Raw genomic sequence first — 902868 nt, 5'->3', positions numbered from 1 at the left:
TGTTTTATCAGAGTAACTTTCATCAAAGATAGACTCAATTGCCTCTATGAATTTAGCATTGATTGTGTTTTCTTGGCAGAATGGGCATAAATTATCTTTGAGATAAAGTTCTTTCCCTTTTTTTACCCAGTCAAGATTTTGAAGTCGTTTTATTGTTTCTGATAAATAACTGTTACTTGAGTCTATAATAGGTGTGGCTAATAGTTTCTTATCTTCTTCTGAAAGTGCAAATGCTAACAAAGCAGTGATGAGAGGTATTTCTTTATTTTTGTACTTTATCAGTTCGCTGTACTCTTTAGATAGTTGCTCCAAGTTTGCGATTGGTAATGCAATCGTTTTTTGTAATTGAGCGAAAAAAGCCTTTTTGCTCCCTAGTGGACCTCGCATGACGTTTTTTAGATCAGACGATCTTATCGATTCTGTTTTTACCCAAATGGCCTCGATGCAGTCATTTTCTTTGGTGTTTTGTTCTTCTTTTAATTTTGTTGCTGCATCTCTTTTATTCCGGTATTGTTCTTTTAAATCTTGTCTTAAGCCTTCTTTTATTGCTAGATCTTTTTCTATATCTGCATTTTTCTTACTGAGAGTGAATACACCTTTTTGTTCTTTTGCATGATAGAAGTTATCTTCGATAAATTTTGAATTATAAACGATTGGGCGATAGTCGTTTAGTAATGGACATTCGCATTCTGCAAAATCTTTGTGGGTCGTATTGTAAAAGAAATTTGAGATTGTAGATTTCCCACAACCGTTTTGACCATATAGAATATTTATTTTCTTTGAGAGGTCTACATTCGTGAAAATGTTTTTATTGTAACTTGTGACATTTTTTAGCCTAAGTTCCATATTTACGCCTCATTTGTCATATATGATTTGTGTGTAGTGTTAGGTTGCTAACTAGCCCCCTAAAGCATAAAGATCTATCTTAAGTCTGTGGGGGTTTCAAGCGCAAAAATAGTAGGGCTCATAACTACTTATAATTTTAGTGATATAGCGCAACCTTGAGTTGAAAATCATTCAAATTCAGCAGCTTTAGCAGTGCATGACATCGGTGCGTGAATTTGCATACATTTTTTATTAAGGAGTTTACCTGCCAGCACTAGCACTGACGCGGTTCGGCACTTCAGATGCACGTGCATTAAATCCGCCACATTAAGCGGGCAGGCGAGGCGGGGATAGCACTGCGCGCCGGACGTGGTGACAGGATTTATTTTGCGCGTCTGTGCGCGTCGTGGCGGCGCGCTGAGCGGAGAGGTTGAATCGTTGGCGGCGGCGGGGTTGCGTGGCATGTGCGGCGTCTGGTGAGGTCTGAGGATATGCCGCCCGGAGGCGGCATTTTGTGCGGGGTTAATCGGTCTCGATGTTGTAATCCTTAAAGCGGATCACCTCCATCCCGAGCCAGTCGTTTATCTCTTTGAAGCGCTCCTGCAGCGGCGTCAGCTCGTTACGTACAAATACCCGCGCCACCTTCTCGATATCCCCCATCGAGCCGATATTTTCAGGCTTGCCGCCCATGAGCTGGAACGGCACGCGGTGCGCGTCGAGCAGGTCGGCGGCGCTGACCTTCTTGATGTTAAAAAAGTCATCCTTCGTGGCGACTTCACTCAACGGCACGATTTTAATGCCATCCGGTTTCCCGTTCGGGGCATAGAAAAACAGGTTTTTAAAATTCCCGAGTCCTTTCGAGTCGCGCATCGCGGAGCGCAGCGCCTCAACGTCGGTGCTGCTTTGCGCCGCGTCGGTCACGTACATGATGTAACCCGCGTGCGCGCCGTTCTGGTAATACTTGCGACGAAACAGCGTGGCGGATTCATTCAGCCAGGCGGAATTAAGCGCGCTCAGGTATTCCGGCATCCCGTAGAGCTCCTGATTGATATCGGGCTCAAGCAGATGAAACACCGAATCGGGGGCAAACTGGTGCGGGTGCGTGTAGTCCGACACGTACCAGTAAACGCCATCCTCAACGCCACGGCGGGTGTATTTGGCCGGGGAGGTTTCCAGTTTAAAGAGCTGGCCGGTCACGCTCATGCGCTTTTCGAGATAGCCGTTTGCAAACACCAGATAATCAAGCACAAGGCGGCTGAAGTCCTGACGCGACAGCAACGGGTGCGGGATAAAGGTGCTGGTCAGAATGTTGCGCTTCACGTAAATCGGGGAGCTGTGGTGTACGGCGGCGCGCAGGCTTTTTGCCAGTCCCGAGAAGTTGACCGGCGGCTCGTACCATTTGCCGTTATTGATGCACTCGACATAGTCGAGGATGTCGCGGCGATCCAGAACGGGCGACGGCTCGCCAAAGGTGAATGCCTCCATTTTCTGCGGCGCGCTGGCGGTCATGCTGGTCTGTTTTGGCTGTTTCTTTTGGCGTTTTTTCATCTTAGTTAATATCCAGAATTGAGATTGATTGCATACCGCTACCGGCGGAAAGCGGCTCGTTTAACAGGGCGTGCATGGTCGCCCACGCGATATCCGCGTGGCTGGCTTCCTCGCTGCGGCTGGCTTCATAGGTGGCGCTGCGGCCGCTGCTGGTCATGGTTTTGCGGATTGCCATAAATGACTGAGTGATGTCGGTCGCACCGGCGTCGTATTCCAGACACCCGCGGCGAATGGTGTCTTTTGCTTTCAGCACCATTGCGGTTTTCATTTCCGGCGTGTAGCGGATGGCGCGCGCCGCCGGGAAGAATGAGCGCACGAGCTGGTAAACACCTTGGCCGATGCCGGTCGCATCGATGCCGATATAGTCGACGGTGTATTTCTCGGTCAGCGCCCGGATGGCCTCGGCCTGCGCGGCAAAGTCCATGCCTTTCCACTGATGACGCTCAAGGATGCGGAACTTGCCACCGGCAACCAGCGGCGGAGCCAGTACCGCGCACCCGGCGCTGTCACCGGTGTGTGACGGGTCATAGCCAATCCAGACCGGTCGCCAGTTAAACGGACGGTCGGCGAACGGCTCGAAGTCCTCCCATTCTTCCATCGCATCAACCATGCAGCGCTGCAGCTCCTCGAACGGGAATACCGATGCCTTATCGTCGACGAACTCGCACATAAAAAGGTTACGGAAGTCATCCGCGCTGTTTTCCTGCTTAAGCTGGTCGAGGTTGAACAGGGTGCAGCCACCGGCGAGTGCGTCCTCAATGGTGACAATCTGCCGCCACTGTCCATCGCCGCACAGCACGCCACCGGCAAGCGCTTGATGACTGATATCGATGTCGACACGTTCGTCGCGGTTGCTGCGGCCACGGTTAAACAGCTCGCCAGACCAGAACGGGTACGCGCCGTGCGCCAGCGTCGACGGGGTCGAAAAATAGGTTGTGCGCAGGTGCGACTGCGAGGCCATGCCCGAGGCGACTTTGCGCAGCTTCTGAAAATTGGGGATCCAGAAAATTTCATCGACGTACAGGTCGCCGTTGTGGCTCTGCGCGGTGTTGGAATTGGTACCGAGAAAAATCAGCTCAGCGCCATTGTTGCCGATGACGATCGGGTCGCCTGAAAGGTCGACGTCAACCAGACGGGCAAAGGCGATGATGTACTTACGGAACACGTAAGCCTGCGTTTTACTGGCTGACAAAAATATCTGGTTTTGCCCGGTCCTGAGCGCGCGCAGGAGGGACTCGCGCGCAAAGTAGAATGTCGCGCCAATCTGTCGAGATTTCAGGATGTGGCGGATGCGGTGCTCTAATCCCGCTTTATGCCAGTGGAGCTGATAGTCAAACGACTGGTCGAAGAAAATCTCTTCCAGCTTCCCGATAGCCTCTTCGCTGAAATAATTGCGTTTCGGCTTTTTGCGATCCCCTTTGTTGCGGCTGGCGATATTGGGGTTTAAATCCACCTCGTTTCCGGTCTGGCCGTAGCGGTTAACGCGCGCGAGACGCTCCATCTGGCGCGACAGAAAATCAGCGACTTTGAAGTCATGCGGCGTCAGGTCGGGCTTTGCGTAGAGCTGGATAAGTCTCGCCTCTAAAGTCGATTCCACGCGGTTAATCGGCGCGGTTTCTTCCCATCCATCACGCTGTTTCCAGCTATGCACCGTCGGGCGCTTGAGCTGCAGCATCTCGCAGATTTGCGGGACGGCGAACCCCTGCCAGTACAACAGCCGCGCCTGTCGTCGCGGGTCATTTAGCAGAGAAAGGTCAGTTGAAATGGTCATGCTTGCCTCGTTTTGGGAGTGACGTGGCAAGGCTAAGGAAATGGGGAGGGATTCGCGCTAAGTGCCTGTTGTATCAGATCTAACAGGAGCGCAAGCGGTGGCTGATACGGGTCAGAGTCGGGAAACTAAACCCGACCCGAAAACCCAACATCAGGACACCTGAACAATGGCAAAGAAAGTTTCTAAATGGTTTCGCATCGGCGTCGAGGGTGACACCTGCGATGGCCGTGTCATCAGCGGCGATGATATTCAGGATATGGCCGACACGTTCGACCCGCGCGTCTACGGCTGCCGCATTAACCTTGAACATATCAAAAGCCTGTTACCTGACAGCCCGTTTAAACGCTATGGCGATGTGACCGAGCTCAAGGCGGAGATTATCAGCGATGACTCTGCGCTTAACGGCAAAAAGGCACTGTTTGCCAAAATTGCCCCGCTTGACGAGCTGGTCAGCATGGTGCGCGCCGGGCAGAAGGTTTACACCTCCATGGAGATCCGCCCGAACTTCTCGAACAGCGACAAGTGCTACCTCATCGGGCTGGCCGTCACCGATGACCCAGCAAGCCTAGGTACCGAATACCTTGAATTCTGCAGCCGCGCCGCGCAGAACCCGCTCGCCGGTAAAAAAGACCAGCCGGACGACGTTTTTTCTGTCGCCTCACTGGCTGAGCTGGAGTTTGAGGACGTTCCCGACACCATGTTCAACAGCCTTACCGATATGGTTAAGGCCATTTTCAGCCGGAAGCAGGTCAGCGATGACGCGCGTCTCGCGGATGTGCATGAGGCCGTGACCACCATCACCGAGCAGGTGCAAACCAATTTCAGCGCCACCGACCAGCGCATCACCGAGCTGGAGACCGCTTTTGCGCAGCTTAAGCAGAATGTGACCAGCAAGGCGGAAGAAAGCGCGCAGGCGTTTAACGCCCTCAAAAGCTCCCTCGATAACACCGAAAGCCAGAGCCAGCCGCGCCGCGAACTTTCAAAAGGCGGTACGGGCGACGAGCTGCTGACCAACTGCTGATAACGCGCCGGGCGTGCTGCCCGGCCTGAACCCTTTTACCCGAACAGGAAAAACCATGCGTAAAGATACCCGTTTCAAATTTAATGCCTACCTGTCCCGCGTCGCGGAGCTGAACGGTATTTCCACCGATGACGTGGCGAAGAAATTCACCGTCGAGCCGTCGGTCACGCAAACCCTGATGACCACCCTGCAGATGTCATCCGCGTTTCTGACCAAAATCAACATCGTGCCGGTTGACGAACTGAAGGGCGAAAAAGTCGGCGTCGGCGTTAACGGTACGATTGCGAGCACCGCCGACACCGCCGGTGATGATGAGCGTAAGACAGCTGACTTTACCGCGCTGGAGTCCAATAAATACGAGTGCGACCAGATTAACTTTGACTTCCATATCCGCTACAAACAGCTCGACCTGTGGGCGCGATTCCAGGACTTCCAGACCCGTATCCGTGACGCCATCATCAAACGTCAGTCCCTCGATTTCATCATGGCCGGTTTCAACGGCATCGAGCGCGCGGCGACCTCCGACCGTAAAAAAAATCCACTGCTGCAGGACGTGGCGATCGGCTGGCTGCAGAAGTACCGCAATGAAGCGCCCGCGCGCGTGATGTCAAAAATCACCGACGAAGAAGGTACGGTGATTTCTGAAGTGATCCGCGTGGGTAAAAGCGGCGACTATGCGAACCTCGACGCGCTGGTCATGGATGCCACCGGCAACCTGATTGACGAGATTTATCAGGATGACCCGGAGCTCGTCGTCATCACCGGCCGTAAGCTGATGGCGGATAAATATTTCCCGATCGTCAACAAAGAGCAGGCAAACACCGAGTCGCTTGCCGCTGACATCATCATCAGCCAGAAGCGAATCGGCAACCTGCCAGCCGTGCGCGTGCCTTACTTCCCGGCAGATGCGCTGATGGTGACGCGTCTCGACAACCTGTCTGTCTACTTCATGGATGACGCGCACCGTCGCAGCATCATCGAAAACCCGAAAAAAGACCGCATCGAAAACTACGAGTCAATGAATGTTGACTACGTGGTCGAGGCTTACGCCGCCGGTTGCCTGATTGAAAACATCAAGCTCGGTGACTTCACCGCCCCTGCAGCGCCGGAAAGCGGAGAGTAAGCCATGACGAGTCCCGCAGCGCGTCACATGATGCGGGTCTCGGCCTCTGAAACTGCGCAGCGGGCTGCTGTCCCGCTGCGCAATGCAACTGCCTATGAGCAGATGCTCGTTAAGCTGGCCGCAGACAACCGCACGCTAAAACAAATCAGCTCTAAAGAGCGTAAAGCCGCGAAAAAGCGCGAGCTGTTGCCGTTCTACCTGCCGTGGGTGGCTGGCGTCCTCGAAAACGGCAAAGGCGCACAGGATGACATTGTCATGATGGTGATGCTCTGGCGTCTCGATGCTGATGACATCGCCGGGGCGCTGGAAATCGCCCGTTACGCCATGACCTACGGCCTCACCATGCCGGTCGGTCGCCGTCCGACGCCGTGCCTGCTGGCCGAAGAAGTAGCACTGGCCGCGCAGCGCCTGCTGACGGCAAAACAGCCGGTCAATCTGGCGAACCTGCTCAACACTATCGCGCTGACTGAACACGCGGATATGCCCGATATCGTGCGTGCGAAGCTGCACAAAATCACCGGCTACGTGCTGCGTGATGCGGAGCAACTGCCGGAGGCGCTGGCGCACCTGCAGCGTGCGATCCAGTTAGAAAGCACTATCGGGGTGAAAAAGGATATTGAGCAGCTGGAGCGCCAGCTCAGGCCAAAACCCGAACCGGCACCGAAAACAAAAACGACTCAACCGCGCACGCGCAAAGTCGCCGCTAAACCCGCGGCACGGCGCGGGCGTCCACCAAAGGCGGCAAAAGCCGCAGGTTAACCGAGCGCTCCCCGAGCCGGGCGGCACGCCGGTCAACGCGGGTATTTATTGCCCTGACTGCGACCGGCGTCCACCGCCCACCCATTACCCGAGGTTGTCATGACGACGCTGATTATTGAGCCAAAAAAAGAGCCGCAGGATGTGCCGGGCGTGGTGATACCGCCACCGGGCGTGAGCGAGCCGGTAATCAAAAACACCCCGTTTTTTCCTGACGTGGATCCGAAGCGCGTGCGGGAAGAAATGCGTTTAGAACAGACCGTTTCCCCCGTGCGCCTGCGCCGGGCGATTAAGACCGCCATTGCGGAAACTAACGCGGAGCTGAGCGACTGGCGCGAAAGTCAGCTCGATGCCGGTTACGCCACGCTGGCGGATGTCCCGACGGACAAGCTCGACGGCGAGAGTGTGCGCGTTTTCCACTACTTCAACGCCGTGTGCTCGATGACGACGGCCACGCTTTATGAACGTTTACGCGGCGTGGATGCGACCGCCAAAGGGGACAAAAAAGCCGACAGCATCGACAGCACTATCGATGAAATGTGGCGGGATATGCGCTGGTCTGTGGCGCGCATCCAGGACAAAGCGCGCTGCATTGTGGGGCAAATCTGATGAAAGCGTATGCGCTGCAGGGCGACACCCTCGACGCGATTTGCGCCCGGTACTACGGGCGCACTGAGGGCGTGGTCGAAACCGTCTTAGAGGCTAATCCCGGCCTGTCTGAGCTCGGTGTGATCCTGCCACACGGCACGGCAGTAGAATTGCCCGAGACCGAGAGCGCGGCCACTACCGAAACGGTGAATCTATGGGACTGAGTATGGAAAAAATTACCACGTTTATCGCCTACTGGCTGGCCGTGGGGCTGGCGTATGTCGGGGCAATGTCTCCCGAAAAGATGGCGCTTTACGTGGGCGGCGGATGCGCCATTTTTACCGCGCTGACGAACTACTGGTTTAAGCGCAAGACGTACCTCTACCTGACATCGCTCGGACTCGATAAAGGGGCTATTCGTGAAATCAATCGTTAAAAAATGCAGTGTGGCCGCCGTGCTGGCGCTGGCAGCGCTGATGCCTGACTTTCGTCTGCTTAACACCTCGCCCGGGGGGCTGGCGCTGATTGCCGACCTCGAAGGTTGTCGCCTGACGCCTTACCAGTGCAGCGCGGGAGTGTGGACGTCGGGCATCGGCCACACTGCAGGCGTCGTGCTGAAGGGAGAAATCACCGAGCGGCAGGCGGCGGAGAATCTCGTCGCGGATGTGCTGAACGTCGAGAAACGTCTGGCCGTATGCGCGCCGGTGAAAATGCCGCAGCACGTTTACGACGCGCTGGTCAGTTTCTCATTCAACGTGGGAACCGGCGCGGCCTGCCGCTCGACGCTGGTCTCGTTTATTAAGCGCCAGCAATGGCCGCAGGCGTGCGACCAGCTCACCCGCTGGGTTTACGTGAATGGCGAAATTAACAAGGGGCTGGAAAACCGTCGCGTGCGCGAGCGTGCTTACTGCCTGAGGGGGATTCAATGAAAGTGATGTTGTTTTTACTGGCCGCGCTTATTGCGGTTGTGCTCTGGCAGCGTCATGAAAACGGCAACCTGACGCGCTCGTTTGAACGGGCGAACAGGGTCGCTACGGAACAAAAAACCGCAATCGGAATGCTGAAAAATCAGCTTTCCGTTTCGCAGGGAATTGCCAGGCGAAATGAAACCGCGCAGGTCAGTCTACGCGGCGAACTGCTGGCCGCCGGTGCAATGGCCGTGCGGCGTGAAGAAACCATTACGAGGCTGATTAATGAGAATGAAACCTTACGCCGCTGGTACAGCGCTGAGCTGCCTGATGTTGTGCGTCGGCTGCACACCCGCACCGCCTGTGCCTCCGCCGGTCATTGTTTACAGCGCCTGCCCGAAGGTGAGCTATTGCCCGATGCCGGGAAGCGACCCGGCCACTAATGGCGACCTGAGCGCCGATATTCGCAGGCTTGAGCACGCGCTCGCCGCCTGCGCGCTGCAGGTTGAAACCGTCAAAGACTGTCAGGATAAACTCGATGAAGAAAGCACTCAGCCTGCGCGAAGCGCTGATTAAAGCCGTCCCGCAGCTTGAAACAAACCCCGAAATGATGCGCATCTTTGCCGATGAGGGGAATATCGATGCGCGTCTCGCGGCCTCGCTGTCGCACGAGAAAATTTACACCCTGAATGTGATCGTGTGTGACTTTGTCGGCGACCCTGACCTGATTTTCGTGCCGGTGGCCGCATGGCTCAGGGAGAACCAGCCGGATATCTGCACGCTCGATGACGGCCGCAAAAAGGGCTACCGTTTCCAGATGGATTTGAACGACGGGGACAGCGTCGATATCAGCATCAGCCTGCAGCTCACCGAGCGTACCCTCATCAAAGAGGAAAACGGCGCGCTGCACGTAAGCTATGCCCCTGAGCCGCCGCTGCCGCAGCCCGTTACCCGGCCAAAAGAGCTTTATATCAACGGCGTACTGGTGAGCAAATGGGATGAGTGACTTTAAGCCCTTTGACGACAGGCTCAATGGTCTGATTGCTGCCCTGTCACCAGCTGCACGCCGTAAGCTGGCCGGAGAGATAGCAAAGGAGCTGCGCAAGTCGCAACAGCAACGTATCAAGCTGCAGAAAGCCCCGGACGGCTCACCGTATCAGGCGCGAAAGCGTCAGCCTCTCAGGGCTAAAACCGGGCGGATTAAACGGGCGATGTTCCAGAAGCTCCGCACAAGCCGCTACATGAAAGCCACTGGCCACGAAAATACCGCGGTGGTGGAATTCTCGGGTAAAGTGCAGCGCATTGCGCAAGTTCACCAGTACGGACTCTTGGACAAACCAGACCGTAATAGCCATGAAATACCATATCCAGTAAGAAGGTTATTGGGGTTTTCAAAAGAAAATATTCGATTCATTGAAAAAATCATTTTAGAACACTTTGCTAAGTGAATGTTGAGATGTATAGCGCAAAAGCATGAAAGTGATACGTGTAAGCTGTTAATGCTTGAATTTTTTCTACAAAATCATTATAGATAAAGCCTAAAAATCGTAGCTTTAAAGGGATTCTATGAGCGAGCCAGTTTATCTTGAAGATGTTTTTAAGCTTTCAGGTATACCAACAATCACTTTTGTTGAGCCTAATGAATATAAAAATTTATATGTTTCCATCCGAACGGCAGGTCGTGGGGTCATAATAGAAGGGCCGTCTGGTATTGGTAAAACAACCTGTGTTAGACAGGTTGTTGATAAGCTCAAGGCTGAGCCTAGCCAGAGAATAATCAAAGAGTTTACGGTGCTGTCAGGCCGGAAGAAACAAGATGTTGTGAAGATAAAGTCTATTCTTAGTGAAGAGGATTTCGGTGGGGTTATAATTGATGACTTCCATAAGCTTGAAGATGGCTTAAAACATCAGATTTCTGATTTATTAAAGAATTTAGCTGATGAACAATCGGAGAAATCAAAATTAATAATTATCGGGATTAATAAGACAGGTAAATCTCTGATTGATCTCTCGCCAGATTTACTAAATAGAATTTCCATTGTGAAGTTTGAGTCAAATCCAGAGCATAAAGTAAGAGAGCTTTTGGAAAAGGGTGAAAGTGCACTTAACTTTTCTTTGAATGTTAAAGAAGATATTGTGAGTGATTCTGATGGAGCATTTCACATTGCTCAAATGTTAGCACATAATGCTTGCTTGCAAGCGAACATCACTGAAAGGCTTGACGAGCCTCTCACAACTGATATTAGTTATGAATCGCTTAAGGAGACTGTAATTCAGGAACTCAGCTACCGATTTAACGATATAGTTGTGCGCTTTGTTAAAGGTCAGCGAGTCAAAAAAGGTAGCAGAGCACCTTATCTTCATGTTTTATATTGGTTATCTAAGGAAGAGGAGCGGTCCTTAAATCTTGAAAGTTATTTAATTAACAATCCCAACCATCGCAATAGTGTAGGCCAAATCTTAACAAGGGGGCATCTTAAAACTCATTATGATAGCTATGCTCCTTTTTCAGATGTTATACATTATAATGATGAAACTACAGAAATATCAATTGAAGATCCAAAGTTTTATTATTATATAAAAAACATTTTGTGGTCTAAGTTGGCGGAAAAAATTGGCTTTAATTCCTTTGATTTTAAATCTAAATATGATTTTGCATTGTCATTTGCAGGGGTTAATAGAAGTCACGCGGAATATTTACATCAAAAATTGATTGATTGTGAGCTGTCTGTATTTTATGACTTTAATGAGCAGGCAAGAATACTATCTGAAGATGTTGAGCAATACTTAGCTCCGATTTATCGTAGTGAGTCTGCATTTGTTATTCCTTTTTTAAGTGTGGATTATCCAAGCAGGATATGGTGTAAGTTTGAGAGCGATGTTTTCAAGGATAGGTTTGGTGAAGGGTGTATAATTCCTTTGCGCTATAGCGACTGCCCGGCAGGTATGTTCGATACCACTAATGGTATTGGTGGTTTTACGCTTGATATAAAAGAAGATATTAATAAACAGTTAGATAAATTTACTGAGCTTCTTATCGATAAGATTTGCGAAAAAAGAGTGCAGTTAAATAGCGAGGAAGATCAGGAGACTACTTAACAGTTTCATTTCAATGTTGTGTTCTGGTTAGTACACTCAGCTTTAATTGCCGCTGGCGTCGCCCGGCGGCATCCTTTCCCCATGAATAATCTAAATTCTCTGCAGGAAATCGCACGCGCGATCCGCAACCTTATCCGCACCGGCATCGTGACTGACGTCGACCACGACGAGGGGCTTTGTCGTGTCCAGACCGGCGGGATGCAAACCACCTGGCTGAACTGGCTTACCTGTCGCGCCGGTCGCGCGCGCGTATGGTGGGCTCCGTCCGTTGGTGAGCAGGTGCTTTTACTGGCTGTCGGCGGCGAGCTCGATACGGCGTTTGTGCTGCCCGGCATTTTCTCTGACGACCATCCCGCGCCGTCTGCCTCCCCTGATGCGCTTCACATGTCCTTTCCTGACGGGGCAATTATCGAGTACGAGCCCGAAAACAGCGCGCTCACCGTATCCGGCATCAAAACCGCAGACGTCACCGCGTCTGAGTCCCTTACGGCCACCGTGCCGGTGGTGCTGGTGAAAGCGTCGAGTCGCATCACGCTCGATACGCCGGAGGTGGTTTGCACCAACAAGCTGACGACCGGCACGCTCGAAGTGCAGAAAGGCGGCACCATGCGCGGGAATATCGAGCACACCGGCGGGACGCTGAAATCAAACGGCGTGCAGGTGGATAACCACGCGCACGGAAACGTACAGAGCGGCGGAAGCTGGACTAAGGGGACGCAATGACGGTGCGTTATCTGGGAATGAACGGCCAGACCGGCCTCAGTATCTCTGAGGTCGAGCATATCCGGCAAAGTGTGCGCGACATTCTGGTCACGCCGGTTGGCTCGCGCGTCATGCGCCGTGAATACGGCTCGCTTCTGTCGCAAATGATTGACCAGCCGCAGACTCCGGCGCTGCGCCTGCAGATTATGGCCGCGTGCTATTCCGCGATCCAGAAGTGGGAGCCCCGCGTCAGCCTCACGACCATCACCTTTGAACGGTCGGAGACCGACGGCGGGCTGTATGTCGATATCACCGGCACGCGCTCCACCGGCGGCCAGCCTTTTTCACTCACCATTCCACTGAGTTAAACGCTATGGCAATTGTTGACCTTAACCAGCTCGCCGCGCCTGACGTCGTGGAAGAACTGGACTATGAAACCATCCTGAGCGAGCGAAAGGCGACGCTCGTCTCGCTCTACCCGGAAGACCAGCAGGACGCGATTGCGCGCACGCTGTCGCTTGAGTCCGAGCCGCTGGTGAAGCTGCTTGAGGAAAACGCCTACCGGGAAGTTATCTGGCGACAGCGCGTCAACGAGGCCGCGCGCGCGGTCATGCTGGCCTACGCCACCGGCGCAGACCTCGACCAGATAGGCGGAAATTACAACGTCCAGCGCCTTGTCATCACCCCTGCAGACGACACGACGTTACCGCCGACGCCTGCCGTGATGGAGTCGGACACCGACTACCGTCTGCGCATTCAGCAGGCATTCGAGGGGCTGAGTACCGCAGGCTCTACCGGCTCCTATCAGTTTCACGGCCGCAGCGCTGACGGGCGGGTCGCCGATATTTCGGTCATCAGTCCCGAGCCTGCTTGCGTGACGGTCACGGTGCTGTCACGCGAAAATAACGGCGTGGCGTCTGACGAGCTGCTCGCCATTGTGCGCACCGCGCTGAACGATGAGGACGTCAGGCCGGTAGCAGACCGCGTGACCGTGCAGTCGGCGAACATTGTCGACTACAAAATCACCGCGTCCCTTTACCTTTATCCCGGACCCGAAAGCGAGCCGGTGCTCAGTGCGGCGAAAACTAAGCTGCAGGCGTATATCACCGCGCAGCACCGCCTCGGGCGCGATATCCGCAAATCAGCGATTTATGCCGCGCTCCACGTCGAGGGCGTGCAGCGCGTCGAGCTGGCCGAACCGGTGGCCGACATCGTGCTCGATGACACGCAGGCGTCATGGTGCAGCGATTACAGCGTGACTATCGGGGGCAACGATGAATGATACCCGCCTGCTGCCGGTGGGTTCGTCACCGCTTGAGGTGGCGGCGGCGCGCGCCTGCGCTGAGATTGAAAATACCCCCGTTCCGCTGCGTCGCCTCTGGAGTCCTGACGACTGCCCGGCAAACCTGCTGCCGTGGCTGGCGTGGGCGTTTTCCGTTGACCGCTGGGATGAGAACTGGCCGGAGGCCACAAAGCGCGATGTGATCCGCGCGGCGTGGTTTATTCACGCGCACAAAGGAACGATTGGGGCAGTGCGCCGCGTGGTGGAGCCCCTCGGCTACCTGATTAACGTGTCCGAGTGGTGGGAAACGAACGACCCGCCCGGCACGTTTCGCCTCGATATCGGTGTGTTAGAGACCGGCATCACCGAGGAAATGTATTACGAGATGGAGCGGCTCATTGCGGATGCAAAGCCAGCCAGCCGCCATCTTATCGGCCTCAACATTATTCAGGATGTGCCGGGCTATCTCTACACCGGCGCGCTGACGTATGACGGCGACATCATCACGGTTTACCCGGATAAGTGAGAACACCATGATAGTAAAATATAAAACGGTCATCACCAAAGCCGGTGCGATTAAGCTTGCTGCAGCGACCGTCCCGAACGGGAAAAAAGTGAATTTTTCGGCGATGGCCATCGGTGACGGTGGCGGCACATTGCTGGTGCCTGATGCCAGCCAGACAAAGCTCGTCAATGAAGTCTGGCGCCATACGCTGAACAAAATCAGCCAGGACAACAAACATCAAAACTATGTGATCGCGGAGCTGCTCATCCCGCCTGAAACCGGCGGTTTCTGGATGCGCGAAATGGGGCTCTATGACGACACCGGCACGCTGATTGCTGTCGGCAACATGGCGGAAAGCTACAAGCCGGAGCTGGCGGAAGGGTCAGGCCGCGCGCAGACCGTGCGTATGGTCATCATGGTAAGCGATATCGAGTCAGTCGAGCTGACGATTGACACCTCAACGGTGATGGCAACGCAGGACTATGTCGACGATAAACTCGCAGAGCATGAGCAGTCCCGCCGTCACCCTGACGCCACGCTTAAGGAAAAAGGGTTTACTCAGCTAAGCAGTGCGACCGACAGCACATCTGAGACGCTCGCCGCGACGCCGAAAGCTGTTAAGTCGGCGTATGACCTTGCTAACGGGAAATACACTGCTCAGGACGCGACTACGACGCAAAAGGGTATCGTCCAGCTCAGCAGCGCCACCGACAGCGCGTCTGAGAGCGTCGCAGCGACGCCGAAAGCAGTAAAGACGACGTATGACCTTGCCAATGGCAAATATACGGCTCAGGACGCGACCACGGCGCAAAAGGGTATCGTTCAGCTCAGTAGCGCGACCGACAGCGTGTCTGAGACGCTCGCCGCCACGCCTAAAGCGGTCAAGGCGGCGAATGACAATGCGAATGACCGTGTGCCATTAGCTCGCAGGGTTAACGGGCGGGAACTCTCTCAGGATATCGATATCACCGCGCAGGATATTTTCAACGGTCAGGCTGTGGTAATTGGTAATGCTGTGGATTTGAATAGCGTCACCACGCCGGGACTGTATTATCAGGCGTCAAATGCGCAGGCGCAAACCGGGCGTAACTACCCTGAGTCTGTTGCCGGATCGCTGGAGGTGTATAAACACGCAGGAGTCACGCAGGTTTACCGGATATATGCGGATTCACGCTCTTATATTCGCACGTTCTACAGCGGTACATGGTCAGCCTGGGCAAAACAATTTGACACAGCAAATAAGCCCGCCCCGGCAGATATTGGCGCGGTATCTGAGGCAGGCGGGAATTATAACGCTACATTCAGATTTGGTAGCGTAGGAACGGTGCCTACCGAAAAAAATACGGCGTCGCTTGTCAGTGCTCAGGGTGGAGCTGGCAGCATTGTCTCTGGCGCAGTTTTCCAATGGTACGATAATTCGATGGCCATCGGCCTTACCAGAGGTGCAAGTTACGATGCTACTGGGTTTGCGATTTGGTTGAACAACAAGAACCTTTTCAATATTGATTACGCCGGGAATGTGGGTATTGCGGGTAATATAGTTACTAAAAGCATCTATGCTGATTACGTACAAACATCCGGAGATCTGCGCTCCGAGCGCAATATCAGCAGTAAGGGGATAATTGAGGCAGGAGGTGGATTATTTGACACTCCTGGAGTGCGAGTATATTCACCAAATAATCTGCCACCTCAGCAGGATTTAAGTCCTTATGCAACAACAGCATGGGTGAACGGGAACTTTGCTACCTCAGCATGGACGGTCGCTAACTTCTTGCAAGGGGGGATCCGACTGGCTTCACCGGGTACAGCAGATAACGGAAATAATGATGGTAATTATGCCTATGCGCCAAATGGTGCTGTCGTTACTGCTGTAATGCAAAAGACAAACTATACAGCGGTTCAATATCGTTATGTCCAATATAACATCGGCGGAAACTGGTACACAGCCTGGGTGGCCTAATGACAATGCAATCTGGAGTGTTTAAACAATATGACCCATTAGAGCAATGGGGGAAATATACTGCGGCGGAGGTAGCTAAACTTTCGGCGGAGGAACTCGAATTATATTACATTGCCAAATCACCACAAATGAATATCGTTTTTCTGAAAGATGAAAATGGTAATGACTGGTATCAGTGGCTTAAGACACTTTCAAAAGAAACGTTGAAAGTCTCTTTCTGTCCTGACTCGAAAGAAATTATTCATTTTTCATATGATGCGAGCACGATTTTTCCGGTTAATCAGATTGTCGTGGAAATCCCGCCGGAGAATGTGCCGTATGAATTTACCGCAGCGGGAGAAAAAGCATTAGGCGGCGCGTTTCATTTTGTTGATGGTGAAATTACTGCCGCGCCGGTGGATTATGAGGCAGAGACACAACGCAAAAAACTGGAGCTGCTGACTCAGGCAAATAACGTCATCGCCACGCTGCAGGATGCGGTTGAACTGGATATGGCGACAGAGGAAGAAACCGCGAACTTGCTGGAGTGGAAGAAGTACCGTGTCCTTCTGAGTCGGGTCGATGTTAATGAACCGGTCTGGCCGCCACTGCCTGAGGCTGCGACTTGAGTCAGTTAACCGTGTTTTGAATGATTAACCGAAGCCCTCCACCCGGAGGGCATTTGTTTGTTGTTTTATCCCTCCACCAACGCCATCTCATCGCACCCGCAGAACACACAACAGAAAATAGTCGCACCCCCTAACCACGGAGTTAAACAGATGGGCGACTATCATCACGGCGTCGAGGTCATCGAGATTAACGATGGCACGCGCACCATTTCCACCGTCTCGACGGCCATCATCGGCATGGTCTGCACGGCCAGCGATGCTGAAGACAAGACGTTTCCCCTTAACGAGCCGGTACTGATTACCAGCGTGCAAACGGCTATCGGTAAAGCAGGTAAAAAAGGCACGCTGTCAAAATCCCTGCAGGCCATCGCCGACCAGTGCAAGCCGGTCATTGTGGTGGTGCGCGTTCCCGAAGGCACCGAAGACCCGGAAGACCCGGAAGCGGCGCAGAAAGAAACCATTTCCAACATCATCGGCACGACCGACGAAAACGGCAAATACACCGGGCTGAAAGCGCTGTTAACGGCGAAAACCGTCACCGGCGTTAAGCCGCGCATTCTCGGCGTGCCGGGGCTGGATTCTCAGGAAGTGGCGACCGCGCTTGCGTCGACCTGCCAGAGCCTGCGCGCGTTCGGTTACGTGAGCGCGTGGGGTTGTAAGACCATTTCCGACGCCATCAAATACCGTGAGAATTTCAGCCAGCGCGAGCTGATGGTCATTCACCCTGACTTTCTGGCATGGGACACCACGACAAACGAAACCCAGACCGCATGGGCGACCGCCCGCGCGCTCGGCCTGCGCGCCAGAATCGACCAGGAAACCGGCTGGCACAAAACGCTGTCCAACGTCGGCGTCAACGGCGTCACCGGCGTCAGTGCCTCGGTATCATGGGATTTGCAGGAGCAGGCCACCGACGCCAACCTGCTGAATCAGGCCGGGGTGACAACGCTCATCCGCAACGACGGATTTAAGTTCTGGGGCAACCGTACCTGCTCGGACGATCCGTTATTCGTGTTTGAAAACTACACCCGCACGGCGCAGGTGCTGGCCGACACGATGGCGGAAGCGCACGCGTGGGCGATGGATAAGCCCGTTTCCGCAACGCTCATCCGCGACATCGTCGCCGGTATCAATGCCAAATTCCGCGAGCTGAAAAACAACGGCTATATCGTTGACGGCTCATGCTGGTACGACCCGGAGTCAAACACCGTGGAAACCCTGAAAGCCGGGAAGCTGTATATCGATTACGACTACACCCCCGTCCCGCCGCTGGAAAATCTGACCCTGCGCCAGCGCATCACCGATACCTATCTGGCAGACCTGTCAGACTCGGTCAACAGCTAAGGAGCTCAGAGCATGGCGTTACCGCGCAAACTGAAATACCTGAACATGTTTAACGACGGTCTCAGCTACATGGGCGTCGTTGAATCCGTCACCCTGCCAAAGCTGACCCGCAAGCTTGAGAAATATCGCGGCGGCGGGATGCCGGGCTCGGTGTCGATTGACCTCGGCCTCGACGACGACGCGCTGTCGCTTGAGTGGACGCTGGGCGGCCTGCCTGACGTCGCTCTGTGGGCGCAGTACGCATCACCGGGTGCCGACAGTGTGCCGCTGCGCTTCACCGGCTCATTCCAGCGCGATGACACCGGCGATATTTCTGCCGTTGAGGTGGTCATGCGTGGCCGTCACAAGGAGTACGACGGCGGCGAGAACAAACAGGGCGAAAGCGGCACGACCAAAATCGCGACCGAGTGCTCGTACTACCAGCTCACGATCGACGGCAAAGAGGTCATCGAGATTGACGTCGTCAACATGGTGATGAAAGTCGACGGCGTCGACCGTCTCGCTGAGCACCGCCGGGCGATTGGCCTGTAACCTGTTAACCGGTCAGCCAGGCTGGCCGGTCACTTACTCATACTCAAAGAGAGCAACATCATGGAAAACATCAACGAAACCGCCACCACCGAAAACGAAAATCCGAACATTGTGATCCTCGATAATCCCGTCATGCGCGGTGAGCAGAAAATCGAACAGGTGACCGTGACTAAACCCAACGCAGGAACCCTGCGCGGTGTGAGTCTGGCCTCGCTGGCAAACTCGGACGTCGATGCGCTGATTAAGGTGCTGCCGCGTATGACGTACCCGGCGCTGACCGAGCATGAGGTCATGCGTCTGGAAGCGTCAGACCTGATTTTGTTCGCCGGTAAGGTGGTCGGTTTTTTGTCGCCATCTTCGGCTCGCTAACCTTTCCGGATAACCTTTCGGTCGATGACCTGATGGCGGATATCGCGGTGATATTTCACTGGCCGCCATCAGAGCTGAATTCCCTGAGCGTGACCGAGCTCATCACATGGCGCGAAAAAGCGCTGCAGCGAAGCGGACACCACCATGAGCAATAACGTCAGGATTGAGGTACTGCTGAACGCAGTCGACCGGGCAAGCCGACCGCTTAAAGCTATCCAGAATGCCAGCAAGACCCTTGCCGGCGACATCCGCACTTCTCAAAACAGCCTGCGCGATCTGAATGCGCAGGCGTCCCGGATTGACGGATTCAGGAAAGCGAGCGCACAGCTTGCCGTGACCGGCCAGTCGCTTAACAAGGCGAAACAGGAAGCCGCCGCGCTGGCCGTCCAGTTTAAGAACACGGAAAACCCCACTAAAGCGCAGGCGCGGGCGATGGAGGCGGCAAAGAAATCCGCAGCTGACCTGCAGCTCAAATACAACAGCCTCAGGCAGTCGGTGCAGCGCCAGCGCACGGCGCTCGCGCAGGCTGGCATAAACACCAGAACTCTGTCGGCGGATGAGCGCCGCCTGAAAACCAGCATCAGTGAGACGACCGCACAGCTAAACCGGCAGCGCGGGGCACTGGCGCGGGTCAGTCAACAGCAGGCGCGACTGAGTCGCGTTAAAGAGCGTTATCAGGCTGGTAAATCTCTTGCCGGAGGCGCTGCAGCGGCAGGCGCGGCGGGCGTCGGTATCGCCACGGCGGGAACGATGGCCGGAGTGAAATTACTCACACCCGGTTATGACTTTGCACAGAAAAACTCTGAGCTGCAGGCCGTGCTCGGGGTAGAGAAACAATCACCCGAAATGGAGGCGCTGCGCAAACAGGCGCGCCAGCTCGGGGACAATACCGCCGCGTCTGCAGACGATGCGGCGAGCGCGCAGATTATCATTGCGAAAAGCGGTGGGGATGCCGCAGCGATTCAGGCGGCGACGCCGGTCACGCTGAATATGGCGCTGTCTAACCGTCGCTCGATGGAAGAAAACGCCGCGCTGCTGACGGGTATGAAATCCGCGTTTCAGATGTCAAACGACCAGATCGCACACATCGGCGACGTGCTGTCGATGACGATGAACAAAACGGCCGCTGACTTTGACGGGCTGAGCGACGCGCTGACGTATGCTGCGCCGGTGGCAAAAAATGCCGGGGTCAGTATCGAGCAGACCGCCGCAATGGTCGGCGCGCTACATGACGCCAAAATCACCGGCTCGATGGCGGGAACGGGCAGCCGTGCCGTCCTGAGTCGCCTGCAGGCTCCGACCGGTAAGGCATACGAGGCTATCAAAGAGCTCGGCGTTAAAACGTCTGACAGCAAGGGCAACACGCGCCCGATATTCGCCATTATGAAAGAAATGCAGCGCAGTTTTGAGAAAAATAATCTCGGAACAAGCCAGAAAGGCGAGTACATGAAAACCATTTTCGGTGAGGAAGCCAGCTCGGCAGCGGCGGTGCTGATGACCGCTGCCTCAAGCGGCAAACTCGACCAGCTCACGGCGGCGTTTAAAGCCTCGGACGGGAAAACCGCTGAGCTGGTCAAAATCATGCAGGACAACCTCGGCGGCGACTTCAAAGAATTCCAGTCAGCCTATGAGGCCGTCGGTACTGACCTGTTTGACCAGCAGGAGGGCTCACTGCGTGAGCTCACTAAAACCGCCACGAAATATGTTTTAAAGCTCGACGGCTGGATCACCAATAACAAAACACTTGCGTCAACCATCGGGTTGATTGCAGGTGGTGGGCTGGCGCTGATTGGCGTGCTGGGCGGGATTGGCCTGATAGCGTGGCCGGTGGTAACGGGCATCAACGTGATTATAGCCGCTGCCGGTTTTCTCGGTACAAATCTGGCCGCAATGGGAACGGCCATTGTTTCGGTGCTCGGGGCGCTTACCTGGCCGATTGTCGCTATTGGGGTTGCCATCGTCGCCGGTGCGCTGCTTATTCGCAAATACTGGGAGCCAATAAGCGCATTTTTCTCAGGCGTGGTTGAGGGACTTAAAGCGGCCTTTGCGCCGGTGGCGGAAATTTTCGCACCGCTTGCGCCGGTGTTTGATTCTTTCATGGAGAAGTTACGCGGGGTCTGGCAGTGGTTCAAAGACCTGATCGCACCGGTTAAGGCGACGCAGGATACGCTCGACAGCTTCAAAAATGCGGGTGTGATGTTCGGTAAGTTGCTGGCCGAAGCGCTGATGTTGCCGCTCAAAAGCTTTAATACATTGCGTACCGGCGTTAACTGGCTGCTGGAAAAGCTCGGGGTTATCAATAAAGAATCGAGCGACCTAGACCAGAAGGCCGCAAAAGCCAACGCCGCCACCGGCTCGCAAAAGGGATCTTATATTTCGGCCACCTCGGCATATGGAGGGTATCAGGCATATCAGCCAGTAACGGCTCCCACCGGAAAGACTTACGTCGACCAGAGCAAGCCAGAATATAACATCAACCTGAATGGTGCCATCGCGCCGGGCAGCGACCTTGACCGGCAGCTCCGCGAGGCTGTCGATAAACTCGACCGTGAAAACCGTGCGCGTCAGCGCTCAAGTATGCGTCATGACTGAGGGGGATAAAGCATGTTAATGGTTTTGGGCTTATTTGTGTTTGAGCGTCGCACGCTGCCCTATCAGTCCATGCAGTATTCGAAGGATTACCGCTGGGCGTCAAACGACCGTATTGGCAAGCCACCGGCTTACCAGTATCTCGGGGAGGGGGAAACCACGAGGACGCTTTCGGGCGTGCTCTATCCCGAAATTACCGGCGGACGTCTGTCACTGACCGCCATTGAGCTGATGGCAGACGAGGGGCGAGCATGGCCGCTGATAGACGGAACGGGCATGATCCACGGCATGTATGTCATCGACAAAGTGACGCACACGCACACCGAGCTATTCAGCGACGGGGCGGCGAGAAAAATCGAGTTTAGCCTTTCGCTTAAACGGGTCGATAAATCGCTGGCGGCCATTTATGGCGACCTGAAAACGCAGGCCGACAATCTGGTCACGTCTGCCGGTGACTGGCTGGGAGGGCTGGCAGGATGATTACAGGTATGGATATTCAGGCCGGGGCGAAGATAGCCCCGGCGTTTATGCTCAAGCTGGATAACGACGATATCACGCAGGATTTTAGTGACCGACTTATCAGTCTGACCATGACCGACAATCGCGGATTCGAGGCCGATCAGCTCGATATCGTGCTCGATGATACTGACGGCCAGATAGCTTTGCCGCCGCGCGGAGCAACCTTGACCCTGTGGTTAGGCTGGCAGGGTGCAGCTCTGATAAAAAAAGGGATGTTCACGGTCGACGAAATCGAGCACAGGGGCGCGCCTGATACGCTGACTATCCGGGGACGCAGCGCCGATTTTCGCGGGTCACTGAACTCGCGCCGGGAGCAGTCATGGCATGACACCACGCTCGGGCAAATTGTGGAGACGATTGCGGCACGCAATAAGCTGACGCCCAGCGTGGCCGACACGCTGAAAGCTGTCGCAGTGCCTCACATTGACCAATCGCAGGAATCCGACGCGGTGTTTCTGTCCCGCCTGGCCGACCGGAACGGGGCGGCGGTTTCGGTAAAAGCGGGGAAACTGCTATTCCTGAAAGCGGGTAGCGGTAAGACGGCCAGCGGGAAGCCCATTCCGCAGATGACGCTTGAGCGCGGCGACGGCGATCGTCATCAGTTTGCCATTGCTGACCGGGAAGCCTATACCGGCGTTACGGCGAAATGGCTGCACACTAAAGACCCGAAGCCGCAAAAGCAGAAGGTGAAACTCAGGCGTAAGCCAAAAGAGCAACACCTCCGCGCATTACAGCACCCAAAAGCAACCAAAGCCCCGGCAAAAGCCAAAGCCCAAAAAGAGCAGGAGGCGCGCGAGGGGGAGTATATGGCCGGTGAGGCTGATAACGTGCTGGAGCTGACGACCATCTACGCGACAAAGGCGCAGGCCATGCGCGCCGCTCAGGCAAAGTGGGACAAGCTGCAGCGAGGTGTCGCGGAGTTTTCAATCTCGCTGGCGATTGGCCGGGCAGATTTATTTCCTGAAACGCCAATCGCGGTGAAAGGGTTTAAGCGCGTCATAGACGAGCAGGCTTGGATAATCAGCCGGGTGGTGCATAACCTTAACGGGAGCGGCTACACGACGGGCTTAGAGCTTGAGGTTAAGGTTGCTGAAGTGGAGTACGAAAGCGAAGAATTAATGCAGTGATTTGTTTTTAAGTATTTGTTATATATGGTAAAAATGAGTAAAATTAACGCATAAAAAATTAAATGAGGTGCTCGCCATGTTTCACTGTCCAAAATGCCATTTCGCCGCTCACGCCCGCACAAGTCGCTATTTTACTGACACGACCAAGGAGCGTTACCACCAGTGCACAAACATCAACTGCAGCGCTACATTTGTCACCACGGAAACGGTAGAGCGCTTTATTGTATCGCCGGGGGTAGTAGTGCCAGCTGCACCCCACCCGACAACGTCAGGGCAACAACAGATTCATTGGATGTAATTTACCGAGAATTCCCTGCACATACGGTGGAGCGGACTGTCTAGGTATCTTCAGAAGAACAATGGAACTATAGATATCAATTAAAATAAATATTTTTAGTTCCATATTTTATCGTGACATGTTAATAGCTTAAGCTTTACAATTTGAAAAGCTCTTTTCAATTTTTGGATTTCTTAACATGTTCCCTATCCGCAAACCGTTGGTTGTTATAATCGTGAGCGTACTGGTTTTAATCTTTGCGCTTATTGGTAATGAGTTAGGTTTTTACTCTTATCTTAATTCTAACTGGAATTGGGATAAAGCAGTTGCTTTGGCAAGTGCAACAGGAACAGTTGTAGCAGCGATAGCAACATGGCTTGCTGCTAACCGAGCAGCTGATGGTGCAGAGATTGCCAGACGGTCAATGGAATCTTCAGAATTAGCCGCTAAGGCTACTCTTCAGGAAACACAGTTATTTAACTTGCGGACTGGTTTTGAAAACCGTTATGCATTACTGCTGGCGCAACATGATCAGTATCACCGGCAACTTTGTGAGTATATTGATTGTGAAAAGGAACGTCATAATAGATTTCCTGAAAAACCATCAAAGGTTCACGTAGTGAGTTTTTTCGATAACGTTTTTGATTCACATGATCTTAAGTCGATTCTGGCATTTCTAACTGGTCATGAAATAATCAGTCGTTATATGCGAACGCTATATCATTTGTTGAAGTTTGTAGATGATGATTTTTATTTGAGTCAGAACGATTGCGATTTTGAAGAAAAGAAAAAATACACTTCGCCAGTTCGCTCTGTTATAAGAAATGATGTCTTATTAATGATCGCATTGAACGCTCTCAATGTAGTGTCTGAACGATCGATAAAATCAGGGTATCCTAAATATCAAAGACTATTGCATTCTTTTGATTTTTTCGAACATGCAATATTTACACACCCTTCAGAACCAAATAGTATATTTAATAGTGATGATTGGACTCAATTGATTTATAATCAAATCAAAAGTAAACAGTCGGAATACGATGATGCTTGGAGAAATAATTCTCAGTCAAAAATTTTTGACATCCCCTCTATTAGCTTGTTCTCACCACTAATGTTGTGCCTTTTGATCTATCAAAACCCTATTAAAAAGACTGCTGAAGATGTTTTGGTTGGTTTTTATGACTACTTAATCAATTTTAGTCTTAAATATGATTTAGAAAAAATAATTAAGAGCTATGAGAAAAGTAAAAGTTATATTGATAAATACAGTGAGTTGTTTTATAGACAAAACAATTTAGCTGAATGGATGCCCGTTGAAAATGCTATTTTGGAAGAGATTCGCAATGAAGTAAATAATAGAGGGACATACTCCTATAGTTCTTTCTTCTTCCATCTTCGGTCGAAAGGGGAAGATAGATGGGAGTCTATCGAAGGTAGATCTATTTATGGAAATTTTGAAACGGTTATGAGGTATGAAAAGTTGTACGGCGAAGTAATTGAGAGGGGAGGTGAGATTCAGTATCTAGATTTTTTACGTCATAAATACATGGAAGAATGCGATGAATTTATTAATGTGGTTTCCGCTTATGATGTAAATAAATTTTTAAAAAAATTATGAGTTTTGCTTAGGGGAATTTAAAAAAATTAGTGGAAAAACCCCGCGTTCGCGGGGTTTATAGTTTCGATGTGGTCAATATGTGGACATGAAATGAAATAAATCCCTTTATTTCAGATAATTAAGTTGTTTAAAAAAGCTCCTGCGGGAGCCTTTTTACATCAGAACACTTTCTTATACGGTCGCACCGTCACTTTTGCATACACACCCGCCGCAACGTATGGGTCTGCGTCAGCCCAGGCCTGCGCCGCTTCAAGAGACTCAAACTCAGCAATAACCGTGGAGCCAGAAAAACCGGCGGCTCCCGGGTCATTGCTGTCAACAGCAGGCATTGGACCCGCGGTCAGCAAACGGCCTTCGTCATGGAGCAGCTGCAGGCGAGCCAGATGGGCAGGGCGAACAGAGAGACGTTTTTCGAGGGAATCAGCGACATCTTCAGAGTAAATCACGTAAAGCACGGTGAAGCTCCTTAAGCGTTATAAAGTGTCAGTTACGTTATGTGAAAGGGCAATTGACTGCAATGTAAAGATAAAAACAACGTTAATACCCCGATCTGGATGTCCTTTTTTTGACCACTCCTGCGCTTAAATTGCGCCAGAACAAAGTGTCTTATTGAATATGATTGCTATTTGCATTTAAAATCAGGGTCCGGTTTTTTAACGTTGATGATTATGACTTCGATGACCCTTGATTTACCTCGCCGCTTTCCCTGGCCGACGTTGTTGTCCGTCGTGATTCACGGTGCCGTCGTGGCGGGTTTGCTCTACACCTCGGTTCATCAGGTTATTGAAATGCCCGCACCCGCCCAGCCGATCTCGGTAACCATGGTCTCGCCAGCGGATCTCGAACCGCCGCAGGTTGCGCCACCACCGCCACAGCCAGTTGCTGAGCCTGAACCGGAACCCGAGCCTGTACCGGAGCCACCGAAGGAAGCACCGGTGGTGATCCACAAACCTGAACCGAAGCCAAAACCTAAGCCAAAACCGAAGCCGGTGAAGAAAGTTGAGGAGCGTCCGAAACGTGAAGAACGCCCGGTTGAACCGCGTGCGTCCCAGCCGGTCGAGAATGCAGCGCCTTCGCGTCCGGTCATGAATAACAGCGCACCGGCGGCGAAGCCGACGGTTGCCGCACCAGCGGGCCCACGTGCGTTGAGCCGTAATCAGCCTCAATATCCGGCGCGGGCTCAGGCCTTACGTATTGAAGGTCGCGTACGGGTGAAATTTGACGTCACTGCGGATGGCCGCGTGGATAACGTGGAAATCCTGTCTGCTCAACCTTCTAATATGTTTGAGCGCGAAGTGAAGTCGGCGATGCGCAGATGGCGCTACGAACCCGGTAAACCGGGAAGCGGACTGATCGTGAACATTGTTTTCCGCCTGAATGGCGGGGCGCAGATGGAATAAGAAAAGCCTCCGAAAGGAGGCTTTTTTTTGCCTGCCACTCAGGCTGGCGGAAGCTGACGAGGTTTACCGTCGCTATCGACAGCGACATAAATAAACAGCGCTTCAGTTGCTTTATAGCGCTGTCCAATCGGTTCAGAAGAGACTTTCTTCACCCAGACTTCAATATTGATGGAGATGGATGTATTGCCGCGCTTTACGCAGCGGGCGTAACAGCAAACCACATCACCTACCGCAACCGGACGCAGGAAGGTCATTCCATCCACCCGCACGGTCACCACGCGTCCGTGAGCAATCTCTTTTGCCAGAATTGCGCCGCCCATATCCATCTGCGACATCAGCCAGCCGCCAAAAATATCGCCATTGGCATTGGTGTCAGCGGGCATTGCCAGTGTGCGTAAAACCAGTTCGCCCTGAGGGGCGTTATTTGTTGTCATTGTTTTAACTCATAACGGAAGACTTCAGGCGGGATGCTACTATGATTTCACAGCGGAGAGAATAGACCAGAACGCCTGTCGAACACGTTCTGGTCAGTCAGCAATCAGTGCTTGTCGTCCTGCGGCATGTGGCGATAGATATAAATGCCGCTTAGCAGGGTGAATATCAGCGTCAGGGCCGTCAGGCCGAAGACCTTAAAGTTGACCCAGATATTCTGTGGCAGCCAGAAAGCGATATAGATATTGGCAAGACCGCAAAGGATAAAGAACACCGCCCAGGCGATATTCAGGCGCGACCAGACCTCCTGAGGCAGCGTCAGCTCTTTGCCGAGCATGCGCTGGATCAGCGGCTTTTTCATCACCCACTGGCTGATGAGCAGCGCACCCGCAAACAGCGCGTAGATCACCGTCACTTTCCACTTGATAAATTCATCATTGTGGAAGAAGAGGGTTAGCCCACCGAATACGGCGACAAGGACGAACGTTACCAGCGCCATTTTTTCAACTTTACGGTAGCGCACCCAGCTGTAGATCAGCACAACCGCTGTCGCAATAATCAGCGCCGTGGTGGCAGCATAAATGTCATACAGTTTGTAAAACGCGAAAAAGACCACCAGCGGTAAAAAATCAAGAAACTGCTTCATTCTGTGATTCCATCTTCTTTGTTGAGCCGGACCCTGTAATGCACCCGGCATCAGGGTTACTGACGAATTAACATATACAGGCGGAACAGATAGACAAGCAGCACCGCTGAAATCAGGTTGCTCAGTGTATTCGCGACCACCGCGCCAACGTTCGGGGTTAATACCGCAAAATTCGGAGCAAACAGGAGCAGGAGCGTTTTTGCCAGCAGCCAGGCAATGACTGCGGGAGCCACCAGACGCATATTAGCCCATGCGAGTCGGATGCTGCTGCGCATCGCGGTAAAAATTCCCATTTTATCCTGAACGACCATTACTGGGGCAAAAGCGAGCACAATAGCCAGTAACACGCCCGGCACCACAACCAGCATAATTCCCATCTGCACCAGCATGGTGGTTAAAAAGATCAGAATAAACAGCTTAGGTAAGACCGGCGCGCTGGCACCAATCGCCCGCAAGGCGCTGACCCGGTGGCCCGCCGACACCAGTTGGATCATCAGCAAAACGCCGCCCGCCAGAATGGCGTTACCAATCAGGCCAGAAAACGTGGATGCGGCAGACGCCCGGAGCAGAATTTGTTGCTGCTCTGGCGTCATGTTTTGCACCAGTTCAAATAGCCCAACGCTTCCTGCAAGATGGTCGCCCTGGCTCAGGCTGGCAATCTGTTCTTCACTCGGTGAGAACGCATGACCCAGCACCACAGTGATAAAGGCGCAAAGCAACGCGATCAGTAAAAAGGTAATGAACTGATTGCGGAAAAAATTTCCCGTGTCACGGTAGACAGACTTCGCCGTGATAGACATGCACTCTCCTTGCGTATTGCAGGTGTTAATTAGCCGGCAATTGTACACCGGATGAACCTGCTGTGGCAGCATCAAGGCTTGTATGGAAAAGCATATCTTTGTAAAGCGGCGGTAATCCAAAGCGCGCGCGGGCGCGATTACAGGCTTCGTTGACCTGCCCATCTTCCCCCGACATGGCAAATTCCCGGCACGGGCTGGGGCGATCCTCATAGATTGCGCACCGGGTCGAAACCCCGGGCTCACCCTGCAGCGCGACACAGCGGGCCTGCTTTTGATTGGTGCCGCTCATGCAGCGTAGAAAGGGGGTTAACGGCTCAGTAAGATGAACCGGAACGGTACCGCCGCCATCGCTGGCTTCAGCCCAGTAGAAAGAGACTCGAAAATACGCACAACAGGCTCCGCACGTCATGCACGGGTTAACTTCACTCATGGCACACCTGCAAAAAAAGAACGCATCAAATCAACTTGTGAGAGCGATAAATTATCCAGCCGACAGAGGAAGAGCAAGAGGGAGAAAACAGAAAATTTTGTAACTGTGAAATGCCAAAAATTGACATAGAAACAACTTATTGCTTTTCAAAGCGCCACAAAAAATTAACCCAGATCAATGAATGTTAACTTACTGGTTTTAATGTGATCTGTGGCAGATCACTTATTACTCTTTTGTGAGTATATTCTCATCCGCGATTAAAACCACAACGATGGAGAGGATATGAAAAAATTAGCGGTGGCAGCCCTTGTATTAAGCAGTCTCTCTGGCGGCGCGTATGCGCATGAAGCAGGCGAATTCTTTATTCGTGCCGGTTCGGCTACGGTTCGCCCAACTGAAGGATCGGATAACGTGCTGGGTATGGGCGGTTTTAACGTCAGTAACAACACCCAGTTAGGTTTAACATTCACCTGGATGGCGACGGATAACGTTGGGGTTGAGCTTCTGGCGGCAACGCCGTTCCGTCACCGTGTCGGTCTTGGTGCGACCGGTGATATCGCCACGGTTCACCATTTACCGCCAACGCTGATGGCGCAATGGTACTTTGGCGATGCCAGCAGCAAGGTGCGTCCATATATTGGCGCGGGTGTGAACTACACCACCTTCTTCGATGAGAAATTCAACGATACCGGTAAAGAGGCAGGACTCTCCGATCTCAGCCTGAAAGACTCGTGGGGTATGGCTGGGCAGGTTGGTCTGGATTATCTGATTAACCGCGACTGGCTGATCAACGCCTCGGTCTGGTATATGGATATTGATACGGACGTACGCTTCAAGGCGGGCGGCGAGCAGCAAAGCATCAATACGCGTCTGGATCCGTGGGTGTTTATGTTCTCTGCGGGTTATCGTTTCTGATCCCCCGTCAAACTGGCCACAGGGTGGCCAGTTTGCTTTGCTCACGTCAAAACGACGGATAAACCGGCCGCTCATCGAGCTTTACGCAGTGCCTCAGGATCGTTTCCCCATCATATAAATAGCTGAAAGCGTCGCTGGATACGGAATGGAAGAGAATATCGCCGTTGGCAAACGGGATCATTTCGGTATCACCCGCACGTTTATGCCCCGCACCGGTTTCAAAATGGCCGCGCCACCGTTCCTGAGTGTGGTCATAAACGTGCAGAATAACCTCGACAAGTCCTCTTTGCGGACAATTAAGACGCAGGAAAGTAGAAGAGAAATTCAGGGACAGCGCGTGGAAGGGAATCAATAAGGCGAAGACCAGTAAAGCTCGTAAATACATCAAACCGCGAAAACCTCCTTCAAAAGGGAAATGAGATTTTACTTAAGTCATAAATAACGTTTTTGTCGTGGATCAAGATGTCTTATAATTCAATACGATAAAGGCCCCTGACGAGGCCCTTAGCGATCATTTTTGAATCAGATAGCGAATGGTTGGACCATCCTGCTGGATATCCAGCACCGTATAACCGTGGTTTTTCGCATCCAGCGGTATGTTGTTGATGGACTGCGGGCAGTCGCTGACCACCTCCAGAATTTCACCTTTCTTAAGCTGCGGCAGCGCTTCAAGCGTAGCCACCGCCGGATAGGGACAGGGCTCGCCAACCATATCCAGACGATAATCAGGCACGATCTCTTTCATGCTGCATTCTCCTGCGTTTCTGTTTTAACGCTCGCACGGCGGAAGAAACGTCTCTCCTGTGCGACGACCAGTAAAAAAGCGACCAACAGCAGGGCGTAGGTGACGAGCAGGCCGCCGAGAGGTCCGAAGGTATTCAGCAGATTAACCTTATCCCAGCGGGTGGCCAGGACGGGTGACACGTCATCCCAGTAGTACGCCAGGATCGTCGAGCCAATCACATTACCCAGCCCCACCCACCAGTAGTGCACCTGGCCTTCGACGGCGCGATACATCCAGCCGGTTTCACATCCGCCAGCCAGCACGATCCCGAAGCCGAACAGCAGGCCGCCAATGACCGCGTTAGGACCGGCCCACATGATTTTCGGTTCGACGCCCAGTTGAACATAGCTGAAGATGCCGATGGCGCTGACCGCCATCCCGGCGATAATCGCCTTCGCCATCATCGTGCGTCCGGTGATCCACATATCGCGAAACGCGGAGGTGAAGCAGATCTGCGCGCGTTCAATGAGCAGACCAAAACCCACGCCAAACAGCATCGCCAGACTGAGCTTAGGCTGGTTCAGGGCGGTGCAGAGCGCCCATGCCACCATGGCGAAAAAGACCAGCATTCCGAGGCGGAAACGGCGCTTTGCCTGCTCCGGTTTTTGGGTTAGCGGGGACGCCGCGCTGACTTTTGTCATTTTCACCGGAATGCGGAACAGCGGCAGAAGGGTGAATTTTGCTCCGAAGTAAGAGCCAATCGCCGTGGCCACGGCAAAAAACCAGGCATGAAGGGAGAACTGCGGAATCCCCGTAAAGAACGCGGCCAGATTACAGCCCATCGCCAGGCGGGCGCCAAACCCGGCAATCATACCCCCGACTACCGCCTGCATGATGCGAACGCGGCTTTTGGGCATGCGCAGCTTAACGTTGTTTGCCCACAGCGCCGCAGCGAAGCAGCCGCCGAACATGCCGACGATCATCATCCCGTCGATACGGGTAAGCGGGGTACCGTCCAGGTGAATGAGTTTGAAGTATCCCCACTCTTCGGTGTGTACGCCTGCGAGCTGCAGCAGTTGCCCACCCCAGCGGGTGAATTCACCGGTGACGGCCCAGAAGGTGCCGGTAATGCCGAAATAATAAGTAGAGAGAATGCCTGCCGCGATGACGGCCGGAACAGGTGACCAGAACTTAACCAGGTAAGTCTGTTTGAAGGATTGCCATGACATGAATAAGCCTCTGAACTCAGAAGGTGTAAGTGAATTAAGCGGACTGGAATATATATCTTTTTCTAAATATCTAAAAGTTCTCAACAGAGATTTTCCAATTACTTACACCTTTTATGACCTCCGTCATCGAAACTTGCAACTCACTGTAAACCGTATATTCTCAACATTTACTTTCAAGCTTGCTCCAGAAGATAACCGTTGGATGGCGTGGTGTAACAAAGTGAGTCTAACGCCTGAGAGGGGGGCTTAAATCTCAGGGGTTAGAAACACCTGCTATGGTATATCATAAAAATAAAACCAATGAATCATATAATAATGACTTTAATCTCCGGCGCCTGCGCGCCGGAGATGATTATTTCTCGTATACTTTCTTTATGCTACTAATGCTCATTTTCTTTATGAAAGGTCTTTCAATAAAGTGGTAAGTAATGGAAGATAGAAAGCATATTGCCGCGTAGCATAAGACTAAGATCACAAAAGTATGAACATTTAACTCTGGTTCATTGTTTGTTTTGAAGTGAAGGATTAAAGGGAATAAAATCAACCCTTGCGTCAAATATAAACTGTAGCTTATTGCACCGAGACGAATGGCTGCTTTGGTAATTAAAAAACCAAAAAGATTCGCGCCTGAAACTACTGAAAAGAATATCGCGCAGAGGAATAGTTTCTCAGAAGGACCGTAAAGTGTTGGTTGCGCTAACAGGGTTATAAGAATCGTGCAAATCAAAGCAGCATTGGCCAGTTTTTTTGTTATGACTATTCTGTCTTTGATTTCCCGGCATAACATTCCGATGAAAAAATAAGACCACAAAGATGAATCGTTCGTAAAGCCTGGAAGAAAATATACGGAGAAGGCAAAAAGAAAAATGGTTAATTCAAAGGACCATTTTTTGAACATATATAACAACGGAAGAGAGAAATAGAAAATCCATTCCCAGCGCAGTGTCCACGTCACCCCAGCCAGAGCCATAAAAGGATACTGGAAAGTAGTGACCGGCGGTTTGTCATTCCAGAGTCCCAAATCAAACCAGGAAAGCGCGTTGTTTATTACACTAAGAGAAAATTCATTTCGTTCGGTTAATAAGAAAAGTAAAGATAGAGCTGCTATGGAGCAAAATACGGATAGCGGTGCAATTCTGTAAAGGCGTTTTTTATATAATTCAATCCAATCCACTTCATTTGCTTTTCTGATTTTCCCCCAAAACAAAAAAGCTGTAATCATAAAAAATAAAGCAACCCCGTATCGCCCAAAATAGAGCAACAAGTCTGATGTCGGAGCCCAATTGCCTTTTTTAATAAATGTATAAGCACAATCCATATGATGAAATATGACAAATGAGGCAAGGACGTATCTCATACCATCTATACTGTTTGACCTTGTCGGTTCAGTATCTTCATCTATAAATTTGAATAGCGGTAGGCTAAAAATCACAATTGCCAAGGCTAAGCATGTGAAAACTAAGTAAATCGAAAAGTATAAATCCATCTTCAAACCTTACGGATATTTGTATAGATATAATTGGAAGGCTTTACCTGACCTCGATGCCATTCTAGCATTGCTTCTTATTATCGTCGAGATGATGTATCACATTTAATCCCTTGAAAATTGGTTGATTTCTATACCCCGCGGCACCGCATGACGCTATGTCGTCAGCTTTTTTCTCGCTAATCTGTTGATAAGTGCAATTCAGTATTTATGTTCCGTTTATTTCATTGGAGTGGAACGCTGTAAAACAAAAGGAAGTGTAAAAAAGAGGGCAACCGTCTGGCAGGGATGCCAGACGGTGGAGGGGTCAGGCTTTACGCGTCGCCGCCTTCATGGCAGTCACAAACGCCTTCAGCTCGGCCAGCATCTGCTCGGGCTTGTCCACGTTCTTCTCGATGATCTTCACAATCGCGGAGCCGGAGATGGCGCCCGCCGCCTTCGCGTCAATCGCCGCCGTGACCTGGTCGGGAGATGAAATCCCAAAGCCCTGCAGCGGAGGCGCGGCATGGTACTCGGCCAGCTTTTCCACCAGATGATGCAGCGGCAGTGCAGCTTTATTCTCGGCGCCAGTCACGCCCGCGCGCGAAAGCAAATAGGTATACCCGCGCCCGTAAGAGGCTATCTGGCGCAGCAGTTCATCATCGGCGTTAGGCGGGCAGATGAAAATAGGGGCGACATTGTGACGCATCGCAGCCTGGCGGAACGGCGCGGACTCTTCCACGGGCACGTCTGCTACCAGGACCGAGTCGACACCCACGCGCGCGCATTCGGCATAGAACTCATCAACACCACGGTTGAACACCAGGTTGGCGTACATCAGCAGGCCAATTGGAATGGTTGGGTGCTTCTGGCGGATCGCCGCCAGCATTTCAAAGCACTGGGTTGGGGTCACGCCTGCCGCAAAGGCGCGCAGGGTGGCGTTCTGGATGGTCGGGCCATCCGCCAGCGGATCGGAGAACGGAATACCCAGCTCCAGCGCGTCGGCGCCGGCTTCAATCAGGGCGTCGATAATCTTCAGAGACTGCTCAGGGCCCGGGTCGCCAAGGGTAACGAAGGGGACGAACGCGCCTTCCTGGCGGGATTTCAGTTCTGCAAATACGTTATCGTAGCGTTCCATCAGATTTCCCCTCGTGCTTTCAAAATATCGTGAACGGTGAAGATATCTTTGTCACCGCGACCGGAAAGGTTCACCACCAGCAGTTGCTCTTTTTCCGGGTTCTCTTTCATCATTTTCAGCGCGTGCGCCAGCGCGTGAGAAGACTCCAGCGCCGGGATGATCCCTTCGCTGCGGCACAGCGTTTTGAAGGCTTCCAGCGCTTCGTCATCGGTAATGGAGACATAGTCCGCGCGCCCCGTGCTGTTCAGGAACGCGTGCTGTGGCCCAACGGACGGGAAGTCCAGTCCGGCAGAAATTGAGTAAGACTCTTCAATCTGCCCTTCATCGGTCTGCATCATCGGGGCTTTCATGCCGAAGTAGATCCCCACGCGGCCATGCTTCAGCGGCGCGCCGTGCTCGCCAGTTTCAATCCCATGACCGGCAGGCTCGACGCCAATCAGCCCTACGCGGGTTTCGTCGATAAAATCGGCAAACATGCCGATGGCGTTAGACCCGCCGCCGACGCAGGCAATGACTGCATCCGGCAGGCGACCCTCTTTTTCAAGGATCTGCGCTTTGGTCTCTTCACCGATCATGCGCTGGAATTCGCGCACGATGGTCGGGAACGGGTGAGGACCTGCCGCGGTGCCGAGCATATAGTGCGCGGTTTCGTAGCTGCCGGACCAGTCGCGCAGCGCTTCGTTACAGGCATCTTTCAGCGTCGCAGAACCGCTGTGCACCGGGATCACTTCCGCACCCATCAGGCGCATACGGAACACGTTCGGCGACTGACGCTCAACGTCTTTAGCACCCATATAGATGCGGCACTTCAGGCCGAGCAGGGCGCTGGCGAGCGCAGAAGCCACGCCGTGCTGGCCCGCGCCGGTTTCGGCGATGATTTCGGTTTTACCCATACGCTTCGCGAGCAGCGCCTGGCCCAGCACCTGGTTAGTTTTATGCGCGCCGCCGTGCAGTAGATCTTCACGCTTAAGATACAGCGTGGTTTTGGTGCCTTCGGTCAGGTTGCGGCATTTGGTCAGCGCGGTTGGACGCCCGGCGTAGTTTTTCAGCAGGTCGGTAAACTCCGCCTGAAACGCCGGATCTTTCTGCGCGCTCACGAACGCTTCTTCCAGCTGGCGCAGCGCGGGCATCAGGATTTGCGGAACGTACATCCCGCCGAATTCACCAAAATACGGGTTAAGTAATGTCGTCATCTTCTCTTCCTTAATATGCACGCAGAGTTTTAAACACCGAGGCCAGCTTGCTGGCATCTTTGATACCCGGTTGCGACTCTACGCCTGAATTGAAATCGAGGCCTGCGCAGCCGGTTTTCGCGGCTTCCACACAGTTATCCGGGCTTAGTCCGCCCGCCAGCAGGACGTTGTCCAGCTTTTCGCCGTTCAGCAGCGACCAGTCAAAACGTTGTCCGGTGCCGCCCTGGCCGTTGTCGAGCACGTATTTGTCAACGTGGTGAAGATTACGTGCGGGCAGGGTGGTGCCCACGCTTTGTGCTTTCCAGATTTGAACCTGCGGTGCAAGCGCGTCTCGCAGGGCATTGATATACGCCTGATCTTCATCGCCATGGAGCTGAACGGCACTCAGGGATAACGCGTCGGCTTTTGCCACAACGTCTGCGACATCCGCATTGCGGAACACGCCAACATAGCTCAGCGGGGCCGCCGCGATTACCTTACGGGCCTGTTCCTCATTGACTGCTCGAGGAGAGGTGTCGACGAAGATTAAACCGCCATATATTGCTCCTGCCTCATACGCGGCCAGCGCATCCTGTTCGCGGGTCAGGCCGCAGACTTTGTTTTCACCCAGCAGCACGCGACGCACCGCCGCATTGAGGTCGTCATGTTCCATCATGGCGGAGCCAATCAGGAAACCGTTGGCGAAGTGGCTCAGCTCGCGCACCTGGGCGTAGCTGTTAATGCCGGACTCGCTGATCACCGTGACGCCCGCACCCAGACGCGGCGCCAGCTGGCGGGTGCGGTTCAGGTCAATCGACAAGTCGCGAAGATCGCGGTTGTTGATGCCGACCACTTTGGCTTCCAGCGCGATGGCGCGCTCAAGCTCTTCTTCGTTACTCACTTCGGTCAGCACGCCCATTTTCAGGCTGTGCGCCACGGCAGCAAGCTGGCGATACTGTTCGTCATCAAGTACCGAGAGCATGAGCAGGCAGGCATCGGCCTGGTAGAAACGCGCCAGCCAGATCTGATACGGGTCGATAATAAAGTCTTTGCACAGGATCGGCTGCGGTGCGATGCCGCTGACGATCGGCAGAAAATCGAAGCTGCCCTGGAAATATTTCTCATCCGTCAGCACGGAGATTGCCGACGCATGATGCTTATAAATACCGGCGATACGCGCCGGGTCGAAATCGTCACGAATAACGCCTTTTGAGGGAGAGGCCTTTTTGCACTCCAGAATAAAGGCGGTACGTGCACCCTGCAGGGCGTCATAGAAACGACGGCTGCTCGGGACGACGTCATTCTGGAAACTGGCAAGCGGCTGCTCTGCTTTGCGTGCTTCCACCCAGATGGCCTTATCGGCAACGATTTTCGCTAAAACGGTCTGCATTCTTTACCCTCTTGCCGCAAGTGCGGTAACGCGATCGTAAGCTGCACCGGAGCGCAGTACATCCAGAACTTTTTGAGCATTGGCCTTCAGGTCTTCCTCACCGTGCAAACGCATCAGCATGGCGACGTTGGCAGCCACGGCGGCCTCATGAGCGGCCTCACCTTTACCTTGTAGTAAGCGCGTCAGAATGTCACGGTTTTCTTCCGGCGTACCGCCTGCCAGCGCTTCCTGATGGTACGGCGTTAAGCCGAAATCAGACGCCTCAAGCTGATAGCTGAGTACTTCACCATCGTTAAGCTCGGCCACCAGCGTCGGCGCATGCAGCGAAACTTCATCCATTCCGCCGCTGTGCACCACGGCGGCGCGTTTGTAACCCAGCACGCGCAGCGTCTCGGCAATCGGCAGGACCAGCTCAGGGCTGTAAACGCCAATTAATGCCAGCGGCGGATGGGCCGGGTTGATCAGCGGGCCGAGCACGTTAAATAGCGTGCGGGTTTTAAGCTGCTGGCGAACCGGCATCGCGTGGCGGAAACCGGTGTGATATTTCGGCGCAAACAGGAAGCAAACGCCCAAATCGTCCAGCGCTTCACGCGAACGCTCGGCATTCATCTCCAGATTGATGCCAAACGCGGCCAGCAGATCGGACGAGCCTGAACGGCTGGAGACGCTGCGGTTACCGTGTTTTGCCACTTTCAGTCCACACGCTGCGGCGACAAAGGCACTGGCGGTCGAAATATTGATGCTGTTGCTGCCGTCGCCACCGGTCCCGACGATATCCGCAAACTGATAGTCCGGGCGCGGGAACGGAGCGGCATTTTCCAGCAGCGCGGTGGCCGCACCGGCGATCTCCTGCGGGCTTTCGCCGCGCACTTTCATGCTCACCAGCGCCGCCGCCAACTGCTCAGGCTTCAGCTCGCCGCGCACCACGGCGGAAAAAAGCTGGTGGCTCTCCTGTTGGCTCAGGGTCTGGGCCTGATACAGTTTTTCCAGAATCGGCTGCAGGGTGTTGGTCTGCTCCAGCTTCTGCAACGCCCAGTCAAGGGTCTGCTCCAGCAGGCGGGCGCCATTGGAGGTCAAAATAGATTCCGGGTGGAACTGCATCCCGCAGACGCGATCCGCATCGTGGCGTACCGCCATCACCATCCCTTCAAACGAGGCGTTAATGGTCAGCCCGGCCGGAATGTTGCTGCCGACCAGCGAATGATAGCGCGCGACCGGGAGCGGATTCGGCAGCCCGGCAAACATTGCCTGGCCGTCATGTTCAGTGCTGGAGGCTTTTCCGTGCAGGATCTCGCCCGCCTGGCCGACGTAACCGCCGTAGGCTTCCACGATTGCCTGGTGACCAAGGCAGATACCGATAATCGGCAGCTTGCCGCGCATACGGGTCAGCAGTTCGGGCATACAGCCCGCTTCGCTCGGCGCGCCCGGCCCCGGAGAGAGCATCAGTACCGGGTTTTGCATGGTCGCCAGACGGTCAATCAGGGTCTGAGCCGGAACGTGGTTGCGGTAGATAACGACGTTGTGACCATTCGCACGCAGCTGATCTGCCAGGTTATAGGTAAAGGAGTCGATATTATCGAGCAGCAGAATGTCAGCCATCAGAAAATCTCCTGTGCGTGGTGTGCGGTAGCGATGGCGCGCAATACCGCGCGTGCTTTACTGCGGGTTTCGTCAGCTTCAGACTGCGGAACAGAGTCAAGAACAATCCCGGCGCCGGCCTGAACGGTGGCAATACCGTCTTCGACGTAGGCGGAGCGGATCACGATGCAGGTATCAAGGTCGCCGTGTGCGGTGAAGTAACCTACCGCGCCGCCGTAGCTCCCGCGACGACGTCCTTCCGCTTCGGCGATAAGCTGCATGGCACGCACCTTCGGCGCGCCGCTCAGGGTGCCCATATTCATGCAGGCACGGTAGGCGTGCAGCACGTCGAGGTCGCTGCGCAGTTCACCCACCACGCGGGAGACCAGGTGCATCACGAAGGAGTAACGGTCAACTTTGGTCAGGTCTGCCACGTAGCGGCTGCCCGGGGTGCAAATGCGCGCCAGGTCGTTACGCGCCAGGTCAACCAGCATCAGGTGTTCGGAGAGCTCCTTGTGGTCGGTTCGCATTTCAAGTTCGATGCGGCTGTCCAGATCGCGGTCCAGCGAGCCATCGGCACGACGGCCACGCGGACGGGTGCCCGCAATCGGGTAGATCTCAATCTGGCGGCTGGTGGCGTCGTACTTCAGCGAGCTTTCCGGCGAGGCGCCGAACAGCGTGAAATCATTGTCCTGCATAAAAAACATATATGGGCTCGGGTTGCTCTTCTTCAGCACGTCGTAAGCCGCCAGCGGTGACGGGCAGGGCAGCGAGAAACGGCGGGACGGCACAACCTGGAAAATCTCCCCGGCGCGAATAGCCTTTTGCATCTGGCGAACCACGGCCCCGTATTGATCGTCGGTCTGGTTAACGTCGCATGTCATTTTTTCCACGTGCTGTACCGGCAGCGCAGGCGGCGCTTCCGTCATCTGCTGCCGGAGCTGAGCGATGCGATGCTCAAGGCGGTTTTTCTCAGACGCAGACGGCGTGAACAGGCTTGCCTGGATGCGGGTATATTTTTTCTGATGGTCGATCACCAGCAGGGTTTCGGCCAGGTAGAAACAGTAGTCCGGGCAGCGGTTGCCCTGCTCGGTTTCCGGCAAATCTTCAAAACCGGCGACCAGGTCGTAAGCAAACAGCCCGCCGAAGAACATTGCTTCGCGCTCATCTTCCGGCACGGTGACAAGATTTTGCAGCAGGCGGAAGGCATCGAACACGGACAGCGAGCAGAGGCGCGCGTCTTCGTCCAGCAGCTGGCTTACCGGTGGGAAATGCAGAATTCGCAGGTCCGGGTGACGTTCATTATCGATGCCCGCGGGCAGAGCCGCATCCAGCAGCGGCAGCAGCGATGCGCCATTATCAGAGAGCGCCTTAATGGTGACGGTGTCACCTAACGCGGTAATGCGCAGCGCGCTGTCGACCAGCAGCAGGCTTTTCAGATCGTCCTTACTATCGATATCCGCAGACTCCAGCAGCAGCGTCGCCGGACGCGCGCCGCACACCTGATGAAACAGCGCGGTCGGGTTGTGGCGATAGACCGCCTCGCAGGTCAACAGTTCGAGATGAGGTTTGGCTGTTTGCATGTTGTGGTTCTCATTTATTCTGTTCAAAAAAAAGCCCGCTGGGTAGCGGGCGGGTATCTGTTTGCATTTCGCAGATGCGTGACACTGCCCGAAGATCAGGAAGTGCGCCACCAACCGTGCAGAGTGAAATGTGCTGTCATTTTCAGATACCTTTCTCGTGTGAACTTGCGTACTAGTTAACTAGTTCGATGGCGTATTGTCAACCCTTGATTTCAGAATTTCACGTTAAGTCGGTATCATGGTGTTTTCGGATGTCTCCAACCTGTTATGGGAAGTGCTTTGAGCGATACCACCTACGCGATTATTTATGATTTACACAGCCATACTCAGGCCTCTGATGGCCTGCTGACACCCGAAGCCCTGGTTCATCGCGCGGTTGAAATGCGTGTCGGCACGCTGGCGATAACCGATCACGATACCACCGACGCCATTCCGGCGGCGCGCGCCGAGATCGCCCGCAGCGGGCTGGCGCTGAATCTGGTGCCCGGCGTCGAGATCTCGACCGTCTGGGAAAACCATGAGATTCATATCGTTGGCCTGAACATTGATATAGAACATCCGGCACTTCTTGCCTTTTTGCAAGAACAAAAAACGCGCCGCAACCAGCGCGCGGAGATGATCGGCGAGCGTCTGGAGAAGGCGCATATTCCGGGCGCGCTGGAAGGTGCGCAAAAGCTGGCGAACGGCGGGGCGGTCACCCGCGGTCATTTCGCCCGCTTTCTGGTTGAAGCGGGCAAAGCGACGACCATGGCGGATGTCTTTAAAAAGTATCTGGCGCGCGGGAAAACCGGATACGTTCCGCCACAGTGGTGTACAATAAAACAAGCTATTGATGTCATTCATCATTCTGGCGGTAAGGCCGTGCTGGCCCATCCGGGACGGTATAATCTTTCTGCTAAATGGCTGAAACGGCTGCTGGCGCACTTTGCCGAATGCGGTGGCGAGGCGATGGAAGTCGCCCAATGTCAGCAGGCGCCCAACGAGCGCGCGCAGCTCGCGACTTACGCCCGCCAGTTTGGCCTGCTAGGGTCACAGGGCTCTGATTTCCACCAGCCCTGCGCGTGGATCGAGCTGGGACGCAAGCTCTGGCTACCCGCTGGCGTTGAGCCGGTCTGGCAGCTCTGGGAGCAGCCGCAGCAAATTGAAGAGAGGGAAGTATGAGTCAGTTTTTCTATATCCATCCGGACAATCCGCAGCCACGTCTGATTAACCAGGCCGTGGAGATCGTCCGCAAAGGCGGCGTGATAGTCTACCCGACCGATTCCGGCTACGCGCTGGGCTGTAAAATTGAAGATAAAGGAGCGATGGAACGCATTTGCCGTATTCGTCAGCTGCCGGACGGCCATAACTTTACCCTGATGTGCCGCGATCTCTCTGAGCTGTCGACCTATGCGTATGTTGATAACGTGGCGTTTCGCCTGATTAAGAACAATACGCCGGGCAACTACACCTTTATTCTGAAAGGGACGAAGGAGGTGCCGCGTCGCCTGCTGCAGGAAAAGCGTAAGACTATCGGCATGCGCGTGCCGTCGAACCCGATTGCCCAGGCGCTGCTGGAAACCCTCGGCGAGCCGATGCTCTCCACCTCGCTGATGCTGCCGGGAAGCGAGTTTACCGAGTCCGATCCGGAGGAGATAAAAGATCGTCTGGAGAAGGTGGTGGAGCTGATTATTCACGGAGGTTATCTCGGCCAGCAGCCGACTACCGTTGTGGATCTGACCGAAGACGCGCCTGAAGTGATTCGTGAAGGCGTGGGTGATGTTAAGCCTTTCTTGTAAAGGTGTAAGCAGATATACTACGCGGCCATCAAAGCAGGGCTCGGCTCTGCTTTTGACCTGATTCGACGCCTGTGAAGGCGACACCTGAGGAAGCTCAATGAGCGAGAAGTTACAGAAAGTGCTGGCGCGTGCCGGCCACGGCTCACGCCGTGAAATCGAAGCCATTATAGAAGCGGGCCGCGTGAGTGTGGACGGTAAAATCGCCACGCTGGGTGACCGCGTAGAAATCGTACCGGGGCTCAAGATCCGCATTGACGGTCATCTTATCTCCGTGAAAGAGTCCGCGGAACAGATCTGCCGCGTGCTGGCGTATTACAAGCCGGAAGGCGAGCTGTGTACGCGCAACGACCCGGAAGGTCGTCCAACGGTGTTTGACCGTCTGCCAAAACTGCGCGGCGCCCGCTGGATTGCGGTGGGTCGTCTGGACGTGAACACCTGCGGTCTGCTGCTGTTCACCACCGATGGTGAACTGGCAAACCGTCTCATGCACCCAAGCCGTGAAGTTGAGCGTGAATACGCCGTTCGCGTCTTCGGCCAGGTCGATGAAACTAAACTGCGCGATCTGTCGCGTGGCGTGCAGCTGGAAGACGGCCCTGCGGCGTTCAAAACCATCAAATTTACCGGTGGTGAAGGGATTAACCAGTGGTACAACGTTACCCTGACCGAAGGCCGTAACCGTGAGGTGCGTCGTCTGTGGGAAGCGGTAGGCGTGCAGGTTAGCCGCCTGATCCGCGTTCGCTACGGCGACATTCTGCTGCCGAAAGGTCTGCCGCGCGGTGGTTATACCGAGCTGGATCTTACCCAGACTAACTACCTGCGCGAGCTGGTTGGCCTGACGCCGGAAACCACTTCTAAAGTGGCGGTGGAGAAAGATCGTCGTCGTATGAAGGCGAATCAGATCCGTCGTGCGGTGAAACGCCACAGCCAGGTGAACAGCAATCGTCGCTCTGGCAGCCGGAATAACAACGGTTAATCGAAAAAGCCCGGTGAATTCACCGGGCTTTTTCTTTAGTAATCAATGCCAATTTGTGCTTTGATGCCTGCATCAAACGCATGCTTGACCGGACGCAGCTCGCTGACGGTATCTGCCAGCTCCAGAATCTCACGATGACACCCACGACCTGTAACGATAACCGTCTGGTGCGCAGGGCGGCTCTTCAGTGCATCCAGCACCTCCTCCAGCGGCAGGTAGTCGTAGGCGACCATATAGGTGATCTCATCCAGTAGCACCATATTCAGCGAGGGATCGGCCAGCATTCTTTTAGCGTGCTCCCAGACGGCCAGACAGGCTGCGGTATCGGTTTCCCGGTTCTGCGTATCCCACGTAAACCCGGTCGCCATCACCTGAAACTCAACGCCGTGAGGTTCAAGCAAATTACGCTCACCGTTGGGCCATTCCCCTTTGATAAACTGGATGACCCCCACTTTTTGCCCGTGGCCGACGGCGCGCGTAGCGGTGCCAAACGCGGCAGTAGTTTTGCCTTTACCATTGCCGGTAAAAACGATGACGATCCCACGCTCCTCCTGAGCTGCCGCGACGCGCGCGTCAACCTGTTCCTTCAGACGCTGCTGTCGCTGCTGATGACGTTCTTCACTCATTGCGAAATTCCCGGTTTGCGGCCCGGCTGGGCATCAAAGGTCATTCCGGTTTTGCGGCGGCTGTCGTCGCCCATCAGCCAGAGATAGAGCGGCATAATGTCTGCCGGGGTTTTCAGCTTCAGCGGATCTTCCGTCGGGAACGCGCTGGCGCGCATGCTGGTGCGCGTACCCCCCGGATTAATGCAGTTTACGCGCAGATGGCGGCTCTGATACTCATCCGCCAGCACCTGCATCATGCCCTCGGTCGCGAATTTTGAGACAGCATAAGCCCCCCAGTTTGCGCGTCCCTCGCGGCCTACGCTGGAAGAGGTGAAGACCAGAGATCCAGACTCGGATTTGAGTAATAAAGGAAGCAAGGCCTGCGTGAGGAAAAAAGTACCGTTAACGTTAACCTGCATTACCTGCTGCCAGATTTCAGGATCCTGTTCATCCATTGGACGCACTTCACCTAACAAACCGGCGTTGTGCAGTACGCCGTCAAGACGTGGGTAGTGGGTACTGATACGGTGAGCAAGCTCCTGGCAGAGCGCTGGGGTGCAGGTCAGCAAATCGAGCGTGTACCAGGGGGCAGGTGTCCCGCCTGCGGCCTCAATTTCCTGAGCGACCCCTTTGAGCTTTTCTTCGTCACGCCCAATCAGAATTACGCTTGCGCCATATTCAGCGTACGTCAGGGCCGCTTCGCGACCAATACCATCGCTGGCGCCGGTGACAAGAATGATTCGGTTCTGCAGCAGGTTTTTTTGCGGTTGATAATGCACGGTGACTCCTCAGGCGCACGGTGTCTCAATCACGCCTTCATAATGACTTTTCGGCTTTATGCCCGAATTAGCGTGAGAATTCAATCAGTCTACAGGACGCATTGCTGCAAAATTAACAATTTGCAAATATTTAAACCGCAGCGCGGGGATTCCTGAAGACGGCTCGCAGAGGTAATGTCACGGGCGAGACGCAGGGGCAGGGCTGTTGTACACTGCCGTGAAAGATTCGTGGTTAAATCAAGGTGGAACGCGTGGAATTACTTTCTCAATATGGGTTGTTTTTGGCCAAAATCGCGACGGTGGTGATTGCCATTGCCGTGGTTGCCGTTCTGATTGTCAACCTGACGCAGCGCAAGCGTCAGCGTGGGGAGTTACGCATCACCCGCCTGAGCGAGCAGTATAAAGAGATGCAGGAAGAGATGTCCCTCTCGCTGCTCGATAGCCATCAGCAGAAGCTGTGGCTGAAAGCCCAGAAGAAAAAACACAAGCAGGAAGCCAAAGCCGCGAAGGCGAAGGCAAAGCTCGCGACGCCGCAGGGCGACGCAAAACCCCGCGTCTATGTGCTCGATTTTAAAGGCAGCATGGATGCGCATGAAGTCGCTTCGCTGCGCGAAGAGGTGACTGCGGTTCTGGCTGTAGCAACGCCGCAGGATCAGGTGGTGGTGCGTCTTGAGAGCCCGGGCGGGGTGGTACACGGTTACGGGCTGGCCGCTTCACAGCTGCAGCGTCTGCGCGAGAAGCAGATCCCACTTACCGTGGCGGTAGATAAAGTCGCGGCGAGCGGCGGCTATATGATGGCCTGCGTGGCGGACAAAATCGTTGCGGCGCCGTTTTCCATCATAGGTTCCATTGGCGTGGTCGCACAGATCCCTAACTTTAACCGCTTCCTGAAAAATAAAGAGATTGATATCGAACTTCACACGGCGGGTCAGTACAAACGCACCCTGACGCTGCTGGGGGAAAACACGGAAGAGGGGCGCCAAAAATTCCGTGAAGATCTGAATGAAACTCACCATCTCTTTAAAGACTTCGTACATCGCATGCGCCCAACGCTGGATATTGAACAGGTGGCGACCGGTGAGCACTGGTACGGCATCCAGGCGCAGGAAAAAGGGCTGGTGGATGAAGTGGGTACCAGTGATGACCTGCTGCTCAACCTGATGGAAGGCCGGGAACTGGTAGGCGTGCGCTTTATACAGCGCAAACGGCTGATGGACCGCTTTACCAACAGTGCGGCGGAAAGCGCGGACCGCCTGCTGCTTCGCTGGTTACAGCGCGGACAAAAACCGCTGCTGTAAACAAAAACGCGAGGCATATGCCTCGCGTTTTGCATTAGTCGACCAGGTGATATTTCTCTGAAAGCGTATGCGCCAGGTATTTAAACATATTAAACACGGCAGTGCTTTTCGGGGTCGGTAACCCCTGCTCGTCAAGGAAGTATTCGCCGCTGAAAACCAGCACGCCATTACGTTGCTCAACGCCGGTGGCTTCAATGCCTGCCAGCGTATCTTCATGGTCACGAATAAGCTTGTTTGCTTCGATAAGCAGAGAGGCTCGGTCAATGGGTTGGGTCGTATTCTGCATAATCCACTCCTTAAACAGTGACAATAGTCTACGCCGGGGGCGCTTTGGGGGCAAATTTTCCCTGTAATGTGAGGGGATAAGATGCAGAGGGCAGGTTGGCGGGATTTGCTTTTGCATGCTAATAAAGTTGCGTAACGAATTTTATCAGGTAGAGTGTGCGCTTTCGTCATTCTGGCAACAGAATTGCTTGACATTCGACCGGGAATTCGTCACGAATTATACGAGATGTGAGAAAAATACCCGAAAACTCAATGACCTGGATGTCGCCATTCTGACGTTCGGTAAGACATAGGGGTTGATATCCCCTGACGCAGTCGCAATATCATTGGCTCGTCGTCAGCGGAAGGGAAATCAACGTGCGGCGTATTCCTGGAAGAATTAAATTAGGTAAAGGTGAATATGGGTAAAGCTCTCGTCATCGTTGAGTCCCCGGCAAAAGCCAAAACGATCAATAAGTATCTGGGTAATGACTACGTGGTTAAGTCCAGCGTTGGTCACATCCGCGATTTGCCGACCAGTGGCTCAGCCAGCAAAAAGAGCGCAGACTCTACCTCCACCAAAGGGGCTAAAAAGCCTAAAAAGGATGAACGTAGCGCGCTTGTCAACCGCATGGGTGTTAACCCATGGCACAACTGGGATGCACAATATGAAGTGCTGCCCGGGAAAGAAAAAGTCGTTAACGAGCTGAAGCAGCTTGCTGAAAAAGCAGACCACATCTATCTCGCAACCGATCTTGACCGCGAAGGGGAAGCCATTGCGTGGCACCTGCGGGAAGTGATCGGCGGGGATGACAAACGCTACAGCCGCGTAGTGTTTAACGAAATTACAAAGAATGCGATTCGTCAGGCGTTTGAGAAGCCGGGCGAGCTGAATATCGACCGTGTGAACGCCCAGCAGGCGCGTCGCTTTATGGACCGCGTTGTGGGCTACATGGTTTCTCCCCTGCTGTGGAAAAAGATTGCCCGCGGCCTGTCTGCAGGACGCGTGCAGTCTGTAGCCGTGCGTCTTGTCGTTGAGCGTGAACGCGAAATTAAAGCCTTCGTGCCGGAAGAGTTCTGGGAAGTTGACGCCAATGTCACCACCCCGGGCGGTGATGCGCTGCCGCTGCAGGTAAGCCATCACAACGATAAGCCTTTCCGTCCTGAAAACCGCGATCAGACCATGGCCGCCGTGGCGCTGCTGGAAAAAGCGCGCTATCAGGTACTGGAACGCGAAGATAAGCCGACCAGCAGCAAGCCTGGCGCGCCGTTTATCACGTCCACACTGCAACAGGCGGCGAGCACCCGTCTGGGTTACGGCGTGAAGAAAACCATGATGATGGCCCAGCGCTTGTATGAAGCGGGTTACATCACCTACATGCGTACTGACTCCACCAACCTGAGCCAGGACGCGGTGAACATGGTGCGCGGCTACATCAGCGACAACTTCGGTAAAAAATACCTGCCGGAAAGCGCCAACCAGTTCGCCAGCAAAGAGAATTCTCAGGAAGCGCACGAAGCGATTCGTCCCTCTGATGTCTCTGTTTTAGCCGAGTCGCTGAAGGATATGGAAGCCGACGCCCAGAAGCTGTATCAGCTGATCTGGCGTCAGTTTGTCGCGTGTCAGATGACGCCAGCGAAATATGATTCCACTACGCTGACCGTTGGCGCGGGCGACTTCCGCCTCAAGGCACGCGGTCGTATTCTGCGTTTCGACGGCTGGACGAAAGTGATGCCTGCGCTGCGTAAAGGTGATGAAGACCGTACGCTGCCTGCGGTAAACAAAGGCGACGAGTTGTCGCTTGTCGACCTGGTTCCGGCCCAGCACTTCACCAAGCCGCCTGCTCGCTTTAGTGAAGCGTCGTTGGTTAAAGAGCTGGAAAAACGCGGGATTGGTCGTCCGTCAACCTACGCGTCAATCATCTCGACCATTCAGGACCGCGGTTACGTTCGCGTAGAGAACCGCCGTTTCTATGCCGAAAAAATGGGTGAGATTGTCACTGACCGTCTGGAAGCTAACTTCCGCGAATTGATGAACTACGACTTCACCGCGCAGATGGAAGACAGCCTCGACGAAGTGGCCAGTCACAAGGCGGAGTGGAAGAAGGTTCTCGATAGCTTCTTCAGGGACTTTACCAACCAGCTTGAGAAAGCGGAGAAAGATCCTGAAGAGGGTGGCATGCTGCCTAACCAGATGGTTCTGACCAGCATCGACTGCCCGACCTGCGGCCGCAAGATGGGGATCCGTACTGCGACAACGGGCGTGTTCCTTGGCTGTTCAGGCTATGCGCTGCCACCAAAAGAGCGCTGCAAAACAACCATCAACCTGGTGCCGGAGAACGAAGTTCTCAACGTGCTGGAAGGTGATGATGCGGAAACCAACGCCCTGCGCGCGAAACGCCGCTGCAAAAAATGCGGCACGGCGATGGACAGCTATCTGATCGATCCTAAACGTAAGCTGCACGTGTGTGGTAACAACCCAACGTGCGACGGGTATGAGATCGAAGAGGGTGAGTTCCGCATTAAAGGCTATGACGGCCCGATTGTGGAGTGCGAGAAGTGTGGCTCTGAAATGCACCTGAAAATGGGGCGTTTCGGTAAGTACATGGCCTGCACCAACGACGAGTGTAAGAACACGCGCAAAATTCTGCGCAATGGTGAGGTTGCTCCGCCGAAGGAAGATCCGGTTCCGCTGCCAGAATTGCCGTGTGAAAAATCCGACGCGTACTTCGTGCTGCGTGATGGTGCCGCAGGTGTCTTCCTGGCCGCCAACACCTTCCCGAAATCGCGTGAAACGCGCGCCCCGCTGGTGGAAGAGCTGCATCGCTTCCGCGATCGTCTGCCTGAGAAGCTGCGTTATCTGGCCGATGCGCCACAGCAGGATCCTGAAGGCAATAAGACGGTGGTCCGTTTTAGCCGTAAAACGAAGCAGCAGTACGTTGCGGCAGAGAAAGAGGGTAAAGCGACCGGATGGTCCGCCTTCTTTGTCGATGGCAAATGGGTTGAAGGCAAGAAATAATATTTCTTAACCGTAGCTTACCCGTGAAAGGGCCGGACTTCCGGCCCTTTTTTATTACCTTATTATTATTTTTTGTTCCGTACTATACAGTCAGGCTATAAGTGATATAGTGGTTATAGTTAACACTTTTTTTATTATCAAATCGTCTTAAGCGATTGACCGTGTGCGCTAAATCGGATGGTCTGGCATGAAATTACAGCAGCTTCGTTATATCGTTGAGGTGGTGAATCACAACCTTAATGTCTCTTCCACCGCCGAGGGGCTATATACCTCGCAACCGGGCATCAGCAAGCAGGTTCGCATGCTCGAGGATGAATTAGGTATTCAGATTTTCGCCCGCAGTGGTAAGCACCTTACCCAGGTAACGCCAGCGGGGCAGGAAATCATCCGTATTGCGCGGGAAGTCCTTTCCAAAGTCGATGCGATTAAGTCTGTGGCGGGGGAACATACCTGGCCGGATAAAGGCTCGCTGTATATTGCCACGACGCACACCCAGGCGCGCTATGCGCTACCGGGCGTTATCAAGGGCTTTATCGAGCGTTATCCGCGCGTCTCCCTGCATATGCACCAGGGGTCGCCGACGCAAATTGCGGAGGCGGTGTCGAAGGGCAATGCAGATTTTGCCATCGCGACGGAAGCGCTCCATCTCTATGACGATCTGGTCATGCTGCCGTGCTATCACTGGAACCGCTCCATTGTGGTGACCCCGGATCATCCGCTGGCGGGCAAAGGGTCGGTGTCAATCGAAGAGCTGGCGCAATATCCTCTGGTCACCTACACGTTTGGCTTCACCGGACGATCTGAGCTTGATACCGCCTTCAACCGGGCCGGGTTAACGCCGCGGATTGTCTTTACCGCCACCGATGCCGACGTCATAAAGACCTATGTACGGCTTGGCCTGGGGGTAGGGGTGATCGCCAGCATGGCGGTCGACCCGGTGTCGGACCCTGACCTGGTGCGTCTTGATGCGCATGATATTTTCAGCCACAGCACGACAAAAATTGGCTTCCGCCGCAGTACCTTCCTGCGAAGCTATATGTATGATTTTATTCAGCGCTTTGCACCGCATTTAACGCGTGACGTGGTGGATACCGCCGTGGCATTACGATCAAATGAAGATATCGAAGAGATGTTTAAAGATATCAAACTCCCCGAAAAATAATCACACCCGGTATCTTTCCCTGAGGGAAAGATACCGAAATATCGGCTTAAAGCTAAATTAGAATTATCATCATCTGCACTTCCCCTGCCATATATTGTCATTATCCTTTTAATTTGTGTGGCTTTAATGTCGTGAATTGGCGACAAAAATAGAAACTAATTAACGGCTACGCAAATTTTTCTTTTCAAATATTTATTTCTGGTCAAAAGATTGAATATTTCATGCCTCTTGATGCGTAAATTCACTGGCTTTTCGGCTAAAGTTTCTTTAGGATTTATCTCAACAGATGATTAATTGCACCAATTGTTTGGTCCTAAATGATAAGCGATATCGATTGTATGAGGTTAGCAATGCCTTCAGGAAGTGAAGAACCGCAAAGGGATCCTGCGCTCAAGCGTAAAGCCTGGCTGGCGGTCTTTCTCGTTTCCGCCCTGTTCTGGGTGATGGTTGCTCTCCTGGCCTGGAAATATTGGGGTTGAATATGGCAGTGACGGTACGTACAGAAACGGCAAAGCGGATGTGTCAGCATCATGACACTGTTCACAAGGGACGCAAAGCGCCTGCAACAGCAGTGCCAGCATCCTGGAAACTGACGCCGCAGCAGCAGGCTTTTATTGATGTGTTCGCGGAAGACGAACCCAAAAAACAATAATTTAGTTTATTGCGTAATGATGCAGTTAGTCTGAATAATGACTATGCGCCTTTGTACTCTTTAATAAATACACATCAGCAATATAGCACGAGGACCTGCCTCGGAATGTTTAATAAATAATGCCTGGTGTCCCTATGATGAATAACATGATGTCTCAAAAATACTGGTCATGGATCGGCGTTTTTACCCTGTCGATTCTGTTCTGGAGTCAGCTCATCTGGCTGGCCGTCCACTAAATCACAAAACCTCGCTGCGGCGGGGTTTTTTGTTTTATCCTCCTCTGGACCATTCCTAAATTTATCAATTTGGGTTGTTATCAAAACGTTACGACATCTTTGTGTTATCTTTAATTACGGCCCTGATGATTGTCAGGACATCTCTGTAATTAAGGAGGAGCTTATGTCGTTAACCCTACGCGAAGCCAGTAAGGACACGTTACAGGCAGAAAATAAAACCTGGCACTACTATAGCCTGCCGCTGGCTGCCAGAACGCTTGGGGACATTTCGCGTTTACCCAAGTCCTTGAAAGTTTTGCTGGAAAATCTATTGCGCTGGCAGGACGGTGACTCCGTTACCCTCGACGATATTCAGGCGCTGGCAGGGTGGCTTAAGAATGCCCATGCCGACAGAGAAATTGCCTACCGCCCGGCAAGGGTCCTGATGCAGGACTTCACCGGCGTTCCTGCCGTGGTGGATCTCGCCGCCATGCGTGAGGCGGTTAAACGCCTCGGCGGCGATACGGCTAAAGTGAACCCGCTTTCACCCGTCGACCTCGTGATTGACCACTCCGTAACCGTTGACCACTTCGGTGATGACGATGCCTTTGGCGAGAACGTGCGTCTCGAGATGGAGCGAAATCACGAGCGTTACGTCTTCCTGAAGTGGGGTCAGCAGGCGTTCAGCCGCTTTAGCGTGGTTCCACCCGGCACCGGTATTTGTCACCAGGTTAACCTTGAATATCTCGGTAAAGCCGTCTGGAGTGAATTGCAGGACAAAGAGTGGGTGGCTTATCCGGACACGCTGGTGGGTACAGATTCCCACACCACCATGATTAACGGCCTCGGCGTGCTGGGCTGGGGTGTCGGCGGTATCGAAGCGGAAGCCGCCATGCTCGGTCAGCCGGTCTCCATGCTTATCCCTGATGTTGTGGGCTTTAAGCTCACCGGGAAGCTGTCTGAAGGCATTACCGCCACCGATCTGGTGCTCACCGTAACCCAGATGCTGCGTAAGCATGGTGTGGTGGGAAAATTTGTTGAATTTTACGGTGACGGGCTGGATTCGCTGCCGCTGGCTGACCGCGCGACCATCGCCAACATGGCGCCAGAATATGGTGCAACCTGCGGATTTTTCCCCATTGATGACGTCACCCTGGAGTACATGCGCCTGAGCGGACGCAGCGAAGAGCAGGTGGCGCTGGTGGAGGCGTATACCAAAGCGCAGGGCATGTGGCGCAATCCGGGGGATGAGCCGGTATTTACCAGCACGCTTGCGCTTGACATGGGAAGCGTTGAGGCGAGCCTCGCCGGTCCGAAGCGTCCGCAGGATCGCGTAGCGTTAAGCGACGTGCCAAAAGCGTTTGCCGCAAGCAACGAGCTGGAAGTTAACGTGGCGAAGAAGGACCATCGCCCAATCGACTATGTTCTGAACGGACATCAGTATCAGCTCCCGGACGGCGCGGTTGTCATAGCAGCCATTACCTCCTGCACCAACACCTCAAACCCCAGCGTATTAATGGCTGCCGGCCTGCTTGCTAAAAAAGCGGTTGAGCTGGGGCTGAAACCACAGCCCTGGGTCAAAGCCTCTCTGGCACCGGGCTCCAAAGTGGTCTCGGATTACCTGGCGCAGGCCAGGCTAACGCCGTATCTTGATGAGCTGGGCTTTAACCTCGTGGGCTATGGCTGTACCACCTGCATCGGTAACTCCGGCCCGCTGCCTGAACCTATTGAAACGGCGATCAAGCAGGGCGATCTGACGGTTGGCGCAGTCCTTTCAGGTAACCGTAACTTTGAAGGACGTATTCATCCGCTGGTGAAAACCAACTGGCTCGCTTCGCCGCCGCTGGTGGTGGCCTACGCGCTCGCCGGGAACATGAATATCAACCTGGCTACCGATCCTATTGGTCACGACCGCAAGAATGAGCCGGTCTATCTGAAAGATATCTGGCCGTCCTCACGTGAAATTGCGATGGCCGTTGAAAAGGTCTCCACCGAGATGTTCCGCAAAGAGTATGCGGAAGTGTTTGAAGGCACGCCGGAATGGAAAGCCATCAACGTTGTGGGCTCGGACACCTATGACTGGCAGGACGATTCCACCTATATCCGCCTGTCGCCGTTCTTTGATGAAATGCTGGCCGAGCCTGCACCGCTTCAGGATATTCACGGGGCGCGCATACTGGCGATGCTGGGGGATTCCGTCACCACTGACCATATCTCTCCGGCGGGGAGCATCAAAGCCGACAGCCCGGCGGGCCGTTATCTGCAAAGCCGGGGCGTGGAGCGCCGCGATTTTAACTCCTACGGATCGCGCCGCGGTAACCATGAAGTGATGATGCGTGGGACGTTTGCCAACATCCGCATTCGTAACGAAATGGTTCCGGGCGTGGAAGGGGGGATGACGCGCCATCTTCCGGGGACGGAAATCGTGTCGATTTATGACGCAGCCGTCAAATATCAGCAGGAAGGTACGCCGCTGGCGGTGATCGCCGGGAAAGAGTACGGTTCCGGCTCCAGTCGTGACTGGGCGGCGAAAGGTCCGCGACTGCTTGGCGTTCGCGTGGTCATCGCCGAGTCGTTTGAACGTATTCACCGCTCGAACCTGATTGGCATGGGGATCCTGCCGCTTGAGTTCCCTCAGGGCGTCACGCGCAAAACGCTGGGCCTGACGGGGGAAGAGCAGATTGATATTAGCGGCCTGCAAAACCTGCAGCCGGGCAAAACGGTGCCGGTGAAGCTTACGCGAGCAGACGGGAAAAGTGAGGTACTGGAATGCCGGTGTCGTATTGATACGGCAACCGAACTGACCTACTACCAGAACGACGGCATTTTACATTATGTGATTCGTAAAATGCTGGATTGATAAAAAAAGCCCGGCATCTGTGCCGGGCTTTTTACTTTCACTCTTTCAGAAGATGGCCCATTTTAGCCGCCTTGGTATCGAGATAGTGGGCATTTTTCGGGTTGCGGCCGACAATCAGCGGTACGCGCTCGACGATGTTGATCCCGGCTTCGGTGAGGATTTCCACCTTTTTGGGATTATTGGTCAGCAGGCGAACCTCGTCCACGCCCAGCAGCTTGAACATATCGGCGCAGAGGGTGAAATCACGTTCATCGGCGGCAAAACCGAGCTGGTGGTTGGCTTCCACCGTATCGTAGCCCTGGTCCTGCAGCGCGTAAGCGCGGATTTTATTCAGCAGACCAATGTTACGACCTTCCTGACGGTGATAGAGCAGCACGCCGCGGCCTTCTTCGGCAATATGGGTAAGGGCAGCTTCGAGCTGGAAACCGCAATCACAGCGCAGGCTGAACAACGCGTCGCCGGTCAGACACTCCGAATGGACGCGGGACAGCACCGGCGTCTGCCCTGAAATGTCGCCGTAGACCAGCGCGACATGATCCTGTCCGGTTGCCAGTTCTTCAAACCCCACCATCAGGAAATCGCCCCATGGGGTTGGCAGTTTGGCTTCTGCCACACGTTTAAGCTGCATGTGATTCTCCAGAGTAGGCTGACACGTTTCGTGCCTTGCGCCTGTTTTGCTTTCTGTATTTGTCCATTTTGCCACAAGCTCAGCACGTTCGCCTAATGGGCGCCATGCTATATGAACGTTAAACGCACGATCCGACATATCCACCCATCGAATGAATTTCAGTTATGATTGTGAGGCTTAGCGAAAAAGGAGAAGACATGCTTTCAATCGCCAGACGTACGGCAGCAGGCGCGGCCATTTTACTGATTATGCCTTTGGCCGTGTGGGTCTCCGGCTGGATGTGGCAGCCGGGGCAGAATGCCACGTGGCTGAAAACGTTATACTGGGTAACGGAGACGGTCACGCAGCCGTGGGGAATTATTACCCACGTTATCCTCTGCGGCTGGTTCTTGTGGTGCCTGCGCTTTCGACTGCGCGCGGCGTTGATGCTCTTTGCTATCCTCGGTGGCGCGATCGTTATTGGACAGGGCGTGAAGTCCTGGGTGAAGGATCACGTTCAGGAGCCAAGACCTTTTGTCGTCTGGCTGGAAAAAGCGCACCATGTTCCGGTGGAAGAGTTCTACAATTTAAAGCGTAAAGATCGCGGCGCGCTGGTGAAAGAACAGCTTTCAGAACAGGAAGATATTCCAAAGTTCCTGCGTAAGCACTGGCAAAAAGAGACGGGATTCGCGTTTCCTTCCGGCCATACGATGTTTGCAGCCAGCTGGGCGTTGCTGGGCGTTGGGCTGCTTTGGCCTCGACGTCGCACTATGACCATCGCGATTTTACTGGTTTGGGCGACAGGGGTGATGGGCAGCCGCTTGCTGCTGGGAATGCACTGGCCGCGGGATCTGGTGGTCGCTACGCTGATCTCCTGGATGCTGGTGACGCTGGCAACCTGGCTTGCAGAACGGTTCTGCGGCCCGCTCACGCCGCCACCTGAAGAGAAAGAAGAGATCGCCGAAAGGGAGCAAAGCGACGCCTGACGGTTGATATTGTGCATTTTGCCCATAAATCCATGACGTGCGCGTTATTTTTTCCGTTTCGCGCCCGTCGCTAAAATGGTAGTTTATAAGGCTGATTGCGGTGAGTTGAACACACTTTATTCGCTTGAACCACATAACGGGAAGTAATGTGAAATATTTACTCATTTTCTTACTGGTATTGGCGATTTTTGTCATTTCAGTCACATTGGGTGCACAAAACGATCAACAGGTGACGTTTAACTATCTGCTGGCGCAGGGTGAGTATCGGGTCTCCAGCCTGCTGGCGGTCTTATTTGCTGCAGGCTTTGCCATCGGCTGGCTGGTTTGCGGTCTTTTCTGGTTGAAAGTTCGTGTTTCTCTTGCGCGCGCTGAACGTAAAATTAAACGACTTGAACAGCACATTGCGCCTGCGTCCGACATGCCGGAAAGTTCAGGTGTGCCGGTCGTGAAGGAATAATCGACTATGCTGGAGTTGTTGTTTCTGCTTTTGCCTGTAGCCGCAGCCTATGGCTGGTATATGGGCCGCAGAAGTGCGCAACAAACGAAACAGGATGAGGCTAACCGACTCTCCCGCGACTACGTTGCGGGGGTGAACTTCCTCCTGAGCAATCAGCAGGACAAAGCGGTAGACCTGTTCCTCGATATGCTGAAAGAGGATACGGGGACCGTCGAAGCCCACCTCACTCTCGGTAACCTGTTCCGCTCGCGCGGCGAGGTTGACCGCGCTATCCGTATCCACCAGACCTTGATGGAAAGCGCCTCCCTGACCTACGAACAACGTCTCCTGGCGGTACAACAACTGGGCCGAGACTATATGGCCGCGGGGTTGTACGATCGCGCTGAAGATATGTTCACACAGCTGGTGGATGAAACGGATTTCCGTATCGGCGCGTTGCAGCAGTTACTGCAGATTTACCAGGCCACCAGCGACTGGCAGAAAGCCATTGATACGGCCGAGCGTCTGGTGAAGCTGGGCAAAGACAAGCAGCGCGTTGAAATTGCGCATTTCTACTGCGAGCTTGCCCTTCAGCAGATGGGCAACGACGACATGGATAAAGCCATGGCGTTGCTCAAGAAAGGCGCCGCCGCAGACCGCAATAGCGCGCGTATCTCTATCATGATGGGGCGCGTTTTTATGGCCAGCGGCGACTACGCTAAAGCCGTTGAAAGCCTGATGCGGGTGATTGACCAGGACAAAGAGCTGGTCAGCGAAACGCTTGAAATGCTGCAAACCTGCTATCAGCAGCTGGACAAGCAGGAAGAGTGGGTGGCATTTCTGCGCCGTTGCGTGGAAGAGAATACCGGCGCGACCGCTGAGCTGATGCTCTCTGACGTGGTTGAGCAGTATGAGGGGAGCGACACCGCACAAGTTTATATTACCCGTCAGCTGCAGCGTCATCCCACGATGCGCGTATTCCACAAGCTGATGGACTACCATCTGAACGATGCGGAAGAAGGGCGCGCGAAAGAGAGTCTGATGGTGCTGCGCGACATGGTTGGCGAGCAGGTGCGCAGCAAACCGCGCTACCGTTGTCAGAAGTGTGGTTTTACCGCGTATACGCTCTACTGGCACTGCCCATCCTGCCGGGCCTGGTCCACTATCAAGCCAATTCGCGGCCTGGATGGGCAGTAATTTTTTAAAAGCCTTCATTTTAGTTACAACATACTGATGGCTTTTACCGCTTTCTCAACACCGTGCGGCTTGCTGGCCTGGCAGGGGCATAAATGGATTCTGTCAATTTGCGGCGACGGCAGGTAGAATGCAGGCCGTTTATCTGTTCCGCGCCGCTGCGCGCCCATAGACGAAAAGGGCTGGTCATGACGTCTGTTACTTCCTCCACTTCCCGCGTTATTACGGATTCTCCTGTTGTTGTTGCGCTTGATTACAATAAGCGTGACGCAGCGCTGGCCTTTGTCGACGGCATTGACCCTCGCGATTGCCGCCTGAAGGTCGGCAAAGAGATGTTCACGCTGTTTGGACCGCAAATCGTTCGCGATCTGCAACAGCGCGGCTTTGACGTTTTCCTCGATCTCAAATTCCATGATATCCCGAACACCACGGCGCACGCGGTTGCCGCCGCTGCGGAACTGGGTGTATGGATGGTCAACGTCCACGCGTCGGGCGGGGCGAGAATGATGACAGCCGCTCGCGAAGCACTCCTGCCGTTCGGCAACGATGCGCCATTACTGATTGCGGTTACCGTGCTGACCAGCATGGATGACAGCGACTTGCGCGAACTTGGCGTGACGTTGTCACCTGCCGGGCACGCCGAACGTCTCGCGCGTCTGACGCAGAGCTGTGGTCTCGATGGCGTCGTTTGCTCCGCGCAGGAAGCGGTACGCTTTAAGTCAGAGTTGGGCAAAGATTTTAAACTGGTCACGCCAGGCATTCGTCCTGCTGGCAGCGACGTGGGCGATCAGCGACGCATTATGACGCCTGAGCAAGCGTTGGCAGCAGGCGTTGACTACATGGTTATCGGCCGGCCGGTGACGCAGTCTGCGAACCCGGCAGAGACGCTTAAGGCTATCAACGCATCACTGAAAAAGGGGGCGCAATGACTGATTCCAACAGTCGGCTGGTCTACTCGACGGAAAGCGGGCGCATAGACGAACCGAAAACGAAAGCAGAACGTCCGAAAGGTGACGGTATTGTTCGTATCCAGCGTCAGACCAGCGGGCGAAAAGGAAAGGGGGTCTGCCTGATCTCCGGGATTGATCTGGATGATGCGGAGCTGAACAAGCTGGCAGCAGAGTTGAAGAAAAAATGTGGCTGCGGCGGCGCCGTGAAGGACGGCATTATCGAAATTCAGGGTGATAAACGCGATTTAATTAAATCGCTCCTTGAAGCCAAAGGCATGAAAGTTAAACTGGCAGGCGGCTAAAATAAATAAGCCACGGCAAATGCCGTGGCTCGTGTTATATACGTGCGTTAGTCAGACCTGAAATGCGATGCTAAATCGCCTTAACGGGAAGGCTGATAGAATAATTATTTGCCAACCTGGTGACCGATAATACCACCGACAGCAGCGCCGCCTAATGTACCCAGCGTACTACCATCCGTTAATACTGCACCACCGAGCGCACCAGCACCGGCGCCAATTGCGGTGTTACGGTCACGTTTAGACCAGTTAGAGCACGCGCTCAGGGACATTGCTACAGTGATTGCCAGAACAGCGGCGGCTAATTTTTTGCTGGTTAAGGTCATAATACTTTCTCCTGAATTATCGATTCACGGAAAGATGTACACATTAAGTATAGTCAAAATGAATACTCAATTCTTTTTTCCGTGAAAGCTGGTCGCGCAGGCGTTACGTAATCACGCAGGTGATAGTCACTTCCTGTTATATCGCTAACATTAATTTTACGACTTTACGGCAGGTTAAACAGGTAAAAACTCTTAAAGGATGGATAGGAATCCTCTTAGACGAATGGGGCATATGCGCCCGGAATACGGGCGCAAATGGACTCAGGCGGGCGTTTTAATAATATCGACAATCAGACCGTCATCTTCCAGTTTATTACGATGTTCATCGCTTAACCTTTCGTCGGTAATTACGCGGCTAAAGCGTGAGGCTGGCCCCATGGTATAAGGATGGACGGCACCAAATTTAGAGCTGTCGGTCAGCACAATGGCTTCACACTCTTTTTCCAGAACGGCATTCACAACGTCAGATCGCATCATATCCCGGCCGGTGAAGCCTGTCTCCGGCTGCCAGCCGTCAATACCGATAAACGCCTTACTGAAATGAACCTGCTGGACATACTGCCGGGTTAGCGGGCCTACCATGCTCTCACTTTTTTTCTGGTAAATGCCGCCCATCAAAATCACCTCACAGCGCGTCTCTTTGAGCAAATGGGCGATATAGCTGCTGACGGTGATGATGGTAACATCTTTTTGTTCGGCGAGTGTACGTGCCAGAAGAGCGTTGCTGCTGCCGTTTTCAATAAAGACCGTCTCGCCAGGGTTTACCAGCGATGCAGCAAATTCTGCCAGTTCTCGTTTAAGCGCGTAGTTATTCATCATGCGCGTCTCAACGTCGTCGCTGTCCAGCGGCACGGCATAGCCATGCGCACGGCGCAGGTAGCTCTGTTTTTCCAGCAGATTAAGATCCTGACGGATGGTGACTTCTGAAACGCCGGTGGTTTTAGCCAGCTCAACGACGCTTACGCGCCCCTGATCGATGACCATCTGCAAAATGAGTTGTTGTCGGGAATTCATAGCATCCAATTAATAAAGCGAAACGAGGTCTGAGACAGTGGGTTTAGACTTCCCACGGCGCTTTAGGCTGTCGGTTTTCGGGGGCATTGTCAGCGCCATCCTGAGCGAGAAGTTCAGACTTCAGGATCTCGAGATTACGGATCGCAGAGTGATAATCACCCGCCACCAGGATATCCAGCACGGTATCAATACGTTGTGCTACAGCTTGTGGATCAATAGTAGACATCATCTCTCCCCAGGAGCGAAAAGTTAATAATTTCAATGATGCAGAAAATAGGTTCAAAAGAGAAGGGAAAAAACGCCATAACGAAATTACCTATACGAAAGTGAACCTCTGTATGACGTTAACGTTGTTGTCGTGCTTGATATCGTTTTAGCCAGCGCTCGAATGCGGCAGCGGGCATCGGCTTAGCGAAAAGAAAACCCTGCCGTTCGTTGACGCCGTTTTTGGTCAGAAAGGCATCTTCTTTTGCGTTCTCCACCCCTTCGGCAATCACCTGCAGGTTTAACGCCTGCGCCACTGCGACAATGGCGCGTACCAGAGACTGGGAGACAGAGTGCTTATGAATATCTCTGACAAAAGCCTGATCGAGTTTAATGGCATCAATAGGAAAACGCGCCAGCTGGGAAAGGGAGGAGTAGCCGGTACCGAAATCGTCCAGATGAATTTGTGCCCCGAGCCGACTGAATTGCTGGATCACCGAGAGCGCCAGCTCTTCGTTTTCGATAAGACAGCTTTCGGTTAACTCAACGTCGATAGGGCAGTACTCAAAATGCAGATCCTTAAGCGCCTGCTTTAGCTCGCTGAAAATCGTCTGGTCGGCCAACTGACGTGCAGAGACGTTCACGGCCACGCGCAGGTTAATTCCCTTGTCACGCCATTTTGCCACCTGGCGAACCACATCAAGCATCACCCAGCGACCCAGCGGCACAATCAAACCGGACTCCTCGGCATAAGAGATAAATTCCAGAGGGGGGATCAGCCCGCGCTCGGGCGACTGCCAGCGGACCAGCGCTTCAAGGCTTCTGACTTCGCCGCGCCAGGTCATTTTCGGCTGGTAGTGGATCAGGAGCTGATCGTTATCCAGCGCTTTACGCAGGTTGGTGTCCAGCCACAGGTACTCAAACACGCGCTGGTTCATCTCGGGGGAGAAGACGCAGAATTTGCCACGGCCATTCTCCTTGGCGGTGTACATGGCGATGTCGGCATTGCGAATCACGCTTTCCCGATCGTTCCCATGCTGCGGCGCGAGGGCGATCCCCAGGGAGCAACCGGTGTAAACCTCAATGAGACCGATTCTGAACGGCTGGCGCAGGCGGGTCAGAATACGCGACGCCATCGCTTCCAGCGAGCCCTGAGAGGTATTGGTGGCCATAACGATAAACTCATCGCCGCCGAGCCGCGCTAAAACCTGCCCCTCATCCAGACAACTCAGAAGGGCAAGTGCAACCGCCTGCAGGAGCTGATCGCCGAACATATGCCCGTAGGCATCGTTAACCTTTTTGAAGTTATCGAGGTCGAGGTACACCACGCCAACCTGCGTGTCGCCGCGGCTATTGATGGCGTCTGAAATCAGCTCATGGATCGCATTGCGGTTGGGCAGGCCGGTGATGGTATCGGTATTGGCCAGCACGCGCAGGCGCTCCTGTGCCCGCCGTTCTTCGGTAATGTCGGTCCCGGAGCAGATAAGGAAAATTTCATTTTTACCGCTGCCGCTGTGAACGAATTTATTTCTGAACAGAAACAAGCGTTGCCCTTTTCGCGTTTTAATCCAGCGTTCGACTTCGTAGGAGCTGCCGTTGCGAAAGAAACCCGCAATGTTGCGCTTCGAGGCTGCCGCTTCGCTGCGGCTCATGAACAGTTCAAACACGTTTTGACCAATGACTTCATGTTCTTTCAGACCGGTATACTCTTCGCTCAGGCGGTTAAAGCGCTGGATATTGCCGTTTTGATCGAGAATGACAATGACGGAATTCGCTTCAGAAACAACCTGTTCCGCAAAGGAGAGTCCCTGAGCCAGATCGCGTGCCACGGAGGGCGTATCGTTCCAGGCGGAAGCCGTTCCGGCCCACTCGTTTCGGGTGATTTTGCGTCCGACAAGATGGACGGGAACTTGCTCGCCGTAAAGAGAGAGGTTAAGGGAAATGCTGGTGGTCATTACCGTTAGCTGGCGGATCTGTGCGGCCTGTTCATCATCCAGTACGATCTCCTGAGTCACGTCAGCATTTTCGCTGGCGGCAAGGTGCAGAGCGTTGCTGTCAGCCGACAATCGCCACCACGGGCTGTGAGTACCCATGTAACGAAACAGCAAATTTTGCTCAAGTTCGTCGATCATGATTTCTCCCGCCGCGACGCATTAGCGAACAAAATATTCATTAGTCGTCGACTTTTCCGTTGAAAATAGCGGCAAAGCCGCAGTGAAGGTATTGTTTTTCTGAGCTTTTTTATAATAAAACGCATCAGGCAGATAAAAATGCTGAGCGTATAAAATCCACGTGCCCGAACAGGGCAGCACTCTTTAACTGTAGATAATTATGGCTATTTTGGGCGGGCTGGGGCGGAAAAAGTAAGAAAAATGATGCTTTTGCGAGGGGAAAGACAGGGAGAAAATTGTCGGCCTTTCTGAACGGAAATGACCGACAATTGAGCAGGTTATCAGGCGACAGGGCGCGCAATAATACTGCGGGTTTCCATGCGAACTTCAGCGATAGTTACATCAATCACGTCAGTGACTTTGTAAACCGTCTCGCCTTTAATTTGCACGGTGCCGCTTTCCTGACTGCAGACCAGTTCGTCACGAACGGCGTGCAGGAACGGGGCAGGGATAAAGGCGACCGCACCGTTATCCACCAGACGTACGCGCATTCCCCCGCGGCTGATATCAATAATTTCTGCCGCGAAGCGGGTATCGGTACCGGCTTTATCCTGCAGGAAGCGCGCGTATAGCCAGTCTCCAACGTCACGTTCCGCCATGCGGTTCAGACGGCGACGCTCGGCCATCTGTAGGGTCGTGTCGTCCTGAGGACGGGCAATGGTTTCGCCCTTAATAATCGCTTTGAGCAGGCGGTGGTTAACCATATCGCCATACTTACGGATCGGGGAGGTCCAGGTGGCGTAGGCTTCCAGACCGAGGCCAAAGTGCGGGCCTGGCTCGGTGCTGATTTCCGCGAAGGACTGGAAGCGGCGAATACGGCTATCCAGGAAACCGGACGGCTGAGCGTCCAGCTCGCGGCGAAGCTTGCAGAAGCCCGGCAGTGTCAGCACTTCTTCCGGATCAACATGCACATCGTGATTCTTCAGGAGGGCCGCGAGCGCTTCGGTATTGGCCGGATCGAATCCGGTATGAACGTTGTAAATACCGAAGCCCAGCCTGTCGCGCAGCACGCGCGCGGCACAGATATTGGCGGAAATCATCGCTTCTTCGACGATGCGGTTAGCAATGCGTCGCGGCTCGGCCACGATATCCAGCACTTCGCCTTTTTCACCGAGAACAAAACGATAATCCGGACGATCCTTGAAGACCAGGGCGTGTGTCTTACGCCACTCGCCGCGGTTCAGGCAGATGCGGTGCAGCAGACGAATCTGTGCCGCGATAGCATCGGATTCAGGTTTCCAGCTGCCGGTGTTTTCCAGCCAGTCGGAGACATTGTCATAGGCCAGCTTGGCTTTGGATTCGATGGTGGCGGCAAAGAATTCGATATCGTCTTCAATCGTGCCATCTGCGGCAATGGTCATGCGGCAGGCGAGAACCGGGCGCACCTCATTTGGGCGCAGCGAGCAGAGGTCGTCAGACAGTTCGCGCGGCAGCATCGGGATGTTAAAGCCCGGCAGGTAGTTGGTGAACGCGCGGATTTTCGCCGTTTCGTCCAGCTTGCTGCCTTCCACAATCCAGGCGGTTGGATCGGCAATGGCGACGGTCAAATGCAGTTTGCCATCGGCGCTCTCTTCAGCGTAGAGCGCATCGTCCATATCTTCTGTGCTGGCGCTGTCGATGGTGACAAACTCCAGCGCGGTAAGATCGCGGCGCGCCAGGCCTTCATCCTGCATCTCAGTTGCCACGCCGTTCGGCGCTTCTTTTTCAAGATTATGGCGCGCCAGCGTGACCCACCACGGGACGAAATGGTCGTCGCCAAAGGTGATGAACTGGGTCAGTTCAGCATAGAAACCGCGGTCGCCTTTCAGAGGATGACGGCGCATTTCTGCCACGGCCCAGTCACCTTCTTTAAAATCATGCTCAACGCCGCGGGCGGCGCGGCAGGGAATGGCATCTTTCAGCAGGGGGTGATCCGGCACGACAGAAAGACGATCGTCCTTTCTCTGCACTTTGCCCACAAAGCGAGTCAGGAACGGCTCGATCAGTTCTTCCGGCTCGGCGGATTCACGTTCCTTCTCGGTATGGATGACGGCCATGACGCGATCGCCATGCATCACTTTCTTCATCTGCGGTGGCGGAATGAAGTAGCTTTTCTGCGTGTCAACTTCAAGGAAGCCAAAGCCCTTTTCCGTGGCTTTCACGACCCCTTCTGCACGCGGCGTCTGGGAATGCAGTTGCTGTTTAAGCTGCGCTAGCAGCGGGTTGTCCTGAAACATAATGTTCTATTTTCGTAGCCATTGAGCGGCTGACAGTTTTACGCGATTCTCACTGCTACAGCAAGCGCTCTTTGGGGAAAGAGTGTGGTTATTCCGCTTTGCCGGACGCGACTTTTAGTCGATTGAGCCAGCCCTCCAGGGCGCATTGGCTGAGCAGGTTGATCGCCTGAACGGCAGTAAGTCCCTCTTCCGTGAGCGGGGTAAATTGTGCGGCGCTGAAGCGGTCCGGCGAGCGTGTCAGCAATTCGGCTGCTGCCGAAAGCGCCGGAGGAGGCAGCGAAACCGTTTCCCGGCTATTTATCAGGATCTCCCCCATCAGATCGAGCAAGGTCGGTTCATGGCACAGGACCGGCGTCAGCGCCTCAAGCGTGGGCTCTGCCTGCCAGCGGGAGAGGGACTCAAGCTGATGCGCACTGGCATAGCGAAGCTCGACCACGGGCAGAAGCGAGATCCACGCGTCGGAGGACGTTGGCAGGGTGTGCGGCTGGATATGATGGCCCGGCAGCCAGCGGACGGGATGGCCGAGCAGCGCCTGAAAGACGGCGACCACGCGCGCCTGAAAACCGATAAAGCCGATTATCTGGTTAATCACCACAACGTCATAGATAGACAGACCTACCTCATCAAGCTGGTTTCGCGCCTTATCATCAATGACGTCAGGTGAGCTGGCGAGCTGGCGGGCGTACTGCGTGATTTCCGCCAGCCGTCGGTTACTTTCGCGGGAGGAGTCAGGGCCCGGCAGCGGGGCGAGGAGGGCGGCGTAGTGGTTGCACAGCCGCTGAACGCCGCAGGCCTGCGCCACCGTCAGCGCGGTACTTAACCGATCGTAGGCGCTAAGCGTTCGCAGGCGGTTTACGGGAAGTGAGAGCGGGAACAGCTGGTGACATAAGGATCTGGCAGGAGCAAGCCAGCCGGTACAGGCGGCGACAATCTCATCTGGCAGGGCTAAATCGAGCAAAAAACGATCGTCGACGTTAGCGGCTTCGGGCACCAGGGGCAGCACATCCGGCTGCGCGTGGTTAGACTGGGTTTCGTGATACCAGTGGCCTTTGCCGGAAAAACGGCGTTGTTCCATGGGCGTTCCTTGATCTCAAAATGGCGATCAATATCCTGGCGTAAGGCAGATAAAGGGAAAAATATTGTTAGGTGATAACAAATAGCAGAACGGAATAACGAAGGGGAGTGCGGAGGGGGAAAGCTCTCTTCCCGTGCGGGAAGAGAGCCACAGCTTATTTAATTTCCAGCTCGTTCATTGCAGCGATGTTGAAGCCGCCGTCAACGTGAACCACTTCGCCGGAGATACCTGCGGAAAGGTCAGAGCACAGGAATGCAGCAGAGTTACCCACATCTTCAATGGTAACGGTACGACGAATCGGGGTAACCGCTTCGCAGTGTGCCAGCATTTTACGGAAATCTTTGATGCCGGACGCCGCCAGGGTGCGGATAGGGCCAGCAGAGATGGCGTTAACGCGCACGCCTTCTGGACCCATTGCGTTCGCCATGTAGCGAACGTTGGCTTCCAGAGATGCTTTCGCCAGGCCCATAACGTTATAGTTAGGGATAGCACGCTCTGCGCCCAGGTAGGACAGGGTCAGCAGCGCTGCGCCCGGGTTCAGCATTGCGCGGCAAGATTTCGCCATTGCAACGAAGCTGTAGGAGCTGATGTCGTGCGCGATTTTAAAGCCATCACGGGTTACCGCGTTCACGTAGTCGCCGTCCAGCTGGTCGCCAGGAGCGAAGCCGATGGAGTGAACGAAACCGTCGAATTTCGGCCATGCTTTTGCCAGTTCAGCAAACATGCCGTCGATGCTTTCGTCTTGTGCAACGTCACATTCCAGAACAATGCTGGAACCCAGCTGCGCGGCAAACTCTTCAACACGGCCTTTCAGCTTGTCGTTCTGGTAGGTGAACGCCAGCTCAGCGCCTTCGCGATGCATTGCCTGTGCGATGCCGTATGCGATGGACAGTTTGCTGGCAACGCCAGTCACCAGAATGCGCTTACCGGAAAGAAAACCCATAGCTTTAATCCTTATATTCATTGCTTATTTTGCCTTGTAATTCATAGCGTTACAGGCAGTATTTCAAAATCATTCGAAATTAGCTCGAAATTATAGCCCACTCACGGCCCCTTGTGTCACGATATTTCTCGTCGATCTCCGAAGAGGAATGCCCCAAAAGGTGAGGCGCGGGCTGGCGGGGGCTCAAAATTTCAGCATTCGTCCAGTATATCACCCGGCAGCAGCTTCGCCTCATCCAACCAGCAAGGTTCCGCGATCCATCAGCGGTATTCACACTTTCCTGGCGTTTTCAACGAAACGCGCAACGACAATAAAGAATACCGGGACGAAAAAGATCGCGAGAAGCGTGCCGCTGATCATGCCGCCAAACACCCCGGTGCCGATAGCGTGCTGCGTGCTGTCACTCGCGCCACGCGCCAGCATTAATGGCACCACGCCTAACGTAAAGGCTAACGATGTCATCAAAATAGGGCGCAGACGCTGGCTTGCGGCCTGTATTGTTGCCGCCAGCAGGGGTTGTCCTTCCCGGTGGAGCTGCCTTGCAAACTCGACAATCAGAATGGCGTTCTTGGCGGACAGGCCTATCAGGGTGATAAGACCGACCTTAAAGAAAACATCATTCGTCATGCCCGCAACGGAGACGGCAACCACCGCACCGATAAGCCCCAGGGGAACGACCAGCATGACCGCAAAGGGAATTGACCAGCTCTCATACAGGGCGGCGAGCACCATGAACACGACCAGTATCGACAGAACGATCAGACCCGGGAGCTGAGATTCGGATTTTCTCTCCTGCAATGAGCTCCCGGCCCACTCGCCGGCCATCCCCTGCGGTAAATCCCGTGACAACGTCTCCATGGCCTTCATTGCCGTGCCGCTGGATTTGCCTGGGGCCGCACTGCCGGTAATGCGGATAGCAGAATATCCCTGATAACGCGTCAACTGCTGCGGCGCAACGTTCCAGGAAAGCGTCGCAAACGTAGATACTGGCACCATCTGCCCCATACGGTTTTTTACCGATAATTTCAGGATCTGCTCAGGCTGCATGCGGTAAGGGGCGTCGGCCTGAATAATGACCTGCTGAACACGGCCCTTGTTCGTGTAGTCATTAACGTAGTTCGACCCCATGGTGACCGAGAGCGTCTGGTTGATTTCATCAAATGAAACGCCCAGCGCTTCCGCTTTTTCCCGGTCAATCTGAAGGGCCAGGCTTGTTCCTTCCGGCAGACCGTCTATATACACGTCACTCAGTTCAGGACGTTGATTAGCTTTCACAACCAGCGCATCGGCCGCTCTCTTTAACGCCTCGTAGCCCAGTCCCGCCCTGTCCTGCACGTACCAGGTGAAGCCCGAGGAGGTGCCCATATCCGAAATGGCCGGCGGGAGAAGGCTCATCGTGACGGCATCAGAGACGTTAGCCATGCTGGCCTGTATATGGTCGGCTTCATTCTGTGCGGTCGTACCCTGCCGATCTTTCCAGTCCTTCAGCGTGGTGAAGGCCATGGCCGAATTCGGTCCCGAGCCTGAAAACCCAAATCCCAGAATCATAATGTTGCTTTCAATATCCGGCCGGGCCGCAATTTCCTCTTCAAATTTTTTAACCACTCTCAGGGTGCGCTGCATTGTGGCATCGGAAGGCAGCTGGATTGAGGACATAAAATAGCCCTGATCTTCATCCGGAAGAAAGGACGAGGGCAGCGAAGAAAGCCCCAAACATAGGGCAGCACATAGCGCAACGTACAACAGCAGCATACGCCCGGTACGTCTCAGCACCGCGCCCAGCCCGGATTCGTACCACGTCGTGAGGGTACGAAAGCGGGCGTTAAACCCTGCTGCGAACCTGCCACCAACGTGCTTTGCTGCGCTGTGAGGCTTAAGTAGCGTCGCGCATAGCGCGGGGGTAAGCGTGAGGGCAAGAAATGCCGACAACAGTATGGATACCGCCATGGAAATACAAAATTGTCGATAAATAATCCCGACGGATCCTTCGGCGAAACCCATGGGAATAAAGACGGCGGTAAGCACCAGCGTGATCCCGATAATTGCCGGCGTGATTTCATTCATGGCCTCCCGGGTCGCGTCGCGCGGAGAGAGTTGTTTTTCTTCCATCAGGCGCTCGACGTTCTCCACGACCACAATAGCGTCATCTACGATAATCCCTATCGCCAGAACCATGCCGAACATGGTCAGAATATTGATGGAGTATCCACTCAATAGCATCACCGTGAAGGTGCCAAGCAGTGCGACGGGGGCAACAATCGCCGGGATAAGCGTACAGCGTATCTTATGCAGAAACAGCAGCATTACGAGGAAGACCAGAACCATCGCTTCCACAAATGTCTGCACCACCTTCATGATGGAGAGCTTCACAAAAGGCGCGGTATCGAAGGGAACCGTAAACGTCATTCCTTCCGGCAACACCTGAGAAAGTTCGTCGATGCGTGCGCGTACGCCTGCAGCCGTGCTCATCGCATTGGCGCCAGGGGATAGCTGGACTGCCGCAGCCGTTGCGGGAACGCCATTTTCGCGGATACCGAAAGCGTAGCTTTGCAGGCCGGACTCAATGCGCGCGACGTCGGACAGCTTCAGCCTTGCGCCGGATGCCTCTGATTTCAGAGTAATATTCCTGAAAGCCTCTACGGAAGTGAGTTGCCCCTTCACGGTGATCGGATAGGTTACGCCTTGCCCTTCAGATGCGGGTTCATCTCCCGTTTTGCCGGGCGAAACCAGGGCATTTTGCTGGCCAACGGCGGTAAGCACATCGCTCACCGAAAGTCCGTAGCTATGAAGCTTCATCGGGTCCAGCCAGATGCGCAGCGCTTTTTCGCCACCAAACAGCTGAATTTTCCCTACTCCAGGTACGCGGCGAAGCTCGTCGCTGACATGCCGGGCAAAGTAATCGCTTAAATCGGCTTCCTCAAATTTACCGGTTGTGGACTTCAGCCCCACCATCATTAAAAAACCGGAATTGGCCGCCTCGACGTTGATGCCATTTTGCCTGACCGCCTGTGGCAAACGCGGCTCCACAATTTTAATCTGGTTCTGAAGGTCCATCTGCGCCAGCTTGATGTCCGTGCCGGGCTTAAACGTCACGGTAATAGACGCAGAACCGGTTGTGTCACTGGATGATTCGAAGTAAAGCAAATTATCGACGCCAGATATTTCGCGCTCAAGTAACGACACCACCGACGTATTCATAATATCGGGGCTGGCACCCGGGTAGGTGACAGAAATAATAATCCCAGGCGGTGCCACCGCCGGATACTGCGCAACCGGCAGCCGGGGGATAGACAATGCGCCCGCCAGGACGATAAAAAGCGCCACGACCCAGGCGAAAATGGGACGTTCAATAAAGAAATGAGGCATTAATTTAACTTCCAGATACGTGACTCTTTCAGTGAGTTATTTTGTTCAAGATGGTGTGATGGAGAGTCTACAACTCGCCTGTTTAGCGGACATGGGCGGTTTATGGAGAGAGTGTGGAGCGAAACAACACGGTTGTTTAAATCATTCTCACGATGAGGTACAACGGTGAACCGCCAAAAAAGAGAATTAAATAACACTCATAGTAAAACACCAAATCGTTAAAATCTGGCGTAGCGTTCAGCAGCACAGTGAACGTAATAATGAGATAAACAAAAATCACCATTAGCCAGAAGGCGATGAGAAGTAATTCAGTGAACGCGCCTGCTTTGTTTTGTATTATCAGAGAGACAACCGACAAGGCAATGCAGCCATAGATCATGGGGGAAGAGAGTAGCGTTGCGGCGACTTTCTCATCCATTTTATGCATCAATACCAGCCAGGTATAAAGTAATCCCCACGATAGCAGCAGGAAGAGAGAAAATATGCCGATTTTTTTAGGAGAGAAGTATTTCGAAAGTTCCATGTTCATTATCTCAGCCAAATTCAGAAAGCCATTAAGCGACAGGGGTATTTACCACGTTAAACGAAAGACGGTTTAACTCCGAATAACTATTGTGGGCTGACATTGTCGAGTCTTTATTGACTGAATGTGTAGGCTGTATGGAGAAATTGCCGGGCACTTAAATTAATCCAGGAAATTTTCGCGGCCACGGCACTTTTTCCCGGAGTCTGTGTCTTATTGTGCTAAAGATATCTGATAGCGTGCTCAAAGGGATTTCACCCGCGGAGATAAAATGAACAAAAATACTCTAATCCTTGTTGTTGAAGATGAAAACGAAATTGCCGATATACTGATGAGATACTTAGAGCGTTCTGGGATGAAAACGCTGAGAGCCCGGCAGGGCGAGCAGGCGATAGCGCTTAATCGGCTCCATAAACCCGATCTTATCTTGCTGGATATCCATCTGCCCGTATGCGATGGCTGGAGCGTACTCACGACGCTCCGTCAGGAAAGTTCTGTGCCCGTCATTATGGTGTCCGCACTCGATCAGGACGTGGATAAGCTGATGGGGCTCAGGCTTGGCGCGGACGATTACGTGATCAAACCTTTCAATCCTTCCGAAGTGGTCGCGCGAGTTGAAGCCGTGCTGCGCAGAACCAGACCCGCTCTCCAGCAGGCGGGTGCCGTGCCTCTCAGGACGCCTTTTATTACGGTCTACCCGGACGATTTCTACGTTGAGGTCACCGTGGGCGAAGAGGTAGTCTCCCCAGTATTAACAACGACGGAATTTAAACTTCTTACTTACCTGGTGAGATACCCGCGAAAGGTCTGTTCCCGGGAAGAGTTACTTAACGCGTGTCTGCCGGAAGGCGATACGCTCGACAGAACGGTAGACAGCCATATGAGCAAGCTGCGTAAAAAGCTGGAGCTTGCAGGCCTTTATGGCGTCCCTGAGAGCATCAGGGGGATGGGCTATCGACTCGGGGAGAAAAAATGAACAGAGATTCTGTCCTGAGTCGGCAGATCTTAACGTATATGCTGCTGCTGACGTTTATGATCATTGCCATTGCGGTACTGGGCTCCTGGTTTTTTTACTCTTTTATTCTCGATCACCTCCCCGGCGGTGCCGTTGAGGGGGATGACGAGCAAATGACGATGTGGGACTGGGTGTGGATCGGGACCGCAACAACAATCAGTCTGATAATCGCGATATTTTTAACGATAAAACTTTCTTCACGAATACTCACCCCGTTAAACGCGGTAGCGTCCAGCCTGAGAAAAATTTCTCAGGGCCAGCTGGATGCCCGTGCTTATTGCGCCAGCTCCCGTCTGGGAGAGGTCAATCATCTGGTCACGGATTTCAATGAAATGGCGGAAAAACTCCAGACGCTGGATATTCAGAGGAAATCCTGGAACGCCGCCATTGCCCATGAGCTGAGAACCCCGGTCACGATTTTACGCGGGCGGCTTCAGGGGCTGGTTGACGGCGTTTTTGAGCCGGATCCGCTGCTTTTTAATAATCTTCTCAAGCAGACTGAGGGGTTAACCCGTTTGATTGAAGATCTTCGGGTGATCAGCTCTGACGGCGGGGCGGGTTATACGCTGTATAAATCCAGAACGGACCTCAAAGGCACAATCCAGGATGCGCTTGATACTTTCATGCCCGAGTTCAAGCACAATCAGTTTGTGATTAAAACAGAGTTGAGGGAACAGCGATGCGTGTTCGATCCGTTGCGCATCAATCAGTGTCTGGCCGTTCTGTTTGACAACGCATTACATTATTCAACTTCGCGAAAACTCATCGTAAAAAATGGCGTCTCTGATAAAGGCAATTATATCCTTATTGAGGATGGCGGGCCGGGCATCCCTAGGGAATTTCATGATTTCTTATTTCAACCCTTCCAGCGGGATAAAGGTGCCAAAGATGTTAATCCCGAAGGATGTGGTTTAGGGTTATCGGTGGTAAAAGCCATCATGCTGGCTCATGGTGGCGATGTAACGTATACCTTATCGAAGCAAAACCACTCCCTGTTCAAACTGACCTGGCCCGATGCCTGAGTCCTGGCGGCAGGTCAGCCTGGCCTGCCCGCCGATAGCGGCAACTGCCATATATCGCCTAACTTTGTATCCCATTCCAGAGGGGTAATTCGCAGTTTGCCCCGTTTTGGGCTTAAGGTTATTTCACTGAAGTAAATTTCATCGCTTTTCAACATGAGGTCAACGCGGCAGTAGTCAAGACCCTTCGCCAGCTCCTGAGCGGCCAGCAGAGCCTCACGGAACAATTTCGGCTCGCCGGGCGCAAACGGCGTATTAGGATATTCCATCTGGAAGGGCTGTAAATTCCAGTGTCGGTCGTAAACGTTGATAAACTCTCTGCCGAGGTCATCCGTAAAATCGGCCTCAACATAGTGTGCGACCCCGTGAAAACAGTGAATTCTCAGCATTTCCGGCGTGCTGTTCCTGTCCGCATTATTGAAAAGATCGACATAGGGCTCACACAGTATAACGGGTGTAATATTTTTGTACTGCCACTCGCGCGTGGTGTAATACAAATTCTTCTTTAATGCGAGAGTGAGCTTTTTACGGGCCTGTCGGTAATTGAACTGGTTTTTGTTTGTACAGATTATTGTGCTTCCACTGTCATGATTGCACTTAAGGACGAATTGATCGGGCAGTGTTGAAAAATCGATATGCGAAAACCTGCGGTATACCCCAATCAAAGGCACCGCTTTTACTCGCGTTGTTCTGGACGCAACGTATTCGCGGACGGCGAGTTTATCGGCAAGCATTGTGTAGAGATTATTATGGTCATAGACCAGGCGATGACATATTTTTTCACTCAACGTAGTGGGTGATTTAATGTCAGGGGTTATGCCTGATGTCTTTTTGAGTTTTGCAGTATGAAAATTGAGGTCCGTCATGAAATATGAACGGCATTTTCTGATGAGATACTCCGAATATTTTAGAACATATGTGGTGGTGTTCATTTCTTCTCCTCCGTAATGTTCCGGTATTCTGGAGAAGAACTATTGATGGATATTGCTTAAAATATGGAGCAGGGATGGAGACAAAAAAAGGATTAAATAGCGCATGCAGGCTATTTAATCCTTATTTGAGCGGAGCAATCCGTGTTTACCGCCGCGCTTAACGGTCTTTTCTCCACGCATCGGCGGTCAATGCTTCACCGAAATGCCCGGCAATCAGCCTTTTCGTCAGCTCATGAAGCGGGGAGGCCATCACATCCGCCGTGCTGCCGCGCTCGACGACTTCCCCCTGGTGCATGACCATTACCTGATCGCTGATGTGCTTCATCATCCCCAGGTGCTGGGTAACGTAGATGTAGGAGATACCCTGCTTTTCCTGTAATTCGAGCATCAGGTTAATCAGCTGCGAGCGCATAGACATATCCAGCGAGGCAAGCGCTTCGTCTGCAACGATCACTTTCGGGCGCAGAATTAACGCGCGGGCCAGACCCAGACGCTGTTTCTGACCGGGGGCCAGCATATGCGGGTAGTAGCTTTCGTGATCCGGTAACAGCCCAACCATACGCAGCGTTTCGAAGATACGCTTGCGGCGCGCCTCTGGCTCAAGTTCGGTATTCAGACGCAGAGGGAAATCAAGGATCTGCGAAATGCGCTGGCGTGGATTAAGCGAGGTAGACGGATCCTGGAAGATCATGCGGATGCGCTGGCTGCGGAAAGAGTAATCGCCAAACTGCAGAGGATGATCGTCAATCAACACTTCTCCAGCAGTGGGCTCGACCATGCCGGCAAGCATTTTCGCCAGCGTGGATTTACCGGAGCCGTTTTCGCCGATGATCGCCAGCGTCTGTTTTTCACGCAGGGTAAAACTCAGCGGTTTAACCGCTTCGACAGTCTGACGATGAAACAGCCCCGTGCGATAGCGAAAGGTCTTAGTCAGATTGCGGACTTCCAGCAAGGTTTCGACCATTTCACTCTCTCTCCATGTTCAGCGGGAAATGACAGGCGTAAAGATGATTTTTGGCGCCGGTCAGGCGCGGCGTTTCGATACATTTACGCTGAGCATACGGACAACGCGGCCCCAGACGACAGCCTATCGGCAACGATTCCAGCAGCGGAATAGCTCCGGGCAGGGTATTCAGACGGCTCTTGTGCGGCATGGCGCTGCCAAAATCAGGAATAGCGCGGATAAGCGCCTGCGTATATGGATGGTGCGGCGCGGCGATCAGCTCCTCACTCGGGGCAGTTTCGACCGTTTGCCCGCAGTACATCACGTCAATTTTATCCGCCCATTTGCTGAGCATTTGCAGGTCATGGCTGATCAGCAAAATGGTGGTGTTATTGTTCTGGTTCAGGCGCGACAGCAGGCGGAAAATTTGTGCCTGGGTGGTCGGCTCCATCGCGTTGGTGGGTTCATCCGCAATCAGCAAACGCGGCTGATTAGCCAGGGCGATGGCAATCATCACCTTCTGGCATTCACCGTCGGTCAGCTCATACGGGAAGCTGCGCATCGCGTCTTTATGGTCTTTGATCCCGACGCGGTGTAATAGCTCAATGGCGCGGCGCTTGCGCCAGCCGAAACGCTGCCACCAGCGGCCTTTATAGGTCCAGCCGGGAATGTTCTGCATCAGCTGTTTGCCTACGCGCTCGGACGGATCGAGGCAGGACTGTGGCTCCTGGAAAATCATCGAGACGTTATGGCCGACCAGCTTGCGACGCTCGCGCGGGGAGAGGCGCAGCAGGTCTATATCGTCGAACCGCATGCGGTCGGCGGTCACGCGCCAGTTGTCTTTCGCCACGCCGCAGATCGCTTTGGCGATCAGGCTTTTTCCCGAACCAGATTCACCCACCAGCCCGCGAATCTCGCCCTCGGCGAGAGTAATGCTGATGCGATCGACGGCTTTAACCCAGCCTTCACCGGTTTTGAATTCAATGGTGAGGTTGCGAATATCAAGAAGCGGCATTATTGCACCCCCGCGTTAATTGCACGGCGAATACCGTCGCCCAGCAGGTTGATCAGCAACACGCTTACCATAATCGCCGCCCCCGGCAGCATAACCGTCCACGGCGCCACGTAGATCAATTCCAGCGCGTCACCGAGCATCGCACCCCATTCAGGGGACGGCAGCTGCGCACCGAGGTCGAGGAACCCGAGCGCAGCGATGTCCAGAATCGCCATCGACAGCGCACGGGTGATCTCGGTGACCAGCCCGGCGGCGATGTTTGGCAGAACGGCAAACCACAGAATATTGAAGGTCGTCGCGCCGTCCAGACGGGCCGCAACGACATACTCTTTTTCCAGCTCGTCATGCACCATGCTGTAAACCGAGCGCACGATGCGGGGGAGGATAGCCAGCCAGACGGCGAACATGGCATGCGACAGATGCGGACCGGCAAAGGCAACCACAATGATTGCCAGCAGCAGGGACGGAATCGACAGCAGCGTGTCCAGAATGTGGTTCAGCACCGCCGAGCGCAGGCCATGCGTGGAGCCCGCGAAAATACCGAGCGCCAGTCCACAGAGCGTCGCCGCGAGCGTCACGACAAACGCGCCGCCCACCGTCGGGGCAGCCCCGCTTAACAGACGGCTCAATACGTCGCGTCCGAGATCGTCAGTGCCGAGGAAGAATGAGACTTCGCCGTAGCGTGACCAGGAAGGCGGCAGCAGCTGATAGCCAAGGAACTGCTGATCAATGCCATAAGGCGCAAACCACGAACCAAAGAGGCAAAGCAATACCAGACCGGCGCAACCATAAAGGCCGATCATTGCCGTGGTGTCACCATAGAACTTTCGCCACACGGTACGCAGCGCACCGGGCGTGCGCTTTTCACTGTAAACGTTATCGTAAGGCATACCATTCCTTATGCTTCAATGGGTTAGCCATCGCACCCAAAATATCGGACAACACGTTAACAATAATGACCAGCGAACCAATCACCATCACACCCGCTGAGATAGCAGCATAATCCTGCTGACGGATGGCGTTAATCAGCCAGCGTCCCAGCCCGGGCCAGCTAAAGACCATCTCGGTGATCATGGCCAGCGTAAGCATGGTGGAAAACTGCAGCCCCAGGCGCGGAATTACCGGCGGCAGAGCGTTGTGCAGGACGTTGCGGCGCAGTATGGTCAGGCGCGACAATCCGCGCGTGGCGGCAGCTTTGACATAGTTCTGCTCAAACACCTCGATGGTGCTCAGGCGCATCAGGCGGATCACCTCGGTTGTCGGCGCAACCGCCAGCGTCAGCACCGGCAGTACCATATGACGCAGGGCGCTGACGATCATCTCATGGCGCCAGACGGAATCGGACAGCCATGCGTCAATGATGGCAAAACCCGTTACCGTTTTAACCGTATAGAGCAGGTCAAAACGGCCAGAGACCGGTAGCCAGCCCATCGTCAGCGAGAAGAACAGCGTCAGCAGCAGCGCCAGCCAGAATACCGGGATAGAGAAGCCGAGCAGGGCAAGGGCGCTGATAAACTTATCCTGCCATTTGTTGCGGTAGATCCCGGCCAGCATGCCCACGGGAATACCTACCATCAGGGCAAAGCCGAAGGCCAGAATGCACAGCTCCATCGTGGCCGGGAACACCTCCTTCAGCTGCTCGGAGATAAGCTGCCCGTTGATGCTCGACACGCCGAAATCCCAGTGCAGCAGACCGTTAAACCAGAACAGCCAGGCATCCCACAACGATGAGCCCTGTAGCGGGGCATGCGGCGTGAAATAGCTCAGGCTGAAGCCGACAAAGTTCAGGAAAAAGAGCGTCACCAGCAGTAAAAGGAGCCGACGCAAGGTAAAAATAATCATGGTTTTTTCACCTCTTGTTCTTTTTCACGCGATACGCCGGCGAACGAGGCGTTGCCGAACGGACTCAGCACAAGGCCTTTAATATCATAGCGGTAGGCCTGAAGGCGCAGGGAAGAGGCCAGCGGAAGCACCGGCAGTTCCTGAGCGAGTATCTTTTGCGCTTCATCGTAAGCGTCAATGCGCGAGGCCAGCTGTTGGGAAGAGAGCGCTTTTTGCAGCACGGCGTCGAATTCCCGGTTACACCAGTGGGCGTAGTTGGTCTGCGAATTTATCGCAGCACAGCTCAGCAGCGGCCGGAAGAAGCTGTCCGGATCGTTACTGTCGGTAGCCCAGCCTGTCAGGGTGAGGTCGTGATTCATATCCATCAGGCGCGCCTCCTGGAAACGGCCCTCAACCGGTACGATGATCACCTTGACGCCCACCTGCGCCATATCCGCCTGCAGCAGTTCAGCAGTTTTCAGCGGGCTCGGGTTCCACGCCTGGGAGCTTGTGGGCACCCAAAGCTGGAGCGTCAGGTTTTCCGCGCCCAGCGCTTTCAGTTGTTCACGCGCTTTTGCCGGATTGTATTCCGTAATTTTAGCCTCACCGTCGTAGGCCCACGAGGCGCGCGGTAAAATTGAGGCGGCGGTTTCCGCCGTGCCGTAGTAGATCGACTGCATCAGACGCTGGTTGTTGATCGCCAGCGCCAGAGCGTGACGTACGGCAGGGTTGTTCAGCGGCGGCTTATCGGTGTTAAAGGCCAGATAAGCGATGTTCATCCCCGGGCGTAACGTCAGACGCAGACGCGGATCGTCGCGCAAAATGGTGAGCTGGCTGGCAGCGGGCCAGGCGAGCACGTCGCATTCCCCGGTGAGCAGTTTCGAGAGCCGTCCCGTTCCGCCAGACCCGAGATCGACCACCACCTGCGGCATCAGCGGCGTACCGCGCCAGAAATGTTCGTGGCGCTGCAGGCGAATATATTGCCCCGCGCGGTATTCGGCCAACTGGAATGGACCGGTACCGACCGGCTGGCGGTCGAGCAGCTCCTGACGATCTTTTTTCGTCAGCTTCGCCGCGTATTCGGCGGACATAACGGACGCATAGTGGGTCGCCAGGTGCCAGAGGAAGGAGGCATCCGGGCGCGTCAGCGTAAATTCAACCGTCCGGCTGTCCAGCTTGCGCACGCTTTTAACGGTGTCGGCAAACTGCAGGCTGTCGAAATAGGGGAAATTATCCCCATTAACGTTATGCCACGGGTGGTTACGGTTAAAGATACGCTGGAAGGTGAAGACCACGTCATCCGCGTTCAGCTTGCGCGTAGGGGTAAACCACGGCGTACGCTGAAACGCGACATCATCGCGCAGGTGAAAACGGTAGGTTGCACCGTTATCCAGGACTTCCCAGCTTTCCGCAAGTTCAGGCACCAGGCGATAGGTGTACGGGTCGACATCAAGCAGACGGTCGTAAAGCTGCGCGGCGAGCGTATCCACAATCAGCCCGCTGCCCGCTTTTTGCGGGTTGAAGGTGTCCACCTGGCCACTTACGCAATAGACGAAGCCGCTGTCACGAATGTCAGGCTGCGTAGACTGCCCGGGCGCAGCAAACGCCAGGCCGCTGAACAGACCGAGTGCAAAAAAGGACGATAAAACCAGACGCATAATTTTTAAGGTTTTTAGGTTCGATCTGCAAAGTGTATCGCACTTACGCCTGCTTCGTAAAAATGTCTGCGGGTAAGTGCCGATATTGTCAGCGCATTTGATGCTTTTTAAGCAATGCCCGTAACTGATGGTAGGTCAGGCCCAGGAGTTCGGCCGCTCGTTTCTGGTTATATTTCGCCGCCTTCAGGCTTTGCTCCAGCAGCTGTTGCTCCTGCTCGTGCTGGAACTGGCGCAAATCAAGGGGCAGCGCGAGAGTATCGCCTGACGATGACGGGGAGGAAACCGGCGGCGCATTGCGCTGAAAAGGATCGATAATGATATTGTCCAGCTCCGTCTCGCTGCTGCCGTGGCGGTAAACAGAACGTTCCACAACGTTCTTCAGTTCGCGGATATTTCCCGGCCAGCGGTAGGCCAGAAGTGTCTCCCGCGCATGATCGCTGAAGCCGGGGAAAAGAGGGAGACCGAGCTCGCGGCACATCTGAATCGCAAATTGTTGAGCAAGCAGCATGATGTCGCTTCTCCTGTCGCGCAGGGGCGGAAGCTGAACGACGTCAAAGGCCAGGCGGTCAAGCAGATCGGCACGGAATTGCTCCTCCGCGACCATCTCCGGCAGATTGGCGTTGGTGGCGCAGACCAGGCGCACGTTAACCTGCAGCGGCTGGCTGCCGCCGACGCGCTCCAGTTCACCATACTCAATCACGCGCAGCAGCTTTTCCTGCACCAGCATCGGCGCGGTGGCGAGTTCATCAAGGAACAGGGTGCCGCCGTCGGCGCGCTCAAAACGTCCCGGATGGCGCTTTTGAGCGCCGGTAAACGCGCCCGCCTCGTGGCCGAACAGCTCGGTGTCGAGCAGGTTTTCATTCAGCGCCGCACAGTTTAGAGAAATGAAGGGGCCGTCCCAGCGTCCGGATAAATAGTGCAGACGGTTAGCAATCAGTTCCTTACCCGTGCCGCGCTCGCCGATAATGAGCACCGGTTTGTTGAGCGGCGCAAGGCGAGAGACCTGTTCCAGCACCTCAAGAAAGCTGTTGGCTTCGCCGAGTAAGTTATCTTTGTATTGAGCCATGATGAAATTAACCACTCCTTAGCGATATTCACCAGGTCAGCATAGTTCTGTGGTGAATAAAAATCAATCACACCGTGTAAAATCAATAAGATAAAAAACTGGCACGGGAATTGTATTATCAGTACAGCAGGGCATAGCCCGATAACAGAACTATGAGGATTTGATTATGGGTATTTTTTCTCGTTTTGCCGACATCGTGAACGCCAACATCAACTCACTGCTGGAGAAAGCAGAAGATCCGCAGAAGCTGGTGCGCCTGATGATTCAGGAGATGGAAGACACGCTGGTTGAAGTGCGTTCTACCTCCGCCCGTGCGCTGGCTGAGAAAAAGCAGTTAACGCGCCGTATTGAGCAGGCCACCGCTCAGCTCAATGAATGGCAGGAAAAGGCGGAACTCGCCCTGCGCAAAGATAAAGAAGATCTTGCTCGCGCAGCGTTAATTGAAAAGCAGAAGCTGGCGGACATGATCGCTACGCTGGAGCATGAAGTCACGCTGGTGGAAGACACGCTCACCCGCATGAAAAAAGAGATTGGTGAGCTCGAAAATAAACTGAGCGAAACCCGCGCGCGTCAGCAGGCGCTGACCCTGCGTCATCAGGCGGCAAGCTCTTCCCGTGACGTGCGTCGTCAGCTGGACAGCGGCAAGCTGGATGAGGCCATGGCGCGTTTTGAGTCATTCGAGCGTCGTATCGACCAGATGGAAGCGGAAGCAGAGAGCCACGGCATCGGTAAGCAAAAGTCGCTGGATCAACAGTTTGCCGATCTGAAAGCGGACGATGAAATCAGCGAGCAGCTGGCGGCATTGAAAGCCAAAATGAAGCAAGATAACCAATAATAATGTTGCGGCACCTGAGCGTGCCGCTAAGCATCCGACGACAAGGAGTACACATGAGCGCGCTTTTCCTGGCCATTCCCCTGACGATTTTCGTGCTGTTTGTTTTGCCGATTTGGCTATGGCTGCACTACAGCAACCGTTCTTCAGGGAACGATTTATCCCAGAGTGAACAACAACGTCTTGCGCAGCTTACCGACCAGGCTAACAAGATGCGCGATCGCATTCAGGCGCTGGAAGCAATCCTGGATGCAGAACATCCTAACTGGAGGGACCGTTAATGTCAGGACTGAATCTGAACAAAAAATTGTGGCGAATTCCACAGCAGGGCATGGTGCGCGGCGTTTGCGCCGGGCTGGCCCATTATCTCGACGTTCCGGTAAAGCTGGTTCGTGTGGTCACGGTGCTGTCGATATTTTTCGGTCTGGCGTTTATCACTTTCGTGGCCTACATCGTGCTGTCGTTTGTACTTGACCCGATGCCGGAAGGCGAACTGGCTGCGGAAGGCGCGCCTACCAGTAACGATCTTCTCAATGCGGTTGACGATCGGCTGGCTGAAGGGGAGAAGCGGTTACGTGAAATGGAACGCTATGTCACATCCGATACCTTTACGCTGAGAAGTCGTTTTCGTCAGCTTTAAGAGAGAATATACATGAAGAAAAACTGGCAACAGGCCGGTCAGAAGGTAAAACCCGGCCTGAAAATCGCAGGTAAACTGGTTCTGATGACGGCGTTACGTTACGGCCCGGCAGGTGTGGCGGGCTGGGCGATCAAATCTGTTGCCCGCAAGCCGGTCAGAATGTTGCTGGCCGTGGCGCTTGAACCTCTGTTGCAAAAAGCGGCAAAGCGGCTGTCACGCCGTTACTTATCCCGATAATTGACGCTCGCGTTAGCCCTTTCTCTCCCCGGAAGGGCTAACGACATTTCATCCCTTTCCCTCACTTTCTTTGCGGCAGCTCACATTACTGCACAGAGCTGCTTTGTAATTGCGTTTTTCAGCCTCCCGGTTCGTTGACAGATATTTTTCAGGGGAGTAGATTGCCCTTCGTGGGACCGCTACCATGGAAAATAATGTGAACGCAAAAATTAAAAAACTTATCAATCATATTTACGGTGAATCATTTTCTGAAGCACATTTTAAAGTGTTATTAACAAAGCTTGAACAAGCTGCTGTTGATATTACAGAAAAGCGTAAATCAGGCTGGGATGAAAAAGATGTCGTTCTGATCACCTACGCCGATCAGTTCTCCGCGAAAGGGGAGAAAGCGTTGCCGGTATTTACCCGCTTTTATAATGAGTGGCTTGCTCGCACGTTTTCCCATGTCCACCTTTTACCTTTTTATCCGTGGTCCTCTGATGACGGATTTTCCGTTATTGATTACCACAACGTTGCGCCTGAAACCGGGACCTGGCAAGACGTTGCTGATTTAAAACAGTCTGCCAGCTTAATGTTTGATTTCGTCTGCAACCATATGTCAGCAAAAAGTGAATGGTTTGCTAATTATCTTGCGCAGAAACCTGGCTACGAAGATTTCTTTATTGCTGTCGATCCTGAAACTGATTTATCTGCGGTGACGCGTCCTCGCGCATTACCGTTGCTGACGCCATTTACGCTGCATGATGGCAGCGTGCGTCATCTTTGGACCACCTTCAGCGATGACCAGATCGATCTCAACTTCGCCTCGCCTCAGGTGCTGATTGCGATGGTTGACGTGCTGCTCCATTACCTGGCGGAAGGGGCGCGTTATATCCGTCTGGACGCCGTCGGATTTATGTGGAAGATCCCTGGAACAAGCTGTATCCATCTGGAACAGACTCACTGCCTTATCCAGCTTTTCCGTGCTATTACCGAGGCCGTGGCGCCGGGTACCGTGATCATTACTGAGACGAACGTTCCGCATAAGGACAATATCTCTTATTTCGGTGACGGTGAAAATGAAGCGCAGATGGTCTACCAGTTCTCCTTGCCGCCGCTGGTGCTGCATGCTGTGCACCGTCAGGATGTTAACGCTCTCTGTCAGTGGGCGGGATCGCTGGCGCTGCCTTCAACAAAAACGACCTGGTTCAATTTCCTGGCGTCTCATGACGGTATCGGTCTGAACCCACTGCGCGGCATTCTGCCGGAATCAGAAATCCTCGCACTGGTTGAGAAACTGCAGCAGGAAGGGGCACTGGTCAACTGGAAAAATAATCCTGACGGTACGCGCAGTCCTTACGAAATTAATGTGACCTATCTTGACGCGTTAAGCGCGCAAAACAGTTCAGATGATGAGCGCATTGCGCGCTTTATTCTGGCGCATGCGGTGCTGTTAAGTTTCCCAGGTGTACCTGCCGTGTATATTCAAAGTATTCTTGGCTCCCGTAACGATTATGAAGGGGTCGAGCGCCTTGGCTATAACCGCGCGATAAACCGCAAGAAATATACCGCCGGTCAGGTTGATCTCGAACTTAATAATAAAAATAGCATTCGTCATAAAATTTATTCCCGTTTAAGCGAGTTTATTACAATTCGTCGTGGCGAAAGTGCGTTTCACCCTGATGCCACGGCATTTTTTGAATCACTGGATGAACAAATTCTTAAAATTGTTCGCGTGGCTGAAAACGGTGAGAGAATTACAGCCCTGTTTAATTTTAGTAATAACGTTCATACCGTTTATGGGGACACGCTTACTGGTATGGAATTACTATCAGGACAAGCTGTTAGCGGTAAAGAGCTGACCCTCAATCCATGGCAGGTTATGTGGATTAAAGAAAACTAAAAAGGACCCTAAAATGAAAATGCCCAAAATTGTGCTGTTATCAGCACTGGTTTCGTGCGCCCTGTTATCAGGCTGTAAAGATGATAAAGCGTCTGCTGTGACCATTGAGTTCATGCACTCGTCAGTAGAGCAGGAGCGCCAGGCGGTTATTACGAAACTGATCGAAAAATTCGAGAAAGAAAACCCCGGCATTACGGTGAAGCAGGTGCCGGTGGAAGAAGATGCCTACAACACCAAAGTGATTACGCTCGCCAGAACGGGCGCGCTGCCTGAAGTGATTGAAGTCAGCCATGATTACGCGAAAGTCATGGATAAGGAACAACTGCTGGATCGCAAGGCTATCGGTGAAGCCATTGAAGCGGTAGGCGAAAAGACCTTCTATGACGGGATCCTGCGTGTTGTGCGTACTGAAGACGGCACAGCCTGGACGGGGGTGCCGATGAGCGCCTGGCTGTCCGGCATCTGGTATCACAAAGATGTGCTTGCCGCTGCGGGTATTCAGGAACCGCATAACTGGGAACAGCTGCTGAAAGCCAGCCAGAAGCTTAACGACCCGGCCAACAAACATTACGGTATTGCGCTGCCCACCGCGGAAAGCGTCATGACCGAGCAGGCGTTCTCCCAGTTTGCGCTTTCCGGCGGCGCGAACGTTTTTGATGCCAACGGAAACGTTGAAATTGACACCCCTGAAATGGCGAAAGCGCTGGCGTTCTATAAAGCGCTGGCCGCGACCACCATGCCGGGCTCGAACGACGTCATGGAGATCAAAGATGCCTTCATGAACGGTTCTGCACCGATGGCCGTCTATTCCACCTACATCCTGCCGGCGGTATTCCAGGATGGTAACCCTGCCAATCTTGGCTTCGTTGTCCCGACAGAAAAGTCCTCAGCCGTTTATGGCATGGTCACCTCGTTGACGATCACCAGCGGACAAACCGAAGAAGAAACGCAAGCGGCTGAAAAGTTTGTGACGTGGATGGAGCAGGCTCAAAACGCAACCGACTGGGTCATGATGTCGCCGGGCGCGGCGCTGCCGGTGAACACGCTGGTCGTAGGAACGGATACCTGGAAAAACAACGAGGTGATTAAAGCGTTTGGGCAACTGCCTTATGAACTGATCGCCCAATTCCCGAACGTACAGGTGTTTGGTGCTGTCGGCGACAAAAACTTCACGCGCATGGGCGATGTGACAGGGTCCGGCATTATCAGCTCCATGGTGCATAACGTCACCGTGGGTAAACAAGATCTCAGCGCAACGCTTAGCAAGAGCCAGACGCGACTGACTGACCTGATTTCACAACGATAGGAGCGCTCTGCGGAAGGAAATTATGAAGACGTTGTTTTCTGGTCGTTCAGATATGCCTTTCGCCATGCTGCTGTTGGCCCCCAGCCTGATTTTGCTGGGGGGCCTGGTGGCCTGGCCAATGATTTCCAATATTGAAATCAGTTTCTTACGCCTGCCGCTTAACCCGCGTATTGATGCGGTGTTTGTTGGCCTGGATAACTACATCCGCATTCTTGGGGATGCTGCGTTCTGGCACTCGCTGTGGATGACGTTCTGGTATACGGCGCTGGTCGTGCTCGGCAGCACCGGGCTGGGGCTTGCCGTCGCCATCTTCTTTAACCGTGAGTTTCGTCTCCGGAAGACGGCGCGTTCGCTGGTGATTTTATCCTACGTGACGCCATCTATTTCCCTGGTATTTGCCTGGAAATACATGTTCAACAACGGCTACGGCATTGTGAACTATCTGGGCGTCGATCTGCTGCATCTGTATGACCAGGCGCCGCTCTGGTTCGATAACCCTGGCAGCAGCTTCGTGCTGGTGGTGCTGTTCGCCATCTGGCGCTACTTCCCGTATGCCTTTATCTCATTCCTGGCGATTTTGCAGACCATTGATAAATCGCTGTATGAAGCGGCAGAGATGGACGGAGCCAACGCCTGGCAGCGTTTCCGTATCGTCACGTTGCCCGCCATCATGCCTGTACTGGCAACGGTGGTGACGCTACGAACCATCTGGATGTTCTACATGTTTGCGGATGTTTATCTGCTGACCACGAAGGTCGATATTCTGGGCGTGTATCTCTATAAAACTGCCTTTGCATTCAACGATCTGGGCAAAGCAGCCGCCATTTCTGTTGTGCTGTTTGTGATCATCTTCGCCGTCATTCTGCTGACCAGAAAAAGGGTAAACCTCAATGGCAACAAATAAACGCATACTGGGCCGTATTGGTTTCTATCTGGGGCTGACGGTATTTCTGATTATCACGCTGTTCCCGTTCTTCGTGATGCTGATGACGTCATTCAAGAGCGCGAAAGAGGCCATATCGCTGAATCCGACTATTCTGCCGCAGGCGTGGACGCTTCAGCATTACGTTGACATCTTTAACCCGCTAATTTTCCCGTTCGTGGATTATTTCCGCAACAGCATGGTGGTGTCGCTGACGTCATCGGTAATTGCGGTGTTTCTCGGCACGCTGGGCGCTTACGCCTTGTCCAAGCTGCGTTTTAAAGGACGCACGACGATCAACGCGAGCTTCTACACCGTCTATATGTTCTCCGGGATTTTGCTGGTGGTGCCGCTGTTCAAAATCATCACCGCGCTCGGCATTTACGACACTGAACTGGCGCTGATCATCACCATGGTGACCCAGACGTTGCCTACGGCGGTATTCATGCTGCGCAGCTATTTCGACACCATTCCGGACGAAATAGAAGAGGCCGCGATGATGGATGGTCTGAACCGCCTGCAAATCATCTTCCGCATTACCGTGCCGCTGGCCATTTCCGGTCTCGTGTCGGTGTTTGTTTACTGCTTCATGGTGGCATGGAACGACTACCTGTTTGCCTCCATTTTCCTGTCCAGCGCCAGCAACTTCACCCTGCCGGTCGGGCTGAACACGCTCTTTAGTACGCCAGATTATATCTGGGGTCGCATGATGGCGGCATCGCTGGTGACGGCGCTTCCGGTGGTCATCATGTACGCACTCTCTGAACGTTTTATTAAAAGTGGTTTGACCGCCGGTGGCGTCAAGGGCTAAGGCGGCCAATTTTTTATCAGGAGCAAGTTATGAAGAAGTTAGTTGCGACAGCGCCACGCGTAGCGGCGCTGGTGGAGTATGAAGACCGTGCTGTGGAAGCACATGAAGTGAAAATTCGCGCCCGCTTTGGCGCCCCGAAGCACGGAACGGAAGTCGTGGATTTCCGCGCGGCAAGCCCGTTTATTGATGAAGAGTTCAACGCAGAGTGGCAGATGTTCACGCCGCGTGAAGAGGGCGCTGCGCGCGGTATCGAATTCGGTAAGTTCCAGCTGGGCAACATGATCGTTGGCGACATTATTGAATGCGGTGCAGACGTAACGGAATACCAGATCGGCGACAGCGTCTGCTGCTACGGCCCGCTGCAGGAAACGGTCATCGTTAACGCGGTGAACAACTATAAGCTGCGTAAAATGCCGCAGGGCGCGTCCTGGAAGAATGCCGTTTGCTACGATCCGGCGCAGTTCGCCATGAGCGGCGTGCGTGATGCCAACGTCCGTGTGGGTGACTTTGTTGTCGTGGTCGGTCTGGGAGCCATCGGACAGATTGCGATTCAGCTGGCGAAAAAAGCCGGTGCGTCAGTGGTTATCGGAGTTGATCCGATTGAACACCGCTGTGAGATCGCTCGCCGTCACGGCGCGGACCACTGCCTGAATCCAATCGGTACCGATGTCGGTCTGGAAATCAAAAAGCTGACCGGGAAGCAGGGCGCGGACGTGATCATCGAAACCAGCGGCTTTGCGGATGCGCTGCAGTCCGCGCTGCGCGGGCTCGCCTACGGCGGCACCATCTCCTACGTGGCCTTCGCCAAACCGTTTGCGGCAGGCTTCAACCTGGGCCGCGAAGCGCACTTCAACAACGCTAAGATTGTCTTCTCCCGCGCCTGCAGTGAACCGAACCCGGACTATCCGCGCTGGAGCCGCAAGCGTATCGAAGAGACCTGCTGGGAATTGCTGATGAACGGTTATCTGAACTGTGAAGATCTGATCGACCCGGTCGTCACCTTCACCACCAGCCCGGAAAGCTATATGAAGTATGTCGATCAGCATCCGGAACTCAGTATCAAAATGGGCGTCACTTTTTAAGCTAAGGACAGCAAATCATGAAGATCGCAACACAAAACCAGGCCTTTTTCCCGACCAACATCATGGAAAAATTCGAGTACATCAAAGCGATGGGTTTTGATGGCTACGAAATTGACGGCCGTCTGCTGGTGGAAAATCTCGACGAAGTGAAAGCCGCTATCAAAGCCACGGGCCTGCCGGTGACGACAGCATGTGGCGGGTACGATGGCTGGATCGGTGATTTCATCGAAGAACGCCGTCTGAACGGATTACAGCAGATCGAACGCATTCTGGAAGCGCTGGCGGAAGTCGGCGGAAAGGGCATTATCGTGCCTGCTGCCTGGGGCATGTTTACCTTCCGTCTGCCGCCAATGACCTCTCCACGCAGCCTGGACGGTGACCGCAAAGCCGTAAGCGCCTCGCTGCGCTGGCTGGATGAGGTGGCCGCGCGCACCGGCACCACCGTCTACCTGGAGCCGCTGAACCGCTACCAGGATCATATGATCAACACCCTGGCAGACGCGCGTCGTTATATCGAAGAGAACGGCCTGAAGCACGTGCAGATCATCGGTGATTTCTATCACATGAACATTGAAGAAGACTCGCTGACGGACGCGCTGCATCAGAACCGCGATCTGCTGGGTCATGTTCACATTGCAGATAACCACCGCTATCAGCCGGGCAGCGGCAGCCTCGATTTCGCCAGCCTGTTCGATCAGCTGCGTGCCGATAACTATCAGGGATACGTAGTGTATGAATGCCGTGTTCGCGCCGAGGATCCGGCTAAGGCTTATCAGGACTCTCTCACTTATTTGCGTGAATGCTAAGGATGACGAGCGTGATGAGTGCTTCTACACCTTCGCCTCTGCGCGTCGCCATTATTGGCGCCGGGCAGGTCGCGGACAAAGTGCATGCCTCGTATTACGCCACGCGCAGTGATGTTCAAATGGTGGCTGTCATGGACAGCCGCCTTGAGCAGGCACAGGCGTTCGCGGAACGTTATGCTATTCCATCGGCATGGCAGGACGCTCACGAGATGTTGCAGGCAGTAAAACCGGATGTGGTGAGCGTCTGTTCGCCCAACCGATTCCATTTTGAACACGTGATGGCGTCGCTCGAGGCGGGTTGCCATGTGATGTGTGAAAAGCCCCCGGCGATGACCCCGCAGCAGGCTGATGAGATGCGCATCGCGGCGCGCAAGGCAGGAAAAGTTCTGGCCTATGATTTTCACCATCGCTTTGCCCTGGATACCCAACTGCTGCGCGATGCGGTAATGAACGGAACGCTCGGTGAAGTTTACTTTACCTCAGCGCAGGCGCTGCGTCGCTGCGGTGTACCGGGGTGGGGCGTTTTTACCAACAAATCGCTACAGGGCGGTGGACCGCTGATTGATATCGGCATTCATATGCTCGACGCCGCAATGTATGTCCTGGGTTTCCCGGCGGTAAAACGGGTGACTGCGCACAGCTTCCAGAGGCTGGGAAACCGTAAAAGCACCGGTCAGTTTGGCGAGTGGGATCCTGCGCAATTTACCGTGGAAGATGCGCTGTTTGGCACGATTGAATTCTGCAACGGCGGCATTTTGCGTCTGGACACCTCCTTTGCGCTTAACATTCGCGAGCAGTCGATCATGAACGTCTCTTTCTGCGGTGAAAAGGCGGGTGCAACGCTGTTCCCGGCGCACATCTACAACGACGAAGCCGGTGTTTTAGAAAGCCTTACCCAGCGCGAAGAGGCGGACGATCAGCGCCATCTGCGCAGCATGGATGCCTTTGTACGTCACGTGCTGGGAGAGCCCGTGATGATTGCCGATGCAGAACAGGGACTGGTAATTCAGCAGCTTGTTGGCGCGCTTTATGAATCCGCAGAAACAGGGGAAAGCGTAACACTATGCTGAACGTCTCTGTATTAACCGATCCGGGCTTTTGTCCACACAGCCTGAATAAATACGCCTCCATCATGGCATGCGGCAATGGCTACATGGGCATTCGCGCCGCGCATGAAGAAGACTACACCCAGCAGACCAGAGGCATGTATCTCGCTGGGCTGTATCATCGCGCGGGGCGCAACGAGACCACTGAGCTGGTCAATCTGCCGGATATCACCGGTATTGATGTAGAGCTGGACGGCGTCAATTTCACGCTCCTTTCAGGGGAAATCCTTGAGTGGCAGCGCGAGCTGGCCTTCGCAAACGGCGAACTGCATCGCAACGTTGTCTGGCGTTCACCCAACGGCAAACGCTATCGGCTTGAGAGTCGTCGATTTGTGTCGCTGGACCAGTTGCCATTAGTGGCTATGCAGCTCTCGATCACGCCCCTTGATGGCGCCACGCAGGCGGTGCTGAAAACCGGCATCGACGCAACGCAAACGAACAGCGGCAGACAGCATCTGGATGAAATCTCGGTCAGGGTCTTTGATCAGCACTATATGCAGGGGGTGTATGAAACGCAGGATCGGGCGTCGGAGGTTGTTATTTCGGCGTTTTGTCAGCTCTCCGCTAAGAGCGACAGCTGTTTCACCGCCAAAAATCGGCGTCTCAGCGTACATCATTCACTGACCATTGCTCAGGGTGACACTGTCACGCTGGAAAAGATCGTCTGGGTGACGCATCGCAGCGATAAAGCGCTGTCACAGGAGTCTTTTGCGCGCAACGCGCTGGCCGATCTCAAAGTTTCTGCCGCAAGAGGTTACGACGCATTGCTTGAAAGCTCAGCGTATGCCTGGAAAGAGGTCTGGCGTGATGCCCGGGTGGAAGTGACTTCCGCAGAGCAACAGGATCAGATGGCGCTGGATTATGCGGTCTGGCACCTGACCACGATGACGCCTGCCCATGATGAGCGAAGCAGTATCGCTGCGAAGGGGCTGACGGGAGAGGGGTATAAAGGCCACGTCTTCTGGGATACCGAAATTTTCCTGCTGCCTTTCCATCTGTTTACCCGCCCGCAGGTTGCCCGCAGCCTGCTGCGCTATCGCTGGCTTAATCTGGCTGGCGCACGGGAAAAAGCCCGTCGTAACGGCTGGCCTGGCGCGTTGTTCCCATGGGAAAGCGCCGCAAGCGGTGAGGAAGAGACGCCGGAGTTCGCGGCAATCAACATCCGCACCGGGGTACGCCAGAAGGTGGCTTCCGCACTTGCTGAGCATCACATCGTGGCTGATATTGCCTGGGCCGTCGTTGCGTACTGGCAGGCGACGCATGATGACGCCTTTATGCGTAACGAAGGCCTGACGCTGCTGATGGAAACGGCTTTGTTCTGGATGGGACGCGCAACGGATGTCAATGGTCGTCTGGAAATCCATGATGTGATCGGACCGGACGAATACACCGAGCACGTGAACAACAACGCTTACACCAACTATCTGGCCTGGCACAACGTTGCCTGCGCGCGCCAGTTTATGGCGATGTTTGGGCGTGAGGATGAGCGTTTTACGGAGAATGCCGCGCAGTTCCTGGCGCGCTTATGGCTACCGGAGGCCGATGCAGACGGTGTGATCCCGCAGGATGATACCTTCATGGTAAAACCGGCCATCGATCTGAGCCGCTACAAAGCCAAAGCGGGTAAGCAGACGATTCTGCTCGATTATTCCCGCGCGGAAGTGAACGAGATGCAGATCCTGAAGCAGGCCGATGTGGTGATGCTTAACTACCTGCTGCCAGAACGGTTTACGCCACGGCAATGCGCCGCCAATCTGGCGTTCTATGAGCCACGCACGATCCATGATTCGTCCCTGAGCAAGGCCATTCACGGGATTGTGCTCGCGCGCTGCGGTGACACGCAGGGGGCCTATGCCTTCTGGCGCGATGGCATCGCCATTGATTTGGGCGACGATCCGCACAGCAGCGATGAGGGCATTCATGCCGCGGCAACCGGTGCGATCTGGTCTGGCGCAATTCAGGGATTTGCTGGCCTGCAAATCATTGAAGGGGAACTGCATCTCGCGCCAAAACTGCCTGCTCATTGGCAGAAACTCGCTTTCCCGCTGCGGTGGCGGAACGCAGCAATGCACTTCACGTATGAGAACGAGGTGTTAACCATTGAAACCACGGCGCCTGCCACGCTGACGCTGTGGGGCAAAACGCTGCATGTATCGGAGCGAAAAGTTTGCACCTATAAGGACTTTTCTGTATCCGCATCTGGGACCGCTACCACGGAGGGGCGCCATGACGCTTAAGGCTGTTGTATTCGATCTGGACGGTGTGATCACCGATACCGCGCATCTTCACTTTCTGGCCTGGCGTGCCGTGGCGGAGGAAATTGGCATTACCTTCGACGAAGTGTTTAACGAACAGCTCAAGGGAATAAGCCGCATGGATTCCCTCCAGCGCATTCTGAAGCACGGCGGAAAAAAGGGGATGTTTAGCGAGGAGCAATGCCTGGCGCTTGCGACGAAAAAAAATGCGCTTTACGTCCAGTCGCTGGCATCACTGACGCAGGATTCTCTGCTACCGGGGATCCGCGACGTGCTGGCGGAGATCCGTGCCGCGAAGGTCAAGATTGGGCTGGCATCCGTATCGCTCAATGCCCCAGGGATTTTGCACGCGCTGGGCATTCATCAGGCCTTCGATTTTTGCGCTGATGCTTCCCGCATTTGCCGTTCAAAGCCTGACCCGGAGATCTTCCTTGCGGCCTGTGCGGGGCTGAACGTGCGTCCTGAAGAGGCGATTGGCATTGAAGATGCCGCTGCGGGTATTGAAGCAATCAACGCCGCAGGAATGCTGTCGGTCGGGATTGGGCCTGGCCTTAACCATGCGGGATTACAACTTCATTCAACGCGGGAACTGACCTGGAAATGCCTGACAGAATTCTGGGCGTCCCGGGCGTATTGATAAGGAATAAATTATGGCTCAACTTTCTCTGAAACATATTCAGAAAATCTATGATAACCAGGTCCACGTGGTTAAGGATTTCAACCTCGAAATTGAAGACAAAGAGTTTATTGTTTTCGTCGGTCCGTCGGGCTGCGGTAAATCCACGACGCTGCGAATGATTGCCGGTCTTGAGGAGATCAGCGCGGGTGAACTGATTATCGACGGCGTGTGCATGAATGACGTGCCTGCCAAATCGCGTGATATCGCAATGGTATTCCAGAACTATGCGCTTTATCCGCATATGACGGTCTACGACAACATGGCGTTTGGCCTGAAAATGCAAAAAATAGCGCCCGCGGTGATTGAAGAACGCGTGAACTGGGCGGCGCAGATTTTAGGGTTACGCGAATACCTGAAGCGTAAACCTGGCGCTTTATCGGGTGGTCAGCGCCAGCGTGTGGCGCTGGGCAGGGCGATCGTGCGCGAAGCGGGCGTCTTCCTGATGGATGAGCCGTTATCCAACCTCGATGCCAAGCTTCGCGTGCAGATGCGTGCCGAAATCAGCAAGCTTCACCAGAAGCTTAACACCACCATGATCTATGTTACGCACGACCAGACGGAAGCCATGACGATGGCGACCCGCATCGTGATCCTGAAAGACGGTATCATTCAGCAGGTAGGTGCGCCGAAGCAGGTATACAACGAGCCGGCCAATATGTTTGTCGCAGGGTTCATTGGCTCTCCGGCAATGAACTTCATTCGTGGCGCTATCGACGATCGCTATTTCGTAACGGAAACGCTGCGTCTGGAGATCCCTGAGGACAAGCTGGCTGAGTTGAATGCGCAAGGTTACCAGCGTAAAGCGGTCGTCTTCGGGATCCGTCCGGAAGACATTCTTACCCTGCAGAGCAGCGGAGAAGATATCGCGGCGAAAGTCAGCGTCGCTGAGCTTACCGGTGCCGAATTTATGCTTTATGCCACCGTGGGCGGACATGAACTGGTTGTCCGCGCAGGCGCGGCCAATGACTACGTAGCCGGAGATACTATCGGCATTCAGTTCGATATGAATAAGTGCCATTTCTTCGACGCCGATACCGAAGCGGCTATTAGATAAGAAAGGTGTTTGCCGGAAATGCAAATTTCCGGTTTTTTTTGTTTGTTAATTATAAAGGGAATATTTTATGAGTACTCTACTAAGAAGTGCTGCGCTCGTTCTGTGCGCAGGGGTTAGCTGCGCGCAAGCAACAGAATCCGCAAAGCAATGGGCGTTTAATATCGGTGCCATGTATGAAATTGAAAACGTCGAAGGTCAGAGCGACGATAAAGATGGATTATATGAACCCTCTGTATGGTTTAATGCAACATGGGATGCCTGGACAATCTCTCTGGCAATGTATCAGGAAGGGCCGGTTGATTATAGCAGCATGACGCGTGGCACCTATTTCGATCGCCCGGAATTTGAATTGCGCTATCGCTTTATCGGCACCGATGATTTTACGTTCGGTCTGACCGGTGGCTTCCGCAATTATGGCTATCACTTTAAAGATGAACACGGTGCCAAAGACGGTAGCGCTAATATGCAGCGCTATAAAGTTCAGCCTGACTGGGATATTAAATTAACCGACGACTGGCGCTTTGGCGGCTGGTTTGCCATGTATCAGTTTGCCAACGATCTGGAAAAAACCGGTTATTCTGACAGCCGCGTCGAGACCGAAACGGGCTTTACCTGGACCATCAACGAAACGTTCTCTGCGAAAGTAAATTATTATTTAGAGCGCGGCTTCAATATGGACAGCTCACGTAATAACGGCGAGTTTTCTACCCAGGAAATTCGTGCCTACCTGCCGATTTCGTTAGGCCAGACGACGTTAACGCCTTATACCCGTCTGGGACTCGATCGCTGGTCAAACTGGGACTGGCAGGACGATCCTGAGCGTGAAGGACATGATTTCAACCGTCTGGGTATGCTGTACGCCTATGATTTTAACAACGGTTTATCCATGACGCTGGAATATGCCTACGAATGGGAAAACCATGACGAAGGTGAGAGCGATCGCTTCCACTACGCGGGTGTCGGCGTGAACTACGCGTTCTGATCATGATTTACCAGGGGCGATTGCCCCTGGTTTTTAGCGCAAGGACGCCGCATCCGAAAAATGCGTATCAACCAAAATCTTATGCGGCGCAGGTTTACCCGCAATACGTTTGAACAACACGTTGCAGCTCTCTTCGCCGAGCTTTCTTGTCGGAATATCAAACCCGCCTGGCGCAGGGGTTAAAACGAGAGACAGCATCGGATCGCTGTAGCCTGCCATAACAACCTGCTCGGGAACCATCAGATTTAACTCATCCGCTGCACGATATAGACCCAACAATTTCATACTGTCAGTAGCAAAAACGGCATTGGGCGGGTTGTCAGACGAGAGTAATTTGCAGGCTGCCTGGAGCGCGCTTTCATGGGTATATCCGCCATCAATAACCCAGTCCGGGTTAATGGCGATACCCTGCTTCTCAAGGCTGGATTTATAACCCGCAAGGCGATCGATAGAAACGTGATAATCGAGCGGGGCATGCAGACAGGCAATTTTTGTTCGCCCATGTTTAATAAACGAATCGACCAGAATAGCGCTGTCGTGAAAATTGTCCGTATCAACAGAATAAATATTCTGGAACTTTCCTTCTACTTTTCCAATAACCACCACGGGCACACCGTATTCGTCCAGCGTGGTGAAAAAAGATTCGTTTGCGGGTGAACTCAGCATGATGATCCCTTTGATCATCTTCTGCTTTATTTTTCCCACGCACTTCTGCAGATCGTCCTCACTGCTTTTCGAGGTTTGTAAAATAACGTCAAACCCTTCGTCTTCCGCTTTTGCCGTAATGGCGTGAAGAACATCGGAGAAAAAAGGGTTACCGGCAGTAGTTTTGGTCGAGCGGGTCGAAATAACCATAATGGCATCAAAGCCAGAAGAGGTCAGGGCGCGGGCCAGTTTGTTGGGCTGATAATTTAATTCGTCTATCGCCTTAAGCACTTTGTCTCGCGCTTCAGGGGAAATATTCGTTTGTTTATTCAGAACGCGGGAAACGGTTGATTTCGATACGCCCGCAACCCGTGCGATATCATAGATGGTGGGTGACATACACCTTACTCACTCCGGACTGACAGCAATGTCGTTCATCTTACTGGAGAGAAAACGGCAATAGCAATAAATAAGAATTGATAATCAACGATCTGCCCCCATTTATTGTATTCTGAAGCCATACATTCCTGGCTTCCGGGCAATGAAGGATGGCGATGAAGCGATTTAAGAACGAACTCAATTCACTGGTGAACCGCGGCGTTGATCGACATCTGCGTCTGGCCGTCACCGGCCTGAGCCGCAGCGGTAAGACGGCGTTCATCACCGCGATGGTAAACCAGTTGCTGAACCTGCACGCCGGCGCGCGGCTGCCGTTGCTCAGCGCCGTGCGTGAGGAGCGTCTGCTGGGCGTTAAGCGCGTCCCTCAGCGTGATTTTGGCATATCGCGTTTTACCTACGACGAAGGGCTGGCGCAGCTTTACGGCGATCCGCCCGCGTGGCCGACGCCAACGCGAGGCGTCAGTGAAATTCGCCTTGCGCTGCGCTTTCGTTCTAATGAATCGCTGATACGTCACTTTAAGGATACCTCAACCCTGTATCTGGAAATCGTCGATTATCCCGGTGAATGGCTGCTCGACCTGCCGATGCTGGCGCAGGACTACCTCAGCTGGTCCCGCCAGATGACGGGCTTGTTGCAAGGGCAACGCGCAGAGTGGTCAACGAAATGGCGACAGCTGTGCGAGGGCCTTGATCCGCTGGCGCCTGCGGATGAAAACCGTCTGGCGACCATTGCTGAAGCCTGGACGGACTATCTGCATCAGTGCAAACAGGAAGGGCTGCACTTCATCCAGCCGGGCCGTTTTGTCTTGCCGGGTGATTTAGCAGGCGCGCCCGCGCTACAGTTCTTCCCGTGGCCGGATGTGGACGGCGCAGGCGAGTCGAAGCTGGCACAGGCCGACAAACACACGAATGCCGGCATGCTGCGCGAGCGTTACAATTACTACTGCGAAAAGGTGGTCAAAGGTTTTTATAAAAACCACTTTTTACGTTTCGACCGCCAGATTGTGCTGGTGGATTGCCTGCAGCCGCTCAACAGCGGGCCGCAGGCATTTAACGATATGCGCCTCGCGCTGACGCAGCTGATGCAGAGTTTCCACTACGGGCAGCGGACGCTGTTTCGTCGTCTGTTCTCACCGGTGATCGACAAGCTACTGTTTGCGGCCACAAAAGCCGATCACGTTACGGTCGATCAGCACGCCAACATGGTTTCTCTGCTGCAGCAGCTGGTGCAGGACGCCTGGCAAAACGCCGCGTTTGAAGGCATCAGTATGGATTGTCTTGGGCTCGCATCGGTGCAGGCGACCCAAAGCGGCCTGATTGACCTTAACGGCGAGAAAATACCAGCATTACGCGGGAATCGACTCAGTGACGGCGAGCCGCTTACCGTCTATCCCGGCGAAGTGCCCGCGCGGCTGCCGGGCCAGGCCTTCTGGCAGAGCCAGGGCTTTCAGTTTGAAGCCTTCCGCCCTCAGACCATGAGCGTCGATCGGCCGTTACCGCACATCCGTCTGGATGCGGCGCTGGAGTTTTTGATTGGAGATAAACTGCGATGACGGAACCCTTAAAACCGCGCATAGACTTTACCGGAACGCTTGAACCCGAGCGTCAGGACGCCTTTAAAACGGCGCAGACGTTCAGCGGCGCGCAGGCGGAGAACTTTGCCCCGGCGCTGCCGGACGATCCCGCCGTCGAGGAAGGTCCGGCGGAGGCGGTCGTGGAAGCCGCTCTGCGTCCTAAACGCAGCCTGTGGCGCAAGATGGTCACCGCCGGTCTGGCGCTGTTTGGCGTCAGCGTGGTCGGGCAGGGCGTGCAGTGGGCGATGAACGCCTGGCAAACCCAGGACTGGGTTGCGCTGGGAGGATGTGCCGCGGGCGCGCTCATCGTGGGGGCGGGCGTCGGGTCGGTTGCCACCGAGTGGCGCCGCCTCTGGCGTTTGCGACAGCGTGCGCACGAGCGCGATGAAGCGCGGGATCTCCTCCACAGCCACGGCACTGGCAAAGGCCGCGCCTTCTGTGAAAAACTGGCCAGCCAGGCCGGTATCGATCAGTCGCATCCGGCGCTCCAGCGGTGGTACGCCGCCATCCATGAAACCCAGAACGACCGGGAGGTGGTCACGCTCTATTCCCATATGGTTCAGCCGGTGCTGGATGCCCTGGCGCGGCGTGAGATTAGCCGCTCGGCGGCGGAATCCACGCTGATGATTGCCGTCAGCCCGCTGGCGCTGGTGGATATGGCCTTTATCGCCTGGCGTAACCTGCGCCTCATCAACCGTATCGCGAACCTTTACGGCATAGAGCTGGGTTACTACAGCCGGCTCAGGCTGTTCAAACTGGTCCTGCTCAATATCGCCTTTGCGGGCGCGAGCGAGCTGGTGCGCGAAGTGGGAATGGACTGGATGTCGCAGGATCTGGCGGCGCGTCTTTCAGCCCGTGCAGCCCAGGGCATTGGCGCGGGCTTGCTGACGGCGCGTTTGGGTATCAAAGCGATGGAGGTGTGCCGTCCGCTGCCGTGGATTGATGGCGATAAGCCGCGGCTGGGGGATTTCAGGCGTGAACTGATCGGTCAGCTGAAAGAAACGCTCAATAAAAAACCGTCTCCTTAAGGCGTTGTTCACTAATCGTGCTGGCTGTCAATATTTGTTGACAGCCATCTTCCGGTTCACCGAGTTCTGACATATCATTTTAACGTTATTGGCTTAAAACGGTGAATTTCCCATGCGTCTTGAAGTCTTCTGTGAAGACCGTCTCGGTCTTACCCGCGAATTACTCGATCTTCTTGTTTTACGTAGCATTGATTTACGTGGCATTGAGATCGATCCTGTCGGGCGAATTTACCTCAATTTTGCCGAAATTGAATTTAACACCTTCAGCAGCCTGATGGCGGAAATCCGCCGTATCGCTGGCGTTACGGATGTACGCACCATCCCCTGGATGCCCTCCGAACGTGAGCACCTCGCCCTGAGCGCGCTGCTTGAAGCGATGCCCGAGCCGTTCCTCTCTTTGGATCTGAAAAGTAAAGTCGAGCGCGTTAACCACGCGAGCTGCCAGCTTTTCGCGCAGAGCCAGGAGAAGCTCAGCAGCCACCACGCCGCGCAGCTGATCCCCGGTTTTAACTTCCAGCGCTGGCTGGACAGCAACCCGCAGAATACACACAGCGAGCATGTGGTGATTAACGGGCAGAATTTCCTGATGGAGATCACACCGGTCTATCTGAAAGGAGAAGGAAATAGTCGCGTATTGACCGGGGCGGTGATCATGCTGCGCTCGACGCTACGCATGGGGCGCCAGCTGCAAAACCTCTCCAGCCAGGACGTTGGCGCATTCAGCCAGATTATTGCCGTCAGCCCGAAAATGCGCCACGTGGTTGACCAGGCGCGCAAGCTTGCCAGCCTTACCGCGCCGCTGCTGATTACCGGCGATACCGGTACCGGGAAAGATCTGCTGGCGCACGCCGTGCACCTGGCAAGCCCGCGTGCGGCAAAACCGTATCTGGCGCTTAACTGTGCCTCTATTCCAGAAGATGCCGTCGAAAGCGAGCTGTTTGGACACGCGCCGGAAGGCAAGAAAGGGTTCTTCGAGCAGGCCAACGGCGGCTCCGTGCTGCTGGACGAGATCGGCGAAATGTCGCCGCGTATGCAGGCTAAACTGCTGCGTTTCCTGAACGACGGTACCTTCCGCCGCGTCGGTGAGGATCACGAAGTGCATGTGGACGTGCGCGTCATTTGCGCCACCCAGAAGAACCTGGTGGAGCTGGTGCAAAAGGGGATTTTCCGCGAAGATCTCTATTACCGCCTCAACGTCCTGACGCTGAACATTCCACCGCTGCGCGATTGTCCGCAGGACATCATGCCGCTAACGGAGCTGTTTGTGGCCCGCTTTGCCGACGAGCAGGGCGTTCCGCGTCCGAAACTGTCTGCAGATCTCGGCACGGTGCTCATGCGCTACGGCTGGCCGGGCAACATTCGTCAGCTTAAAAACGCCGTTTATCGCGCGCTGACCCAGCTGGAAGGGTATGAACTGCGCCCTCAGGACATTATGTTGCCGGATTACGACGCCGGGACGGTATCGGTAGGCGAAGAGGCGATGGAAGGCTCGCTGGATGATATCACCAGCCGCTTCGAGCGCTCCGTGCTGACGCAGCTGTACCGCAGCTACCCCAGCACCCGCAAACTGGCAAAACGGCTTGGCGTCTCGCATACCGCGATTGCGAATAAGTTACGTGAGTATGGATTGAATCATAAGAAAGGTGACGAATAACAAAAAGCCTCTGTAAAGAGGCTTTTTTAATGCTTATTCCTTCGCCAGCGGCGTGGTCACGATCTCTGTTTTTGTCTCGCCCTGAATCGACGCAATCCTGCTTTCGACGTCCTTCACCTGCTGCGCGCTGTGTAGCAGGGTATAGGTCAGGTCAAATTGAGCGCTGGCGCCTGGTTGCAGCTGCTTAACCCGCTTCTGCTCGCGTTCAATGGTGACGGGGTAGGCGTAGCTGGTGCCTGGCTCAATCCCCGTGACATAGCCCTGTTTTGGCGTATCGGTATTTTTCCACAGGGTCAGCACGGGCAGCTGGCGGGTATCAAACTGAATTGACGCGCCTTTGTCACCGGCTTTATTCACCACCGCCGCGAGGGTTTCATGGTTGCTGTCCGCAAGCGGTTTGATGTTAAAGACCATCTCATCAAAGCCTTTTGTCGGCCCGGCGTAGGTTTGCCAGTCGTTAACGCCCGCTTTCGCATAATCATTGAACGGGCTCACGCTTGCCGCCGGGGCAAGGAAGCGCGCGCCTTCTTCGAGGACAGGCGCCCCGAAGTTGCTGTGGTAGATGATCTGATAGTCATGAGGGTAATCGGCATGGTTCGTCAGAACGTCATGCAGGCTGAACTGGTTGGTTCCTGGAACGTAACGCAGTTCGGTCATGGTTTGCAGATCCGCTTTTTTAAAGGTGCTTTCTTTGATGAGACCGCGAATACGAATTTCATGCGGGGCAGCATCCGCAATTTCTACCTCCACCTGGGATGCCGGTGTATTCCCCGCCTTGCCATGCAGGGTGTAAATCTGGCCGTCAGCGGTGACCGGGTGCCCCGTCCATTCGTAGCCACAGCGGACCATCATCTCGTTGAAACCTTCCAGCCAGCCAAGTCCGTTTCGGCTTTCCAGATTGATATACGCCGGATTAATGACCTCTTTAACGGGGGAGTTCCAGCCCAGCCTGGTGCCAAAGCCCTCCACATGCAGAAGGTTCATCCCGCGCGTCGGGCTTAAGGTGATGGTCAGGCCGTTTTTACTGCTAATAACGATCATTTTACTACCTTCCTGCTTGCCGCCGTGCAACACTTTTTGCTCAATGCTGAACGTTCGATCGTTAATTTTCAGCTCATCGCTGGAAATCTTCCAGTTTCCTTTTTCCACGCTGCTTTCAGTGCTTGTCAGCACCCAGGTTTTTGCTGCGGCATGGCCCGAAACCAGTACCGAAAGGAGCGTTAAAGCCAGTTTTATTTTCATATTTATCCCTTTTTGCTGAAACGATTATTTAACTTCGTAAGCAAATCTAATGTTTTGGCGATAAGGGAAATGTGATGCGCTTCACTGAGGGTAAATTCAGAGTTGTTTAACGATCAATATGCGGGTCTGATCGCTATTTTGCTGAATTCTAGAAACTGAATTGCGTTAATTTTGTGACGCAAGCTCATTATTGCTTTAACGATTCAGCGAGTAATTAATAAAAAACCCCGCCATAGCGAGGTTTTGAAAAAGCGGTATAGAATGCTAAGTAATGATTATGCTTTCAGCTTTTCCAGCGCGGCGGTGTAATCCGGCTCGGTAGTGATTTCGTTAACCAGTTCGCTGAAGATGACAGTGTCGTTTTCATCAAGAACCAGTACCGCGCGTGCTGCCAGGCCTTTCAGAGGGCCTTCGGCGATGCAGACGCCGTAGTTTTCGAGGAAATCCGGGCTGCGCAGGGTGGAGAGGGTGATAACGTTGCTCAGGCCTTCAGCACCGCAGAAGCGCGACTGGGCGAACGGCAGGTCAGCAGAAATGCACAGCACAACGGTGTTGTCCATTTCAGTTGCCAGCTGGTTGAACTTACGCACGGATGCGGCGCAAACACCGGTATCAATGCTCGGGAAAATGTTCAGCACTTTGCGTTTGCCCGCAAACTGAGCCAGTGTGACGTCAGACAGATCTTTAGCCACCAGAGTAAAAGCCTGCGCTTTGCTGCCAGCCTGCGGAATGGAACCTGCAACAGCAACCGGGTTGCCCTGGAAATGAACGAGTTGTGACATAGATATCTTCCTGTTTACATATAGTTAACGTCGGGGCTAGTGTATGCCATCCGCGGATAACACGGCAAACCAAATTTTTTCGCCTTTCCGGGCTGCAAGGAGTCAGTGATGAGAAGCGTTAAGGTCTATGAAGAAGCCTGGCCATTGCATACCCCGTTTGTGATCTCCCGCGGCAGCCGAAGCGAAGCCAGCGTGGTGGTCGTTGAAATCGAAGAGGATGGTTTTAAAGGCGTAGGGGAGTGTACGCCTTACCCGCGCTATGGTGAAAGCCTCGCGTCAGTGATGGCGCATATCATGACGCTGGTGCCAGACCTGCAAACCGGGCTCACGCGCGAGGCATTACAGCATCGTTTGCCCGCCGGGGCCGCACGTAACGCCATTGATAGTGCGCTCTGGAGTCTGGAGGCGGCGAAACAGCAGCAACCCCTGACAGCATTGCTGGGCGTGGCGCTGCCGGAATCGGTCGCTACCGCGCAAACGGTAGTGATTGGCGAGCCGGAACAGATGGCCGCCAGCGCCAAAGCGCTTTTTGACGCCGGGGCCCGGCTGCTGAAGGTGAAGCTCGACGATCGTCTGATTAGCGAGCGGATGGTCGCCATTCGCGCGGCGGTACCCTCAGCCACGCTGATTGTTGATGCCAATGAATCATGGCATCCAGAAGGGCTGGCCGCCCGCTGTCAGCTGCTGGCCGACCTGGGGGTGGCTATGCTGGAGCAGCCTCTGCCAGCAAAAGATGACGCGGCGCTGAAGAACTTTATCCATCCGTTGCCCGTTTGTGCGGATGAAAGCTGTCATACCCGCGCGAGCTTGAGCGAGCTGCAGGGTCGCTACGAGATGATTAATATTAAGCTCGACAAGACCGGCGGGCTGACAGAGGCGCTGTCCCTGGCGGCAGAAGCCCGGGCGCAAGGTTTTTCACTGATGCTGGGCTGTATGCTCTGTACATCCCGGGCAATCGGTGCGGCGCTACCGCTGGTCAATCAGGTCCGTTTCGCCGATCTGGACGGCCCGACGTGGCTGGCGGTTGACGTCTCTCCCGCGCTCCATTTTACCAGCGGCGTGCTTCATCTCTGAGGCTGCCAGCGTAAAAGATCCACCATGGCTTTTAAGTATTTTTCGCTGGCCTCGTCGGAGGAGATCGGCGGGAATTCAGCGGTTATGCAGGGCAGGCTCAAATCGGCGCACCAGCTACCGAAGGAGCCTGGCGTTTCATAGCCCACGCTGGTCACGAGCGGCAGGGCGAAAGCGTCTGCCAGCCACGCGCCAAGCTCGGAGTGACGCGGATCTTCAATACAGGCCAGCGGATCGTGGAAGGAGACCACCCACGCGGGGTGGATCTTATGGATAAGCTGGCACAGCGCCTGGGTTTCCGGCTCTGACCCCGGCTTATCTCCCGTTAGCAGAACCACATCACGCTCCTCGGCGGAGTTGTTCCAGCGATACACCGTTTCCCCGGCGCGCCAGTTTGCTGATGGAAAATTACGGTTTAAGTCAACGCCTCGCGCATTGGCGCGAAGACCCAGCTGGCAGCCGTCCGGGTTAACCGCCAGAATCACGTGATGACGTCGCAATGAAGGCGTCAGCGTCCGCAACGCGCAGGAAAGCGTCACGATGGAGGAGTTTTCATCCCCGTGCGTGCCGGCAAGAATCAAGCCGCTTTCGCGGTCTGCGTCGGGGGCGGGGAACCAGATCAGCGATGCGCCTAAAAAGGAGCGGCCATATTGCTCAGCGCCCGGCGGAAAGGCGCCGCGTTCCGCTCTCGGTCGGGTGGTTGCCATACGAAATCCTGATAAAGAAGTCACTACTGGCAGTGTTGTGCAAAACCCGCTGTTAATCAAATAGTTTCCGTAATGGCTAAGAATTGCCTTGAATCACTATTCAGGCGTAAGTTATTTGCATTTCTCTTTGTCGAAACAAATAATTACGCATCTGCTTAATACCTGAATTCATTAAAGGGGATCTTATGAAGCATCCTGTTTCGCGTCTTTTTGCCGCACTATGCCTGTGCGGGCTCTCTTCACTTTCTTTCGCAGCTGACGTGCCGCAGGGCACTGCGCTGGCGCAAAAACAAGAGCTGGTCAGGCATATTAAAGACGAGCCGGCTTCGCTGGACCCGGCGAAAGCCGTGGGGTTGCCAGAGATTCAGGTGATTCGCGATCTCTTTGAAGGCCTGGTTAATCAGAATGAGAAAGGGGAGCTGACGCCGGGCGTGGCGACACGCTGGCAGAGCAACGATAACCGTGTCTGGATGTTTACCTTACGCGATGACGCGAAATGGTCCGACGGCTCCCCTGTCACCGCCCAGGATTTTGTCTACAGCTGGCAGCGTCTGGTTGACCCGAAAACCACCTCTCCGTTTGCCTGGTTTGCCGCGCTGGCGGGAATTAATAACGCGCAGGCCATTATTGACGGCAAAGCCGCGCCCGATACGCTGGGTGTGACGGCGGTGGACGCCAGAACGTTACGCGTTCAGCTGGACAAACCGCTGCCGTGGTTCAGCAACCTGACGGCGAACTTTGCTTTTTATCCAGTACAAAAAGCTAACGTCGAAAGCGGTAAAGAGTGGACGCGACCGGGCGCGCTGGTGGGGAATGGGGCTTACGTTCTGAAGGACCGCGTGGTGAATGAAAAACTGGTTGTGGTGCCCAATACGCACTACTGGGACAATGCCAAAACGGTACTGCAGAAGGTGACCTTCGTGCCGATTAATCAGGAATCGTCGGCGACCAAACGCTACCTGGCAGGGGATATTGATATTACCGAATCGTTCCCAAAAAACATGTATCAGAAGCTCATGAAGGACATTCCGGGGCAGGTTTATACGCCGCCTCAGTTGGGAACGTATTACTATGCGTTTAACACGCAAAAGGGCCCAACTGCCGATGCCCGCGTCCGTCTTGCGCTGAGCATGACTATCGACCGTCGCATTATGGCGGAAAAGGTGTTAGGCACGGGAGAGAAACCCGCCTGGCACTTCACCCCAGACGTGACGGCAGGGTTCACTCCGGACGCCTCGCCGTTTGAGCAGATGTCGCAGCAGGAGCTGAACGCCCAGGCCAAAACCTTGCTGCAGGCTGCAGGATACGGTCCTCAGCGCCCGCTAAAGCTGAACCTGCTGTATAACACTTCGGAAAACCACCAGAAAATCGCTATTGCGGTGGCCTCCATGTGGAAGAAAAATCTCGGTGTGGATGTCAAACTGCAAAACCAGGAGTGGAAAACCTATATCGATAGCCGTAATACCGGTAACTTTGATGTGATCCGCGCTTCATGGGTGGGCGATTACAACGAGCCATCAACGTTCCTGTCATTGTTGACCTCCACTCACAGCGGCAATATCTCCCGCTTTAATGACCCTGCCTACGATAAGATCGTCCAGCAGGCGACGCTGGAAACCACCGCGAAGGCGCGCAATGCGGACTACAACATGGCGGAGAAAATCCTTATGGAGAAGGCGCCCATCGCGCCAATTTATCAGTACACTAACGGTCGTCTGATTAAGCCCTGGGTGAAGGGCTACCCCATCAATAACCCGGAAGACGTGGCATATAGCCGGACGATATATATTGAAAAGCACTAATCAGTACCGGTTGCCTGTTAACGCAAGGTAACCACGGCTAAACCAAAAGCTGGCGCGGCTGACAGCGCCAGTTTTCATTAGCGTTCTGAAAGGTGATGTCCTCAAATGACGGTTTTTAGCCATGACGATATATCCTGGGTCGGCAGATTATTCTGTACATTCCAGGTATCTTTCATCGGCCACCATACACCGTCTCCCCTGGCGAAGGCCGTGCGATAGCCTGTCATCGTATCATCCGGTTTCAAACGCAGCTCATCCAGTAACGCAGAGAGGGGTAATACGTCTTTAGTGAACGTTTGGCCGGTCACACGTTCAACGGTTTCTGCCAGTTTTCCGTATGAGGTTGTTTCACCTGCGACAAATATCACTTCATTTACGATCCGCGGCTTATGCAAATAAATTTCGGTGGTGAGTCGGCCAATATCCGCAGGTGATGTCACGGTGACCTGTGTGTCCCATCCTCCGAGCGCATTAATGGTTTTTTCGGATAAATTCACCACATCAAATGCCGGTTCGAAGAGAAAACTGGTAAACATGCCGGTTGAAACAATCACCCATTCCGTCGCGTTCTGTTCCCGCAGTAGCGTCCTGACATCATACTGCTCGTCCCAGACGGGCTGACCGCTCCCTTTGCCTACCACATCGTAATTCACGCCAAACTGCCAGGGAAAATAGCGTTTAACGCGAGCCTCCAGTACCGCGCGAGTAATCTTTATCTGTGTTCCCGCGCCAGCGACAAACCCCATGCAGTTGATAACAGTATCAAAATCCGCGAAGTGGTTTTTTAACGCGTCAATCGTGCTGGCAGCGACATCGACAGAGATAAATTTGGTCCCTGCATCAGCCAGTTTTTGATGCGTTTCGGACTGAAGCTTACCCCGGCTGTCCCTGGCGCCGGGCGATACGATAACGGAGACAGCGCCGTCGCGCTGCGTGACTGCCGGAACCAGATACTCCAGCACGGCAGCGCCCAATTGTCCTGCACCAAGCACTAATACTTTTTCGCCTGTCGTGATATCACGTTCTTTCATACTGAGCCTCTCTTTGTTAAATCGCTTGATTACTTCAACTTGAGCAAGGTTATGTCAGATGGCTGCATTCGATAAGACGACAAGCATAAGTTAGACTGTTCGTAAAAATGGGATAATCGATCTTTTCAGGCGCGGTGGGAATATGGATAAACTGGAATCAATGCGGGTATACGTTTGTGTGGTCGAGACCCACAGCTTCGCCAGGGCGGCAGAAGTGCTGGGGCTACCGCGCTCAACCGTATCGCGGGTCGTTAAGGAGCTGGAGACATACCTGGGCATTCAGCTTTTACAGCGCACCACCCGGAAACTCAGCGTGACCGCAGAAGGCCGACGCTACTATGACGAGAGCAAACGGCTGCTGACGGATATTGCGACAATGGAGTCTTCCTTTCCCGGCAGATCCGCGCAGCCAAGAGGCCGTTTTAAAGTCGGGATGCCGCAGTCTCTCGCCCGACATTGCATTCTTCCCAGTCTCCCTGAATTTCTCCGCCAGTATCCCGAGCTGGAGCTGATACTCTGTTCCAGCGATAACGTGGAGGACATTATTCAGGAAGGGTATGACTGCGTGATCCGCACCGGGAGGATAGAAGATTCAACGACGCTGGTCGCGCGCCCTCTGGCGAACTTCAGATGGGTTGTTCTGGCTTCTCCGGGCTATATAGCCGCCTGTGGTAAGCCGGAAAATCTCGACCAACTGGGAAAGCATTACGCAGTCGGCTACCTGAACCACCGCACCGGGCGTACCATTGACTGGTTTTTTACGCGTGATGACGGCGATTGTGCAATCCGCATGAAAGAGACGCTGATCGTTGATGACACCGACGCCTATATCCAGGCCGGAATTCAAGGGCTCGGATTAATTCGCGTGGCCAGCTATCTGGCTGAACCGTATCTGAAGAGCGGGGCGTTGGTCCGCTGTATGGAGGACGTCTCTTTCGATTTACCGCTTTCGCTTGTCTATCCACAAAACCGCTATCTCCCGCCTTCGGTACGCGCCTTTTATGACTGGAGCAGAGCGGTGCTACACCAACATGGAGACTGACAGGCGAAAACCCTGGTTTTGCTTAATAGTCGGAAATAAAAAAAGCCCGTCAGAGAACGGGCGAAATAAGCAAATGATTTAGTGATTCGTTATCAACATTGTTGGAGGATAACGCCGCGTATCTTACGTGGCTGAGGGCAATGCAGATACCTGACAGATTCGGTAGGTGAAACAATAAATTAAACGTGCACTACAGTGCGTCAAAAGTGGGGTAGAGACTATTTTCCAGATATTCAACGAAAAACCAAATCTCACCGCTGAAAATAAACCATAAGCCAAATATAATAAGCAATAAAATAATTAAGGTGAGTATTATTTCTGTCTTTCCCATTGTTGCCACAACCCACCCGTCGTTAATTTACTTAAGCTGGGCATTGTAGCGGGGCTTTTCACGATACTCCAGTTTCATGCCGCAAGGACTTTATTACGCCCATCGTTTTTGGCGCGATAGAGCGCATCGTCGACACGTTTAAACAGCGCGTCAATACTCTCTTCCGGGTCATGCCGAGCCACGCCAATACTGACGGTAAAGCGTGGTAAGCCTGGGAGGGTAATATGGGTGACCGCCGCACGGACGGATTCGGCAATCTTCAGCGCCGTTTCGAGAGACGTACGCGGCAACAGGATGACAAACTCTTCACCGCCCCAGCGGAACACCAGGTCATCTTGTCTGCTGCAGGCTTCCAGCGTTCGGGAGAGGGCGATGAGCACCTCATCACCCTTCAGGTGACCAAAGAGGTCATTGATGTTTTTAAAATGATCGGTATCCACCAGCAGCAGGCTAAATTGCTGCTGGGCGGAGAGGTGGCTCAGGTTGGTTTGGTCGATAACGTTATAAAACTGACGTCGGTTAAGTAACCCCGTCATCGAGTCACGTAATGCAGCATTTTCCAGCTCCTGCTCAAGCCTCTTTTGCTCAGTGATATCATGGATTATGCACAGCATCAGTTTGTCACCGTAGATTTCAATGGGTCCCGCGTAGGTCTGGACGTGGCGGGTGGTGCCATCGGCAAGGCGGTGAATAAAATTAAGCGGCTTATGTCCGCCGGGCAGCGCGGCGATCTCCGTCATGATGGGCATGACGCCTCTGCCAAGCGTGTTAATTTCCCAGGTGTGCTTCCGGCACATCTCATCATGTGAATAACCGTAAAAGCTGAGCGCGGCCAGGTTTGCATCGACAATTTGCCCGTCACGGGCAGGATCGATTAGCAACATTGGTGCGCTGTTGGTCAGGAAAAAGCGGGCGTAAAACCCCTGTTTTTTGCGTTGATAGGTTGCGGAACGGCTGGCTTTCAGGCCTGAGGGGGCGTGCGAAGAGATCCCTTCGAAAACGATAACATCACCATCCGGCGTGACGTGGGTGATGGAGAGGCGACAGCTTATCGGTACGTCCTGCCCGCCCCGGCTAACTGTCCAGATCTCGACAATATCGTGATCGTTCTTCAGTTCAGGAACATACATCGAAAGTACGGTTTGCGCACTTGCAGAACAGGACCCTTTACGCAGGTCATTCAGCGTTTTATTACCCGTTAGCTGTATTGCGGCCACATTTGCAAAAATAATCTGTTCCGAAACAGGAGAAATGAGCCACACGGGCGTTTTAATTGCATTAAGCGCATCAAAACTATTTTGCGACATAGTATTTTCCTGTTCATCGGCACGATACGCCTGGCAATCATGGCAGAACTGACCCGCATGTACTCCCTTGAAACATACTCTACTCAATCCCGTCAGGCATGATTTTTTTGTGAAATAAATTCGGGGTCCGTTTGAATTTTACTTATGGGTATAATTTGTTTATCTGAGTTTTTTTGTAGCAGCAGCCACGGAACCTGTTCAGCGGGCAAGGGGCGGGAGAAAAGGTAGCCCTGGAGATAGTCACAGCCGAGGCTGGTCAGTATTGCCTGCTGTTCGTCCGTTTCAATCCCCTCGGCAACGACAGTCATCTCCATGGTGCGGGCAATACTAATAATGGTTTCCACCAGCTTGCGGCTTTTTTCATTTCCCAGCATAGAGGACACAAAGCTCTTGTCGATTTTAAGCTCTTTTGCCGGAAGAACGCTCAGCATCAGCAGGTTGGAATAACCCGTGCCAAAATCATCAATAGAGACGGTGATCCCCGCATGGTTAAAGGTGTTGAGCAGCTCGATGCTGCGGTCGAGATTTTTTAGCGCGGTACTCTCCGTGACCTCCAGGATCAGCCTTGAGGGCGACAGTTTATATTTATCCAGCATGGACGATACGATGTGAAAGATATCCGGCTGTTCGAACTGAATAGGTGATAAATTGAGTGATAACGTCCACTGGCTGAAACCTTGTTCAGTCCAGAAATGAAGCTGCCGACACGCGGCTTCAATAGCCCAGTTGCCAACCGGAATAATCAAACCCGTTTGTTCCAGAGTGGGTAAAAACATACCTGGCAGCAAAACGCCTTGCTCCGGATGCCGCCAGCGCAGAAGAGCCTCAAAACCGTGGATCGTCTTATCTTTAGCATGCCAGGTTGGCTGATACCACAGTTCAAACCGATCGCTTTCCAGCGCCTGATAAAGTTCCTGCAGAAAACCCGGCTGCGCCGGAACCGCCGTTGACATCTCAGGGCGGTAAAACGCCCAGCCGTTACGACCTTCTTGCTTAACGTGGTGTAAAGCGGCATCCGCCTTAAACTTCAGTTCATGCAGCGTTTCGCCATCCTGAGGATAAAGGCTTACACCCGCGCTGAGGGTGGTACTCAGCGTATGTCCGCAAAGGGATAGCGGACGGCGCATATCCGCGAGCAGCGTCGTGAGCAGGGTAGTGAGCTTTTCTTCGTCGCATTCGGGAACCAGCAGGATAAAGGCATCCCCACCCAGCCTGGCCAGCGTCATCTCACGGGTAAGTAGGGAGGTGATGCGCTGGGCAATGGTAATTAATAACTCATCACCGACGCTGTGGCCCCAGGTATCATTCACGCGTCTGAAGCGATCGACATTCAGAAAAATCACGGCAAATTGTTTGTTACTTAGCAAGGCGCTGTGCAGACAATTCTGCATTCGGATATCCATCTGCTGGCGGTTTGCAAGGCCGGTGAGAGCGTCAAAGCGAACCTGTAGCTCAAGCTGACGGTTGAGTTGGCGCAGATTGTCCGTCAGACGGCTGGTCCGCCAGTGCGAATCGATAAGCGAAATAATTAACATCATGCCGAGCAGGGAGAGCGTGGTGACGGAAACCCAGATGGATAACCCCAGCTCGCTGACCCCGCCGGGGAGCGTATGCGCCATCTCATGGAAATGCGCGGCGCTCATGCCCGTAAAGTGCATCGCGCAAATGGCAGCGCCCATGACTAACGCGGCGAGAATGCGAGTCACAAAGACCCCTTTGTGCTTATCTCTAAGGCGAAAAGCCAGCCACAGCGCCACGCCGGAGGCGACCACGGCAATCATCACGGACACACCCACAATGCGCCGATCCCAGAGGATGCTTCCTTCCAGCATCAACGCGGCCATGCCGATATAGTGCATAGCGACCACGCCAGCGCTGAGGATAACCGTGGCGAAGAACAGCCGAAAGGGAGAGAGGTGTTTGCCCGTAACGGCAATATTTATTGCTATCGTGGAGGCAACGATCGCCACGCCGAGAGACGCAAGGGTTAGCCATAGGTCATAGCTCATCATCATCGGCATTTGCATCGACAGCATACCGATGAAGTGCATTGACCAGATCCCGATGCCCAGCGTGATCCCGCCGGCAATGCGCCAGAACAGAGCCGCTTTACGGCTGGAAAGGGGAATTTTCCCGGCGCTGTCCAGGGCCACAAAGGAGGCGATAAACGCCACCAGATAAGAGACAGCGATCAACACAGGGTCCCACGATATATTGAGCATTATGCAATCCCACGCCTGAGAGGGTTACCGATTTTGCCGGCCGGCACGTCTTTATCTGGCAACGAACATGCGCATTCAAACCATATTAGTTATTTATCGTGGAAAATAGCCACTTATATAAAAGGTCAAACTTACCCGAAATATAAAATATATTCTTTATGTTAATACATTAAGTACTGCTAAACATAGCCGATAGATTGTAGCAAAGCGTCTTTAATATGTGTGCATATGGACCGTTGTACCGCAGATAATGGTATCGCTTCAGGGGGCTTTGGACCAGCAATACAGCATATGGGGCATGACATTTCTACTAAAACCCCTTTTTTATCTGACTTAAGTTAAATACAGGGTGGGTAACGGCGAAACGAGAAACCAGCGTATTATGTGAGGACAAACGCAAAAGTGAATGCTATAAATCTAAATGCCGACCAAAATATAAGTTGTGGGTAAAATCATGCTAAGAAATATTAGTGTCAGGACCTTCATTGCCTGGTTCCTGCTGTGCCTGTTTTTAGTGAATGCAGGTATCGTTGTTCTATTTTCCAGCAATCTTCCTCTTTTCGTTTCGATTAATCTGGTCAATTTCGTTGGATTATTTTTGCTCTGGAGTTATATGACGAAGTTTCTTGTGACGCCGATCAATACTGTGAAAAAAAGTATTGAAGAAGTGACCGCAGGCAACTTAGGCGTCTCTATCCCCGAGTTTGGCAATAACTGCGCGGGGCGATTAATTCCCGGGATTAATACTCTTTCCAGCAACATCGCTACGCTGGTGCGTGAGATCAGGGCATCATCACAAAACGCCATGGCCTTGTCGGATCAACTCTCTTCCCGCAGTGCTCAGCTCTCGGTGAAAACAGAGCAACAGTCTGCGTCTCTGGTGCAAACTGCGGCAAGCATGGAGCAGATGGCGGCAAGTACCCGAAACAATGCCGATAATACCCGGCTGGCGAGCGAGCAGGCGAATGCCGCGACGCTGCAGGCGCGTAAGGGCGGAGATCTGATGGAACAGGTTGCCAGCAATATGCAATCCATTACCGAGTGCGCGCAGCAGATGACGGAAATTATCTCCCTGATCGACGGGATTGCATTCCAGACGAATATTCTGGCGCTTAATGCGGCCGTCGAGGCCGCGCGGGCGGGCGATCACGGGAAAGGGTTCTCCGTGGTCGCAGAGGAAGTCCGAAACCTGGCTCACCGCAGCGCCGAGGCGGCGAAAAACATCAAAACGCTGATTGACGTTACCAGTAGTAATGTCACCCAGGGTGCCAGCGTTGTGTCGGAAGCGGAGAAGAATATGCGTGACATCGTGACCGGCTCCGGCAACGTCAGCCGGTTAATGGACGAAATTTCTACCTCAACCGCAGAGCAGGAGAAGGGCATTTCCCAGATCACGCTGGCGCTGTCCGAACTGGAGCGGGTCACGCAAAGCAACGTGGCGATGGCGGAGGAGCTCAACGGTTCCTCTGATGTGCTGCGTAATCAGGTGATCGAACTGCAGACGCGGACCCGAAATTTCAGGCTGGACCAGGGGCACCCCTCGTCACCAGTAGCCAGCCCTGTTTCGTACCATCAGCTCCCCGAGCACTCTCATTGACAGCTTCCCGAAGCCTGGCATGACAGGCTTTTTTATTCCCAAAATATAGCGTGTACAATTCCTGAGCGATTTCAGCGCGATGCGAAACATAGTTGTTGCTTAACCCCTGATGGAAGCTAGACTGACATCGAAAGAGCCAAACAGGGGAGGCGCTGTGGAGAGCATTAAAGGATCCGAACTTAACGTTCCTGACGCAGTTTTTGCGTGGGTGCTGGACGGTCGCGGCGGTGCCCGACCGCTGGAAGATGATGATGTCATTGATAAAGAGCATCCCTGCTGGCTACATCTGAACTATACCCACCCGGACAGCGCTGACTGGCTGGCCTCGACTCCGCTGCTGCCTAACAACGTACGTGATGCGCTGGCGGGGGAAAGCCTGCGGCCTCGCGTAAGCAGGATGGGTGACGGGACGCTTATCACCCTGCGCTGTATAAACGGCAGCACGGATGAACGTCCCGATCAGCTGGTTGCAATGCGCGTCTATATGGACGATGGGCTAATTGTTTCCACACGTCAGCGTAAGGTTCTGGCGCTGGATGACATTGTGAACGACCTCAAAGAGGGGACCGGACCGGTTGACTGCGGCAGCTGGCTGGTGGACGTCTGTGACGCCCTGACCGATCATGCGAGCGAATTTATTGAAGAGCTGCACGATAAAATCATCGACCTGGAAGATAATCTGCTCGATCAGCAGATCCCGCCGCGCGGCTTTCTGGCGCTATTGCGCAAGCAGCTGATCGTGATGCGTCGGTATATGACGCCACAACGGGATGTGTATGCCCGTCTGGCCAGTGAAAGACTCAACTGGATGAATGACGATCAGCGCCGCCGGATGCAGGACATTGCTGACAGGCTGGGCCGCGGGCTGGATGAGATCGATTCCTGTATCGCCCGAACGGCGGTGATGGCGGATGAAATCGCACAGGTGATGCAGGAGTCGCTGGCGAGAAGAACCTACACGATGTCCCTGATGGCGATGGTCTTTTTACCCAGCACATTTCTGACAGGGCTTTTTGGCGTCAATCTGGGTGGTATACCCGGCGGCGAATATCGGTACGGCTTTACCGCGTTTTGCGTCATGTTAGTTGTTTTGATTGGTGGTGTTGCATGGTGGTTGCATCGTAGTAAATGGCTGTAAATTTACGATTTTTTCACCTTTTTCGAGGATTAAAACGCTCTTTTAATTGAGCAAAGTCAATAAACATCACCCCCGTAAGGTGCAATATTACTCCCGCAGGTGAATGCAACGTCAAGCGATGGGCGTTGCGCTCCATATTGTCTTACTTCCTTTTTTGAATTACTGCATAGCACAATTGATTCGTACGACGCCGACTTTATAGTCGGCTTTTTTTTGCCTCCTGTTTCTCAGCGTCTACCCTAAAAGGGACGACAGCAAATCCTGGAGGGAAAGATGAGCATTTTACTCGCTCTGCTACTGCAACACGCGCGTCAGTCCGATCCTGTCCCCACCGATCCCGTGCCGATGCCCGATCCCATTCCGCGTCCGCAGCCGATGCCAGACCCGCCGCCGGACGAAGAACCGATTAAATTGTCGCATCGAACCCCGAGATCTGCGAGGATACGCGCCATCTGACCGTAAAGATGACCACGAGAGATTATTGTGACCGCTTTTTCTACCCTGAATGTTCTGCCTGCCGCCCAACTCGACAACCTCAACGAGTTGGGATACCTCACGATGACGCCTGTTCAGGCGGCCGCGCTGCCCGCTATCCTTGAAGGCCGGGATGTGCGTGTGCAGGCGAAAACGGGCAGTGGGAAAACGGCCGCTTTCGGTCTTGGTCTGCTGCAGCATATTGACGCGTCGCTGTTTCAGACCCAGTCACTGGTCCTGTGCCCGACCCGCGAGCTGGCAGACCAGGTCGCGGGTGAACTGCGTCGCCTGGCGCGTTTCCTGCCCAATACCAAGATCTTAACCCTCTGCGGTGGGCAGCCGTTTGGCGCACAGCGCGATTCGCTCCAGCACGCGCCGCACATTATTGTCGCGACGCCCGGCCGCCTGCTTGATCACCTGCAAAAAGGCACCGTTTCGCTCGATGCCTTAAGCACGCTGGTGATGGACGAGGCGGACAGGATGCTGGATATGGGCTTCAGCGATGCCATTGATGAAGTGATCCGCTTCGCGCCGGCCGGGAGGCAGACGCTGCTGTTCTCTGCGACCTGGCCTGAAGCCATCGCCGCGATCAGTGGTCGCGTGCAGAATAATCCGCTCACCATTGAGATCGACAGCGTCGATGCTCTGCCGGCCATCGAACAGCAGTTCTTTGAAACCTCGCAGCAGGGAAAAATCCCGCTCCTGCAGAAACTGCTGAGCCAGCACCAGCCTGCGTCATGCGTGGTGTTCTGTAATACCAAAAAAGACTGCCAGGCGGTTTGTGATGCCCTGAATGCGGTGGGGCAGAGCGCGCTGTCGCTGCACGGCGACCTGGAACAGCGCGATCGCGATCGGACGCTGGTGCGCTTTGCTAACGGCAGCGCGCGCGTGCTGGTGGCGACCGACGTGGCCGCCCGCGGTCTGGACATCAAATCCCTTGAACTGGTGGTGAACTATGAACTGGCCTGGGACCCGGAAGTGCACGTCCATCGTATTGGTCGTACCGCGCGCGCCGGAAACAGCGGCCTGGCCATCAGCTTCTGCGCACCGGAAGAGGCGCAGCGTGCCAATATTCTTGCTGAAATGTTGCAGATCAAGCTGAACTGGGTGAACGCGCCGGGCAGCATCAAACTCGTGCCGCTGGAGGCCGAAATGGCGACGCTGTGCATTGATGGCGGCAAAAAGGCCAAGATGCGACCGGGGGATGTGCTGGGCGCACTGACCGGAGATGTGGGGCTGGAAGGGGCGGATATCGGGAAAATTGCGGTTCATCCGGCACACGTGTACGTGGCGGTTCGCCAGGCGGTTGCGCATAAGGCGTGGAAGCAGCTGCAAAACGGCAAGATTAAAGGCAAAACCTGCCGCGTACATCTGCTGAAATAAGGCATAAAGCGTCTCAGAAGGTCTTTCTGAGACGCCCATCGCTTATTTCACTTCAAGCACGTTCAGACGCAACTCTTCGAACTGATTGTCCTCGTCTTCCGGCTGCCAGCCCGCAGGCTGCATTGGGATCTCTTCCCGGTCAAACGCCAAATCGCCACCATTCACCACCTCCGAGCCGTGGTTGATACCTTTGAAGTCGAACAGCTCTACGTCAGCGAGGTGGGAAGGAACCACGTTCTGCATCGCGCTGAACATGGTCTCAATACGGCCCGGATAACGTTTGTCCCAGTCGCGCAGCATGTCGCCGATCACCTGACGCTGCAGGTTCGGCTGTGAGCCGCACAAATTGCATGGAATGATCGGGAACCCTTTCGCCTGAGAAAAACGCTCAATGTCTTTTTCCCGGCAGTAGGCAAGCGGGCGGATCACAATATGCTTGCCGTCATCGCTCATCAGCTTAGGCGGCATGCCTTTCATCTTGCCGCCGTAGAACATGTTCAGGAACAGCGTTTGCAGGATATCGTCGCGGTGATGGCCCAGCGCAATTTTGGTCGCGCCCAGTTCCGTTGCGGTACGATAGAGAATGCCGCGGCGCAGACGGGAGCAAAGCGAGCAAGTGGTTTTCCCTTCCGGAATCTTCTCTTTCACGATGCCGTAGGTGTTTTCTTCGACGATTTTATACTCAACGCCCAACTGCTCCAGATATTCCGGCAGAATGTGCTCCGGGAAACCCGGCTGTTTCTGGTCAAGGTTGACCGCCACCAGGGAAAAATTCACCGGCGCGCTTTGCTGAAGATTACGCAGGATCTCCAGCATGGTGTAGCTGTCTTTACCCCCTGACAGGCAAACCATGATGCGGTCGCCTTCTTCAATCATGTTGAAGTCTGCAATGGCTTCGCCCACGTTACGGCGCAGGCGCTTTTGCAGTTTATTCAGGTTGTATTGCTCTTTCTTTGTATTTGATTGATTTTCTTGCATTTGTTACTACCTTCGGAGCCAGTAGGGGCATAATAGGGGCAAAAATTATTCAGCGTGCCAGCTTATCGTTAAGCATCAGCACCTGTTCGCCATTCATCTCTTCAATCCACGCACCGTAGACTTCATAAACCATTTGCGCGTTTTCATGCCCCATCTGGCTGGCTATGAAAGACGGGTTAGCGCCGGCAGATAAAAGCCAGCAGGCAAAAGTATGCCGCGTATGGTACGGATTCCGGCGGCGAATACCAGCACGTTTTACAGCTGCGTTGAATCTCGCACCGATGCTCGATAAAGAGTAGTAGGCTTTCTGTTCTCCTTTGCGCATCCGGGGTATGAAAACGAATCGCAGGCTTTGATATTCCACTGCGCCATACTCGCGATGATTAAAGACAATTTCGGTTTTAGGCTGCAGTGCCGTCAGCTTGCGTTGTGCTTTCAAGGCTTCAAGTGCCGGCTCTAAAAGGGTGATAACCCGGTTACCTGCTTCGGTTTTTGGTGGGCCGAACATGCCCAAGGCATTAAGATTGCGCTGTATATGAGCCGTACCTTTTTCCCAGTCGATATCTTCCCAGGCAAGAGCTGCGAGCTCCCCATGAAGACGGTCCGGCTGAAAATTATGTTAACTGGCTTTCTGGTAACTACTATTCTGGCACATGGAGGCTTGGCGCTGTACGTGGGTCAGGACCCGATTTAGCCCGTGTACAAATGAACATCTATGATGGTGTAAGTACCAATGCTGATTTCCGCTGGTACCCATACGGAGCGTTTCAGTCAAAAACCCATATTGGCCCTGGGGAAGGATACGGTGGCGGTTACCAAGATATTGTTAACGGCTACAGCACGAACACATCGTTTGCACGCCCAAACCTATCAACTCCAAACGATAGTGGATTTGTACCATTTGGCAGGTGGCATACCTATTGCTCAGGGGGGGTATCACGCCGTTACCGCTCTTGGATCTATTTCCCAGGGGAAAAGCAACTGGCCATCTATTGAACTTGTAACCATTGGTGATAGCGGATCTGCAGGAACGCGTATTTTCTCGTTTAATACCGTTACCGCGGATATTTCAGTTTCAGGCAGTGGTGGTTTTGGGGGCAATTATATTTTCTCTAAACAACCAAACTGTGATATCGAACTGAAACATAGTGTGAAATACGATGATGGTTAACAGTCATACGAGAATATCAAGAAATTCCTGCCAGCAACTTACGTATACAACGATGACCCTTTGGAGAGAGTTCGCCGAGGTGTTATCGCTCAGGATGTCATGAAGATCGACAGTGAGTACGTAACGTTGGTCCCTGCAGCACCGAAATTTGATGGTGAAGGCAACAGGGTTGATGCTGACGATACGTTAGCGCTGGATAGCAACGTCATCATGCTTGATACCGTGTTGGCACTGAACTACGTCATTAAACAGCTGGAGGCAACACAGAAAGAGCTCCAGGAGCTTAAGCAAAAATAGCGGAATCATGAAGACTTAGCTTTCAGCCGCAGCCCGTTCTGGCATTTAACGGGCTTTGTCTCCCTCAGATCTGCTTACATCTGCGCCATTATTGAAAAATTTACAAAAGAGATAATTCGAAACGAGAGATAAACTTAGAAACGAAACGGCGAAGCTTTAAGCAGTGACGATAGGGCCTGTATCTTGCGGACACTTACAAATAAAACTACTGTATATAAAAACAGTATTTGAGGTGTATGCAATGGAATTCATCAGGCCAACAGAACTGCGAGAAATTATCGCTCTTCCGCTTTTCAGTGACTTAGTACAGTGTGGTTTCCCAAGCCCCGCAGCTGATTACGTTGAACAGCGCATCGATCTCAATGAGTTACTTGTCGCTCATCCGAGTTCAACTTATTTCGTCAAAGCCGCAGGTGATTCTATGATCGAAGCAGGGATCAGCGACGGTGATCTGCTGGTGGTGGACAGCTCCAGGACTGCTGAGCATGGTGACATTGTCATCGCCGCGGTGGAAGGGGAGTTCACTGTTAAGCGTTTGCAGTTACGCCCGACCGTTCAGCTCAACCCTATGAATAGCGCCTACAGTCCTATAGTTGTTGGCAGCGAGGACACCCTGAACGTCTTCGGCGTCGTGACTTTTATCGTTAAATCGGCGAGCTGAACATGTTTGCGCTCTGTGATGTGAATTCGTTCTACGCATCATGCGAGACTGTATTCAGGCCGGATCTGAGAGGGCGGCCGGTTGTCGTTCTCTCAAATAATGATGGCTGTGTAATCGCGCGCAGCGCCGAGGCCAAAGCCGCTGGAATTACTATGGGAGAGCCGTTCTTTAAGCAAAAGGAGCTATTCCGGCGCGCTGGCGTTGTCTGCTTCAGCAGCAACTATGAGCTGTATGCTGATATGTCGAACCGGGTAATGACGACGCTGGAGGAAATGAGTCCCCGAGTCGAAATTTACAGTATCGATGAAGCTTTTTGTGACCTGACTGGTGTTCGAAATTGTCGTGACCTGACAGACTTCGGGAAAGAGATCCGCGCTACAGTTCTGAAGCGTACGCACCTGACGGTGGGTATTGGCATTGCCCAGACAAAGACACTGGCGAAGCTGGCAAACCATGCCGCCAAAAAATGGCAGCGGCAAACGGGCGGGGTAGTGGACCTATCCAATATCGATCGCCAGCGCCGACTGCTTGCTCTGGTTCCGGTGGAGGACGTCTGGGGAGTCGGCAGGCGCATCAGCAAGAAGCTGAACGCTATGGGCATTAAAACGGCTCTGGACCTCTCTGAGCAGAGTACGTGGATTATTCGAAAGCACTTTAATGTCGTCCTTGAGCGAACTGTCCGGGAGCTGCGCGGCGAGCCCTGTCTCGATCTGGAGGAATTTGCGCCTACAAAGCAGGAAATCGTCTGCAGCCGGTCTTTCGGTGAACGCGTCACTGAATACGAACAAATGAGGCAGGCCATTTGCTCCTATGCCGCCAGAGGCGCTGAAAAGCTACGCGGTGAGCATCAGTATTGCCGGTTTATCTCGGCCTTCGTGAAAACCTCACCTTTTGCGCTTAACGAGCCATATTACGGTAATAGTGCGTCAATGAAGCTTCTTACACCTACACAGGATTCCCGCGACATCATCAACGCCGCGGTAAAGTGCCTGGACAAAATCTGGAAGGAAGGTCACCGGTATCAGAAGGCAGGAATCATGCTTGGGGATTTTTTCAGCCAAGGGGTAGCACAGCTCAACTTGTTTGACGAGAACGCCCCGAGGGCAGGTAGCGAAAGGTTGATGGAGGTGCTGGATCATCTGAACGCGAAAGACGGTAAAGGAACGCTTTACTTTGCCGGGCAGGGTATACAGCAGCACTGGCAGATGAAACGGGAAATGTTATCTCCACGTTATACTACAAGATATTCAGATCTCTTAAAAATAAGGTGATTCTCTAATCGGCCCGTTCAGAGATTTATGATGTAAATAAGCCCCTGCAAGTACACAGGGGTTTACGGATATGATGCCGGGTGCCTCCCGGTGAGTCATTGAACTAACCACTCTTGACTCGCTGCTTCAGAAATACATGATGAGCCGCTTGATACATAATTCATCAGGTTAATTAGCCCTGCCGCTGAGGAGGATTCATCATCAAATCCAATGTAACAGCTACATTCAATAAATGATACGGTATTTATTGAAGTTTTACATACTTTTTGCCGCGTCCATGTTCAAATTATGTTAAGTGATGATAATTTTAAAAGTGGTAATCATCTTTTACTTTTGAGTCTTGAAGCAATAGTTGATGTTTTGTCTTCCGGGCTGATCATTAGTAAAGTCGTCATTGGGGATGAGTCTAAACATATAATCCTATGAAGCATTTGATAGAGTCATTTTTTTAATTTCTCTGCTCCATCTTTTTTGGACTCCCATTAAGAAACTGCTTGACCTTGTAAATCGAGGAATGAGTGTACTGGAAGTTTAACTCCTCTGTTTGATTTGCAAGAAAATAAATGGTTGTGTGTATTATGAAAAAAAAGCCTGCGATTAGCAGGCGTTAATAATAAATAATTACTATTATAATTGTGATTTTTTACACTGGTCTTGCCTGTGTGTCTGGGTATCTTAAAGATACTTCTGGGCTGCATCTAGTATTTCCTGAGAAGTAAGTTCTCGATCTGATGCAACATAGACAACTTCATGGTCACCTGTTAAAGAGGGAAAACCAGCTGACATGATCTGAAGGTTTACCTCTTCTCCATTAGGATATTCTTCGCGTATTGACGTCACGCCTTTAAGTACAGTGATAACTTTACTTGGTTTACCATTAAAGAAAATGATTACTTTTTTCATATATCCCACTGTATTTGATGGCTTTTTGAGATTCGTGGTTGTTCGAAAGGGTTTGGCTTATTCACGTTATGTCACCTCTCTCGAAATTAAAACAAGCATTATGCTGCCTTTACGTGTACTGTAGCGGTCCATTTGAACTGGAGAAGTCTATGTCTGCACGTAAAAACTCTCAATTCCGCCGAAATTATTTAGTAAAATGCCCTTGTCCAATCTGCTCAAAAGATTCTGAACATAGTTACAATCGTGTACAAAAGGGGGCTCAGCTGGTGTGCCCATACTGTAGCGCTTTGTTCAAATCTTCCCAGCGCTTCTAAAAAAAATTATTAAAAAATAAGAAGTGATGCTTTTGGAGGTTGCCTAACCTCTTACGCACTTTAGTATTTTATAAGCAGTTAGCTTCTGCTTTGAGACTGTTCATGCAGCAGTCCTGCATTTCATCACATCGGTCAGCAAACTTGATGGTAAGTAAATATGCTGGCCTGTTGTAATGATGTGAGTAACCGAACATCACCTTTCACTGATAAAGTCATGCTGGCTTAAGTAAACCATCTAAAATTATCTATCGCAAAGTGTTACATTGGCAGCGATTGGACCTTTAGTTCCAGCTATGATAGCGAATTTGACTTTTTGTCCTTCAAAAAGAGTATTAAATGTTTCTCCCCGCAGGGAAGAAGTGTGAACAAGAACATCTTTACTTCCATCAAGTGGGGAGATAAAGCCAAACCCCTTATCTTCGTTAAACCACTTAACAAGACCTATGATTTTAGATGACATACAAACTCCGTTTGAACATTTCAAACTGACAAGCAAGCTCATGATAAGAAACGTATGCTGGTATATGTATGGACTCAAAAGGAGGGATATCAGAGATAACACCTAGTTATGAGAACGGCTTTTGGAAAAGTTAGATTCATCATCGCAATGAATCAGCCAAACCATTAAGGCACGTGCTGAAAGATTAAGCAAATTTTATTTTAGCCTTCCGGAAGTCCAATAAAATAGGTTTGGCTATTATTAACCAATCCTGTATAGTCAAATCTGGATTGCCATTAGGAAAATATTTGTCTCGTAAAATAACAGGAATTGTCAAAAGTTTTGACTTCAAGAGCGGAAAGGGATTGATTATCCCATCAGATGGCAGGAAAGATGTTTTTTTACATATTTCCGCATTTAGTAATAATGAAAGCCAAACGTTAAAACCTGGCGTTCGTGTTGAATTTTATCGTATAAATGGGCTTAGTGGTCCGATGGCTGCAAATATATTTCTTTCTTAAAGGGAGATAATATTAAACCAAATATAAAGTGCACATCAAAAGTACATCAGATTATATATCTATTTGTTCTATCAATTTTCTCCCCTGATTTTTTACATTTCCTACTTCACGGGTCACAGCATGCCAGACAAACATCTCAGCTGGTACAGAGCCGTCAGATACAATCTCTTCCGCTTCTTTTCCTCCAACATCCTGGCGCATCCATTCCCGGGCCGCTTCTGGCGATAGGACCAGGGGCCGGCGGTCGTGAATATCCACTAGGCCTTTGTCAGCGGCAGACGTTACTATCAGAAAACCTTCTGCTTCATCGCCTCGCTCAAACGGTATGCTGCCGATCGCGGCCATAAATATCGGCTGGCCGTCGGCTCGGTGAATGAAGTAGGGTTGTTTCTTATCGCCTTCTTTTTTCCATTCGAACCATCCATCGGCGAAGCAGATCGCCCGGCCATGCTGCCATAGAGGTTTAAACATTCTGCTCATGGCCGCCGTCTCGACGCGCGCGTTAATCAGTGGCGGCTTATCCCACCACCCGGGTGCGTAACCCCAGAAAACAGGATCAAGGTGCAGTTGTTCGTCACGTTCGCTAAGCAACAGAACTTTGGTACCGGGCGCCACGTTATAACGTCCAATAGGTTCCGGGTCGTATGGAATATTGCGATCGGCTTCATCGGCCAGGTAAGCCAGATATTCTTCACGCGTTTGAGCTTGTGCAAAACGTCCACACATAGAAACCTCGAGCCAGATGTCACACTGAAAGTATAGGGCAGGGAGAGGAAGGGGGAGCACTGGCTAAAGTTAGGGGCAAATTTAGGGGCAAAAAAGCGAAAAAGGGGCAAAAAAAGGGCACAAAAAATGTAGTTCTGGGTAGCTTTAGGGAGAAGTTATTATGCTATAACTAATTGAATTAAATGATAAATCAAATGACATCAATGGGTTGGCAAAATCAGCGTAGCTTATTCAGGTTGTATTGCTCTTTCTTTGTATTTGGTTGATTTTCTTGCATTTATTACTACCTTCGGAGCCAGTAGCGGCGAAAGACGGGTTAGCGCCGGCAGATAATAGCCAGCAGGCAAAAGTATGCCGCGTATGGTACGGATTCCGGCGGCGAATGCCAGCACGTTTTACACTCTGCGCAACAGCTAATAAAGCGTAGTCTGCTTTCTGTTCGCTATCCGGGAGAGGGGGGGACCAAAACAAACTGGCGTTATCGTTGAACGCGGAAGCCATAAGGTACTGCTTGCTCATGACGGCGCGTATGCGAAGCTTCACAAAATGCAATTCGGTGCGTCGAAGAGGTCATTCATTTTGAGGCCCGCATGCAAAAGCGGGCTGATAGCACCTGACCGGATACATGCGTAAGATAGCGTATAATGCTTTCCCGACATATGCTTACATATTCCGTGACTGACCCTATGACATTGAATCGCTTTTGTTTTGTTCTGCTGATCTTCGCTGCGATTGGCAGCTTTTTTTCCTCGTATCCTTTTGCCATGTGGTTTCTGCTGATTAATATGCTGACGATAGCGATTTATGGTGTCGACAAAACGGCGGCACGAAAAGCGATGCGCAGGATACCGGAAGTCACTTTACTGACGTTTGGTACTGTGGGAGGGTGGCCAGGCGCCATATTGGGCCAACAGCTCTTTCGCCATAAAACGCAGAAGCAACCCTTCAAAACCTGGTTTTTGCTGAGCATCGTCGTGAATATTTCAGCCACGGCGGCGCTTTATCATTTCTGTCCCTTTATTCTTTTTTGAACATCATCAGGATCGCACAAATTCACCGTTGACCTCAAGTTAACTTGAGCTTTTAAGATGACTACGACATGTTGATACAGGAGTAACATCTTAAAATGAAAGACATTGATGTAGGATTCACTCATGTTGCGTTTATGGTCAGGGATCTGGAGAAGAGCCTTGCTTTCTATCGCCGATATGCCGGGATGGACGTCATCCATTTGCGTGAGCCCGATCTTCCAACTGCCCGTAAAGTGGCGTGGCTAACTGACCATACGCGTCCTTTTGCGCTGGTTCTGGTGCAGGCGGACACCGTGACCGATACGCCGCTGGGGCATTTTGGCCACCTTGGGATTGCCTGCGCCACGCGCGAAGAAATTGACAGAAAAACCGCGATGGCCGCTAAAGAAGGGGTGTTGAGGAAAGCGCCGGAAGATCTGGGTGACCCCGTCGGCTATTATGTATTTTTTGCCGACCCTGACGGTAATACCTTAGAGCTCTCATACGGCCAGCGTGTCGGAATAACAGCGATCCAGGCGAAATAGTAAAACGCCTGAAAACGGTCTGAAAAATCCTGCTACGCTTGTTTGTTGTATCAGGAGCATGAGTATGAAGAACAAAGACGAACAAACAGGATTAGTGGGGCTGGCGATTGGGGCTGCCGTTATAGGGCTGGTTTCATCGCAAAAAACGATCGATCGTGACAGCATTGTCAACGAACTTGTCAGGCTGGGCAGGCAGAAAGGCGATGGTGTAGAAGATGAGGTTTTTCTCAAAGCTGCCGAACTGGTAAGAAAAGGGGTATAGCCAATGGCTGACATTCGTCATGCACAGTGCCACTGTGGTGCGGTGGCTTTTACCGTCGAACTGACTGACGGCTTGAATACCGCGCGGCGCTGCAGCTGCTCTTTTTGCCGTATGCGGGGCGCGGTTGTGGTCTCTGCACCGCTGTCGGGTATCACCGTGACCAGAGGTGAGGATAAGCTGACGGAGTACCGGTTCAACACGGGGACGGCGCGGCATTTCTTCTGCTCGGTCTGCGGGATTTACACGTTCCATCAGCGTCGCTCTAAACCAAATGAATACGGCGTCAATGTGGCTTGTTTTAAAAATGTGTCGCCGTTTGATTTCCCAGAAGTGACGGTGATGGATGGCGTAAACCATCCGAGCGACGGCGAAAGCGGCGTTTTTGGCTATCTCTCGTTTCGCAAAAAAGAGACCAATCAAGATTAATTACCGCCTGGCCTTTTTTTTATCAGCCTGGCTATAGTGGGAAGTGGGTTTCTAAAACAGGAGAAATTATGCTCTGTGTAGAAAAAGACGATCCGCGTGAGGCCCCGGAATCAGGGGATAAAAAACCTCAACCCGTGAAAAAATAACGCTCGAAATGCGTATGACCGCCACCGGCACTGCTGGTGGCTTTTTTCTGGGATTCACTGTTAATGGTGATCCAGATGGTTTAGCAGCGTGCCGAGATGCCCGACAATATCTCGAAAATCAAAGATTAACGCCATCCACAAGCATGCTAAAAGTGTCAGAATGGTAACAGATATACGACCAAACAACGCAGGTATCCTTAATGAAGAGGGGGATATCGGCGCAGTCTAACCCGCTTTCTTTCAACTTATCCTCAACAATATCGCGATAAAGCGCTGTTGTGAGACAAACATCAAAAAAAGGAGAGCCCGCATGACGCTGCGGGCTCTGACCATCAGAACTGGTAAACCAGGCCTAATGCAACGACATCGTCGGTGCTGATACCGTTGTTTTTGTAGAAGCTGTCATCTTCATCCAGCAGGTTGATTTTATAATCAACGTAGGTGGACATGTTCTTGTTGAAATAGTAGGTCGCGCCTACGTCCGCATATTTAACCAGGTCCTGATCGCCCTGACCGTTGCCCAGGTCTTTCCCTTTAGACTGCAGGTAAGAAATGGCCGGACGCAGACCGAAATCGAACTGGTACTGTGCGGTCACTTCGAAGTTCTGAGTTTTGTTGGCAATACCGCCGCCTGATTTGCTATCACCTGAACCGTACGGCGTCATATTACGGGTTTCAGAATACATCGCCGCCAGGTAGATATTATTTGCGTCATATTTGAGGCCAGCAGTCCAGGCATCCGCTTTATCACCACCCGCATATTGAGACGCAGCGCCAGTACCTGCGCTTACCTGGTCATTTGTACGGTCAGATGAGGCGTAGGCGGCACCGGCACTGAACCCCATGCCGAAATCATAGGTGGTTGAAATACCGAAGCCGTCGCCATTCTCATAACGCATGTCGCGGCCGTTGTTGGTGCCTTCCTGATTGTTGCTGGCATCTTCATTGTTGCCCTGATACTGCAGCGCGAAGTTCAGACCCTGCACCAGACCATAGAAGTCAGTGTTGCGGTAGGTTGCCACGCCGTTGGCGCGGCCGGTCATAAAGTTATCCGCATAGGTGTAAGAGTCGCCACCGAACTCAGGCAGCATATCGGTCCAGCCTTCCACGTCGTACAGCACGCCATAGTTACGACCATAATCGAAGGAACCGTAGTCACCCACTTTAACACCCGCGAAGGCCAGACGCGTCCAGGACTGATTATCAGACCCTTCGGTGTTATTCGCCTGAATGTTATATTCCCACTGCGCGTAGCCGGTCATCATGTCGTTAATCTGCGTTTCACCTTTGAAACCCAGACGCATGTAGGTTTGATCGCCGTCTTTTGAGGCATCATCGGAGAAATAGTGCAGACCATCTACTTTTCCGTACAGATCTAATTTGTTGCCGTCTTTATTATAAATTTCTGCCGCATGCGCGGCGCCAGCCATTAACAGAGCTGGAATCATCAGAGCCAGTACTTTTCTTTGCATCGTGATATTCCTTTGCAGTTGTTTTTATTTGATTACCTGTTGAACTTTCTGAAACCGAAAGTTGTCCCATGCTAAATCACTCCTGTGAAAGAGTAATAAAATATAATTGTTACTAATTGAGTAAAATCTCAAAGGAATAAATCCGCGGAAATGAGCATTGTTGTGGTGAATGATTGAAAATGATTCATATTAAATAAGAATTATTAATTGGTGATTAAATCAGGTAATCTCTGCGGCGTTATATGCCTTTAAGATTATTTATCCATAATTATCGTGAATGTTATTCGGGAAACTAAATAGATATTCATAAATTATCTGGATCTGCCCGGTGTGAAGACATCGGGCTTTTTTTATGCCAAAAAAATGCCCGGACAAGCCGGGCAGTGGAGTTAGTCGCTGGTTGATTTTTCGGCTTTACCCGCCATTTGTGCCAGGAAGTCATACCGTTTTTGCAGATCTTCGGCGGCGTCTTTCCAGAGCTGTTCTGCCACCTCAGGCTGTTGCGCATTCAGACGGCGGAAGCGCTGTTCCTGCATCAGCGTCTCTGCCAGGGCATCTGACGGCGGACGTGAATCCAGCGCCAGCGGTAATTTGCCCTCGTCCGCACGGCGCGGATCGAACCGGTAGAGCGGCCAGAAGCCGGTGGCCGTCAGTTGACGCATCTGATCGTGGCTGAGGGCCAGGTCGTAACCATGCTCTTCGCACGGGCTGTATGCAATGATCAGCGACGGCCCCGGATACGCTTCAGCCTCCTGAATGGCTTTCACCGTCTGGTTAAGCTGCGCCCCCAGCGAGATTTGCGCGACGTAAACGTGGCCGTACATCATCATGCTCACGCCGAGATCCTTACGTGCCTTGCGTTTACCGTGTTCACCAAATTTCGTGACGGCGCCCAGCGGCGTGGCTTTCGATGCCTGCCCACCGGTATTGGAATAACATTGTGTATCCAGAACCAGAATGTTGACGTTTTCGGTCAGGCTTAACACATGATCCAGCCCGCCAAAGCCGATGTCGTAAGCCCAGCCGTCACCGCCAATCAGCCAGATCGATTTTTCGACCAGGGCGTCAGCGTCGGTCAGAAGCTGTTCAGCGCCGTCAATTCCCTTGAGTGCGCTGCGAAGTGCAGCTACCTGCTCGCGACGAACCTCTGGCGTGGCTTCTGCGTGTAGCGCCGCGTTAAGTTCAGCCGGGATCTTATCGGCAAATTGTTCAAGCAGGCGCATCACACGCGCGCGGTGCTGGTCAACGGTGAGTCGGAAGCCCAGGCCAAATTCGGCGTTATCCTCGAATAACGAGTTTGCCCATGCCGGACCGCGCCCATTCGCATCGGTGGTGTACGGCGTGGAGGGCAGGTTACCGCCATAGATAGACGAGCAGCCGGTGGCGTTGGCAATCAGCATCCTGTCACCATACAGCTGGGTAAGCAGTTTGATGTACGGCGTTTCACCGCAGCCGGAGCACGCGCCGGAGTACTCGAACAGCGGCGTGATCAGCTGCGAGGTACGAATATCAATGCGTTCCAGCTTGCTGCGATCGATTTCCGGCAGGTTCAGGAAGAAGTCATAATTCACTTTTTCTTCTTCAACGTGTTCAAGGCGCGACATCATATTGATGGCTTTGATGTCCGGGTTCTGGCGATCTTTTGCCGGGCAGACCTCAACGCACAGGTTACACCCGGTGCAGTCTTCCGGTGCGACCTGCAGAACGTATTTCTGGCCGCGCATGTCGCGGGATTTTACATCCAGAGAGTGCAGGCTGGCCGGGGCATCTTCCATTGCTTCCGGTGACACCACTTTGGCGCGAATGGCCGAGTGCGGGCAGGCCGCGACGCAGTGGTTACACTGGGTACAGAGTTCTTCTTTCCAGATGGGGATCGCTTCGGCGATGTTGCGTTTTTCCCAGCGGGTGGTGCCCATCGGCCAGGTTCCGTCCGGCGGCAGCGCAGAGACGGGTAGGGCGTCACCCAGCCCGGCCAGCATGGCGGCCGTGACGGACTTCACGAAATCAGGTGCGGCATCCGAGACCACCGGAGGGCGATTCGGGCTGGCGTCATTGACCGGCTGCAGCGGCACCTCGAACAGCGACTCGCGCGCCAGCGCCAGCGCCTGCCAGTTTCGCTCTACCAGCTCCTGCCCCTTGCTGCTGTAGCTTTTGGCGATGGCGCCCTGAAGTTCCACCAGCGCGCTGTCGCCCGGCAGGATATTGGTCAGATGGAAGAAGGCCATTTGCATGACGGTATTAATACGCGCGGCCAGGCCACATTCGCGGGCGATTTTCGCCGCGTTAACCACATAGAATCGGGCTTTTTTCTGATTCAGCACCGTCTGTACTTCCTGCGGCAGGCGCGCCCAGACCTCATACGCATTGTATGGCGTATTGAGGAGGAAAATACCGCCGGGCTTCAGGCGCTCAGCCATCTGGTACTTGTCGATAAACTGCAGCTGATGGCAGCCAACAAAGTCGGCCTGAGAAATCAGGTAGGCCGAACGGATGGGCTGCTCGCTGACGCGCAGGTGAGAAACGGTCAGACCGCCGGCTTTCTTGGAGTCGTAGACGAAGTAACCCTGCGCGTACCACGGGGTTGAATTGCCGATGATCTTGATGTTGTTTTTGGTGGCCGAGACGCTGCCGTCGCTGCCCAGGCCGTAGAACAGCGCTTCAAGTTTGGCTGTTGCAGGCAGGGTATTTTCCGGTAAAGGAAGGGAAAGATTCGTTACGTCATCATAAATGCCGACCGTGAAACGCGGCTTGGGTTTCGCTTCCCTTAGCTCGTTAAACACGGCCAGCACGCAGTCCGGGCCAAACTCTTTGGAAGACAGGCCATAGCGACCGCCGATAACGCGCGGTAGCGTTTCACGTTCGCCGTTATTAAAGGCTTCAGCTAGGGCGGTCATCACGTCAAGATACAGCGGTTCCGCGTGTGCGCCCGGCTCTTTGGTTCGATCGAGCACCGCCACGGTACGCGCGCTTTCTGGCAGGGCAGAGAGCAGATGTTTAGCCGAGAACGGGCGGTAAAGACGCACTTTAAGCACGCCGACCTTTTCGCCGCGGGTCAGCAGCTCGTCGACCACCTCTTCACAGGTGCCGATAGCAGATCCCATCAGCACAATCACGCGCTCGGCCAGCGGATGGCCGTAGTATTCGAACGGTTTGTACTCCCGTCCGGTTGCGGCGGCAAAGTCATTCATTGCCTGCTCGACGTGGTCATAAACCGCGTTGTACCACGGGTTTGTGGCTTCGCGTGACTGGAAATAAGTATCCGGGTTTGCCGATGTCCCGCGAATTACCGGATGTTCCGGGTTCAGGGCGCGGGCGCGATGCGCGTCAATTTCCGCCTGCGGCAGCAGATCCAGGATAGTCTCGTCCGCCAGCGGGACGATTTTGTTGATTTCGTGAGAGGTGCGGAAACCATCAAAGAAGTGAATAAACGGTACGCGACTTTTGAGCGTGGCGATATGCGAAATTAAGGCAAAGTCCTGTGCTTCCTGAACGCTGCTGGCACACAGCATCGCGCACCCGGTCTGGCGCACGGCCATCACGTCCGAGTGATCGCCAAAAATTGAGAGTGCGTGGGTGGCCACCGTACGCGCCGCGACGTGCAGGACGAAGGGGGTCAGTTGTCCCGCGAGTTTGTACAGCGTTGGGATCATTAACAACAATCCCTGAGAGGAGGTGAACGAGGTGGAAAGCGCGCCAGTCTGCAGCGCTCCGTGGACCGTAGCAATCGCACCCGCTTCAGACTGCATTTCAGCCACTCTCGGGACATCGCCCCAGACGTTTTTTAACCCGTTCCCGGCCCAGGCATCCGCTTGTTCGGCCATGGTGGAACTCGGCGTGATCGGATAGATGGCGATAACTTCACTGGTGCGAAACGCGACTGAGGCAACTGCACCATTACCGTCAATAGTTTGCATAGGACGACACCCTTACATTGCGCAAAAAATAGGGGGCTGTCATAAGGCGACAAACCCTGAATATTATCTGTGTAGTCTAGCAAACAGGGGGTTTTACGATTTTCGCTTTTGTGTCCTCGGTATTCCCACCATCAATGGTTAGATCAAACTTAGGGCGAAAAAATTGCGAGAAATTGTTTCAGCGGCGCATAAATACGCACTTCCGCTCTCGACGACACGGGATGTGATGCCTATTATGCTTAGGTTTCGCACTAATTACGGGGAAGAGAGCATGCGTTCAGCATTTTGGGTAGGGTGTGCCGCGTTGTTGTTGTCGGCATGTAGCAGTGAACCTGTGCAGCAGGCCACGGCGGCCCACGTGGCGCCGGGAATGAAAGCGGCAATGTCCAGTTCAGGCCAGGCCAACTGCGCCATGATTGGCGGCTCGCTGTCTGTTGCCCGCCAGCTTGATGGTTCGGCTATTGGGATGTGCGCCTTGCCAAACGGCAAACGCTGTAGTGAACAGTCGCTTGCCGTTGGAAGCTGCGGTAGCTACTGATTATTCTGCTCGCTTAAACATCAGCGTCTTATCGGCCGTCGCCAGCGTCAGCTGGTCTTCAGTCAGGTCGACCTGCGCCCCTTTGCGCAGCATGTCGCCAATGGCCTGATCCAGCTCGTTAAGCTGTGGTTCGGTACAAAGTTTGCGGGTCATCGCCAGCGTTTTCACTTTTAGCTCACCTTCGGACAGCTTTCCCTGCCCGTTGAAGCGGTTACACATCTGGCCCGAAACGCTAATGTTATCAATGAGACTAATGTCGGGAAGCGCGTTAAAAACGATCTCAGGCTGCGTTGTCATGCCCTTCACGGATTTGCCGTCCACGTTTTCCAGAACAAAACGGTGGCTCTTCAGCTGATCCGGCTGAACGGATGCTTTGCCCGGATTAACGCAGCCGCTGAGGACAAGGCTGATAACACTTAACGCGATGAGCTTTTTCATTTTTCTTCTCAAATAATAAATTCTGTGAATCTTTTACCAGTGTAACGATACTCTGCGGTGCGTTAATGGGGTTTATCTGAAAGTGCGGGGTGGTGCCGGGCAGCACAGGGCTGCCCGGAATGAAGTTTAATGCGATTTAAACCCGGCAGCCGTCATCAGCATGCGAAAGAGCATGCTGACTGCTGCCAGCGCAAGTACGCTGCCGCCCCAAATAATGGCCAGCCACAGCAATCTTTTCCAGACAGGTTGTTGCATCAGTGATAACCCTCCCCAGGCTGAACTTTGCCGCGAAATACGTAGTAGCTCCAGAAGGTGTAGACCAGAATAACGGGAATGATCAACAGCGCGCCCACCAACATAAAGCCCTGGCTTTGCGTCGGCGCGGCGGCCTGCCACAGGGTGATCGACGGCGGTATGATATGCGGCCAGATGCTGATCCCAAGCCCGCTAAAGCCGAGAAATATTAGCCCCAGCGTCAGAATAAACGGCCGAGCATGGCTGTCAGGATTACTCAGGCAGCGCCACTGATAGAAGCTAAACATGACGACCAGGGCAGGGACTGGCAGCAGATAAAACAGATTCGGCAGCGTAAACCAGCGCGCCGCGATGGCCGTGTGCGCCAGCGGCGTCCAGAGGCTGATCGCTGCGATAAACGCCAGCAGCACGATTAACAGCGTTTTCGACACCTCACGCATCCGCTGCTGCAGCGCATTTTCGCTTTTCATCACCAGCCAGGTTGAGCCTAACAGCGCGTAGGCCACCACCAGACCCGCGCCGCAGAACAGGTTAAACGCGGTAAACCAGTCAAACGGTCCGCCGGTATACGTTCTGCCAGTGACGCTAAAGCCGTTAATGACGGCACCTACCGTCACGCCCTGGGTAAAGGTCGCCAGAACGGAACCGCCAATAAACGCCTTATCCCAGAAAGGACGGTGGGCTGGCGTGGCTTTAAAGCGAAATTCAAACGCCACGCCGCGGAATATAAGTCCGATCAGCATTAACGTCAGCGGAATGGTCAGAGCATCAACAATCACCGCATAGGCCAGTGGGAATGCACCGAACAGGGCGGCACCGCCGAGCACCAACCAGGTCTCATTGCCGTCCCAGACCGGTGCGACGCTGTTGACCATCACGTCGCGATCGTCGGCGTTTTGTGTTGCCGGGAACAGAATACCGATTCCCAGATCAAACCCGTCCATGACGATATACATCAGCGTGGCAAAGACGATGATGACAAACCAGATAATGGAAAGATCGATACCCATTATGGCTGCTCCTTATGTTCAGCTGTGACGGCAGAAAGCGGGCGCGCCGGGCGTCCATCGGACTCGGTGGCGAACGATTCATGCGGCTGCGGGCCTTTTCGGATGAGGCGCACCATATAGCTGTAGCCCACGCCGAATACCGAGGTATAGACGACGAAGAAGGCCAGCAGGCTCACGCTCATATGCAGGTCACCATGGGCTGAAACCGCATCCTTCGTTCGCTGGAGTCCGTAGACCACCCACGGCTGGCGGCCGACTTCGGTGGTGACCCATCCGGCCAGAATGGCAATCAGCCCGGATGGCCCCATCAGCAGGGCAAACCACAGGAACGGACGCGAAGAATAAACTCGCTTTTTATAACGCAGCCAAAGCGCCACTACCCCAAGTAGCAGCATCAGCATCCCTAAGCCCGCCATAATGCGGAACGACCAGAAGACGATGGTGGAATTAGGACGGTCTTCTTTTGGAAACTCTTTTAGCGCAGGGACCTGTTTATCCAGGCTGTGCGTCAGGATGAGGCTACCCAGCGCCGGGATCGCCAGTCCAAAGCGGGTGCGTTCCTGCTCCATGTCAGGCCAGCCAAACAGCAGCAGTGGAGTAGGCTCGCCCGGCGGATTTTCCCAATGGCCTTCAATAGCGGCAATCTTGGCGGGCTGATGCTTTAAGGTGTTCAACCCGTGCATATCGCCAACCAGGGCCTGGATGGGGGCAACAATCAGCGTCATCCACAGTGCCATCGAAAACATCGCCCGAATGGCAGGGGTATTATTCCCGCGCAGCAGATGCCATGCCGCGGATGCACCGACAAACAGGGCGCTACTCAGGAATGCCGCAATCGACATATGCAGCAGGCGGTAGGGGAAGGAGGGGTTAAATACCACGGCGAACCAGTCCACCGGTACCACCTGTCCGTTGACGATCTCGTAGCCTTGCGGGGTCTGCATCCAGCTGTTCGAGGAGAGGATCCAGAAGGTTGAGATAATGGTGCCCAGCGCCACCATGCAGGTGGAGAAGAAGTGCAGCCCTGGCCCCACTTTATTCCAGCCGAACAGCATCACGCCGAGGAACCCGGCTTCGAGGAAGAAAGCGGTAAGCACTTCATAGGTCAGCAGCGGGCCGGTAATACTGCCCGCAAACTGCGAAAAGCCGCTCCAGTTGGTGCCAAATTGGTAGGCCATCACCAGCCCGGAGACCACGCCCATGCCAAAGTTGACGGCAAAAATCTTCGACCAGAAATGGTACAGCGAGCGCCAGACCGGATTTTTTGTTTTCAGCCACAGCCCTTCGAGCACGGCCAGATAGCTGGCCAGGCCGATAGTGATGGCCGGGAAAATAATGTGAAAGGATACGGTAAAAGCAAACTGTATCCGCGCAAGGTGAAAAGCATCTAAACCAAACATGCAAAACTCCGCGATGTAATTATGTCGATGCCATTCTAAGCCGCGCCAGCGCTGAGTTGCAGAGACAGACCTGGGTTATTTATCTATAACAGTTTTCTTGCCTGCCTTTGCTTTATATTGCTGGGCGGCAATATTTCTGCCCAAGGGAGGTTCATTTTCGTAATGCCCAGAGGTAAATCAACATGGCATTGAGCAAAAATGAGAAGATGAAAAGCAACAGTGTATAGCTTTCACTCCATTCAAGTTCAGTCATAAAGCCAAAATGTCTGGTGAAGAGATGATAAAGTAATACATCAGGCATGAAGTAACATACAAGTGAGTAAATAACAAACAGCATCAATGTTTCAACAACCCAGGTCAGGGTATGCTTTTTTGCATTCATTAATATACCTGTATTGTTCCAGGTGCATCTAACCCAGCAGTAACTTTAAACGTGCCGGACGCCAGTAGACCATGCATCAGAATTCTGTAATGGGAGTGATTTGGCAACGTAATACATCCATTGCTAATCCCAGACTGTCCCGCCGGGTGTAACCGGAAAGAACCACGCTCAACATTATTGATAAAAGTTCTATCGTCAATGTGAGTATCGTGGCGGTAAAGAGCAAACCAAAAATCACGGTTTGATCCGCTTTCTAACCCTTTAATTGCGTCATGCCAGTGAGTACCAAAACCGCCTCGTGGACGTGTCACGATATTGTTGGTAGATGCAGACCATGACTAAATCCCAACACCTCGATACTGCCCTCACGATCTTGCACATCGACAGCGCCTTTGATATCTACTCCACCGTCGTCTTTTAGCCACAGGTATACTGGAATGGCCATTTTAAACTCCTTTTTTCTTTCACAGTTCGTATACCGAATGAATGTTAAAACTCCCAATGTGTTATGGTGATTAGACAAAAAATGCCATGCAAAATATTTATATTTCGTTGATTTATAAATGTTTTTTCGAGATTGGTCCCGCTAATATTTTGTGCCGTATTAAGCGTTTCTGAATAAAAACATTCTTTTTATGAATTTTCCGCATTAAACCGCTTGCTTTGTCATCATTGCCGTGCGTTAATGGTCTTCTGGTTTTGAGTCCAAAAAAATATCTGACGTAGTTTCATAAAGCAGTTCTCATCACGTTGTGCCTCTCCGCAGCCTCTCTTGGGTCTTTGTCTACATTCCGATTAGTTTTGTTTGAAACCATTATTGCCTGATCGGCTCATGAGTAATTTACGTTTTTACGTTCACAGGAGAATCCTATGACTTCTTATATCCATTTCCGCTGCCCATGCTGTCATGGCTCGCAGTACCGTACCTCAGTCTTTGATGTATCTGAGAAAAACCCGCTCGGTGCGAAATGCATCTTTTGCAAATCGTCAATGATCACGCTCGATCACCTGGCCGCTGCGCGTCAGGCGCATAGCCACGTCACCGAGTACCATAAGTAATTTTTAGTTAAACTATAACAGTTAGCAAAATCTTCTCTTTTTCTCCTGCTGATATACACTGTCGGCAATAAGGAGAATCTGATGAAAAAATACCAGCGTCTGGCGCAACAAATTATCTCGCAGATTGAGCTTGGCGTTTGGCTGCCGGGCGATAAGCTGCCTTCCCTGCGAGAGCAGGTGGCAAGCAGCGGCATGAGCTTTATGACCGTTGGCCACGCGTATCAGATGCTGGAAAGTCAGGGGCGCATTGTCGCCAGGCCGCAGTCGGGCTATTACGTTGCCTCGCGCCCGACCGCACAACAGCCTGCGCCGCCTGCCCAGGTAATGCGTGATGAAGCGGTAGATATCAACACCTATATCTTCGAGGTCTTACAGGCCAGCCGCGATCCGTCCGTTGTTCCTTTCGCCTCCGCGTTTCCCGACCCCCGGCTTTTCCCGCTTCAGCAGCTTAACCGCTCGCTGGCAAACGTCAGTAAAACCGCTACCGCAATGAGTGTGATTGAGAACCTGCCGCCCGGTAACGCTGAACTTCGTCACGCCATTGCGCGCCGTTATGCGCAGCAGGGGATGAACATCTCGCCGGACGAGATCGTCATTACCGCAGGCGCCCTTGAGGCCCTCAACCTGAGTTTGCAGGCGGTGTCGGAGCCAGGAGACTGGGTGATTGTTGAAAACCCGTGTTTTTACGGCGCGCTGCAGGCGCTGGAGCGTCTGAAGCTAAAAGCGCTGTCGGTCGCCACAGACGTCCGGGAGGGGATCGATCTGAATGCGCTGGAGCAGGCGCTGAACGACTACCCCGTAAAAGCCTGCTGGCTCATGACCAACGGCCAAAACCCGCTTGGCTTCACGCTGAGTGCGGAAAAAAAAGCGCGTCTGGTCGCGCTCCTGACGGAGCACAACGTCACCTTGATCGAGGACGATGTCTACAGCGAGCTCTATTTTGGTCGCGAAAAACCGCTTCCGGCCAAAGCCTGGGACCGGGTAGATATGACGCTTCACTGCTCTTCCTTTTCAAAATGCCTGGTGGCGGGGTTTCGCATCGGCTGGGTGGCGGCAGGAAAACACGCGCGCCGCATTCAGCAGCTGCAGCTGATGAGCACCTTATCAACCAGTTCTCCCATGCAGCTGGCGCTGGTGGACTACCTGGCGACCAAGCGCTACGACGCCCATCTGCGCCGCCTGCGACGCACGCTCGCCGAGCGAAAACAACAGGCCTGGCAGTCACTTCTGCGCCATATGCCCGCCGGCGTCAAAATCCACCACAACGACAGCGGCTACTTTTTATGGCTGGAGCTACCTGCGCGGCTGGACGCGGGGCTGCTGAGCGAAAAGGCCTTAACGCACCACATCAGCATTGCGCCGGGAAAGATGTTTTCCACCTCTGACGCGTGGACGCCGTTCTTCCGGTTTAATACGTCCTGGGCGTGGGGCGAGCGGGAAGAGCAGGCGGTCATTCAGTTAGGTAAATTAATTAGCACAATGATGGAATAACTTTTCCCCTTTATTTAAATAATCATTTCTTATCCTGACGACGGCACGGCAAATATTTTGCGGTGCCGTATCATATGAAATCTGCATACCGGCTTTCGCGGCTAACTCCTTGTCTATAATCCAGTTAACGGGGAATGCGTCCTCGGTCACACCTTGATGAAATTTCCTTAAGCCGAACGGTGCGGCGCATTTGCGCGGTCTACGTTTAATAAGGGAGATATTTTTACGGCACGGCTGCCGCTAAATTTCATTGCGACAGGAGTAACTCTTATGAGCAAAAAATTTGCCCGCAGCAGCCTGTGCGCGCTCGGCATGACTATCATGACCGCGCAAGCCGCAGAACCACCAAAGGCCATTGGCGGCGGGGAAGGCCGACTGGATATTATCGCCTGGCCGGGGTACATCGAACGCGGACAGACGGATAAAAATTATGACTGGGTTACCCAGTTTGAAAAAGAGACCGGCTGTGCGGTCAACGTTAAAACGGCGGCCACGTCCGATGAAATGGTCAGCCTGATGGCGAAGGGAGGTTACGACCTTGTCACCGCGTCAGGTGATGCCTCGCTCCGCCTGATTATGGGAAAACGCGTTCAGCCGATTAACCCGGAACTGATCCCCAACTGGAAAACCCTTGACCCGCGCATCGTGAAGGGCGAGTGGTTTAACGTGGGCGGCAAGGTCTACGGCACGCCGTATCAGTGGGGGCCCAATCTTTTGATGTACAACACCAAAACCTTCCCGACGCCGCCGGACAGCTGGAGCGTGGTCTTTACGAAGCAGGATCTGCCGGACGGCAAAACCAATCAGGGACGCGTGCAGGCATACGACGGTCCGATTTATATCGCCGATGCGGCGCTGTTCGTCAAAGCCACTCAGCCGCAGCTGGGTATTAGCGACCCGTATCAGCTCACTGAAGAACAGTATGCCGCCGTGCTCAAGGTACTTCGCGACCAGCATGCCCTGATCCACCGCTACTGGCATGACACCACCGTCCAGATGAGTGACTTCAAAAATGAAGGCGTCGTGGCCTCCAGCGCCTGGCCGTATCAGGCGAATGCCCTGAAGGGCGAGAACCAGCCCGTTGCCACCGTCTTCCCGAAAGAGGGGGTGACCGGCTGGGCGGATACCACCATGCTGCATGCGCAGGCAAAACACCCGATGTGCGCCTACAAGTGGATGAACTGGTCGCTCACGCCGAAAGTGCAGGGCGATCTGGCGGCATGGTTTGGCTCGCTGCCCGTCGTGCCTGAAGGCTGTAAGGCCAGCACGCTGCTGGGTGACAAGGGCTGTGAAACCAACGGTTATAACTATTTTGACAAAATCATGTTCTGGAAAACCCCCATCGCAGAAGGCGGAAAATATGTGCCTTACAGCCGCTGGACGCAGGATTACATCGCCATCATGGGTGGCCGTTAATCATCCGGGAGCAGAACATGACGTACGCGGTAGAGTTTAATGACGTTTCCCGTCTGTACGGTGACGTGCGGGCGGTGGATGGGGTCACCATTGCCGTTCGTGACGGAGAATTCTTCTCCATGCTGGGGCCTTCGGGCTCCGGCAAAACCACCTGCCTGCGTCTGATTGCCGGCTTTGAGCAGCTGTCAGGCGGCACGATATCTATCTTTGGCAAAGAGGCGAGCGCGCTGCCGCCGTGGGAGCGGGACGTGAACACCGTATTCCAGGATTACGCGCTGTTCCCGCATATGTCGATCCTCGATAACGTCGCCTACGGGCTGATGGTGAAAGGCGTCGACAAGAAAAAACGCCACGCGCAGGCTCGCGACGCGCTGGAAAAAGTGGGCTTAAGCTTTGCCGTCGCCCGCAAGCCTTCGCAGCTTTCCGGAGGCCAGCGCCAGCGTGTGGCCATCGCGCGGGCGCTGGTGAATGAACCGCGCGTCCTGCTTCTCGACGAGCCGTTAGGCGCGCTCGATCTCAAGCTGCGGGAACAGATGCAGTTCGAGCTGAAGAAACTTCAGCAGGAACTCGGCATCACCTTTATTTTCGTCACCCACGATCAGGGGGAAGCCCTTTCCATGTCGGACCGGGTGGCGGTGTTCAATAACGGGCGCATCGAGCAGGTCGATACCCCGCGCGATCTCTACATGCGCCCGCGCACGCCGTTTGTCGCCGGTTTTGTCGGCACCTCGAACGTCTTCGATGCAGGCCTTGCGCATAAAGTCTGCGGCATGGAGGGCAGCTATTCCCTGCGTCCGGAACATATCCGCCTGAATGAGGGGGGTGAGGTTCAGGTGCAGGGCGTCGTCCAGGCCGTTCAGTATCAGGGGGCTGCCACGCGCCTTGAGCTCAGGCTCGCCGACGGTGCCAAACTGCTGGTGAGCCAGGCCAATCTCAGCGATTTCTCGCCGCTAAGCGGCATTGCGCCGGGGCAGGCCGTCACGGCGTCGTGGTCGCGCGAGGCGATGATTCGCCTGCAGGAGGATAGGTGAAATGGCTATGAGTGTCGCGCACCCTCCCGCCCCGCGCGGCCGCATAAGCCGCATTACGTCACTGTTCTGGCGTAAACCGTCGCTCGGACTGTTCCTGCTTCTGCTTGCACCGCTGATGTGGTTTGGCATTGTCTATTTAGGATCGCTGCTGACCCTTTTGTGGCAGGGTTTTCACACCTTTGACGATTTCACCATGACGGTCACGCCGGATCTGACCCTGGCGAACATTCTGGCGCTCTTCAACCCGGCAAACTACGACATCATCCTGCGCACGTTAACGATGGCGATTGCGGTGACGATTGCCAGCGCAATTCTGGCGTTCCCGATGGCCTGGTACATGGCGCGATACACCCGCGGCAAGTGGAAAGCGTTTTTCTATATCGCCGTGATGCTGCCAATGTGGGCGAGCTACATCGTCAAAGCCTACGCCTGGACGCTGCTGCTGGCGAAGGACGGCGTGGCACAGTGGTTCCTCAATCACCTGGGGCTGGAGCCGCTCCTGACCTCGATCCTTACGCTACCCGCGGTAGGCGGCAACACCTTATCCACCTCCGGGCTGGGGCGGTTTCTGGTCTTCGTCTATATCTGGCTGCCGTTTATGATCCTGCCCGTTCAGGCGGCGCTGGAACGTCTGCCGGCTTCGCTGCTGCAGGCCTCAGCCGATCTCGGCGCGCGCCCGCGCCAGACCTTCCGCTATGTCGTTCTGCCGCTGGCTATACCGGGTATTGCCGCGGGTTCAATCTTCACCTTTTCCCTGACGCTGGGGGATTTCATCGTTCCTCAGCTGGTCGGCCCGCCGGGCTACTTCATTGGTAACATGGTCTACTCCCAGCAGGGGGCGATCGGCAATATGCCCATGGCCGCCGCGTTCACGCTGGTTCCCATCGTGCTGATTTCACTCTATCTGGCGTTCGTGAAGCGTCTGGGAGCATTCGATGCACTCTGAACGCGCACCGCTGTTCCTGAAAGTGGCAGCGTGGGGAGGCGTCATCTTCCTGCACTTCCCGCTGCTGATTATCGCAGTCTATGCCTTTAATACCGAAGATGCTGCCTACAGCTTTCCGCCTCAGGGGCTGACGCTGAAGTGGTTTACTGCGGCGGCGGGGCGCGGCGATATCATCGAATCGGTGACGTTGTCACTTCAGGTTGCCGCGCTATCCACCGCGATAGCCCTTGTGCTTGGCACGCTTGCTGCAGCGGCGCTCTGGCGAAGCGAGTTTTTTGGCAAGAACGCGATCTCGCTATTACTGCTGCTGCCGATTGCGTTGCCGGGGATCATCACCGGCCTGGCGCTGCTGACAGCGTTCAAAACAATCAACCTTGAGCCGGGGTTTTTCACCATCGTGGTTGGGCACGCGACGTTCTGCGTGGTGGTGGTCTTCAATAACGTGATTGCGCGGTTCAGACGCACCTCCTGGAGTCTGGTGGAAGCGTCGATGGATCTCGGGGCCGACGGATGGCAAACCTTCCTCTATGTGGTGCTGCCCAACCTGGGCTCCGCGCTGCTGGCCGGGGGAATGCTGGCGTTTGCCCTGTCGTTTGACGAAATTATCGTCACAACATTTACGGCGGGACACGAACGCACGTTACCGCTGTGGTTGCTCAATCAGCTAGGCCGTCCGCGCGACGTGCCGGTCACCAACGTCGTTGCACTGCTGGTGATGCTGGTAACAACCATCCCCATTCTGGGAGCCTGGTGGCTAACCCGCGACGGCGAGAACATCGCCGGCGGCGGGAAATAACATTGATTTGAACAGGACAATGCTATGCAAACACATCTGCTGATAAAGGGTGAACTGGTTGCCGGAGAGGGAGAGAAACAGCCTGTCTATAACCCGGCCACCGGAGAGGTGCTGCTGGAGATTGCTGAAGCGTCAGCGGCACAGGTCGACGCGGCGGTTCAGGCCGCCGACCGTGCTTTTGAGGCGTGGGGACAAACGACGCCGAAAACCCGCGCCGAGTGCCTGCTGAAGCTCGCGGATGCGATTGAAGCGCATGGCGAAGAGTTTGCCCGGCTCGAATCCCTCAACTGCGGCAAGCCGCTGCACTGTGCGCTGGGCGATGAAATTCCCGCAGTGGTCGACGTTTTCCGTTTCTTCGCCGGGGCGGCCCGCTGCCTGAACGGGCTGGCCGCGGGTGAGTATCTTGACGGCCACACGTCGATGATCCGCCGCGACCCGGTGGGCGTGGTTGCCTCTATCGCGCCGTGGAATTACCCGCTGATGATGGCGGCATGGAAGCTGGCGCCTGCGCTGGCGGCCGGTAACTGTGTGGTCATCAAGCCGTCTGAAATCACGCCGCTAACGGCGTTGAAGCTGGCGGAGCTGGCGAAAGATGTCTTCCCGGCTGGCGTTCTCAACGTGCTGTTTGGCCGTGGAAAAACGGTGGGCGACCCGCTCACCGGACATGAAAAAGTGCGCATGGTGTCGCTGACCGGTTCGATTGCCACCGGGGAGCATATCATCGGCCACACGGCGTCCTCCATTAAGCGCACCCACATGGAGCTGGGCGGTAAAGCGCCGGTTATCGTGTTCGATGACGCCGACCTGGATGCGGTTGTAGAAGGCGTGCGGACGTTTGGTTTCTACAATGCCGGGCAGGACTGTACGGCGGCCTGCCGTATCTATGCCCAGAAGGGGATCTATGCCCGGCTGGTGGAAAAGCTCGGTGCCGCGGTCGCCAGCCTCAAAATGGGTGCCCCGGAGGATGAATCTACTGAACTCGGTCCGCTCAGCTCGGCTGCCCATCTTTCACGCGTCTGTCAGGCCGTCGATGAGGCGAAAGCCCTTGGCCATATCCGCGTGGTGACGGGCGGGAGCAAAAGAGAGGGGGCGGGCTACTACTTCCAGCCAACGTTGCTGGCCGGGGCGAAACAGGACGATGCCATCGTTCAGCGAGAAGTGTTTGGACCGGTGGTGAGCGTCACCGAATTCGACGATGAAGCGCAGGTCCTGGCCTGGGCGAACGATTCGCAGTACGGCCTGGCGTCGTCGGTCTGGACGAAAGACGTGGGACGCGCCCATCGCCTGAGCGCGCGCCTGCAGTACGGCTGCACCTGGGTCAATACCCACTTTATGCTGGTGAGCGAAATGCCGCACGGCGGCATGAAATTGTCTGGCTATGGAAAGGATATGTCGGTGTACGGGCTTGAGGATTATACGGTTGTCCGGCACGTTATGATTAAACACTAGAAAATCATGCCCGGCGGTCTGCATCGCCGGGCGTTTGCTTTACCAGCCACACACCTCGTGCTCATTTTCCGTGTCGTAAGCGCGGACGGTATTCACCAGATCTTTTACCACGTCTGCGGCGACGTCGGGGATGAGCAACTCCATGGGGGCCTCTGTTTCATAATCCACCGAGACGCCGTTGCTGTTGTTGGTCACGGTCACTGTGTACGTTGCTTTACCCACGCGATTACTCCTTATGTGTATTGACCACTTTGCCGATGCCTGCACCCTGAAGCGTAACGTCAGGATCGGCAAAAAAGTCGATATTGAAATAGGTATCGTCGGTCAATAGCTCGATGCGGTGCCATTTCTCTGGCGGCGAGATGCCAAACGATCCGGCTTCAATCACCAGCTCCAGATCCGGTTCGGTCGCGTCAGCGTTCGGGAAACCAAAATAGCGCACCGCACCCTGCATCACCGACAAACGGCCATATACGCTGGCTTTCGTATTATGGTGGGTGAAAAGGGCTTTTGGCGCGGTGTCTTTGTTCCAGAATGGCGTGGAGCGGGTATGAACAAAATTCTCAGGGATACCTAGCATAAGGGTTACCTCGTAAATAAAAGCCGCTTAAAGCGACTTCAACACCTCTGGTTCGACGAAAAATTCAATATTGAACAGCGTGTCGTCGCTCATCACCTCGATGTGATGCCATTTCTCAGGGGGAAAAACACCGAAGTGGCCGGCCCTGATAATCAGTGTGCTGTCAGGCTCAGGGGCATGTTCATCAGCATAACCCAGGTAGCGGACGGCACCCTGCATAACGGACAGGCGGGGATAAACGCCCGGACGGGTATCCGTGTCGAGATGACGCTGAAAGATCCCGGCGGGGGCGGTTTCTTTATTCCAGAAAGGGGTAGAGCGGGTATGAATACAGCTTTGCGGAATGCGTAGCATATTGCCTCCCATGTATGTCTGCCTTTATTAGACGCCTTTGCGGAAGAGAGAATTTATCAAAAAGTGCATTTAATATGCATGTTATCAATAAAGATAATGGGTGGCTCCCCCTGTTTGTAATACAAAATACTCAGTTGTTATTAGCCGTAATATTTAAGTGGTTATTATGTAATGAAAAAACTTGATCTGTATCAACATATGACGCATATTGCGTGCGGTTATTTTTTCGGCTCTGGTATACAGAATGACGTTGTATCAAAAGATGTTGGTTTTTTACGCAGTGATGGCTTCCATCTGTGCATTGATTACCTGGTTCCTTTCTAAAGACCGCAAGCGCATCCGCCTGCTTAGCGCGTTTCTGGTCGGGTCGACCTGGCCGATGAGTTTCCCCGTTGCGCTGCTGATTTCTCTTTTCTGAAGCATCCTTCCAATTTCGAAAGATGAACATAGCATTCCAGTTACGATGGCTGTATAAATACACAGTGCATCGTAAAAGGAGTGCTTATGAACAGTTTTTACTCGCATCATGCGGGTTGCACCGTGCGCTGGCATGATTTGCCCGGTTCTGGCGATCCCGTAGTCTTTATCCACGGATTGGGCTGCGCCTCTTCCTATGAATATCCTCGCGTCGTCCGAGACCCTCAGTTTGACGGGCGCAGAGCTATTCTCATCGATTTACCCGGCAGCGGTTACAGCGATAAGCCTGAACATTACAGCTATAAAACGACTGAACAGGCGCGCGTCGTGGCGGAGTTGATTGACCATCTTCAGCTGGATGCCTTCTGGTTATACGGTCACAGCATGGGCGGCAGCATTGCTATAGAAACGGCGGGGCTGCTGGCACCGCGCGTGAAGGGACTGATGGTGTCGGAGCCCAATTTTCACGCCGGTGGGGGGATGTTTAGCCGCGCTATTGCGGCGCAAACCGAACACCAGTTTGTGGCACAGGGCTATAATGCCATGCTCCGCAAAGAGACCACCGCCTGGGCCGGGTGCCTGCAAAGCAATGCACCCTATGCCGTCTGGCGCGGCGCATCAAGCCTGGTCGCCGGTGTTGAGCCGGACTGGGAAGCGCAATTTCTGTCGCTGCCTTGCCCGGTGACGTTGATTTTTGGTGAGCTCTCACTGCCGGATGACGATGTGGATAATCTGAAGCTGAAGGGCGTTGAGGTCAAAATCATCCCTGCGGCGGGGCACTCCATGTCGTGGGAAAACCCGTCGGCACTGGCGCAGGCGTTAGCGGAGTGTATGGCGGCGTGATTATCGTCGCGGAATACAGGCCGGGTAAGCGCAGCGCTACCCGGCAAGATAGGCCTCTACAGGATTAAAGCCCGCAGTGCCCGACGTGCGTCAGGCTGAACATCATGCGGGTGCTGATAATCAATGTTTTCGATTGCCCGGTTATAGAGGGCAACCAGCCAGTCATAAACGTACGCGGTGGCCGCATGAACAGGCTGCTCCCCCAGACGCGTCAGGCGCGGTGCGGCACTGCTGACGACGGGCGTAACAAAGATTGCCTGACCTTTGCGAATGCGGCTTGCGGGGCGTTCTGCTGACGGGGTCTGGTCGTAACCCAGCCAGCCAACGAAATTCCCTATCACCGCATGCAGCTGCGCCGCGCTGCTTTTATCCGCGTCGACAATTTGCTGAAGCTGTTGCGGCAGATTAAGCCGGTAGCTGGTTACCACCAGCACATCCGCGATTTGCTGCAGCACCGCGGGCTCCAGACCAAGACGGGCGGCGGTAGCTTCATTGCGGCTCCACTGGCGCAGATGATTTATCCATACTCTGTGCGCCAGGCGCGCTTTGTCTTTTGTCTGGGATCGTCCTGCGCTTTCCTGGGCGTTATCGGCGAACAGATCGATGGTGTCCGTGAACAGCCCGTTCACTTGCTCCTCGCGCGGCTGCTGAACGGCGAGCAGCGTTTCAAAGGCTTTCAGCGGCGGCAGCAGGCCCTCAAGCAGCTCCCCGTGACGGGCGGCACTGCTTTGCAGCGTGCGCACCATATTTTCGGCCTGAGCACGTCGAGTACCCGGTTCCTCAACCAGCGGCGCCAGATAGCTTTGCATCAGCGACGCGATCTCCTGCCGCAGCAGGTTTTTCAGCGTGCCAAGGCGCTTCTGCCGCTGTACCGGGAGCGTCGCCTGAGACAACCACTCAATGACGCGCTGCATGCTGTGGCTGTCCAGCGCCTGCAGAGTTCCCCAGCGCAGGCCTGGCTTGCCCAGCAGATGCTGTACGGCTTCATCGAGATTCTGTCGGGTAGTGAAACGAGCGTCATGCGGCGTGATCGCCCACACCAGCCCCGGCAGGGCAGACTCCTCAGCAGGCTGGGTCTCTTTAATCCAGTTAATTAACACTTTTGCTTTTTGGGCCGTCTGCTCGTGCCGCGCTGTCGCGTTGCAGATAACCAGCACATCCGGCAGGAGCTGCTGGCGGTAATGTTCAAGCAGCCACTGGCATTTAGCCTGTACTAAAGGATCGGCACTGCCGTCTTCAAAGACCGGAATATCAATGATATCAACGTTATCCAGCGCGCTATTCTCAACCGGCAAGACCAGCTCGCGGGTAAGGAAAGCAAGCACGTCGACCGGGATGCTGATGGCGTTGAGCATTTCACCGTTGTTCAGCGGATGAAGCAGCGTCTCCTGAGTTTCCTGCTGGGTTAAGGTACCGTGCGTCAGGAACCCTTCACCAGGCAGACCAAAGCTGTCCACCAGCAGGCTCAGCGGCGCAGCCAGCTCGCTCGCATGGCTGGTCTGATGCAGCACGTGGGCAAGCTTCAGCCACTGCTGGGTTAACTCCTGCTGCTCGCCCCACAGTAGCGACCAGACGCTGGCGCGGGTGCTGAGATCGAGCGATGGCACCAGCTGGGCAAACTCATGCCACAGGGCGTCATCAATTTGCTGTCTCGCGGCGGGTACCGTGCTTTGCCAGAAACGCGAAATCGCACCCACATCCTGCGCCGTGATGCCGGGCACGCTCTGCGGCTGGCGAAGGCCGCGCCATTTCTCCAGACGCGTCTCAATGACCGCCTTATCCACCGCACGCATCTGCGGGTGCAGCGTCGTGCGGGCAATAAACAGTTGTACCAGTTCGGCCTCGGTGACCAGGCTCAGACGCAGCGGAAACGCCTCATCCGCTACCTCCGGGGTGTCTCGGGTGAAGCGCACGGCCATGTTGGTCAGGGCATGCCCTGGGTTAATATGCGAAAAATAGTCAAAGGTGCGCTGGCCCGGCATCACGTTCAGGCGCCCGTTACCGCTGCCGCACAGCGACAGCAGCAGGTGCGCCTTGGCGCTCTGAGAATGGCCGTAAAGCCCAATGCTGCTCCGGCGGGTCAGGGCGCGTTCAATGGCCTGCTCCCGCGCCTGCGCCGCGTTGATGCGAGCAAGCAGGGCATCAGCATCGTTATCCAGCACAGGGGCGTTCAGGCGCGTCTCATTAATCCACCCGATCAAGGCCTGAGTGGTGGTCGTGGTCGCTGTCATTTCAGGTATACGCTCCCGCTGTCGATCCAGTAGTGGCTACCGCTGTGTCGGCGATCGGCCAGGGTATTCAGTTTGAAGGTTAACGCGTCAGGCGCAACCGGCGTGCCGTCCTGCAGCCAGGCATCGCTGAGCTCGAAGGCCTCCGGGCCCTCCTGCTTGCTGCCGCCGCAGAGCTTAAGCCGCACGTTAAGCACGCCGTCGCCGGCAATCGCTTTTGCCAGTTCAGCCGAGTTGATACTGAGCGTGTAAAGCGGCGTGGCGGGCCAGCGCGCGTTCGCCAGCTGGCGGAAACCGAGGGTGACGTTACCGCGCAGCGGGAAGTGCAGCCGCGCGTCGAGCTTCGCGCCGGGTTTATCGAGATCGATATCCTGATACCAGACGTTCTCCTCGCGCAGGGTGTTGACGGTGTTATCCAGCACGCCGAGATAACGCACCGTTGAATACGCGCCAATGTCCGCGGCCTTAAAGTTAAAGCGCGGCAGACGCAGATCGAGCGCCAGGCTGCAGAGCATGGCCCCCACCGCGGCGGTCGATTTCGGATTGCCTATGCGCCCCTGCTGGCTGAAGGGATACCACTCGTGAACCTGATATTTATCCAGCCAGACGATGCGGTTGACCGGCACCGGCTGCAGATGCCGAATCAGCGCCTGAACGCCCGGCAGGCAGCCCGGGCGCCCGGTGATGAGCAGAATATCGCAGCTGTAATGGGAAATCGCTTCACACACCGCGTGAAGCGGCGAGGTCAGCGTAAACTGACCGGCCAGCATTGCATCCTGCATTTCGCGGAAGTTCACGTGCAGCGGCACGGCGAACAGGTCGAACGCCTCTGAGCCCGCCGGCAGGGCATGATCGATTGCCTGCTGAAGATAGTTCATCACGTTGCGGGTTGGTTTCTGCGCAAGGAGCTCGCCAAAGGTGGCATGCAGGCCCACCAGCGGATCGTCAATGTCGCTGGCTTCCCACGCGGAAAGAATGGCGTGGCCAATCGGCATAAAGAGCTGAAGCGCCGTTTGCTGGCGCAGTACCGCCTGGGTATCAATACGCCCGGAGTCGCCGAACAGCGACGCCATCAGCAGTGAGGCGTCCGCAATGCCGGATTTCTGCAGCTGCGTTTGCAGGGCGGGCAGGACATAGCGCTGAATCACGTCCAGCAGGGTATCGTCGCCCGCCACCTTGAACCCTTCGCGGAACAGCAGTTGCGGGGTGATTTTGACGTTATTACCGGAGCCGTCATCAAGCTGGTAGTGGGTTATTGCCATATCCGTGGTGCCACCGCCGATGTCGATAGACGCGACGCGTAATGCGCGGCCCGGCTGCACGCCTGGCTCAGGTTCACGATCCGTGCGGGCGAGGGAGGCGAAAAAGGCTTCCGTCTGGCCGCCAAAACGGGAAATCGCTTCGTTATACAGCCAGACCAGCTGACCGCAGCTGGCTTCATCCCACTCCATCTGGATCTCAGGGACCGGCACCACGCTTTTTTCCTGCTGCTTGCGGGTGGCAAAATCTTCATCCTGCGGGTGCCAGCCCATCGCTTTCCAGACGATGGCAATGGCTTCAAACATGCGGCGACGGAAAATCTCGCGCTCCTGCTTCGGCATGGCCGAGGGCAGGGTCAGGATCAGGGTGCGCAGCTGGCGCGGCGAGGCCGGGAAGCCCAGGCGCAGGCGGGTGGCGACGCTGTTGATCTGGCCCAGCGCCTGCGCCAGCAGCTCGCACAGCATGTGCGTCATCAGCGTGCTGCGGCTGTACTGCGGCGAAAAGACCGGCAGCCGCTCGTCCTGCGGCAGCGTAAACAGCGGCTCACCGTCATCGTTCATCAGGTTCATCAGCGGAAACGCCGTGGCGAGCGGTTCACGCTGGGTTTTGCCGTTCATCTGGCTAAAGCGCCAGTCCTGCACGACAGGCGTTTCATCCCACAGGTAGCGGCGCGGGCTGGAGATGCCGCTGTTACCTTCGGTTCCCAGGCGCTGCATCGCCAGCTTGCGGGCTTCATCGCCCACGCGAACAATCGACGGCCAGACAAACGCATCTTCGCGACCGCTTTCCACCGAGAAGTGCTGTTTGCCAAAACGCGCTTCGGAGAATTCAAGACGGCTGGTAAAGAGAGGCTCGTTCAGGAACTGCGGCTCGCTTAACGAACGAACCTGCAGCTCGGCGGTCTGCCGGAGCCCGTCGTTTGCATCACCGTGGTCTTCGATAATGACGCCGCAGGTGTGGGTGTTGCCCACGTCGAGGATCAGGTCGACAGGAATGGCAGGCGTGCTGAGCGTATGGGTGACAAATTTCACTTCCGGCACGGTGAGCTGTTCACCGAGCATGGTCAGTACATTGAGCCAGTGGGCCTGATATTCAAAACTGCGCATCGCCTGATGCAGGTCGCGTTCAGAGCGGTTTTCCACGCCGTCGGCATACTGGGTAAATGCCTCGCGCAGCCAGCCGTCAATCCAGGTCTGGTCGAGGAAGCTTTCTACCTCACTATCGCGCCACGCCAGCGCAAAGCGGGTTCCGTTCAGAATATCGTTTTCAACCGGCGACAGGGCGGAGGTGGCATGCTCCGCGATCTGGCTGTCGAGCGCGAGGGTGACGCGGTGCGAGTTGCCTGCCGTGTCGGGCTTCTCGAGCTTGCGCACCTGAACGCGCGCCCAGTTATCCGGTCCTTCCACAAAGGTCCGCGGCGGGTTGAAGCGCAGGAAGGGCACGGGAAGCCAGACGCCGTCCAGCACGGCAAGGGACTGATGCAGCGGAATGGTGGTTTCCGGTTTAACCACTTCAGGCTGACCGCCGTTCGTCCCCGGCAGGGTATAGCGCCCGTTCACCAGGTCGAAATCGAGTCGCAAAAGGGGGCCGTTCGCGGTTTTACGTACGAAGCGCCCGTTGCTGGCGGTGTCCTGCGGCGTCAGGCCGAAATCCAGGAACTGCACGCCGCTGTTGGCAATAAGCGTGACGCTTTGTTTATAGTCGCAAAGATTTACCAGCATAGGATCAGGCACCTGCTTTCTTGAACGTCAGTGGGACGACGGTGTTGGCATCGTAGCGAGCGCGACATTCTGCGATATCGCTGGCCCCGGCTTTACAGGCGACTTCCGGCATCGGATAGCGGGAACCGTCGGTGCAGCGGGCATTGCCGCGACTTTTAATCATCAGCTCGCCATTGCTGTGCAGCCCGGAGAAAATCTCCGCGCGGCAGACAATGTTGTCGCCGTGCACGACGCGGGCGAAACCTTTATTGTTCTGGATTTGATAGCGCATTGACGGCGGCTTGCCGGTGACCGGATCTTTCACGTCGAGAACCGCGCGCCAGGTACCGTTCAGGAAGCGCGTCGACCCGGCTTTCACCTGACCGGCTTCCATCACCATGGCATCTTTCGGGATCGGAACAATTACCACCGGTGCGGCTTCAGGCGCAGGCGCGGGTTCTTTTTCTTTACTGGCGACGACCTCAGCCTGATGCAGGGGGAGATTCATAGCCAGCGGCTCTACCGCTTTGATCGGCTGCGGTGCAATAGCCACGGGCTCAGGAGCCGGTGCCGGAGCGGGCTCTGCCGAAGGGGCCTGTTTTGGCCACAGCAGCGGCGCGGCAACGGCTGCCACAATCACGGCGGCAACCGGCAGGGTCCACAGGGGAATGCGACGTTTTTTCGTGACGGCAACAGGCGCAGGTTCCTGAGCGGGTTGCGCAACAACCGGCGCGGGCTCCGGCTCATACAGTTCTTCCGGCGTAATACGCACGGCGGCGACGGGCGCAATCAGCGGCTCGTCTGCTTTTTCATAGGTGATGGCCGGTTCGGGCTCGGTTTCTGGCTCGGGCTCTTCAATCACAACGGGGGCAGGCTCGGGGATCAACGCTTCACGCAGGCAGTCGAGCACATCGTCGCGCGCATTTTCGTTCAGGTTTACAAAACCCCAGAAGCAAATAATCGGCTTTCCTGCGACCAGGAAAACAAAATTCTCGCCGGGAAACTGAAACGCTTTCGACAGCAGCGAGCCGAAAAGCTGCTGCGCGGTTTTGGGCGACTGGAGGCATTTCTTGCTTAACGACTCAACGCTGGCAAGCGTGTTTTCCAGATAGCGCAGGGCGCGATAGCGGTCGTCTTCACTGGCCGCTTTCCAGCTGGTGACGCTTCCCTCAACGGGGGAATACCAGTCCACGCGGTCGCCGCTGTCGTTGACCTGAGGAATAGCCAGACAGTCCACTATGGCCTGCTGTTTGCGCAATCGAAGCGCTTCCCGGATTTGTAACGCTGATTCAAAAACGGCCTGTCCGCCGCCGCCAACGGCCTGAAAATCATCCAGATTACCGCTGCGTAAAAGAGTTTTTGCCACGATTTGATCCCATATACTTCTTCACACCGTTACTTTAACGAAACGAGGAAGCAAACAAACGGAGGAAGAGACGCTAAAAGCGCCGATTTCTTGCGGCATAGATCGTGACGGTTGTGCTTGACGAATAACGTCACTTAAGGCAAATCACCTATTTTTGCACTGGCGGCAAAACCGGCAAAAAACGCGGCTTTAGAATAACCTGATAGTGTTTCGTTATTTGCCAGGTGATAAGGGCTGTGCTGTTATTACTGACCTATATAATAAAACTGTCAGGGTTATAACTATGTCTACAGGGAAAACGCTGCTCGCCCTTGCGCTGAGCGCTCTTTTACCAGCCGGTGCCGCATGGGCGGCAAACAACGACACCCTTATTTACTGCTCCGAGGCATCGCCAGAGTCGTTCAACCCGCAAATCGCCAGCTCCGGCCCGTCGTTCGTGGCCAGCTCTCAGGTTCTGTACAACCGCCTGATCAATTTCGACCCGGTGAAAAATACCCCGGTACCGTCACTGGCGGAATCCTGGACGATTTCACCGGACGGCAAGACCTATACCTTTACCCTGCGCAAAGGGGTGAAGTTCAACAGCAACAAATACTTCAAGCCGACGCGCGACTTTAACGCCGATGACGTTATTTTCTCGGTGATGCGTCAGAAAGACCCTAAACACCCGTACCATAATGTGTCCCAGGGCAACTACGAATACTTCAACGATGTCGGGCTCGATAAGCTGATTCAGGACGTTAAAAAGGTCGACGATTATCACGTCCAGTTCACCCTGAGTGAACCCAACGCCGCGTTCCTGGCCGACTGGGGAATGGATTTCGCGTCGATCCTTTCCGCCGAATACGCCGATGTGATGCTGAAAAAAGGCACGCCTGAGAACGTAGATACCTGGCCGATCGGCACCGGGCCCTATGTGCTCCAGCAGTACAAGGTGGACTCGCTGATCCGCTACGTCGCTAATCCGAACTACTGGGATGGCGAGGTGCCGACCAAACATCTTATCTTCTCGATCACGCCAAACGTGGAAACCCGCCTGGCGAAATTACAGACCAACGAGTGTCAGATTATTCCTGCGCCGTCTCCGGTTCAGTTTGACGTGATTAAAAAGAACAAAGACCTGACGCTGCACTCTGTCGATGCGCTGAACGTCGGCTATCTGGCGTTTAACACCGAGAAAAAGCCGTTCGATAACCTGCTGGTGCGTCAAGCGCTGAACTACGCGACCGACAAGAAGGCTATCGTTAATGCGGTCTTTATGGGCTCCGGTACGGTGGCAAAATCGCCGATCCCGCCAAATATGCTGGGCTTTAATAAAGATCTGCAGGACTACAGCTACGATCCTGATAAAGCAAAAGCGCTGCTGAAGCAGGCCGGACTGGAGAAGGGCGCAGAAGTCACGCTGTGGTCAATGCCGGTTCAGCGTCCGTATAACCCTAACTCGCGTCGTATCGCGGAGATGATCCAGAGCGACTGGGCGAAAGTCGGCGTGAAGGTCAAAATCGTCTCTTACGAGTGGGGCGAATACCTCTCCGGGATGCGCAAAGGCGAGCACGACTCCGCGCTGTTCGGCTGGATGTCCGATAACGGTGACCCGGACAACTTCGCCGATGTGCTGCTGGGCTGCAACAGCATTAAAACCGGGTCAAACGCCGCGCGCTGGTGCGATAAGGGTTATGATGCTCTGGTGCAAAAAGCGAAGCTGACCAGCAGCCCGGCCGAGCGCGCGAAGCTCTATGGCCAGGCGCAGGAGATTTTCTATCAGCAGGCGCCGTGGATTGCGCTCGCAAACGGGAAAACGTTCTACGCGACCCGCAGCAACGTGACCGGGTACAGCGTAAGCCTGATGGGCAGCGATTTCTCAAAAGCGAAGCTGAACTAAGCCTTTTTAGCCGGGTGGCGGCTCCGCCTTACCGGGCCTACATTTGGCACCTGTAGGCCCGGTAAGCGTAGCGCCACCGGGCACATAACGAGGAGTGACAATGTCACATTTAAACGAAGTTATCGCCCGCGTCGATGCCGCCATCGAAGAGAGCGTGATTACCCACATGAACGAACTGCTGATCGAATTAAGCGATGATGCGGAGCTGAGCCGTGAAGATCGTTACACTCAGCAGCAGCGTCTGCGCACCGCGATTTCTCACCACGGTAAGCAGCATAAAGAGGAGATGGACGCGCGTGAGGAACAGCTGACGAAAGGCGGCACCATACTGTAACCATCAAAACTGGCGTCGCGCCACCAGCCAGGCCCCGACCACCAGCATCACCGCGCCGCACACCGGGCCGATCAGGGCGCGCAGCGGAATGCCATTGCTCCTCAGCACGTCAAGCACCAGCCCGCCAATCAGCTGGCTTGCCACCAGTACGGCGATGGTCGTCGCCGCGCCAACGTTCTGATAGCCGCTGATGCTGGCAAACACAAAAAACGACCCCAGCAGCCCCGGAATAAGCGTCCACCAGCGCACCGTTGCGGCGAGCTCGCTGAACCCGGCGACGCCCTGTTTCAGCAGCAGAATGCTGACAAACAGCACGATGCCGACCAGGGAGTTCAGCAGCATCGCGATAAGAATGGTGGAGGAGGACTGGGTGATACGCACCATCAGGGTGTTTTGCACCACCAGACCAATGCCCGCCGCCACCAGAAACGCCAGCGTCAGTGACTGATTCATGGGATCGCGTCCGGGTCGCTGCGCTCGTCCAGCTGCAGCTGCATAAAGGTTAAGTCCAGCCAGCGGCCAAACTTGGTTCCCACCTGCGGCATTTGTCCGGTCGTCACAAAGCCGAGCGTTTCGTGGAGGTGAATCGAGGCATGGTTTTGCGCTTCAATCCCGGCCACCATCACGTGTTTACCGATGGCGCGGGCCTCGTTAATCAGCGCCTTCATCAGCGTGCGGCCAATCCCCTTGCCCTGATGATCCGGGTGGACGTAGACCGAGTGCTCAACCGTATGACGGAAGCCGTCAAAGGCGCGCCAGTCGCCGAAAGAGGCGTAGCCGGTGATTACGCCGTCCTCCTCACTGACCAGAACCGGGTAGCCCGCAAGCGTGCGCGCCTCAAACCAGGCGATTCGGTTATCGGTATCGACGGTTTTATCGTTCCAGATCGCGGCAGTGTGCAGCACCGCGTGGTTGTAAATCTCGCCTATCGCAGCGCAGTCTTCTTTGCAGGCATGACGAACGATCATGATGAAGCCTCTGTGTGTTGTTCACTATAGTGTTACGTTGTCGCTACGATATTACACAACTGTATCGCCCGATCGCTACGGCATAAGCCATATTTTTTTGTTATCAAAAGCCCATTGAAATGCCGTTCATACACTATAGTATGACGTCATGAACACCATAACAGACACAATGAATCAACGGATTAGCGCAAGAATTCGCCTTGAACGCGAGTCTCGCGGGTGGTCCCTGAGCGAGCTGGCGGACCGGGCAGGCGTCTCCCGCGCCATGATCCATAAAATCGAGCGCGGGGACAGTAGCCCGACCGCCACCTTGCTTGCCCGCCTGTCGGGCGCGTTTGGCATCAGCATGTCAACGCTGATTGCCCGGGCCGAAATGCAGGAGGGCAAGCTGCTGCGCCTGGCAAACCAGCCCGTCTGGCGCGACCCGCAGACGCATTACCTCCGCCGCCATGTTTCCCCCCGTACCGATCTGCCCATCGACCTTGTTCAGGTTGAACTGCCTGCGGGCAGCGATGTTCCGATGCCGGCCTCTTCTTACGCGCTGGCGCGTCAGCTTATCTGGCTGCAGTCCGGTGAGCTGGTGTTTCAGGAGGGCGATACGCGCCACGAGATGCGCGCCGGAGACTGTCTTGAGCTGGGGCCGCCTAATGACTGCCGGTTCATCAACGAGACGAATGAAACCTGCATCTATCTGGTTGTACGCCTCAACCAGTCTGGCTCGTAATGCTAATGCGATAACGCTGAACGTGAGCCAGGCTGTAATGACATTTGTACCAGAAGGAGATCCTGATGAATCACTCTGTTTCGCATAACCGCCGCTGGGTGCTGGCCTCTCGTCCACAGGGCGCACCGGTCGCGGAAAATTTTCGTCTGGAAACGCAGCCTGTTCCGGAACCGGGTGCGGGGCAGCTTTTGCTTCGTACCGTCTGGCTGTCGCTGGATCCTTATATGCGGGGTCGCATGAGCGACGCGCCATCCTATTCACCGCCGGTTGAGCTCGGTGCGGTGATGGTGGGGGGAACGGTCAGCCGCGTTGAGCAGTCAAACCATCCCGACTTCAAAGCCGGTGAATGGGTGCTGGGCTACAGCGGCTGGCAGGAGTATGAACTTTCGGACGGCAGCGGCCTGGTGAAGCTGGGCGACAATCCGTCTCATCCTTCCTGGTCGCTGGGCGTACTGGGTATGCCGGGCTTTACCGCCTATATGGGGCTGCTGGATATCGGGCAACCGAAAGCGGGTGAAACGCTGGTGGTGGCTGCGGCGACCGGCCCGGTTGGCGCGACGGTTGGGCAGATCGGCAAAATCAAAGGTTGCCGGGTGGTCGGCGTCGCCGGTGGCGCAGAGAAATGCCGCCATGCCGTTGAGGTTCTCGGGTTTGACCTGTGCCTGGATCACCACGCCGCGGATTTTGCCGACCAGCTCAGGCAGGCCTGCCCGAACGGCATTGATGTCTACTATGAAAACGTCGGCGGGAAAGTGTTTGACGCCGTGCTGCCCCTGCTGAACACCTCCGCGCGCGTGCCGGTGTGTGGTCTGGTGAGCGGCTACAACGCGACGGGCTTGCCTGACGGGCCAGACCGTTTGCCGCTTCTGATGGGCACTATTCTGAAGAAACGCATCCGGATGCAGGGCTTTATCATTGCCCAGGACTACGGCCACCGCATTCATGAGTTTCAGGAAGAGATGGGGCGCTGGGTGCAGGAGGGTAAAATTCACTATCGTGAACAGGTGACGGACGGGCTGGAAAACGCGCCTGAAGCGCTGATTGGCCTGCTGGAAGGAAAAAACTTCGGTAAAGTCGTGATTCGCGTCGCGGGTGACAATAAATAAAAGGCACTATGGCGGGGTTTCCCGCCATATTTATTTGTGAAGATACGATATATTGTCTTTAATTACTGGACATGACTTTTCGCGCCATCATCCCCGATGAGCCCGAAAACGATAAAAAAATGACGTTTGCTTTTTTTGCTGTTTTTGTACTTCCCACCACCAGGCATGACGATACAGGATATATCGTACCGGCGCCGTTTTATTAAAACTGGCGTTTAAAAATAGCATTAAGTTTTAGCTACAGGAATTACACATGCTTGATTTGGATCACTTAGAAAAAGCCCAAAGGGTTAGCCTTACCATGCAGGTTGAACACAGTTTGAAAGGGGCGTTAATTACAGGCTCTCTCAAACCAGGAGCACGACTGATTACGAAAGAGATTGCTGATAAATTAGGCACCAGTATTACGCCGGTCCGCGAAGCGCTGCTGCGCCTGGTCTCCTCAGGCGCGCTACACGCCACCCCAGCGCAGGCATTTCTGGTCCCTGAGGTGACGCTGGAGCGTTATAACGAGATTAACGCCATCAGAAAACAGCTTGAGCCCATGGCAGTCGCCGCAGCATGCCAGAACATGTCTGATAGCAAGCTGGAGACGTTGCGCAATTTGTCGGAGGCCTTTCATGAGGCCATGCGCAACGGGAACGTTCAGCAGGCATTGCACGCAAATCGCATCTTCCGCTTTACGCTTTATCAGTACGCGGAAATGCCCACGCTGAATGCATTAATTGAACAGCTTTGGGTGCGCATCGGGCCTTGCATTAACTATCTGCACCAGGAGCTTAATGACATTAAGGAAGCGACGTATCACTATGACGAACTGCTTTCAGCCCTGGAACGCCGGGATGTTGACGCCAGCCAGAAGGCGATAGAAAAATCGATTGATGAAGCGAATACGCTTTTACAGCGACAATATTTTAACTGAGAGATAATTTAACAGAGCGACTATATACCGCGTTTAATTATTTATCTGGTGAATAACTCCTGATGGCATTTTGCCATCAGGATCGTTATTTTCGGTATAAAATAAACTTTACTTATTTCTTACTCGAATCGATAAGAGACAGACAGCCCTACGCCGTAGTTACGGCCAGGCGCTGGCTCGTAATAACGCCCGTTGGATTCGTTGACAATAACCGAGCCAACGTACTCTTTGTCGAACAGGTTATCTACGCGGCCAAAGACGTCCATCCCCCAGTTGCCGTAGTTGAATTTATACCCGGTATTCAGCCCGACCACCGTGTACGATGGCGCTTTCGCCGTGTTCTCGTCGTCGGCCATGATATCGCTCATGTAGCGCACGTCCGAGCCCGCGTACCAGCCTTCTTCAGGCTGCCAGCCAAACGACGCATAGCCCATGTTGCGGGCAATGCCCGGCATACGGTTGCCGTTACAGTCCGCGTCGCCGCAGACGTTGGTCCGGTAGGTGGCATCAAGGTAGGTCCACGCCATTTTCAGCTTCCAGTTCTCAGCAAACTGCTGATCGAGAGACACTTCGACACCCTGACGGCGGGTCTTTCCGGCATTTTTATAGCTTGTGCGGCCACCAGAGCTGGCATCCACCACGATCTCGTCATCCGTATCGGTGCGGAACAGCGCTGCCGTCAGCAGGCCATTGCCAATGCGGGTTTTGCTGCCCACCTCATACGTGTTGTTCGTGGAAGGCTGCAGGCCGATATTCAGGCCGCCCTGGTTATCGGCGCGATACGAAAGCTCGTTGATGGTTGGCGTTTCGAACCCACGCCCTGCGGCAGCGTAGAGGTTCCACGCGTCCGTCACCGCATACTTCACGGAGCCCGCCGGGAGCCACTTGTGATAGCTTGCGTCACCGCTGTCGTCGCCGTTGCCCGGAGTAACGTAATGGTCGTTAGAATCAAACCAGACCGAGCTATAACGCACGCCCGCATCCACGAACAGTTTCTGCGTCAGCTGCCAGCTGGTCTGCAGGTAAGGGTCAACGTTCCACATCAGGTTACGTTCGTTCCGGCGTTTATCACCCTTCACGCCGTAGTCCGGCACGCCGTTGTTCATCACAAAGTTCTCGTACCCGCGACGATCTTCACTCATGTTTTCATAGTTCAGACCGGTGGTGAAGGTGACCGGCACCAGCAGCTCGCCGCGGTGCGTCCAGCGGGTATCAACCCCCTGATAATGACGCTGCATATCGATCACGCCGCCGGAGTGAGAAGGCCTCAACTGCGGCTGGTAGGGAATCGACTGGTACTGGGTCATTTCACGCTCGCCGGCGTACATCATCACGCTGAGATCGTCCTGAGCGCTAAGCTGGCGGTCGTAGCGCAGCCCCGCCTGAGTCTGCTTGATGGTCTTGCGCGTGTTGTACTGATCGCCGCGCGGGGACTGACGCGGGTTATCCTGCCACTCCTGATAGCTCAGCCCGCCCGGATCGTTTGCTTTCATGTCCACGCTGTTAAAAATCAGCGTCAGCTTGCTGGCATCGTCAATGCGTACGCCCAGTTTGGCATTAGCGAGATTCTTCCGCGCGCCGCTGTGGTCGCGGTAGCCTTTAGTGGTGAAGCGGGTGGTGGATACGGTGTAATCCACGTCCCCGGCATGGGTGCCATCGCCCATTGCGCCGGTGGCTTTCATGCCGTAGCGCCATGTCCCGTAACTGCCGTAATAGCTGCTTGCCTCGATGGTCGGCGGCTGCTGCCCGGTTTGCGTATTGATGTTAATTACGCCGCCAGAGGCGTTGCCATACAGGGCGGAGAAGGGACCGCGCAGCACCTCAACGCTGTCAATGCTGGAGAGATCGATGTTGGAGGTCTGGCCCTGTCCGTCCGGCATGGTGGCTGGAATACCGTCGACGTACATGCGAATGCCGCGCACGCCAAACGTTGAGCGGGCACCAAACCCGCGCATCGAAAGCTGGAGATCCTGAGCATAGTTCTGACGGTTCTGAATCTGTAGTCCCGGAACGCTGCCAAGCGATTCGGAGAGATTAATGCGCGGCGCAGCGTGGCGCATATCCTCGCCATTCACGACGCTGACCGCCGCCGGAGTATCAAGCTCTGATACGGTTTGCGGCGTGGCGCTGACGATCATGGTCTGTTCCTCTGCGCTCATCGCGCTTAGAGGCGCAAAAACAACGGGAACCAGCAGCAGCGGGAGAGATGCCTTACGGGCAGATATGATTTTCATGAGTAAAACCGGTTGTGATGTATAAACGAACCAAATGGAACATGTCCATACATGTTAAAGGTTTTGTAAATGTTTTGAAAACTATAACCGCACATTGCGTTAATGAAAGGCACCAGGGAAAAGAAAAACTCCACTTTTAACTTATTAATGATTACTATTCTCATTATCAAAACGGCAATGCCATGACGTTGCCAGCCGGAAGCGATGTCAGCAGTACCCCCAATTTTCAAAAAAGGAATTGTTATGTCTTTACGCCATCTGTGCTCGCCACGCCTGAGTACGTCTCTGCTGTCTGCCGCTTTACTGTTTGCCGGAACCTTCCAGGCGCATGCCGCCGAAGAGATGCTGCGTAAAGCGGTGGGTAAAGGTGCCTATGAAATGGCGGTCAGCCAGCAGGAGAACGCGCTGTGGGTTGCGACGTCGCAAAGCCGTAAACTCGACAAGGGTGGCGTTATCTATCGCCTCGATCCTGCTACGCTGGAGGTGACGCAGGCCATTCATAGCGATCTCAAACCGTTTGGCGCCACCCTCGACGGCGCGACGCAAACCCTGTGGCTGGGTAATACGATCAACGGCGCAGTGACGGCCATTGATGCAAAAACGGGCGACGTGAAAGGGCGACTGGTGCTTGATAGCCGCCAGCGCAGTGAAACCGTCAAACCGCTGCAGCCGCGCCAGCTGGTGGCGGATGACGCGAGCAACACGATTTACATCACCGGTGTCGGCAAAGAGAGCGTGATTTGGGTCGTGGATGGCGCAACGCTGAAGCTGAAAGAGACCATTGCCAACACTGGCACATACAGTACCGGTCTGGCGCTGGATGCAAAGGCGAAACGCCTGTACACCACCAATGCAGACGGTGAGCTGGTCACCATTGATACCGCCACCAACAAAATCCTGAGCCGCAAAAAAGTGCAGGACGACGGAAAAGAGCACTTCTATCTGAACCTGAGCCTGGACACCGCCGGTCAGCGCGCGTTCCTGACCGATTCAAAACAGCCGGAAGTGCTGGCGGTGAGCCTGAAAGACGGCAGCGTGATCGAGAAAATCGCCGCGCCTGAATCCCTGGCCGTTCTGTTTAACCCGGCTCGCAATGAAGCCTACGTGACGCACCGAGAGGCCGGCAAGGTGAGCGTGATTGACGCGAAGACCTACAAAGTGACGAAAACGTTCGATACGCCGGTTTACCCGAACAGCCTGGCGCTGTCTGCGGATGGCAAAACGCTTTACGTGACGGTGAAGCAAAAATCTACCCGCCAGCAGGAAGCGACCCAGCCTGACGATGTGATTCGTATCGCGCTGTAATATAAAAAAAGGGAAGGCATATGCCTTCCCTTTTTAATGCCTGTGTGATGCTTAACGCGAGGTCTCTTCCACCAGCGGCGCGTCGTGTTTTTCATCGTCTGGATGAACCGGCGCGGTGCTGTGAATTTCGTGAACGCGCTTACGCACGCCGAACCAGCCAGCGATCAGCAGCACGGCCAGCAGCGGGATGGTGGCGATGGTATAGGTGCCGTTCGGGTAGTCGAACGCCATCAGCACCAGCACGCTGAACAGGAAGAGCAGGGTAAGCCAGGAGGTCACCGGCGCGCCCGGCAGCTTAAAGCTGATATCTGCGGCTTTGCCTTCTTTAATGGCTTTACGCAGACGCATCTGGCAGACCACGATAAAGGCCCAGGAAGCGATAATGCCGAGTGCGGCCACGTTCAGAACGATCTCAAAGACCTGAGACGGCACCAGATAGTTCAGGAATACGCCGAAGACATACACCACCAGCGTGGCAAGAATGCCCGCGTAAGGCACGTGCTGCTTGCTCATCTTCGACATGAACTTCGGCGCTGAACCGCCCATCGACATGGAGCGCAGGATACGCCCGGTAGAGTAAAGACCGGAGTTCAGGCTGGAGAGCGCCGCCGTCAGCACCACGATGTTCATGATACTGCCCACGTAAGGCACGCCGAGCTTCGAGAAGAAGGTGACGAACGGGCTCTGGCCGGCCTGATAGGCGTTCCACGGCAGCAGCAGAACCAGCAGCACCACGGAGCCGACGTAGAACAGACCGATACGCCAGATCACGCTGTTAATGGCTTTTGGCACCATCGTTTGCGGGTCTTTACATTCGCCCGCAGCGGTACCGACCAGCTCAATAGAGGCAAAGGCAAACACCACGCCCTGCACCAGCACCAGCGCAGGTAGCAGACCGTGCGGGAAGAAACCGCCGTTATCGGTTATCAGGTGGAAGCCGGTAGCATTGCCATCCAGCGGCTTGCCGCTGCCGAGGAAGACGGTACCGACCACCAGGAAAATCACAATGGCGAGCACTTTGACCAGCGCAAACCAGAACTCCATCTCGGCGAACCACTTCACGCCGATCATGTTCATGGTGCCGACGATTGCCAGCGCGCCAAGGGCAAAGACCCACTGCGGCACATCACCGAACGCGCCCCAGTAGTGCATATACAGCGCAACGGCGGTGATATCGACGATACCGGTCATCGCCCAGTTGACGAAGTACATCCAGCCTGCCACGTAGGCGGCTTTTTCACCGAGGAATTCTCGGGCGTAAGAGACGAAGCTTCCGCTGGAAGGGCGATGCAGTACCAGTTCACCCAGCGCGCGAAGAATGAAGAAAGAGAAGATCCCGCACACCAGATAGACCAGGGCGAGAGCCGGGCCCGCCATCTGCAGACGCGCGCCAGCACCTAAAAACAGACCCGTTCCGATAGCGCCGCCGATGGCGATCATTTGAACCTGACGGTTGCCCATCGCTTTGTGGTAGCCCTCTTCGTGGGAGTTCAACCAGCGACGTTTCGCAGCGTGATGATCGGCTGCGCTTTTATTGCTTGTTTTCATTGAGTTACCTGTTTGCCTGTCTGAACCATTATCGTGATAGTCCTGCCTGGCAGAGCGCAATACAAACGATTGCTTCTGCGCAAACACATGCCGCCTTCCCAGTCATTCTGCGTATGGATAAGGCGAAACATGGCGAGGCATCCTACCTGCAATTGATAAGCTACGCAAAATATAACCGTGCCGAAAGTGATGCAGGTCGAAGGAAATCGTGTGGTCAGAGCAGACAAGGTTTACAACGCGCTGAATCGTGGTGATTTTTTAGTCAAAACAATTATTGAAGTGCTGCTTTAATCATCAGAATATCTTAATAATTGCATAGGGGGAGGGCGTCAGGCTGCTGCGCTTCACTGGCGTTTCATTAACAAAACTAAAACGCTATGATGCAATCCGTTTTCTTCAGCATGTCCAGGCGGAACGGTGAAAATCAATATTGTTGGTACCAGCGGGAGCGGAAAAAGTACGCTTGCCCGACGCATCGCGGCGGAACTGGCGCTTCCCTACATTGAGATGGACAGGCTTTACTGGCGGCCCGACTGGCAGGGAACGCCCGATGAGGAATTACTTACAACGCTGGCGAATACCCTTGACGCCACGCCTGGCTGGGTGCTCGACGGTAACTACAACCGCACGCGCCCGGTGAAGTGGCGTGATGTGGATATGGTCGTGTGGGTCGATTGCGGGTTCACCCGCACGCTCCGGCAGGCGGTCACGCGTGCATTCAAACGCGCATGGCACCGGCAGGAGCTGTGGCCCGGCACAGGAAACCGTGAAAGCTTCCGCCGCTCATTTTTCAGCCGGGAGTCAATCATTATCTGGACGATCAAAACCTGGCGCAGTAACCGCGAGCGCTATGAAGCAGATATGCAAAATCCGCAGTATGCCCATATTCAGTTTGTCCGCATTACCTCCCGGCCGCAGGCCGACGCGCTCATTTCAACGCTAAAATCACACCGTTAGCAGGGCTATGCTTTTCTGATTTCCGGCAAACCAAATGTAAATTAATTGTTTCTCAGTGGTGAAATACGCCTTTAATAATGTCGACATGTTAAGTCAAACGAGAACGCAACATGTCATGGCGAATCAGCATTCTGGATAAAAGCCCCATCGCTGAAAATGAAACGGCTGCCGATGCGCTGGCGCGGACGTTAGCGCTGGCGCAACTGGCGGAAAATCTGGGCTATCACCGCTTCTGGATTGCCGAACACCACAACACACCACAGCTCGCCAGCCCCTCGCCGGAACTGCTGATTGCCTGGATCCTCGGGCAAACGAAACGCATCCGTGTGGGCTCTGGCGGCGTCATGCTTCAACACTACAGCCCCTATAAAGTCGCTGAAAACTTTAACGTTCTGGCCGCGCTGGCGCCGGGTCGCGTGGATCTGGGCGTCGGGAAAGCCCCCGGCGGTTTACCGCTCTCAACCCGCGCGCTTCAGCAGGGCCTGAATCAGCAGGAAAAGGGCAGCTTTGCCGAACAGCTGACGCAGCTCGATCGCTGGGTCCGTCCTGAAAACCAGTCGGCGGAAGAGGCCGTTCGTGCCACGCCGTTGCCGCCGGTCCCTGCACAAGGTTTCCTGCTGGGGGCCAGCCCCGAAAGCGCGCTGCTCGCCGCATCGCTCGACTGGCACTTCGTCTTTGCCGCACACCTGAACGGCGATCCGGAGCTGCTGCGCGAGGTGGTATCGATCTGGCGGAAGAACAGCGCGCGGGAGGTGATTGTGGCGGTGCAGGCGGTTGTCGCGCCGACCCAGGCCGAAGCGGACGCGCTGGCGCAGAAGGTCGAAGTGTGGGGCGTTGAGCTGGCAAACGGCCAGCGCGTAACCGTCGCCAGCGAGGAGCAGGCCTACGCCTTTGCCCGTCAGGCGGGGAGCGAGCCGGTGCGCATTGCCCGTCGGGCCCAGTCGCTGCTGGCGGGCACAGCTGAGTCGGTGCTGGAACAGCTTAACGCGCTGCACGAACAGTGGGGCATTGACGAATTTATCATCGACACGCCGGTTGCGGAGGGGGCAACGCGCGTCGCGTCTCTGCGTCTGCTGGCCGAGGCGCGTCTTAACAGGGAGGTCACCGTATGAGCTTCGGCGAACAACTGATTGCCTGGCGTCGTGAGCTGCACCGGAACCCGGAGCTGTCCGGCCAGGAAGTGGAGACCACCGCGCGCCTGCGCCAGTGGCTGACGAATGCCGGTATTCCCCCACAGCCTTACGATCTGCCGACCGGGCTGGTGGCGGAAATCGGAACCGGTAGCAAGCTGATTGCGCTGCGGGCAGACATTGATGCCCTGCCAATTGAGGAGCGCAGCGGCGTGCCGTTTAGCTCGCAGCATGCAGGGGTGATGCACGCCTGCGGACACGATATCCACACCAGCGTGATCCTCGGCGCCGCGTTAAAGCTCAAAGAGCGGGAAGCCTCGCTTAACGGCCGGGTGCGTATCCTGTTTCAACCTGCCGAAGAGAACTTTGGCGGTGCGAAGAGTATGGTGCGTGCCGGTGCCCTGCGTGACGTCAGCGCCATTTTCGGCATGCACAACGAGCCCGGCCTGCCGGTCGGTGAGTTCGCCACCCGCGGCGGGCCGTTTTACGCCAACGTCGACCGCTTCGTGATCCGCATTACCGGTAAGGGCGCGCACGCCGCACGTCCTCACGAAGGCAACGACGCCATTGTGCTGGCGAGCCAGCTGGTGACGGCGCTGCAAAGCGTCGCCAGCCGCAACGTCAACACGCTGGATTCGGTGGTGCTGAGCGTCACCCGCATCGCAGGCGGCAACACCTGGAACGTGCTGCCGGAAAGCGTCGAGCTGGAAGGCACGCTGCGTACCCATCGCACGGAAGTGCAGCAGAACGTGAAGGCCCGCGTGGGTGAAATTGCCGCCGGGTTTGCCAGCGCCTTCAGCGCGCAGATCGACATCACCTGGTATGCCGGGCCCACTGCGCTGGTGAACGACGAGCGCTGGGCCGACTTCGCCACCTCCGTTGCCAGAGAGGCCGGTTATGAAACCCGGCACGCGGAACTGCATATGGGCGGGGAAGATTTTGCGGTCTACCTGCAGTCTGTTCCCGGCGCGTTTGTCAGCATCGGCAGCAACAGCCCGTATGGTTTACACCACCCGGCGTTTAATCCTGACGAAGCCCTGATCGAGCCCGCAGCCCGCTATTTTGCACAGCTGGCGGAAAAAGCCCTGCAACACGTTTAATTTTGGAGAGGTAAATATGTCTGCACATCGTCAACTGCGGCTTGGGACTATTTTGCATGGTGCATCGGGCAATATGTCCGCCTGGCGTCATCCGGCGGCGATCGCGGATGCCAGCATTAATTTTGAATTTGTAAAAGAGACGGCGTTAAAAGCGGAGGAGGGCAAACTCGATTTTTTATTCGTTGCCGACGGTCTTTATATAAATGAGAAATCCATTCCGCATTTTTTAAACCGCTTTGAGCCGTTAACGGTATTATCCGCGCTGGCAAGCATCACCACGCGTCTGGGGCTGGTGGGAACGTTATCCACCTCCTACAGCGAACCCTTTACCACGGCGCGCCAGTTCGCCAGCCTCGATCATCTGAGCAACGGACGTGCGGGCTGGAACGTGGTGACTTCGCCGCTGGAAGGGTCGGCAAAGAACTTCTCTCGCGAAAAACACCCCGAGCATGCGCTGCGCTATCGTATTGCGGATGAGTATCTCGACGTGGTGAAAGGGCTGTGGGACTCCTGGGAAGGCGACGCGTTTATCCGCAACAAAGAGAGCGGTCAGTTTTTTGACCCGGCCAGGCTGCATACGCTCGATCACCACGGTGACTTCTTCCAGGTCGCCGGTCCGCTGAATATTGGTCGCACCCCGCAAGGGCGTCCGATTGTTTTTCAGGCGGGCGCGTCGGACGACGGGAAAAAGCTGGCGGCAAAACATGCCGACGCCATTTTCACTCATCACGAAACGCTCGACGAGGCAAAAGCGTTTTACCGCGACGTGAAGCAGCAGCTGGAAACAAACGGCCGCCGCGCGTCAGATTTACATATCTTCCAGGGCATCAGCGTGATTGTCGGTAAAGACGCCGATGACGTGGAAAACCAGTATCAAACCACGGCGGCGCTGGTGTCGGTTACCGATGCCCTCAATTACCTCGGGCGTTATTTTGAACATCACGATTTCAGCCAGTATCCGCTCGACGAGCCGTTCCCGGATATCGGTGACTTAGGCAAAAACAGCTTCCGCAGCACCACCGATGAAATTAAGCGAAATGCCCGCGAGCGCAACTTAACCCTGCGCCAGGTGGCGCTTGAGGCCGCATCGCCGCGCCCGCGCTTTTCCGGCACGCCGGAGGAGGTCGCCGACGGTCTGCAGGCCTGGTTTGAAGGCTATGCCGCAGACGGCTTCATCATCCAGGGCGGTACGCCGGATACCTTTCCGCGCTTTGTTGACCAGGTGGTGCCCGTTTTACAGGCCCGCGGCCTGTTCCGCACCGACTACCCGGGAACCACGCTGCGCGAAAGCCTTGGCTTAGACCAACCGAAAAACCAGTTCACACAACAATAAAAGAGAACTCCGCTATGCAAAAAACATCGCTTATTCTGGCGCTCGCGCTGGCATTTACCCCTGCCGTCTGGGCAGAGAATGTGAACATTAACGGCACCGGCGTGAGCATCGAGGCCAATAAAACGCCGATCAATACCGCCAAAAACAGCGATGCAGTAGCACAGCTGCCGAAAGATTATCGCTTTGCCGTGCCGGGGAAATTTACCGTGGCGGTGGCGGGCCTCAATCAACCGCCGCTGACGGTATTTTCCGACGACAACAAAACGCTGCTCGGGAGTGAAGTTGACGTCGCCCGTCTGGTGGCCGACAGCCTCGGGCTTGAGTTGAACGTGGTGCCAACGTCGTGGGAAGACTGGCCGCTGGGCGTGGCGTCCGGGAAATATGATGCCGCCATCAGCAACATTACCGTTACCAAAGCGCGCAAAGAGAAGTTTGATTTCGCCACCTACCGTAAGGACTCCCTCGGTTTCTACGTGAAATCGACCAGCCCGATCGAATCGCTTCAGAAGGCTGAGGACATCGCCGGGCTGCGGATTATCGTTGGTTCCGGGACCAATCAGGAGGCCATCCTGCTGGCATGGAATGCTGAAAACCTGAAGAAGGGGCTGAAACCGTTTACCCCGATCTATACCAAAGACGATGCGGCGCAAACGCTGGCGCTCCAGTCCGGGCGCGCGGATGCCTACTTTGGCCCGAACGTGATTGGCGCATGGAAGGCGGCGCTGAACGGGAAAACCAAACTGGTGGGTAGCGTCGACGGCGGCTGGCCGAAGGCGGCGCACATTGCGGTGACGCTGAAGAAAGGCAGCGGGCTGGTTGAGCCGGTGCAAACCGCGCTGAACGGCGTCATCAAAAACGGCGATTACGACAAAGTGCTGAACCGCTGGGGGGAAGGCGTTGAGCGTATTCCGCAGTCAGAAGTGAATCCTGATGGCCTGGGTGATTAAGGAGGCGCTATGCGTGAACAATTTCGTGACGTTTCACCGGAAGATGCCGAACTTCAGCCCATTATCGAGGGGCTGTTCGGTGAATATGCCGCCCGCTACGGTGACTACTTCTCTAAAGACGCGGAAGTGGAACTCACCGAGTGGTATTTAGCGCCGCAGGGGCTGTTTATCGTTCTGGAGCGTGACGGAAAAATCATCGCCACCGGTGCGTACAAACCCTTCGACGAACGCACCGCGGAAATCAAGCGCATCTGGACGGACAAAACCCTGCGTCAGCAGGGGCTTGCCGGACGCGTAGTGCAGGAGCTGGAGCGCAGGGCGGTGCTGGCAGGTTACAGCCAGATCTACCTGACAACCGGTTTTCGCCAGCCGGAAGCGGTCAGGCTCTATCTCAGCCAGGGCTACCAGCCACAGTTTGATCTGAACCGGGATCCGGAAGAGTACAGCCAGCCGCCGTTTGATGGTCGGCTGCGCTTCACTAAAACGCTGGTACGCGAAGCGTTCAGTAAAACCGCATGAGGAACGACGATGAGCAACGTTGAAACCATTAAGGTGGTCCCGGCGCGTTATCCGCTGCGGACCGTCGGCGCCGCGGTGGCGCTGTTTGTGCTGGCGGTCGTGATCCAGTCCGTCGCTTTCAACCCGCGCTGGGAGTGGGCGGTGTTTGCCCGCTGGTTCTTCGACCCGGTGATTCTCGAAGGCGTCGGGCAGACCCTGCTGCTGACGCTGATCGGTACCGCGCTGAGCGTGGTATTTGGCGGCATGCTGGCCCTGGCGAGACTCTCTTCATCCTGGTTATTGAGCAGCCTGGCGTGGGCATACATCTGGCTGTTTCGGTCGCTGCCGCTGATCGTCGTTTTGATCATCCTGTACAACTTTTCCTATCTCTACGACACGCTCTCGCTCGGCGTGCCGTTCACCGGCATCACCTGGGGCAGCTTTGAAACCATCAACGTGCTGGGGCAGTTCTCTACCGCCGTGGTGGGGCTAACGCTGGTGCAGAGCGCCTATACCGCCGAGATCATTCGCGGTGGATTCCTCGGCGTCGATCACGGACAATATGAGGCCGCCGCCGCGCTCGGCCTGCCGGCCTGGCGCCGCACGGTGCACATCATTTTGCCTCAGGCGTTGCGCACCATTCTGCCGTCGGGGTTCAATGAAATTATCAGCCTCGCCAAGGGCACGGCGATGGTGTACGTCCTGGCAATGCCGGAGCTGTTCTATACCATCCAGATGATCTACAACCGCACGCAGGAGGTGATCCCGCTGCTGATGGTCGGTGCCGCCTGGTACCTGGTGATTACCACCGTCTTGTCCGCTATTCAGTACGGTGTTGAACGCGCACTCGCCCGCAGCGAACGCCGCTCTGCGGTTAATCAGAACCGTGTCGCCCGTCGCACCCGTTCCGTCACCACCACGCCAGCACAGGAGCCTATCCATGCAAGCCTCTCCTGAAGGACATATCTCGATTACCGGCGTCAGCAAGTATTTTGGTCGCCATAAGGCGCTCGACAACGTTTCGCTTGAGATCCCGCCGGGTTCCGTGACGGTGATCCTCGGGCCCTCAGGCTCGGGCAAATCGACGCTGCTGCGCACCATTAACCACCTGGAGCGCGTCGACGAAGGCTTTATTCAGATCGACGGGGACTACATTGGCTACCGTCGTCAGGGCGACAAGCTCTATGAGCTGAAGGAGAAAGAGATCCTCAAGCAGCGCGTCAACGTGGGCTATGTGTTTCAGAACTTCAATCTCTTTCCTCACCTCACGGTGCTGGAAAACCTGATTGAGGCGCCCATCGCGCATAAGAAGCTCAGCAAAAAAGAGGCGGTGGAAAGGGCATACAGCCTGCTGGATGTGGTCGGGCTGCGGGATAAGGCCGATGCCTGGTCTCGCCATCTCTCCGGCGGGCAGCAGCAGCGCATTGCGATTGCCCGCGCGCTGGCGCTACGCCCCCGCGTGATGCTATTTGATGAGCCGACTTCCGCGCTGGATCCGGAGCTGGTGGGAGAGGTGCTGGACGTGATCAAAAAACTGGCCCGGTCCGGCACTACGCTGGTGGTGGTCACCCACGAGATCGGCTTTGCCCGCGAGGTGGCGGATCAGGTGGTGTTTATGGTCGACGGGAAAATCGTGGAGCAGGGCAGCAGCGACGCGGTATTGAACCGTCCGTCGCATGCGCGAACGCGCCAGTTCCTGTCAAAAGTGCTGTAAGGAGCGCAGATGAAATACGGACTTCTGGCGGGGCTGGTCTTCACAACGGCAAGCCACGCCAGCATCGATCTGAAAGCCAACGAGCAGCCGCTGCCGGTGACGGTGGATCGGCAGGCCGTGGCGAAGATCCCCGCCGGTTATAAATTCGTTGAGCCGGGTACGCTGACGGTCGCCGTCTCGATGCTGAACTCCCCGCCGCTGGCGCTGCTGGCCAGCGATAACCGCACGCGGATTGGCAGCGACCCGGATATCGCCCGCCTGCTGGCGGGCAGCCTGGGGCTGAAGCTAAAGCTGGTGCCAACGGCGTGGGAAGACTGGCCGCTGGGCATCGCTTCCGGGCGCTACGACGTGGCGCTGGTGAACATTGCGGTGACCGAACAGCGTAAAGAGAAGTTTGATTTTGCGACCTACCGCGTCGATTCGCTGGCGTTTTCGGTGAAGTCCACCAGCGAGATTCAATCAATCAAAAGCGCGGAAGATCTGGCCGGAAAAAAGGTGATTGTCGGCTCGGGCACCAATCAGGAGCGCATCCTGCTGGGCTGGAACGAAGAGAATAAAAAGGCGGGGCGAGCGCCTGCGCTGCCGGTCTATCTCCACGACGATGCCTCGGGCAATCTCTATATCCAGTCCGGCAGGGCGGACGTGTTCTTTGGCCCTCAGTCGGTTTCAGCTTACAAAGCGGCGCTCACCGGCAAAACCCGCGTGGTCGGTTTAGGTCCGAAAAAAGCTTATGTCGCCACCACGACCAAAAAAGGCAATGGGCTGGTGTACGCGCTGCAGGCCGCGCTGAACGGGGCGATTGAGCGCAGAGAGTACCAGAAAGTGCTGGCGCGCTGGGGCGAACAGGGCGAAGCGGTGGCGCAATCGGAGGTCAACCCGCCTGGGATAACCTACTAATGGTGCTCTACACTTAGGATTTTCACTCCTGAGGGGGCAACATGATGAAACTCTATGGCGTACCCGGCTGGGGCTCGGCAATCAGTGAAGTGATGCTGACCCTGGCTGATATTCCTTATCAATTTGTGAACGTTGACGGGTTTGACCAGCCCGGCCCGCAGCGTGAACTGCTGCAAAAACTCAACCCGCTGTGCCAGGTGCCGACGCTGGAGCTGGAAAATGGCGCCATCATGACCGAAACGGCGGCGATTGCTCTGATGGTGCTCGACCGTTGTCCCGATCTCGCCCCGCCCGTGGGGCAGGCTGAGCGTCAACAGTTTCAGCGTCTGCTTATCTGGTTCGTGGCGAACGTCTATCCCACCTTTACCTATGCCGATTATCCCGAACGCTGGGTGCCTGATGCGCCGGAACAGCTGCAGAAAAACTGCATTGAGTACCGGAAATCCCTCTATCTGTGGTTTGAAAATCAGCTTAAGGCCGCGCCGTTTGCGCTGGGTGAACGGCTGACGCTGCTGGATGTGTATATTGCGGTGGCGCGCACCTGGGGGCCTCGCCATGAGTGGTTTGCGACAAATACGCCGAAGCTTACGGCGATTGCGGATACCGTGTGTCAACTGCCGGAACTGCACGAGGTGTTAAAGGCAAACAAAATTATCTGATAACGTGGAATGCTCACACATAACAGGAAGCCTGCATATGCCACACGTAGATATCAAATGTTTTCCCCGCGATCTTAACGACGAGCAAAAAACCGCGCTGGCGGCAGATATCGCCGAGGTGATAATTCGCCATTTCAACAGCAAAGACGGTTCAGTATCGGTGGCATTGAACCAGGTAAACCCGGAAGACTGGAAGGCACAGGTCTGGGATACCGAAATCGGACCGAAGCTGGACGAGTTGATTAAAAAGCCCGGGTATTCAATGTAATCATTCGCCGGGTGAGGTCATCGTCTTACCCGGTTTCTCCTGCCGCTTACGCCTTCTTTTCGCAAAAAACGATAAAAATAAGTTTTATCTGATCCGTTATACTTAACGTTCACGACCGACATTTCATCAATCCTTAGGAAAGATCGACAACAGAATCAATTAAGGACAGTCACATTAAAGGATAATTTTCGCATGACAAAATTACCCCGGTTTTCACCTGCTTTTTTCCACCCGCGATACTGGCTAAGCTGGACAGGCATCGCCGCCCTGTGGCTTATCATGCTGCTGCCTTACCCGCTGTTGTTCAAACTCGGACACGCTCTGGGCCGGTTAGCCATGCGCCTTTTACCGCGCCGTGTCGAGATTGCCCGCCGCAACCTGGAGCTTTGCTTTCCGCAGATGGAAGCAGAAGCGCGTGAATCTTTGCTGCAGCGAAATTTTGAATCCGTGGGAATGGGGGTAATCGAAACCGGCATGGCGTGGTTCTGGCCTGAATGGCGGGTGCGTAAATGCTTTACCGTGCGCGGTTACGAACATATGGAGCAGGCCAGGGCGCAGGGGAAGGGCGTGGTGCTGGTTGGCATGCATTTTCTGACGCTTGAGCTGGGCGCGCGGATATTTGGCATGCTTAACCCCGGTATTGGGGTTTATCGTCCCAACAATAATGCGCTCCTGGACTGGCTACAAACGCGCGGTCGTCTGCGTTCTAATAAAACCATGCTGGATCGTCATGATTTAAAAGGCATGATCCGTGCCCTGAAGCAGAATGAAATTCTCTGGTACGCGCCGGATCATGACTATGGCAAAGCCAACAGCGTGTTTGCGCCATTCTTCGCCGTCCCGGATGCCGCCACAACGGCGGGCAGCTATATGCTGGTCAAAAGCGCTAAGCCTGCCGTTATTCCGTTTGTGCCGCGCCGCAGAGAGGACGGTAAAGGGTACGAGCTGATTATTCTTGAAGATATCAGCGCGTCATTGCAGGGTGCGGATAAAGAGTCTGTCGCAACCCAGATGAACCGGGCGATCGAGCGCGCGGTGCTGATGGCGCCGGAGCAGTATATGTGGCTGCACCGTCGCTTCAAGACGCGTCCTGAGGGCGTGCCGGACAGATATGCCCCTAAAAAAATCTCCGCGCCCCCTCGGGCTGGCTTAACCGACGATGAATTCTCGCAGCAGTCGGGCATGCAGCACTAAAACGCCACGCAAAAGGCTGCTGGAGCTAGTTTCCGGCAGCGCTTTTGGCCTTTAGCAGTATTTCCATCAGCCCGGGAAAACGGGCATCCAGATCCTCCCGACGCAGTGAAATCATATTTTCTCGTCCCTGCGGACGCTGCCAGATGACCCCACTGTCGCGCAACACGCGCCAGTGGTGGGTCATCGTGGACTTCACCACATCTTCCGGGCGCAGTGCGTTACAGCTGAGTTCGCTGCCATCGGCGAGCCGGCGAATAATCGATAGCCGGAGCGGGTTGCCGAGGGCAAACAGCACATTTTCCAGCAGTATTTGTTCAGTTTCAGGGTGGTTAGGGATCATCGTTTTCCTGCGTATGGCGTCAGATTGAGCTATATCAACAATAGGTCAATCCTTAAAAAATAGTTCGATAATACTCGTACAATAGGACTATTATAGCAAACGAACCAATGCACGACCATCCCGGTCGTCACAAACACGTCATAGTGACTAAGGAAATATCATGCCCCGACCCATTCCTCTCGAACGTTATCGCAACATCGGTATCTCCGCGCATATCGATGCCGGTAAAACCACCACCACTGAGCGCATCCTGTTTTATACCGGGATGAGCCACAAGCTGGGTGAAGTACACGATGGCGCGGCAACCACCGACTGGATGGCGCAGGAGCAAGAGCGCGGGATCACCATTACGTCCGCGGCGGTCAGCTGCTTCTGGCCAGGCATGGACAGAGGCTTTGAGCCGCACCGGATTAACATCATCGACACCCCGGGGCACGTGGACTTCACCATTGAGGTGGAGCGTTCCATGCGCGTGCTCGACGGCGCGGTGATGGTGTATGACTCCGTGGGTGGCGTGCAGCCGCAGTCGGAAACCGTCTGGCGTCAGGCCAATAAATATCACGTACCGCGTCTGGCCTTCGTCAACAAAATGGACCGTCCGGGTGCCGATTTCTTCCGCGTCGTGCGGATGATGCAGGAGCGCCTGAAGGCCAATCCGGTGCCGATTGTCATCCCGGTGGGTGCCGAAGATCATTTCACCGGCGTGGTGGATCTCATCAAGATGCGAACCATTCTGTGGGACGATGCGACGCAGGGTATGGTGTTTACCTATGCCCCCGTGCCGGACGATTTAGTCAGTACCGCCCAGGAGTGGCGGGAAAAAATGGTCTCCGCGGCAGCGGAAGCCAGCGAAGAACTGATGGACAAATACCTGGAAACGGGCGATCTGACGGAAGCGGAAATCATCAAAGGGCTGCGCATTCGCACCATCTCGGGCGAAATCCAGCCGATGCTCTGCGGCAGCGCCTTTAAAAATAAAGGCGTGCAGCGCATGCTGGATGCGGTGATTGAGCTGATGCCGTCCCCGCTGGACGTGCCGGCCATTGACGGCGTGGATGAAAAAGGGCAGCACGCGGAGCGTCATCCGAGTGATGATGAGCCGTTCTCGGCGCTGGCGTTCAAGCTGATGAGCGACCCGTACGTCGGGCAGTTGACCTTTATCCGGGTCTACTCTGGCGTGCTGCGCAAAGGCGACGCGGTCTATAACCCGGTGAAAGAGAAGAAAGAGCGCATCGGGCGCATCGTGCTGATGCATGCCAACGATCGCCATGAGGTGGATGAACTGCGCGCGGGCGATATCGCGGCCTGCGTGGGGCTGAAGGACGTGACCACCGGTGACACGCTCACCGATCCGAACGCCGTCATTACGCTTGAGCGCATGGAGTTCCCGGATCCGGTGATCTCGCTGGCGATTGAGCCGAAAACCAAGGGAGATCAGGAGAAAATGGGCATTGCGCTGCAGCGTCTGGCGGCGGAAGACCCGTCTTTCCGCCTGCATACTGACGAGGAGTCCGGTCAGACGATTATCTCCGGGATGGGTGAGCTACACCTCGAGATTATCGTCGACCGCATGAAGCGTGAGTTTGGCGTCGAGGCGAACATTGGTCGTCCGCAGGTAACCTACCGGGAAACCCTGCGCAAGGCGGTGAAGGATATTGAAGGGAAATTTGTCCGACAGTCCGGCGGGAAAGGGCAGTACGGTCATGTGGTCCTGAGCCTGGAGCCGCTGGAGCCCGGAAGTGGCTTTGTATTTGAAGATGCCACCAAGGGCGGAGTGGTGCCGCGTGAGTATATCCCGTCCGTGGAGAAAGGGCTGCGGGAAGCGATGAACAGCGGCGTGCTGGCGGGCTATCCGGTCGTAGATGTTAAGGCGACGCTGACGTTTGGCTCGTATCACGACGTCGACTCCTCGGAGATGGCGTTCCGCATGGCGGCGATCCTCGGCTTCAAGGAGGGTGCTCGCAGGGCGGATCCGGTGATCCTTGAGCCGATCATGCACGTGGAAGTGGAAACCCCGGAAGAGTACGCCGGGAACATCATGGGCGATCTCTCTTCCCGCCGCGGCATGGTGCAGGGAATGGCGGAGCAGTACGGAAGCCAGATTATCCGCGCCGATGTGCCGCTGGCCGAGATGTTTGGTTACGCCACCACGCTGCGCTCGATGTCCCAGGGACGCGCGACGTACACGATGGAGTTCCATCATTTTGCGGAAGCCCCGCGGAATGTTGCGGATGAGATTATTGCGCGGCGTGCGAAGTAGTTAATTAATTGCACATGGTAGTCGGTGGGCTACCATGTGCTTTTTTTACGACACGGAGATTATCCATGTTACTTAATTAGCGTTGCCGAGCGGACTTTCCATTTCCCTTGTTCTTCAATAAGACAATCTGCAACAACGTGATCTTGCTTCTTACCAAACGCGATATAAACGTTTGTGCAAACGGCGTCAAAATCAGAGTGCAGGATGGTTATCTGATTCCAGTCCTCATCCCAATCCTGTGATTTGATGAACATATCCGCATCGGGCATGTCTTTTTCGTTACTGTCACCTGAATACAACTCTTTTATTGCTGCAATTGTCCCCGAGGCAACGTAATCATCCATAATATCTGGGTTAAGTACGGGCGGTTTGTGCTGATCTAACTGCGCGATATACCATTGATTGAATTTAAGCGCCGCGTGGCCCGGTGCATAAACATTTTCTGCGGCCGCGAGCGGAGAAAGGGCAAAAAGAAAAAAGCAGAGTGTTTTCATTAGTCATGCCTGAACAGTTCGTAATGTGGTTGTATGTTGCGGTAAGCCTGCCCTGGGTACATGGTGCGTTGAACAAAATCGCTGATCCACTGCTGACCATCGTATATGCAAACGTGCCCGCTATCATGACCAACAATATTTTGAATAACTGCGACGTCGCCTGCATGGGGTTGATCGTATACAAGGCGGAATCCAGCGTTAACCAATGTCCGCCCCATGTCTTTTGCCAGACGCGTATTGGGGATTTTTAATCTTCCACCCGTTCTGATCGCTTCGGTGACGTAGTGAGCACAATACCCCGTGCTCTTCGGTTGGGCGTGTGATTTGGCATACGCGATTGCGCCATCTTTATTCCATGTCATTGATATTTCCTTAACGCGAGAGTGCTAATGCAGCAACTCTGGAAATATCCTCCGTTTTACAACGCAATAGTAAACATAAAATGCCATAGAAATTTACTATAATTCAGTAGGATATAATTTAGGAAATCAATCCAGCGCCTTCACCATTTTCCCGCTCGCCACAAATGTCCCAGCCCCTAGATGATGCAGCGTATTCAACTTATCCCCGTCAAACTGCCAGCGCCCGGCGACAAACGCGCGCTCATCGGCTGCCGCTGAAACCACTTCTCCAAACAGCGTGTCGTATTTCTCTGCCGCAGAGGTGACGGGAAGTAATCGGCACTCCATCCACGCCAGACATTTTTCTTCAATCACCGGCAGCCCGAGCTCAGGGCCGTTCACGACCGGGATCCCGTAGCAGGTGAATTTGTCCTCGTCGCGCCCGCTGACGCTGCCGACAGCGTATGTCCAGTTAGCTGCCGCCACGCCGGGGATGACGATGCCAAACTTCCCGCTGTGCTCAATCAGCTCACGTGACCAGGTACTTTTGTCCACCACAATCGCGATGCGCGGCGGTTCAAACTCAACGGGCATTGACCATGCGGCGGCCATCACGTTGCGTCTGTCCAGGGTTTCATCGCGGCTGGTGATCAGCACGGTAGGGCCGTGGTTCAGCAGACGGCTGGCATGACGTAATTCAACAGGGCGAAAGTGGCTCATAGGATCTCCTCATCTGTAACGATGAGTATGACGAAAAAGCACGTAAATCAAAGTGAGTGCGTAAAATTAGTTTATAAACAGAACATCACAATCAAAGGAAAATGATGTATGTCCCCCTTTCTGACTGACTATTTTGCCCGCATTGGGTGGGCGCAACCGACACGGGTTGATATCGAAACCCTGCACGCGCTGCATTTACACCACAACTGTGCGATCCCGTTCGAAAATATTGATGTCGTCCTGCCGCGCGAAATCCATCTTGACGATCAATGTCTGGTCGACAAGCTGGTGACGGCGCGACGCGGAGGATATTGCTTTGAGCAAAACGGCCTTTTCGAGCGCGTGTTGCGTGAAGTCGGGTTTAACGTGCGCAGCGTGCTGGGGCGGGTCGTACTGGCAAATCCGTCGCAGATGCCGCCGCGCACGCACCGCCTGCTGCTGGTTGAGCTGAACGGCGAGCGCTGGATTGCCGACGTGGGGTTTGGTGGACAGACGCTGACGGCGCCGATTCGCCTGCTCGCCAACGAGGAACAGGAAACCCCTCACGGCATGTACCGTCTTCTGAGCGAGGGTAACGACTGGGTATTACAGTTCCGTCACCACGAGCACTGGCAGTCGATGTACCACTTTGACCTGACGACGCAGTATTTCAGCGATTACGTGATGGGGAACTTCTGGTCGGCGCACTGGCCGCAGTCCCATTTTCGTCATCATCTGCTGATGTGTCGCCACCTGCCGGACGGCGGCAAGCTGACGCTGACTAACTTCAACTTTACCCACTGGCAGAACGGTCACGTGGAGGAGCAGATCCATTTGCCGGATGCGGAGGCGCTGTATAAGCTGATGCAGGAGCGGTTTGGCCTTGGCGTTGCTGATCCGAAGCACGGCTTTACACTGGCCGAGCTGACGGCAGTGATGGCGGGGTTTGATACGCATCCGCAGGCAGGGAAATAGCCCGGTGGCGGCTACGCCTTACCGGGCCTACGGGAGTGTGAACGTAGGTCGGGTAAGGCGAAGCCGCCACCCGACAAAATCAACGGCGCGATCTCACCACCTGATACCGACGGGTAAAATACTCAAACGGCGCACTCCACACGTGCACCAGACGGGTGAACGGGAAGATGAGGAAGATCGTCATCCCCAGCACCAGATGCACGCGGAAGATCGGCGCGACGCCGCTCAACATCTCCGACGAGCCCCCCTTAAACGTCACTATCCCCTGCGCCCAGCCGACCAGCTTCATCATCTCGCTTCCGTCAGGATATTGCGCGGAGAAAGGAATGGTCGACAGCCCCAGTATGCACTGAAGCAGCAGGATACTCATGATGATAATATCCGGCGTGGTGGACGTGGCGCGTACCCGCTGGTTGAAGAGGCGGCGGATCAGCAGCATTGACCCACCAATCAGCGTCAGTACGCCGCAAATGCCTCCCGCAATCATGGCCAGCTGCTGTTTAACCGCGACGGGTAAAAACCAGGCGTACATCCAGTGCGGGGTTAACATGCCGAACAGGTGCCCGAAGAAGATCCCCAGAATCCCGATATGAAACAGGTTAGAGGCCCAGTTCATCCCGCGCTTGCTGAGCATCTGGCTCGATGAGGCCCGCCAGGTGTATTGCCCGTAGTCGTAGCGCAGCCAGCTGCCGAGGAAAAAAACGGTAGCACAGATATACGGGTAAATATCATAGAAAAACACGTTCAGGTAGTGCGTCATTTTGGGCCTCCGGCGCTGACGTCCACGTACTGCGGCGCGACGTCCTGGCTAAAGCGTCGTTGATATTGCTGCATCGGCGAACTGTCGCACGATGAGGCGTTGTCTTCGATAAACTTCACCTGTTCCTCTTCCCACACGGCGTCCAGCGCCTGACGGGTATCATCCCGTTTTTCACCGGACACCTGCTTCGCCACGCTGTCGCTGGAAAGCCGCGTACCGGCCATCGTCAGCAGGGCGTCAAACAGCTGGTAATGCGCCACGCCGCGCTGCTTGAGGCGACCACCAATCAGCGCCAGGATCGGCGCGACATTTTGCAATCCTTCACGCGCCTCGTCGTCGGTGACGAGGCTGAGGTATTCCAGGTAGAGCGGCAGATAGTCGGGCAGCTCGCGGCAGTCCAGCTCCAGCCCGGCTTTCTCATACTGGCTCATCAGATCGACCATCGCCTGACCACGATCGCGGGACTCGGCGTGAACGTGTTCGAACAGCAGCAGGGACGTTGCGCGCCCGCGTTCAAACACCTCGCACCATTCGGCCTGCTTATCCAGCAGCGGGGCGCTCAGGTGCTGCCGGGCAAACGGCAGCAGCATGGGCGCGTCCTGCTCAACCAGGGAAAGCGCCTCATCGCGGTTTTCCCACAGCAGCTCATCGGGATACTCAATCAGCAGCGCGATGATTTTAAGGATCTGCATTATTCTCCCTCCCCGTGTTCGCGCACCTCGGTGATGTTAATCGCGTCGATGCGGCTGCTGTTGAAGAGGTTGAATTTGGTGTCGGAGCCGTGGCAGCCGTCGCCGAAGGTGAAGCCGCAGCCGTTTTTCTCCGGGAAGGCGTCGCGCGCCATTTCGCGGTGGCTGGTCGGGATCACGAAGCGATCTTCGTAGTTAGCGATGGCGAGATAGCGGTACATCTCCTCAACCTGCGCTTCGGTCAGGCCCACTTCCTCAATGGCGCGGGTATCGGTCACGCCTTCCACGGTCTGGGAGCGTTTATAGTGACGCATCGCCATCATGCGCTTCAGGGCGCGCAGCACCGGGCCGGTATCGCCCGCGCTGAGCATGTTTGCCAGGTACTGCACTGGAATGCGCAGGCTTTCCACGGCTGGCAGGACGCCGTCACTCTGCGGCAGGCCGCCCGCATCCGCGTAGGACTGAATCGGCGACAGTGGCGGCACGTACCAGACCATCGGCAGGGTGCGGTATTCAGGATGCAGCGGCAGGGCCAGCTTCCAGTCCATCGCCATCTTGTAGACCGGCGAACGCTGGGCGGCATCAATCACGTTCTGTGGAATGCCCTGTTTCAGCGCTTCCTCAATCACCGCCGGATCGTTAGGGTTGAGGAACACGTCGCACTGGCGCTCGTACAGATCGGTTTCATGCTCGGTGCTGGCGGCCTCTTCAATACGGTCCGCGTCGTACAGCAGCACGCCGAGATAACGGATTCGCCCGACGCAGGTCTCCGAACAAACGGTCGGCTGGCCGGACTCAATGCGCGGGTAGCAGAAGATGCATTTTTCTGACTTGCCGCTTTTCCAGTTGAAGTAAATTTTCTTGTACGGGCAGCCGCTGATGCACAGGCGCCAGCCGCGGCATTTATCCTGATCGATCAGCACAATGCCGTCCTCTTCGCGCTTGTAAATCGCGCCGCTCGGGCAGGTGGCCACGCAGCTCGGGTTCAGGCAGTGCTCGCACAGGCGCGGCAGATACATCATGAAGGTGTTTTCAAACTGGCCGTACATCTCCTTCTGGATCTTCTGGAAGTTGCGGTCGCGGGCGCGCTTTTCGAACTCGCCGCCCAGCAGTTCCTCCCAGTTTGGCCCCCAGACGATTTTGTCCATCCGCTTGCCGTCGATCAGCGAGCGGGGGCGGGCGGTAGGGAGGTGATCCCCCTCCGGCGCGCGGTGCAGATCCTGATAGTCAAAGGTGAAGGGTTCGTAATAATCGTCAATCTGCGGCAGGACGGGGTTGGCGAAAATCTTCGACAGCACGCCCATTTTGCCGCCGAGGCGCGGCGTCAGCTTGCCGTGTATGCCGCGGATCCAGCCGCCTTGCCACTCCTCCTGATCTTCCCAGTTTTTCGGATAGCCAATTCCCGGTTTGGTCTCCACATTGTTAAACCACGCATACTCCATCCCTTCGCGCCCGGTCCAGACGTTCTTGCAGGTGACCGAGCAGGTGTGGCAGCCGATGCATTTATCGAGATTCAGAACCATGCCAACCTGTGAGCGTATTTTCATTTTTTCGCCTCCTGTACCTGATCCCGACCTTCGCCGTCCAGCCAGTTAATGTTTTTCATTTTGCGGATCATGATGAACTCGTCGCGGTTCGAGCCGACGGTGCCGTAATAGTTGAAGCTGTAGGACAGTTGCGCATAGCCGCCGATCATGTGCGTCGGTTTTGGGCAGACGCGGGTGACCGAGTTGTGGATCCCGCCGCGCCGTCCAGTCACTTCTGACCCCGGAATGTTCAGGATGCGCTCCTGGGCGTGGTACATCATGGTCATGCCCGGCGGCACGCGCTGGCTGACCACCGCGCGGGCGGTGAGGGCGCCGTTGGCGTTGAAGGCTTCGATCCAGTCGTTGTCCTCTATGCCTAGCTCGCGCGCGTCGGTTTCGCTGATCCAGACGATGGGGCCCCCGCGCGACAGGGTCTGCATCAGCAGGTTTTCGCTGTAGGTGGAGTGGATGCCCCATTTCTGGTGCGGCGTCAGGAAGTTCAGCGCTTTTTCCGGGAAGCCGTTCGGCGGGATCTCGCGCATGTGGGTCACGCTGCGGGTATCAATCGGTGGGCGATAGGCCACCAGGCTCTCCCCGAAGGCGCGCATCCACGGATGATCCTGATACAGCTGCTGGCGGCCCGAAAGGGTGCGCCACGGGATCAGCTCGTGGACGTTGGTATAGCCCGCGTTATAGGAGACGTGCTCGCTCTCAAGGCCGGACCACGTCGGGCTGGAGATGATTTTGCGCGGCTGCGCCTGAATGTCGCGGAAGCGGATTTTCTCGTCTTCCTTGTTCAGCGCCAGATGGGTGTGGTCGCGCCCGGTCAGTTCCCCGAGCGCTTCCCAGGCCTTCACCGCCACCTGTCCGTTGGTTTCCGGGGCGAGGGCGAGGATCACCTCCGAGGCGTCAATGGCGGTTTCAATGCGCGGGCGGCCTTTCGCCGGGCCGTCGAGCTTGACGTAGTTCAGCTTGCCGAGGAAATCGACCTCGTTCTGCGTGTTCCACGAAATGCCTTTCCCGCCGTTGCCGAGCTTGTCCATCAGCGGGCCGAGGGCGGTGAAGCGTTCGTAAGTTTCCGGGTAGTTACGCTCCACCACCGCGATGTTCGGCGCCGTTTTGCCGGGGATCAGGTCACATTCCCCTTTGCGCCAGTCCTGAATATCAAACGGCTGCGACAGCTCCGCCGGGGAGTCATGCTGCAGCGGCTGGAGCACCACGTCGGTTTCTGTGCCCAGATGGCCAACGCACACCTCGGAGAAGACTTTGGCGATGCCTTTGTAGATCTCCCAGTCGCTGCGCGATTCCCACGCCGGGTCAACGGCGGCGGAAAGCGGATGAATAAACGGGTGCATGTCTGAGGTATTCATGTCGTCCTTTTCATACCAGGTGGCGGTCGGCAGGACGATATCGGAGAACAGGCAGGTGCTGGACATGCGGAAATCGAGCGTCACCAGCAGGTCGAGCTTGCCCTCGATGGCGGCGGTTTGCCACTCCACCTCTTCAGGCTTCACATCGTCCGTTGAGCCTAAATCTTCACCCTGAATGCCGCTCTCGGTGCCGAGCAGGTATTTCAGCATGTACTCGTGGCCTTTCCCGGACGAGCCGAGCAGGTTAGAGCGCCAGACGAACAGGTTGCGCGGGTGGTTCTTGCCGTTGTCCGGCTGTTCGCAGGCGAAGCGGATATCGCCCGATTTCAACGCCTGAACGGTGTACTCCTGCGGCGTCATGCCCGCCGCGTCCGCACGCGCCTTGACGTGCAGCGGGTTGAGGTTGAGCTGCGGGGCTGACGGCAGCCAGCCCATGCGCTCGGCGCGAACGTTAAAGTCGATCAGATGTCCGGTGAACTTCGACGCGTCCGCCAGCGGGGAGAGCAGCTCCTGCGCAGTGAGCTTCTCGTAGCGCCACTGGCTGGCGTGGTTGTAGAAGAACGAGGTGCTGTTCATCTGGCGCGGCGGGCGGTTCCAGTCCAGCGCGAAGGCCAGCGGCAGCCAGCCGGTTTGCGGGCGCAGCTTCTCCTGGCCGACATAGTGGGACCAGCCGCCGCCGCTCTGCCCGACGCAGCCGCAGAAGACCAGCATATTGATCATCCCACGGTAGTTCATGTCCATGTGGTACCAGTGGTTTACCCCGGCCCCCAGAATGATCATCGAGCGACCGTGCGTTTTGTGCGCCGTGTCGGCGAACTCGCGGGCAATTTTTTCGATCAGGTACGCGGGCACGCCGGTGATCTGCTCGCCCCAGGCGGGCGTGTAGGCTTTGATCTGGTCATAGCTGTCTGCGGCGTTACTGTCTTCCAGGCCGCGATCGAGACCGTAGTTAGCCAGCACCAGATCGTAAACGCTGACCACGCGTTTCTGGCTGCCGTCGGCGAGCGTCAGGGTTTTGCTCGGCACGCGGCGCGTCAGCACCGGCTCCTGCTTCACACTACGAAAATGCGGGTTTTCGTTGCCGCCAAAGTAGGGGAACGCGACGTCCGCCACGCTGTCGTGGGTAATCAGTAGGGAGAGGGTGAGTTCTGTTTCATGGCCCGCAGCCTGAGGCTCCAGGTTCCATTTGCCTTTTTCCCCCCAGCGGAAGCCGATCGAGCCGTTTGGCACCACCAGGTTACCGGCAATATCGAAGGCGACGGTCTTCCACTCTGGGTTATTGGCCTCCCCCAGTCCGTCGACGAGATCGGAGGCGCGCAGCATCCGGCCCGGCACCACGCGACCGTCAGCCTGCTCGTCCAGCAGCACGAGCATCGGCATGTCGGTGTAGCGGCGGCAGTAGTTGAGGAAGTAATCGCTCGGGTTATCGAGGTGGAACTCTTTGAGGATGACGTGGCCCATCGCCATGGCGAGGGCGCTGTCGGTGCCCTGTTTGGGGGCCAGCCACTGGTCGCTGAGCTTGGCGACCTCCGAGAAGTCCGGCGTAATCGCAACGGTCTTGGTGCCTTTGTAGCGCACCTCGGTAAAGAAGTGGGCGTCCGGAGTACGCGTCTGCGGCACGTTCGAGCCCCAGGCAATGATATAGCTGGAGTTGTACCAGTCGGCGGACTCCGGCACGTCGGTCTGCTCGCCCCAGGTCATCGGCGACGCAGGCGGCAGGTCGCAGTACCAGTCGTAGAAGCTCAGGCAGGTGCCACCCAGCAGGGAGAGATAGCGCGTTCCGGCGGCGTAGGAGACCATCGACATCGCCGGAATAGGCGAAAAACCGGCCACGCGGTCCGGGCCGTAGTTTTTGATAGTCCAGACGTTAGCGGCGGCGATCAGCTGGTTCAGCTCTTTCCAGTTTGAGCGGATAAACCCGCCTTTACCCCGCGCCTTCCTGTAGCTTTGCGCCTTTTGCGGATCGTTCTGGATGGCATCCCAGGCCAGCACCGGATCGGTATGCTGCGCCAGCGCCTCGCGCCAGAGTTCAATCAGCCTGCGGCGCACCAGCGGGTACTTAAGGCGGTTGGCGCTGTAGAGGTACCAGGAGTAGCTTGCGCCTCGCGGGCAGCCGCGCGGCTCGTGATTGGGTAGGTCAGGGCGGGTGCGGGGGTAGTCGGTCTGCTGGGTTTCCCAGGTCACCAGGCCGTTTTTGACATAAATCTTCCAGCTACAGGAGCCGGTACAGTTTACCCCGTGGGTGGATCGCACAATCTTGTCGAACTGCCAGCGCTGGCGGTAGCTGTCCTCCCAGTCGCGGTTGGTGTGATACACCTGCCCGTGCCCATCGGCGAAACTGTCGCCTTTTGTTTTGAAGTAACGGAAGCGGTCCAGCAGTTTGCTCATGACATTTCTCCTGCTTCGATAGCATGGCCGGAGTGCGATGCATCACGCTCTGGCGAAGATGTAGTTTTTATTTTTTTGAGGATTTACGGCCATACACCAGCCAGGTGACGAACACGCAGACGATGTAAAACACGAGGAACACCTTCATGGCCCCAACCGGCGAACCGGTCATTGCCAGCGATGTGCCGAACGCCTTAGGGATAAAGAACCCGCCAACGGCACCGATGGCGGAGATAAAGCCCAGCGCGGCGGCGGTCTCCGTCACCGCTTCATGCTGCGCCTGCTCGTCCGTGCCGCCCTGCTTTTTGACGCGGTCGAGGGTGATTTGGCGAAAGATAATCGCGATCATCTGGAAGGTCGAACCGCTGCCCAGCCCGGCGGTGAGGAACAGGCCCATAAAGACCAGGTAGAAGGCGATAAAGCTGCCGGAGCCAGAGCCGGGGAGCGTCAGGAAGATCAGGGCGCTGAAGATAGCCATAAAGACGAAGTTAATCAGCGTGACGCGCACGCCGCCCAGCCTGTCAGAGATCATCCCGCCCGCTGAACGCGCCAGCGCACCGATAAGTGGGCCGAAGAAGGCGAGGTGCAGAATGTTCACGTCCGGGAACTGGGTTTTCGACAGCATGGCAAAGCCCGCTGAGAAGCCGATAAACGAGCCGAAGGTAGCAAGATAAAGCAGGCTCAGCAGCCAGAGGTGAAAGCGCTTCAGTACCGGCAGCTGGCTGGCGATAGAGGCCTTAGAGCTGGCGATATCGTTCATGCCAAAAAACGCCGCAAGGGTTGCCAGCAGCAGCAGCGGCGCCCAGACCCAGGCCGCATTGGCCAGCCACATCGTTGAGCCGTCCTCCTGCGGTACGCCGTGCACGCCGAGGAAGGTAAACATTGGCAGGAAAATCACCAGCGGAGCAACCAGCTGCATCACGCTGACGCCCAGATTTCCCAGCCCGCCGTTGATGCCCAGCGCGCTGCCCTGTTTTGCCTTGGGGAAGAAGAAGCTGATGTTACCCATGCTGGAGGCAAAGTTGGCCCCGGCAAAACCGCAGAGCAGGGCAATCACGATAAAGACCCAGTAAGGTGTCGCGGTGTCCTGAATGGCTATCCCCAGCCAGACGCAGGGGATAATCAGGATAACGGTGCTCAATACCGTCCAGTAGCGTCCGCCAAATATTGGCACCATAAACGAGTAGGGGACGCGCAATATCGCGCCAGAGAGTGAAGGTAATGCCGTTAGCATAAAAAGCTGATCGGTGGTGAAATTAAATCCGACTTTATTCAGATTGACCGCAACGGCGCTAAATAACATCCACACGCAAAACGCTAATAGCAGGCAAGCTACAGAAATCCATAGGTTTCTTCGTGCGATATGTTTTCCTTTATTCTCCCAAAATTGCGCGTTTTCAGGTTTCCAGTTACTCAACAGATGGGGATTACTTTTATCACTTTGTTGCGACATATCGCCCTCTTGCTTACCATGTTTGAGAGAAAAATGAAGTAAAAACAAAAAGATGATTAAAGAAGTGTTATTGGTTTTTGGGATGCTTTGGGATACATCTGAAAGGATAGATAAAAAAGCGAACCCCCGAGATTAGAATGAAAATAAGGGCTCGCTTAATGTGTTACTAATTGTAACATTTTGCGGAATTTATACTCCGGAAGGAGTATTAAAACAATTCCAGCGTGATAAGTTTGTCGAGATGTTTATTAAATGCCGCATCGTCCATTTCAGGCATATTTAATACGGTGATCCCATCCAGGCCACAAACCAGCCCTATTAAACGCCATGCGATATTTTCCGCCCGATCGGTAAGCATGAACGCGCTGGCATCAGCCCCGGCGCGGATAATCGCCACGGTTTCCTGATGCCACATCTCCATGGTGAGGACATAAGCCGCTTTGATCTCGGGATCACGGCTGGCGAGAATTTGGGCTTCCCGCCACAGTCGGATATAAGGCTCAAACTTACCATCGTCGCTGCCGAGCATGCTGTGCAACCGCTCTCGCCAGGTGGCACGTTCATCCGCCACGTCGGCATCTAATAGCTCGCGGATCAGGCGAACGAATGCCAGCGATTTTAACTCACCGCCGGAGGCAAAGTGGTGATGAACCTGCCCGGTCGCGACGCCCGCTTCAGTTGCAATGCGCCGCACCGTCATCGCCGCCAGCCCCTCGGCGAGCGCCACGCGCATGGCGGCCTGTAAGATTGCTTCCCGCCGTTCATCCTTGCTCAGATATCGCATGTTTACTCACTCTCAATGGGAATGAAACGAGTGTAACAAAAAGCTGGACACTCGTTCAACTTTACGTAGGATCGCATCCTGGACATGTGTCCATGTTTAAAATGAAAAGGAAATTTATGTTTCGTCAGTGGTTAGCGTTAGTGATTATCGTGCTGGTCTATATCCCGGTCGCGATCGACGCGACGGTGCTGCACGTGGCGGCGCCGACATTGAGCATGACGCTGGGTGCCAGCGGTAACGAATTGTTGTGGATCATTGATATTTACTCGCTGGTGATGGCGGGGATGGTGCTGCCGATGGGTGCCCTGGGTGACCGCATTGGCTTTAAACGCTTGCTGATGATCGGCAGCACGCTGTTTGGGGTGTCGTCCCTGGCGGCCGCGGTTGCACCGTCGGCAGGGTGGCTGATAGCGGCGCGCGCCTCGCTGGCGATCGGTGCGGCGATGATCATTCCGGCCACGCTGGCCGGGATCCGCACGCTGTTTACCGACGCGAAAGATCGTAATATCGCACTTGGCGTCTGGGCGGCCGTTGGCTCAGGTGGCGCGGCATTTGGTCCGCTGATTGGCGGTATGTTACTCGAGCATTTTTACTGGGGATCGGTGTTTTTAATCAACGTGCCGATTGTGCTGGTAGTGGTGTCGCTGGCCGCGCGTTTTGTGCCCCGTCAGCAGGGCCGACCGGAGCAGCCGCTGAATATCAGTCATGCCATCATGCTGATTGTGGCGATTTTGCTGCTGGTCTACAGTGCCAAAACCGCGCTCAAAGGCGTCCTGTCGCCGTGGCTGGTTGCCTCCGCGCTGGTGACCGGCTCGGTGCTGCTGTTTATCTTCGTGCGTATTCAGCTGCGCGCCCGCGTGCCGATGATCGATATGCGCCTGTTCTGCCATCGCATCATTCTGAGCGGCGTGGTAATGGCGATGACCGCCATGATTGCCCTGGTCGGGTTTGAGCTGCTGATGGCGCAGGAATTGCAATTCGTTCACGGCTTTACGCCATTTGAAGCGGGCATGTTTATGCTTCCGGTCATGGTAGCGAGCGGATTCAGCGGGCCGATTGCCGGTGTGCTGGTGGGCCGCCTGGGGCTGCGCATTGTCGCTGCCGGGGGGATGGGGCTCAGCGCCGTCAGCTTTATTGGCCTGTCGATGCTCGACTTCAGCACGCAGCAGTGGCAGGCGTGGGGGCTGATGGTGCTGCTCGGCTTCAGTGCCGCCAGCGCGCTGCTGGCCTCGACCTCCGCCATTATGGCTGCCGCGCCGAAGGAGAAAGCCGCTGCGGCAGGGGCGATTGAAACCATGTCCTATGAACTGGGCGCCGGGCTGGGAATCGCTATTTTTGGTCTGCTGTTGACCCGCAGCTTCTCGGCGTCCATTGACCTGCCGCAGGGGCTGAATGCCTCGCTCGTCGATAAAGCCTCGTCATCCATTGGTGAAGCGATGAAGGTGGCGCAGGATCTGACGCCGTCCCTCGCGGAGCCGGTGATTGAGGCGGCGAAAAGTGCGTTTATTACCTCCCACAGCGTGGCGCTGGGGAGTGCGGGCGGAATGCTGCTGTTACTGGCAGTGGGGATCTGGTTTAGCCTGGCGAAGGTGCCGAAGCCGTAAAACACGCCCGGTGGCGCTGCGCTTACCGGGCCTACGGGCGCGGTTGTCCGAGCCGCGCCACCCGGTTTATTTTTCCTGGGCCGCGGACAGGACGCTGTGCAACAGCACGTTCGCCCCTTTCTCCGACCACTCCGGCAGGATCCTTTCCGCTTCGTTATGGCTGATGCCCTTCACGCAGGGGATAAAAATCATGCTGGCAGGGGCAATCTTGCTGACATAGCAGGTGTCGTGTCCCGCGCCGGAGACCATCGGCTTCGACGAATAGCCCAGTTCCGCCACGGCCTTCTCCGTGCGGGCCAGACATTCGGCATCAAACGCGATGGGCGCGTAGTCAAAAATGCGCTCAACGACAGCCGCCACGCCGCGCAGGCTCAGGCTTTCAGCCACCTTATGCAGCGCCGCCTCCATGGCTTCCAGTGCCGTCAGCGCCGGATGGCGAAACTCCACGCTGCAGACCACCCGAGACGGCACGACGTTGCGCGAGTTTGGCGTAACCTGCGCCATACCGATGGTCGCACGTCCGTCCGGCGCGTGCCGATAGCCAATCTCCTCCACCTTCAGCGCCAGCTCCGAGAACGCGGTCAGCGCGTCGCGTCGGCTGTGCATCGGCGTGGTGCCCGCGTGGGCGGCAAACCCGTCCAGCGTCAGGGTAAACCAGCGCTGGCCCATTGCCGCGCGGACTAACCCGATATCCAGGGCTTCATCTTCCAGAATCGGGCCCTGTTCGATGTGCAGCTCGTAGCAGGCGTGAACCGGAAACGCGCGGGCAGGGGCTTCACCCCGGTAGCCGATGCTTTCCAGCGCTTCACCCACGCTGATACCGTCGCTATCCGCGCGGGAATGGGCGTACGCTTCGCTAAATTGCCCCGTCCAGACCCCTGAAGCGAGCATGGCTGGCGCAAAGCGCGCGCCTTCTTCGTTGGTCCAGTTGACCAGCACAACGTCACGTTCCGTCTCAAGGTGATGGTCATTGAGGGTGCGCAGCAGCTCCAGCCCGGCCAGCACGCCGTAAACCCCGTCGTAGTTCCCTCCCAGCGGCTGGGTATCCACGTGCGAACCGGTCAGGACCGGCGCAAGCTGCGGGTTTTTCCCCGCGCGGCGGATGAACATATTGCCCATGCTGTCGACGTCGCAGGTAAAACCGGCGTCCAGCGCCCAGTCGCGCAGCAGGTTACGCGCAATACGATCTTCCTCGCTCAGTGCCAGACGGGTGACGCCACCGGCGGGCGTGCCGCCGATCTGCGCCATCATCTCAAGCGTTGACCACAGCCGTTCGGCGTTGACGCGGATCATGGCTTGTCCTTACCGCTGCGGTAGCGGAAATCACAGCACGCACCGCCCTGCATAATGGTCGTGGTGCGGGTTAGCTCTACGTCCGGCGCATAGCCAACGATGAATTTTTCATCGCGCGCGCAGGAGAGCAGATGACCGATCTCGCCCAGCCCCATCTCGTGGTACATCTCCGCGTAGCGACAGCGGGTCACGTTGTAGTTGTACTGCTGGTCGTCAGCGTCGATCACCTTCACGTCCAGGGCGTTATCTTTCTCCCACAGATACTGCAGGGCGATAAAGCTCTTGATGTTCGCGCCGTTGGGTTCTTTGCTGGCAAACCCTTTGCCAGCGTCAATCGCGGCCTGCTCAATGGCCTCGCCAATCACCGCCTGGGCGCGGGCTTTCCCTATCTCGCGCACCAGGATTTCATAAATTGGCTTAATAATTTCAGCTTCAATTTTGCGGCGGGCGAGAATGCCCAGCTCATTATTATCACTCATCACATTGCCTCGCTGCGTTACTTCGCTTTTGCGCCGCCCAGCACGGTCTGCGGCTGCCATTTGCCGTCGACAACCTTATAGACCGTGAACGACGGCGATTTCAGGTTGCCCTCTTTATCAAACGCGATCTGTCCGGTAACGCCGGAATAGCTGATGGCGCGCAGGGCGGGCAGATAGTCTGATGGCTCAACGGAGTCTGCTTTTTCCATCGCCGCAACCAGCACGCGGGTGGCGTCATAGGCGAACGGGGCGTGCAGTTCGATATGGGTGTGGTAGCGGGCCTGGTAGGCCTGTTCGAATGCCTTTCCACCCGGCATCTGGTCAACGGGCAGGCCCGGCTCCAGCGCCACAACGCCTTCGCCTTCTTTCTGCGCCAGCTTCAGGAACGTCTGGCTGACGAATCCGCCTGCACCCATCAGCGTGGCATTCATGCCCAGCTGTTTAATGCGGCGAGCCAGCGGTGCGGCCTGGCTGTCGACGCCGCCGAAGAAGATCAGATCGGCGTTTTTACTGCGGATGGCGGTCAGCACGGCGCTGAAATCGACCGTTTTGTCATCCACATACTGACGGTCGACAATTTTCACGCCCTGGGCTTCCAGCGATTTAATAAACTGGTCTGCAAGCCCCTGACCGAAGGCGGTACGGTCGTCGATTACCGCAATGCGTTTGGCTTTCAGGGTGTTAACCGCATACTGACCGGCGAGCTGGCCGCCGTCATCGTCGTGTCCCATCACGCGGAAGCTGGTATCAAAACCTTGTTGCGTATAGGCGTGACCGGTCGCGACCGGTGCCACCTGGGCGATGCCCGCATCGTGATAGACGCGGGCCGCTGGAATGCTGGTGCCGGTGTTCCAGTGGCCGACCACGCCCGCCACATCGCTGTCCACCAGACGCTGCGCGACGGCTACGGCAGTGCGCGGGTCAGACTGATCGTCTTCGGACTGCAGTTTGAAGGTGACCGCTTTGCCGCCGATGGTCGGCTGCTGCTTGTTAATGTCGTCGATGGCCAGCTGCGCGCCGTTCTCCAGATCTTTCCCGATACGTGCTGACGGGCCGGTGAGCGGGCCTGCCAGACCGATAACCACGGTTTCGCCGTCGGCGGCCCACGAGGACGTTGAGGCAAGACCGCCGAGCAGAATAGCGGCGCTGAGCGCACTGATTTTTACTGTTTTCATTGTATTTCCCTGATGTTGGCTGGTGTGGTTAAACGGGCATTTCGCCCAAATAAATGTGTGCAATCTGGTCGTCGTTAAGCAGCGCTGTCGATTCGCCATGATGAACAATGCTGCCGCTGTCCATCACCCACGCGCTGTCGGTCACTTCCAGCGCGAGCCGGGCGTTTTGTTCGATCAGCAGCAGGGCGACGCCGCGCTCGCGCAGCCCGGCAATAACGGCAAATATGTTCTCGACCATCTTCGGGGCAAGGCCCATCGACGGCTCGTCGAGGATCAGCAGGCGCGGGCGGCTGAGAAGGGCGCGGTTAAGGGCCAGCAGCTGTTGCTCGCCGCCGGACAGCAGCCCGGCAAGCTGATGCTGGCGCTCGCCCAGACGCGGGAAACGTTCGAAAATCTCGTTCATCTCGCGCTTAATGGTGACAGCGTCACGTCTTAGCCAGGCGCCCATCTGCAGGTTTTCCAGTACCGTCATGCGGGAGAAGATCCCGCGGCCCTCCGGGACCATGACCAGCCCGTCGCGAAGCAGGGTCTCCGGGCTCTGTTTACGGACCGGCTTACCGCTGAATTCAATACTGCCGCTAAAGCTTTCCAGCCCGGTAATGGCGCGCACGGTGGAGCTTTTCCCCGCGCCGTTAGCGCCGATCAGCGTAGCCTGTTCGCCCTCGTGCAGGGTAAAGGAGACATCGCGTACGGCCTGAATGCCGCCGTAATGCACGTCCAGACGTTCTACCTTCAGTAATTCAGACATGGGCGTTACCTCCAAGCCAGGCGGCGATCACTGCCGGGTCGCGCCGCACGCTTTCCGGCGTACCGCTGGCGAGCGTTTTACCGTAATCAAGCACCGTCAGGCGATCGCAGATGCCCATCACCAGCTTGACGTCATGTTCAATCATCAGCAGGGTTTTGCCGTCATCGCGGATGCGGATGAGCAGCTCGCCGAGCGCCACTTTTTCCGCCGCGTTCATTCCTGCGGCGGGCTCGTCCAGCGCCAGCAGCAGCGGATCCGTCGCCAGCGCGCGGGCGATTTCAAGGCGACGCTGATGACCATAGGCCAGATCGCAGGCGCGATAGTGGGCGAACTGCGCAATGCCGGTATAGTCCAGCCAGTGCCAGGCCAGCTCGCGGGTCTGCTTCTCTTCCTCGCGGGCGCGTTTATGGCGGCTCAGCGCGGCCCACAGGCCGTTACGGGTGCGCACGTGGCGGCCCACCATAACGTTTTCCAGCACCGACATCTCGTTGAAGAGGCGCACGTTCTGGAAGGTGCGGGCAATCCCGGCGGCGGTGACTTTCTCTATGTGTTTTGGGAAGTAGGGCTTATCGGCAATCGAAAACTCACCGCTGTCCGCCGGATAAAGCCCGGTGATCAGGTTAAAGCAGGTGGTTTTTCCCGCGCCGTTGGGGCCAATCAGCCCGTAGATTTCCCCTCTGTTCACGGTGATCGAAACGTCATCCACGGCAGTCAGCCCGCCGAAGCGTTTTGACATGTTGCGTACGGTTAACAGGCTCATGCCTTCACCTCCTTGTGGCGTACCGGCCAGAGGCCTGACGGGCGCACCAGCATGACCAGTACCAGTGCCAGACCGTAAAACAGCTGGCGCAGCACTTCCGGGTCAATCAGAACCGTACCGAACAGCGCCTGCTGAACCGGCGCTGCCTGGCTGCGCAGCAGTTCCGGCAGGGCGGTAAGCAGTACCGCGCCCAGGATCACGCCCGGTATGTGCCCCATACCGCCCAGCACCACCATCGCCAGTACGGCAATGGACTCCTGCAGCGTGAAGGATTCCGGGGAGACAAAGCCCTGAAACGCGCCGAAAAGCGCACCTGCTATGCCGCCAAAGGAAGCGCCCATCGCAAAGGCGAGCAGCTTATAGTTACGCACGTTGATGCCCATCGCGCGGGCCACATCTTCATCCTCACGGATGGCGTGCCAGGCGCGGCCAATACGGGAATGCTGCAGGCGCAGGCAGACAAAAATAATCGCTACAATCACCAGCATCAGCAGGTAGTACCACAGCCACAGGGCGGGCACTTTGAAACCAAACCAGTGGTAGACGCCGCTAAACTTCAGGCCGAACAGGTTCAGCGTATCCACCCCGGTAATGCCCTTTGCGCCGTTGGTGATGTTTACCGGACGGTCGAGGTTGCGCATCAGGATGCGGATAATTTCGCCAAAGCCGAGGGTCACTATCGCCAGGTAGTCCCCGCGCAGCTTCAGCGTGGGCGCACCGAGTAAAATCCCGCAGACTGCCGCCACGAGGGCCGCCAGCGGAATAATGAGCAGATACGAGGTGTGCAGCCCGTCCGGGAACCAGACGCCGAGGATCGGAAACACTTCCAGCAGGTGTGGGGAGGCCATCAGTGCCGCGAGGTAGGCGCCGACGGCGTAAAAGGCGATAAAGCCCATGTCCAGCAGGCCGGTATAGCCGACCACAATATTGAGCCCGAGCGCCAGCATGATGTAGAGCAGGGCAAAGTCGATAACGCGCACCCAGTAGTTGCCGCCGAGCTGCGTGGCCACCACGGGCGCTATCAGCAGCGCGAGGCAGAACAGGCTCATGCCTGACCAGAATTTGCGCGTCGCCGCCGGGGCCTGAATTTGAAGTGTTGTCATGGTATTCCTTACGCCCTGTGCGCTACGCGCTCGCCCAGCAGGCCAGCCGGACGGAAGACCAGCACCAGGATCAGCACCATAAAGGCAAAGACATCCTGATAGTTGCTGCCAAATACACCGTGGGTCAGTTCACCCAGGTAGCCTGCGCCCAGCGCTTCGATAATGCCGAGCAGGATGCCGCCAATCATGGCACCCCGAATGTTACCAATGCCCCCAAGCACTGCGGCGGTAAAGGCCTTGATCCCGGGTAAAAAGCCCATCGAGAAGCTGGCGTTACCGTAGTTGCTGGCCATCATTACGCCTGCCAGTGCGGCAAACGCCCCGCCAATCGCAAACGTCAGGGTGATAATGGCGTTTGGGTTAACCCCCATCAGCGTGGCCACGCGCGGGTTTTCCGCCACGGCGCGCATGCCGCGCCCCAGACGGGTGTATTCCACCAGCAGCCACAGCCCGGTCATCACCGCCAGCGCCAGCGCCACGGTGACAATACCGGTAACGGTCACGATGGCGGGCGGGTGCATTTCACTGCCTGACGTCACGGTAATCGGATCCATGGGCAGGATCTGCGGGAACATCAGCGGGTTGCGCGTCCAGATAATCATCGCCACGGTTTGCAGCAGGACGGATACGCCGATACCCGAGATCAGCGGCGCCAGGCGCGGAGCGTTGCGCAGTCGACGGTAGGCAAATCGCTCCACGGCCATGGCCAGCAGGGCGCACACGACCATGGCAATCATCAGGGCAACGCCGAGCTGCAACAGCAGCGGCATATGCGGGAAGGTGCTATTCAGGGCGTTAATGGCGGAGAGCGTGGTGAGCGCGCCGACCATCAGAATATCCCCGTGGGCAAAGTTAATAATGCGCAAAATGCCATACACCATGGTATAGCCCAGCGCGATCAGCGCGTAGATGCTTCCCAGCATCACACCGTTGATCAGTTGTTGTATGAGTGTATCCAACGTTTGTACCCGCAAAGTGCTCGTTCTGCGGCTACCATCCAATAAATGAATTAAATTGTAAAATACACATCTATTATTTCTTATGATAAATAAATATTGTTTTATGTTTATGATTTAAATGAAAATAGTTAAAGCCTGCTTTTGGGTGAAAAGCCTAAAGAAATCAACATATGAATAAAACAGAACAATTGGCGAGCCTGACGGCGTTTGCAGAGAGCCGCCTGGCAAACGATCCGCCGCTTCGGGCCGTTCGTGCATTCGAGGCCATCGCCAGGCTGGGGAGCGTCACGCTGGCCGCGCAGGAGCTGGATATCTCTCCGTCGGCCGTCAGTCATCAGCTCAAGGTGCTCGAAGGATACCTGCAAATGCCGCTCACGGAACGTCAGGGACGCAGGCTGGTGCTGAGCCAGCACGGGCGGGAATATTACCGCTCGATCCGTGCGGCCTTTAACGTGTTGCGCCAGGCGACGGAGCACCTGGCGGAGCAGGCGCAAACGCGTCAGGTCACCATCAGCCTGATTCCGCTTTTTGGTATGGGTTGGTTTATCCCGCGCTTGCCTGCGTTCATGCGCGCCAATCCGCAAACCGAGATCAACGTGGTGTATGCCAATCACCGTAACTATCTGAGCGACGCGTCGGATATGTCGATTCGTTTTGGTAACGGGCAGTGGGCGGGGTATCAGAGTGAAAAGCTGATTTCCGGCCAGATGGTGCCGGTGTGCAGCCGCGCGTTTTTGCGCGTTCATGGCCATATCGACACGCCTGAACAGCTGCTGCAAATGCCGCTGCTGCACGATGAAGAGCGTACGAGCTGGACGCAGTGGTTTTTGTTGCAGGGGGTAAAACGTCCACTCCGGCGCAGCGGCCCGCTGTTTGAAGACGGGCTATTGACGCTGGCGGGCGTTCAGGCAGGGCTGGGATGTGCGCTCATGCGTGAGCCGCTGATTGCGCCATATCTTGAGAGCGGCGAGCTGGTCAAGATATTTGACTTACCGATTGATGACGGGCGCGATTATTACCTCTGCGTGCGTTCAGATTCAGAGATGACCGAAGACGGCAAGCTGCTGCAAACCTGGCTGCGTCGGGCGGCAGGCGGGGAGTTGTCTGTCGGGTAAAAGCGGAAGATAAAAAAAGCCAGCGTGTTACGCTGGCTTTTGTACTGACAAATCTTAGAACTGGTAGGTCAGACCCAGCGCCACGATGTTGTCGGTACCGATACCTGCCTGGCGAGTGAACTGGTTGTCGTCGAGCAGGTTGATTTTGTAATCCACGTAGGTGGACATGTTTTTGTTAAAATAATAGGTCGTGCCAACATCGATGTATTTAACCAGATCCTGGTCGCCGAAGTTCTCGATGTCTTTGCCTTTAGACTGCAGGTAAGCGATGGATGGACGCAGGCCAAAGTCGAACTGATACTGAGCCACAACTTCGAAGTTTTGCGCCTTGTTTGCAAAGCCGTAGATGTCGCTGCGGTTACCGTTAGAGGTGCCGAAACGGGTTGCGTTATAGGTCTGAGAGTACTGCGCCGCGAGGTAAACGTTGTTCGCGTCGTACTTCACGCCGCCGCTGTACACTTCAGCGCGGTCGCCTTCACCGTATACGCCTGCTGCATTCTGGTCAGCGGTACGACGGGAAGAGGACATTGCACCACCGACGCTGAAGCCTTCACCCAGATCGTAAGTCAGAGACGCGCCGTAGCCGTCGCCGTTCTGGTTCAGCAGGCTGCGGCCGTTAGTGTTTTCACCGCTTACGCTGCCATTTTTACCCTGGTACTGCAGGGCAAAGTTCAGGCCGTCAACCAGACCGAAGAAGTCCTGGTTACGGTAAGTTGCCACGCCGTTTGCACGAGACTGCAGGAAGTTGTCGGCACCGTAGGTGTCACCGCCGAATTCTGGCAGAACGTCGGTCCAGGAAGTCACGTCGTAAATCACGCCGTAGTTACGACCGTAATCGAATGAACCGGCTTCAGCGAACTTCAGACCTGCGAAGGCCACACGGGTCCAGGACTGGTTGTCGCCTTCGTCCTTGTTACCCTGAATCTGGTATTCCCACTGGCCGTAACCGGACAGCTGGTCGTTAACCTGGGTTTCACCCTTGAAGCCGATACGCATGTAGGTTTTATCACCGTCTGCGCCTGCGTCATCAGAGAAATAGTGCAGACCTGTCACTTTACCGTACAGATCCAGCTTGTTACCGTCTTTGTTATAAATCTCAGCTGCGTTTACAACGCCTGCTGCCAACATGGAAGTGACTGCCACTGCAACTAATTTAAGTTTCATCTTAAATATTCCTTATAATTTTTTTCAGTATTTCCTGAACCATCGCGAACGATTTCTAAACGAGGCTGTTCGTCAACGGCGTGCTATTTTTAAAAATCTTGTAGTTGTCTTTCAATAATAAGTTTCAAAATATGAGTAATAATTTCATTTAGTGTGATCGAGATCGGGTTAATGACGCCTGAATAAAATGTTGTGGCGATTATTTAATCAGTATGAGTTTATTTTTTGGCAACCATGATGGCGAATATTATTGCATTTCGTGTTATTAAGAGCGGTAATATTCGCAGGGAAGTAGTTACGCAGCGGTGTCAGGTTATGTCAATTTGATGCCGGGGGAATTGACGAAGGAAGCTAATATAAACAGAACATCAACAAATGCACTAATGTTCTGATTAATATATTACGATGTGATCACATATTAAATTTATGTTAATTTTTATGCCGGATTTAATCGAACCCGGCATAAATCTGAACCCTATTTTCGTGTAGCGTACCAGCAGAGCAATGACCCGGCGCAGACCATCAACGCGCCCTGCCAGAACGAAAAAGAGAGGGGTGAGCTTAGCAGCACGGCTGCAAGCGCGGCGGAGAGCACGGGAGTAAAATAGGATACGGAAGCCAGCACCGTGACGTTACCGTGCAGAATGCCAATATTCCATGCCGCATAGCCAAACCCAAGCGCAATGCCGCACATAACGAGCTTCACGATAACCGGAAAGCTGAACACCATTTCTGGCTGATCGCTAATAGTATATTTCACCCACAGGCTCAGCGCAGTGAGCAAAACAAAGAGGGTAATACCGTTTTGCCCTTTGGCAAATTTGGCGGTTACGGTGCAGTAGGCGGCCCAGATAAATGCTCCGGCAAAAGCAAGCGTATAGCTAAGGGGATTAGAGACGACATTGCGGATTATTTCATCAATGTGTAATCCTTGCTCACCCCCTAATACCCAACATACACCGAGCAGTGCGAGGATTAAGCCGGGGATAACCCACAGCGTTGATTTCTGTCCGTTGAATAAAATAGCAAAGACGATCGTCAGGCTCGGCCAGAGATAATTAACCATACCGACTTCTATGGCCTGCGCTCGCGTGGCGGCATAGCCTAACGACAGCGCCAGACAAATTTCGTAACTGACAAACAGTACGCTGCCTGCAATAAGATACCCGGGTGAAAAACGTTTAATATCAGGAAATCCTACCGTTACCAGGCACAATAACCCACTAAGGGTGTAAATCATCGCCGCGCCGCCGACGGGCCCAAGCCCCTCGCTTACGCTGCGAATCAGGCCCACCATTGTGCTCCATAGCAGTATCGCCGCCAGCCCCGTGAGCGTTGCTCTCTTTCTGTCCATTACGTTTTCATCGCTAATAAAATCAAAGGGAAAATGTATAGCATTAATTCTGACCCTGTCGCGAATTATTCTCTTACGTGTTTAACCCTTAAGGGGTATTCAAACGCGGCAGCGGTGACTATTAAGGGGGCGACGTCAGGCGACCTTGATTTGACGCAAAAAAAACAGGGGCTTTAATGTTAGTTTGCGGCGCGAAGTCTTATCAGATAACGAGGACAACAATGGACGTCAGCCGCAGACAATTTTTCAAAATCTGCGCGGGCGGTATGGCCGGAACCACAGCCGCAATGCTGGGATTTGCTCCCAAAATGGCGCTGGCTCAGGCACGCAACTATAAGCTGCTGCGTGCGAAAGAGATCCGTAACACCTGCACATACTGCTCCGTGGGTTGTGGGCTATTGATGTATAGCCTGGGCGATGGCGCGAAGAACGCCAGAGAAGCGATTTACCATATTGAAGGGGATCCGGATCATCCGGTGAGCCGTGGGGCGCTGTGCCCGAAAGGGGCGGGACTGCTGGACTATGTCCACAGCGAAAACCGCCTCCGCTACCCGGAATACCGCGCGCCGGGCTCCGACAAATGGCAGCGTATCTCCTGGGATGAGGCGTTCTCCCGTATTGCAAAACTGATGAAAGCTGACCGTGACGCCAACTTTATTGAAAAGAACGAGCAGGGCGTGACGGTCAACCGCTGGCTCTCTACCGGGATGCTGTGTGCATCTGCGGCAAGCAATGAAACCGGCATGCTGACGCAAAAATTTGTGCGCTCTCTCGGCATGCTGGCGGTAGACAACCAGGCGCGCGTCTGACACGGACCAACGGTAGCAAGTCTTGCTCCAACATTTGGTCGCGGTGCGATGACCAACCACTGGGTTGATATTAAAAACGCAAACGTCGTGGTGGTGATGGGCGGTAACGCCGCTGAAGCCCATCCGGTGGGATTCCGCTGGGCGATGGAAGCGAAAAACAACAACGATGCGACGCTCATCGTCGTCGATCCGCGCTTTACGCGTACGGCATCGGTGGCGGATATCTATGCGCCGATCCGCTCCGGTACGGACATTACGTTCCTCTCCGGGGTTCTGCTGTACTTGATCGAAAACAACAAAATTAACGCGGACTACGTTAAGCATTACACCAACGCGAACCTGCTGGTGCGGGATGATTTTGCCTTCGATGACGGGCTGTTCAGCGGCTATGACGCTGAAAAACGTCAGTACGACAAGACGTCCTGGAACTATCAGTTCGATGAAAACGGCTATGCGATGCGGGATGAAACGCTCACGCATCCGCGCTGCGTGTGGAACCTGCTGAAGCAGCACGTTTCCCGCTATACGCCGGACGTGGTGGAGAACATCTGCGGCACGCCGAAAACGGACTTCCTGAAGGTGTGCGAGGTGCTGGCCTCCACCAGCGCCGCTGACAGAACCACCACGTTCCTGTATGCGCTGGGCTGGACGCAGCACACCGTGGGCGCGCAGAACATCCGTACCATGGCGATGATCCAGTTGCTGCTCGGCAACATGGGGATGGCCGGTGGCGGCGTGAACGCTCTTCGAGGCCACTCTAACATTCAGGGCTTAACCGATCTCGGTCTGCTCTCCACCAGCCTGCCGGGCTACCTGACGCTGCCGTCAGAAAAGCAGGCCAGTCTGCAAGCGTATCTTGAAGCTAATACGCCAAAAGCAACGCTGCCGGACCAGGTGAACTACTGGAGCAACTATCCGAAGTTCTACGTCAGCCTGATGAAATCCTTCTACGGCGACGCGGCGCAGAAGGAGAATGACTGGGGCTTTGAGTGGCTGCCCAAGTGGGATCAGGCTTACGACGTCATCAAGTATTTCAACATGATGGATAAGGGCGACGTCACCGGTTATATCTGCCAGGGCTTTAACCCGGTGGCGTCATTCCCGGATAAAAACAAAGTCGTGCGCAGCCTGAGCAAGCTGAAGTACATGGTGGTTATCGATCCGCTGGTGACCGAGACCTCCACCTTCTGGCAGAACCACGGGGAATCGAACGATGTCGATCCGGCGTCGATTCAGACCGAAGTGTTCCGCCTGCCGTCCACCTGCTTTGCGGAAGAGGACGGCTCTATTGCCAACTCCGGCCGCTGGCTGCAATGGCACTGGAAAGGGCAGGATGCACCGGGCGAAGCGCGTAACGACGGCGAAATTCTGGCCGGCATTTATCATCGTCTGCGCGAAATGTACCGCAGCGAAGGCGGCAAAGGCGCTGAGCCGCTGCTGAAGATGAGCTGGCACTACAAGCAGCCGGATCGTCCTGAGTCTGAGGAAGTCGCGAAAGAGAACAACGGCGTGGCGCTGGCGGATCTGTATGACGCGAGCGGCAACCTGGTCGCGAAAAAAGGCCAGCTGCTGAACAGCTTTGCGCTGCTGCGCGATGACGGGACAACGGCATCGTCCTGCTGGATCTACACCGGCAGCTGGACGGAGCAGGGTAACCAGATGGCGAACCGCGATAACGCTGACCCGTCAGGCCTGGGCAACACGCTGGGCTGGGCATGGGCGTGGCCGCTGAACCGTCGCGTGCTGTACAACCGCGCGTCCGCCGACGTGAACGGCAAGCCGTGGGATCCGAAACGGATGCTGATCCAGTGGAACGGGGCGAAGTGGACGGGGAACGACATTCCGGATTACAACACCGCCGCGCCGGGCAGCAACACCGGGCCATTCATCATGCAGCCGGAAGGGCTGGGGCGCCTGTTCGCCCTCAACAAGCTGGCAGAAGGGCCATTCCCGGAACACTACGAGCCGATGGAAACGCCGCTGGGGACCAACCCGCTGCACCCGAACGTGGTCTCAAGCCCGGTGGTGCGCATCTACGAAGAGGACGTGCTGCGCTTAGGCAAAAAGGACAAATTCCCGTACGTGGGGACGACCTACCGCCTGACCGAGCATTTCCACACCTGGACCAAGCACGCGCGGCTTAATGCCATCGCGCAGCCGGAACAGTTTGTGGAGATAAGCGAAACGCTAGCTAAGGCGAAAGGCATTGCCAATGGCGATCGCGTGAAGGTTAGCAGCAAGCGCGGCTTTATTCGCGCCGTGGCGGTGGTGACCCGTCGTTTGCAAAGTCTGAACGTGCACGGCCAGCAGGTGGAAACCGTCGGTATTCCGCTGCACTGGGGCTTTGAAGGGGTGGCGCAGAAAGGCTATATCGCCAACACCCTGACGCCAAACGTCGGCGATTCCAACTCGCAAACGCCGGAGTACAAAGCGTTTCTGGTCAACATCGAGAAAGCGTAAGGAGCGATTAAATGGCGATGGAAACACAAGACATTATTAAACGCTCCGCGACTAACCCGATTACCCCCGCGCCTCGCGCGCGGGACTACAAGGCAGAAGTCGCCAAGCTTATCGACGTCTCCTCCTGCGTGGGCTGTAAGGCCTGCCAGGTGGCCTGTTCGGAGTGGAACGATATCCGCGACGAGGTGGGGCACTGCGTCGGGGTTTACGATAACCCGGCGGATCTGAGCGCCAAATCCTGGACGGTGATGCGTTTTAGCGAAACCGAGCAGAACGGCAGGCTGGAGTGGCTGATCCGCAAGGACGGCTGTATGCACTGTGAAGATCCGGGTTGCCTGAAGGCGTGTCCGTCTGCCGGTGCGATAATTCAGTACGCCAACGGGATCGTCGACTTCCAGCAGGATAACTGCATCGGCTGTGGCTACTGCATCGCGGGCTGTCCGTTTAATATCCCGCGCCTCAATAAAGAGGATAACCGGGTATACAAATGCACCCTGTGCGTAGACCGCGTCAGCGTCGGGCAGGAGCCTGCCTGCGTGAAGACCTGTCCGACCGGGGCGATCCACTTCGGCACCAAAAAAGAGATGCTCGACGTGGCGCAAGAGCGCGTGGACAAGCTGAAAGCGCGCGGCTACGACAAGGCGGGCATTTACAACCCGCAGGGCGTGGGCGGCACGCACGTGATGTACGTGCTGCATCACAACGACCAGCCGGAGCTGTATCACAACCTGCCGAAAGATCCGGCGATCGATACCTCCATTAACCTGTGGAAAGGGGCGCTTAAACCGCTCTCTGCGGCGGGCTTTATCGCCACCTTTGCGGGGCTGATCTATCACTACATCGGTATCGGCCCGAATAAAGAGGTGGATGACGACGAGGAGGAGCATCATGAGTAAGTCGAAAATGATAGTGCGCACCAAATTTGTCGATCGCGCCTGTCACTGGACGGTGGTCATTTGCTTCTTCCTGGTGGCGGTATCCGGCATTTCGTTCTTTTTCCCGACGCTACAGTGGCTTACGGAAACCTTCGGGACGCCGCAGATGGGGCGCATTCTGCACCCGTTCTTCGGCGTGCTGATTTTCGTGGTGCTGATGTTTATGTTCGTGCGCTTTGTCCATCACAATATTCCGGACAAGCAGGACATCCCGTGGGTGAAAGGAATTGTCGAAGTCCTGAAGGGTAACGAGCATAAAGTCGCGAAGGTGGGGAAATACAATGCCGGACAGAAGATGATGTTCTGGACCATCATGAGCATGATTTTTGTGCTGCTGGTGACCGGGGTGATGATCTGGCGTCCTTATTTTGCACAGTACTTCCCGATCCAGGTAGTGCGTTACGCGCTGCTAATTCACGCGACGTCGGCCATCATCCTGATTCATGCCATCCTGATCCATATGTATATGGCATTCTGGGTAAAAGGGTCGATCAAAGGGATGATTGAAGGGAAGGTGAGCCGCCGCTGGGCGCAGAAACATCACCCTCGCTGGTATCGTGATGTGGAACGGCTGGAGGCGAAACAGGAAAGTACGGAAGGGATGAAGTAAGACCTGCGCCGTCGGCTCTGCCCGGCGGCGCTGCGCTTGCGCGGGCCTACGTTATGTATTCGTCACTAGCGCATCTATCGCTGCGATAACAGTACTTCTCGCGCAGCGAAGGTTGCATACAAAATTTTTATTATGTAGTTTCTTTTTCTCCACGTGTGTTATGCCAGCGGTATTAAGAAAATATCGCTGAAAATCAATATTTATTAACGGTGCCGCGGCGTTGACATGGCCACGTAAATAGTTGTGGTAACTTAATGGAATAATCAGTCTTGTTGATAAATCATCATAATAGTCATGTTGAATTATCATAAAATAAGGCTGGTAGTCCCGTGTTCTCTCTGAAGGGTTACGGTAAACGTCAAACTGAAAGCACATTAAATCCCTCCAAAGAAAGGATCGTCTGATAATAGTCCCGCTTTAGCCGTAAAATCATTCATGGCTCTTATGAACTCTTTATCTTGCTGATGCTGTCGTCTTTGCGCCGCTGGTGTCTGGGCTTTTCGGGAGGCGTCACTCGGCACGCTCTCCCTTCTGCCATAGTCTTTGCTTCGATTTTGTTTCATCACTATCTCCTTTGTTGGTGCGGCCATTATCAACCGCCGCCAACAAAAAACAATACTGTATCCCCTGGTAATCTATATTCTGCGAGCTGCCTCCCGGTTATATCAGAACCGCTCCTCAACATACCGGAACGGGTATTTCGTGGGTTTAACTTTGCCGATTTTGCGCTTCGGTAAATCCACCTTGTCGACGTGAATTTCTTTATACGGGATCTGCGAAAGTAGATGCGAAATAATATTCAGACGCACGCGTTTTTTATCTTCAGAACGGGCGACAAACCACGGTGCCCAGGCTGTATCGGTGGCTTCAAACATGGCGTCGCGCGCGCGGGTGTATTCGTCCCAGAGGTTAAAGGATTTAATATCCATCGGCGACAGCTTCCAGATCTTACGCCCATCGTTGATGCGGTCGCGCAGGCGCCGCTCCTGCTCTTTCGGCGTCACCTCCAGCCAGTACTTCAGCAGGATAATTCCGGCATCGACCATCGCTTTTTCCATAACCGGCGCGCCGTCTAAAAATTTCTCCGCCTGTTCCTCCGTGCAGAACCCCATCACCCGTTCCACGCCCGCGCGGTTATACCAGCTGCGATCGAAGATCACGATTTCACCCGCCGAAGGCAGATGCGGCACATAGCGCTGGAAGTAAAGCTGGCTTTTTTCTTTTTCCGTCGGGGCAGGGAGCGCAACCACGCGAAACACGCGCGGGCTGACGCGCTCGGTGATCGCTTTAATGGTACCGCCTTTGCCGGCGCCATCGCGTCCTTCAAAAACAATACACACTTTTAACCCTTTGGCGACGACCCACTGCTGGAGCTTAACCAGTTCAACGTGCAGGCGGCGGAGCTCTTTTTCATACTCTTTGGTCTTAAGCGGTGCATTCGATACAACATCAACAGCGACAGGGGTTTTCTTTTTGCTTCCCATGATTGTCATCCTCAGGTTGTCCGGCGCGGGAAAAAGCGAGGCCGCACTATGAAGTGTAATCCACCTGAATTAATGGATTAACCTGTCAGCCAGCTGATTTGAACTGGCTCACCATACAAGATTATTCAATAATGCCCGTTGCGAATGATTAACCGGTGGTTGAGGCATGAAAAAGACAATATTTTCGTTGGCGCTTGGCACATTTGGCCTGGGCATGGCTGAATTTGGCATCATGGGCGTGTTAACCGAGCTGGCGCATGACACCGGTATTTCGATTCCCTCCGCCGGGAATATGATCTCGTTTTATGCCTTCGGCGTGGTGATTGGCGCGCCGATTGTGGCGCTGTTCTCCGGCAAGTTCTCGTTAAAAACGACGCTGCTGTTTCTGGTTGCCATGTGCGCAGTCGGAAATGCCCTGTTTACGTTTTCTACGTCGTATTTCTGGCTGGCGCTGGGGCGTTTGATCTCCGGTTTTCCGCACGGGGCCATTTTTGGCGTCGGGGCGATTATCCTCTCTAAAATTGCGCCACCCGGGAAGGTGACGGTCGCGGTGGCCGGGATGATCGCCGGGATGACCGTGGCCAACCTGGTGGGCGTCCCGCTCGGCACCTGGCTGGGGCACCAGTTCAGCTGGCGTTATACCTTTTTCCTGATAGCCCTGTTCGATGCGCTGGTGATCCTCTCGGTGCTGCTCTGGGTGCCGGACATCCATGACAAATCAGAAATCAAATTGTCCGAGCAGTTTCAGTTCCTGAAGAAGCCGGAGCCCTGGCTGATTTTTGCCGCCACCATGTTTGGCAATGCTGGCGTGTTCGCGTGGTTCAGCTTCGTTAAGCCGTTTATGGTCAACGTTTCTGGCTTTTCCGAAGGGATGATGACGGCCATTATGATGCTGATGGGCCTTGGCATGGTGTTGGGCAATCTGCTGAGCGGCAAAATCTCGGGGCGCTTTAGCCCGCTGCGCATTGCGGCCATCACCGATATGGTGATTGTCGCCTCGCTGCTGCTGCTTTTCGCCCTGGGCGAACTGAAAACGGCCTCGCTGGTGATGGGCTTTATCTGCTGTGCCGGGCTGTTTGCGCTCTCTGCACCGCTGCAAATTTTGCTTCTGCAAAATGCGAAGGGCGGTGAGATGCTGGGGGCAGCCGGAGGGCAGATGGCGTTTAATCTCGGCAGCGCGATCGGGGCGTACTTTGGTGGGATGATGATTACCCTCGGCTTTAGCTGGCGCTACGTCACGCTGCCTGCGGCGTTCCTCTCGTTCTCGGCCATGAGCGCGCTGTTGATCTACGGTTACCTGCGGGCCAGACAGGCTCAGGCTAACGCTCGCGCGCTAGCCTGATTGCATTCAGGCAAGCCAGGGCTCACCCAGCGTCAGCATCAGGCGGTTGGCCCAGGCGAAGAACGCAGCGGACTGCACCAGGTCAAGCTGCGCCAGGGTATCAAGCCCCTCTTTTTCCAGTGCGGCAAGGTGCAGCGGCGTGGCGGCAGGCGGGGTAACCGACAGCGCTGCCGCAAAATTAATTTCCGCCTGCCAGCGCGCAGATTGCCCCTCGCTCAGGGAGCGTCCCGGACGTACGGCCAGCAGGGCCTCTACCGCCGCGTCATCCTTTGACAGCTGGCTGGCTTTGCGCGCATGGACAGAGGCGCAGTAGATGCAGCCGTTAATTTTACTGGCTACCGTTGCGGCCAGCTCGCGCTCGGCGCGCGGCAATCCCCCCGGCGTATAAAAAATTCCTTTATCCGTTAGCGTGCGCTGTTCAAGCACCGGCAGGTTGCGCCCCAGCAGGCGGAAGTAGTCGGAATCGGTATGGCCAAATTTCGCCAGAACGGCAACCTCGTCATCACGGAAGTCCGCCAGCGGTTTGGCGTCGATCCACGGCTCCCAGCCCAGCTCCTGCTGGGTGAACGCGACGGGAGCCGTCTTCCCGGAGACCGTGGTTGCGGTTGTATGCCAGATGCCTGCCGCCACCGGCGCATCGCTTGCCACCACCGGCTTGTCATTTAGCAGCCGCAGCCCGGCGACGAGTCGGCTCTGAAAGCTGACAAACGCGATAAGCTGCGCCAGGGTAACAATGCCTTCCTTGCTCCAGCCCGCCCGGGTCAGCGCCGTCAACGCGGACGGCGTGGCTTCGACGGGAGAGAACGTCAGCAGGCGCGCGAAGTGCAGCGCCGGGGTCAGGCGTTCGGATGTAGGGTCGGCCAGGCCAAACCCCGCATAGTGCGCGGCCAGCGCCTCCGCGTTGTGCCACCTGGCGACTTTTGCCGCGACGGCGAACCGCTCGTCCAGCGCAAAATCGCTATCCTGCTGGGTAAATAAGATTTCGTAGCTGCCCTGTGCGTGGCGCGTGGCGGCGTCCCGCGTGGCGCGCGCCTCTGCCAGAGGGGAACCGGGTTTAATTTCCGCCAGCTCGGCGAGAATGTCGTGACTTAATGACATAGGTGTCTCCTCAAAGGATGTGGGGGGCAATCCGTTCGGCGATCAGTTCGATGGAGCGCAGCGTGTCGCGATGGGTGGGCTCAACCGAATGGACCTGGAATGAGATGTCCGTGGCGCGCCGGAGAACGGAATCAGCCTGCAGCGAATGCAGCACCGTCTCTGGCGAGCCGATATGGGCGTCGAACTGGCGACGAAAATCTGTGACAGTGTCACCTTTAACCGCGTGTCCGGCAGCGCGATGCTGCTGGGCCTGCCTGGTGAGACCCGGCGTGGCGACCTTCAGCGCGTAGTCATCGCTGTCGGCGACGAACGCCGTACGGGAGGCCAGAATGCGCGGTGCAATGCCCGCAGGCAGAGCCTCAAGGTAGGCATCCACAATCGGGTTCTGGATCGCGTCGAGCGTCAAATCAAACTGGTCTGCCGGGCGCGGCTGCGTGCGGGAGAGCATCAAACCGTGTCCGGCCCGCGCGGCGCGAACGGCACCGTCGACGGAAAAGGTGGCAATCCAGATCCGTTCAGCCAGCTGTGGCGCTGGCGGATAAAGGTGGTTATCCGGATGGGTGAGCGAATCCCCGCGCCAGGCGCTCTGGATCATATGCAAATGGTCAGCAAAGGCCGCGCCGCGCTGTTCAAACGTCAGTCCGAACGGCAGGAAAGAGGTCGGCGTGCCGCCCGAACCAAAACCGACTTCGAGACGACCATCGGCGAGTAAATCCAGCACCGCCGCATCTTCCGCCACGCGCAGCGGGTTTTCCATCGGCAGGGTAATGATGGCCGTGCCCAGGCGGATGGTTTCGGTATGCGCCGCAACGTGGGCCAGAAACAGCAGCGGCGACGGCAGGCCGCCTTCACTTTCGTGGAAGTGGTGCTGGGCAATCCAGGCGCTGTCAAAACCGTGGCGTTCGGCGTGGCGGATCTGTTCGGTTGCCAGACGATAGCGCTCCTTCGGCGTGGCGTCGTCAAGCAGGCGGGTGAAAAATCCCAGGCGTTTTCGCGTCATGCGAACTCCTCCGTAGCGGGTGAAAAATGGGGAATGGCGGCAATCAGCTCGCGGGTATAGTCGTTCTGCGGCGACGTGAATAAGGTCTCGACGTCACCGTGTTCGACCACCTGACCGCTGCGCAGCACCGTGACGCTGTGGGCGATCCGGCGAACGGTAGAGAGATCGTGCGTGATGAACAGGTAGGTCAATCCCAGCTGCTGCTGTAACTGCTGAAGCAGTGCCAGAATCTGCGCTTGTACGGTGACGTCCAGCGCGGAGGTGGCTTCGTCCAGCACCAGAATAGTCGGCTCCAGAATCAGCGCCCGGGCGATGGCTACGCGCTGGCGCTGCCCGCCTGAGAGCTCCCTTGCGGTGCGGGTCAGGAGTTCGACGGGCAGGGCAACCCGCTGCGCCACGGTCTCCACCCGGAGCTTGCGCTCCGCCTTGCTGAAGCGAGCAAAGTTCTTCAGCGGCTCTTCGATGATGTCAAACAGAGTTTGACGCGGATCGAGAGAGGCGAACGGGTTCTGGTAGACAAACTGGATCTTCTGGCGCAGCTGACGACGGGCCTCGCGGCTGAGGTCGGTGGCATCAATATCATCAATAATGACCTGTCCGCTGTCCGCCTGTTCAAAACCCAGCAAAATACGGGCGAGGGTGGTTTTCCCGGAGCCGGATTCACCGACCAGCGCATGCGTGCTGCCGCGCCTGACGTCAAACGTCACCCGATCCAGCGCCTGAAGGTGATGACCTTTGCCCAGCGAGAACCGTTTGCTGATGGCGCGGGCGCGAATGGCCGGGGACGCCAGCGGAAGGCCAGCTACCGGGGCAATGGTCAGGCGCTGGCCCTGGAGATCGCTCAACAGCTGGCGGGTATAGGCGTGCTGCGGCGTGCGGACAATGTCGGCGGTGTCGCCGTGCTCCTGAACCTCACCGTTGCGAAACACCAGCAGCCTGTCCGCGCGCTGGGCAGCCAGCGCCAGATCGTGAGTGACAAACAGAACCGCAGTACCCGATTCCCGGCGCAGGATATCCAGCAGATCGAGAATGCGTTTTTGCACCGTCACGTCCAGCGCGCTGGTGGGCTCATCGGCAACGATCACGTCCGGGCGCAGGGCGATGGCGATGGCAATCAGCACGCGCTGTTTCATCCCGCCGGAGAGCTGATGCGGATACTGCTTCATGCGCTGTTCGGGATGGCTCAGGCCGACCTTTTTCAGCAGGGCGAGCACCTGCTCGTCGCGCTGGAGTGCCGTTACCTTTTGGTGCTGCTGAATAATTTCCCCGACCTGTACGCCGATCGTCTTCACCGGGTTGAGTGAATTACCCGGATCCTGCGGAACCAGGCTGATTCGCGCGCCGCGAAGGGTATCGAGACGCTTCGCTGACCACCGGCTAATCTCCTCGCCGTTGAGCACGATTTTCCCGGCATCGCGTCGGGCGTTATCCGCCAGCAGACCGATAATCGCCTGTGCCGTGGTGGTTTTGCCTGAGCCGGATTCGCCGACAAAGGCCAGCATTTCCCCCCGCCGGAGGGTGAAGCTGACGTTATGCACCACCTCGCGCCACTGGCGCGCGGTACGGTAGCTGATGGTCAGGTTTTCTACCGAGAGTACGGTCATTTCAGGCCTCCGCTGAACTGCTGGCTGATACGGTTGGTGGCAAGCACGACGGCGATGACGACCACGCCGGGGAAGGTAGTTAACCACCAGGCGGTAGAGAGATAGTTACGGCCTTCGGCAATCAATAAGCCCCATTCCGGAACAGGCGGCGGGGTGCCGTAGCCGAGAAAGCTCAGCGTGGAGAGGGCCAGAATGGCCTGACCAAACTGCAGCGTGGCAAAGGCGAGGACGGCGGTTAAGGCGTTGGGCAGGATGTGTCGCCACAGGACCGCCAGGAACGTCCCGCCGCTGCCAAACGCCGCCTCGACATAATCCGTATGGCGGATGCGCACCACTTCACCGCGCGCGAGGCGGGCGAAGCTGGCGATGGAGGCCACGCCGACGGCAATGGCGGCGTTAACGGTGCCAAACCCGAGCAGAATAATGACCGTCAGCGAGAGCAGCAGAGACGGAATGGACAACAGCACGTCGACAAAACGCATCAGGAAAGATTCGACGCGTCCAGCGAACGCGCCGGCGATCACCCCCAGACCGGTGCCCACCACCAGCCCCATCGTGACGGCAGCGAGCGCTGCGCTCAGGGAGTGGGACGCACCATACACAATGCGGGTGTAAACATCGCGGCCAAGCTGATCGGTGCCGAGCCAGTGGCCCGCCTGCGGTGCCAGACGTTGTGCTCCGGCGATGCCCTCAATCGGGCTGTAGTGGGTTAACAGGCCGGGGGCTACGGCAGCAAAAACCGCGAGAATAATCACCGCCCACGCCAGCCACAGTCCCGGCTGCCACGCGACGCCCTGCCAGCCCGGAACGCGTTTTCGCGCGGCGGCAGCGTAATCGACCAGGCTCATGATGCACCTCCGGTAACGGTTTGCAGACGGGGATCCAGCAGCGGCATCAGCAGGTCCACCAGCAGATTGATCAGGACAAAGCCGAGAGCGGAAATCATCACCACCGCCTGAAGCACGGCGATGTCCTGGTTGTTCACCGCCTGCTGGGTCAGCTGCCCGAGCCCGCTGCGGCCAAATACGGTTTCGGTGATCAGCGCTCCGGCAATCAGTTCGCCCAGCAGCAGCCCGGCAATATTGAGTACCGGCAGCAGCGCATTGCCGGTGACGTGACGCCACAGGACGGCGGTTTCACTCAGCCCTTTGGCGCGGGCGACGGCGACAAACGGCTGCGTCGCCACCTGGTCCAGGCTGCGCATCAGAATTTGTGCCAGCGGGGCGGAGATCGGGATCGCGACGGTCACGATCGGCAGGATCAGCCCCTGCAGCGGCGTCGGATTAATCACCGGGATCAGCCGCAACTGAAAAGAAAAAAGCTGAATGAGGGCAATCCCCAGCCAGAACGTGGGTAAGGAGATAAACAGAACCGGCAGAGACTGGAGGGTATTACTCAGCCAGCGCAGACCCGGCAGACGCGACGCAAAGGCCAGCGCAAACGCCAACAGGACCGCGAGTAAAAAGGCGGGCAGGGCGAGGCTCAGGGTATCCGGCAGATTGCTGGCAATCAGCTCGCTGACCGGCACCCCTGCCTGTAATGAATAGCCGAAATCTCCGCGCAGCATCGCCAGCAGCGTGTGGCCGTATTGCTGCCACAGCGGGCTGTCCGCGCCGTAGGCCACGCGCATCTCCTCGATTTGCGCCGGGCTTAGGCCCAGGTCCGGGTTCTGAAATTTAATCAGCACCGCGTCGCCAGGCAGTACCTGGAGCAACACGAACGAGAGGGTAAAGGCGGCCCACAGCACCAGCAGCCCGTGCCCAAGACGTTGAAGAAGTGCGTGGCGCATCGTCAGCTCCTCAGTGTTTCTCAATCCACGCGCCGTAGAACGACGGGCGGCCGACCGCTTCAAAATTGACGCCTTTTAGCCACGGCGCACCGGCAAAGACCTGCGGCTCCTCGAAAATCGGAATGACGTAAGCGTTATCCAGCAGGTAGCGCTGGGCATCGCCGGTCAGCTGCAGGCGTTTTTGCGGATCGACCTCTGAGGAGATATTTACCAGCAGCGCATTCAGCTTGTCGTCGCGGAAGCTTTTGACCTTGTCGCTGGAGCCGCCTTTTTGCAGCAGCGCGTCGCGGTTAGCGGGGTAGAACATGCTTTTCACCACGTCAGGATCGGCGCGACCCACTTCGGAGACGGTTAACGGGGTCTTCAGCGGATCAAGGTTATCCAGCGTGCGGCTGCCTGCGTCACCGGCTTTCACGCTCAGCACTACGCCCACCTGACGCCACTGCTGAGCAACCAGCTGCAGCACCTCTTTGTTTTGCGGCTGCGGCAGAGATTCATATACCGTCAGCGCCAGCCGCTGGCCGTCTTTGGCGCGGATCCCGTCGCTGCCCGCTTTCCAGCCCGCCTCGTCCAGCAGCTGGTTGGCTTTTGCCGGGTCAAAGGTCAATTTGTCGCTGAGATCGACAAAGCCTGCGGCGGAATCGGCAATCACCGACTTCGCCTGCGGATAGTTGGCCGAGAAGAGGGTCTCGACCACCTGCTTTGCATTCGTGGCATGCAGCAGCGCCTGGCGCACGCGAATATCGGAGACCAGCGGGTTATCCGGGCGGAAGCTGATACTGTCGTTCACCCCGCGCGTTGGGGCGGCGTAGATTTTATAGCCCTGGTCTGTCGCCTGCTTTTCGTCATACGCCTGCACCTGGCGAATAAAGTCGGCCTGACCGGCCAGCAGGGCGCCGACGCGCACGCTGTCCTCCTGGGTGACGATAAACTTGATGCCGTCCAGATTGGCTGGACCCTGTTGCGCCAGATTTTTGGGTCCCCACTGGTAGTCTTTGCGGGCTTCGAGCGTCACTTCGCGGCCGAGCTTCTCGTCCTTCACCACAAACGGGCCGGAGCCAATGATATGCCGGGCATCCCCCAGCTCTTCAAAGTTGCGCTTCAGCGTGCTGAGCGAGACCAGACCCGACCCAATCGTGGCGGTGCCCTGCAGGAACCCCGGCGACGGTTTTTTGAAGTAAAACTTCACGGTCAGCGGGTCGACCACTTCGCTGCGATCGTAGTTATTGATCACTTCTGACACCGGCAGGCGCTGCGCCTTGTTGCCCAAACCGTAGGTGTCAAAGTTTTTTGCTACGGCGTTGGCATCCAGCGGCGTGCCGTCGGAGAAAGTGATCCCCGGGCGAATTTTGAAGGTGTATTCGGTTTTATCAGCGTTGGTGGTCCAGCTTTCGGCCACCCACGGTTCGACCTGCAGCGTCTTTGGGTTTTGCCACGTCAGTTTGTCGGTGATCTGGTTCAGAATGCCGCCGTTCGGGTAGAAGCCGCCGGCAGGCGGATAGAGGTTGGTGTGCGCCTGTTGTTCCAGATAAATCAGCGTGCCGCCTTTGACCGGCGCATCGGCGGACCAGGCTGCGGTTGTCGTCAGAATCAGCGCCGTCAGCAGCGGCAGACGAAATGGGGTTTGCATGGTGAATTCCTTTGTTATCTTCTTGTTAGCGTCGGATTCATCATCGGGCGCGGGGGAAAACAAGGGAACAAAGGAATTAAGATAAGGATTGCCGGAAACTGAAAATAAAAACGCCCCGTTAGCGGGGCGATGGCGGGGCGATGGCGGGGCGATGGCGGGGGCCTAAACGAATTTCGCCAGCGGGTCCGCGGCGGCAAACGCGACCGTTTTGTCTGCTAATGGCGGATAGATCAGCTCATTCGTGATGGCGATTTTGATCTTCTTCGCCTCGTCGCGGACGGATTTGACGGCCTGATCCCAGCCCTCGGTATAAACCGCACCCCACGCGCCTAAATCCAGGCAGGTAACATAGTTCACCTGACGATAAGGGTAAGGAGTAACGTTCAGCAGGCTGGCGGCAGCGTTATGACCGGCAAATTTCCCTAGCTGGATCGCGTGCTGGCAGGTCATCAGCGCCGTGTTGCCCGCATCGTCTGTTTTGGCGTGAGCCATATCGCCGGTGGCATAGACGTCAGGATGTGCGGGAACCTGCAACGTCTCTGTCACAACCAGGCGGCCCTGGCTATCGCGTTCACCGTCTATCTGCAGGCTGAGGGGATTTGCCTCGACGCCTGCGGTCCAGACGACGGTCGCAGCAGCAATACGTTCACCGTTTTTCAGCGTTACGCCGTGAGCATCAATGGCTTCAACTTCACTCTTCAGCCGCCATTCGACGCCCAGCGCCTCACTCGCCTCTGCAATTGTTTTACGCAATGCGTCGCTATAACGGCCGCCAATAACTGGCCCTCTCTCAACTACGACTATTTTAATCTCTGTATTGTCGCCAAAACGGGCACGGAGTCGGGCAGGTAGCTCCGTTGCCAGCTCGATGCCGGTAAAGCCGCCTCCGCAGACTACCACGGTGTTGCGCTCGAGCGTGGAGGGACGTAACGCCAGTGAATCAAGGTGACGCTCAAATACCTGTGCGGATTCCAGCTGGTCGATGTCAAAGGCGTAGTCAGCCAGGCCGGCAATCGGTGGGCGTTTGGTCTGGCTGCCCGTAGCGAGGATCAGCCTATCGTAGGAAGCCGTAGCATGCGCGCCATTGGACATCCGGTATAAAACGGTTTTTGCCGTGGTATCAATTTGTTTCGCGTGTCCGGCGATGAATGTGATATCAAGCTCGGCAAACAGGTCAGTCAACGGGGCGACCAGCGTTGAAACCTTCTCCTCATAGAAGCGTGGCCGAACGCGGAGTTCGGGTAAGGGGGCCAGAACCGCAATTTCCAGACTGTTATTACCCTGCTGCTCAGAGAGGCGTGCCGCGCTCACGGCTGCCCACATACCCGCAAAACCACTGCCTACGATTAAAATCTGCTTTTTCATATTCGATCCTTTCTCCCGCCAGGCTTCATGCCTGACATAACTGCCACTATACTTGTCGGAGTTAACTCCGACAACTTCTTTCTGAGTTAAAAATCGTTATAATGCTCCGAACACTAATTCGGAGTTAACCATGGCGTTTTACAGTTCCGGTGTGGAATACGGCATTCACAGCCTGATGTGTATGGTGGATGCGAAGGGCAACGAGCGTGAGATGAGCGTCCGGGAGATGGCTGCCTTGCAGGGCGTGCCGTATGACTACCTCGGCAAAATCTTCACACGCCTGTCACGTGCCGGGCTGGTCATCAGTACGGAAGGCAAGGGCGGGGGCTTTAAGCTGGCGCGTCCGGCGGAGCTGATCAGCGTGCTGGATGTGGCGCATGCCATTGACGGCGAGAAAAACATGTTCGAATGTCGTGAAGTGCGCCAGCGGCTGGCCGTGTTTGATGAAGCACCGCCTGCCTGGGTCTGCGACGGCCCGTGCGGAGTACGTTCAGTCATGGACAGCGCGCAGCAGCGGATGGAAGAGGAGCTCGCGCGTCATACTATTCTCGACCTGGCGCGTAAAATGTACCGAAAAGCGCCGGACACCTTCCAGATTGAGGTTCAGGAGTGGATTTCAGTTCGTCGTTCGTCGTAGCAATGAGCCGGGTAAGGCGTAGCCACTACCCGGCAAAAGGTGTTTACGAGCGTAAGTCGATCACCATACGGCCACGGATCTGGCCCTGTTCCATCTCTTTAAAGATGGCGTTGATGTCCTCGATAGGACGCATCGTCACTTTCGGCACCACTTTGCCCTCGGCCGCAAACTGGAAGGCTTCCTGCAGATCCTGACGGGTGCCAACCAGCGAACCCACCACCTGTATACCGTCCAGCACCAGACGCGGAATGTCCAGGCTCATCGCTTCCGGCGGCAGGCCAACGGCGACCACGCGGCCACCGGCACGCACGGCATCTACCGCCGAGTTGAAGGCCGCTTTTGCGACGGCGGTGACGACTGCGGCATGCGCGCCGCCGGTTTTTTCCTGCACAATCTTAGCGGCATCTTCGCTGCGTGAGTTGATGGTTAAATCCGCACCCATGCTCGCGGCCAGCTTCAGCTGTTCATCGTTAACGTCCAGAGCGATGACTTTGGCATTAAACACGTTTTTGGCGTACTGCAGCGCGAGGTTGCCCAGCCCGCCCAGACCGTAAATCGCGATCCACTGGCCCGGTTTTATACCGGAGATTTTCACCGCTTTGTAGGTGGTGACACCGGCGCAGGTGATGCTGCTGGCCGCCGCCGAATCCAGACCATCCGGCACTTTTACCGCGTAATCCGCGGTGACGATGCACTCTTCCGCCATGCCGCCGTCAACGGAGTAACCGGCGTTTTTCACGTCACGGCACAGGGTTTCGTTACCGGTATTACAGTATTCGCAGTGACCGCATCCTTCAAAGAACCAGGCCACGCTTGCACGGTCGCCGACTTTCAGCGACGTCACGCCAGGGCCGACTTCTTTCACGATACCAATACCTTCATGGCCCAGGATTACCCCGGTTTTATCGCCAAAATCACCGTTCTTCACGTGGAGGTCGGTATGGCATACACCACAGCACTCCATTTTCAGCAGGGCTTCTCCGTGCTGAAGCGGGCGTAAGGTTTTTTCAGTGACATTGACCTGATGATCCTGAGTAACAACAGCAGCCTTCATGTGTATCTCCTTGTTCATGATAAGAATCTGCATAGCAGGTGTAGTACCCCTTAAGGATTAATACATTAGCCTGGTAATGCAAGGCTGCGGCAACATAATGTCATCATTTGATTCGATTTCAGATTAAGAATACGGCGATCCTCTAATAATTAAGGGGGAAAATGCTGGCCCGGCGAGGTGCTCGCCGGGCGCAGATTTACAGCTGGGCTTCAATCTCCTCAATTTCTCTGCGCCATTGCGCCTGCAGCTGCGGCTTCTGATGTTTCGGCTTACGCGCCAGATCGTCTTCCAGCAGCGTTTCCAGCGCGATCAGCCGCTCCAGCAGATCGTCGTACGGCGAGGGTTGAACTTCCCCAGCGGTGACGACGGGCGCGGCTGATGTCCCCAGCCCCGCGCTTTCACGCAGCCGCTCAAACACGGCTTCAGCATCGTGCCACTCGCTCAGCCAGCCGTCCTCAATCAGCCAGAAACGGTTACAGCTTTGGCTAATTAACTGGCGATCGTGGCTGACCAGCAGCACGCCGCCTTCGAACTGTTGCAGCGTTTCCGCTAGCGCCTCTTTGCCTTCCATGTCGAGATGGTTGGTGGGCTCATCCAGCATCAGCAGGCTGTAGCGGGCAAGCGTCAGCCCGACGAACAGCAGGCGAGAGCGCTCGCCGCCGCTGAGCGTGCTGACTTTTTGCCCGTGTCTCGCCCACGGGAACCCGGCGCTGATGAGCGCCATCTTCCTGTTTTGCGGGTCGGGAGCGAAAGGTTCCAGCGCGTCGAGCAGCGTGGCGTCATCAGGCAGCTGATGCAGCGTCTGGTCGTAGTAGCCCGGCGAGACGCGCGGATGGATTTTCAGCCCGCTGTCCGTCGGTTCATCCACAAAATGTCGCCAGATAAGCTTCATCAGCGACGATTTACCGCAGCCGTTACGACCGACAATTGCCACGCGATCGCCGCTTTTCAGCCGCGCCGTTTCGATGTTAAACAGCGGCGGTAGCCCGGGCGCAGGCGGGACGCTGAGGTTTTCCATCTCCAGCAGACGGTCCGCCCGCAGCGCGTCGCCGCGCAGGGTTAACGTCCACTGGCTGCCTGCCGTCACTTCCGTCTGGTTCTCCTTCAGCCGTTCGACCTGTTTTTCCATCTGCTTGGCTTTGCGGGCCAGGTCTTCGTTGTCGTAAACCTTACCCCAGGTCGCCAGACGTTTGGCGCTGGCGGTCACGCGGTCGATCTCCTTTTGCTCCGCCTTGTGGCGCTGCGCATCGCTTTCGTCTTTTGCTGCAAGCGCTTTACGGGCGGCCGTACAGGGAAGGGCAAAGTAGTGCAGCGTCTTATCACGCAGGATCCAGCTGCCGTTTGTGACGGCATCCAGCAGCTGTCTGTCGTGCGAAACCAGCACGAAGCTGCCTGACCAGTTCTGTAAAAAGTGTTCCAGCCAGAGCATGGTCGGCAGATCCAGGTGGTTGCTGGGTTCATCCAGCAGGAGCAGATCCGGCTCGTGAATCAACGCCCGCGCCAGCAGCAGGCGGGTGTGCTGTCCGCCGCTCAGGGTGGCGGATTGCAGCGTCATATCCTGCGGCGTGAAGCCCATGCTCGCCAGCAGCGTTTCGGCTTTCCAGCGCAGGCTGTCGTGCTCAGCTAAAGGCAGTTGCGCGAGTACGGCATCCAGCATGGTCAGCGGGAAAATGGCGTCCGGGAGATGTTGCTCCACGCGCGCCATCAGGCAGTGCCCGGCCAGCGCTACCGCTCCGGCGGCTGGGATATCTGTTCCGTCCAGCACCTTTAAAAGCGTACTTTTGCCGCAGCCGTTGTCGCCCAGCAGGCCGATGCGGTCGCCTTTTTTCAGCGTAAAGGAGAGTGAGTCGAAGAGCGTGCCAAACGCCGTATCAACGCGTAAAGATTGTGCAGTGAGTAAAGTGCTCATTGTTGCTTACCCAAGAGTTACAGGCATGTTTATGCCTCGTCAAACATCGCTGACGATAACTCAGTAAGCCCGAGAGAAGGGATTTCAGGGGTTGGTGTCTTCGCTCAAGCAGAAGTTATCGCAGCACGATACCGATAACGCTTGAGCTGGTGCGATCACCAAATGTATGTGAAACATTGAAAATTTCACGATACAGCATAATTGGCCTCCTTATATGTTATGAGTTTGTAGGTGACTATCACTATACAACGTTTTCCTGCATATACCAAACAGAGGGGCAGCAGTGCTGCCCAGAATTATTTTTTCCGTATAAGAACATACAGGGCTAGTGTGAGAACTGACGCACTGAATGCGGAAACACCTAAAAAAAGGTACAGAACGAAATCCATGATCAATTCGTCGCCATATATTTTAAAATGCTCCGCAATAGAGTACTGCGCTTCCGGTGGAATAACTTTATATAGTGTGAGTAACGAAAGAAACACTGCCGTACACCATAGCAGTGCCAGTAGTATCACCTTCATTAATAAACCTGCACAACGCCATGAGCAATCATATAGTTTCCCAGTTGCAGCCCTCCCGTTCGTAGAAAGGCTGATGCCAGAACCTTAAAATCGCTCTGACTGTAAAGCGTGATACATCCCTTACTTAATCCAGATGGTCCGATAGGGTGCAATCTGAATTCTCCTCGCCTTATACCGTTCACAAAAGTCTCATCATTTATCAATCCGTCATCGCGATATAAAGCAAACCACTCGCTCCGATTGGAACCCGTGAAAAATGCATTTACACTGTCCTTTGTTTGAGTATACCAACCACCTAATCCACGTAATAGTATGTAATATCGGCCCGGAGGGAGAGGGCCTATGTCGGGTAGAGACGCGCTTTCGGGACGATTTGTTGCATTGCCATTCCCCGAAAATGCTGGGAAAAAGCCCACTCCGGGCACAGACAGTGTTGCGTACTTACCGCCGTTGAGGTGGAAATAGCATTGCAGGAGATTCATGAACGGTCATTCCATGAGTCTGCAAAGATGATATTACCGTCGCAATGTTGCCACGTGATTTTCTCATAACGCAGGGAAACATTTTCTAGATGATTATGTTTTTCCATTGCCGAGTTTTTTACGTCATGCATCAAGGGGCATATTGAGACAACTTTTACGTTCTCCAGGTACATGTTGAAGTATTCGACTTCCTGACCCGCGTCGTCGATCTTGTACCACTTAAACTCGGCACTTTTCAGCGTTTGGCCTTTTGCCACGGCCTTGTATAAGTAAGGGCTAGAACTGTCAAACTCCTTTTCAAATACCAGCGCACTATGAACGCGCGTACCCGTTATTTTTCCTGTCATGTTATCTGTTGGCAGATACAGTCCATGACCGAACCCTAATATCTCGATACTTCCCTCGCGATCTTGTACATCAACAGCGCCTTTGATATCTGCGCCGCCGTCATCTTTAAGCCAAAGGTAAGCCGGAATTGCCATTTCAAAACTCCTTTTTCAATTAATGAATTTAGTGATACGGAACGTTACTAAACCTTTAAAAGAAACTGTTTAATAGGCAAAAAATGTTATGCAAAATATTTATATTTCAATGAGATATGAATTGTTGTCGAAATATTGATTTTTTAAATAATGGTCAGGGGAATACTGTAGAAGCGGCAAAGAAAATAAAGGGAGGAGGGTGTTCACGTTCCCTCTCCCTTTTGAGGAGAGGGAAGGGTCGGAGCCAATTAAATCGAGGTACGGCGATAGCTGCGGTATTCAGGCATCCAGAAGTTATCATCAATAGCCTGCTGCAGCGCGTCGGCAGAGGTTTTCACCGCCACGCCCTGCTGCTGCGCCATTTTACCCACCGCAAACGCGATAGCGCGCGACACCTTGTGAATGTCCTTCAGTTCCGGCAGCACCAGCCCTTCGCCGTTGTTGACCAGCGGCGAATAGCCCGCAAGGGTTTCGCTCGCTGACATCAGCATCTCATCGGTAATGCGGGACGCGCCGGAGGCGATCACGCCCAGACCAATGCCCGGGAAGATATAGGAGTTGTTGCACTGGGCGATCGGATAGGTTTTATCCTTCCATACCACCGGATCGAACGGGCTGCCGGTGGCAACCAGCGCGTTACCTTCGGTCCAGGCGATGATGTCCTGCGGCGTCGCTTCCACGCGGGAGGTCGGGTTAGAAAGCGGCATCACGATAGGGCGCTCGCAGTGCTTGTGCATCTCGCGAATAATCTCTTCGGTGAAGAGACCGGTTTGCCCGGAAACGCCGATCAGAATATCCGGCTTCACGTTGCGCACCACGTCCAGCAGGGAGAGCACTTCGTTGTCGGTGTCCCAGTTCTTCAGGTTCTCGCGCTTCTGCACCAGCTTGGTCTGGAACGGCAGCAGGTTCGGCATGCCGTCGGTCAGCAGGCCGAAACGGTCCACCATAAAGACGCGGGAGCGGGCCAGCTCTTCGCTTAAGCCTTCGCGCTGCGTCTGGGCGATAATCTGCTCGGCGATGCCGCAGCCCGCAGAGCCTGCGCCCAGGAAGACGATTTTCTGGTAGCTCAGCTGGCTGCCGGCTGCGCGGCTGGCGGCGATAAGCGTGCCCACGGTCACCGCTGCGGTGCCCTGGATGTCGTCGTTAAAGGAGCAGATCTCATCGCGATAGCGGTTCAGCAGCGGCATCGCGTTTTTCTGCGCAAAGTCTTCAAACTGCAGCAGAACGTCCGGCCAGCGGTGCTTCACGGCCTGAATGAAATCGTCGACAAACTGATAGTACTCGTCGTCGGTAATACGCGGATGACGCCAGCCCATGTACAGCGGATCGTTCAACAGTTGCTGGTTGTTGGTGCCGACATCCAGTACCACCGGCAGGGTGTACGCCGGGCTGATGCCGCCGCAGGCGGTGTAGAGAGAGAGTTTACCGATTGGGATCCCCATCCCGCCAATGCCCTGGTCGCCGAGGCCGAGAATACGTTCCCCGTCCGTCACCACAATCACTTTAATATTGTGGTTCGGCACGTTCTGCAGAATGTCGTCCATGTTGTGACGGTTCTGATAAGAGATAAAGACGCCGCGTGAGCGACGGTAGATCTCAGAGAAGCGTTCGCACGCCGCACCCACCGTTGGGGTGTAGATCACCGGCATCATCTCTTCGAGATGGTTTTGCACCAGGCGATAGAAGAGGGTTTCGTTGGTGTCCTGGATGTTGCGCAGGTAGATGTGTTTGTCGATCTCGGTTTTGAAGCCCTGATACTGGATCCACGCGCGCTCTGCCTGCTCTTCAATGGTTTCAACCACTTCCGGCAGCAGGCCAAGCAGGTTAAAGCTGCTGCGCTCTTCCATGCTGAAGGCGCTGCCTTTGTTGAGCAGGGGGAATTCGAGTAAAACCGGGCCGGCATAAGGGATATATAAGGAACGATGTTTTTTCAGTTTGTTGTCCATGTCACTCACTCTTTTTTTGAAGATCCGTCCCTGACACTGCTGTTTGTCATCTTTCTGGCCTGTGCTACGGGGTGCGGTCGGGCGGTATTATAAAGGAGCTAAATATTAATTACCGCAACACATAAACAAAAACACCATCGGTTTTGCCGATGGTGTTCTGGATCTCAGTCTGGAACTTACTTGCCCGCGTGGCGTTTTCTGCCGGTGGCGTGAGTGACTTGCGTTTCGTGGTCGCCTTCAATCACCACTTTGCGCTGATTTGAAAGCTTGTAGTTCAGTCCCAGAATGTGGCGTGCCTGACGGTTCGATTTCATGTTAACTCCTCAATCCTGTTGATAGTTTTAAGGACCAGTTTGCTTTCGCAAACGAAATGTAACCCCTTAGGTTGCAGATCCAGCTTAGCAGGTTTTTACAAAGGTGCGTTTTGCCCGCTGACGACGTAGTTAATGGTCTGCTGGTAGATGTCACTGAGGATGTCATTATCCGTGGATTCCACCCACTTGGTCAGTTCCATTAAAATGTCATCTTCAGTCACAGCACCGTGCTCGGCGTGAAGACCCTGCGCAATCGCGTTAACGAGTTCAGGTTGTGCTGCTGTGGTATTAGCCGGGTAATAAGTAAACATGCTGCCTCCGTGTCGTTGTCTGTTTAATGGTACGGCTCGCAAAAAATTTAATTCATAAACAGAATGGCAAATATTTCCCCGGTTGTGTCTCAGATTCATCTTAGAAATAAAAATGACATAAGTGCATGCTTTTATGCGCTTTTAAAACGGAGGGATATATTGGCGTGAGGCAGTGCGGATATTATGGCGGTGCTCCTGCTATCGCGGGAATATAGCAGGAGCCGTTTATAAATTACCACTTCATTTCGCCAGTATTCACTTTGGCGCTTAATTCCAGAGAGCTCTCTTCTGCCAGACCCGGATACTGTTTTTTCAGTGCACCGATGACGCCCGCAGAGTTTTTATGTGCCGACAACGCCTGTTCAAAATGCTGCAGATAGCCTCGGGTAAAATCAATAGCCCCGGTTCCGGACGGTGGTGCGCCCAGATAGTGGCCTGGGATCACGCGTTCCGGCTTGTGCGCGGCCATGTTGTCCAGAGTCTGCTGCCACTGCTGCCGGCGAGCCGGCATCTGAGTATCAGCCGTCCAGACGTGAATCCCCCAGGAGACCCCGGTGCCGCCGAGGATGGTTTTCACGGACGGGATCCACACGTAGGCCGCATAGCTGTCCGGCTGCTCGATATCGACCTTTTCCCCGTCAATCATAAAGGTGGTGGAGGCAAGCACCTGCGGCACCACCAGTTCCGTTGGCGCGCCGTCTTTCATCTGCGGGCCCCAGAAGGCGAGCTTGGCGTCTTTGGTGGCCTTAATATGGTCAACCACCTGCTGCGTGGCCACCACTTTGGCATTCGGGAAGGCTTTCACCAGCGGCTGCAGGCCAAAATAGAAATCCGGATCGCCGGAGGTGATCACAATTTTATTCAGCGTTTTACCGCTGCGGCGAATTTTCTCTACCAGCGCTTCGCCATCCTTCACGCTGAACTGCGCGTCAAACAGCACCGCCTCTTTCGGGCCGGAAACGAGCGTGGAGGAGACCGCGAAAATGCCTTTATCCTGCGGGTTATAGGTATCAATCGTCAACGGCGCGGCAAAAACGGCCGGAGCGAAAAGGGTGGAAAGCAGGGCAATATGAGTGAGTTTCATGCTGTTGTCTCTGTTGTTCAGGAATGTCTCTATTGTACGGATATTCTCATTTGCCAGAATTCCTGAAACAAGACATGCTTAGTTTCATAAATCGAGCAGATGGAGCTTATATGGATCGCGTTATTGCCGCTCAGGTCTATAACCGGATATGCGAGCTGGGAAGCCTGAGCGCGGCGGCCCGCGCGCTGGGCATTTCCCGGCCGATGGTGAGCCGTTACCTTGAACAAATGGAGAAGTGGGCGGGGACGCGGCTGGTAAACCGCTCCACGCGCAAGCTGACGCTGACGGCGGCAGGGGAAAAGGTGCTGCAAAAAACGCGGACGCTCTCGCAGATCTCGCAGGAAATCGAAGGTCAGTCGGAAAAAGATCTGCCGTCCGGCACGCTACGGGTAGCCTGCGCGCACTTTACCGCCATGCACCTGATTGCGCCGGTCCTGCCCGGCCTGCTCTCGCGCTATCCGCAGCTGCGCATTGAGCTGGACGTGAACAACCATCCGGTCAGCCTGGTGGGAGAGCGCATTGACGTCGCGGTGCGCATTACCGATAACCCGGAGCCCGGCATGATCGCCCGCCGGCTGGGGGAGTGTCGATCGGTGCTCTGCGCCTCGCCGGCGTATCTGGCACAGCACGGCACGCCCGTCAGCCCCGAAGAGTTGGCGCAGCATAACTGCCTGCACTACAGCTTTTTCGCGGGGCAGTCCTGGCACTTCCTGACGCCGGAAGGCGAAAGCCTGAGCGTGGCCGTCAGCGGCAACCTGAGCGCCAGTATCTCTTCACTGCTCATGAACGCGGCGATCGAGCACTGCGGCATCGCCATGCTGCCGGAGCGCGAAGCGCGCGCCGCGCTTGAGCAGGGATTACTGGTGCCGGTACTGGCGTCGCTGGAGCCGAAACCGCTTGCCATCCACGGCATTTATCAGTCACGGGAATACCAGCCTGCCGCGCTGCGCGTGTTTCTTGACGAACTGTCCCGCCACCTTGCCTGAGGGGCGATTATTTCGCCTTTAGCCAGGGAGAGGCCGTGCTCCAGAAAATAATATCGGCTCCGAGATAATTTTCGCCGAAGCGGACAAACTCGGCTTTGGTGAACGGTTTTCCGGTCTGAGGATCCTTATAGGTCAGAGTCGGCTCCTGAACCGCCATGGCGATGAGCGGCAGCGCCTGTTTATTTTTATGGAAGAAGGGATAGGCATTCTTCATGTGCGCCTTGCGGTTGGGCACAATGTCCGGCCCGCCCAGGCCGATATTGTTGGCGATGGCATACGCAAAAAGACGTCCCATATAGTTGTGGTCGTTATCCCACTCGCACGGCCAGAAGTTCACGTACTGCACCACATGTGATTTCTGAAAAACCTTGCGCGCAAAGGCCAAATTTTCCATCTCACCCGCGAAATAGCTGTCGCAGGTGAAGCCCGCTGGCGGATTTTTCTCGTCAATATCAATCGCGGTTTCAGGCAGGTTTACGCCATACACCTCGCCATCAAAGCGTTTTGCGAGCGCTGCCAGCAGTGCCTGGTAGCGCTGGCGCACCGTGGGGTCCCACTGACGCGCTACCCATCCCGCGCCGACAGGCTTGCCCTCGCCGGGGTTATCAAACTGCGGCGCAATCCCGCCGCTGTATTGCTTATCGTGCATCAGATAGTCCGGGACGTAGCGGGCGTCCGGCTCAAAGAAACGATCCTGGATCTGAATAAAGAGTTTTTTCCGGGCGGCCTTAAGACGCGCCAGATCCTGCTCAATCCGCGAGAAGTCATAGCTGTCCTTCTCGGGTTCAAGCTGGCGCCAGTTGTACACGATCTGCACGCCGCCGATGTCGCCACGCGCAACCAGCGGGAGCGCCGCGTCGAGGTCGCCTGAGCTGGTATAGATAAAGTTTTCCGGCGTTTTGGCCAGTGAAGAAAGAGAGAGAGCCAGCGTGGCTACCGCGACGGCCATCCTGATTTTTAGCGTCATATCATTATCCTTGTTGTCGGTACAGCAGGTGAAAGACACGGAATCGTCTGTGTTCCAGGGCGTGTCAGATGTGTAGTCTATACTTAACCCTTTGTAAGCCAAAAGGAGAGCAAGAATGACGATTCATAAGCACGGTTCGGCACACTGGTCTGGCGACATTAAGCGCGGGAAAGGAACGGTTTCCACCGAGAGCGGCGTTCTCAACCAACAGCCTTACGGCTTTAACACCCGCTTTGAGGGTGAAAAGGGGACCAACCCGGAAGAACTGATCGGCGCGGCACATGCGGCTTGTTTTTCCATGGCGCTGTCGCTGATGCTGGGTGAAGCGGGCTATACCGCTGATTCGATTGATACGACCGCGGATGTCTCTCTGGATAAAACCGATGGCGGATTTGCCATCACTAAGGTTGCGCTGCAAAGTAAGGTCACCGTACCGGGCATTGCGCCACAGCAGTTTGACGGCATTATTCAGAAAGCCAAAGCGGGCTGTCCGGTGTCGCAGTTGCTCAAGGCCGAAATTACCCTGGACTATAAGCTTAACTAAATCACAGCCGGGTTTGTGCCCGGCTATCCCTTCAGCGCGGCGGGGAACACCTCCGCCAGCCAGGCGATAAACACCTTCAGTCTGTGCGTCAAATGCCGGTTCTGCGGGTAGACCACGTGAAACGGGTACGCGGCAGGCTGCCAGTCACCCAGAATCGCCACCAGCGCTCCCGCCTGCAAATAGGTCTTTGCTGAATACTCAAAGGTTTGAACGATCCCCAGACCCGCCGCGGCAGCCGCCAGATGAGCGTTACTTTCATTGACGCCGAGATAGTGCGGAAGAGTGATTTCCAGCGCCTCGCCGTTTTGCCGGAAGCGAAACGGAAACGGCCGCCCGGTGACGGGAGAGAGATAACTAACAAGCTTCTGGCCGTTGCGCAGCTCCTGCGGATAGGCCGGAACGCCGTGGTTTTTAAGGTAACCCGGCGTCGCGCAGGTGACCATCTGAGCGTCACCGAGATGACGTGCGATAAGTGTTGAATCGTTCAGCGGGCCGCCGCGGATCACGCAGTCTACGTTACCGCTGATAAGATCGACCGGACGATCGGCCACGCCAAGATCGATACGGATATCCGGGTAGCGCTGCATAAAATCCGGCAGCAGGGGGATGAGCACGTCCCGTGCGGTGGAACCGCCCACGTCAACCCGCAAATGTCCCTTGGGCGTCGCGCGGGAAACGCGAAACGAGGTGTCGATATCTTCGATATCAATCAGCACCCGGCGCGCTTTTTCATAGTATTCCAGCCCTTCAGGCGTTGTGACCACCCGACGAGTCGTCCGGTGAAGGAGACGTATCGCCAGGTGCGCCTCAAGGGATTTAACCAGTTTGCTCAGGGTGGCGATCGGCATATTCAGCGAGTCCGCCGCGCGGGTAAAGCTGCCGGTTTCCACCACCCGGGTAAAAGCGCGCATCGCCATGAGCTGGTCCATTAGGACCCCCTGATTATTTCTGTGTGTGAATAGTCATTTTCATTTTTGCCGGTTTTTCACTAATCCCGCAAGGGCTAAAGTTTGTCCAACGCAAACCCAACAAAAGGTAAATGACATGAACACGACTCTCTCAGGCAAAATCGCACTGGTCACCGGCGGCAGCACCGGCATCGGTCTTGCCACGGCGCAGGAGCTGGCGGCACAGGGCGCGAAGGTGTACATCACCGGACGACGTCAGGCCGAGCTGGACGCGGCGGTGGCTGAAATCGCTTCAACGGCAGTGGGCATTCGCGCTGACGTGTCAAAACTGGCGGACCTGGACGAGGTCTATGCCCGGATAGCCAAAGAAGAAGGCCGTCTCGATATTCTGTTCGCCAATGCGGGTGGCGGCGATATGCTGCCGCTGGGCGCGATAACCGAAGAGCAGTTTGACCGGATTTTCGGCACCAACGTCCGCGGGGTGCTGTTCACGGTGCAGAAGGCGCTGCCGCTGTTATCAACAGGCTCGTCGATCATTCTGACCGGCTCGACGGTGTCGGTTAAGGGGACGGCAAACTTTAGCGTCTACAGCGCCAGCAAGGCCGCCGTGCGCAACTTTGCCCGCTCCTGGGCGCTGGATTTGCAGGGCCGTGGGATCCGCGTCAACGTGGTGAGCCCGGGTCCGATCAAAACGCCTGGTCTCGGCGATCTGGTGCCGGAAGAACATCGTCAGGGGCTGTACGACGCGCTGGCCGCTCAGGTGCCGCTCGGCCGTTTAGGCGCGCCGGGTGAGGTGGGTAAAGCGGTGGCGTTTCTGGCCTCCGACGCGGCCAGCTTTATCAACGCCACCGAGCTGTTTGTGGACGGCGGGATGGCGCAAATTTAACCCAGGCTGCGCCAGCAGCGAACGTGACGGCCCTCGCGAGAGGGCTGTAGCGGCTGAGGACGTTCGCACCCCTGCGCGGCCATCGGGCAGCGGTCGCGGAAAAAACAGCCTTCGGGCAGGTGACGGTTGCCGGGAAGCTCCGTTTTGCGTAACGCCAGCGTTTCATCCAGCGGCTCTCCGGTGCGGGGAACCGAATCGAGCAGCAGGCGGGTATAGGGGTGGCGCGGCTCGCCAAGTACCTGCGCGGCGCTGCCCAGCTCCACAATCTGTCCGAGATACATCACCGCCACGCGGTCGCTCATGTGTCTGACCACCGAGACGTTATGCGAGATCAGTACGTAGGTCAGATTACGCTGCTGCTGTAGCGTCACCAGCAGGTTGAGGATTTGCGCCTGCACGGAGATATCCAGCGCGCTGGTGGGTTCATCGAGCACGATGATATCCGGGTCGGACGAAAGCGCCCGGGCGATGGCAATGCGCTGGCGCTGCCCGCCGGAGAAGGCGTGTGGAAGGCGGTCGAGATATTCCGGGCGAATGCCCACCTGCAGCGCCAGATCCGCCGCCAGCTGACGGCGCTCGCGCTCGCTGCTGCGTTTTTGCACCCACACCGGCTCGGTAATGATGCGCCAGACCGGCAATCGAGGGTCGAGCGAGGAGAGCGGATCCTGAAACACCATCTGCATGCCACCGGCATGGTGGGTACGCTGGCATGCGCCGGCGCTGGGTTTAAGCATCCCCATCAGCAGCTGCGCCAGCGTGCTTTTCCCACAGCCGGATTCCCCGACAACGCCCAGCGTTTCGCCCCGACGGATCTGGAGATCCAGCCCGTTGAGCGCATGGACCCGTTCCGTCACGCGGCCCAGCCAGTTTTTGCGCGCCGCAAAGTTCACGTGCACGCTATCCAGTTCCAGCAGTACATCAGACATGGTGTTTCTCCCGTTGTGGATACCAGCAGGCAGCCAGTTGGCCCTCTGCGCCATGCGGCTGCAGGCGCGGCGTTTCGCTGCATTTTGCCCCCGCGGCAAAGCAGCGCTCGCGGAAAGCGCACCCCTGCGGAAGCTGGCTGAGGTTGGGCACCGTTCCGGGAATGGCGGGCAGCAGATCGCGCGGCTGGCCGTTTTCCGGCGCGCACCGCAGCAGGCCGATAGAATAGGGATGCACAGGGCGGTGGATCAGCGTTTGCGTGGCACCGCTCTCTATCACGCTGCCCGCATACATTACGTACATTCTGTCGCAGAGCTGGGACACTACGGCCATATCATGGCTGATAAACAGCACCGAGGTGCTGCTGGCCTTCGCCTTATGCTTCAGTAAACGCAGCACCTGGAGCTGGACGGTCACGTCCAGCGCGGTGGTCGGCTCGTCGGCGATGATCAGCTCCGGCTCGCAGGAGAAGGCAAGGGCGATCATCACCCGCTGGCGCATGCCGCCGGAGAGTTCAAACGGATAACGTGCCATGACCTCCTTCGCGTCCGGAATTTGCATCTCTTCCAGCAGGGCGATCGCCTTCTGCTGCGCCTCGCGCCGGGAAAGCGGCTGATGCTGGCGAATCACCTCCACCATCTGTTTGCCAATCCGCCGTGTCGGGTTGAGGGCGGTCATGGGCTCCTGAAAAATCATCGCCACTTTAGCGCCGCGCCACTGGCGAAGCTGTTTCTCGGACGCCGTCAGGACGTTTTCACCGAGTAATCTCACCTGACCGTGATGAATACGGTAGCTGCCCTCTGGCAGCAGGCGCATGGCGAGCATGGCGGTAACGGATTTGCCCGAACCTGATTCGCCCACCACGCCGACAATTTCGCCCCTGCCGATCTCAAGCGAAACGTGGTTCAGCGCATGAACCTCCCCGCGAAAAACCGGGAAGCTCAGATGCAGGTCTTCAATATTGAGTACCGGTTCGGTCATCACTGTTTACCTCCTGACTTCGGATCCAGCAGATCGCGGATGCCATCCCCAAACAGGTTAAAGCCCACGGCGGTAATCAAAATCGCCGCTCCGGGAAACGCGCAGTACCACCACTGGTCCAGAACGTAGTTACGGCCGACGGCCACCATCGCGCCCCATTCGGCGGTCGGCTGCTGCGCCCCCAGGCCAATAAACCCCAGCGTCGCGGCCATCAGGATGGCGCTGCCGATGTCCAGCGACGCCTGCACAATCAGCGGCGGCAGGGCGTTGCGCAGGATGTGCCAGCGGATCAAATGCCAGCGGGAGGCGCCAAAGGTGCGGGCGGCCTGCACGTAGGTAAACTGACGCACCACCAGGGTTTGCCCGCGTGCCAGGCGGACGTAAAACGGAATGCGGACAATCGCAATCGCCAGCATGGCGTTAAACAGGCTCGGCCCGAGTGCGGCGGCCAGCGCCATGGTCAGTACCAGGGAAGGTATCGAGAGCATAATGTCCATCACCCGCATGATGACGGCGTCGCCGCGCCCGCCCAGTACGCCGGACAAACAGCCCAGGAGCGAGCCAATGCCGCCCGCAATCACCACCACCGCCAGCCCGGCGGTAATCGACTGCTGGCTGCCCGTCAGCACGCGGCTGAACAGGTCGCGTCCCACCTCATCGGTGCCAAACCAGTGTTGCGCAGAAGGTGCCTGCAGGCGGGCGGTGAGATCCAGCGCGTTCGGGTCATGCGGCACTATCCACGGCGAGGTCACCATCAGCAAAAGCATCGCGATCATAATGACGCCGCCGACAATCGTGAGCGGGCTTTGGCGCAGCATCCAGAACAGCTTTGCCCAGTTGATGCGTTGTCTGGCGGTTTTCACCGGGACGGGTGTTTCCTGCGTTAACATCATTCGGCACCTCCGCGCCCGATTCGCGGGTCAATCCACAGGTAAAGCAGATCGACCACCAGATTAACCAGCACGTAGGCCAGCGAAACGACGACGGCAAAGCCCATCACCGCCGGGAAGTCCAGCGCCTGAATGGACGTCACCACCCAGGCGCCCATACCCGGCCAGGCAAAGACGGTTTCGGTCAGGACGGCGCCGTAAAGCAGGTCGCCCAGCGCCAGTCCGAGCACGGTAATGGACGGGATCATCGCATTCGGCAGGGCGTAGCGCAGGACGATGTACCAGCCGGGCAGCCCGCTGGCGCGTGCGGTGCGGATGTAGTCCTCGCTAAGCTGCTCCAGCATCGCCGAGCGCACCTGGCGCGCCACGATGCCCAGGTGAACAAACGCCAGCGTCAGCGAGGGTAAAATCAGGTGCTGCAGCGCGTTGAAAAAGACTTCACCGTTGCCTTCCAGCAGCGCGTCCAGCAGATAAAACCCGGTGACGTGCGTCGGCGGATCGAGCCAGTCGTCCAGCCTGCCGCCGCCCGGCAGAATTTGCAGATGCCCGTAGAACAGGACAATCACGCCCAGCCCAAGCCAGAATGCAGGCGTGGAAATCCCGGTCATCGCCATTAAACGCACCAGGTGATCCAGCCAGCGGTTGCGGTACACCGCCGACAAAATCCCCAGCGGCACGCCGATAACCAGCGCCAGCAGCAAAGAACAAAAGGCCAGCTCCAGCGTGGCGGGGAAAAAGGCCTTCAGGTCTTCCGCAACCGGGCGTCCGGTACGGATGGAGGTGCCTAAATCACCGTGGGCCAGGGCGTCCACGTAGCGGCCAAACTGCACATACAGCGGCCGATCCAGCCCCAGCTGCTGGCGAATGTTCTGCACGATTTCGTCGCTGGCGCGATCGCCCGCCAGCAGACGCGCCGGGTCGCCGGGGATCATGTGTGAAATAATAAAGGTAATAATACAGACACCGGCCACCACCAGGAGTAACCCCCAGCAGCGCTGGCGCACGATGCTCCAGAACGTCATACGCTTTCCCCCAGCGAGAACCGTTATTTACTCATGGTGGCGATGTTGAACACCTGCTCGAGCATCGGATTAAAGGTGAAGCCTTTGACCTCTTTGTTCATCGCCAGCTGGTAGTTCTTCTGGAACAGATAGACGTAGGCCGCTTCGTCAATCACCACCTTTTGCGCCTGCTGGTAATCTTTGGTGCGTTCCGCCTGGTCGGTGGTTTTCAGCGCGGCCTGCAGCAGCGAATCCACCTCTTTGTTCTCATAGAACGAGCGGTTGCCCGGCAGCCCTTTTTTGTCCGATTCGAACCAGTAGTTCATGAACATGTACGGGTCGGCAAAGTCCGGGCTCCAGTTGCCGATGGCAATGTCGTAATCGCCTTTGCCGACGCGGTCGCGCATGGTGGCATTGGCCAGTTTTTCCAGCTTGACGTTAATGCCGATCTTGCCGAGGCTCGCCTGAGTGGAGAGGGCGATAGGCTCCCAGTTCGGATCGTTGTCCGAGTAAAGGAAGGTCAGGCTGGCGGGTTTGTCTTTGACCTTCTCCAGCGCCGCTTTGGCTTTGGCCTCGTCGAAGCTGTACTGCATTGCCGCGGTGTCAAAGCCCCACATGCCTTCCGGGATCGGGCCGCGCATCTGCTTGCCGTTGCCGCTCAGAATGCCTTTTACCATTCCCTGATAGTCCGTCGCCCAGGAGATGGCCCGGCGTAAATCCACCTGATTGAGCGGCGCTTTGCTGTTGTTGAGATAGAGATAGGTCACGCGCAGGGAGGGGTATTCCGCGACGGCGACTTTGCCTTCCTGCTTCAGGGCCGCCAGCTGATCGACCGGCAGGGAGTCGGCAATGTCCAGATCGCCGCGGGAAAGCTGCAGTCGGCGCGAGGCGCTTTCACCGATAATTTTCACCGAGACGCGCTTAAAGTGCGGCTTGTCGCCCGGCCAGTGAGGGTTCGGCACCAGGATCAGCTGCTGGCCTTTCTGCCAGCTCTTCAGCATAAACGGCCCGGAACCGGCGGTGTTTTGCGCCAGAAAACCGCGCGCGTCGTCCGCGGCATTGGCCTTCAGCACCGCCGGGTTAATGATGGACGCCCCGTCGTTTGCCAGCGTGTAGAGGAAAGGCGCGAACGGCTGGCTGAGGGTGAATTTCACCGTGTGGTCATCGACGGCATCAATTTTCAGATCTTTCGGGAAGGCTTCAGACGGCCCCTGGCCGAGCTTCAGCAGGCGCTCAAAGGAGAGCTTGACCGCTTCGGCGGTGACCGGCGTGCCGTCGGAGAATTTGGCGTTATCCGCCAGGGTAAAGGTCCACTCTTTCTGGTCGTCGGACGCCTTCCAGCCCGTCGACAGATCGCCCTCCACCTCGGTAGAGCCGGGCTTGTACTTGACCAGACGCTGGTAGGAAGGATAGGTGACGGTCCAGTCGTTGTTATCGATGGTGATGGCAGGGTCGAGCGTTTGCGGGTCGGCGGCTTTACCGATCGCCAGCATGTCTTTCGGGACGGCGGCCAGCGCCAGCGGGGCGCTCAACGCCAGCGTGGCGGCAATCAGGGTCGTGAGAAGCGATGTTTTCATGGCAGTGCTCCAGGTTAAAGAGAGGTGTGCGTCAGGGGAAAACAGGCAAAACGGTCTTCAAGCAGCGGGTAGCTGGCGGCGTTCGGCAGTTCGAAGTGCCACCATTCGCTGCTAATCCCCACAAAACCGCCGCCGAACATGATGGCATTCAGCAGCAGACGGTTGCGCTGGGCGTGCGGGGGTACGGAAGGGTGATAGGGATGCGAACGGTCATGCATTTCGTCAAAACCGGCGCCCATATCCAGCACGCTGTTATGCTCGTCCATCAGCGTGACGTCGATGGCCGTACCGCGGCTGTGATTGGAGCCAATTGCCACGTCGACCACATACTCCGGGTTCGGGCAGGCGTCCCACAGCTGGGCCTGCGCCTGCTGCGGCCGGTAGGCGTCATACACCACCAGCTTCAGCCCGGCCAGGGCGGCAATGCTGATGGCTTTTGCCAGCGCGGTGGCGGCGTCGGTATGCAGCAGGCACAGCGCCTCCTGATAGATCGGCCTGCCGGTGATGTTGTCGACGGTGGCGTACTTCAGGTCGATATGCAGCGTGGGAAACGTCTTCGCCACGTCAATCAGTTCACTCTCATCGGGCATAGCTCCGCTCCTTTAGCGTTCGAATTGACCAAACTCTTGTTGTAATTGTCGGTTTACCGCCAGACGCGCCGGGAGCGCATCACCCAGCGCTTCCACCACGCCCGACAGCAGCAGGTTGAACAGACAGCTCACGGGGGCAAGCGAATCCCAGAAATGACCGGTATCGGTTTTCACCTGCAGTAAATCCATCGGGTAATCTCGTGCCCACGGGCACCAGATGTCGGTGATTAAGGCCAGCGGGATCCCTTTTTCGCTCGCCACGCGGCAGTACTGGCGGGCCATCGTGGAGTAGGTTCGCGTATCGGTCAGCACAACGTAAGGGTGCGAAAACCCGGAGTTGAGGGATTCCACCCAGCTGCCGGACGCGCCTTCGGAATAGCTCACGCGCGGGCGAAGGTACTCGAGATGGCTGAAGAAGGCGTTGGCGATCCCGCGCGTGGATTGGATCCCCAGCACAAACACCGCGTCGGCGTGGGCCAGGTTGTGCACCACCTGACGGAAGGCGTCCGTTTGCGCCAGCTGATACACCTGCGTAATGGCGTCCACCTCCAGCGAGAGGGCATGCTGAAGGCGGTTGGGCAGGGGACGCTGCTGCTGCCAGGAGTCCAGCCGCTCGTTCATGCCCCAGGGCTGATACGGATCGCGCAGGCTCTTTTTGACATCTTCCAGGTTGCGATACCCCAGCTTGCGCAGGAAGCGTCCGACGGTGATCCCGCTGGTCCCGCTCGCCAGACCGACGCTTTCCGCGGTTTCAAACGGGATTTGTGCGGCGTGCGCCAGCAGCCAGCTCCCGACCCGCTTTTCGCTGGGAGTGAGCTGGCTGAACGTCGCTTCGATACGGCTCAACATCTCGGGTTTCGTCGTCATACCGCCTCGCTGTTAACTGGCTGTCAAAAGCTGGATTTGTGTTACCGGGTTAACAATGCACGACGCGTGCCATGTTCACGGTGAGGTAAAAAACCCGCCGTGCTGTTAATTTCACGCAATATTTAGTTAACCGATGATCAACATTTGTGCAGCGTAGTTCACTTTTGGTGCAGCGGCTGACGCGGCAGGTATGAATTTGATGAATACGTCAGTCCGTTCACATTTTTGATAAGATAAAAGGACAGTGAACACAAAAGGGATCCCGGCATGGCGAATTTGCCCTGGCGAATCAGCGTGCGCCTGACGGCGCTTGCAAAGAAAACAGGGATGGTCGTGGGGATCGTCCTGGTCGTCCTGTTGGCGGTGCGGGTCTATCTCTCGCAGCAGGGGCCGGACCTGCACCTCTGGCACACCTGGCGGGCGAACGAGATGTCCGTGCGTGAACTCGATAACACCAACTTTGCCGGGTATGTTGCCCGGGAAAACGCCATTTTCGCCGAGCTTGATAGGGCGGTGACGGCGAAAACAGCGGGCGAGGAACAAACGCCGCTAAACCGCTATTATCGCCAGAGCCTGGTTTGGCCGGGACAGTTCACGCCCGATGCCAACCGTTCGTTTGTGCTGATGCCAGCAGGAAAACCTCGTGGCGCGGTGGTATTGCTGCACGGACTGACTGACTCGCCTTACAGCGTCAGGCACCTTGCCGAAAATTATCAACAGCATGGTTTCGTGGCCGTGGTTCCGCGCCTGCCCGGACACGGCACCGCGCCCGGCGCGCTAACCGACGTTGACTGGGAGATGTGGCTCGCGGCGACGCGTCTTGCCGTGCGGGAAGCCACGCGCCTGACGGGGAATAACGTGCCGCTGCATCTGGTGGGGTACTCCAACGGCGGGGCGCTGGCGATGAAATATGCTCTCGATGCGCTGGATTCCTCTGCGCTTCGTCGACCGCAGCAGGTAATCCTGCTCTCACCAATGATCGGCGTAACGGCCTTTGCGCGTTTTGCCGGTTTTGCAGGGCTACCCGCGCTGCTGCCGGCGTTTGCCAAAGCGGCGTGGCTGAATATCTCTCCGGAATATAACCCGTATAAATACAACTCGTTCCCGGTGAACGCCGCCCGCCAGTCGTGGCTGTTGACGAAGGCCCTGCAGGAGCAGATTGGCCGTGAGGCGCGGGAGAACAGGCTGGTGAATTTGCCGCCTGTGCTGGCGTTCCAGTCGGTCATGGATTCTACGGTCAGCACCCGCGCGGTGGTGACCGGCCTGTTTGACCAGCTTCCGGCAAACGGTAGCGAGCTGGTGATGTTTGACATCAACCAGGCGGCGAGCTTCCGTCCGCTGTTCAAACCGTCGTCGTGGACGGCAACCTCGGCGCTGCTGCCGGTTTCGCAGAGGCGTTACGGTGTCACGATTATTACCAATGCCAGCGAGCACAGTTTCTCGACGGTGGCGAAAACAACGCCAGCAGGCAGCACGCGGGAGACGGTTGTGCCGCTTGTGCAGACCTGGCCGCAGGATGTCTATTCGCTGTCGCACGTTGCCGTGCCGTTCCCGCCGGATGACGATCTCTATGGCCGCGAACCTGGGGTGAAAAACCGCTACGGGATAAGCCTGGGGACGATTGCGCTGTGGGGAGAAACGTCCGTATTGAGCGTCGGTAAAGAGGCGCTGATGCGGGTCACCTCGAACCCGTTTTACGACTATATGCAGGAGAGGATCGACAGCAGGATTGGCGATGGGGAAAAGTAACGTTCCCTTGTTGCGTGAATATGTTAGGTCGCATTGATTAAGTATGTTACATAGTAGCTTCAAGGCACCTCTCTTTCTCATTGGAACCCCTTTTTGTGCTGACGACACTGATCTACCGAAGCCAGTTGAATTTATCCCGCCCGTCCACCGAGCTGCGGGAGCTGGTGGAGCGCGCCAGGGGCCGCAACACAAAACTGGATATTACCGGCGTCCTCCTGGCTAATGGGAATGAGGTTCTGCAGATCCTCGAAGGGTCGGAAGAGAGTGTGGTCAAACTGTTCCATACCATCCGTGAGGACAAGCGGCACAGCGGGGTGGTAGAACTGCTGCGGGACTATGGTCCGCGCAGACGCTTCGAAAACGTCGGGATGCTGCTGTTCGACCTGCAAACGCAGTCGCCGAAAGAGGTGCTGCAGTCGGTGCTGCGCTACAGCAAGCTGGACAGCTATCTGACCTCCGACGATCGGGTGTTCAAATTTATTCAGACCTTTATAACCGGTAAACGTCCGGCCCCGTCGGGGACGCGTTACACCTCGGACAAATGGACGCTCTCGACCGAAGCGCTACCCTTTGGCGAACATCTTGGCCTGATTGCCGGGCAAACCTGCCAGTTTGCGCTGCAGCCAATTGTCGAGCCCTCGGAAGGGAAAATCAGCTCCCTTGAGGCGCTTATCCGTAGCAATGACGGCGGCAGCCCGGAACATTTCTTCAGCTCCCTGGACCCGGCGAAAATCTATGAAGTCGATCTCCAGACGAAAGCGTATGCCTTCGCGCTGGCGGAAAAGCTGGGCATTGGTAGCCATAAAATCGCGGTAAACCTGCTGCCCATGTCGCTGGTGAATGTCCCTGGCGCGGTGGAATTTCTGGTCGATGAGATTAAAAAACATGGCCTTCAGCCGGAGCAGGTGGTCATTGAAGTCACTGAAAACGAGATGATCTCCGGGTTTAACCAGTTTAACAGCGCCATAAAACGGCTTCGCGGTGAGGGGGTTGGCCTGGCGATTGATGATTTCGGTTCCGGCTATGCCGGGCTTTCGCTGTTGACCCGCTTCCAGCCGGATAAAATCAAAATCGATCGCGAAATCATCAGCGATATCCATCTCAGCGGCCCGAAGCAGGCGATTGTGCGCTCCATCATCAGCTGCTGCTCCGATCTTGAAATTACCCTGGTGGCCGAAGGGATCGAGAAAATAGAGGAGTGGTGCTGGTTAGAATCTGCCGGTATCCGCCGCTTCCAGGGCTTCCTGTTTGCCCGTCCGCAGCTTAACGGCGTTGGCGATATTCGCTGGCCGCATCTGAAGCGTTAGGCAATTTTCCTCACGCGTTATTTCCCCTTTTCCCTGCCTGTGCTTAAATAGCTAAAACGGTTTAACATAGTTTAGCTAAGAGGGTCACATGGAAAAAATCTGGGTACTTGGGGATGCGGTGGTGGATTTATTGCCCGATGGAGAAGGGAAATTACTGCAGTGCCCCGGTGGCGCACCGGCAAACGTCGCGGTGGGCATTGCCCGGCTGGGGGGCAAAAGCGCGTTTATCGGCAGGGTTGGCGACGATCCTTTCGGGCGCTTTATGGCGAAAACGCTCGCTGACGAGCGGGTCGACGTGAAGCATATGCGCCTTGACCCGGCGCACCGCACCTCTACGGTGGTGGTGGATCTGGACGACCACGGCGAACGCTCGTTTACCTTCATGGTGCGCCCGAGCGCCGATCTGTTTCTGGAACCCGCTGACCTGCCGACCTTCAGCGCGGGCGAGTGGCTGCACGTCTGTTCCATCGCGCTAAGCGCAGAGCCGAGCCGCTCGGCGACTTTTCAGGCGATGGACGCCATCCGGAAGGCGGGAGGCTACGTCAGCTTTGACCCCAATATTCGCCCGGATCTCTGGCCGGATGAGAACGCGCTGCGTCGCTGCCTGGAACAGGCCCTGCAAAGCGCCGACGTGGTCAAGCTCTCCGTTGAGGAACTGGCATTTTTAACCGGCGATGCGGATGTACAAGAAGGTCTGAACACGCTGATGCTGCGCTGTCCGGCGCGCCTGGTGCTGGTCACCCAGGGAAAAGAGGGCGTTATCGCCTGGCATCAGGGTGCGGTGAAACACTATCCGGCTACCCCTGTGCAATGTGTCGATACCACTGGCGCGGGCGATGCCTTTGTCGCCGGGCTGCTCTACGGGCTGGCCGCCAGTCAGGAGCTGGTCCCGGCAATCGCCTTAGCCCAGCGCTGCGGCGCGTTAGCCACCACGGCAAAGGGGGCGATGACCGCGTTGCCCTGGCAGCACGACCTGTAATCCTTCCTTCACTGGCCGCCGTCCGGCGGCCTGAATTGTCGCCTCGATCACACTTACTAAATCGGTTTAGCAAAAAAGATTGCCGATCCAAAATTCCCGGGTTTAGTATCAGCAGCCTAAACCGGTTTAGCAATTTAGCACGTTCGATTAATACTTTTAGGGATGCGACAAAATGTATAAAAAACGCAGACTTGCCGTGATGATAGGCATGCTGGCCGGCAGTACCTCTGTTTTTGCCCAGACGGATATGACAAGTATCGAAGCGCGCCTTGCCGCGATGGAGCAGCGCCTTCAGGCTGCTGAAGCGCGTGCGCAGGTCGCTGAAAAACGCGCCACCGAAGCCGAACAAAAAACGCAGCAGCTGGTCGCCGCCCAGCAGCAGACGCAAACGACAACCCAGGAGGTGGCGCAGCGCACCACCGCGCTGGAGAAGAAGGCGGATCAGACCGGCGGGTTTGAGTTCCACGGCTATGCCCGCTCTGGCCTGCTGATGAACGACGCGGCCTCAAGCAGCAAAAGCGGCCCGTACCTGACGCCAGCCGGGGAAACCGGCGGTGCGGTAGGGCGTCTGGGTAACGAAGCCGACACCTACGTCGAGTTGAACCTGGAGCACAAGCAAACCCTGGATAACGGGGCGACCACGCGCTTCAAGGCGATGCTGGCCGACGGTCAGCGAACCTATAACGACTGGTCAGCCGATACCAGCGATCTCAATATTCGCCAGGCCTTTGCGGAGCTGGGTAACCTGCCTGATTTTACCGGCGCGCTCAAGGGCAGCACATTCTGGGCGGGTAAACGCTTCGACCGCGACAACTTTGATATTCACTGGCTGGATTCCGACGTGGTATTCCTGGCCGGTACCGGCGGCGGCGTCTACGACGTGAAGTGGAACGACTCGCTGCGCAGCAACTTCTCGATCTACGGCCGCAACTTTGGCAGCGTGGAGCAGACCGACAATAACGTTCAGAACTACATCCTCAGCATGAACCATTTCGCCGGGCCGCTGCAGGTGATGGTGAGCGGCCTGCGGGCGAAGGATAACGACGACCGTAAAGACGCTAACGGCGATCTCATCAAAACCGACGCGGCCAATAACGGCGTTCATGCCCTGGTGGGACTGCACAACGAGAGTTTCTACGGCCTGCGGGAAGGGAGTGCCAAAACGGCGCTGCTGTACGGTCACGGCCTGGGCGCAGAAGTTAAGAGCATCGGTTCCGACGGGGCGCTGCTGCCTGATGCCGATACCTGGCGCTTCGCAAGTTACGGTGTCACGCCTGTTGGCGGTGGCTGGAGTATCGCGCCTGCCGTGCTGGCGCAGAGCAGCAAAGATCGCTACGTCAAGGGCGACAGCTATGAGTGGGTGACGCTCAACACCCGCCTGATTAAAGAGGTGACCCAGAACTTCGCGCTGGCGTTTGAGGGAAGCTATCAGTACATGGATTTACATCCGGAAGGCTATAAGGACCGTAACGCCGTGAACGGCAGTTTCTACAAGCTGACCTTTGCGCCAACCTTAAAAGCGAGCAAAATCGGCGATTTCTTCAGCCGCCCGGAGCTGCGCCTGTTTGCCACCTGGATGGACTGGAGCAGCAAACTGGATAATTACGCCAGCGATGATGCCTTTGGCAGCAGCGGCTTCAACGCCGGCGGGGAATGGAACTTTGGGGTCCAGATGGAAACCTGGTTTTAACCCATCACGCTCCCGCCCGGCGGGGGCGTTTCGCACATCATAAAAAGAAGTCAGGCAGAGGTATCTATGGATGTTAATCAAATCGCCCGCGAGCTTATTCCGCTGCTGGGCGGCAAGGAAAATATCGCCAGCGCTGCGCACTGCGCTACGCGTCTTCGTCTGGTGCTGGTCGACGACGCGCTTGCCGATCGGCAGGCGATTGGCAAGGTTGAGGGCGTGAAGGGCTGTTTTCATAACGCCGGGCAGATGCAGGTCATTTTCGGCACGGGCGTGGTGAATAAGGTCTACGCCGCGTTTATTCAGGCGGCGGGGATTAGCGAGTCCAGCAAGTCTGAAGCGACGGATATCGCGGCGCGCAAGCTGAACCCGTTCCAGCGCATTGCGCGTTTGCTTTCCAATATCTTTGTCCCGATCATTCCCGCCATTGTGGCGTCCGGCCTGCTGATGGGCCTGCTCGGCATGGTGAAAACCTACGGCTGGGTCAATGCGGATAACGCCCTCTACATCATGCTGGACATGTGCAGCTCGGCGGCGTTTATCATTCTGCCAATCCTGATCGGCTTTACCGCGGCGCGGGAATTTGGCGGGAACCCGTATCTGGGCGCGACGCTGGGCGGCATTCTGACCCACCCGGCGCTGACCAACGCCTGGGGCGTGGCCTCCGGCTTCCACACCATGAACTTCTTCGGCCTTGAGATCGCGATGATTGGCTACCAGGGCACGGTATTCCCGGTGCTGCTGGCCGTCTGGTTTATGAGCATCGTCGAGAAAAACCTGCGCCGCGCGATCCCGGACGCGCTGGATCTGATTTTGACGCCGTTCCTCACCGTCGTTATCTCTGGCTTCATCGCCTTGCTGATTATCGGCCCGGCAGGGCGCGCGCTGGGCGACGGCATCTCCTTTATTCTGAGCACGCTGATTGAACACGCGGGCTGGCTGGCCGGTCTGCTGTTCGGTGGGCTGTACTCGGTGATTGTGATCACCGGTATTCACCACAGTTTCCACGCGATTGAAGCCGGGCTGCTGGGTAACCCGTCCATTGGCGTAAACTTCCTGCTGCCGATCTGGGCCATGGCGAACGTGGCGCAGGGCGGCGCCTGTCTGGCGGTGTGGTTTAAAACCAAAGACGCGAAAATCAAAGCCATTACCTTACCGTCGGCGTTTTCTGCGATGCTGGGCATTACCGAAGCGGCCATTTTTGGTATCAACCTGCGCTTCGTGAAGCCGTTTATCGCGGCGCTGATCGGCGGCGCGGCGGGCGGAGCCTGGGTGGTGTCAGTGCATGTCTACATGACCGCCGTCGGGCTGACCGCTATTCCGGGCATGGCTATCGTTCAGGCCAGCTCGCTCCTTAACTATATTATCGGCATGGTGATTGCCTTCGGCGTGGCGTTTACCGTCTCGCTGCTGCTGAAATATAAAACGGACTCTGAATAATGACGCAACTTTCCCGCTGGCCTGCGATCCTGCAGGCCGTTATGAAAGGGCAGCCGCGCGCGCAGGCGGACAGCCATTACCCGCAGTGGCACCCCGCGCCGGTGACGGGGCTGATGAACGACCCGAACGGGTTTATCTGGTTTGCCGGACGCTACCACCTGTTTTATCAGTGGAACCCGCTGGCCTGCGAGCATCGCTTTAAATGCTGGGGGCACTGGAGCTCTGCGGACCTGGTGCACTGGCAGCATGAGCCGCTGGCGCTGATGCCCGACGAAGAGTATGACCGCAACGGCTGCTACTCCGGTAGCGCCGTGGACAATCACGGCGTTCTCACGCTGTGCTACACCGGCAACGTTAAGTTTGATGACGGCAGCCGCACCGCCTGGCAGTGCCTCGCCGTGGAGCAGCAGGACGGAACCTTTACGAAGCAGGGGCCGGTGCTGGCGCTGCCGGAAGGCTACACCGGTCACGTGCGTGACCCGAAAGTGTGGCAACACGACGGGGAGTGGTACATGGTGCTGGGCGCGCAGGATCTGCAAAAGCGCGGCAAGGTGCTGCTGTTTAAATCAGCCGATTTGCATGCCTGGACGTCCTGCGGGGAGATCGCCGGCCACGGCGTCAACGGCCTGACGGAAGCGGGGTATATGTGGGAGTGCCCGGACCTGTTCGCCCTCGACGGAACGCACGTCCTGATCTGCTGCCCGCAGGGGCTGGCGCGCGAGCCGCATCGCTACCTCAATACCTATCCGGCCACCTGGATGAGCGGGGCATTTGACTATGCCAGCGCCGCATTCGATCACGGCGAGCTTCACGAGCTGGACGCGGGCTTTGAGTTTTACGCGCCGCAAACCACGCTGGCGGAGGATGGACGCCGCATTCTGATCGGCTGGATGGGCGTACCGGACGGGGAAGAGATGCTTCAGCCGACGCGGGCGCACGGCTGGATGCACCAGATGACCTGCCCGCGCGAACTCAGCTATCGCGACGGCAGGCTCTGGCAGACCCCGGCGCGCGAGCTGGCGGCGCTGCGTGAAGATGAGCAGCGCTGGCAGGGGCGCGCCAGCGAGGCGCCGGAACTGGACGCGACGCGCCTGGAGTTTGAGCTGGGTGCATCGCAGGTGAATGTCGATTTCGCAGGCGCGCTGCGCCTCACGGCCGATGAGCAGGGTTTACGCCTTGAACGCGCGAGCCTGAAAACCGGTGAAACATTGACCCGCTACTGGCAGGGTGAGGTTCGTCATTTACGCGTTCTGTGCGACTGCTCCAGCGTTGAAATTTTCATCAATCACGGCGAAGGGGTGATGAGCAGCCGCTATTTTCCTGACCATCCAGCCCGGGTGCGATTCGAAGGTGCGTCCGACATCACATTACGCTACTGGTCGCTGCGCGCCTGCATGATAGAATGAGGGTTTTGGCAGCCGGATCTAAGTCGTTGTGAGAAAAACAAAACGCGTCACCATAAAAGACATCGCGGAGCTGGCGGGTGTGTCAAAAGCCACCGCCAGCCTGGTCCTGAACGGGCGCAGCAAAGAGCTTCGCGTGGCGGAAGAGACGCGCGAGCGCGTGCTGGCGATTGCAAAAGAGCACCACTATCAGCCCAGCATTCACGCTCGCTCGCTGCGCGATAACCGCAGCCACACCATTGGTCTTGTCGTTCCCGAGATTACCAACTACGGTTTCGCCGTCTTTTCTCACGAGCTGGAGACGCTGTGCCGCGAGGCGGGTGTTCAACTGCTTATCTCCTGCAGCGATGAAAACCCAGGGCAGGAGACGGTGGTGGTGAACAATATGGTGGCGCGTCAGGTGGACGGGCTGATTGTGGCTTCCAGCATGCTGAACGATGCGGACTACCTGAAGCTCAGCGAGCAGCTGCCCGTGGTGCTTTTTGACCGGCACATGAACGACAGCGCACTGCCGCTGGTGATCACCGACTCCATTTCCCCGACAGCGGCGCTGGTAGCGGACATTGCGCGCCAGCATCCAAATGAATTCTACTTCCTCGGCGGCCAGCCGCGCCTGTCTCCGACGCGCGACCGTCTGGACGGTTTTAAGCAAGGTCTGCGAGAGGCCGGCGTGGAGCTGCGCCCCGAGTGGATCATTCACGGTAACTATCACCCGAGCTCCGGGTACGAGATGTTTGCTGAACTCTGCGCCCGCCTGGGGCGTCCGCCAAAAGCGCTTTTCACCGCCGCCTGCGGGCTGCTGGAAGGGGTGCTGCGCTATATGGGCCAGCATAACCTGTTGCAAAGCGATATCAGATTAGCCAGCTTTGACGATCACTATCTCTACGATTCACTGACGATCCCGGTCGATACCATTCGTCAGGACAACCGCCAGCTGGCGTGGCACTGCTTTGATCTGATTGGCAAATTGATCGAAGGGGAGACGCCGCAGCCATTGCAGCGCAAGCTGGATGCCACCCTGCAGCGGCGCTATAAGTCAGCGGTATAGCCCCAGGCGATACATCAATAACTTTAATTAATTTAAGTTTTGGAAGCGCCGATAACCATAAGGAATAATTCTCCTTGAGGTATTGGTTTATGTCGTTGAAAAAGTCGTCCCTGATTGTCCTGTTCTCGCTGCTTTTGTTCTTTATCGTCAGCACCGTGACGAGCGTTGGCCTCATCATTAAAAGTAATAACTCGCTGGATAACGTCAACAAAGAGATCCAGGTGGTGCTGTCCATTATTGACCCCATCAACCACAGCCGTACGCTGCGCGTGCGGGTGATGGAGTACGTGAAGATGGTGGAAGCGGGCAACGCGGCGGACGAGTCTGCAAAGCTTGCCGCAGTGAAAGAGGCGCTGACCAAAGCGGACAATGCCTTTGCGGCGTTTATGGCTTCGCCGCGTCTGACGGATGAAGCACCGATGGTGAGTGCCTATCAGGACGCCTGGCAAAACTACCGCAACCAGGGGCTGGCGCCGCTGATCGATGCCGCTGCGGCGCACGATGTCGCCAAATTTGACGCGCTGATCCCGGAAGTTTCCCGTCTCGACCGCCAGTACGAAATCATTCTCGACCAGGTGCTTTCGGTCCACCAGAAATACGCTAAAAGCCTGAACGAGGATGCGAGCAGCAATTTCGTCTCCGGCCTGGTGATGATTGCCGTTATTGCCAGCCTGTTTGTGGTGGTGATCGTTGCAGTCAGCTTCTTCATGAAGCGCTTTGTCTTTGCCCCGGTCAACCTGGCGCGCGAGCACTGCAGCCAGATTGCAGCGGGCAAGCTGGATGTTCCGGTGCCGGTGAAGGGGAGTTCAAGCAACGAAATCGACCACCTGATGGGTTCGATGGAGCAGATGCGTCAGGCACTGCTGGCGACCATCGCCCAGGTGCGCGATGCGAGCCATACCGTGACGCACGCGGCGCAGGAGATTGCCGCCGGAAATATCGATCTGGCTTCTCGTACCGAGCAGCAGGCTTCCGCGTTGACCCAGACGGCGGCGAGCATGGAGGAGCTGAGCGCGACGGTGGCGAACAATACCGATAATGTCTATCAGGCCGGAAAACTGGTGCAGGACGCGGTGAATAATGCCCACACCGGGGAAGCGGTGACCCGTGAAGTCATCGACACGATGAACACCATCGCGGCGAACTCGAAGCGCATCGAAGACATTACCAGCGTGATCAACAGCATCGCCTTCCAGACCAACATTCTGGCACTTAACGCGGCGGTTGAAGCGGCGCGCGCCGGAACGCAGGGCCGCGGTTTTGCAGTGGTGGCCAGCGAAGTGCGCACTCTGGCGCAGAAAAGCGCGGTGGCGGCTAAAGACATCGAGAGCCTGATTGCGCAGTCGGTCTCCAGCGTCAAAAACGGTGCGGAGCTGGTGAGCCGCTCGGGCGAGGTGATTGATTCGATCATTTCGTCGGTGAATAAAGTGAATACGCTAATGGAGCAGATCTCCGTCGCCTCCGAAGAGCAGAGCCGCGGGATCGGCCAGGTCGGGCAGGCGGTAACCGAGATGGATGGCGTGACCCAGCAGAACGCCGCGCTGGTGCAGCAGTCCGCGGCGGCAGCGGCCTCGCTGGAGGAGCAGGCGCAGCAGCTTTCGCGGAGTATTTCGAGTTTTAGGTTGCCGGTGCAGGCTTGATTGATGGTTTAAGGCTCCTGAGGGAGCCTTTTCATGTCTGGCGTAGCTGGAAAGCCGCGCTAGACAAGGATTCACATTTTACGACTAGTAGTCAAGAGCTATAAAATGCGGCTAACCTCCCTTTTTTAACGCACCAATTAAATTTGTTAATTGCTCAATCCCATCAAAAGTCGAGGGTATCTTGTCCTCTGATGGCATTATGTTAGAAAAAATAACCTCTTCAAATTTCACTAAAAGATCTGTGTTATGTTCTCTAATTTCTTGAGCATAAGTTGCGTAATTCTGGATGAACTGGCAAAGGCTTTTTCTTAGGTCAATTTGGATTAATTGTGCGCGGATAGAGTTGAAATTTAAAAGTGAAACTCTAAAGAAATATACGAGTATTAATGTTAGTGAAAGTATGGGGATGATCTTTGCCAAGCTTGACCATCCAGAGGGCAATGCACCAGACTCTGCAAACGTAAGGATCTCTATCAGTAGAGGAAATGGAATAAGTATGCCCAAGATAAACATAAGATACTTGGCTGACTTTAGCTCCTTAGATTTATTTTCCCCAAGCTCGGCAAATCCCTTATAAAGACCGACAAAGTTAAATTTATTTGCCTGCATGACTAGGGATTCATTTAATTTTTCGGATTTAGCTAAGTTCTCCTTTAAAATTGAATCCCAATGGCGTCCTGCATCTTCAAGGTCATTAGCCCTTCGGATATACTCTTGGTATGACTTAGCGTTATCGCTACTTAAAATCTCTCTAATCATTGTTAGAGGCATCTCTTTTAGAGCATATGTGATCTGGCCTGATGATCTTTCGTCGAATTCATCTTGTCTGTAAATTGCGAATTGTTTTATGGCCTCAGTGAGTTGAAAGAGATTGTCTTTATGGAATATATAATTTTCCATAAAAAATCTAAAACAAGAGGTGAAGAGTAGGTTAAGATTTTCTTCATTTATAGGTGTGTTTAGCTCTCTAATGAACGCATCACCAATTAGCTCTATATTAAACTGAACCCTTTCATCCCATATTGCAGCATGTTTTAAAAAAAGTTGTAACGCTCCCATTACGAGGTAGTCTCGTTCTTTACTGAAACTTATCGCGCCATCGGTGTCCATTGCGTTCAATTCACGAAGTTTATTTGAAATGAGATATTGATTATCTGGATTGCTGAAGAAAACAGTATTCATTATCTAATCCTGATGGTCATAAGTTTGTTGTGTAGGTTATGTCAGAATCTAGTCGAATTTCATGTTAAATCAAAAGACCTCACGATTGTGACATGAACATACAAACCAACGCAATTTTACGACTTCTTAGAAATTTCATTCGCACCGGCATTGTGACTGATATTGACCTCGACGAGGGGGGGCGTGTCCAGACCGGCGGCATGGAAACCACCTGGCTGAACTGGCTTTCCTCTCGCGCCGGTCGGTCGCGCGTATGGTGGGCTCCGTCTGTTGGTGAGCAGGTGCTTTTACTGGCGATCGGCGACGAGCTCGATACGGCGTTTGTGCTGCCCGGCATTTTCTCGGATGACAATTCCGAGCCGTCTGCCTCCCCTGATGCGCTTCACGTGTCCTTTGCTTACGGGGCGCTTACCGTGTCAGGCATCAAGACCGCTGACTTCACCGCGTCGGGCTCCATTATGGCCACCGTGCCGATGGTGTTGAACAACGAGCCCGGCGAGGCGTTAGCTTCTGTGTCGATTAAATCAGAGTCGAGAAAAGTAGAACGTAGAGAAAACGTCAATTATGATGACCACAAGGTTAGCCCAAAAGGAAATCATGACAATGAGCGTTGGATTAATTTCAGACGAGCCAGGACGTTTTTATACCTTCCAGTCAACATTGCCTGCAGGTGAATATTTCGAATTTCGTCCCCGCAACCCTCCACTGAACTCAAAACCTATCGTTGATGACGCAAGCGGTATGTGTATTGGTTATTCCGTCGCGCAGGCTCCCGGTTTATGGCAGATTTATGATGCAGACGGCATGTTTGTCAGGCTGGAAGAAGCGCCATTAGAGGCTCCTCTGATTGACCCAACAGATCTCGCTTTAATCGCCTTTGGCGCATTTCGACTTTTTCGGGCTGGTAAGGCGTTACTGGAGAGTGGTGTCAAAACCGCCGTAACGGTGAGACTCAGTGAGGCTACCATCAGTCTCTTGCGTGGCCGTCTGAAAATGGGCTTATCAGCTCGCGGGCTCAGGATGAGTGAATCATCGGCAAAACATATGCTAACACCCGGTCGCTATGTGCCTTTACAGATTCAGGAAAAGGCCATTCGTTATGGTACGAGAACACCAGACCCACTGAAAAAGCCAGGGCTTTTCCGGTACGAGGCTCGTATGTATAAGCTTGTGGAAGACAAGCAAAATAAAGGCGCTTATATTTACAAGTCTTACCGTCTAGAGGTGTTGGTCAGGGAAGCTGACTGGACTATTATGCATTTTCAGTACATGCCGTAAGGGGGGGTTATGATAAATATCACAAGCGGTGACAGACACCTTAAATTAACGCCTTATGAAAGGCTGACTGAGCCCGAGGTGCCTGCCTATAGCCGTATTATGGTATGGGTTGAATTCTCAATCCCTGTCTTAAAAACAGAGTTTGCTGCAGAGTTTTTTGTCGGTCAGTTAGAGCAATTCAGGAATGATACACATGCTTTCCATCAGGCCTTAACGAAAGGTATAAAGTCTAAGGATATTAGTTTAACCTCGGCATTCGAGCAGGTTATGCTTAAGTTTCATCAGGCACATTTTGCCGGGGCTGTTGGAGTTAGTATGGTACTGAAGCCTGAAAACCATGCTGACAGTATTACCCTTGACGATTCCTTTGATATTGATGAAAGTTACTTTCCCGAACTGTTGTCTGGTCTGGACAACATCATTTCATGGCAAAACTGATGCTTGAATTATGCCACAAGACCAGCACTCAGAATGCCGGTCTTTTTATGCCATTTACTCGCGCCTTTCCCTTTTCTTTCAAGCGAAGACTAGCGACTTCATTTCGCAAAAAAAGATGGCCTGAAGGTGACTCATAACGAGCGCCCGCTCTAACAGCTATGAGTCCAAATCCGACAGCACAAAAAATTTTATTCACCCCGGCAATATTTCCCATCCTCATCCGTCTACCTCACCACAAGCCATAATCAGTTACTGTAAACGAGGTAAACACCATGAGAGATTTTGAAATGCACGGCAGAGGTCACGGGCGCGGATTCGGGCGCCACCGTATGGGCAAGGGTTTAGTCATCGGCGCGGTGATTTTGATAGTGCTCGGCCTGCTGGTGATGTCCCTGTGGAACGCCTTGCTCCCGGCGATCCTCGGCGTGAAGGCCATTGGTTTCTGGCAGGCGCTGGGGATTCTGGTGCTGAGCCGCATTCTGTTTGGCGGATTAGGTTTCCGCCCGGGGATGTTTGGCGCGCACCGGCGGATGCACGAGCGCTGGATGAACATGACGCCCGAGCAGCGCGAGGCGTTTATTCAGCAGCGTCGCGAAGGCTTTGGTCGTCACGGTCGCGGTCACTGCGGCTGGCATGGACATCGTGACGATAAGCGCGATGACGCCGCGCCCAAAACGCCGGAAGCCGAGTGAGCGAAATGAAAGCCGGGGAGGCGGGCGGATCCATGCTGATGTCGGCGCTCAATGCCTGCCGCGCCCGGCTTAAAGCCTTCATTCGCGGACGGACGTCCGTTCGCGATGATGCCGACGACATTTTGCAGGAAGTCACGTATCAGCTGATGAAAGTGGAGCAGCCGGTCGAAAACGTCGCGGCCTGGCTGTTCCGCGCGGCGCGTAACGAGATGACAGACCGGGCGCGTAAAAAGCGCGAGGTGCCGCTCTCCGGCTATTTTACGGGCGAAGACGAAGAGGGTTTTCCCGAGGACGAGCTGGCCGAAACCCTGTTCGGCGTACCGCAAACGCCGGAGGAGGAGTATCTCAAAACGCTGCTGTGGGAAGAGCTGGGGCAGGCGCTGTCTGAACTGTCGCCGCCGCAGCGGGAGGTGTTTGAAAAGACCGAACTCCACGGCTACAGCATTAAAATGCTGGCAGAGGAGACAGGGGCCAGCGAGCAGGCGCTTCTATCCCGCAAGCACAAGGCGGTGCTGTTTCTGCGCACGCGGCTGCGGGATATCTACGACGCGCTGACGGGGGAATAGCGGCGACAGACAAAACCTTACACTTCCGGCACTTGTAGATTCATCACTATCGTTTATGATCGGGGCGTCTTGTTACTCTGGAATATTATGCGCAACCGTCAGCTCCTCGGAAAATGGCTTCTGATCATCACCTGTCTCGCGATGGCGATTTGCCTCGTGCAGCGTGCGGTGATGCTCAACCATTTTTTACAGGGACTGGATCCGCAGATTTCACTGAGTGCAGATGCCCCAACCCAAAGCAGCACCGAGCAGTCCGGGCCATCGCCCTGCCAGCTGGGCGCCCAGTCGCTTCTTTGTGCCCAGCCGCTGTTCTTCGACGGCGCGCTACCGGCTATCATTATCTTCTTCGCGCTGTTACAGCTGCTGACGCAAGGGCGGGCCTTTGCTCCCGCGGAACAGCCCGTTCAGGCACCGCCTCCCCGAATACACCTTAAAAACTGCGTTTTCCGTGAATGAAAATCATCGTCACCACACGATAATTTTTCACTGTTCACGGAGTAATACATGGTTAACCTCTTCAGGGGATTCGTCCTCCTGTGGCTGTCCTGCATCGGCATTGCCCATGCGGCAGACACCGGCTGGCTGGTCTCCCCACAAAACGATCACGCCCGCATCCGCTTTCAGGCGGAGAGGGAACAAACGCACATTAAGGGCCTGCTCACCGTTGAGCTAAAGCCCGGCTGGAAAACCTACTGGCGATCGCCGGGCGAGGGCGGCGTCGCGCCAAAAATCAGCTGGCCGGAAGGCGTAACGGACAGCTGGTCCTGGCCGGTTCCGTCGCGCTTCGATATCTCCGGCATGACCACGCAGGGATATCACGATAAGGTCACGATTCCGATCGTTCTCGACGGGGTGAAGAGCGACGCGCTCAATGGAACGCTCACGCTCTCCACCTGCAGCAACGTCTGCCTGCTGACGGACTACCCGCTGCATCTCGATTTTACCCAGCCGGTGGATGAGGGCTTCAGTAGCGCCTTCGAGCAAGCGATGCGCGCCGTTCCGGGCACGTCTGGCGTATCCACGGATCTCTCCGCATGGCTCGCTGGCGACAAGCTGGTGATTACCGGCACCACGGACGGGAAGTGGGACAATCCGGGGATCTACTTTGACCCGCTGGAGGGTGACATTCTGCCAGGCGAGCCGGCCATTAAGCACGATGGCAACACGCTTCGGGTGACGGTACCCGTGACTGATGAATGGGGCGATAAACCCGCCTCGCTGGAAGGCAAGAGGCTGTCGTTTGTGCTGACCAATGGCGGTAACGCGCAGCAAACCACCATGACCGTTGAGGCAACGCCCGCAGAGCCTTCCGCGCCTGAAGGAACGAGTAAAATGGTGCTTTTTGCCCTGCTGGGCGGATTGATCCTGAACCTGATGCCCTGCGTGCTGCCGGTAATGGGCATGAAGCTTAACAGCATCCTGCAGGCGGGATCGGACAGGCGCGCCATCAGGCTGCGCTTCCTGGCCACCAGCGCCGGGATCCTCACCTCCTTTGCGCTGCTCGCCGCGATGGTGACCGCGCTTAAGCTGACCGGGGCGTCGCTGGGGTGGGGCATTCAGTTCCAGAACCCGTGGTTTATCGGCCTGATGGTCGCCGTCACCTTCCTGTTTGCGCTGAACCTGTTTGGGGCGTTTGAGATGCTGCTCCCTTCTGCCGCCGCCGGGCGGCTGGCAACGGCAGGGGGCACAGGGCTTGGCGGCAGTTTCTGCGAAGGGATGTTCGCCACGCTGCTTGCCACGCCGTGCTCCGCGCCGTTTCTCGGTACGGCGGTTGCCTTTGCCCTTGGCGCGCCGCTGCACGCCCTGTGGCTTATCTTCCTGATGCTCGGCGTGGGCATGAGCCTGCCGTGGCTGTTTGTGGCCCTGGTGCCGAAAACGGCCATGCTGCTGCCAAAACCCGGCCGCTGGATGAACACGCTCAAAACGATCCTGGGCCTGATGATGCTGGCCTCCAGCCTCTGGCTGGTCACGCTGCTGAGCCTGCATCTGGGCGAGGCGGTCAGCCAGGTCGTGATGCTGGTGCTGATCGTTATCGCGCTGGCGCTGTTCGCGAAGAAGGGGCAAACCTCCTCGCCGTTATTCTGGGTCGTGGTCATCGCGCTGTCGGTGTTCGGCGGGTATCAGCTGCGCGGGTTGCTCAACTCACCGTCTGACGCCACCACGCAAAGCGTTGCACAGACCATCCCGTGGCAGCCGCTCAGCGAGGAGGCCATTGAGCAGGCTCTGGCGCAGGGGAAACGGGTGTTTGTGGATATCTCGGCGGACTGGTGCGTGACCTGCAAAGTTAACGAGCACCGGGTACTGCGTCAGCCGGACGTTATTGCCGCGCTGAGCCAGCCGGACGTGGTGGCCCTGCGCGGAGACTGGAGCCAGCCCTCCGCGCTTATCGCGGAGTTTCTCGCGAAGCGAAACCGCTACGCCATTCCCTTTAATGAGGTCTATGGCCCCGGCACGCCTGAGGGGGACATCCTCTCGCCGCTGCTGGACAAGCGCACCCTGGTCACCACCCTGAACAATGCAAAAGGCTAATGTATTATGAAAAAATTCCTTATTACGCTTCTGCTCCTGCTGACCTCGGCTCAGGTCATGGCAGCCCAGCCGCTGACGCCGGACCAGGAACAGCGCGCGCAGAAGATGATCGCTGATTTCCTGTTTAACGATCCGAACTCCCCGCGCATCGGCGCGAAAAACCCAAAGCTCACCCTGGTGGTGTTTACCGACTATAACTGCCCGTACTGTAAAAAATTCGATCCTTACCTGGAGAAGATCGTCGAAAAACACCCTGATGTGGCGGTGGTCTTTAAGTTTTTACCTTTCCGCTCGGAAAGTTCGCTGACCGCCGCGCGCGACGCGTTAACCGTCTGGCGCGCGCATCCCGAGCAGTTTATGAAATTTAACCATACCCTGATGGCCAAAAAGGGATACCACGATGACGCCAGCATTCAGGAGGCGCAAAAGCGCGCGGGGGTGAGCGTCACCGCGCCGGATGATGAGAGCATGGTGTCGATCAAACGCAGCCTAATCGTCGCGGAAAAAATGGGAATTCAGGGCACGCCCGCCACGCTTATCGGCGAAGGGCTGCTGCCCGGCTGGGTTCCTTTTGAACAGTTCGACGAAATGGTCAGTGACGCACTGAAAAACCGCTAACCTGAAGGGGGCGGAATGCCCCCGAAAAACCGGAGAGGGAAATGAAAAAATTACTGTTACTTTCGGCGCTGGCGACCTCAGGGCTGGCCCAGGCCGCTGATGCCATACCGGATGTGGTGAAGCAGTTCAGCGAGCAGCAGCAGATCAAAATCATTAAGAAACTGGATGCCCCCGGCGGCGCACCGGCCTGGCTGGGGCAATATCAGGACATGGGCGTGACGCTGTTTTTAACGCCGGACGGCAAGCACGTCATCTCGGGCTATCTGTACGATGAAAAAGGAAAAAACCTCAGCGAAGGCTATTTCCAGAAAGAGATCTACGCTCCGATGGGGCGCGAGATGTGGAAGAACCTCAACGCGGCGCATCCCCTGAAGGAAGGGGCAGATAACGCTCCGCGTAAGGTCTTCGTCTTCGCCGATCCGTTCTGCCCGTACTGCAAGCAGTTCTGGTCTGAAGCGCAGCCGTGGGTGAAGGCGGGCAAGGTTCAGCTCAACACGCTGCTGGTGGCGTTTCTTAACCCCAACAGCGGGCGTAACGCCTCTGCGATCCTGAATGCGAAAGATCCGGTTTCGGCCTGGCGCGAGTATGAGCTCTCCGGCGGTAAAAAATTACCCAAGCCTGAAGGCGAGGCTTCCCGCGAAACGGTAGCGATCCTGCAGAAACACCAGGCGCTGATGGACAGCCTGGGCGCAAACGCCACGCCGGCCATTTACTATCTGAATGCGGAAAACGAACTGCAGCAGGTGGTCGGTATGCCGGACGCGCAGCAGCTTGAGGCAATGTTCGGGCCGAAGCCGTAAGAAATCAGGCAGAAACGGGGTGTTTCTGCCTGATAGTCACTTAGCTACCCCAGCGCCCTTTGAGGTAGTTCACCGCCTGCTGGGTCTGCGGCTGGTTCAGGTAATCTTCCCGGAACAGGATGGTGCCGTTCACGTTGGGCAGCGAATCGTTAAGGTCGAGCTGTTTTTTTAGCTCCGGCACGCCGCCCTGTACCGTCCAGTCCGGCTCATTCTTCGACGGTTCGCCCACCTTGTAGAACGCAATGCCGATATACAGGCGGGTGTGGGTCGGCTTGACGACGTCGGCCCACCACTTGGTCAGCACGTCATAGCGCGCCGCATCACGGGAGAAGGGCCAGTATATCTGCGGGGCAATGTAGTCCAGCAGGCCCTGCTGCACCCACTGCCGCGTATCGGCGTAGGATTCATCGTAGGCCGCGGCGCCGCGCGTGTCCGAACCCGCCGGGTCAAAGGAGCGGTTACGCCACACGCCCGCCGGGCTGACGCCAAACTCCACGTTGGGCCTGGTCTGCTTGATCGCGCGTGACACCTGCACGATCAGCTGCTGCGTATTGTGTCTGCGCCAGTCGGCTTTTGAGGCAAATCCCTGGCCGTACTGCCGCCAGGTTTGCGCGTCGTTGAGCGCGGATCCCGGCGATTCGGCGTAAAAGTAATCATCAAACTGCACGCCGTCTACCGGGTAGTTTGCCACCACTTCGGTCACCACTTTGGTTATCCAGTCGCGCACTTCGGGAATGCCCGGGTCGAGAACAAAACGATCTCCGGAGACGCGTACCCATTCCGGGTGCTGAACATAGACGCTGGACGGGGTCAGATATGAAGTCCGGTTCAGGGCGGCGATGGTTGAGGGCTTAGTATTGGTCGACACGCGGTAAGGGTTGAACCAGGCATGAACCTTCATGCCGCGCTTGTGCGCTTCATCCAGCATAAACTGCAGCGGGTCGTAACCCGGATATTCGCCGATGTTGCCCGTCAGCATATCTGACCACGGCAGAATTTTTGATGACCAGAGCGCGGTGCTGTCCGGCTTCACCTGGAAAAATACGGTGTTAATCCCGAGGCGCTTAAGGTTGTCGAGCTTGCCGATCAGCGCCTGCTTTTGCATGGTGATGCGCTGGTCGGCGCTGTGGCCATTCACCGAGGCCACCGGCGGCCAGTCGAGACGAGAGACGGTCGCCAGCCAGACCCCGCGCATCGGCTCGTTTGCCTGCTGCGTCGGTTTGCTGGCGGTGGGAAGAGGGGTAACCAATGATTTAGGTGGTTTTGAGGAGCAGCTTACAAGTAAAAGCGCGCAGGCAGCCAGCGCACCGATCCGTTTTACGTGTCGCGTCATTTGCGTATTAGCTCTTGATAATCCGACTGTTAGCCCAGGGATTAAAGGCGGGCGCCGCCTGTTCTGCGCTTTCCTCATCGTTGAGGGAGTCCAGATACAGGGCTTCAACTTCCGCGCGCGCCCACGGGGTGCGGCGCAGGAATTTCAGGCTCGATTTAACGCTGGGATCTTTTCTGAAACAGTTAATTTTGATGCGGTCGCCCAATTCGCTCCAGCCATACTTCGCCACCAGGGCGTTGACCATCATCTCCAGCGTTACGCCATGTAAAGGATCTTTGGAAATGTGTGCAGTCATAGGCGTCCGGATGTCTCGATTTTTAGGGGATTGGGGTAAACGCTGAAAGGGTACAAGAAAGCAGGGGAAGCGGCAATTTTCCTTTTCCCCTCGCTCACTTTATGACGGACTCCGTGCGCTGATTTTCGCCGACAATTTTTCCCGCGCTGTTTTCAATCGTAAACCGAATCGACACGTCGTCCTGGCCCACGGGCGTGGCCGTAACCGCTTTTACCATCGTTCCTGAGTCTGCTGCGATCGTCATCGTCGTCGTGCCTTTTGCCAGCACCTTGTCGCGCTGCGTGATACGCCAGGTCAGGCGGCATTCGCTGCACGGTTTCCAGGTGTCGTTGATGGCCCAGAGGCGCACGGTCGCCGCCGCGCCGGATTGCCACTGCGCGGTGACCGGTTCGATGGACGGCAAAACAGGCTGGTACGCGCGCTGGAGCGCGTAAAACCCGGCTTTAGGTTTACGAAGGTAGTCCACTACGCCCCAGTTGATGGAGGGCCAGGTTTCCACAAACATAAAGTGGAACAGGGCCGTCACCGGCTGGTATCGCTGTCGGCGATAGCTTTCGGCCGCCGTGGCCACCAGCTGAGACTGGTACGCCTGGGTATTGCGAATCATCGCCTGAATATTCTTCCCGCGCGAAATACCGGCGAACTTAAAGGTCTGGAAGGGCTGAAAATTATGGTATTTCCAGACGGTCCAGCCGGGATCGTCGGCGGCGGTCGTTTTTGGCCAGAGCGACGCCGCCGGGATGATGGTTTTTAGCGTTGACAGGCGGGGAAGCGCCTGCGCGCCGAACTCGGTAATGATCCCCGTTTTGGCTGGGGCAAGCAGGTCGCGCACGGTGCCGAAGTACCAGCCCGCCCAGTAATGCTCCTCAACGGCGGAGAAGCGGTGCACGATGCGGGAGGTATCTTCGGCAAGCGTATCCGCCACCTTTTGCGTGAGCTCGCGATTCAGATCTTTATTCCAGTCCGGGAAGCGTTTTTCCATCCACGGCGAGTTCCACGGCGGTTCGTTATGCCCGCCCCAGACGATGATGGCGGGGGAATTGCCAAACTGTTCGATCATCTCCCGCGTCTGTCGAACCGCATTTTCCGTGAAAGCCGCACTGTTGTTGTAGCCCCACTGCAGCGGAACATCCTGCCAGATCATCATGCCCATCTCATCGGCCACGTCATACAGCGCGCGCCCGGCAACGTGTCCGTGCACGCGTATGGCGTTGGCGTTCATGGCTTCCACCAGACGAAGGTCGCGTCGGTATTTTTTTCGCGTCATGGTACCGAGCCAGGGGGAACCGATGTAATTGCTGCCCTTAATAAAAAGGCGCCTGTCGTTTATGAGCCAGCCCTTATTGTCGGGCTGCTCGACGATTTTGCGCAGCCCGGTGCGGGTTACCGCCGTGTCCATTAAGCCGTTTGCATCCCGCAACGCCACGCGAACGTTATACAGGTGGGGTTTCCCCGTGCCGATCGGCCACCACAGCTTTGCCTTCGGCATGGGCAGCGTCACCTGCACGGAATGGGCACCGCTTTCGAGGGTAACCGGAAAGTCAGCCTGATAGGGCCTGCCGCTGAAGTTGGCGGGCGTGGCGGTGAGCCGCACGGTCGCCGGGCCCTGACCGAGCGCGCGGTAGCGAATCTCCGCTTTTAGCGTCGGGCGAGTCAGCCCCTGTGACCAGTCGGGCCGCAGGATGGTCTCATCAAGGGTGGCGCCCCGGCTAAGGTGCAGCCGGACCGGTGCCCAGATGCCGCCCGAGTTAGCGTCCTGTCCTTCCGGCGACCAGGCGCCACCGGGACGCGTGTCATGCTGATTCAGAACCCCCTTCATGGCCGTTTTATGCAAAGGCCAGATCTTGTGCGGATCTTCGTAGGGGCTGTCTACCCTGACGATGAGCCGATTGTGACGTTGTAACGCCGGGCTGGCGTCCAGCGAAAAACGCTGAAAGTAGCCCTCATGCTTGCCCAGCGGCTGGCCGTTCAGGGTCACCTCTGCCAGGTAATCGACGCCGTCAAACACCAGGGTACTCATCACGTCAGGGGGCTGCACGGGCAGGGAAAACGCGTGCTTGTACCACAGCGCGCCCTGATGATCGTACCCGGCGCTGTACCAGTTGGCAGGAACCTGAAGCGGATGCCAGCCTGATGCGGCAAGACGTGCGCTGTCATTGGCATCCTGAACCTGCCATTCTCCGGCCAGAGACCAACTGACCGGCGCAGAGTTCGCCACCGCGTGGGTGGTCAACAGGGCAACGAGCAGCGTGCAGTTGCGAGCGTTCATTTGTTTACCCCCCGCGCGTTGAGCCACGCCATCAGGCGCAGCGATTCCTGGCTAAGATTTTCTTTCAGGGCCGCAAGCTGGCGCCCATCCAGCGTATGCGCGTCGCTTTCCAGCACCTGCAGCTGCTGTGCGAGCGTGCTGAAGTCCAGGGTGACGGCTTCTCCGCGCAGCTTGTGGGCCGCGCGTCGCAGCGCCTCGCGGTCGTTGCAGTCGATCGCCTGGGTAATGGTTTTGATTGCTTCATTTAGCCCTTCGCCAAACAGGGCCAGCAGCTCCTGTACCAGGGTGGGATCGTCAGCGCACTGCTTCAGCAGGCGTGCTTCATCCGGAAAACCGGAGGCGTCTTCGTGGTGCTGGAGCACGCGGGCAATCTCTTCAGCGAGACGCTCCTGGCTAATGGGTTTGGCAATGTAGCCGTCGAACCCCATATTCAGGCAGCGCTCTTTATCCCCCTGCATGGCGTGTGCGGTCATGGCGACGGTGGGTTGAGGCGGTCCGGGCCGGGACTGCTCTTCTTCACGAAGCAGGCGAATGGCGGTCTCACCGTCCATCTCTGGCATCTGAAGGTCGATCAGTAAAACGTCCCACGTATCCGCGCGCCAGCGTTCCAGCAGCGCGACGCCATTGTCGACGATCTGACAGCTATGGCCGAGCCGCTCGAGCAGGCGCGCGGCGACCTTCTGGTTGACCAGATTATCTTCAGCCAGCAGGATCCGCAGGCCCGTGGCTGCAGGCGAGGCGACAGGCGTGGGCGTGCTTTCACCCACGGGTGCTGGCGAACGTTCAAACGCGGCGGCAATCGCCTGATGTAATTCATCCTGGGCGATAGGCTTATGCAGATAGCTCTTGATTCCGATCCGCTTCAGCATATTGATATCAAAATGTCGGCTCATGGAGCTCAGCATGATGATATGGCTTTCAGCAACCTGCGGCAGAACCGAAAGCTCAAGGGCCAGAGACACGCCGTCCATATCCGGCATCTGCGCGTCCAGCAGGATCAGGGGCCACGCTGTTCCCGTTCTAACCCGGTCAATGGCCTCGCTGGCGTTGTTAACGCAGGTGGGTTTCAGTCCCATCTGGCTGAGCATCGCGGCCAGCAGCCGCAGGTTGGTCGCGTTATCATCAACCACCAGTACGGCTTCACCGTTAAAGCGCTGGCTATGTGGGCGCTCTCCGGGCGCAAGGGTCTGCGCCGCCAGGGGCAGCGAGAACGAAAATTCGCTGCCTTTTCCCGGCTCGCTGGAGACCGTTAATTCGCCCCCCATGGCCGCAACCAGTCTTGCCGAGATGGTTAGCCCGAGCCCCGTACCGCCATAGCGGCGGGTGGTTGAGTTATCCGCCTGGCTGAAGGCTTCAAAAATAGCCTTCTGCTTATCTGCCGGTATGCCAATGCCGCTGTCGCGCACGCGAAAACGCCATCGATTCGCGCTATCGCCGGGCTCAACAACCAGGATAACTTCTCCCTGATGGGTAAATTTCAGCGCGTTGCCCAGCAGATTGGTCAGGATTTGGCGCAGCCGCGCGCCGTCAACAAGCAGCACATCGGGAACGTCGGGCGCAATATCAACCAGCAGCTCGATGCCTTTTTCGCTCGCCCCCGGCATGTGCGGACGAATGAGCGACTGAATAAAGGGGCGGACAGGTACGGGTTCCGACTCCAGCTCCACTTTGCCGGCTTCAATTCGGGAAAAGTCGAGAATATCGTTGATGATATGCAGAAGCGACTGGGCAGAGCTCATCACCAGGGTCAGATAGTCACGCTGATCGGCACTCAGAGACGTATCCAGGCACAGCTGGGTCATGCCGATAATGCCGTTCATCGGGGTACGAATTTCATGGCTCATATTCGCCAGGAACGCGCTTTTTGCCTCATTGGCTTTTTGTGCCTCAATGGCCGAGGCGAACGCCTGAATTTCAGCCTCTTTGCGCCGCGTAATATCCTGCAGCGTGCCAATAACGCGCTCTGCGTTTCCCTCAATGGAGAGCGTAACCACCTGGCCGGACAGCAGCATCCAGCGCAGTCCTTCGGTAGGGTGATGCACGCGAATTTCACATTCAAAGACCGGACGATGATCCTGCTTCGAAGCGTGCAGCGCCTTGCGTAGCGCTGCGCGATCGTCCTCGTGGACCTGATTGAGGAGAAAACGCACCGGATATCGCCACTGTGTGCGCGACTGGCCCAGCATGGCAAGCAGGGTATCGTTGACCTGGAGCGTGTCGCCGGAAACCTGCCAGTCCCAGATCCCGATATGAATGGATTCCGCCGTCAGCAGAAAGTCGTCATGCAGCTGGTGGCGCGCGCGCTGCGCTTCATCCAGCTCCGTAACATCGCTGTGCAGGCTGACAATACCGCCGTCCGCAAGCCGCTGATGCTGGACGAAGATCCGCCGCTGGCCCGCCTGGCGCACCTCGCAGTGTTTATCCTGCCGACAGTTGCGCACGATCGACTCGCGCAGCGTCTGACGCAGGCCGGGGTCGACGTTGTAAACGGCATCGATAAAGCGTTCCGCCAGCGCCTCAAGTGTCGTTCCCACCTTCAGCCACGGGGTAATGACCGGATAAAACAGGGCCACGTTGTGATTCCACGCCTGCAGGCATTCATTACGGTCATAAATCATGACGGCGGCCGGCAGCGCGTTAAGATCGTACGTGAATGAACTCATCGTGATTCCCCCTACGCGCGGTAGTGCAGTTCTGCCTGTCGGCGAAGGTATTCCAGCCCGGGCGCGATCGCCATGGCCCAGGCGGTGAGGATCTCATCGTCGCACTGCGGATCGCGCAGGCTCACCGCGTTCAACATCGCTTCGCGCCACAGGGCAAAAAACCGCGGGGGAAGGTGGAGGCCGTCGTCGCTTTGCTCCCGCGCCAGGCGCTCGAGAAAATCAGGGACGATCAGGGCGCCGTCGACCGCGAGCATGGCGAAGAAGCTTTTAAACAGGGTCTGCTGGCCCTCCCGATCCGGCAGACGAGAAAAATGCGCCTCGGTTTCGGGTGACATATGGACGAAGGCGTCATAGAACGTCTGAAAAAACGCGGTTTTTTCATTATTCGGAAAGACGCGGTTCAGGCTGGATTCAAACAGATCGCGATAGAACTTCACGGCGTCCTCCTTAGGGTGCTTTCGCCCGGCAGACAGTGTCCGATGGGCGTGTATTGCTCCGCCAGGCGGCGTGAGAAGTAGCTCTCTTTCTTCGACCGACGCACGTCAAAAAGCGGCCCGGCGTTGTGTTTAAAGAAGAGGGCTTCCAGCACCGTGGCGTTGGTCGAGAGGGTTAAGGCAGCGTTGGTATCGCCCGTGGCTTCCTGACGGCCTTCATACCAGCCTTTCTGCGGATCGTTAAGGTGTTTGGTGACCGTCATCAGCACGTCGGTGTACGGGGTGTCCCACAGCGCCCACAGGGCAAAAACCGCTTTAGTCGATACCTGTGCGAAACGGGTGTAGTCCCGGCCATCGTCTCCGACAGAGTTCCAGGCATAGCCATTTCCCCAGACGGTATCCTGGATATGCCAGGGCGCCTGAGAGAGCGTGAAATCTGCCCTGGCCGTCAGGATTTTATCGGTCTCCCAGCGGGTCTTCTGGCTCAGCCAGACGTTTTCGGCCTGCTTGCGCAGACGCTGTTGCAGATCGGCCGCAACGCCTTCTGGCTCCCAGCCAAACTCCAGGCCCGGCAGCATATAGGGAAGGGTGGTAATCAGAGAGGGCTGCCACGTGGTGCGCGGATCGCGGGCATCGACGGCCAGACGCCGCTGGGCGATGATGACGTGGTGCGCCGGGGGCGTAAATGCTTTATCCGGGGAAAATCCCCACAGCTGAAACGCCGTCGCGGCATATTCACTTTCGCCCAGCCGCAGTTCCTCCCGCACGACCGGCTGACCGTTTTGCAGGGAAGAGGACCACAGTTCGCCTTCGCTGTCGATGACCGGGCAGAAATTCCAGCGCAGGATAATTTTATCCAGGTATTCGCTGTACTGCGGCTCCCGCTCTGCGGTAAGGCGCAGGGCGAGCATCAGACGCGCCATGTCGCGCGCGGACCAGCCGTTTTTGCTGGGCTTGCCGCTAAAGTCGACTGGCGTCGCCGTCTGGCTGGAATAGAGCCGACCCGGCGTTCGGGCATCGGTCAGCATCAGGCGGTTAAGGGTGCCCATGAGACGGGTTAAGCGAGCGTCATACTCGGCGTCCTCAATCAGTCCCAGCTCTTTTGCCGCCAGCAGGGCGATAAGCGTATCGCCCATTTGCCAGAGCGTGACGCGGGGCTGTTTGTCGCTCCCGTTGACCAGTCCCGTTTGCGGCTGGGTATTATTGACGAAATAGCGCCAGGCGATCGTCGCCCACGTCTGCTCTTCCGGCGTCAGGGCGGCGATACGCGCGCTGGAGTGCCAGCCGCCGTGGATTAGCCAGCGCCAGCCTGCGCCCTGATGACCAAACAGGGCAAAAATGACCCCGCCTGCAAGGAGTAATCCCGCGAGCCCTCTGGCTAAGGTTTTAAGCATTGCGCAGTCACCGGAGGCAGTTTAACGGGCTCGTCTACGCTGCATGACGCGCACTGACAGGCCTGACAGGCGGGTTTGGTACGCTGCGTGACGCCGGTCCGGTCGCACCAGCTTTTTATGGCCGGTGTGCTGCTAAGGAACGGACGGCTGCGCAGAGCGTTGTTCTCTTCAAACTGATCGAGCAGCTTGCGATCCCACAGCGACGGGGCAAAATCCTTGCTCTTTGGGTTGTCGGTGTTGAAGGCCAGCAGTTTTCCCTCTTTCTTGAACAGCAGGGCTTCCAGCATGATGCCGTTATTGTTCGCGGTGAACTCTTTGATCGGGCCGTCACCGTTTTCATACAGCCCTTCGTAGTATCCTTTTCCCTCTTCGTTGGCATTCTCAATCGTATTCAGCAGGCGGTCGGTATAGGGGGAGTTCCACAACACCCACATGCCCAGCGCCGCCTTCAGCGATATCGCGGCAGCGTTGGGGACGAACTGGCCTTTATCGGTAATGGTGTTCCAGTTGTATCCGTCGCTGAAGACAGTGTCATAGACGAAATAAGGGGCCTTATCGAGCTGGTGCTCGGAGCGCGCGGTGAGGACGCCGGTAATGGTATAGCGATTCTCCTGAGCCTGATAAACGCGGTCAGCAAAGTTTTTCATCCACGTCAGGGAGTAGTCGCGCGGAGCGTTATCCCGGTCGGTCGGTTTATCAAAGCCGAACTCCAGCCCGTAGAGCAGGTAGGATTCCGTCACCACGTAGTTATGCTGCGACGTGTTGCGCGGGTCGCGCGTATCGTACGGGACTAGCACGCAGTAGATCTCGGCCAGCTCGTAAGGCTGCGGACGGCTGGCTTTGCAGGTATTGAACCCCCACAGCTGGAAACCGGCCGCGCCGTACTCTTCATAGCCCAGTCGACCTTCCTGAACGTACTTCGGCTGGCCGTTCTCCAGATAGGCCCCGTACAGCGTGCCGCAGGGGTCGATCGCGTGGCTGAAATCCCAGCCGAGCACCACGTTATCAATGCTGTTGCCGTATTCCGGGTAACGCTCCTTGATGATTTTCAGCCAGACCAGCATTCGCCCGATATCCAGCGCCGAGAAGCCAATTTCGCCGGGCTTGTTGGTGTAGTCCACCTTCTGGCCGCTGATGGTGTTATAGGCCTTGTTGGGCAGCTCGTTGCGGAACAGTACCAGGGTGTTTAACGTGGCGAGAAACTTCAGCATCCGGCGGTCAAATTCCGCTTTATCAATGATCCCCAGCTCGCGCGCCGCCGTCAGGGCGGCCAGATAGGAGGCGCTGTCCCACATGGTGGTGGAGGGATATTTGTTGACCGCATTCACCAGTCCCGTCGTGGGCTGATAGTTGGTGACGAAATACTGCCAGGCGTTTTTCGCGATGGTCATCTCCCGGGCGGTCAGCTCGCCGCTGCGCGGGGAGTAACCTGATGCAGGAAGTTCGGTGTCCGCACGCACGGTCGATAGCGCCAGCCAGCAGATCGTTATTCCCGTGAGCAGGTGGAAAAGGATCGGGGATCGTGGCTTCATGGCGTTGCTCCTGCTGAGGGGGATGTGTAGAGGCAGGCCAGACAGAGCATCTGACCATGCGCGATGTAAGACAGACTTTCCAGCACAATGGCATTGGTATCGGCGTCCACGACGGCATTGACGCTGTTGTTGAGATTTAATCCGCGCTGCCAGCCTTTACCCGGTACCTGAAGCGGCAGAACCTGCTGGCGCAGCGCTTCGCTCCAGCTGTTGCGGAACAGGGCATACCAGGCAAACGCGGTGCGGGTGGAGGTAATTGCCACTTTCTCCGGCACCTCGTCGCGCAGGTTGCGCGCCTGTACCGGCTGCCTGTTCGGCAGATCGTTGACGTAATCCGGCGCCGGTTCGGCGTAATCCGTGCTGACAGGGGGTTTTGGGCTGCGCAGGCTATGGCGCCGCTGCTGGATCTGCATAATCCGCCACGCAATCTCAGCGCTCTGCGCGTCAAAGCCCAGTTCAAGGCCGGTTAACAGGTAGGGGAGACTGATCAGGGAGGTTTGCTTGCCCCAGGGCGTGCGTAGCCCTTCATCCGGCACCATCACGCCGTCCAGATCGATCATCTTTTGCCCTTCAGGCGGGTTGGTTACCGCGAGGCCTGCCGCGCTGTCAATCAGGCGCAGCGTATGGCTGGCATAGAGACGGTAGCCAAAACTGTCCCGCTGTTCATCATCGGTCAGCGTCCAGTGATGGAGCGGCACGGCCGCCTGGCTTTGGACGTTATGTTCAATCAGAGCGCCGGTGTTCCAGAGGCTGAAGAGATCGTGGATAGCCGCCGCGTGCTGAGGATAGCGCCACAGGAGGGTCTGAAGCGCCGTCAGCAGGCGGCTCAGCCCAATTGCCGAGGCGTCGGGTTTGCCGAGGATTTTCAGGGTATCCGCATGGTAATACGCGGCTGGGAGGCCTCGCTCGTTGAGCGGCAGCTGCCCCAGCGCGAACAGGGCTGTACCGATCCTCTCGTCGAACTCATCGGCGGAAATAATGTTGAGCTGCTCTGCGGCAGCGGTCGCAAACAGATAGCTTCCCACGCTCCAGAGGCTCAGCCAGGGTTCACCATCGCTGGCATTCGCCAGCCCGTTTGGCTGGGTATTATTCACGTAGTATTGCCAGGCGACCCGCGCCCAGATGGCTTCGTCATAGGTCAGGGCGCGTTTCGCAGGCAGCGGCGGGAAGTCTTTGCTGAGCGCGATGCCGCCGCTGCTTTCCACGCGCGTGGGCATCTGTTTCTCCACCCAGACCACAATGGCAAAGCCGAGCAGGAACCCGAGCAAAATGGTGAGGTAGCTGCGCGCGGGCAGCAGGGCATCACGTATCCTCATTGGGTGACCTCATCCTCTTCGGCGGGCGTCCACATGGCCGCGAAAATCAGCGGCAGCATGGCGGCGATGTTCACCCCTCCCCAGAAAATATTGATGACGTAGCCAGAGGGGTCGTCCACCTGTCCACGCGCCACCTGAATACCGCCCCAGATAAGCCCTGCGAGGGTCAGCACCACAATGGCAATCTGCGGCTTCACCAAGTAGAGAAAACGTCCCGTCTGCCGCTCTTTTGGCGTGACGTGAAATTTGATCTGCTCGCCCCGCAGCACGGTATTGAGCGCGCGCAGGTTCATGGAAAAGAAGGAGAGGTAAGAGGCCCTGCCGTCCCAGGCCGAGATCCCCCATGTCCCGAACATAAACGCCAGTTCAGAAAAGATAAAAAAGGGGAGAAAGTGGAGATAGAACGGCGTCGACCATGCGGATACCGGCGGAATGCCGGTGAACAGATAGATAATGGGCGAAATCAAAAATACCGTGTTCCACACGCAGGCCATGTAAGACCAGAAGGTGGTGGCATACATTAGCGTCTGGGGGAGGGAAAGCCGGAAGCGGCGACGGCTGAAGATATTGTCATGGAACAAAATATCCAGCGAGCCGGCGGCGTATTTAAAGCGCTGGATCATCCAGGTCAGCATATCCTGCGGAGAGAGCATCTTCGACTCAACCCGCGGATGCATAACCGAGCGCCAGCGTCGCGCGGCGTCTCCGTGCAGCAGCACCGAGGTGTAAATATCTTCCGAGACGTGAAATTTGTAGGGGGTGAGCTCGGTGTCAAACGCCACGTGCGGGCGCATCGCCTCCTGCAGCGCTTCGCGGGTTTCTTCATCGCGGATGTCGCGGGTGTGGCGATGGATCTCCTCTTCGACGGACCAGACGTAGCTTCTCAGCGCGGCCTGCATGACCGCCTCGCGCCGGTGGATGGAGGCCGCGCCGCAGCAGAAAGCCGCGTTCGCCCAGTTGCGCCGCCGCAGGATCACGTCATAGAACATGCGCGGATCGTTAAAAAACGGGTCGCGGCCTACGGTGACCGGGCCAACACACTTTTGAATCAGCCAGCCCAGACCGTAGCCCACTTTTCCGGCTTTTCGCTGGCCCCAGCGTGACAGATTTTCTCCTTCCGGAAGGTCGAAGAACCACTGCGGCGTCTGCACCCAGGCCACGTCCGGATCGCGAAAATAGCCCAGCGTATGGCTGAGAAGGGTGGGAAATACGCGGGTATCGGCGTCGCAGATAACAATGAAATCACCGTCGGTTTGCTCAAGACCGTTGCGCAGGTTGCCGGCCTTGAAGCCGATGTTGGTCTGGCGGCTGATATAGTTAACGCCTTCCTCATCGCAGACGGCTTTCATCTCCGGGCGGCGACCGTCATCAAGCACGTGGATCCGGTAGTCAATCGGATACGGGTAGGCCATCTTCAGGGCGTCGCGAATGGACAGCCTGACCAGCTCGGTGTCTTCCGAGTAGGTGGCAATGAACAAATCCACTTTAACAGGACGAGGTTCTACGGCCTCTTCCGGAAACAGGCATTCGTTGATTTCGCCGGGGGGCGGACACTGGGGGGGATCCTGTTCTTTCCATAAGTTGATGGTAAACAGCACGGTCCCTATCCACGCCAGCGTTTCGGCGAGGACCAGCGGTATGGCATACCATAGTGCGTCAGTATTCAGGGAGGCGGTCCAGCGCCAGTAAATATAATTTGCACCCAGAATAAGTGCCGCGACCGCTAATACCTGCCAGGTCATCATGACCCAACGCGGTGTTGTTAACGGTTCCGGAGGACGACGATGTTCAAAACGGGAAAAATAAAAATCCATAGTTCCGGCGTTCCTGATTCCGTGAAAATGCAGACCCATTCTGCTGCGCAGACAGTTGCCCAAAAGCGAAAGAAAATAGCGAGTAAACAAGATTTAAGATAAGTGTAGAACGCCGAATAAAAGTGTCCAGCGTCGTTTTTATTAATATGAAGTGGTGGTTAATTTGGATTTAATTCTGCTTAATATGTTTCATCTGCCGGTGATAAATTGCAGTTACTATTCCTTTAGACTATCTACTTTATTTAGACCTTAATTTTCGTTTTCAGGCAAAGGACACCCTATGAGCCACGTTGCGCCGTCGATTGCGCAAGAAGATGACGCTAAATCAATAACATGGAGGTATTCCGTTGCAGGTGCCCGTGACCTGAGAATTGACTTTATGCGCGGCATTGCCCTCGTCATGATGGTCGTGGCGCATACGGAGGTGATGTCGATATTTAATATATTCTCCTGGGAGCGTTTTGGGTTAACAACAGGTGCAGAAGGCTTTGTCATTCTCTCAGGGTTTATGCTGGGAATGCTGAATCGCGCGCGTCTGCAAAAAGTGGTTTTGCTTACGGTTTCCTGGGGGCTTTATCTCAGGGCATGGAAAATATATCGCGTAAATATCATTATCATAGTGTCGTTTATTCTGCTGGCCTATATCCCACATATTAACGTTTTCGAGGTCACCCATTTTACCGACCGATTTTCAGGTCAAAGCTGGTCGCTTTATCCTGTGACGCCGCAAATTAAAGAGACCTGGTTCAACATTATTCTCTATTTGCAGATCGGCCCCCACCAGACGCAAATTCTCGGACTGTATATCTTTTTGCTGCTACTCAGCCCGCTATTTTTAGGGATGCTGCAGAAAGGAAAAGTCTGGTGGCTGTTAGGGCTGTCGCTGCTGGTGTACAGCCTGTGGCAGCGGTGGCCGCTTCGGCTGACGCCGTCGGAATTCGAATTTGCCTTCCCGCTGCTCGCCTGGCAGTTCATCTTTGTGCTGGGCATGGCCAGCGGCTGGTATAAAGCCGAACTGCTCTCGTTCGCCCGGACGCCCCCGGGCAAAGGGGTGGTGGTGGCGCTGGTCATGGTGTCACTGGTGCTGGGATTTGTTGCCCAGAACCATACCAACCCGTTTATGCCGCCCGCGCTGCTGATGCACGTCATCCCGCCTGACAGCTTCAATTCGTTTTATCACACCTGGGCGGCGAAGAATGGGCTGGGCCCGGTGCGGGTATTGAACGATATCGCCCTGATGGTCACCGTCTATCTGGTGCTGACGTATTGCTGGACGCCGCTCAACCGCCTGCTGGGATGGTTCCTCATCCCGCTAGGGCAGCACTCGCTCTATACCTTTATTTTGCATGTGTACGTGGTGCTGCTGGTGAGTCAGTTCATCACCTTCGATTTATGGCGTCACGCCTGGATAGAGAACACGTTAGTGCATGCGGCGGCACTGGGTATTTTGTGGCTGATGGCAAAATACGACGTCGGCGCAGGCTGGATACCTAACTAAGGATGGCGGTTATGCGCGAAAAATGGCTTCTGGCGGGCGTGCTGCTCGCCGCGATACCCGCCGCGGAGGCGGCGCAAAGCAGTGATAAAGAAACCCTGCGCGATAAGAACGGTGAACCCGTTCAGGCAGGCGTTTTTACCAGCCGTTGGGGGCGCCTGTTCTCGGGTAACGACAAGAAATTCTCAGGTGCGCTGAGCTTTAGCTCGGGACTGAAAGAGCAGTGGATGAGCATTCCTAACAGTTCAGACACCGCCACGGAAAAGAAAAAGATTAACCAGACGCTGAATCTCAGCCTTCAGTATTCCCCCTACAGCTTCTGGTTTGCCAACATTACGTCCCGACTGCCGGTCAGAGACACCAGCCGCTACACCGCCGATTTTCGCTACAGCTTCGGCTACGATGACTGGCACGCCAACACCGTGAGTCTGGTTTACAGCAACTACGGCGATAACCATTTCTGGACATCGGGCAGCCGACGACACACCTATTTCGAACAGGGCGCCTTCACGCTGGCCTATAAGTTTTCGTTACCGAAACCGGTTGAAAACACGCTCCTGATTAATAAAGGGGATTCCATCATTTGCCAGGTCGGGTACAGCTGGGTACCGCGCTACTACGACCTCAGCAGCGATGACATCCGCAAAAATAAAAACGTCATGCTCGGCGGCTGCGGCTACACCTTCAAACAACATTTCTTCGTTCGCGCGACGGCATTCTGGTTCCCGGACAGCAGCCAGCAGCAGCCCTGGAACGGCGATTACAGCTACAGCTTCGGTTATGCCGGCTATACGCCGGGTTCGTTCTCCATCCAGTACGCGAACTATGCGGGAACGCGCTATCCGGGGCACGGCAACGGGAATGCAAAATTCAGGGAAGGGACCGTGAGCCTCATCTGGTTCTTACCGCTTTAGGAGGGATGTATGTCGGCGCTGCACGTGTTAATCGTTGAAGATTCGCTGATTTATCGTCGGTTACTCTCCCGAATGCTCACCCAGCGGGGATATATCGTGAGCGAGGCGGAAAATGGTGTCGACGCGCTGGAAATCTTGTCCAGCCAGCCGGTCAGCATGGTGATAAGCGACTGGGAAATGCCGGAAATGGACGGACTGACGCTGTGTCAGACCATCCGCAACCGTCAGTTTGGCCGCTACGTGTATATCATCCTGTTGACGGCCCGCGAGAATGCCGGGGACGTGACGCAGGGGTTTGATGCCGGAGCGGATGATTTTTTGAGTAAGCCCGTTGAGCAGGCTGAACTGCGGGCGCGGCTTCATGCCGGGGTCCGTATTCTGACGCTGGAGGCGACCCTCGCGGCGCACAACAAGCGCCTGAGTGAAGCGTTGCATCAGATTGAAAAAGATCTGGAACTGGCTGCGCGCGTTCAGCACTCGGTGCTGCCTTCACGCCGCTTACGCTATGATGACTACTTCTCCGACTGGCTTTTCCTGCCGTCAGCCTGGGTTTCGGGCGATGTGTTCAATATTTTCCCTCTGGATTCACATCTGGGATTCTATTGCGTTGATGTCTCGGGTCACGGCGTGGGGGCCGCGATGATGTCCCTCGCGGTGGCTCGCCAGTTTTTACATGGCCGGGTGGTGGATCGCTTTCTGTTTACCGAAGAGGGGGGGATTCAGTCACCTGCGGAGGTTGTCAGGATGTTGAACAGCCGCTTTTGCAGTGAAGAGAGCGACATCACCAGTTATTTCACGCTCATTTACGGCGTGATCGATCCAGAGACTGGTGAAGGGTGGCTGTGCCAGGCCGGGCATCCTACTCCCTTCATTGTGAATGCGGACAGCGCCGTCACGTCCGTGGGCGATGGCGGACCGCCGGTCGGGCTAATCCCGGATCTGAGCTGGGAAGACGTCGCGTTTACCCTCCATCCGGGGGATCGCTTATGCTTATTCAGTGACGGTATTACCGAGTGTGAGAACGTCAGCGGCGAGCAGTTTGGCACGCAACGTCTCGAACGCTGGCTTCATGAGCATGCCCGGCTCCCCGTTGACCAGCTCCTGCCGCGGTTCGGTGACCACCTGACCGGCTGGCGCAATGCAAATCGTGATGAACCGATCGCCTTAACTGATGACGTGTCACTGCTCGTGATTGAGCGTCAGGGAGAACAGAATGATAATTAACACTGAACGATTACCGCATGCCAACATTCTCACGCCCGCGGTCCGACGGCTGGACGCCTCCGTTGCTGCGACGTTTAAAGCGTCCGTGACGGAGGAAATCGGCAGCGATCGTAAAGCCTTAATCGTCGACTTTAGCAAAGTGGATTTCATCGACAGCAGCGGGCTGGGTATGCTGGTGTCGTTGTTTAAGCTGATGAACGGGAAAGGCGACATGGCGCTGTGCTCTCTGAACCCCGGGATCATGAACATGTTCACCCTGACCCGAATGGATCGCATCTTCCGTATCTATCCGGATAAACATAGCGCGCTTGCACAGCTGGGGCAGTAGATGCAGAGGCCAGAGCATGCTGAATTTCCGGCGGCGATCGCGTCCCTGACGCCGCTGTCCGACTGGCTGAGAGACAGGCTGAGCGCGCTTCCCGTCGATGACGAGTGGCGTTTCGCCTTCGATCTCGCCGTTTGTGAAGTGGCAACGAATATCATCCGCTACGCGCTTCATGAGGATAATTCGTGCGTCTTTAGCGTACAGTTCGCCATCCGCGGCAATGACGTCTGCCTTGTTTTTACTGACGCGGGTGACGCGTTCCCGCAGGAGCGTCTTGAGATCGCCCGGCGAGACCGTTTCTGCGAAATGTCGCCGCTGCTGGAGAGCGGCAGGGGGCTGATGCTTATATTGCTGAGCGTCGATCGTTTCACTGTTGAACGCGTGGCGGGTGAAAATATCGCCACGCTTGAAAAGAAAATACGCGTATGACTTGCGGGCCATACGCACGTGATTTTATTTCTTATCGGCAAACAGCTCCGGCGCCCACGGACGCGGATCCACTTCCATAAACGGCGCGCGCTCGAAGCGGTCCTTCAGCGCCCATGGCACCGTGCAGTCGAAGATCGTCTTGCAGGAAATGCCGTTGCCGCGAATCGAGGTGCTGTAATCCGGCGACTGGGACGGATCCAGCTGGTGGCCGCGGATCCCCGGAATATTGGTGATGCTCACATCGCCCTGCATGCGCGTCGTCATCGCCCACAGGATGTCGTCGCTGTCGAAAATATCCACATCTTCGTCGACAAGAATAATGTTTTTCAGCTCCGAGTAGGTGGCTAAGGCGATGAGCGCCGCCTGGCCCTGGCGTCCTTCGTCTGACGGCTGGCGTTTTTTCACCTGCAATATGCCGAGGAACTTACCGCCGCCCGCGGTATGGGCATAGACGTTTTGCAGGAAGCCCGGAATTGCCTCTTCAACGGCATTACGGATGCTGGCCTCGGTCGGCAGTCCGGCCAGCGTGGTATGTTCTTCCCCCGGTCCCACCAGCGTCTGCAGGATCGCGTGGTTGCGCATGGTCACGGCTTTCACTTTGATCACCGGCAGGGAGGGATTCGCCTCACCGCAGTAGCCCGGGAACTCCGGCATCGCGTGGCCAGTGTTGGTATGCTGATCCTCTCTTACGCGCACGCCCGGAAGCAGTTCGCCTTCGATGATGATTTCCGCCCGTGCGATGGCTTTCTCTTTGACCGCCACGCCCTGCACCAGCTCGACCGGCTGCTGGCGCAGCGCCCCGGCGACGCCCAGCTCGTTGTAGCCAAACGGCGTGGTAGGGGCCTCAAAGCATGCGCCGATATAGATGGCGGGGTCGAGACCCATGTTGATCGTCACCGGCAGCGGTTTTCCGGCATCCTCCGCTTTTTTACGGAAGACTTCGATATGTCGCCCGGCGGCAAGGAACATGGAAAGCTCGTCGCGCTCCTGCACGCAGAGGCGGTGAATGGTGACATCCGTCAGCGAGCTGTCTTCCGGATCGCTTGCCAGCACCAGCCCCAGGCAGAAAAACGGACCGGCATCAATTGGCGTATTGGTCGGTGCCGGAAGCAATTTGCGAAGATCGAAGTCAGGATCGTCAGCGTAGAAGACCTGTTCCTGGCAGGGGGCCTGCGAGGCCGGAACGACAACCGGTGCGACCGGCTTTTTCACCGCATGGCCAACGTGTTTTGCCAGTTCAGACGGTTCGCAACCTAACAGCAGCGCCGCGCGCTCGCGGCTGGCGTGCATGCCCACCAGAATGCGGGAGCCCGGATAGCCCTTAACGCTGTTGAACATCATGGCCGGACCCGTGCGGGTCGGACGTTTGACCGTGCCGCCTGCGCCGACATGGCGATAGACACCCGCCAGTTCCGCGTTGGGATCGACCGGATGATCGGTTTCAATATACTGCCCTTCGTGGCGCTGCAGTAAGGCGATGGCGCTGCGGAGATCGTTGACTTGGTTTTCCATATTTTCCTCCCTCGGTTGAATACCTCCATTTTTATGGCAAAGACCAATAGCATCAATTTCATCATTTCTGTTAAATTGATAAGTAAATTTATATCAATACAGGGAGACGTCTCGTGCAGTTTCGTCAGATGCGCCACTTCATTGTCGTTGCCGAAGAGCTCCACATGCACCGGGCCGCCGAGCGTCTGAACATCGCCCAACCGGCGCTGAGCCAGCAGATAAAGGCGCTGGAAGAACGTTTAGACGTCACGCTTTTCAGCCGGGCGAACCGCCGCTTAACCCTGACGCCCGCGGGCGAAGCGTTTCTGGTCAAAGCCCGGCTTGCCATCTCGTTGACCGAGCAGGCGGTGCTGGATGCCAGACAAACGGCACGGGGCGAGCAGGGGGAGTTAAACCTGGGGTGCGTGTCGAGTGCGATGTTTGACGGCAGGCTACCCGCCGCGCTGCGCCAGATGCACAGCCGCTGGCCGGCCATTACCATGTCCCTGATGACGGGAAATGTGCAGACGCTCTACGCCGCCGTGCAGAGCAACCAGCTGGACGTGGCCATCATCCGCGCGCCGCTGCCGTCGCTGCCTGACGATCTGCAAAGCCGGCCGTTCACGTCGGAGAAAACGGTGCTGGCACTCTCTCGTCAGCATCCGCTCGCCGGATCGTCCGCGCTGACGCTTTCGTCGGTGAAAGACGAAAAATGGATCTCGCTGCGCGATCCGGAGGGAATGGGGCTGGAGCAGTACTTCTATGACGCCTGCAGCGGGGCGGGCTTTCAGCCGGACGTAGTGCAAAATGCGACCGACGTGCCCACGGTGATAAGCCTTGTTGCGGCCGGATTTGGGCTGGCGTTGCTGCCCGCGTCGGCAAAGGCAGTGAGCGTTGAGAATGTCGTCTACGTGGACATCCTCGACCGGCTGCGGGAGAGCGAACTCACCCTGGTTTGCCACCGGATTATTCGTTCAGAAGTGCTTAAAAAGTTTCTGGTCACGCTCGATCACACCTGACGTCCGGCGGCCCGCAGCAGCTGCCCGCGCAGCCAGGCGTTCGCCGGATCCTGGCTGTTTTTCGGGTGCCAGTACATGTTGATGGTAATCGGCTGGAGCGGCAGCGGCGGTGGGAAAATATCCAGCGTGCTGGCAAACTGCTTCAGCATCCGTTCCGGCAGGGTACATACCAGGTCGGTACCGGCAATCAGCGCAGGCGCCATAGCGTAGCTCTGGGTGGACATGGCAACGTGTCGCTGATAGCCCAGTCCGGCGAGGGTTTGGTCGACAAATCCGGTAAAGGGATCTCCCGCAGACGACACCACCAGATGGGAAAGCGCGCAGTAGCTTTCCAAATCTAACGAACCTGTTCCACGCGGATGAGCTTTGCGCTGGGCGGTGGCAAACGCGTCGTCGAGAAGTTTGCGCCTCACCCATCCGTCATGGGCGCCCGCGCTCACGCCGATGTAGATATCCACATCACCGTTTTCCAGCTGCTGCGGCAGGTCTACCATCTCCGGCAGGGCGAAGCGCAGGCGGATGCCGGGGGCATCGGTACTCACCTGGTTAAGCAGCGCGGTGCCGAGCATCAGCGCTGGGTTTTCATGCAGCGCGATAACAAAGGTCCGGCTGCTGGTGTGCGCCTCAAACGTGGTGGGGGCGAACATCGCGCGGATGCCGCGTAGCACGCTTTCAACCTGTGGCTTCAACGCCTCCGCTCTCGGTGTGGGTAATACCCCACGTCCGTGTGGGGAGGGAATAAACAGCGGTTCGCCAAACAGCGTGCGCAGACGCGCCAGGCGGGCTGACAGCGCGGGCTGGCTGATGCCCAGCCGCGCGGCCGCATGAGTGATGTTGCTGTCCTGAAGCAGGGCGTCCAGCGCCAGGAGCAGGTCGATGTCCATGTCAGATATACGCGACATCACTCTACTTCGCGCCGCTGGCGTCCCGGTTGGTATAGGTGACAGGGACCCAGGCATAGCCGCCTTTCTCACCTTTCGTCACATAGCCGATGCCCGGGAAAGGCAGATGGGGCGCGGCAATAAGGTCTTTATTTTTCACAAAGTCAGCGAACGCATGCTCGCGTACGCTTGCCGCTTTGTTCTCATCTTCATCGTAGGTGATGGTCACCGCAGGCTGCGGGAACTGGACCGCCGCTGCGTGAATGATGTCGCCGACAAAGGTGATCTTCTCGCCTTTACTTGTCAGCGTGTAGAAGGCTGAACCCGGCGTGTGTCCGGGATGAACCGTGCCGGTCAGCCCCGGAAGAATCTCCGATGTGCCGCTAAACGGCACCACTTTACCCGCGTCAAGATAGGGTTTTAAGGTCTTCTGTGCGACATCGAAGTAGTTCTTGCCGTAGCCGGTTTTCTTCTGATTGTCGTCGTTAAAGAAAAAGTCGATGTCCGGTTTGCCAACGAAAACGCGCGCGTTGCTGAACACCAGCTTGCCGTCTTTCACCAGGCCACCCGCGTGGTCGGAATGGGCGTGGGTCAGCAAGACTTCAGTAATGTCCTCGGGTTTGATTCCCTGGGTGGCGAGGCTTTCAATCAGACGTCCGCCGTTGCCGGGGCCAAAGAGCTGGCCGGAACCGGTATCCACCAGGATTTTGTGTCCGGGCATCGCAATCAGGAAGGCGTTGATGGACACTTCCGCCGGGTTGGTCTGAAAGTTTTTCGCGAGCAGTGCATCAATGTTTTGCGGCGTTGTCCGGCGCAGCAGCTTGTGCAGATCCTGCGCAACGGTCCCGTCCGTAAACGACGTTACCAGAACGTCACCGACCTGCACGCTGTAACCGCCCGCCGGTTGTTTAACGACGTGCTGCGGCGTTTCTGCCGAGGCCTGCAGCGCAGGGTAGAACAGCAATGAACTGGAAATCAGCGTGGAAAGAGCAAGTTTTTTCACGGTAAGCATACGAGTCTCCTTTGAAAGTGCTCATCTTACTGCTCCGTAAAATTATAAGAACCTGCTCAGAAATGATAGGACCTATAAACGAGATAAATAGCACAGCGCAAAAGCCGGGTGGTGGTGAAGCCTTTCCCGGCCCGTAAAGCGTTATTTTTTCAGCGGTGCGTTCCAGCTATCCAGCGTGGCCCTGGACCAGGCACCATAAACGGCATTTGGGAGCACAATCCAGTCGTTGCCGAAGTGTTCGGCGCTGGCTTCAACCAGCTCACGCTGCTGCTCGCTCGGTTTTTTGGTTTTGAACTGTACGGCGAAGTCCGGCAGGCTGTCGCCAAACAGCATCACGATCTGCTGCTTTTTGAGGATGCTCTGACGGCGCTCTTCCTTGCTGACCGTATCCAGCAGCACGCTTTCGTCAGACACCTGCGGCAGGCCGAGAGCGTTTAACGTCTTCAGCGTGTCGGCTTTGTTTTCCTGCATACGGTCCGAAACATAGTAGATCCTGACCTTGCTTTGATTCACATGGTCAAGAAACGCCTTCGCTCCCGGGATTAAGCCGGGTTTTCCCTGTTTTTCCCAGTCGCTCCAGGTATCCCATTTTGTATAGTCGTGACACTGCGCCATGTCGCGCACCAGCAGAGGGGTGTTATCCAGCACCGTTTCATCCAGGTCCATCACCACGGCATAATTTTCAGGTGTTTTCAGATCTTTTAATTTTTCGTCGAAACGCTCGGTGGCAAACCGATACGTCTGCAGCTGAAGGGCCAGAATCTCTGCCGATTTCTGCTGATAGCGCAGCGCCATTTCGTACGCTTTGGGTTCACACAGCTCGCGCTCAGCGGCCGTCGCCGCTGCACTCAAAACGGGTAATGCCAGCAGTAATGCCTTAGCCATTGAATTCACACTTCTTTCCTCAACACCGTGGTTAAAATCCCGAAAGCGTAATGAAGTTCAATGACAGAAATATGAAGGCAGCGTCGCTACACCAGCATGTAATACCAGAACAAGGCGACCTCGTCTTTTTCCGGTAAGGCGTTGTAGAGATACCGATCGTACCCGCCCAGGGTGAACCCGTAGTTACGGTAAAACAGACAGGCGGAGACGTTCACATTTTGTGTTTCAAGCCGTAATCCCGGCGCGTTTACGCTGCGGGCCCACACGTGCGCGGCAGCCATTAATTTTTGCGCAGCGCCGGTTCTGCGTCTGGTGCGATCAACGGCAATATAATCCACTGAAATAAATTTATTCCAGCCGATTGACGCGGTAATAAATCCGGCTAATTCACCGTCATCGGTTTCCGCAACAAGAAATATGGCGTCCGGATTAACGCAATGGTTTTCAAGCGTTTGGATGTCGAGTTCGTAGGTTTTTATCCAGGGTTCGGCGACGGCTTCAATATGCAAATCACAATGGATAAAGGGCTCTCGCGCAATGTGGCTAATGGTGAAAGAAAAGTCACAACATTCAAGACGGACGAGGTCCGTATTTAATCCTTTTCGAATCTGCATAGTATTCCCGGTAGTGAGTTATTTAATACAGAATAGACGACGCGGTTAAATCCGCTGAGCTCACGCACTAGAGATCCTGAACTAAGCTTGTACTTCGTTCCGCGTAAAATGTGGGTCATTCGAGGACAATGAATGGAATTCAGGACATTTCAAAAGCAGTGGGGTGCTGAGTTTATTTCCGATGACGTGGTACGCTTTCGCGTCTGGGCAGAAGGACAGAAAGAACTTACGCTACGTCTGGCCGCCACCGACGTGCCGATGACGCCAACCGGCAACGGCTGGTTTCAGGCGGACGTCCCCGGCGTCAGGCACGGTGCAGAATATCAGTTTGTCCTGCAGGACGGCATGTCGGTACCCGACCCGGCATCGCGCGCGCAAAAGGGCGACGTTAACGGGCCATCGGTTGTTATCAATCCCCGACGCTATCAGCCGGTTAACCGGGACTGGGCAGGGCGGCCGTGGGAAGAGACGGTCATTTACGAACTACACGTCGGCACCTTTACCCCGGAGGGCACCTTCCGGGCGGCCATCGACAAGCTGCCCTATCTGGCGGAGCTCGGTATCACCCAGCTTGAAGTGATGCCCGTTTCCCAGTTTGGTGGAACCCGCGGCTGGGGCTACGACGGCGTGCTGCTGTATGCCCCGCACGTTGCCTACGGCACGCCGGAGGATTTTCACGCGTTTATCGACGCCGCGCACGGGCTCGGGCTTTCCGTGGTGCTGGATATCGTGCTCAACCACTTCGGCCCGGAGGGGAACTATCTCCCTCTGCTGTCGCCCGCGTTTTTTGATGCGGATCGAATGACGCCGTGGGGCAACGGCATCGCTTACGAGCGCGAGCCGGTGAGGCAGTACATCACCGACGCACCGCTCTACTGGCTGACGGAGTACCGTCTGGACGGCCTGCGCTTTGATGCCATCGACCAGATTAAAGACAGCTCCGGGACGCACATTCTGGAGGAGATTGCCGCGAAGATCCGCGAGGCGATCCCGCACCGTCACGTTCACCTGACCACGGAAGACAGCCGCAACGTGATTTTCCTGCATCCGCGCGATGAACAGGGCAACACGCCGCTGTTCACCGCCGAGTGGAATGATGACTTCCACAATGCTGCCCACGTGTTTGCCACCGGCGAAACGCACGCCTACTACCAGGATTTTGCGTATGAGCCGGAGAAAAAGTTCGCCCGTGCGCTGGCGGAAGGGTTTGTCTACCAGGGCGAGATTTCGCTGCAAACCGGGGAATCTCGCGGGGTGGAGTGCCGTACCCAGCCGCCGCAGTTCTTCGTCGATTTCATTCAAAACCACGATCAGACCGGCAATCGCGCCCAGGGCGAACGGCTTATTACCCTCGCGGGGGCTGATAAAACGCGGGTGCTGCTTGCCGCGCTGCTGCTCTCTCCCCATATCCCGCTGCTGTTTATGGGCGAGGAGTTCGGTGAAACGCATCCGTTCCTGTTCTTCACCGATTTTCACGGCGACCTGGCAAAAGCGGTGCGGGAAGGGCGCGCGAAAGAGTTTACCGGCCACGCCGGGCACGATGAAGCCGTCCCGGACCCGAACGACGTTAACACCTTCGTTCGCTCAAAGCTCGACTGGCATAAGATTGCTACCGACGAAGGGAAAACGTGGCTGCGCTTCACCCGCCACCTGCTGACGTTGCGCCATCGCTATATCGTTCCGCTTCTGCATCAGGGCGGCATCGTTGAAGGCAAGGCGATCGAGACCGCGCCCGGCATGGTGGCGGTGAGCTGGCGCTTCCCGTCCGGGACGCTCTCTCTGGCGCTCAATATTGGCCCTAAGCCTGTCGACGTGCCCGCGCTCGCAGGGGAGACGCGCTTCGCCTGGCCGGAGGTAAACGACGTTTTGCCGCCGAACAGTATTGTCGTTCGCTTTGCTGATGGAGACGCATCGTTATGATCCCTTCCGCCACGTACCGTATTCAGTTCCGCAACGGCATGACGTTTGACCGCGCTGTCGAGCTGGTGCCGTATCTGAAAGACCTCGGCATCAGCCACCTCTACGCCTCGCCCGTGTTTACCGCTACAACGGGTTCCACCCACGGCTATGACGTGACCAACCCGAATGAAATTGACCCCGCGATTGGCGGTCGGGAAGGGTTTGACCGCATGGCCGCGGCGCTCAGGCAGGCTGGCATGGGGCTGATTCTGGATATTGTCCCGAACCATATGTCCACCTCGCTGGAAAACGCATGGTGGCGGGACGTGATTGAATATGGCCAGCAGAGCCGCTATTTCCGCTATTTCGATATCGACGCGTCGCGCCCGCTTACGCTGCCGTTTCTCGGAGACACCTTTGAGGCGGAGCTGGAGAAGGGTGCCATTACGTTAAAACGTGACCCTGTCACGAATAAAGCCTCTCTGGTCTATTACGACACGGCGTACCCGCTTAATCCGGGCACGTACAGCGAGGATAAAAGCATCGCCGAACTGCATGAGGCGCAGAGCTGGCGGCTGATGTCCTGGCGGGAAGCGCCGAAGCAGCTCTCGTGGCGGCGCTTCTTCGAGATCACCGGTCTTGTAGGCGTACGGGTTGAAGACGAGGCGGTCTTCGACGATACGCACCGTCTCATTCTTGAGCTGGTTCACGCGGGCGTGGTTGACGGCCTGCGCATTGACCATATTGACGGCCTGGCCGATCCGCTGGGTTATTTGCAGAAGCTGCGGCAGGCAGCCGGACCTGACTGTTACATCACGGTCGAAAAAATTCTCGCGAAGGGAGAGCAGCTCCCCACCGACTGGCCGGTTTCCGGCACCACCGGCTACGAGTTTATCGCCTCGCTGGCGGAGGTGCTGGTCGACGACGATAACCTCTCGCGCCTGGAGACAATCCACGACGAGACGCTGGGCGTCACGGTCGATCGCCACGCCGAACTGCGCGATGCCAAGGGTCTGATGACCGATCGTAATTTTGAGGGCGAGTTCACCACGCTGCTAAACCTTGCGGACGATCTGGCCCGCCGCAATGACGTTGCGCTGCCGCGCGAGGAGATCCGCCACGCGCTGCGCGAGTTGCTTATCGCCTTTCCGGTGTACCGCACCTACGGCACTCGCGAGGGATTAACCCCGCCTGACGTGGCTCTGCTTAGCCGCGTGGTCGCCGGTGTAAATACGTCCGAAGCGGCCCTGAGCCTGATTGTGCGCATTCTTACCGGCGATCTGCCGGAAGATTGCCGCGACTACGCCGCGCTTTTCAGAACCCGCTTCCAGCAGTTGACCGGGCCGCTGATGGCGAAATCGGTGGAAGATACGCTGTTTTTCCGCCTGAACCTTGAGCTTGCGCTCAATGAAGTGGGCGCTGACCCGACGCCGCGCGCGTTCTCGTTATCCCGCTTTCACCAGGAGATGCGCATTCGTCTCGCCCGTCAGCCCGACGCGCTGCTGGGCACCTCCACGCACGATACCAAGCGCGGAGAAGACGCCCGGGCGCGGCTCTACACCCTGACGGAGGCGCCGGAACGCTGGGGAGAAAATCTCGCCCGCTGGCGGCAGATGAACCAGACCCAGGTGCGTTTTCTCAACGACGGCACCGCGCCGAACGCCGCCGATACCTGGATGATCTATCAGGCGCTGGCGGGCGTCTGGCCCGCCACGCTGTCGCCTGACGATGCCGAAGGGCTTGCATCGCTGGAGACGCGTTTCCTCGGCTTCCTTGAGAAAGCGCTTCGTGAGGCGAAGCAGCGCACCGACTGGATCGACAGCAACGAGAGCTATGAGAGCGTGGTGCTGAGCTATGCGCGGCATCTGCTTTCCCCGGATAACGCCCCGTTCCTGCACGATTTCAGCGAGGCGATGCAGCCCTTTATCCGCGCCGGGCTGATGAACAGCCTCAGCCAGACGGTCATCAAGCTGACGGCGCCCGGCGTGCCGGATATCTATCAGGGCAGCGAGGCGCTCAACTTTAGCCTCGTCGACCCGGATAACCGGCGGGAGCCGGACTTCAACGCGCTGGTGCAAAACCTCAGCGCGGCGGATGCTTCAGTGTTTGAACACCCGGCGTGCTGGCGGGACGGCAGGGTAAAGCAGTTTGTCACCGCCACGCTGCTGCGGCTTCGACCGCATTACGACGCACTTTTCCGCTACGGCGACTGGCTGCCGCTCAAGGTTTCCGGCGAGCGCGAGGAGAACCTGATTGTCTATGCGCGCGTTAAAGACGAGGAGGCGCTGATCGTTGCCGTACCGCGTCTGGTTTTTGGCATCACCGATAATCATCAGCTGTGGATCAATACCACGGTAGCGATACCCGACGAACTGGCCGGGAAGCGCTATCGGGATCTGTTCAGCGGTGAAAGCCGCATTCTGCAAGAGACGCTGGATTTAACGTCAGAAAAGGGATGTGTACTGGTTCTGCTTACCTGCGAATAATCGTGGAGAACGAAAATGGCAAAGGAAACTACGTTTGAAATTCGGGCCGGTCATGGCCAGCAGTTGGGTGCGAATTATGACGGGAAGGGCGTTAACTTCGCGCTGTTCTCCGCGCACGCGGAGCGGGTTGAGCTCTGTCTGTTTGACCCGTCCGGGAAAACAGAAATCGCCCGGCTGGAGCTGCCGGAGTATACCCATGAGGTCTGGCACGGCTATGTGCCTGACCTGAAACCCGGTGCGCTGTACGGCTATCGCGTCTACGGCCCCTACGATCCGGAAAACGGTCACCGCTTTAACCCGCATAAGCTGCTTATTGACCCGTATGCCCGTGAACTGGTGGGCGATATCGACTGGAACGACGCCCATTTCGGCTATGAGTTGGGGCATGACGAACTGGATCTTAGCTTCGATACGCGGGACAGCGCGCCGTTCACGCCGAAATGCAAGGTTATCGACCCGAACGCTTTCGACTGGCAGGACAACAACCGGCCAAACGTGCCCTGGCCACATACCGTCGTCTATGAGAGCCACGTGAAGGGCTTTACCCAGATGAACCCGGCCATCCCGCCCGAGCTGCGCGGGACGTTCGAGGGGATGGGACACAAAGCCTCGATCGACTACATCAAAAGCCTCGGCATTACCTCGGTGGAGCTGCTACCCGTTCACTGGTTCCCGGACGACCAGCATCTGCTAGACCGTGGCCTGAAGAACTTCTGGGGCTATAACACGCTCGGCTTTTTTGCTCCGGCGTCGCGCTACTATGGCCCGGCGGGGATCCAGGGCTTTCGCGACATGGTGCGCGCCTATCATGACGCGGGCATCGAGGTGATTCTGGACGTGGTCTACAACCACACGGCGGAAGGTAACGAGCTGGGGCCAACGCTTTCATTCAAGGGCATTGATAACTACAGCTACTACCGCACGCTGCCGGACCAGCACCGGTATTACATTAACGACACCGGGACGGGGAACACGGTGAATACCTCGCACCCGCGCGTGCTGCAGATGGTGATGGATTCCTTGCGCTACTGGGCCGAATCCATGCACATTGACGGTTTTCGTTTCGACCTGGGGACGATTCTGGGCCGCGAACCTGAGGGGTTCGATCCGCGCGGGGGCTTTTTCGACGCCGTTACCCAGGATCCGGTGCTCTCTAAGCTCAAGCTGATTGGCGAGCCCTGGGATATTGGCCCCGGCGGCTATCAGGTCGGTGGCTTCCCGCCAGGCTGGGGAGAGTGGAACGACAAATACCGCGATACCGTGCGCGAGTACTGGAAGGGGGACAACGTCTCGACGGACTTTGCCGCGCGTCTGCTGGGCTCCGGGGATCTGTACGACCTGCGCGGGCGTCGCCCGTGGGCCAGCGTCAACTTTATCACCGCCCACGACGGCTTTACGCTGAATGACCTGGTGTCGTACAACGAGAAGCACAACGCCGACAACGGTGAGGACAATAACGACGGGCATAACGATAACCGGTCGTACAACTATGGCGAAGAAGGGCCGACGGAGAATCCGGACATTATCGCCACCCGCGAACGGCAGAAGCGTAATTTCCTGACCACGCTGCTTTTCTCCCACGGTACACCGATGCTGCTGGCGGGGGACGAGTTTGGCCGTACGCAGAAGGGCAACAACAACGGCTACTGCCAGGACAGCGAGATCTCATGGATCGACTGGAAGGGGCTGTCCGAAAACGACACGGCGCTGCGCGAGTTCACCCGCCGGCTCATTGCCCTGCGCGCGCAGCAGCCGTTGCTGCGTCGTGAGAGCTGGCGCGACGGGCTGGAGATCCGCTGGTTCAATGCCGGAGGCGGTCCGCAGCAGGCCGAGCAGTGGGATGAAGGCTCAACGCTCGGGGTCTCCATCAGCAGGCCGGATCTTCAGCAGGAGGACGGCATCTGGCACGACGTGCTGATGCTGTTCAATCCGTTTGAAGGCACCGTGCCGTTCCAGATCCCGCAGTTTGGCGAAGGGGGATGGGTGCTGGAGCTGTCTACGGCGGATGACGCTGCCGCCGGGACAGCGTTCACCGAAACCGTAGAGTACGAACTGGCCGGACGCAGCATTACCCTGTTCAGACGTCCGTAATTCAGAGTGATGCCGCCGCGCGGGCGGCGGTGTCATACAGGGAGGAGATCGCGCGTAGCAGCTGCGCGGTTTCGCCGATGGATTTCCCGGAAATGCCGCTCTCCGCATGAATGGCGATCAGACACGCTTCGCGCACGTCCCGGTACTTCATGCACAACGCTTTCCCTTCCTCCGTGGTGGAGAAAAAGAGCTCTTTACCCGCTTTCTCGCTCGTCACGTAGCCCGCTTTAACCAGCTTTTTCAGGGCATAGGTCACTACATGCGTATCTTCCACGTTGAGAACAAAGCAGATATCGGCCAGCTTTTTCTTGCGGTCGCGGTGGTTCACGTGATGCAGCAGCGAAACGTCAAAAGCGCCCATATCCGGCTCTCCGGCTGCGGCCATGCAGCGCACCATCCACTTGTTAAACGCGTTGCCGGTCATGATCAGCGCGTACTCCAGCTCTGACAGTTCCGCGCAGCGCTCCGACACCAGATGGCGGGAGGAGACAATCCGGCCATCGTTGATATCGTTGCAATCGGGTGAAGCACTCTTTTTCGAGGTCATAACGTTCCTTAGCCAGAAATGTAAACTCGTCGATAAAATAAGAACATTTTATTGATAATTTGTTTACATGTTTTTGAGGTTCAGATATAGCTTTTTAGCGCAGGTTTTGTGAAGCCTGACGAAAAACACAATATCGCTCGCCGCAAATTAAAAAAATAGCCGTCGGCGCGCAACGCTCACTTTCGATAGGGTAAACGTTATGGACGGTACTACGCTGTTGCCGCTGATCGGGATACCGATCGTGGTCATTGGTTTTGCACTGCGCTTCAACCCGCTGCTGGTCGTCGTGGTGGCGGGTCTGGCGACGGGCCTGCTGGTCGGGATGGATTTCGGGATGCTGCTGGAGACCTTTGGCGAGAAGTTCGTCAATAGCCGATCGCTGGCGACCTTCATCCTGATCCTGCCGGTAATTGGTCTGCTGGAATATTACGGGCTTAAAGAGCGCGCCCAGGCCTGGGTGGCGAAGATCGCCAGCGCCACCTCGGCGCGTATTCTGATGCTCTACTTCGTGGCGCGTGAAGGCACCGCCGCGCTGGGGCTGATGTCGCTGGGCGGCCATGCCCAGACGGTACGCCCGCTGCTGGCCCCGATGGCCGAAGGGGCAGCGCTGAACGAATACGGCGAACTGCCGCAGCACATTCGCGACAAAATCAAGGCCCATGCCGCGGCGTGCGACAACATCGCAGTCTTCTTTGGGGAAGATATCTTTATCGCCTTCGGTGCGGTGCTGCTGATTGACGCGTTTCTGAAGGAAAACGGGATCGAAGGGATCGAGCCGCTGCACATCGGCCTGTGGGCCATTCCCACCGCCATTGCGGCATTGATTATTCATATGACGCGCCTGCTGCGCCTGGATGCCAGCATCCGCCGCGACGTCATGGCCTGGCGTGCAGAGCAGGGTACGCAGGGGGCCGCGCAATGATGACGCTTATTACCATTAACCGCGTGTATTACCTGATCGGTTTTGTTGTGATGCTGCTGGTTGTCATGACCCTGCGCGACCGCGCTAATCCGAAGCGTTTTACCACCGCGCTGTTCTGGTTTTTATTCGGCGGGATCTTCCTGTTCGGTGACCTGATGGTTCAGGAGTTGGGCAAATCGCTGGCGTACCGGATCGTTGGCGGTTGCGTTATCGCTATCGCGCTGTTGGCGGGTTTTGGCCTGGTCGGGAAAGGCCACTATAAAATGGCCTCCGACGAGGAGCGCATTGCCTCGTCAAACCGCCTTAAAAACTGGCTGTTCCTGCCCGCGCTGATGATCCCGGTGGTGACGGTAATCGGGACGCTGTTCCTGAAGGGGGTGTCGATTGGCGGTGTTTATCTTCTCGACCAGAAACAGCTCACTCTGGCGGCGCTGTGCGTGGCCTGCGTCGCGGCGATCCTCACCGGCTGGTGGCTGACCAAAGGCACGCCGCTGCACGCCATTCGCCAGTCCCGTCGTCTTGTCGATACCATCGGCTGGGCGGTGATCCTGCCGCAGATGCTGGCCATGCTCGGCGGCGTGTTTGTGGCGGCCAATACCGGTGATTCGGTGCAGAAGGTGGTGAGCCTGTTCGTGAACCCGGACAGCCGCTTCATGCTGGTGGTCATTTACTGCGTGGGGATGGCGCTGTTTACCATGATCATGGGTAACGCCTTTGCGGCCTTCCCGGTGCTGAGCGCGGGGATCGCCTTGCCGTTCCTGATTAACGTGCATCACGGCAACCCGGCGCCGCTGCTGGCGATCGGCATGTACGCGGGCTACTGCGGCACGCTGATGACGCCGATGGCCGCGAACTTCAATATCGTTCCCGCCGCGCTGCTGGAGCTGAAAGACAAATATCAGGTGATCAAGATCCAGATCCCGACCGCGTTAACCCTGCTGGTGGTGAACGTGTTCCTCATGTATTTCCTCGTGTTTCGCTAAGGAGCTGTTATGGAATTGACGCAACATCAGGCTGACGCGTTTGCCCGCTTGCCTTTAACCTATTTGCGCCAGGAATACCCGAACCACATCATGCATCTGCTGAATGATGACGGTGACGTTCTGCCGCCTCGCGAGCTGCACCCGATTTTCTACGGCTGTTTCGACTGGCACTCGGCCGTGCACGGCTACTGGCTGCTGCTGCGCTGCGTGCGCCTCTATCCTGATCTACCGTGTCGGAATGACATCGTCGCGCTTTTCGACGAGCATCTGACCGACGAGAACGTGGCGAAGGAGCTGGCCTATTTCACCGCGCCGTTCCGCGCCTCGTTTGAGCGGCCGTATGGCTACGGATGGCTGCTGGCGCTGGCCCAGGAGCTGAAACAATCGTCGCTGCCGCAGGCCACAGTCTGGTACCAGACGCTGGAGCCGCTCACCCAGGATATTCGCAACCGGCTGGTGGATTACCTCTGCAAGCTAACCTATCCGATCCGCGTCGGAACGCACTACAACACGGCGTTTGCCCTCGCGCTGGGGCTGGACTACGCCCGAGCCGTGGAAGATACCGCGCTTGAGCAGGCGATTGTGACGGCGGCGGAGCGGTTTTATCTCGCCGACACGCGCTACCCGGCCCATTACGAGCCGGGTGGCGATGAGTACATCTCTGGTGCGCTGACGGAAGCGCTGCTGATGAGCAAGGTCGCAGAGAATTTCCCGGCCTGGTTTGACGCATTTCTGCCGAATATCGGCTCCATTGCGGCGCTGATGAACCCGGCGGAAGTGAGCGACCGTACCGACCCGAAAATTGCCCATCTGGATGGGTTAAACCTCAGCCGCGCCTGGTGTATGAAGCATATCGCCAGAGCGCTTCCGGTAAACCACCCGGCCCAGCAGGCCTTGCGTGATGCCATGGCAAAACACCTGGCGGCAAGCGTCGGGCACGTAGTGGGCAGCCACTACAGCGGCGGGCACTGGCTGGCGAGCTTTGCGCTACTGGCGCTGGAATAAACGAACGAGTCGTCTTTTATGCCGGGTGGCAGCTTTGCCTTACCCGGCCGTTGTACCGTACAAACGTAGCGCCGCCGGGCGATTCAGGCTGAAGCCCGAACCGCAGGGCGCAGCCTGCTCAGGCTAAACAAAACCGATCCCGTCGAGGCGATGACCGCGATCCACAGTGCCAGATGCACGGCCCGATCGTGGTCTGATCCGGTCGTCGCAAGCAGCACCCCCACCGCGGCGGCCCCCAGACATTGCCCGAACGTCCTGACGATAGACAACACCCCTGAGGCATAGCTGGCATATTCCCGCGCCACGTTAGCGAGCATCTCCCGGTTATTGGGGCTCTGGAAGCAGCCAAACCCAATCCCGCAAACCAGACTGCGCAGGCAGATATTCCATACGGACGGATTTTCCGGCAACGTCGCCAGCAGGACCAGCCCACCGACAAAAATCATCAGGCCGATAGTCGAGATCAGCGGCGCGGAAAGGGTATCTGCCCAGCGCCCCGCGTGCGGTGCGATCAGCACGATGCCCATTGGCCACGGGGTGAACAGCAGCGCCGAAACCACCGGGCTGAAGCCATACACGCTCTGAAAGAGGAACGGCAGCGCGACAAAGGTGATGCCCTGGCTGACAAACGAGGCCAGCGAGGTCAGGGCGGCGAGGGTGAAGCGTCCGTTTCTGAACATAACGGGCGGCAGTATGGGACTGCGCGCGCGCCGAATACGCCAGACGAAGGCGATAGCGCTGACCAGCGTGAGAAGCCCCCAGCCAGCGGCTGCCGGGTTAATGCCTGGCGTTATGTGCTGAAGGCTGTCGGCCAGCATGATTGCAGAACCTAACAGCACGGCGGAGAGCGCGGCGCCCGGCGCATCAAAGGGGGAGCGGTCAACGTCCGACTGGCGCGGCAACGCCCGCCATGCCAGCAACAGGGCAATACTGCCCGGAACAAGGTTAATGGCGAACAGCCACTGCCAGCTCAGCGCGTCCAGTATCGTCCCGCCCAGCACAGGGGCAATTGCCGTGCTGGCGGCGATAAGCAGGGCGTGCAGCCCCAGAATGCGGCCAAGCAGTCGACCCGGAAAAACGGAACGCAGGATCGCCGGGGCGATACTCAGGGTAGCCGCGCCGCCGATGCCCTGCAGAATACGCATCCCGATCAGCATGTCGGGCGTTTTCGCCAGCGCGCAGCCGAGCGAGGTGAGCGTAAAGGTGGCAAGCCCGGCAAGAAAAACCCGTCGAAAGCCCACGCGCGCCGCCAGCGCCGCGAAGATGGCCAGCGTCATTGCCGCCGATAGTAGATAACCGTTGGCAAACCACACCGCAACGTTCGCGGGGACCTGCATCGCCCTTGCCATGGAGGGCAGCGCGATGTTGATCATGGTGCCGTCAAAGACGCCCATCAGCGTGGTGGTCATGACGGCGGCCATCACCCGGGCGCGTTCATGACCGGGTAAGCCTTCATCGCCGGGCTGGTTTGAAAAGAGCGTCATCGTCGTTACTCCGCATAAGAATAGTGATGACGAAACTATAATCATGAGGTATACAGGGCGGAAGACGCAGTACTTGCACTTTATCGTTGCATAAGACGCCTTATCTGAGGAGCCATCGTGTCCGATCCTGACTTTAACCTTCTGGTTGCGCTCGACGTTCTGCTGGCCGAAGCCAGCGTGGCTGGCGCGGCGCGGCGCTTAAACCTGAGCACCTCCGCCATGAGCCGCACCCTGAGCAGGCTGCGGGAGGTGACAGGCGATCCTATCCTGGTGCGGGCCGGTCGGCAGATGGTGCTGACGCCCTGGGCCGAAGCCACCCGGGACCGGGCCAGAAGTGCCGTGCATGAGGCAAGGGCGGTACTGCAACCCTCCACGGAAACGCTGAATGTTGAGCGTATGGAGCGCCTGTTCACCATCCGAGCCAACGACGGCTTTGTGGTGGCGTTTGGGCCACTGCTCATTGCCGCAGTGGCGGCGGTGGCGCCCGACGTCTGCATTCGCTTTTCGCCGAAACCTGAGAAAACGTCGCGCTATCTGCGAGAGGGGCTGGTTGACCTGGAGATCGGCGTGCAGAGCAATATGGGGCCTGAAATTCGTCTGCAACGGCTCTTTAAGGACCGGTTTGTTGGCGCGGTGCGCCAGGGGCATCCGCTGGCCTCGCTGTCGTCAGTCAGCCTGGAGGATTATGTCGCCTGGGGGCACGTGGTGGCCTCGCCCGAAGGCTCCCTGCACGGATTTGTCGATGAGGCGCTGGCGGAACGCGGGATGAAGCGCAAAATTGCCAGCGTGGTGCCAGGGTTTCCGACGGCGTTATCGGTGGCGCTGGTCTCCGATCTCGTTGCCATGGTGCCGGCGCTCTATCTGCTCAATCAGCCGATGACCGAGCGCGTGCACGTCTTTGAATTGCCGTTTAAAACCCGGAGCATTACGGTGTCACAGATGTGGCATCCGCGCATGGAAAAGGACCCGGCGCATCGCTGGCTCAGAGAAAAGGTGCTGGAGGTGTGCCGCGCTGTACGCTGAAGGCTCAGGCCACTTTTTTCGGCAAGGGGAGAATGAAGCGCGTCGATACCGCATCCTATTGTCCCGTATGGAAGCGCTATTTCACAACCCCAGCGGCCTGGCCTCCTGTATGAACTCAATCAGAAGGCGAAGCCCGGTCGGCAGTTGCCGGCGGCTTGAATAATAGATATAAAAACCTTCCTCCAGCGGGGACCATTCCGTAAGCACCAGGCGGAGCCGTCCATCCTTCACATAGGGTGCAACAAGAGGCTCCGGAAAATACATTAGGCCGGCCCCGCCTAATACGGCCACAAGACCCGTTTCAGCCTGGTTGACCGTCACTGAGCCAGGCACAGTGATTTGGTACGTTTCGCCGTCTCGCTCAAGTTCCCAGCGATAAATCCGATCATCGCCGAGACGATTGCTTATACAGCGATGGTGTAATAAATCATCAGGATGTTCAGGCGTTCCGTAGCGTTCAAGGTAGTCGGGGGAGGCTGCGATAACCCAGCGAATATCGGCAGATAAACGCCGGGCAACCATGTCTTCCGGGACGGTGCCACCATAGCGGATACCGGCATCGAAGCCCGCATCAGTGACGTCAACAATACGGTTGCTGGCCACAATATCGATTTCAATATCGGGATAGCGATCCATAAACGCGGGCATAACCGGTGCAAGCAAAAGATTGGCCGCTTCAACGGCTGCATTGATGCGGATACGCCCGGTAGGCGTATAACGATACCGGTTAAGCGATTCAAGCGCGCCTTCTATCTTGTCGAAAGGCTGAAGGACAGACTGAACCAGTTCTTCACCTGCAGCCGTAGGGGTAACGCTCTTGGTCGTGCGATTAAGCAGGCGAACCCCGAGCCGGGTTTCCAGTCCCTTCAGGGCATGACTAAGCGCTGATGCACTGACACCTAATTCAATCGCCGCACGGCTGAAACTGCGATGGCGGGCAATAGCCATGAAATAAATGAGATCGGCGACATCAGCTCTGCTTATTTGCATACAGAATCGTTTTCCTTGTGCGTTAAGGCCCGAATGCGTTGATACGGAAATGATATACACCATAGACCGACCAGGGCTAATCCGTTGCTGAATTTTTTTCACAAGTCCATCCACTCGGGAAAGAAACCCGGTATTGGGTGAGTTGCGCCACGGAAAGAAGGTCTTTGTCGCCACAACGATCTCATCGCGTCTGGCCATTTCTCTCAGCGCTTTTCCAGTGATCTCTTCAGAACTTCCGCCCGAGTAGATATTCGCGGTATCAAAAAAATTAATGCCCGCTTCAAGCGCCTGACGAATGAGCGGACGTGACGCCTTTTCATCCAGGGACCAGGGTTGAGGCAAGCGTTCAGGTTCACCATAGCTCATACAACCGAGACAAAGACGGGAGACTTGCAAACCGCTACGACCCAGATTCACATACTTCATTCTGTGTTCCTTCTTTTATTGCCAGCAATTCTGTATGTGAAAGGGTATTGCACTGACATGAAGGGAACCAGCATGCGCCATCGAATGGTGTTATGAGTTTTTTTCACAGATGGGCGTAATCGTCAGTGGGTTTTACATACAAACTGCGTGGCCAACGGTGAATCCTCAAGACTGAGGAGGGATACCTCCTGAGGTACGGCAACATTCTTATTTAACATAATATACATTATGCGCACCAACGTAATGCCAGTCAAAATCTGCCTTCCTACGGTCGTGATTCCCCTGGGCATTGATAGTTTGTGAAATCCCAACTTCTACGTTTATCCAATGTTAAAAGACGTTTGATATACTCCTGGCTTTGACCACCGCTGCTGTAGACTTATGGAAATCGAACTTAATAAAAGCTTCAAAGAAAGGATTTTCCACGCTGTCATTTTTGAAGTGACTGCCAACGTTATCATCGCTCTGTCTCTTGCGTGGCTGATGAACGTTTCGGTACTCCAGTCGGGTTCGTTGTCGGTGATATCTGCACTTACCGCAACGGTCTGGAATTTTGTCTTCAATAAGCTCTTTGACGCCCTGCAGAAAAAACATCAGTTCCAACGAACGTTTCTCGTTCGCGCCATCCATGCAGTTGGGTTTGAAACGGGCCTTATCATCTCCTTAATCCCTGTGGCCATGTTCATGCTGAATTTGACGATCGCGGAGGCATTTTTTGTTGAGATTGGCCTTGTACTGTTTTTCCTGCCATACACGATGCTTTTTAACTGGCTCTATGATTATCTGCGTTGGACATTCGTAGGGAGTAAACGGTCTGCTTTGTAGCGAGTATTGATATCGGTCACATTCACAACCCCTTGATCGTATTGGACTCCACTCTCTTTCTATACTTCTCATTTCACCATCACTTTTGAGGAGTCCATAATGTTTGATCATGTAAAATTCGGCGTCAGCGATTATGAGAAAAGTAAAACCTTCTTCCTCATGTCGCTTCAACCGCTCGGTGTCGAACTCGTCGATGAAGGCTCTCCTGACTATGGCGTCGAAATGAGTTCCGGCGATGTTTCTCTTTGCCTTTTTCAGTCGAATGATAAACCCGCTCCGCTTCATCTGGCCTTTGTGGCCACGACACGCCAGCAGGTTGATGACTTTTACCATGCCGCGCTGCGCGCAGGCGGACGCGACAATGGCGCACCGGGATTGCGCTCCTACGGTAAAAATTACTATGCCGCATTTGTCATTGCGCCTGATGGTCATAATATCGAAGCGGTATGCCATGCCCCCGAAGAAAGATAACTTAATTTCACTCGCTTGCGAGTACCCGCGCCAGCCAGTTTTCTGGCTGGCTCACGCTCAGGCCAACACGACCGATACCCCTTTTTCCGATACCGCATTGACCCAGCCGCGGTCGGTATCGCCTTCGACGACAATCGTATTCGCCAGCGCCACATCGCCAATAACAAATGATGACGCCGTATTTATTTTTTCCGGCGACGCCAGGACAACCGTCTCGGCGGCTCTGCCGGAAAATGCACGTTTGATGCACGCCTCTTCGAAATCTCCGGTCGTCAGCCCTGCTTCCGGATGGATACCGGTCACGCCCATAAAGAACAGATCCGCATGAATGTTTTCGATACCTTCGATGGCCGTCGCGCCGACGGCGACAATCGAGTGTTTATACAAACGGCCGCCGATCAGAATCACCTCGATGGAAGGATGATTAACAAGCCCCAGGGCAATGCTCGGACTGTGCGTCACCACGGTAATACGCAGGTCACGCGGTAAAAAAGCGATCAATTCTGAAGTGGTCGTTCCACCGTCAACGATCACCACCTGGCCCGAAAAAATCAGCTGCGCCCCCTTCTGCGCCACCTTTCTTTTGGCATCCATTTTAACGGACTGTCGTTCCGCGAAAGGCACAGTAGCGGAAGACGACGGCAGCGCGCCGCCGTGAACCCGCTGTAAACGCCCTTCTGCCGCCAGCTCGCGCAAATCGCGTCGGATGGTGTCTTCAGAGACGTCGAAGAGAACGCTAAGTGCTTTTGACTGAACCTGTCCTTCGGCGCCGAGCTTTTCAAGGATCAACTGTTTTCGCTGACTGGTGAGCATGATGTATTCCTGATGTTGCATGTTTAATCTTGAAAATGCACGATAATGCTGATATTGATAGTTACTCTACGTAAGGAGGACGAAACGTGCAATCAAAACGTGCAGATGTGCGCATCATTGACAGTGAAACCCTGTCCGATAACTGGTACTTACTTAAAAAATATACCTTTGACCTGCAAAGACGCGATGGCGAATGGCAGCGGCAAACGCGTGAAGTTTATGACCGGGGGAACGGCGCCACGATCCTGCTCTACAACCGTGACCAAAAAACGGTGATTCTGACCCGCCAGTTCCGCTTCCCGGTCTTTATTAATGGCCATGAGGACAATCTGATTGAGGCAGCGGCCGGCCTGCTTGATAACATGGATCCGGAAAGCCGCATTAAAGCAGAGGCGGAAGAAGAGACCGGGTTTAACGTGTCGAGCGTGCAGAAAATCTTTGAAGCCTACATGAGCCCAGGCTCCGTCACGGAGAAACTCTATTTCTATCTTGCCGAGTATCAGCCGAAGGACAAAACCAGCGCAGGCGGCGGTATCAAAGCGGAGGGAGAAGATATCGACGTGCTGGAAATGCCCTTTGAAGAGGCCTTGCGGGGAATTGATACGGGCAAAATCGTCGACGGAAAAACCATCATGCTGCTCTACCATATTGCACTGAAAGGCATTCTGTAACCTGCCGCTCGTCCGACGCCTGTCCCGGTGCAGGTGTCGGCCTGTGCTATCCTTGCTGAAACACGCAAAACGGAGATCTGAAGATGGCCGACTGGAACCCTTCGCTTTATCTGCAATACGGCGCTGAACGAACGCGCCCTGCCGCCGAGCTGCTTGCCAGAATTCCCCTGAGTGACGTTGCCACCATCGCCGATTTGGGCTGCGGGCCGGGAAACAGCACCGCGCTGTTGCAGCATCGCTGGCCAAAAGCGCAGATTGTCGGCGTCGATAACTCACCGGCTATGCTGGAAGAGGCGCGCAGCGCACTGCCCGACTGTCAGTTCGTTGAGGCCGATATCCGCCAGTTCAGGCCAGGCCAGCCGTTGAACCTCATCTATGCGAACGCATCCCTACAGTGGATACCTGACCATTACGATCTCCTGCCGCATCTGGCGTCACTGCTCACGCTCAATGGCGTGCTGGCGATCCAGATGCCGGACAACTGGCTTGAACCCACGCATGTGGCGATGCGTGAAGTGGCGCTGGAGCAAGGCTACCCGGACCGTGGCCGCGAGCCGCTGCCTGGCGTGCATGCCTATTACGATATTTTATCGGAGGCCGGCTGCGATGTGGATATCTGGCGGACAACCTATTTCCATAAAATGAGTTCGCACCAGGCCATTATTGACTGGGTCAGCGCGACCGGTTTGCGTCCGTGGCTCCAGAAACTGAACGAGAGCGAGCAGCAACGTTTCCTGAAACGCTACCATGAACTGCTGGAAGAGCAGTATCCGCTCCAGGAAAACGGGCAGATACTGCTGGCTTTTCCTCGACTGTTTATGGTTGCCCAGCGTCAGCCCTAAACGGCGCTATGAACGGGCCTCTTTGAGCAGATGCTGGATAACCTTTTCCTGCTGCTCATAATTCCCTTCGCCAAACGAGGTATAGCGTAGCTGACCTTTAGCATCGAAATAGTAGTGCGCGGGCCAGTACTGGTTGCCGAAAGCGTTCCAGATCTGATAGTTGTTGTCCGTCACAACCCGGTACGGCAGCTGCCATTTATTTACCGCGTTTTTCACCGAGGCGATCGGTTTCTCCCATGGGTATTCAGGCGTGTGTACCCCTATGACGACCAGGCCCTGAGACTGGTATTTTGTTGCCCAGTCGCGCACGTGCGGAAGCGTATGCTGGCAGTTAATGCAGTCCCAGGTCCAGAAATCGATCAGAACCACCTTCCCGCGCAGTGATTCAGACGTGACAGGGTCACCATTTACCCACCCTGTTCCACCGCTTAATGAAGGCAGCTGGCTGCTGGGCTCGGTCATGACGACCGGTTGAAGCTTCGCTGGTTGCGCGGCGGGCTTTGCCAGATTCAGCAGCGCGGTTTCAAGACGATCCGCGACGCCGTTTGCGCCTTGCAGGAAAGACGTCATCCCCGTTGCGTTAAAGACAACGGCCGCTAACATCGCCACGCCTGCCCCCTGACGTATTTTTTCCATCAGCGCCGATCTTGCTCTCAGCGGCGCCATCAGCGTGCGGCCTCCGAAAACGAGCAGGCCCAGCATCAGCGCGCAGCCGCTACCATAGGCGGCCAGCAAGGCTCCTGTGGCAATGGCCGAGTGTCCGGCAATATTGATGCTGAAAATGGCGCCCAGAATCGGTCCCGCGCAGGGAGACCAGAGCAGCCCGACGGCAAGCCCGGCCAGAAAAGCCGATGCCATACCACGCGTTTGCCCACTTCGGGTGTTGAGGACATTTCCCGCGCTGACTGCCGGCCCGGCGATACGCTGGGCACAGGCCGGAAAAATTAAGGCCAGCGCGGCCGTGGCCAGGACGATAAGCGCGATCCAGCGCCCGACGATAGTTGCCTCTGCTATCCACTCGCTGGCGACGGTGACGACCATCGCCACCAGGGTGAACATGACGATCATCCCCGCGAGCAGCGCCAGAATATGTCGCCGCTGCCCCTGAAAACCGGCGAACAGGAGAGGAATTACCGGGAGCGTACATGGACTGAGCAGGCTTATCATCCCGCCCAGGAAAGCAATTATCAGAAACATAGATACCTCACAATACAAGTCCTGCGACGCTGCAGTGAGGCTATTTCATCGTGCGGATGTGTTCAGGATATGTGTAAAAGCGTGGGTTTTTGTCTGGCTCTGTATCGGCCACGCGGGGAGATACAGAACCGTACAATTAAAGGCGCGGGAGAGTAATCGAAACGTCCAGCCCGCCCTCTGCGCGGTTCGCCAGCTTTAGCTTTCCGTCCAGCTGAGCGGTGAGCTGCGCTGCGATCGCCAGGCCGAGCCCTGTCCCGCCGGTGTCGCGGTTGCGTGATGTTTCTACCCGATAAAACGGCTGTAATACCGCCTCCAGCTCGGCATCCGGTATCCCCGGCCCGCCGTCTATGATGTGAATCACCACCTCTCCGGCAACCGAGTCATCAATGCTAATGGTGGCATAGTCGCCAAATTTCAGGGCGTTATCCAGCAGGTTGGTCATCACCCGGCGCAGCGCCTGTGGACGCGTGACGATGGGCAAACGGTTTTCGCCTGCCTGAAACTGCACGTTTTTACCGATGTCCTGATAATCGCAGGCGATGCTGTTTATCCAGGCGTTCAACTCCAGCTTCAGCGAGGTCTCTTCCAGTGATTCTGATGACCGGGCATACGCAATACCCTCCCGCACCAGACGCGACATGTTATCAAGGTCGTTTAAGAGCTTGTCGCGCAGGTCAGGCTGATCCGCCATTTCAACACGAAGCTTCATGCGGGTAATGGGCGTCTGGAGATCGTGCGATATGGATGCCAGGATCTGCGTCCGCTCCCTGAGATAGGACTGAATGCGCGCCTGCATCGCGTTGAAGGCATGTGCTGCCCGCTGCACCTCGACTGGCCCCTTTTCCGTCATTGGCGTGTTGGCGGCCGGGTCCAGGGAGTCTACCGCGCGGGTAAACTGTGAAAAAGGCCGTATCACCTGGCGTACGGCGATCCAGGAGCAGGCAGCCAGCACGAGCAGCTGCAGAATAAGAACAACGGGCAGCCAGCTGGCGACCGGCGGCATCCGTGGGATCAGGTCAATGGTCAGCGGCGCGCCATCATGTAGCGTGAGATGCGCCTGGATATGTGAAATGGCGCCGGGAACGGCGGTGAAGCTGAGCGGGTACTGTTCCGCTAGCGTCGCTTTTAAGGTTCGGATGGCGTCCCGGGAGCGCTTGTCCGTCGGCGCGTTGCCAGGATCTCCCGGCCCCAGAATATAGCGGTAGTTACCCCGTTCAAGGCGCGGCAACCAGGCCGCGCGCTCGCTGGCGGGTAAGCGGTCTAAAATAGCCACGCTGGTCGCGACATCGTATTCCAGATTACCGAGCATCACCGTTCGGGCGCTGTGCATTCGCTCTATCATGACCAGCGTCAGGCTCAGGGCATTGGCGAGCAACAGGCCGGGCAGCACGACGATCAGCAAGCGGGCCAGCAGCGAGCGAGGCCAGAGCGTCATTCGTTAGCCTCTTTGATGGTGACCGGCATGGTAAACACATAGCCCTCGCTGCGCACGGTTTTGATATACGCGGGCGTGCGGGCATCTTCATTCAGACGCTGGCGAACCCGGCTAACCAGCAGGTCGATTGAGCGTTCAAACAGCTCGGCGTCACGCCCCTGCGTCAGGTTGAGCAGCTGATCGCGGGTCAGCACCCGCTGCGGGTGGTCAAGGAAAACGCGCAGCAGGCGATACTCCGCCCCGCTGAGCGCCACAATCACCCCTTCCGGGTCGATCAGGTGGCGGGCAACGGTATCGAGCTGCCATTCGCCGAACGTCACCAGCCGCCCTGCTTCCGTCACCTGTAAATTGGGCGGCATCGTGCGAAAACGGCGTAAAATCGCTTTGATACGCGCCAGCAATTCTCGCGCGACGAAAGGCTTTACGACGTAATCGTCGGCTCCCATTTCCAGACCCAGGATCCTGTCCGTCTCCTCGTTGCGCGCCGTCAGCATCAGGATGGGCAGATCTTTATATTTCCCGACGCGTAATTGCCGGCACAGCGTAAGCCCGTCGTCGCCGGGCATCATAACGTCCAGCACCACCAGGTCGATATGCTGCTTGTCCAGCACGACGCGCATCTCTTTGCCGTTTGCCGCGCCAGAGGCGCGATAACCGGACTTAACGAGATAGTCGATAATCAGTTCACGAATATCCCTGTCGTCATCGACGACAAGGATATGATCAATATGCTCCACCGAAATCTCCAGACCGAAGGGTAACGTACTGAAAATAGCACATTTCAGAGTTTGTCAGCGTCAACAACTGCCTTGACGAAATCCTGCGGATCTTCCTGAGGCGGATTGTGCCCCACGGTTGCGCCGAAGGTACGGTGTTCATACTTACCGGTGAATTTACCCGCGTAGGCCTGCGGTGCCGGATGCGGCGCCCCGTTGTTTCCGCCTTCGATGGTGATCGTCGGAACGGTGATATTCGGCAGCGTGGACAGTTTTTGCTCGTAGGCGTCGTATTTGCGCTCGCCTTTTTCCAGCCCTAAGCGCCAGCGATAGTTGCTGAGCGTTACCGCAACGTGATCCGGGTTATCAAGGGATTTGGCGCTGGCGTTAAAGACAGCGTCGCTAAATTTCCAGTCAGGTGAGGCCTGAGACCAGATCAAACGAGCGAAGTCATGCGTGTTTTTGGCATAGCCTTCAGCGCCGCGCTCGGTGGCGAAATAGAACTGATACCACCACTGCTGCTCCGCTTTTGGCGGCAACGGCTGTTTACCAATCTGCTGGCTGCTGATGAGATAACCGCTTACCGAAACGAGCGACTTAACGCGCTCTGGCCACAGCGCCGCAACGATATCGGCCGTACGGGCACCCCAGTCATAGCCTGCAAACACCGCCTGCTTGATATTCAGGGCGTCCATCAGATTTACGATATCTTTCGCCATCGCGGAAGGCTGGCCGTTGCGCGGCGTTTTTGCCGACAGGAAGCGCGTAGTGCCGTAGCCGCGCAGAGAAGGCACAATCACGCGGTAGCCTTTTGCCGCCAGCGCAGGCGCGACTTCAGCGTAGCTGTGAATATCGTAGGGCCAGCCGTGTAACAGAATGACCGGTTGGCCGTCTTTAGGACCAATGTCGACATACCCGACGTTAAGATCGCCGGCGTTAATTTGCTGTGGACGATCGAAAGCCGCCGCGAAGTTAGTGCCGGTGACTTCGGCCTGACATGACATGACGGTGCCAAGGGAAACGGTGAGAGCAAGCGTTGAATAAGCGAGTTTGCTGAACATGTTGGTATCTCCGGTTGAGTACAATTCACGGGGATATAACAACAGTTCAATGTATAGCGGATATGTGCGGAAACGCGTTTATTGCAAGCCTGTGTATGTATCTGGAACACGGATACAGTGTGATACAAACACAGGCATTTTTGCCTTAAAGGGAGAGACGATAGCGGACGTAATCGTCAGCGTCACCGTATCGATCGTAGAGTTTACGTGCCGGATTGTTCTCCCGGGTAACCCAGTAGAGCTTTGACCATCCTTCGCGCTTGCCTTCCGCTATCAAGGCATCAATCAGCGCCTTACCCGCTCCCGCGCCGCGCTCGGCTGCATCAACAAACAAATCTTCCAGGTAGCAGATGGGCGCGGTTGACCAGGTTCCTTCGTGCAGAACACACATTGCGAAACCGATGACCTTTGCGTCTTTCTCTACCACGCGGCAGAACATCGGTGAATGCGTTGAGAGCGCCCTTTCCCATGTCGATGCGGTAACGGACTCCTCGAGGTAGCAATTATAAAAATGGGTATAGCCATCCCACAGCGGTCGCCACTGGGGATAGTCGTCTTCGCGTAGAGGTCTTACCGTGACAGCCATGCGTTCCTCACATTACAAGTCGATTGCCATTTCAAAACAGCGTAAATCAGCCCCCGCCATACGCGAGTGATGATAGTTTTCGCGCAAAGTCACAAACCCCAGCTTCTGATAAAAGGAGTGGGCGTTAGGCGTTGCATCCAGCCTCAGGCGGGTTATCCCCCGGCTGTGCGCCTCGTGTGTAAGCGCCTCGATAATTCTGGTCGCCATGCCTTTTCCTGTGGCTGAAGGCAAGGTGAATATGGCCTCCAGGCAATGGGTATCGAGATCCAGATAGCCGGTAGCCGCAATGACGCCCTTCTCGTCTTCCACCACGTAAAAAGGGTAATCAATGACCATTTGACGGTAATGCTCGGGCATAAGATCCGGCGTCCAGCGTGCAATCACGTCAGCGTCGTAGCTGGTTTTGCAGCCGTCACGAATCGCCTGATTGCGTATATTCCAGAGTATTTCGGCTTCCTGTGGATGAGCAGTTCGTAACGTCATATCACCTCTTCAATATTTCGCCATTAAAGAGACGTTGCCCATTTTTGGTAGTGAATAACCACAGCACGCCTCACCAGAATGTGATAGAGATGAAAATACCAGAACGCAAACAAAAACATAACGCTTAAATAAGGAGATCCGCAGATGACAATACCGACCCTCACGACAGAACGTCTCCTGCTGAAACCACTGGTCGCCGAAGATGCGGTTCAGATTCAAAAGCTGTATCCGCGCTGGGAGATCGTTCGCTATTTGGTCTCTTCCGTGCCCTGGCCCTACCCGGATAATGGCGCGGAAAACTATGTGAATAACGTCGCGCTGCCGGATATGGCAAAAGGGATAGCCTGGATCTGGAGCATCCGCCGTCGTGAGGTGCCGGATGCGTTGATGGGGATTATCTGTCTGTACGATGTTGACGATAATAACCGCGGATTCTGGCTGGCGCCGGAGTTTCAGGGACAGGGATATATGCGTGAGGCCAGCATTGCCGCGACGGATTACTGGTTTAATACGCTCAACAAACCCGTTTTGCGGGCGCCGAAGGCCGCCGCGAACAGCCGCTCCCGTCGTATTTCAGACAGCAGCGGCATGCGGCTCATCAGAACGGAAAAGAAAGCCTACGTCAGCGGGATATTGGACTCCGAACTGTGGGAGATCACCCGCGACGAGTGGAACGCCCATCAGGTCAGCTGATAGTATTTATCCGGCATCAGCCTTTCCGGAATGTTCTCTTCATCGTTCATCTGCAGCAGATCGCGTTCCATCATGTTGCAGATGGCGTCCAGCGGAAGGTCGTTATCTTCTGTGCCAAACGGGTCTTCCAGCTCTTCCGCCAGGGTGTCCAGCGAGATAAAGGTGTATGAGATCAGCGCCGAGACAAACGGCGTCATGTAGTGCAGATCCACAACCAGCGCGAACGGCAGCATGATGCAGAACAGATACACCGTGCGGTGCAAAATCAGCGTATAGGCAAACGGCACTGGCGTTGTCGCAATCCGTTCACAGCCGGAAAGGACGATGGACATATCGTTGAGGCGGTTGTTCAGGCTGTGGAACAGGATGTCCGAAAGCTGCCCGTTACGCCGCCGCACGGCCAGCCACTCCCCCATGACCAGCAAAATACGGTTCGCCGGCGAGTTGGCGCCCATTACCTGAGCTAAAACGTTCGGGGCAAGATAGCGAGAGAGTTGGTCAGCGTTCATTTCCCGGCGCAGGGTCATGCGCAGGCAGTTGGCAAAAGCGATCTGCAGGCGGACAAATTCCCCCAGGTGCTTATCGTCCGGCAAGGTGTTTTTTACCTCGCGAAACAGCGAGCGTGCCGCTATCATCAGTTGCCCCCACAGCTGGCGAGCCTCAACGTAGCGTGAATAGCAGGCGTTGTTTCTGAAACCAAGAAAGATTGCGATCGCCACGCCGAGAATGCTAAATGGCGCCACGGTAAATTTGATGCCCAGCGAGGTATACCACGGCAGCATTAGGATAACGGCGATAGAAAGCAGGAAGTTGAGCAGCAGTCGGGTATAGATTTTGGGGAGTACCGAACCGTGCCAGACGAAAATCAGTTGTAGCCAGTGCTGTTTAGGACGAACAATCATAGTGAGATTCAGGCAAGAAAAGAGCGTGGCTATTAAACGTGATCCCCATCACGGTTGCAAGCATGTTAACGGAACATTGCAATCTCTCACCTGAAGAATGAAAACTGCACGGTGCTGCATTTGATTTTAAAAACAGGGTAAATAGTATGTTGTAACTAAAACAGTGCCTGTTTAAACCCGGCCGAAGCCGGGTCACGTAATTAGCAAAGCGGCTTCACCGCTGCGCGCATGCCCTTCAGCAGAATGGCATCCAGATCCCGCGTCACCTGATCAACCAGACCGTCCACCTTCGTCAGGTCCTGCTCCCAGTGCGCTTCTACGCTCAGCACGGCGTGCACCAGTTCGCGGGTAGCGAGCTGATTATCGTGATGCTGCGCCCATAGCTGTTGATAACGTTCCAGCCAGAACGCATCATCCTGCACCGGATAGTTCTCTCCGTTACGCTCCGCGCGATAAAATGCGATCAGTGCCGCTAACGCAAACGTCAGACGCGCTGGCAGTTGACCTGAGGCCTTCTGCCCTGCCAGCAGCTGCGGAAGAATACGCGTGCGATACTTGGTCATGCCGTTGAGCGCGATGGAAAGCAGCTGGTGTCTGATGTAGGGATTTCGAAAACGCCCTGTTACCGCGCTGGCGAACGACTCCAGTTCGCTGCGGGGCAAATCGAGAACCGGAATAATCTCCTCATAAATTGCTTTTTCGACGAAAGCGCACACGTCTTCATCATTCATCGCCTCGCCAACCGTATCCAGCCCGGCCTGATAGGCCACCGGTACCAGCGCCGTGTGCGCACCGTTAAGAATGGCGACTTTACGCTCTTTATAGGGCTTGATGTCGTCGACAATCAGCACGTTTAACGGGTATTTATCCAGGCGCAGTTCACCAGCCAGCGAGGCTGGCCCCTGAATTACAAACAGGTAAAAGTGTTCAGCCGTGTCCAGGAACCCATCCTGATAACCCAGCCCGGCCTCAAGCGTGCCCACTTCATCCCGCGGGTAACCGGTCACGATACGGTCAACCAGCGTTGAGCAGAAGTGGTTTGCCTCGTTCAGCCACTGGATAAAGGCGGCAGGCAGCGCCCACTCCTGGGCATAGCGCAACACAAGTTCACGCAATGCGTCACCGTTGTAGTCAATCAGTTCACACGGAATGATTACCCACCCCTTGTCAGGCGCGCCGTTAAAGTGGCTAAAGCGCTCCAACAGCAGGCGCGTTAGCTTCGCCGGGTAGCTGACGGCAGGCGCATCGTCGAACTTATCCCCCGCGTGATAGCTGATTCCGGCTTCGGTGGTGTTCGAGAAAACAAAGCGCATATCCGGACTGTGTGCCAGTTTCAGAAAGGCGTCGTAATCGTCGTAGACGCTGATTTCACGGTTAACAGAGCGGATAAGTCGGGCTTCGCTCACCTCTTCGCCCTGCTCATTCAGGCCACGAATGATGGTGGTGTACAACCCATCCTGCGTGTTCAGCGACGGCGGGAAGTCGCTTTGAATAGGACGAACGATAACCACACCGGCGTTGAGATCGGTATGTTCATTCAAAAGGTCAATTTGCCAGTCGACAAACGCACGCAGGAAATTGCCTTCGCCAAACTGAATAATGCGTTCGGGATACTGCGCACCGGGAAAATCACGACGGTTGAGCGTGTTCACAAGAGGGTTCCTTTTATGATTAGTCATACAGCCTGATAAGATTGGTACGATAACTTATCAAAACTTTACGACCAGAAACCCTGTTTCGATCAATCCCCGGCGTGGTTGTGAAAAAATTATAAGATTTTATAGAACACCGACGTGGCCGTCATAGCGCCGTCCGGCATCAGGGCGTAGCGCGGGATCTCACCGACCTTTTGCCAGCCGGCACGCTGGTAGAAGGTTTCGGCGCCGCTGCCGGTGGAGGTATCGAGCACCAGAACCGAAATGTTTCTGGCTCGGGCCTCAGCTTCCAGCGCTTCCATCAGCGCCATTGCGGCCCCTTTTCGACGCGCTTTTTCATGAACCAGCAGCTTTGCCACGTCCGCACGGTGCGGCTGGTTTTCCGGCTGGTCGGTAATCAGTTGCACCGTGCCGATGACGCCCTCCTGCGGATCAATACTGGCCAGCACCACGCGCTCGTTGCGCCCTACGCTGTCAGCTATGCCGAGCCAGAATGAACGGGCCTTCTCCAGGTTAAAGGGCAGCATAAAGCTGACGGATGCGCCGCCGTTTACGCAGTTTTCGAGGATCCCGGCCAGCGCATCAAGATGGGTGAGAATGTCGTCGCGGGTGAGGTTTTTGATGTGCAGTGAGGTATTCATTTTTTTGTCCTTACGTTGAATACCCTCACTTTGCATTTAACATTTCATTAACGCAAACGGAACGGTCATACGCTTTTGTTATGTCATCTGGCCCGCTGCCGCTGCTGCTTCATGGCATACATTTTTTCATCGGCATCTTTAAGCCACTGCTGCAGGTCGTTGCCGTTATGATCGAATTCGCTCAGCCCCCAGGAGAACAGAAGCGACCACTGATGTAGCTTGCGTGCATTGTAGTTTTCGACCTGCTCGGCAAGATACTGCATGGCAATCCACGCGCCCTTCTCATCCGTATCAGCAAACAGCACGGCAAACTCATCGCCACCAAAACGCACCAGCATATCCGCTTCGCGGAAAGAGGCGCGCATCAGCTGCGCCATGGTCTTTAATGCCTTATCCCCCTCTTCGTGCCCGTAGCGATCGTTAATCTCCTTGAAACGATCCAGATCCAGCCAGCCGAGCGTTAACGGCTCCGCCCGGCGTCGGGCGATGGAGAGCGTGAACCGCACGAGCTGGTTAAAGCCCCGTCGGTTGAATAATCCGGTCAATTCATCCGTGGTCGCCGCGCTGATTGCCGCAAACTCATCTTCAGCCAGCGCCCCCAAATCCCCCAGCACGGCGAGATCGGTCGCTGAGAACTCCCGCGGTGCGTAGTCAATCAGGCAAAGCGAGCCAACGCTTGCGCCGTTGCGTAAGCGCAGCGGAAAGCCTGCGTAAAACCGCACGCGAGGTTCGCCGGCCACCAGCGGGTTATCCGCAAAACGATCGTCCTGAAGCATATCCCCGACGATCAGCGGTGCTTCGGTGAGGATGGTATGGCCACAAAAAGAGATGTTGCGCGGAACGGAATCGGGTGCCTGCCCATCCGCCGACTTAACGATCAGCGTATGCTCATCAATAAGGTTGACCATGGCCAGCGGTACCTGGAAAAAGCGTTTTGCCAGACGCGTTAAGCGGTCAAACGCCGGGGAACTGTCAATCTCAAGCAGACCCGATTCGCGCAGCGCGTTAAGTCTGTCAATTTCATTTTCAGGTGTTGCAGGTGCTTTCATAATGTCTCCTGACGTAAAGCGTTACTCAAAGCGTAGCTTAAACCGAGACATTGTCAGCGTTCGACGTCCTGTTAAGCCGCTATCCATTTCACGTCAATGCGTTATGACGATTTGCTCGTCCGCCAGCCGGGTACGAGGCTGCAGGCGGTAAGCGCAGAACGCATTAAATATCATTTTTGGGCGTTCATCTGTATCACCAGCCAGCGGTGGATCACGCTGACGATATAATGTTGCTGCTGCGCGCTCAGCTGCACGCCCTGGGGAATGTTATGCCATTTTGCCAGACAGCCCCGGCAGCAGGTCGCGGTGGCATGCTGGGCGATAAACACCGGGTGGCCACGCATGGGCGTCTGCTTGCCGTCGTTTGCGGGTTGCGCGGGTGCAAGGCGTTTAGCGACAAAATCGGCGGCATGCTGGTCAATGGTTTCGGCGCCTTTGTCCCAGCAGTACTGTCGTTCCTTATTGCCCAAGCGGAAGCGCGAGCGAAACGTCGATCGCGCCAGGCGGGAAAAGAGGGGATCCAGGTCAGACATCAGTATACAGAACGTCCCAGGCGCTGGGTCAGCTTCTCCAGAACCGCCACGCCGGCAAGTGAATTTCCCGTTTCATCCAGCTCCGGGCTCCAGACGGCAATCGCCATTTCATGCGGCACTATCGCCACCACCCCGCCGCCAACGCCCGATTTGGCCGGAAGGCCAACCCGCCAGGCAAACTCCCCGGCGTTCTGATACATGCCGCTGGTAGCCATCAGGGCGTTAACCTGACGCGCCTGAAGCGGGGAAACCACCTCCTGATCGAGGTGCGGCGCGTGCCCCTGGTGCGCAAGGAACAGAAACGTCTGAGCCAGCTCAACGCAGTTCATCTTCAGGGCGCAGTAATGGAAGTAGTTTTGCAGCACGGTCGCCACGTCATTGTGGAAATTGCCGAAGGATTTCATCAGCCAGGCGATAGCCGCGTTGCGGGCGGAGTGTTCAAACTCCGAGCGCGCCACCACCGAATCATAGGCAATATCGTCCACGCCAGAAAGCTGACGAACAATCTCAAGCATTCGCTGACGCGGTGCGCTGAGGCGGCTTTGCAGCATATCGCAGACCACCAGCGCCCCGGCGTTGATAAAGGGGTTACGCGGTTTACCCTGCTCGATTTCGAGCTGAAGCAGTGAGTTAAAGGGCTGGCCGGACGGATCTTTTCCCACGCGCTGCCAGATCTCTTCTTCCTCATACTGGCGCATCGCCGCGACCAGACTCAGCACTTTAGAAATAGACTGAATAGAAAAGCGTTCAGTGGCATCGCCTGCCTGGTATCGCTGTCCGTCTATGGTACAGATAGCGATGCCCAGCTTATTCCCGCTCACCGAGGCAAGGGCCGGAATGTAGTCGGCCACCTTCCCCTTTCCTAATAACGGACGAACCTGCGCCAGAATCTCGTCCAGCATCTCATTATGGATGACCGCAGCCACTCTTTGCTCCTTGCCCTCAGGCTAAAACGGGCTGCGAGTATAACAGAGGCTAATGTATTGCGTCAGGCGCTAAGACGAAAACGCGAAACGGCCTGCAATAAAAGATCGGACTGCTTTTGCAGGCGTTCAGAGGCCTCCGAGGCGTCAGAAACCAGCAGATCCGTCTGGCGCGAGACCTGATTCAGCGCCTGAAGCTGGCGCGTCATCTGGTGAATACTTTCTCCCTGACTGAGCGTGGCGGTAGAGATTTCATTCAGCAAACTGCTTAAATTGCCCACCAGACCGGTGACCTGCTGCAGGTTCTCTTCCATCAGATTCACGGCGCGGGAGCCGTCTTCAATGCCCTGCACGGAGCGGTTGATCAACTCCTGAATGGTCTGCGTCGAGTGGCTGCTCTTTCGCGCCAGGAGCCCGACTTCCCGGGCGACGACGGCAAACCCGCGCCCCTGGTTTCCGGCATGGGCGGCCTCAATGGCGGCGTTGAGCGCCAGAATGTTAGTCTGAAACGCCACGCTGTCGATCATCGCCACGATCCCGCGCATCTCTGACGATCGCTCGACGATCGCCTGCATGGAGGCATTCACGGTCGACATCATCTGGTCGCCTCCTACGGCAGCCTGACGCGCTTCATCCGCGCGCGAGCTGGCGAGCCGGGCATAGCCGGTATTCCCTTCCACGTGGGTTTCCAGCGCCGCGATATGCGCTGTGACCTCCTCCAGCTCCTTTGCCTGACGCGCCGACTGCTGGTACAGCTTCTGGTTTCCCTCCGCGAGGGAGCCAATGTTCTCCACCATCGTGGCTGTGGCGTGGCTGACCTGCGTCACCAGCTGCTGCAGGCCGCGCTGCATGGTGACAACGCTGTCGCTAAGCTGTCCCGTCTCCCGGTTAAAGCGCATCACGTTTGGCGGCGTGCCGGAGAGATCTCCAGCGGCCAGCCGGTTAATATGTGCAATAAGCCGACGCAACGGCGTAATCACCCACCTGGACATGCCGAACCAGACGGCTGCGGCGATGGCGAGCAGCAGAACCGGCGCCAGCAGGAACAACGTTTGCAGACCGGAGAGCTGCGCCATTAAGGCCTGACGCCCTTGCATGGCCTGCTTCTCGCTGGCCTGCTGATAGCGCGCGTAGTTGTCGTTAAAGTCGGTCTGAAACGCCTGTGCCGGCACGGCAAAAAAGGCATCAATGGAGTTGGTTCTGACAAGCGCTTCCGATTGCTCCTTAATGGCATCGTAGAAAAGCTGGTAACTGTTAATCAGCGCCTCATCTTTTGGCGGGCTGAGCGCCAGCCAGGCCTTCCATGCCTGCTGAGAAACCGCCAGCGACTTTTGTGCGTCGTCCATCAGGCTGTGCCAGCTTCCTTCCGAGCCGGTTTCTTTATCCTGCATAAACCAGACGCCGGAGCGGTTGAGCAGATCGCTCGCCGCCAGCAGGGAGACGCGCGCCAGATCCAGCTTGCTCTGCTGCTGATACGCCAGCAGGTTTTGTCGTTCATTGCGCTGAGCTTCCTTCAGGGAGGCGTTCAGCAGAAAGGATGAGGAGAGCTGCAGCGCGGAGAAAAGGCCAATAATACAAAAGATACCCGTCAGCAGGCCAAACTGGCGAGGGATAAGACGCTGCGCAATACGGCGAAAAATTTGCGTTAGGTTCATAATTTTCTTCAGTAACAAGACGTTAGACGCGTGCGAGTCTACGAAACGAAAATGACAGAACCATTGCAGATAAATGACAACGGCCCTCGTGATGAGGGCCAAATAAATTACACGCGATCCTTCCACACCGTCTGCACATTACAGAACTCGTGCAAACCAAAATGGGAAAGCTCGCGGCCAAAGCCACTTTTCTTCACGCCACCAAAGGCCACGCGCGCGTCGCTGGCGCTGTATCCGTTGATAAACACCCCACCGCACTCCAGCTCGCGAGAGAATTTATCCGCAAGCGCTGCGTCGGCGGTGAAGACCGTGGCAGACAGGCCAAAGTCGCTGTCATTGGCAAGCGTCAGGGCGTGCGCCGCGTCTTTCGCAACGGTAATGGCCGCGACCGGACCAAACAGCTCCTGGCGGAAGGCCGTCATCGATGGGGTGACGTTCGCCAGCACGGTTGGCGCGTAATAATTCCCCTCAGCGCTGATTTTCTCTCCCCCCAGCAGCAGCGTTGCCCCTTCTGCCAGGCTCGCCTGCACCTGCTGATGCAGTTCATCGCGCAGATCATAGCGCGCCATCGGGCCAAGGTAGTTCTCTTCTTCATCCGGCGAGCCCATCTTTAACGCGGCGACGGCGTCAACGAAGCGTCGGGTAAAGGTGTCTGCAATACCCTCTTCCACAATGAACCGTTTGGCCGCCGCGCACACCTGCCCGGTATTCTGGTAGCGCCCTGCTACCGCCGCCTTCACGGCAAGATCCAGGTCGGCATCGTTGAGAACGATGAACGGGTCAGAACCCCCCAGCTCAAGAACGCATTTTTTCAGCGCCGCCCCCGCCTGCGCGCCAATGGCAGCCCCGGCGCGCACGCTGCCGGTGACGGTTACCGCCGCAATGCGACGATCGTTAATCGCCTGGCTTACGCCGTCATTGGTGGCGTTCACCCAGCCGAATACCCCTTCAGGGAAGCCGGCGTCCGCAAAAATCTGCGCGATAAGTTCCGCCGAGCCAAGCACGTTGGGCGCGTGTTTGAGCAGATAGCTGTTACCTGCCAGCAGGATCGGCACCGCGCCGCGCAGCACCTGCCAGAGCGGGAAGTTCCACGGCATCACCGCCAGAATGGGCCCCAGCGGACGATACTCGATGACCGCGTTGTTATTCTCGACCTGCGTGGGTTCAGCATTCAGCATCGCCGGGCCATGTTCGGCATACCAGTCGCAAAGGCCCGCCGATTTCGCCACTTCCGCCCGCGCCTGCTGAATGGGTTTTCCCATCTCGCGGGACATCATCCGGGCCATCTCTTCCGCGCGACCGCGCAGCGCGGTGCCGAGATCGCGCAGCTTCTGCGCCCGGTGGGCTACGCTTTCGCCCCGCCAGTGACGAAAGCCCGCATCAGCCAGCGCGATGGCACGTTCAACCTCTTCCTGCGTCGCCCAGGGATACGAGGCGAGCGTTTCACCCGTTGCAGGGTTAACGGACAGAGCATGTGTAGCAGATGAATATTTCATGATGTTCTCCACGCATTTCGGTTGATTAAGTGTGGCTCACTCTGCTATTTCTTAAAAATGAATAATACTGACCACCTTATTCACGAACCGAGAATGCTATGGACTTAACCCAGCTTGAAATGTTCAACGCCGTCGCGCTGACGGGCAGCATCACCCAGGCGGCGCAGAAGGTGCATCGCGTTCCTTCCAATCTGACGACCCGCATCCGCCAGCTGGAGGCCGATCTTGGCGTGGAGCTGTTTATTCGTGAGAACCAGCGCTTGCGCTTATCTCCCGCCGGGCATAACTTCCTGCGCTACAGCAGGCAGATCCTGGCGCTGGTGGATGAAGCGCGCATGGTCGTCGCGGGCGATGAGCCGCAGGGGCTGTTTGCCCTCGGCGCGCTGGAGAGCACCGCCGCCGTGCGCATCCCTGAGACGCTGGCGCAGTTTAACCAGCGCTATCCGCGCATCCAGTTTGCCCTTTCTACCGGGCCGTCCGGGACGATGATTGATGGCGTACTGGAGGGAACCCTGAGCGCCGCCTTTGTCGACGGGCCTCTGTCGCACCCGGAGCTGGAGGGGATGCCTGTCTACCGGGAAGAGATGATGCTGGTCACCCCTGCCGGGCAGACGGAGGTAACGCGCGCTGCGCAGGTGAGCGGCAGCGATGTTTATGCTTTTCGCGCAAACTGCTCGTATCGCCGACACCTGGAGAGCTGGTTTCATGCAGACAGAGCCGCGCCGGGACGCATTCATGAGATGGAGTCCTATCACGGCATGCTCGCCTGCGTCATCGCGGGCGCGGGCATCGCGCTGATGCCGCGCTCAATGCTGGAAAGTATGCCAGGCCACCATCAGGTTGAAGCCTGGCCGCTGGCGGAAAACTGGCGCTGGCTCACTACCTGGCTGGTGTGGCGACGCGGGGCGATGACCCGCCAGCTGGAAGCCTTTATAGCGCTGCTAAACGAACGTCTTCAACCAGCGCCTTCTCCATAAACAGGCTGAGCGGATCGTCCACATACGGGGCAAACGCCGGACGCCGATCGTAGCCGCTTCGTTCATAAAGACGAATCGCGGCATGCTGTTTGATGCCCGTTTCCAGCCGTACGGTATGGCAGTGACGGCTCTGGGCCTCATCTTCCAGCGCGGCCAGCAGCTTCTCAGCCAGATGTTGCCCGCGATGGGCCGGATCGATATAGACCCGCTTCATCTCCCCCGTTCCGTCGCCGTTGAGCACGATAGCTCCACAGCCAACGGCCTGAAGCTGCGTGTCGCGGACGATCATCAGGATAAGGGATGTCGCGGGCAGTTCTGAAAGATCGAGCAGATGGTTGCTTTCGGCGGGATACAGTTCGCTCTGATAACGGTCGAGGGCCGCAATCAGCATAAGAATGTCCGGGTGACGTGCAGATTCAGAGGTAATGGAATACATGGCAGGCTCCTTGCTTTATTTGTGAAACTCAATGTCAACATAGCGCAGGCCTGCCAGGCTGCTTCATAGTATTAACTTATCGCGCAGCCGCTAGCGTAAAAAAATCCGCCCTTTCAGGTACAGGGTGGCCTGACCGGCAATGAGTACGCGGTCGCCCTTCAGCTCGCAGCGCAGATCCCCGCCGCGGTACGACACCTGGCGGGCATTGAGCGACGTCTTACCCAGCCTTTCACTCCAGTAGGGGATCAGCATGCTGTGCGTGGACCCGGTAACCGGATCTTCCGGCACCCCTTCGCCCGGGCAGAAAAAGCGGCTGACGAAGTCATATTCCCCTTCGCCCGGCGCGGTTACGCAGACCATTTTGCCCAGCGGAACCATCGCGCCAATATCCGGCGTTAATGCCTCCACCTGCTGCTGGCTCTCCAGCACCACGACGTAGTCTCGCCCGACGCGCACCTCTTTTGCCGCCGGGATGCCCAGCGCGCTAAACAGTGCAGGCGGTGGGTTATCGACGACCTCCGTGGACCATGCGGGGAAATTCAGCGTCAGCCAGTCGCCGCTGCGTTTGACCGTCAGCTCCCCCACGAAGCGCGTGGAAAAGTGGATTTCCGTATGCGGATAGTCCAAATACTCAAAAATGACGTGTGATGCCGCGAGGGTCGCATGGCCGCAGAGGTTAATTTCATGCAGCGTGGTGAACCAGCGCAGTTCAAATCCGCCGTCGGTTCGCACAAAAAACGCGGTTTCCGACTGGTTATGCTGCTGTGCCATTTTGAGAAGCGTCTCGTCCGGCAGCCACTCTTCCAGAGGACATACCGCTGCCGCGTTGCCACCAAAGGTTTTGTCGCTGAAGGCATCCACCAGATAAAAATCAATTTCCCGCATTGTCTCTTCCTCTTTTGTTATCAGTTTTAGCGCAGATACACAGTGCCTTTCAGGTAGCACGACGCCTGACCGCTCATCAACACGCGCTCCCCTTTCAGCTCGCAGCGCACATCCCCGCCGCGCGCCGAAACCTGACGGGCAAACATTGCCGTTTTCCCCAGCTTTTCGCTCCAGTAGGGGATCAGCATCGTGTGCGCGGATCCAGTCACAGGATCTTCCGGAACGGCAACGCCCGGTGAGAAGAAGCGGCTGACAAAGTCATATTCCCCTTCACCCGGTGCCGTCACGCTCACTTTATGCTCGCCCGGCGTCATCGCCGAAAAGCGCGGCGCAAGCGCTTCAACCTGCCGGGGATTTTCCAGCACAATCACCCAGGCGCGGCCTTTACGTGCTTCAACGTAATGGCGGATACCGAGCGCCGCGAGCATCTCCGGCGGCGGCGTCTCTTCTCGGGTCGGACACGCCGGGAAGTCCAGCGTCATCCACTCTCCCTCCCGGCTGACCGTCAGTCGGCCAGAGGCGGTATCAAAGTGGATCCGCGAGTCGGGGTAATCGAGTTCATTAAACAGAACGTACGCGGCAGCCAGGGTGGCGTGACCGCAGAGATTGACTTCAGTGAGCGTGGTAAACCAGCGTAGCTCAATGCCGCCCTTAGTGCAGACGAAAAATGCGGTTTCCGACTGATTATGCTGCTGCGCCATTTTCAGTAACGTTTCATCCGGCAGCCATTCGTTCAGCGGGCAAACCGCTGCCGGATTGCCGCCGAACGAGGTATTGCTGAATGCATCTACCAGATAAAAATCAATCTCCTGCATTGTCTTACCGCCTGTCTGTGCTGTGTTGTACTTTTATATTCAATGAAAACAACGCCCCCGGCTACCGCTTTCATAAGGTAGATATTGAGATCTGCGTCACATAATGGTTGAGTTTTCGCCGTATGACGTTTTAAGATCGCCTTCTCATCTTTCCAGCAACGAATCTCCGACATCCCTATGACAACGAACACAGTTTCCCGCAGGGTCGCGTGGCTACGCGTGGTCACGCTGGCCATTGCCGCATTTATTTTTAACACCACAGAATTTGTTCCGGTTGGGCTGTTGTCTGACATAGCAGAAAGCTTCCAGATGGAAACGGCGCAGGTGGGGATTATGTTAACTATCTACGCCTGGGTGGTGGCGCTGATGTCTTTGCCGTTTATGTTGCTGACCAGCCAGATGGAGCGGCGCAGGCTGTTGATCGGCCTGTTTGCTCTGTTCATTGCCAGCCATGTCCTGTCGTTTATGGCGTGGAATTTTACGGTGCTGGTCATTAGCCGCATCGGCATTGCCTTTGCCCACGCGGTGTTCTGGTCGATCACCGCGTCGCTGGCTATTCGGCTCGCGCCGGCGGGTAAACGCGCCCAGGCCTTGAGCCTGATTGCCACCGGCACCGCGCTGGCGATGGTGCTGGGGCTGCCCATTGGCCGCATCGTGGGACAGTACTTCGGCTGGCGTACCACCTTCTTTGCCATCGGCATGGGCGCGCTGGTGACGCTGGTGTGTCTGATTAAGCTGCTGCCCGCGCTGCCAAGCGAACACTCCGGCTCGCTGAAAAGCCTGCCGCTGCTGATGCGTCGCCCGGCGCTGCTGAGTATCTACCTGCTTACCGTTATCGTGGTTACCGCGCACTACACGGCGTACAGCTACATTGAACCGTTTGTGCAGGTGGTCGCGGGCTTTAGCGCAAACTTTGCCACCCTCTTACTGCTCATTCTCGGCGGCGCGGGCATTATTGGCAGCGTGCTGTTTGGTAAACTGGGTAACCAGCATGCCTCCTTGCTGGTGAGCAGCGCCATCGGCCTGCTGCTGGCGTGCCTGGTGCTGCTGCTGCCTGCGTCAGGCAGCGAAAGCCAGCTGGCGATCCTGAGCCTGTTCTGGGGCGTGGCGATCATGATTATTGGTCTTGGCATGCAGGTGAAAGTCCTGGCCCTGGCGCCGGATGCCACGGACGTGGCGATGTCGCTGTTCTCGGGGATATTCAATCTGGGGATTGGCGCGGGGGCGCTGGTGGGCAATCAGATTAGCCTGCACGTATCGATGTCGGCGATTGGCTATCTGGGGGCGATTCCGGCGCTCGTCGCGCTCGTCTGGTCGGTACTCATCTTCCGCAAGTGGCCGGTGGCGCTGGAGGAACAGGGGCAACACGGGTGAGGTGCGCTTGTGCCGGGCAAGGCGTAGCCGCCGCCCGGCAATGACATCAGTGGTAGGTCTTAATAATCTCCAGCACGCCGTTAATAATAAACTGCACGCCCATACAGACCAGTAAGAAGCCCATCAGACGGGAAATCGCCTCGATACCGCCCTTGCCCACCCAGCGCATGATCGCGCCGGAACTTCGCAGAGACGCCCACACGATAACCCCAATAAGCGCAAAAATTAGCGGTGGCGCAACGGTCAGTACCCAGTCCGGGAAGGTAGAGCTGTCGCGCACCGTCGATGCAGAACTGATGATCATCGCGATGGTTCCCGGCCCGGCCGTACTCGGCATGGCCAGCGGTACAAAAGCAATATTCGCGCTCGGTTCGGACTCCAGCTCTTCTGATTTGCTGGTTGCCTCCGGAGACTCGTGCGCTTTCTGCGCCGGGAACAGCATGCGGAAGCCAATAAAGGCCACAATCAGCCCGCCCGCTATACGCAGCCCGGGAATTGAAATCCCGAAGGTGTTCATCACCAACTGCCCGGCGTAGTAGGCCACCATCATAATGGCAAACACATACACCGAAGCCATCATCGACTGATGGTTGCGCTCGGCGCTGTTCATATTCCCTGCCAGCCCCAGGAACAGCGCCACCGTCGTTAACGGGTTAGCTAACGGCAGCAGTACCACCAGCCCGAGACCAATTGCTTTTATCAAATCCAACATAGTGCGTCGTTGTCCTTATCCACATTTAACATCGCAATTATAGGGTGAAAGTGTGACGTTCAGCCATCGGCGCAACGTAACGATAGTTTTCCTTTGGGAACGATACCCGTTAGTTATCTTCCTGATTTGAAAGGTTGCAAAAATCGTTCATGAAACGTTTTAGCAATTTGTGGCATCGGCTGATTCATTCAGTTGACTTATACTTGCCTGAGCAATAATATCTGCCGTGATTAAACTACTTGCCAGGGCAACCATTGTGAAAAGCACCAGTGATATCTTTAACGACGTTGTTCCGCTGGGTCGTCTTATTCATATGGTTAACCAGAAAAAAGATCGCCTGCTCAATGACTACCTGTCACCGCTGGATATCACCGCAACACAGTTCAAAGTGCTGTGTTCCATTCGCTGCGAAGTGTGTATCACGCCGGTTGAGCTGAAAAAGGTGCTCTCTGTCGATCTGGGTGCGTTAACCCGCATGCTCGATCGTCTCGTCTGCAAAGGATGGGTAGAACGAAGCCCTAACCCGAATGACAAACGCGGCGTACTGGTCAGGCTCACCAGCGATGGTGCGGCTATGTGCGAGCAATGTCATCAATTAGTAGGACAAACACTGCATCAGGAACTAACAAAAAACTTAACGGCAGATGAAGTGGCTACCCTTGAGCTTTTGCTGAAGAAAATACTGCCGTAAACAGAAAAAGAGGTATGACGATGTCCAGACGCAATACTGACGCTATCACTATTCATAGCATTTTGGACTGGATCGAAGATAACCTGGAATCGCCGCTCTCCCTTGAAAAAGTGTCTGAGCGTTCAGGTTACTCCAAATGGCACCTGCAACGGATGTTCAAAAAAGAGACCGGTCATTCATTAGGTCAATATATTCGCAGCCGCAAGCTGACGGAAATTGCCCAGAAACTGAAAGAAAGCAATGAACCGATCCTTTATCTGGCGGAGCGTTACGGATTTGAATCACAGCAAACCCTCACGCGTACGTTCAAGAACTATTTTGACGTGCCGCCTCATAAGTACCGAATCACCAGCGTGCCGGGTGAATCCCGTTACCTGTATCCGTTAAAACACTGTAGTTAATCATCGCCTGTAAAAGACGTAACCGAGGAAAAAATGAAAGTTACCGCCTCCGCCGCCCTCGCCTTGCTGGTGCTGTTTTCCAGCCAGACCTTCGCGGAGCAAACCCCAGGTGCAACGCAGCAAAATAATCATGACACGATGATTTTGCCGTCAGCACATGACCAGTCGCCTTATGATTTCAACCACATGGGTGCTGGTAGCGACAAATCCGACGAATTAGGCGTGCCTTATTATAATCAGCACGGCCTCTGATTCGTTTTTGCCCCGCAGCCGCGGGGCTTTTTTATGCCCTATCCCCTTACCCGCGCCGCCCGGCGAACCCGAAGGCCAAACACGTTGATGTACAGCCCGGCCATAATCAGCACGGCACCGAGCAGCTGCAGCGCGCTCAGCGTTTCATCCAGCAGTATCGCCGCACTGGCAAGCCCCACTACCGGAACCAGCAAAGACAGCGGCGCGACGCGCCAGGTCTCATAGCGCCCCAGCAGCGAACCCCAGATCCCGTAGCCCACGATGGTGGCGACAAACGCCAGATAGATAAGAGAAAGGATCGTGGTCAGATCGATCTCGACCAGGCTGTTCAGCATCACCTCCGGGCCATCCAGAATAAACGACGCCACCAGAAACGGGATTATCGGAAGCAATGCGCTCCAGACCACCAGGGACATCACCTGAGGCCTCGCCACGTGCTGCATAATCAGCTTGTTGAAAATATTGCCGCACGCCCAGCTCAGCCCCGCCGCCAGCGTGAGCATAAACCCGAGCAGCGCCACATCCTGACCGTTCAGGCTGGCTTCAATCAGCACCAGCACGCCAAATACCGCCAGCGTTATCCCCGCCAGCTGCTTGCCCTGCAGGCGTTCGCCAAACACAAATGCGCCGAGAATAATGGTAAAGAACGCCTGCGCCTGTAACACCAGAGAGGCCAGACCGGCCGGCATGCCGAACTTGATGGCGCAGAAGAGAAACGCGAACTGGCCAAAGCTGATAGTCAGACCGTAGCCCAGCAGCAGTTTTAACGGGATTTTCGGACGGGCGACGAAAAAGAGCGCCGGGAACGCCACCAGCATAAAACGCAAACCGGCCAGCATCAGCGGGGGCATGTTGTGCAATCCCAGCTTGATGACCACAAAATTGAGCCCCCATACCACGACCACCAGCAACGCCAGCAGTCCGTCTTTACGCGTCATACCCTGCCCCTGAATTATTAATAATTTGTTAACACTTCAAGGTAACAGAAAAAAGTGTGCCGCGAGAAGATCATTATTTCTGGCAGGCAGCTGAAGCACTTAGGGATAAATCGGGTGCTATACAAGCCCCTTATGTCATGGTAATCCTGTTAACACTCGTCTAAAAAAAGCATAAGCAACCGTCGGGAAGGAACATGAAACCATCTCTCAGGCGCTCAACCGCAGCGCTGCTGGCATCGTCATTGTTATTAACCATCGGTCGGGGGGCAACGCTGCCGTTCATGACCATTTATCTCACGCGCGTGTTTAATATGAGCGTCGAGAATATTGGTTATGCCCTGACGATTGCGCTGACCGTTGGCGTGGTGTTCAGCCTGGGATTTGGCATTCTGGCCGATAAGTTTGATAAAAAACGCTACATGCTGATCGCGATCGTGGCTTTTATCGCCGGTTTTGTCGCGATCCCGCTGGTGGATAACGTCAGCCTGGTAGTGCTGTTCTTTTCCCTGATCAACTGCGCCTATTCCGTCTTTTCGACGGTGCTGAAAGCCTGGTTCTCGGACGTGCTGACCTCCAGCCAGAAAGCGCGCGTCTTCTCGCTCAACTACAGCTTCCTGAACATTGGCTGGACGATCGGACCGCCGATTGGCACCCTGCTGGTGATGTACAGCCTGCAGCTGCCGTTCTGGCTGGCGGCCTTCTGCGCCGCGCTGCCGCTCGGGTTTATACATTTCTTCGTGCAAAAAAGCGTCGCGCTGGATACCGCCGAGGAGAAGATGCCCTGGCAGCCGTCGGTGCTGCTGAAAGATCGCGCCCTGTTCTGGTTCACCCTCTCCGGCCTGCTCGCGTCTTACGTGGGCGGATCGTTCGCCAGCTGCATTTCGCAATACGTACTGGCCGCCAATGCCGACAGCGATTTTGCCCAGAAGGTGGTCGCCGTGGTGCTGCCCGTTAACGCCGCCGTGGTGGTGACGCTGCAGTACGCGCTGGGACGCAAGATCTCCGCCAGCAATATTCGGCCTTTAATGACCGCCGCAACGCTGTTTTTTATCCTGGGGCTGGGAGGCTTTATGCTCTCCGGGGAGAACCTGATTTACTGGGGCATCGCCGCCGCCATCTTTACGCTGGGTGAGATTATCTACGCACCGGGTGAATACATGCTGATCGACAACATCGCCCCGCCGGGGATGAAGGCCAGCTATTTTTCCGCGCAGGCGCTGGGCTGGCTCGGCGCGGCGGCAAACCCGATGATCACCGGCATTATCCTGACCAACCTGCCGCACTGGTCGCTGTTTGCAATCATGATGGTTGCCATCGTCGTTGCCTGGCTGATGATTTTGCGGGGAATGAGCGTGAAGGCGTGGAACGAATCCCCCAAAGCGGCGTAAAAAATAGTGGCCGGGTAAGGCGAAGCCGCCCCCCGGCAATAACGCATCAGTGGTGCAGCATCTCCTCCACAACCTGCTCTTTGTACATCTCGTTTGGATAATAGGTCGGCCAGTTGTCCATCTCTTTCAGCAGCGCCTCGTGGGAGGTATTGCCCATAAAAATATGGAAGTGCGATGAGGCTTTCGGCCCGATGATGTGGTCGCTGAACTGCACGAACTTCGGTGCCTTGCTGTCGGCATCCTTACACTCAAACAGATAGCGAACGCCTTTTTTGCCCGATGCGTAGGTCAGAATTTTGTAGCCACTGTAGTCATACTGACAGCTGCTGACCGCCTTGCCTCTGTGGAATTCCATTACATTATTTTCAATGCCGATGGCATCCACGTCCGTGGCATATCCCTTGCGGTAATACGCTTTCACCTCGTCAAAGGTTTTGCTTTTATCCTTCTGCGCTTTCTGTTTGAAGACCGGATCCAGCGAACCGTCCAGCAGGAACGGATACACCGACTGCCAGGTGCCGTCCCAGTCGGACAGCGCTCTGTCCTTTACGTCTTTATCCTCAAACACGCCGTTTGCCGCCTTCTGTTCCGCTTCGGTCATCTGATGGCCGTGCGAGTGAGCAAACAGCTGGCCACTGACCAGCAGCGCCCCCAGAGTCATGGCAAATTTTCCAATATGTGCAGCCAAAGTAACGCCCTCATTCCGTTTTATAAGAATGAGGATGTTATATTATAACATTTCAGATCGCAACCAGCCCGCGAACGCCCTCCTGCTCCATATTTTCGCCCCTCCCGCGCTGAATGATAGTGCCGCGGGACATCAGGAGATAGCTGTCGGCCAGCTCGGCGGCAAAGTCGTAAAACTGCTCGACGAGCAGGATTGCCATGTCGCCTCTGTTTGCCAGGGTGCGGATCACCTGGCCAATCTCTTTGATGACGGAAGGCTGTATGCCTTCCGTCGGTTCGTCCAGAATCAGCAGCTGCGGACGGCTCGCCAGCGCGCGACCAATCGCCAGCTGCTGCTGCTGCCCGCCGGAGAGATCGCCCCCGCGGCGGTGCTTCATCTCTTTGAGAACCGGGAACAGCTGCCAGATCTCGTCAGGAACCTGCTTTGCCTCGCGGGCGGAAAAACGCGAAAGCCCAAGCAAAAGGTTCTCTTCCACGGTCAGGCGCGGGAAAATCTCGCGGCCCTGCGGGACATACGCCACGCCGGACTGCACCCGCTGGTGCGGCCTGCTGTGGGTGATCGTTTTACCCTGCCAGATGACCTCCCCGGTTTTCGCCGGGATCAGCCCCATCAGGCACTTCAGCAGCGTGGTTTTCCCGACGCCGTTGCGGCCCAGCAGACAGGTGACTTCACCGGGAGCGGCTTCGAAGCTCACGCCGCGCAGGATATGGCTGCCGCCGTAGTACTGATTCAGTTCGTTAACCTGTAACATCATCGCTCCTTAGCGGCCCAGATAGACCTCAATCACCTGCTCGTTGGCCTGCACCTCGCGAAGCGAGCCTTCCGCCAGCACGCGCCCCTGATGCAGCACCGTGACGTGGTCGGCAATCGTTTCAACGAAGCCCATGTCGTGCTCCACCACCATCAGGGAATGCTTGCCCGCCAGGGTTTTGAACAGCTCGGCGGTGTATTCCGTTTCCGCATCGGTCATCCCGGCGGCGGGTTCATCCAGCAGCAGCAGGTGCGGGTCCTGCACCAGCAGCATGCCGATCTCCAGGAACTGTTTCTGCCCGTGCGAAAGCAGCCCGGCGCGACGGTCCCGCTCGCTGCCAAGGCGCAGAAGAACCAGCATCTCGTCAATGCGGTCCCGCTGCTCGCCGTTGAGTTTTGCCCGCAGGCTCGCCCAGACGGATTTATCGGTTTTCATGGCGATCTCAAGGTTCTCCCACACCGTCAGCGCTTCAAAGACCGTGGGTTTCTGGAATTTTCGGCCAATCCCCTGGCGAGCAATGGCCGCAGGCTCCAGCCCGGTCAGGTCGATGGACTGGTCGTAAATCGCTCTCCCGCTTTTGGGTCGGGTTTTGCCGGTGATCACGTCCATCAGCGTGGTTTTACCCGCCCCGTTGGGGCCAATCACGCAGCGCAACTCGCCCACGCCGATATTCAGGGAGAGATCGGTCAGCGCCTGGAAGCCGTCGAAACTGACGTTAATGGCCTCAAGTTGAAGCACCGGGTCAGTCTGGTCCCGGTAGCGATCACCGGGCAACTGGCGGGTAAATAACTCTTCCGTTGGCTGCATTATTTCTCTCCCTTACGCAACAGACCGTAGACGCCGCGCGGCAGGAACAGCGTGACGGCGATAAAAATCAGCCCCAGAAACAGCTGCCAGTACTCCGGCATGGCAACGGTAAAGAAGCTTTTCGCCCCGTTCACCAGCGCCGCGCCAATCACCGGCCCCACCAGGGTGCCGCGCCCGCCCAGCGCCACCCAGATGGCGGCTTCTATCGAGTTGGTCGGCGACATTTCACCGGGGTTAATGATGCCCACCTGCGGAACGTACAGCGCCCCCGCCAGGCCGCACAGCACGGCGGAGAGCGTCCATACCAGCAGCTTGAACCCGCGCGGATCGTACCCGCAGAACGTCAGGCGGTTTTCCGCGTCGCGCACGGCGGTCAGGATGCGGCCAAACTTGCTCTTCGCCAGCGCAAATCCGGTGCCCAACGCCAGAAGCAGCAACAGCACCGTCGCCAGGAACAGCGCGATGCGGGTGGTCGTTTCCGTCACCGAAAACCCAAGCAGCGTGGTAAAACTGGTAAAGCCGTTATTGCCGCCAAAGCCGGTTTCGTTGCGAAAGAACAGCAGCATGCCCGCGTAGGTCAGCGCCTGGGTCATAATCGAGAAGTAAACCCCTTTGATCTTCGAGCGGAAGGCAAACCAGCCAAACACCAGCGCCAGCAAACCCGGCACCATCACGATCAGCACCAGCGCCCAGGCAAAGTGCTGGGTGCCCCACCAGAACCACGGCAGCTCGCTCCAGGAGAGAAACGACATAAACGCGGGCAGGCCGTCGCCTGACGCCTGGCGCATCAGGTACATGCCCATCACATAGCCGCCCAGGGCGAAGAAGATGCCGTGTCCAAGAGAGAGCATGCCGGCGTAGCCCCACACCAGATCCAGCGCCACCGCAACGATGGCATAGCAGAGGATCTTGCCGATGAGCGTCAGCATCCAGGTCGACAGCGCCAGCGGATGCGTGGCGGGCAGCAAGGCGAAAAACGGTAAAATCAGCAGACACGCCACCAGCAGGCTGCCTGCAATCTGTGTCGTGCGCGGCGCTTTACGCGCCAGCGTTAAGGTCAGCGGCTGGCTCATCAGTCAATCACCCTCCCTTTCAGTGCAAACAGCCCCTGAGGGCGCTTCTGGATAAACAGGACGATCGCCACCAGAATCACGATCTTGCCCAGCACCGCACCCATCTGCGGCTCAAGGATTTTATTGAATATGCCCAGCCCGAACGCGGCGGCCACGCTGCCTGCCAGCTGGCCTACGCCACCGAGAACGACTACGAGGAACGAGTCGATGATGTACCCCTGACCAAGCTCCGGCCCGACGTTACCAAGCTGGGATAACGCCACGCCGCCTAACCCGGCGATCCCTGAACCCAGCCCAAACGCCAACATATCGACGCGCCCGGTCGGTACCCCACAGCAGGCGGCCATGCTGCGGTTTTGCGTCACCGCGCGCACGTTCAGACCAAGACGGGTTTTATTCAGAATCAGCCAGGTGAAGAACAGCACCAGCAGCACGAAGCCCAGCACCACAATGCGGTTCCACGGCAGGGTCAGGTTGGCAAAAACCTGTACCCCGCCGGAAAGCCATGCCGGGTTTGCCACCTCGAGGTTCTGGGCACCAAAGGTCATGCGCACCAGTTGGATGAGCATCAGGCTGATCCCCCATGTCGCCAACAGCGTTTCCAGCGGACGACCGTACAGGTGACGGATCACGGTGCGCTCCAGCACCATTCCAATGCCCGCCGTCAGGCAGAACGCTACCGGCAAGGCGATAACGGGATAGAGCGCCAGCCACTGAGGGGCAATCCCGGCCATTGCCTGCTGCACCATCCACGTAGCGTACGCCCCCAGCATCAGCATCTCGCCGTGGGCCATGTTAATGACGCCCAGCAGGCCGTAGGTGATCGCGAGCCCCAGCGCGGCCAGCAGCAGCACCGACCCCAGAGAAAGCCCCATAAATGCCTGGCCCAGCAGATCGCCCCACATCAGGCGATGCGTAATCTGGCTAAGGCTCTCTTCTGCGGCCGCGCGCACGCCGGCATCCGGCTCGGTCTGCGCCTGGGTAAACGGAGTGAGTCTGGACTGTACGTCCGGATCGTCTGACTGGCCCAGCAGTTCGACGGCCCTGCGGCGCACCTCCGGCTGCGGGCTCGCCAGCTGGAGGTTTGCCACCGCCAGCAGCAGCGTCTGACGCGCCACAGCGTCCGCTTCATCCCCGGCGCGCTTTTCCAGAAAAGCGAGCATGTCGGGCTGAGCATCACGCTGGAGCTGACGGGCTGCCGCCCGCCTTTCGGTGACACTGTCACTAACAAGCTGATGCGTGGCAATGGCCGTTGCAGCCAGCACGCGCAGCCGGTTTGTCAGGCGTACGGCTTTGGTTTGCCCTACTGCCGCGCGGGCGTCACCGAGCGAAACCATTTCGCCATTACGCTTCGCAAAGGCGTGCTTTTGGCTGTCGGTATACAGGTTTTCCTTTTGCAGGGACTGAAGCAGCGGAAGCCTGGCGGCATCCGGCGCGGCGGCCCACTGCGTGAGGAGCTCCGCCTGCTGGCCGCGGCTGGCGGCAACAAAACGATCGGCATCCGATGCCTGCGCCATCCCTGGCAGCAGTCCGGAAAGCCATACAAGAGCGATGAACATGCGCATGGCGTTCATGACGTTTCTCCCTGAGGCAATGGCCTAGTTGCTGGCGGTTTTCATCGGCTGGTCGGGCTTTTTGTCATTCCCGGCGATGAACGGACTCCACGGCTGGGCGCGTACTGGCTGTTCCGTCTGCCAGACCACGTTGAACTGGCCGTTGCCTTCAATTTCACCGATCATGACCGGCTTATGCAGATGATGGTTGGTGGCATCCATGGTGAGCGTAAAGCCAGACGGCGCCTTAAATGACTGACCGGCCATCGCCGCGCGCACTTTATCCACGTCGGTGGTGCCCGCTTTTTCCACCGCCTGTGCCCACATGTGGATCCCCACGTAAGTCGCTTCCATCGGGTCGTTTGTCACGACGGTATCGGCATTCGGCAGCTTGTGCGCCTTCGCATAGGCTTTGTAATCCGCGACGAACGCCTGGTTGGTTGGATTATCCACGGACTCAAAGTAGTTCCACGCCGCCAGGTTACCCACCAGCGGTTTGGTGTCGATTCCGCGTAGCTCTTCTTCGCCGACAGAGAACGCCACCACCGGCACGTCGGTGGCCTTCAGCCCCTGGTTAGCCAGCTCTTTGTAGAACGGCACGTTGGAGTCGCCGTTGATGGTCGACACCACGGCGGTTTTGCCGCCGGCGGAGAATTTCTTGATGCTGGCGACGATGGTCTGGTAGTCGCTGTGACCAAACGGGGTGTAAACCTCTTCGATGTCCTTATCCTCAACCCCTTTCGAATGCAGGAACGCGCGCAGGATTTTGTTGGTGGTGCGCGGGTAAACGTAGTCGGTCCCCAGCAGGAAGAAGCGCTTCGCCCCGCCGCCGTCTTCGCTCATCAGGTATTCCACCGCCGGGATAGCCTGCTGGTTCGGCGCCGCGCCGGTATAGAAGACGTTTGGCGACATTTCCTCGCCCTCATACTGCACCGGATAGAACAGCAGGCCGTTCAGCTCCTCGAAAACCGGCAGTACGGATTTGCGCGAAACCGACGTCCAGCAGCCGAACACCACCGCCACTTTATCCTGGCTCAGTAGCTGGCGTGCCTTCTCGGCAAACAGCGGCCAGTTTGAGGCTGGATCCACCACCACAGGCTCCAGTTTCTTACCCAGCACGCCGCCTTTGGCGTTGATCTCGTCGATGGTCATCAGGGCGACGTCCTTTAGCGGGGTTTCGGAGATGGCCATCGTGCCGGACAGAGAGTGCATGATCCCCACTTTGATGGTGTCGGCCGCCTGCACGCCAAAACTCATTCCCATCGCCACGACGGACGCGGATAACGCAAAGGCTTTTAATAAGGTACGACGCTGCATATTTTCACTCCTGAAAAAGAACGCTGTGCGAAAACGTCCGTTACGGCATGGACGCGGAAATAAAGGTGTCAGCGAAGCAGGAGCAAAAAGGATGCCAGAATGGAGGATGCGCTATTGCAGGAGACAGACGGCAGGATGTAAAGAGAACGACTCAGAATGGCACAGCGCTGCACTTTTATAATGCAGCGCTGAGGAAGCGGTTTTACCAGACTTCGCTGGCGATCTGCGTCACCAGACGGACCTTATCCCACTGCTGGGACTCGCTCAGGCTGTTGCCCTCTTCGGTGGAGGCAAAACCGCACTGCGGGCTGAGGCAGATTTGCTCTTTCGCCACGTATTTCGCCGCCTCTTCCAGACGGGCCTTCACGCCTTCCGGGTTCTCCAGCTCACCGTTTTTCGTGGTGATCAGGCCCAGCACCACCTGCTGCTTGCCCGGGCGAACGAAGCGCAGCGGCGCGAAATCCCCGCTGCGGTCGTTATCGTATTCCAGGAAGAATGCGTCAACGTTGACCGTCCCGAACAGCACTTCCGCCACCGGCTCGTAGCCGCCTTCGGAAATCCAGGTTGAACGGAAGTTACCGCGGCAGACGTGCAGCCCGATGGTCAGATCCTCCGGCTTGCCTTCCAGAGCCTTGTTCAGTACGCGGGCATAGATTTGCGCCAGCTCATCGGCATCGTCGCCGCGCTCGCGGATCTGACGGCGCTGGTCGTCCGAGCAGAGGTAGGCCCAGACGGTGTCGTCCAACTGCAGATAACGGCAGCCCGCGTCGTAGAATGCGCGTATCGCGTCGCGCCAGGTGGTTGCCAGATCGTCGAAATAGTCGTTCAGATCAGGATACACCGTCGCGTCGATGTCTTTGCGCCCGCCGCGGAAATGGAGCACGCTTGGGCTGGGAATGGTCATCTTCGGCTGGGCATTGCCGCTGATGCTTTTCAGATAGCGGAAGTCTTCCAGCATCGGGTGGTCGCCAAAGCCCAGCTTGCCGGTCACGCGCACGCCGTGGGCTTTGGTTTGTACTCCGTTGAACTGAATCCCCTGCTGTGAATCGTAACGCTCAACGCCCTGAAGACCGTCGAAGAAATCGAAGTGCCACCAGGCACGGCGAAATTCACCGTCGGTCACCACATGCAGGCCGCACGCGCACTGCTGCTCGACGACGTGGCGAATAGCCTCGTCCTCCACCGCGCGAAGCTGTCCGGCATCAATCTCGCCGCTGGCGAACTTCAGGCGAGCCTGCTTGATGGCATCCGGGCGTAAAAAGCTGCCGACTACGTCGGCGCGGTATGGGGCGTGCTGTCGTTGCATGGAAATCTCCTCAGTCTGCCGGTATTGATTGCCCGCAGTGATAATTCATCATTTGAATCTTTAGACTTCTGGATGTCTAAATGTCCAAAAAAGATGTCATACCTTACCGTTTCCGGCAAACGAGAAAATTTCACGGGTGTTGAAAAAAATTCATCTTCACAGCGCGTCAGCGTGCGCCTGGCTGGCAAAGGCGTAGCGTTCATCTTCCCAGCCGGTGATGCCGCCGAGCATGATTTTGACCGGCAGCCCGAGACGCGCCAGCTTCAGCGCCGCCCTGTCCGCGCCGTTACAGTGTGGCCCCGCACAGTAGACGACAAACAGCGTACCTTCCGGCCATTGGGCCATGCGCTCAGCGGTCATCTGGCTCCACGGCATATGCAGAGCGCCCGGCACATGGCGGCGGGCAAACTGCTCCGGGCTCCCCACCACATGCAGCAGCACGAAGTCCTGCTCATTATTGGCGATGGCGTGATGCACGTCGGCGCAGTCGGTTTCGACGCTCAGGCGACGCAGAAAATGGGTAACGGCTTCCTGCGGCTCGGCAGCCGGAAAATCAGTAACATAGCTCATGATCCTTCCTCATCTTTGGCGTTTGTGTTAACACTACTCTATCCACAAATTCAGCCCGTGAATGCGCTCGCTTATGCCAGAAAACAGCAAAAAGATGACAAACTTAAGACAGGTTACCCGCCCGCAGGTGGTGGTGCTGGCGTATGACGGGCTATGTACCTTTGAGTTTGGCGTGGCGGTTGAGATTTTTGGCCTGCCGCGTCCGGAGCTGGGCGACGACTGGTATCGTTTTGCGGTGGCGAGCGTGGATAGCGGAGAACTGCGGGCGACCGGCGGGATCCGCATCGTTACCGATGGGGACTTGAGCCTGCTTGCGTCGGCGGACCAGATCGTGGTTCCCGGCTGGCGGGGGCTGGACTCACCGGTTCCTCCGGCGCTCTGCGAGGCGCTACGCCAGGCCAGCGCGCGCGGATGTCAGCTGCTGTCCATCTGCTCGGGCGTGTTCGTGCTGGCCGCTACGGGGCTGCTGAACGGACGTAAAGCCACGACGCACTGGCGCTACATTGACGCGCTTAAGGTTCGCTACCCTGACATCGAGGTGGTTGAGGATGTGCTCTACCAGGATGAGGGCGATATCCTGACCTCCGCGGGCAGCGCGGCGGGAATCGATCTCTGTCTGCACGTCGTCCGGCGGGACTATGGCATGGAAACCGCCAACAGCGTGGCGCGTCGGCTGGTGATCCCCCCTCACCGGGATGGTTCACAGCCGCAGCAGCTGAGCCGCCCGGTGGCGCAGCTGCGTGAGAGCCAGCGCCTGGGCCAGCTGTTTGATTTTCTGCACACGCACCTTGTCGAGCCGCACAGCGTCGATTCGCTGGCGCGTCGGGTCGGCATGAGCCAGCGCACCTTTCTTCGTCGCTTCGAGGCGGCAACGGGCACGACGCCCGCACGCTGGCTGCTTAATGAACGCCTGCTGAGAGCAAAAGATTATCTGGAGAGCAGCCGTTTAAGCATCGACAGCATCGCGGAACAGACCGGGTTTGGTCAGGCGTCGACGCTGCGTCATCATTTTCGTCAGCAGTTCGCGCTTTCCCCGGCTCAGTATCGCAAACAATTTTCACGTTCTGATACTGCCCGCTAGCGGCAAAAGCGCAAAAAAAACCGCCATTATCTGGCGGTAAATGCTTGCATGGATAGATTTGTATTTTGGTCTCTACGTCCCCGACGCTCCATGGTCGGGCAGCGGATCTCATACAAACTAACACTGGCTGTCTCAACGAAAGCTAAACAGCCTGATTAACTCGCGCTGGTGTTGATTTGTAAATAGCGCATCAGGCCCTGCTCAGCGCTCTGCCTGGCATCATCGTTAAGGGCCTCGAGATAAAACGATCGCGATACGCCATAGGGAGCCTTTTCAGAGGGATATACCGCAAACTGGAATGTTTTTCCCCGTGCCGGATGGGTGCAGTCTAATTCCCAGCGCTGTTCATTTACTCTTTTACTAGTGCAGGCTACGCGTCCATAGTCGCTGGTTAAATAGGAACCAACGCGAATTTCAGCGGACTGAATATATTCTGGTTCGTCATTACCGATATAGCGAAATCCTGCGGTAGCCCCAACGGCAGCCACGAGGAGCGCAAGTGCGATTATTTTTTTCATTTATTTAGACTCATTCCTTAGCCAGAGAACCTCTATTATATAGGATTATCCTTAAAGTAAATGTCTGTTTCCGTACCAGAACAGGTAGTTTACAACGCGTAATTCGTATTTAGGATATTTCTTAAGAAGAATTCCGATCCTACAGTATTTGACACTTTCTTTGCCGTACTTTGAATTATTGAATAATAACGAGAAGAAATAATCGGCATGCTTATTCCCGCAATGTTATTCAGCGGTGAAACCATGGTGAAAAAAGGGTTATCTCTCGTCATGCTTATTTGTGCGCTGTTTTCCGGCCAGCTGATGGCCGGGCACAAAGGGCATGAATATGTTTGGGTAAAGAATGTGGAACATCAGCTACGGCATGAGGCCGACAGTGACGAGTTACGCAGTGTAGCGGAAGAGTCAGCGGAGGGTTTGCGCGAACACCACCTGTGGCAGAAATCGCGCAAACCGGACACGCACGTAAGGTAATTAACTGCCCTTGCGTTTCGGAAGGGTTTTCATCAGATCGTCCGGGCTCACGGACGCAACGATGCTGCCCGGCGGTGGCATTTTGAAAATGTGGTTTTTCATTTTGCCGATAACATGCATTTCACAAGGACGGCAGTCAAACTTCAGGGTCAGGACTTCGTCACCGTTGACCAGCTGCATGGGGGTGGCCTTCCAGCTTTTAATATTCCCTTTCGCCTGTTTCGGGCACAGGTTAAAAGCAAAGCGCAGGCAGTGCTTGGTGATCATAACCGGCACATCGCCCTTCTCTTCGTGCGCTTCATAGGCCGCGTCGATAAGCTGCACGCCGTGGCGATGATAAAATTCACGCGCTTTATGGTTGTAAACGTTGGCCAGGAACGATAAATGGGTGTCCGGATACACAGGCGCAGGAACGGATTCGGCCTTACGGCTGCCGCGCGGATACTGCGCCAGGCGTGCGGCATCCAGCATCTCTGCCGTTTCGCGGCGGAACTGGTTCAGCAGGCTGTTCGGCACGAACAGCGCGTCCGGCAGATTAACCTCGATGGCGCGCGCGTAGTAAATCGTCTGGCCCAGCTTCGCTACGCCGTCCTTCAGGCTGTTAAGCGCTTTATCCGCGTTGTTTGCCACCTCGAACAGGCCATCAAGGGTATGCGTTACGCTGATGCCGTCTTCGCAGGTCATGGTCAGGATCAGCTGCTCTTCCCAGCCGCCCAGCTCAATGTCCACCGCGATGCGACGCTCGCTGGAGGTTTTCAGCAACGCCTGCTGCCAGTTATGATCCAGGTTACGGTTGAGCGGCGCGTTCGGCCTTGCCTTGTAGAGATCGGCAGGCATTTCATTCGGCCAGACGCGGTAGCGGTTCTCGCCGGTTTTTTCGACCGTGTTGGCGCGGAAGCCCACCACTTCACGCTTAATCATCACGTTCAGGCCGTCGCCGTTCGCCAGCGGCTCGGTCACTTCAACGTCCAGGTAATCTTTCGCCACTTTCAACACTTCACCGACCGGTAAACCGATAAACTTCGGTGAGTCAAACGCGCCGATATCCCCTTTGCGGGCGTTCACGAAATAGTCCGTGCTGCCGCGGTGGAAGGTTTTGTCCGTTGACGGAATAAAGAAATGTTCGGTACGACCGGCCGAGGCGCGCGCCAGGTCACCGCGATCTTCGATGATGGCGTCCAGCATCTGGCGATAGTGCGCGGTGATGTTCTTCACGTAGCTCATATCTTTGTAGCGCCCTTCAATCTTGAAGGAACGCACGCCCGCGTCGATCAGCGCGCCCAGGTTGGCGGTCTGATCGTTATCCTTCATGGAAAGCAGGTGTTTTTCGAACGCCACCACGCGACCCTGGTCGTCTTTCAGGGTATACGGCAGACGGCAGGCCTGCGAGCAGTCGCCGCGGTTGGCGCTGCGGCCCGTCTGCGCGTGGGAGATGTTGCACTGGCCGGAATAGGCCACGCACAGCGCGCCGTGGATAAAGAATTCGATCGTCGCGTCGGTTGCCTGGTGAATATCGCGGATCTGATTGAGGTTCAGCTCGCGGGCCAGAACGATCTGCGAAAAGCCCACGTCGGAGAGAAACTTCGCCTTCTCAACCGTGCGGATATCGCACTGGGTGCTGGCATGCAGTTCGATAGGCGGAATATCCAGCTCAAGCACGCCCATGTCCTGAACAATCAGGGCATCGACGCCGGTCTGGTAGAGATCGGTAATCAGACGCTGCGCGGGTTCCAGCTCATCATCATGAAGAATGGTGTTCAGGGTCACGAACACTTTCGCCCCGAAACGGTGGGCGAACGGCACCAGATCGGCAATATCGCGCAGGCTGTTGCTGGCGTTATGGCGGGCACCGAAGCCAGGGCCGCCGATGTAGACGGCGTCAGCGCCATGAAGGATCGCTTCACGGGCAATGGCGGCGTCGCGGGCCGGGCTTAAAAGTTCAAGATGATGGGATTGCAGGCGCATACTTCGTCGTTATCCGTTATGGTCAAAATGGCGGCTATTGTAGTCAGAAGTATGCGCCAGCGAAACAGTTTTGCGTAGCCTCAGCGGGGATAATGGATCAGAGAGTGAAAATGCACCGGCCGGTCCCTGCTGTTGCGGTAGGCGTGCGGTTTATCGCCGGCAAAACGGACGCCAGAATCGGCATGCACCGTCTGCCACTCACCGTTGATGTTCATCTCCAGCTCGCCGCTGATGACCACCACATGTTCAATCACGCCTGCCTCATGCGGCGTGGACTCGCTCAGGGCACCCGGTGCCAGCGTGATGGAGAAATGATCGAACCGGAGCGTCTCATCCCAGGGAAAGAGCGGTTTGACCACCATCGCCTGCTGCTGTGAATCAAACACAGCTGGCCTGTCCGCCTCTGGCGTAATGAAAGCGGAAAACGGGACGTTCAGCCCGGTGGCGATTTTCCACAGCGTCGACACCGTCGGGCTGGACTCATTGCGCTCGATTTGCCCGAGCATCGCTTTCGACACGCCCGTTTCGTCCGCCAGCTTCGACAAACTCCAGCCGCGCGCCTGGCGCAGCGTTTTCAGCGTTGCTGCAAGATGTTGTGTAATGTCCATGCTCCCTCCTGATGGCCCTGAGCATACCACTTGTACGCTATAGCGCACAGTGTTACCTTATCGCGGACGTTATAACGCACAGCGGAGTTTCTATGCGCCCTACCTCTCATCTCGTTCCAGTCGTACTGGCTGGATTTGTCGCCGTTCTGGTCGGTTACGCCAGTTCAGCAGCTATCATCTGGCAGGCCGCCGCCGCGGCAGGCGCCAGCGCACAGCAGATTGCGGGCTGGATGACCGCGCTGGGGGTTGGGATGGGCGTCAGCACGCTGGCGCTCTCCTGGTGGTATAAAGCTCCGGTGCTGACCGCCTGGTCTACGCCCGGCGCGGCGCTACTCGCCACCAGCCTGCACGGCGTGACGCTGGCCGAGACAATCGGCGTGTTTATCTTCGCCAATGCGCTCATTTTACTCTGCGGAATTACCGGGCTTTTCGCCCGCCTGATGAAGCTGATCCCACACTCACTGGCTGCGGCCATGCTGGCAGGCGTACTCCTGCAGTTTGGGCTGCATGCGTTTGCCCATCTGGACGGGCACTTTCTGCTGTGCGGCAGCATGATTGCCGCGTGGCTGCTGGCAAAAGCGCTGGCACCGCGCTATGCAATCGTCGTTACGCTGCTGGTGGGCGGGATCGTGGCGTGGGCGGGAGGTGACGTTGTCACCGATAAAATCACCATTTCCTTCGTCACACCTGAGTTTATTGCGCCCACGTTCACCTTCACCAGCCTGGTGAGCATCGGCTTGCCCTTCTTCCTGGTGACCATGGCCTCGCAAAATGCGCCCGGTTTCGCGACCATGAAAGCGTCCGGCTATCCGCTGGCGGTCTCACCGCTCATTATTTTTACGGGCGGGCTGGCGCTGCTGCTGTCCCCCTTCGGCGTCTTTTCCATCTGCATAGCCGCCATTACCGCCGCTATCTGTCAAAGCCCGGATGCCCACCCCGATGCCGGTAAACGCTGGCTGGCGGCCATCGCGGCCGGCGGGTTTTATCTGCTGGCGGGAGTGTTCGGCGGATCCATCACCGGGATAATGGCTGCGCTGCCGCTCAGCTGGATCCAGACGCTGGCCGGTCTGGCGCTGCTGGGTACCATCAGCGGGAGTTTATATCAGGCGCTGAATCATGAAGCGGAGCGCGACGCGGCTATCGTCACGTTTCTGATGACCGCAAGCGGCGTCACGATCCTGGGCATCGGCTCGGCATTCTGGGGGCTGTTGCTGGGCGGCTTAAGCTATGCCCTGTTTTCACGCGCTCGCCGCGCGCAGCTGTGACGGCGTGATGCCCATGACGCTGCGAAAACGGTTACTGAAGTGGCTGGCGGAGTTAAACCCGCAGGCCAGCGCGATATCCGTCAGCGGCGTCGAGGTATGCTGCACCAGGTTTTTCGCTTTTTCCATGCGCCGTTGCATAACGTACTGATGCGGCGCCAGCCCCGTCGACTGGCGGAACATGCGGGCAAAATGATATTCGCTGAGTGCGGCCTGCGCCGCCAGATCGGCCAGCGTCAGGGGCTGTCCGAGGTTTTCTTCAATAAATGCCAGCACGTTGCGCAGAACAAACGGCGATAGCCCGCCGGTAACGACCGGGAGCTTCCACTGAACGTTGGCGTAGTTTTGCAGCAGGTGGGTCAACAGCAGCGTAGAGGCCGTGCTCAGGGTGAGCTGGTTGGCCTGCTGATGCCAGTCGCAGCCAAGCAGAAACTGGCGGTACAGCGCGGTGATCTTCGGGTCGCTGCCAAAAATGCGCTCGTCCAGAGTCAGCGACAGGGGCCGCTTGTCCCAGATTTTTTCGCCCACATCGCGCAGGTGTTCATCGGTGCAGTAGAGATGGACAAACGACAGGTCATCGCGGATGTCCCACGTCGATTCGCTCTCTTTCGGCATCAGACAGAAACGGTCCGGTCCCCCGCCGTTCTTCCAGCCGCCCGGCGTCTTTTGATAGCTTTCGTAACCGTCGGCGACGTACAGACTAAGGGTATGATGATTGCTTTTAACCGTTATCGTATCGTGCTTGTTGTACCACGCCGCCAGCTGAATGCCGGAATTGAGCGCGACCGTTTCCCGCAGGACCGCATTCTGCTGGCGAAGCGTTTCAAAGGTATCGTAAGCGTGAGACATAACCGTTAGCGCGTTATTGAGTGAACTGTCAGTCTAAGAACTGTTGTCCCCCGTTGCCAGCCCCCGGAAAAGAAAAAAGCGCAAGATTTTGCAAGTCTACCGCAAGCCGGTGAAAGCCCCAGACCGAGGACAGCGCCATACTGCGGGCTTCCGTGGTTTGAGAAGAGAAAAAATATGAACGCGTTATTATACGGACTGGTGGTGATCATCTGGGGAACCACCTGGATTGCCATTTTCCTGCAGCAGGGTCCCGTACCCGCCCCCGTCTCTATTTTCTGGCGTTTCGCGGTGGCCAGCGCCACGATGATGGTGGTGTTACTTGCCCTGCGCCGGTTGCGTAAGCTGGCGCTGCGGGATCATCTGTTCTGCATGCTTCAGGGATGCTGCGTCTTCTGCTTTAACTTCTGGTGTTTTTATACCGCGGCGGCACACATCAACACCGGGCTGGAATCGGTGATCTTCTCCATGGCGGTGCTCTACAACGCCATTAACTGTTTTATTTTCTTTGGACAGCGCCCGCCCGCGCGTTTCTGGACGGCGGCGGCGCTGGGTCTTGTGGGGATCGTGACCCTTTTCTGGGACGACCTGCTGGCCAGCGGCTGGAGCGTATCGCTCCTGACGGGCATTGGCCTTTCCGCCCTCGGCACGTACGGCTTCTCACTGGGCAATATGATCAGCATGCGCCATCAGCGCAGAGGTCTGGAAACCATGACCACCAACGCCTGGGCTATGCTTTACGGCACGCTGGTGATGGGGGTTATTGCGCTCTTCAGAGGCGACAGTTTTACCCCGGAATGGACGGTCACCTACATGGGCGCGCTGCTCTATCTGGCCCTATTCGGCTCGGTGATTGCCTTTGGCGCCTACTTCACGCTGGTGGGACGTATCGGCCCCGGGAAAGCGGCCTACAGTACGCTGCTCTTCCCGCTGGTGGCGCTCTCTATCTCAACGGTGTATGAAGGCTACGTCTGGCACATCAACGGTATCGTCGGTTTGCTGCTGATTCTGGGCGGGAATATGGTGATGTTCACGAAACCAGAGACCTGGTTCAGGCGCCTGCGTACGGCGTAAAAAAAACGGCCTGCGCAATGCAGGCCGCTTAACGTTATTTCGCTGTTTTATGCACGTCAAACATGGTGGCGTCCGTCGCCATGTCGTCAACAACCTGCTTCAGCGTCGCAAAGGTCATCGGCGTACTTTCGTTATTCAGCTCTTTACCTTCACCTTTACGAACCACCTTCATCACCGGTTTATTGGTGGCCGCGTCGATCAGCTCACCTTCAAAGTAGAGATGGGTATCCATGGTGCGATGGCCGGTAGCCATCTGCGTACCTGCTACCACCAGCGCGACCGGCACCACTTCATAGAACTGCAGGCCTTCTTTCTGCGAACTCACCCCGGTGATAGCACCGCGGAAAATCAGGCTGTGTTTACCCGGCGTGGTCACAATCGGCTTACGGGTACCAATAGCCGTTTTCATTTTGTTATTGGTGTAATTCAGCAGCTCATCAAGCGTTCTTTTACCAATCTGAGTGGTTGGTTTTGGCGCTGGATAATAGGTAATCGGCGTCCAGATAATGCTGTCATAGTTGGCTTCGTTATAGGAAGGGTCAACCCAACGCAGCGTTGGTTTACCCGTTGCAGACGTCGTCTGCTGCAAGCCGGAATAATCTTTTAAAAAGCCTGAATATTGTTCTGGAGCCGCGACTTTTGAAGAACAGCCCGCCACTGCCAATAAACCAGTAAGCACTGCAACTTTAAAAAAAGTTTGAGTACGCATGATAGTTTTCCATGTAATCTGCAAGTATGCATTTGAAGTTATAGCAAAAGTTCGGCGGGTTTGTTGTGACAAAAAATGACGTGGGGAGCACAAATTGCGAAAAGAGTGCCCGGCAGCGTACCGGGCATAGAAACTTACTGATTAATATCCACCTGCCAGAACAAATGTTTGCCAAACGGATCGATTTCGTAACCTGTCACCTCTTTGCGCACCGGTTCGAAGATCGTTGAATGCGCAATCATGACCGCCGGCATCTGGTCATGCATGATCTGCTGCGCCTCTTTATACAGCGCTACGCGCTTGTCGCGATCGGTAGTTGATTTTGCCTCCGCGATAATTTTATCAAACGGCTTATAGCACCACTTCGCCGAATTCGAACCGCCGTTGGCCGAGGTGCAGGTAAACAGCGGGCCAAAGAAGTTATCCGGGTCGCCCGTTGCGGTCGTCCAGCCCATCAGGGCAGCCTGATGTTCACCGTCCTTCACGCGCTTGAGATATTCGCCCCATTCGTAGGTGACAATTTTGGTCTGCACCCCCACCTTCGCCCAGTCAGCCTGAATCATCTCCGCCATCCGTCTGGCGTTCGGGTTATAGGGCCGCTGGACGGGCATCGCCCACAGGTCAATACTCATGCCGCCGGCTAAACCGGCCTCTTTCAGCAACGCTTTGGCTTTTTCAGGATCGTAATCGTAATCCTTCAGCTCGCTGTCAGCGCTCCAGACGCCCGGCGGCAGCAGGTTTTTCGCCGCGGTGCCGGTGCCGTGGAACACCGCGTCGATAATGGCCGGCTTATTGATCGCCATCGCCAGCGCCTGGCGAACCTTCACGTTATCCAGCGGCGGCTTTTGGGTATTAAACGCCAGGAAACCCGTGTTCAGCCCGGCCTTGCTCATCAGCGTAATATCTTTATTGGCCTTCATGCGCGGCAGATCCGCCGGGTTCGGGAACGGCATCACCTGGCATTCGTTTTTCTCAATTTTGGCAAAACGCACGGAAGGATCCGGGGTGATGGTAAAGACCAGCCTGTCCAGCTTTGATTTCCCCTGCCAGTAGTCGGCAAACGCCGTAAACAGAATGCGGGAATCCTTCTGATACTGCGCCAGCTTAAACGGCCCGGTGCCAATGGGCTGCATATCCACCTTCTCCGGCGTGCCCGCTTTCAACATTGCATCGGCATACTCCGCGGAGAGGATCGAGGCAAAATACCATGCCAGATCCGCAACAAACGGCGCTTCAGGGTGCGCCAGGGTAAAGCGCACCGTGTGGTCATCGACTTTATCAATAGCGGTAATCAGGCTGCCAAACTCCAGGCTTTCGAAGTTGGAATAGCTGCCGTTTGAGACGTTGTGATAGGGATGGTTCACGTCCTTCTGGCGCATAAACGAGAAGATCACGTCATCGGCGTTAAAATCGCGGGTCGGCGTGAAGAATTTATTGCTCTGAAACTTCACCCCTTTACGCAGATGGAAGGTATAAACCTTACCGTCGTCGCTCACCTCCCAGCGCTCTGCCAGGCTCGGCACCAGCTCCGTGGTGCCGGGTTTGAAATCGACCAGCCGGTTGTAGACCGGCACTGCGCTGGCATCCACGCTGGTGCCCGAGGTGTATAACTGGGGATTAAAGTTTTCCGGTGACCCTTCGGAGCAATACACCAGCGTTTTCGCGGCTACGGTGGAACTGACCGTGAGCGCAGCGAGTGCCAGCGTTAACGTTGTGCGTTTGCTTGTCATCATTTATTCCTGTCTTTTTAATTCGACGGCTAATTAATTCTTTTGCCATTTCATAAATAACATTAAAGTGAAGTGGCAAACACCCGAAAAATAAATAAGGAAGAAAACACTATGGGCTCGCCGCTTTCCAGACAATTAACGCACCGTTTTTTCCGCTATCTTGCGATTACCAGCCAGAGCGATCCGAAAGTGAAAACTCTGCCCTCGACGCCGGGCCAGCACGACATGGCGCGAGAGCTGGCGCAGGAGCTGGCACAGCTGGGGTTAGACGACATCGTGATTGACGAATTCGCGACCGTGACGGCAGTGAAAAAAGGCAACGTGCCCGGCGCGCCGCGCATCGGCTTTATTACCCACATTGATACCGTTGACGTCGGTTTATCACCGAATATTCATCCGCAAATATTAACGTTTAATGGTGAAGATCTCTGTCTGAATAAGGAAAAAGACATCTGGCTGCGCGTGAACGAGCACCCGGAAATTCTGGCTTATCCGAATGAGGAGATTATTTTCAGCGACGGTACCAGCGTATTGGGCGCAGACAATAAAGCGGCGGTGACGGTGGTAATGACCGTACTGGAAAACCTCACCGCTGAGCATCAGCATGGCGACATTGTGGTCGCGTTTGTGCCCGACGAAGAGATTGGCCTGAACGGCGCCAAGGCGTTGGATCTGAAACGCTTCGACGTGGACTTTGCCTGGACCATCGACTGCTGCGAGCTGGGAGAAATTGTTTACGAGAATTTTAACGCGGCAGCGGCAGAGATCCACTTCACCGGCGTGACGGCGCACCCGATGTCCGCCAAAGGGGTACTGGTGAACCCGTTATTGATGGCGACCGACTTCATCAGCCATTTCGACCGCCAGCAAACCCCGGAGTGCACCGAGGGCCGCGAGGGCTATATCTGGTTTAACGGCATTCAGGCCGGACAGAACGACGCCGTGCTAAAGGCTAATATTCGCGATTTTGATAAAGCCAGCTTTGCCGCCCGCAAGCAGCAGATTGCGGACGTCGCCGCGCTGATTGCCGCCCAACACCCGACGGCGAAGGTCGACTATCGCATTGAAGATACCTACAGCAACATCAGCAATGCGATTGGTGAAGACCGGCGCGCCATTGACCTGATGTTTGAGGCGATGGAATCGCTCGGCATCACCCCAAAACCGATCCCTATGCGCGGCGGCACGGACGGTGCGGCGCTGTCGGCAAAAGGGCTACTCACCCCGAACTTCTTCACCGGCGCGCATAATTTCCACTCGAAGTTTGAGTTCCTGCCGCTGTCGTCGTTCGAGGCGTCTTACAAGACTGCCCTGCAGATCTGCCTGCTGGCCGCCCGTTAAGCGGGCTTGCGCGCCAGCATGGTGGCAAAGCGCAGCTTGATGCGGTTGCCGTTTTCATCGGTGCGGTGCAGTTCGCCAACCTCTTCGTTGTATTTGAGCAGCTCCCAACCTTCGTAGTAGCTGCTCAGCTCACCGCTTTTGAACGCAAACGGGAAGCCGACAGTGCACGGGTAATCCGCCGTGTCCATCGCGGCAACGATCAGGTTGTAGCCGCCGGGTTTGGTGCAGCGCTGCATGTTGGCGATAAGGCCCGGAATGGTTTTTGCCTCCAGGAACATCAGCACCACGGTGGAGAGAATAAAGTCGTACTCGCCGTCAAAGCTCAGGCTGTTAAGATCTTTGACGGCAGTGTGCAGATTCTCAATCCCTTCTGCCGCCTTGATACGCTCAATGTTATCAACGCTCATCGGGTTTTTATCCCAGGCGGTCACCTCGTGGCCGTTGGCCGCCAGGTAAAGGCTGTTGCGGCCATTTCCGCAGCCCAGATCCAATGTCTTTCCGGGCTTTACGATCCCCGCGCTGTACAGCACCTCTGAATGCGTACGGGTTAAGCCATATTTCTCTGTGAAGTAATTTTCATCGACAGCCATTATTTTTCCTCAGATTGCATAAGCAGTGCCTTATCAGTGCGCACCAGAAGTTTGCCCTGAATCAGCAGAATAAACGTACGGACCAACAGCATCCCAATGATGAGATTGGTAAAGATAAACAGCGGCACGGCAATGGCGTGGAAGAATCCAGACGAACTGCCGTGACCCAGATGCAGCCCGGTGGTAGCCAGAGCCGACACGCCAAACGAGAAACTCCAGAAGGAGGCGTTAAACGGCTGAGACACATACCACGGCAGCAGGCGCAGCATAAAGAGCAACTGCAACAGGCCGTAGCCGAACAGCATTTTGGCGAAGGTGTCGGCTTCCCCACCGTTGACGCTAAACCAGGCGCTGCACGCCACCAGCGCGGGAGCCAGCTGAATGCCTAAAGCGGTGCGCTGCGCGGTGGGAAGCTCCCCGGCGCTGCGAAGACGCTGGAGGATCACCGGCTCCAGGCTGAGCCAGGAAAAGACACCCGCGCCGAGAAAAACGAGCCCTGCATCGTTGAACCCCAGAGCACCGCACGCCATCGCGCTGATGAAATTATTCGCCACCGTCGGCAGATACAATCCGGGCGTGGTGGCCTCCTGCGGGTGCCTGCCTCGCCAGAGCCCGGCGCTTTGCCAGGCGGAATAAGCAAGCTGTAACACCACGCCCACGCCGAACAGCGCCAGCGATACCGGGCGGAACCAGGGCACAAAACCGATGGCGACCAGCATGGTGGTGGCCGGAAAAAGGCTGACGAAGCTGCTCATTACCGGGTGGCGCATCTCTGCCAGCACGCTGTGCGGGAATCGGATCGCACGGGTAATAAACGCCGTCGTCAGTAAAAACCAGCAGGCAACGGCGAGAGCGACCAGAATCTCACCCGGCCAGCGCGTCACCGGCCACAGGGTGCTGGCGTATCGCCAGGCGAAACCCATGCCGATGATGCCCAGCACCATGCCAAAATAGCCTGCGGGAAGGTTAAGCGCCTGTTCAGGTTTGTTTAATTTATCCATTAATTTGAATTTTTAAAATGTATTTTAAATGCCATTTTAAGGGGTTTCAGCAACGGATGCCAGCACAACGGAAAGCCGAAAGTTTGCTACGTTTAGTGAAGACGCATATCAGGGACCCCACGATGAATAAGTATCGGCTCAGCGATGAAACCCGGCTCTGGCAATGGAAAAATGGCGAAACATCCCACTCAACGACGCTGCGGCAGATTATCGCTACGGTGGACTTTAACGATGTGAAGGCCGGCACGAAAGGCGGCTGGATTGACGATGAGCGCGCCCTTGCGCAGGACGGAGACTGCTGGATCTACGATGAAAACAGCGTGGTATTCGCTGGCGCAACCGTGTCCGGGAACGCGCGCCTGACCCTGCCGTGCACCGTCAGCCATGACGCGCATATCGGCGATAACTGCTGGCTTGACGCCGCAGAGGTCAGCCACGGGGCGCGAATAAGTGACAACGTCACAATTCAGCACTCCTGCGTGCGGGGTGAGTGCCATCTTTACGGCGACGCGCGCGTCCTGCACAACAGCGTCATCATTGCCGCTAAAGGCCTCACGCCGGACCACGACCAGATCCTGCAAATCTACGGCAAGGCGACGGTAAGCCGATCGCGCATTGTGCATCAGGCACAAATATACGGCGAGGCGATGGTGAATAACGCGTTTGTTGAGCACCGCGCCGAAGTGTTCGACTGCGCGATCCTTGAAGGTAACGAACTCAACAACGTCTGGGTGTGCGACTGTGCCAAAGTGTACGGCAACGCCCGCGTGATAGCCGGTTTCGACGATGACGCCATCCCTACCGTGCGCTACAGCTCTCAGATTGCCGAGAACGCCGTGGTGGAAGGAAACTGCATCATCAAGCACCACGTCCTGATCGGCGGTCAGGCATGGCTGCGCGGCGGGCCGATCATGCTGGATGATAAAGTGGTGATTCAGGGACGCGCGCGGATCAGCGGCGACGTGCTGATTGAGCATCGGGTAGAAATCACCGACGATGCGGTGATAGAGGCCTTTGCTGGGGAGAGCATTCACCTGCGCGGTGAAAAGGTGATCAACGGCGACCAGCGCATCACCCGCACGCCGCTCCTGGGGGCGCTATAGGGTATAAATTTTGCCGTAGATGTTCACATCGTCATAGGCGCCATTGAGGTATTCCGCTTCCCGCAGGCACCCTTCCAGCGTAAAACCGTTGCGCAGGGCCACGCTGTTGCTGTGCTGATTCGCCACCCGACACTTGATCACAAATCGGCGGATCTCACCGCGCTCAGCGTAGTAGCGCATAAACGCCTGCAGCGACTGCGAGAGGATCCCCTGCCCCTGATGTGCTTCATCCAGCCAGTAGCCGATGTACGCGGCTTTGTTGGAAGGCTCAATCGCATTAAACGACAGTACGCCGACCAGCGCATCCTCCCTGAAGATCAAAAACATTTTGGCGTAGCCGCGCTGGTGCAGCATCTGGTTACTCTGCACGTTGCGTCGGGTGTCATCTTCAGTTCCCACGTGCTGCGCCCAGTCAAAGGCGGTTTGCAGATAGGCTCTGTTTTTGACGACGAGGTTATGCAGTTCGGCGGTGTAACGCTCTTCGACGGCGCGAAGCTCGAGCGCGTCAGATACGGGAATAGTTTCGGATTGTGTTGCGGTCATTGCCCCTCACCCTAACCCTCTCCCTGTGGGAGAGGGAATCGATCGTTAACGCATTACCCGGTCATCAACGTAATGACGTTTATCCGGCGCTGGCGGGAAATACTGATACAGCCAGGTTTCGCTGATGGCATCGCCCTGGCAGCGCAGGAACAGGCGCATATCCACCGGCTCCGTCGAATCCGACGTTGGGTACCAGTCAAACAGAATGCGATACCCGTCAAACGGCTCAACGTAAAGGATCTCAACCTGCTTCGCTTCACCGCTGGAGAGCGTAATCACCGGCTCAATGCCTTTTGGCGCAGCGGCCTTCAGGTCGCCGCCGACGAAGTCGATAGCAAAGCGACGGGCCCACACTTTCGGATAGTGTTCGCCCGGCGCCCAGCCCTCCGGGAAGCCGCCCATGCCGGTACGGGTCGCGTAAACGTTGGCCAGCGGGGAACGCACCGGCGGCTGCGCGCTCCAGTAGAGACGATATTTAAAGTCCAGCTCGTCGCCCGCTTTCACCGGTTTTTCCGGCTGCCAGAAGCAGACCACATTATCCAGCGTTTCACCGGTGGTTGGGATCTCCATCAGCGCGATAGATCCTTTCCCCCAGTCGTTGCGCGGCTCAACCCACAGGCTCGGGCGCTTGTTATACCAGCCCATCACGTCCTGATAGTGGGAGAAATCGCGATCGAGCTGCAGCAGGCCGAACCCTTTCGGGTTTTTGTCCAGATAGGCATTAAACTGCAGCTTCTGCGGGTTATTGAGCGGACGGCAGATCCACTCCCCGTTGCCGCGCCACATTGCCAGGCGGTCGGAGTCGTGGATTTGCGGGTGAATGGTGTCGCACATGCGGCGTTCGTTGTTGCCGCAGCTGAACATGCTGGTCATCGGCGCGATGCCCAGCTGCTTAATGTCCTTACGCGCGTAGAGATGGTTTTCCACCTCCATGATCACCTGGCTCTTCTCGCAGTGGATCACGAATTTATAGGCACCGGTGACGCTCGGGCTGTCCAGCAGCGTATAGACGGTAAAGGTGGTATCACCAGGCTTGACGGTTTCAAACCAGAAGGCGGTAAAGTCCGGGAACTCTTCCGGCGTGTCGGTAAAGGTGTCTACCGCCAGACCGCGGGCGGAAAGGCCGTACTGGTAGGTGTCGTCCACCGCGCGGAAATAGCTGGCCCCGAGGAAAGAGACGATATCGCGACGCGCCAGCTCCGGCGCCTTAAACGCGCGGAAGCCCGCAAAGCCGAGATCGCTTTGCCCTTCCAGCTGTTTGGTATCCACGCCCGTTTCACCGTAGCTGAACAGCTCAGGACGGAAGTGGATCTCGCGCGCCATAGAGGTAGACTGGTCCAGCGAGAACATCCGCACACGGCGGCGGAACCCCATTCCCATATGGAAGAACTGCACGTCCAGCTGACGCCCTTCAATATTGTTCCACAGAGACTGTTTTTCATCGTAACGGATGGCGTTATACGCCTGCGGCGTCATGGTCGCCAGCGTCTCCGGCAGCGGACGCGGCGCGCCACCCCACGGGGTTTTCGCCAGGTCATGCGCCATGGATTGCAGTACGGAGAAGTCAAACCGACGGCTCTGACCGTCAGCGATGTCAGAGTCAGCCGCATATGCCGCTTTGGAAAACAGGGAAGCAAGGCCGGAGGTGCCGCTCAGGGCTGCCACAGCCAGCGAGCCTTTTAGAAAACGTCTGCGATTCATGCCTGGAAAAACGTCCTTATGGTCGTGTGAATGTGTTTCGCGCTCGGCGAAATGACGGCAAGAAAGAACGCACAGCCTAAACAAAAATGGTTAAGAATCCAATTGTTGGCCGGTGATTATCTGAACAAAGTGAGAAATATTTTCTGTCGACCAGAACGGCCCGAAAGTGGTGTAAAGAAAGCCTGGAAAATGTGTAGAAAAATGCCCCGTCAGGACATCAGCTGACGGGGCCAATGAGGCGGTTATTTTACGCTGACATCGATACCCGGGAAGTACTTATCAGCGAGTTTGGCGATCGTGCCGTCGGCACGTACTTTATCAATGGCGGCATCAAGCTGCTTTTTGGTGGCCTCGTCACCTTTGCGCAACCCAAAGCCGATCCCACTGCCGAGGATAGTGTCGTCAGACACCGGTTTGCCGATGAAGCCAAACCCTTTTCCCTGCGGCTTGCTGAGGAAACCCGCCTGCCCGGCCGCGGACATGACCAGCGAGGCATCAATGCGGCCATTCAGCAGGTCGCCCCAGGCCATATTCTGATCTTTATACGACACCACGGTGACACCCTGCTTTTCCCAGTGCTCTTTGGCATAGGTTTCCTGAATCGACCCCTGCAGCACGCCGATGGTTTTCCCCTTCAGCCCTTCAGGCGTTGCTTCGACCGCCGTACCGGCCTTGCCGACCAGCTGAGACGGAATGCGGTAGATCGGCTGGGTAAAATCGATGCTCTTGCGGCGCTGCTCGGTAATGTTCATCGCCGAATTGATGGCGTCAAACTTCTTCGCCACCAGCCCCGGGATCAGCGCGTCAAACGAGGTTTCCACCCAGCTGCACTTCAGCGCTGCCGCTTTGCAGATGGCATTTCCCAGCTCAACGTCAAACCCTTCCAGTTCGCCTGCCGCGTTGCGGCTCTCAAACGGCGGGTATTCCGCTTCCAGACCGTAGCGCAGCTCGGTGGCCGCGAAGGAGGAAAAGGTACACAGCAATCCCATGCCGACAACTAACGCGCGTAATTTCATCTCATACTCCTCAGAGCCTATCCCAGTAGGCGTAATTGTTGAAGACAGTTTGGTACCGGACAGCGCACAGAAACCGGAACGTACATGTAGTACGTGAGGATTTCGAGCACTGCCCGGTGCCAAAATGGCGAATAAAATAGCCTAATGGGATAGGCTCAGCGTGGTTTAACCTGACACAGGGCTTGAGCACCTGCCCGTAACGTCGCCTCATCTTTCGCAAAAGAGAGGCGAATCAATTTATTATCCGTGCCGTCGGCATAAAACGCCGACAGCGGAATGGTGGCAACACCGTACTCAACAATCAGCCGCTTCACCAGCTCGCTGTCGCGCTCGTCGCTGAACTGGCTGTAGTCCGCCAGCATAAAGAACGACCCGGCGCTCGGCAGCAGGGTAAACGGCGAATCGGCCAGCAGGCCGTGCAGCAGATCGCGCTTACGCTGGTAAAACGCCGACAGCGACAGCCAGGTTTGCGGATCGGTCATGTGTTCTGCAAACGCGTATTGCATTGGCGTATCGGCAGAGAACATCAAAAATTGATGGACTTTACATATCTCGTCCATCACCTCTGCGGGTGCCACACAATAACCCACGCGCCAGCCGGTGACGTGATAGGTTTTTCCGAAAGAAGAAATAATCACGCTACGCTCCGCCAGCTGCGGGTGCGTGGCCATCCCGTGGTGCGGTTCCCCATCAAACACGACGTGTTCGTACACTTCGTCAGACAAAATAATGATGTCGGTATTGCGCGTTAGCGCCGCCAGCGGCTGCAGGTCATTAGCAGAGAAGACCTGGCCGCTCGGGTTGTGCGGCGTATTGATGATGATCATGCGCGTGCGCGGGGTGATTGCCGCACGGACCTCATCCCAGTTGACGGCAAAATCCGGCACCGTGAGCTTGATGGCGACAGGCGTTGCCCCCTGCAGACGAACAATCGGCGCGTAGCTGTCAAACGACGGCTCAAAGTAGATCACCTCATCGCCAGGGTGCACAAGCCCGCTTATCGCCGAATAGAGCCCTTCGCTGGCGCTGGCGGTGACCAGCACCTCGCTGGCAGGGTGATACTGCGTGCCGTAGAGCGCGGCAATCTTATCGGCGATGCGTTCTTTGAGCGGCTGCAGGCCGGTCATCGATGCATACTGGTTATGCCCTGCCTCCATCGCGCGGGTAACGCCGGCGATCAGCTTCGGGTCGCAGGAAAAATTCGGTGCCCCCTGAGAAAGGTTGATGGCGTTATGCTGGGCCGAAAGCTGGCCGATAACGGTAAAAATGGTGGTCCCCACGTCTGGCAGCTTGGAGCGCGTTTGCACCGGCGTTCGTAAAGTCATCCTCTTTCCCTTCTCATGGATATTGCATAACTATTCAAACAACAACTTCGTTGCCGGGACAATCGAATTGTTGTCATAATAGCCATGAGAAAAATGCATAGCTGAGGTGTTTCAATGTCACGCCGTTCGCTCCCGCTCAATGCCATCGACGCATTTTTAGTCACCGCGCGGCACCTGAATCTTACCCACGCCGCCGCGGAACTCTGCCTGACGCAGGGGGCCGTGAGCCGTAAGATTGCCTCCCTTGAAGCCTGGTTTGGCTTTCCGCTGTTTGAGCGCCACGCGCGCGGGTTGCGCCTCTCCCCGCAGGGCAGCGCCCTGCTTCCCGAACTGCAGTCCTCCTTCGAACAGCTGCTGAGCGTGGCCGACCAGGCCCGCAGCCAGCACACGGTGATCCGCCTCAAGGCCCCCACCTGCGCGATGCGCTGGCTGGTGCCGCGCCTGCTGGAAGTGGAGCGCGAGCAGCCGGATCTGCAGATCGCGCTCACCACCACGACCGATCATAACGTCAATTTCAAAACCGAATCTTACGATGCCGCCATCGTCTTCGGCACGCACATGAGCGCAGGCGATCTGCTGTTCGAAGAGGCGCTGACGCCGGTGTTTAGTCCCGTGCGAGCGGGTGCCGCGCTGGCTTCGCTGACGTTTCTTCATCCGACAAGGGATAAGACAGACTGGTCACTGTGGCTGGCGAATCAGGAAGGTCCGGGCTTTGCTATGCACAAAAATCAACACTTCGATACGATGGATCTCGCCATCACCGCCGCCATTCAGGGGCTGGGCGTAGCCATTGCCGACGAAACGCTGGTGGCAGAAGATGTCCGCGCCGGAAGGCTAATGCGGCCCTATGAGACCAGCATTAAAACCGGCGCGAGCTACCGGCTGGTGCTGCGCGAAACGCCTTGTCAGGAGAATGGTCTGGCGGCGTTTCGCGCCTGTTTGCTTAATCGAGGCTGACGTGGTGCTTCATTACGCGCTTGAAGAGGCTCATGCGGGCGCGCATAAAGCGGTTTTCAAGCCTGAAACCTGCATGTTTATTCACACCAATACGTAACAGCACGTCCCGCCCTTTGCGGCAGGCGGGCCAGCGCGTCGGCCCGTGAAGGCTGTCATGCGTTCCGGCATCGCGCGCAAAGCTCACCCAGTAATCAGCCACCTGGGCGGCAAACGCCAGATCCCGTTCGTTAACGTACTGGCGCGAAGGCTCCACCTGCCCGAGGGTATCGAACGCATACGGCACCTCATTGCCGTGCCAGGCACCGTTGATATAGGTGGCGTGTTCCGCTTCGGCCACATAGTCAAACCAGTAGCGCCAGCAAAGCCCGCCGACGCGCTGCTGGGCCTGCATCACCACGTAGCCCATGGTGGTGAAGGCCATGTCGCGGCACACCTGCCTGCCGAGCTCCTCGTCGCCCTTCACGCCCGGATAAAGCAGCTTGATGAGCCCCAGCCCGAAGCGGCGCTCCCGGCGAAGCTTCTGGATCTGCCCGGCGAGATCGACACCAAACACCGCCATCACGCTGGCTTCATCGCTGTTGGAGCCAATCATCACCGGCACGGGATGCTGGCGGGCGGCTAAAAAGACGTCCAGCATCGCCTCCGGCAGAACGCAATCCCCAACGATAGGGGCCGGGGCGACGTTCAGCGGCGCGGTCAGCGGCCAGAACGCCTCGGGCGGGATCGCGCGCAGCTGCTCTGCCGTCGCATTTTTCAGCCCTAAGTGGGCGGCCAGCGCTTCCCCTTTGTGCAGGGCCTGCGCGCGTGGCGTATCCGGCAAAGTGTACCCGCTTTGCACTATCGCCTTATGGAATAGTCCTTTCGCCAGCGGCGAGGCCAGCAGAGACAGCACGCTGCGCGCGCCGGCGGATTCACCAAACAGGGTCACGTTACTCGGGTCGCCACCAAACGCGGCAATATTATCCCGCACCCATTCGAGCGCGGCGATCTGGTCCAGCAGGGCAAAATTATGCACCACCCGCTCCTCTTCACCTTCCAGAGCGGGATGGGCGAAGAAGCCGAGATGGCCGAGACGGTAGTTAATCGTGACGACAACCACCCCGCGGGATGCCAGGGCTTTGCCGTTATACGGCGGCAGGCTTCCGGCGCCGATCGTAAACCCGCCTCCGTGCAGCCAGACCATGACCGGCAGCGGCCCGGTACGGTCGATAGGGGACCAGACGTTCAGATAGAGGCAGTCTTCAGAAAACTGGCCGGGATCGCCCCCGCCCAGCTCCTGACAATATTCACTGCTTTGCCAGCTTGAGGGCGAAAAGTCGGTAGCTGCACGCACGCCATCCCAGCGTTCCGGCGGCCGGGGTGAGCGCCAGCGCCAGTCGCCAACGGGCGGTGCGGCATAAGGAATACCGCGCCAGAGGTGAACGTTTTCATCGGTTAAACCAGACAGTGCGCCCTGGCGCGTTTCAACCACAGGGGCGGAAGGATTTTGCATAACGACCTTATTTTTTCCATCACACCCCTGAAGAGTAACGATTTCAGAGCAAACCGCAACGCTGTTTGCTGCGCGTTTCCGCCTCCTCGTAGAGCGTAAATTCGTCATACACCGGGCAGCCGAGCGCGGCTTCAAACGCATTGCGGCTGGCATTGCCGTGGCTGCGCGCCTGGGTTTCATTCCCGAGATTGGACTGGAAAATCCCCGCCGCGCTGACCGGAAGGAAATCTTCGTAAATTATCGGCTGGGCCACCACCCACCCGCGCTCAATCAGCGGCTGCGGGTCATCCCCCGGACGAAACGCGTGACGATGGGCCTCTCCCGCCGGGGTCAGGCGATAGCGAAAATACGCCAGCTCCTGACGGCGCAGGAACATTTCGCTGTCCGGGAAGGCGCTGAAAATCTCCCGCAAATGCAGCTGGTGCGTGAGGTTATCTTTTCCGGTTCCGGCCTGGGCCAGCAGGCTATCGTACAGTTCACGGCCTTTCGGGGTCAGAGCCACGCCGCGCTGTTCAATTTCACCGAAGCGCGCGGTGTGGGTGCCTTTATGTTCCCCGGCGAAAAGCACCGGCTCTTCGAGGGCTTTAAAGCTGGTCTGACGCAGCAGGATCGGCACTTCACGACGCGGCGGCCCTTCGATCAGAATTTTGGGCTCAATCCCGTACTTCGGCATTAGCTCCTGCACCCGGTCAATGTCCAGCGTGCGCGGCGTGAGGTGGTTGATATGGCACCCCGGGAAGCAGACCACGTCAGCTATCAGGCGGTGCTCGTTACTCAACGCCAGGTAGGTCTCCTGGTCGACCGTTGCATGACGGTGCCAGCGGAAGGTTTCTAACGCTTCCTGCACAAACTCGTGCGCCTGCGCTTCGGTAAAGTGCCCTTCCGACTCATGGAGGTCAATAAGTTCCAGACAGCGCGGCGTAAAGATGTTCCGCTGAGAGAGAATTTCTGCCGCCCGCTCGCGTAACGCCACGTTTTCAATCAGCTCAAGGCGCAGCAGTGAGGTAAAGATACGAAACGGATTGCGGCACAGCGCCGCATCGTCAACCGGACGAAACGCCGTTGAGTGGACCGGTACCCCCGCCTGAGAAAGATCGTAATAGCTGACCGGGAACATGCCCATGATGGCAAACATACGACGCAGGGTGGAAAGCTCTTGTGCCGTACCGACGCGGATCGCCCCGTGACGCTCCACGTTCAGGCGCGCCAGCTCGTCGGCGTTCGCCAGTTGTTCATGTAATAGTGGATTATTTTCCAGAACCGCCAGGTTTACGTCCGCGACCAGCTCAAGCAAGGTGCCGTACTGCGGAACTTCCTGCTGGTACATCGCCGACATAGCCTGCGAAAAATGTTCCCGAATATCATCAGCCGTGATGGTGTTCGCCATGATGTCATGCCTCCAGTGAATATTACCTGGAGTGTAGAGAAGGCCGTTCCTTCCGGGGAGAAGAATTTCCGATTTGTGATCTTAAGACGCCAGTGGTTAAACCGTGTGCTACCGCCCCCTGTCAGGCGCCTCGTCATCTTTTTCCAGGATTTTCCTTATGATTCGTAGCGGCTATTTTTTCTAGCCCCAAAGGGGTAATTTTCCCCAAATCACCGCTTGCAAATTATTCGTTTTTGCTACGCCATTATTATTGGCCTCAACCTTCCGATTTTTAAATGAAACTTAGGACTAATCTGAACATTTGTTTACAAGTCCTTCCCACACTTCCATATTTCCAAACCAAGCGAAGCGCAAACGCAGCAATAATTAAATATAACGCAACCGCTAATGGCGAAACGAATTTGACGTATGCCTCACAGCGACTAGAGTTATTACTCGAACGACGAGTGATACGGAATATTTTCGTATCGTACTGACATAACCAATATATGACTATGAGGTTTAATATGGCAGAGCATCGTGGTGGTTCCGGTAATTTCGCTGAAGACCGTGAAAAAGCATCAGAAGCTGGACGTAAAGGCGGCCAGCACAGCGGTGGTAATTTCAAAAACGATCCGCAACGCGCATCTGAAGCGGGTAAGAAAGGGGGACAGAACAGTCACGGCGGAGGCCGTAAATCTGATAATTCCTGATCTTATTTAGTACTCTTTTAATAAAACCTGAGAGCATGCTGCGGGCTGAAAAGCTCGCAGTACCCTTTCCTTATTTTACCGGAGCGTAATTAATATGAATATGAAAAGTGTTGAGGATGTATTTATTCATCTTCTGTCCGATACCTACAGCGCTGAAAAACAACTTACCCGAGCGTTAAGCAAACTCGCTCGCGCCGCCTCCAGCGAGAAGCTGAGCGCCGCCTTCACCGCGCACCTGGAGGAGACGCAGGGCCAGATTGAACGTATTGACCAGATCGTCGAACAGGAAGACGGTATTAAGCTCAAGCGCATGAAGTGCGTGGCAATGGAGGGCTTAATTGAAGAAGCCAACGAAGTTATCGAAAGTACGGAAAAAAATGAAGTGCGTGATGCTGCATTAATTGCCGCTGCGCAAAAAGTGGAGCATTACGAAATAGCCAGCTACGGTACTCTTGCGACCCTCGCAGAACAACTGGGCTACAAAAAAGCCGTTAAACTTCTTGCCGAAACGCTGGAAGAAGAGAAAGAGACCGACCTTAAACTCACCGACCTGGCCGTTGGCAATATTAACCAAAAAGCGCAGAAATGACGCGATAAGACAGGTTAAATAAAATGAGCATCAGTCCCAGGACAATTAAACGGTGCCATTTAGCGGCAGCAATAATATGGTTCATTCTCGCTATCCCTTCCGTAATATGGTGGAAGAATAGCGTACTATGGGTCATTATCATCAGCATTTACGCCAATATTGTCGGCCACTTATCTGGCTATAGTGCCGCACGTGCCGATCAGGCAGCTGAAAGTGAGACCAAATAAGCGAACCCTTAATGAGGATACAATGATGAATCACGTAGAACACTACCATGACTGGCTACGCGATGCCCATGCGATGGAAAAGCAAGCCGAATCAATGCTGGAATCCATGGCCAGCCGTATTGATAATTATCCTGATGTTCGCGCCAGAATTGAGCAACATATTCATGAGACAAAACGGCAAATTACATTGCTGGAGGAAATTCTCGACCGTAATGATATTTCTCGTTCGGTCTTAAAAGACTCGATGAGCAAAATGGCGGCCCTGGGTCAATCCATCGGCGGTATGTTCCCGTCCGATGAGATCGTTAAGGGCTCGATCAGCGGCTATGTCTTCGAACAGTTTGAAATCGCCTGCTACACCTCCCTGCTCGCTGCGGCGAAAAAAGCGGGCGATACCGCCTCTGTGCCTGCCATTGAGACGATCCTCGCAGAAGAGCGCGAAATGGCCGACTGGCTGATTCGCCATATCCCGCAAACGACGGAACAGTTCCTGCTGCGTTCAGACGCAGACGGTGTCGAAGCGAAAAAATAATCCACAGGAGAGTGCCTATGTTTCGACACGTCAAACAGCTGCAATATACGGTTCGCGTCGCCGAACCCAACCCCGGTCTCGCTAACCTTTTACTGGAACAGTTTGGTGGGCCGCAGGGCGAACTGGCTGCCGCCTGCCGTTACTTCACTCAGGGCCTGAGCGATGACGATCCGGGCCGCAAGGATATGCTGATGGATATCGCCACCGAGGAGCTAAGCCACCTCGAAATCATCGGTACGCTGGTTGGTATGCTGAACAAAGGTGCCAAAGGCGCGCTGGCGGAAGGGGTGGAAAATGAGGCTGAACTGTATCGGTCCATGACCGAAAACGGTAACGACAGTCACATCACCTCCCTCCTCTACGGCGGCGGTACCCCGCTCACTAACTCGGCGGGCGTGCCCTGGACGGCAGCCTACGTCGATACCATCGGCGAGCCGACGGCGGATCTGCGCTCGAACGTGGCGGCAGAGGCCAGGGCGAAAATCATTTATGAACGGCTGATTAACGTCACTGACGATCCCGGAGTGAAGGATGCGCTGGCGTTTCTGATGACGCGTGAGGCGGCGCATCAGCTCTCCTTTGAGAAGGCGCTGCAGTCCATTCGTAATAATTTCCCGCCGGGAAAACTGCCGCCAATCGAGGAATTCACCAACAAGTACTACAATATGTCTGAAGGTGGAGAGGTTCGCGGAAGCTGGAACAGCGATAAGCACTTTGATTACGTTGAGTCCCCACAGCCTGCGGTTGATGGCGGAGACGGTAGCGCCAGCGTGACGCTCACAGCTGAACAGGCAACCCTGGTTAAGGCGATGTCTGCCCGCACCAAGTCCGATCCCCATTCCGACCCGCTGACCGGTGCCGAGCTGGGTGCCGGAAAGAGTAAACCGTAATCGGTTTTGCCGGGCATCCTGACCTGCCCGGCAATTCTCGTGCCCCATCGCTTCAGAGGTACGGACCATGTTCGAACTTGATGCATTTCATCTCGCCAGAATTCAGTTCGCTTTTACCGTCTCGTTTCACATTCTTTTCCCGGCGATCACCATCGGTCTTGCCAGCTATCTGGTCGTGCTAGAAGGCATGTGGCTGCGCACCAAAAACGACGTCTGGCGCTCGCTGTACCACTTCTGGCTCAAGATATTTGCCGTTAACTTCGGGATGGGTGTCGTTTCCGGGCTGGTCATGGCGTATCAGTTCGGCACCAACTGGAGCGGGTTCTCCCAGTTCGCAGGCAGTATTACCGGTCCCCTGCTGACCTACGAGGTGTTAACCGCCTTCTTCCTGGAAGCCGGCTTTCTTGGCGTAATGATGTTCGGCTGGAACAAGGTCGGTCCTGGGCTGCACTTCTTTTCAACATGCATGGTGGCGCTCGGCACGCTGATGTCGACCTTCTGGATCCTCGCCTCAAACAGCTGGATGCACACCCCGCAGGGTTTTACTATCGAGAACGGGCAGGTCATTCCGCAGGACTGGCTGGCGATTATCTTTAACCCCTCCTTCCCTTACCGCCTGATTCATATGGCCATCGCCGCATTTCTGAGCAGCGCGCTGTTTGTCGGCGCGTCGGGCGCATGGCACCTGCTGCGCGGTAACGATACCCCTGCCATACGCACCATGTTCTCCATGGCGATGTGGATGGCGCTGCTGGTTGCCCCCATTCAGGCCGTCGTGGGCGATATGCACGGCCTGAACACGCTTGAGCATCAGCCAGCCAAAATTGCCGCCATAGAGGGGCACTGGGAAAATCCGCCCGGCGAGGCCACGCCGCTACTGCTGTTTGGCCTGCCCGATATGGACGAGGAGCGCACCAAATACGGTCTTGAAATCCCCGCGCTCGGCAGCCTTATCCTGACGCACAGCCTCGATAAGCAGGTTCCGGCGTTGAAGGACTTCCCGAAAGAGGATCGCCCAAACTCGACCATCGTTTTCTGGTCGTTTCGCATCATGGTCGGAATGGGCCTGCTGATGATTACCCTCGGTCTGGTCAGCCTCTGGCTACGCTATCGCCACCGGCTCTACCACTCGCGTCCGTTCCAGTGGTTTGCCCTCTGCATGGGGCCCGCGGGTCTGGTGGCGCTGCTCGCCGGCTGGGTGACCACCGAAGTGGGTCGCCAGCCGTGGGTGGTTTACGGTTATCTGCGCACGATTGACGCGGTCTCCCTGCACAGCACCCTGCAGATGAGCATCAGCCTGCTGGCGTTCTTCGTTGTCTACTCGTCGGTGTTTGGCGTGGGCTATGTGTACCTCATCCGGCTGATTAAGAAAGGCCCGCAGCCCGTCGATACGCTGACGTCAAACACGTCGGGCACCCCCGCCCGTCCACTGTCTGCCGCGGAGTCTGTTCCGGAACAGGAGAGAAACTGATGGGCGTCGATATCTCTGTTATCTGGTTTGCCATCATCGTCTTTGCCACGCTGATGTACATCATTATGGATGGCTTTGATTTGGGCATCGGCCTGCTGTTTAACTTCGTGGGCGATGCGAAAGAGCGCGATGTGATGGTCAACAGCGTAGCGCCCGTATGGGACGGCAACGAGACCTGGCTGGTGCTTGGCGGCGCGGGGCTGTTCGGCGCGTTCCCGCTGGCTTACGCGGTGATCATTGATGCGCTTACTATCCCCCTCACCGCGATGCTGATCGGCCTCATCTTTCGCGGCGTCGCCTTTGAGTTTCGTTTTAAAGCGACGCCTTCGCACCGCAAGTTCTGGGACTACTCCTTCGCCGGTGGATCTCTGCTCGCCACCTTCAGCCAGGGGATCGTCGTGGGGGCGGTGATCAACGGCTTTGAGGTTGAGGGCAGACGCTTTGTGGGCTCGCCGCTTGACTGGCTGACGCCCTTTAACCTTTTCTGCGGTATCGGCCTGGTGGTCGCCTACACGCTGCTGGGCACCACCTGGCTTATCATGAAAAGTGAAGGCGCCCTGCAACGCCGCATGCGCGAGCTAACCCGCCACGTGCTGCTGGCCCTGATGGTGGTGATCGCGGTTGTCAGCGTCTGGACGCCGCTCGGCTGGCAGTACGTGGCCGACCGTTGGTTTACCCTGCCCAACTTCTTCTGGTTCCTGCCGGTTCCCCTGCTGGTAGGCCTGTTTAGCGTGCTGATCTGGCGGCTGACCCGCAACCCGGCCAGCCACTCGCGCCCCTTCCTGCTGACGCTGGGGCTGATCTTCCTCGGATTTAGCGGCCTGGGTATCAGCCTGTGGCCAAACATTATTCCGCCGCGCATCACCCTGTGGGAAGCCGCGGCGCCCCCCGCCAGCCAGCTGTTTATGCTGGTCGGGACCCTGCTGATAATTCCTGTGATTCTGGTGTACACCGCCTGGAGCTACTACGTCTTCCGGGGCAAAGTTTCGGATACTGAAGGCTATCACTGAGGAACGCTATGACGGACTGGCATACACGGGCCATTATCTACCAGATTGATACCGCGCTTTTTTACGATATGAACGGCGATGGCTGCGGGGACATCGCCGGGATCGCGGCCAAGCTGCGCTATATTCGCCGCATGGGGGCGACGGTTATCTGGATCACCCCGTTTTACCTCACGCCCTTTCTCGATGAGGGCTACGACGTCAGCGACCATCTGCAGGTGGACCCCCGCTTCGGAAAACTGGCCGATATCATCGCCTTTATCGAACAGGCCCGGGAGCTGGGCATGCAGGTCATTATTGAGCTGCTGATCCAGCACACCTCGGACGCCCATCCCTGGTTCCAGCAGGCCCGCCGCAGCCCCGCCTCGCCCTATCGTGATTACTATATCTGGTCGGATAACGACGACGACGACACGCCACCCATGTTCCCCGGCGTGGAAAAGAGCGTCTGGAGCTGGGACGACGAGGCGGGACAGTATTACCGGCACATGTTCTACCGCCACGAGCCGGACCTGAACCTGACCTCGCCCGCCGTGCTTAAGGAGATTGAGAATATTATCCTCTTCTGGCTCAAGCTGGGGGTGTCGGGATTTCGGCTGGATGCCGCATCACACCTCACGAAGCAGGCGGGCAGCGGTGACGAGAAAAAAGGCCTGTGGATCCTCGAGCATATGCGCCGTCTTATCGAACAGCGTAATCCGGACGCGATCCTGCTCGGCGAAGTGGACGTAGACGTTGAGGTTTATAAAGACTATTTCGGCAATAACGACCGCCTGCATCTGGTGCTCAACTTCTGGCTCAACAAGTATTTCTACGTCAGCCTGGCCAGAAAAAGCGCCCGCCCGCTGCGCAACGCGGTGAAGAAAATGATCGTCCCGCCAGATTCATGCTGTTTTGCCAACTGGCTGCGCAACCATGACGAGCTGGATCTGGAAGGAATTAGCCAGAAAGATAAACAGTTCGTGCTCGACACCTTCGCCCCTGACAAGGAGATGAACGTCTACCAGCGTGGGATCCGCCGACGTCTGGCTCCGATGCTGAATGGCGATCCAAAGCGGCTGGCGTTTTGCCACGCGGTGCTCTTTTCCCTGCCGGGCGTCCCGGTGATGCGCTACGGGGATGAGATCGGCATGGGTGACGACCTTGAACTGGAGGAGCGCTACGCCGTTCGCACCCCAATGCAGTGGGCAGGTTCACAGGGCGGCGGGTTTTCGGCAGCCGATCCTGAAAAATTTATTGCGCCGATAATCGACCACGGGCCCTACCGCTATCAAAAAATCAACGTCGCCGATTCGCTGCTCCACCGCAACTCGCTCCTGCACCGGATTATTGATATTGCCAATACCCGCTCGGAGTTCCCCGAAATTGCCGTGGCGCCCTTTCGCCTCATCACCCTCGATCATAACGCGGTCCTGGGGATCTATTACGAGACCGACGAGCGCAGCATTCTGACCTTCGTAAACTTCAGCGACCAGCAGGTGCAGTTCACCGCCAGAGGGATCCGCAACGCCACCTGGACCGCCTGCCTCGCGGACAAACGCTACGACGACGCGCTGGTTTGCGGCAAAACCGTCGAACTCACTATTGGCGCCTACGGCTACCGCTGGTTCTGGACGCACCGCAGCGCGCTGCGCTGATTAGCGTTTCCGGCGGGTTATCAGACGCGTCAACATAATCCCCGCCACCGCGAGGGCCCCCAGCGCCACCTTGCCCGGCATACCGGAGGTGACGGACGTAGCGCGGTTCTTCGCTTCGTCGGTAAAACGACCATGGATTTTGTGCAGGTCGTCAATCGGCTGGTCGAGATAGTCCCGACGATCCGCTGCGTTCAGATCGTCGGTCATCTGGCCTTCCCAGGCTTTTTTTACCATCAGACGGTCAAGGTAGGCCGGAAAGAAGAATTGCCCGACGATGGACTGGATAGTGCTGCTGCCCACCCACAGCTCGCGCACCGGTTTCTGCGCAACCTTAAAGATGGCGCTGGCGGCCACTTCAGGCTCAAAGACCGGCGGCACCGGTCGCATCGCCCAGGCGAACTTATTCCTTGCCCATTCGAACTGCGGCGTATTGAGCCCCGGCATCTGCACCATGGAAAGCTGAACCCGGCTGTTCTCGTGCATCAGCTCCGTGCGCACCGCATCGGTGAACCCGCGGATCGCCGCTTTGGCCCCGCAGTAGGCCGACTGCAAAGGGATGGAACGGTAGGCCAGCGCGGACCCCACCTGAATAATTACCCCCCTGTCGCGGGGCACCATCAGCTCCAGCGCGGCGCGGGTGCCGTTAACAAATCCGAGATAGGTAACATCTGTCACGCGACGAAACTCATCCGGCGTCAGGGTACGAAACGGCGCCAGTACGGCCCCCATCGCATTGTTAACCCAGACATCAATCGCCCCGAGGCGATACTCGATCTCGTTAGCCGCATCCACCACCGCCTGACTGTCGGCGACGTCCGCCTGCACCGCGTGGGCATTAACGCCGAAGCGGCGCAGCTCTTCCTGGGTGGAGTGCAGGCTGGCTTCATCGCGGGCGATAAGCCCCACATCGTAACCTGCCTTTGCAAATTTCAGCGCCGTGGCTTTTCCCACGCCCGCCGTCCCGCCGGTAATCACTATGACCGCCATAGAACCTCCGCGTGAATTTAGCCGTTATTGCCGTCCGATAATGTTGTCACCAGTTCAGCGAGCGAAAATTGCACCGCTTTTTCCACCACATCCTGGCAGTCGCCGGAGAAAAGGACGGTGCGGGTTTTCGTCTCACCGCAGATATTCCAGGCAAAGCAGACCGTTCCCGCCGCCGTGCCGTCATCGCCCCCTTCCGGACCCGCGTAGCCGCTGATGGCGATGCTGATATCCGCCTGGGCAATGTCGCGGATGCTGGCGGCCATCTCGGTCACCGTCTGTTCACTGACGGCGGTATAGCGCGCCAGCGTCTCCCGACGCACGCCGAGGATCCGCGATTTGGCCTCATCGCTGAACACAACCAGCCCGACGTCATAAAAATCGGCCGTGTTTTCCTCTGCACACAGCGCCACCGAGAGCTTTCCTCCCGTGCAGGATTCCGCGGTGGTTAAGCGCAGCCCGGCATCGGTTAATTTACTCGCCAGCTTTTTGGTGAGTTCACTCACGGTATAATGACTGTCGTGTAAAAGATTGCTCATCTTGCCGCCTCTTATTTTTCAACAGGAATGATTGAAATATGTCCATTGCGCTCAAGTATGGCATATTTAATTTCGCTAAGTTCTGTAATGCCATTATTTTGACGCGCTGACACCAGAATATCATCACAAGATACGTCGACTTTTTTTAGCTTATCCGCTAATGGAACGCCATTCTCAACCAGAATCACAGGGGTCCCATCAAGAATATTCTCCACCGGGGAAAAATATTTCTTCATCAGGCCAAATATAATGTCAACGACCACCAGCGTGGTAATGGTAATCATTGCGCCGGTAACGGAGAAATCCTGCCCCAAAAGCGCCTGTTGCGTCGCCTCACTAATAATTAAGAGGAGGATGAGATCAAAGCTGGTCATCTGCAGCAGCGCCCGTCGCCCTGCCACTTTAAATACCACCACGAGAAACAGATAAATCGCCAGCGCGCGAAAGACCATATCCATATCAGCCTCCTAGGGGTAAATAAATTGCCAGAGGTTAATCTCCGGCTCGTTGTTGACGCGGATGACGGTGTTCCATTTACCGGCTCTGGAAGGTGTCGTGAAGTATAAAACAGAGAAGTTGTCTGATTTTTGCAGGTCATCGTAGACCAAATAGAGGGTTTTGCCGTGGCTATACATTTTGTCTGGCTGCGGCCAGACGCTGCCGGGCTCGTATACGTCGCTGCTGTCGGTGGTCAGGCTGAGGGTATAGCTGCCCTCCGTCTTCACCGGGAAGGTGACCTGCATTCTTGACTCCGTCTCCCGCCGGCCGAAGCGTTCATAGTTTATGCTCAATGAGTTAGCGGAATTGGTTTTGGCCGTATCGCTCACCATCCCGCTGGAAAACAGACCAGCAACCGCTGCGATGATAATAGCCAGAAGGACCACAAAACCCACCTGGCGAAATGAATATTCAAACCTCAACAAGCGATAACTCTCATCTATCCCGGGTAACTTTTCATTTTCATGCTTCATGGTCGTTGTCACCGTTTCGCTTATTTCATGATAGGTTTGATTTCCAAGGAGAATGTTTTTAAGACTTATCACATTTGCCACATAAAGGAATAGCAACAATACTTAATAAGTCAAGACACTCAAAAATGAAGGATATCAGATGAAATTATCACTTATTTCCGCTTTTTTGATATTTCTGGTTCCAGTTGCATGGGCAGATAATAACGGCGGGTTACAAAAAGGTGAAGCACCGCCACCGCCCCACGCGCTGGACAGCGGATATCGTGGAACCGACGACGCGCGTATTATGACCATCGATCAGGCAAAACAATTGCACGATGGCGCGACAATTTCATTGCGCGGTAATCTTATTGACGGTAGCGGCGATAAGTTTGTATTCCAGGATAAAACCGGAAAAATCGACGTTATTATTCCCCAGGCAGTCTTCGACGGCAGAACGGTAAAACCCGATCAGATGATCAGTATCAACGGTTCGCTTGATAAAAAATCATCGCCTGCCGTCGTTCGTGTTGATCGTTTGCAGAAATAATTCAGCGAAGCGTTAACGCTGCAACTATCCATCAAATCTCACCCCTTGGCTTAAGGAGTCAGCTATGAGTGATACTACACAACGTACCAACGCTTACCCGAAACCTCCGTTCCCGGAACAGCCGCAAACGCCGCCGGGACTGGCGTCTGAAATGCAGCCTGTACCCGACCACGGTGAAACAAGCTATAAAGGGCATGGCCGCCTTGCCGGCAAAAAAGCGCTGATCACCGGTGGTGACTCCGGGATTGGACGCGCAGTGGCTATCGCCTACGCCCGCGAAGGGGCAGACGTCGCCATTAACTATCTGCCTGAAGAAGAGAAAGATGCCGCCGAGGTCATCGACCTGATCAAAGCGGAAGGCCGCAAGGCCATCGCGCTGCCAGGAGACGTCCGGGACGAAACCTTTTGCCAGAATCTGGTCGAAGAAGCCGTTTCGAAGCTGGGCGGGCTGGATATTCTGGTCAACAACGCAGGCCGTCAGCAGTTCCGGGAATCCCTTGAAGAACTGACCACCGAAGATTTTGACGCGACGTTTAAAACCAACGTTTACGCCCCCTTCTGGATCACCAAGGCCGCCCTGCGCCACCTGAAAGCGTCGTCCGTGATCATTAACACTTCCTCCGTTCAGGCGGTGAAGCCCAGCCCAGTACTGCTGGACTACGCCCAGACGAAGGCCTGTCTGGCGGTGTTTACCAAATCTTTAGCCAAACAGCTGGGTCCAAAAGGCATTCGCGTCAACGCGGTCGCCCCCGGCCCGTACTGGACGGTACTCCAGTCCAGCGGCGGCCAGCCGATGGAGAAAGTGAAGGAGTTCGGGGGTGATACCCCGCTGGGTCGTCCGGGACAGCCCGTCGAGATTGCCCCGCTGTACGTCACGCTGGCCTCGGATGAGTGTTCCTTTACCTCCGGTCAGGTATGGTGCTCTGACGGCGGCGACGGCGTGATCTAAACCGCTTTGCAGCATATCCCTCCGCAGTGAGCAATAAATGAACAAGGACGTTCATCACCCACCTCGCCTGAAAAACATGTTGTAACTCAAACAGATCAAATGTTAAAAATATTTTGCTATCAAGTTATCAAAATTAAACAACTTAACTTGTCACCCGCATCGCTCTGTTTTTAACATCGCCTATGGAAAAAAATGGTCTGTTCAGTCAGCGCATACGCTTGCGCCATTTGCATACATTTGTGGCCGTCGCTCAACAGGGAACGCTGGGGCGCGCGGCTGAAACTCTTAACCTGAGCCAGCCCGCGCTCTCAAAAACCCTTAATGAGCTGGAACAGCTGACCGGCGCCCGTCTATTTGACCGCGGTCGGCTGGGGGCACAGCTGACTCTGGTGGGCGAACAGTTCCTGACGCACGCCGTGAAGGTGCTGGATGCGCTCAACACCGCAGGCCAGTCCCTGCACCGAAAAGAAGAGCAGACCAGCGAGGTGGTGCGCGTCGGCGCCCTGCCAACCGCGGCGCTGGGGATTCTGCCGCCCGTTATTGGTCAGTTCCACAAGCAGCAGCGAAATACCACTATTCAGGTTGCCACCATGAATAACACCATGCTGCTCGCGGGGTTGAAATCGGGTGAGCTTGATCTTGGTATCGGTCGAATGTCCGACCCCGAGCTGATGGGCGGTCTCAATTATGAACTGCTGTTCCTGGAATCCCTGAAGCTGGTGGTTCGACCCGATCATCCTCTGCTGCAGGACACGGTGACGTTAAGCCGGGTGATGGAGTGGCCGGTGGTGGTTTGCCCGAAAGGGACCGTCCCGCGCCAGGCCGCCGAAACCTTGCTGCAGATGCAGGGGTGTACGCTACCCTCAGGGTGCATCGAAACGCTTTCGGCTTCTCTTTCGCGCCAGCTTACCCTGGATTATGACTACGTCTGGTTCGTCCCCTCCGGTGCGGTAAAAGATGATTTGCGTCAGAGCACGCTGACCGCCCTGCCGATCGCCTCCCCCGGTGCGGGTGAACCCATCGGTATTTTGACCCGGGTAGATACTCCCCTTTCCACGGGCGCACAAACGCTGCTGAGCGCTATCCGTAAATCTATGCCTGTCTGATTCCCTTCACCCCTCACCCAGTTCCCTCTCCCACAGAGAGAGGGAACTGGGCTGTGCGTTAATCAAATAATGCGGAATGATTCATTAACAATTGCGTAAAACAAATTAACAGTTTTATCATAACGGCGGATTCACCATTTGGTTCGTTAATCGTTATACAAACAAGAATTCACTCGTTTTAATCATTGCTCTACCCGCATTTATTATCCAGATGGTACACACCCGGCAATGCGGAGAGATTCAAAGGAGACAGAAATGGCATTTGGCAGCGCGCCGCGCGGGATACCTCGTATTTTGCAGTGGCTCCTTGCCGGACTGATGTTGCTCATCGGTCTGGCGGTCGGCGGGTTGGGCTTCAAGCTCGCCGCCGTAGACGGAAGTTTTTACTTCGTGATAATGGGCGTGGTGATGGTCATTGCCGCGCTCCTGATTTTCCTCAATCGCAGCAGCGGGATCGTGCTTTACGGCATCGCGTTTATTGCCTCGCTGTTCTGGGCGGTAAGCGATGCGGGCTGGGATTTCTGGCCGCTCTTCTCGCGCCTGTTCACCTTTGCCGTACTGGCCTTCCTCTGCGCCATCGTCTGGCCTTTCCTGCGCGCGGCCAACCGCGGCGCAGCGAATAAAGCCCCGGCTTATAGCGTTGCGGCGGTTCTCGCACTGGCGATGCTGGTCAGCCTCGGCTGGATGTTTAAGCCGCAAACCCTCGTGGCGGCGAACGAGCCCGTTCCGGTGAAACCCGTTGCTCCCGGCGAACAGCAGAAAAACTGGGAACACTGGGGCAACACCACCCACGGCGACCGCTTCGCCGCGCTGGACCAGATTAACAAGCAAAACATCAGCGATCTGAAAGTCGCCTGGGTTGCGCACACCGGGGATATTCCGCAGAGCAACGGCTCCGGTGCGGAAGATCAGAACACGCCATTGCAGATTGGCGACACGCTCTATGTCTGCACGCCGTACAGTAAAGTGCTGGCGCTGGACGTGGATTCCGGGAAAGAAAAATGGCGTTATGATTCGAAAGCCACCGCCCCGAACTGGCAGCGTTGTCGTGGTCTGGGCTACTTTGAAGATCATGCAAACGTGACAGCGTCACAGACCGGGACATCGCCAGCGGCATGCCCTCGCCGCCTGTTCCTGCCGACCACCGACGCCCGTCTGATTGCCATCAACGCGGATACCGGCAAGGTTTGCGATGACTTTGGCGACCATGGCACCGTTGACCTGAGCATCGGCATGGGTGAGATCAAGCCGGGCTATTATCAGCAGACCTCCACGCCGCTGGTGGCCGGAAACGTTGTTGTCGTCGGCGGTCGCGTCGCGGATAACTTCTCCACCGGCGAACCGCCGGGCGTGGTGCGCGCCTACGACGTTCACACCGGTAAACTGGCCTGGGCGTGGGATCCTGGTAATCCGAACCTGACCGGCCTGCCGCCGGAAGGTCAAACCTACACGCGCGGCACGCCGAACGTCTGGTCTGCGATGTCTTACGACGCTAAGCTGAACCTGATCTACCTGCCAACCGGCAACGCCACCCCGGACTTCTGGGCGGGCGAGCGCACCCCACTGGACGATAAATACAGCTCCTCCATCGTCGCCATCGACGCCGCCACCGGACAGGTACGCTGGCATTTCCAGACCACCCACCACGACCTGTGGGACTTCGACCTGCCTTCCCAGCCACTGCTGTACGACCTGCCGGACGGCAAAGGCGGCACCACGCCTGTACTGGTGCAGACCAGCAAGCAGGGCATGATTTTTATGCTCAACCGCGAAACCGGTAAGCCGGTGGCGAAGGTGGAGGAACGTCCAGTTCCGGCGGGTAACGTTGAAGGTGAACGCTACTCTCCGACCCAGCCGTACTCCGTGGGCATGCCGATGATTGGCAACCAGACGTTGACCGAGTCCGACATGTGGGGGGCGACGCCTGTCGACCTGCTTCTGTGCCGCATTCAGTTTAAAGAGATGCGTCATCAGGGCGTCTTCACCCCGCCGGGTCTCGACCGTTCCCTGCAGTTCCCCGGCTCGCTCGGCGGTATGAACTGGGGCAGCGTCTCCGTTGACCCGAACAACAGCCTGATGTTCGTCAACGATATGCGTCTGGGGCTGGCAAACTACATGGTGCCGCGCGCGAACGTGGCGAAAAACGCCAGCGGCATTGAGATGGGGATTGTCCCGATGGACGGCACGCCGTTCGGCGCGATGCGCGAGCGCTTCCTGTCGCCGCTGGGCATTCCGTGCCAGAAGCCGCCGTTCGGAACCATGTCGGCCGTTGACCTGAAAACCGGCAAGCTGGTGTGGCAGGTACCGGTTGGTACCGTAGAAGATACCGGCCCGCTGGGCATTCGCATGCACATGCCAATCCCAATCGGGATGCCAACGCTGGGCGCGTCGCTGTCAACCCAGTCCGGCCTGCTGTTCTTCGCCGGCACCCAGGATTTCTACCTGCGCGCGTTTGATACCGCCACCGGGAAAGAGATCTGGAAGGACCGCCTGCCGGTCGGCAGCCAGTCCGGCCCGATGACCTACGTCTCGCCGAAAACCGGTAAGCAGTACATCGTCATTAACGCCGGTGGCGCTCGCCAGTCGCCGGATCGCGGTGATTACGTTATCGCGTACGCGTTACCCGATAAGCAGTAACGGATGAAAAAAGGGACCGAAAGGTCCCTTTTTTGTCGGCCGGGTAAGCGAAGCGCCACCCGACACGGCCGGCGACTCAGAACGTTTCCCAGTTATCACCGTTATGCGCTACCGCCGGACGTAGTGCGGCAGGTTTTACTGCCGCAGAGTTCTGCTGTTGAGTACGCCCCTGAGCCTTGCCGCTCAGACGAAACGCCCCGACCGCCTCGGTCAGACGCGCGCCCTGTTCTTCCAGCGACGCCGCCGCCGCGGAGGCCTCTTCCACCAGCGAGGCGTTCTGCTGGGTCACTTTATCCATCTCCGAAATAGCCTGACTGACCTGCACGATACCGCGGCTCTGCTCGTCAGACGCGGCGGCAATCTCCAGCATGATGTCGGTGACGCGCTTCACCGCCTCGACGATCTCATTCATGGTATTGCCTGCGGCAACGACCTCACCGGAACCCTGATCTATCAGCGAGACCGATTCGTTGATCAGGCTTTCGATCTCTTTTGCGGCGTTGGCGCTGCGGCTTGCCAGGGTACGGACTTCGCTGGCCACCACGGCGAACCCGCGTCCCTGCTCGCCCGCCCGCGCCGCTTCTACCGCCGCGTTAAGCGCCAGGATGTTGGTCTGGAAGGCGATGCTGTTGATCACCGCGGTAATCTCAGAGATTTTCTTCGAACTGCTTGAGATATTGCCCATAGTTTTGACCACACCGGAGACCATCTGGCCGCCGCGGCTGGCTTTCCCGGAGGCATCTTCCGCCAGCTTGCTGGCATGATGGGCGTTATCGGCGTTCTGCTTCACCGTCGCGGTCAGCTGCTCCATGCTGGCGGCAGTCTGCTCAATCGCCGCGGCCTGCTGCTCGGTGCGTGATGAGAGATCGGTGTTACCGGCAGAGATCTCGCTGGTACCCCGGTAGATCTCCTCCGCTCCCTGACGGACGGTGCCGACCGTTGTTTCAAGGGAGTGCTGCATGGTTTGCAGATCGCGCGTCAGGCGGCCAATTTCGCTGCGTCCGGCCACGTCGTCCGGCATCGTCAGGTCGCCTTTGGCGATATTCTCGATACGTTTCGCTGCACGCTGCAGCGGATTAATGACCGTGCGGCGCAGCACAACGAAGGTCATCGCGGTCAGCACCAGCGCCAGCGCAAACGCGCCCACCATAAACATCAGACCCAGCTGCGTGCGGCTGTGCGCCTGCGCCGTCAGCGCATTGGCGCGGTCGGTGCGGATCTTAATCGCCTTCAGCAGAACGGCGTTGTAAGCGTCGTCCAGCGGGCGCGCGGTCTCATTTTCGTGGTTGATGATCGCCTCGAACATGCCGTTTTTGGCAAATTTGACCATCGGCTGGAGGCCCGCAATATAGGCGTCGTAGCGTGCCTTCAGGTCTGCATCCAGCGCTTCGTCCGCAGCGCTACGGACGGAACGATGCATATAGGCGGTAAAGCTATCCTGGGATTGCTTAATGCGCGTTTCCGCCTCGCGGATGTTCTGCTTCATGGCCTCCATCTCCGCGATACGGCTTGCCGCGCCGGCGTGGATCATATTGATACGCGCGGTGCGCAGATGGTTTGAGCTGTTCGACAGCCCCATACGCACCTGAATTTCGGACGTAACGTCCTGCTGATCGTTGTCGGCCTGTAGCAGGAAATACCCCGCCAGACCCGAACTCAAGGCAAACAGCAGAATAATGCCACCGAGAATGGAGGAAAACAGCGGAACCAGCCTGATGTGATGCAGGAAGCTCAGCTTGCGCTGCGCCTGCATCGAAGAAGTGTTGTCCATGACCGTCGACTCTCTTATAGGTAAGATGCGCAAAAACACGCCTGTTAGATAGTCATCGGCACGGCAGAGATTTAGATTACGGCTAAAAACGCCGCACTGGTCACACTTTAGAGAAGATTATTAAAGAACTGCCAGCGGCTAAAAACCGCTGGCAGAAGAGTTACTTGTCGCCGAAATGAATGACGGTGCGGATGGATTTTCCTTCGTGCATCAGATCGAACGCCTCGTTGATCTGCTCCAGCGGCAAACGGTGGGTGATGAACGGGTCGAGCTGTATTTTACCGACCATCGCGTCTTCCACCATGCCGGGAAGCTGGGTACGCCCCTTCACGCCGCCAAACGCGGAGCCGCGCCAGACGCGTCCGGTCACCAGCTGGAATGGACGGGTTTTGATCTCCTGGCCTGCCCCGGCCACGCCGATGATGATGCTCTCACCCCAGCCCTTGTGGCAGCATTCCAGCGCAGAACGCATTACGTTGACGTTGCCGATACACTCGAAGCTGAAGTCCACGCCGCCGTCGGTCATCTCAACGATGACGTCCTGAATCGGTTTCTCGTGATCTTTCGGGTTCACGAAATCGGTCGCGCCCATTTCACCCGCCAGCTTGAATTTTTCCGGGTTGGTATCGACCGCGATGATACGCCCGGCCTTCGCCTGCACCGCACCCTGAATCACTGCCAGACCAATGCCGCCGAGACCGAACACCGCCACGGTGTCGCCCTCTTTGACTTTTGCCGTGTTATGCACCGCGCCAATGCCGGTAGTTACGCCGCAGCCCAGCAGGCAGACTTTATCCAGCGGCGCCTGCGGGTTGACCTTCGCCAGCGAGATCTCCGCGCAAACGGTGTATTCGCTGAAGGTGCTGGTACCCATGTAGTGATAGATTGGCTCACCGTTGTAGGAGAAACGGGTGGTGCCGTCCGGCATCAGCCCTTTCCCCTGAGTAGCGCGCACGGCCTGGCAGAGGTTAGTTTTGCCGGATTTACAGAACTTACACTCGCCGCATTCCGCCGTGTACAGCGGGATAACGTGATCGCCTGGCTTCAGGCTGGTCACGCCCTCGCCCACTTCCACCACAATCCCGCCGCCTTCATGACCCAGCACCGCCGGGAAGACGCCTTCCGGATCGTCACCGGAGAGGGTAAACGCATCGGTATGGCACACGCCGGTATGGGTGATTTTGATCAGCACTTCGCCTTTTTTCGGCGGTGCGACGTCGATGTCGACGATTTTCAGCGGCTGGCCGGGGCCAAATGCAACAGCTGCGCGAGATTTCATCATGTCTTCCCTTTTTGTCAGGTGTGTGGATTTATTTTAGATAAGAGCGCAGCAAATGGCCGACTTCCGCCATGCGTACGGCTCGCTGATCCGGCGTTGTGTCTCCCGTCACCAGCTCGTCTTTGAGATGTATTTCAACCATTTCGCCCATCAGACCATTGGCAGCGCCGCGCACGGCGGCAATTTGCTGCAGGATGGCCAGACAGGGGTCGCCCGACTCCAACGCGCGTTCAAGGGCATCAACCTGACCCCGAATGCGGCGGACGCGGGTAAGAATACGTTTTTTATCTTCGGGTGAATGCGGCATACGCCCTCCTGATACTGTAGGGGGGTATAGTAACTTTTTTATTCTTAATCTGTAAACATTATGTTTACAAGGGTGATAAACATGTTCAACAGGCTGTGTTGGACATAAAGCGACGTTAACTCCCCATACGGTCCCCCCCGCCAGGTAATGACACATCCAAGAATTGCATGATATAATCAGAATTATTCATTTTAAGGCCCCAGCATGAACGTGCTCTTTAAAACTACGTCTCTCATCTCAAATAACTATCGCAAAAAATTCACGTCATCATTACTCGATTTCTTTTTCATTATTGTTTTTTTCACATTAGCTATCGCTGAAATTAAAAACCCCGCACCATTACCAAATTATTTATATTCTTTATTACATTATCTATGGCTTGCCAGTCCACTGCCTTTAGCCTATATCTTTCTCCGATTGGTAAAACTTCCATCATTCGTTTCAGCCTATGTTGTTTTTTTACTCTTAAAACTGCTTGAATACATCAGTGGCATCAAGCTATCACTCACGGGTGAAGTGTTGTCCTGGAATGATTTGTTTTCTCAATCCAACATAACCATTGCAAAACATTACCTGACAGCCTGGCCAATACTCTTGCTTTTCCTCGCAATTTCATTGTGTGTTATTTTATGTTTTATCAGTAGGACATTTTACACAACAAAGAAAAACACCATTGTACTTGCCATCAGTTTTATCACCATATTACCATTTTCCTTTTATACTCACTTCAGCTCTCTCTTTGGCGAAGACAGCATTTTCTCCCGTAAAATGATATTATTAGCTAAGGAAATGAATGTCACTTATAAATCCTGGAATTGGCCTGAAAACCTGCAGGATAATGGAATGGCAATGCATGTCGTGATGACCAGTTCTCGAAAATCTGCACCTTTAGCCAGTAAAAACAATAAAGATACGTACAATCTTGAAAAGCGCGCAGGGAGTAAGGAATTACCAAAACATAAAACAGTTATTTACGTCCTGTGCGAATCATGCTGGTATGACAATGCCAACTTCAAAGAAATTATCACCCCAATATTAAATGAAGGTTTTGTTACGTTTCGAGCAACTTCACCCGTTTATGGCGGAGGTACTGCGAATGTTGAATTTGAAATGCTCACCGGCTTCGCCAGTAATTCAAGGGTATTATCTGGCATAATTTATCAAGAATATGCGACACAGTTCAAATCGCATACCGATTCCATTGCCAGCGCTCTGGGCGATAAAGGCTTTATCACCTATGCCGCACACAATTATTTGAAAGAGTTTTGGCACAGGGATACTGTTTATAAAAAATTTGGCTTTGAACGCTTCGATGGCCTTTATGAAATGTCGACTATAAGCCTGCCTGACCAAATTGTGGCAGGTAGAAAAAAATGGCAATGGCAACCCGATGATTACCTGCTTTACAAGTCAGCCATTGAACATTTAAAAAAAGCTGACGGAAAGAACATTTTCATGAATTTAATTACCATGTCAACACATGGCCCGTACCCTCATGAGAACGACTCAGGCGAGTACATCTATACCTTCGAATTGAAACAAGCAGTTGACCGCTTTGTTGACTTCTACAAGGAAGTAAAAGAAATAGATCCGAATGCCGTTGTTGTTGTTTATGGCGATCATAAGCCTGCACTGAATAAATTTTTCATGAACAAGAATGTTCTGCCATCCAATCTTTTCAGCAAAACAGGTGAAAATGACAATGATTTTGTATTTAAATGGGATATCAAACCGACAGATTACGGCGATGTCCCGGTGTTTGTCGCTGCGGGCAATGATAAAAACTTAGAAAAACTTGCTCAGGAAGCGAATAATCAACCCTATTTTTGCGTTTCATCTCTTATTGATAAATATTTAATTAATTCCGGACTAACAAGCTTCAGATATAACGTTAAAAATCGATGTTTTGACACAAGTCATTCGTATGAAGAAAAAATCAATGCGATGCCATCATGGGTATATTCGATGGCACTATTCGAAGGCGATGAAAAATGATGTTTAAAGTGGCAATGAATATACCGGCATACTGATATTAAACAGGTTTTACAGTCTTAGCTTCTCAGCAACGTCCCGGTGGAATTCACTCAGTTCCATCGGGCTATTACTGCACAGCAACTTACTGATTAACGGCGCCACTCAGTACGAAGTCAAGCCCGCGCGCTAACCCCCGTTCCCGCCAGTACCGTCTGAAGACATTAATAACTTGTGCTACAATTCCATAAATTTCATTAACATATTGTAGAACAACATGAGTACAACCCCCTTCATCCGCCCGCAGCTCACCCTGCCAAACGGCGCCGATAAACTTCTGCTGCACTCCTGCTGCGCCCCCTGCTCCGGTGAAGTCATGGAAGCTATTCAGGCCTCGGGCATTGACTACACCATTTTCTTCTATAACCCCAACATCCATCCGCAAAAGGAATACCTCATCCGTAAGGAAGAAAACATTCGTTTTGCAGAAAAACACGGCGTGCCGTTTGTTGATGCCGATTACGATACCGATAACTGGTTCGAGCGTGCCAAAGGCATGGAGTGGGAGCCCGAGCGCGGCGTCCGCTGCACCATGTGCTTCGATATGCGCTTCGAGCGTACGGCGCTCTACGCGGCGGAAAATGGTTTCAGCGTTATCAGCAGCTCACTGGGGATCTCTCGCTGGAAGAATATGCAGCAGATCAATGACTGCGGCCAGCGTGCGGCAGCGCGCTATCCGGGAATGGTCTACTGGGACTACAACTGGCGCAAACAGGGCGGCTCATCACGAATGATTGAGATCAGCAAGCGTGAACAGTTTTACCAGCAGGAATATTGCGGCTGCGTGTATTCCCTTCGGGACAGCAACCTGCACCGCAAGTCGCAGGGCCGCCCGCTTATCCGCATTGGCAAGCTGTATTACGGCCAGGATGAGAACGAAAAATAACGCCCTCTTCTGGTGTAGATATATCCGAAAACCGGCCAATTCCCTCCGAAATTTAGCGTTCCGCCTCTCATCTTTTCAAAGAGAGGCTATCCTTTAACTATCAACAAAAGGAGGCAAAAATGTCTGATTTCGGTACTGATAAAAACACCCAGTTTGCTGAAGACAAAGCAAAAAATAAATTTGATGAACTTTCAGGTTCAGCCCAGCAGCAGTTCGGTGAATTCGTTGATTCACCGAAGCATCAGGTAAAAGGCGCTGCGAAAAAATATGCCGCACAGGCCAGCGATGCTGTCTCTGACGTGACTGAAGCGGTCAGAAATAACCCGCTCACCGGTCTTATCGCCGCGGGTGCGGTCGGTATTGTGCTTGGCCTGTTGCTGGGACGCAAATAAACAAGGCCCTTCGGGGCTTTATTTTTTAGCTGAACAATCTCACCATGCGGTCTAATTCCTCCTCTTTCACGGCGCGCGAGAGATAATATCCCTGAAAGTTTTTCACACCCAGCTCGACTAATTTTTCAAACTTCTCCTCACTGTCAACGCCCTCTGCAATACAAGCTGTTCCGGTCATGTCGCTGTAAATCTGTATCGCTTTAATCAGATTATAATCGTTGTCGTTCGCCACAAAATGATCGACGATGTCCCGATCCAGTTTCAGCCCATCAAAATGCACCTGCCTCACGGGGAACATGGCATGATGGCTTGAGAAGCAATCGTCAAGAAACAGTCTGCACCCCGTATTACGCAGGTGCCGCATGGTTTCTGGGATGCTTTTATCTTTCGTTACATCAATATCTTCCGCGAATTCAAAGACCAGCTTTTCTGCCCACTGGGGGTTAAGCAGCATGCCGATGGCTTTCCTGGCCATCTCTGGCAGCGCGTTCCCGGACGCCAGGCGAGGCGGAATATTAACGGAAAAATAGAATTTACCGTTATATTTATTAATCCCGGACACGGCGGCGTGGATCACCATAGCCGTAATCTTTAGCCATACTTCATAATTAGCGATATCATTCAGAAAACGGGCTGGCTTGACTATTTTACCGTTCTTATTCCAGCGAATAAGTATCTCAAACCCCACCCCTTTCTTGTCACGATCGGTAATGATCTGGTAGGCGGGAAATATCTCCCTTTTCACCAGCGCATTAAAAACTTCCGCTTCTTTATCCGTGAAGTCCACTCTTTGATTTTGGCTTTTAATCCGCCTTTCCACTTTTACATTGCGCGGTTCATTCAACCATCGCTTGATACAATGTAATTTCTGCAGACCTTCTTTACGATGGGTGTAAACCGTTTTATTAGAAAGCCTCAGTTTGTCGCACTGGTCTTTTATAGACATGCCGCGATAGAAGTTCAATAAAACATCAACCTCTCTTCTTGTCAGCCATTTGAGCTTTTCTGACGAAGAACAGTCCAGATAGTAATCGCGTAATAAGCGCGAGCGGTCTTTAAAGCCATTATTGTGGGTGTGGAAACAGGTTATTACATCAGATACGCTGGCTATGCGAATCAATGATAATTGATGACTGTTATTTAGAAGACTACCCAGGGTTCGATACAGCCAGCTGTCCGGTATATCACCATACAGGGTAACACGACGAATAACAGGAAGTGCATTGAGTACGGATGCCAGTCGCGTCAGGCTCTCCAGGAGAGCTACCGTACCTTTTCCCAGGAACACTACGATGTGAGCGTTTTGATGAATAAGGATATTTTCCTTGTCAGGATCAGATAATTCATCTCCATCAAAGTGAATATGCGCAGTCTCTATGCCGTACTTTTTGAGCAGCAGGTGATATCCCTGAAACGTAAAGCCGCAGGTTGAAATGACAAATCTTTGCTCGTTGCACGCAACATTCCTGAGAGAAATTTGGTGGGTCATAACCTGCTCCTGGGCACGAAAGCGCCATTATTATTATGAGTATGTAAACCAACAGCGGTGTGTATAATAATTTTACAATACACCATCAGGTTAAGATACTGTTATCAACGCCATGCACTGTAACATCTTTGCGTTAATCACCCTTTTCCACGCATAAATATAACTCTATATTTCTTTTAAAATACCGACCGCAAGCCACTTATTCTCAGGTATAATGAAAATTCCGAAAAAGAAGGCTGGATACTTCATCTATCGGCTCATCAAATACGAGAAAAATGCTATGGATAATCACATCTCATCCAGGGCCTTGCTACATCGAAGGGATGTTATAAAAAGCAACCCGCGGTTTAGTGAGGCAATATTAGAGCACTACACAATCAATGACGCCATCTACAAAAAACAACCCTTGTTCTACAAGACAATGCTTCAGGAATCACGGTTTAACATTATTCTTTCCATGTGTTGTTTTATATTTGGCAATCAGGCCGAATCCGTCTCAGAGATAAAAGAGTTATGTTCCCGCTATAAAATAGCCAGCCCCAACAGCGTTATTGCGATCATTACGTTACTCAGAACCACGGGACGCATCAGGACCTGGCGCTGTACGGAAGACCGGCGAAAAACGAGAATTGCCCCAACCGAAAAAGGATTGAATGAACTCAAACGCTATATGTCCGGTGCATTTTTACCCGTCAGCATTCTTTACCCGACGTTTAATATTGATGTAAATCTGCTGGATAATGACACATTGAGAAATAATTTCTTCCGCCGCGCGGCAGAATATCTTTTCCGGGGATTAACGTTCAGGAAAGTTTTACCGGAAGTGGGATTATTTATTGATAAGGATGGAGGCCGCATGATTATGCTGTATCTTTACCTGCAGGCCATAAAAAACAAATCCGCCCACGGCGCGGTTATTCAATATTCCGCCAGTACGCTCGCTAAAGAATTCTTTGTCTCCCGGATCCACGTCAACCGGATTATCAAATCGGCGCATGAGGCAGGTTATCTTAAAGATCGCGGTGACGGTCGCCTGTCGGTGTATCCGGCGTTTTTCGAACTGGTCGAAAACTATGCCGGATTATATTTCGCCTATGTTACTCATTACATTAACGTGGTGCCGAAGGAGCGACGCCACCCAAACAACGTAACGTCAACGGTATAATACAAATGGCGTTCGGTATCCCGAACGCCAATCTTTATCTCTCGCGCAGCGCCTCTTTTGCCTTGTTCAGCGGTTTCAACAGATAATCCAGGATGGTTTTGCTGCCGGTTTTAATATCTACCGTTGCAATCATCCCTGGAAAGACCGGAAAGTCTTTGCCCTGCTTATTGGTCAGGTGGTTACTGTCGGTGCGGATATAGACGCGGTAGTAGTAGACATCTCTTTTCACCTCGTCCTGCAGGGTGTCCGGCGAAATCATGGTCACCTCGCCCTCCAGCCCGCCATAGATGGAGTAGTCATAGGCCGTAATTTTCACCAGCGCTTTCTGGCCGGGGTGGATAAACGCGACATCGCGCGGCGAGATTTTCGCCTCAACCACCATCTGGTCGTCCAGCGGGACCAGACTCATCAGCTTGCCGTTCGGGGGAATAACGCCGCCCACGGTCGTCACGTCAATATCCTTCACAATCCCACGCACCGGCGCGTTGAAGGTCAGCCGGGTCAGGGAGTCCTCACGCCCTTTCATCACCGAACGCTGGGCTTCAATCTCCGCGTTGGCTTTCGCCAGCTCTTCACGGGCGCGGACGTAATACTGATTTTTCATCTCGGTGATTTTATTCTCAAGCTCATTTTTTTGACGCTCAAGACGTAACACCTCAACCTTGCTGGCCGCCCCCTGGGTCACCAGCGGACGGGTCAACGACAGCTCGCGCTGCACCAGCTCGGCGCCCTGACGTAAGCCGGCCAGCCCTTTTTCAAGGCTCTCGCGACGGGACTGATAGAGCGCCGTTTCCTGTTTGACCAGCTCAACGTCATCGTCCAGTTCCTCGGGAAACGCGAGTTCCGTGTCGTTAACTTCGGCCTTCAGTCGCGCAGCCGTTGCCAGCGCCGCGTTCAGACGAGACTCGCTCTCCAGCACGCTGGACTCGGTTTTAGTCCGGTCAAGCTGTGCCAGCTGCTGACCACGCTCAACGATATCGCCTTCGCGCACCAGCAGGCTGTGGATAATCCCCCCTTCCAGGGACTGAATCACCTGCTCATGGGAAGACGGGATCACCTTGCCGCTGCCGGTCGTGACTTCGTCCAGCTGGAACAGGCTCGCCCAGGCGATAAACATCGCCAGCAGGGCGAACAGCGACCATGCCACCAGCGAGGATCGCGGCAGGCGCGGCTCTTTCAGACGGCTGTTATAACGGGAGAAATCGTTCATGCCGCACCCTCCTCTGCAACAGCCGCCGGCTTCATGGTCACGGTGCGCTGTGCCGCCTTTTGCGGCGCCAGCCCGTGCTGATGCAGGATCGCGTCGCGCGGGCCGTCCATCACCACCTTGCCGTTTTCTAGCACAATAATGCGGTCGACCAAATCCAGAATCGGCAGGCGATGGGTTGCCACCACCAGCGTCCGGCGCTTGCCCAGCCATTTGTGAAGATGCTGAATAAACTGCTTCTCGCTCATCTCGTCCAGCCAGGCGGTAGGTTCATCCAGCAGCAGAATGTTCGGCGAGGTGATCAGCGCGCGGGCCAGCAGCAGCGCCTGACGCTGTCCGCCTGAAAGCCCAGCTCCCCCTTCGTTGATGATATAGTTCAGCCCCATTTTCTGTTTGCGCACAAACTCCAGCGCGCCGCTGTTGACCAGCGCCTGATGGATTTCCTCGTCTGTCGCCAGCGGATTGCCCATCAGGATATTGTCACGCAAGGAGCCGAAGAACAGCCGCGCCTGCTGGCTGAGCAGTTGCATGTCGCGGCGCACGTCAGCCGGGTCAAGGTGATTGAGAGCAATATCGTCCAGCAGAATGCTCCCCTGCTGCGGCTCCTGCATGCCCGCCAGAAGCTGCAGCAGCGTGCTTTTACCGGAGCCGTTACGCCCGAGCACCGCCACGCGCTCACCGGCGCGAATGTGCAGTTTGCCGATGTTCAGCACGGTGAGTTTCTCTTCTTCGTCATAGTAGAAGCCGACGTCTTCCAGCCGGTAATCCCCGCGCAGGTGGGCTTTATGCACCTTCTTCCCGTGCTGCGGATCGTCAATCGGGCGCTGCATCAGGTCGTCCAGCCCCTTGCGGGCCACTTTTGCCGACTGCCAGCGCGAGAGCACGCCAGAGATCTGCGACAGCGGCGCTATGGTCCGCGACGCCAGAATCGAGGTTCCCACCAGCGCACCGGTGGTCATGTCGCCGCTGATGACCAGGTAACAGCCCACCAGCAGGACTACCGCATAGACGATGGACTGCACCTCCTGGGTCCAGGTCAACAGCAGCCCCGTCAGCCAGCGCTGCTTCATGCCGACGCTGGCGGCCACGTCGTTGGTGTTGTTCCACTGGTTCTGGAAACGCTGCTCGGCGCGCATCAGCTTGATGTCTTCAATACCCTGCACCGCCTCCACCAGCGTCGCGTTACGAATGGCGGATTCGCGCATCCCTTCGCTGGAGAGTTTCCCCAGCGGGCGCTGCACCAGCAGGCCCGGAATGAGCAGCAGCGGCACGGCGAGCAGGACCACCAGCACCAGTGGACCGCCAATCATCCACAGAATAAAGACGAACAGCAGGAAGAACGGCAGATCGGAGATCGCCGCAATGGTGGTCGAGGTGATGAGCTCGCGCACCGACTCCAGCTCGCGGATCTGGGCGATAAACGATCCGGTTGATTTGGAGCGCGCCCCGTTTTTAATCCGGAGCGCGTGGGCAAAGACGCGTTCTGAAATGCGCAGGTCGGCGCGTTTCCCCACCACGTCCGAAATATGCACGCGCAGCATGCGCATGATGAATTCAAACACGATGGCGAGCATGACGCCGCCAAACAGCACCCACAGCGTGGCCTCCGACTGCGACGGCACCACCCTGTCATACACCTGCATGGAAAAGACCATGCCGGAGAGTGCCAGCACGTTAGCGACCAGCGCCACCAGCATGATGTCGCTGTAGCGGCGCCAGTCCTTCAGCGCCAGCTGCCAGAACCAGTTTTTCTCATACGGTTTGATGTAGTCGTCCACGCGGGCATCAGGCGTAGACTCTAGCGGGCGCAGCACCAGCAGCGTTTTCAACCGTGAGCCGAGCGCGTCCCGCGTTAGCGTCGTCTCCAGCCCGCCGTCGCCGCTGAACTGCAGGCTGACGTTGCCTTCGTTGTCCATGCGGTTAATGACCGCGATTTGACCGCCAGTGAATTCCGCCAGCAGCGGCAGGCGCCACGGATCGAGAGATGTTGCATCCGTCGCCACGCGCATTCCCAGCCCTAGCTGGCGCGCCATCTCCTCCAGCACCAGCTGGCGCGGAGACTGACTTTCATGGTTAATCGTGACCCGAACGTGCTCCACCGAAAAGTCCAGCCGGTAGTGCTTCGCGATGATGAGCATGCCCTGCAGCCAGGGTTCGTACTGTGGATGTGTCTTCATAATCTCCGGGTTAACGCCATTTGTGTAAAGAAACGCCAAAAGGCCGCGAGGATTGCTCCCCGCGGCGTTGGTTTACGCAATTAACAGCTGATGATTCGCCAGCAGCGTAGCCAGGTCCGTCTGCACGCCGTTCAGCGTCACCAGGGTGGTTGGCGAGAACTGGCCGCCGGTACCGTCCAGATCCACCTGGATTTCGGTATTGCTGCCGTTCTGCACCACGCGGACGAAATCGGTGATGTTGCCCGCGCTGCTGTCCAGCGTGGCCACGCCGTCCACATAGCTCGCCGAGCCCGTGCCGGTATAGCCGCTGCCAGAGAGCAGATCGCGCAGGTCAATACGATCCGTGTCCGCGGTCCCTTCCCAGGTGCCAACGGTGAAGCCGTTCACCACGTCATGACCGTTACCGCCCGTGGCATCCGAGGCGTTAATCAGCTTGTAGAGCAGCGTATCGTGACCGCCGCTGCCGATGTTGAAGGTGTCGTTTCCGCCGCGGCCTTCGAACCGGTTATCACCGCTGTTGCCGGTGATGACGTCGTCGTAATCCGAGCCGTTAATCCCTTCAATGTTCAGCAGACGCGTGGTGCCGAAGCCGGTGTCCTGCGCGGTTGAGAGTCGCAGATCCACGGTCACGCCGGAGGTCGCATTGCGGTAATCCACCACGTCCATCCCACCGGTGTTGCTCCAGGTGTCATGGTCGGAATGGGTAGTCCAGCCGCCGGAGCCGTTGTAGGTATAAGTGCCATTTTCGGCGATAAAGGTGTCGTTATACCCGGTTCCGGTAATGGTTCCGCTGTGGCCGCCTGTGGCCGCTTCGGCCGTCAGGACGTAGCCCTCTTTGCCGTTGCCCGCTTCCAGACCGCTCCAGGTGACGTTATCCGACACGCCGTTGGTGATCTTCAGGATCTCGGCCGAATAGGTTTCATTCGGATCCAGCCCGTAGAAGCTCACCAGCGCAGAGGTATCGTTCGACCCGATACCGGACTGGGCGTTAATGATCTGCGAAGCCACCAGCACGCCCGCGGCGTTGTACAGGTTGACCGTATTGCCGTAGTAGGCGTTGATGCCCTCGCTGTCGACAATGTGCAGATGCATCGCGGTGCCGTCGGCAATGGTTTTGCTGTTCTGGACCAGTACCACCTTGCCGTTCTGCTGGGAGACCAGCAGATCCTGCGCACCGTCCCAGTTGTAGTCCACTGACGCCACGCCGGTGGCGTAAGCAATGCCTGAAGCCAGCTGGCTTGAGGTCCAGGTGGAGCCGTAACCGTTGTTGGTGAACAGGGTCGCCGTCTGTGAACCGCCGTAGGTGCTGAGCTTGACGATGTCCATCTGCCCGTCCCCGTTCCAGTCCACCGCCACCGACAGATAGCCCGCCGTGGCGTTAGAAGCCTCTACCGCGCTCTTGGTTGTGGAGAGCTTCCCGGTACCGTCGTTGTAGTAGATCACCCCGCCGTTGTTGTTGTAGCTGCTGCCCAGGTACAGATCCATGTAGCCATCGCCGTTGAAGTCTGCCCACGTCATGGACGCCGCCGTGGTGGTGTTCGCGGCGTTGACCACGAATACGTTGGTCAGGTTCTGGCCGATGGAGAGCGTGCCGTTGCCGTTGTTGTTGATCACGGTGAGCGAGTACGCGCCACTGCGGTTGGTGTGCTGGACAATATCCACCGTACCGTCGTTGTTCAGGTCAACGCCGGAGATTTCACGCCCGGAGTCGAACTGACCGTAGAAACCGCCCTCCCCGCCGGTGCCGTCCGGCGACAGGACGCCATTGTTATTCACCAGGTAGGTCAGTGAGTCCATACCGGCATCGCCGTAGGCCAGATCCAGGTAGCCATCGCCGGTTTTATCGTACGCAATCACGCCGCCATACCAGATGGTGGTCCCCATCGCCAGCTGGCTGGCATTATAGGTGCTGCCATCGTAGGTCCACATCACCTGAGTAGACCCGGCGTAGGTATTCTCGGTCGCGAAGATATCCTGCGTGCCGTTACGGTCAAAGTCGGCGGCGGTCTGGCTCACCACGTAGTAGCCGCGGGTGTTGGTCAGCGTATTGCCGGCATAGGTCGAGCTATCGCTGCTGGAGTAAGCCTGAGTGTTCGCAATGATATTCCACAGACCGCTACTGTTCATGCCGAGGGTCATGGTGGAGTTGTTGCTGTTCCCCGCCGTGGTCGCCCAGTCGGTATTCACCGTGGTGGTATCAATCACCAGGCTGCCGGTCGCCGTACCGGTGGTATTGCCGTTACCCGCGCTGCTCTTCACCTGCGCCGTCACGCTGTAGCCCGCCACGCTCAGGGCATCGCCGTCCGGGATCTGCAGGTACCAGGTATTGTGATCCGGGTCGACTACCACGGCCCCCCCCGTCTGGGAGGTGTAGGTTTTGCCGTTCACCGTCACCACCAGGTATTCACCGTTCACCAGGTCGGCGGAGACGGTACCGCTGACGATTGGGGTGGTATCCGACGTGGTCTGGGCGGTAATCGCCGCCGTGGTGGTCGGGATACTGGTATCAACGTTCAGCACGAAGCCGTCAGATTCCGTGTAGTTACCGGCTTTGTCGGTCACGCGCACGATGTACGTGTGGTTGCCATCGCTCAGGCCGTTATCCTGGAAGGACCAGCTTGCGCTGCCGTTCATGGTCACCTGACCGAGCAGAACGCCGTCGCGGTATAGCTGGACGATCTCGCCGTCTTCAGGGGCGCGGTTGAGCGTACCGTTGATCAGCGGTGCGTTATCGTCCGTGGCCACCGTGCTGCCAAAGGTGCCCTGACGCTCGCCTTCACCGTCGGTATAGCTCACTACCGTGCCAACCGTGGTCGGCGGCGTGGTGTCTACCGTCACCACCTGAGAGGCGGTGGAGCCGACGTTGCCCGCCTGGTCGATAATCCGCACCTGCCAGGTGTAGTCTCCGTCAGGCAGAACGCGGGTATCGGTGTAGCTCCAGCGCTGGTTGGTGACCGTGGCATCAACCCAGGTGTTTCCGCCGTCGAGGCTGATCTGCACCCGTTCGTCGCTCGCCAGCGCGCTGCCCAGCGAGCCGTTGATGGTCAGGGTGGTGTCCATAGTGATGAAATCACTCCCGGACTGCCCGGTATCATCGCTGATGCTGTCGATGGTGATGCCGTACTGCGGCGCCTGGGTATCTACCGTCACGGTCTGGGTGGTAGTGGCACCGACGTTGCCCGCCTGATCGACTACCCGCACCTGATAGCTGTAATCGCCGTCGGCCAGGGTGCGCGTGTCGTTATAGCGCCACTGGGTACCGCTTACCGTGGCATACACCCAGGTGCTGCCGCCGTCCATGCTCACCTGCACGTACTCACCCGCCCCTAACTCTGCGCCAAGCGTGCCATGCAGGGTGTACGAGGTCGAACTGGTCAGGAAGTCGTTATTGTCGAAGCCAGTATCCACGGTGATGTTATCCACCGTCACCGTAATCGCCGCATCCGGGGCAACCGTATCGACGGTCACCTGCTGATGGGCGCTGGCGCCCACGTTGCCCGCCGCATCGACCACGCGCACGTAGTAGTCATAGGTCTGGTTACCCAGCGTACGTCCGTCCACGTAGTACCAGCTGTTGCCGGTGACGATTACGTTCTGCCAGGTGACGCCGCCGTCGATGCTGATCTGGGCATACTCGCCGTCGGCCAGCGTCGCGTCGAGCGAGCCGTGCAGCGTCAGGGACGTATCGTTGGTGATAAAGTCGCTGCTGCTCAGGCCGGTATCGTCGCTGATGCTGTCGATAGCGATCGTTTTGCTGGCGTCCGGCGCAACCGTATCAATCGTCACGACCTGGCTGGCGGTGGCGCTGATGTTGCCCGCGTCGTCAATCACGCGCAGCTGGTAGTTGTAATCCCCATCGGCCAGCGTACGACCATCCACGTAGGTCCAGGTCAGGCCGCTCACGCTGACGTCGGTCCAGGTGACGCCGCCGTCGAGGCTGATCTGCGCGTGGTCGCCGCTGCCCAGCGCCGCGCCGAGCGTCCCTTTCAGGCTGATCTGGTTGTCGCTGGTGATAAAGTCGCTGCCGGACAGGCCGGTATCCTGGGTGACGGAATCCACGGTAATGGTCGTTGCCGCAGGCTTCGTCAGGTCAATCACCACGTCCTGGCTGTCCGTTGCCCCCACGTTGCCCGCGCTATCGATCACCCGCACCTGGTACTGATACGTACCGTCCGTCAGGGTGCGGCCATCGGTGTAGCGCCACGTGGTGCCGGTCACCGTCAGGTCAATCCAGGTGGTGCCGCCGTCGAGGCTGATCTGCGCCTTCTCGTTATTGCCGAGCTGCGAGGTCAGCGAGCCGTTGACCACTACCTGCTTATCGTTGGTGATGAAATCCGTCGCGCTCAGGCCGGTGTCGTTTTGCAGCGAATCAATGCTGATGCCCATCGACGGCGCGGTGAGATCGACGGTGACGGTGTGGTTATCGCTGGCGCTGTTGCCGATGGCGTTGCTGACTTGCGCCTTAATCACGTACGAACCGCCGTCTGCCAGCGCGGTGACGTCTGCGCTGCCCACCGTGTAGCTCCAGGTGCCGTCATTCTGCACGGTCGCCGCGTAGGTTTTGCCGTTCAGGGTGATGGTCACCGTCTGGCCCGCAGGCGCGTCGGTGGTGCCGCTGACGACCAGCGGCGTGCCGTGTTCGGCCGCGTTGACGATATCGTCCTGCGCAAAGGTGTTAATGGTGATGGTTGGGACATCGCCGTTCAGCGTCACGTCGTGCGTTGCGCTACCCGGGTTGCCCGCCCTGTCGCTTACCGACGCGGTAATGGTGTAATCCCCGTCGCTCAGGCCGAGGAAATCACGCCCCGGCACGAAGACCGACCACGTTCCGTCCGCCCCGACGGTCGCCTGATAGCTGTGCCCGCTGAAGGAAACGGTCACCGTCTGGCCCTGTTCTGCCGTGGTGGTGCCGCGGATGGTCTGACCCGCCAGCTGCTCCGCGTTGTTGACGATATCGTCATCCGCCACGGTGCTGATGGTCACGGTCGGCGCAGCGGTATCCACCGTTAAGGTGTGCGTGGTCTGGCCGCCGTTACCGGCTTTGTCGTTGACCGACGCGGTGACCGTCAGCGCCCCCTGGCTCAGAGTAGCCAGATCTGCCGCCGGCACATCGAGCGTCCAGGTGCCGTCGCTGCCCACAAGCGCAGTGTAGGTTTTGCCGCCCAGCGTCACGGTGACGGTCTGGCCCGCCTCCGCGCTGGTCGACCCGTGTACCGTCAGCGGCTGCTGCGCTTCCAGCGCATTCAGCATGTCGTCACCCGACAGCGTCGCAATGCTCACGACAGGCGCGGTGGTATCCACGCTGATGCCGTGCGTCGCCGAGGCGCTATTGCCCGCGCTGTCCTGCGCCGACACGGATACCTGATAGCTCGCGCCATCGGCCAGGGCACCCACGTCTGCGGCCGGAACGGTGGTCGTCCAGCTGCCGTCGTTCTGGATGGTGGCCGTATAGGTCTTGCCGTTCAGCGTCACGGTGACCTGCGTCCCGCTGGCGAACTGGGCGCTGGAGCCGTTAATCACCAGCGAACTACCCGCTTCTGCCGCGTTGATGACGTCGTCACCGCTGAGGGTGTTCACCGTCAGCGCCACGGAAGCCGTATTCACTACCACATCGTGAGTCTGGGTGCTGCTGTTGCCCGCGCTGTCGGTAATGGTCGCGCTAATGGTCACGGTGCCGTCGGTCAGGGCAGAAATCACGCTGGCCGGAACGCCCACGCTCCAGTTGCCGCTGGCGTCAACGGTGGTGGTGTACTGGTTTGAACCGATGGTGATGACCAGCTTATCGCCGACGCTCGCGCCGGTTGCCGTGCCGCTCACGATCTGCGCCTGCCCGTGCTCCACGCTGTTGATGACGTCATCGCCCGCCACGACGTTAAAGCTGACGGACGGCGGTGTGGTATCAAGCGTAATCGCTTTGCCCGCGCTGCCCGGGTTACCCGCGGCGTCGCTCACGCTGACCTGCACGGTGTAGCCGTTATCGGCCAGTGCGGAGAGGTCGGTGCCCGGCACGTTGACGCTCCAGATACCGCCCTGCTGCACCTGAGCGGTATAGCTCTTGCCGCCCAGCGTCACGGTGACCGTCTGCCCGGCTTCCGCCGTGGTGGTGCCGGAGATGGCCACGCCCGCAGCCGCTTCGCTGCCGTTAATCACGTTATCACCTGCCACCGTATCAATCGTCACGGTCGGCGCGGTCGCATCCACGCTGTACTCGCGGCCTGCCGTCGCGCTGTTGCCGTGCACGTTGGTGACGCTCACCTGCACGCTGGCGTCGCCGTCCTTCAGGCCCGCGAGATCCGCGGAAGGCACGGTGGCCGTCCAGTTGCCGTCGGCATCCACTTTCGCGGTGTAGGTTTTGCCGCCGAAGGCGATTGTGACGGTCTGGTTTTCCTCCACGTTCGAGGTGCTGCCCGAGAGCACCAGATCCGCGCCTTTCTCCGCCGCGTTAATCACGTCGTCGGTGGCGATCGCATCGATGCTGATCGCCACGGCCGCCAGATCGACGGTGACGTCGTGACTGATGGAGACCGGGTTGCCCGCGCTGCTCTGGCCTGCCACGGTGACGGTCACCGCGCCTGCTGCCAGGGCACCCACGTCTGCGGCCGGGATCGCCGCGCTCCAGGTACCGTTCGCCAGCACGGAGGCCGCATAGGTTTTGCCGTTAACGGTCACGGTGAGCGTGGTGCCCGCCGCCAGCCCGTCGCTGGAACCGGTGACGATCAGGTTCTGTCCGTGCTCGATGCTGTTGATCACATCATCGCCCGCCACGGTATTAATACGCAGACCCGGCAGGCTAGCGTCTATAACGATTTCGCGCTCGCCCGCGCCGGTATTGCCGTGGCCGTTGGTGACGGTCGCCGACACGGTCAAATCGCCGTTGCCCAAGGCCGTCAGGACGGACTCCGGCACGCTCACGGACCAGGTCAGGTCGCTCTGCACCGTCGCGGTGTAGCTGTTGCCGCCAATGTTCACCGTCACCGTGTTACCGGCTTCCGCGTTCGCCACCTTACCGGTGATGGTCTGGCCTGCCGCCACTTCTGCCGCGTTGATGACGTTATCACCCGCCACGGTGTTGATGGTGACGGTCGGCAGCGCGGTGTCGACCAGCAGGTTCGCCGTATTGCTGACGCTATTGCCCACGCCGTTGGTCGCGGCTGCGCTCAGGGTGTAATTCGCTTCGCCCAGACCCGCCAGATCCGCCGCCGGAACCGTCAGGCTCCAGGTGCCGTCTGCGGCGGTCGTTGCAGTGTAGTTTTTTCCGTTGAGGGTCACGGTCACCAGGGTGCCTTCCGCGAGGTTGGCGCTGGTGCCGCTGACGCTCAGTTCCTGACCTTTTTCCACCGCGTTCAGGACGTTATCGCCGCTGATGGCATTAAAGCCCACGGACGGCAGCCCGGTATCGACGGTGACGTTATGGCTGCCGCTGCCGGTGTTGCCCGCCGCGTCGGTAACAGACGCAGTGACGGTCACGGTGCCGTCGCTGAGGCCGGAAATCACGCTGGCCGGAACGCCCACGCTCCAGTTCCCCGCCGCGTCCAGCACGGTGGTGTACGTCTGGCCGCCGATGGTCACGGTGACCTTATCGCCCGCTGCTGCGCCGGTGGCGGTGCCGCTGATGATTTGCGCCTGCGCGTGCTCAGCGAGGTTAATCACGTCATCGCCCGCCACGGTGTTGATGGTCACCGCAGGCACGGTCACGTCCACCGTCAGGTTATGGTTTACGGATGCCGGGTTGCCCGCCTTGTCGCTTACGCTCGCGGTCACGGTGACGCTGCCGTCGCTGAGCGACGCCAGATCCGCTGCCGGAACGTCCAGCGTCCAGCTGCCGTTCGCGCTGACGGTTGTGGTGTAGTCCTTGCCGTTCAGCGACACGGTCACGGTCTGGCCCGCTTCGGCGGTGCTAGTGCCGGCAACCGTCAGGTCAGACTGCGCTTCCGTGGCGTTCAGGATGTCGTCAGTCGCCATCGTATTGATGGTGACGGACGGCGCGGTGGCATCCACGCTGTACTCGCGGCCCGCCGAAGCGCTGTTGCCGTTCACGTTGGTGACGCTCACCTGCACGCTGGCGTCGCCGTCCTTGAGGCTCGCCAGATCCGCAGCCGGCACGGTATAGGTCCAGTTGCCGTCTGCTTCTACGGTAGTGGTGTAGATTTTACCGTTCAGGCTCAGGATGACGGTCTGCCCGGCTTCTACGTTGGTGGTCGCGCCGGACAGCACCAGATCCGCCCCTTTCTCCGCCGCGTTGATCACGTCGTCGGTGGCAATGGCGTTGATGCTGATGGCAACGGTAGTCAGATCCACGGTCACGTCGTGGCTGATGGTAATCGGGTTACCCGCCGCGCTGTCGCCAGTGACGCTGATTTTCACGGTGCCTTCCGGCCACGCGCTCACGTCCGCAGACGGAACCGCCGCGCTCCAGGTGCCGTCCGCCAGCACCGTCGCCGCATAGTCTTTGCCGTTCACGGTAACGGTCAGCGCCGTGCCCGCCGCCAGCCCGTCGCTGGAGCCGGTGACGATCAGGTTCTGCGCATGCTCAATGCTGTTGACCACGTCGTCGCCCGCCACGGTGTTCACGCGCAGGCCCGGCAGGTTAGCGTCTATCGCAATCTCACGCTCCCCGGTGCCGGTGTTGCCGTGGCCGTTGGTGACGGTTGCCGTCACGCTCAGGCTGCCGTTGCCGAGTGCGGTCAGCACATCAGACGGCACGTTCACGGACCAGCTCAGATCGTTCTGCACCGTTGCGGTATAGCTGTTGCCGCCAATGGTCACGGTTACGGTGTTGCCCGCTTCGGCATTCGCCACGGTACCGCTCAGGGTCTGGCCTGCCGCCACTTCCGCCGCGTTGATAACGTTATCGCCCGCCACGGTGTTGATGGTGACGGTCGGCAGCGCGGTGTCGACCAGCAGGTTCGCAGCGCTGCTCACGCTGTTGCCCACCCCGTTGGTGGCGGTAGCATTGAGGGTGTAACTGGCCTGACCGAGACCGGCCAGATCCGCAGCCGGAACCGTCAGGCTCCAGGTGCCGTCCGCCGCCGTCGTCGCGGTGTAGTTTTTACCGTTCAGGGTCACAGTCACCACGGTGCCTTCCGCCAGGTTGGCGCTGGTGCCGCTGACGCTCAGATCCTGACCTTTTTCTACCGCATTCAGAACGTTATCGCCGCTGATGGCGTTGAAGTTGACCGATGGCAGACCGGTATCGACGGTCACGTTATGGGTGCCGCTGCCGGTGTTGCCCGCCGCGTCGGTAACAGACGCAGTGACGGTCACGGTGCCGTCGCTGAGGCCAGAAATCACGCTAGCCGGGACGCCCACGCTCCAGTTCCCCGCCGCGTCCAGCACGGTGGTGTAAGTCTGGCCGCCGATGGTGACGGTGACCTTATCGCCCGCTGCCGCTCCGGTGGCGGTGCCGCTGACGATCTGCGCCTGACCGTGCTCGGCGACGTTAATCACGTCGTCGCCCGCCACGGTGTTGATGGTGACCGCTGGTACGGTCACGTCCACCGTCAGGTTATGGTTTACGGATGCCGGGTTGCCCGCCTTGTCGCTCACGCTCGCGGTAACGGTGACGCTGCCGTCATTAAGCGCGGCCAGATCCGCCGACGGAACGTTCAGCGTCCAGCTGCCGTCCGCGCCGACGGTTGTGGTGTAGTCCTTGCCGTTCAGCGACACGGTCACGGTCTGGCCCGCTTCGGCGGTGCTGCTGCCGGAAATCGCCAGGTCAGACTGCGCTTCCGTCGCGTTCAGGATGTCGTCAGTCGCAATCGTATTAATGGTGACGGATGGCGCGGTGGCATCCACGCTGTACTCGCGGCCCGCCGAGGCGCTGTTGCCGTTGACGTTGGTAACGCTCACCTGCACGCTGGCGTCACCGTCCTTCAGGCCCGCCAGATCCGCAGCCGGCACCGTGGCGGTCCACTTACCCGCCGCGTCCACCGTGGCGGTGTAATTCTTGCCGCCGAAGGTGATGGTGACGGTTTGATTTTCCTCCACGTTTGAGGTGGTGCCGGAGAGCACCAGATCCGCCCCTTTCTCCGCCGCGTTAATCACGTCATCGGTGGCAACGGCGTCGATGCTGATGGCAACGCTCGCCAGATCCACCGTCACATCGTGGCTGATGGAAACCGGGTTACCGGCGCTGCTCTGGCCCGCAACGGTCACGGTAACCGTGCCTGCGGCCAGCGCACCCACGTCTGCCGCCGGTATCCCCGCGCTCCAGGTACCGTCCGCCAGCACGGTCGCCGGATAGGTTTTGCCGTTTACGGTCACGCTCAGCGCCGCGCCCGCCGCCAGCCCGTCGCTGGAGCCGGTGATAATCAGGTTCTGCCCGTGTTCGATGCTGTTGATCACGTCGTCACCCGCCACGGTATCCACGCGCAGGCCCGGCAGGTTAGCGTCTATCACGATTTCGCGCTCGCCCGTTCCGCTATTGCCCACGCCGTTGGTGACGCTGGCTGACACGGTCAAATCGCCGTTGCCCAGCGCGGTCAGAACGGATTCCGGCACGTTCACGGACCAGGTGAGATCGCTCTGCACCGTTGCGGTGTAGCTGTTGCCGCCAATCGTCACGGTCACGGTGTTGCCCGCTTCGGCATTCACCACCTTACCGCTGATGGTCTGGCCTGAGGCCACTTCCGCTGCGTTAATGACGTCGTCACCTGCAATGGTGTTGATAATCACGCCCGGCAGAACGGATTCCACGTTCACGGTGTGCGACGTGCTGGTGCTGTTGCCGACGCTGTCCGTTGCCGATGCGGTAACGGTGTACAACGCTTCACCCAACGCGCCGACCTGGTCTGCAGGAACGGTAGTCGTCCATTTCCCGTTGCTGTCGACCATCGCGCTGTACGCTTTGCCGTTCAGCATCACGGTCACCACTGCGCCTGTCGCCAGGCCGGAAGCCGTACCGGAGATCGTCAGGTCCTGGGTTTTCTCGGTGTTGTTGATCACATCGTCACCGGAAATGGTGTCAACGGTCAGCACCGGCGCGGTCAGGTTCACCTCCACGCCGTGCGTGGCGCTGTTGCTGTTGCCCGCTTTATCGGTCAGCGCCGCGGTAATAGTGTAATCCCCGGCGGCCAGCGCGGTGACGTCCGCCGCAGGCACGCCCACGCTCCAGTTGCCTGAGGCATCCAGGGTGGCGGTGTATGATTTGCCGTTGAGGGTAACGGTGACCACGTCGCCCGCCGCCGCGCCGGTCACTGAGCCGGTAACGATCAGAGCCTGCCCGTGCTCGGCGCTGTTGATCACGTCGTCATCGGAAACGGTGTTGATGGTCAGCTGTGGCACGGTGGTATCGACCAGCACATCGCGTGCCGCGGAGGCCGGGTTGCCCGCTTTGTCCGACACGGTGGCGCTGACGGTATAGTTCCCGTCGGTAATCGCGCCCAGATCCGCAGAAGGCACAGTCACGCTCCAGCTGCCGTTTGCCTGCACGGTGGTGGTGTAATCCACGCCGTTCAGCGTGACGGTCACGGTCTGGCCCGCTTCGGCGTTAGAGACGCCGTTGACGACCAGATCCTGCTGCGCTTCGGCGGCATTGATGATGTTGTTGTCGCTGACGATTTCGATGGAGACCGTCGGCGCGGTGGCGTCCACGCCGTACTCGCGTCCCGCAGAGGCGCTGTTGCCGTTCACGTTGGTGACGCTCACCTGCACGCTGGCATCGCCATCCTTCAGGCCAGCCAGATCTGCCGACGGCACGGTCGCCGTCCAGTTGCCGCTGGCATCCACTTTCGCCGTGTAGGACTTGCCGCCGAACGTGATGTAAACCGTCTGGTTCTCTTCCACGTTGCTGGTGGAACCTGAAAGCACCAGATCTGCGCCTTTTTCTGCCGCATTAATCACGTCGTCGGTAGCAATCGCGTCAATGCTGATAGCAACCGTCGCCAGATCGACCTTCACGTCGTGGCTGATGGAGACCGGGTTGCCTGCCGCGCTATTTCCCTCGACCTTCACGGTGACCGTGCCTGCGCCGAGCGCGCTGACGTCTGCCGCCGGAATGGCCGCCGTCCAGGTACCGTCTGCCAGCACCGTGGCCGCGTAGGTTTTGCCGTTGACGATCACGCTCAGCGCCGCGCCCGCTGCCAGGCCGTCGCTGGAGCCGGTAATAATCAGGTTCTGCGCATGCTCAATGCTGTTAATCACGTCGTCGCCCGCCACGGTATCGACGCGCAGGCCCGGCAGATTGGCGTCGATGGTGATCTCGCGCTCGCCGAAGCCGGTGTTGCCGTGGCCGTTAGTGACGCTGGCTGACACCGTCAGATCGCCGTTACCGATAGCGGTTAAGACCGCGGACGGCACGTTGACCGACCAGCTCAGATCGTCCTGAACCGTCGCGGTATACGTATTGCCGCCGATTGAAAGGGTGACAGTGTCACCGCTCGCCGCGCCGCTCACCTTCCCGCTCAGGGTTTGTCCGGAAGCGACTTCCGCCGCGTTAATCACGTCATCGATGGCGATTGCGTTAATGGTGACCTGCGGCAGCGCGCTGTCGACCAGCACGCTATGGCTGGCGTTCGCGCCGTTGCCTGCGCTATCGGTCACGCTTGCCGTGACGGTATAGCTCGCTTCGCCCAGCGCAGAGACGTTCGCCGCCGGAACGGTCACGCTCCAGCCGCCGCTGGCGTTGGTGGTCGCGGCGTAGCTGATGCCGTTCAGGGTCACCGTAATGGCTGTACCTTCCGGCTGGTTGCTGGTGCCCGAAATCTGCAGATCCTGGCCTTTCTCGACCGCGTTAATCACGTCGTCAAGCGCCAGGGTATTGATGGCAATCTCCGGCGCGGCCAGGGAGACGTCAAATTCATGCGTGGCGGTGGTGCTGTTACCCGCTTTGTCGGTGAGGGTCGCGGAAATCGTCTGCTCGCCGTTAGCCAGCGCGCCCACGTCTGCCGCCGGAACGCCCACGCTCCAGCTTCCGGCACCGTCCAGCATCGCGGTGTAGTCTTTGCCGTTCAGGGTGACGGTAATGACGTCACCCGCCTGCGCGCCCGTGACCTTGCCGGAGACGATCAGCGCCTGGCCGTGCTCGGCAATATTCACGATGTCGTCGCCCGCGACGATGTTGAAAGTAATCTGCGGTACGGTGGTATCCACCAGCACGGAGGCATCAGCGCTGGCCGGGTTGCCGGCTTTGTCGGACACGGTCGCCGTGACCGCCGCGCTGCCGTCGGTGATGCCCGCCAGATCGGCTGCCGGCACCTCCAGCGTCCAGCTACCGTCAGCCTGCACCTGCGCGGTGTACTGGTTGCCGTTGAAGGTTACGGTGACCGTCTGGCCTGCTTCGGCAGTGGACGTCCCGCTCAGGGTCAGATCCTGCGCTGCCTCAGCCGCATTCAGTATGTTGTCGCCGCTGATGGTATTGATGGTCACCGTTGGCGCGGCGGTATCGACGCTGAACTCCTGCGCAGACGACGCCGCGTTGCCGTTCACGTTGCTCACGCTGACCTGCACGCTGGCGTCGCCGTCCTTCAGGCCGCTCAAATCGGCTGCCGGTACGGTGTACGTCCAGTCGCCGTTGGCGTTCACCGTCGTGGTGTAGGTTTTACCCGCAAAGGTGATGGTGACGGTCTGGCCCGCTTCTACGTTCGCGGAGGAGCCGGAAAGCACCAGATCCTGACCTTTTTCTGCCGCGTTGAGCACGTTGTCCGCGGTCACGCTGTTGATGCTGACGGCGACCGGCGCGAGATCGACGTCCACGATGGTGCCGATAGTCACCGGGTTGCCGGAAGGATCCTGCGCGCTTGCCTTGATATCCAGCGAACCGTCCGCCCACTGGGACACGTCCGCTGCCGGAACCGCCGCCTGCCAGGTACCGTCCGCCAGTACGGTTGCGGAATAGATCTTGCCGTTAATGGTCACCGTGACGGTGCTGCCCGCTGCCAGATCGGTGCTTGAACCGGAAACAATCAGGTTCTGAGCGTGCTCGATGACGTTAATGACATCATCACCCGCCACGGTATCAATACGCAGGCCCGGCAGTTGGGCGTCGATGGTAAAGTCCAGCGAAGACGAACCGGTATTACCGTGCGCGTTGGTGACGCTGGCCGATACGGTCAGTTCGCCGTTGCCGAGCGCGGTTAACTGGCTCTCGGTTAACGGCAGGCTCCATGAGAGATCGTCCTGCACGGTAGCGGTGTATGTCTGCCCGCCGAGGATAATCGTGACGGTATCGCCCGATGCCGCGTTAGAGACCTTCCCGGTCAGGGTTTGCCCTGCGGTGACTTCCGCCGCGTTGACGATATTGTCGGTCGCGAAAGTGTTGATAGTGACGACCGGCAACGCGCTGTCCACCAGCACATCGTGCGAGGTTGAGGCGCTGTTGCCCACATTATCGGTAACGCTCGCCGTCACGGTGTAATTGGCTTCGCCCAGCGCGCTCACCGCAGAGGCGGGCACGGTGACGCTCCAGCTGCCGCTGGCGTTAGTGGTGGTGGTGTAGTTGATACCGTTCAGGTTTACGGTGATGATGGTCCCTTCCGGCTGGTTGCTGGTACCGGAAAGCAGCAGATCTTCACCCTTCTCTGCCGCATTGATCACGTCATCTACGGCCAGCGTGTTAATACCGATAACAGGCGTCACGGTATTCACCACCACATCCAGAGAACTGCTGCCGGTGTTGCCGGAGCGATCGGTCACGGAGACGTTAATGGTCCAGGTGCCGTCCGTCAGCCCCTGAACGACGGATGCAGGCAGGCCGAGGCTCCAGTTGCCCGCCGCGTCCACCGCGGTGGTGTAGTCCACGTTATTAATAGTGATGGTGACCAAATCGCCCGCCGCAGCACCAGTGACGGAGCCGCTCAGGATCTGCGCCTGAGAATGGGCCAGCTGGTTAACGGTGTTGGTGTCGGTGACAAAGTCATTAATGGTCACCTGCGGCACGGTGGCATCCACCAGCCCAACGCGGTCCGCACTGCTGCTGTTACCTGCCACGTCGCTGACGGAGGCCGTCACGGTGACAGTGCCGTCTGCCAGCGCGCCAACGTCGGCGGCAGGCACGTTCAGCGTCCAGGTGCCGTCAGCTTGTACGGTAGTTTGATAGTTTTTGCCGTTCAGCGTCACGGTGACCGTCTGGCCCGCTTCAGCGGTTGTGCTGCCGCTGAGGACCAGATCCTGCTGCGCTTCTGCCGCATTGATGATGTTGTCGTCGGTCAGATTATCGAGCGTTATGGTCGGCGGCTGCGTATCGACAGTCACCACGCGTGAGGCGTCCGCGCTGTTGCCGCTGACGTTAGTCACGCTGACGCTTACCTGCGCCCGCCCGTCGATCAGCGTTTCCATGGCGTTCGCCGGGACAGTCAGGCTCCAGGAGCCATCCTGCTGCACCTGCGCGGTAAAAGTCTGGTCGGCAAATTTCACCACCACGGTTTGCCCCGCCTCCACGCCCTGCGTCTGGCCGGAAAGGGTTAAGTCGCTCCCTTTTTCTGCCGCGTTCAGCAGGTCATCGCCGGAGACGGTATCAATGGTGACCGCCACGGCGTTGAGATCGAGTTCAATCGGGTGTTCAGCCGCAACGGTGTTGCCCCAGGCATCTTCCGCGCTGACGCTGACCGTCATACCTCCGGCCGTCCAGGCCTGCAGATCCGCAGCAGGAACGCCAATGCTCCAGCCGCCGCTGGCGGTCACCACGGCGTGATAGTCGACATTGTTGATGGTGACGACAATCGGCGTACCTGCGGCCAGATGGGTGCTGGCGCCGGTGACGGTCAGATCCTGCTGCTGCTCGATGGCGTTGATCACATCATCGCCGGAAATGGTGTTTACGCGCAGACCCGGCAGTTCCGCGTTGATATTGATATCGCGCTCGCCGGTGCCAGTATTACCGTGCCCGTTTGTCACGGAGGCGGTAAAGGTCAAATCCCCGTCGCCGAACGCCTGAAGATCCGCTGAAGGGATCGTGACGTTCCAGGTCAGATCGCTGCCCACCGTGGCGCTGTAACTCTTACCGCCAACGGTAACAGACACCGTATCGCCCGCCGCCGCGCCGGTAACGCGGCCACTGAGGGTTTGGTCCACGCCCGCTTCGGCGTTATTAACCAGGTTATCCCCCGCAAAGGTGTTAATGATCACCTTCGGCAGCACGGTATCGACCAGCAGATTCGCCTCTGCGGAGCCGCTGTTACCCACGCTGTCGGTGCCGCTGACGCTGACGCTATAAAGGGTGTTCGCCAGATTCAGGACGTCGGATACCGGCACCTGAACCGCCCAGATACCGTTTTCGACGGTCGCCTGATAGCTGACGTTGTTCAGCGTCACGGTAACGGCGCTGCCGTCCGGCAGGTTGCTGGTGCCGCTCAGGCTCAGCGGCTGCATCGCCTCCCGGGCATTCAGCACGTTGTCCTGGCTGATGGCGTCAATCGTAAATTCCGGTGCGTTACCGCTCAGCACAATGCCGTGCGTGGCGCTACCGGTGTTCCCCGCTGCGTCGGTGACGGAGACGGCAAGGGTGTGGTTGCCCTCACCCAGCGCGCCGACGACGGAGGCAGGAACGCCCACGCTCCAGCTGCCGTCTGCCTGTACGACGCCGGTGAAGGTCTGGCCGCCAACGGTCACGGTGACGACATCGCCTGCCGCCGCGCCGCTCGCCCGCCCGGAAATAATCTGCGCCTGGCCCTGCTCGCTGGTGTTGAGGATATCGTCGCCCGCGACGGTGTTGATGGTGACGACCGGCGCGTTGGTATCTACCGTGAAATCCGCGGTCACGGACGAGCCGTTGCCTGCTTTGTCGCTGACGTTCACCGTCAGGGTGTGGTGACCCTCATTAAGGGCCTGCACCTCGCTGGCCGCCAGCGTGACGGACCAGGTGCCGTCGCTGCCCACCGTGGCGTTATAATTTTTGCCGTTCAGCGTCACCGTCACAATCTGCCCGGCTTCCGCGTTGGTTTTACCACTCAGCGTTAGCGGCTGGTTGTGCTCAGCGGCATTAATGATGTTGTCCTGCGCGAGCGTATCGACGGAGAGCGTTGGCGCAGCGGTATCCACGCCAATCGTCTGGCTTCCGCTCACGGTGTTACCCGCCGCGTCTTTGCCGCTGACGCTGACGGTCCAGGTACCGTCGCTGAGCGCCTGTGCGTCTGCCGCAGGCACGTTAACGCTCCACGCGCCGTCTGCTCCCACCTGAGCGGTGTAGGTTTTGCTGTTCAGCGTTACGGAAACGTCGGTTCCCTGCGCCAGATGCTGACTGCTGCCGGACAGCGTAAAGCCTGCGGACTGTTCGCTGGCGTTAATCACGTTGTCACCCGCCGTTGTCGCCAGCGTAAGCGTGGCCTCGGACGTAGAAACGGTCACGGTGATGTTGCCCGCTGACGTGGTTTTACTGCCGTCGATCTGCACCACCGACCAGGTGTGCTCTCCGTCGGCCTGGGTCGGGAGTTTTACCGTCCAGGTGCCGTCTTTACCGACCATCGCGCTGGCGATGGTGCTGCCGCTGCCGTCTTTAATCTGGATGGTCGCGCCCGGCTGACCGGTACCGCTGAAGGTCGGCGCGTTATCGTCCGTGAGGGCGTTTGCGCTCAGCACTCCCTGCTTGTCGCCCACCTTGTCCGACAGCAGGAAGGTCGGCGTGGCGCTTTCCACTTCTTTGGTGTTATCAATGACTTTCGTTTTGGTTTCGCCATCACCGCCGTGGGCCAGCAGTGCGCCGATAGCACCGCCGCCTAACGCCGCCCCTGCAATCCAGCCCCACGGGGCATCGCTCAGGGCGCTTCCCTGCTCCAGGAAGGGTTCAATGCTGCTAATGGGTGTGGCCTGCGCGGTTAATTCAGTAGCGGCAACGCCTGACGCTTCCCCGGCATCGGCAAAAGAGAGATGAGTCAGTTCCTGCCCGTCGTTGAACACCAGCTCTGACTGATGTTGGGTTTCAGGATCTTCAACAAAATAGTTATTGCAGCGAATAACGCTGCCGTCCTTCATATAAATGAGAAGGTCTTTACCCTGGCGGACATAACGCACCACGTCCTGAGCAGAGCCCTGAATTTCAATCACGCTCGGCGATGAAATAGAGACCGACAGATTCCCTTCGCCGGTTAATTTCGTTTTCTCCGCCGTTTTGCGAATGATGACATCAACAACCTTTACGTTACTCATATTCCTCTCCTTGCAGGTGTACGGATCCCTGTGGATATATCCACCAGACGGATGCAGCTATCCCTGGGAAAAAACACCCATTATTTTCAGACTTATTTCGTGCAGCTATGCGTGGCTTTTGTTAACTCAAATCGGGTAATTTTGCGGCAGCGTTTTTCTCTATTCCAATAAGCGGCATTAAATTATCAACCGCGGAAGCATAATTAATTGCCGAACTCCAGCCATCATACTCGGCGATTATTTTCGCCGACGTGGCCTGCCAGACATCCTGCTCAACGCTGAGCAAATCATTAATGCTCCGCTTGCTCAGGGTGTATTCATTTTTATAAACCTCGCGGGCCCGCAGCGCATTTTCCAGCTGCCGTTTCCCGGCCTCCATTCTTCCCCGTGCGCCGGTCCAGTCAGCTTGCGCGACGGAGGCCTTTTGCAGCACGTCGAAACGCGCCTGATCGACCTGAGAGGACGCCATCGCCCGGGCGCCCTCAGCCTGACGCACGCGTGCAGATACCGCGCCGCCCTGATAAAGCGGTGCGTCAATATTGAGCTGGATCTGGTCGTCCCAGTATGAGCGGTTGTCCGACTCGTAACGCGTGCGTCCCCCTTTCAGGCTCAGGGTTGGCCAGTGCTGGGACTTCGCTGTTTCAACGCCATACTGGGCCGAACGTTCCATATTCTGCGCGGCCATTACCGCCGGTATTAACGAATAATCAATGCGGTTAAGCGAATCCGGCTCAACGGCGAGGTTTGCGGGTACCGGCGAATAATGATCTGCCTGCATTCCGGTTAATACCGCGAGCCTTGCGCGGGCGCTGTTCAACGCGGCGTTATACTGCGCCACCGTCGCCTGCATGCCGGCAATACGCGTGCGGGTCTGGAGTTCATCGGAGGTGGAACTCACGCCCGCATCGGCGCGCAGCTTGGCCAGCTGCTCCACGTTTTTCAGTGCCTGAACGTTCTCTTTTGCCGCCTGTAATAGGTCGGAATAACGTTTGACCTCCACGTAGCCGAGCGCCGTTTTTTCCGCCACGTCAGAAAGCGTGCTCATCAGCTGGTAGCGGTAGCTATCGCGCTGGGCGGAAGACTGGCTGATGCTATTGTTAGTCTTGCCAAAATCGTATATCAGCTGGGTCAGGCTCACTCCCCAGGCCGCAGAGTTCTTCAGCGAACCGCTGGAATCGGTGGTCTGGCTATGCCCCGTACTCCCGTTCAACGCTATTTGCGGCATCCAGCCGCTGCGCGCCTCGTCTATTTGCGCCTGACCAATACCTAACTGCGCGGCCTGCTGGCTAATTGACGGATCGCGATCGATAGCGAAAAGAATACTTTCCTTTAAGGTCGTCGTTGCCATCGGGGCAATACCTACCGCGCCACTATTGGCATAAGCCGTATTTAGGGCTAATGAAATTAACGCCAGCGTAGCTATAAATTGGCGTGAAACAGGCTTGCGTAATATCGTCATTTTATCTCCCTGACTCTGAGTGATACTCAAGCAATTACCCAAAAAGAGGTACAGATAATTAGACAAATATCTTATTTAACTTCCTCGCTAAATTTCAGGTAAAGCTCCCCATACCCATTTCCGATGGAGATGAGATCCGCCTTTGTCTTATTAAATTTAAGAAATTACTTATTTCATAAGTTGATTTGCAGCATAACAAAATGTGGTATAGGCCACTACACCCACAATGTTAATGCGGTGTTACATATAAGAAAAAACATGGGGTTTCTGGACAAAACTCCGAAAGTAGCCTTTCAGATGAAACATCAAAACACACTGTAATTTAAGGAAAATTCTTAATCTCCTCTGCGCACATTTTTGCGTTAATTTCTGAGCGGGTCAGACACAAAGATTTTCAAAGAAGTGTCAACTTAAGTAAGAGCCATCAATTTGTTGAAAAATAATTCTAATAAAAAACATAAATCAGACATTAAATGCTTTATTTTAATTAAATATCAGCATATTCCACCAGTTAATCACAATACATTGGTTACATAACCCAAATCGTTGATTAAAACATAACATTAACACTGTGGTTAACATTCAGAACGGCTTAATGATATCCGCTTAATATAATTCCAATAATTAAACATCAACCTGGTTTACGATACTCCTTCCTTCTGCGTCAAAATGCTGTATTATGCAATTTATTGCGACATTTTGCAGGATTGCTGCCCATGCACAAAACCGCACGTCAACGCTATGTCCTTGATATTCTCAGTGAACAAGGTCAGGCCAGCATCACCGAACTGGCAGAAAAGCTGCAGGTTTCGGCGGATACCGTTCGTCGGGATCTGACCGATCTTGAAAATCAGGGGCTTGCCCAGAAGAATCACGGCGGGGCTATTGCTCTGAATCTTTCGGCCATGAATCGTCAGGGCCGCAATACCCTGCTGCCGGAAACCAAGCAGCGTCTGGGGAAACAGGTTGCGCAGGCGGTTCCGCCGGGTTCCACCCTGTTTCTGGATGCCGGCAGTACGGTGATGGCCGTAGCCACTTTTTTGCAGGGGCCTCACACCGTGATCACTACCTCGCTGGATATCGCCCAGCATTTTAGCGACCGGGAAGACATTGAGCTTATTCTGCTCGGTGGAAAATGGGACCCGAAACAGCGCCTGTTTGCCGGCAGCGCCACGTTGTCCCTGCTGTCACGCTATCGGGCCGATATCGCCATTCTCGGTGCGTGCGCTCTTCATGCCGAACTCGGTTTGAGTGCCGGTAAAGAAGCGGATGCCGAGGTGAAACGCGCGATGCTCGCCGCAAGCCATGCGCACTGGATTGTTGCCGATCACCTGAAAGTTAACCGCTGCGAGCCGTATCTGGTCTCCGGGCTCACCGATATTCATCAACTCTTTTTAGATCGTCCCTGGCCTGAGCTTGGGGACCCTGGCGCATTACGGGTCACGGTGTGCGCGCAATAACGTGGAGAAGGTCATGAGTAAAGTTCAAACAATCAACATTGCGCTGATCGGGTATGGTTTTGTCGGTAAAACCTTCCATGCCCCGCTGATCCAGTCCGTGGACGGGCTCAAGCTGGCGGTGGTCTCTTCCCGTGATGAAGAGAAAGTGAAGCGCGATCTTCCGGATGTGCTGGTGGTAGCCACGCCCGAAGAAGCCATTCAACATCCTGATGTCGACCTGGTGGTCATTGCCTCCCCTAACGCCACCCACGCGCCGCTGGCGACGCTGGCCCTGAACTCGGGAAAACACGTGGTCGTGGATAAGCCTTTCACCCTGGATATACAGGAAGCCCGGGACCTGATTGCCCTGGCGGATGAAAAGCAGCTTCTGCTCTCCGTTTTCCATAACCGCCGCTGGGACAGCGATTTCCTCGGCATTAAGCAGATTATTGAGCAAGGCACGGTTGGCAAGGTTAAACATCTGGAGTCGCATATTGACCGCTTCCGCCCGGAAGTGCGCGTGCGCTGGCGCGAGCAGAACGTCCCCGGCAGCGGTCTGTGGTTTGACCTGGGCCCTCACCTGATCGACCAGACGCTTCAGCTGTTTGGCCTGCCAGAGTCTGTTCAGGGAAATATCGCCACGCTGCGCGACGGCGCAGAGGTTAACGACTGGGCTCACGTGGTCCTCAATTACCCGGATCATAAGGTGGTTCTGCACGCCAGCATGCTGGTGGCTGGCGGTACGGCGCGCTTTACCGTTCACGGGGACAAAGGCAGCGTGGTGAAAGCCAGAATCGATCAGCAGGAAGCGCAGCTGCTGGCTGGCGTAATCCCCGGCAGCGACGCCTGGGGCGAAGACGACGACAGCATGGTGTTCTTCGGAGCTGATGGTGAACCCCAAACGATTGCCACGCCAAAGGGCGATCAGCGGCAGTACTACATCAACGTGCGGGATGCGATGCTCGGGAAGATCGCCAATCCCGTTCATCCTGTCGAGGCGTTAGCGGTTATGGCTGTTCTGGAAGCGGCGGTGAAATCGTCAGAGACGGGGTCAACGCAGACGCTGGCGTTAACTGATGAAGAGCGTGCTCTTCTGGGTTAAAAATCAAGCCGGGTGGCGCTGCGCCGCCCGGCACGAGTTAAAGACTACTGACGCTTATTCGGCATCATGCGCAAAAGAGTATTATCTTTCCAGAAATAGTGGTGCATCAGCGCCGCAAAGGCGTGCAGACCAATCACGAAATAGCCCAGGTTTGCCAGCGTAACGTGCCACTCCTTCAGCACATCCACCAGGTCAAAATTCCCCTCCGCCGCGTGAGGCATCGCCAGACCAAAGGCGAACCAGTCGTTTCCACGGTTATACATCATTACAATGCCAATCAGCGGCAGCGCAATAAACAGCAGATAGACGATCAGATGCCCAAGGTGGGACATCCCGGTAATCATCGCTTTGGGTTTAGGTTGAATGGGCGGTGCGGGAAACTTCAGGCGGATCAGCAATCTCGCCACCATCAGCACCAGAACCGAGATGCCGCAGGAGACGTGGATCATGTTAATAAGCGGTCGGTCGGAACGCGGGAAAAAGCCCCTGAATTCCATCGCGCAGTAGGCGACGACGATTAACAAAAACACCAGCCAGTGAATCGTGATTTGCAGGCTTGTATATTTAGTGCGCATGGGATTTCCTGAAATAAACAGTCACCGCGCCAACATAATCTCCTTTCCTTAAAAATTCATTAACTTTTCTGTATGGTTTTTCAAATACTTCCCCTCGCATGAAGCATCTTCAATTGCTGCCCTGCCCGTGATGGTCTAAGCCTGGATGAGTTCAAACTGTCGTATTGACACGTTCACAGGAGAACACCATGAGTAAAATTGGCATTAACGGATTTGGACGCATTGGACGCCTTGTGCTGCGCCGCCTTCTTGAAACCCAGGACAGCAATACCGTCGTCGCCATCAACGACCTCACCTCCCCGAAAGTCCTGGCCTACCTGCTCAGGCATGATTCCAACTACGGTGGCTTCCCCTGGAGCGTGGACTTCACCGAGGATGCGCTGATTGTCGACGGTAAAACCATCGCGGTGTACGCCGAAAAAGAGGCAAAGCACATTCCGTGGAAAGCCGCGGGCGTGGATATCGTCGTGGAGTGCACCGGCTTTTATACCTCAGAAGAAAAATCGCGGGCGCACCTGGACGCCGGTGCGAAGAAAGTGCTGATTTCGGCGCCCGCGGGTGAGATGAAGACCATCGTCTATAGCGTGAATGACGATACCATTGACGCCAGTGATACCATTATTTCCGTCGCGTCCTGCACCACCAACTGCCTCGCACCGCTGGCAAAAGCCCTGAACGACGCGTTTGAAATTAAAGTGGGCACCATGACCACCATTCATGCCTATACCGGCACCCAGGCGCTGGTGGATGGCCCGCGCGGGAAAGATCTGCGCGCCTCGCGGGCGGCGGCAGAAAATATTATTCCGCATACCACCGGTGCGGCGAAAGCCATCGGCCTGGTGATCCCCGCGCTCAGCGGCAAACTAAAGGGTCATGCCCAGCGCGTGCCAGTGAAAACCGGATCGGTAACCGAGCTGGTAGCGATTCTGGGTAAAAAGGTGACGGTCGAGGAGATCAACGCCGCGTTGAAAAAGGCGACCCAGGGGAATAAATCGTTCGGGTATACCGATGACGAGATTGTTTCTTCAGATGTGATTGGCTCGCACTATGGTTCGGTGTTTGACGCCACGCAGACGGAGGTGTCAGAAGCGGGAGATCTGCAGCTGGTGAAAGCCGTTGCCTGGTATGACAACGAGTATGGGTTTGTGACGCAGCTGGTGCGGACGCTGGATAAGTTTGCGGCGCTGTGATTCTCCCCACCCAACCCTCTCCCCAAAGGGGCGAGGGGATTGTTCCGTGCCTAAATTATTTTACGTGCGCCCTTCAAGACAGGATCCTGCTGTAGCTGTTTCCACGCGGCAGTCACCGCCTCCGGAAAGGCAACGTGGGCGATAAAATCCCGCCCGGCCGGGCCATAGCCGTTGACGTCATCATACAGGCGCGGCAGTTCCCCCATAACCAGTGAAAGATAACGGTCAACGGGCCACAGCCCGGCGTTGCCCCCACTAAACTCTACGCCCTCAGTGCCGTTTTGCAGCGCTGGCTTAAACCCGGGATGGCTGATCCACTGCGGTGATGCGGGTTCATCGCGGCACACGCGGGCAAACGTCGCCATCGTGCGGCGCTGCATCGTTGGGTCCTGCACCACCAGCACGCGCCCGCTTGTCCGCTGACGCTCTTTCAGCATGTTCCAGCTAAAGCGCGCGTTTTCACCGCAGTTGGTGGAGCGATCTTCAACCCACACGCGCGCCTCGGGGATCTGCCAGAACGCCCGCGCTACGTCGGCGAGAATGCTCGCTTCTGCCCGCCCTTCGACTTGTAAGGTGTGATAACGCGGATGATTGCCGATAGCAGCATATAAAAAGGTTGTCGAATGCCCGATGCCGCCGCTAATCAGAAGCGGCACGTCTTTCTGAGAGGCAATACGGCAGGCTGCCTCAATGGTCGGGATCACCGCGTTGCCAGCCAGAATCACCGCATCAATCTCCGGGGCCTGACGCGTCATGCTCAGGTCGTCCTGCGCCAGCCATGCGCCGACAGTATTGATGGCCGCCAGTGTGGCATTCGCCAGAAGGGGAAAATGGGGCTGAACCATGGTGAACTCCTCACGTTGTTGAAGCAGCTAATTTACCATTTTTCTGAAATAACCAGAAACATCCAAAAATCATCGGGTTGCACCTGCCTATTGTGCTTTTAATTTCCAGCCCTACAAAACATTGTATTGTACAGGCGTCATGAAAAAGCAGCCAACGCTGCTAATTTAACCGTGATCTGACCAGTTTCAGCCCGCCAGTGCTTGCTAAATGCAACATCCAACCCTAAGTTGCTTAACAATTTCACAACCTTTTTCATCTTCACGGGTTGCACCTGAAGCGCGCCAGGTGACACCTCATATATCAGCAACGTGGCGGGGTTTCAGGTCATGACAGAACATGAAAGTACGACGACGGTATTACGAAAAAATAAGAAGGTGTTAATCGCCAGCCTTACCGGGAGCGCCATTGAATGGTTTGACTATTTCCTCTACGGTACGGCGGCCGCGCTGGTCTTTAATAAGATCTTTTTTCCGATGGTCGATCCGGTGATCGGACTCATTCTCTCGTATCTCTCTTTCTCATTAACCTTTTTTATACGTCCCATTGGCGGGGTACTTTTCGCACACATCGGTGACCGCATTGGCCGTAAAAAAACCCTCGTGCTGACCCTCTCTTTGATGGGAGGTGCAACCGTTATGATTGGCCTGTTGCCCACGTATGAAATGATTGGTATTTGGGCTCCGGCGCTGCTGATCCTGATGCGCATCATTCAGGGGATGGGTATCGGCGGTGAATGGGGCGGTGCGCTGTTGCTGGCCTATGAGTACGCGCCTGAAAAACGCAAAGGGTTCTTCGGCAGCATTCCGCAGGCGGGCGTCACCATCGGCATGCTGATGGCGACCTTTATCGTGTCGCTGATGACGATGTTCAGCGAAGAGGATTTTCTCTCCTGGGGCTGGCGTATCCCGTTCCTGCTGAGCTCTGTTCTGGTGTTGCTCGGCCTGTGGATCCGAAAAGATATTGATGAAACGCCTGATTTTCAGAAAGTGAAAGCGTCCGGTCAGGTGGCTAAGGCTCCCCTGCGCGATACGCTGAAACATCACTGGCGTGAAGTGCTGATTGCCGCCGGCCTCAAAGTCGTGGAAACCGCGCCGTTTTATATTTTCTCTACGTTTGTGGTGAGCTATGCCACCAGCACGCTAACCTATCAAAAATCGCAGGCGCTGGAGGCCGTGACGCTGGGGGCCCTGGTGGCCACGATAATGATTCCGTTAATGGGGCTGCTCTCGGATAAAATTGGCCGTCAGCGTATGTATGCCACGAGCGTCTTTATCCTGGGTTTGTTTATCGTGCCATGGTTTATGCTGCTGAATACCGGTACCACGTGGGGGATTGTGCTCGCGACGGTGATCGCCTTTGGTGTGCTGTGGGCACCGGTCACGGCGGTACTCGGCACGCTGTGCTCTGAAATTTTTAGCGCAAACGTGCGTTACACCGGCATTACGCTCGGTTATCAACTGGGTGCCGCGCTGGCTGGCGGTACCGCCCCGCTGATTGCGACCGGCCTGCTGGCAAAATATGACGGCGACTGGGTTCCGGTGGCCTGGTATCTTGCCGTCACGGTAGCCATCTCCTTAATCGCGATTTTCTGCGCCAGCCGCGTTAAGCGTGCCACTCTCGTCGAGGCGCAGCCCGAACGTCTCTGACCTTTCCCGGCCCGTCCTGCGGGCCGCTCTTTTTCCTTAAATTTCTCTCGTACATTTGATTAACATGCGCAAATCATATTCACTTGAATTATCATTTGCGGCAGACGTAGAATCGCTAGCCCGCTAATTATTCAATCATTTCTAAGGTAATGACGTTATGCGCCTGCCCGAACGCGACCCTTATGCTCCTCGCGAGTGGCAGCCCCATGAGAAACCCGCCCTGCTGGGTTCGCCTTCCACCCCCGAGCACAGTACGCCAAAACGCGTCGCCTATGGCGTCGTTGGGCTGCTGGTTTGCCTGACGGGGGCACTGGGCAATGCGGTGGTCACCGCCAACCTGCAAAACCTGCAGGGAACCTTCGGGGCCTGGTCGACCGAAATCGCCTGGCTGCCTGCAGTCTATGTGATGACCAACATCTCCATTAACCTGCTGCTGGTCAAATTTCGTCAACAGTACGGCCTGCGCGCCTTTACGGAAGGTTTTCTGGTGCTGTACGTGCTGGTCACCTTTTTCCACCTGTTCGTTAACGACCTCAGTTCCGCGCTGATGGTACGCGCCGCGCACGGGATGGTGGCCGCCGCGCTCAGCTCGCTGGGGATTTACTACCAAATCCAGGCCTGGCCTGCGAAGCATCGCCTGAAGGCGCTTACCATCGGGATCACTGGATCGTCGCTCGCTATTCCGCTGGCGCGTCTGTTTTCCACTGAGCTTCTCCAGCTGGACGAGTGGCGCGGGCTCTATTTCTTTGAACTGGGGCTGGCGCTGATCTCCCTGGCCTGCGTAATCGCCTTAAAACTGCCGCCGGGTGACCGACGCAAGGTCTTCGAGAAGAAAGACTTTGTCACCTTCTTTTTACTGGCTCCCGGAATGGCCCTGCTCTGCGCCGTGCTCTCTTTAGGCCGTCTTGACTGGTGGTTCGAGGCGCCGTGGATCGGCTGGTCGCTGGCGCTATCGCTGGTGCTGATTGTTTCCGCCATCGTGTTTGAACATAACCGCGCTAACCCGCTGCTGAACACCCGCTGGCTGTCGAGCGGCAGCATCGTTCGCCTGGGGCTGATCATGCTGCTGATCCGCATCGTGCTGGCGGAGCAAAATACCGGCGTCATCGGCTGGCTGCAGTACGTGGGGTTACAGAATGAGCAGATGACCCATCTGGCGTGGTCTATTTTCGCCGGGATCGTCTGCGGGATCGTCACCAGTTGCCTCACCATTAAGCCTACAAAGCTGGCGTGGCCGATTATCACCTCTTTGGCGCTGATGATTGTTGCCTCGCTGCTGGACAGCCAGTCCAATAACCTGACCCGCCCGGATCAGCTGATGGTCAGCCAGTTCCTGCTGGGCTTCGGCAGCGCCTTCTTCCTGGCGCCCGCCATGCTGGCCGCCATTGGCGGGGTCATTGCCGACCCGCGTAACCTGGTCAGCTTTTCGGTCATGTTTGGCATGAGCCAGAACCTCGGCGGCCTGCTGGGATCGGCGATTCTCGGCACCTTCCAGACCTGGCGCGAGAAATACCACTCCAGCCTGCTGGCGGATCAGCTCACCACGCTTAACCCGCTGGTCAACGAGCGGATTCAGCTTTATACCCAGATGTATAAAAGCCTGATTGGCGACAGTACGCTGCTGGGAACGCAGGCCATTACCCAGCTACAGACGGTGACCAGCCTTGAGGCAAATATTCTGGCCTACAACGATACTTATCTGCTGACGGCAAGCATCGCTGCCGCCACGCTGGTCTGGATTTTATGGCGCTTGCTGCGCCTGCGCATTACTGCCCGTATGGCGCTGAAGAACGCCACCGGCAACAAATAATTGTAATATTTCTGGAGAGTTTATGAGTCAGCAGGATGCCGCCAAAGAGCAGGCCAACACCCGCAAAAATGTGCGCATTGTTTCCGTTTTCACCGCCGCTGCCATCGGTATTGTCGGCGTGCTGGTCATTCTTTACGCCTGGCAGCTGCCGCCGTTTACCCGCCACGCGCAGTTTACCGACAACGCCTACGTGCGCGGCCAGACGACGTTCATCAGCCCCCAGGTTAACGGCTATATCACCGAGGTGAAGGTTCAGGACTTTGTGCAGGTCAAAAAAGGCGATCTGCTGTTGCAGATCGATGACCGCATCTATCGCCAGCGCGTCCATCAGGCCGAGGCGCAGCTGGCGATGAAAATTGCCGCGCTGAATAACAACCTGCAGCAGCGGAAAAGCGCCGAAGCGACCATTGCCAAAAATGAAGCCGCGCTGAAAAATGCCCGCGCCCAGAGCCTGAAAACCCAGGCGGATTTAAAGCGCGTGAAGGATCTGACGGCGGATGGGTCGCTTTCCATTCGCGAGCGCGATGCCGCGCTGGCCAGTGCGGCTCAGGGCAGCGCGGATATCGACCAGGCGAAAGCCACGCTTGAGATGTCGCGTCAGGATCTGCAGACGGTGATTGTGAACCGCGGCGCGCTGGAGGCAGATGTTGAAAACGCCAAAGCGGCGCTGGAGCTGGCGCAGATTGACCTGCAAAATACCCGCATTATCGCCCCGCGCGACGGCCAGCTCGGCCAGATTGCCGTGCGTCTCGGCGCGTACGTGACCGCCGGAACGCACCTCACTACGCTGGTGCCGCCGCAGCACTGGGTGATTGCCAACATCAAAGAGACCCAGCTGGCGGAGCTGCGCGTCGGTCAGCCGGTGAAGTTTACCGTCGATGCCTTAAACAACAAAGCGTATCAGGGCCGCGTAGAGAGCATCTCGCCGGCGACCGGGGTTGAATTCAGCGCTATCACGCCGGACAACGCCACCGGCAACTTTGTCAAAATCGCCCAGCGTATTCCGGTGCGTATTGAGGTGCTCGGTAAGCCAGAGGACTCCGCGCTGCTGCGTCCGGGTATGTCGGTGCAGGTAACCATTGATACGCGGGAGGCGAAGTAATGATCCTTCGCCCGATAGCCGCGCTGGTGGCGGCGGTCATGCTGGCCGGATGCCAGTCCGTTGACGTCAAACCGGCGCAGCCGACGCTGCACATCCCCACCCAGTGGCGCACCGTCTCCGGCCCTGCCAGCCCGACGGAGCAGCTCTGGTGGCGCAATTTTCATGACAACCACCTGAACCGCTATGTGGATCAGGCGCTACAGCATAACAGCGACGTGCTGATCGCCCGCGAACGGATAAACGAGTATCAGGCGCGGGTCTATGCGGCCGACGGCAGCCTGTTTCCTTCGCTCGACGCGGGCGTAACCGGGACGCGCGCCCGTTCTCAATCCGCCGCCACTGGGCTTCCGGTTTACAGCACGCTGTACAGAGGCAGCCTGACGGCGAGCTATGACGTTGATATCTGGGGCGTCAACCGCAGCGCGGCCAATGCCGCCGAAGCCTCGCTGGAGGCGCAAAAAGCCGCCGCGGCTGCTGCGGATCTCACCGTCGCCTCGTCCGTTGCCTCCGGGTACGCCACCCTGCTCTCGCTTGACGAGCAACTGCGGGTGACCGAGTCCACGCTGAAATCGCGCGAAGAGGCGTTTAAGCTTGCCAAACGCCAGCTTGAGACGGGCTACAGTTCGCGCCTGGAGCTGATGCAGTCGGATTCCGAGCTTCGCTCAACGCGAGCGCAGGTGCCCGTGCTGCGGCATCAGATTGCGCAGGAGGAGAATGCCCTGAGCCTGCTGCTGGGAAGCAATCCCGGTGCGGTAGCGCGTAGCGAAAGCTTTGCGGCGCTGACGCCGCTCACGCTGCCGTCACAGCTGCCCTCCACGCTCCTGAATCGTCGGCCGGATATCGTGCAGGCCGAGCGACAGCTGGTCGCGGCTGATGCCTCGCTTGCCGCGTCACGCGCCAGCCTGCTGCCGTCGATCAATCTGACCGCAACCGGATCGATCCAGGATCGCACCCTTTCCGGCCTGCTGGATAACCCGCTCCAGCTATGGAGCGCAGGCGGCAGCATTCTCGCCCCGCTGCTGAACCGCCAGGCGCTGAACGCGCAGGTGGATATTTCCCAGTCCCAGCGTAACCAGGCGCTGTATGCGTATGAAAAAACCGTGCGTAACGCGTTTGCCGAAGTGAACAACAGCCTTGATGCCATTACGCGCTATCAGGAACAGCTGACGGAGCTGCTTGCCCAGCAGGATGTGGCCCGGGAGACGCTGCGCATTGCGCAGAACCGCTATCGCAACGGTTATTCATCCTATCTTGACGTGCTGGACGCGCAGCGCACGCTGTACTCGGTCCAGACCAACGTGGTGCAGGTCAAAAATAACCTGCTGCTGGCGCAGATTGATTTGTATAAAGCACTGGGCGGAGGATGGGTCAGTGCCTGAAAACCTGCCCGGTGGCGCTTTGCTTACCGGATCTGCATTTCGCCCCCGTAGGCCGGGTAAGGCGTAGCCGCCATCCGGCACTCCCTCTTAAGGAGTCAATCTATGCAACAACAATGGTCTGCAGTAGATAATTACATGATTTCTTCGCTTATCCCTGAGGATGAGGTTCTTCAGAAGGTTCTTGAAAACAACAAACGCGCCGGGCTACCCGAACACGATGTTGCGGCCAACCAGGGACAGCTGCTGGCGCTGTTCGTGCGCATGACGCAGGCAAGACGCATTCTTGAGATCGGTACGCTGGGTGCCTATAGCTCTATCTGGATGGCGCGCGCCCTGCCGCCGGACGGAAAGCTGATTACGCTCGAGGCGGACCCAACGCATGCCGATGTTGCCCGCCAGAATATTCGCCTCGCGGGGCTGAACGATCGTATTGAATTAATAGAAGGCCCGGCGCTGAACTCGCTGGAGAATTTCGGTGACGTTCCGCCGTTCGACCTGATCTTTATTGATGCCGATAAGCCAAACAATCCCGGCTATCTGGAGTGGGCGCTTCACTATTCCCGTCCCGGCACGGTGATTATCGGCGATAACGTGGTCCGCGACGGCGAGGTCATTAACGGGCAAAGCGACGACGCGCGCGTGCTGGGCGTACGGCGTTTTATCGAGATGACGGGGGTTAACCCGCGCTTAACCGCCACCGCGCTGCAAACGGTGGGGGTTAAGGGATGGGATGGGTTTACGCTGGCGATTGTGAATGGGTGAAAAAATGTGCGGGCTGATGCCCTCACCCCGACCCTCTCCCACAGGGAGAGGGAGAAAACCGGGCAAGGACGTTAAGCGGAAATCTGCTCCATCGCCTGCAATATACGTTTGTCCGAAATCGGGTACGGCGTACCGAGCTGCTGGGCAAAGAAGCTGACGCGCAGCTCCTCGATCATCCAGCGGATCTCCTGCACATCTTCATCGTCGCGGCGCGCCGGCGGCAGCTTGTTTAACCACTGCTGCCACGCCTGCTGCACGCTTTCGACCTTCAGCATCTGCGCGCGATCGCGGTGCGGATCGATCGCCATTTTCTCCAGACGTTTTTCAATCGCCTGCAGATAGCGCAGCGTATCGCCCAGACGCTTAAAGCCGTTGCCGGTGACAAAGCCGCGGTACACCAGCCCCGCCATCTGCGCCTTCACGTCCGACAGCCCCAGCGCCATGGTCATATCCACGCGCCCCTTCAGGCGCTTGTTGATATTGAACACGGCGGTGAGGATCTGCTCGACCTGTTTGGCTATCTCCACCACGGTGTCGTTCAGCTCGGCGCGAACCTTGTCATGCAGCTTCGCAAAACCTTCTTCCGTCCAGACCGGGCCGCCCGCCTCGTGGATCAGCTTGTCCACGCCGCAGGAGATGCAGTCGTCAATCAGATCCAGCACCTTGCCGTACGGGTTAAAGTAGAGCCCCAGCTTGGCTTTGTTCGGCAGCTTCTCGTGCAGATACTTGATCGGCGACGGGATGTTGAGCAGCAGCAGGCGGCGCAGCCCGCGCCACATCATCTGCTGCTGTTCCTGCGGGTTATCAAAGAGCTTAATCGCCACGCTGTCACGTTCGTCCACCAGCGCCGGCCAGGCTTTGACCTTATAGTTGCCGCGCTTCTGCTCGTAGCTTTCCGGAAGCTGGCCAAAGCTCCAGATATGCAGCCCGCTCTGCTCGATGCCGTCGTCCGCCACCGCAGAAAGCGTCTCCTGAACTTTGCCTTTCAGCGCCTCTTTCAGCTCGCTGAGGGAACGCCCTTCCAGCAGCTTTTTGTTTTTATCATCCACCACGCGGAAGCTGATTTTCAGGTGATCGGGCACCTGATCCCAGTTCCAGTCTTCGCGGTCGATGGTGGTACCGGTCATGCGGCGGAACTCACGCTCCAGCGCGTCCAGCAGCGGCAGTTCCAGCGGCGTGACGCGGCCCAGAAACGCTTCCGCATAGTTTGGCGCTGGCACAAAATTGCGCCGCACCGGTTTCGGCAGGGATTTGATCAGCGCAATCACCAGCTCGCGGCGCAGGCCGGGGATCTGCCACTCAAACCCGCTCTCGTCGACCTGGTTTAACAGCGGCAGCGGAATGTGGACGGTTACGCCGTCCGCGTCGGTGCCCGGTTCAAACTGGTAGGTCAGACGCAGCTTGAGGTTGCCCTGATGCCAGAAGTTCGGGTAGTCGAGCTTGCTGACCGACTCCGCCCCCTCTTTAATCAGCATGCTCTTTTCGAAGTTGAGCAGGTCCGGCGTCGCTTTGCTGGCCTTCTTCCACCAGCTGTCAAAGTGGCGGGCGGAGATAACATCATGGCTGATGCGCTGGTCGTAAAACTCAAACAGCGCCTCATCGTCCACCAGAATGTCGCGGCGTCGGGACTTGTGCTCAAGCTCTTCCACCTCGGCGCGCAGCTTCAGGTTTTCACGGAAGAACGCGTGGCGCGTCTGCCAGTCCCCCTCCACCAGCGCGTGGCGGATAAACAGCTCGCGGCTGAGCGCCGGATCGATCTGGCTGTAGTTGACCTTACGCGCGGCGACCACCGGCAGGCCGTAAACGGTCACTTTTTCGGTCGCCATCACCGCGCCCTGCGCGCGCTCCCAGTGCGGCTCGCTGTACGAGCGTTTCAGCAGGTGCTGAGCCACCGGCTCAACCCATTCCGGGTCGATGCGCGCGGCAATGCGCCCCCACAGGCGGCTGGTTTCCACTAGCTCCGCGACCATGGTCCACTTCGGCGGCTTCTTGAACAAGCCGGAACCCGGGAAGATGGAGAAACGCGCGTTACGCGCGCCGGTATATTCCTGCTTATCCGCATCCTTCATCCCGATATGGGACAGCAGGCCGGTCAGCAGCGCGATATGAATTTCGCGGTACTCCGCCGGTTCGCTGTTCACCGGAATGCCCAGCTCTTTCACCACCTGGCGCAGCTGGGTGTAGATATCCTGCCATTCACGCACGCGCAGGTAGTTGAGGAAATCCACGCGGCACTGGCGGCGGAACTGGTTCGAGGAGAGCGCTTTCTGCTGCTCGCCGAGGTAGTTCCACAGGTTCACAAAGGCGAGGAAATCAGACTCTTTATCGTGGAAGCGGCGGTGCTTTTCGTCCGACGCCTGCTGTTTGTCCATCGGACGCTCGCGCGGGTCCTGAATGGAGAGCGCCGAGGTGATGATCATCGCCTCGCGCACGCAACCGTGCTTTTGCGCTTCCAGCACCATGCGCGCCAGGCGCGGGTCGACCGGCAGCTGGCTGAGTTGGCGGCCCAGCGGCGTCAGCTTATAGATGCTCGCCTGCTCGTCGGTGGTAATCGCCCCGAGCTCTTCCAGCAGACGCACGCCATCCTGAATGTTGCGCTTGTCCGGCGCTTCCACGAACGGGAAAGCCGCGATGTCGCCCAGCCCCAGCGCTGTCATCTGCAGGATAACGGACGCCAGGTTGGTGCGCAGAATTTCCGGGTCGGTAAACTCCGGGCGCGACAGGAAATCGTCTTCGGAATAAAGACGAATACAGATCCCTTCCGACACGCGGCCGCAGCGGCCCTTACGCTGGTTAGCGGAAGCCTGGGAGACCGGCTCAATCGGCAGGCGCTGAACCTTGGTGCGGTAGCTGTAGCGGCTGATGCGCGCCGTGCCCGGGTCGATAACGTATTTAATCCCCGGTACGGTCAGCGAGGTCTCCGCCACGTTGGTCGCCAGCACGATGCGGCGTCCGCTGTGTGGCTGGAAGACGCGGTTTTGCTCGCTGTTCGACAGGCGGGCATACAGCGGCAGGATCTCGGTGTGGCGCAGGTCGCGCTTGCTGAGCGCATCGGCGGTATCGCGAATTTCGCGCTCGCCGCTCATGAAGATCAGGATGTCGCCCGCGCTCTCGTTGCCCAGCTCGTCAACGGCGTCGAAGATGGCCTGCAGCTGATCGCGCTCGGTATCATCCGCCTCTTCCACAATCGGGCGATAGCGCACTTCCACCGGATAGGTGCGGCCCGACACTTCAATAATCGGCGCATTGTTGAAGTGTTTTGAGAAGCGCTCCGGGTCGATGGTCGCGGAGGTAATGATGATTTTCAGATCAGGGCGCCGCGGCAGCAGCTCTTTAAGATAGCCAAGCAGGAAGTCGATGTTCAGGCTGCGCTCGTGCGCTTCATCGATGATGATGGTGTCGTACTGCATCAGCAGGCGGTCCTGCTGTATTTCCGCCAGCAGGATACCGTCCGTCATCAGCTTGACCATGGTGTTGTCGCTGACGTGGTCGCTGAATCGCACCTTGTAGCCGATGCAGCCGCCCGGCTCCGTCTGCAGCTCTTCGGCAATACGGTTCGCCACGGTGCGCGCCGCCAGACGACGCGGCTGGGTGTGGCCAATCAGCCCCTTCACCCCGCGGCCCAGCTCCATGCAGATTTTCGGCAGCTGGGTGGTTTTTCCCGAACCGGTTTCCCCCGCGACAATCACCACCTGGTGATCGCGGACGGCCTCAAGGATGTCCTGTTTCTTCTGACTGACGGGCAGGTTTTCCGGGTAGGTGATCGCCGGACGCGCGGCTTCGCGCAGCACAACCTTCCCTGCCGCCTGTTCAATCTCTTTGGCCATCTCCTGGTAAATGGCCTGTTGTGCATCAGGATTTTTAACCTTCTTCACGCCGTGCAGCCGGCGGGAAAACCGCTGTTTATCGCGCAGCATCAGGGAATCAAGCTGTTGCAGGAGCATCGGGAAGGTGATTTTGGGTTGTTCTGTCATAGCGTTAACGGGCAGTGCTCTGCCGGATAAAATCTCTTTTTAATGATTGCTATAGAGTACCACATTGACGCTTTTAGCGCCTTATTCAAAAAATTCGAACATAGGCTTCGATATATTGCGCTATCTCTGTGGCAAGATTGTGAATAAAGTGTCAACAAGCAACGGGGCCCCCCCCTTCAATCAAATGCAACAACAGGAATCACCCATGAGCAAAGTATTAGTTTTGAAATCCAGTATTCTGGCAGGGTACTCTCAGTCTGGTCAGCTGTCTGATTACTTCGTTGAACAGTGGCGTGAACAGCATTCTGCAGACGAAATCACCGTGCGTGACCTGGCAGCAAACCCTATTCCTGTGCTGGACGGCGAGCTGGTTGGCGCGCTGCGCCCAAGCGATGCGCCACTGTCCCCGCGTCAGCAGGAAGCCCTGGCCCTGTCCGACGAGCTGATTGCTGAGCTGCAGGCGCATGACGTTATCGTCATCAACGCCCCAATGTACAACTTCAACATTCCTACCCAGCTGAAGAACTACTTCGACCTGGTGGCGCGCGCTGGCGTAACCTTCCGCTACACCGAGAACGGCCCGGAAGGTCTGGTAAAAGGCAAGCGTGCGATCGTCCTGACCAGCCGTGGCGGTATTCATAAGGATACCCCAACTGACCTGGTTGCGCCGTACCTGAGCCTGTTCCTGGGCTTCATCGGCATCACTGACGTGAACTTCGTGTTCGCGGAAGGCATCGCTTACGGTCCGGAAGTGGCGACCAAAGCACAGACCGACGCGAAAGCCGCCATCGACAGCCTGGTTGCAGCGTAAGACTTCTCCCTCTCACCGCCCGGTGGGAGGGTTTTTCTTTTCCCCCGCATTTCGTTATCATCCGCTCCCACTCTCCAGCCGGGCGGCCTGATGTCTGCGATCATTGATTCTTTTATTGCCCCACCGTGTCACGATGACATTCAGATCCTCTGGCAGGATGAACATCTGCTGCTGATCGACAAGCCTTCCGGCCTGCTCAGCCTCTCGGGCAAAAATCCGCAAAACCTTGATTCCGTCCACTATCGACTGGTTCAGACGTTCCCGGGCTGCACGCTGGTGCACCGTCTGGATTTTGGCACGTCCGGGCTGATGGTGGTTGCGCGCAATAAGGCCATCAACGCGGCGCTGTGCCAGCAGTTCAGCCAGCGCAGCGTGGAGAAAGGCTACAGCGCCCTGCTTTGCGGCCACGTGGAAAATGATGAAGGGGTTATTGATGCGCCGATTGCCAAAGACCCGGCGCTGTTTCCACTGATGTCGATCTGCGCCATCACCGGTAAACCCGCCCGCTCTCGTTATCAGGTCGTGGAACGGTTTTATCAGGGGGCGGGACTGCCGCTAACACGCGTGAAACTGATCCCGGAGACCGGGCGAACCCATCAGCTGCGTATTCACTGCCAGCAGCTGGGACACCCGATTCTGGGCTGCGATCTGTATGGCGGTCTTGACGCGCCGGGGGTAGAAGACGCGCCCCGGCTGATGCTGCATGCCAGCGAGTTGAGTTTTATTCATCCCGTGAGCGGAGAGCCGGTTAACGCCCGTCACGCCGCCCCGTTCTGAATGCGGTTTACCACATCAAATCATCAGGGATTTTGAAGTCCGCGTACGGATCGTCTTCGTCCTGCTCTTCCTGGCTGAGCGCGCTGTTTAAGACGATGCTGTCGGCATCGCGCTGGGCAATTTTATCGGCCACTACTGCCGGAATGATCGCGTAGTCGCAGTCACCGTTAGCATTGAGCACCAGGCGCGCAATGGCCAGACGGCCGTTGATCAGCTGGGTTTGCGTCTGCTTGTCGACCTCAATTTTTTTGATCAGATTACCGTCGGTGAAGTTAAAGGTGATATTGCCCTTCGCCACGGTAATGCGGTTCATCTCGATCAGCTGCTTCACCTGCGCTTTAAACTCTTTCGCGAGTACGGCCTGCTTCTGCTGCTCGCTCAGCAGCTTGTCACGCTCGATCTGCGCCTTCTTGTTCTCTTCTACCGCTTCCCGAGCCTCACGTGCCTGAACGCGTGATTTCTTTGCCGTGCGCTGCACTTTCGCCGCTTTCTTGCTGCTGACCAGGCCCGCTTTCAGCATCTGCTCTTGTAAGGTGAGTTTTGTCATGATCGTTTCTAAACCGGTTGGAAATTTTGGGGATTATAGCGGGAATTGAGGATGGTGTACCAGAGAAGCAGATATGCCGTTTAGCTGCCTGAATCTGGTTCATTATTGATTCAACATAGACTCACGCTAACGCCTAAAAAAATGGTTAAAAATTGCCTGGTTATTTTCTTAAAAAAAATGAGCAGTTCATAAATATGATGTGGGTTGAATATCTGTGTTCGCTTCAGGCGTAGGCTGCTTTTTCTTATTAAAGAATGAAAAAATATGCCCTTGAAAGAAACAATGTTGCTTAACGATAAGGATTCGGCATGTTCCGACTCTACCGGTCACATGATTTAACACGGCAATTAAGCCCTGGAGATTTTCAATACATTCTCACGCCGGCAGGTTCGCTGAAAGAGGCATGTATACATTATGATCTGTCTTATGAAGCTAACGGTCAAAGCCTCTCTTTTGGTCTCCCCAAAAAAATATACAGCGTGTTCCCATATAAAAGGCCGTATGAGCGAAAAGGTCGCGGCTACGCAGATCCGATTTATGATGAGGTTGAGCACGAGCTGCAAATTGGCTGGCTTGTTGGTGTAGATACCTCCAGGCGCTGGAGCAGCGACCGGAATCCATTTTACATCGACGACAACGGCGATCTGATGTTTACTCCTACAGCCTCATCCTGGCATGCATGGTATAAGGACTCAATCATGAGTGCCTACCGGCACGTTATTGCCGATCGGCAAGGCAGGAAGCCTGCCCCCACTCAACGGATACATTATGATTATTACGGACCAACAACAGCACGATCGGGGAAAACGCTGAACAGTAAAACCGTTGGCCACCTGCTGGCCGCTGGCGGTGTATATAACGGCAACATTGAAGGGTTTCATGAAACCGCGCAGCAGCTTGGCGGGGATGCTCCAGCGGGTTACGATCAAGTGATGAATAACAAAGGGTTAATTATTACGGGAGCCTCTGTTGCAGCAGGATTAACAATGGGCAGGTTGAATCCTCTAAGCGAGATAGATGAAATATCGGGTCTCAGTAAAATACCAACGTTTGAAAGCCCTTATGTAAAAGGTTTCACATCTGAAAGCGGTACGTTAGTGAACGCTGAACACGCCATTATCGATCCGAAAAAGCTCGCAACCTATGCTTTAGATTCAACACATCCTACAGGTGGGCACAAAGCCAGGGTGTTTGAGTCAGCGCTGGGATATAACCCAACTAATGCAGATGTTTTAGCAGCAAAAATTCAGGAAGGCGTATTATCGGTCCCAGCAAAAGTGTTGCAGGCCAACAATTACGGTCAAACAATGGCTGTCGATATGCCCATTTTAGGCGTCAACGGTGAAACAGCGAGCGTGCGTACAGGCTGGATGTATGAAACTGACGCGCTAGTTCCTCGCCTGACAACCCTATTCGTTAAATGAGAAAACAAAAATGAAAAGAGCCGAATTAGACGTTGTGGTTTTAGACGAGGATATACCGGATGAAGGACTGGTAAAAGGGGCTGTTGGTACGATTGTTATGGTTTTCGATACTCCGACACTGGGCTATCTTGTCGAATTTTGCGACGAGGAAGGAAGAACAATAGCAATGCCTGCTTTGCTACCCGCTCAGCTAAAGAGTTATTTCATTCCTGGCACCCTCAAAACACGGTTGGTTCGCCCTGAATAAGGTGTGATTGAAAGCGTAAGCCTGCAGTATGAAAAAATTAGCTGGCGCATCGTCGATGGGAACATCATGCACAGCGACGCCTGGGACGAACGTCCTACAGCATAGCCCAAAGGGGCCCGATGCCCCTTACTCTTTCACTTCCCTGCCTGAAGCAATCTGAAGTTTCCACTCAGCGTTTCCCTGTTCATGAACTTCCCTCATGTTGCATTGAAATTAAGTCACTTCCCCTGCGCCACAGGCTCAGGCATAAATTATGCATTAGTAACTTCTTAGCAACATGAACTTAGGATGCATAACCACAATGAGCAAAGCTTTCACATATACCCTTAAGCGCAGTTGCTTCGATGAGAATTACAACCCGTCAGAAAATACGCGTACAACCACCAACTTTGCCAACCTGGCGCGTGGGGAAAAACGTCAGGAAAACCTGCGCAATACGCTGGTGATGATCAACAACCGCTTCAATGCCCTGGCGCGCTGGGATAACCCGACCGCCGATCGCTACGCGGTTGAGCTTGAAATCATCTCTATCGATTTGAACATTGGCGCGGAAAAGCCGTTCCCGGCCATCGAGATTTTGCAGACGTATATTGTCGACAAGAAAAATAACCAGCGTATCGCAGGCATTGTCGGGAATAACTTCTCCTCTTACGTGCGGGATTATGATTTCAGCGTCCTGCTGCTGGAGCACAACAAGAACCAGCAGCACTTCAGTATTCCGGAAAGGTTTGGCGAACTGCACGGCAATATTTTCCGCCATTTTGTGAACTCGCCGGAATACAAAGAGAACTTCAGAAAGGGCCCGGTGATCTGCCTGAGCGTCTCGAGCAAAGACACCTATCGCCGCACCGGTAACCAGCACCCTGTTCTGGGCATTGAGTACGCGCCGGATGGCGAATCGTTAACGGAACTGTACTTCGCCAAAATGGGCCTGAAGGTCCGCTACTTCATGCCTGAGAACAGCGTGGCGCCTTTCGCGTTCTTCTTTACCGGAGACTTGCTGAGCGATTACACCGATCTGGAACTGATCGGCACCATCAGCACGATGGAGACGTTCCAGAAAATCTATCGCCCGGAAATTTATAACGCGAACTCGGCGGCGGGACTGTTTTATCGCCCGGACCTGAACCAGCAGGATCATTCATTAACCAAAATTGTTTATGACCGCGAAGAGCGAAGCCGGCTGGCGATTGAACAGGGTCGATTTACCGAAGAATATTTCATTAAGCCTTATAAACATATTCTCGAGCAGTGGTCTGATAACTACACGCTTTAATTCATCAAAAAAGGTCTTTTATTATGAAAACATTGCTCCCGACGTCTACGGCTGGCAGCCTGCCTAAGCCGACCTGGCTTGCGCAACCTGAAACGCTCTGGTCTCCGTGGAAATTGCAGGATCAGGAATTACTGGCGGGTAAACAGGATGCACTGCGCCTGTCCCTTGACGAGCAGATCCGTGCGGGAATCGATATCGTCAGCGACGGGGAACAGACCCGTCAGCACTTCGTCACCACCTTTATTGAACACCTGAGCGGCGTCGATTTTGAAAATCGCCAGACGGTGCGCATTCGTAACCGCTACGACGCCAGCGTGCCGACCGTGGTTTCTGCCGTTGCACGTCAGAAGCCGGTATTCGTGGACGATGCAAAGTACCTGCGCCAGCTCACGGACAAGCCGATCAAATGGGCCCTGCCAGGGCCAATGACCATGATCGACACCCTTTACGACGCGCATTATAAAAGCCGCGAAAAGCTGGCCTGGGAATTCGCCAAAATCCTCAACCAGGAAGCGCGTGAATTAGAAGCCGCGGGCGTGGATATTATCCAGTTCGACGAGCCGGCGTTTAACGTCTTTTTTGATGAGGTCAACGACTGGGGTATCGCCGCGCTCGAGCGCGCCATTGAGGGTCTGAAATGCGAAACCGCGGTACACATCTGCTACGGCTACGGCATCAAGGCAAATACCGACTGGAAAAAGACGCTCGGCTCAGAATGGCGCCAGTATGAAGAGGCCTTCCCTAAGCTGCAAACCTCTAACATCGACATCATCTCCCTGGAGTGCCACAACTCCCGCGTACCGATGGATCTGCTGGAGCTGATTCGCGGTAAAAAGGTGATGGTTGGGGCGATTGACGTGGCAACCAACACCGTCGAAACGCCAGAAGAGGTCGCCGACACCCTGCGTAAAGCGCTGCAGTTCGTCGACGCCGACAAGCTTTACCCCTCAACCAACTGCGGCATGGCTCCCCTCTCCCGTCAGGTGGCTAACGGTAAGCTGAAAGCGCTCAGCGCCGGCGCAGAAATTATCCGCAAGGAACTCGGCGCGTAATTGCCTTACGTTTGCCAGTACGGCGGCGAGCCGAAAAACGCCACGTAATAATCAATCACCGCCCTGACGTTCAGGGGCGGATGACGTGCGTGAGGATAGATCGCCGCAATATTCAGCGGCTCCGTATTGATAGCGCACGCCATTTTCGGCATAAGAGCGACCAGCTCCCCCCGCTGCAGCCTGTCGCCAATCAGCCAGTCCGGAAACAGGACGATCCCCATTCCACCCAGCGCGGCAATGAGCAGCGACTCCGCATTATTGGACGTCATCAGCGGCGCCACGGGATAGTGCACCCAATTCTCCCCCTTGCGTCGCACAAGCCAGCGATTAGGGCCAGACGAACCGCGATACACCAGGCATTTATGCTGGCTCAGCTCGGCCGGGTCGGCCGGTACGCCGTGTTGACGCAGATACGCGGGCGACGCGGCAAGATGGTAGCGCTGCTGCCCGAAGATGCGGGCGTGGAACGTCGAGTCCGTCAGCGTGCCGATGCGAAAAATGAGGTCGGCGGCATCCCGGTGCGGGTCGATAAAGTCATCGGTCAGCGTCAGCTCTATGGTTAACCGTGGATAACGCTCGGCCAGTCCTGCCAGGCCGGGTGCAACGTGCCTCTGTCCAAAAAATACCGGCCCGTTAATGCGTACCGTGCCGGAGGGTTCGGTCGAACGTTCATCCAGCTCCCGACGCGCCTCTTCGAAGTTATCGACCATCGCCCGGGCATAGCGGATAAAAAGATGCCCGTTTTCCGTGGGGATCACCGCCCGGGTATTGCGATAGAACAGCTGCTGGCCGAGCGCGTCCTCAAGCTGATGAATAATCCGCGACACCTGCGAGGCAGAAATGCCCTCTCGTCGCGCAACGACGGAAAAGTTCTGCGTTTCATAGACGGCAATAAACAGCAGCAGTGAGCGAAGGTTCATGCTTCCGGCATCTGACATTAATGCATTTCCTGCAAAGGTGTTTCCTGCATTATGGCATTTTTCTCACATGTCTACCGACGTAATCTTCTTCTCCTGATAATGGAGGAAGCATAATGCAGTTTGTATTGATTTTACTGGTGATTGCCGGCGGGATGGGCCTCTCCGTCGAGGCGGGTTTGCTGGGGCCGTTAGGGGGAGAAGTAGGCGATTTATGGGCCACGTTCAGCATTTTCGGGGTCGGCGCCGCGCTGACCTTTCTGCTGATGCTGTTTTTTAGCCCGCGCAACGGTCCGTCGTTTTTCGCACAGCCCGGCTGGCAGCTGCTCGGCGGCGTGCTGGGTCCTGTTTACGTTGTCATTCTGACTATCGCCACCCCCGCTATCGGCATCGCTCTGACGATGATCGGCATTCTGGCAGGTCAGGTTTTTAAAAGCCTGATCATTGACCACTTTGGCCTGCTGGGTACGCCGCACAGGAAGATAAACGCAAGACGCATCGTGGCGCTGGTTTTTATTATTGCCGCACTGGTACTGGTCGCAAAGGGGTAAACACATGACACTGATGATGATAATTCTCGCCATCTGCGGCGGCGCGACGCTGAGCATACAGGCCGCAATTAACGGACAGCTCGGCAGCAGCGTGGGCGTTTTCAAGAGCGCGTTTCTGACGTTTTCCGTCGGCGCGCTGGTGACCGCCCTGCTCATTTTCTTCTTTGAGCCTAAGCAGACGGTCACGCTGCTGGACGTGCCGAAATGGCAGCTTCTCGGGGCGATGTTCGGCGTGCCCTACATTGTGATCATGGTGCTCGCCGTGCAGCGCATCGGCACCGCCGTCGCCACGGTGGCGGTGATATTCGGCCAGCTCGCCATGAGCATGCTGATAGATAACTTTGGCTGGTTGAACAATCCCGCTATTCCGTTTTCACCGAGCCGTCTGGGTGCGGTGGTGTGCCTGGGGATTGCCCTGTACTTCATTTACTCCAGCAGCAAAGCCGGCAATGTTCGCGACTAAGCTTACGCCTTCCGGGTGAAGAACAGCGTCACCGTGGCGACGGTGACGCCAAATTTCTTCATCTCGGTTTTATTAAACAGATGCGTTTCATCCTGCAGGTACATCCAGTCGTCAAAGTTCAGCAGCCAGGTTTTGCCGTTGGCCTTCACGTTCATGCTGTAATGCCAGTTAAAGGCGTTGCCTGCGGCCTGCCCCGTCGCAACCCCTTCAATATCCCCTGCCGTTCCCTCGTAGCGGTCGTTCCCCACGCGGCGAATATGCCAGACCCGCTGCTGCTTCTCGCCATCGTCGTAAACGAAGTGCTCGTTCAGCGTCAGCGTATCGCCAATCACGTCCCCGGCAATCTCAACGTGAAAGCGACGTATCTGCTTGCCGCTGCGATCCTGCACCATGCCCCACGCTTCGGTTTTGCCCTGAAAGTAGTTAAAAATATCAAGCCGCGGCTGCTGCTGGCGATACTCGGACACGTCGGTGCTACAGCCGGCCAGCAGCATCGTGAATGCCAGCGCCAGCGTCAGGATTCGTTTCATTTTTGGCCTCCGATTAACTGCTGACGCAGCTCAGGATATTGCGTGCGGGGATCGAGCCAGATGGCCAGAAAACGGGTGCTGAACGCTTCTGACTGTCGCGGCCCGAGCGGAATAAAGGATTTTTGCGCCGCCGACGCGCGGTACCAGAACTGCCCCTGCTTATCGTTGAGAACAAACGCCAGCTGTGAACCCGGTCGGACATCCGGCCACAGGGACTGGAGCATCCTTAGCCAGGCTTCACTTTGCGGTTCCTGCGTCAGGATCCCCTGCGCCTGCCACTGGTCACGGGTCGCCTCAACCAGTTCATCGCGATCGATGTCGCGCGCGTAGGTAATAATCAGCGCCTGATCCTGATCGTCCCGGCTGTAACGGCCATCCGGCGTGCGGAGCTGAGAGGTATAGACCGTGAACGGCCCCCAGGTCAGCGTGGCGTCGCCCACCTTGCGCCAGGCCAGCCAGTCGGCGGCCTGAGCACCAGGAACAACCAGCATGAGGCAAAACAGCAGAACCGCAGCCCTCATTTTTGTCTCCCCATCAGCAGGTGGAAAAACAGCATCAGCACCAGCCAGCCCGGCGCCATCCAGCTGACGACGATAAAGGTTGGCTCCAGAAACGTGATGGCGCCCAACCGCTCGCCAATCAGGTAGGCTACCGGGCCTCCCACGGCCGCCAGCAGGGTCAGCAGCCAGCCGGGTAATGTGGTGGTACGCGCAAGCTGCGTCCAGACCACGGCGAACATCAGCCACAATGCCACCATCCAGAGCGGCATCAGGGAGTCACCCGTGAAGGCAATCAGCCCCGTCAACGCCCAGAGCGCATCCAGCAGGCTGCCCGCCGCGGCCAGACCAATGGCGTATAGACGGTAAGCTGACGGCAATAACATACACGCCAGGACCGCCAGCCCGAGCCAGATAATCAGGCCCTGTTCGCGAAACAGCACTACCAGCGCCCAGTAGAGATCGAACGCGACGGCCAGCAGAAAGACCTGAAGGTAGCGTCTCATACGCGCTCGGCGGTCAGCTGCACCACGCTGATGGTGCGGGCGTTAAACCCGGCTTCGCAGTAGCCGAAGTAGTACAGCCACATGCGGCGGAACCGTTCATCAAAGCCAAGCTTTTCAATCTCCTGCCAGGCGTGGACAAAGCGCTGCCGCCAGTGGGCCAGCGTGCGGGCGTAGTCCGGTCCCATGTCGAAGAGATTGCGCACCACGAAATCGGTGTGGCGCGTCATCAGCTCGTTCATCGCCGTAATGCTCGGCAGGAAGCCGCCGGGGAAAATGTAGCGCTGGATAAAATCGACGCTTTTGCTGTAGTCGCGGTAGCGCTGGTCCTGAATGGTGATGGCCTGAATCGCCATCCGTCCACCGGGGTGCAGCCGCGCCTGACAGGTACGGAAGAACGTGGGCAGATAGCGTTGCCCGACGGCTTCAATCATCTCTATCGAGACCAGCTTGTCGTACTGCCCGGTGAGGTCGCGATAGTCGCAGAGCAGTACCTCAACCCGGTCCTGCAGCCCGGCGCGGGCAATGCGCTCGGTCGCCCAGATATATTGCTCCTGCGACAGCGTGGTAGTGGTCACCCGACAGCCGTAGTGACGGGCGGCGTATTCCGCCATCGCCCCCCAGCCGGTGCCAATTTCCAGCAGGTGATCACCCGGGTTTAGCGCCAGCTGGTCGCAGAGGCGAGCCATTTTGGCTTGCTGAGCCGCCGTCAGATCCTGCTCGTCCGCGGTAAACAGTGCGCTGGAGTAAAGTAGTTCCTTATCCAGAAAATGGGCATAGAAAGCGTTGCCCAGATCGTAATGGGCGGCAATATTTTCGCGGGCCTGGGCGCGAGAGTTGCGCCGCGTCCAGTGGCGCAGCCGCTCCAGCGGTCGGCCAAGCAGCCGAAACCCGTTCTCCAGACGACCAAGCACCTCGCCGTTGAGGGCCAGAATTTGCAGAAGCGGCGTAAGCTGCGCGGTCTCCCATTCGCCGTCCATCCAGGCTTCTGCGGCGGCAAGGCTCCCGCCCGTTAAGACGCGCCAGTAGACGCCGGGCGTGAGGATCTGCACGTCGGCGTGCAGCGCGGAGGATGTCTCGCCAAAATGGAAGGTCTGCGCCCCTTCACGCAGGGTGAGTGAGCCGCCGCGAATGCCGCTTAACAGACGAAACAGCAGCCATCGCGCGATGCGGACGTTGCGCGGGATATCGGGTTCTAGCGCAAAGACGGGATCGGTCATGAGCGTTCACTCCTGCTGACGGGATGATTATAAAGCGGCACGCGCTTGAGCCACAGCCTCAGCGCCTGCCAGTAAATGGCGAAAACGGTTTTCAGAGTCATCAACGGGATGCGCAGCAGCAGCGCGCGCAGCGCCGGGCGGGTCAGAGGCTCCCGGCGCAGGGCCAGCGTGGCGTCAAAGACCTTCGCTTCCTGATGATTTTCAATGTGCATATGCAACGTGTTGTCCGGATTGTTGAAGCGCCAGTGGTAGACCATGTCCATCGGGTTGAAGGGGGAAACGTGAAACGCTTTTTCCGTGGGCCGGGCATTTTGCCCGTCGACCGCGTAATAATGGCGCTCGTTCCACGGCGTGTTGCGCACCTCCGCCAACACCCAGCGAAGCGTGTTTTCCTGGTCATAGCAGTAGTAAAAATTGACCGGATTGAAATGAAACCCGAAGTAGCGCAGCTGCGTCAGAAGCATGACCCGCCCTGCGGGACGTTCCCCGGTCAGGCTCTCCAGCCTGTTCAGCACGTTCTCTTTAAGCGGCGTGCCGAGCGGATAGTCCGCGTCATGGAACGCGGCGGCGGCAAAGCGGTTGCGCCGCACGCCGACGGACGCCAGCAGCGGCAGTTCATCAAGATCCAGCCAGGCCATAAAAACGCCGTAGCTGAATTCATGCGTTTTCGGCTGAAGGCGGCGGTGGCGCAATACGCCGTGATAGAGGCAGCTGTTCATGTCAGTTCCCCTCCCCGGCGGCTATTTCATTTACCACGTCCAGCGCGCTACGCACGCCGTCTTCATGAAAACCGTTGTACCAGTAAGCGCCGCAGAACCAGCTCCGGTGATGACCGTTGATCTCCCCACGGCGCGCCTGCGCACGCCAGCTTTGCGGGTTAAACAGCGGATGCTCATAGACAAAGCGTTGCAGGACGAAGCGTTCATCCACCGGCTCGTCCGGGTTCAGGGTGACGCAGAACAGTGGGCTGCCCGCAGGCAGACTCTGCAGAATGTTCATGTTGTAGGTGACGCAGGCGCTGGCCTGCTCCTGCGCGCTCAGGCGGTAGTTCCAGCTGGCCCAGGCGCGCTGTCGCACCGGCAGCCAGCGCGGATCGCTGTGCAAAACAACCTCGTTGCGCTGCCAGCCGATATCGCCCAGCACTTCGCGCTCTGAGGCGGTCGGGTCGTCAAGCATGGCCAGCGCCTGGGCGGAGTGGCAGGCAAATATCACCTGGTCGAAGGTGTGGCTGCCGTTTTCAAGCTGGAGCGTGACCCCGTGCGCGTGGCGGCTCACCCGCAGAACAGGCGCGTTCAGGTGCAGCGTCAGGCGGTCGCCCAGTTTTTCCAGCATGGCGCGGATATACTCCCGCGAGCCGCCCGGCACCACGTACCACTGCGGACGCTGGGTGATATCCAGCAGGCCGTGGTGATGAAAGAAGCGCAGGAAGAGCGGCAGCGGGAAACGCTTCATCTCCTGCAGCGACGACGACCAGATCGCGGCCCCCATCGGCAGAATGTAGTGGCGCGCAAAAAACGGCGTGAAGCCGTGCTGGTCCAGAAACGTCTGCAGCGTGGCGTTCGGATCGACTTCCCCTTCAAGGGCCTGTTTCGCCAGGCGGTTAAAGCGGACGATGCCAGCGAGCAGCCGCCAGAATGCCGGATTTACCAGGTTTCGGCGCTGGGCAAACAGCGACGTCAGCGTGTGGCCGTTGTACTCAAGCCCCGTCTCGGGGTTGTGTACTGAAAAGCTCATCTGTGTTTTTTGCCCGCTGATGCCGAGCTCGCTGAGCAGGCCCATAAAGCGCGGGTAGGTGCGGTCGTTGTAGACAATAAACCCGGTATCGATCGCGTATGTGCCCTGCGGCGTTGAGACGTCAACCGTCGCGGTATGGCCGCCGGGCGTGGTGCCCGCTTCAAACAGGGTTACCTGATGATGCCCTGCCAGCCGCCAGGCGCAGGTCAGCCCGGCGATGCCGCTGCCGATAATTGCAATGTTCATGAGCGCACCATCCTGCGCAGCAGCGCGCGCTGCAAAAACGCGGGCAGCCCGGAGAGCAGCCGCAAAATAAGGCCAAACCCGGCCGGAAACGCGATATGCATTTTGCCCTTTGCCAGCCCGGTACGGATCGCCTTGACCGCTTCGTCAACGCTCACCCTACCCGGCATGGCAAAATCGTTTTTGCGCGTCAGCGGGGTATCGACAAATCCCGGAGAGATGACCGTCACGGCAATCCCCTTTGGCTCCCAGTCCAGACGCAGACTGTCGGCAAACCAGCTCAGCGCCGCTTTGGACGCGCCGTAGGCCTCTGCCCGCGGGAAGGGAAGCCAGTGGGCCATCGAGCTCACCAGCACCACGCGGTTACCGGCAACCAGCTGCGGCTGCAGCGCGGCCAGGCAGTTCACTGGCCCGAGAAAATTGGTGGTCATGATCCGCTCCACCAGCGCCGCATCCACCACGCCGCCGTCGAGATATTCGCAGGTACCGGCGCAGAGAATAACCAGATCGGCGTAAACGCTGCTGAGCGCCTGGCGACAGGCGTCCCTGTCTGTCATATCGAACAGGCGAACGGTGAGACTGGGGCAGGTCTGATGTAGCGCTTCAAGCCGCGCCGGATCGCGCCCGCAGGCAATCACGTGGTAGCCGTCAGCAGCAAAGGACTTCGCCAGCCCCGCGCCGATGCCAGAGCTTGCGCCGGTAATCAGCACCGTCTTCATGATTTGACCCTCCGCTTCACGCCGCGTACCGCCCAGCCCAGCAGAGGGAGGTGTTCGTAGATCATCTCTCCCGCATCGTAGAAGTCCCGCTGACGCGTGATGAGATTGTTTTCGGTGTCCACCACCGAACATCCTGGCAGTTCAAGCGGCTCGCCTCCGGCAATGCGCGGATGCGACCAGTGCATTACCCAGGTGACAACAAACCGGTTCCCGCTGCAGAGCGGCGGATCGATAGAAAAACGGCACTGCTCGACGTTTGCCAGCAGATGGGTGAAATAGCGCTGAAGCGCGAAAATACCGTTGTGCTCGCCGAACGGATCGATAAGGGTGGCATTCGAATGGTAAAGCCCGACCAGCGCGGTCGGCGGCTGGCTATCCAGTGCGGCATAGTACTCAATAAACCGACTCACGACAGAGGGCAAAGTGCTCATGGGTCACATCCTGGCTGTAAACAACGTGGCGTAATCGCTTAATTAAAACTTACACAATTAACGTTATTTGTCCAAGTTTGTGCAAATTTATTTTTTATTACCCATAAATATCAATGAGTTGAAAGCTCAAACATTTAACGATTTTGTAGGCCGGGTAAGGTGTAGCCGCCACCCGACTTTCACTTTCAGGTTATCCTTAAGGCAAATTCAGCCGTCATCTTCCAGGCTTATCCTTTTTATTCATAAGGATGCCTGACATGAAACGTTTCTTTCTCTCCCTATTCTCAAGCCCGGAATCCTTACTGCAGGTGATGAGTCAGCAGGAAATTATTGAAGCCGTGGAAGATGGCGATCGCATCATTATCGACCAGGACGGGAACGCCTCGGTGAACTACAAGAGCAACGAGGTGCGGCAGGACTTTCTGCGTCACGTTAACGCGCTGAAGAGGGCCTGATATGGGAACGGCGATATTTATGGTGCTGATGGTCTGCGGGTACTGGTACACCAGCCGCGATCTGTCGACCCGCTTTAAAATTAAGCGTTCCTTTGGCTGGGACGTCTATTTTCTCGTCGCGCTTTACGGCTGTATTTTCGTTTTGCAGGGCGTAATCGCCACGGGATTGCTCTGGCTGCTGCTGTTCGCCCTTTCCGCCGCCAACAACGCTTTTCACTTTGCCTCACCGAAATACACCGACTGGCAAATCGACTTTATGAACTGGAGTTTTTTAGGTATTCAGGCGCCGGTGGTGGTGATGCTGGCGTTTGCCATTCTGTTTTGCCTCTACCGCTCTAACTGGGCAGGCAGCGCCAGGCTGGACGGCGAGAGCCGGAAAAAGCTCTACAAACGGCTTGCGCAGGCGAGCGGGATTGAACAACTGCTCTATCAGTGTATGGAGCAAGGCGAGCTGGCGCAGGTCACACTCCGGTCGCGGCGGATTTACGTCGGTATGATCCACACCGCGACGCTGGAATATGAAAAAACGGCCAATATTGTGCTGATCCCAATGTTGAGCGGGTACCGGGATGCGAAGACGATGAATCTGCGTATCGAGAATAATTACAGCAGGTGGTATGCGGAGCATGACATTACGCTCGACTCTGAACCCCGCAGCGCCATGTCATTCCGCAAGGTGATTTTGCTTAATCAGATTGAGAGCATCTCGCTGTTCGACCCCGCCAGCGCCAGCGCGCTGTCTCTGGCGCAGCGGGACGATAGCCCTGGCCCTAAAGAGACATCCCCATAATTCTGAGTATGCTCTGCTGTGAGGCTGTTTCAAAAAGGACGTTCTTAATGCAGAGCATGCCCTGCTTCTGGTAGAACCGGTACGCTCCTGCGTTCTGCTCAAGCACTTCCAGCCAAAGATAGTCCTTTCCCCTGCTCCGGGCCATGTCGATAATTTTATTGAACATGTCCTGACCATAGTGCTTGCCGGTCTCGGCAGGATCGAGGTAGAGCTTATTGAGGAGAACGCCCCTCTTGTCCGTTTCTGGAAGCATGGCGTCCCAGGTCACTTTCATAAATCCCACAGGCCGATCGGTCTGTGCAATATACCAGGTCACATTCTGCTCTTTCAGGCTCTGTTCAAGTACAGAAACGGCGTACTCGCCGTCCAGAAAGGCCTTCATCTCGGCGTCTGATACCCACAGATGCTGAAAATGGGCGGGGTAAATGCGGTATCCAAGTTCGCTTAAGAGCGCAGAATCGGCCCCGGTGGCCTGTCGAATTCGATGAGTCATGGAAGGTATCCTTACTAGCCGCTTTACGTGTGATGTCGTGCGAAACGAGAAAGACAAAAAAAGTTAAATTCTTGCAGCATATAGTATTGCGGTGAACGACGTTAAGTACACCCGGCTAATGCCCTCTTCAACGGAGCAATGACCTCATCCGTCTCCATGCCCATCTGCGCATGAATAATGGCACCGTCAATGAGCAACATGATTTCATTGACGACGTGCTCATCCGCGATCTTCGTCAGCGACGCAATAATATTCTTAGTTTCGATTTTATGATCGCGGCATATCGCTTTTATTTCGCTTTCAATATCTTCGGATTTGGCTTCGGCGCTGGCATTAATAAACGCGCAGCCGTGGAATTCAGGCGAAATAAACCATTCATAGAGCGTTGCAGATATCGCCTCAGCAGGTATTTCGCCCTCATCGAGATGTCGGCGCAGCGCGGATTCAAACCAGTTAACCCATATTTCATGCCGATGGTGTAAATAGGCGAGAATAAGTAAGCTTTTGCTCGGGAAATGGCGATAAAACGTCACCTTCGTCACTTTCGCCTCTTTAATCAGCGTATCCACCCCCGTCGCTCTGAAGCCTGTGGAATAAAACAGATCGTGCGCCGTAAGCAATATTTTATCCCGGACGCTAATTTTTGTTTCGTTGCCTGCGTGTTCGGTTTTCATTTTTTCGACAGCCTCAAAAAGGGTGTTGACAGCGTTATTTTTCAGGCATAGATTACACCGGGTAGACAGATCTGTCTACATAAAATCACATTGAGGTAACCGCCATGAACGCACGTCCTCCTTTACCGCCCTTCACGCGTGAAAGCGCCATCGAAAAAGTCAGACTGGCAGAAGACGGCTGGAATAGCCGCGACCCGGCGAAGGTCGCGCTGGCCTATACGCTGGATACTCAATGGCGCAACCGCGCGGAGTTCGCCACCAACCGTGAAGAGGCGCAGGCGTTTCTGGAGCGGAAATGGAAAAAAGAGCTCGATTATCGTTTGATTAAAGAGCTTTGGGCGTTTACGGATAACCGCATCGCCGTTCGCTATGCCTATGAATGGCATGATGATTCCGGCAACTGGTTCCGCTCGTACGGCAATGAAAACTGGGAGTTTGAACCGGACGGACTGATGAAGCGCCGTTTTGCCTGCGTTAACGATATTCCGATAAAAGAATCCGAGCGACTGTTCCACTGGCCGTTGGGTAGACGCCCGGACGATCATCCCTCATTGAGCGATCTGGGGTTATAGTTTTGTCACCAAAATCAGAGATAGCGCGCATTTCGGTGACTACCTCAGGACTACCCTATGAGCGGTTTTCAGGAGGAACAAAATATGAAAAAGCTTCTGATATGTTGTTTGTTCGGTAATACCGCAAACGCTCTTGCCAAAAAAATGCAGTCCCTGGCAGAACAAGAAGGCTATCCACTGATGATTAGCGCCGTTGGGCTGGATAACTTCGCCAGCGTCGCCCCCGCTTTCGACGGTTTTCTTATCGCGCCGTATATTCAGTACAAACTCGACGAGATACACGCAACGGTGGGCAATACACGTTCAATCGCTATCATTGAGAGTCTTCCCTACGCGTCTCTGGACGCGAAGAAGGTGTTGAATTTCGTAAAGGAGCAAATGCCTGAACTGGCTGCCTGACAGACAAGGCCGCATCGCTATTGCGGCCTCCTCGTCCCCGCAGACAGATAGATGCCATAGCGCGCGAAAAACAGTGATACACTTACCCCACCTGGTTGATCGTCCCGTCTGAACGGCTCACGACGAAAACGGATGTAACCAAAATACGAAATGGTCACTCGTTGTCAATCGTAGCTCGTCACGCTAAGCTTACATAATGACTAAAACTATGAACGCCCCATCAATACGTGGTCCACTTGACCATTCTGTCAGAGAGCAAATCGTCGAAGCGGCCTTTGAGCACTTCGGTCACTACGGCTATGAAAAAACCACCGTCGCCGAGCTGGCGAAATCTATCGGTTTTTCAAAATCCTACATTTATAAGTTCTTCGATTCCAAGCAGGCTATCGGCGAGGTGATCTGCGCTAACCGCCTGGAGCTGATCATGACGGCCGTGCTTTCCGCCATTGCGGATGCGCCGTCAGCCAGCGAAAAAATCCGCCGTCTTTTCAAAGCACTTACCGAGGCCGGAAGCGAGCTGTTTTTCCACGATCGCAAGCTCTACGACATCGCCGCCGTCGCGTCACGGGAGAAGTGGCCTTCGACGGAAAGGTATACCGAAAGCCTCCTGAAGCTGATTGAGAGCATCATTATCGAAGGCAGACAGGCTGGAGAGTTCGAAAGGAAGACGCCGCTGGATGAGGTCACCTGCGCCGTTTACATGGTGATGTGCCCTTACATTAACCCCGTTCAGCTGCAGTACAACCTTGAAACTGCCCCAACGGCAGCGGTACTCCTCTCCTCACTGATTTTAAGAAGCCTGGCCCCCTGATTGGTGACCATTGACTTTATTGGTCACTAATCACAGAATGCGGAAACTGTCCCGTTACTTCAAAAGGGTTTCCCATGCTCAGGCTCACTTCAGCCCGCCTTGTCATATGTCTTCTGCCGTTTGCCCTCGCGGCATGCGGCGATAATTCCGCGAGTGACGATCCGCGCACTAAGCCACCGCTTGTCAGATCCGCCTCCGTCGAGATGGCGAACCCTGCCGCCCGCGCCTTCACGGGCGTGGTGGTGGCAAGAACGCAAAGCGACCTGGGCTTCAGGGTTCAGGGTAAAATCCTCGAACGTCTGGTGGATACCGGGCAGACTGTCAAACAGGGCCAGCCCTTACTGCGCCTGGATCCGGTTGACCTGAAATTACAGGCTCAGGCGCAGCAGCGCGCGGTGGATGCTGCCCAGGCGCGGGCGAGAAAAGCCACCAGCGATGAGGCGCGTTATCGCGGTCTTGTGGCAACCGGCGCGGTGTCCGCCGCGGAGTACGATCAGATTAAAGCGGCGGCCGATACGGCCAGGGCGGATCTCAGCGCCGCCCGGGCGCAGGCCAACGTTGCGCAAAACGCCACGGGCTATGCCGTCCTGCTGGCGGATTCAGACGGCGTGGTGATGGAGACGCTTGCCGAACCCGGTCAGGTAGTCAGCGCCGGGCAGGTGGCGATCCGCCTTGCCAGAGCGGGACAGCGCGAAGCGCTCGTGCAGCTTCCGGAGACGCTGCGCCCTGCCGTCGGCAGCGAAGCACGAGCCACGCTTTATGGCCGTGAACAACACCCGGTCACCGCGACGTTGCGCCTGCTGTCTGACTCCGCGGATGCCACAACCCGGACGTATGAAGCACGCTACGTGCTGGCTGGCCAGCTGGCGAACGCGCCGCTGGGGGCGACCGTCACGCTCAGCCTTGAAGACCCGAAAGCGGAAGGTCAGGCCATGCAGGTCCCGCTGGCCTCACTCTACGATGCGGGTAAAGGGCCCGGCGTCTGGCGCATTTCCGCCCAGCCGGCAAAGGTCACATGGACGCCGGTTAAGGTGCTGAGCGTGGGCGAAGATGCGGTCCAGGTCACGGGCGGCGTGAAGCCCGGGGAGAAGATTGTTGCGTTAGGCGCCCATCTTCTGCACGAAGGTGAAGTTGTCAGGCTGGCAGAACAACGCCATGCCGCTCCGGCGGAGAACGCGCCATGAGCCAAAGTCGCTTCAACCTGTCCGCGCTGGCCGTCCGCGAGCGTTCCGTCACGCTGTTTCTGATCGTTCTGGTGACCATTGCCGGTATTTACGCTTTTTTTGGACTGGGACGCGCGGAAGATCCGCCCTTCACCGTGAAGCAGATGACGGCGATTGCCGTCTGGCCGGGCGCAACCGCGCAGGAGATCCAGGATCAGGTGGCCGAACCGCTGGAAAAGCGCCTGCAGGAACTCAAATGGTATGACCGTACGGAAACCTATACCCGCCCCGGCATGGCGTATATCACCCTGTCACTGCAGGACAAAACCCCGCCTTCTGAGGTGCAGGAGGAGTTCTATCAGGCGCGTAAAAAGCTTGGGGATGAATCCCAGCGTCTCCCGGCGGGCGTCATCGGCCCGATGATCAATGACGAATTCTCGGATGTCACCTTTGCCCTCTTTGCTCTGAAAGCAAAAGGCGAACCGCAGCGGCAACTGGTACGCGATGCCGAAGGCCTGCGCCAGCAGCTTCTGCACGTTCCAGGGGTCAAAAAAGTGAATATCATCGGTGAACAGGCCGAGCGGATTTATATCGCCTTCTCCCATGACCGTCTGGCGACGATGGGCCTCTCACCGCAGGATATTTTCAATGCCCTCAACGACCAGAATGCCCTGGCCGCGGCGGGCGCCATTGAGACCCGGGGCGCGCAGATTTTTATCCGCCTGGACGGCGCGTTCGATGAACTGCAGAAAATCCGCGATACGCCTTTAGTCGCCCAGGACAAAACGCTCACGCTGTCGGATGTGGCAACGGTTGAACGAGGCTATGAAGATCCCCCGACGATGCTGATACGCAATCAGCATGAACCCGCCCTGCTGCTGGGTGTTGTCATGCGTGAGGGCTGGAACGGCCTGGCGCTGGGTAAAGCGCTGGATGCGGAGACGGCGAAAATCAATGATAGCCTGCCGCTTGGCATGACCCTGACCAAGGTCACCGACCAGTCCGTGAATATCCGCTCGTCGGTCGATGAGTTTATGATCAAATTCTTCGTCGCCCTGCTCGTGGTTATGGTGGTCTGTTTTATCAGCATGGGCTGGCGCGTGGGGGTGGTGGTCGCGGCGGCGGTCCCGCTGACGCTGGCGGTCGTCTTCGTGGTGATGGAGGCCGCGGGAATTAACTTTGACCGTGTCACGTTGGGCTCCCTGATCCTCGCCCTCGGTCTGCTGGTTGACGATGCCATTATCGCCATCGAAATGATGGTGGTGAAGATGGAGGAAGGTTACGACAGAATCAAAGCCTCAGCCTACGCCTGGAGCCACACCGCCGTGCCGATGCTGGCCGGTACCCTGGTGACGGCGATTGGCTTTATGCCAAATGGGTTTGCCCAGTCGACCGCCGGGGAATACACCAGCAATATGTTCTGGATTGTCGGCCTCGCTCTGATTGCCTCATGGTTTGTTGCGGTGGTGTTCACGCCGTATCTGGGGGTGAAGATCCTGCCGGCGATCCCCAAAGTGGAAGGCGGCCATGCAGCCATCTATAACACGCCTCGCTATAACCGTTTTCGCCAGCTGCTTGGCCGCGTTATCGCCAGAAAATGGCGAGTGGCCGGGTCCGTGGTCGCCATTTTCATTCTGGCCGTGCTCGGCATGGGGCTGGTAAAAAAACAGTTCTTCCCGACCTCCGATCGCCCGGAAGTGCTGGTTGAAGTACAGATGCCTTATGGTACCTCGATTGCGCAAACCAGCGCTGCTACTGCAAAAATAGAAGCGTGGCTGGGCAAGCAGCCAGAAGCCAAAATCGTCACGGCCTATATTGGTCAGGGCTCGCCCCGTTTCTATCTGGCAATGGCCCCCGAGCTGCCCGATCCCTCTTTTGCGAAAATCGTGATCCTGACGGACAGCGAGACGTCACGCGAGGCGCTCAAGTTCAGGCTCAGGGAGGCCGTCGCCAGCGGCCTTGCGCCCGAAGCCCGCGTGCGGGTGACGCAGCTGGTGTTTGGCCCCTACTCGCCTTTCCCGGTTGCCTGGCGCGTGTCGGGGCCGGATGTCGAACAGGTGCATGACATCGCTGATAAGGTGAAAGCCGTGCTCCTGGCAAGCCCGATGATGAGAACCGTCAATACCGACTGGGGGTCACGCGTTCCCGTATTGCATTTCACCCTCGATCAAAACCGCCTGCAGGCGACCGGCTTAACCTCCAGTGCCGTTGCCGGGCAGCTTCAGTTCCTGCTCTCAGGCGTGCCTGTCACCTCCGTGCGGGAAGATATTCGATCGGTAGAGGTCGTTGCCCGCGCGGCGGGTAATATCCGCCTTGACCCGGCAAAAATCGAAGGCTTTACCCTGGTCGGCAATGCGGGACAGCGCGTGCCGCTGTCTCAAATCGGCAGGATTGAGGTCGGCATGGAAGACCCCATCCTGCGCCGTCGCGATCGCACCCCCACAATTACCGTACGGGGCGATATCGCCGACAATCTTCAGCCACCGGACGTGTCGGTCGCCATCATGAAGCAGCTCCAGCCGATCGTTGATTCGCTACCGGCCGGCTACCGCATTGACATGGCGGGGTCGATTGAGGAGTCGGGCAAAGCCACGCAGGCCATGTTACCGCTCTTCCCGATCATGATTGCCCTGACGCTGCTGATCATCATTTTGCAGGTGCGCTCACTCTCCGCGATGGTCATGGTGTTCTTAACCGCGCCGCTGGGGCTGATTGGCGTTGTGCCGACCCTGCTGATATTTAATCAGCCGTTTGGCATCAACGCGCTGGTCGGCCTGATCGCCCTCTCCGGCATTCTGATGCGCAATACGCTGATTCTGATCGGTCAAATCGATCATAACCAGAGGGACGGCCTCGATCCGTTCCAGGCGGTGGTCGAGGCGACGGTCCAGCGAGCGCGGCCGGTCTTACTCACCGCCATGGCGGCCGTGCTGGCGTTCATTCCCCTGACGCATTCGGTGTTCTGGGGCACGCTGGCCTGGACGCTGATCGGCGGCACGCTGGGCGGGACGATCATTACGCTCGTCTTCCTGCCCGCGATGTATGCGATCTGGTTCCGGATCCGCCCGGCTGAACAACGTGTGCAGCATACCACTGAAAGCGTGTAAACTACCATCAGTAGATAACTGACCTGAGGCAAGCATGGTTATTAAGCGCTTAAGAAAAGAGGACCGCCGCGTGCAGCTGCTGGAGGTTGCGCGAGGGATCGTGCGTCAGCAAGGCACGGAGGCGTTGACCCTTGGCTATCTGGCAGAACGGGCCAACGTGACCAAGCCTATCCCCTACGACCACTTTGGCGATCGTGAGGGGCTGCTGATGGCACTGTACCAGGACTATAGCGATCGGCAGCTGGCGAAATTCAGGGAGACGCTGGCGGTAGACAGCAAAACGCTGGAGAAGACGATCCGCTTTTTCAGCGCGGCCTATATCGACTGTGCCATTGCCGCCGGGCCTGAAACCGGGCCAATCGCCGCGGCGCTGTCCGGTTCTCGCGCGCTGCAGACGTTTCGGGAAGCATGCGTGGCCGATTGCGCCGACTGCCTGCGCACCGCACTTTCTCCTTTTATCGTCTTAAAAGGCGTTCAGGGAGAAGCGGTACTGACGGCCATCATTGGCGCGGCGGAGGCGCTCAGCACCTCGGCGGGCAACGGCGTGCTCGCCCGGAATGTGGCAGAAGATATGCTCTGCGGCGTCATGACTGGGGTGCTGGAGACCTACGCGAATAGCACAAAATGATCGCCGGGGGCGGATTGACACCTAAGTTACCAATAGTAATATAGGCATCACTTCTCCCCCATCTGGAGGCCGCTATGTCTGCAACCCATGCTATTAAAAACGCGCTGATCGTGACGGCACACCCGATCGACAATTCGTTATCCCATACGCTGGCAGCCCGTATTGCCGGGAAATTACGCGAGGAAGGTACGCAGGTTGAGATCGCCGATCTGCATTCTGAAGGGTTTAATCCGGCGATGACCCGCGCCGATCTCGATTTGTATCATGGCGATCCGAGCGCCCTCCCCGACGATATTCTGCGCGAGCAAAAGCGCGTCGAGCGCGCGGATATGCTGGTATTCGTCTTCCCGGTGTACTGGTGGTCGGTTCCCGCGCTGTTGAAAGGCTGGTTCGATCGCGTGTTAACCCTGAACTGGGCGTATAAGGTGGCCGACGACGGCCGGATTGTGGGCAACTTACGTGATGTTCCCGTCCGCCTGATTGCCACCGGCGGTAGCGATCTTACCGGGTTCGACAAGCACGGCTATTCGACGGCGATCCAGACGCAGATAATCGAAGGGGTATTTGGCTTCTGCGGGTTGAAGAACGTTAAGCTCGAAATCCTTTACCAGGCAGATACGGCTACGCCTGAGCAGGTTGAGGAATTCCTGCAAAGACTCGGCGACATCCAGTAAACCATACGGTGCTGGCGCGCTTTTCTGCGCGCCGGGAACACTACAGGAAAATTACAGGGTAAAACGCCTATCACCCACCTGCGCCTGGGCGTACCATTTCATCAACTCTACAGTACCTGGCGCGTTCTCAGCAGGCGACCATGGGGCGGAATCATGCTCGGGCACGGGCTGATACCCTCCGTGTTTAACCTCAAAAATGACGCCGCCTTTATCCAGCGACAGCACGGCATGCCAGGTTCCGGCATCCATCTCCAGGACTTTGCACTCTTCGCCTAACACCACGCGCCGGGTCACGTTTCCGCTGTCGTCAAAATTCAGCACCAGAAAGCGGCCGCTCAGCGCCGTCAGCAGTTCAAACGTGTGCGGATGGCGATGGGGACGAACATAGGTGCCGGGCTCCATTGCAATGGCCAGGCGCTGCACCGGGTCGCTCAGCTCAGGGTGTAAATTACGGTGCGCGCGTAAGCGAGGAGAATGTGCGGCCTGCTCGCTTTGCTGCTGCAGGTCTCTGAAAGTAATTTGTTTCATATAAGCCTTTGAGAATGTGGCGATTAACGGCAAGCCGATTGCTGCACGACGTTATACCATCCTGAAAAGCCGATAAGCTAAGGCATTTGTGAAACAAAACGCTGCCGTGAGAGGATCTGCAATGTTGGAGCCCAGAGCGCCACATTGAGTAAAACTCACATTAATGCCAACTATTTATCGTTTTTCAAACATAACCGCACTGAAATACCATCCATTTACCCCTGGTATACCGCTGTCAAAAACAGATAGCGACGTAAAAACAATAAATAATAATGTGCGGATATGGAGCACCTATGACACTCGATGTTTTATTCCATTTATTGAAAACCCTCTCACCAGAAAAAAGCACCGCTGATGAAAAAATACCTGCGCTAATCACCTTACTTTCCTCAGAAAGTCATCGTTCAGAAGCGCTTTCGCCATTTATACATCGACTGCACCTGCTCTCATTTGCCCAGAACGCTCCCGGCAATGCCGAGGAGCTACTCTCAGCACATATTACAAAAGACGACGGACTTTTCCCCCAGCCTGACTTCGCGGACTGGCCACGGGTGCGTTACGCCGAGTCCGGTGAAGTACAGACGCCGGAATCAGAAGAGTATTTTCGTAAAATGACCTCGGCTGCAAATGTGCTACGTTCTTCGCTGATCGACGAAGAGCGCGCAAAGGGGACGCCAGCGCTTTATATTCTGGATAAATTACTTAACCTGAACAGCGCCCTGCCGGAAAGATATAAAAAGATGGCAAATATTCCCTACGCATAAATACCTACACTATGCGGAATATCTCCCTGTTAATATTCCGCTATTTATTAAATCCGCTTTTCATTGAAATCAAGACAGACAATATCCAAAGAAGGCACCACTGGCGCATTAAGGTTAAGCCAGGCCAGCAACCGTTCAATACTCTGTCCTCTGAGCGAATTTTTCGGCCAGACAAGATAGTAACCGTCCCCTGTTGCTATCGCCTCCCGGAAGGGCAGCGCGAGCAGGCCGCTTTTCAGCGCGTCGAGCGTGAGCCGGAGATCGGCCATCGCCACGCCGTGTCCGTGCATGGCCGCAAGGCTTCCCTGCTCCAGGGTGTCGAACACGATCCCACCGCTCATGTCGAGGCCGGGAAATAAGCCCGTCCTTTTCAGCCAGCGCTTCCAGTCCCGTCGGTCCGGTGACGGATGAATAAGATCGCACTCAGGAAGCTGATGCCGGGCAGGCTCCAGCAAAGACGGCGTACAAACCGGAATAAGCCACTCGCTGAACAGCAGCCTGCTCTCCGTTGATTCGCCGAAATAGCCGTTACCGAGGAGGATCGCACAATCGTAGGGCTCGCGGCTGAAGTCAACCGTGTCGAAGTCCATCCAGACGCTGGCGATTTCGATTTTCGGCTTCGCATGATTCTCCCGAAAGGATTTAAGCACATTGAGAAGCCATCGCATCGTCAGTGTGCTGGGGGCTTTGAGGCGCAGAAGGTGGTTTTCACTTTTGAATGCGCGACAGGCCCACTCAATATTCGAGAAACTTTCGCTAAGCTGCCCGGCCAGAATACGCCCGGCGTCGCTGACTTCCACTCTCGGTCCCTGCCGTTTAAACAGCTCGCAGTCGAACCACATCTCAAGCGTGCGGACATGCCTGCTGACCGCCCCCGGCGTAATATTCAGGACTTCAGCCGCTTTGCTGAACGAGTTCAGCCGTGCGGCAACTTCGAACGCGCGCAGCGCATACAGTGGCGGTAAAGACATACATTCCCTTTTTGGAAGGTGTAATCATACAGTTTTTGTATTATCGGCACACGATGACGTCAGCCAACATTTTTTATCGCCGAGGCGTCCAGCTGAGGTATGCCGATGATCCTGGCCTGGGTGGTGATGAAGATAGCTACTTTGCGATAATCTCTGTTCAGACTGACGGAAAAGAGGATGTTTAAAGTGCTGGCTTATATCACGATTGGGACAAATGACTTTCAGCGCGCCGTGAACTTTTATGACGCTATTTTTAACGTGCTGGGCTATACACGTCTGCCCGCCTGGACTGATAGCTGGGCAATGTGGGGAAACGAAAATCATCCGGATGACGAATTTAGCTTCTGCATTTGTCCTCCTTTTGACCAGCAACCCGCGACGGCGGGAAACGGGACAATGTTCGCTTTCAGAGCAGATAACGCGGACATTGTCAGACGCTTCCATGCAGCGGGCCTCCGTGCGGGTGGGAAAAATGAAGGCGTGCCCGGTACACGAACCGCCTACGGCCCCGACTTTTATGTTGCCTATCTGCGCGATCCTGACGGGCATAAACTGGCGTGCGTTTGCCAGCATTATTCTCCTTATGCAGATAAGCTATCAGGCGAAGAAGAGTCACTTCAATAATAAAATTTTGCGGTAAGGACCGGTAGACACCCAGTCCTGCGGAGATCACTTCAGCTCCAGCGTGCTTATCACATGGGCAATATCCGCGATGTCGCCAGCTGACAACGGTTGCAGAGGGCGAGGCAGGCAATCCATGTCGGTAAGCCCAAGCACGCCAGCCGCAGCGGCAATAACGCGAATACTTCCGCCATGTTTACGGAACAGCGACCACAATGGCTCAAGGCGGGTTGTCAGGGCTGTAACGCGTTGACGATCGTTTGCCGCCGCGGCTTCAGTGATTTTTTTCGCCATCTCAGGGAACAGACCGCCACACACGGAATACCACACTTCACAACCGGCGTTAAGTCCCAGTCCCGCATAAGCGTCGCCACTGATACCGATTGTTACGCCAGGGCGCAGATGTTGACGTAACGCCTTCACCCGCTCAGTTGCTGCAGCGGGGCTATTCGGGACGCCAGGGATCTTGACCGAGCGAACCCCCTCGAGTGATGAGAGACGACCGTGGAGTTCATCCGTAAAGGTAAAATGCGTCGTGCCCGGATTATCATAGATACACACCGGTACAGACACGTGCCGGGTAACGGTCTCAAAGAGTGAGAAGACTTCTTCGTCACGGAGTGGCTGGTAGCTGAGCGCCGGGAGTAACAGCGCATTTGCACCAGCGGCCTGTGCATCCTCTGCCAGATGCAGAATGGCATCGGTACTGACCGCTCCCACACACACCATCACGGGGATGTTCCCTGCATGCTGTTTGGCCAGCGTTGCTACGCGCTTGCGCTGCTCCCGGGTCAGATAGGCGTAGCTTCCGGTTGACCCCAGGATGCCCATAGAATCAACCCGAGCGTCTGTAAGACGGGAAAGGATATGGCTGAAACCCTTTTCATCCACGCCGCTGGCGGTGACTGGGGTTAATGGAAATGCCGACAAGCCGGTAAACATACATGTTTCTCCTGAAGGATATTACTGCTGTTGTTCTTCGATGAGAGCAACGTCAAACCACAGACCGGGCATCATTTTTTCCAGGCCGTCGGTCAGCATTTTTCCGGCTTCGTGAAGCGTCTCCAGCGGCATCTGCGGGAGACTCTCCAGAATGAACCACATTTGCTGCGCTTCAACGCCTAAGCGGGTTCTGATCCCCTGTCGCCAGTTCCAGCGACGGCAGGTCACGCCGATATCATCACACCAGATAACCTCACCTTGTGAAGGATACTCAACGGTGGTCTCTCCCTCTTTGACCGTATCAAAAGGTTCTGTTCCTTTTGCCACAGTCAGACGCGGCGCCCCCTGATAGGCAGAGAGATCCTCTCCACCAACCGGAACGGCATAGCGGAGACTGACGGCATTATAAAGATCAACGACAGGATCGAGCGCTGGCATCGTTCCGTCACGTAAGACGCGCTTGCGTAACGCATCCGCTGAGCAAGGGGTGCGTTTAGGTTTAGCCCCAAATTTTTGAAAAACGTCGGCCCATGCCGCCAGATGAGATTCCGCCCAGGCAGGCTCACCGGCCAGAACCGCCTCACAGGCTTCTCGCAGCGCCGTTTCTCCAGTGCCGGAATTAAGCACTGGCGCAGATTTTACGCAGATACTGAGCGCCCGAAAACCGGGAGCAATACGATAAATTTCAGGAGAAATTGACGGAGATACTGTTAACACGTGATAATCCTGTAATGACCAATTTATTCCATGATAATGACCAATGACCAAAAAAGTCAATTTAATGACCGATGCAAATTCGATCGCCAGCTCCGTGAATGAAGCCGTATCGCAGCGAATTAAACTGTATCGTAAGCAAAAGAAAATCTCCCTTGATGAACTCTCGCGTCAGGCGGGTGTAAGTAAGGGAGCGTTGGTTGAGATAGAGGGATGCCGGGCGAATCCCAGCATTGCCCTGTTATGTCGCCTGGCTGCCGCGATGGGGGTTTCGGTGGCTGATTTTGTGGATGTCAGTGCCAAACCGACCGTGCATCTCATTGCTGAAGATGAGATCCCAGAATTGTGGAAAGGTGAAACAGGCGGGAGAGCAAGATTGCTCGCAGGGTCGGGTGGCCCTGATATGACCGAGCTCTGGATGTGGGAAATGCAGCCCGGGGAAAAGTTTGCGTCACCCGGCCACGCGGAAGGAACGCTTGAACTGTTTTATGTTCAGTCGGGCACGCTCACACTCGGCGTAAAGGATCACGTGTATCGGGTAAAAACTGGCTGTTCGGCAACCGCCAGAACGGACGTTCCTCATTTCTATGAAAACCGGGAGAAGGACCCATTGGTATTCATCATGACAGTGCATGAGAAAGCGTCCTGAGCATTCCCCGGCACCGAAACGTGCTCCCAGCCTTCCCCTTCACTGGCGCTAACAGTGAGGTTTTGCTTTGAGCCGTTCCCGCGCGGAATGACGAAAGGCCATTGTTACCATCAGCCTCCTTAATTTTGATTAAAAAATATCAGGTCATTATCTGAAAATAACAATTCTGGTCATAAACATGATCTGGTTAGTACTTTGATGCCTGTTACAGGCATAGGCTTGCCTTCAATAACCTCATTGAATGCAAGCAATATCAATGAAGTTTTCAAGCTTGGTAATGGCACTGGCGCTGCTGGTGCCGGTAGCAGGGAATGCAGCAAAAGATCACTCGATTGAGCTGAAGTGCGAGAAGATAAAGGTGACGCTGTACGACTAAAAAGGCGCCATCTTCATCGATAGCATCCCGACTAAAGACGGTCCGTCAAAGATGGATCACGTTAAGGTCGAGCAAATCGAAATGGGTGGCTTCCCTGTTCTTCAGACCCGATTCGTCGCCTATCCGGAAATGGGCGGGACATATGGCGTATACAACCTTTATACGTACGATGACGGCCAGCCCGCCGTTCTTACCTCAGAGTGACTCAATGCCGATGACCAACCGATGAGACCAATACGCTCTTACGAATGTTCGAATCCAGTCGAGAAGATACAGACCATGCCGAACATCCAGTCCAATGGTGAGATGAATGGTCGGTAAACATGGTCCGAGTATGGATGGAGGTGGTTGACTGTGGTAATGCCGGTGCTTGTCCGCAGAGCCGTGAAGACGGTCTACTTTATGGCGTTATTCCTCCCTGTAGGGCGCGCGCTGGGGCCTGCTGACGGTTGGTTTAGCTATGTCTGGGCTAACCGTATTTGCAAGATGTTGTATGGGCCCGACGAGATAGGCCAGGACAGTTTATACGAGATCTATACCTACATCGGAATGATGACCATTCTTCTCATTACGACGGGTATATATCTCCTGACAATCACGTTATTGAACAAGATAAGGAAATAGGGAAATGGCTATACCAGCTTACTTATGGCTTAAGGACGACGGCGGCGCATTAATCAAAGGCGGGGTTGATGTCCAGGACAGAGAATGCAGTATCGAGGTGAAAGGGTTCCACCACAACCTCATGATCCCAACAGATAACGCCACCGGCAAAATAACCGGTACCCGCATGCACTCGCCTATGCTGATCATCAAAGAATCGACTGCTCAAGCCCATACCTCTATAAGGCTGTGGCAACCGGTCAAAGTCTGGTATCAGCTGAAATAAAGTGGTACCGGATCAACTACCACGGGCAGGAGGAAGAGTACTTCAACATGCTGCTTGAGGGGGTACGGATTGTTTCTATCTCCTCTGCAATGGCGCCAGGCGATAACCCGAACGAAAACCACATGGAGACGGTGGAGCTGCGTTACGAGAAGATCACCTGGAAGCATAACGACGGGAACATCATCTTCAGCGATGCCTGGAACGAACGCCAGTCAGCATAGAGAACGTAAGGGGCGCTAAGCCCCTTAATCATAAAGCCAGCGCCCCGCTTTGGCCGACTCAATAATCATTTCAAGCGTTAGCGGCTTGTACTGCCGATCACGAAACTTCTTTCTAAGCCCGAACTGAAACCAAAAGAGCTCAGGCTCAAAGTAGTTATCCATGACAAAGTTGCTGTGCTCTATTCCATACCGGGTGAAAAGGTCGAGTAGCATGTCCTCCAGATCTTCAGGGACGAGGTTGAAATGCTCCTGAAAGGTCCAATCCTTCCTGGCGGGTTGCTTACGCTCACTGTAGTTCTCAGTGATGTAGTCTAAAAACTCTTGCTCATCAGGAAACAACATTAGAAATATGTCCAGGCGATCCGATGTTCCGGTCGTGCTATGAGGTTGTACTTGTTCCGGGTTTCTCTGGCCACAATGGCAAAGACAATCACTGCCTGAGCATAACCAATATACGGAACGGCTCTTCCTACTACCGCCCCTACGCTGTTTGTGTATCGTACTTTACCCATACCGATAATGGTCTCGACCCTCACCCCTGAAGAGAAACGCACGCCCTTCAAAATACGACGAGCTACTTTGGAGGCTATGCTTGTACGCGAGCCTGTAGCCCCCAGCACCTTACGCTTGGGAATAATAGGCTGTCCTGCGAGGATCGTAGCAGCTGTCTCCACGGATATTCCCGTATGGTCTGCCAGACATTCAGCGAAGATTAGCATGAAGAGCTCATGCTGGGTTAAGTTCTCGTTACCGTGATAATTGTATGTCCCGCCCTGTTCACCTAATGCGCCCATTGCATAATCTCTTGGTCAAATAAGCGCAAGGTTAAGCCCTTAATATTTTTAAGGATAATGGGGATGTACCACTTTCGAAAAATTCAGAAAAAAGCCCGATGTGAGCACTCAACTGGGCCGGAGGCGAGTTCAGCCACCAGCTTTCAGGCTCTCTATACAGCTCATAAGGCGTTTGGCGTTCGCCGGGGAGCGCATCAGATATGCGGTTTCCTCCAGCGATTTGTAATCCACCAGCGACATCAGTACGCAAGATGCGCCGTTCTGGTTAACGAAATGGTCAGGGATTAGGAACCCCTGGTTGAGCTTGCAGGCGATCCCGTAAACTCTGCTATGACGACTCGTAAGTTGACAGTACTTGTCGTTGGCAAAGCGGAAAACTCAAATTAAGCAGCGCCACATAGCTCCCACAAAGGAGCGAAGAAATGAAGCTATCCATCTTATTGGTGGTGTTGCTCGTTGTTCTGAAGACGCTCGTTGCCTCTGAAGGCCCGGGGATTAATTTCTCCGGAAACAGCTTTCAGGTCAACGTGATTCCCGGCAAATGGATGGCTCTGGCGACAAAAACACTCACCTTCCCAGTGCCGCAACAATTGCCCCCTCCATTTTCTCAGGCGTCGTCATCGGTGCAAAACGCTTGAGCGGCTTACCGTCGCGTCCGATCAGAAACTTAGTAAAGTTCCACTTGATCCGCTCACCCAGCACGCCAGGCAATTCGCTTTTCAGATAACGAAACATCGGATGTGCTTCAGCGCCATTGACCTCAACTTTCCCGAACATGGGAAAACTGACGCCGTAGTTAATGTAACAGGTCTTTGAGATTTCATCGGCGTCGCCGGGTTCCTGTTTACCGAACTGGTTGCAGGGGAAGCCCAGCACCACTAACCCTTGTTCGGCGTATTTCTTGTATAGCGCTTCGAGACCCGCATACTGGGGCGTAAAGCCACACTGGCTGGCGGTATTAACGACCAAAACCACCTTCCCCGCATAGTCGGCCATTGAGATAAGACTGCCATCCAGGCGGGTGGCGGTAAGCTGATGAAAGCGTGTCATGCTGAGATCCTCAAAGCAGGCCGAAAAGCTGCTATGACCACCCACGCGGCGGCCTCCGTACAGAAAGTTTACATTCAAACAGGCTAAGTGTGATACATTCCCGCCGCGCCAATGACCACCACACTCGCTATCAGGTATGCAGAACATCACAAAAAAAATTCGCTGGCTTCTGCTTGCTATCCCATTCCTCAGCGGTTGTGGCACGCTCTCGCAAATGTCCTCCCCGGAAGGTACCCAGGAACTCCTCACCCATGAATCGCTGGATGGCGACGTTGACAGCGTGGTGCGTCACTACATGGCGCAAAAGTCCGTTCCAGGAATGACGGTCGCGGTGATCCATAATCACGGCTCGCCTCAGTTTTACACCTGGGGCGTTACCGATGCGGTCAACCGCTACCCGGTCAGGCCCGATACCCTGTTTGCGCTCGGCTCGCTCAGCAAAGGGATCACGGCGGAAGTGGTGGCCTGTCTGGTGAGTGAGGGGCAACTGAACTGGAACGACAGTCTGGCGACATTGCTACCGCCGGGAACGCCGCTAAGTAAGGATGCACAAAAAATCACCCTGCTGGAGCTGGTAACCCACACCTCCGGCCTTCCGCGCCAGAATATGGACGTTCCGATGCTCGGAAAATTCATCCGCTACTTAGGCACGGGTGATAATTTCTACGGTGAACTGGACAGCGATAACGTGCTGCGTTATCTGGCGAACTGGCGCGCGCCGAGAGATAAAACGCCGCAATACTCCAATACCGGCTACGCCCTGATTGGCTATATCCTGAAGCACAAAACCGGCGAAGATATACAAAGTTTAGCCTCGCGCTATATTTTCCGTCCGCTGCATATGGCTAACAGCAGCTTTACGCCCCAGAAGCTCAAAGGATACCCCCAGCGGGCGCTCGGCCACGCGGGCGATCAGCCAAAATTCATCCCGCGCGGGCAGCTTACGCCAGACTGGCATTTTTCCAACAACATGGTGGCGGCAGCAAGCCTGTACAGTAACGCCGAAGATCTGGCGGCCTATGCCCGCTATCACGTCTCTACGACCCACAATCCCTTGCTGGACAGCGTCTTTGACGAAGTCAGAAATACCGATATTCAACGCCCCGACGGGGTGCAGGGCATTGCCTGGACCACCGACTTTATCGGTCTGGAAAAAATCACCTATCAGGTCGGCTATATCGGCGGCTACTCCAGCTTCATCGGCTATGACAAAGAGAAAGGCAATGCGGTGGTGGTGCTGCAAAATATCTTTAACTGGAGCAACTATATTGGCATCGCGCTACTGATGGATATGGCGAAAAAAGACGGCGTTACCGCTACATCGCCGACTTCGGCCTTAAGTTCTCGTCAAACGCCAGCCGTTTCCGGTCAGGCTCAGCCTCGCGCAGCGGCTCAACCTGGTGCATAGTTAGCTTGCAGCGCTCCACCAGCACCTGATACTCCCGCGTGCCCTGCCGCTTCCACGCCATCTCCTGCTCGCTCAGCTCGCGAATCGCTTTGGCCGGGCTGCCGATAATCAAGTGGTTGGCAGGCATCTCCGCTTTCGCCTTCACGAACGCCGCCGCGCCGACGATGCTGTTTTCACCAATCACTGCCCCGTCCATCACCACCGCGTTCATGCCCACCAGCGCGTTGCGGCGGATGATGCAGCCGTGCAGGATGGCGCTGTGGCCGATATGCCCCTCCTCCTCCACCACCGTGTCCTGCTCCGGGAAACCGTGCATCACGCAGTTATCCTGAATGTTCGCGCCATCTTTCACCACGATACGGCCAAAATCACCGCGCAGGCTGGCATTCGGACCAACATAAACGCCTTTACCCAGAATTACGTCGCCAATCAGCACCGCCGTTGGGTGAACATAGCTCTCGTCAGGTACCACCGGCGTCAGACCGTCAATTTGATAAACTGGCATCTTCACTCCTTATGCGCTTGTAAGACCACCAAAGCGTTGATAGTAGAGCGTGCCGGGCACGGGCAGTTCGCCCACGGAGGTTTCGCCCTTCTCGCTGACAAACGCCAGCGCCCCCGGCGCGACACGCTGATAGATATTAATGCAGAGCTGTCGGGCGCTTTGCCCCGCCCAGTGCGCGGGCAGTAACTCCTCCGGCAACAGTGGGTCTTTCAGCACTACGCGGCGATAAAAGTGAATCAGCAGCAGCTGGATCTGGAAGCAGCGCTCCGGCGTCAGCTCCTCCGGCGCGGCCTCCTTCAGCAGAGGCAGCAGCGGGCGGAACGAGTTGATAAACGACTCGTACATCGCGTTTTGCTCGGTTAACTGCCAGCACTCTTCCACCCGCGAACGCAGCGCGGCGCGGGAGAGCGCCAGCGGCGAGTGGGCTTCGAAGAAGATCACGTTTTCCGCCACGCCGGCATCGTGAAGCAGGGACTGCACGTCCGCCAGATGCTGGGACGGCGAGGCCATCAGGCTCGGTGCCAGTGTGCCAAATCCTTGCCAGATGAGCTGTTTTTTCACATCCGCGAGCGTAGTTTTATCCAGCCCTTCGGAGAGCAGCAGCAGCCATTTTCCGTCCCAGGCGGGCAGCTCTGCGCGATAAATCTTATTCTCCGCGCGACGCGTCAGCCGCAGCCCCTTATCGCTCAGGCGGTAAAAGCTGCGCCGCCCGATGCGGGAGACGTCCAGCCAGCCCTCTTTGTTGAGGCGAAACAGCGCGGTGCGCACGAAGCGCTCGCCAAATCCCATGCCTTCCAGTAAGGCGGCCAGGCTGCCGAGCCAAATCTCGCCGCCGCGGTGGGAAAGCGCGTCACCGTATAACGAGGAGATAAGCGACGTTCCGCTGACGGGAACCGAGCTGACCGCGTGCTGGATAAAGGCGTCGAGTTTATTCATGTGATTCATTCTGTTGTTATTTTTGTCCTGGATGAATCATAGCATAGGATTCTGAGATAGCCCCTCACCCTAACCCTCTCCCACAGGGAGAGGGCCGGAGTGAGGGGAAACTTAGCCGTTGGCCGCAACTTTACGCAGATCAAACACCCGGCAGGCTTTCCCCTCCGAGCGCGGAATGCTGCCGCAGTTCACAATCATCACGTCGGTGGAAATCCCGACCATCGACTTTATGCGGTGGCGCAGCTGATGGCATACCTGGCAACGCTGCTCGTGCGTCAGCGTTAAGCTGCTCTCTTTCAGCTCCACCTTCACGGAAAGTGAATCAAGATGCCCACGACGATTCACCTCCAGCTGATAGTGCGGAGAAAGGTGTTCGAACTTCACGATCTCCTCTTCCAGCTGCGACGGGAAAACGTTGACGCCGCGGATGATCAGCATATCGTCGCTGCGGCCGCTGATCCGGTCCATACGGCGCATACTGCGCGCGGTTGCCGGCAGCAGACGCGTCAGATCGCGGGTGCGGTAGCGGATCACCGGCAGCGCCTCTTTGGTCAGCGTGGTGAACAGCAGTTCGCCCTGCTGGCCGTCATCCAGCGGCGTGCCGTCGTTCGGGTTGACGATCTCCGGGTAGAAATGATCTTCCCAGATGGTCGGGCCGTCGGCGGTTTCGATACACTCCATCGCCACGCCCGGCCCCATCACTTCGGAGAGGCCATAAATATCCAGCGCCGTAATGCCTAAGCGTTTTTCGATTTCGCGACGCATGGCCTGCGTCCACGGCTCCGCGCCGAAAACGCCCACGCGCAGGGAGCAGGTGCTGGCGTCGCCGCCCATCTGGCGCTCCAGCTCCTCGATCAGGTTGAGGCAGTAGGACGGCGTCACCATGATCATGTCCGGCTGGAAATCACGGATCAGCTGCGCCTGTTTCTCTGTCTGGCCGCCGGACATCGGGATCACCGTCGCCCCCAAACGCTCGGCACCGTAGTGCGCGCCCAGCCCGCCGGTAAACAGGCCATAGCCATAGGCCACGTGAATTTTGTCCTTCGCGCTGCCACCCGCCGCGCGCAGGGAGCGCGCCACCAGGTTGGCCCAGTTGTCGATGTCACCCTGCGTGTAGCCGACAACGGTCGGTTTGCCGGTGGTGCCGGATGACGCGTGAATGCGCACCACCTGCTCCATCGGCACGGCAAAGGTATCGAACGGGTAGTTATCCCGCAGGTCCTGCTTGGTGGTGCACGGGAACTTACGGATATCCGCCAGCTCGTTGAAATCGTCAGGGTGAACGCCCGCGGCGTCAAACTTGCGTTTGTACATCGGCACGTTGTTATAGGCGTGGTGCAGCGTCCATTTCAGACGCGCGGTCTGCAGCGCCTGCAGTTCGTCAAGGGAGGCCGTTTCAATCGGATCAAGCTTTGTTGTATTTGTCATCGCAGGGTACTCACATTGTTTTTATGCTCAAACACGCTCAAGGATCATGGCAATGCCCTGACCCACACCGATGCACATCGTACACAGCGCGTAGCGCCCGCCGCGTCGGTGCAGTTCGTTGCTCGCGGCCAGCGCCAGCCTGGCGCCGCTCATCCCCAGCGGGTGACCAATCGCTATCGCGCCACCGTTCGGGTTGACGTGCGCGGCATCATCCGGCAATCCCAGCTGACGCAGCACGCCCAGCGCCTGCGCGGCGAAAGCTTCGTTAAGCTCGATCACGTCCATCTCGTTAATGCTGAGTCCGGCGCGCTCCAGCACCTTGCGCGTGGCCGGTACCGGGCCGAGTCCCATCAGACGAGGCTCCACGCCTGCCGTCGCCATCGCTACGATCCGCGTGCGCGGGACCAGCCCCTGCGCCAGCGCCATCTTCTCGCTGGCGACGATCAGCGCCGCAGCGCCGTCGTTGACGCCGGAGGCATTCCCCGCCGTAACCACCCCGTTCCTGCGGAACGGCGTTTTTAGCCCGGCAAGCTGCTCAAGCGTGGTGTCCGCGCGGGGATGTTCATCCTCGCCGAACTCGTTGACCGCCCCTTTTTTCCCCGGCACCTGCACCGACACAATCTCCTGCGCCAGAACGCCGTTCTGCTGCGCCTGCGCGGTACGCTGCTGGCTGCGCAGCGCGAACGCGTCCTGATCGGCACGGCTGATATTTAACAATTCGGCTACATTCTCTGCCGTTTCCGGCATGCTGTCAGTTCCGAATTGCTGATGCATGAGCGGATTCACAAATCGCCAGCCGATGGTGGTATCAAAGATCTCCGCCTGTCGCTGAAACGCGGCGGTGGCTTTGCCCATCACAAACGGCGCGCGGGACATGGACTCCACGCCGCCCGCAATCAGCAGGTCGCCGTCGCCCGCCTTAATGGCGCGTGCGGCAAAACCAATTGCGTCCAGCCCCGACCCGCACAGGCGGTTAATGGTGGTTCCGGACACCGTCTGCGGCAGCCCGGCCAGCAGTGACGACATACGCGCCACGTTGCGGTTATCTTCACCCGCCTGGTTCGCGCAGCCGAAGATCACGTCGTCAATCCGCTCCAGATCGAGCTGCGGATAGCGGGCCAGCAGCGCGCGCAGCGGCACGGCGCCGAGATCGTCAGTCCGAACGGCGGAAAGCGCCCCGCCATAGCGCCCCACCGGGGTTCGAACGCCATCACAAATAAATGCGTCACGCATCAAGCCTCTCCTGTCACATTGCCGCCGATGCGGTGAGATTTTCCGCGAAAAAGGGCGACGGTTTTCTGTTGCTGGTTCTGAATTTCAATGTCGTACACGCCGGTCAGCCTGCCCTGATGCTTCACCCGCGCGGTGGCGGTGAGCGTGTCCCCGGCAAAGCCCGGACGCAGAAAATCAATCGAACAGCCGGAGGCCACCGCCGCCAGCCCCTGACTGTTGCAGGCGTAGGCAAAGGCGGTGTCTGCCAGCGAAAACAGCTGTCCGCCGTGGCAGGTTTGGTGGCCGTTGAGCATCTGCGGGGTGATGGTCATGGACACCACCGCGTAGCCGTCGTCCATATCGACAATGTCCATCCCCATCGCCTGCGCGCAGGCGTCCCGTTCGTACATGGCGCGGGCGTTGTGCCAGGCGTTATGACTCATAGCTACTCTCCAGAAGCGCGCGCTGGCGCAGCAGGGAACAGGGGCGATAGCGTTCTTCGCCATAATGACGCTGCAGGTTCTCCAGCAGCGTCAGCAGGCGCTGCCAGCCCAGGCGCTCGCCCCAGGCGATCGGCCCGCTCGGGTAGTTGACGCCCAGGCGCATGGCGGTATCGATGTCCTTCTCGCTGGCGACCCCTTTTTGCAGAGCATCCAGCGCTTCGTTGGCAATCATCGCCACCGTGCGCCAGACCAGCAGGCCGGGATAATCGGCAATCTGCACCACTCGAAGTCCCTGCTGCTGCAGGTAGCGGATGGCCTTTTGCGTCGCGGTATGCGGGTTGCTGGCGGCTGCGGCGATGATCGCGACGTCGCGCTCGATGCGGTCCACCACCACCACCGGGCCGTTAAGCCGCAGCGCCAGGGCCTGCGCGGTTTCGCCCTGCGTTTCAATCAGGTACATATCATCAATTTCTGTGACACTGTCACACCTTCTTTCCACGCGCATCGGACTGTAGCTGTCGTTCACGGTATCAGCCCAGCGCACCCCGGGCTTGTCGGCCTGCCAGTCATAAACGCCCTTCCCGCTTTTTTTGCCCAGCCTGCCTGCCAGCACCAGCTCCTGCTGCACCAGCGAGGGCAGAAAACGACGCTCCTGCCAGAAGGCGTTAAATACCGAGCAGGTCACCGCGAAGTTCACGTCCTGACCAATCATGTCGGTCAGCTCCAGCGGACCCATCGGGAAGCCGCCGCCTTCGCGCAGGGCGGCGTCAATCACCTCCGGCGCAGCCACCTGCTCTTCCAGCGCGCGCCAGGCCTCGGAATAGAACGGACGCGCGACGCGGTTGACGATGAACCCCGGCGTTGACTGGCAGCGCACGGGCTGCTTGCCCCAGTTCAGCGCCAGCTCGCACAGCGCGTCGGCCACTTCCGGGGAGGTTGCCAGCCCGCTGACCACCTCCACCAGCTTCATGACCGGCGCCGGGTTGAAGAAATGCAGCCCGGCGACGCGCTCCGGATGGTGGATGTCAGCAGCAATCGCCGTGACGGAGATCGACGAGGTATTGCTGGTCAGCACCGTCTGCGGCGGGCAGATTTCCGCCAGCTGCGAAAACAGCGCCTTTTTCACCTCCAGCCGTTCCGAGGCCGCTTCAATCACCAGTTCGGCGACGGAGAGCGCGTCGATATCCGTGACGGGAAGCAGCCGGGCGAGGATCTGGCTCCCTGCATCGGCGGAGAGTTTTCCGCGCGTCACCCGGGAGGCCAGACGCTGGCGGATCCCCTCGATAGCGCGGGATATCGCATCGCTGGAAATATCGTAGAGCAGCACCTGATGCCCGTGGCTGGCCGCCACTTCTGCAATCCCCGCGCCCATCGTGCCGCTGCCAATCACGGCGACAGTCCGTATGTTGAGCATCTTATTTCCCCGTAAAGTTAGGCGCGCGCTTCGCGAGGAAAGCGCTGACGCCCTCGCGGTAGTCGTCGCTGCGACCGGCCAGACGCTGATAGTCGCGCTCCAGGTCAAGCTGCGCGTCGAGGGTGTTGGTTTCCGCAGCATTGATCGCCTGCTTGATCAGGCCCAGGCCGAAGGTCGGCTGCGAGGCAAAGTGCAGCGCCATTTGCTGCGCCGTGGCGGAGAGCTGGTCGTCGTCCACCACCTGCCAGATCATCCCCCACGCCTGCGCCTGCTCGGCGCTGAGTTTGTCCCCGAGCAGCGCCAGCCCCATGGCGCGGGCGCGTCCGGCCACGCGCGGCAGCAGCCACGTGCCGCCGCAGTCCGGCACCAGGCCGAGCTTGCTGAAGGCCATCACGAAGTTGGCCGACCGGGCGGCAATCACCATGTCACAGCCGAGCGCCAGCGTAGCTCCCGCGCCAGCCGCCACCCCGTTAACCGCGCAGATGACCGGCTTCGGCAGCTTTGCGAGGCGGCGCACCAGCGGGTTGTAGAAGGTTTCCACGGACATCCCCAGATCCGGCGCCGGGCCGTTGGGGTCGACGTTACGGTCGTTCAGATCCTGACCGGCGCAGAACCCGCGTCCTGCCCCGGTGATCAGCAGGCAGCGGATGGCGTCATCGCGCTCGGCCTGCTTCAGGCACTCGGCAAGCTGCTGGTGCATCACGTCGTTAAAGCTGTTCAGACGCTCCGGACGGTTCAGCGTAATGGTCATTACGCCCTGTTCTACGTGACTGAGAATAAATTCCACAATTAGCGTCCTTTAAAGTCGGGGGTGCGTTTTTGTAAGAAGGCGTCGATACCTTCCCGGCGGTCTTCGGTGGCGGAAAGCAGCGTAAACAGCTGGCGCTCCTGCGCGAGCCCGGCCTGCAACGGCACCTCCTGCGACTGCCGCAGCGCCTGCTTCGCCGCCTGCAGCGCCAGCGGAGAGTGGCGCGCCATCAGCGCCGCCTGCTTCAGGGCGTACTCTAGTGTCAGAGACGCCGGGAAGAGATCGCTCACCAGCCCGGCGCTCAGCGCCTGCTCTGCGGTAATACTCTCGCCGGTCAGCACCATTTTGCTGGCCAGGGATTTACCGACGCTGCGGATAAGACGCTGGGTGCCGCCCGCGCCGGGCATGATGCCCAGCGTGATTTCCGGCAGGCCGAAACGGGCGTTATCGCCAGCAATGATCACGTCGCACAGCAGCGCCAGCTCGCAGCCTGCGCCCAGCGCGAAGCCGTTCACGGCAGCAATCAGCGGTTTGTTAAACGCGTTAATGCGCGCCCATAGCTGCGGGCGGATATCGTTCAGGGTGGCGGGCAGGTCCTTCTCCGCCATTTCGTTGAGATCGGCCCCGGCGGCAAAGCAGCGCTCGCTGCCGTAAATCACGCAGACGGCGATATCGGCATCCACGGCGGCAGCCTCAAGCTGTTCCGCAAGCTGCGCCAGCAGCGCATTGTTAAGGGCGTTGCGCGCCGCCGGACGGTTCAGCGTCAGCTGCAGCACGCGGCCATGACGGGTAACAATCAGTTCGCTCATGCCATCCCCTTCGCGTCAAAGTCGACAATCACGTCGGCGGTTAACGGCAGCGACTGACAGCTCAGTACGTACCCGGCGGCCAGCTCGTCCGGCTCCAGGCTGTAGTTGGTTGCCATGTCCACCTTGCCGCGCAGCACTTTGCATTTGCAGGTGGCGCACACGCCCCCCTTGCAGGCATACGGAAGATCCGCCCCCTGCCGCAGGGCGGCATCAAGAATGCTTTCGTCGTCCGCCGTCAGGGTGATTTCACGGTCGCGCCCGTCCTGGCGCACGGTCACTTTTTGACCTTCCGCCTGCACGTGCACCGCGCGCTTAACGGTGATTCCGGAGGTGTTAAAGCGCTCAAGGTGAATGGATCTTTCCGGCATCCCCAGCGCTTTCAGCGTCGCTTCGGCGTCGTCCATCATCGCCGACGGGCCGCAGATAAAGGCCTCGTCATACTGGCGGAAGTTGATCAGGTTTTTCGCCAGCGCCTGCAGCTTTTCCCCGTCGATGCGGCCATAGAGCAGGTCGCTGTCCAGCCGCTCCTGGCTGAAGATGGAAAGCAGCTGCAGCCGCTGCGGGTATTTGTCCTTCAGGTCCGCCAGCGCCTGGCGGAACATCATGCTCTGGCTGCTGCGGTTGCCGTAAATCAGAGTGAAATGGCTGTTGGATTCGGTCGAAAGCGTGGCGGAGATAATCGCCAGCATCGGGGTGATCCCGGAGCCTGCGGCAATTGCCAGGTAGTGGCCTTCACGTTCAGGCTGCGGCTGGTAGCCAAACTGCCCTTGAGGAACCATCACCTCCAGCGCCATGCCCGCTTTGATCTCATCCCGGGCATAGCGGGAGAAGCGCCCACCGTCGATGGCTTTGACCGCCACGCTGATCTCACCCGGTGCGGTGCTGCGGCAGATGGAGTAGCAGCGGCGCAGTTCGTCTTCGCCCAGCGTCGTTTTCAGGGTCAGGTGCTGGCCGGGGCGGAAGCGGTAGGCCTCCTGCAACGCCTGCGGCACCGCGAAGGTGATGGTTACCGCGTCGCGGGTTTCGGGTTCCACTTTTGCCACTGTTAATGAATGAAACGTTGTCATGGCAGCCTCAAATACATTTGAAATAGTCGAAGGGCTCGCGGCAGGTATTGCAGCGGTAGAGCGCTTTGCAGGCCGTCGAGCCAAATTCACTGATAAGGGAGGTGTCGGTGCTGGCGCAGCGCGGGCAGCTCACCTCTGCCGGGGCGTGCGCGTGGCAGCTGTGACCAACGGGTGGGCTGATGCCGTACGCCCGCAGGCGCTCGCGCGCGTCGGCGGTCATCCAGTCGGTAGTCCAGGCGGGTTCAAGCTGGAGCACGATGTGCACGGGAGTGAAGCCGTGCGCGGTCATCGCCTCTCGGATTGCCCCCAGCAGGTGTTCCGTTGCCGGGCAGCCCGAGTAGGTTGGCGTGAAGCCAATCACCCAGCCTTCACCCTGCGCCTTCACGCTGCGCACCATGCCTAAATCGGTGATGGTTAACACCGGCACTTCCGGATCGGGGATCTGGCTTAACAGCGACCAGATCTGCGGAATTTGCGCAGGCGCGATGTCGACGAGGCGTTGCATAGCGTTCTCCTTTACCACTGCTGACCGGGATACGCGCGCTGGAGATACTGCATTTCCGCCAGCATCGGACCCAGATGTTCGGTATGAAGCCCCTTCTTGCCCCCGGTGCGGTACGCCACCTCTGCGGGAACCTGCAGACAGGCTTCTTTCAGACCAGCAAACACTTCGCTTTCCCACGGCTGGCGCAGGGTTCGCGGATCCACCGCCACGCCGGCGTCAATCAGCTCAAGCTCGACCTCATCGGCGTCAAACAGCTCCGCTGTAAAACGCCACAGGCTGTCGATGGCCTGCTGCATTTTTTGCGCGGAGGTTTCGGTCCCGTCGCCCAGCCGCACCAGCCAGCCGCGGCTAAAGCGCAGGTGGTAGCGCGCCTCTTTGATCGCTTTGGCGGCGATGGCAGCAAGCTGGCCGTCGCGGCTCTGAGTCAGACGTTCGTACAGCGCCACGTTCCAGGCATCCATCAGGTACTGGCGGGCAATCGTGTCGGCGAAGCTGCCGTTCGGCTGCTCCACCAGCAGGACGTTGCGGAACTGGCGCTCGTCGCGGCCAAACGCCAGCGTGTCTTCATCGCCCTGGCCTTCTAATTCCGCGGCATAGGTCAGGAAATTGCGCGCCTGCCCCAGCAGGTCGAGGCCGATATTGGCGAGCGCGAGGTCAATTTCCAGTTCAGGCGCGTGGCCGCACCAGGCGCCGAGACGCTGGGAAAGTACCAGTCCGTTATCGCCCAGACGCAGGGCATAGGCAGTCACTGAGTTCATTCTTTGCCTCACATATGCTCGATGCCGTCGGGGATGGTGTAGAACGTCGGATGGCGGTAAACCTTGCTTTCCGCTGGGTCGAAGAACTCGCCGCTCTCTTCTGGCTGGGAGGCCACAATTTCACTCGCCTTCACCACCCAGATAGAACAGCCTTCGCTGCGGCGGGTGTAGGCATCACGGGCATTTTCCAGCGCCATGCGATCGTCGGCGGCATGCAGGCTGCCCACATGACGGTGGGATAACCCTTGTTTGCTGCGTACGAACACTTCGTACAGCGGCCAGTAGACATTGCTCATGGTTATTTCCTCTTATGCGGCCTGACGGGTACGTTGTTTTTCGGCGTGCGCCAGCGCGGCTTCCCGCACCCACGCCCCGTCGTCCCAGGCTTTGCGTTTCGCGGCCAGACGTTCGTGGTTACAGATGCCGCGCCCGTTAATGACCTCGTCAAACTCCTGCCAGTCGATCTCGCCGAAGCGGTAGTGACCGCTCTCTTCATCGAAACGCAGGTCCGGATCCGGCACCGTCATGCCGAGCATCTCCACCTGCGGCACCGTGTTGTCGACAAAGCGCTGGCGCAGCTCGTCGTTGCCAAAGCGTTTGATTTTCCAGGCAAGGCTGCGGGCGCTGTTCGGCGAGTTGTCGTCGTTCGGCCCGAACATCATCAGCGCCGGCCACCAGAAGCGGTTGATGGCGTCCTGCAGCATCTGACGCTGATCCTCACTGCCCTGCGCCAGCGCCATGCAGGCTTCAAAGCCCTGACGCTGGTGGAAGCTCTCTTCTTTACAGATTTTCACCATCGCCCGGGCATACGGGCCGTAGGAGGTACGGCACAGCGCCACCTGGTTAACGATGGCCGCCCCGTCCACCAGCCAGCCGATCACGCCGATATCGGCCCAGCTCAGGGTCGGATAGTTGAAGATGGAGGAGTATTTCATCTTGCCGTCGAGCATCTTCTGGTAGATATCTTCCCGCGCGCAGCCCAGCGTTTCCGCCGCGCTGTAGAGGTAAAGCCCGTGTCCGGCTTCGTCCTGCACTTTCGCCAGCAGGATCGCTTTTCGGCGCAGCGTCGGCGCGCGGGCTATCCAGTTCCCTTCCGGGAGCATGCCGACAATTTCGGAGTGCGCGTGCTGACCAATCTGGCGGATCAGCGTTTTACGGTAGGCTTCCGGCATCCAGTCCTGAGGCTCAATCGCCGTCTCCTGCGCTATGCGCTGCTCAAACCGTTGTTCTTGCGTCACGCCATCACCTTTATGATTCGTTAGTTTGCAAATCAAAGCGAAATATTGAATCACTTTGTTTTTTAAAAGTTACACAAAGGTTAAATACAACCCCAAGAATTGTTTCCCTGTTTTGTGATGTTGCTCGCAAGGCTTTCACTCCAGGCCTTTTACAAAGCGCCTTTACGCGACGCGATTCGGCAAGTCAGATCACAACGTTAACAATTCATTAAAAACACAGCTTGATTTTTATGATTCGCGATCAAACTATTAATGGTGAAATCACGAAACATTTGGAGATAAGCGATGCAGCAGTTAGCCAGCTTCTTGTCCGGTACCTGGCAGTCTGGCCGGGGCCGCGAACGCGCGATTCATCACGCCATCAGCGGCGAAGCACTCTGGGAAGTGACCAGCGAAGGGCTGGACATGGCGGCCGCCCGTCGCTATGCCATTGAGCATGGGGGCGAGGCATTGCGCGCCATGACCTTTATTGAACGTGCCGCCATGCTGAAAGCGGTGGCGAAACACCTGCTCGGCGAAAAAGAGGCGTTTTATGCCCTGTCCGCCCAGACGGGCGCGACGAAGGCGGACAGCTGGGTCGATATTGAAGGCGGCATCGGCACCCTCTTCACATACGCCAGCCTGGGCAGCCGCGAGCTGCCGGACGACACGCTGTGGCCGGAAGATGAGCTAATCCCGCTGTCGAAAGAAGGCGGCTTTGCGGCGCGCCACGTTCTGACCTCGAAATCCGGCGTGGCGGTACACATCAACGCCTTCAACTTCCCCTGCTGGGGAATGCTGGAAAAACTCGCGCCGACCTGGCTTGCCGGGATGCCCGCCATCATCAAGCCCGCCACCGCTACCGCGCAGGTGACGCAGGCGATGGTCAAATCCATCGTGGACAGCGGACTGGTGCCGGACGGCGCCATCAGCCTGATTTGCGGCGGCGCGGGCGATCTGCTCGACCAACTCGACAGCCAGGACGTGGTGACCTTTACCGGCTCCGCCAGCACCGGACAGAGCCTGCGCGTGCACCCGAATATTGTGGCGAATTCGATTCCGTTCACCATGGAAGCCGACTCCCTGAACTGCTGCGTGTTGGGTGAAGACGTCACGCCGGAGCAGCCGGAGTTTGCCCTGTTCATTCGGGAAGTGGTCCGCGAAATGACCGCCAAGGCCGGGCAGAAATGTACCGCCATTCGCCGGATTATCGTCCCGCAAAGCCAGGTTGATGCCGTCAGCCAGGCGCTGATTGCCCGTCTGGAAAAGGTGGTAATGGGCGACCCGGCGCAGGAAGGGGTGAAGATGGGGGCGCTGGTCAACGCTGAACAGCGCGCAGACGTGCAGGAGAAAGTGGATCGGCTGGTCGCCGCAGGCTGCCAGATCCGTCTGGGCGGCAAAGCGGATTTGCAGGCCGCGGGGGCGTTCTTCCCGCCGACCCTGCTGTTCTGCCCGCAGCCGGATGAAACCCCGGCGGTGCACGATACCGAAGCCTTCGGCCCGGTCGCCACGCTGATGCCGTATCGCAGTGCAGAGCACGCCATGCAGCTTGCCCGCGCGGGCGGCGGCAGCCTGGCGGGGACGCTTGTCACCGCAGACCTGAACATTGCCCGCCAGTTTATTGCCGGCGCGGCGCGCGCCCACGGGCGTATTCAGATCCTTAACGAAGAATCATCAAAAGAGTCTACCGGCCACGGCTCCCCGCTTCCTCAGCTAATGCACGGCGGCCCTGGCCGCGCGGGCGGCGGCGAAGAGCTGGGCGGCCTGCGCGCGGTGAAGCACTACCTGCAGCGCACCGCGATTCAGGGTAGCCCGACGATGCTGGCCGCCATCGGTAAACAGTGGGTGCGTGGCGCAGCGGTGCAGGAAGATCGCGTCCATCCGTTCCGTAAATACTTTGAGGAACTGCAGCCGGGCGACAGCCTGCTGACGCCGCGCCGCACGCTGACGGAGGCGGACATCGTCAATTTTGCCTGCCTGAGCGGTGACCACTTCTACGCCCATATGGACAAGATCGGGGCGGCAGAGTCGATCTTTGGCGAACGCGTGGTTCACGGCTACTTCCTGATCTCCGCCGCGGCGGGACTGTTCGTTGATGCAGGCGTCGGGCCGGTGATTGCCAACTACGGCATGGAAAACCTGCGCTTTATCGAGCCGGTCAAGCCGGGCGACACGATCCAGGTGCGTCTGACCTGCAAGCGCAAAACGCTGAAGAAACAGCGTAACGCCGAGGAAAAACCGACCGGCGTGGTGGAGTGGGCGGTTGAAATCTTCAACCAGCACCAGCAGGCCGTGGCGCTCTACTCCATCCTGACGCTGGTGGCGCGCCAGCGGGGTGATTTCAGCTAACGTTCTCCCTCATCCTGACCCTCTCCCCAACGGGGAGAGGAGATTGCTCTGCACGACCTGTGATTTATCTCAGCGCCTTTTTTAACCTGGCAAGACCAACAAATAACCTGGCAGATGCAGGCAAACGCTTTTCTCAGGCGCCTGTCAGGATAAGGCTGTCACAACACAATAAACCCTAAAAACACAACAAGATGAGGTCTACGATGGGAAGCAATTCTTCTTTTTCTGCCCGTAGAACGGCACTGGCTATGGCCGTTGCGCTCTGTTGCGCCTGGCAATCCCCTGCTTTCGCCCACGGCAGCGAGGCGCATATGGTCCCGATGGACAAAACACTGCAGGATTTTGGCGCGGACGTTCAGTGGGATGATTACGCACAGATGTTCACCATTGCGAAAGACGGCGCCTTCGTGAAGGTCAAACCGGGCGCAAAGACGGCCATCGTCAACGGTCACACCCTCAAGCTTGAAGTGCCGGTAGTGATGAAGGACAAAAAAGCCTTTATCTCAGAGACCTTCATCAACGATGTTTTCCAGTCTGGTCTTGACCAGACCTTCCAGGTTGAAAAACGCCCTCACCCGCTAAACGCGCTGACGGCGGACGAAATTAAGCAGGCTGTCGGGGTTGTGAAAGCCTCTGCGGATTTTAAACCCAATACCCGCTTTACCCAGATCGCCCTTGCGGAACCAGAGAAAGCCAAAGTGTGGGACTTTGTGCTCAACGGTACGGCAGTGGACGCCCCTCGCCAGGCAAAGATCGTCATGCTCGACGGCAAGCACGTTATCGAAAGCGTAGTGGACCTGAAGGATAAAAAAATCCTGCGCTGGGAGCCGGTGAAGGACGCGCACGGCATGGTGCTACTGGATGATTTCACCGCGGTTCAGCAGATCATTAACGAGAGCCCGGAGTTTGCCGGGGTGCTTAAAAAACACGGCATCACCGACCCGAAAAAAGTGATCACCACGCCGCTTACCGTCGGCTACTTCGACGGTAAAGACGGCCTGAAGCAGGAAGATCGCCTGCTTAAGGTGGTGAGCTATCTGGACGTCGGCGACGGCAACTACTGGGCCCACCCGATCGAGAACCTCGTGGCCGTGGTTGATCTTGAGCAGAAAAAAATTCAGAAGATTGAAGAAGGTGCCGTTGTGCCGGTTCCGATGACTCCGCACCCCTATGACGGCCGCGACCGTGTCGAGACGCCGAAAAAGCCGCTCGACATCATTGAGCCGGAAGGCAAGAACTACACCATTACCGGCGACATGGTGCACTGGCAGAACTGGGATTTCCACCTGAGCCTGGATTCCCGCGTCGGCCCGATGATTTCGACCGTCACGTATAACGACAACGGGAAAAAGCGTCAGGTGATGTATCAGGGATCGCTCGGCGGCATGATTGTCCCGTACGGCGATCCGGACGTGGGCTGGTACTTCAAGGCCTATCTCGACTCCGGCGACTACGGCATGGGCACCCTGACCTCGCCGCTGGTGCGCGGTAAAGACGTGCCGTCCAACGCCGTGATGCTCAACGAAACCATCCCGGACTACACCGGCACGCCGATGGAGATCCCACGCGCGATCGCCATTTTCGAACGCTACGCGGGGCCAGAATATAAACATCAGGAGATGGGCAAGCCGAACGTCAGCGCCGAACGCCGCGAGCTGGTGGTGCGCTGGGTGAGTACCGTGGGCAACTACGATTACATCTTCGACTGGGTGTTCCACGAAAACGGCACCATCGGCATTGACGCCGGTGCAACGGGTATCGAGGCGGTGAAAGGCGTGCAGGCGAAAACCATGCATGACGCCACCGCCAAAGACGACACAAAGTACGGCACGCTGATCGATCATAATATCGTGGGCACCACGCACCAGCACATCTATAACTTCCGTCTTGATATGGACGTGGACGGCATCAACAACAAGCTGGTGGCGATGGACCCGGAAGTGAAGCCGAATACCGCCGGCGGCCCGCGCACCAGCACCATGCAGGTGAACCAGTATGACATTGATACCGAACAGCAGGCGGCGCAGAAGTTTGACCCAGGCACCATCCGACTGCTGAGCAACACCAGCAAGGAGAACCGCATGGGCAACCCGGTCTCGTACCAGATTATCCCTTACGCGGGCGGTACCCATCCGGTGGCGACAGGCGCGAAATTTGCCCCGGACGAGTGGATCTACCATCGTCTGAGCTTTATGGATAAACAGCTGTGGGTGACGCGTTACCACCCGGACGAGCTGTATCCGGAAGGGAAATTCCCTAACCGCTCCATCCACGACACAGGCCTCGGACAATACAGCAAGGATAACGAATCGCTGAACAACCAGGATGACGTGGTGTGGATGACCACCGGCACCACCCACGTCGCACGCGCGGAAGAGTGGCCGATCATGCCGACGGAATGGGTGCATACCCTGCTCAAACCGTGGAACTTCTTCGACGAGACGCCAACGCTCGGGAAGAAAAAAGACGAAAAATAACCACCCGCCGGGCAATTGCCCGGTTTTTTTTGCCCTGACGTTTGAGGATCGCCCTCGCTTGCTTATAGTTACTGATATATCACCTGCATGATTTTTCCCCCGGACGGGAAAGGGCTTTATGGAAAAAAGAAAAAAACCGACGCTGGAACGGGCAACCTGGCCGACGCGCCACGCCATGGTTATGCACGGGCTGGCGATGAACCTGCCCTGGCTGGCTTTCGTCAACATCAGCTTCGCCGTGATGATTCTGCTGCGCCATGTTCTGCTTAACGCCAGCGATCCCCTTTATCCCCACTTGCCGCATATGATGAAAATGGTCGACGCTTCGATGCTCGGCATTATTATCCTCTCGGCTGCACTGATCCTTATGGGCTGGCGGCGCATCGCCGGTATCAGCGTAGTGCTGTGTATCTGTAGCGCTATCTGGTCGATATCATGCTTCTGGTTCATCACCGATTTACTGCTGCCCCACGTCTGGCCGCTGTGCGTTATTTTATTACTCGCTGGGTTAACGGCCCTCTACTTTTACCCTGTGGGGTTGCTCGCCTTCGTGCTCCCGCTCTGGATAACCTTGCCGATTGCAAGCTGGGTACTGAATGATGGCCTTAATCTTCACTTCGTTATCATCTGGAGCGTCTTTTCGCTGATCCTGATCTGCGGGCGCTTCATCCTCTTAAGCTGGTTTGACGAGGCCTGGCGACGTAACCAGCAAAACCAGCTGCTGATCTCACGACTGGATGCGCTGGCGCATCAGGATCCGTTAACCACAACCGCCAACCGCCGGAAGATGGAGGTGGTGCTGGAGAACGCGGTTGAGCAGAAGAAACCGTTCTCGCTGATTATGCTGGATATTGACTATTTCAAACGCTACAACGACACCTACGGTCACCAGGCGGGTGACGACTGTCTGACGCGCGTGGCGCGGGTATTGAAGCAGTCAGTGCGAACGCCCGACGATGTGGTGTCACGCTACGGCGGCGAGGAGTTTGTGGTGATCCTGTTTAACTGCCCGGAAAATATCGCGGAAAAAGTTGCGGTACGCATTCAGGACGGCCTGCGCGCGGAGTCGATACCGCACAGCGCGTCATCCGTCAGCGATCGTGTCACCGTGAGTATGGGGATTGCGGGCATGGTCGAGGGGCTTGCGGGTACCGAGATTATTGCCCGCGCCGATGCGGCGCTGTACCGGGCGAAAGAGGCCGGGCGGGATCGGTGGTCGCTGTAAATAAAGCCGGGTGGCGGCTACGCCTTACCCGGCTTGTTTTTTAATACCGCACGCAAACCGACTTGGTTTCGCACCAGCCGTCCAGCCAGTCCGGGCCAAAATCACGTCCGGTGCCGGACTGCTTCATCCCACCGAACGGCAGGTTGGCGTCAATCAGCGTATGGCTGTTCACCCACACGGTGCCCGCCTGCAGCCGGTCGGTGTACTCCAGCGCCTTGCTGATATTCTGCGTCCAGACGCTGGCCGTCAGGCCATATTCGGTGTCGTTCGCCAGCTGGAGCGCCTCTTCCCCGTCGGCGACGCGTACCAGGTTGACCACCGGACCAAACACCTCTTCTCGGGTTAACCGCAGCGCGGAATCCGGGTTCACCACCAGCGTAGGCGACACGTAATAGCCTTTGCCCTCCGGACCGCGGTTACCGACGATCAGCTCCGCGTTGCGGGACGTCGCTTCGTCGAGGAAGGTCTGCACCTTATCGCTGTGGGCGCGCGACACCAGCGGGTTGATAAACGCCTCCGGCGACATGCCCGGCCCGACGCTCAGGGATTTCACCGCCTGTTCGAACCCGCTCACCAGCGTGTCAAACAGCGGGGCTTCAATGTAGATGCGCGAGCTCGCCGCGCACACCTGCCCCTGGTTCAGGAAGCTGCCGGTCATTAATCCTTCTATCACCCACGCGGGGTCCGCATCCTTCAGCACGATGGCCGGGTTTTTCCCGCCCAGCTCCAGGGTCACCCCGGTTAGCGTGTCCGCCGCCGCGCGGGCAATTTGCTTACCCGTTGCCGTTGAGCCGGTAAAGCTCACCTTCGCAATATCCGGGTGCGAGGTCAGCGCTGCGCCACACACCGCGCCGCTGCCGGTTACTACGTTGAACACCCCGTCCGGGATGCCCGCTTCGCTGGCCAGCTCCGCCACGCGCAGCAGGGTTAGCGGCGTGGTTTCAGACGGCTTAATGACGATAGAGCAGCCCGCGGCCAGCGCTGGCATCACTTTCCACATCCCGATCATCAGCGGGAAGTTCCAGGGCACAATCCCGGCCACCACACCAACCGGCTCCTTACGCGTCCACGCCTGGTAGCGCGCACCCTGCGGCAGCGGGATGGAAAGATCGAGGGTTTTGCCCGCAATTTTGGTGGTCAGCCCGGCGGTATAGCGCATCCAGTTGAGGGTGCAGCCCACTTCAAAAGCCCGGGAGATGTTAATTGATTTGCCCTGCTCCAGCGTTTCAAGCTGGGCCAGCTCCTCGCCGTGCTGTTCGACCAGATCGGCGAAATGGAGCAGGATCCGCTCGCGCTCCGCCGGTAATTTTCCGGCCCAGGTGCGGGCCACAAAGGCGCGCCAGCCGGACATAACGGCCCGGTCAACGTCATCGACGCTGGCATCGGCGGTCGAGGCAATCACCTCGCCCGTGGCCGGGTTGTAGACGTTCAGCCGCTTTTCGCTGTCCGACGCGGCCTGACGCCCTTCAATCCACAGGCCGTGGTGTCGGTCTAAAAACTGCTGCACGGCAGGCAGAACAGCCACCTGTGATTCAGACATAGGATACTCCTTCGTTATTCTTCGCAGGGTGTTCATCCAGTCTATGTGGGGTTTTGCATTCTCGCTTTTGTCTCTGTGACATTCGCTTTGCCACCTGTGACAGGTGCCGCAAATCGCGATAATCGCCGCTTATATCGCTGTTACCGGTGAGTGTTCTTTCCTATAGTCAGCCTCATAGCTCTGACAAAATGCAACACAAATGCAACAATGCGAAAACGTTGACGGTGCAGCGAGAGAAACGATGGCGTGTGCAAGCGAGCAGGAACAGTATCAGCAGTGGCTGGCGCAAATTAACCAGGTTTGCGGGCGTTTTAACGCCCAGCCCACCGAGGGAAAGTTCTACGGCGAGCTGGAGACCAGCTACGCGCGCAGCCTGAAGCTCAGTACCGTCACCGCCGGCGGCGTTAACCTGTTCCGCTCCCGACGAGAGATCGCACAGAGTAATGATGCCTGGTTCTACACCGTCTTCCAGCTTGAAGGCAGCGCGCAAATTGAGCAGGATGAGCGTCGCGCGGTGCTCAGAACCGGGGATATCACGCTGATTGACGCCTCTCGTCCCTGCTCGATCAACTGGCTGGAAAAGTCCCGCCAGATTTCGCTGCTGGTTCCCCGTCAGATTATCGAACAGCAGTGCCGCTTTCAGGAGGTAAGCTGCGCGCTCGCCCTTTCCCGCACCTTACCCACTGTCCAGCTGAGCCATCGCCTGCTGATGGAAAGTATGAACAACCGCGACCTGAGTGACCGGGAGAGTGAAGCGGCGCTTGAGGCGATGGTCTGCCTGCTGCGCCCCGCGTTCCAGCAGCGCGACGTGATTCAGCCGCGCAAGGAGCGCCAGTTTCAGCACGTTGTGGCGCTGATTGATGACCATATTCAGTCTGAATCGCTGCGTCCGGAATGGATTGCCGCTGAGAGCGGAATGTCCGTACGCAGCCTCTACCGCATGTTTGCCGAGAAGGGGCTGGTGGTGGCGCAGTACATTAAAAACCGTCGTCTGGATCTCTGCGCGCAGGAATTGCAGTCAACCGGCGACGATGAAAAGCTGGCGGGCATTGGCTACAGCTGGGGATTCACCGACCATAGCCACTTTTCAACGGCCTTTAAGCAGCGTTTTGGCGTCTCGCCGGGTGAATACCGCAAGCGCTACCGCTAGCTATTTTTTCAGCCACTTACCGTTAATGCCCTTCACGTACTCGCCCGGCTGCGCGCGGGCCACCAGCTTTTGCCCCGCCATTTTCGCCACTTCATCAACCGGCAAATTATTGCTGTCGGCCAGTTTCTGATAGCTCTCCGTGCGCGCCGCGTTAATGCGATTCACCAGCTCCAGCGTTTCGGCATCCTGTTGGATCGGAGCAAGATAGCCGCTCAGGGTTTCCCCCACGCGCCCCTGCGCGCGGGCATCGTTTAAGGTCAGCGCAGCCGCCTGCACGTTTATACTCAGGGCCAGTAAAATCAACGCTAATCGTTTCATGGCATCCTCAGAACAGATCGCTGCGCGATTTCAGCAGGGCTTCAACGTCTTTATCGACCTTGATGTGGATCTCGTGTTCGATTTTGACATTCATATTGATGGTAATCGGCTCCTTTGGCGCAGCGACTTCAATGCGCGGCGTACAGCCGGTCAGTAGCGCGGCAACGGTGAGCGCACCAGCCATCTTTTTCATTGTTGTTCCTCACTTTCCTTGCCAGTCGAACTGCGGAGACCGGGAATCGCCGCGTGTTGCTCAAACCAGGTTTGCAGGTTGTCGCCAAAACGCAGGCTGCGCCACAGGGTAAAGACATTCTCGTCATGGGTGTAGTTCAGATTGACGGAGCTGCTTTTGCCGTCCACGCGGCTGGTCCCCTTGATGGTCGCCTGCATGGTTAATTCACCCAGGTTATCTAAATTGATTCTCGTCCACGACTGCGAAATTTCCATGTAGCGGAGCCAGTTAATCGCTGCGCCCGCGACCATATTATCCTTCACGATGGCGTCTGCCGTATCTTTGTCGATGCGCAGCGTCATTGGCCCCGGGTTGGTCAGCCAGCCATCTTTAATGATCCATTTTTCATTGTCCAGCCAGAACGGCAGCGCCCCGCTCACCGGGCCCGACAGGGTAAACTGCTTCGGGTTGACGGCGCTGATCAGCTCGCTTGAGGAGATATTGTCCACGCGCAGCAGGGCCGGATCGTGCTGCGGCATCCGCAGTTGCTGCATGGTGATCTTCCCGCCGAGCGTTTCTACCTTAACGTTGGTGAGCAGCAGCGGGTTGTCCTCCGTCCAGGGGTAATTCCCCTGCAGGTCCGCGGTAATGTTGCGCGCGGTCACCAGGTTTTCCACTTCGCCAATGCGCAACGTGACCGGGCCGCGCGTGCCCAGGGACCAGGTTCCCTCGCTGAAGCGGAACGGCAGCACAAAATCGACGCCGTTGATCTGGTTGTCCGGCATCCAGGCGCTGCCGGATTTCAGCACGCCGTGTCCGCCCGCCTCAAAGCCCTGATCGGGGGCCGCCGAGAAGGCAACCTGCGCATAGAGTTCTCCGTCACGCAGCGTCATTTTCCAGTCCGGCGGGACCAGCGGCTGGAAGACGGTGAGCGACTGTTTCGGCCACCAGGCCTGCCCGCGAAGGCGCACGCCATCCCAGCGTCCGTTCACCTGTACCGGGCCGATGTTGTCCGCATGGAGGTCGCCCTTAAACTGAAAAACAGTCGGGTCGGTACCGTCGACGCTGAAGGTCAGGACCGAAGGCGGCAATACGCTGCCGCCGGAGAACCGGGTTTGCCCGGCATTCAGCGACAGCGCGCCGCTGAAAGCGGGTTTTTCGGCATCGCGCAGCCAGCGTACAGGCCGATCCAGCACAAGCCGCGGCTTGCTGACCTCCATGGTGCCGTACTGGAGCTTGTCAAAACCGGTGGAGAGCGCCGTCAGCTCAATAAGGTTGTCTCGCCACTCGCCTTTCCCGGCGACATCCCAGCGGGCATGCATCGGCGTAAAACCGCCTTTTCCCCAGTAGCGCCACTGCCACAGGCCGTTATCAGGCAAAAAGTCGTTGGCCTGACCGTCCAGGTGGAGTTCAAAACCGCCCATCTCGTTTTCATGGGCACGCAGAATAGCCTGCAGACGCCCGTCCACGCCCTTCTGGGTGAGCTTCACGCCCGCCAGCGGCCAGCGGATTTCATCGATATCGAGTGAGTCAATAATGCGCCCGCGCGAGCGGAGCAGCGCGCCGGGCTCAAAAGCAAGCTGCGGTTCATACAGGCTGCCGGTCAGTGTGGCGGGCAACTTGGCGTAAAGAATGAGATCGTTTTGCTTCGCCTCGCCGCTCAGATGCAGCGGCATGTTGCTGTTTTCCATGCTGAGCCTGCCGGGCCCAATGTTCAGTACCGCGTTACCTTTACCCGCATCGCCTTGCGTCAACACGTTCAGTCGTCCGGTCAGGGTGGCTTTCTCCAGCCCCTGCTGCCAGTTGTCGGCGCGAAGGGACACCCGCCCGCTCAGCGGCATACCCGAAAGATCCCAGTTCCAGCGCCCGTCGCTGATGTTCAGCTGTTCCGCCGTGATCTGCCACGGCAGGTCGAGAAGCGGATCGGGGTTATCCCTTGCGATCACCACCAGCTGTCCCTGATTGTCTTCCCAGTCGAGATCGGCATCGACCAGAGACGTTAACTGTGGCACGTTAAAGGTCGCGACCGCGTGGCCTTTCACCGGCACGCCGTCCGGCACCAGCGGCAAAGTGAACTCGCCCACCAGCTTAATCGGCTGCGGCTGGTCAGGGAGCTGAACATCGAACTGGCTGACCGAGAGCGTCTGGCCGCGAAGCGTGCCTTTGATGCTGACCTGTTCGCCTCTGTAAGCGATCTCCTGGCTGGAGGGCGTCAGTGACGCATTGAGCTCGCCCTGCCACTGCTGCCAGGGCGAGAGCGTCAGACGGTGAATGGTGAGCCAGGTATTGGGCAACACAGCCTGCCACTGGGCCAGCGTTTTGGGGGCAACCGTTGAGGGTGCAGACTGGGGAATTTTGCTCAGGCAGACGGTGTTAAGATCCAGCGCGCCGATATCCAGTTTCCAGCGGCTCGGATGTGACAGCGTCACGTTATCGATGCGGGCAATTTCGCAGTCTTCCACCAGATAGCGAAGATCGGGGATCACCAGCGCGTGGCGAGTCAGTTTTGGGCTTTCTTCGAAAGCAATGCGCGTCCCGACGGGGAGCCAGATCCCGGCGAGCGTCGGCACCCACTGGGCGAGCGTCATCAGCAGCGTCAGCGGCACCAAAATCAACAGCAGTAAAACCGCAATGGCGGCTTTGTATTTACCCTTCATGGGCAGTTAATGTCCTGATTTTTCGAAAGAATTAAGCCGGCAATGCCGAATATTGTCGCATGTTTGGCGGTTGAGTTGAAGTTAACCCCAAGATAAAGGATAGATGCTGTAAAGAGTATGAGAAAACTTTTTGCTATGCGTAACCTAAAGAACACATTTTAGATTCAGTGGGTTACGCATTATCTCAGACTTAAAAACGGGAAAACACTGCGTAACTAATACCTGTTCCTGGGCATTGCCAATAGGTAGAGCATGGCGAATATCAACGACCCCCAATACACTGAATCGTACCGCCATGGATCAAAATCGATATGTAAAAAACCGCGAACAAACTCATAGCCGTTGGCAAAAACATTAATCTGGATGGCTGCAATCGCTATCACAAACAGCGTATAGGCAATGAACAATGGATATTTACGGAGCCTATTGACCTTGAGTTTTCCAATCAACAGTAAGAAGAAAACCGCAATAGATGCTATAAAATAGTATAAAACAGGCAACATCGGCGCAGATAAGGATAACTCCACTTGTTGCGACATGCATCATTCTCCCTCTTTTCAGAAACTCATCCGGTTCCTAATATCGTCCCATCACATCCGGAAGGATTGCAGTTTTCATACCCTATTGCCATTCTTTCAAGTAATACCGATATGCGTTTTTCGCACCCGTTACCCACTCCGTTTTGCCCAACCTGATTTGAACCGAGTCGCGCCGAAGATTTCTCGTACTAAGAATATCATGGAGTTAGGGTGTATATATGCTCTAGAATAATTGATAGAACTTATTGAATTCAATAATATTTTAGAAATTGTAAGATAATTTTAATCATGCTAACGTGAATGCAAAATCACTGGAGAAAGTCTTATGAAACTCGCGGTATATAGCACAAAGCAGTACGACAAAAAGTATCTGCAACATGTTAACGAAGCTTACGGGTTTGAGCTTGAATTTTTCGACTTTCTGCTGTCCGAAAAAACCGCCAAAACGGCGCACGGCTGTGAAGGCGTCTGCATTTTTGTTAACGATGACGGCAGTCGTCCGGTGCTGGAAGAGTTGAAAAAGCAGGGAGTGAAGTATATCGCCCTGCGCTGCGCCGGCTTCAACAACGTGGATCTCGACGCGGCAAAAGAGCTGGGTCTGAAGGTGGTTCGCGTCCCGGCGTACTCCCCGGAAGCGGTAGCAGAACATGCGATTGGCATGATGATGTCGCTCAACCGTCGTATTCACCGCGCTTATCAGCGTACGCGTGACGCCAACTTCTCGCTGGAAGGGCTGACCGGCTTTACCATGTACGGCAAAACCGCGGGCGTGATCGGCACCGGTAAAATTGGCGTGGCTGCCCTGCGCATTCTGAAAGGCTTCGGCATGCGTCTGCTGGCATTCGATCCGTACCCGAGCGCCGCTGCGCTGGATCTGGGCGTGGAGTACGTCGACCTGCCGACGCTCTTCTCGCAGTCCGACGTGATCTCCCTGCACTGCCCGCTGACGCCGGAAAACTACCACCTGCTTAACCAGGCGGCGTTTGACCAGATGAAAGACGGCGTGATGATCATCAACACCAGCCGCGGCGGTCTGGTGGATTCTCAGGCCGCTATCGAAGCGCTGAAAACCCAGAAGATTGGCGCGCTGGGGATGGACGTGTATGAGAACGAGCGCGATCTGTTCTTTGAGGACAAGTCTAATGACGTCATCCAGGACGACGTGTTCCGTCGCCTCTCAGCCTGCCATAACGTGCTGTTTACCGGACACCAGGCGTTTCTGACCGCCGAAGCGCTGATCAGCATTTCGGAAACCACGCTGGGGAATCTTCAGCAGTTAGAAAAGGGTGAACCGTGCCCTAACGAACTGGCTTAACTGCGACGCCGGGTGGGGCTAAGCCTCATCCGGCGCGTTTGTTTCCCAGCTTCGGTGAGCAACGCGCCACCAGAGCAGGACGGCGGCCAGCGCAATCGCGCTCAGGACACTGAATGCCGTCGCAAACGAGTAATGACCGGCGATAGTGCCGGTTAACGCCGGGCTCATGGCTGCCCCCACTCCCTGCATCAGCATCACCACACTCTGCCCGGCATTAACGTGCCCGCTTCCGCGCAGCAGCACCACAATAAACGACGGTACGACGACACCCAGGATCCCGGCGGCGAGACCGTCGAGAATTTGTACCGGGATCATCATTAACGGCGCGTCGGTCGATGCCGCCAGCGCCGCGCGCACCGGCATAACCATCAGCGCCAGCATAATTAAGCGCCAGTAGCCGTAGCGTTCTATTCGGCCTGCAACCCAGATGGCAACGGGGATCATCACCGCCTGCGAGATGATGACGGTGCCTGCCGCGTACAGGCCAGGGTTGATCGAGGCGGGTGCCGCGGCCACCCTCATGCTCAGCATCGGCAGCAGTGCGGCATTCGCCAGGTGGAACAGCAGTAGCGTCAGTCCGGTCACAAACAGCGCCCGGTTTTTAATCAGCACCGCGAAGCCGGGGACAGGAACGCTACCTGAGGATGAAAGCCCTCGCGCCGCATCGTTATCAATGTCCCCGTTGCGGATGGCAAGCAGCGCGCAGAGCGTCAGCAGCGTCGTGCAGGTCATCAGCAGGAAAATCCCCCCGACGCCCCAGTACCAGGCAATGCCGCCTGCTATCACTGCGGTGACAAAATTGCCGCCGTGATTAAACGCCTCATTTTTGCCCATCTGCGCGCTGAACCCGCGCTGGCCGGTCAGGCCCAGCGTAATCCCGGCGATGAGCGGCCCGACAAACGCCGCGCAGATGCCGGTGACCATTTGTGAGACGGCAACAACGCTGGTCTGCTGGCTAAACCAGAGCAGCAGCGTACTCAGGGTGATCAAAGTGCAGAGCAGCGCCAGCACGGCGCGTTTGTTCCGCGAAGTGTCAGTAATTACCCCCGCCGGGAGCGTAGCCAGCAATCCCGCCAGCCCACCGGCAGTCATCAGGATGCCGATATCATCGGGGCTCCAGTGGCGTTCTGTCAGAAAGATACCGAGAAAAGGACCAAGGCCATCACGGACATCCGCAATGAAAAAACTTGTCAGGCATAACGCCCGCAGCGAACGAAGAGACATACTTCCTGCCTGTAAAATATCCGGCTCGCGTTTCGCGATGACCCGCGTCCAGACGATCGTACAATAAAATTAAAAATGTAGCGTAGCGCTGCTTATTGAAAATCAGATGACGGCCCAAAAGACCGGATTAACCAGGGAGGCTACGCGTCACACCAGCCTCCAACGAGCTGTAGCAAAATGTGAATAGCCGCCGGGAACATCAACAGGAAGAGTAAAACTGTCACCACAGCAATCGCCATCAGAAACTCCTTTTAAATTTTTCGTTTTACGAAATCGTAGTCAGTATTTTTAAATTGTCACTGACGCTCGGCTATTTTCTTCATTATTCACGGGGACGCCCCTTTTTATTAGCGCCCCCGTTGCTGGTTTGATTAAAATTCGCGTTTAAAACGCCGGAGCTTTACCTTTTGATTATGCTTTTGCTGCTCAAATAGCAAAGTTTTCCGTCATCTGCTTCAGTGCCCTGGACTGCTCGGTCAGCGCCTGCGATGCCGCTGCGGACTGCTCAACGAGCGCCGCATTACCCTGCGTCACGCCATCCATCTGGGTGACAGCAGCGCTGATTTGCATGATGCCCTGCATTTGCTCAACCGAGGCCATTGAAAGACTGTCCATAGTTTCAGCAAGCGTAGCCACGTTGCTCGCAGCCCGCAAAATCGTCTCTGCCGTTCTGGATGCCACCGACACACCGTTATCGACATCCTCAACGGCATGCTCAATCAGCGCCCCAATTTCTTTGGACGCCGTTGCGCTGCGCTGAGCGAGATTTCTGACTTCCGTCGCCACCACGGCGAAGCCACGACCATGCTCGCCGGCACGTGCAGCCTCGACCGCCGCATTCAGCGCCAGAATATTAGTCTGGAAAGCAATCCCTTCTATAACGCTGGTGATTTCCTTTATCTTCAGGGCGTTAGCCGAGATATTCTGCATCGTTTCGCTCATTTCGCCCACGGCAGACTCACCTTCACGTGCCAGTGCTTCCGTCTTTCTTGCTGACGTTGCCGTATGCTCCGCGACCTCGGTATTGTTCCGAACGGTCATCGTCAACTGTTCCATGCTGGCGGCAGTCTGCTGCAACGCCGCCGCCTGCTCCTCGGTACGAGACGATAACTCCATATTACCCTGCTCGATCTCACCGGCAGCCAGATCCACCGACGTCGCGGCCTCTTTGATTTCCGTGACAAGGGTTTTCAACTGGGTCTGCATGTTGTCCAGAGCCGCAAGCAGCGTGCCGGTTTCATCCATCCGGGTAATACGTATGGTTGAGGTGAGATCGCCAGCGGCAATGGTGTTCGCCGTATTCACGGCCTGCTTTAGCGGTCGGAGAATACTGCGCGACAGCAAAATGCCCGTCAGCAGCGCGGTGACAACCGCCGCAATCATTCCCAGGATTATCATCATGCGCGTACGGAAGCGTTCTTCAGCCAGTCGGGTTTGACGTTCAGCCATAATGCGGTACTCGTCGTTCAGCGCTTGCTGAATAACACCCCGCATGGCGTCCATTTGCTCTTTTCCGGTATTACGCTCCAGGCTACTGATGAACGCATCCATATCTTCCCCCACGCGGGATACGCTCTCTCTTCGCTGGATTAACGGCAGTGCAAATGATCTTTTCCATTCTTCTTCAAGCCTGGAGAGGGTGGTTAATTTTTGCTGCTGCGACGGGTTATCACGCGTAAGCCCTGCAATTTCGTCAACTTTGCTTTTAAACCTCTCATCCCCCTGCGTGAAGGGTTGAAGAACGTCCTGATTGCCGGTGAGCGCAAAACCGCGAATGCCGGTTTCCATGTTGATCAGGTTTTCGGTTACGGAGCGAAGGTTATCGACCACTTTATAGCTATGAACGTTGAGCTTGCTGACGGCCGTCACTCTGTCAAAGCTCAAATAGAGCAGCCCGCAGACGACGGACATTAAAACCACAATTGCGCCAAATGCTATGGTAAGCCGGGTGCCGATGTTGAGATTTTTAAACATGACTCTTCCTTAATAATTAGCATAGGTTCATCTTCTGGAGATGAATTTTAATAACGGCTTATTTTTTGTGGTTAATGGAAATGGGTTTCCACCACGACCACACCCATGCTAATCGGCAGAGAGAATTAATACTTTAGGCTGAGATAAAAATATAATAAACATCTTTTTGCGATGATTCTTATATGCAATAAACGGCCATGTACCAGTCAGCATAAATAATTAAATAAACTTGCGAGCATTATAAAATTGAGATTGGTAAAAGCGCCTAAATTTAAGCACATTTAATATAAATATATTTCAAACTATTAATAAATGTAAATTTCAGTTCTTTTTTTGACCATTTTCGGACTTTCAGACCTATAAAAAAACCGGGCGCGGGGCCCGGTTATCTTCTTAGCTAAAAGTGACTTTATGCGCTCAACCCGCGATTCTCCAGCATCGGTTCAATCTTCGGATCGTGTCCGCGCCAGTTTCGATAAAGTTCGGCTAAATCAGCGCTGTTGCCGCGAGACAAAATCGCCTCGCGGAATTTCTGCCCGTTTTCACGCGTCAATCCACCCTGTTCGACAAACCACTGATAGCCATCGTCCGCCAGCATTTGTGTCCACAGGTAGGCGTAGTACCCCGCCGCGTAGCCGCCGCCGAAGATATGGGCAAAGTAGCTGCTGCGATAGCGCGGCGGTACAGCGGGCAGATCCAGCCCCTCTTTTTTCAACGCCGCGGCTTCGAATTCTTCAACGTTCGACACGGCTTCGCTGATGCCGTGCCAGTTCATGTCCAGCAGCGCCGCACTCAGCAGCTCCGTCATGTCATAACCCTTGTTGAAATGGGTCGCGTTGAGCATGCTTTCCCGCAGCGCGTCCGGCATGGGGTCACCGGTTTCGTAATGACGGGCATAGTGGCTAAACACCTGAGGATGGCTGGCCCAGTGCTCATTGATTTGCGACGGGAATTCAACGAAATCACGCGGCGTATTGGTACCGGACAGCGTGGCGAAGCGCTGGCTGGCAAACAGACCGTGCAGGGTATGGCCAAACTCGTGGAACAGGGTTATTACGTCATCCCAGGAGAGAAGCGCTACGCCGCCGTTACCCGGCTTTTGGTAGTTGCAGACGTTGTAGATCACCGGGCGGGCTGCAAACTCAAAGGACTGCTCGACGAAATTGCCCATCCAGGCCCCGCCCTGCTTGGAATCGCGGGCGAAGAAGTCGCCGTAAAACAGCGCCATGCCCTCACCGGTATGGTCAAAAATTTCCCATACGCGGACGTCAGGGTGATAAACCGGAATGTCGAAACGCTCCACAAAACGAATGCCAAACAGCTGGCTGGCCACCCAGAATACACCGTCCTGCAATACGGTATTGAGCGCAAAATAGGGTCGAATCTGCGATTCATCGAGGGCGTACTTCGCCTGGCGCACGCGCTCGGCATAAAAGGCCCAGTCCCAGGCCTGCACGGTGAAGCCACCCTGCTCGTCGTCGATGACCTTCTGAATATCGGCCTGCTCGCGTTCAGCGCGGGCGCGGGCGGCAGGCACAATGCCGCGCATAAATTCCAGCGCGGCGGCCGGGGTTTTCGCCATCTGGTCGGCGATGCTCCAGCTGGCGTAATCCTCAAAGCCGAGCAGACGGGCCTGGCGCGCCCGCAGCGCCGTAAGGCGCAGGATCAGCGTGCGGGTGTCGTTTTCATCCCCTTTCTGGGTGCGCGTCCAGCCGGCGTTGAACAGGTTTTCGCGCGTCTGCCGATTGCGCAGCGCGGCTAGCGCAGGCTGCTGTGTCGTATTCAGGAGCGGGATCAGCCAGCGGTCGTTAAGCCCTTTTTCCGCGGCGGCCTGCGCCGCAGCAGCAATCTCTTCGGCGCTAAGGCCTTCAAGCTGGTGCGCGTAATCCACCACCAGCCCGCCCGCGTTGTTAGCGGCCAGCAGGCGCTGGTTAAACTGGCTGGTCAGGGACGCGGCCTCGGTATTCAACGCCTTCAGCTCGGCTTTTTCCGCTTCATTCAGGCGCGCGCCGGCCAGAATAAAGCGCTGGTACGTCTCCTCGACCAGCCGACGGGATTCGGCATCCAGCGCGGCGCGGTCCTGCCAGACGCTCTCGACGCGGGCGAAAAGAGTGTCGTTCAGCCAGATGTCGTTCGCCAGCGCGGCAAGTTCGGTGGAGAGCTGCTCCTCCAGTTCCTGCAGGTACGCATTGGTATGCGCGGAGGTCATGGCGAAGAAAACGCTGCTGACGCGCGCGAGCATGACGCCGCTTTTCTCCAGCGCCAGCACGGTGTTAGTGAAGTCTGGCGCAGCGGTGTGAGAGACTATCGCCTCTATGTCCGCCCGCTTCTGGCGAAGCGCTTCATCGAAGGCCGGACGATAATGCTCGTCTTTGATGGTATCGAAATGGGGAGCCTGGTAAGGCAGCAGGCTGATGTCAAAAAAGGGGTTGGTGGCCGTCATCTTTCACTCCTCCGAACGGATATCTTCCCAGAGTAGGCCAGGCCGCCATCGCCTGCAACGCCGTCATACAAATGTTGCCTTAACGCACCCTCTGCGGGCGTGCTATGTTAGTACAACACAAAAAGCGTTGAGGAACAGTGAGATGATTATTTTAGTTACCGGGGCAACGGCAGGTTTTGGTGAAAGCATCACGCGTCGCTTCGTCGCCAACGGGCATAAGGTGATTGCAACGGGCCGTCGTCAGGAGCGCCTGCAGGAGCTGAAGGACGATTTAGGTGACAGTATCCTGACCGCGCAGCTGGACGTGCGTAACCGTGCGGCCATTGAAGAGATGATTGCCAGCCTGCCGGCAGAGTGGCGTGCCATCGACGTGCTGGTCAACAACGCCGGTCTGGCGCTGGGCATGGAGCCTGCCCACAAAGCCAGCGTTGAAGACTGGGAAAACATGATCGACACCAACAACAAAGGGCTGGTGTACATGACCCGCGCGGTGCTGCCGGGCATGGTCGAGCGCAACCGCGGCCACATTATCAACATCGGTTCTACCGCCGGGAGTTGGCCTTACGCGGGCGGTAATGTCTACGGCGCGACCAAAGCGTTTGTGCGCCAGTTCAGCCTGAACCTGCGCACCGACCTGCACGGCACCGCCATTCGCGTCACCGATATCGAGCCGGGGCTGGTAGGCGGCACCGAATTCTCCAACGTGCGCTTCAAGGGCGATGACGCGAAAGCGGATAAAACCTACGAAAACGCCAACGCCCTGACGCCGGAAGACGTCACCGAAACGGTCTGGTGGGTCGCAACGCTGCCAAAACACGTCAACATCAATACCGTGGAAATGATGCCGGTCAGCCAGAGTTTTGCCGGACTTAGCGTCCATCGTGGCTAAATAAGCCCTTCCCGGCCCGCGGGCCGGGTCTGTTTCGGGTCATAAAAGAATGGTAGTATGTTCGGGCTAACTCTCTGAGAAATGACAACTCATGGCCGCTGAAACGCAACTCAATCCCACCCAGCCCGTAAACCAGCAAATCTATCGCATTTTGCGACGTGATATTGTCCATTGCCTGATCCCACCGGGAACGCCGCTTTCTGAAAAAGAGGTCTCCGTGCGTTTTGACGTGTCCCGTCAGCCGGTGCGTGAAGCGTTTATTAAGCTTGCGGAGAACGGTCTGATTCAGATCCGCCCGCAGCGCGGCAGCTACGTGAACAAAATTTCACTCTCACAGGTGCGCAACGGCTGTTTCGTACGCCAGGCAATTGAATGCGCGGTGGTGCGCCGTGCCGCGACGCTCATTAATGACAACCAGTGTTACCTGCTGGAGCAAAACCTGCATCAGCAGCGCATTGCGATTGATCGTAAACAGCTCAACGATTTCTTCCAGCTTGATGATGAGTTTCACCAGAAGCTGGCGCAAATTGCAGACTGCCAGCTGGCCTGGGATACCATTGAGAACATCAAGGCCACCATTGACCGGGTGCGCTACATGAGCCTCGATCACGTCTCCCCGCCGGAAATGCTGCTCCGCCAGCATCACGATATTTTCAGCGCGCTGGAAAAACGCGACCCGGACGGCGTGGAAAAAGCGATGACCCTCCATCTGCAGGAGATAGGCGAATCCGTGCAGCTTATTCGTCAGGAAAATAGCGAGTGGTTTAGCGAAGAGTGATATTTGCCGCCCTTTTGGCGGGCGGCGCCGTAATTAACGAACGACTAACACCGGAATTGTGGCGTAGCGCAGAATAGATTCCGCATTTGACCCCAGCAGATGGGTGGTGATGCCCGGATTTTTTGACCCGATGACAATCACGTCATATTTCCCTTCTTTGCTCAGCTTGATAATTTCATCGCGGACGCTGCCAAAACGAACCAGAGTGTGGATATTCTCCGGGGAGATATCGAACAGTCGTTTTAACTCGTTCATTTTCTTCCCGGATTCTGCGCTCATATACTCTTCAAACTTTTTAATATCGGCGTTGAATCCGCGCAGCAGAGACCGGCTGCTGGCAGGCAGAATATTGACCAGGGTAATCGACGCGCCCTCGGCCTTCGCGAGGTTAGCCGCGTGGCGAACCGCTTTGTCGCTTAAATCCATTTCAAACACGTCAACAGGCATCAAAATCTTCTTATACATAAGCCTGACTCCTTATTCCGATGAAGGGTTATTTCCTGCAACCAGAATGGCATCGGGAATATAAACCAATCCTCAACGCTTCCCCGTAGAAACTATCAATAAGTGAAAATAACGGTCTGCTTTGTAAATTGCCGTCGTGAAGGGTCAACGCCCCATGTAATAAAGAAAAAAGTGTGAGTTTGATCAAAAACAAAAACATGACTGGCAGACAAGCGTATTTATAGTGCCCCGTGAACGGCAAAACCTGAAATAGCGCCGTAACGGATAGTTTAGAGAGGAGAAAATACCATGATGACATACGACCGTAACCGCAATGCAATCACCACCGGCAGCCGCGTCATGATTAGCGGCACCGGCAAAACCGGCGTGATTAAGGCGATCCACAGCGACGGACTGGATGCCGCGCAGGTGCGCCGTGGCAAAACGGTGGAAGTGGAAGGATGCGAAGGTAAGTTCGAACCAATTGAACTGATTCGTCTGGGTATGCACTAAATTGTGCGCCGACATGCCGCCGCGAACGGCGGCATGTGTTGAATTACAGGTGCGACACGTACTCCGCCACCGTGGTCTTTGCCCCCTTCTGCAGCAGCGTCTGATACGCGCTCATCACGGCATCTGTGAAGGCTTTTTCTCGCGGCAACTCTTTCCCAAAAATGGCCTCAATGCCGAGCAGCGCGTTAACCCGGCTTTCCCCTTCGGCACTTCGCTTCACCGCCGCCTGAATCACCGCCAGCTGCGGATCGCTCACGTCAATAGCGTTACCCTGTTCGTCCACGCCGCCGACATAGCGCATCCACCCAGCCACGCCCAGCGCCAGCAGTGGGAAAGGCGTCTGGTGCACCAGGTGCCAGCGCGCGGGATCCAGCATCCGCTGCGGAAGCTTCTGGCTGCCGTCCATCGCAATTTGCCAGGTACGGTGGCGCAGGGCCGGATTGCTGTAGCGGGCAATCAGGAGATCGGCATAGTGTCCTAAATCGACGCCTTTGACCTTCAGCGTAGGCGCCTGCTCGTTAAGCATCAGCGCGTGCGCGGCGACGCGATAGTTTTCGTCTTCCATACACTCATTGATGTGCTGATAACCGGCCAGATAGCCCAGGTACGCCAGGAAAGAGTGGCTGCCGTTGAGCATGCGTAGCTTCATCTCTTCAAACGGGATCACGTCTGAAACCAGTTCGGCTCCGGCTTTTTCCCATTCAGGACGCCCGGCCACAAAGTTATCCTCGATAACCCACTGGCGGAACGGCTCGCAGGCCACCGCTGCCGGATCGCGTACGCCGGTCAGCTGCGCGATTTTATCCAGCGTATCGGGTGTGACCGCCGGTACGATGCGGTCCACCATGGTTGACGGGAAGGTGACGTTAGCCTCGATCCAGTCCGCCAGCTCGCCGTCTACCGCCCGGGCGTACGCGCAGGTGACATTGCGCATCACGTGACCGTTCTCCGGCATGTTGTCGCAGGACATCACGCTAAACGCGGGCAGCCCCGCCGCTTTACGGCGCGCCAGCGCTTCCACCACCACGCCCGGCGCGGATTTCGGCTGATGCGGGTTTTGCAGGTCGGCAACGATGAAAGGATGATCGAGCATCAGTTGCCCGGTTGCCGGAGAGTGGCAGTAGCCTTTTTCGGTGATGGTCAGCGAGACAATCGCCACCTGCGGTTCACACATTGCCGCCAGCACGCTTTCCAGCCCGTCGACCTGCGCGTGCAGGGCCTTTTTGACTATGCCAACCACGCGGGACGTCCAGCCATCGGCAGACATTTCCGCTACGGTGTAGAGGTTATCCTGCGCCTTCAGGTCGGCAATCTGCTGCTCGCCGCCAATCAGGTTAACCTCACAGTACCCCCAGTCGCTGCCGTGTTCAGCCGCGAGGATGTCCGCATACACCGCCTGATGCGCGCGGTGAAATGCGCCGAAGCCTAAATGTACAATGCGTGCTTTAAGGCTGTCGCGATCGTACTTAGGCAGCGTCGCGTTGGCCTGTAATAAGGTGTTTTCCATGATTAAGACTCGCTAATTAGAAAGCTGTGGATCGCTGCCGCCCCCAGTCCAGAGCGGCAGCGCCTGCTGACTACACCAACTAGAATGGCAGTCGGGGTAAAAAATTACTGCCATCAACCATACTGATACTGCCGTTTGAGTTTTTGATTTATATTAACTTTTGCTCAGGTGGTGTGACATAAACAAAAAGTTGTGTGATAAGTCACGAAAGATATAAACCACTAGCGTCGCGTGGAGAACGCGCCGTAACCCACGCGCTCTTTCGGCGCGGCCTCCGCGGCATCTTCAGCCGCGCTGAGGTCGCGGTCGCGGACTTCCGGCATCAGGAACGCCGAAACCAGCCCAATCACGGAATAAGCCACCAGCATGGCTACAATCGGCCACCAGGAACACGTCATATTGCAGAAAATCCCCGCCAGTACCGGGCCAAAGCCCACCGCCACCAGACCTCCCGCCTCCTTGGAGATAGCCATACGGGTAAAGCGATTTCGCGAGCCAAACATCTCCGCCATGGTGATATTTTCCAGCGCAAACAGCCCCAGCACGGCGAAATTATGGATAACGATGATCGAGAGCATGATTGTCCCCGGAGCGTAGCTCTTATCGACGATAATCGACAGCATCGGGTACGCCAGAATAATGGCGGAGATATTGAGGATAATGTACGGCAGCCTGCGCCCCACTTTATCGGAAAGCCAGCCCAGCAGCGGGATGGAGATAAACCCAAGAATGGAACTTATCATCAACGCGTCGGTGGGAATCGCTTTATCGAACAGCAGCGTCTGGACCAGATAGCCCGCGAGGAAGGTCTGGATCAGCCCCGAGTTGCCCGCCTGACCGAAACGCAGGCCGGTCGCCAGCCAGAAGGATTTACTTTTCACCATTGAACCCAGCGAGGTGTCCGGCTGCACGGTTTCTGCATCGTTTACTTTCTCAAAGACCGGGCTCTCCTTGAGGTTCATTCGCAGCCAGATGGCAAAGATCATCACCACGACGCTGGCAAGGAACGGCACGCGCCAGCCCCAGGCGAGCAGCTGTTCACGATCGAGGGCGAAGAACATAATGGCCCAGATCGCCGTGGCGCTCAGCGTCCCGCAGTTAGTCCCCATCGCCACCAGCGAGGAGATGATGCCGCGTTTCCCTTTCGGGGCGTACTCCGCCAGCATGGTCCCGGCCCCGGAGATCTCCGCCCCGGCGCCCAGCCCCTGAATGATACGCAGCGTCACCAGCAGTACGGGCGCAAAAATGCCGATCTGCGCGTAGGTCGGCAGCACGCCAATCAGCGTGGTGCAGATCCCCATCATGGTGATGGTGATAAACAGCACCTTTTTACGACCAATGCTGTCGCCCATTCTGCCGAAGATAAATGCCCCGACGATACGCGCGATGTAGCCCGCGCCGTAGGTTCCCATCGCCAGAATCAGCGCCATCGCGGCCGACTGTTCCGGGAAGAAGATTTCATGAAATACCAGCGCCGCCCCCAGCGAGTAGAGCTGGAAATCCATAAACTCCAGCGCGGTGCCCAGCCAGCCGGAGACGGCGGCTTTCACCAGATCTGAGGTGGTTCTTTGAGGTTGTGCTTGCGTCATAATGGCTATCTCTAAAGGTAAGATGCGTACCACTGAGAGCCCGTCTTCGCGGGCTCTTAACCGCGTGTAGGGTTATTGCCCGAACGTCAGTAAAACCTTGCAGCACTGCCGCTGGTCTTTTTCAAACAGTTCGATGGCGTCTGTTACATGGTGATAGTCAAAGGTATGGGTGATCAGTTTTTCCGGGTCGATCAGCCCTTTTTCAAGCCAGTCGATGACGACCGGGAATTTGTTGGCATTGAGGCGCGAGGAGAAGATCGCCAGCTCTTTACCGGTAATCCCCTGCTGGACTATCTGGCTCGGCTCGCTGGAGAAGCCCATCAGCACGATGCGCGCCGCCGGGGAAGCCAGGATGACCGCCTCCTGCAAAATCGACGGATGACAGGCGGCATCAATAATCAGCGTCGGCTTGATGCCTTTTTCGTCCAGCGCGGCCTGCAGCGACGTTTCGCCGTTATTAAAGACCCAGTCCGCGCCGCTGCGCTGGGCCATGGCCAGACGCTCATTGATTCTGTCGACGACGATTACCTGCTTCACGTTGTAGACGCCCTTCAGCGCCTGTACGGTGACCAGTCCCATCGGCCCTGCGCCGTAGATAAGCGCAACGTCCTGTTCGGTAGGGCTAGCCTGCCCCGTCACGTTGGCGGCAATGGTGAAAGGTTCAACCATCACGGCGTGTTTATCCGGGATCGCATCCGGGATGCGCCAGGCATTTTTAGCGGGCACGGCGGCATATTCGCTGAATCCGCCGTCTCGGTGGACGCCCAGCACCACCAGCGAGGTGCAGACGTTAGGCTTGCCGACGGAGCACGGGTAGCAGTGCCCGCAGCTGATCACCGGATCCACCGAAACGCGCTCCCCTAACCGGGACGGTTCTACGCCCTCGCCCACGGCGTCGATCGTGCCAAAAAACTCGTGGCCAATCACGCGCGGATATTTTGCAAACGGATTATGCCCGCGGTAGATGTGGCTGTCTGACCCGCAGATCCCGGCCAGCTTGATTTTGACGCGGACTTCCCCTGCGCCTGGCTCCGGGCGGGGACGCTCTTCAATTACCAGCTGGTTCGGCTGTTGAATCACTACGCTTTTCATCGTTTGCTCCTCGGTTACCAGTTCCACAGCGTGCCGTCTTCGAGACGGGCCACCGGCAGATAGGCCGGATCGTACGGGTATTTCGCCGCCAGCTTTTCATCAAACTCAATGCCCAGCCCCGGCTTCTCGCCCGGGTGCATATAGCCGTTATCAAAGCGCCAGCTGTGCGGGAAGACTTCCAGCATCTGTTCGGAGTATCCCATATATTCCTGCACGCCGAAGTTCGGCACCCACAGGTCGAAATGCAGCGCGGCCGCGTGGCAGATCGGCGACAGATCGGACGGGCCGTGCGAGCCGGTACGCACCTGATAGAGCGACGCGAAGTCCGCGATGCGGCGCATCCCGGTGATCCCCCCCGCATGGGTGATAGTGGTGCGGATATAGTCGATAAGCTGCTCTTCGATAAGCTGCTTGCAGTCCCAGATGCTGTTGAACACCTCGCCCACCGCAATTGGCGTGACGGTATGCTGGCGGATCAGGCGGAAGCACTCCTGGTTTTCCGCAGGCGTTGGGTCTTCCATCCAGAACATGCGGAACGCTTCGATACTCTTGCCGAAGCGCGCCGCTTCGATGGGCGTCAGGCGGTGGTGCATGTCGTGCAGGAGATGCTCATTGAAGCCAAATTTACTGCGCACCGCGTCAAACAGTTTTGGCGTGAAATCGAGGTATTTCTCGGTGGACCAGAGCTGCTCTTCCGGCCAGTCGCCTTTGGTGGCGGGCTCGTAGGCCAACCCCTTCCCTTTAGCCATGCCGTAGGTGGTTTTCATACCCGGCACGCCGCACTGGACGCGGATCGCCTTAAAGCCCATCTCCTTATGGCGGGCGTAATCTTCCAGCACGTCGTCAATGGTGTGCCCGGTGGTGTGGCAGTAGACCATTACGCCCTCACGGGATGCGCCGCCCAGCAGCTGGTAGAGCGGCATATTGGCCGCTTTGGCTTTGATGTCCCAGAGCGCCATATCCACAGCGGAGATAGCCGACATGGTGACCGGCCCGCGGCGCCAGTAGGCGCCCTTATAGAAGAATTGCCAGATATCTTCGATACGGTGCGCGTCGCGGCCAATCAGCTGCGGGCAGAGATGATCTTTCAGATAGGAAGCAACGGAGAGCTCACGCCCGTTCAGCGTGGCGTCACCGAGACCGACAATCCCCTCATCGGTGGTGATTTTAAGGGTGACAAAGTTTCGCCCCGGGCAGGTAACAAACACGTCAGCCGCGACAATCTTCATAATTCCTTTCCTTACATCGTTCGTTGTGATGCTGGAAATTTACCCACCAACCCTACTACCATACAAGTATAATGATCATAAAATCAGCTAACGATCACAAAACCCGGGGGGCTCAAGCACGGCCCCATCCCGCCACAATAATCAGCATACCGCACAGGGCAATCAGCGCCCCGGCCCAGTCATATGCGCTGAGTTTGACGCCGTCCACCACGCGCAGCCACAGCAGCGCCGTGCAGACATAGACGCCGCCGTAAGCCGCGTAAACGCGCCCACTGGCCGCCGGATGCAGCGTTAACAGCCAGACAAACAGAGCCAGCGCGACGCCCGCCGGGATCAGCAGCAGTGCGCTTCCCCCCTTCTTCAGCCAGAGCCAGGGCAGGAAGCAACCGATGATTTCGCATAGCGCGGTGGCAAAAAAAAGCAGCGTCGTTTTGAGCATATTTCACGTCAGGTGAGGATTTATTTAACCATCATACCTGATGATGCCCTTTACTTTTCCATACCCGTGTCGCGGGTATGCCGTTATTGCTCTTTGGTGTAGAATCTGAACGGGGAAACTTGCTCATCTGCACCCATTTAAAAGGAAACGCTATGACTACATTAAGCAAACGCCTTTGTCTGACAGCCCTGCTGGCGCTGTCATCGTTCGCCTTTGCCGCCTCTGCGACAGCGGAAACCAGCAAGCTCATTATTGAGTCTGGTGACAGCGCGCAAAGCCGCCAGAACGCCGCGATGGACAAAGAACAATGGAATGACACCCGCAGCCTTCGTCAGAAGGTCAACAAACGTGCTGAAAAAGAGTGGGACAAAGAAGATGTCGCCTTTGACGCACGCGATAAGTGTCAGCAAAGTGCGAACGTCAATGCCTACTGGGAGCCGAACACCCTGCGCTGCCTGGATCGCCGCACTGGTCGTACGGTAGCCCCATAATGTCGGCGCCCTGTGACGTAAAACTCCGGCCGCTGGAGCGTGAAGACCTGCGCTTTGTCCACCAGCTTGACAATAACGCCAGCGTGATGCGCTACTGGTTCGAAGAGCCGTACGAGGCCTTTGTCGAGTTGTCGGATCTTTACGACAAGCACATTCACGATCAGAGCGAACGTCGTTTTGTGGTGGAGTGTGAAGGCGACAAAGCCGGGCTGGTGGAGCTGGTTGAGATCAACCACGTTCACCGCCGGGCGGAGTTCCAGATCATTATTTCGCCGGAGCACCAGGGGAAAGGCCTGGCCTCCCGGGCGGCGAAGCTGGCGATGGATTACGGATTCAACGTCCTGAATCTCTACAAGCTTTATCTGATCGTGGATAAAGAGAACGAAAAAGCGATCCATATCTACCGCAAGCTGGGCTTTATGGTAGAAGGCGAGCTGATTCATGAGTTCTTTATCAACGGTGAATACCGCAATACCATCCGCATGTGCATTTTCCAGCATCAGCATCTGGCCGGTCACAAGCCGTCAGGCGCCAGCCTGCTGAAACCAACCGCGCAGTAGCCTGCGCGGTTTCATTCTCAATAATACTCAATCGTGTTTTTGATGGTGTACTTGCGCTCAACGGCGGGTTTGACGCTGTCGTCCGTGATCGTCAGATCGCAGCTCACCGGATTATTGTGGCGATCGTAGTCGCAGCTCTGCGTCACGTTGCCCAGAGGCTTATCGTTTAACAGGCTCACGGCCGAGTAATCCATTCTTTTGCGCAAATCCTTAGACGGCGTCGACTGTACCGATAAATGCTGATCCCCGGAGACGGTGGTTTTGCCCAGCGGGTAGCCATCCGCATCGTAGCGGTACTTCACCTCCATCTCTTTACCATGTGCGGCCACCACGAAGCCGTTGTCATCGGTATCCCACGTCACCCCGGCAGACGGCAGTTCGGCCAGCTGGCATTTGCCCTGCAGCTTCACCTTACGCTGCTGGGTTTCTGCATCGATGTAGTAGTTGGCATCCAGCACCAGCGCTACGCCCGTATTAGCCTCCAGGTCGTGCAGCTCCAGCGTATCGAAACACCCTTCCGCCGACACGGTGCCGGTGACCCGTTTGGACACTTCACCCTTCTCGTTGAACAGCGTCTGGGTAAAATCCTTGACCGGGCCGCGAAGAGGGTCGAAATCGAATTCGTTCGAAAAACTCGCCATCTCGGGCGTAAACGACAGCGGCGCGGAGTTGTTATCACACCCTGCGAGAGTAGCTGCCAGGAGCGTTATCGCTGCATATTTCTTCACATTCTTTACCAATACAGAGAGATTATTCCCAATCATATTAGCAAATACAGTTGTTTACACGAAGCCTGCTAAAATTAATCTCTACACAGAGAAAAGGAGCTACAGATGAAACGGTTACCCTGGATTACCGCCCTGCTGTTAATGAGTGCCTCAACGGCCGCGCTGGCGGCACCGGACTCCTGCGAGCGCGTGAAAAGCGACATTCAGCAGAAGATCATCAACAACGGCGTGCCGGAGTCAGGTTTTACGCTGAACATTGTGCCGAACGATCAGGCTGACCAGCCGGACGCTCAGGTGGTGGGCCACTGTGCCAACGACACCTTTAAAATTTTGTACACCCGTACGGGCAGCGGGGCGGCGTCCGGCAATCAGGATAATGCGCCGGCTGAACCTCAGTAAATCACCGTCAATCCCCTTTGATTTGACAAGGATTAATATTTAATACCTCCAAATAAGTAACACTCACCCCATCATTAGCCCGGTTATCGTTTCGGGAAAAATAATATGTAATCACAATGGTGGGGTGAGCCATGTCCGATATCGAACATCACGGCGGGATTAGCCGTCGAACACTCGTGAAATCTACGGCGATAGGTTCTCTGGCGCTTGCCGCTGGCGGAATTTCGTTGCCTTTTGGACTGAAAAGCGCCGCAGCCGCGGTACAAAATGCAATGAAACCGGCAGAAGATAAAGTGGTCTGGGGCGCCTGTTCGGTCAACTGCGGTAGCCGCTGTGCGCTGCGTCTGCACGTCCGCGATGACGAAGTGTACTGGGTCGAAACGGATAACACCGGTGAGGATATCTACGGCAATCACCAGGTCCGGGCCTGCCTGCGCGGGCGCTCTATTCGCCGCCGCATCAACCACCCTGACCGTCTGAACTACCCGATGAAACGCGTGGGTAAGCGGGGTGAAGGCAAGTTCGAGCGCATCAGCTGGGACGAAGCGCTGAACGTCATCACCACCAGCCTGAAAGACGTGGTCAGCAAGTACGGCAACGAAGCGGTGTATATTAATTACTCCTCCGGGATTGTCGGCGGCAATATCACCCGCTCCTCCCCTTACGCTTCGCTGGTGGCGCGCCTGATGAACTGCTACGGCGGTTTCCTGAGCCACTACGGCACCTACAGCACGGCGCAAATCGCCTGCGCGATGCCTTATACCTACGGCAGCAACGACGGCAACAGCACCTCGGATATCGAAAATACCAAACTGGTGGTGATGTTCGGCAATAACCCGGCGGAAACGCGCATGAGCGGCGGCGGGATTACTTACTATCTGGAGCAGGCCCGCGAGCGTTCTAACGCACGTATGATTGTCATCGACCCGCGCTACACCGATACGGCAGCCGGACGCGAAGACGAGTGGATCCCGATCCGTCCGGGTACCGATGCCGCCCTGGTGGCGGGGATTGCCTGGGTATTGATCGACGAAAACCTGGTGGACCAGCCGTTCCTGGACAAATACTGCGTTGGCTACGACGAAAAAACGCTGCCGGAAGGTGCCCCCGCGAATGGTCACTATAAAGCGTACATTCTCGGCCAGAGTGAGGACAACACGGCGAAAACGCCGGAGTGGGCCTCGCGCATCACCGGCATTCCTGCAGACCGCATCATTAAACTGGCCCGCGAGATTGGATCCGCGAAGCCGGCCTATATCTGCCAGGGCTGGGGACCACAGCGTCAGGCGAACGGTGAACTGACCTCCCGCGCCATCGCGATGCTGCCGATTCTGACCGGCAACGTGGGGATCAACGGCGGCAACAGTGGCGCCCGTGAATCGACCTACACCATCACTATCGAACGTATGCCGCTGCCGGAAAACCCGGTCAAAACGCAAATTTCCTGCTTCAGCTGGACGGACGCCATCGCCCGTGGCCCGGAAATGACCGCTCTGCGCGACGGGGTACGCGGTAAAGATAAGCTGGACGTACCGATTAAGTTCATCTGGAACTATGCGGGCAACACCATTATTAACCAGCACTCCGATATCAATAAAACCCACGATATTCTGCAGGACGAAAGTAAGTGCGAAACCATCGTGGTGATCGACAACTTTATGACCTCATCGGCGAAATACGCCGATATCCTGCTGCCAGATTTAATGACCGTCGAGCAGGAAGACATTATCCCTAACGATTACGCCGGGAACATGGGTTACCTGATTTTTCTCCAGCCCGTGACCGCGCCGAAGTTTGAGCGCAAGCCTATCTACTGGATCATGAGCGAAGTGGCGAAACGCCTCGGACCCGATATCCATCAGAAATTTACCGAAGGGCGAACGCAGGAAGAGTGGCTGCAGTATCTGTATGCCAAAATGCTCGCAAAAGATCCCACGCTGCCGTCCTATGACGAGCTGAAAAAAATGGGCATCTATAAGCGCAAAGATCCGAACGGACACTTTGTGGCCTATAAAAAATTCCGCGAGAACCCGGAAGCCAACCCGCTGAAAACGCCCTCAGGCAAGATTGAAATTTATTCCAGCAAGCTGGCGGATATTGCGGCGACCTGGGAGCTGGCAAAAGATGAGACCATCAGCCCGCTGCCCGTCTACGCATCCACCTTTGACGGCTGGGATGCGCCCGAGCGCGCGCAGTTCCCGCTGCAGCTGTTTGGCTTCCATTTTAAAGCCCGCACCCACTCGAGCTACGGTAACGTCGACGTGCTGCAAGCGGCCTGCCGCCAGGAGGTCTGGCTGAATCCCGTTGATGCCGCGAAACGTGGCATTAAAAACGGCGATACGGTGCGCGTCTTTAACGATCGCGGTGAGGTGAGAATAGAAGCGAAAGTCACGCCGCGCATCATGCCAGGCGTAAGCGCCATGGGCCAGGGAGCCTGGCACGATGCCAATATGAATGGCGATCGTATCGACCACGGCTCGTGTATCAACACCCTGACCACGCACCGCCCGTCACCGCTGGCAAAAGGCAACCCGCAGCACACCAATCTGGTGCAGATTGAGAAGGCGTAAGGGGTGAATTCTATGACCCTGGTTTATGCTTTGGTCTGTATTAATGGTTAATCACGTCGCGCGGACATAACCGCGCGAGCAAGGAAGGTTTAATGAAAGACGTCTCACACCGTGACTCGTTCGCGTTCAGCGCCCGCGTACTGGGCGCGCTGTTTTACTTCGCGCCTGACAGCGAGCAGACAGCCCCGCTGGTGCAGGCACTTACCGCTGGCGAATGGATTGAGGACTGGCCCCTGCCGCCGGAAACGCTGCTGCCCGTTGCCGAAACCTTTGCCTCATCTTCTGTTGAGCCGCTGACGGATGCCTGGCAACGGCTGTTTATTGGTCCTTATGCCCTGCCCGCTCCGCCGTGGGGTTCCGTCTGGCTGGACCGTGAATCCGTGCTGTTTGGCAATTCGACTCTCGCGCTGCGCCAGTGGATGCGGGAAAACAATATCGTGTTTCAGATGCAGCAAAATGAACCGGAAGATCATTTCGGCACCCTGCTGCTGCTGGCGGCATGGCTGGCCGAGAATGGCCGCGAGTCGGAGTGCGATCGGCTTCTGGCGTGGCATCTGCTGCCGTGGAGCACCCGCTTTCTGTCGGTGTTTGTCGACAACGCCGGGCATCCGTTCTATATCGCGCTCGGCAGGCTTGCGCAGCTGACGCTGGCGGACTGGCGATCGGCGTTGGTTGTTCCGGTTGCGGAAAAGACGTTGTACCGCTAAGGGATATGGCTTGCTCGCGGGTGGCGAGCAAGCCTTTAACCAGGGTTTGGTTGTGCATCACCACCTGATTCACTCACACTCTCTTTGCTTTGAATGAACCGGAGTGCCAAATAGAGGTCTGGCGCCAGAATCATGTCATCATCATTCATTGTTGGCCGACTTTCTTTAAACCAACGTGTTAATTCCGTTTTCCTGCCCGCAAGGATTAAGATAATCTGTCGGGCTTTCAGGTCACGCTTTAACTCATTAATGGTTGCCAGGACACTGATATCTGAATAGGTGAAGCAAGCCACGGCATCAATAACCACCCATTTAGGTTGTAATGCTGCACCATCAACCAGGTTCAATACCCGACGCTTAAAATAAGCCACATTAAAATAGGTCAACGGTGAGTTAAATCGATACATCAGCACGCCCGGGACCATTTTAATATCGGTTGTATTCCCTAATGAGTGGATCATTCCATTTTCGTCAGTCCCCAGTAAGTGCTCAGAGGGACGAAATACCGTACGCAGGAACTGTAACAGGCCAAGCAACACCGCAAGGCCGATCCCCTGAATTACACCGATGATTAAAACACAGCCAAACGTAAAGAAGGCCAGGCGAAATGCCTGTTTATTTCTTCGCCTCAGGTTCCATAACCCACGTAAATCAATTAATGACCACGATGCATACATTAGAACAATACCTAATGCAGATACCGGAATAAATTGTAATGGCTGCGTGAAAAATACCACCACTAAACCTATCAGTAAGGCCGCGACAATGGAAACCAGCTGACTTTTCCCCCCAACGGAATCATTAACCGCGGTCCGGGAATCTGCTCCACTGATGGCAAACCCCTGAGATAGCCCAGACATAATGTTCGCAATACCCAGTGCCCGGAACTCTGCATCAGCATTAATTTCATAGCCATTTTTCGCGGCGAAACTGCGAGCGGTCAGCATCAGACTGACAAAACTCACTAAAGCCAGGTTAAGCGCCGGGATCACTAATTCTCGCATCGGACCGGGCTGGAACGCACCCCAGTTAACGACGGGTAAACCAGGCTGGAAGCCATCCCCCCCAATCGTGGCAATACCATACTGTTGCGCAGATGTTCCCCATACCAGTATCGTTGTTATCACAATGGCAATCAGAGGTGCTGGCCAGTGGCTGCGATACGTTTTGATAACCATTAAAATAATTAACGTTAAAAGTGATATCCCTATTGTTAATACATGGCTGTCTAAAAGTCGGCCTGGCAAGGCCAGTATTTTCTCAATAACCTGCGCTTCATCGAGCTTGATCCCCAAAACCTTGCCTAATTGCCCGACAATAATCGTTACGGCTACGCCATTAAGCAACCCTGTAAGAATGGGATGAGAAAGGAGATCGGCAAGTGCACCCAGGTGAAATTTACTGGCAAGCAGGCACCACCCGCCCATCATCAACGTCATGACGATCGTCAGTTGCCAGTGCAGTTCAGGATTGCCTGCAGAAAGAGGAAACACGACGGCTGCAATCACGGCGCAGGTCGTTGCATCAGGGCCAACAATAAGCTGACGTGAAGAACCAAACAGTGCATAAGCTATCATCGGTAAAACGCAGGAATAGAGCCCCACTATTGCCCCAACACCTGCCAATTCAGCATAAGCAATAGCAACGGGTAGCGCTACAGCCGCAACGGATAATCCAGCTTTAACATCATGTTTTAGCCAGGTTTTATCGTAGGCTAATAAATTTTGTAACCCTGGCATGTACTTTAACAATAATTTTCCGAGCACTTTATTCTCCGGACAGGGATGATAGCCACGTAATATTGGCACACTTCTCAGTGAGGTTATGGTTTCCAAATGCTCCGGAGTCAGGTCGATGCCTCTCAGTTCTTAATAAAACGTCAGTCAACTCATTATTCTGACTACTGTTAAACATCATTTAAAAACTACCGCCCCATCATCTTTCCGGGGCGGCTCAAATTCGTCGCTATTGCGCGCTCATATCTATAAGCAACCTGCAATCAGAAACTGTACGTCACCTTCAGGCTTCCCGTTGGCGACGTTTTACGTTGCACGATCGGGCTATCACCCGCATCCCCCGTCAGCTGCGTTACGCCCGCGGAGGTGAGAACGCTCCAGCGTGAGGTGAGCCTGTAGTTCCAGTCAAGGTTCATCGACCAGGCGTAAATTCCCGCTCCGGCGTCATGTCGGGCAAACCCCGATGCGGCGGACTGGGCAGCATTAACCCCATAGTACGTTTGCATGTACTTGCCGGAACCCCAGCTGCCCGTCAGCCCCAGCGTCACCGCATTTTTCGACGATGTGTAGAGCGGGCTGGAAATGCCGAAATGCACCGCCTCACCGTTGTCTCTCTCAGAAACCGGGATCTCAGCCTGCAGCTGAAGATTGAGCCAGTCGGTCACCTTATACCCCAGCCCCGGCACCACGATAGCGGAACCTTTGATATCGCCCATCCCCCGCAGGTAGTCGCTGCCGGAGCTGATCGAATCACTGCTCACGTCTTTATCTTTACGGCCTGTTCGGTAGCTCACTGCGGCGTTGTAATCCAGGTTGCCAATGTTGTTTCCGTAACCGATACCCCGCGTGGTGCTGATAAAGAAACCATTTGCCATGGAATAATCTACTACCTGAGATGCCGAGACCCGGCTTTTATCCGAACCCGAGTAGCGTGGCGCGACGTCCACGCCTCCCCCCAGGGTTAAGACATTGCCCTGTTTCTGCTCTGCCGCCAGTACCGGGGTAGCCAGTAACGCCAGAATAACGCCCGGCACGATGTTTTTAAGTCTGCGGCTCGGAAGTAAATAGGGGAAAGAATGACGCAGTTCGATGTTACTCATTGAAGAAGTCCTTTGGATTCAAATGATTGCAATGCAAGCGGTTTACACGCCAGAGCACTCATTCTGAATACTCACCCTGAGGTTCTTATGAGCCGAAAATGAAGAAACGCTGAAGCGCGTGCGGGCGCTGTCAACCGGACGGATTTCCTGCTACCGTTTTTTTCTTAAGTTGTTCTTCATTCACTGTTGATACAGTTACCAATGTGAAAATCTTACTAATCGAAGACGACCTGGATCTCGGCAATGGCGTACGTATCGCCCTTTCAGATCAAGGATTTGATGTCATATGGGTTCGCCGTAAAGAGGATGCGCTGCATCAGCTTGAGGTCGGCGTGCCGGAACTTATTCTGCTCGACCTGGGGCTGCCCGACGGCGACGGCATGAGCCTGATGACGCGTTTGCGCCAGCAGCTTAAGGGGATCCCCGTCATTATCCTGACGGCGCGAGGTACCCTGCAGGATCGCCTGTGCGGGCTGGATGCTGGCGCAGACGACTATCTTGTCAAACCCTTCGTTCTCGCCGAACTGCTGGCGCGAGTCAGAGCCCTTGCGCGACGCAGCTACGGTTTTGAAAATGAAGCGATAGAAATCAGGAGATTATCGCTTCATATCCCGACGCGTCGCGTAACGGTGAACGCGCGTCACGTTGAGTTGACGGCCAGTGAATATGCGCTGCTTGAAACGTTGATGCTGCGCGCTGACCGGGTGATCACGCGGCGGTTCCTGGAAGAGAGGATATTTGGCGCGAAGGAAAATCTCAGCAATACGCTCGACGTGCATATGGGGAATTTGCGGCGAAAAATTGGTGACGGCTATGTACGAACGGTGCGGGGCGTCGGGTATGTCATTGATACCGTCGCTATCCAGAAGGTGACAGATTAATGCGAAATGTCTGGCACCAACTGAGGCGCCCAACGCTGGTACGGCGAATTATCATCGCCCAGATGCTGCTGCTTACCCTGCTGTGGTGTCTTTTTTTAACCTTTATTTTATTGGAAGACCTGCGTAGCCCTCCGATACTCACGGGAAGTAAGACTTACGAAACCATTTTTACTCTGGTTGATCTCAGTGACGAGCGCCCGCAGGATCGTAATGATGTCCTGGAAGCATTCAGCAAAGCGTTGCGGGAAGGCTATGGCGGCGGTGAAGATCCGGAGCTGTCGATTAACCTGATAGTTCGCAAAAACAACGAGGTTATTTTCTCTTCTGATGGTGCACCTACGGGGGTAAAAAACACCAGACTGGGCGAAATGCAGCGCGTTCAGAGTGAAGGTCACGCCTGGACGAGCCGCACGCTTAAATCCCCCCACTCCAACGTGGAGGTAACCCTTTTCACCCCTGCCGGAAGCTGGAACTTCTTTATCTACCTGAACTCGCGGGGCTACTACATTATGCCGCTGCTGGTATGTATTCCTTTTCTTCTGTTTCCTGCGTGGCTGTCAATCCGCATTGCGATGCGCCCCTGGAGCAAGGTGGTTAATGAGATCTCATTACGTTCGCCTGACGATCTCTCCCCTTTAAAGGCTGTTCCCGGGCATAAGGAACTCCGCCAGATGGTGGACGCGATAAATGATTTTCTTGCCAGAGTGCGGGAAAGCGCGGAACGCGAACGGGTTTTCATTGCGGACGCCGCGCACGAGCTGCGTACGCCGCTGGCCGCGATGCGCATCAACGTGGAGGCGCTGCAGTCCTGGGTGAGCAGCGAGAGCCAGCGGCAGCTGCTTGCAGGGATTGTGCGCAGCAATAGCCGGGCGGCCCGTCTCGTCAACCAGCTGCTGCTGCTGATGCACAGTGAAGCGCGCATTGACACCGCGATGGAGCCCGTGCCGCTAACCTCGCTCATACAAGAGCGGATGGCTGCGCTGGAGCCGCTAGCGTCCGGGCGCAAGATTGAGCTGGAATTCTTCGCTGAGGATGAAATCTGGATCGCTGGCGTCAGGGAGCGTTTGATGTCGCTGATCGACAATCTCATTGAAAACGCCGTGAAGTACAGTCCTGAGGGCGGGCGGATTCAGGTAGAGGTATGCTCAGCAGATAAATCAGCCCAGCTACGCGTCTCCGATCGGGGGCCGGGTATCCCGGTTGAATTGCGCGAGCGCGTATTCGACCGGTTTTTCCGCGATCCCAATCAGCTGCAAAGCGGAAGCGGACTGGGGCTTGCCATTGTCAAAGCCGTTGCACAGCAGCACGGCAGCAGCGTAAACCTGAGTAATTCCGCAGAAGGTGGCCTCCTGGTGACGGTTGACTTCCCGAACCGCACGTATAGCTAAACCGGAACAGGGTGTTTGATCGCAAATGCCGCAGATTGCTTCAAAAAAATTACCGTATTTGTTATATTGTTGTTTATTGCTTATTCACCTCTGCGGTGCCAAAAAGAACAAGATTCACCGCAACCCAGGAAAGAGAAATGTTAGATTACCGCTTCCCGACAGCTTTGCAGATGGTTCTCAGCGTAGCGATGGCGGAGCAACTAGGTGAACGTTCGACGAGTGCGATTCTGGCCTACGGCCTGGAAGCCAACCCGAGCTTTATCCGCAAATTGATGGTTCCACTCACGCGTGACGGCATTATCGTCTCAACGCTTGGCCGCAACGGCTCAATTCATCTTGGACGTCCGCCGGAAGAGATTACCCTGCGCGATATCTACCTTTCAGTCACCGAAGACAAAAAACTCTGGGCGTCGCGCCCGGACGTGCCGGCCCGCTGCGTGGTCAGCGCGAACGCCTGCTGGTACTTCAAATCTATTTCCGAAGAAGCAGAGCAGGCCTCGCTCGCGGTATTAGCGCGCCACACCGTGGCAAGCGCGCTGGACGAGGTCAAAAAAGCCGATACCAGCGGGTGCGATCCTTTACCTGAACTGATTGCCCAGTACAAAAAAGCCCAGTAATTTACGCAAAAAAAAACCGCCCTCATAGTGAGTGCGGTTTTTTTGTTATCTGCGATATCCCTACGCAGGCAGAACCTCTCTTTCCTCTTTGCCGCGCGTCACGAACTTACGCAGCGTCACGTAAAAGACCGGCGTCAGGAACAGACCAAACAGCGTCACGCCTAGCATCCCGGAGAAGACCGTAATCCCGGTGACGCCGCGCACTTCTGCGCCCGCGCCGTGGCCGAGGATCAGCGGAATGGTCCCGGCGATAAAGGCGATGGATGTCATCACAATCGGACGTAAACGCAGGCGGCACGCTTCCAGCGCTGCTTCCATGATGCCTTTCCCCTGAATTTCCAGCTCGCGGGCAAACTCCACGATAAGAATCGCGTTTTTACAGGCCAGCCCCATCAGCACCACCAGCCCCACCTGCACGAAGACGTTGTTATCGCCCCCGGTCAGCCAGACGCCAAACAGCGCGGAAAGCATGGTCATCGGAACGATGAGGATCACCGCCAGCGGCAGCGTCCAGCTTTCATACAGCGCCGCCAGCACCAGGAACGCCAGCAGTACCGCGACCGGGAAGACGATCAGCGCCGTATTGCCCTGCGTGGCCTGCTGGAAGCTCAGATCCGTCCATTCAATGTTCATTCCGTTCGGCAGGATCTGCTTAGACATCGCGTCCAGCTGCGTCATCGCCTGCGCGGACGAGAGCACGCGCGGGTCGGCATCGCCAATCAGATCCGCCGCCGGGTAGCCATTGTAGCGGATCACCGGATCCGGTCCGTAGGTGGTCGTGATTTTCACCATACTGCCAATTGGCACCATTTCGCCCTGGCTATTCCGGGTGCGTAAATTCGCAATATCTTCCACGCTGTCGCGGAACTGCCCGTCTGCCTGCGCCATCACGCGCCAGGTGCGCCCGAACTGGTTGAAGTCGTTCACGTACGACGAGCCCAGATAGGTTTGCAGCGTACCGAACAGATCGGTCAGCGACACGCCCTGCGCTTTCGCCTTATCGCGGTCAACCTGCACGTCGAGCTGCGGAACGTTAGCCTGATAGGTTGAGATCGGGAAGTGCATTCCCGGCGTCTGCATAATCGCACCGGACATGGTGTTCACCGCGTTTTGCAGCGCGCCATAGCCCAGACCCGCGCGATCCTGAATATACAGCGAGTAGCCAGACCCCTGACCCAGCCCCAGAATCGGCGGCGGCAGAATGGAGAAACCAAAGCCCTGCTGGATTTGCGCGATTTTCGCGTTGATCTCCGCGTTAATTTCCGCCGCAGAGTGCTTGCGCTGGTCAAACGGCTTCAGGCCAAAAAACACCGTCCCGGTATTCGGCGTGTTGGTAAACTGCAGCGCGTTCAGCCCCGGGAAAGCCACCGCGTAGTCCACCCCTTCGGTATTCATGCCGATTTCGCTCATTTTGCGGATCACCGCGTCGGTGCGCGCCAGCGACGAGCCTTCCGGCATCTTCACGCCGCCAATCAGGTAGAGCTTATCCTGTGTCGGAATAAACCCGCCGGGTACCGCTTTAAACATGACGCCCGCGGCACACAGCAGCAGCAGATACACCACAAACACCGCGCCGCGTCGGCCAAGCGTTTTGCCCACCAGCCCCTGATAGCCGTTAGAGCTACGATGGAAAAAGCGGTTAAACGGACGGAAAATCCAGCCGAACAGGCGATCGATAAGCCGGGTCGGGAAGTCTTTCGGCGCACCGTGCGGTTTTAACAGCAGCGCTGCCAGCGCCGGAGAGAGCGTTAGCGAGTTGATGGCGGAGATCACCGTGGAAATCGCTATCGTCACCGCAAACTGCTTGTAGAACTGACCGGTTACGCCGGAGAGGAACGCCATCGGCACGAACACCGCGCACAGCACCAGCGCAATCGCGATAATGGGCCCGGAAACTTCACGCATCGCCTGATGCGCCGCCGCAAGCGGCGCAAGCCCCTCTTCAATGTTTCGCTCGACGTTTTCCACCACCACGATGGCATCGTCCACCACGATACCAATCGCCAGCACCAGCCCGAATAAACTCAGGGTGTTAAGCGAAAAGCCCAGCAGATAGAGAATGCTGAACGTCCCCACCACCGACACCGGCACCGCGATCAGCGGAATGATCGACGCGCGCCAGGTTTGCAGGAACAGGATCACCACCAGTACAACCAGCACCACCGCTTCCAGCAGGGTTTGCACCACCGCACGGATGGAGTCGCGCACGAAAACCGTCGGATCGTAAGGTGCCGCCCACTTCATATCTTCCGGGAAACGGGTGGACAGCTCGTCCATTTTGGCGCGCACCGCGTTAGACAAATCAATGGCGTTTGCCCCCGGTGACTGGAAGATACCAATCCCGACCGCGTCTTTATTGTTAAGCTGGGAACGCAGCGCATAGCTTCCGGAACCCATCTCGATACGCGCCACGTCACGCAGGCGGACGACCGAACCGTCCTCCGACGTTTTCAGGACAATGTTGCCAAACTCTTCTTCGGTATGCAGACGCCCCTGGGCGTTAATGGAGATCAGGAAATCGCTCTCTTTCGGCAGCGGCTCGGCGCCAAGCTGCCCGGCGGAGACCTGCACGTTCTGCTCCTGCATTGCCGTGACCACGTCCGAGGCGGTCAGCCCGCGGGCCGCGACCTTGTTCGGATCCAGCCAGATGCGCATCGCGTATTCACCGGAGCCGAAAATCTGAATCTGGCCGACGCCGGGCAGACGCGCCAGCTCGTCCTTCACCTTCAGCGTGGCGTAGTTGCGCATATACAGTGAATCGTACTTACCGTTGGGCGAGAACAGATGCACCACCAGCGTCAGCGTTGGCGACTGCTTCTGTGTCGTGATGCCCAGGCGCCGCACGTCTTCCGGCAGACGCGCCTCAGCCTGTGCTACGCGGTTTTGCACCTGCACCTGCGCCTGATCCGGATCGGTACCCGGACGGAACGTGACGGTAGTAACCAGCACGCCGTCCGAGCCGGCAACGGATTTCATGTACATCATGTTCTCGACGCCGTTGATCGCCTCTTCCAGCGGCGTCGCCACGGTCTCGGCAATCACTTTCGGGTTGGCGCCCGGATACTCCGCACGCACCTGTACGCTTGGCGGTACGACGTCAGGATATTCACTCACCGGCAGAAGCGGGATGGCGATTAATCCTGTGATAAAAATCAGAATCGACAGTACGGCAGCGAAAATCGGCCTGTCGATGAAAAAGCGGGAAAAGTCCATGGGAAGGATTCTCAGGTCAAGTGATCAGTTGAGGGCGGTGCTGGCGGTCATGGCGACGGTTTTCGCGTTCACCGGCATACCCGGCATGAACACTTTCTGTAGACCGTCAACGATGACCTTATCGCCAGGTTTCAGCCCCTGCTGCACGATGCGTAAACCGTCGGCCAGACGCCCCGGCGTAATATCGCGACGCTGCGCTTTGCCCTCTTTATCCACGATATAGACATACTTGCGATCCTGGTCAGTCAGTACCGCTTTGTCGTCAATAAGCATGGCCTGGAATTCCGCGCTGCCCGGCAGGCGCACGCGGGCAAAGAGTCCCGGCGTGAACTGACGCTGCGCGTTATCCAGCAGCGCGCGCATGCGGATCGTACCGGTACTCGGCGTGAGCTGATTATCAAGGAAATCCACTTTACCCTGATGGGGGTAGCCCTCCTCGCCGGCAAGGCCGATCTCAACCGGTAGCGCCGTATGGTGGCTGGACGCCCCCTGCCCGTTGCGGGCGAGATTTTGATAGTGAAGATAGGTTGACTCATCCACGTCAAAGTAGACGTAAACCGTCTTCTGCGAGACCAGGGTGGTGAGCACGCTGGCGCTGTCGCCCGCGGAGACCAGATTGCCGCTGGTGATTAACGCCCGGCTGGCGCGGCCATCAATAGGAGCCGTCACTTTGGTGAAGTCGAGATTCAGCTGCGCGGCGTCTACCGCAGCCTGGGCCGCGCGAATATCGGCCTGTGCCTGAATGGCGGCCGAACGGCGCTGCTCCCACTCTTCACGGGATACCAGGTTGGTATTGATGAGTTTATCGGTACGGTTAGCCTCGCTTCGCGCCAGGCTGGCCTGCGTTTTGGCTCTCTCCAGCGTCGCCTGCGCCTGCTCCAGCGCGGCGCGATAGGTTCGGTCATCGATCGTGAACAGCACCTCGCCCTTTTTCACCTCCTGGCCGTCGGTGAAATTCACTTTGTCGATGTAGCCAGAGACACGGGGACGAAGCTGCACGCTTTCCACGGCTTCAATCCGGCCGTTAAAGCTATCCCACTGGCTAATGGATTTCACAACCACGTCTGCAGCATTAACGGCGGGCGCGGGCGGCGCGGCGTTTTGCGCGACGCTGTCATCACATCCGACGAGCAGCACGGAGAGCATCATCGCTCCCAGCGCATTCAGATGATAGTTTCCCCAGGTTTTTTGCAGGCTCATTATTTTTATTCCGGTAATTGTAGCCGCCGGGCAAGACGCAGCGGGAGGCGCCGCGCCACTTCCTTTGTCCGGGCTGGCTTAAGGCCATTTGTGTCGTTCATCGCCACAAAACTGTAACAGTTTCGAATACACTATCGCGGCGATTGTAGGAATGCGCCTAACTAAGTGCAAGAATAATTGTTGCACTTTATGTGCTATTTGAGGCGGCGATAAAAGGCCCGTTTCGGGCAAGGATTTAAATGCAACAATAAAACTTGCAATTATCGTGAAACCAGGCCACCTTAAAATGCAACAGACAAAGATACCTTTCTATCGCTGCGTGGGGGAAACCTGATGAACACTGGCGCATTTATGCATGATTTACTCGACTGGATTGATAACAACCTCGACAGTCGCCTGGACATTGAGACCGTCTCCAGGCGCTCCGGCTACTCGAAATGGCACCTCCAGCGCCTGTTTAAAGAGCACACGGGCTATCCCCTCGCCGGCTATATTCGCGCGCAAAAGCTGCAAAAATCGGTTGAGCGCTTAGCCCACAGCGATGAGCCCATCCTGAACGTGGCAATCGCGCTCGGGTTTGACTCTCAGCAGTCGTTCAACCGCAGCTTTAAGCGCCAATTCGGTCAGGCACCTGGCGCATGGCGACGCAGTATCGGCGGCCGTGAAACGCAGCCGATGCACCAGTAGCTCACTTTTTACTGCAACATCATCCCGAAGCTGCTATACTGTATATAAATACAGTGTGAGAGGTGCGTGATGGCTGTTGAAATAAAATATGTTGTCGTAAGAAAAGGTGAAGAGAAAATGACATTTGCCAGTAAGAAAGAGGCTGACGCTCACGACAAGCTGCTCGATATGGCAGACGCGTTCACCGACTGGCTGTTGCAAAGCGGAATGCAGATGGATGAAACGCAGGCTGAAAATCTTGGTCTGTATCTCGCCGAGCAGAAAGAGACCGTGCAGCATATTCTGCGCACCAGCAAGCTCCCTGCTCTCGATGCCCCTGCGGCTGACAGTAAAAAAATCAGAGCGGTAAAAGCTGCCTGATTGCCACATCGTCACCGAGCCTGACGCCGCAAGCAGCATGCTGCTTGCGGCTTTTTATTAACGTCACGCGCCGGATTGCGGCAAGGCATCAATCATCTCTTGTAATTCATTGTACAGTCTTGCCACATGGAAACCATCGCACACGGAATGATGAACCTGAACGGCAAGGGGCAATAATACTTTGCCATCTTGTTCATAGTATTTTCCAAGCGTAAACATAGGGGCAAAAAAGTTCTTCATGTGCGCAACGTTGACGTTAAAGCTGGTAAAACTCGCCCAGGGAATACCCGATATGAAAAAAATATTTTCTCGGGATTCTTCTTTAGGCCAATAAGAAAAATTATTACCGTAGCGCGCAATGTCTTCAGTATAGGCGTTCTGGAAGTGCTGAATATTGCCATCGTAATGGCTCCATAATGATGAAAAGGTCTCTGTTTCATTATGGAAAATGGTATAGTTTGGATGAATTTCGTTCCATATAATAAGCTCATTGTCTTTCATAGCCATACGGAACTCAGGATGACTGTTGACGATCTTAGAAATGAGAAAAATAATAGTCGGGTAAAATTTCCAGCCGACCGCTTTGATATGTTTTAACAGCGCAGTAATATCGATTAAAACCGTCTGGTTAAACGTCGACTGAGCGAACCCCTGAAAAATCTCAAAATGTTCCTTCCTTGCCCAACGAGATAAGTCAACGGACGTATATTCAGGGGTTATTTTTTCCATTTCTAAACCTTTAATGAGCAAGCATATCTCTGATGTTAGCCTAAATTTTTTCCATGCATTAAGCAAGCAGGCGCCTCTGGAGAAAAACGTTTCCGCTTAAAACGCGCTGACCTGCCCGTACAGCGCACTACTCACTCAATATTATCCCTCCCTCTTCGCGCAAAGGGTGTATTGTTTTTAAATGATTAATCCCCTGAAGAGAAGCGGCGTCATGATTAACATCCTCGGTAAAACCACCTCCATCAACGTTCGTAAAGTGCTCTGGACCTGTGAAGAAGCGGGCATCCCTTACCTGCAGGAAGACTACGGCAGCGGTTTTGCCTCAACAGAAACGGATGACTTCCGCGCGCTGAACCCCAACGCCATGGTGCCGGTGCTGATGGATGACGATTTCGTGCTGTGGGAGTCCAACGCCATCTGCCGCTATCTGGTGCGCAAGGCCGGACGTCACGATCTGCTGCCTGCAGAGCCGCAGGCCTGCGCCAACGTTGAGCGCTGGATGGACTGGCAGGCAACAGAATTCAATAACGCCTGGCGCTATGTCTTCCCGGCGCTGGGACGAAAAAACCCGGACTTTAACGACCCTGCGCGCATTGCGGCGGGAATAAAAGAGTGGAACCACTGCATCACCATTCTGGAAAACCAGCTGCAGCGCACCGGGGCCTTTGCGGCGGGCGAGACGTTTACCCTTGCCGACGTTGTGCTTGGGCTGTCGGTGAATCGGTGGAAGATGACGCCGTTTGACAAGCCCCACGTGCCGGCGATTGAGGCCTGGTATGAGCGCCTCAACCAGCGCCCGGCGTTTTTGCGTCACGGCAATAACGGCATGATATAAATTATTTACGCCCACACCTTGAGCAAGGATATTTTATTTAATTACTAAACCCTGAATGGCGTCAGAGGGAATAATAATTAAGCCATATCCTGGACAGCCCGTTGCACCGCTTTGCTAGCCTGACTATTCAGGCAAAGCTCAACCCGGAGGTATTCTTGCTCATTAGACTCAAGAAAGAACGAACGCATAAGGAGGATCGTCGGCTTGCCCTCTGGCTGGCGACCTCGGCAGGTTTGCTTAACGCCATCGCCCTTGGGGCATTTGGCTTTTTCCCCTCTCACATGACCGGCAATACCTCACAATTATCCAGCGAAGTCTCCTCCACAGATCTGAGCGATATGATTTTCTTTGGCTCGATTATTCTCTCTTTTGTCACCGGCGCCATCCTTGCTCGTCTTATTGTACTCTGGGGCATTATCCACAATATCAGGCTGGTTTTTTGCCAAATCCTTTTTGTCGAGGGGGTACTATTGACCGGCATCTCTCTCTACGAGATGTATTTCCACGCCCTCACGAGCAACCGCGAGATTATTATTTTTCTGTGCGGCCTGATGGGCATTCATAATTCAACCTCCACGCAGCTCTCCGGAGGGCGGGTGAGATCGACGCACATTACCGGCACGCTAACGGATGCAGGCATATCACTGGCCTCCGTGCTGGTGGCGATGCTTCGCAGGGATTGCTCGAAGGATACCGCAGCACAAAAAAGTCAGCTGAAAACTCACTTAACCACTATTTTCTCGTTTATGAGCGGAGGGATTGCTGGGCTGCTGCTGTTCAGATGGATTGGGTTTAACGCCATGCTGGCGCTTGGGCTGCTGCTCGCGATTGTTGCCATTTTTTCTATCATTAGCATCTCGGTTCGCGTTCGCCGGGTTCGTGCCTCTATCTAAATAACGAACGACTCTCGGCGTAAGGGCGCCTTCTGATATGTGACACTGTCACTATTGAAAATTCGCTTTAGGACTATTCTGCCCGGCACGCAACCAGCCCTTACGCCATAAGGCTTTAATTAAGGTTGTCACTAATTTCATAGGGTTACTGATTTCCCCCCTTCGCTGGAACCCTTCCCAAACGCTTGCTATAGGTCAATTACCCCTGCCGAAACATGGCATAACAACAGGCAACCGGTGGTTGCTATAACGCATGCGCACAGGGAGACACACCGCAATGCACCCATTACTCAAACGCTCGCTGCTGTTTGTCGGCGCCATTCTCGTGGTCCTCGCCCTCCTCGTCTGGGGAATCGGGCTTGAGACAATCAAGGCGCGTCAGGTTGACCTGGTCTACCTCGGGCAACAGCACATGATTCTGGTTTTCTCGTCGATGTTTTTTGCCCTGCTGGTGGGCATTCCGGCCGGTATTCTGCTGAGCCGTCCGGCCGCGCGGGGCGTCGCCGAATACGTGATGCAAATCTTTAATGTCGGCAACACCCTGCCGCCGCTGGCCGTGCTGGCGCTGGCGATGGTGGTGATTGGTATCGGCGATACGCCCGCCATCATCGCCCTGTTCCTCGCCTCGCTGCTGCCGATTGTGCGCAATACCTACGCCGGGCTGTGCTCGGTCCCGTCGTCGCTGCTGGAAGCGGCAAACGGGATTGGGATGACCAAATGGCAGCGCCTGCGCCAGGTTGAGCTGCCCAACGCCTGGCCGGTTATGCTCTCGGGGATCCGCATCGCCACCGCCATTAACGTCGGTACCGCGCCGCTGGCGTTCCTGATTGGCGCCAGCAGCTACGGCGAGCTGATTTTCCCGGGCATTTACCTGAACGATTTCCCGACCCTGATCCTCGGCGCGGCGGCCACCGCCCTGTTCGCCCTGATCCTCGACACCCTGCTGGCGGCGCTGGGTCGCGTGATGAGTCCCCATCTCGCTCGGTAACAATAACAAGGAGCTTTTATGAGACTGATATCCAGCCTGGCGGCGCTGTGTGCCGCGGCGCTGTTCACCGGCCAGGCGATGGCAGCCCCGCTGATTCTGACGACCAAGAGCTTTACCGAGCAGCACATTCTCTCGGCGATGACCGTACAGTACCTGCAAAAGAAAGGTTTTCAGGTTCAGCCAAAAACCAATATCGCCACGGTGATCTCCCGCAACGCGATGATCAACAAGCAGATTGATATGACCTGGGAGTACACCGGCACGTCGCTGATCATCTTCAACCACATCAACAAGCGCATGTCGCCGCAGGAGTCCTGGGAGACGGTGAAGCGCCTGGATGCGAAGCACGGTCTGGTGTGGCTCAAACCCGCCGACATGAACAACACCTACGCCTTCGCCATGCAGCGCAAGCGCGCCGAGGCGGAGCATATCAACACCATGTCGGAGATGGTGGCGAAAATTGAACAGGTTCGCAAAACCAACCCAGACAAAAACTGGCTGCTGGGCTTAGACCTTGAATTTGCCGGGCGCAGCGACGGCATGAAGCCACTGCAGGAGGCCTATAAGATGGATCTGGACCGTCCGCAAATCCGCCAGATGGACCCGGGTCTGGTCTATAACGCCGTGCGCGACGGCTTCGTCGACGCCGGGCTGGTTTATACCACCGACGGGCGCGTGAAGGGCTTTGATCTCAAAGTGCTGGAAGATGATAAAGGCTTCTTCCCGAGCTACGCGGTCACCCCGGTGGTGCGCAAGGACACCCTGGAGGCCAATCCCGGTCTGGAAGAGGCGCTCAATACCCTCTCGGCCCAGCTCAACAACGACGTTATCACCGAGCTGAACAAGAAGGTGGATATTGACCATCAGTCACCGCAGCAGGTCGCCCGCGATTTCCTGCGTAGCAAACAGCTGCTGTAGGAGGCGCTATGGATACCGTTCACTACATTCTGGACAACTGGGACTATCTGTTAACCCTGACGCTGCAGCATCTGTGGCTGGTGGCGCTGGCCGTGGGCTTAGCGATTATCATCGGCGTCCCGCTGGGCATTTTGATTGTGCGCCACAAGTGGCTGGCGACGCCGGTGCTGGGGATTGCCACCATCGTGTTGACCATCCCTTCCATTGCCCTGTTTGGCCTGATGATCCCGCTGTTTTCGCTGATCGGTCAGGGGATTGGCGCCCTGCCTGCAATCACGGCGGTGTTTCTCTACTCGCTGCTGCCGATCGTGCGTAACACCCACACGGCGCTCGACAGCCTGCCGCCGGGCCTGCGCGAAGCCGGACGCGGCATCGGCATGACGTTCTGGCAGCGTCTGCGCTGGGTGGAAATTCCGATGGCGCTGCCGGTGATTTTCGGCGGGATCCGCACCGCCGTGGTGATGAACATCGGCGTGATGGCGATTGCCGCCGTAATTGGCGCGGGCGGACTTGGCCTGCTGCTGCTTAACGGCATCGGCGGAAGCGATATTCGTATGTTGATTGCGGGCGCGCTGATGATCTGTCTTTTAGCGATTGTGCTCGACTGGCTGCTGCACCGTCTGCAGGTGGTTCTGACTCCAAAGGGGATTCGATAATGATAAAACTGGAAAACCTCACCAAACAATTTTCACAGAAGCACGGCCAGACCTTTAAGGCCGTCGATAACGTCAACCTGAATGTGCCCGAAGGGGAAATGTGCGTCCTGCTCGGCCCGTCCGGCTGCGGAAAGACCACCACCCTGAAGATGATTAACCGCCTCATCACCCCAAGCAGCGGGACGATCCTGATCAACGGCGAGGACACCAACGGAATGGACACCGTCACCCTGCGCCGCAACATCGGCTACGTGATCCAGCAGATTGGCCTGTTCCCGAACATGACCATCGAAGAGAACATCACCGTCGTGCCGCGCATGCTGGGCTGGGATAAAGCGCGCTGCAAAGCCCGCGCCGAAGAGCTGATGGATATGGTGGCAATGGATCCGCACAAGTTCCTCCACCGTTATCCGCGCGAGATGTCCGGCGGCCAGCAGCAGCGTATTGGCGTTATTCGCGCCCTGGCGGCGGATCCTCCGGTACTGCTGATGGATGAACCCTTCGGTGCGGTGGACCCAATCAACCGTGAGGTGATCCAGAACCAGTTCCTCGAGATGCAGCGCAAGCTGAAAAAAACCGTCATGCTGGTGAGCCACGATATCGACGAAGCCCTGAAGCTCGGCGACCGCATTGCGGTCTTCCGACAGGGGAAAATCGTCCAGTGCGCCAGCCCGGACGAGCTGCTGGCGAAACCGGCGAACGAATTTGTCGGCTCGTTTGTTGGTCAGGACCGCACGCTGAAGCGCCTGCTGCTGGTCTCGGCCGGCGACGTCACCGACCAGCAGCCGACCATTACGGTACGGGGTTCGACTCCGCTTCCGGAAGCCTTTGCAACCATGGATGATAACGATATTCGCGCGATTACCGTGGTTGACGAGCACGGCAAGCCGCTGGGCTTTGTGAAGCGTCGCGAAGCGCGTAACGCCAGCGGGACCTGCGCCGACATTCTGCATCCGTTCCGCATGACCGGCAAAGCCGAAGACAACCTGCGCGTGGTGCTATCACGCCTGTATGAGAGCAACACCAGTTGGATGCCGATCGTGGATGAGGACGGGCGCTACAACGGCGAGATTTCGCAGGATTATATTGCCGAATACCTGAGCTCAGGGCGTACGCGCCGGGCGCTGAATATTCATAGTGAGAGCTGAGAATTATATTTACTTAGTTTTTGGATACAGCGTAGAAAAGCCCCTTCACGGGGCTTGTGTTTGGCTTATGTTGGGTTTACCAGCGAATTTCAGAAGTGAGAATAAATGCTACTGCTTTCACCATTTCGTCAAGATCGTAATTAATCTGCATTGTGATTGGCGTATGAAAATCTTCAACGGTGTATTTTTCAACCCACCCGAAAGAACGATTCATTATCATTCTTGGGGTAACCAAGCCTTCGGGCTCACCAAATGACTGATGAATCCATGCGCGAGACATGTTCTGCTGCAACGGTGTAGGGAGTTCATTCGGGAAGACCCATCCCTTTACGTCATCACGCTGAATAGACAACGTAATTTCTTTCAGTATTCTCCCTTCTCGAATAAAGGCTAAAAAAACGCCTTCGTTCACCATTGGTAAAAGTAACACAGGATCGCCTGCAGCCCCTTTAGGATCACTTTTGTAGGTGATTAACCCATTATTAACTAACTCTTTATAGCTTTTGCCCAGATTATGGATAAGTGCTACTACATTTACTGTCATTTGTATAATCCTTGCTGGCCGTTCAGCGCGTGCATTTTGGTTCTGGCAGTTTCTATTTGTTCTTCAGTGGCACCCTGCTTTTTTAACGATGGCTTAATGGTATCCCGATTACGATCAGCTGCTGCCCGTAAGTTCTGTGAGTCTAGATCAATCTGTGTCAGGGTATTACGTCCGCCATAAGTTTCACTGATTTTCTGATGCACATCTTTAGGGACAACGATAGCCGCCACCTGCAATGAAAATTCCTGAATTTCCGTTTCTTTTAAATATGGATACTCCCTACGGAGATAGGCCTTAACAGCCGCAGCCGACGGCATGTGATCCGCCTCGTAAACCCCCTGCCGAGAACGGCGTTTGAAGTCACTGTATAGCTCAACCTCCAGAAACTCCACCGGTGGTTTGCTCAGGTAGATATAAATCGGCGGCTGGTCAGGGAACGGCAGGATCAGAATGTAATCCGCGAAATGCTTTTCCTCCGGTGCCGGGCTGGTGGTCGCCGTTATGCCGGTGTTATCCGGCAGCGGGTCAACTATCACCGGTTTCGGCAACACCGGACGCGCCTGGTTGCCGGTATTCCACGGCTTTTCCTCGACCGTTCGGTCAGGCGTCCAGATAATGGTGATGTGCGGATCTTCTTCCGTGGTGAAGGTGTACGCCTGCGCGCTGGTGTCGTACTCCATTTTTCTGACACGCACACTGTCCCGGCCAGGTGGTGTGTGCCAGCCATGCGGAACCGGGTTCCCTCTGCTGTCCTTCTCCCACGTATAGCGCACCCGGCTCGGGGCTTCATGCATCTGCTCCAGGCGCATACGGTCGATAAAATCCTGTTCGCCGTCGTTCAGCCTGCCGGGCATCATCCCCACCAGCAGTCCGGCCACGGGTGCACCGGGTCCGGCAACAGCACCACGCACCGCCCAGGTGCCGTAAGTCAGTGCCCTGCCGCTTATCAGCTCCAGCAGGCTTGCGCCTGCCGTGGCCGTCTGCGCCCGTGCAGCAGCAGACGCGGCAGCCACCGCAGCCTGATAATCCATCTCCTCATGGTTACCGTTCCACCAACGATACAAGGCGCTGCGCTTCTTCGGTTTGGGGATATCTTCTGGCTTTTTCTTTCTGGCGGTCTGTGCGTGCTGCGGGGTGTCTGAATCGGTCACGGGGTCGCTGGCGGGCATGGCCTGAAAAAATGCCATATCAGCAAAATTGGTGTGAGGTTCACGCTGGTCGCCTGCATCATTGCAGCCCTCGCCACGGAGGCAGGATTTTGCAAATACCCGGTTTCGCTCCCTTTCCTCCTCCCTGTGTTTCTCTTCCCTCTCCTGCTCTGCCCTGCGTTCGGCCAGCATCACAGCGTGCCTTTCCCTGACGATTTGTTCTGGTGATGGACCACTACCCAGCCAGTCGCCAATGGGAGCGATGATAAAATTTGTTCCCGGCGGGCATCCACACCTGACGTTAGAGCGATCGACAGCAGCGGCAACACCATGGAAGCTTACGCGGGGTTCACCATCAAGAATGGTACCGGGCTTTCCGCAGTTTTTACACGGCGTGGTTTTATCACCAACCCTGACGACCCCTCGCCCGTGTTCGGTGCAGTACGGCAGGGATCCAATACAGGTTGCCCCGGTAGAGGTTTTATCTCCTGTCAGCGCCTGCCCCCGGCCATAATTATCGGTACGGTAACCCATGCATTACGCTCCGGTAATTAGTGAGTTAGTTACTCATAAAGAATTTCCTTTTCCTTCCTGTAAATAAAAAAGCAATTTTACTATGAATACGAGTTCACCAAATTTATTCAGCACTTTTGGTTAATATTTAATAATCAAATAAATGACAAAGAAAAATAAATAATATATATAGAACACCTTATAAAAGCTCATTTGCATACTGGTTGAGTTGCAACCACAATAGGACATCGTCCCCGTTTATTCGCGACCCATGCAACGTCTTCATACGTACCCCGACATCCGCGCAATGTTTCGCCGACTCCTGATTGCAACCGTCACCGGCGTGCTGGCCGCGCTGGCCGTTGCGGTGTTCCGCCACAGCATGTACCTGCTGGAGTGGCTGCTTCTGAGCAACGACAGCGGCAGCCTGGTGAATGCCGCCGCGTCGCTCTCCCCCTGGAGGCGCGCGCTGACGCCCGCGCTGGGCGGGCTGGCTGCCGGGCTGTTGCTCTGGGGATGGCAGCGCCTGACTGCCCAGCGGCCTCATGCCCCCACCGATTATATGGAAGCGCTGGAGACCGGCGACGGTCAGTTTGACTACGGCGCGAGCCTCGTTAAATCTCTTGCTTCGCTGCTGGTCGTTGCCAGCGGAAGCGCCATCGGCCGCGAAGGGGCCATGATCCTGCTTGCCGCCCTCGCCGCCTCCTTTTTTGCCCGGCGCTTTACGCCCAAATCGGAATGGAAGCTTTGGATCGCCTGTGGCGCCGCCGCCGGGATGGCCAGCGCCTACCATGCTCCGTTAGCGGGAAGCCTGTTCATTGCAGAGATTCTGTTTGGCACGCTGATGCTGGCCTCGCTCGGCCCCGTGGTGATTGCGGCGGTGGTGGCGCTTCTTACGACGCAACTCCTGGCACCGGGTGCCGGCACGCTCTACGCGGTCCATTTAAGCGGCATACTCACCGCGGCCGATTATGCCCTGCTGGTTGCGATAGGGCTGCTGGCAGGTCTCTGCGGACCGCTGCTGATGTGGCTGATGGCGTTCAGCCACGGGCTTTTCCTGCGCCTCAGGCTTTCGCCGCCGTTGCAGCTGGCGCTCGGCGGCTTGATTGTCGGGCTGCTTTCACTTTTGACGCCGAAGGTTTGGGGGAACGGCTACAGCGTGGTTCAGGCTTTTCTGCTCGCCCCGCCGCTGCTGTCGGTGATTGCCGGCGTGTTCATCTGTAAATTGCTGGCGGTGCTGGCAAGCAGCGGTTCGGGTGCGCCGGGCGGGGTATTTACGCCAACGCTGTTTGTCGGTATGGCTACGGGGATGCTGTTCGCGCAGCTTTTCGCGCTGTGGCTGCCGGGTTCTGAGACGGCCATGTTGCTGGGGCTGGCCGGGATGGCAACGCTGCTCGCTGCGACCACGCATGCACCCATTATGTCGGCGCTGATGGTCTGTGAAATGACCGGGCAGTATTTTTTACTGCCCGGTTTACTGGTCGCCTGCGTGATAGCGTCCGTACTGTCGCGGACGTTACGCCACGACTCGATCTACGGTCAACACGCCACCGAGGGCAGAGAGATCGATGTACTGCGCTAGCTCGCGCTGCTCGGCGCGAGGCAGATAAGGCAGCTCGCCCACCAGCGGGCCAGGCAGTTTGGTGCTCAGTACGTCGATGATCTCCGCGTAGTGCGCGAGGCCTGGATTAATACGGTTTGCCACCCAGCCAGCCAGCGGCAGGCCGTCATTGGCAATCGCCTGCGCCGTCAGCAGCGCGTGGTTGATACACCCTTCCTGGATCCCCACCACCATCACTACCGGCAGCTGCTCCTGCACGACCCATTCAGACAGCGGGCGTAAATCATTCATCAGGCTGCGCCAGCCGCCCGTTCCTTCGACGACTACGTGATCGACCTGCTCACTCAGGTTCGCCAGCCCGTCGGATAACAGGGAATAATTGATCGGGCCGCTGTGCGCCACGCTGCTTTCATCTTCGCTTAACGCAATGGGATTGACCGCGTGGTAAGGCAGTTCCAGTGATGAGACGCTTTGCAGCACCAGGGCGTCTTTATTTCGCAATCCCTCTGGCGTCTCTTTACTCCCTTTTGCAACCGGTTTGTACCCAGCGACGCGTTTACCGCTTGCTGTCAGAGCCTGCAGCAATGCGCGGGATACAACGGTCTTGCCGACAGAGGTATCTGTACCAGTAACAAAGAAACGCTTAAGCATGACTCACTCCACCTCTTGGGTATGCTTCGAAAATATCAACCAGGTAAATAATTCAGTGGAGGAAGTCTACGGGATGCGTGCGCTACCCGGCTTGAGATAGCGCAATTTTTCTTACATCTGCGGAAAAGAGTTAACCCTGTAACAGGCGGATAAGCAGCGAGCCGTTGTACATGGCATCTTTGACCAGCGCCGCGCCGGCCATTGTGCCCTGGTTGGAAAACTGGGTACTTTCTACCGCAATATTTCTGCTGTAGGCGGGAAGCGACTGCTGCTGAATACAGGCCGTAATCGCCGGAAAAAGGATCTCCGCCGCCTGGCTGAGCGGTGAGCCGATCAGGATTTTTTGCGGATTGAAGAGGTTCACCATAATCGCCAGAATGCGGCCTACGTTATTACCCACCCCGGTAATAATGTCCTTCGCCAGCAGATCCCCCTGACGCGCGGCGGCGCAAAGGGAATCCACCGTTAAGGGTTGGCCGTGAAGCGAGGAGCTCATGGACTGACTGAGCCTCACCTGCGCCAGTTCGAGCACGCTTTCCACGCTGGCGATCGTCTCCAGACAGCCGTGGTTCCCGCAGTAGCAGCGTTTACCGTACGGGTCGACCTGGGTATGGCCAATTTCCACCAGGCTGCTGCTCCCGGCGTGGAGAAGCCGTCCGTCGGTGATCACCCCCGCCCCGACGTTATGATCGATAACCACCTGAATCACATCCCGCGCGCCCCGCGACGCGCCAAACAGCGCTTCCGCCATCGTCCAGGCGCTAATGTCGTGCTGAATATAGACCGGCACGCCGGTATGGTTTTCCAGCACTTCGCCCAGCGGCATCTCTTTAACATCGTCGTAAAACGGCATGCGGTGAACAATACCATTTTCGGTATCAATAATGCCGGGCATGGTGATGGCAATCGCCGTTAAGCGTTCAAGCCGCTGCTGATGGCGAATAAAGAAGCGATCGATATGGGAGACAATCGCATCGAGAAGCGGTTCCTCGGCGTTGAGCGGCAGCTCAAGCCGGTCTTCCACCACCAGCTTGCTGCTGAGATCGCGCAGCGCAAGGAAGATCTCTCCGCGACTGATGCGCAGCGAGAGGTAGTGCCAGGCTTCCGTCTCGACCACCAGGCCGACCGCCGGACGACCACGGCTGCCCGGCTCCTGAATTTCCGTCTCCTGGACCAGGTGCGCTTCCAGCATTTCGCGGACAATTTTGGTGATACTGGCAGGTGCCAGCTGTGCCAGGCGCGACAGATCGATACGCGAAACCGGACCAAGCTGATCAATCAGGCGATACACCGCGCCAGCGTTGGTCTGCTTAATCTGATCAATATGCCCTGGCTGACTATCAGCAACCACCTCGTACTCCCTTATTTTCGAGCTTCGAAATAAACTGTTGGCTATGGTGAAGCACTTCCATGGGTGTCGTCAAATATTTACTTAGCCTTGTGATTTACCGCACATTTTTACCCGTTTTCCAGGGAAATATCAGACCGCGGAAGCCTGGATTAACCGCTGTTTGAAGCGCTGGGCAGCATGACTCTGTTCGCGATGTTTTGACCACACCAGCCACATCTCCGAAACGGCATCCTCCTCGGCGATAGCAACCCAGCGCATCTCGCGCAGCTGTACCCGCTTAAAGGAGGCCGGGAGTATCGACACGCCCAGCCCGGCGGCGACCAGGCCGATAATGGTCATCGCCTCTCCCACTTCCTGGGTAATGACCGGCGCCAGATCGTAGCGGCGCATCAGCCCCAGAATATCGTCATACAGGCCCGTCCCGACCTGCGGGTCAAAAAAGACAAACGGCTCTTTTGCCAGCTCTGCCAGCGAAACCGCCGGACGCGACGCCAGCGGGTGATCGTTCGGGATCATGGCCATCAGCGGTTCGCGCAGGATAACCTCCCATGCCAGCGTGTCCGGCAGCTGGGTATTACGCATCAGCCCCAGATCGAGCGCACCTTCGTTAAGCGGCGCAATCTGCTCCCGGGTATTAATTTCGCGCGTCTGAATATGCACGTCCGGAAAATGACGGCGGAATGACGAAAGCGTCTGCGAGACGGCGCTGATAAACGGCGCGGACGAGGTAAACCCGATGCGCAGCTCTCCGGCTTCCCCAAGATAGAGCCGTTCCGCCCGGGCAGCGGCGTCGTCGACCATGCTCAGAATTTGTCGGCTGTCGATCAGAAACTGCTTACCCGCTGCCGTCAGGCTCACGCTGCGGTTGGTGCGGGCCAGAAGACGCGCCCCGACCTGCTGTTCGAGGATTTGAATCTGCTGGCTTAAGGGCGGCTGAGAAATGTTCAGCCGTGCCGCCGCGCGGCCAAAATGCAGCTCCTCAGCGACGGCGACAAAGTAGCGAAGATGACGCAGCTCGATATTCATATTTCTAAAGTATCATTTGAGATTATTAATATATTAGACAGAATATTTACATTTTCCTACCCTGAAGAGGTGGTCATACCCGTCACCAGAAACCACGGGGATGTTTAAGCAAGGAAACTGTGTGAGTCGTACATCTACCATTGATATCGAGCCGGCCAGAGATATTAATGATTTGCCTGTAGCATCGCAGCCGGTTCAGTTCATCAAACGTGGTACCCCCCAGTTTATGCGCGTCACGCTGGCGCTCTTTTCCGCCGGTCTGGCAACGTTTGCCCTGCTCTACTGCGTTCAGCCGATCCTGCCCGTTCTCTCACACGAGTTTGGCGTATCGCCTGCCAGCAGCAGCGTTTCGCTTTCCATTTCAACCGGGATGCTGGCAATTGGCCTGCTTTTTACCGGCCCGCTCTCCGACGCCATTGGCCGTAAACAGGTGATGGTAACCGCCCTGATGCTGGCCTCGGTCTGTACGTTACTCTCGACAATGATGACCAGCTGGCACGGCATTTTGATGATGCGCGCGCTGATCGGGCTCTCGCTCAGCGGCGTGGCGGCAGTCGGGATGACCTATCTCAGCGAGGAGATCCACCCGAGCTTCGTCGCCTTTTCGATGGGGCTGTACATCAGCGGGAACTCGATTGGCGGCATGAGCGGGCGTCTGCTGAGCGGGGTATTCACGGACTTCTTTAGCTGGCGCATTGCGCTGGCGGTGATCGGGTGTTTTGCGCTGGCATCGGCCCTGATGTTCTGGAAAATCCTGCCGGAATCGCGCCATTTTCGCCCGACGTCTCTGCGCCCGAAAACGCTGTTTATCAACTTCCGCCTGCACTGGCGTGACAAAGGTTTACCGCGACTGTTTCTGATGGGATTCCTGCTGATGGGTTCCTTCGTGACGCTGTTTAACTATATTGGCTACCGGCTGATGCTCTCGCCGTGGCATCTGAATCAGGCCGTTGTGGGTTTGCTTTCCGTGGCCTATCTCACCGGTACGTGGAGCTCGCCGAAAGCCGGGGCGATGACGGCACGCTTTGGCCGCGGGCCGGTGATGCTGGTGTTTACCGCGGTGATGCTGCTCGGCCTGCTGCTGACGCTTTTCTCTTCCCTGTGGCTTATCTTTGCCGGGATGCTGCTCTTCTCCGCAGGCTTCTTCGCCGCTCACTCCGTCGCCAGCAGCTGGATTGGCCCGCGCGCGCGTCGCGCCAAAGGCCAGGCATCGTCGCTGTATCTGTTTAGCTATTATCTGGGCTCAAGCATCGCCGGGACGCTGGGCGGCGTGTTCTGGCATCACTACGGCTGGAACGGCGTGGGCGGATTTATCGCGCTGATGCTCTGTGCTGCACTGCTGGTGGGCGCAAGCCTTCATAAATGCCTGAGATAATCATCCTGCGGGCTGATGCCCGATCCAGATAAACGGCACCAGCTTACTGGTGCCGTTTCACGTTCAGGAATCCCAGGCCTGCTCTATCTTACCGGCTTCAAACTGCGGAGGCGGTTTTCGGAAGCGGCGCGTGAGCCAGGTCAGGTAAAGGACACCCAGTGCCGCCCAGATGAGGCCAAGCGTCAGGGACGTCGCTTCGAGGTTTACCCACAGCACGCCGACCGTTGCGGCACCAATGAGTGGCAGCAGGAAATAGTGGAGCCGATCTTTCCACGTTTTGTTCAGCCCCTTACGCCGCCAGAAATGGTTGTACACCGAGAGATTAACAAACGTAAACGCCACCAGCGCGCCAAAGTTGATCAGCGCCGTCGCGGTCACCAGATCAAAGTACAGGGCCGACAGCGCCACTATCCCTACCATAATCACGTTCAGGGCCGGAGTGCGCCATTTCGGATGCACGTAGCCAAACACCCGCTCAGGAAAGACGTTGTCACGCCCCATCACATACAATAAGCGTGAGACGCTGGCGTGCGAGGCCAGGCCTGAAGCGAGCGTATTCACAAACGTGGTGCACAGAAACACCGACTGGAAGAGCTTGCCGCCCACGTACAGCGCAATTTCCGGCAGCGCGGCGTCCGGGTTCTTGAAGCGCGCGATCGTCGGGAAAAAGAGCTGCATGAAAAACGAGGCAACAATAAATATCAGCCCGCCATACAGTGCGGTCAGGAAAATGGCTTTGGGAATAACCCGCGCCGCATTTGGCGTCTCTTCCGACAGCGTGGTGACTGCGTCAAAGCCGAGGAAAGAGAAGCAGACGATAGTCGCGCCGGTAATGATAGGAAGCAGGTGCGCGTTCTCGCTGATAAACGGCTGGAGCGACCAGACGGTGCCAACCCCCTCCCCCTTGTGCAGTCCATGCACTACCAGTATGACAAAGACCACCATGATGGCGACCTGCACCAGCACAAACAGAGTGTTAAAGTTGGCGACCAGGTTAACGCTTTTCAGGTTCGCCAGCGTCAGGATCGTCACAAACCCCACCACCCAGACCCAGGGCGGGACTTCAGGGAACAACGCGGAAAGGTAGATCTTCGCCAGCAGCACGTTGATCATCGGCAGGAAGAGATAGTCCAGCAGCGATGACCAGCCAACCATAAAGCCTAAGTGAGGGCCGATCGATTTCTGCGTGTAGGTATACGCGGAGCCCGCTTCCGGGAACTGTCGTACCAGTTTGCCGTAGCTGATGGCGGTAAACATGACGCCCGCCAGCGCCAGCAGATACGAGGCGGGCACGTGGCCATTGCTGATACCGGACACAATGCCGAAGGTATCAAACACGGTCATGGGAGTGAGGTAAGCCAGCCCCATCATGACCACCTGCCAGAGCTTGAGGGAACTGCGCAGCCGGGTTCTTCCGGCCATGCGCGGCGAGTCAAGAGAGGTGTTAGTCGCCATAAACCATCCCCCCCATGCTTACCGTGGTTTGCAATCGCGTTGACCGTAACGCAAACCTGCTTAGCAAAGGGGGAAGTTGTAAAGAACATACGCGATCGTACCAGCGCAGCGTCTCTCGCTCGCACTCACAGCAGGCGCCTGACTGGCCCCCTTCGCCCTGCGGATAGTTGAACATCTGCATCATTTCCTACCTCGTCACACAGTGTCGTTAAGAAAGTCCCTGTGCCGCCTGCGCTCCATAACGCGACTCCCGGGAGATAGCTGGCGTGCCAGCGAACGTTTCGGCCAGGCTCCGCGCAGGCCGTTTGGTGATACGTATGCGATGAAACAAAGCGGCCCCTTACCGGGGCTCGTCATCAGGCGTTTTTCAGCATCCACTCAATTTCTGTTTCGGTAATCAGGCGTTCAAACTGCAGTAATTCATCATTTTTGCAGGCGTGATAGACGTGGCAGAAACGTTCGCCCAGCCGCTCGCGAAGATGATCGTTTTGCATAAATTCCCACAGCGCATCGCTCTGACGAATCGGGAACGGCAGTCCGTCCTGCTCCAGACCATTGCCTTCCACTTCTTCCTGCAGGGGTAAATCGTTATCCAGCCCGTGCAGAATGCCGGCAAAAATCGCCGCCATCACCAGATACGGGTTCGCGTCTGCTCCCGCCACCCGGTACTCGACCCGATGGTTATGGCGATCGCCGCAGGGGATACGCAGGGCAACGGTGCGATTATTGTGTCCCCATGACGCCTGCGTCGGTACGTACATTCCCGGCTGGAAACGGCGGTAGGAGTTGACGTTCGGCGCCAGCAGCGCCATGGACGCAGGCATCAGATCGATCATCCCGGCCAGCGCGCGTTTCAGCAGCGCGGAATCCTCGCCGCTGGCGTCTGCGAGCACGTTTTCGCCTCGGTTGTTTTGCATGCTGATGTGGATATGCATCCCGCTGCCCGCATGCTCTTCATACGGCTTTGCCATAAACGTGGCGTGCATCTTATGTTTTTCCGCCATCTGCCTGACGAGACGTTTCAGTGCCAGCGCATCATCGCAGGCGTCGAGCACGTTTTCCGTATGGTGCAGGTTAATTTCAAACTGGCCCGGGGAGGCCTCAGCCACAGCTCCGTCGGCGGGGATCAGCTGCAGCTGCGCCAGTTCGTCAATGTCGTTCAGCACGTCAGCAAAGTGGTTCAGGTTATCAACCGAGTAGACCTGACTCTGCGTGTTACGTACGTCGGTACCCGGCGCGCAGGGTGGCTGCAGATAGCCGTCGGCATCGCGCTTACGGTCAAGTAAATAGAACTCCAGCTCTACCGCTACCACGGGGAACAGACCGCGCTGGCGCAGCTGCTGCCAGAGTCGGTTGAGTACGTTCCGCGGCTCAACGTCAAAGGGAGCGCCATCTTCATCGACCATGGTGAGCTGCACCTGACCAATGTATTCCGGGTCGGCGGCGGACGGCGTCAGGGTACCCGGTACCGGCACGCAGATACAGTCCGGCTCGCCGAGCTCCTGCCCCAGGCCCGCCTCTTCCACGACGTTACCCAAAATGTCCATGGCGAAAACCGATGCCGGGAAATAGCAGCCTTTTTCAAGCTTGCTCAGTCCGGCAACCGGGATGCGCTTGCCGCGAAAACAGCCGTTCAGGTCGGTCAGGAGGACATCAATAAACTGGGTGTCAGGATACTTTTCTAAATAGCGCTTCACTTCCTGCGTAAAGGCGCTGCCCCGCCTCTCATCCGTGTGCTGCACAAAGTTCTCAACTTCTACGATATTGGTTTCCATGATTTACCACCGTTTTTGGGATTTGCGTTCGCTGCTCTGGACTGTCAAATATAATGTCCACCCTATCGAATCTGTATGCAAACAAATTGTTTGTCAAATGTTAAATTAAGTTTGCAAAAGGCAGATCCCGTTGCTAGATTGAGAAAATATTGAACGAAAAGGCCGTTTCACAGGCGAGAATGGCCTAAATTTAGTCCACTTTGTGAGGGCGATCATGGAAAATATAATGAACAAGCCAGTTATTGGCGTAGTGATGTGCAGAAACAGGCTTAAGGGTCATGAGACCCAGACCCTGCAAGAAAAGTACCTGAATGCCATTATTAACGCGGGGGGCTTACCGATTGCCTTACCCCATGCGCTGGCAGAGCCAGAGCTACTTACCGCTCTGCTGCCAACCCTGGACGGGATTTACCTGCCGGGCAGCCCAAGTAACGTGCAGCCGCACCTTTATGGTGAAAACGGCGATGAGCCTGACGCCGATCCCGGGCGAGATCTTCTGAGTATGGCGCTGATTGCCGCCGCGCTCGAAAGGCGCATCCCCATTTTCGCCATCTGCCGGGGGCTGCAGGAACTGGTTGTTGCGACGGGAGGGACGCTGTATCGCCGCCTGTTCGAGCAGAACGACCTGCTTGAACACCGGGAAGATCCTGAACTGCCGGTTGAGCTACAATACGCCCCTTCTCATGAGGTTCAGGTTCAGGAGGGAGGACTGCTGTCTCAATTAATACCAGGCTGTAACACATTTTGGGTAAACTCGTTACACGGGCAAGGTGCACGATCGTTAGGACCACGGCTTCGCGTGGAGGCCCGTTCGACGGACGGGCTGGTCGAAGCGGTCAGCGTTCATGACCACCCTTTTGCCCTCGGCGTGCAATGGCACCCCGAATGGAACAGCAGCGAGTACGCCCTCTCACGTATGTTGTTTGATGGTTTTATCACCGCCTGTCAAAGCCACATTGCCGAGAAGCAACGGCTTTGACCACTACCGTAAAGGAAATGCAACTATGAGCGATGACGGACTGGCGCCAGGGAAACGTCTGTCTGAGATCCGCCAGCAATTGGGTCTCTCGCAGCGGCGTGCCGCCGAACTGTCTGGGTTAACACACAGTGCCATCAGCACCATTGAGCAGGACAAAGTGAGTCCTGCCATCAGTACGCTGCAAAAGCTGCTGAAAGTCTATGGGCTGTCGCTCTCGGAATTCTTTTCGGAACCGGAAAAACCTGATGAACCGCAGGTGGTTATTAATCAGGAAGACCTTATCGAAATAGGCAGTCAGGGAGTTTCGATGAAGCTGGTTCATAACGGAAATCCGAACCGTACGCTGGCGATGATTTTTGAAACTTACCAGCCTGGAACCACGACCGGAGAGAGGATCAAACATCAGGGTGAGGAGATCGGTACGATACTGGAAGGTGAAATAGTGCTGACCATTAATGGCCAGCCTTATCACCTGGTTGCGGGGCAGAGCTATGCCATCAATACCGGCATACCGCACAGCTTCAGCAATACCTCGGCAGGCATCTGCCGCATTATCAGTGCCCACACCCCCACCACGTTCTAATTACCACTCAGTCCCGGCGTAAGCGCACTTACGCCGGGACAAATAAAAACGATCAATGTCGGCATTCAACGGGTTAATTCCCGGGATGCCCCACGGCTTCGTATTGCCTGAAACGGCCATGCCTTTATTTATCTGATTGCGAAAGAAAGGAGTGAATATGCATTTTCAGCACCTGACTTACTGGCAGGATAAAGCAAAAAACAGCGCCATTGAGACCCGGTTATTTATTAACGGTGCCTATTGTGACGCCGCCGATAATGCCACGTTTGAAACCGTCAATCCCGCTACCCAACAGACGCTGGCGAACGTGGCCCGGGGCAAGCAGGCGGACGTGAACCGCGCGGTTCAGGCCGCACGTGAGGTATTTGAACGCGGCGACTGGTCACAGGCGTCTCCGGCGCAGCGCAAGGCCGTGCTCAATAAGCTCGCCGATTTAATGGAACGCCACGGCGAAGAGCTGGCCTTACTGGAAACGCTGGACACCGGTAAACCCATCCGCCACAGCCTGCGCGACGATATTCCCGGCGCGGCTCGCGCCATTCGCTGGTACGCCGAAGCGGCGGATAAAGTCTACGGCGAAGTGGCGCCTACGGGGCCGGGCGAGCTGGCGATGATCGTGCGCGAGCCGATCGGGGTTGTTGCGGCCATCGTCCCCTGGAACTTCCCGCTGCTGCTGGCCTGCTGGAAGCTGGGCCCGGCGCTGATCGCGGGCAATAGCGTGGTATTAAAACCGTCGGAGAAATCGCCGCTCACCGCCCTGCGCCTGGCCGGGCTGGCGAAGGAGGCGGGACTGCCGGACGGCGTGCTGAATGTGATAAGCGGTTACGGCCACGAAGCGGGCCAGGCGCTGGCACTGCATCCGGAGGTCGAAGTGCTGACGTTTACCGGCTCTACCCGTACCGGCAAGCAGCTGTTGAAGGACGCGGGAGAAAGCAACATGAAGCGCGTCTGGCTGGAGGCAGGCGGCAAGAGCGCCAACATTATCTTTGCCGACTGTCCGGACATGGACAAGGCCGTGAGCGCGACCGCCGCCGGGATTTTTTACAACCAGGGGCAAGTCTGTATCGCCGGTACCCGCCTGCTGCTCGAAAACAGCATCGCCGATGACTTCCTGGCAAGGCTGAAAGCGCAGGCCCGTCACTGGCAGCCGGGCGATCCGCTCGACCCGGACAGCACGATGGGCATGCTCATCGACGCTGCGCACGCCGATACCGTCCACACGTTTATTCGCGAGGGAGCCCGGAAAGGTACGCTGCTGCTGGACGGGCGGGAACAATCATGGCCTTCCGCAGTCGGTCCCACCATTTTTGTCGACATCGACCCTGCCTCCCCGCTGTGCCGGGAAGAGATTTTCGGGCCGGTGCTGGTTGTCACCCGTTTTAAAACCGAAGAGGAAGCCTTAACGCTGGCCAACGACAGTGAATATGGGCTTGGCGCGGCGGTATGGACCCGCGATCTCTCCCGGGCGCACCGCATGAGCCGCCGCCTGAAAGCCGGCTCGGTCTTCGTCAATAACTATAACGACGGTGACATGACCGTCCCCTTTGGCGGCTATAAGCAGAGCGGCAACGGTCGCGATAAGTCCCTGCACGCGCTGGAAAAATTTACCGAACTGAAAACCATCTGGATTGCCCTGGAGCCTCAATCATGACCGAACATACCACCAGCTACTACGCGGCCAGCGCGAATGCTTATGAACCTTTCCCGACGCTTAACGAGTCGATTAGCTGTGACGTGTGCGTGGTGGGCGGCGGCTATACCGGCCTCTCCTCCGCGCTGCATCTCGCCGAAATGGGCTACGACGTGGTGCTCCTTGAAGGGGCGCGCATCGGCTTCGGCGCCAGCGGACGCAACGGCGGCCAGCTGGTTAACTCCTACAGCCGCGATATCGACGTGATCGAGAAAAACTACGGACCCGATGCTGCGAAAGTGCTCGGGAGCATGATGTTTGAAGGCGGGGAGATCATCCGGGAGCGTATCCAGCGCTATCAGATCCAGTGCGACTATCGTCCCGGCGGGCTGTTTGTGGCGCTAAACCATAAGCAGCTGGAGACGCTGGAGGAGCAAAAGGCCAACTGGGAACGTTACGGCAACACCCAGCTGGAGCTGCTGGACGCCAGCGCCATCCGCCGGGAAGTCGACAGCGACCGCTATACCGGTGCGCTGCTGGACCGCAGCGGGGGGCACATTCATCCGCTGAACCTGGCGATCGGCGAAGCGGACGCCATTCGCCTGAACGGTGGGCGTGTATATGAACAGTCTCCGGTGACCGCCATTCAGCACACCAGCCCGGCAATAGTAAGCACGCAGCATGGCCAGGTCACGGCCCGCTACGTGATCGTCGCCGGGAATGCCTATCTGGGCGATAAGATAGAACCGGAGCTGGCAAAACGCAGCATGCCCTGCGGCACCCAGGTGGTGACCACCGCCCCGCTGCCGGAGGAGGTCGCCCACACGCTGATCCCCAATAACTACTGCGTGGAAGATTGCAATTATCTGCTGGATTACTACCGTCTCACCGCCGACAACCGCCTGCTGTACGGCGGTGGCGTCGTCTATGGCGCGCGCGATCCGGACGATGTCGAGCGCCTGGTGATGCCAAAGCTGCTGAAAACCTTCCCTCAGCTGGCAGGCGTCAAAATCGACTACCGCTGGACGGGCAACTTCCTGCTGACCCTGTCGCGGATGCCGCAGTTTGGCCGTCTGGACAAGAACATCTATTACATGCAGGGCTACAGCGGCCACGGCGTGACCTGCACCCACCTGGCCGGGCGGCTGATCTCGGAACTGTTGCGCGGTGACGCTGAGCGCTTTGATGCGTTTGCCAACCTCCCGCACTACCCCTTCCCGGGCGGTCGCAGCCTGCGGATTCCATTCACGGCGATGGGCGCGGCGTACTACAGCCTGCGCGATCGTCTTGGCGTATGATCGTTTCGACAAAAGGGTAACTGACATGAGTAACCAGGAATTTCATCAGCGCAGACTTTCTGCCACCCCGCGCGGCGTAGGCGTAATGTGTAATTTCTTTGCCCGCACGGCGGAGAATGCCACCCTCACCGACGTGGAAGGCAACGACTATATTGATTTCGCCGCCGGGATCGCGGTGCTGAATACCGGCCATCGTCATCCTGAACTGGTGGCCGCAGTGGAAAAACAGCTTCACCAGTTCACCCACACGGCCTACCAGATTGTGCCGTATGAAAGCTATGTTTCATTAGCCGAGAAACTTAACGAGCTGGCCCCGGTCCAGAGCCCGGCCAAAACGGCGTTCTTCACCACGGGCGCGGAAGCGGTGGAAAACGCCATTAAAATCGCCCGGGCCCACACCGGCAGACCGGGCGTGATTGCCTTCGGGGGAGGCTTTCACGGCCGAACCTATATGACCATGGCCTTAACTGGCAAGGTCGCGCCTTATAAGCTGGGATTTGGCCCCTTCCCGGGGTCGGTTTATCACGTGCCGTATCCCTCCGAGCTGCACGGCATCACGACGCAGGATGCCATCACGGCGATAGAGCGCCTGTTCAAAGCGGATATTGAGGCGAAACAGGTGGCGGCGATTATTTTTGAACCCATTCAGGGTGAAGGCGGATTCAACGTCGCCCCGCCAGAGCTGGTGGCCGCCATTCGCCGAATCTGTGATGAGCACGGGATCGTGATGATTGCCGACGAAGTGCAGAGCGGCTTCGCCCGTACGGGTAAACTGTTTGCCATGGAACACTACGCGGACAAGCCCGACCTGATGACGATGGCGAAAAGCCTGGCAGGCGGAATGCCGCTGTCTGGCGTGGTGGGTCGCGCCGAAATCATGGACGCGCCGGCTCCCGGCGGTCTGGGGGGGACCTATGCAGGCAACCCGCTTGCGGTGGCCGCCGCGCACGCGGTGCTGAAGATTATCGACAACGAGTCACTGTGCGCCCGCGCCTGCCATCTGGGGGATCGACTGAAAGCCACGCTGGAGGAGATTCAGGGCACCTTCCCTGCGCTCGTGGCGATAAGGGGGAGAGGATCGATGATTGCGGCGGAGTTTTTTGATCCCGAGAGTCATGAGCCTTCGGCCGCCATCGCGCAGGCGATACAGCAAAAGGCGCTCGCCCAGGGCCTGCTGTTATTGATCTGCGGCCAGTACGGCAACGTGATCCGCTTCCTTTATCCGCTGACCATTCCGGATGCTCAGTTCAACCAGGCGCTGGCGATCCTGCAACAGGTTATGCGCGATAAGTCCTGAGTGCCCACCGAAAACCGTCTCCCGGCATTCCGGAGACGGTTTCAACGGAGGAGATCGGCATAGATTTCCTCCGTGTGGGAAATGTTGGGGAATTTGGTCTGTTTCATTGTATGCTCCCTGAAACACATCCCTGGCAAGAGGAAATAAGAATTGCAAAAAACATCCGCCTATCAGTCACTTGTGAAAACCTTCCAGCGCCTCTCTCGCTTCTCGCATCTCTCCTCCATCGCCAGCTGGGACATGTTCACCATGATGCCGCCAGGCGGCAGCGCCGCGCGCGGTGAAGCGCTGGCAGAGATGAGCGTCCTGCAACATCAGATCCTGACCGATAAAAAAGTCGGCGACCTGTTAGCGGCCGCAGCAGGGGAAGATCTGAATGACGTCGAACAGGCCAACCTGCGTGAAATGACGCGACAGTATCAGCAGGCTACCCTGCTGCCGGAATCGCTGGTGGAAGCCAAATCCCTGGCGGGCAGCAGGTGCGAGCACGCCTGGCGTACGCAGCGTCCCGCGAACGACTGGCAGGGCTTTTCCGCCAACCTGAAAGAAGTGGTGAAACTCAGCCGTGAAGAAGCCCGCCTGCGCGCAGAAGCCAAAGGCTGTACGCCGTACGACGCGCTGCTGGATATTTTTGAACCGGACATGACCAGCGCGCGCCTGGACGTGCTGTTTGGTGATGTGAAAACCTGGCTGCCAGACCTGCTGGCAAGCGCGGTGGAGAAACAGGCTCAGCGGTCGTTCGTTCCGCCGCAGGGCCCCTTCCCGACGGCAACCCAGCGCGAACTGGGTCTGGAAGCCATGAAGATGCTCGGCTTCGATTTCAACGGCGGTCGCCTGGACGTGAGCGCGCACCCGTTCTGCGGCGGCGTACCGGAAGACGTGCGCATCACCACGCGCTATGATGAAGACGAGCTGCTCAGCGCGCTGTTTGGCGTGATCCACGAAACCGGACACGCGCGCTACGAACAAAACCTGCCGCGCGCGTGGGCAGGCCAGCCTATTGCCCTGGCCCGCTCAACCGCGATCCATGAATCCCAGAGCCTGTTCTTTGAGATGCAGTTGGGACGCAGCGAAGCCTTCCTTAAGCACCTCCTCCCTGCCGTTCACGCCCGCTTTGGCAGCCAGGCGGCGTTCAGCGAAGAGAACTTTATCGCCTGGAACCAGCGCGTGAAGCCAGGCTATATCCGCGTCGATGCCGACGAAGTGAGCTACCCGGCACACGTGGTGCTGCGCTATGAGATTGAGCGCGCGCTGATCAACGGCGAGATCGAGGTGGACGATATCCCCGCCCTGTGGGATGAGAAAATGCAGGCCTGGCTCGGGTTGTCTACCAAAGACAACTACCGCAACGGCTGCATGCAGGATATCCACTGGACCGACGGCGGGTTTGGTTACTTCCCGTCGTACACGCTGGGCGCGATGTATGCCGCGCAGCTGTTCCATGCTGCAAAGACCGCGCTTCCGGGACTGGCGTCCTCCATCGCTGAAGGGGATTTTTCCGCCCTCTTTGAGTGGCTGCGTCAGAACATCTGGCAGCACGGTAGCCGCTTTAGCACGTCGCAGTTAATCACCCAGGCGACGGGGGAAGATCTGAATATCCGCTACTTCCGCGAACACCTGACCTCACGCTACCTGTAATGATAAGGCCGGGGTTCTTCCCCGGCCTTGTACATATGGTTACACGCCGATACCAATCACTCACGGAAACCCCGAATTTACAGGGATATAGTTATTTCAACGGCCCCGCAGTGGGGTTAAATGAAAAACCAAATTCGAGGGTATGAACATGAAAAAAGTATTAGCTCTGGTTGTTGCCGCTGCTATGGGTCTGTCTTCTGCTGCGTTTGCTGCTGAAACCACTGCTGCACCAGCTGCTGCGGCGCCTGCTGCAACGACCACCGCGGCGCCAGCAAAAACCGTGCATCACAAGAAACACCACAAAGCCGCTAAACCGGCTGCAGAGCAAAAAGCGCAGGCAGCTAAAAAGCACCACAAAAAAGCCGCTAAACCAGCCGTAGAGCAGAAGGCTCAGGCTGCGAAAAAGCACCACAAGAAAGCCGCTAAACCAGCCGTAGAGCAGAAAGCCCAGGCTGCGAAAAAGCATCACAAAAAAGCAGTAAAACACGAAGCTGCTAAACCAGCTGCACAGCCAGCTGCGTAAGCGTACAAGCTTAACCGTGCCCTGCGGGGCACGTTGGTAAACCGGCGCTGAACCGGAAAAGGTTCTGCGCCGTTTTTTTTATCCGGAGGGCGTATGCTGCGACGCTATCGGTTTGAGCTGATTCTTATCCTGCTTATTTTATGCGCGCTCATCGCCAGCCATTTTTATCTTTCCTGAATGTAGCACGCTGATTTTACTCCCACTTTAGCGCCGTCCCGTCTATAGTATTTTCATAGGGTTCACTTTTAATAATCATAATTACCCCCACCAGAGTGTGATATGCGTAAATCTGTTGTGTTGTTGCTGGGAACGTTTGGCCTTTTTTCTGGATTTTCACAGGCGGATGATGGCGGTGATAACGCCATTAGCGCGAAAGAGCTAAAAACGCTTTTTTTCGGTCATGACGATCGTACTCGCGTCACCGATCCTACCCAGGCTCCCTGGGACGCTATAGGCCAACTGGAAACCGCCAGCGGCAACCTGTGTACCGCGACGTTAATCACCCCGCAATTAGCGCTGACGGCGGGCCACTGCCTGTTGACGCCACCCAACGGTAAGCCAGACAAAGCGGTTGTCTTACGATTTGTGTCGCAAAAAGGGATCTGGCGCTATGAAATCCACGGCATTGAAGGCCGGGTTGATGCTTCTCTTGGGAAGCGTCTTAAACCGGATGGCGACGGCTGGATTGTGCCGCCCGCGGCAGCCTCGTGGGATTTTGGCCTGATTATTTTGCGCTACCCGCCTTCGGGCATTACGCCGCTGCCGTTATTTGACGGCGATAAAGCGGCGCTCACCGCCGCGCTGAAAGCCGCCGACCGCAAGGTAACGCAGTCAGGCTACCCGGTCGATCATCTCGATGCGCTTTACACCCACACGGACTGTATCGTGACGGGCTGGGCGCAGACCAGCGTGCTTTCCCATCAGTGCGATACGTTGCCTGGCGACAGCGGTTCACCGCTGATGCTGAAAACCGATAACGGCTGGCAGTTGATTGGGGTTCAAAGCTCCGCCCCGGCGGCGAAAGACCGCTGGCGAGCCGATAACCGGGCCTTATCCGTCACCGGTTTTCGCGATAAGCTGGAAGCGCTGGCTAAGGAGTAAGCCAGCGCGGCTGTCTGTGAATCAGGGTTACCGATTGATCAGGCGAGTTTTATCATGATCATGCCCGCGAGCAGCAAGATCAGCCCTATCCAGCCTTTATTATTTAAACGCTGCCCGAAAAGCACCCACCCTGCGGCCAGGGTGGCGGCGATACCAAAACCGCCCCACAGCGCATAGGCCACAGACAGATCGATACCTTTGACCGCCTGAGACAGGGCGCTAAATGCCCCCAGCACTGCGGCAATCGACATCAGGCCATAAACCTTACGGCGAAAACCGTCAGAGAATTTCAGCAGAACGTTCGCCAGAATTTCCAGCACGATGGCGAAGCCCAGCCAGGCCGCATGAACCCATTCAAACTGTTGCATGGTTCTGCTCCTTCTGCTGTTTTGTCGGTTTACGGGTACCTGATTTAATCAGCACGATACCCGCGACCAGCGTCGTTAACCCGGCGACCTTCATTGTTGTTAATGTTTCGTCGAATATCAGAACGCTGAACAGCGTAATCAATAAAATACCGATCCCTTCCCACAGCGCATAGGCCACACCCAGCGCAATTTTCTTCACTGCAAATGAGAGGAAAATATAGGAAAGGGATATCATCACCAGCATTAAAATAAAACCGGTATTGCCCTCGCTGACGCTTGCCCATTTCATTGACAGCGTGCCGGTAATTTCAGCGAGGATAGCCAGGGCTAATAAGATCCAGTAAAACATGTTTTTCTCCTGCTTGAGAATATAATCCATCGTGGCCCGCCGCATGCAGCAAACCAAAAAAATATGAAATTAAATCAGATAGCTAAGCGCGTAGCGCCAGCTCAGGCAGAAGAGGTGACTATAGTGCGGTGCGCCAGTGTTGCTCACCAGCAATCAGGCAGAAGGAGGTAGAAAATAGAGCAGCGTTGTTTGAAGAATAGGTCCTGAACAAATTGTCCATAAAATTACAATTATCCGCGTTGTTGCTTCTCGTCTTTGCGGATGAAAATTGTCCTCGGTAGTTGAACACGCCAAATTTGTACCATAACTGAAGATTTTACTCAAAGTCTTTTCAATTCTTTACCCATCCCGTTTGATTTTGGTTAGTTTATTGCAGGACGTTTACCCTCTATTATAAATAAAAAGCGTTTTTTGGAGTCACCATGGCTAAACCCATTATTACCCTCAACGGGTTAAAAATTGTCATCATGCTGGGCATGCTGGTGATCATACTCACGGGCGTTCGTTTTGCCGCCGACATCATTGTGCCCTTTATTCTGGCCCTGTTTGTTGCGGTGATCCTTAACCCACTGGTCCGGCGCATGACGCGGCTGCGCATCCCGCGCGTGCTGGCAATTACCCTGCTAATTAGCGTCATTATTTTCGCCATGGTGTTACTGGTTGCGTATCTGGGTACCTCGTTGAACGAACTGGCGCGAACGCTGCCGAAATACCGTTCCTCGCTGGCGATGCCGCTGCTGCAGCTTGAGCCCTGGCTTCAGCGCGCGGGAATAGAAGTCTCGGTTGAGGAGCTTCTTAAATATATCGACCCTAATGCGGCCATGACCATCGTCACAGGCCTGCTGACGCAGCTTTCCAATGCCATGACCTCCATTTTCCTGCTGTTTTTAACGGTGGTGTTCATGCTGCTGGAGGTGCCACAGCTGCCCGCAAAGTTACAGCAAATCATGGTTCGTCCGGTTGAAGGAATGGGCGCTATTCAGCGCGCGCTGGACAGCGTTTCACGCTATCTGGTACTGAAAACCGTCATCAGCCTGGTCACCGGGGTGGTGGTCTGGGGAATGCTGGTGGCGCTGGACGTCCGCTTTGCGTTCGTCTGGGGGTTACTGGCATTTGCGCTCAATTACATTCCTAATATCGGCTCCGTGCTGGCGGCAATCCCCCCTATTCTTCAGGTGCTGGTGTTCAGCGGATTTTATGATGCGCTGATTCTGCTGGCCGGCTATCTGGCGATTAACCTGGTATTCGGGAATATTCTTGAACCGCGAATGATGGGGCGTGGGCTGGGGCTTTCGACGCTGGTCGTCTTTTTGTCCCTGATTTTCTGGGGCTGGCTGCTCGGTCCCGTAGGCATGCTGCTCTCCGTTCCGCTGACCATCATCGTGAAGATTGGTCTGGAACAGACGGCGGGCGGGCAAAGCATCGCCGTGCTGCTGAGCGATATGAGCCATCAATAGCCGTCATTCCGCCATCGACATGAGGGGCTTGTTTGCCCTTCCTCCTTCACGGTAAGCCCTGAGCGCCCTCTGCCAGTCCGTCAGAGGGTACACCGTTCCGGGGCTGTACGCACTGGCGCGCATCCGGGGCCAGATTTGATCGAACTCCGCGCGCCACGCCTCTGCGCTGAGCCCATCCAGATAGTTACGAATATGGAACCACGCTACGCGCGGCAGGGGCCGCTGCTGGCGGAAGGTCTGCCCGGAGAGCAGCCCGTAGCAGACAAATATGCCCTGCTCCGGCAGCACGCTCAGGATCGCTTCCGCCAGCGCCCCGCCGGTTGCATCGTAAACGACGTCGGCACGCGCGGCAACGGAGAGGATCCGCTGCATGTCATGCTGTGCGACAGGAACGATCCCCATCGCCGCCAGCCGTTCGGCGTGAACGGGCGAACGATGAATACCGTACACCGCCTCTGCCCCCGCCAGACGCGCCCACTGCCCGAGCAGAATAGCGCAATCCGAACCGGCGGCCGTGAGCAGCACCCGCTTTCCCCGCGGTGGATAGTGGCTCAACATCATCTGCGCCGCCAGCGGGTTGATATAGGCCCGCGCGGCCAGGCGTGAGTCGACATCATCCGGCACGGGGATCGCATACTCTGCCGGGCAATCCGCATAGCGCTGCCAGGTGCCCTGCCCGCGCAGCGGCAGAACGCGTTTACCCGGCAGATGCGCAAAAGACGCGGGCGCCTGAATGACAACGCCGACGCCTTCATAGCCCGCGACGGCGGGCAGCGGGGTTCTGTGGCGGTAAGCGCCGGTAATGGGAATGAGATCGGATGCGTTCACCGGCGCATACAGCATTTGCACGCGGAGGTGTCCCGGCGCAAGCGCGCCCGGCAGCGCGGTTTCAGGTTGCAGAACAGATTCTGGCTCGCCAAAACGGCGATACCAGAGGGCCAGATTTTCCATTACGATCTCACGGCTGACGGCGGAATACTTAATCGCGCCAGCCCATTGCCGGTGCGACATGTTTGAGAATGGACTCAATCACGTGCGCATTGTAATCCACACCGAGCTGGTTCGGTACGGTCAGTAATAACGTATCAGCCTCGGCAATCGCCTCGTCCTTCTTCAGCTGTTCAATCAGCCTGTCAGGCTCCGCGGCATAGCTGCGCCCGAAGATCGCGCGCGTTTTTTCATCAAGATACCCCACGCTATCACTGTCGTTGCGGCTGGCACCGAAGTACATCCGGTCGCGGTCGTCCATCAGGGCAAAAATACTGCGGCTGACCGAGACGCGCGGCTCGCGCGCATGCCCTGCCTCTTTCCAGGCCTGACGATAGGCGCGGATCTGTTTTGCCTGCTGAATATGGAACGGCTCACCGGTTTCATCGTCTTTCAGGGTTGAGCTTTGCAGGTTCATGCCGAGCTTAGCGGCCCATACCGCCGTCGCATTTGAACCGGCGCCCCACCAGATACGCTCCCGCAGCCCTTCAGAATACGGTTCCAGGCGCAGCAGCCCAGGCGGATTGGGGAACATCGGCTGTGGATTCGGTTTTGCAAACCCTTCGCCGCGCAGCACCTCAAGCAGCACCTCGGTATGACGGCGCGCCATGTCCGCTTCGTTTTCCCCTTCCTGCGGGACATAGCCGAAATGACGCCAGCCATCAATGACCTGCTCCGGGGAGCCGCGGCTGATGCCAAGCTGCAAACGGCCGCCGGAGATCAGATCTGCCGCGCCCGCATCCTCGGCCATATACATCGGGTTTTCATAGCGCATATCAATCACGCCCGTACCGATTTCAATGGTTTTCGTTTTCGCGCCTATTGCCGCCAGAAGAGGGAACGGCGAGCTAAGCTGACGAGCGAAGTGGTGCACGCGGAAATAGGCGCCGTCTGCGCCCAGCTCTTCAGCGGCCACGGCCAGGTCGATGGACTGCAGCAGCGTGTCTGCCGCCGAGCGCGTGCCGGACTGCGGAGAAGGCGTCCAGTGACCAAACGATAAAAACCCGATCTTTTTCATAACCCTGTGTCCTGATAATGCGTTGCGTTCTGTCCACTTTACGCATTACCCGGTAAGAATAAATGCCGTTTATTTAACGGAAAGCATCAAATAAATTGACGGAATAGAGGGGTTCGTCATTCCGCTCCATAATGGATATAATATCCCCCACTTTTTTATGGCAGGTAAAACCGGCAATGGCTCTGATCCCTAAAAACTACGCGCGACTGGAAAGCGGCTATCGCGAGAAAGCATTAAAAATCTATCCCTGGGTCTGCGGACGCTGCTCGCGGGAGTTCGTCTATTCCAACCTGCGTGAATTGACGGTTCACCATATCGATCATGACCATACTAACAACCCGGAAGATGGCAGCAACTGGGAGCTGTTGTGCCTGTTTTGCCACGATCACGAGCATTCGAAATACACCGAAGCGGATCAGTACGGCACCACCGTGGTCGCAGGTGAAGACGCGCAAAAAGACGTGGGTGTCGCCACGTTTAACCCGTTTGCCGATTTAAAAGCGATGATGGATAAGAAGAAGTAATCTTTCACCGCCTGTACCTGCCGGATTGGCGGCTCAGGGGCGCACGCCCGGTTGGTGCGCCATGCCATGAACCGGCCGCTTTCACACCAGACTCTCCAGCCATTCGGTAAATACCCGCACCTTGCGGGAGAGATGACGGTGTGGGTAGAGCAGTGACAGCTTGCGGTCCGGCGAGCGATAGTCCGGCAGGACTTCAACCAGAAGACCGCGGTCAAGGTAAGGCTGGAGAAAAAGATTCATCCCCTGCATTAACCCCAGCCCGGCAAGGCCTGCCGCGATGTAGGCCTCGGAGTTATCCACGACAAGCTTACCGGGCAGGGTAATCTCCGCGATGCCTTCCGGCGTGGTAAACGTCCACGGATGAATTTGTCTGCTGCTGTTATTAATCCAGTTGATGGCCTGATGCTGGCGTAAATCCTCCAGCGTTTCTGGCGTACCATTTTTTGCCAGCCAGGCCGGGCTGGCGCAGGTCGTGATTTTGATGTTCCCAATTTTACGCGCGATATACTCGCCGTCCTCCAGCTCCCCCACCCGCAGCACGCAGTCCAGGCCATCGCGCAGCATATCCCGACGGCGATCCGAGCTGCTCAGAATAATGTCGATCTCAGGATGCTGACGATAAAAATCGGGCAGATTGGGGATGACTCGCAGCGTGGCAAAAGAGACAGGCATATCCACACGCAGCTGACCGTGTATTGCCCGGTCCGTACCAAACGACTCCAGTAATTCGTCCGCCTGCGCCAGCAGGGGTTTACTCCGGCGATAAAACGCTTCCCCATCCGGCGTCAGGCTAATCCGTCGCGTTGTGCGCTGCAGTAGCCGCGTGCCGCTGTGTTGCTCCAGAAACTGTAATGCTTTGGTGACTGCCGGGCGATGGATCTGCAGATTCTCCGCCGCCTGGGTAAGGCTGCCTGACTCGACAATTTCAATAAAAATTCGAATAGATTCAAAAAGGTTTATTTGCATATGGGATGTCTTGCCGCGAACGGGAGAAAATGATTGTTATTGATTTTATAACAGTGATGAATTTTTCTGGCTATTTTTCCTAACAATCTTACTCTCTACACTCTCCCTCATTCAAACGTAAGGGAGAGTCTGCTATGAAAAATAACCGTATTTGTCAGATCCTGGGGATCGAAAAGCCCGTTATTCAGGGACCGTTATCCTGGCTTACTGATGCCCGTTTAGTGGCCGCGGTCAGCAATGCCGGAGGACTCGGCGTGCTGGGCCCCAACGCCGGTTTAACCGCCGATACCGCGGTCTCCACGCCGGAAGAGACCGCTAAAAAAATGCGGGAAGAAATTCGGAAAACCAAACGGCTGACCGAAAAACCGTTTGGCGTGAACCTGATCCCCACAGCCGTTAATGACCTCTGGACTGGGCCTATTCTTCAGGTGGTGAAAGAGGAAGGCGTCAGGGCCGTGGTGTATACGGGCTATGGGGAAGGCAGCATTATTCCGGCGCTCTTCAGCGAGCTAAAAGAGGCGGGTATCGCCATTATCTACCGCGACATCAATCCCACCCCGGAAAACACACGCCTCGCGGAAGACCTGGGCGCAGACATTATCGTCGCCACCGGTTTTGACGAGGGCGGAACGTTACCCGCCACGGTGCTTGGCACCTTTTCCATCGTGCCGCTGATTGCCGATGCCGTGAAGCACATCCCGGTGATGGCCGCGGGCGGCATTACCGACCGTCGCACCGCCAGAGCGGCGCATGCATTGGGTGCGGAAGGCGTGTTTGCCGGTTCGGTGTTTATCAGTACCGAAGAAAGCCGCGTGCCGCAGGGGGTCAAAGAGAAAATTGTTGCCGCCAACGGCCTGGACCTGCTGCTTTTTCGCACCGTCCCCCACTACTATCGTTCTCTCCCCGGCAAGCTGGCGGAAAAACTGGCGGCGATGGATAAAGCTGGCGCAAGCAATGAAGCGCTGGGCAAGGCGATGGGAGGATTGCGGGGCCTGCGCCTGGGCATGCTGGAAAATAACACCGATGAAGGTTATATCGCGCTCGGCACGGGGATTGGGAATATCCGCAGCGTGAGAAGCGTGGCTGAGGTTGTCGATGCGTTAACTGTTGAGTAAACCCTTAACTCTGATGCTATGGACGCTGCACAGGAGCGGCGTCCGTAAACCGTCTTCGGCTCTTTGTCACACATAGCCGCCTTTCATCTCGCCACCGGTAAATCCGCGTACCGCGTCGTATAGGCCGGTGACAGCATCTCGCGCTTCATCGCCCAGGCTTTCTCAATCCCCTGCCCGGCAAACCATATTTTCCCTTTGCCGGAATGATTTAAGCTATCGATGGTTTCCATCAGCGCCGCGCTGTTGGCGCTCGGGCGGTTATCGTCAAACAAATTCAGCTGGGCAACGCCGCTGCTGAAAAAGTCTGCCAGCATCACCCCCGCTTTCATATAGCGATATCCGTCAAGCCAGATACGCCCCAGCGCCTCAGTGGCGGCACGGATGATATCGCGCGAATCATTGGTGGGCGTCATCAGGGTGACGCAAGCCTGATTGCCGTAATAAATTTCGTTGTCCGCGTGTGGGCTGGTGCGCACAAACACGCTGATAAAGCGGCAATACTGATGCTCGCCACGCAGTTTTTCCGCAGCACGTTCTGCATAGGCGCAAATGGCCTGATGCATCTCCTCGTACTGCGTAATACGGTGTCCAAACGAACGACTACAGATAATTTGCTGCTTCGTGGGAGTAAACTCCTCCAGATCGAGGCAGGGCTCACCTCGAAGCTCGCGCGCCGTACGCTCCATTACCACGTTAAAATGTTTGCGGATGACCCAGGATGACGCTTCCGCCAGCTCCAGCGCCGTGGTTATCCCCATCGTGTTAAGCTTTTTCGTGATGCGTCGTCCTACGCCCCACACCTCCTCCACCGGAACCTTTGCCAGCAGCTTACGCTGTCGTCCACGATCCGAGAGATCGACCACGCCACCGGTGGCTGACCACCGCTTCGCCGCATAGTTGGCCAGCTTCGCCAGCGTTTTAGTCGGCGCAATCCCGACGCCCACACTTAAGCCTGTGTTTTTAAAGACCTGCGTACGCATCTGATGACCAAATGCTTCCAGCGAGATGCAGTTGCTGACACCCGAAACGTTCACAAATGCTTCATCGATGGAGTAGATCTCAATGGCCGGCGCGAGATCGGTCAGCGTCTGCATCACCCGGCTGCTGAGATCGGCATACAGCGCATAGTTGGAGCTAAAGACGTAAACCCGCGACGGATACCCCTTCTCTTTGAATTTAAAATAGGGCTCCCCCATTTTTATGCCGAACTGCTTTGCCTCCCGCGACAGCGAAATAATACAGCCGTCGTTATTGGACACCACCACGATGGGCTTACCCACCAGATCGGGGCGAAACACCCTCTCGCAGGAGGCATAGAAGCTATTCACATCAACCAGCGCGAACATGTTTATGCGTTTTGAGCGTATGAGTGACGACACCGAAGATTTGCAGCTCCTCTTCGGACTGAAAGGCGATCGGCTGATAGCGGGCATTACGCGGCAGCAACCGCAGAACCGGGCGGGTCTGTAGCTCTTTCACCGTAAATTCGCCGCCGACCGACGCCACAACAATGTCCCCGTGCTCGGCATTTAACGAGCGGTCTACCACCAGCAGATCGCCGTCGCTAATCCCTGCGCCGATCATGGAGTCCCCGCTCACTTTGATAAAGTAGGTCGCACTGGGGTGCCTGACCGCCAGCCGGTTAAGATCGAGACGATCCTCCACATAATCCTGCGCAGGGCTTGGAAAGCCACAGGCAACACGCTCAAGATATAAAGGTAATTCAATAAGTTGCTTTGGATGATAAGAAAAGAGAGTGTCCATAAATGCCTTTCCCGCCAGATACTGTATATAAACACAGTATTACGGATTACGGCACAGGATCAAGGTCATTTCCGACAAAGACCGCAAACGCGTTGAAGTTTGAGCGGAATTAATTTAGCAACCTCTCCTGCTGGCGATCGCAGACGGGCCAACCAAAAGTCATAAAAAAGTCACTAACCAACACTTTAAAATCACTTCATGTGAAAAAAGATCATTAAATCACTATAGAAACACTATTAATTGACTTAAACATCAGAATAACGCATATTTTAGGGCACGAATTATCAAGATTTTTGGAGAACGTTTTCTATGCCAGCCCGTGACTATCCCGACAAGCGAGTTGCCCGCGGTTCAGCAAAGGAGGCCGATCTCAGGATGTTGAGCGCCCGCATTGAGCCTGACCTGATGGAATACATCAGAATCACCGCCTTTGAGACGCGAAAAAGCAAGCAGGAAATTGTGGCAGAAGCGTTAGCGCTTCACAGACAAAAAAGTCAATGCGGAGTCTGAGCAGGCAAAGCCTGGAAGTGTCCTTCCGGCTTTGCCCATGCTGTGATTAACCCATCAACGCATTCAGTTTTTCAAGTGCTTCAGGCGGCAATTGCACCTCTCCCGCCGCGAGGTTTTGCCGCAGATGCGCCACGGATGACGTGCCGGGGATCAGCAGAATGTTCGGCGACCGTTGCAGTAGCCATGCCAGCGCAACCTGCATCGCCGTTGCGCCCAGGGAATCCGCGACGGCCTGCAGGCCGGTGGACTGCAGTGGCGTGAAGCCTCCCAACGGGAAGAACGGCACATACGCAATCCCCTGCCGCGCCAGTAAATCTACCAGCGCATCGTCGCCGCGGTTCACAATGTTGTACATGTTCTGCACGCAGACGACCTGCACCATCTTCCGCGCTTCCGCCACCTGCGTGGCCGTGACGTTGCTCAGGCCAATGTGGCGTACCAGCCCCTGCTGCTGTAATTCTGCGAGGGTGGAAAGCGGTTCAGCAATCGATCCTTCTGCCGGGCCGTGTGCGCTAAACATGATCCGCAGGTTCACCACGTCCAGCACATCCAGCTTCAGGTTGCGCAGGTTGTCATGCACCGCCTGGGTCAGCTCCTGCGCGGAAAAGGCCGGCAGCCAGGCCCCTTTGTCATCGCGACGGGCACCGATCTTGGTGACGAGGGTGAGATCGTCCCGGTAAGGATGAAGCGCCTCGCGGATCAGCTGGTTCGTCACATGCGGGCCGTAAAAATCGCTGGTATCGATATGATTCACACCCGCCGCCACGGCTTCGCGCAGCACGTCCAGCGCGGCCTGTTTATCCTTCGGCGGGCCAAATACGCCCGGCCCGGCAAGCTGCATTGCCCCGTAGCCCAGTCGTTTCACCGTTCGCGTTCCGAGCGCGTACGTCCCGCTTTTATCAATGCTGCTCATGTTAACCTTCCTCATAAAATGATCCGGATTTACAACAGGTTCCTGACCGAAGCCCTAAGTTAAGCGCGAGTTAAATTAAAGTTTAAATTCTATACGACGATAGTATGGGTGTACCTCTGCATCTTTTCTAACGGACGACCGCTATGCTGAAAAATCTGCACGTGATTACCGGAATTATCTTTGCCCTCACCATATTCTGTCTGCTGCAAGTTGTCACGGGAGGGTTGTTCTACTCTGCCGTCAGCAACGATCGCCATAACTTCCAGAACTCCGGCGTGCTGAATGCCCAGCAGGAAAGCCTGAGCGACAGCGTGAACACGCTGGTGAAAACGCGCGTTACCGTCACCCGCGTGGCAATCCGCTACCTGAAGAACCAGCGCGACCCGGCATCCCTTGCCGCGATCAACAAACTGCTCGGCACCGCAGGCGACTCGCTGGCTAAAGCTGAAGCCTATAACAAAGAATGGCAGAAAATGCCGCAGGTTAACGGCCAGAATGCGGCGTTAACCGACGAGATGCAGAAGTCATGGAATCAGATGCACGAGGTGATGCGTTTGTCGATTGAGTATCTGCGTGCCGACAACTACCAGGCCTATGGCGATCTGGACGCTCAGCAGGCCCAGGACGACATGGAAGCGGTCTATAACCGCTGGCGCGCCGAGAACAACACGCTGCTGAAGGCGGCAACCGAAGAGAACCAAAGCAGCTTCACGCAGATGCAGTGGACGCTGGCAGCCATTTTCCTGGCCGTTATCGCCGTGCTGGTGGTGATCTGGCAGGGTTTACAGCACCTGCTGTTAAAACCGCTCAACGCCATCATGAACCATATTCGCGCCATTGCGGGAGGCGATCTGACGCAGGATATCACCCTCTCTGGCCGCAATGAGATGGGTCAACTGGCGGCTGGCCTGCACGAGATGCAGCAGTCGCTGGTGACGACCGTCAGCGCCGTACGCGGCAGCACCGACTCCATCTACACCGGCGCGGGTGAAATTGCCGCAGGGAGCAATGATCTCTCCGCCCGCACCGAAGAGCAGGCCTCCTCGCTCGAAGAGACAGCCGCCAGCATGGAAGAGCTGACCGCAACGGTTAAACAGAACTCCGATAACGCCCGTCAGGCGACGCTGCTGGCGAAGAATGCCTCTGAAACAGCGGCTCGCGGCGGCCACGTCGTGGATAACGTGGTGCGCACCATGAACGAAATTGCCGACAGTTCGCAGCAAATCGCTCATATTACCGGCGTGATTGACAGCATTGCGTTCCAGACCAACATTCTGGCGCTTAACGCCGCGGTGGAAGCCGCGCGCGCAGGCGAGCAAGGCCGCGGGTTTGCGGTTGTCGCCGGTGAAGTTCGTACGCTGGCCAGCCGCAGCGCGCAGGCGGCGAAAGAGATCAAAGGGCTTATTGAGAACTCAGTCAGCCGGGTGAACACCGGTTCTGAGCAGGTCAGCGAAGCGGGCGCGACTATGAAGGAGATTGTCGCCGCCGTCACCCGCGTCACCGATATCATGGGCGAGATTTCGTCCGCATCGGATGAGCAGAGCCGCGGAATTGAGCAGGTGAGCCTGGCCGTGTCGCAGATGGACAGCGTGACGCAGCAAAACGCCGCGCTGGTGCAGCAGTCCGCCACGGCGGCAGCGGCGCTGGAAGATCAGTCCGAACAGCTGCGTCAGGCCGTGGCCGCGTTTCGTCTGAACGGTAAAGCAAACGCCACCGCCCCACGCCCGGCCAACGTTAAAACGCCGCAGCTGCTGCGTCCGGCAACGGCTAACGCCACCCCCGACAGTAACTGGGAAACCTTCTAAGCCTCAGGCGGGCGAAGATATCGCCCGCTAACGGCTGCGCTTGGCGTGCCGTTCCCAGTTCTCCTGCTTCGCGTCGTCGGATTTTCGCAGGGAAACATAGCAAGCCCCGCTGCCGCCATGATGCGGCAGCGCCACGCAGAACGCCTGCACTTCCTCGAACTCGGTTAACCAGCGTGCCAGATAGCTACGCACCACATTAGGATGCGAATTTTGCTCGCGCCCTTTCCCGTGGATGATGATGAGGTTACGTAATCCGTCACGACTGGCCTGGCGAATAAAGGAATACAGCATCTGGCGGCAGCGTTCAGCGGGCTGACGCAACAGATTTAAGCTGGCCTGTCGGGAGTATTTACCCGAACGCAGCTTATCAATAACGCCCTGCTGGACGCCTTCGCGCTGGAACGCCAGCGGCTCGTCAAGCGGCAATAGCTCAAGGAAACCCAGGGTCAGAAAGTTGTCGAGCTGTTCGGTATCGATGTCCTGGCGAGCCCGGGTATTACGGCTTTGCTGCCAGTGGATATCGGTGCAGCGTTTCAGGGGCTGGACATCCTCCATGGCGTCAAGAAAAAGGGATTTGTCGTCAGGGTTCATGGAAATCCTCCGGCTACATCTGGGCTTGTACTATACCTGCGCCAGACAGGTGTCTCAATAACCCTTAGAAGATGAGGCACGAGATAAATATTAACCCGATGAATATATATAGTCATTATAAAATGTACTTAAACCTGACTTAACTAAAACCCCAGCAACGGTAAAATAGGTGATTTGCGTTAAATTTTTGTAAAATCAGTCATTCACCTTCCTTTCATTTTTCGGGAAAGGTGTTATAACTAAATTTACCTGCCTCATGGATATAATACCCAGGACTTGCGAAAGGACGCACTGCTGTGTGTACTATAGGGTCTGTCTGATGTCGGGCAGACTCTGTTTTTTTATTATGCGACATTCATCCTGAAACTATTTTCCTCGCCTCCCTTCTGAATTGCGTAATTAATGATTCGGCAAGCGGAGTTTGACGAGAATCCCGGCGCTGAATTAAATAATATGCGGCTTTTGGAAGCGACTCGGCAACCGGCAGAATGACCAGACGGTGCGCCAGCAGCGGGTCACAGCCTAACTCCTGCGGAAGGATACTTAAAAAATCACTTTGCGCAACAAGGCTAATGCAGGAAGAAAAGGTTTCGCACACTACGCCAATCCGCGGTATTTGCGAGCGGTGGCTAAATAGATCTTCTAATTGCTTATAATAACTTCCCCGCGGCGTTGGCATTGTCCAGTTATAATGCAGCAGATCGTTAATGGATGTTGCCCCTGTCGCCGGATGCCCTTCCCGGCAAAATACCGCAAATGGTTTTTCGAAGAGTTTTTCAAACGTAAACTCATGGTCGTAAGGCCCCTGATAATAGGTGTTAATGGTGAAGTCCAGTTCGCCCTGGCGTAATTCATTGATCATCGACACCAGCTGCCCTTCCATAATTCGCACTTTAACCTGCGGGTGCTGGGCGTGAAAACGGGTGATGACGGCGGGCATCAGGCTGCGTGACACGCTGGCCCCCATCCCGATATTGATCTGCCCGGCCAGATCCCCCTGCCGCTGGCGAATGTCATCCTGCGCCGCACGCAGCTCTTCCAGAATCAGCCTGGCGCGCTGGTAAAACCCTTCCCCGCACTCGGTCAGCGCAACGCCTTTACTCCGGCGAACAAAAAGCTGCGCCGCCATGCCCTCCTCCAGCTCTTTGATGGATTTGGTCAGCGCCGGCTGCGAGAGATTCAGCGTCCGGCTGGCACCGCGAATGCTGCCCTGACGCGCCACTTCAACAAACGCCCGGATTTGATGAAATTTAATCTGAAATGACATAGCCCAACCGATTACCGTTGTTTATCAGAGTAAAGAAATTGTCATCTACTTTAATGGAAAGGGATGTGCGAGGGTAATTCCTGAACGGTTAAAACTGTGAAAAAACGGTTAGTGATAAGTAAAAACTATCACAGCGTGAAGCAGTTCACATTTTTTAATGATGACAGGAACAGATATGGACACACTGGCGCAGTACATCCAGACATTAGCCCCCCAGCTGATCGCATGGCGTCGCGATTTTCACCATTTTGCGGAATCCGGCTGGGTAGAGTTCCGTACCGCCGCAAAGGTCGCGGAAATCCTTGACTCCCTGGGCTACGAACTGGCGATGGGTCGCGACGTGATCGATGCCGAAAGCCGTATGGGGCTGCCCGATGACGCTACCCTTTCGCGAGAGTTTGCCCGTGCGCGGTCACAGGGCGCGCCTGAGAAATGGCTGGCACCGTTTGAAGGCGGATTTACCGGCATTGTGGCGACCCTGAATACCGGACGACCGGGCCCGACGCTGGCGTTTCGCGTCGACATGGATGCCCTTGATTTAAGCGAAGCGCTCGACGACAGTCATCGCCCGTTCCGCGACGGTTTTGCCTCCTGCAACGCGGGAATGATGCACGCCTGCGCGCACGACGGCCACACCACCATTGGCCTGGGGCTGGCAAAGGTGCTTAAGCAGAACGAAGCGCGGCTCAACGGTACCGTCAAGCTGATCTTCCAGCCTGCCGAGGAAGGCACCCGCGGCGCGCACGCCATGGTCGCCGCCGGGGCGCTGGACGGCGTGGACTATTTTACCGCCATCCATATTGGTACCGGCGTCCCCGCCGGAACGGCGATCTGCGGCAGCGATAACTTTATGGCAACCACCAAGTTCGACGTGAACTTTACCGGCGTTGCCGCACACGCGGGCGGCAAACCGGAGGATGGACGTAACGCCCTGCTTGCCGCCGCGCAGGCCGCCCTCGCCCTGCACAGCATCGCCCCGCACAGCGAAGGCGCTTCCCGCGTCAACGTCGGCGTGATGCAGGCGGGTAGCGGCCGCAACGTGGTGCCCGCAAATGCACTGATTAAGGTTGAAACCCGCGGCGAAAGCGAAGCAATAAACCAGTATGTCTTTGAACGCGCGCAGGCTGTCATTACCGGCGCGGCCGCGCTCTATGGCGTGAGCGCGGAGATGCGCCTGATGGGGGCCGCCACCTCCAGCGCACCGACGCCGGCCTGGGTTGATTACCTGCGTGAACAGGCGAGCCAGGTATCGGGAATTGTGCACGCAATCGATAAGGTGAAAGCGCCAGCAGGCTCTGAAGACGCCACGCTGATGATGGCCCGCGTGCAGCAGAACGGCGGCATGGCGTCGTATATGGTGTTCGGCACGGATTTGAGCGCCGGACATCACAACGAAAAATTCGACTTCGATGAGCAGGTCATGGCTGTCGCCATTGAAACGCTGGCGCGAACTGCGCTCAATTTCCCGTGGACGCGAGGTGTGTAATGCAGGAGAACTACGCTTTTATTGCCGATGCCATCGACACGCGATGTCAGACGCTAACCGATATTGCCGACGCGATTTGGGATCATCCCGAAACGCGCTTTGAAGAGTTCTGGTCCTCCAGACGGCTCGCTGACGAGCTGGAAGCCGAGGGCTTTACGCTGACCCGCGAGGCAGGCGGTATCCCAAACGCGTTTATCGCCAGCTTCGGCAGCGGAAAACCGGTTATCGCTCTGCTGGGCGAGTACGACGCACTGGCCGGGCTAAGCCAGCAGGCGCACTGCGCGACGGCGCAATCCGCCAAGCCGGGGGAAAACGGCCACGGCTGCGGGCATAACCTGCTGGGCACCGCAGCGCTTGCGGGCGCGGTGGCGGTAAAAAGCTGGCTGGAGCAGCACGGCGGCAGCGGAACGGTGCGTTTTTACGGCTGTCCCGGTGAGGAAGGCGGCTCCGGGAAAACCTTTATGGTACGTGAAGGTCTGTTTGATGACGTTGATGCCGCTGTCACCTGGCACCCGGAGGCCTTTGCCGGGATGTTTAACGTCGGCACGCTCGCCAACATTCAGGCGGCCTGGCGTTTTCACGGCGTGGCGGCGCATGCGGCCAACTCGCCCCATTTAGGGCGCAGCGCACTGGACGCCGTGACGCTGATGACCACCGGCACCAACTTCCTTAACGAGCACATCATAGAGAAAGCGCGCGTCCATTACGCCATCACCGACACCGGCGGGATTTCGCCCAACGTGGTGCAGGCGCAGGCTGAAGTGCTGTACCTGATCCGCGCCCCGGAGATGGCCGACGCGCAGCAGATCTACGAACGCATCGAAAAAATCGCCCAGGGCGCGGCGATGATGACCGAAACCACCGTGGAATGCCGCTTTGATAAGGCCTGCTCCAGTTACCTGCCGAACCGCACGCTTGAGGCGGCGATGTATCGCGCCCTGCAGCACTACGGCACGCCGGAGTGGACCGATGAAGAGCGCGACTTTGCCCGCGAAATCCGCGCCACGCTGACGCCAAACGATCTGCAGAACAGCCTGAAAAACATTGCCGCCACGGGGGGAGAAGCAGGCAAAGCCTTTGCCCGCCGCCATCAGGAGACGCTGCTGGTGGATGAAGTCGCGCCCTATGCCATCACCGATAACGTGCTGGCGGGTTCAACGGACGTGGGTGACGTCAGCTGGAAAATGCCGGTCGCCCAGTGCTTCAGCCCTTGCTTTACCGTCGGCACGCCGCTGCACACCTGGCAACTGGTGGCGCAGGGACGAACCTCCATCGCCCATAAAGGCATGCTGCTGGCCGGGAAAGTGATGGGCGCAACCGCGCTCAATCTGCTGCAGGATGCAGACCTGCTGAAAACATGCCGTGAAGAGTTCGAACAACAAATAGAAGAAAAACCGTACGCGTGTCCGATCCCACCGGGCGTGACACCGTCACCTTTAAAATAAAAAAACACAACACAACAACACAACACTCCCGAGGAACGCCCATGAGTATGTCATCCATACCTTCGCATTCCCCATCCGGTAAGCTCTATGGCTGGGTTGAAAGGATCGGCAATAAAGTGCCGCACCCTTTCCTGCTGTTTATCTATCTGATTGTGATTTTGATGGTTGCCACCGCCGTGCTCTCGGCCTTTGACGTCAGCGTGCGCAGCCCGGCAGACGGCAGCCTGGTGGCGGTGAAAAACCTGCTCAGCGTTGACGGGCTGCACTGGTTTTTACCGAACGTCATCAAAAACTTCAGCGGTTTCGCTCCGCTGGGGGCCATTCTGGCGCTGGTGCTGGGCGCCGGGCTGGCTGAACGCGTGGGCTTGTTACCCGCACTGATGGTAAAAATGGCGTCCCACGTCAGCGCGCGCTACGCCAGCTACATGGTGCTGTTTATCGCCTTCTTCAGCCACATTTCATCCGATGCCGCGCTGGTGATTATGCCGCCGATGGGGGCGCTGATCTTCCTCGCCGTCGGGCGCCATCCCGTGGCGGGTCTGCTGTCGGCCATTGCGGGCGTGGGCTGCGGGTTTACCGCCAACCTGCTGATCGTCACCACCGACGTGCTGCTCTCGGGCATCAGCACGGAGGCGGCGAAAACCATTGATGCGGCCATGCACGTCAGCGTGATCGACAACTGGTACTTTATGGCCAGCTCGGTGATTGTCCTGACGATTGTCGGCGGGCTGATTACCGATAAGATCGTCGAACCGCGTCTGGGCAAATGGGAAGGCCGTAGCGATGAAAAGCTGGAGACGCTAAGCAAAGAGCAGCGCTTCGGCCTGCGCGTGGCCGGGCTGGTCTCGCTGGCGTTTATCGCGCTGGTGGCGCTGATGGTGGTGCCGGAAAACGGCATACTGCGCGATCCGGTTAAGCATACGGTCCTGCCGTCGCCGTTTATTCAGGGCATCGTGCCGCTGATTATTCTCTTCTTCTTTGTCGTTTCGCTCGCCTACGGTATCGCTACCGGCAAAATCCGCCGTCAGGGCGATCTGCCGCAGCTGATGATCGAGCCGATGAAAGAGATGGCGGGCTTTATCGTGATGGTATTCCCGCTGGCGCAGTTTGTGGCGATGTTTAACTGGAGCAACATGGGCAAGTTTATGGCCGTGGGCCTGACCGACGCGCTGGAGGCTGCCGGATTAAGCGGCGTACCGGCGTTTGTCGGGCTGGCGCTGCTGTCATCCCTGCTGTGCATGTTTATTGCCAGCGGCTCCGCCATCTGGTCAATTCTGGCGCCGATCTTCGTGCCGATGTTTATGATGCTCGGGTTCCACCCGGCGTTTGCCCAGATCCTGTTCCGCATCGCGGACTCCTCGGTGATCCCGCTGGCGCCCGTCTCACCTTTCGTTCCGCTGTTTTTAGGTTTCCTGCAGCGCTATAAGCCCGAGGCCAGACTGGGTACCTACTATTCGCTGGTTTTACCCTACCCGCTTATCTTTTTAGGGGTATGGCTGGGGATGCTGGTGGCATGGTATCTTGTCGGCCTGCCGATTGGGCCGGGGATATACCCGAGGCTAAATTAAAGGATTGAAAATGCTGAGATTACTCGAAGATAAAATTGCGACGCCGCTCGGGCCGCTGTGGGTGATCGCGGACGAGCAGTTCTGCCTGCGCGCCGTTGAGTGGGAAGAGCACAGCGACCGCATGGAGGAACTGCTTGATATTCATTACCGTGCACAAGGTTATGAACGCATCAGCGCCACCAACCCGGGCGGGCTGAGCGACAAGCTGGCGGCGTATTTTGAAGGCGATCTCAGCATCATTGACACTCTGCCAACCGCCACGGCAGGTACCCCTTTTCAGCGCGAAGTGTGGCAGGCGCTGCGGTCGATTCCGTGCGGGCAGGTCATGCATTACGGCCAGCTCGCGGAGCAGCTAGGCCGCGCAGGCGCCGCACGCGCGGTGGGTGCCGCCAATGGCTCTAATCCGGTCAGCATTGTGGTGCCCTGCCATCGGGTCATTGGCCGTAACGGCACCATGACCGGCTATGCCGGTGGCGTGCAGCGCAAGGAGTGGTTACTGCGTCACGAAGGGTATCTCTTGCTGTAGATCCCAGGCTTTTTGTGCTTAATTTTCTACCGGTTAGGCTAAAAATCCATAATCAAGCTGTGGAATTTCAAGAAGATGGCAACACGTTGCCGTCTCTTGTCCTTATTGAGGGTTTGTCAGGCTTACGTACTTACCAAAAAGATGTTAAAATTGACCAATATCAATTAAGGCTTGAGCAAACCTATGATCCCGGAAAAGCGAATTATACGACGCATTCAGTCTGGCGGTTGTGCTATCCATTGCCAGGATTGCAGCATCAGCCAGCTCTGTATCCCGTTTACCCTGAATGAGCATGAACTCGATCAGCTTGATAACATCATCGAGCGCAAAAAGCCGATTCAGAAAGGGCAGACGCTGTTTAAAGCGGGAGACGAACTGAAATCGCTCTATGCTATCCGCTCTGGCACCATCAAGAGCTACACCATCACCGAACAGGGTGACGAGCAGATCACCGGCTTCCACCTGGCAGGCGATCTGGTGGGCTTTGATGCCATCGGTACTGGTCACCACCCGAGCTTTGCTCAGGCACTCGAAACCTCAATGGTTTGCGAAATTCCGTTTGAAACCCTGGACGATCTGTCCGGTAAGATGCCTAACCTGCGTCAGCAGATGATGCGTCTGATGAGCGGTGAGATCAAAGGCGATCAGGACATGATTCTGCTGCTTTCTAAAAAGAACGCAGAAGAGCGTCTGGCCGCGTTTATCTACAATCTCTCCCGCCGCTTCGCCGAGCGCGGTTTCTCGCCGCGTGAGTTCCGTCTGACCATGACCCGTGGCGATATCGGTAACTACCTGGGCCTGACCGTTGAAACCATCAGCCGTCTGCTGGGTCGTTTCCAGAAGAGCGGAATGCTGGCCGTTAAGGGTAAATACATCACTATCGAAAACGGCGAAGGGCTGGCCGTTCTTGCCGGACACGCCCGCAACGTGGCGTAACTCTCCGCATGTTGATAACCAGACTGATAAATTCAAGTGATTTATTGGTCTGGTATCATCGCTTCCGCTTTAAGACATTTTCACCGTAGCACGTCCCCACACAGCGCCTGAAAGGTTGTCGTTGAGGTTATGAATTGAGAGAAAGTTTGTTTTTCGTTTCAGTCGTGATCGCCTCAGTGACCTTTATATTCATCTGGATCATGCTTATTGGTCCGATGAAGGGGGAGGAAAAAACCTACGTTCAGGATTCCACGACCTTTGCGATAGCGGTGATGGTGCTGCTGTTCATTGCGTTTATCGCGGTGACATCCACCGTGCTTTTCCTCTGATAAATTTTCATGAATTATTGATCTGGCAAAAGCTCCCCTCTGTTTCATTCAGGATATATAGGTTACTCTTTTAATTACAGACTGTGGTGACAGTAGTAAGGAGACCTGTATGGCCAAGTATCAAAACATGCTGGTAGCTATCGATCCGAATCAGGACGATCAGCCGGCATTACGACGTGCTGTGTATTTACATCAACGGATTGGTGGCAAAATCAAAGCGTTTTTGCCGATCTATGACTTCTCGTATGAGATGACCACCCTTCTGTCGCCTGACGAGCGCACCGCTATGCGTCAGGGCGTCATCAGCCAGCGTACCGCGTGGATCCGTGAACAGGCGAAGTATTACCTGGAAGCGGGAGTGCCTATTGATATTAAAGTGGTCTGGCATAACCGACCTTTTGAGGCCATTATCCAGGAAGTGGTTGCCGGTGGGCACGACCTGCTGCTGAAGATGGCGCACCAGCACGACAAGCTGGAGTCCGTAATCTTCACTCCGACCGACTGGCATCTGTTGCGGAAATGCCCTTGCCCGGTCTGGATGGTGAAAGACCAGCCGTGGCCTGAAGGCGGGAAAGCCGTTGTGGCGGTGAATCTCGCGAGCGAAGAGGATTATCACAATTCGCTCAACGAGAAGCTGGTGAAGGAGACCATCCAGCTTGCCGATCAGGTTAACCATACCGAAGTGCATCTGGTGGGCGCCTATCCGGTTACCCCGATCAATATCGCCATTGAGCTGCCGGAATTTGACCCTAGCGTCTATAACGACGCGATCCGCGGTCAGCACCTGCTGGCGATGAAAGCGCTGCGCCAGAAGTTCAGCATTGACGAGAACATGACGCACGTGGAAAAAGGGCTGCCTGAAGAGGTGATCCCGGATTTAGCCGAACATCTGCAGGCCGGGATTGTGGTGCTGGGCACCATTGGCCGGACCGGTATCTCTGCTGCCTTCCTCGGCAATACCGCCGAACAGGTGATCGACCATCTGCGCTGCGACCTGCTGGTCATCAAGCCGGATGAGTATCAGACGCCGATTGAGCTGGACGACCCGGAAGACGATTAACGTAAACATCAAAGCCCGCCGCTCCGGCGGGCTTTTCTCATCAGCTCTCCATTACCGGCTTCGGCTGTTCACCTGACTCATCCTGCATCCACGGCGCGTGCAATACCATGCTGGGCAGCGCCAGCTTAATCCCCTGGGCGTTCAGCCCTTCAAGAATACGGATATTGATCTCCTGCTGGATGTCCATGTATTTGTTGTAATCCGCGGTATTAACGATATGGACGACTTCGAACGTCAGGCGGTCGCGGTCGAATCCCAGAAAATGGGCACGATCGAATTTTGTCTCGCCGACATCGGTAATGATCTGCCTGACCATATCCCCCACGTAGCGCAACTTATCGGGCGGCGTGTCGCTGGCAACGCCAAAGGTAAAGACGATGCGACGCGTCTGCATGCGTTTGTAGTTGTGAAGCGTCTGCTGAAGCAAAATGGCGTTACCGCAGACGATCTGCTCCCCGCTCAGGCTGCGGATACGGGTCGTTTTCAGGCCAATGTGCTCTACCGTCCCCGCCACGTCGTTGAACACCACAAAATCGCCAATTTCAAACGGCTTATCAAAGCCGATAGAGAGCGAGGCAAACACGTCGCTGAGGATCGTTTGTACGGCGAGGGCGATGGCAATACCCCCTACCCCAAGGCTGGCAACCAGAGCAGTGATGTTGACGCCCGCGTTAGCAAGGATAGACAGCAGCATCACTGACCAGACGATGGCACGGAGAATAAGCCCCGTGATCACCAGCGTGACCGGGTTTTTATGGCTTCCGGGCGCCAGCATGACGTGACGAAGCCACGACACCACCCCCTGATCCATCCACAGCGCCACCTGGATGGCGAAAACCAGAAACCAGGCGTGGCTCACGGTGCCAAAGAGATGATCGGGTAAGCCAACGAAACGCAGGCTGAAGAGCAGCGCCACCACAAACAGCAGGAATCGGCTGGTGCGGTTAAGCATATCGGTCAGGATAAAACGCATCCGGTTGGTGGTCGGGTGCTTATCGCCCCAGGTGGTGATGCCTTTCTTAACGAACGCGATCAGGCGCGTTAGCAGCCAGTACACCAGCAGCGTCACAAAGACAACCGTGGCGGCGCCTATCCAGAATGTCGGCGTCATCATCAACGCGATGATGTCGAAGCGGGACAGAAATTGCATTACACCTCCTCGTATTACACAAAGGGTAAAGTATAGACAGAGGAGAAACGCTGGCCGCAGAAATAGGAAAACCGCCCCGAAGGGCGGTTTGTCAGGAGAAAGCGAATTACAGCGCTTTCAGAATCGCATCCACGCTGGCTTTGGCGTCGCCAAACAGCATGTGGGTATTCTCTTTGAAGAACAGCGGGTTCTGCACGCCAGCATAGCCGGTGTTCATCGAGCGTTTGAAGACAATGACGTTCTGCGCCTTCCACACTTCCAGAACCGGCATCCCGGCGATTGGGCTGCGCGGATCGTCCTGTGCCGCCGGGTTAACGGTGTCGTTAGCACCAATAACCAGCACGGTGTCGGTGTCGGCGAAATCATCATTGATCTCGTCCATCTCCAGCACGATGTCGTATGGCACCTTCGCTTCCGCCAGCAGTACGTTCATGTGGCCCGGCAGACGTCCCGCCACCGGGTGAATACCAAAGCGAACTTTGATACCGCGCGCGCGCAGCTTCTCGGTGATTTCCGCCACCGGATATTGTGCCTGCGCCACCGCCATACCGTAGCCTGGGGTGATGATCACAGAATGCGAGTTTTTCAGCATTTCCGCGGTGTCTTCCGCGCTGATCTCACGGTGTTCACCCACTTCTTCGTCAGAGCCGGTAGAAGAACCGTCAGAACCGAAGCCACCGGCGATAACGCTGATGAATGAACGGTTCATCGCCTTACACATGATGTAAGACAGGATTGCACCGGAAGAACCGACCAGCGCACCGGTGACGATCAGCAGGTCGTTGCTCAGCATAAAGCCCGCAGCAGCCGCTGCCCAACCGGAGTAGGAGTTCAGCATCGAGACAACCACCGGCATATCCGCACCGCCGATGGACGCCACCAGATGCCAGCCAAACGCCAGCGCGATGATGGTCATCACCAGCAACGCCAGTACCTGCAGGCCCACGCTTTCGGTACGCACGAAGACCACCAGGAGCACAAACGACACCACCAGCGCCGCCAGGTTCAGCTTGTGACGGTTAGGCAGCATCAGCGGTTTAGAAGAGATCTTACCGCGCAGCTTGCCGAACGCCACGATAGAACCGGTGAAGGTTACCGCACCGATGAAGATACCGAGGAACACTTCGGTCAGATGAATGTTGACCAGAATCGGCTCCATGCCCGGTTCGTGATACAGGTAGCTGTTGAAGCCCACCAGCACCGCCGCCAGGCCCACGAAGCTGTGCAGAATCGCCACCAACTCCGGCATCTCGGTCATTTCCACGCGCTTCGCCAGGCGAATACCAATCGCGCCGCCGATGATCATCGCCACCAGGATCCACGCCACGTTGCCGGTATCCGGCCCGAAGATGGTGGCAATCAGCGCAATCGCCATCCCGGCGATACCAAAGTTATTTCCCTGCTGAGACGTTTCGTGTTTGGAAAGCCCCGCCAGACTGAAAATAAACAGGATTGCAGCAACAATGTATGCGGCTGTCACTAATCCTCCAGACATATGCTACCCCTTAGCCTTTACGAAACATTTTCAGCATGCGCTGAGTCACGGTGAAACCACCGAAAATATTGATACTGGCGATCAGCACCGCGATAAAGCTCAGGAAGCTGATCCAGCCGCCGTGTCCAATCTGCAGCAACGCCCCTACCACGATGATCCCGGAGATAGCGTTGGTCACCGACATCAGCGGCGTATGCAGCGCATGGGAGACGTTCCACACCACGTAGTAACCCACAACGCACGAGAGTGCGAAGACGGTAAAGTGGCCGAGGAACTCTTTCGGCGCGACGTCAGCCAGCCAGCCGAACAGAATAATGACCAGCGCCATGATGGCGTATTTGCGCCACGGAGAAGCCGGTTTTGCCGGTTCTTTTGGCTCGGGTGCCGCTTTTGGCGCAGCCTGGGGCTGGGCTGAAACCTGAATAGGCGGCGAAGGCCAGGTAATTTCACCTTCGCGAACGACGGTGACGCCGCGCACCACCACATCGTCAAAATCGACGGTGATGTTGCCGTCTTTCTCTTTGCAGAGCAGCTTCAGCAGGTTAACCATGTTGGTGCCGTACAGCTGAGACGACTGGGTTGGCAGGCGGCCAGGCAGGTCGGTATAGCCGATCACCTTCACGCCGTTAGCGGTCGTGGTCACCTGATTGGCAACGGTATACTCGCAGTTACCGCCGTTTTGCGCCGCCAGGTCGACAATCACGCTGCCCGGCTTCATGGAGTCGACCATCTCACGGGTGATCAGCTTCGGCGCCGGTTTACCCGGAATAAGCGCGGTGGTAACAATAATGTCGACGTCTTTCGCCTGCGCGGCGAAGAGTTCCATTTCGGCTTTGATAAAGGCTTCGGACATCACCTTCGCGTAACCATCACCGCTGCCCGCTTCTTCCTTAAAGTCCAGCTCAAGGAATTCGGCCCCCATGCTCTGGACCTGTTCCTTCACTTCGGGACGGGTGTCGAACGCGCGCACGATAGCGCCCAGGCTGTTTGCCGCACCGATTGCGGCAAGACCCGCCACGCCCGCGCCAATTACCATTACTTTTGCCGGTGGGACTTTCCCCGCCGCGGTGATCTGGCCGGTAAAGAAGCGTCCAAATTCGTGGGCTGCTTCAACAATGGCGCGGTAGCCGGCAATGTTTGCCATGGAGCTCAGCGCATCCAGCGACTGCGCGCGCGAAATACGCGGCACGGAGTCCATCGCCATCACGGTCACGCCACGGGCCGCAAGCTTCTCCATCAGTTCAGGATTTTGTGCAGGCCAGACGAAGCTCACCAGCGTGGTGCCTGGATTCAGCAGCGCAATCTCACTCTCTTCCGGCGCGTTGACCTTCAGAATCACGGGCGACTGCCAGACTTCAGCACCGTCCACCACTTCCGCGCCAGCCTGAATAAAGGCTTCGTCATCGAAACTCGCCAGCTTGCCTGCGCCGCTTTCAACCGCGACGGTAAAACCCAGCTTAAGCAGTTGCTCCACCGTTTTCGGTGTTGCCGCTACGCGGGTTTCATTGGCTAACCGTTCTTTTGGTACCCCAATACGCATAGTTTTCCCTTCCATCGGTTTTTGATGATGGTTTGTCGATAAATGCCCGCGGTTTGTATCAATTTTCGCCAGCATGATAGCGACGAGAAATGAGTAACCCCGCAAAATAAAACAGTAACAAACTGTCTATAACCTACTGAAAATAGCGCTTGTGATCTACCGCCAGAAAACACTATTTCTTACTTTATCTGTGAAAAATAAGCGATCGGCGTCACTGACAGTGATATTTACCTTAAATTCATCGCCAGAACCGATAAATCGCGCAAGCGAAGCGGTAAAAACATGATATAGCGCCATAAGAGAACAAGTTATTAACATTAAATTAACTTGTAAAAGTCATATGCTTTATCAGTTTTGCTTGTCAAACGCCTGTTTTTTCAACATATCACTAAATGTTATCGAATTCGGTAATTGAGTGAGCACAGGCAGTGAAAAATGGCGCAGACAGCGACGGGTTTTAAATGCCATAATCGGGGCCGTCTCAAATAAACAACAATACCAGTACATGGTTTGCGCAAGGCGAAGGATTATTTTTATGAAGCTTAAGAACACACTCCTGGCGTCCGCACTTCTCTGTGCGACCGCCCTGTCTGCGAATGCCGCAACAGAGTTAACGCCAGAGCAAGCGGCAGCGTTAAAACCTTTTGACCATACGGTCATTGTGGGTCGTTATAATTCTATTGGCGATGCCGTCGCCGCCGCATCAAAAGCCGCGGATAAAAACGGGGCGGCCTCGTTTTACGTAGTTGACCAGTCCGATTACGGCAACAGCGGTAACCAGCGCGTGACCATTGCGCTGTATAAAGATAATGCACCAAAGGCTGACGCGCCGAAAAATCGCGTGATCAACGGTATCGTTGAGCTGCCGAAAGATCAGGCCATTGAGCTGGAACCTTACGACACCGTTACCGTTCAGGGCTTCTATCGCAGCCAGCCAGAAGTGAACGATGCCATCACCAAAGCCGCGAAAGAGAAAGGTGCCTACTCTTTCTATATCGTGCGTCAGGTGGATGCTAACCAGGGCGGCAACCAGCGCATTACCGCATTCATCTACAAAGAAGATGCGAAAAAACGCGTTCTGCAGAGCCCGGATGCCATCCCTGCGGATTCTGAAGCGGGTCGCGCGGCGATAGCCAAAGGCGGCGAAGAAGCGAAGAAAGTTGAAATTCCGGGCGTAGCGACCTCTGCGGCGCCAAGCGCTGAAGTGGGCCGTTTCTTTGAAACGCAGTCCACGAAAGGTGGCCGTTACTCCGTGACGCTGCCGGACGGCACCAAAATTGAAGAGCTGAACAAAGCCACTGCCGCGCAGATGGTGCCGTTCGACAGCATCAAGTTTACCGGCAACTACGGCAATATGACGGAAGTCTCTTATCAGGTCGCGAAGCGTGCGGCGAAGAAAGGGGCGAAGTATTACCACATCACCCGCCAGTGGCAGGAACGTGGTAACAACGTGACCATCAGCGCCGATCTGTACAAGTAACAAAACCGTTGATGAAAGGCGGCGCAATGCCGCCTTTTTTTGTTACTTTTTTTGAAATTCTGCCACACATCATTGCATGCTTTCGTTACACTCCGTAAAATCCCGCGCCTTAGTGTGATCCACCATTTTTATGCGCCTTAGCGAAATAATTATTCTGGATTGGGACTTTTCATAACAGGAAGCCAATGGAAAAGAAACTTGGCCTGAGTGCTTTAACTGCACTTGTATTGAGCTCAATGCTGGGCGCGGGCGTATTCAGTTTACCGCAGAACATGGCGGCCGTCGCAAGCCCTGCCGCCCTGCTCATTGGCTGGGGCATTACCGGTGTCGGGATATTGCTGCTGGCGTTTGCCATGCTGTTGCTGACGCGCATTCGCCCGAATCTGGACGGCGGCATTTTCACCTATGCACGTGAAGGTTTCGGCGAGCTGATCGGCTTCTGTTCCGCCTGGGGCTACTGGCTGTGCGCGGTCATCGCCAACGTCTCTTATCTGGTGATTGTCTTCTCGGCGCTCAGTTTCTTTACCGATACCCCTGAGCTGCGCCTGTTTGGCGACGGTAATACCTGGCAGTCTATCGTCGGCGCCTCGGTGCTGCTGTGGATTGTTCACTGGTTGATTTTGCGCGGTGTCCAGACCGCCGCCAGCATCAACCTGGTGGCAACGCTGGCGAAGCTGGTGCCGCTTGGCCTGTTTATCGTGCTGGCCTTTATCGCGTTTCGTCTCGACGTGTTTTCGCTTGATTTCAGCGGCATTGCGCTGGGCGTTCCGGTCTGGGAGCAGGTGAAAAACACGATGCTGATTACCCTGTGGGTATTTATCGGCGTTGAGGGTGCCGTCGTGGTTTCTGCCCGCGCGCGTAATAAGCGCGATGTGGGCCGCGCCACGCTGCTGGCCGTCCTGGCAGCGCTGGGCGTGTATCTGCTGGTGACCCTGCTGTCGCTGGGCGTGGTGGCGCGTCCTGAACTGGCCGAAATGCGTAACCCGTCCATGGCAGGCCTGATGGTGAAAATGCTCGGCCCGTGGGGCGACGTGGTGATTGCCGCAGGGCTGATCGTCTCCGTCTGCGGCGCTTATCTGAGCTGGACCATCATGGCGGCTGAAGTGCCGTTTCTGGCCGCTACGCACAAGGCGTTTCCCCGCCTGTTTGCTCGTCAAAACCAAAATAATGCGCCATCAGCCTCACTCTGGCTGACCAACATCAGCGTTCAGGTCTGTCTGGTGCTGATCTGGCTCACAGGTTCAGACTATAACACCCTGCTGACCATCGCCTCGGAGATGATTCTGGTACCCTATTTCTTAGTGGGTGCGTATTTGTTAAAAATCGCCACGCGTCCGGCGCACTATGTTGTGGGCGTAGGGGCCTGTATTTACGGCCTGTGGTTGTTGTATGCTTCCGGGCCGATGCATCTGCTGCTGTCGGTTGTGCTGTATGCGCCGGGTCTGCTGGTGTTTATCTATGCCCGCCGCACGCATCAGCTGGAGAACGCGCTGAAACGCCGTGAAATGGCCTTAATCGGGCTGTTACTGGTTGCTGCCGTACCGGCAACCTGGATGTTAATGGGATAGCACTGTCTTTCCCATTGTTGAACTGTAAAGGAGAATACGATGGGAAATGCACCGCTTCGCCCAATACTGATTACCGGTGGAGGCCGCCGTATCGGCCTCGCCCTCGCCCATCACTTTCTCAACCTTCGCCATCCGGTCATTGTCAGCTACCGTACGGAATACCCATCGATTGAGGGGCTGCGCAAAGCCGGAGCGATCTGCATTCAGGCTGATTTTTCCACCGACGAAGGCATTCTGGCCTTTGCCGAACAGGTTAAATCCACCGCGACGGGGTTGCGCGCCGTGATCCATAACGCCAGCGCATGGTGTGCCGAGAAGCCCGGCACGTCCCTCAGCGATACGCTCTCCGCCATGCTGCAAATCCACGTTAACGCCCCTTATCTGCTTAACCACGCGCTGCAGGATCTGCTGCGCGGCCACGGGCATGCGGCGGGCGACATTATTCACTTTACCGATTATGTGGTGGAGCGCGGCAGCGACAAGCATATCGCCTACGCGGCCAGCAAAGCCGCGCTGGATAACATGACGCGCTCCTTTGCCCGCAAGCTCGCGCCCGAGGTAAAGGTGAACGCCATCGCCCCGGCGATGATTTTGTTTAACGAACACGATGATGCGGAATACCGCCAGCAGGCGCTGAATAAGTCGCTGATGAAAATTGCCCCAGGCGAGAAAGAGGTGATCGACCTTGTAGATTATCTGCTCACCAGCTGCTACGTCACCGGCAGAACCTTTGCCGTGGACGGCGGTCGCCCGCTGCGCTAGTGAAAGCGGCTCCAGAAGAAGATTAACACCCAGGCGCTGAGCCCCCAGCAGACCACTGCCCCGCCCAGCGCCAGGGGAAGCCGCAGAAAACCGGTGAAATACCACAGGGAAAGCAGGTAGAGAAAGTACGGAATGATTGACCACATGCCAAACACGATGGTCGTGCGTAGCGCTTCCGTACCCCGCTCAGAGGCCACAATATAGTGGGCAATCAGCGCAAAGGTCGGGAATAGCGGGATCAGCCCGGCAATATAATAGTTTTTGGTTTTTGCCAGAATGCCAATCAGTAACACCACCAGCGCCCCCAGCGCGGCTTTGATAACCAGCCCCATATTTTTTCCTATAACAATCAAATAACAAGAAACGTCAGAATAACGGAAGCGGCGTTAATTTTGAAAGATTAATGGAAGGTTAAGGTTCCGCGGTGTATTTTGGCTTTTTTCACGAAAACAGACGCTGTATGAATAAGATTGTATATGTTGAAGACGAACCCGAAGTCGGGCAATTGATCGCCGCCTATCTGGGTAAACATGATATGGACGTCATTGTTGAGCCTCGCGGCGATCGTGCCGAAGAGGTGGTCGTCCGTGAAAACCCGGATTTAGTGCTGCTGGACATCATGCTGCCAGGCAAAGACGGCATGACGCTCTGCCGGGACCTGCGCGCCCGCTGGGACGGTCCTATCGTTCTGCTTACCTCACTGGACAGCGATATGAACCATATTCTGTCGCTGGAGATGGGCGCCAATGATTACATTCTGAAAACCACACCGCCTGCCGTCCTGCTGGCCCGCCTGCGCCTGCATTTGCGCCAGCACGCCAGCATTGAACGCGAAGCGCCCGCGCCGTCCCTGACGCCGCACAAAGCGTTGCGCTTCGGTACGCTGTCTATTGACCCGGTTAACCGCCAGGTCCTGCTTTCCGGCGAGCTTATCGCCCTTTCTACCGCAGACTTTGACCTGCTGTGGGAGCTGGCCACGCATGCCGGGCAAATCATGGACCGCGACGCGCTGCTGAAAAACCTCCGTGGCGTGAGCTATGACGGTATGGATCGCAGCGTTGATGTGGCGATTTCGCGATTACGCAAAAAACTGCAGGATAACGCCACCGAGCCCTACCGCATTAAAACCGTGCGTAACAAGGGTTATCTGTTTGCCCCACACGCCTGGGAAACCTGATAAAAGATAACATGCGCGAAATGAAGGCATCAGGCGTCTAAGCCCTTTCTTTCGCGCGTTAATTTTCACGTTTGCGCAACAGTTAACTTGATAAGCGCGCGAACTAATCCATAATTATTATTCACACGTTCTCTCCTTTAAGTCGCGCCGGGCCGGCTATAAGCCCACACCTTTTCAGCACATTCTCTCCCATGAAATCTTGAAATGAGGATTTAAGCCGATGAGATATGTATAGCTACTCTGAAGTAGAAGCCATTAAAACCAATCTTGAATGGATAGTTAATCAGGCAGCAGCTAGCCATGCCTTACCCTCACGTGCCGATCAAAAAGCGCTCATTGACCTCCTTGAACTCATCCAGTTTTACGAAATACTCCTGGATTTGATTAACGAATTTGGGACTGCCGTGATCGATCCGCACATTGCGGAAGGTCTGGCCATAACGGAAACACTCATCGGCAGGGTAAAAAATAGCGCGAATGCCATGTAACGCGCTTCACAGACATGAAAATATCGATGGGATTTCATGTATATTCTGCACAAAGCGTTTCTTCGGTGAGATCCAATGAAAAAGCTGTTTGTGCAGTTTTATCTTTTACTGTTTGTCTGCTTCCTGGTGATGACCATGCTGGTCGGCCTGGTTTATAAATTCACCGCCGAACGTGCGGGCCGGCAGTCGCTGGACGATCTGATGAAAAGCTCGCTCTATTTGATGCGCAGCGAGCTAAGAGAGATCCCGCCACACGACTGGGCGAAAACCCTGAAAGAGCTGGATCTCAATCTGTCATTCGATTTACGCATCGAGCCGTTAAAAGATTTTGAGCTGGATCCGCCCGCCATGCAGCGTCTGCGCGACGGTGACATCGTCGCGCTGGATGAGAAATACACGTTTATCCAGCGCATTCCGCGCAGCCATTATGTGCTGGCCGTCGGGCCGGTGCCCTATCTCTATTATCTGCACCAGATGCGCCTGCTGGACATGGCGCTGATGGCCTTTATCGCCATTTCGCTCGCATTTCCGGTCTTTATCTGGATGCGGCCCCACTGGCAGGACATGCTGAAGCTGGAATCTGCCGCGCAGCGTTTTGGCGAGGGGCATTTTACCGAACGCATTCACTTCGACAGCGGTTCCAGCTTTGAGCGTCTGGGCGTGGCCTTTAACCAGATGGCCGATAACATCAACGCCCTGATCGCCAGTAAGAAGCAGCTGATCGACGGAATTGCGCACGAGCTGCGCACGCCGCTGGTTCGCCTGCGCTACCGTCTGGAGATGAGCGAGAATCTGACCGAGGCAGAGAATCAGGCGCTTAACCGCGACATTGGCCAGCTTGAAGCGCTGATTGAGGAGCTGCTGACCTACGCGCGTCTCGACCGCCCGCAAAACGAGCTGAACCTCACCACGCCGGATCTGCCCGCCTGGCTGCAAACCCACATTGATGACGTTCAGAGCGTAAACCCGCAGCGCACGCTGTTGACGCGCGTCACGCCGGGTGACTACGGCGCGCTCGATATGCGCCTGATGGAGCGCGTGCTGGACAACCTGATGAACAACGCCATGCGCTACAGCGAAAGGACGCTCCAGATTGGCCTGGATTTGCAGGGCAACCGGGCCAGCCTGACGGTGGAGGACGACGGACCGGGAATTGCCCCGGAAGCGCGAGAGACCGTGTTTGAACCGTTTGTCCGCCTCGATCCCAGCCGCGATCGCGCCACCGGCGGATGCGGCCTGGGGTTGGCGATTGTCCACTCTATCGCGCAGGCGATGGGCGGCACGGTACACTGCGAGGAGAGCGAGCTCGGCGGCGCGCGCTTCTGCTTTAGCTGGCCGGTGTACCATAACATCGCCCTTCCCGTTCCTGCCTGACCTCAACCGCACGCTGGCCTGACCCGGCGTGCTATGCTATATGATAAGTATGTTGTAACTAATGAGAGTGTTTATGGCGAACTACGATCTCATCGAACGGCTTAACGGCACGTTTCGGGAAATAGAACACGAACTCCTGACCCTGACCGAGCGTTTGCAGGCCTGTCGCCTGCTGGCCGCGCGCGTCTTTACCCTGCCGGAAGTGGCTAAGGGAGCCGAGCACGATCCGCTGGACACCATCGAGGTCGAACAGCACATCGGCAGCGCGGCCCTTGAGCTGGCGCTAAAACACTATCGTCGCCTGTTTATCCAGCAGCAGTCAGAAAACCGCAGCAGCAAGGCCGCCGTGCGCCTGCCGGGGGTCATCTGCCTGCAAACCGATGCGACATCGCGCGAAGCGCTGGAAAGCCAGATTGCGCATATCAACACCCTGAAAGCGGCCTTTGAAAAGATCATCACCGAAGAGTCCGGCCTCGCCCCTGCCGCGCGGTTTGAGTGGGTGCACCGCCAGCTTCCGGGGCTGATTACCCTGAATGCCTATCGGACGCTGACGGTACTGCGTCACCCCGCTACGCTGCGCTTCGGCTGGGCGAATAAGCACATCATTAAAAACTTCACCCGGGATGAGATTCTGGCCCAGCTGGAAAAAAGCCTGAAGACGCCGCGCACCGTCGCGCCATGGTCGCGGGAGCAGTGGATTGAGCGCCTGGAGCAGGAGTACCACAGCATCGCCTCGCTGCCGGTGGATGCGCGCCTGAAGATAAAGCGCCCGGTGAAGGTGCAGCCTATCGCTCGCGTCTGGTATTCCGGTCAGCAAAAGCAGGTACAGTATGCCTGCCCGACGCCGCTGATTGCGCTTTACGATGCCGATCAGGGCGCGGTAGTACCCGATATCGGGGAACTGCTGAATTACGATGCTGACAATGTTCAGCACCGTTACAGACCTCAGGCGCAGCCGCTTCAGCTGATTATTCCTCGGCTGCACCTGTACGTGGCGGGATGATTATTTCAGGCTACCGACCATCGCTTCCGGGCGAACCCAGGCGTCAAACTCCGCCTCCGTGAGATAGCCCAGCGCCAGGGCGGAGGCTTTCAGCGTCAGCCCCTCTTTATGCGCTTTTTTGGCGATCTCGGCGGCCCTGTCATAGCCAATATGGGTATTGAGCGCGGTGACCAGCATCAGAGATTCATTGAGCAGCTGGCTGATGCGTTCGCGATTGGGTTCAATCCCTACCGCGCAATGCTCGTTAAAGCTCTCCATCCCGTCCGCCAGCAGACGAACAGATTGCAGCACGTTGTGGATCACCATCGGGCGATAGACGTTCAGCTCGAAGTTGCCGGACGCACCGCCCATGTTGACGGCCACGTCGTTGCCCATAACCTGGCAGCAGAGCATGGTCATGGCTTCGCACTGAGTCGGGTTCACTTTACCCGGCATGATGGAGCTGCCCGGCTCGTTTTCCGGGATGCTGATTTCACCGATGCCGCAGCGCGGACCTGAGGCCAGCCAGCGCACGTCGTTAGCAATTTTCATCAGCGAGGCCGCCAGCCCCTTCAGCGCGCCGTGGGTATGGACCAGTGCATCGCAGGTCGCCAGCGCTTCGAACTTATTGGGCGCCGTGACGAACGGCTGTCCGGTGATGGCAGCAAGCTCCTCCGCCACGCGCACCGCGTATTCTGGATGGGTGTTCAACCCGGTACCGACCGCCGTCCCACCGAGCGCCAGCTCCGCCAGGTGCGGCAGGCTGTTCTCGATATGCTTCAGGTTGTGTTCCAGCATCGCCACCCAGCCGGAAATCTCCTGGCCGAGCGTCAAAGGCGTGGCGTCCTGCAGGTGCGTACGGCCAATCTTGACGATGTCGCGGAAGGCCTGCGCTTTCTCGTTAAGCGTGGATTTGAGCACGTTGAGCTGCGGGATAAGCTGCTCGCGAATGGCGATTACCGCCGCCACGTGCATCGCCGTCGGGAAGACGTCGTTAGAGCTCTGGCTTTTGTTGACGTCATCGTTCGGGTGGACCTTACGTTCCATGCCGCGCACGCCGCCCAGCAGCTCGCTCGCCCGGTTCGCCAGCACTTCGTTCATGTTCATGTTGCTCTGGGTACCGGAACCGGTCTGCCAGATAGCGAGGGGAAATTCGTCAGGATGCTTGCCCGCCAGCACTTCGTCTGCGGCATTGATAATGGCGGTGGCTTTATCGGCGTCCAGCAGGCCCAAATCCTGGTTCACTTTCGCGGCGGCGCGTTTGGTCAGCGCCAGCGCCTGAATCAGCGAGACGGGCATTTTTTCGGTCGAAATACGGAAGTGCTCCAGCGAACGCTGGGTTTGCGCGCCCCATAGCTTGTCGGCCGGGACGTCGATGGCGCCCATCGAGTCTTTCTCATGGCGTACCGTGGTCATTACTTTCTCCTTGATAACAAAAGAGGGATTGCTCACATGCTTAAGGGATAAGTATTGATGACTTCTGAGAAACGGTATGGCGCTTTGTGCGCTCTTTTTGATGTCGGGTGGCGGCGGCGCCACCCGTTTTTTTCAATTTACTTCACGCACGCAGAACACTGGGACGACTGGATCTGCTTGAAGAAGTCGTTGCCTTTGTCATCCACCAGGATAAACGCCGGGAAGTCTTCCACTTCGATTTTCCAGATCGCTTCCATACCCAGCTCCGGGTATTCCACGCACTCCAGGCTCTTGATGCTGCCCTGCGCCAGAACCGCCGCCGGGCCGCCGATGCTGCCGAGGTAGAAGCCGCCGTGCTTGTGGCACGCGTCCGTCACCTGCTGGCTGCGGTTGCCTTTAGCGAGCATGATCATGCTGCCGCCGTTGGCCTGCAGCTGATCAACGTACGAGTCCATACGCCCTGCCGTGGTTGGGCCTAACGAGCCGGAGGCATAGCCTTCAGGCGTTTTCGCCGGGCCCGCGTAGTAGATCGGGTGATCTTTAATGTACTGCGGCAGCCCTTCGCCGTTGTCCAGACGCTCCTTCAGCTTCGCGTGCGCAATGTCGCGGCCCACGATGATCGTGCCGTTCAGCGACAGGCGGGTCGAAACCGGATACTGAGACAGCTGCGCCAGAATCTCCTTCATCGGACGGTTCAGGTCAACGCGAACCGCTTCCCCCTCACCCGCTTTGCGCAGCGCTTCCGGAATATATTTACCCGGGTTGTTTTCCAGCTTTTCGATCCACACGCCTTCGCGGTTGATCTTGGCCTTGATGTTGCGATCCGCAGAGCAGGAGACGCCCATCCCGACCGGACAGGATGCACCGTGACGCGGAAGACGGATCACGCGCACGTCGTGGGCGAAGTACTTACCGCCAAACTGCGCCCCGAGCCCCAGATTACGCGCCTCTTCCAGCAGCTCCTGCTCAAGCTGCACGTCGCGGAACGCCTGACCGTGCTCGTTACCTTCAGTAGGCAGGCCGTCGTAGTATTTGGTCGAGGCCAGCTTGACGGTCTTCAGCGTGCTTTCAGCTGAGGTTCCGCCAATCACGAAGGCGATATGGTACGGCGGGCACGCCGCGGTGCCGAGGGTACGCATCTTCTCAACCAGGTAATTTTTCAGCTTGCCCGGAGTGAGCAGCGCTTTGGTTTCCTGGTAGAGATAGGTTTTGTTGGCTGAACCGCCGCCTTTGGCGATGCAGAGGAATTTGTACTCGTCACCGTCAACGCTGTAGAGGTCAATCTGTGCAGGCAGGTTAGTGCCGGTGTTGACCTCTTTGTACATATCCAGCGCCGCGTTTTGCGAGTAGCGCAGGTTGTCTTCGGTGTAGGTGTTGTAGACGCCGTGAGCCAGCGCCGCTTCGTCACCGCCGCCGGTCCAGACGCGCTGGCCTTTTTTACCGACGATGATCGCCGTGCCGGTGTCCTGGCAGGTGGGCAGAATGCCTTTCGCCGCGATATCGGAGTTACGCAGGAACTGCAGGGCAACGTACTTGTCGTTTTCGCTGGCTTCCGGGTCGCTCAGAATATCGGCAACCTGCTGCTGATGCGCGGGGCGGAGCATAAAGGAGGCATCGTGGAAAGCGTGCTGCGCCAGCAGCGTCAGCGCCTGCGGATCCACCTTGAGGATCTCTTGTCCTTCAAACTCAGAGACGGAGACGTGATCGCGGGTTAACAGGTAATACTCGGTCTGATCCTTACTGAGGGGGAAAGGATCCTGATAATGGAAGGGTTTATTCGACATTGTTCTCTCACTTACTGCTTCGGTCTGTTTATTCAGGGCAGATGTTCCGCTGCCCGGCTTAAAAGCGAGTCAGCTTATCCTACACAATTTTTTAACAAAAACTGAGACTAGTACGACTTTTTACATCCACAGGTTACTTCCACGTAGTTTATTGCTTTAATACCCGGAGTTAATTCCACATTTGAATCAGGGCTTGATAATGCAAAAACTCATTAACTCAGTGCAAAACTACGCCTGGGGAAGTAAAACTGCGTTAACGGATCTCTACGGTATCGCGAACCCGAACAACCTGCCGATGGCGGAACTATGGATGGGGGCGCACCCGAAGAGCAGCTCAAAAATTGAAGACGCCAGCGGCCAGGTACGCAGCCTGCGTGACGTGATTGATGCCGATAAAGCCGCACTGCTGGGCGACAAGGTGGCTCAACGCTTTGGCGAACTGCCGTTCCTGTTTAAGGTGCTGTGCGCCGACCAGCCGCTCTCCATCCAGGTTCACCCGAACAAAAAAGCGTCTGAAATCGGCTTTGCCAAAGAGAACGCGGCGGGCATCCCGCTGGACGCCGCCGAGCGTAACTACAAAGATCCTAACCACAAGCCGGAGCTGGTTTTTGCGCTGACGCCGTTCCTGGCGATGAACGCGTTCCGCGAGTTTTCAGAGATTATCTCCCTGCTGCAGCCGGTCGCGGGTGCCAACAAGGCTATTGCCCACTTCCTTGAAAACCCAAACGCGGACGCGCTCAGCCAGCTGTTTGCCAGCCTGCTGAATATGCAGGGTGAAGAGAAATCTCACGCGCTGGCGGTGCTGAAAGCGGCCCTGAACAGCCAGCAAGGGGAACCGTGGGAGACCATCCGCCTGATTTCCGAGTTTTACCCTGACGACAGCGGCCTGTTCTCCCCTCTGCTGCTGAACGTGGTGAAGCTGAACCCGGGCGAAGCGATGTTCCTGTTCGCGGAAACCCCGCACGCCTACCTGCAGGGCGTAGCGCTGGAGGTGATGGCCAACTCTGACAACGTGCTGCGCGCGGGCCTGACGCCGAAATATATCGACATCCCTGAGCTGGTTGCCAACGTGAAGTTTGTGGCGAAGCCTGCCGCGGAGCTGCTGACTCAGCCGGTGAAAAACGGCGCAGAGCTGGACTTCCCGATTCCGGTTGAGGATTTTGCGTTCTCCCTGCACGACCTCAATCAGACGGAAACGACAATCGCACAGGAGAGCGCGGCGATCCTGTTCTGCGTCGAGGGCGAAGCAACGCTGCGCAAAGGCGAGCAACGTCTGGTTCTCCAGCCTGGCGAGTCAGCATTCGTTGCAGCCAATGAGTCCCCGGTCAGCGTGAGCGGCACCGGTCGCCTGGCGCGCGTTTTTAATAAGCTTTAAGCACTTACTGAATTTTTTAACAACTCTTGCTAAGCTAGTTGAAGGCTTAATATCTCCGGGCGGTTTTTACCGCCTGGTTTCATTTTAGGGATAGTCGCAATGAAAAAATCGGTCGTAGCGGTTGGAGTGATTGTAGCGTTAGGCGTGGTCTGGACGGGTGCCTCCTGGTTTACCGGGAAACAGCTGGAAGGCCGTCTGGCTGAGATGGTGGCGCAGGCTAACGGAGAAATTAAGCGCAGCGCGCCGGAGGCGGGTCTGGAGCTGAGCTACCAGAACTATCAGCGCGGCGTGTTCACCAGCCGCATGCAGCTGGTGGTGAAGCCGGTGGCCGGTGCGGCAAACGGCTGGCTGAAGCCGGGACAGAGCGTGGTGCTGGATGAAGTGGTAAGCCACGGTCCGCTGCCGCTGGCGCAGCTAAAGTCGTTTAACCTGATCCCGTCCATGGCGTCCGTTCATACCGTACTGGTGAATAACGACGTCACCAAACCGCTGTTTGACCTGGCGAAGAATGAATCACCTTTCGACATTAACACCCGTATTAGCTACTCCGGTGATACCAGTTCTGATATCGCGCTGAAACCGCTGAACTACGAGAAAGAGAACGAAAAAGTCGCCTTCAGCGGTGGCCATTTCAAACTTGATGCGGATCGGGACGGCAACGTCTTCTCCATGACGGGTGAAGCGGAAAGCGGCCTGGTCAACGCCGTGAACGAATATAACCAAAAAGTTCAGCTCACCTTCAACAACCTGAAAGCCGACGGCAACAGCCGTATGACCGACTTTAAAGAGCGTATCGGCGATCAGAAGCTCTCCGTGGATAAAATTGCTATCGCAATTGAAGGAAAAGAGATGGCCGTGCTGGAAGGCATGGACGTTAACGGTCAATCCGACGTATCCAAAGACGGTAAGAGTATCAATACCCAGCTGGATTACACGCTGAAGAGCCTGAAAGTGCAGAATCAGGATCTGGGCACCGGCAAGCTGTCGCTGAAGATCGGCAATATCGACGGCCAGGCATGGCACGAATTTAGCCAGAAATACAGCAAAGAGAGCCAGGCGCTGCTGACCGACGCCGCGCTGCAGCAGAACCCGGAAGTGTACCAGCAGCAGGCGATGGCGGTGCTGTTCAATAACCTGCCAATCCTGCTGAAAGGCCAGCCGGTGGTCACCGTTGCGCCGCTGAGCTGGAAAAACAGCAAAGGCGAAACCAGCTTTAACCTGTCGCTGTTCCTGAAAGATCCTGCAGCCGCCACGGGTGAACCCCAGACGCTGGCGCAGGAAGTGGATCGCAGCGTGAAGTCGCTCGACAGCAAGCTGACCATCCCGATGGATATGGCGACCGAGTTTATGACCCAGATTGCGAAGCTGGAAGGCTACGGCGATGAAGATGCCGGCAAGCTGGCGAACCAGCAGGTGAAAGGTCTGGCGGCGATGGGTCAGATGTTCCGCATCACCAAAGTGGAAGACAACACCATTTCCACCAGCCTGCAATATGCCAACGGCCAGGTAACGCTGAACGGCGACAAAATGCCGCTGGAAGAGTTTGTTGGCATGTTTGGTATGCCGACGCTGGGAATGCCGGAACCGGCTGAACCCGCAGCGCCAGCCGTACCGGCGGCACCGCAGCAGTAAACGTCAAAACCCCTCGCAAGAGGGGTTTTTTATTGCCCTTATCCTTTCCATCCCTGCAGGAAATCCAGCAGCAAGGCGTTAACTTTCTCAGGCTGTTCCTCCTGAGGAAGATGGCCGCACTCGTCGATACCCTGCGCCCGCAGGTTATCCGCCATTTCAGCCCAGACGCTTTGCATATCGAAGAGCTTGCCGACCGCGTGAAAATCATTGCCCCACAGCGACATTACCGGACAGGCGATTTTCACGTCAGCGTCGGCAAGATCCTGCGCCACGTCTTCCGCGTTGGCGCGATAGTCAGCCATCGCGCCTCGCACGGCTCCGGGCGCCTGATACGCGCGAACATAGGTGTCAAACGCCTCGCCGCTGATGGTTGACGGATCGTAGGTCCAGTCCGAGAAAAAGTGGCGCAGCCAGATATTTTCACGTCCTGCAATCAGCGCTTCCGGCAGATCGGGCACAAGATGGAACAGGAAGAACCAGTATGCGCGGGCGATGGATGCATTCAAATCGCGCGCCACAATACGCGTTGGCACGTTATCCATGACCACCAGACGATCCACCAGCTCAGGGTAATCTTTTGCGAACCGCGTCGCGACGCGCGCCCCGCGATCGTGCCCCACCAGCACCACCTTCTGTAACCCCAGCGCACGCATTAGCTCCCGGATATCCCGGGCCATGTTCCGTTTATCATAGCCAGAAGCCGGTTTATCCGTTTCGCCATATCCTCGCAAATCCGGCGCGATGACGCGGTAGTGCCGGGACAATACAGGTATCTGGTAGCGCCAGGCATAGTTTGTTTCAGGAAAACCGTGCAGAAGAATAACCGGCGCGCCTTCACCCTCTTCAGCCACAAACTGGCGAATGCCGTTTGCCGTTACGGTGTAACTTTTCATATTCATAACCTCACTTTATTTCAGCAGAGGCACGTTGGCCGCACGTTGATAAGGACCGTAATTTACAGGGTTCCAGCTATAGCCCTGCTGCCAGGCGGTGATATGCCCAATACCGGGGAAAGGCAGATGCGCAGCGGCCATCCACTCGCCGTCTTTCGCCAGGGCGTTAAATTCCTGCGCCCGGGACGAGATGGCTTTTTTCGAATCGACATCAAAGCGAATAGACACTTCAGGATGCGGGAACTGGACGGCTGGCGCATGAATCAGATCCCCAATGAAGTTAATAGCCGTCCCCTGCGACGCAAAGCGATAAACGGTACTGCCGGGCGTATGGCCAACGGCATAGGCCGTCTGGACTTCCGGGATCGGCGAAGCTGGCGGAACGAAGGTTTTAAGATGTCCGGAGGCTTTATACTCAGACAATGCTTTTCGGGCGATAGCAAAATACTCTTTCGCATTAGCCGGCGCGCTCGCTTCTTTTGCAGGATCAAGCCAGTAGTCGGCCTCCCCCTGCGGTACGTAGACGGTGGCATTGGGGAACAACGCTTTACCGTTCGCATCGCTCAGGCCACAAACATGATCAAGATGAAGATGCGTCAGGAAAATGGTATCAACCTGCTCGGGACGATAGCCTGATGCTTTCATATTGTTAACCAGCTGGCCGGCCGTTTCCGACACGCAGTGCCCCGCTCCGCTGTCAATCATGACCAGATGTTTACCGGTATTAACCAGGAAAGCGTTAAAGGCGGTCGGCATGCGGTCGGCATCGATTTTATGCTGAGCCAGCAGTTTACGAACCTTGTCGTCTGAAAGACCGTGGAGTAATGACGGCGAAAGGTCGTTATAGCCGTCGAACAGCGCCGTGACCTCATATTCCCCTACCGCCAGACGATAATAGCCTGGGACCTGCTGCTTCACCTGTGCAGGTGCGTCAGCCCAGGCGGCACTTACCAATAACAGGCTGCTGAATGCCAGAACCGTTTTCAACTTTTTCATCTTCACTCCAGATTGATATTTTTCAGGTTGTGAAGAGACTATGGCAGCGTAACGATAAATACTGTAGATATGTCCTTTGATAAGTCAGCATAACGAAAAACGAAACAATGAAACTGGAAGACGTAGAAGTGTTTGTCGAAGCCATTAAGGCGGGTAGCCTGGCGGGCGCCGCGCGTCGGCTCTCAATGAGCGCCATGGCGGCGTCACGCTCTCTTAACAATCTTGAGGCTGAGCTGGGGGTCAGGCTGGTGCATCGCACCACGCGATCCCTTTCACCCACCAGCGATGGTGACGTTTTTTTGCCGCATGCGCAGGCGTTGCTGGAAGATAAAAATAACGCGCTGGCCGATCTGTTTCCTGATGGTACGCACCTGTCCGGACGCCTTCGCATTACCGCCTCAGCGGCGTTTGGACGCAAGATCGTTGCACCGATGTTGGCGCTGTTTATGCAGCAACATCCTGCCCTGCAGGTCGACCTGCTGGCAACCGATGAGCAAATTGATATTGTCGGGAAAGGCATAGACGTGGCGTTACGCATTGCACCGCTGCGCGATAACCGGTTAGTCGCACACCGCATCTGTGATAACCCCCGCGAGCTTTGCGCCAGCGCGGAGTATCTCGCTGCGTACGGTTCACCGAAATTGCTTAACGATCTGGCTGGACATAGCTGCCTGGCCACATCAGATACGACACACTGGTCGTTTGAGAAGGGTGAACAGCGCTACAAACAAAAGGTGTCAGGCCGATTCTCGGCTAACTCTATTGAGGCGATTTTCGAGGCTTGTCTGGGGGGACTCGGCATCGCAAATTTATCTCGCTGGTACGTAGAGCCTGCCATTGCTGAGGGTAAACTCGTGCGGATCGTCCTGGAAGATGCTCAGCCGGAATCGCTGGCCATTTGGGCGGTTTACCCGACCTCCCGGCTGATCCCGGCAAAAGTACGAAAATTTGTAGAAGCCCTGGAGACACATCTGACGCTCAACCCGCTTACGCAGCAGAGCTGAATTATTTCACCGTCACCAGCCGCGCCGCCACAATCTGGTGCCCGGACTGGACATCCGTGTTGTCGATGCGCTGCATAATTCTGTCTGCCAGCGTGTAGCCCATCTCCCGCGCAGGGGTGGTAGCCCAGACGATGGGGAGATCGTCCAGCGCGTTTTCACCAACGTCGGCAAACGCCCCTAACGCCACCTGATGGCCGAAGAAGGTTTCCACCCCGCCCTCGCCGCTCTGACGCCCGGCGCGGATCAGGCCAAACCAGGCCCCCATGGCAATCACATCGTTGTAGCAAATCACGGCGCTGATCGTCGGATTGCTTCGCAGCAGCGCGCCTATCGCTTCCGCCGCTTTCTTCTGGCTAGATTCACACTCCACGACCCATTCGCTGTGGAACGGCAGGCCGTATTTAATCAGCGTCGCGCAGTAGCCGCCGACCCGCTCGGCGCGCGTCAGGGAGGAGCTTTTCCCTCCCAGCCAGGCAATGCGCTGATGCCCGCGGCGAATAAGATGTTCGGTCAACATTTGCGCGGCCTGCATGTTATCCGGGCGCAGCGTATCGGCCTCGTCCAGATAGCTGGCGCGCGAGGCGAACACCAGCGGCACGCCTTTTTCGGCGGCACGCTCGCACAGTTCGCTACCCACGCCCGACGCTCCGGCGACGATCACTCCGTCAACCCCCTGGGTCAGCAGCATATCGAGACGGGAGAGAAGCTGCCCGGCCTCGCGCCCGCCGTGCAACAGAAAGACCATCCGCCCCTGCGCTTCCAGCGCTTCGGTTAACCCGGCGGTCAGCTCCGCATAGAAAGGTGACGTCAGGTCGCGGACAATCAGGCCAATCACCCCGCTTTGCCCGCCGCGCAGCGCCGACGCCTGACGGTTACGCACAAAGCCCAGCTGTTCAACCGCCTCGTTCACCCTCTGGCCGGTTGCGGGCGAGATGCGCCCTTTACCACTGAGCACGAAAGAAACGGTGCTGACGGAAACCCCCGCCGCCAGCGCGACATCGTTGATGGTGACTTTTTTCGCTACAGCCATGTGTCAGCGTGACTCCCTGAAATGAGATCGGTAAAACGTTTTATCAATACGTTATCTTTATACTACCAGTCAAAGCCTGAGAATGTGATTTAGCGCGCACTAAACTTTGATAAAACGTTTTATCTTCTCGCAGCATTGAAGCAGGCAAACTGATTTTAACAATAAAGGAGTCGTTTTATGACGGCGAAAACAGCACAAAAAATATCGCTGTGGGAGTTTTTCCAGCAACTGGGTAAAACCTTTATGCTGCCCGTGGCGCTCCTCTCGTTCTGCGGGATCATGCTCGGGATCGGCAGCTCGCTGAGCAGTAAAGACGTCATCACGCTGATCCCGTTCCTCGGTACTCCCGTGCTGCAGGCGATCTTTATCTGGATGAGTAAGGTCGGCTCCTTCGCGTTTAGCTTCCTGCCCGTGATGTTCTGCATCGCCATCCCGCTGGGCCTGGCCCGCGAGAATAAAGGCGTCGCGGCCTTTGCCGGGTTTGTGGGTTACGCCGTGATGAACCTGGCGGTTAACTTCTGGCTGACCGCGAAAGGCATTCTGCCGACGACCGATGCTGCCGTGCTGAAGGCCAACAACATTCAGAGCGTGATTGGCATCCAGTCTATTGATACCGGGATCCTCGGAGCGGTGATCGCCGGGGTCATTATCTGGATGCTGCACGAGCGCTTCCACAATATCCGCCTGCCGGATGCCCTGGCCTTCTTCGGCGGTACCCGCTTCGTGCCGATTGTCACCCTGGTAGTTATGGGTCTGTTCGGCCTGATCATTCCGCTGATCTGGCCGGTCTTTGCGATGGGCATCAACGGCATTGGCCGCATCATCAACGGCGCGGGAGATTTTGGTCCGATGATCTTCGGCACCGGCGAGCGTCTGCTGCTGCCGTTCGGCCTGCAGCATATCCTGGTGGCCCTGATTCGCTTCACCGAAGCGGGCGGTACCATGGAGGTGTGCGGTCACGACGTGAGCGGTGCGCTGACCATCTTCCAGGCGCAGCTGAGCTGTCCGACTACCCACGGCTTCTCTGAAAGCGCCACCCGCTTCCTGTCTCAGGGTAAAATGCCGGCCTTCCTCGGCGGCCTGCCGGGTGCCGCGCTGGCGATGTACCACTGCGCGCGCCCGGAAAACCGACATAAAATTAAAGGGCTGCTGATCTCCGGCGTGATTGCCTGCGTCGTGGGCGGCACCACCGAGCCTATCGAATTCCTGTTCCTGTTTGTTGCGCCGGTGCTGTATCTCATCCACGCGCTGCTGACCGGCCTGGGCTTTACCGTGATGGCGGTGCTCGGCGTCACCATCGGCAACACCGACGGCAACGTGATTGACTTCGTGGTGTTCGGGATCCTGCACGGCCTGTCAACCAAGTGGTATCTGGTCCCTGTCGTGGCGGCAATCTGGTTTGCGGTGTACTACGGCATCTTCCGCTTCGCCATCACCCGCTTTAATCTAAAAACGCCAGGACGCGATATTGATACGGCCACCAGCGTTGAACAGGCGGTTGCCGGTACCGTGGGCAAATCCGGCTATAACACCCCTGCCATTCTGGCGGCGCTGGGCGGTGCGGATAACATCACCTCGCTGGATAACTGCATTACCCGCCTGCGTTTGTCGGTGGCGGATATGTCAAAAGTGGATACCAACGCCCTCAAGGCCAACCGGGCCATCGGCGTGGTACAGTTAAATCAGCACAATTTGCAGGTGGTTATCGGCCCGCAGGTTCAGTCGGTGAAAGATGAGCTGGCAACCCTGATGCGAACAGTAGAAGCCTGATGCCTCAACCCCCTCTCATGAGGGGGTTTTACTTTAAGGATTAACGTCATGTTTGATTTTTCTACCGTCGTGGATCGTCACGGCACCTGGTGTACGCAGTGGGACTACGTCGCCGACCGCTTTGGCGCGGCGGATTTGCTGCCCTTCACCATCTCGGATATGGACTTCGCCACCGCCCCTTGCATTACCGACGCGCTGCATCAGCGCATCAACCACGGCGTGCTGGGCTACAGCCGCTGGAAAAACGACGAGTTTCTTGCCGCTGTTGAGCACTGGTTTCGGCAGCGCTTTAACAGCCGAATTGATAAAGAAACCATCGTTTATGGCCCTTCCGTCATCTATATGGTGTCAGAGCTGATTCGCCTCTGGTCAAAGCCCGGTGACGGCGTGGTGGTCCACACACCGGCGTACGATGCGTTTTACAACGCCATTGGAGGCAATGCGCGTCAGGTTGTGGCCGTTGAGATGGAAAAGCAGGCGGCTGGCTGGCAGGGCAATATGGCGGCGCTTGAAGTGGCCCTGGCGAAACCGGAAAACAAAATTCTGCTGCTGTGCAGCCCGCAGAACCCGACCGGCAAGGTCTGGACGCGGGATGAATTGACGCAGATGGCGGAACTCTGTGAGCGCTATGACGTGGCGGTTATCAGCGATGAAATTCATATGGACATGGTCTGGGGGGCGCATCGCCACACCCCGTGGAATGCGGTAGCGCGCGGCAAATGGGCGCTTCTCACCTCCGGCTCGAAAAGCTTTAATATTCCGGCACTGACGGGCGCATACGGCCTGATCGGCGATGAAGAGAGCCGTAACGGCTATCTCAGCGCGCTAAAAGGACGGGATGGGCTCTCTTCCCCTTCCGTGCTGGCGCTGACGGCCCATATCGCCGCCTATCAGCAGGGAGAGCCGTGGCTGGATGCCTTGCGTCGTTATCTGGAAGAGAATCTGTTGTATATCGCACAGGAATTAAACAGTGCTTTTCCGAAACTGAACTGGCAGCCGCCGGAAGCTACCTATCTGGCCTGGATTAACCTGCGCCCGCTGAACATTGACGACAGGGCACTGCAAAAAGTACTGATCGAGCAGCAAAAGGTCGCCATCATGCCGGGATACACGTATGGAAACGAGGGTAACGGCTTCGTGCGCCTTAACGCCGGCTGCCCACGCAGCAAGCTGGAACAAGGGGTTCAGCGCCTCATCGCCGGGATCAATACGCTCCTGTAATTTGTTTGCGCAACGGAATATTCCCTTGCGCAAATAGCTTTTTACCCCGTTTTGTTTTTATAATATGGCGCACTTTAACCCGAAAAGAGTGCGACCATGATTGATACACGCCTGCCCTTAACTGATATTCATCGTCACCTTGACGGTAACATTCGTGCCCAAACCATCCTCGATCTTGGCCGCCAGTTCAACTTAACGCTTCCCGCTCAGACGCTTGAGTCGTTGATCCCACACGTACAGGTCACCTCCAATGAACCGGACCTGGTCAGTTTCCTGAGCAAACTCGACTGGGGCGTGAAGATGCTGGCGTCGCTGGATGCCTGCCGCCGCGTGGCGTTTGAGAACATTGAAGACGCGGCCCGCAACGGCCTGCACTACGTCGAGCTGCGCTTCTCGCCGGGCTATATGGCGATGACCCACAGCCTGCCCGTTGCAGGCGTAGTGGAAGCCGTCATTGAAGGCGTCCGTGAAGGGTGTAAAACCTTCGACGTTCAGGCCCGCCTGATCGGCATTATGAGCCGCACGTTCGGCGAAGCCGCCTGCCTGCAGGAGCTGGAAGCGCTGCTGGCCCATCGTGATGCCATCACCGCCGTCGATCTCGCCGGTGACGAGCTGGGCTTCCCGGGCAGCCTGTTCCTCTCCCACTTCAACCGCGCGCGCGATGCCGGCTGGCACATTACCGTGCACGCGGGTGAAGCGGCTGGCCCGGAAAGCATCTGGCAGGCCATCCGCGAGCTGGGCGCCGAACGTATCGGTCACGGCGTGAAGGCGGTAGAAGACCGCGCGCTGATGGATTTCCTGGCGGAGCAGCGCATCGGCATTGAGTCGTGCCTGACGTCTAACATTCAGACCAGCACCGTAGCATCGCTGTCGCAGCACCCGCTGAAAACGTTCCTTGAACACGGCGTGCTGGCCTCGCTGAACACGGACGATCCGGCGGTTCAGGGCGTGGATATCATCCACGAGTACAACATCGCCGCACCGCAGGCGGGTCTGAGCCGTGAGCAGATCCGTCAGGCGCAGATTAACGGGCTGGAAATTGCCTTCCTGACGCCTGCTGAGAAGCAGGCGCTGCGGGATAAGGTGGCAACCGCGTAAACCCTTTTGCCGGGTGGCGGCTACGCCTTACCCGGCCTACAACAACGTCAAAGATTTATGCCAGACAGAGCGTGGCGCGATGTTTGGCAGATTCGATGCCCAGTTCAATCAGCTCCATAATTTGTATCGCCTGGCTGGCCGGAACCGGGTTCTCCCCCGTGCCGTTCAGCGCATCGCGGATGCCCGCATAATAGGCTGGATAGTTGCCCGGGATCGTCAGCAAGGTCTCCTCGACCAGCTCGTCGCCTTCCACCCGCGTGAGGACGCCGTCGCGCATATCATAGCCCCAGTCTTCCTGCGGCAGACGTTCACCGTTTTTGAGGCGATCTTCCTGCGGATCGAGGCCAAACTTCACGTAGCTCCCGCGCGTGCCGTGGATGATATAGCGGGCAGATTCCGCGGCCGCGACCATCGTGCCGTGCAGCACAATCCGCCGCTGCGGGTAACTCAACACCGCGTGGAAGTAATCGGTTGTCTGCGCCCCGGGCCTGAGCTGGGCCAGATCGACTGTCATGCTCACCGGCAGCCCAAACAGATTCACGGCCTGGTCCAGCAGATGCGGGGCTAAATCGTACCAGATGCCGCTGCCCGGACCGGCCTGCTCGCGCCAGCGGTTTCTCACCTGCGGACGGAAGCGGTCAAAATGCGATTCAAAAAAAACGATCTCTCCTAGCGTGCCTTCCCTAAGAAGCGTTTTAACCGTCAGGAAGTCGCTGTCCCACCTGCGGTTATGGAAAACGGACAGCACTCTGCCCGGGCTTTTTGCCAGCGCCTCCAGCTCACGCGCCTGTGACAACGTCACGGTGAAGGGTTTGTCAACAACGACGTGCTTCCCGGCTTCCAGCGCGGCTTTCGCCAGCGGGAAGTGCGTGTCGTTCGGGGTGGGAATAACAATTAAATCGATATTCGGATCGTTGAAAAGGTGTTTAGGCTCGGAGACAACCGGCACTGCGGGCCAGTCAGCGTGGACTTTGGCGGCGTCGCTGCTGGATACCGCCGCCAGCGCCATTCCCGGCGTTCCGGCTATCAGAGGCGCATGAAACGTTTTGCTCGCGTACCCGTAGCCTATAAGCCCGACGCGGATGTTATCACTCATCGTGTTGTCCTCTTTTTGCGTTTCTTATTTCATACTGGCCTTTCTGGCATTGTCCTCATTAATAATGAGCCAGGGCGCTTAAAATAGCAGGCTGGACCGGCTATTTTTGTTACATAGTATTAACCTTCTGATTTTGTTTAAGGGAATCGTTCCCAAAGCGCTTGCCGTCAGAGAAACAGCGCTGTAACATTTGCGACCTGTATTTATGGATAAATTACAACAGTGAATCATGGCATCAATTATTAATCGAATCATTGAATTAGCGGGATGGATTGTTCTTGGGGTTTCGGTCATTTTGCTCGGCGTAGCCAGCCATATTGATAACTACCAGCCGCCGGAGCCTGCTGCCGTCACCCATCCTAAGTAACCGGTTGCTGCTTTAAAGAGTGACATAATGTGTCAGTTTCGTATTGCCAGCCCTGGTGAACGCGGTTAACCTTCTCTTCCAGGCATCACCTTCGGTGCCTGAATTTCAGCAAAGAAAACTCCTAATTTCGTCGCGTTATCTGAGTGGGCTGTTTACGTCTGTATTAATCCGTTTATTATTCGACCGAATTACCTTAACTGGTATTACTCACTTTTATATGGAAAATTATTAATATGACAGTTCAGGACTATTTATTAAAATTTCGCAAGATCAATTCGCTTGAGAGCCTGGAAAAACTGTTTGACCATCTGAACTACACCCTGTCGGATAATCAGGACATCATCAATATGTATCGCGCCGCTGACCATCGCCGTGCGGAGCTGGTCTCCGGCGGTCGCTTGTTCAACGTCGGCGAGGTGCCGAAGTCCGTATGGCGTTACGTTTTATAAGAAAGTAGCCATCCGCGCGAAATGTTATATACTCTCCGCCCTGCAAACTGGCTGTACAACATTTCGCGCAGATAATGGGAGAGTTCATGACCGCAACGCCTGGAGAACGCATCGGAGGCTGGTTAATCGCCCCACTGGCATGGCTGCTGGTTGCCTTATTAAGCGCATCGCTTGCGCTGCTGCTTTATACCACCGCATTGATTACCCCTCACGCTATTCAGACCCTGATGTCGCAAAGCGTGCTGAATATAGCGATGTGGTTTGTGTCGTTCGTTTTCGCGATTGGGATGTGGTACTACACCCTGTGGCTGACTATCGCCTTCTTTAAGCGCCGCAAGAGTGTGCCTAAGCACTACATTATCTGGCTGCTCATTTCGGTTCTGCTGGCGGTTAAAGCGTTTGCTTTCTCGCCCGTGTCTGACGCGCTTGCTGTCCGCCAGCTGCTTTTCCCGTTACTGGCTGCGGCGCTACTGGTGCCCTATTTCAAACGTTCAACGCGTGTGAAAAACACCTTCGTGAACCCGTAATAACCTTACAGATAACCTGTTGTCGCCTGCCCCGGTTTGTCCGATAATAGGCGGCTTTTTTATTTCAGGCTAAATAATGACCGATTACTTACTGCTCTTTGTCGGCACCGTGCTGGTTAACAACTTCGTTCTGGTGAAGTTCCTTGGCCTGTGCCCGTTTATGGGCGTGTCCAAAAAGCTGGAAACGGCGATGGGCATGGGGCTGGCGACGACCTTCGTCATGACGCTGGCGTCCATCTGCGCGTGGTTGATTGACACCTGGATCCTCATCCCGCTGGGGTTAATCTATCTCCGCACGCTGGCGTTTATTCTGGTCATTGCGGTGGTGGTGCAATTTACCGAAATGGTCGTGCGTAAAACCAGCCCGGCGCTCTATCGCCTGCTGGGTATCTTCCTGCCGCTGATCACCACCAACTGCGCGGTGCTTGGCGTGGCGCTGCTGAACATCAACCTTGGCCATAACTTCATGCAGTCGGCGCTGTACGGTTTCTCCGCCGCTGTCGGTTTCTCATTCGTTATGGTGCTGTTCGCGTCGATTCGCGAACGTCTGGCAGCAGCGGATATCCCTGCGCCATTTCGCGGTAATGCCATTGCGCTGGTGACCGCGGGTTTAATGTCTCTGGCCTTTATGGGCTTTAGTGGTCTGGTGAAGTTGTAATGAGTGCTATCTGGATTGCCATCGCCTCTATCAGCGTCCTGGGGTTGGTGTTTGGCCTTATCCTGGGCTACGCCTCCCGCCGTTTCGCGGTAGAGGACGATCCTGTTGTTGAAAAAATTGATGAGCTTTTGCCGCAAAGTCAGTGTGGACAGTGCGGCTACCCGGGCTGCCGCCCTTACGCTGAAGCGGTAGGCATTCAGGGTGAAAAAATTAACCGCTGTGCGCCCGGCGGCGAAGCGGTGATGCTGAAAATTGCCGCCCTGCTTAACATCGATCCGCAGCCCGTTGATGGCGATGCGGAAGTCCAGGAGCCGGTCCGTGCCCTCGCGGTGATCGACGAAGCAAACTGCATCGGCTGCACCAAATGTATTCAGGCCTGCCCGGTCGACGCCATTGTTGGCGCGACCCGCGCCATGCACACCGTTGTGGCGGATCTCTGCACCGGCTGTAACCTCTGCGTGGCCCCCTGCCCGACGCAATGTATAGAGCTGCGCCCGGTTGAAACGACTACCGAAAGCTGGAAGTGGGATCTTCAAACCATTCCGGTTCGCAATATTCCTGTGGAACAACATGCTTAAGTTATTTTCTGCTTTCAGAAAAGAGAAGATCTGGGACTTTGACGGCGGTATCCATCCGCCAGAGATGAAAGCCCAGTCCAACGGCACGCCGCTGCGTCAAATTCCGCTGGCGACGCGTTACGTCATGCCGCTCAAGCAGCATATTGGCGCTGAGGGCGAGCTGTGCGTGAAAGAAGGCGATACGGTGCTGCGCGGTCAGCCGCTGACCTTCGGACGCGGACGTATGCTGCCGGTACACGCCCCTACTTCCGGGAAAGTGGTGGCTATTGCCCCTCATACGGTGGCGCATCCGTCCGCGCTGTCGGAACTGAGCGTGATTATTGAAGCCGACGGCGAAGATCGCTGGATTGACCGTGACGGCTGGAGCGACTACCGCAGCCAGAGCCGCGAAGCGCTCATCGAGCGTATTCATCAGTTCGGCGTCGCCGGGCTTGGCGGCGCGGGCTTCCCGACCGGCGTCAAGCTGCGCGGCGGTGGCGATAAGATTCAGACGCTGATTATCAACGCCGCCGAATGCGAGCCGTATATCACCGCCGACGATCGTCTGATGCAGGATTGCGCCGCCCAGGTGGTGGAAGGCATCCGCATCCTTGCGCACATTCTGCAGCCGCGGGAAGTGCTGATCGGTATCGAAGACAATAAACCGCAGGCTATTTCAATGCTGCGCGCCGTGCTGGCCGGTAGCCATGATATCGCCCTGCGCGTTATTCCGACCAAGTACCCCTCTGGCGGCGCAAAGCAGTTGACGCAAATCCTCACCGGCAAGCAGGTCCCGCACGGCGGACGCTCATCGGATATCGGCGTGCTGATGCAAAACGTCGGCACCGCTTACGCCGTCAAGCGTGCGGTGATTGACGGCGAGCCGTTGACCGAGCGCGTGGTAACGCTGACCGGAGAGTCTGTCTCTCGTCCGGGTAACGTCTGGGCGCGCCTCGGCACGCCGGTGCGCCATCTGCTGGAACAGGCTGATTTTTGCCCTGCCAGCGACCAGATGGTGATCATGGGCGGTCCGCTGATGGGCTTTACCCTGCCGTGGCTCGACGTTCCGGTAGTGAAAATCACCAACTGCCTGCTCGCCCCTTCCCCAACCGAAATGGGGGAGGAGCAGGAAGAGAAAGGCTGCATCCGCTGCAGCGCCTGTGCCGATGCCTGCCCGGCGGATCTCCTCCCGCAGCAGCTGTACTGGTACAGCAAAGGCCAACTGCACGATAAAGCCAAAGCCCATAACCTGGCCGACTGCATCGAATGCGGTGCCTGCGCCTGGGTCTGCCCAAGCAACATTCCGCTGGTGCAGTACTTCCGCCAGGAGAAGGCCGAGATTTATGCCATCTCCATGGAAGAAAAACGCGCCGCGGAAGCCAAGGCACGTTTCGAAGCGCGTCAGGCGCGTCTCGAACGTGAGAAGATGGCTCGTCAGGAGCGACATAAGCAGGCCGCCGTTCAGCCTGCCGGGAAAGATCAGGATGCAATCAACGCCGCACTGGCGCGCGTTCGCGAGAAAAAAGCCAGTGCCGCCCAGACGCTGGTGATCCAGGCCGGTGAAAAACCGGATAACAGCGAAGCGATTGCCGCCCGCGAAGCGCGTAAAGCTGCGGCCCGCGCCCGTCAGGCGGAAAAAGCGCAAGCGGCGCAGCCGGAAGCTGAAATCGATCCACGCAAAGCCGCCGTTGAGGCGGCAATAGCCCGTGCCAAAGCGCGCAAGGCCGGGGAGCAGCCAGTGGTGGTTGAACAGGAACCGGTCGATCCGCGTAAAGCTGCCGTTGAAGCGGCGATTGCCCGCGCCAAAGCGCGCAAAGCAGCGCAGCAGGCGCCAGCCGCAGAACCTGAAGCACCGGTCGACCCACGTAAAGCCGCCGTTGAAGCGGCGATAGCCCGCGCCAAAGCGCGCAAAGCAGCACAGCAGGCGCCAGCCGCAGAACCTGAAGCACCGGTCGACCCACGTAAAGCCGCCGTTGAAGCGGCGATTGCCCGCGCCAAAGCGCGCAAAGCAGCACAGCAGGAAGAGCAGCCGCAGGCCGCCAACGATGACCCGCGCAAGGCCGCCGTCGCCGCCGCCATTGCGCGCGTTCAGGCAAAGAAAGCCGCACAGCAAGCCGTAAACGAGGATTAAATGGTTTTCAGAATCGCAAGTTCCCCTTACACACACAACCAGCGCCAGACCTCGCGCATCATGATGCTGGTCTGCCTGGCGGCGCTACCGGGCATTGCCGTTCAGTGCTGGTTTTTCGGCTGGGGAACTCTGTTACAGATAGCTCTTGGATGCGCCAGCGCCGTCGTGGCGGAAGCCCTCGTGCTGAAGCTGCGCAAGATGGCGGTTTCCCGCATCCTGGCCGACAACTCCGCGCTGCTGACCGGCCTGCTGCTGGCCATCAGCATTCCCCCGCTTGCCCCGTGGTGGATGGTGGTGCTCGGCACCGTGTTTGCCGTGATTATTGCCAAACAGCTCTATGGCGGCCTCGGTCATAACCCATTTAATCCGGCAATGATTGGCTACGTGGTGCTGCTGATCTCCTTCCCGGTACAGATGACCAGCTGGCTGCCACCGCACGAGATTGCAGCCACGGTGCCCGGCTTTATGGATGCTCTGCAGGTGATCTTTACCGGCCATACGGCGCTGGGTGCTGATATGAACGCGCTGCGTATGGGCGTGGACGGTATCAGCCAGGCGACGCCGCTTGATACCTTTAAAACGTCCCTGCATGCCGGACACAGCGTTGAGCAAATTATGAAATCGGCGATCTACAGCGGCGTGCTGGCGGGAGCCGGCTGGCAGTGGGTCAACCTGGCGTATCTGCTGGGCGGCCTGTTCCTGTTGCAGCAGAAAGCCATCCGCTGGCATATTCCGGTCAGCTTCCTCGTGACGCTGGCGGTCTGTGCCACGCTGGGCTGGGTATTCTCTCCTGAATCGCTGGCCAGCCCGCAGATGCACCTGCTCTCCGGCGCGACCATGCTGGGTGCCTTCTTTATCCTGACGGATCCGGTGACGGCCTCAACGACTAACCGCGGACGCCTGATCTTCGGCGCGCTGGCTGGCCTGCTGGTTTGGCTCATCCGCAGCTTCGGCGGCTACCCGGACGGCGTGGCCTTTGCCGTCCTGCTCGCCAACATTACCGTTCCGCTCATCGACTATTACACGCGTCCGCGCGTGTACGGCCATCGCTAAGGGTTTCGCCATGTTAAAAACGATGCAAAAACACGGCGTCACGCTGGCTGTCTTCGCCGCGGTCCTGACGGGGCTGACGGCACTGGTTAATGCGCTGACCAAAACGACCATCGAAGAACAGGCCTCGAAGCAGCAAAAGGCGTTGTTCGATCAGGTGATCCCGTCCGATTTCTACGATAATGACCTGCAAAAAAGCTGCTTTGTGGTAGACGCGCCGCAGCTTGGGAAAGGCCCGCACCGCCTCTTTATCGCCCGCAAAGGGGATAAACCGGTCGGCGCGGTGATGGAAGCGACCGCGCCTGACGGCTATTCCGGCGCCATACAGCTGCTCGTGGGCAGCGATTTTTCCGGCACCGTGCTGGGCACCCGCGTGACGGAACATCATGAAACGCCGGGTCTTGGCGACAAAATTGAAACCCGTCTGAGCGACTGGATTTTGCACTTTGCCGGTAAAGTGATCCATGGTGAAGATGACGCCGCGTTTGCGGTGAAGAAAGACGGCGGCGAGTTTGACCAGTTCACTGGGGCGACCATCACCCCGCGGGCGGTGGTAAACGCCGTAAAACGAGCCGGGCTGTACGCTGAAACGCTGCCCGCGCAGATCAACAATCTTCCGGCCTGTGAGGAGTAATCATGAGCCAGGTTAAAGAGGTTATTGTCCAGGGATTGTGGAAAAACAACTCCGCGCTGGTACAGCTTCTGGGTATGTGCCCCCTGCTGGCGGTGACATCCACCGCCACCAACGCGCTCGGTCTGGGTCTGGCAACCACGCTGGTATTGACCCTGACCAACCTCTCCATCTCTGCCCTGAGACGCTGGACGCCGTCGGAAATTCGTATTCCGATTTACGTCATGATCATTGCGTCGGTGGTCAGTATTGTCCAGATGCTGATTAACGCCTACGCGTTTGGTCTGTACCAGTCGCTCGGGATCTTCATTCCTCTTATCGTCACCAACTGTATTGTGGTCGGGCGTGCGGAAGCGTTCGCGGTGAAAAACAGCCCGGCCATGTCGGCGCTGGATGGTTTTTCCATTGGCATGGGCGCCACGTGCGCCATGTTCGTGCTGGGCTCGCTGCGTGAAATCCTCGGCAACGGTACGCTGTTTGACGGCGCAGATGCGCTGCTGGGCGGCTGGGCTAAAGCGCTGCGCGTTGAGGTGTTTCACACCGATACGCCGTTCCTGCTGGCGATGCTGCCGCCCGGCGCGTTTATTGGCCTCGGCATGATGCTGGCAATAAAATACCTGATTGATGAGAAACGTAAGCGCCGCGCGGCTGAGCGCAGCGTTGTGGAAGGGTCACCCGAGAAGGCCTCATGAATAAAGAAAAGCGCATTGCGATCCTGACCCGTCTGCGGGACGAGAACCCGCACCCGACGACGGAGCTGAATTTTACCTCCCCGTTTGAGCTGCTGATCGCGGTGTTGCTCTCTGCGCAGGCGACCGACGTGAGCGTCAATAAAGCCACTGCCCTGCTCTATCCGGTCGCCAATACGCCGAAGGCCATGCTGGAGCTGGGCGTGGAAGGTGTGAAGTCCTATATCAAAACCATCGGCCTGTTTAACAGCAAAGCCGAGAACGTAATTAAGACCTGTCGGATCCTGCTGGAACAGCATGGAGGCGAAGTACCGGAAGATCGCGCCGCGCTGGAAGCCTTGCCGGGCGTGGGGCGTAAAACCGCGAACGTGGTGCTCAATACCGCGTTTGGCTGGCCCACTATCGCCGTCGATACGCATATATTTCGCGTCTCTAACCGGACCAACTTCGCGCCGGGGAAAAATGTCGAGCAGGTCGAAGAGAAGCTGCTGAAAGTGGTTCCGGCGGAATTTAAGGTTGATTGCCATCACTGGCTGATTCTGCACGGTCGTTACACGTGTATTGCCCGTAAGCCTCGCTGCGGCTCCTGCATTATTGAAGATCTCTGCGAATACAAAGAAAAAGTGTATTCCTGAACGTTATTACCACATCAAAAGAAGGGTGATGGTGCACGCTTCTTTTGACCGTTATTTGTCCGCCTTTCGTTTCCTCTGGCCTGTCACTTCTTCGGTTCTTTAACGTTTAAACAGGTTAATAGTTTTTTCATAGCCAAAAATTTCTATACATCTGTGATCGCGATCACCCTGATAACTTCATGTTATATTTTTGTTGTCAAAATCGACCTAAACCCTTTGTCTGACAAGACACCCTTCTTTTTTTACCGACGATAAGACCAGTGATTTTTCAGATTATGGGCTATATCACTGCCAGAAGCGGCAAATAGCAGAACATATCGCCATTCACCGGTCCGTACCGGTCAAAAGCAGTCGAAAAAACTACCTTTACTCACCTTATAAAATTTAACGCTGAATAACATTTGCATGAACCGACGATTATACCATCTCAGATATATGTAACAGATTATTACAAACGTCTTGCCAGATGGGGCAGGATAGTGAACATTACCCGCCGTTTCTCCTCCCAATATAACTATAAGGCGGATGGGCTACGGCCATCACGCTATGAACACCCCCGTTAATATGGGATGTAAAAAAAGAGGTATATGTGTCGACTGCAAACAATAAACCAACAGATGAAAGCGTGAGTCTGAACGCTTTTAAACAACCGAAAGCGTTTTATCTCATCTTCTCTATCGAGTTATGGGAGCGTTTTGGTTACTACGGCCTGCAAGGGATCATGGCGGTTTACCTGGTAAAACAGCTGGGTATGTCCGAAGCCGATTCCATCACGCTGTTCTCCTCCTTTAGTGCCCTCGTTTACGGTCTGGTTGCTATCGGCGGCTGGCTGGGTGATAAAGTTCTCGGTACTAAGCGCGTCATTATGCTGGGTGCCATTGTACTGGCTATTGGCTATGGTCTGGTTGCATGGTCAGGACATGATGCGGCTGTGGTCTACATGGGCATGGCAACCATCGCCGTGGGTAACGGTCTGTTCAAAGCGAACCCGTCTTCCCTGCTCTCAACCTGCTACAGCAAAGATGACCCACGTCTGGACGGTGCATTTACCATGTACTACATGTCCATCAACATCGGTTCCTTCTTTTCCATGCTGGCAACCCCATGGCTGGCCGCGAAATTCGGCTGGAGCGTGGCGTTTGCGCTGAGCTTCGTGGGTATGCTGATCACCGTGGTAAACTTCCTTTTCTGCCGCAACTGGGTGAAAGACTACGGTTCAAAACCTGACTTCGAGCCTGTCCACATGGGCAAGCTGCTGGCTACCCTCGTGGGCGTTGTCGTCCTGGCGGCGATCGCCACCTGGCTGCTGCACAACCAGGGTATCGCTCGTGCCGTTCTGGGCGTCGTTGCGCTGGGCATCGTGGTCATCTTCGCGAAAGAAGCGTTCGCTATGAAGGGTGCAGCCCGTCGTAAGATGATTGTGGCGTTCATTCTGATGCTGGAAGCGATTATCTTCTTCGTGCTGTACAGCCAGATGCCAACCTCTCTGAACTTCTTCGCTATTCGTAACGTTGAGCACTCTATCCTGGGTATCGCATTCGAACCCGAGCAGTTCCAGGCGCTGAACCCCTTCTGGATCATGATCGGTTCCCCGATTCTGGCCGCAATCTATAACAAGATGGGCGATCGTCTGCCAATGCCGCACAAGTTCGCGGTGGGTATGGTGCTCTGTTCTGGTGCGTTCCTGGTGCTGCCGCTGGGGACTAAGTTTGCGTCCGACGCCGGTATCGTATCCGTTAACTGGCTGATCCTGAGCTACGCGCTGCAGTCTATCGGCGAACTGATGATCTCCGGTCTGGGTCTGGCGATGGTTGCACAGCTGGTTCCACAGCGTCTGATGGGCTTCATTATGGGTAGCTGGTTCCTGACCACTGCCGGTGCGGCGATCATCGCCGGTAAGATCGCGAACCTGATGGCTGTGCCAGAAAACGTGACCGATCCGCTGCTCTCCCTGAACGTCTACGGTACCGTGTTTATGCAGATTGGTATCGCTACGGCGGTTATCGCGGCGCTGATGCTGCTGACCGCGCCGAAACTGAATCGAATGACTCAGGACGACGACAAGACGGCGGAAGCGAATAAAACCGCTACCGCGTGATATCTGAGAGAAACGACAGAACAGAAGCCGCTAAGAGATTAGCGGCTTTTTTTTTGTCCCTTCGCGCACTAACATAGCTGAAACCTCAGCAAAAAGGAGTTACCGATGAAACTGTTCTACAAACCGGGCGCGTGCTCTCTTGCTTCCCATATCACCCTGCGCGAGAGCGGCAAAGATTTCACGCTGGATGGCGTTGATCTGATGAAAAAGCGCCTGGAAAACGGGGATGACTTTTTTGCGATTAACCCAAAAGGGCAGGTTCCAGCCCTGCTGTTGGATGACGGAACTCTGCTGACCGAAGGCGTGGCGATTATGCAGTTCCTGGCGGACAACGTACCGGATCGCCAGCTCCTTGCCCCTACCGGCAGCGTCGCACGTTATAAAACGCTGGAGTGGTTGAACTATATCGCCACCGAGCTGCACAAAGGTTTTACCCCCCTCTTCCGCCCGGATACGCCGGAAGAGTACAAGCCGACCGTGCGAGCTCTGCTGGAGAAAAAGCTGCAGTATGTTAACGAATCGCTGAAAGACGATCAGTGGATTTGTGGTTCACGCTTCACCATTGCCGACGCGTACCTGTTTACCGTACTGCGCTGGGCGCGTGCGGTTAAGCTGAACCTGGAAGGGTTGGACCACATCGCATCGTATATGGCGCGCGTGGCGGAGCGTCCAGCGGTGGCCGCGGCGCTAAAAGCGGAAGGGTTGAATTAAGCGAGCCGTCTGTGTTGCCGGGTGGCGCTGACGCTCACCCGGCCTATGAACTCTGGACGATTATAGCCGTGTGGCGCTGAAATAGTGCTCCGGCTTCGCGATACGATCCTGTGCCGCGACCACCTGCAGTTCATATTCCTGCATCTCTTTCGTCGCAATCATAATTTCGTACACCGCTGCCGTCACGTGCTCCAGCGCGTCTCTCACCGTTGCACCCTGCAACAGTTTCACCAGCAGCAGTCCGCTGGTCACATCACCCACGCCCACCGGCTGACGCGTGCCGAAATCCACCAGCGGACGGCTGATATGCCATGCGTCATCTTTCGTCACCAGCAGCATCTCAAAACGCTCCTGAGTCAGCCCTGCGCGGGCGAGATGTTTTACCAGCACAATCTCCGGCCCCTGGGCTATCAGCTCGCGAGACGCGCGTACAGCCTCTTCTACGCTGTTAACCGGATGCTCGCAGAGGATCTCCAGCTCAATCAGGTTGGGCGCAATGATATCGCTGGCGGGCAGCGCATGGCGAACGTGAAATTCCGCTACGCCAGGCGCCACGATGCAGCCTTTCTCCGGGTGTCCCATGACGGGGTCGCAGAAGTATTTTGCCGCCGGGTTTGCCGCTTTCACCTGACGCACGATGCCGAGGATGTGTTCCCCCTGCTCCGCTGAGCCGAGGTAGCCGCTCAGAACGGCGTCGCAGCGCTTGAGCTGGTCGATATCCGCAATACCCTGCACAACCTCTGTGAGATGCGAAGGCGGCATCACGCAGCCGGTCCATTTGCCGTATTGCGTGTGGTTAGAGAACTGCACGGTATTGAGAGGCCAGACGTTGGCACCGAGGCGGCGCATCGGGAATTCCGCTGCGCTATTGCCAGCATGTCCAAACACAACGTGGGACTGAATGGCGAGGATGTTCTTCATCTTTTTCTTACCAAACCCTGAACAAACAAAAAGGGCGTGGTTTCCCACGCCCCTCGAGACTTTTACTTACTTCCAGCAGACCAGACAGTAGTTTTTCTTACCGCGGCGCAGCAGCGTGTAGCGGCCATACAGACGATCGCCGTCAACGAAGGTGTATTCCGGATCAGCCTGCTTTTCACCGTTGATGGTGATAGCGTTGGAGGCGATGGTTTTACGCGCCTGACCACGGGAAGGCTGGAGCTCAGAGTCCACCAGCGCCTGCATCAGGTCAGCCCCTTTTTCCATCTCAACCATCGGCACGCCGTCCTGCGCCAGCTGTTCGAAGTCCGCTTCGCTCAGATCGCTCAGCGTACCGTTGAACAGGCTTGCGGTGATGCGTTTTGCCGCGGCCAGGCCCTCTTCACCATGAACCAGTTTGGTCACTTCGTCCGCCAGCACGTACTGGGCACGCGGCGCTTTACCGCTGTTCTTATCTTCCTCTTCCAGCGCATTGATCTCAGCAATGTCCATGAAGGTGAAGAACTTCAGGAAGCGGTAAACATCGGCGTCCGCCGTGTTGATCCAGAACTGATAGAATTTGTACGGGCTGGTTTTCTTCGGATCGAGCCATACCGCGCCGCCTTCGGTTTTACCGAATTTGGTGCCGTCTGCTTTGGTGATCAGTGGAACGGTCAGGCCGAAGACCTGGTTCTGATGCAGACGACGGGTCAGGTCGATACCGGAGGTGATGTTCCCCCACTGGTCAGAGCCGCCGATCTGCAGAGAGACGCCGTGCAGCTTGTTCAGGCAGGCAAAGTCATAGCCCTGCAGCAGGTTGTAGGAGAACTCGGTAAAGGAGATACCCTGATCGTCACGGTTCAGACGCTGCTTGACCGCTTCTTTGTTAATCATCTGGTTAACAGAGAAGTGCTTGCCGATGTCGCGCAGGAAGGTCAGCACGTTCATGCTCCCAAACCAGTCGTAGTTGTTAGCAGCAATGGCAGAGTTATCGCCACAGTTGAAGTCGAGGAACGGTGCAACCTGTTTGCGGATCTTATCCACCCACTCCTGCACGGTATCTTCGGTGTTCAGCTTACGCTCCGCGGCTTTAAAGCTCGGGTCACCAATCAGACCGGTCGCGCCGCCCACCAGGGCAACAGGCTTATGGCCCGCCATCTGGAAGCGTTTCAGGCATAACAATGGAACAAGATGCCCCAAATGCAAGCTGTCAGCGGTGGGATCGAAGCCGCAATAGAGCGCGATCGGGCCTTGCGCCAGTCGCTCTGCTAACGCTTCCTCGTCCGTCACCTGGGCCACGAGGCCCCGCTCTTGCAATTGTTTAATCAAGTTACTGCTTGCCATCAAATTCTCCATGTATAAACGACTGCACCTTTGCCGGTACACGACTTTTCGCCTGATGCGAAAGGACCATAGAATAAAGCGCAAGCGCGGTGTGCGCTAGCGCTTAAATCAACAAATTTCGGGGATTACGGGGCCAGTCTGTCGATTTTCCAGCCGCCATTCTCGCGCTGGTATAAAAAGCGGTCATGCAGGCGATGCTCACCGCCCTGCCAGAATTCCATCTGCTCAATCGGAATGCGGAAGCCGCCCCAGAAGCTCGGCAGCGGAATTTCCCCCTGCTGGAACTTCTGTTTCAGCTCCAGGAATTTACTTTCCAGCACGCCGCGGGCAGAGATCCGGCTGGACTGTTTTGACACCCAGGCACCAATCTGGCTGTCGCGCGGGCGGCTGTGGAAATACTTCACCACCTCAAGGGTCGAGAGACGTTCCGCTTTACCGATGACCATCACCTGACGTTCAAGCATATGCCACGGGAACAGCAGGCTGATGCGCGGGTTGTTTTCTAAGTGGTGCGCCTTGCGGCTGCCCAGATTGGTATAGAACACCAGCCCTTTTTCGTCGTAATGCTTAAGCAAGACGATGCGCTGATACGGTTGGCCGTTTTCATCTACCGTCGCGACGACCATGGCCGTTGGGTCGGCCAGCTTTGCGTCGCAGGCCTGTTTCAGCCAGCGCTCAAAGAGCACGAGGGGTTCAGCGGGAAGATCCTGGCGACGCAGGCCGCCTTTGGTGTATTCACGGCGCAGATGCGCAATTTGCTGCAGTTCGTCGTTATCTGACATGGCGTTAGCTGATCTTGAGATTGGGTGGCGCTATTGTGCGCCGCCCCTGTAAAAATCTCAACGCTTCGGATTTTCAAGCTGGCAGTTGTTCAGCACAATGCGGTCGCGTTTGTAGACCGTGGCGCTGTCGCCTTTCGACCAGAAGACATAGATGCCGTCCGAATAACGCGCCCCGGAGGCCGAGATACCCTGTTTAAGGGTTAGCAGCTTGTTATCGTAAACGAAGCTGGCTTCCTGACGCGGGTTATTCAGCTTCACGGTCAGCGGTTTTTCATCGCAGCGATACTCCAGCGTATCGGTCTGCATGCGCTCAAGGAACTGGTTATAGACGCTGCATCCTGACAGCAATAAAGGCGCGGCAATAAGAAGAAGTTTTTTCATGGGCGTATTCCGAAGACTTTCCTGGTCCTGGAGGGCATGGCTGCCCCCCTGTTTTATTCCATTCTAACGACGAGGCGCCGCGCTGAATTTCAGTTAACTCTGATTATGACGAGGATTTGCAGGGAAAATCGCCCCGAGGACGCTGGCCTCGCGCGCGCCGGTTACCGACGGCAAATTCCCTGGCAGCCCTGCGATAGTGCGCCAGGCAAGCCAGGCGAAAGCCAGCGCTTCCATATCATCCCCGCTGATGCCGGCCTCGTCCGTCGTCGTCACCTCGGTGCCCGGCAGCAGCCCGGCAAGACGCGCCATCACCAGCGGGTTTCGGCTTCCCCCGCCGCACACCAGCAGGCGTTCGCAGCCGCCGCTGAGCAGCACTTGCTCAGAGATCGACACGGCCGTTAATTCGGCAAGCGTCGCCTGGACATCCTGCGGGGCGAGTGCCGGGAACAGCGCAAGCTGGCGCTCGAGCCAGCCAAAGTTGAAGTATTCTCGTCCCGTGCTTTTCGGCGCCGGCAAGGCAAAATAAGGGTCGCTGAGCATGGACTGCAGCAGCGGGAGAACCACTTTACCCTCGCTCGCCCACTCGGCGTTTTTATCATACGGTTGACCGCACTGCCGCCAGATCCAGGCATCCATTAACATATTTCCCGGGCCGGTATCGTAGCCGCGAACGGGCTGCCCTGGAATAAGCATCGAGAGGTTAGCAATCCCGCCTATGTTGAGCACCATGCGGCGTTCTGTAGGGTGCGCCAGCAAAGCCTGATGGAAGGCAGGCACCAGCGGCGCGCCCTGTCCGCCAAGCGCAATATCGCGACGACGGAAATCGCCGACCACCGTGACGCCCGTTTTTGCCACAATCTGGTTGTTATCGCCGATTTGCAACGTATGCGGCGCGTCGCCAGTGGGCTCATGCCAGACGGTTTGTCCGTGACACCCGATGGCGACCACATCCTGAGGACGAAGGTGTTCTTTTTGCATTAACGCCTGCACCGCATCCGCAAACAGCGCCCCCAGCCGAACATCAAGTTGACCAAGTTGGGAGAGGGTTAACTGCTGCCCCTGACAGATGCTCAGAATGTCCTCTTTCAGCGAAAGGGGGATTGGCCAGGTCAGGCTCGCCTGCTGTGCCACCATATGTTCGTCAATGGCGGCCAGAACGACATCTACCCCATCCAGACTGGTGCCCGACATCACACCAATGTAGCGACCCGATTTCATGCGCTTTCCTTACGTTGCGTGGGCTAAGGATATCCACTCAACCATAAACAGCGCTCCTTTGCCATCCGACGATAATATTTTTTAACAATCTCTTGCCGGTATGACGAGTGGCTCCTGTTTATGTCTCGTTAAGTCAAATTCAAGTACAATTTTCTTATTGTTAGTGCAAAGATATGAACTATGGCTCTTTATGCCATATAATTTAGCCATAACGGATGCCTCCAGATGGGCGTTTTTGGTGAACAGGAGATTCAAATGATTGTACGTGTACTGGGCGTTTCGCTGATTGGTTTAACCCTGGCCGGCTGTGTGAACGACAGCTCGCTGTCTGGCGACGTTTACAGCGCTTCTGAAGCAAAACAGGTTCAGAGCGTGACTTACGGTACCGTTGTTAACGCCCGTCCTGTACAAATTCAGGGTGGTGATGAAAACAACGTGATGGGCGCAATCGGCGGTGCTGTACTGGGTGGTTTCCTGGGTAATACCGTTGGAGGCGGCACGGGCCGTTCTCTGGCAACCGCAGCGGGCGCTGTTGCGGGTGGTGTCGCGGGTCAGGGCGTTCAGGGCGCGATGAACAAAACCCAGGGCGTAGAGCTGGAAATTCGTAAAGACGACGGCAGCACCATTATGGTTGTTCAGAAGCAGGGCAACACCCGCTTCTCTGCGGGTCAACGCGTCGTGCTGGCGAGCAACGGCAGCCAGGTTACCGTTTCTCCGCGTTAATTAAAAATGGATGTGGTCATCAGGCCACATCCATTTACAATATATATCACCCTCACAAATATATTTATAAAATACATTCACCCCACACATTATTAAACGCACCATATATTGTTTCTGCGCAAAGTATTTAGCGTGCTAATTGATTAAACTCTTCGCAATCATCTCTTTATAATTATTTTAATTTATATAACTTTATATGCTTGCGAATAGTCGTTCTGTAAAAGGTCGTTATATCTCGTTCTGTTTCGGTTGCTTTGTCGTCATCGGAATATTACAGGCTTTATTTTCAAAACTGTTTGACTGGGTTCCGTCCTTTTCGCCTCTTTTGTTCCCCACACTCACCATTTTTTTACTCGTGTTTCACCTGTTTATTGCCTGCTTTATGGCAATGAAATACTGGTGTGATAAGCGGCGGCTCTATCTGATTGCCATCTCATTTGCCTTTGCCGGTTCGGCCTTGCTGATGGTCGGAACATTGACCAGCTTTCCGGCGTGGCTGGATCTCTATCAATTCAACGTTGTGAACTACAACGATGCGATGATCTACTATATGTTCCGCCACCTCTTAATGGCGGTGCTGATGATGGTTTCGGCATTACTTTATCCCACGCGCAATCTGTCCCTTTCACGGTTGGCGCATATTATCATCGTTAGCGGTTCATTTCTTTTTACCGCATGTATGGTGATTCTGGCTTGGATGTATTCCAGCCATTCCCCGTTTTTATCCCTCGATCTGGTTGATAATGAAACGCGGCAATTTATGGTTCTCTGGAGCCACAGCATTAATATTTCATTAATCGTTCTCTGGGTCGTGACACTAGCCACGCTGATGCTTATTACGCGCGTGCGTAATATGTTCTGGGTAGGGGGTAATTTTCTGTGTGTCTGCTATGTCGTCACGCTCTCTATGCTGTTGGTAGGCGGACATGCAGAAGATATATCCTGGTATCGCGCCCGATTATTTGAAACCGTCGCGACGCTGATTATTATTTTTGTGCTGCTCTATGATGTCTTCAGGTTGTATCGTGACTCCCATTTGAAGTATCAGCAGTCGTATCAAAATTCGATTCGCGATCCGCTCACGCGCCTTTATAACCGCAGCTATTTTTATGAATCGTTAAACCAGGCGCTGGGCATCGCCAAACCCAGCCGCCCGGTTTCGGTTATCGTCAGCGATCTCGATCGTTTCAAGCGTATCAACGACAACTACGGTCACCTGCAGGGAGATAAAGTCCTGCAGTTTGTCGCCAATCTGCTGATGGACTCCGTACGTCCGCAGGATATCGCAGCGCGAATCGGCGGCGAAGAGTTTGTCCTGATGCTTGCAAACACCTCCGCAGAAGACGCATATCTGGTGGCGGAGCGCATTCGGTTGAAGCTAAGCGGTTTTGATAAAATTAGCAGCGAGGGTCAGTTACCAGAGCCGATTACCATCAGCATGGGGGTGTTTACGGCAACCTCTTCGTCGGTAAGCGCAGAAGCGTGCGTGGAAAGTGCCGATAAGGCGATGTATGAAGCGAAAGAGACGGGCCGTAACCGCGTTGTTGTCTTTAAGTAAAAACAAGGCCTTGCAGATGCAAGGCCGTGTTGTCTGGTCAGTCGCGAGACTGTAGCTCGTGGATGTTTTGCTCAAGGCGCGCAATGAGGCTGATGAGCATTTCCAGCTCCGTCGGTGAAACCCCTGAAAGGATTTCACCGCGCGTTTTGGTGATCACCGCTTCCATTTCAGTGATGATAGGCGCCGCTTTCTCCGTCAGCTTAATGCGCTTGGCGCGACGATCGCTGGCGCAGGTTTGCCGGGAGATCAGTCCCTTCTCTTCCAGTTGGTCAAGCGTGCGCACCAGCGACGGTTGCTCAATGCCTATCGCTTTAGCCAGTTGAATTTGCGACTGGTCGGGCGGCAGCTGATGAATGTTGTGCAACGTGACCCAATGCGTCTGCGTCAGTTCCAGAGGTTTCAGGCGATGGTCAATCAGAGCACGCCAGACGCGTACCAACCTTGCCAGATCAGAACCTAATGGCGATTCCAATTTCATCTCCTTATAATTAGCTTGCTAAGTTATTATACTGATTTTAGAATAGTGTGCAGCATTTGTATTGGCAAAACAAATGCAATACTGCATTCATCGGACTCAAAAGTATGACTTACACTGAATTATGATGCTTCTTCATACTCAGACAAGCCAACGCGGCATTCTGTTCACTGCAAAGGATTTCTGCCTGTGATCTTTTTTCATCGCTCAGAAGGTTTACCCCTTCAGGACCTGATCTTCGGTGCGTCAGTCTACTTTCCTCCCCTGTTTAAAGCCGTGCTGGTGGGCTTTGTTCTCTGGCTCATCGCGCATCGCCTGCTTCGCGACTGGATGTACTCCGGCGAAATCTGGCATCCCATGTTGATGGATCTCTCCCTATTCGCCCTCTGTGTCAGTCTGGGCCTTGCTGTTTTGACCGTGTGGTGAATATGCCTCTGAAAACGCTGAAGTACTTTTCCACCCTGTTTGTCCTTTTCCTCGCGCTGATCGCCGGCTGGTGGCTCTGGAATTTTTATATGCAGTCCCCCTGGACGCGTGACGGCAAAGTTCGCGCCGAGCAGGTCAGCATCACCCCCCAGGTGTCGGGAAGCATTACCACGCTCCTGGTGAAGGATAACCAGTATGTTAAAAAGGGAGAGGAACTGTTTCGTATCGACGATACCCCCTACCATATTGCCGTTCTGAATGCCCAGGCGCAGCTGGCAAAAGCCCAGTCAGACCTGGCGAAGGCCAATAACGAAGCCAATCGCCGCCGTCATTTATCGCAAAACTACATCTCAGCGGAAGATTTGGATACCGCCAACCTTAACGTCAAGGCCATGCAGGCAAGCGTCAACGTAGCCCAGGCGACGCTTAAGCAGGCACAGTGGGAATTAACCCAAACCGTGATTACCGCACCTGTAGATGGATGGGTGACTAACCTTTCTGCCCGAGTGGGTAACTACGCCACCGCCGGTCAGCCAGTTTTTGCTCTTGTCGACAGCCACTCGTTCTACGTCGTGGGCTATTTCGAAGAGACCAAGCTTCGGCATATACATGAAGGCGTACCCGCCGCCATAACGCTGTATAGTGGCACGCAAAAGTTACAGGGTCACGTTTCCAGCATTGGCCGCGCCATTTACGATCAAAGCGTTGAAACGGATTCCGGGCTGGTGCCGGACATCAAGCCGAACGTACCGTGGGTGCGCCTTGCTCAACGCGTGCCTGTGCGCGTGGAGTTTGACCGTTTACCGGAGGACATCACGCTGGTTTCCGGCACCACCTGCACTGTCTCTATCGGAACCCGTTAATGAAGCTGCAGGCGCTCTCCTGGCAAAACACGCCGTGGATGAAAGCGACGCGCCCCCAGTGGCGCTACGCGCTGCGTAACGGCATTGCCATGTGCCTGGCGCTGACTGTTGCTTATTATCTGAACCTGGATGAACCCTACTGGGCGATGACCTCCGCGGCGGTGGTAAGCTTCCCCACCGTTGGCGGGGTGATCAGCAAAAGTCTTGGCCGTATTGCAGGTAGCCTGCTGGGTGCCACCGCGGCGTTAATTATCGCGGGCCACACGCTGAACGATCCGTGGCTGTTCCTGCTGAGCATGGCGGCATGGCTGGGTTGCTGTACCTGGGCCTGCGCCCATTTCACCAATAACGTGGCCTATGCTTTCCAGCTGGCGGGCTATACCGCCGCCATTATCGCCTTCCCGGTCGTCAACGTGCTCGACACCACCGAGCTATGGGATATCGCACAGGCGCGCGTCTGCGAAGTCATTGTCGGGATCCTCTGCGGCGGATTTATGATGATGATCCTGCCCAGCACCTCTGACGGCACTGCGCTTATCACTGCGCTGAAAACCATGCATACCCGGCTGCTGGAACATGCGAGCCTGCTGTGGCAACCGGATACCAGCGATGACATCCGCCTCGCGCATGAAAAGGTTATCGGGCAGATCCTGACCATGAATCTGTTGCGAATTCAGGCGTTCTGGAGCCATTACCGTTTTCGCCGTCAGAACACGCTGCTTAACTATTTATTGCACCAGCAGTTGCGCATGACCAGCGCTATCTCCAGCCTGCGCCGAATGCTGCTCAACTGGCCGACACCGCCAGAAAACACCCGCGCGGTAATCGAAACCCTGCTCGCGGCGCTCGCTCGACCGGATGCGGACATCTATACCGTCGCGAAGATCATCGCCCCGCTCGCTCCGGTGGATGAATATGATTACCGCCATCGCGCCTTCTGGCAGCGTCTGAATTACTTTTGTCGGCTATACCTGCGCAGCAGCCGCTGGATTAAGGCGGTAGAGAATGCTACCCCGGTCACGGAGTTCGCCGTTCCCGGCAGCCCGGCTCTCGCACGTCACACCGATTATCTGGAAGCGCTGTGGAGCGGTTTTCGCACCTTCTGCGCACTGATGCTGGTGGGGGCGTGGAGCATTACCACGCAGTGGGAGTCAGGTTCGGCGGCGTTAACGCTTGCCGCTATCAGCTGCGTGCTTTACTCCGTCGCGGCCTCGCCGTTTAACTCGCTTACGCTGCTGCTGCGAACGCTTGTTTTACTATCACTGTTCAGTTATGTGGTGAAGTTTGGCCTGATGGTGCAGATAAGCGATCTCTGGCAGTTTCTGCTGTTCCTGTTTCCGCTGCTAACTACGATGCAGCTCCTTAAGCTGCAAATGCCGAAACTGGCGGGTCTGTGGGGGCAGCTGATTGTCTTTATGGGCTCGTTTATCTCCGTGACGAATCCGCCGGTTTATGATTACGCCGCTTTTCTGAATGACAACCTGGCAAAGATTCTTGGCGTCGGGCTGGCGTGGCTGGCCTTCGCGGTGTTGCGTCCCGGCTCTGACGCACGCAAAAGCCGTCGACATATCCGTGAATTGCGCAGAGGGTTTGTCGACCAGCTCAGCCGCAAGCCGCATCTGCAAGAAAGCGAGTATGAATCGCTGGTTTATCACCACGTCAGCCAGTTAAATAACAGCCAGGACGCGCTGTCCCGACGCTGGCTGCTGCGCTGGGGGGTGGTGCTGTTGAACTGCTCGCACGTGGTCTGGCAGCTTCGCGCATGGGAAACGCGCTCCGATCCGCTGTCGCAGGTACGTGATGTGTGTATCTCTCTGCTACGCGATGTGATGAGCGAGCGCGGCGTTCAGCAGCGGCCTCTGGAGGCCACGCTGGCTGAACTGCAGCGGATCTGCGACACACTTGCCCGGCATCATCTTCCCGCAGCGCGCGATTTGGCCTCGATAATCTGGCGCCTGCACTGCTCGCTGTCGCAGCTGGAACAGGCGCCCCCGCCGGGAACGATTGGGGATCAGATTACGCCGCAGGCATAGCGCGCCCCGCCGCCGCCAAGCGGTTTAGGCTGATCGGACATGTTATCGCCGCCCACATGGATCATCAGCGCTTTGCCTTTTACCTCATCCAGCTTTTTCAGCCGCGGGGCCACGACCGGATCCGTGGCTTTACCGTCATTGTTTACCACCAGCACCGGCAAGTCGCCCAGGTGTCCCATACCATCAGGCCCTTCATGTTTGCCTGAATTCTGCGGGTCGAGGTGGCCCCCTGCTGCTTCCGCTGCCGACGGTTTGCCCTCTTTCATGGCTGGCTGACAGCTCCCTTTGGCATGAACATGGAAGCCGTGTTCGCCCGGCGGGAGTGCTTTAAGATCGGGTGCGAATTCCAGCCCTTTATCGGTCTCGGTGATTTTCACCGTCCCGATGGACTGCCCCACACCCTGTGAGGTGACGAGATTCATTTCTACTTCGTCGCTGGCTGCCTGCGCCCCTGCGCAAACAACCAGCGTGACCAATGCCAGAGTAAAACGCTTCATATGACCTCCGCTGGTTATTTTTTGCCCCTTAAGTGTATACCAGGGGCACAGATTTCACCGGAAAGTCACCTTCTTGCGGTCTAAGGCACGTCGTAACCCAGCGCGGCCTTGCGGATGCGGAACCACTGCTGGCGAGTCATCTGCAGCTCTTCGGCGGCCAGCGCGGAACGGACGCGTTCAATTTTCCCGGAGCCAATAATCGGCAGCGGTTTTGACGGCAGACGCAGGATCCAGGCGTAAACCACCTGCTCTATGCTCTGGGCGTTCAGCTCGCGGGCGATGGTTTCCAGCTCATTGCGCAGCGGCTGGAACGCATCATCATTAAACAGGCGTCCACCGCCGAGGCACGACCAGGCCATCGGGCGAATGCGCAGTTGCTGCAGCTGGTCGAGCGTACCATCCAGCAGCAGCGGCTGATGCACCGGGGAGATCTCAACCTGGTTAGTGGCGAGCGTAAACGGCAGACGAGACTGAAGCAGCGCAAACTGGGCCGGGGTAAAGTTGGAGACGCCGAAGTGACGCACCTTCCCGCTCTGATGCAGACTCAGGAAGGCTTCCGCCACCTCGTCGGCATCCATCAGCGGGTCCGGACGGTGAATCAGCAGCAGGTCGATACGATCGGTTGCCAGATTGACCAGCGACTGCTCGGCGCTCTTGATGATATGGGCGCTGTCGGTGATGTAGTGGCCGAGGGCATGCTCCGGTTTGGCCGTGGTGGCAATACCGCATTTGGTAACGATCTCCATGCGCTCCCGGAGTGCCGGAACCAGCTTGAGCGCCTCGCCAAAGGCGGCTTCACACTGATAGCCACCGTAAATATCCGCATGATCGACGGTTGTTACCCCTAAATCGATATGCTCTTCAATAAAGCTTGCCAGCTGGAGGGGGGACATATTCCAGTCCATCAGGCGCCAGTAGCCCATCACAAAACGGGAGAATTCTGGCCCCTGGGGGGCAAGGGTAATACGCTGAACCATAACATTTTCCTCAAGGACGTGATGTCATGAGTATACGCAATTACCGCATTAAAACAGTGAAGGTTGCTGGGGTTCTTCGGTCTCAGAGGCTTTGCTTGCGCGGATTTTGCGCAGAAGTCGCTGTCTGCAGAGGCGCAGCACATCCTGCTTTTGCGTGTCGCTGAAGTTTTGCCAGTTAAAACGCTCGTCACGGGTACGCATGCACCCGCGGCAATAACCGCGTTCATCTGACTGACAAATCCCCCGGCACGGGCTCTGGATGGGGAAAAACTCCAGTTGCTCTGCCACACTCACCTCCGGTTTACCTCTCTCACCTACAGTGAAGACGCTAAAAGCGCCGCGTGCAAGGGCTTTACCACAGTTTTGTGGCATTAAGGTTTCACTAATCTTCCCTCTCTATACTCGCCACATCATGACAATGACAGGTTTTACGATCGATGTGGTTAAGTAAAAAGTTACAATGTAACGACATAAAATTTACTCTGGGCTGTGCACTCTTTTTTACTCTGCTTAACGGGCTGTTTATCCAGCGCAGCTGGGCCATTATTGCCCCTGCGCATCTGCACGATATTCTCTTCGCCGCATCCGTGCCGGTGGTGCTGTTTTGTGGCTGGGTCATTGTATTTAGCCTGCTCAATATCCCGTATATCCGTAAGCCGCTGATGATCGTCTTAACTGTCGGGTGCGCTGCGGCAACTTACTTTATGTTTACCTACGGTGCGGTCATCGATCAGAACATGATTGTGAACGTGTTCGAAACTAACTCCCAGGAAGCCACCGCGCTGGTGACCCCGCAGATGATTCTGTGGATTGTCATAGCCGGTCTTGTTCCATCCCTGGTGCTGGCGCTGACCCGCATTCGTACCGGCAAATGGTGGTACGCCCTGCTGACGCGTGTTGCCGCGATGCTCGGTGCCCTGCTGGTGATTATTCTTATCGCCGCGGTGTTTTATAAAGATTACGCGTCGCTGTTCCGCAATAACAAAAGCATCGTCAAAATGGTCACTCCGGCGAACTACGTCAGCGCCGTGGTGAAATACAGCAAGATGCGCTGGTTTGCCGGCGATCAAACGCTGGTGCGGATTGGCGAAGATGCGCACAAAGGCGCGCTGATTACGGGTCAGCAGAAGAAAACCGTTCTGGTGCTGGTCATCGGCGAAGCGTCGCGCGCGGCGAACTACTCCCTCAATGGCTACGGGCGTGAAACCAACCCCGAGCTGAAAAAGCAGGATGTGATTAACTTCCCGCAGGCCTCATCGTGCGGCACTGAAACCGCCGTATCCGTTCCGTGCATGTTCTCCGGTATGACGCGCAGCAAATACGATGCTGACCTGGCGCACCATCAGGAAGGGCTGCTCGACGTGCTCAACCATGCGGGTATCAACCTCCTGTGGCGCGACAACGACGGTGGCTGTAAAGGTGCCTGCGATCGTATTCCCCATACCGACATGACGCAGTGGAAGCTGGATCAGTTCTGCAAAGACCAGTCCTGTATTGATGACGTGAATTTCTACCGCCTGGACAACGTGCTGGACGGTCTGAAGCAGGACACGGTGCTGGTTATCCACCTGATGGGCAGCCACGGCCCGGCGTACTATCGCCGTTACCCGGATAATTTCCGTAAATTCACCCCCACCTGTGACACCAACGAAATTCAGGATTGCGACCATCAGGCGCTGATGAACACCTATGACAATACCATCCTGTATACCGACAGCATGGTCAGCAAAACCATTGATGCGCTGAAAGCCCGTCAGGCGAACATGAACACCGCGCTGATTTACCTCTCGGATCACGGGGAATCGCTCGGTGAAAGCGGTATTTATCTGCACGGCACGCCGTACATGCTGGCGCCGGAGCAGCAGACGCACATTCCATTTATGTTCTGGCTGTCCCCGGACTATGCGAAAAACTTTGGCATCAACGCGCAGTGTTTACGCGACCACGCAGCAAAAAATGCGGTTTCGCAGGACAATTTATTCTCGACGGTGCTGGGCATGATGGACGTTAAATCAAGCGTTTATCAGCAACAGTTGGACATTCTGAATGCGTGTCGCCGGTAACAGCGCTTGCATTAGACCGAACGGTCTATTAGAGTGAATCCATGAGCAGAAATACTGAACACGACACGCGCGAACATCTCCTGGCGACCGGCGAGCGGCTGTGCATGCACCGCGGCTTCACCGGTATGGGGTTGAGCGAGCTATTAAAAACCGCTGAGGTACCGAAAGGGTCGTTTTATCACTACTTTCGGTCCAAAGAGGCCTTTGGCGTGGCGATGCTGGAGCGGCACTATGCTGCTTACCACCAGCGCCTCGCGACCCACTTCGCCACGGGGGAAGGTAACTATCGGGATCGTGTTCTGAACTACTACCAGGAAACGCTGAACCAGTTCTGTCAGCAGGGCATTATCAGCGGATGCCTGACGGTTAAACTCTCTGCCGAAGTGTGCGATCTCTCAGAAGATATGCGCACTGCAATGGATAAAGGCGCCAGCGGCGTTATCGCCCTGCTGGCGCAGGCGCTGGCGAAGGGGCGCGAAGAAAATACGCTCGCCTTCCCCGGGGATCCCTTAACGCAGGCTCAGGTGCTCTACTCCCTCTGGTTAGGCGCCAACCTGCAGGCTAAAATTTCTCGCAGTGCCGTGCCGCTCGAAAGCGCGCTGGCACATGTGAAAAGTACGATTACTGCGCCTGGCGCTTAGCAGGCGTTTTTATTTTCGTTATCACTAGTCGACTGGTCTACTCAGGAGTCGTTATGTCAGCTGAAAAATTATTTACCCCCTTAAAAGTGGGTGCCGTCACCGCGCCAAACCGCGTGTTTATGGCTCCGCTTACCCGTCTGCGCAGCATTGAGCCGGGTGATATCCCAACCCCACTGATGGGTGAATACTATCGTCAGCGCGCCAGCTCTGGCCTGATCATCACTGAAGCCACGCAGATTTCTGCTCAGGCCAAGGGATATGCGGGTGCGCCGGGGCTGCACAGCCCGGAGCAGATCGCCGCATGGCAGAAAATCACCGCGGGCGTTCACGCTGAAGACGGTCGCATTGCGGTCCAGCTGTGGCATACCGGTCGTATCTCCCACAGCAGCATTCAGCCTGGCGGTCAGGCGCCGGTTTCAGCGTCTGCCCTGAACGCGAACACCCGCACCTCCCTGCGCGATGAAAACGGCAACGCGATCCGCGTCGACACCTCTACGCCACGCGCGCTGGAGCTGGATGAGATCCCGGGTATCGTGAACGATTTCCGTCAGGCCGTGGCCAACGCCCGCGAAGCCGGTTTTGACCTGGTTGAGCTGCACTCCGCGCACGGTTACCTGCTGCACCAGTTCCTGTCACCGTCGTCTAACCATCGTACCGACCAGTACGGCGGCAGCGTCGAAAACCGCGCCCGCCTGGTGCTGGAAGTGGTTGACGCCGTTTGTCAGGAGTGGAGCCCGGACCGTATCGGTATCCGCGTCTCCCCAATCGGTACGTTCCAGAACGTCGACAACGGTCCGAATGAAGAAGCGGACGCGCTGTATCTGATTGAAGAGCTGGCGAAACGCGGCATTGCCTATCTGCACATGTCCGAGCCGGACTGGGCCGGCGGTAAGCCTTATACGGAAGCCTTCCGTCAGAAAGTGCGCGAGCGCTTCCACGGGGTGATCATCGGTGCGGGCGCTTATACCCCTGAGAAAGCCGAGGATCTGATTAATAAAGGGCTGATCGACGCCGTGGCGTTTGGCCGCGACTATATTGCCAACCCGGATCTGGTTGCTCGACTGCAGCAGAAAGCGGCCCTGAACCCGCAGCGTCCTGAGAGCTTCTACGGCGGCGGCGCGGAAGGCTACACCGACTACCCTTCACTGTAATCTCGCCATTGTTCATTGATAGCGGCGATACTTCGCCGCTATACTAAAACATCGTTTCTGTTCAAAAAAATAGTCTATTCCATTGGTTAATGAGGAAATTATGCGCCTACTTCACACCATGCTGCGCGTTGGCGATCTGCAACGTTCTATCGATTTCTACACTAACGTCCTGGGCATGAAGCTGCTGCGCACCAGCGAAAACCCGGAATACAAATACTCGCTGGCGTTCGTGGGTTACGGCCCGGAAACGGATGAAGCGGTCATTGAACTGACCTACAACTGGGGCGTAGACAGCTATGAACTGGGCACCGCCTACGGCCATATCGCGCTGGAAGTGGACAACGCGGCCGAGGCGTGTGAACGCATTCGCAGCAACGGCGGTAACGTCACGCGCGAAGCCGGCCCGGTAAAAGGCGGCACCACCGTTATTGCCTTTGTAGAAGATCCGGACGGTTACAAGATCGAGCTGATTGAAGCCAAAGACGCGGGTCGCGGTCTGGGCAACTGATCCCTCAGGGCGCAACATGCGCCCGTAGTTTTACTGCATCACCCTGCAAAATTTGCCATAATGCGCACTGCTTTTTCCCCTTGTAAGAGACCCTGATGTCCGATAACGCTCAATTTAGCGGTCTGTGCGACCGTTTTCGTGGTTTTTATCCCGTTGTCATTGATGTAGAAACAGCCGGATTTAACGCTAAAACCGATGCGCTGCTCGAAATTGCCGCCATCACGCTGAAGATGGATGAACAGGGCTGGCTTACACCGGACACCACGCTGCATTTCCACATTGAACCTTTCGAAGGGGCAAACTTACAGCCGGAGGCGCTGGCGTTTAACGGTATCGATCCGCATAACCCGCTGCGTGGTGCAGTCAGTGAATATGATGCGCTGCACGCCATATTTAAAATGGTGCGTAAAGGCATGAAAGAGAGCAACTGCAGCCGCGCCATCATGGTAGCCCATAACGCCACCTTCGATCACAGCTTTACCATGGCGGCGGCCGAACGCGCATCGCTCAAACGCAACCCTTTCCACCCGTTCGTGACCTTCGACACCGCCGCGCTAAGCGGCCTGGCGCTGGGACAAACGGTTTTATCCAAAGCCTGCATTACGGCGGGTATACCGTTTGACGGTACCCAGGCGCACTCCGCCTTATACGATACGGAGCGCACCGCAGAGCTGTTCTGTGAGATCGTCAACCGCTGGAAGCGTCTGGGCGGCTGGCCGCTGCCGATGGGCGACAGTGAAGAATAAAAAAAAGCGACCTCTTCAGGTCGCTTTTTTATTAACGCAGAAAATTATTCAGCGTCCGGCTCTTCCGTTTTGTACTTCGCCGCCGTCTCTTTGATCAGCTGCTGCAGTTCGCCGCGCTGATACATCTCAATCAGGATATCGCAGCCGCCCACCAGCTCGCCGTCTACCCACAGCTGCGGGAAGGTCGGCCAGTTAGCGTATTTTGGCAGCTCAGCGCGGATGTCCGGGTTCTGCAGGATATCAACGTAAGCAAAACGCTCACCACAGGCTGAAAGCGCCTGAACCGCTTGCGCGGAGAAGCCGCAGCTTGGCAGCTTCGGAGAACCTTTCATATACAGCAGAATCGGGTTTTCAGCGATCTGGCGCTGGATTTTTTCAATAGTGGTGCTCATGTCTTGCTTCCTTTAACTTCTGTTACGGCAGTAGTCTGACATTGTAGCGGGTCAGGCTGGCATCGGAAAATAACATTTTCGTCACGTTTATATATTTTACCCCGACTCCACAAAAGTTGCATTGCAAATGGTGTTTACCCCTTCGCCCGTCAGGGTTTTGCTTAGAGAGTGAACAATTGTGCGTCAGAACGATGAATTTTTTTGCACTTGCTAACGAAACACGTTTTTAGATTGAAAAATGCTATTAACTTCTCGGGTTTTTATGGATTAGAATCGACGGGCTTTGTAAATCACACGCGGGTATTATTGATGACCTGCATATATCAGGGGACTGCCCAGTGGCGCGGATAACTAAAATCTCGATCACGCTCTGTGCTTTACTGTTTACATCACTCACGTTAACGCCAGCGGCAAACGCCTCTCAGCAGGCGCGGCAATCTGCTGTACAAAAAAGCCATCTGGTGAAAGCCACAGAACGTAAGAAAAAAACCAGCAGCAAGAACGACAAGAAAAAAACCACCGCTCAGACTAAACAAACCGCTTCCAGCAAGACGAAAACAAAATCTTCCCGCACTACCCGCACCGCCAAAAATAAAGCTTCGCAGACCGCCGCTAACCTCGTTACAGAAAAATGCATTACCCGTAAAGGCCATAAAGCAAAATGCACGAAGGTAACAAAGCTGGCGGATGTGCATAAAGTGCGTGTGCAAAAAGCGCAAAAAACCGCGATGAATAAACTGATGGGGCAGATTGGCAAGCCTTATCGTTGGGGCGGCAGTTCGCCGCGTACCGGTTTCGACTGCAGCGGCCTCGTCTATTACGCCTACAAAGATCTGGTTAAATTCCGTATTCCACGTACCGCCAATGAGATGTATCACCTGCGCGATGCGTCACCGGTTAACCGGGGTGAGCTGGAAAACGGCGACCTGGTCTTCTTCCGCACGCAGGGTCGCGGTACGGCTGACCACGTGGGCGTCTACGTCGGCAACGGGAAATTCATCCAGTCTCCGCGCAGCGGTCAGGACATTCAGATCACCTCGCTCAGCGAAGATTACTGGGTACGTCATTACGTCGGCGCGCGTCGCGTCATGACGCCAAAAACCATTCGTTAATCCCTGCCCTGCCGCATCTGCGGCAGGGTAAGTTCCTCTTTTGCATACCCTTTCAATTTGCTATCCTGTCCTTGTTGTCTGTAGGGTTATTGGCAACACAAAATACAATAAGGAGAGAAGCAATGTCGTTCGAATTACCTGCACTACCGTATGCAAAAGACGCCCTGGCACCGCACATTTCTGCGGAAACCCTGGAATACCACTACGGCAAGCATCATCAGACGTACGTCACTAACCTGAACAACCTCATCAAGGGCACCGATTTTGAAGGCAAAACGCTGGAAGAGATCGTTCGCAGCTCAGAGGGTGGCGTTTTTAACAACGCGGCTCAGGTGTGGAACCACACTTTCTACTGGCACTGCCTGGCGCCGAATGCCGGTGGCGAACCTGCCGGTGAACTGGCAGCCGCCATCAACGCCGCCTTTGGCAGCTTTGCTGAGTTTAAAGCGAAGTTTACCGATGCCGCCATCAAGAACTTCGGTTCTGGCTGGACGTGGCTGGTAAAAGAGGCGGATGGCAAACTGGCTATCGTGTCCACGTCTAACGCGGGCACCCCGCTGACCACCAGCGCTACGCCGCTGATGACCGTGGACGTGTGGGAACATGCTTACTACATTGATTACCGCAACGCGCGCCCGAACTACCTGGAGCACTTCTGGGCTCTGGTTAACTGGGACTTTGTCGCGAAGAACTTCGCCGCGTAAGAGACACGCAGAAGGGGTAACCCTTCTGCGTTTTTGCTTATTCAGCCGTGCAAACCGCTTCAGGCTGTTTACGGCCGGACATCATCACCAGCAGCAGGCCGAGCGCGGCAATAATCGCCCCCATCACCGGCACAAAACTGTACCCCAGACCGCCTGAAATCACGGCGCCTCCGGCGGCGGCGCCCAGCGCATTGCCGAGGTTGAATGCCCCGATATTCACGGAAGACGAGAGACCCGGCGCCTCATGGGCAACACGCATCACGCGCATCTGCAGCGGCGGCACCACGGCAAAGGTGGCAGCGCCCCAGACAACCATCGCAATCGCCGCACCGAATTCATTCTGCGCCAGCCACGGGATCGCGACCATAATGACAATCAGCAGGGTTAAAAAGCCCTTCAGCGTGCCGCTCACGGAACGGTCAGCAAATTTCCCGCCGAGATAGTTGCCAATCGAGAAGCCGACGCCAATCAGCACCAGCATCGCGGTAACAAAGAGTGGCGTTGCGTGGGTAATGTCGTGTAAGACCGGCGAAATGTAGGTGTAGAGGGTAAACATCGCTCCTGCCCCCAGCACGGTGGTCAGCAGCGCGGAAAGTACCTGCGGGCGCATCAGCACCGACAGCTCTCTGCGTACATCAGGGCGTTCACCCGCACTGCCTTTTGGCAGGGAGAAGAACAACGCCACCATCGCGACCACGCCCAATCCGGCCGTCGCCAGGAAGGACATCCGCCAGCCAATGACCTCGCCCAGCCAGGTTGCCGCAGGAACACCGCCGATGTTAGCGATGGTCAGCCCCATAAACATGGTGGCCACGGCGCTGGCCTGCTTGTGTTTTGGCACCACGCTTGCGGCCACGACCGAGCCCAGACCAAAGAAAGCACCGTGGTTGAGGCTGGTCAGAATGCGCGACAGCATCAGAGTGGTGTAATCCGGCGAAATGGCCGAAAGCACGTTGCCCAGGGTGAAAATCGCCATCAGGAAAATCAGCGCATTGCGGCGCGCACGGTGCGAAAGCAGAAGCGTCATCAGCGGCGCTCCCACCATCACGCCGATGGCGTAGGCGCTGATTAACATCCCGGCGGCCGGGATCGAGACGTCCACGCCACGGGCGATAACGGGCAGTAACCCCATCGGGGAGAATTCAGTGGTGCCAATCCCAAAAGCGCCAATCGCCAGGGCCAGCAGGGGAAAATTGATTTTCATGCGTCAACTCCGGATGCCGTGTCATGTGGTGACACAGAACAAAGAAGCGGAAAGCATGACATCAATCACAAAAAATGAGAAGTTAACAAAATGGCAAAAGATTTTTGCCAGAGAAGTAACAATCGGAGCGTTCGGGAGGGAGAAGACTCCCCCCGCGTAAATCAATGCAGCGCAGCCGTCAGGCCAGCCGCCACAATCAGCGCCAGCACAATAACGGTGGTGAACAGCGAAAACTTCAGATCGGAACTCATCAATTTTTCTCCTTTTAATCCCCCCACGAAAAGTGAGCTTGCTCATTTTTGCACAGTTTACGTCAAAAATCTTCCTGGATTTAAGCTGATAAACACTTTACCTCTTCCCCTTTTCATCAAGATAGGCCAAAATTCCACGCTAAATTTATTAGCGTACCGGCCATTGACCCCCTCCTGACGTCCCGTGTCGTTTTCCCGGCGTGCCGCAATTCAAAATTGCGTGATAAGGGTGAGAGAAGGCAAACGTTTACCTTCAAGTTTTTCAGGAGTTTAGGATATGGTCTGGAGTGACATTTAATGGCAACAATTAAAGACGTAGCAAAACGCGCAAACGTTTCCACTACAACCGTATCACATGTAATTAACAAAACCCGTTTTGTGGCGGAAGAGACGCGCAACGCCGTCTGGGCAGCGATCAAAGAGCTGCACTACTCGCCGAGCGCGGTTGCGCGGAGCCTCAAGGTTAATCACACCAAGTCTATTGGTCTGCTGGCGACCAGCAGCGAAGCGGCCTATTTTGCCGAGATCATTGAAGCGGTAGAAAAAAACTGCTTCCAGAAAGGCTATACCCTGATTCTCGGCAACGCCTGGAACAGCATTGAAAAACAGCGCGCCTACCTGTCGATGATGGCGCAAAAGCGCGTGGACGGCCTGCTGGTGATGTGTTCAGAGTACCCGGAATCCGTGCTGTCGATGCTGGAAGAGTATCGCCATATCCCTATGGTGGTGATGGACTGGGGCGAAGCGCGCGCCGACTTCACCGACTCCGTTATCGATAACGCCTTCGAAGGCGGTTACATGGCGGGCCGTTATCTGATCGAACGCGGCCACCGCGAGATTGGCGTGATCCCGGGTCCGCTGGAACGCAACACCGGCGCGGGCCGCCTGGCCGGTTTTATGAAAGCGATGGAAGAAGCGCTAATCACCGTGCCGGAAAACTGGATCGTGCAGGGCGACTTTGAGCCGGAATCAGGCTACCGCGCGATGCAGCAGATCGTCTCCCAGCCTCACCGTCCAACCGCCGTTTTCTGCGGGGGCGACATCATGGCGATGGGCGCCCTCTGTGCGGCCGACGAGCTGGGTCTGCGCGTACCGCAGGACATCTCCGTGATCGGGTATGACAACGTGCGCAACGCGCGCTTCTTCACGCCAGCGTTAACCACCATTCACCAGCCGAAAGATTCACTGGGTGAAACCGCCTTCAATATGCTGCTGGACAGGATCGTCAACAAGCGTGAAGAGTCACAGTCCATTGAAGTTCACCCTCGCCTCATCGAACGCCGTTCCGTTGCGGATGGCCCGTTCCGCGACTACCGTCGTTAAGCTCATTGCGGAGCCAGTCAGTCTGGCTCCCGCAGCCACTCCCGGTTAAGCGTTTCGCTGTCCCCCAGATAGTCCAGCAGCCAGGCCATCGCCGGCGAGACATCATTTTGTTGCCAGGTGAGGCAGCAGGCCGCATCCGGGAACGGATTCTCCAGCGTTAGCTCAACCCACTCACCGGTGTCGATTCGCGGACGTGCAAAATGGGCGGGCACCATGCCTACGCAGAGCCCGGCACTGAGGCACGTCGCCGACGATCCCCAGTCAGGGGCGACAACCCGCCGCTGGTTGTCCAGCAGCCAGGTAATTCGCTTCGGCAGCGAGCGGGAGGTATCTTCCAGCACCAGCGACGGCCAACTGCGCAGCGTATCGTCGCTCAGCGGCCCTTCCGTCGCCGCCAGGGGATGATCGCTTGCCACCACGCATTTCCAGCTCAGCATCCCCATATCGCGAAAGGCGTAACGTCCCCCGACCGGGATCGCCTGGGTCGCGCCAATCGCCATCTCTACCCTGCCGTCCGCCAGCGCATCCCAGACGCCGTTGAACACCTCCTGCGAGACCCGCAGTTCTACGTCAGAGAAATGCCGATAAAAATCGACAATCATCTGCCGGGTGCGCTCGGGCTTAACGATGTAATCCACCGCAATGGAAAGGTGGCCCCGCCAGCCGTTCGCGATCTGCTGGCACTGCTCGCGGGTGATCTGCATTTTTTTGATAACAGAACGCCCTTCCTTTAAAAACCACGCCCCTGCGGGCGTTAATTCAACATCACGATGCCGCCGTTCAAACAGCGGTACCGCCAGCCACTCCTCAAGCTGTCGCACAGTATAGCTGATGGCCGAAGGGACGCGGTGCAACTCCTGCGCCGCTCCGCTAAAGCTGCCATTACGCGCGACAGCATCGACCACTTCAAGAGAATAATCTGACCACATTTTCTGCCTGCAAAAAATTTGAATGCACCCGACAAATATTAGCGTTTCACAAGCGGCTTTGCACTCCCTACACTCAGCGCCAACGTATACCTGCCTCCTCAGGAGAATAAAACAGTGCAACCCAGGAAAGGTTTTTTAGTCTGGCTCGGCGGCTTAAGCGTGCTGGGCTTTTTGGCCACCGATATGTACCTGCCGGCGTTTGCCGCCATGCAGGAAGATTTGCAAACCCCTGCTGCCGCCATCAGCGCCAGCCTGAGCCTGTTCCTGGCCGGTTTTGCCTTCGCGCAGCTGCTCTGGGGACCGCTTTCGGATCGCTTTGGGCGTAAACCGGTGCTGCTGCTGGGGCTGGCCATTTTTGCCGTGGGCTGCCTGGGGATGCTATGGGTGCGCGATGCCACCTGGCTGCTGGTGCTGCGGTTTGTTCAGGCGGTCGGCGTCTGTGCCGCGGCCGTGACCTGGCAGGCGCTGGTCACCGACTACTATCCGGCGAACCGCACTAACCGTATTTTCGCCACCATCATGCCGCTGGTGGGGCTCTCACCGGCCCTCGCCCCGCTGCTGGGCAGCTGGATCCTCGCGCACTTTGACTGGCAGGCCATCTTTGCCACGCTGTTTGCCATCACGCTGGTGCTGATGCTGCCGGCGTTCGCCCTCAAGCCCGCGCATAAAAAAGAGGCGCACGCAGACGCGAAGCCGATTACCTTCACCTCCCTGCTGAGCGCGAAAGCGTATCGCGGCAACGTTCTGATCTATGCCGCCTGCTCGGCGAGCTTCTTCGCGTGGCTGACCGGTTCGCCGTTTATTCTGCACGATATGGGCTATAGCCCGGCGGCCATTGGCCTGAGCTACGTTCCGCAGACCATCGCGTTCCTGGTGGGCGGGTACGGCTGTCGCGCGGCGCTGCAAAAATGGGAAGGCCAGCAGATGCTGCCGTGGCTGCTGGTGCTCTATGCGCTGAGCGTCATTGGCACCTGGGCCGTTGGGTTTATTCCGGGCGCGGGTCTGGCCGAAATATTGATTCCATTCTGCGTGATGGCCATCGCGAACGGGGCGATCTACCCTATCGTTGTGGCGCAGGCGCTGCGTCCGTTCCCGCAGGCGACAGGCCGCGCGGCTGCGCTGCAGAACACCCTGCAGCTGGGGCTGTGCTTCCTGGCAAGCCTGGTGGTCTCCGCGCTGATTGCCACGCCGCTGCTGACGACAACCAGCGTGATGCTGGCTACCGTTGCGCTGGCCGTCATAGGCTATCGCATGCAGGCTTCCGCTCAGGATGAGAGCACGCAGGTAGAAACCTCGCATGCCTAATCGCGCCAAAAACTATGTTAATTTTCAGTGATTAGGTTGCTAAGAATTTTCTATTGAATCACCAAATTTTGAGGCCTATACTAAATTTGGTTCGATTAAATACGATAAATATTATGTGTTAACGGGAGCCGGAGTGCTCCCGTTTTACCATGGAAGGCATTTCGGCAAGGGTTATCTCCCTTCCTCTGTTCTACGTCGGATACTAGCCTCGCGGTATTTACCGTGAGATTTCTCACAAACCAAAAAAGCGTCTACGCTGTTTTAAGGTTCTGATCACAGTAGGGTGATGGAGAAGCTATGAGTTCATCGTGTATAGAAGAAGTCAGCGTTCCGGACGATAACTGGTCCCGGATCGTCAGTGAACTGTTAGGTCGGGCAGGCATCACTATCAACGGATCATCCCCATCGGATCCTCAGGTTAAACATCCCGATTTTTTTAAACGCGTGTTGCGCGAGGGGTCGCTAGGCCTGGGGGAAAGCTATATGGACGGCTGGTGGGAATGCGAACGGCTGGATACTTTTTTCGCCAGCGTGCTGCGTGCTGGTCTGGAAAAACAGCTCCCCCGTAATCTTAAAGACACCCTGCGTGTCGCCTCTGCCCGTCTCTTTAACCTGCAAAGTAAAAAGCGTGCCTGGATCGTCGGCAAAGAGCATTACGATCTCGGCAACGATCTGTTCAGCCGCATGCTGGACCCCTTCATGCAATACTCCTGCGCCTACTGGAAAGAGGCGTCGACGCTTGAAGAGGCTCAGCAGGCCAAGCTGCGCCTGATTAGCGAGAAATTGCAGTTGCAGTCCGGTATGCGCGTGCTGGATATTGGCTGCGGCTGGGGCGGGCTGGCGTATTTTATGGCGAAGCACTACGGCGTCAGCGTGGTCGGCGTCACCATTTCCGCTGAACAGCAAAAAATGGCGCAGGAGCGGTGCCTGGGGCTTGATGTGGATATCCGCCTGCAGGATTACCGGGATCTGAACGAACAGTTTGACCGGGTCGTTTCCGTGGGCATGTTCGAGCACGTCGGGCCGAAAAATTACGACACCTATTTCGAGGTGGTGGACCGTAATCTGAAACCGGACGGTATTTTCCTGCTGCACACCATCGGCTCTAAGCGGACCGACAATAACGTTGACCCGTGGATCAACAAATACATCTTTCCGAATGGCTGTTTACCGTCCGTACGCCAGATTGCCAACGCCAGCGAATCCCATTTCGTGATGGAAGACTGGCATAACTTCGGCGCGGATTACGACACCACGTTAATGGCGTGGCATGCACGTTTTCAGGAAGCCTGGCCTGAAATTGCGGACAACTATTCTGAACGATTCAAGCGGATGTTTAGCTATTATCTGAATGCCTGCGCGGGGGCGTTTCGCGCGCGAGATATTCAGCTCTGGCAGGTTGTTTTTAGCCGTGGGATTGAACACGGCTTGCGGGTCGCACGCTAGAAAAATAACCCCGGTCAGCCGGGGTTATTTTTTATTCGTCTTCTACAGCTTTAATTATTGCGGCTTCTTTTGCGGCCAGCACGCGCTCAACGGTATCTACAACCGCCTGGGTTTGCGGATCGATTTCGATATTCACGCGATGCCCCAGTTTTTTCGAACCCAGCGTGGTGCGCTGCAGCGTCTCGGGAATTAAATGCACGCAAAAACGCGTCGGAGTCACTTCTCCCACCGTCAGACTAATCCCATCAATGCCAATAAACCCTTTATAGAGGATGTATTTCATTAATGACGGGTCCTGCACTTTAAACCAGATTTGACGGTTATTTTCTGATGTGACGATTTTCGCCACTTCGGCGGTGGTCATGATATGCCCGGACATCAGATGGCCGCCAATCTCGTCGCTGAACTTCGCCGCGCGCTCAACGTTGACGGTATCCCCCACCACCAGTTCACCCAGGTTGGTAATACGCAGCGTCTCTTTCATTAAATCAAAGCTAATCTGGTTGCCATTAATTTCGGTGACGGTCAGGCAGCAGCCGTTATGGGCAATCGAGGCGCCGGTCTCTATGCCGTCGAGCATATATTCCGGCAGCTCTACAACATGAGTACGAAAATTAGGTTTTTCATCAATGGACACCACTTTGGCGGTGCCCTGCACAATACCAGTAAACATGCTTACAACTCCTGTTTTTTCCGGACGGTGGTGACACCGTTTAATCCCACCACAATAACAGTTGGAAAAACAGGTTGCCAGCGGAGCGCATTTTCTGGCGATTTTTTCACTAGATAAATAGCTAAAGCCCGCTACAATAGCTGGCACCCCCCTGCATTTTCTTCTTGCTGCCCGTTTCGGCGGCTTTTTTAGTCTCTCATATAACTACAAAATAAAGGTGTTCACGTGCAGAAGTACATGAATGAAGCGCGCCAGCTATTGGCACTGGCTATACCAGTGATCGTCGCGCAGGTGGCCCAGACCGCAATGGGTTTTGTGGATACGGTAATGGCGGGTGGCTACAGCGCCACCGATATGGCGGCCGTTGCCATCGGCACGTCAATCTGGCTGCCGGCCATCCTGTTCGGCCACGGTCTGCTGCTCGCCCTCACCCCTGTTATCGCTCAGCTTAATGGCTCGGGTCGTCGCGAGCGTATTGCCCATCAGGTCCGCCAGGGTTTCTGGCTGGCAGGGTTTGTCTCTGTGCTGATTATGGTCGTGCTCTGGAACGCGGGTCATATCATCCGCGCCATGCACAATATTGACCCGGCGCTGGCAGACAAAGCCGTGGGATATCTGCGCGCCCTGCTCTGGGGTGCGCCCGGCTACCTCTTTTTCCAGGTCGCCCGTAACCAGTGTGAAGGGCTGGCGAAAACCAAGCCCGGCATGGTGATGGGCTTTATCGGCCTGCTGGTGAATATTCCGGTGAACTATATCTTTATTTACGGCCATTTCGGCATGCCGGAGCTGGGCGGCGTCGGCTGTGGCGTGGCGACGGCTGCGGTTTACTGGGTAATGTTCTTCAGTATGATCGCTTATGTGAAACGCGCCCGTTCAATGCGCGATATTCGTAACGAGAACAGATTCAGCACGCCGGACTGGAGCATCATGACGCGCCTGGTGCAGCTAGGCTTGCCGATTGCGCTGGCCCTGTTCTTTGAGGTGACGCTCTTTGCCGTGGTTGCCCTGCTGGTCTCCCCGCTGGGGATTGTGGACGTCGCCGGGCACCAGATCGCGCTGAACTTCAGCTCTCTGATGTTTGTTCTGCCCATGTCTCTGGCCGCAGCAGTGACGATCCGCGTGGGCTTCCGCCTGGGGCAAGGCTCGACGCTTGATGCGCAAACCGCCGCGCGCACCGGATTAGGCGTTGGCGTCTGCATGGCCATTTGCACGGCGCTTTTTACCGTGGCGCTGCGCGAGCAAATTGCCCTGCTCTATAACGATAATCCGGAGGTCGTCACGCTGGCATCGCACCTGATGCTGCTGGCCGCGATTTACCAGATTTCTGACTCCATCCAGGTGATTGGCAGCGGCGTATTGCGCGGATATAAAGACACGCGTTCGATCTTCTTTATTACCTTTATCGCCTACTGGGTGCTGGGTCTGCCTACTGGCTACGTGTTGGCGCTGACCGATCTGGTCGTTGATCGCATGGGGCCAGCCGGATTCTGGATGGGCTTTATCATCGGACTGACGTCGGCGGCGATCATGATGATGATGCGCATGCGCTTCCTGCAGCGCCAGCCGTCAACGGTAATTTTGCAGCGCGCTGCGCGTTAACTACGCAGTAGCCGCCAGCTGGCGGCTACTTTCTCTTCACTTTGCGCGGTAATGAAGCAATCGCGTGAAATCAGAGAGAAAAATGCGTTTTCCCTCTTGCCTCCTTGATGCTGTGCCGCTAATATTCGTCCCCGTTGTCACCGACAACACGTTGCGTTCATAGCTCAGTTGGTTAGAGCACCACCTTGACATGGTGGGGGTCGTTGGTTCGAGTCCAATTGAACGCACCATTCTGCGTCCGTAGCTCAGTTGGTTAGAGCACCACCTTGACATGGTGGGGGTCGGTGGTTCGAGTCCACTCGGACGCACCATTTCAGTCCTGAAATGGTGCAAATTCTCTCCTTTTACCCTGAATTTTCTTAATCGCTTATTTTCATCATTATTCTCCTGCTACGCTTTTCTTATGGAATAAATACAGGAAGCGCGTCAATGAAGAATATCGCGATTATCGGCTCCGGCCCTACAGGGATTTACACCTTTTATCATCTGCTTAATAACAGCACCCCGCTCTCCGTATCCGTCTTCGAACAGGCCGATGAAGCCGGCGTGGGCATGCCCTATAACGACGACAATAATTCCCGGCTGATGCTGGCGAACATTGCGAGCATAGAAATCCCGCCCATTTTTATAACCTACCTCGCCTGGCTCAAGGAACAGAGCGACGACCATCTGGCGCGCTTTAAGGTTGATAAAGCCAGCCTGCATGACCGGCAGTTCCTGCCCCGACTCCTGTTGGGAGAGTATTTTCGCGACAGCTTGCGTTCAATCGTGAAAGAGGCAAAAAAGCTGGGGTTCCAGGTTGCGGTCCATGAATCCGCGAAGGTAACGGACATCATCCCCTCGACAACCGGCGTAACGCTTTCCGTCAACGACACCACTTTGCCCGATCGGTTCGACCTGGCGGTTATCGCCACCGGCCACGTCTGGCCAGATGAGGAGGAAGCCACGCGCACGTTCTTCCCCAGCCCGTGGTCGGGATTGATGGACGCCAGCATTCCCCCTTGCCGCGTGGGCATTATGGGAACGTCGTTGAGCGGTCTGGACGCGGCTATGGCGGTGGTAATGCAGCACGGTGAGTTTCGTGACGGTAAATTCCTCCTCGACAAGGGCAGCGAAGGGTTAAACATTACGCTGATGTCCCGCACGGGCATTCTGCCGGAAGCCGATTTTTACTGTCCAATCCCTTACGAACCGCTGTCGGTATTGACCGAATTCGTGGTTGAACGCGAGATAGCCAAAGGATCGGACGGCCTGCTTGACCGCATATTTTCCCTGATGGTGAAAGAGCTCGAGCTCGCTGACCCGGCGTGGTGCGAGAAAATTTCTCTGCGTAACCAGGATGCCGACAGCCTTCGTGAGGCATGGTTTGAGGATCGTAAACGGCACGGCCCCTTTACCTGGGCGGAAGAGAACCTCAGCGAGGTTGAACGCAACAAACGCGAACGGCGCACCGTGGCCTGGCGCTATACCGTCCTTCGACTGCATGAGGTGGTTCAGGAGATTGTGCCCCACCTCAACGACGACGACAGAGAGCGCTTTAAGCAGGGCCTCGCCCGCGTGTTTATCGACAACTATGCCGCCATCCCGCCGCAGTCTATCCGCAGGCTGCTTGCGCTTCGCGAGGCCGGCATCATTAGCGTGGCGGCGCTTGGCGATGATTACACGCTCGACGCTGGCAGCGATCGGACGGTAATTACCACCAAAGAGAGCGTTTATCGTTTCGACGTGTTTATTGACGCGCGCGGGCAAAAGCCGCTCAAAACAAAGGACTTGCCTTTCCCGACGCTGCGTAAACAGCTGGCAGAGACGGGCGACGAGATACCCGACATTGGTGAGGATTACACGCTTAAAGCGCCTGAAACGGTTCGCGGGCGCATTGCTTTCGGTGCGATACCGTGGCTGATGCACGATAGTCCCTTCGTTCAGGGGCTGGCGGAGTGTGCGGAAATTGCAGAGGCGATGGCGAAGGCGGCTGAAAAACCTGGCTCGGGGAGACGGCGTCGGTTACCGTACGTGGAGAACTGACAGGGCTTCCATGCCCTGCTATCGGTAATTACTCGAAGAAGACCTCTGGGTTTTCCGACAGCGATACGAACGTTTTGGTGTTCTTATCCAGGGCAAGGATTTTGCCGCTTTCAATGTCATACACCCAACCGTGCAGACGAAGCGAATTATTACGCAGGCCCACCGCGACGGACGGATGGGTCTTGATGTTGCTCAGTTGCGCAAACACGTTCTCCTGCACCATCGCATTCACTTTATCGATCGGCTTGTCCCAGCTTTTCTTCTCTACCACGGCTTTCGCCGCGTCGGAATAGCGCAGCCAGTGCGATACAGCTGGCATTGGCTCCAGGTTGGCGTTATCGGCAATCGCCTTCATCGCGCCGCAGTTGGAGTGGCCGCAGATCACGATATCCGTCACGCCCAGCGCCACCACCGCGTACTCGATAGTTGCAGATACGCCGCCCGGCTCCGGCCCGAAAGGCGGGACAATGTTGCCAGCATTACGAATGACAAAAAGCTGTCCCGGCTCTTGCTGGGTGACCAGTTCAGGAACCAGACGGCTGTCGGAGCAGGAGATGAACAGCGCTTTGGGATTCTGGCTGGACGCTAAACTGCGAAAGAGCTCTTTACGTTGCGGGAAAATCTCTTTTTGAAAGCTGAGAAAACCTTCAATGATATGTTGCATAGCAATTTCTCTTTTATCTGTTTTCGTTTCGGTATGATCGCGATCACACTCGTAAAGTTTACCCACCGTACTTTACCTGAGACAAGCAATATATTTCTGGCCCGACCGCTGCACGATGTCGTCCGCGTTCGCCGGGATGTTTTGCCCTTCGAACGCGCCGTAAAGACGAGCGAACGATTTTCCCGCCAGGCGCCGGGTAACGACCTCAACCGTACGGGCAGGCAGCGGGAGCATATTCGGGTAGCTCCACATAAACGACACCGCATCTTTCCCCGGGGTGACCTGCAAAATATCCCCCGCCAGCAAAACGCCCTCGCCCTCCTGCCAGTGCAGCACCGTTCCGCCCGCAAAATGGCCGCCGAGACGTAGCAGCGTGACGGACGGCCAAATCTCCAGCGCCTCCCCCTCCCAGAAATGAATCGCCGGGCTGTTGCGCATCACCCATTCGCGGTCGCTGGCGTGCAGGTAGACCGGCGCATTGAAAGCCGCGGCCCACTCCTGCATCGTGGTGTAATAGTGCGGATGCGAAATCGCAATGGCGTGAAGGCCACCGAGCGCGGTGATGAGCGTTTGGGTTGCCGGATCAAGGTTGGCAATGCAGTCCCAAAGAATATTGCCGTGCGGGGTGCGCAGAAGCAGCGCCCTCTGGTTAATCGCAAAAGCGGGAACCGTTTTGATACTGAACAGCGCGGGCTCCAGCTGCTGCCATTTATTCACGTGCGTGGCCGTCACCGTCGCGTAATCAATCCACGCCTGACCGCTGACCGGGACATACTGGCGTTCATCCTCGCAAATCGGACATCTCTCCGGCTTTCCATCATAGGAGGTACCGCAGGTTTTACAGAGTGTAATCATGAGCGCTCCTCGGTGATAAAGCACTGAGTATGGCAGGGATTATCCTTATGTGCTGCGAGGTACATTGCCGACGTTTTTTACCCTATACTGTGCCAGTATCAAAAACCGAACAGAGCAGGTGCAACATGGAAATTGATCTCGATAACTTAGTTTTTAACGGTCTGGATGAAGCGGAAGAGCGTAACGCGGAACGTCTGGACGACGCGGATAAAAAAGCGCAGGCGATTGTTGCCGACGACGACTGCGGTGATGCCTGCAAGATTTGATAAAAAAAGCACCGGTAAACCGGTGCTTTTTTATTTTACTTTTTCAGCCAGTCAATGGCCGCCGCACGGTGCGCTTCCACGGTTCTCGGGGAAAGATTCAGGCGTGCAGCCACCTCTTTATTACTGCACCCTTCCAGCAGTACCCCAGGGTAACCAGAATGCCCTTCTCATTTTTCAGGCTGTCGACATTACCAGTTAACGTTGATGAGAACAAAAAAACGCGGGCGTAATCAGATCTCCGGCGTTTTGCTAAAGCCGGTCAGCATCAGGATCAGGCTTTGCGGGGAAGACGCCGTCTCAAACTGGTAGTGATTCCCCTGACGATCGCCGCCGATGTACCACGAAATCTCGGTTTTCCCTTCTGCCAGCGCCTTGCGCACCGCCTTATCCACGTCCACCATCCGGTATTCGCGGGAGTGGTTAAGGTAAAGCACCGCATCCGAGCGGTAGTTACAGGCTGGCCGCGACTGCCAGCTCACGCTGGCCGGATCCCAGTCGTTGCTTGCCGGATAGAAGAAAATTTGATCCGCGCCGTTGGTTTCCACTTTCCCGCCATAAATCCGCACGCGGTATTTAAACTGCGAAGGATCCTGTCCGGCAGGCAGCGGGGGAATGTGAAACTTCACCAGCGACAGCGTTTCGCTGTTTTTGGTGCGCCCGCCGTTCTGCCAGTTATCCTGCACCAGCAGGACCTGGGGCTCTGGCTGGGTAAGCGCGGGCTCCAGGCTGCTGAGCCAGACGTTGGCCTTCGCTTTTGAATAACCATACGGAACGGTGGTGCCGCAGTCCAGACCGCGGTTCATGCACAGGTCGGTCATAAAGCGCGCGGCGTCTTCCGTCCAGCCGTTCATAAAATCAGCATGCGCCGTATACAGGCTCCCCCACCGCTCTTCACGCTCGTTGCCGTGCATGATGGGATCGAGAGAAAGCTGCGCTTTACTGGTATCGAGCGAGCTAATCGTCGGGAGCACGTACGCAATGTTCATGTTCACGGTGGGAATTTTCACCGGGAAGTCGGACGGGCACTGCCCTTTGGTGTCGTAGGTGGCATTGGCAAGACCGTGAGCGGGCTTAAGATTTACCCCGTCCCAGCAGTTCGGAAACTGAATGCCAATATTAAACTGCACGGCATCGTTCGCCTTGCGTAAGCCGCAGACCTCACCCGTTTTGGTGGTGTAGCCCTTGCCGTTAGCGCACAGGAAGGTGATATGTGGATTCGGCGCGGTGCCGTGATGATCGCCCGCCAGCAGCGACAGCCCCGCCGGGAACGGGTGCAGCGGCCAGGCGTCGACGTTCGATGCCTGATAATAGGTTTTTTGATAGGCGGGTTTGACCACCGTTCCGTCAGGCAATTTCAGAGAGGGTGCCCAGTAGGCCGAGCTGTCTGCTTTGTTATCGCAGGTGGTCTTTTCATCTTTACGCAGCGATTCACGGCTGGAGAAGGCATCCGTTTGCACGTTGCCAAAAAAATCGTGCAGCATGGCCTCGTTGGGCATGCCGTGCATCATAATGGCATCGTCGCCGAGCGTGTGGGAGTAACCGCAGACGACGTGCGCCTGTGGCGCAGCGTGCGCCGCCTGCATGGCAATCAGTAGTGCGGTGGCAGAAAGTGCCGGGGTTAATACTGTCCGTTTCATTATCATCTCCTTCTGAGAAAGGAGATATTGGTATCAAAACGGCCAGGGTTTACCGAGGATTTGCCCGCGTATTTTTCCGTTCATCCCTGCTTTACAGGCATCACGCACAGCTCATTCCAGTACGTTTCGCGCGTGCGGCGAAGTTCAGCGTGACGTTTTATCATGGAACCACTCCGGGTCGATGTTAGCGACGTCCACGCCATACAGGCTGGCAACAGGCAGTATTGACTCCAGAACACGCTGCGCGCTGTTCTCCGCATTCGCTGGCCGGGTCGCAAAAAACCGCCGTAGCGTGCCGATCCATTTTTTCATTGCCTTTACCCCTCTCGCTTCACCAGCCTTGAGTTAAGCACGCGTTTCCTGGCCGCGGAAATATCAATTCCGGCAGTCGATGTGCAGGACGTGCAAATAGCTCCTTACATTTACCTGCCGGTAACACACTGTTCACTAATGCTTTTTTGTATAGAGCAAAGAACATTTTCTTATTTGGCGATAGCTTTTGCTTATGGGAGCGTAACGGTGCAAAACAAAAACAACGGGACGAACGATGACTATGGCAGCAAAGATGAAAAGGTTTAAAAAAGGGACGGCAGTTCTGGGATTACTGGCCGCCGGGAGCCTGTTTTCAGCGCAGGCGCTGGCCGATCGGCTGGAAGATATTAAGGCCGCAGGGGTGGTGAAAGTCGCCACGTTTGACGCCAACCCACCGTTTGGCTCAATTGATGCAAAAACGCACGAGATCGTGGGTTACGACGTGGACTTTGCCAAAGCACTGGCAAAATCACTCGGCGTGAAGCTTGAACTGGTTGCCACCAATCCGGCCAACCGAATTCCGCTGCTTCAGTCCGGTAAAGCAGATCTGATCGTAGCGGATATCACCATCACCCCGGAACGCGCGCAGGTGATTGATTTCTCCACCCCCTATTTCGTGACCGGACAACAGTTCCTGGTTCCCGCCAAATCGCCCGATAAGCTGGATGAATACAGCCGGGCGCGCATTGGCGCGGTCAAAGGCACCACGGGTGAACAGGCGCTCCACCAGCGTTTCCCGCAGTCCCGCGTGCTGGCTTATGACGACATTCCTCTGGCGCTGACGGCGCTGCGTAACGGCAACGTGCAGGCCATTACCCAGGACAGCACAATTCTTGCAGGCCTGCTGGCACAGGCCCCGGATAGAGCGAACTTCAAAATCCTGCCCGATCTGCTCAGTAAGGAAGAAATTGGCGTCGGGGTGAAGAAAGGTGAAACAGCGCTGCTGAAAGCCGTCAACGATGAGCTGGTTAATCTCGAGAAGAACGGTCAGGCGGCAAAAATCTATGACGTCTGGTTTGGCCCAAACACGCCCGCTCCACAGCCTCGCGCCTTTAAAATAGAAGCCAGGTAATTATGCTCTCAGGTTTATTTTCCCATTCCGCGGACGGTGCCGCGGATTTTTCACATCTGGAACAGGCCAGCGTTGAGTTTCGTCACGTGGACAAACGCTACGGCGACCATCAGGTTTTACGCGACATTAACCTCACCATCACGCCCGGTGAAGTGGTTGCTATTCTCGGCCCTTCCGGTTCGGGTAAATCAACGCTGATCCGTCTTATCAATCAGCTTGAAACCCTGAGCGGCGGGGAAATCCTGGTCGACAGCAAGCCGACCGGGCAGCTTTCCGGCAGCAGGCTGCGTCAGTTGCGCAGCCGCGTTGGATTTGTGTTTCAGCAGTTCAATCTGTATGCCCACCTCACCGCCAGCCAGAACATCACCCTGGCGCTGGAGCATGTGCACGGCTGGAAGCCGCAGCCAGCTCAGGAGCGCGCGCTGGCGCTGCTGGAGAAGGTCGGAATGCAGGAAAAGGCTCACCACTTCCCCGCTGAGCTTTCCGGCGGCCAGCAGCAGCGCGTGGCGATTGCCCGCGCCCTGGCCTCGTCGCCGCAGATCATCCTCTTCGACGAGCCGACGTCGGCGCTCGATCCGGAGATGATTGGCGAAGTATTATTCGTCATGAAAGCCCTTGCCCATAGCGGGATCACCATGATTGTCGTGACTCATGAGATGCAGTTCGCCCGGGAAATTGCCGACCGGATTGTATTTATCGACGGGGGGCAGATTCTTGAAACCGCGCCGCCGGGGCAATTTTTCAGTCAACCGTCCCATCCCCGGGCGCAGCGTTTCCTGCAAAAAGTGCTGAACCCGCTGCACCAGGAGCACCTCTGATGCCCGCCCTCGACTGGCAGGGAGTGCTGGCCGGACAGCCTCTGCAGTGGATACTCTCCGGATTTCTCACCACCCTGTGGGTGACGCTGGCGGGGGGCCTGATCGCCAGCCTGCTTGCACCGACCTTTTTGCTCCTGCGTCTTTCCGGTGGACGCATCGGAAATGCGATCGTCAACGGCTGGGTATCGCTGTTTCGCAATACGCCGCTGTTGGTGCAGCTGCTGTTCTGGTATTTCGCCGCCTGGAACGGGTTACCGCAGGGCTTTCGAGACGCGGTGAATGCGGATCACAGCTGGTCAATTCTGCCCGGCGACGTCTGGTGGTTTACCCCTGAGTATTTATGTTCTGCCTGGGGGTTGGGCGTTTTTACCTCGGCGTTTTTAATTGAGGAAGCGGCATCGGGGCTGCGTTCAGTTCCTGCCGGACAGCAGGAAGCGGCGCTGGCGCAAGGGTTCTCCTCGTGGCGTTTATTTCGCTACATCCTTCTGCCGCAGGGGCTCGCCAACGCCTGGCAACCCGTTGTCGGCCAGTACCTCAACTTGATGAAGCTCTCCTCGCTCGCCAGCGGGATTGGCTTCGCTGAGCTAACCTACCAGGTCCGGCAGATTGAAAGTTACAACGCCCACGCCATGGAGGCGTTTATCGTCGGTACGGTGCTCTATTTGCTTACCGGCATTGTCATGGGGATGGTGCTGGTGCGCGTCGGTCCGCATTCAGGGAGGAAGAAAGATGATTGCAGGATTTAACGTTATTGTCGAAAACCTGGATTATCTGCTGTGGGGACGAACGGCAGCGGGTGAACCCGGCGGCGTACTGCTTTCGCTGCTGATGGCCGCAGGGGCCGCCCTGCTTGCGCTTCCCGGCGGCGTGGCGCTGGCGTGCCTCGCCTGGCGCTATCCTGGGCTGGTGCGCAGAGGGCTTTTTCTGTGGGCGGAGTTGATTCGCGGTATTCCCCTGATTTTTGTGATTTTCTGGATGTGGTACCTGTTGCCGCTGATCACCGGCGGGGAGCTGCCGGGGGCGCTGACCGTGACGCTGGCGCTGGCCTGGTTTACGGCGGCATCGGTGATGCATTCGGTTTTTGCCGGGCTCAGGGCGCTCCCTGCGGGTCAAAACGAGGCCGCGCTGTCTCAGGGGTTCAGCACACAGCAAACCCTGTGGCGCGTGCTGCTGCCGCAGACGCTGAGAAATATTTTGCCGTCGCTGGTGGGAATTTTTATCAGCCTGCTGAAGGATACGTCGCTGGCATTCATCGTCAACGTCCCGGAGCTAACCACGGTGGCGGGACAGGTCAACAACCGGGTGCAAATCTACCCGGCGGCCATCTTTATCTTTACGGGTGCGGTCTATTACCTGCTCTGCTGCTCGCTTGAACAGGTCGCGAAACGCTGGCACGTTAGCCGGCCAGCGCCTTAACCACCGTTTCCATCGCTTCGGTTGTCAGTGCGCTGCGCTTGATGCGCTGGTTCGCCAGCGCCGTGCGCAGCACGCCCGCAATGACAATATGCTTCGGCTCCTGCCCTAAATCACGCATCTCCAGCACCACCTTTCCGACCACCCGGCACATCTCCTGGTACAGCGCTTCATCTTTGGTCACGTTACCCATCGTCATCACTCCATTGCCTGTTAAACGTTGAGCTTAAATGATTCTCCCGCCGGATACAAAAAAGAAGCCCGGCGAGGATCTCGCCGGGCTTCATCTGGAAAATCAAATAATTAGTTGTTCACGGGAATGACCGCGCCTTTGTATTTGGTGCGGATCCAGTCCTGAATCTCTTTGGAGTGCAGCACGTTCACCAGCGCGACGATGTCTTTCTTTTTCTCATCGCCACGATGCACGGTAATGATGTTAGCGTACGGGTTGTTTTCACCGCTCTCGACAGCAATCGGGTCGTGAACCGGATCCAGACCGGCGTCTATCGCATAGTTGGCGTTAATCACCACCGCGTCGCCTTCGTCGTTGTTGTACATCTGCGGCAGCAGGGACGCTTCCACGTTTGGCGTGAACTTCAGTTTTTTCGGGTTCTCAACGATATCGCTGATGCGCGCCGTCACTTTGTCGATGCCCGGCTTCAGCTTTATCACGCCCTCTTTTTCGAAGATGGAGAGAATACGGCCTTCCTCGGAAACCGCATCACGCATGATGATCTTGCCGCCTTCCGGCAGGTCCTTCAGGGATTTGTATTTTTTTGAGTAGATGCCGATTGGCTCAATGTGGATCGCGCCCGCACTGACAAAATCGTAGTCTTTATCGCCCGCATGATCTTTCAGCACGCTGTTCAGGTAAGGAATGTGCTGGAAATAGTTCGCGTCGATGTCATGACCCGCCAGCGCGGTGTTCGGCAGAATGTAGTCCTGGAACGGTTTAATCTCCAGGTCGATACCCTGCTTCGCCAGAATCGGCTTGGCCTGCTCCAGAATTTCGGCGTGCGGCGTGTTGGATGCGCCCACGGTCAGGGTATCGGCCCAGGAGGCGAAGCTCAGGGCGCTCAGGGTTGCGGCGGCGATCAGTGTCAGTGTCTTTTTCATGATGTGGTTCCTGTGTGTATTTATTAGCGTTTATCTAACAGTGAAGTAATGACATCGCCGCAGAACTGGATAATGAAAACGATGATTAAAATGGTCACCGTTGCCACCAGCGTGACGTCACCATGGTTGCGCTGGAATCCTTCCAGATAAGCCAGATTTCCCAAACCACCGGCGCCAATCACCCCCGCCATGGCGCTGTAGCTCACCAGCGCAATCAGCGTCACCGTAATACCTGATACCAGTGCAGGTGATGATTCCGGCAGTAAAACCCGAAACACAAGCGTGCTCAGTCGTGCGCCCATCGAGCGCGTTGCTTCAATGACCCCTTTGTCCACTTCGCGCAGGGCGATCTCCACCAGACGCGCATAGAACGGCGCGGCGCCGACAATCAGGGCCGGCAGCGCCGCGTTAGCGCCAAGGATGGTGCCGACGACGGTCTTGGTGAAAGGGATCAGCAGAACGATGAGAATGATGAACGGAATAGAGCGGAACACGTTCACCACAATCGAAATGACGCTGTAGACCGTGCGGTTGTGGAACAAGCCACCGCGCGCGGTTAAAAAAAGCGCCAGCCCCAGCACGATGCCCAGCACAAAGGTCGCCACGCCGGACAGCGCGGTCATGTACAGAGTCTCCAGCGTTGCAGCCCAGAGCTGCTCCCACTTGAGATGCGGAAAGAGATTCTCAGACATGTTTAATTACCTCGCCTTCAATATCGCTGTGCTGCAGGTCGGCGAGGATATTGTTCAGTTGTTCATCGGATGCCGCCACGTGGACCCAGAGCTGCCCGAAAACACCGTGGGCGGTCTGCGTCATTTTTCCGTGCAGGATGTTAAACGGCAGGCCGTAGCGCAGGGTGAGTTCCCCGACAATCGGCTTGTGCGTGCTGTGTCCGGTAAAGGTCAGCCTGATCACCGTGCCTTCCAGATCGTTTGCCAGTTCGGTATTGAAGGTCTCTTCCTCGGCGTACTGGCTCACCTGGCGGACAAACTGCTGCGTAATCGGCTGCTGTGGATGGGTAAAGACGCTCAGCACGTCGCCCTCTTCCACCACTTTGCCGTTCTCCATCACCGCCACGCGGTCGCAGATTTTGCGCACCACGTGCATCTCGTGCGTGATCAGCACGATGGTGAGTTTGAAGCGGCGGTTAATATCCAGCAGCAGATCGAGGATCTGATCGGTGGTCTGCGGGTCGAGCGCGGACGTAGCCTCATCGCAGAGCAGCACGTCGGGGTTGTTGGCCAGCGCGCGCGCAATCCCCACGCGCTGCTTTTGCCCGCCGCTCAGCTGCGACGGATACGCATTTTCGCGTCCCTTCAGGCCAACCAGCTCAACCAGTTCGGCGACGCGCGCCTTAATCTTCGCTTTTGGCACACCGGCAATTTGCATAGAGAAAGCAATGTTCTCACTCACCGTGCGCGACCACAGCAGGTTGAAGTGCTGAAACACCATGCTGATCTTCAGACGCGCCTGGCGCAGTGCTTCACCTTTTGCGGCGGAGATATCCTGCCCGTTAATGGTGACGCTCCCGGCGCTGGGTTTCTCCAGACCGTTCAGCAGGCGAATCAGCGTGCTTTTCCCGGCGCCGCTGTAACCGATAATGCCGTAAATCTGTCCCTGCTCTATCGTCAAATTGACGTTATCAACGGCGGTCAGCGCGACCTTTCCGTTGTCAAAAACCTTCGAAATATTCCTGAGTACGATCATTCTTATACGTTATCCGTTCGCATATAGCGGTTTAGCAGTATGGATGTCCAAAAGATAGTAAACAGGCGTTATCAGCTTTTAAATGAACAAAAAAGCATGTCTTATAACTTTCAGAAATAAACAGCGAATTTGCCGGGCGGGAAGCATTTAGACCAATTTCAGCAATGATTATCTACGAGACGCATATATGCTGGCTTACCTACCGTAAAAGTGGTCATTTTTTCAGCATTTTATGCCGATATAGCCATCCTCACATCCAGACAACTTTACGTCTTGCTTTCCTGACATCCAAAAACGGTATTTATATTCCTTTCCGTTCTAAACGGCAGTGAATGGTTCTTTATTGAGAAAATTTCACAGCCCTATCATCCCGTCATGACATACCGAAAGGAAAACATCATGACGATTTACCACTCCGTCACCGAACTGATTGGCCGCACGCCGCTGATCCAGTTGCATAAGCTTGATACCGGTCCCTGCTCGCTGTTTCTGAAGCTGGAGAACCAGAACCCCGGCGGCTCGATTAAAGACCGCGTTGCGCTGTCGATGATTAACGAAGCGGAGCGCACCGGCCAGCTGCAGCCGGGCGGCACGATTATTGAGGCCACGGCGGGCAATACCGGCCTCGGCCTGGCGCTGATCGCCGCCCAGAAAGGCTACTCGCTGATCCTCGTAGTGCCTGACAAAATGAGCCGCGAAAAGATTTTCCACCTGCGCGCGCTGGGTGCTCAGGTGGTGCTGACCCGCTCGGACGTGAATAAGGGCCACCCCGCCTATTACCAGGATTACGCCCGGCGTCTGGCTAACGAGCTGCCCGGCGCGTTTTACATCGACCAGTTTAATAACGTGGCCAACCCGCTGGCGCACCGCACCACCACGGCACCGGAGCTGTACGAGCAGCTTGACGGCAGAATTGACGCCATCGTGGTCGGCGTCGGCTCAGGTGGTACGCTCGGTGGCCTGCAGGCGTGGTTCGCCGAGCACTCTCCGCACACGGAGTTTGTCCTGGCTGACCCCGCCGGGTCGGTGCTGGCCGACCAGGTGGAAACCGGACGCTACCACGACGCGGGCTCCTGGCTGGTAGAGGGCATTGGCGAAGACTTTATTCCCCCGCTGGCTCACATCGAAGGGGTGAATCGTGCCTGGCGCATCTCCGACCGCGAAGCCTTCGCCACCGCGCGCGAGCTGCTGAAAACGGAAGGCATTCTGGCGGGCTCCTCCAGCGGCACGCTGCTGGCGGCGGCGCTGAAGTATTGCCAGGCGCAGACCACGCCGAAGCGCGTGGTGACCTTTGCCTGCGACAGCGGCAATAAGTATCTCTCGAAGATGTTTAACGACGACTGGATGCGCCAGCAGGGGCTTATCACGCGCCCTCAGGCGGGGGATCTCTCTGACTACATTGCCCTGCGCCATGATGAAGGCGCTACCGTCACCGCCGCGCCGGACGATACGCTTTCCACCGTGCTGGCACGCATGCGCCTGTATGACATCTCTCAGCTGCCGGTCCTGGAGAATGGCAAGGTGGTGGGCATTATCGACGAGTGGGATCTCCTGCGGCATATCGGCGGCGACGGCGACCGCTTTGCCCTGCCGGTCACGGCGGCCATGACCCGTCAGGTGGAATTTCTCGATAAACGTGCCCCGGAGAGCGCCCTGCACGCCATCTTCGACCGAGGTCTGGTAGCCGTCATTAACGACAATGACCGTTTTCTCGGTCTGATTACGCGCAGCGACGTCCTGACCGCGTGGCGCAATCGTCTACAGCAATAAAGGATTAAACGATGAAAAACCTGGCAACCCTGAGCGTCCACAGCGGCGCATTCAACGACCCGCACGGCGCCGTCATGCCGCCGATTTACGCCACCTCGACGTTTGCGCAACCGTCACCCGGCGAGCATACCGGCTATGAGTATTCCCGCAGCGGCAACCCAACGCGCCATGCGCTGGAAACGGCGATTGCCGAACTGGAGGGCGGCACGCGCGGCTACGCCTTTGCTTCCGGTCTGGCGGCCATCTCCACGGTGCTCGAACTGCTGGATAAAGACAGCCATATCGTCGCCATTGATGACGTTTACGGCGGGACGTATCGCCTGATCGAAAACGTACGCAAGCGCAGCACCGGTCTGCAGGTCAGCTGGGTTAAACCGGACGACTTAGCCGGGCTTGAGGCCGCCATTCGCCCGGAGACCCGCATGGTGTGGGTCGAAACGCCGACCAACCCGCTGCTGAAGCTGGCGGATCTGGCGGCCATTGCGGCGATCGCCCGTCGTCATAACGTCATCAGCGTGGCGGATAACACCTTCGCGTCGCCGGTGATACACCGTCCGCTGGCGTCCGGTTTCGATATCGTGGTGCACTCCGCCACCAAATACCTTAACGGCCACTCTGACGTGGTGGCTGGGCTGGCAGTGGTGGGAGATAATCCGGCGCTGGCGGACCAGCTTGGCTATCTGCAAAATGCGGTCGGTGGTGTCCTGGATCCGTTCAGCAGCTTCCTGACCCTGCGCGGTATTCGCACGCTTGCGCTGAGGGTAGAAAAGCACAGCAGCAACGCGCTGGAGATTGCGCAATGGCTGGCGCAGCATCCTCTGGTCGAAAAAGTGTTCTATCCCGGCCTGGAATCGCATCCGCAGTACCAGCTTGCCCGTACGCAGATGGCGCTGCCCGGTGGCATGATTTCCGTCGTGGTGAAAGGTGACGCGCAACGCGCCACCGAGGTGATTCGCAACCTGAAGTTGTTCACCCTAGCGGAAAGCCTGGGCGGCGTGGAGAGCCTTGTGAGCCAGCCTTACAGCATGACGCACGCCTCGATTCCGCTGGAGCAACGGCTGGCAAACGGCATTGTGCCGCAGCTGATCCGCCTCTCGGTAGGCATTGAAGATCCAAAAGACCTGATTGCCGACCTCAGCCAGGCGCTGCAAAAATAAGCAAACGGCGGCAGGTCGCTCACCTGCCGCCAAAAGTTGTCATCATGGCTTAACGCCTTGATAACAATATTATGTGAAACGGCATTGATTAATTCTGAAACACCGTTTCCATTTTCCTTTTATCTTAAAATTAGCGTATAATGCGCGCCAAATCCCTGGTGAATGGTTTCAGCGCTTGGAATACAAAAAACAACGTACAACTTCTCCTCTCCTTCGTTGGGCTGTCACTCAGGCACACTTTCTTCTGCACGCTCATTTGATGTCTCCTATCCTTAGTGCGTGTCATATACTCTTTTGCAACACAGGTTTGACTCCGCGGCGGTGCGCCCCCGGAGCGAGATTTCCATATCCTTCCCAACTTAAAGACTAAGACTGTCATGAAAAAGACGAAAATTGTTTGTACTATCGGCCCGAAAACCGAATCCGAAGAGATGCTGAGCAAAATGCTGGACGCCGGCATGAACGTGATGCGTCTGAACTTTTCCCACGGTGACTACGCAGAACACGGTCAGCGTATCCAGAACTTGCGCAACGTGATGAGCAAGACCGGTAAAAAAGCGGCGATCCTGCTCGACACCAAAGGTCCGGAAATCCGTACCATCAAACTGGAAGGCGGTAACGACGTCTCTCTGAAAGCGGGCCAGACCTTCACCTTCACTACCGACAAATCCGTTGTTGGTAACAGCGAAATCGTTGCGGTCACCTATGAAGGCTTCACCAGCGATCTGTCCGTGGGTAACACCGTGCTGGTCGACGATGGTCTGATCGGTATGGAAGTCACCGCTATCGAAGGCAACAAAGTTATCTGTAAAGTGCTGAACAACGGCGACCTGGGCGAAAACAAAGGCGTTAACCTGCCGGGCGTTTCTATCGCGCTGCCAGCACTGGCGGAGAAAGACAAACAGGACCTGATCTTCGGCTGCGAACAAGGCGTTGATTTCGTTGCGGCATCTTTCATCCGTAAGCGTTCCGACGTGGTTGAAATTCGTGAGCACCTGAAAGCCCACGGCGGCGAGAAGATCCAGATCATCTCCAAAATCGAAAACCAGGAAGGCCTGAACAACTTCGACGAAATCCTCGAAGCGTCTGACGGCATCATGGTTGCTCGTGGCGACCTGGGCGTTGAAATCCCGGTTGAAGAAGTGATCTTCGCGCAGAAGATGATGATCGAGAAATGTGTTCGCGCGCGTAAAGTGGTTATCACCGCCACGCAGATGCTGGATTCCATGATCAAAAACCCACGCCCTACCCGCGCTGAAGCAGGCGACGTGGCGAACGCCATCCTCGACGGTACCGATGCAGTCATGCTGTCCGGTGAATCCGCGAAAGGGAAATACCCTCTGGAAGCGGTCGGCATCATGGCGACCATCTGCGAACGTACTGACCGCGTAATGACCAGCCGTCTGGACTTCAACAACGACAGCCGCAAGCTGCGCATCACTGAAGCAGTATGCCGCGGTGCGGTAGAAACCGCTGAGAAACTGGAAGCGCCACTGATTGTTGTTGCGACCCAGGGCGGTAAATCTGCGCGCGCAGTGCGTAAATACTTCCCGGATGCCACCATCCTGGCCCTGACCACCAACGAAACCACCGCACGTCAGCTGGTGCTGAGCAAAGGCGTGGTTGCGCACCTGGTCAAAGAGATCGCCTCTACTGACGATTTCTACATTCAGGGTAAAGCAATGGCTCTGGAAAGCGGTCTGGCGCAGAAGGGCGACGTGGTTGTAATGGTTTCTGGTGCTCTGGTACCAAGCGGAACAACCAATACTGCCTCCGTTCACGTGCTGTAATAATTCACGAACGAATTAAATTTGATAAAAAGCGCCCAATGGGCGCTTTTTTTATTCCCGGCATTAGCCAAATTCATTCAAAAAGCAAATCGGGTTTTTCTATTTAAATGCGATTTATCTAAGATGAATCCGATGAAAAATGCCTTTTTTTACATAGCTTTTTACTCAAAACGCACTGATTCGATGCTTCTTTGAGCGAACGATCAAAAATAGGCGTATTCCCATCAAAAAAATATTCTCAACCCAAAAAAGTTTGTGTAATACTTGTAACGCTACATGGAGATTAACTCAATCTAGAGGGTATTAATAATGAATCGTACTAAACTGGTACTGGGCGCGGTAATCCTGGGTTCTACTCTGCTGGCTGGTTGCTCCAGCAACGCTAAAATCGATCAGCTGTCTTCTGACGTTCAGACTCTGAACGCTAAAGTTGACCAGCTGAGCAACGACGTGAACGCAATGCGTTCCGACGTTCAGGCTGCTAAAGACGACGCAGCTCGCGCTAACCAGCGTCTGGACAACCAGGCTACTAAATACCGTAAGTAATAGTACCTGTTAATAAAATGGCGCACATTGTGCGCCATTTTTTTTGCCTGCGTCAAACTGCTACTGCGTTACCTTTTCCCCTTCCTCTTCTGCTACCGCAGCAGACACCCGGCTGTTCTGCACTGACAACACGCTATTGCTGGCCGACGGGCCGCTACCCGCGGATACGACAACCGGGATCCCGGCACGGCGCGCCAGGGCTTTATCAATTAACGCCTTATCGCTTCCGGCCTGAGAAACAAAGGTGGCAAAGTCTGCCGAGTGGGTAATGGGCGAAATCTGCGGGTTCTCGCCCTCCACCTGCGCCAGCGGACGGTGGACCTCAATATAGCGCTTACCGTCCGGCTCAACCGAGAATTTCACCGGCTCGTTGATGATCTGTACCCGCGTGCCGACCCGCACCTGTTCAAACAGGGCTTTAATATCCGGGGCGTTCATTCGCATACAGCCGGAACTGACGCGCAGACCTACGCTGTCCGGCGCGCTGGTGCCGTGAATAAGATATTCCCCATTACCAATTCCCAGACGCAGCGCATAGCGCCCCAGCGGGTTATTTGGCCCCGCCGGGACGACGGGAGGCAATTTAATTCCCTGGGCCAGAGAACGCGCTCTGATGCCCGCCGTTGGCGTCCAGGTTGGATTAGGGATTTTTTGGCTGACGCGGGTGGTGCTCACCGGCGTTTCCAGCCCCAGCTGTCCGATGCCGAGCGGGAAGACCTGGACAATATTTTCTCCCGGCGGGAAGTAGTAGAGCCGAAGCTCGGCCAGATTAACCACAATGCCTTCGCGCGGGGTATCCGGCAGCAACATCTGCGACGGGATGGTGATAACGGTACCCGGCGCCGGGTTTACTGGCGCAATGGTATTGTTCGTTTCAAGGATCACCTGCGCCGCCGTATTAAACCGACGGGCGATAGTCTGAAGCTTATTATCCCCTTCCTGTATCGTGTAGGTTTGATTTTGCCCAATCAGACGGCTGCCTGCGGGCGGCAACGGATAGTCCATCGCGCGGGCCGAATTAAACGTACCGAGCGAACTGAGGAGTAATAGAGTTATTAGAGACGCGCGCTTCATGCTGAGATTCCTTATTCACTGGCAGGATGCCAGAAAGCTGAAAAACCAGCGAGGCGGGAGCCACCTCGCGAAACAGAATGAATGCTGTTCTGTAAGTCTAGCTAAGGATTGCAGCTTTGGCGCGAATGGCGCGAATCATCGCTTCCAGCCCCTGGGAGCGGGATGGGGTGAGGTGTTGGGTCAGGGCCATTTTTTCAAACCACGGGCGGACATCGAACGCGACGATATCCTGCGCCGACATCCGGTGGTAAAGAATAAAGACGACCGCAATCAGCCCTTTTACAATGGCCGCATCGCTGTCGCCGTGCAGGGCGATAGTGCCGTCGTCAGACTGCTCCATCACAATCCACACCTGGCTCTGGCAGCCCTGAATAATGTTTTCCGGGTTATGCGCCTCTTCACCGAGCGGCGGCAGACGCTGCCCCAGCTCGATGATATAAAGGTACTTTTCTTCCCAGTTTGCACAGCGTCCAAAGTTGCGCAGCAATTTGTCTCTGTCCGGCAGTTCTGCCATCTTTTGCCTCTTCTTAGCCCAGCAGCTGGTGAATGCGCTTAAGCCCCGCCACCAGCCTGTCGACCTCTTCCATTGTGTTATACATCACCAGCGATGCGCGGCACATTGCCGGCACCTGGTAAAAAGCCATCAGCGGCATGGCGCAGTGGTGGCCGGTACGGACGGCCACGCCGTAATTATCGAGGAAGCTTCCCACGTCATAGGCATGGTGTTTCCCCAGGTTAAAGGCAATCACGCCCTGTCGGTCAGCCGGGCCATACAGGGTAAGGTCCGGCACGCTGGCAAGCTCCTGCAGCGCGTAGTGCATCAGCAGCTGTTCGTACTCCTGAATGGCGTCGAGGCCGATTGCGGAGACGTAAGACACCGCCGCCCCCAAGCCGATAATCCCGCCGGTGTTGGGGGTGCCCGCCTCGAAACGCCAGGGCGCACGGGCGTAGGTCGTCCCTTCCGTCAGGCTGACGGTGGCGATCATCGATCCGCCCCCTTCCCACGGCGGCATCGTCTGCAGGATGTCCTCTTTCACATACAGCACGCCAATCCCGGTCGGGCCATAGAGCTTATGCCCGGAGAATACGTAGAAATCGCAGTCCAGCGCCTGCACGTCCACCGCGTGGTGCATCACCGCCTGCGCGCCGTCAATCAGCACCTTCGCGCCGGCCTGATGGGCTTTTGCGATAATCTCTGTCACCGGGTTTTCGGTGCCCAGCACGTTAGAGACCTGGGTGACCGCCACCAGCCGCGTTTTAGCGTCCAGCAGGGCGTCAAGCTGCTCCAGCTGCAGCGTGCCATCGTCGTTCAACGGAACGACCCGCAGCTGCGCGCCGACACGCTCGCAGAGCATCTGCCACGGCACAATATTGGCATGGTGCTCCATCTGGGTGATGATGATGTTATCCCCCGCGCGCACCTGGGCGTTGCCCCAGCTGTTGGCGACAAGGTTAATCCCCTCGGTTGTGCCGCGCACAAATACCAGCTCTTCCGGCAGGCGTGCATTGAGGAAGGCTGCAATTTGCGTGCGCACGTTTTCCATGCGCTGGGTCGCCTCGGCGCTCAGGGTATGAATACCGCGATGCACGGCGGCGTAGCCGTGGCGGTAGAACTCGGCTTCCGCATCCACCACCTGATTCGGCTTCTGCGCGCTGGCCGCGCTGTCGAGATAGGCCAGCGGCAGGCCGTTCACTTCACGGGTCAGAACCGGGAAATCGGCCCGCACTTTCTCTACGGGAAAACTCATGCTTCGCCTCCGGGCAGACGCTGACCAATGCGGGCCAGCACCTGCTGCTTCAATACGCCATCGTGCAGCGCTTCCGTAAGCTCCGCCGCAAAGGCGTAGATGATCATTTTCTGCGCCGCCTGCTGGTCGATGCCGCGCGAGCGCAGGTAGAACATCTGCTCGTCGTCGATCCGACCGACCGTCGCGCCGTGACTGCATTTTACGTCGTCGGCGTAGATCTCCAGCTGCGGCTTGGTGTCCACTTCCGCCAGGCGCCCCAGCAGCAGATTGTTGTTGGTCATCTGCCCGTCGGTTTTGATGGCGTGCTGGGCCACGTTAATCAGGCCGTTAAACACCGCCCGCCCTTTATCGCTGACGATGGTTTTGTGCAGCTGGCGGCTGTTGCAGTAGCCTTTGTTATGCTCAAGCCAGGTACGCGTGTCGCACACTTCTGCCTTCACCGGCATCGCCAGGCTGTTGATGCGCAGCGTAGTGTTTTCACCGTTAAGCTGCGTGCTGGTGTTGTGGCGCAGCACCGCGCCGCCGAGCAGGAAGCTGTGGCTGTACGCCGCGGCATCCTGGCCCAGCAGGAGATCGTTATGGGCAAAATGGTGGCTCTGCGGATTCTCAAACGCCAGCTTAATATGGTGAAGCTGCGCATTGGCGGCAACGTTCATCGTCAGCCGCGACCCGGTAAAATGGCGGGGCTCGTTGAGGCTGACGTAATGTTCGATTACCGTGGCCTCCGCCCCCTCCGCCAGCTCAAGGTGATGGCGATAGTGCGCGGTGTTGATCTCATCGCCCTCCACGCCCTGTGTGATGTGCATCAGCAGCAGCGGTTTTGCCGGACGCTGGTTACGCTTGACCTGAATATGCGTCACGCTGCGGGCCAGGCTCTCGGTCAGGTGGAGGAAAACTTCCGGCTGAACCGGGGTGCTCAGGCTATGGCGGTCGTCGTTAATGACGATATCGAACCCGCTATCCCGGGCGTCATCACTCAGTTCTTGACGCCAGACGCCGTCGACAAAGACCAGACGCACCGCATCCACCGTCAGCGCCAGAGCGTCGCGCCGGGCCGGGTCAATCTCCGCCAGACGCGTCACAAACTCGCCGTTCAGCAGGCCGTCGAGCGGGGTGTATTTCCAGTTCTCATGCTTCCGCGTCGGCAGGCCGAGGCGCAGCATCTGCTGCAGGTGCTGCTGCGCCTGCTCGGAGCGCGTATTACCCTGCTCCTCAAACAGCCGGTGCCACTGCTGGAGCGCATTACTGCTGTTCGGTAAGCCAGCCATAACCCTGCTCCTCCAGTTGTTTAACCAGCGTAAAATCACCGGATTTCACAATACGTCCCTGGTAAAGCACGTGGACATAGTCCGGCTTGATGTAGTCCAGAATGCGCTGGTAGTGGGTGACGATAATGAACGAGCGCTTGCCGTCGCGCAGGGAATTCACCCCGTCGGCGACAATCTTCAGGGCGTCAATATCCAGACCGGAGTCGGTCTCATCCAGAATGCACAGCTCGGGCTCCAGCACCGCCATCTGCAGAATGTCGTTACGCTTTTTCTCGCCGCCGGAAAAGCCAACGTTCACCGAGCGGGTCAGCAAATCTTCCGGCATTTTCAGCAGCTTGATTTTCTCTTCCATTAGATCCTGGAAGTCGAAGCGATCCAGCGCCTCCTGGCCGCGATACTTGCGCACCGCATTCAGCGCCGTCTGGAGGAAAAACTGGTTGCTGACGCCCGGAATTTCCACCGGGTACTGGAAGGCCATAAAAATGCCCTCGCCCGCGCGGTCTTCCGGAGACATCTCCAGAAGATCTTTGCCGTTAAATTCGACCGAGCCGCCTGTTACTTCGTAATCTTCACGTCCCGCCAGCGTCGCTGAAAGCGTACTTTTCCCGGAGCCGTTTGGCCCCATGATGGCGTGAACTTCACCCGGCTTGACGTCAAAATTGAGACCGCGCAGGATCGCTTTCTCTTCCACGCTAACCTGTAAATCTTTAATGCTTAACATGTGCTTTCCTTAACCGACGCTGTGTTCAAGACTAATGGCGAGGAGTTTTTGTGCTTCAACGGCGAATTCCAGCGGCAGTTCAGAGAACACGTCCTTACAGAAGCCGTTCACAATCATCGAAATGGCATCTTCTTCGCTGATGCCGCGTTGCAGGCAGTAGAAGAGCTGATCTTCCCCAATGCGCGACGTGGTCGCCTCGTGCTCCAGCTGAGCCGTGTTGTTGCGACACTCGACGTACGGGAAGGTATGCGCCCCGCAGTCGGCACCGATCAGCATTGAATCACACTGGGTGAAGTTACGCGCGTTGGTGGCCGTCGGCATGATTTTCACCAGCCCGCGATAGCTGTTCTGGCTATGCCCGGCGGAGATCCCCTTCGAGATAATAGTCGATTTGGTGTTTTTCCCAATGTGGATCATCTTGGTGCCGGTATCGGCCTGCTGATGCCCGCTGGTCAGCGCCACCGAGTAAAACTCACCGATGGAGTTATCCCCGCGCAGAATACAGCTCGGGTATTTCCAGGTAATAGCGGAGCCGGTTTCCGACTGCGTCCAGGACATTTTGCTGTTTTCGCCTTCGCACAGCGCGCGCTTGGTGACGAAGTTCAGGATACCGCCGGTATTGCCGTCGCCGGGGAACCAGTTCTGCACCGTGGAGTATTTCACCTCGGCGTCTTTGTGAATGATGACCTCAACCACCGCCGCGTGCAGCTGGTAGCTGTCGCGCACCGGGGCGGAGCACCCTTCGATATAGCTGACGTAGCTGCCTTCGTCCGCTACCAGAATGGTGCGTTCAAACTGTCCGGTTTTTTCGGCGTTGATGCGGAAATAGGTGGAGAGCTCCATCGGGCAGCGCACGCCTTTCGGCACGTAGATAAAGGTGCCGTCAGAGGCTACCGCGGCATTCAGCGCGGCGAAGAAGTTATCGTTGCTCGGTACCACGGTGCCGATGTACTTTTTCACCAGATCGGGATGGTCATGAATGGCTTCGCCAAAGGAGCAGAAAATGATCCCCTGCTCGGCCAGCTTTTCACGGTAGGTGGTCGCCACCGAGACGGAGTCGAAAATGGCGTCTACCGCCACCTCTCTCCCCTCGCGCACGGGCACGCCCAGCTGATTAAACGCCTCTTCAACCTCTTTGCTCAGGAAGCTGTTCTCGGCACCGGTTTGCTGGACCGCGCCGGGCTGCGAGGCGCAGGTATCGTCACAGCTGCCGCAGGAGGGGGCGGAGTAGTAGCTGTAATCCTGGTAGTTCAGCTTGTCGTAGTGGGCTTTCAGCCAGTGCGGCTCTTCCATCTCCAGCCAGGCGCGGAATGCGCTCAGGCGAAATTCGAGCATCCACTCGGGCTCGTTACGTTTGGCCGAAATGGCGCGCACCACATCTTCATTAATGCCTTTCGCCAGCTCGTCGGTCTGCAGCTGCGTGAAAAAACCCTCTTTATAGTTGAGGTGTCCGCCGCTCCAGGTGTTTACATCACTCGTTGCTTCAGTATTACGAGACATAGTACCGCCTATACCCCAAAGCTTTCGCCGCAGCCGCATTCGTTCTGGGCTTTCGGGTTATGAAATTTGAATAACTGGTTTAAACCTTCCCGCACGTAATCCACTTCGGTTCCATCGATAAACGGCATAGCCTGCAGCGCGACGTACAGCTTTGCGCCGTCGGTTTCAAACACCAGGTCATCCTTTTCCGGTGCGGTGACGGTATCCAGCACGTAGCCAAAGCCCGCGCAGCCGGTCTGCTTAACGCCTAAGCGCACGCCGAGAATGTCGGGATTTTTTGCCACCAGCTCGTGGATATGCGCCGCCGCCGCAGGCGTGAGCGTTAATCCTCGCCAGGCGAAATCGGCAGGATTGAAGGTTTCTGAATGCAGTTCCATAGGTCCACCTCATCTGATTAGCCATCAGGGCATAACACCATGTTAGTGATAACGATTATCACTTCAACCCTCTGTCAGCAGGGGCATTCGGCTAAACCGCCCTTTTTGTCTACTTTTATTAAGCATAGACCCTGTCAGAAGATGCGGGCGGGATGGATTTAATTGTTCAATACTTTGAAAATTAATGGATTATCTGTCGGAGAAAACAGTGAAGAAAGGAAAAGTAAAATATGTATCGGAAATGCCTATTTTTGAGATAGCTTTTGTTCTGGAAGTGTCTAAAACAATAAAAGGCCCTCAAGGCCTCTGATTATTATTGGTGAAATGAAACGCTAAAACCCTGCTCACGCCAGTGATCCAGCTGTTCCTGCTGACGCGGTGTTGGCGTTTTTCCCGTCCAGACGAAGATTTTTTGCCCCGGGAAAAGTTCAGGACGCGGAGAATCAATCGGGTCCGCCAGCACGTCAATGTGCCAGCCTTGCTGCGCCAGCCGCGCGGCTTCAAGCCAAAGATGGGTACGGTCATCGCATTCCCAGCCGATAAGCAACGCATCTTTACCCGCTTTCTTGCGCGACTCCGCCAGGCTTAGAACCGCGAATTCAATCAGGACGCCGTCAAGCATGCTCGCCATGTGGCGTACAGTATTTTGATCCTGATTCATTCGCTGGCGGACGGGGGAAATGATGTTATCAATCAGCGCATCCATGGCGTGATCCCGGCGGAACTCACCGATTTTGGCGCGCAGCTTTGCCGGGCTGGCATAACGCAGAACGGTCATCATCTCTTCCTGGAACGAGACCCAATTACCCTGAGTCAGGACTTCTTTATTTTCCAGCAAAGCTTTTACTTTTCCGACCGAAACGCCGCTTTTCATCAGGCGTTTGATCTCTTCAATACGCAGGATATCTTCATCGTCAAACTGACGATGACCCCCTTCGCTGCGCTGCGGCTTCAACAATCCATAACGTCGCTGCCAGGCACGCAGCGTAACGGGGTTGATACCGCATCGTTCGGCCACTTCGCCGATACTGTAATAGGCCATTAACTCCCTCACGCTCAGAACTTCCATACCTAACTACACCAACCTTATCAGATTGTACAAACCATTTGTATAACTAAGACCGCATTTTGCACAGGTGAAAGGGGTCGTTCTCCCTTCACCTGTTAATACATTGTTGTCTAAAGTTTGCTTCTCGTACAGCTAAGTCTGCCGAATTTTGTACAGCTTTATCAAAAATCAAATTTTTTCTCCGGCCATGCAATCGCCGGAATTCCGCCGTGGCGGGGGCTGGCAAAAAGATGCCCCTGGAACTGGGAAATCCCCGCAGATTCCAGCCACATCCACTCTTCTGCCTTCTCCACGCCGACCGCGCAGAACTGAATTTCAAGCGAGGAACAGCATTTGATAATCGCCTGAATGATGGCCTGTCGAGGGCCACTTTTATGCACGTTCGCGACGAGATCGCGATTAATCTTAATTCTGTCGGGCTGGAATTGGGCCAGTAGCTGTAGTCCCGCAAAGCCGGCACCAAAGTGATCGATCGTCACGCTGATGCCTGCACTTTTTAGCTGTCTGACTGAATCCGTGAATTCTTCAAAACGTGAAATGGCTTCGCTCTCGGTGAACTCCACCACGATCTGTTCAGGTACAAAACCGTTTGCTTCAATTGCGGTGAGCAGAAAGTCCACCGCATTGGGAATGTTAACCAGCGTCATAGGCAGCAGGTTAAGGGATAACGTCTGATCCTGTAACCCCAGCGCGCTGGCCATCGAGAGCGCCACCTGCTTGCTCTGCAAATCAGACGCGTAAACTTCATCATGCGTAAGGCTGGCGAAATAGGCCCCCGGCGAGTCGCCGGACGGGGTGCGCAGAAGCGCCTCCCAGGAGACAACCTGCTGCATAAACGGATCAACTATCGGCTGGAAAGCAAAGCTGCAATCCGCTCCTTTCGCGACCACCTCGGGTTGCGCTGACAAGCGTGTTTCTTCGCGAACGAACTCCCAGGAATCCGCAGGCGGCAGTTCAAAATAGTTCGCTTTTTCCGTGGCCTCGACAAAGGTACGGAAAAACTGCAGCGGACGGTCATTGTAAGTCAGCTGATAGCGTGTTGTTCCCTTGTTCAGCACCTGTTGCAGCACCTCGTTCCTGTCGAACTGGCGCAAATCAAAAAGCTCCATACCCACATTGCCAAAACGCCGGACGGGGCCGTGATCGCGCATCAGCTCGACTACGTTATGGTGTCGCGGGTCGTTGCAGATCTCCTCATAAATAGCAGAAACATGCTCCACTGGCCCCTCAAGCAACTGAAAAAAATGTGTGCCGTTAAACAGCAAGATCCCCGTGACGTTGGCTTGCCGGTTTTTATTATTTGCAGCAGCGACCATAGCTTCCAGTGCTTTCACTGGAACGTCCTCGCAGATATGACTGCGGTAAATGATGGTTGTAAGCATGCGATTCCTGGGGGTTAAGGGTTTTGACCACAAAAACATGTGGAGAGACTTCTCTTATAGCACATTAATTGCCTCACAAATAATTTACATCTCAATCATTTACGCCCGTTAATGGCACTCTCACAAGTGTTGTACAACTTAACAGCGGCCGTGCGATTTGTACAATATATTCTGTAGCATTACCGTTTCATGATAAACAAGCAAGCGATTGAGAAATATAGCATTTATTAAATATATCCTGATTTTATTAAAAATCTGTACATTTTTAATGTACAGATTTAGAAAAAGTGTATACCTTAAATGTAACGTTACTGATTACAAAATTTTACAGGAGCGAAACATGCAGCAGAAAGGTTACGTCGCAGATTCCGCAGCAGCGATCGCACAGTACTTCGAAAAAGCCACACTTCCAACCCAACAGGAAACGCTGGGTCAGGTCGTTGTTGAGATCCTTAGCGACGGGCGAAATCTCAATCGCAAATCGCTCTGTACCAAACTGTTAAGTCGCCTTGAAAGGGCCGAGGGCCCCGAAGAGGAACAGCATTACCATATGCTGCTTGGCTTGCTCTTCGAACGATAACGTGATGAACCGCAGTGACGCAGACAAACTGACCGATCAGCTGATTGGCGAAGCCGTTCTTTCTCTTTTGAGAGAGCGTGGCCCCGTTACAACTGAAGCTCTGGTTCAGCGTCTGCGGCAGATGAAAACACATGAAAAGAATCCCCGGCGGCGGGAGACACTGGCGAAGGCGATTGCCGATATCGGATCAAAAAGCCTCGGATTAAAACGTCGCAGAACCGCGCAAGGACGAATGAGCAGAGAGGGACCTCTCAATGATAACAGAGGCAATGTAGTGTCGTTGTTTGGAAAGGGAAAGCCGTCCGATCCCAAAAAAATACATTGACTGCATTTTAACAGCTACGGTGAGAACAAATGAGACAAAATATTCAGCTTCAACCCGAATACCACTCTGCTTTTTTAGACAGTGCGCTGGCGGAATATTTCCGTCACGCAGGCGATCGTTTTGCTGAAGAGTCCGCTATTTTTTCTACTGCAGTACGCTGTGTTCTGGCCTCTGAAGGTCATATTTCCAATAAAGCGATCATCCTGTGGCTCATTCAGACGTTGGAAGCCACTCACGACGTGGTTCAGGCGGATGTGATTCGCAAGACGCTGGAAATCGTGGTGGGCTACACCATGGATGACGTTTAAACGCCCTGCATTCAGCGATCGTGTCATCGTCAGAATTGTCGAACATGCTGACGATGACACCCCCCTCTCTTCATAACCCCCTGTAAAGAAACGTTATAAAGATGGCATGGTTTCTGCTTACTCCCTGTTACGGGACTGGGCTTACCAGTCATTTTGCTTCATTTCTTAACAGGTCTGTTATTGATGAAAAAAATCGCCAGCGTCTGCCCTTACTGTGGTGCAGGCTGCAAACTAAACCTTGTCGTTGAGAATAACCGTATCATCCGTGCCGAAGCGGCAGAGGGGGCCACAAACCAAGGCACGCTATGCCTGAAAGGATTTTACGGATGGGATTTCCTTAACGATACCCGCCTGCTCACCCCACGCCTGACCCAGCCGATGATCCGCTACCGCAAGGGAGAGACATTCACTCCCGTGACCTGGGAAGAGGCTATCCGCTACACCGCCCGGAAGCTCAGCAGCATTAAAGCCCAGTTCGGCCCGCGTTCGATTATGACCACCGGGTCGTCGCGCGGTACCGGGAATGAAACCAACTACGTGATGCAAAAATTTGCCCGCGCGGTGCTGCACACCAACAACGTCGACTGCTGCGCGCGCGTTTGTCACGGTCCTTCCGTCGCCGGACTTCAGGAGACCCTCGGCAACGGTGCAATGAGCAACTCTATCAACGATATTGAACACTCCAAATGCCTGCTGGTATTTGGCTATAACTGCGCAGACTCCCACCCTATCGTCGCCCGGCGCGTGCTAAAGGCCCGTGAAAACGGCGCGAAAATCATCGTCTGCGACCCGCGCCGCATCGAAACGGCGCGTATTGCCGATCAGCATCTGCAATTGAAGAACGGTAGCAACATGGCGCTGGTGAACGCCTTTGGCTATGTGCTTCTGGAAGAAGAGCTGTACGACAAGAACTACGTCGCGCGGTTTACCGAAGGACTTGAGGCCTATCGGCAGACGGTGAAAGAGTATGCCCCAGAGCGCGTAGAACACCTCACCGGCATCCCCGCCCGCGACGTTCGTCAGGCAATGCGCACCTTCGCGGCGGCCCCTTCCGCCACGGTAATGTGGGGAATGGGCGTGACCCAGTTTGGCCAGGCCGTCGATGTCGTCAAAGGGCTTTCCAGCCTGGCACTGCTGACCGGCAACCTCGGCCGCCCTGCCGTCGGTGTCGGTCCCGTGCGCGGACAAAACAATGTTCAGGGCGCCTGCGATATGGGCGTTCTGCCGAATATGTTCCCCGGCTATCAGGATGTGACCGATCCGGCTGTCCGGCAGAAGTTCGCCGATGCCTGGGGGATCAACGTGAATAACATGGACGATCGCGTCGGGACGCGCATTACCGAGGTGCCTCACCTTGCGCTGGAAGGCAAGGTCAAAGCCTATTACATCATGGGGGAAGATCCGCTGCAGACGGAAGCCGATCTCGGCCTGGTCCGCAGCGGTTTCGAGGCGCTTGACTTCGTGGTGGTTCAGGACATCTTTATGACCAAAACGGCGGAAGTGGCGGACGTTCTGCTCCCTGCCACCTCATGGGGCGAACACGGCGGCGTCTTTACCTGCGCAGACCGGGGTTTCCAGCGTTTTGGCCAGGCTATTGTGGCCAAAGGCAACGTGAAGCGCGACTGGGAGATCGTCAGCCTGCTCGCCACCGAGATGGGCTATCCGATGCATTACGACGATAACCAGCAGATCTGGGATGAAATGCGCGAGCTGTGCCCGCTCTTCTACGGCGTGACGTATGAAAAAATGGGCGAGATGGGCCACGTGCAGTGGCCGTGCCCGACGCTCGATCATCCGGGAACGCCATACCTGTACAAAGACAATCAGTTCGACACCCCAACCGGCAAGGGGCAGCTCTTTGCTGCACCGTGGCGCGCACCGGCAGAAACCCCTGATGATGACTACCCTCTTGTGCTCTGCACGGTGCGTGAAGTGGGACATTATTCGTGCCGATCAATGACCGGGAACTGCGCCGCGCTGCAAAGCCTGGCCGATGAGCCGGGACGGGTGCAGGTGAATCCTGCCGATGCGGATAAGTTGGGAATCAGTGACGGCCAGCTGGTGTGGGTTCGTTCACGCAGGGGCAAGGTCATCACCCGCGCCAGCATCAGTGAGCGTATCAACGCCGGTGCGGTCTATATGACCTACCAGTGGTGGATTGGCGCCTGCAACGAGTTAACGCAGGATAACCTTGACCCTGTCTCCAAAACGCCGGAAACCAAGTACTGCGCGGTAAAGCTGGAAGCCATTGAGGACCAGCGCTGGGCGGAGGATTTTGCGGCGTCGTCTTACCAGACGATGAAAACGCGGTTGATCAATGCCGTGAACGTATAACGTATAACGTATAACGTATAAGGAGAGGAGGCTCACCGCGTGAGCCTCTGAGTCTGCGCGTTTATCCAATCAACAGCAGGCAGGATAAATCATCCCCACCGTTGATTTTATCAATAGCAAAGTCCATGCGCGCATCTATGGTCTGATTGTGCATGGTCTTTTCAGAGAGGCTGGCGATGGTTTTCATCACGACCTGCTGGTCAATGTCTTCCTGCATCGACCGCACGCTGAGAATGAATTTGATATAGAAAAAATCCAGTACAATACGGTAAAACTGGCGCATGATGTTTGCCGTATTTTTACCAGGGAAATAGCTGCTATAGAGTTTATACAGCAGGTAATTGCGTAACACGTAGGGTTCTGACAAGCAGGATGACTCGCACAGCTTGTGCCACTGCTGATTAATCCCGTCGAATTTAGCTTCCAGTTCAGAAGCGTCGTTCAGGCCGGCCATGTCCAGATACGAGGCAATTTGCTGGTGCCCCTGAAGAATAAAACCGTCCCGCACCGAATCTTTCGCCACGTTCGTTCCCATCACGGACAGTGCCAGATATTTCATCGCATTTGAATGCGTGAGGTGACAGGCATCGATCAGCGATTTCCCGTTTTGCAGGTCATTGCGTAACGCATCGTAAAATTGTTCTACTTCGGCAAATTTATTATGTAAATCAAAATTAACGTGCTGAAGACAGAGAATAAACTGCGCCAGCGCCATCAAATTTTCTTCAACATTGCGGGAAGGCGACTGAATAAGGTTCCAGGCAAAAAGATGGATCACCTGCTGCGTCTGTGAGGCGGATTGACGTTGCCCAATCAGGTTAGTTTTGTAGGTTGCCACTAACTCATCCTGCTCCTGAAACAGCATGGCCTCCGGGTCAAACAGGACGCGTCTGACCACTTCAGGGCAGGAGAGCGTCATCGTATGCCGTGTTTCATCCTGATAACGGCTTGCGCTTCTGGGATACGTACTGCAAGTATGTGAGAGCGCCTCTTCCCCTAAATCACGGTGCACCATGCAGAGTTTGTTTTCATCGATAAAAGGACACTCCCCTTTTTCGTTTAGCTTCACTCTGGAGTAGTTGTTCTTGCCCTTGCGCTGAAGGATCAGATTCTCTTTTGCAATGGCGGCAATTTCTGCGTGCGTGGACTGGACGTACTTTTGGTGGGTTTTCTTATCAATAGCGATCGTCCAGCCACGACAACATGAGATTAAACATGCTGACCCCACGCACTGAAACTTACTGACGAAAATCGGTTTGATGGTTTTATGAATTTGCATAGCTAAGGCGTCATTTTATAAAGCATAAAAAATACCATGCCGCACACGCTATTCTATAGAGGCATAACCGCACACTATGTTTTGTAATTCACAGAATCAGGGGCGCGATAACGAATGAGAATATTGCGCCCCTGTTAGGTTATTGGCTAATACTTGTTAACCATGATGATGAGTCAGATAGTCTCGCAAGCGGTTTGCAGGGGTATTCTTCTCCACCATCCTGTGAATCAAGGCCACCAGCTCAAAATCACTGCGCAGGTTGAATTTTTGCATCAGCAAATATTTATGGGTAAAAATAGTTTTATCACTTGTTTTAAGCTCATTCGCGATCTGCCCTACCGATAATCCTTTGTAAAAACTCACCATAACGCGAATTTGCTGTGGCGATAATATTTTATGCTGGCATTCGCTGCAGGTTCTCTTCCTCCAGTGAAAGCTTGAGAGCTGTGTGCGGTACCATGCGATAAACAGCGCCTCGGTGATCCTGTCCAGCGAAGCGCGGCGGGAGATAAAAATCATATCCTGAAAACAGGACGGATATGTCGAGAAACGGTGTTCATCATCCACCAGCCCAACCACAATTCCTTTTTTCCGCGCCTGTAATTCGGGATAACAGGTCAGGGTTTCCCCCTGACATAAAGAGAGAAAAATAATATCAGCGGCACTGACATTTTCATGAGAAAGTTCGCAGTCAAAGTGAAGCAGATGTTTGAAATTATGAAAGAAGAAATTCTCAAGAAAACACTGCAATCCCGCTCTGAAAAATGCGTCGGTCTCTTTAATCACAATATTCAGCATATCAGTTGTACTGCATCGTCATGACCACGACGGCACTAATGCTCCCCGGCGTTGCGCCGCCCGTGGAAGACCTGACCGATGCCAGCATGGCCATCGTTGCGGTTCTGTCTGCTGCAATAGTTTGTGTAATACTTGTTCCGGTTCCCTTCATTGCACCCGTTGCGGCCTCACTCATCGCAATCGCGACGTTCGTGGCCGAACCGCTGTTCATGTAGTAATCCGCCCCGGCGACCGGATCGGGGTTTCCGGTAAAGGAGACCGTCACGCTGCGCGTCCCTGTCGGACACTGGGTAAACAGCAGGTTAAACGGCACAGGATCGGACGATGACCACGGCGTAGCCATATTGGATGCCTGAATATTGCCAAGGTTGATATCCAGACTGTTATTTCCCCCATTAAAGATACAGGGAGAGGCCACAATATTTCCGGTAACGCTGACGCTAACGTTGTCCGTCGCAAAGGTATTGCAGCTTACTAATATGGCGGCAAGCGCTGCCGTGCGCAGAATATTCATCATTTATCCTTTACTGATACGTCAAATTTAAGGTTGCAGACGCATTGGCAGTACCGGGTTCAACCGTCGTTTGGGTCTGGTAATAACGCGCTGTTAATGGAAATGCCTGCTGCCCACCCGCGGCGGCATTTAACGGCAGACGGGTATTTAACGAGAGAGGCGTACCGTTATAGAGCAGCTGAACGCCAACCCCTTTCGCCGTGCCGGTATTACCCTGCCCCGTCAGCGCGAGCACGCTCGTTGTTGCTACGTCCGGGTTCTGAATGCCGCTGAGCGAAACGTTGACGTTTGCCCCCGGGTCGCAGTTCAGACCCAGGTTTTGCGTATTCTGAGCGCCCGTCGGCGTGGTTCCGACCGTTGAGCCAAACGTCGCGGCAGAAATATCGCCGATGGGAAACGTCAGCTGCGGCGTCGTTATGCTGCAGGCCAGCACGTTGATGGTCCCGTCCAGAAGCGTCGTCGTAAGGCCATCGCGATACACACCATCGCTCCCCTGCAGCATAACGACACCCAGTACGCCGGGCGTCAGCGAGCCAGAGGCAACGGGTCCGGTAACGACAAGTTCTATTTTACCGCCCCACCATTCGACATAACTTGTCTGCGCGTTATAAGAAAAGGTATAGATCGGGTTTTCAAAATAATTACCTGATGAAAAGCGCACGCCAATACCGCTTACATTGGTGTTATAAACGTGATTACCGTAACTACTCGGCGTTGCATTAAGGTACCGCATGCTAAACCCGAGCATTAACGGATTGGTACAGCCGCTTAAATAGGACCCAGTGACCGACGCATTTTTTGAAAATAATACCGTGCCAACCGCGACATCACGCTGCACCGTAATTGTGCCGATGGACAAAGTGGATTCCTGTGGCGTAATTGTTGTGCAGGTTCCTGCATGAGCACTATTCCAGGCAGCGGTGATACACAGCAGGAACAGGATGTTAAGTATGCGCATTTTAAAAACCCTAAATACAAGTGACGTTAATTTCAGTAATTCCGCCTGCCGAAGATTGCGGCGAAAGCCGGAACGGTGCGCGGCACTGCCGATCGCTTTCCACTCCCCACGTAACGAATACTGTCCCCTCCGAATCCAGGCCAGTGAGATAGACTTGCCCTTTGTCGCCAACAATAAAGCTGCTGTTGTCGCTGCCTTTCAGGCTCACGATTGCGCCAAAAGGAACAAAATGGCCGTTATGCATTAACGTGAATAATGCCCGCCTTCCCACTTTCGCCTTATAGTCGGCCAGGACAATTGCACCGCGCGTCGGCGTTACCGTGCGGGTATTAATATCCAGCTCAACGTCATCCGGCATACTTTCCGGGGCAAGCGTGATGTCATTTTTACGGTACGCGGAAAGGTTACTGACCACCGTATATCCCCGGAAATCTGTTTTTGCCCCCGGCTGATTACGGATATCTACGTCATGCGCGCCCGGTGCGCTAATCAGAACATTGGTCTCCCCCAGAGGCTGAGAAAGCGTAATCCCTTCTCTGTGAGCAAGAATGCCCCCCTGCAAACCATAGTTAAGACGCTCGCTGTTTTTGTCGTAGCTATAGCCCGCCGTCACTTCGCCGTACGTGCCCCTGTAATCCCCGTTCATGTTGCCCGTATAGCCAACGCCGTCCGACCCATACCCTTGCTGCACGTTCCAGTTCAGCCCATGGTTTTCCAGCGCCACGCCGTTCAGACCAATGTTCTGCGTGGTGCCGTTATTCTTGCTGGCGCTCACGCTATAGTTAGCCCAGGTCTGCGGCAGGAATTTTTCAAGCGGAATGCTGACGTTAAAGGCCAGCAGCTGATCGTTGTCGTCGCGTTTATTGCCGTCATATGAACCCGCGCTGCCGTTTTTACTGTAAGTCCAGGTGAGTCCGTAGCTAATGTTGTGCCAGTAGTTGTTGTAACCCAGGCTGTAAGACGCCATCCTTTTACCCGAATTCCAGTAATCTTCACGGACCGCGCTCAGCGTCAGCGAGCCAAGATTGCTGCCCAACGTCTGGCTCATCGTGAGCTCGGCACGGTTACGACGACGGTCCTGGAGCGCAGAGCTGTCTCCCCAGGAATCAAGGATCTCCTGCATGCCGTAGTAACCGCTGGTCGAATAGCGGTAGCCCGCAATCGAAAATTGGGTCCCTGTCCCGACAAAGTTCTTGCTGTAACGCGCACGCCAGGACTGCCCGTTGGATTTTTCTTCCCCCTGCGGGGTTGACCAGGCCTGGGTCATGTCCGCCGATATCGCGCCGAAATCCCCCATGTTTTTCCCGATCCCGGTGGCTATCGACTGATATTTGCTCGACTCCTGCAGCCCGCCATAGAGCGTGAGGCCATATGGCAGACCATAAATCCCCGTGATTTGGCCAAACGGGGTCTTATCCACGCTGCTGCTGTAAGAACGATACTGCCCTCCGGTCACCGCATACTTCAGGCGCCCTTCGCGCTGCAAAACTGGTAATGAGGCATAAGGCAGGGTGAAATGCTGCTCGCTGCCGTCAGCTTCCTTAATGGTGACGTCCAGATCGCCTGCCCCGCCGGTGGGATACATATCGGTAATTTCAAAGGCGCCGGGCGCGACATAGGTCTGGTAAATCTGATAGCCATTCTGGCGAACAATGACCTGAGCATTCGTACGCGCAATCCCACGCACGACGGGTGCGTAACCTTTGAGCGAATCAGGGAGCATGTCGTCATCGGAAGCCAACTGTCCGCCGCGAAACGGTATACTGTCGAACACGTCGGCGGGCGCGGAGCTATCGCCCAGCGTGAGCTCCGCCTTGAGCGGAATAATGGCCCGCTGTGCATAGGTGTAGACGGTATCCCATTTGTCCTGACCGTTCTCATCACGCGACCAGGTGGTGTAGTTGCGCAGTCGCCATGGCCCAACGTTGAGGCCTGGACGTAAGTTGGCATACTGACTGCTGCTGTTTTTACTCTCGCTCTGTTTCGCCCAGCTGTTGGCTCCGCTCAGGCTGTAGTTGAGCATCGCAGCGGCGATCCCCTCGTCCCACTGTTCTGGCGGGACATACCCTCTCGCAGGCAGGTCGATCGCGGCCTGGGGAATGCTGATAACAAGCCGCTGTGCACCAAACTGAAAATTCGTAGTGGCGTGAGGAATTGCCTGGAGGTCGACGCAGGAGGTGCTTTCAACCGCCAGATTGGGGAACAGCGCCGTTTTAACGCCCCATTTTTTTAGCTGATCCATGCTCAGGCAGGGCTGCAGGCTATCGTTTTCCTGCCAATCTTTCCCGGCAACAAAATCAATATCGCTGGTCTCAATAAGCTGGTCGTCGAGGATGATGTCAACATGGTATTTCCCTGGTGCCTGCAAACCTGATTCAAATGCAGATAAATCGGCTTTAAACATTCCCGGATTATCCAGCTCCACCAGTTCGGCGTTAAAGGAATCACGGGCATTAACCACGGGGACTGCATTCGCCAGCGCAAAGGCAATACACATTGCCAGACGCGCGGGCTGCATTTTTATATTGCTTGTTGCCATCATCATAAACCTGACTCGATATTGCGGATGCCACTTTTCTCAGGAACTAAAAGCTGGCCTGATGTATTATTCCCGGGCTGCCATAATCGTTAATCACTTTAAATACGATCTGATTGCCATTAACGCCTGGCGGTAAGCGAAATGCTGCCACTGCGCCAGGTGCAACCCAGGAAACATCCTCCAGCCTTTTACCGCCGACGCTTATTTCATTAAAGTTGATCACATACGGTGTAGGATTTGTGACCTGAAGGTTGTTTCCGCTCCGGGACCAGGTTAATTTATTCGCCTGTTCTTCCGGTGTTGACGCCTTCAGGCTTGTCGGGCGATAAATAAGCTTAATACGTGTTTTAACGGCAATTTGTAACGAGTTTTCCTGTCTGCTCGCTGAAGGTATCGCTTTAATATTTAACCAGAAGAGGCTTTCTATATCCTGCGGCAATGAGCCGGAAATTAAAATCCGTTCAATATTTTGCTGGCCGCCGTTCAGTCTGTACAAAGGTGGCGTGACGATAAAAGGTGCTTTATTAGCATTACCCTCTGGCATGTCGACCCAGGACTGGATTAAATAAGGGGCGGTATCCGCATTGTTTACACTTATGGATGCCTCTTTTTTCCCGCCATCAAAAATTACTCGGGTACCACCAATAATAACCCCGGCATAAGCATGCGAAACAGATACAGTAATAACCGCCGCACTCAGCAGGGTTTTGCTAATAAAATTCATTTTGGACCTCTTAAAACAAGGGGGCAGTTTATGCCCCCGCGCAGCGCCTCGCGGAGCTGACTCTTGTTCTGCTTAATGACTAGTTGTAAACAACGGAGAAGTTAGCGACGGAGTTGGCAGGACCCGCCGTTACCGATGCCGCCGTTGAAATATACTGTGCATAGAAATTCAGCGTATTGTCTGCGGTGCTACTCAGTACATAGTTGTAGCCGTTGCTGCCGTGCAATGGCAGATCGGCTTTATCAGCGGTCATCAAATTAATGGCAACACCCGTTGCCGCCCCGGCGACAGAGGTATCAATCGCCAGCAGATCGGCGTTGGTCAGGTCAGGCGTACCATCAAAACGAACTTTGGCACTGGTGACCGTAACCGGGCAGTTCTTCAGAATAATATCGAATTTCGTTGCCGCCGTTCTGGAACCCGTTCTCGGGAATTCTGTTTTATAATAATCGCCTAATACGACCACCTGGTTTTGAGAAGCAACCGCCACGTCGCAGGCTGAATCCAGGATGTTACCATTAAAATTAACGGTTCCTGCGGCGGCGAGAGCATTGCCCATCATTAAGGCTGAACCCGTAGCAACCATCGCTAAAATAATACTCTTTTTCATAATGTTCATTTTCCTGTTCACGGGATAACTTTATTTATTATTGAAATTCAAGCAGCAGAAGGCCGATAAAAGAATCGCTAAGGGTTCTTTTATTTTTCGCTGAATGGCTTAAGGTCTTCCTGACTGACTGGTCAAAATTTATATAATCATTTTAATGAGTACAACTTTTAGATGGTCTAGCTGTAGACTCTGATTTAACGAAAAATCAACATCTACTACAGGAAAATCTCATCTTTTATAATGAAGGTCTATTATTAGACTCGGCCGGCTTTTTGTTTTTATTCAGCAGGTTAGTCCTCAAGGATAGGAGGGTCTACTTTTAGACCTCGTCGGAATATTCCCTGAGCTCTTCATTTTTAAGATAATTCTTTGCGCAGATCAAAATTTGATCACATACGAAGTCGATGTGAGGTATCTTAATGAATACACGCTTGTCCACCCCACTGAATAATTACCAGCTCTCCGTTCTGGATTTAAAGCCTTTCGCCCACATAGACGCGCTGATTAAGCACGTGTTGCCCGCGGCCAGCAGAATGATCATCAGCCGGGGGGAGACGGTGCATTATTATAAAGATGATGTCCGACAGTGCTTTTTGCTTATTCAGGGCAGCGTAGCGCTTCATCGTCGCGGCGACGGCATTGTGTTAAATTCTGAATCTGCGCCGTTTATTCTGGGCGTCAGCAGCCAGTTTTCCTCTGAGCACCTGTACGTCCGGGCGCTGGAGACCGCCGAGATCGCACGCGTGTCGCTGGAGAGTTTCAATCAAATTGTGTCGCAGCACGATTTATGGGAACACTTCTCCAGGCTGCTTATTTATACCGCCTCGCGGGTATACGAACATTGTGCACAAATATCGCAAATGTCTGCTTACGATATCATCCGCTTCCAGCTTGTTGAGCTGATGCAGGAGCCGGACGCCATACGGCAAAATACGACGGCGGCAGCCTACATAAAAAGCCGTACGTATCTTTCACGTAGCGGAATTATGCGTATTCTGTCGGAACTGCGGACCGGCAAGTACATCACCATGGAGCGCGGCGTGCTGCTTGAAATTCACCATCTGCCACGCAAATATTGATTGCCACCGTGCCTGTCCCGGCGAGAAACGCTATAATTAGCCAGGTTATTTTTAAGGTTACCGGCTACCATGTCCCTTCCAGAAAAGTCTCACCGTGGCTCGCCCTACGCACAAGAGCTTATCTCTTATTTACTGCCTGAATGTACAACACGAAGAACCGCTCGCGGCGAGCGGCTTGACCTTCAAATCAACGGTCAGGGAATATGCTATTTAATTCTTGAGGGGACGATCGCCATCTACAGAAGAAGCGACGATATGATGCTTTCCACGGCCCGTAGCCCCGCCCTCTTCGGCCTCGCGAATCTCACTGATATCTATTTCAATGATTATCTCAAGACCGTTACCCCGTGCCTGATCGGCACGCTCACCACCGAGCGCGTGAATGAGATTATTAAAGAAAAAGCGCTGTGGGGGCTGCTCTCAAAACAGCTTATGTTTGTATACAACCGTCTGTATAACAACGTCATGCCGCAGGGCGCACCGACGGCGTACGAGATGATTCGCCAGCAGTTGATAAAGCTGATGGATGAAGATGAAAGCTATCGCGAAAGCGTGACGGCGGAAAGGTATATCAGGGAGAAAACCCAGCTCTCCCGCAGCGGCGTAATGCGTATTCTGGCGGATTTAAAAACCGGTGGCTTTATCGAAATAGAAGACGGGCGGCTCATCAAAATCAACAAACTTCCCGCCCGTTACTGAATTACGGGCACAAAAAAGGCCGCACTCGCGGCCTGTTCAACAACACTCACTCAATGGACGTGAACGCCCAACCGCCAGGCAAAGTAGATCTCTTCTTTCAGTTCATTCGAAGAGAGCGCCAGCAGATCCGTGAACTCCAGCTCAAGCTGTTTCAGCTTTTTCAGGTACTGCGCCGGAGACAGGTTGCTCTTATCGCGACGTAAATATTCAATTGCCAGCTGTGTTGGGGTTATTTCAGTATCCATGATGTCCTCGCTTATGTACAAATCCTGACCAGTATATCACAACATGCTGGCTAGTTTTTGACCAAAGGCAATTCATCTGAAAACTTTACACGACCGCCGTCGTCAGACGCGACGAGCAGCACAGGCGATCCTGCTCGTCGAGAATATCAATCTGCCACACCTGGTGGCGGCTACCAGCGTGCAGCGCGCGGCAGATACCGCGCACGCGCCCGCTGCGCACCGAGCGAATGTGGTTGGCATTCACCTCAAGCCCGACCACCTTCTGTTCGCCTTCGGTGCAGAGATATCCCGCGACGGAGCCCAGGGTTTCCGCCAGCACGACGGAAGCCCCGCCGTGCAACAGGCCAAACGGCTGATGGGTGCGGCTATCGACAGGCATCGTCGCTTCCAGATCGTCTTCCCCAATGCGGGTGAACTGGATATCCAGCAGCCCCACCATATTCCCCTCGCCCATGGCGTTTAGCGCCTGCAGCGTGACGGCACGTTTCCAGATCATCCAATTATCTCCAGTAAAGCCTGTAATGGGTGGCGTACGCCGTTACCCTCAACCCGTTTCACCTGGCTGCGGCAAGAGTAGCCCGTCGCCAGGCAGCGGTTTCTTGGCAATCGCTGCATCGCCTGATGCCACGACAGCTCATAGATACCGAGCGAGTTGGCGTGGTTTTTCACCTCGTGGCCGTAGGTGCCCGCCATACCGCAGCAGCCCACGCTGACGCTCTCCAGCTTCGCGCCGAAACGCGCAAAAATAGACGCCCATTGCGCCGGGGCGCCGGGCAGCGCCGTCACTTCCGTACAGTGTCCGAACAGATACCACGGTTCACCGCCCGCCTCCTGAATGGCCTTCTCTTCCAGGGCTGCCGGCAGCCACTCGTGCACCAGCATGACGTGGAAATCGCCGCGCTTATCACCTAGCGTCTGCTTGTATTCATCGCGATAGCAAAGCACCAGCGCCGGATCGACGCCGACCATCGGCATCCCAAGTTCGGCGATCCGGTTGAGAAAATCAGCGGTTTTTTGCGCCGTTTTCGCAAAGCGGTTCAGGAAGCCTTTAATGTGCTGCGCCTTGCCGTTTGGCGAGAACGGCAGCACTACCGGCTGATAGTCCAGTTTTTCAACCAGGCGGATGAAGTCAGCGACCACCTGCGCGTCGTAGTAGCTGGTGAACGGATCCTGGACCACCAAAACCACCTTCGCTTTTTGCTCAGGAGTAAGCGCTTCGAGCTGTTCCAGGGTCATGTTCGCCGAGCGGTGACCGACGAGCTGGCGCTGCAGCGACGGCACCGACAGCAGCGGCAGATCGACCATGCCGATATGCTTTTCGGAAAGCTTGCGCACCAGCGGCTGATTGATAAAGAAGTTAAAGGTCTTCGGCGCGCGCGCCATCAGCGGCGCGTAACTTTCCACCGTCGCCACCAGATGATCGCGCACCGGGCGCAGATAGCGGGTGTGGTAGAGCTGCAGGAAGCGCGAGCGGAATTCCGGCACGTCGATTTTAATCGGGCACTGGGTAGAGCAGGCTTTACAGGCCAGACAGCCGGACATCGCCTCTTTCACCTCATGGGAGAAATCATACTCGCCCTTATTGGCATGCCAGCTGTTGCGGGTGCGCTCAATCAGCGAGCGCAGGCTGGCCCGTTTTTCCGGCAGCTCCTGCTCCAGCTTCAGGGGATCGACGCCACGGTCCGCCAGCAGACGCAGCCACTCGCGCACCAGCGTCGCACGCCCTTTCGGCGAGTGAATGCGGTTGCTGGTGATTTTCATTGACGGGCACATCGGGCTTTTCACGTCAAAGTTAAAGCACAGGCCGTTGCCGTTACACTCCATCGCGCCGCGCCAGGACGAGCGCACCGCAATCGGGATCTGTCTGTCATACGTACCGCGCTTAACGGCATCCACCTGGAGCATCGGCGCGTCCACCCCTTCAGGCGGGCAGATTTTCCCCGGATTGAGGCGGTTATCCGGGTCGAACGCCGCTTTGACCTTGCGCAGCTCCGCGTAAAGCTGCTCCCCGAAGAACGCCGGGCTGTATTCCGCGCGGAACCCTTTCCCGTGCTCCCCCCACAGCAGACCGCCGTATTTGGCGGTCAAGGCCACGACGTCGTCGGAGATCTGCTTCATCAGGATCTCCTGCTGCGGGTCGCACATGTCCAGCGCCGGACGCACGTGAAGCACCCCGGCATCCACGTGGCCGAACATGCCATAGCTCAGGCCGTGGCCGTCCAGCAGGGCGCGAAACTCCACGATATAATCCGCCAGATGCTCGGGCGGCACGCAGGTGTCTTCGGCAAACGGAATCGGCTTCGCCGCCCCTTTCGCATTGCCAAGCAGGCCCACGGCTTTTTTACGCATGGCGTAAATACGCTCGATACCGGCCAGATCGTGACAAAGCTGCCAGCCAATCACGCCGCCTTCGCCATGAGCAATCAGCTCATCCAGGCGCTGGCAGAGCGTCGTCACCTGGCTTTCAATCAGCTCCGCGTCATCACCGGCAAATTCCACGATGTTGAGGCCAAGCATCTCTTTGTCCGGCACGTCGGTAATCAGCTCGCGCACGGAGTGCCAGACGATATCTTCCCGCGCCAGATTCAGCACCTTAGAGTCGACGGTTTCCACCGACAGCGCCTGCGCTTCCACCATAAACGGCGCATTGCGCAGCGCGGAGTCGAAGGAGTCATATTTGACGTTCACCAGGCGACGCACCTTCGGCAGGCGGGTGATATCCAGCCGCGCCTCGGTAATAAACGCCAGCGTTCCTTCGGAGCCGGTTAGCACGCGGGTTAAATCAAACTGCGTCAGGTCGTCGTTAAACACGTGGCGCAGGTCGTAGCCCGTTAAGAAGCGGTTCAGTTTGGGGAATTTATCGAGAATAAGCTGGCGGTTGTCGCGGCAGCGCTCCAGCACGGTGCGGTAGATGCGCCCGCTGGTGGTGTTATCTTTACCCAGCGTTTCCGCCAGTTCGACCGGCATCGGCTGGGTATCGAGGATATCGCCGCCCAGCAGAACGGCACGCACGCCCAGCACGTGATCGGAGGTTTTGCCGTAGACCAGCGAGCCCTGACCGGAGGCATCCGTGTTGATCATCCCGCCGAGGGTCGCGCGGTTACTGGTGGAAAGCTCCGGGGCAAAAAAGTAACCGTAAGGCTTGAGGTACTGGTTAAGCTGATCTTTGATAACGCCCGCTTCGACCCGCACCCACCCCTCTTCGGGGTTGATCTCAATGATGCGGTTCATATAGCGCGACATATCAATAATGATGCCCTGGTTCAGCGCCTGACCGTTGGTTCCGGTGCCGCCGCCGCGCGGCGTGAAGACCAGCGAGGCAAACCGCTCCTGCGTTGCCAGCCGGGCGATAAGCGCCACGTCGGCCGTTGAACGCGGGAAAACCACGGCATCGGGAAGAAGCTGGTAGATACTGTTATCGGTTGCCATCGTCAGCCTGTCGGCATAGTTCGTGGCGGTATCACCTGTAAAACCCTGTTGCTCCAGTGCCTGCAAAAAATTAAGCACCAGCTGAACGACGCCAGGTGCCTGAGAAATCTGTGGGATCATTACTGTCGACCCTAATTAGAGTTGTGGGAATCGTTTGCGTGTATCTTAAAAGTTTTATCACATTTTTTTCTTATAATCTCTGCTGAATTACAGGCAGAATTCGCCTGTCAAAAACCGCTGCGATCGCTAATGATTAGAGAGACGCGGTTTTCCGTTCCCGCCAGTGGTACTGGCGTTCTTTTAAGGAAAGTTTCATTTATGGTCAATCTTCGCCAGCCCAGGGATGTTGCGCAAATTTTGCTGTCGGTGCTGTTCCTGGCCCTCATGATTATTGCGTGTCTGTGGATTGTTCAACCCTTTATTCTTGGCTTCGCATGGGCCGCGACCGTTGTCGTTGCCACGTGGCCTCTGCTGCTGCGTTTGCAGAAGCTGCTGTTCGGCCGCCGCGGGTTAGCGGTGCTGGTCATGACGCTCCTGCTGTTCCTGCTGTTTATTATTCCGATTGCGTTGCTGGTAAACAGTCTCGTCGACTCCAGCGGCCCGGTGATCCGCGCCGTGACCAGCGGCGATCTCACGCTGCCGGACCTCGGCTGGCTGAACAGCATTCCGGTCGTGGGCGCTAAACTTTACAGCGGCTGGCATAGCCTGCTGGAGATGGGCGGCAGCGCGCTGATGGCGAAAGTGCGTCCGTATATTGGCACCACCACCACCTGGTTTGTCGGTCAGGCCGCACATATCGGCCGCTTTATGATGCACTGTACCCTGATGCTGGTCTTCAGCGCCCTGCTTTACTGGCGCGGTGAGCAGGTAGCTTTAGGCGTTCGTCACTTTGCCACCCGCCTGGCGGGAAAACGCGGTGACGCCGCGGTGCTGCTGGCCGCGCAGGCCGTGCGCGCGGTCGCCCTGGGCGTCGTGGTGACGGCGCTGGTGCAGGCGGTGCTGGGCGGTATCGGCCTGGCGATTTCCGGCGTACCGTACGCCACCGTCTTTACCGTAGTCATGCTGATGACCTGCATTGCGCAACTGGGGCCGCTGCTGGTACTGGTTCCGAGCATTATCTGGCTTTACTGGACGGGTGATACCACGTGGGGAACGGTGCTGCTGGTCTGGAGCTGCGTGGTTGGCACCATGGATAACGTGATTCGCCCCATTCTCATCCGCATGGGCGCAGACCTGCCGCTGATCCTAATCCTCTCCGGGGTTATCGGCGGGTTAATTGCTTTCGGGATGATCGGTCTGTTCATTGGCCCGGTGCTGCTTGCCGTTACCTGGCGTCTGTTCTCCGCCTGGGTTCATGAAGTGCCGCCGCCTGGAACCGACCCGGACGTGATTCTGAGCGAGCTGGAAGAGCTGGAAGAAAAGAATACCCATTAAGCCTTGTTGCCGGGTGACGCTTACGCTTACCCGGCCTACATTATCCCGCACAATACTTTAACACTGCTAAAGTATTTATTCGTTGCACACTGGTCAGACCCGCCATTTCAGCATTAAGTCCGCTATTATTCTCAAGAAATCTTTACGTCTCTTTAACTATTGAGACGAATCTGATCGACGCTAAAAATTACAATGCCTACTATTAGCTCACGGTTATAAATCAACACCTTGATTTATAAGCATGGAAATCCCCTGAGTGAAACAACGAATTGCTGTGTGTAGTCTTTGCCCATCTCCCACGATGGGCTTTTTTTTATCCTGACTACGCGCGCTTAACCTCACAGGTACTGAGCATCCGCCACTCAGCAGGCAGCACCCGCGTTTCCCCCGTCACATTGACCGTCACCGCCTGGCGGATATCCGCCGACGATGCGCCAATCTGCAGTTCAAACTCGCCCGGCTCAACGATGCGCTTGCCGTCACGGCGGGTGAAGTTGAACATCTCAACCGGCAGCGTGAAGGTGAGCGTGGCGGTTTCGCCCGGCGAGAGCATGACGCGCTGGAAGGCCTTAAGCTCCTGAAGCGGGCGCACCTGGGTGGCGACCTTGTCCCGCACGTAGACCTGCACCACCTCGCTGCCGCTGCGCTCGCCGGTATTGGTGATAGCCACGCTTAGCGTCACCTCGCCGTCAACCGGCGCGCTGGTTTCAGCTACGCGGGCAGCCCCCCAGCTAAACGTCGTCCAGCCGAGGCCGAAGCCAAACGGATAACGTGAACCGAAGTGGAACGCAAACGGCGTGCCGCCGCTTTTGAGCTTGTGATTGTAGTAATACGGCATGGCCCCGGCGCTTTTCGGCACGCTCACCACCAGACGCCCCTGCGGCTCAGCGCGTCCCGTTAGCACGTCCGCGATCGCCCAGCCCCCTTCCTGCCCGGGCGCCCACGCCACGATCAGCGCTGCAATCTTATCCTCCAGCCCCTGCAGGTTGTACGGACGGCCGCCGGTCATCACGACAATCACCGGTTTGCCCGTCGCCACCAGCGCGTCCAGCAGCTGTTGCTGCACGCCCGGCAGATTCAGGGAGTCGATGTCGGAACCTTCCCCCACGGTTCCGCTCTGGAACAGCCCGGCAAGATCGCCCACGCAGGCCACCACCACGTCACTCTCCTGCGCCGCGTTCACGGCCTCGGGGATCAATGCAGTACTGTGCGAGACCGGCGATTGCTGCATCGGCTTACCGCCGCTATCGCCCGGGAAGACCGGCGCACCCGCCATCCGTTTCTCGATGATGTGACACCCTTTGGCATAGCGGACGTTCGATGCCCCGAGATACTGCTCCAGCGCCGCGCGCGGGGTCGTCACCTGCGAGGTCTCTTCCACCATATCGCTGATGATCAGATGTACCGGGAAGCTGTAGCCGCTGAGTAACGCCAGCGGATCGTCTGCCGTCGGCCCCACCACCGCCACGCGGGGCTTACCGCCGAGCGGTAAAATGCCGTTGTTTTCCAGCAGCGTGACCGATTTTGTCGCCACCTCTCGCGCGATCTGTCGGGTCAAATCATTTTGCAGATCGATACCGTTTTCATCTGCGTACGGGTTTTCAAACAGGCCCAGACGGAATTTCTCCGTCAGCACGCGCGCCACGATCTCATCCACTTTGGCCATAGAGATCAGCCCGCGCTCAACGGCGTCCGCCAGATAGCGTGCGCAGTCATCTTTCGGCAGCTCGACGTCCAGCCCGGCGTTAAAGGCCAGCGCGGCGGATTCGGCCGCATCGTGGGACACACCGTGATGCTGGTGCAGCAGGCTGACGCCGCCGTAATCCGCGACAATAATTCCGTCGAAGCCCCACTGTTCGCGCAGGACGGTGGTCAGCAGGAAGCTGTCGCTGTGCCCCGGCTGATTGTCGATATCGTGGTAGGCGGGCATCACCGACCCGGCATTGGCCAGTTTCACCGCCATTTCAAACGGCAGCAGGAAGGTATCGTTCAGCTCGCTAAACCCGAGGTGCACCGGCGCATGGTTGCGTGCCCCTTCGCTAAACGAGTGGCCAACGTAATGTTTCAGGGTCGCCAGCAGATCGCGTTTATCACCCTGTAATCCTCTGACGTAGGCGGTCGCCATCACCCCCACCAGCCAGGGATCTTCCCCGAAGGTCTCTTCGGTTCGCCCCCACCGGACGTCGCGGGAAACGTCCAGCACCGGGGCCAGCCCCTGCTGACAGCCGACGGAACGCGCCTCTTTACCGATCTGCTCTGCCGCGCGCTGCACCAGCTCCGGGTCCCAGGTCGAGCCGTAGTTGAGCGAGGACGGGAACAGCGTGGCGTCTTTGCACAGCAGCCCCACCAGGCACTCCTCGTGGAACAGCGCCGGAATGCCGAGACGCGTCTCTTCCATCATCATGCGCTGCAGGCGGTTAGCCGCGCGCACCCCGGTTTTCGCGTCAACGATATGGGTGCCGAGCGGACGGGTGATCTGCCCGACGCCCAGTTTTAGCCGTTCGCTCAGCGCCGCCTGCTCGCTGACGCCGGCGAATTCGTCGCTCAAATCGCTGCGCTCCCGGTGGTTGCCGTTTTCATCGAGGATCAGCCAGTAGGCGTGCATCTGGGCGAACTTCTCTTCCGGGGTCATGCATGCCAGTAAATCAGCGACGCGCTCGTGCACGGGACGTCCCGCGTCCTTATAGATAGCAGTCATATTTTACTCCTGTAGTGCGGAAGGGGTTGCCGGGCTGAGCTGCTCCGCGTCGGGTCTTACCTCACGCTTGCTGGCCAGCTCCCGGGCGATGGAATCCACCAGCCGGCTGTTGAGCTTGTAGATGGAAAGCAGTGCCACCATGCAGAGGAACAGCGCGCACGGAATAAGGGTGAACAGCGCGTTGATGGTGGAGAGCACGTGTGGCGCCTGGGCTGCCTGGCCCGGGGCGTAATCCACCATGCCGAGCACCCAGCCGACCACCGCCCCGCCCAGCGCCAGGCCAAACTTGATGGCGAACAGTGCGGTAGAGAAGACCAGCCCGTCCAGACGGCGACCGCTGCGATGCTCTTCGTAGTCGACCACATCAGAGAACATGGTCCACTGGAGCGGCGTGGTGAGGTTTTGAATAAAGCTAAAGATAATGTTAAGGCCAAAGATTAGCCACACCTGCGAAGGCGGCAGGAAGAAAATCAGCGCGCCGAAAATGACGAAGGACATTATCGTCCACTGATAAGCGCGTACGCGGTCAAATTTCCCCAGCAGGCGTTCAGATAATAACGCGCCGCTTAGCGAGGCCACCATGCCAGAAACAATAAAGGCAAAAACCAGCTCCGGGCGCAACAGTACATAGTTGACGTAATACATGGTGGCAGAGCCGCGCGTCACCACCGCCGTTAACAGCAAAATATTAAACACAAACACAATGCGCCACTGGCTGTTACCGGCCAGCAGTTTTAAATCGGTGAGCATGGAGCCGGAGGTATCATTGCGCGGGGAATAACGCTCACGGGTCATCAGGAAACAGCAAAAGAACAGCACAATGCCCAGCAGCCCCATCAGACTCATGGCAAAGAAATAGCCTTTCTGCACGTTGCCCTGGCCCAACAATGAGACCAGCGGCAGAGCGATAACCGTTACGATCAACCCGCCAATAAATGACAGGCCAAAACGCCAGGACTGCAGGGAGTGACGCTCGCGCGGATCCAGCGTCAGCGCGCCCGGCATGGCGCAGTAAGGCACGTTAATGGCGGAGTAAATCAGACTTAAAATCGCGTAGGTCACGCAGGCATAAACGATTTTTGCCGTCGGCCCGACGTCCGGTACGTAGAAGGTAATAAGGCAGCTTACGCCAAAGGGAATAGCAAACCACAGCAGCCAGGGACGGAAACGGCCGTGACGCGTCTGCGTGCGGTCAACCAGCGCGCCAATACACGGGTCGACAAACGCATCGACCACACGCACCACTAAAAACATGGTACCCATGATCGCGGCAGGCAAACCAAAAACGTCGGTATAGAAATAAGCAAGAAATAATGTGGCCGTTTGCCAGACCAGCGCGCTGGCCATATCACCTAAGCCATAACCTATTTTATCTTTGGTACGCAATACAGAGGAAAGTGTCATTGTTATTTGCCTTTTTATCAGGTTAAAACGTATTTCAACCAGTTGCGCATCATCTGAAGGGAAATGCGCAGTAAGGCTCAAGTATTAGCAACGCGTTGCGCACTAACAATTGTCTTAATTAACAGACAAATTATGATATTTGGTTTTTTAGATTATTTGTGATGGTGAGCAAATTTGAGGTGAAATAAAAAAGGCGAGGAATAAAATCCTCGCCTTTTTGCGATCGTGTTGCCGTTACTTGTTCAGTTCCGCCAGGCTCAGCCAGGTTTGCACTACCGTGTCCGGGTTCAGGGAGAGGCTGTCAATCCCCTCTTCCATCAGCCAGGCGGCAAAGTCTTCATGGTCGGATGGACCCTGACCGCAAATCCCGACGTATTTACCCTGCTTCTTCGCCGCGCGGATGGACATGGAAAGCAGCGCTTTCACCGCCTCGTTACGCTCGTCGAACAGCTCGGAAACCACGCCGGAGTCGCGGTCCAGGCCCAGCGTCAGCTGAGTCATGTCGTTCGAGCCGATAGAAAAGCCGTCGAAGTGTTCCAGGAACTGCTCGGCCAGCAGGGCGTTGGACGGGATCTCACACATCATGATGATCTTCAGCCCGTTTTCGCCGCGCTTCAGGCCCTGACGCGCCAGCTCGTCCACCACCGCTTTCGCCTGATCCACGGTACGCACGAACGGGATCATGATTTCGACGTTGGTCAGCCCCATGTCGTTGCGCACGCGTTTCACCGCCTCACACTCCAGCGCGAAGCAGTCGCGGAAGCTGTCGGATACGTAGCGTCCGGCGCCGCGGAAGCCCAGCATCGGGTTCTCTTCTTCCGGCTCGTAGCGCTCGCCGCCGACCAGGTTGGCGTATTCGTTAGACTTAAAGTCAGACAGACGCACGATCACGCGTTTCGGGTAGAACGCTGCGCCCAGCGTGGCGATCCCTTCGGTCAGACGGCCGACGTAGAACTCTTTCGGCGAGTCGTAGCCTTTCATCATCTCGCGGATTTCGTTCTGCAGCTTCGCGTCCTGATCGTCAAACTCCAGCAGCGCGCGCGGGTGAACGCCGATCATGCGGTTAATGATGAATTCCAGACGCGCCAGGCCAACGCCTTCGTTCGGCAGGCAGGCGAAGTCAAACGCGCGGTCCGGGTTACCCACGTTCATCATGATCTTCAGCGGCAGATCCGGCATGGTATCCACGCTGGAGCTCTTCACGCTGAAGTCAAGGATATCGGCGTAGACGTAGCCGGTGTCGCCTTCGGCACAGGAGACGGTCACGTTCTGCCCGTCCTTCATGCGCTCGGTGGCGTCACCGCAGCCGACAACCGCCGGGATCCCCAGCTCGCGGGCAATGATCGCCGCGTGGCAGGTACGGCCGCCGCGGTTGGTGACGATGGCCGACGCTTTCTTCATGATCGGTTCCCAGTCCGGGTCGGTCATGTCGGTCACCAGCACGTCGCCTGGCTCAATACGGTTCATCTCGCTGATGTCGTGGATCACTTTGACCGGACCGGCACCGATGCGGTGACCGATGGCGCGGCCTTCCGCCACGATTTTACCCTGCGCGTGCAGCGTATAACGCTCCATTACCTGACCGCGTGAGCGGACGGTTTCCGGGCGCGCCTGAACGATAAACAGCTTGCCGGTGTTCCCGTCTTTCGCCCATTCGATATCCATCGGACGGCCATAGTGTTTCTCAATCTGCACCGCCTGCTTCGCCAGCTCCTGCACTTCGGCGTCGGTCAGGGAGAAGCGGTCGCGCTGCTCCTGCGGCACATCTTCAATCTTAACCTGCTTGCCATGCTCCTGGGTTGGGGCATAAATCATGCGGATTTTTTTCGAGCCCATGGTGCGGCGCACCACCGCCGGACGGCCCGCGGCAAGCGTAGGCTTGTGTACGTAGAATTCGTCAGGGTTCACCGCGCCCTGCACGACCATCTCACCCAGGCCCCACGCGGAGGTGATGAACACCACCTGGTCGAAGCCGGATTCGGTATCAATGGAGAACATCACGCCGGAGGAACCCACGTCCGAGCGCACCATGCGCTGCACGCCCGCGGAGAGCGCCACGCCGCGATGGTCATAGCCCTGGTGCACGCGATAGGAGATGGCGCGGTCGTTGAACAGGGAAGCAAATACGTGCTTCACCGCCACCAGCACCGCATCGTAGCCCTGAACGTTCAGGAAGGTTTCCTGCTGCCCGGCAAACGACGCGTCCGGCATGTCTTCTGCGGTCGCGGAAGAACGTACGGCAAAGGAGGCCTGCGCGTCGTCAGCGGAGAGCTGGTTGTACGCGTCATGGATAGCTTTTTCCAGTTCCGGCTGGAAAGGTGTGTCGATGATCCACTGGCGGATCTGCGCCCCGGCTTTGGCAAGCTCGGTGACGTCATCAATATCCGTTTTATCCAGCAGGTCGTAAATGCGCTGGTTTACACCGCTCTGGTCTAAAAACAGGTTAAACGCGTCGGCGGTCGTGGCAAACCCGTTTGGTACGGAGACACCCATACCGGACAGATTTGTAATCATTTCACCCAGGGAGGCATTTTTGCCCCCAACTCTGTCTACATCATTCATGCCGAGTTGGTTATACCAAAGCACCAGCGGTGACGAGCCATTGTTGGACATCGAAACAATCCTTTTGTGATATTTGATCGGAGTAAGTAACACCTGACTACGTATTTATACTGGCATAATTATTTGCGCTAAAAAAACGGTGAATCGTGTAAGCAATTTAAATTTTCAACTTTTCGGATAGTTTCCCACCAGCCAATAAGCTGATGATTCCTCTATATTCAGCCAGAAACCACAAAAATAAAGTCGCTATTTGAAAAATGAAATCCGCTTTTCAGGAAAATCAAAAACATCATTTCATTTTAAATTCAGATAACTTCTTTGCTGTGCAATTAACTTTTTTAATTTATGCTTTCAGGCAATTAGGTCCGATATTCAGGGTGGGTAAAATGGATAATGCTGTCGATCGTCACGTTTTTTATATTTCTGATGGTACGGCGATCACCGCCGAGGTGCTGGGCCACGCGGTGATGTCGCAATTCCCCGTTTCGATTAACAGCATCACGCTGCCGTTTGTGGAAAATGAGAGCCGTGCCAAAGCGGTGAAGGACCAGATTGACGCCATCTTCCAGCAGACCGGCGTGCGCCCGCTGGTGTTCTACTCCATCGTTATTCCTGAGATTCGCCACATCATTTTGCAAAGTGAAGGCTTTTGCCAGGATATCGTGCAGGCGCTGGTGGCGCCGCTCCAGAGCGAACTGAAGCTTGACCCGACGCCTATCGCCCACCGAACCCACGGGCTGAACCCCGGCAACCTGACCAAATATGACGCGCGTATTGCCGCCATCGATTACACCCTGGCGCACGACGACGGTATCTCTCTGCGTAATCTCGACCAGGCGCAGGTGATCCTGCTTGGCGTATCGCGCTGCGGCAAAACGCCAACCAGCCTCTACCTGGCGATGCAGTTCGGCATTCGCGCCGCCAACTACCCGTTTATTGCTGACGATATGGATAACCTGGTGCTGCCCGCCGCCCTTAAGCCGCTGCAGCACAAGCTGTTCGGCCTGACGATTAACCCGGAACGTCTCGCGGCGATCCGCGAAGAGCGCCGCGAGAACAGCCGCTACGCCTCGATGCGCCAGTGCCGGATGGAGGTCTCCGAAGTGGAAGCCCTGTACCGCAAAAACCAGATCCCGTGGCTGAACAGCACGAACTATTCGGTAGAAGAGATCGCCACCAAAATTCTCGACATCATGGGGCTTAACCGCCGCATGTACTAATAAGCTAGTACATTAGCTCAGATTCATGTATCATCCTTTTCAACAGCGGGGCGGTGTCGCCCCGAACTTGAAATCAGCAGGGATTGGTTTAATGTGATGCCCATCACTTCCCGGTAGTCTGCCGATGAAGCAAAAATTTTCTGAGACAAGTCATGAATAAAACCGATGAACTCCGCACGGCGCGCATAGACAGCCTGGTCACCCCGGCTGAACTAGCCGAGCGGCACCCCGTTTCCGCCGCGGTCGCGGAACATGTGACGGCCTCCCGCCGCCGCATTGAAAAAATCCTCAATGGTGAAGACAAGCGTCTTCTGGTGGTGATTGGGCCCTGCTCCATCCACGATCTGGATGCCGCGATGGATTATGCAAAACGGCTCCAGGGGCTGCGGGAAAAATACCAGCATCGCCTTGAGATTGTGATGCGCACCTACTTTGAAAAACCGCGTACCGTGGTGGGCTGGAAGGGGCTGATTTCCGACCCTGACCTTAACGGCAGCTATCGCGTAAACCACGGCATCGAGCTGGCGCGCAAGCTGCTGTTGCAGGTCAACGAGCTGGGCGTGCCGACGGCCACCGAGTTTCTCGACATGGTGACCGGGCAGTTTATCGCCGATCTGATCAGCTGGGGCGCGATTGGCGCGCGCACTACCGAAAGCCAAATCCACCGCGAGATGGCCTCAGCCCTCTCCTGTCCGGTCGGCTTCAAAAACGGGACCGACGGCAACACGCGGATTGCGGTCGATGCGATCCGCGCCTCGCGTGCCAGCCATATGTTCCTGTCGCCGGACAAGAACGGCCATATGACCATCTACCAGACCAGCGGTAACCCGTATGGGCATATCATTATGCGCGGCGGGAAGAAGCCTAATTACCATGCACAAGACATCGCTGCCGCCTGTGAAACGCTGGCCGAATTCGACCTGCCGGAACATCTGGTGGTGGATTTCAGCCACGGCAACTGCCAGAAGCAGCATCGCCGCCAGCTTGACGTCTGCGATGAGGTCTGTCAGCAGATCCGCAGCGGCTCGACCGCCGTTGCCGGGATCATGGCCGAAAGCTTTATCAAAGAAGGCACGCAGAAAATCGTTGCCGGACAGCAGATGGTATACGGCCAGTCGATCACCGACCCGTGCCTGAGCTGGGAAGACAGCGAGCTGCTGCTGCAGAAGCTGGCAGCTGCGGTTGATTCTCGCTTCTGATGTTATCGTCGGGTGGCGCTGCGCTTACCCGACCAACGGTTCTCGCCCTTCTCACTCTCCCGGTGGGAGAGGGTTGGGGTGAGGGCATCAGGCCGCATTTCTTCCCCCTGAATTTGATCCCGTCACACAATTTTCACAAAAACGCTTGCCGTGAATTTGCAGTTTATTGATAATGATTATCATTGTTACATTGATTGTTATTTATAAACATGATGTCACCTACGGATAACAGCGCGGCAACGCCAGCGAACAAGCACACAGCACCGTCCCCTGCCCCTACCGATCGTCGCATCGACAGCAAAACGCTGCTGGGTGATGAGGGGCGGGTGATTATCGAGCATGACGGCCAGCAGTATCTGCTGCGCCAGACGAATGCCGGAAAATTGATCCTCACAAAATAAACCAAAACTTTCGCCAGCCACCCAGGTGATCCCCAGGCAGCCAGCGCTTTCGATACTTTATGGAGAGTTGCTATGCTACACCTGCATACCGCACGTTTAAGCCCGTCCCTTCTGGCGCTGGCGATTGTCAGCACCCTGCCGGGCGCCGCGTTTGCTGCCGCAGATGAAATAACCGTCACCGCCACAGGCAACGCCCGTAGCGCTTTCGAAGCCCCGATGATGGTGAGCGTGGTTGACGCCACCGCCCCGGAAAAACAGACCGCCAGCTCTGCCGCCGACCTGCTGCGCAACGTGCCCGGTCTGACGCTGGACGGCACCGGCCGCACCAACGGTCAGGACGTTAACCTGCGCGGCTATGACCGCCGCGGCGTTCTGGTGCTGGTCGACGGCGTGCGCCAGGGTACCGACACCGGGCACCTCAACAGCACGTTCCTCGATCCGGCGCTGATTAAACGTATTGAAGTGGTGCGTGGTCCGTCTGCGCTGCTCTACGGCAGCGGCGCGCTGGGTGGCGTCATCTCCTATGACACCGTCGACGCCAAAGATCTGCTGGAACCGGGCAAAAACAGCGGTTATCGCGTGTTTGGTACCGGCGCAACGGGGGACCACAGCCTCGGCCTGGGGGCCAGCGCCTATGGCCGTACCGATACCCTGGACGGCCTGGTATCGTGGTCCAGCCGCGACCGCGGAGATATCCGCCAGAGCGACGGTGCGACGGCGCCGAACGACGAATCCATCAATAACATGCTGGCGAAAGGCAGCTGGAAAATCGACCAGGCCCAGACGCTGAGCGGCGCCCTGCGCTATTACAACAACGCCGCGCAGGAGCCGAAAAACCCGCAAACCTCTGATGCCAATAGCAGCAACCCGATGACCGACCGCTCCACCATCCAGCGCGATGCGCAGATTGGCTACCACATTGCGCCGGAAGGATACGACTGGCTGAACGCCGATGCGAAGGTTTACTGGTCCGAAGCGCGCATTAATGCCCAGAACATCGACAGCACCGGCGAGTTCCGCAAGCAGACCACCAAAGGCGGCAAGGTGGAAAACCGAACCCGCCTGTTCAGCGACTCTTTTGCCTCTCACCTGCTGACCTACGGCGGAGAATATTATCGTCAGGAGCAGCGTCCGGGCGGGTCCACGACCGGCTTCCCGGAGGCGAAAATCGACTTCAGCTCCGGCTGGCTGCAGGATGAAATCACCCTGCGCGATCTGCCCGTCACCCTTCTGGGCGGCACGCGGTATGACAACTACCGCGGCAGCAGCAATGGCTACGACGATGTCGATGCCGATAAATGGTCCTCCCGCGCCGGGTTAACCGTCAGCCCCACCGACTGGCTGATGCTGTTCGGATCTTACGCGCAGGCCTTCCGCGCGCCGACCATGGGTGAGATGTATAACGACGCCAAACACTTCTCCATTGGACGCTTCTACACCAACTACTGGGTGCCGAACCCGAACCTGCGCCCGGAAACCAACGAAACGCAGGAGTTTGGTTTTGGCCTGCGCTTTGACGATCTGATGCTTGCCAACGATGCGCTGGAGTTTAAGGCCAGCTATTTCGATACCAAAGCCAAAGACTATATCTCCACAACCGTCGATTTTGCCGCCGCGACCACCATGTCGTACAACGTTCCGAACGCCAAAATCTGGGGCTGGGACGTGATGGCAAAATACTCGGCCGATCTGTTTAGCCTCGACGTGGCCTATAACCGCACGCGCGGGAAAGATACCGATACCGGGGAGTACATCTCCAGCATCAACCCGGACACCGTCACCAGCAAGCTGGACGTTCCGGTGGCGCAAAGCGGTTTCTCCGTGGGCTGGATCGGCACCTTTGCCGATCGCTCAACCCACGTCAGCAGCAGCTACAGCAAGCAACCGGGCTATGCGGTTAACGATTTCTACGTCAGCTATAAGGGCCAGGAGCAGCTCAAGGGCGTCACCACCACGCTGGTGCTCGGCAACGCCTTTGATAAGGAGTACTGGTCTCCACAGGGTATTCCGCAGGACGGTCGTAACGGCAAGATTTTCGTAAGCTATCAGTGGTAATTCCCTTCGGGGCCACTCTTCAGAAGGATAAGACAATGCATCACTACGCACGCTGGCTTGAGCTAAAAGAAGAAAATCCGGGTAAGTATGCGCGAGACATCGCAGGGTTAATGAACATCAGCGAAGCGGAGCTGACCTTTTCCCGCGTGGGCCATGACGCCTGGCGACTGCGCGGCGAAATCCGCGATATTCTGGGCGCGCTGGAAGCCGTGGGTGAAACCAAGTGCATCTGCCGCAACGAGTATGCCGTTCACGAGCAGGTGGGCAGCTTCACCAACCAGCACCTGAACGGCCACGCCGGGCTGGTGCTGAACCCGCGCGCGCTGGATCTGCGCCTGTTCCTCAACCAGTGGGCGAGCGCGTTTCACCTCAGCGAAACCACCGCCCGCGGCGAGCGACAGAGCATTCAGTTCTTCGATCGTCAGGGCGATGCGGTGCTGAAGGTCTACACCACGGACAACACCGACCTCGCCGCCTGGGGCGACGTGCTGACCCGCTTTATCTTTGCCGATAACCCGCCGCTTGAGCTGAGCGCTGGGGGTGTCCCGGCTCACGCCGAAAACGCGGATGCCGCTCTGGTGGACAAGGAGTGGCGCGCCATGACCGACGTGCATCAGTTCTTCAGCCTGCTCAAGCGCCACAATCTCAGCCGTCAGCAGGCGTTTCGCCTGGTGGGCGACGACCTGGCCTGTAAGGTGGAGAACAGCGCGCTGGCACAGCTGCTGGAAGCGGCACGCCGGGACGGCAACGAAATCATGGTCTTCGTCGGCAACCGCGGCTGCGTGCAGATCTTCACCGGCGCGGTGGAAAAAGTCGTGCCGATGAAAGGCTGGCTGAACGTCTTTAACCCTGCCTTTACCCTGCATCTGCTGGAGGAGACGATTGCAGAGAGCTGGGTGACGCGCAAGCCCACGGCTGACGGCCACGTCACCAGCCTGGAGCTGTTTGCCGCCGACGGCACGCAAATCGCCCAGCTTTACGGCCAGCGTACCGAAGGTGAGCCGGAGCAGAGCCAGTGGCGCAGCCAGATTGACGCCCTGACGCCAAAAGGGCTGGCCGCATGAAAACGTGGTTAGCCCTGCTGAGCGCCCTGACTCTGGTGGCGTTTGCCGCCGCGCAGGAGAAAATTGTCGCCCTTGGCGGCGACGTGACGGAGATTGTCTACGCGCTTGGCGCGCAGTCTTCGCTGGTCGCGCGCGACAGCACCAGCCAGTGGCCGCAGGCGGCAAACGATCTGCCTGACGTGGGATATTTACGCCAGCTTAACGCCGAAGGCATTTTGTCCATGCACCCCACGCTGGTGCTGGCCAGCGACCAGGCGCAGCCGTCTCTGGCGTTGAAGCAGGTCGAACAAAGTCACGTCAGGGTAGTAACCGTTCCCGGCCGCAACGACCTGAGCGTCATTGACGAAAAGGTTCGGGTGATTGCCAACGCTACGCACCATGAAGCCGAGGGGGAAGCCCTGCGCCACACGCTGCGTCAGGCGCTGGCGGCCCTGCCCTCCGCGCCCCTCAACAAGCGGGTGCTGTTTATCCTCAACCACGGGGGAATGACCGCAATGGCCGCCGGGCAGCAGACCGGTGCAGACGCCGCCATCCGTGCCGCCGGGCTGCAGAACGCGATGCAGGGATTCACCCGCTATCAGCCGCTGTCTCAGGAAGGGGTCATTGCCAGCCAGCCCGATCTGGTGGTGATTTCGCAGGACGGCGTGAACGCGCTGGGCGGCGAAGAAAACCTGTGGAAGCTGCCCGGTCTGGCGCAAACCCCGGCGGGACGGAACAGGCAGGTGCTGGCGATTGATGATATGGCGCTGCTGGGCTTCAGCGTGCGAACGCCGGATGCCATCCAGCAGCTGCGCGCCAAAGCGGAGCAACTGCCCTGATGTCCCGGCGGATCGCCTTGTCGTTGTGGATGCTGGCCGCGATCCTGAGCATCATGACGCTCACCGCGACCGGTTTTGGGGCACTGCACCTGCCGATCAGCCTGCTGTGGAGCGGCAGCGATGAGGCCATGCGTCAGATCTGGCTTACCATTCGCCTGCCCCGAGTACTGCTGGCGCTGGTGATTGGCGGAGCGCTGGCGCTGGCCGGCTGTGTGATGCAGGGGCTGTTCCGCAACCCGCTGGCGGACCCGGGTCTGCTGGGGATCAGCAGCGGCGCGGCGCTGGCGGTGGCGCTGTGGGTGGTCATTCCCGCCGCGTTACCTGCCCTGCTGATGCTGTATGCCCCGATGCTCGCGGCGTTCCTCGGTGCACTGGCCGCAACCGTTATTATCTTCCTGCTCAGCCAGCAGCGTCACGGCTCCCTGTCCCGCCTGCTGCTGGTGGGGATCGCCATCAACGCCCTGTGCGGCGCGGCCGTCGGGGTGCTCTCATGGCTCAGCAATGATGCCCAGCTTCGCCAGCTTTCCCTCTGGGGAATGGGCAGCCTCGGGCAGGCGCAGTGGTCCACCCTGCTGGCGGTAACGTCGCTGATGGTGCCCGCGGTGCTGATTATCTGGCGGCTGGCCGCCCCGCTCAACCTGCTGCAGCTGGGCGATGAAGAGGCGCACTATCTCGGGGTGGATGTCGCGATGGTACAGCGGATCCTGCTGCTGTGCAGCGCCCTGCTAGTTGCCGCGGCGGTAGCCGTCAGCGGCGTGATCGGCTTTATTGGCCTTGTGGTGCCGCATCTGATGCGCATGTGGCTGGGGGCCGACCACCGGGCCGTCGTACCCGGCTCGGTGCTGGCCGGTGCGCTGCTGCTGCTGGTTGCCGACACGCTGGCGCGCACCCTGGTCTCTCCGGCGGAGATGCCCGTCGGGTTATTGACCAGCCTTCTCGGCGCGCCGTGGTTCCTGTGGCTTATCTTTCGTCGCGGAGGTACGCATGGCTGAACGCTATTGTGCAGAGAAGATTTTCTTTCACGCCGGGCAGCGGACGCTGATCGACGATGTGTCGCTTACCCTCTCTCAGGGTGAGCTGGTCGCCCTGATTGGCCCCAACGGTGCCGGGAAATCGACGTTATTGCGGCTGCTTACCGGCTATCTCAAGCCCGCAAGCGGACGCTGCACTCTGGCCGGAACGCCGCTTGCGGACTGGCCGCCGGATACCCTCGCGCGCTACCGGGCGGTGATGCGCCAGAATACTCAGCCCGGATTCGACTGGCCGGTGGACGCAGTGGTCGGTATGGGACGCGCGCCCTGGACTCGCTCCTCTGAAGCGTCGGTAGTTGAGGAAGTGATGGCGATAACGGGCTGTCTACCGCTGGCGGGCAGACGCTATTCGACGCTCTCCGGCGGCGAGCAGCAGCGGATCCAGCTCGCCCGCGCGCTGGCCCAGCTCTGGTGCGACGGAGCCCCGCGCGGCTGGCTGTTTCTTGATGAGCCCACCTCCGCGCTGGATCTCTACCACCAGCAGCATCTGCTGCGCCTGATGAGATCCCTGACCCGTCGGGGTCATCTCCACGTGTGCGTGGTGCTGCACGATCTCAATCTGGCGGCGCTGTGGGCGGATCGCATTCTGCTGTTGCACAACGGCAGGCTGGTCTCCAGTGGCACACCGGAGGACGTGCTGCAGGCCGGGACGCTGGCGCGCTGGTACGGCGCGCAGGTGCGCGTCGGCAGCCATCCGGATCACCCCGTACCGCAGGTATTTCTCGCCCCGTGAGCGGGCTGGTAAAAATCCTTCAGCGTTTCCAGCAGGGCATGCGCCGCTTTAGAGAGCTGCGTGTGCCCCGGATGGATTGCTCCGATGCACTTTTCAATGGGCGGATTATCCAGCGGTATACAGACCGCGCCCAGCGCCGTCATCTGCGCTTCGCAGAGCGCCGGTACGGCACTGCCGCCCAGCCCGCTGGCGACCATGCGACCTACCGTCACCAGCTGATGACTCTCCAGCGCCACGTCCAGCTTTCTGCCGCTTCGGGCCAGCTCCTCCTCCATCATCAGACGTACCGCCGACGGGCGCTGCAGGGTAATAAAATCCAGCGTCAGTAGCTCTTCCCAGGCCAGCCGCTTTTTGCCCGCCAGCCCGGAGTCCTTCGGCACAATGGCGACAAACCTGTCGAGCCCCAGCGGCGTAAACAGCAGGTTGTGCGTGGGGGCCGGCTCAAAGGCGATCCCCATCTCAACCCGCCCTTCCCGCACCATCTCAATCACCTGCTCGTTAATGACGTCATGCACGGTGACGTTGATCCCGGCGTGGCGATCGCGAAACGCCTTGAGCACCTCCGGTAAAACGTTGGCGGCAAATGAAGGCATCGCCGCGACCGAGATTTTGCCGCGCTGCAGGGTAAAGCACTGGTGCATCGCCTCCTCCACATTATCCCAGTCGGCAAGCAGTTGCCGCGCCATCGGCAGAAACGTCTCCCCTTCCTGCGTAAGGGCAACCTTGCGCGTGCTCCGCTGCAGCAGCGGGCCGCCGAGCGCGTCTTCCAGACTCTTAATCGTCAGGCTCAGGGCCGGCTGGGAGAGATTTAAGCGTTCGCTGGCGTGCGCGAAATTGAGAGTGTGAGCTACCGCTAAAAACGCGCGTAACTGTTTGACACTCATTCTCATTTTTCATCCTGTTAACTAATTGAAAAGAATTAGTTAACAGGAAATTAATAAGAAAACCAAATGAGTGGGTCACAAATTCAAAATTAACAAATGAGTCGCCGCCCCTAATGATACCGGCACGGTTAACGGGAGGGATGACTATGGCAGGACTGGATAAGCGCGTCGGCAGCTATGCGCAGGCGCTGGACGGGCTGACGGACGGAATGACCTTGCTGGCGGGCGGCTTCGGCCTGTGCGGCATTCCGGAGAACCTGATTGCGGAGGTCCGGCGCCGTCAGGTGAGAGATTTGACCGTGGTGTCAAACAACTGCGGCGTGGATGGATTCGGCCTGGGGATACTGCTCGAAACGCGGCAGGTTCGCAAAGTGGTGGCCTCTTACGTCGGCGAAAACGCGCTGTTTGAGCAGCAGGTGCTGAGCGGCGAGCTGGAAATTGAGCTTACGCCGCAGGGCACGCTGGCGGAAAAGGTGCGCGCGGGCGGGGCCGGTATTCCGGCGTTTTATACGGCCACCGGCTACGGCACGCCCGTGGCGACCGGCAAGGACGTGCGCCAGTTCGCGGGGAAGCACTACATCCTCGAGGAGGCGATCGTCGGCGACTTCGCGCTGATCAAGGGCTGGAAAGCGGACTGGTACGGCAACGTCATCTATCGCCATACCGCGCAAAACTTTAATCCGCTGATGGCAACGGCGGGCCGGATCACGGTGGTGGAGGTGGAAGAGATTGTTCCGCCGGGTGAACTGCCCCCGTCGGCCATTCACACCCCGGGAATTTACGTCGACAGGCTGATTGTCGGCCAGTTTGAAAAACGCATTGAGCAGCGCACTCTGCGCGCGCAAGGAGTGTGACGATGTTAACCCGTGAACAGATGGCCATGCGCGTCGCCCGCGAGCTGCGTGACGGTTATTACGTCAACCTGGGGATCGGCATCCCTACCCTGGTGGCGAACTACATTCCGGACGGGATGGACGTGATGCTGCAGTCGGAAAACGGCCTGCTGGGGATGGGGGCTTTTCCCGACGAGCAGACCCTTGATCCTGACATGATCAACGCCGGTAAACAGACCGTGACCGCGCGGACCGGCGCGGCCATTTTCGACTCGGCCCAGTCGTTTGCCATGATCCGCGGCGGCCACGTGGACCTGACCGTGCTGGGCGCATTTGAAGTGGACGTGGAGGGCAACATCGCCTCGTGGATGATCCCCGGGAAGATGGTGAAGGGCATGGGCGGCGCGATGGATCTCGTTGCCGGGGCGCAGAACATCATTGTGGTGATGACCCACGCCTCAAAGAGCGGTGAGTCGAAGCTGCTGCCGCGCTGCACGCTGCCGCTCACGGGCGCGGGCTGTATCCGTCGGGTCCTGACCGATCTCGCGCTGCTGGAAATTCAGGACGGCGCGTTCATCCTGCGGGAATACGCCCCGGGCGTCAGTATTGACGAGATCGTGCGTAAAACGGCAGGGAAAATCATTGTGGCGGACGACGTGCGCGAGATGCGCTTCACCTGAGGGGTCAGCATGAAAAAGGTCATGATTGTCGGGGCAACGCGAACCCCCATTGGCAGTTTTCGCGGATCGCTCTCGTCCCTTTCTGCGGTTGAGCTTGGGGCCGTCACGGTACGGCACCTGCTGGAGAACAGTGGTCTCAGCGCCGAACAGGTAGATGAAATGATTTTCGGCCAGGTGCTGACGGCCGGATGCGGGCAAAACCCCGCCCGCCAGACGGCCATCGGCGCCGGGTTGCCCGTCAGCACGCCGGCGACCACCGTCAACCTGGTGTGCGGCGCGGGCTTAAAAGCGGTCCAGCTCGCCGCCCAGGCGATCCGCTGCGGCGACGCGGAGGTGGTTATCGCCGGCGGTCAGGAGAGCATGAGCAACGCCCCATATCTGCTGGACGGCGCACGTGCCGGGCTACGTTTCGGGCATGCGGGCCTCAAGGACAGCATGATTACCGACGGCCTGTGGGACGCATTCAACGATTACCACATGGGGATCACCGCTGAAAACGTCGCCCGCGAGTATGACATTTCCCGCGAGCAGCAGGACGCCTTCGCCGCCCGCTCGCAGCAAAAAGCGGCGTCCGCCATTGAGTCCGGCCGGCTTGACGCCGAGATAGCGCCGGTGACGGTGAAACAGGGTAAAAAGCCGCCTCTGGTTATTGATCGTGACGAACAGCCCCGACCAGGCACTACTGCAGAGCAGCTTGCGCAGTTGCGCCCCGCCTTTTTGCACGAGGAAGGCACCGTCACGGCGGGGAATGCCTCCACACTCAACGACGGTGCCGCCGCGGTGCTGCTGATGAGCGAGGAAAAGGCGCGGGAGAGCGGATTGCCTGTCCTTGGCCGCATCGTGAGTTACGCCGTGACGGGCGTTGACCCTTCAGTAATGGGCATGGGCCCGGTCAGCGCCTGCCGGACGGCGCTGGCGCGGGCGGGCTGGACGCTCGACGAGGTGGATCTCATTGAAGCCAATGAAGCCTTTGCCGCCCAGGCGCTGGCGGTGGGCCAGCAGCTCGGCTGGGATGAGCGCAAGGTCAACGTTAACGGCGGTGCCATCGCCCTGGGCCATCCGATTGGTGCTTCCGGCTGCCGAATCCTCGTGACCCTGCTGTACGAAATGCAGCGCCGTGACGTCAAAAAAGGGCTCGTCACCCTGTGCGTAGGCGGCGGACAAGGCATTGCCCTGACCGTCGAGCGTTAAACCTCTCGTTGGTACCCGAATAATAAGTAAAGTGAGGAGTCATAATGAGTGTGTTAATAGCCCTGGCGGCGCTGGCACTGCTGATGCTGGCGGCCTACCGCGGATACAGCGTTATTTTGTTTGCGCCGATCGCGGCGCTCGGTGCCGTGCTGCTGACCGATCCGGGTGCCGTCGGCCCGACGTTTACCGGCCTGTTTATGGAAAAGATGGTGGGCTTCGTCAAGCTCTACTTCCCGGTGTTCCTGCTGGGTGCGGTGTTTGGCAAGCTGATTGAGCTTTCCGGCTTCTCACGCTCCATCGTCGCCGCCGCAATCCAGATCCTCGGGCGTCGACACGCCATCCCGGTGATTGTCCTGGTGTGCGCGCTGTTAACCTACGGCGGCGTTTCGCTGTTCGTGGTGGCGTTTGCGGTGTACCCGTTTGCCGCCGAGCTGTTTCGCCAGAGCGGCATCCCTAAGCGGCTGATCCCGGCCACCGTGGCGCTGGGGGCATTCTCGTTTACCATGGACGCCCTGCCCGGCACGCCGCAGATCCAGAATATCATCCCCACCAGCTTCTTCGGCACGAACGCCTGGGCGGCCCCGTGGCTGGGGCTTATCGGCTCTCTGTTTATTATCGTCTTTGGCCTGCTCTGGCTGGAGCGCCAGCGGCGTAAGGCGCTCAGCAACAACGAGGGTTACGGCACGGATCTGAAAAATGAACCCGAGACGCCGGATAACATTAATCTCCCGCATCCGCTGATTGCTATCTCCCCGCTGCTGGTGGTGGGCATACTGAACCTGCTGTTTACCCGCTGGATCCCCGGCTGGTACGGCGTGAGTCACGAGCTTACCCTGCCCGGCCTGGCGAAACCGATTGTGACCGAGGTGGGCAAGATCACCGCCATCTGGGCCGTGGAGGCGGCGCTGATCGCCGGTATCGTGCTGGTGCTGATTTTTGGCTTTCGCAATATCCGGGGGCGTCTGGCTGAAGGCAGCCGAACGGCGGTGAGCGGAGCCATTCTGGCGGCGATGAATACCGCCTCGGAATACGGTTTCGGCGCGGTTATCGCGGCGCTGCCTGGGTTCCTGGTGTTATCCAAAGCGCTGGCGGCCATTCCGAATCCGCTGCTAAATGAGGCCATCAGCGTGACCGTGCTCGCGGGGATCACTGGTTCGGCGTCCGGCGGGATGAGTATTGCCCTTGCCGCCATGTCCGACTCGTTTGTCGCCGCCGCCCATGCGGCCAATATCCCGCTTGAGGTGCTGCACCGCGTGGCCTCGATGGCGAGCGGCGGAATGGATACCCTTCCCCATAACGGCGCGGTGATTACCCTGCTGGCTATCACCGGCCTGAGCCATCGCCAGGCCTACGGCGGCATTTTCGCTATCACCATCATTAAAAGTCTGGCAGTACTTTTTGTCATTGCCGTGTTCTATCTGACCGGCATTGTGTAAGGAGAGAAAAATGAATCTGAACGGTAAAACCGCCCTGGTAACCGGCTCAACCAGCGGCATTGGTCTGGGGATCGCCCGCGTGCTGGCGAAGGCGGGCGCGCAGCTGATCCTCAACGGCTTCGGCGACAGCGCATCGGCACGGGAAGAGATTGCGCAACTGGGCAAAAAGCCGGGCTATCACGATGCGGATCTGCGGGACGTATTGCAGATTGAGGCCATGATGCGCTACGCCGAATCGCAGTTTGGCGGCGTGGACATTCTTGTGAACAACGCCGGGATCCAGCACGTGGCCCCGGTTGACGCCTTCCCGGTAGAGAAATGGAACGACATTATCGCCATTAATCTTTCCGCGGTGTTTCACACCAGCCGGCTGGCGCTGCCGGCCATGCGGGATAAAAACTGGGGGCGCGTCATCAATATCGCCTCCGTTCACGGGCTGGTCGCGTCGAAAGAGAAATCGGCCTACGTTGCGGCCAAGCACGGCGTGGTGGGCTTTACCAAATCCCTGGCGCTGGAAACCGCCCGCACGGGTATTACCGCCAATACTATTTGCCCCGGCTGGGTACTGACCCCGCTGGTGCAGCAGCAAATCGACAAACGTATCGCGGACGGCGTACCGCCGGAGCAGGCTCGCGAACAACTTCTGGCGGAGAAACACCCTTCAGGGGAATTTGTTACCCCGGAACAACTGGGCGAGCTGGCGCTGTTTTTGTGCAGCGACGGCGCCGTGAACGTTCGCGGCGCTGCGTGGAATATGGATGGCGGCTGGGTTGCTCAGTGATGAACAGGCCGGGTAAGGCAACGTCGCCGCCCGGCTAAAATCGCTAGCTTGAGCAGCTGACCTCCAGCCGCTTGCCCCAGTCAGGCGGGCGGCTGACGTAGTCATCATCCCTGTCGGCAAACGGCGTGCGCAACGCCAGATGCAGCCGGTGTAACTCGTCGTAATCACCCTGCTCTGCCTGCTCAATCGCCCGCTGCGCCAGCCAGTTGCGTAATACCATCGCGGGATTCGCTGCGTTCATCTGCGCCTGACGGGTAGCGTCGTCTACCTGCTCCTGCTGCAGCCGCGTGCGGTACTTTGCAAACCAGTCGTCAAACGCCTGACGGTCAATAAACTCGTCGCGCAGCGGCGAGGCGGCGCTGTGCTGCTCCGTCTGGCCCAGCATTCGGAAGGTGCGGGTGTAATCGCTTCCTTCACGCGCCATCAGGGCAAACAGGCCATTGACGATGTCGTTGTCGCCCTTCTCCTGGGTCTTCAGCCCCAGCTTGTTACGCATCAGCGTGCCGTATTCCCGCAGCAAAAGGTCCTGATAGCTGTCGAGCGCATCGTTCAGGGCATCAACGTCGATAAACGGCGATAAGGTTTGTGCAAGCCGCTGGAGGTTCCACAGCCCAACCGCCGGCTGATTGTCAAAGCTGTAACGCCCCTGATAGTCGGAATGGTTGCAGATATACCCCGGCTGATAATCGTCCAGGAAACCAAACGGACCGTAATCAAAGGTCAGGCCGAGAATCGACATATTGTCCGTGTTCATGACCCCGTGAGCAAAGCCCACCGTTTGCCAGCGCGCAATCATCGTGGCGGTACGGGCAACCACGTCCCGGAACCAGAGAACGTATTTATCCTCCTCATTCTGCAGATGCGCCCAGTGGTGGCGAATGGCGAAGTCCGCGAGCTGGCGAACCTTGTCCGGCTCGCGGCGATAGTAAAAGTGCTCAAAATGACCAAAGCGGAGATGGCTTTGCGCTATGCGCATCAGCATCGCCCCCTTTTCCACCGTTTCGCGCGTCACCGGCGTGTCGCTGGTGACGATCGACAGCGCGCGGGTGGTGGGAATCCCCAGCGCATGCATCGCTTCGGATGCCAGACTTTCGCGTATCGTTGACCGCAATACCGCGCGCCCGTCGCCCATTCGTGAGTAAGGGGTAAGACCTGCGCCTTTCAGATGCCAGTCAACCGTCTCCCCGTTGGGAAGCCGTTGTTCGCCGAGCAGGATCCCCCTGCCGTCACCCAGCTGCCCCGCCCAGACGCCAAACTGGTGTCCGCTATAGACCTGAGCCAGAGGCTGCATACCGGGGAGAAGCGTCTCGCCTCCCCAGACGCCAGCACTGTCTGAACGCTGAAACAGATCGGGCGGAATGGCCAGCTCATCGGCCAGCCGATCGTTATGCCAGATAAGACGTGAATTATGTAACGGTGTTGGTTTGAGTGCGGTGTAAAAGCCAGGCAACTCGTCATGCCAGTGAGCAGTAAAAGACAGGGTCATAAGTCCTCCTGCCTTTAGTGTAGAGGGTTTACCCGGACTTAAACACGGGCGAAAGGCAGGGTTATCGCTGCTGAACGAGCGTCGTGACATGCTCCGCCGAGACGGCTGGCCAGAGCGCACCCTGCATGGCACCAAAATTGAAGGACAGAACGCGCTGCAGCAAACCGTGGTCGTCAATCCCGGAGACGATCACCGACTGGCAGTGCGGCGTTATTTGCCAGAGGATCGCGCGCATAAAAGGCTCGAAAGAAAGCTCAGAAGCACGCTGCTGGATGAATCCTTTATCAAGAATAACCCGTTTAAATAATCCATCATAGACGGCCTTGAGCGATGCAGCACCGGCTCCAAAGTTTGCCAGCACCAGGGGAAAATGGATCGCCATTCTTGCCAGCTGCAGATCGTCCTTTCCGTTATTTAAACCTGGATAGTTCTCATTAACAGTAAACTCAAGAAACGGATAACGCTCAAGTATTGAAACAGCATTCCCATTACTTAATAAAAACTCAACAATTGCTGGTGTAATATTGATCCATGCAATTAACTGATGCTGAATAAAAAACAGTTTACAGGTATCAAGCAATTGCAGTTTTTCGTTAAACAGCACTAACTCCTCTGCCGCTGAAAGCCGAGGGATAACGAGCTCAGTGGGGATCCTCACATCGGTGCCGACGCCAGTAAAGTTAACCAGTATTTCTAAACCTTTTAGCTCACCTGCGCTATTACGGGCAGGCAGAAGCATCAGTTCAGACTGGTAAGCATTATCTAGCGTAATAATCATTGCACTCGCCCCGCATTAAAGATGAGAGAGGACATCCTGGAGCAATTGCTGACACAATTCCACTGTCTTGATTTTAATAAGTTTAATTTCATTAGTTCCGTATTAATTTTCAGATTTATCCCTGAATCTAAAATAATCTTATCCTGGTTACTGAATAATAGCCAGTTTTAGATAAAACAGACACATAAGGATGTTGCTAATTTAGGTAAATTTAACTTTAATCAGCTTATTTGAGAAAAACGGCATGGTTTAATAGTTACCATGCCGACATAAGAAACGTGTTCGGGCAGTCTAAATACGTCGCGCCTGCCAGAAATTTTTACGCCAGTACACGTTATCGAGAGAAGAGCGCATCACGCCGCGGCTGGTAGAGGCATGAATAAACTGATTGTCTGTATCATATATCCCAACATGCAGGCCGCTTTCTCCCGATCCGGTTTTGAAAAAGACCAGATCACCGGGAAGGAGATCGTCTTTATCAATTTCAGTGCCTATTTCCGCCTGCTTGCGCGTGTCTCGCGGAAGCTGTAAATCAAACTTGTCACGAAACGTCATCAGGACAAAGCCTGAGCAGTCCACCCCACCGCGGCTCATGCCGCCGTAGCGATAAGGCGTGCCGCGCCAGTTGCTCAGCTGATCGTTAAGGCTGGCAATAACGGTGATAGAATCCGATAGCCGCGGATTAGGCGGCGGTGCACGATGGCTGCTGCATCCCGCAAGAAAGAGTGCCGCCACGAAGAGAAACCAGAATCGCATTTTCAGACGAATCCTCTGCTTTTATTGTTCTTTTGGTAATTTAGCGTGCAATTGTGTTCACAGGCAAGAAACGGTTACTCCTGCCCGGTAGAAATCAGCATCTTATGTCCCTCTATATCCAGCCTGCGGAACGACATGTTGTAGGCGCGGGCAAGATTTGGCGGCGTAAGGACCCGATCCCGCGTACCGCTGGCGATCATCCTGCCGCGCGACAGAAGCCACACGCGATGGGCGTGACGTAACGTATGGTTAAGATCGTGGCTGCTCATCACTACGGCGATACCTTTTCTGCTCAGAGCGCTTAGCAGGTTATCCAGCGCCGCCTGCTGGGCAACATCCAGACCGCTCATCGGTTCATCCAGCAGCAGCATCCTCCCGTGAGGATTGCCCGCGGGATGGATCTGCAGAATGACCGCCGCCAGACGCACCCGCTGCCATTCCCCCCCGGAAAGCTGGCTGGCATGCCGGGACAGTTTATCTTCCAGCCCTAACGCCGCAGCCACTTCCTCCAGCAGTGCCGTATGCTGTTTGTCGTGCAGATGCAGCATCAGATAATGCCAGACCGGCATCGCAAAAGGCGGTACCTGCTGCTGCACCAGGTAGCTGCGCCGGTGGGCCAGCGAGGCGGGTGACCAGTCGACCAAAGCATGTTCCAGCAGCGTAATCTGCCCTGGCCCGGTGGTCAGCCCCGCCATCCGCGCCAGCAGCGTACTTTTACCCGCGCCGTTTGGCCCGACGAGATGCAGGATTTCACCCGAATTGATGTCGCAGGTCACCGGCTCCAGACGCCCCTTCTCGGCGACGTCCGTGAGCTGCATCAGCAGCGACATTATTTCGCCAGCGCCAGCTTAATAGATTCCATGACGATCGGGTCCTCAGGCGTCATATCCGGCGAAAAACGCTGAACGACCTGGCCGTCACGGCCAATCAGGAATTTTTCGAAGTTCCACAGAATATCGTCCGGATAGAGCGGCGCGCGGCCTTTGCTGGCCATGCGCTCGTAAAAACCGCTCTCTTCCGGCGCAACGGCCTTCGGCGCGGCGGCAATCAGCTTCGCATACAGCGGATGGCGGTCTTCACCGTTGACGTCAATTTTGCTGAACATCGGGAACGTCACGCCATAAGTGGTACTGCAGAAGGTTTTGATCTCTTCTTCGCTGCCCGGCTCCTGGCCCAGGAACTGGTTGCACGGGAAGCCCAGCACGGTAAAACCGTCTTTCTCCCAGGCCTTCTGAATATTCTCCAGCTGCTCGTACTGCGGCGTCAGGCCGCATTTCGATGCCACGTTGACGATGAGCAACACCTTGCCTTTGTAGCTTTCCAGCGTGGTGTTATCCCCATCAATGGTGGTCACTTCGGTATTCAGGATATCTGACTGCATAGCATTTCCTCAGGTTGTCGATTTAACGTCCAGCTTTTAATAGTAGCCAGATAAAGACTGGCGCGCCCAGCGTTGCGGTCACCACGCCAACAGGCAATTCTGCGGCCGTCAGGGCGAGACGGGCGATGATGTCGGCCACCAGCAGCGTGGCGGCCCCGGCAACCGCCGAGGCCGGAAGCAAGGTTCGATGATCCGTGAAGCCGCAAAGACGCAGCATGTGCGGAATGACCAGCCCGATAAAGCCAATCGCCCCCGCCAGGGCCACGCTCACGCCTACCAGCCAGCCAATGGCAATGACCAGTACGTTACGCCAGAAACCAATCGGCATGCCGAGCTGGCGGGCAGAGATTTCCCCCAGCGCGAGCCGATTCAGCGGCTGGGCCTGCAGCGCAGCCCACGCGATGACCGGCACCAGCAGCGCCATTAGCCAGCCCTGGTGCCAGTCGACGCCGCCAAAGCCGCCCATCATCCAGTACATGAGCTGACGCAGGTCAAAGGAGGTCGAGAAGTAGACCGCCCAGGTCATCAGCGCGCTACAGATGATCCCCAGCGCGACGCCGGCAAGCAGCAGCCGGCTGGTCGACAGGTGCCGTCTGGCAAAGCGAAGAAGAATGACTGTGATTAGCAGTGCGCCGAGAATGGCGCTCAGGCTAATGCTCCAGCCGGAGAGTTCTCCCCCGCCCAGCATCACCGCCGCAATCAGCCCGACGCCTGCACCGTTCGACACCCCCAGCAGGCCGGGCTCCGCCAGTGGGTTTTCGAACAGCGCCTGCATAATGGTGCCAGACAGCGCCAGCGCGGCGCCGACCAGGATCACCGCGACGGTGCGCGGCAGGCGAATTTGCCAGACGAAGAGCTGCCCGTCAGGCCCCAGCCAGCTTTCAGGCCCGATCCAGCTATCGCCTGCGCAGAGGCTAATACCCGCGGCAAGAATAAGCAGCAGCGCCAGCAGAAGCAGGCGACGCCGATCGGAACGGTGCTGGCGATGAGCATAATCAAGCATGTGTACGGTTTGTTAGCGAGTGATGTAATTGATTTTACGGCGTGTTTGCCGGAGAGCGCAAAGAAAAAAGGCCGCGTGGGCGGCCTTTTTGGTTAGTTCATATTACTCTGCTTTAGGCGTTGCGTTTTCGACGCGGCTCTTTAACTTCTGGCCGGGTCTGAAGGTCACCACGCGGCGGGCTGTAATGGGAATATCTTCCCCCGTCTTCGGGTTACGGCCCGGACGTTGGTTTTTGTCTCGCAAATCAAAATTGCCAAAACCGGAGAGTTTTACCTGCTCACCATTTTCCAGAGCACGACGGATCTCTTCGAAAAACAGCTCTACCAGCTCTTTGGCATCCCGTTTGCTAAGCCCAAGCTTATCAAACAGATATTCTGACATTTCAGCTTTTGTAAGCGCCATAGGTTCAATCCCTCAATGATGCCTGGAATCGCTCTTTTAATGCCTCTACACATTTGGCGACGGTAGCGGCAATCTCCTCTTCTTCGAGTGTACGGCTGGTATCCTGAAGGATAAGGCTGATAGCGAGGCTCTTGAAACCTTCTGCTACGCCCTTGCCGCGGTACACGTCAAATAAGTTTACGCCAACTACCTGATTTACGCCAACTTTCTTACATTCGGCCAAAATATCTGCTGCGGGCACGTTTTCAGCGACCACAACCGCGATATCACGGCGGTTCGCCGGGAAGCGGGAGACGTCCTGCGCCTGAGGAATGACGCGGTCTGCAACCGGGCTCCACTCCAGCTCGAACACGATGGTACGGCCGTTCAGGTCCAGCTTACGCTCCAGCTCCGGGTGGACAACGCCAATGAAACCAACGCGTTTGCCGTCTAAATAAATCGCCGCGCTCTGGCCCGGATGGAGCGCAGGAATCGCTTCCGCGCGGAATTCAATTTCAGATAATTTACCGGTCAGATCCAGAATCGCTTCCAGATCGCCCTTCATATCGTAGAAATCAACCGTGCCTTTTGCCAGGTCCCAGTGCTCTTCGTAGCGGTTACCGCTGATGGCACCAGCCAGCATGAGATCCTGACGGATGCCTAAATTTGCCTGATTATCCGGCACAAAGCGCAAACCGCTTTCGAAAATGCGCACGCGGTTTTGCTGGCGGTTCTGGTTGTAAACGATAGTCCCCAGCAGGCCCGTCCACAGGGACAGACGCATCGCGGACATTTCGCTGGAGATTGGGCTTGGCAGGATCAGCGCTTCCTGACCCGGGTGGATCAGCTGCTGCAGCTTAGGATCAACGAAGCTGTAGGTGATCACTTCCTGGTAGCCTTTGTCGTTCAGCATGGTTTTCACACGCTTCAGGGACAGGTCGGCTTCACGGTGGGCGCCCATCACCAGACCCGCCTGCACAGGCTCGTCAGGGATGTTGTTGTAGCCGTAAACACGGGCCACTTCTTCCACCAGATCTTCTTCAATTTCCATGTCGAAACGCCATGACGGCGCAACGGCCTTCCACTCGTCCTGACCTTCGGTCACTTCGCAGCCCAGGCGCGTCAGGATGTCGGTCACCTGCGCGTCGGCAACGTGGTGACCAATCAGGCGATCCAGCTTGCTGCGGCGCAGGGTAATGGTCGCACGCTTCGGCAGGGTCGCTTCGTTGGTGACGTCAATAACCGGGCCCGCTTCGCCGCCGCAGATGTCGATTAGCAGGCGGGTTGCACGCTCCATCGCTTTGTACTGCAGCGCCGGGTCAACGCCGCGCTCGTAGCGGTGAGACGCGTCGGTGTGCAGGCCGTGACGGCGCGCGCGGCCGGTGATGGAGAGCGGGCTGAAGAACGCGCATTCCAGCAGGACGTTTTGCGTTTCGTCGTTGACGCCAGAATGTTCGCCACCAAAAATACCGCCCATCGCCAGCGCTTTGCTGTGGTCAGCAATCACCAGGGTGTCGGCGTTCAGTTTGGCTTCTGTGCCGTCCAGCAGCACCAGGGTTTCCCCCTCTTTCGCCATGCGCACAACGATGCCGCCGTCGATACGATCTTTATCGAACGCGTGCATCGGCTGGCCCAGCTCCAGCAGAACGTAGTTAGTCACGTCAACCACGGCGTCGATTGAGCGGATACCGCAGCGGCGCAGCTTCTCTTTCATCCAAAGCGGGGTTGGCGCTTTAACGTTAATGCCTTTTACCACGCGACCGAGGTAGCGCGGGCAGGCATCAGCAGCGTCAACCTGAATCGGCAGCACGTCACTGATGGTCGCTTCAACCGGCACAATCTCCGGCGCGTTGAGTTCGGTCTGGTTCAGTACGGCCACGTCGCGCGCCACGCCGATAATACCTAAGCAGTCGGCACGGTTTGGCGTGACGCTGATTTCGATAGTATTGTCATCAAGCTTCAGGTATTCACGGATATCGGTGCCAACTGGCGCATCCAGCGGCAGCTCAATGATGCCGTTGTGGTCGTCGGAAATACCCAGCTCAGAGAAGGAGCACAGCATGCCTTCAGACGGCTCACCGCGCAGCTTGGCCGCTTTGATTTTGAAATCACCCGGCAGCACGGCACCGACGGTCGCCACGGCCACCTTCAGGCCCTGGCGGCAGTTTGGCGCACCGCAGACGATGTCCAGCAGACGGTCGCCGCCTACGTTCACTTTTGTCACGCGCAGTTTGTCAGCGTTAGGGTGCTGGCCGCACTCGACCACTTCACCCACCACGACGCCGTTGAAGGCACCGGAAACCGGCTCAACGCCGTCAACTTCCAGGCCCGCCATGGTGATCTGGTTGGAAAGCGCTTCGCTGTCCAGCGTGGTGTTAACCCATTCGCGTAACCACAGTTCACTGAATTTCATTGTTCTGTCCTGCCCTTATTTAAACTGTTTGAGGAAACGCAGATCGTTTTCGAAGAATGCACGTAAGTCGGTCACGCCGTAGCGCAGCATGGTCAAACGCTCCATGCCCATGCCGAAGGCAAAGCCGGAATAAACTTCCGGATCAATGCCCACGTTGCGCAGCACGTTTGGATGCACCATGCCGCAGCCCAGCACTTCCAGCCATTTGCCGTTTTTACCCATCACGTCAACTTCCGCAGACGGTTCGGTGAACGGGAAGTAGGACGGACGGAAACGAACCTGCAAATCTTCCTCAAAGAAGTTGTTCAGGAAATCGTGCAGCGTGCCCTTAAGGTTGGTGAAGCTGATGTTTTTATCAACAATCAGACCTTCCATCTGGTGGAACATTGGAGTGTGGGTCTGATCGTAGTCGTTACGATACACGCGGCCCGGCGCGATGATGCGGATTGGTGGTTCCTGATCCTTCATGGTACGGATCTGAACGCCAGAGGTCTGGGTACGCAGCAGACGCGTCGCGTCAAACCAGAAAGTGTCGTGGTCAGCGCGTGCCGGATGATGGCCAGGAATGTTCAGGGCGTCGAAGTTATGGTAATCATCTTCGATTTCCGGGCCAGTCGCCACGGTAAAGCCGAGCTCACCGAAGAAACTTTCAATACGATCGATAGTACGGGTAACCGGATGCAGACCACCGTTTTCAATACGGCGACCCGGCAGCGAAACGTCGATGGTTTCTGCCGTAAGACGCGCGTTTAGTACCGCGCTCTCCAGCTCGGCCTTACGTGCGTTCAGCGCCTGCTGAACCTGCTCTTTGGCTTCGTTAATCACCGCACCCGCTGCCGGGCGTTCTTCTGGCGGCAGTTCACGCAGGGTTGTCATTTGAAGGGTCAGGTGCCCTTTCTTTCCAAGATATTCGACGCGGACATTGTCTAACGCGGCAACATCTGAGGCCTGATTAATGGCGGCTGTTGCACTGGCAACCAGCTCTGCGAGATGTGACATGATTTTCCTCATTATGTCGGTGCAGACACCGATTTGGTGGAGTTATTCTCTCAAATTCAGGCACAAAAAAAGCCTCCATCGGGAGGCTTATCTGGCGCTGTTTTTCGTTTCATCTTTCACGCGCTAGCCTCCTGGAGTCAGGTGCTAAAGTAAAAGAAGAAGCGGAAAATAGCAGCATTCATGCTTGCGTTACCTTGTTGGGTAAAAACCGGTAAGACCTTATTGAAAAGCCTGCACGGATAAATGTCAATCTTCTGATGGTGTTAAATGAAAAGAGGGAGCCAGGCCCCCTCTCTCAACTGGCTTATGCCAGTGCTGCTTTCGCTTTTTCGACCAGAGCGGTGAACGCTACTTTGTCGAATACTGCGATGTCAGCCAGGATCTTACGGTCGATTTCAACAGAGGCTTTTTTCAGGCCGTTGATGAATTTGCTGTAAGAAATACCGTTCTGACGTGCTGCTGCGTTGATACGCGCAATCCACAGTTGACGGAACTGACGCTTACGCTGACGACGGTCACGGTAAGCGTACTGACCTGCTTTGATAACAGCCTGGAAGGCAACGCGGTATACGCGTGAACGCGCACCGTAGTAGCCTTTAGCTTGTTTCAAAATTTTCTTGTGACGTGCACGTGCAATTACACCACGTTTTACGCGAGCCATATGTGCTCTCCTGTATCTATATTCTTAGTAAAAAATTAAACGTTAACGGCTTATGCGTACGGCAGGCACGCGATAACCAGACCCAGATCGCCTTTAGAAACAAGGCCTTTTGGACGCAGGTGACGTTTACGCTTAGTAGATTTTTTGGTCAGAATATGACGCAGGTTTGCGTGCTTACGCTTAAATCCACCACCACCGGTTTTTTTGAAGCGCTTAGCAGCACCGCGTACGGTCTTAATTTTTGGCATCTTAATAACTTCCACTTCGCATTGTTAAATAAACGAAACATAGGCGAACAAAACCTATGAAACCCGAAGGCTCCACAGATTTTGCTGCTTGAAGGCCTTACTGTTTCTTCTTAGGAGCGAGCACCATGATCATCTGGCGGCCTTCGATCTTCGTAGGGAAGGATTCGACTACTGCCAGTTCACTCAGATCGTCACGGACGCGGTTAAGCACTTCCATACCAATCTGTTGGTGGGCCATCTCACGACCGCGGAAACGCAGCGTGATCTTGGCCTTATCGCCATCTTCCAGAAAGCGAATCAGGCTGCGGAGTTTTACCTGATAATCGCCATCGTCGGTACCAGGACGGAATTTGATTTCCTTAACCTGGATAACTTTTTGCTTCTTCTTCTGTTCCTTAGAAGACTTACTCTTTTCATAAAGGAACTTGCCGTAGTCCATGATACGACAAACTGGCGGTTCGGCGTTAGGGCTGATTTCAACTAAATCTACTCCAGCTTCTTCAGCCTTTTCGATCGCTTCTCTCAGACTCACAATCCCCAGCTGCTCGCCTTCCAGACCTGTTAAGCGAACTTCCTGGGCGCGAATCTCGCCATTGATACGATTCGGACGTGCCGTTTGAACTCGTTTTCCGCCTTTAATACCTTATTCCTCCAGTTGTTGAAGACTGCGGCTGCGAATCTCTTGTTGCAGCTTCTCAATCACTTCACTTACGTCCAAGCTGCCCAGGTCTTTACCACGGCGGGTGCGAACGGCAACTTTGCCTGCTTCCACCTCTTTATCACCACAGACCAACATATACGGGACACGACGTAAAGTGTGCTCGCGGATTTTAAAGCCAATCTTCTCATTTCTCAAGTCTGCTTTTACGCGAATGCCCGCATTTTGTAGTTTCTGCGTCAATTCTTTAACGTAATCTGCCTGAGAATCGGTAATGTTCATCACCACGACCTGCACTGGCGCAAGCCAGGTTGGGAAGAAGCCCGCGAACTCTTCGGTCAGGATGCCGATGAAGCGCTCCAGAGAACCGAGAATAGCACGGTGAATCATGACCGGTACCTGACGCTCGTTGTCTTCGCCAACATAAGAGGCGCTTAAACGCTGCGGCAGGGAGAAGTCCAGCTGTACAGTACCGCACTGCCATGCGCGATCGAGGCAGTCATACAGGGTAAATTCAATTTTCGGACCGTAGAATGCGCCCTCGCCCAGCTGGTATTCGAACGGAATACCGTTCTCTTCCAGCGCTACGGCGAGATCCGCTTCTGCGCGATCCCAGGTCTCATCGCTACCGATACGTTTTTCCGGACGCGTTGAGAGTTTGACCACGATCTTCTCGAAGCCAAAGGTGCTGTACATATCGTAGACCATACGAATACAGGCGTTAACTTCATCACGAACCTGATCTTCAGTACAGAAGATATGCGCATCATCCTGCGTAAAGCCACGCACGCGCATCAGACCGTGCAGCGCACCCGATGGCTCGTTGCGATGGCAGCTACCGAACTCCGCCATACGCAGCGGCAGGTCGCGGTAGGATTTCAGACCCTGGTTGAAGATCTGAACGTGCCCCGGGCAGTTCATTGGCTTGATGCAGTATTCACGGTTCTCGGACGAGGTGGTGAACATCGCATCTTTGTAGTTGTCCCAGTGGCCGGTTTTTTCCCACAGCACACGGTCCATCATGAACGGGCCTTTCACTTCCTGATACTGGTACTCTTTCAGCTTGGAACGTACGAACGTTTCCAGTTCACGGAAGATAGTCCAGCCATCGTTATGCCAGAACACCATACCCGGCGCTTCTTCCTGCATGTGGTACAGGTCAAGCTGCTTACCGATTTTACGGTGGTCACGCTTCGCGGCCTCTTCCAGGCGCTGCAGGTACGCGTTCAGGGCTTTCTTATCCGCCCACGCGGTACCATAGATACGCTGCAACATCTTGTTGTTGCTGTCGCCACGCCAGTAGGCGCCAGCGATTTTCATCAGTTTGAAATGATGACAGAAGCGCATGTTCGGCACGTGCGGTCCACGGCACATGTCGACGTATTCTTCGTGATGGTACAAGCCAGGCTTGTCATCATGAGCAATGTTTTCATCGAGAATAGAGACTTTATAGCTCTCGCCACGCTTGACGAAGGTTTCACGCGCTTCGTGCCAGCTGACTTTCTTCTTGATGACGTCATAGTTGGTCTCGGCGAGCTCGTGCATACGTTTTTCGAGCGCGTCGATATCTTCCTGGGTCAGGGTGTGGTCAAGATCAACGTCGTAGTAGAAACCGTTGTCGATAACCGGACCGATCGCCATTTTGGTGTTTGGCCACAGCTGCTTGATAGCATGACCCAACAGGTGTGCGCAGGAGTGACGAATGATCTCCAGACCTTCTTCGTCTTTCGCGGTGATGATTGCAAGCGTCGCATCGTTTTCAATCAGATCGGACGCATCAACCAGCTCACCGTTCACACGGCCGGCGATGGTCGCTTTCGCGAGGCCAGGACCGATGTCCAGGGCGACATCCATAGGGCTAACAGCGTGGTCGAAATGGCGTTGGCTGCCATCAGGAAGAGTAATTACAGGCATTTTATATCCTTATTTGCAGTGATGCCCCACACATAAGAGCATATACAAAGAAAATAATCGTGATTTGACAATAGATTACGACACCATCTGACCAACAATCGTCAAATTGGTTCGTCATCATGCACCTGCCGAATTCAGATTAATGCGGATTTACGGCAAGCGACGTAATGTTAACACTATCAGCAAGGAGATTGCACCCTCTGCAGCCAGAATGATGGGCTGGCACGTAGCGTAAATTTGCAGATTGCATCTCTCCGGCGCTCGCATTTCAGACATGCTGGGCTACTCTTGAACATGCCTTTTATATCAACAGGTGCATACCATGAATGTATCCAGTAGAACGGTTGTGATTTTGAACATCCTTTCCGCAACAGGTCTAGTGTTGATCCTCGCCGAACGATTCCACTGGTTCTGAGCCGACCCCTTGTTGGCATAACTCGATCGCTCCCGGGAAGGCGCATCTTTTGGCCCCGTTTGATAGACTATGCGTATCAACGAACAAGGATTAGGTTATGCCAACAAAACGATTTGCCGTAAAACACTGGAAAATGGTGCTGGTGCTGGTTGCCATCTGCGGTGCAATGCTGTTATTTCGGTGGGCGGCAATGATTTGGGGCTAAGTACAAATAAAAATAAATGCCGTTGCGCGTGATGAGAATTTATTGGCGCGGGTTAACCATAATAATGAAAACGGGCCGACACTTTCATCGGCCCGCTATGATTACATTTTATAGCCCAGCGAAATCGTGGTTCTGCGATCGGTATGATCCGGTGCCGTTTCTGGCGGTGAAGAGTTCCAGGTCACGTTGTAGGCCAATTTCAAGCCGAAGTGTTCATTGATAGCCACGTTCAAAGCGCTTTCGGAGTTCAGCGTCGTATCCTCGGCACCAAACACAGAAACACCCTGCGTAAATTTGGTGTTGTCGGTCATCTGCCAGGCATACGTGCCGGAAGCATAGCCCAGCGGCTGGGTTTCATTTTCGCCATTGGTGTACTCGTCATAGCGGACACCAGGACCGAATTCGAAACGGAGGCTGTGTACCGGACCATTCAGGAACTGACGACCATAACCGGCGGTGAACACATCGCGCTGGCGATAGCCGTTGAAGCGGTCAGTTAACCAACTTGCCTGACCAAAGATGTAGTCATAGTCGGTCATGTTGTAACGGCTACGTCCACCGACCGCGTATTTCTCGGATGAGCGTTCATCGTTAGCGGACGTATTGCTGGCATTCCCCCACAGCGACCATGCAGTGGTATTGCCGTACCAGGTCAGGGTGCTGTCCGCCGTCAGAGAAGAGCTTTTCGTATTACCCGATTGCGCGAGATACCCGGCGTTCAGGTTACCTTCAAACGGTTTTTTGGCAGTGGAGGGATCGTCCATGACAGTAAAAACGGTGTCATCGGCGGCTGCATTCAGTGATGCAAAAACGCCACCCGCCAGCATCAGTGCTGCGGGTACTGTCTTCAAAAGCTTCATTTTATTTAAGGAGTCCGTACAACAAAAAAAGAGACCACCACGGTCTCGGAAACTTTCTTGAGGATCAATGACAAGGCGTCCAGAGAAAGGTAACAAATTATAAAAAGGCGCAAATAACATAGCAATATTTTCTTATTTCATTTTTTGAATAAGAACGATCTCAAAACGCGTTTTATTTTATATATCCCTCATCGCATTTATGTCAGCATTCATTTTTAAAATCATACTGTTATTTACATTGCCTTCCTGTCGATCGGTGCCAGGCTTAAAAGAACCCATGCTAAAAGGAGGTTATGATGGCTTCTATTTATACGCTGACGCTCTCCCCTTCCCTCGACTCCGCGACCATAACGCCGCAGATTTACCCGGAAGGTAAACTACGCTGTAGCGCACCCGTATTTGAGCCGGGCGGCGGCGGGATTAACGTTGCGCGCGCGATTACCCACCTCGGCGGTAAAGCGACTGCCATATTTCCGGCCGGTGGTGCCACGGGGGAGCATCTTGTTGCCTTGCTGGCCGATGAACAGGTTGCCGTGGATACCGTAGACGCCAAAGACTGGACCCGGCAGAACCTGCATGTCCACGTTGAGTCCAGCGGGGAACAGTATCGTTTCGTTATGCCAGGCGCCAGGCTGAGCGATGATGAGTTTCGTCAGCTGGAAGAAAAGGTGCTAACCATTGAAAGCGGCTCGCTGCTGGTCATCAGCGGTAGCCTGCCGCCAGGTGTCAAAACAGAAAAGCTGACAGCACTGGTTGATGCCGTACTTCAGCGCGGAATTCGCTGCATTGTCGACAGTTCAGGCGAAGCCCTGCAGGCGGCATTAGAACCCGGACAGCTTGAGCTGGTTAAGCCTAACCAGAAAGAGCTGAGTGCGCTTGTTAATCGCGAACTTAGCCAGCCGGATGACGTGCGTACTGCCGCAGAAGAACTGGTTCGCAGCGGCAAAGCGCACCGCGTTGTCGTCTCTCTCGGTCCTCAGGGTGCGCTGGCCGTCGACAAGACGGGCTTTGTGCAGGTTGTTCCGCCCCCAATGAAGAGCCAGAGCACCGTCGGCGCAGGCGACAGTATGGTCGGCGCGATGGCGCTGAAGCTGGCGCAGGGCGCATCACTTCTGGAGATGACGCGCTATGGCGTCGCGGCGGGGAGTGCCGCCACCATCAATCAGGGAACGCGCCTGTGTTCGCTTGCCGATACGCAGAAAATCGTCGATTACCTGTCACGAAGCTAACCGATATATCCCCCTCCTGACGGAGGGGGAATATCTGTGGAAGTCGCCAAATATGGCGTATCGACTATGCTAAAAAAACTTTCAGGATAACAACGAGGTGAATTATGAGCAGTGGTGATATCACCCGCTACGTCGTGACCATCAGCCTTCATGAAGCATCGCTGACCGAGCTTAACGAGCTCAACAATGCCTTTACACGGGCGAATTTCCTGCTCACGCTAACGGATGACGAAGGTCATATTCATGATTTAGGCACCCTGGCGTTTGGCCTGATCGCAGCCCTGAGTGAAGAAGAGGTGCATGCGCTGGCCGCCAGCCTGGTGGAAAGCGTGACCGACAAGCCTGCCGACATCACCGTGGAGACGTGGGAACGCTGGCAGAAAAAAGAACAATAAGTGCCCTGCATGAAATTAATCCGCTCAGGTGTGCGTTAGTTCGTATTTTTTTACCGCAGTTATGCGCTAACTTTATGATCTGGCAGACAACATGGGAGAGTCAACATGTGGCAGGCAATTAGTCATCTTTTACATGAGCAATTGGGTGAAGGTGAAATTGAACTGCGTAACGAGCTGCCGGGCGGGGAAATTCACGCCGCGTGGCATTTACGCTACGCAGGACGCGATTTGTTCGTTAAATGCGACGAGCGAGAGCTGCTCCCGATTTTTACCGCTGAAGCCGATCAGCTTGAACTGTTGTCCCGTAGTAAAACGGTGACGGTACCAGAGGTGCTGGCCGTGGGCAGTGACCGGGACTACAGCTTTCTGGTGATGGACTATCTCCCTGCCCGCCCGTTGGACGCCCATAATGCCTTTATTCTCGGGCAACAGTTAGCGCGCCTGCACCAGTGGAGCGACCAGCCCCAGTTTGGTCTCGACTTCGACAACGACCTTTCCACCACGCCGCAGCCCAATGCCTGGCAGCGCCGCTGGTCGACGTTCTTTGCCGAGCAGCGCATCGGATGGCAGCTTGAACTGGCCGCAGAGAAAGGGCTGGAATTTGGCAACATTGATGCCATCGTCGAGCATGTGCAACAGCGCCTGGCCTCCCACCAGCCTCAGGCGTCTTTGCTGCACGGTGATTTATGGTCCGATAACTGCGCGCTGGGCCCCAACGGCCCGTATATCTTCGACCCGGCCTGCTACTGGGGCGACAGAGAGTGCGATTTGGCCATGTTGCCCCTGCATCCTGAACAACCGCCGCAAATATACGATGGCTATCAGTCTGTCTCCCCCCTGCCGCCGGACTTCCTTGAGCGCCAGCCCGTGTATCAGCTCTATACGCTGATGAACCGAGCCATTCTTTTTGGCGGGCAACATCTGGTCAACGCCCAGCGCGCGCTTGAACGCGTGCTTGCGGCTTAAAGACAAAACGGGTGGCCTTGCCGCCACCCTAATTCGTTACAGAAAACCGAGCAGTGAGAAGAAGAAATATCCCGCCACGATGATGATAACCGGCAGGATATAGAGCGGGAAAATTTGCAGGAAAATGGTGTGACGAGGCACCACAATGCGGGATTCAATCTGCTCCCGGCTCATTCCTTCAGGACCTTTCGCCTTCTCAAGGATAAGCTGATCTTCCACCCCTTCGCGTAAAAAACGGGTCTGGCGACTCATTCGTGCGCCCGATGCCTGCAGCGCCATCGCAATAAAAATCAGCGCATAGATAATCCAGAACCCGACATTCAGCTGCTGGTGAAAGTCCGGCGTTGGCGAGTTGAACCAGAAGACGTTCAGGAACGGGGTGTTAAACCGCACCATCTCAATCATGACATGCGCAAAATCAAGCATTACCGCATTAATGCCCGGCTGTTTTTCGCTGTGATCGTACATAAACTTCAGCACGGAGATCAGCGTAGAAATGACGGCGGGAATAAAAATCACCCAGCCTGCAATACGTTTTAAGACAGCAATGCGTCCAGCTTGTTGATACGTCATCAGTTCCTCTTCATAAAGACGCGTGATTTGAGCCTAAGTCTACCTGCTGGACATCAATTTCGCCCGCTCTTTAAAAGCAATATGCTAAATTGCAGACTGTGCTTAGCACTTATCGTCTGTCGAACACCTGGATAAGGAGACGTTGTGATGTCGACACCGCGCCAGATACTTGCCGCTATTTTTGACATGGATGGATTACTGATTGATTCCGAGCCGTTGTGGGATCGCGCCGAGCTGGATGTGATGGCCAGCCTGGGGGTTGATATCAGTCGCCGTAATGAACTTCCCGACACGCTGGGCCTGCGTATTGATATGGTCGTTGACCTGTGGTACGCCCAACAGCCGTGGGTTGGGCCCGATCGCGACGAAGTCACCTCGCGTATTATCAGCCGCGCCATCGCGCTGGTGGAGGAGAACAAGCCGCTCTTGCCGGGCGTACATGAGGCTGTCGCGCTGTGCAAATCTCAGGGGCTGAAGGTTGGCCTGGCTTCCGCTTCACCGCTGCATATGCTGGAAAAAGTGCTGATCATGTTTGAGCTGCGCGACAGTTTTGACGCCCTGGCGTCTGCGGAAAAACTGCCCTACAGCAAGCCGCATCCGCAGGTCTATATGGACTGCGCCGCGAAGCTGGGTCTTGATCCGCTTACCTGCGTCGCGCTGGAAGATTCAGTAAACGGCATGGTGGCCTCCAAAGCCGCGCGTATGCGCTCCATTGTGGTTCCCGATGAAGAAAATCGCCACGATCCGCGGTATGCTCTTGCCGACGTTAAGCTGAATTCGCTGGCTGAACTGACGGTACAACACCTGCGCGGCGAATAGCCCCTCCTACAGGCAGCGTCATGCTGCCTGATAAAAACAAAACACAGTTTCATTTTGTTTGCTTTTCTCATCCCTGCCTCCTATCTTTAACGTCAACACGACGATAACCAGCTTCTGAGGCGCGTATGATACTGGACACCTTTACTCTTTCAGGCAAAGTAGCCCTCATCACCGGGTGCGATACCGGGCTGGGGCAAGGCATGGCTATTGCGCTGGCGCAGGCAGGTTGCGATATCGTTGGGGTAAATCGCAAAGCTCCAGAGAAAACGGCCAGCGCCGTCACCGCCCTGGGAAGACGTTTTGTGGCTATTCGGGCCGATCTGAGCCAGCAGGAAAATCTTCAGTACGTCGTGGACACCGCCGTGGCGGAGATGGGACGAATTGATATTCTGGTGAACAATGCCGGGACGATTCGCCGGGAGGAGGCTCTGACTTTCAGCGAAAAAGACTGGGATGACGTTATGAACCTGAATCTCAAGTCGCTCTTTTTCCTCTCTCAGGCGGTCGCTAAGCGATTTATCACCCAGGGCCAGGGCGGCAAAATTATCAATATCGCCTCTATGCTCTCCTTTCAGGGCGGCATTCGCGTGCCGTCGTATACCGCCTCGAAAAGCGGCGTGCTGGGGATCACGCGCCTGCTGGCAAATGAGTGGGCGCTACATGGCATCAACGTGAATGCCATCGCGCCGGGCTACATGGCGACGAACAACACGCAGCAGCTTCGCGATAACGAACAGCGTAACGCGGAGATCCTTGACCGCATCCCGGCGGGTCGATGGGGAATACCGGATGACCTTCAGGGGCCGGTCGTCTTTTTAGCCTCCCCCGCATCAGATTACGTGAATGGTCACACCTTAGCCGTCGACGGCGGCTGGCTGGCGCGCTGAGGCGCGTTTGTGACAAACAGTTACACCGTCACCTCTTTCGCCCACTGTATAAAAACCCTATACTGTATAAATTGACAGTTTCGTGGGTTTTATCATGACGGCGGAAGGCCACCTGCTTTTTTCAATTGCGTGCGCAGTATTTGCCAAAAACGCAGAACTTACTCCCGTGCTTGCACAGGGAGACTGGTGGCATATTGTCCCTTCCGCCGTTTTAACCTGTCTGCTGCCCGATATTGACCACCCAAAATCCTTCCTCGGACAGCGCCTGAAGTGGGTGTCGAAGCCCATCGCCCGCGCGTTCGGCCACCGCGGGTTTACCCACAGCCTGCTGGCCGTTTTTGGCCTGCTCACGCTTTTCTATTTAAAAGTCCCTGAAAGCTGGATAGTGCCGGGCGATGCCATTCAGGGCATGGTGCTGGGTTATTTAAGCCATATCCTCGCCGATATGCTGACGCCCGCAGGCGTGCCGCTGCTATGGCCCTGCCGCTGGCGTTTCCGTTTTCCGATCCTTGCGCCGCAGAAAGGGAATCAGCTTGAACGCGTGCTGTGCATGGCGCTGTTCGCCTACGCCGTCTGGATGCCGCAAACCTTGCCCGAAAACAGTGCAGTGCGCTGGTCTTCCCAGATGATCAATTCGCTGCAATTTCAGTTCAATCGTTTTATTCATCACCAGATTGAACAGTAAACCAACAAAATCATTCCATTTGTGATAAACCATTCCATTTGGATATAAGCGCCACATCACACTTCTGCTAACCTTCCGCCAACAGGATCGGGAAAAACCGATCCCACATAATAAATCAGGAGAACGGGGATGAATTTTCCACTCATCGCGAACATAGTCGTGTTCGTCGTATTACTATTGCTTCTCGCGCAGGCGCGCCACAAACAGTGGAGCCTGGCGAAAAAAGTACTGGTCGGTCTGGTCATGGGTGTGGCGTTTGGTCTGGCCTTACACGCCGTCTACGGCTCCGATAGTCCGGTACTGAAAGAGTCCATTCAGTGGTTCAACATTGTCGGTAACGGCTACGTCCAGCTGCTGCAGATGATCGTTATGCCGCTGGTGTTTGCCTCTATTCTGAGCGCCGTAGCCCGTCTGCACAACGCAACTCAACTGGGTAAAATCAGCTTTCTGACCATTGGTACGCTGCTCTTTACCACGCTGATTGCCGCGCTGGTGGGGGTGCTGGTTACCAACCTGTTTGGCCTGACGGCCCAAGGTCTGGTACAGGGTACCGCTGAAACGGCGCGTCTGACCGCAATTCAAACCAACTACGTGGGTAAAGTGGCTGATCTGACGGTTCCGCAGATGGTCCTCTCCTTCATTCCGAAGAACCCGTTTGCTGACCTGACCGGTGCAAGCCCAACCTCTATCATCAGCGTGGTGATCTTCGCGGCATTCCTGGGCGTGGCTGCGCTTAAGCTGCTGAAAGACGACGCGCCGAAAGGCGAACGCGTGCTGACGGCGATTGATACCCTGCAAAGCTGGGTGATGAAGCTGGTCCGTCTGGTCATGCAGCTGACGCCATACGGTGTTCTGGCACTGATGACCAAAGTGGTAGCCGGCTCTAACCTGCAGGACATCATTAAGCTGGGTAGCTTCGTTGTCGCCTCTTATCTGGGCCTGGGCATTATGTTCGTGGTGCACGGTATCCTGCTGGGCGTGAACGGCGTCAGCCCGCTGAAATACTTCCGCAAAGTATGGCCGGTACTGACCTTTGCCTTCACCAGCCGTTCCAGCGCAGCGTCTATTCCGCTGAACGTTGAAGCACAGACCCGTCGTCTGGGCGTACCGGAATCTATCGCCAGCTTCTCTGCCTCCTTTGGTGCTACCATCGGTCAGAACGGCTGTGCGGGGCTCTACCCGGCGATGCTGGCGGTGATGGTTGCCCCAACCGTGGGTATCAACCCGCTGGATCCGGTCTGGATCGCCACGCTGGTCGGGATTGTTACCATCAGCTCCGCCGGCGTTGCAGGTGTCGGCGGCGGTGCAACCTTCGCCGCGCTGATTGTGCTGCCCGCGCTGGGCCTGCCCGTCACGCTGGTGGCCCTGCTGATCTCCGTTGAACCGCTGATCGACATGGGCCGTACCGCGCTGAACGTGAGCGGCTCCATGACTGCCGGTACGCTGACCAGCCAGTGGCTGAAGCAGACCGACAAAGCCATTCTGGAAAGTGAAGACGACGCCGAACTGGCGCACCGTTAATCTCGATAGAAATAAAAAAACCGCCTGATGGCGGTTTTTTTATGGCTGTTATTCTTCAACCTCTTCATCCTGGCGGATTTGCGTCGCCCATCGCTGGGCTGACTCCGGCACGGAAAACGCCGGCGACCGGCGGAAATGTTCCCCCATCAGGACAAAAGCCACATATTTACCGCGAAGCAGCCAGACATCACGAAAACCATCCACTTTCAGGGCATGGTCAGGCGGCGCGGGCTCAACGCGGGGCACATAGCTAATAACCTGGCGGTTTTGTTGACGAAGAGGTTTCATAAGCGACGGATTCACTAAAGCAAATTCTTGAAGCAGGAAAATTCTATGATAGCCGATCCTGCTGCCTTACGTCGCGCTCCGAGTGGGTGAGATGGCTCCTTTCGTTAATAACGTCATGTGAAAACTCTTAGTTAGCGAGCTATCTCACGACATTGTTCTATCCTTAATAGGGTTTTTAGCAATGGATAAAGGAGAAGCGTGCAATGTCGAACAAAGATAAATCACATCAATCACCGATTCATGGCACTGAAGAATCTCAACCGGGTATGGACTCTCTCGCCCCTGCTGACGGCTCTCACCGCCCCTCGCCGGGCCCATCAGCCCCTGGCGAACAACCAACCGCGCCGGGAAGCATGAAATCGCCGGACACCGGAAACGAGAAGCTGAAATCGCTTGAGCCACACCGTAAAGGCGGCGAAGGTTTTGCACTCACCACCAATCAGGGCGTGCGCATTGCTGACGATCAAAACTCCCTTCGCGCAGGCGCGCGCGGGCCGACCCTGCTGGAAGATTTCATCCTGCGGGAAAAAATTACCCATTTTGACCACGAGCGAATTCCGGAACGCATCGTTCACGCGCGCGGTTCTGCGGCGCACGGCTACTTCCAGCCCTATAAAAGCCTGAAAGCGATCACCAAAGCGGATTTCCTCTCCGACCCGGATAAAATCACGCCGGTCTTTGTACGTTTCTCCACCGTGCAGGGTGGCGCAGGTTCGGCAGATACGGTGCGTGATATCCGCGGCTTTGCCACCAAGTTTTATACCGAAGAGGGTATTTTCGATCTGGTGGGCAATAACACCCCGGTGTTTTTCATTCAGGATGCGCATAAATTTCCTGACTTTGTCCATGCGGTAAAACCGGAGCCCCACTGGGCCATACCCCAGGGACAAAGTGCGCACGATACCTTCTGGGACTATGTCTCCCTGCAGCCTGAAACCTTACACAACGTGATGTGGGCGATGTCCGACCGTGGGATCCCGCGCAGCTATCGCACGATGGAAGGGTTCGGTATTCATACCTTCCGCATGATCAACGCGGAAGGAAAAGCCACGTTTGTGCGCTTCCACTGGAAGCCGGTAGCGGGCAAAGCCTCGCTGGTATGGGATGAGGCGCAGAAGCTCACCGGGCGCGATCCGGACTTCCATCGCCGCGAACTGTGGGAATCCATTGAAGCGGGTGACTTCCCGGAATATGAACTGGGCTTACAGCTGATCCCGGAAGAAGACGAGTTTAAGTTCGATTTCGACCTGCTTGACCCGACAAAACTCATCCCTGAGGAGCTGGTGCCCGTTCAGCTGGTGGGCAAAATGGTGCTTAACCGCAACCCGGATAATTTCTTTGCCGAAAACGAGCAGGCCGCGTTCCATCCGGGCCACATCGTCCCCGGACTGGATTTCACCAACGATCCGCTCTTACAGGGACGCCTGTTCTCGTATACCGATACGCAGATTAGCCGTCTTGGCGGGCCGAACTTCCACGAGATCCCGATTAACCGCCCAACCTGCCCGTACCATAACTTCCAGCGCGACGGGATGCACCGTCAGGATATTGATACCAACCCGGCAAACTATGAGCCGAACTCCATCAACGACAACTGGCCGCGAGAAACCCCGCCGGGGCCGAAACGCGGCGGATTCGAATCGTACCAGGAGCGTATCGACGGCAACAAAATTCGCGAGCGCAGCCCCTCGTTCGGTGAGTATTACGCCCACCCTCGCCTGTTCTGGAACAGCCAGACGCCGATTGAGCAACAGCACATCATCGGCGGCTTTAGCTTCGAACTGAGCAAAGTGGTGCGCACCTACATCCGCGAGCGCGTGGTCGATCAGCTGGCGCACATTGATATTCAGCTTGCCCAGAGCGTGGCGGATAACCTTGGTATCACGCTAACGGACGAACAGCGCAACCTTGCGCCACCGAAAGAGGTTAACGGCGTGAAGAAAGATCCATCGCTGAGCCTGTATGCGGTGCCTGGAGGCTCGATTAAAGGCCGCGTGGTCGCCATCCTGCTGAACGACAAAACTCGCGCCAGCGACGTGCTGGGGATTATGCAGGCGCTAAAAACGCAGGGCGTACACGCCAAACTGCTCTATTCCCGCATGGGTGAAGTGACCGCCGATGACGGCTCCGTGCTGCCGGTGGCGGCGACCTTTGCCGGCGCGCCGTCGCTGACCGTCGATGCGGTGATTGTGCCGTGCGGGGATATTGCCAGCCTGCTCAACAACGGTGATGCCATCTATTATCTGCTGGAAGCTTATAAGCACCTGAAGCCCATTGCGCTGTCCGGCGACGCACGACAGTTTAAAGCGCAACTGAAGGTGGCCGATCAGGGTGAGGACGGCATTGTCGAGGGCGATAACGTTGACGATGCCTTTATGACGAAGCTGTTTGATTTGCTCGCCGCGCACCGCGTCTGGTCGCGCAGCAGTAAGATCGATCAGATTCCGGCGTAAAAACCATTCCCGGTTGTGCGGCCTGATGCCCTCACCCCGCCCCTCTCCCACGGGAGAGGGAGAAAACAATAAAAACGGTAACCCAGGTTACCGTTTTGCTTTTACCTCGCCGCCCGGCACTTCTTACAGATCCCCAAACGTCCCCAACCGATACCCACGCTCGGCAATGGCGTATTTCAGCGACGGCGACGTCAGGACATCCAGCTCCGCCAGGCGCGGCCAGCAGTAGGCGCTCTTACGCACGGTGTTATCGACAAAGGCAGGATGCGCCATAACCTCCAGCGACCGTTCCCCCCGCGCGGCGGAATCCTCCAGCACCTTCAGGAACAGCGCTTCGTCGATCTCGTCACCGTAAAAGGCACTGCTGAACCCCTCTGTTGTTGTCACGGCAAAATCCGGCACGCCCTGCACCTCTCGATCCACGCGCATCGCCACGCCTTTGCGTTGGGCAAACGCCGCAACAATCGGGAAAATCGCCGGGATCATGTGCACATGATGGTGGCTGTCGATATGCGTCGGCGCCTTGCCAAAAAGATCAACAAAGCGGTTGTACTGGCAGTCCAGCTCACGGGCAATCTCCTCGAGCGGCAGAGCGTCCTGCTCCGCCAGCGCCCAAATCCATTTGCCCAGCAGACCGTCACGCGTCAGGCCCGGCATAGGCGAAAGCGGCATCCCGAGCGTCAGCACAAAATGCATGCCGACACCCAGCTCTGGCACCTCGCGGCTCAGCTGCGCCGCGTGTTCAACCGCTTCACCGTTCACCAGTGCCGTTGTAGAAGTCACTACCCCGCGGCGACAGGCTTCAATAATGCCGTAGTTCTGGCCTTTCGAAAGGCCAAAGTCATCAGCATTAACGATCAGCAGGTTTTCCATTGTGCGTCCTCTCAGTGTTGTTTGAACTTCAGCTTCTCAATCGTGGCGGCAAAGTTCGGCAACCATTTTTCATGCGCCAGGATCATCTCGCTGGCCAGTTGCTCCGCATCGCGGTCGGAATGCACCAGCGGGCTGAGGTTCAGCGCCAGAAGCACGTCATTGAGTTCACCGCTCAGCGCCGCGTTGCTCGCCGCCACTTCAAAGCCTTTGATGGTGTGGATCAAGCCCATAACTTTGTCGTCGAAGTGGGTGATACGTGGATGCGGTTTAGCCCCCTCGCGCCCCAGAATGCAGGTCATCTCGACGGCCCAGTCCGCCGGGATATTGTCGATATGGCCGTGATGCGGCACGTTAACATAGTGCTCCGCCTGCTTGTCGTTGTAGATGGCGTTGATCACCTCACACGCTGCATCGGAGTAATAGGCCCCACCGCGCTGCTCAAGCGCTTTCGGTTTGACGTTCAGGTTCGGATCTTTATATAAATCGAACAGCTGCTTCTCAACTTTCTGAACGATTTGCGCACGCGCGCCGCCCTTATAGTACTCGCCCATTTCGATAGCCAGCATCTCTTTCTGCTTGAAGTAGTAAAGCAGGTATGAGCACGGCAGCAGATTCAGCGAGCGGATCAGCCCTTCGCTGAACGGCAGGTCAAAGATGTTCTTCACGGAGGCCGCGGTCAGGCGACCGGAAGCCACGCCGTCGAGCAGTTCGGCAAAGCGCGATTTTCCGTTCACGATGACGTCTTTAATGAACACCATGTGGTTCAGGCCGAACAGATCGATTGAGAGATCGTCACTGTCGGTCAGCTCCAGCACGTCGCGGATAAACATCTTCATGCCGATCGGGATATTACAGACGCCGATAAAGCGTTTGAAATTGGTATGACGATATACCGCCTCGGTCACCATTCCGGCCGGGTTAGTGAAGTTAATCACCCACGCGTTCGGGCAGATCTCTTGCACATCTTTGACGATGTCGAAAATCACCGGAATGGTACGCAGGCCTTTGAACAGGCCGCCCGCGCCGTTGGTCTCCTGCCCCAGGTAGCCGTGGCTCAGCGGAATACGCTCGTCCAGCTCGCGCGCTTTTAGCTGGCCGACGCGCAGCTGAGTGGTAACGAAATCCGCATCTTTCAGCGCCAGGCGACGATCGAGGGATTTATGCACGATCATCGGCACGCCCGCTTTCTCAACCATGCGCTTGCACAGGTCGAAAATAATATCCAGCTTCTCCTGACCTTCCTCAACGTCCACCAGCCATAATTCGCTGACCGGTAATTCATGATAACGTTTCAGAAAACCTTCGAGTAATTCCGGGGTATAGCTGCTGCCGCCACCAATGGTTACGACTTTTAATTTCTTTTGCATAATATCTCCCTTAGTGTATCAGGTTAATCGCCTGCAAGGTATAGCGTACTCTTCCCGCTATTTGGGCAAGCCATTAAAGCAATATTTATGGCGGGTAATCCGCCGAAAGTTAATTAATTACCGTTAAATTCTTCCGGTAGCTGTTCGGTGTGAATGAGGTCAACTTCTTAAAAGTTTTAATAAACAGGCTGGGACTGCTATATCCTGACTCATAGGCAATATCGGTGACAGAATAGTTGGTAATCTCCAGCTGTTTTTTGGCAAAATTAATGCGGATTTCATTAATAATTTGCACCGGCGTTTTACGATAATAACGCTGCGTCGCGCGGGTCAGATATTCCTGGGATTTCCCCGAGAGGGATACCATATTTTCCAGCGCATTTTCGCTGAACTGGCCTTTATCGTGCATCAGTTCCACGGTGCTGCGCAGCCACTGTGGAACATCATCCGTCACCTGCTGCTCTTCACGGTGATGCCGCAACCGGTTCATCACGTAGAAGGTCACCGTTTCAATAAATTCATCAAACTCATTGTCGCGGAAGTTAAGCGAGGCGATGACCGTTTCAATCCAGGTCATGAACTCGTTTTTCACACGATATACCTGGGACGCCACAAAGCAGAACGGCACCAGCGGCAGATAGTGCTTCTCAAAGAAGCGTCTGCTGACGCCCACGTTCAGAATGCGGGTCGCGCCAAATTCGTAAAAGCTCTGGTGATAGGAACCCATCGGCAGGAAGACAAAATCCCCTCGCTCCAGCAGGACGCGCTTACCATTGATCTCCTGGTAGTAGCGGCCGGTCAGAACAATCGTGAACTCATAGTAGTCATGCTGGTGCAGACCGCTGGCGCTCTCCGTCTTGTTGTAGATAACCACGTGAAAATTTTTGCCATTAAACAGTTGTTGTTCAAATGCGGTTTTGATTTCCATCGTGCTGACCTCCTGCTGCTCAATCCGACCTAGTGCATTTTCTCGTGAAGCTCAATCAACTCCGCCACCAGCTCACGCGCCAGCATGGACGTCATCAGGTGATCCTGAGCGTGTACCAGCACCAGGCTGACCTTCATCTTCCCTTCGCCCTGGTCGCTTTCAATCAGCTTTGTCTGCACCAGGTGCGCTTCGTTCAGGGCCGTGCGGGACTGCTCCATCATGGTTTTCGCGGCGGCGAAATCGCCCTGCTTGGCCTGCTTCAGTGCGGCATACGCCAGGCTGCGCGCCTGCCCGGAGTTGATGATGAGGCCCATCACCACTTCTTCGAGATCGTTCTCTGCGGCTTCGTCTGCGACGATACTATCCAAATCTAACATGTTTTAGCTCCTTGTGGCTGGCGCGGGCTTCCCCGCGCCGGTCAATATTAGAATTTCAGTGAGAGGGCAATTTCCTCTTCGCTCTCTTCTTCATCAATAATGGTGGCAGCTTTGTTCGCAATCGCCACGAACGGCATGTACAGCAGGGTGGCAATCCCGAGGTTGAATATCGCCAGCAGGAAGGCCGCGACGCTACCGTTGGTGTTAAAGAAGGCACCCAGACCTGCCGGCATGGTCCACGGAGCAATGTTGGTGATCGGTGGAATAATACCCATGTAGTAGGCCGTCAGGGTGATCGCTGCCAGCAGCGGCTGCACCAGGATGAACGGGATAAACATTACCGGGTTCATGATGATTGGCAGACCGAACAGAATCGGCTCGTTAATCTGGAAGATGCCTGATGGCAGGGCCAGTTTCGCCACCTGACGATAGTCAGCGCGACGAGAGACAATAAAGACCGCGATGATCAGACCCAGGGTCGCCCCGGTACCACCCAGGAAGATATAGGAGTCAAGCATCGGCTTCGCCCACACATGGAAGGTTTTACCTGCCGCCAGCGCCGCGTCAACGGAGCCGTACTGCTGGTAAAGCGCAACGTTTTCCAGTGCCCATGGGGTCATAATTCCGCTGTCCAGCGCGGCCAGTGCCAGTGAACCATGCACGCCGAAGAACCACAGCAGAGAGGTGAAAATCACATACGCCCAACCGACCACGCCACCCATCGACGCCAGCGGCGTAGAGATAGAGTCCATGATGATCTGGTGGAAGTTCGTGCCCCAGTGAGAGAGCGCCCAGGCGATAATCCCCATGATGGAGAGGATAATGAAGCCTGGGATCAACGCGGAAAATGAACGAGAAACGGAGGCTGGCACGCTATCCGGCAGGCGGATAACCCAGTTGCGACGGATAATAAAGGTGAACATTTCTGCCACCACCAGGCCGATAACAATACCGGAGATGATGTTGGCTCCGCCCAGCCAGTTTGCGCCAACGGCGTAGGCTTCACCCACGCTGTAAGGCGTGACGGTCATAAACGCGGCAACGGATAATAATCCGGCGGCCAGCGGATCCACTTTCCGCTCTTCAGCCAGCGCCATCCCAATAAAGAAAGGCGCCATCAGCGACATAATACCCAACGTACCGTTATATACGTTGCCGCCGATGGCTTTAAAACCATTAAGGGTTTCAATAGTGGAAGCGTCTAACCGAATTCCTAATGAATAAAAGAAGGAACCTTCACCAAAGCTCAGAAAAACGTTGTTAATTAAAACGAACATGGCCCCGGCCAGCGTCAACGGCATTAATTTAATAAAACCGTTTTTGATGGCATTAACGTGAGGCTGCTTTCCTATTTTAACAGCAAAAGGAAGGAGTACCTTTTCAAGTGAAGCGATGACTTTACTCATAGGAAAATACCCTTAAATGCCGTAACGCATGTTACGGCGTAATTGTGTGTGAAATAACTCTTTGACGGGAAAAATAAAAATCAATTAGCAGCTTTTTTAATGGCTGCCACAGCAGCTTTAAGTACACCTAAACCATCGATCTTGCCGTACAGCCCCGAGTCGATCACTTCGACCGGTTTATTCGGTAGCAGTCGTTGAATTTCGGGCAACATATAGGCAATTTGCGGCCCCAGTAACACAACATCGGCTTTCTGGCCTTTTTCGCCCGCCAGCGTTTCCGGAAACGCTTCAATCACCACAGGAACTTCATACTTTTCAGCCTGCGCGCGCATCTTTGACACCAGAAGCGAGGTTGACATGCCCGCTGAGCAGAACAGGTAGATATGTTTCTTTTCCATGATAATTTCCCTCTTGTATGACTACCTGCCGTCGCGCTATCACTCGACTCGCTGTCCCGGCAGACAGGTAGCTTGCGTACTGTTGTTTATCGTTGAAGTGAGTATACGCAATGGTACAGAGGGGAGATAATTCTGGATAGGCCAAAATTGTCTCTCATTGACCTGGCTTGTTGACTACCTTCACATTTCAGGCAAATAATTCGCGCAAAGAAATAAGATTAACGTATGAATAAAAAAACCGGCCCAGAGGCCGGTTTGTTAACATCTTCAGGCAAGCAGGGTTACTGCGCCTTAGGTGCCTGCGGATCGGTGTCGTATTCAGCACAGGTCTGATAGCCGGAGTTAATCACATGTCCGGTATCATCCAGCGCGACGAAGTAGGTTTCTGCCTTACCATCACGTTGACCCAGGATATAAGTCTGACACGTACCGCGCGCGTGAATCATGGTCACTTCAGAAGAAGGCTTGCCGGCGATCGCAGCCACCTGCGAACGTGTCATCCCTTTTTTAACGTCTTTAACCACGGGCTGGGTAAACTGATCCTTGGTGCGATCGTAAGCCGTACACCCTGCCAGCATCGTCAGTACCGCCGCTGCGCTAAGAATTCCTGCTACGTTCTTGTTCATATTCCGTCCTCTTGTTTATCAGCGTGTTATCTAAGCATGGGATAAAAAGTACTATTGTTCAACTTTGTGATTTACGCCAGACGAATTTCGGAAAATTCTAATAAAACAACGATAAGCTGCTAAATCGCCGCAAATTAACGCACTCGAAACTGTGATCCTTGTCGTTTTCCGCCCAAAGGGTTAGTTTTAACAGTTAACACATTCTGTTTATGTTCTGCATACGGAGGGCATGATGGCTCTGCAACAAGAGATTATTCAGGCGCTGGGCGCTAAGCCTGCGATAGATGCACAGGAAGAGATCCGCCGCAGCGTGGATTTTTTAAAGTCGTACTTAAAAAAGAACGCTTTCCTGAAATCCCTGGTGCTGGGCATCAGCGGCGGGCAGGACTCTACCCTGACGGGTAAACTCTGCCAGATGGCGATTTCAGAGCTTCGTGAAGAGACGGGCGACGAAGCGCTGCAGTTTATCGCCGTGCGTCTGCCTTACGGGGTTCAGGCGGACGAACAGGACTGCCAGGACGCCATCGCGTTCATCCAGCCCGATCGCGTGCTTACCGTCAATATCAAAGCCTCAGTGCTGGCAAGCGAGCAGGCGCTGCGCGAAGCGGGCATTGAATTGAGTGATTTTGTGCGCGGCAACGAGAAAGCGCGCGAGCGCATGAAAGCGCAGTACAGCATCGCCGGGATGACCAAAGGCGTTGTGGTAGGCACCGACCATGCGGCAGAAGCGATCACCGGTTTCTTCACCAAATACGGCGATGGCGGCACCGACATCAACCCGATTTTCCGTCTCAACAAGCGTCAGGGCAAGCAGCTGCTCGCCGCGCTGGGCTGCCCTGAGCACCTGTACAAGAAAGCGCCAACAGCGGATCTGGAAGACGATCGCCCTTCCCTGCCGGATGAAGCGGCCCTTGGCGTTACTTATGACAACATTGATGATTATCTGGAAGGCAAAACGCTGGATGAAGGTACCGCGAAAATTATCGAGGGCTGGTACCTGAAAACCGAGCACAAGCGCCACACGCCAATTACGGTGTTTGACGATTTCTGGAAATAAACGCAAAACGTTAATCTTTGCTCCCTCTCCCCTTTAGGGAGAGGGCATCATGCTACCCGGCTCTTTTTTAACCACAGCACACCTGCTACACTGTATACCTGAACAGTATATGGAGCAGTATGTGAGCAGGCGTCAATCAGCCCCGCGTCTTGAGTTTGAAGCGGCGGCTATCTATGAATATCCCGAACATCTTCGCCCCTGGCTTGAGGCGCTGCCCAAACAGCCGGGCGTGTACATCTTTCACGGTGAAAGCGAGACCCTGCCGCTCTACATCGGCAAAAGCGTTAACATTCGCAGCCGGGTGTTATCCCACCTGCGCACCCCGGACGAGGCCGCCATGCTGCGCCAGTCGCGACGCATTACCTGGTTCCAGACGGCGGGAGAAATGGGCGCGCTGTTGCTGGAAGCCCGGCTGATAAAAGAGCAGCAGCCGCTCTTCAATAAGCGCCTGCGCCGCAACCGCCAGCTCTGCTCCCTGCAGATCGCCGACGGCAAGCCGCAGGTCGTCTACGCCCGCGAGGTCGATTTCTCCCACGCCCCGAATCTCTTCGGGCTGTTCGCAAACAAGCGTGCCGCCCTACAGTCTCTGCAGGCGCTCGCGGACGAGCTGCAGCTTTGCTATAGCCTTTTAGGGCTAGAGGGCACCACGCGGGGCCGCGCCTGTTTCCGCTCCGCTCTGAAGCGCTGCGCGGGCGCCTGCTGCGGAAAAGAGAGCGTTGAGGCGCATCACGCCCGGCTCCTCGCGGGCCTGGCCGGGATCAGCGTCAACTGCTGGCCGTGGGACGGCGCCGTTGCGCTAAAAGAAGTGGGTGAAACCATGACGCAGTATCACATCGTCAATAACTGGCTCTGGCTGGGGGCTGTCGATGATTTAAGCGACGCGGCAACCCTGCTGCGCACCCCCGCGGGATTCGACCACGACGGCTACAAAATCCTCTGCAAGCCTGTATTAGCGGGCAAGTTCGAGATCATCGCGCTCAGTGACCCGGCAGCCAGTTAATTTCACTGAACAGCAGGGTGCCCTGAGACTCCAGCAGACGCAGAGTATGGGTCCCCTCCTGCCAGCTGGCGCCCTGATCGGCCGTGAGTAATTTATCACCCAGCTGCCACGCCCCGCTTAATACAAACACCACGCCCCCGCGCGAGCCAAAGGTGGTAAAAGTACGATCGGCAACCCGCACCTTCGCCTGACAGCAGTCGCGCCGGGTCATGATGTTGAAATCCATCGCCATCCTGCCATCGGAAAGCAGCGCCTTCACCGGCAAATCGCCGGCAAAACTGTAAGGCTGATGCTGTTTAAGGGTATGGCAGAACGCCTGACCGGCATCCAGCGTCACCTCCCCGCCTTCCAGCAGGGTAATGACCCGGTCGACACCGGGAAACGAGGAGAATTCGCCGTTGCTGGCGATGGTTGCGATACTGGCACGCCAGAAAAAATCGCGCGTCGCGGGAGGGATACAGCAAATTTCTCGCGTTTCGCCGGCACCATTGCGCCAGAGGCTGACCGGCATCTTACGAATATCAAAGAACTCCATCACCACTCCTGAATGGCACAACCCGTGCCAGGGCAAGGATATCGCTACCCCTGCAGTCTTGTTTGTTATCGTTAGGTATTCACAGACACAGTATCGGCAGCAGAGCGGGCAGGCCTTAGCGGAACGTAAATAAAAATGCTAACGCCATGACTCTACAGACATTCTCTGAAGCGACTACAGGAGAATACCGCGCTGGCGGCGGCAGGCAAGAGGGCAGAATAGAAAAACCGCCGGTCCTGTCCACAGCGATTTCGCTTTTGTGGACAGGATCCCGGCGGTCTTAAGAGAGTGAACCGATTATTCGGTTGGTGCTGGCATTTTACCTTCCATCGCCGGACGTTCTGTCAGACGCTTCTCAAAATTGGCATTAAACTGTTTTTTCTGTTCCGGGGTCAGAATGTTGTAGATCTTGTTCTGGGTTTCCATGTGCGCCAGCATGCGGGCTTTGTGCTGCTCGGCCATTTTGTCGATCTGCGCTTCGGCTTTCGCCTTATCGAAGCTGTCGCTGGCAATGATGTCATGCATTGCGCGGCGCTCTTCCAGCGGAGGACGCTTCATCTGGTCACGCTGGCTTTTCATGATGTCGCGGATCTGCTGCTTCTGCGCGTCCGTCAGGTTCAAATCTTTGAACATCATCATCTCGTGGTGCATACCCGGCTTGCCTTTATGATGCATCATCATTTTGCCTTCAGCTGGCGCGGCGGTGGTGGTGGTGGTTGCGGTATCTGCGGCGAACGCCATGCTGGTAGCGCCCAGAGCCAGGGTAGAAGCAACAAACAGTGCAGTAAACTTACGCATAATTTATTTCCTTTCTTTCAGTTATTCTTCGGCGCTATGCCGTGTTGACGAGATTAACTTTACGGGGTTTATCGTCAATTAATCAGAGCAACGGTAAAACAATGAAAGTGTAAAAAACAATTTTTCGCCAAATGTGGAGGAAATAAGGATAAAGCGTGGAGAGTTGCAACAAGAAATATTCAATACGATGATTTTAAAGCTATTTAGCAGAAGTATAACGAAGTGACGGAGAATAATAAAGCAATTCGCCAGGAATATTCCGTAAAAGAAATCAGAGCGCTTTAATCGCTAAGAAAACATATTTACTTCCCCTCCCGGATGGTGAGAGGGGAAAGGTTCAGGTAAGTTTTTCCAGCATCAGACCGGCCCGCAGGCCAAACGCTACGGAGGGGTTGGGGAACAGCACATATTCGGTGGTTTTCTGCACCTCGTAACGCTCTTCGCCATCTTCCGCCAGCAGAGCCCCTTTGCGAAACGGCGTGAAGTTCAGGGTGTGCGCGGCCATGTGAAGCTGGAAAGCCTCGCTGCGGCGGGTGATCTGCTGTACGACCCGGTACCGCTCAACGGGCTGATGTGCGTGCTCGGTAGCCGTCCCACCGAGCAGCCCCCGAAGCGCGAGCTCCGTAGGCGCAAAGCGCGTGAGATCGTTCTGTCCGAACGGTAGCGCTTTTCCCAGCTCCAGCGTACAGGACAGCGCGCCAAACCGTTCGCAAGTGAAGTGAGTAAAGGTCCCGCCCGGCGACTGATGAAACACCAGCGCCTCCAGCCCGGCATCCCCCAGCCAGCTCAGAAACGCTTCATCCCACGGCTGATTGCGCTGCGGCAGAACGCCGAATCTGACATGGTAAGAGGCGCGGATCGCCGTATGCAGATCCAGATGCCAGCACGCCGATCCCGCCGCGGCAAAAAACGTCGTCACGACGTTCTCCAGCCACTGCGCGCGCGCCGTTTCGTCACTCTGCGGAAACTGCGACCAGCGACCGCCGAACATGCGGTTAATGTCGCTGACCAGGTACCGTTTGTTTTGCGCCAGCGCAGGCGGATTGCCAAGCACCACCAGCACGCGGCACGCAAGGGCGATCTCGCCACGATACAGCGCGCGCAGCAGCCCATCGACGATCTCAACGGGTGCGGTTTCATTCCCGTGGATCCCCGTGGAAAGCAGCAGCGATAACGCGCTGCTGGCCTTCGGTGTCAGCTCAAGCACCCCGCGCCCCAGCCACCGCCAGCGGAATGAGGGGCCTTCCCCTTCACTCTGGTCCGGCGTTTCATCGGCCAGGGTCAGCGCCAGTAAATTTTCCATATCCACTCCTTTAGCGCTGGAACGGGTAAACCGAGCCCAGCTGCAGGATTGACGATAATGCGTCCAGCGCCTCGCGCCCTTCGCGCAGCAGCTGCGGGTCAACCAGATCGGCCTGCGTCAACCGGTCGCGATAGTAGCGGTCCACCCAGTTATTCAGGGTGTTAAAGAGCGTCTCATTCATCATGACTGCCGGGTTAACGGCCTGTATTTCATTTGGCGTTAACACGACCCGCAGGCGCAGACAGGCGGGGCCACCGCCGTTAGCCATGCTTTCGCGCAGGTCAAATACGCGCAGCTCGTCAATCGGGTTATCGGCCTTCACCAGTTCGGTGAGGTAGCGCCACACGCCCCGATGATCCCGGGACTCCTGCGGCAGCACCAGCATCATGCTGCCGTCATCGCGGCTCAGCAGCTGGCTGTTGAACAGATAGGTTTCGACCGCGTCCTGCACGCTGACCGCCTGCGTTGGCACCTGGATCGGCATAAAGCCCGGCACGCGTTCGCGCAGCGTGGCGAGCAGCTTATCCTGATGGGCAAAGGCCTGCTCATGGCAGAACAGCACCTGGCGGTTGGACACGGCAATCACGTCGTTATGGAACACGCCCTGGTCGATCACGTGCGGGTTCTGCTGGGCAAAAATCACCTGGGAAGGATTGACCTGGTTCAGGCGCGCAACCGCCTGGCTGGCCGCGAGCGTCTGACGCGCTGGATAACGGGTTGGCGCGGCGTGGCCGCCCTCTTCCCGCCCGTAGATAAACAGCTGCACGGCGGGATCGCCGTAATCGCCACCCAGCCGGTTATGGTTGGCCGCGCCTTCGTCGCCAAACATTGCCACCTGCGGCAGGGCCTGATGGATCTCAAAATGGGCGTCATGCTTGAAAATAGCGCGCAGCACGCGCTCGGTGGTGTCCGCTTCGGTGGCGCGATGAAACTTATTATTCAGGTTCGCCACCGTCAGATGGACTTTACCATCCAGCGTATCGGCTGACGGCGCGACAGTGGCCGCGTTGGCCACCCACATTGAAGAGGCAGAGCTTGCCGCAGAGAGCAAATGCGGCGTCTGCGTACCTGCTTTTTCGACGACCTGCTCATCCGTACCGCTAAATCCTAGCTGGCGCAGCACCGCCACGTTAGGGCGTTCCTGCGGCGGGATCACCGCCTGCGGGAAGCCGGCATCCGCCAGCGCCTTCATTTTTAGCAGCCCCTGCTTCGCCGCCAGCTTCGGGTTGGAGACCTGAAAGCGGTGCTTCGTCGAGGCTTCATTACCAAAGGAGAGACCGGCATAGTGGTGCGTCAGCCCCACCAGCCCGTCAAAGTTGACTTCACGCGCTTTCATGGCCTTCTCCCTTCGTAAAATCGAGCCCCGGATTAAGCGTCTCCGGCAGCGTCAGCGCCGGGGTTTCCAGACTCGCCATCGGCCACGCGCAGTAATCGGCGGCATACCAGGCGCTGGCGCGATGGTTGCCCGAGGCGCCCACGCCGCCGAACGGCGCGGTGCTCGCCGCCCCGGTCAGCGGTTTATTCCAGTTCACGATCCCGGCACGCGCTTCCAGCAGCAGTTGTTCAAACTTCTCGCGATGCGGCGATATCAGCCCGCTCGACAGGCCGTAGCGGGTGTTATTCGCCATCGCAATGGCCGCATCAAAATCGTCGTAACGCCAGACGCACAGCAGCGGGCCAAACACCTCTTCATCCGGCACGCTGCTCGCACCGCTCATCTCTACGATGCCCGGCGTCAGCAGCGAGGTACCCGGCTGAACCTGCTTCGGCTCCAGCAGGGTTTTCGCCCCGCGCGCTACGTGGTCCTGCCAGGCGTTGAGCACATTTATCGCGGCCTGTTCGGAGATCAGCCCGCCGATAAACGGCTGCGGATCGGCATCCCACGCGGCAGGCACCAGCCGCGCGCTCACCTCTACCAGACGCTTCAGGAAGGTATCCCCCTGCGCGCCGCGCTTGACCAGCAGGCGGCGGGCGCAGGTGCAGCGCTGTCCGGCGGTAATAAAGGCGGACTGGATCGTCAGGTGCACCGCGGCATCGATATCGTCAGGATCTTCGACAATCAGCGGGTTGTTGCCGCCCATCTCCAGCGCCAGAATTTTCTCCGGCTGCCCCGCCAGCTGGCGGTGCAGCTGATAGCCCGTTCCGGCGCTGCCGGTAAACAGCAGGCCGTCGATATCGCTCAGCGCGCTCAGCGCCTGGCCGGTTTCCCTCCCGCCCTGCACGAGGTTCAGCACGCCCGGCGGCAGACCGGCCTGCTCCCACAGCTTCACCACCGCCTCGCCGGTTAACGGCGTGAGCTCGCTCGGTTTAAAGATGACGGTATTGCCCGCCAGCAGCGCGGGCACAATGTGACCATTCGGCAGATGCCCCGGGAAGTTATACGGGCCAAACACCGCCAGCACGCCGTGCGGACGGTGGCGCAGCGTGGCCGCGCCGTCCGGCATCTCAGTATGCTGCTCGCCGGTGCGGGTGTGGTACGCCTTAACCGAAATAGCGATTTTATTGATCATCGCCGTCACTTCGGTCGCCGCTTCCCAGCGCGGTTTGCTGGTTTCGGACGCGATGATGCGCGTCAGCTCGGCCTTGTTGGCCTCCAGCAGTCCGGCAAATTTTTCAATAAGCGCCTGGCGCTCGGCGAATGGCCGTTTTGCCCACGCAGGAAACGCGTGTCGTGCGGAACGGCAGGCCTGCTCGACCTGCGCGACGCTGGCGTCATTTCCCTTCCACAGCACCTCTTTTCCAACTGGATTGGTTTTTACGCGCTGTTCGCCTTCGCCCGTTACCCAGTCACCGTTAATCCATAATGTCATGCTGTTTTCTCCTCAGGGCAGAGACGCACCAGGCGAACCGTATCGCCGGCGTTACATTTCAGGGCATCCAGCTCTGCAGCTGTCAGCACCAGACGTTCACATTTCGGGTTGGTCCGCACCAGCATGGCGCGGAAGTTGGCGTAATTTTCGTTCGCCACCAGGCATGCCGGCCAGTCACCCGGCGCGGGCTGGCCTTCGGATACCTCAACCAGTCGGCTTTTGCGGATGGCGCGCACGCGGTCGATATCGCACTCAAGCGTTGGCCCGCCGTCAAAGATGTCGACATAGTTACGGTAGCGGAAGCCCTCTTTCTCCAGCACCGCGCGGGCAGGCGCGGTTTGCGGATGCACTTCGCCAATTACCGCCTGCGCTTCAGGCGTTAAGAAATGGGTATAGATAGGATGTTTAGGCATCAGCTCCGCGATAAACGCCTTCTGGCCGGTGCCGCAGAGATAGTCCGCCCGGCTGAACTCCATCGAGAAGAAGCGCTCGCCCAGGCTCTCCCAGAAGGGCGAGTAGCCTTTGTCGTCGATCACGCCGCGCATCTCTGCCACCACTTTTTCGTTAAAGCGATCGCGGAAAGCGGCCATAAACATAAAGCGCGATTTGGAGAGCAGATAGCCGTTGCCCTCTTTGCGCCACGCCGGGTCGAGGAACAGCGTACAGAGCTCGCTGGCGCCCGTGTGGTCATTGCAGAGAAACAGCGTGGGCAGCGCGTTATAGACGTTCAGCTCTTTCGAGGCGTGAACCATCGTGCCGACGCGGTAGTTATACCACGGGTCGTTAAGCCCGACGGCCACTTCAATGGCGCAGATCCCGGCCACGCTCCCCGTTTCGGTGTCTTCCAGCACGAACACGTAACCCTGTTCGCTTTTTGGCAACGTCCCCTGCCAGGTTTGCAGGGCGCGCTCAATGCGCGCCGACAGCGTTTTTTCATCGGCAGGAAGCGAGGTCAGCCCACCTCCCGTCTTACCGGCAAGCTGCATGAGCCCGGCAATATCGCCGCGCTCAACGGGACGGATGACCATCATGATGACACCCCGGATTTCACCTTCTCACACGCCAGCGCAAAACGATCCAGACCGGTTTGCACCTCTTCCTCGCTGACAATCAGCGCAGGGGCAAAACGCACCACGTTGGCACCGGCAATCAGCACCATCACGCCCGCTTTTGCCGCTTCCTGTGAAATAAGCTTCGCTTTTCCGGCAAACTCAGCCGTGAGCTCGCAGCCGATCAACAGCCCCAGGCCGCGAATTTCTTTAAACAGGCCAAGCTTGCCGTTGATGGCGTTCAGGCGCTCAACGAACCACTCGTGACGCTGCTTAACGCCCTTCAGCACCTCAGGGGTGTTAATGATGTCGAGAACCTGTCCGGCGACGGCGGTCGCCAGCGGGTTACCGCCGTAGGTGGTGCCGTGGGTGCCCACGGTCATTACGCTGGCGAATTTATCGGTGGTCAGCGTCGCGCCAATCGGGAAGCCGCCGCCCAGCGCTTTGGCGGTAGAGAGAACGTCCGGCGTCACGCCGTAGTGCATATAGGCATACAGCTCGCCGGTGCGGCCCACGCCGGTCTGCACTTCGTCGAAAATCAGGACCGCGTCATGACGATCGCACAGCTCGCGCAGCCCCTGCAGGAATGCCTTTTGCGCCGGAAGCACGCCGCCCTCCCCCTGCATCGGTTCGACAATCACCGCGCAGGTGGTGTCGTTAATCAGCTCGCTGGCGGACTGAAGATCGTTATAAATGCCGTGGCGGATATCCGGCGGCAGCGGAGCGAAATCCTGCGAATAAGAAGGCTGGCCACCCGCGCTCACGGTAAAGAGCGTGCGCCCGTGGAACGCATTTTTAAACGCCACAATCCCGCTCTTGTGCGTCCCAAATTTGTCGTGGGCATATTTGCGCGCCAGCTTCAGCGCCGCTTCGTTGGCTTCCGCGCCGGAGTTACAGAAAAAGACTTTTTCAGCGAAGGTCGCGTCAATCAGCTTTTTCGCCAGGCGCAGTGCGGGCTCGTTGGTAAAGCCGTTGCCGGTATGCCAGAACTTCGCCGCCTGGTCATTCAGCGCCTGACGCAGCGCCGGATGGGCATGACCCAACGCATTCACCGCAATCCCCCCGGCAAAGTCGATATACTCTTTACCCTGCTGATCCCACAGGCGTGAGCCTTCCCCGCGAACCGGAATAAAAGCCGCCGGAGTGTAAACCGGCATCATCCATTCATCGAAATTTTCACGCGTAATTGACAGAGACATAGCGACCTCATCCGGTAAATAAAAAGTTATTTGAATGTTAAATAATTGAGTGTTTGCACTGTGAATGTAGATTGCAGCCTTCGTGCCAGCCAGCGATAAAAATGCATAAACGGGGTGAGGTAACAGAATATCAATAGGTTACAATATGGAGTTATTCACTGTTAGTGCATAAAAAGTGAATATTTTTACGACAAGCGGCGCTTTGCCGCATGAAAATCAGAAAGAGTATGCACAGGCCAAATATAATTCTGGAATTGTGATCGCTCGCGAAATTTATCGGCCCTTTACGCCCTGTTTGAGGGCGAAGCGCGTCAGAATGGTGCAAATATTGCACCACCGGCATTATCTGTCGCAGTTATTGGTCGAACCCGGTAACAGTTGACGCAAATTCTGCTACCATCCATGCACTATTCACCTTGCACTGGCAGCGACTATGAAATTTGTCTCTTTTAATATCAACGGCCTGCGCGCCCGCCCTCATCAGCTAGAAGCCATTGTTGAGCAACATCAGCCAGATGTGATCGGCCTGCAGGAGACCAAGGTACACGACGACATGTTCCCCCTCGAAGAGGTGGCGAAACTCGGCTACAACGTCTTTTACCACGGTCAGAAAGGTCACTATGGCGTCGCGCTGCTCACTAAAGACACGCCGGTTTCCGTGCGCCGCGGCTTCCCCGGCGACGGTGAAGAAGCCCAGCGCCGCATCATCATGGCGGAAGTGCCTTCCGCGCTCGGGAATATTACGGTCATTAACGGCTATTTCCCGCAGGGTGAGAGCCGCGATCACGAGACAAAATTCCCGGCCAAAGCGAAGTTTTATCAGGATCTGCAGAACTATCTGACGACCGAACTGAAAAAAGAGAATCCGGTGCTGATCATGGGCGACATGAACATCAGCCCAACGGATCTGGATATCGGCATCGGCGAAGAGAACCGCAAGCGCTGGCTGCGCACCGGCAAATGCTCCTTCCTGCCGGAAGAGCGTGAGTGGATGGAGCGCCTGCTGGGCTGGGGCCTGGTGGATACCTTCCGCAATGCCAACCCGGAAACGCAGGATCGCTTCTCGTGGTTTGACTACCGCTCGAAGGGCTTTGACGACAACCGCGGCCTGCGTATCGATCTGCTGCTGGCGAGTACGCCGCTGGCGGAGCGCTGCATTGAAACCGGGATCGACTACGACATCCGCAGCATGGAAAAACCGTCGGACCACGCGCCGGTATGGGCTAAATTCAAGCTGTAATCGCGCGTGAACATACGAAAAACACTCTTCCTGTGCGCCCTTATGGGCGCATTTCTTATGACACTTGTCATTCTGCCGCCTGACACGCTCTCTCTGGCAGGAATTAAAACCCACCAGCAGACGCTACTCTCCCATGTCGACCACGCGCCGCTGCGTAGCGCGCTGATCTTCTTTGCGCTTTACGTGGCGGTTTCCGCTCTCTCGATACCCGGCGCGGCGGTTCTGACCCTGCTGGGCGGGGCGTTATTTACGCTGTGGGAAGGCACCGTGCTGGTTTCGTTTGCCTCCACGCTCGGGGCCACGCTGGCGATGCTCGCCAGCCGTTACCTGCTGCGCGACTGGGTGCAGCGGCGGTTTGCCCGACAGATGGCAACGGTAAATGCGGGCATGGCGCGCGACGGCGCGGGCTATCTTTTTGCCCTGCGCCTGATGCCGCTGTTCCCGTTTTTCCTGGTGAATTTACTGATGGGGCTGACCCGCATCACGGTCCGGCGCTACTGGTGGGTCAGCCAGCTCGCCATGCTGCCCGCGACGGTTATCTTTCTGAACGCCGGGCGGGAACTGGGAAAAGTGGCATCGCTGCGCGATATTTTGTCGCCGGGCGTGGTATTCGCCTTTACACTACTGGGGTTATTACCGCTGGTTACGCGCCGGCTGTTTTCCCGCTATCTCCCTGCTGATAAAAAGTGAGGCATTATGCGCCGTGTGCGTTTTTGCACGTTTCTGACCGGTCTGCTGCTGGCAGCCCCCCTCTATGCCGCCGACGGCTGGCAAGCTATTCAACAGCAGGCCAAAGGACAGACCGTCTGGTTTAACGCCTGGGGCGGCGATCCGGCGGTTAACCGCTACCTTGAGTGGGTCAGCGGTGAGATGCAAACGCACTATGCCATCACCCTAAAAATCGTCCCGCTGGCGGATGCCGCCGATGCGGTCAAACGTATTCAGACGGAAGCCGCCGCAGGGCGTAAGACCAACGGCTCGGTCGACCTCCTGTGGGTGAACGGCGAGAACTTCCGCACGCTAAAAGAGGCGAACCTGCTACAAACCGGGTGGGCGCAGAGTCTGCCCAACTGGCGCTATGTCGATACCCGTAAACCCGTTACGGAAGATTTTGCGATTCCCACCGACGGGGCGGAATCGCCGTGGGGCGGCGCGCAGCTGACTTTTATTGCCCGCAAAGCCAGCATGCCAATGCCGCCGGAGGATCCGCAGGCGTTGCTGGCGTACGCGCAGCAGCACCCGGGCAAGGTGAGCTATCCTCGCCCACCCGATTTTACCGGCACGGCCTTTCTTGAGCAGTTGCTGCTGACGCTTACGGCGCATCCCGAGGCGTTACAAAAAGCGCCTGATGATACGTTTGCCCAGGTTACGGCGCCGCTCTGGGCCTACCTCGATAAACTGCACCCGCTACTGTGGCGTGAAGGAAAAGACTTCCCTCCCTCACCCGCCCGGATGGATGCCCTGCTCGCCAGCGGAAGTCTGAACCTGTCGCTGACCTTTAACCCGGCGCATGCGCAGCAAAAAGTGGCGAGCGGCGAACTGCCTGCCGACAGCTACAGCTTTGGTTTTCGCGACGGGATGCTCGGCAACGTGCATTTTGTGGCTATTCCGGCTAATGCCAGCGCGAGCGCGGGGGCGAAAATGGTCGCCAATTTCCTGCTGTCGCCGCAGGCGCAGATCCGCAAGGCCGACCCGGCCATTTGCGGGGATCCGAGCGTGCTGGATGCGAAAACGCTGCCCGAAGGTGAAGCGAAACAGCTGCAGGCCCACACGCCTCAGGGGCTACCGAAGGTGATCCCGGAGCCGCAGTCCGCGTGGGTGAACGCGCTGGAGCAGGAATGGCTGCGTCGTTACGGCACCCGTTAGGCTGGCTTGTCTGGCTGGCGATGGCGGTGATTTATCTGCCGATCCTGCCCGCTGGCACCGTGCTGTTCGCACCGGCCTTTTCCGTGACGAACTGGCAGCGGCTGCTAAACGATCCTCAACTGCCGCAGGCAGCCGTTGCCACGCTGGTCTCAACGCTTATCGCTACGCTGGGGGCCTTGTTTATCGCCCTTTCCCTCGTGGCTCTTTTCTGGCCCGGCACCCGCTGGCGGCGCCTCAGCACGCGCCTGCCTTGGCTGCTGGCGATCCCCCACGAGGCCTTCGCCACCAGCGCGCTACTGCTGTTTGCCGAGGGCGGACTGTTTTATCAGGTTTGTACCGTCTGTTCGCCGCCGTTTGACCGCTACGGCGTAGGGCTGGGCCTGACGCTCGCGGTCAAAGAGAGCGCATTCGTGCTGTGGGCCATTTACGCCGTGCTGCCGGAAAAAGGGCTCGCGCAGCAGAAGATCGTCCTGCAAACCTTTGGCTACGGGCGTTTTCAGACGCTCAGCTGGCTGATCCTTCCGGCGATCGCGCCCGTCCTCGGGGCGGTGATGCTGGCGGTGCTGGCGTGGTCGCTGTCGGTTGTGGACGTAGCGATCGTTCTCGGGCCCGGCAACCCGCCCACGCTGGCCGTGCTGGCCTGGCAGTGGCTGAGCCAGGGCGACGCGCAGCAGCAGGTGAAAGGGACACTGCTGTGCCTGGTGCTCCTTCTTTTGCTGGCCGCGCTTGCCGCGCTGGGGTACGGCCTGTGGAAAGTCTGGCGTCGCGCGATTCCGGACCTGAGCGGAACGCGCCGCAGGTTGCATCTCGTCCTGCCTGAACGCGCATTCAGCGGCTTTTTGCCCGCATGCGGCCTCCTTTGCGCCGCCGTGCTGTTGATGCTGGCGCAGCGGGACGACGTAGGTCCCGTGGGAACCAGCCTCTCCTTCGGACTGCTTTCGAGCCTTATCGCCCTGATCGTCATTTTTCTCTGGCTGGAATGGGGGCCGCAGCGCGGCGCGGCGTGGGTGTGGCTACCGCTCGCCCTTCCGGCACTGCCGCTCGTCACCGGGCAATACGCGATTGCTTTGCATCTGGGTCTCGACGGAGACTTTATCGCCGTCCTCTGGAGCCATCTGCTGTGGGTGCTACCGTGGATGCTGCTGGTGCTGCAGCCCGCCTGGCGGCGGATCGATCCCCGGCTTATCCTTACCGCCAGAACGCTCGGCTGGCGGCGGGCAAAAATTTTCTGCCTGCTGAAATGTCCCCTGCTGGTGCGTCCTGCGCTGCTGGCCTTTGCCACCGGCTTTTCCGTCAGCATGGCCCAATATATGCCGACCCTGTGGCTGGGCGCGGGACGTTTCGCCACGCTGACCACCGAGACCGTCGCGCTCAGCAGCGGAGGCAGCATCCCGCTTCTCGCTAACCGTGCCCTGGGATTACTGCTGGTCACGGGCGTCGTATTCGGTCTTGCTGCGCTGTTATCCCGGCTCGCGGGCCGCTACCGTCAAGGATTACGCTAATGCTCAAGGTCAACGATCTCACCATCGAACCGCTTTTCCGCGAGGTCAATTTTTGCGTACCCCGCGGGAAGATTGTCACCCTGATGGGGCCATCCGGCAGCGGCAAATCGACCCTCTTTGCCTGGATGGTCGGCGCGCTGTCAGAGGATTTTCAGGCGCAGGGCGAACTGTGGATCGGCGAACGCCGCTGCGACGGTTTGCCCGTCAAATCCCGCGGTCTGGGGATTCTTTTTCAGGACGCGCTGCTGTTTGACCCTTTCAGCGTTGGGCAAAATTTGCTGCTGGCCTTGCCTGAGCGGATCGCGGGACGCGCACGGCGAGAAGCGGTCGAGCAGGCGCTGGATTCCGCCGGGCTTGGCGGTCATTACGACAGCGATCCGGCCACCCTTTCCGGCGGAGAGCGCGCCCGGGTGAGCCTGCTGCGCGCCCTGCTCGCAGAGCCGCAGGCGCTGCTGCTGGACGAACCGTTCAGCCGCCTTGATAAAGCGTTACGCACGACGTTCCGGACATGGGTATTTGACGCCGTCCGCGCGCGCAATATTCCGGTGGTGCTGGTCACCCATGACGAGGACGATATTCCGCCCGGCGGCGAGGTGATGGAGATTTCTCGCTGGCAATAATGTGCTAACGCAATGTTTTCCGTTTCGGGAGAGACGACAATGCCCCCCTCTTTTACTGACGTCAGGTTATTCGATGAAACGTGTTTCTCAACTGACCGCGCTGGCCCTGATCTGCGGCCTCGCCTCTTTTTCCTCTCAGGCTGCTGATATGGCCAACGCGATGACGCTGTCTCAGCTTCAGGCGCAGCACGGCGCGGCAATCGACACCCGCCCCAGCGCCTTCTATAACGGCTGGCCGCAGACCCTCAGCGGTCCTTCCGGGCACGAACCCGCTGCGCTCAACCTGGCAGCCGCCTGGCTTAGCGCCATGAGCGACGAGCAGATTGCACTTTGGGCAAAACAGCATCAGCTTACCCCTGCGACGTCCATCGCGCTGTATGGCGAGGAGAACGATAACCAGGCGGTGAAAGCCCGTCTGGAGAAAGCTGGTTACCGCCACGTTTCGCTGCTCAGCGATGCTCTGCAGACGCCCGACCGCCTGCAGCGCCTGCCCCACTTTGAACAGCTGGTCTACCCGCAGTGGATCCACCGGCTTCAGCAGAGCAAACCGGTGACCGCCGCGCCGGCGGGCGAATGGAAAGTCATAGAAGCGGCCTGGGGCGCGCCGAAGTTTTACCTGCTCAACCACATTCCCGGCGCGGGCTACATTGACACCAACGAGGTGGAAAGCGAGCCGCTGTGGAACAAAGTCTCCGACGACAGGCTGAAAGCAATGCTGGCAAAGCACGGGATCCGTCACGATACCACCGTCATTTTGTACGGGCGCGACGTGTATGCCGCCGCGCGCGTGGCGCAGATCATGCTCTACGCGGGCGTGAAGGATGTGCGCCTTCTCGATGGCGGCTGGAAGGCGTGGTCAGATGCCGGTCTGCCGGTTGAGCGCGGTACGCCCGGCAAAGTGGCTCCTGCCCCTGATTTTGGCGCGCCGATCCCCGGCCAGCCTCAGCTGATGGTGGATATGGAACAGGCGCGCGGCATGCTGCACCGTCAGGATGCCTCCCTGGTCAGCATTCGTTCGTGGCCGGAGTTTATCGGCGAAACCAGCGGCTACAGCTACATCAAGCCAAAAGGTGAAATTGCCGGTGCCCGCTGGGGTCACGCGGGCAGCGATGCCACTCACATGGAGGATTTCCATAACCCGGATGGCACCATGCGCAGCGCTGACGACATCGCCGCCCAGTGGAAGCGCTGGAATATTCTGCCGGAACAGCAGGTCGCGTTTTACTGCGGCACTGGCTGGCGGGCGTCCGAAACCTTTATGTACGCCCGGGCGATGGGCTGGAAAAATATCGCCGTCTATGACGGCGGCTGGTACGAATGGAGCAGCCACCCGCAGAACCCGGTCACCGCCGGAGAGCGCGGACCAGAGAGTGCTCTCTAACGGGTGAGTGACTTCAGCGTCACGTAGCCGCTCCAGATGCGCGTTGTGGTGGTCAACCAGCACAGCGCGCCGAATATCCACGCGAACAGCGTAAACTGTGCCGGAAACAGGCAGCACAGCACGAACAGCGCGATGGTCTCCGTCCCTTCCGTTAACCCGCCGATATAGTAAAACGACTTATGCGCATAGCCGGGGTTGTCGATATCGTGCTTTGCCGCCAGCGCGGCAAAGGCGAGAAAACTGCTGCCGGTGCCGATAAACGCAAACAACAGCCAGGCCGCCGCCAGCGCATTCTCTGCGGGTGCAGCCAGCGCAAAGCCAAACGGCACCAGCGCATAGAACAGAAAATCGAGGGCGATATCGAGAAACCCTCCCGCATCCGTCAGCCCTCTCCGACGCGCCAGCGCGCCGTCCAGACCATCCAGCAGGCGGTTCAGGACGATGGCGGCCAGCGCCGCCGGATACCAGCCGAGGGCCAGAAACGGCAACGCCAGCAGGCCGATGGCAAACCCGGCAAGCGTTAATCCGTCGGGCGTAACGCCCGGCTTATCCAGCACGGATACCAGACGGTCCAGAGCGGGCTTTACCCGTGGGTGCAGGTGACGGTCAAGCATCAGGCTTCCCTTTAAACGTGGCGCACAGCCCCTGTGCCGGTATATCCAGTGCGGCATTAAACCGGGCCGAGAGATTCTGAAAGGCAATGAGCGCCGTTATTTCAGTGATGGCATCATCCGTAAAGTGGCGTTTCATCGCCGTTTTGACTGCCTCATCCACCCTGGGCGGCGTGGCGGTCACCGCCTCCGCATAGGCCAGCGCCGCGCGTTCCTGTTCACTGAACACGTCAGAATCAGCCCAGCCGCTTACGGCCTGGACTTTATCCAGCGCGCCGCAGCGCTCGGCCAGACGCAGGCTGTTGGCGTCAATGCAGAACGCACAGTGGCACAGCTGCGATACGCGCGTCATAAGCAGCGAGCGCAGCACTGGCGTCAGGCGCGCTTTTCTGCGCTCCAGAAACCCCACAAACAAAGCGACCAGCCAGAACAGACGCGGCATGCGTCCCCACCAGCGCGTGGGGTTCAGCACGGCGCCGAAGTGTTTTTGCTGCATGGCGGCAATAGGTTTTACGCTCGCCGGAAGGGTTGGGATGGGCTCTACCCAGGTGGACGTCTCTTTCACCTGATTCTCCTGATGGCTGGACTCTTTGTAAGGGCACGATAATATGGCGTTTTTCGCTATCAAGTATTGACGACCATGCTAAAAACAGTCGATGTCGTTGCGGCCATCATCGAAAAAGACGACAAAATTTTACTGGCACAGCGCCCTGCTCACGCCGACCAGCCGGGAATGTGGGAGTTCGCTGGCGGCAAAGTGGAGGCCGGAGAAACCCAGCCTGAGGCGCTTATCCGCGAGCTGCGTGAAGAGCTGGGTATCGAGGCACAGCCTGAGCAGTACGTGGCGAGCCATCAGCGCGAGGTATCACAGCGGTTAATCAACCTGCACGCCTGGCACGTACCCCGCTTCAGCGGAGAGTTAACGGCGCACTACCACAGCGCGCTGGCGTGGTGTACGCCGGAAGAGGCTTTCAGTTATGAGTTAGCTCCGGCGGATATTCCGCTGCTGGAGGCGTTTATTCTTTTACGCGACGCCAGACCAGCGGATTCGTGCTGATGGTACGTTCATCGCGCTGGCACTGCAGCAGCACGCCATCCGCCTTCACGACGGCCCCTTCAGAATAGTTTTGATCCTGGTAGATGCAGCACTGGTTACACGGCTGCGCGCGCTGGCCGCTGGAGCTAAACACCTCCGGCGGCACGTTCACTTCTACATCCGGGCGAATGCGGTCAGCCTGCGCGCCTGCGGTCAACATCAATGATAACGCGGCCATCACGTAACGGTTCATAGACTTCTCTTCCTGTTGTGTCCTGATAATGACTATAACGGTAAATCGGACAGAATCTTTAATTTAGCGCGCCATCGCTTTTTGTTATGACGCGGCCCGGGTCATTAATTTCCCTTTCGGTCCACATTTCTGCTTGCTTCACAAAGCGGTACGGGTGGTATAGTCAAAAAAACAACACAAATCGCATAAGCAACATACATTAATGACTATAAGAGGTTCTTATATCTATGGATCAGACACGCTCTCTGGAAAGTTTCCTTGCCTATGTTCAGCAGCGCGACCCGCATCAAAGCGAATTTGCTCAGGCCGTTCGTGAAGTAATGACTACCCTCTGGCCGTTCCTTGAAGAAAACCCGCGCTATCGTCAACTGTCGCTGCTGGAACGTCTGGTTGAACCAGAGCGTGTGATCCAGTTCCGCGTGACCTGGGTGGATGACCGCAACCAGGTACAGGTCAACCGCGCCTGGCGCGTGCAGTTTAACTCCGCCATCGGTCCGTTTAAGGGCGGCATGCGCTTCCACCCTTCCGTGAACCTGTCGATTCTGAAATTCCTTGGCTTTGAACAGACGTTTAAAAACGCGCTCACCACCCTGCCAATGGGCGGCGGTAAAGGCGGGAGCGATTTCGACCCGAAAGGCAAAAGCGAAGGCGAAGTGATGCGTTTCTGTCAGGCGCTAATGACCGAGCTCTACCGCCACCTCGGCCCGGACACCGACGTACCGGCAGGGGATATCGGCGTGGGGGCCCGCGAAGTGGGCTTTATGGCCGGGATGATGAAAAAACTCTCCAACAACAGCGCCTGCGTCTTTACCGGCAAAGGATTATCGTTTGGCGGCAGCCTGATCCGCCCGGAGGCGACCGGCTACGGCCTGGTTTACTTCACCGAGGCAATGCTCAAGCGTCACGGTTTAGGTTTCGAGGGGATGCGCGTGGCGGTCTCCGGCTCCGGTAACGTGGCGCAGTACGCTATCGAAAAAGCGATGCAGTTTGGTGCCCGCGTGGTGACGGCCTCCGACTCTAAAGGCACGGTAGTGGACGAAGCGGGCTTTACGGCGGAGAAACTGGCGCGCCTGTGCGAAATCAAAGCCAGCCGCGATGGCCGACTTGCCGATTATGCCGCGGAGCTTGGCCTGACGTATCTGGAAGGCAAACAGCCGTGGGGCGTGCCGGTGGATATCGCCCTGCCGTGCGCCACGCAAAACGAACTGGACGCGGACGCTGCGCGCACGCTGATTAGCAACGGCGTGAAGGCGGTAGCGGAAGGGGCGAATATGCCGACCACTATCGAGGCGACGGATCTGTTCCTGGAGGCGGGCGTGCTGTTTGCGCCAGGCAAGGCGGCGAACGCTGGGGGCGTGGCGACCTCCGGCCTGGAGATGGCGCAAAATGCGGCGCGGCTCGGCTGGAAGGCGGAGAAAGTGGATGCCCGTCTGCACCACATCATGCTGGATATTCACCATGCCTGCGTCGAGTACGGCGGCGAGGCATCGCAAACCAACTACGTGCGCGGGGCGAATATCGCCGGGTTCGTGAAGGTGGCGGATGCGATGATTGGGCAGGGTGTGATTTAAGGTTTATATCGTGCGGCCGGGTGCCCTCTCCCACAGGGAGAGGGAGAAAACCGGGCGTATCAGGCCGCGCTCTTTTTCTTTTTGAACGGTTTCTTCGCGCCACCACCGGGTGCAACCATCCCTCTGAACCGCTTCACCGGCGTGCTGCGCGCCTGATCGATCAGCTGGTAAAGCGTCCCCACCAGCGGCTGCATAAAGTCCTGATAGCGGCACTGCTTTTCGCTGATTTGCGTCAGCACGGATTCCCAGTGCGCGGTCATGTCCGGCCTTGCGGCCAGCTCCGGCAGGGAGTGTATGAGCGCCCGGCCCGGTTCCGTTGAGTGGATATAGCGCCCCTTTTTCTCAAGAAAACCTCGCTTAAAGAGCAGCTCGATGATCCCCGCGCGGGTTGCTTCCGTACCCAGTCCATCGGTGGCGCGCAGGATCTTCTTAAGATCTTTATCCTGCACAAAGCGGGCGATCCCGGTCATGGCTGACAGCAGCGTCGCATCGGTGAAGTGGCGCGGCGGCTGGGTCTGACGTTCAACCACTTCGCCCTTCTCGCACAGCAGTTCGTCGTCTTTAGCGACCACCGGCAGCGGCGTGCCATCGTTCTCCTCATCGCGCTCTTTGTTACCGAGGAGCGTGCGCCAGCCCGCTTCCGCGAGGAAACGCGCTTTAGCGATAAACTTGCCTTTGGCAATTTCCAGCTCGATGACGCACTTGCGGAACACCGCGTCCGGGCAGAACTGCATCAGGTACTGACGGGCGATCAGGTTATAGACCTTCGCTTCGTTGTCGGTAAGATTGACCTTGCTGGCGCGCGCCGTCGGGATAATCGCGTGGTGGGCATCGACCTTTTTGTCGTCCCAGCAGCGGTTATGGGTGTCCGGGTTCACCACCGGCTGCGGCAGCAGATCCGGCGCGTGCACGCTAATGGCGTTCATCACCGCATGGCGGCCGGCAAAATGCTCTTCCGGCAGATAGCGGCTGTCCGAACGCGGATAGGTGATGAGCTTATGGGTTTCGTAGAGCTTCTGACAGATATCCAGCACGTTCTGCGCGCTGAGGCCGAAGCGTTTTGCGGCCTCGATCTGCAGGGCCGACAGCGAGAACGGCAGCGGCGCGGGTTCTGATTCCCGTTTATCGTTATAGCTGGTAACGATAGCGGGCTGGCCGGTAATACGGTTAACCACATGCTCCGCCAGCGGACGGTGCAGCAAACGCCCCTCTTCATCCTGGTACGACTCGCAAGCGTCGCTCGGCTGCCAGACGGCGGTAAAGCGCTCGTCTTTCGGGGTGACGATATGCGCTTTCACTTCAAAGAAATCTTTGGCGACGAAGTTCTCGATCTCTTCGTCGCGACGCACCACCAGCCCCAGCACCGGCGTCTGCACGCGGCCCACGGAGAGTACGCCCTGATAGCCCGCGTTGCGCCCGAGGATGGTGTAGGCGCGGGTCATGTTGATGCCGTACAGCCAGTCGGCGCGGGCGCGCGCTAAAGCAGAGACGCACAGCGGAATAAACTCGCTGTTGGAACGCAGGCGCGAGATCGCCCGCTCAACGGCCTGCGGGTTGAGGTCGTTGATCAGGCAGCGCTGCACCTGCTGGCGCTTTTCCGGCGCCAGCTCAAGATAGTCCAGCACTTCGTCCACCAGCAGCTGCCCTTCTCTGTCCGGGTCACCTGCGTGGACCACTTCCGTCGCCTCATGCAGGAAGCGCTTAATGACGTTGAGCTGTTTGGTGACGGACGGACGAGGCTGAAGACGCCACTTTTCCGGCACGATGGGCAGATCGTTGAGGTTCCAGCGGGCGTAGCGGCTGTCGTAGACGTCCGGCTGCGCCTGTTCAAGCAGGTGGCCGATACACCAGGTGACCACCTGCCCGTTACCGCATTCGATAAAGCCGTCGCCTTTGCGATGCGGTTTAGGCAGCACGTCGGCGATGGCACGGGCCAGGCTCGGCTTTTCGGCAATAAACAACCGCATCGAATTAACGGATCTCAATCATCGGTCGGCCGCCGCGGGCGGTCACCAGTTCGCCGATCGCCGTCAGGGTGATGCCAAACTCGGCGGCGGTTGCCTGAACCTCGGCTTCGGATTCCGGCGTGACGGCCAGCAGCAGGCCGCCGGAGGTTTGTGGATCGCACAGCAGGTTACGCCACGCCTCAGGCATTTCGCCCATCAGGTGACCGTAGCTGGCGAAGTTGCGCTGGGTACCGCCCGGAACCGCGCCCTGGGCAATGTACTCTTCCACGCCAGGCAGCTTCGGCACATCCTGATACCAGACCTGCGCCTGCACGCCCGCCCCCTGACACACTTCAGAGAGGTGCCCCAGCAGGCCAAAACCGGTGACGTCGGTCATCGCCTTTACGCCGTCGATATTGGCGAACGCCGCGCCGGCGAGGTTCATCTGGCACATGACTTCCGTCGCCAGACCTTTGTGCTCCGGTTTGAGCAGGGATTTTTTCTCAGCGGTGGTGAGCACGCCAATGCCCAGCGGCTTGGTGAGGAACAGCTTGCAGCCCGCCTGCGCGGTGCTGTTGCGCTTCACGCGCTCGGTCGGCACCACGCCGGTAACGGCCAGGCCGAAGATCGGCTCCGGCGCATCAATCGAGTGGCCGCCGGCCAGCGCAATCCCCGCCTGCTGGCAGGCGAAACGCCCGCCATCAATCACCTCGCGGGCGATTTCCGGTGGAATGGTGTTGATCGGCCAGCCCAGAATGGCGATGGCCATGATCGGCTTACCGCCCATGGCGAAGATATCGCTGATGGCGTTGGTGGCCGCGATGCGCCCGAAGTCGAACGGGTTATCAACAATCGGCATGAAGAAGTCAGTGGTGCTGATAATGCTGGTGCCGTTACCTAAGTCATAAACCGCCGCATCGTCACGCGTTTCGTTGCCGACAAGCAGGTTCGGGTCGACAAACTTCGCCTGTTCACTGTGCAGAATGGTCTCCAGCACTTTCGGGGAAATTTTACAACCGCAACCGGCTCCGTGGCTGTACTGCGTTAAACGAATGGTTTGCTCGCTCATGGACGTCTCCTGTCATCTCAATCGCGCTATGGTAGCGCTCATTCCATAAAGAGGTAAGTATGACTGTCTGAATTCTGCGGCGGATGCTCAGAATCCAGACAGTTTAGCGCGTGTAATTAAAAACGGCTGACGAAAGGCGTGGTGTCCGGCACGCTAATGGTGCTGGAGGCTTTAAGCTGCGGGGTGCCGAGGTAAAGGAAACCGACAATTTTGTCGTGCTCACCGCAGGAGAATCCTGCCCGCACTGCGGCGCTCTCGGTCAGCGGCCCGGTGCGCCAGATACCGTTAAAACCCTGCGCAACGGCGGCCATCTGCATCGCCATCACCGCACAGCCGGCAGACATTTCCTGCTCCCAGACCGGCACCTTATGGTCGGCCTGGCATTTCGCCACGACAGCGATAATCATCGGGGCGCGGAACGGCGCGTTACGCGCCTTGTCGATACCTTTCTCATCCTGCCCGGCGGCAACTGCCCCCTGCTCCAGCAGCTGACTGAAGCGATCGCGGCCTTCGCCTTCAATCACAAAGAAGTGCCACGGCTGCAGCGTGCCATGATCCGGCGCACGCATACCGGCACGCAGAATGTTTTCCAGCTGCTCGCCCGCAGGGGCGGGTTCGGCCAGACGTGACGCGCTACGACGGTTAACAAGCAGTTCGAGTGCATCCATTGGTTAACTCCTTTCTTGAAATTTACTCACAAAATTAACACGACGGCAGATTTTGTTACAGCCTGGCAGGCGATTCCTGCTGACAAGTGGCGGTTGGGTCATTACGATAACCCAACATTACCGTCCAGTGGCGACGGAAACAGTCATTTTCTGGTTAGGGAGAATACATGCGAACCCTTTGGCGAATCTTTGCCGGTTTCTTTAAATGGACGTGGCGACTGCTCAACTTCGTCCGCAACCTGGTGATGAACATCTTCTTCATCCTTCTGGTTCTGGTTTGCGCGGGCATCTGGATGCATATCAGCAACGCGAATCAGGCGCAGCATTCGACTCGTGGGGCCCTGTTACTCGATATCACCGGCGTGATCGTTGATAAACCGTCCACCAGCAATCGTCTGGGGGTGATCGGCCGCCAGCTGTTTGGCGCGACGTCAGACCGCCTGCAGGAGAACTCCCTGTTCGATATCGTCGATACTATCCGTCAGGCCAAAGACGACCGAAACATCACCGGGATCGTGCTGGATCTGAAAGATTTTGCCGGCGGCGACCAGCCTTCTATGCAGTACATCGGTAAAGCGCTGCGCGAGTTCCGCGACAGCGGCAAGCCGGTGATTGCCGTGGGCGACAGCTACAGCCAGGGGCAATATTATCTGGCAAGCTTCGCCAATAAGATCTGGCTTTCGCCACAGGGAACGGTCGATCTGCACGGTTTTGCCACCAACGGCCTGTACTACAAATCGCTGCTCGACAAGCTGAAGGTCACCACCCACGTCTTCCGCGTCGGCACCTATAAATCTGCCGTGGAGCCGTTTATCCGCGACGATATGTCCCCTGCCGCCCGTGAAGCGGACAGCCGCTGGATTGGCGAGCTGTGGCAGAACTATCTGGGTACCGTTGCCGCTAACCGTCAAATTACCGCTGAGCAGGTGTTCCCTGGCGCTCGCGGCGTGCTGGATGGACTGCGCAAGGTCGACGGTGATAGCGCGAAATATGCGCTCGACAACAAGCTGGTTGACGCGCTGGGCACCAGTGCAGATATCGAAAAAGCCCTGACCAAACAGTTTGGCTGGAGCAAAGAGGACAAAAACTACAGCGCCATCAGCATGTATGACTATGCTGCGAAAAAGCCGGACGACAGCGGCGACAGCGTAGCCGTGGTGTTTGCTAACGGCGCTATCATGGACGGTCAGGAAACCCCGGGGAACGTCGGCGGTGATACTACCGCGTCGCAAATCCGCGATGCACGCCTTGATCCGAAAGTGAAAGCGATTGTCCTGCGGGTGAACAGCCCTGGCGGCAGCGTTAGCGCTTCCGAAGTGATCCGCGCCGAGCTGGCCGCAGCGCGTGCCGCTGGCAAGCCGATCGTCGTATCCATGGGCGGCATGGCCGCGTCTGGTGGGTACTGGATCTCCACGCCTGCCAACTATATTGTGGCGAACCCAAGCACGCTGACCGGCTCGATTGGCATCTTCGGGGTGATTAACACCGTGGAAAACAGCCTGGATTATCTGGGTGTGCATACCGATGGTGTTTCCACGTCGCCGCTGGCGGATGTGTCGATGACCAAATCTCTGCCGCCGGAAGTTTCAGAGATGATGCAGCTGAGCATTGAGAACGGCTATAAACGCTTTATCACGCTGGTTGCCGACTCGCGTAAGAAGACGCCGGAACAGATCGACCAGATTGCACAGGGCCACGTCTGGACCGGACAGGATGCGAAGAGTAACGGTCTGGTCGACAGCCTGGGCGACTTCGACGACGCGGTGAAGAAAGCCGCCGAACTGGCGAAGCTCAAGCAGTGGCACGTTGAGTATTATCAGGACGAACCGTCGTTCTTCGATATGGTGATGGACAGCATGTCCGTCTCCGTACGCGCCATGCTGCCGGAGGCGCTGCAGGCGTACCTGCCGGCCCCGGTGACCACGGCTGCGAAAGCGATGAAGGCGGAAAGCGATAAGCTCGCGGCCTTTAACGATCCACAAAGTCGTTACGCGTTTTGCCTGACCTGCGCGAACGTCCGTTAAAAACCGTCCCCTCTTCCCGTGAAGAGGGGATTTTTTTCTTTTGAAGAACAAGAACTCACTACCATGCAGAAGAAATCGATTTATGTAGCCTACACTGGCGGTACCATCGGTATGCAGCGCTCTGAAAATGGCTATATCCCCGTCTCCGGCCATCTGCAGCGTCAGCTTGCGCTGATGCCTGAATTCCACCGTCCGGAAATGCCTGACTTCACCATCCACGAATACGAGCCGCTGATGGACTCCTCCGACATGACGCCGGAAGACTGGCAGCACATCGCGGATGACATTAAAGCCCATTACGACCAGTACGACGGCTTCGTGATCCTGCACGGCACCGACACCATGGCGTTCACCGCTTCGGCGCTCTCCTTCATGCTGGAGAACCTGAGCAAGCCGGTGATCGTCACCGGGTCGCAAATACCGCTGGCGGAGCTGCGCTCGGACGGGCAGATCAACCTGCTGAATTCCCTGTACGTGGCGGCGAATTACCCGATCAACGAAGTGTCGCTGTTCTTTAACAATCGCCTGTATCGCGGCAACCGCACCACCAAAGCCCATGCCGACGGTTTTGATGCCTTTGCCTCCCCTAACCTGCAGCCGCTGCTGGAAGCGGGTATTCATATCCGTCGTCTGGGAACGCCTCCGGCACCGAACACCGCCGGCGAGCTGATTGTGCATCCGATTACCCCGCAGCCGATTGGCGTGGTCACCATTTATCCGGGCATCTCCGCGGACGTGGTGCGCAACTTCCTGCGCCAGCCGGTGAAAGCGCTGATCCTCCGTTCCTATGGCGTCGGCAACGCTCCGCAGAACGGCGAATTTCTGAAGGAGCTTCAGGAAGCCAGCGAGCGCGGAATTGTGGTGGTAAACCTGACCCAGTGCATGTCTGGCAAGGTCAATATGGGCGGTTATGCCACTGGCAACGCGCTGGCGCACGCGGGGGTGATCAGCGGCTTCGATATGACCGTTGAGGCGACGCTGACTAAACTTCATTATTTACTGAGTCAGGATCTGGACATTCAGTCCATTCGCCGCGCAATGATGCAAAACCTGCGTGGCGAGCTGACCCCGGACGAATAAGGAGCTCTCATGAAGCAACGCGCCCTGCTACTGGTCGATTTGCAAAATGATTTCTGCGCGGGCGGCGCGCTGGCCGTCGCCGAAGGTGACAGCACCGTTGACGTGGCAAATACCCTGATTGACTGGTGCAAAGCCCGCGGTGAAGCGGTTGTCGCCAGCCAGGACTGGCACCCGGCGAACCACGGCAGCTTTGCCAGCCAGCACAACGTTGAGCCTTTCACCCAGGGTGAACTCGACGGTCTGGCGCAAACCTTCTGGCCGGATCACTGCGTGCAGCAGACCGAAGGAGCGGAGCTGCACCCGCTTCTGAATCAGAAGGCCATCGACGCGGTGTTCCATAAAGGTGAAAACCCGGTTATCGACAGCTACAGCGCGTTTTTCGATAACGGGCATCGCCAGAAGACGGCGCTGGACGCGTGGTTACGTCACCATGAAATCACGGAGCTGATCGTGCTGGGTCTGGCGACGGATTACTGCGTGAAGTTCACCGTGCTGGACGCGCTCCAGCTGGGTTATACCGTTAGCGTCATCACCGACGGCTGTCGCGGGGTGAACATTCAACCACAGGACAGCGCTCAGGCATTTATGGATATGGCCGCCGAAGGTGCCACGCTGTATACGCTGGCAGACTGGCAGGAAACGCAGGCGTAGCCTTTTAAGCCGGGTGGCGCTGATGCTTACCCGGCCTACCTTTCCCCGTAGGCCGGGTAAGGCGCAGCCGCCACCCGGCAAAACACCCCCTCCGATCCCCATAAAGTGAACTCCCTCGCATCCTCAGCGAAGCGGCAATGCTATTCTCTTCAGGCTGTTTTTTCGCCACGCCTTTTCTGTGGCGTGGTTATTTTTATTAAGTCAAAGAGGAACTTGTATGAAACGTTTGCCCCTGCTGGCAGCATTACCCTTGCTTTGCGCGTCGCTTGCTTCCGCCGCGCCTCTGATGTCCGTGGGCTACTTTAACGGGGGTGGCGATGTCACCGCCGGACCGGGTGGCGATATCAATAAACTGGACGTTCGCCAGATCACCCACCTGAACTACTCGTTTGGGCTTGTTTATAACAACGAGAAAGACGAGACCAACCCCGCGCTGAAAGATCCGGCGAAGCTGCATCAAATCTGGCTTTCGCCAAAAGTGGCGTCCGATCTGGCCCTTATCCCGACCCTGCGTAAACAAAACCCGAACCTGAAAGTCCTGCTCTCCGTTGGCGGCTGGGGGGCACGCGGTTTCTCTGGCGCAGCGGCAACCCAGGAGAGTCGCGCGGTGTTTATCCGCTCCGCGAAGGAAATTGTTGAGAAATACGGTCTGGACGGGATCGATCTCGACTGGGAATATCCGGTCAACGGCGCGTGGGGGCTGGTTGCAAGCCAGCCCGCCGACAGGGATAACTTCACCGCCCTGCTGAAAGAGATGCGCGACGCGTTCGGGCAGAAAAAGCTGGTGACCATTGCGGTGGGCGCGAATGCGGAAAGTCCGAAAAGCTGGGTGGATGTCAAAGCCATCGCCCCGCTCCTCGACTACATCAACCTGATGACCTACGACATGGCGTACGGGACACAGTACTTCAACGCGAACCTGTATGACTCCAGCGCCTGGCCAACGGTGGCTGCCGCCGACAAATACAGCGTCGATTTTGTGGTGAACAACTATCTGGCCGCCGGACTTAAGCCGAAGCAGATGAACCTCGGGATCGGTTTTTACGGCCGCGTACCGAAACGTGCGGTTGAACCGGGCATTGACTGGAGCAAGCCGGACGCGCAAAAAAATCCGGTCACCCAGCCCTACTTTGGACCGCAGGAGATCGCCCTGTTTAAGTCGCTCGGCTATGACCTGACTAAAGATACCTACGTGAAGTACAACGATATCGTGAAGAAGCTGCTGAACGATCCGCAGAAGCGTTTTACCGAGCACTGGGACGACCAGGCGAAGGTACCGTGGCTCTCGGTAAAGGGTGCCGATGGCAACGCGCTGTTTGCGATTTCGTATGAGAATCCGCGTTCTGTCGCGATCAAGGCGGACTACATCAAAGAGAAAGGCCTCGCCGGGGCGATGTTCTGGGAGTACGGAGCGGACGACAATAATCAGTTAGCGAAACAGCTGGCGGAGTCGCTCGGGATCCCGCACTAAGGTGTATTGTGCCGGGTGGCGCTAACGCTTACCCGGCCTGCATGTAGAGCATTATTTGAAAGTCGCAATCGGCTTCGGCGTGATGCCAAAATCTTCTTTCAGCTCGCGCTTGCTCTTCATCACCATCTGACCGTTAGTGTCGATAGTCATGTGTTGCGCATCGGTGTTATTGCGCGCCTGCCACAGCATCACCAGCTGCAAACTGTTCTCTTTTTGCTCAGGCGTGAGCGCCACACCGTCCGGCCATTTTCCCAGCTCAACGGCGGTCACCAGACGCTGATAAACTTCCGGGGTCATCCCGTTAATCATGTCCTCAATATTCACGATCTCTCCCTTTCAAAGGAATAATTTGCTGAATCGTTTTTTCAACCCTTAATCTGGTCGCCGTTTTCATCATCGGTGAAGCTCATTGAGGCTGAATTCACGCAGAAACGCTCACCCGTTGGCTGAGGACCATCCGGGAAGACGTGCCCCAGGTGCGCGTCGCAGTTACCGCAGCGAATTTCCGTGCGCACCATACCGTGCGACGAGTCGGTCAGATAGCGGATTGCGTCATCGCTCACCGGCTCGTAAAAGCTCGGCCAGCCGCAGCCGGAGTCGTATTTCGTTTGTGAATTGAACAGCGGGGCATCGCAGACCAGACAGTGATAGACACCGTCTCGCTTGTTGTGCAGTAATCGCCCGGTAAATGGCGGCTCCGTGCCGTGATTCTGGGTCACGTAAAACTGCATTTCGGTGAGGTTTTTTTTCAGATCGTCAGGGTTATGTTGGTTCGACATATGCTTACATCTCGCTGTAGAAACAGACATCTTTTAACCCGGATTCTAACAAAACATTAACACCCTTGCGTGCACTTTTGTTCTAAACTTATGTGTCGCGAAAAGGCGGTCAGGCAATTGTGATCACGTTCACATTTTTATCCTGCGAGGACTTTAAAATTCCGGGCGCAGCCCCCATGTGGTTGCAAGCTCAAAGGGAAAGTGAGGCGAGTCAGTCGCACAAACGTTAGTCACAGGATTGATTTGTCGCAATGATTGACACGATTCCGCTTGACGCTGCGTAAGGTTTTTGTAATTTTACAGGCAACCTTTTATTCACTAACAAATAGCTGGTGGAATATATGACTATCAAAGTAGGTATCAACGGTTTTGGCCGTATCGGCCGTATTGTTTTCCGTGCTGCTCAGAAACGTTCTGACATCGAAATCGTTGGTATCAACGATCTCCTGGACGCTGAATACATGGCGTACATGCTGAAGTACGACTCAACTCACGGTCGTTTCGACGGCACCGTTGAAGTGAAAGACGGCCACCTGGTTGTTAACGGCAAAACCATCCGCGTTACTGCTGAGAAAGACCCAGCTAACCTGAAATGGAACGAAATCGGTGTTGACGTTGTTGCTGAAGCAACCGGTATCTTCCTGACCGACGAAACTGCACGTAAACACATCACTGCGGGTGCGAAGAAAGTTGTTCTGACTGGTCCTTCCAAAGACAACACCCCAATGTTCGTTCGCGGTGCAAACTTCGAAACTTACGCTGGCCAGGACATCGTTTCTAACGCATCCTGCACCACCAACTGCCTGGCACCGCTGGCTAAAGTGATCAACGACAACTTCGGCATCATCGAAGGTCTGATGACTACCGTTCACGCGACCACCGCTACTCAGAAAACCGTTGACGGCCCGTCTCACAAAGACTGGCGCGGCGGCCGTGGCGCGGCTCAGAACATCATCCCATCCTCTACCGGTGCTGCTAAAGCTGTAGGTAAAGTACTGCCAGAACTGAATGGCAAACTGACTGGTATGGCGTTCCGCGTTCCAACTCCTAACGTATCCGTTGTTGACCTGACCGTTCGTCTGGAAAAAGCTGCTTCTTATGAAGAAATTAAGAAAGCAATCAAAGCTGCTTCCGAAGGCCCAATGAAAGGCGTTCTGGGTTACACCGAAGACGACGTTGTATCTACCGATTTCAACGGCGAAGTGTGCACTTCCGTGTTCGATGCTAAAGCAGGTATCGCACTGAACGACAACTTCGTGAAACTGGTTTCCTGGTACGACAACGAAACCGGCTACTCTAACAAAGTACTGGACCTGATCGCTCACATCTCCAAATAAGTTGAGATGAGTGATTGATCCAAAAAGGCGACTTCGGTCGCCTTTTTTATTGTTTTTTAGACAGAGGATTGCTTAATGATAAATAAAATTTTTGCACTTCCGGTAGTCGAACAACTTACCCCTGTGCTCTCCCGCCGTCAGATTGACGGTGCCGACGTTATCGTCGTTGACCACCCGCGCGTTAAAGCCTCCGTGGCGCTGAACGGCGCGCACCTGCTCTCCTGGAAACCGGAAGGCGAAGCGGAAGCGCTGTGGCTGAGTGACGCCACCTCGTTCAAAAAAGGGGATGCGATTCGCGGCGGCGTACCGATCTGCTGGCCGTGGTTTGGCCCGTCCGCACAGCCGGGTTTGCCTTCTCACGGTTTCGCCCGTAACCAGCAGTGGACGCTGAAAGCACATAACGAAGATGACAACGGCGCAGTACTGACCTTTGAGCTGCAGGCTAATGATGAAACCCGCGCCCTGTGGCCGCATGATTTCACCCTGTATGCCCGCTTCAAACTGGGTCAGAGCTGCGAGATTGAGCTGGAAGCTCATGGCGAGTTCGAGACCACCTCTGCCCTGCATACCTACTTCAACGTGGGTGACATCAATGCAGTGAAGGTGAGCGGCCTGGGCGATACCTTTATCGACAAAGTTGATAACGCGAAGGAAGGTAAGCTGAGCGACGGCGTTCAGACGTTCCCTGACCGTACTGACCGCGTCTATTTGCATCCGGAAGCGTGCAGCGTGATCCACGACGGTGCTCTGAACCGCGGCATTGAGGTGGTTCATCACCATCACAGCAACGTGGTGGGCTGGAACCCGGGGCCTGCACTCTCCATCAGCATGGCCGACATCCCTGATGACGGTTACAAAACGTTCGTCTGCGTGGAAACGGCCTGCGTAACCACCCCGCAGAAAGCGAGCGAGGAAAAGCCGTCTCGTTTAGGGCAGACAATTCGCATCGTTAAGCGATAAGGTCGCTGCACCACACCAAAGCAAACGGGGCGCAAGCGCCCCGTTTTGATGCAATGATTGCACCGCGATAATGCACAATCAGAACTTGTAGGTCACGCCCACCGAGAAGATGCCAGCCCAGGACTTATCAACCATCGGGCTATCCTTCACTTCGTCGCTCAGACGCTCGTAACGGCCGGTACCGTAGACGTTCCAGTCGCCAAGGAAGTTATAGCTCGCGGTCAGCTCCAGGTAAGGATCCCAGCCATCATCGGCGCTGTAGCTTTTCAGCCCACTGCGGCGGGACTCGTTTTTAGAGACGCCGTAGTAATAGTCGTTGTAGTTTTCACTGTTGTACTGCACGCCGATACCCGGCGTCAGGGTGAGCCCACCGTTGGTATAGCGATACAACCACGCCAGATCCCAGATAAAGCCGTTGCTGTTATCCAGCGTATCACCCGCCAGGGCCGTACGGAGGAAGCCATACTGGGTGTTATGCACGTATGAAAGCCCGGCCATCATGGAGCTTTTGCGCTTGTCGAGCTGGCGAAGCGCGTGGCTGTCGCTGTCGCCTGGCTTGAAGTGCGTTGGATCGTAGTAGGCCATGATAGAGAGCTTATCGGCCGTATCGTTCCACAGATAGTAGCCGCCGCCGAGACCGCGGAACCAGAAGTTATCGCCTTCATAGGTGATAACGGGTACAGGATAAACATCGCGGTCATACTGTTTGTATGGGCTGTTAATGACGCCAACGCCCGCACCCACCGTCCACTGACTTTCCGCCTGAGCGGTGCTAACTGCGGTCGCGGCAAGGATGCCCAATGCCAGAAGTTTGAGTTTGGTCACAATCCATTCTTTCCTGTAGTCAAATAATCAGCGGGTGAAGTGTAACCGCCATTCCCGTACATCCCAAAATTTTTTGCCTGCTAATCAGTCTGATTAACCCATTATTTTTAACTTTTCAGATGACAACCCGCTTTCATTTATATGACCGATGCATGAAAAACGTGCTTGAGCCTTATAACCAGGGTGGAAATTTTTGGATGAGTTATTGATATGTCATTGAAATTAGTTTTTCTCAGCATGCAAGTTTGGCAAATGCCATCTACGCTTAAATTTAAGAAGAGTTTTCCTGAACACCTGCGGTTCTTAGAGTCTGACCTGGCACACAGGTTGCTGCTCTGGCAGTGGGGTGCGAGAGATTCTCTTCCGGGAGCCTCCACTACTCATACGAACGGCTCTTATCCTGTGCTAAAAAACGAAAGGACGGCATGCCATGAATATATTCGATCACTATCGCCAGCGCTACGAAGCTGCCAAGGACGAAGAGTTCACACTGCAGGAGTTTCTTACCATTTGTCGGCAAGATCGCAGTGCCTATGCCAATGCGGCAGAACGGCTATTGATGGCTATCGGTGAGCCAAACATGGTTGATACTGCCCTGGAGCCACGGCTTTCCCGTCTATTTTCGAATCGGGTGGTCGCCCGATATCCGGCGTTCGAAGAGTTCTATGGTATGGAAGATGCCATTGAACAGATTGTCTCCTATCTGAAGCATGCCGCCCAGGGTCTGGAAGAGAAGAAACAGATCCTCTATTTACTCGGCCCCGTCGGCGGCGGTAAATCCTCGCTGGCTGAACGCCTGAAGTCGCTGATGCAGCGCGTACCGATTTACGTGCTAAGCGCCAACGGCGAACGCAGCCCGGTGAACGACCATCCGCTGTGCCTGTTTAACCCGCAGGAAGATGCGCAAATTCTGGATAAAGAGTTTGGCATCCCGCGTCGCTACCTCGGCACCATTATGTCGCCGTGGGCAGCAAAACGCCTGCACGAATTTGGCGGTGATATCACCAAATTCCGCGTCGTGAAAGTGTGGCCATCCATACTGGAGCAGATCGCTATCGCCAAAACCGAACCGGGTGATGAGAACAACCAGGATATCTCGGCGCTGGTGGGTAAAGTCGATATCCGTAAGCTGGAAAACTTCGCACAAAACGACCCGGATGCCTATGGCTATTCCGGTGCGCTGTGCCGCGCCAACCAGGGGATTATGGAATTCGTCGAGATGTTTAAAGCACCGATCAAAGTGCTGCATCCTCTGCTGACGGCGACCCAGGAAGGGAACTACAACGGGACGGAAGGTATCTCCGCCCTGCCGTTTAACGGGATTATTCTCGCCCACTCGAACGAATCGGAATGGGTAACCTTCCGTAATAACAAAAACAATGAGGCCTTCCTTGACCGCGTGTACATCGTCAAGGTGCCTTACTGCCTGCGGATCTCCGAAGAGATCAAAATTTACGAAAAACTGCTTAACCACAGTGAACTGGTGCATGCGCCATGCGCTCCGGGCACGCTGGAAACGCTCTCGCGCTTCTCCATCCTGTCGCGTCTGAAAGAGCCGGAAAACTCCAGCATCTATTCGAAAATGCGCGTCTACGATGGTGAAAGCCTGAAAGATACCGACCCGAAAGCGAAATCGTACCAGGAATACCGCGATTACGCCGGGGTTGATGAAGGGATGAACGGCCTCTCCACGCGTTTCGCGTTTAAGATCCTCTCCCGGGTCTTTAACTTCGACCACGCGGAAGTGGCGGCCAACCCGGTTCATCTGTTCTACGTCCTGGAGCAGCAAATCGAGCGCGAGCAGTTCCCGCAGGAGCAGGCTGAACGCTACCTTGAGTTCCTGAAAGGCTACCTGATCCCGAAATATGCCGAGTTCATTGGCAAAGAGATCCAGACGGCCTATCTGGAATCCTATTCAGAATACGGGCAGAACATTTTCGACCGCTATGTCACCTATGCTGACTTCTGGATCCAGGATCAGGAGTACCGCGACCCGGATACCGGCCAGCTGTTTGATCGTGAATCCCTGAACGCGGAGCTGGAAAAAATCGAGAAGCCTGCCGGGATCAGCAACCCGAAAGACTTCCGTAATGAGATTGTGAACTTCGTCCTGCGCGCCAGAGCGCATAATAACGGGCGCAATCCGAACTGGACCAGCTACGAGAAGCTGCGCACGGTTATTGAGAAGAAAATGTTCTCCAATACCGAAGAGCTGCTGCCGGTGATCTCGTTTAACACCAAAACCTCAACCGACGAGCAGAAGAAACACGACGATTTTGTCGACCGTATGATGGAAAAAGGCTACACCCGCAAACAGGTTCGCCTGCTCTGCGAATGGTATCTGCGCGTGCGTAAATCGTCCTAAAACAAGTGCCCGGTAGCGCCTGCGCCTGCCGGGCCAACAAAAACGCAAGTTGGCAAATGCAGTACGGGGGGTATATGACCTGGTTTATTGACCGGCGTCTTAACGGCAAAAACAAGAGCACGGTGAACCGCCAGCGCTTCTTGCGCCGTTATAAAGCGCAAATTAAACAGTCGATCTCCGAGGCCATCAACAAACGCTCGGTCACCGACGTCGACAGCGGCGAGTCTGTCTCCATCCCTACCGATGACATCAGCGAACCGATGTTTCATCAGGGGCGCGGCGGCCTGCGCCATCGCGTTCATCCAGGTAACGACCACTTCGTTCAGAACGACAGAATTGAGCGCCCTCAGGGCGGCGGCGGTGGTTCAGGAAGCGGTCAGGGGCAGGCCAGCCAGGACGGTGAAGGCCAGGATGAGTTCGTTTTCCAGATTTCGAAAGATGAATATCTCGACCTGCTGTTTGAGGACCTTGCGCTGCCGAATCTGAAAAAGAATCAGCATCGTCAGCTTAACGAGTATAAAACCCATCGCGCGGGCTATACCGCTAACGGCGTGCCCGCCAATATCAGCGTTGTGCGTTCGTTGCAGAATTCTCTGGCGCGCCGCACGGCCATGACGGCAGGCAAACGTCGCGAACTGCGCGAGCTGGAGAGCAGCCTGAAGGTCGTGGAAAACACGGAGCCGGCGCAGCTGCTGGAAGAGGAGCGCCTGCGTAAAGAGATTGCCGAGCTAAGAGCGAAGATCGACCGCGTACCGTTTATCGATACCTTCGACCTGCGCTACAAGAACTACGAAAAACGTCCTGAACCCTCCAGCCAGGCGGTGATGTTCTGTCTGATGGACGTCTCCGGCTCGATGGACCAGGCCACCAAGGATATGGCGAAGCGTTTCTATATCCTGCTCTACCTGTTCCTGAGCAGAACCTATAAGAACGTGGAAGTGGTTTATATCCGCCATCACACCCAGGCCAAAGAGGTGGATGAACATGAGTTCTTCTACTCCCAGGAGACCGGGGGGACCATCGTATCAAGCGCCCTGAAGCTGATGGATGAAGTAGTGAAAGAGCGTTACGACCCGGCGCAGTGGAACATTTATGCCGCGCAGGCGTCGGATGGCGACAACTGGGCCGACGACTCACCGCTGTGTCACGAGATCCTGGCGAAAAAAATTCTGCCGGTGGTGCGTTACTACAGCTATATCGAAATCACCCGTCGCGCCCACCAGACCCTGTGGCGGGAATATGAACATCTGCAGTCCATGTTCGATAACTTTGCCATGCAGCATATCCGCGATCAGGATGATATTTATCCTGTGTTCAGGGAGCTGTTCCACAAGCAATCTGCTACCAGCAACGCATAACCCAACAGCCAGCGAATCCGCTGGCTGTTTTCTTTCGACCCCGTTTATCCCGTGCTAATGTAGCAAGCTGCATACTGGATTATCACCGGGAAAATGATGATGACTGACGACGTTATGGGGACAAGTACCCACCATCAGCTGATTACCTTACTCACCGAGCAGGGCGCGCGTTTTCGCGTCATGGAGCACGAGGCGGTGGGGAAATGCGAAGCGGTGAGTGAAATTCGCGGGACCGATCTGCGCCAGGGGGCAAAAGCCCTGGTCTGCAAGGTGAAGGGCAACGGCGTTAAAAAACACGTACTGGCGATTCTGGCCGCCGACCTGCAGGCCGATCTGAGCCAGCTTGCCAGCCATTTTGGCGGGCTTAAAGCCTCCCTCGCCAGCCCGGCCGAGGTCGATACCCTTACCGCCTGCGTTTTTGGCGCGATCCCGCCCTTTAGCTTCCATCCTGATTTGGCGCTAGTGGCCGACCCGCTGCTATTCGAGCGTTTCGACGAAATTGCCTTTAACGCCGGTTTACTGGAGAAATCCGTGATCATGGACACCCAGGATTACCTGCGCATCGCCCGTCCTGAGCTTGTAAACTTCCATAAGGCGTCGTCGTGACGGCGCTAGCCTCTTCTTTCCAGAAACAGCACGGAGGCGACGAGAATCACGGCAATAGCGAAAAACGATGAGGAGATAATGAGCGTTTCAACAAACATGTGATCGTTCATGATGGCGATCCCTTTGCGATACCTGCCTTCGTTTTAATCCGCGTAAATGACAAGGTAATGACAGCGATAAAACCTTTTTAACGCTGTCCTCCGCCGCGTTTGCGCGTAAAGTAAGCAGGATAATTATTCTGGCAAGGATCCCCCATGTTTGACCCGACTCTGCTCATTCTTCTGGCGCTCGCCGCGCTCGGCTTTATCAGCCATAACACCACCGTTGCCATCTCGATTCTGGTGCTGATTATTGTGCGCGTGACCCCGTTAAATACCTTTTTCCCGTGGATAGAAAAACAAGGCCTCACCATCGGGATCATCATTTTAACCATCGGGGTGATGGCTCCCATCGCCAGCGGCACCCTTCCCGCCTCAACGCTGCTGCACTCGTTTGTGAACTGGAAATCACTGGTGGCGATCGCGGTGGGGATTTTTGTTTCGTGGCTGGGCGGACGCGGCGTTACGCTGATGAGCAGCCAGCCCTCGCTGGTGGCGGGCCTGCTGGTGGGCACGGTACTCGGCGTGGCGCTCTTCCGCGGCGTGCCGGTAGGCCCGCTGATTGCGGCAGGGCTGGTGTCCCTGTTTATCGGGAAGTCATAGTCAGGCTGGCCATGTAACGCGCCGGCGTCTGGCCCAGCCCCTTTTTGAACATGGTGATAAACGCGGTGGTAGAGTCATAGCCCAGAGACTGTGCCACCTGCTGCACCGATTTCCCGCTAATCAAATGCTGTAACGCCACGATCAGCTGAAGCTGGTGACGCCAGCGGCGAAAGCTTAAACCGGTCTCTTTGACCACCAGCCGCGCCAGGTTGCGTTCACTCATCGCGAAATGGCTTGCCCACTGCGCCAGCGTCTGCCAGGCGGCGGGCTCTTCCGCCATCTTCTCGCTCATCAGCCGAATTTTAGGATGGGGAGAGACGGGCAGCTGCAGATGCTCCTGGCGCTGGAGCGGCAGCTCGTCAAACAGGACGTCCACCAGACGCGATGTGGCCGCAAGATGCAGCTGTTCACGTGATTTCTCCGCCAGGGATAAAATCAGCTCCCGCACCAGAGGAGAGATTTTCAGGGTGCAGCAGCGGTCGGGCAGGCTGGCAGCACCAGGCTCAATAAACAAAAAGCAGAGCTGCGCCCCCGGCGTGGCCCTGTTGCTGTGCGGCATTTGGCCTGGGATCCAGACGGCATACTGGGGCGGTACCATCAGCATCGCATTTTCCACTTCGCAGGTGATCGCGCCGCCAAGGGCCAGAATCAGCTGCCCCTTACGGTGTTGATGCTGCGGAATATATTGTTCTTCCGTCACCACGCGGATGCGAAACGCGACGGCCGCATCGTGCTGGCTATCAGGATCGTAGCCGTCCAGTCCCAGACCAATCATCAGGTTGTCCGATATTAGCGATAAACTGTCATTTTAGCCTGATTTCAACCGCTGAGAAAATCGGTATTGTGTGCGCTCGCTTGAACGTATGAGAACACAATGACTACTGCTCTTCGCACCTCAGGAAAACAGGGCGCGCTGTTGATCGCAGGCATCCTGATGATTGCCACCACGCTTCGCGTCACCTTTACCGGCGCAGCGCCGCTGCTCGACACTATTCGCCTTGATTATGGCTTAAGCACGGCGCAAACCGGTCTGCTGACCACCCTGCCCCTTCTGGCGTTCGCCCTCGTCTCGCCGCTCGCGGCGGGCGTTGCCCGGCGTATCGGCATGGAGCGCAGCCTGTTTATCGCCCTGATGCTGATTTGCATCGGGATTGCGGTTCGCTCCCTGCCTTCCGCTACTCTGCTTTTCATCGGAACGGCGGTGATTGGTTGCGGGATCGCGCTGGGGAATGTGCTGTTGCCCGGCTTAATTAAGCGTGATTTCCCGGGCCAGGTTGCCCGACTCACCGGCGCCTATTCCCTGACGATGGGTGTCTCTGCCGCGTTAGGCTCGGCGCTGATCGTACCTCTGGCTCAGGGTGATGCGGGCTGGCACGGCGCGCTGCTGATGCTGATGGTGTTTCCGCTGGTCGCACTGCTGCTCTGGCTACCGCAGTGGCGTCAAAAACACGTCGCAACGGTAACGGGCGCAGGCGCGCTGCATAACCGCGCGATCTGGCGCTCGGCACTCGCCTGGCAGGTGACGCTCTTTCTGGGGATAAATTCGCTGATTTATTACGTCATCATCGGCTGGCTGCCGGCCATATTACTCAGCCATGGCTTTAGCGAAGCGCAGGCCGGCTCGGTGCACGGCCTTTTACAGCTTGCCACGGCCGTGCCGGGGCTTGCCGTTCCGCTCGTCCTGCAGCGTATGAAGGATCAGCGAACCATTGCCGGAGCGGTTGGGCTGATGTGCGCGGTAAGCGCGGCGGGTTTGTGGTTTATGCCTGAGATGGCGGTGATGTGGACGCTGGTGTTTGGCTTTGGTACCGGGGCAACGATGATCCTCGGCCTGACGTTCATCGGCCTGCGCGCCAGCTCCGCACACCAGGCGGCAGCGTTGTCCGGTATGGCACAGTCTATTGGTTATCTGCTCGCCGCCTGCGGTCCGCCGCTGATGGGTAAAATTCACGATTCGGCTGGAGACTGGCGGATCCCGCTTCTCGCCTGCGCGCTGGCCGCTGTCGTCATGGCCATCTGCGGCGTACTTGCCGGGCGCGACCGGGAAATCGCGCCCCGATAAACACGGTGGCAGACCATCGGGTCTGCCTTTTTTACCCGCGCGCCGCGCGCAGCATTGCCTGCACCAGCACCACCGGACGCCCTTCCAGCGCAGCACGCTCGTGCTGGAATAAGGTGATCACAAAGAACGGATGGGTCACCAGCTCCGCAGCGCGGATTTCCCCCTGCTCGTCCCAGCCCGTCACGCGCATATCACCGCTCTCCAGTTCCTGAGCAAACGCCGCCGATACGCCATAGTTACAGTGATAACCCTCTACGATTTCCGGCTTTCCGTAGGCCTTCGCGATCAGCGTATTATTGCGCAGCTCAATGGCATCGGTTTTCTCCACCAGCGAGCAGGTCAGCGGCGCAATCACCATCGTGCCTTCGGTATCCGTCTCAGCATGTGCCGCGTCGCTCCAGCCCAGCACGTTACGGGCATACTCAATTAACGCATGCTGGAACCCACCGCAGGTGCCCAGGAACGGAATGCTGTTTTCACGCGCGTAGCGTGCGGCAATAAAGGCCGCCTCGGTATTTTTATAGGGGCTTGCGGGAACCAGCCAGATGGCATCGTAGCCCACCAGATCCTCAGAACTGGTTAATTCCGTGGTGGCAAGCCAGTCGTAATCGGCGGTGAGGTCAAGGACCGCGGCGGCGTCGTCAATGGCCAGCGGGATCGCCTTGTGTGCAATAACATCAGGATTGTAATCGCCAACCAGCGCAATGCGCAGCGTCGTTTTAACCGGGAGGTGTTCCATGAAAGGTTCCTTATGCCAGAGTATTATCAGATAACATAAGGAACCTCAGACTACCGATCTTCTGCAATTATCACAATACCTTAAATTGGGAGGGTGGAATTATGATTCAGTGCAAACGCGTCTATGAACAGGCGAGCCCGGGCGATGGCTATCGGGTTCTGGTGGACAGGCTCTGGCCCCGCGGGGTGAAAAAAACGGACCTCGCGTATGACGAATGGTGTAAAACGCTCACACCGTCCAGCGCGTTACGCAAGGACTTTCATAGCGAAGCGATTGATTTCGCGGCCTTCACTAAAGCCTACAAGGAAGAGCTGGCGCAGCATAAGGACGAAGGAGAGCGTCTGGCGGCGCTGGCGAAAAAGCAGACCGTAACCCTGCTCTACGGCGCGAAGGACACGAAGCAGAATCACGCTCTGGTCTTAGCCGACTGGCTGCGCCATCTGTGATCAGCTGACCGTTAGCTCATCCTGAATTTGCGGGGCTTCGTCCGGGGTGAGCGGCATCAGGTGTTCGGCGCGAACAAACGCAAAGCCGTGCTGATTATCAAAGGCGTAGACGTCTCCCGTCACCAGCCAGAGCGCGCGGTCCGCGCTTGCGGGTAACTGCGTCATCACGCCGTTGACCGGGTTAACGAAACGCTGGCCGGGCTGGCAGAGACCAAATAGCTCCACAGATTTACCAATATTGCGACGGCCTGACGCCGTGCGGGCACCGACGATCATCGCCACGCTGCCCGGTTTAAGCTGAAACATACTTCTCTCGCGGTAACGGTAGTCAGAAATTAGCTAAGAATAATCCTAAAGAGAAGTGTATCGCAGCTACTGTCCCTCTGTCACCTGGCAGGTTGCGGATGATCGCGACGATAGAGCGTCCATTCGTCGATCACTTCGCCACCGGGCAGCTTGCACTCGGTGCGGACTCCCTGCGGGCTTTGAATTGGGACCTGTTCCCCGCCCTTTTCCAGGCAGTAAACGGAAGCCGGGTTCGCCATGCCCACGGCGTGCGGCGGTTTCGGGGCGTCGGGTGGGGTTGTTTTTGCGGTGCAGGCAACCAGGGGAAGCGCCAGCGCCATTAGCAGAAATCTCATCTTGTTGATCCTTTTGACATCATCATTGGCTAAGGGTAACGGCTTGTCGCCGCTTTCTCCATGATTTCTCCATTCTAACTGCACTTTTCAACGCTACAGTCTGGCATGTTCTCACTTTGACCAGAGAACATCATTCCGTAATCAAGATGTCTTTGCCCCGTTCTCAACAACGGGGCTTTTTTTCCCGCCTGCTGCCTACCTCTGCATATATTAAATTTTCTATATTCATGTTTTACTATGCCGGAAGCCTAAAAATTCAGCATAACATGCAGATGCAGACGTCTTCTGCCTGGGAGTCATTCTACGTCATGTCGGATCTTATCCTCGCTCGCGTTTCAGAAACCCTTGCCACCGAGCACTCCCTTGAAAGCCTTGTTCGCCAGCTGCTGGAGATGCTGGAAATCGTCACCGACATGGAGTCGACGTATCTGACGAAGGTGGATATAACAGCCCGGCTGCAGCATATCCTCTATGCCCGAAACAGCAAGCAGATGACTATCCCGGAAGGGTTAAGCGTGCCATGGGATGAAACGCTGTGTAAGCGCGCGCTGGATAGCGACACATTATTCAGTAACGATGTTCCCGAGCGCTGGCCGGAGTGTGAAGCGGCGAAAGCACTCGGCATTACCACTTACATGAGCATCCCCGTTCATCTTGCCGATGGCTCGCTTTACGGTACGCTCTGCGCCACCAGCACGGCAAAAAAACCGCTCAGCGCGCGCGGCGAGCAGATGTTAAAACTCTTCGCCGGGTTAATTAGTCAGTACATTCAGAAAGAGTCTCTGGTGACCCAGCTCCGTGAAGCCAACGCGGCGCTTATCGCCCACTCCTACACAGATGCCCTTACAGGGTTACCCAACCGTCGCGCCATTTTTGAGGATCTGACCACCCTGTTTTCGCTGGCGCGGCATCTGAAACGTAACGCCATCATTGCCTTTATCGATCTGGATGATTTTAAACTGATTAACGATCGATACGGGCATGAAGCAGGCGACCAGTTCCTGATTGAAGTGGGCAAGCGTTTGACCGCAGAAAAACAGCAGGACGATATCATCGGCCGGCTGGGCGGCGATGAGTTTCTGGTGGCCACTCTGAGCAACGTCGAGAATGAGGAGCAAATCCACCTTCTCAGAACGCGCCTCAGCGCCCGAATTGCGGGGGAATACTGGCTGGGTAGCATCAGCATCATCTATCCTGGCGCCAGCCTCGGCGTTATCGAAGTGGATCCCGGCGTAACCGATCCGGACAGTGCGTTACGTGCCGCGGATATCGCGATGTATCAGGATAAAAAAGGAAAAAGCAAAACAGGCTTTCTCGCGATGGATTAACCCCGTACACTCTACGGCGTTATAAAAACCGAAACAGGTGATGATATGAGAATAGGGATCCTCTTCCCGGTCGTTATTTTTATAACGGCGGTGGTATTTCTGGCGTGGTTTTTTGTCGGTGGTTACGCTGCTCCGGGGGGATAAATGAGAAAAACCACCCTTATAATGTTGATCGTTGCCGTCGTGGCGTTTGCCGGCACGCAATTTGGCTGGTGGTAAACCCGTTACGTAAAAAGGCCGCCATATGGCAGCCTTTTTAACGCTTCAGTATTAGCTTTTGATCTTTCTGTAGATAAACAGCACAACCAGCGCGCCGATCACCGCGACCGCGAAACTGCCGAAGTTAAAGCCATCGACTTTACCAAAACCGAACAGCGTACTGATCCAACCGCCGACTACCGCGCCGACAATACCCAGTATTATGGTGACGATAAACCCACCGCCATCTTTGCCCGGCATGATCCACTTCGCCAGAATACCCGCAATAAGCCCAAAGATAATCCAGGATAAAATTCCCATAACTTTCCTCTCTGTATGGTTTTTGTCATTAAATCAACGACACAAAAAGGATAGCACAGGATCTGAGAAAGGAAATTTGTGATAAGCCTCACAGAGAGAGTCTGCGCATTTCTTCATCAACATGCCCTTCCACAAGAACTGTGGGGTTGCATCTTTTGTTGAGAAAGATTATCTTTCTCAACACTGAATAGTTGAGATAAACACTCAGGTATTCAGTACGACATTGCTCACATTGCTTCCAGTATTTCTTGCCCACTCATGAGTGGGCTTTTTTTTTGATCAAGCCCCAACGAAAGCGTGCCGGTTGCGCCCGCCGCGTTTTGCCTGATAGAGCGCCTGGTCGGCAGCATTAATAATATTCTGCTGGCTACCCGCGATGTTGACAGCACGCGCACTGGAGACCCCTACGCTTACCGTGACCCGCCCGAAGGGGCTAAACGCGTGTTCAATTTGCTGAGAGAAAACATAGCGAATAATCGTCTGCGCAAGGCGGAGCGCCTCCTGGATATCCGTTTCAGGCAAAATCAGCGCAAACTCCTCCCCGCCATAGCGCGCCACAATCTGGTTGTCGCGGGTGAGACTTTCCCTGAGGCAGTTTCCCAGCAACGCCAGGCATCTGTCCCCTTCCGGATGACCGTAGTTATCGTTGTACTTTTTGAAGTAGTCCACATCCACAAGGAGCAGCGAAACCGGCGCGTCCTTTGCCGCACACGCCGCAATTTCCGAGAGGATTTTTTCATCAAAGATGCGCCTGTTATAAAGCCCTGTCAGCGCATCCTCCGAGGCAATAATCTTTAGCACTTTGTTATCCCGTGCTTTTCTGGATAAGTCGGAATAGAGGAAACAGGACGCCACGATGAGCGTCGCGGTAAACACCAAAATAAGTGCGGCAAGCTGAATCGCCTGCTTGCGCCACGGTGAAAGGGCTTCATCAATGCTTACCGCTACCGTCGTAACCAGTCCGTAGCGCCTGTTTTTCTCATAGGCATAAATGCGTTCGATTTTATCAAACCTGGAGACAGAGCTGGCTATCCCTGTATTTTGTACCTTGAGGTATTTTCTGAAGAGAGGTGAGTCAGAAAAAATCGTACCGATATAGTTATTTTTAAAGGGATAACGTATCAGTAAAACGCCTGCTTGCGTCGTTAAACCAATCACGCCCGCGTGACCAATATTAATCTGTCCATAAAGCGCCAGAAAATTTTCGATACCCAGCGTCACCACCACAACACCGTTAAATGCACCGGTGTGGGTTTCAAGACGTCGGCTAAGAGTAATAACCCATTTACCATTGGTTCTGCTTATCACCGGCTCACCAATATAAATCTGCTGACTTTTATTTTCCTTGTGATAGACAAAAAATGCCCTGTCCGCGCCATTATGGGGGCCCGCAAAATTTTTGTGCAATGCAGTGAAGATATCCCCATGCGCATCGTAGACAACCACATTATTAATCTGAGTAAGAAGATTATCCTGATTGCTTATCATTCGCTGAATATTGATCGCCTGTTGCGGGGTCATACCATAAATTTCAATTGTGTCGGAAACGGTGGTAATCAACATTTCACTTTGGCGAATGATCCCTTCCGTGTAGACGTTAAGGGTATGGCTCAGGTTGGCAACGCTGGTATTGATTTGCTGGATTGACTGCTGTCGGGACGTGGCAATCTGGACGGCAAGCGACAATGAAACAATCAATGAGACAATGATGACGGTAATGGTTGTTGTGTAAAAAGTATTTTTCACATGCACGAGCTTTTCCACCTTATCACGCCTGGCATCCCTGGCTGACAACTCTTGTCACTGTAACAAAGCTCAGGTTAAGAGGAAAACAAATTGCACTTAAGCATAACGGCTGCCGTTATTATCAGGCTTGTAGCTTGCACTGCCTGTGATAAGATTTGAGAGATGAGGGAGCGGACAGGGTATCTGGAAAATGAAAAAGATCATTGCCGTTACTATCGTTTCAGCGTTTCTGGTCTTCCTGTCTCTTTTTGCGGTTAATGCAGTTATCGGGAGCCAGCAGAAAAGCAAACAGCTTGAGATTTCCCGAACCCTTTTACAGCATTCAGAAAGTCTGACCCAGAGCATGGCGCAGACGCTCAAAAACCTGACCACACAGGGATGCGACAGAGACAGCCTCGATCGCTACCGGCAGGTCAAGCTCGAAAGCCGCTATGTCGCTGACGTCGGTTTTATTGAAAAGGGAAAAATAGTCTGTACCGCTTTTTGGGGTAAACTCGTTAATCCTGTCCCGCTTCCTGAAGAGCTCCATGAAACGCCCAGAGGATTTCTCCTCGCGCAATTTTCGAGAAAGGATTTTTTTACCGGCAATGCGGCCATCTATAATAATCACATTATCTTCACCTCCCGCTATGCTTACGATAAATTCACCCCGGTTACGGAGAGCTATTCTCTGAGCACCACCACCAGGGACTTAAGCAGAACTTTTTTTTCGGCTACGCCTGAATTAAACCAACAGAGCGAACTGAATTCCTCCTTGTTTACCCTGACCCTCACCCGGTGCAGCACCACGTGGGATTTGTGCGTCATTGTGAAGCATCACAACGCGGGACTGGCCTCGTTATCTCCCGTTCTATTTATCGTTCTCGCGGTCATTTTATGTTTTATCTGGATTGCGATAACGCTCTTTTTCTTTCGACTCAACGAGGATCGGTTCTCCCTGGAGCGGACGCTGGTCAAAGCTGTTATCACTAATACCATCGGCGTTCATTACCAGCCCATTGTTCGGATTGAGGATAAAAAAATTGTAGGCGTGGAGGTCTTGTCGAGATGGCGTGACGCAAGATACGGTGACGTCTCCCCGGAACTGTTTATTCCATTAATCAAAAAAATTGGCCTGTATAAAAATTACTATATTAATATTCTCCAAAAATCCCTTTCGGATATCGCGCCACTTATTATTAAATATCATCTGGTTGTTTCGCTCAATGTTGGCCGAACGGAAATTGAAGACGGACAGTTTATCAGCATTTTGCGCCGTAGCTGTTTAGCTAATAATATTCCGCTCTCTCTGATCAAAATCGAGCTTTCTGAAAAAGCCATTTCAACGGGGAATATTCTGGAAGATTTCTGCAAGGATTTAAAAAACCTTGGCGTGAGAATATCCATTGATGACTTCGGGGTGCAAAACTCAAACCTGGCAAGGCTTTCGCTGCTTGAATATGATGAGATCAAAATCGACAAGTCGCTGGTCGATGGCATCAGTGAACATTACAAGCAGAACATTTTTGTCATCTTTAGCGACGCCCTCGCAAAACTGAATAAAACGCTTGTTTTCGAAGGCGTGGAGAGCGAAATACAGTATCGCTTTATTGCTGAAAGATACCCCGAGGCGCTGATTCAGGGATGGTATTTCTCAAAATCCGTCACCCGAAGCGAGCTTGCGAAGCGACTCGCTGGGATCGCGCGGTAGGTTACTCGTTTCCCCACTGATTGAGAAAGTTCGCAATATCATCAATACGTTCGGCACGAACCCCGGCTTCACGCGCCATCTCCTGCTGAGCTTCCTCATCGATCTCCTCATTATTCGACAAACGCGTGAGAAGCAGCTGGAAATAATGCGCCAGCGAGTCCTGCTCTGACTCACTCACGGGCTTTGTGGCTTCCGTCGCGTATTCTTCGACGATGTCATAATACTTCAGTGGGATTTCGTTATTCATAACAGCGTTAACCTCTGAGGGTGAAGCCACAAGTATATCCGACGACGTACGGTTAACCAACGCGTTGAGTCAGATAAGCAGGGCAAGCAGGGCTGCAAGAGCAGGTATGGCCTGAACGTACAGTATCTTTCGGCTGGCGGTCGCTGCACCAAAGAGTCCGGCAATCAACACGCAGGTCAGAAAGAAAATGGCCACAGATATACCCTTTTCACCAAGCCAGAGGCTCCAGAGCAGACCCGCAGCCAGAAAACCATTATAAAGCCCCTGATTCGCGGCCAGCACGCGAGTGTCGCGCGCAAAATCGGGACGCAGATTAAAGGCCTTGTGCCCTGTTCTGGTGTTCCACAGGAACATTTCCAGCACAAGAATGTAGATATGGATGAATGCAACGACAGCGATAAGAACAGTAGCGAGCATCGTGTTATTTCCCGCAGGCAAAGGCAAAAAAAACGGGAACCCTCAGGCCCCCGCTCTTGTTTAACCCAGAATCTGGATTACATGTTCGCGATAATCGCGTCGCCAAACTCTGAGCATTTCAGCAGCTTAGCGCCTTCCATCAGACGTTCGAAATCGTAAGTTACGGTTTTCGCGTTGATCGCGCCTTCCATACCTTTGACTATCAGGTCTGCGGCTTCGAACCATTCCATATGGCGCAGCATCATCTCTGCGGAGAGGATGATAGAGCCTGGGTTCACTTTGTCCTGGCCTGCGTATTTTGGTGCAGTACCGTGGGTTGCTTCGAACAGGGCGCACTCGTCGCCGATGTTCGCGCCAGGGGCGATACCGATACCGCCAACCTGTGCCGCCAGGGCGTCAGAAATGTAGTCACCGTTCAGGTTCATACAGGCGATCACGTCGTATTCAGCAGGACGCAGCAGGATCTGCTGCAGGAACGCATCGGCGATCACATCTTTAATGATGATCTCTTTGCCGGTGTTCGGGTTCTTGATCTTCTGCCACGGGCCGCCGTCGATCAGCTCACCGCCGAACTCTTCGGTCGCCAGCTGGTAGCCCCAGTCTTTGAACGCGCCTTCGGTGAACTTCATGATGTTGCCCTTGTGAACCAGGGTTACAGAATCACGGTCGTTGGTGATCGCGTATTCGATGGCCGCACGCACCAGGCGCTTGGTGCCTTCTTCAGAGCACGGCTTAATGCCGATACCGCAGTGCTCAGGGAAGCGAATTTTCTTCACGCCCATCTCTTCGCGCAGGAATTTAATCACTTTTTCTGCATCAGCAGAGTCCGCTTTCCACTCGATGCCCGCGTAGATGTCTTCTGAGTTTTCGCGGAAGATAACCATGTCGGTCAGTTCAGGGTGCTTAACCGGGCTTGGGGTGCCCTGATAGTAACGAACCGGACGCAGACACACGTACAGGTCCAGCTCCTGACGCAGCGCCACGTTCAGGGAACGGATGCCGCCGCCGACCGGAGTGGTCAGTGGGCCTTTAATAGCAACGCGGTAGTCGCGGATCAGGTCCAGCGTTTCTGCTGGCAGCCATACGTCCTGGCCATAAACTTGCGTTGATTTCTCACCGGTGTAAATTTCCATCCAGGAAATTTTACGCTCGCCTTTGTAGGCTTTCTCAACAGCGGCATCAACCACTTTCAGCATTGCCGGGGTAACGTCTACACCGATACCGTCGCCTTCGATGAACGGAATAATCGGATTGTGAGGAACGTTAATCTTGCCGTTTTGCAGGGTGATCTTTTTACCTTCCGCCGGAACAACTACTTTGCTTTCCATTAACCTCTCCTTCGAGCGCTTCTGGTTGTTACTGATCTTATGTTAATAAATTGTAATGAGCCCTTCGATAGTACCTGATTGTCCTGCGCCATGAAAGGTCTTCGTTATTAGGCTATAATGCGGCAATTGATAACACCTGAAAATACCATGAAGAAAACTTCTTTTACAAAACACCGGGTTGAGCGATTCAGCTCACGACAAGCCGCCAGACGACCGCAAGAAACCCAGCCAAAGCGGGTTATTCTGTTCAATAAACCCTACGATGTTTTGCCGCAGTTTACCGATGAGGCCGGACGCAGCACGCTCAAGGATTACATCCCTGTTCAGGGCGTCTACGCCGCCGGTCGCCTGGACCGGGACAGCGAAGGACTTTTGGTCCTAACCAACGACGGCGCCCTACAGGCAAAGCTTACACAACCGGGCAAACGCACCGGCAAAATTTACTTTGTGCAGGTTGAAGGTGAGCCGGACGAAGAGACGCTGGCGAAACTGCGCAGCGGGGTGACGCTGAACGACGGTCCCACCCTGCCCGCCGGTATTGAACGCGTGAATGAGCCGGAGTGGCTGTGGCCGCGTAACCCGCCCATTCGCGAGCGCAAATCCATCCCGACAAGCTGGCTCAAAATCACCCTGTATGAAGGCCGAAACCGCCAGGTGAGGCGAATGACCGCGCACGTCGGCTTCCCTACCCTACGTCTGATTCGCTACGCCATGGGCAGCTACACGCTGGATACGCTGGCAAACGGCGAATGGCGCGACGCTGCCCCTTAAGGAGAAACGATGTTTAAACCTCATGTTACGGTCGCCTGCGTGGTGCACGCGCAGGGAAAATTCCTCGTTGTGGAAGAGAGCATCAACGGCAGGGCGCTGTGGAATCAGCCTGCCGGACATCTTGAAGCCAATGAAACGTTGCTGCAGGCCGCGAAGCGCGAGCTTTGGGAAGAGACCGGCATTCGCGCTGAGCCTCAGCACTTCATTCGCATGCACCAGTGGATTGCGCCCGACAGCACCCCATTCCTGCGCTTTTTATTCGCCGTTGAGCTTAGCGAAACGTGCGCCACAGAACCGCATGATGACGATATCGATCGCTGCCTGTGGGTCACCGCCGAGGAGATCCTGAACGCGCCAAACCTGCGCTCGCCGCTGGTTGCGGAAAGCATCCGCTGCTGGCAGTCAGGCGCACGCCTGCCGCTGGGTGTCATCGGAGAATTTAACTGGCCGTTTACAGAGGGTGTCAACGGTGGGGGGGCGTGATAGAATACGCCGCCTTGAAGTTCAATGTCGTGAGTATTCCATGTCAGATAACAGCCAGAAAAAAGTGATCGTCGGCATGTCCGGCGGTGTCGATTCCTCCGTTTCCGCCTACCTGTTGCAGCAACAGGGCTATAAGGTGGAGGGCCTGTTCATGAAGAACTGGGAGGAAGACGATGGCGAGGAATACTGCACTGCCGCAGCGGATCTCGCCGACGCGCAGGCCGTATGCGACAAGCTCGGCATTGAACTGCACACCGTTAACTTTGCCGCAGAATACTGGGACAACGTCTTTGAACTGTTCCTGGAAGAGTACAAAGCGGGCCGTACCCCGAACCCGGATATTCTGTGCAACAAAGAGATCAAATTTAAAGCCTTCCTGGAATTCGCCGCGGAAGATCTGGGCGCTGACTACATTGCGACCGGTCACTACGTGCGTCGTGCGGACGTGAATGGCAAAAGCCAGCTGCTGCGCGGCCTCGACGGCAATAAAGACCAGAGCTACTTCCTTTATACGCTGAGCCACGAACAGATTGCGCAAAGTCTGTTCCCGGTCGGCGAACTGGAAAAGCCGGAAGTGCGTAAAATTGCCGAAGAGCTGGACCTGATCACCGCGAAGAAAAAAGACTCCACCGGTATCTGCTTTATCGGTGAGCGCAAATTCCGTGATTTCCTGGGCCGCTACCTGCCTGCACAGCCAGGTAAAATTGTCACCGTTGATGGCGACGAGATTGGTCAGCATCAGGGGCTGATGTACCACACCTTAGGCCAGCGTAAAGGCCTGGGTATTGGTGGGACGAAAGAAGGCAGCGAAGATCCGTGGTACGTGGTCGACAAAGACGTCGAAAACAATATTCTGGTGGTGGCTCAGGGTCACGACCACCCGCGTCTGATGTCCGTTGGCCTTATCGCACAGCAGTTGCACTGGGTCGATCGCGAGCCCCTGAAAGGCACGCTGCGCTGCACGGTGAAAACGCGCTACCGCCAGACCGATATTCCTTGCACCATCACCGCGCTTGATGACGACCGTATTGACGTCCGTTTCGACGAGCCGGTCGCCGCCGTTACCCCGGGCCAGTCTGCTGTCTTCTACAGCGGCGAAATCTGCCTGGGCGGCGGGATCATTGAACAGCGCCTGCCGCTGCCCGCTGTTTAACCGATTGCACACATAAAGGAGACCGTGTGGCGAAGAATTATTATGACATCACCCTTGCGCTGGCAGGAATTTGCCAGTCTGCTCGTCTGGTGCAACAGCTGGCGCATCAGGGTCACTGTGACGCTGATGCCCTGCACGTTTCGCTCAACAGCGTTATCGACCTCAACCCCGGTTCAACCCTGGGCGTGTTCGGCGGCAGCGAAACCAATCTTCGTCTCGGTCTTGAAACCCTGCTTGGCGTGCTTAACGCCAGCAGCCGTCAGGGGTTAAACGCGGAACTGACCCGCTACACCTTAAGCCTGATGGTGCTTGAGCGTAAGCTGAGCGCGGCGAAAGGCGCGCTCAATACCCTGGGCGATCGCATCGCTGGGCTACAGCGTCAGCTCGACCTTTTTGACCTGCAGTCTGAAACGCTGCTGAGCGCCATGGCGGGCATTTACGTTGACGTCATCAGCCCGCTGGGCCCGCGCATTCAGGTCACCGGCTCCCCTGCCGTACTGCAAAGCCCGCAGGTGCAGGCGAAGGTCCGCGCTTCCCTGCTGGCTGGGATCCGCGCCGCCGTGCTGTGGCATCAGGTTGGCGGTGGCCGCCTGCAGTTAATGTTTTCTCGTAATCGCCTGACTACTCAGGCAAAACAAATTCTTGCTCATTGTTAACCTCCCGGAGTTGCGAATTATGGAATTATCCTCACTGACCGCCGTATCCCCTGTCGATGGACGCTACGGCGATAAAGTCAGCGCGCTGCGCGGGATCTTCAGCGAATATGGTTTGCTGAAGTTCCGTGTTCAGGTTGAAGTACGCTGGCTGCAGAAGCTGGCCGCCCAGGCAGCAATCAAGGAAGTTCCTGCTTTTGACGAAAAGGCAAACGATTACCTTGATAAAATCGTTGCTGAGTTTAGCGAAGAAGATGCCGCGCGTATTAAGACCATTGAACGCACCACCAACCACGACGTGAAAGCGGTTGAGTATTTCCTGAAAGAGAAAGTGGAAAGCGTCCCGGCCCTGCATGCGGTATCCGAGTTCATTCACTTCGCCTGTACGTCCGAAGATATCAATAACCTGTCTCACGCGCTGATGCTCTCCACCGCGCGTAAAGAAGTGGTGCTGCCTTACTGGCGTAAAATCATCGACGCGGTGAAAGCGCTGTCCGTGGAATACCGCGACATTCCGCTGCTTTCCCGTACTCACGGCCAGCCAGCCACCCCATCCACGATGGGTAAAGAGATGGCGAACGTGGCGTACCGTATGGAGCGCCAATACCGTCAGCTGGAGCAGGTTGAAATTCTGGGTAAAATCAACGGCGCGGTCGGTAACTACAATGCCCACATTGCCGCGTACCCGGAAGTGGACTGGCATCAGTTCAGCGAAGAGTTCGTGACCTCTCTGGGGATCCAGTGGAACCCGTACACCACCCAGATTGAGCCGCACGACTACATTGCAGAGCTGTTTGACTGCATCGCGCGCTTCAACACCATCCTGATCGACTTCGATCGCGACGTGTGGGGCTACATCGCGCTGAACCACTTCAAGCAGAAGACCATCGCCGGGGAAATTGGCTCCTCCACCATGCCGCACAAAGTGAACCCAATCGACTTCGAAAACTCCGAAGGCAACCTGGGCCTGGCGAATGCCGTGCTGCAGCATATGGCGAGCAAGCTGCCGGTTTCCCGCTGGCAGCGCGACCTGACCGACTCCACCGTGCTGCGTAACCTGGGCGTGGGCATTGGCTACGCGCTGATCGCGTATCAGTCCACCCTGAAGGGCGTGAGCAAGCTCGAAGTGAACCGTGACCGTCTTCTGGACGAGCTGGATCACAACTGGGAAGTATTGGCAGAGCCGATTCAGACCGTGATGCGCCGCTACGGTATCGAAAAACCGTACGAGAAGCTGAAAGAGCTGACACGCGGTAAACGCGTCGATGCCGAAGGCATGAAACAGTTTATCGACGGTCTGGCACTGCCGGAAGAAGAGAAAACCCGCCTGAAAGCCATGACCCCGGCGAATTACATTGGCCGCGCCATCACCATGGTTGACGAGCTGAAATAACGTCCTTACCCCCCTTTCCGCCCGAAAAGGGGGTTGCTTTTCCCCGGTTTACTGAATGTTTATCCCCACAGCAACATAATCAGCGTTAGACTGTTTGGTAAAAATCACACCCACCATGAAATCAGTAACTTAATTATTAATCAGTGACTTACAAAAACTACTGTGTGGACTTTATCGGACAATATAGGTCATTTTAACGCCCCAAATCATGCCCCCGGCTCAATTTTGCCCCCAAATTTGCCCCCAAAATTGACCCTTTTGCGTAGCTCCTTCCAGTTTCACAACCTATCGCTTTATGCCTCTCTTACTCATCAGCATAATCGCCCCGAATCCGTTTGTAAGACTTAACCAGCGCGCTACTTTTTCTCCCTGCCCTATACTTTCATTCTGACTGACTGGAGGTTTCTATGTGTGGACGTTTTGCACAAGCCCAAACCCGTGAAGAATATCTGGCATACCTAGCCAATGAAGCCGATCGTGACATCGCGTATGATCCAGAACATATTGGCCGGTACAACGTGGCGCCTGGTACCAAAGTTCTGCTGCTGAGCGAACGCGACGAGCAGCTGCATCTTGATCCGGTCCTGTGGTCATATGCGCCAGAATGGTGGGATAAACCGCCACTGATTAACGCGCGCGTCGAAACGGCGGCATCAAGCCGAATGTTTAAACCGCTGTGGCAACACGGCCGAGCAATCTGCTTTGCGGATGGATGGTTCGAATGGAAAAAGGAAGGCGACAAGAAGCAGCCATATTTCATTCACCGGGCAGACGGTCAGCCGATATTTATGGCTGCAATCGGCAGCACACCATTTGAGCGCGGCGATGAAGCGGAAGGATTTCTGATAGTGACGTCTGCAGCTGACAAAGGTTTGGTCGACATTCACGACCGCCGGCCACTGGTTCTGTCGCCTGAAGCGGCCCGGGAGTGGATGCGCCAGGATATAGGCGGCAAAGAAGCTGAAGAGATAGCGACCGACGGCTCAGTGCCCGCCGACAAGTTTATCTGGCACGCCGTGACGCGCGCCGTGGGTAATGTAAAAAACCAAGGTCCGGAGCTCATCGAGGCATCACAATAGTAATGTCAAAAGAGATCTTTCACGTTTAAAATGAGCGAGCATCAGAATCTCTTTAGAGCCATGTCCACATAGCGTGTAGTAGGATGAATCTTTTTATAATCTACTTTTTTGATTCGAACAAATAAATTATTAATACTCAAATAACAATAAATCGGTAGATGATACTAAAAAATCATCTACCATAATTTTTCCTTGATAACCATTTATTTTTTAGGCGGTTTTCTTGGCATTCCATCACCATCTAAATTAAGATCTTCGATTGAAATTTTCATTTTCCTGAGTGCTTCATTACTATTTGTGAGAGAGTCAATCAATCCCCTTGATGTTTTATTTCTAGAGGTTTTGTTTTCTAAATTACCGAATAAACCATTAGACTTGGATGACAAGTCATGAATAGAACCTAAAGAGCCATCAATATTTAATCTTTCAAACAATGACTTTCTGTAGAGAGCGTCTTCTTTCTTTTGGAAGTAATCAAGTTTTGCCTTCACTTGTTTTAATTCATTTTTTGTTTGCACGGTAATTTTTTGATCAGCCTCAAGATTACTAACTAATTCATCAATTTTTGCAAGATATGTTTCTTTTTCTTTTTCAATCTCGGATATTTTGATGCCTCGTTCAATTGATTCTTTAAGTTCATTTTTTAAAGAGAGAACGAATGTGCCCATTTCATCCGCACTGCCTGCAAATCTATTAAAAATCAATAGGAAATAGTTTAATATTTCATTGCTTTTAAAATTTGGATATCTAACACGATGGTCTATTTCACTCCATGCCTCTTCAAATATTGTCCTAACTTGAATTTCCGTGTAAATACGATTTTTTAGTAGTCTAGTTGATATTATATAATGAACGGATCTGTACCCTGCTGGATGTGTTTTCTCAACACTGCCTTCTATATTTATATCTGGAGCATCGCCTTCGCGAATATAAACTATTGGCGATTCTTGAAACTCCCATTTTGAATCAAGATAATTATGAATTTTTTCCCAGTCTTCTTTGAAAAGATGCAGCACTCTAATACCGATTAAATCAGTTATTACATCGGTGTAGTTATCCTTTGTTATAGTACGATACTTTTCACTAATCTCATCTTCATTTCTTTTTCTTATTATTTTAGCCATTAGATGCTCTGGATCTTTAATTCTCCAGCGAACAGAGTGTACATCTTCTCCTTGCTGTAATATCGAAGATATAAGTCCTGCAGTTTCAGAGAGGGCGGGGATGTTATCGTAGTGCGCCGATCCAATTTCCAGCAATTCTTCCCACGAAAAATCAGCTTTTTCAAATTGCTCTGCAGTCAAGCAATTATTATCCAAGAATTCCTTTAGTGTAAGGGCACTGATATTCACTGTATCATTTTTCATTTGTATTGTTCCGATATGGAATTATAATTAATTATATCATCTTGATATGAGCAAGTTACAACACCCCTTATATTAACCTTTAAGTTTATACGTTACTAGCTCTCTAGGACTTTTTCCTGTAACGGGATCTGGTGAGCCAATGAGCCTAGACATTACACTAGTTGGTACTAGATGCCATAAAACATGTTTCTAATGTCTGCTGTTTGCACAAAGCGGACATAGACATCATGAAAATTTATCGGACTCTAAGCAAATCTGAATATCTTGTCGTATATCGAGGCGACAGCATTTTTCGCTTCATTTGCCATTGTTGCTGAACGCCCTGCCCTGCAAAGTAGAGCGTGCCTTTTCCGTCTTTTGCGTTCAGGTGATCGAGCACTTCCATCAACCTTTCGCTACCGGCCCGTGGTGCGTTCTCGTCGAACAGGTTCAGTTGGGCAACGCCCTGACTGAAGAAGTCCCCGAGCATAATGCCAGCTTTTTGGTACCGGTGCCCATCCTGCCAAATTTTGTCCAGGCACTTTACCGCGGCGTTGATAATATCGCGACTATCCTGCGTTGGCGTGAGCAACTTCATTGAGGCGCTATTACCGTAATATGGTTCGTTAAGAGCAAAGGGAGAGGTCTTCACGAACGCTGAGATAAAGCGGCAATACTGGTGCTCACCACGGAGCTTTTCAGCACCGCGGGCGGCATAAGAGCAAATAGCCTGGCGCATCTGCTCATAGTCGGTAACGCGTTCGCCGAATGACCGGCTGCAGACGATTTCCTGTTTTGCGGGGGCAAACTCTTCCAGTTCAAGACAGGGTTCGCCTCGCAGCTCTCGGACAGTGCGTTCGAGTACCACGTTAAAGTGTTTCCGGATTATCCACGTACTCTGCTCTGAAAGGTCTAAGGCCGTTTTAATACCCATCGCGTTTAGCTTTTTACTGATTCGGCGACCAACACCCCAGACGTCCTCTACAGGTACCACAGAAAGCAGTCTGCGCTGGCGATCAACATTTGAGAGGTCAACTACCCCACCCGTCTGCCGCTGCCATTTCTTTGCGGCGTGGTTGGCCAGCTTTGCGAGTGTTTTTGTCTGCGCAATGCCCACTCCTACTGTCAGGTGTGTGCGCTTGAGGACTGTAGCGCGAATTTCTTTGCCAAACTCTGTCAGGTCCCGGCAATTGCGCACTCCTGTCAGGTCGCAAAAAGCTTCGTCAATGCTGTAAATTTCGACGCGAGGGCTCATTTCCTCGAGCGTCGTCATTACCCGGTTCGACATATCAGCATACAGCTCATAGTTGCTGCTGAAGCAAACAACGCCAGCGCGCCGAAAAAGCTCCTTTTGCTTGAAGAAAGGCTCTCCCATAGTAATTCCAGCAGCTTTGGCCTCGGCGCTGCGTGCTATTACACAGCCGTCATTGTTCGAGAGCACGACCACCGGCCGCCCCCTCAAATCAGGTCGAAACACCGTCTCGCATGATGCATAGAACGAATTCACATCACAGAGAGCAAACATATTCAGCTCGCAGATTTAACGATGAAAGTCACGACGCCAAAAACGTCCAGCGTGTCTTCACTGCCAACAATAATCGGACTGTAGGCGCTGTTCATAGGATTTAGCTGCACGGTCGGGCGCAGCTGCAGGCGTTTAACAGTGAACTCCCCTTCTACAGCGGCGATTACGATATCTCCGTGCTCAGCAGTCCGGGAACTATCCACCACCAGCAGATCACCGTCGCTGATCCCTGCTTCGATCATTGAGTCGCCGGCCGCCTTAACGAAATATGTTGAGCTGGGGTGGGAAACTAGTAGCTCATTGAGATCGATACGCTGTTCAACGTAATCAGCTGCGGGGCTTGGGAAACCACATTGGACTAAGTCACTGAAAAGCGGAAGAGCGATAATTTCGCGCAGTTCTGCAGGCCTGATAAATTCCATGTTGCACACCTCAAATACTGTTTTTATATACAGTAGTTTCATTTGAGTGAGCGCGCAAGACAGAGGTACTACCCTGACTGCTTAAAGCTTCGCCGTTTCGTTTCTAAGTTTATATGTCGCTTCGAATTATGAGTTTTGTAAATTTTAGGGCCGCAACTCTATGTGAGCAGATTTAAGCCACTGCTCGTTCTTGCATGCAACGGACAGTAGTTTTCAACCTAAACACTCCTTTATCACTAATCTAGAATCGACCTGCCCGTAGCCTGAAGCATGTGATTCTCTCCAGCCAAGTGGTGATGCCGTGCAATGAAGCGGAGAAATTCACTCTGGGTCAGACTGAGGAAATGATTACGATAGCTCGAGCACTAAGCAACTCAAGGCAGCTCGCTATTGCATATAGTCAGGCTACTCAGTTAGCATAAAATGAGGAAGGGGCTTCACTAGAATTTGAGATTAATGTTAACAACAACATATCAAGAAGAGTTGATGATCAAAGGATATGCAAAAAATGATTAATTCACAACAAGTGCAGTTCATTAGTAAAGCACTTTACATAACAACATTTACGCTTTTATTGGTAGTGCTGCCTTGTGCATTTATCCATGAAAAAACTTCGCGCGTAATATTTTATTGGTGCGGGTATTTATCGCTAGCAGGTTTATTACTTAACGTATTCAAAAAAGAAGAGAAAATAAATTGCAACAGGATTACTTTTTCTTTTTTGATGCTATCTGTTCTTTTCTTGGGATGGTCATTGTTATCTGGTTTTTTATCAGGAGAAAAATCTTCTGAATTGTTATATACACCAGGAAAAAGATGGCTTATAGCAGCAATAATTTCTCTCTTTATCTTAAACGGTAAGGATAAGCTAAAGAAATTCCCAAACGCTACGATCATAGTATCAGTGATGACTTTAGCTTTCATTGTTGCAAGCACTTATGGGATCTTGCAAGGAATAAACAGCGATACGCGCATTCTTCTTGGCATTAATAGAGCAACTCTTACGGCATATGCTTTCAGTGCATTTTCATTAGCTTTTTCAGCGATCATAGCAGCTACTATTACAACTAAAAAGAAGTATCTATTTCAATTAATCGTTCTTATAATTTCCACTTATATCATTTTTTTAACTCAAACAAGAGCGGCCATGCTTATCCATCCTTTGCTCGGCTTGCTGTTGCTTCTTTCATGGATGTGGCGAGATAAGTTACTTAATTTCAAGACGCTGATTCTTTCAGTTTTGTCATTAGCAGTTGTTGCTTCCTTAAATTCCAAAATAATAATTAATCGTCTCGATTCCACAATGATTGAAATAAGGGAGTACAATCTTGGAAATGACCATACATCTCTGGGAGCCAGATTCAGCATGTGGAAACTTGGAGCAATGGCTTTTGCTAAATCACCTTTTGGACAAAGTGAGACTCATCGAAATAATGAAATAATTAGTTTTTTGAAAAATACTAATGAAAAATCAGAAGCCGCAGGTTATCTAACAGTGCATTTACATAATGAATTTATTCAGTACGCATCAATTTTTGGTATTTTCGGCATACTTGTGTTGTTTGTTTTTTTCTTTATGTTGATTTTTAAAAGTAGCCATCCAGCTATAATTGGACCAATTGGCATACCTACCTTAGCAGTTTTATTCTATGGTTCCACAGATGTATTGTTGACATCAATAGAATTGATAGTTATATTTTCCACTACAATTATTCTTTCAAGTATGGCAAGTAATTATTGGCAAGGAGCTTCTAAATAATGAAAATATATATTATTAATCTGGAAGGCGATACTGAACGAAGGGAATCCATGGAATCCCAAGCAAAGCGTCTAAATCTTGATTACGAGTTAATTCCAGCTGTAAACGGAAAATGTATTCCAGAAAATGTGTTTTCTCTTTTGAAAAGAGAACATAGCTACGCGGTGACTCCTGGGGAAATTGGATGTTCCCTGAGCCATTTGACAGTTTATAAAGCGCTGGATGCTTCCAAAGATGATTGTGCGCTAGTGCTTGAGGATGACATTTTCTTACCTGAAGATATTTCTCTTTTTCTTGATGAAATTGAGTTATCAATCCCAAAAAACATTCCATATGTTTATTTGCTTTCTAGAGTTAACCATTACAACAATAAAAGTATTTTAAAATTAGCTAACGGACATACTGTTCATGATGTTTATAATGCAGCCTTTTCTCATGCTTATATTATAAATAAGGCCGCCGCTCGCATTCTTTACAAAAAATTATTCCCTGTTTGGTGCGTAGCCGATCAGTGGCAAACATTTAAAGAATTCGGATTTATTAATTTACGTGGAATTATACCTGAATACATCAACACCAATCCAGTTTATGAGAGTGTAACCACCATCGGCAATCGGAATGATGATATAACAATGAAAAAAAAGAATGAAGCATGGAAGGCTATTTATTCAAGCCGTTCCTTTAAAGTCAAAATAGCTAAAGCTTGCACCCTTCTTTTTCATCGTCCATTTCAGAAAATAATCAAGCAGTGATTTTCCAAGCGCTGATAAAAATCAGCGCTTCTTAATATATACTTTATAAATCTCCTGCAACTATGACGAAGGTGTTATCGGCCAGATTATTTTAGATGTATGCGATGTATCAACGCGCAATAAAAGCACACGATACTGCCGCCACGCTAATAAAGTATTTCGCTCTTCTTCTGTTGCCATCCCTAAATCAATAGCATCTTTAAGAGGCTCAATTATGTTATTTGCGTAGGCTAATAACTCCTGTTTTTTTCGTTGAGCTTTTAACTCATGATCCACTGGTGCAGTGATGATTTTCCCTTTATCAAAGATGAAAGAATCTCCAAACGCATTATTCCCAGCATCATCAAACCCATCTGGCACATTTTCAGGTAAGACTTCAACTACAATCTGATTAATAGGGAATATCAAACTAGCATCATAAGAAAAATGGATTATTTTTTTGGTATCAGGATTGTATGATATTTTTAGAGTATTTTTGGAGAGCGTCTTTAACCACTGATACCAATCATTTCCATACTCATCCCTTAGAAAAACGACATTCATATCTGGAGCTTTTGCAATGTAATATAATTCAAGTTCACATTTTGAAAACTTAGCGACCTGCTCCGCTGTATAGTTTTCCCAGATTTCTAATGGGTTGTATTTTTTAAACACGCCTGATTGCATTTCCATTAAGATACCCGTGCAGTATACCAGTTGCCGTTGATGTTATATTGAATATATCGAAATTGTATTGCCGTATAATTTGTCTTTTGCATCACAGCAGTAACTACAGCCCCATCTGGAGCATATGCAAAGTTACCATCATTATTTCCGTTATCTGCCGTTCCAGGTGAAGCCAGCCGGATCCCTCCTTGCAAGAAATTTGCAGCAACCCATGCCGACGGAGCATATTGACTTGTATCAATAACGACCGCCCCTTGCATCCCGTTAACGCTGGTAACAGGAAATGCGGGCATATAGTTTGGGGAGTATGCTCGCACGCCTGGAGTATCGTACAATCCCGCCCCTGCTTGAATCAGCCCCACACTGCTGATGTTTCGCCCTGAATGGATATCATCCTTGGCCTCAAGATAATTAGGCGCAATCACATTTCCATTTGACTGAATATCTACTGACGGTCCCTGCGCTGCGCGTAAATGAAGCACTTTATCGTCAGAGGCATAAACGAGCCCCATTTCTGCACCGGAAGCATTAAAAAACCAGAGGTGTTTATTCCCTGCCCCACGAATGTTTATCGCATTTTGTGAAAGCTCTGCACCGCCATTGACAGCCTTAAGCGCCCCAGGGATGGTAACAGTATTATTATCAGTATCGTATTGCACCGCCCTGAAATACCGCCAGCCGATATTGTTGCCATCATCCTCACGAATGGCGAGGATCAACTTAGAATTCGTGTAACTCACGAACTGGACTAACGGCCGATTTACCCTTCCCCCCTGAGCGGGGCCGGTAGCACATACGACATCGATATAGTAAAAATCCTGCGTCAGGAATGGCGGGGTGTTGGTACATCCACGGGTATCTATAAACAGTGATTCACCGACGACAAAGGGGTAAGTCGCAAAATCAATCGCGCCGTGATTCGAGTCGGAACTAAAGTTCCCTTTATAACCAACCGGCACGAGAGCACCCGCTGCATTGTCAGCAACATCCCTGACAGCCGCCGCCCTGAGTTCTAAATGTTCTCTGGCTAACGCCTTATCCTGGACATCAGAAAGATTATTTTCTTTCTGCAGGGCATTAACGATACGAGGGTCATCCCCGGCGGCGACTGTATTCGCCGTTGTACCAACATCCAGTACAGCGGCACCTTTCAGCCCAATATTTTTCCGGGATTCACTGGCATTCTTCACATCGCGCAGGTTTGCATCCTGGCGAAGGAACAGGCCATCCCCGGTAGCCACCTTAAGCTCAATATCCGCCGTTTCTGACACGGCGAGGCGAAACTGGAGCGTTACACTGATGCCACTTACCGGCTTCTCAATTGCTGCACAGTTCGCCACGGCATACAGTTCGCCGGCATCGGTTAACAGCCCGACCTCACGAACAACAAAGCCCCCAACATCGGGAGGCAGTACCAGCTGCGCAATAAACTGATTAGCCTGGTCCGGTGAGACCTGCAACGCTGAAATCCCCGCCCGATACACTTCGTGGTTCAGTGTTGTTTTTGCAGGATCAGGCGTAACGGGCTGACCATTACCGTCACCCACCACAAAATCTTTAATAATGACGGGTTTCCCGGTCGCAGAAGACTGCGCCTCCAGCTCTTTACCTCTGTTGGTCAGAATACTGTAATATTTATCAGCCATGGCTACACTCCTGCCTCAATATCGACATCAATCCAGGCGGTAACAGCACCGCCGGTATAATAAGTTCCCTTTGTGCCCAGGTCGGCAATCACGTCAATGGAGGTCAACAGACTCCTCAGGTTCTTCGCTTTATCGACTTGCCGCCGAATACGTTGATACAAAGCGTCATCAACTTCCTGAAGGCTGTAAACCTCAACGCGGAAGGTGTAGGGAGCCTTATGCGGCTGATCCTCCCACCACTCCACCACGGTCGTCGGGAGACTGACAGCGCTCAGTGACCGCCTGACAGCGCCGGCAGTACCGCGATGCTGATGAACATAGGCGGCATCTTTTAACACCTGCCGCTTTTCAGCCTCAGTCCAGTCGTCTTCCCAGGAATCAACCGCAAACTCCCATGCGAGCCACGGCAGCAAGTGCGCCGGGCAGGTATCGGGGTCTTTCACCTTACGCACCATGCCCGTATCCAGTGCGGTGATCTGCTCCGAGCTGGCCTGCTCCTGCGCCCGCTCAGGCTGAATGGCGGAGGGCGGTAGCAGGGAACGAAATTTATCCACCGGAGCCTCCTTTGCGGGTGACGTTTATCGCACTACACCAGGGAGCCTGCCCGGCGGCCGCTTCCAGATCTGCGACCGGACTTATCAGCCTGACTCTGGAGACGCCGGGCTGCTGGAGTGCAGCATAAATCGCGGAAAGCGGCACGAGGCCGTTTATGCGATGTGAAAGCAGGGTGTAGCTGGTCAGCGTGCTGATGGCATTCTCCAGCACCGTCTGCGCATCCGGTCCGTCGGGTATGTCCAGTTCAGCTGTTACCGCATAGCTGACAATGGTGGCGCTTTTGACACTGACATAATCAGTCAGAGGCCTGACCTCATCGGCGCTTAGTTCGCTCATCACCTTTTCCGTCAGGCCGGGGCTGGCCTCACCATTACCGGTTCGCGACAGGATATAGACATCCACTTCACCCGGGCGGTTGTGCGTTTCCGGGCCATAGGCATCCGCATCCAGCACATCGTTATCCGCGGATTTGGCATGAAAGCGGTATGCGTTGCGCGCTCCTGCCGTGTTCAGCTGCGCCCACGAAAGCTGGATACGCTCACGGAAAGCGTCATCGTCTTCATAGACAGGATCGACGGGTGGCACGGCATCCGGGTCGCCGGGATTTATCACCAGGCGGGAAACATTAAAACTCGCACCTATCTGGTCAAGATCGACTCCTCTGGCGCTGGCAAGGAAAACAGCGCGTACTGCATCATTGACACGCTGAAACGCCAGGGTGAGCTGGTAGGCGTTGATTTCCCCCTGTTTATACGCCGGGTCTGATTCAACCAGAGCGTCGAATTCCGGATCCAGTTCGCGCAGACGCGCCAGCCAGCGGGTAAAAATATCGGCGGCATCCGGTACCACAATGGCATCCGGTACCGCCAGCGCGGACAGGTTAATTACGTCGTAACTACTTGCCATAAATCTGTATTCCTCCGGTGCTCACGGGGAGATTATTCTCTTTGTTGATCCCCTCGATATCGACGACACATCCTGTTTCATCGGCCGGGAAAGTGACCATCACACGCGTGACCCGCAACCGTGGCTCCCAGCGCGCCAGCGCTGAGGCCGTGGCCGCGATAATCCGCAGTCGGGTGAGATCGTCGCGAGGGTTGTCCACCAGCGAAAACAGGTCACTGCCATAATCACGAACCAGCACACGGCTGCCGAGCGGCGTGGAGAGGATATCGCTGACGGACTGGCGCAAATGATCGCTGCCGGACAGGCGTTTACCGGTCCGGCTGTTTACACCATTCATAATGTTTTTCCGTATGTGGATCGCCAGGGGCGGAGAGTTAACCGAAATAATCCGGGCCGGTTTTATCCTTGCTGCCGGATTTTTTTGAGGATTTCGCAGGCTTGCGGATATCAACCACCAGGTTGTACGTGTAGCTGAATCCGGCAGGCGTCAGGGAATAGACCAGCGATTCCACCACCCAGGCACGATCTTCCCGCTCGCCAAAGCCGGACGTGGAAACGCCGGATTCTGCCGTAAGCGGGACATGTTTCGGGCGGCACGGTCCCGTCACCGTCATTTTCTGCTCATTGCGCCGGGCCTGCGTTTTTTTCGATTTGGCGTGCTGGTCAGCAGTGGCCTTTGCGGGCTGGGTATAGGGATTCGCCATCGAGGGGCCGTCATGGTCAACCGTAGTGGTTTTGGTCTTCCCATCCGCTTCATCGTAATAGCGCACACCGATTTTTCCTGATGACTTACCGCTGCTGCCGGTGGCTTTCCCCGTCGAACTCCCCCGCTCGCCCTCACTGTATGACCAGTTTGAGACTTCCTCCGGGGTGATAACCATTTCCACGGTCTGCTCACCTGAGGCGTTAGCCGTTGCGCCCTGCCTGAGAAAAAGCCAGTATCCGCCGGAAGGTTTACTTACCGCGTTCCATGTCCGGGCCAGTCGGGTCAGCAGGTTGGCGTCAGACTCCGCAACCTGATCAACATGGTCAATATGGATATTCGCAAGTTCCGTGGCCACTTTCGGTACCAGACCGTTTTCTGTGGCCACGGTTTTAACCAGATCCGCCAGCCGAAGATTATCCCAGCTGCGTGTTTTCTGGCTGAGCACATCGCCGGGCTGTTTTTGCGCATTCATGGGCGCGGCCGTGGCATAAATCTCGATACGCCGCGGAGGACCGCTGCTGCCGACGCCGGACACCACAAACCAGCCTTTATCCACCAGCTGGTCGTTGAAGCCCAGTGCCACGCGTAGCCGCGCGCCTTTTGTCGGCAAGGGGAGGGTTTCTGAGAGTAACGTGATTTTCAGCTCATCCGCTTTTGCTGTGGCGCCGCCGTAATCGGTCAGCGTTATCTCTGCCAGGCTCTGCTGCAGCGCGCGGGTGATATCCTTACCCTCCGCGGTGACGCTGAACGCCGGCGCGTATTCCGGTTTCACAATCTGTTCAGTCATATTAATCCCACAGGCTGAAAGCTGAGTCCTGAACCGGCGGGGCCAGATCCGGCAGGGTTATAAACAGACCAGACGGATAAACCGCGCCAGCATCAGCCAGCCCCGGATTCGCTTCAAGCACCTGCGTCACGATATAAGACAGGTTTTCCGTGCCGTAATGCAAAGCGCAGACTGCATCCAGCACATCACCATCACGGGTTTGATATGTCGTCGGCATAATGTTTCAGCGTCATCGTCCAGTTTTTATTTCGGTGGCCACCTCCGGGCAGGAAACGGTTTGTCGTGTCGGAGAAGTCGAGCACCACCCACCAGCCCAGTACATCCCCTTCACCGCTGACCAGCTGCTGTGGCTTGTTCTGGTCAGCGAGATCGTAGAGATCGTTAACGGCATCCACCCCCTTACGGAAGAAGGCATGCGATTCACCTTCAAGCCGGACGGTTCGCCCTGGCTTGCCGGTATACTGCAACAGGTCCTGTTTGCCGATGCGCTCCTGCTCGCTCCATCGCCAGCTGGCCTCACGGGTCAGCTGGTTATACGCCGTGGTATCGATGGAAAATGCGAAATCGCCCAGCATCATCATCACCCTGGCGGCCTGGGCACCACGCGCCGCGCTGGCACCGGCCTGCCCGAAATCTTCAAAAACAGGAATGATTTCACTCACCAGATTTGCCCTCCGTCCAGCATGCTGTTATTACCATTAAAAGCAGGGCTGCTTTTCGTCATACCCTCGACCTCATCAGCAATCGCCCGCTCGTCCTGCCCGGGTGCACCATGAATTTCAAACCGGTATTCAAAGCGGCGATTGTCTGTCAGCTGTCGGGGTGCGGCGGGAGCATCTGCTGAATCCAGCTTCTGCAGCAGCATATCCCAGCGACCTTCAGCCTCTGTGCTGGTAACCTGCTGGAGTGAATCCTGCTCCGTAATGCCCGGTACCACCTGCGGCGATGTTTCTGGCGGTAACGGCGACAGCAGGGTCCGGGGATAATGATCCCATGCCGTAGGGCCGGTACCGGGCGTGACAGACTGCGGCTGTGCCGGCTTCATTAACCCATCCGGCCCGAACAGTCCGCCGCTGTTCTCGGGAGTCATATACTTATCGAGGGTGGTGTTGAATGCCTCCTCGTCATCACGGAAAAAGCCCCGCGTATCCCGGTAAGATTTTTTCACATCGTCAGGCAGGTCCGGCTTTTCCTTTAGCTGCTGTTCAAACCATTGTCCCTGGCCGTTTCGCTGCGCTGTCATCCGGGCGATATCAACCGACCCGGTCATGGCCAGCGATTTAAGGACATCCCGCTGATCGCTTCGCTCATCCGGCAGCAGCCAGGACAGTTTTTTTGCCAGCGCGTACGCCACCTTCCCGACAAAAACAATTCCCTGCCCGAACGTCAGCACGCCCGGATAGAGATCATTACGCAGGAAACTGACAATGCGTTTGATACCGCCGCCTTTAAACCACTCTGCCAGATCATCAGTAAGACGGCGCACATCCGGTGCCAGCTCGTTACCCAGCTGGCCGGAGATTTCCGCCATCGCAGAAGAGAACACGGTCTGCAGGTTGGTAATAGCGCGGTTGCCCTCCATTGCACCTTCAGCCCCCTCTTTCGTGACGAGGTTATACCGGCGCTGCTCGTCCATCAGGTCGCGGTAACTCTTCCCGGACTGCTTCAGCAGCATCAGGAGCTTGCTGGCCTCGCCGCCAAACAGCGAATCCAGCGCAAATGAAGCTTTCGACTCATCCTGCAGGCTGAGCGCGCGCTCAACGATTTTTTCAAACTGTGCCATATCGCTGAGCCCGGCCAAATCCCCCGCCTTAAACCCGAGCGTCTCAAACGCGTCCTGCAGCGAGCCCTGCTTACCGTTCTGCTTGTATTCCCCTGCCTTGTGCAGATACTCCTCAAACAGATCGCCGATATTCTCGCCGTTCATGTCGTACTGATTTGCGAGGGTGTCCCAGGCATCAAACGTCGGGATGTCCACGCCATAACTTTTCGCCACGCCCGCACGTCGGGCCGTCTCCGCATTGGTAGCCGCCGGTGCTATCAGGGTGCCCAGCGCGGAAGCCACCACCCCACCGCCGCCGATCGCCAGCCCCGGTGCCACCATGCCGCCCAGCTGTCCGGCGATACCCAGACCGCGGCGAAACAGGCCTTTACCGGCCCCTTTAAATGACGCCAGCCGCTGCGCCTTCTGCATCTGCTGGTTCAGCTTCTGCTGTTCAGACTCCGTTTTACGGATTTCACGGGACACATCGCTGTAACGCCGTTTCAGATCGCCAAGGCTCTGCCCGGCAAGCTTTGCTTTTTTAATCTCCGCCGCCAGCTTCGCCTGGTCTTTGGTCAGTTTTTCTGACTGCTTCCCGACGTCCTTCAGGCTCTTTTGCAGGCCGTTCGCTGAACGATTCCATGAGCTGTCGATATTGCCGCCAAACGTAATGACGGCCTTAAGATTCTGGCTTAGTCCGGCCACGATTTACCGCCTCCACTTCGTCGGTGAGAAAATCAGAAAACACGCTGAACGGCATATCCAAGTATTCCGTCATGGGAAAATGCAGGCGCCGCCCGAGAAAGCGTATCGCCCGGATCAGGCTTCTTTCGGTCGCTCCCCGGGCGGGAGCATAAAAACATTAAATGCGTCCAGCAGCTGCGCATAATCTGCCGCTGTCAGCTGCCAGATATCCTGCTCACTGAGATTGCACAGCAGCGCAATCATGCGCGCCTCTTTTTCTTCTTCGCTGCCCCGATCCTTGGAAAAAGCAATGCGATCGCGCACCAGCGGCTCGCGCAGCGTCACCTGTTCGAGCAGGCCACCGTTCTCAAAGGAAACAGGGGAATACAGTTTGATAACGCGGGTTTCACCAGGAAAACTCATAACACTCTCCGTAAAGTAAAAACGGCCCGAAGGCCGTTACAGGATAAAGACAGGCTCAGAGACGGACTTTCGCCGCCAAGCCGGACAACACATCCACGCCATTCACCCGGCGCGAGAACCGCTCCGTATCAATTTCAAAGAGCTCGCGGCCGTCTTTGGTCTGGCGGTAATAGCTCACGGCGATGTCCACTGTGACGGCATTTTCGGACAGGCTGTCCTTGCCCCGCGCATCCGGCGTGACGGTCTGCACAAAGCCCTCGATCTCCTCGATGGTGCCCAGCGCGGTGCCGTTCGCCAGATAGCCCTGATACGCCGTAAAACGCGGGCGACTGCCACTGACAAAACCAAAGGCAGTCAGCATGTCCGTGTCCACCCCGTAAAACTTCAGCTGGCAGGTCAGCGCCTCCATGCCGTCATCCACGGGAGAGGGAGCGTCCTGTGCGCCGGTGCGCAAATCGGTTTTGACAATGGACAATGCCGGCGGGGTAAATTCATGTGCGCCCTGAATACGGATCCCCTGCCGGAAGAAGGTCCAGACGCGTAACGTGTTTTTTTCGCTCATGCTGCCAGCATCTCCTCAAGCGCATAGTTGTTATTCACCCGGACGCGCAGGCTGATAAGTTCAGTCGGCGATTTCGGACCAAAGTCATAGTTGATGTACAGCACACCCGCCGCCATGCTCTCCGCGGTGTTAAGCTCCTCATCCAGCCAGGCACGACCGCCGAAAATGGCACCGAGGCCGATCAGCTGACGCATATAGGCGTTGATGGTCCCGATGATGTCGTCGGCGTTTTCCCGGTCGAGCGGGCGGTCAACGTATTCCAGCATCGTCTCCTGAATGCTGTCCTCGATGACGTCTGCAGTGCGACGAACCGATTCAAAGCGCCACTGGGGATTGGTTCCGCACAGGCGGTTACCCCAGTGCTTAAACCCGGCACGTCGGATAATAGTGGAGACGTTCTGCATGTTGAGCAGGTTCGCATCGCAGTTTTCATCGCCGAGAATGAACTCGTCGATCTGCTCCACGCCGAGGATGTTGTTAATATCCTGGTTGGATTTGCTCCACCACCAGCCCTTCTCAAAGTCGATACGGGCGCGCAGTCCCGCCGCAAACGCTGAATACGGGCGGTAGACCAGCTGGCCGTCGGCATTGCTGACCTGAACGCGCGGGCGCAACAGCTCAGTGCGCATGCCATAGGACTGACGCCGCTGGACCACTTCCTGCAGCGTGGCACCAGACGCACAATCAACATACGCCACTGCCCGCAGCTTGCCGGCAACGGTTTCCAGCGCCTTGCCCACTGCATCATCTTCACTGAAGCCCGGCGCGATGACGATACGGGGCTGATACGTTGTGACCGATTTCGCCGATGACAGCGCGCCAATACCTGCCAGCACCGCAGCCCGCTGTTTCGCGGCGTCAGCGTCTTCAGCAACACGCACCACTACCGTCAGGGCATTGCGCTGATCGTTGATTTCGGTCAGCGCTTGTTTCAGCGAGCCCTGCTCACCCAGGCGGGAGAGCATCGTGGTACCGACAATTGCCACCGGCGTATTCAGCGGGAACGGCTCATCCTCGCCACCGGACAGCTGCAGGCTGAACGGCGTGACAATACCGCTGCCAGTACCCTTCGCGGTCACTTTCACATCCGCCACCGCACCCACGGCCGTGACCACCTCTGCTGGCGTTGCCGTCAGCTTGCCACTCTCATCACAGCCCAGCGTGATGGTCAGCCTTAAAGCCGTCGCATCCCAGACAGCTGTCGTCGCCACCTCAGCAGGATTTTCCGCATCAGGGACGCCGGCTACCGCGTCAACCACCACGACATTGCCCGCCTTGCCTTTGACCGTTGCAGCAAAATTCACAACGTTATCCAGGATGGGTGTTCCGACGGTACCGCCTGCCGGAATACCTGCAGACGCATCCGGCGCGGTACCCACCAGGCCGATAATCGCCGTCTGGATCGTCATGACCGCGACCGTACCGGATGTCAGTTCGATCGTTTCCACACCATGTAAATTCGCCATTCATTTTCTCCAGGCATAAAAAAACCTGCCGCGGCAGGTCACATTTTTTGATTTGGGGGATTCGTGGTACCACCGCCGTCACCATTTTCTTTATGGTCATGGCCGTTGTAGGTTTCGCGGATCCCGCTCATTTTTCCGGTACCGTCCGAAATCTCCTGTGTCGCCCCGATATTTCCGGTCACGTTCGTGTCGGCATTTATCTGCGTTTTCCCCTGAACGGTCAGGGTGTCGGTGATTTCCACCGGGCCGTCCAGCGTGCCTTTCCCGATGATTTTGTATGTTCCCCCCTCTGCAAGGGTGATGGTCAGGGCATGTGCGGCACGGTTATAACGGATTTCAGTACCATCCCCGTAACGGGTGATATGTTCACTGTCGCTTCCCGCCGGCACCGGCAGACCGCCGGTATTCCAGCCCGGAAACACCCGGCCATTATTGAGTTCGCCCGCCTCCGACAGCACCGTGACCGCATCCCCCACCGCATACGGATTGGAGTCTGCCCGGTTAGTACCCGAGAAGCCCTGGCAGAGCGGCAGCCAGGTGGTGGTGATGTCGCCCAGGTCCACCCGGCATTTCGGTATACCGTCATGCTTAACGGAATGAATCACCCCGCGCCGCACGATATTCGCCAGACGGCGCTGTAAATCGCCCTCGATATCACTCATCAGGTTTTGCCTCGTATATCAGCTGGTAATCGTCCACATGTGCGCGACCGATATCCGGTGCCTTGCCCAGCCAGGCAGCTTTCAGCGGGGCATTCAGCTGTGCAAACGGATCGGCACCAAAGGCGGCTGCCTGGGTAAATGAAATGCGCCAGACAAGGTAATCATCCATGCGCGGATCAAACTCATCGCGTGCCGCATCGATAAACACGGCAGGCTCCAGACTGGTCAGGCCGAACAGCTGGCCGTCAATCCACTGGGTAATGTCCGCTGCCGCCGTGCGCAGGAAAATTTCCGGGCGACTGACACCAGCCCCGGCTGCATCCACCACCACGAACAAATCGCAGGACAGATTGACGTTGAGCTGCCCCTCGTTGCCCCCGCCCTGCTCCCAGCCGTTAATGGAGAAATAGACTGCCGGGGTGATCAGTCCGGTAAAGCGGGGGATATTTTTTTCCGGGTACGCATCGGCGTCCCGCACCCACGCAATGTTTTTCAGCGCGCCGGTAACGGCATCGTGATACTGCCCCAGCAGCAATGGCTCAGCCATGGTCCACCTCAGACAGAAATACGGACTTTCACGCGCCCGCGCAGATCGGTTTCAAAGTGATGCATAAAAATCTCCATCGCCTCCGCAAAGGCGTTATCCTCGATGTAGTTGAGCATCGGCTCATAAATATCCACTTCTGCCTCCCGGGTCCGCCGGGTGTCAGGATCGCGTATGACCACCGTGCGTCTGTTTTCCCGACGGGAGCGTGCCACCTCACCGTTTTCAAATGTCCGTGGGGAAAGCAGACTGCCTTTTGGTGTGAATCCGACGTTTTCTGCCTGACGTCGCGCCTTAATAAATCGCCCGGTGGACTTATCCCGCCGGGAATGATGAGGTCTTACCCGCCCGTTAATTCGCCCTTTGAGATCCTTTACCTTGATGGCATTCAGGCCGAACCAGAGACGAAAATTATCAAGTTGTGACTGAGAAGCGCGATCGAGACGAAAGGAAAGCAGACGCCGGCGCACCAGATCCAGGCTGCGGGGAGCCAGCCCGTCTTTCAGGTCTGCCATCGCTTTTTTACGTAAAGTGGCGGCGGTACGTTTGAGGGCGCGGGAGTATGCCGCCCGAAACTGTTTATGGGTGGCACCGATATGCTCTGCTATCCGCCAGATGGCATCCACATCGATATCGACGGGCAAATCCCGTCGCAGTCTGGACTCACGTGCCATATCAGCTCCACTTATTGATGTCCGGCTGCACCTTACCCGGTGCGCCATACGCCAGCGTGACGCGGGTCCGCCCTTCCTCATCAGCGCCGACGTGCGTCACACGATAAGCCGTGCCGTTGATCTCCACGCCGTGATGCTTCCCAAGCCCGGCGATATCTGTTGTCAGCGCGCTGAATGCCGGAGAGCGGTCCTGTATTTGTCCCCCGGCGGGAACGTCAACCGGCGCATCGGGCGTCTCGAAAATTACGGTGACAGGACGCACCTCAGTACCGATAAACAGGACTGCCGGCAGTGCTTCCGCAAATGCCCGGGAGATCCGGGCATCAGCACGGGCCAGTCGGGCACGAAAGCGGTTCATCAGTAACCCAGCCGCACCGGAACAGTATCGACATCTGCAGCTGCAGCTGCCCAGGCGGTACCGGCCAGAGGATTCGGTGCCGCCGCTTCTCCAGCTTCAACCGTTAGTTTTCCGTCTGCCAGATACAGCTTCTGGCCGAGAGTGACCGCTTCCGCCGCCTTTGGCAGAACGAAAACGCCCGTCGTATGCAGCACACCCCACAACCCTGCCGGGATGTCATCGTGAGCGACACCCACCAGAGCTCCTGAAAGCACGGCATCACCTGAGAGAATATCGGTCGCACCGGTATTCTGAAAATCAAGGGTATTGCCGTCCTGCTGATAATTTTTCGCCATTTTTCTCTCCAGACAAAAAAGAGCAGCACGCGCCGCTCCGTAATAAAAAAACCGCCAGAAGACGGTCGTTATTTTTTGGTGACTTTAACCATGCCGCGCCAGTCAAGCGGTGCCACACCTGCATCGATACGCACCTTGAACGCAGCACCGTCAACGGTGAAGCCCTGTTGCTGCTCCAGATACGGGGTGTCGATGCCGTCGAGATAGGCCACTTCGATAGTGTCGCGTCCCTGTGCAGCGGTCAGGTAGTAATCCGTCAGGCTGCTGTCGTCCAGGCGGGCCTCAGAAGCCACCGTCACAAAGTTCTGGATCGGGTTCACGATACCGCTGTTCGCATCTGCGCCTGGTACGCTTGCAGACTTGATCAGCTGGTTAGCCCGGGACTCGATAGCCACTGGCGTCAGCATGTAGGCCGGGCGAATATTCAGACGGCGATCGCCCGATTTTTGCAGCAGCATCGCCTTACGCGCCGTATCCAGGCCTTCGATACTCAGGTCGGCGGAGACCAGGTTGCCGTGGTCAGCGTGGAACAGCGGCTTACCGTCCGACATTTTCGGGTTGCTGGTCAAAACAGCCCACACCAGATCGCCCACGGTGGCACGCGCAGCAAGCCCCATTGCCTGCGGGATACGGGTCAGCATGTCCAGGTCATCGTTGATGATGGTCTGTCGGTCGATGCTGAACAGTTCGCCGTAGGTCGCCAGCGCAATCGGCTCACCGCGATCCTTGATGGTGACATATTTATATTCTGCCCCGGCACGAACCTTACGAAGCGATGCCAGTGATTCAAGACCGACACGGTGTGCGGTTTTGAAATCGGTCAGCGTGCCCTTACGGGTCCATTGTTCAAAGGTTTCGGTGGCTTCATCCCAGCCCATCAACGCCGCTTTGTGCGCCACATCCATCAGAATATTGCCGAAATCGCTGCTGCTGTGGGTGAACGCCAGGCCGACCATCGCCTGTGCCGTGCCAGCGCCGGAAATACCGATGCCGCGATCGACCAGGGAGGCGCGCGCCAGTTCGCGAAGGGTGTAACCATTGTAAGCGTTATCCTTCTCGGCTTGCGCATAGCCCGCGCGGGTCATTACCGCAGCGCGAATGGAATCACCGACCAGATTGCCGTTACCGGCATAAAGATGAATGGCACCCGGACCGGCGCTCGGGGTGGTGCCCGCCGCCAGCGCCTGCAGCAGTTTATCGCGGGCTTTTTCGGCGTTGCAGGAAAAGTCGACAAGGCACTCCGCCTTCAGCGTCGCAAAGGCCGGGAATGCCTCAAACACGGCGGAAACGGAATTCACGCGCTCCGCGTTCGCCGTCTGCATCTGCTGCTGCAGCTGCTGGGCCAGCGCGGTGATATCGATGTTTGTCATCTGCGGCGCGGGCTGTTGTGGTGCTGGCGGGTTAAAGTTTGCCTGTACCGGAGCAGGTAGCTGGGGCTGATTCACCGGAGCTTCGGCGCGCGGCGCAAAAAGGGATTTAATCTGTTCTGGCATGTTCTGGTAATCCTTCAGTTTATTTTCATTCACACAGGCCGCGGCCTGCAGTTCAGGTTCAAGCGTATCGGCGAAACCTTTTTCCACCGCCTCGGCACCGTTAAGCCAGGTCTCCGCTTTCAGCATCGCTTCCAGCTCCTCCTGCCCCAGTCCGGTTTTGTTCATGTAGGCGCTGAGCATCAGGGCTTCGTTACGATCAAGCCAGGCGGCGTAATCGCGCATGTCGTCAGAATCCCCGGCGATACCGCCCCACGGTTTGTGGACCATAATCCAGGCGTTTTCCGGCATGTGCACCGTGGCGCCGGGCAGGCAGACAATCATCGAGGCCATGCTGGCTGCCACGCCGTCCACCCAGATATCCACCTTCGCTTTCAGCCGCGACAGGGTGTTGTAGATGGCAAAACCCTGCATGACATCGCCGCCGGGGCTGTGGATATGCAAATCCACTGCGCTGGCCTCAAACACCCCCGCCTCTTTACAGTCGGCGACGAACTGCTGGGCAGTGATACCCCAGCCGCCGATCACGTCATAAAGGAAGATTTCGACCCGTCCGGCAGCCAGCGCGCGGATTTCGTACCAGCACTGGCCGTTTGCCGCATCGACACCCGCCAGGCTGGCGCGGGGGTTAATCATCATCGTCCGGCTCACGCCGTTTATCGTCTGGTTTTGCCGTTGCATCTGGCATCGCTCCTTTGTCATTGGCGGCGTCGGAATCAAACACCAGCCCGTGTTTACGGTTAAATTCAGTTTCACGCAGTCGCTGGCGCTTAACCTCCTGAGGATTTTTCCCCCTGGCCCGCGCCCATTCCGCTTCAGTACCGGCACCGCCACGCACAATGGCTTTCCACGCGTTGGCCTCTTTACCCGGATCAATCCAGGGCATCACCGGCCCGAGATAAAGCGCGTTATAGAGAGAATTCGGATCCACATCCGGCGGGACTTTGATACCGCTCAGTAACGCCATCGACAGCCATGCGCGGTAAACGGGGCGGCTGTGCTGACCGACAAACCACTGCTGCAGGACGTTGTAACCTTCGAAGCTTTCCACCAGCTCCTGACGCTGGGAGCTGTAGGTGCCGTTATAGTCACGGGCAATGCTGGAATAGCTGCCGCGCGTACCGGCGGCCACGGCCCGCATCTGCCCGTTCCGGAATTCGTACAGATGAACATTCGGGCGGTTTGACTCCACCATGCCCAGGTCTTCGCCGGGTCGTAGTTCGTCGTAAATCATGCCCGGCGCGATATCGTAGTGACGCTGACCGCCGGGCGCTGAAAACTCACCGTCATCGCCAAGTGACTGTGCATCGCCGCGCTTGATGTAGAAGCCCAGCGCAGCGGCAATACGGGCGGCCACGCGCTCGCTCTCTTCATAATCCTTGATGTCCGAAAGACGGGTAATGACGCCGTGGATCAGGCTGATACCCCGCAGCTGGTGCAGTCGCTTGCGTTGTGCCAGATGAAGCATGTTGTCAGCAGAGACGGTTTTGAGTTCCGCGCTGAACCGCGTCATGTTCGCCGGATGATATTTGTAAACCCTGTATCCGACGGGACGCCCCCAGTCGTTCACGATGATGCCCTGCCGAACCTGCTGACCTGCGGTGCTGTTGAGGTTGAACGGCACAAAATCCGCCTCCAGCATTTCCAGCGAGAACGGTACCGACGTGGCATGCTGCAGGCCGGGTACGTTTCCCCTGACCAGTTGAGTAAATACTTCGCCGTCACGCAGCGCTGAACGCAACAGCAGACGCTCGGCTTCCGGCCGGGTAAACATGCCGGTCACTTCCGGACGCACGGACCACTCCGCCCAGAGTGCCGACAGCTGCCCGGCAAAATCGGAGTGGAGATTGCCCTCCAGATCGAGCGGCTGGGGCTCAACATGGATACCGTGAGCACCAATTACCCGGTCTTCCATTTTGTCGAACAGGCCGATCACCAGGTCATGATTTTCATCGAGCCACCGGGCCTGTTCCCGCAGGGACTGACCTGCAGCAAACACCGAGGTGTCCGCTGACTGGCTTTGTTTTTTGGCCTTGTGCAGCCGTGACGGGTTTGCCGCTTCATACGCATTGAGCCTGAGGCGGTCCCGCGCACGTGCGGCTGCCCACCCGGGGGAAATTGCGCCCAGTGTTCTTTCAAGAATGCCCATAGAACGCCTTACAGAAAGTTAGCGAGTTTGTACGAACCGCCGCGACAATTAACCGTCCGCCAGCGCCGTTCCCAGTATTCAAGCTCGTCGCGCAGCGCTTTCGGATCGTGGTTGGTGATGGCGCGACCGTTAACGCCGGTGAAAGAAATGCTCTTGCCGTCCAGCGAGTCCTGGTAGGCCTGACGTACCATCAGCAGCGTTTTCCAGATATCATCTTTCGTCACAACCAGCCTCCCTTGCCGGAAGATCCCAGCCAGCTGCCGGAGAGAACTGTGTCCTTTTCAGGTTCAGCCTTAACAGGCGTTTGAACGGTTTTTGTTTTTTTCACGGTTATCTCCCGGGGGCGTTCCCCTTCAAAAATATTTGGATTCAGGTCCTGCAGCTCCGCCCATGCCGGCGGTTTTTCCCAGTCACGGATTTTTTCGTACCCGCGCAGGACCGCCACGGCGTGGGCATAGCAGAACAGGTCAAAGGCTTCGTTGGCACCCTTGCCAGGCTTGCGCCATTTGCCGTCCACACCGCGCTCTTCGTAGGTCAGTTCCTCGTAGAACCATTCCCCCAGCCAGTCAGGAAAATGGATATAGCCCGCACCGGGGGTCTCACGGTCCAGATTATTGCTGAGCTGATCTTTAAGCAGGTCGGTCTGCAGCAGATACACCGGCACCTCGCCACGCGCATCGGCGCGACGGTCGCTGCGTTCGGTATTGTTCGGGTGGGTTTTGGTGATGATTTTCTGGCGCTTTGTGCTGTCGCCCTTGACCAGGTAAACACGTTTACCCAGGCCATCCCGGCGGCACTGGCGCCAGAATTTATAGGCGTTGTCGGTCACCCCTTCTTCACCGCCGCTGTCTACGGCCATTGCCAGCACCGGCATACGGCGCGTCGGGTCAGACTGAAGCGCATACGTTTTTTCCAGCACATCGGAGACCAGCAACTGCCAGTCCTCCGGATACGCGCCGGGATGGATCGGCTCCGCCTCACCATGCTCATTGCAGCGCAACGACTGGCGGATGTTGTAGCGATCCACCAGCCAGCGCTCTCCGTTTTCGCCATAGCCGATAATCTGCACGACGAAACGGCGCTTTTTACCGCCCTGAACGTCAACTGCCGCCAGCAGGAAACGTACTTTTGGCGGAACCAGGCGTTTACCGTAATCCTCCGCACGCAGCATCAGCACATCGGCGCGTCGCTGTTCACTGGCCGAGCGCGGCAGATACGGCAACCCCCAGTCGGTGTTGATCACCGCCTTGAGGGTTTCTTCGCTGCCGGTGGCCTCATACTCCTGCTCAGCTGTCAGCAGCTTGTACACCAGCTGCGCCCAGGTCTGATACGCGGCTGCGGGTCCTTCCATCCAGAACGATGCAATGCGCGAACGGCGTGGCTCACCGGTAATATTGCCGTCACGGTCAATACTCTGACCTTCACGCAACCAGATGCCCACCCCGTTAAGCTCGCGCTTTTTATCTGCGGTGATAACGCTGCTGCAGTGCGGGCAAAGCAGATGTGCCGACTCACTGGCTTTTACCGGATCCGGTTCATCGCGATAGCCGGTCATCGCCTCCATCGCGGGCTGGAAATATTCACCACAGTGCGGGCACGGCCAGTACCACCGACGGCGATCACCACGGTTGTACAGAGAAAGTGCACCAGTCGTTGGTGGCGCTTCATGGGGAGATTTGCGACGCCATTTACTGTCGCGAATATCCCGACCCGGAGAACACTCCACCAGGGTCATCCCGGCGGACATAAACGTCGTGGTACGTTTGGAAGCCAGGGTAAAGCCATCGCCCTCGCCGTCGATGTCCTCAGGAAAGCGGTCATAATCCGTGAGCGCCACACATTTAAAATCTGACGAAGACATGATGTTGATTGAAGGCCAGCCTATTTTGAGATAGTTGCCCGCCAGAAAAGTACGATCATGCACGTTGTTGTCGTTTCGCAGCGGACTCAGGCGTTTTGCTACCTCAGGACTGACACGGAAGGTTCGGGCCAGTCGCTTTTTTGAGTGCTCGCGGGCTTTCTCTTCGGTCATCTGAACGACGAGCATATCGGACGGGTCACAGACAATGTTGTATACAACCCAGCCATCCACCAGGCCGATCGTTTTCCCCGTTCGTGCCGGACCCACAAATACCACCGCATCGTATTCACGCATCGCGAGGCAGTTCATCGGCTCAATCACATACGGGGCGACGGCAGGGTCCCACGGTACCGAGTTACCGGCCCCCATAGGTACGCGCATAAATTTCTGAACCGCCTCAGCCACAGGCATGCGGCGCGGAGCTTTGAGAATGGCGGAAGCGTTACGCCTGACTTCCGCTGCCGTGGCCTGTCGCATGACTTACTCCTCTTCTGGCGTATCCTCCTGTTCCGGTGAGTCGGCCTGCTCAACTTTGAGGGCTATCTGATCGCGCAGATCGTCAATAACCTGCTGCACCCTGACAACCGCTGCTGGGGTCATGGCACAATCGCGCTCAAGAATATCGGGTAACGTTTCCAGCACCTGAACCATTGCTTTCGCCATGGAGGAAAACTCCCTGGTGACTTCGGATGCCGGGATCAGCTCCCCTGTTTCCTGCTGAAACTTGAGCCGCTCACGCTCCGACTGAAACCAGGCTTTGCGATCGGGGGGAAGCATTTTGTCGACGTCCACCAGCTCAGATGGTGTGGTGCTTGTCAGCAGCTCACGCAAAATATCGGTGATTGCGTATAGCTTAAGTTTCGGATTGCTGCCCGGTGCCGGCTGAACATTTGCAAGCTTGCTAGCGACCGTCTGGCGGTGCAGATCGGTAATGGCTGCCAGCTGCGTGATATTCAGCCGGAAATTTTTGAGTTCGTTATCCATGATGATGAACAAAAAATAGTCATTTCGACATCCTGCAAATGATCAGGACTGAAATATCAAGAGGTTAAACGGATGATGATGAAACCAATAAAATGCAAAAAACTAGCCGTTTTCCGCGTGTCCGCGCCCCCTCGGTGTTCAGAATCACCAGAAGTACCTTTTCAAATGAGAATCATTACCCATTGTTTGCACAAAAGGCTCGCTGACCAGAATTAAACGAACCGGGAATTACAGAGGGTAGCCAGTTAATGCCAAAACGCCGGGCCGTGAACTCATCACCACACCACCGGGCAGCCTTTGATGTTATCCCTGCGCCGTATTCTTCCCACCAGCAGCAGTCTGCTGCGTAAATGTGCTGACAACCCGGTACAGCAGTCCAACTGTTGTTAACGGCGATAACTGGCAGACCTGAATCATTGGCGTTCAAGCAGTCATCCGGTATTAGCGACGGGCCGCTGCCGATGCAAATTATTGTTTGCATGATATGTATTCTGCATGGAGATGCGCATAAAAAACCCCGCATTAGCGGGGATTGAGGATGATTAACTATCGAATAATCAAAACAATTAGATCCGACAAATTGAATGCCAATCTCACTGCTTTAGCCATTAATAAATGCTAAAGGCATTCTGCCCTTATTATATTTATTATGCGAACAAACTCCTCAGCATCAAGGAAGTAACTTGGATAAGCAGCTTTCAGGTTACTCACGTTCTGTGTCGAGACAAGCACTACTTGCATATAGGGATTTTTCTCGGCTTTCTTTTCCCATTCCAAATATTCAGAAGTGGCCTCATTTATTCGTCTAATGCCAAAACTTTTAATTTGTACATTTTGAGAAGCTGTATCCAGCACTAGTAAATGATAACTACCTCCATTATTGGTTATGTCTGCAACTGCAACTCTGAAAGCCAACAACTTATCAATAACGGCGAGTTTAACCGTAAGTTCTTCAACTAATTTGAAGGTTTCATATTTTGTTAAGTGAGCGTACTGCGGAACTGGATTACATCCTTCCATCAGCGCAAAAGCGCTGGCAACTACAGCGAAATATTCATTCCATGCAACATCAGCTTCGCTGGACTTTATCGATTGACCTATAAAGGTGCCCATTGTTTCAACTGCTGTAGCCCATGCATGTTGCATCTTTGTACGAATCTGGATTTCCAACAGAAGACCATTGTGATGAGGATTTGTCGCTCCTTGGTATTTATAAACGAGATGAATGCCTCGGTACCCAGAAGCTTTTGGGTGATCGATATAATCTTTATGAGATGTTAAAACATGTCTAAATCTATTATATGAGTTTTTCAGATAACTTTTTTCCAAAGAGCGAACAGCATCGATATCTGAAACTACAGCCCTTAGCCCACCAAGGTCTTGCATCCTTGCTAACTGCATTTTTGGACTTCGCTTCAACTTACCTATGATTGATGGGATACGCTTCAAACGCTGAGATGCAATTGCTCCTGCATCTGCAACCTTCATTTTCCTACGCAAAGTCGTTTGAAAAGCATTCAAAGGATGAACGTACATTTCACGTAAATTGTTTAAAACGTTTAAGGCCCAGAAAAGCTCCCTGTATCCTTGTCTATCTGCTGGTTTTATTCGAAGAATATCCCCAGCCTTGTTGATTTCACCTTTTGTATAACGCAACTCTGCCATTTTTATGTCCGCATGTTTTTCTTTTATCATCTCAAATTTCCTTAACTAAACACGCGGATAAAATCAATCGATACGATTAATTTCTTTAATCGCTCTTACAATGAAAACAGCAGATAAGTATAAATAATTATGGTTTTTTAACAAGTTTCTAAACAAATAACAGAAATTTTAAACAGATTATTAATCTTAAAATTTTATTCAATACGATTAGCACAATTGGCCTGCCACGCTTTGTTATGCGCCAGGATGTCCTTCTTCGTCTGGCGGTCCAGAGCATCAATATCGCGAACCGATAGATAACTTGGCACCTAACACAAATCTTTCTACCTAAGTAAAATCTTAATTCTTTACGCTTACGCTTGTTGATCTCTGGGTCCATGCCAGGATATCCAAGACTCTGATGCGGAGAATGCCAACTCCAGGGAAACATCGATAAAAAGAGCAAGTGAAACTGAGACTCCGGTAGCCCTCCTTGTGGGGGCTTTTTTTGGGATTGATGCGCTTCGCTTGTTAGATAATGAGTCTTTTCTAGAATTTAAAGGTGCTTTGCTATGTCAGGTAAAGCCGTCGTTCAGAAATACCCGTGTGCTCAAGGACGAGCCATCCTTAGTTTTTCCTTCCCAGCTCTATCTGCCTAATTCCCGCGAAGTTGTTGTTGCCCTTCTCAATGACGGCCAGCAGCGGCTTAATCCACAAAACGGCCTGGCAGTACGTCATTGAGCTGGCGGCAGCGGCACGATCATCGGTTTCGTCAGGTCTGCCGGTATCGGTGTGCATGGCGCTGGCACGTAAACGGTGCGCGTATTTGAGCAGCCCACCAGCGACATCAGCAGGAACAGGCAGATCACAGGTTTTTTCACGGCGGAGAATCTCCCGGTATTCGATTACGGTTTCTTCGGTGCTGGTGTCGATCAGGGAGTTAAGCTTATTGGCATGTTCTGCAACCTGATTGAACCGATTGAAATTGAATGCCTGAGTGGCGATCACCTGCCCCTGCATAGAGTTATCACTGCGCAGAACGTCGTTATCGCTCTGAAGGTTACTGACGTCCGAGCAACTCTTAACGAGGGCGACCGAAAGAACAGCAATAACGACAACGCCGATTAGACCCGGATTAATTTTCATTGGTCCAGCCCCCAGCATGCCAGCACACTTTCTTGATCGCGCCGCTCAACCTGCCCATAGCAGCCATTCTTCTGGCCTTTGGTTAGTCGACAATCACGCCCACCGTCCTTAATCCACCAGCGGATCGCTTCGCATGCCCCTTTACGGTCACCTTCGTTGATTCGCTTATAGAATGTCGAAGGGAAACATTTACCCGGGCCAATGTTGTACGGGCAGAATGATGCGATACCTACCTTCTGCGGCTCTGTTAGAGGCACTTTGATATTGCGATCGACCCAGGCTAAGGCCTTATCGCGTTCAATAGCGTTAACCTTGCGGCATTGTTCCTCTGTGGCCGTCATGCCTTTAACCACACGCCTGCCATCGATAACGGTTACGCCATGACATAAAGACCAGACCCCACCCGGATCAACAACGGCCACCAGCGCATTGCCTTCTTTCTCGCTGATGAACTGATCAAACAGCACAGGAGCTGAAGCGCCAGCAGCAAGAAGCGCCAGCATAGTAGCACTAAGCTTCGCTCTGCTGGCGGACATTTAACCTATCCTCTCGTTCTTTACGGCGGTAATACCAGTTAACGCCGCATGTGATAATAGTGCACGCTATACCGACTATGATTGCCCAATCGCTCAGGGTCAGCCCTGCTATCTTGTCAGCCAAGATCCAAACCTCTGTTTTTGCTGTGTCGGCGTATGCCTTCGCTGAGACACCACAGCCCGTCAAAGCGGTCCCGGTGCCGTATGAGAGTCTGCTGTAAATGGTGCTCATTCTGTTCATAACCTCACCTCCGATAATTCGGATGGCGTTAAAATTTTGGAAAGTTTAAAGCATGCACAATACTCAAACGGAATATAAACTATCTTTATTAAAAAAGGCTCCGCGTGGGAACCTTTTATTAATGCAGTGACTATTTAGTTGGCTTGGGTCCCAAGGTGAATTTAGATTTAGTTCCTTTTCGCAATCTTTTTACATCTGGGAATATTTCAATCATTCTATCAGTGCATTTAACTAAGCTTTCAGTGCACATCATCATACCCATAATGATGTATCCAAAATCGAATTCATTATAACAGCCGGTACCTCTACCATTCGGCTCCATTTTGTAGTACGACATAGGGAGTATGTGTGTATAATGAGACAGAAAATCAAACATGATTTTGAATGAGACGGGGTCCTTCCCAAGCTTAACAAGTAATTCGTCACGATTCGGTATAGTGATAGCTTTACCTGCCAAGCATCTTTTCCTAGTCCCAGAATCAAGTGACATAAACACTGGGTTATTATGGAGCCTATCAGAAATAACCTTCTGTTGTTCATGATAAAAATTTAAGGCTTCAGAATTATCACTTGCAGTAAACATCTCTATTCTCTTAACGCAATCATTCATATGCATAACGTTAAGTTTTGCTGACCACTGCTCAGTCGACTCGGGCGTCTCTGATAAATAAAAGAATAACAACTCAGCTTCGAGAATTGCCCTCAAATGTGATGCTACTGAAGAAAAGTCCCAAAAATCATAATCACGTTTTGCCCATCTAGATTTTGGAACATCCGATATCATTATTGAAGCATGAATACAAATTCGAGCGAATATATAAGTAGACCACCCTTGATAAGCTTCGGCCATTCTCACGCCAACTCCCTGGCTTACAGCATTGGCTTCACATACAGCTTTATCAAATTCCCTGAGATAAGAATAAAACTCATCCCATGTAAAACCGCAGCGTTCAAGAGGATTTTCTGGATTTTCATTTTTCATAAATCTTGTTTCCAATAACGAATGAGTAAGGGTCATTATACTCAATCTTTATCCCCTTCAAATTGCTCAGATGCCACGCAGAGATTTGAGGTGAATGAAAATGCTCGGATGGCAGCCTTCAAAGATGATGTTCAGGATCGGTTAAATCAGATGGACTCGACGATATGACAGGGGTACTGGTGCAATGCACCTTCGCGAATACCCCTGTCGTATCGCCGGATAACAAAAAACCCCGGCAGGCGGGGTTTGAAGTTTTTTCAAATTGTCGCTTTACATCGCTGCCATCGTGGCGCAGCTCTGCCAAGCATGAATGTATTATCTGATTTTCTGGCCCGTTTTCAACATCATTCCGCATAAATAGCATTTTTTGCTAATTCAGACCTGATCATGAACCTTCTTTCAGGCTGGTCCTCGCCGACAGAAAAACCTTTGCCCTGAATATCTCCAGGCACCAGCGCACCCGCTTTCTGGCTTCCGATTCAGTTAGCCATGGGGCCAGGGTTTGCAGTTCCCTGGTGATGTCAGAGATTTTTTTCCTGGTGGTGTAATACTGGCGGCCAACGATGTAAACCGGATCCTTCAGGTCGAACGCCTGCAGCACTACGCCCTCCATAAATTCACCGTCATCACTACTTATAGCCTCGTCAATAATGCTGATCGGCGGCTCAGGCCAAAGAATTGCGCGCGCCCGTTTCATCGCCAGCTCACCGCGAAATCCTTCTTCTCTCGCCTGATTCAGCGCTGCGGTAAACCGCTCAAGGGCTTTGTCTGACCAGTTCTTTCCTCTGATTACGTTCCAGCATGAGTGCCCGCATGGTTTCGCCGGTGCTGTACCTCCGCGGACACATTCCCCCCACACTGTAAGCAGAGATTTTATCCAACCGGACTGAACATCATTCAGGAGAATACTTTTTCCCAGCCAGCTCTTACGTGGTGCCATTGCTGTTTTTCCCAGCCCTTCAAGATACTGGCGTTTCTGGCGTGGCGTCATTTCATGTCCTCGATAATTATCATTCCGGTTTCACCCCATACTTTTGATGCCCGGGCGTCCCAAATGTGGGAATCATCCTCAAACAAGGCGTCCAACAGAGATTTTGTTAAGTTGTCCAGATCGGGCTTTTGCTGGTGGGGCTGGCCGTCCATAGACGCGCGCTTTTTTTTGCTCCAGCTCTGCGGCATCGGCAAAACGAAGGTGATATGGGCGCCGTTCTCCGGTACCCGGATTCCATGCAGGCGGGCTTCATCGCAAAACATGCGATAACGCATCACCGGCGGGCGCTGCTTCCACTTATCAGCGCGGGTCATGCGGGGTTTTCCCACTGGGGTGATGATGTATTTAGGCACGCAGCGCCTCCTGTATGCGGGAGCCGATCCAGCGCATCACCGGTACCGCCATTGAATTTCCGATCGCTTTATAGCGCGGTCCATCAGCGGCCAGGCGGTAAGCCTGCTCTGCAGTCAGTTCAGGCCGGTGGTGGCGCAGGTAGGCATATTCTTCAGCGGTGAGCTGCTTACGTTTTTGTGTGGGGATCAGGGTGTGGTTATCGGGGAAGCCCTGCAGGCGTTCGCACTCGACAGGAGTCAGGCGGCGAACTGCCATATTTTGCATGATTGCAGGGGCCTGATTGCTCCCGCTATTGGCGCTGGTAAGCGTAGGTGCCTGCTCGCAGGCATAACCTATTCCATGGGCTTTTGCGCCCTGCCCGGCTTTGAATGCGTAAGCTACTGCGGGAGGAGATCCAGCATTTTGGTTTCCATGTAAGCTGTTGCCGGCGCGAAGCGTTGGTGAAATTTCGCAGAAGGCATCGTGTCCGCTATCCTTAGAGCTAAACGCGATAACCGCATTTTCCTGACCATGATTACGCCCCAGCGTATGGGCTATATTTTTCAGAATGTCGAGGTCCTGCGTTCCGTGCACCGACATAACGGCCAAATCAGTAGCGTCTTTATGGTCCCGTGCTTTGCAGGTTGATCCCGTCCCATCATTCACGTATTCGCCAAACGCCCTCATGCGGAAAGCTCCTACGGGGATGTAATGTCCAGCTGCGGCCCCTTCCGGTCTTCCACCCGCGCCGCCAGTAAATGAATGAGCTGCAATAGTGCCAACTACTGCCTGAAGATGGCCGGCTTGTGCCTGGTTGTCGTCTGCGCCACATGTTCCAACGCCTCGCGCAGTAAGGGCGGCAACGATTTCCGTCGTTTCTCTGCGCGGCGGAGAATTCCGGCGCAGGCCTTCGGACTCAAAAAGAATTTTTGCGGGATCGATATCCCCTCGAGTTGTTGCGACAATAAACACACGTCTGCGTCGTTGGGCCACTCCGAAAAATTGAGCGTCGAGCACTCGCCAGGCAATAGCTCTTTCTGGTCCCAGCACATAACCAGCGTTTGACCATCGCTTCCCTGGTGATTCCAACGCGCAGCTCTCGCCGGCAAGCCCTGCAAGAAAACATCCGAAAGCGTTATCTTTGCTGCTGAATACGCCGGGTACGTTTTCCCAGATGACGATAACGGGTGATTTTCCCTGTTCTCTGCGTTTTTCATCGATAGCATTAACCAGTTCCACAAAAGCCAAAGTTAACTGGCCGCGTTCGTCTGCCAGCCCATTACGTAAACCCGCAACGCTGAACGCCTGGCAAGGGGTGCCCCCCACCAGCACATCAGGCGCTTCGATTTTTCCGGCACGGATTGCCGCGGCGATTTGCGTCATGTCGCCCAGGTTGCTGACGTCCGGCCAGCGGTACGCCAGAACAGCGGAGGGGAATTTTTCTATCTCAGCGAACCATGCTGGCTGCCAGCCCAGGCAATGCCATGCCACGCTGGCGGCCTCAATGCCGCTGCACACTGAGCCATAACTGACTGGCTTATTCATCGGCAGGCTCTCCCAGCAAATAGAGAACCTGCACCAGCAGCTCTGCTTCGGTGCCGTGCTTCATTTCCCACGCACGGCGGCCAGCATGAACCGCCACACCATAACCGCCGTTGCGATGATGCATATGGCACAGGGGAATTGATTTCCGATGGTCAGCGCGCTGGCTTGTGCCCTGTCCGGTTCGGATGTGGTGGATTTCCGCAGGCGTTTCGCCCAGGTTCTGATTTCTGCACACTATGCAGCCCAGTGCGGCCACACGTGAAAGATGGAGGCTATCTGCTTTATTCATGCCGGACCACCAGCACAAGCAGAAACACCGCGCGTAATCGTGCGGTGAAGGTGATTTGGGGTAATGCTCTGCGCCATTTTGATTCCTCAGGTTGGCGCAGTAATCAGTGGGTGTTCAGCCCGTTTGATTATTATAAATCAACACTTACGGCTTGAAAACCTTAAGGTCATTTCGCAAGGAGTTTAGGTTTACAACCCGGTCTTCATCACCCAGAACCTGGGATGAAAGTCTGTCACCTTCCCGGCGAATCAGTGTGCGCAAGGCATTGCTGGTCACCAGGTAGTCGGTGATTTCACCATCGCTAAGACATAAAACAAGCAGTCCGTCTTTGGTGAGACCGTTAGCAAATTCATTCAATTTCATGGGCAATTCCCTAAAATGGATTTCCCCTTGCGGGGGCGGTCCTTTTCTCCCTGTGAACTGATTTCATTTAGGTTTCCGCTAACCAGATGTCTAATAGGTTAGAAAGATCAATTAACCATAATTGACCTGTCTAACCGATCTGCTTTCAAGACACAGGAATCAGATCCAGCCTTTTAAATCACAGGCCGATTGTCAGTATCTGTCACAGGATTTAGTAGGTGCGTTACCACGCCCATTACGGTCGCATCGTCCAGCGCATCGCCCTCGATAGCCTCTCCATCCTGAGTGATCAATACCTTCCCCTGGACTTTTGCGATGTCCAGACTGCCGCAGAACGAAATCAGGACGGTGTCACCCACTTCCGGCTCTCTGGCGACGTTTATGATCGCGTACCCGGCTGATGTTTCGATGGTGAGGCAGTTGCCGTCATAGCCGCAAAGGCTGGTGATAGTGAGCGCCTGTTCTGCGTAGTCTGCTGCTGGTGATGGAAAACCCATGATAACCACCCCTGATAATTACTGTATATTTATACAGTAACACCAAAAAAATGAGGGTCAAGATTTTGGGCGTAAAAAACCCGCCGGAGCGGGTAAATGCTTAATTAACAATCAATTCCTCTCATAGCCACGATCTCCAGTAGGTTTAAAACAACTAGCTATACTGCCCCTAATAACAGCTCCATCAGGTTTACGTTTTTACCTCATGCTTATCGCGCAACCGCTGGTACTTGCAATATTGGGGGGATAGTCGCATGGCAGCAGATGCTCATCGCCCAGGCCTCGACTTTGCACAGGAAGATGTAAATCTCGCCGGCTTCCAGCTCGGACGTATGGCGCAGGGTTTGCATAGCAGTTACCTAGCCGGACACGACGTCCCCCAGTCATTGTTTTCGTAGCCGAGATAGGTATGCTTCATCGCGTCCTTGCCACACCCGGCCTAGCGAAGGTCTTGCCTCGGGCAATAAAGTATTAGCTGACTTACGTTTACCACAAGTGGCTGAGCTCGTTCTGAGCCAAGCTGAGCTTCTCCCGCCACGACTTCACCTGCAGACGGAAGCATTGCCCGGAATCCAGTAGTGGCTGAATCTGCTTGCCGATAGCGGCGAAGTTACCGCGATGGAGTTTGAAGCCATCTACAGGCAGGCCCTTACGGCCTCCTGGACGGAAACCGTAGAATGCACAAAATCACAGATGCATTTCTGCATCTGTAACAAGGTGAGGAGTTCAGATTGTGGTCGCATTTAAGTCCCCTTAAATGCGCAGAAGTCACCGGAGTTGTTCTGGCTCCGATGACATGATTATGGCGGATTGATTATGTAAAAGAAAAGTTCTTAGTTGTGTTTGATTTGTTCAAGAGTGGCTTTCATGCCAACCAGGGAAATGTTTAATTCTTTAACTTTTTCTGGATTGTAAAAATTCGAGTTAAGCCAATACTCTGACTTGTCTAAACATCTTTTAGCCAGCTTCCGATCATAATCAATAACTTCAGAAGATGCTTCATACCAAAGCTTATAAAGTAGTGCTTCCTGTTCCGTGTCGTTTGGCTCACCGAGCTTCAGTTTCTCTGTGTATATAACTGTAGCAGAAATTGCAGTGGTTAATCCCTTGATAGCTTTCAGCCTGAGATCGGACTTATTTTTATTCCACCCATGCAGACGTTCTGCCATCCATACAAGTAAAGTATCCATGGAGTTGCCGTTTTAAGTAAATCGTTTTACGTGGGCGACTGGAGGGCCGAGTTTATGCTTTTTCGCATCGCTTTCGGTTGGCTGGCCGGAATATCTCCGGGCATGCTCCTCTGGCAAATTGGTTGTCTGACCTCTCGGGTTTTCATGGGTTAACCTTCAATCGCAACACTGAAGGCAAGAGCTGAACACCCCCAGGGTGAACTGGTAGACATCGGCACAGCCTCCGTCGCCACTCTTTGCCCACTATCCAATCTTGTTCTATCCCCTGGTCAGACACTCAGATGTTGCGCTCTGCAGCGGCATGCGGGGGAATACAAAAACTCGGACAAAATAAGGCCCTCCTTTCTGGATCTCTCGCGGGGACAAAACTATTAAACAAGTGTTCGCCTTAAGATTCAACTATACAACATATGGTTTTTTCAGACTTTAGGTGCTGCAGCAATCATCGCAGCCAGCTCTGCGATCCGCTTCTCTGCGGCTTCTAGCGCTGCTATCAACTCGTCGGTATAGCTTTCTATCTCTGATGCTAAAATTCGAAGCTCATCGGTATGCACTTCCATGGTCAGACGAGACAAGCGGTGCTGATTGGCGTGTTTCGGAACGCCTAATAAGTTGTGGTGCTTGTTGCTCATTAGGTGTCTCCTCAAACAAAACCTCACCATCAACGCCGCCAACCTGATAAAGCACTGAACCATCTTCACGGTATTCCATCGGTGCTGCGCTCCATCCCTCTCCGTCCAGTTCTTCATCGTCACCGACCAGAACGAAACCACCAGCAACTACACGGGCTGGGTAAGTTTCCCCTTCAGTCCACCAGCCTGCGGTATCTTTTGTGCATTTTAGAAGTAATAAATTTCTCACTTTGCCTCCACCAGCTTTTTCCATTTTTCGCACAGGGTTTTACGGGCTTGAGCCTCGTGATCTGGCGGAAACGCGAACCCGGCGCGGATGCCAGGACAACCGTTAGAACAGCGGACCTCTGCCGAACCCCAGTTCATTCCCCGGCTGCGAACCCTCAGTGCAGGAGGCATTCTGCAAACAGGGCATTTCGGTAAATCAGTCATTCCCCAGCCCCTCCAGCAGATGCTTATGGCGGCGCAGCTCCCGAACGGCCCCCTGCAGACGCTGCAGGTTAGCCAGCTTGGCTTTCGTGCGGCGGATTTCGGTCGAGATATAGCGCGATGACGGAATAATCAGGTCATCAGGGCGGCTGGCGAAGGCTGGGATATCCTGAATAATTTCGGAGGTGGATTTGCAGGCTGGCGCTGCTGCTTGCTCGCTAACCTCTGGTGCTGGCTCCTGCTGCTCTGGCTTTATTGCCGGTTCACCCGCCAGGCTCCAGGTGATGTTTTTACCGTCAACATGGCGCAGGACCAGACCGTCCTTGCACATTGCACCCAGCGAAGCATTCAGGGCTCGCGAACCTTTACCCAGTTTTTCTGCGACCTGATTGGCGGTCATGGCCCCCTGGCCCTGCATTGCTGACAGCACCCTCTCAACCAGCGGCGACTGCTGCTTGGGTCTGATACGCTTCGGCTTCTGCTCTGTCGCGGTACCGAGGAACCAGCCGCCGTCCGCAAAATCACACAGTCCCTGCTCTTTCTGCTCGCGCAGCATGTTCAGCGCTTCAACGGGCTCGATTTCCAGACGGGCAGCAACTTCGCGATATGTCGCTTTTTTCATGGCTTTCAGTGCATCAAGTACGGTTTCCATAAATATTCTCCTGATAAAATTCAGTTAGATCAGACCCTGAAGCCCGCTTTTGCCGCGGCCTCAATGTCATTTTTGTAATATTCATCGTCAAAAGAACTACGCATCACTCCGATATGAGCGACAGGTGCCAGTTTCAGTACCAGGTCATCCCATTTTTCACGCAACTTCGCGGGGCTTAGCACGTTTCGGCACCAGAACGGGTCGCTCTGGACTCGCTTGAACATGTCGCAAATCTGGCGGTGTGTGCGCCCGTCGATAGTGCGCATCAGCCGGATCTCGTTTGCCCATGCGTTCCAGTTTGGTTCTCTTGGGCGAGCAACTTCACCATCGGTTTCGGCTGCTTGTTCATACAGAGTTCGGATCCTGGAAAATATCCAGCTTGCGCATTGATGATCTTCTGGTGTGCCCCATTTTTTCATGGCCGGTATTTTTTTGGCTGAATCTTCGCCGTCTGGAGATTCGCCAGAATTTCCGGACGAAGAGATCTGTTTTAATGATGGATCTGTAGTTACTGACGGATCGTGTCCAGATTCTGAACCCTGAGAACCCTGTTTATTCGCGTTTTCTGAACGTTCGGGATTTGAACGTTCAGAACCTGAATGTCCAGAATTTGAATCATCAGGGTTGGCTAACCCCTTGTTTAATGGGTGTCCAGATTTTGAACGTTCAGAATCTGAACTCTGAAAATATGCTGCCGCCGTGCGTAATTTTTCAGCATTCAGCGTGTATAAATTAGTGCCGCTGCGCTGGCCGTTTCGACGTTCGGTACGGGTTAACCATCCGTCTGCCTCAAGCTGGGTTATCGCAGTTATCACAGTGCTGCGCCCGGCCCCAAGCTGGCGGGCAATGGTGGCAACAGACGGCCAGCACACCCCCTCATCCGAGCTAAAATCGGCCAGGCGAGCCATAACCAGCAGTTTTATGCCCTTGACACCCTGTGCGGCACAACCGTCCCACACCCAGGAAGATAATTTCACGCTCACGACTTCACCTCAGTGAACTTAATTTCAAACTCTCGGCGCCCTGTTTCACTGACGCCGGTGTGCCCCTCCCGGCGATATGACACGCGGAGCTGGGATGCACGTAAAACAGTCACCATGCGCCCGCGTTCGTCGCGGTACCGCTTCCCAGGAACAATTTCACTGCGGCGATCCACTGGCTCCTGAGCGGGTCGGTTATTCATCGCGTTTTTCATGCGCTCTGCCAGTGCGCTCGCTAATTCCTGAGAAGTACGCATAGTTGCCTCCAGAACGTTATGCAGCCCGATGGCTGTTCATGATTTGAACCTTTACGCCCACCAGCTGCGCCAGCGCGTCTATCGCTTCCAGAGTTTCTCGCCTGATTACCGGTTGCGGTTTCCCGGTGAATACAGCGTTGGTAGCTTCGATACACTCTTTGTTCACTCTGGCGGCCCGGTAGAGCATGCAGTCCTTCTGCTCCAGCTCGTTATCTATGGCGGTACGGATGGCATAGCTCAGCGCCTCTGCCTGCTTGAGATAATTCGGCGTATCGTTTCTGAAGGCGCGCTGAATAACCTGCTTGTTGTTGTGCAGTCGGCGCGCATACTCGACAGGGTCCGTCACGTTATCCAGTGGCTGAAGCAGATCACCGAAGTGATGCGGGGTTATCAGTTGCGTGACCGTCTTCCAGCCCTTTTCCTGCGCCCAGGACTCCAGCTCGCATGCCAGCTTTTTGATTTCCATCAGTCAGACTCCTTTGAATCTTTCGGGTTATCTTTGTGCTCATACAAAACTGAGTCGTACTTCAATGCGCCACCCGTTATTTTTTCCAGTCGCGCGGCTCGTCGTTCGGGGACCAACTCCCCCCATTCACTGACAGAGGATCGAGCGATGTTGAGAGCTCTCGCCACATTGGCTTTTTTCCCAAAGTGTCTTATTACATCTTCGGTTTTCATTGGGTTCTCCTTGGTAAGTTTTCCTAACTTTATATGTTAAGGAAACAAGAGTCAATGCGCGTTAGGATTTCCGAACTATGAAAACGATCGGTCAGCGTATAAAAGAACGGCGCTCTGCCTTGAAATATACCCAGCGCAGCCTAGGTAAACAGGCTGGGGTTGCCCATGTCACAATCTCTCAATGGGAACGTGATGAAACCTCACCGAGAGGCGATAACCTTTTCAAACTAGCTGCAGCACTGAACGTAGAGCCTGGCTGGATTATTAAGGGGGATGAGGGGTATGAACCACCACCAGCCGAATCTTACAGATTGTTATCCCCACAGCAGCATCAGCTTCTAGAGCTCTTCGATAAGCTTCCTAATGCAGAGAAAGAGCAACACATCATCAATTTGCGGGATAAGGTCAAGGACTATGATGAAACGTTCAATGACCTCATAAAAACCAAAAGCAAAGAAGAAATCCTGCAGATCCTCAAAAACCTCGACATCAAATAATTTTCACCCCTATAGGCCGCTCCCGCAGCGGCCTTTTTGCGTTTTCCGCACCCCTTCCGTTAGGTTTTGCGAAATTTAAACTTGACGATTTGTTAGGTTTAAATAACAATCAGCGTTATCAAAACTTAACAGCAGTAATCAGTAAACGTTCCGCCTACCCGGCGATAAGGGTGAAAAAAGCGAACAGGCAGGATGCCCATGAAGTAGCCGCCGGTGGCGTATGAATGACCGGATGATTCGCATAGATAGGCTCAGCAGTATGTGTGAGAGGAAAACATGTCCAAAAAACATTTAGATTTAGCAGTTCGGTATGTGAATGCTGGCGTTGTAACGGAGTTAGCAATTAAAGCGCAAGAAATGGCTAGTTCACTGCGTGGAGATATCGATCATCTTAAAGATACAATGCTGGCCGCTGATGCCGGAATTGGTATTTATTTTGATGAATTGACCGCGTTATACAACCACCTTTCTGACGCTGAAGAATTGCTTGTTCGTTGCGAAAGGGCTGGCAGAAACATTAGCCAGGAGATGCGTAAGACACTGACTGAACTTGCTTAAACCTCGCAGAAAACTTGTCTGCAACATGGAAGCGCATTCCACCCTTTCACTAATGGGGATTGGTTTGTTAGCTGGCGGAGTGTGCTTCCAGTTGTGGGCAATCGAAAATTGTAGATGGCTGTTAATAACCTTCATAGGGGATTCATTATGACAGACTTTAATCGTCAACCTTCACGGCAACAGGCAGTCCGCCTTAACTGGTTTGAAATAAAACTGCGACAACTTTGTTATTTACTGGCTCAAAAAGGCAACCCTGAACTCTGAAGGTTGATAGCGTCGATATAAACGCAACAACCTGACTGTCATTTAATTATATACGATAAAAAATCGTGCCTTAAACGGCAGGGATTTTCACACATTAAATTAAGGATCATACAATGAAAGCAACTATTACTACCGTAGAATTGAGCCTGGCAATCGTGAATAAAGACCTTGCAACCTTTAATGTAAACGGTGCTATTTCAGGCGTGGTTCATTTGTCATCCTTTGGCCCTGTTACCGTTGTGATTGATGGTGGCTACGTACTCGGGGAGTTCGATTGCCCAGCCTGCGCTGTTAAACATATTAGTTTGCTGTCTGTGAACTTCGCAGAAGCGCAGGACGCTTGTGGCATGTCTTATTACGATCACAAACGCCAACAACTTAACTGATATGGATGTCATCATTTGTCATTGCGCTGTTTGCTGCCACGAATATAAAAAATCGGAAATGCATGAAAGGAAAACAGATATATATCCCTTTAAGCGCACGATTTATTTATGTGAGCAATGCAATGAAAAAAGAGAAAAGCGTGACGATTTAAGAAAGGTAAAACGCGGCAGCCGCAAGCCATTTCATTCAACATCATTTTTCAAATATTAAACGAGGTTGTTATGTCTGTTGAGTTAAAAGTATTTGGTGGTGCTTATTTCCCAAAAGATAAAGCATTAAAAAAACATCCAGATTTAAAACCACTTGCAACCGCAGTTAATGCGGCCACAAAAGCCATCGCTGAAGCCGTTATTTTCGGCAGGCTGGCGGCTGAGCATCCTGAACATATTGATGATTATTTTAAGGTTAAAATCTGGGAGCACCATGAAGATCTCCCTTGCCCTGAGCTTGATGTGTTTTGCCCTGATTTCTTTGGTGAGCACGTTGTTTGGAATACCAACCGCGGTGAACCAGCTGCGGCACCACAGCCAGAATCTGAAGAAAAGACGGAATGGGACGACAACAAGGCAGTGGAAGAAATTAAAACTGTCGCGCAGCTCGACGTGGCATCCCGTGCAGCTTGCCTGGCACTGTTCGGCCCGGTCCCTGGAATCACTACAGCGCAGTACGGCCAGATCGTCGATCTGAAGAATGATGATGAACCCAGCTTTGCCCGCGAGCTTGCAGAAGCACTGGCGAAAGAGACCCGCGCGCTGGCGCTGGCTCCGGAACGGCAGGAGCAGCTGCTCGCATGGATACGTGAAAATACAAAAGACTCTGCACAGTGGCCGGACATCAAAAAGCAGATCGCTAAATGGATCGATACCCCGGTTGATAAGCGACCTCTGGCTGACAGCACTAACTCAGAAGAAAACCGTACAGACACCGGCTCCACACTGGGCGGTGGTAACAAGACAGACCGCAGCCCGGATCTGGTTCATAACCTCTCTACGCTGCGTATCGAAGTGGCTGTTGCCATTCTGAGCATGTACGACGAGATCGACATTTACTGGATCCCGAATAAATACATGATTCCAGCGAAAGCCATGGCCGAAGCAGAACAGGACACCCGTTTTACAGCGTGGTGGAAAAAACTGCGCAGCACCCCAGGCATTCTGGATTATTCCCGTGCGGCCATTATCGCCCTGATTAAATCCGCCCCGGAGGACATTTGGATGGATCCTGTTGCCTTGCGTGAATACATCAATCGCGAGCTGGTTGAACGTGACCATGCGAACCCTGACCAGAAAACGGTTGATATAGCCTGCCGCCCTAAACCTCGCACTAATGTTGAGAAAAAAGAAAATGATGAAACCGAATCGACTGTACCGGGCGAAGCTCTGCCACCAGCAGTTTGCCCAGGCAAAGCTGCGCAACTCAACAAAGAACTCAACGAGGCATTCGCTCAGAGCCCGGCACCAGAAGAGCAAGCGATTGACCAACCACGGGTGGAGAACCTGGGCGGCGGAGTCTTCTCTGTTGATGCACTGATTAATAATTCCCCCTCAAATGAGGTTGAAAAACAGGAATTACCACCTGCACCAAATGATCGCGACTTTGCGATTTTGCATGCGCTTAATGATCTTATTTCTGGACGCACCAACATCATGGGGAAAGAAGAAGCAGAAGGTGTGGTGGCATGCACCGGCCAACTCGTTTCTGATGTTATTCCGCTGCTAATGGCCGATATCAACACCACAGAATTTTGCCTGTCTCCTGAGTTCTCCGACGAGGAGATCCACGACGTGGCAACCACCATGCTGGATAGCTGGTCTGACGATATCAGCGTGCGTCAGAAAATCGCCCTTGATGCGATCGTTGAATACCGCCGCCCGGCACCACCAAAATCTGTAGTGCTCGATCCACCGGCCGTTAATGCAAAGCCGAAAGCACGGCCCGAACCAGCACCTGAAACAAACGCTCCGCTTTCGTCTTTTACCTACCTGCAGCAGCTGACCATTGCAGCACTGCAGGGCTTATGTTCCAACCCGGCATATTGCAATCAGTATGAGGAATTACCGGCTATGGCCGCCGGGCTTGCCCGCGGCGTGATCAACCATCAGGAAGGCTCCTGTGCGTCTGATTAACCGAAGCAAGGGAGACAGCATCGGCGGGCCTGCATGTGCCGCCGCCCTAAAATGCCATCTCGACAAATACGGCGAGCATGGCCGCAGCGACAAACAGACGTTTTACACCGTCAAGATCCAAGGGAGAAAAATTACGGTCGAGGTTGTTAACCGCCCCCGTAGTTATGTGGCAACGGCAATGACCGGTGCCAGGCACCTCCAGTGCCTCCCCGGACTTGGCAGGTGATTTTTGACAATCAATATACTATCTGCCGCTGCGGTATCGTGGCGGCGTCATGGAGTTAAGCATGGCGCAAATCATTTTCGATGAAGAGTGGATGGTGGCGGGAAAGCTAACTGAGAAAACGGGGCTGGATGACAGGCAAATAAAAGCTTATCGCCTCGGATGCTGGATTGAAGGGGTTCATTTTAAGCGAGTACCCGCGGTACCCGGTGGGGAAAGCAAACGCGCTTTGGTCTGGTACAACTTTCCGCTGATTAATAGATTTATTCAGGAAGCATGATGAACTTTCCAACCGGCGTTGAACTTCATAACGGAAAAATCAGGATCACGTTTACCTATCGCGGCATTCGCTGCCGCGAAGTTCTCCGTGGCTGGGTGGTTAACAGCAGCAACATCAAGAAGGCGGGAAACCTTCGCGCCGTCATCGTAAGTGAGATCCAGTTCGGCCAGTTCGACTATGCGGCGCGATTCCCTGAGTCAAAGGCTCTTAAAAAATTCTCATCAACAAAGCGGATCGCGACGTTCAGTGAACTGAGCGATTTTTTCATCGAGACAAAAGCACTGGAGGTGTCAGGAGCTACTCTGCATTCACTCACATCTGCAGTTAACACCCTGAAGCGTGTAGTGGGAGAAAATACCCCCCTGGCTGATATTCAACACGCCGACATACTGCATTATCGCAAAGAGCTGCTGACGGGCTGCGTGTTAAACCCTTCTATGCCTAATCTGGTTAAAAAGGGGCGCGCGCCCTCAACAGTCAATAAACAGATGGCTGTTTTATCAGAAATGCTGAAGCTTGCTAATCGAAGTCAGTTTATATTACACGCTCCTTATGAGGGCGTGTCCAGGCTCAAGCTATCTAAGGCAGACCCCGATCCGCTTCTACTTCATGAGTACCAGGCGCTAATTGCAGCCCTTCCCCGCAAACTGGCTTTGATCATCATCGTTGCCGTGCATACGGGAATGAGGCCCGGCGAAATTTGCGCCCTGGCGTGGGATGACATTGATTTGAAAAAAGGTGAGATTCACGTGTCCAGGAGTCTGACAAACAAACGGGTATTTGTGCCGCCGAAAACAGATGCGGGAATCAGAACGATCACGTTGCTCAAGCCCGCGCATGATGCGCTGCTGGAGCAGTACGACATCACCGGCAACAACCCGCGCCAGCAAATTATTTTTCATCATCGCGAAATAGGTAAAACCGAACAACAAAATCTGCGTTTCGTTTTTTCGCCGGAAAAGAAATCTTCAGTAAATGAGAGCTATTTTTCTAAAAATTCGATTTCGTATGGCTGGCGACAGGGAACTAAACTTTCAGGTATTCGTGAGAGAAACCCTTATCAGTCCCGGCACACTTACGCCTGCTGGACGCTTATGGCCGGCGCGAACCCGTCTTTTATCGCCAGCCAGATGGGCCATGAGGATGCGCGTATGGTGTATGAGGTTTATTCGAAGTGGATTGGCGATATGAACCAGGATCAGGTCAACATGCTGAACAATCAGATGCCGACAGCTTTGCCCCCAGGACGCCCCCAGGGCATAGGGAGCATGAAAAAAGTCATTTAATTTCATAGCGCTGGTTCCAAACTCCATAATCAGCGTTAAACTATTCATACTATTTATTCCCGGAGAAAAGATGATGCGCGTACTGGTTGTTGAGGATAACGCATTGCTACGCCACCACCTGAAGGTTCAGCTTCAGGAGATGGGACATCAGGTGGATGATGCTGAAGATGCAAAAGAAGCCGATTATTATCTCAATGAACACCTGCCGGACATCGCCATTGTCGATTTAGGCCTGCCTGATGAAGACGGCCTGTCGTTAATTCGTCGCTGGCGCAGCCATGACGTTTCCCTGCCGGTTCTGGTTCTCACCGCCCGCGAAGGCTGGCAGGACAAAGTTGAAGTGCTCAGCGCCGGTGCGGATGATTACGTCACCAAACCGTTTCACATTGAAGAAGTGGCGGCGCGCATGCAGGCGCTGTTACGCCGCAACAGCGGGCTGGCTTCACAGGTTATCTCCATTCCGCCTTTCCAGGTGGATCTCTCCCGTCGCGAGCTGTCGATTAACGATGAAGTGATCAAGCTCACCGCGTTCGAATACACCATTATGGAAACGCTGATCCGTAACAGCGGAAAAGTAGTGAGCAAAGACTCCTTAATGCTCCAGCTCTACCCTGACGCTGAGCTGCGCGAGAGTCACACCATAGACGTGCTGATGGGCCGTTTGCGTAAGAAAATTCAGGCGCAGTATCCGCAGGACGTGATTACGACCGTTCGCGGCCAGGGCTACCTGTTCGAATTACGCTAAATGAGACGGATTTTGCGCCACATTCTGCCCCTCTCGCTGCGGGTTCGTTTTTTACTGGCAACGGCCGCGGTGGTGCTGGTGCTGTCGCTCTCCTACGGTCTGGTCGCCCTGGTGGGCTACAGCGTCAGCTTCGATAAAACGACCTTTCGACTGTTACGCGGCGAAAGTAATCTGTTTTATACCCTGGCCACATGGGAAGACAACCACATCACCGTTGAAATGCCAGAGAACCTGGATCAACAGAGTCCTACTTTAGCCCTGATTTACAATGAAAAGGGAAAGTTGCTTTGGGCGCAACGCGATATTCCGTGGCTGGCGAAAAGCATTCGTCCGGAGTGGCTCAAAACCAACGGGTTTCATGAGATAGAAGCCGATCTCAATACCACCAGCACGCTGATTCGCGAAGATCGCTCGATGCAACAAAAGCTCAATGAAATCCGGGCTGACGATGCCGAGACGGGAATGACGCACTCGGTGGCGATCAATATCTACCCGGCGACCATGAACATGCCGCAGTTAACCATTGTGGTGATCGACACCATTCCGGTTGAGCTAAAACGTTCCTATAAGGTCTGGGGCTGGTTCGTTTATGTTCTGGCCGCAAACCTGCTGCTGGTGATCCCGCTGCTTTGGGTGGCGGCGTGGTGGAGCTTGCGCCCTATTGAGTCCCTCGCGCGAGAGGTGCGCGAGCTTGAGGAACATCATCGTGAAAAGCTCAATCCGGAAACCACCCGTGAGCTGACCAGCCTGGTGCGTAACCTCAATCGCCTGCTGAAAAGCGAGCGTGAACGCTATGATAAGTACCGTACGACCCTGACCGACCTCACCCACAGCCTGAAAACGCCGCTGGCCGTAATGCAAAGCACCCTGCGTTCCATGCGCAGCTCAAGGCTGAGCGTCGACGATGCCGAGCCGGTGATGCTGGAACAAATCAGCCGAATCTCGCAGCAAATTGGCTACTATCTGCATCGCGCCAGCATGCGTTCCGGCAGCGCGCTCCTGAGCCGCGAGCTGCACCCGGTGGCCCCGCTGCTGGATAATCTCACGTCCGCACTTAACAAGGTGTATCAGCGTAAAGGGGTGAACATCAGCCTCGATATTTCGCCTGAAATTAGCTTTGTAGGCGAAAAAAATGACTTTATGGAAGTGATGGGCAACCTGCTGGATAACGCCTGTAAATACTGCCTGGAGTTTGTTGAAGTATCAGCGCGCCAGACGGATAACGAGTTACACATTATCGTTGAGGATGATGGCCCTGGGATCCCGCTTAATAAACGTGATGTGGTGTTCGATCGCGGTCAGCGAGCGGATACGCTGCGCCCCGGTCAGGGCGTGGGTTTAGCCGTCGCCCGTGAGATTGTCGACCAGTATGACGGAAAAATCGAAACCAGCGAAAGCTTGCTCGGCGGGGCCAGAATGGAAGTGATTTTTGGTCGTCAGCAGCCCACATCGGATGATAGTTAACCCGTTATGTGAAAAATGCGAGGATCTCGCAGCCGGGGGGCTGAGCTTCCGTTATAATCCGAGTCAGTAAGAGCCTGCGGATAAAAAAATATGGATTATCATTTAACACTTAACTGGCCCGAGTTTATTGAACGTTACTGGCAAAAGCGCCCGGTGGTTCTGAAACGCGGGTTCAGCAACTTTGTCGACCCTATCTCACCTGACGAGCTGGCCGGTCTGGCCATGGAAAACGAAGTCGACAGCCGTCTGGTCAGCCACCAGGACGGGAAATGGCAGGTCAGCCACGGTCCTTTCGAAAGCTACGATCATCTCGGCGAAAGCAACTGGTCGCTGCTGGTGCAGGCGGTTAACCACTGGCACGAGCCGACTGCCGCGCTAATGCGCCCGTTCCGCGCCCTGCCAGACTGGCGAATGGACGATCTGATGATCTCCTTCTCCGTACCTGGCGGCGGCGTGGGTCCGCATCTGGACCAGTACGACGTGTTTATCATTCAGGGCACGGGCCGCCGCCGCTGGCGCGTGGGCGAAAAAGTGCCGATGAAGCAGCACTGCCCGCACCCGGATCTGCTTCAGGTGGATCCGTTCGAAGGCATTATCGACGAAGAGCTGGAGCCAGGCGATATTCTCTACATTCCGCCAGGATTCCCTCACGAAGGTTACTCCCTGGAGAACTCGCTGAACTACTCTGTCGGGTTCCGCGCGCCGAGCGGCCGCGAGATGATCAGCGGCTTTGCCGACTATGTCCTGCAGCGCGAGCTGGGAAGCTATCGCTACAGCGATCCGGATGTGCCTGCGCGCGAGCATCCGGCAGACATCGTGCCAGAAGAGCTGGATAAGCTGCGCGGCATGATGCTGGATCTGATCAACGAGCCGGAACATTTCAGGCAGTGGTTTGGCGAATTTATCAGCCAGTCACGTCACGAGCTGGACGTTGCACCGCCGGAGCCGCCGTATCAGGCAGATGAGATCTATGATGCGCTGCTGCAGGGTGACAAGCTGGTTCGTCTGGGCGGATTACGCGTGCTGCGCATTGGTGAAGAGGTCTTCGTCAACGGTGAGAAGCTCGACTCCCCGCACCGCCCGGCACTGGAAGCCATTGCCAGCCATATGATACTGACTGCAGAAACCTTTGGCGACGCGCTGGAAGACCCATCCTTCCTCGCGATGCTGGCCGCGCTGGTCAACAGCGGGTACTGGTTCTTTGAGGACTGAGTTGTGATAATGCCCGGTGGCGCTGCGCCACCGGGCTTTTTCTTACCGCTTCGCGGTTAACTCGGCTATGCGCACAATCACCTTCACCGCCTTTTCCATCCCTTCCAGCGTCACAAACTCATGCTTGCCGTGGTAGTTATAGCCCCCGGTAAACAGGTTTGGGCACGGTAGCCCCATAAACGACAGCTGCGAGCCGTCAGTACCGCCGCGAATCGGTTTTAAGACCGGTTCAATATCGCAGTCTCGCATCGCCTGCTGGGCGATATCCAGAATGTGCGGATGGGCCATCACCTTGTCGCGCATATTGTAATAGCTGTCTTCAATGATCAGCTCAATATAGCAGTCAGGATGCAATCCCTTCCCAACCTTCTTGGCGATCTCCATCATTTTGCGCTTGCGCGACTCAAAAGCTTTACGGTCAAAATCGCGGATGATGTAGTGCATCTGCGCGCTGTCCACGGTGCCTTTGATGCTGGTGAGGTGATAAAAGCCCTCGTACCCCTCTGTCTGTTCAGGGCTCTCTTCCGCCGGGACTTCCGCATGAATACGCGACGCCAGCGACAGCGCGTTCACCATCACCCCTTTGGCAGACCCTGGGTGAACGTTGTTTCCGACAATTTTTATGGTCACCGACGCCGCGTTGAAGTTTTCGTACTCCAGCTCGCCCACGCCACCGCCGTCGACAGTATACGCCCACTGCGCGTTAAAAGCGTCCACGTCGAAGTGCTTCGCGCCCTTACCCACCTCTTCATCTGGGGTAAAAGCAACGCGGATGTCCCCGTGCGGGATGTTTTTACCTTTCAGCACCGCCAGCGCCGTCATGATTTCCGCGATGCCCGCCTTGTCATCCGCCCCCAGCAGCGTTTTGCCGTCGGTGGTGATCAGCGTCTGGCCGAGCAGCTGGTGCAGCACCGGGAACATCACCGGAGAGAGCACTTCGTCGCCAATCCCCAGCGCGATATCACCGCCGCGGTAGTTTTCCACGATCTGCGGGTTCACGTGTTTGCCGCTAAAATCAGGTGAGGTATCGACATGAGAAATAAAGCCAATCGCCGGAATATCACCCGGCACATTCGCCGGCAGCGTTCCCATCACAGTGCCTTTTTCGCTTAACGTGACGTTGACCAGCCCCATGGCCTCAAGCTGCTCTTTGAGCAGGTTTAACAACTTCCACTGGCCTTCGGTGCTTGGCACCTGGCGGACACCCGGCTTAGATTGGGTATCCAGCGAAACATACTGTAAAAAACGCTCAAGTAATTTATCCATGCAGTCACCCTCACTTTTTGTGACAACATTATCAGTAAGCATCAAAACGCAAATATTGCGTCAGGTCACTTTTATCCCGCAAACGAGAACTTTTTACGTTTATATCTTTATGCGTTAATAAATGTAGCTTATGAATCAGTGACAAGGATTGGCGATTACGGGGGATTGCCGTAGAATGTCCGCCCTCATTACGAGTCACCAAGGTGGTTACACACAAACCCCGCTTCAGTCTGCTGCCTGAGGCGTCTATATGGGACAGCGCAAAAATTGAATACACAATCCCGTTCTCGTTCACCGCTGGTGCAACTGGAACGAATTCGTAAAAGCTTTGATGGCAAAGACGTCATTTCCGACCTCAACCTGACCATCAATGATGGTGAGTTTCTTACGCTGCTTGGCCCTTCCGGCTGCGGCAAAACCACCGTACTGCGCCTTATCGCCGGGCTGGAAAGCGTTGATAATGGCCGCATCCATCTTGAGAACCAGGACATAACCCAGGTTCCTGCCGAAGATCGCCACGTCAATACCGTTTTTCAGAGCTACGCCCTGTTCCCGCACATGACCGTGTTTGAGAACGTGGCGTTTGGCCTGCGGATGCAAAAAACCCCGGCTAATGAGATCGAACCGCGCGTCACCGAATCCCTGCGCATGGTTCAGCTGGAGACGTTTGCCCAGCGAAAGCCCCACCAGCTCTCCGGCGGTCAGCAGCAGCGCGTGGCCATTGCCCGCGCGGTCGTCAATAAACCGCGCCTGCTTCTGCTGGATGAATCCCTCTCCGCGCTGGATTACAAGCTGCGCAAGCAGATGCAGAACGAGTTGAAAGCGCTACAGCGCAAGCTCGGTATCACCTTTGTCTTCGTCACCCACGATCAGGAAGAGGCGCTGACCATGTCAGACCGTATCGTGGTAATGCGTGACGGTAAGATTGAACAGGACGGTACGCCGCGTGAAATATACGAAGAGCCGAAAAACCTGTTTGTCGCCAGCTTTATTGGCGAGATCAATATCTTCAACGCCACCGTACTTGAGCGTCTGGATGCACAGCGCGTTCGCGCGAACGTCGAGGGACGCGACTGCATTATCACCGTGAACTTTGCCGTCGAGAAAGGACAAAAACTCAACGTCCTGCTGCGCCCGGAAGATCTCCGCGTTGATGAGATCCACGACACGGCCGACGTCGAAGGTCTGATCGGTTACGTTCGCGAACGTAACTATAAAGGGATGACCCTCGAGTCCGTTGTGGAACTGGAGAACGGCAAAATGGTGATGGTCAGCGAATTCTTTAACGAGGACGATCCTGACTTTGACCACTCTCTTGACCAGAAAATGGTTATCAACTGGGTAGAAAGCTGGGAGGTTGTGCTGGCTGATGAAGAACACAAGTAAGTTCCAGAAGGTGGTCATTGCCACTATCGTCGGTTGGCTTGTGTTATTTGTCTTTTTACCCAACCTGATGATCATCGCCACCAGCTTCCTGACCCGCGACGATGCAAACTTCGTTTCGCTGGTCTTTACGCTGGACAACTACGCGCGCCTGCTCGATCCGCTCTATTTCGACGTGCTGTTGCACTCGCTCAATATGGCGCTGATTGCCACCGTGGCCTGCCTGCTGCTGGGGTACCCTTTCGCATGGTTCCTGGCGGGACTGCCGCAAAAGGTGCGCCCGCTGCTGCTGTTTCTGCTGATTGTGCCGTTCTGGACCAACTCGCTGATTCGCATCTACGGGCTGAAAATCTTCCTCAGCACCAAAGGCTACCTCAACGCGTTTCTGCTGTGGCTGGGCGTGATTGATACGCCAGTGCGCATCATGTTTACCCCAGGTGCGGTAATCATTGGCCTGGTCTATATCCTGCTGCCGTTTATGGTGATGCCGCTCTACTCCAGCATTGAGAAGCTCGATAAACCGCTGCTGGAAGCGGCAAAAGATCTGGGGGCCAGCAAGCTGCAGACCTTTATCCGCATTATCATTCCGCTGACCATGCCCGGCATTATTGCGGGCTGTCTGCTGGTGATGCTCCCGGCGATGGGCCTGTTCTACGTGTCTGACCTGATGGGCGGGGCGAAAAACCTGCTGATTGGGAACGTGATCAAGAGTCAGTTCCTGAACATCCGCGACTGGCCGTTCGGCTCCGCGACCAGCATTACGCTCACGGTGGTGATGGGGCTGATGCTGCTCGTCTACTGGCGCGCTTCTCGCCTGCTCAACAAGAAGGTGGAACTCGAATGATCGGTCGACTGCTTCGCGGCGGTTTTATGACCGCCATTTACGCTTACCTTTATATCCCGATTATCATTTTGATCGTGAACTCGTTTAACAGCTCGCGGTTCGGGATCAACTGGCAGGGGTTTACCACCAACTGGTACAGCCTGCTGATGAACAATGACAGCCTGCTGCAGGCCGCACAGCACTCGCTGACGATGGCGATCGTCTCCGCCACCTTCGCCACGCTGATTGGCTCGCTGACCGCCGTGGCGCTGTATCGCTACCGTTTTCGCGGCAAGCCGTTCGTCAGCGGCATGCTGTTTGTAGTGATGATGTCGCCGGACATCGTGATGGCGATTTCGCTGCTGGTGCTGTTTATGCTGCTGGGCGTACAGCTTGGCTTCTGGTCGCTGCTGTTTTCCCATATCACCTTCTGCCTGCCGTTTGTGGTGGTCACCGTCTACGCGCGTCTGAAAGGGTTCGACGTGCGCATGCTGGAGGCGGCGAAAGATCTGGGTGCCAGCGAGATGATCATCCTGCGCAAAATCATCCTGCCGCTGGCGATGCCTGCCGTCGCCGCCGGATGGCTGCTCAGCTTTACCCTGTCGATGGATGACGTCGTGGTTTCCTCCTTCGTGACCGGGCCGAGCTACGAAATTCTGCCGTTGAAGATCTATTCGATGGTAAAAGTTGGCGTCTCACCGGAGGTGAACGCGCTGGCGACCATTCTGCTGCTGTTTTCGCTGGTTCTGGTGATCGCCAGCCAGGTTATTGCTCGTGATAAAACAAAATCTCAGGGGACAATGAAATGAAAAAAATGCTCGCCGCTGCGGCGCTGGTGCTCGGCATGGGTGCCGCGCACGCTGATGACAGCAAAACGCTCTACTTCTACAACTGGACCGAGTACGTACCGCCGGGCCTGCTGGAACAGTTCACAAAGGAGACGGGCATCAAGGTGATCTACTCGACCTACGAGTCGAATGAAACCATGTACGCCAAGCTCAAAACCTACAAGGACGGCGCCTACGATCTGGTGGTTCCTTCCACCTACTTTGTCGATAAAATGCGCAAAGAGGGCATGATCCAGAAGATCGACAAAACGAAGCTAACTAATTTTTCAAACCTCGATCCTGAGATGCTCAACAAGCCGTTCGACCCGAATAACGACTACTCCATTCCGTATATCTGGGGGGCGACGGCGATTGGCGTGAACAGCGAGGCCATCGATCCTAAAACGGTCACCGGCTGGGCGGATCTATGGAAACCGGAATACAAAGGCAGCCTGCTGTTAACCGATGACGCGCGTGAAGTGTTCCAGATCGCGCTGCGTAAGCTTGGCTATTCCGGTAACACCACCGATCCGAAAGAGATCGACGCGGCTTACAACGAGCTGAAAAAGCTGATGCCTAACGTGGCGGCATTCAACTCTGATAACCCGGCAAACCCGTATATGGAAGGCGAAGTAAACCTGGGGATGGTGTGGAACGGCTCTGCGTATGTTGCCCGTCAGGCCGGGACGCCGCTGGAGGTGGTCTGGCCGAAGGAAGGCGGGATCTTCTGGATGGATAGCCTCGCGATCCCAGCCAACGCGAAGAACGTGGACGGTGCGCTGAAGCTGATTAATTTCCTGCTGCGTCCGGACGTGGCGAAACAGGTTGCTGAGACGATTGGCTACCCGACGCCAAACCTGGCCGCCCGCAAGCTGCTGAAGCCTGACGTGGCTAACGATAAGTCACTCTATCCGGATGCCGAAACCATCAGCAAAGGAGAATGGCAGAACGATGTAGGCGACGCGAGCCGCCTTTACGAAGAGTATTATCAGAAGTTAAAAGCAGGTCGTTAATGCAATACATAACGGGCGACGCAACGTCGCCCGTTACTCTTACAGCCCCTTCAGAAGCTTATCTACAAACGCTGGCACCACCTCGCTCGCCAGACCATATTGCTTCTCTTCAAACTCGCTGCCCACCTGGCTCGGCTCCAGATTGAGCTCCACCGTATGCGCCCCGTGCAGTCGCGCTTCGTGAACAAACCCCGCCGCCGGGTAAACGTGCCCTGATGTGCCAATAGCGATAAACACGTCCGCCATCGCCAGCGCGCTGTAGATCTCATCCATCCCCAGCGGCATTTCGCCAAACCAGACCACGTGCGGACGCAGGCGCGACGGGAACTGGCAACAGTGGCACTTGTCCTCTGGCAGCACGTCCTCTTTCCAGTCCAGCACCTGGCCGCTCCAGGCGCAGCGAACCTTGAGCAGCTCACCGTGCATGTGGATGATGTTCTTGTTACCGGCCCGCTCGTGCAGGTTGTCGATATTCTGCGTCACCAGCAGAAAACGGTCCCCGAGCGCCTCTTCCAGCTTTGCCAGCGCCAGATGCGCCGCGTTCGGGGCAATCTCAGGCTGCTGAAGCTGCCGACGGCGAGCGTTGTAAAACGCCTGCACGAGATCCGGATCGCGGGCAAAGCCTTCCGGCGTCGCCACGTCCTCGACGCGGTGCTCTTCCCACAGCCCGTCTGCCGCACGGAAGGTTTGAATTCCTGACTCGGCGGAGATCCCCGCCCCGGTCAGTACCACCACTCTGGGTTTATCCATCGCTTCTGGCATGATTCTGTCTCTGAAAAAGATCCGCTGGCGCAAGCGCTCTCGTAAGCGGCGTTTGTTTTTGCGAAAACGGCTGAGTCGACCCTGGCGACGCGACAGCATAAAGACCTCGTAAACTAATCGGTGAGATGAAGGAATGCGGCTCCGCGCATACCTCCCGCGTCCCCGTGTCGCGCGCGTTCAATGCGCGGCACGCGGGCGACCGGCAATAAATGTCGGGGCAGACGCCCGGACAACCGTTCCGTAATCGCAGTAAAGTTTGACAGCCCTCCCCCGATCACCAGCAGATCCGGGTCGACGATGGTGAGAATATTTCCCAGACACACCGCCAGCAGATCCAGATAGCGCTCGACGTGCTCACGCGCCTGCGCATCCCCCTGCTCCCACAGGGTAATGATTTGAGGGGCCTCAAGTTTCTGATGATAGAAGTGTTCGTAAAGCCATGCAAACCCGCGTCCTGAGAGATAATTCTCGATACAGCCGTGCTGGCCGCAGCCGCAGCGGGTCAGCGGGAAATCACGCCCCACCACCTCCAGCGCATCCACCGGGAGACGGATATGACCAAACTCCCCGGTGATGTAGCTGCGCCCGGTAATCGGCTTGCCGTTGATGACAATCCCCCCGCCTACGCCGGTACCGAGGATCAGCCCCATCACCAGCGGATAGCGGCGGAATTCATCGTCCCAGGCTTCAGAGAGGGCAAAGCAGTTGGCATCGTTATCTAAACGCACGTCGCGTTTAAGGAGGGCCGAGAGGTCGGCGCGGAGCGGTTTACCGCTGGCGGCAGGCACGTTGGCGGCATACAGCGTACCGTCGTCGGTTTCGGGCATGCCCGGAATACCAATGCCGACGCTGCCTTTTACGCCAAAGCGTTCATCCGCCTGCGCCACCAGCGCAGTAATAGCGGTTAAAAATTCATCGTAGCTTTCACGCGGCGTGGGAACGCGGGTTTCCCACTGCAGTTTGAGGTCTTTATCAAACACGCCGAGCGCAATCTTGGTGCCGCCAATATCAAATCCATAATACATAACGCATTCCTCTTTCTGACATAGCGGCCTCAGGACCGCTACACCATGACGTAATTACTGGCCACTTAATACCCTCGCCGGATCAATTCGGCTTGCGCGACGCGCCGGATACCAGCTTGCCAGCAGACTCAGTAAAAGTGCTGTAACCAGCACATAAAAAACGTCCAGCCAGTGCAGTTCAGACGGCAGGAAGTCAATAAAATAGATGTCACCGGACAGGAACTGGTGACCAATAAGCTTTTCAATCCCGTTGATAATCGGCGTCAGCTGCAGAGAAACCACCACGCCAATCACCACGCCGCAAAGGCTGCCGAACAGCCCTGCCAGCAAACCGTACCAGACGAAGATGGCGCGAATAAGACCGTCTTTTGCCCCGAGGGTACGCAACACGGCGATGTCGCCGCTTTTGTCCTTAACCGCCATGACCAGCGTCGAGACGATATTAAAGCACGCCACGCCAATCACCAGCACCATCGCCAGATACATGATCGCACGGATCATCTGGATATCACGGTACATATAGCCGTAAGTGCCGATCCAGCTTTTGATGTAGACATAGTTATTGGTGACGCTGCCGGCATCACGCACCAGTTTGTTAGCGTTAAAGACGTCGTTCACCTTAATGGCAATGCCCGTCACGCTGTCGCCCATGTCGAGATACTGGCGCGCATCTTCCAGCGGAACCATCGCAAAGCTATGGTCAAGCTGGCCGCTCAGCTGGAGAATACCGGTGACGTGCAGGCGCACGCGTTTTGGCTGCTGCAGTTTGTGATCGGCGCTGGCGTTCGGGATCATGATTGACACCCAGTCGCCCTGCTTCACCTTCAGGGCATCGGCAACGCCTTTACCCATAATGATCTGCTGCTCGCCGGCCTTAAAGTTCACCCACGCGCCGTTCTGAACATATTTCGGCAGCGCGCTGAGCCGCTCCTCCTGGGCCGGGTTGACCCCTTTAACCTGGATGGCGCGCAGGTTAACCCCGCTCTCCACCAGCCCGGTAAAGTTAATGTATGGCGCGGCCGCGGCAATGCCCGGCACTTTTTCCACTTTGGTGAGTGCATCGCTCCAGTTGGCCCACGGCTGGTTAACCGGCTCGATCTCCCCGTGCGGCACCACCGCAAGAATGCGGTTATTCAGCTCGCGCTCGAAGCCGTTCATGGCGCTTAAGCCGACAATCAGGACCGCCACGCCCAGCGCAATACCGATGGTGGAGATAACGGAGATCAGCGACACCATACCGCCGCGACGGCGGCCGCGGCTAAAGCGTAACCCGATGAGTAACGATAACGGTGAAGCCATTACTCTGCCCCCATCAGGGTCAGTTCCGCATTCAGATGGCCGTCGCGCATCTCAAGCTGGCGACCCATGCGTTTTGCCAGCTGCAGGTCGTGGGTCACCACCAGAAACGCGGTTCCCTGCGAGGCGTTCAGCTCGCCGAGAAGCTGGAAGATACTGTCCGCATTGCGCGCGTCCAGGTTACCGGTCGGTTCATCCGCCAGCACCAGGCGCGGGTTGTTGACCAGCGCACGGGCAATCGCCACGCGCTGGCGCTCGCCACCGGACAGCTCCGACGGGCGGTGATTTCCCCGGTGGCCCAGCCCTACCGCTTTCAGCATATCGCTGGCGCGGGCGTTAATTTCTGCCGGTTTCTTTTTGCCAATCAGCAGCGGCATCGCCACGTTTTCCAGCGCCGTAAAGTCCGGCAGCAGGTGGTGGAACTGGTAGATAAAGCCCAGCTCGCGGTTACGCAGCTCGGCCTTCGCCGCAGAGGACATTTTGCTCATCGGCTGACCGGAGAAGATCACGTCGCCGTTGGTTGGCGTGTCCAGCCCGCCCAGCAGGTGCAGGAGCGTACTTTTGCCCGAGCCGGAGCTGCCGACAATCGCCATCATCTCGCCCTCGCCCACGCTGAAGCTCACATTGTGCAGCACGTCAGTCTGCACAGTGCCTTCCTGATAGCGTTTGGACAGGTTGTCGCATTGCAACAGGATCTTATTCATAACGTAAAGCCTCAGCGGGTTGAGTGGCGGCAGCGCGCCAGGAAGGATAAAGCGTAGAAAGCAGCGCAATGGCCATCGCGGCCAGCGCAATTCCGACCACCTGCAGCGGCTCGATAGCCACTGGCAGCGCCGCGCCGTCAAGGAGCGCGCCGATGATCGGCATTAAATTATTAAGCTGGCTGGCAAGCAGTGCGCCGAACACGGCGCCCAACAGCGCGCCGATAATGCCTGCACTGGCCCCCTGCACCATAAAGACCGCCATGATCTGGCGCGGCGTCAAACCCTGGGTTTGCAGGATGGCGACTTCGCCCTGCTTCTCCATCACCATCAGGCCCAGCGAGGTGATGATGTTAAATGCAGCCACGGCGACGATCAGGCTCAGCAGCAGCCCCATCATGTTTTTTTCCATGCGCACGGCCTGGAACAGCTCGCCTTTACGCTCGCGCCAGTCCTGCCATTTGGTGCCGTCCGGCAGTTTTTGCTGGCTGAGGGTATCGACCTTCAGCGGCTGATCGAGCCACAGGCGCCAGCCGGTGATATTTCCCGCCGGGTAACGCATCAGGCGTGACGCATCCTGAATGTTCACCAGCATCTGATAGCCGTCAACTTCGCTGTTGGCGGCAAAAGTACCAATCACGTTAAACAGGCGCTGGCTCGGCAGGCGACCCATTGGCGTAAACTGGCTGGCGGACGGCACCATCACGCGCAGCTGATCGCCGCGGTTGACGCCAAGCTGCCCGGCAAGCTGCTCCCCCAGAATCACGTTGTATTTTCCGGCTTCCAGATCGGTTTGCTTCACGTTAACCAGGAACGGCGTCAGCGGGTCTTTTTGCGCCGGGTCAATCCCCAGCATCACGCCGACCGCCACGCTGCGGGCGCTTTGCAGCACCACATCGCCAGTGGTTAAGGGCGCAACGCGCGTGACGCCCTGTAACTTCGCCGCGCTTTCCGGCAGCTGTTGCGGGTTAACGGAACCGTTATTCGATGAGAGAACGGCCTGCGGCATCAGCCCCAGGATGTTGTTTTGCAGCTCGCGCTCGAAGCCATTCATGACGGAAAGCACCGTCACCAGTGCCATCACGCCGAGCGTAATGCCAATAGTCGAAAGCCAGGAGACAAAGCGACCGAAGCGGTCCGCGGCGCGCCCACGCATGTAGCGTAAGCCTATGAAGAGTGCGACAGGTTGATACATGAAGTCCGTCTGTTTGCTGATAGCAGACCCACGAGTATATAAGCGAATCCGTTAAGGGTAAATGACTGAAACCGTAAGCTTTGGTAATCATTTTTCCGAAAAACTCAGATAAATCAGGGTGGTACTTTCCATTTCCCCTCTGGATAGTCTCCACCTTTTCCGAAAAACGTCCCGATACAGACAGTTACCCGTTACATCTCTCTGTCGTTTTAGAACAATTGCCCCTACGTTTATGGCAAAACTGGTATGGGTTACCAATGAAACAAAAAGCATTATGGATTAATCAGATAAAAGGGCTGTGCATCTGTCTGGTGGTGATTTACCACTCGGTCATCACCTTTTATCCTCATCTCAGCGGGCTACAGCATCCGCTCTCCGGTCTCCTCGCCAAATGCTGGGTCTATTTTAACCTCTATCTCGCCCCGTTCCGGATGCCGGTTTTCTTCTTTATCTCCGGCTATCTGATCCGTCGTTATATTGATGAGGTAGACTGGCGCACCAGCCTCGACAAGCGGATCTGGAGCATTGTCTGGGTTCTGGCGCTGTGGGGGATCCTGCAATGGCAGGCGCTGACCCACCTGAACGCCTGGCTGGCGCCCGATCGCGAGCTTGCCACCTCGTCGAACGCGGCCTACGCCGATTCCCTGGCAGGATTTGTGCGGGGCATGCTCACCGCCAGCACCAGCCTGTGGTATCTGTATGCTCTGGTGGTCTACTTCACGCTGTGTAAACTGCTGAGCCGCTGGAAGCTGCCGGTACTCGGACTGCTTGCGCTGGCGAGCATCACGATCAACTTCCTGCCGCTGCCGTGGTGGGGAATGAACAGCGTGGTACGCAACATGATCTACTACAGCCTGGGGGCGTGGTATGGCGCCGAGCTGATGGCGTGGATGAAAAGCTTCAACCTTCGCCGCACCTGGCTGGCTACTGGCGCTTTCGCGGCCGTCTCCGTGGTGCTGTGGTTTGCTAACGTTCCTCTCCTGCTTTCTCTGCTGTCGATCGTGTTGATCATGAAGCTGTTCTACAGCCTTGAGCAGCGTTATGCCGTACATCCCAACAACCTGCTGAACGTGATTGGCTCAAACACCATTGCGATCTATACCACCCACCGCATCTTAATTGAGGCCTTCAGCCTGATCCTGATTGGCGAGATGAATGCCGCTTACTGGCCGGTCTGGGCAGAGCTGTGCTTAATACTGATCTACCCGTTTGCCAGCCTGCTTATCTGTACCCTTGCCGGACTCGGGGTGCGTAAAATTTCCACCGCGCTGTTCGGGGACCTTTTCTTCTCTCCTCCGTCTGCGCGGAGCCTGTCACCTGCCACCCGTTAATGCCCTCTCCGCCCCCGTTTTGGGGGCGTTTAGCCCTGCCGTGCGGTTACAATTTGCTTATGTAAAACGATCGAGGATAATAAAGACATTGCGTATCAGTGATATGCCCCAATACTGTTGGTATATCCATAAGAGACTCTGACATAGCCATGCCTGAACACTATCGTTATTCCTTGCCCGTCAAAGCGGGCGACCAGCGCCAGCTGGGTGAACTCACGGGCGCGGCCTGCGCCACGCTGGTGGCAGAAATCGCTGAGCGGCACCCTGGCCCGGTGGTGCTGGTTGCCCCGGATATGCAAAACGCCCTGCGCCTGCACGATGAAATCCGCCAGTTCACCGATAGCCTGGTGTTCAGCCTGGCCGACTGGGAAACGCTGCCGTATGACAGTTTCTCCCCGCATCAGGAGATCATCTCCTCGCGCCTGTCGACGCTATATCAACTCCCGACCATGCAGCGCGGCGTGCTGATTGTGCCGGTGAATACCCTGATGCAGCGCGTCTGCCCGCACAGCTATCTGCACGGCCACGCGCTGGTGATGAAAAAAGGCCAGCGCCTGTCTCGCGACACCCTGCGAGACCAGCTTGACGGTGCAGGATATCGCCATGTCGATCAGGTCATGGAGCACGGGGAATATGCCACCCGCGGCGCGCTGCTCGACCTTTACCCGATGGGCAGCGACCAGCCGTATCGTCTGGATTTCTTTGATGATGAAATCGACAGCCTGCGCGTGTTCGATGCCGACACCCAGCGCACGCTGGAAGAGGTGGAATCCATCAATTTACTGCCTGCCCACGAGTTCCCGACGGACAAAACCGCCATCGAGCTGTTCCGCAGCCAGTGGCGCGACAGGTTCGACGTAAAGCGTGATGCAGAACATATCTATCAGCAGGTCAGCAAAGGTACGCTCCCGGCCGGAATCGAATACTGGCAGCCGCTGTTCTTCAGCGAGCCGCTGCCCGCCCTGTTCAGCTACTTCCCGGCGAATACGCTGATTGTGAACACCGGCGATATCGACGCCAGCGCCAGCCGCTTTGAAAGCGAAACCCGCGCACGCTTCGAAAACCGGGGCGTTGACCCGATGCGTCCGCTCCTGCCGCCGGAAGCGCTGTGGCTGCGCACCGACGAACTCAACGCCGAGCTGAAGCGCTGGCCGCGCATGCAGCTGAAAACCGATTCGCTTGCCGATAAGGCCGCCAACACCAACCTCGCCTTCCGCACGCTGCCGGAGCTGGCCGTTCAGGCTCAGCAGAAATCGCCGCTGGATAATCTGCGCAAGTTCCTGGAGTCCTTTACCGGCCCGGTGGTGTTCTCCGTTGAGAGTGAAGGCCGACGCGAAGCTTTGGGTGAGCTGCTGGGACGCATTAAGGTGGCGCCGAAGCGCATCCTGCGTCTGAGCGAAGCGACCGGAAACGGTCGTTATCTGATGATCGGCGCCGCCGAGCACGGGTTCATTGATACGCTCAATAACCTGGCGCTGATTTGCGAAAGCGACCTGCTGGGCGAGCGCGTCGCGCGCCGCCGTCAGGACAGCCGTCGGACCATCAACCCGGACACGCTGATCCGCAACCTGGCCGAGCTGCATCCAGGCCAGCCGATTGTTCACCTGGAGCACGGCGTTGGCCGCTATCAGGGGATGACCACGCTGGAAGCGGGCGGTATCAAAGGTGAATACCTGATGCTGACCTACGCCAACGACGCCAAACTCTATGTACCGGTCTCGTCGCTGCACCTGATCAGCCGCTATGCGGGCGGCGCGGAGGAAAATGCGCCGCTGCACAAGCTGGGCGGCGACGCCTGGGCGCGTGCACGCCAGAAAGCGGCGGAAAAAGTGCGCGACGTGGCGGCCGAACTGCTGGATATCTACGCCCAGCGCGCGGCCAAAGAGGGCTTCGCCTTTAAGCACGACAAAGAACAGTACCAGCTGTTCTGCGACAGCTTCCCGTTTGAAACTACGCCGGATCAGGCTCAGGCCATTAATGCCGTGCTGAGCGACATGTGCCAGCCGCTGGCAATGGACCGCTTAGTCTGCGGCGACGTCGGCTTCGGCAAAACCGAAGTGGCAATGCGCGCCGCCTTCCTTGCGGTGGAAAACAACAAGCAGGTGGCGGTGCTGGTGCCGACCACCCTGCTCGCCCAGCAGCACTTCGACAACTTCCGGGACCGTTTCGCCAACTGGCCGGTACGCATCGAGATGCTGTCGCGTTTTCGCAGCACCAAAGAGCAGACGCAGATCCTGGAGCAGGCCAGCGAAGGCAAAATTGACATTCTGATCGGTACCCATAAGCTGCTGCAAAGCGACGTGAAGTGGAAAGATTTGGGGCTGCTGATCGTCGACGAAGAGCACCGCTTCGGGGTGCGCCATAAAGAGCGCATCAAAGCGATGCGCGCGGACGTCGACATCCTGACCCTGACCGCCACGCCGATCCCGCGCACGCTGAACATGGCGATGAGCGGCATGCGCGATCTGTCGATTATCGCCACGCCGCCGGCGCGCCGTCTGGCGGTGAAAACCTTCGTCCGCGAATACGATAATCTGGTGGTGCGTGAGGCCATTCTGCGTGAAGTACTGCGCGGGGGTCAGGTCTATTATCTGTATAACGACGTGGAAAACATCCAGAAAGCGGCCGACAGGCTGGCGGAGCTGGTGCCGGAGGCGCGTGTTGCTATCGGTCACGGACAGATGCGCGAGCGCGAGCTGGAACGGGTGATGAACGACTTCCACCACCAGCGCTTTAACGTGCTGGTGTGCACCACCATCATCGAAACCGGGATCGACATTCCGACGGCGAACACCATCATCATTGAACGTGCGGATCACTTTGGTCTGGCGCAGCTTCACCAGCTGCGCGGCCGCGTCGGACGTTCGCACCATCAGGCTTACGCCTGGCTGCTGACACCGCATCCGAAAGCGATGACCACCGACGCGCAAAAGCGCCTGGAAGCTATCGCCTCGCTGGAAGACCTCGGCGCAGGCTTCGCGCTGGCCACGCACGACCTGGAGATCCGCGGCGCAGGTGAACTCCTGGGTGAGGACCAGAGCGGCTCCATGGAGACCATCGGCTTCTCGCTCTATATGGAGCTGCTGGAAAACGCGGTTGATGCCCTGAAGGCCGGGCGCGAGCCGTCTCTGGAAGATTTGACCAGCCAGCAAACTGAGGTCGAGCTGCGAATGCCTTCCTTGCTGCCGGACGATTTCATTCCGGACGTGAATACCCGCCTGTCGTTCTACAAGCGCATCGCCAGCGCGAAGAATGATAACGAGCTGGAAGAGATTAAAGTGGAGCTGATCGACCGCTTCGGCCTGCTGCCAGATGCTGCGCGTAACCTGCTGGATATCGCGCGCCTGCGCCAGCAGGCGCAGAAGCTGGGCATTCGCAAGCTTGAGGGCAACGAAAAAGGCGGCGTCATTGAATTTGCCGAGAAGAACCACGTCAACCCGATGTGGCTGATCGGCCTGCTGCAAAAACAGCCGCAGCACTTCCGTCTTGATGGCCCGACGCGACTGAAATTTACCCAGGAGCTGACGGAGCGCAAAACGCGCATGGACTGGGTGCGTAACTTTATGCGTCAGCTGGAAGAGAACGCGATCGCCTGACCTCCCTTCCCCCCCGTTAGCGCAGTGCTGGCGGGGGGACAATTTACAAACTCTTTGCACTTCACCCGATCTTCCCGACACACCCATTCGCCATAATTATCTTTAACCCCTTATAAAACAATAACCTTATCATTTACATGGATTATGGTGATGATGACCTCTTCGCGTTTTACCCGCTGGATAACCCTGTTTGCGCTGGCAGCCACCGTCGCGGTTGCGCTTCCTGCGCGGGCAAACACCTGGCCCCTTCCCCCGCCCGGCAGCAAGGTGGTGGGTGAAAACCGTTTTCATGTGGTTGAAAACAATGGTGGCTCACTGGAAGCGATAGCCAAAAAATATAACGTCGGTTTTCTGGCCCTGCTGCAGGCGAACCCCGGCGTCGATCCGTACGTCCCGCGCGCGGGCAGCGTACTGACCATTCCGTTACAGACTATCCTGCCGGATGCCCCGCGGGAGGGGATCGTGATCAACCTGGCGGAGTTGCGTTTGTACTATTACCCGCCGGGTAAAAATGAGGTTACCGTCTACCCTATCGGTATTGGTCAACTGGGCGGCGATACGCTGACGCCGACGATGGTCACCACCGTCTCGGATAAACGCGCCAACCCAACCTGGACGCCGACGGCCAACATTCGCGCCCGCTATAAGGCCCAGGGCATCGATCTTCCTGCCGTGGTTCCGGCAGGCCCGGATAACCCGATGGGTCATCACGCGATCCGCCTTGCCGCATATGGCGGTGTGTACCTGCTGCACGGTACGAACGCGGATTTTGGCATCGGCATGCGCGTCAGCTCCGGCTGCATTCGTCTGCGCGATGACGATATCAAAACGCTGTTTAACGTCGTTACGCCGGGAACGAAGGTGAATATTATCAATACGCCGATTAAGGTCTCTGAAGAGCCAGGCGGCGTGCGGCTGGTTGAGATTCACCAGCCGCTATCAAAAAATATCGGCGACGATCCCCAGACGTTACCCATTAACCTGAATGCCACGATGGTGAGCTTCAAAACGAATGCGAATACCGATAGCCTGGTGATGGAGCGCGCGATGGAAGCGCGGTCAGGCATGCCGACCGACGTCACCCGGCATCACGATGTTATCCAGCAGTCCATGTAAGACGGAAAGTAAAACGCCCTGCTAAGCAGGGCGTTTTTTATTGCAGTGGCATAAATGAGGGTTTATGCCCGGCTTATTTGTAGATGACAGCGGTGCCGTGCAGGGTGTTAGGACCGGTCACAGAGGTGATGCGGTAAGATTTTGCACCCATTGCTTCCGCTTTTTGTGCCAGCTGATCTTCCAGAGAGCCCAAGTTAGTCCCGGCAGATGCAGAGATCGTCCCGACTTTATGCTGATCGGCTGGAGTGGATTGTACCTGTACAGCAGCAAAGCTTGCGAAAGAGAGTGAACTCAGTACAGCAGCAGCGATGAGGGTTTTTACGTTTTTCATAATGTTTACCTTTGGCAGATGAATTTTTTGGTCGTTAGCTATTTAGTTAACGATCGATAGGTAAATGATAAATGTGATCCAGCTCACGCGTCAACACATTTTTATAACGAGCATTAATTAAATTTTAAAATTGTTATTTTTCATACATATATGATTAATTTATTTTTATGCATTCTGCACTGGTGGTGGGTTGCATTTATTTTTATAATGGTCATTCAACAAACCAACAGAGGACCAACGGCAAATGACAACCGACGTCACGAGTTGTGTGAAGAAAAGCCGTGGCCGACCAAAAGTGTTTGACAGGGATGCAGCGCTTGATAAGGCCATGACTCTCTTCTGGCAACATGGGTATGAAGCGACCTCGCTTTCCGATCTGGTAGAAGCCACCGGAGCTAAAGCGCCGACGCTTTATGCTGAATTTACCAATAAAGAGGGGCTGTTCAGGGCGGTGCTGGACAGGTACATTTCGCGCTTTGCGGCGAAACACGAAGCCCAGCTATTTTGTGAAGAGAAAAGTGTAGAACAGGCGCTACGGGATTACTTTACTGCCGTTGCCACCTGCTTCACCAGTAAAGAGACGCCCGCGGGCTGCTTTATGATTAACACCTCTGCCACCCTGGCGGCAGCATCAAAAGAGATCGCCAATACGGTGAAATCGCGTCATGCGATGCAGGAGGAGACGCTCAGCGCATTTCTGGCTCAGCGCCAGCAGCGCGGTGAAATTCCCGCACACTGCCAGCCTCAGATGCTGGCGCAATACCTGAGCTGTATTTTACAGGGAATGTCGATCAGCGCCCGTGAAGGGGCGACGCTGGAAAAACTGCAGAACATTTCCGACACCACGCTGCGCCTGTGGCCTGAACTGCTCAAAATCTGACGCAAAAAAAAGCTCCTCAGCCTGAGCGCTTGAGGAGCTAAGTTCAGAGAACATCTTTTTTACGCTTTGTTATTCAGTACCAGCTGGCCGTTTCCATCCAGTGGAATTTGGGTGCCCGGGTCTTTATCCATGCGGATTTTGCCCTGCTGATCGCCAATTTTGTAGGTCACGTCATAGCCCAGCATTTTTTCCGACTTGTCATAGACGGTTTTACAGCGCTGCTGGGTCGTGGTGTAAGTATCGTTATCCTGCATTGCGCCCTGCACCTGGTTACCGGCATAGCCGCCACCCAGCGCGCCGACCACGGTCGCGACATCTTTACCCCGACCACCGCCAAACTGGTGACCAATCACCCCACCCGCTACCGCACCCAGAACAGAGCCGGCAATACGGTTTTCATCCTGTACCGGACGACGGTGGGTTACGGAGACGTTACGGCACTCCTGACGTGGGGTTTTTACGGTTTCTTTAATAGGCGTTGCAGAAACCACCTGCGCATACTGCGGGCCGCGATCTAAAACGTTGAGACTGGCAACAGCAGCCACACCTAACGCAGCTGCGACGCCGATCCCTATACCCGCCAACATTGATTTATTCACGGGACTTCCTCCTTTGTTGCTATTGGTAACAATTCTGCTATGGAGGCGCGGCTTCGCCAATAAGACAAAGGATCAAAAAGTGGACATCGGGGAGAGATATATCGCGTTTAGGAGAACTCTTAGGCACCTAATCCACGACGAGCAGCATGATATGCTAAAAAATCCCTCCGGAGGGCCCGGAGGGAGTGAAAGATTAGTGCAGCTTCAGACGTGGACGAATGACGCGGTTGATTCTGCCCACCAGCATCATCAGGCCCGTTTTAAAGTAGCCGTGCAGCGCGATCTGGTGCATACGGTACAGGGAGATATACACGAAGCGTGCAATGCGCCCTTCCACCATCATCGAGCCACGCATCAGGTTACCCATCAGGCTACCGACGGTAGAGAAGTTTGACAGCGATACCAGCGAACCGTGGTCTTTATAGACATACGCCTTCATTGGCTTGCCTTTGTACTGCGCGAGGATGTTGTGCTGCACCAGGCTTGCCATCTGGTGAGCGGCCTGAGCGCGCGGCGGCACGAAGCCCCCTTCAGGACGCGCGCAGGAAGCACAGTCACCAATAGCGAAGATTTCAGGGTCGCGCGTGGTTTGCAGCGTCGGCTCGGTGACCAGTTGGTTAATGCGGTTCGTCTCCAGACCACCGATATCTTTCATAAAGTCAGGCGCTTTGATACCTGCCGCCCAGACCATCAGATCCGCTTTAATGTACTCGCCGTCTTTGGTGTGCAGTCCACCTTCGTCAGCGCTGGTCACCATGGTCTGCGTCAGGACGCGCACGCCCAGTTTCGTCAGTTCATTGTGCGCTGCGCCGGAAATGCGCGGAGGCAGCGCAGGCAGAATACGCTCACCCGCTTCAACCAGCGTCACGTTCAGCGCTTCGTTAGTTAACCCTTTGTAACCGTAGCTGTGCAGCTGTTTAACCGCATTGTGCAGCTCTGCGGACAGCTCAACGCCCGTCGCGCCGCCGCCGACAATGGCAATGTTAACCTTGCCATTCGCACCCAGATTGCTGGTGTACTTCAGGAACAGGTTCAGCATTTCCTGATGGAAACGACGCGCCTGGTGCGGGTTATCGAGGAAGATACAGTGCTCTTTAACGCCCGGCGTGTTGAAGTCGTTGGAGGTACTGCCGAGCGCCATCACCAGCGTGTCATACGCCAGCTTGCGCTCGGGGACCAGCAGCTCGCCTTTTTCATCACGCAGCTCGGCCAGGGTAATGGTTTTGTTCTCACGGTTGATGTCAACCACCGAGCCCAGCTGGAACTGGAAATGATGGTTGCGCGCGTGCGCCAGATAGCTCAGCGCGTCCACGCCCTCATCCAGTGAGCCGGTCGCCACTTCGTGCAGCAGCGGTTTCCACAGGTGGCTGTGGTTACGATCCACCAGCGTGATTTTGGCTTTTTTACCGCGCCCCAGCTTCTTGCCCAACTGTGTGGCCAGCTCCAGCCCGCCAGCACCACCGCCTACAATCACTATCTTTTTCAATGGCGTAGTCAACGTGACCCCCTCAAATTATTAACCAATTGTTAATTAAAAGTTATGAAAATAACCCTTAATTAACAACAGGTTACAGCACTGAAACCATTCAGGTGCATTGAGAATAACACGTCAGGCGCATTGGTCATACCAAAATTGATATGCATCAAGTTTTGATGGCTTAAAAGTAGACAATTCTGGACAAAAAGAAACCCGGTGCGCGTTCGCGACCGGGTTTCTGAAGTGGCAGGCTGTGGTTTAGCCCAGCGTTTTAAAGGCTTTGATGCGCTGGAGGTGCGGGGAGATGTTCTTGAACTTGTGGGTCTGCTCTTCGTCCCAGACGATCTCGTAATAGTGATGCAGCAGCTCTGCGGCCCGATGGCTGTTCAGTGCTTCATCATTACGCGAGAGGATCACCAGACAGCGATCGCGGTTTTTCTCACGGAAGTTGCTCACGCACTTGGTCGCAATATCGACATACTCTTCCGGGCGGTCAATTTTGCCTTCCATGTCCTCATTCGGGAAAAGGTTAGGATTGAAGACCACCTGGCGGATGTCGCACAGGAAGCCAATCCGCTCCGCCCAGTAGCCGCCCAGCCCCACGCCGCAAATCAACGGGCGATCGTCGACGTTAAGCTGCAGCATCTTGTCCACCTCTTTGAGCAGATGCTGCATATCATGCTTCGGATGGCGCGTACTGTAGCTAATCAGCCGTACATCGGGATCGATAAACTGCAGCTGTAGCACCTTCTCATGATTACCAGGACTGTTTGAGTCAAAACCGTGTAAATAGATGATCATTGTCTTCTCACCACGCTACGCCTTCCGGGAGGATTTACAGGCTGGCTTTATGTGCCTGCCAGCGCTCATTCAGGTCTTCAAGCCGGGCGTTGACCGACTTCCAGCGCGCCGAATCCATCAGCTCCTGACGGCTAAATGAACCTTTATGATACAAATGCGTAACACGCTCTGCATTGATCGGTGACAGGTTATCCAACACGCTAACGGCACCTTTACGATTATTGCAGACAAGGATCATATCGCAACCTGCATCCAGCGAGGCCTGGCCGCGCTCAGCATAGCTGCCCATGATTGCCGCCCCTTCCATCGACAGATCGTCGGAGAAAATGACGCCGTTGAAACCCAGCTCCTGGCGCAGAACGGTTTTCAGCCAGTGCGGGGAGCCGCTGGCAGGACGCGGATCAACGTCGCTGTAAATCACGTGCGCGGGCATAATGGCGTCCAGCTTGTTATCGGTGATAAGCGAGCGGAACACCGACATATCTTTGGCGCGAATTTCCGCTTCCGGACGCGGGTCGCGCGGGGTCTCTTTGTGGGAATCTGCCGTCACCGCCCCGTGGCCCGGGAAGTGTTTCCCGGTGGTTTTCATTCCCGCATCGTGCATCCCGTCGATAAACCGGGTCGCCATTTCCAGCGCAATACGCGGATCTTCATGGTAGGAGCGCTCGCCAATCGCGGCGCTGATATGGCCCACATCCAGCACCGGGGCAAAGCTGATGTCGATATCCATGGCAATCATTTCGCTGGCCATCAGCCAGCCGGCTTCCTGCGCCAGTTTCCCACCCTCTTCCGTGCCGAGCAGCGCGGCGAAAGACTGGGCTGCCGGCAGGCGGGTAAAACCGTCGCGAAAACGCTGCACGCGGCCGCCTTCCTGATCGACGGCCACCACCAGATGATTGCGCGACGCGGCGCGGATCTGGCGCACCAGTTCACGCAGTTGCGCCGGATCGTGATAGTTGCGGGTAAACAGGATCAGGCCGCCCACCAGCGGATGCGCCAGAATTTCACGCTCCTCCGCATCCAGCTCAAACCCTTCTACATCCAACATGACTGGACCCACACTCACCTCTCTTATCCTTTCGTTTGTAACTGGCGCCAGGCATCGTCTGCCAGCGCAATAAATTGTTTATCTCGGGACTGCTGCAAACGCATCTCAAACCAGCCCGCCATCAGCATGATGACCCAGGGCCGCCAGCGTCTCACCTGGCGTGCCAGCGCATCGGCGTTAAAGTGCGCAACGCTGGCATACTCTCTGATGAGTTTCTGCCGCGCGGCTGCACTTTCCGTCCAGACCGCGGCCAGCTCCAGCGCCACATCGCCGTCTCCGGCATATTCCCAGTCGATAAGCCTGGCGCCCTGTGGCGTATGCACGATGTTCCCGGCGTGCACATCCATATGTAACGGCGAGAGCCGAATCGGTTGCGGCTCGCCCGCTTTACGCAGCCGTTTGAAATGCGCAAGCCACACTGGGGTACGTCTTGCTGGAGAGGCTTGTTGCCAGTAGTTTTCCAGCAGTGGAAGTAAGGCGATTCGCCACCCCAGACGCTGTTGCTGGTGCAGATGATACAGCATCGCCGCAAGCGCTGGGGTGTCCGGCAGCGCGCTTTTCACCTCCCCCTCCAGATAGTCGACGGCCATCCAGCCCTTGCTGAAAAATCGGGGTTCAGGCACGAGATCCGACGGAAGGCGTTTGAGGGCGCGAAACTGACGGCGAAACTGGAAAGCCGGGGCGAAGGGATCGTGGTTCTGCCGCAAGACCAGACGGTGCGCGCCCCGCGCTATAATGCAACTCGCGCCGCTAAGCCCGGAGTGGGCCTGCGGCGCGATAAGGCGGTACTGTGGAAAATAACGCGTCAGAATCTCTTCACGCGTGGTGTCATTGTTGCGTAACCGCACCTTTACCTGACCAGATAATTTCGCCTGTCTGAACCAGCATCAGCTGCATCTGCAGGGCTGGGGTATTCACGTTACCGGTCGCATTAGAGTACAGCACATACTGGGCGCCAACGTTGCGGGCAATGCCAATCGCCTTGCTGCGGGTGCCGAGGCTATCCTGCGGCGACAGGCCCAGCTGCTGTTTGGCTAACGCGAGCTGCTGAGCAGAGACCAGCGTAAACTTACCGTTGTTTGCCAGCGCATTGCGCAGCGTTTCTGTCGCTTCGCCCGCGTTCAGCGAACCGTTGGTACGGTTGTTCACGCTATCGACCAGCAGCACGCTGCCTGCCGTCACGCCCTGAGCCTGCAGCATTTTAACGACCATCGGCTGCATCGCACCGTTCCAGTCGTAATGGCGCACGCGCGGCGCAGGTTGTGACGTCTGGTCCTGATGTTCAATCGGGCCAGGCTGTGACGGAATAGACGGTACAGACGGCACGGTTGGCTGGGTCTGCGTTGGCGGTGTCGGCTGCTCGGTACCCGGCTTTGCCTCTTCCACAGGTGCTGGCTGTTCTGTACGGGTCACACACCCTGCGAGGAACAGCGCGAATGCGGTCACGAGCGCATAACGGCTCATATTTTTAATCAAGGTTCACCCCTTAGAGATAAAGATAAAGTCTCACCTTATGCGCACCCAGATAGCTGGCGCTGTCATAGAGCGTTACCGACGACCTTGCCGGAAGAGTGACGCTGCGCGGTGCCTCCAGCGGGTGCATCTCAAGACCTCTTACGTCATACCAGAAAAAACGGTAGTGGACCGTCACCGGTTCATTTCTTTCGTTATAGAGCGTAGAGGAGGCAGAAGATTTAATTTCACTGATGGTCAGTGCGGGCTGTTGCGCCGTGATGCCCGCAGCCAGCACGGAGGATTCCATCACCAGCGTCTGTTCATCGCTGACGGGGATCGCCGGACGCGTGCTGCACCCTACAACCATCATCGTCATTACCAGCGCTGCAATACGCCCTTTAAACATGTTACAGACCTTTGTGAGCCAGCATCGGTCCCAGCGGACGTCCACCCAGCAGATGCATGTGAATATGATAAACTTCCTGGCCGCCATGACGATTACAGTTCATGATCAGACGATAACCGTCTTCCGCTATGCCTTCCTGCTCGGCAATTTTCGCCGCCACCGTCAGCATACGACCTAACGCCACTTCGTGCTCGGTTTTTACGTCGTTTACGGTCGGAATCAGAATATTAGGAATGATAAGGATGTGTGTCGGTGCCTGAGGGGAAATGTCCCGGAAAGCCGTTACCAGTTCATCCTGATAGACGATATCCGACGGGATTTCGCGGCGAATAATTTTACTGAAAATCGTTTCTTCAGCCATGACCTTTTCCTTTTTTGTTAGGTGCGTCCGCTGTTAACACACTCTCTGGAGGACTGTGTGACACAATTCAAGAGTATGAGCGAGTTTCTCCTGTCCTTTCAACCTTCTCCCCCGAATTCTTTGCTGAATATTCATCAGCTGACTGAAGAGTGACCGCTCGCGTGGCTTAACGGGCTGAAACATTATTTCAGTTTCGCACGACACATCTGTTTACAGCATTAATGGCAATGCGTATATTTCGCATTTGCATTTTCATGCGCATTTTTAACATAGAAAACGACGTCAGACCGTATTTGTGGGACTGACGCAAACACTCTTCACCGTTCATAAGGGTTTGATAATGTCTTTCATTGATCATACCAGGGATGGGCAACGTCAGCCTGTCGCAACGCCTTCGTTGCTGGCAGCCTGTATTGCTATGGCATTGACGCCAGCCACCGCTTTCGCTGCATCAGCAACCGAAGACACCGTCGTCGTGGATGGAGGTTTTGACAATACGCAGGATCCTTCCGCAAGTCAGGACCGGGATTACAGCGTAAAAACCACCACCACCGGCACAAAGCTGTTGCTGGTTCCCCGTGATATCCCACAGTCCGTTAGCGTCATTAGCCAACAGCGCATGGCGGATCAGAACCTTCAGTCTATCGGCCAGGTGTTGACTAACACCACGGGCGTAACAGCGCAGGTGCAGGACAGCGATCGTACCGTATTTTACTCGCGCGGATTTTTCGTCAGTAACTACGCCTTTGACGACCTGCCAACCTCCATCAGCGAAGTGTGGAACTTCGGCGACACCGCCGCCGATACCGCGATTTACGACCGTATCGAAGTGGTTCGCGGCGCGACCGGGCTGATGTCCGGCACCGGTAACCCGGCGGCGTACGTCAATATGGTGCGTAAGCATGCGGACAGCAATGAGTTCAAAGGCAATGTCTCGGCCAGCTACGGCAGCTGGGACAAGCAGCGCTACGTGCTGGATCTCCAGGCACCGCTGGTAGAGTCCGGGAAGGTACGGGGACGCCTGATTACGGGCTATCAGGACAACGACAGCTTCGTGGATAACTACCACTACCGGAAGAAGTTCCTCTACGGCGTGGTGGATGCGGACGTCACCGACAGCACCACCCTCTCTGTAGGGTATGAATATCAGGAAAGCCACACCGCCGATCCGACCTGGGGCGGATTGCCGACCTGGTACAGCGACGGGAGTAAAACCGACTACAATCGCAGCCAGACCGTTGCGCCTGACTGGGCCTATTCAGACAAGGATAGCACCCGCATCTTCGCTAACCTGACCCAGCGTTTCGACAACGGCTGGGAAGCGCACGTCAACGGCATGCACGCGGAGACCAACTTCGACAGCAAGCTGATGTATATGTCCGGCTATCCGGAAAAAGAGACCGGGGCGGGCATGGTTGGCTACGGCGGCTGGAACAGAGGTGAACGCAAACAGGATGCGGTTGATGCCTTCCTGCGCGGCGGCTTCGATCTTTTCGGCCGCCAGCATGAGATGATGTTTGGCGGCAGCTTCAGCCGACAGCGCAACCACTATGACAACAGAATGCCGGATGCGCTGTACGGCATGGTGGACGTGGGGAATTTCAAAAACTGGAACGGAAATATCGCCGATCCGCAGTGGACGCCGTGGAAGCTCTACAGCCAGGACGACATTCGCCAGTCCTCAGCGTACACGTCCGCCCGCTTCTCGCTGGCTGACCCGCTGCACCTGATCCTTGGTGCGCGCTACACCAACTACAACATTCGCTATAACCCGGCGGGCTCTCCTGACACCCGTCTGGAAAGCACTGAAGATGACGTAACGCCTTACGCGGGCCTGGTCTACGATATCAACGAAGACTGGTCGACCTACGTCAGCTATACCTCCATCTTCCAGCCGCAGGACAAGCGCGACGCCAGCGGACGTTATCTCGATCCAACCACGGGCAAAAGCTACGAAGCCGGTGTTAAAGCAGACTGGTTTAATACCCGTCTGACCACCTCGCTGGCGATTTTCCGCATCGAGCAGGATAACGTGGCGAGCAACACCTATACCTACATGCCGAGCGGTGAGTCGATTTATGAATCGCTGGACGGCGTGGTCAGCAAAGGGATTGAGTTCGAGCTAAACGGCGCCCTGACCGATAACTGGCAGCTGACGTTCGGCGCGACCCGCTACATTGCGGAAGATAAGAACGGCAGCGCTGTCAGTTCCGATCAGCCGCGCACGACAATGAAGCTGTTTACCCGTTATCAGCTGCCAATGCTGCCGGCGCTGACGGTGGGCGGTGGCGTAAACTGGCAGAACAAAGTGTGGACGGATGTGGACGGTGGCCCGGCGGGACAATCCCGCGCAGAGCAAGGCAGCTACGGACTGGTTAATCTGTTCAGCCGCTATCAGGTCACCAAAGATTTTGCTATTCAGGCGAACGTCAACAACCTGTTCGACAAAGAGTATTACGATTACGTCGGCTCTTACGTGGTTTATGGCGCACCGCTGAACGTCTCAGTGAGCGCAAGCTACGACTTCTGAGTGTTGGCACAACAAACCACAGCAATAAAAAAGGCAGCCATTCGGCTGCCTTAGTCTCCCCAGGTCACAGCTTAGCTGTTGCGGATGTACTCATCCATTTCGGTTTTCAGGTTATCGGATTTAGTACCGAAGATAGCCTGAACGCCCGAACCTGCAACAACCACGCCCGCTGCACCCAGTTTTTTCAGACCCGGCTGGTCCACTTTCGCAACGTCGGCAACGCTCACACGCAGACGAGTGATGCACGCGTCCAGGTTAGTGATGTTCTCTTTACCGCCGAACGCGGCAACCAGTGCCGGAGCCATTTCGCTGGTCGCGCCTGCTTTGCTGTCTTCAGTTGCATCTTCACGACCCGGAGTTTTCAGGTCCAGTGCTTTGATCAGCACGCGGAAGATGGTGTAGTAAACAACGGCGTAGCACGCACCCACAATTGGGAACAGCCACAGCTTGCTGCTGTTACCGGACAGAACGATAAAGTCGATCAGGCCGTGAGAGAAGGACGTACCGTCACGCATACCCAGCAGGATACAGATTGGGAACGCCAGGCCAGCCAGTACAGCGTGGATGATGTACAGGATTGGCGCAACGAACATGAAGGAGAACTCGATCGGCTCGGTGATACCGGTCAGGAACGAGGTCAGCGCTGCGGAGATCATGATACCGCCCACTTTTGCACGGTTTTCTGGCTTAGCAGAGTGCCAGATTGCAATCGCAGCAGCCGGCAGGCCGTACATTTTGAACAGGAAGCCACCAGACAGTTTACCTGCAGTTGGGTCACCCGCCATGTAACGTGGGATATCGCCGTGGAACACCTGACCTGCTGCGTTGGTGAATTCACCAATCTGCATCTGGAATGGAACGTTCCAGATGTGGTGCAGACCGAATGGCACCAGGCAACGCTCGATGAAGCCGTAGATACCGAACGCGACAACCGGGTTCTGGTAAGCAGCCCACTGAGAGAAGGTCTGGATAGCGGAACCGATTGGTGGCCAGATGAAGGACAGGATCACGCCAGTGAAAATCGCTGCCAGACCAGAGATGATCGGAACAAAACGCTTGCCCGCGAAGAAGCCCAGATACTCAGGCAGCTTGATGCGATAGAAGCGGTTGAACATATACGCTGCAATCGCACCGGAGATGATACCGCCCAGAACACCGGTATCCGCCAGGTGTTTCGCGGCAATCTCTTCTGCAGGTAAATGCAGAACCAGCGGCGCAACCACAGCCATGGTTTTCACCATGATGCCGTAAGCAACCACTGCAGCCAGCGCAGAAACGCCGTCGTTATTGGTGAAGCCCAGCGCCACACCGATAGCGAAGATCAGAGGCATGTTAGCAAAGACGGAACCGCCTGCTTCAGCCATCACATGGGAAACTACGGCTGGCAGCCAGCTGAAGTTAGCAGAACCGACACCCAGCAGGATACCTGCGATAGGCAGTACGGATACTGGCAGCATCAGCGATTTACCGACCTTTTGCAGGTTAGCAAATGCATTCTTAAACATAATTGAGAGTGCTCCTGAGTATTTGTGCTTTTTTTACGCTTTCACGCATTGGCCCGGGGGGAGTACCGTGCCGTGGACAGGACATCTAAGCGCCCTTTATTTATTACACAGAGTAAAATAATTCCCTCTGAGTTTGTTTGACGGCTATCACGTTTCAGCTTAAGACGGTCGAAAAACTTTCAGTAATTTACAAAAAGCATGTCTGGATGTTTCTAAGAACACCGTTACCGCCCCAAATGAGGCGGTGAACTTTACTCGTTTTATTTATTAATTACGAGCCTAAAAAAAACAGGCTTATCAGACGGATTGCAGGCGGGCGGGGTCGATATGGAACAGCGCAGAGAAGTTTTGCGTCGTGACGCGGGCCAGCTCTTCGATACTGACGCCTTTAAGCACGGCCATGTACTCTGCGACGTCTCGCGTCATGGCCGGCTGGTTCTCTTTACCGCGATGCGGTACCGGCGCCAGATACGGAGAGTCTGTTTCCACCAGAATGCGATCGAGCGGGACATAGCGCGCAGCATCACGGAGCTGCTCAGCGTTACGGAACGTCACGATCCCGGAAAACGAAATATAAAACCCCAAATCAAGCAGTTTACCCGCCGTTTCTCTGTCTTCTGTGAAACAGTGTAGTACGCCACCGCAATCCGTCACGTTTTCTTCCCGGAGGATCGCCAGCGTATCGGCGCGCGCATCGCGCGTATGTACGATGACCGGTTTATTCAGTTCGCGGCCGATGCGGATATGGTTGCGGAAAGACGCCTGCTGGCGCGCTTTCGTTTCCGGCGTGTAAAAATAGTCCAGCCCGGTTTCACCCATCGCCACGACGCCCGCTTCTGCTGCCAGTCGGCGCAGCTCTTCTACGTCATACTCTTCGTCCTGGTTCAGCGGATGAACGCCGCAGGAGAACACCACGTTATCGCGATCGCCCACCAGCTCACGCATTGAGCGATACCCCGGCAGCGTCGTCGCCACCGCAAGACAAAATTTCACATCGCGGGCAGCGGCTTTCGCCAGCACGTCATCCACGTCGTTGTGCAGGGATTGATAATCCAGGCCATCAAGATGGCAGTGTGAGTCGACTAAAAACATAATGTCTCTCTCAGAGATGGGAAACAGGCGGCGTAACGCCCGGTTGCAGGTAGTGTTCAATACGCAGTAACTGGTCGGTCAGCAAAAGCTCGCGATTAAGACCCGTCACGGTTAAAAGCTGGTCGCGGCTCTCGCAAACATCATGAAGGATAGCGTGCAGAGACGTGCCTGTAAGGCGGCTCGCCAGCATGTTCACCAGGGGCCACGCGTCCGGGTTAGTCAGCAGCGTAGCTCCTTGCTGGATTTTTAGCGCATCGAGCAATAAGGAGGCCAGCCAGTGCAGACGCTCGACGGCCCGATCGCTATTCAGCGCAGGCAGTAAACTTAGCCAGTCCTGGTTGTTAAGTGAAGCCTCAACGGCCCGGCAGAGCGTTTCTCGCTGCGACCAGACGTCAGGCTGTAGTAATGCCAGCGCCGCCGCGGGGGCGCCGCTGCTGAGGCGCAGCGCAGACAACGCACTCTCCTGTGACGTTGTCACCTCTCGCTCAAGCCAGCTTAACGCCCACGATTCCTGAGGTACCGCCAGATGATGGAGACGACAACGGCTGCGAAGCGTCGCCAGTAAACGTCCCGGGTCCCGGCAGGAAAGGAAAAACCACGTCTTTTCCGGCGGCTCTTCCAGGGTTTTAAGCAGCGCGTTCGCCGCCGCCTCGGTAAGCAACGCAGCGTCGTTGAGCCAGACCACTTTTGCCCCGCCCAGACGCGCATGTTCGTACAGTTTCTCGCTGACTTCACGCACGGCATCAATGCCAAGCGCGCTTTTGCCCTTCTCAGGCTCAAGCGTGTAGTAGTCAGGATGCGTGCCGGCCTGCATCAGCTGGCAGCCGCGGCATTTACCGCAGCTTTTATGCCCTTCCGGCTGCTGGCACATCAGAAAACGAGTGATGGCGTAGATCAACGCATCATCCCCCATTCCCGGCAACGCCTGAATCAGTAACGCATGATGCCCCCGACCGGCCTGATAGCTGGCGATCAGCTGTTCAAAGTGCGGGCGCAACCATGGATACCATTTCATGCCTGCTGCTCCTGTAGCCACTGCGTAACGGTCTGTTGAATATCGCGCGTGACGTCGTCCAGAGATTGCGTGGCGTCAATGGTACGAATTGCGCTGTCCCGTGCGGCCAGCTCAAGATAGCGTGCGCGCGTGCGGTTAAAGAAATCGAAAGACTCTTGCTCAATGCGGTCCAGTTCGCCGCGCGCGCGGGCGCGCCTGAGGCCCACTTCCGGGGTCACATCCAGGTAGAGGGTCAGGTCCGGGCGAAAATCCCCCAGTACGGCATCGCGAAGGGTTGCCAGCATCGCCTGGTCAATACCGCGTCCGCCGCCCTGATAGGCCTGAGTCGACAGATCGTGACGGTCACCGATCACCCACTTGCCGTCGGCCAGCGCAGGTTTAATCACGGTCTCAACCAGCTGGACGCGCGCCGCATAGAACATCAGCACTTCGGCTTTGTCAGTAATAACCTCGTCGCCAACGGATTTAATATCCAGCACCAGACTGCGCAGTTTCTCCGCCAGCTGAGTACCGCCCGGCTCGCGGGTAAAGACCATGTCAGCGACGCCAAGCGATTTCAGCGTATCCACTACCACGTTACGGGCGGTGGTTTTACCCGCCCCTTCGAGTCCCTCAATGACAATGTATTTACTGCGCATTTTTTTCCTTAAGTGCCTTCAGATAGTCCTGAACAGAGCGATTATGGCTGGCAAGGTTGGTGTTAAAGGTATGCCCCCCTTTTCCATCAGCCACAAAATAGAGGTACGGTGTTTTGGCCGGGTGCGCGGCGGCTTTGAGCGAAGCCTCGCTCGGCGTGGCTATCGGGCCGGGCGGCAAGCCGTTAATCACGTAGGTATTATACGCCGTTGGCGTCTCCAGATCTTTTCTGGAGATCTTACCGGCATAGCTTTCGCCCATACCGTAGATGACGGTCGGGTCGGTTTGCAGACGCATGCCGATGCGCAGGCGGTTGATAAATACCGACGCGACCCGGTCGCGCTCAGCCGCCACGGCCGTCTCTTTCTCAATGATCGAGGCCATTGTCACAAACTGGTTTTGATCTTGATAAGGCAGCCCGTCCATGCGCCCTTCCCAGGCGGAATCAACTGCCTCGACCATCTTTTTGTGTGCCCGTTTAAGAATCGCCACATCGGTCGTGCCCGCCGTATACATCCAGGTGTCTGGCCAGAACCAGCCTTCCACCCACTCAGGATGTTCAAATTTCAGCACCTCGGCGACCGTCTCATAGCGATCGTCTTTTAGCGTGTGCTTGATGTAAGGCGCATCACGCAGCTGCTTGAGGTAATCGCTTAAGCGCATCCCTTCAACAAAGCGCAGCGGGAACTGTGCCTCTTTACCGCTTTCCAGCAGCTGCAGCATCTCTCTGACGGTCATGCCGGGCGTAAAGCGATAGGTACCAGCCTTGAAGTGAGACAGTTCAGGCTCGATACGCAATAACCACTGGAACACGCGTGGACGGTTGATGATTTTATCCCCGTAAAGCTGCTCGCCCAGCGCCATCCGCCCGGTACCGGCTTTCAGGGTAAAAATCGTCTCGTCTTTAATCAGGATTTTACTGTCCGCCAGCTGGCGAACCTTCCATACTCCCGCTCCGCCGGCAATACCCAGCGCAACGATCAGGAGAAGGACAAAGCGCAACATTTTCTTCATGACTTTTTGATTTGCTCACATATCGGGGCTAAAAACGTAAAGAGCTCTCGCGAAGACCAGCGCTGTTGACCATACGCCCGAACGGGTATAACAGGCATCAGCGCATTGCAGATCACAACTTCATCGGCGGACAGCAGCGCCTCTTCCTTCGCGTTTACTTCGACAACGCGAAAGCCTGCATGTGCCAGCTGTTGCAAACAAAACTGGCGCATGATGCCGTTAACCCCAGCCTGCTCCAGCGAAGGGGTGAAGACCTCACGGCCCTTCCGCCAGAGTAAATTAGCCGCACAGCATTCCGTAATGAACCCTTCGCTGTCAAGGACTAGCGCCTCATCGGCGTCCGTCTGTTCAAGATGAGTACGAATAAGCACCTGTTCAAGGCGGTTAAGATGTTTTATTCCGGCGAGCATAGGGTTTCGCCCCAGCCGTACCGGGCTCAGCGTCAGCGTTACCCCTTCCTCACGCCAGCGCGCATAGTGAGCAGGATACGCTGATACGGAAAGAATACGCGTGGGATGCTGACAGGCGGAACCGCTGTACCCTCGCCCGCCGCTGCCGCGGCTAAGAATAACTTTTAAAACGCCGTTTGTATTACCTGACGCCAGCCGGCGCATCTCGCGCTCGAGAATGTCCCACTGCATGAAGGGAATCAGCAATTTCTCGCAGGCTTTTTGTAAACGACGGATATGGGCGTCAAGCAGGCTCACCTCACCGTCAAGAATACGCGCAGTGGTGAAACAGCCATCGCCAAACTGGATTGCCCTGTCGCTTGCCGGCAGCGTTTCTTGCTCAAGGCCATTAATTAAAAACATGGTGGCTCCTTATGCGTGGAGGCTCAGTCTGGCAGGATGTTAAAAGCCGGACAAGGGGATTTTCCCTAATAAAAAAGGCCCGCCAAGCGGACCTTTTTTTATAGCTTTCAGGCAGTCAGGCTCAGACCTTTTTGAAGATCAGAGAACCATTCGTGCCGCCAAAGCCGAAGGAGTTACACAGAGTGTACTCCATACCGCTAACCTGACGCGCTTCGTGCGGAACGAAGTCCAGATCGCAACCTTCATCCGGGTTATCCAGGTTGATGGTTGGCGGCACAGCCTGATCGCGCAGCGCAAGGATAGAGTAGATTGACTCTACTGCACCCGCCGCACCCAGCAGGTGACCGGTCATGGATTTCGTGGAGCTGACCATTACGCGGCTGGCAGCCTCGCCGAAGATAGACTTAACCGCCTGCGCTTCTGCTTTATCGCCTGCAGGCGTAGAAGTGCCGTGCGCGTTAACGTAGCCAATCTGTGCAGGGGTAATACCCGCATCACGGATCGCATTTTCCATCGCCAGCGCAGCACCCGCGCCGTTCTCCGGAGGAGACGTCATGTGATACGCATCGCTGCTCATCCCGAAGCCAACGACTTCAGCATAAATTTTCGCGCCACGTTTTTTCGCATGTTCGTACTCTTCCAGTACGAGCATACCTGCGCCGTCACCCAGCACAAAACCATCGCGGTCTTTATCCCACGGACGGCTCGCCGCCTGAGGGTTATCGTTACGGGTAGAGAGAGCACGCGCTGCGCCGAAACCACCAACACCCAGTGGGGTACTGGCTTTTTCAGCACCACCCGCAACCATAGCATCTGCATCGCCGTACGCAATGATACGCGCGGCCTGGCCGATGTTATGTACGCCAGACGTACACGCGGTAGCGATAGAGATGCTTGGACCACGCAGGCCGAACATAATGGTCAGGTGACCTGCCACCATGTTAACAATCGTGGACGGAACGAAGAACGGGCTGATCTTACGCGGTCCGCCATTCATCAGCGATGTATGGTTTTCCTCGATCAGGCCAAGACCGCCTATCCCGGAGCCAATAGCGGCGCCGATACGGGTTGCGTTCTCTTCCGTAATCTCAAGGCCAGAATCCTGCATGGCCTGAACGCCAGCGACAATTCCATATTGAATGAAGGCATCCATCTTGCGCTGTTCTTTGCGCGAGATGATCTCTTCACAGTTAAAATCCTTTACTAAGCCAGCAAATTTCGTTGCATAGGCGCTAGTATCGAAATGGTCGATTAGGCTGATGCCGCTCTGACCGGCAAGGAGAGCTTTCCAGGTGGACTCTACGGTATTGCCGACAGGAGACAACATGCCAAGTCCGGTCACAACTACACGACGCTTAGACACGTTTGTCCTCCAGGGAGGGATAAAAAAAGAGATACGTGGGACTAAAAAAGATAAAACTCAGGCGGTCGAATGACCGCCTGGAGATGTTCACTTACGCCTGGTGGCCGTTGATGTAATCAATGGCAGCCTGAACGGTGGTGATTTTCTCAGCTTCTTCGTCCGGAATCTCAGTATCAAACTCTTCTTCCAGAGCCATTACCAGCTCAACGGTGTCAAGAGAATCTGCGCCCAGGTCTTCAACGAAGGAAGCGGAGTTCACAACTTCTTCCTGCTTAACGCCCAGCTGTTCGCCGATAATTTTCTTAACGCGTTCTTCGATAGTGCTCATACTCTTAAATTTCCTATCAAAACTCGCTTTCGCGATGGTTTTCGTAGTGTATAAAATGTTGAAAAATTTGCAACTAAATCCCGGCAGGTCTTACCACGATTTTACGTTATTTTGAGGCCATTTGCCCTAATAACGCAAATATTTTCGATCGTGATTAAACCATGTACATCCCGCCGTTGACGTGGAGGGTCTCACCAGTGATGTAACCCGCTTCGTCAGAGGCTAAAAATGCAACCGCACTGGCGATTTCTTTAGGGTCGCCAAGACGACCCGCCGGAACTGCCGCCAGCGTACCCGCACGCTGATCATCAGTCAGCGCACGCGTCATGTCCGTTTCAATAAAGCCCGGAGCAACAACGTTTACAGTAATCCCGCGGGACGCGACTTCACGCGCCAGCGACTTACTGAAACCGATCAGACCTGCTTTCGCCGCAGCGTAGTTAGCCTGACCAGCATTTCCCATGGTACCAACCACAGAACCAACAGTGATAATACGACCATGACGCTTTTTCATCATAGCGCGCATTACCGCTTTTGACAGACGGAATACAGATGACAGGTTGGTTTCGATAATATCGTTCCACTCATCATCTTTCATTCGCATCAGCAGGTTGTCGCGAGTGATCCCGGCATTATTGACCAGAATATCCACTTCACCAAACTCTGCGCGAATATTTTCCAGAACAGATTCGATAGATGCAGGTTCGGTCACATTCAGTACCAGACCTTTACCGTTCGCACCCAGATACTCGCTGATGGCCTGAGCGCCATTCTCGCTGGTTGCTGTACCAATCACCTTCGCGCCGCGCGCGACCAGTGTTTCAGCAATTGCACGCCCGATACCGCGGCTTGCGCCAGTAACCAGGGCAATTTTTCCTTCAAAACTCATGGTATTCCTCTTTTATTGCGAGAGTGCCGCTGACATCGCTTCCGGCTCGTTAATCGCCGAGGCAGTCAGGGTGTCAACAATACGTTTCGTCAGACCGGTGAGGACTTTACCAGGACCGACTTCATAAAGGTGCTCAACGCCCTGAGAGGCCATAAACTCAACGGTTTTGGTCCACTGTACCGGGCTATAGAGCTGGCGAACCAGTGCGTCACGGATCGCCTCCGGCGCGGTTTCGCATTTCACATCGACGTTGTTCACAACGGAAATCGTCGGTGCGTTAAAGGTAATTTTTTTCAGCTCAGCCGCCAGTTTCTCGGCTGCGGGCTTCATCAGTGCGCAGTGAGACGGTACGCTGACCGGCAGCGGCAGTGCGCGTTTGGCGCCCGCGGCTTTACAGGCAGCACCGGCACGTTCAACGGCTTCTTTATGACCAGCAATAACAACCTGGCCCGGCGAGTTGAAGTTAACCGGAGAAACCACCTGCCCTTCAGCAGATTCTTCACACGCTTTTGCAATCGCGGCATCATCCAGACCAATAATGGCAGACATGCCACCCGTTCCTTCTGGCACCGCTTCCTGCATGAATTTACCGCGCAGTTCTACCAGGCGCACCGCGTCAGCAAACGCAATCACACCGGCGCACACCAGCGCAGAGTATTCACCCAGGCTATGGCCCGCGAGCAGCGCTGGCGCTTTACCGCCCTGCTGCTGCCATACGCGCCACAGCGCAACGGACGCAGTCAGCAACGCTGGCTGAGTTTGCCAGGTTTTGTTCAGCTCTTCGGCCGGTCCCTGTTGGGTCAGCGCCCACAGATCATAACCCAGCGCATCAGAAGCTTCACGAAAAGTCTCTTCAATGACCGGGTAGTTTGCTGCCATTTCAGACAACATCCCAACGGTTTGAGAACCCTGGCCCGGGAACACAAAAGCAAATTGCGTCATTTTTTATTCCTTATACTAGAAACGAACCAGCGCGGAACCCCAGGTGAACCCGCCACCGAAGGCTTCAAGCAAGACCAGCTGGCCCCGTTTGATTCGTCCGTCGCGTACCGCTTCATCAAATGCGCACGGTACCGACGCCGCAGAGGTGTTGCCGTGACGATCCAGCGTCACCACAACGTTATCCATCGACATACCCAGCTTTTTAGCGGTGGCGCTGATGATACGCAGGTTCGCCTGATGCGGCACCAGCCAGTCGAGCGCGGTGCGTTCAAGGTTATTTGCTTCCAGCGTCTCATCGACAATGTGCGCAAGCTCGGTCACCGCCACTTTGAACACCTCGTTACCCGCCATGGTCAGGTAGATGGAGCTGTCCGGATTAACGCGATCGGCATTAGGCAGCGTTAACAGCTCGCCGTAGCGGCCATCGGCATGCAGATGCGTGGAGATGATACCCGGCTCTTCGGACTGCCCCAGCAGCACCGCACCGGCACCATCACCGAAAATAATAATCGTTCCGCGATCGGTTGGATCGCAGGTACGCGCCAAAACGTCAGCACCGATAACCAGCGCATATTTGACGGAGCCAGATTTAACATACTGATCGGCAATGCTCAGCGCGTAGGTGAAACCTGCGCACGCGGCGGCAACGTCAAACGCCGGGCAGCCTTTAATACCGAGCATGTTCTGCACCTGACACGCCGCGCTTGGGAAAGCATGCGTGGCAGACGTCGTGGCAACCACGATCAAGCCAATCTCTTCTTTATCGATACCCGCCATTTCGATAGCGCGCTGTGCGGCTTCGTAACCCATGGTGGACACGGTTTCGTCTGGCGCGGCGATACGACGTTCACGGATACCTGTGCGCGTGACAATCCACTCGTCAGACGTATCTACCATTTTTTCCAGATCGGCGTTGGTACGCACTTGTTTTGGCAGGTAGCTGCCGGTACCTAAAATCTTCGTATACATGTACGCTCAGTCACTTTTAGCTAATACAGATTCCAGGCGAGCGGCAATCCGCTGAGGGACTTGTCGCTGCACCGCCTGCACTGCCTGTTCAATGGCGACAGAAAATGCTCGCTGATTGGCGGCGCCATGACTCTTAATCACGATGCCGCGCAATCCTAACAGACAGGCGCCATTATACTGGTCGGGGTTGAGGTGACTGAATCGCCGCGTCAGGCTCTTTTGTAACCAACGCTTCAATAAAATCAACCACCAGGCGCTTTTTTTGCCTTCTCCCTGAGATTTCAGCAGAGAAAGGAACATGCGCACGACCCCTTCCATGGTCTTCAACGTTACGTTTCCGGTGAAGCCATCGCACACCAGAACATCCGTTTTTCCCGTCAGCAACTCATTGGCTTCGAGATAACCAATATAGTTGATGGAGGGAACCTGTTTGAGCATTTCAGCAGCGTCGCGAATGCTGTCCAGGCCTTTGGTCTCTTCTTCACCAATATTCAATAACGCAACGCGGGGATTGTTGATCCCGACCACGTCTTCTGCCAGCACCGACCCCATCACGGCGAACTGAGCCAGCATGGTACTATCACAATCCACGTTAGCGCCCAAATCGAGCACCACCGTTTTCCCCTTCTGCTGATGCGGTAACACCGTCACCAGCGCCGGGCGCTCAATGCCCTCAATCGGCTTGAGCAGTAATTTCGACAGCCCCATCAGCGCGCCGGTATTGCCGGCGCTGACGCAAGCCTGCGCTCGCCCTTCTTTTACCAGCTCCAGCGCCATGCGCATAGAGCTGCCACGGCTATTACGAATCGCCTGTGAGGGGCGTGCATCACTGGCAATAACTGACTGCGCAGGAATAATCTGCAGACGCGAACGTTGTTCAAAGTCAGCTTTTGCAAGTAATGGCGTGATTGTGTCGGGATTGCCGACTAAAAGAAGTGTGAGTTGCGAATTAGAATTCAGTGCCTGCAATGCTGCAGGCACTGTCACGGAAGGGCCAAAATCTCCCCCCATGACATCTAACGCCAGGGTTAGACGTGTCAAGGTATCGTCGCAGCCTGGTTCGGTAACTTCCCCGTTTGCACGGGGAAATCCTCACTAAGCCTAATCACGCTTTCGCGCGATTACTTAGTGATAACCTTGCGGCCGCGGTAGAAACCGTCAGCGGTGATGTGGTGACGCAGGTGTTTCTCACCAGAAGTCTTGTCTACAGACAGGCTGGTAACTGCAGTCAGCGCGTCATGGGAACGACGCATGCCACGTTTGGAACGGGTTGGTTTATTCTGTTGTACGGCCATGGACCTTACTCCTCAATTACTTACGCTTTAAGCTGGCTAATACGGCAAATGGGTTTGGTTTTTGCGCTTCATCAGGCAGTTCCCCAAAGACCATGTCCGCCTCGGACACTTCACAGTGTTCAGAATCATGCACCGGAACGACTGGCAAGGAGAGGATGATTTCATCTTCAACCAGAGCCAGAAGATCGATTTCACCGAATTCGTTAACCTCAATCGGCTCATACGCTTCCGGGAGTGCTTCAGCCTGTTCGTCAGAACGAACCGGACTGAAACAATACGTTGTGTGAACATGCTGTACAAACGGTTTCCCGCAACGCTGACACTCGAGCGTTACCGTTACCTTTGCATCACCGGTTAAAACGGCGAGACGCTGGTTGTCGATAGCGAACGACATGGAGCATTCTACATCACTGTCCACACTGACTACAGATTCGGCAATACGCTCGGCCTGATCGGAAGTATAGATACCTTCGTAATCGAGGCGTTTTTGAGCCGTACGAACCGGATCAAGAGTCAGGGGTAATTTTACCTTTTGCATAGGGCGCGCATATTAACTTTGTAACGTCATAGAGTCAAAGAAAAAGGCAACCAGAGCTGCCTTTTGCCAATTATTCGCACACATTGCGGCCTGTAGTTTAAAATGGCTGGCATCGATACGCTATATCTGGTGATAAAAATATGCCAAATCTCGTCCTTGCTTCCACTTCTCCCTACCGTCGAACGCTGCTGGAAAAGCTCGGGATCCCGTTTGAATGCGCCGCGCCGGACGTTGATGAGACGCCGCAGCCAGGCGAATCACCGCGTCATCTGGTAACGCGTCTCGCTAAGGAGAAAGCGCAATCGCTGGCCGCACGTTATCCTGCACATTTGATTATAGGCTCCGATCAGGTTTGCGTGCTGGACGGCGAAATCACCGGCAAGCCTCATACGGAGGAGAATGCCTGCCAGCAGCTTCTGCGTGCGCGGGGCACTATCGTGACCTTTTACACGGGCCTGGCGCTCTATAACTCCGCCTCCGGCCATCTGCAAACCGAATGCGAGCCGTTCGACGTGCACTTCCGCCATCTTAGCGAGCAGGAGATTATGGACTACGTGCGCCGGGAACGTCCGCTGAACTGCGCAGGAAGCTTCAAAAGTGAGGGGCTGGGAATTGCGCTGTTCGACAAGCTGGACGGTCGGGATCCGAATACACTGGTGGGATTGCCGCTGATTGCCTTGTGCCAGATGTTACGGCGAGAAGAGTGTAATCCGCTGATCGTGTAAGTTATGCCCAGCGGCGCTTCGCTTGCATGGGCCTACGGGTTTCGTAGGCCGGGTAAGCGCAGCGCCACCCGGCACCTAATCAGCCGCGCAGAACCTTCAGGCAGCGTTTCAACTGCTCGTCCAGCGGCGCTTCAATACGGATAACTTCCCCGGTATTAGGATGGGTAAACTTCAGCGCTGCCGCATGCAGGAACAGACGCGACAGGCCCGTACCCGCCAGTTGCTTATCGAACTCGCGATCGCCGTAGCGGTCATCAAACGCAATCGGATGGCCCGCAAACTGGGTATGCACGCGAATCTGGTGGGTACGCCCCGTCACCGGGCTGCAGCGCACCAGCGTGGCAAACTCGTAGCGCTCTTCAACCTTAAAGCGCGTCTCCGACGGTTTCCCTTCCTGGCTCACGCGCACAATGCGCTCGCCGCTTTGCAGAATGTTCTTCAGCAGCGGGGCCTGCACCACCTTCACGTGGGACTGCCACTGACCGCGCACCAGCGCCAGATAATCTTTCTGCATGCCCTTCTCACGCAGCTGCTCGTGCAGGGAACGCAGCGCTGAACGCTTTTTCGCTACCAGCAGCACGCCTGAGGTATCACGGTCCAGGCGGTGAACCAGTTCGAGGAAACGGGCTTCCGGACGCAGCGCACGTAACCCTTCAATCACGCCGAAGCTCAGACCGCTACCACCGTGGACCGCGGTACCCGATGGCTTATTCAGCACCAGAATATGATCGTCCTCATAAAGGATGACATCGCTCAGGGCCGCGACTTTTTGCAGCTTCGGCGAAACCACCTCTTCTTCACGTTCAGCCACGCGAACCGGTGGAATACGCACTTCATCACCGGCTTCGAGCTTATACTCAGGCTTCACGCGTTTTTTATTCACCCGCACCTCGCCCTTACGCAGGATGCGGTAAATCATACTCTTTGGCACGCCCTTCAGTTGGGTGCGCAAGAAGTTATCGATGCGTTGCCCCGCGTAGTCATCCGCGATAGCAACCATTTTTACGGCTGGAGTCTCTGTTTTCATGGTTGGCGATTCTAAATATCGTCAGCCATTAGCGCCACTCATTTTTCTATGCTTATATTTACTTTTATCCGGCCTGCGCCCCGTTTCACGCAATCGATTTGGTGGTTATTAAACCAATCACCACCTTGAGGTGAAGAAACTGTGAGTAACCGGGTGATAATTGGTAAAAGTCATCTTGCTATAACCCGGCGAGCAGTGGAATAATGGGGCTGTTTTCCGCGTTAAATCCGGGTTTTGTAAGGATGTCGACGGAATGACCAATTTTGTCTGACCGATCATCCACGCAGCAATGGCGTAAGACGTATTGATCTTTCAGGCAGTTAGCGGGCTGCGGGTTGCAGTACTTCCCGGTATAAGGATTGTTCTCTGGAGAGTTCTACCCAGGCAATTCCCCTGATAATTGCGCTGTGTTTCCGTATGAAATACAGGCAACCGACACTCTGCGCCTCTTAAGCGAGCGACAACCGTGAGGTTGGCGACGTGAACAGACACGAGGCCATCGGTTCATACCCCGGAAAGCGTCACCTTGCCCGCAGCTTTGTCGTCAATGTAAGAATAACGAGTAAGTTACGATGAAAAGAATGTTAATCAACGCAACTCAGCAAGAAGAGTTGCGTGTCGCCCTTGTGGATGGGCAGCGCCTGTACGATCTGGATATCGAAAGTCCTGGACACGAACAGAAAAAAGCGAACATTTACAAAGGTAAAATCACCCGCATTGAACCAAGCCTTGAAGCTGCATTTGTCGATTACGGTGCTGAGCGTCATGGTTTCCTCCCTCTGAAAGAAATCGCCCGCGAATATTTCCCTGCAAACTACAACGCCCATGGCCGCCCAAACATCAAAGATGTTCTGCGTGAAGGTCAGGAAGTTATCGTTCAGATTGATAAAGAAGAGCGCGGCAACAAGGGTGCCGCACTGACCACTTTTATCAGCCTGGCGGGGAGCTATCTGGTGCTGATGCCAAACAACCCGCGCGCGGGGGGCATCTCTCGCCGTATCGAAGGTGATGACCGTACCGAGCTGAAAGAAGCGCTGGCAAGCCTTGAGCTGCCGGATGGCATGGGGCTTATCGTGCGTACCGCGGGCGTGGGCAAATCTGCCGAAGCGCTGCAGTGGGACCTGAGCTTCCGTCTGAAGCACTGGGAAGCTATCCAGAAAGCCGCAGAAAGCCGCCCTGCTCCGTTCCTGATCCATCAGGAAAGCAACGTTATCGTGCGTGCCTTCCGTGATTACCTGCGTCAGGACATCGGTGAGATTCTGATCGATAACCCGAAAGTGCTTGAGCTGGCTCGCCAGCACATCGCCGCGCTGGGTCGTCCGGATTTCACCAGCAAAATTAAACTGTACACCGGTGAAATCCCGCTGTTCAGCCATTATCAGATCGAATCCCAGATCGAGTCCGCCTTCCAGCGTGAAGTGCGCCTGCCGTCCGGCGGTTCTATCGTGATCGATACCACCGAAGCGCTGACCGCTATCGACATCAACTCCGCGCGTGCAACCCGCGGCGGGGACATCGAAGAGACGGCCTTCAACACCAACCTTGAAGCCGCTGATGAAATCGCCCGCCAGCTCCGCCTGCGCGACCTGGGCGGTCTGATTGTTATCGACTTCATCGACATGACCCCTGTTCGCCACCAGCGCGCGGTTGAAAACCGCCTGCGTGAAGCGGTGCGTCAGGATCGCGCGCGTATCCAGATTAGCCACATCTCGCGCTTCGGCCTGCTGGAGATGTCCCGCCAGCGTCTGAGCCCGTCGCTGGGTGAGTCCAGCCATCACGTCTGCCCGCGCTGCTCCGGCACCGGTACCGTGCGTGATAACGAATCTCTGTCTCTCTCTATCCTGCGTCTGATTGAAGAAGAAGCGCTGAAAGAGAACACCAAAGAGGTTCACGCCATTGTGCCTGTACCGATTGCCTCCTACCTGCTGAACGAAAAACGTGCAGCGGTCAGCGCAATCGAAGCGCGTCAGGGCGGCGTTCGCTGCATCATCGTGCCAAACGACCAGATGGAAACCCCGCACTATCACGTGCTGCGTGTCCGTAAGGGCGAAGAGACCAGCACCCTCAGCTACCTGTTGCCGAAGCTGCATGAAGAAGAGATGGCGCTGCCTTCCGATGAAGAACCTGCCGAGCGCAAACTGCCAGAGCAGCCTGCGTTAGCGACCTTCATTATGCCTGAAGCACCACCGGAAGCGGCGCTGGAAAAACCTGCAGCCAAACCGGCGGCGCAGAAACCAGAAGCAACGGCCGCGAAAGTCCAGCCGGCGCAACCGGGTCTGCTGAGCCGCTTCTTCGGCGCGCTGAAGAAGATGTTTGCGGGTGAAGAAGTTCAGCCAGAGCAGCCGAAAGAAGAACCTAAAGCAGCCAAACCTGAACGTCAGCAGGACCGTCGCAAGCGTCAGAACAACCGCCGCGATCGTAACGACCGCAGCGACCGTAACGAGCGTCGTGACAGCCGTTCAGACAATAACGAAGGCCGTGAGCAGCGCGAAGACAACCGTCGCAACCGTCGCGAGAAACAGCAGCAGAATGTTGAAGATCGTGAAATTCGCCAGCAGGCGGGCGATGAGTCTGAGAAGAGTAAACAGCGCGACGAGCAGCAGCCACGCCGCGAACGCAACCGTCGTCGTAACGACGAGAAGCGTCAGGCGCAGCAGGAAGTTAAAAACCTGAACCGCGAAGAGCCCGCTGAGCAGCAGGACGGCGAGCAGGAAGAACGTACTCAGGTGATGCCTCGTCGTAAGCAGCGCCAGCTGTCACAGAAAGTGCGCGTTGGTGCGGCTCCGGTAGAAGAAACCACCGTAGTTGCGGCTGAAGCGGCAGAAACCGCAACAGGCACGCAGGTTGCAAAAGTTGACCTGCCTGCCGTCGTGGACAATAACGTTGAGCAGGATGAAAACGGTGAAAACCGTGACAACGCAGGTATGCCGCGTCGCTCCCGCCGTTCTCCGCGTCATCTGCGCGTGAGTGGCCAGCGTCGTCGTCGCTACCGTGACGAGCGTTATCCGACTCAGTCTCCAATGCCGTTGACCGTGGCGTGCGCGTCACCAGAAATGGCATCCGGCAAAGTCTGGATCCGTTATCCGGTCGCTCGCCTGGAGCAGGCTGTTGAAGAGCAGGCAGTGACCGAAGAGGTGATTGCTCCTGTAGCAGCGGTTGAAGATGCGGTGACCGAAGCAGCAACCGTGGTTGAACCTCAGGTTGTTGAAGCAGCAGAACCACACGCAGTGGACGTCGAAACCACCCATCCTGAAGTGATTGCCGCGCCGGTTGATGCCGCACCGCAGATTATCGCCGAAGAAGATGTCGTGGTGGCTGAGGAAGTCGCTGAAGAGGCTGAACCTGTAGCCGCAGTGGAAGAAGCCGCTGAAACCCTCGTCGAAACCACCACTGAAGAAATCGTTCAGGACGTTGAGATTCAGGTTGAACCGGTTGTTGAAGAAGCGAAAGCGCCTGAAGTGGAGCCAGAGCCGGTTAAGGTTGTTGCCGCTCCTGCGCCTGCTCACGTTGCGACAGCGCCGATGACGCGCGCTCCGGCACCAGAGTATGTGCCTGAAGCACCGCGTCACAGCGACTGGGTTCGCCCGGCGTTCAGCTTTGACGGTAAAGGCGCTGCAGGCGGCCACAGTGCAACGCATCACGCGACTGCACCAGCGACGCGTCCGCAGTCTGTCGAATAACGACGCAGAAAGTAAAAAGCCGACCTTCGGGTCGGCTTTTTTTATGGCTGCTGCACGGGCTTTCTCATCCCGGTGACCTCCGGCATGATCTGCCGCATTAGCTCCAGAAATCGTCGCAAGCGCGCCGGATAATAGCGGGACCAGGGGTAAACCAGATGCACCGGTAACGCCGCCGGCTGCCACTCTGGCAGCAAATGTACCAGCCGACCTTCCCGGATATCATCCTGTACCGTCCAGCTGGATACTACCGCCACGCCAAGACCGGTGAGTGCCGTATTGCGTGCGACATACAGACTGTCAGTGCTCAGGCGTGGGGTAATTATCACGCGCGCGGTGGCGGATAATGCCTCGTGAAAAAGCTCCACATGGCGCTGGTAGAAAGAGCTGATGGCAATCCAGGGAAGCTGCTGCAGATCCTCCGGGGTGTTAACCGTCGGAAAGCGGTCCAGCAATGCCGGAGAAGCCACCACCGAGCGCGGCACTTCGGCCAGCAGCACGGACACGGTCGCCGGGTCGACTTCCATTCCCACCCGAATAGCGCAGTCAAGGTTGTCGCCCAGAAAATCAGCCGACCGATCGTTGAGCATCCACTCAATAGAAAGCTGCGGATAACGCTGTAGAAATTCGGTTAGTGGTTTCAGGAGCTGATCCTGACCAAACGCATGCGGTGCCCGCACCCGCAGCACGCCTACAGGTTCATCTTCCGTCTGCCCCACCTCATCTTCCAGCGCCAGCCAGCTGTCAATTACCCGACGGGCATGCTGATAGCAGCGCTCCCCGTCATCCGTCAGCCGCGTCGTGTGGGTGGTGCGCAACATCAGACGCACGCCCAGCATTGTCTCAAGCGACTGCAGCCGCCGGCTCACCGTGGCCTGGGTGGTGTCCAGCTGCCGTGCCGCCGCAGAAAGGGAACCCGCCTCCACAATGCGGACAAACGTCCGCATTAGCTCTACCCTGTCTATACGCTCAGCTCTTTTCATTTACTTTTCATCTATACGTTCAACGTATAAGCGTTTTACCACCGCGCCCGCTACCGCCGCAAGGCCTACTGATGAAAAATAGCCTCACACGATGAATGAGGAACGTCTTATGAACACAACAACCGCCGCCCATGCCGTAAGCCGCTGGGTAATCTTAATGCTGGCGCTCGGTGCAGGCTTCAGCGTGGCATCCATCTATTATGCCCAGCCTCTGCTGCCTCTGATGGGCGCCGACCTTCACCTGAGTATCGAAGGAATGGGCCTGGTCCCGACCCTCACCCAGGCGGGATATGCCTTAGGGATCCTGTTCCTGCTGCCGCTCGGCGATCGCCACGACCGCAGAACGTTAATCCTGATAAAGAGCGCAGCCCTGGCGCTGTTCCTGCTGGGCTGTAGCCTGACCGGACAGATCCACTCCCTGCTGCTGGCAAGCCTGCTCATCGGCATGGCCGCCACCATGGCGCAGGATATTGTCCCGGCTGCGGCAATCCTTGCCCCGGAAGGCAAACAGGGGAAAACCGTGGGTACGGTGATGACCGGTCTGCTGCTGGGCATTTTGCTCTCCCGAACCGTCAGCGGCGTGGTGGGCGAAGCGTTTGGCTGGCGCGTGATGTATCAACTGGCTGCGGGAAGTATTGCGTTTATCGGCGTGGTGATGTGGGCCGTACTCCCTCGTTTCGCCGTTCACTCCACGCTGAGCTATCCCGCTCTGCTGCGCTCGATGGAACATCTGTGGCGTCGCTATCCCGCTCTGCGCCGTGCCGCGCTGGCCCAGGGTTTTCTGTCGATAGCCTTTAGCGCCTTCTGGTCTACGCTTGCGGTCATGCTGCTGGAACGCTATCACCTCGGGAGTGCCGTCGCCGGTGGTTTTGGTATCGCAGGGGCAGCCGGTGCGTTGGCAGCCCCGCTGGCGGGCGGCCTGGCGGATAAACTGGGTGCCGGGAAAGTCACGCAGCTTGGTGCCGTCCTTGTGACCGTCTCGTTTGCCCTGATGTTCCTGATGCCCGCCCTGGGAGTTCACGGACAGCTGATTCTGATTGCCGTCTCTGCTATCGGGTTCGATCTGGGCCTGCAGTCCAGCCTGGTCGCGCACCAGAATCTGGTTTACAGCCTTGAGCCACAGGCGCGGGGTCGTCTGAACGCCCTGCTCTTTACCGTGATCTTTATCGGCATGGCGTTGGGTTCCGCGTTAGGCAGCAATATTTACACGCTGGCTGGCTGGACGGGCGTGGTTGCGCTGGCAACGGTTTGCGGCATCATTGCGCTGGCAATCCGTATGATTGAAAGCGCGCGGGTCGCCTCGGCACCAGCAGAAATGGCATAAAAAAAATGCCCAATCCAGACGGATTGGGCAGTAAAACATGCCCAGTTTCAAGACATGTTCCAAGAGGTCAAGATGTTATTTGTTCAGCTGGAACAGAGACATGCCCTGCATATCGCTAAACGCTTTATAAGAGGCCTGCAGGGCCGCCTGCTGCATGGTGTAAGAGGAAATCGCTTCGTTCCAGTCCACGTCCACCAGGTCGCTCATCTGCTTAGTCTGACCCAGCGCGCGGTCGTCACCCAGGGTATCGAGTTTTTCCAGTTCGTTCAGCTTAGTACCCACATCCGCAACGACCGTCAGGACGTTGTTTTGAGCATTTTTAATACCGATCTGCGCGTTGGAAATCACCTGACCTTGCGCGGCGGCCGCGGCCGGATCGTTCTCAATCGGCGTCTTCAGCGAAGCAATGGCGGAATCAAGGATTTTAAACATGTTGGTATCGCCATACCCACCGCCCGGCAGCTCTTGTGCATTGCTGGTAATGCTCTCAAAGATCTGCTGGCCGGTATGGCTGATCGCCATATTTCGCGCCGTATCGACCTGCTGAGTGATCGCCTCAGTACCACCATTGTAGGTGCCGGTTGCGGCATCAAACGGTGCACTCTCGGTTTTGTATCCCGCAAAGATAAAGCGACCATTGCCATCCGTCGTGTTAGCCAGGTTCATCAGCTGGTCACGGATCCCCTGGATATCGGTCGCCAGAGAGAGACGGTCGTCATCGCTTAAGGTGCCGTTTGACGCGTAGACCAGCTTCTCACGCACGCTTGATAACGCGGTGTTCACCTGGGTCAGCACGTTATCTTCCAGCGACACTTTTTGCGTGGCAAAGGTGCGCGCTAACGCGAACTGGCTGTTTTGAGACTGAGACTGTGACAGCACAATAGACTGTGAAGCCGCGATAGGATCGTCCGACGGACGGTTAACGCGCTTACCGGTGGACATTTGTTCACCGTAGCTCAGCCATCTGCTCTGGGAATCGGTGATCCCACGCATGTTCTGTTCGTACATCATCTGGGTGCTAATACGCATTTTTCACCTCAACCTTAACGAATGTTGATAATTGCATCGAAGAGCGTACTGGCAGTCTGAAGCACCTGCGCGTTGGCGAGGTAATACTGCTGATAACGCTGCAGGTTGCCATACTCTTCGTCGAGGTTTACCCCAGAGATGGTCTGCTGCTGCTTAATTAACTGCGTTTCCACATTGGCTTTCGTCTGGCTGCTGACTTTCAGTGAAGCGGTGGTGCTCCCTACGGTGCTTACCAGTGAGGCATAGGCATCGTTAAAGGTTTTGTTCCCGCCAACCACTTTGCTGTTTTGCAGATCGAGCATTTTCTGCCCGTTGCGGTTATCGCTCTCACCGCCGTTCTGCACCGCGGCCATGGCCAGTTTGGATTCGTCACTGATGGACAGTTCCATGTTCATGATGACGTCAGAGACGGGCTTCACGGTAAAGCTGTCTTTGGCGTTGGCCGAACCGCTGACGTTCACGTTGAGACCATCAAACGACAGATTGCCGCTGGCATCCGGGCTCATGGTAAAGCTGGTCTTGTCCGACGTGCGGGTGATGGTCCAGTCGGTGCCGTTAAACTGCAGCTTATAGTCCGTTGCCTGAACTTTGGTGCTGTCCGCAACGGTGGCATTGACGACCGCCGTGCCACTATTTTTGCTGTTGGAAAGCACAGCCGGAGAACCGAAGCCGAACAGCTTGCCGCCCGCATCGCCGTTGGCATCAAAGCCGGCCTCATGCTGCTTGTTCATCGCGTCAGCAAACGCCAGCGCCATCTGGTTCAGGTTATTACGAGCCTTATCCAGATCTTCCGCGCGGAAGGTCAGCAAACCGCCTAACGAACCGGTGGTGATCATCTTTTCCGGGATCTCGACATTACCCGCAACTTCATCGACGTAGGCGATCGTGGTGCGGGAAGGATCGGCGCTGGACTTCACGGCAGCCAGCTGGTTAGCTTTGCTGCCTTGCACCAGGCTGTAGCCGTTGCCGAAAGAGATGTTAAACGTGCCGCTATCCTGAACCGAAACTTCCACACCCACGATTTTGTTCAGCTCAGTAACGAGCTGATCGCGCTGGTCGAGCAAATCATTCGGGGATGCGCCCGCGCCAACGCCGGTCAGACGGGAGATCTGATCGTTCAGGTTGGCAATCTGTTTGGCGTAGTTGTTGATCTGCGACACGCTGGTTGAAATCGCGGTATTCACCTGCGAATCCTGATCGCGGAGATACTGATCGTTGGTTTTGAACTGATTGACCAGGCCGCCCGCTTTTCCCAACACCGTCTGACGCGCAGCCGGGTCTTCCGCGTTGCTCACCAGCGTTTGCAGGCTCTTAAAGAAATCCTGCAGGGTGGTGGAAAGCGAGTTGGTGGTATCGGAGAGCACATCGTCAATTTTTGACATCTGCTGATAGCGCGTGGTCAGGCCGCTGCTCTGGGTCTGCGCAGCGCGCAGCTGATTGGTGATGAAAGCGTCATATTCACGCTGGACACCGGAGACATACACCCCGTTACCCACCCAGCCACCGCCGGTCAGCGTGCTGTTAGATGCACCCAGCACCGTCGTCTGGCGGGTGTAACCTGCCACGTTATAGCTTGAAATATTATTACTGACGGTATTGAGTGCCGACTGCGCGGCACTGAGGCCACTCATGGCGCTGTTAATCAAACTGGACATGGGGGTTCCTTTTATACGTTCAGACACGAGTCCTGATGAAGGTTATCGGCAACCTCCACCGGGACTTGAGAACTTTCAGAACAGATTTTCGATATCTGTGCTATAGGCTTTGCTGACCTTCTCGCCCATGGATTTCAGCTGCTGGATCATGCTGGTAAGCTTGCGCGCGTAGTTCGGGTCGGTCGCGTAGCCCGCGTTTTGCAGGGCCTGAGCGCCCTGCTCCGCCGTTGCCGCCTGCGTAACGGCGGTATAACGCGGATTTCGGCTCAGCAGGCCTACATAATCGGATAAGGCTTCCAGATACGAGCTGTAGACGCGGAATTTGGCTTTCACCTTCACCGCCGCGCCGTTCTCGTATTCCGTAGTCGTGATCTCCGTGGTCGGTCCCTTCCAGCTGGAGGTGGCCTTCACGCCGAAGATGTTGAAGCTCGGGTCGCCGTTTTCCTTGCGGATCTGGCGCTGGCCCCAGCCCGACTCCAGCGCGGCCTGGGCCAGAATCAGGTGGTGAGGCACGCCGCTCTGTTCACTGGCAAGCCGTGCCGGCAGAGAAAGCTGCGCCAGGAAGTCTTTGCTGTCACCGGAGAGCGCCTCGTCGCCGCTGCCCGTTGCCTTCGGTATCGCTTTACGCACCATCTGCGTCAGCGCCTGGTTCTGATAACTGGTCACCGTTTCGAGGTCGAACTTCATCGGCACCTGCGGCGGCTGCTCTTCTGGCTGAACACCCTGTGCGGCGGCGGTCTGTTTGACAATCATGTCAGCCAGACCGAGGCCTTTACCGGCGGTCATCTGCTGCGCAATCTGCTGGTCATACATGCTGGTGTATAGACGCGTTGAATCGCTGCTGAACATCCCGTCTTTCGGCAGGGTTTCGCGCATGCTTTTCAGCATCATCTGTACAAACATCCCTTCCACCTGGCGAGCAACCGGGCGGATATTCGCCGCCGGGTCTTTACCTGCTTTGGCTTTCAGTTCGTTGAGCGACTGGGCGTCCCAGGCGGCACTGGTCAACAGTTTGCTATCGGTCAGCATCAGATGATTTCCAGTTTGACGCGCAGGCAGCCCGCGCTTTGCATGGATTGCAGAATGGACATCAGATCCATCGGCGTCGCGCCCAGGGCGTTCAGGGCACGCACCACGCTGTTCAGGTTGGCGCTGGAGCGCACGCTCTGCAGGGAACCGCCGCTCTGGCGTAAATCAATCTGCGTTTGCGGCGTCACTACCGTCTGGCCGCCACCAAACGGTGTATCCGGCTGGCTGACGTTTGCGGAACGGTTAACCGTCACCGACAGGTTACCCTGCGCCACGGCACAGCTATCCAGCGACACTTCCCGGTTCATCACCACGGAGCCCGTACGGGAGTTGATGATCACTTTGGCATCCTGCACCGGCACGTTCACTTCCAGATTCTGGATATCCGCCAGCATGCGCACCTGGTTGCTGCTGCCGGTGGAGGTGCGGATCTGCACGGTACGCGCATCCAGTGCCGTGGCATTGCCATAGCTGCGGTTGATGGTGTCGGCAATCTGCTGCGCCATCGTGAAGTCTTCATTATTCAGCTGCAGGTTGATGGTGTTGCCCGCGCCAAACTGGGTCGGCAGTTCACGCTCGATGATCGCACCGTTGGTGATGCGCCCGCCGTTCAGCTGGTTCACCTGGACGCTGCTTCCACCAGCGGATGCGCCTGCCCCGCCGACCAGGATGTTCCCCTGCGCCAGCGCGTAGACCTGGCTGTCGACGCCTTTAAGCGGGGTCATCAGCAGCGTACCGCCGCGCAGGCTTTTGGCGTTACCCATTGAGGAGACCACCACGTCAATGGTCTGGCCCTGGCGCGCAAACGCCGGGTAGGAGGCAGTGACCATAACCGCGGCCACGTTTTTTAGCTGCATGTTGGTTCCTGCCGGCACGGTAATGCCGAGCTGGGAAAGCATATTGTTTAAGCTTTGGGTGGTAAACGGCGTCTGGGTGGTCTGGTCACCGGTACCGTCCAGCCCCACCACCAGGCCATAGCCAATCAGCGAGTTCCCGCGGACGCCCTGAACGCTGGTGAGATCGCGAATGCGATCGGCCTGGGCAAACGTTGCGACAAGAACCAGCGCCGCGGCGAAGATCGATTTAAACATGGGTCACCTCGCTTACATCGGCGATAAATTAAGGAAGAAGCGCTGCAGCCAACCCATATTCTGCGCTTCATTAATGTAGCCGTTGCCGACGTACTCAATGCGCGCATCCGCCACCTGGGTGGACGGAACGGTGTTGGTGCCGCTGATGGTGCGTGGATTCACCACGCCCGAGAAGCGAATGAATTCAGTGCCCTGGTTAATGGCGATCTGTTTTTCACCCACGACGTGTAAATTGCCGTTAACCAGCACCTGGTCAACCGTGACCGTCAGCGTACCGCTGAAGGTGTTGCTGGCGTTCGCGCCACCTTTACCGTTAAAGGTGTTGCCGCCGGAGGCCTCAACATCCGCACGGGCATTGCCGAACAGGCCCTGCAGATAGCGTGGAACGGTGTCAAAGCCAAAATTGGTTTTGCCATCGCGGCTGGCGTTCGCCGACGAGCTCTTGCTCGCGCTGACGTTTTCCTGCAGCACAATGGTCAATGTATCGCCGACATTACGCGGGCGGCGATCTTCAAACAGCGGCTGATAGCCGTAGTTAATCGGCTGCGCGGTCTGGAAAATGGAGCCGTTTACAACTGGCGCAGGGCCAGGAACGGGTTGGGCAGTCGTCGCACCCTGGACCAATGGTTTAGACGGGATCAAAGCGCACCCGCTGAGGGTGACGGCCAGAACAGTCAGTATCGGATAACGAAACGCCGCGTTTTTTTGCATTGCCTTCATCTTCGAAAACAGGGAGCCGGTGCGGGGTTTACCGCACCGGGCTACACCTTAGAGTTGCGTCAGTTTCTGCAGCATCTGATCGGTCGTCGAGACTGCTTTACTGTTAATTTCATACGCGCGCTGGACCTGGATCATATTCACCAGCTCTTCCGCCACGTTCACATTGGAGGTTTCGACATACCCCTGATACAGCAGACCGGCACCGTTCAGGCCTGGCGTACTTTCATTTGGCGTACCGGAGGATTGCGTTTCGGTGTAGAGGTTCTCACCAATGCTTTCCAGACCGGTATCGTTCATGAAGGTGGTCAGGTTGAGCTGTCCGACCTGGACCGGCGCGGCCTGCCCCTGCTGGGTCACGCTCACGATGCCGTCGCGGCCGATGGTAATGCTCAGGGCGTTCGCCGGAATGGTGATCGCAGGCTGAACCTGGAAACCGCCCGCCGTCACCAGCTGACCGTTCTGATCGACCTGGAAGGAACCGTCACGGGTGTAGGCAGAGGTCCCGTCAGGCAGCTGCACCTGGAAGAAGCCCTGGCCTTTGATCGCCACGTCTTTGCTGTTGTTGGTCTGAGACAGGTTGCCCTGGCTGTGCAGACGCTCGGTCGCCACCGGGCGAACGCCGGTACCGATCTGCAGGCCTGACGGCAGCGTCGTCTGTTCAGAAGACTGCGCGCCCGGCTGGCGGATGGTTTGATAAAGCAAATCTTCGAAAACGGCGCGTTGACGCTTGAAACCATTGGTGCTGACGTTTGCCAGGTTGTTGGCAATCACATCCATGTTGGTTTGCTGCGCGTCCAGGCCAGTTTTCGCGATCCATAAAGAACTGATCATAAAGAGTCCTGTTAACTCATCGACAGAAGTTGGTTAGCCTTGCCCGCGTTTTCGTCCACGCTGCTGATAATTTTCATCTGCATTTCAAAACGACGGGCGCTGGCGATCATGTCGCTCATAGCGGCTACCGGCTTAACGTTGCTGCCTTCCAGAACGCCGGACATCACGCGGATGCTCGGATCGGCCTGTAATGTGGCACCACGGGTAGCCTGAGCTGCCTGGGTCAGACGGAACATGCCGTCGTCGCCGCGCTGCACCTCTTTGCCTTCCGCTTTGACCAGCTTCAGACGCCCGACGGGGGCAACGGTGTTGGCCGGATCGCCCGGGTTCAGCGCCGAGATGGTGCCGTCCGCGGCGATGGTCAGCTCAGAGCCTTCCGGCACGGTCAGCGGGCCCGCTTCACCCATCACCGGATGCCCCTGAATCGTCAGCTGGCCGGTCGCGCTGACCTGGATATTCCCGTTACGGGTATAGCCTTCACCACCGTCCGCCGTTTGCACCGCCAGCCAGCCGTCCTGCTGCAGAGCAACGTCCAGCGGGCGTGAGGTGTAATCCATCTGCCCTGGCGTCATGTCTGCGCCCGGGGTGGATGCCGCCACCAGCGTACGGGTCGGCAGGGAGAGCCCTTCCACCGGCACCGCGCGCAGCGCATTCAGCTGCGCGCGAAAGCCCGGCGTAGAGGCGTTTGCCAGGTTGCTGGCGGTAACGGCCTGCTGGCTGAGCGTCTGACTTGCCGCGCCCATCGCGGTATATATTGCGTGATCCATTGCGCTTTCCTGTTAGCCGCTTAACGCAGGTTAACCAGCGTGTTGAGGATCTGATCCTGGGTTTTGATGGTCTGCGCGTTCGACTGGTAGTTACGCTGCGCGACAATCATGTTCACCAGTTCTTTACTCAGGTCCACGTTAGAGGCTTCCAGCGCGCCGTTGGTCAGCGTGCCGAAGTTACCGGAGCCCGCGGTGCCCAGCAGGGCAACACCGGAAGACTGCGTGGCAGACCAGACGTTATCCCCTTCGGACTTCAGGCCTTCGTTGTTGGCGAAGTTTGCCAGCACGATCTGGCCCAGCACCTGAGTCTGCTCGTTGGAGTAGTTCCCGACGACGGTGCCGTCATCGTTAATCTGATAGCTCACCAGGTCGCCCGGCTTGAAGCCGTTCTGGTTGGTCGCCACGATATTGTTCGCACCGGTGTTCTGCTGCATGGAGTTAGCAAAACTCATCGCGAAGGTCGCCGGGTCCGCACCTGGGATAGTCGCGGTAGTGATGTTGATGTTTCCACCCCCGATCAACGTACCGTTATTATCGAAGGTCAAGGTCGTGGCCACTGCCGCCGCGCTGCCTGCCACGCTGCCGTCCTGGGCATACACTTTCCAGGAGTTCGCCGGGGTCGCATCTTTGACGTAAAACAGGTTCATGTTGTGCGCATTACCCTGGCTATCAAAGACGGTTACCGTACCTTTTTTGTTGTAGGTATCCGGGTTGGCCGGATCGAAGGCGGCGGTTGGTGCAGAATCGGTGGAGTTGAGGTTAATCTGCTGGGAAGCCGTGGTGGTGGACTTCGCGGCCATCAGCGTGGTCGGGATATTAATCGCCTGTGGATTCGCACCGGTCTGAACCGTTGATGGCGTTCCGGCAACCGGATACCCCGTTAATTGCATCCCCTGCATGTTCACCAGGTTACGGTTTTCGTCCAGCTTGAACTGGCCGTTACGGCTGTAGAACACCGAGCCGTTTGCATCGACCATACGGAAGAAACCGTTCTGGCTGATGGCAACGTCCAGGCCACGACCGGTGTTGGTGGTGGTGCCGTCGGTAAAGTCCTGCGTGATGCCCGCCACTTTTACGCCCAGACCGACTTTGGAGCCGGCAAACATGTCTGCAAAAGACGCAGAACCGGATTTAAAACCATAGGTCGCGGAGTTGGCGATGTTGTTGCCAATGACGTCCAGGTTGGTGGCCGCAGCATTCAGGCCGCTGACCGCTTGAGAAAAGGCCATGACTTACTCCTGATAAGTGTTAAGGCTTAGATAATCTGCCGAACTTCGTCGAGTGTGGTGGTACCGGAAGTACCCAAATCCAGTTTGTTGCCGTCGCCCCCTTTAATCACGCCCTGAACCAGCGCGAACTGCAGCGGCTGCGCCACCAGCTGGGTCGTCCCGTTGCTGGCGCTAATCGCGACTTTGTAGGAGCCATTTGGTGCTTTCGTGCCGTCGGTCAGGCTGCCGTCCCAGGTAAAGGTGTGAACGCCCGCTTTCAGCTCGCCGATGTCGATGGTGCGAACCACGGCGCCGGTTGAGTCGGTGATCGTCGCCGTCACTTTGTCAGCCGCCTGCTGCAATTCAACGCCGAACGGCGTCGTGGTGGTGGTCGATGTACCGTCGGTGGTGCTGGTGCCCGCCAGGATCGTGGTCCCCGGGATCATTACGCCGTGACCAATCAGGCTTGCCGCCTGCAGGGACTGAGCGCTGTTAATCTGACCGGAGACGGAACCGAGGGTGGTGTTCAGTTTCTCAATGCCGCTCACGGTACTGATCTGCGCAAGCTGCGTGGTCAGTTCGTTGTTCTGCATTGGGTTAGTCGGATCCTGGTTCTTAAGCTGCGCCACCAGCAGCGTCAGAAAACTGCTCTGCAAATCGGAGGCATTGCTTCCCGTCAGGGAGCTGGAGCTTGTCGAACTTTTGGTGTTGTTAACACCCGTGTTCGTCGGATCATTCACATTTACGGCGATGGACATGCATGTCTCCTTTACTGGCCGAGAGTGAGTGTTTTGAGCATCATGCTCTTCACGGTATTAAGCACTTCGACGTTCGCCTGGTAGCTACGGGACGCCGACATGGAGTTCACCATCTCGCCTACCACATCCACGTTTGGCATCTTCACGTATCCGTTAGCGTCCGCGAGCGGGTTACCTGGCTCATACACCAGCTTGTCCGGCGCCTGGCTCTCAACCACGTCAGACACCTTCACGCCGCCCGTTGCCGCGCCTGGCGCAGCGTCGACCTGAAACACAACCTGTTTGGCACGATAAGGCTGTCCGTCAGGTCCGGTCACGCTGTCGGCGTTCGCCAGGTTACTGGCGGCCACGTTCAGACGTTTGGACTGGGCGGTTAACGCCGAGCCGGCGATATCAAAAATATTCAGCAAGGCCATTTATCAGTTGCCCCCCTGCAGGACGTTCATCATGCCTTTGATTTGTCCGCCGAGTACGCTCAGGCCCGTCTGGTATTTCAGGCTGTTATCGGCAAACTGCGTACGCTCCCGGTCCATATCCACGGTGTTACCGTCGAGTGAAGGCTGGTCAGGGATGCGATAAAGTAAATCGGTCGCTGGCGCGGTCATCGCCTGAGCGGGAATATGGCGAGAGGATGTCATGGCGAGTGCAACACCGGTTCCTTCGGCACGTCCACGCTCCATCACCTTTTTGAGCTCACTGGAAAAATCAATATCGCGCGCCTGATACCCGGGCGTATCGGCGTTAGCGATGTTGGCGGCTAAAATCTCCTGCCGCTGGGCGCGTAAATTGAGCGCTTCCTGCTGAAAACGTAACGCGGCGTCGAGTTTATCGAGCATGTCTCCTCCGCTGATGGCAAAATTTCAGTTCACAGCTTAAATCTCACCCGGTCTCCCCTATCGACGGAATAAGCACAAAATGCGTCGCTATTTATTCCGTTGATGCAAAACCACTGCAGGTAGAATTCATCCAACTCTGGAAACGGTGGAACTTGCGATGCAAACGTTAAAACGTGGCCTGATGGCAACCTTCTTGCTGTTTAGCCCTCTGGTGAATGCCGGGGATTTACAGGATGCGCTGACGAATTTTTTTGCCCAGAAGCTGGCAGGCTTTAGCGATGACGTTAACGTGACCATCCGCACGCCGCCGAATCTGTATCCGACCTGCGAGCAACCGTCATTCAGCGTGACGGGGACCACGAAGCTGTGGGGCAATGTGAACGTCCTGGCACGCTGCGCCAACGAAAAACGCTATTTACAGGTTGCAGTTCAGGCGACGGGCAATTATGTTGTCGCCGCCGTCCCCATTGTGCGTGGCAGCGCGCTGCAGGCAAACAGCGTGACGTTAAAGCGCGGGCGTCTGGATCAGCTCCCGCCGCGGACAATGCTGGACATTAACCAGGCACAGGACGCCGTCAGCCTGCGCGATGTCGCGCCGGGCCAGCCGATTCAGCTCTCCATGCTGCGCCAGGCGTGGCGTGTCAAAGCGGGACAGCAGGTGATGGTCGTTGCCAACGGAGACGGCTTTAGCATCAACAGTGAAGGGAAAGCGTTAAACAATGCCGCGGTAGCGCAAAACGCCCGCGTCAGAATGTCCTCAGGCCAGGTGGTGAGCGGAACCGTCGATTCTGATGGGAATATTCTGATTAACCTATAATCTTTTTAAAGATTTCGCGGCGCGTGCCGATAAATATTCCACTAATGATGATGTCAGGCGCAAACGCCGCGAACCCTCGATGAGGACAACACTATGAGCATTGATCGTACATCAGCCCTGAAGCCGGTAAGCGCTGTACAGCCTCGCGAAACGAACGACGCTACCCCTCAGAAAACGCGTCTGGAAAAACCGTCAACGTCTAACAGCACCAGCGTGACCCTGAGCGATGCCCAGGCAAAACTGATGCAGCCAGGCAGCAACGATATCAATATGGAACGTGTTGAAGCGCTGAAAACGGCTATTCGCAACGGTGAGCTGAAAATGGACACCAGCAAAATCGCTGATGCCCTGATTCAGGAAGCACAGAGTTTCTTACAGAGTAACTAACCGTATGAGTCGACTGTCAGAAATACTGGATCAAATGACGGTTGTCCTGAACGACCTGAAAACGGTAATGGATGCTGAACAACAGCATCTCTCTTCCGGTCACATTAACGGCAGCGCGCTGCAGCGTATTACTGAAGATAAGAGTTCGCTGCTGGCCACGCTGGATTATCTGGAGCAGCAGCGCCGCGCCGAGCAGGACTCGAAGCGCAGCGCCAATGACGATATTGCTGAGCGCTGGCAGACCATTACTGAAAAAACCCAGCATCTGCGCGATCTCAACCAGCATAACGGCTGGCTGCTTGAAGGCCAGATAGAGCGTAATCAGCAGGCGCTTGAGGTGCTGAAGCCGCATAAAGAAACCGGACTGTACGGCGCGGATGGTCAGACGGCGACGGCACGTATTGCGGGTGTAAAAAAGATTTCGATTTGACGCGTAAGCGACAAATCTTGCAGTGGGGAGCACCCTGAGGTGAACTCCCCTTTTGGCGTTTATGCCGTCCGGCGGGTAAACTCTTTCACTTTGAAGCCCAGCACGGCGAGCGTGGCAAAATACGCTACCACCCCAACGCCCACCACGGCCATCAGCCGCATCAGACGATAAGGCATCGTGCCCAGAGACCACTCCGGCATGACGTACATCATCCCGATGAGTGCCGCAGACATCACCAGCACCGCCACGACCAAACGCACGAGGAAACTTGCCCAACCCGGCTGCGGCGTAAAGATATCCTGCTTGCGCAGCTGCCAGTAAAGCAGACCGGCATTCAGACAGGCCGCCAGACCAATAGACAGCGACAGGCCGGCATGCTTCAGCGGGCCGATAAATGCCAGGTTCATCAGCTGCGTCATAATCAGCGTTACAATGGCAATTTTCACCGGCGTTTTGATGTCCTGACGCGAGTAAAAGCCCGGCGCCAGCACTTTCACCACGATCAGCCCCATCAGTCCCACCGAGTAAGCGACCAGCGCGCGCTGGGTCATCGCGGCGTCAAACGCGGTGAATTTCCCGTACTGGAACAGCGACACCGTCAGCGGTTTGGCCAGAATACCCAGCGCCACCGCGCTTGGCAGGGCCAGCAGGAAGCAGAGACGCAGGCCCCAGTCCATCAGGCGGCAGTATTCGTCATGGTTGCCGCTGGCAAAGCTTTTCGACAGCGACGGCAGCAGGATGGTCCCCAGCGCCACGCCCAGCACGCCGGACGGGAACTCCATCAGGCGGTCAGCGTAGTACATCCACGAGACGGAACCCGACACCAGGAAAGAGGCAAAGATGGTGTTGATGATAAGCGAGATCTGGCTGACGGAGACGCCAAGAATGGCGGGCCCCATCTGCTTGATAACGCGCATCGCCCCGGCATCTTTCAGGTTGATGCGCGGCAGCACCAGCATGCCGATTTTCTTCAGATGCGGCAGTTGGTAAGCCAGCTGCAGCACGCCGCCCACGGTGACCGCCCAGGCCAGGGCCAGCACCGGCGGGTTGAAGTGCGGCGCGGCGAACAGCGCAAAACCGATCATGCTGACGTTGAGAAACGTCGGCGCAAACGCCGGAACGGAGAAACGGTTCCAGGTGTTCAGGATCGCCCCCACCAGCGAGGCCAGCGAGATCAGCAGAATATAGGGGAAGGTAATGCGCAGAAGCTGCGAGGTGAGGGCAAATTTATCCGCCGTGTCGGCAAAGCCGGGCGCGGTCACCATAATGACCCAGGGCGCGGCCAGCATACCGACTACCGTCACCACGGCCAGCGCCAGCGTCAGCAACCCGGAGACATAAGAGACAAACACGCGCGTCGCGTCTTCACCCTGCTTGCTTTTATATTCCGCCAGAATGGGCACAAACGCCTGGGAGAACGCCCCTTCAGCAAAAATGCGACGCAGCAGGTTCGGCAGCTTGAACGCCACGAAAAAGGCGTCCGTTGCCATCCCTGCACCAAAGACCCTTGCCACAATGGCATCGCGCGCAAAACCGAGAACGCGAGAGAACATGGTCATCGAGCTGACGGCCGCCAGCGATTTTAATAAGTTCATTAACGTGAATTTCCAGAACCATACGGATTTATAGACCGGGAACGCACAAGCGCCACCCGGCAAAGCCAACAAGCGGCGCTTAGTCTAACCCGATTTCAACGAATTACTATCCGCAGATGTTACAGCGAGTTATTCACTCATGGCCTCGCGCCAGAGCCGTTCCACAATGCGCTGAGCCAGAATGGCCTGCTCGCCGGACGTTTCAGGAACCGTCTGATTTTGCACGCAGGTGATAAAGTGGCGGGCACATCCTGCGAAACCTCGTTGCTCCAGAGTGCTTTGCCAGCCGGGGACCGGCTGCATCACCACGCCGCTGCCCTTCTCTTCCCGCCATTCACGCATGTCGGTAACGTCGTACAGCGCGCCGTCGGTTACCGCCTGCACGGATTCCCGCTGGCTGCCCGCGCGGCGGTGCATGCTGGTGGTGACCTGAAGATGCTCAACGGCAAAATGGTGTTCCGCATAGACCATCTGCCCCTGTTCGTTGGTGACAAGAGTGCCGCTTTTCAGCAGCGCTTCGCCGTTAGTCAGCCACAGCGCGGTGTCCACTACGTGGAGGTAGTCATCGAGAAGGGTAAAGCGTAGATCGTTTGGACCCACGCTGTCGGTGCGGTGCTTATCCATGCGCAGCGAGGCGATATTGCCGGACTGCGCCTTCAGCTGCTGGTAAAGCGGCGCGAAGCGGCGGTTGAAACCGACCATCAGCGTCAGTTTTTTACGTGCCGCCAGCTCAATCAGCCGTTCGGCGTCCTGAACATTTTCCGCCAGCGGTTTATCCACGCAGACGTGAACACCCGCATTGAGCAACTCGCTCACCACCTGATAGTGGGTTGCCGTTGAGGTATGCACAAAGACCGCATCGCACTCGCGGGCCAGATCCTGGAGCGATGCCGCATACGGGATACGCCAGGTTTCACAGATACGTTCTGCCTTTTCTCGGGTCGGTGACCATGCCCCTTGTAGCGTCCAGTCAGACGCAGCGCCCAATACGGGCAGCCAGGCTTTCTGCGCAATACCGCCCAGCCCCACCACGCCAATGCGTAATTTTTTCACCGTTAGTCTCCCAAATGTGCCAGCAGTGCATCCAGACGCTGTTTCAGCCCGGCCACCTCGTCTTCCAGCGCCTCTACGCGCGCGGCAAGGTCGTCACGGGTTGCAGGGCTCGATTCCGTCGCCGCGCTTGCGGCGTCAACGTCGCCGCTGAAGAGATGCATGTAGCGGCTCTCACGTTTACCCGGCTCGCGCGCCAGGCGCACCACGTAAGGGCCATCCTCACGCGCGGCCAGCCCTTCCAGGGTCTGCTCGACTTCCTGCATGTCGCTGAACTCATGCATTCGGGAAGCGCGCGTTCGCAGTTCCCCCGGCGTTTGCGCCCCGCGCAGCAGCAGCGTGGTAATAACCGCCACTTCCGCGCTGCTCAGTTTCAGATCGCCAAATTCGGAGTTACAGAAGCGCTGCTCGTATTTGGTCACGCGGTTGCCGAAGCCGCTGACGGTGCGCAGATAGTGGCGCTTCACCAGCGCATCCAGCACGTCCTGAACCTCATGATCGCTGAGATTCATCACCGGCTCGCGGTTGGTCTTCTGGTTGCAGGCCATGGTCACGGCGTTAACAGAGAGCGGATACTGCTCCGGCGTGGTGACCTGTTTTTCGAGTAAGCACCCAATCACGCGCGCTTCTGTACCGTTTAGCTGATACTTCATCTTTTCTCCTTAACGACCTGCGGTCCAGTCACGGGTGGTTAATGCCGTCAGAACGTGGTCGCGCCACTCTCCGTCTATCAGCAGATAGTCTTTGGCATAACCCTCTTTCTCAAACCCTAAACGCGCCAGCAAATTCCCGCTGCGCTGATTATGCGGCATGTAGTTCGCCATAATGCGATGGATATGCTGCGTGCGTTGCATATAGCGGATGGCTACCGTTAACGCCTCGTACATCAGTCCCTGCCCCTGCCATTTCTGGCCGATGGAATAGCCAAGGTAGCAGGCGTGAAACGATCCCCGCACTACGTTTGAAAAATTGGCGATCCCGATAATCTCTTTCTCTTCTGGATCCAGCAGCGCGAAATAAAACGCGCTGCCCTGCTTATGAAATTCAGCGATCATGCTGAGGCGTGCCTGCCAGCCGGAGGGGTAACAATGGCTCTCATCCCGAACGGGTTCCCAGGGTTTTAAAAACTGGCGATTCTCGGCGTAATAATCCGCCAGACGCCAGGCATCACGCTCATGCACAAGACGAACGACCAGCCTGTCCGTTGTCAGACGCACTTTTGGCACATTACTGCGATAGCCAAACATCAATACCACTCCTTCCCGTCACTTCAGCTTACCCATTAGCTTTACTATACCTGCGCCCGTGCCGTCTGTGAAAACAGTGACATACCATTTTGACCTCTTTTCACATTTTTCGATGAGAACTCTCTATCAAAGCACCGTTTTGATAAAAAAATATTGTCGCGCCCGGGGGTGGGAAAAAACGCGGCGACACCGCAGAATGTTAGCGTGCTCACCTTCTTATTTTCCCTGGAGGGAAAATGTCCCGCGTATCACAGGCCAGGAGCCTGGGTAAATATTTCCTGCTCGTCGATAACATGCTGGTCGTGCTCGGCTTTTTTGTCGTGTTCCCCCTCATCTCTATCCGCTTTGTCGATCAAATGGGCTGGGCGGCATTGATGGTTGGGATTGCCCTGGGGCTACGTCAGTTTGTCCAGCAGGGGCTGGGCGTCTTTGGCGGCGCGATCGCTGACCGCTTTGGCGCTAAACCGATGATCGTTACCGGGATGCTGCTCCGCGCGGCAGGCTTTGCCACGATGGCGGTCGCCCAGGAGCCGTGGCTGCTGTGGTTCTCCTGCTTTCTCTCCGGTATCGGGGGCACCCTGTTTGACCCGCCGCGCACCGCGCTGGTGGTAAAGCTGATTCGTCCTCAGCACCGCGGACGTTTCTTCTCCATTCTGATGATGCAGGACAGCGCCGGGGCGGTTGTTGGCGCCCTGCTGGGCAGTTGGCTGCTGCAGTACGATTTCCGTCTGGTTTGCGCGGCCGGGGCGGTGCTGTTTATTCTGTGCGCCCTGTTTAACGGCCTCTACCTTCCGGCCTGGAAGCTGTCGACGGTAAAAGCCCCGGTGCGCGAGGGGCTAGGACGCGTCCTGCGCGACAGGCGTTTTGTCACCTACGTGTTGACCCTGACCGGCTATTACATGCTCGCCGTACAGGTGATGCTGATGCTGCCAATCATGGTGAACGATATTGCGGGCACGCCTGCTGCCGTAAAATGGATGTACGCCATCGAAGCCTGCCTGTCATTAACGCTGCTTTACCCGATTGCCCGCTGGAGTGAACGGCGTTTTCGCCTGGAGCATCGCCTGATGGCAGGGCTGTTTCTGATGACGCTGAGCATGATGCCGATCGGTCTGGTAAACACGCTTCAGCAGCTTTTTACGCTGATCTGCACCTTCTATATCGGCTCCATCATCGCCGAGCCCGCCCGCGAAACGCTGAGCGCCTCGCTTGCGGATGCGCGTGCGCGCGGCAGCTATATGGGCTTCAGCCGCCTGGGTCTGGCCTTTGGCGGTGCGCTGGGTTACGCCGGCGGCGGCTGGCTGTTCGATGCCGGCAAAGCGCTGAACCAGCCGGAACTCCCCTGGATGATGCTCGGCGTGGTAGGCATCATGACGCTTCTCGCCCTGTGGTGGCAGTTCAGCCAGAAGCGCAGCGCGAGCGGCATGCTCGAGCCTGGCGCGTAGCCTTTCCCTCGGGCGGGAGCCTCTCCCGCCCCACTTCTCAGTTTTTTCTGCTGGTTTCTGCCCATTCACGCTGACATACTGGCGTAACAGGACAGAAGCGCCGATTTTTCGTTGAGGAGCACTATGAAGAAAATTGTCTTAGCCGCGGCATTCGTTGTCAGCGGTCTGCTGGTCGGCTGTAACCAGCTTACGCAATATACCGTCAGTGAGCAGGAAATTAATCAGGCGCTGGAAAAACATAACAATTTCTCTAAAGACATTGGCGTGCCGGGGCTGGCCGATGCCCACATCGTGCTCACCAATCTCACCAGCCAGATTGGTCGCGAAGAGCCGAATAAAGTCACTCTCGCAGGCGATGCCGCGCTTGATATGACGTCCCTTTTTGGCAATCAGAAAGCCAACATCAAGCTCAAGCTGAAGGCGCTCCCCGTTTTCAACAAAGAGAAAGGGGCGATATTCCTGCAGGAGATGGAAGTGGTCGATGCGCAGGTTTCGCCGGACAAAATGGCGCCGGTACTGCAAACCCTGATGCCCTATCTGAACCAGTCGCTGCGAAACTACTTTAACCAGCAGCCGGCGTACGTCTTAAGCGAAGACAACAGCAAGGGTGAAGCCCTCGCGAAGAAATACGCAAAAGGGATAGAGGTGAAACCGGGAGAGATCGTTATTCCTTTCACCGATTAACCTGAAGGGCGCTGCGGCGCCCTTTTTTTTACGGAAAAGTGTGCAAACGAAAACGTTTCCGCTTATGATTTGTGTCCGGCAAAAACAGCCATCCTTATGACTGATTCCTGACAAGCCGGAGCTTCCATGACTGCACAACCCCAGGTTCTTAAAATCCGCCGCCCAGACGACTGGCATATCCATCTGCGCGATGGCGATATGCTGAAAACCGTCGTGCCCTATACCAGTGAAATTTATGGCCGCGCGATTGTCATGCCAAACCTGGTTCCGCCAGTCACCACCGTCGATGCCGCCATTGCCTACCGTCAGCGCATTCTGGATGCCGTTCCGGCGGGACATGATTTCACCCCGTTGATGACCTGCTACCTGACCGATTCACTGGATCCGAACGAAGTGGAACGCGGGTTTAACGAAGGCGTATTTACGGCGGCGAAACTCTACCCGGCGAACGCCACCACCAACTCCAGCCACGGCGTCACCAGTATTGATGCCATCATGCCGGTGCTGGAGCGCATGCAGAAACTGGGCATGCCGCTGCTGGTACACGGTGAAGTAACGCATGCGGAGATTGACATCTTCGACCGTGAAGCCCGTTTTATCGAAACCGTGATGGAGCCCCTGCGCCAGCGCCTGCCGGCGCTTAAGGTGGTCTTTGAGCATATCACCACCAAAGACGCGGCAGAGTATGTTCGCGACGGTAACGAGCTGATCGCTGCGACCATTACCCCCCAGCATCTGATGTTTAACCGTAACCATATGCTGGTGGGCGGGGTGCGCCCTCACCTGTACTGCCTGCCGATCCTCAAGCGCAACGTTCACCAGCAGGCGCTGCGCGAACTGGTCGCCAGCGGATTCACGCGTGCGTTCCTGGGCACAGACTCCGCGCCTCACGCCCGCCATCGCAAAGAGGCAAGCTGCGGCTGCGCGGGCTGTTTCAACGCCCCAACGGCGCTTGCCAGCTACGCAACCGTATTTGAAGAGATGAACGCGCTGGAACATTTCGAAGCGTTCTGCTCCCTCAACGGCCCGCGCTTCTACGGCCTGCCGGTCAATGACACCTTCATTGAGCTGGAGCGCAAAGCGAGCCAGGTTGAGGAGTCTATCGCGCTGACGGATGACACGCTGATCCCCTTCCTGGCAGGTGAAACCGTAAGCTGGACGGTAAAACGCTAAAAAATCAACGCCCCTTGTTGTAAAACCGATAATATGCCTGTATAAATAAACAGTATATTACACAGGGGGCATTTATGCGTATTGAAGTCACCATAGCCAAAACTACCGTTCTGCCTGCCGGCGCGCTTGACGCTCTGGCAGGCGAATTATCCCGTCGTATTAACAACACCTTTCCCGACAACGCGGGCGCCGTAACGGTGCGTTACGCCGCAGCGAACAACCTCTCCGTCATGGGTGCCGCAAAAGAAGATAAAGATCGCATCAGCGAAATCCTGCAGGAAACGTGGGAAAGCGCAGATGACTGGTTCATTACCGATTAACACTGCTCCCTCATTGTGTTTTTTGCCGGGTCGCCCCGGCTTTTTTTTGCCTGTAATTTCGAAAGATCAAATTAATTCAGCGTGTTCTTAAAAAATCGTGAACGAGATGGTGTTTTATTGTTCGAACAATCCTAAAAAGCAGAAAAATGTGTTGCTACCTGTTTATTTTTCCCTTTGGAACCCTTATTACTTGGTATACTGAAGAAGCTTTCAGAAAAACATGCATTGAACCTCAGAGCCGTTGTCTTCTAACACGCATTAAGGGGGTTATAATGGAAAAGAATAACGAAGTCATCCAGACCCATCCGCTTGTAGGCTGGGATATCAGTACCGTAGATAGCTACGATGCACTGATGCTGCGTTTGCACTACCAGACCCCAAATCAACTCAACCGTGACGAAGCGGAAGTGGGACAGACGCTGTGGCTAACAACAGACGTCGCCCGTCAGTTTATTTCTATTTTAGAGGCAGGCATTGCAAAAATAGAATCTGGCGACTATCAGGAAAATGAGTATAAACGGCACTAACCTTATGCCCACTTTTCACTCAACAGGCACCCTCGCGGTGCCTTATTTATTTCCCGCTTGTTTACGCCCGCGTTGTTAATTACTCTGCTAACAAACCGTAAGTTTACGAGATGCATATGAGATACGACTTAATCATTATTGGTAGCGGCTCCGTTGGATCGGCCGCCGGTTATTACGCAACGCAGGCAGGGCTGAAGGTCCTGATGATCGATAGCCATCTTCCGCCTCATGCGGAGGGCAGCCATCATGGCGATACCCGCCTTATCCGCCATGCGTATGGCGAAGGCGAGCGCTATGTCCCGCTGGTGCTTCGCGCCCAGACGCTGTGGGACGAGCTGGCGAAACAGACTGAAGAGCGCATTTTCGAACGCACGGGGATCATCAACCTCGGTCCGGCCCGTTCAGAATTTCTCGCCAACGTCGAACGCAGCGCGAAAGCCTTTAATCTTGACGTTGAGAAGCTGGACGCGGCGGCCATTACCTCGCGCTGGCCTGAAATTACCGTCCCGGAGGATTATATCGGCCTCTTTGAAGCCAACTCCGGTGTGCTGCACTGTGAAACGGCGATCAAAACCTGGGTCGATCTTGCCGCCAAAGCGGGCTGTGCGCAGCTGTTCAATTGCCCCGTAGAGGCCATCACGCATGATGCAAACGGCGTTACGGTGAAAACCGTAGACGGGGAATATTCGGCTTCCCGCCTGCTTATTAGCGCAGGAACCTGGGTTACCCGCCTGCTTCCGGACCTGCCGATCCAGCCGGTACGCAAGGTCTTCTCCTGGTTCCAGTCGGACGGGCGTTACAGCGCGCAAAATAAATTCCCGGCGTTTACCGGCGAGTTACCCAACGGCGATCAGTTCTACGGTTTCCCTTCCGAGAAGGACGCTCTCAAGATTGGAAAACACAACGGCGGGCAGGTCATCTCATCACCTGAGGAGCGCAAGCCGTTTGGCGCCTGCCCGCAGGACGGCTCAGAAGCCTTCTCGTTCCTGCGCAATATTCTCCCGGGCGTCGGCGGCCTGCTTTATGGCGCGGCCTGCACCTATGACAACACGCCGGATGAAGACTTTATCATTGATACGCTGCCGGGACATGACAACACCCTGCTGATTACCGGGCTGAGTGGCCACGGCTTTAAGTTCGCTTCGGTGTTGGGTGAAATCGCCGCGCAGTTTGCCCAGGGTATCACGCCGCAGTTTGATCTGACGCCGTTCTCACTCTCGCGTTTTAATGGATAATCGGCCACGGGCTCCGGCGGCATCGGGGCCCGTTTTCTTCGTACTCAATTGTGGGGCGTTATGCGCAGGATAGTGGATTTCCTCATCAATAACATTCGCGAACACTTTATGCTCTATATCTTATTGTGGGCGCTGCTCGCTATCGTTGATGTTATATACATTGTGTTTTATTGAAAGTGACAATTGACGTTAACTGACGTTACTTTATGTTTATTTAAGGTTTTTTCTTCTGCTAAATACGTCTTGCACGAAGCCATTGAATTAATCTTGCTGTTTCTTTTCAAAATCGCTGAAATAAATAAAATAAAAATCAATAGTCAATTATTTCAGTTGCAATATCGCGTCTTCCCGTTCATTTTTACCTTTCGGTTAATTTGAAAATGGACATTCTGATGCAATTGCGTAACTCCTCCCGGCGCTACGGAATAATATCCATAAGTTTGCACTGGATATTTGCCATTGCCGTCTACGGTATGTTCGGACTTGGACTCTGGATGGTCACGCTCAGCTATTACGATGGCTGGTATCATCAGGCACCCGAGCTGCATAAAAGCATCGGGGTTCTGCTGATGCTGGGGCTGGTGTTTCGCGCGATCTGGCGACATATTTCCCCACCGCCCGCGCCGCTAAAGACATATGGAAAAATAACCCGCGTCAGCGCCGTTGCCGTGCATATTGCGCTCTACGCGCTGCTCTTCGCCATTCTGATCAGCGGCTATCTCATTTCAACGGCAGACGGCAAACCAATTAGCGTTTTTGGCCTGTTCGAGGTTCCGGCAACGCTCAGCGATGCCGGGGCTCAGGCCGATACGGCAGGCGTCGTTCACCTCTGGCTTGCGTGGAGCGTGGTGATCCTGTCCGTACTGCACGGGCTCGCCGCCCTTAAACACCATTTTATTGATAAAGACGATACGCTTAAGCGCATGCTTGGCCGCTCGTCAGTTGACTCTGGAGCATAAAATGAAAAAACACCTGCTGGGTATTGCCCTCGGTTCTCTGTTATTCACCACCGGTTCTGCCGTAGCGGCTGACTATAAAATTGATAAAGAGGGCCAGCACGCTTTCGTCAATTTTCGCATTCAGCACCTGGGATACAGCTGGCTGTACGGCACCTTTAAAGATTTCGACGGCACATTTACTTTTGACGAGAAAAATCCTGCGGCAGATAAAGTCAATGTGACCATTAATACGAACAGCGTCGACACGAACCATGCTGAGCGCGATAAACACCTGCGCAGCGCAGAGTTCCTCAACGTCACAAAATTCCCACAGGCCACCTTCACCTCCACGGAAGTTAAGAAAGACGGTGATAAATTGGCTATTACCGGGAATCTGACGCTGAATGGCGTAACCAAACCCGTTACTCTGGATGCGAAATTGATCGGTCAGGGCGACGATCCGTGGGGCGGAAAACGCGCAGGTTTTGAAGCGGCGGGTAAAATTCACCTGAAAGATTTTAATATCACAACGGATTTAGGCCCGGCGTCGCAGGACGTTGAGCTGGTTATTTCCGTTGAAGGTGTGCAGCAGAAGTCGTAATAGATTCGCCCGGCAGGCTTTCGCCGTGCCGGGCGTTATTATCATTCCGGGTCAGGAATACCCAGTTTGGTATTCAGACGGCCGCGTGATTTATTAAAAATCTTATTACCGTTTTCACGCCCCGCGCGACGACGACGCTGCTCTTCTTCCGGCAGGACGCTCTCTTCGCTGCACAGCTCGCTACAACAGCCGTTAAACTTCTCGGCACAGGCCGGGCACTGAATAAACAGCAGGTGGCAACCGTCGTTTTTGCAGTTGGTGTGGGTATCGCACGGCGCGCCGCACTGGTGGCACTGGGCAATCACATCTTCTGAAATGCGCTCGCCCATGCGCTCGTCAAAGACGAAGTTTTTACCGATAAAGCGTACCGGTAAGCCCTGCTCACGGGCGCGGCGGGCGTACTCAATAATACCGCCTTCAATGTGCCAGACCTTGTTGAACCCATTGTGCTTCATCCACGCGCTGGCCTTCTCGCAGCGGATACCGCCGGTGCAGTACATAACGATTTTTTTATCCTTATGCTCCTGCATCATCTCCACCGCTTTAGGCAGCTGCTCGCGGAAGGTATCGGCCGGAATCTCCATCGCGTTTTCGAAATGCCCCACTTCGTACTCGTAGTGGTTACGCATATCAATGAACACGGCATCCGGATCGTCCAGCATCGCATTCACTTCCGCGGCCTTCAGATATTCGCCGACGTCCGCCGGGTTAAACTCAGGATCGTCAATACCGTCCGCCACGATGCGTTCACGCACCTTCATGCGCAGCACCCAGAACGATTTTCCATCGTCATCCAGGGCAATGTTCAGGCGTAAGCCGTTGAGGGCCGGATCGAAGCTATAAAGCGCGTCGCGGAACGCATTCACTTTGCTTTCCGGCACGCTAATCTGCGCGTTAATGCCTTCGCGGGCAAGGTAGACGCGGCCGAATACGTTCAGCGCCGTGAAGGCCTGATAAAGCGCATCGCGGGTCGCCTGCGGATCGTCGATGGTGAAGTATTTGTAGAAGGAGATGGTCGTGCGCGGTTCGGTTTCAGCCAACATGCGCGCCTTTAACATCTCATTCGAAACGCGGTTGTGTAACACTGGCATGGTGTACAAGTCCTGCAATCGTCAGAGAGAATCAAAATCGGTCGGCATCATATAGCAAACAAAACCAATTTACATCCACACAATTTACGCTACATTTCACACACCCTGATGAATCAGGCTTAACAATTGCCGTCGTCGTGCAGGTTTCGACGGCAGATATTTTGGCTACGTCTCAAAAAATGCGACAATAGCGAAACAGGACGTTTGAACACAGGAAAGACATGACCCAGTTACCAAAATTTACCGTCGCCCTTTTGCATCCCCGCTATTGGATGACCTGGCTTGGCATTGGCTTTTTATGGCTACTGGTACAGCTTCCCTACCCTGTTATCTTCCGGTTAGGTACATCATTAGGCCGACTCGCGCAAACGCTTATGAAGCGCCGCGCCCGCATCGCGTATCGTAACCTTGAGCTGTGCTTTCCGCAGATGAGCGAGGCGGAGCGCCATGATATGGTCTCGAAGAATTTCGAATCCGTCGGCATGGGTCTCATGGAGACGGGCATGGCGTGGTTCTGGTCGGACAAACGTATGGCCCGCTGGAGCAAGGTTACAGGCACCGGCATGGAGCCGGTGCATACGCTTCAGGCCAATCAGACCGGCGTGTTGCTGATCGGCGTCCATTTCCTGACGCTCGAAATCGGGGCGCGTATGTTTGGCATGCAAGCGCCCGGCATCGGGGTTTACCGTCCTAACGACAACCCGGTTATCGATCTCATCCAGACCAACGGCCGCATGCGCTCCAACAAAAGCATGATCGACCGTAAGGATCTGAAGGGCATGATCCGCGCGCTGAAGTCCGGTGAAGTGGTCTGGTATGCCCCCGATCACGACTATGGCCCCCAGGCCAGCGTCTTTGTCCCCTTCTTCGCCGTTGATGAGGCCGCCACCACGACCGGCACCTGGATGCTGGCGCGGATGTCCAAAGCCGCCATCGTTCCCTTTGTTCCCCGCCGTATGCCGGATGGCTCAGGCTACGAGCTGATGATGCTTGAGCCGGAACTCGCGCCGCCGCTGGAAGATGCGGAAACCACCGCACGCTGGATGAACGGCGTTGTGGAGAAGTGCATCATGCTGGCACCCGAGCAGTACATGTGGCTGCATCGACGCTTTAAAACGCGGCCAGAAGGCACGCCTTCCCGCTATTGATCCTCATGCGGCCCTCAGGGCCGCATGCTATTTTAGCTTTAAAAGCTCCCCCTCATTGCGGCAATCATAACCCAGGCGCATAATTAGCAGGCTTATTACTTCATGCCTCAGGTGCTCTGCACCTCACTATGCGGATTGTTATGACACCCTCAGATGCCCCCATAAACTGGAAGCGTAACCTCACGGTTGCGTGGCTTGGCTGTTTTCTTACCGGCGCGGCGTTTAGCCTGGTCATGCCTTTCCTGCCGCTCTACGTCGAACAGCTGGGCGTGACGGGCCATAGCGCGCTCAACATGTGGTCTGGCCTGGTATTCAGCATCACGTTTCTCTTTTCCGCCATTGCCTCGCCCTTCTGGGGCGGCCTTGCCGACCGCAAGGGACGTAAAATCATGCTGCTGCGTTCGGCGCTGGGGATGGCGATAATCATGGCGCTGATGGGCGTGGCGCAGAACGTCTGGCAGTTCCTGATATTGCGCGCATTGCTGGGCTTATTGGGCGGGTTTATTCCCAACGCGAACGCCCTGATCGCCACGCAAATTCCTCGCCATAAGAGCGGCTGGGCGCTTGGCACGCTCTCAACCGGTGGCGTGAGCGGCGCCCTGCTTGGGCCGCTGGCGGGGGGATTACTGGCGGATAACTACGGCCTGCGCCCGGTCTTTTTCATCACCGCCAGCGTGTTGTTCCTGTGCTTCATCGTCACCCTGGTCTGCATCCGTGAAAAATTTACGCCCGTCGCCAAAAAAGAGATGCTTCACGCCAGAGACGTGCTGACCTCGCTTAAAAATCCCAGACTGGTGCTGAGCCTGTTCGTAACGACATTGATCATTCAGGTGGCAACCGGATCGATCGCTCCTATTCTCACCCTATACGTTCGCGACCTGGCGGGTAACGTCAGCAATATTGCGTTTATCAGCGGACTGATTGCCTCTGTGCCCGGCGTGGCGGCGCTGGTTAGCGCACCGAGACTGGGGAAATTGGGTGACCGGGTCGGCCCGGAAAAGATCCTGATCTGCGCACTGATCATTTCCGTCCTGCTGCTTATCCCCATGTCGATGGTGCACTCTCCATGGCAGCTGGGCGTGCTTCGCTTTTTGCTGGGCGCCGCCGACGGAGCGTTGCTGCCCGCCGTACAGACCCTGCTGGTCTACAACTCCACGAATCAGATTGCCGGGCGTATCTTTAGCTATAACCAGTCGTTTCGCGATATCGGTAACGTCACCGGGCCGCTTCTCGGGGCGGGTATTTCCGCCAGCTTCGGTTTTCGCGCCGTCTTTATCGTGACGGCAGGCGTGGTGCTGTTCAACGCATTTACTCGTGGTTCAGTTTATCCCGCGCGTTACGGCCAGTGACGGAATAAGAAGAACGCCTGACGGCTTATTTTCGCATTCATACTTGCAGAATCTGATATTCAGCTATTCTTTCCCTGAAACCTTCTGGAAAACAGGGAGACACCAATGACCATGTACGCCACGCTGGAAGAAGCTATTGATGCCGCTCGTGAAGAGTTCCTTGCCGATAATCCCGGCGTTGAGGAAGAAGATGCTGACGTGCAACAACTTAATATCCAAAAATATGTTCTGCAGGATGGGGATATTATGTGGCAGGCCGAATTCTTTGCCGACGAAGGTGAAGAAGGAGAATGTTTGCCGGTCCTGAGCGGTGCAGGTGCGCAGGCCGTGTTTGATGGCGACTATGATGAAATCGAGTTACGCCAGGAATGGCTGGAGGAGAATACGCTGCACGAGTGGGATGAGGGCGAATTTCAGCTCGAGCCACCGCTGGATACGGAAGAAGGTCAAACCGCAGCCGATGAATGGGACGAGCGTTAATTTACGCTACTCGTACGGACCGTGGCTGGCATCGATGGGCAGCAACAGCGTGTCGAAAATCAGCGAGAACGGCAGATCGAGCACCGTCAGGTAGCGCCATGCGGAATCACGGACATCCCATTTTACGCCCGGGTAGTACTGGTTGCCATGGCCCTGACCTGGAATGGTGCGGCTGATGATGCTGCCGCAGCCGCTCAGCAGGCATGCCATCATGACGACGATGATTATTTTCATCAGTAACCTCTAAAAAAATACCGGCCTCACAGCCGGTATTTTATCTGGCGGGTGGCGCTTTGCTTACCCGCCTTGCTTAACCGCTTACTTCGCCTTCAGCGCCAGCGGGTTCAGCTTCAGCTCTTTGTAGTAGTTCACCCACGAAGAGTACTTCTCCGGAGCGGACCATACGCGATAGTGAAGTCTTGCCATCGTGACCGGATCGCTCAGCAGCACCAGACGACGGTCGCGATTGAGTTTTTCCGGGGTCTCGTTAAGCGCCTGCTCAACGTGACGATCGCGGGCAATCTCCAGCACCTGGCTTGCGCGGTGGCGCGCAGTGGCCATTGCCGTCGCCAGAGCGTTGAATGACGGATTAAACACGGCGTGCATAAAGCCATCGTCCAGCGTGCGGTTACGGTTCTGCTCCAGATAGGTATCGGTATCCACCAGCACCTGCGGCGGGGAATACTCTTCCGGGATCAGGAACAGTTTCCAGCGTTTGGTACGCAGCCCTACCGTTGAACGGCTGGAGATCACGGACACAAACGGCGACAGGATCAGCGAGAAGACAATCGGCGCCAGCCAGAACAGGAAGCGCAGATCCAGCCAGGCCATTCCGGCCGCCCACACCAGGCCCAGCAGCAGCTGAGACCCGTGACGCATGAAGGCTTCACTCCACGGCGTGGAGTCGTCATCACGCTGCGGTGAGTTCCAGACCACTTCCCAGCCCAGGAACGCGCTGACCACAAACACGGTGTGGAACAGCATACGCACCGGCGCCAGCAGCACGGAGAACAGCACTTCCAGCAGCAGCGAAAGGGTGACGCGGAAGAATCCGCCGTACTCTTTCGAGCCTTTGCACCAGATCAGGATGATACTGAGCAGCTTAGGCAGGAACAGCAGCACCATGGTGGAAGCAAACAGCGCAATCGCCAGCTCCGGACGCCACTGCGGCCACACCGGGAACAGCTGGCGCGGTTGCAGGAAGTATTGCGGCTCCGTCAGGGCATGGACGACCTGCAGCGCAGTGGAGAGCGCGAGGAACATAAACCACAGCGGTGCGGAGAGATAAGACATTACGCCCGTCAGGAACACCGCACGGTGAACCGGGTGCATCCCTTTTACGAGGAACAGGCGGAAGTTCATCAGGTTACCGTGACACCAGCGGCGGTCGCGCTTGAGCTCGTCCAGCAGGTTCGGCGGCAGCTCTTCGTACGATCCCGGCAGGTCGTAAGCAATCCAGACGCCCCAGCCCGCACGACGCATCAGCGCCGCTTCCACGAAGTCATGCGACAGAATCGAACCGGCAAACGAACCCTCGCCCGGCAGCGGCGCCAGCGCACAGTGTTCGATGAACGGCTTCACGCGGATAATGGCGTTGTGGCCCCAGTAGTGCGACTCACCCAACTGCCAGAAGTGCAGACCGGCGGTAAAGAGCGGGCCGTAAACACGGGTGGCGAACTGCTGGCAGCGCGCGTACAGGGTGTCCATGCCGGATGCTTTTGGCGAAGACTGAATGATCCCCGCGTTCGGGTTGGCTTCCATCAGACGCACCAGACCGCTCAGGCAGTCACCGCTCATGACGGAGTCAGCATCCAGCACGACCATGTAGCTGTACTGGTTACCCCAGCGGCGGCAGAAGTCATCGATGTTGCCGCTTTTACGCTTCACGCGACGGCGGCGGCGGCGGTAGAAGATCTGCCCTTCGCCCTGCACTTCCGCAACCAGCTCCATCCAGGCTTTTTGCTCTGCCACGCAGATATCCGGGTTGTAACTGTCGCTCAGGATGTAAACGTCGAAATGCGCCGCATTACCGGTTGCCTTTACGGACTCCCAGGTTGCACGCAGCCCCGCAAATACGCGGTCAACGTCTTCGTTACAGATAGGCATAATCAGTGCGGTACGGTGCTCGGGATTGAGGGGTTCATCCCCGACCGTTGACGCCGAAATGCTGTACTTGTCCCGTCCCATCAGCAGCTGCAGGAAGCCCATCAGCGCGGTCCAGAAACCGGCCGAGACCCAGCAGAAGAGGACCGCGAACAGCAGGAGAATGCCGCTCTGCAGGATATACGGCAGCAGCTGCATGAAGGAGACCCAGAGATCCTGGCCCATCATGTCCGTCGGGTTGATAAATGCCCAACCCTGGTAAGGCAGGATGGTTTTCATATACCAGGTTGCGACAACCGTCTGCGCCAGCGTCAGAAGCAGCAGGATATAACGGCGAATTGTCCCCACGGTACGCCATTTCTGTTCGGAGGCCTGCTCTTCTTTCGTCAGGCGCGACAGATAGCGCGGCGTGACGTCACGCCCGCGCAGGCGATCCCAGAAGCGGCCAACCGGGTTGGTGCGCCACGGATCGGGGAACATTGAGGAACGCGTCGCTTTCGGCATCGCCTGAAGCTGATCGCGTCCTTCGTCGTCTTTAATCAACTGCCCTTCTGCCAGCGAGTCCGGCCAGGCCTGCTCCAGACGCGCCTTGACTGACCCCAGCGGCGTATCATCATCACGGGAAAACTGACGATGTTCGCCATCCAGCGCGGTATGAACCGCGCGGATGTCGCTCTTAGGCAGCGCCGCTTTTTCGATATCCGTCAGCGGCATGGCATCAATATATTCAGATGTATTATTCATTGGCAGGTAGCTGGTAGCTCCAGGTTTCACTCAGCGGCTGATCTTCACTGACCAGCGCAGCACGCATTTCAGTGGTCTGTTTCGGATCTTTCACTTTCACGCGCAGGGTCAGACGCCAGCCTTTGGTTACCGGGTTGTAACGCACGGTGTTCTCTACGATTTCACCGTTGTCACCGATGCTGGCCTGGGCCGACACCGCAGTATCAGGAGACAGTTTCTTCATATCCTGGCCGGTGAAGTCCACGACAAACGCTACCGTACCGTCAGGCTGACGGATCAGGTTAGACTGCTTCACGTCACCCGTAGAGCGGCGAGTCTGCGTCACATACGCGTTATCCGGCGCATGCAGCTTATCTTCGTCGCGGCTGAAGGTAATGGTGTACTTGAAGTTCATCTCTTTACCGGCTTCCGGCAGCTGATCCGGCGTCCAGTATGCGACGATGTTGTCGTTGGTTTCGTCGTTGGTTGGAATTTCAACCAGCTCTACCTTGCCTTTACCCCAGTCACCTTTCGGCGTAACCCAGGCGCTTGGACGCAGGTCATAGCGGTCGTCGAGATCTTCAAAGCGAGAGAACTGACGGCCACGTTGCAGCAGGCCAAAGCCCTGCGGGTTTTCCATCGCAAAGCTGCTGACCGCCAGATGTTTCGGGTTATTCAGCGGACGCCAGATCCACTCACCGTTACCGGCATGAATAGACAGACCGTTGGAGTCATGCAGTTCCGGGCGGAAGTTGGTTGCCGGTGACGGCTGGTTCGGCCCAAACAGGAACATACTGGTCAGCGGAGCGACGCCCAGTTTGCCCACTTTGTCACGCAGGTAAACCTTAGACTGCACGTCAACGACCGTGTCACGACCAGGCATAATCACAAAGCGATAGGCACCGGTTGCGCGTGGGGAATCCAGCAGCGCATAAATAGTCAGACGTTTGTCCGTTGGTTTTGGACGCTCAATCCAGAACTCGCGGAAACGCGGGAACTCTTCACCTGATGGCAGCGCGGTATCAATAGCCAGACCGCGCGCAGAAAGCCCGTACACCTGCCCCGCGCCAATCACGCGGAAGTAGCTGGCGCCAAGCATGCTAACGATTTCGTCGTTTTTATCTTTGCTGTTGATCGGGTAAAGCACCTTGAAGCCTGCGAAGCCCAGGTCTTTCACCGTATCTTTGTCGTGCTGCACATTGCCAAAATTGAAGTAATCCGGGCTGTACTTGATCTTACGTACCGCGGTCGCCGTCACTTCATTGATGGCAACAGGCGTGTCGAAGTACATACCCTGATGATAAAATTCAAGCTTGAACGGGGTTTTAACGTTGTTCCAGTACGCTTTATCGTGGTTGAACTGGATCTGCTGATAGTCCGCATACTTCATGTCGCGGAAAACGGAGGGCAGGTTACTTTTCGGCGCTTCGTAGCTCTTGCCTGCCATCGATTTTGCCTGTTTTGCGACATCGTCGATGTTAAAGGCCAGTGCCGATGAGGTATACAGTGATAACACCACCGCAACACCCAACCAACGCATTTTCATCATCTGTGGTTTATGTTTCATAATAAGTAAGCACTTCCCCCTTTGTGTGCTTATATCGATCCGATCCATTTTAATGGAAACTCAGGCAATCCGACAACATAATCACTGCTTTGTTCAGCTGCTGGCTCATGGATTAAGCAAATGAAAGAACCCGTTATTCACTTTGCGTGCTTATCCTGGAGACAGTGTGTCGGTCTTGGTGTAGGGTTGGCGTCGAATGTAACCATTATGAGCCTTAGGGATAAGGCGAAAAGTCTGAGAATGCGCAACGTTATATGAGCACAACACCGATACAACGGGAATATTTCCTCGACTCGATCCGGGCATGGCTGATGCTATTGGGGATCCCCTTTCATATTTCACTGATTTACTCCAGCCACACGTGGCATGTTAATAGCCAGATGCCCTCCTGGTGGCTGACGCTGTTTAATGACTTTATTCACGCCTTCCGCATGCAGGTGTTTTTTGTCATCTCCGGCTATTTCTCGTACATGCTTTTTTTACGCTATCCGCTTAAGCGCTGGTGGAAAGTGCGCGTAGAGCGCGTAGGTATTCCCATGTTAACCGCCATACCACTGCTGACGCTGCCGCAGTTCATTATGCTGCAATACGTTAAAGGCAAGGCGGAGAACTGGCCGAATCTCTCGCTGTATGAAAAGTACAACACGCTGGTCTGGGAGCTGGTGTCTCACCTCTGGTTCCTGCTGGTTCTGGTGGTGCTGACCACGGTCAGTCTGGTGATTTTCAGCCGCTTGCGCCGTCATCTCAGCACGACAGCAGACTCTTTCTTCGCTAACGTCACGCTGGGCAAACTGTCGGTGCTCTTCTTACTGCTGGGGATCGCCTATGCCGCGGTGAGACGCACGCTGTTTATTGTCTATCCACCGATACTGAGCGACGGCCTGTTTAATTTTGTGGTGATGCAGTCGCTGTTCTACATTCCGTTCTTTTTAATTGGCGCGCTGGCCTTTATTCATCCGAGGCTTAAAGCGCTGTTTACCACCCCGTCACCGTGGTGCGCGGTGGGTGCGGCCATTGCCTTCGTGGCCTACCTGGTGAACCAGCGCTACGGGAGCGGCGACGCCTGGATGTATGAAACGGAAAGCGTGATCACCATGCTGTTGGGCTTGTGGATGGTGAACGTAGTGTTCGCGCTCGGGCACCGTTTGCTGAACTTTAAGTCCAGCCGCGTGACCTACTTCGTCAATGCCTCACTGTTTATCTATCTGGTGCACCACCCGTTGACGCTGTTCTTCGGGGCATACATCACGCCGCATATCGCATCCAATACGCTGGGCTTCTTTACCGGGCTGGTGTTTGTGGTGGGGATTGCCGTCGTACTCTACGAGATTCATCTGCGGATCCCTCTTCTGCGCTTTCTGTTTTCAGGAAAACCTCAGCCGAAAGCCGCCTGAGCAGCGCGGCGCACTCACGGTGCGCCGCCTTCGCTTCAGCTCTCCAGCTCTTGTCTGCGCTGAGTCAGAAGCCGCTGATAAAGATGCGTGGTGTCTTCATCGAAGCAGACAAAAATCACCTTCTCTGGCAGCGGTTTAAGCGACAAATAGCGGTAAACCGTTTCGACTGCGATGGTCGCCGCTGCCGCCTTAGGATACCCATACACGCCGGTGCTGATAGCCGGGAACGCCATCGTTTTATAGCCGTTGTCGGCGGCAAGCCGCAGACAGTTTCGGTATGCCTCCTCCAGAAGGCTCGCTTCATGCTGGTCTCCGCCGTGCCACACGGGCCCGACAGCATGAATCACCGCTTTGGCAGGAAGGTTGCCCGCCAGCGTAATCACCGCATGGCCCGGTGGGCATTCACCCTGTTGCTGACGCACCATTTTACAGGCTTCCAGTAACTGCGGTCCGGCAGCCCGGTGAATAGCGCCGTCTACGCCTCCTCCCCCCATCAGGGAAGGATTGGCCGCATTGACGATGACGTCGACATGAACTGTCGTAATATCGCCATGAATAACTTCAATTTGCGGTTTCATAAAGCCCCTCTGCTGCCCGCCTTTTTTATAAGTGTATCGCAGAGGGGTTATTGAGAAAAACGATAGGCATAAAACCGCGCCCACCGGCGGGCGCTCACGGGTATTAACGGTACTGGATCTGAACAACCGCGAGCGTTTTTTCAGGATTCAGGTACGTCATATTCACTGTCGCCAGGCCGGAAGCCGTCGCCTTGCCGTTCAGCGCGTCGCCGTAACTCACCATACGCGTTTGCATACGATTTTTTTCCGGACACGACACCGCCAGCTGCCGCTGCTGCTGGGTAACTTCGCAAGGGTCAGCAACGATTGCGCCGCGAAAGTGAATAACGCCGCCCTGCGCGAGCGTGGCCGAATAAGCTGGAGCGATAAATGCCGAAACAAGCAGGCCCAGACCTGAAATAAGATGTGCAAAAGAGTGGGTCACGATATGTACTCCTCAATGAAAATCGTCCATGAGGGGCAAACGCGCTTCATTATGCAAACGAAGGCTGACGTTACGGAACCTAACAACGCAGTTCCTGATAACAGCTTAGTTCAACGGCAAATATTCACAATGCATTGATTTCATGAATATTTACAGCGCACCCCCGGCTGGCGACCACTGCTGTGATAAATGAAGCGCTTTTCCATCCGTGACGGTGACAACGATGTTGATCGTGTCTTCCGCAGAAATAGTTAAACTCAACCGCGTTAAATCAATCGGCTGATTAGCGGGAATAAAAAGGGTATTTTGCTGTCGCGAAGCACTTTGCCCACTCTGCCCTTCCTTCAAAGAGAGGATCTGGACCTGACAATCACACGGTTCCGTCAAAATGACCTGCGGAATAATGGTCGTCATATTTCCCTGCTGTGACGTTTGAAAGGTTATCTGCCCGGAAAGCGCGGCAAGGAGAATGAAGGTATTCATGAGGAACTCCCGAAAAAAAACAGGGCATCGGCCCTGTTTTTTTGTAGTACAGATTTCAGTATCAGTACTGATGCGCTGTCGCGTGGTTACCAAAGCCGATCTGGGTAACGTTGACGGTGGAGTTAGACGCCGTCTGGTCTACGAGCGCACCGTTAAGGCCGCCGTACTGGCTAACATTCATAACGGATTTTTTGCTGTTCCACTGATCGAGTGTCGCACTGTTGCCAAAGCCGTTCTGGGTCAGGTTGATTTTGCTGTCGTCAGAACCCTGACCGACATCAGCCCCGTTACCGCCACCGGTCTGGCTAATATTAAGAACGGAATTTCTGGCATCTGTCTGCAACGCCAGCGCGGAGTTACCGCCACCGTTCTGATAAATATTCAGGGTTGAATTTGGACCACTGTTTCCGCCCTGGCCATGACCGTGTCCATGACCCCATCCGCCCTGATTAATCATACCAGCCATAGCACTACCAGAAACGACGATTGCTGCAAGTGCTGCCACTTTGATAAATTTCATGGTAAACCCCCATCGGATTGATTAACGTCGTCGCGAAATAGCTAGCGCTGAATAACGCGAATTGCCATCTGCGACTGTTTCTGCACTACAACTGCGGTTTTCTGCGTACCGTACTGCGTAATATTTGCTCTATTACCCGACCCTTTCTGGATAATTTTCGCACTATTACCATATCCATCCTGCGTAATACCTGCATCGTTCCCGTTACCGCTCTGATCGATCCAGGCAATATTGTAAGTCCCTGATTGATCAACTCTCGCTCTGTTGCCTGCCCCATCCTGAGAAATGACGGACAAGAGTTTCGAACCTTCCTGGCGAAGCTGAGCGTCATTAAATACACCCTGTTGACCAATAATGGCTGCCTGATTTAATGATGAATAACTTAATTCATTAACCGCAAAATTATATTCAGCGTTTGCTAAATCTGAATTCGCGGCGGTTACAAATCCAGGCGCACCCAGTAATGTAAACATCAAAAATAACGATGTGTTTTTCATGTTGTCACCCTGGACCCGGCTACCTGAAAACACCCTGATCGTATTTCGTATTAAACGACTCGTTTTTGTTAACGCGTCGTTACGGTGAAGAGTATGTCCGCTGAAACATTTTAAATATCTCACCCGCGCGGCTTATTTTTATTTTTCAGGTCACCACAAAGTTGTAATTTGCACCATAAAAGGCATGACACAGGGCGTTTTTATTTTTTATGAAATATTTATGCGCGACATGTTGTACAACGGCGAGACAGCCGTCCATGTCCCTTCCCGCGTTGTTTAAGCGTAACGCCAGGATGAGATTTTCTTCAGGGCGTGACACAAGGCGAGTTTTCTTAAGCCAGAAAAACCAGAACGACATGACTTAGAAAGTATCAGTTACTCATACCTGGGTACAAACTAAAAAAAATAATAAATACTTATAAATATTAACTGGTTAATTATATTTGTATGATTTTTAAAATCTATGCACTACTATTTCCATGTACAACTTTCATATCAAATAACAACATTCAAAATCTGCAATTTTCACAAATTAATATTGATTTTTACATCTTGTTACATGATTAACACTTGCTTTAAAATTCGTAAAAGCTAGATTGAAATTAGATGTACGAAATTGGTTTTATATTTACCTCCCTGTGGAGGTTATGTTCTGATTCTACACACAGCAGTGCAACATCTGTCAGTACTTCTGGTGCCCTCTTCTTTACAGAGAGGGCGGCTGTCAGGTGCCAAAAATAAGTGGGGTTTCATCATGTATAATGAAGTCCATAGTTTACATGGTCATACATTACTGTTGATCACAAAACCTTCTCTGCAAGCGACAGCTTTATTACAACATTTAAAGCAATCTCTATCACTGAACGGGAAATTGCATAATATTCAACGTTCTTTTGATGATATTGTGCCTGGCAGCATCATTCTGTTTGATATGATGGAAGCCGATAAAAAGCTTATCCATTACTGGCAAGATAACTTAAGCAGGAAAAACAATAATATCCGCGTGTTATTATTGAATACGCCTGATGAATATCCTTTCCGAGATATTGAAAGCTGGCCGCATATCAATGGCGTGTTCTACGTCACTGAAGAAGAGGTTCGGGTGGTAGATGGTCTGCAAGGCATATTGCGCGGCGAATGCTATTTCTCGCAAAAGCTGGCCAGCTACCTCATCACGCACTCCGGAAATTACCGCTATAACAGTTCGGAATCAGCGCTGCTCACCCACCGTGAGAAAGAGATCCTGAACAAATTACGCATTGGTGCTTCAAATATTGAAATCGCCCGTTCGTTATTTATCAGCGAAAATACGGTAAAGACGCACCTTTATAATCTTTTCAAGAAGATAGCTGTTAAAAACCGAACTCAGGCGGTTTCATGGGCAAACGATAACCTCAGGCGTTAATCACATGAAGCGCACGTTGAGTTGGATCGCCGCAGCGAGTCTCCTGCTCGCTGCAGGGAACCTGCAGGCCGTTGAGGTCGAAGTTCCCGGATTGTTAACTGACCACACTGTCTCATCGATCGGGCACAGTTTTTACCGGGCCTTCAGCGATAAATGGGACAGTCCCTACACGGGTAATTTAACAATCAACGAGCGGCCCAGTGCACGATGGGGAAGCTGGATAACCATAACGGCCAATCAGGACGTTATTTATCAAACGTTTTTATTCCCCTCGAAAACAGACTTCGAAAAAAACGTAGCCTTAGCACTGGCTCAAACTGAAGACGCTATTAATCGCCTGCAAATAGATAAAGCCCTATTAAGCACCAGCGATTTAGCAAAAGATGAGTTCTAGCGAACCGATATGCGGAGGCTGTCATGCGTATTGCATATGCAGTTGTTTCGATCATGCTTATTGCTCCCCTGAGCTGGGCCGGAAATATGACCTTCCAGTTCCGTAACCCTAACTTTGGCGGTAACCCCAACAACGGTGCCTTTCTGCTGAATCAAGCTCAGGCACAAAACTCCTATAAAGATCCGAGCTTTCAGGATTTTACCGTTGATACCCCTTCCGCACTGGATAACTTCACCCAGGCTATCCAGTCGCAGATTTTAGGGGGATTGCTGACCAACATTAATACCGGCAAACCCGGCCGAATGATGACCAACGACTTTATCGTCGACATCGCCAACAGGGACGGACAGCTCCAGTTGAATGTGACCGATCGTAAAACCGGAAAAACTTCCACCATAGAGGTTTCCGGCCTGCAAAATAATTCAACTGACTTTTAAACAATAGCTAAATAAGGACAACGACCATGCAGCGCTTCCTGATATTTGTTGCAGTGTGCTTATTGAGCGGTTGTTTAACTGCTCCGCCTAAAGAAGCTGCAAAACCCACATTAATGCCGCGGGCTCAAAGTTACCGTGATTTAACCCATTTGCCTTCACCTACGGGCAAGATATTTGTCTCGGTATACAACATTCAGGATGAAACCGGACAATTTAAACCTTATCCGGCAAGTAACTTCTCCACCGCGGTGCCGCAAAGCGCCACCGCCATGCTGGTAACTGCACTTAAAGATTCGCACTGGTTTATTCCGCTGGAACGCCAGGGGCTTCAGAACCTGTTAAATGAACGAAAAATCATTCGTGCCGCGCAGGAGAATGGCACCGTTGCGGACAATAACCGGATGCCTCTGCAGTCTCTGGCCGCCGCAAACGTGATGATTGAAGGGTCGATTATCGGTTACGAGAGCAACGTGAAATCGGGTGGCGTGGGCGCGCGCTACTTCGGTATCGGCGCAGATACCCAGTACCAGCTCGACCAAATTGCGGTTAACCTGCGCGTCGTAAACGTCAGTACCGGTGAAGTGCTCTCTTCGGTCAACACCAGCAAAACGATTTTGTCTTATGAAGTTCAGGCTGGGGTATTCCGCTTCATCGATTACCAGCGCCTGCTGGAAGGAGAAATTGGCTACACCTCTAACGAACCGGTCATGATGTGTCTGATGTCAGCCATTGAAACCGGCGTGATCTTCTTAATCAACGATGGTATCGATCGCGGGCTGTGGGATCTGCAAAACAAAGCGGACGTGCAGAACCCGATCCTGGTGAAATACCGTGATATGTCGGTGCCTCCGGAATCCTGACGGGCAGCGCATAAAAAAAGGCGAGATGATTATCTCGCCTTTTTTTTATTCACTCACCGCGGTGATGTTTTGCGTTTTTTCCCGTCGCGCCGCCAGCCAAAGACCGCTGTTCTTCATGGCGTAGCCAAACAGCAGCCCCAGCGCCAGGGAAGGAACCACCAGCTTCCAGTCCCCCTGCCCGGCAAAGGTTGCGCAGGCCCCCATAAAGGTTCCCGGCACAAACGACAGCAGCAGATGCTTCGCCTGGATGCACATCAGGAAGGCGACGACACCCGTCATGACGTACCCCAGCATCTCCAGATGCGGCGCCAGCGCGCTGCCTTTCATGATGACCAGCGCCCAGATAACGCCGCTCATAAGCGTGCAGCCTGAGATAAAGAGCCCTTTCAGCCCGCCCTGAGGACAGGCGAAATAGGCCGTGCAGCCCAGGAAGCCAGCCCAGCTTAACAGACCGAGAGACACCGCTACCCATCCCCAAATACCGGAGAGGATGCCCGTCGTGATTGCAATACAAAGTAATATGTTCATGGCGCGCATCTTAGCAGAAGCGCGCCATAGAAATGAGATCAGAAGCACATTACGTGCAAGTTAAAATGTATCGTTGCAGGATTTTTGTGATTTACATCACTCCTCGCTCTCTTCTTCCAGCTCGTCCCACATTGCTGCGATGGCGTCACGCGTCAGCGGGGCCAGCGTTCGCCAGAACGGAGAGGTGGCATGAGCTTCCACTTTACCCAGGAAGGTCCCCACCCACGGCAGCAGATATGTTTCGAAGAGGATCCCGATGGCCTCATTTTCATCGTCGCCAGCGTTGTCTTCGATCCAGGACGCGGCCAGCAGCAGCGTACCGATATGATCGGCTGGGGTATCGCTCAGCGGCATCCCGCGTTCTGAAAGGAATGCCCGCACTTCCGCTTCGGACGCTCCTTCCTGCCAGGCGGAACGATACGGCGACACGCGGCACTCTTCGCCCACGAACAGAGCATTGTAGTCCGTTGAGACCTGCTGCATATCGCAGCTTTTCTGCAGACGCTCCAGTAACTCATCCTGTTCCAGCGGCCAGTTCTGCGCCAGTTTACCTTCGCGAATCAGCGTAAACAGCGGCACCAGCAGCGGGTCCTGCGGCTGGCGGTAATACAGGGAGCCCAGCACGCGGCAAAGGATGGAAAATTCATTCATTGTTTTATTCCGTTATTCAATTAAAGATCGGCAAATTCATCAATCGGCGCCATGCCGCGCGACTCGAGGAAATCAAGCATACGACGCGGCGTGACGTTCAGGATGCGTTCTTCCGGGAAATCCACATCCTGTAATATTTTCAGGCACTCGCTAAAATCCCCCAGCGTGAAGGCCGTGTGCGAATCAGAGCCCAGCGCCACCATGCCACCCGCATCACGCATGGCGGCAGCCACTTCGCGGCAGTTGGCTTCACTGCCTTTACGCGAGTGCACGAACGAGGAGTTGTTAATCTCCAGCGCCACGCGGTGTTTCGCCGCGGCCTGCGCCACGGCCTGAATATCAATCGGGTATTTCGGATTGCCCGGATGGCTGATGATGTGCACATTGCCGCTGGCAATAGTGGCAATCATCGCCGCGGTATTGGTCTCTTTATCCTGCGGCGGGAAAACCGGCTCATGGAAGCCGGCAAGGATCAGATCTAAGGAGGTCAGCATCGGGCCGGTACAGTCAATTTCACCGTCGGTGTTTTTGATGTTCGCCTCAATGCCGCGCAGTATCCCAATGCCGTCCACCAGACGTGGCCAGATACGCATATTCACAAAATGCCAGTAGTGCGGCGCATCCGCCATATCCGGGCCGTGATCGGTTATCGCGAACAGATTGATGCCCTTAAGCTTCGCCTGGGCGATATAATCATGGAGGTTGCTATACGCGTGGGTGCTGGCGACGGTGTGCATATGCAGGTCAACGGGATACATCTTTCTCTCCTCTGCGTTTTTTCCAAAGGATAGCAGTTATCAGCGGCGAATATTAGCAAAAACCCGGCGAACGCCGGGTTTCTCTCAGTAGCCGCGCTGTCGGTCGACCTGTCCGGTGACCGGGTTACCCTTCTCTATTTCACCGATCGTGTGCGAGATATAGGCCACTGCCTCGGCAGGTCGCGTCACGGCGGCAACGTGCGGAGTCATTGCCACGCGCGGGTGTCGCCACAGCGGGCTTTCCTCCGGCAGCGGCTCACGGCTGTAGACATCCAGCATGGCGCCTTTAAGCTTCCCGCTATCCAGCGCCTTCAGCAGATCCGGCTCGACCACATGCACGCCGCGCGCCAGATTCATCAGGTAGCTCTGGTCGTCCAGCTGGTTGAGCAGGCCTTCATTGATAATCCCCACCGTTTCCGCCGTATTGGGCAGCAGGTTAATCAGCACACGCGTGCCGTTCAGGAAGGCCGGAAGCTCATCGGTTCCGGCAAAGCTCTCAACGCCCGGATAGTCTTTACGGCTACGGCTCCAGCAGCGCAGCGGGAAGCCCCACGGCGCGAGCGCTTCAGCCACTTTCGAACCCAGCACGCCCGCGCCGAGGATACCAACGGTAAACGCTTCGCGCGGATATTCAGGCAACGGCTCCCAGCGGGATTGCTGCTTAAGCGCCTGATAGTCATCAAAGCGGCGGAACCAGTGCAGCACCTGGCTGACGGCATATTCCTGCATTTGCTGGCCCATACCGGTATCTTCCAGGCGGAACAGAGGAATATCTTCCGGCAGCATTTCAGGGTGTGCTTTCAGCTTACTCAGAATGGAATCCACCCCGGCCCCGAGCGCGAACACCGCCTTCAGCTTACGGCCCTGGAGCATTTCTACCGGCGGATGCCAGACCAGCGCGTAGTCAGCATGTTCGTTATCGCCCCGCTTCCACTCACGAACGCGAGCGCCCGGCAGTGCCGCAGAAAGTGCCTTAATCCAGTAAGCCGTATCAAAAGTGGGGTGATAGAAGAGTATATCCATAGTCAATCCTGCCTTTTATTGCGCTGATTTATTTTGCTTTTTAACTGGACGGTCAGCATAGCAAATTTCTTGCGCGACCGTGTTGTTGATAAAAAAGACGCTTTCAGCACATTTAAGAATCATGTTGCCTGAAGTTTGTCTAAACGCGCTAAATTACTGAAAAAGTGGGTTGACGGCAGTTCGGCTTTTCCTTACATTAGCGCCCGTCCCAGCAACAACGGGATGACAATATGGTGAGGTGTCCGAGTGGCTGAAGGAGCACGCCTGGAAAGTGTGTATACGGCAACGTATCGGGGGTTCGAATCCCCCCCTCACCGCCATATTTTAAGAAGAGCTCGCATGAAAATGCGGGCTTTTTTTTCGCATGTTGCACGCCTGCGGGGGGATGAGAACCCCCGACCGGGGTTCGACAACTGGCGCAGCCAGTTGGACAGACTGTGAGCAAAGCGAACAGGCTGCCCGCAGGGCGAGCGAAGCGAGTCAATCCCCCCCGGTGCTATATTCAGCTCGGTGCGGCCTGAGACCCTCACCCTAACCCTCTCCCCAAAGGGGCGAGGGGATCGTTACTCCTCCACCATCCGCGCATACTCTTCGGTAAGAAAATCCACCAGCGTTCTGACGGACGGCAGCAAACCTCGCCTGGAAGGATAAACAGCGTGAATCACTTCCCGTCGGGGTTCCCATGCGTCAAGCACCCTTACCAGTTCCCCGGATGCCAGCTGATCCTTGACCATCAAAATCGGCAGCTGCACCACGCCCACCCCCGCCATCGCCGCTTCACGCAGCGCCAGCATGTCGGTGGTAATAAAGCGCGGCGTGTAATGAATCGCGGCTTTCGCTCCCTCCGGCCCGCTCAGCTCCCATCTGTGCAGCTGTTTTCCCACCCCCATGCTCAAACCCGGCCACTCGCTAAGCTCAGAGGGCACGGCAGGGTGACCCATCCGCTCAATCAGCGCAGGGCTCGCCACCAGGCAGTGTCCCCTGTCTGCCAGCACTCTTAACACCAGGTCGCTGTCATCAAACGGACGTGGACGAACGCGGATCGCCACGTCGATGCCCTCACCTACCAGATCGACCCTTCGGTTTGTGGCCTCAAGCTGAAGATTGATCCCCGGATAGCGCGCCATAAACCGCGCCAGCATGGGCCCCACGTGCACGTGCAGCAAGGTGACCGGACAAGTGATCCTGACCACGCCGCGTGGCTCGGCCTGCAACGCCGCCACCGCCTCTTCCGCAGCTTCGGCCTCTACCAGCATGGCTTTACAGTGCTGATAGAACGTCTGCCCCACTTCTGTCACGGTAAACTGCCGGGTGGTACGCTGGATCAAACGCACGCCAAGGCGCTCTTCCAGTTGGGCAATCCGGCGGCTCAGTTTTGACTTGGGCTGATCGAGCGCCCGACCCGCCGCCGCAAATCCACCATGGTCCACCACCTTCACAAACCACGCGAAATCATTGAGATCCTGCATACGCCCTCATCGTTCCATATTCAGAACAGTGAATGTCATTTTCACTATCTACCGGGATATTAACCCTGAATATAAGCTAATTACATCAACAGAACATCAGGAGTTCATCATGAAAAACGTAACAGGCGTTTATACCGCACCTCGTCCGCACTGGGTCGGTGACGGTTTCCCGGTTCGTTCAATGTTTTCTTACCAGACGCACGGCGAGCCGCTGAGCCCGTTTCTGCTGCTGGACTATGCCGGACCGTACACCTTCCCGGCGGACGGCGCGAAACGCGGCGTGGGCGAGCATCCTCATCGCGGCTTTGAAACGGTGACCATCGTTTACGCCGGCGAAGTAGAGCATCGCGACTCCACCGGCAGAGGCGGCGTTATTGGCCCCGGCGACGTGCAGTGGATGACGGCGGGCGCAGGCATCCTGCACGAGGAGTTCCACGCCAGCGCCTTCGCGCAGAAAGGCGGTGAACTAAAAATGATGCAGCTGTGGGTCAACCTGCCCGCCAAAGACAAAATGGCGACGCCCGGCTACCAGAGCATCACCAAAGCGGATATCCCGGTGGTCACGCTGCCGGATAACAGCGGCACGCTGCGGGTCATCGCCGGTCGCCATGAGGACGTGACGGGCCCGGCCCATACCTTCTCACCGCTGAACGTCTGGGACATCGCGCTTAACCAGGGCAGCCATCTGACGCTCAACCAGCCCGAAGGCTGGAGCACGGCGCTGGTGGTACTTGAGGGCAGCGTAACGGTGAACGGCACCACGCCAGCGGGTGAAGCACAGCTGGTTGTGCTAAGTCAGAGCGGTGAAAAGCTGCATCTGGAAGCGAACAGCGACGCGAAATTGCTGCTGATGGCCGGTGAGCCGCTGAATGAACCGATTGTGGGCTACGGCCCGTTTGTGATGAACAGTAAAACCGAGATCGCGGAAGCCATTCGTGATTTCAACTCCGGCCGCTTTGGCCAGATCTGAACGTAATTAAGGAGCGCAATATGTCTACCCCTGCAAACTTCAACGGTGCACGTCCCGTCATTGACGTAAATGATGCCGTCATGCTGCTTATCGACCACCAGAGCGGGCTGTTCCAGACCGTCGGCGACATGCCCATGCCGGAGCTGCGCGCCCGTGCGGCGGCGCTGGCAAAGATCGCCACGCTGGCGAAGATCCCGGTGATCACCACCGCCTCCGTTCCACAGGGACCGAACGGCCCGCTTATCCCGGAGATCCACGCCAACGCGCCGCATGCGCAGTATGTGGCCCGCAAAGGTGAGATCAACGCCTGGGATAACCCGGAATTCGTGGCGGCGGTAAAAGCTACCGGTCGCAAGACGTTAATTATTGCAGGCACGATCACCAGCGTCTGCATGGCCTTCCCGTCCATCAGTGCGGTGGCGGACGGATATAAAGTGTTTGCGGTGATTGATGCTTCCGGCACCTACAGCAAAATGGCGCAGGAGATCACCCTGGCCCGCGTGGTCCAGGCAGGCGTGGTGCCGATGGATACCGCCGCTGTGGCCTCTGAGATCCAGCGAACCTGGAACCGTGAAGATGCGGCTGAATGGGCTGAGGTATACACCCACATCTTCCCGGCCTACCAGCTGCTGATCGAAAGCTACGGCAAAGCGCAGGAGGTGGTGAAAAACAGCGAAGTTCTCGATTCGCAGCGTTAATCCTGCGCTGTACGACATAAGCTGATTAAGGCTTAACCGAACAAGCACGAATGCAGAAAATCTGCTTGACCGCTTTCGCGCAACTCCCTATAGTAGCGCCCCGTTGCCCCCCAAGCGGTCAGGCAGCAAAACAATATGGTGAGGTGTCCGAGTGGCTGAAGGAGCACGCCTGGAAAGTGTGTATACGGCAACGTATCGGGGGTTCGAATCCCCCCCTCACC

Annotated in this window: 886 protein-coding genes, 4 tRNA genes, 1 other RNA gene, 14 pseudogenes and 2 other annotated features (1 of these 907 only partly in view); of the genes and pseudogenes, 429 read left to right on the top strand and 476 right to left on the bottom strand. The window is 55.9% G+C overall.

Translation table 11 applies throughout. The features are described 5' to 3' along the window. The 3 genes from AC2FAJ_RS04525 to AC2FAJ_RS04515 form a co-directional block, all read right to left on the bottom strand. Nucleotides 1–846: the 5' portion of an AAA family ATPase gene (locus tag AC2FAJ_RS04525; RefSeq protein WP_485453881.1), read on the bottom strand. It extends 1371 nt beyond the left edge of the window; the window shows 846 of its 2217 coding nt (coding positions 1–846); it begins with the start codon at nucleotides 844–846; the stop codon falls past the left edge of the window. Between the two features lie 501 nt (nucleotides 847–1347). Further along, nucleotides 1348–2373: a phage portal protein gene (locus tag AC2FAJ_RS04520; RefSeq protein ID WP_485453880.1), complete on the bottom strand. Its 1026-nt coding sequence runs from the start codon at nucleotides 2371–2373 to the stop codon at nucleotides 1348–1350. A 1-nt stretch (nucleotide 2374) separates the two neighbouring features. Beyond that, the gene (locus tag AC2FAJ_RS04515) at nucleotides 2375–4144 is read right to left on the bottom strand and encodes a terminase ATPase subunit family protein (protein ID WP_485453879.1); all 1770 of its coding nucleotides are present in this window, start codon (nucleotides 4142–4144) and stop codon (nucleotides 2375–2377) included. 166 nt (nucleotides 4145–4310) lie between these two features. On the opposite strand from AC2FAJ_RS04515, the gene AC2FAJ_RS04510 reads away from it, so the two are divergent. The 27 genes from AC2FAJ_RS04510 to AC2FAJ_RS04380 all read left to right on the top strand — a co-directional run bounded on the left by AC2FAJ_RS04510 (nucleotide 4311) and on the right by AC2FAJ_RS04380 (nucleotide 25070). After that, entirely contained in the window at nucleotides 4311–5165 is an 855-nt protein-coding gene (locus AC2FAJ_RS04510; protein ID WP_485453878.1) for a GPO family capsid scaffolding protein, read from the top strand. Between the two features lie 55 nt (nucleotides 5166–5220). Then, nucleotides 5221–6288 (top strand): phage major capsid protein, P2 family, encoded by a 1068-nt coding sequence (locus AC2FAJ_RS04505; RefSeq protein ID WP_485453877.1) that lies wholly within the window; start codon nucleotides 5221–5223, stop codon nucleotides 6286–6288. Between the two features lie 3 nt (nucleotides 6289–6291). Further along, nucleotides 6292–7047: a phage terminase small subunit gene (locus AC2FAJ_RS04500; protein WP_485453876.1), complete on the top strand. Its 756-nt coding sequence runs from the start codon at nucleotides 6292–6294 to the stop codon at nucleotides 7045–7047. A 99-nt stretch (nucleotides 7048–7146) separates the two neighbouring features. Continuing rightward, complete coding sequence (locus AC2FAJ_RS04495; RefSeq protein WP_485453875.1) at nucleotides 7147–7653, top strand: head completion/stabilization protein; 507 nt, start codon at nucleotides 7147–7149, stop codon at nucleotides 7651–7653. Beyond that, nucleotides 7653–7856, top strand: a complete 204-nt coding sequence (locus AC2FAJ_RS04490) for a tail protein X (protein ID WP_248248888.1) — start codon at nucleotides 7653–7655, stop codon at nucleotides 7854–7856. The genes AC2FAJ_RS04495 and AC2FAJ_RS04490 overlap by 1 nt, the downstream gene beginning before the upstream one ends. Then, nucleotides 7847–8068 (top strand): hypothetical protein, encoded by a 222-nt coding sequence (locus tag AC2FAJ_RS04485; protein WP_001354073.1) that lies wholly within the window; start codon nucleotides 7847–7849, stop codon nucleotides 8066–8068. The genes AC2FAJ_RS04490 and AC2FAJ_RS04485 overlap by 10 nt, the downstream gene beginning before the upstream one ends. After that, the gene (locus AC2FAJ_RS04480) at nucleotides 8052–8561 is read left to right on the top strand and encodes a lysozyme (RefSeq protein WP_485453874.1); all 510 of its coding nucleotides are present in this window, start codon (nucleotides 8052–8054) and stop codon (nucleotides 8559–8561) included. Before AC2FAJ_RS04485 ends, AC2FAJ_RS04480 begins: the two co-directional genes overlap by 17 nt. Further along, nucleotides 8558–8983, top strand: a complete 426-nt coding sequence (lysB, locus tag AC2FAJ_RS04475; RefSeq protein WP_038421124.1) for an Rz-like lysis system protein LysB — start codon at nucleotides 8558–8560, stop codon at nucleotides 8981–8983. The genes AC2FAJ_RS04480 and lysB overlap by 4 nt, the downstream gene beginning before the upstream one ends. Then, on the top strand, nucleotides 8871–9116 hold the full coding sequence (lysC, locus tag AC2FAJ_RS04470) for an Rz1-like lysis system protein LysC (protein WP_074173243.1): 246 nt from the start codon (nucleotides 8871–8873) through the stop codon (nucleotides 9114–9116). Before lysB ends, lysC begins: the two co-directional genes overlap by 113 nt. Further along, nucleotides 9079–9546 carry a phage tail protein gene (locus tag AC2FAJ_RS04465; protein WP_485453873.1) on the top strand — a complete coding sequence of 156 codons (468 nt, stop codon included), beginning with the start codon at nucleotides 9079–9081 and terminating at the stop codon, nucleotides 9544–9546. The genes lysC and AC2FAJ_RS04465 overlap by 38 nt, the downstream gene beginning before the upstream one ends. Then, nucleotides 9539–9988 (top strand): phage virion morphogenesis protein, encoded by a 450-nt coding sequence (locus AC2FAJ_RS04460; RefSeq protein ID WP_485453872.1) that lies wholly within the window; start codon nucleotides 9539–9541, stop codon nucleotides 9986–9988. Before AC2FAJ_RS04465 ends, AC2FAJ_RS04460 begins: the two co-directional genes overlap by 8 nt. Nucleotides 9989–10106: 118 nt before the next feature. Continuing rightward, on the top strand, nucleotides 10107–11639 hold the full coding sequence (locus AC2FAJ_RS04455) for an AAA family ATPase (protein ID WP_485453871.1): 1533 nt from the start codon (nucleotides 10107–10109) through the stop codon (nucleotides 11637–11639). Between the two features lie 81 nt (nucleotides 11640–11720). Beyond that, a complete protein-coding gene (locus tag AC2FAJ_RS04450; RefSeq protein WP_485453870.1) occupies nucleotides 11721–12362 on the top strand; it encodes a phage baseplate assembly protein V in 642 nt (213 codons plus the stop codon). After that, entirely contained in the window at nucleotides 12359–12709 is a 351-nt protein-coding gene (locus AC2FAJ_RS04445; protein ID WP_023333109.1) for a GPW/gp25 family protein, read from the top strand. The genes AC2FAJ_RS04450 and AC2FAJ_RS04445 overlap by 4 nt, the downstream gene beginning before the upstream one ends. A 5-nt stretch (nucleotides 12710–12714) precedes the next feature. Continuing rightward, the gene (locus AC2FAJ_RS04440) at nucleotides 12715–13623 is read left to right on the top strand and encodes a baseplate assembly protein (RefSeq protein WP_485453869.1); all 909 of its coding nucleotides are present in this window, start codon (nucleotides 12715–12717) and stop codon (nucleotides 13621–13623) included. After that, nucleotides 13616–14149, top strand: a complete 534-nt coding sequence (locus AC2FAJ_RS04435; protein WP_032678191.1) for a phage tail protein I — start codon at nucleotides 13616–13618, stop codon at nucleotides 14147–14149. Before AC2FAJ_RS04440 ends, AC2FAJ_RS04435 begins: the two co-directional genes overlap by 8 nt. A 7-nt stretch (nucleotides 14150–14156) precedes the next feature. Further along, nucleotides 14157–16088: a tail fiber protein gene (locus AC2FAJ_RS04430; protein ID WP_485453989.1), complete on the top strand. Its 1932-nt coding sequence runs from the start codon at nucleotides 14157–14159 to the stop codon at nucleotides 16086–16088. Further along, nucleotides 16088–16696, top strand: a complete 609-nt coding sequence (locus tag AC2FAJ_RS04425) for a tail fiber assembly protein (protein ID WP_485453868.1) — start codon at nucleotides 16088–16090, stop codon at nucleotides 16694–16696. The genes AC2FAJ_RS04430 and AC2FAJ_RS04425 overlap by 1 nt, the downstream gene beginning before the upstream one ends. Nucleotides 16697–16846: 150 nt before the next feature. Then, the gene (locus AC2FAJ_RS04420; protein ID WP_485453867.1) at nucleotides 16847–18040 is read left to right on the top strand and encodes a phage tail sheath protein; all 1194 of its coding nucleotides are present in this window, start codon (nucleotides 16847–16849) and stop codon (nucleotides 18038–18040) included. A gap of 12 nt (nucleotides 18041–18052) precedes the next feature. Beyond that, nucleotides 18053–18571, top strand: a complete 519-nt coding sequence (locus AC2FAJ_RS04415; RefSeq protein WP_047647542.1) for a phage major tail tube protein — start codon at nucleotides 18053–18055, stop codon at nucleotides 18569–18571. 60 nt (nucleotides 18572–18631) lie between these two features. Then, nucleotides 18632–18940, top strand: coding sequence for a phage tail assembly protein (locus tag AC2FAJ_RS04410; RefSeq protein ID WP_032678188.1), 309 nt, complete (start codon nucleotides 18632–18634; stop codon nucleotides 18938–18940). A gap of 32 nt (nucleotides 18941–18972) precedes the next feature. Continuing rightward, on the top strand, nucleotides 18973–19095 hold the full coding sequence (locus AC2FAJ_RS04405; RefSeq protein WP_000763321.1) for a GpE family phage tail protein: 123 nt from the start codon (nucleotides 18973–18975) through the stop codon (nucleotides 19093–19095). Further along, the gene (locus tag AC2FAJ_RS04400) at nucleotides 19085–21532 is read left to right on the top strand and encodes a phage tail tape measure protein (protein WP_485453866.1); all 2448 of its coding nucleotides are present in this window, start codon (nucleotides 19085–19087) and stop codon (nucleotides 21530–21532) included. Before AC2FAJ_RS04405 ends, AC2FAJ_RS04400 begins: the two co-directional genes overlap by 11 nt. 12 nt (nucleotides 21533–21544) lie before the next feature. Continuing rightward, nucleotides 21545–22009: a phage tail protein gene (locus AC2FAJ_RS04395; RefSeq protein WP_023333118.1), complete on the top strand. Its 465-nt coding sequence runs from the start codon at nucleotides 21545–21547 to the stop codon at nucleotides 22007–22009. Continuing rightward, entirely contained in the window at nucleotides 22006–23175 is a 1170-nt protein-coding gene (locus tag AC2FAJ_RS04390; RefSeq protein WP_485453865.1) for a phage late control D family protein, read from the top strand. The genes AC2FAJ_RS04395 and AC2FAJ_RS04390 overlap by 4 nt, the downstream gene beginning before the upstream one ends. A 76-nt stretch (nucleotides 23176–23251) precedes the next feature. After that, entirely contained in the window at nucleotides 23252–23473 is a 222-nt protein-coding gene (locus AC2FAJ_RS04385; RefSeq protein WP_048975131.1) for a DNA-binding transcriptional regulator, read from the top strand. A 214-nt stretch (nucleotides 23474–23687) separates the two neighbouring features. Continuing rightward, nucleotides 23688–25070: a putative phage abortive infection protein gene (locus AC2FAJ_RS04380; RefSeq protein WP_485453864.1), complete on the top strand. Its 1383-nt coding sequence runs from the start codon at nucleotides 23688–23690 to the stop codon at nucleotides 25068–25070. 158 nt (nucleotides 25071–25228) lie between these two features. On the opposite strand, the gene AC2FAJ_RS04375 is transcribed toward AC2FAJ_RS04380, so the two are convergent. Then, nucleotides 25229–25525: a YciI family protein gene (locus AC2FAJ_RS04375; RefSeq protein ID WP_485453863.1), complete on the bottom strand. Its 297-nt coding sequence runs from the start codon at nucleotides 25523–25525 to the stop codon at nucleotides 25229–25231. Nucleotides 25526–25747: 222 nt separating this feature from the next. Between AC2FAJ_RS04375 and tonB the strand changes: the two genes are divergently transcribed. Then, on the top strand, nucleotides 25748–26470 hold the full coding sequence (tonB, locus tag AC2FAJ_RS04370) for a TonB system transport protein TonB (protein WP_041912000.1): 723 nt from the start codon (nucleotides 25748–25750) through the stop codon (nucleotides 26468–26470). Between the two features lie 38 nt (nucleotides 26471–26508). Here the strand turns inward: tonB and yciA are convergent, their stop codons facing one another. The 4 genes from yciA to AC2FAJ_RS04350 form a co-directional block, all read right to left on the bottom strand. Continuing rightward, the gene (gene yciA / locus AC2FAJ_RS04365; RefSeq protein WP_041909616.1) at nucleotides 26509–26904 is read right to left on the bottom strand and encodes an acyl-CoA thioester hydrolase YciA; all 396 of its coding nucleotides are present in this window, start codon (nucleotides 26902–26904) and stop codon (nucleotides 26509–26511) included. A 104-nt stretch (nucleotides 26905–27008) separates the two neighbouring features. Continuing rightward, nucleotides 27009–27548: a septation protein A gene (locus tag AC2FAJ_RS04360; RefSeq protein WP_028013419.1), complete on the bottom strand. Its 540-nt coding sequence runs from the start codon at nucleotides 27546–27548 to the stop codon at nucleotides 27009–27011. A gap of 56 nt (nucleotides 27549–27604) precedes the next feature. Next, a complete protein-coding gene (locus tag AC2FAJ_RS04355) occupies nucleotides 27605–28348 on the bottom strand; it encodes a YciC family protein (RefSeq protein ID WP_045630546.1) in 744 nt (247 codons plus the stop codon). 25 nt (nucleotides 28349–28373) lie between these two features. Next, nucleotides 28374–28778 carry a YkgJ family cysteine cluster protein gene (locus tag AC2FAJ_RS04350; protein ID WP_045630545.1) on the bottom strand — a complete coding sequence of 135 codons (405 nt, stop codon included), beginning with the start codon at nucleotides 28776–28778 and terminating at the stop codon, nucleotides 28374–28376. Nucleotides 28779–29060: 282 nt separating this feature from the next. Here AC2FAJ_RS04350 and ompW point away from each other — a divergent pair, with 282 nt between their 5' ends. Continuing rightward, nucleotides 29061–29693 carry an outer membrane protein OmpW gene (ompW, locus tag AC2FAJ_RS04345; protein ID WP_045260668.1) on the top strand — a complete coding sequence of 211 codons (633 nt, stop codon included), beginning with the start codon at nucleotides 29061–29063 and terminating at the stop codon, nucleotides 29691–29693. Between the two features lie 46 nt (nucleotides 29694–29739). Here ompW and AC2FAJ_RS04340 read toward each other — a convergent pair whose 3' ends face one another. From AC2FAJ_RS04340 to yedE, 3 genes are all read right to left on the bottom strand, one after another. Beyond that, a complete protein-coding gene (locus AC2FAJ_RS04340) occupies nucleotides 29740–30078 on the bottom strand; it encodes a hypothetical protein (RefSeq protein WP_071530987.1) in 339 nt (112 codons plus the stop codon). A 126-nt stretch (nucleotides 30079–30204) separates the two neighbouring features. Then, nucleotides 30205–30438, bottom strand: a complete 234-nt coding sequence (yedF, locus tag AC2FAJ_RS04335) for a sulfurtransferase-like selenium metabolism protein YedF (RefSeq protein WP_003856774.1) — start codon at nucleotides 30436–30438, stop codon at nucleotides 30205–30207. Then, the gene (gene yedE / locus AC2FAJ_RS04330) at nucleotides 30435–31646 is read right to left on the bottom strand and encodes a selenium metabolism membrane protein YedE/FdhT (protein WP_485453862.1); all 1212 of its coding nucleotides are present in this window, start codon (nucleotides 31644–31646) and stop codon (nucleotides 30435–30437) included. Before yedE ends, yedF begins: the two co-directional genes overlap by 4 nt. Between yedE and AC2FAJ_RS04325 the strand changes: the two genes are divergently transcribed. Next, nucleotides 31645–31896 (top strand): hypothetical protein, encoded by a 252-nt coding sequence (locus tag AC2FAJ_RS04325; RefSeq protein ID WP_155963350.1) that lies wholly within the window; start codon nucleotides 31645–31647, stop codon nucleotides 31894–31896. The genes yedE and AC2FAJ_RS04325 overlap by 2 nt on opposite strands. A 102-nt stretch (nucleotides 31897–31998) precedes the next feature. On the opposite strand, the gene AC2FAJ_RS04320 is transcribed toward AC2FAJ_RS04325, so the two are convergent. The 7 genes from AC2FAJ_RS04320 to trpL all read right to left on the bottom strand — a co-directional run bounded on the left by AC2FAJ_RS04320 (nucleotide 31999) and on the right by trpL (nucleotide 40112). Next, on the bottom strand, nucleotides 31999–33132 hold the full coding sequence (locus AC2FAJ_RS04320) for an acyltransferase family protein (RefSeq protein ID WP_041909624.1): 1134 nt from the start codon (nucleotides 33130–33132) through the stop codon (nucleotides 31999–32001). A 307-nt stretch (nucleotides 33133–33439) separates the two neighbouring features. After that, complete coding sequence (trpA, locus tag AC2FAJ_RS04315) at nucleotides 33440–34249, bottom strand: tryptophan synthase subunit alpha (RefSeq protein WP_041909626.1); 810 nt, start codon at nucleotides 34247–34249, stop codon at nucleotides 33440–33442. Continuing rightward, nucleotides 34249–35442, bottom strand: a complete 1194-nt coding sequence (trpB, locus tag AC2FAJ_RS04310) for a tryptophan synthase subunit beta (RefSeq protein WP_028013413.1) — start codon at nucleotides 35440–35442, stop codon at nucleotides 34249–34251. Before trpB ends, trpA begins: the two co-directional genes overlap by 1 nt. A gap of 10 nt (nucleotides 35443–35452) precedes the next feature. Continuing rightward, the gene (gene trpCF, locus AC2FAJ_RS04305) at nucleotides 35453–36811 is read right to left on the bottom strand and encodes a bifunctional indole-3-glycerol-phosphate synthase TrpC/phosphoribosylanthranilate isomerase TrpF (RefSeq protein WP_041909630.1); all 1359 of its coding nucleotides are present in this window, start codon (nucleotides 36809–36811) and stop codon (nucleotides 35453–35455) included. Nucleotides 36812–36814: 3 nt separating this feature from the next. After that, nucleotides 36815–38410, bottom strand: a complete 1596-nt coding sequence (gene trpD, locus AC2FAJ_RS04300; protein ID WP_485453861.1) for a bifunctional anthranilate synthase glutamate amidotransferase component TrpG/anthranilate phosphoribosyltransferase TrpD — start codon at nucleotides 38408–38410, stop codon at nucleotides 36815–36817. Beyond that, on the bottom strand, nucleotides 38410–39972 hold the full coding sequence (locus tag AC2FAJ_RS04295; protein ID WP_063942357.1) for an anthranilate synthase component 1: 1563 nt from the start codon (nucleotides 39970–39972) through the stop codon (nucleotides 38410–38412). The genes trpD and AC2FAJ_RS04295 overlap by 1 nt, the downstream gene beginning before the upstream one ends. A gap of 25 nt (nucleotides 39973–39997) precedes the next feature. Continuing rightward, nucleotides 39998–40091, bottom strand: a sequence feature (Trp leader region). Then, entirely contained in the window at nucleotides 40068–40112 is a 45-nt protein-coding gene (gene trpL / locus AC2FAJ_RS04290; protein ID WP_106993556.1) for a trp operon leader peptide, read from the bottom strand. It overlaps the preceding feature by 24 nt. Nucleotides 40113–40251: 139 nt before the next feature. On the opposite strand from trpL, the gene rnm reads away from it, so the two are divergent. The 3 genes from rnm to rluB all read left to right on the top strand — a co-directional run bounded on the left by rnm (nucleotide 40252) and on the right by rluB (nucleotide 42723). After that, on the top strand, nucleotides 40252–41133 hold the full coding sequence (gene rnm, locus AC2FAJ_RS04285) for an RNase RNM (RefSeq protein ID WP_028013409.1): 882 nt from the start codon (nucleotides 40252–40254) through the stop codon (nucleotides 41131–41133). Beyond that, nucleotides 41130–41750, top strand: a complete 621-nt coding sequence (locus tag AC2FAJ_RS04280) for an L-threonylcarbamoyladenylate synthase (protein WP_003856793.1) — start codon at nucleotides 41130–41132, stop codon at nucleotides 41748–41750. Before rnm ends, AC2FAJ_RS04280 begins: the two co-directional genes overlap by 4 nt. Before the next feature lie 97 nt (nucleotides 41751–41847). Then, nucleotides 41848–42723 (top strand): 23S rRNA pseudouridine(2605) synthase RluB, encoded by an 876-nt coding sequence (gene rluB / locus AC2FAJ_RS04275; protein ID WP_060571744.1) that lies wholly within the window; start codon nucleotides 41848–41850, stop codon nucleotides 42721–42723. A gap of 35 nt (nucleotides 42724–42758) precedes the next feature. On the opposite strand, the gene cobO is transcribed toward rluB, so the two are convergent. Together cobO and AC2FAJ_RS04265 are read right to left on the bottom strand one after the other, a co-directional pair. After that, nucleotides 42759–43349: a cob(I)yrinic acid a,c-diamide adenosyltransferase gene (gene cobO / locus AC2FAJ_RS04270; protein ID WP_060571745.1), complete on the bottom strand. Its 591-nt coding sequence runs from the start codon at nucleotides 43347–43349 to the stop codon at nucleotides 42759–42761. After that, nucleotides 43346–44107: a YciK family oxidoreductase gene (locus AC2FAJ_RS04265; RefSeq protein WP_485453860.1), complete on the bottom strand. Its 762-nt coding sequence runs from the start codon at nucleotides 44105–44107 to the stop codon at nucleotides 43346–43348. The genes cobO and AC2FAJ_RS04265 overlap by 4 nt, the downstream gene beginning before the upstream one ends. Before the next feature lie 251 nt (nucleotides 44108–44358). Here AC2FAJ_RS04265 and sohB point away from each other — a divergent pair, with 251 nt between their 5' ends. Next, nucleotides 44359–45405 carry a protease SohB gene (gene sohB, locus AC2FAJ_RS04260; RefSeq protein ID WP_485453859.1) on the top strand — a complete coding sequence of 349 codons (1047 nt, stop codon included), beginning with the start codon at nucleotides 44359–44361 and terminating at the stop codon, nucleotides 45403–45405. 34 nt (nucleotides 45406–45439) lie between these two features. On the opposite strand, the gene AC2FAJ_RS04255 is transcribed toward sohB, so the two are convergent. Continuing rightward, nucleotides 45440–45691 carry a YciN family protein gene (locus AC2FAJ_RS04255; protein ID WP_003856804.1) on the bottom strand — a complete coding sequence of 84 codons (252 nt, stop codon included), beginning with the start codon at nucleotides 45689–45691 and terminating at the stop codon, nucleotides 45440–45442. 399 nt (nucleotides 45692–46090) lie between these two features. On the opposite strand from AC2FAJ_RS04255, the gene topA reads away from it, so the two are divergent. The 6 genes from topA to acnA all read left to right on the top strand — a co-directional run bounded on the left by topA (nucleotide 46091) and on the right by acnA (nucleotide 53577). Then, the gene (gene topA / locus AC2FAJ_RS04250) at nucleotides 46091–48688 is read left to right on the top strand and encodes a type I DNA topoisomerase (RefSeq protein ID WP_485453858.1); all 2598 of its coding nucleotides are present in this window, start codon (nucleotides 46091–46093) and stop codon (nucleotides 48686–48688) included. A gap of 187 nt (nucleotides 48689–48875) precedes the next feature. Then, entirely contained in the window at nucleotides 48876–49850 is a 975-nt protein-coding gene (cysB, locus tag AC2FAJ_RS04245) for an HTH-type transcriptional regulator CysB (RefSeq protein WP_028013403.1), read from the top strand. Between the two features lie 338 nt (nucleotides 49851–50188). After that, a complete protein-coding gene (locus AC2FAJ_RS04240) occupies nucleotides 50189–50329 on the top strand; it encodes a YmiA family putative membrane protein (RefSeq protein ID WP_213743510.1) in 141 nt (46 codons plus the stop codon). Between the two features lie 2 nt (nucleotides 50330–50331). Beyond that, nucleotides 50332–50502 (top strand): hypothetical protein, encoded by a 171-nt coding sequence (locus AC2FAJ_RS04235; protein ID WP_032644881.1) that lies wholly within the window; start codon nucleotides 50332–50334, stop codon nucleotides 50500–50502. 137 nt (nucleotides 50503–50639) lie between these two features. Continuing rightward, nucleotides 50640–50738, top strand: a complete 99-nt coding sequence (ymiC, locus tag AC2FAJ_RS04230; protein ID WP_032644994.1) for a small membrane protein YmiC — start codon at nucleotides 50640–50642, stop codon at nucleotides 50736–50738. Nucleotides 50739–50901: 163 nt separating this feature from the next. Beyond that, a complete protein-coding gene (gene acnA / locus AC2FAJ_RS04225; RefSeq protein ID WP_045630537.1) occupies nucleotides 50902–53577 on the top strand; it encodes an aconitate hydratase AcnA in 2676 nt (891 codons plus the stop codon). Between the two features lie 37 nt (nucleotides 53578–53614). On the opposite strand, the gene ribA is transcribed toward acnA, so the two are convergent. Then, nucleotides 53615–54205 (bottom strand): GTP cyclohydrolase II, encoded by a 591-nt coding sequence (gene ribA, locus AC2FAJ_RS04220; RefSeq protein WP_028013401.1) that lies wholly within the window; start codon nucleotides 54203–54205, stop codon nucleotides 53615–53617. Between the two features lie 197 nt (nucleotides 54206–54402). Between ribA and pgpB the strand changes: the two genes are divergently transcribed. The 5 genes from pgpB (at nucleotide 54403) to yciH (ending at nucleotide 58052) form a co-directional block, all read left to right on the top strand. Continuing rightward, a complete protein-coding gene (pgpB, locus tag AC2FAJ_RS04215; protein ID WP_048956169.1) occupies nucleotides 54403–55170 on the top strand; it encodes a phosphatidylglycerophosphatase B in 768 nt (255 codons plus the stop codon). 148 nt (nucleotides 55171–55318) lie between these two features. Then, entirely contained in the window at nucleotides 55319–55627 is a 309-nt protein-coding gene (locus tag AC2FAJ_RS04210) for a LapA family protein (RefSeq protein WP_028013399.1), read from the top strand. Nucleotides 55628–55633: 6 nt separating this feature from the next. Further along, complete coding sequence (gene lapB, locus AC2FAJ_RS04205) at nucleotides 55634–56803, top strand: lipopolysaccharide assembly protein LapB (RefSeq protein WP_041909646.1); 1170 nt, start codon at nucleotides 55634–55636, stop codon at nucleotides 56801–56803. Nucleotides 56804–56988: 185 nt separating this feature from the next. Then, nucleotides 56989–57729: an orotidine-5'-phosphate decarboxylase gene (gene pyrF, locus AC2FAJ_RS04200; protein WP_041909647.1), complete on the top strand. Its 741-nt coding sequence runs from the start codon at nucleotides 56989–56991 to the stop codon at nucleotides 57727–57729. After that, nucleotides 57726–58052 carry a stress response translation initiation inhibitor YciH gene (gene yciH / locus AC2FAJ_RS04195; RefSeq protein WP_045630534.1) on the top strand — a complete coding sequence of 109 codons (327 nt, stop codon included), beginning with the start codon at nucleotides 57726–57728 and terminating at the stop codon, nucleotides 58050–58052. The genes pyrF and yciH overlap by 4 nt, the downstream gene beginning before the upstream one ends. A gap of 104 nt (nucleotides 58053–58156) precedes the next feature. Here yciH and osmB read toward each other — a convergent pair whose 3' ends face one another. From osmB to crrC, 9 genes are all read right to left on the bottom strand, one after another. Beyond that, nucleotides 58157–58375: an osmotically-inducible lipoprotein OsmB gene (gene osmB, locus AC2FAJ_RS04190; protein ID WP_008501216.1), complete on the bottom strand. Its 219-nt coding sequence runs from the start codon at nucleotides 58373–58375 to the stop codon at nucleotides 58157–58159. Nucleotides 58376–58636: 261 nt separating this feature from the next. Then, on the bottom strand, nucleotides 58637–59389 hold the full coding sequence (yciT, locus tag AC2FAJ_RS04185) for a DNA-binding transcriptional regulator YciT (protein ID WP_319879030.1): 753 nt from the start codon (nucleotides 59387–59389) through the stop codon (nucleotides 58637–58639). Nucleotides 59390–59432: 43 nt separating this feature from the next. After that, entirely contained in the window at nucleotides 59433–59615 is a 183-nt protein-coding gene (locus AC2FAJ_RS04180; RefSeq protein WP_041909652.1) for a YciZ family protein, read from the bottom strand. Nucleotides 59616–59733: 118 nt separating this feature from the next. After that, a complete protein-coding gene (pdeR, locus tag AC2FAJ_RS04175) occupies nucleotides 59734–61725 on the bottom strand; it encodes a cyclic di-GMP phosphodiesterase (RefSeq protein ID WP_028013393.1) in 1992 nt (663 codons plus the stop codon). A 320-nt stretch (nucleotides 61726–62045) separates the two neighbouring features. Further along, nucleotides 62046–63980 carry an exoribonuclease II gene (locus AC2FAJ_RS04170; protein ID WP_485453857.1) on the bottom strand — a complete coding sequence of 645 codons (1935 nt, stop codon included), beginning with the start codon at nucleotides 63978–63980 and terminating at the stop codon, nucleotides 62046–62048. An 88-nt stretch (nucleotides 63981–64068) separates the two neighbouring features. Next, nucleotides 64069–65055 carry a CMD domain-containing protein gene (locus tag AC2FAJ_RS04165; protein ID WP_060571746.1) on the bottom strand — a complete coding sequence of 329 codons (987 nt, stop codon included), beginning with the start codon at nucleotides 65053–65055 and terminating at the stop codon, nucleotides 64069–64071. A 154-nt stretch (nucleotides 65056–65209) separates the two neighbouring features. Continuing rightward, nucleotides 65210–65998, bottom strand: coding sequence for an enoyl-ACP reductase FabI (gene fabI / locus AC2FAJ_RS04160; protein ID WP_003856831.1), 789 nt, complete (start codon nucleotides 65996–65998; stop codon nucleotides 65210–65212). Between the two features lie 270 nt (nucleotides 65999–66268). Then, entirely contained in the window at nucleotides 66269–69364 is a 3096-nt protein-coding gene (locus AC2FAJ_RS04155) for a multidrug efflux RND transporter permease subunit (RefSeq protein ID WP_485453856.1), read from the bottom strand. 136 nt (nucleotides 69365–69500) lie between these two features. Then, nucleotides 69501–69887, bottom strand: a complete 387-nt coding sequence (gene crrC, locus AC2FAJ_RS04150) for a colistin resistant protein CrrC (RefSeq protein ID WP_041909660.1) — start codon at nucleotides 69885–69887, stop codon at nucleotides 69501–69503. A gap of 271 nt (nucleotides 69888–70158) precedes the next feature. On the opposite strand from crrC, the gene AC2FAJ_RS04145 reads away from it, so the two are divergent. Both AC2FAJ_RS04145 and AC2FAJ_RS04140 read left to right on the top strand, forming a co-directional pair. Beyond that, nucleotides 70159–70863, top strand: a complete 705-nt coding sequence (locus AC2FAJ_RS04145; protein WP_041909662.1) for a response regulator — start codon at nucleotides 70159–70161, stop codon at nucleotides 70861–70863. Then, nucleotides 70860–71924 carry an ATP-binding protein gene (locus tag AC2FAJ_RS04140; protein WP_252007838.1) on the top strand — a complete coding sequence of 355 codons (1065 nt, stop codon included), beginning with the start codon at nucleotides 70860–70862 and terminating at the stop codon, nucleotides 71922–71924. The genes AC2FAJ_RS04145 and AC2FAJ_RS04140 overlap by 4 nt, the downstream gene beginning before the upstream one ends. A 14-nt stretch (nucleotides 71925–71938) precedes the next feature. On the opposite strand, the gene AC2FAJ_RS04135 is transcribed toward AC2FAJ_RS04140, so the two are convergent. From AC2FAJ_RS04135 to pspF, 7 genes are all read right to left on the bottom strand, one after another. Continuing rightward, the gene (locus AC2FAJ_RS04135) at nucleotides 71939–72853 is read right to left on the bottom strand and encodes an ATP-grasp fold amidoligase family protein (protein ID WP_485453855.1); all 915 of its coding nucleotides are present in this window, start codon (nucleotides 72851–72853) and stop codon (nucleotides 71939–71941) included. 157 nt (nucleotides 72854–73010) lie between these two features. After that, nucleotides 73011–73817 carry a putrescine export ABC transporter ATP-binding protein SapF gene (sapF, locus tag AC2FAJ_RS04130; RefSeq protein WP_041909668.1) on the bottom strand — a complete coding sequence of 269 codons (807 nt, stop codon included), beginning with the start codon at nucleotides 73815–73817 and terminating at the stop codon, nucleotides 73011–73013. 1 nt (nucleotide 73818) lies between these two features. Beyond that, the gene (sapD, locus tag AC2FAJ_RS04125; RefSeq protein WP_028013384.1) at nucleotides 73819–74811 is read right to left on the bottom strand and encodes a putrescine export ABC transporter ATP-binding protein SapD; all 993 of its coding nucleotides are present in this window, start codon (nucleotides 74809–74811) and stop codon (nucleotides 73819–73821) included. Continuing rightward, complete coding sequence (sapC, locus tag AC2FAJ_RS04120; protein ID WP_028013383.1) at nucleotides 74811–75701, bottom strand: putrescine export ABC transporter permease SapC; 891 nt, start codon at nucleotides 75699–75701, stop codon at nucleotides 74811–74813. The genes sapD and sapC overlap by 1 nt, the downstream gene beginning before the upstream one ends. Then, a complete protein-coding gene (gene sapB / locus AC2FAJ_RS04115) occupies nucleotides 75688–76653 on the bottom strand; it encodes a putrescine export ABC transporter permease SapB (protein WP_041909670.1) in 966 nt (321 codons plus the stop codon). Before sapB ends, sapC begins: the two co-directional genes overlap by 14 nt. Further along, the gene (gene sapA, locus AC2FAJ_RS04110) at nucleotides 76650–78290 is read right to left on the bottom strand and encodes an ABC transporter substrate-binding protein SapA (RefSeq protein ID WP_193358166.1); all 1641 of its coding nucleotides are present in this window, start codon (nucleotides 78288–78290) and stop codon (nucleotides 76650–76652) included. Before sapA ends, sapB begins: the two co-directional genes overlap by 4 nt. An 88-nt stretch (nucleotides 78291–78378) precedes the next feature. Next, nucleotides 78379–79371: a phage shock protein operon transcriptional activator gene (pspF, locus tag AC2FAJ_RS04105; protein WP_485453854.1), complete on the bottom strand. Its 993-nt coding sequence runs from the start codon at nucleotides 79369–79371 to the stop codon at nucleotides 78379–78381. A 151-nt stretch (nucleotides 79372–79522) separates the two neighbouring features. Between pspF and pspA the strand changes: the two genes are divergently transcribed. From pspA to AC2FAJ_RS04030, 15 genes are all read left to right on the top strand, one after another. Then, nucleotides 79523–80191 carry a phage shock protein PspA gene (gene pspA, locus AC2FAJ_RS04100; RefSeq protein WP_028013379.1) on the top strand — a complete coding sequence of 223 codons (669 nt, stop codon included), beginning with the start codon at nucleotides 79523–79525 and terminating at the stop codon, nucleotides 80189–80191. Nucleotides 80192–80244: 53 nt separating this feature from the next. After that, a complete protein-coding gene (pspB, locus tag AC2FAJ_RS04095) occupies nucleotides 80245–80469 on the top strand; it encodes an envelope stress response membrane protein PspB (protein WP_028013378.1) in 225 nt (74 codons plus the stop codon). Then, nucleotides 80469–80828 carry an envelope stress response membrane protein PspC gene (gene pspC / locus AC2FAJ_RS04090; protein ID WP_028013377.1) on the top strand — a complete coding sequence of 120 codons (360 nt, stop codon included), beginning with the start codon at nucleotides 80469–80471 and terminating at the stop codon, nucleotides 80826–80828. The genes pspB and pspC overlap by 1 nt, the downstream gene beginning before the upstream one ends. A gap of 12 nt (nucleotides 80829–80840) precedes the next feature. After that, entirely contained in the window at nucleotides 80841–81065 is a 225-nt protein-coding gene (gene pspD / locus AC2FAJ_RS04085; protein ID WP_028013376.1) for a phage shock protein PspD, read from the top strand. 184 nt (nucleotides 81066–81249) lie between these two features. Further along, nucleotides 81250–82947: a sugar phosphorylase gene (locus AC2FAJ_RS04080; protein WP_485453853.1), complete on the top strand. Its 1698-nt coding sequence runs from the start codon at nucleotides 81250–81252 to the stop codon at nucleotides 82945–82947. A 13-nt stretch (nucleotides 82948–82960) separates the two neighbouring features. After that, entirely contained in the window at nucleotides 82961–84253 is a 1293-nt protein-coding gene (locus AC2FAJ_RS04075) for an ABC transporter substrate-binding protein (protein WP_041909679.1), read from the top strand. 22 nt (nucleotides 84254–84275) lie between these two features. Then, entirely contained in the window at nucleotides 84276–85157 is an 882-nt protein-coding gene (locus AC2FAJ_RS04070; RefSeq protein WP_028013373.1) for a carbohydrate ABC transporter permease, read from the top strand. Continuing rightward, nucleotides 85144–85986 (top strand): carbohydrate ABC transporter permease, encoded by an 843-nt coding sequence (locus tag AC2FAJ_RS04065; RefSeq protein ID WP_319879020.1) that lies wholly within the window; start codon nucleotides 85144–85146, stop codon nucleotides 85984–85986. Before AC2FAJ_RS04070 ends, AC2FAJ_RS04065 begins: the two co-directional genes overlap by 14 nt. A gap of 29 nt (nucleotides 85987–86015) precedes the next feature. Further along, nucleotides 86016–87068, top strand: a complete 1053-nt coding sequence (ycjQ, locus tag AC2FAJ_RS04060; protein WP_041909681.1) for a D-guloside 3-dehydrogenase — start codon at nucleotides 86016–86018, stop codon at nucleotides 87066–87068. A 17-nt stretch (nucleotides 87069–87085) separates the two neighbouring features. After that, nucleotides 87086–87874, top strand: a complete 789-nt coding sequence (gene ycjR / locus AC2FAJ_RS04055; RefSeq protein WP_045260650.1) for a 3-dehydro-D-guloside 4-epimerase — start codon at nucleotides 87086–87088, stop codon at nucleotides 87872–87874. Nucleotides 87875–87885: 11 nt separating this feature from the next. Then, nucleotides 87886–88944: a D-glucoside 3-dehydrogenase gene (gene ycjS, locus AC2FAJ_RS04050; RefSeq protein ID WP_120787283.1), complete on the top strand. Its 1059-nt coding sequence runs from the start codon at nucleotides 87886–87888 to the stop codon at nucleotides 88942–88944. Next, on the top strand, nucleotides 88938–91217 hold the full coding sequence (locus AC2FAJ_RS04045; RefSeq protein ID WP_060571750.1) for a glycoside hydrolase family 65 protein: 2280 nt from the start codon (nucleotides 88938–88940) through the stop codon (nucleotides 91215–91217). The genes ycjS and AC2FAJ_RS04045 overlap by 7 nt, the downstream gene beginning before the upstream one ends. Further along, nucleotides 91207–91872 carry a beta-phosphoglucomutase gene (gene pgmB / locus AC2FAJ_RS04040; protein WP_059354336.1) on the top strand — a complete coding sequence of 222 codons (666 nt, stop codon included), beginning with the start codon at nucleotides 91207–91209 and terminating at the stop codon, nucleotides 91870–91872. The genes AC2FAJ_RS04045 and pgmB overlap by 11 nt, the downstream gene beginning before the upstream one ends. Before the next feature lie 13 nt (nucleotides 91873–91885). Further along, complete coding sequence (locus AC2FAJ_RS04035) at nucleotides 91886–92968, top strand: ABC transporter ATP-binding protein (protein WP_041909689.1); 1083 nt, start codon at nucleotides 91886–91888, stop codon at nucleotides 92966–92968. A 67-nt stretch (nucleotides 92969–93035) separates the two neighbouring features. Continuing rightward, a complete protein-coding gene (locus AC2FAJ_RS04030) occupies nucleotides 93036–93950 on the top strand; it encodes an OmpG family monomeric porin (RefSeq protein WP_060571751.1) in 915 nt (304 codons plus the stop codon). A gap of 33 nt (nucleotides 93951–93983) precedes the next feature. Here the strand turns inward: AC2FAJ_RS04030 and AC2FAJ_RS04025 are convergent, their stop codons facing one another. After that, on the bottom strand, nucleotides 93984–94994 hold the full coding sequence (locus AC2FAJ_RS04025; protein WP_048956150.1) for a LacI family DNA-binding transcriptional regulator: 1011 nt from the start codon (nucleotides 94992–94994) through the stop codon (nucleotides 93984–93986). Nucleotides 94995–95149: 155 nt separating this feature from the next. Here AC2FAJ_RS04025 and AC2FAJ_RS04020 point away from each other — a divergent pair, with 155 nt between their 5' ends. From AC2FAJ_RS04020 to tyrR, 3 genes are all read left to right on the top strand, one after another. Next, nucleotides 95150–96547, top strand: coding sequence for a YcjX family GTP-binding protein (locus tag AC2FAJ_RS04020; RefSeq protein ID WP_485453852.1), 1398 nt, complete (start codon nucleotides 95150–95152; stop codon nucleotides 96545–96547). Beyond that, nucleotides 96544–97596 carry a TIGR01620 family protein gene (locus AC2FAJ_RS04015; RefSeq protein WP_485453851.1) on the top strand — a complete coding sequence of 351 codons (1053 nt, stop codon included), beginning with the start codon at nucleotides 96544–96546 and terminating at the stop codon, nucleotides 97594–97596. Before AC2FAJ_RS04020 ends, AC2FAJ_RS04015 begins: the two co-directional genes overlap by 4 nt. Nucleotides 97597–97708: 112 nt before the next feature. Next, entirely contained in the window at nucleotides 97709–99250 is a 1542-nt protein-coding gene (tyrR, locus tag AC2FAJ_RS04010; RefSeq protein ID WP_060571752.1) for a transcriptional regulator TyrR, read from the top strand. Between the two features lie 33 nt (nucleotides 99251–99283). Here the strand turns inward: tyrR and AC2FAJ_RS04005 are convergent, their stop codons facing one another. Both AC2FAJ_RS04005 and tpx read right to left on the bottom strand, forming a co-directional pair. Continuing rightward, nucleotides 99284–100492, bottom strand: coding sequence for an aldose 1-epimerase family protein (locus tag AC2FAJ_RS04005; protein WP_485453850.1), 1209 nt, complete (start codon nucleotides 100490–100492; stop codon nucleotides 99284–99286). 275 nt (nucleotides 100493–100767) lie between these two features. Then, nucleotides 100768–101274 (bottom strand): thiol peroxidase, encoded by a 507-nt coding sequence (tpx, locus tag AC2FAJ_RS04000; RefSeq protein ID WP_153655755.1) that lies wholly within the window; start codon nucleotides 101272–101274, stop codon nucleotides 100768–100770. A 108-nt stretch (nucleotides 101275–101382) separates the two neighbouring features. Here tpx and ycjG point away from each other — a divergent pair, with 108 nt between their 5' ends. Then, nucleotides 101383–102348 (top strand): L-Ala-D/L-Glu epimerase, encoded by a 966-nt coding sequence (gene ycjG, locus AC2FAJ_RS03995; RefSeq protein ID WP_193358179.1) that lies wholly within the window; start codon nucleotides 101383–101385, stop codon nucleotides 102346–102348. On the opposite strand, the gene mpaA is transcribed toward ycjG, so the two are convergent. Then, nucleotides 102339–103052, bottom strand: a complete 714-nt coding sequence (mpaA, locus tag AC2FAJ_RS03990; protein ID WP_485453849.1) for a murein tripeptide amidase MpaA — start codon at nucleotides 103050–103052, stop codon at nucleotides 102339–102341. The genes ycjG and mpaA overlap by 10 nt on opposite strands. A 185-nt stretch (nucleotides 103053–103237) precedes the next feature. On the opposite strand from mpaA, the gene AC2FAJ_RS03985 reads away from it, so the two are divergent. Continuing rightward, nucleotides 103238–104854, top strand: coding sequence for a peptide ABC transporter substrate-binding protein (locus AC2FAJ_RS03985; protein ID WP_047364991.1), 1617 nt, complete (start codon nucleotides 103238–103240; stop codon nucleotides 104852–104854). A 101-nt stretch (nucleotides 104855–104955) separates the two neighbouring features. On the opposite strand, the gene AC2FAJ_RS03980 is transcribed toward AC2FAJ_RS03985, so the two are convergent. After that, complete coding sequence (locus tag AC2FAJ_RS03980; RefSeq protein WP_485453848.1) at nucleotides 104956–105885, bottom strand: aromatic alcohol reductase; 930 nt, start codon at nucleotides 105883–105885, stop codon at nucleotides 104956–104958. 142 nt (nucleotides 105886–106027) lie between these two features. Between AC2FAJ_RS03980 and AC2FAJ_RS03975 the strand changes: the two genes are divergently transcribed. Then, complete coding sequence (locus tag AC2FAJ_RS03975; RefSeq protein ID WP_047364994.1) at nucleotides 106028–106927, top strand: LysR family transcriptional regulator; 900 nt, start codon at nucleotides 106028–106030, stop codon at nucleotides 106925–106927. 190 nt (nucleotides 106928–107117) lie between these two features. Here AC2FAJ_RS03975 and AC2FAJ_RS03970 read toward each other — a convergent pair whose 3' ends face one another. The 3 genes from AC2FAJ_RS03970 to AC2FAJ_RS03960 form a co-directional block, all read right to left on the bottom strand. Beyond that, on the bottom strand, nucleotides 107118–107258 hold the full coding sequence (locus AC2FAJ_RS03970) for an Ecr family regulatory small membrane protein (protein ID WP_032644880.1): 141 nt from the start codon (nucleotides 107256–107258) through the stop codon (nucleotides 107118–107120). Between the two features lie 74 nt (nucleotides 107259–107332). Further along, complete coding sequence (locus AC2FAJ_RS03965; RefSeq protein WP_047364996.1) at nucleotides 107333–108565, bottom strand: sensor domain-containing diguanylate cyclase; 1233 nt, start codon at nucleotides 108563–108565, stop codon at nucleotides 107333–107335. Between the two features lie 92 nt (nucleotides 108566–108657). After that, on the bottom strand, nucleotides 108658–110787 hold the full coding sequence (locus AC2FAJ_RS03960; protein WP_485453847.1) for a putative bifunctional diguanylate cyclase/phosphodiesterase: 2130 nt from the start codon (nucleotides 110785–110787) through the stop codon (nucleotides 108658–108660). Nucleotides 110788–111241: 454 nt separating this feature from the next. Between AC2FAJ_RS03960 and AC2FAJ_RS03955 the strand changes: the two genes are divergently transcribed. The 4 genes from AC2FAJ_RS03955 (at nucleotide 111242) to dbpA (ending at nucleotide 115379) form a co-directional block, all read left to right on the top strand. Then, entirely contained in the window at nucleotides 111242–112384 is a 1143-nt protein-coding gene (locus tag AC2FAJ_RS03955; protein ID WP_060571758.1) for a methyl-accepting chemotaxis protein, read from the top strand. 154 nt (nucleotides 112385–112538) lie between these two features. Continuing rightward, nucleotides 112539–113522, top strand: a complete 984-nt coding sequence (gene zntB, locus AC2FAJ_RS03950; protein WP_028013350.1) for a zinc transporter ZntB — start codon at nucleotides 112539–112541, stop codon at nucleotides 113520–113522. A gap of 273 nt (nucleotides 113523–113795) precedes the next feature. Further along, nucleotides 113796–113978, top strand: coding sequence for a proline-rich small protein YnaL (gene ynaL, locus AC2FAJ_RS03945; RefSeq protein WP_071993717.1), 183 nt, complete (start codon nucleotides 113796–113798; stop codon nucleotides 113976–113978). A gap of 27 nt (nucleotides 113979–114005) precedes the next feature. Further along, nucleotides 114006–115379 (top strand): ATP-dependent RNA helicase DbpA, encoded by a 1374-nt coding sequence (gene dbpA / locus AC2FAJ_RS03940; protein WP_047365000.1) that lies wholly within the window; start codon nucleotides 114006–114008, stop codon nucleotides 115377–115379. Between the two features lie 42 nt (nucleotides 115380–115421). On the opposite strand, the gene ttcA is transcribed toward dbpA, so the two are convergent. Both ttcA and AC2FAJ_RS03930 read right to left on the bottom strand, forming a co-directional pair. Next, nucleotides 115422–116357 carry a tRNA 2-thiocytidine(32) synthetase TtcA gene (gene ttcA / locus AC2FAJ_RS03935; RefSeq protein WP_028013348.1) on the bottom strand — a complete coding sequence of 312 codons (936 nt, stop codon included), beginning with the start codon at nucleotides 116355–116357 and terminating at the stop codon, nucleotides 115422–115424. A gap of 49 nt (nucleotides 116358–116406) precedes the next feature. Continuing rightward, nucleotides 116407–116952: pseudogene (locus tag AC2FAJ_RS03930) on the bottom strand (site-specific integrase); the annotation flags it as partial. Between the two features lie 138 nt (nucleotides 116953–117090). Between AC2FAJ_RS03930 and AC2FAJ_RS03925 the strand changes: the two are divergent. The 4 genes from AC2FAJ_RS03925 (at nucleotide 117091) to AC2FAJ_RS03910 (ending at nucleotide 119757) form a co-directional block, all read left to right on the top strand. Further along, complete coding sequence (locus tag AC2FAJ_RS03925) at nucleotides 117091–117528, top strand: hypothetical protein (protein WP_248112342.1); 438 nt, start codon at nucleotides 117091–117093, stop codon at nucleotides 117526–117528. 15 nt (nucleotides 117529–117543) lie between these two features. Next, a complete protein-coding gene (locus AC2FAJ_RS03920; RefSeq protein WP_346729862.1) occupies nucleotides 117544–117825 on the top strand; it encodes a tail fiber domain-containing protein in 282 nt (93 codons plus the stop codon). A gap of 241 nt (nucleotides 117826–118066) precedes the next feature. Then, nucleotides 118067–118486, top strand: coding sequence for a translesion error-prone DNA polymerase V autoproteolytic subunit (locus AC2FAJ_RS03915; RefSeq protein WP_041909723.1), 420 nt, complete (start codon nucleotides 118067–118069; stop codon nucleotides 118484–118486). 2 nt (nucleotides 118487–118488) lie between these two features. Next, the gene (locus AC2FAJ_RS03910) at nucleotides 118489–119757 is read left to right on the top strand and encodes a Y-family DNA polymerase (RefSeq protein WP_188245588.1); all 1269 of its coding nucleotides are present in this window, start codon (nucleotides 118489–118491) and stop codon (nucleotides 119755–119757) included. A 675-nt stretch (nucleotides 119758–120432) separates the two neighbouring features. Here AC2FAJ_RS03910 and AC2FAJ_RS03905 read toward each other — a convergent pair. Next, nucleotides 120433–120660 carry a hypothetical protein gene (locus AC2FAJ_RS03905; RefSeq protein WP_071993718.1) on the bottom strand — a complete coding sequence of 76 codons (228 nt, stop codon included), beginning with the start codon at nucleotides 120658–120660 and terminating at the stop codon, nucleotides 120433–120435. Between the two features lie 68 nt (nucleotides 120661–120728). Here AC2FAJ_RS03905 and AC2FAJ_RS03900 point away from each other — a divergent pair, with 68 nt between their 5' ends. Further along, on the top strand, nucleotides 120729–120974 hold the full coding sequence (locus AC2FAJ_RS03900) for a YnfU family zinc-binding protein (RefSeq protein WP_309257186.1): 246 nt from the start codon (nucleotides 120729–120731) through the stop codon (nucleotides 120972–120974). A 241-nt stretch (nucleotides 120975–121215) separates the two neighbouring features. Here the strand turns inward: AC2FAJ_RS03900 and AC2FAJ_RS03895 are convergent, their stop codons facing one another. Further along, nucleotides 121216–121434 carry a cold shock domain-containing protein gene (locus AC2FAJ_RS03895; RefSeq protein ID WP_028013321.1) on the bottom strand — a complete coding sequence of 73 codons (219 nt, stop codon included), beginning with the start codon at nucleotides 121432–121434 and terminating at the stop codon, nucleotides 121216–121218. A gap of 287 nt (nucleotides 121435–121721) precedes the next feature. On the opposite strand from AC2FAJ_RS03895, the gene cspF reads away from it, so the two are divergent. Next, a complete protein-coding gene (cspF, locus tag AC2FAJ_RS03890; RefSeq protein WP_485453988.1) occupies nucleotides 121722–121934 on the top strand; it encodes a cold shock-like protein CspF in 213 nt (70 codons plus the stop codon). Nucleotides 121935–121985: 51 nt separating this feature from the next. Here the strand turns inward: cspF and AC2FAJ_RS03885 are convergent, their stop codons facing one another. Then, nucleotides 121986–122660 (bottom strand): SOS response-associated peptidase, encoded by a 675-nt coding sequence (locus AC2FAJ_RS03885; RefSeq protein ID WP_485453846.1) that lies wholly within the window; start codon nucleotides 122658–122660, stop codon nucleotides 121986–121988. Between the two features lie 297 nt (nucleotides 122661–122957). Continuing rightward, a pseudogene (locus AC2FAJ_RS03880) lies at nucleotides 122958–123062 on the bottom strand (site-specific integrase); the annotation flags it as partial. A gap of 66 nt (nucleotides 123063–123128) precedes the next feature. On the opposite strand from AC2FAJ_RS03880, the pseudogene AC2FAJ_RS03875 reads away from it, so the two are divergent. From AC2FAJ_RS03875 to AC2FAJ_RS03850, 6 genes and pseudogenes are all read left to right on the top strand, one after another. Continuing rightward, nucleotides 123129–123218, top strand: a pseudogene (locus AC2FAJ_RS03875) (ABC transporter); the annotation flags it as partial. Nucleotides 123219–123346: 128 nt separating this feature from the next. Beyond that, nucleotides 123347–123691: a DUF1294 domain-containing protein gene (locus AC2FAJ_RS03870; RefSeq protein ID WP_045260635.1), complete on the top strand. Its 345-nt coding sequence runs from the start codon at nucleotides 123347–123349 to the stop codon at nucleotides 123689–123691. Between the two features lie 95 nt (nucleotides 123692–123786). Further along, nucleotides 123787–124215, top strand: a complete 429-nt coding sequence (locus AC2FAJ_RS03865; protein ID WP_485453845.1) for a VOC family protein — start codon at nucleotides 123787–123789, stop codon at nucleotides 124213–124215. 64 nt (nucleotides 124216–124279) lie between these two features. Next, nucleotides 124280–124477, top strand: a complete 198-nt coding sequence (locus AC2FAJ_RS03860; RefSeq protein WP_028013317.1) for a hypothetical protein — start codon at nucleotides 124280–124282, stop codon at nucleotides 124475–124477. 3 nt (nucleotides 124478–124480) lie between these two features. Then, nucleotides 124481–124903 (top strand): GFA family protein, encoded by a 423-nt coding sequence (locus AC2FAJ_RS03855; RefSeq protein WP_485453844.1) that lies wholly within the window; start codon nucleotides 124481–124483, stop codon nucleotides 124901–124903. Between the two features lie 68 nt (nucleotides 124904–124971). Further along, nucleotides 124972–125049, top strand: a complete 78-nt coding sequence (locus tag AC2FAJ_RS03850; protein WP_223239581.1) for a hypothetical protein — start codon at nucleotides 124972–124974, stop codon at nucleotides 125047–125049. 332 nt (nucleotides 125050–125381) lie between these two features. Here AC2FAJ_RS03850 and ompC read toward each other — a convergent pair whose 3' ends face one another. Together ompC and nifJ are read right to left on the bottom strand one after the other, a co-directional pair. Then, nucleotides 125382–126521 (bottom strand): porin OmpC, encoded by a 1140-nt coding sequence (gene ompC / locus AC2FAJ_RS03845; protein WP_028013315.1) that lies wholly within the window; start codon nucleotides 126519–126521, stop codon nucleotides 125382–125384. A gap of 389 nt (nucleotides 126522–126910) precedes the next feature. Further along, nucleotides 126911–130435, bottom strand: a complete 3525-nt coding sequence (gene nifJ / locus AC2FAJ_RS03840; protein ID WP_485453843.1) for a pyruvate:ferredoxin (flavodoxin) oxidoreductase — start codon at nucleotides 130433–130435, stop codon at nucleotides 126911–126913. A gap of 271 nt (nucleotides 130436–130706) precedes the next feature. On the opposite strand from nifJ, the gene AC2FAJ_RS03835 reads away from it, so the two are divergent. Then, nucleotides 130707–130973, top strand: a complete 267-nt coding sequence (locus tag AC2FAJ_RS03835; RefSeq protein WP_028013313.1) for a putative hemolysin — start codon at nucleotides 130707–130709, stop codon at nucleotides 130971–130973. Here AC2FAJ_RS03835 and hslJ read toward each other — a convergent pair whose 3' ends face one another. The 6 genes and pseudogenes from hslJ to AC2FAJ_RS03805 all read right to left on the bottom strand — a co-directional run. After that, a complete protein-coding gene (gene hslJ, locus AC2FAJ_RS03830; RefSeq protein ID WP_041909737.1) occupies nucleotides 130974–131411 on the bottom strand; it encodes a heat shock protein HslJ in 438 nt (145 codons plus the stop codon). It lies immediately after the preceding gene. A 126-nt stretch (nucleotides 131412–131537) separates the two neighbouring features. After that, nucleotides 131538–131666, bottom strand: a complete 129-nt coding sequence (locus AC2FAJ_RS03825) for a DUF2474 domain-containing protein (protein ID WP_008501283.1) — start codon at nucleotides 131664–131666, stop codon at nucleotides 131538–131540. Continuing rightward, nucleotides 131666–132676, bottom strand: a complete 1011-nt coding sequence (gene cydB, locus AC2FAJ_RS03820) for a cytochrome d ubiquinol oxidase subunit II (protein ID WP_041909739.1) — start codon at nucleotides 132674–132676, stop codon at nucleotides 131666–131668. Before cydB (AC2FAJ_RS03820) ends, AC2FAJ_RS03825 begins: the two co-directional genes overlap by 1 nt. Beyond that, complete coding sequence (locus AC2FAJ_RS03815; RefSeq protein WP_063154243.1) at nucleotides 132676–134076, bottom strand: cytochrome ubiquinol oxidase subunit I; 1401 nt, start codon at nucleotides 134074–134076, stop codon at nucleotides 132676–132678. The genes cydB (AC2FAJ_RS03820) and AC2FAJ_RS03815 overlap by 1 nt, the downstream gene beginning before the upstream one ends. Before the next feature lie 381 nt (nucleotides 134077–134457). Then, the gene (locus AC2FAJ_RS03810) at nucleotides 134458–134769 is read right to left on the bottom strand and encodes a tlde1 domain-containing protein (protein WP_309487347.1); all 312 of its coding nucleotides are present in this window, start codon (nucleotides 134767–134769) and stop codon (nucleotides 134458–134460) included. A gap of 5 nt (nucleotides 134770–134774) precedes the next feature. After that, nucleotides 134775–134903: pseudogene (locus AC2FAJ_RS03805) on the bottom strand (type VI secretion system tube protein Hcp); the annotation flags it as partial. Between the two features lie 425 nt (nucleotides 134904–135328). Here AC2FAJ_RS03805 and ymcF point away from each other — a divergent pair. The 7 genes from ymcF (at nucleotide 135329) to patD (ending at nucleotide 142646) form a co-directional block, all read left to right on the top strand. Then, the gene (ymcF, locus tag AC2FAJ_RS03800) at nucleotides 135329–135517 is read left to right on the top strand and encodes a cold shock small protein YmcF (protein ID WP_047365013.1); all 189 of its coding nucleotides are present in this window, start codon (nucleotides 135329–135331) and stop codon (nucleotides 135515–135517) included. An 81-nt stretch (nucleotides 135518–135598) separates the two neighbouring features. Further along, on the top strand, nucleotides 135599–137008 hold the full coding sequence (locus AC2FAJ_RS03795) for an aminotransferase-like domain-containing protein (RefSeq protein ID WP_047365015.1): 1410 nt from the start codon (nucleotides 135599–135601) through the stop codon (nucleotides 137006–137008). Between the two features lie 270 nt (nucleotides 137009–137278). Continuing rightward, complete coding sequence (ydcS, locus tag AC2FAJ_RS03790) at nucleotides 137279–138424, top strand: putative ABC transporter substrate-binding protein YdcS (protein ID WP_047365016.1); 1146 nt, start codon at nucleotides 137279–137281, stop codon at nucleotides 138422–138424. 17 nt (nucleotides 138425–138441) lie between these two features. Next, nucleotides 138442–139455: an ABC transporter ATP-binding protein gene (locus tag AC2FAJ_RS03785; protein ID WP_062935685.1), complete on the top strand. Its 1014-nt coding sequence runs from the start codon at nucleotides 138442–138444 to the stop codon at nucleotides 139453–139455. A 1-nt stretch (nucleotide 139456) separates the two neighbouring features. Then, nucleotides 139457–140401 carry an ABC transporter permease gene (locus AC2FAJ_RS03780; protein ID WP_485453842.1) on the top strand — a complete coding sequence of 315 codons (945 nt, stop codon included), beginning with the start codon at nucleotides 139457–139459 and terminating at the stop codon, nucleotides 140399–140401. After that, nucleotides 140391–141197 (top strand): ABC transporter permease, encoded by an 807-nt coding sequence (locus tag AC2FAJ_RS03775; RefSeq protein ID WP_485453841.1) that lies wholly within the window; start codon nucleotides 140391–140393, stop codon nucleotides 141195–141197. Before AC2FAJ_RS03780 ends, AC2FAJ_RS03775 begins: the two co-directional genes overlap by 11 nt. A gap of 24 nt (nucleotides 141198–141221) precedes the next feature. Further along, nucleotides 141222–142646: an aminobutyraldehyde dehydrogenase gene (patD, locus tag AC2FAJ_RS03770; protein ID WP_485453840.1), complete on the top strand. Its 1425-nt coding sequence runs from the start codon at nucleotides 141222–141224 to the stop codon at nucleotides 142644–142646. 39 nt (nucleotides 142647–142685) lie between these two features. On the opposite strand, the gene AC2FAJ_RS03765 is transcribed toward patD, so the two are convergent. Genes AC2FAJ_RS03765 through AC2FAJ_RS03755 form a run of 3 tightly spaced genes read right to left on the bottom strand, consistent with a single transcriptional unit; the run spans nucleotide 142686 to nucleotide 143580 of the window. Then, nucleotides 142686–142868 carry a DUF1869 domain-containing protein gene (locus AC2FAJ_RS03765; RefSeq protein WP_003856955.1) on the bottom strand — a complete coding sequence of 61 codons (183 nt, stop codon included), beginning with the start codon at nucleotides 142866–142868 and terminating at the stop codon, nucleotides 142686–142688. A 4-nt stretch (nucleotides 142869–142872) separates the two neighbouring features. After that, nucleotides 142873–143226, bottom strand: coding sequence for a TehB family protein (locus AC2FAJ_RS03760; protein WP_485453839.1), 354 nt, complete (start codon nucleotides 143224–143226; stop codon nucleotides 142873–142875). A gap of 27 nt (nucleotides 143227–143253) precedes the next feature. Then, nucleotides 143254–143580 carry a TehB family protein gene (locus AC2FAJ_RS03755; protein WP_485453838.1) on the bottom strand — a complete coding sequence of 109 codons (327 nt, stop codon included), beginning with the start codon at nucleotides 143578–143580 and terminating at the stop codon, nucleotides 143254–143256. Nucleotides 143581–143824: 244 nt separating this feature from the next. Between AC2FAJ_RS03755 and AC2FAJ_RS03750 the strand changes: the two genes are divergently transcribed. Together AC2FAJ_RS03750 and AC2FAJ_RS03745 are read left to right on the top strand one after the other, a co-directional pair. After that, nucleotides 143825–143998 carry a GhoT/OrtT family toxin gene (locus AC2FAJ_RS03750; protein ID WP_014883956.1) on the top strand — a complete coding sequence of 58 codons (174 nt, stop codon included), beginning with the start codon at nucleotides 143825–143827 and terminating at the stop codon, nucleotides 143996–143998. Between the two features lie 86 nt (nucleotides 143999–144084). Continuing rightward, nucleotides 144085–144840 (top strand): alpha/beta fold hydrolase, encoded by a 756-nt coding sequence (locus AC2FAJ_RS03745; protein ID WP_485453837.1) that lies wholly within the window; start codon nucleotides 144085–144087, stop codon nucleotides 144838–144840. A gap of 56 nt (nucleotides 144841–144896) precedes the next feature. On the opposite strand, the gene AC2FAJ_RS03740 is transcribed toward AC2FAJ_RS03745, so the two are convergent. Genes AC2FAJ_RS03740 through AC2FAJ_RS03730 form a run of 3 tightly spaced genes read right to left on the bottom strand, consistent with a single transcriptional unit; the run spans nucleotide 144897 to nucleotide 151394 of the window. Further along, nucleotides 144897–147071: a virulence factor SrfC family protein gene (locus AC2FAJ_RS03740; RefSeq protein ID WP_485453836.1), complete on the bottom strand. Its 2175-nt coding sequence runs from the start codon at nucleotides 147069–147071 to the stop codon at nucleotides 144897–144899. Next, complete coding sequence (locus tag AC2FAJ_RS03735) at nucleotides 147068–150049, bottom strand: virulence factor SrfB (protein ID WP_485453835.1); 2982 nt, start codon at nucleotides 150047–150049, stop codon at nucleotides 147068–147070. The genes AC2FAJ_RS03740 and AC2FAJ_RS03735 overlap by 4 nt, the downstream gene beginning before the upstream one ends. A 4-nt stretch (nucleotides 150050–150053) precedes the next feature. Continuing rightward, a complete protein-coding gene (locus AC2FAJ_RS03730; RefSeq protein WP_485453834.1) occupies nucleotides 150054–151394 on the bottom strand; it encodes an SrfA family protein in 1341 nt (446 codons plus the stop codon). A 283-nt stretch (nucleotides 151395–151677) separates the two neighbouring features. Here AC2FAJ_RS03730 and AC2FAJ_RS03725 point away from each other — a divergent pair, with 283 nt between their 5' ends. Further along, on the top strand, nucleotides 151678–153276 hold the full coding sequence (locus AC2FAJ_RS03725) for an ABC transporter substrate-binding protein (protein WP_485453833.1): 1599 nt from the start codon (nucleotides 151678–151680) through the stop codon (nucleotides 153274–153276). Nucleotides 153277–153376: 100 nt separating this feature from the next. Further along, on the top strand, nucleotides 153377–153610 hold the full coding sequence (locus AC2FAJ_RS03720) for a YdcY family protein (protein ID WP_008501298.1): 234 nt from the start codon (nucleotides 153377–153379) through the stop codon (nucleotides 153608–153610). 3 nt (nucleotides 153611–153613) lie between these two features. Here the strand turns inward: AC2FAJ_RS03720 and AC2FAJ_RS03715 are convergent, their stop codons facing one another. Both AC2FAJ_RS03715 and AC2FAJ_RS03710 read right to left on the bottom strand, forming a co-directional pair. After that, on the bottom strand, nucleotides 153614–154063 hold the full coding sequence (locus tag AC2FAJ_RS03715; protein ID WP_047365031.1) for a DMT family transporter: 450 nt from the start codon (nucleotides 154061–154063) through the stop codon (nucleotides 153614–153616). Beyond that, nucleotides 154060–154578, bottom strand: a complete 519-nt coding sequence (locus AC2FAJ_RS03710; protein WP_028018868.1) for a GNAT family N-acetyltransferase — start codon at nucleotides 154576–154578, stop codon at nucleotides 154060–154062. Before AC2FAJ_RS03710 ends, AC2FAJ_RS03715 begins: the two co-directional genes overlap by 4 nt. 148 nt (nucleotides 154579–154726) lie before the next feature. On the opposite strand from AC2FAJ_RS03710, the gene AC2FAJ_RS03705 reads away from it, so the two are divergent. The 3 genes from AC2FAJ_RS03705 to AC2FAJ_RS03695 all read left to right on the top strand — a co-directional run bounded on the left by AC2FAJ_RS03705 (nucleotide 154727) and on the right by AC2FAJ_RS03695 (nucleotide 157330). Further along, on the top strand, nucleotides 154727–155302 hold the full coding sequence (locus AC2FAJ_RS03705; protein WP_021240241.1) for a helix-turn-helix domain-containing protein: 576 nt from the start codon (nucleotides 154727–154729) through the stop codon (nucleotides 155300–155302). Between the two features lie 65 nt (nucleotides 155303–155367). Further along, the gene (locus AC2FAJ_RS03700; RefSeq protein ID WP_485453832.1) at nucleotides 155368–156408 is read left to right on the top strand and encodes an NADP-dependent oxidoreductase; all 1041 of its coding nucleotides are present in this window, start codon (nucleotides 155368–155370) and stop codon (nucleotides 156406–156408) included. A 253-nt stretch (nucleotides 156409–156661) separates the two neighbouring features. After that, nucleotides 156662–157330, top strand: a complete 669-nt coding sequence (locus AC2FAJ_RS03695) for a GntR family transcriptional regulator (protein ID WP_045630489.1) — start codon at nucleotides 156662–156664, stop codon at nucleotides 157328–157330. Between the two features lie 119 nt (nucleotides 157331–157449). Here the strand turns inward: AC2FAJ_RS03695 and pqqU are convergent, their stop codons facing one another. Beyond that, nucleotides 157450–159564, bottom strand: coding sequence for a TonB-dependent receptor PqqU (gene pqqU, locus AC2FAJ_RS03690; RefSeq protein WP_485453831.1), 2115 nt, complete (start codon nucleotides 159562–159564; stop codon nucleotides 157450–157452). A 243-nt stretch (nucleotides 159565–159807) separates the two neighbouring features. Between pqqU and yncE the strand changes: the two genes are divergently transcribed. Beyond that, the gene (gene yncE / locus AC2FAJ_RS03685; RefSeq protein ID WP_047368641.1) at nucleotides 159808–160869 is read left to right on the top strand and encodes a 7-bladed beta-propeller protein YncE; all 1062 of its coding nucleotides are present in this window, start codon (nucleotides 159808–159810) and stop codon (nucleotides 160867–160869) included. Between the two features lie 51 nt (nucleotides 160870–160920). Here the strand turns inward: yncE and ansP are convergent, their stop codons facing one another. Continuing rightward, nucleotides 160921–162417 (bottom strand): L-asparagine permease, encoded by a 1497-nt coding sequence (gene ansP, locus AC2FAJ_RS03680; RefSeq protein ID WP_028013287.1) that lies wholly within the window; start codon nucleotides 162415–162417, stop codon nucleotides 160921–160923. 417 nt (nucleotides 162418–162834) lie between these two features. Here ansP and AC2FAJ_RS03675 point away from each other — a divergent pair, with 417 nt between their 5' ends. The 11 genes and pseudogenes from AC2FAJ_RS03675 to AC2FAJ_RS03625 all read left to right on the top strand — a co-directional run bounded on the left by AC2FAJ_RS03675 (nucleotide 162835) and on the right by AC2FAJ_RS03625 (nucleotide 173114). Beyond that, a complete protein-coding gene (locus tag AC2FAJ_RS03675; protein ID WP_248112334.1) occupies nucleotides 162835–163374 on the top strand; it encodes an AAA family ATPase in 540 nt (179 codons plus the stop codon). 110 nt (nucleotides 163375–163484) lie between these two features. Then, nucleotides 163485–164486 carry an MsnO8 family LLM class oxidoreductase gene (locus AC2FAJ_RS03670; protein ID WP_485453830.1) on the top strand — a complete coding sequence of 334 codons (1002 nt, stop codon included), beginning with the start codon at nucleotides 163485–163487 and terminating at the stop codon, nucleotides 164484–164486. Continuing rightward, on the top strand, nucleotides 164483–165604 hold the full coding sequence (locus tag AC2FAJ_RS03665) for an amidohydrolase (RefSeq protein ID WP_028013282.1): 1122 nt from the start codon (nucleotides 164483–164485) through the stop codon (nucleotides 165602–165604). The genes AC2FAJ_RS03670 and AC2FAJ_RS03665 overlap by 4 nt, the downstream gene beginning before the upstream one ends. A gap of 16 nt (nucleotides 165605–165620) precedes the next feature. After that, nucleotides 165621–167884 (top strand): annotated as a pseudogene (locus AC2FAJ_RS03660) (NtaA/DmoA family FMN-dependent monooxygenase). A gap of 9 nt (nucleotides 167885–167893) precedes the next feature. Further along, entirely contained in the window at nucleotides 167894–168403 is a 510-nt protein-coding gene (locus AC2FAJ_RS03655; RefSeq protein ID WP_028013279.1) for a GNAT family N-acetyltransferase, read from the top strand. Between the two features lie 9 nt (nucleotides 168404–168412). Then, nucleotides 168413–169339 carry an amino acid ABC transporter permease gene (locus AC2FAJ_RS03650; RefSeq protein ID WP_485453829.1) on the top strand — a complete coding sequence of 309 codons (927 nt, stop codon included), beginning with the start codon at nucleotides 168413–168415 and terminating at the stop codon, nucleotides 169337–169339. Continuing rightward, nucleotides 169323–170096 (top strand): amino acid ABC transporter ATP-binding protein, encoded by a 774-nt coding sequence (locus tag AC2FAJ_RS03645; protein WP_023292311.1) that lies wholly within the window; start codon nucleotides 169323–169325, stop codon nucleotides 170094–170096. Before AC2FAJ_RS03650 ends, AC2FAJ_RS03645 begins: the two co-directional genes overlap by 17 nt. 9 nt (nucleotides 170097–170105) lie before the next feature. Next, complete coding sequence (locus AC2FAJ_RS03640) at nucleotides 170106–170993, top strand: transporter substrate-binding domain-containing protein (RefSeq protein ID WP_485453828.1); 888 nt, start codon at nucleotides 170106–170108, stop codon at nucleotides 170991–170993. Between the two features lie 41 nt (nucleotides 170994–171034). Then, nucleotides 171035–171652 carry a glutathione S-transferase family protein gene (locus tag AC2FAJ_RS03635; RefSeq protein WP_485453827.1) on the top strand — a complete coding sequence of 206 codons (618 nt, stop codon included), beginning with the start codon at nucleotides 171035–171037 and terminating at the stop codon, nucleotides 171650–171652. A 37-nt stretch (nucleotides 171653–171689) separates the two neighbouring features. Continuing rightward, nucleotides 171690–171920 (top strand): tautomerase PptA, encoded by a 231-nt coding sequence (pptA, locus tag AC2FAJ_RS03630; RefSeq protein ID WP_028013275.1) that lies wholly within the window; start codon nucleotides 171690–171692, stop codon nucleotides 171918–171920. Nucleotides 171921–172112: 192 nt separating this feature from the next. Continuing rightward, nucleotides 172113–173114 (top strand): Kdo(2)-lipid IV(A) acyltransferase, encoded by a 1002-nt coding sequence (locus tag AC2FAJ_RS03625; RefSeq protein WP_045630477.1) that lies wholly within the window; start codon nucleotides 172113–172115, stop codon nucleotides 173112–173114. A 25-nt stretch (nucleotides 173115–173139) separates the two neighbouring features. Here AC2FAJ_RS03625 and AC2FAJ_RS03620 read toward each other — a convergent pair whose 3' ends face one another. Next, a complete protein-coding gene (locus AC2FAJ_RS03620) occupies nucleotides 173140–173454 on the bottom strand; it encodes an ArsR/SmtB family transcription factor (protein WP_041909805.1) in 315 nt (104 codons plus the stop codon). Between the two features lie 160 nt (nucleotides 173455–173614). On the opposite strand from AC2FAJ_RS03620, the gene fusA reads away from it, so the two are divergent. Further along, entirely contained in the window at nucleotides 173615–175714 is a 2100-nt protein-coding gene (gene fusA / locus AC2FAJ_RS03615; RefSeq protein WP_485453826.1) for an elongation factor G, read from the top strand. 68 nt (nucleotides 175715–175782) lie between these two features. Here the strand turns inward: fusA and AC2FAJ_RS03610 are convergent, their stop codons facing one another. From AC2FAJ_RS03610 to AC2FAJ_RS03600, 3 genes are all read right to left on the bottom strand, one after another. Beyond that, entirely contained in the window at nucleotides 175783–176208 is a 426-nt protein-coding gene (locus AC2FAJ_RS03610) for a DUF3828 domain-containing protein (protein ID WP_041909809.1), read from the bottom strand. After that, nucleotides 176208–176570 (bottom strand): hypothetical protein, encoded by a 363-nt coding sequence (locus AC2FAJ_RS03605; protein ID WP_048959621.1) that lies wholly within the window; start codon nucleotides 176568–176570, stop codon nucleotides 176208–176210. Before AC2FAJ_RS03605 ends, AC2FAJ_RS03610 begins: the two co-directional genes overlap by 1 nt. A gap of 126 nt (nucleotides 176571–176696) precedes the next feature. Continuing rightward, entirely contained in the window at nucleotides 176697–177269 is a 573-nt protein-coding gene (locus AC2FAJ_RS03600) for a flavin reductase family protein (protein ID WP_485453825.1), read from the bottom strand. A gap of 108 nt (nucleotides 177270–177377) precedes the next feature. Here AC2FAJ_RS03600 and nhoA point away from each other — a divergent pair, with 108 nt between their 5' ends. Next, entirely contained in the window at nucleotides 177378–178223 is an 846-nt protein-coding gene (nhoA, locus tag AC2FAJ_RS03595) for an N-hydroxyarylamine O-acetyltransferase (RefSeq protein ID WP_047365057.1), read from the top strand. Between the two features lie 79 nt (nucleotides 178224–178302). On the opposite strand, the gene narI is transcribed toward nhoA, so the two are convergent. From narI to AC2FAJ_RS03565, 6 genes are all read right to left on the bottom strand, one after another. Beyond that, nucleotides 178303–178983 carry a respiratory nitrate reductase subunit gamma gene (gene narI, locus AC2FAJ_RS03590; RefSeq protein WP_022648214.1) on the bottom strand — a complete coding sequence of 227 codons (681 nt, stop codon included), beginning with the start codon at nucleotides 178981–178983 and terminating at the stop codon, nucleotides 178303–178305. Further along, entirely contained in the window at nucleotides 178980–179675 is a 696-nt protein-coding gene (gene narW, locus AC2FAJ_RS03585) for a nitrate reductase molybdenum cofactor assembly chaperone (RefSeq protein ID WP_041909815.1), read from the bottom strand. The genes narI and narW overlap by 4 nt, the downstream gene beginning before the upstream one ends. Next, nucleotides 179675–181219 (bottom strand): nitrate reductase subunit beta, encoded by a 1545-nt coding sequence (gene narH, locus AC2FAJ_RS03580; RefSeq protein ID WP_008501747.1) that lies wholly within the window; start codon nucleotides 181217–181219, stop codon nucleotides 179675–179677. Before narH ends, narW begins: the two co-directional genes overlap by 1 nt. Next, nucleotides 181216–184956, bottom strand: coding sequence for a nitrate reductase subunit alpha (locus AC2FAJ_RS03575; protein WP_153655821.1), 3741 nt, complete (start codon nucleotides 184954–184956; stop codon nucleotides 181216–181218). The genes narH and AC2FAJ_RS03575 overlap by 4 nt, the downstream gene beginning before the upstream one ends. Before the next feature lie 67 nt (nucleotides 184957–185023). Continuing rightward, a complete protein-coding gene (locus tag AC2FAJ_RS03570) occupies nucleotides 185024–186409 on the bottom strand; it encodes a NarK family nitrate/nitrite MFS transporter (protein ID WP_163332279.1) in 1386 nt (461 codons plus the stop codon). 208 nt (nucleotides 186410–186617) lie between these two features. Beyond that, nucleotides 186618–187193: a TetR family transcriptional regulator gene (locus AC2FAJ_RS03565; RefSeq protein ID WP_485453824.1), complete on the bottom strand. Its 576-nt coding sequence runs from the start codon at nucleotides 187191–187193 to the stop codon at nucleotides 186618–186620. 116 nt (nucleotides 187194–187309) lie between these two features. Here AC2FAJ_RS03565 and AC2FAJ_RS03560 point away from each other — a divergent pair, with 116 nt between their 5' ends. Continuing rightward, complete coding sequence (locus AC2FAJ_RS03560; RefSeq protein WP_485453823.1) at nucleotides 187310–188797, top strand: SmvA family efflux MFS transporter; 1488 nt, start codon at nucleotides 187310–187312, stop codon at nucleotides 188795–188797. A 66-nt stretch (nucleotides 188798–188863) separates the two neighbouring features. Here AC2FAJ_RS03560 and AC2FAJ_RS03555 read toward each other — a convergent pair whose 3' ends face one another. Genes AC2FAJ_RS03555 through AC2FAJ_RS03525 form a run of 7 tightly spaced genes read right to left on the bottom strand, consistent with a single transcriptional unit; the run spans nucleotide 188864 to nucleotide 195314 of the window. Further along, complete coding sequence (locus tag AC2FAJ_RS03555) at nucleotides 188864–190090, bottom strand: Zn-dependent hydrolase (RefSeq protein WP_045630471.1); 1227 nt, start codon at nucleotides 190088–190090, stop codon at nucleotides 188864–188866. Beyond that, complete coding sequence (locus AC2FAJ_RS03550; RefSeq protein WP_028013263.1) at nucleotides 190087–190569, bottom strand: L-2-amino-thiazoline-4-carboxylic acid hydrolase; 483 nt, start codon at nucleotides 190567–190569, stop codon at nucleotides 190087–190089. The genes AC2FAJ_RS03555 and AC2FAJ_RS03550 overlap by 4 nt, the downstream gene beginning before the upstream one ends. 17 nt (nucleotides 190570–190586) lie before the next feature. Beyond that, a complete protein-coding gene (locus AC2FAJ_RS03545; RefSeq protein ID WP_485453822.1) occupies nucleotides 190587–191744 on the bottom strand; it encodes a branched-chain amino acid ABC transporter substrate-binding protein in 1158 nt (385 codons plus the stop codon). 28 nt (nucleotides 191745–191772) lie between these two features. Then, on the bottom strand, nucleotides 191773–192492 hold the full coding sequence (locus tag AC2FAJ_RS03540; RefSeq protein ID WP_045630469.1) for an ABC transporter ATP-binding protein: 720 nt from the start codon (nucleotides 192490–192492) through the stop codon (nucleotides 191773–191775). Further along, nucleotides 192485–193252 (bottom strand): ABC transporter ATP-binding protein, encoded by a 768-nt coding sequence (locus AC2FAJ_RS03535; protein WP_028013260.1) that lies wholly within the window; start codon nucleotides 193250–193252, stop codon nucleotides 192485–192487. Before AC2FAJ_RS03535 ends, AC2FAJ_RS03540 begins: the two co-directional genes overlap by 8 nt. Further along, complete coding sequence (locus AC2FAJ_RS03530; RefSeq protein WP_336222724.1) at nucleotides 193249–194355, bottom strand: branched-chain amino acid ABC transporter permease; 1107 nt, start codon at nucleotides 194353–194355, stop codon at nucleotides 193249–193251. Before AC2FAJ_RS03530 ends, AC2FAJ_RS03535 begins: the two co-directional genes overlap by 4 nt. A gap of 8 nt (nucleotides 194356–194363) precedes the next feature. Then, nucleotides 194364–195314, bottom strand: a complete 951-nt coding sequence (locus AC2FAJ_RS03525) for a branched-chain amino acid ABC transporter permease (RefSeq protein ID WP_045630467.1) — start codon at nucleotides 195312–195314, stop codon at nucleotides 194364–194366. Nucleotides 195315–195484: 170 nt separating this feature from the next. On the opposite strand from AC2FAJ_RS03525, the gene AC2FAJ_RS03520 reads away from it, so the two are divergent. Next, nucleotides 195485–196429 carry a LysR substrate-binding domain-containing protein gene (locus AC2FAJ_RS03520; protein ID WP_028013257.1) on the top strand — a complete coding sequence of 315 codons (945 nt, stop codon included), beginning with the start codon at nucleotides 195485–195487 and terminating at the stop codon, nucleotides 196427–196429. A 54-nt stretch (nucleotides 196430–196483) separates the two neighbouring features. On the opposite strand, the gene AC2FAJ_RS03515 is transcribed toward AC2FAJ_RS03520, so the two are convergent. Both AC2FAJ_RS03515 and yddG read right to left on the bottom strand, forming a co-directional pair. Beyond that, the gene (locus tag AC2FAJ_RS03515) at nucleotides 196484–197593 is read right to left on the bottom strand and encodes a porin OmpC (protein ID WP_028013256.1); all 1110 of its coding nucleotides are present in this window, start codon (nucleotides 197591–197593) and stop codon (nucleotides 196484–196486) included. A gap of 475 nt (nucleotides 197594–198068) precedes the next feature. Then, the gene (yddG, locus tag AC2FAJ_RS03510; protein WP_485453821.1) at nucleotides 198069–198947 is read right to left on the bottom strand and encodes an aromatic amino acid DMT transporter YddG; all 879 of its coding nucleotides are present in this window, start codon (nucleotides 198945–198947) and stop codon (nucleotides 198069–198071) included. Nucleotides 198948–199168: 221 nt separating this feature from the next. Here yddG and fdnG point away from each other — a divergent pair, with 221 nt between their 5' ends. The 3 genes from fdnG to fdnI are packed head-to-tail and all read left to right on the top strand — an operon-like array spanning nucleotide 199169 to nucleotide 203761. After that, nucleotides 199169–202216 carry a formate dehydrogenase-N subunit alpha gene (gene fdnG / locus AC2FAJ_RS03505; RefSeq protein WP_485453820.1) on the top strand — a complete coding sequence of 1016 codons (3048 nt, stop codon included), beginning with the start codon at nucleotides 199169–199171 and terminating at the stop codon, nucleotides 202214–202216. Nucleotides 202217–202227: 11 nt separating this feature from the next. Continuing rightward, nucleotides 202228–203112, top strand: coding sequence for a formate dehydrogenase subunit beta (gene fdxH / locus AC2FAJ_RS03500; RefSeq protein WP_041909841.1), 885 nt, complete (start codon nucleotides 202228–202230; stop codon nucleotides 203110–203112). Beyond that, nucleotides 203105–203761, top strand: coding sequence for a formate dehydrogenase-N subunit gamma (fdnI, locus tag AC2FAJ_RS03495; protein ID WP_028013252.1), 657 nt, complete (start codon nucleotides 203105–203107; stop codon nucleotides 203759–203761). The genes fdxH and fdnI overlap by 8 nt, the downstream gene beginning before the upstream one ends. A gap of 51 nt (nucleotides 203762–203812) precedes the next feature. On the opposite strand, the gene AC2FAJ_RS03490 is transcribed toward fdnI, so the two are convergent. The 3 genes from AC2FAJ_RS03490 to ppk2 all read right to left on the bottom strand — a co-directional run bounded on the left by AC2FAJ_RS03490 (nucleotide 203813) and on the right by ppk2 (nucleotide 205245). Next, complete coding sequence (locus AC2FAJ_RS03490) at nucleotides 203813–204136, bottom strand: CcdB family protein (RefSeq protein WP_072252039.1); 324 nt, start codon at nucleotides 204134–204136, stop codon at nucleotides 203813–203815. Further along, nucleotides 204136–204324: a hypothetical protein gene (locus tag AC2FAJ_RS03485; RefSeq protein ID WP_485453819.1), complete on the bottom strand. Its 189-nt coding sequence runs from the start codon at nucleotides 204322–204324 to the stop codon at nucleotides 204136–204138. Before AC2FAJ_RS03485 ends, AC2FAJ_RS03490 begins: the two co-directional genes overlap by 1 nt. A 102-nt stretch (nucleotides 204325–204426) precedes the next feature. Beyond that, nucleotides 204427–205245 (bottom strand): polyphosphate kinase 2, encoded by an 819-nt coding sequence (ppk2, locus tag AC2FAJ_RS03480; protein ID WP_023327546.1) that lies wholly within the window; start codon nucleotides 205243–205245, stop codon nucleotides 204427–204429. Between the two features lie 166 nt (nucleotides 205246–205411). On the opposite strand from ppk2, the gene araJ reads away from it, so the two are divergent. After that, nucleotides 205412–206587, top strand: coding sequence for an MFS transporter AraJ (gene araJ, locus AC2FAJ_RS03475; RefSeq protein ID WP_485453818.1), 1176 nt, complete (start codon nucleotides 205412–205414; stop codon nucleotides 206585–206587). A 6-nt stretch (nucleotides 206588–206593) separates the two neighbouring features. Here the strand turns inward: araJ and AC2FAJ_RS03470 are convergent, their stop codons facing one another. The 7 genes from AC2FAJ_RS03470 to AC2FAJ_RS03440 all read right to left on the bottom strand — a co-directional run bounded on the left by AC2FAJ_RS03470 (nucleotide 206594) and on the right by AC2FAJ_RS03440 (nucleotide 215073). Next, nucleotides 206594–207685 (bottom strand): alkylhydroperoxidase domain protein, encoded by a 1092-nt coding sequence (locus AC2FAJ_RS03470; RefSeq protein ID WP_188245600.1) that lies wholly within the window; start codon nucleotides 207683–207685, stop codon nucleotides 206594–206596. 10 nt (nucleotides 207686–207695) lie between these two features. Continuing rightward, complete coding sequence (locus AC2FAJ_RS03465) at nucleotides 207696–208685, bottom strand: putative FMN-dependent luciferase-like monooxygenase (RefSeq protein WP_041909854.1); 990 nt, start codon at nucleotides 208683–208685, stop codon at nucleotides 207696–207698. Continuing rightward, entirely contained in the window at nucleotides 208682–210289 is a 1608-nt protein-coding gene (locus tag AC2FAJ_RS03460; protein ID WP_485453817.1) for a dipeptide ABC transporter ATP-binding protein, read from the bottom strand. The genes AC2FAJ_RS03465 and AC2FAJ_RS03460 overlap by 4 nt, the downstream gene beginning before the upstream one ends. Further along, a complete protein-coding gene (locus AC2FAJ_RS03455; RefSeq protein WP_023344202.1) occupies nucleotides 210286–211137 on the bottom strand; it encodes an ABC transporter permease in 852 nt (283 codons plus the stop codon). Before AC2FAJ_RS03455 ends, AC2FAJ_RS03460 begins: the two co-directional genes overlap by 4 nt. Next, nucleotides 211134–212078, bottom strand: coding sequence for an ABC transporter permease (locus AC2FAJ_RS03450; RefSeq protein WP_047368609.1), 945 nt, complete (start codon nucleotides 212076–212078; stop codon nucleotides 211134–211136). Before AC2FAJ_RS03450 ends, AC2FAJ_RS03455 begins: the two co-directional genes overlap by 4 nt. Nucleotides 212079–212088: 10 nt before the next feature. Next, entirely contained in the window at nucleotides 212089–213708 is a 1620-nt protein-coding gene (locus tag AC2FAJ_RS03445; RefSeq protein ID WP_252007713.1) for a TIGR04028 family ABC transporter substrate-binding protein, read from the bottom strand. Between the two features lie 162 nt (nucleotides 213709–213870). Further along, on the bottom strand, nucleotides 213871–215073 hold the full coding sequence (locus AC2FAJ_RS03440; RefSeq protein ID WP_485453816.1) for an NAD(P)/FAD-dependent oxidoreductase: 1203 nt from the start codon (nucleotides 215071–215073) through the stop codon (nucleotides 213871–213873). 130 nt (nucleotides 215074–215203) lie between these two features. Here AC2FAJ_RS03440 and AC2FAJ_RS03435 point away from each other — a divergent pair, with 130 nt between their 5' ends. Continuing rightward, the gene (locus AC2FAJ_RS03435) at nucleotides 215204–215710 is read left to right on the top strand and encodes an RrF2 family transcriptional regulator (protein ID WP_028013240.1); all 507 of its coding nucleotides are present in this window, start codon (nucleotides 215204–215206) and stop codon (nucleotides 215708–215710) included. A 43-nt stretch (nucleotides 215711–215753) separates the two neighbouring features. On the opposite strand, the gene adhP is transcribed toward AC2FAJ_RS03435, so the two are convergent. From adhP to AC2FAJ_RS03395, 8 genes are all read right to left on the bottom strand, one after another. After that, nucleotides 215754–216764, bottom strand: coding sequence for an alcohol dehydrogenase AdhP (adhP, locus tag AC2FAJ_RS03430; RefSeq protein WP_485453815.1), 1011 nt, complete (start codon nucleotides 216762–216764; stop codon nucleotides 215754–215756). 196 nt (nucleotides 216765–216960) lie between these two features. Then, on the bottom strand, nucleotides 216961–218673 hold the full coding sequence (locus AC2FAJ_RS03425) for an ABC-F family ATP-binding cassette domain-containing protein (RefSeq protein ID WP_047365088.1): 1713 nt from the start codon (nucleotides 218671–218673) through the stop codon (nucleotides 216961–216963). 523 nt (nucleotides 218674–219196) lie between these two features. Next, entirely contained in the window at nucleotides 219197–219679 is a 483-nt protein-coding gene (locus AC2FAJ_RS03420; protein WP_485453814.1) for a DUF2778 domain-containing protein, read from the bottom strand. Continuing rightward, a complete protein-coding gene (locus AC2FAJ_RS03415) occupies nucleotides 219676–220161 on the bottom strand; it encodes an Hcp family type VI secretion system effector (protein ID WP_041909869.1) in 486 nt (161 codons plus the stop codon). The genes AC2FAJ_RS03420 and AC2FAJ_RS03415 overlap by 4 nt, the downstream gene beginning before the upstream one ends. A gap of 248 nt (nucleotides 220162–220409) precedes the next feature. Further along, nucleotides 220410–222107 carry an NAD-dependent malic enzyme gene (locus AC2FAJ_RS03410; RefSeq protein WP_028013235.1) on the bottom strand — a complete coding sequence of 566 codons (1698 nt, stop codon included), beginning with the start codon at nucleotides 222105–222107 and terminating at the stop codon, nucleotides 220410–220412. 176 nt (nucleotides 222108–222283) lie between these two features. Beyond that, the gene (sra, locus tag AC2FAJ_RS03405; protein WP_008501714.1) at nucleotides 222284–222421 is read right to left on the bottom strand and encodes a stationary-phase-induced ribosome-associated protein; all 138 of its coding nucleotides are present in this window, start codon (nucleotides 222419–222421) and stop codon (nucleotides 222284–222286) included. A gap of 95 nt (nucleotides 222422–222516) precedes the next feature. Further along, nucleotides 222517–222732, bottom strand: a complete 216-nt coding sequence (gene bdm / locus AC2FAJ_RS03400) for a biofilm-dependent modulation protein (protein ID WP_023335793.1) — start codon at nucleotides 222730–222732, stop codon at nucleotides 222517–222519. A 232-nt stretch (nucleotides 222733–222964) separates the two neighbouring features. Beyond that, complete coding sequence (locus tag AC2FAJ_RS03395; RefSeq protein WP_485453813.1) at nucleotides 222965–223816, bottom strand: Vmh family MBL fold metallo-hydrolase; 852 nt, start codon at nucleotides 223814–223816, stop codon at nucleotides 222965–222967. A 110-nt stretch (nucleotides 223817–223926) separates the two neighbouring features. On the opposite strand from AC2FAJ_RS03395, the gene AC2FAJ_RS03390 reads away from it, so the two are divergent. After that, complete coding sequence (locus tag AC2FAJ_RS03390; protein ID WP_047365094.1) at nucleotides 223927–224802, top strand: LysR family transcriptional regulator; 876 nt, start codon at nucleotides 223927–223929, stop codon at nucleotides 224800–224802. Nucleotides 224803–224809: 7 nt separating this feature from the next. Here the strand turns inward: AC2FAJ_RS03390 and AC2FAJ_RS03385 are convergent, their stop codons facing one another. Next, entirely contained in the window at nucleotides 224810–225769 is a 960-nt protein-coding gene (locus AC2FAJ_RS03385) for a hypothetical protein (protein WP_447087364.1), read from the bottom strand. A 115-nt stretch (nucleotides 225770–225884) separates the two neighbouring features. Between AC2FAJ_RS03385 and AC2FAJ_RS03380 the strand changes: the two genes are divergently transcribed. Then, nucleotides 225885–226313 (top strand): OsmC family protein, encoded by a 429-nt coding sequence (locus AC2FAJ_RS03380; RefSeq protein WP_028013230.1) that lies wholly within the window; start codon nucleotides 225885–225887, stop codon nucleotides 226311–226313. A 23-nt stretch (nucleotides 226314–226336) separates the two neighbouring features. Here AC2FAJ_RS03380 and AC2FAJ_RS03375 read toward each other — a convergent pair whose 3' ends face one another. Further along, the gene (locus AC2FAJ_RS03375; RefSeq protein ID WP_485453812.1) at nucleotides 226337–227242 is read right to left on the bottom strand and encodes a LysR family transcriptional regulator; all 906 of its coding nucleotides are present in this window, start codon (nucleotides 227240–227242) and stop codon (nucleotides 226337–226339) included. 115 nt (nucleotides 227243–227357) lie between these two features. Between AC2FAJ_RS03375 and AC2FAJ_RS03370 the strand changes: the two genes are divergently transcribed. Further along, complete coding sequence (locus AC2FAJ_RS03370) at nucleotides 227358–228107, top strand: SDR family NAD(P)-dependent oxidoreductase (protein WP_485453811.1); 750 nt, start codon at nucleotides 227358–227360, stop codon at nucleotides 228105–228107. Here AC2FAJ_RS03370 and AC2FAJ_RS03365 read toward each other — a convergent pair. The 7 genes from AC2FAJ_RS03365 to AC2FAJ_RS03335 are packed head-to-tail and all read right to left on the bottom strand — an operon-like array spanning nucleotide 228104 to nucleotide 234937. Continuing rightward, nucleotides 228104–229033: an oligopeptide/dipeptide ABC transporter ATP-binding protein gene (locus AC2FAJ_RS03365; RefSeq protein WP_060571801.1), complete on the bottom strand. Its 930-nt coding sequence runs from the start codon at nucleotides 229031–229033 to the stop codon at nucleotides 228104–228106. The two genes, AC2FAJ_RS03370 and AC2FAJ_RS03365, sit on opposite strands and share 4 nt — an antisense overlap. Continuing rightward, on the bottom strand, nucleotides 229026–230012 hold the full coding sequence (locus tag AC2FAJ_RS03360; RefSeq protein WP_447087361.1) for an ABC transporter ATP-binding protein: 987 nt from the start codon (nucleotides 230010–230012) through the stop codon (nucleotides 229026–229028). The genes AC2FAJ_RS03365 and AC2FAJ_RS03360 overlap by 8 nt, the downstream gene beginning before the upstream one ends. Continuing rightward, entirely contained in the window at nucleotides 230012–230905 is an 894-nt protein-coding gene (ddpC, locus tag AC2FAJ_RS03355; protein WP_041909883.1) for a D,D-dipeptide ABC transporter permease, read from the bottom strand. Before ddpC ends, AC2FAJ_RS03360 begins: the two co-directional genes overlap by 1 nt. Further along, nucleotides 230902–231924 (bottom strand): ABC transporter permease, encoded by a 1023-nt coding sequence (locus AC2FAJ_RS03350; protein WP_041909885.1) that lies wholly within the window; start codon nucleotides 231922–231924, stop codon nucleotides 230902–230904. The genes ddpC and AC2FAJ_RS03350 overlap by 4 nt, the downstream gene beginning before the upstream one ends. A 23-nt stretch (nucleotides 231925–231947) precedes the next feature. Then, on the bottom strand, nucleotides 231948–233480 hold the full coding sequence (locus tag AC2FAJ_RS03345; RefSeq protein WP_485453810.1) for an ABC transporter substrate-binding protein: 1533 nt from the start codon (nucleotides 233478–233480) through the stop codon (nucleotides 231948–231950). A gap of 14 nt (nucleotides 233481–233494) precedes the next feature. Further along, nucleotides 233495–234070 carry a D-alanyl-D-alanine dipeptidase gene (gene ddpX, locus AC2FAJ_RS03340; RefSeq protein ID WP_447087359.1) on the bottom strand — a complete coding sequence of 192 codons (576 nt, stop codon included), beginning with the start codon at nucleotides 234068–234070 and terminating at the stop codon, nucleotides 233495–233497. 12 nt (nucleotides 234071–234082) lie between these two features. Next, nucleotides 234083–234937, bottom strand: a complete 855-nt coding sequence (locus AC2FAJ_RS03335; protein WP_045630451.1) for a MurR/RpiR family transcriptional regulator — start codon at nucleotides 234935–234937, stop codon at nucleotides 234083–234085. 267 nt (nucleotides 234938–235204) lie between these two features. On the opposite strand from AC2FAJ_RS03335, the gene AC2FAJ_RS03330 reads away from it, so the two are divergent. The 8 genes from AC2FAJ_RS03330 to AC2FAJ_RS03295 all read left to right on the top strand — a co-directional run bounded on the left by AC2FAJ_RS03330 (nucleotide 235205) and on the right by AC2FAJ_RS03295 (nucleotide 246190). Further along, nucleotides 235205–236686, top strand: coding sequence for an alpha/beta hydrolase (locus tag AC2FAJ_RS03330; protein WP_485453809.1), 1482 nt, complete (start codon nucleotides 235205–235207; stop codon nucleotides 236684–236686). 95 nt (nucleotides 236687–236781) lie between these two features. Continuing rightward, nucleotides 236782–237993: a diguanylate phosphodiesterase gene (locus tag AC2FAJ_RS03325; protein ID WP_041909895.1), complete on the top strand. Its 1212-nt coding sequence runs from the start codon at nucleotides 236782–236784 to the stop codon at nucleotides 237991–237993. Between the two features lie 88 nt (nucleotides 237994–238081). Beyond that, nucleotides 238082–238972, top strand: coding sequence for an aminoimidazole riboside kinase (locus AC2FAJ_RS03320; protein WP_319878978.1), 891 nt, complete (start codon nucleotides 238082–238084; stop codon nucleotides 238970–238972). 172 nt (nucleotides 238973–239144) lie between these two features. Further along, on the top strand, nucleotides 239145–240662 hold the full coding sequence (locus AC2FAJ_RS03315) for a carbohydrate porin (protein WP_319878976.1): 1518 nt from the start codon (nucleotides 239145–239147) through the stop codon (nucleotides 240660–240662). A 66-nt stretch (nucleotides 240663–240728) separates the two neighbouring features. Then, entirely contained in the window at nucleotides 240729–242099 is a 1371-nt protein-coding gene (locus AC2FAJ_RS03310) for a sucrose-specific PTS transporter subunit IIBC (RefSeq protein ID WP_485453808.1), read from the top strand. Next, complete coding sequence (locus AC2FAJ_RS03305; RefSeq protein ID WP_163332302.1) at nucleotides 242099–243505, top strand: sucrose-6-phosphate hydrolase; 1407 nt, start codon at nucleotides 242099–242101, stop codon at nucleotides 243503–243505. The genes AC2FAJ_RS03310 and AC2FAJ_RS03305 overlap by 1 nt, the downstream gene beginning before the upstream one ends. A 28-nt stretch (nucleotides 243506–243533) precedes the next feature. Continuing rightward, on the top strand, nucleotides 243534–244550 hold the full coding sequence (locus tag AC2FAJ_RS03300) for a LacI family DNA-binding transcriptional regulator (RefSeq protein WP_047368592.1): 1017 nt from the start codon (nucleotides 243534–243536) through the stop codon (nucleotides 244548–244550). 89 nt (nucleotides 244551–244639) lie between these two features. Then, nucleotides 244640–246190 (top strand): methyl-accepting chemotaxis protein, encoded by a 1551-nt coding sequence (locus AC2FAJ_RS03295; protein ID WP_041909905.1) that lies wholly within the window; start codon nucleotides 244640–244642, stop codon nucleotides 246188–246190. 111 nt (nucleotides 246191–246301) lie between these two features. On the opposite strand, the gene AC2FAJ_RS03290 is transcribed toward AC2FAJ_RS03295, so the two are convergent. After that, a complete protein-coding gene (locus tag AC2FAJ_RS03290) occupies nucleotides 246302–247372 on the bottom strand; it encodes a hypothetical protein (RefSeq protein ID WP_485453807.1) in 1071 nt (356 codons plus the stop codon). Between the two features lie 92 nt (nucleotides 247373–247464). Between AC2FAJ_RS03290 and AC2FAJ_RS03285 the strand changes: the two genes are divergently transcribed. From AC2FAJ_RS03285 to dsbG, 9 genes are all read left to right on the top strand, one after another. Continuing rightward, a complete protein-coding gene (locus AC2FAJ_RS03285) occupies nucleotides 247465–248046 on the top strand; it encodes a phage baseplate assembly protein V (protein WP_485453806.1) in 582 nt (193 codons plus the stop codon). Further along, nucleotides 247976–248650 carry a hypothetical protein gene (locus AC2FAJ_RS03280; RefSeq protein ID WP_485453805.1) on the top strand — a complete coding sequence of 225 codons (675 nt, stop codon included), beginning with the start codon at nucleotides 247976–247978 and terminating at the stop codon, nucleotides 248648–248650. Before AC2FAJ_RS03285 ends, AC2FAJ_RS03280 begins: the two co-directional genes overlap by 71 nt. Before the next feature lie 9 nt (nucleotides 248651–248659). Then, nucleotides 248660–249088, top strand: a complete 429-nt coding sequence (locus tag AC2FAJ_RS03275) for a WapI family immunity protein (RefSeq protein ID WP_082132730.1) — start codon at nucleotides 248660–248662, stop codon at nucleotides 249086–249088. Between the two features lie 272 nt (nucleotides 249089–249360). Further along, a complete protein-coding gene (locus AC2FAJ_RS03270) occupies nucleotides 249361–249780 on the top strand; it encodes a hypothetical protein (RefSeq protein ID WP_060571812.1) in 420 nt (139 codons plus the stop codon). 5 nt (nucleotides 249781–249785) lie between these two features. After that, on the top strand, nucleotides 249786–250346 hold the full coding sequence (locus AC2FAJ_RS03265; protein WP_060571876.1) for an RNA polymerase sigma factor: 561 nt from the start codon (nucleotides 249786–249788) through the stop codon (nucleotides 250344–250346). 87 nt (nucleotides 250347–250433) lie between these two features. Then, entirely contained in the window at nucleotides 250434–250802 is a 369-nt protein-coding gene (locus AC2FAJ_RS03260; RefSeq protein ID WP_028013210.1) for a hypothetical protein, read from the top strand. A 48-nt stretch (nucleotides 250803–250850) separates the two neighbouring features. Continuing rightward, nucleotides 250851–252875 carry a protein-disulfide reductase DsbD family protein gene (locus tag AC2FAJ_RS03255; protein WP_319878973.1) on the top strand — a complete coding sequence of 675 codons (2025 nt, stop codon included), beginning with the start codon at nucleotides 250851–250853 and terminating at the stop codon, nucleotides 252873–252875. 6 nt (nucleotides 252876–252881) lie between these two features. Then, nucleotides 252882–253493, top strand: coding sequence for a DsbA family protein (locus AC2FAJ_RS03250; RefSeq protein ID WP_047365122.1), 612 nt, complete (start codon nucleotides 252882–252884; stop codon nucleotides 253491–253493). Nucleotides 253494–253534: 41 nt separating this feature from the next. Continuing rightward, complete coding sequence (dsbG, locus tag AC2FAJ_RS03245; protein ID WP_047365124.1) at nucleotides 253535–254293, top strand: thiol:disulfide interchange protein DsbG; 759 nt, start codon at nucleotides 253535–253537, stop codon at nucleotides 254291–254293. A 40-nt stretch (nucleotides 254294–254333) separates the two neighbouring features. On the opposite strand, the gene AC2FAJ_RS03240 is transcribed toward dsbG, so the two are convergent. From AC2FAJ_RS03240 to AC2FAJ_RS03200, 9 genes are all read right to left on the bottom strand, one after another. After that, nucleotides 254334–255626: a glycoside hydrolase family 10-like protein gene (locus AC2FAJ_RS03240; protein ID WP_047365126.1), complete on the bottom strand. Its 1293-nt coding sequence runs from the start codon at nucleotides 255624–255626 to the stop codon at nucleotides 254334–254336. A gap of 7 nt (nucleotides 255627–255633) precedes the next feature. Beyond that, a complete protein-coding gene (locus tag AC2FAJ_RS03235; protein ID WP_041909918.1) occupies nucleotides 255634–255921 on the bottom strand; it encodes a VF530 family protein in 288 nt (95 codons plus the stop codon). Between the two features lie 94 nt (nucleotides 255922–256015). Beyond that, entirely contained in the window at nucleotides 256016–258190 is a 2175-nt protein-coding gene (locus tag AC2FAJ_RS03230; protein WP_047365128.1) for a glycoside hydrolase family 2 protein, read from the bottom strand. Beyond that, on the bottom strand, nucleotides 258187–260853 hold the full coding sequence (locus AC2FAJ_RS03225; protein ID WP_485453804.1) for a PAS domain-containing hybrid sensor histidine kinase/response regulator: 2667 nt from the start codon (nucleotides 260851–260853) through the stop codon (nucleotides 258187–258189). The genes AC2FAJ_RS03230 and AC2FAJ_RS03225 overlap by 4 nt, the downstream gene beginning before the upstream one ends. A gap of 11 nt (nucleotides 260854–260864) precedes the next feature. Then, nucleotides 260865–261290, bottom strand: coding sequence for a globin family protein (locus tag AC2FAJ_RS03220; RefSeq protein WP_028013202.1), 426 nt, complete (start codon nucleotides 261288–261290; stop codon nucleotides 260865–260867). Next, complete coding sequence (locus tag AC2FAJ_RS03215) at nucleotides 261287–262681, bottom strand: DUF3131 domain-containing protein (RefSeq protein WP_041909922.1); 1395 nt, start codon at nucleotides 262679–262681, stop codon at nucleotides 261287–261289. Before AC2FAJ_RS03215 ends, AC2FAJ_RS03220 begins: the two co-directional genes overlap by 4 nt. Continuing rightward, on the bottom strand, nucleotides 262666–264213 hold the full coding sequence (locus tag AC2FAJ_RS03210; RefSeq protein ID WP_047365131.1) for a DUF3131 domain-containing protein: 1548 nt from the start codon (nucleotides 264211–264213) through the stop codon (nucleotides 262666–262668). Before AC2FAJ_RS03210 ends, AC2FAJ_RS03215 begins: the two co-directional genes overlap by 16 nt. Next, on the bottom strand, nucleotides 264210–265529 hold the full coding sequence (locus tag AC2FAJ_RS03205; protein WP_047365133.1) for a DUF3131 domain-containing protein: 1320 nt from the start codon (nucleotides 265527–265529) through the stop codon (nucleotides 264210–264212). The genes AC2FAJ_RS03210 and AC2FAJ_RS03205 overlap by 4 nt, the downstream gene beginning before the upstream one ends. Then, complete coding sequence (locus AC2FAJ_RS03200; protein ID WP_028013198.1) at nucleotides 265526–267343, bottom strand: glycosyltransferase family 2 protein; 1818 nt, start codon at nucleotides 267341–267343, stop codon at nucleotides 265526–265528. Before AC2FAJ_RS03200 ends, AC2FAJ_RS03205 begins: the two co-directional genes overlap by 4 nt. Nucleotides 267344–267623: 280 nt before the next feature. On the opposite strand from AC2FAJ_RS03200, the gene opgC reads away from it, so the two are divergent. Genes opgC through AC2FAJ_RS03175 form a run of 5 tightly spaced genes read left to right on the top strand, consistent with a single transcriptional unit; the run spans nucleotide 267624 to nucleotide 271730 of the window. Further along, a complete protein-coding gene (gene opgC / locus AC2FAJ_RS03195; RefSeq protein WP_045630440.1) occupies nucleotides 267624–268841 on the top strand; it encodes an OpgC domain-containing protein in 1218 nt (405 codons plus the stop codon). 11 nt (nucleotides 268842–268852) lie between these two features. Continuing rightward, entirely contained in the window at nucleotides 268853–269752 is a 900-nt protein-coding gene (locus AC2FAJ_RS03190; RefSeq protein WP_028013196.1) for a hypothetical protein, read from the top strand. A gap of 9 nt (nucleotides 269753–269761) precedes the next feature. Continuing rightward, complete coding sequence (locus tag AC2FAJ_RS03185) at nucleotides 269762–270976, top strand: PP2C family protein-serine/threonine phosphatase (protein WP_485453803.1); 1215 nt, start codon at nucleotides 269762–269764, stop codon at nucleotides 270974–270976. Then, the gene (locus tag AC2FAJ_RS03180; protein WP_028013194.1) at nucleotides 270966–271304 is read left to right on the top strand and encodes an STAS domain-containing protein; all 339 of its coding nucleotides are present in this window, start codon (nucleotides 270966–270968) and stop codon (nucleotides 271302–271304) included. Before AC2FAJ_RS03185 ends, AC2FAJ_RS03180 begins: the two co-directional genes overlap by 11 nt. Further along, nucleotides 271305–271730, top strand: coding sequence for an ATP-binding protein (locus AC2FAJ_RS03175; RefSeq protein WP_041909935.1), 426 nt, complete (start codon nucleotides 271305–271307; stop codon nucleotides 271728–271730). Between the two features lie 24 nt (nucleotides 271731–271754). On the opposite strand, the gene AC2FAJ_RS03170 is transcribed toward AC2FAJ_RS03175, so the two are convergent. Then, nucleotides 271755–273242 (bottom strand): UbiD family decarboxylase, encoded by a 1488-nt coding sequence (locus tag AC2FAJ_RS03170; RefSeq protein ID WP_048958238.1) that lies wholly within the window; start codon nucleotides 273240–273242, stop codon nucleotides 271755–271757. 113 nt (nucleotides 273243–273355) lie between these two features. On the opposite strand from AC2FAJ_RS03170, the gene AC2FAJ_RS03165 reads away from it, so the two are divergent. Further along, nucleotides 273356–274240: a LysR substrate-binding domain-containing protein gene (locus AC2FAJ_RS03165; protein ID WP_485453802.1), complete on the top strand. Its 885-nt coding sequence runs from the start codon at nucleotides 273356–273358 to the stop codon at nucleotides 274238–274240. Here the strand turns inward: AC2FAJ_RS03165 and AC2FAJ_RS03160 are convergent. The 4 genes from AC2FAJ_RS03160 to AC2FAJ_RS03145 all read right to left on the bottom strand — a co-directional run bounded on the left by AC2FAJ_RS03160 (nucleotide 274231) and on the right by AC2FAJ_RS03145 (nucleotide 277632). Beyond that, entirely contained in the window at nucleotides 274231–275142 is a 912-nt protein-coding gene (locus AC2FAJ_RS03160; RefSeq protein ID WP_485453801.1) for a LysR family transcriptional regulator, read from the bottom strand. The genes AC2FAJ_RS03165 and AC2FAJ_RS03160 overlap by 10 nt on opposite strands. A 4-nt stretch (nucleotides 275143–275146) precedes the next feature. After that, nucleotides 275147–276133 (bottom strand): MBL fold metallo-hydrolase, encoded by a 987-nt coding sequence (locus AC2FAJ_RS03155; RefSeq protein ID WP_047365143.1) that lies wholly within the window; start codon nucleotides 276131–276133, stop codon nucleotides 275147–275149. Between the two features lie 141 nt (nucleotides 276134–276274). Beyond that, entirely contained in the window at nucleotides 276275–277018 is a 744-nt protein-coding gene (locus AC2FAJ_RS03150; RefSeq protein ID WP_485453800.1) for a 5'-nucleotidase, lipoprotein e(P4) family, read from the bottom strand. 86 nt (nucleotides 277019–277104) lie between these two features. After that, complete coding sequence (locus AC2FAJ_RS03145; RefSeq protein WP_041909946.1) at nucleotides 277105–277632, bottom strand: GNAT family N-acetyltransferase; 528 nt, start codon at nucleotides 277630–277632, stop codon at nucleotides 277105–277107. Nucleotides 277633–277764: 132 nt separating this feature from the next. Here AC2FAJ_RS03145 and treZ point away from each other — a divergent pair, with 132 nt between their 5' ends. From treZ to glgX, 3 genes are read left to right on the top strand one after another with little or no spacing between them, the layout of a single operon-like run. Next, entirely contained in the window at nucleotides 277765–279552 is a 1788-nt protein-coding gene (treZ, locus tag AC2FAJ_RS03140; RefSeq protein WP_485453799.1) for a malto-oligosyltrehalose trehalohydrolase, read from the top strand. Beyond that, complete coding sequence (treY, locus tag AC2FAJ_RS03135) at nucleotides 279549–282017, top strand: malto-oligosyltrehalose synthase (RefSeq protein WP_485453798.1); 2469 nt, start codon at nucleotides 279549–279551, stop codon at nucleotides 282015–282017. The genes treZ and treY overlap by 4 nt, the downstream gene beginning before the upstream one ends. Before the next feature lie 15 nt (nucleotides 282018–282032). Continuing rightward, a complete protein-coding gene (gene glgX, locus AC2FAJ_RS03130; protein ID WP_485453797.1) occupies nucleotides 282033–284108 on the top strand; it encodes a glycogen debranching protein GlgX in 2076 nt (691 codons plus the stop codon). Between the two features lies 1 nt (nucleotide 284109). Here the strand turns inward: glgX and AC2FAJ_RS03125 are convergent, their stop codons facing one another. Further along, nucleotides 284110–284655: a winged helix DNA-binding protein gene (locus AC2FAJ_RS03125; RefSeq protein ID WP_041909953.1), complete on the bottom strand. Its 546-nt coding sequence runs from the start codon at nucleotides 284653–284655 to the stop codon at nucleotides 284110–284112. Nucleotides 284656–284854: 199 nt separating this feature from the next. Here AC2FAJ_RS03125 and AC2FAJ_RS03120 point away from each other — a divergent pair, with 199 nt between their 5' ends. From AC2FAJ_RS03120 to AC2FAJ_RS03110, 3 genes are read left to right on the top strand one after another with little or no spacing between them, the layout of a single operon-like run. Continuing rightward, complete coding sequence (locus AC2FAJ_RS03120) at nucleotides 284855–285577, top strand: DUF969 domain-containing protein (RefSeq protein ID WP_028013182.1); 723 nt, start codon at nucleotides 284855–284857, stop codon at nucleotides 285575–285577. Beyond that, nucleotides 285574–286560, top strand: a complete 987-nt coding sequence (locus AC2FAJ_RS03115) for a DUF979 domain-containing protein (protein WP_041909955.1) — start codon at nucleotides 285574–285576, stop codon at nucleotides 286558–286560. Before AC2FAJ_RS03120 ends, AC2FAJ_RS03115 begins: the two co-directional genes overlap by 4 nt. 9 nt (nucleotides 286561–286569) lie before the next feature. Continuing rightward, nucleotides 286570–287565 (top strand): DUF2891 domain-containing protein, encoded by a 996-nt coding sequence (locus tag AC2FAJ_RS03110; RefSeq protein ID WP_485453796.1) that lies wholly within the window; start codon nucleotides 286570–286572, stop codon nucleotides 287563–287565. An 83-nt stretch (nucleotides 287566–287648) separates the two neighbouring features. On the opposite strand, the gene AC2FAJ_RS03105 is transcribed toward AC2FAJ_RS03110, so the two are convergent. Then, nucleotides 287649–289049, bottom strand: a complete 1401-nt coding sequence (locus tag AC2FAJ_RS03105) for an MFS transporter (protein WP_485453795.1) — start codon at nucleotides 289047–289049, stop codon at nucleotides 287649–287651. Nucleotides 289050–289166: 117 nt separating this feature from the next. Between AC2FAJ_RS03105 and AC2FAJ_RS03100 the strand changes: the two genes are divergently transcribed. Next, on the top strand, nucleotides 289167–290072 hold the full coding sequence (locus tag AC2FAJ_RS03100) for a LysR family transcriptional regulator (protein WP_485453794.1): 906 nt from the start codon (nucleotides 289167–289169) through the stop codon (nucleotides 290070–290072). Nucleotides 290073–290153: 81 nt separating this feature from the next. Here the strand turns inward: AC2FAJ_RS03100 and AC2FAJ_RS03095 are convergent, their stop codons facing one another. Further along, nucleotides 290154–291062 (bottom strand): LysR family transcriptional regulator, encoded by a 909-nt coding sequence (locus AC2FAJ_RS03095; protein WP_485453987.1) that lies wholly within the window; start codon nucleotides 291060–291062, stop codon nucleotides 290154–290156. Nucleotides 291063–291221: 159 nt separating this feature from the next. Beyond that, nucleotides 291222–291488, bottom strand: a pseudogene (locus tag AC2FAJ_RS03090) (aldo/keto reductase); the annotation flags it as partial. 381 nt (nucleotides 291489–291869) lie between these two features. On the opposite strand from AC2FAJ_RS03090, the gene AC2FAJ_RS03085 reads away from it, so the two are divergent. Continuing rightward, nucleotides 291870–292313: a PACE efflux transporter gene (locus AC2FAJ_RS03085; RefSeq protein ID WP_041909963.1), complete on the top strand. Its 444-nt coding sequence runs from the start codon at nucleotides 291870–291872 to the stop codon at nucleotides 292311–292313. Nucleotides 292314–292412: 99 nt separating this feature from the next. Beyond that, nucleotides 292413–292784 (top strand): VOC family protein, encoded by a 372-nt coding sequence (locus AC2FAJ_RS03080; protein ID WP_028013164.1) that lies wholly within the window; start codon nucleotides 292413–292415, stop codon nucleotides 292782–292784. Nucleotides 292785–292841: 57 nt separating this feature from the next. Here AC2FAJ_RS03080 and AC2FAJ_RS03075 read toward each other — a convergent pair whose 3' ends face one another. Continuing rightward, nucleotides 292842–293597 carry a DeoR/GlpR family DNA-binding transcription regulator gene (locus tag AC2FAJ_RS03075; protein WP_485453793.1) on the bottom strand — a complete coding sequence of 252 codons (756 nt, stop codon included), beginning with the start codon at nucleotides 293595–293597 and terminating at the stop codon, nucleotides 292842–292844. 86 nt (nucleotides 293598–293683) lie between these two features. Here AC2FAJ_RS03075 and AC2FAJ_RS03070 point away from each other — a divergent pair, with 86 nt between their 5' ends. Continuing rightward, nucleotides 293684–294268 (top strand): NUDIX hydrolase, encoded by a 585-nt coding sequence (locus AC2FAJ_RS03070; RefSeq protein ID WP_028013162.1) that lies wholly within the window; start codon nucleotides 293684–293686, stop codon nucleotides 294266–294268. An 83-nt stretch (nucleotides 294269–294351) separates the two neighbouring features. Next, nucleotides 294352–295110, top strand: a complete 759-nt coding sequence (gene tam, locus AC2FAJ_RS03065) for a trans-aconitate 2-methyltransferase (RefSeq protein WP_485453792.1) — start codon at nucleotides 294352–294354, stop codon at nucleotides 295108–295110. Nucleotides 295111–295116: 6 nt separating this feature from the next. On the opposite strand, the gene AC2FAJ_RS03060 is transcribed toward tam, so the two are convergent. The 6 genes from AC2FAJ_RS03060 to AC2FAJ_RS03035 all read right to left on the bottom strand — a co-directional run bounded on the left by AC2FAJ_RS03060 (nucleotide 295117) and on the right by AC2FAJ_RS03035 (nucleotide 300588). Continuing rightward, nucleotides 295117–296307: a cytochrome c biogenesis protein/redoxin gene (locus tag AC2FAJ_RS03060; protein ID WP_485453791.1), complete on the bottom strand. Its 1191-nt coding sequence runs from the start codon at nucleotides 296305–296307 to the stop codon at nucleotides 295117–295119. Nucleotides 296308–296443: 136 nt separating this feature from the next. Continuing rightward, nucleotides 296444–297742, bottom strand: a complete 1299-nt coding sequence (locus AC2FAJ_RS03055; RefSeq protein ID WP_485453790.1) for an ATP-binding protein — start codon at nucleotides 297740–297742, stop codon at nucleotides 296444–296446. Further along, complete coding sequence (locus AC2FAJ_RS03050) at nucleotides 297739–298479, bottom strand: response regulator (RefSeq protein WP_028013158.1); 741 nt, start codon at nucleotides 298477–298479, stop codon at nucleotides 297739–297741. The genes AC2FAJ_RS03055 and AC2FAJ_RS03050 overlap by 4 nt, the downstream gene beginning before the upstream one ends. 44 nt (nucleotides 298480–298523) lie before the next feature. After that, on the bottom strand, nucleotides 298524–299519 hold the full coding sequence (locus AC2FAJ_RS03045; RefSeq protein WP_045630422.1) for an alpha/beta fold hydrolase: 996 nt from the start codon (nucleotides 299517–299519) through the stop codon (nucleotides 298524–298526). A 145-nt stretch (nucleotides 299520–299664) separates the two neighbouring features. Next, nucleotides 299665–300105, bottom strand: coding sequence for a GNAT family N-acetyltransferase (locus tag AC2FAJ_RS03040; protein ID WP_048958214.1), 441 nt, complete (start codon nucleotides 300103–300105; stop codon nucleotides 299665–299667). Nucleotides 300106–300117: 12 nt separating this feature from the next. Next, nucleotides 300118–300588, bottom strand: a complete 471-nt coding sequence (locus AC2FAJ_RS03035; RefSeq protein WP_485453789.1) for a GNAT family N-acetyltransferase — start codon at nucleotides 300586–300588, stop codon at nucleotides 300118–300120. A 144-nt stretch (nucleotides 300589–300732) separates the two neighbouring features. On the opposite strand from AC2FAJ_RS03035, the gene AC2FAJ_RS03030 reads away from it, so the two are divergent. Then, nucleotides 300733–301281, top strand: coding sequence for a GNAT family N-acetyltransferase (locus AC2FAJ_RS03030; protein ID WP_028013154.1), 549 nt, complete (start codon nucleotides 300733–300735; stop codon nucleotides 301279–301281). On the opposite strand, the gene AC2FAJ_RS03025 is transcribed toward AC2FAJ_RS03030, so the two are convergent. The 8 genes from AC2FAJ_RS03025 to sad form a co-directional block, all read right to left on the bottom strand. Next, nucleotides 301269–302183: a bestrophin family protein gene (locus AC2FAJ_RS03025; RefSeq protein ID WP_163332326.1), complete on the bottom strand. Its 915-nt coding sequence runs from the start codon at nucleotides 302181–302183 to the stop codon at nucleotides 301269–301271. The genes AC2FAJ_RS03030 and AC2FAJ_RS03025 overlap by 13 nt on opposite strands. 200 nt (nucleotides 302184–302383) lie before the next feature. After that, nucleotides 302384–303835 (bottom strand): tagaturonate reductase, encoded by a 1452-nt coding sequence (locus AC2FAJ_RS03020; RefSeq protein ID WP_309257131.1) that lies wholly within the window; start codon nucleotides 303833–303835, stop codon nucleotides 302384–302386. A 116-nt stretch (nucleotides 303836–303951) separates the two neighbouring features. After that, nucleotides 303952–304479 carry a GNAT family N-acetyltransferase gene (locus AC2FAJ_RS03015; protein ID WP_041912010.1) on the bottom strand — a complete coding sequence of 176 codons (528 nt, stop codon included), beginning with the start codon at nucleotides 304477–304479 and terminating at the stop codon, nucleotides 303952–303954. A gap of 83 nt (nucleotides 304480–304562) precedes the next feature. Continuing rightward, complete coding sequence (locus AC2FAJ_RS03010) at nucleotides 304563–305528, bottom strand: sensor domain-containing diguanylate cyclase (RefSeq protein WP_041909980.1); 966 nt, start codon at nucleotides 305526–305528, stop codon at nucleotides 304563–304565. Nucleotides 305529–305698: 170 nt separating this feature from the next. Continuing rightward, the gene (locus AC2FAJ_RS03005; protein ID WP_045630420.1) at nucleotides 305699–306061 is read right to left on the bottom strand and encodes a DUF4186 domain-containing protein; all 363 of its coding nucleotides are present in this window, start codon (nucleotides 306059–306061) and stop codon (nucleotides 305699–305701) included. After that, the gene (gene glsB, locus AC2FAJ_RS03000) at nucleotides 306061–306987 is read right to left on the bottom strand and encodes a glutaminase B (RefSeq protein WP_028013148.1); all 927 of its coding nucleotides are present in this window, start codon (nucleotides 306985–306987) and stop codon (nucleotides 306061–306063) included. The genes AC2FAJ_RS03005 and glsB overlap by 1 nt, the downstream gene beginning before the upstream one ends. A gap of 62 nt (nucleotides 306988–307049) precedes the next feature. Further along, nucleotides 307050–308639 (bottom strand): methyl-accepting chemotaxis protein, encoded by a 1590-nt coding sequence (locus AC2FAJ_RS02995; RefSeq protein WP_248112294.1) that lies wholly within the window; start codon nucleotides 308637–308639, stop codon nucleotides 307050–307052. A 107-nt stretch (nucleotides 308640–308746) separates the two neighbouring features. Continuing rightward, nucleotides 308747–310135: a succinate-semialdehyde dehydrogenase gene (gene sad, locus AC2FAJ_RS02990; protein ID WP_485453788.1), complete on the bottom strand. Its 1389-nt coding sequence runs from the start codon at nucleotides 310133–310135 to the stop codon at nucleotides 308747–308749. A 98-nt stretch (nucleotides 310136–310233) separates the two neighbouring features. Between sad and ptrR the strand changes: the two genes are divergently transcribed. After that, nucleotides 310234–311112, top strand: coding sequence for a putrescine utilization regulator PtrR (gene ptrR, locus AC2FAJ_RS02985; RefSeq protein ID WP_028013145.1), 879 nt, complete (start codon nucleotides 310234–310236; stop codon nucleotides 311110–311112). On the opposite strand, the gene AC2FAJ_RS02980 is transcribed toward ptrR, so the two are convergent. The 3 genes from AC2FAJ_RS02980 to AC2FAJ_RS02970 all read right to left on the bottom strand — a co-directional run bounded on the left by AC2FAJ_RS02980 (nucleotide 311066) and on the right by AC2FAJ_RS02970 (nucleotide 313248). Then, nucleotides 311066–311548, bottom strand: a complete 483-nt coding sequence (locus AC2FAJ_RS02980) for a GNAT family N-acetyltransferase (protein WP_153655877.1) — start codon at nucleotides 311546–311548, stop codon at nucleotides 311066–311068. The two genes, ptrR and AC2FAJ_RS02980, sit on opposite strands and share 47 nt — an antisense overlap. Nucleotides 311549–311638: 90 nt before the next feature. Further along, the gene (locus AC2FAJ_RS02975; RefSeq protein WP_485453787.1) at nucleotides 311639–312433 is read right to left on the bottom strand and encodes a PhzF family phenazine biosynthesis protein; all 795 of its coding nucleotides are present in this window, start codon (nucleotides 312431–312433) and stop codon (nucleotides 311639–311641) included. A gap of 26 nt (nucleotides 312434–312459) precedes the next feature. Further along, nucleotides 312460–313248, bottom strand: coding sequence for a PhzF family phenazine biosynthesis protein (locus tag AC2FAJ_RS02970; protein WP_045260510.1), 789 nt, complete (start codon nucleotides 313246–313248; stop codon nucleotides 312460–312462). 177 nt (nucleotides 313249–313425) lie between these two features. Here AC2FAJ_RS02970 and AC2FAJ_RS02965 point away from each other — a divergent pair, with 177 nt between their 5' ends. Then, nucleotides 313426–314622: a sugar transporter gene (locus AC2FAJ_RS02965; RefSeq protein WP_041909997.1), complete on the top strand. Its 1197-nt coding sequence runs from the start codon at nucleotides 313426–313428 to the stop codon at nucleotides 314620–314622. A 46-nt stretch (nucleotides 314623–314668) separates the two neighbouring features. Here AC2FAJ_RS02965 and AC2FAJ_RS02960 read toward each other — a convergent pair whose 3' ends face one another. Continuing rightward, on the bottom strand, nucleotides 314669–315334 hold the full coding sequence (locus AC2FAJ_RS02960; RefSeq protein WP_041909999.1) for a MarC family NAAT transporter: 666 nt from the start codon (nucleotides 315332–315334) through the stop codon (nucleotides 314669–314671). Between the two features lie 256 nt (nucleotides 315335–315590). Between AC2FAJ_RS02960 and marR the strand changes: the two genes are divergently transcribed. Genes marR through marB form a run of 3 tightly spaced genes read left to right on the top strand, consistent with a single transcriptional unit; the run spans nucleotide 315591 to nucleotide 316678 of the window. Continuing rightward, a complete protein-coding gene (gene marR, locus AC2FAJ_RS02955) occupies nucleotides 315591–316025 on the top strand; it encodes a multiple antibiotic resistance transcriptional regulator MarR (RefSeq protein WP_028013139.1) in 435 nt (144 codons plus the stop codon). A gap of 20 nt (nucleotides 316026–316045) precedes the next feature. Beyond that, nucleotides 316046–316426: an MDR efflux pump AcrAB transcriptional activator MarA gene (gene marA / locus AC2FAJ_RS02950; protein ID WP_008502237.1), complete on the top strand. Its 381-nt coding sequence runs from the start codon at nucleotides 316046–316048 to the stop codon at nucleotides 316424–316426. A gap of 33 nt (nucleotides 316427–316459) precedes the next feature. After that, nucleotides 316460–316678, top strand: a complete 219-nt coding sequence (gene marB / locus AC2FAJ_RS02945) for a multiple antibiotic resistance protein MarB (RefSeq protein WP_028013138.1) — start codon at nucleotides 316460–316462, stop codon at nucleotides 316676–316678. 38 nt (nucleotides 316679–316716) lie between these two features. Here marB and eamA read toward each other — a convergent pair whose 3' ends face one another. After that, a complete protein-coding gene (gene eamA / locus AC2FAJ_RS02940) occupies nucleotides 316717–317616 on the bottom strand; it encodes an O-acetylserine/cysteine exporter (RefSeq protein WP_485453786.1) in 900 nt (299 codons plus the stop codon). A gap of 194 nt (nucleotides 317617–317810) precedes the next feature. On the opposite strand from eamA, the gene ydeE reads away from it, so the two are divergent. Then, nucleotides 317811–319004, top strand: coding sequence for an efflux MFS transporter YdeE (gene ydeE, locus AC2FAJ_RS02935; protein WP_153655879.1), 1194 nt, complete (start codon nucleotides 317811–317813; stop codon nucleotides 319002–319004). Between the two features lie 46 nt (nucleotides 319005–319050). On the opposite strand, the gene zinT is transcribed toward ydeE, so the two are convergent. From zinT to AC2FAJ_RS02895, 8 genes are all read right to left on the bottom strand, one after another. Next, nucleotides 319051–319692, bottom strand: a complete 642-nt coding sequence (gene zinT, locus AC2FAJ_RS02930) for a metal-binding protein ZinT (protein ID WP_041910003.1) — start codon at nucleotides 319690–319692, stop codon at nucleotides 319051–319053. A 52-nt stretch (nucleotides 319693–319744) separates the two neighbouring features. Next, a complete protein-coding gene (gene urtE / locus AC2FAJ_RS02925) occupies nucleotides 319745–320443 on the bottom strand; it encodes an urea ABC transporter ATP-binding subunit UrtE (RefSeq protein WP_028013134.1) in 699 nt (232 codons plus the stop codon). A 9-nt stretch (nucleotides 320444–320452) separates the two neighbouring features. Next, nucleotides 320453–321250, bottom strand: a complete 798-nt coding sequence (gene urtD / locus AC2FAJ_RS02920; RefSeq protein ID WP_041910005.1) for an urea ABC transporter ATP-binding protein UrtD — start codon at nucleotides 321248–321250, stop codon at nucleotides 320453–320455. Beyond that, entirely contained in the window at nucleotides 321250–322323 is a 1074-nt protein-coding gene (urtC, locus tag AC2FAJ_RS02915; RefSeq protein ID WP_041910007.1) for an urea ABC transporter permease subunit UrtC, read from the bottom strand. The genes urtD and urtC overlap by 1 nt, the downstream gene beginning before the upstream one ends. Next, nucleotides 322323–323897 (bottom strand): urea ABC transporter permease subunit UrtB, encoded by a 1575-nt coding sequence (urtB, locus tag AC2FAJ_RS02910; RefSeq protein WP_485453785.1) that lies wholly within the window; start codon nucleotides 323895–323897, stop codon nucleotides 322323–322325. The genes urtC and urtB overlap by 1 nt, the downstream gene beginning before the upstream one ends. Nucleotides 323898–323921: 24 nt before the next feature. After that, the gene (gene urtA / locus AC2FAJ_RS02905) at nucleotides 323922–325193 is read right to left on the bottom strand and encodes an urea ABC transporter substrate-binding protein (RefSeq protein ID WP_028013130.1); all 1272 of its coding nucleotides are present in this window, start codon (nucleotides 325191–325193) and stop codon (nucleotides 323922–323924) included. Nucleotides 325194–325395: 202 nt separating this feature from the next. Beyond that, nucleotides 325396–326499 (bottom strand): cobalamin-independent methionine synthase II family protein, encoded by a 1104-nt coding sequence (locus AC2FAJ_RS02900; protein ID WP_041910011.1) that lies wholly within the window; start codon nucleotides 326497–326499, stop codon nucleotides 325396–325398. Nucleotides 326500–326655: 156 nt separating this feature from the next. After that, a complete protein-coding gene (locus tag AC2FAJ_RS02895; protein WP_485453784.1) occupies nucleotides 326656–327069 on the bottom strand; it encodes a rhodanese-like domain-containing protein in 414 nt (137 codons plus the stop codon). Nucleotides 327070–327142: 73 nt separating this feature from the next. Here AC2FAJ_RS02895 and ftrA point away from each other — a divergent pair, with 73 nt between their 5' ends. Beyond that, the gene (gene ftrA, locus AC2FAJ_RS02890) at nucleotides 327143–328150 is read left to right on the top strand and encodes a transcriptional regulator FtrA (protein WP_485453783.1); all 1008 of its coding nucleotides are present in this window, start codon (nucleotides 327143–327145) and stop codon (nucleotides 328148–328150) included. 155 nt (nucleotides 328151–328305) lie between these two features. Here ftrA and AC2FAJ_RS02885 read toward each other — a convergent pair whose 3' ends face one another. Then, a complete protein-coding gene (locus AC2FAJ_RS02885) occupies nucleotides 328306–328668 on the bottom strand; it encodes a hypothetical protein (RefSeq protein ID WP_041910018.1) in 363 nt (120 codons plus the stop codon). A gap of 243 nt (nucleotides 328669–328911) precedes the next feature. On the opposite strand from AC2FAJ_RS02885, the gene AC2FAJ_RS02880 reads away from it, so the two are divergent. Further along, entirely contained in the window at nucleotides 328912–329142 is a 231-nt protein-coding gene (locus tag AC2FAJ_RS02880) for a DUF2554 family protein (protein ID WP_028013125.1), read from the top strand. On the opposite strand, the gene AC2FAJ_RS02875 is transcribed toward AC2FAJ_RS02880, so the two are convergent. Then, on the bottom strand, nucleotides 329143–331107 hold the full coding sequence (locus AC2FAJ_RS02875) for a peptidase U32 family protein (RefSeq protein WP_060571848.1): 1965 nt from the start codon (nucleotides 331105–331107) through the stop codon (nucleotides 329143–329145). Between the two features lie 80 nt (nucleotides 331108–331187). Beyond that, complete coding sequence (locus AC2FAJ_RS02870; protein WP_041910022.1) at nucleotides 331188–331715, bottom strand: helix-turn-helix domain-containing protein; 528 nt, start codon at nucleotides 331713–331715, stop codon at nucleotides 331188–331190. Nucleotides 331716–331807: 92 nt separating this feature from the next. Here AC2FAJ_RS02870 and AC2FAJ_RS02865 point away from each other — a divergent pair, with 92 nt between their 5' ends. Continuing rightward, nucleotides 331808–332980: a benzoate/H(+) symporter BenE family transporter gene (locus AC2FAJ_RS02865; RefSeq protein ID WP_041910024.1), complete on the top strand. Its 1173-nt coding sequence runs from the start codon at nucleotides 331808–331810 to the stop codon at nucleotides 332978–332980. Here AC2FAJ_RS02865 and AC2FAJ_RS02860 read toward each other — a convergent pair. Continuing rightward, a complete protein-coding gene (locus AC2FAJ_RS02860; RefSeq protein ID WP_041910025.1) occupies nucleotides 332954–333826 on the bottom strand; it encodes a helix-turn-helix transcriptional regulator in 873 nt (290 codons plus the stop codon). The genes AC2FAJ_RS02865 and AC2FAJ_RS02860 overlap by 27 nt on opposite strands. A 174-nt stretch (nucleotides 333827–334000) precedes the next feature. Here AC2FAJ_RS02860 and AC2FAJ_RS02855 point away from each other — a divergent pair, with 174 nt between their 5' ends. Next, nucleotides 334001–334897: a DMT family transporter gene (locus tag AC2FAJ_RS02855; protein ID WP_041910027.1), complete on the top strand. Its 897-nt coding sequence runs from the start codon at nucleotides 334001–334003 to the stop codon at nucleotides 334895–334897. A gap of 34 nt (nucleotides 334898–334931) precedes the next feature. Here the strand turns inward: AC2FAJ_RS02855 and AC2FAJ_RS02850 are convergent, their stop codons facing one another. Then, entirely contained in the window at nucleotides 334932–335606 is a 675-nt protein-coding gene (locus tag AC2FAJ_RS02850; protein WP_309257114.1) for a DUF3313 domain-containing protein, read from the bottom strand. A 134-nt stretch (nucleotides 335607–335740) separates the two neighbouring features. Next, nucleotides 335741–337336, bottom strand: coding sequence for an ABC transporter substrate-binding protein (locus AC2FAJ_RS02845; protein ID WP_047368531.1), 1596 nt, complete (start codon nucleotides 337334–337336; stop codon nucleotides 335741–335743). Between the two features lie 111 nt (nucleotides 337337–337447). On the opposite strand from AC2FAJ_RS02845, the gene pepT (AC2FAJ_RS02840) reads away from it, so the two are divergent. Further along, on the top strand, nucleotides 337448–338677 hold the full coding sequence (gene pepT, locus AC2FAJ_RS02840; RefSeq protein ID WP_136485857.1) for a peptidase T: 1230 nt from the start codon (nucleotides 337448–337450) through the stop codon (nucleotides 338675–338677). Here the strand turns inward: pepT (AC2FAJ_RS02840) and tehB are convergent. Further along, complete coding sequence (gene tehB / locus AC2FAJ_RS02835; RefSeq protein ID WP_028013116.1) at nucleotides 338674–339267, bottom strand: tellurite resistance methyltransferase TehB; 594 nt, start codon at nucleotides 339265–339267, stop codon at nucleotides 338674–338676. The genes pepT (AC2FAJ_RS02840) and tehB overlap by 4 nt on opposite strands. Then, nucleotides 339267–340268 carry a dicarboxylate transporter/tellurite-resistance protein TehA gene (tehA, locus tag AC2FAJ_RS02830; RefSeq protein ID WP_041910036.1) on the bottom strand — a complete coding sequence of 334 codons (1002 nt, stop codon included), beginning with the start codon at nucleotides 340266–340268 and terminating at the stop codon, nucleotides 339267–339269. The genes tehB and tehA overlap by 1 nt, the downstream gene beginning before the upstream one ends. Before the next feature lie 122 nt (nucleotides 340269–340390). On the opposite strand from tehA, the gene ydcK reads away from it, so the two are divergent. Beyond that, nucleotides 340391–341371, top strand: coding sequence for a YdcK family protein (ydcK, locus tag AC2FAJ_RS02825; protein ID WP_041910038.1), 981 nt, complete (start codon nucleotides 340391–340393; stop codon nucleotides 341369–341371). On the opposite strand, the gene rimL is transcribed toward ydcK, so the two are convergent. The 4 genes from rimL to AC2FAJ_RS02805 all read right to left on the bottom strand — a co-directional run bounded on the left by rimL (nucleotide 341366) and on the right by AC2FAJ_RS02805 (nucleotide 345956). Then, nucleotides 341366–341914 carry a 50S ribosomal protein L7/L12-serine acetyltransferase gene (gene rimL, locus AC2FAJ_RS02820; RefSeq protein ID WP_041910040.1) on the bottom strand — a complete coding sequence of 183 codons (549 nt, stop codon included), beginning with the start codon at nucleotides 341912–341914 and terminating at the stop codon, nucleotides 341366–341368. The two genes, ydcK and rimL, sit on opposite strands and share 6 nt — an antisense overlap. A 45-nt stretch (nucleotides 341915–341959) precedes the next feature. Beyond that, a complete protein-coding gene (locus AC2FAJ_RS02815; protein ID WP_041910042.1) occupies nucleotides 341960–343615 on the bottom strand; it encodes a glucan biosynthesis protein D in 1656 nt (551 codons plus the stop codon). Between the two features lie 242 nt (nucleotides 343616–343857). Then, a complete protein-coding gene (locus AC2FAJ_RS02810) occupies nucleotides 343858–344631 on the bottom strand; it encodes a transporter substrate-binding domain-containing protein (protein WP_025756391.1) in 774 nt (257 codons plus the stop codon). 155 nt (nucleotides 344632–344786) lie between these two features. After that, a complete protein-coding gene (locus AC2FAJ_RS02805; protein WP_485453782.1) occupies nucleotides 344787–345956 on the bottom strand; it encodes a methionine aminotransferase in 1170 nt (389 codons plus the stop codon). 114 nt (nucleotides 345957–346070) lie between these two features. Between AC2FAJ_RS02805 and AC2FAJ_RS02800 the strand changes: the two genes are divergently transcribed. After that, the gene (locus tag AC2FAJ_RS02800; protein WP_045630396.1) at nucleotides 346071–346913 is read left to right on the top strand and encodes a LysR family transcriptional regulator; all 843 of its coding nucleotides are present in this window, start codon (nucleotides 346071–346073) and stop codon (nucleotides 346911–346913) included. On the opposite strand, the gene AC2FAJ_RS02795 is transcribed toward AC2FAJ_RS02800, so the two are convergent. Together AC2FAJ_RS02795 and hglS are read right to left on the bottom strand one after the other, a co-directional pair. Next, on the bottom strand, nucleotides 346900–348405 hold the full coding sequence (locus AC2FAJ_RS02795; RefSeq protein WP_060571854.1) for a carboxylesterase/lipase family protein: 1506 nt from the start codon (nucleotides 348403–348405) through the stop codon (nucleotides 346900–346902). The two genes, AC2FAJ_RS02800 and AC2FAJ_RS02795, sit on opposite strands and share 14 nt — an antisense overlap. A 43-nt stretch (nucleotides 348406–348448) precedes the next feature. Then, nucleotides 348449–349792, bottom strand: coding sequence for a 2-oxoadipate dioxygenase/decarboxylase HglS (gene hglS / locus AC2FAJ_RS02790; RefSeq protein ID WP_028013108.1), 1344 nt, complete (start codon nucleotides 349790–349792; stop codon nucleotides 348449–348451). 506 nt (nucleotides 349793–350298) lie between these two features. Between hglS and AC2FAJ_RS02785 the strand changes: the two genes are divergently transcribed. The 8 genes from AC2FAJ_RS02785 to AC2FAJ_RS02750 all read left to right on the top strand — a co-directional run bounded on the left by AC2FAJ_RS02785 (nucleotide 350299) and on the right by AC2FAJ_RS02750 (nucleotide 356837). Beyond that, nucleotides 350299–350484 carry a con-10 family general stress protein gene (locus AC2FAJ_RS02785; protein WP_004150795.1) on the top strand — a complete coding sequence of 62 codons (186 nt, stop codon included), beginning with the start codon at nucleotides 350299–350301 and terminating at the stop codon, nucleotides 350482–350484. A 94-nt stretch (nucleotides 350485–350578) separates the two neighbouring features. Further along, entirely contained in the window at nucleotides 350579–351073 is a 495-nt protein-coding gene (locus AC2FAJ_RS02780) for a YciE/YciF ferroxidase family protein (RefSeq protein WP_008502272.1), read from the top strand. A 23-nt stretch (nucleotides 351074–351096) separates the two neighbouring features. Further along, nucleotides 351097–351300, top strand: a complete 204-nt coding sequence (locus tag AC2FAJ_RS02775; RefSeq protein WP_008502273.1) for a hypothetical protein — start codon at nucleotides 351097–351099, stop codon at nucleotides 351298–351300. Between the two features lie 25 nt (nucleotides 351301–351325). Further along, entirely contained in the window at nucleotides 351326–351832 is a 507-nt protein-coding gene (locus tag AC2FAJ_RS02770; protein ID WP_041910054.1) for a ferritin-like domain-containing protein, read from the top strand. A gap of 17 nt (nucleotides 351833–351849) precedes the next feature. Then, complete coding sequence (locus AC2FAJ_RS02765; RefSeq protein WP_028013106.1) at nucleotides 351850–352722, top strand: manganese catalase family protein; 873 nt, start codon at nucleotides 351850–351852, stop codon at nucleotides 352720–352722. Between the two features lie 67 nt (nucleotides 352723–352789). Continuing rightward, complete coding sequence (locus AC2FAJ_RS02760) at nucleotides 352790–354193, top strand: cytochrome ubiquinol oxidase subunit I (RefSeq protein ID WP_028013105.1); 1404 nt, start codon at nucleotides 352790–352792, stop codon at nucleotides 354191–354193. Next, nucleotides 354193–355203 (top strand): cytochrome d ubiquinol oxidase subunit II, encoded by a 1011-nt coding sequence (gene cydB, locus AC2FAJ_RS02755; protein ID WP_028013104.1) that lies wholly within the window; start codon nucleotides 354193–354195, stop codon nucleotides 355201–355203. The genes AC2FAJ_RS02760 and cydB (AC2FAJ_RS02755) overlap by 1 nt, the downstream gene beginning before the upstream one ends. A gap of 8 nt (nucleotides 355204–355211) precedes the next feature. Further along, nucleotides 355212–356837, top strand: coding sequence for an alpha-amylase family protein (locus AC2FAJ_RS02750; protein WP_485453781.1), 1626 nt, complete (start codon nucleotides 355212–355214; stop codon nucleotides 356835–356837). Here the strand turns inward: AC2FAJ_RS02750 and AC2FAJ_RS02745 are convergent, their stop codons facing one another. Genes AC2FAJ_RS02745 through AC2FAJ_RS02730 form a run of 4 tightly spaced genes read right to left on the bottom strand, consistent with a single transcriptional unit; the run spans nucleotide 356838 to nucleotide 359331 of the window. Then, complete coding sequence (locus AC2FAJ_RS02745; protein ID WP_248112286.1) at nucleotides 356838–357824, bottom strand: SDR family oxidoreductase; 987 nt, start codon at nucleotides 357822–357824, stop codon at nucleotides 356838–356840. Nucleotides 357825–357841: 17 nt separating this feature from the next. Continuing rightward, on the bottom strand, nucleotides 357842–358360 hold the full coding sequence (locus AC2FAJ_RS02740) for a 2-oxo-tetronate isomerase (RefSeq protein ID WP_041910062.1): 519 nt from the start codon (nucleotides 358358–358360) through the stop codon (nucleotides 357842–357844). Nucleotides 358361–358371: 11 nt separating this feature from the next. After that, on the bottom strand, nucleotides 358372–358818 hold the full coding sequence (locus AC2FAJ_RS02735) for a DUF421 domain-containing protein (RefSeq protein ID WP_028013100.1): 447 nt from the start codon (nucleotides 358816–358818) through the stop codon (nucleotides 358372–358374). A 9-nt stretch (nucleotides 358819–358827) separates the two neighbouring features. Next, nucleotides 358828–359331, bottom strand: a complete 504-nt coding sequence (locus tag AC2FAJ_RS02730; protein WP_041912012.1) for a hypothetical protein — start codon at nucleotides 359329–359331, stop codon at nucleotides 358828–358830. 139 nt (nucleotides 359332–359470) lie between these two features. On the opposite strand from AC2FAJ_RS02730, the gene AC2FAJ_RS02725 reads away from it, so the two are divergent. The 4 genes from AC2FAJ_RS02725 to AC2FAJ_RS02710 all read left to right on the top strand — a co-directional run bounded on the left by AC2FAJ_RS02725 (nucleotide 359471) and on the right by AC2FAJ_RS02710 (nucleotide 364552). After that, nucleotides 359471–359860, top strand: a complete 390-nt coding sequence (locus AC2FAJ_RS02725) for a YdeI family stress tolerance OB fold protein (RefSeq protein ID WP_045630393.1) — start codon at nucleotides 359471–359473, stop codon at nucleotides 359858–359860. 64 nt (nucleotides 359861–359924) lie between these two features. Then, the gene (locus AC2FAJ_RS02720) at nucleotides 359925–360809 is read left to right on the top strand and encodes an SDR family oxidoreductase (RefSeq protein WP_028013098.1); all 885 of its coding nucleotides are present in this window, start codon (nucleotides 359925–359927) and stop codon (nucleotides 360807–360809) included. A gap of 182 nt (nucleotides 360810–360991) precedes the next feature. Next, nucleotides 360992–361915: a LysR substrate-binding domain-containing protein gene (locus tag AC2FAJ_RS02715; protein ID WP_163332348.1), complete on the top strand. Its 924-nt coding sequence runs from the start codon at nucleotides 360992–360994 to the stop codon at nucleotides 361913–361915. A 255-nt stretch (nucleotides 361916–362170) separates the two neighbouring features. Continuing rightward, nucleotides 362171–364552 carry a glucose/quinate/shikimate family membrane-bound PQQ-dependent dehydrogenase gene (locus AC2FAJ_RS02710; RefSeq protein WP_163332349.1) on the top strand — a complete coding sequence of 794 codons (2382 nt, stop codon included), beginning with the start codon at nucleotides 362171–362173 and terminating at the stop codon, nucleotides 364550–364552. Between the two features lie 76 nt (nucleotides 364553–364628). Here AC2FAJ_RS02710 and AC2FAJ_RS02705 read toward each other — a convergent pair whose 3' ends face one another. The 3 genes from AC2FAJ_RS02705 to AC2FAJ_RS02695 all read right to left on the bottom strand — a co-directional run bounded on the left by AC2FAJ_RS02705 (nucleotide 364629) and on the right by AC2FAJ_RS02695 (nucleotide 367909). Further along, complete coding sequence (locus tag AC2FAJ_RS02705) at nucleotides 364629–366323, bottom strand: methyl-accepting chemotaxis protein (RefSeq protein ID WP_041910068.1); 1695 nt, start codon at nucleotides 366321–366323, stop codon at nucleotides 364629–364631. A gap of 160 nt (nucleotides 366324–366483) precedes the next feature. After that, nucleotides 366484–367602, bottom strand: a complete 1119-nt coding sequence (locus tag AC2FAJ_RS02700; RefSeq protein WP_041910069.1) for an S-(hydroxymethyl)glutathione dehydrogenase/class III alcohol dehydrogenase — start codon at nucleotides 367600–367602, stop codon at nucleotides 366484–366486. A gap of 31 nt (nucleotides 367603–367633) precedes the next feature. Beyond that, nucleotides 367634–367909: a metal/formaldehyde-sensitive transcriptional repressor gene (locus tag AC2FAJ_RS02695; RefSeq protein WP_028013093.1), complete on the bottom strand. Its 276-nt coding sequence runs from the start codon at nucleotides 367907–367909 to the stop codon at nucleotides 367634–367636. Between the two features lie 204 nt (nucleotides 367910–368113). On the opposite strand from AC2FAJ_RS02695, the gene AC2FAJ_RS02690 reads away from it, so the two are divergent. From AC2FAJ_RS02690 to AC2FAJ_RS02680, 3 genes are all read left to right on the top strand, one after another. Beyond that, nucleotides 368114–369904, top strand: a complete 1791-nt coding sequence (locus tag AC2FAJ_RS02690; protein WP_485453780.1) for an LTA synthase family protein — start codon at nucleotides 368114–368116, stop codon at nucleotides 369902–369904. 253 nt (nucleotides 369905–370157) lie between these two features. Beyond that, nucleotides 370158–370826: an epoxyqueuosine reductase QueH gene (locus AC2FAJ_RS02685; RefSeq protein ID WP_028013090.1), complete on the top strand. Its 669-nt coding sequence runs from the start codon at nucleotides 370158–370160 to the stop codon at nucleotides 370824–370826. Between the two features lie 119 nt (nucleotides 370827–370945). Further along, complete coding sequence (locus tag AC2FAJ_RS02680) at nucleotides 370946–371218, top strand: ElaB/YgaM/YqjD family protein (RefSeq protein WP_028013089.1); 273 nt, start codon at nucleotides 370946–370948, stop codon at nucleotides 371216–371218. Between the two features lie 25 nt (nucleotides 371219–371243). On the opposite strand, the gene AC2FAJ_RS02675 is transcribed toward AC2FAJ_RS02680, so the two are convergent. Further along, nucleotides 371244–372707, bottom strand: a complete 1464-nt coding sequence (locus tag AC2FAJ_RS02675; RefSeq protein ID WP_060571861.1) for an EAL domain-containing protein — start codon at nucleotides 372705–372707, stop codon at nucleotides 371244–371246. 280 nt (nucleotides 372708–372987) lie between these two features. On the opposite strand from AC2FAJ_RS02675, the gene AC2FAJ_RS02670 reads away from it, so the two are divergent. Continuing rightward, nucleotides 372988–373872 (top strand): helix-turn-helix domain-containing protein, encoded by an 885-nt coding sequence (locus AC2FAJ_RS02670; protein ID WP_028013087.1) that lies wholly within the window; start codon nucleotides 372988–372990, stop codon nucleotides 373870–373872. 34 nt (nucleotides 373873–373906) lie between these two features. Here the strand turns inward: AC2FAJ_RS02670 and AC2FAJ_RS02665 are convergent, their stop codons facing one another. From AC2FAJ_RS02665 to AC2FAJ_RS02650, 4 genes are all read right to left on the bottom strand, one after another. After that, the gene (locus tag AC2FAJ_RS02665) at nucleotides 373907–375082 is read right to left on the bottom strand and encodes an HlyD family type I secretion periplasmic adaptor subunit (RefSeq protein WP_485453779.1); all 1176 of its coding nucleotides are present in this window, start codon (nucleotides 375080–375082) and stop codon (nucleotides 373907–373909) included. Next, entirely contained in the window at nucleotides 375079–377256 is a 2178-nt protein-coding gene (locus tag AC2FAJ_RS02660; protein WP_041910074.1) for a type I secretion system permease/ATPase, read from the bottom strand. Before AC2FAJ_RS02660 ends, AC2FAJ_RS02665 begins: the two co-directional genes overlap by 4 nt. 72 nt (nucleotides 377257–377328) lie before the next feature. Beyond that, complete coding sequence (locus tag AC2FAJ_RS02655; protein WP_485453778.1) at nucleotides 377329–395334, bottom strand: Ig-like domain-containing protein; 18006 nt, start codon at nucleotides 395332–395334, stop codon at nucleotides 377329–377331. 121 nt (nucleotides 395335–395455) lie between these two features. Then, a complete protein-coding gene (locus tag AC2FAJ_RS02650; protein WP_041910078.1) occupies nucleotides 395456–396793 on the bottom strand; it encodes a TolC family outer membrane protein in 1338 nt (445 codons plus the stop codon). Between the two features lie 716 nt (nucleotides 396794–397509). Here AC2FAJ_RS02650 and AC2FAJ_RS02645 point away from each other — a divergent pair. Both AC2FAJ_RS02645 and AC2FAJ_RS02640 read left to right on the top strand, forming a co-directional pair. Beyond that, nucleotides 397510–398253, top strand: coding sequence for a DeoR/GlpR family DNA-binding transcription regulator (locus tag AC2FAJ_RS02645; protein WP_028013082.1), 744 nt, complete (start codon nucleotides 397510–397512; stop codon nucleotides 398251–398253). Nucleotides 398254–398266: 13 nt separating this feature from the next. Then, nucleotides 398267–399334, top strand: a complete 1068-nt coding sequence (locus tag AC2FAJ_RS02640) for an oxidoreductase (RefSeq protein WP_045630386.1) — start codon at nucleotides 398267–398269, stop codon at nucleotides 399332–399334. 44 nt (nucleotides 399335–399378) lie between these two features. On the opposite strand, the gene cybB is transcribed toward AC2FAJ_RS02640, so the two are convergent. Next, nucleotides 399379–399909: a cytochrome b561 gene (gene cybB / locus AC2FAJ_RS02635; RefSeq protein WP_032644876.1), complete on the bottom strand. Its 531-nt coding sequence runs from the start codon at nucleotides 399907–399909 to the stop codon at nucleotides 399379–399381. A 188-nt stretch (nucleotides 399910–400097) separates the two neighbouring features. Between cybB and gap the strand changes: the two genes are divergently transcribed. Next, nucleotides 400098–401099 carry a type I glyceraldehyde-3-phosphate dehydrogenase gene (gene gap / locus AC2FAJ_RS02630; protein ID WP_028013079.1) on the top strand — a complete coding sequence of 334 codons (1002 nt, stop codon included), beginning with the start codon at nucleotides 400098–400100 and terminating at the stop codon, nucleotides 401097–401099. A gap of 50 nt (nucleotides 401100–401149) precedes the next feature. Here gap and AC2FAJ_RS02625 read toward each other — a convergent pair whose 3' ends face one another. Both AC2FAJ_RS02625 and AC2FAJ_RS02620 read right to left on the bottom strand, forming a co-directional pair. Beyond that, nucleotides 401150–401944, bottom strand: coding sequence for a YdcF family protein (locus tag AC2FAJ_RS02625; protein ID WP_041910084.1), 795 nt, complete (start codon nucleotides 401942–401944; stop codon nucleotides 401150–401152). 137 nt (nucleotides 401945–402081) lie between these two features. Then, on the bottom strand, nucleotides 402082–402207 hold the full coding sequence (locus AC2FAJ_RS02620; RefSeq protein ID WP_255344340.1) for a hypothetical protein: 126 nt from the start codon (nucleotides 402205–402207) through the stop codon (nucleotides 402082–402084). Between the two features lie 64 nt (nucleotides 402208–402271). Here AC2FAJ_RS02620 and AC2FAJ_RS02615 point away from each other — a divergent pair, with 64 nt between their 5' ends. The 5 genes from AC2FAJ_RS02615 (at nucleotide 402272) to AC2FAJ_RS02595 (ending at nucleotide 408644) form a co-directional block, all read left to right on the top strand. Continuing rightward, nucleotides 402272–403591: an MFS transporter gene (locus AC2FAJ_RS02615; RefSeq protein WP_041910086.1), complete on the top strand. Its 1320-nt coding sequence runs from the start codon at nucleotides 402272–402274 to the stop codon at nucleotides 403589–403591. A gap of 157 nt (nucleotides 403592–403748) precedes the next feature. After that, the gene (locus AC2FAJ_RS02610) at nucleotides 403749–405401 is read left to right on the top strand and encodes an MFS transporter (RefSeq protein ID WP_032644875.1); all 1653 of its coding nucleotides are present in this window, start codon (nucleotides 403749–403751) and stop codon (nucleotides 405399–405401) included. A 22-nt stretch (nucleotides 405402–405423) separates the two neighbouring features. Next, nucleotides 405424–406503, top strand: coding sequence for an HlyD family secretion protein (locus tag AC2FAJ_RS02605; RefSeq protein WP_041910088.1), 1080 nt, complete (start codon nucleotides 405424–405426; stop codon nucleotides 406501–406503). Further along, complete coding sequence (locus AC2FAJ_RS02600; RefSeq protein WP_485453777.1) at nucleotides 406503–407882, top strand: efflux transporter outer membrane subunit; 1380 nt, start codon at nucleotides 406503–406505, stop codon at nucleotides 407880–407882. The genes AC2FAJ_RS02605 and AC2FAJ_RS02600 overlap by 1 nt, the downstream gene beginning before the upstream one ends. A gap of 102 nt (nucleotides 407883–407984) precedes the next feature. Further along, the gene (locus AC2FAJ_RS02595; RefSeq protein WP_041910092.1) at nucleotides 407985–408644 is read left to right on the top strand and encodes an O-methyltransferase; all 660 of its coding nucleotides are present in this window, start codon (nucleotides 407985–407987) and stop codon (nucleotides 408642–408644) included. Nucleotides 408645–408715: 71 nt separating this feature from the next. Here AC2FAJ_RS02595 and hrpA read toward each other — a convergent pair whose 3' ends face one another. Beyond that, nucleotides 408716–412618 carry an ATP-dependent RNA helicase HrpA gene (hrpA, locus tag AC2FAJ_RS02590; protein ID WP_041910094.1) on the bottom strand — a complete coding sequence of 1301 codons (3903 nt, stop codon included), beginning with the start codon at nucleotides 412616–412618 and terminating at the stop codon, nucleotides 408716–408718. Nucleotides 412619–412823: 205 nt separating this feature from the next. Here hrpA and azoR point away from each other — a divergent pair, with 205 nt between their 5' ends. Together azoR and AC2FAJ_RS02580 are read left to right on the top strand one after the other, a co-directional pair. Then, the gene (azoR, locus tag AC2FAJ_RS02585) at nucleotides 412824–413429 is read left to right on the top strand and encodes an FMN-dependent NADH-azoreductase (protein WP_008502313.1); all 606 of its coding nucleotides are present in this window, start codon (nucleotides 412824–412826) and stop codon (nucleotides 413427–413429) included. A gap of 90 nt (nucleotides 413430–413519) precedes the next feature. Next, nucleotides 413520–414206 (top strand): RluA family pseudouridine synthase, encoded by a 687-nt coding sequence (locus tag AC2FAJ_RS02580; RefSeq protein ID WP_041910096.1) that lies wholly within the window; start codon nucleotides 413520–413522, stop codon nucleotides 414204–414206. Nucleotides 414207–414213: 7 nt separating this feature from the next. Here AC2FAJ_RS02580 and AC2FAJ_RS02575 read toward each other — a convergent pair whose 3' ends face one another. Further along, on the bottom strand, nucleotides 414214–414753 hold the full coding sequence (locus AC2FAJ_RS02575) for a DUF2058 domain-containing protein (RefSeq protein ID WP_041910098.1): 540 nt from the start codon (nucleotides 414751–414753) through the stop codon (nucleotides 414214–414216). A 308-nt stretch (nucleotides 414754–415061) separates the two neighbouring features. Between AC2FAJ_RS02575 and AC2FAJ_RS02570 the strand changes: the two genes are divergently transcribed. The 5 genes and pseudogenes from AC2FAJ_RS02570 to AC2FAJ_RS02550 all read left to right on the top strand — a co-directional run bounded on the left by AC2FAJ_RS02570 (nucleotide 415062) and on the right by AC2FAJ_RS02550 (nucleotide 418752). Then, nucleotides 415062–416177 (top strand): DUF8093 domain-containing protein, encoded by a 1116-nt coding sequence (locus AC2FAJ_RS02570; protein WP_041910099.1) that lies wholly within the window; start codon nucleotides 415062–415064, stop codon nucleotides 416175–416177. Nucleotides 416178–416187: 10 nt separating this feature from the next. Next, nucleotides 416188–416412 (top strand): annotated as a pseudogene (locus AC2FAJ_RS02565) (DUF4926 domain-containing protein); the annotation flags it as partial. An 18-nt stretch (nucleotides 416413–416430) separates the two neighbouring features. Further along, a pseudogene (locus AC2FAJ_RS02560) lies at nucleotides 416431–416529 on the top strand (type VI secretion system tube protein Hcp); the annotation flags it as partial. A 196-nt stretch (nucleotides 416530–416725) separates the two neighbouring features. Then, nucleotides 416726–417700 (top strand): DUF1852 domain-containing protein, encoded by a 975-nt coding sequence (locus tag AC2FAJ_RS02555; protein ID WP_041910103.1) that lies wholly within the window; start codon nucleotides 416726–416728, stop codon nucleotides 417698–417700. Nucleotides 417701–417723: 23 nt separating this feature from the next. Continuing rightward, the gene (locus tag AC2FAJ_RS02550) at nucleotides 417724–418752 is read left to right on the top strand and encodes a methionine synthase (protein ID WP_041910105.1); all 1029 of its coding nucleotides are present in this window, start codon (nucleotides 417724–417726) and stop codon (nucleotides 418750–418752) included. A 5-nt stretch (nucleotides 418753–418757) separates the two neighbouring features. Here the strand turns inward: AC2FAJ_RS02550 and AC2FAJ_RS02545 are convergent, their stop codons facing one another. Further along, entirely contained in the window at nucleotides 418758–419690 is a 933-nt protein-coding gene (locus AC2FAJ_RS02545) for a LysR family transcriptional regulator (protein ID WP_041910108.1), read from the bottom strand. Nucleotides 419691–419785: 95 nt separating this feature from the next. On the opposite strand from AC2FAJ_RS02545, the gene AC2FAJ_RS02540 reads away from it, so the two are divergent. Next, nucleotides 419786–420220, top strand: coding sequence for a DMT family transporter (locus tag AC2FAJ_RS02540; RefSeq protein ID WP_028013065.1), 435 nt, complete (start codon nucleotides 419786–419788; stop codon nucleotides 420218–420220). Between the two features lie 4 nt (nucleotides 420221–420224). Continuing rightward, on the top strand, nucleotides 420225–420683 hold the full coding sequence (locus AC2FAJ_RS02535; protein ID WP_041910111.1) for a DMT family transporter: 459 nt from the start codon (nucleotides 420225–420227) through the stop codon (nucleotides 420681–420683). Between the two features lie 2 nt (nucleotides 420684–420685). Here the strand turns inward: AC2FAJ_RS02535 and AC2FAJ_RS02530 are convergent, their stop codons facing one another. From AC2FAJ_RS02530 to AC2FAJ_RS02495, 8 genes are read right to left on the bottom strand one after another with little or no spacing between them, the layout of a single operon-like run. Beyond that, nucleotides 420686–421213, bottom strand: coding sequence for a DUF3833 domain-containing protein (locus tag AC2FAJ_RS02530; RefSeq protein WP_041910113.1), 528 nt, complete (start codon nucleotides 421211–421213; stop codon nucleotides 420686–420688). After that, nucleotides 421210–421734: a hypothetical protein gene (locus tag AC2FAJ_RS02525; protein ID WP_048956423.1), complete on the bottom strand. Its 525-nt coding sequence runs from the start codon at nucleotides 421732–421734 to the stop codon at nucleotides 421210–421212. Before AC2FAJ_RS02525 ends, AC2FAJ_RS02530 begins: the two co-directional genes overlap by 4 nt. Beyond that, complete coding sequence (locus tag AC2FAJ_RS02520; RefSeq protein WP_163332359.1) at nucleotides 421731–422216, bottom strand: DUF2878 domain-containing protein; 486 nt, start codon at nucleotides 422214–422216, stop codon at nucleotides 421731–421733. Before AC2FAJ_RS02520 ends, AC2FAJ_RS02525 begins: the two co-directional genes overlap by 4 nt. Next, nucleotides 422213–423433, bottom strand: a complete 1221-nt coding sequence (locus AC2FAJ_RS02515; protein WP_485453776.1) for a class I SAM-dependent methyltransferase — start codon at nucleotides 423431–423433, stop codon at nucleotides 422213–422215. Before AC2FAJ_RS02515 ends, AC2FAJ_RS02520 begins: the two co-directional genes overlap by 4 nt. Beyond that, nucleotides 423430–424152, bottom strand: a complete 723-nt coding sequence (locus AC2FAJ_RS02510) for a DUF1365 domain-containing protein (protein WP_045630379.1) — start codon at nucleotides 424150–424152, stop codon at nucleotides 423430–423432. Before AC2FAJ_RS02510 ends, AC2FAJ_RS02515 begins: the two co-directional genes overlap by 4 nt. 1 nt (nucleotide 424153) lies before the next feature. Continuing rightward, nucleotides 424154–425413 (bottom strand): NAD(P)/FAD-dependent oxidoreductase, encoded by a 1260-nt coding sequence (locus AC2FAJ_RS02505; RefSeq protein ID WP_485453775.1) that lies wholly within the window; start codon nucleotides 425411–425413, stop codon nucleotides 424154–424156. After that, complete coding sequence (locus AC2FAJ_RS02500; protein WP_163332361.1) at nucleotides 425410–426129, bottom strand: SDR family NAD(P)-dependent oxidoreductase; 720 nt, start codon at nucleotides 426127–426129, stop codon at nucleotides 425410–425412. The genes AC2FAJ_RS02505 and AC2FAJ_RS02500 overlap by 4 nt, the downstream gene beginning before the upstream one ends. Then, on the bottom strand, nucleotides 426126–426560 hold the full coding sequence (locus AC2FAJ_RS02495; protein ID WP_028013056.1) for a nuclear transport factor 2 family protein: 435 nt from the start codon (nucleotides 426558–426560) through the stop codon (nucleotides 426126–426128). The genes AC2FAJ_RS02500 and AC2FAJ_RS02495 overlap by 4 nt, the downstream gene beginning before the upstream one ends. A 257-nt stretch (nucleotides 426561–426817) precedes the next feature. Here AC2FAJ_RS02495 and AC2FAJ_RS02490 point away from each other — a divergent pair, with 257 nt between their 5' ends. Together AC2FAJ_RS02490 and AC2FAJ_RS02485 are read left to right on the top strand one after the other, a co-directional pair. Then, nucleotides 426818–427015, top strand: coding sequence for a hypothetical protein (locus AC2FAJ_RS02490; RefSeq protein ID WP_008502331.1), 198 nt, complete (start codon nucleotides 426818–426820; stop codon nucleotides 427013–427015). A 1-nt stretch (nucleotide 427016) separates the two neighbouring features. After that, entirely contained in the window at nucleotides 427017–427805 is a 789-nt protein-coding gene (locus tag AC2FAJ_RS02485; protein ID WP_047365253.1) for a hypothetical protein, read from the top strand. On the opposite strand, the gene AC2FAJ_RS02480 is transcribed toward AC2FAJ_RS02485, so the two are convergent. Continuing rightward, nucleotides 427786–428298, bottom strand: coding sequence for a GNAT family N-acetyltransferase (locus AC2FAJ_RS02480; protein ID WP_041910132.1), 513 nt, complete (start codon nucleotides 428296–428298; stop codon nucleotides 427786–427788). The two genes, AC2FAJ_RS02485 and AC2FAJ_RS02480, sit on opposite strands and share 20 nt — an antisense overlap. 101 nt (nucleotides 428299–428399) lie before the next feature. Next, on the bottom strand, nucleotides 428400–428972 hold the full coding sequence (locus AC2FAJ_RS02475) for a TetR/AcrR family transcriptional regulator (RefSeq protein ID WP_045630374.1): 573 nt from the start codon (nucleotides 428970–428972) through the stop codon (nucleotides 428400–428402). Between the two features lie 104 nt (nucleotides 428973–429076). Between AC2FAJ_RS02475 and AC2FAJ_RS02470 the strand changes: the two genes are divergently transcribed. The 7 genes from AC2FAJ_RS02470 to AC2FAJ_RS02440 all read left to right on the top strand — a co-directional run bounded on the left by AC2FAJ_RS02470 (nucleotide 429077) and on the right by AC2FAJ_RS02440 (nucleotide 436326). After that, complete coding sequence (locus AC2FAJ_RS02470) at nucleotides 429077–429544, top strand: nuclear transport factor 2 family protein (protein ID WP_060573016.1); 468 nt, start codon at nucleotides 429077–429079, stop codon at nucleotides 429542–429544. Nucleotides 429545–429628: 84 nt separating this feature from the next. Beyond that, nucleotides 429629–429943 carry a PTS sugar transporter subunit IIB gene (locus tag AC2FAJ_RS02465; RefSeq protein ID WP_060573064.1) on the top strand — a complete coding sequence of 105 codons (315 nt, stop codon included), beginning with the start codon at nucleotides 429629–429631 and terminating at the stop codon, nucleotides 429941–429943. Between the two features lie 196 nt (nucleotides 429944–430139). Further along, nucleotides 430140–430754, top strand: a complete 615-nt coding sequence (locus AC2FAJ_RS02460) for a TetR/AcrR family transcriptional regulator (protein WP_047368492.1) — start codon at nucleotides 430140–430142, stop codon at nucleotides 430752–430754. A gap of 74 nt (nucleotides 430755–430828) precedes the next feature. Continuing rightward, the gene (locus AC2FAJ_RS02455; RefSeq protein ID WP_485453774.1) at nucleotides 430829–431938 is read left to right on the top strand and encodes an efflux RND transporter periplasmic adaptor subunit; all 1110 of its coding nucleotides are present in this window, start codon (nucleotides 430829–430831) and stop codon (nucleotides 431936–431938) included. After that, on the top strand, nucleotides 431935–435024 hold the full coding sequence (locus AC2FAJ_RS02450) for an efflux RND transporter permease subunit (protein ID WP_485453773.1): 3090 nt from the start codon (nucleotides 431935–431937) through the stop codon (nucleotides 435022–435024). Before AC2FAJ_RS02455 ends, AC2FAJ_RS02450 begins: the two co-directional genes overlap by 4 nt. Nucleotides 435025–435058: 34 nt before the next feature. After that, complete coding sequence (locus AC2FAJ_RS02445) at nucleotides 435059–435652, top strand: TetR/AcrR family transcriptional regulator (protein ID WP_193358283.1); 594 nt, start codon at nucleotides 435059–435061, stop codon at nucleotides 435650–435652. A 74-nt stretch (nucleotides 435653–435726) separates the two neighbouring features. Then, nucleotides 435727–436326 (top strand): NAD(P)H-dependent oxidoreductase, encoded by a 600-nt coding sequence (locus tag AC2FAJ_RS02440; RefSeq protein ID WP_088205393.1) that lies wholly within the window; start codon nucleotides 435727–435729, stop codon nucleotides 436324–436326. Between the two features lie 51 nt (nucleotides 436327–436377). On the opposite strand, the gene AC2FAJ_RS02435 is transcribed toward AC2FAJ_RS02440, so the two are convergent. Next, entirely contained in the window at nucleotides 436378–436854 is a 477-nt protein-coding gene (locus AC2FAJ_RS02435) for a WbuC family cupin fold metalloprotein (RefSeq protein ID WP_485453772.1), read from the bottom strand. 293 nt (nucleotides 436855–437147) lie between these two features. Between AC2FAJ_RS02435 and AC2FAJ_RS02430 the strand changes: the two genes are divergently transcribed. Further along, nucleotides 437148–437618 (top strand): hypothetical protein, encoded by a 471-nt coding sequence (locus AC2FAJ_RS02430; protein WP_048959100.1) that lies wholly within the window; start codon nucleotides 437148–437150, stop codon nucleotides 437616–437618. Nucleotides 437619–437665: 47 nt separating this feature from the next. On the opposite strand, the gene AC2FAJ_RS02425 is transcribed toward AC2FAJ_RS02430, so the two are convergent. Continuing rightward, nucleotides 437666–438589 (bottom strand): LysR substrate-binding domain-containing protein, encoded by a 924-nt coding sequence (locus tag AC2FAJ_RS02425; RefSeq protein WP_041910158.1) that lies wholly within the window; start codon nucleotides 438587–438589, stop codon nucleotides 437666–437668. Between the two features lie 186 nt (nucleotides 438590–438775). Between AC2FAJ_RS02425 and AC2FAJ_RS02420 the strand changes: the two genes are divergently transcribed. Continuing rightward, nucleotides 438776–439213 carry a VOC family protein gene (locus AC2FAJ_RS02420; RefSeq protein ID WP_485453986.1) on the top strand — a complete coding sequence of 146 codons (438 nt, stop codon included), beginning with the start codon at nucleotides 438776–438778 and terminating at the stop codon, nucleotides 439211–439213. Nucleotides 439214–439258: 45 nt separating this feature from the next. On the opposite strand, the gene AC2FAJ_RS02415 is transcribed toward AC2FAJ_RS02420, so the two are convergent. Further along, entirely contained in the window at nucleotides 439259–440152 is an 894-nt protein-coding gene (locus AC2FAJ_RS02415; protein ID WP_485453771.1) for a dihydrodipicolinate synthase family protein, read from the bottom strand. A gap of 21 nt (nucleotides 440153–440173) precedes the next feature. After that, complete coding sequence (locus AC2FAJ_RS02410) at nucleotides 440174–440869, bottom strand: B3/B4 domain-containing protein (protein ID WP_485453770.1); 696 nt, start codon at nucleotides 440867–440869, stop codon at nucleotides 440174–440176. A 43-nt stretch (nucleotides 440870–440912) separates the two neighbouring features. On the opposite strand from AC2FAJ_RS02410, the gene AC2FAJ_RS02405 reads away from it, so the two are divergent. Both AC2FAJ_RS02405 and AC2FAJ_RS02400 read left to right on the top strand, forming a co-directional pair. Then, the gene (locus tag AC2FAJ_RS02405; protein ID WP_153655935.1) at nucleotides 440913–441515 is read left to right on the top strand and encodes a helix-turn-helix domain-containing protein; all 603 of its coding nucleotides are present in this window, start codon (nucleotides 440913–440915) and stop codon (nucleotides 441513–441515) included. Between the two features lie 1004 nt (nucleotides 441516–442519). Beyond that, nucleotides 442520–443001, top strand: a pseudogene (locus tag AC2FAJ_RS02400) (Hcp family type VI secretion system effector). A 24-nt stretch (nucleotides 443002–443025) separates the two neighbouring features. Here AC2FAJ_RS02400 and AC2FAJ_RS02395 read toward each other — a convergent pair. The 4 genes and pseudogenes from AC2FAJ_RS02395 to AC2FAJ_RS02380 form a co-directional block, all read right to left on the bottom strand. Next, nucleotides 443026–443343 carry a DUF1493 family protein gene (locus AC2FAJ_RS02395; protein ID WP_485453769.1) on the bottom strand — a complete coding sequence of 106 codons (318 nt, stop codon included), beginning with the start codon at nucleotides 443341–443343 and terminating at the stop codon, nucleotides 443026–443028. After that, entirely contained in the window at nucleotides 443343–443795 is a 453-nt protein-coding gene (locus AC2FAJ_RS02390) for an STM2901 family protein (protein ID WP_126326053.1), read from the bottom strand. The genes AC2FAJ_RS02395 and AC2FAJ_RS02390 overlap by 1 nt, the downstream gene beginning before the upstream one ends. A 129-nt stretch (nucleotides 443796–443924) precedes the next feature. Next, nucleotides 443925–444062: pseudogene (locus AC2FAJ_RS02385) on the bottom strand (type II toxin-antitoxin system Phd/YefM family antitoxin); the annotation flags it as partial. A 300-nt stretch (nucleotides 444063–444362) separates the two neighbouring features. Beyond that, entirely contained in the window at nucleotides 444363–444845 is a 483-nt protein-coding gene (locus AC2FAJ_RS02380; protein WP_248112254.1) for a glutathione peroxidase, read from the bottom strand. Between the two features lie 136 nt (nucleotides 444846–444981). Between AC2FAJ_RS02380 and AC2FAJ_RS02375 the strand changes: the two genes are divergently transcribed. Continuing rightward, nucleotides 444982–446253 carry a serine hydrolase domain-containing protein gene (locus tag AC2FAJ_RS02375; RefSeq protein ID WP_047365280.1) on the top strand — a complete coding sequence of 424 codons (1272 nt, stop codon included), beginning with the start codon at nucleotides 444982–444984 and terminating at the stop codon, nucleotides 446251–446253. Here the strand turns inward: AC2FAJ_RS02375 and paaY are convergent. The 13 genes from paaY to paaA form a co-directional block, all read right to left on the bottom strand. Then, entirely contained in the window at nucleotides 446162–446758 is a 597-nt protein-coding gene (gene paaY, locus AC2FAJ_RS02370; RefSeq protein ID WP_028013037.1) for a phenylacetic acid degradation protein PaaY, read from the bottom strand. The genes AC2FAJ_RS02375 and paaY overlap by 92 nt on opposite strands. A 9-nt stretch (nucleotides 446759–446767) precedes the next feature. After that, nucleotides 446768–447703 carry a phenylacetic acid degradation operon negative regulatory protein PaaX gene (paaX, locus tag AC2FAJ_RS02365; RefSeq protein ID WP_021241337.1) on the bottom strand — a complete coding sequence of 312 codons (936 nt, stop codon included), beginning with the start codon at nucleotides 447701–447703 and terminating at the stop codon, nucleotides 446768–446770. 102 nt (nucleotides 447704–447805) lie between these two features. Further along, the gene (gene paaK / locus AC2FAJ_RS02360; protein ID WP_047365282.1) at nucleotides 447806–449122 is read right to left on the bottom strand and encodes a phenylacetate--CoA ligase PaaK; all 1317 of its coding nucleotides are present in this window, start codon (nucleotides 449120–449122) and stop codon (nucleotides 447806–447808) included. 27 nt (nucleotides 449123–449149) lie between these two features. Continuing rightward, the gene (gene pcaF, locus AC2FAJ_RS02355) at nucleotides 449150–450355 is read right to left on the bottom strand and encodes a 3-oxoadipyl-CoA thiolase (RefSeq protein ID WP_047365284.1); all 1206 of its coding nucleotides are present in this window, start codon (nucleotides 450353–450355) and stop codon (nucleotides 449150–449152) included. Next, a complete protein-coding gene (paaI, locus tag AC2FAJ_RS02350; RefSeq protein ID WP_028013034.1) occupies nucleotides 450355–450777 on the bottom strand; it encodes a hydroxyphenylacetyl-CoA thioesterase PaaI in 423 nt (140 codons plus the stop codon). The genes pcaF and paaI overlap by 1 nt, the downstream gene beginning before the upstream one ends. Beyond that, a complete protein-coding gene (paaH, locus tag AC2FAJ_RS02345; RefSeq protein WP_485453768.1) occupies nucleotides 450767–452191 on the bottom strand; it encodes a 3-hydroxyacyl-CoA dehydrogenase PaaH in 1425 nt (474 codons plus the stop codon). The genes paaI and paaH overlap by 11 nt, the downstream gene beginning before the upstream one ends. 1 nt (nucleotide 452192) lies before the next feature. Next, nucleotides 452193–452981, bottom strand: a complete 789-nt coding sequence (gene paaG / locus AC2FAJ_RS02340) for a 2-(1,2-epoxy-1,2-dihydrophenyl)acetyl-CoA isomerase PaaG (RefSeq protein WP_041910183.1) — start codon at nucleotides 452979–452981, stop codon at nucleotides 452193–452195. Further along, entirely contained in the window at nucleotides 452981–453748 is a 768-nt protein-coding gene (gene paaF, locus AC2FAJ_RS02335) for a 2,3-dehydroadipyl-CoA hydratase PaaF (RefSeq protein ID WP_041910185.1), read from the bottom strand. Before paaF ends, paaG begins: the two co-directional genes overlap by 1 nt. After that, nucleotides 453745–454815, bottom strand: a complete 1071-nt coding sequence (paaE, locus tag AC2FAJ_RS02330) for a 1,2-phenylacetyl-CoA epoxidase subunit PaaE (RefSeq protein ID WP_485453767.1) — start codon at nucleotides 454813–454815, stop codon at nucleotides 453745–453747. The genes paaF and paaE overlap by 4 nt, the downstream gene beginning before the upstream one ends. A 7-nt stretch (nucleotides 454816–454822) precedes the next feature. Continuing rightward, entirely contained in the window at nucleotides 454823–455320 is a 498-nt protein-coding gene (gene paaD / locus AC2FAJ_RS02325; RefSeq protein ID WP_028013029.1) for a 1,2-phenylacetyl-CoA epoxidase subunit PaaD, read from the bottom strand. A gap of 11 nt (nucleotides 455321–455331) precedes the next feature. Continuing rightward, complete coding sequence (gene paaC / locus AC2FAJ_RS02320) at nucleotides 455332–456078, bottom strand: 1,2-phenylacetyl-CoA epoxidase subunit PaaC (protein WP_047365291.1); 747 nt, start codon at nucleotides 456076–456078, stop codon at nucleotides 455332–455334. A gap of 8 nt (nucleotides 456079–456086) precedes the next feature. After that, complete coding sequence (gene paaB / locus AC2FAJ_RS02315) at nucleotides 456087–456374, bottom strand: 1,2-phenylacetyl-CoA epoxidase subunit PaaB (protein WP_003857353.1); 288 nt, start codon at nucleotides 456372–456374, stop codon at nucleotides 456087–456089. A 12-nt stretch (nucleotides 456375–456386) separates the two neighbouring features. Next, nucleotides 456387–457316, bottom strand: a complete 930-nt coding sequence (paaA, locus tag AC2FAJ_RS02310) for a 1,2-phenylacetyl-CoA epoxidase subunit PaaA (protein ID WP_041910193.1) — start codon at nucleotides 457314–457316, stop codon at nucleotides 456387–456389. A 285-nt stretch (nucleotides 457317–457601) separates the two neighbouring features. On the opposite strand from paaA, the gene paaZ reads away from it, so the two are divergent. From paaZ to AC2FAJ_RS02295, 3 genes are all read left to right on the top strand, one after another. Beyond that, entirely contained in the window at nucleotides 457602–459644 is a 2043-nt protein-coding gene (gene paaZ / locus AC2FAJ_RS02305; protein WP_485453766.1) for a phenylacetic acid degradation bifunctional protein PaaZ, read from the top strand. A gap of 203 nt (nucleotides 459645–459847) precedes the next feature. Next, complete coding sequence (gene tynA, locus AC2FAJ_RS02300) at nucleotides 459848–462121, top strand: primary-amine oxidase (RefSeq protein ID WP_485453765.1); 2274 nt, start codon at nucleotides 459848–459850, stop codon at nucleotides 462119–462121. Nucleotides 462122–462239: 118 nt separating this feature from the next. Then, nucleotides 462240–463346 carry a GGDEF domain-containing protein gene (locus AC2FAJ_RS02295; protein ID WP_028013023.1) on the top strand — a complete coding sequence of 369 codons (1107 nt, stop codon included), beginning with the start codon at nucleotides 462240–462242 and terminating at the stop codon, nucleotides 463344–463346. Between the two features lie 40 nt (nucleotides 463347–463386). On the opposite strand, the gene AC2FAJ_RS02290 is transcribed toward AC2FAJ_RS02295, so the two are convergent. Further along, nucleotides 463387–464886, bottom strand: coding sequence for an aldehyde dehydrogenase family protein (locus tag AC2FAJ_RS02290; protein WP_485453764.1), 1500 nt, complete (start codon nucleotides 464884–464886; stop codon nucleotides 463387–463389). 241 nt (nucleotides 464887–465127) lie between these two features. On the opposite strand from AC2FAJ_RS02290, the gene feaR reads away from it, so the two are divergent. Further along, nucleotides 465128–466036, top strand: coding sequence for a transcriptional regulator FeaR (gene feaR, locus AC2FAJ_RS02285; RefSeq protein ID WP_045630357.1), 909 nt, complete (start codon nucleotides 465128–465130; stop codon nucleotides 466034–466036). Here the strand turns inward: feaR and AC2FAJ_RS02280 are convergent, their stop codons facing one another. From AC2FAJ_RS02280 to AC2FAJ_RS02265, 4 genes are all read right to left on the bottom strand, one after another. After that, on the bottom strand, nucleotides 466037–466354 hold the full coding sequence (locus AC2FAJ_RS02280) for a YdbL family probable chaperone protein (protein ID WP_028013020.1): 318 nt from the start codon (nucleotides 466352–466354) through the stop codon (nucleotides 466037–466039). A gap of 7 nt (nucleotides 466355–466361) precedes the next feature. Then, a complete protein-coding gene (locus tag AC2FAJ_RS02275) occupies nucleotides 466362–466547 on the bottom strand; it encodes a YnbE family lipoprotein (protein ID WP_028013019.1) in 186 nt (61 codons plus the stop codon). Continuing rightward, on the bottom strand, nucleotides 466544–469183 hold the full coding sequence (locus AC2FAJ_RS02270) for a YdbH family protein (protein ID WP_060572995.1): 2640 nt from the start codon (nucleotides 469181–469183) through the stop codon (nucleotides 466544–466546). The genes AC2FAJ_RS02275 and AC2FAJ_RS02270 overlap by 4 nt, the downstream gene beginning before the upstream one ends. A 215-nt stretch (nucleotides 469184–469398) precedes the next feature. Next, a complete protein-coding gene (locus tag AC2FAJ_RS02265; protein WP_047365301.1) occupies nucleotides 469399–469722 on the bottom strand; it encodes a hypothetical protein in 324 nt (107 codons plus the stop codon). Between the two features lie 325 nt (nucleotides 469723–470047). Here AC2FAJ_RS02265 and AC2FAJ_RS02260 point away from each other — a divergent pair, with 325 nt between their 5' ends. Beyond that, the gene (locus tag AC2FAJ_RS02260) at nucleotides 470048–471037 is read left to right on the top strand and encodes a 2-hydroxyacid dehydrogenase (RefSeq protein ID WP_028013015.1); all 990 of its coding nucleotides are present in this window, start codon (nucleotides 470048–470050) and stop codon (nucleotides 471035–471037) included. A gap of 18 nt (nucleotides 471038–471055) precedes the next feature. Here the strand turns inward: AC2FAJ_RS02260 and AC2FAJ_RS02255 are convergent, their stop codons facing one another. The 3 genes from AC2FAJ_RS02255 to dcp all read right to left on the bottom strand — a co-directional run bounded on the left by AC2FAJ_RS02255 (nucleotide 471056) and on the right by dcp (nucleotide 476678). After that, nucleotides 471056–472261, bottom strand: coding sequence for an MFS transporter (locus AC2FAJ_RS02255; RefSeq protein WP_485453763.1), 1206 nt, complete (start codon nucleotides 472259–472261; stop codon nucleotides 471056–471058). Between the two features lie 426 nt (nucleotides 472262–472687). Next, entirely contained in the window at nucleotides 472688–474235 is a 1548-nt protein-coding gene (locus AC2FAJ_RS02250; RefSeq protein ID WP_485453762.1) for a methyl-accepting chemotaxis protein, read from the bottom strand. A gap of 409 nt (nucleotides 474236–474644) precedes the next feature. After that, nucleotides 474645–476678: a peptidyl-dipeptidase Dcp gene (gene dcp, locus AC2FAJ_RS02245; protein WP_485453761.1), complete on the bottom strand. Its 2034-nt coding sequence runs from the start codon at nucleotides 476676–476678 to the stop codon at nucleotides 474645–474647. A gap of 142 nt (nucleotides 476679–476820) precedes the next feature. Between dcp and ydfG the strand changes: the two genes are divergently transcribed. Both ydfG and AC2FAJ_RS02235 read left to right on the top strand, forming a co-directional pair. Beyond that, nucleotides 476821–477567, top strand: coding sequence for a bifunctional NADP-dependent 3-hydroxy acid dehydrogenase/3-hydroxypropionate dehydrogenase YdfG (ydfG, locus tag AC2FAJ_RS02240; RefSeq protein ID WP_028013011.1), 747 nt, complete (start codon nucleotides 476821–476823; stop codon nucleotides 477565–477567). A 91-nt stretch (nucleotides 477568–477658) separates the two neighbouring features. Beyond that, a complete protein-coding gene (locus AC2FAJ_RS02235) occupies nucleotides 477659–478345 on the top strand; it encodes a GntR family transcriptional regulator (protein WP_485453760.1) in 687 nt (228 codons plus the stop codon). Between the two features lie 33 nt (nucleotides 478346–478378). Here AC2FAJ_RS02235 and AC2FAJ_RS02230 read toward each other — a convergent pair whose 3' ends face one another. Next, the gene (locus AC2FAJ_RS02230; RefSeq protein WP_048956364.1) at nucleotides 478379–478810 is read right to left on the bottom strand and encodes a universal stress protein; all 432 of its coding nucleotides are present in this window, start codon (nucleotides 478808–478810) and stop codon (nucleotides 478379–478381) included. Between the two features lie 288 nt (nucleotides 478811–479098). Between AC2FAJ_RS02230 and ydfZ the strand changes: the two genes are divergently transcribed. Beyond that, nucleotides 479099–479302 (top strand): putative selenium delivery protein YdfZ, encoded by a 204-nt coding sequence (gene ydfZ, locus AC2FAJ_RS02225; protein WP_028013008.1) that lies wholly within the window; start codon nucleotides 479099–479101, stop codon nucleotides 479300–479302. 43 nt (nucleotides 479303–479345) lie between these two features. Here ydfZ and AC2FAJ_RS02220 read toward each other — a convergent pair whose 3' ends face one another. The 5 genes from AC2FAJ_RS02220 to AC2FAJ_RS02200 form a co-directional block, all read right to left on the bottom strand. Beyond that, nucleotides 479346–480809, bottom strand: coding sequence for a mannitol dehydrogenase family protein (locus AC2FAJ_RS02220; RefSeq protein ID WP_485453759.1), 1464 nt, complete (start codon nucleotides 480807–480809; stop codon nucleotides 479346–479348). A gap of 221 nt (nucleotides 480810–481030) precedes the next feature. Next, the gene (locus tag AC2FAJ_RS02215; protein ID WP_485453758.1) at nucleotides 481031–482398 is read right to left on the bottom strand and encodes an MFS transporter; all 1368 of its coding nucleotides are present in this window, start codon (nucleotides 482396–482398) and stop codon (nucleotides 481031–481033) included. Between the two features lie 72 nt (nucleotides 482399–482470). Next, nucleotides 482471–483490 carry a Zn-dependent oxidoreductase gene (locus AC2FAJ_RS02210; protein ID WP_059353879.1) on the bottom strand — a complete coding sequence of 340 codons (1020 nt, stop codon included), beginning with the start codon at nucleotides 483488–483490 and terminating at the stop codon, nucleotides 482471–482473. 14 nt (nucleotides 483491–483504) lie between these two features. Beyond that, on the bottom strand, nucleotides 483505–484719 hold the full coding sequence (gene manD, locus AC2FAJ_RS02205; RefSeq protein WP_028013004.1) for a D-mannonate dehydratase ManD: 1215 nt from the start codon (nucleotides 484717–484719) through the stop codon (nucleotides 483505–483507). 112 nt (nucleotides 484720–484831) lie between these two features. Further along, nucleotides 484832–485158 (bottom strand): YnfA family protein, encoded by a 327-nt coding sequence (locus tag AC2FAJ_RS02200; protein WP_025757996.1) that lies wholly within the window; start codon nucleotides 485156–485158, stop codon nucleotides 484832–484834. A 152-nt stretch (nucleotides 485159–485310) separates the two neighbouring features. On the opposite strand from AC2FAJ_RS02200, the gene AC2FAJ_RS02195 reads away from it, so the two are divergent. Together AC2FAJ_RS02195 and speG are read left to right on the top strand one after the other, a co-directional pair. Beyond that, nucleotides 485311–485649, top strand: a complete 339-nt coding sequence (locus tag AC2FAJ_RS02195) for a DUF1283 family protein (protein WP_008502414.1) — start codon at nucleotides 485311–485313, stop codon at nucleotides 485647–485649. Next, nucleotides 485649–486209 carry a spermidine N1-acetyltransferase gene (gene speG / locus AC2FAJ_RS02190; RefSeq protein ID WP_041910220.1) on the top strand — a complete coding sequence of 187 codons (561 nt, stop codon included), beginning with the start codon at nucleotides 485649–485651 and terminating at the stop codon, nucleotides 486207–486209. The genes AC2FAJ_RS02195 and speG overlap by 1 nt, the downstream gene beginning before the upstream one ends. A 17-nt stretch (nucleotides 486210–486226) precedes the next feature. Here speG and AC2FAJ_RS02185 read toward each other — a convergent pair whose 3' ends face one another. Further along, nucleotides 486227–486973, bottom strand: coding sequence for a YnfC family lipoprotein (locus tag AC2FAJ_RS02185; RefSeq protein WP_032644870.1), 747 nt, complete (start codon nucleotides 486971–486973; stop codon nucleotides 486227–486229). Nucleotides 486974–487042: 69 nt separating this feature from the next. On the opposite strand from AC2FAJ_RS02185, the gene AC2FAJ_RS02180 reads away from it, so the two are divergent. From AC2FAJ_RS02180 to dmsD, 3 genes are all read left to right on the top strand, one after another. Further along, entirely contained in the window at nucleotides 487043–487336 is a 294-nt protein-coding gene (locus tag AC2FAJ_RS02180) for a DUF1161 domain-containing protein (protein ID WP_028013000.1), read from the top strand. 131 nt (nucleotides 487337–487467) lie between these two features. After that, nucleotides 487468–489906, top strand: a complete 2439-nt coding sequence (gene ynfE, locus AC2FAJ_RS02175) for a selenate/tellurate reductase subunit YnfE (protein ID WP_485453757.1) — start codon at nucleotides 487468–487470, stop codon at nucleotides 489904–489906. 92 nt (nucleotides 489907–489998) lie between these two features. Beyond that, entirely contained in the window at nucleotides 489999–490613 is a 615-nt protein-coding gene (gene dmsD / locus AC2FAJ_RS02170; protein ID WP_485453756.1) for a Tat proofreading chaperone DmsD, read from the top strand. Nucleotides 490614–490648: 35 nt separating this feature from the next. Here dmsD and AC2FAJ_RS02165 read toward each other — a convergent pair whose 3' ends face one another. Beyond that, on the bottom strand, nucleotides 490649–492379 hold the full coding sequence (locus AC2FAJ_RS02165) for a SulP family inorganic anion transporter (protein WP_485453755.1): 1731 nt from the start codon (nucleotides 492377–492379) through the stop codon (nucleotides 490649–490651). Nucleotides 492380–492612: 233 nt separating this feature from the next. Then, entirely contained in the window at nucleotides 492613–493449 is an 837-nt protein-coding gene (locus tag AC2FAJ_RS02160; protein WP_485453754.1) for a MipA/OmpV family protein, read from the bottom strand. Between the two features lie 203 nt (nucleotides 493450–493652). On the opposite strand from AC2FAJ_RS02160, the gene AC2FAJ_RS02155 reads away from it, so the two are divergent. The 3 genes from AC2FAJ_RS02155 to oqxR all read left to right on the top strand — a co-directional run bounded on the left by AC2FAJ_RS02155 (nucleotide 493653) and on the right by oqxR (nucleotide 496335). Next, nucleotides 493653–494330, top strand: a complete 678-nt coding sequence (locus AC2FAJ_RS02155; protein ID WP_222566737.1) for a response regulator — start codon at nucleotides 493653–493655, stop codon at nucleotides 494328–494330. Next, the gene (locus AC2FAJ_RS02150; RefSeq protein ID WP_485453753.1) at nucleotides 494330–495718 is read left to right on the top strand and encodes a sensor histidine kinase; all 1389 of its coding nucleotides are present in this window, start codon (nucleotides 494330–494332) and stop codon (nucleotides 495716–495718) included. The genes AC2FAJ_RS02155 and AC2FAJ_RS02150 overlap by 1 nt, the downstream gene beginning before the upstream one ends. A 137-nt stretch (nucleotides 495719–495855) precedes the next feature. Beyond that, complete coding sequence (oqxR, locus tag AC2FAJ_RS02145) at nucleotides 495856–496335, top strand: efflux pump transcriptional repressor OqxR (RefSeq protein WP_028012993.1); 480 nt, start codon at nucleotides 495856–495858, stop codon at nucleotides 496333–496335. A 60-nt stretch (nucleotides 496336–496395) separates the two neighbouring features. Here oqxR and oqxB read toward each other — a convergent pair whose 3' ends face one another. Next, nucleotides 496396–499548, bottom strand: coding sequence for a multidrug efflux RND transporter permease subunit OqxB (gene oqxB / locus AC2FAJ_RS02140; RefSeq protein WP_045261448.1), 3153 nt, complete (start codon nucleotides 499546–499548; stop codon nucleotides 496396–496398). Between the two features lie 24 nt (nucleotides 499549–499572). Beyond that, on the bottom strand, nucleotides 499573–500748 hold the full coding sequence (gene oqxA / locus AC2FAJ_RS02135) for a multidrug efflux RND transporter periplasmic adaptor subunit OqxA (protein WP_028012991.1): 1176 nt from the start codon (nucleotides 500746–500748) through the stop codon (nucleotides 499573–499575). Nucleotides 500749–501081: 333 nt separating this feature from the next. Between oqxA and AC2FAJ_RS02130 the strand changes: the two genes are divergently transcribed. Together AC2FAJ_RS02130 and AC2FAJ_RS02125 are read left to right on the top strand one after the other, a co-directional pair. Then, nucleotides 501082–501435 (top strand): helix-turn-helix domain-containing protein, encoded by a 354-nt coding sequence (locus tag AC2FAJ_RS02130; RefSeq protein WP_028012990.1) that lies wholly within the window; start codon nucleotides 501082–501084, stop codon nucleotides 501433–501435. Between the two features lie 69 nt (nucleotides 501436–501504). Continuing rightward, nucleotides 501505–501795 carry a YebG family protein gene (locus AC2FAJ_RS02125; protein WP_028012989.1) on the top strand — a complete coding sequence of 97 codons (291 nt, stop codon included), beginning with the start codon at nucleotides 501505–501507 and terminating at the stop codon, nucleotides 501793–501795. Nucleotides 501796–501858: 63 nt separating this feature from the next. Here AC2FAJ_RS02125 and catA read toward each other — a convergent pair whose 3' ends face one another. Further along, entirely contained in the window at nucleotides 501859–502524 is a 666-nt protein-coding gene (catA, locus tag AC2FAJ_RS02120; RefSeq protein ID WP_485453752.1) for a type A chloramphenicol O-acetyltransferase, read from the bottom strand. Nucleotides 502525–502735: 211 nt separating this feature from the next. Here catA and AC2FAJ_RS02115 point away from each other — a divergent pair, with 211 nt between their 5' ends. The 6 genes from AC2FAJ_RS02115 (at nucleotide 502736) to osmV (ending at nucleotide 507962) form a co-directional block, all read left to right on the top strand. Continuing rightward, nucleotides 502736–503359, top strand: a complete 624-nt coding sequence (locus AC2FAJ_RS02115; protein WP_041910232.1) for a glutathione S-transferase family protein — start codon at nucleotides 502736–502738, stop codon at nucleotides 503357–503359. Between the two features lie 155 nt (nucleotides 503360–503514). Then, nucleotides 503515–504252, top strand: a complete 738-nt coding sequence (locus AC2FAJ_RS02110) for a YoaK family protein (RefSeq protein WP_060573062.1) — start codon at nucleotides 503515–503517, stop codon at nucleotides 504250–504252. Nucleotides 504253–504529: 277 nt separating this feature from the next. Next, complete coding sequence (gene osmY / locus AC2FAJ_RS02105) at nucleotides 504530–505240, top strand: osmoprotectant ABC transporter permease OsmY (protein ID WP_045261451.1); 711 nt, start codon at nucleotides 504530–504532, stop codon at nucleotides 505238–505240. Between the two features lie 18 nt (nucleotides 505241–505258). Next, entirely contained in the window at nucleotides 505259–506158 is a 900-nt protein-coding gene (gene osmX / locus AC2FAJ_RS02100; RefSeq protein WP_485453751.1) for an osmoprotectant ABC transporter substrate-binding protein OsmX, read from the top strand. 8 nt (nucleotides 506159–506166) lie between these two features. Further along, on the top strand, nucleotides 506167–506814 hold the full coding sequence (osmW, locus tag AC2FAJ_RS02095) for an osmoprotectant ABC transporter permease OsmW (RefSeq protein ID WP_028012983.1): 648 nt from the start codon (nucleotides 506167–506169) through the stop codon (nucleotides 506812–506814). Next, nucleotides 506814–507962, top strand: coding sequence for an osmoprotectant ABC transporter ATP-binding protein OsmV (gene osmV / locus AC2FAJ_RS02090; protein ID WP_047365325.1), 1149 nt, complete (start codon nucleotides 506814–506816; stop codon nucleotides 507960–507962). Before osmW ends, osmV begins: the two co-directional genes overlap by 1 nt. A 76-nt stretch (nucleotides 507963–508038) precedes the next feature. Here the strand turns inward: osmV and AC2FAJ_RS02085 are convergent, their stop codons facing one another. Next, nucleotides 508039–508506: a DUF6392 family protein gene (locus AC2FAJ_RS02085; RefSeq protein ID WP_045631631.1), complete on the bottom strand. Its 468-nt coding sequence runs from the start codon at nucleotides 508504–508506 to the stop codon at nucleotides 508039–508041. Beyond that, nucleotides 508503–510188 (bottom strand): S-type pyocin domain-containing protein, encoded by a 1686-nt coding sequence (locus tag AC2FAJ_RS02080; RefSeq protein WP_485453750.1) that lies wholly within the window; start codon nucleotides 510186–510188, stop codon nucleotides 508503–508505. The genes AC2FAJ_RS02085 and AC2FAJ_RS02080 overlap by 4 nt, the downstream gene beginning before the upstream one ends. A gap of 250 nt (nucleotides 510189–510438) precedes the next feature. Between AC2FAJ_RS02080 and clcB the strand changes: the two genes are divergently transcribed. Then, on the top strand, nucleotides 510439–511749 hold the full coding sequence (gene clcB / locus AC2FAJ_RS02075; protein WP_060572970.1) for a voltage-gated ClC-type chloride channel ClcB: 1311 nt from the start codon (nucleotides 510439–510441) through the stop codon (nucleotides 511747–511749). Here the strand turns inward: clcB and bioD are convergent. From bioD to AC2FAJ_RS02060, 3 genes are all read right to left on the bottom strand, one after another. Continuing rightward, nucleotides 511684–512379 carry a dethiobiotin synthase gene (gene bioD / locus AC2FAJ_RS02070; RefSeq protein ID WP_028012980.1) on the bottom strand — a complete coding sequence of 232 codons (696 nt, stop codon included), beginning with the start codon at nucleotides 512377–512379 and terminating at the stop codon, nucleotides 511684–511686. The two genes, clcB and bioD, sit on opposite strands and share 66 nt — an antisense overlap. Nucleotides 512380–512509: 130 nt before the next feature. Next, nucleotides 512510–513730 carry a sugar metabolism global transcriptional regulator Mlc gene (gene mlc, locus AC2FAJ_RS02065; protein WP_041910244.1) on the bottom strand — a complete coding sequence of 407 codons (1221 nt, stop codon included), beginning with the start codon at nucleotides 513728–513730 and terminating at the stop codon, nucleotides 512510–512512. Nucleotides 513731–513859: 129 nt separating this feature from the next. Further along, nucleotides 513860–514756, bottom strand: a complete 897-nt coding sequence (locus tag AC2FAJ_RS02060; protein ID WP_028012978.1) for a LysR family transcriptional regulator — start codon at nucleotides 514754–514756, stop codon at nucleotides 513860–513862. 121 nt (nucleotides 514757–514877) lie between these two features. On the opposite strand from AC2FAJ_RS02060, the gene AC2FAJ_RS02055 reads away from it, so the two are divergent. Next, entirely contained in the window at nucleotides 514878–516131 is a 1254-nt protein-coding gene (locus AC2FAJ_RS02055; RefSeq protein ID WP_041912016.1) for an MFS transporter, read from the top strand. 63 nt (nucleotides 516132–516194) lie between these two features. Here the strand turns inward: AC2FAJ_RS02055 and AC2FAJ_RS02050 are convergent, their stop codons facing one another. From AC2FAJ_RS02050 to AC2FAJ_RS02040, 3 genes are all read right to left on the bottom strand, one after another. Then, nucleotides 516195–517586, bottom strand: coding sequence for an APC family permease (locus AC2FAJ_RS02050; protein ID WP_041910246.1), 1392 nt, complete (start codon nucleotides 517584–517586; stop codon nucleotides 516195–516197). Next, nucleotides 517576–517761 (bottom strand): hypothetical protein, encoded by a 186-nt coding sequence (locus tag AC2FAJ_RS02045; RefSeq protein WP_418250462.1) that lies wholly within the window; start codon nucleotides 517759–517761, stop codon nucleotides 517576–517578. Before AC2FAJ_RS02045 ends, AC2FAJ_RS02050 begins: the two co-directional genes overlap by 11 nt. 181 nt (nucleotides 517762–517942) lie before the next feature. Next, nucleotides 517943–519361 (bottom strand): glutamine synthetase family protein, encoded by a 1419-nt coding sequence (locus tag AC2FAJ_RS02040; protein WP_024909135.1) that lies wholly within the window; start codon nucleotides 519359–519361, stop codon nucleotides 517943–517945. Between the two features lie 214 nt (nucleotides 519362–519575). Between AC2FAJ_RS02040 and puuD the strand changes: the two genes are divergently transcribed. From puuD to AC2FAJ_RS01995, 9 genes are all read left to right on the top strand, one after another. Next, a complete protein-coding gene (gene puuD / locus AC2FAJ_RS02035) occupies nucleotides 519576–520340 on the top strand; it encodes a gamma-glutamyl-gamma-aminobutyrate hydrolase (RefSeq protein ID WP_041912017.1) in 765 nt (254 codons plus the stop codon). A 25-nt stretch (nucleotides 520341–520365) separates the two neighbouring features. Then, the gene (gene puuR / locus AC2FAJ_RS02030; protein ID WP_013096835.1) at nucleotides 520366–520923 is read left to right on the top strand and encodes an HTH-type transcriptional regulator PuuR; all 558 of its coding nucleotides are present in this window, start codon (nucleotides 520366–520368) and stop codon (nucleotides 520921–520923) included. Between the two features lie 157 nt (nucleotides 520924–521080). Beyond that, nucleotides 521081–522574: an aldehyde dehydrogenase PuuC gene (gene puuC / locus AC2FAJ_RS02025; protein ID WP_188245652.1), complete on the top strand. Its 1494-nt coding sequence runs from the start codon at nucleotides 521081–521083 to the stop codon at nucleotides 522572–522574. After that, nucleotides 522571–523851: an NAD(P)/FAD-dependent oxidoreductase gene (locus tag AC2FAJ_RS02020; RefSeq protein WP_045630213.1), complete on the top strand. Its 1281-nt coding sequence runs from the start codon at nucleotides 522571–522573 to the stop codon at nucleotides 523849–523851. The genes puuC and AC2FAJ_RS02020 overlap by 4 nt, the downstream gene beginning before the upstream one ends. A 25-nt stretch (nucleotides 523852–523876) precedes the next feature. Beyond that, complete coding sequence (gene puuE / locus AC2FAJ_RS02015) at nucleotides 523877–525148, top strand: 4-aminobutyrate transaminase (RefSeq protein WP_485453749.1); 1272 nt, start codon at nucleotides 523877–523879, stop codon at nucleotides 525146–525148. 150 nt (nucleotides 525149–525298) lie between these two features. Then, on the top strand, nucleotides 525299–526786 hold the full coding sequence (locus AC2FAJ_RS02010; protein ID WP_485453748.1) for a carboxypeptidase M32: 1488 nt from the start codon (nucleotides 525299–525301) through the stop codon (nucleotides 526784–526786). 148 nt (nucleotides 526787–526934) lie between these two features. Further along, on the top strand, nucleotides 526935–527309 hold the full coding sequence (gene asr, locus AC2FAJ_RS02005) for an acid resistance repetitive basic protein Asr (protein ID WP_032642591.1): 375 nt from the start codon (nucleotides 526935–526937) through the stop codon (nucleotides 527307–527309). 93 nt (nucleotides 527310–527402) lie between these two features. Beyond that, a complete protein-coding gene (ydgU, locus tag AC2FAJ_RS02000; RefSeq protein WP_021241182.1) occupies nucleotides 527403–527486 on the top strand; it encodes a small membrane protein YdgU in 84 nt (27 codons plus the stop codon). Nucleotides 527487–527588: 102 nt separating this feature from the next. Continuing rightward, a complete protein-coding gene (locus AC2FAJ_RS01995) occupies nucleotides 527589–528410 on the top strand; it encodes a trypsin-like serine peptidase (RefSeq protein WP_028012967.1) in 822 nt (273 codons plus the stop codon). Between the two features lie 38 nt (nucleotides 528411–528448). Here AC2FAJ_RS01995 and mdtI read toward each other — a convergent pair whose 3' ends face one another. The 3 genes from mdtI to AC2FAJ_RS01980 form a co-directional block, all read right to left on the bottom strand. Further along, the gene (mdtI, locus tag AC2FAJ_RS01990; protein ID WP_028012966.1) at nucleotides 528449–528778 is read right to left on the bottom strand and encodes a multidrug/spermidine efflux SMR transporter subunit MdtI; all 330 of its coding nucleotides are present in this window, start codon (nucleotides 528776–528778) and stop codon (nucleotides 528449–528451) included. Then, nucleotides 528765–529127, bottom strand: a complete 363-nt coding sequence (gene mdtJ / locus AC2FAJ_RS01985; protein ID WP_028012965.1) for a multidrug/spermidine efflux SMR transporter subunit MdtJ — start codon at nucleotides 529125–529127, stop codon at nucleotides 528765–528767. Before mdtJ ends, mdtI begins: the two co-directional genes overlap by 14 nt. Before the next feature lie 118 nt (nucleotides 529128–529245). After that, nucleotides 529246–529416, bottom strand: coding sequence for a protein YdgV (locus AC2FAJ_RS01980; protein ID WP_088205359.1), 171 nt, complete (start codon nucleotides 529414–529416; stop codon nucleotides 529246–529248). Between the two features lie 133 nt (nucleotides 529417–529549). Between AC2FAJ_RS01980 and AC2FAJ_RS01975 the strand changes: the two genes are divergently transcribed. After that, nucleotides 529550–530584, top strand: a complete 1035-nt coding sequence (locus tag AC2FAJ_RS01975) for an AI-2E family transporter (RefSeq protein WP_485453747.1) — start codon at nucleotides 529550–529552, stop codon at nucleotides 530582–530584. Between the two features lie 3 nt (nucleotides 530585–530587). Here the strand turns inward: AC2FAJ_RS01975 and AC2FAJ_RS01970 are convergent, their stop codons facing one another. Both AC2FAJ_RS01970 and AC2FAJ_RS01965 read right to left on the bottom strand, forming a co-directional pair. Beyond that, nucleotides 530588–531535 carry a zinc-dependent alcohol dehydrogenase family protein gene (locus AC2FAJ_RS01970; RefSeq protein ID WP_485453746.1) on the bottom strand — a complete coding sequence of 316 codons (948 nt, stop codon included), beginning with the start codon at nucleotides 531533–531535 and terminating at the stop codon, nucleotides 530588–530590. Nucleotides 531536–531563: 28 nt separating this feature from the next. After that, nucleotides 531564–532589: an LLM class flavin-dependent oxidoreductase gene (locus AC2FAJ_RS01965; protein ID WP_048956325.1), complete on the bottom strand. Its 1026-nt coding sequence runs from the start codon at nucleotides 532587–532589 to the stop codon at nucleotides 531564–531566. A 176-nt stretch (nucleotides 532590–532765) separates the two neighbouring features. Here AC2FAJ_RS01965 and yajD point away from each other — a divergent pair, with 176 nt between their 5' ends. Then, entirely contained in the window at nucleotides 532766–533113 is a 348-nt protein-coding gene (gene yajD, locus AC2FAJ_RS01960; protein ID WP_003857471.1) for an HNH nuclease YajD, read from the top strand. An 81-nt stretch (nucleotides 533114–533194) separates the two neighbouring features. Here yajD and AC2FAJ_RS01955 read toward each other — a convergent pair whose 3' ends face one another. Continuing rightward, nucleotides 533195–534079 (bottom strand): LysR family transcriptional regulator, encoded by an 885-nt coding sequence (locus AC2FAJ_RS01955; RefSeq protein WP_041910264.1) that lies wholly within the window; start codon nucleotides 534077–534079, stop codon nucleotides 533195–533197. A 134-nt stretch (nucleotides 534080–534213) separates the two neighbouring features. On the opposite strand from AC2FAJ_RS01955, the gene AC2FAJ_RS01950 reads away from it, so the two are divergent. After that, nucleotides 534214–535194, top strand: coding sequence for an NAD(P)H-dependent flavin oxidoreductase (locus tag AC2FAJ_RS01950; RefSeq protein WP_485453745.1), 981 nt, complete (start codon nucleotides 534214–534216; stop codon nucleotides 535192–535194). 83 nt (nucleotides 535195–535277) lie between these two features. Here the strand turns inward: AC2FAJ_RS01950 and umuC are convergent, their stop codons facing one another. Both umuC and umuD read right to left on the bottom strand, forming a co-directional pair. After that, complete coding sequence (gene umuC / locus AC2FAJ_RS01945; protein WP_485453744.1) at nucleotides 535278–536540, bottom strand: translesion error-prone DNA polymerase V subunit UmuC; 1263 nt, start codon at nucleotides 536538–536540, stop codon at nucleotides 535278–535280. After that, a complete protein-coding gene (gene umuD, locus AC2FAJ_RS01940) occupies nucleotides 536524–536958 on the bottom strand; it encodes a translesion error-prone DNA polymerase V autoproteolytic subunit (RefSeq protein WP_028012955.1) in 435 nt (144 codons plus the stop codon). The genes umuC and umuD overlap by 17 nt, the downstream gene beginning before the upstream one ends. 309 nt (nucleotides 536959–537267) lie before the next feature. Here umuD and AC2FAJ_RS01935 point away from each other — a divergent pair, with 309 nt between their 5' ends. Further along, complete coding sequence (locus tag AC2FAJ_RS01935; protein ID WP_041910272.1) at nucleotides 537268–537468, top strand: hypothetical protein; 201 nt, start codon at nucleotides 537268–537270, stop codon at nucleotides 537466–537468. Nucleotides 537469–537514: 46 nt separating this feature from the next. On the opposite strand, the gene AC2FAJ_RS01930 is transcribed toward AC2FAJ_RS01935, so the two are convergent. Continuing rightward, complete coding sequence (locus AC2FAJ_RS01930; RefSeq protein WP_041910273.1) at nucleotides 537515–538381, bottom strand: aldo/keto reductase family oxidoreductase; 867 nt, start codon at nucleotides 538379–538381, stop codon at nucleotides 537515–537517. A 143-nt stretch (nucleotides 538382–538524) separates the two neighbouring features. Here AC2FAJ_RS01930 and tcp point away from each other — a divergent pair, with 143 nt between their 5' ends. Beyond that, complete coding sequence (tcp, locus tag AC2FAJ_RS01925) at nucleotides 538525–540186, top strand: methyl-accepting chemotaxis citrate transducer (protein WP_028012952.1); 1662 nt, start codon at nucleotides 538525–538527, stop codon at nucleotides 540184–540186. A 27-nt stretch (nucleotides 540187–540213) separates the two neighbouring features. Here the strand turns inward: tcp and smrA are convergent, their stop codons facing one another. Both smrA and AC2FAJ_RS01915 read right to left on the bottom strand, forming a co-directional pair. Next, nucleotides 540214–540777 carry a DNA endonuclease SmrA gene (gene smrA / locus AC2FAJ_RS01920; protein ID WP_045630204.1) on the bottom strand — a complete coding sequence of 188 codons (564 nt, stop codon included), beginning with the start codon at nucleotides 540775–540777 and terminating at the stop codon, nucleotides 540214–540216. 355 nt (nucleotides 540778–541132) lie between these two features. Beyond that, nucleotides 541133–542044 carry a LysR family transcriptional regulator gene (locus tag AC2FAJ_RS01915; RefSeq protein WP_028012950.1) on the bottom strand — a complete coding sequence of 304 codons (912 nt, stop codon included), beginning with the start codon at nucleotides 542042–542044 and terminating at the stop codon, nucleotides 541133–541135. Nucleotides 542045–542219: 175 nt separating this feature from the next. Between AC2FAJ_RS01915 and AC2FAJ_RS01910 the strand changes: the two genes are divergently transcribed. The 7 genes from AC2FAJ_RS01910 to uspE all read left to right on the top strand — a co-directional run bounded on the left by AC2FAJ_RS01910 (nucleotide 542220) and on the right by uspE (nucleotide 549394). Beyond that, a complete protein-coding gene (locus AC2FAJ_RS01910) occupies nucleotides 542220–543530 on the top strand; it encodes a M20 family metallo-hydrolase (protein ID WP_485453743.1) in 1311 nt (436 codons plus the stop codon). Beyond that, on the top strand, nucleotides 543530–544975 hold the full coding sequence (locus AC2FAJ_RS01905) for a M20 family metallopeptidase (RefSeq protein WP_485453742.1): 1446 nt from the start codon (nucleotides 543530–543532) through the stop codon (nucleotides 544973–544975). The genes AC2FAJ_RS01910 and AC2FAJ_RS01905 overlap by 1 nt, the downstream gene beginning before the upstream one ends. A gap of 41 nt (nucleotides 544976–545016) precedes the next feature. After that, nucleotides 545017–546543 (top strand): p-aminobenzoyl-glutamate transporter, encoded by a 1527-nt coding sequence (abgT, locus tag AC2FAJ_RS01900; protein ID WP_485453741.1) that lies wholly within the window; start codon nucleotides 545017–545019, stop codon nucleotides 546541–546543. Between the two features lie 10 nt (nucleotides 546544–546553). Next, nucleotides 546554–547069 (top strand): methylated-DNA--[protein]-cysteine S-methyltransferase, encoded by a 516-nt coding sequence (gene ogt / locus AC2FAJ_RS01895; RefSeq protein WP_028012946.1) that lies wholly within the window; start codon nucleotides 546554–546556, stop codon nucleotides 547067–547069. 183 nt (nucleotides 547070–547252) lie between these two features. Then, nucleotides 547253–548005 carry a fumarate/nitrate reduction transcriptional regulator Fnr gene (gene fnr, locus AC2FAJ_RS01890; protein WP_485453740.1) on the top strand — a complete coding sequence of 251 codons (753 nt, stop codon included), beginning with the start codon at nucleotides 547253–547255 and terminating at the stop codon, nucleotides 548003–548005. 176 nt (nucleotides 548006–548181) lie between these two features. Then, nucleotides 548182–548334, top strand: a complete 153-nt coding sequence (locus tag AC2FAJ_RS01885; protein ID WP_223239597.1) for a hypothetical protein — start codon at nucleotides 548182–548184, stop codon at nucleotides 548332–548334. Between the two features lie 109 nt (nucleotides 548335–548443). Next, on the top strand, nucleotides 548444–549394 hold the full coding sequence (uspE, locus tag AC2FAJ_RS01880) for a universal stress protein UspE (protein ID WP_028012944.1): 951 nt from the start codon (nucleotides 548444–548446) through the stop codon (nucleotides 549392–549394). A 40-nt stretch (nucleotides 549395–549434) separates the two neighbouring features. On the opposite strand, the gene AC2FAJ_RS01875 is transcribed toward uspE, so the two are convergent. The 3 genes from AC2FAJ_RS01875 to pntA all read right to left on the bottom strand — a co-directional run bounded on the left by AC2FAJ_RS01875 (nucleotide 549435) and on the right by pntA (nucleotide 553579). Continuing rightward, nucleotides 549435–550544, bottom strand: a complete 1110-nt coding sequence (locus AC2FAJ_RS01875) for a mechanosensitive ion channel family protein (RefSeq protein ID WP_485453739.1) — start codon at nucleotides 550542–550544, stop codon at nucleotides 549435–549437. A 106-nt stretch (nucleotides 550545–550650) separates the two neighbouring features. Next, nucleotides 550651–552039, bottom strand: coding sequence for a Re/Si-specific NAD(P)(+) transhydrogenase subunit beta (gene pntB / locus AC2FAJ_RS01870; RefSeq protein WP_013096868.1), 1389 nt, complete (start codon nucleotides 552037–552039; stop codon nucleotides 550651–550653). A 10-nt stretch (nucleotides 552040–552049) separates the two neighbouring features. Continuing rightward, the gene (pntA, locus tag AC2FAJ_RS01865; RefSeq protein ID WP_485453738.1) at nucleotides 552050–553579 is read right to left on the bottom strand and encodes a Re/Si-specific NAD(P)(+) transhydrogenase subunit alpha; all 1530 of its coding nucleotides are present in this window, start codon (nucleotides 553577–553579) and stop codon (nucleotides 552050–552052) included. 535 nt (nucleotides 553580–554114) lie between these two features. On the opposite strand from pntA, the gene ydgH reads away from it, so the two are divergent. From ydgH to folM, 3 genes are all read left to right on the top strand, one after another. Then, on the top strand, nucleotides 554115–555059 hold the full coding sequence (ydgH, locus tag AC2FAJ_RS01860; RefSeq protein ID WP_028012941.1) for a DUF1471 family protein YdgH: 945 nt from the start codon (nucleotides 554115–554117) through the stop codon (nucleotides 555057–555059). Nucleotides 555060–555244: 185 nt separating this feature from the next. Then, nucleotides 555245–556627 (top strand): amino acid permease, encoded by a 1383-nt coding sequence (locus AC2FAJ_RS01855; protein ID WP_447088078.1) that lies wholly within the window; start codon nucleotides 555245–555247, stop codon nucleotides 556625–556627. Between the two features lie 39 nt (nucleotides 556628–556666). Next, the gene (gene folM / locus AC2FAJ_RS01850; RefSeq protein WP_041910292.1) at nucleotides 556667–557389 is read left to right on the top strand and encodes a dihydromonapterin reductase; all 723 of its coding nucleotides are present in this window, start codon (nucleotides 556667–556669) and stop codon (nucleotides 557387–557389) included. Here folM and AC2FAJ_RS01845 read toward each other — a convergent pair. Next, entirely contained in the window at nucleotides 557386–557721 is a 336-nt protein-coding gene (locus AC2FAJ_RS01845; RefSeq protein WP_014883596.1) for a GlpM family protein, read from the bottom strand. The two genes, folM and AC2FAJ_RS01845, sit on opposite strands and share 4 nt — an antisense overlap. A gap of 128 nt (nucleotides 557722–557849) precedes the next feature. On the opposite strand from AC2FAJ_RS01845, the gene rstA reads away from it, so the two are divergent. The 4 genes from rstA to tus all read left to right on the top strand — a co-directional run bounded on the left by rstA (nucleotide 557850) and on the right by tus (nucleotide 561431). Beyond that, a complete protein-coding gene (gene rstA, locus AC2FAJ_RS01840) occupies nucleotides 557850–558566 on the top strand; it encodes a two-component system response regulator RstA (RefSeq protein ID WP_028012938.1) in 717 nt (238 codons plus the stop codon). Nucleotides 558567–558793: 227 nt separating this feature from the next. Then, nucleotides 558794–559054: a hypothetical protein gene (locus AC2FAJ_RS01835; protein WP_041910295.1), complete on the top strand. Its 261-nt coding sequence runs from the start codon at nucleotides 558794–558796 to the stop codon at nucleotides 559052–559054. 75 nt (nucleotides 559055–559129) lie between these two features. Further along, entirely contained in the window at nucleotides 559130–560428 is a 1299-nt protein-coding gene (gene rstB / locus AC2FAJ_RS01830; RefSeq protein WP_333113288.1) for a two-component system sensor histidine kinase RstB, read from the top strand. Nucleotides 560429–560501: 73 nt separating this feature from the next. Next, the gene (gene tus, locus AC2FAJ_RS01825; RefSeq protein ID WP_041910300.1) at nucleotides 560502–561431 is read left to right on the top strand and encodes a DNA replication terminus site-binding protein; all 930 of its coding nucleotides are present in this window, start codon (nucleotides 560502–560504) and stop codon (nucleotides 561429–561431) included. Here tus and fumC read toward each other — a convergent pair whose 3' ends face one another. Together fumC and fumA are read right to left on the bottom strand one after the other, a co-directional pair. Then, a complete protein-coding gene (gene fumC / locus AC2FAJ_RS01820) occupies nucleotides 561432–562826 on the bottom strand; it encodes a class II fumarate hydratase (protein ID WP_041910301.1) in 1395 nt (464 codons plus the stop codon). Nucleotides 562827–562963: 137 nt separating this feature from the next. Beyond that, nucleotides 562964–564610: a class I fumarate hydratase FumA gene (gene fumA / locus AC2FAJ_RS01815; protein ID WP_028012930.1), complete on the bottom strand. Its 1647-nt coding sequence runs from the start codon at nucleotides 564608–564610 to the stop codon at nucleotides 562964–562966. Between the two features lie 199 nt (nucleotides 564611–564809). On the opposite strand from fumA, the gene manA reads away from it, so the two are divergent. Together manA and AC2FAJ_RS01805 are read left to right on the top strand one after the other, a co-directional pair. Then, on the top strand, nucleotides 564810–565985 hold the full coding sequence (gene manA, locus AC2FAJ_RS01810; RefSeq protein ID WP_028012929.1) for a mannose-6-phosphate isomerase: 1176 nt from the start codon (nucleotides 564810–564812) through the stop codon (nucleotides 565983–565985). A 99-nt stretch (nucleotides 565986–566084) separates the two neighbouring features. Further along, the gene (locus tag AC2FAJ_RS01805) at nucleotides 566085–567617 is read left to right on the top strand and encodes a YdgA family protein (protein WP_047365362.1); all 1533 of its coding nucleotides are present in this window, start codon (nucleotides 566085–566087) and stop codon (nucleotides 567615–567617) included. Between the two features lie 38 nt (nucleotides 567618–567655). Here AC2FAJ_RS01805 and AC2FAJ_RS01800 read toward each other — a convergent pair whose 3' ends face one another. Next, nucleotides 567656–568510, bottom strand: coding sequence for an alpha/beta fold hydrolase (locus AC2FAJ_RS01800; protein WP_041910308.1), 855 nt, complete (start codon nucleotides 568508–568510; stop codon nucleotides 567656–567658). Nucleotides 568511–568525: 15 nt separating this feature from the next. Beyond that, complete coding sequence (locus AC2FAJ_RS01795; protein ID WP_060572939.1) at nucleotides 568526–569506, bottom strand: MBL fold metallo-hydrolase; 981 nt, start codon at nucleotides 569504–569506, stop codon at nucleotides 568526–568528. Between the two features lie 107 nt (nucleotides 569507–569613). Here AC2FAJ_RS01795 and AC2FAJ_RS01790 point away from each other — a divergent pair, with 107 nt between their 5' ends. Continuing rightward, complete coding sequence (locus tag AC2FAJ_RS01790; RefSeq protein WP_041910312.1) at nucleotides 569614–570510, top strand: LysR family transcriptional regulator; 897 nt, start codon at nucleotides 569614–569616, stop codon at nucleotides 570508–570510. A gap of 1 nt (nucleotide 570511) precedes the next feature. On the opposite strand, the gene AC2FAJ_RS01785 is transcribed toward AC2FAJ_RS01790, so the two are convergent. Then, complete coding sequence (locus tag AC2FAJ_RS01785) at nucleotides 570512–571540, bottom strand: Mal regulon transcriptional regulator MalI (RefSeq protein ID WP_485453737.1); 1029 nt, start codon at nucleotides 571538–571540, stop codon at nucleotides 570512–570514. 177 nt (nucleotides 571541–571717) lie between these two features. Between AC2FAJ_RS01785 and malX the strand changes: the two genes are divergently transcribed. The 3 genes from malX (at nucleotide 571718) to add (ending at nucleotide 575629) form a co-directional block, all read left to right on the top strand. Then, on the top strand, nucleotides 571718–573310 hold the full coding sequence (gene malX / locus AC2FAJ_RS01780) for a maltose/glucose-specific PTS transporter subunit IIBC (RefSeq protein WP_060572936.1): 1593 nt from the start codon (nucleotides 571718–571720) through the stop codon (nucleotides 573308–573310). Between the two features lie 48 nt (nucleotides 573311–573358). Then, on the top strand, nucleotides 573359–574531 hold the full coding sequence (locus AC2FAJ_RS01775) for a MalY/PatB family protein (protein ID WP_060572934.1): 1173 nt from the start codon (nucleotides 573359–573361) through the stop codon (nucleotides 574529–574531). A 96-nt stretch (nucleotides 574532–574627) separates the two neighbouring features. Then, nucleotides 574628–575629 carry an adenosine deaminase gene (gene add / locus AC2FAJ_RS01770; protein WP_280027121.1) on the top strand — a complete coding sequence of 334 codons (1002 nt, stop codon included), beginning with the start codon at nucleotides 574628–574630 and terminating at the stop codon, nucleotides 575627–575629. A 55-nt stretch (nucleotides 575630–575684) separates the two neighbouring features. Here the strand turns inward: add and AC2FAJ_RS01765 are convergent, their stop codons facing one another. Then, nucleotides 575685–576725: an oxidoreductase gene (locus tag AC2FAJ_RS01765; RefSeq protein ID WP_485453736.1), complete on the bottom strand. Its 1041-nt coding sequence runs from the start codon at nucleotides 576723–576725 to the stop codon at nucleotides 575685–575687. Between the two features lie 241 nt (nucleotides 576726–576966). On the opposite strand from AC2FAJ_RS01765, the gene blr reads away from it, so the two are divergent. The 12 genes from blr (at nucleotide 576967) to gstA (ending at nucleotide 587228) form a co-directional block, all read left to right on the top strand. Then, nucleotides 576967–577092 (top strand): division septum protein Blr, encoded by a 126-nt coding sequence (blr, locus tag AC2FAJ_RS01760; protein WP_168733269.1) that lies wholly within the window; start codon nucleotides 576967–576969, stop codon nucleotides 577090–577092. A 233-nt stretch (nucleotides 577093–577325) separates the two neighbouring features. After that, the gene (gene ydgT, locus AC2FAJ_RS01755; protein WP_013096896.1) at nucleotides 577326–577541 is read left to right on the top strand and encodes a transcription modulator YdgT; all 216 of its coding nucleotides are present in this window, start codon (nucleotides 577326–577328) and stop codon (nucleotides 577539–577541) included. A gap of 86 nt (nucleotides 577542–577627) precedes the next feature. Next, nucleotides 577628–578068 (top strand): DUF2569 domain-containing protein, encoded by a 441-nt coding sequence (locus tag AC2FAJ_RS01750; RefSeq protein ID WP_023311379.1) that lies wholly within the window; start codon nucleotides 577628–577630, stop codon nucleotides 578066–578068. A 76-nt stretch (nucleotides 578069–578144) separates the two neighbouring features. After that, complete coding sequence (rsxA, locus tag AC2FAJ_RS01745) at nucleotides 578145–578726, top strand: electron transport complex subunit RsxA (protein ID WP_028012919.1); 582 nt, start codon at nucleotides 578145–578147, stop codon at nucleotides 578724–578726. Beyond that, nucleotides 578726–579304 (top strand): electron transport complex subunit RsxB, encoded by a 579-nt coding sequence (gene rsxB / locus AC2FAJ_RS01740; RefSeq protein ID WP_485453735.1) that lies wholly within the window; start codon nucleotides 578726–578728, stop codon nucleotides 579302–579304. Before rsxA ends, rsxB begins: the two co-directional genes overlap by 1 nt. Next, nucleotides 579297–581414 carry an electron transport complex subunit RsxC gene (rsxC, locus tag AC2FAJ_RS01735; protein ID WP_485453734.1) on the top strand — a complete coding sequence of 706 codons (2118 nt, stop codon included), beginning with the start codon at nucleotides 579297–579299 and terminating at the stop codon, nucleotides 581412–581414. The genes rsxB and rsxC overlap by 8 nt, the downstream gene beginning before the upstream one ends. Beyond that, nucleotides 581415–582467, top strand: a complete 1053-nt coding sequence (gene rsxD, locus AC2FAJ_RS01730; protein WP_153655983.1) for an electron transport complex subunit RsxD — start codon at nucleotides 581415–581417, stop codon at nucleotides 582465–582467. Nucleotides 582468–582477: 10 nt separating this feature from the next. Then, nucleotides 582478–583098: an electron transport complex subunit RsxG gene (gene rsxG, locus AC2FAJ_RS01725; protein ID WP_153655984.1), complete on the top strand. Its 621-nt coding sequence runs from the start codon at nucleotides 582478–582480 to the stop codon at nucleotides 583096–583098. 2 nt (nucleotides 583099–583100) lie between these two features. Then, the gene (locus tag AC2FAJ_RS01720) at nucleotides 583101–583787 is read left to right on the top strand and encodes an electron transport complex subunit E (RefSeq protein WP_153655985.1); all 687 of its coding nucleotides are present in this window, start codon (nucleotides 583101–583103) and stop codon (nucleotides 583785–583787) included. Then, nucleotides 583784–584419 (top strand): endonuclease III, encoded by a 636-nt coding sequence (gene nth / locus AC2FAJ_RS01715; protein ID WP_042719087.1) that lies wholly within the window; start codon nucleotides 583784–583786, stop codon nucleotides 584417–584419. Before AC2FAJ_RS01720 ends, nth begins: the two co-directional genes overlap by 4 nt. A gap of 589 nt (nucleotides 584420–585008) precedes the next feature. After that, nucleotides 585009–586517, top strand: a complete 1509-nt coding sequence (gene dtpA / locus AC2FAJ_RS01710) for a dipeptide/tripeptide permease DtpA (RefSeq protein ID WP_041910324.1) — start codon at nucleotides 585009–585011, stop codon at nucleotides 586515–586517. 105 nt (nucleotides 586518–586622) lie between these two features. Then, nucleotides 586623–587228 (top strand): glutathione transferase GstA, encoded by a 606-nt coding sequence (gstA, locus tag AC2FAJ_RS01705; protein ID WP_028012912.1) that lies wholly within the window; start codon nucleotides 586623–586625, stop codon nucleotides 587226–587228. Nucleotides 587229–587288: 60 nt separating this feature from the next. Here gstA and pdxY read toward each other — a convergent pair whose 3' ends face one another. The 5 genes from pdxY to anmK form a co-directional block, all read right to left on the bottom strand. Next, the gene (gene pdxY / locus AC2FAJ_RS01700; RefSeq protein WP_041910326.1) at nucleotides 587289–588149 is read right to left on the bottom strand and encodes a pyridoxal kinase PdxY; all 861 of its coding nucleotides are present in this window, start codon (nucleotides 588147–588149) and stop codon (nucleotides 587289–587291) included. 66 nt (nucleotides 588150–588215) lie between these two features. Beyond that, on the bottom strand, nucleotides 588216–589490 hold the full coding sequence (tyrS, locus tag AC2FAJ_RS01695; RefSeq protein ID WP_023311370.1) for a tyrosine--tRNA ligase: 1275 nt from the start codon (nucleotides 589488–589490) through the stop codon (nucleotides 588216–588218). Between the two features lie 125 nt (nucleotides 589491–589615). Further along, nucleotides 589616–590272, bottom strand: coding sequence for a pyridoxamine 5'-phosphate oxidase (pdxH, locus tag AC2FAJ_RS01690; RefSeq protein WP_047365377.1), 657 nt, complete (start codon nucleotides 590270–590272; stop codon nucleotides 589616–589618). 57 nt (nucleotides 590273–590329) lie between these two features. Continuing rightward, nucleotides 590330–590653, bottom strand: a complete 324-nt coding sequence (gene mliC, locus AC2FAJ_RS01685; RefSeq protein WP_028012908.1) for a C-type lysozyme inhibitor — start codon at nucleotides 590651–590653, stop codon at nucleotides 590330–590332. 93 nt (nucleotides 590654–590746) lie between these two features. Beyond that, nucleotides 590747–591871 carry an anhydro-N-acetylmuramic acid kinase gene (gene anmK, locus AC2FAJ_RS01680; protein WP_028012907.1) on the bottom strand — a complete coding sequence of 375 codons (1125 nt, stop codon included), beginning with the start codon at nucleotides 591869–591871 and terminating at the stop codon, nucleotides 590747–590749. Between the two features lie 255 nt (nucleotides 591872–592126). Between anmK and slyB the strand changes: the two genes are divergently transcribed. Next, a complete protein-coding gene (gene slyB / locus AC2FAJ_RS01675) occupies nucleotides 592127–592594 on the top strand; it encodes an outer membrane lipoprotein SlyB (RefSeq protein ID WP_028012906.1) in 468 nt (155 codons plus the stop codon). A 196-nt stretch (nucleotides 592595–592790) separates the two neighbouring features. Next, nucleotides 592791–594152, top strand: coding sequence for an MASE4 domain-containing protein (locus AC2FAJ_RS01670; protein WP_485453733.1), 1362 nt, complete (start codon nucleotides 592791–592793; stop codon nucleotides 594150–594152). A gap of 37 nt (nucleotides 594153–594189) precedes the next feature. Here AC2FAJ_RS01670 and slyA read toward each other — a convergent pair whose 3' ends face one another. Further along, nucleotides 594190–594630, bottom strand: coding sequence for a transcriptional regulator SlyA (slyA, locus tag AC2FAJ_RS01665; protein ID WP_028012904.1), 441 nt, complete (start codon nucleotides 594628–594630; stop codon nucleotides 594190–594192). A gap of 186 nt (nucleotides 594631–594816) precedes the next feature. Between slyA and AC2FAJ_RS01660 the strand changes: the two genes are divergently transcribed. Genes AC2FAJ_RS01660 through AC2FAJ_RS01650 form a run of 3 tightly spaced genes read left to right on the top strand, consistent with a single transcriptional unit; the run spans nucleotide 594817 to nucleotide 597949 of the window. Beyond that, on the top strand, nucleotides 594817–595053 hold the full coding sequence (locus tag AC2FAJ_RS01660) for a DUF1656 domain-containing protein (protein ID WP_041910333.1): 237 nt from the start codon (nucleotides 594817–594819) through the stop codon (nucleotides 595051–595053). Between the two features lie 2 nt (nucleotides 595054–595055). Next, complete coding sequence (locus AC2FAJ_RS01655) at nucleotides 595056–595916, top strand: efflux RND transporter periplasmic adaptor subunit (RefSeq protein WP_485453732.1); 861 nt, start codon at nucleotides 595056–595058, stop codon at nucleotides 595914–595916. Next, entirely contained in the window at nucleotides 595916–597949 is a 2034-nt protein-coding gene (locus tag AC2FAJ_RS01650; RefSeq protein ID WP_485453731.1) for an FUSC family protein, read from the top strand. Before AC2FAJ_RS01655 ends, AC2FAJ_RS01650 begins: the two co-directional genes overlap by 1 nt. Here AC2FAJ_RS01650 and sodC read toward each other — a convergent pair. The 3 genes from sodC to AC2FAJ_RS01635 form a co-directional block, all read right to left on the bottom strand. Next, nucleotides 597928–598446: a superoxide dismutase [Cu-Zn] SodC gene (gene sodC, locus AC2FAJ_RS01645; RefSeq protein WP_045630184.1), complete on the bottom strand. Its 519-nt coding sequence runs from the start codon at nucleotides 598444–598446 to the stop codon at nucleotides 597928–597930. The genes AC2FAJ_RS01650 and sodC overlap by 22 nt on opposite strands. 80 nt (nucleotides 598447–598526) lie before the next feature. Further along, a complete protein-coding gene (locus AC2FAJ_RS01640; protein ID WP_028012899.1) occupies nucleotides 598527–599423 on the bottom strand; it encodes an aldo/keto reductase in 897 nt (298 codons plus the stop codon). A 48-nt stretch (nucleotides 599424–599471) separates the two neighbouring features. Then, entirely contained in the window at nucleotides 599472–599711 is a 240-nt protein-coding gene (locus AC2FAJ_RS01635) for a DUF1289 domain-containing protein (RefSeq protein ID WP_041910339.1), read from the bottom strand. Nucleotides 599712–599860: 149 nt separating this feature from the next. Here AC2FAJ_RS01635 and eptA point away from each other — a divergent pair, with 149 nt between their 5' ends. The 5 genes from eptA to rnt all read left to right on the top strand — a co-directional run bounded on the left by eptA (nucleotide 599861) and on the right by rnt (nucleotide 604532). After that, nucleotides 599861–601486, top strand: coding sequence for a phosphoethanolamine transferase EptA (gene eptA / locus AC2FAJ_RS01630; protein WP_048960364.1), 1626 nt, complete (start codon nucleotides 599861–599863; stop codon nucleotides 601484–601486). Between the two features lie 41 nt (nucleotides 601487–601527). After that, nucleotides 601528–602127 (top strand): TetR/AcrR family transcriptional regulator, encoded by a 600-nt coding sequence (locus AC2FAJ_RS01625; RefSeq protein ID WP_059355233.1) that lies wholly within the window; start codon nucleotides 601528–601530, stop codon nucleotides 602125–602127. Nucleotides 602128–602180: 53 nt separating this feature from the next. Further along, nucleotides 602181–603278, top strand: a complete 1098-nt coding sequence (gene nemA / locus AC2FAJ_RS01620) for an alkene reductase (protein WP_028012895.1) — start codon at nucleotides 602181–602183, stop codon at nucleotides 603276–603278. A gap of 100 nt (nucleotides 603279–603378) precedes the next feature. Next, nucleotides 603379–603786 carry a lactoylglutathione lyase gene (gene gloA / locus AC2FAJ_RS01615; protein WP_013096923.1) on the top strand — a complete coding sequence of 136 codons (408 nt, stop codon included), beginning with the start codon at nucleotides 603379–603381 and terminating at the stop codon, nucleotides 603784–603786. A gap of 95 nt (nucleotides 603787–603881) precedes the next feature. Further along, complete coding sequence (gene rnt, locus AC2FAJ_RS01610) at nucleotides 603882–604532, top strand: ribonuclease T (protein ID WP_028012894.1); 651 nt, start codon at nucleotides 603882–603884, stop codon at nucleotides 604530–604532. Between the two features lie 44 nt (nucleotides 604533–604576). Here rnt and grxD read toward each other — a convergent pair whose 3' ends face one another. Continuing rightward, nucleotides 604577–604924, bottom strand: a complete 348-nt coding sequence (grxD, locus tag AC2FAJ_RS01605; protein WP_003832760.1) for a monothiol glutaredoxin 4 — start codon at nucleotides 604922–604924, stop codon at nucleotides 604577–604579. A 338-nt stretch (nucleotides 604925–605262) separates the two neighbouring features. On the opposite strand from grxD, the gene AC2FAJ_RS01600 reads away from it, so the two are divergent. Together AC2FAJ_RS01600 and sodB are read left to right on the top strand one after the other, a co-directional pair. Beyond that, a complete protein-coding gene (locus tag AC2FAJ_RS01600) occupies nucleotides 605263–606036 on the top strand; it encodes a C40 family peptidase (RefSeq protein WP_028012893.1) in 774 nt (257 codons plus the stop codon). A gap of 122 nt (nucleotides 606037–606158) precedes the next feature. Next, nucleotides 606159–606740 carry a superoxide dismutase [Fe] gene (gene sodB / locus AC2FAJ_RS01595; protein WP_028012892.1) on the top strand — a complete coding sequence of 194 codons (582 nt, stop codon included), beginning with the start codon at nucleotides 606159–606161 and terminating at the stop codon, nucleotides 606738–606740. A gap of 37 nt (nucleotides 606741–606777) precedes the next feature. Here the strand turns inward: sodB and AC2FAJ_RS01590 are convergent, their stop codons facing one another. Continuing rightward, nucleotides 606778–607944 carry an MFS transporter gene (locus AC2FAJ_RS01590; RefSeq protein WP_028012891.1) on the bottom strand — a complete coding sequence of 389 codons (1167 nt, stop codon included), beginning with the start codon at nucleotides 607942–607944 and terminating at the stop codon, nucleotides 606778–606780. A 161-nt stretch (nucleotides 607945–608105) separates the two neighbouring features. After that, entirely contained in the window at nucleotides 608106–608195 is a 90-nt protein-coding gene (gene cydH / locus AC2FAJ_RS01585; protein ID WP_020688313.1) for a cytochrome bd-I oxidase subunit CydH, read from the bottom strand. A 297-nt stretch (nucleotides 608196–608492) separates the two neighbouring features. Between cydH and purR the strand changes: the two genes are divergently transcribed. Further along, the gene (gene purR, locus AC2FAJ_RS01580; RefSeq protein WP_008500597.1) at nucleotides 608493–609518 is read left to right on the top strand and encodes an HTH-type transcriptional repressor PurR; all 1026 of its coding nucleotides are present in this window, start codon (nucleotides 608493–608495) and stop codon (nucleotides 609516–609518) included. A 17-nt stretch (nucleotides 609519–609535) separates the two neighbouring features. Here purR and punR read toward each other — a convergent pair whose 3' ends face one another. Beyond that, nucleotides 609536–610447 (bottom strand): DNA-binding transcriptional activator PunR, encoded by a 912-nt coding sequence (gene punR / locus AC2FAJ_RS01575; RefSeq protein WP_485453730.1) that lies wholly within the window; start codon nucleotides 610445–610447, stop codon nucleotides 609536–609538. A 114-nt stretch (nucleotides 610448–610561) separates the two neighbouring features. Here punR and punC point away from each other — a divergent pair, with 114 nt between their 5' ends. Together punC and cfa are read left to right on the top strand one after the other, a co-directional pair. Beyond that, nucleotides 610562–611752, top strand: coding sequence for a purine nucleoside transporter PunC (gene punC, locus AC2FAJ_RS01570; RefSeq protein WP_047368404.1), 1191 nt, complete (start codon nucleotides 610562–610564; stop codon nucleotides 611750–611752). A gap of 297 nt (nucleotides 611753–612049) precedes the next feature. Then, nucleotides 612050–613198: a cyclopropane fatty acyl phospholipid synthase gene (gene cfa, locus AC2FAJ_RS01565; protein WP_309258251.1), complete on the top strand. Its 1149-nt coding sequence runs from the start codon at nucleotides 612050–612052 to the stop codon at nucleotides 613196–613198. A gap of 31 nt (nucleotides 613199–613229) precedes the next feature. Here the strand turns inward: cfa and AC2FAJ_RS01560 are convergent, their stop codons facing one another. Next, complete coding sequence (locus tag AC2FAJ_RS01560; protein WP_041910352.1) at nucleotides 613230–613871, bottom strand: riboflavin synthase; 642 nt, start codon at nucleotides 613869–613871, stop codon at nucleotides 613230–613232. Between the two features lie 225 nt (nucleotides 613872–614096). Here AC2FAJ_RS01560 and mdtK point away from each other — a divergent pair, with 225 nt between their 5' ends. The 4 genes from mdtK (at nucleotide 614097) to AC2FAJ_RS01540 (ending at nucleotide 617495) form a co-directional block, all read left to right on the top strand. After that, on the top strand, nucleotides 614097–615470 hold the full coding sequence (gene mdtK / locus AC2FAJ_RS01555) for an MdtK family multidrug efflux MATE transporter (RefSeq protein WP_069732385.1): 1374 nt from the start codon (nucleotides 614097–614099) through the stop codon (nucleotides 615468–615470). 153 nt (nucleotides 615471–615623) lie between these two features. Continuing rightward, a tRNA-Val gene (locus tag AC2FAJ_RS01550) sits at nucleotides 615624–615700 on the top strand. Between the two features lie 4 nt (nucleotides 615701–615704). Beyond that, a tRNA-Val gene (locus tag AC2FAJ_RS01545) sits at nucleotides 615705–615781 on the top strand. A gap of 118 nt (nucleotides 615782–615899) precedes the next feature. Further along, a complete protein-coding gene (locus tag AC2FAJ_RS01540; protein WP_163332422.1) occupies nucleotides 615900–617495 on the top strand; it encodes an FAD-NAD(P)-binding protein in 1596 nt (531 codons plus the stop codon). Nucleotides 617496–617523: 28 nt separating this feature from the next. Here the strand turns inward: AC2FAJ_RS01540 and AC2FAJ_RS01535 are convergent, their stop codons facing one another. Both AC2FAJ_RS01535 and AC2FAJ_RS01530 read right to left on the bottom strand, forming a co-directional pair. After that, complete coding sequence (locus AC2FAJ_RS01535) at nucleotides 617524–618159, bottom strand: carbonic anhydrase (RefSeq protein WP_028012884.1); 636 nt, start codon at nucleotides 618157–618159, stop codon at nucleotides 617524–617526. A 72-nt stretch (nucleotides 618160–618231) separates the two neighbouring features. Then, entirely contained in the window at nucleotides 618232–619014 is a 783-nt protein-coding gene (locus AC2FAJ_RS01530; protein WP_060572911.1) for an MBL fold metallo-hydrolase, read from the bottom strand. A 125-nt stretch (nucleotides 619015–619139) separates the two neighbouring features. On the opposite strand from AC2FAJ_RS01530, the gene AC2FAJ_RS01525 reads away from it, so the two are divergent. Continuing rightward, on the top strand, nucleotides 619140–619280 hold the full coding sequence (locus AC2FAJ_RS01525; protein WP_003857665.1) for a hypothetical protein: 141 nt from the start codon (nucleotides 619140–619142) through the stop codon (nucleotides 619278–619280). Nucleotides 619281–619315: 35 nt separating this feature from the next. Here AC2FAJ_RS01525 and AC2FAJ_RS01520 read toward each other — a convergent pair whose 3' ends face one another. The 3 genes from AC2FAJ_RS01520 to AC2FAJ_RS01510 all read right to left on the bottom strand — a co-directional run bounded on the left by AC2FAJ_RS01520 (nucleotide 619316) and on the right by AC2FAJ_RS01510 (nucleotide 621229). Continuing rightward, nucleotides 619316–619417 carry a LuxR C-terminal-related transcriptional regulator gene (locus AC2FAJ_RS01520; RefSeq protein WP_374208898.1) on the bottom strand — a complete coding sequence of 34 codons (102 nt, stop codon included), beginning with the start codon at nucleotides 619415–619417 and terminating at the stop codon, nucleotides 619316–619318. A 93-nt stretch (nucleotides 619418–619510) separates the two neighbouring features. Then, a complete protein-coding gene (locus AC2FAJ_RS01515; protein ID WP_045630173.1) occupies nucleotides 619511–620917 on the bottom strand; it encodes a DUF1996 domain-containing protein in 1407 nt (468 codons plus the stop codon). Nucleotides 620918–621061: 144 nt separating this feature from the next. After that, nucleotides 621062–621229 (bottom strand): hypothetical protein, encoded by a 168-nt coding sequence (locus tag AC2FAJ_RS01510; RefSeq protein WP_032644868.1) that lies wholly within the window; start codon nucleotides 621227–621229, stop codon nucleotides 621062–621064. A gap of 241 nt (nucleotides 621230–621470) precedes the next feature. Between AC2FAJ_RS01510 and AC2FAJ_RS01505 the strand changes: the two genes are divergently transcribed. From AC2FAJ_RS01505 to AC2FAJ_RS01490, 4 genes are read left to right on the top strand one after another with little or no spacing between them, the layout of a single operon-like run. Further along, the gene (locus AC2FAJ_RS01505; RefSeq protein ID WP_072050480.1) at nucleotides 621471–622301 is read left to right on the top strand and encodes an ABC transporter substrate-binding protein; all 831 of its coding nucleotides are present in this window, start codon (nucleotides 621471–621473) and stop codon (nucleotides 622299–622301) included. Between the two features lie 2 nt (nucleotides 622302–622303). Then, nucleotides 622304–623119, top strand: a complete 816-nt coding sequence (locus AC2FAJ_RS01500; RefSeq protein ID WP_485453729.1) for an amino acid ABC transporter ATP-binding protein — start codon at nucleotides 622304–622306, stop codon at nucleotides 623117–623119. Continuing rightward, entirely contained in the window at nucleotides 623119–623865 is a 747-nt protein-coding gene (locus AC2FAJ_RS01495) for an amino acid ABC transporter permease (RefSeq protein ID WP_163332424.1), read from the top strand. The genes AC2FAJ_RS01500 and AC2FAJ_RS01495 overlap by 1 nt, the downstream gene beginning before the upstream one ends. Continuing rightward, entirely contained in the window at nucleotides 623849–624535 is a 687-nt protein-coding gene (locus tag AC2FAJ_RS01490) for an amino acid ABC transporter permease (RefSeq protein ID WP_163332425.1), read from the top strand. Before AC2FAJ_RS01495 ends, AC2FAJ_RS01490 begins: the two co-directional genes overlap by 17 nt. On the opposite strand, the gene fumD is transcribed toward AC2FAJ_RS01490, so the two are convergent. The 4 genes from fumD to AC2FAJ_RS01470 all read right to left on the bottom strand — a co-directional run bounded on the left by fumD (nucleotide 624516) and on the right by AC2FAJ_RS01470 (nucleotide 627355). Continuing rightward, entirely contained in the window at nucleotides 624516–624725 is a 210-nt protein-coding gene (fumD, locus tag AC2FAJ_RS01485) for a fumarate hydratase FumD (RefSeq protein WP_028012876.1), read from the bottom strand. The genes AC2FAJ_RS01490 and fumD overlap by 20 nt on opposite strands. Nucleotides 624726–624835: 110 nt before the next feature. Next, the gene (locus AC2FAJ_RS01480; protein WP_028012875.1) at nucleotides 624836–625648 is read right to left on the bottom strand and encodes a MetQ/NlpA family ABC transporter substrate-binding protein; all 813 of its coding nucleotides are present in this window, start codon (nucleotides 625646–625648) and stop codon (nucleotides 624836–624838) included. Between the two features lie 23 nt (nucleotides 625649–625671). Further along, nucleotides 625672–626340, bottom strand: a complete 669-nt coding sequence (locus AC2FAJ_RS01475; RefSeq protein WP_485453728.1) for a methionine ABC transporter permease — start codon at nucleotides 626338–626340, stop codon at nucleotides 625672–625674. Beyond that, a complete protein-coding gene (locus AC2FAJ_RS01470) occupies nucleotides 626333–627355 on the bottom strand; it encodes a methionine ABC transporter ATP-binding protein (RefSeq protein WP_045261544.1) in 1023 nt (340 codons plus the stop codon). Before AC2FAJ_RS01470 ends, AC2FAJ_RS01475 begins: the two co-directional genes overlap by 8 nt. 399 nt (nucleotides 627356–627754) lie before the next feature. Between AC2FAJ_RS01470 and AC2FAJ_RS01465 the strand changes: the two genes are divergently transcribed. The 5 genes from AC2FAJ_RS01465 to lpp all read left to right on the top strand — a co-directional run bounded on the left by AC2FAJ_RS01465 (nucleotide 627755) and on the right by lpp (nucleotide 632618). Continuing rightward, nucleotides 627755–629125: a pyridoxal-phosphate dependent enzyme gene (locus tag AC2FAJ_RS01465; protein ID WP_041910373.1), complete on the top strand. Its 1371-nt coding sequence runs from the start codon at nucleotides 627755–627757 to the stop codon at nucleotides 629123–629125. A gap of 11 nt (nucleotides 629126–629136) precedes the next feature. Beyond that, nucleotides 629137–630282 carry a trans-sulfuration enzyme family protein gene (locus AC2FAJ_RS01460; RefSeq protein WP_048960384.1) on the top strand — a complete coding sequence of 382 codons (1146 nt, stop codon included), beginning with the start codon at nucleotides 629137–629139 and terminating at the stop codon, nucleotides 630280–630282. A 175-nt stretch (nucleotides 630283–630457) separates the two neighbouring features. Further along, nucleotides 630458–630652, top strand: a complete 195-nt coding sequence (gene ynhH / locus AC2FAJ_RS01455; RefSeq protein WP_418721936.1) for a protein YnhH — start codon at nucleotides 630458–630460, stop codon at nucleotides 630650–630652. A gap of 7 nt (nucleotides 630653–630659) precedes the next feature. After that, nucleotides 630660–632072 (top strand): pyruvate kinase PykF, encoded by a 1413-nt coding sequence (gene pykF / locus AC2FAJ_RS01450; RefSeq protein WP_014883536.1) that lies wholly within the window; start codon nucleotides 630660–630662, stop codon nucleotides 632070–632072. A 309-nt stretch (nucleotides 632073–632381) separates the two neighbouring features. Further along, on the top strand, nucleotides 632382–632618 hold the full coding sequence (lpp, locus tag AC2FAJ_RS01445) for a murein lipoprotein Lpp (RefSeq protein WP_001082307.1): 237 nt from the start codon (nucleotides 632382–632384) through the stop codon (nucleotides 632616–632618). Between the two features lie 60 nt (nucleotides 632619–632678). On the opposite strand, the gene ldtE is transcribed toward lpp, so the two are convergent. The 9 genes from ldtE to AC2FAJ_RS01400 all read right to left on the bottom strand — a co-directional run bounded on the left by ldtE (nucleotide 632679) and on the right by AC2FAJ_RS01400 (nucleotide 641757). Continuing rightward, nucleotides 632679–633692: a L,D-transpeptidase LdtE gene (ldtE, locus tag AC2FAJ_RS01440; protein ID WP_028012870.1), complete on the bottom strand. Its 1014-nt coding sequence runs from the start codon at nucleotides 633690–633692 to the stop codon at nucleotides 632679–632681. Nucleotides 633693–633789: 97 nt separating this feature from the next. Then, nucleotides 633790–634206, bottom strand: coding sequence for a cysteine desulfuration protein SufE (gene sufE, locus AC2FAJ_RS01435; RefSeq protein WP_028012869.1), 417 nt, complete (start codon nucleotides 634204–634206; stop codon nucleotides 633790–633792). Between the two features lie 13 nt (nucleotides 634207–634219). Then, nucleotides 634220–635440, bottom strand: coding sequence for a cysteine desulfurase SufS (gene sufS, locus AC2FAJ_RS01430; RefSeq protein WP_485453727.1), 1221 nt, complete (start codon nucleotides 635438–635440; stop codon nucleotides 634220–634222). Beyond that, on the bottom strand, nucleotides 635437–636708 hold the full coding sequence (gene sufD, locus AC2FAJ_RS01425; protein ID WP_485453726.1) for a Fe-S cluster assembly protein SufD: 1272 nt from the start codon (nucleotides 636706–636708) through the stop codon (nucleotides 635437–635439). The genes sufS and sufD overlap by 4 nt, the downstream gene beginning before the upstream one ends. Continuing rightward, a complete protein-coding gene (gene sufC, locus AC2FAJ_RS01420; protein WP_041910384.1) occupies nucleotides 636683–637429 on the bottom strand; it encodes a Fe-S cluster assembly ATPase SufC in 747 nt (248 codons plus the stop codon). Before sufC ends, sufD begins: the two co-directional genes overlap by 26 nt. Nucleotides 637430–637438: 9 nt before the next feature. Beyond that, complete coding sequence (gene sufB, locus AC2FAJ_RS01415; protein ID WP_028012865.1) at nucleotides 637439–638929, bottom strand: Fe-S cluster assembly protein SufB; 1491 nt, start codon at nucleotides 638927–638929, stop codon at nucleotides 637439–637441. 8 nt (nucleotides 638930–638937) lie between these two features. Next, nucleotides 638938–639306, bottom strand: a complete 369-nt coding sequence (gene sufA / locus AC2FAJ_RS01410; protein ID WP_041910386.1) for a Fe-S cluster assembly scaffold SufA — start codon at nucleotides 639304–639306, stop codon at nucleotides 638938–638940. Nucleotides 639307–639619: 313 nt separating this feature from the next. Beyond that, nucleotides 639620–640348: a MerR family transcriptional regulator gene (locus AC2FAJ_RS01405; RefSeq protein WP_069732396.1), complete on the bottom strand. Its 729-nt coding sequence runs from the start codon at nucleotides 640346–640348 to the stop codon at nucleotides 639620–639622. A 188-nt stretch (nucleotides 640349–640536) separates the two neighbouring features. After that, nucleotides 640537–641757, bottom strand: coding sequence for a diguanylate phosphodiesterase (locus tag AC2FAJ_RS01400; RefSeq protein ID WP_153656011.1), 1221 nt, complete (start codon nucleotides 641755–641757; stop codon nucleotides 640537–640539). 340 nt (nucleotides 641758–642097) lie between these two features. On the opposite strand from AC2FAJ_RS01400, the gene ycgZ reads away from it, so the two are divergent. The 4 genes from ycgZ to fdhF all read left to right on the top strand — a co-directional run bounded on the left by ycgZ (nucleotide 642098) and on the right by fdhF (nucleotide 645304). Continuing rightward, complete coding sequence (gene ycgZ / locus AC2FAJ_RS01395; RefSeq protein ID WP_028012861.1) at nucleotides 642098–642337, top strand: regulatory protein YcgZ; 240 nt, start codon at nucleotides 642098–642100, stop codon at nucleotides 642335–642337. Between the two features lie 4 nt (nucleotides 642338–642341). After that, complete coding sequence (locus AC2FAJ_RS01390) at nucleotides 642342–642662, top strand: hypothetical protein (protein ID WP_047365422.1); 321 nt, start codon at nucleotides 642342–642344, stop codon at nucleotides 642660–642662. Between the two features lie 29 nt (nucleotides 642663–642691). Beyond that, nucleotides 642692–642970, top strand: a complete 279-nt coding sequence (locus AC2FAJ_RS01385) for a biofilm/acid-resistance regulator YmgB/AriR (protein ID WP_028012859.1) — start codon at nucleotides 642692–642694, stop codon at nucleotides 642968–642970. 183 nt (nucleotides 642971–643153) lie between these two features. Continuing rightward, nucleotides 643154–645304: a formate dehydrogenase subunit alpha gene (gene fdhF, locus AC2FAJ_RS01380; RefSeq protein WP_485453725.1), complete on the top strand. Its 2151-nt coding sequence runs from the start codon at nucleotides 643154–643156 to the stop codon at nucleotides 645302–645304. A 61-nt stretch (nucleotides 645305–645365) separates the two neighbouring features. On the opposite strand, the gene fliB is transcribed toward fdhF, so the two are convergent. The 7 genes from fliB to AC2FAJ_RS01345 all read right to left on the bottom strand — a co-directional run bounded on the left by fliB (nucleotide 645366) and on the right by AC2FAJ_RS01345 (nucleotide 652726). Next, nucleotides 645366–646583 (bottom strand): flagellin lysine-N-methylase, encoded by a 1218-nt coding sequence (gene fliB, locus AC2FAJ_RS01375; RefSeq protein WP_041910394.1) that lies wholly within the window; start codon nucleotides 646581–646583, stop codon nucleotides 645366–645368. Nucleotides 646584–646739: 156 nt separating this feature from the next. After that, on the bottom strand, nucleotides 646740–647381 hold the full coding sequence (locus tag AC2FAJ_RS01370; protein WP_485453724.1) for a helix-turn-helix transcriptional regulator: 642 nt from the start codon (nucleotides 647379–647381) through the stop codon (nucleotides 646740–646742). Nucleotide 647382: 1 nt separating this feature from the next. Next, a complete protein-coding gene (locus AC2FAJ_RS01365) occupies nucleotides 647383–647895 on the bottom strand; it encodes a fimbrial protein (protein WP_485453985.1) in 513 nt (170 codons plus the stop codon). Nucleotides 647896–647905: 10 nt separating this feature from the next. Continuing rightward, entirely contained in the window at nucleotides 647906–648853 is a 948-nt protein-coding gene (locus tag AC2FAJ_RS01360) for a fimbrial protein (protein ID WP_045630159.1), read from the bottom strand. Nucleotides 648854–648863: 10 nt separating this feature from the next. After that, entirely contained in the window at nucleotides 648864–651392 is a 2529-nt protein-coding gene (locus tag AC2FAJ_RS01355; protein WP_485453984.1) for a fimbria/pilus outer membrane usher protein, read from the bottom strand. 46 nt (nucleotides 651393–651438) lie between these two features. Beyond that, a complete protein-coding gene (locus tag AC2FAJ_RS01350; protein WP_485453723.1) occupies nucleotides 651439–652116 on the bottom strand; it encodes a fimbrial biogenesis chaperone in 678 nt (225 codons plus the stop codon). A 79-nt stretch (nucleotides 652117–652195) separates the two neighbouring features. Then, nucleotides 652196–652726 carry a fimbrial protein gene (locus AC2FAJ_RS01345; RefSeq protein ID WP_485453722.1) on the bottom strand — a complete coding sequence of 177 codons (531 nt, stop codon included), beginning with the start codon at nucleotides 652724–652726 and terminating at the stop codon, nucleotides 652196–652198. Nucleotides 652727–653145: 419 nt separating this feature from the next. Here AC2FAJ_RS01345 and AC2FAJ_RS01340 point away from each other — a divergent pair, with 419 nt between their 5' ends. Next, complete coding sequence (locus AC2FAJ_RS01340) at nucleotides 653146–653805, top strand: helix-turn-helix domain-containing protein (RefSeq protein ID WP_060572887.1); 660 nt, start codon at nucleotides 653146–653148, stop codon at nucleotides 653803–653805. 69 nt (nucleotides 653806–653874) lie between these two features. Beyond that, nucleotides 653875–654504: a helix-turn-helix domain-containing protein gene (locus AC2FAJ_RS01335; protein ID WP_485453721.1), complete on the top strand. Its 630-nt coding sequence runs from the start codon at nucleotides 653875–653877 to the stop codon at nucleotides 654502–654504. Between the two features lie 50 nt (nucleotides 654505–654554). Here AC2FAJ_RS01335 and AC2FAJ_RS01330 read toward each other — a convergent pair whose 3' ends face one another. From AC2FAJ_RS01330 to ydiJ, 3 genes are all read right to left on the bottom strand, one after another. Continuing rightward, nucleotides 654555–654749, bottom strand: coding sequence for a YdiH family protein (locus tag AC2FAJ_RS01330; RefSeq protein WP_003857766.1), 195 nt, complete (start codon nucleotides 654747–654749; stop codon nucleotides 654555–654557). Between the two features lie 85 nt (nucleotides 654750–654834). Next, nucleotides 654835–655245: a 1,4-dihydroxy-2-naphthoyl-CoA hydrolase gene (menI, locus tag AC2FAJ_RS01325; RefSeq protein WP_028012841.1), complete on the bottom strand. Its 411-nt coding sequence runs from the start codon at nucleotides 655243–655245 to the stop codon at nucleotides 654835–654837. Next, entirely contained in the window at nucleotides 655242–658298 is a 3057-nt protein-coding gene (gene ydiJ / locus AC2FAJ_RS01320) for a D-2-hydroxyglutarate dehydrogenase YdiJ (protein WP_485453720.1), read from the bottom strand. The genes menI and ydiJ overlap by 4 nt, the downstream gene beginning before the upstream one ends. 198 nt (nucleotides 658299–658496) lie before the next feature. Here ydiJ and ydiK point away from each other — a divergent pair, with 198 nt between their 5' ends. Next, on the top strand, nucleotides 658497–659612 hold the full coding sequence (gene ydiK / locus AC2FAJ_RS01315; RefSeq protein ID WP_485453719.1) for an AI-2E family transporter YdiK: 1116 nt from the start codon (nucleotides 658497–658499) through the stop codon (nucleotides 659610–659612). A gap of 209 nt (nucleotides 659613–659821) precedes the next feature. Beyond that, nucleotides 659822–659929: antisense sRNA RprA (gene rprA / locus AC2FAJ_RS01310), an RNA gene on the top strand. Nucleotides 659930–659934: 5 nt separating this feature from the next. Here rprA and AC2FAJ_RS01305 read toward each other — a convergent pair. The 3 genes from AC2FAJ_RS01305 to ppsA form a co-directional block, all read right to left on the bottom strand. Continuing rightward, nucleotides 659935–662310, bottom strand: coding sequence for a glycoside hydrolase family 3 N-terminal domain-containing protein (locus AC2FAJ_RS01305; RefSeq protein WP_485453718.1), 2376 nt, complete (start codon nucleotides 662308–662310; stop codon nucleotides 659935–659937). 3 nt (nucleotides 662311–662313) lie between these two features. Further along, the gene (locus tag AC2FAJ_RS01300; RefSeq protein ID WP_188245661.1) at nucleotides 662314–663714 is read right to left on the bottom strand and encodes an MFS transporter; all 1401 of its coding nucleotides are present in this window, start codon (nucleotides 663712–663714) and stop codon (nucleotides 662314–662316) included. Nucleotides 663715–663948: 234 nt separating this feature from the next. Further along, nucleotides 663949–666327, bottom strand: coding sequence for a phosphoenolpyruvate synthase (gene ppsA / locus AC2FAJ_RS01295; protein ID WP_028012836.1), 2379 nt, complete (start codon nucleotides 666325–666327; stop codon nucleotides 663949–663951). A gap of 335 nt (nucleotides 666328–666662) precedes the next feature. On the opposite strand from ppsA, the gene ppsR reads away from it, so the two are divergent. From ppsR to AC2FAJ_RS01255, 8 genes are all read left to right on the top strand, one after another. After that, the gene (gene ppsR, locus AC2FAJ_RS01290; protein ID WP_028012835.1) at nucleotides 666663–667496 is read left to right on the top strand and encodes a posphoenolpyruvate synthetase regulatory kinase/phosphorylase PpsR; all 834 of its coding nucleotides are present in this window, start codon (nucleotides 666663–666665) and stop codon (nucleotides 667494–667496) included. A gap of 152 nt (nucleotides 667497–667648) precedes the next feature. Beyond that, a complete protein-coding gene (gene aroH / locus AC2FAJ_RS01285) occupies nucleotides 667649–668695 on the top strand; it encodes a 3-deoxy-7-phosphoheptulonate synthase AroH (RefSeq protein ID WP_485453717.1) in 1047 nt (348 codons plus the stop codon). A gap of 212 nt (nucleotides 668696–668907) precedes the next feature. Continuing rightward, on the top strand, nucleotides 668908–669096 hold the full coding sequence (gene hemP / locus AC2FAJ_RS01280) for a hemin uptake protein HemP (protein WP_045261817.1): 189 nt from the start codon (nucleotides 668908–668910) through the stop codon (nucleotides 669094–669096). A 72-nt stretch (nucleotides 669097–669168) separates the two neighbouring features. Next, a complete protein-coding gene (locus tag AC2FAJ_RS01275; RefSeq protein WP_485453716.1) occupies nucleotides 669169–671151 on the top strand; it encodes a TonB-dependent hemoglobin/transferrin/lactoferrin family receptor in 1983 nt (660 codons plus the stop codon). A gap of 35 nt (nucleotides 671152–671186) precedes the next feature. After that, on the top strand, nucleotides 671187–672215 hold the full coding sequence (locus AC2FAJ_RS01270) for a hemin-degrading factor (RefSeq protein WP_485453715.1): 1029 nt from the start codon (nucleotides 671187–671189) through the stop codon (nucleotides 672213–672215). Continuing rightward, complete coding sequence (locus AC2FAJ_RS01265; protein ID WP_485453714.1) at nucleotides 672212–673033, top strand: heme/hemin ABC transporter substrate-binding protein; 822 nt, start codon at nucleotides 672212–672214, stop codon at nucleotides 673031–673033. The genes AC2FAJ_RS01270 and AC2FAJ_RS01265 overlap by 4 nt, the downstream gene beginning before the upstream one ends. Continuing rightward, nucleotides 673033–674025, top strand: a complete 993-nt coding sequence (locus tag AC2FAJ_RS01260; RefSeq protein WP_060572877.1) for a FecCD family ABC transporter permease — start codon at nucleotides 673033–673035, stop codon at nucleotides 674023–674025. Before AC2FAJ_RS01265 ends, AC2FAJ_RS01260 begins: the two co-directional genes overlap by 1 nt. Then, nucleotides 674018–674797, top strand: a complete 780-nt coding sequence (locus AC2FAJ_RS01255; RefSeq protein ID WP_485453713.1) for a heme ABC transporter ATP-binding protein — start codon at nucleotides 674018–674020, stop codon at nucleotides 674795–674797. Before AC2FAJ_RS01260 ends, AC2FAJ_RS01255 begins: the two co-directional genes overlap by 8 nt. On the opposite strand, the gene AC2FAJ_RS01250 is transcribed toward AC2FAJ_RS01255, so the two are convergent. Beyond that, nucleotides 674764–675687 (bottom strand): LysR family transcriptional regulator, encoded by a 924-nt coding sequence (locus tag AC2FAJ_RS01250; RefSeq protein ID WP_485453712.1) that lies wholly within the window; start codon nucleotides 675685–675687, stop codon nucleotides 674764–674766. The genes AC2FAJ_RS01255 and AC2FAJ_RS01250 overlap by 34 nt on opposite strands. 140 nt (nucleotides 675688–675827) lie before the next feature. On the opposite strand from AC2FAJ_RS01250, the gene AC2FAJ_RS01245 reads away from it, so the two are divergent. Genes AC2FAJ_RS01245 through AC2FAJ_RS01225 form a run of 5 tightly spaced genes read left to right on the top strand, consistent with a single transcriptional unit; the run spans nucleotide 675828 to nucleotide 680602 of the window. Continuing rightward, nucleotides 675828–676535, top strand: a complete 708-nt coding sequence (locus tag AC2FAJ_RS01245; protein ID WP_028012827.1) for a CoA transferase subunit A — start codon at nucleotides 675828–675830, stop codon at nucleotides 676533–676535. Between the two features lie 2 nt (nucleotides 676536–676537). Next, nucleotides 676538–677194 carry a CoA transferase subunit B gene (locus tag AC2FAJ_RS01240; protein WP_041910432.1) on the top strand — a complete coding sequence of 219 codons (657 nt, stop codon included), beginning with the start codon at nucleotides 676538–676540 and terminating at the stop codon, nucleotides 677192–677194. A gap of 9 nt (nucleotides 677195–677203) precedes the next feature. Further along, entirely contained in the window at nucleotides 677204–678385 is a 1182-nt protein-coding gene (locus AC2FAJ_RS01235) for an acetyl-CoA C-acetyltransferase (protein ID WP_045630145.1), read from the top strand. A 41-nt stretch (nucleotides 678386–678426) separates the two neighbouring features. After that, nucleotides 678427–679821 carry a GntP family permease gene (locus tag AC2FAJ_RS01230; RefSeq protein ID WP_202815537.1) on the top strand — a complete coding sequence of 465 codons (1395 nt, stop codon included), beginning with the start codon at nucleotides 678427–678429 and terminating at the stop codon, nucleotides 679819–679821. 10 nt (nucleotides 679822–679831) lie between these two features. Continuing rightward, the gene (locus AC2FAJ_RS01225; protein ID WP_485453711.1) at nucleotides 679832–680602 is read left to right on the top strand and encodes a 3-hydroxybutyrate dehydrogenase; all 771 of its coding nucleotides are present in this window, start codon (nucleotides 679832–679834) and stop codon (nucleotides 680600–680602) included. 43 nt (nucleotides 680603–680645) lie between these two features. Here the strand turns inward: AC2FAJ_RS01225 and selO are convergent, their stop codons facing one another. The 14 genes from selO to thrS all read right to left on the bottom strand — a co-directional run bounded on the left by selO (nucleotide 680646) and on the right by thrS (nucleotide 693280). Further along, entirely contained in the window at nucleotides 680646–682088 is a 1443-nt protein-coding gene (selO, locus tag AC2FAJ_RS01220) for a protein adenylyltransferase SelO (RefSeq protein ID WP_485453710.1), read from the bottom strand. Between the two features lie 61 nt (nucleotides 682089–682149). Continuing rightward, the gene (locus AC2FAJ_RS01215) at nucleotides 682150–682866 is read right to left on the bottom strand and encodes an EAL domain-containing protein (RefSeq protein WP_041910441.1); all 717 of its coding nucleotides are present in this window, start codon (nucleotides 682864–682866) and stop codon (nucleotides 682150–682152) included. A gap of 291 nt (nucleotides 682867–683157) precedes the next feature. Further along, nucleotides 683158–683622 carry a C40 family peptidase gene (locus AC2FAJ_RS01210; protein ID WP_028012820.1) on the bottom strand — a complete coding sequence of 155 codons (465 nt, stop codon included), beginning with the start codon at nucleotides 683620–683622 and terminating at the stop codon, nucleotides 683158–683160. Between the two features lie 74 nt (nucleotides 683623–683696). Further along, nucleotides 683697–684452 carry a vitamin B12 ABC transporter ATP-binding protein BtuD gene (gene btuD, locus AC2FAJ_RS01205; RefSeq protein WP_047365453.1) on the bottom strand — a complete coding sequence of 252 codons (756 nt, stop codon included), beginning with the start codon at nucleotides 684450–684452 and terminating at the stop codon, nucleotides 683697–683699. After that, a complete protein-coding gene (locus tag AC2FAJ_RS01200; RefSeq protein WP_028012818.1) occupies nucleotides 684452–685003 on the bottom strand; it encodes a glutathione peroxidase in 552 nt (183 codons plus the stop codon). The genes btuD and AC2FAJ_RS01200 overlap by 1 nt, the downstream gene beginning before the upstream one ends. Nucleotides 685004–685025: 22 nt before the next feature. Beyond that, nucleotides 685026–686006 (bottom strand): vitamin B12 ABC transporter permease BtuC, encoded by a 981-nt coding sequence (gene btuC, locus AC2FAJ_RS01195; protein ID WP_048956211.1) that lies wholly within the window; start codon nucleotides 686004–686006, stop codon nucleotides 685026–685028. A gap of 102 nt (nucleotides 686007–686108) precedes the next feature. After that, entirely contained in the window at nucleotides 686109–686408 is a 300-nt protein-coding gene (ihfA, locus tag AC2FAJ_RS01190; protein WP_003857805.1) for an integration host factor subunit alpha, read from the bottom strand. Nucleotides 686409–686412: 4 nt separating this feature from the next. Next, nucleotides 686413–688800: a phenylalanine--tRNA ligase subunit beta gene (gene pheT, locus AC2FAJ_RS01185; RefSeq protein WP_028012816.1), complete on the bottom strand. Its 2388-nt coding sequence runs from the start codon at nucleotides 688798–688800 to the stop codon at nucleotides 686413–686415. A 15-nt stretch (nucleotides 688801–688815) separates the two neighbouring features. Then, on the bottom strand, nucleotides 688816–689799 hold the full coding sequence (pheS, locus tag AC2FAJ_RS01180; protein WP_485453709.1) for a phenylalanine--tRNA ligase subunit alpha: 984 nt from the start codon (nucleotides 689797–689799) through the stop codon (nucleotides 688816–688818). A 62-nt stretch (nucleotides 689800–689861) separates the two neighbouring features. After that, nucleotides 689862–689986: a sequence feature (Phe leader region), on the bottom strand. After that, nucleotides 689937–689981, bottom strand: a complete 45-nt coding sequence (gene pheM, locus AC2FAJ_RS01175; protein WP_001386830.1) for a pheST operon leader peptide PheM — start codon at nucleotides 689979–689981, stop codon at nucleotides 689937–689939. It overlaps the preceding feature by 45 nt. A 117-nt stretch (nucleotides 689987–690103) precedes the next feature. Beyond that, nucleotides 690104–690460, bottom strand: coding sequence for a 50S ribosomal protein L20 (rplT, locus tag AC2FAJ_RS01170; protein ID WP_000124850.1), 357 nt, complete (start codon nucleotides 690458–690460; stop codon nucleotides 690104–690106). A gap of 50 nt (nucleotides 690461–690510) precedes the next feature. Then, nucleotides 690511–690708 carry a 50S ribosomal protein L35 gene (gene rpmI / locus AC2FAJ_RS01165; RefSeq protein WP_003030583.1) on the bottom strand — a complete coding sequence of 66 codons (198 nt, stop codon included), beginning with the start codon at nucleotides 690706–690708 and terminating at the stop codon, nucleotides 690511–690513. Nucleotides 690709–690805: 97 nt separating this feature from the next. Next, entirely contained in the window at nucleotides 690806–691348 is a 543-nt protein-coding gene (infC, locus tag AC2FAJ_RS01160) for a translation initiation factor IF-3 (RefSeq protein ID WP_023616141.1), read from the bottom strand. Between the two features lie 3 nt (nucleotides 691349–691351). Then, entirely contained in the window at nucleotides 691352–693280 is a 1929-nt protein-coding gene (gene thrS, locus AC2FAJ_RS01155; protein ID WP_028012814.1) for a threonine--tRNA ligase, read from the bottom strand. Between the two features lie 322 nt (nucleotides 693281–693602). On the opposite strand from thrS, the gene yncL reads away from it, so the two are divergent. Together yncL and yniD are read left to right on the top strand one after the other, a co-directional pair. Next, nucleotides 693603–693695, top strand: coding sequence for a stress response membrane protein YncL (gene yncL, locus AC2FAJ_RS01150; protein WP_071787459.1), 93 nt, complete (start codon nucleotides 693603–693605; stop codon nucleotides 693693–693695). 97 nt (nucleotides 693696–693792) lie between these two features. Beyond that, nucleotides 693793–693900 carry a small membrane protein YniD gene (gene yniD / locus AC2FAJ_RS01145; RefSeq protein WP_088205299.1) on the top strand — a complete coding sequence of 36 codons (108 nt, stop codon included), beginning with the start codon at nucleotides 693793–693795 and terminating at the stop codon, nucleotides 693898–693900. A 101-nt stretch (nucleotides 693901–694001) separates the two neighbouring features. Here yniD and AC2FAJ_RS01140 read toward each other — a convergent pair whose 3' ends face one another. Next, nucleotides 694002–694760 (bottom strand): DUF481 domain-containing protein, encoded by a 759-nt coding sequence (locus tag AC2FAJ_RS01140; protein WP_028012813.1) that lies wholly within the window; start codon nucleotides 694758–694760, stop codon nucleotides 694002–694004. A gap of 296 nt (nucleotides 694761–695056) precedes the next feature. Between AC2FAJ_RS01140 and pfkB the strand changes: the two genes are divergently transcribed. The 3 genes from pfkB to AC2FAJ_RS01125 all read left to right on the top strand — a co-directional run bounded on the left by pfkB (nucleotide 695057) and on the right by AC2FAJ_RS01125 (nucleotide 697350). After that, nucleotides 695057–695989 (top strand): 6-phosphofructokinase II, encoded by a 933-nt coding sequence (gene pfkB / locus AC2FAJ_RS01135; RefSeq protein WP_041910452.1) that lies wholly within the window; start codon nucleotides 695057–695059, stop codon nucleotides 695987–695989. Nucleotides 695990–696093: 104 nt separating this feature from the next. Then, on the top strand, nucleotides 696094–696384 hold the full coding sequence (gene ghoS / locus AC2FAJ_RS01130) for a type V toxin-antitoxin system endoribonuclease antitoxin GhoS (protein WP_028012811.1): 291 nt from the start codon (nucleotides 696094–696096) through the stop codon (nucleotides 696382–696384). 105 nt (nucleotides 696385–696489) lie between these two features. Further along, nucleotides 696490–697350, top strand: coding sequence for a fructosamine kinase family protein (locus AC2FAJ_RS01125; RefSeq protein ID WP_041910453.1), 861 nt, complete (start codon nucleotides 696490–696492; stop codon nucleotides 697348–697350). 36 nt (nucleotides 697351–697386) lie between these two features. Here AC2FAJ_RS01125 and AC2FAJ_RS01120 read toward each other — a convergent pair whose 3' ends face one another. After that, on the bottom strand, nucleotides 697387–697923 hold the full coding sequence (locus AC2FAJ_RS01120; protein WP_045261585.1) for a YniB family protein: 537 nt from the start codon (nucleotides 697921–697923) through the stop codon (nucleotides 697387–697389). 147 nt (nucleotides 697924–698070) lie between these two features. Here AC2FAJ_RS01120 and hxpB point away from each other — a divergent pair, with 147 nt between their 5' ends. The 4 genes from hxpB to AC2FAJ_RS01100 all read left to right on the top strand — a co-directional run bounded on the left by hxpB (nucleotide 698071) and on the right by AC2FAJ_RS01100 (nucleotide 701835). Next, nucleotides 698071–698742 carry a hexitol phosphatase HxpB gene (hxpB, locus tag AC2FAJ_RS01115; RefSeq protein WP_028012808.1) on the top strand — a complete coding sequence of 224 codons (672 nt, stop codon included), beginning with the start codon at nucleotides 698071–698073 and terminating at the stop codon, nucleotides 698740–698742. A 125-nt stretch (nucleotides 698743–698867) separates the two neighbouring features. Then, on the top strand, nucleotides 698868–699629 hold the full coding sequence (gene kduD / locus AC2FAJ_RS01110) for a 2-dehydro-3-deoxy-D-gluconate 5-dehydrogenase KduD (protein ID WP_060572869.1): 762 nt from the start codon (nucleotides 698868–698870) through the stop codon (nucleotides 699627–699629). 94 nt (nucleotides 699630–699723) lie between these two features. Beyond that, nucleotides 699724–700314, top strand: coding sequence for a metal-dependent hydrolase (locus tag AC2FAJ_RS01105; protein WP_032644865.1), 591 nt, complete (start codon nucleotides 699724–699726; stop codon nucleotides 700312–700314). Nucleotides 700315–700443: 129 nt separating this feature from the next. Continuing rightward, entirely contained in the window at nucleotides 700444–701835 is a 1392-nt protein-coding gene (locus tag AC2FAJ_RS01100; RefSeq protein ID WP_060572866.1) for an L-cystine transporter, read from the top strand. Between the two features lie 48 nt (nucleotides 701836–701883). Here the strand turns inward: AC2FAJ_RS01100 and cedA are convergent, their stop codons facing one another. Next, nucleotides 701884–702159, bottom strand: a complete 276-nt coding sequence (cedA, locus tag AC2FAJ_RS01095; protein ID WP_223239595.1) for a cell division activator CedA — start codon at nucleotides 702157–702159, stop codon at nucleotides 701884–701886. Between the two features lie 167 nt (nucleotides 702160–702326). Here cedA and katE point away from each other — a divergent pair, with 167 nt between their 5' ends. Continuing rightward, nucleotides 702327–704576: a catalase HPII gene (gene katE, locus AC2FAJ_RS01090; RefSeq protein WP_049000718.1), complete on the top strand. Its 2250-nt coding sequence runs from the start codon at nucleotides 702327–702329 to the stop codon at nucleotides 704574–704576. 123 nt (nucleotides 704577–704699) lie between these two features. On the opposite strand, the gene chbG is transcribed toward katE, so the two are convergent. From chbG to osmE, 7 genes are all read right to left on the bottom strand, one after another. After that, complete coding sequence (chbG, locus tag AC2FAJ_RS01085) at nucleotides 704700–705449, bottom strand: chitin disaccharide deacetylase (protein WP_041910458.1); 750 nt, start codon at nucleotides 705447–705449, stop codon at nucleotides 704700–704702. Nucleotides 705450–705460: 11 nt separating this feature from the next. Beyond that, nucleotides 705461–706816, bottom strand: a complete 1356-nt coding sequence (locus tag AC2FAJ_RS01080; RefSeq protein WP_309258229.1) for a 6-phospho-beta-glucosidase — start codon at nucleotides 706814–706816, stop codon at nucleotides 705461–705463. Nucleotides 706817–706925: 109 nt separating this feature from the next. Continuing rightward, nucleotides 706926–707768: a transcriptional regulator ChbR gene (chbR, locus tag AC2FAJ_RS01075; RefSeq protein ID WP_028012801.1), complete on the bottom strand. Its 843-nt coding sequence runs from the start codon at nucleotides 707766–707768 to the stop codon at nucleotides 706926–706928. 5 nt (nucleotides 707769–707773) lie between these two features. Next, nucleotides 707774–708121 carry a PTS N,N'-diacetylchitobiose transporter subunit IIA gene (gene chbA / locus AC2FAJ_RS01070; protein ID WP_028012800.1) on the bottom strand — a complete coding sequence of 116 codons (348 nt, stop codon included), beginning with the start codon at nucleotides 708119–708121 and terminating at the stop codon, nucleotides 707774–707776. Nucleotides 708122–708168: 47 nt separating this feature from the next. After that, the gene (chbC, locus tag AC2FAJ_RS01065; RefSeq protein WP_028012799.1) at nucleotides 708169–709527 is read right to left on the bottom strand and encodes a PTS N,N'-diacetylchitobiose transporter subunit IIC; all 1359 of its coding nucleotides are present in this window, start codon (nucleotides 709525–709527) and stop codon (nucleotides 708169–708171) included. An 80-nt stretch (nucleotides 709528–709607) separates the two neighbouring features. Beyond that, complete coding sequence (chbB, locus tag AC2FAJ_RS01060; RefSeq protein ID WP_014883474.1) at nucleotides 709608–709925, bottom strand: PTS N,N'-diacetylchitobiose transporter subunit IIB; 318 nt, start codon at nucleotides 709923–709925, stop codon at nucleotides 709608–709610. Between the two features lie 281 nt (nucleotides 709926–710206). After that, entirely contained in the window at nucleotides 710207–710551 is a 345-nt protein-coding gene (gene osmE / locus AC2FAJ_RS01055) for an osmotically-inducible lipoprotein OsmE (RefSeq protein ID WP_003857836.1), read from the bottom strand. Between the two features lie 232 nt (nucleotides 710552–710783). On the opposite strand from osmE, the gene nadE reads away from it, so the two are divergent. Both nadE and cho read left to right on the top strand, forming a co-directional pair. Next, nucleotides 710784–711608: an ammonia-dependent NAD(+) synthetase gene (nadE, locus tag AC2FAJ_RS01050; RefSeq protein ID WP_028012798.1), complete on the top strand. Its 825-nt coding sequence runs from the start codon at nucleotides 710784–710786 to the stop codon at nucleotides 711606–711608. Between the two features lie 121 nt (nucleotides 711609–711729). After that, nucleotides 711730–712608, top strand: coding sequence for an excinuclease Cho (gene cho / locus AC2FAJ_RS01045; RefSeq protein ID WP_032644984.1), 879 nt, complete (start codon nucleotides 711730–711732; stop codon nucleotides 712606–712608). Here the strand turns inward: cho and ves are convergent. From ves to astC, 7 genes are all read right to left on the bottom strand, one after another. After that, nucleotides 712586–713143 carry an environmental stress-induced protein Ves gene (ves, locus tag AC2FAJ_RS01040; RefSeq protein ID WP_045261590.1) on the bottom strand — a complete coding sequence of 186 codons (558 nt, stop codon included), beginning with the start codon at nucleotides 713141–713143 and terminating at the stop codon, nucleotides 712586–712588. The genes cho and ves overlap by 23 nt on opposite strands. A 297-nt stretch (nucleotides 713144–713440) precedes the next feature. Next, nucleotides 713441–713941 carry an ATP-independent periplasmic protein-refolding chaperone Spy gene (spy, locus tag AC2FAJ_RS01035; RefSeq protein ID WP_047364343.1) on the bottom strand — a complete coding sequence of 167 codons (501 nt, stop codon included), beginning with the start codon at nucleotides 713939–713941 and terminating at the stop codon, nucleotides 713441–713443. Nucleotides 713942–714278: 337 nt separating this feature from the next. Next, nucleotides 714279–715244 carry a succinylglutamate desuccinylase gene (gene astE, locus AC2FAJ_RS01030; protein ID WP_047364342.1) on the bottom strand — a complete coding sequence of 322 codons (966 nt, stop codon included), beginning with the start codon at nucleotides 715242–715244 and terminating at the stop codon, nucleotides 714279–714281. Between the two features lie 10 nt (nucleotides 715245–715254). After that, nucleotides 715255–716580 carry an N-succinylarginine dihydrolase gene (gene astB / locus AC2FAJ_RS01025; protein ID WP_060572862.1) on the bottom strand — a complete coding sequence of 442 codons (1326 nt, stop codon included), beginning with the start codon at nucleotides 716578–716580 and terminating at the stop codon, nucleotides 715255–715257. After that, nucleotides 716567–718054, bottom strand: coding sequence for a succinylglutamate-semialdehyde dehydrogenase (gene astD, locus AC2FAJ_RS01020; RefSeq protein WP_193358724.1), 1488 nt, complete (start codon nucleotides 718052–718054; stop codon nucleotides 716567–716569). The genes astB and astD overlap by 14 nt, the downstream gene beginning before the upstream one ends. Then, on the bottom strand, nucleotides 718051–719085 hold the full coding sequence (gene astA, locus AC2FAJ_RS01015; protein ID WP_041910463.1) for an arginine N-succinyltransferase: 1035 nt from the start codon (nucleotides 719083–719085) through the stop codon (nucleotides 718051–718053). Before astA ends, astD begins: the two co-directional genes overlap by 4 nt. Then, on the bottom strand, nucleotides 719082–720302 hold the full coding sequence (gene astC, locus AC2FAJ_RS01010; protein ID WP_485453708.1) for a succinylornithine/acetylornithine transaminase: 1221 nt from the start codon (nucleotides 720300–720302) through the stop codon (nucleotides 719082–719084). Before astC ends, astA begins: the two co-directional genes overlap by 4 nt. A gap of 433 nt (nucleotides 720303–720735) precedes the next feature. Here astC and xthA point away from each other — a divergent pair, with 433 nt between their 5' ends. From xthA to AC2FAJ_RS00980, 6 genes are all read left to right on the top strand, one after another. Next, the gene (xthA, locus tag AC2FAJ_RS01005; protein WP_032644863.1) at nucleotides 720736–721542 is read left to right on the top strand and encodes an exodeoxyribonuclease III; all 807 of its coding nucleotides are present in this window, start codon (nucleotides 720736–720738) and stop codon (nucleotides 721540–721542) included. Between the two features lie 6 nt (nucleotides 721543–721548). After that, the gene (locus AC2FAJ_RS01000) at nucleotides 721549–722232 is read left to right on the top strand and encodes a TVP38/TMEM64 family protein (RefSeq protein WP_193358723.1); all 684 of its coding nucleotides are present in this window, start codon (nucleotides 721549–721551) and stop codon (nucleotides 722230–722232) included. 15 nt (nucleotides 722233–722247) lie between these two features. After that, entirely contained in the window at nucleotides 722248–723408 is a 1161-nt protein-coding gene (locus AC2FAJ_RS00995) for an ABC transporter substrate-binding protein (protein WP_370529579.1), read from the top strand. After that, nucleotides 723381–724910, top strand: coding sequence for an ABC transporter permease family protein (locus AC2FAJ_RS00990; protein WP_193358722.1), 1530 nt, complete (start codon nucleotides 723381–723383; stop codon nucleotides 724908–724910). The genes AC2FAJ_RS00995 and AC2FAJ_RS00990 overlap by 28 nt, the downstream gene beginning before the upstream one ends. Beyond that, complete coding sequence (locus AC2FAJ_RS00985; RefSeq protein WP_041910467.1) at nucleotides 724910–725530, top strand: ATP-binding cassette domain-containing protein; 621 nt, start codon at nucleotides 724910–724912, stop codon at nucleotides 725528–725530. The genes AC2FAJ_RS00990 and AC2FAJ_RS00985 overlap by 1 nt, the downstream gene beginning before the upstream one ends. Before the next feature lie 73 nt (nucleotides 725531–725603). Next, a complete protein-coding gene (locus tag AC2FAJ_RS00980) occupies nucleotides 725604–726911 on the top strand; it encodes a sulfurtransferase (RefSeq protein ID WP_309258223.1) in 1308 nt (435 codons plus the stop codon). Here AC2FAJ_RS00980 and AC2FAJ_RS00975 read toward each other — a convergent pair. Beyond that, nucleotides 726908–727525 (bottom strand): CDP-alcohol phosphatidyltransferase family protein, encoded by a 618-nt coding sequence (locus AC2FAJ_RS00975; protein ID WP_045261600.1) that lies wholly within the window; start codon nucleotides 727523–727525, stop codon nucleotides 726908–726910. The genes AC2FAJ_RS00980 and AC2FAJ_RS00975 overlap by 4 nt on opposite strands. Beyond that, on the bottom strand, nucleotides 727518–728087 hold the full coding sequence (locus AC2FAJ_RS00970) for a carboxymuconolactone decarboxylase family protein (protein WP_222566805.1): 570 nt from the start codon (nucleotides 728085–728087) through the stop codon (nucleotides 727518–727520). Before AC2FAJ_RS00970 ends, AC2FAJ_RS00975 begins: the two co-directional genes overlap by 8 nt. A 75-nt stretch (nucleotides 728088–728162) precedes the next feature. Here AC2FAJ_RS00970 and AC2FAJ_RS00965 point away from each other — a divergent pair, with 75 nt between their 5' ends. After that, complete coding sequence (locus AC2FAJ_RS00965; protein ID WP_045261602.1) at nucleotides 728163–728579, top strand: pyrimidine (deoxy)nucleoside triphosphate diphosphatase; 417 nt, start codon at nucleotides 728163–728165, stop codon at nucleotides 728577–728579. Here AC2FAJ_RS00965 and AC2FAJ_RS00960 read toward each other — a convergent pair. Next, entirely contained in the window at nucleotides 728539–728811 is a 273-nt protein-coding gene (locus AC2FAJ_RS00960) for a YnjH family protein (RefSeq protein ID WP_028012780.1), read from the bottom strand. The genes AC2FAJ_RS00965 and AC2FAJ_RS00960 overlap by 41 nt on opposite strands. A 227-nt stretch (nucleotides 728812–729038) precedes the next feature. Between AC2FAJ_RS00960 and gdhA the strand changes: the two genes are divergently transcribed. Then, nucleotides 729039–730382, top strand: a complete 1344-nt coding sequence (gene gdhA, locus AC2FAJ_RS00955; RefSeq protein WP_045630123.1) for an NADP-specific glutamate dehydrogenase — start codon at nucleotides 729039–729041, stop codon at nucleotides 730380–730382. Between the two features lie 59 nt (nucleotides 730383–730441). Here gdhA and AC2FAJ_RS00950 read toward each other — a convergent pair whose 3' ends face one another. The 3 genes from AC2FAJ_RS00950 to AC2FAJ_RS00940 all read right to left on the bottom strand — a co-directional run bounded on the left by AC2FAJ_RS00950 (nucleotide 730442) and on the right by AC2FAJ_RS00940 (nucleotide 734065). Further along, complete coding sequence (locus AC2FAJ_RS00950) at nucleotides 730442–732349, bottom strand: DNA topoisomerase III (RefSeq protein WP_485453707.1); 1908 nt, start codon at nucleotides 732347–732349, stop codon at nucleotides 730442–730444. Nucleotides 732350–732353: 4 nt separating this feature from the next. Then, nucleotides 732354–733397 carry a selenide, water dikinase SelD gene (gene selD, locus AC2FAJ_RS00945; protein ID WP_028012777.1) on the bottom strand — a complete coding sequence of 348 codons (1044 nt, stop codon included), beginning with the start codon at nucleotides 733395–733397 and terminating at the stop codon, nucleotides 732354–732356. A gap of 116 nt (nucleotides 733398–733513) precedes the next feature. Further along, nucleotides 733514–734065, bottom strand: coding sequence for an NAD(P)H nitroreductase (locus AC2FAJ_RS00940; protein WP_045261605.1), 552 nt, complete (start codon nucleotides 734063–734065; stop codon nucleotides 733514–733516). Between the two features lie 167 nt (nucleotides 734066–734232). Here AC2FAJ_RS00940 and sppA point away from each other — a divergent pair, with 167 nt between their 5' ends. The 4 genes from sppA to chiD all read left to right on the top strand — a co-directional run bounded on the left by sppA (nucleotide 734233) and on the right by chiD (nucleotide 739291). Beyond that, entirely contained in the window at nucleotides 734233–736089 is a 1857-nt protein-coding gene (sppA, locus tag AC2FAJ_RS00935) for a signal peptide peptidase SppA (RefSeq protein WP_485453706.1), read from the top strand. Between the two features lie 63 nt (nucleotides 736090–736152). Continuing rightward, complete coding sequence (gene ansA, locus AC2FAJ_RS00930) at nucleotides 736153–737169, top strand: asparaginase (protein WP_028012774.1); 1017 nt, start codon at nucleotides 736153–736155, stop codon at nucleotides 737167–737169. A gap of 9 nt (nucleotides 737170–737178) precedes the next feature. After that, the gene (pncA, locus tag AC2FAJ_RS00925) at nucleotides 737179–737820 is read left to right on the top strand and encodes a bifunctional nicotinamidase/pyrazinamidase (RefSeq protein WP_045630119.1); all 642 of its coding nucleotides are present in this window, start codon (nucleotides 737179–737181) and stop codon (nucleotides 737818–737820) included. Nucleotides 737821–738037: 217 nt separating this feature from the next. Beyond that, a complete protein-coding gene (chiD, locus tag AC2FAJ_RS00920) occupies nucleotides 738038–739291 on the top strand; it encodes a chitinase ChiD (RefSeq protein WP_479418265.1) in 1254 nt (417 codons plus the stop codon). A 51-nt stretch (nucleotides 739292–739342) separates the two neighbouring features. Here the strand turns inward: chiD and AC2FAJ_RS00915 are convergent, their stop codons facing one another. Beyond that, nucleotides 739343–739615, bottom strand: a complete 273-nt coding sequence (locus AC2FAJ_RS00915; protein WP_045261608.1) for a YeaC family protein — start codon at nucleotides 739613–739615, stop codon at nucleotides 739343–739345. Nucleotides 739616–739656: 41 nt separating this feature from the next. Next, on the bottom strand, nucleotides 739657–740070 hold the full coding sequence (gene msrB / locus AC2FAJ_RS00910; protein ID WP_028012770.1) for a peptide-methionine (R)-S-oxide reductase MsrB: 414 nt from the start codon (nucleotides 740068–740070) through the stop codon (nucleotides 739657–739659). 341 nt (nucleotides 740071–740411) lie between these two features. Between msrB and gapA the strand changes: the two genes are divergently transcribed. Together gapA and AC2FAJ_RS00900 are read left to right on the top strand one after the other, a co-directional pair. After that, nucleotides 740412–741407 (top strand): glyceraldehyde-3-phosphate dehydrogenase, encoded by a 996-nt coding sequence (gene gapA, locus AC2FAJ_RS00905; protein ID WP_006809136.1) that lies wholly within the window; start codon nucleotides 740412–740414, stop codon nucleotides 741405–741407. Between the two features lie 75 nt (nucleotides 741408–741482). Next, entirely contained in the window at nucleotides 741483–742367 is an 885-nt protein-coding gene (locus AC2FAJ_RS00900) for a D-hexose-6-phosphate mutarotase (RefSeq protein ID WP_280027247.1), read from the top strand. A gap of 78 nt (nucleotides 742368–742445) precedes the next feature. Here the strand turns inward: AC2FAJ_RS00900 and AC2FAJ_RS00895 are convergent, their stop codons facing one another. Next, nucleotides 742446–743192 (bottom strand): MipA/OmpV family protein, encoded by a 747-nt coding sequence (locus AC2FAJ_RS00895; protein WP_041910477.1) that lies wholly within the window; start codon nucleotides 743190–743192, stop codon nucleotides 742446–742448. 430 nt (nucleotides 743193–743622) lie between these two features. Here AC2FAJ_RS00895 and yeaG point away from each other — a divergent pair, with 430 nt between their 5' ends. The 3 genes from yeaG to AC2FAJ_RS00880 all read left to right on the top strand — a co-directional run bounded on the left by yeaG (nucleotide 743623) and on the right by AC2FAJ_RS00880 (nucleotide 747521). Next, nucleotides 743623–745557, top strand: coding sequence for a protein kinase YeaG (gene yeaG, locus AC2FAJ_RS00890; protein ID WP_014883443.1), 1935 nt, complete (start codon nucleotides 743623–743625; stop codon nucleotides 745555–745557). Nucleotides 745558–745631: 74 nt separating this feature from the next. Then, nucleotides 745632–746915 (top strand): YeaH/YhbH family protein, encoded by a 1284-nt coding sequence (locus tag AC2FAJ_RS00885; RefSeq protein ID WP_028012767.1) that lies wholly within the window; start codon nucleotides 745632–745634, stop codon nucleotides 746913–746915. Nucleotides 746916–747014: 99 nt separating this feature from the next. Continuing rightward, the gene (locus AC2FAJ_RS00880) at nucleotides 747015–747521 is read left to right on the top strand and encodes a YbaK/prolyl-tRNA synthetase associated domain-containing protein (RefSeq protein WP_028012766.1); all 507 of its coding nucleotides are present in this window, start codon (nucleotides 747015–747017) and stop codon (nucleotides 747519–747521) included. A gap of 5 nt (nucleotides 747522–747526) precedes the next feature. On the opposite strand, the gene yoaI is transcribed toward AC2FAJ_RS00880, so the two are convergent. After that, nucleotides 747527–747631, bottom strand: a complete 105-nt coding sequence (gene yoaI, locus AC2FAJ_RS00875; RefSeq protein ID WP_088205013.1) for a small membrane protein YoaI — start codon at nucleotides 747629–747631, stop codon at nucleotides 747527–747529. A 144-nt stretch (nucleotides 747632–747775) separates the two neighbouring features. On the opposite strand from yoaI, the gene AC2FAJ_RS00870 reads away from it, so the two are divergent. After that, nucleotides 747776–748222: a DUF441 domain-containing protein gene (locus AC2FAJ_RS00870; protein ID WP_008500737.1), complete on the top strand. Its 447-nt coding sequence runs from the start codon at nucleotides 747776–747778 to the stop codon at nucleotides 748220–748222. Here AC2FAJ_RS00870 and AC2FAJ_RS00865 read toward each other — a convergent pair. After that, complete coding sequence (locus AC2FAJ_RS00865) at nucleotides 748206–748997, bottom strand: AraC family transcriptional regulator (RefSeq protein ID WP_041910482.1); 792 nt, start codon at nucleotides 748995–748997, stop codon at nucleotides 748206–748208. The two genes, AC2FAJ_RS00870 and AC2FAJ_RS00865, sit on opposite strands and share 17 nt — an antisense overlap. A 99-nt stretch (nucleotides 748998–749096) precedes the next feature. Here AC2FAJ_RS00865 and AC2FAJ_RS00860 point away from each other — a divergent pair, with 99 nt between their 5' ends. Continuing rightward, nucleotides 749097–750284 carry a CynX/NimT family MFS transporter gene (locus AC2FAJ_RS00860; protein WP_485453705.1) on the top strand — a complete coding sequence of 396 codons (1188 nt, stop codon included), beginning with the start codon at nucleotides 749097–749099 and terminating at the stop codon, nucleotides 750282–750284. Nucleotides 750285–750315: 31 nt separating this feature from the next. Here the strand turns inward: AC2FAJ_RS00860 and AC2FAJ_RS00855 are convergent, their stop codons facing one another. Beyond that, on the bottom strand, nucleotides 750316–751023 hold the full coding sequence (locus AC2FAJ_RS00855) for a CTP synthase C-terminal region-related (seleno)protein (RefSeq protein WP_028012763.1): 708 nt from the start codon (nucleotides 751021–751023) through the stop codon (nucleotides 750316–750318). Between the two features lie 101 nt (nucleotides 751024–751124). Here AC2FAJ_RS00855 and AC2FAJ_RS00850 point away from each other — a divergent pair, with 101 nt between their 5' ends. Beyond that, complete coding sequence (locus AC2FAJ_RS00850; protein ID WP_041910484.1) at nucleotides 751125–751469, top strand: DUF488 domain-containing protein; 345 nt, start codon at nucleotides 751125–751127, stop codon at nucleotides 751467–751469. On the opposite strand, the gene AC2FAJ_RS00845 is transcribed toward AC2FAJ_RS00850, so the two are convergent. Next, nucleotides 751470–751775, bottom strand: a complete 306-nt coding sequence (locus tag AC2FAJ_RS00845; protein WP_045630116.1) for a nuclear transport factor 2 family protein — start codon at nucleotides 751773–751775, stop codon at nucleotides 751470–751472. Nucleotides 751776–751855: 80 nt separating this feature from the next. After that, nucleotides 751856–752110, bottom strand: coding sequence for a putative hemolysin (locus tag AC2FAJ_RS00840; RefSeq protein WP_041910485.1), 255 nt, complete (start codon nucleotides 752108–752110; stop codon nucleotides 751856–751858). A gap of 308 nt (nucleotides 752111–752418) precedes the next feature. Between AC2FAJ_RS00840 and AC2FAJ_RS00835 the strand changes: the two genes are divergently transcribed. Both AC2FAJ_RS00835 and AC2FAJ_RS00830 read left to right on the top strand, forming a co-directional pair. Beyond that, nucleotides 752419–753438: a sensor domain-containing diguanylate cyclase gene (locus AC2FAJ_RS00835; RefSeq protein WP_485453983.1), complete on the top strand. Its 1020-nt coding sequence runs from the start codon at nucleotides 752419–752421 to the stop codon at nucleotides 753436–753438. Nucleotides 753439–753483: 45 nt separating this feature from the next. Next, nucleotides 753484–753582 (top strand): YoaK family small membrane protein, encoded by a 99-nt coding sequence (locus tag AC2FAJ_RS00830; RefSeq protein WP_479985036.1) that lies wholly within the window; start codon nucleotides 753484–753486, stop codon nucleotides 753580–753582. A gap of 126 nt (nucleotides 753583–753708) precedes the next feature. On the opposite strand, the gene AC2FAJ_RS00825 is transcribed toward AC2FAJ_RS00830, so the two are convergent. Together AC2FAJ_RS00825 and AC2FAJ_RS00820 are read right to left on the bottom strand one after the other, a co-directional pair. Then, nucleotides 753709–753957: a GlsB/YeaQ/YmgE family stress response membrane protein gene (locus tag AC2FAJ_RS00825; RefSeq protein ID WP_028012758.1), complete on the bottom strand. Its 249-nt coding sequence runs from the start codon at nucleotides 753955–753957 to the stop codon at nucleotides 753709–753711. A 279-nt stretch (nucleotides 753958–754236) separates the two neighbouring features. Next, the gene (locus tag AC2FAJ_RS00820) at nucleotides 754237–755721 is read right to left on the bottom strand and encodes a sensor domain-containing diguanylate cyclase (RefSeq protein WP_485453704.1); all 1485 of its coding nucleotides are present in this window, start codon (nucleotides 755719–755721) and stop codon (nucleotides 754237–754239) included. Nucleotides 755722–755893: 172 nt separating this feature from the next. On the opposite strand from AC2FAJ_RS00820, the gene AC2FAJ_RS00815 reads away from it, so the two are divergent. Then, nucleotides 755894–757393, top strand: a complete 1500-nt coding sequence (locus AC2FAJ_RS00815) for an EAL domain-containing protein (RefSeq protein WP_048959707.1) — start codon at nucleotides 755894–755896, stop codon at nucleotides 757391–757393. Between the two features lies 1 nt (nucleotide 757394). On the opposite strand, the gene AC2FAJ_RS00810 is transcribed toward AC2FAJ_RS00815, so the two are convergent. The 3 genes from AC2FAJ_RS00810 to icd form a co-directional block, all read right to left on the bottom strand. After that, nucleotides 757395–757640 (bottom strand): DUF2543 family protein, encoded by a 246-nt coding sequence (locus tag AC2FAJ_RS00810; RefSeq protein ID WP_028012755.1) that lies wholly within the window; start codon nucleotides 757638–757640, stop codon nucleotides 757395–757397. Nucleotides 757641–757709: 69 nt separating this feature from the next. Beyond that, on the bottom strand, nucleotides 757710–758057 hold the full coding sequence (locus tag AC2FAJ_RS00805; protein ID WP_028012754.1) for a DUF1304 domain-containing protein: 348 nt from the start codon (nucleotides 758055–758057) through the stop codon (nucleotides 757710–757712). Nucleotides 758058–758134: 77 nt separating this feature from the next. Further along, nucleotides 758135–759385, bottom strand: a complete 1251-nt coding sequence (gene icd / locus AC2FAJ_RS00800) for an NADP-dependent isocitrate dehydrogenase (protein WP_003857898.1) — start codon at nucleotides 759383–759385, stop codon at nucleotides 758135–758137. 117 nt (nucleotides 759386–759502) lie between these two features. On the opposite strand from icd, the gene rluE reads away from it, so the two are divergent. From rluE to AC2FAJ_RS00770, 6 genes are all read left to right on the top strand, one after another. Further along, nucleotides 759503–760156 carry a 23S rRNA pseudouridine(2457) synthase RluE gene (gene rluE / locus AC2FAJ_RS00795; protein WP_045261618.1) on the top strand — a complete coding sequence of 218 codons (654 nt, stop codon included), beginning with the start codon at nucleotides 759503–759505 and terminating at the stop codon, nucleotides 760154–760156. 9 nt (nucleotides 760157–760165) lie between these two features. Next, nucleotides 760166–760639: an NUDIX hydrolase gene (locus AC2FAJ_RS00790; RefSeq protein WP_028012752.1), complete on the top strand. Its 474-nt coding sequence runs from the start codon at nucleotides 760166–760168 to the stop codon at nucleotides 760637–760639. Between the two features lie 40 nt (nucleotides 760640–760679). Beyond that, on the top strand, nucleotides 760680–761792 hold the full coding sequence (gene mnmA / locus AC2FAJ_RS00785; protein WP_028012751.1) for a tRNA 2-thiouridine(34) synthase MnmA: 1113 nt from the start codon (nucleotides 760680–760682) through the stop codon (nucleotides 761790–761792). Between the two features lie 26 nt (nucleotides 761793–761818). Continuing rightward, nucleotides 761819–762448: a high frequency lysogenization protein HflD gene (gene hflD, locus AC2FAJ_RS00780; protein WP_485453703.1), complete on the top strand. Its 630-nt coding sequence runs from the start codon at nucleotides 761819–761821 to the stop codon at nucleotides 762446–762448. A gap of 19 nt (nucleotides 762449–762467) precedes the next feature. Continuing rightward, on the top strand, nucleotides 762468–763838 hold the full coding sequence (gene purB / locus AC2FAJ_RS00775; protein ID WP_014883421.1) for an adenylosuccinate lyase: 1371 nt from the start codon (nucleotides 762468–762470) through the stop codon (nucleotides 763836–763838). A 407-nt stretch (nucleotides 763839–764245) separates the two neighbouring features. Then, nucleotides 764246–764917, top strand: coding sequence for an SOS response-associated peptidase (locus tag AC2FAJ_RS00770; RefSeq protein ID WP_234106040.1), 672 nt, complete (start codon nucleotides 764246–764248; stop codon nucleotides 764915–764917). Between the two features lie 203 nt (nucleotides 764918–765120). Here the strand turns inward: AC2FAJ_RS00770 and AC2FAJ_RS00765 are convergent, their stop codons facing one another. The 3 genes from AC2FAJ_RS00765 to AC2FAJ_RS00755 all read right to left on the bottom strand — a co-directional run bounded on the left by AC2FAJ_RS00765 (nucleotide 765121) and on the right by AC2FAJ_RS00755 (nucleotide 768210). After that, a complete protein-coding gene (locus AC2FAJ_RS00765; RefSeq protein WP_234106039.1) occupies nucleotides 765121–766284 on the bottom strand; it encodes a RelA/SpoT domain-containing protein in 1164 nt (387 codons plus the stop codon). 235 nt (nucleotides 766285–766519) lie between these two features. Further along, the gene (locus AC2FAJ_RS00760) at nucleotides 766520–767788 is read right to left on the bottom strand and encodes a Y-family DNA polymerase (RefSeq protein ID WP_234106038.1); all 1269 of its coding nucleotides are present in this window, start codon (nucleotides 767786–767788) and stop codon (nucleotides 766520–766522) included. A 2-nt stretch (nucleotides 767789–767790) separates the two neighbouring features. Continuing rightward, a complete protein-coding gene (locus AC2FAJ_RS00755) occupies nucleotides 767791–768210 on the bottom strand; it encodes a translesion error-prone DNA polymerase V autoproteolytic subunit (RefSeq protein WP_062935978.1) in 420 nt (139 codons plus the stop codon). Nucleotides 768211–768718: 508 nt separating this feature from the next. Here AC2FAJ_RS00755 and AC2FAJ_RS00750 point away from each other — a divergent pair. Continuing rightward, nucleotides 768719–769969: an O-antigen ligase family protein gene (locus AC2FAJ_RS00750; RefSeq protein WP_234106037.1), complete on the top strand. Its 1251-nt coding sequence runs from the start codon at nucleotides 768719–768721 to the stop codon at nucleotides 769967–769969. Further along, nucleotides 769969–770721: a glycosyltransferase family 25 protein gene (locus AC2FAJ_RS00745; protein ID WP_062935964.1), complete on the top strand. Its 753-nt coding sequence runs from the start codon at nucleotides 769969–769971 to the stop codon at nucleotides 770719–770721. The genes AC2FAJ_RS00750 and AC2FAJ_RS00745 overlap by 1 nt, the downstream gene beginning before the upstream one ends. A 60-nt stretch (nucleotides 770722–770781) precedes the next feature. Here AC2FAJ_RS00745 and AC2FAJ_RS00740 read toward each other — a convergent pair whose 3' ends face one another. From AC2FAJ_RS00740 to AC2FAJ_RS00535, 42 genes and pseudogenes are all read right to left on the bottom strand, one after another. Beyond that, nucleotides 770782–771393: a tail fiber assembly protein gene (locus AC2FAJ_RS00740; protein WP_234106036.1), complete on the bottom strand. Its 612-nt coding sequence runs from the start codon at nucleotides 771391–771393 to the stop codon at nucleotides 770782–770784. Next, nucleotides 771393–773033, bottom strand: coding sequence for a phage tail protein (locus AC2FAJ_RS00735; RefSeq protein ID WP_234106035.1), 1641 nt, complete (start codon nucleotides 773031–773033; stop codon nucleotides 771393–771395). The genes AC2FAJ_RS00740 and AC2FAJ_RS00735 overlap by 1 nt, the downstream gene beginning before the upstream one ends. 2 nt (nucleotides 773034–773035) lie before the next feature. Continuing rightward, on the bottom strand, nucleotides 773036–773587 hold the full coding sequence (locus tag AC2FAJ_RS00730; protein ID WP_234106033.1) for a phage tail protein I: 552 nt from the start codon (nucleotides 773585–773587) through the stop codon (nucleotides 773036–773038). Next, entirely contained in the window at nucleotides 773580–774494 is a 915-nt protein-coding gene (locus tag AC2FAJ_RS00725; protein WP_234106031.1) for a baseplate assembly protein, read from the bottom strand. Before AC2FAJ_RS00725 ends, AC2FAJ_RS00730 begins: the two co-directional genes overlap by 8 nt. Beyond that, on the bottom strand, nucleotides 774484–774831 hold the full coding sequence (locus tag AC2FAJ_RS00720; protein ID WP_048701710.1) for a GPW/gp25 family protein: 348 nt from the start codon (nucleotides 774829–774831) through the stop codon (nucleotides 774484–774486). Before AC2FAJ_RS00720 ends, AC2FAJ_RS00725 begins: the two co-directional genes overlap by 11 nt. Nucleotides 774832–774868: 37 nt before the next feature. Continuing rightward, nucleotides 774869–775987, bottom strand: coding sequence for a contractile injection system protein, VgrG/Pvc8 family (locus tag AC2FAJ_RS00715; RefSeq protein ID WP_234106030.1), 1119 nt, complete (start codon nucleotides 775985–775987; stop codon nucleotides 774869–774871). 1 nt (nucleotide 775988) lies between these two features. Then, nucleotides 775989–776204 (bottom strand): tail protein X, encoded by a 216-nt coding sequence (locus AC2FAJ_RS00710; protein WP_048701713.1) that lies wholly within the window; start codon nucleotides 776202–776204, stop codon nucleotides 775989–775991. After that, nucleotides 776179–776640, bottom strand: a complete 462-nt coding sequence (locus tag AC2FAJ_RS00705) for a phage tail protein (RefSeq protein ID WP_371863641.1) — start codon at nucleotides 776638–776640, stop codon at nucleotides 776179–776181. The genes AC2FAJ_RS00710 and AC2FAJ_RS00705 overlap by 26 nt, the downstream gene beginning before the upstream one ends. A gap of 5 nt (nucleotides 776641–776645) precedes the next feature. Beyond that, nucleotides 776646–778454, bottom strand: coding sequence for an AAA family ATPase (locus AC2FAJ_RS00700; RefSeq protein WP_234106029.1), 1809 nt, complete (start codon nucleotides 778452–778454; stop codon nucleotides 776646–776648). Nucleotides 778455–778568: 114 nt separating this feature from the next. Further along, complete coding sequence (locus AC2FAJ_RS00695) at nucleotides 778569–778856, bottom strand: phage tail assembly protein (protein WP_023311221.1); 288 nt, start codon at nucleotides 778854–778856, stop codon at nucleotides 778569–778571. Nucleotides 778857–778911: 55 nt separating this feature from the next. After that, nucleotides 778912–779418: a phage major tail tube protein gene (locus tag AC2FAJ_RS00690; RefSeq protein ID WP_023311220.1), complete on the bottom strand. Its 507-nt coding sequence runs from the start codon at nucleotides 779416–779418 to the stop codon at nucleotides 778912–778914. Beyond that, entirely contained in the window at nucleotides 779415–780884 is a 1470-nt protein-coding gene (locus tag AC2FAJ_RS00685) for a phage tail sheath family protein (RefSeq protein ID WP_234106028.1), read from the bottom strand. Before AC2FAJ_RS00685 ends, AC2FAJ_RS00690 begins: the two co-directional genes overlap by 4 nt. Nucleotides 780885–780922: 38 nt before the next feature. Next, nucleotides 780923–781546: a phage baseplate assembly protein V gene (locus tag AC2FAJ_RS00680; RefSeq protein WP_234106027.1), complete on the bottom strand. Its 624-nt coding sequence runs from the start codon at nucleotides 781544–781546 to the stop codon at nucleotides 780923–780925. Beyond that, nucleotides 781539–782093: a hypothetical protein gene (locus AC2FAJ_RS00675; protein ID WP_151712167.1), complete on the bottom strand. Its 555-nt coding sequence runs from the start codon at nucleotides 782091–782093 to the stop codon at nucleotides 781539–781541. Before AC2FAJ_RS00675 ends, AC2FAJ_RS00680 begins: the two co-directional genes overlap by 8 nt. Before the next feature lie 8 nt (nucleotides 782094–782101). Then, complete coding sequence (locus AC2FAJ_RS00670; protein ID WP_234106026.1) at nucleotides 782102–782764, bottom strand: hypothetical protein; 663 nt, start codon at nucleotides 782762–782764, stop codon at nucleotides 782102–782104. A gap of 1 nt (nucleotide 782765) precedes the next feature. Further along, nucleotides 782766–783122: a head-tail joining protein gene (locus AC2FAJ_RS00665; protein WP_234106025.1), complete on the bottom strand. Its 357-nt coding sequence runs from the start codon at nucleotides 783120–783122 to the stop codon at nucleotides 782766–782768. Continuing rightward, nucleotides 783122–783457 (bottom strand): DUF2190 family protein, encoded by a 336-nt coding sequence (locus AC2FAJ_RS00660; RefSeq protein ID WP_151712165.1) that lies wholly within the window; start codon nucleotides 783455–783457, stop codon nucleotides 783122–783124. The genes AC2FAJ_RS00665 and AC2FAJ_RS00660 overlap by 1 nt, the downstream gene beginning before the upstream one ends. Nucleotides 783458–783525: 68 nt before the next feature. Continuing rightward, on the bottom strand, nucleotides 783526–785628 hold the full coding sequence (locus AC2FAJ_RS00655; RefSeq protein ID WP_485453702.1) for a ClpP-like prohead protease/major capsid protein fusion protein: 2103 nt from the start codon (nucleotides 785626–785628) through the stop codon (nucleotides 783526–783528). Then, entirely contained in the window at nucleotides 785576–787096 is a 1521-nt protein-coding gene (locus tag AC2FAJ_RS00650; RefSeq protein WP_234106023.1) for a phage portal protein, read from the bottom strand. Before AC2FAJ_RS00650 ends, AC2FAJ_RS00655 begins: the two co-directional genes overlap by 53 nt. An 8-nt stretch (nucleotides 787097–787104) precedes the next feature. Next, nucleotides 787105–787320, bottom strand: coding sequence for a hypothetical protein (locus tag AC2FAJ_RS00645; protein WP_063955883.1), 216 nt, complete (start codon nucleotides 787318–787320; stop codon nucleotides 787105–787107). Then, the gene (locus tag AC2FAJ_RS00640; protein WP_234106022.1) at nucleotides 787317–789434 is read right to left on the bottom strand and encodes a phage terminase large subunit family protein; all 2118 of its coding nucleotides are present in this window, start codon (nucleotides 789432–789434) and stop codon (nucleotides 787317–787319) included. Before AC2FAJ_RS00640 ends, AC2FAJ_RS00645 begins: the two co-directional genes overlap by 4 nt. Before the next feature lie 3 nt (nucleotides 789435–789437). Then, nucleotides 789438–789941 carry a DUF1441 family protein gene (locus AC2FAJ_RS00635; protein ID WP_234106021.1) on the bottom strand — a complete coding sequence of 168 codons (504 nt, stop codon included), beginning with the start codon at nucleotides 789939–789941 and terminating at the stop codon, nucleotides 789438–789440. 618 nt (nucleotides 789942–790559) lie between these two features. Then, nucleotides 790560–791636 (bottom strand): RelA/SpoT domain-containing protein, encoded by a 1077-nt coding sequence (locus AC2FAJ_RS00630; protein WP_234106020.1) that lies wholly within the window; start codon nucleotides 791634–791636, stop codon nucleotides 790560–790562. 576 nt (nucleotides 791637–792212) lie between these two features. Further along, nucleotides 792213–792731, bottom strand: coding sequence for a hypothetical protein (locus AC2FAJ_RS00625; RefSeq protein ID WP_234106019.1), 519 nt, complete (start codon nucleotides 792729–792731; stop codon nucleotides 792213–792215). After that, nucleotides 792728–793267, bottom strand: a complete 540-nt coding sequence (locus AC2FAJ_RS00620) for a lysozyme (protein ID WP_234106018.1) — start codon at nucleotides 793265–793267, stop codon at nucleotides 792728–792730. Before AC2FAJ_RS00620 ends, AC2FAJ_RS00625 begins: the two co-directional genes overlap by 4 nt. Continuing rightward, nucleotides 793242–793508 (bottom strand): phage holin, encoded by a 267-nt coding sequence (locus AC2FAJ_RS00615; protein WP_234106017.1) that lies wholly within the window; start codon nucleotides 793506–793508, stop codon nucleotides 793242–793244. The genes AC2FAJ_RS00620 and AC2FAJ_RS00615 overlap by 26 nt, the downstream gene beginning before the upstream one ends. Before the next feature lie 130 nt (nucleotides 793509–793638). Next, entirely contained in the window at nucleotides 793639–794490 is an 852-nt protein-coding gene (locus AC2FAJ_RS00610; protein ID WP_234106015.1) for a hypothetical protein, read from the bottom strand. Between the two features lie 385 nt (nucleotides 794491–794875). Beyond that, nucleotides 794876–795481 carry a hypothetical protein gene (locus AC2FAJ_RS00605; protein ID WP_234106014.1) on the bottom strand — a complete coding sequence of 202 codons (606 nt, stop codon included), beginning with the start codon at nucleotides 795479–795481 and terminating at the stop codon, nucleotides 794876–794878. After that, nucleotides 795478–795834: a RusA family crossover junction endodeoxyribonuclease gene (locus AC2FAJ_RS00600; RefSeq protein WP_234106013.1), complete on the bottom strand. Its 357-nt coding sequence runs from the start codon at nucleotides 795832–795834 to the stop codon at nucleotides 795478–795480. Before AC2FAJ_RS00600 ends, AC2FAJ_RS00605 begins: the two co-directional genes overlap by 4 nt. A gap of 1 nt (nucleotide 795835) precedes the next feature. Further along, nucleotides 795836–797359, bottom strand: a pseudogene (locus AC2FAJ_RS00595) (DNA cytosine methyltransferase); the annotation flags it as partial. Then, on the bottom strand, nucleotides 797352–797648 hold the full coding sequence (locus AC2FAJ_RS00590) for a Ref family recombination enhancement nuclease (protein WP_234106011.1): 297 nt from the start codon (nucleotides 797646–797648) through the stop codon (nucleotides 797352–797354). The gene AC2FAJ_RS00590 and the pseudogene AC2FAJ_RS00595, both read right to left, overlap by 8 nt. Before the next feature lie 144 nt (nucleotides 797649–797792). After that, nucleotides 797793–798011: a hypothetical protein gene (locus tag AC2FAJ_RS00585; protein WP_234106010.1), complete on the bottom strand. Its 219-nt coding sequence runs from the start codon at nucleotides 798009–798011 to the stop codon at nucleotides 797793–797795. 173 nt (nucleotides 798012–798184) lie between these two features. Continuing rightward, nucleotides 798185–798508: a LexA family transcriptional regulator gene (locus tag AC2FAJ_RS00580; RefSeq protein ID WP_234106009.1), complete on the bottom strand. Its 324-nt coding sequence runs from the start codon at nucleotides 798506–798508 to the stop codon at nucleotides 798185–798187. A 190-nt stretch (nucleotides 798509–798698) separates the two neighbouring features. Continuing rightward, nucleotides 798699–799153: pseudogene (locus tag AC2FAJ_RS00575) on the bottom strand (NinB/YbcN family protein). Between the two features lie 188 nt (nucleotides 799154–799341). After that, nucleotides 799342–799698: a hypothetical protein gene (locus AC2FAJ_RS00570; protein WP_234106008.1), complete on the bottom strand. Its 357-nt coding sequence runs from the start codon at nucleotides 799696–799698 to the stop codon at nucleotides 799342–799344. A gap of 419 nt (nucleotides 799699–800117) precedes the next feature. After that, nucleotides 800118–800330: a hypothetical protein gene (locus tag AC2FAJ_RS00565; protein ID WP_234106061.1), complete on the bottom strand. Its 213-nt coding sequence runs from the start codon at nucleotides 800328–800330 to the stop codon at nucleotides 800118–800120. Continuing rightward, nucleotides 800326–800583, bottom strand: a pseudogene (locus AC2FAJ_RS00560) (hypothetical protein); the annotation flags it as partial. The pseudogene AC2FAJ_RS00560 and the gene AC2FAJ_RS00565, both read right to left, overlap by 5 nt. 171 nt (nucleotides 800584–800754) lie before the next feature. Further along, nucleotides 800755–801411, bottom strand: a complete 657-nt coding sequence (locus AC2FAJ_RS00555; RefSeq protein WP_234106006.1) for a DUF1627 domain-containing protein — start codon at nucleotides 801409–801411, stop codon at nucleotides 800755–800757. 29 nt (nucleotides 801412–801440) lie between these two features. After that, the gene (locus AC2FAJ_RS00550; protein ID WP_234106005.1) at nucleotides 801441–802394 is read right to left on the bottom strand and encodes a helix-turn-helix domain-containing protein; all 954 of its coding nucleotides are present in this window, start codon (nucleotides 802392–802394) and stop codon (nucleotides 801441–801443) included. Further along, a complete protein-coding gene (locus AC2FAJ_RS00545) occupies nucleotides 802391–802648 on the bottom strand; it encodes a DUF4222 domain-containing protein (RefSeq protein ID WP_234106004.1) in 258 nt (85 codons plus the stop codon). Before AC2FAJ_RS00545 ends, AC2FAJ_RS00550 begins: the two co-directional genes overlap by 4 nt. A gap of 16 nt (nucleotides 802649–802664) precedes the next feature. Then, on the bottom strand, nucleotides 802665–803114 hold the full coding sequence (locus AC2FAJ_RS00540; protein ID WP_234106003.1) for a toxin YdaT family protein: 450 nt from the start codon (nucleotides 803112–803114) through the stop codon (nucleotides 802665–802667). Next, on the bottom strand, nucleotides 803114–803326 hold the full coding sequence (locus AC2FAJ_RS00535; protein ID WP_234106002.1) for a Cro/CI family transcriptional regulator: 213 nt from the start codon (nucleotides 803324–803326) through the stop codon (nucleotides 803114–803116). The genes AC2FAJ_RS00540 and AC2FAJ_RS00535 overlap by 1 nt, the downstream gene beginning before the upstream one ends. Nucleotides 803327–803403: 77 nt before the next feature. Between AC2FAJ_RS00535 and AC2FAJ_RS00530 the strand changes: the two genes are divergently transcribed. The 10 genes from AC2FAJ_RS00530 to AC2FAJ_RS00485 all read left to right on the top strand — a co-directional run bounded on the left by AC2FAJ_RS00530 (nucleotide 803404) and on the right by AC2FAJ_RS00485 (nucleotide 812368). Then, entirely contained in the window at nucleotides 803404–803823 is a 420-nt protein-coding gene (locus AC2FAJ_RS00530) for a helix-turn-helix domain-containing protein (RefSeq protein WP_047749229.1), read from the top strand. A gap of 276 nt (nucleotides 803824–804099) precedes the next feature. Further along, entirely contained in the window at nucleotides 804100–804381 is a 282-nt protein-coding gene (locus AC2FAJ_RS00525) for a hypothetical protein (protein WP_234106001.1), read from the top strand. A gap of 377 nt (nucleotides 804382–804758) precedes the next feature. After that, a complete protein-coding gene (locus AC2FAJ_RS00520) occupies nucleotides 804759–805031 on the top strand; it encodes a hypothetical protein (protein ID WP_234106000.1) in 273 nt (90 codons plus the stop codon). Between the two features lie 222 nt (nucleotides 805032–805253). Further along, nucleotides 805254–807158, top strand: coding sequence for an exodeoxyribonuclease VIII (locus tag AC2FAJ_RS00515; protein ID WP_234105999.1), 1905 nt, complete (start codon nucleotides 805254–805256; stop codon nucleotides 807156–807158). Next, on the top strand, nucleotides 807145–807384 hold the full coding sequence (locus tag AC2FAJ_RS00510; RefSeq protein ID WP_062936208.1) for a DUF4060 family protein: 240 nt from the start codon (nucleotides 807145–807147) through the stop codon (nucleotides 807382–807384). Before AC2FAJ_RS00515 ends, AC2FAJ_RS00510 begins: the two co-directional genes overlap by 14 nt. Nucleotides 807385–807445: 61 nt before the next feature. Next, on the top strand, nucleotides 807446–807661 hold the full coding sequence (gene xisR / locus AC2FAJ_RS00505; protein WP_010429804.1) for an excisionase family protein: 216 nt from the start codon (nucleotides 807446–807448) through the stop codon (nucleotides 807659–807661). Next, on the top strand, nucleotides 807661–808947 hold the full coding sequence (locus AC2FAJ_RS00500) for a site-specific integrase (RefSeq protein ID WP_248199315.1): 1287 nt from the start codon (nucleotides 807661–807663) through the stop codon (nucleotides 808945–808947). Before xisR ends, AC2FAJ_RS00500 begins: the two co-directional genes overlap by 1 nt. A gap of 73 nt (nucleotides 808948–809020) precedes the next feature. Beyond that, the gene (phoP, locus tag AC2FAJ_RS00495; protein ID WP_025911763.1) at nucleotides 809021–809692 is read left to right on the top strand and encodes a two-component system response regulator PhoP; all 672 of its coding nucleotides are present in this window, start codon (nucleotides 809021–809023) and stop codon (nucleotides 809690–809692) included. Then, nucleotides 809693–811156, top strand: a complete 1464-nt coding sequence (gene phoQ, locus AC2FAJ_RS00490) for a two-component system sensor histidine kinase PhoQ (protein ID WP_485453701.1) — start codon at nucleotides 809693–809695, stop codon at nucleotides 811154–811156. It abuts the gene before it with no gap. Between the two features lie 90 nt (nucleotides 811157–811246). Then, nucleotides 811247–812368 carry a ribosomal protein uL16 3-hydroxylase gene (locus AC2FAJ_RS00485; RefSeq protein ID WP_485453700.1) on the top strand — a complete coding sequence of 374 codons (1122 nt, stop codon included), beginning with the start codon at nucleotides 811247–811249 and terminating at the stop codon, nucleotides 812366–812368. 42 nt (nucleotides 812369–812410) lie between these two features. Here AC2FAJ_RS00485 and pepT (AC2FAJ_RS00480) read toward each other — a convergent pair whose 3' ends face one another. After that, nucleotides 812411–813634, bottom strand: coding sequence for a peptidase T (gene pepT / locus AC2FAJ_RS00480; RefSeq protein WP_485453699.1), 1224 nt, complete (start codon nucleotides 813632–813634; stop codon nucleotides 812411–812413). A gap of 237 nt (nucleotides 813635–813871) precedes the next feature. Between pepT (AC2FAJ_RS00480) and potA the strand changes: the two genes are divergently transcribed. From potA to potD, 4 genes are read left to right on the top strand one after another with little or no spacing between them, the layout of a single operon-like run. Further along, a complete protein-coding gene (gene potA, locus AC2FAJ_RS00475) occupies nucleotides 813872–815020 on the top strand; it encodes a spermidine/putrescine ABC transporter ATP-binding protein PotA (protein WP_485453982.1) in 1149 nt (382 codons plus the stop codon). Then, complete coding sequence (gene potB, locus AC2FAJ_RS00470; RefSeq protein ID WP_041910497.1) at nucleotides 815004–815861, top strand: spermidine/putrescine ABC transporter permease PotB; 858 nt, start codon at nucleotides 815004–815006, stop codon at nucleotides 815859–815861. The genes potA and potB overlap by 17 nt, the downstream gene beginning before the upstream one ends. Continuing rightward, a complete protein-coding gene (gene potC / locus AC2FAJ_RS00465; protein ID WP_048956794.1) occupies nucleotides 815858–816649 on the top strand; it encodes a spermidine/putrescine ABC transporter permease PotC in 792 nt (263 codons plus the stop codon). Before potB ends, potC begins: the two co-directional genes overlap by 4 nt. Continuing rightward, nucleotides 816646–817680: a spermidine/putrescine ABC transporter substrate-binding protein PotD gene (gene potD / locus AC2FAJ_RS00460; RefSeq protein ID WP_028012743.1), complete on the top strand. Its 1035-nt coding sequence runs from the start codon at nucleotides 816646–816648 to the stop codon at nucleotides 817678–817680. Before potC ends, potD begins: the two co-directional genes overlap by 4 nt. A 39-nt stretch (nucleotides 817681–817719) precedes the next feature. Here the strand turns inward: potD and cobB are convergent, their stop codons facing one another. Genes cobB through lolC form a run of 5 tightly spaced genes read right to left on the bottom strand, consistent with a single transcriptional unit; the run spans nucleotide 817720 to nucleotide 822659 of the window. Next, nucleotides 817720–818541, bottom strand: a complete 822-nt coding sequence (gene cobB / locus AC2FAJ_RS00455) for a Sir2 family NAD+-dependent deacetylase (protein WP_041910499.1) — start codon at nucleotides 818539–818541, stop codon at nucleotides 817720–817722. 14 nt (nucleotides 818542–818555) lie between these two features. Then, nucleotides 818556–819467, bottom strand: coding sequence for an N-acetylglucosamine kinase (nagK, locus tag AC2FAJ_RS00450; protein ID WP_193357901.1), 912 nt, complete (start codon nucleotides 819465–819467; stop codon nucleotides 818556–818558). Nucleotides 819468–819521: 54 nt separating this feature from the next. Beyond that, the gene (lolE, locus tag AC2FAJ_RS00445) at nucleotides 819522–820766 is read right to left on the bottom strand and encodes a lipoprotein-releasing ABC transporter permease subunit LolE (protein WP_485453698.1); all 1245 of its coding nucleotides are present in this window, start codon (nucleotides 820764–820766) and stop codon (nucleotides 819522–819524) included. Further along, the gene (gene lolD, locus AC2FAJ_RS00440) at nucleotides 820766–821467 is read right to left on the bottom strand and encodes a lipoprotein-releasing ABC transporter ATP-binding protein LolD (protein WP_008500772.1); all 702 of its coding nucleotides are present in this window, start codon (nucleotides 821465–821467) and stop codon (nucleotides 820766–820768) included. Before lolD ends, lolE begins: the two co-directional genes overlap by 1 nt. Next, entirely contained in the window at nucleotides 821460–822659 is a 1200-nt protein-coding gene (gene lolC, locus AC2FAJ_RS00435) for a lipoprotein-releasing ABC transporter permease subunit LolC (RefSeq protein ID WP_485453697.1), read from the bottom strand. Before lolC ends, lolD begins: the two co-directional genes overlap by 8 nt. Before the next feature lie 257 nt (nucleotides 822660–822916). Between lolC and AC2FAJ_RS00430 the strand changes: the two genes are divergently transcribed. The 3 genes from AC2FAJ_RS00430 (at nucleotide 822917) to ldtC (ending at nucleotide 828702) form a co-directional block, all read left to right on the top strand. Continuing rightward, nucleotides 822917–823990 carry an acyltransferase family protein gene (locus AC2FAJ_RS00430; protein WP_485453696.1) on the top strand — a complete coding sequence of 358 codons (1074 nt, stop codon included), beginning with the start codon at nucleotides 822917–822919 and terminating at the stop codon, nucleotides 823988–823990. Nucleotides 823991–824139: 149 nt separating this feature from the next. Continuing rightward, nucleotides 824140–827586: a transcription-repair coupling factor gene (gene mfd, locus AC2FAJ_RS00425; RefSeq protein ID WP_485453695.1), complete on the top strand. Its 3447-nt coding sequence runs from the start codon at nucleotides 824140–824142 to the stop codon at nucleotides 827584–827586. A gap of 150 nt (nucleotides 827587–827736) precedes the next feature. Continuing rightward, complete coding sequence (gene ldtC, locus AC2FAJ_RS00420) at nucleotides 827737–828702, top strand: L,D-transpeptidase LdtC (RefSeq protein ID WP_193050265.1); 966 nt, start codon at nucleotides 827737–827739, stop codon at nucleotides 828700–828702. Between the two features lie 73 nt (nucleotides 828703–828775). Here the strand turns inward: ldtC and bhsA are convergent, their stop codons facing one another. Continuing rightward, complete coding sequence (gene bhsA / locus AC2FAJ_RS00415; protein ID WP_023332711.1) at nucleotides 828776–829033, bottom strand: multiple stress resistance protein BhsA; 258 nt, start codon at nucleotides 829031–829033, stop codon at nucleotides 828776–828778. A gap of 244 nt (nucleotides 829034–829277) precedes the next feature. Between bhsA and comR the strand changes: the two genes are divergently transcribed. Beyond that, the gene (gene comR, locus AC2FAJ_RS00410; RefSeq protein ID WP_028012732.1) at nucleotides 829278–829913 is read left to right on the top strand and encodes a TetR family copper-responsive transcriptional repressor ComR; all 636 of its coding nucleotides are present in this window, start codon (nucleotides 829278–829280) and stop codon (nucleotides 829911–829913) included. 59 nt (nucleotides 829914–829972) lie between these two features. Here the strand turns inward: comR and AC2FAJ_RS00405 are convergent, their stop codons facing one another. The 8 genes from AC2FAJ_RS00405 to hinT form a co-directional block, all read right to left on the bottom strand. Then, entirely contained in the window at nucleotides 829973–830512 is a 540-nt protein-coding gene (locus tag AC2FAJ_RS00405) for a glycine zipper 2TM domain-containing protein (protein ID WP_028012731.1), read from the bottom strand. Nucleotides 830513–830705: 193 nt separating this feature from the next. Continuing rightward, a complete protein-coding gene (locus AC2FAJ_RS00400) occupies nucleotides 830706–832010 on the bottom strand; it encodes an NAD(P)/FAD-dependent oxidoreductase (RefSeq protein ID WP_485453694.1) in 1305 nt (434 codons plus the stop codon). A 237-nt stretch (nucleotides 832011–832247) separates the two neighbouring features. Next, nucleotides 832248–832790, bottom strand: a complete 543-nt coding sequence (gene ycfP, locus AC2FAJ_RS00395; protein ID WP_485453693.1) for an alpha/beta hydrolase YcfP — start codon at nucleotides 832788–832790, stop codon at nucleotides 832248–832250. Nucleotides 832791–832824: 34 nt separating this feature from the next. Continuing rightward, nucleotides 832825–833850 carry a beta-N-acetylhexosaminidase gene (nagZ, locus tag AC2FAJ_RS00390; RefSeq protein ID WP_045630221.1) on the bottom strand — a complete coding sequence of 342 codons (1026 nt, stop codon included), beginning with the start codon at nucleotides 833848–833850 and terminating at the stop codon, nucleotides 832825–832827. A gap of 11 nt (nucleotides 833851–833861) precedes the next feature. After that, the gene (gene thiK / locus AC2FAJ_RS00385) at nucleotides 833862–834686 is read right to left on the bottom strand and encodes a thiamine kinase (RefSeq protein ID WP_485453692.1); all 825 of its coding nucleotides are present in this window, start codon (nucleotides 834684–834686) and stop codon (nucleotides 833862–833864) included. Next, complete coding sequence (lpoB, locus tag AC2FAJ_RS00380) at nucleotides 834667–835311, bottom strand: penicillin-binding protein activator LpoB (protein WP_485453981.1); 645 nt, start codon at nucleotides 835309–835311, stop codon at nucleotides 834667–834669. Before lpoB ends, thiK begins: the two co-directional genes overlap by 20 nt. Before the next feature lie 13 nt (nucleotides 835312–835324). Next, nucleotides 835325–835699, bottom strand: coding sequence for a YcfL family putative periplasmic lipoprotein (locus tag AC2FAJ_RS00375; RefSeq protein WP_041910507.1), 375 nt, complete (start codon nucleotides 835697–835699; stop codon nucleotides 835325–835327). 1 nt (nucleotide 835700) lies between these two features. After that, complete coding sequence (gene hinT / locus AC2FAJ_RS00370) at nucleotides 835701–836060, bottom strand: purine nucleoside phosphoramidase (protein WP_006809243.1); 360 nt, start codon at nucleotides 836058–836060, stop codon at nucleotides 835701–835703. 340 nt (nucleotides 836061–836400) lie between these two features. On the opposite strand from hinT, the gene fhuE reads away from it, so the two are divergent. Continuing rightward, entirely contained in the window at nucleotides 836401–838590 is a 2190-nt protein-coding gene (gene fhuE, locus AC2FAJ_RS00365) for a ferric-rhodotorulic acid/ferric-coprogen receptor FhuE (protein WP_088205005.1), read from the top strand. A gap of 71 nt (nucleotides 838591–838661) precedes the next feature. On the opposite strand, the gene ptsG is transcribed toward fhuE, so the two are convergent. The 14 genes from ptsG to yceD form a co-directional block, all read right to left on the bottom strand. Continuing rightward, on the bottom strand, nucleotides 838662–840095 hold the full coding sequence (gene ptsG, locus AC2FAJ_RS00360) for a PTS glucose transporter subunit IIBC (RefSeq protein WP_028012724.1): 1434 nt from the start codon (nucleotides 840093–840095) through the stop codon (nucleotides 838662–838664). Nucleotides 840096–840392: 297 nt separating this feature from the next. Continuing rightward, the gene (locus AC2FAJ_RS00355; protein ID WP_028012723.1) at nucleotides 840393–841187 is read right to left on the bottom strand and encodes a metal-dependent hydrolase; all 795 of its coding nucleotides are present in this window, start codon (nucleotides 841185–841187) and stop codon (nucleotides 840393–840395) included. 10 nt (nucleotides 841188–841197) lie between these two features. Further along, nucleotides 841198–842202, bottom strand: a complete 1005-nt coding sequence (gene holB / locus AC2FAJ_RS00350; RefSeq protein WP_485453691.1) for a DNA polymerase III subunit delta' — start codon at nucleotides 842200–842202, stop codon at nucleotides 841198–841200. Then, nucleotides 842199–842840 carry a dTMP kinase gene (gene tmk / locus AC2FAJ_RS00345; RefSeq protein ID WP_041910511.1) on the bottom strand — a complete coding sequence of 214 codons (642 nt, stop codon included), beginning with the start codon at nucleotides 842838–842840 and terminating at the stop codon, nucleotides 842199–842201. The genes holB and tmk overlap by 4 nt, the downstream gene beginning before the upstream one ends. Beyond that, a complete protein-coding gene (yceG, locus tag AC2FAJ_RS00340) occupies nucleotides 842830–843852 on the bottom strand; it encodes a cell division protein YceG (RefSeq protein WP_041910512.1) in 1023 nt (340 codons plus the stop codon). The genes tmk and yceG overlap by 11 nt, the downstream gene beginning before the upstream one ends. Beyond that, nucleotides 843849–844664, bottom strand: coding sequence for an aminodeoxychorismate lyase (gene pabC / locus AC2FAJ_RS00335; protein WP_048956769.1), 816 nt, complete (start codon nucleotides 844662–844664; stop codon nucleotides 843849–843851). Before pabC ends, yceG begins: the two co-directional genes overlap by 4 nt. A 121-nt stretch (nucleotides 844665–844785) precedes the next feature. Then, nucleotides 844786–846027 carry a beta-ketoacyl-ACP synthase II gene (fabF, locus tag AC2FAJ_RS00330; RefSeq protein WP_045630098.1) on the bottom strand — a complete coding sequence of 414 codons (1242 nt, stop codon included), beginning with the start codon at nucleotides 846025–846027 and terminating at the stop codon, nucleotides 844786–844788. 91 nt (nucleotides 846028–846118) lie between these two features. Next, nucleotides 846119–846355: an acyl carrier protein gene (acpP, locus tag AC2FAJ_RS00325; protein WP_003857954.1), complete on the bottom strand. Its 237-nt coding sequence runs from the start codon at nucleotides 846353–846355 to the stop codon at nucleotides 846119–846121. Nucleotides 846356–846509: 154 nt separating this feature from the next. Continuing rightward, nucleotides 846510–847244 carry a 3-oxoacyl-ACP reductase FabG gene (gene fabG / locus AC2FAJ_RS00320; RefSeq protein WP_010429699.1) on the bottom strand — a complete coding sequence of 245 codons (735 nt, stop codon included), beginning with the start codon at nucleotides 847242–847244 and terminating at the stop codon, nucleotides 846510–846512. Nucleotides 847245–847256: 12 nt separating this feature from the next. Beyond that, the gene (gene fabD, locus AC2FAJ_RS00315; protein ID WP_485453690.1) at nucleotides 847257–848186 is read right to left on the bottom strand and encodes an ACP S-malonyltransferase; all 930 of its coding nucleotides are present in this window, start codon (nucleotides 848184–848186) and stop codon (nucleotides 847257–847259) included. 15 nt (nucleotides 848187–848201) lie between these two features. Continuing rightward, a complete protein-coding gene (locus AC2FAJ_RS00310; RefSeq protein WP_041910515.1) occupies nucleotides 848202–849155 on the bottom strand; it encodes a beta-ketoacyl-ACP synthase III in 954 nt (317 codons plus the stop codon). A 6-nt stretch (nucleotides 849156–849161) separates the two neighbouring features. Then, nucleotides 849162–850196 carry a phosphate acyltransferase PlsX gene (gene plsX / locus AC2FAJ_RS00305; protein WP_028012715.1) on the bottom strand — a complete coding sequence of 345 codons (1035 nt, stop codon included), beginning with the start codon at nucleotides 850194–850196 and terminating at the stop codon, nucleotides 849162–849164. Nucleotides 850197–850276: 80 nt separating this feature from the next. Continuing rightward, a complete protein-coding gene (rpmF, locus tag AC2FAJ_RS00300; protein ID WP_003857964.1) occupies nucleotides 850277–850450 on the bottom strand; it encodes a 50S ribosomal protein L32 in 174 nt (57 codons plus the stop codon). A 16-nt stretch (nucleotides 850451–850466) separates the two neighbouring features. After that, a complete protein-coding gene (gene yceD, locus AC2FAJ_RS00295) occupies nucleotides 850467–850988 on the bottom strand; it encodes a 23S rRNA accumulation protein YceD (RefSeq protein WP_021240759.1) in 522 nt (173 codons plus the stop codon). Between the two features lie 140 nt (nucleotides 850989–851128). Between yceD and AC2FAJ_RS00290 the strand changes: the two genes are divergently transcribed. Further along, nucleotides 851129–851713 carry a Maf family protein gene (locus AC2FAJ_RS00290; protein ID WP_041910516.1) on the top strand — a complete coding sequence of 195 codons (585 nt, stop codon included), beginning with the start codon at nucleotides 851129–851131 and terminating at the stop codon, nucleotides 851711–851713. Nucleotides 851714–851792: 79 nt separating this feature from the next. Here AC2FAJ_RS00290 and rluC read toward each other — a convergent pair whose 3' ends face one another. Then, nucleotides 851793–852740, bottom strand: coding sequence for a 23S rRNA pseudouridine(955/2504/2580) synthase RluC (rluC, locus tag AC2FAJ_RS00285; RefSeq protein WP_028012713.1), 948 nt, complete (start codon nucleotides 852738–852740; stop codon nucleotides 851793–851795). A 572-nt stretch (nucleotides 852741–853312) separates the two neighbouring features. On the opposite strand from rluC, the gene rne reads away from it, so the two are divergent. Then, on the top strand, nucleotides 853313–856420 hold the full coding sequence (gene rne, locus AC2FAJ_RS00280; RefSeq protein ID WP_047364275.1) for a ribonuclease E: 3108 nt from the start codon (nucleotides 853313–853315) through the stop codon (nucleotides 856418–856420). 41 nt (nucleotides 856421–856461) lie between these two features. On the opposite strand, the gene AC2FAJ_RS00275 is transcribed toward rne, so the two are convergent. Continuing rightward, on the bottom strand, nucleotides 856462–857400 hold the full coding sequence (locus AC2FAJ_RS00275; RefSeq protein WP_485453689.1) for a LysR family transcriptional regulator: 939 nt from the start codon (nucleotides 857398–857400) through the stop codon (nucleotides 856462–856464). A 109-nt stretch (nucleotides 857401–857509) separates the two neighbouring features. On the opposite strand from AC2FAJ_RS00275, the gene AC2FAJ_RS00270 reads away from it, so the two are divergent. Next, nucleotides 857510–858724 (top strand): MFS transporter, encoded by a 1215-nt coding sequence (locus AC2FAJ_RS00270; RefSeq protein ID WP_048960925.1) that lies wholly within the window; start codon nucleotides 857510–857512, stop codon nucleotides 858722–858724. A 75-nt stretch (nucleotides 858725–858799) separates the two neighbouring features. Here AC2FAJ_RS00270 and flgL read toward each other — a convergent pair whose 3' ends face one another. From flgL to flgB, 11 genes are all read right to left on the bottom strand, one after another. Continuing rightward, on the bottom strand, nucleotides 858800–859753 hold the full coding sequence (gene flgL, locus AC2FAJ_RS00265) for a flagellar hook-associated protein FlgL (protein ID WP_041910520.1): 954 nt from the start codon (nucleotides 859751–859753) through the stop codon (nucleotides 858800–858802). Between the two features lie 14 nt (nucleotides 859754–859767). After that, nucleotides 859768–861408 (bottom strand): flagellar hook-associated protein FlgK, encoded by a 1641-nt coding sequence (gene flgK, locus AC2FAJ_RS00260; protein WP_485453688.1) that lies wholly within the window; start codon nucleotides 861406–861408, stop codon nucleotides 859768–859770. A 75-nt stretch (nucleotides 861409–861483) separates the two neighbouring features. Further along, nucleotides 861484–862437 carry a flagellar assembly peptidoglycan hydrolase FlgJ gene (flgJ, locus tag AC2FAJ_RS00255; protein WP_041910522.1) on the bottom strand — a complete coding sequence of 318 codons (954 nt, stop codon included), beginning with the start codon at nucleotides 862435–862437 and terminating at the stop codon, nucleotides 861484–861486. Beyond that, nucleotides 862437–863528, bottom strand: a complete 1092-nt coding sequence (locus tag AC2FAJ_RS00250; protein ID WP_485453687.1) for a flagellar basal body P-ring protein FlgI — start codon at nucleotides 863526–863528, stop codon at nucleotides 862437–862439. Before AC2FAJ_RS00250 ends, flgJ begins: the two co-directional genes overlap by 1 nt. Before the next feature lie 12 nt (nucleotides 863529–863540). Continuing rightward, nucleotides 863541–864239 (bottom strand): flagellar basal body L-ring protein FlgH, encoded by a 699-nt coding sequence (flgH, locus tag AC2FAJ_RS00245; protein WP_023311139.1) that lies wholly within the window; start codon nucleotides 864237–864239, stop codon nucleotides 863541–863543. A 57-nt stretch (nucleotides 864240–864296) separates the two neighbouring features. Continuing rightward, nucleotides 864297–865079, bottom strand: a complete 783-nt coding sequence (flgG, locus tag AC2FAJ_RS00240; protein WP_000625853.1) for a flagellar basal-body rod protein FlgG — start codon at nucleotides 865077–865079, stop codon at nucleotides 864297–864299. 11 nt (nucleotides 865080–865090) lie between these two features. Continuing rightward, nucleotides 865091–865846 (bottom strand): flagellar basal body rod protein FlgF, encoded by a 756-nt coding sequence (locus AC2FAJ_RS00235; protein ID WP_028012705.1) that lies wholly within the window; start codon nucleotides 865844–865846, stop codon nucleotides 865091–865093. A gap of 20 nt (nucleotides 865847–865866) precedes the next feature. Then, nucleotides 865867–867075, bottom strand: a complete 1209-nt coding sequence (gene flgE, locus AC2FAJ_RS00230) for a flagellar hook protein FlgE (protein ID WP_485453686.1) — start codon at nucleotides 867073–867075, stop codon at nucleotides 865867–865869. Between the two features lie 26 nt (nucleotides 867076–867101). Then, nucleotides 867102–867812 (bottom strand): flagellar hook assembly protein FlgD, encoded by a 711-nt coding sequence (gene flgD / locus AC2FAJ_RS00225; protein WP_041910524.1) that lies wholly within the window; start codon nucleotides 867810–867812, stop codon nucleotides 867102–867104. Between the two features lie 11 nt (nucleotides 867813–867823). After that, the gene (flgC, locus tag AC2FAJ_RS00220; protein ID WP_013097138.1) at nucleotides 867824–868228 is read right to left on the bottom strand and encodes a flagellar basal body rod protein FlgC; all 405 of its coding nucleotides are present in this window, start codon (nucleotides 868226–868228) and stop codon (nucleotides 867824–867826) included. Between the two features lie 3 nt (nucleotides 868229–868231). Further along, complete coding sequence (gene flgB, locus AC2FAJ_RS00215; RefSeq protein WP_447088029.1) at nucleotides 868232–868648, bottom strand: flagellar basal body rod protein FlgB; 417 nt, start codon at nucleotides 868646–868648, stop codon at nucleotides 868232–868234. Nucleotides 868649–868805: 157 nt separating this feature from the next. On the opposite strand from flgB, the gene flgA reads away from it, so the two are divergent. From flgA to flgN, 3 genes are all read left to right on the top strand, one after another. After that, nucleotides 868806–869465, top strand: a complete 660-nt coding sequence (gene flgA, locus AC2FAJ_RS00210; protein ID WP_028012702.1) for a flagellar basal body P-ring formation chaperone FlgA — start codon at nucleotides 868806–868808, stop codon at nucleotides 869463–869465. Between the two features lie 93 nt (nucleotides 869466–869558). Next, on the top strand, nucleotides 869559–869852 hold the full coding sequence (gene flgM / locus AC2FAJ_RS00205; RefSeq protein ID WP_014883360.1) for a flagellar biosynthesis anti-sigma factor FlgM: 294 nt from the start codon (nucleotides 869559–869561) through the stop codon (nucleotides 869850–869852). A 4-nt stretch (nucleotides 869853–869856) separates the two neighbouring features. Beyond that, on the top strand, nucleotides 869857–870282 hold the full coding sequence (gene flgN, locus AC2FAJ_RS00200; protein WP_028012701.1) for a flagella biosynthesis chaperone FlgN: 426 nt from the start codon (nucleotides 869857–869859) through the stop codon (nucleotides 870280–870282). A 59-nt stretch (nucleotides 870283–870341) separates the two neighbouring features. On the opposite strand, the gene murJ is transcribed toward flgN, so the two are convergent. From murJ to rimJ, 4 genes are all read right to left on the bottom strand, one after another. Next, nucleotides 870342–871877, bottom strand: a complete 1536-nt coding sequence (gene murJ, locus AC2FAJ_RS00195) for a murein biosynthesis integral membrane protein MurJ (RefSeq protein WP_028012700.1) — start codon at nucleotides 871875–871877, stop codon at nucleotides 870342–870344. Nucleotides 871878–872006: 129 nt separating this feature from the next. Next, on the bottom strand, nucleotides 872007–872930 hold the full coding sequence (locus AC2FAJ_RS00190) for a Gfo/Idh/MocA family protein (protein ID WP_252007285.1): 924 nt from the start codon (nucleotides 872928–872930) through the stop codon (nucleotides 872007–872009). 2 nt (nucleotides 872931–872932) lie between these two features. Beyond that, nucleotides 872933–873580, bottom strand: a complete 648-nt coding sequence (locus AC2FAJ_RS00185) for a YceH family protein (protein ID WP_047364273.1) — start codon at nucleotides 873578–873580, stop codon at nucleotides 872933–872935. Nucleotides 873581–873589: 9 nt separating this feature from the next. Then, nucleotides 873590–874174 (bottom strand): ribosomal protein S5-alanine N-acetyltransferase, encoded by a 585-nt coding sequence (gene rimJ, locus AC2FAJ_RS00180; protein WP_013097146.1) that lies wholly within the window; start codon nucleotides 874172–874174, stop codon nucleotides 873590–873592. A 236-nt stretch (nucleotides 874175–874410) separates the two neighbouring features. On the opposite strand from rimJ, the gene mdtH reads away from it, so the two are divergent. From mdtH to AC2FAJ_RS00135, 9 genes are all read left to right on the top strand, one after another. Continuing rightward, on the top strand, nucleotides 874411–875619 hold the full coding sequence (mdtH, locus tag AC2FAJ_RS00175) for a multidrug efflux MFS transporter MdtH (RefSeq protein WP_047364272.1): 1209 nt from the start codon (nucleotides 874411–874413) through the stop codon (nucleotides 875617–875619). A 123-nt stretch (nucleotides 875620–875742) separates the two neighbouring features. Next, the gene (locus AC2FAJ_RS00170) at nucleotides 875743–876303 is read left to right on the top strand and encodes a lipoprotein (RefSeq protein ID WP_028012696.1); all 561 of its coding nucleotides are present in this window, start codon (nucleotides 875743–875745) and stop codon (nucleotides 876301–876303) included. A gap of 126 nt (nucleotides 876304–876429) precedes the next feature. Beyond that, complete coding sequence (gene pyrC, locus AC2FAJ_RS00165) at nucleotides 876430–877476, top strand: dihydroorotase (protein ID WP_028012695.1); 1047 nt, start codon at nucleotides 876430–876432, stop codon at nucleotides 877474–877476. A gap of 74 nt (nucleotides 877477–877550) precedes the next feature. Further along, the gene (dinI, locus tag AC2FAJ_RS00160; protein ID WP_028012694.1) at nucleotides 877551–877796 is read left to right on the top strand and encodes a DNA damage-inducible protein I; all 246 of its coding nucleotides are present in this window, start codon (nucleotides 877551–877553) and stop codon (nucleotides 877794–877796) included. 272 nt (nucleotides 877797–878068) lie between these two features. After that, nucleotides 878069–878323 carry a biofilm formation regulator BssS gene (gene bssS, locus AC2FAJ_RS00155; RefSeq protein ID WP_023299782.1) on the top strand — a complete coding sequence of 85 codons (255 nt, stop codon included), beginning with the start codon at nucleotides 878069–878071 and terminating at the stop codon, nucleotides 878321–878323. Nucleotides 878324–878439: 116 nt separating this feature from the next. Further along, nucleotides 878440–879558, top strand: coding sequence for an N-methyl-L-tryptophan oxidase (solA, locus tag AC2FAJ_RS00150; RefSeq protein WP_193030991.1), 1119 nt, complete (start codon nucleotides 878440–878442; stop codon nucleotides 879556–879558). 60 nt (nucleotides 879559–879618) lie between these two features. Then, on the top strand, nucleotides 879619–879732 hold the full coding sequence (locus AC2FAJ_RS00145) for a YceO family protein (protein WP_032644857.1): 114 nt from the start codon (nucleotides 879619–879621) through the stop codon (nucleotides 879730–879732). Between the two features lie 218 nt (nucleotides 879733–879950). Continuing rightward, nucleotides 879951–880517 (top strand): cytochrome b, encoded by a 567-nt coding sequence (locus AC2FAJ_RS00140; protein WP_063437651.1) that lies wholly within the window; start codon nucleotides 879951–879953, stop codon nucleotides 880515–880517. 1 nt (nucleotide 880518) lies between these two features. Then, nucleotides 880519–881097, top strand: coding sequence for a YceI family protein (locus AC2FAJ_RS00135; RefSeq protein WP_028012691.1), 579 nt, complete (start codon nucleotides 880519–880521; stop codon nucleotides 881095–881097). Between the two features lie 41 nt (nucleotides 881098–881138). On the opposite strand, the gene trhO is transcribed toward AC2FAJ_RS00135, so the two are convergent. After that, nucleotides 881139–882188, bottom strand: a complete 1050-nt coding sequence (trhO, locus tag AC2FAJ_RS00130) for an oxygen-dependent tRNA uridine(34) hydroxylase TrhO (protein ID WP_028012690.1) — start codon at nucleotides 882186–882188, stop codon at nucleotides 881139–881141. A 221-nt stretch (nucleotides 882189–882409) separates the two neighbouring features. Here trhO and AC2FAJ_RS00125 point away from each other — a divergent pair, with 221 nt between their 5' ends. From AC2FAJ_RS00125 to AC2FAJ_RS00115, 3 genes and pseudogenes are all read left to right on the top strand, one after another. After that, the gene (locus tag AC2FAJ_RS00125) at nucleotides 882410–883336 is read left to right on the top strand and encodes a Kdo(2)-lipid IV(A) acyltransferase (RefSeq protein ID WP_028012689.1); all 927 of its coding nucleotides are present in this window, start codon (nucleotides 882410–882412) and stop codon (nucleotides 883334–883336) included. A gap of 140 nt (nucleotides 883337–883476) precedes the next feature. Further along, nucleotides 883477–884693: pseudogene (gene mdtG / locus AC2FAJ_RS00120) on the top strand (multidrug efflux MFS transporter MdtG). A 97-nt stretch (nucleotides 884694–884790) separates the two neighbouring features. Then, on the top strand, nucleotides 884791–885165 hold the full coding sequence (locus AC2FAJ_RS00115) for a MysB family protein (protein WP_028012687.1): 375 nt from the start codon (nucleotides 884791–884793) through the stop codon (nucleotides 885163–885165). A 6-nt stretch (nucleotides 885166–885171) separates the two neighbouring features. Here the strand turns inward: AC2FAJ_RS00115 and AC2FAJ_RS00110 are convergent, their stop codons facing one another. The 3 genes from AC2FAJ_RS00110 to mdoG all read right to left on the bottom strand — a co-directional run bounded on the left by AC2FAJ_RS00110 (nucleotide 885172) and on the right by mdoG (nucleotide 889558). Continuing rightward, entirely contained in the window at nucleotides 885172–885399 is a 228-nt protein-coding gene (locus AC2FAJ_RS00110; protein ID WP_013097162.1) for a YceK/YidQ family lipoprotein, read from the bottom strand. Nucleotides 885400–885483: 84 nt separating this feature from the next. Further along, on the bottom strand, nucleotides 885484–888012 hold the full coding sequence (gene mdoH, locus AC2FAJ_RS00105; protein ID WP_485453685.1) for a glucans biosynthesis glucosyltransferase MdoH: 2529 nt from the start codon (nucleotides 888010–888012) through the stop codon (nucleotides 885484–885486). Further along, nucleotides 888005–889558: a glucans biosynthesis protein MdoG gene (mdoG, locus tag AC2FAJ_RS00100; RefSeq protein ID WP_028012685.1), complete on the bottom strand. Its 1554-nt coding sequence runs from the start codon at nucleotides 889556–889558 to the stop codon at nucleotides 888005–888007. The genes mdoH and mdoG overlap by 8 nt, the downstream gene beginning before the upstream one ends. Before the next feature lie 254 nt (nucleotides 889559–889812). On the opposite strand from mdoG, the gene mdoC reads away from it, so the two are divergent. Further along, nucleotides 889813–890952: a glucans biosynthesis protein MdoC gene (gene mdoC, locus AC2FAJ_RS00095; RefSeq protein WP_060572799.1), complete on the top strand. Its 1140-nt coding sequence runs from the start codon at nucleotides 889813–889815 to the stop codon at nucleotides 890950–890952. Nucleotides 890953–890987: 35 nt separating this feature from the next. Here mdoC and ymdB read toward each other — a convergent pair whose 3' ends face one another. From ymdB to csgB, 5 genes are all read right to left on the bottom strand, one after another. Continuing rightward, nucleotides 890988–891530, bottom strand: a complete 543-nt coding sequence (ymdB, locus tag AC2FAJ_RS00090) for an O-acetyl-ADP-ribose deacetylase (protein ID WP_045630081.1) — start codon at nucleotides 891528–891530, stop codon at nucleotides 890988–890990. A 103-nt stretch (nucleotides 891531–891633) separates the two neighbouring features. Then, nucleotides 891634–891954, bottom strand: coding sequence for a type 1 fimbrial protein (locus AC2FAJ_RS00085; protein WP_045261657.1), 321 nt, complete (start codon nucleotides 891952–891954; stop codon nucleotides 891634–891636). A gap of 150 nt (nucleotides 891955–892104) precedes the next feature. Next, nucleotides 892105–892437 carry a curli assembly chaperone CsgC gene (gene csgC, locus AC2FAJ_RS00080; protein ID WP_041910536.1) on the bottom strand — a complete coding sequence of 111 codons (333 nt, stop codon included), beginning with the start codon at nucleotides 892435–892437 and terminating at the stop codon, nucleotides 892105–892107. Nucleotides 892438–892498: 61 nt separating this feature from the next. After that, nucleotides 892499–892957 carry a curli major subunit CsgA gene (gene csgA, locus AC2FAJ_RS00075; RefSeq protein WP_028012680.1) on the bottom strand — a complete coding sequence of 153 codons (459 nt, stop codon included), beginning with the start codon at nucleotides 892955–892957 and terminating at the stop codon, nucleotides 892499–892501. A 41-nt stretch (nucleotides 892958–892998) separates the two neighbouring features. Further along, nucleotides 892999–893454 carry a curli minor subunit CsgB gene (gene csgB, locus AC2FAJ_RS00070; protein WP_028012679.1) on the bottom strand — a complete coding sequence of 152 codons (456 nt, stop codon included), beginning with the start codon at nucleotides 893452–893454 and terminating at the stop codon, nucleotides 892999–893001. A 754-nt stretch (nucleotides 893455–894208) separates the two neighbouring features. Here csgB and csgD point away from each other — a divergent pair. From csgD to csgG, 4 genes are read left to right on the top strand one after another with little or no spacing between them, the layout of a single operon-like run. Next, complete coding sequence (gene csgD / locus AC2FAJ_RS00065) at nucleotides 894209–894859, top strand: biofilm master transcriptional regulator CsgD (RefSeq protein ID WP_045630077.1); 651 nt, start codon at nucleotides 894209–894211, stop codon at nucleotides 894857–894859. 4 nt (nucleotides 894860–894863) lie between these two features. Next, nucleotides 894864–895253: a curli production assembly/transport protein CsgE gene (gene csgE, locus AC2FAJ_RS00060; protein ID WP_028012676.1), complete on the top strand. Its 390-nt coding sequence runs from the start codon at nucleotides 894864–894866 to the stop codon at nucleotides 895251–895253. Nucleotides 895254–895276: 23 nt separating this feature from the next. Then, nucleotides 895277–895690 carry a curli production assembly/transport protein CsgF gene (csgF, locus tag AC2FAJ_RS00055; protein ID WP_028012675.1) on the top strand — a complete coding sequence of 138 codons (414 nt, stop codon included), beginning with the start codon at nucleotides 895277–895279 and terminating at the stop codon, nucleotides 895688–895690. A 26-nt stretch (nucleotides 895691–895716) separates the two neighbouring features. Then, nucleotides 895717–896550, top strand: coding sequence for a curli production assembly/transport protein CsgG (csgG, locus tag AC2FAJ_RS00050; protein ID WP_028012674.1), 834 nt, complete (start codon nucleotides 895717–895719; stop codon nucleotides 896548–896550). Nucleotides 896551–896595: 45 nt separating this feature from the next. Here the strand turns inward: csgG and AC2FAJ_RS00045 are convergent, their stop codons facing one another. The 4 genes from AC2FAJ_RS00045 to ghrA all read right to left on the bottom strand — a co-directional run bounded on the left by AC2FAJ_RS00045 (nucleotide 896596) and on the right by ghrA (nucleotide 899510). Then, the gene (locus AC2FAJ_RS00045) at nucleotides 896596–897078 is read right to left on the bottom strand and encodes a DUF1097 domain-containing protein (RefSeq protein WP_072201771.1); all 483 of its coding nucleotides are present in this window, start codon (nucleotides 897076–897078) and stop codon (nucleotides 896596–896598) included. Between the two features lie 96 nt (nucleotides 897079–897174). Then, entirely contained in the window at nucleotides 897175–897729 is a 555-nt protein-coding gene (locus tag AC2FAJ_RS00040; RefSeq protein ID WP_059354722.1) for a TorD/DmsD family molecular chaperone, read from the bottom strand. 20 nt (nucleotides 897730–897749) lie between these two features. Then, nucleotides 897750–898487 carry a PHP domain-containing protein gene (locus AC2FAJ_RS00035; protein WP_485453684.1) on the bottom strand — a complete coding sequence of 246 codons (738 nt, stop codon included), beginning with the start codon at nucleotides 898485–898487 and terminating at the stop codon, nucleotides 897750–897752. A gap of 84 nt (nucleotides 898488–898571) precedes the next feature. After that, nucleotides 898572–899510, bottom strand: a complete 939-nt coding sequence (ghrA, locus tag AC2FAJ_RS00030; RefSeq protein WP_485453683.1) for a glyoxylate/hydroxypyruvate reductase GhrA — start codon at nucleotides 899508–899510, stop codon at nucleotides 898572–898574. Nucleotides 899511–899742: 232 nt separating this feature from the next. Here ghrA and AC2FAJ_RS00025 point away from each other — a divergent pair. Next, nucleotides 899743–899830 (top strand) — tRNA-Ser (locus AC2FAJ_RS00025). Nucleotides 899831–900073: 243 nt separating this feature from the next. Here the strand turns inward: AC2FAJ_RS00025 and AC2FAJ_RS00020 are convergent. Then, nucleotides 900074–900979, bottom strand: coding sequence for a LysR family transcriptional regulator (locus AC2FAJ_RS00020; RefSeq protein ID WP_028012669.1), 906 nt, complete (start codon nucleotides 900977–900979; stop codon nucleotides 900074–900076). 109 nt (nucleotides 900980–901088) lie between these two features. On the opposite strand from AC2FAJ_RS00020, the gene AC2FAJ_RS00015 reads away from it, so the two are divergent. The 3 genes from AC2FAJ_RS00015 to AC2FAJ_RS00005 all read left to right on the top strand — a co-directional run bounded on the left by AC2FAJ_RS00015 (nucleotide 901089) and on the right by AC2FAJ_RS00005 (nucleotide 902868). Beyond that, complete coding sequence (locus AC2FAJ_RS00015; RefSeq protein WP_485453682.1) at nucleotides 901089–901949, top strand: pirin family protein; 861 nt, start codon at nucleotides 901089–901091, stop codon at nucleotides 901947–901949. Nucleotides 901950–901969: 20 nt separating this feature from the next. Beyond that, nucleotides 901970–902647 carry an isochorismatase family protein gene (locus AC2FAJ_RS00010; protein ID WP_025755865.1) on the top strand — a complete coding sequence of 226 codons (678 nt, stop codon included), beginning with the start codon at nucleotides 901970–901972 and terminating at the stop codon, nucleotides 902645–902647. Nucleotides 902648–902784: 137 nt separating this feature from the next. Continuing rightward, nucleotides 902785–902868: transfer RNA gene (locus AC2FAJ_RS00005), tRNA-Ser, on the top strand.

Source organism: Enterobacter cloacae complex sp. 385G4 (assembly GCF_057320665.1).
This window is presented reverse-complemented; position numbering and strand designations above follow the sequence as displayed.

Coding starts and splice junctions, on each gene's coding strand:
- AC2FAJ_RS02845 (WP_047368531.1), bottom strand. CDS start 337,336: ATGACAAGCAAACGCACAACGTTAACGCTGGCACTCGCTGCGCTCACG.
- treY (WP_485453798.1), top strand. CDS start 279,549: ATGATCCCTTCCGCCACGTACCGTATTCAGTTCCGCAACGGCATGACG.
- trpA (WP_041909626.1), bottom strand. CDS start 34,249: ATGGAACGCTACGATAACGTATTTGCAGAACTGAAATCCCGCCAGGAA.
- AC2FAJ_RS00940 (WP_045261605.1), bottom strand. CDS start 734,065: ATGGATGCACTCGAACTGCTTGTTAACCGTCGTAGCGCGTCACGTCTG.
- AC2FAJ_RS03250 (WP_047365122.1), top strand. CDS start 252,882: ATGAAAAAATTCCTTATTACGCTTCTGCTCCTGCTGACCTCGGCTCAG.
- nifJ (WP_485453843.1), bottom strand. CDS start 130,435: ATGCAAACTATTGACGGTAATGGTGCAGTTGCCTCAGTCGCGTTTCGC.
- AC2FAJ_RS03565 (WP_485453824.1), bottom strand. CDS start 187,193: ATGCGATATCTGAGCAAGGATGAACGGCGGGAAGCAATCTTACAGGCC.
- puuD (WP_041912017.1), top strand. CDS start 519,576: ATGGAAAATATAATGAACAAGCCAGTTATTGGCGTAGTGATGTGCAGA.
- fabG (WP_010429699.1), bottom strand. CDS start 847,244: ATGAGTTTTGAAGGAAAAATTGCCCTGGTTACTGGCGCAAGCCGCGGT.
- AC2FAJ_RS02805 (WP_485453782.1), bottom strand. CDS start 345,956: ATGACTTTACGAACGCCGGTGCAAACGCGCTCCAAGCTGCCAGACGTG.
- AC2FAJ_RS03865 (WP_485453845.1), top strand. CDS start 123,787: ATGAAAGACATTGATGTAGGATTCACTCATGTTGCGTTTATGGTCAGG.
- AC2FAJ_RS02695 (WP_028013093.1), bottom strand. CDS start 367,909: ATGCCGCATTCACCCGAAGATAAAAAACGTATTCTTACCCGCGTCCGC.
- AC2FAJ_RS03370 (WP_485453811.1), top strand. CDS start 227,358: ATGAACACGACTCTCTCAGGCAAAATCGCACTGGTCACCGGCGGCAGC.
- AC2FAJ_RS04145 (WP_041909662.1), top strand. CDS start 70,159: ATGAACAAAAATACTCTAATCCTTGTTGTTGAAGATGAAAACGAAATT.
- AC2FAJ_RS04340 (WP_071530987.1), bottom strand. CDS start 30,078: ATGTATTTACGAGCTTTACTGGTCTTCGCCTTATTGATTCCCTTCCAC.
- AC2FAJ_RS00815 (WP_048959707.1), top strand. CDS start 755,894: ATGAAAAAGATCATTGCCGTTACTATCGTTTCAGCGTTTCTGGTCTTC.
- rimJ (WP_013097146.1), bottom strand. CDS start 874,174: ATGTTTGGCTATCGCAGTAATGTGCCAAAAGTGCGTCTGACAACGGAC.
- ansP (WP_028013287.1), bottom strand. CDS start 162,417: ATGAAAACAAGCAATAAAAGCGCAGCCGATCATCACGCTGCGAAACGT.
- yceD (WP_021240759.1), bottom strand. CDS start 850,988: ATGCAAAAGGTAAAATTACCCCTGACTCTTGATCCGGTTCGTACGGCT.
- bioD (WP_028012980.1), bottom strand. CDS start 512,379: ATGCTTAAGCGTTTCTTTGTTACTGGTACAGATACCTCTGTCGGCAAG.
- adhP (WP_485453815.1), bottom strand. CDS start 216,764: ATGAAGGCTGCTGTTGTTACTCAGGATCATCAGGTCAATGTCACTGAA.
- AC2FAJ_RS03925 (WP_248112342.1), top strand. CDS start 117,091: ATGCTGATTTCCGCTGGTACCCATACGGAGCGTTTCAGTCAAAAACCC.
- yciH (WP_045630534.1), top strand. CDS start 57,726: ATGACTGATTCCAACAGTCGGCTGGTCTACTCGACGGAAAGCGGGCGC.
- pcaF (WP_047365284.1), bottom strand. CDS start 450,355: ATGCGTGACGCATTTATTTGTGATGGCGTTCGAACCCCGGTGGGGCGC.
- AC2FAJ_RS02810 (WP_025756391.1), bottom strand. CDS start 344,631: ATGAAATTACGCGCGTTAGTTGTCGGCATGGGATTGCTGTGTACCTTT.
- AC2FAJ_RS03885 (WP_485453846.1), bottom strand. CDS start 122,660: ATGTGTGGACGTTTTGCACAAGCTCAAACGCGTGAAGAATATCTGGCT.
- sapC (WP_028013383.1), bottom strand. CDS start 75,701: ATGCCTTACGATAACGTTTACAGTGAAAAGCGCACGCCCGGTGCGCTG.
- AC2FAJ_RS04045 (WP_060571750.1), top strand. CDS start 88,938: ATGCTGAACGTCTCTGTATTAACCGATCCGGGCTTTTGTCCACACAGC.
- AC2FAJ_RS01400 (WP_153656011.1), bottom strand. CDS start 641,757: ATGCTTACAACCATCATTTACCGCAGTCATATCTGCGAGGACGTTCCA.
- AC2FAJ_RS01935 (WP_041910272.1), top strand. CDS start 537,268: ATGCCAGCCCGTGACTATCCCGACAAGCGAGTTGCCCGCGGTTCAGCA.
- AC2FAJ_RS03150 (WP_485453800.1), bottom strand. CDS start 277,018: ATGGCTAAGGCATTACTGCTGGCATTACCCGTTTTGAGTGCAGCGGCG.
- astB (WP_060572862.1), bottom strand. CDS start 716,580: ATGAAAGCGCGTGAAGTCAACTTTGACGGGCTGGTGGGGCTGACGCAC.
- AC2FAJ_RS03015 (WP_041912010.1), bottom strand. CDS start 304,479: ATGAATACCTCACTGCACATCAAAAACCTCACCCGCGACGACATTCTC.
- pntB (WP_013096868.1), bottom strand. CDS start 552,039: ATGTCTGGAGGATTAGTGACAGCCGCATACATTGTTGCTGCAATCCTG.
- AC2FAJ_RS02215 (WP_485453758.1), bottom strand. CDS start 482,398: ATGACGCAAGCACAACCTCAAAGAACCACCTCAGATCTGGTGAAAGCC.
- AC2FAJ_RS00850 (WP_041910484.1), top strand. CDS start 751,125: ATGATTCAGTGCAAACGCGTCTATGAACAGGCGAGCCCGGGCGATGGC.
- pdeR (WP_028013393.1), bottom strand. CDS start 61,725: ATGATCGACGAACTTGAGCAAAATTTGCTGTTTCGTTACATGGGTACT.
- AC2FAJ_RS02555 (WP_041910103.1), top strand. CDS start 416,726: ATGAGCAAAGCTTTCACATATACCCTTAAGCGCAGTTGCTTCGATGAG.
- paaF (WP_041910185.1), bottom strand. CDS start 453,748: ATGAGCGAACTGATTGTTACCCGTCATGGCCGCGTGCTGCAGCTGACG.
- fdnI (WP_028013252.1), top strand. CDS start 203,105: ATGAGTAAGTCGAAAATGATAGTGCGCACCAAATTTGTCGATCGCGCC.
- lolC (WP_485453697.1), bottom strand. CDS start 822,659: ATGTATCAACCTGTCGCACTCTTCATAGGCTTACGCTACATGCGTGGG.
- AC2FAJ_RS02275 (WP_028013019.1), bottom strand. CDS start 466,547: ATGAAAAAGATGGCTGGTGCGCTCACCGTTGCCGCGCTACTGACCGGC.
- ompC (WP_028013315.1), bottom strand. CDS start 126,521: ATGCAAAGAAAAGTACTGGCTCTGATGATTCCAGCTCTGTTAATGGCT.
- AC2FAJ_RS00950 (WP_485453707.1), bottom strand. CDS start 732,349: ATGCGGTTGTTTATTGCCGAAAAGCCGAGCCTGGCCCGTGCCATCGCC.
- AC2FAJ_RS00125 (WP_028012689.1), top strand. CDS start 882,410: ATGACCCAGTTACCAAAATTTACCGTCGCCCTTTTGCATCCCCGCTAT.
- osmX (WP_485453751.1), top strand. CDS start 505,259: ATGAGACTGATATCCAGCCTGGCGGCGCTGTGTGCCGCGGCGCTGTTC.
- pspA (WP_028013379.1), top strand. CDS start 79,523: ATGGGTATTTTTTCTCGTTTTGCCGACATCGTGAACGCCAACATCAAC.
- AC2FAJ_RS02460 (WP_047368492.1), top strand. CDS start 430,140: ATGACTAAAACTATGAACGCCCCATCAATACGTGGTCCACTTGACCAT.
- AC2FAJ_RS03530 (WP_336222724.1), bottom strand. CDS start 194,355: ATGACAACACTTCAAATTCAGGCCCCGGCGGCGACGCGCAAATTCTGG.
- AC2FAJ_RS01260 (WP_060572877.1), top strand. CDS start 673,033: ATGTCCCGGCGGATCGCCTTGTCGTTGTGGATGCTGGCCGCGATCCTG.
- pyrF (WP_041909647.1), top strand. CDS start 56,989: ATGACGTCTGTTACTTCCTCCACTTCCCGCGTTATTACGGATTCTCCT.
- ldtC (WP_193050265.1), top strand. CDS start 827,737: ATGATGACCTCTTCGCGTTTTACCCGCTGGATAACCCTGTTTGCGCTG.
- AC2FAJ_RS03005 (WP_045630420.1), bottom strand. CDS start 306,061: ATGTCTGACCTGGATCCCCTCTTTTCCCGCCTGGCGCGATCGACGTTT.
- csgG (WP_028012674.1), top strand. CDS start 895,717: ATGCAGCGCTTCCTGATATTTGTTGCAGTGTGCTTATTGAGCGGTTGT.
- AC2FAJ_RS01245 (WP_028012827.1), top strand. CDS start 675,828: ATGGCAGGACTGGATAAGCGCGTCGGCAGCTATGCGCAGGCGCTGGAC.
- treZ (WP_485453799.1), top strand. CDS start 277,765: ATGGAATTCAGGACATTTCAAAAGCAGTGGGGTGCTGAGTTTATTTCC.
- narW (WP_041909815.1), bottom strand. CDS start 179,675: ATGCAGATCCTTAAAATCATCGCGCTGCTGATTGAGTATCCCGATGAG.
- AC2FAJ_RS03975 (WP_047364994.1), top strand. CDS start 106,028: ATGGATAAACTGGAATCAATGCGGGTATACGTTTGTGTGGTCGAGACC.
- AC2FAJ_RS02525 (WP_048956423.1), bottom strand. CDS start 421,734: ATGAGGGCTGCGGTTCTGCTGTTTTGCCTCATGCTGGTTGTTCCTGGT.
- AC2FAJ_RS02290 (WP_485453764.1), bottom strand. CDS start 464,886: ATGTCTGAATCACAGGTGGCTGTTCTGCCTGCCGTGCAGCAGTTTTTA.
- AC2FAJ_RS00535 (WP_234106002.1), bottom strand. CDS start 803,326: ATGAAAACCGAAGATGTAATAAGACACTTTGGGAAAAAAGCCAATGTG.
- AC2FAJ_RS03705 (WP_021240241.1), top strand. CDS start 154,727: ATGAACACCATAACAGACACAATGAATCAACGGATTAGCGCAAGAATT.
- tonB (WP_041912000.1), top strand. CDS start 25,748: ATGACCCTTGATTTACCTCGCCGCTTTCCCTGGCCGACGTTGTTGTCC.
- murJ (WP_028012700.1), bottom strand. CDS start 871,877: ATGAACTTATTAAAATCGCTGGCGGCCGTCAGCTCGATGACCATGTTC.
- AC2FAJ_RS01125 (WP_041910453.1), top strand. CDS start 696,490: ATGTGGCAGGCAATTAGTCATCTTTTACATGAGCAATTGGGTGAAGGT.
- flgG (WP_000625853.1), bottom strand. CDS start 865,079: ATGATCAGTTCTTTATGGATCGCGAAAACTGGCCTGGACGCGCAGCAA.
- dcp (WP_485453761.1), bottom strand. CDS start 476,678: ATGACGGCCACCAACCCCTTTTTTGACATCAGCCTGCTGCCTTACCAG.
- pepT (WP_136485857.1), top strand. CDS start 337,448: ATGGGCTCGCCGCTTTCCAGACAATTAACGCACCGTTTTTTCCGCTAT.
- AC2FAJ_RS03835 (WP_028013313.1), top strand. CDS start 130,707: ATGCGTTCAGCATTTTGGGTAGGGTGTGCCGCGTTGTTGTTGTCGGCA.
- pntA (WP_485453738.1), bottom strand. CDS start 553,579: ATGCGTATTGGGGTACCAAAAGAACGGTTAGCCAATGAAACCCGCGTA.
- ynfE (WP_485453757.1), top strand. CDS start 487,468: ATGTCCGATATCGAACATCACGGCGGGATTAGCCGTCGAACACTCGTG.
- tynA (WP_485453765.1), top strand. CDS start 459,848: ATGGGAAGCAATTCTTCTTTTTCTGCCCGTAGAACGGCACTGGCTATG.
- rsxB (WP_485453735.1), top strand. CDS start 578,726: ATGAGTGCTATCTGGATTGCCATCGCCTCTATCAGCGTCCTGGGGTTG.
- puuC (WP_188245652.1), top strand. CDS start 521,081: ATGCATTTTCAGCACCTGACTTACTGGCAGGATAAAGCAAAAAACAGC.
- AC2FAJ_RS02440 (WP_088205393.1), top strand. CDS start 435,727: ATGTCTGCAACCCATGCTATTAAAAACGCGCTGATCGTGACGGCACAC.
- AC2FAJ_RS03415 (WP_041909869.1), bottom strand. CDS start 220,161: ATGGCAATTCCGGCTTACCTTTGGCTTAAAGATGACGGCGGCGCAGAT.
- AC2FAJ_RS01640 (WP_028012899.1), bottom strand. CDS start 599,423: ATGGTTCAGCGTATTACCCTTGCCCCCCAGGGGCCAGAATTCTCCCGT.
- ydgT (WP_013096896.1), top strand. CDS start 577,326: ATGACAGTTCAGGACTATTTATTAAAATTTCGCAAGATCAATTCGCTT.
- AC2FAJ_RS03025 (WP_163332326.1), bottom strand. CDS start 302,183: ATGATTGTTCGTCCTAAACAGCACTGGCTACAACTGATTTTCGTCTGG.
- xthA (WP_032644863.1), top strand. CDS start 720,736: ATGAAATTTGTCTCTTTTAATATCAACGGCCTGCGCGCCCGCCCTCAT.
- AC2FAJ_RS02230 (WP_048956364.1), bottom strand. CDS start 478,810: ATGTATAAGAAGATTTTGATGCCTGTTGACGTGTTTGAAATGGATTTA.
- AC2FAJ_RS03860 (WP_028013317.1), top strand. CDS start 124,280: ATGAAGAACAAAGACGAACAAACAGGATTAGTGGGGCTGGCGATTGGG.
- AC2FAJ_RS01405 (WP_069732396.1), bottom strand. CDS start 640,348: ATGGCCTATTACAGTATCGGCGAAGTGGCCGAACGATGCGGTATCAAC.
- rluE (WP_045261618.1), top strand. CDS start 759,503: ATGCGGCAATTGATAACACCTGAAAATACCATGAAGAAAACTTCTTTT.
- ydfZ (WP_028013008.1), top strand. CDS start 479,099: ATGATGACATACGACCGTAACCGCAATGCAATCACCACCGGCAGCCGC.
- btuD (WP_047365453.1), bottom strand. CDS start 684,452: ATGTCGCTGCTGATGCAGCTCACGGACGTCGCCGAGAAGGGGCGTCTG.
- AC2FAJ_RS01275 (WP_485453716.1), top strand. CDS start 669,169: ATGCTACACCTGCATACCGCACGTTTAAGCCCGTCCCTTCTGGCGCTG.
- mliC (WP_028012908.1), bottom strand. CDS start 590,653: ATGAAAAAACTTCTTCTTATTGCCGCGCCTTTATTGCTGTCAGGATGC.
- hinT (WP_006809243.1), bottom strand. CDS start 836,060: ATGGCTGAAGAAACGATTTTCAGTAAAATTATTCGCCGCGAAATCCCG.
- AC2FAJ_RS02510 (WP_045630379.1), bottom strand. CDS start 424,152: ATGAACAGCTGCCTCTATCACGGCGTATTGCGCCACCGCCGCCTTCAG.
- AC2FAJ_RS02730 (WP_041912012.1), bottom strand. CDS start 359,331: ATGAAGCATGAAAATGAAAAGTTACCCGGGATAGATGAGAGTTATCGC.
- AC2FAJ_RS02180 (WP_028013000.1), top strand. CDS start 487,043: ATGAAACGGTTACCCTGGATTACCGCCCTGCTGTTAATGAGTGCCTCA.
- AC2FAJ_RS02490 (WP_008502331.1), top strand. CDS start 426,818: ATGAAACGTTTCTTTCTCTCCCTATTCTCAAGCCCGGAATCCTTACTG.
- AC2FAJ_RS03295 (WP_041909905.1), top strand. CDS start 244,640: ATGTCGTTGAAAAAGTCGTCCCTGATTGTCCTGTTCTCGCTGCTTTTG.
- AC2FAJ_RS00565 (WP_234106061.1), bottom strand. CDS start 800,330: ATGAGCAACAAGCACCACAACTTATTAGGCGTTCCGAAACACGCCAAT.
- AC2FAJ_RS03105 (WP_485453795.1), bottom strand. CDS start 289,049: ATGACGCTCTTTTCAAACCAGCCCGGCGATGAAGGCTTACCCGGTCAT.
- flgM (WP_014883360.1), top strand. CDS start 869,559: ATGAGCATTGATCGTACATCAGCCCTGAAGCCGGTAAGCGCTGTACAG.
- AC2FAJ_RS02660 (WP_041910074.1), bottom strand. CDS start 377,256: ATGAAGACACATCCACAGTACGAACCCTGGCTGCAGGGCATGCTCATC.
- AC2FAJ_RS01225 (WP_485453711.1), top strand. CDS start 679,832: ATGAATCTGAACGGTAAAACCGCCCTGGTAACCGGCTCAACCAGCGGC.
- astC (WP_485453708.1), bottom strand. CDS start 720,302: ATGTCTCTGTCAATTACGCGTGAAAATTTCGATGAATGGATGATGCCG.
- AC2FAJ_RS02780 (WP_008502272.1), top strand. CDS start 350,579: ATGAATATGAAAAGTGTTGAGGATGTATTTATTCATCTTCTGTCCGAT.
- AC2FAJ_RS02265 (WP_047365301.1), bottom strand. CDS start 469,722: ATGTCGCAACAAGTGGAGTTATCCTTATCTGCGCCGATGTTGCCTGTT.
- csgD (WP_045630077.1), top strand. CDS start 894,209: ATGTATAATGAAGTCCATAGTTTACATGGTCATACATTACTGTTGATC.
- AC2FAJ_RS03905 (WP_071993718.1), bottom strand. CDS start 120,660: ATGAAAAAAGTAATCATTTTCTTTAATGGTAAACCAAGTAAAGTTATC.
- nadE (WP_028012798.1), top strand. CDS start 710,784: ATGGCTCTGCAACAAGAGATTATTCAGGCGCTGGGCGCTAAGCCTGCG.
- AC2FAJ_RS03740 (WP_485453836.1), bottom strand. CDS start 147,071: ATGACAGCGACCACGACCACCACTCAGGCCTTGATCGGGTGGATTAAT.
- ptrR (WP_028013145.1), top strand. CDS start 310,234: ATGGACTTAACCCAGCTTGAAATGTTCAACGCCGTCGCGCTGACGGGC.
- mfd (WP_485453695.1), top strand. CDS start 824,140: ATGCCTGAACACTATCGTTATTCCTTGCCCGTCAAAGCGGGCGACCAG.
- punR (WP_485453730.1), bottom strand. CDS start 610,447: ATGTGGTCAGATTATTCTCTTGAAGTGGTCGATGCTGTCGCGCGTAAT.
- AC2FAJ_RS02895 (WP_485453784.1), bottom strand. CDS start 327,069: ATGAGCTATGTTACTGATTTTCCGGCTGCCGAGCCGCAGGAAGCCGTT.
- AC2FAJ_RS02580 (WP_041910096.1), top strand. CDS start 413,520: ATGTCTGCGATCATTGATTCTTTTATTGCCCCACCGTGTCACGATGAC.
- AC2FAJ_RS03760 (WP_485453839.1), bottom strand. CDS start 143,226: ATGCTAGGTATCCCTGAGAATTTTGTTCATACCCGCTCCACGCCATTC.
- ydiJ (WP_485453720.1), bottom strand. CDS start 658,298: ATGATCCCACAGATTTCTCAGGCACCTGGCGTCGTTCAGCTGGTGCTT.
- AC2FAJ_RS03520 (WP_028013257.1), top strand. CDS start 195,485: ATGAATAAAACAGAACAATTGGCGAGCCTGACGGCGTTTGCAGAGAGC.
- mdtI (WP_028012966.1), bottom strand. CDS start 528,778: ATGCAACAGTTTGAATGGGTTCATGCGGCCTGGCTGGGCTTCGCCATC.
- AC2FAJ_RS03895 (WP_028013321.1), bottom strand. CDS start 121,434: ATGTCATCTAAAATCATAGGTCTTGTTAAGTGGTTTAACGAAGATAAG.
- selD (WP_028012777.1), bottom strand. CDS start 733,397: ATGAGCGAGCAAACCATTCGTTTAACGCAGTACAGCCACGGAGCCGGT.
- mpaA (WP_485453849.1), bottom strand. CDS start 103,052: ATGGCAACCACCCGACCGAGAGCGGAACGCGGCGCCTTTCCGCCGGGC.
- AC2FAJ_RS04405 (WP_000763321.1), top strand. CDS start 18,973: ATGGCGGATATCGCGGTGATATTTCACTGGCCGCCATCAGAGCTGAAT.
- nagK (WP_193357901.1), bottom strand. CDS start 819,467: ATGTATTATGGATTTGATATTGGCGGCACCAAGATTGCGCTCGGCGTG.
- ompW (WP_045260668.1), top strand. CDS start 29,061: ATGAAAAAATTAGCGGTGGCAGCCCTTGTATTAAGCAGTCTCTCTGGC.
- AC2FAJ_RS00665 (WP_234106025.1), bottom strand. CDS start 783,122: ATGAACCGCTTTCGTGCCCGACTGGCCCGTGCTGATGCCCGGATCTCC.
- rnt (WP_028012894.1), top strand. CDS start 603,882: ATGTCCGATAACGCTCAATTTAGCGGTCTGTGCGACCGTTTTCGTGGT.
- AC2FAJ_RS03235 (WP_041909918.1), bottom strand. CDS start 255,921: ATGACTGCACACATTTCCAAAGATCCTTTACATGGCGTAACGCTGGAG.
- AC2FAJ_RS01835 (WP_041910295.1), top strand. CDS start 558,794: ATGTATAGCTACTCTGAAGTAGAAGCCATTAAAACCAATCTTGAATGG.
- AC2FAJ_RS03980 (WP_485453848.1), bottom strand. CDS start 105,885: ATGAAAGAACGTGATATCACGACAGGCGAAAAAGTATTAGTGCTTGGT.
- AC2FAJ_RS03745 (WP_485453837.1), top strand. CDS start 144,085: ATGAACAGTTTTTACTCGCATCATGCGGGTTGCACCGTGCGCTGGCAT.
- AC2FAJ_RS03780 (WP_485453842.1), top strand. CDS start 139,457: ATGGCTATGAGTGTCGCGCACCCTCCCGCCCCGCGCGGCCGCATAAGC.
- trpD (WP_485453861.1), bottom strand. CDS start 38,410: ATGGCTGACATTCTGCTGCTCGATAATATCGACTCCTTTACCTATAAC.
- tehB (WP_028013116.1), bottom strand. CDS start 339,267: ATGGCTGTCGATGAAAATTACTTCACAGAGAAATATGGCTTAACCCGT.
- AC2FAJ_RS02250 (WP_485453762.1), bottom strand. CDS start 474,235: ATGTTTAAAAATCTCAACATCGGCACCCGGCTTACCATAGCATTTGGC.
- AC2FAJ_RS02900 (WP_041910011.1), bottom strand. CDS start 326,499: ATGCAACGACAGCACGCCCCATACCGCGCCGACGTAGTCGGCAGCTTT.
- AC2FAJ_RS00760 (WP_234106038.1), bottom strand. CDS start 767,788: ATGTTTGCTCTCTGTGATGTGAATTCGTTCTATGCATCATGCGAGACG.
- AC2FAJ_RS03460 (WP_485453817.1), bottom strand. CDS start 210,289: ATGACCGTACTCTCGGTAGAAAACCTGACCATCAGCTACCGTACCGCG.
- AC2FAJ_RS01530 (WP_060572911.1), bottom strand. CDS start 619,014: ATGATTACACTCTGTAAAACCTGCGGTACCTCCTATGATGGAAAGCCG.
- puuE (WP_485453749.1), top strand. CDS start 523,877: ATGAGTAACCAGGAATTTCATCAGCGCAGACTTTCTGCCACCCCGCGC.
- AC2FAJ_RS02445 (WP_193358283.1), top strand. CDS start 435,059: ATGGTTATTAAGCGCTTAAGAAAAGAGGACCGCCGCGTGCAGCTGCTG.
- oqxA (WP_028012991.1), bottom strand. CDS start 500,748: ATGAGCCTGCAAAAAACCTGGGGAAACTATCATCTGAATGCGCTGGGA.
- pdxH (WP_047365377.1), bottom strand. CDS start 590,272: ATGTCAGATAACGACGAACTGCAGCAAATTGCGCATCTGCGCCGTGAA.
- AC2FAJ_RS03360 (WP_447087361.1), bottom strand. CDS start 230,012: ATGACCGAACCGGTACTCAATATTGAAGACCTGCATCTGAGCTTCCCG.
- tpx (WP_153655755.1), bottom strand. CDS start 101,274: ATGTCACAACTCGTTCATTTCCAGGGCAACCCGGTTGCTGTTGCAGGT.
- pspB (WP_028013378.1), top strand. CDS start 80,245: ATGAGCGCGCTTTTCCTGGCCATTCCCCTGACGATTTTCGTGCTGTTT.
- AC2FAJ_RS03210 (WP_047365131.1), bottom strand. CDS start 264,213: ATGAAGCCACGATCCCCGATCCTTTTCCACCTGCTCACGGGAATAACG.
- kduD (WP_060572869.1), top strand. CDS start 698,868: ATGATACTGGACACCTTTACTCTTTCAGGCAAAGTAGCCCTCATCACC.
- cybB (WP_032644876.1), bottom strand. CDS start 399,909: ATGCGCACTAAATATACAAGCCTGCAAATCACGATTCACTGGCTGGTG.
- AC2FAJ_RS01385 (WP_028012859.1), top strand. CDS start 642,692: ATGAGACAAAATATTCAGCTTCAACCCGAATACCACTCTGCTTTTTTA.
- cfa (WP_309258251.1), top strand. CDS start 612,050: ATGAGTTCATCGTGTATAGAAGAAGTCAGCGTTCCGGACGATAACTGG.
- AC2FAJ_RS01350 (WP_485453723.1), bottom strand. CDS start 652,116: ATGAATTTTATTAGCAAAACCCTGCTGAGTGCGGCGGTTATTACTGTA.
- AC2FAJ_RS01330 (WP_003857766.1), bottom strand. CDS start 654,749: ATGGATACTGAAATAACCCCAACACAGCTGGCAATTGAATATTTACGT.
- AC2FAJ_RS02415 (WP_485453771.1), bottom strand. CDS start 440,152: ATGTTTACCGGCTTGTCGGCATTTCCATTAACCCCAGTCACCGCCAGC.
- AC2FAJ_RS03435 (WP_028013240.1), top strand. CDS start 215,204: ATGGCGTTTTACAGTTCCGGTGTGGAATACGGCATTCACAGCCTGATG.
- mdoH (WP_485453685.1), bottom strand. CDS start 888,012: ATGAATAATACATCTGAATATATTGATGCCATGCCGCTGACGGATATC.
- AC2FAJ_RS02235 (WP_485453760.1), top strand. CDS start 477,659: ATGGCCGCTGAAACGCAACTCAATCCCACCCAGCCCGTAAACCAGCAA.
- csgA (WP_028012680.1), bottom strand. CDS start 892,957: ATGAAATTTATCAAAGTGGCAGCACTTGCAGCAATCGTCGTTTCTGGT.
- AC2FAJ_RS02850 (WP_309257114.1), bottom strand. CDS start 335,606: ATGCGTACTCAAACTTTTTTTAAAGTTGCAGTGCTTACTGGTTTATTG.
- acnA (WP_045630537.1), top strand. CDS start 50,902: ATGTCGTTAACCCTACGCGAAGCCAGTAAGGACACGTTACAGGCAGAA.
- bdm (WP_023335793.1), bottom strand. CDS start 222,732: ATGTTTACTTATTACCCGGCTAATACCACAGCAGCACAACCTGAACTC.
- AC2FAJ_RS01510 (WP_032644868.1), bottom strand. CDS start 621,229: ATGAAAAAATGGATCGGCACGCTACGGCGGTTTTTTGCGACCCGGCCA.
- AC2FAJ_RS02860 (WP_041910025.1), bottom strand. CDS start 333,826: ATGTCTCACGCTTACGATACCTTTGAAACGCTTCGCCAGCAGAATGCG.
- AC2FAJ_RS00755 (WP_062935978.1), bottom strand. CDS start 768,210: ATGGAATTTATCAGGCCTGCAGAACTGCGCGAAATTATCGCTCTTCCG.
- AC2FAJ_RS03045 (WP_045630422.1), bottom strand. CDS start 299,519: ATGTTCAGCAAACTCGCTTATTCAACGCTTGCTCTCACCGTTTCCCTT.
- AC2FAJ_RS00715 (WP_234106030.1), bottom strand. CDS start 775,987: ATGACTGAACAGATTGTGAAACCGGAATACGCGCCGGCGTTCAGCGTC.
- AC2FAJ_RS03555 (WP_045630471.1), bottom strand. CDS start 190,090: ATGATCCGCGTCAACGCCGAACGGCTGTGGTCAACGCTTGAGATGATG.
- AC2FAJ_RS00745 (WP_062935964.1), top strand. CDS start 769,969: ATGAAAATATATATTATTAATCTGGAAGGCGATACTGAACGAAGGGAA.
- ydiK (WP_485453719.1), top strand. CDS start 658,497: ATGGTCAATCTTCGCCAGCCCAGGGATGTTGCGCAAATTTTGCTGTCG.
- eptA (WP_048960364.1), top strand. CDS start 599,861: ATGTGGTTAAGTAAAAAGTTACAATGTAACGACATAAAATTTACTCTG.
- AC2FAJ_RS00725 (WP_234106031.1), bottom strand. CDS start 774,494: ATGGCAAGTAGTTACGACGTAATTAACCTGTCCGCGCTGGCGGTACCG.
- AC2FAJ_RS03515 (WP_028013256.1), bottom strand. CDS start 197,593: ATGAAACTTAAATTAGTTGCAGTGGCAGTCACTTCCATGTTGGCAGCA.
- AC2FAJ_RS02160 (WP_485453754.1), bottom strand. CDS start 493,449: ATGAGTAACATCGAACTGCGTCATTCTTTCCCCTATTTACTTCCGAGC.
- AC2FAJ_RS03540 (WP_045630469.1), bottom strand. CDS start 192,492: ATGTCTGAATTACTGAAGGTAGAACGTCTGGACGTGCATTACGGCGGC.
- chiD (WP_479418265.1), top strand. CDS start 738,038: ATGAAACGTTTGCCCCTGCTGGCAGCATTACCCTTGCTTTGCGCGTCG.
- ymcF (WP_047365013.1), top strand. CDS start 135,329: ATGACTTCTTATATCCATTTCCGCTGCCCATGCTGTCATGGCTCGCAG.
- ycjR (WP_045260650.1), top strand. CDS start 87,086: ATGAAGATCGCAACACAAAACCAGGCCTTTTTCCCGACCAACATCATG.
- AC2FAJ_RS02470 (WP_060573016.1), top strand. CDS start 429,077: ATGAACGCACGTCCTCCTTTACCGCCCTTCACGCGTGAAAGCGCCATC.
- AC2FAJ_RS00750 (WP_234106037.1), top strand. CDS start 768,719: ATGATTAATTCACAACAAGTGCAGTTCATTAGTAAAGCACTTTACATA.
- mnmA (WP_028012751.1), top strand. CDS start 760,680: ATGTCAGATAACAGCCAGAAAAAAGTGATCGTCGGCATGTCCGGCGGT.
- AC2FAJ_RS03350 (WP_041909885.1), bottom strand. CDS start 231,924: ATGACGTTCTGGAGCATCGTGCGCCAGCGCTGCTGGGGGTTACTCCTG.
- AC2FAJ_RS00660 (WP_151712165.1), bottom strand. CDS start 783,457: ATGGCGAAAAATTATCAGCAGGACGGCAATACCCTTGATTTTCAGAAT.
- csgF (WP_028012675.1), top strand. CDS start 895,277: ATGCGTATTGCATATGCAGTTGTTTCGATCATGCTTATTGCTCCCCTG.
- AC2FAJ_RS02450 (WP_485453773.1), top strand. CDS start 431,935: ATGAGCCAAAGTCGCTTCAACCTGTCCGCGCTGGCCGTCCGCGAGCGT.
- manA (WP_028012929.1), top strand. CDS start 564,810: ATGCAAAAACTCATTAACTCAGTGCAAAACTACGCCTGGGGAAGTAAA.
- ihfA (WP_003857805.1), bottom strand. CDS start 686,408: ATGGCGCTTACAAAAGCTGAAATGTCAGAATATCTGTTTGATAAGCTT.
- nhoA (WP_047365057.1), top strand. CDS start 177,378: ATGTCCCCCTTTCTGACTGACTATTTTGCCCGCATTGGGTGGGCGCAA.
- pdxY (WP_041910326.1), bottom strand. CDS start 588,149: ATGAAGAACATCCTCGCCATTCAGTCCCACGTTGTGTTTGGACATGCT.
- AC2FAJ_RS04445 (WP_023333109.1), top strand. CDS start 12,359: ATGACGGTGCGTTATCTGGGAATGAACGGCCAGACCGGCCTCAGTATC.
- AC2FAJ_RS03225 (WP_485453804.1), bottom strand. CDS start 260,853: ATGAGTTCATTCACGTACGATCTTAACGCGCTGCCGGCCGCCGTCATG.
- AC2FAJ_RS02455 (WP_485453774.1), top strand. CDS start 430,829: ATGCTCAGGCTCACTTCAGCCCGCCTTGTCATATGTCTTCTGCCGTTT.
- AC2FAJ_RS02550 (WP_041910105.1), top strand. CDS start 417,724: ATGAAAACATTGCTCCCGACGTCTACGGCTGGCAGCCTGCCTAAGCCG.
- araJ (WP_485453818.1), top strand. CDS start 205,412: ATGAAAAAGACAATATTTTCGTTGGCGCTTGGCACATTTGGCCTGGGC.
- AC2FAJ_RS00375 (WP_041910507.1), bottom strand. CDS start 835,699: ATGTTTAAAGGGCGTATTGCAGCGCTGGTAATGACGATGATGGTTGTA.
- aroH (WP_485453717.1), top strand. CDS start 667,649: ATGAATAAAACCGATGAACTCCGCACGGCGCGCATAGACAGCCTGGTC.
- yajD (WP_003857471.1), top strand. CDS start 532,766: ATGGCTCTGATCCCTAAAAACTACGCGCGACTGGAAAGCGGCTATCGC.
- AC2FAJ_RS00020 (WP_028012669.1), bottom strand. CDS start 900,979: ATGCAGGATCTCAATGATTTCGCGTGGTTTGTGAAGGTGGTGGACCAT.
- AC2FAJ_RS00965 (WP_045261602.1), top strand. CDS start 728,163: ATGCTAAAAACAGTCGATGTCGTTGCGGCCATCATCGAAAAAGACGAC.
- AC2FAJ_RS00805 (WP_028012754.1), bottom strand. CDS start 758,057: ATGCTCGCTACTGTTCTTATCGCTGTCGTTGCATTCATCCATATCTAC.
- AC2FAJ_RS02815 (WP_041910042.1), bottom strand. CDS start 343,615: ATGAATCGCAGACGTTTTCTAAAAGGCTCGCTGGCTGTGGCAGCCCTG.
- pspD (WP_028013376.1), top strand. CDS start 80,841: ATGAAGAAAAACTGGCAACAGGCCGGTCAGAAGGTAAAACCCGGCCTG.
- AC2FAJ_RS00870 (WP_008500737.1), top strand. CDS start 747,776: ATGTTTGACCCGACTCTGCTCATTCTTCTGGCGCTCGCCGCGCTCGGC.
- ldtE (WP_028012870.1), bottom strand. CDS start 633,692: ATGAAGCGCGCGTCTCTAATAACTCTATTACTCCTCAGTTCGCTCGGT.
- AC2FAJ_RS00690 (WP_023311220.1), bottom strand. CDS start 779,418: ATGAGCGAAAAAAACACGTTACGCGTCTGGACCTTCTTCCGGCAGGGG.
- AC2FAJ_RS03115 (WP_041909955.1), top strand. CDS start 285,574: ATGATGACGCTTATTACCATTAACCGCGTGTATTACCTGATCGGTTTT.
- AC2FAJ_RS02260 (WP_028013015.1), top strand. CDS start 470,048: ATGAAACTCGCGGTATATAGCACAAAGCAGTACGACAAAAAGTATCTG.
- AC2FAJ_RS04390 (WP_485453865.1), top strand. CDS start 22,006: ATGATTACAGGTATGGATATTCAGGCCGGGGCGAAGATAGCCCCGGCG.
- AC2FAJ_RS04425 (WP_485453868.1), top strand. CDS start 16,088: ATGACAATGCAATCTGGAGTGTTTAAACAATATGACCCATTAGAGCAA.
- AC2FAJ_RS03365 (WP_060571801.1), bottom strand. CDS start 229,033: ATGTCTGATGTACTGCTGGAACTGGATAGCGTGCACGTGAACTTTGCG.
- AC2FAJ_RS03715 (WP_047365031.1), bottom strand. CDS start 154,063: ATGAATCAGTCACTGACGCTGGCGTTTCTGGTGGCGGCGGGCATTGGT.
- paaI (WP_028013034.1), bottom strand. CDS start 450,777: ATGAGTCATAACGCCTGGCACAACGCCCGCGCCATGTACGAACGGGAC.
- selO (WP_485453710.1), bottom strand. CDS start 682,088: ATGACCCTGTCTTTTACTGCTCACTGGCATGACGAGTTGCCTGGCTTT.
- AC2FAJ_RS01750 (WP_023311379.1), top strand. CDS start 577,628: ATGACCGCAACGCCTGGAGAACGCATCGGAGGCTGGTTAATCGCCCCA.
- trpCF (WP_041909630.1), bottom strand. CDS start 36,811: ATGCAGACCGTTTTAGCGAAAATCGTTGCCGATAAGGCCATCTGGGTG.
- AC2FAJ_RS03230 (WP_047365128.1), bottom strand. CDS start 258,190: ATGAACGCTCGCAACTGCACGCTGCTCGTTGCCCTGTTGACCACCCAC.
- AC2FAJ_RS03560 (WP_485453823.1), top strand. CDS start 187,310: ATGTTTCGTCAGTGGTTAGCGTTAGTGATTATCGTGCTGGTCTATATC.
- AC2FAJ_RS02680 (WP_028013089.1), top strand. CDS start 370,946: ATGTCTGATTTCGGTACTGATAAAAACACCCAGTTTGCTGAAGACAAA.
- AC2FAJ_RS03970 (WP_032644880.1), bottom strand. CDS start 107,258: ATGGGAAAGACAGAAATAATACTCACCTTAATTATTTTATTGCTTATT.
- paaC (WP_047365291.1), bottom strand. CDS start 456,078: ATGAACTCAGTGACTGCCTATGCCCTGCGTCTGGGCGATAACGGACTG.
- AC2FAJ_RS01970 (WP_485453746.1), bottom strand. CDS start 531,535: ATGGAAAATCTGGCCCTCTGGTATCGCCGTTTTGGCGAGCCAGAATCT.
- AC2FAJ_RS00625 (WP_234106019.1), bottom strand. CDS start 792,731: ATGAAAATTAATCCGGGTCTAATCGGCGTTGTCGTTATTGCTGTTCTT.
- AC2FAJ_RS02875 (WP_060571848.1), bottom strand. CDS start 331,107: ATGCGCCTGCAATCCCATCATCTTGAACTTTTAAGCCCGGCCCGCGAC.
- fdxH (WP_041909841.1), top strand. CDS start 202,228: ATGGCGATGGAAACACAAGACATTATTAAACGCTCCGCGACTAACCCG.
- ydcK (WP_041910038.1), top strand. CDS start 340,391: ATGAATAAGTATCGGCTCAGCGATGAAACCCGGCTCTGGCAATGGAAA.
- AC2FAJ_RS02115 (WP_041910232.1), top strand. CDS start 502,736: ATGATTAACATCCTCGGTAAAACCACCTCCATCAACGTTCGTAAAGTG.
- AC2FAJ_RS02540 (WP_028013065.1), top strand. CDS start 419,786: ATGCAGTTTGTATTGATTTTACTGGTGATTGCCGGCGGGATGGGCCTC.
- AC2FAJ_RS01465 (WP_041910373.1), top strand. CDS start 627,755: ATGACGATTTACCACTCCGTCACCGAACTGATTGGCCGCACGCCGCTG.
- AC2FAJ_RS01140 (WP_028012813.1), bottom strand. CDS start 694,760: ATGAAGCTTTTGAAGACAGTACCCGCAGCACTGATGCTGGCGGGTGGC.
- flgL (WP_041910520.1), bottom strand. CDS start 859,753: ATGCGTATTAGCACCCAGATGATGTACGAACAGAACATGCGTGGGATC.
- AC2FAJ_RS01805 (WP_047365362.1), top strand. CDS start 566,085: ATGAAAAAATCGGTCGTAGCGGTTGGAGTGATTGTAGCGTTAGGCGTG.
- AC2FAJ_RS03725 (WP_485453833.1), top strand. CDS start 151,678: ATGTCTACAGGGAAAACGCTGCTCGCCCTTGCGCTGAGCGCTCTTTTA.
- AC2FAJ_RS04505 (WP_485453877.1), top strand. CDS start 5,221: ATGCGTAAAGATACCCGTTTCAAATTTAATGCCTACCTGTCCCGCGTC.
- chbB (WP_014883474.1), bottom strand. CDS start 709,925: ATGGAAAAGAAACATATCTACCTGTTCTGCTCAGCGGGCATGTCAACC.
- AC2FAJ_RS03965 (WP_047364996.1), bottom strand. CDS start 108,565: ATGTCGCAAAATAGTTTTGATGCGCTTAATGCAATTAAAACGCCCGTG.
- AC2FAJ_RS02740 (WP_041910062.1), bottom strand. CDS start 358,360: ATGAGCAATCTTTTACACGACAGTCATTATACCGTGAGTGAACTCACC.
- feaR (WP_045630357.1), top strand. CDS start 465,128: ATGGCGTGTGCAAGCGAGCAGGAACAGTATCAGCAGTGGCTGGCGCAA.
- AC2FAJ_RS01080 (WP_309258229.1), bottom strand. CDS start 706,816: ATGCAAAAGAAATTAAAAGTCGTAACCATTGGTGGCGGCAGCAGCTAT.
- AC2FAJ_RS01340 (WP_060572887.1), top strand. CDS start 653,146: ATGAATACACGCTTGTCCACCCCACTGAATAATTACCAGCTCTCCGTT.
- paaX (WP_021241337.1), bottom strand. CDS start 447,703: ATGAATCACATGAATAAACTCGACGCCTTTATCCAGCACGCGGTCAGC.
- AC2FAJ_RS04280 (WP_003856793.1), top strand. CDS start 41,130: ATGAGTCAGTTTTTCTATATCCATCCGGACAATCCGCAGCCACGTCTG.
- AC2FAJ_RS02495 (WP_028013056.1), bottom strand. CDS start 426,560: ATGAGCACTTTGCCCTCTGTCGTGAGTCGGTTTATTGAGTACTATGCC.
- AC2FAJ_RS02480 (WP_041910132.1), bottom strand. CDS start 428,298: ATGACTCATCGAATTCGACAGGCCACCGGGGCCGATTCTGCGCTCTTA.
- AC2FAJ_RS00485 (WP_485453700.1), top strand. CDS start 811,247: ATGGATTATCATTTAACACTTAACTGGCCCGAGTTTATTGAACGTTAC.
- sufC (WP_041910384.1), bottom strand. CDS start 637,429: ATGTTAAGCATTAAAGATTTACAGGTTAGCGTGGAAGAGAAAGCGATC.
- AC2FAJ_RS02425 (WP_041910158.1), bottom strand. CDS start 438,589: ATGTCTTTACCGCCACTGTATGCGCTGCGCGCGTTCGAAGTTGCCGCA.
- astE (WP_047364342.1), bottom strand. CDS start 715,244: ATGGAAAATTTACTGGCGCTGACCCTGGCCGATGAAACGCCGGACCAG.
- AC2FAJ_RS02125 (WP_028012989.1), top strand. CDS start 501,505: ATGGCTGTTGAAATAAAATATGTTGTCGTAAGAAAAGGTGAAGAGAAA.
- AC2FAJ_RS01215 (WP_041910441.1), bottom strand. CDS start 682,866: ATGATTATTACGCTAGATAATGCTTACCAGTCTGAACTGATGCTTCTG.
- rstA (WP_028012938.1), top strand. CDS start 557,850: ATGAATAAGATTGTATATGTTGAAGACGAACCCGAAGTCGGGCAATTG.
- AC2FAJ_RS02720 (WP_028013098.1), top strand. CDS start 359,925: ATGAGTGATACTACACAACGTACCAACGCTTACCCGAAACCTCCGTTC.
- AC2FAJ_RS02220 (WP_485453759.1), bottom strand. CDS start 480,809: ATGGAAAACACCTTATTACAGGCCAACGCGACGCTGCCTAAGTACGAT.
- ogt (WP_028012946.1), top strand. CDS start 546,554: ATGCTGAGATTACTCGAAGATAAAATTGCGACGCCGCTCGGGCCGCTG.
- yceG (WP_041910512.1), bottom strand. CDS start 843,852: ATGAAGAAAATGTTGCGCTTTGTCCTTCTCCTGATCGTTGCGCTGGGT.
- sufB (WP_028012865.1), bottom strand. CDS start 638,929: ATGTCTCGTAATACTGAAGCAACGAGTGATGTAAACACCTGGAGCGGC.
- AC2FAJ_RS01495 (WP_163332424.1), top strand. CDS start 623,119: ATGCCCGCCCTCGACTGGCAGGGAGTGCTGGCCGGACAGCCTCTGCAG.
- AC2FAJ_RS00710 (WP_048701713.1), bottom strand. CDS start 776,204: ATGCCGACGACATATCAAACCCGTGATGGTGATGTGCTGGATGCAGTC.
- AC2FAJ_RS03175 (WP_041909935.1), top strand. CDS start 271,305: ATGCAGAGGCCAGAGCATGCTGAATTTCCGGCGGCGATCGCGTCCCTG.
- AC2FAJ_RS01560 (WP_041910352.1), bottom strand. CDS start 613,871: ATGTTTACTGGTATTGTGCAGGGCACCGCCAAAGTGGTGTCCATTGAT.
- pqqU (WP_485453831.1), bottom strand. CDS start 159,564: ATGAAAATCATATCTGCCCGTAAGGCATCTCTCCCGCTGCTGCTGGTT.
- pheS (WP_485453709.1), bottom strand. CDS start 689,799: ATGTCACATCTCGCAGAGCTGGTTGCCAGTGCAACAGCCGCCATTAAT.
- fusA (WP_485453826.1), top strand. CDS start 173,615: ATGCCCCGACCCATTCCTCTCGAACGTTATCGCAACATCGGTATCTCC.
- mdoC (WP_060572799.1), top strand. CDS start 889,813: ATGAGCACAACACCGATACAACGGGAATATTTCCTCGACTCGATCCGG.
- lapB (WP_041909646.1), top strand. CDS start 55,634: ATGCTGGAGTTGTTGTTTCTGCTTTTGCCTGTAGCCGCAGCCTATGGC.
- AC2FAJ_RS02995 (WP_248112294.1), bottom strand. CDS start 308,639: ATGAACCTAACGCAAATTTTTCGCCGTATTGCGCAGCGTCTTATCCCT.
- AC2FAJ_RS02975 (WP_485453787.1), bottom strand. CDS start 312,433: ATGCGGGAAATTGATTTTTATCTGGTGGATGCCTTCAGCGACAAAACC.
- AC2FAJ_RS04070 (WP_028013373.1), top strand. CDS start 84,276: ATGAAGACGTTGTTTTCTGGTCGTTCAGATATGCCTTTCGCCATGCTG.
- AC2FAJ_RS03095 (WP_485453987.1), bottom strand. CDS start 291,062: ATGCAAATAAGCAGAGCTGATGTCGCCGATCTCATTTATTTCATGGCT.
- AC2FAJ_RS03345 (WP_485453810.1), bottom strand. CDS start 233,480: ATGAAAACATCGCTTCTCACGACCCTGATTGCCGCCACGCTGGCGTTG.
- AC2FAJ_RS01300 (WP_188245661.1), bottom strand. CDS start 663,714: ATGACACTTTCCTCTGTATTGCGTACCAAAGATAAAATAGGTTATGGC.
- ribA (WP_028013401.1), bottom strand. CDS start 54,205: ATGCAGCTTAAACGTGTGGCAGAAGCCAAACTGCCAACCCCATGGGGC.
- eamA (WP_485453786.1), bottom strand. CDS start 317,616: ATGACGCGTAAAGACGGACTGCTGGCGTTGCTGGTGGTCGTGGTATGG.
- AC2FAJ_RS00980 (WP_309258223.1), top strand. CDS start 725,604: ATGAAACGTGTTTCTCAACTGACCGCGCTGGCCCTGATCTGCGGCCTC.
- AC2FAJ_RS01955 (WP_041910264.1), bottom strand. CDS start 534,079: ATGCAAATAAACCTTTTTGAATCTATTCGAATTTTTATTGAAATTGTC.
- cydH (WP_020688313.1), bottom strand. CDS start 608,195: ATGAGTTCCGATCTGAAGTTTTCGCTGTTCACCACCGTTATTGTGCTG.
- AC2FAJ_RS00975 (WP_045261600.1), bottom strand. CDS start 727,525: ATGCTTGACCGTCACCTGCACCCACGGGTAAAGCCCGCTCTGGACCGT.
- AC2FAJ_RS03470 (WP_188245600.1), bottom strand. CDS start 207,685: ATGTCATTAAGTCACGACATTCTCGCCGAGCTGGCGGAAATTAAACCC.
- cysB (WP_028013403.1), top strand. CDS start 48,876: ATGAAATTACAGCAGCTTCGTTATATCGTTGAGGTGGTGAATCACAAC.
- AC2FAJ_RS02645 (WP_028013082.1), top strand. CDS start 397,510: ATGCACAAAACCGCACGTCAACGCTATGTCCTTGATATTCTCAGTGAA.
- AC2FAJ_RS03010 (WP_041909980.1), bottom strand. CDS start 305,528: ATGAAAGCACCTGCAACACCTGAAAATGAAATTGACAGACTTAACGCG.
- AC2FAJ_RS00680 (WP_234106027.1), bottom strand. CDS start 781,546: ATGAGTGATATCGAGGGCGATTTACAGCGCCGTCTGGCGAATATCGTG.
- AC2FAJ_RS02640 (WP_045630386.1), top strand. CDS start 398,267: ATGAGTAAAGTTCAAACAATCAACATTGCGCTGATCGGGTATGGTTTT.
- AC2FAJ_RS02405 (WP_153655935.1), top strand. CDS start 440,913: ATGACCAAAAAAGTCAATTTAATGACCGATGCAAATTCGATCGCCAGC.
- AC2FAJ_RS03735 (WP_485453835.1), bottom strand. CDS start 150,049: ATGCTGGTAAATCTTTGCGACTATAAACAAAGCGTCACGCTTATTGCC.
- AC2FAJ_RS02060 (WP_028012978.1), bottom strand. CDS start 514,756: ATGAATATCGAGCTGCGTCATCTTCGCTACTTTGTCGCCGTCGCTGAG.
- menI (WP_028012841.1), bottom strand. CDS start 655,245: ATGATCTGGAAACGTGCCGTCACGCTGCAGGCGCTAAACGCCATGGGC.
- AC2FAJ_RS03795 (WP_047365015.1), top strand. CDS start 135,599: ATGAAAAAATACCAGCGTCTGGCGCAACAAATTATCTCGCAGATTGAG.
- AC2FAJ_RS00035 (WP_485453684.1), bottom strand. CDS start 898,487: ATGTATCCCGTTGACCTGCATATGCACACCGTCGCCAGCACCCACGCG.
- ydfG (WP_028013011.1), top strand. CDS start 476,821: ATGATTATTTTAGTTACCGGGGCAACGGCAGGTTTTGGTGAAAGCATC.
- AC2FAJ_RS01335 (WP_485453721.1), top strand. CDS start 653,875: ATGTCCCTTCCAGAAAAGTCTCACCGTGGCTCGCCCTACGCACAAGAG.
- sppA (WP_485453706.1), top strand. CDS start 734,233: ATGCGAACCCTTTGGCGAATCTTTGCCGGTTTCTTTAAATGGACGTGG.
- AC2FAJ_RS00675 (WP_151712167.1), bottom strand. CDS start 782,093: ATGGCTGAGCCATTGCTGCTGGGGCAGTATCACGATGCCGTTACCGGC.
- AC2FAJ_RS02865 (WP_041910024.1), top strand. CDS start 331,808: ATGCGCCCTACCTCTCATCTCGTTCCAGTCGTACTGGCTGGATTTGTC.
- AC2FAJ_RS00695 (WP_023311221.1), bottom strand. CDS start 778,856: ATGAGTTTTCCTGGTGAAACCCGCGTTATCAAACTGTATTCCCCTGTT.
- chbG (WP_041910458.1), bottom strand. CDS start 705,449: ATGGAAAACCTGCTGATCGTTAATGCTGATGACTTTGGCCTTTCGAAA.
- sad (WP_485453788.1), bottom strand. CDS start 310,135: ATGAAATATTCATCTGCTACACATGCTCTGTCCGTTAACCCTGCAACG.
- AC2FAJ_RS03620 (WP_041909805.1), bottom strand. CDS start 173,454: ATGATCCCTAACCACCCTGAAACTGAACAAATACTGCTGGAAAATGTG.
- AC2FAJ_RS03465 (WP_041909854.1), bottom strand. CDS start 208,685: ATGACGCGAAAACGCCTGGGATTTTTCACCCGCCTGCTTGACGACGCC.
- ppsR (WP_028012835.1), top strand. CDS start 666,663: ATGGATAATGCTGTCGATCGTCACGTTTTTTATATTTCTGATGGTACG.
- AC2FAJ_RS00670 (WP_234106026.1), bottom strand. CDS start 782,764: ATGGCACGTGAGTCCAGACTGCGACGGGATTTGCCCGTCGATATCGAT.
- azoR (WP_008502313.1), top strand. CDS start 412,824: ATGAGCAAAGTATTAGTTTTGAAATCCAGTATTCTGGCAGGGTACTCT.
- AC2FAJ_RS00610 (WP_234106015.1), bottom strand. CDS start 794,490: ATGAAAAATGAAAATCCAGAAAATCCTCTTGAACGCTGCGGTTTTACA.
- AC2FAJ_RS00865 (WP_041910482.1), bottom strand. CDS start 748,997: ATGATTGGTCTGGGACTGGACGGCTACGATCCTGATAGCCAGCACGAT.
- AC2FAJ_RS02380 (WP_248112254.1), bottom strand. CDS start 444,845: ATGACACGCTTTCATCAGCTTACCGCCACCCGCCTGGATGGCAGTCTT.
- AC2FAJ_RS04255 (WP_003856804.1), bottom strand. CDS start 45,691: ATGCAGAATACGACCCAACCCATTGACCGAGCCTCTCTGCTTATCGAA.
- hglS (WP_028013108.1), bottom strand. CDS start 349,792: ATGGCGAACACCATCACGGCTGATGATATTCGGGAACATTTTTCGCAG.
- AC2FAJ_RS03420 (WP_485453814.1), bottom strand. CDS start 219,679: ATGAATCTCCTGCAATGCTATTTCCACCTCAACGGCGGTAAGTACGCA.
- yncE (WP_047368641.1), top strand. CDS start 159,808: ATGTCTTTACGCCATCTGTGCTCGCCACGCCTGAGTACGTCTCTGCTG.
- solA (WP_193030991.1), top strand. CDS start 878,440: ATGAGATACGACTTAATCATTATTGGTAGCGGCTCCGTTGGATCGGCC.
- osmW (WP_028012983.1), top strand. CDS start 506,167: ATGGATACCGTTCACTACATTCTGGACAACTGGGACTATCTGTTAACC.
- AC2FAJ_RS03720 (WP_008501298.1), top strand. CDS start 153,377: ATGTCACATTTAAACGAAGTTATCGCCCGCGTCGATGCCGCCATCGAA.
- clcB (WP_060572970.1), top strand. CDS start 510,439: ATGCAACGTCTTCATACGTACCCCGACATCCGCGCAATGTTTCGCCGA.
- pgmB (WP_059354336.1), top strand. CDS start 91,207: ATGACGCTTAAGGCTGTTGTATTCGATCTGGACGGTGTGATCACCGAT.
- AC2FAJ_RS01480 (WP_028012875.1), bottom strand. CDS start 625,648: ATGAAAAAGACACTGACACTGATCGCCGCCGCAACCCTGAGCGCCCTG.
- narI (WP_022648214.1), bottom strand. CDS start 178,983: ATGACGCACTACCTGAACGTGTTTTTCTATGATATTTACCCGTATATC.
- AC2FAJ_RS03035 (WP_485453789.1), bottom strand. CDS start 300,588: ATGACGTTACGAACTGCTCATCCACAGGAAGCCGAAATACTCTGGAAT.
- AC2FAJ_RS04165 (WP_060571746.1), bottom strand. CDS start 65,055: ATGGAACAACGCCGTTTTTCCGGCAAAGGCCACTGGTATCACGAAACC.
- AC2FAJ_RS01355 (WP_485453984.1), bottom strand. CDS start 651,392: ATGGCAACAAGCAATATAAAAATGCAGCCCGCGCGTCTGGCAATGTGT.
- AC2FAJ_RS01775 (WP_060572934.1), top strand. CDS start 573,359: ATGTTTGATTTTTCTACCGTCGTGGATCGTCACGGCACCTGGTGTACG.
- yciA (WP_041909616.1), bottom strand. CDS start 26,904: ATGACAACAAATAACGCCCCTCAGGGCGAACTGGTTTTACGCACACTG.
- mdtJ (WP_028012965.1), bottom strand. CDS start 529,127: ATGTTTTACTGGATCTTATTAGCCCTGGCTATCCTCGCTGAAATTACC.
- AC2FAJ_RS03610 (WP_041909809.1), bottom strand. CDS start 176,208: ATGAAAACACTCTGCTTTTTTCTTTTTGCCCTTTCTCCGCTCGCGGCC.
- topA (WP_485453858.1), top strand. CDS start 46,091: ATGGGTAAAGCTCTCGTCATCGTTGAGTCCCCGGCAAAAGCCAAAACG.
- ydgH (WP_028012941.1), top strand. CDS start 554,115: ATGAAGCTTAAGAACACACTCCTGGCGTCCGCACTTCTCTGTGCGACC.
- lolE (WP_485453698.1), bottom strand. CDS start 820,766: ATGGCTTCACCGTTATCGTTACTCATCGGGTTACGCTTTAGCCGCGGC.
- AC2FAJ_RS02655 (WP_485453778.1), bottom strand. CDS start 395,334: ATGAGTAACGTAAAGGTTGTTGATGTCATCATTCGCAAAACGGCGGAG.
- AC2FAJ_RS01390 (WP_047365422.1), top strand. CDS start 642,342: ATGAACCGCAGTGACGCAGACAAACTGACCGATCAGCTGATTGGCGAA.
- nemA (WP_028012895.1), top strand. CDS start 602,181: ATGTCAGCTGAAAAATTATTTACCCCCTTAAAAGTGGGTGCCGTCACC.
- hrpA (WP_041910094.1), bottom strand. CDS start 412,618: ATGACAGAACAACCCAAAATCACCTTCCCGATGCTCCTGCAACAGCTT.
- pepT (WP_485453699.1), bottom strand. CDS start 813,634: ATGGATAAATTACTTGAGCGTTTTTTACAGTATGTTTCGCTGGATACC.
- chbC (WP_028012799.1), bottom strand. CDS start 709,527: ATGAGTAAAGTCATCGCTTCACTTGAAAAGGTACTCCTTCCTTTTGCT.
- AC2FAJ_RS02885 (WP_041910018.1), bottom strand. CDS start 328,668: ATGAAAAAAATAATCGCACTTGCGCTCCTCGTGGCTGCCGTTGGGGCT.
- AC2FAJ_RS03275 (WP_082132730.1), top strand. CDS start 248,660: ATGATAAATATCACAAGCGGTGACAGACACCTTAAATTAACGCCTTAT.
- AC2FAJ_RS02050 (WP_041910246.1), bottom strand. CDS start 517,586: ATGGCGACTAACACCTCTCTTGACTCGCCGCGCATGGCCGGAAGAACC.
- sodC (WP_045630184.1), bottom strand. CDS start 598,446: ATGAAGCGTTTTACTCTGGCATTGGTCACGCTGGTTGTTTGCGCAGGG.
- AC2FAJ_RS00630 (WP_234106020.1), bottom strand. CDS start 791,636: ATGATAAAAGAAAAACATGCGGACATAAAAATGGCAGAGTTGCGTTAT.
- trhO (WP_028012690.1), bottom strand. CDS start 882,188: ATGCCAGTGTTACACAACCGCGTTTCGAATGAGATGTTAAAGGCGCGC.
- AC2FAJ_RS02270 (WP_060572995.1), bottom strand. CDS start 469,183: ATGAAGGGTAAATACAAAGCCGCCATTGCGGTTTTACTGCTGTTGATT.
- cobB (WP_041910499.1), bottom strand. CDS start 818,541: ATGCTGTCGCGTCGCCAGGGTCGACTCAGCCGTTTTCGCAAAAACAAA.
- slyA (WP_028012904.1), bottom strand. CDS start 594,630: ATGAAATTGGAATCGCCATTAGGTTCTGATCTGGCAAGGTTGGTACGC.
- dinI (WP_028012694.1), top strand. CDS start 877,551: ATGCGTATTGAAGTCACCATAGCCAAAACTACCGTTCTGCCTGCCGGC.
- AC2FAJ_RS01505 (WP_072050480.1), top strand. CDS start 621,471: ATGGCAGCAAAGATGAAAAGGTTTAAAAAAGGGACGGCAGTTCTGGGA.
- yniD (WP_088205299.1), top strand. CDS start 693,793: ATGCCAACAAAACGATTTGCCGTAAAACACTGGAAAATGGTGCTGGTG.
- yddG (WP_485453821.1), bottom strand. CDS start 198,947: ATGGACAGAAAGAGAGCAACGCTCACGGGGCTGGCGGCGATACTGCTA.
- AC2FAJ_RS03550 (WP_028013263.1), bottom strand. CDS start 190,569: ATGAGTGATAATAATGAGCTGGGCATTCTCGCCCGCCGCAAAATTGAA.
- xisR (WP_010429804.1), top strand. CDS start 807,446: ATGGCGCAAATCATTTTCGATGAAGAGTGGATGGTGGCGGGAAAGCTA.
- AC2FAJ_RS01240 (WP_041910432.1), top strand. CDS start 676,538: ATGTTAACCCGTGAACAGATGGCCATGCGCGTCGCCCGCGAGCTGCGT.
- AC2FAJ_RS04355 (WP_045630546.1), bottom strand. CDS start 28,348: ATGTCTATCACGGCGAAGTCTGTCTACCGTGACACGGGAAATTTTTTC.
- AC2FAJ_RS01370 (WP_485453724.1), bottom strand. CDS start 647,381: ATGCTGAATATTGTGATTAAAGAGACCGACGCATTTTTCAGAGCGGGA.
- pptA (WP_028013275.1), top strand. CDS start 171,690: ATGCCACACGTAGATATCAAATGTTTTCCCCGCGATCTTAACGACGAG.
- flgE (WP_485453686.1), bottom strand. CDS start 867,075: ATGGCCTTTTCTCAAGCGGTCAGCGGCCTGAATGCTGCGGCCACCAAC.
- AC2FAJ_RS02575 (WP_041910098.1), bottom strand. CDS start 414,753: ATGACAAAACTCACCTTACAAGAGCAGATGCTGAAAGCGGGCCTGGTC.
- AC2FAJ_RS04135 (WP_485453855.1), bottom strand. CDS start 72,853: ATGAACACCACCACATATGTTCTAAAATATTCGGAGTATCTCATCAGA.
- AC2FAJ_RS04450 (WP_485453870.1), top strand. CDS start 11,721: ATGAATAATCTAAATTCTCTGCAGGAAATCGCACGCGCGATCCGCAAC.
- ycfP (WP_485453693.1), bottom strand. CDS start 832,790: ATGATCATCTATTTACACGGTTTTGACTCAAACAGTCCTGGTAATCAT.
- AC2FAJ_RS04030 (WP_060571751.1), top strand. CDS start 93,036: ATGAGTACTCTACTAAGAAGTGCTGCGCTCGTTCTGTGCGCAGGGGTT.
- AC2FAJ_RS03060 (WP_485453791.1), bottom strand. CDS start 296,307: ATGTTTCTGATAATTGCTTTCCTGGGCGGGATGATAAGCCTGCTCAGT.
- AC2FAJ_RS02855 (WP_041910027.1), top strand. CDS start 334,001: ATGAACGCGTTATTATACGGACTGGTGGTGATCATCTGGGGAACCACC.
- AC2FAJ_RS03785 (WP_062935685.1), top strand. CDS start 138,442: ATGACGTACGCGGTAGAGTTTAATGACGTTTCCCGTCTGTACGGTGAC.
- holB (WP_485453691.1), bottom strand. CDS start 842,202: ATGAAATGGTATCCATGGTTGCGCCCGCACTTTGAACAGCTGATCGCC.
- AC2FAJ_RS03455 (WP_023344202.1), bottom strand. CDS start 211,137: ATGAGCCTGGTCGATTACGCTGCCGCCGCGCGAAAACGCGTTCCGGGC.
- ymdB (WP_045630081.1), bottom strand. CDS start 891,530: ATGAAACCGCAAATTGAAGTTATTCATGGCGATATTACGACAGTTCAT.
- AC2FAJ_RS02045 (WP_418250462.1), bottom strand. CDS start 517,761: ATGTTCAACTATCCGCAGGGCGAAGGGGGCCAGTCAGGCGCCTGCTGT.
- urtB (WP_485453785.1), bottom strand. CDS start 323,897: ATGAACGCCATGCGCATGTTCATCGCTCTTGTATGGCTTTCCGGACTG.
- AC2FAJ_RS03985 (WP_047364991.1), top strand. CDS start 103,238: ATGAAGCATCCTGTTTCGCGTCTTTTTGCCGCACTATGCCTGTGCGGG.
- urtC (WP_041910007.1), bottom strand. CDS start 322,323: ATGAGCCAGCCGCTGACCTTAACGCTGGCGCGTAAAGCGCCGCGCACG.
- opgC (WP_045630440.1), top strand. CDS start 267,624: ATGAGCCACGTTGCGCCGTCGATTGCGCAAGAAGATGACGCTAAATCA.
- AC2FAJ_RS01460 (WP_048960384.1), top strand. CDS start 629,137: ATGAAAAACCTGGCAACCCTGAGCGTCCACAGCGGCGCATTCAACGAC.
- sodB (WP_028012892.1), top strand. CDS start 606,159: ATGTCGTTCGAATTACCTGCACTACCGTATGCAAAAGACGCCCTGGCA.
- AC2FAJ_RS03290 (WP_485453807.1), bottom strand. CDS start 247,372: ATGAATACTGTTTTCTTCAGCAATCCAGATAATCAATATCTCATTTCA.
- AC2FAJ_RS03305 (WP_163332302.1), top strand. CDS start 242,099: ATGACGCAACTTTCCCGCTGGCCTGCGATCCTGCAGGCCGTTATGAAA.
- AC2FAJ_RS02665 (WP_485453779.1), bottom strand. CDS start 375,082: ATGAACGATTTCTCCCGTTATAACAGCCGTCTGAAAGAGCCGCGCCTG.
- yeaG (WP_014883443.1), top strand. CDS start 743,623: ATGAATATATTCGATCACTATCGCCAGCGCTACGAAGCTGCCAAGGAC.
- AC2FAJ_RS04240 (WP_213743510.1), top strand. CDS start 50,189: ATGAGGTTAGCAATGCCTTCAGGAAGTGAAGAACCGCAAAGGGATCCT.
- rsxC (WP_485453734.1), top strand. CDS start 579,297: ATGCTTAAGTTATTTTCTGCTTTCAGAAAAGAGAAGATCTGGGACTTT.
- smrA (WP_045630204.1), bottom strand. CDS start 540,777: ATGAACCCTGACGACAAATCCCTTTTTCTTGACGCCATGGAGGATGTC.
- rluB (WP_060571744.1), top strand. CDS start 41,848: ATGAGCGAGAAGTTACAGAAAGTGCTGGCGCGTGCCGGCCACGGCTCA.
- AC2FAJ_RS03910 (WP_188245588.1), top strand. CDS start 118,489: ATGTTTGCGCTCTGTGATGTGAATTCGTTCTACGCATCATGCGAGACT.
- pyrC (WP_028012695.1), top strand. CDS start 876,430: ATGACTGCACAACCCCAGGTTCTTAAAATCCGCCGCCCAGACGACTGG.
- AC2FAJ_RS01790 (WP_041910312.1), top strand. CDS start 569,614: ATGAAACTGGAAGACGTAGAAGTGTTTGTCGAAGCCATTAAGGCGGGT.
- AC2FAJ_RS00735 (WP_234106035.1), bottom strand. CDS start 773,033: ATGGCTGATAAATATTACAGTATTCTGACCAACAGAGGTAAAGAGCTG.
- spy (WP_047364343.1), bottom strand. CDS start 713,941: ATGCGTAAGTTTACTGCACTGTTTGTTGCTTCTACCCTGGCTCTGGGC.
- fumA (WP_028012930.1), bottom strand. CDS start 564,610: ATGTCGAATAAACCCTTCCATTATCAGGATCCTTTCCCCCTCAGTAAG.
- paaB (WP_003857353.1), bottom strand. CDS start 456,374: ATGAGCAATGTCTACTGGCCGCTGTACGAAGTGTTCGTACGCAGCAAA.
- AC2FAJ_RS00250 (WP_485453687.1), bottom strand. CDS start 863,528: ATGTTTAAATCGATCTTCGCCGCGGCGCTGGTTCTTGTCGCAACGTTT.
- AC2FAJ_RS03710 (WP_028018868.1), bottom strand. CDS start 154,578: ATGATCGTTCGTCATGCCTGCAAAGAAGACTGCGCTGCGATAGGCGAG.
- rstB (WP_333113288.1), top strand. CDS start 559,130: ATGAAAAAGCTGTTTGTGCAGTTTTATCTTTTACTGTTTGTCTGCTTC.
- AC2FAJ_RS02465 (WP_060573064.1), top strand. CDS start 429,629: ATGAAAAAGCTTCTGATATGTTGTTTGTTCGGTAATACCGCAAACGCT.
- AC2FAJ_RS02255 (WP_485453763.1), bottom strand. CDS start 472,261: ATGTCTCTTCGTTCGCTGCGGGCGTTATGCCTGACAAGTTTTTTCATT.
- paaH (WP_485453768.1), bottom strand. CDS start 452,191: ATGCTCAACATACGGACTGTCGCCGTGATTGGCAGCGGCACGATGGGC.
- AC2FAJ_RS04455 (WP_485453871.1), top strand. CDS start 10,107: ATGAGCGAGCCAGTTTATCTTGAAGATGTTTTTAAGCTTTCAGGTATA.
- AC2FAJ_RS04035 (WP_041909689.1), top strand. CDS start 91,886: ATGGCTCAACTTTCTCTGAAACATATTCAGAAAATCTATGATAACCAG.
- csgE (WP_028012676.1), top strand. CDS start 894,864: ATGAAGCGCACGTTGAGTTGGATCGCCGCAGCGAGTCTCCTGCTCGCT.
- gstA (WP_028012912.1), top strand. CDS start 586,623: ATGAAACTGTTCTACAAACCGGGCGCGTGCTCTCTTGCTTCCCATATC.
- ppsA (WP_028012836.1), bottom strand. CDS start 666,327: ATGTCCAACAATGGCTCGTCACCGCTGGTGCTTTGGTATAACCAACTC.
- AC2FAJ_RS00855 (WP_028012763.1), bottom strand. CDS start 751,023: ATGGAACACCTCCCGGTTAAAACGACGCTGCGCATTGCGCTGGTTGGC.
- AC2FAJ_RS01265 (WP_485453714.1), top strand. CDS start 672,212: ATGAAAACGTGGTTAGCCCTGCTGAGCGCCCTGACTCTGGTGGCGTTT.
- AC2FAJ_RS02195 (WP_008502414.1), top strand. CDS start 485,311: ATGACTACATTAAGCAAACGCCTTTGTCTGACAGCCCTGCTGGCGCTG.
- AC2FAJ_RS02685 (WP_028013090.1), top strand. CDS start 370,158: ATGAGTACAACCCCCTTCATCCGCCCGCAGCTCACCCTGCCAAACGGC.
- AC2FAJ_RS04170 (WP_485453857.1), bottom strand. CDS start 63,980: ATGTTTCAGGACAACCCGCTGCTAGCGCAGCTTAAACAGCAACTGCAT.
- AC2FAJ_RS03155 (WP_047365143.1), bottom strand. CDS start 276,133: ATGCTTACCGTGAAAAAACTTGCTCTTTCCACGCTGATTTCCAGTTCA.
- AC2FAJ_RS00810 (WP_028012755.1), bottom strand. CDS start 757,640: ATGAATAACGAAATCCCACTGAAGTATTATGACATCGTCGAAGAATAC.
- AC2FAJ_RS02535 (WP_041910111.1), top strand. CDS start 420,225: ATGACACTGATGATGATAATTCTCGCCATCTGCGGCGGCGCGACGCTG.
- osmY (WP_045261451.1), top strand. CDS start 504,530: ATGCACCCATTACTCAAACGCTCGCTGCTGTTTGTCGGCGCCATTCTC.
- AC2FAJ_RS01470 (WP_045261544.1), bottom strand. CDS start 627,355: ATGATCGTACTCAGGAATATTTCGAAGGTTTTTGACAACGGAAAGGTC.
- AC2FAJ_RS03450 (WP_047368609.1), bottom strand. CDS start 212,078: ATGCGCCACGCACTTCTTCAACGTCTTGGGCACGGGCTGCTGGTGCTG.
- phoQ (WP_485453701.1), top strand. CDS start 809,693: ATGAGACGGATTTTGCGCCACATTCTGCCCCTCTCGCTGCGGGTTCGT.
- AC2FAJ_RS02765 (WP_028013106.1), top strand. CDS start 351,850: ATGTTTCGACACGTCAAACAGCTGCAATATACGGTTCGCGTCGCCGAA.
- AC2FAJ_RS02675 (WP_060571861.1), bottom strand. CDS start 372,707: ATGACCCACCAAATTTCTCTCAGGAATGTTGCGTGCAACGAGCAAAGA.
- AC2FAJ_RS03575 (WP_153655821.1), bottom strand. CDS start 184,956: ATGAGCAAACTGCTGGACCGCTTCCGTTACTTCAAAACAAAAGGCGAC.
- AC2FAJ_RS02690 (WP_485453780.1), top strand. CDS start 368,114: ATGAACGTGCTCTTTAAAACTACGTCTCTCATCTCAAATAACTATCGC.
- AC2FAJ_RS00045 (WP_072201771.1), bottom strand. CDS start 897,078: ATGAACATATTACTTTGTATTGCAATCACGACGGGCATCCTCTCCGGT.
- AC2FAJ_RS00185 (WP_047364273.1), bottom strand. CDS start 873,580: ATGAAGTATCAGCTAAACGGTACAGAAGCGCGCGTGATTGGGTGCTTA.
- osmE (WP_003857836.1), bottom strand. CDS start 710,551: ATGAACAAGAACGTAGCAGGAATTCTTAGCGCAGCGGCGGTACTGACG.
- dsbG (WP_047365124.1), top strand. CDS start 253,535: ATGAAAAAATTACTGTTACTTTCGGCGCTGGCGACCTCAGGGCTGGCC.
- AC2FAJ_RS04435 (WP_032678191.1), top strand. CDS start 13,616: ATGAATGATACCCGCCTGCTGCCGGTGGGTTCGTCACCGCTTGAGGTG.
- AC2FAJ_RS04155 (WP_485453856.1), bottom strand. CDS start 69,364: ATGCCTCATTTCTTTATTGAACGTCCCATTTTCGCCTGGGTCGTGGCG.
- umuC (WP_485453744.1), bottom strand. CDS start 536,540: ATGTTCGCGCTGGTTGATGTGAATAGCTTCTATGCCTCCTGCGAGAGG.
- AC2FAJ_RS03040 (WP_048958214.1), bottom strand. CDS start 300,105: ATGGCTGTCACGGTAAGACCTCTACGCGAAGACGACTATCCCCAGTGG.
- AC2FAJ_RS03215 (WP_041909922.1), bottom strand. CDS start 262,681: ATGCTTAAAACCTTAGCCAGAGGGCTCGCGGGATTACTCCTTGCAGGC.
- AC2FAJ_RS03240 (WP_047365126.1), bottom strand. CDS start 255,626: ATGACGCGACACGTAAAACGGATCGGTGCGCTGGCTGCCTGCGCGCTT.
- AC2FAJ_RS00140 (WP_063437651.1), top strand. CDS start 879,951: ATGCAATTGCGTAACTCCTCCCGGCGCTACGGAATAATATCCATAAGT.
- AC2FAJ_RS01995 (WP_028012967.1), top strand. CDS start 527,589: ATGCGTAAATCTGTTGTGTTGTTGCTGGGAACGTTTGGCCTTTTTTCT.
- yncL (WP_071787459.1), top strand. CDS start 693,603: ATGAATGTATCCAGTAGAACGGTTGTGATTTTGAACATCCTTTCCGCA.
- AC2FAJ_RS02960 (WP_041909999.1), bottom strand. CDS start 315,334: ATGTTGGATTTGATAAAAGCAATTGGTCTCGGGCTGGTGGTACTGCTG.
- AC2FAJ_RS00235 (WP_028012705.1), bottom strand. CDS start 865,846: ATGGATCACGCAATATATACCGCGATGGGCGCGGCAAGTCAGACGCTC.
- AC2FAJ_RS00545 (WP_234106004.1), bottom strand. CDS start 802,648: ATGCGTACTTCTCAGGAATTAGCGAGCGCACTGGCAGAGCGCATGAAA.
- AC2FAJ_RS04320 (WP_041909624.1), bottom strand. CDS start 33,132: ATGGATTTATACTTTTCGATTTACTTAGTTTTCACATGCTTAGCCTTG.
- ddpX (WP_447087359.1), bottom strand. CDS start 234,070: ATGCCCGATGAGAGTGAACTGATTGACGTGGCGAAGACGTTTCCCACG.
- pheT (WP_028012816.1), bottom strand. CDS start 688,800: ATGAAATTCAGTGAACTGTGGTTACGCGAATGGGTTAACACCACGCTG.
- AC2FAJ_RS04005 (WP_485453850.1), bottom strand. CDS start 100,492: ATGAAAATAAAACTGGCTTTAACGCTCCTTTCGGTACTGGTTTCGGGC.
- rimL (WP_041910040.1), bottom strand. CDS start 341,914: ATGACCGCAACACAATCCGAAACTATTCCCGTATCTGACGCGCTCGAG.
- AC2FAJ_RS03170 (WP_048958238.1), bottom strand. CDS start 273,242: ATGGAAAACCAAGTCAACGATCTCCGCAGCGCCATCGCCTTACTGCAG.
- AC2FAJ_RS04015 (WP_485453851.1), top strand. CDS start 96,544: ATGACGGAACCCTTAAAACCGCGCATAGACTTTACCGGAACGCTTGAA.
- paaY (WP_028013037.1), bottom strand. CDS start 446,758: ATGCCAGTTTATCAAATTGACGGTCTGACGCCGGTGGTACCTGACGAG.
- AC2FAJ_RS02435 (WP_485453772.1), bottom strand. CDS start 436,854: ATGAAACAAATTACTTTCAGAGACCTGCAGCAGCAAAGCGAGCAGGCC.
- AC2FAJ_RS03490 (WP_072252039.1), bottom strand. CDS start 204,136: ATGTGCTTTCAGTTTGACGTTTACCGTAACCCTTCAGAGAGAACACGG.
- AC2FAJ_RS03255 (WP_319878973.1), top strand. CDS start 250,851: ATGGTTAACCTCTTCAGGGGATTCGTCCTCCTGTGGCTGTCCTGCATC.
- paaZ (WP_485453766.1), top strand. CDS start 457,602: ATGCAGCAGTTAGCCAGCTTCTTGTCCGGTACCTGGCAGTCTGGCCGG.
- AC2FAJ_RS03825 (WP_008501283.1), bottom strand. CDS start 131,666: ATGCAACAACCTGTCTGGAAAAGATTGCTGTGGCTGGCCATTATTTGG.
- AC2FAJ_RS02785 (WP_004150795.1), top strand. CDS start 350,299: ATGGCAGAGCATCGTGGTGGTTCCGGTAATTTCGCTGAAGACCGTGAA.
- AC2FAJ_RS04510 (WP_485453878.1), top strand. CDS start 4,311: ATGGCAAAGAAAGTTTCTAAATGGTTTCGCATCGGCGTCGAGGGTGAC.
- AC2FAJ_RS02725 (WP_045630393.1), top strand. CDS start 359,471: ATGAAATTATCACTTATTTCCGCTTTTTTGATATTTCTGGTTCCAGTT.
- lpp (WP_001082307.1), top strand. CDS start 632,382: ATGAATCGTACTAAACTGGTACTGGGCGCGGTAATCCTGGGTTCTACT.
- AC2FAJ_RS04235 (WP_032644881.1), top strand. CDS start 50,332: ATGGCAGTGACGGTACGTACAGAAACGGCAAAGCGGATGTGTCAGCAT.
- AC2FAJ_RS03080 (WP_028013164.1), top strand. CDS start 292,413: ATGTTTGATCATGTAAAATTCGGCGTCAGCGATTATGAGAAAAGTAAA.
- AC2FAJ_RS00500 (WP_248199315.1), top strand. CDS start 807,661: ATGAACTTTCCAACCGGCGTTGAACTTCATAACGGAAAAATCAGGATC.
- AC2FAJ_RS01365 (WP_485453985.1), bottom strand. CDS start 647,895: ATGAATATTCTGCGCACGGCAGCGCTTGCCGCCATATTAGTAAGCTGC.
- thrS (WP_028012814.1), bottom strand. CDS start 693,280: ATGCCTGTAATTACTCTTCCTGATGGCAGCCAACGCCATTTCGACCAC.
- AC2FAJ_RS02600 (WP_485453777.1), top strand. CDS start 406,503: ATGATCCTTCGCCCGATAGCCGCGCTGGTGGCGGCGGTCATGCTGGCC.
- AC2FAJ_RS04500 (WP_485453876.1), top strand. CDS start 6,292: ATGACGAGTCCCGCAGCGCGTCACATGATGCGGGTCTCGGCCTCTGAA.
- AC2FAJ_RS02500 (WP_163332361.1), bottom strand. CDS start 426,129: ATGAAGACGGTGCTGATTACCGGCGCAAGCTCTGGCATCGGCGCGGGG.
- AC2FAJ_RS00620 (WP_234106018.1), bottom strand. CDS start 793,267: ATGTCCGCCAGCAGAGCGAAGCTTAGTGCTACTATGCTGGCGCTTCTT.
- AC2FAJ_RS00740 (WP_234106036.1), bottom strand. CDS start 771,393: ATGGAAATGCAATCAGGCGTGTTTAAAAAATACAACCCATTAGAAATC.
- ddpC (WP_041909883.1), bottom strand. CDS start 230,905: ATGATGTTAACGCAGGAAACACCCGTCCCGGTGAAAACCGCCAGACAA.
- AC2FAJ_RS04415 (WP_047647542.1), top strand. CDS start 18,053: ATGGCGTTACCGCGCAAACTGAAATACCTGAACATGTTTAACGACGGT.
- AC2FAJ_RS02080 (WP_485453750.1), bottom strand. CDS start 510,188: ATGGGTTACCGTACCGATAATTATGGCCGGGGGCAGGCGCTGACAGGA.
- AC2FAJ_RS00010 (WP_025755865.1), top strand. CDS start 901,970: ATGTCTACCCCTGCAAACTTCAACGGTGCACGTCCCGTCATTGACGTA.
- AC2FAJ_RS00655 (WP_485453702.1), bottom strand. CDS start 785,628: ATGCAACGGCAAAACCAGACGATAAACGGCGTGAGCCGGACGATGATG.
- AC2FAJ_RS03190 (WP_028013196.1), top strand. CDS start 268,853: ATGCGCGAAAAATGGCTTCTGGCGGGCGTGCTGCTCGCCGCGATACCC.
- gdhA (WP_045630123.1), top strand. CDS start 729,039: ATGGATCAGACACGCTCTCTGGAAAGTTTCCTTGCCTATGTTCAGCAG.
- AC2FAJ_RS03315 (WP_319878976.1), top strand. CDS start 239,145: ATGTATAAAAAACGCAGACTTGCCGTGATGATAGGCATGCTGGCCGGC.
- AC2FAJ_RS03125 (WP_041909953.1), bottom strand. CDS start 284,655: ATGACCTCGAAAAAGAGTGCTTCACCCGATTGCAACGATATCAACGAT.
- msrB (WP_028012770.1), bottom strand. CDS start 740,070: ATGTCGAACCAACATAACCCTGACGATCTGAAAAAAAACCTCACCGAA.
- dmsD (WP_485453756.1), top strand. CDS start 489,999: ATGAAAGACGTCTCACACCGTGACTCGTTCGCGTTCAGCGCCCGCGTA.
- AC2FAJ_RS04080 (WP_485453853.1), top strand. CDS start 81,250: ATGGAAAATAATGTGAACGCAAAAATTAAAAAACTTATCAATCATATT.
- AC2FAJ_RS04325 (WP_155963350.1), top strand. CDS start 31,645: ATGAATAAGCCTCTGAACTCAGAAGGTGTAAGTGAATTAAGCGGACTG.
- flgN (WP_028012701.1), top strand. CDS start 869,857: ATGAGTCGACTGTCAGAAATACTGGATCAAATGACGGTTGTCCTGAAC.
- AC2FAJ_RS00310 (WP_041910515.1), bottom strand. CDS start 849,155: ATGTATACGAAGATTTTAGGTACCGGCAGCTACCTGCCAAAACAAGTG.
- AC2FAJ_RS01250 (WP_485453712.1), bottom strand. CDS start 675,687: ATGAGAATGAGTGTCAAACAGTTACGCGCGTTTTTAGCGGTAGCTCAC.
- tcp (WP_028012952.1), top strand. CDS start 538,525: ATGCTGAAAAATCTGCACGTGATTACCGGAATTATCTTTGCCCTCACC.
- AC2FAJ_RS03425 (WP_047365088.1), bottom strand. CDS start 218,673: ATGAGCACTTTACTCACTGCACAATCTTTACGCGTTGATACGGCGTTT.
- ymiC (WP_032644994.1), top strand. CDS start 50,640: ATGAATAACATGATGTCTCAAAAATACTGGTCATGGATCGGCGTTTTT.
- AC2FAJ_RS03670 (WP_485453830.1), top strand. CDS start 163,485: ATGTCATGGCGAATCAGCATTCTGGATAAAAGCCCCATCGCTGAAAAT.
- AC2FAJ_RS04180 (WP_041909652.1), bottom strand. CDS start 59,615: ATGTCTACTATTGATCCACAAGCTGTAGCACAACGTATTGATACCGTG.
- AC2FAJ_RS00615 (WP_234106017.1), bottom strand. CDS start 793,508: ATGAACAGAATGAGCACCATTTACAGCAGACTCTCATACGGCACCGGG.
- purR (WP_008500597.1), top strand. CDS start 608,493: ATGGCAACAATTAAAGACGTAGCAAAACGCGCAAACGTTTCCACTACA.
- icd (WP_003857898.1), bottom strand. CDS start 759,385: ATGGAAAGCAAAGTAGTTGTTCCGGCGGAAGGTAAAAAGATCACCCTG.
- tyrS (WP_023311370.1), bottom strand. CDS start 589,490: ATGGCAAGCAGTAACTTGATTAAACAATTGCAAGAGCGGGGCCTCGTG.
- AC2FAJ_RS03645 (WP_023292311.1), top strand. CDS start 169,323: ATGCAAGCCTCTCCTGAAGGACATATCTCGATTACCGGCGTCAGCAAG.
- grxD (WP_003832760.1), bottom strand. CDS start 604,924: ATGAGCACCACTATTGAAAAAATCCAGCGCCAGATCGCTGAAAACCCG.
- acpP (WP_003857954.1), bottom strand. CDS start 846,355: ATGAGCACTATCGAAGAACGCGTTAAGAAAATTATCGGCGAACAGCTG.
- flgA (WP_028012702.1), top strand. CDS start 868,806: ATGCAAACGTTAAAACGTGGCCTGATGGCAACCTTCTTGCTGTTTAGC.
- AC2FAJ_RS00555 (WP_234106006.1), bottom strand. CDS start 801,411: ATGGAAACCGTACTTGATGCACTGAAAGCCATGAAAAAAGCGACATAT.
- AC2FAJ_RS01800 (WP_041910308.1), bottom strand. CDS start 568,510: ATGAAAAGTTACACCGTAACGGCAAACGGCATTCGCCAGTTTGTGGCT.
- catA (WP_485453752.1), bottom strand. CDS start 502,524: ATGGAAAAAATAACCCCTGAATATACGTCCGTTGACTTATCTCGTTGG.
- pabC (WP_048956769.1), bottom strand. CDS start 844,664: ATGTTTTTAATTAATGGCCTTGAGCAAGAAACGCTGCCGGCAAGCGAC.
- trpB (WP_028013413.1), bottom strand. CDS start 35,442: ATGACGACATTACTTAACCCGTATTTTGGTGAATTCGGCGGGATGTAC.
- katE (WP_049000718.1), top strand. CDS start 702,327: ATGTCGAACAAAGATAAATCACATCAATCACCGATTCATGGCACTGAA.
- manD (WP_028013004.1), bottom strand. CDS start 484,719: ATGAAGATTGTCGCGGCTGACGTGTTTGTTACCTGCCCGGGGCGAAAC.
- AC2FAJ_RS01235 (WP_045630145.1), top strand. CDS start 677,204: ATGAAAAAGGTCATGATTGTCGGGGCAACGCGAACCCCCATTGGCAGT.
- lysC (WP_074173243.1), top strand. CDS start 8,871: ATGTTGTGCGTCGGCTGCACACCCGCACCGCCTGTGCCTCCGCCGGTC.
- AC2FAJ_RS02570 (WP_041910099.1), top strand. CDS start 415,062: ATGTTCCGACTCTACCGGTCACATGATTTAACACGGCAATTAAGCCCT.
- AC2FAJ_RS04410 (WP_032678188.1), top strand. CDS start 18,632: ATGGAAAACATCAACGAAACCGCCACCACCGAAAACGAAAATCCGAAC.
- AC2FAJ_RS00640 (WP_234106022.1), bottom strand. CDS start 789,434: ATGCGACAGGCCACGGCAGCGGAAGTCAGGCGTAACGCTTCCGCCATT.
- pgpB (WP_048956169.1), top strand. CDS start 54,403: ATGCTTTCAATCGCCAGACGTACGGCAGCAGGCGCGGCCATTTTACTG.
- cobO (WP_060571745.1), bottom strand. CDS start 43,349: ATGAGTGAAGAACGTCATCAGCAGCGACAGCAGCGTCTGAAGGAACAG.
- AC2FAJ_RS00430 (WP_485453696.1), top strand. CDS start 822,917: ATGAAACAAAAAGCATTATGGATTAATCAGATAAAAGGGCTGTGCATC.
- AC2FAJ_RS01120 (WP_045261585.1), bottom strand. CDS start 697,923: ATGACGTATCAACAAGCTGGACGCATTGCTGTCTTAAAACGTATTGCA.
- folM (WP_041910292.1), top strand. CDS start 556,667: ATGGGAAATGCACCGCTTCGCCCAATACTGATTACCGGTGGAGGCCGC.
- mdtH (WP_047364272.1), top strand. CDS start 874,411: ATGTCCCGCGTATCACAGGCCAGGAGCCTGGGTAAATATTTCCTGCTC.
- AC2FAJ_RS04350 (WP_045630545.1), bottom strand. CDS start 28,778: ATGAGTGAAGTTAACCCGTGCATGACGTGCGGAGCCTGTTGTGCGTAT.
- AC2FAJ_RS03440 (WP_485453816.1), bottom strand. CDS start 215,073: ATGAAAAAGCAGATTTTAATCGTAGGCAGTGGTTTTGCGGGTATGTGG.
- AC2FAJ_RS00145 (WP_032644857.1), top strand. CDS start 879,619: ATGCGCAGGATAGTGGATTTCCTCATCAATAACATTCGCGAACACTTT.
- AC2FAJ_RS02800 (WP_045630396.1), top strand. CDS start 346,071: ATGTCACGCCGTTCGCTCCCGCTCAATGCCATCGACGCATTTTTAGTC.
- marA (WP_008502237.1), top strand. CDS start 316,046: ATGTCCAGACGCAATACTGACGCTATCACTATTCATAGCATTTTGGAC.
- AC2FAJ_RS02020 (WP_045630213.1), top strand. CDS start 522,571: ATGACCGAACATACCACCAGCTACTACGCGGCCAGCGCGAATGCTTAT.
- AC2FAJ_RS01255 (WP_485453713.1), top strand. CDS start 674,018: ATGGCTGAACGCTATTGTGCAGAGAAGATTTTCTTTCACGCCGGGCAG.
- tyrR (WP_060571752.1), top strand. CDS start 97,709: ATGCGTCTTGAAGTCTTCTGTGAAGACCGTCTCGGTCTTACCCGCGAA.
- AC2FAJ_RS03120 (WP_028013182.1), top strand. CDS start 284,855: ATGGACGGTACTACGCTGTTGCCGCTGATCGGGATACCGATCGTGGTC.
- narH (WP_008501747.1), bottom strand. CDS start 181,219: ATGAAAATACGCTCACAGGTTGGCATGGTTCTGAATCTCGATAAATGC.
- AC2FAJ_RS04490 (WP_248248888.1), top strand. CDS start 7,653: ATGAAAGCGTATGCGCTGCAGGGCGACACCCTCGACGCGATTTGCGCC.
- AC2FAJ_RS02085 (WP_045631631.1), bottom strand. CDS start 508,506: ATGACAGTAAATGTAGTAGCACTTATCCATAATCTGGGCAAAAGCTAT.
- AC2FAJ_RS02650 (WP_041910078.1), bottom strand. CDS start 396,793: ATGACGATATTACGCAAGCCTGTTTCACGCCAATTTATAGCTACGCTG.
- AC2FAJ_RS03410 (WP_028013235.1), bottom strand. CDS start 222,107: ATGGACAACAAACTGAAAAAACATCGTTCCTTATATATCCCTTATGCC.
- ydgU (WP_021241182.1), top strand. CDS start 527,403: ATGCTGCGACGCTATCGGTTTGAGCTGATTCTTATCCTGCTTATTTTA.
- AC2FAJ_RS01765 (WP_485453736.1), bottom strand. CDS start 576,725: ATGAGTGATAACATCCGCGTCGGGCTTATAGGCTACGGGTACGCGAGC.
- AC2FAJ_RS02280 (WP_028013020.1), bottom strand. CDS start 466,354: ATGAAACGATTAGCGTTGATTTTACTGGCCCTGAGTATAAACGTGCAG.
- AC2FAJ_RS00835 (WP_485453983.1), top strand. CDS start 752,419: ATGTCGGATCTTATCCTCGCTCGCGTTTCAGAAACCCTTGCCACCGAG.
- AC2FAJ_RS03180 (WP_028013194.1), top strand. CDS start 270,966: ATGATAATTAACACTGAACGATTACCGCATGCCAACATTCTCACGCCC.
- AC2FAJ_RS01855 (WP_447088078.1), top strand. CDS start 555,245: ATGGAAAAGAAACTTGGCCTGAGTGCTTTAACTGCACTTGTATTGAGC.
- cydB (WP_028013104.1), top strand. CDS start 354,193: ATGGGCGTCGATATCTCTGTTATCTGGTTTGCCATCATCGTCTTTGCC.
- abgT (WP_485453741.1), top strand. CDS start 545,017: ATGAGTATGTCATCCATACCTTCGCATTCCCCATCCGGTAAGCTCTAT.
- AC2FAJ_RS03110 (WP_485453796.1), top strand. CDS start 286,570: ATGGAATTGACGCAACATCAGGCTGACGCGTTTGCCCGCTTGCCTTTA.
- AC2FAJ_RS03855 (WP_485453844.1), top strand. CDS start 124,481: ATGGCTGACATTCGTCATGCACAGTGCCACTGTGGTGCGGTGGCTTTT.
- gloA (WP_013096923.1), top strand. CDS start 603,379: ATGCGCCTACTTCACACCATGCTGCGCGTTGGCGATCTGCAACGTTCT.
- fhuE (WP_088205005.1), top strand. CDS start 836,401: ATGTCTTTCATTGATCATACCAGGGATGGGCAACGTCAGCCTGTCGCA.
- sapD (WP_028013384.1), bottom strand. CDS start 74,811: ATGCCGCTTCTTGATATTCGCAACCTCACCATTGAATTCAAAACCGGT.
- AC2FAJ_RS03030 (WP_028013154.1), top strand. CDS start 300,733: ATGACAATACCGACCCTCACGACAGAACGTCTCCTGCTGAAACCACTG.
- AC2FAJ_RS03625 (WP_045630477.1), top strand. CDS start 172,113: ATGACAAAATTACCCCGGTTTTCACCTGCTTTTTTCCACCCGCGATAC.
- AC2FAJ_RS01875 (WP_485453739.1), bottom strand. CDS start 550,544: ATGCAATTTCTGTCCCGCTTCGACATCATCGCGTTGATGATGACGCCG.
- AC2FAJ_RS04515 (WP_485453879.1), bottom strand. CDS start 4,144: ATGACCATTTCAACTGACCTTTCTCTGCTAAATGACCCGCGACGACAG.
- flgC (WP_013097138.1), bottom strand. CDS start 868,228: ATGGCCTTGCTGAATATTTTTGATATCGCCGGCTCGGCGTTAACCGCC.
- fabI (WP_003856831.1), bottom strand. CDS start 65,998: ATGGGTTTTCTTTCCGGTAAGCGCATTCTGGTGACTGGCGTTGCCAGC.
- hemP (WP_045261817.1), top strand. CDS start 668,908: ATGTCACCTACGGATAACAGCGCGGCAACGCCAGCGAACAAGCACACA.
- pykF (WP_014883536.1), top strand. CDS start 630,660: ATGAAAAAGACGAAAATTGTTTGTACTATCGGCCCGAAAACCGAATCC.
- AC2FAJ_RS03700 (WP_485453832.1), top strand. CDS start 155,368: ATGAATCACTCTGTTTCGCATAACCGCCGCTGGGTGCTGGCCTCTCGT.
- AC2FAJ_RS00900 (WP_280027247.1), top strand. CDS start 741,483: ATGATAAATAAAATTTTTGCACTTCCGGTAGTCGAACAACTTACCCCT.
- AC2FAJ_RS00275 (WP_485453689.1), bottom strand. CDS start 857,400: ATGAAAAGAGCTGAGCGTATAGACAGGGTAGAGCTAATGCGGACGTTT.
- AC2FAJ_RS02700 (WP_041910069.1), bottom strand. CDS start 367,602: ATGAAATCTCGCGCAGCTGTTGCATTTGGCCCCGGCCAGCCGCTGAAA.
- AC2FAJ_RS02430 (WP_048959100.1), top strand. CDS start 437,148: ATGACACTCGATGTTTTATTCCATTTATTGAAAACCCTCTCACCAGAA.
- AC2FAJ_RS03185 (WP_485453803.1), top strand. CDS start 269,762: ATGTCGGCGCTGCACGTGTTAATCGTTGAAGATTCGCTGATTTATCGT.
- marB (WP_028013138.1), top strand. CDS start 316,460: ATGAAAGTTACCGCCTCCGCCGCCCTCGCCTTGCTGGTGCTGTTTTCC.
- urtD (WP_041910005.1), bottom strand. CDS start 321,250: ATGCAGCCAACGGAAGAGTTATTTACCCGCCAGTTGCCCGGTGATCGC.
- AC2FAJ_RS00845 (WP_045630116.1), bottom strand. CDS start 751,775: ATGTTTCAGCTTAAACCGGGCAGCGTGGCGATGATCGTCGGTGCCCGC.
- flgK (WP_485453688.1), bottom strand. CDS start 861,408: ATGTCCAGTTTGATTAACAGCGCCATGAGTGGCCTCAGTGCCGCGCAG.
- AC2FAJ_RS02210 (WP_059353879.1), bottom strand. CDS start 483,490: ATGAAAAGCGTAGTGATTCAACAGCCGAACCAGCTGGTAATTGAAGAG.
- fdhF (WP_485453725.1), top strand. CDS start 643,154: ATGAAAAAAATCGCCAGCGTCTGCCCTTACTGTGGTGCAGGCTGCAAA.
- AC2FAJ_RS00990 (WP_193358722.1), top strand. CDS start 723,381: ATGGCTGCGTCGTTACGGCACCCGTTAGGCTGGCTTGTCTGGCTGGCG.
- AC2FAJ_RS03605 (WP_048959621.1), bottom strand. CDS start 176,570: ATGACATGGAATAAAGATGGCGCAATCGCGTATGCCAAATCACACGCC.
- AC2FAJ_RS04065 (WP_319879020.1), top strand. CDS start 85,144: ATGGCAACAAATAAACGCATACTGGGCCGTATTGGTTTCTATCTGGGG.
- sufD (WP_485453726.1), bottom strand. CDS start 636,708: ATGGCTGGCTTACCGAACAGCAGTAATGCGCTCCAGCAGTGGCACCGG.
- AC2FAJ_RS03395 (WP_485453813.1), bottom strand. CDS start 223,816: ATGAAACTCACTCATATTGCCCTGCTTTCCACCCTTTTCGCTCCGGCC.
- phoP (WP_025911763.1), top strand. CDS start 809,021: ATGCGCGTACTGGTTGTTGAGGATAACGCATTGCTACGCCACCACCTG.
- AC2FAJ_RS00685 (WP_234106028.1), bottom strand. CDS start 780,884: ATGGCGAATTTACATGGTGTGGAAACGATCGAACTGACATCCGGTACG.
- ycjG (WP_193358179.1), top strand. CDS start 101,383: ATGAGAAGCGTTAAGGTCTATGAAGAAGCCTGGCCATTGCATACCCCG.
- AC2FAJ_RS02475 (WP_045630374.1), bottom strand. CDS start 428,972: ATGAAAACCGAACACGCAGGCAACGAAACAAAAATTAGCGTCCGGGAT.
- AC2FAJ_RS04465 (WP_485453873.1), top strand. CDS start 9,079: ATGAAGAAAGCACTCAGCCTGCGCGAAGCGCTGATTAAAGCCGTCCCG.
- AC2FAJ_RS00765 (WP_234106039.1), bottom strand. CDS start 766,284: ATGAAAAATGATACAGTGAATATCAGTGCCCTTACACTAAAGGAATTC.
- AC2FAJ_RS03545 (WP_485453822.1), bottom strand. CDS start 191,744: ATGAAAACAGTAAAAATCAGTGCGCTCAGCGCCGCTATTCTGCTCGGC.
- AC2FAJ_RS00040 (WP_059354722.1), bottom strand. CDS start 897,729: ATGAATGAATTTTCCATCCTTTGCCGCGTGCTGGGCTCCCTGTATTAC.
- potB (WP_041910497.1), top strand. CDS start 815,004: ATGAAGAACACAAGTAAGTTCCAGAAGGTGGTCATTGCCACTATCGTC.
- AC2FAJ_RS03445 (WP_252007713.1), bottom strand. CDS start 213,708: ATGCAAACCCCATTTCGTCTGCCGCTGCTGACGGCGCTGATTCTGACG.
- rluC (WP_028012713.1), bottom strand. CDS start 852,740: ATGAAAACAGAGACTCCAGCCGTAAAAATGGTTGCTATCGCGGATGAC.
- AC2FAJ_RS02735 (WP_028013100.1), bottom strand. CDS start 358,818: ATGGATATGGTCTTTCGCGCGCTGGCGATTTATCTGTTTCTCGTGGTG.
- AC2FAJ_RS02545 (WP_041910108.1), bottom strand. CDS start 419,690: ATGTCAGATGCCGGAAGCATGAACCTTCGCTCACTGCTGCTGTTTATT.
- AC2FAJ_RS02795 (WP_060571854.1), bottom strand. CDS start 348,405: ATGCAAAATCCTTCCGCCCCTGTGGTTGAAACGCGCCAGGGCGCACTG.
- AC2FAJ_RS02880 (WP_028013125.1), top strand. CDS start 328,912: ATGGTGAAAAAAGGGTTATCTCTCGTCATGCTTATTTGTGCGCTGTTT.
- ydcS (WP_047365016.1), top strand. CDS start 137,279: ATGAGCAAAAAATTTGCCCGCAGCAGCCTGTGCGCGCTCGGCATGACT.
- AC2FAJ_RS00115 (WP_028012687.1), top strand. CDS start 884,791: ATGACCATGTACGCCACGCTGGAAGAAGCTATTGATGCCGCTCGTGAA.
- AC2FAJ_RS03600 (WP_485453825.1), bottom strand. CDS start 177,269: ATGAGCCACTTTCGCCCTGTTGAATTACGTCATGCCAGCCGTCTGCTG.
- AC2FAJ_RS02530 (WP_041910113.1), bottom strand. CDS start 421,213: ATGAAACGAATCCTGACGCTGGCGCTGGCATTCACGATGCTGCTGGCC.
- AC2FAJ_RS02390 (WP_126326053.1), bottom strand. CDS start 443,795: ATGGGCGCATTAGGTGAACAGGGCGGGACATACAATTATCACGGTAAC.
- AC2FAJ_RS00650 (WP_234106023.1), bottom strand. CDS start 787,096: ATGGGCATTCTTGAAAGAACACTGGGCGCAATTTCCCCCGGGTGGGCA.
- paaE (WP_485453767.1), bottom strand. CDS start 454,815: ATGACAACGTTTCATTCATTAACAGTGGCAAAAGTGGAACCCGAAACC.
- gap (WP_028013079.1), top strand. CDS start 400,098: ATGAGTAAAATTGGCATTAACGGATTTGGACGCATTGGACGCCTTGTG.
- AC2FAJ_RS01795 (WP_060572939.1), bottom strand. CDS start 569,506: ATGAAAAAGTTGAAAACGGTTCTGGCATTCAGCAGCCTGTTATTGGTA.
- speG (WP_041910220.1), top strand. CDS start 485,649: ATGTCGGCGCCCTGTGACGTAAAACTCCGGCCGCTGGAGCGTGAAGAC.
- AC2FAJ_RS00520 (WP_234106000.1), top strand. CDS start 804,759: ATGAAAGCAACTATTACTACCGTAGAATTGAGCCTGGCAATCGTGAAT.
- AC2FAJ_RS01785 (WP_485453737.1), bottom strand. CDS start 571,540: ATGGCTGTAGCGAAAAAAGTCACCATCAACGATGTCGCGCTGGCGGCG.
- bssS (WP_023299782.1), top strand. CDS start 878,069: ATGGAAAAGAATAACGAAGTCATCCAGACCCATCCGCTTGTAGGCTGG.
- ycgZ (WP_028012861.1), top strand. CDS start 642,098: ATGCAGCAGAAAGGTTACGTCGCAGATTCCGCAGCAGCGATCGCACAG.
- AC2FAJ_RS02605 (WP_041910088.1), top strand. CDS start 405,424: ATGAGTCAGCAGGATGCCGCCAAAGAGCAGGCCAACACCCGCAAAAAT.
- AC2FAJ_RS03145 (WP_041909946.1), bottom strand. CDS start 277,632: ATGCAGATTCGAAAAGGATTAAATACGGACCTCGTCCGTCTTGAATGT.
- cydB (WP_041909739.1), bottom strand. CDS start 132,676: ATGGGTATCGATCTTTCCATTATCTGGTTTGTCATCATCGTCTTTGCC.
- flgJ (WP_041910522.1), bottom strand. CDS start 862,437: ATGCTGACCGATAGCAAACTGTTGACCAGTGCCGCCTGGGACGCCCAG.
- AC2FAJ_RS03650 (WP_485453829.1), top strand. CDS start 168,413: ATGAGCAACGTTGAAACCATTAAGGTGGTCCCGGCGCGTTATCCGCTG.
- AC2FAJ_RS03375 (WP_485453812.1), bottom strand. CDS start 227,242: ATGGACCAGCTCATGGCGATGCGCGCTTTTACCCGGGTGGTGGAAACC.
- potC (WP_048956794.1), top strand. CDS start 815,858: ATGATCGGTCGACTGCTTCGCGGCGGTTTTATGACCGCCATTTACGCT.
- add (WP_280027121.1), top strand. CDS start 574,628: ATGATTGATACACGCCTGCCCTTAACTGATATTCATCGTCACCTTGAC.
- AC2FAJ_RS04295 (WP_063942357.1), bottom strand. CDS start 39,972: ATGCAAACAGCCAAACCTCATCTCGAACTGTTGACCTGCGAGGCGGTC.
- btuC (WP_048956211.1), bottom strand. CDS start 686,006: ATGCTTGATTATGCTCATCGCCAGCACCGTTCCGATCGGCGTCGCCTG.
- AC2FAJ_RS04020 (WP_485453852.1), top strand. CDS start 95,150: ATGAAGCGATTTAAGAACGAACTCAATTCACTGGTGAACCGCGGCGTT.
- AC2FAJ_RS03570 (WP_163332279.1), bottom strand. CDS start 186,409: ATGTCGCAACAAAGTGATAAAAGTAATCCCCATCTGTTGAGTAACTGG.
- chbA (WP_028012800.1), bottom strand. CDS start 708,121: ATGTTAGATTTGGATAGTATCGTCGCAGACGAAGCCGCAGAGAACGAT.
- sufS (WP_485453727.1), bottom strand. CDS start 635,440: ATGAGTTTTCCCGTAGAGAAAGTGCGGGCCGATTTCCCGGTTCTGACC.
- AC2FAJ_RS04520 (WP_485453880.1), bottom strand. CDS start 2,373: ATGAAAAAACGCCAAAAGAAACAGCCAAAACAGACCAGCATGACCGCC.
- AC2FAJ_RS03200 (WP_028013198.1), bottom strand. CDS start 267,343: ATGGATTTTTATTTTTCCCGTTTTGAACATCGTCGTCCTCCGGAACCG.
- AC2FAJ_RS00860 (WP_485453705.1), top strand. CDS start 749,097: ATGACTACTGCTCTTCGCACCTCAGGAAAACAGGGCGCGCTGTTGATC.
- AC2FAJ_RS01650 (WP_485453731.1), top strand. CDS start 595,916: ATGAAGCTGCAGGCGCTCTCCTGGCAAAACACGCCGTGGATGAAAGCG.
- comR (WP_028012732.1), top strand. CDS start 829,278: ATGACAACCGACGTCACGAGTTGTGTGAAGAAAAGCCGTGGCCGACCA.
- AC2FAJ_RS02505 (WP_485453775.1), bottom strand. CDS start 425,413: ATGAACATTGCAATTATCGGCAGCGGCATCGCCGGGCTGACCTGCGCC.
- AC2FAJ_RS00830 (WP_479985036.1), top strand. CDS start 753,484: ATGAGAATAGGGATCCTCTTCCCGGTCGTTATTTTTATAACGGCGGTG.
- AC2FAJ_RS04025 (WP_048956150.1), bottom strand. CDS start 94,994: ATGTCACCCACCATCTATGATATCGCACGGGTTGCGGGCGTATCGAAA.
- AC2FAJ_RS02610 (WP_032644875.1), top strand. CDS start 403,749: ATGCGCCTGCCCGAACGCGACCCTTATGCTCCTCGCGAGTGGCAGCCC.
- AC2FAJ_RS00720 (WP_048701710.1), bottom strand. CDS start 774,831: ATGAATGGTGTAAACAGCCGGACCGGTAAACGCCTGTCCGGCAGCGAT.
- AC2FAJ_RS01525 (WP_003857665.1), top strand. CDS start 619,140: ATGGAAATTGATCTCGATAACTTAGTTTTTAACGGTCTGGATGAAGCG.
- AC2FAJ_RS00985 (WP_041910467.1), top strand. CDS start 724,910: ATGCTCAAGGTCAACGATCTCACCATCGAACCGCTTTTCCGCGAGGTC.
- nth (WP_042719087.1), top strand. CDS start 583,784: ATGAATAAAGAAAAGCGCATTGCGATCCTGACCCGTCTGCGGGACGAG.
- AC2FAJ_RS01100 (WP_060572866.1), top strand. CDS start 700,444: ATGAATTTTCCACTCATCGCGAACATAGTCGTGTTCGTCGTATTACTA.
- sapA (WP_193358166.1), bottom strand. CDS start 78,290: ATGCGTCTGGTTTTATCGTCCTTTTTTGCACTCGGTCTGTTCAGCGGC.
- fabD (WP_485453690.1), bottom strand. CDS start 848,186: ATGACGCAATTTGCTTTTGTGTTCCCGGGCCAGGGTTCTCAAACCGTT.
- AC2FAJ_RS03960 (WP_485453847.1), bottom strand. CDS start 110,787: ATGCTCAATATATCGTGGGACCCTGTGTTGATCGCTGTCTCTTATCTG.
- lysB (WP_038421124.1), top strand. CDS start 8,558: ATGAAAGTGATGTTGTTTTTACTGGCCGCGCTTATTGCGGTTGTGCTC.
- AC2FAJ_RS02750 (WP_485453781.1), top strand. CDS start 355,212: ATGACGGACTGGCATACACGGGCCATTATCTACCAGATTGATACCGCG.
- AC2FAJ_RS00110 (WP_013097162.1), bottom strand. CDS start 885,399: ATGAAAATAATCATCGTCGTCATGATGGCATGCCTGCTGAGCGGCTGC.
- AC2FAJ_RS02965 (WP_041909997.1), top strand. CDS start 313,426: ATGACAACGAACACAGTTTCCCGCAGGGTCGCGTGGCTACGCGTGGTC.
- AC2FAJ_RS03755 (WP_485453838.1), bottom strand. CDS start 143,580: ATGCTACGCATTCCGCAAAGCTGTATTCATACCCGCTCTACCCCTTTC.
- rne (WP_047364275.1), top strand. CDS start 853,313: ATGAAAAGAATGTTAATCAACGCAACTCAGCAAGAAGAGTTGCGTGTC.
- AC2FAJ_RS02200 (WP_025757996.1), bottom strand. CDS start 485,158: ATGCTCAAAACGACGCTGCTTTTTTTTGCCACCGCGCTATGCGAAATC.
- rsxA (WP_028012919.1), top strand. CDS start 578,145: ATGACCGATTACTTACTGCTCTTTGTCGGCACCGTGCTGGTTAACAAC.
- AC2FAJ_RS00605 (WP_234106014.1), bottom strand. CDS start 795,481: ATGACGCCACGCCAGAAACGCCAGTATCTTGAAGGGCTGGGAAAAACA.
- tmk (WP_041910511.1), bottom strand. CDS start 842,840: ATGCGCAGTAAATACATTGTCATTGAGGGACTCGAAGGGGCGGGTAAA.
- AC2FAJ_RS00290 (WP_041910516.1), top strand. CDS start 851,129: ATGCCAAATCTCGTCCTTGCTTCCACTTCTCCCTACCGTCGAACGCTG.
- AC2FAJ_RS03485 (WP_485453819.1), bottom strand. CDS start 204,324: ATGAAACAAAATCGAAGCAAAGACTATGGCAGAAGGGAGAGCGTGCCG.
- astD (WP_193358724.1), bottom strand. CDS start 718,054: ATGACATTATGGATTAACGGTGACTGGGTAACGGGCGAAGGCGAACAG.
- AC2FAJ_RS02295 (WP_028013023.1), top strand. CDS start 462,240: ATGGAAAAAAGAAAAAAACCGACGCTGGAACGGGCAACCTGGCCGACG.
- AC2FAJ_RS02970 (WP_045260510.1), bottom strand. CDS start 313,248: ATGCAGGAGATTGATTTTTATCTGGTAGATGCATTCAGCAATACCTCG.
- AC2FAJ_RS00355 (WP_028012723.1), bottom strand. CDS start 841,187: ATGTTTTTAGTCGACTCACACTGCCATCTTGATGGCCTGGATTATCAA.
- AC2FAJ_RS03775 (WP_485453841.1), top strand. CDS start 140,391: ATGCACTCTGAACGCGCACCGCTGTTCCTGAAAGTGGCAGCGTGGGGA.
- flgH (WP_023311139.1), bottom strand. CDS start 864,239: ATGCAAAAAAACGCGGCGTTTCGTTATCCGATACTGACTGTTCTGGCC.
- hxpB (WP_028012808.1), top strand. CDS start 698,071: ATGTCGACACCGCGCCAGATACTTGCCGCTATTTTTGACATGGATGGA.
- AC2FAJ_RS00135 (WP_028012691.1), top strand. CDS start 880,519: ATGAAAAAACACCTGCTGGGTATTGCCCTCGGTTCTCTGTTATTCACC.
- AC2FAJ_RS02625 (WP_041910084.1), bottom strand. CDS start 401,944: ATGGTTCAGCCCCATTTTCCCCTTCTGGCGAATGCCACACTGGCGGCC.
- AC2FAJ_RS03285 (WP_485453806.1), top strand. CDS start 247,465: ATGAACATACAAACCAACGCAATTTTACGACTTCTTAGAAATTTCATT.
- AC2FAJ_RS00515 (WP_234105999.1), top strand. CDS start 805,254: ATGTCTGTTGAGTTAAAAGTATTTGGTGGTGCTTATTTCCCAAAAGAT.
- AC2FAJ_RS01515 (WP_045630173.1), bottom strand. CDS start 620,917: ATGAAACGGACAGTATTAACCCCGGCACTTTCTGCCACCGCACTACTG.
- AC2FAJ_RS04400 (WP_485453866.1), top strand. CDS start 19,085: ATGAGCAATAACGTCAGGATTGAGGTACTGCTGAACGCAGTCGACCGG.
- sufA (WP_041910386.1), bottom strand. CDS start 639,306: ATGGAACTGCATTCAGAAACCTTCAATCCTGCCGATTTCGCCTGGCGA.
- ansA (WP_028012774.1), top strand. CDS start 736,153: ATGCAGAAGAAATCGATTTATGTAGCCTACACTGGCGGTACCATCGGT.
- AC2FAJ_RS00530 (WP_047749229.1), top strand. CDS start 803,404: ATGAAAACGATCGGTCAGCGTATAAAAGAACGGCGCTCTGCCTTGAAA.
- patD (WP_485453840.1), top strand. CDS start 141,222: ATGCAAACACATCTGCTGATAAAGGGTGAACTGGTTGCCGGAGAGGGA.
- yciT (WP_319879030.1), bottom strand. CDS start 59,389: ATGAATTCCCGACAACAACTCATTTTGCAGATGGTCATCGATCAGGGG.
- AC2FAJ_RS01305 (WP_485453718.1), bottom strand. CDS start 662,310: ATGACTGCTATCTATAAGGACGCGGGACGTCCCGTGCACGAGCGCGTC.
- AC2FAJ_RS02150 (WP_485453753.1), top strand. CDS start 494,330: ATGCGAAATGTCTGGCACCAACTGAGGCGCCCAACGCTGGTACGGCGA.
- AC2FAJ_RS01965 (WP_048956325.1), bottom strand. CDS start 532,589: ATGAAAAAGATCGGGTTTTTATCGTTTGGTCACTGGACGCCTTCTCCG.
- sra (WP_008501714.1), bottom strand. CDS start 222,421: ATGAAATCGAACCGTCAGGCACGCCACATTCTGGGACTGAACTACAAG.
- oqxB (WP_045261448.1), bottom strand. CDS start 499,548: ATGGACTTTTCCCGCTTTTTCATCGACAGGCCGATTTTCGCTGCCGTA.
- AC2FAJ_RS01105 (WP_032644865.1), top strand. CDS start 699,724: ATGACGGCGGAAGGCCACCTGCTTTTTTCAATTGCGTGCGCAGTATTT.
- AC2FAJ_RS01625 (WP_059355233.1), top strand. CDS start 601,528: ATGAGCAGAAATACTGAACACGACACGCGCGAACATCTCCTGGCGACC.
- pspC (WP_028013377.1), top strand. CDS start 80,469: ATGTCAGGACTGAATCTGAACAAAAAATTGTGGCGAATTCCACAGCAG.
- AC2FAJ_RS03085 (WP_041909963.1), top strand. CDS start 291,870: ATGGAAATCGAACTTAATAAAAGCTTCAAAGAAAGGATTTTCCACGCT.
- AC2FAJ_RS03815 (WP_063154243.1), bottom strand. CDS start 134,076: ATGTTTGGTTTAGATGCTTTTCACCTTGCGCGGATACAGTTTGCTTTT.
- tus (WP_041910300.1), top strand. CDS start 560,502: ATGGCGAACTACGATCTCATCGAACGGCTTAACGGCACGTTTCGGGAA.
- AC2FAJ_RS04485 (WP_001354073.1), top strand. CDS start 7,847: ATGGGACTGAGTATGGAAAAAATTACCACGTTTATCGCCTACTGGCTG.
- puuR (WP_013096835.1), top strand. CDS start 520,366: ATGAGCGATGACGGACTGGCGCCAGGGAAACGTCTGTCTGAGATCCGC.
- urtA (WP_028013130.1), bottom strand. CDS start 325,193: ATGCAGCGTCGTACCTTATTAAAAGCCTTTGCGTTATCCGCGTCCGTC.
- AC2FAJ_RS03635 (WP_485453827.1), top strand. CDS start 171,035: ATGATGAAACTCTATGGCGTACCCGGCTGGGGCTCGGCAATCAGTGAA.
- AC2FAJ_RS01950 (WP_485453745.1), top strand. CDS start 534,214: ATGAAAAATAACCGTATTTGTCAGATCCTGGGGATCGAAAAGCCCGTT.
- AC2FAJ_RS04420 (WP_485453867.1), top strand. CDS start 16,847: ATGGGCGACTATCATCACGGCGTCGAGGTCATCGAGATTAACGATGGC.
- osmV (WP_047365325.1), top strand. CDS start 506,814: ATGATAAAACTGGAAAACCTCACCAAACAATTTTCACAGAAGCACGGC.
- glgX (WP_485453797.1), top strand. CDS start 282,033: ATGGCAAAGGAAACTACGTTTGAAATTCGGGCCGGTCATGGCCAGCAG.
- potD (WP_028012743.1), top strand. CDS start 816,646: ATGAAAAAAATGCTCGCCGCTGCGGCGCTGGTGCTCGGCATGGGTGCC.
- bhsA (WP_023332711.1), bottom strand. CDS start 829,033: ATGAAAAACGTAAAAACCCTCATCGCTGCTGCTGTACTGAGTTCACTC.
- AC2FAJ_RS04075 (WP_041909679.1), top strand. CDS start 82,961: ATGAAAATGCCCAAAATTGTGCTGTTATCAGCACTGGTTTCGTGCGCC.
- ppk2 (WP_023327546.1), bottom strand. CDS start 205,245: ATGGGAAGCAAAAAGAAAACCCCTGTCGCTGTTGATGTTGTATCGAAT.
- AC2FAJ_RS02040 (WP_024909135.1), bottom strand. CDS start 519,361: ATGGAAACCAATATCGTAGAAGTTGAGAACTTTGTGCAGCACACGGAT.
- sufE (WP_028012869.1), bottom strand. CDS start 634,206: ATGGCAGAACTGCCGGACAGAGACAAATTGCTGCGCAACTTTGGACGC.
- AC2FAJ_RS03280 (WP_485453805.1), top strand. CDS start 247,976: ATGAGCGTTGGATTAATTTCAGACGAGCCAGGACGTTTTTATACCTTC.
- AC2FAJ_RS04360 (WP_028013419.1), bottom strand. CDS start 27,548: ATGAAGCAGTTTCTTGATTTTTTACCGCTGGTGGTCTTTTTCGCGTTT.
- AC2FAJ_RS01500 (WP_485453729.1), top strand. CDS start 622,304: ATGCTCTCAGGTTTATTTTCCCATTCCGCGGACGGTGCCGCGGATTTT.
- AC2FAJ_RS03640 (WP_485453828.1), top strand. CDS start 170,106: ATGAAATACGGACTTCTGGCGGGGCTGGTCTTCACAACGGCAAGCCAC.
- AC2FAJ_RS00840 (WP_041910485.1), bottom strand. CDS start 752,110: ATGAGATTTCTGCTAATGGCGCTGGCGCTTCCCCTGGTTGCCTGCACC.
- AC2FAJ_RS02485 (WP_047365253.1), top strand. CDS start 427,017: ATGGGAACGGCGATATTTATGGTGCTGATGGTCTGCGGGTACTGGTAC.
- AC2FAJ_RS01360 (WP_045630159.1), bottom strand. CDS start 648,853: ATGCGCATACTTAACATCCTGTTCCTGCTGTGTATCACCGCTGCCTGG.
- AC2FAJ_RS02980 (WP_153655877.1), bottom strand. CDS start 311,548: ATGTATTCCATTACCTCTGAATCTGCACGTCACCCGGACATTCTTATG.
- sapF (WP_041909668.1), bottom strand. CDS start 73,817: ATGGTCGAAACCTTGCTGGAAGTCCGCAATCTGACTAAGACCTTTCGC.
- AC2FAJ_RS03665 (WP_028013282.1), top strand. CDS start 164,483: ATGAGCTTCGGCGAACAACTGATTGCCTGGCGTCGTGAGCTGCACCGG.
- ttcA (WP_028013348.1), bottom strand. CDS start 116,357: ATGCAAGAAAATCAATCAAATACAAAGAAAGAGCAATACAACCTGAAT.
- AC2FAJ_RS03380 (WP_028013230.1), top strand. CDS start 225,885: ATGACGATTCATAAGCACGGTTCGGCACACTGGTCTGGCGACATTAAG.
- AC2FAJ_RS02615 (WP_041910086.1), top strand. CDS start 402,272: ATGACAGAACATGAAAGTACGACGACGGTATTACGAAAAAATAAGAAG.
- AC2FAJ_RS03075 (WP_485453793.1), bottom strand. CDS start 293,597: ATGCTCACCAGTCAGCGAAAACAGTTGATCCTTGAAAAGCTCGGCGCC.
- AC2FAJ_RS02710 (WP_163332349.1), top strand. CDS start 362,171: ATGGCATTTGGCAGCGCGCCGCGCGGGATACCTCGTATTTTGCAGTGG.
- ycjQ (WP_041909681.1), top strand. CDS start 86,016: ATGAAGAAGTTAGTTGCGACAGCGCCACGCGTAGCGGCGCTGGTGGAG.
- AC2FAJ_RS02770 (WP_041910054.1), top strand. CDS start 351,326: ATGAATCACGTAGAACACTACCATGACTGGCTACGCGATGCCCATGCG.
- flgD (WP_041910524.1), bottom strand. CDS start 867,812: ATGTCCATCGCCGTAAATGTGAATGATCCGACGAACACGGGTGTTAAC.
- tehA (WP_041910036.1), bottom strand. CDS start 340,268: ATGGATAAATTAAACAAACCTGAACAGGCGCTTAACCTTCCCGCAGGC.
- AC2FAJ_RS01720 (WP_153655985.1), top strand. CDS start 583,101: ATGAGCCAGGTTAAAGAGGTTATTGTCCAGGGATTGTGGAAAAACAAC.
- AC2FAJ_RS00525 (WP_234106001.1), top strand. CDS start 804,100: ATGTCCAAAAAACATTTAGATTTAGCAGTTCGGTATGTGAATGCTGGC.
- AC2FAJ_RS00580 (WP_234106009.1), bottom strand. CDS start 798,508: ATGGGTTTTCCATCACCAGCAGCAGACTACGCAGAACAGGCGCTCACT.
- AC2FAJ_RS00585 (WP_234106010.1), bottom strand. CDS start 798,011: ATGAAATTGAATGAATTTGCTAACGGTCTCACCAAAGACGGACTGCTT.
- AC2FAJ_RS00015 (WP_485453682.1), top strand. CDS start 901,089: ATGAAAAACGTAACAGGCGTTTATACCGCACCTCGTCCGCACTGGGTC.
- AC2FAJ_RS03385 (WP_447087364.1), bottom strand. CDS start 225,769: ATGACGCTAAAAATCAGGATGGCCGTCGCGGTAGCCACGCTGGCTCTC.
- AC2FAJ_RS02745 (WP_248112286.1), bottom strand. CDS start 357,824: ATGGCGGTCATAGTGATTACCGGCGGGACGGCGGGCGTGGGAAAAGCC.
- astA (WP_041910463.1), bottom strand. CDS start 719,085: ATGATGGTCATCCGTCCCGTTGAGCGCGGCGATATTGCCGGGCTCATG.
- AC2FAJ_RS03205 (WP_047365133.1), bottom strand. CDS start 265,529: ATGAGGATACGTGATGCCCTGCTGCCCGCGCGCAGCTACCTCACCATT.
- yedE (WP_485453862.1), bottom strand. CDS start 31,646: ATGTCATGGCAATCCTTCAAACAGACTTACCTGGTTAAGTTCTGGTCA.
- AC2FAJ_RS03335 (WP_045630451.1), bottom strand. CDS start 234,937: ATGACGACGAAACCCGAGATGTTGAGCCGTATCGAAGCGACGTTCAGC.
- AC2FAJ_RS01905 (WP_485453742.1), top strand. CDS start 543,530: ATGCAGGAGAACTACGCTTTTATTGCCGATGCCATCGACACGCGATGT.
- lolD (WP_008500772.1), bottom strand. CDS start 821,467: ATGAATAAGATCCTGTTGCAATGCGACAACCTGTCCAAACGCTATCAG.
- AC2FAJ_RS01270 (WP_485453715.1), top strand. CDS start 671,187: ATGCATCACTACGCACGCTGGCTTGAGCTAAAAGAAGAAAATCCGGGT.
- AC2FAJ_RS01845 (WP_014883596.1), bottom strand. CDS start 557,721: ATGGGGCTGGTTATCAAAGCCGCGCTGGGGGCGCTGGTGGTGTTACTG.
- AC2FAJ_RS03695 (WP_045630489.1), top strand. CDS start 156,662: ATGCTTGATTTGGATCACTTAGAAAAAGCCCAAAGGGTTAGCCTTACC.
- ptsG (WP_028012724.1), bottom strand. CDS start 840,095: ATGTTTAAGAATGCATTTGCTAACCTGCAAAAGGTCGGTAAATCGCTG.
- AC2FAJ_RS01475 (WP_485453728.1), bottom strand. CDS start 626,340: ATGTCTGAGAATCTCTTTCCGCATCTCAAGTGGGAGCAGCTCTGGGCT.
- purB (WP_014883421.1), top strand. CDS start 762,468: ATGGAATTATCCTCACTGACCGCCGTATCCCCTGTCGATGGACGCTAC.
- AC2FAJ_RS02595 (WP_041910092.1), top strand. CDS start 407,985: ATGCAACAACAATGGTCTGCAGTAGATAATTACATGATTTCTTCGCTT.
- AC2FAJ_RS01535 (WP_028012884.1), bottom strand. CDS start 618,159: ATGCAACATATCATTGAAGGTTTTCTCAGCTTTCAAAAAGAGATTTTC.
- AC2FAJ_RS01540 (WP_163332422.1), top strand. CDS start 615,900: ATGAAGAATATCGCGATTATCGGCTCCGGCCCTACAGGGATTTACACC.
- ftrA (WP_485453783.1), top strand. CDS start 327,143: ATGCCAGAAAACAGCAAAAAGATGACAAACTTAAGACAGGTTACCCGC.
- AC2FAJ_RS01915 (WP_028012950.1), bottom strand. CDS start 542,044: ATGTCATTTCAGATTAAATTTCATCAAATCCGGGCGTTTGTTGAAGTG.
- ynaL (WP_071993717.1), top strand. CDS start 113,796: ATGAGCATTTTACTCGCTCTGCTACTGCAACACGCGCGTCAGTCCGAT.
- fnr (WP_485453740.1), top strand. CDS start 547,253: ATGATCCCGGAAAAGCGAATTATACGACGCATTCAGTCTGGCGGTTGT.
- AC2FAJ_RS02375 (WP_047365280.1), top strand. CDS start 444,982: ATGCAGAACATCACAAAAAAAATTCGCTGGCTTCTGCTTGCTATCCCA.
- yoaI (WP_088205013.1), bottom strand. CDS start 747,631: ATGAACGATCACATGTTTGTTGAAACGCTCATTATCTCCTCATCGTTT.
- AC2FAJ_RS00790 (WP_028012752.1), top strand. CDS start 760,166: ATGTTTAAACCTCATGTTACGGTCGCCTGCGTGGTGCACGCGCAGGGA.
- AC2FAJ_RS01975 (WP_485453747.1), top strand. CDS start 529,550: ATGGCTAAACCCATTATTACCCTCAACGGGTTAAAAATTGTCATCATG.
- AC2FAJ_RS01670 (WP_485453733.1), top strand. CDS start 592,791: ATGCTTGCGAATAGTCGTTCTGTAAAAGGTCGTTATATCTCGTTCTGT.
- AC2FAJ_RS00885 (WP_028012767.1), top strand. CDS start 745,632: ATGACCTGGTTTATTGACCGGCGTCTTAACGGCAAAAACAAGAGCACG.
- paaK (WP_047365282.1), bottom strand. CDS start 449,122: ATGACAAATACAACAAAGCTTGATCCGATTGAAACGGCCTCCCTTGAC.
- AC2FAJ_RS01200 (WP_028012818.1), bottom strand. CDS start 685,003: ATGCAGTCAGATATCCTGAATACCGAAGTGACCACCATTGATGGGGAT.
- AC2FAJ_RS04440 (WP_485453869.1), top strand. CDS start 12,715: ATGGCAATTGTTGACCTTAACCAGCTCGCCGCGCCTGACGTCGTGGAA.
- AC2FAJ_RS03260 (WP_028013210.1), top strand. CDS start 250,434: ATGCGCAACCGTCAGCTCCTCGGAAAATGGCTTCTGATCATCACCTGT.
- AC2FAJ_RS04140 (WP_252007838.1), top strand. CDS start 70,860: ATGAACAGAGATTCTGTCCTGAGTCGGCAGATCTTAACGTATATGCTG.
- paaD (WP_028013029.1), bottom strand. CDS start 455,320: ATGCAACGCCTCGTCGACATCGCGCCTGCGCAAATTCCGCAGATCTGG.
- AC2FAJ_RS03915 (WP_041909723.1), top strand. CDS start 118,067: ATGGAATTCATCAGGCCAACAGAACTGCGAGAAATTATCGCTCTTCCG.
- oqxR (WP_028012993.1), top strand. CDS start 495,856: ATGTTAGATTACCGCTTCCCGACAGCTTTGCAGATGGTTCTCAGCGTA.
- AC2FAJ_RS03850 (WP_223239581.1), top strand. CDS start 124,972: ATGCTCTGTGTAGAAAAAGACGATCCGCGTGAGGCCCCGGAATCAGGG.
- flgB (WP_447088029.1), bottom strand. CDS start 868,648: ATGCTCGATAAACTCGACGCCGCGTTACGTTTTCAGCAGGAAGCGCTC.
- urtE (WP_028013134.1), bottom strand. CDS start 320,443: ATGTTACAGGTTAACGAACTGAATCAGTACTACGGCGGCAGCCATATC.
- gapA (WP_006809136.1), top strand. CDS start 740,412: ATGACTATCAAAGTAGGTATCAACGGTTTTGGCCGTATCGGCCGTATT.
- AC2FAJ_RS00270 (WP_048960925.1), top strand. CDS start 857,510: ATGAACACAACAACCGCCGCCCATGCCGTAAGCCGCTGGGTAATCTTA.
- AC2FAJ_RS04430 (WP_485453989.1), top strand. CDS start 14,157: ATGATAGTAAAATATAAAACGGTCATCACCAAAGCCGGTGCGATTAAG.
- AC2FAJ_RS02395 (WP_485453769.1), bottom strand. CDS start 443,343: ATGTTGTTTCCTGATGAGCAAGAGTTTTTAGACTACATCACTGAGAAC.
- AC2FAJ_RS03310 (WP_485453808.1), top strand. CDS start 240,729: ATGGATGTTAATCAAATCGCCCGCGAGCTTATTCCGCTGCTGGGCGGC.
- ghrA (WP_485453683.1), bottom strand. CDS start 899,510: ATGGATATACTCTTCTATCACCCCACTTTTGATACGGCTTACTGGATT.
- mdoG (WP_028012685.1), bottom strand. CDS start 889,558: ATGAAACATAAACCACAGATGATGAAAATGCGTTGGTTGGGTGTTGCG.
- csgB (WP_028012679.1), bottom strand. CDS start 893,454: ATGAAAAACACATCGTTATTTTTGATGTTTACATTACTGGGTGCGCCT.
- anmK (WP_028012907.1), bottom strand. CDS start 591,871: ATGAAATCGGGTCGCTACATTGGTGTGATGTCGGGCACCAGTCTGGAT.
- AC2FAJ_RS03655 (WP_028013279.1), top strand. CDS start 167,894: ATGCGTGAACAATTTCGTGACGTTTCACCGGAAGATGCCGAACTTCAG.
- pfkB (WP_041910452.1), top strand. CDS start 695,057: ATGGCTTCTATTTATACGCTGACGCTCTCCCCTTCCCTCGACTCCGCG.
- AC2FAJ_RS04385 (WP_048975131.1), top strand. CDS start 23,252: ATGTTTCACTGTCCAAAATGCCATTTCGCCGCTCACGCCCGCACAAGT.
- AC2FAJ_RS01490 (WP_163332425.1), top strand. CDS start 623,849: ATGATTGCAGGATTTAACGTTATTGTCGAAAACCTGGATTATCTGCTG.
- ydeE (WP_153655879.1), top strand. CDS start 317,811: ATGAAACCATCTCTCAGGCGCTCAACCGCAGCGCTGCTGGCATCGTCA.
- AC2FAJ_RS01655 (WP_485453732.1), top strand. CDS start 595,056: ATGCCTCTGAAAACGCTGAAGTACTTTTCCACCCTGTTTGTCCTTTTC.
- AC2FAJ_RS04395 (WP_023333118.1), top strand. CDS start 21,545: ATGTTAATGGTTTTGGGCTTATTTGTGTTTGAGCGTCGCACGCTGCCC.
- uspE (WP_028012944.1), top strand. CDS start 548,444: ATGGCCAAGTATCAAAACATGCTGGTAGCTATCGATCCGAATCAGGAC.
- fliB (WP_041910394.1), bottom strand. CDS start 646,583: ATGCAAATTCATAAAACCATCAAACCGATTTTCGTCAGTAAGTTTCAG.
- AC2FAJ_RS03535 (WP_028013260.1), bottom strand. CDS start 193,252: ATGAGCCTGTTAACCGTACGCAACATGTCAAAACGCTTCGGCGGGCTG.
- AC2FAJ_RS03160 (WP_485453801.1), bottom strand. CDS start 275,142: ATGTCGCGTATATCTGACATGGACATCGACCTGCTCCTGGCGCTGGAC.
- AC2FAJ_RS03955 (WP_060571758.1), top strand. CDS start 111,242: ATGCTAAGAAATATTAGTGTCAGGACCTTCATTGCCTGGTTCCTGCTG.
- AC2FAJ_RS00170 (WP_028012696.1), top strand. CDS start 875,743: ATGAAGAAAATTGTCTTAGCCGCGGCATTCGTTGTCAGCGGTCTGCTG.
- AC2FAJ_RS00570 (WP_234106008.1), bottom strand. CDS start 799,698: ATGGATACTTTACTTGTATGGATGGCAGAACGTCTGCATGGGTGGAAT.
- umuD (WP_028012955.1), bottom strand. CDS start 536,958: ATGGACACTCTCTTTTCTTATCATCCAAAGCAACTTATTGAATTACCT.
- AC2FAJ_RS02130 (WP_028012990.1), top strand. CDS start 501,082: ATGAACACTGGCGCATTTATGCATGATTTACTCGACTGGATTGATAAC.
- csgC (WP_041910536.1), bottom strand. CDS start 892,437: ATGAATACCTTCATTCTCCTTGCCGCGCTTTCCGGGCAGATAACCTTT.
- AC2FAJ_RS03055 (WP_485453790.1), bottom strand. CDS start 297,742: ATGACGCTCTGGCCTCGCTCGCTGCTGGCCCGCTTGCTGATCGTCGTG.
- fumD (WP_028012876.1), bottom strand. CDS start 624,725: ATGGGTAACGTGACCAAAGATGAAGCGCTGTACCAGGAGATGTGCCGG.
- AC2FAJ_RS02775 (WP_008502273.1), top strand. CDS start 351,097: ATGAGCATCAGTCCCAGGACAATTAAACGGTGCCATTTAGCGGCAGCA.
- AC2FAJ_RS01590 (WP_028012891.1), bottom strand. CDS start 607,944: ATGAAAATCAATTTTCCCCTGCTGGCCCTGGCGATTGGCGCTTTTGGG.
- rpmF (WP_003857964.1), bottom strand. CDS start 850,450: ATGGCCGTACAACAGAATAAACCAACCCGTTCCAAACGTGGCATGCGT.
- crrC (WP_041909660.1), bottom strand. CDS start 69,887: ATGGAACTTTCGAAATACTTCTCTCCTAAAAAAATCGGCATATTTTCT.
- AC2FAJ_RS03390 (WP_047365094.1), top strand. CDS start 223,927: ATGGATCGCGTTATTGCCGCTCAGGTCTATAACCGGATATGCGAGCTG.
- AC2FAJ_RS03750 (WP_014883956.1), top strand. CDS start 143,825: ATGACGTTGTATCAAAAGATGTTGGTTTTTTACGCAGTGATGGCTTCC.
- AC2FAJ_RS03265 (WP_060571876.1), top strand. CDS start 249,786: ATGAAAGCCGGGGAGGCGGGCGGATCCATGCTGATGTCGGCGCTCAAT.
- AC2FAJ_RS00960 (WP_028012780.1), bottom strand. CDS start 728,811: ATGAACCGTTACGTGATGGCCGCGTTATCATTGATGTTGACCGCAGGC.
- pncA (WP_045630119.1), top strand. CDS start 737,179: ATGAAGCAACGCGCCCTGCTACTGGTCGATTTGCAAAATGATTTCTGC.
- osmB (WP_008501216.1), bottom strand. CDS start 58,375: ATGACCTTAACCAGCAAAAAATTAGCCGCCGCTGTTCTGGCAATCACT.
- AC2FAJ_RS03900 (WP_309257186.1), top strand. CDS start 120,729: ATGTCACCTCTCTCGAAATTAAAACAAGCATTATGCTGCCTTTACGTG.
- AC2FAJ_RS00635 (WP_234106021.1), bottom strand. CDS start 789,941: ATGGATAACGAACTCAAAAATTTCCGGCTGAATATCACGCAGCTGGCA.
- tam (WP_485453792.1), top strand. CDS start 294,352: ATGGCCGACTGGAACCCTTCGCTTTATCTGCAATACGGCGCTGAACGA.
- AC2FAJ_RS02715 (WP_163332348.1), top strand. CDS start 360,992: ATGGAAAAAAATGGTCTGTTCAGTCAGCGCATACGCTTGCGCCATTTG.
- AC2FAJ_RS00590 (WP_234106011.1), bottom strand. CDS start 797,648: ATGAATAAAGCAGATAGCCTCCATCTTTCACGTGTGGCCGCACTGGGC.
- AC2FAJ_RS00880 (WP_028012766.1), top strand. CDS start 747,015: ATGACTGACGACGTTATGGGGACAAGTACCCACCATCAGCTGATTACC.
- asr (WP_032642591.1), top strand. CDS start 526,935: ATGAAAAAAGTATTAGCTCTGGTTGTTGCCGCTGCTATGGGTCTGTCT.
- AC2FAJ_RS00825 (WP_028012758.1), bottom strand. CDS start 753,957: ATGGGAATTTTATCCTGGATTATCTTTGGGCTTATTGCGGGTATTCTG.
- AC2FAJ_RS04460 (WP_485453872.1), top strand. CDS start 9,539: ATGAGTGACTTTAAGCCCTTTGACGACAGGCTCAATGGTCTGATTGCT.
- AC2FAJ_RS02705 (WP_041910068.1), bottom strand. CDS start 366,323: ATGGACAACACTTCTTCGATGCAGGCGCAGCGCAAGCTGAGCTTCCTG.
- hslJ (WP_041909737.1), bottom strand. CDS start 131,411: ATGAAAAAGCTCATCGCGTTAAGTGTTATCAGCCTTGTCCTCAGCGGC.
- AC2FAJ_RS01910 (WP_485453743.1), top strand. CDS start 542,220: ATGGACACACTGGCGCAGTACATCCAGACATTAGCCCCCCAGCTGATC.
- slyB (WP_028012906.1), top strand. CDS start 592,127: ATGATTGTACGTGTACTGGGCGTTTCGCTGATTGGTTTAACCCTGGCC.
- AC2FAJ_RS04495 (WP_485453875.1), top strand. CDS start 7,147: ATGACGACGCTGATTATTGAGCCAAAAAAAGAGCCGCAGGATGTGCCG.
- AC2FAJ_RS02185 (WP_032644870.1), bottom strand. CDS start 486,973: ATGATTGGGAATAATCTCTCTGTATTGGTAAAGAATGTGAAGAAATAT.
- ves (WP_045261590.1), bottom strand. CDS start 713,143: ATGGAGTTCTTTGATATTCGTAAGATGCCGGTCAGCCTCTGGCGCAAT.
- malX (WP_060572936.1), top strand. CDS start 571,718: ATGACGGCGAAAACAGCACAAAAAATATCGCTGTGGGAGTTTTTCCAG.
- yedF (WP_003856774.1), bottom strand. CDS start 30,438: ATGAAAGAGATCGTGCCTGATTATCGTCTGGATATGGTTGGCGAGCCC.
- AC2FAJ_RS02520 (WP_163332359.1), bottom strand. CDS start 422,216: ATGAGACGCTACCTTCAGGTCTTTCTGCTGGCCGTCGCGTTCGATCTC.
- rsxG (WP_153655984.1), top strand. CDS start 582,478: ATGTTAAAAACGATGCAAAAACACGGCGTCACGCTGGCTGTCTTCGCC.
- sapB (WP_041909670.1), bottom strand. CDS start 76,653: ATGATTATTTTTACCTTGCGTCGGCTCCTTTTACTGCTGGTGACGCTC.
- AC2FAJ_RS01210 (WP_028012820.1), bottom strand. CDS start 683,622: ATGCGATTCTGGTTTCTCTTCGTGGCGGCACTCTTTCTTGCGGGATGC.
- rsxD (WP_153655983.1), top strand. CDS start 581,415: ATGGTTTTCAGAATCGCAAGTTCCCCTTACACACACAACCAGCGCCAG.
- rplT (WP_000124850.1), bottom strand. CDS start 690,460: ATGGCTCGCGTAAAACGTGGTGTAATTGCACGTGCACGTCACAAGAAA.
- ghoS (WP_028012811.1), top strand. CDS start 696,094: ATGAGCAGTGGTGATATCACCCGCTACGTCGTGACCATCAGCCTTCAT.
- AC2FAJ_RS03270 (WP_060571812.1), top strand. CDS start 249,361: ATGAGAGATTTTGAAATGCACGGCAGAGGTCACGGGCGCGGATTCGGG.
- fumC (WP_041910301.1), bottom strand. CDS start 562,826: ATGACCACGGTACGCCATGAGAAAGACTCGATGGGCGCCATCGACGTC.
- AC2FAJ_RS01345 (WP_485453722.1), bottom strand. CDS start 652,726: ATGAAAAAGAGTATTATTTTAGCGATGGTTGCTACGGGTTCAGCCTTA.
- AC2FAJ_RS03870 (WP_045260635.1), top strand. CDS start 123,347: ATGACATTGAATCGCTTTTGTTTTGTTCTGCTGATCTTCGCTGCGATT.
- AC2FAJ_RS02670 (WP_028013087.1), top strand. CDS start 372,988: ATGGATAATCACATCTCATCCAGGGCCTTGCTACATCGAAGGGATGTT.
- AC2FAJ_RS03320 (WP_319878978.1), top strand. CDS start 238,082: ATGGAAAAAATCTGGGTACTTGGGGATGCGGTGGTGGATTTATTGCCC.
- AC2FAJ_RS02760 (WP_028013105.1), top strand. CDS start 352,790: ATGTTCGAACTTGATGCATTTCATCTCGCCAGAATTCAGTTCGCTTTT.
- AC2FAJ_RS00770 (WP_234106040.1), top strand. CDS start 764,246: ATGTGTGGACGTTTTGCACAAGCCCAAACCCGTGAAGAATATCTGGCA.
- AC2FAJ_RS01930 (WP_041910273.1), bottom strand. CDS start 538,381: ATGAGCAGCATTGATAAAAGCGGGACGTACGCGCTCGGAACGCGAACG.
- AC2FAJ_RS03330 (WP_485453809.1), top strand. CDS start 235,205: ATGGCGAATTTGCCCTGGCGAATCAGCGTGCGCCTGACGGCGCTTGCA.
- AC2FAJ_RS02870 (WP_041910022.1), bottom strand. CDS start 331,715: ATGGACATTACACAACATCTTGCAGCAACGCTGAAAACGCTGCGCCAG.
- rpmI (WP_003030583.1), bottom strand. CDS start 690,708: ATGCCAAAAATTAAGACCGTACGCGGTGCTGCTAAGCGCTTCAAAAAA.
- AC2FAJ_RS02515 (WP_485453776.1), bottom strand. CDS start 423,433: ATGACCGATCCCGTCTTTGCGCTAGAACCCGATATCCCGCGCAACGTC.
- AC2FAJ_RS00540 (WP_234106003.1), bottom strand. CDS start 803,114: ATGGAAATCAAAAAGCTGGCATGCGAGCTGGAGTCCTGGGCGCAGGAA.